Genomic DNA, 922746 nt, shown 5'->3' with positions numbered 1-922746 from the left:
AGTCAGTTGATAAAGTCAGCCGATGGAGTCAGTCGACGTTCCCGCCTATCTTTTGCTGAGTGGCCTGCATTTGGTCAGTTTGGCGACAGTCTGACTCGCTTCGGCGGCGGGCTCGCATCCGAGATCGTGTCGTTGTCATGTTGTGATCCCGCGCTGATGATGCAGTGACATCCTGAACAATGCGCAAACAGTGAGGTCTGGCTGTGCAAACTGCCGCGAAGGCTGCTCCTGTCTGGAGGCTGGATTCCATCAAGGTTTTCGTCACCTGAAGGCGACGCAAGCCAAGCTGGCGTTATACGTCAAGCCGGCTGACAGCGGCCCTGACCCACGCCTGGCGGGAGCTCGTGTGGTCTGTCCTCGACTGGCGACAGAAAGTGATCGCTACGTTGGTGAATTGCAGGCAATGGCTCGGCGTCAGGTGCTGAAACATGGACAGTCACCATTCGGGCTACGTATGATCGCCCCCAGTAACGCTTCGGTGCTAGAACGCCCAAGCTATACAAGGGAATACCCAGGCATCGTCGGATCAGTGTGCTGACTGACGATGGACAAGAATTATGTCTGCCGTTCACACAGGTTGTAGAGCGGCAGCAAGGCTGAACAGGAACCTTCTCCCCTATGCTGATCCGCAAGCTGCTATTGCCTGTTACCTTGACCAGTGTCGTCGTCATGGCCGGCTGCGTCCCGGCACAACCGCAACCGCAGAAACCGGTATTGACGCCAGATGCCTTCTCACAGCGCATCGATGCGCTGCAGGAGCAGCTGGCAGGCCAATGCAACGTCCAACAGCAGCAACTTGCCGACCAGCAGGCACTGAGCCGCTCTCTGCGTCGTGACGTGCGAGAAGTCGGCAGTCAGCTGCGCCAGATCCATGCCGAGATGGAACAGCCCGCACAGCCGCAGGCCGTGGAAGCCTGCAAGGCCGTGACCGACAACCCCATCCTCGACAAGGCCTTGCTTGGGCGTGTCGAGTGGGTCGGTTTCCCGACCATCAGCAGCTACTTCAAGGCACGTATCGACACCGGGGCCAACACCTCGTCGCTGTCGGCGCGTGATATCACCGAATTCGAGCGCGATGGCGCCAAGTGGGTCAAGTTCAAGCTCGCGCTGCGGGATGACGGCAAGTATTTCGTGTCAGGCGATCGTGACAAGTGGGTCGAAGCCCAGGTCAGCCGCACGGTGACCATCATCCAGGCCTCCGGCCGTGAAGAGCGTCCCGTCGTCAGCCTGCTGATGACACTGGGTGACATCAAGCAGAAGGTCGAGTTCACCCTCAATGATCGTCGTGATCTCACCTATCCGGTATTGCTGGGCCGTCGCTTCATGATGGACATCGCTGCGGTGGACGTCAGCCGTACCTTCATCAATGCACGTCCGGAGTATCCGGGCAGTGCACCCAGTAACGAAGCGGCCAAGGACGAGGACCCGAACGAAGGCAACCGCGACTGAGTGGCAAGCGCCCTCCTGTCTCCTCTGCCCGGCTTCGCTGCCTGACATGGCTCGGTGCTCCACCGAGCCATCATGACTGCTCCAGACATTTCAAGGACTCCCATGTCGCGTTTTGCTTTCTATCTTCTGGTCGGCCTGTTGATGCTGATCGGTGTGGGCCTGACCGCCTATCGCCATATTTCGTTTGATGTGCCCTGGGTGCCCGGTGCACAGCAGAAAGTGTGGGATATCGAAGCCCAGGTGGCCTTCACGGCCACTGGCGGCCCGGTCAAGGCGTCGCTGGCGCTGCCGGAAAACCAGAAAGGCTACAGCGTCCTGACCGAGAACACGGCGTCCTCGGGCTTCGGGCTGTCCTATCTGGATGACCTGCCGGGCCGTCGTGCCGAATGGTCGATCCGTGAAGCGGCAGGCTCGCAGCTGCTGTATTACACCGTGACCATGCTGGAGTCCGACAACGCGACGCCTGCGGCCATCAAGCGCCTGCCGGCCCCTCAGGAAGTCTCCTGGGAGCGTCCCTACGATACCGCCGCGGCCCAGGTCATCGATCAGGCCCGTGAGCGCAGTGCCGATTCGTTCACCTTCGCACGTGAGTTGATCAAGCAGTTCGACAATCAGCGTCAGGGCGAGAATGCGCGCCTGCTGCTGACCCAGTTCGAGCGTCCCGAGTTGATGCTGCGCCTGCTCAATGAGGCCGGTGTCAGTGCGCGTCTGGTCAGCGGCCTGAGTCTGGAAGACGGTCGTCGTCGCCAGACGGTCTCGTCGTGGTTGCAGGTCTTCGCCGAAACGCCGCAAGGCAACGAGGCGGTGGATGTCGAGGCCGCCGATGCTGAAGACATCAACACCGACTGGGTGCTGATCAATCCGGAAACCGGCAAGCAAGGTGAGCCGGACAACCTGCTGCTGTGGGAAGGTCGTGGCGCGCCGATGCTGGAAGTCGAAGGCGGCGTGAATTCCCGTGTCAGCTTCTCGATGATCCGTCACAACGAGCCGGCGGCCGTCGCGGTGCGCAACAAGCTGGCCAATGACGAGCTGCTCAACTTCTCGATCCACTCCTTGCCGCTGGAAGAGCAGGCGCTGTTCAAGACCATCCTGCTGATCCCGATCGGCGCGCTGGTCGTGGTGCTGCTGCGTGTACTGGTCGGTCTCAAGACCTCCGGTACCTTCATGCCGGTATTGATCGCCCTCGCCTTCATCCAGACAAGTCTGGTGACCGGCTTGATCGGCTTCCTGCTGATCGTCGCGACGGGCCTGGTGATCCGCAGTTACCTGTCACGGCTCAATCTGCTGCTGGTGGCGAGGGTCTCGGTGGTGATCATCACGGTGATCGCGATCATCTCCATCTTCTCGGTACTCGCCTATCGCTTCGGTCTGAACGCCGGCCTGACCATCACCTTCTTCCCGATGATCATCCTGTCGTGGACCGTCGAGCGCATGTCGATCCTGTGGGAAGAGGAAGGTCCCAAGGAAGTGCTCAAGCAAGGTGGCGGCAGCCTTCTGACCGCTGTGCTGGCCTATCTGGCGATGAACAATCCGTGGGTGCGTCACCTGACCTTCAACTTCCTCGGTCTGCAACTGGTGCTGATGGCCTTCATCCTGCTGCTCGGCAACTACACCGGCTATCGTCTGCTGGAATTGCGCCGCTTCAAGCCGCTGACGGAGGATTGAGATGCTCTCGTCATGGCTGAATCGCTGGTCGCGCAACTGGACCACGCCGGGCGCCTTGCGCGCCCGGGGGGTTGTCGGCATGAATCGCCGCAACATCGGGTATATCTCGAAATACAACGACCGCCGTCTCTATCCGCTGGTCGATGACAAGCTGCAGACCAAGCTGCTGTGTCAGAAGTACGGCCTGGCCTCGCCGGAGATGATCGGAAAGGTCGCCAGCCAGTTCGAGGTCGAGCGCGTCGTCGACATGGTGCGCGATCACACAGGCTTCGTGATCAAGCCGGCCAAGGGCTCAGGCGGCAAGGGGATCCTCGTCATCGAGCACCATGATGGCGAAGAGTATGTGAAGCCCAGTGGCGCGCGTATCACGCGTGCCGATATGGAACGCCACGTCTCCAACATCCTGTCAGGGCTCTATTCGCTGGGCGGCTCACCGGATGTGGCGCTGGTCGAAGGCTTGATCTCCTTCGATCAGGCCTTCGCCGAGTTCACCTATGAGGGTGTGCCGGACATTCGCGTCATCGTCTTCAAGGGCTATCCCGTGATGGCGATGATGCGCCTGTCGACGGCGGCCTCGGATGGCAAGGCCAACCTTCACCAAGGCGCGGTCGGTGTCGGGCTGGATATCGGCAGTGGCTGGGCGGTGCGCGGCGTGCAGTATGATCGCCCGCAGTTCGCGCACCCCGATACCGGGCACGATATCTTCTCGCTCAAGGTGCCGCAGTGGGACACCCTGCTCGAGCTGGCTGCCGGCTGTTACGAGATGACCGGACTGGGGTATCTGGGCACCGACATGGTGCTGGATCGTCGCCATGGCCCGATGCTGCTGGAGCTCAACGCCCGACCGGGGCTCGCCATCCAGATGGCCAATGGCGAGGGCCTGCGCAAGCGGCTCGAGCTGATCGAGCGTCAGCCCGACGGTGTGCCGGTCGCCGAGCGTGTCGCCTTTGCGCGCAAGCATTTCTCGCGCAGCAAGGAAGATGTCGCCAATGTCGGCATGGCGCCCATCGCGGACTGATGTCGGTCTCCCTGGGCCTGCCGAGTGACGGTTCTGCCGAACGACTGTTCTGCTGACCGATGCCTTGGTTGATCGACTTGTCCTGCGTGTGGAAAGACAGAAACACCCCGCCAAGGCGGGGTGTTTCTGTTTGGTGAGTCGTAAGCGAAGCCTTGGCTCAGCCGGGGTCCATGCTCAACATCAGGCGACTACCATTGGGCACCACCGGTGAGCGATGGATCAGCCCTCGCCCTTCGTTGCCCGGCCAGCACTCGCCCTTGAGCAACGCCAGGCTGCCCGGGCGCAGCTCATGTATCTCGCCGGGGGCCAGGCAGATGTCATGATGGCCGGGCTGGCCGTGGCCAGCGCCAGTCTGTCGGCGGCATGTTCCGGCAGCCACTGGGTGCCCGGGCCGTCGTAGGTCGTCACCAATCTGACCGGGATGCGATCGACATGAAAGCGCGGGCACATGGCGCTCTGGGTCATCTCCAGTCGCATGCCGATGTCCTTGACCTCGAAGAGCTCGCCCATGGCCTCACCCAGTACACGGATGTCCTCTATCAGCGCAGTCCCGGCATCCGGTGCGGGAAGGTAGCGCTCCAGCGCCTCACGCAGATCACTGATCGGGCCGCGCCAGCGCATGCGCAGCGGGTAGGCACCCGAGGATTGAGCCTTGACCGCCATCTTCAATGCCGCATCGATGCGGCGTTGCATCACGGCCAGACTGATGTCAGGGTCGAAGATCGCCCCCAGGTCATGTGCCTCGTGACCGATATGCCAATGGGCCGCGGGCCTTGGCGCCGACGCGAGGGGCGAAGGTGACGAACTGGCTGCCAGGCGTGGCTCGGGTCGTGTGTGAAGGGGTGGGTGCAGCGCCTCGAACTGGGCCATGAAATCTTCCTGTCAGGGATGGGCGCGGGTCTATCACCGCGACCAGAAAGCGATAATTGTTATGTTATATCATATTGATCGCTTGTCCATGCTTTCATGTCAGCTCAGCGCCGTGCGTTGCCTTTGAGTGACTCACTCAGCCCCGATGCCTTTGCCGGTGGCCCGTCATGGCCCATTTGCCCTAGAATAAGCATCTGGTCATTCAGGCTGCGCGCTGACGCACTTGCCCTCATCGCGCTTGACGCCTTTTGACATCCGGGATTCACGACACTCAGGATTCTTCATGCCAGAGCCACTTTCGCTGATCGACCAGGCCGAACGTCAATGTCTGGCGCGCGGTGTGCGATTTACGCCGATTCGGCGACGTGTACTGGAAATGATCGCGACCAGTCATGGCGCACTCAAGGCGTATGACCTACTGGATCAGCTCGCCAAGGAACATGGCGCTGCCCGCCCTCCCACGATCTATCGTGCACTGGACTTCCTGCTCGAACAGGGCCTCGTCCATCGCATCGAATCACTCAATGCCTACCTTGCCTGCCACTGCCCGGAACATCAGCACGGCTTTCAGCTGTTGATCTGCCGCGGCTGCGGTCGTGTCGAGGAAATGCATGATGACGATCTCGGTACTCGGCTAGTCGCCAGCGCCGATCGCCATGGTTTCTCGATCGAACGCCAGACCATCGAACTCGAGGGGCGTTGCCAGGATTGCACCTCTCAAGCAGCTGCCATGGCAGAAAACGCTCAGTGAACGGCGCTTGCGAGCGCTTTTGATACGATATAACATTTGCTTCCCACGGAGGACGTCACATGCTGGACATCCGCATCTCACAGGCGCAAGTCGTCAATGAAGGCACCATTTCCACTCAGGATGTGGGCATCAAGGACGGGCGTATTCACGCCATCGGCAACGACCTGTCTCACCTCGATGCACGTGAAGTGATTGATGCCGCTGGCCGCCATCTGCTGCCGGGCATGATCGATGATCAGGTGCACTTCCGTGAGCCGGGCCTGACCGCCAAGGGCAACATCGCCACCGAGTCTGCTGCTGCCGTGGCCGGGGGGATCACCACCTTCTTCGACATGCCCAATGTCAAGCCGGCGACCCTGGACAGCGATGCACTGGAAGCCAAGTTTGCCGTGGCGGCCGGTCGTGCCCATGCCAACCACGCCTTCTATCTGGGTGCCAGCAACGACAACCTGGAAGCGATCAAGACGCTGGATCCGAACCAGACCTGCGGCATCAAGATCTTCATGGGCGCCTCTACCGGCAACATGCTGGTCGATGACCCGGAGATTCTCGAAGGCATCTTCAAGCATGCCCCGACGCCCATCGTCACGCATTGCGAAGACACGCCGATGATTCTCGAGAACGAGGCGCGCTGGCGTGAGCGTTTCGGGGAAGACGTGCCCTTCTCCGAACACGGCCTGATCCGCTCGCGCGAAGCCTGCATCAAGAGCTCGCGTCTGGCGATCGATCTGGCGACCCGCAACGGTACCCAGCTGCATGTCCTGCACCTGACCACCGCTGAGGAAATGGCGCTGTTCAAGGCTGGCCCGATGAAGGGCAAGCAGATCACCGCCGAAGTCTGCGCGCACCACCTGTGGTTCAGCGACACCGATTACGACACCCGTGGCAGCCTGATCAAGTGCAACCCGGCAGTGAAGACCGCCGAAGACCGCGCCGCCCTGCGCGCTGCCGTGATGGATGGCCGTATCGATATCATCGCTACCGATCACGCGCCGCATACCTGGGAAGAGAAGCAGAACCCGTACTTCAAGGCGCCTTCCGGCCTGCCGCTGGTACAGCATGCCCTGCTGTCACTGCTCGATCAGGCCCAGGACGGCATCTACGACCTGGCGACCCTGGTGCAGAAGACCAGCCACAACGTGGCGGATCGCTTCTCCATCGTCGATCGCGGCTACATCCGTGAAGGGGCCTTCGCAGACCTGGTGCTGGTCGACCTCAATGGCGAGACCAGCGTCACGCGTGACAACGTGCTCTACAAGTGTGGCTGGAGCCCCTTCGATGGCGTGACCTTCAAGGCGCGTATCGATGCGACCTTCGTCAACGGCGTGAAAGCCTATGACGGCAAGACCGTCAATCCGGTGGCCAACGGCCAGCGACTCTCGTTCAACCGCGGCTGATGGCGGTCCTGGCGTGCCGGTTCTCGGCACGCCCTGTCCGCATCATGCCGTGATCACTAGCAAAGGAAGTGGTGTCATGAGTATGCATGCGGGCTCTCCCCTGGCGTCTCGCCAAGTGTTGTGTGAAAAGCTGCTGTCCCGGGTCCAGCGCACGCTGGGTCCGCGGGCTGCGCGTGCCCTGCCGCTGAGTGTGCTGGGCGCGCTTGCCGCGTTCGCGACGCCTGCCGCCCACGCCCAGGACAGCGCCCCTCTGCATGTGGCCGTCAGCGTGCCGCCCATCGCATGGATGGTCGATCAGCTGGCCGGTGAGCATGTCGAGATCACCACGCTGGTCAAGCCGGGCGACAGCCCGCACGCCTACGACCCGACCCCGCGCCAGGTGGCCGAGCTGTCGACGGTTCCTCTCTATCTCGCCATCGGCGTGCCCTTCGAGCAGGTGTGGTTGCCGCGCCTGGTGAAGAACAACGCCGAGATGCAGGTCGTGCATCTGGAAGAGGGTCTCAACACACGCCACTTCGGCAGTGGTGAGGCCCATGACCACGGTCATGATGAAGCGCATGCTCATGAGCAGGACGCGCATCACGATGGTGATCACGACGAGCATGCTGATCATGAGGCCCACGAAGAGCATCACGGCGAGCACGAAGGTCACGACGAGCACCACGATGAGCACGCTGATCATCAAGAGCATGTTGCCCAGCATGGCGAGGATGAGGACCTCGGCGAAGCCGACCCCCACCTCTGGCTGGACCCGCAGCGCATGCAGACCGTCGTCGAGCGTGCCGCCGAGGTGCTCGAGGGCCGCCTGCCGCAACATGCCAGCGAGATCGATGCCAATGAGCAGCGTCTGCTCAAGACCCTGAGCGAGCTGGATGCGCAGATCGCTCAGACGCTGACTCCCTACAAGGGCCGCAACTTCCTGATCTTCCATCCCAGCTTCGGCTACTTCGCGGACCGCTACTCGCTCGAGCAGCATGCCATTGAAGTCAGTGGCCGTGAGCCCACGCCGCGCGAGATGGCCACGCTGATCACGCGTGCCAAGGATGAGAACATTGGCACCATCTTCGTCTCGGGGCAGTTCTCCCAGACGGCGGCCAAGCGGATCGCCAGCTCGCTGGAGGCCGAAGTGGCCGTGCTGGACCCGCTGGCAGAGGATTATCTCGACAACCTGAAGCACGCCACCGAAGCGCTGAAGGCGGGTTTCGAGTTGACTGACAGCCAGTAATTGTCGGCCGGGTATTGCGCATATCGCCTGATCTTGCACAATGCCCTGCCCCATCGAAAAGTCAGACGGGCGCTCATGCGCCCGTCTGCGTTGCAACGAGGTACCTTACGTCATGGTCAGCCCCATCTCCGTCGCGCGCCCGCGCACGGACAGCCATCCGGAGGCGTCAGCCACCGGGCGCAGTGTCGGACCGGTCTTTCGCCCGGTGCCGGCAGATGCACCGGATGCCATTGATATTCGCGGCGTGACCTTCCGGTATGGCGAGCAGGTCATTCTCGACGATGTCGACTTTCAGGTCGGCGCGCGCGAGATCGTGGGACTGATCGGGCCCAACGGTGGCGGCAAGAGCACGCTGCTCAAGCTGATACTCGGTCTTCACAAGCCGGCGGCTGGCTGTGTCCGGGTGCTGGGGCGCACGCCCAAGGCCGCCGCGCGCCATATCGGCTATGTGCCGCAGTTTGCCAACTTCGTGAAGCGCTTTCCCATCCGCGTGGAAGATGTCGTGCTGATGGGGCGCCAGGGGCGTCGTCGTCAGTGGGGACCCTGGCCACGCGCGGACCGTGAGGCGATCGGTGCGGTGCTGGAGGAAGTCGGCATCAGTCATCTGCGCCGTCGGCATATCGATGCCCTCTCCGGCGGTCAGCTGCAGCGTGTGCTGATTGCCCGCGCCCTGGCGGCAGAGCCTCAGTTGCTGCTGCTGGATGAGCCCACCGCGAGTGTTGACAGCGACGGCGAGCGCTCCCTCTTCGAGCTGTTCAATCGGCTGGCCAACCGCATGAGTGTGGTAGTGATCAGTCACGATCTCGGTTTCATCAGCGATTATGTCGATCGGGTCGCCTGCCTCAACCGCAAGATGATTGTCCATGACACCGAGACGCTCACCGCTGAATCGATCGAGCGGCTCTATGGTGAAAACGTCCAGATGATCCATCACCATCACTGATGTCGCGGCCGGTGACTGTCCGTCTGGCCTGTTTCACTTCCTTCACGTCGCCCGCTCTGCGCTCTAGGCTTACATTACATGAATTTCATCACCGCCCTGGGCAGCCAGGATTTTCTCCAGAACGCCCTCTTCGCCGGTCTGCTGGCCAGTCTTGCGGCCGGTCTGGTCGGCCCCTATGTCGTGGTACGCCGCATCGGCTATCTGGCCGGGGGTATCGCCCATACCGTGCTTGCCGGCATGGGGATCGCCTACTTCATGGGCGCAAGCCCGCTGGTCGGCGCCTTCATCAGTGCCATTCTCGCCGCCCTGCTGATCGGTTACATCAGCCTCAAGGGCTTTGATCAGGAAGACACCGTCATCGGCGCGCTGTGGGCCATCGGCATGGCCACCGGCATCCTGTTCATCAGTCAGACCCCGGGTTACAAGGTCGACCTGATGAGCTACCTGTTCGGCAATCTGCTGCTGGTGCCCGCGGATGCCATCGGCACCCTGGCTTGGATGGTGGGAGGTCTGGCGCTGGTGTTGCTGCTGGTGCATCGCCCGCTGACCGCGGTGATCTTCGATGAAGAGTTCGCGCGTCTGCGGGGCGTGCCGGTCAAGACGCTCTACCTGCTGCTGCTGGTGATGGTGGCGATCACCGTCGTGCTGCTGTTGCAGGCGGTGGGCTTGATCATGGTGCTGGCCTTGCTGTCCCTGCCTGCCGCGCTTGCCGGCCATCATGCGCGCTCACTGGGCATGATGATCGTGATCGCGAGTCTGGCGGCCATGGCCTTCACCACCGGCGGGCTGGCACTCTCATGGCAGTTCGACCTGCCGGCCGGCGCGACCATCGTGCTGGTGGCCGGTGTCGCCTACCTGCTGTCGCTCATCTGGCGCAGCGCCCGTGGCGGACTGCGTCGCTGATTCGCGGCTTGTGATATTGAATACTGCGTGAGCCCCTGCCGGCGTGACATGACGCTTGAGGGGGCTTCGATATGGACTCTGCAAGGAAACACCCTCAATGGCACAGGATGGACTGCTCAAGTCGCTGGAGAATGCCGATATCGGCGAGAAGGTCGCGCTGGAAGCGCTGATCGCCGCCTTGCCCTGGAATGGCGACGGGCTGATTCCCGCCATCGCGCAACAGCATGACAGCGGCGAGGTATTGATGATGGCGTGGATGAACGCCGAAGCCCTGCGCGAGACGCTCTCCACCGGTCGCGTGTGCTACTTCTCACGCTCGCGCAGCAAGCTATGGCGCAAGGGCGAGAGCTCGGGCCAACAGCAGAAGCTGGTCAGTACGCATCTGGATTGCGATGGCGATACCCTGCTGGTCAAGGTCGATCAGACGGGCCCTGCCTGCCATACCGGCCGCAAGAGCTGCTTCTACTGGCGCCTGGATGCTGAAGGTGCCGAGATTACCGATGCACCGATCATTGACCCGAACACCCTGTATGGCAACGCCTGAACGCCGCCACTCCCTCAGGCGCGGCGTGACGTCGGTCATGACGCGCCTGCTGACCGGCTTGCTGCGCGGTTATCAGCTGGTGCTCAGCCCGCTGCTGGGGCCGCGCTGTCGCTTCTATCCTTCCTGCTCCAGTTACGGGCTGGAGGCCATCAAGGTGCATGGGCCCCTCAAGGGGTGTTGGCTCACGGCCAGGCGTCTGTCGCGCTGCCACCCGCTGGGCGGGCCGGGTGGCGTGGACCCCGTGCCACCGCGCAAGGGTCACGCCTCGTCTGCCAGCTGCTGCGATGCGCATGATCAGGACGACGCGCCCAGGCCTTGAGGGCATACGCCTTGTGAGTGGCTGGGTCGAGTGCCCTGCGAGCGGCGGAGTCTTGCGGCTGGCTGTACGCATGTGAAGTGTTTCTGTGTTATCATTCACATGTGTATGGCGTCAGCTGTGACGCCATCGTCAGTCAGCAGGAGAATGTCATGTCCACCGCAGCCGCCCTCGATCGTGTGTCCCCGACCAGCCCCAGTGCGGGCCGTGTCGCCCTCAAGTCCTTCTTCAACATCATGGAGAAGTGGCAGTGCAGCGCGGCGGATCAGCGCGTGCTGCTGGGGGGCATCGGTACCACCACCTATCACAAGTATCGCAAGCTGCCGGAAGTGCGCCTGCCCAACGACACCCTGGAGCGTATCTCCTACGTGATGGGGATCCACAAGGCCCTGCGCATCCTGTTCAGCAATACGCCCGAGATGGCCCATGAATGGGTGCGGCGCCCCAATCGTGCGGCGCCATTCAATGGCCAGAGTGCGCTGGACTACATGCTGGCCGGCCAGGTGGTCTCGCTGGCCGACACTCGCCGTTATCTCGACGGAGTGCGTGGATGAGCGAATGGACGAGCGAAGGCAAGCATGTCGATGACTCCGCCCTGCCCGCGCTGACGCTGCCGGACTGGCAGAACGCCTGGCGCGTGATCTCCAGCGCCTTCCCGCCCATTTCGGTATTCGAGGACATTCTCGAGCCTGATGAGCTGGAGATGGCGTTTGCCATTGAGGCGCTGACCAATGATCGTCTGCGCGAAGAAGCCGGCGAGCTGAGTCGCGTCGCACCGCAAGACCGTATCAGCGGGCCGGGCTCCACGCCGGTGATGGCGGCCTTCACGCACATCGGGCGTGCCTCGCGCTTCACCGATGGCAGTTTCGGGGTCTATTACTGCGCCAGTACGCTGGATACCGCGATCAGCGAGACCCGCTTCCACATGGCGCGCTTTCTGGCCGATACCGCGCAGCCCAGTCAGGAAATGACCATGCGCAGCTACGTCAATCGCGTGACGCAGCCACTGCATGACATTCGCGAGGGCCATGACGCTCTCTGTCAGCCAGACATGGCCAGCTACCCTGCCGGCCAGGCCTTTGCCGCCAGGTTGCGAGAGACTGGCAGCTTTGGCCTGCTCTACCCCAGCGTGCGCCACGCTCAGGTGGATGCAAGCGCCGAGTGCGCTGCCATTCTGCGTCCGCCGGCGGTCAGCATTCCCATTCAGGGGCCGCACCTGCGCTATGTCTGGGATGGTCAGCATCAGGCCATGACGCATGTGCTGGAAGTGCGCGAGCATCGCTGAGGGCGTGCAGACGCCCTGCTGAACAGTCTGAAATTACCCTGAGAACGCCCTGGGTGAGAAAGCCCTGAGAAATTATTTAGAAAGACACAAAAAAAAGACGCCCGCCATTCCGCTCGAGATCTCGAGACTGGAATGGCGGGCGTCTTGCGTTACTCGTGTCGGCCCAGACCTGAAGCATCTGCCCCCAGACGACAGGCCTCAGGCGTTGGCGTGCAGCTCGGCGACGCCGTAGATACGCTTGAGCATCGCATGCAGGCCGTTGGAGCGCGTCGGCGACAGGTGCTTGTCGAGGCCGAGCTCGTTGAGGAAGGTCGGCTGGGTGGCGACGATTTCCTGCGGCGTCCGGTCGTTGTAGATGCGCAGCACCACGGCGATCAGGCCTGCCACGATGGCGGCGTCCGAGGTCGCCTGGAAATGCAGGCGCTGCTCGCTGCCTTCGCCACGCACTTCAGGATGAATCCAGACGTTGGACTGGCAGCCGTCGATCTTGGTCTCAGGGCCTTTCAGGGCTTCCGGATATTCCGGCAGCGCCTTGCCCATGTCGATGATGTACTGATAGCGGTCCATCCAGTTGTCGAAGAAGCTGAATTCCTCGACCAGTTCCGCCTGCGCTTGTTGCGCGTCGCTCATGCTGACTCCCGATGATGTCACTGCAAAGTGTCTGAAGATACGCTGTCGCCATGATAACGCCTGACCTCGCCGGACGCACGGCGCCTTGGGGCCTGAGCGTGGTGACAGCGCTCATGAGTCGTGTTCTGGCGCCTCAGGCGGATGGCCTGGCGTCGCCAGCGAATGTCTGGCCATCTGCTGCTGCCACTCGCTGTCCTCGGCGTGCAGGTAGCGCGATGTCGTATCCAGTCGCGAGTGTCTGGCGGAGCGCGACAGAAAGCGCAGCTCTACCCCGGCCTGTGCCTGATGGGTGATCGCGGTGTGGCGCAGCCAGTGAGGGCTTGCCTGATCGAGGGTCCGTGCCATCAGCTCGCTGGCGTCGCCAGGACTCTGGATTCGCTGGCGCATGTCAGCGGCAGCCTGTGAGAATGTCTGCTTGATCAAGCGGTAGAGCTGGTTGTCGCCGAGCGGTGTCGTGCCATCCAGGCGCGCCAGCAGCGGCAGCGACTCGTCGGCGGGCAGCACCTGCGGCAGATCACTGAGCCCGCGCAGGCGTCGCCAGCGAACCAGCGCCTCGAGCATCGGCGGCGGCAGCGGAATCTCGGCCAGCTTGGCCCCCTTGCCTATCACGCGCCACCACCACTGGCCTTCCCGTTTGACGATATCGCCCATCCTCGCGGCGGCCATCTCCGCGATGCGTGGCGCCATCAGATAGGCGAACGCGAACAGAAAGCGCTGGCGCTCGGCCACGAAGCGCTCGCGGGACACCTCATCCTCAGGTGAAGCACCGAGCGGTGTCAGCTCCTCGCAATGCGCTTCGATACGCCCCCACAGCCAGTCCCATAGCGGGCGCTCGAGATAGCGTTCGATGCGCAGCGTGCGGTTGTCCATGCGGCGCTTGTCGCGCATCAGGCGGAACGGGTTGCGTGACAGGTAGCCGGCCTCGATCAGCCAGGCATACATGCCCTGCAGGATCACCAGGCTCTGACGGCGGCTGGCGGGGGCCAGCGGGCCGCGAAAGGGTCGCCACTGCGGATGCTTGCGGGCGCGCACGCTGCCGATCCAGACCTCTGCAGGCTGAGGGTCGGCCAGAAACGCTTCGAAGTGCTCGAGGCGTTCGCGATCCAGGCTGGCCAGGGCGGACTCTCTGCCCTGCTCTCCCTCGGCCTTGAGCCATAGCAGCAGGCGCTCCGCCTCCTTGCGATAGGCGCGCAGCGTCTGAGCGCTGTGGCGATATTCGTTGAGCCAGGCGGCCACGGCTTCGACATCCGTGCGGGCGCGAATCAGTGAGCGATCGTCAGCGGCCGTCAGCTGGGCATGCTGTTGCGCTCTGGATAGCTCACCCTCCAGATGCCCGACCAGCGCGGTGATGCCGTCTTGTGTGCTTTCTTCCACCGATCAACTCCAATTGCTGCCTCTCGCCTGTCTGGCGCGTCATATCAGGCGTACGCCGCTCTGTGGCGCCCCTGTCCTTCTGTAGTCTGCCCTTTCCTGCTCTGCCCTCCCCTGTTCTGTCCTTCCCTGTTCTGTCCTTCCCTGTTCTGTCCTTCCCTGCTGTCCTTCCCTGTTCTGTCCAGGCTTGGCCTGTCCTCGGGGCTGATTGTGACGTTATGGTCATGATAATTCAAGATAAGGCGCGTAATCATGAATTTATAGCTCTAACCGTATCGTAAATTACGTATTACGTAATATGTAATTATCTTTATCTTGTCAGAAAACATCGCTAAGATGGGCACCAGGCTGGGGGTGGATTGATGGCAGAAGAAGGCGAGCGGCATCCAAGGTATTGCTCTCGCCAGATGACGTGGCCCATCCGCTGCCTTTACGTGTATGAGAGCGCGTGCTGGAGAGTGGTAGTTGGCCGCGCTTCGTGGCGTAATGGCGGTCAAGCAGCAACGACTGACGACGTATCAATGACGGACTACGGACGGAGATTCCCATGGCGCGCACTGGCGTCCAGTACGAGGATGTACAACGAGCCATCGAGTCACTGATGGCACGGGGCGAGGCCCCGAGCGTGCAGAAGATTCGTGAAGTGCTGGGGACCGGCAGCTTCACCACCATCAGCGATCACCTGCGTGACTGGCGCCAGCGGCGCGCCGAGAAGCGTGATGAGCCGCTGAGCCAGGCCATGCCTGACAGTCTCACCGAGACCCTGGCCACGGTCTGGAAGGAGGCGCAGTCACTGGCCAATGAAAGCCTGGTGCATTATCGCCAGGAAGCGGACAAACAGACCGTCGAGGCGCGTGAGGCCGAAGCGCAGGCACAGCGCCGTGCGGAAGATGCCGAACAGCGTCTCAGCGCCCTGTCAGAGCAATTGGCCCAGGTGCAGGCGCGCCTTGAAGAGCGCGTGCAGGCCTTGGCGACGCTGACCAATGAGCAGGAGCATTGGCAGCAGCTGCAGGACAAGCTCGAAAAGCGTCTGTCCCTGGCTCAGGAAGATATCGCGGCCATGGAGCGCACGCGCGAAGTGGACCATGAGCGTCATCAGCAGGCGATTCAGGCGCAGGAAAGCGAGTGGAAGGAGCGTCTGGCGCAGGAAGAGGCGCGTCATGAAGCCAGTGAAACGCGCCTGATGAAGATGCTGGATGATGCACGCCTCGAGAAGAGCGAGCTCGACAAGCAGCATCGGCGCCGTCAGGAGCAGCTCGAGAAGCGCGTCGAGCGTCTCGATGCCCAGGCGGCCGAGCAACGCAAGCAGCTGCAGGAAGAAGAACGTCGCCGCTTTGAGGAGACCTCGGCTCGCCAGCAGCGCGAGACGGAGCTCAAGGACATGCGCGCGCAACTGGAGCACTCCTCGGCGGAATACTCACGCCTGGAGGCCCAGCTCGGCCAGCTGACACACGAGAACAAGCTGCTCAAGGAACGCCTGGCCTTTGCGCCCTTGCCGCCCTTCGTATGCTGAAAGCCTTGTCGGGTGATCGCCACGCACTTGCGGCGTGATCACCGTGACTGACATGACGTAATGCACACGAAAACGCCGCCCATCAGGGCGGCGTTTTTTGTCAGTGCTGTCGAGTTCTCATTCTCGTGATGTCAATCTCATGATAGCAAGCTCGTGATATCAGAGCCGTCAGTGTCGTGATGGCGACGCCATCGGGTGACTATCAGGTTGTCAAAAGTGTGGCGAACACCTCACAGCAGCTCTTCCGCGACCAGCGCCAGACGTGAGCGCTCGACGCACTTGAGTGTCACATGACTGGCATGCGGCCACGAGCTGAAGCGCTGCACTGCCACCGCAAGGCCGCAGGTGTTGGCGGTCAGGTAGGGAGTGTCTATCTGACCCACATTGCCCAGCAGTACCACCTTGGTGTTGGCGCCCGCCCGTGTCAGCAGGCCCTTGAGCTGCTTGGGCGTCAGGTTCTGGGCTTCATCGATGATCAGGAAGGTGTCGCTCAGCGTGCGGCCACGCATGAAGGACGGTGAGCGAATCTGGACGCGATTGCCGATCCAGGCGCGCGTGGCCTCCTCGTTCCAGGCGCTGGTGCCTTCTCCCTCCTTGCGCAGCAGGTTGTCCATATTGTCGTGGAAGGCCCCCATCCACGGCGACATCTTCTCTTCTTCGGTGCCGGGCAGAAAGCCGATCTCTTCGCCCATCGCGATCGGCGCGCGGGTGAAGATGATGCGCTCGAAACGCTTCTTCTCCAGTGTCTGCTCGAACGCGGCAGCCAGCGTCATGTAGGTCTTGCCGGTGCCTGCGCTGCCCGCGATCGACACCATGTCGACGCTGTCGTCCATCAGCAGGTTGAGGGCGAAGTTCTGGCGACTGTCATGGGCATTCACCCCCCAGGCGCTGCGCTCGTTGCGATAGTTCTGCAGCACTTCCAGGCGTGCATAGTCGTGCTCCAGCTCGCGCACGATGGCCTCGAAGCTGGCGCCATCATCCCCATCGCAATCCGCGATCAGCATGCCCGGGTACCAGTCCTTGGGCATCTGGCCTGACAGCTCATAGAAGGTGCGATGGTGCTCGCGCGTGACGGTGACATCGACCTGCATGTCGTCCCAGACGCCCTGGCCGTCGTGGCCGGCCTCATGAAAGAGCTTGACGCCTTCGATCATGGCGTCGCTGTCGGTGAAGGCGCGATCCGTCAGATAGTCTTCCACCGCCATGCCCAGGGCGGCGGCCTTGATGCGTAGATTGATGTCCTTGGTCACCAGGATGACCGAGGCGTCCTGGCAGCGTGCAGACAGGCTGCGAGTCTCGGCGAGAATGCGATTGTCGGCACAGGCGTCGCTCTGATCGACATGGCCGGAGAGGAAGTGAAGGTTGCCCGCGCCATTCATGGAAGGCGGGAGCGGAATTCCACGCAGGATTTCCTGAGGTGTGACATCCGCGGTGAGATCGGACAGCGTGCGGCTGATCTGGCGGGCGGTATGGGCAATCTCCTTGTTGCCATTCTTGTGCTTGTCCAGCTCCTCCAGCACCGTCATCGGGATGACGACATCATGCTCGTCAAACTGGAACAGGGCTGAGGGGTCGTGAATCAGCACGTTGGTATCGAGGACGTACAGACGACGGGACTGCTTCTCGACTCTTACCATTGGCGACATGCCTTCCGTTGGAGTGTGCCCCTTGAAGCTAGCATGATGAATATGTCGATCGTGTTGCAAAAACGCGTTCATATTTCACGCTAGCCTTGCAGACAGGTCACGCAAGGCAGGCGCATACTGTTGCTCCCTCATGAAATGCCCTCTTGCCTTGTGCCTGACGCATCATGCTGAGCAGCGCCACCTGGCAGTAGAGAGAGCCAGCCGCGCCGCAGGCAAAGTCAGCGCCTCCGGTATAAGTCAGCGCCGCAGGCATGAAAAAGCCGCCCACCGAGCATCTCGGGGGCGGCTTTTGTTTATCCCCTCACGGCATCGGCCGTGAGGGGTGGCGCTCAAACGCTATCTTGTCGCGCGGATAGCGCGTCGGCGTCAGGCAACGGCGGGTTGCTGACGGCGTCGACGTACCTGCAGGAAGCCGATCAACCACAGCAATGCCAGTGCCGGCAGCATGGCGATTTCCTTCGGCGGACGCTCAGCCGTCTGCTGGATGCCATCGATGGTGTAGTCGAAATCGATGCCGGCCTGCTGTGCCACGCTGCCGTACTCGATCATGCTGACCAGCACCTGCTCGTCGCTGATATCCAGCGTCAGACCGACATCGGTCAGACGGGCTTCGCCACTCTCGGCATCAGAGACCGGTAGCAATACGGTCTTGGAGACCTCGTCGCCATCCAGGTTGATGCCCGAGACGTGAATCGGCAGCTTGCTGTCCACCGGCGCTTCGGCGATCAGCGTCTCGATCTGCTGCGGCGCGGCCATGGTGGTGGGCGGATAGATCATGTCCCACCAGTAACCCGGACGGAACAGCGTGAAGGTGATCAGCAGCAGACCGATGGTCTCGTACCAGCGCGTACGCGTCAGCCAGTAGCCTTGCGTCGCCGCCGCGAAGACCAGCATCGCCGCGACGGCCGAGGCCACCGTGATCGCCAGGTGCCAGTAGCTGTCGATGTTCATCAGCAACAGGTTGGTATTGAAGATGAACATGAACGGCAGGATCGCGGTGCGGATATCGTAGGTGAAGCCCTGGATACCGGTCTTGATCGGGTCTGCCTTGGCGATCGCGGCCGCCGCGAAGGCGGCTAGCCCCACCGGTGGCGTGTCATCGGCCAATATCCCGAAGTAGAACACGAACAGGTGCACGGCGATCAGCGGCACGATCAAGCCGTTTTCCGCGCCCAGATTGACGATGACCGGCGCCATCAGCGTCGAGACGACGATGTAGTTGGCGGTCGTCGGCAGGCCCATGCCCAGGATCAGGCTGATCACGGCAGTGAAGATCAGGATCAGCATCAGGTTGCCGGCCGAGATGAACTCGACGAAGGCGGTCATCTTGAGGCCCAGCCCGGTCAGGGTCACGGTGCCCACGACGATACCTGCCGCCGCGGTGGCCACACCGATGCCGATCATGTTCTTGGCACCGATCACCAGGCCATGGAAGAGGTCTTCGCCACCGCGTTGTGCGGCGCCGCCGACATTGCCTTCCTTGCGGAAGATGGCCACCAGCGGACGCTGGGTCACGGTGATGAAGATCATGAACAGCACGGCCCAGAAGGCCGATAGCCCCGGTGACATGCGCTCGACGGTCAGGCACCACACCAGCACCACGACCGGCAGCAGGAAGTAGAGACCGACCTTGACGGTCGGGCCGACCGGCGGCAGTTCATCGATGTCGCCTTCCCCAAGTTCCGGGAAGCGTGCTGAATAGGCGATCAGTGCCACATAGGAGGCCAGCAGCAGCGGCAGCACGATCCAGACCGCGCCATCCCCCGCCAGGGTCTTGATCCAGCCGATGCCGTAGTAGACGACCAGCGTGAGTATTCCCATGCCGATGAAGACGGTCAGGAAGGTCAGCAAGGTCGCGATCATGCTGGTCTTCTGGGTGCGCTTGAGGCCTTCCATGCCGGCCTTGCACGCTTCCAGGTGCACGATGTAGATCAGGGCGATGTAGGAGATCAATGCCGGCAGCAAGGCATGCTTGATGACGTCAAGGTAAGGAATGCCGACATATTCGACCATCAGGAAGGCCGCGGCGCCCATGATCGGCGGCGTCAGCTGGCCATTGGTGGACGCGGCCACTTCCACGGCGCCCGCCTTGGTGGCCGGGAAGCCGACCTTCTTCATCAGCGGGATGGTGAAGGTGCCGGTGGTGACGACGTTGGCGATGGAGGAGCCGGAGATGATGCCGGACAGGCCAGAGGCGACGACGGCGGCCTTGGCCGGTCCGCCACGCATGTGGCCGAGCATGGAGAAGGCCATGCGGATGAAGTAGTTGCCGGCGCCAGCGCGTTCCAGCAAGGCACCGAACAGCACGAACAGGAACACGAAGTCGGTGGAAACGCCGAGCGCGACCCCGAATACCCCTTCCGTGGTCAGCCACTGGTGGCCGAGCAGCTTGTTGAGGCTGGCCCCGGCATGCGCGATGACATCGGGCATGTAGGCGCCGAACAGGCTGTAGAGCAGAAAGACGCTGGCGACGACCGCAAGGGGCGGCCCGAGTGCGCGACGCGTGGCTTCCAGCAGTAAGACCAGGCCAATCCCCGAGAACACCAGGTCCACGGTGGTATAGGCGCCAGCGCGACGTGCCAGTTCATCACTGAAGATCAGCACATAGGCGACACCCGCCACGGCAAAGATCGCCAGGGCCCAGTCATAGAGGGGAATGCGATTGGCGGGAGCGCCCTTGTAGGCCGGGTACGCCACGAAGGCCAGCGAGATGGCAAAACAGAGATGCACGGCGCGCGCGGTGTCGGAATTTAGCAGTGACAGCGGCGAGGCGTGGTAAAGCTGAAACAACGACCATGCCAGTGGAATCAGCCACATGAAGTGGCGGCCCACGAAGCCCACGGGATGACGGCCGCCGGTTTCCGACTCCAGCATCTCGAGGACTTCAGCATCATGATGCGTCTCGGCGTCTGGCGCCTGAGACGTTGCTGCAGTTTGGGTTTTGGTCATTTTTTGTGATCCGGTACGCGAGTCAGGCGATGGCTGACAGGTCACCTTCTTGCTCGACCAGAAGGCCCTGCTCAACCACATGCTTATCAAGCTGGTTACGTCTTCAGTATGTCCGGCCTGACAGATGTTTCCATTGATTCACCCGATCAGGGCGCAAATTATCTGAACGATGTCCTGAACGGGCAGCGAGCTAGGCTCGTGACGAGCGTGAGACCTTGCCTGGTTACGCTTGTCCATGCTGCGGCTGCCGTCACGCCACTTGCTACTTGCCACTCGCCACTCGCAGGCAAGTCTTGGCGGCGCGCTGACGGCGGGTGTCTCTGCTGCGCTTTCCCTGCTCGACCTTTTCCTGCACGACCTAAGTGGCCGCCCGGGAATGCAGACTTTCCACAAGCACGGAGACCGCAACGAGTGCGGTCTCCGGGAATTCCCTGTGCTCCCTGTGCTCGGCTCCCTGAGCGCAGGGTGAGCGTTCATGCACGGCGCCTCACAGGCGAGGCGCGCAGGGCATGTCACTCGCTCAGCAGGCCAGCTTCCTTGTAGTACTGCTTGGCGCCATCGTGCAGCGGCGCCGTCAGGGAAGCATTGACCATCTCTTCCTTCTTCAGGACCTGGAACGCCGGGTGCAGGCGCTGGAACTGATCGAAGTTGTCGAACACGGCCTTGACCACTTCGTAGGCGACGCGGTCTTCGACTTCGGCACTGGAGACGATGGTGGCGCGGACACCGAAGGTGGTCACGTCGTCATCGTTGCCGCGGTACATGCCACCCGGGATGGTCGCGACGGAGAAGTAAGGCTTCTCTTCGACCAGCTTGGTGACGGCGTCGCCGGTGACATTGACGATGTTCGCGTCACAGGTGGTGGTCGCTTCCTTGATGGAACCGGACGGGTGACCCACGACGTAGACGTAGCCGTCGATCTTGTTGTCACACAGTGCGGAAGACATCTCGGAGGCCTTGAGCTCGGAGGCCACGGAATACACGCTGGTGTCCTTGTCCTGAGAGGACAGCAGAGTGTCGATGGTCGAGCGCTGACCGGAACCCGGGTTGCCGATGTTCATGCGCTTGCCTTCCAGCTGATCGAACTCGGTCACGCCGCTGTCCTTGCGGGCGACGACGGTGAACGGTTCCGGGTGCAGGGAGAACAGTGAACGCAGGTCCTTGTTCGGGCCGAAGTCTTCGAAATCGCCCTTGCCTTCATAGGCATTGTAATGCGCGTCAGACTGGGCAACGCCCATGTCCAGCTCGCCGGTACGGATGCTGTTCAGGTTGTAGCCGGAACCGCCCGTGGACTCGACGCTGCAGCGAATGCCATGTTCGGCCTTGCCACGGTTGACCAAGCGGCAGATTGCACCACCAGCCGGATAGTAAACGCCTGTTACACCGCCGGTGCCGATGGTTACGAAGGTCTGCTCGGCGGCGCTGGCGCCTCCGGAGATCCCCATCAGGCCAAGACCTGCGGTCGCGACCGCCGCTGTCAGCGACTTCTTGATCATGGTCATGTTGAAACTCCCTTTGCTGGCTTGTTATTGGTCTTGCCGTCGTGCACCTCGATACCGGCCAGGCCCTTGCTTGTATCGCGTGTGAAACAGGCCGATTTTCAGGCTTATCCACTGCCACATGGCTGATATTTCAGTAATTTGAGGTGCATAACGCTGCACTGAGACTAGCATAGCTGAAGTGCGCGAGTACCAGCTTGTCATGCTTTATGCTACGAAAGGTGTAGGTGTTGGCAGTGAACTGCGCAGACAGCGACTTGTCCCTCGCCAGACGAGGATTGCCGCTTCCTCATTGCGTGCAACTTTCAGCGCGGATTCAGATAGTCGCTGCTGCTGACTGTGTAACCTGCAACGTTACTCAGTAACCATGATTCCCCTTTCGCAGTCCAATTGCGCGTGGGCACGCAGAAGACGCATGCAAAAACGCCCCACGGCAAGGCCGTGGGGCGTTTTGTTTTCGACGGTCTATTTCGACGTTCAGCCTTTCCGAAGCTCAGTCATTTCGACGAGCCGTCTATTCGACTGGCTTGTCAGGTGCGCGTGACACTGCGCATGGTGACGAACTCTTCCGCTGCCGTCGGGTGAATGCCCACGGTCAGGTCGAAGTCGGCCTTGGTCAGGCCGGCACGCACGGCGATACCGATGCCCTGCATGATCTCACCGGCTTCATCACCGACCATGTGCACGCCGACGACCTTGTCGCTGGCGTCATCGACGATCAGCTTCATCAGGCTGCGCTCATCGCTGCCGGACAGGGTGTGCTTGAGCGGACGGAAGTCAGCGGTGTAGACGCGGATGCTGTCGAACTTCTCGCGCGCCGCTTCCTCGCTGAGGCCGACGGTACCGATGTTCGGATGACAGAAGACCGCTGTCGCGATGCTGTCGTAGTCCAGGCCACCCACGACGCCGTCGCCGAAGTGCGCACGCACCAGGTGCATGGCTTCTTCAAGGGCCACCGGCGTCAGTTCCGGGCCACCGATGATGTCACCCAGCGCGAGGATGGATGGGGTGGTGGTCTCGAAGCGCTCGTTGACGCGCACGGTGCCATCGACATTCAGCGCCACATCGACATTCTCCAGCCCCAGGCCTTCGATGTTCGGCTTGCGACCGGTGGCGGCGAGGATGCAATCCACTTCCAGCACCTGGCCATCGCTCAGGCGCACGCTGTAGACATCGCCTTGCTTGTCGATGGACTCGACAGTGGTGTTGAAGTGCAGGTTGACGCCCTTCTTGGCCATCTCGTCACGCGTGAACTCGCGCACTTCGTTGTCGAAGCCGCGCAGGAACAGGTCACCGCGATAGCTCAGGTGCGTCTCGGCACCCAGACCATTGAAGATGCTGGCGAACTCGACCGCGATATAGCCGCCACCGATGACGAAGAAGCGCTTCGGGAAGCTTTCCAGATCGAAGATGCGGTTGGAATCCAGCGCATGTTCACGACCCGGGAAGTCCGGCAGGAACGGCCAGCCACCGGTGGCGACCAGAATCTTGGCCGCAGTGTGACGCTCGCCATTGACGACGACGGTGTTGGCATCGGCGATGCTGGCACGGCCTTCGATCAGCGTGGCACCGGAATTGTTGAGCAGATTGCGATAGATGCCGTTCAGACGAGAGATCTCGGCGGTCTTGCGATCACGCAGGGTCGCCCAGTCAAAGCGCGGGGCGTCGCCCAGATCCCAACCGAAGCCGGCGCTGTCCTTGAATGAATCATGGTAGTGGGCAGCGTAGGAGTAGAGCTTCTTGGGCACGCAACCGACATTGACACAGGTACCGCCGAGGTAGCGGTCTTCTGCCACGGCAACGCGGGCGCCGGTCGCGGCGGCGGTCCGGGCAGCACGAACGCCGCCGGAGCCGGCACCAATGACGAACAGGTCGAAGTCAAACTGGCCTGTCGCAGGCTGATGGGTCTGATCGGTCACGGGAATCTCCTTGATGAATTGGCCACATGGTATCAGGACTCGCGCGGCCTCGGGAGTCCCGTGTCGCTGGGCACGGTTACCCGCGTATCGGCCTTCAGGTTGACCCTGTGGCCTCTGACACGGTAAATATGTCCAACAAGCATGTTAGACAAAAGTTACAACGTGCTGGCACAGGGGCTAGCACCGTCATTGGCGGAGCGCTCCGCGGGCGCGTAACATTGTTGCTCGTAACACTGTCGCTCGTAATCTTAGTGCTCTGACGTCTTGCCTGACGCTGCCGTGAATGCCTGCCTCGTGGGTCTGAGCCAAGAGGCTCTGCGCCCGAGAGGCATCACGGCCAACGCCCCTGTGCGACAACCGTCCCCTGCCCCCGTCATTTGAAAAAGTGGTCTCCCTGCCATGAGCAATATCGAAAAGCTGCTTGAGCAAAACAAGGTCTGGGCTGAATCCATGACCGAGCGCGACCCTGAATTCTTCAAGCGCCTCTCGGACCAGCAGAATCCTGACTTTCTGTGGATCGGCTGCTCGGATTCCCGCGTACCGGCCAACCAGATCATCGACCTGCCGCCCGGCGAAGTCTTCGTGCATCGCAATGTCGCCAACCTGATCCACTACAACGACATGAACGCGTTGTCGGTGATCCAGTACGCCGTCGATGTCCTGAAGGTCGAACACATCATGATCGTCGGCCATTACGGTTGTGGTGGCGTGCGTGCCTCGATCACCGGCGGTGACAATGGCATGGTCGACTACTGGCTGCACACCCTGCGTGAGCTCTACAACCTGCACTATGACGAGCTCAAGGACCTGCCACTGGATGAGCAGGTCGATCGCATGTGCGAACTCAATGTCCGCTCTCAGGTGCAGAACCTGGCCAGAACCAAGATCCTGCAGCGTGCCTGGGAGCGCGGTCAGAAGTTGGAAGTGCACGGCTGGGTCTACGGCCTGTCCGATGGTCGAGTGAACAACCTCGATTGCACCATCAGCAACCTGTCACAGGTGCCGCAGCTGTATCGTGTGGACCGCATCGAGCCTTTGCCGCAGCAGGACTGATCAGGCCGACCTGATCAAGCTGCCGGTGCTGCAGGATGCCGGTAGCAACCTCAGTGCCCTCCAACGCGCCTCCCACTCGGGAGGCGCGTCGCGTTTCAGGCCTCCCTCATATCAAGACCGACCCTCCAGGCCTTTCTCCCCCTGTCAGTGCTTTCCTGCATCGACTGCCTTGGCGTCTATCGAATGGAATCAGGCTGGCAGTCACCGGCGCTGGAAAGTCTTTCACGTGTTTTTAGCGCAGCGTTCGGGAATTTTACTGCGCAGTATCGCCCTTGCAGGCCTTCGTGGAGGGCCTCTGAGGCGCAACTTTGGTCGCAGAACGCTAGGCGCACCAATCAAGTGCAGAGACTGCACGCATTGGAAAATTACTGCCTATCCTGTCGGCTTTTCTACCGCTGATGGTTCCTGTTTATCGCCAGGTGGCATGAAGCCGGATTGGCGGTATTCAGCGTACGCAATGTCTCTCAATCAGGCGCTGTCGGCTGACGGAACTGATATACACAACCGCCACACCGCGTCCCAAGAACTTGCAAGACCTCGATTATTACATCTGTCTCAGATGATTGATTCTATTGGGATTTGCTTGTCATGAAGGCTTGCAGCGTGAACGAGGCAGACCAGTGTCACGGCGGCTTGCCCAGCATATGAAAGGACTGAATCGCACCGCATTGCCTCGACAGGAGACGCGCCTAGCTCACGGCTTTGTTGATGAGAGAGATGGCGTTGGCGTGTGACATCCGGGGTGTCGCTTCGTCGATCTCGCGCCCTGCACCAGCCTGGATGACGTTGCGTGGTCAGGAAAAGGCTATTCACCACCTGCATCCGGCTACTCAACATTTCGATTGTCCCGCGACCAAGTGACTCTCTACTGTTAGAACGCATCCTGCGTGTCTGCCTCGACAGCCGCGCCGGATCGCCACAACAACAATCAAACTACACAAGCAAAGGGATGCTCATGACCCGTCAGAATGCCCTCCAGTCTCTCTTGCCCAAGAAGACCCTGTGTGCGCTGATCGGCAGCGCGACATTGGCCATGGCGGCTCCGGCAATGGCCGAAGACGTCACCCTGCGCATGGCCTACGACGCTGACCCCGTGACCCTCGATATCCACGAACAGCTCTCCGGCGGCACCCTGCAGCTGTCGCACATGGTCTACGACCCGCTGATTCGCTGGAACAAGGACCTCGGCTTCGATGGCCGCCTGGCCAAGAGCTGGGAGCGTGTCGATGACAACACCATGCGCTTCCACCTGCGCGAAGGCGTCAAGTTCCACTCCGGCAATGACTTCTCCGCCAAGGATGTGGTCTGGACCATCGAGCGCCTCAAGAAGAGTGCCGACTTCAAGGCCATCTTCGCGCCGTTCACCGACGTCAAGGCCGTCGATGACTACACCGTGGATCTGGTGACGGACAAGCCCTTCCCGCTGGTGCTGAATGCCGCCACCTACATCTTCCCGATGGACAGTGAGTTCTATTCCGGCGAGACCGAAGACGGCAAGGCCAAGGATGAGATCGCCAAGGCGGCCAACACCTTCGCCTCACGCAACGAGTCCGGCACGGGCCCCTACAAGGTCTCGGACCGACAGCAGGGCGTGAAGATCAGTTTCGAGCGCTTCGAGGATTACTGGGATACCGAATCGCCGGGTAACGTCGATGACATCGTGCTGACGCCGATCAAGGAAAACGCCACGCGTGTCGCGGCGCTGCTGTCGGGCGACATGGACTTCATCGCGCCGGTACCGCCGACCGATCTGGAACGCATTCGCAAGCAAGACGGCGTGCACCTGGTCGAGATGGGCGGCACCCGCATCATCACCTTCCAGATGAACCAGGAGCGTGTCGAAGCCTTCAAGGACAAGCGCGTCCGTCAGGCCGTCAACTACGCCATCAATCAGGAAGGCATCGCCCAGAAGCTGATGAAAGGATTTGCGACCCCCGCCGCCCAGATGTCGCCGGATGGCTATCAGGGCCACAACCCCGAGCTGACGCCGCGCTATGACGTGGCCAAGGCCAAGGAGCTGATGAAGGAAGCCGGCTACGAGGATGGCTTCGAGATCAGCATGATGGCGCCCAACAACCGCTATGTGAACGACGCCAAGATCGCCCAGGCCGTGGCTTCTATGCTGGCCAAGATCAACATCACGGTGGATTTGAAGACCCTGCCCAAGGCCCAGTACTGGCCGGAATATGATGCGCGCGCGGCCGACATGATGATGATCGGTTGGCACTCGGACACCGAAGACAGTGCCAACTTCTTCGAATTCCTGACCTTCTGCCCGGATGCCGACAGCGGTGTCGGTCAGTACAACTCCGGCAACTACTGCAATCCGGACGTCGACAAGATGGTCACCGAGGCCAACCTGGAGACCGACACCGAGAAGCGCGCCAAGATGCTGCAGGCCGCCGAGAAAGCCGTCTACGACGATGCCGGTTTCGTGCCGCTGCACTGGCAGAACCTGGCCTGGGGCGCGCGTGATGGCGTCAACATCGAGCCGGTGCTGAACGTGATGAACTTCCCGTACCTGGGGGATCTGGTCATCGAGCAGGACTGATCCCACGCCGTGAGTGAGTGACAGGCACTGAACCGCCTTGCATCGTTCAGTGCCATGTTCCTGGCCACGCACCCCTCGCGACAGGCAAGTCAGGCAACCGGAGATAGCCTAAGCGAACTCTCTGGTTGCCCTGCTGACCTGAACGTGACGACTTACCCCCGCCTGTTCTTCCCCCTTGGTCATCGCCTCTCGGTGATGGGTTGGGGAGCCTGTGCCCGATGACTGGCCAGCGACAGGCGGGATACCTGACACCCAGCGTGATCGGCCAGCATGGATATGGCCGACGCGCGCGAGACCGTGATGTTCACGAGGAAGGTGGCGATCCATGATTGCCTTTCTGATCAAACGCCTGATGCACGCCGTACTGGTCATGTTCGTGATCAGCATCATCAGCTTCGCCATCCAGGACAACCTGGGCGACCCGCTGCGCGAGATGACCGGCCAGGCCGTGTCGGAAGCCCAGCGTGAAGTCATGCGCGATGAAATGGGCCTCAACGACCCCTTCATCACCCAATATCTGCGTTTTGCCGGCAATGCCCTGCAGGGCGATCTCGGCAACTCGTACTTCTACAAGCAGCCGGCGACCGAGGTGATTCTCAAGCACCTGCCCGCCACGCTGGAGCTGGTGATGGCCTCGAGCCTGATCATCATCCTGCTCTCGGCTCCCATCGGGGTGTTCGCGGCGATTCGCCCGCGTAACTGGCTGTCACGCCTGTTCATGGGTACCTCGATCATCGGTATCTCGGTGCCGGTCTTCCTGACCGCCATCGTGTTGATTCAGCTGTTCGCGATCGGCGTGACGGTGGACTGGTTCCCCAGCGACACCACCTGGGGCAGTGTCCTGAACGGCATGCTGTCCACCGATGGCGGCATGCCCTCCTACGGGCGCGGTGAGCTGGTGCACGTCGCGGGCACCTGGTCGAGCGGCTTCTTCACCGCCGACGGCCTCTGGCACCTGGTGCTGCCGGCCATCTCGCTGGCCTCGATCATGCTGCCGCTGTTCATCCGCCTGATTCGTGCCGAGATGATGGAAGTGCTGCAGTCGGACTACATCAAGTTCGCACGCGCCAAGGGCATCGGCCTCAAGCGTATCTACTTCCTGCACGCACTGAAGAACACCATGCTGCCGGTGATCACCGTCGGCGGCGTGCAGATCGGCACCATGGTCGCCTACACCATCCTGACCGAGACCGTCTTCCAGTGGCCGGGCATGGGCCTGATGTTCCTCGAGGCCATCACCCGCTCCGACATCCCGCTGATCGTGGCCTACCTGATGATGGTCGGCGTGATCTTCGTGATCACCAACACCCTCGTCGATCTGATCTACGGACTGGTCAACCCCACCGTCAAGCTTGCGGGGAAACCGGCATGAGCCAATCCAATACCCAATCGAGCAACGCGCCCGTCACCCCGAAGACCAGCTCCATCGTGGTCCCCGGCCGTTGGCAGCGTTTCCGCGAGTCCTATCTGGTCTACAGCTTCAAGCGCGACTGGATGGCTCAGGCCTGTCTGCTGGTGTTCATCGCCATGGTGCTCGGGGCCTTCCTCGCGCCGTGGATCGCCCCGGCTGATCCCTATGACCTGGCCAGCATCGACATCATGAACTCGGAGCTGCCGCCGGCGTGGATGGCGGGCGGTGATCCGGCCTTCCTGCTGGGCACCGATGCTCAGGGGCGTGATCTGCTCTCCACCATTCTCTACGGCACGCGCGTGTCGCTGTTGATCGGCTTCGGCGCGGTCATCCTGCAGGCGTTGCTTGGCGTGACCTTCGGGCTGCTGGCGGGCTATCTGGGCGGGCGTATCGATGCCTTCCTGATGCGCATGGCCGATATCCAGCTGTCGTTCTCGACCCTGATGGTGGCCATCGTGGTGGGTGCCATCATCAAGGCGACCTTCGGTGGCGCCGCCTTCTCGGACTACGCGCTGATCCTGTTGATCCTGATCATCGGTCTGGCGGAATGGCCACAGTATGCGCGTACCGTCCGCGCCTCGGTGCTGGCGGAGAAGAACAAGGAATACGTCGATGCCGCGCGGGTGATGGGCTTCCGCTCCCGTCGCATCATGTTCCGTCACATCCTGCCCAACACCCTGTCGCCGATCTTCGTCATCTCCACGGTGCAGATCGCCAACGCGATCATCTCGGAGGCGGCGCTGTCCTTCCTCGGTCTCGGCATGCCGGAGACCCAGCCGTCGCTGGGGTCACTGATCAAGTCCGGCTTCGACTACCTGCAGTCAGGTAGCTGGTGGATCACGCTGATCCCCGGTGGCGTGCTGATCGTGCTGGTCCTGGTCATCAACCTGCTGGGCGACTGGCTGCGTGATGTCATGAACCCGCGTCTCTACAAGGGCTGAAGCCGAGAGGAGTCAAGACAATGGCACTACTTGAAGTCAACAACCTCGACGTCCGCTTCGCCATGCGAGGCGGTGAGGTGCGCGCCCTGCGCGACGTCAGTTTCACCCTGGAACGCGGTGAGCGTCTGGGAATCGTCGGTGAATCGGGGGCCGGCAAGTCGGTCGCGGCCTTCACCATCCTGAATCTGATCGCCAAGCCCGGCTACATCGCCGGCGGCGAGATAAAGTTCGATGGCGAAGTGCTCAACACCCTCAAGCCCAAGGCGATGCAGTCGATTCGCGGCAACCGCATCTCGATGATCTTCCAGGACCCGATGATGACGCTCAATCCGGTGCTGACCATCGGCGAGCAGATGATCGAGTGCCTGAAGGCGCACCGCCGCATCTCCCGCAAGGATGCGCGCGCCATCGCCCTGCACAAGCTCAATCAGGTCTTCATTCCCTCACCGGAAAAACGCCTGGATCAGTACCCCCATGAGCTGTCCGGCGGCATGCGTCAGCGCATCATCATCGCCATCGCGCTGCTGCTGGACCCGGACATCATCGTCGCCGATGAGCCGACCACCGCGCTGGATGTGACCATCCAGGCCGAGATCATGGAGCTGTTGCTGCTGCTGTGCGAGAAGCACAACGTCGGGCTGATCCTGATCACCCACGACCTGGGCGTGGTCAGCCAGGTCACCCAGCGCACCCTGGTGATGTATGCCGGGCGCGTCATCGAGCAGGGGCCGACCCGCGAGATCATCAATGATGCTCAGCACCCCTACACCCAGGGGCTGATCAACGCCCTGCCCCAGATGGCCACTCCGGGCAGCCGTCTGAACCAGATTCGTGGCTCGATGCCGACCCTGACCAAGATTCCGGCCGGTTGCGCCTTCAATCCGCGCTGTGACTTCGCGGCGAATATCTGCCTCGAGAAGGTGCCGGCCTTTGCCCATTCCGGCAACTGCAAGGTGGCCTGTCATATGGTCGATGCCATGGTGGCCGGCGAGCGCTGGACCCCGATCTTCACCGATGCCAACGGCAATGGCGCCACTCCCACTGACAGCCACCGCACGGAGGTGAACGCATGAGCGCGGCAATTCTGAAGGACGCTCAGTCCTCCTCCCAGGCCTCCACCCGTGTGGATAGCGCCGAGCTTGGCGAAACCCTGGTGGAAATCCGTGATCTCGAGAAGCGCTTCTCGTTGTCCGGCGACTTTCTCGAACAGCTGACCTTCGAGAAGGGACGTCTGCGTCGCAAGCAGGAATACGTGCACGCCATCAATGGCGTCACGCTGGACGTCAAACGCGGTGAGGCGCTGTGCGTGGTCGGGGAATCCGGATGTGGCAAGTCGACGGTCGCGCGCACGGTGATGGGGCTTCTCAAGCCCAGTGGTGGCGAGATCCGTTTTGACGGCACCCGCATCGACAATATGGCCCCGCGGGACCTGCTGCCCTACCGCCGTCGCATGCAGATGATCTTCCAGAATCCCTATGCGTCGCTGAATCCGCGCATGACCATCCAGCAGACGCTGGAGGAGCCGCTGCGCTTCCATCAGCCGACGCTCAAGGATGGCGAGGTGCGCGACAAGATCGAGGAGGTGATGCGCTCGGTGGGCATCGACCCCGACTGGGGCAAGCGCTTCGCGCACGAATTCTCCGGCGGCCAGCGTCAGCGTATCTCGATCGCCCGCGCGCTGGCGGTGGACCCGGAATTCATCGTCGCCGATGAGCCGATCTCGGCGCTGGACGTGTCGATCCAGGCGCAGGTGCTCAACCTGATGATGGAGGCGCAGGAGCAACGCAACCTGACGTATCTGTTCATCACCCACGACCTGGCCGTGGTCGAGCACTTCGGCACCCGCGTTGCGGTGATGTATCTGGGCACGCTGTGCGAGCTGGCGGACACCCGTTCACTGTTCGCCCGCCCGCGTCACCCCTACACCCAGGCGTTGATGTCGGCGATCCCACGCCTGCACGATGACAAGCCCAATCACATTCGCCTCGAGGGCGAGGTGCCGACGCCGGTCAATCTGCCTTCGGGTTGTGTCTTCCATGGCCGTTGTCCGCATGCCAATCAGCGTTGCCGTACGGAGATTCCGCGCCTGATCGCCACGGAAACTGCTCAGGTCGCCTGCCACGCCGTGGAAGAAGGCCGCATCGACTGAAGTGATGGCAGTGACGAAAGTGATGACGGCGATGTGATGGGCGCCATCGATCATTGCGTTTCCGGCCCCAAGCAAGGAAAGACCGCGCAAGGTTGCCATTGTCATCGGCAACCTTGCGTCTTGCGCTCATTGACGATTGCATCTCGCGTTTTGTGTGGGCAAGATTTCGCACATCCATCACTGACCAACAGGTCAATTGGCGCCATTGCCCACGATGCTTGAAGAAGATTCAGCGTGGCACCGGGCCCCGATGACGCATCCCCAAGATACTCTGGTGTGACACGTCCGAAGAGATGTGCGCCCGACCTCCTGACATGGCCTGTTTCCAGGCCGACGAGGCACTCCGATTACATGGAAATTCGCTGGCTCGAAGATTTCATCGTTCTGGCTCAGACCCGACATTTCTCGCGGGCAGCCGATGCACAGAATGTCTCTCAGCCCACCTTTTCCCGCCGCATCAAGTTGCTGGAAGAGGAGATGGGCACCACCTTGATCAATCGTCAGACCCTGCCGCTGTCGCTGACTCCCGCCGGAGACGAGTTTCTCCAGCTGTGCGAGCAGATCACCGAGCGCGTGCGCATCACACGCGAACGCCTGCAGGACATGGCCCAGCAGCAAGCCAGCAAGATATCGCTGGGAGCACCGCAGTCTCTGGTGTCGCACTTCCTGCCTGATTGGCTCGATCAGCTTCAGCTGCGTGAACAGGTGCTGCCCTATCTGCGTGCCACCGGCTGGCTGGCGGCCGACTACTTCCACGGGCTGGATCGCGGCGAATGTGATCTGGCGCTGTGCTATTGGCCCCAGGCACGGGTGGACCTGGGCTTTGAGCTGGACAGTTACCAATACCTGGTGGTCGGCGAAGAAACCTTCATTCCGCTGTGCGCGCCTGGCGCGGATGGCAATCCCCGTCATCAGTTGCCGGGCACGCGGCGCAATCCGCTGCCGTTCATCAGCCCGCATCCGCGCGCCGTCATCGCCACCTCACTGATGGCCCATCTCGCTCAGGTCCCGATTCAGGCGCATCTGGTCACCATGAACGAGAATATCCAGGCGGCCAACATCAAGGCGCTGGTGTTGCAGGGCTATGGCATCGGTTGGTTGCCGCAGCGGCTGGCCGCAGAGGAAATCGCCAGCGGCAAGCTGGTGCGTGCCGGTGACCCGCGCTGGGACCTGAGCCTGCATATCCGCCTGTATCGCCCGCGCGTGCCGCGCCACGACAGTGTCAGTGAACTCTGGCACCAGCTGGAAGCCCGTTTCTCGTGAGTCATCCGGGCAGGAGGGTCGACGGTGCCGACTCAGCGGCGCTCTCCCCTTCATTCCTACATTCTCCCTCACCTCACGCCATTGACGTTCACTCCTCCAGGTCAGGCGTGCCGACCGTTTGCAAGGAAACATGATGTCTGACAGCCAGCTCAACGACCCGACACTCACCCACGCCGCGGCACACCGCGCGCATCTGGCGGCGCTGCAATCCGGCTACGAAGTTGCCATGCAGCAGCATGATCTGGACGCCATCGTGCTGCACAGTGGCAAGCCGAAGCGGCATTTCGCCGATGACCAGGATGCCAGCTTCAAGTCGCATGCCCATTTCCTGCACTGGGTGCCGATGGCGGGCCTCAGCGATAGCTGGCTGGTGATTCGTCCGGGCGAGCGCCCGACGCTCTACCTCTATGCCCCCGATGATTTCTGGCATCTGTCACCCAGCCTGCCGACGCCGGACACTGCGCCCTGGGCCGAGCAGTTCGAGATCGTCCATCTGCGCAAGCCGACACTGCCAGAGCGTCCCGAGGGCCGCGTGGCGCTGCTGGGCGAGATCGCAGAGCTTCAGCCGCAGGTGGTCAGCGAACTTGAGGCACTGCCCAACCCGGTCGGCCTGGTGCGCCAGCTCGACGAGGGGCGCGTCTGCAAGAGCGAATTCGAGATCGCCTGTCTTGAAGAAGCCAGCCTGCGCGCCGCGCGTGGCCATCTGGCTGCCCGGCGCACTTTCATGGAGGGCGGCGCGGAGCTCGATATCCAGCTGGCCTATCTCGGCGCTTCTCGGCAACGGGAATCGGATGTGCCCTACGGCAACATCGTTGGTCTCAACGCGCATGCCGCGGTCCTGCATTACCAGCATTATGGCTTGCAGGCTCCCGCCGCCCGTCACAGCCTGCTGGTGGATGCCGGCGCCAGCGTGCACGGCTATGCCTCTGACATCACGCGCAGCTGGGCGGGCGATGATGCGCTGCCGCTCTATCGCGCGCTGGTCGAGGGCGTGGAGGCGCTGCAGAAGCGCCTGATCGCAAGACTCGCGCCCGGGGTGGACTACGTCGACCTGCACCTCGAGATGCATCGTGAGCTGGGTGAGCTGCTGCGGGAACTGGGCGTGGTGTCCCTGCCCGCCGAGGAACAGGTCGCACAAGGCATCACGGCAGCCTTCTGCCCGCATGGCCTCGGGCACCTGCTGGGATTGCAGGTCCATGATGTGGCGGGTCGCATTCCTGATCACACCACCGGCGACATCCGTCATCCGCCGCAAGGTCACCCGATGCTGCGCCTGACGCGTGTGCTCGAGACCGGCATGGCCATCACCATCGAACCGGGCTGCTACATCATCCCCATGCTGCTGGAGCCGCTGCGCAACGATGCACGTGGTGAGCATATCGACTGGAAGCTGGTCGAGGCGCTGGCACCGCATGGCGGTGTGCGTATCGAGGACAATCTGGTCATCACCGCAGACGGTGCCTTCAATCTGACACGCAGCCCGGCGACGGGCCTGTAATCAGGTCTGTCACAACACTGTCCGGGTCTCTCGCTGTGACGCTTGCCGTCACACGCCTGCCTCACGCCGCCATGGGCCCTGTGCCGATGGCGGTTTTTTGTCGCGTGTCGTGAGGCTGAGTATTCGAGCGCCAGGCCAACACTGTGATCCAGGGCCGAGCTATCGCCGTTGGCATCGATGCGTATGCTGCACTGCGACTAGCGATTGGCGTCGCCAAGTGAAATGATGCCAACGATATCCGTGCAGAAATTCCTGTCAGATCTTGCTGCAGGCCACCGCCATCAAGGGCATGTCCATCACCCGACCACCAACGTCATCGCCCTGGCCTGCCACTGGAGCTACCTCACATGCCGCACTCCATCTTCACGTCAGAGTTTCGCCCTGCCCTTGGCCTGCGCAATCGCCATGTCCAGACCTTGTTGCCGCGATTTCTGCCCCGCGCGCCCCTGAGTCGACGCACCGAGATTCTCAATCTTCCCGATGGTGACTTCGTCGAGCTCGCCTGGGTCATCAGCGACGGTCATGAAAAGCGTGAGCGTACGACGGCCCTGAGCGACGATGCGCCCCTGTTCGTGCTGTTTCATGGCCTTGAGGGTGACTTGAGCTCGCCCTACGCCCGTGAGCTGCTCAATGCAGCCGCCCGGATGGGCTGGCGACCGGTGATGATGCATTTCCGTGGCTGTGGGCAATCCCCCAACCGCCTGCCACGCGCCTATCACAGCGGAGATACCGCTGACGCCTATTGGGTGCTCGGCGAGCTGGGGCGACGCTATCCGCACGCCATCAAGGTCGCCTGTGGCGTATCGCTGGGCGCCAACATGCTGCTCAAGCTGGTGGCTGAGCAAGGCGGTGATGGTCTGGACCTGGCCGGCGCGATCGCCATCAGCGCCCCGCTGGACTTGGCAGCCAGCGCGGACGTGCTCAATCAGGGTTTCTCGCGCCTCTACCAGCGCCATCTGCTCAAGGGCTTGAAGGCCAAGGTGGCAGCGAAGCTTGCCAATGGCCCGCTACCCATCTCGATCGGAGCGCATCAGCTGACCCAGCTGAACAGTTTCTGGGCCTATGACAATGAAGTCACCGCACCCCTGCATGGTTTCACCTCGGCGAGTGATTACTACACGCGCTCCTCGGCGGGCCGTCTGCTGAGCGAGATCGAACTGCCGACGCTGATACTGCAATCGCTGGATGACCCCTTCATGCCACGCGATCTGTTCGCACGCTTCCACCAACCTTCCGAGGCCGTGCGTATCGAGCTCAGTGAGCGCGGTGGGCATGTCGGCTTCGTCGAATGGCGCCGTGGGCGACTGAGCTCCTGGCTGGCTCGCCGTGTCAGTCAGCAACTGGATGCCTGGAGCGGACTGCCCAAGCCACAAGCGCAGGCCGAGGTGCAGAGCGAAGCGCACTGAGCTGCCTGCATTGAACCGGCTGCATTGAACTGTCGTGCATCGAACTGGCGGCATTGCCCGCCATTCAGACGCCAACACGCTTTCCCCTCCCTGGCTTTCTTGTCCTTGGCTTTCTTGTCCTTGGCTTTCCATGCCTCTTTTGGCTTCTTCCACCCTTGCTCGCCTTCCCACCCTCAGATCCGGTGGGAAGGTCTTAACCCTGTCTACGACCGTATGCTTTTCAGGATGGTTAAATCTTGAGCAACAAAAATGATAACGGTATACAGGATGAGGGTGTGTAGGATGACACGGATCACTGTCACGATTCAGGGAGAATGGTAGACTGCGCGCCCATCCTACGTTCAAGACTCTACTGGCCTGATAATGAACCTGATTTTTCGCCTGGTGCTCGGCATCGTGGCTGGCATACTGCTGGGACAATGGGCTCCCGAATCCCTGATCCGCGCCCTGCTGACCTTCAAGGTACTGTTCGGTGAGCTGCTGGAATACGCCATTCCGCTGATCATCCTGTTCTTCATCATGAGCGGGATCGCGCGTCTCGAGCGCTCCTCGGGCCGTCTGCTGACCCTGACCATCGTGCTGGCCTATGCCTCGACGACGCTGGCAGGACTGTTGGCGGGCATCGTCGGGCTGGAAGTCGTGCCGCATATCGTGCAACAGGACCAGCTGCCGGTCAGTCATGCCATCAAGCACTTGAGCCCCTACTTCACGCTGGATATTCCGCCGCTGACCGATATCAGCACCGCCCTGGTGACGGCCTTCCTGTTCGGCATCGGCATTTCCGCCACCGAGCATGACGGCATGCGTCAGCTGGCCGACGGCGGCCGCGACATCGTCGAGCGCTTCATCGCCAAGGCGTTGATTCCTGCCCTGCCGTTCTATATCGCCGGCCTGTTCTGCGAGATGACGATCGCCGGCACGGTGGCCAATACCCTCAAGAGCTTCGGCATGATCCTGCTGCTGGCGCTGACCCTGCACTGGCTGTGGCTGAGCTTGCTCTACGTCACCAGCGGCACCAGCACCGGCCGCTCGCCCATGAAGGCGCTGGCCCACATGCTGCCCGCCTACTTCACCGCGGCCGGTACCATGTCTTCCGCGGCCACGATTCCGGTCACCGTGCGCCAGATGCACCTCAATCACATCTCGCCGTCCGTGGCGAGCTTTGCGGTGCCGTTGCTGGCCACCATCCACATGTGCGGCAGTGCCATCACGCTGACCGTGTGCGCCATTGGCGTGATGCTGGTCACTCCCTCACTGGCAACGCCCGAGCTCACCACCCTGCTGCCGTTCATCGCCGCGCTGGGCGTGACTATCATTGCCGCGCCCGGCTCGCCCGGCGGGGCCGCGATGACCTCGGTGGGCGTATTGCAGAGCCTGCTGGGCTTCGATGCCGCCGCCGTCGGCCTGATGATGGCGCTCTATCTGGCGCAGGACAGCTTCGGCACCGCGTGCAACGTCACCGGCGATGGCGCCCTGGTGCAGTGGATCGATCGCTTTGCAGAAGCCGAGCAGGATCGACAGCGCTACCGCTGACACTGTGCATCGCTGCTCATGACCGACAGCGTTTTCTGACAAAAGCTGTTTCTGACCGAAAGCTGTTTCTGAAAGAACAAAGCCTCATGGTGGCCGTGAACTTCGCGGCGATCATGAGGCTTTCGTGTCTCTCAGCGGTAATCTGTCACCAACAATCTCATGACGGCATGCCCTGCCTGTCATGACTGTCGAGGCTGTCAGCCGATGGGGCAGCTGATTCCCGTGCCTTTCAGGCCGCAGTAGCCGCCCGGATTCTTGGCCAGATACTGCTGGTGATATTCCTCGGCGTAGTAGAACTCGCGCAGCGGTGCGACCTCGGTGGTGATGCGGCCGAGACCGGACTGGTCCAGCGCCTGCTGGTAGTCGGCCATGCTTTTCTCGACGATGGCGCGCTGGTCATCGCGGGTGTAATAGATCGCGCTGCGGTACTGGTTGCCGATGTCATTGCCCTGACGCATGCCCTGGGTCGGGTCATGGGCCTCGAAGCTGGCCCGCAGGATCTCCGGCAGGCCGATCACCGTCGGGTCGAAGATCACACGCACGACTTCGGTGTGGCCTGTCTTGCCGGTGCAGGTCTCTTCATAGCTTGGATTCGGCGTATGGCCGCCGGCATAACCGACCGCCGTCACCTTGACGCCCGGCAGCTGCCAGAAGAGGCGCTCGGCTCCCCAGAAGCAGCCCAGCCCCAGCACGATCTCCTCACACTCACTGTCGAACGGCGGTACAATCGAGCGGCCATTGACGTGATGAACGCCGCTGATGCGAACCGCTTCACTGCGCCCTGGCAAGCTGTCCTGCGCTGAAGGAATGGTCTGCTTATCTTCCGTTATCCACATGGCGGACTCTCTCCTGTGTCGCGTCGTGCAATCGTGTATAGGTTCAATGATGTCATCTCTGCCCCCCAAGATCTGCCCCTGCCAGCCCAACAGCGCCCAGGCGCGACGCTACGCCGATTGCTGTCAGCCGATTCATGCTGACATCACCCGCGCCGAACGCCCCGAGCAATTGATGCGCGCGCGCTACAGTGCCTTCTGCCTGTCGCTCGCCGACTTTCTGATCGACAGCTGGGACCCGGCCCATTGCCCGGCACGCGCCGATCTCGAAGGTGCTGGCCCACAGTGGCTGGCATTGGAGATTCTGGACAGCGGACAAGACGCCGATACCGGCATGGTACGCTTTCATGCCACCTTCTTCGAGCAGGGAAAGTTCCAGCAATTGCAGGAACTTAGCCGCTTTCATCACGATGGCCATCACTGGCGTTATGTCGACGGTGATGCCGAGTGGCAGACATTGACGCCGGGGCGCAACAGCCTGTGTCCCTGTGGCAGCGGCAAGAAGATCAAGCGTTGCTGCACTGCGTGACCGTCAGCGTCTTGTGCTGACGCGCGTGCGCTTGAGCTCTCAAGCATAAGCGAAACGAGCACCTCTGAAACGCCCCCTCCAAAACGAGACAGCCCCCACCGAACCTGTCGATGGGGGCTGAATCTGTGGCAATCAATTGGCCTGACGTGTCATCTGTCCTTGCCGACTCTGGGCGCCAGCTCGCTGCGACCCAGCGAGAAGCTGTAGAGCAGATCCACGGCCTGCGCCGTGCCGGATACCGCTTCGGCATACAGGTTGCGGAACAGCTTGTAGCGCAGTGTCAGCTCCGCGATCGGCGAGAACAGCCCGACGCCGTAACTGAGCTTCAGGTCCGGAGCGATATAGCCGCTGACCACCACCTGGCTGTCATCGCCGCTGCCGGAGCTGTCCAGACTCAGGTCGCGCACACCGAAGGTTTCCCCGATCTGGCCGACCACCTGACCACTTTGCGCCAGCGACATGCCGATCAAGGCGGACGTGACCGCACTGTCACTGCTGGTGTCGCTGTCCAGGCCCTCACCGCGCAGCAGATAACTCAGTGCCGAGGATTCATCCATCGACGGGTCCGAGAAGATCTCGACGCTGGGTGACGAGGCAAGACCGGTCACACGCACCCCTGCGGTCACGTCGTCCTCGGTGTTGTCAGGATCACGGATCGCCTCGATATTCAGACGCGGGCTAGAAGGCGGTCCGGCCAGCAACACCTGCCCCTTGCTGATCTGCAGGTCCTGCCCGAAGCTCTTGTAGGTCCCGTCGACCAGATTGACCTCACCGAAGACCTGCACGCCGCCCTTGGACTGGCGCACATCGAGGTCGCCTCTGAGCTTGGTCTTGAGCCCCATCGCCTCCAGGCGTGCATCCGGCCCGATATGGATGCCGATACGCACATCCAGCGCCATGCCGGCCTCATTGAGCGCCTTGGCGGTATCGCTGCCATCGGCAAGCTCGGCCGGGTTGGAGGTGTCCTCATCACTGGGACGCTCGATGATGATGGTGTCACTGGAGGGTGACACGGCAGACGGCGGCACCTGGTCCACTTCGATGCGTGTCCACGGCACCTTGACGTCACCCCGCAGCTTGAGCAGCGTGGGGCTGGCATTGATCTCGAGATCCGGCGCGACGCGCATGCGGCCGATCCCGGCGATATGCAGCTCGAGCGGATTCTTCGCGCCGTCGAGGTTCAATGACGCCGTCCAGTCCTCAAGCGTCGGCCACGCCGCCTCGCCATCGATGCCCCAGCGCGCATCATTGCCCACCAGATAGCCATCGATATCGGCACTGTTGCCATCGAAGTCGACGGTGAACTGGGCATCCGACAGCGACACCGGCAGGCCTTCGCCCTGCACCTTGACGCCGGTCAGCGCGATCGGGCCGGTCAACGACGGCAGGCTCAGGTTGCCGCCGACCTCGACGTCACCCGCCAGTTTGCCTTCCAGCTGGGTCATGCCCGCCACCAGCGGACGATACGGCGAGAGGTCGATGTCGCGGATGGCCAGCGAGCCATCCAGCTGACCTGCGCCCGCCGGGTCGAGGACCGACACGGTGAGACCGATGCCGCCAGCGCTGTCGAGGCGAATCTGGGTATCGAGATCGGCCTTGTCGGGTGTGGCTTCCAGCGCCAGTTGCAGGGTGGTCTCCGGCAGAGACCAGGCATTGCCGTCGGCGTCTTCCCCGGCCAGCGTCAACTTGCCCGCCAGCTCCGCGTCAGCATTCCAGCGTTGGGCACCCTGCTGCCAGCTTGCCGTGATCTTGCCGCCCGTGGCACCGCCGATGGTCCAGCTCTCAGGCATGGCGCTCTGGGCCATGTCCAGCGGAATCCCCTCGAGAGTCACCACGGCCTGACCGTCGTTACCCGCGCTCAAGGGCTCGGCGACACAGATCTGGCCGCCCTGTTCGCGACTCAGACAGAACGGCTGCACCAGCACGCTGCCCTTAGCGAGATTGGCATCGAAGCTCGCCGGCGTGTCGAAGTTGAAGTCCCCAAAATCGGTATTCGCCGTCAGCGGAGACAGCGCACCACGATAATGCTCACGCGCCTTGTCGAGCCCACCCTTGAGGGTCAGTCCCAGGCGAGAAAGCGGCATCTCACCGGCCATCTCGGTATCGAACTGCAGGGTGTGATCGCTCAGGAAGCCTCCCAGCGTCAGCGCGACCGTCGCGATCTGCTGTCCGCCAGCTCTGACATCATCGGCATTCAGGGCGATATCCAGTGCCGGGTCTTCAATCCCCCGCTTGCGGGCATCGACCCCGGCCGACAGCGCCATGTCGGAGATACGGTTCTCACCGATCTGCAGGCGCCGTGCGGTGAAGTTGCTCGCCAGCTGAGGCTTGTCGAGCGTGCCCAAGGCATCGATCTTGCCCTTGAGCTCACCCGCGATATCCGGCATCAGGGTCGATAGCGCCGGAAAATCGATGTTGGCCGCCAGGGTGATGGTCTTGGCAATCTTGCCATTGGCGCTCAGACGGTTCTGGCCCTGACGCAGCTCCAGCGCGTTGACGTCCCACTGCATGTCGGCATTGCCTGAAAGCTTGCCGGTCAGCGTGAGCGGACGCTCGAGCAAGGTGCCATGGATATCCAGCTTGCTGACATCGACGGCCCACGGTCCTTGCTGCGGCTGATGGAAGCTGGCCACGAGATTGCCGCTCAGCTCACCACGCACGGCTTTCTGTCCTCCTCCGGTCGGGGCCGGCAGCAAGTCTTCGGGATGGAGCTTGTCGAGGGCCAGCTCGGCGGCGACCTGAATACCTTCCTGCCAGTGAATCTCGCCACGGGTAGTGGCAGAGCCACGCTTAAGGGCGATCTTGAGCGGCTGCCAGCGGTAATGCGCGAGATCACCGTCGCCTGCCAGTGACAAGGTGGCGCGCGGAATGTCACGCCCCTCGATGATGGCATCCAGCGTGGTCGTATACCCCGACAGTGAGCCCTTGGCGACCAGCGCCAGATTCTCGACGCTATAGTCAGGCGTAAAGGCGGCAGCGGAGGCAGACGTGTTGTTGCCATCCTTGGCTTGCGTCGCTGTCTGAGCGCCTTTCTGCGCATCAGCGGAGGTGGCATCAGAGGCATCAGTGACGGCGGCAAAGGGCCAGGTGATCCGCTCGGAGCTCAGGCGCGCCTCGAAGGGCAGATCGCTGTCCAGTACATCCGCGCTGGCCACAAGCTCTGCGGCAAGTGGGCCGTCAGCCTTGAGAGAGGCTTCAAGATCCGCCAGCGAGCCTTCCAGAGACAGGCGCAGCTTTTCATTACGCACGGGATCAATCAGGGTCTCGGCATTGAGCGTGGCGCTCAGGGGATACTCGTCCTTCAAGGTGACCTGCGCCACGAGATCGGCGTTCACATCACGGGAATCGACCTCGAGACGCGAGAGCGTGATGTCATGCCCTTCCGCCTTGAGCGCCAGCGATAGACGGCTGACCTCATACGGGCTTGGCCCCTCGAGCGCAAAGTCTTCGATGGCGAGATCGGGAACCTCGATGGTCAGCGGAATATAGACTTCCGGCAAGGCGATGCGCCCGGCCTGTGCTGTCTGATCCGAGGTTTCAGCGGCAGTCTTGCCAGACACTCCTGCGGCGTCATCAGTGACGGTCTCATCCGTGATGGCCTTATTCGAAATGGCCTTGGCGACGCTCTCGGCTTGAGACGCCACGACCTGAGTGTTGACCACTGCACTTGCCGCTTGCTGAGCCTCAGGCGTGATGCTCACTCCCTCGAGGCTGGCAGTGTCTGACGTCGCTTGAGCCGCGGCGGCATCGGCCGGAATGAAACGACTGGTGATCAGGCGTGTCTCGCCCAGGGTCAGCGTACTCACTGACAGCGCAGCCGAGGTATGGAAGTGATCGAAGGTGACGCGACTGCCATCCGCCAGCGCCAGGACGAAGTCATCAATGGCGACCTTGCGCACCTCGATGGGAATCGGCACCACGATGGGCGCGTTGAGGCTCTCACCGCTCTCCGCTTCCGGCTCAGCGCTGGCACCGCTATCGCTCAGGGTGATCGCGAGACCACTGGACTCCAGCGACTCGAGACACAGCTTGCCCTTGAGCAGACAGTCCTCGCCCCAGGCCAGCGACAGGGAGTCGGCATTGACGGCCAGCCCCGGCAGGTCCAGCGAGACGTCCTTGAGTGACAGCGCTTCCAGCGGTGAGCCGGAGGCCTGCGAGTAATCGATGAAGCCACGCGAGCGCGCCTGATCGAGCACCAGCCCGGTGCCCCACGGGGACAGCACGCCCCCGACCAGCAGCATCGTCAGCCCGATCAGGAACACGAGCAGCCATATCAGCAACCGGATGACCAGGCCGCCCCGACGTACATAGGGATTAGACAATTCCAACATCTCCATATCTTTTTTATCAGCTCACCCGCTCAGCTGATGGTCCTTTGCTGGCGCTTGATCCGCACGACACTCGTGTTAGAGACGCGAGCCGCTCAGAATTCCGGCCCGATCGAGAAGTGAATACGGTAATCGTTGTCATCGTCATCGAAGGGATGGGCGATATCGAGACGAATCGGCCCTACCGGCGAGATCCAGCGAATCCCCATGCCGGCCGCCGTCTTGAGCTCGAGTGCGTCCCAGCCATTGAAGGCGTTACCGGCGTCGTAGAAGGTCGCACCCCACCAGTCGCCGGTCAGACGGTAATCGTATTCCAGGCTGCTGGTGAGCAACGAGCTACCGCCCTCCAGATCGCCGTCATCATCTTCCGGGGCGAGTGTCTCGTAGGAATAGCCACGCACACTGTTATCGCCCCCGGTGAAGAAGCGCATCGAGGGCGGCATGTCATCAAAGTTGTCGGTATCGACGTGGCCGACGCCCATGCGCGCCACGAAACGATGGTTGTCACCGATGGAGCGTATCCAGTTGGTGTTGAACTGGGAGCGCAGGAAGGTCACGTCCGAGCCCCACATCTGATCGCCGTATTCGAAGGTCAGCTGTTGGCGGTCGCCCCACATCGGGAAGGTCTTGGGACGGGTGCGGGTACGGTTCCAGCTCACGCCGGGATACAGCAGCAGCACGGCTCCGGATTCGTCCGCCTGGGTGTAGTCCTCATAGGTGGAACCGAAGAACACGCGCTGGGTCCAGCCATTGTCGAACTTCCACTCGCGGGTGAAGCGCACGGTGGTCTCGAGACTCTCGGTATCTTCATCGTCGGTGTTCGACATCCCGTACTCGAGGACATAGCTATCCTTGAGCGGGTCTTCGAGCGGCATGCGGTATTCGCCCTCGAAGGTCTGTTCCGGCGAGGACAGGAACAGGCTGTTGGTCAGGCTATGGCCATAGCGATTGACCCACGGCATCTCCCAGCTGAACTGCAGGCGTGGCCCGACATCCGTCGCGTAGCCGATACCGGTCTCAAACTTGTGACGGTCAGCGGGAATCAGGCTGATGTCCACGGGGATGATGGGGCCGTTGGCCGTCTTGACCGCGGCTTCCAGCGCATCGCCCGTCAGCACCGGCGTGTCGTTGCCGGCGGCTTCGGTAGCGCCAGCCACAGCGGAGCCAGCGTCATCAGCATTCACGGTGGCCTGCGCGACGGGCGCCGTCGAGTCCGAGGGGGACGCCGCGTCAGCGCGGCGGCTCTCATCCCCTGTCTCGATTTCAGTCCTCTCGACATCGGCAAGCCATGAGCCCTCATAGCCCTGTCCCTCGGCATAAGGTGTCTTGATCTCGCTGTCGGGGCTGGTGGTCTTGAGTTCGGCGCCCGGGTTGAGCTGTGGCTTGATCGCGGCCGAGCGGAACCAGCCGGCCTCACTCAGCCGCTGGTTGAACTGGGTCAACTTGCCGGCTTCGTAATAATCGCCAGTCTCGAACGGCTGCATGGCCTTGACGCGATCCAGCTCTATCTGACTGTTGAGGTAGGTGATATCGCCGAAGCGGTAGCGCTGACCGCTCTGCATGACCAGATAGATGCGTGCCGAGTGCAGCCAGGGGCGTACCTCGATGCGCTGCTGGGAGAAGGAGGTGTCGAAATAGCCGCGCTCGAGGCTGAGCGACGTAAGAGTCGACTTGAGGCTGTCATAGCGAGAGTGACGCAGCACATCGCCTTCCTCGAGGTCGGCGTCGGCCAGTACCTTCTTCATGACCTTGTCGCGCGCGGCGTCGCCTTCGAGCCGCAGCTCCAGCGTCTCGATGGTGACCGGCTCACCGGCATCCACCGTCACGACCACATCATCGCCGCCCAACAGCCCCTTCTCGGGATAGCTGAGCGTGATCTGAGCATCGTAGTAACCGAAGGCCTGCAGCGCTTCCTGGGTGCGCCGGATGATCTCATCCTCATAGCGCTCGGCCGGTGCATCGCCCTCAAGCGTCATCCCGGCCAGGAAGTTGACCACATTGGTCGCCGTCGCGCCCTTGACGCCCTTGACGGCGGCATCGATCGCCAGCGCCTGCGGCGCGAAGCACAGGCCGCCACACACGATCAGCGGCGTCAGATAGCGATGCGGCAAACCGCGCGTCCCGGTCGCTCGAGCAGACTCTTTGTTGTCGCCACTCATGATTCGTCCTTTGTTGAGTGCTGGTGGAAAGCACTGTCCATCGTTCCCATTCATCATGTCGTGCGGCGCTCGGTCATCACGGGGCGTGTCACATGGCCCGCCAGAGTGGCGGGCCACGCCATATCGTCGTTACTTGTATCCCTGCGGCGCCGGCTCAGCGACGTTCCAGTCGACTGACGCGCTGCTCAAGCTCAGACACCTGGCCCAGCAGCGACGCGACACGGCCACTCAGCTGACGGCGGCTGGCGTCCAGCGAGCGCAACTGCTCTCGTGTGTCCTCTGACACCCCCTGTGAGCTGGCTTCCAGGCCGGCACTGAGCGCTGTCTGCTGACGGCGCAGCTCACCCAGCTGGGAGTCCAGTGAGCGTTGCGCAGTCTCAAGCGCTGTCAGCTCGTCAAGCGGCGCGAAACGGCCCTTGAGCTTGCTGGCCAGTTCATCGCCATCGGCGGCGGCTGCAGGCTCCGGCAGTGCCTTCAGCGTCTCGCTCAGTTGCTGCTGCGATTGCTGCAAGTCACGCGTCTGGGTCTGTTGCGTGGCCAAGTCCGTCTTGAGTGCCGTGAGGCGAGCCTCAAGCAAAGCCAACTGCTCGGCGCTGTCGTTTTCCACATCGCTCTGCAAGCTCTCGATACGGGCAGCCAGCGTGTCCAGGGTGCTGGAGGTCTTGTCCACCAACGGCTCGAGGTGCTCAAGCGTGGCCGACTGGGCGTCCAGTCGCGCGCCCAACGCTGCACGGCCATCACGGCTGAGGGATTCCAGCGCCGCCATCGAGCCTTGCAGCGCCGTGATCAGGGTCGCGTGATTGTCACCTGTCTGGGCAAGCGTCGTGACGCGCCCATCCAGACGATCAAGCGCCTCGTCCATGGCGGTCAGACGCGCTTGAGCGCCATCCGCGTCCTTTGCCACCTTGTCTTCCAGCGTCTCGAGGCGCGCGACGGCCTTACTCGACAGGGACGCCTTGTCCTCCTGCAGGGTGGTCAGCGCCGGCAGGACAGTGTCATTCAACTGGCTGTCCAGGGCACTGAGTTGCTCACCCAGTGCATCACGCAGTTCGCTCAGGCGCTCATCGCCCTGCTGCTCAAGCTGGGCCACGGAACGTTCGAGCTGGCTGACACGCGCGCCGAGCTCATCGCGTTGATCGCCCCCGAGGGTCTGCAGGTCATGCAGCTGCCATTGCTGCCAGCCCACCACGCCCCCCAGGGCGAGGAGGCAAAGCCACGTCGGCCAGCGTCTGGGCGCGGGGGGACGGGTGTGATGCACGCCAAGCGCATCGTCGGGACGCGCGACCAGCGCATCGTCCGGTGAGTCATTGAGAGACGGTTCAGCGTTGTGCGGCCGCATTCTGGCTCCAGGTCCGGCAAACGATCAGCAGCGAAAGGTTCAGCGCGGCATCTTCAGGGCGGCGCAAGACGACCGGAAGTGCGCTTTTTCGCCTTGCTGTATAAAAATACAGTCATGCAGGTTCTGCAAAAGATAAGTCACGGTTCACGTACAGGAAATCGAGTCTAACAGCTGACCTCGGTCATCTCATCAGGTTCCCGCCACGGCCCGTCATCGAGGGCAGAGTGGCAGGAATGTGGCAAAAGCCTGGCAATGAATGCGAGCCCTGCAAGACGCTTGAGAGGATCCCGCGGTCAGTGCCCACCAGCGTTGGCCTGTCGGTGTCTGGGTGCTATAGTGCCAGACACTGCGATACGCGCAGCCTCTGTCTTCGTAGCTATCTGGATTCACAAGGTTTTTCACGCTGATTGCACATTTCATGCGCGTAGCCACGGCATGAAGGATGCACGGCGAGTCATGCACTTTCGCCCTTGCCCGCTGCCTGAGCGGGTGGCCAGTTTCAGGGCCGGGAGTGATGCTGGTCGCGGAGCTTGAGTCTGTGCTTGTCTGACCCTCTTCCATCACGCGATGGCAGGTCAGGCATTGAAATACTCAGCCCCAAGCCCCACGAAGGCAGAGTACGACCCAATTGGTGAGGAAAAGGAGCTGATCCCCATGGCATTTGAACTTCCAGCACTGCCGTACGAAAAGAACGCACTCGAGCCGACCATCTCTGCCGAGACCCTTGAGTACCATTACGGCAAGCATCACCAAGCCTACGTCACCAAGCTGAACAGCATGGTCGAAGGCACTGCTGACGCAGAAAAATCTCTCGAAGAGATCATCCAGAGCGCCCAAGGTGGTCTGTTCAACCAGGCAGCTCAGGTGTGGAACCACACCTTCTACTGGCACTGCCTGTCCCCGAATGGTGGTGGCGAGCCGTCCGGCCCGCTGGCAGACGCCATCGTGGCCAAGTGGGGCTCCGTTGCTGACTTCAAGGAAGCCTTCAACACTTCCGCCGCTGGCAACTTCGGTTCCGGTTGGACCTGGCTGGTCAAGAACGCCCAGGGCGAGCTGGAAATCGTCAACACTGACGACGCTGACACCCCGATCGCCAAGTCTGGTCAGACTCCGCTGCTGACCGTCGACGTCTGGGAGCACGCCTACTACGTCGACTACCGCAATGCGCGTCCGAAGTACCTGGAAAGCATCTGGAACATCATCAACTGGGAATTCGCTGCACAGAACTTCGCAGCCTGAGCTTTTCCAGCTTGAGTTTGGCTAGATCGAGATTGGCTAGCCTCAGGAGGCCGAGTCGTTCACCGCTCGAGACTCCAGCTGAGCCAGGGCATTCAACGTCACCCTGATATGACGCCTGGACGCCCTGCCCTGAAAACCCCGCCACCTGGCGGGGTTTTTTTCGTTCAAGACAACGTCACCCAGCTGCGAGCCTGCTACACGAAAGCTTGGCTACGCTGTATGCACCACCAGGAGAAGAATCTCGTCAGTCGACTTGCAAATGACGGCGTTGCCCCTATCTAATGATGCAGAAGTAGAACGTATGCTCTACCTCGTTGCGTACCCTTGGTCGCTCACAGGGATTCGACGACAAGAGACTCGACGACATTGTTGGCACACACTGCTTGAAATGCATTCTTTGACTGCACGAAATACATACTTTGAAAAAAGGGAATACCGATGCCCACTGACACCTCGACCTCCTCTCTGCCCGACTCCATGCTGGCGATCGTGACCACCGGCCATGGGGGTTATGAATGCCTCGAGACGCAGCAGCGCCCGGTGCCGGCACCCGGTGAAGGCGAGGTGCTGATCAAGGTGCTGGCGGCTGGCATGAATAATACCGAGATCAATACGCGTCTGGGCTGGTATTCCTCCACGATCACTACCGCGACCCAACAGGCCAGCAGCGTGCATGACAACGCGGATGCAGACGCGACGACCGACAAGCCGGCACCGCCGGAAGGTGGCTGGAAGGGAGAGACGCCCTTCCCCCTGATACAGGGCACGGATTGCTGTGGCGAGGTGGTGGCATTGGGCCCGAATGCGGATGCCAGCCTGCTGGGCAAGCGCGTGCTGGTACGCTCCTGCATGCGCAGCGAGGGCTGGGACTCGTTGGAAAACGAATGGATGGGCTCGGATTTCGACGGCGCCTTCGCGCAGTTCGTCAGCGTGCGCGCCAGTGAAGTGTTCGCGGTGGATTGTGACTGGAGCGATGTCGAGCTTGGCTCCCTGCCCTGTGCCTATGGCACGGCGGAAAACATGCTCGAACAGGCAGAGCTCAAGGCGGGCGAGCGTGTGCTGATCCTGGGCGCCTCGGGCGGGGTCGGTTCCGCTGCATTGCAGCTGGCCAAGCGCCGCGGCGCGACGGTGTTTGCCGTGGCAGGCGTTGCCAAACATGAGGCTCTGGCAGAACTTGGCGCCGACAAGCTTCTGGACCGCAAGGCCGATCTGCTCGAGCTGCTGGGCCACGAAAGCGTCGACCTGGTGGTCGACAATGTCGCGGGCGACAACTTCCCGGTCATGATGAAACTGCTCGCGCGTGGCGGCCGTCTGGTGACCACCGGCGCCATCGCCGGCCCGATGGTGACGCTGGACCTGCGCGACCTGTACCTCAAGAACCTGCGCCTGCTGGGCACCACTGCCTGGTGTGAAGCCACCTTCCCCAATCTGATCCGCTACGTGGAGCAAGGCGAGATTCGTCCGCTGATCGCGGCCAGCTTCCCGTTGACCGAGATCGTCACTGCGCAACAGCAGTTTCTGAGCAAGGGCCACGTGGGCAAGTTCGTGCTCGAGCCCTGGGCCTGAAGACAGCTTGGCGGTCATCATGAAAAGCCTGGCGGCCTAGGTTTCAAACCTGAGCCCCACGACAAAAAGCCCTCATCCGGTCCCGGATGAGGGCTTTTGCATACTGAGCACGCAAGGCTCAGCCTGAAGGTGCGTCAGTCTGAGAGAACATCAGCTTCAGAGTGCGTCAGCCTGACCCACCGAGATGCCCGTCAGGGGCTGGCACGGCGGCCGATGCCGCGATAGACCAGTCCCTGACTTGCCACGTAACGCGGGTCGAAGATGTTGCGACCATCGAGCACCAGGCCCGCGCCCAGCTCACGCTTCAGGCGCTGCCAGTCCGGGTTCCAGTAGCACTTCCACTCGGTGACCAGCATCAGGGCATCAGCGCCCTCCAGGGCGTCATACATGTTGCCATCGACCAGCTCCAGCAACGGATGCGCACCACAGGCCTCCCCCAGCGCCGACAAGGCCGCGGGATCATGCACGCGCACGCGCACGCCCTGGGCCCACAGCGCCTCAAGCAAGGTCAAGACCGGCGCATGGTCGATACGCGCGGTACCCGGCTTGAAGGCCGCGCCCCAGATCGCCACGGTACGACCGCGCAATTCACCATCGAAGTGCTGCCACAGCTTGCGGAACAGCGTCTCCTTCTTGGCCTCGTTGATGTCGAGCACATGCTCGAGCAACATCGATTCACGCCCTGTCTGATGCTGAACATCGGCCAGACGCATCAGATCACGCGAGAAGTTCGGGCCGCCGAATCCACAGCCCGGATAGAGATAGCCGAAGCCGATACGCGGGTCGGCGCCCATGCCCTGACGCACATATTCCACATCGACGCCGAGGGAGTCGGACAGACCCGCCACTTCGTTCATGTAGCTGATACGCGTCGCGAGCATGCCGTTGATGGCCAGCTTGGTCAGTTCGGCGGCGCGGCGCGGCATGATCTGGAAGACATCTTCACGCCGGTTGAAGGCACGCAGCAGCTCCTGCACCCGCAGGGTGGCAGGTTCCGCTTCGCTCCCAAGCAACCAGCGGGCCGGACGCTCGAAGGTGGCCAGTGAACGGCCCTCCTCCAGCATGTCCGGCAAGGCGACGGCGTACTGGTCGTCACGCGGCAGCAACGCCTCGAAACGCTCGGTCGTGCCCACCGGGAAAGTCGAGTTGTTGACCAGCACCAGCGGCTCATCCAGGGTCGCCACCAGCTGCTCGACACGGCTCAGTGCGCTTTCGCGCTGGTCCGGCGAGACGGCGATCCAGTGGATATCGATGCGCCGCAGTGACTCGAGGTCCTCGATGAGAGTGAGATCGCCCCGCTCCCGATGGCGATCAAGACGTTCGCGCAGGCCTGGCTCACTGTTCAACCAGTCGACGCGTTCCAGGGCAGCCCAGTCCATGTCCTCATGTGGCCACCACCAGACACGGTGACCCACGCTCGCCAGAGCGGCGCTGGCCGTTGCCGCCGCCAGTTCGCTTCCGTGCACCAGCACCTGCATGGCTTATTTCTCCTGGTAGCGAGTCAGCAGCTCGCGGAAGCCTTCACCGAAGGTCGGGTGACGCTTGGCAAAGGAAAGAGTCGCTTCAAGATAGCCCAGCTGGTGGCCGCAATCGTAGGTATCACCGGCCATGCGGTAGGCCGCGACGGCCTTGTCGTCACGCAGGGTGTCGATGGCATCTGTCAGCTGGATCTCACCACCCGCGCCCGGCGGAGTGTTCTCCAGAAGCTCGAAGATACGGCCCGGCAACAGATAACGGCCGATGACCGCCAGGGTCGACGGCTCGGTGCCCGGGGCCGGCTTTTCGACCATGCCATTGATCAGGGCGGACTTGCCGGCTTCCGGCGTGTCACCGTCGATCGCGACGATACCGTACTTGTAGGCCATGTCCTGCGGGACATTCTCGACCATGATCTGGGCGGCGTTGGTGGCTTCGTAGGCCTCCATCATGCGCGCCAGGTCATTCTTCTCGAGTCCTTCGCCATCGACCAGCACGTCCGGCAGCATGACGATGAACGGCTCATCACCGACGATCGGCTTGGCACACAGCACGGCGTGGCCCAGGCCCAGCGGCTCCGGCTGGCGCACGCTGATGATCTTGACGTCATCCGGAATGATGTTACGCAGCTGTTCGAGCAGCTCGAGCTTGCCCTTGGCTTCCAGGGTGGTTTCCAGCTCGAAGTGCTTGTCGAAGTGGTTCTCGATGGCATTCTTGCTGGAATGGGTGACCAGCACGATTTCCTTGATACCGGCTGCGACCGCTTCTTCCACCACATATTGGATCACCGGCTTGTCGACGATAGTGATCATTTCCTTGGGGATGGCCTTGGAGGCCGGGAGGCAACGTGTGCCGAGACCGGCAACAGGCAGAACAGCCTTGCGTATCATGTAGCGTCTTCCTTGTGTCTATGTCGTGGTGAAGCCCGTCGAAGGACCTCCACCGGGTTACTGTCGTCGAAGCCAATCAACGACCATCCTTCATCATAGGCAGAGATTATGCCAGTTTGATCAAGGAGTGCGAAATTCCTGCACTATCCGAGGCTTGGTGAGCGCTACCACCCTGCGAAACGCCATCAGCGGCGCATGGCGCGCCCGAGCAGCGCACCGACACTGTCGCTATCGGGCGACTCTACCACGCCATGTTCGGTGACGATGGCATCAATATACTCATGCGGTGTGACATCAAAGACCGGATTGAAGACATCGATGTCCTGCGGCGCGATCTGGCGTCCGCCCGCCTCGCGCAGCTCGGCGGCGTCGCGCGTCTCGATGGGGATGTCCGCGCCACTGGCCAGGCTGCCATCGAACGTGGCCAGCGGGGCCACCACCATGACCTTGATGCCATGGGCGCGCGCCTGAACGGCCAGCGAGAAGGTGCCGATCTTGTTGGCCGTGTCGCCGTTGGCCGCAATGCGGTCCGCGCCGACGATCAACCAGCGCACGCCTTCCGGCGTCCGGGCACCCTGCTGCATGATCAGCGAGGCTGCGCCTTCCACGGCCAGACGCGCGGGAATCCTCTCCTGCACCAGCTCCCACGCCGTCAGGCGAGAGCCTTGCCACCAGGGGCGCGTTTCGTTGACATGCACACGGCCGAGAATGCCCTGGGCGTAGGCGGTACGGATCACGCCCAGCGCCGTGCCGTGGCCGCCGGTGGCCAGCGCGCCGGTATTGCAGTGGGTCATGACCTCGCACCGCGTCTCGCCCTGCGCGAGGGAGGCCGCAATCACCTGGGCGCCAAACTCGGCCATGCGCAGATTGTCTTCCAGATCCTGCTCGTGAATGCGCACGGCCTCCTTCAGCAACGCCTCATACGGGGCCTGCGACCGGGTGGCGTGTGCGGCAATCACCGTGCGCATGCGATCCAACGCCCAGAACAGGTTGACCGCTGTCGGGCGCGAGGCAGCCAGCACATCACAGGCACTGGCCAGGCGTGACTGCCAGTCGCCGCCCTCGCGGTTGATGACGAAAGCCTCCAGCGCCACGCCATAGGCGGCGGCGATCCCGATGGCCGGTGCACCGCGGACCACCATGTCGGTAATGGCAGTCGCGACCCCGCGTGCATCCTCGAGCAGCACCTCGCGGGTCTCACCCGGCAGCAGACGCTGGTCGAGCAGCGCAAGCTTCACCGCCGGCTGAGTGGCATCAGAAGTGACATCATGAGTGACGTCAGCGCTGGCATCGGGCGGGGTGCCTGCCGTGTCTTCTTCCCGCGACGCACACTCTTGCTGGCTTACCCAGCGAATCGGAACCAGGCTCATGACCACTCCCCGTTGCTACATGACAATAATGACGACTGGTCATCGCGCGTGGCGCGACGCCCTCCCCATCGTAACGCAAGTGCCCGTCATGATGAGTTTTTTGCGATGGACGCTGACCCGCGACGGCAGCCGGATTAGAATGGTGGAATCGTGCCCGAGGGTAAGGTGCCTGTACAGGCCTGCCACTTCCCGAACAGCACTTCCGTAACGGTAAGGATGCAAAGATGAGCGATAACGACACCCAGCAAGATGCCCAGCCCCAGGACCATCTGGGCAATGTCGATGCCAGCGAGATCGCCAAGTTCTCGGCATTGGCCAGTCGCTGGTGGGACCGTGACAGTGAATTCAAGCCGCTGCATGACATCAATCCGTTGCGGGTCGACTATATCGACACTCACGCTGGCCTGGCAGGCAAGCGCGTGATCGACGTCGGCTGCGGCGGCGGCATTCTCTCCGAAGCCATGGCGCATCGTGGCGCCCAGGTGACGGGCATCGACATGGGTGAGGCGCCGCTGTCCGTTGCCCGCCTGCATCAGCTGGAGTCCGGTGTCGAGGTGGACTACCGCCAGACCACCGCCGAAGCCGCCGCAGAAGAGATGGCCGGTCAGTTCGACGTCGTCACCTGTCTGGAAATGCTCGAGCACGTGCCGGACCCATCCTCGGTGATCGCGGCCTGCGCACGGCTGGTCAAGCCCGGCGGCATGGTGTTCTTCTCGACCATCAACCGCAATCCCAAGGCGTATGCCTTCGCGATTCTCGGCGCGGAATATGTGCTGCAGATGCTGCCGCGTGGCACCCACGAGTATCGCAAGTTCATCCGTCCGGCCGAGCTGGGTCGCTGGACACGCGATGCGGGCCTCAAGATGGAAGGCTCCACCGGCATGACCTACAACCCGCTGACGCGCAAATATCGCCTGAATTCCTCCGACCTGACCGTCAACTACCTGATGCACACGCGTCGCCCGACCGAGGAAGAGCTTGCGTGAGCCTGCCGGCAGCGCTACCTCGTCCCGCCGCCTTGATCTTCGATCTCGATGGCACCCTGGTGGACACCGCGCCAGACCTGGCGCGCGCCACCAATGAGCTGCGTCAGCATCACACCCTGCCGGCGCTGGACTACGACGTGATTCGCGCCGAAGTCTCGCATGGTGGCAGCGCTCTGGTGACGCTGGCCCTGGGCCATGAGCTCGATCACCCTGAGCATGCCAGCGAGCGCACTCGCCTGCTGGAATTCTATGCCCGCGATGTCGCGGCGCACAGCGTGCTGTTCCCGGGCTATGACGCCCTGATCGAGATCTGTCAGCGCGCAGGCCTGCCGTGGGGCATCGTGACCAACAAGCCCCGTCAGTTCGCCGAGCCGCTGATCGCCGCGCTCAAGCTCACGCCCGGCTGTCTGCTGTGTGCCGATGACCTGCCGGTCAAGAAGCCGCATCCAGAGCCTCTGTGGGAGGCGGCACGTTGCCTCGGTGTCGACGCCTCCGAATGCTGGTATCTGGGGGACCACGACCGTGACATGCAGGCGGCACGCGCGGCGGGCATGCTGGCGGTCGCGGTGCGCTACGGCTATGTCCGTGAGGGCGACGATGTGGACGCCTGGCCTGCCGATGTGTGGTTTGACACCTCGGAAGAAGTCATCAATGCCGCGCTGCGAGCAGCGGACCTGCGCTGACCGAGCGACACGCACGTAGCGCTCACAAGAAGCTCGCACGAACCAGCCCCCCACGAGCGAATGATCCGCAGATGAACATCAGAAGATAGACACAAGCCGCTAGAAACAGACAGCTAGACACAAGAACGCCGACGGCCAATGCCGTCGGCGTTCTTGTTGCAGGGTATGACGAATGGCCCGCCTGGCGGCGTCACTCGTCATCCAGTGAGGAGATGACAGTCGACTATGGCTCAGACTTTCGGCGGCTGGGCGTCGAACATCTCGCCGGTATGACCACGACTGTCCGGCCCCATCAACCACAGATAGGTCGGCATGATGTCGGCGGGCGTACGCAGGGTATCCGGGTCTTCGGCCGGGAACGCCGACTTGCGCATCGGGGTCCGCGTTCCACCGGGATTGAGCGTATTGACGCGCACCTGGCTGGTATTCTCCAATTCCTGAGCCAGCATCTGCGAGAAGCCTTCCGTAGCAAACTTGGAGACACTGTAGGCGCCCCAGAAGGCACGCCCCTTGCGCCCGACACTGGAGCTTGTCAGCACGACGGAGGCGTCCTTCGAGGCCTTGAGCAACGGCAGCAATGCCTGGACCATCCAGATGGGGCCATTGATATTGACCTGCATGACCTGCTCCCACAGCGCCGGATCATACTGCTCGAACGGAGTGATCTTGCCCAGCAGGCTCGCGTTGTGCAGCAGGCCATCCAGTCGACCGAACTCGCTGTGCAGGGTATCAGCCATCTGCTGATAATCCTTGAGCGATGCCCCTTCGAAGTTGAGCGGATAGATGGCCGGTTGTGGTGCCCCCAATGCCTCGATCTCGTCGTAGACTTCTTCCAGCTTGGCAATGGTTCTGCCCAGCAATATCACCGTCGCCCCATGACGCGCATATTCGACTGCCGCTTCACGCCCAATGCCGGACCCCGCCCCGGTCACCAGAATGATCCGCCCTTTCAGCATGTCGTCCGGGGCCTGATAGTCGATCTTGCACTCTGCCATGGTGATATCCCTGTCTGAGATCTGTCGTCAACGCCGATGAGAGTCACTGTATCCGCACCGGCAATACTCGCTCGGCCACATGAATCGAATGAAGCGTGCCCGGGACGCCTGCCGATGGCATGAGACGCCGAGCGCCACTTAACACAAAGCCCGCACCTGGTAGAATACCAAGCGCGGGCTTTGGGGAATACAGGTGGCCAATGGCCACGGGCACTCAGGCGCCGGAGGACAGGAAGTCCTTGGCCATGGTGCCAGCCTTGCTGTCCGGATACTGCTGGACCAGCTTCTCGAGCAAGGAGCGACTTTCCTGCGCCTTGCCTTGACGCGCCTTGACCAGACCCAGCTTGTACATCGCATCCGGCACCTTGCTGGATTGCGAGAATTCGCTGATCACGGTGTCGAAGGCCTGGGCAGAAGCATCCAGCTGGTTCTTGGCCGAATACAGCTCGCCCAGCCAGTAATGGGCATTGGCGGCGAGGTTAGAATCCCCATGGTCCACCACGAAGGCTTCAAAGGCGACAATGGCACCATCGAAGTCGCGAGACTGCACCTTGGCGAAGGCATTCTCGTAATCCTTCTGGGCAGCTGCACCGCTGTCGGCATTGCTGGCGCCATTGGTGCTGGCTGCACCACCGGCACTTGCGCCGCCAGTGACTGCCGCTGCTGCCTGTGAATCGACAACCTGACCGTTCTCCCCGGCGGAAGCGCCGCCAGAAACCCGCTGTTCCAGATCCAGGTAGCGTTGCTGCGACATCTCGGTCAGGCGCTTGAACTGGTATTCCAGCTCATCGATCCGGCCGCGAAGTCGGGCAATTTCCTGTGCCTGTTCGTCGAGTTGATTGAGAAGGGTCAGGGTGCCGCCGCCACTCAAACGAGTATTGGCCTGCTGATAGAGCGAGTTTGATTGCCCAGTGAGGTCCTCGACCGTCGGTGCGGCCAAAACGGACAACGGGAGCAACAAGGCTCCCGCACCGAACAACCCTTTCAGGCTGTGTTTCATGCTGTCGGCTCCGCCGAATCATCATGGTATCGCGCAAGCAAGCCCGGGGTTCAAGGACACGCCTCTTGCCCGGGCCAGCTCAACACAAGTTTCTAGCGTCTCCACGCCTCATTGGAGAGTCGCGGAGATGAACCGTACTTAGTAGTCGAAGACCACACGACGATTCTTGGCGTAGGAAGACTCGCCGTGGCCCTGGACAGCCGGACGCTCTTCACCGTAGGAGACGATCTCGATCTGTGACGGAGACACGCCCTGGACAGTCAGGAAGCGTGCGACAGACTTGGCACGACGCTCGCCCAGACCCAGGTTGTATTCACGAGTACCGCGCTCATCAGCGTGGCCTTCCAGAACGACATTGGCGCTGGTGTTGGCTTTCAGGTACTGAGCGTGACCCATCAGGACGCTTTCGAACTCAGGACGGATGGTGTCCTTGTTGAAGGCGAAGTAGATGGTACGCACGTCAGGCATGGTGGCGTTGCTCATCTGGTTGGCGCTGCTGTTGGCACCAGTGTTCATGCCGGCAGTGTTCGCACCGCTGTTGGCTGAATCCATGTCGCCGTCCTGAGCGCCGCCGCTGCTGGAACAACCTGCCATGACGCTCAGGGACAGGGCAACCAACAGACCTTTTGCATACGGGGTGAACTGCATTGTGAAACTCCTTGCTCTAATGGGTACGAATGCCAAGCCTTTCTTGGTGGCTCAGTTGCATTCTAGTGGTTTAGTTCAGGAACGGCGACCACGCAGGTTCACGCACGTCGCCTTGTGCTGACGGCAGGGAGAATTGTGCCCTTCCGTCTGCCGACACCTGGCCCAGGACCCCGCGGGTTCCTTGCTGAGTGGCATATATCACCATAGTGCCATTCGGCGCAACACTTGGTGATTCATCCCACTGAGTATCGGTCAGGGAGGTAACCCGACCGCTCTTCAGATCTTGCTTGGCAACCTGATAACCGTTGCCTGCGCGGTTGATCATGAACAGGTTCTCTCCATCGGGTGAGATGCGCCCGCGGGAGTTGTAATTACCGGTATATGTCACACGTTCCGTACCGCCGGACAGATCAAGACGATAGATCTGTGGGGAGCCTGCACGATCAGAGGTGAACACCATACCGCTGCCATCCGGCAACCAATCCGGCTCGGTATCGATCGCAGGATTGTTGGTCAGACGCTGGAACTGACGGCTGGCAATATCCATCACATAGATTTCCGGCTGGCCATCCTTTGACAATGCCATTGCCAGTTTACGTCCATCCGGCGACCAGGCCGGGGCACCATTGATGCCTCGGAAACCTGTCAGTTTTGCACGACGACCACTGCCCAATTCCTGCACATAGATAGCGGGACGTTCGGCTTCAAAACTGACATAGGCCAGCTTCTTGCCATCCGGCGACCATGCCGGTGACATGATCGGCTCATCGGACGCCAGAATCTCCTGACTATTGTGGCCATCTGAATCCGCCACGTACAGGGCAAAACGAATATTGTCGCCAACACCATTGGCGGTAATGTATGCGATTTTTGTAGAGAAAGCACCGCGAATTCCAGTGATTTCCTCAAATATTTCATCGCTCATATAATGGCCACGCGCGCGCAGCTCACCATTGCTTCCGGTGATGACTTCGCCAAGCATGCGCTTGTTGCCCAGCACATCCATCAGCTCATACTGGATGCTATAACCACCATTGCTGGCCGTCTTTACCTGACCCACCACGAGGTAACTGGCCCCCAGGCGCTTCCAGTCATTGACGAAGACGTCCTGGGTCGTGCCCGGCAACGCGATCAGATTGTCGCGCTTGATCGGGTCGAACTGGCCACTGCGCGCCAGGTCATCGGAGATGATGCGTGCGAGGTCCTGCGGCAGACTTCCCCCGGTCAGATTCTCGAACGGCACGACAGCGATAGGTGTGGCGCTGTCATTCCCCTTGGTGATCTCGATGGTCAGATCAGCTCTTGCCAAGCTGGTCACTGCCAGCAAGGCGGCTGCCATCATCCATGCGGTCAATCGTCTCATCGGCCCAGGTCCTCTGGATTGAAGTACAGGTTGAAGTTTCGGAACTGGCTCTTGGCACCAGCCGGCAGGTCCTGCATCTCGGTAAACGGTGCTGCTTTCTGGATCGCCTGAATCGCGGAGCGATCGAAGGCGGCGTTACCACTGCTCTTGCTGACCGCTGCCGTTACCAATTCGCCTGTCGGCAACAATGACACTCTCAGCGTGACCGTCATACCGGGAACGGAGCCCGAGGGCCGATTCCAATTCTGTCCGACATACTTCTTGAGCAGGTTCTCGAAGCTGTTGGCAGCCTGAGCGGCCTGTTTGGCGCCACTGATGGCGTCGCTTTCACTGTCTATCAGGCTATCCAGCGAACCGGCAGAGGCCTGCGCCGCTTTCTCGGCAAGTGCCTTCTGACGTGCGGCTTCAGCGGCCGCTTTCTTGCGCGCTTCTTCCGCCGCCTTGGCCTTGGCTGCCTTCTCCTTGGCGGCCTTGTCGGCTGCCGCCTTGGCCGCCTTTTCCTTCTCGGCCTTCTCCGCAGCTGCCTTGGCCTTGGCTGCCTTTTCGGCTTCCGCCTTCTTGGCTTCAGCGTCTGCCTTGGCCTTGGCGGCCTTCTCCGCTTCGGCTTTCTTGCGCGCTTCTTCTGCGGCTTTGTCCTTGGCGGCCTTTTCGGCTTCCGCCTTGGCCTTGGCAGCCTTCTCGGCTTCCGCCTTCTTCAAGGCATCGGCCTTGGCCTGCTTTTCCGCCTCGGCTTTCTTGCGATCAAGGGCAATCGCCTTGGCTTCCTCTGCACGCCTGGCCGCTTCTGCCTTGGCCTTTTCGGCCGCCGCCTGCTCAGCCTTCAACTGCTCCGCCGCCTTGGCCTGCTCAGCCGCCTTTTGCTGTTGCGCCTTCTGGGCAGCCGCCTTTTCCTCGGCGGCGCTGCGTTGCTGTTCCGCTGCAAGCTCTGCCTCTCTGGCCGCCTCTTCCTTGGCGCTCTGGCGCTGATCGGATTCTTCGGCCGCATCACGCGCCTTGCTGGACTTCGCCTGCTGGGCCTGATTGGTCGTGGTCTCGGTACTGACCAGTGTTGCGTTGACGATGGTGGTGTTGGTCTTCTCCGGTTCGGATTCTGGCCAACTCACCAGAGTCAGAATCAGGATACCCAGGTGCAGGCCAACGGCCAGCACCACAGGCAATCCCAACCCGACCCGCTGTTCTATCTCTGGCTGACTCATCCATCAGCCCTCGGTCGGTGGTTCTGAAATCAGCCCGACATTGGGGACACCGGCACCCTGCAACGTGCTCATCAGCCCCATGACATCGCCGTAGGGCGCTGTCTTGGCACCCTTGACCAGCACGGGCGTCTTGGGCTTCTCGGCCACGATGGACGCGACCTTGCTGCCCAGTTCGTCCAGCGCCACCGGCGTGCGCTTGTCTTCATCCGACCCCAGGTCGATGTAGTAATTGCCGCTATCATCCAGCGAGACGATCAATGGCGTCACATCATCGGGATTGTCGATCGGCTTGGAGGTGACCTTGGGCAATTCGACCTGAACCCCCTGCGTCATCATCGGCGCGGTGATCATGAAGATGACCAGCAACACCAACATGACGTCGATGAAGGGCACCACATTGATCTCGGAGGACAGCTTGCGCTTGTGGCCTCTGCTATACGGTCCTTTCATTGACTCGCCTCCCTTCAAGCGTCGTTGCTGCCACGACCGTGCAGATTACGATGCAGAATGGAGTGAAGTTCTTCGGCGAAGTCTTCATAGCGACCCAGCAGCTGATCAGCACGGCTGGCCAGACGGTTGTAGAAGATGACGGCCGGAATTGCCGCGAACAGGCCCATGGCGGTCGCGACCAGTGCTTCGGCAATCCAGGGGGCGACGGTGGTCAGAGTTGCCTGCTGAGCCGTACCCAGTGCCTGGAAGGAGCCCATGATGCCCCACACGGTACCGAACAGGCCGACATAGGGGCTGACGGAGCTGACCGTAGCCAGAAACGGGAGATGAACGTTCAGGCGCTCTTCTTCACGTGACAGCGTGACGCGCATGCTGCGTTGCACACCATCCATTACCGCATCGGCATTGCTGGACTTGGGCTTGAGGCGGCTGTACTCGCGGAAGCCGGCACGGAAGACGCCAGAGGCGCCCGGGGTGGATTCTTCATCCGTCGGCAATTCACGATAGAGGTGATTGAGGTCGACCCCGGACCAGAAGCGCTTTTCAAAGGCCGCGTAAGCCTGCTTGGCACGGGACAATGCCATCCCGCGCTGAAAGATCACCACCCAGGATGCAATGGAAGCTGCCAGCAACAGCAACATGACTGCCTGAACGACCAGACTGGCGTTCACGAACAGCGAAATGATCGACATCGAATCTTCCACGGAAATCCCTCTTTACTTGGTTCAGTCTGTGCCACCGTCAATCAGTGACACGATAAATAATCTGTTCATCAGCCTGGCGTCTCGGCACCTGGCTGGCAGCGGCCTCAACTGCGCCTTGTGATCTCAGACCTCAAGAGCCGCAAGCAATTCCCCGGGCCAGCGTCTGGGGCGCATCGTCGTGGCATCGACGCAAGCGATCACGACTTCCGCTTCGCTCAAGATCTGCTCACCGCGCAGCGCCTTCTGGGTGAACGTCAAGCGTGCACCGCGCAAGGCGCCTGCCGTTGCCGTCACGGTCAGCAGGTCATCCAGATGCGCAGGACGAAGATAACGATTTGTTACACTGTGTACTACCAACTGAATGCCTTTTTCAAGCAAGGCTTGCTGCGTGAAGCCCTTCGCTCGCAACCATTCACTGCGCGCGCGTTCCATGAAGCGCAGATAATTCACGTAGTAGACGATGCCACCGGCATCAGTATCCTCGATGTAGACGCGCACAGTATGGTGAAAACATGCAGCTTCACCCTTCAACGTATTTCCTGCGCCTTCAGATGTCATGACGCGTCATTTCCTTCCTGTCCCAGGCGCGCCTGCTCTTCACGCGGGGTGATCCCGAAGTGCAGATAGGCCGAGCGTGTGACCAGACGCCCACGCGCCGTGCGCATCATGAAACCCTGCTGAATCAGATAGGGCTCCAGCACATCCTCGATGGTATCGCGCTCTTCCCCGATGGCCGCCGCCAGTGAATCGACCCCGACGGGCCCGCCATCGAACTTCTCGATCATCGCCAACAGCAGTCGACGATCCATGTGATCCAGGCCGTGGCTGTCGACATTGAGCATGTTGAGCGCCTTGTCGGCCACTTCCAGCGTCAAGCGACCATCCGAGCGCACTTCGGCGAAGTCACGCACTCGGCGCAGTAGACGATTGGCAATACGCGGCGTGCCGCGGGAACGACGCGCAATCTCAAGCGCCCCTTCCATCTCGACTTCCATGCCGGAAAGCCTGGCACTGCGTGCCACGATGTCGGTGAGTGACTCGATATCGTAGAACTCGAGGCGCTGGACGATGCCGAAGCGATCGCGCAGCGGCGCCGTCAGCAGCCCCGCGCGCGTCGTCGCGCCCACCAGGGTGAATCGTGGCAGCTCAAGCTTGATCGAGCGGGCCGCGGGGCCTTCACCGATCATGATGTCGAGCTGATAATCTTCCATCGCCGGATAGAGCACTTCCTCGACGGCCGGTGACAGGCGGTGAATCTCGTCGATGAACAGGACATCGCCTTCCTGCAGGTTGGTCAGCATCGCTGCCAGGTCCCCTGCCCGTTCCAGCACCGGCCCGGAGGTCGACTTGATATCGACACTCATCTCGCTGGCGATGATATGCGCCAGCGTCGTCTTGCCGAGTCCGGGCGGGCCGAAGACCAGGGTGTGATCCAGACTATCGCCTCGTCCTCGTGCGGCACTGATGAAGATTTCCATCTGCTCGCGGACGATGGGCTGTCCGATGTAGTCACTCAGCGTGCGTGGCCGATTGGCGCGATCGATCCGCTCTTCCGGATCATGCGTCGCCGCGGAGATCAGTCGGTCCGACTCCATCATGATGCTTGCTCAACTCCTGATGACGCAGGTCACGCACATGACGCGGGTCATGGGCCATGAACGTGCGTCAGTGGCAGGTGGCAAGGTTTGCCAGGGCGGTGCAACGATCTAGCGCATCTGCATTCAAGCGCGCACTTTCTACCCCAGTAACCTGCCAACCCCTAGTCAATAAATCCAATCACGATGCGCCGTTTCCTTCACGGAAACTATAGGGCGCATGTTTGCTGCCCTGGCGGGGCTTCAGCTGGCCATCTTGCGCGCCAGCGCCGCCTTGATGAGCGCTTCCGTGGAGGCGCCGGTCTCGAGCCCGGAGAGCATCTTGGCCGCCTCGACAGGCTTGTAGCCCAGGGACACCAGCGCGGCTTCGGCATCCGCCAGAGGATGGGTGACCGGCGGTTGTGGCTGGGAGGCACGCGCCATTTCATCCAGACCATCATCCGCCGGCAGCGTCCAATGCTTGAGGCGATCACGCATCTCGATGATCAGGCGATCCGCCGTCTTCTTGCCGACGCCCGGCAGTCGTGTCAGCGCCCGGCTGTCTTCGTCGTGCACACAGCGAATGAAATCGGACTGCTCCATTCCCGACAGAATCGCCAGCGCCAGACGCGGGCCGACACCGGAGATCTTGATCAATTCACGGAACAGACGACGCTCGGGCTCCTTGCCGAAGCCATACAGCAACTGCGCGTCTTCGCGCACCACCAGGTGGGTGTAAAGCTGGCAATGCTCGCCCACGGCCGGCAAGCCCAACAGGGTGTTCATCGAAGCTTCCAGTTCATAACCGACACCCTGTACGTCAAGCACCAGCTGCGGCGGTTGTTTTTCCAGCAATGTCCCGGTCAGGCGTCCAATCATGTTGCGGCTGTCCTTGCTCGGCAGAGAACGTGTTCGGTGGGATCGTGCTGCTCACAGACCCGATTCTCTGCACGGATTGTTACAATGCGGGCAAGCCTACCAAAGATGAAGCGTAGGCGGCATGTCCCAGTGTCACGACGAATTTGTCGCATCTTTCTGACAGTCATATCTTGGGTGATGGCACGAAGCCTGATGCCACGCGGCTTGGCGCATCACGCAATCGACTGCTGCCAGGCTCGGCAGACACTCTACAAGTGACTGAAAAATCGCTATTAATTGAGCACGATACCGCATTTGTCGCTCAACGGCATGTCAGGCGTCGGGCTCGAAGTCTCGCCAGCTGCTGCTACGACGCACGCGGGTTCCCTTGCGTCGACTGGTATTCCCCAGCCCCAAGGCTTCCAGCTGATCATTGCCGGGCGTCAGGCGTCGACGCGCGAAACAATGCGTCAGGGCAATGGCCAGCGCATCGGCGGCATCGGCCTGCGGCGTGGCGGAGAGCTTGAGCGTATGCGTGACCATATGCTGCACCTGTGACTTCTCGGCGGCACCGGTACCGGTCACGGCCTGCTTGATCTGCCGCGGCCCATATTCGAACACCGGCAAGCCGTGATTGGCCGCACACACGATGGCAGCCCCGCGCGCCTGGCCCAGCTTGAGCGCCGAATCGGCGTTCTTGGACATGAAGACCTGCTCGATGGCGAATTCCGCGGGGCGATGCAGGGCGATCACCTCGCTGATACCGGCATAGATCTGCGCTAGGCGCTGATCCAGGCTGACCTGTGACATGCGAATGCAGCCACTGTCCACATAGCGAGGCTGGGCCGCAGAGACATCCAATACCCCATACCCGGTCAGACGTGAGCCCGGGTCGATGCCAAGAATGATCATGCTGCCGCCTCGTCTCTCACACCTTCCATCTTCGCTGTCGTCATCGCGCCATCGCTCTTACTGTGTATATAACCAGCCACCATGCCACAAAAAAGGCGGTGCGACACTGTCATTGCCTGACGTGAACGCCAGCAAACAGTCTCGCACCGCCTTGTCGGGCTTGCTCGCCCCCTCGCCTACCAGGCCAAAGGAACAAACCTGCCACTGCGGGACCGCCCTTGTCTGATCGAATCAGTCCAGACGGCCCCACCAGTCACTCTCTCGGTCATGCGCCGCTGAATCAGGCCTGACCGCTTTCGTCCTCGACCTTGACCTTCTGACGCAGACGGATGTTCAGCTCCTTGAGCTGCTCACCGCTGACCACGCCCGGGGCGTCGGTCATCATGCAGCCGGCGCTCTGGGTTTTCGGGAAGGCAATCACTTCACGAATGGTCTTGGCGCCGGTCATCAGCATCACCAGACGGTCGAGACCGAAGGCCAGACCACCATGGGGCGGCGCGCCGAACTTCAGGGCGTCGAGCAGGAAGCCGAACTTCTCTTCCGCTTCTTCTTCACCGATGCCCAGCACTTCGAACACGGTACGCTGCATGGCCTGATCGTGGATACGGATGGAGCCGCCACCCAGCTCGGTGCCGTTGATGACCATGTCGTAGGCGCGAGACAGTGCCGCTTCCGGGTTGGCCTTGAGCTCTTCCGGCGTGCAGGACGGCGCGGTGAACGGGTGGTGCAGCGCGCTCAGGCGGCCGTTGGCATCGGCTTCGAACATCGGGAAGTCGACGACCCACAGCGGTGCCCACTCGCGGGTGTAGAGGTTGAGGTCTTCACCCAGCTTGACGCGCAGCGCACCGATGGCCTCGGCCACGATGTTGGCCTTGTCAGCGCCGAAGAACACGATGTCGCCATCGACGGCGCCACAGCGGTCCAGCACTTCATCCACGACGTCTTCCATGAACTTGACGATCGGCGACTGCAGACCCTCGATGCCCTTGGCACGTTCGTTGACCTTGATCCACGCCAGGCCCTTGGCACCGTAGATGCCGACGAACTTGGTGTAGGCGTCGATTTCCTTGCGTGACAGGCTGGCACCGCCCGGGACACGCAGTGCGGCGACACGGCCCTTGTCGTCCTTGGCCGGACCGGAGAAGACCTTGAAGTCCACGCCGCTCATCAGGTCATCGACATCGACCAGTTCCAGCGGGATACGCAGGTCCGGCTTGTCGGAACCGAAGCGGCTGATGGCCTCGGAGTACGGCATGGTCGGGAAGTCGCCCAGCTCGACATCGAGCACTTCCTTGTAGAGGCCACGGATCATGGTCTCGGTCATGCCCATGATGTCCTGCTCGTCGACGAAGCTGGCTTCGAGGTCGATCTGGGTGAACTCCGGCTGACGGTCAGCACGCAGGTCTTCATCACGGAAGCATTTGGCGATCTGGTAGTAACGATCGACACCGGCGACCATCAGCAGCTGCTTGAACAGCTGCGGAGACTGCGGCAGTGCGAAGAAGCTGCCGGCGTAGGTGCGGCTCGGCACCAGATAGTCGCGTGCGCCTTCCGGCGTGGCACGTGTCAGGATCGGGGTTTCGATGTCGAGGAAGCCCAGGGCTTCGAGCTGGGCGCGCACGCTGTGAGTGATGCGCGAGCGCAGACGCAGCTTCTCGATCATGTCGGGACGACGCAGGTCGACATAACGATACTTGAGGCGAACTTCCTCACCGACCTTGTTGTGGTCGTCGAGCTGGAACGGCGGCGTCTGTGCGGTGTTGAGCACTTCGACGTCCTTGGCCAGCACTTCGATCATGCCTGTCGGCATGTTCGGGTTCTGGGTGCCTTCCGGGCGCAGACGGATACGGCCCTTGATACGCAGCACGAACTCGCTGCGCGCCTTGTCGGCAGTGGCGAAGGCATCGACGGTGTCCGGATCGACGACGATCTGGGCGATGCCATCACGGTCGCGCATGTCGAGGAAGATGACGCCACCGTGGTCGCGACGGCGGTGCACCCACCCGCACAGAGTGACATCCTGATCGATCAGGGTCTCGTTCAGTTTGCCGCAATAGTGGCTGCGCATGTTGATTCCTTGTTGCTCAAATTCATGATCGACGCGCTGATGCGCATCTGTCTCAGAGGGCCTGCCGTTGGCGATGAGGGTCAAGGGTACCCGCTGGGCGCCCTTGACCCTCATCACGCTGATGCCTGACGCACCATCCCAGCTGTGTCAGGCGGTGCTGTCGCTACCACCGGCCAGATTCTTCTTGCTGCCGGACTTGAAATCCGTCTCGTACCAGCCACTGCCTGCCAGACGGAACCCGGCGGCGGAGACCAGCTTCTCGAGCTGGTCCGTCTTGCATTCCGGGCACTCCGTCAGTGGCGCAGCGCTGATCTTCTGCAACTTGTCCATCCGATGGCCACAGGCCTTGCAGTGGTATTCATAGATCGGCATGGTTTTCTTTCCTGACAATACTGGTCACGGGGCTGTCTGAGCACCGTGAACCATGACAATGTTATGCCTTGCGGCGCGTCTTGCGTTCAGCGCACCTGCGGCCCCAACATGAGAGCTTTCGCAAGCACCAGCAAGAGACGCCTACAATAAGGCCAGTTGAGCGGCTTTCAAGTCAAAGCGAAAGGGGCACATTATAGCGTGCTCGGCCCCGTGCGGGGCAACACCCAAGCACAAACCGGCCCAGACGCTACGTACTCGTCATTTCCGGGCCAGCCTTTCTGTCTTCCTGTCTATCTTCCTACGCCATCATGAGGCACCTATGTCCGATCACGATCGTACTGCGCAGTCTCCCTCTCATTCTTCCACGCCCGCTTCCTCTCACTGCGAGCCCGCCTCGTCCACCAGCGCCCCGCAGGCCGTCATGCTAGATGCCGGCTCCGTCGGTGACGGACTGGACTTCTCGCGTCTCGAGGCCCGTCTGGAAGGATTGGTCTGTCATGACGCCACCGCGCCCGAGGAAGTGGTGCCACGACTGAGCGGTGCCTCCATCGTGCTGGTCAACAAGGTACGCATCGAGGCGCACCACATGGATGAGCTGCCGACCCTCAAGCTGATCGCGGTGATGGCGACCGGCACCAACAATATCGACATGGCGGCCGCCGAAGCACGCGGCATTCGGGTCATGAACGTCAATGCCTATGGCACTCATTCGGTGGCGCAGCACACCTGGATGCTGCTGCTGGCACTGGCAGGCCGCCTGCCGGAATACCAGACCGACATCGCCGCGGGCAAGTGGCAACGCAGCGCGACCTTCTGCCTGATGGGCCGCCCCGTGGTGCAGCTGTCCGGCAAGCATCTGGTCATCATCGGCAAGGGGGAGCTGGGCACTGCGGTGGGCAGGCTGGCCGAGGCGTTCGGCATGCGCGTGACCTTTGCCGCTCGTCCGGGCACCGCCCCCACCGCCGAACGCCCCGCGCTGGAAAGCCTGCTGCCTCAGGCTGACGCCATCAGCCTGCACTGCCCGCTGACCCCAGAGACGCAGCATCTGATCGATGAGCAGGCGCTCGCCGCCATGAAGCCCGGTGCACTGCTGGTCAATTGCGCCCGCGGGGGCATCATCGACGAGGACGCAGCGCTGGAGGCACTGGCCACCGGACAACTCGGCGGCCTGGCGGTGGATAGCCTGCCGGAGGAGCCGCCACGTGAAGGCCACTCGCTGCTCTCGGCCCTGGAAAGCCAGCATCATTCGGCGAGTGCACCCTTGAACCTGATCGTCACGCCACACAATGCCTGGATCAGTCAGGAGGCGCGCCAGAACATGCTCGATCTCAGTCTGGCCAATATCGAGACATTCCTGAGCGAACACGCCTGACACGGCCACAGCCTCGCGGCCTCAACCTCGCGATGATAGCCACTGACACCGAGTGGCAGGTGTGATCGGCACGTCACGAAAAAGCCCCCGAACCGGCATATGCGCCGAGTCGGGGGCTTTTTTGTCAATGGCCGGCATCAGCGGATGCGGATATGCATGCCTGCCGCCTTGAGGGCGTTGCCTTCAGCGTCCCACGACACCACACGACCGCGTGAGCTCAACAATACCCATCGGGTGCCGCTCGCTCGCTCGCCGTCCTCATGCTCACCGTCATCGTCAGCGCTCAGGCCCCGCTGTTGCAGAAGCTTGTCGCCAGCCTTGCCTGTGGCGTCCGCCATGCCTGCCTCGTTCATTCCCATCGCCTCGATCTGCTGTAGGTCCTCTTCCTGCGGCGCACGCATCCGGTACTGGCACTCACAGCTTTCGCCATAGGTGGTGATGATCTTGTGTCTGAGCGCATGTACCTGTTCAAGATCCTCCGGGTGAATCAAGCGATCGAAGTCCATTTCGCGCATCGCCAACGGCTCGTGGCCCGAAGCGCCGAGCATCTTCCAGAGATTGGGATGGATCTGGACGATGCGCTCAGGAATGTCCATTTCCCACAGGCTATCGCCACTGGCTTCGAGGGAATCCAGCAAGCGACGCTCGCTGGACTGCAATTCCTTCTGGGTCTGGCGCAGCCGCTGGTACATCTCTTCGGCGGTGGCGTTGGCATCATCCAGCTCGACGATGCCACTGCCACCCGCGGACTCGACTTCCGCGCCCATGCCGATGCGATGCAGACGCTCACGCAGCTCGGCCAGCGGCACCGAAAGGCGACGGCTGATGTGGTGCGTGCGCCAGCTCATGAGAATGAAGAAGGTGAAATAGAACAGGATCAGGCCACCGACCAGCGCCATGCCGACCAGCTGGAAGTTGCGCCCGATCTCGGCGGTACGAAAGAAGACGGCGCTCTCCTCGACCATGCTCAACATGATCCAGCCATGGCCCGGCAAGCGCTCCCACGCCACCTTGTAGGGTGCCCCTGCCACATTGACGCTCTCCAGGCCACGCCGCTGTTCCAGGATACGGGGCGCGAGTCTCTTGAAGACGTCATGACCTTTCAGCTCCAGCTGGGCGGGCCGAATGACATCCTCTTCCTGGAGGTCATTGGCATCGGGAATCTCCAGCGGCAGCAGCGACAACAACTGCTCACCGGCCCGCGGGACGGCGAGTGAGCGCCCCTCGGCATCGAACAGCATCGCGAAGCCTTGCCAAGGCAGCTCCATCGCCAGCACCTGATTGACGATCACGTCCAGGGTCATGTCGACGCCGGCGACGCCGAGAAACTCGCCTTGCTCGGAATGGAAGGGACTGACGGCCGACGTCATCCAGCCATTGCCGGCCGGGTCTTCGTAGATGTCGGTCCAGATGGTGTTTCGGGAGGGATTTGCCTCTGGCGCGGCCAGATAGAAGAAGGAGAAATCACGACAGTCGTGGTCGGCTGGCACCAGCGAGGCCAGATCGACATAGGGGAAGAGGCGGACATAGCAGTCGGCCATCGTGACGAAGGACTGCACCACGGCCGAGTGCGAGGACACGACACTGCGCATGATCGGGTCGACCGCCGTCATGCGCAGCGCCATGGGGATGTCCTGCTCGAGGCCTGGCAAGGCGGGATAGAAGCCGCTGCCCTGATTGTCCGCCGTCTGCTGACTGGCCCAGACACCGCTGGGCAGGCTTGCGTGACGGGCAACCTCGCGCGCCGCTACCCCGGTACCGGCGTCGCCCATGGCCAGTTCGCCTGCCTGGGCACCGAGCCCGCGCGACAGGTTCTGGACATGCTCCAGTTGCTGGCTGAGTGACTTGGCCTCCCGCAGCATCGCCAGATTGAGCTCGCTGCTCGACTGGGATTGCAGGTAATTGAGGTTGGCATCACGAATCTCGTCATTGGATACGAAATACACCGCCACCAGGGCGGTCTCGACCAACAGCAACGGAATCATGGTACTGGTGAAGAGCGCTCGCCAGACCCACTTCTTGATCGTGACGGCGGGTTGCTTCGACTCCGACATGGGCGACTATCCTGAATCCAGCGAGATGACAGGAAGTATGCACTTTCTCTTGCGTTCCAAGAGGCTAATAGCTTCAACGCTTAAACATGACCTGAAGGTCAGACCTTGGTGATACGACTGGGGACAGGCGGCCAAGGCTTTGCTAGGATGCTCGACCCCAAGGAGGCTGCATGCTTTACAACTACGGTTCTATCAATATCGATCACGTCTATCGGGTACCTCACCTGGTACGACCGGGTGAAACCCTGGCGAGTCTCTCCTACCGTCAGGTACTGGGTGGCAAGGGTGCCAACCAGTCGCTCGCGCTTGCGCGCGCCGGAGGCGACGTCACGCACTGGGGCCGCCTTGGCAACAGTGATCGCTGGGCACTTGAGCCGCTGGAAAGCGCCGGTGTCATCACCTCGCAGGTCGAGCTGAGCGCCAGCGCCAGTGGCCACGCCATCATCCAGGTGGACGACCACGCCGAGAACAGCATCATTCTGCATCCGGGTGCCAACCACGGTTTCACCGATGAGCATCTGGCGACGCTGTTCTCCGGCGTGACGCAGGGAGATTGGCTGCTGCTGCAAAATGAGTGCAACGCACTGGGCAAGGTCATCGAGCTGGCACATGCCAAGGGCATGAAGATCGCCTTCAATCCGGCCCCGATGGGTGCTGATGTTCTGCGCCTGCCGCTGGAGCACTGCCAGGTGCTGTTCCTCAATCGCGGTGAAGCGGCACAGCTGGTCGAGCTGGAAGAAAGCGCACCTGTCGCCACCCTGCTCGCCGCGCTGCACATTCGCCTGCCTGACACCGAAGTGGTGATGACCCTGGGTAGTGAAGGCGTCTGCTACCAGCTGGGGGAACAGCGCATCCAGCTGCCGGCGCACCGCGTCAATGCCGTGGACACCACCGCGGCGGGCGACACCTTCATCGGCTATTACCTGGCAAGCCAGATCGAAGGCCAGAGCATCGAGGAAAGCCTGCGTCGTGCCAGCACCGCCTCTGCCCTGTGCGTGAGCCGCGAAGGCGCAGCACCGAGCATTCCGCTGGCCAGTGATGTCGCCGCTGCCCTGGCCGAATGGCCGACGCTCGACGTCCTGAGCAACTGACTTTCTGAGCAACTGAACAACTGAGCTACCTGCACGGGGCACCACTATGTGGCCCGTGCCGTGCCCGTGTCACCTCATGGGCGCCCTGTTGGCGTAACGCCCTCTATTGCAGGTCACTTCTTTCACGAGGTCAGCATGAAAACACCGATTATCTTTGATACCGATCCGGGCGTGGATGATGCCCAGGCGATTGCCATCTGTCTGGCGCATCCGGACATCGAATTCCTCGGCATGACCACCACCTTCGGCAACGTCACCATCGAGACGGCCACCTCCAACGCCCTGCTGCTGGGCGAACTGGCCGGTCAGGAGATTCCGGTCGCCCAGGGCGCTGCCCAGCCGCTGGTCAAGGACAAGTTCCCGGCGCCGGCGCACATCCACGGCGCCAATGGCCTGGGCAACATGGAGATCCCGGAGCCCAAGGGCAAGGCGCTGTCCATCAGCGCACCGCAGTTCATCGTCGAGCAGGTCAATGCGCGTCCGGGCGAGATCACCCTCGTCGCCGTCGGCCCGCTGGGCAATCTGGCCACCGCACTGCAGCTGGACCCGAGCATCATCAGCAAGGTCAAGCAGGTCGTCATCATGGGCGGTTCCATCCGTGAAGGCGGCAACGTCTCACCGGTCGCCGAAGCCAACATCTTCAATGACCCGCATGCCGCCGCCAAGGTGCTGACCGCCGGCTGGCCGCTAACCATGGTCGGTCTCGATGCGACGCACCGCTGCGTGCTGTCTCCGGCCCATGTCGAGCGCATCCGTGTCGCGCAAGGCGCACTCGGCGAAGTGCTGTCCGGCAGCTATCAGTTCTACAAGGCCTTCTATCAGGAAGCGCGTGGTATCGATGGTTGCTGCCCGCACGACAGCTGCGCCCTCGCCTGGCTGATGAAGCCGGAGCTGTTCACCACCGAGCGCGGCCACCTGAATGTCGAAGTCGAAGGCCTGGCCGAAGGTCAGACGCTGTTCGCCCCTGAGGGTCGCGAATTCCTCGGCAACCAGTGGTCCCAGACGCCGCTGGTCGACGTCTGCGTCAATGCCCAGGGCGACAAGGTCGTCGAGTGGATCACCGACGTGCTGACCGCCAAGGCGTCCTGATCCGACGCTCGGCAGGCCCGCCTGGGCCTGCCATCGGCCTTGCCACAAACCGAGACAACGCCCGTCAGAGTCATTGCTGGCAGGCGTTGTCTCGGTTTGCGCATTCGCGCTTGTTCACTTCCCCCTTTCCTTCCTCCTTCCTCCTTCCCTCTTCTCCTCTTTGGTGTCTCTCCTTTACCACAACGGCCTCCCCATGGCCCCGAAGACCGAGAAGTTGCTGAGTTATGGAGTCTCTTTCATCAAGATAACGGGATAAAGTTTTGAATAACCCTTGCCAGACGAGAGTGAATGGCGAGCCGTTCGGCGCATGCACATAATCTGATACGCTAGCGGAATATCACTGGGCAAGCGCCTCATACGCCGCCCCATCCTGCCTGCCACGGAGCTCATCATGCCTTCGACGACAACGTTGCCCTCTGCACCCGCTGCAACGCTTCGCACTCAGGATTCTCCCGCGATCGCCGACACCCAGTACGACTGCCTGGTCTTCATCGGTCGCTTCCAGCCCATGCACCATGGCCATGTTGCCGTGATGGAAGAGGCCCTGCGCCTCGCGCGGCAGGTCATCGTGCTGGTCGGTTCTGCCTGGCAGGCACGTTCACTGCGCAACCCGTTCACCTTCTCTGAACGCACGCGCATGATCCGCAGCTGCTTTGACGATGCCGACAATGCGCGCCTGGAGATCGTGCCGTTGCTGGACGCCCTCTACAACGACGATGTCTGGGTGCGTGATGTGCAGCGCAAGGTACGCGATATCGCGCGTCCGCAGGCCAACCGGATGCCGAGAATCGCGCTGATCGGTGCCAATCGGCGTGACAGCAACAGCCAGTCAAGCTACTACCTGAGCCTCTTCCCGCAGTGGGAGTCGGTAGCGGTGCCGCTGCGCGAGGGGATGGAGGCCAGCCGTATTCGTGAGGTCATCTTCACCGAGCGTGCCCGCGCCGAGGATTGGCTGGACAACGAAGGACTGGAGCTGCTGCCACCGCCGGTGGCTCAGCACCTGCATGGCTTCCTGGATGAGACCGCGTGGCAAGGGCTGGTCGAGGAGCGTCGCCTGCTGGAGCAATATCGCGCCGCCTGGAGCGATGCGCCCTACCCGCCACTGTTCATTACGGTCAACGCCGTGGTGGTGCAGTCCGGCCATGTTCTGCTCACCACACGTCGCGCGGCACCCGGCAAGGGGCTTTACGCTCTGCCTGGCGGCTTCGTGCAACCCCAGGAGCGCCTGCTGGATGCCTGCCTGCGTGAGCTCAAGGAACGTGTGCGCCTCAAGGTGCCGGAACCTGTTCTGCGTGGCTCTCTGCGCGGACAGCGTCTGTTTGACGCGCCGCATCGCAGCTGGCGCGGACGCACCCTGGCAGAGGCCTTCTACTTCGCCCTGCGCCCGGAGCAGCAGCTACCCAAGCTCAGAAGCGGCGGCGGCGAGAACGAGGAGCAGGCACGCTGGGTCGCGCTGGCGGATCTGGAGCCCGACACCCTCTTCGAGGACCACTTCTTCATCATTCAGAATTTCCTCGGCCTGCATGCAGGCCAAAGCAGTTTCTGACTACCCGGAACGGCCCATGCAGGCGCGCACACTTCCCTGTATCAGCACAACGAAAACGGCAGCCCAAGGGGCTGCCGTTTTCGTCAGAAGACACCTGGCTTTCTTTTGTCTTCGCCTTTGACTTTGTCTTCGCCTGCAACTCTCAGGCTCAGGCTTCGAGGAAATCTCGCGGCAGATTCATCAGCTGCTTCCACAGCTTGTCGATGCCGGGCTTGTGGACCAGCGAACACCGATAGAGACGAATCTCCAGCGGAATATCCCACGCCTCGTTGCCCGCGCGCACCAGCTTGCCGCTTTCCAGCTCATCGCGGATGCAGAAATCCGGAATCCACGCCATGCCGACGCCCTGCAGGGCCATGCCCTTGAGGCCCTCGGCCATCGCCATCTCATAGACGGTGCGCAGGCGCAGGCGCAGCGGATCATTCTTCAAAAGCATCTTCACGCTGCGGCCCAGAAACGCCCCCTGGGTATAGGACAGCAAGGGAATCGCATCCTGGCTGGTCTCGCTCTGCCCGGTCAGCGGGAAGCGTGGCTCGCCATTCTCCAGCGGCACGCACACCGGCAGCATGTTGACCTTGGCGACCGAGAAGGACGGGAAGGCCTCGGCGTCCAGCTGCATGCTGGCGTAAGGGTCGTAATAGGCGAGCATCAAGTCGCAGTTGCCTTCGCGCAGCGAGTGAATGGCGTCGCCGACATTCATCGCGGACAGGCGTGTCGGCAACTCCCCCAGGCCCTGCTGGAGACGCGAGATCCACTTGGGAAAGAAGGCCAGCGCCAGCGAATGTGCGGCCGCGATATCCAGGGTCTCGTTGGCCATGCCCAGCCCGCGCAGGTGGGCGAGACACTCTGACAGTTGCTCTGTCAGGTTGCGCGCGGTGACCAGGAACAGCTGGCCCTCCGGCGTCAGACTGACCGGGGTCGTCGAGCGGTCGACCAGCGTAGTGCCCACGGCCTGTTCAAGCGCACGGATGCGGCGACTGAACGCAGGCTGGGTAACGTGTCGCAGGCGAGCCGAGGTGGAGAAGCTGCGGGTATTGGACAGCGCAACGAAATCTTCCAACCACTTAGTTTCCAGGTTCACCCGAACTCCCAAAAATGTCGAACATGCCCAAGCGAGGCTTGCCTGGCCGGTCATGCAGGGTCTTGTCATGGAGAATGGTGCGTCGCGGCGCACCACCACCTTCGTCTTATGCGTTTGACGTATACGGCAGCGTTGAATGGCATTGGCCGCCGAGGGGCTGCGCTGGTTACCCTTGTCCACCTAGCCGCCATTCAAGCGCCACAGTGTACTTCAGCCAGGAGTTCCGCCCAAGTGAACCATCTCTCGGAAACCCCCATCGCCGCCAATGCCACCCCGGCAACTTCCACGCCGGCCGACCTGAGCCATGCCGAGCGTGAGGCACTGGCCAACGGCTTCCGACTTGAAAAGGATCTCCTCGGGCGCGAGCCGGTGCCGGCTGATGCCTACTACGGTGTGCAGACCCAGCGCGCGCTGAACAACTTCCACCTCTCCGGCGTGCCGCTGTCGCACTTCCCGCGTCTCGTCGAAGGGCTCGCGCTGGTCAAGGCCGCCGCCGCCGAAGCCAACCATGCGCTGGGCTATCTCGAGACACGCGAGCATGATGCCATCCAGCACGCCTGTGCGCGTCTGATGAATGGCGATCATCACGATCAGTTCGTGGTCGACATGATCCAGGGCGGCGCCGGCACCTCGACCAACATGAATGCCAACGAAGTGATCGCCAATCTGGGCCTGGAATTCCTCGGCTACGAGAAAGGCGATTACCAGCAGCTGCACCCCAACAATCACGTCAACATGGCGCAGTCCACCAACGACGCCTACCCGACCGCCATCCGTGTCGGCCTGCTGCGCAGCCACTCGGTACTGGTGGACGCGCTGAGCGAACTGGCCAATGCCTTCGCCAGCAAGGCGCTGGAATTCGATGACGTGGTCAAGATGGGCCGCACTCAGCTGCAGGACGCGGTGCCGATGACGCTGGGCCAGGAATTCCGCGCCTTCGCCAACACCCTGCGTGAAGACGTCGAGCGCATCGCCAACCTCAATGAGTTGCTCAAGGAGGTCAATCTGGGCGGAACCGCGATCGGTACCGGCATCAATGCTGACCCGCGCTACAGCGCACTGGCGATCGAGGCTCTGGCGCGTCGTTCCGGCATCGACTTCCGCCCGGCGTCGGACCTGGTCGAGGCCACCAGCGACATGGGCGCCTTCGTGCTCTTCCACGGCATGCTCAAGCGCCTGGCGGTCAAGCTGTCCAAGATATGCAACGACCTGCGCCTGCTGTCCTCAGGCCCGCGCACCGGCTTCAACGAGATCAACCTGCCGCCTCAGCAGCCGGGCAGCTCGATCATGCCGGGCAAGGTCAACCCGGTGATTCCGGAAGCCGTCAATCAAGTCGCCTTCGATGTCATCGGCAACGACACCGCGCTGACCATGGCGGCGGAAGCCGGCCAGCTGCAGCTCAACGTGATGGAGCCGCTGATCGCCTACAAGCTGCTCGACTCCATCCGCCAGCTGAGCCGTGCCATGACCATGCTCAAGAATCGCTGCGTGATCGGCATCACCGCCAATCGCGATCGCTGCGCCGAGCTGGTCAACAACTCCATCGGCCTGATCACCGCGCTCAACCCGTATATCGGCTATGACAACGCCACCCGCATCGCCAAGGAAGCCCTGGTCAGCGGTCGCAGCGTGCTGGAACTGGTACGTGAGGAAGGCCTGCTGGACGAAGCGCGCCTTGAGGCACTGCTATCCCCGCAGGCCATGACGCGCCCGCGTCAGATGAAGGACTGACCCTTCAGCGAGAGTCTGCTCGCTTGCCGTATTAACCTCTTGCCGCATCAACCTCTTGTCACATGCGACAGCGCCGCACCAGAAAGCCTCTGGTGCGGCGCTGTCGTATCAAGGCCATGAGTCAGACGACTTTACCGACTTCGGGCATCACGCTTACTGCTGTGCGCTGGACTGCGAGATTACATCATCACGATGCGCGGCAAAGTATTTGCGTGCACGCTCAGCTTCTTCCGATGTGGGTGTATAGGTCGTCCATTCTCCGCCCTTCTCATCACGATAACGCACGACTCCCTCGTCATGGTCGATTTCATAGTAAGGGTGGACTTCACGCAGATTGAAGAATGCGGCGGGGGCAAAGAACAGGATATCTAGCGCCAGATAACCGCCATTGAACTTCAGCGGCAGAATGCCATACATGGGCATATTGTTGTCATCCACTACTTCAAACTCGTAATTTCCGAAGCTGGTAGTGGGTAGCGTTTCTTGAACGGTAGACTGATCTCTGGAGACATCTTTCAAGTTGATTCGCGCCGTCTCTGACGGGCTGCTGATCGTCGTATGCGCGCTACATCCTGCCAGCAGCGCCAGAATAGCCAGACCACCTGAGGCTTGACGCAATTTCCGGGCGAGAGGTCGAGACATGAGTACGTTCCCTGTAGGTTATCGATTTTTATCGATCTGATTATTGAGTTCAGCAAGATCAGCAATGATCACGCGACGTGACACTAACACGAATCACGATAATCACGGTTATATAAATCGGCATCACCATGCGACTGCCATCCAAGGAAACTCCTTTTCACACCGCGCGCGGATCCCGTGGATAGAAGCGTTCGGGTTGCGCCTCGATATGATCGAAATGCTTGGTGTTCTTGTAGGGCATCTTCATGAAGCCGGAGATCCCCAGCCCGGAGATCAGAGGCACAGCATCGAGAATCTCCGCCAGCAAACGCGCGAATTCCTGCTCGCGCGAGGGGTCCAGAAGCCGGTAGTAACTGTGAATCTTGAGATGGTGAGGCAGGGCTTCGAAGATCAGCATGCCGGTGTGATGGATGGCATTGAGTGACTCCAGTGCCTTCAATATCTTCTCTGGCAGCACCAGCAGTTCCTCAGGGTCCGGGCCGTCCTCGAAGTAGGAGTGCACGCGCGAGTCATCCTCAAGCTCCGGCACCGCACTGACCTCATAGCTCAAGCGAGGTCTGGCCTCCCCGTCTGCCGGCGGCGCAAAGACGAAGGCGGCCTCCGGGTCTTCCCGCTCCAGGTGCAGGGTATCGCGAGCATTGAACAGACACGCCTTGAACACGCCCTGGCGATAGATGGCACGGGCCAGAGCGACCATGTTGTTGATCGCGACGACGAAGGCGGCCTTCAAGGCAGGGTCATGCAGGTGCAGCGCAGTATCCACGAAGATGCCCTGTGGCTCCCAGCGAATCGCCAGACCGCCGACGATCGGGTATTTGCCCAGACGACTGACCGCGGCCAGGAAGGCTTTTTCGGTGCCGCCCATGCCTTGCATGAAGTTCTTGTAGTAACGATCCAGCTGGACATCATTGACGGCGTCCAGCGCGTTGCCAGCATGTTCGCCGGTCTCGTCCGCCTCGAAGGCCTCACGCAGGAAGGATTTGCGCGAGGTATAGACGACCGTGTCGATCTCGCGCGTTGCCGGCCTCACCCAGACCGGCAGCAGAGACTGTGGCGGCTCGAGAGGCAATTCCGGCATCACCAGCCGTGCGATCCTGCCCATCTCGCGCAGGAAGTAGTCGCCGGCCTGCATGCGCAGCTGCGGGTCACCCGCCAGCATGCCATCGAGCAGACGCGCGAATTCACGGGGCAACCCCAGCGACACCGCCGGAATGGCGCGCGCGCCAAAGCGACACGACTGACCTGAGGCCAGCGCATAGAGTGTGGCGGCCACGCCCTGCTCATCGAAGCGCGGCGAGGACAGCGCACCATTGAGCTGCTCCTCGCCGATGAAATAGACATCGCCCAGACGCGCATTGGTCTGTTGCAGGTTGTCCGACATCAGCTGCATCACGTTGGTGGTGATGAACTGCTGATGCTCATCGAGCTGAGCGAACACCGAACTGCCCCAGTCGATCAATGCCACCTGTTCCCGCTCGACATCGAAGACCAGATTCGACGGCTTGATGTCGCCATGCACGACCGGTGGCGTACCCGCTCCCGTCGATGCCCCACGCAGCGACTTGAGAATGTCGGCCAGCTGACTGGCGATCTTGACCACCAGACGCGGCGACATGCGCCCGTGACGAAGTGAATACTCCTCCAGATTGATACCCGGCGCGCGCTGCATGACCAGAATCGACTGCCGCCGTACCCGCTGATAGCTGACCAGACGCGGAATCAGCGGGTGAGCGACCTGGTCGAGCATGTAGGCCTCTTCCTCCAGGCGGTCCTGCAGTGCCTGGGGCAGGGTCACCCGCGTGAACTTGAAGACGTGCTCTTCACGCGTGCGCCGGTCTTCGCCCAGGCGCCAGCCCGCGAACACGAAACCGTAGGCGCCCTTGCCGACCAGATGGATATCCCGGTAGCCAAGCCCCTCAAGCTGGGCAATGCACAGCGCCACCCAATCCTTGAGCTTCTTGGCATCATGATGCGAGAGCAGATAGATCGACTGCTCTTCCGGGATATAGAACTGTTGCAAGCGCTCGTGGGCGCGCGCATCACTCATGCAGGATGCTCTCTAGCTGGGGCCCCTGGATCAGACAGTGCCTCATGACAGCGACAGCAGCATTTCGTCAGGGTGCTCGAGATAGTGCTTCCACAGATTGCTGAAGCGAGCGATGGTCCCGCCATCGATGATGCGATGATCCCCCGCCCAGGTGATGGTCATGATGTCACGCGCACAGACATTGCCCTCGCCATCGAAGCGCGGCAGACGCTGAGTGCGCCCCAGCGCGACGATGGCGACCTCCGGCTGGTTGATGATCGGCGCGGCGTAGGTGCCTCCCAACGCACCGATATTGGAGATCGACAAGGTGCCGCCCTTGAGGTCTGCCTGGGCAACGCGCCCGCTGCGCGCAGCTTCGGTCAGCCGCCCGACCTCACGCGCGATCTCGAGAATGCTCAGACGTTCGACGCCCTTCACGTTCGGCACCATCAGCCCGCTGGCACTGTCCACCGCCATGCCGATGTTGCAGGCGCCCTGATAGAGAATCTCGCTCTCATCCTCACTGAGACGCGCATTGAGAATCGGCTCCTCGATGACCGCCAGCGCCATGGCCTTCATGATGAACGGCATCAGGGTCAGGCGAATGCCCTGCTGCTCGACGCGTACCTTGAGGCGTGACCGCAACACCAGCAGGTCGGTGATATCGAGCTCATCGCCATAATGGAAATGCGGGATCTGGGTGCTGGCCTGCACCATACGCTTGGCCATTACCGCCGCGACACCCTTGAGCGGTACCGCTTTCGACTCAAGGCGTGACGACCTCTCCTCGTCACTGGCCACGTCACTGGCCACAGCACACGCTTCGGCAGCTGCCTTGTCGGTCTCGGCGGCCGCGCCGACCTTGTGAGAGTCATCAGGTGTCACGTCAATCTCGCGAGCCTCGGATTGCTTGAGATATGCCAGCACATCTTCCTTCAGCACCCGGCCATTACGCCCCGAGCCTGCAATGGCCTGGATATCGAGCTGATGCTCGCGCAATAGACGGCGCACGGCAGGGGTCGCGGGTATGCGAGGCCGGCTCTCCTCGTGACGCCCGTCTTGCTTACTCTTTTTGTCGCTCTTGTCGTCGCCCTTCTGGCGGTTCTCTGACAGACGCTCTGGCTGAACCTGCTTGTGTTCAGGTGCGGTGACGTCGCTCTCAGTGCTCTCAGCGCTCTCAGCCTCTGCCTCCTCATCAGGGACATAGGCATACAGCGGCGTATGCACTCGGGCATTTTCGCCCTGGGCATAATGGAAGCGCACGATACGCCCGGGCTCCGAGGCGGTGATCTCGACCAGTGCCTTGTCGGTCATCACATCGACGATCGTCTGGTCTTCTTCCACCGTGTCACCTTCCGCGACGTGCCAGGTGACCACCTCACATTCGACGATGCCTTCGCCGATATCCGGCAGGATAAAATCACGCGAGCGCCGCTCAAGGGCCGCGGCTGTCGGTGTGGCAGCTGCCTCATTGCTGGCTGACAGAGCAGAAGCTGACGCAGCGACATCCGACTGACTGCTGGTCGCCTGGCTGGCAGCTGACTGAGTCTGTGCCGTCGAGCGAGCAGGCGCTGCAACCGTCATGACATCGCCGGCGTGATCATCCTCACGCTCGCCGTGTACGGTCTTGTCACCATCACTGTCACTGCCATCATCCACCGCAAACAGCGGCGCATGGACACGGGCAATCTCGCCTTCCTGACAGTAAAGCTTGACCACGGTACCGGCGTGGGGCGCGGGGATTTCCACCAACGCCTTGTCTGTCATGACCTCGGCCACCGGCTGATCTTCCTCGATCACGTCGCCTTCCTTGATCAACCACTTGACCAGCTCGCACTCGACGATGCCTTCGCCGATATCGGGCAGGATGAAATCATTCATGGCGCGCATCACTCCCTGTCATCAGTAATTCAAGCTTTGCTTGATGGCCTCGTAGATCTTGAGCTCGTCCGGCAGATGCTCCTTCTCGAGCACCAGCGGGAACGGCGTATCAAGGCCAGTGACGCGTCGGATCGGCGCCTCGAGATACAAAAAGCAACGCTCCTGCACGGTGGCGGCAATCTCGCTGGCAAAGCCTCCCGTCAGCGGCGCTTCATGACTGACCACCAGACGTCCCGTCTTGAGCACCGAGTCACACACCGTCTCGATGTCCCAGGGCAGAATGCTGCGCAGGTCAATGATCTCGCAGTCGATGCCATCCTGCTCGGCGAGCGCGGCGGCCTTCTCGATGACCTCCATCTGTGCGCCCCAGCCGAGCAACGTGATATCGCGGCCTTCACGAATGACGTCGGCCACGCCCAGGGGAAGTTCGTAATCGGCTTCTGGCACCTCGCCCACCGAGGCGCGATAGAGCCGCTTTGGCTCCATGAAAAGCACCGGGTTGGGGTCGCGAATCGCCGCCAGCAAGAGCCCCTTGGCCTGGTGGGGATTGCGTGGCATCACGATCTTGAGGCCCGGGGTATGCGCGAAATAGGCCTCGGGCGACTGGGAGTGATAGAGCCCGCCTGCGATGCCGCCACCATAGGGCGTGCGAATCGTCAGGCCGCCGACATCGAACAGATCACCGGAGCGATAGCGGAACTTGGCCGCCTCGTTCACGATCTGGTCAAAGGCGGGGAAGATGTAGTCGGCGAACTGGATCTCGGCCACCGGCGTCGAGCCCTGTGCCGCCAGCCCGTTGGCGAACCCGATGATGCCCTGCTCGGTGAGTGGCGTATTGAAGCAGCGCTCTCGACCGTATTTGTCCTGCAGGTGGCTGGTGGCCCGGAAGACACCACCGAATACCCCGACGTCCTCCCCGAACAGCACCACACGGGGATTGGCGGCCATGGCGATATCCAACGCATTGTTGATCGCCTGCAGCATGTTCATCTGTTTCTTGCCCGAGGCCGAGGCTGCTGCATCCTTGCTGCCAGGCGCGGCAGACGCTTCTTTCGCCGCTGAACCCACCGCAGCTGAGTCGCTTGTCGCTGAGTCTGTCACTGGTGTTTTCTCCAACGGCTGCTCACTCATCTGCTCGCTCATGATGTCTGGTCTCCATCCACAGGCTGATGGCTCTCTACCGGCTGATGGTTCTCAACAGGCTGATGGCTCTGCATGCGCTGCTGACGTGCCTGATACGCCTTGCGGCTGTCATCCAGCTCCTGCGCAGTGAATCCCATGCTGGCGGCGCCCTTGGGATAGGCATGCGGATACTTGCGAATATGCTGTTTCACGTCTTCCAGCTGCTGCGTGAGCAACGGCGTCGGCGTGTCGTAGACATCGCTGATCAGCGTGTCCAGCGCCGGTGGCGCCAGTTTCTCGGCACGCTTCATGGACTCAAGCACTTCGCGACGCAGTTGATCGCCAGTGGCCTTTTCCTCCTCCTCGCTCCACCAGCCTTGCGCTTCCAGCCAGTTGCGCATGCGCAGGATGGGGTCCTTGTCACGCCAGATGGCCTCCTCCTTCTTGCTGCGATACCCGGAGGGGTCATCCGAGGAGGAGTGCGCTGCCAGACGATAGGTCATCGCCTCGATCAATACCGGCTGATTCGTCTCGACCGCGATCTTGCGCGCCGCCAGGGTGGCTTCGTAGACGGCGATCACGTCATTGCCATCCACCCGGATGCTCTGCATGTGATAGCCGAAGGCGCGTGGCGCGATGCCATCGGCAGCGAATTGCTCGCATGACGGGGTGGAAATGGCATAGCCATTGTTGCGACACAGGAAGATGCACGGCACCCGATGCACGGAGGCCATGTTGAGGGCGGCATGGAAATCGCCCTCGGAGGCGGCCCCTTCACCGAAGATGGTGATGGTGCACTGCCCCTTGCCCGCCAGCTTCTGGCCGTAGGCATAGCCGGTCGCCTGGGGAATCTGGGTCGCCAGCGGCGAGGAGATGGTCATGTAGTGCAGGTCACGCGACCCATAGTGGATCGGCATCTGACGGCCCTTGCCGTAGTCGCGCTCGTTGCCGAACATCTGGTTCATGAATTCGTCGCAGCTGAAGCCGCGCCAGGCCAGCGCCCCCTGCTCACGGTATTGCGCCATGATCATGTCATCGTCTTGAAGCGCCGCCGCACTGCCGATCACCGTGGCTTCCTCGCCGGTGCATTGCATGTAGAAGCTCAAGCGCCCCTGGCGCTGGGCGGCCAGCATGCGCTCATCCAGCACCCGGGTGAACAGCATCGTCCGGTAGATCTTGAGCGCCGTGTCGCGGTCGATAGGTGAACTGTCCTGCGACTGGCCTCCCCGGGTATCGTCACTCTGCCCCTGTGGCACATCGACGGGATAAAGGGTGCCGTCCTGACGCAGGCGCTTGAAGATCGGGATGCAGAGTTCATCGCCGGTCATGAAGGTCAGGTGATGCAGCACCGTCGGCCCCTGCGGCGCGATCTGGTCTGCCGTCGGCATGGCGGTCAAGTCATTGAGCTCTGGCTGTGAGCCATCGGGCGGCGCGGTCCCCGGGGATACGGGTCCGCGTGTTGTTGTATCGGACATGCTCAGCGTCCTCTCTTACCGATCAGGCGTTTGAGGGATTACCCAGCCCTCGTGAGGCCGGGCAGGCAATGGCGTACCTTCATGAATGTCGAACCGCAAGCTGCCGAACCGGAAGCTGTCGATTCGACGATGACAACAGTGCCTACCATCAGACTAGTGGAAAGTCGCTCTGGCGGCCCAACGGTTAACGTTAACGTCAAGGTAACGCAAAGACAGACGATATGCCTGCCTGACAACTACTTCTTTGGTGGAACCTTTTGCGGCATGGGCTCATGCGCGTTCGGCATGGAAAGCTGAATTCGCCTGTAAGAACGCTTTTTTGCGACTAAAGGTGCAGAGGGTGAGTGAAGGCTGACTGTTAATCTTCCCGCACCAAAAAAGTGCTTAATGCAGTGCGCAATCGTGACAAGGCATCGAGACGACAGACTCGGGCGCGCCCTGAGCATCATCAGCGATGATCATCGCTAGACACCTAAGGACAGTTCCATGAGTGATTCCTCCCGCCCTAACCTGTGGCGCCGTTTGCCGTTGTGGCAGAAGATCCTGGGCGGCCTCGCCCTGGGGGTACTCGCTGGTGCCCTGATGGGAGAAAGCGCCAGCATGTTCAAGCCGCTGGGCGATATCTTCATCAATGCGATCAAGATGCTGATCGTGCCGCTGGTCTTCAGCACCCTGGTGGTCGGTATCACCTCGATGCGTGACCCGCAGAAGATGGGCCGCATAGGCGGCAAGACCATCGCCCTCTACCTGCTGACGACCGCCTTCGCGATCGCCATCGGCATGCTGGCCTCCAGCATCTTCCAGCCAGGTGCCGGCTTCGAGTTCAACTTCGACAAGGCGATGGAAACCAAGGATGCGCCCTCACTGGTGCAGATTCTGGTCGACCTGGTGCCGAGCAACCCGATCGATGCGCTGGCCAACGGCAACATCATGCAGATCATCGTCTTCGCCATCGGGATCGGCATCTCGCTGATCATGATCGGCGACAAGGGCGAGCCGGTCGTGCGCGTCTTCGATAGCTTCGCCGAAGTGATGTACAAGCTGACCGAGTTCGTGATGGCCTTCGCGCCGTTCGGTGTCTTCGGTCTGATGGCGCATGTCTCCGGCAACTACGGCCTGGATGTGCTGCTGCCGCTGGCCAAGGTGATCGGCGTGGCCTATCTGGCGAGCATCGTGCACGTGCTGGTGGTCTACTCCGGCCTGCTGGCGACGCTGGGCAAGCTGAACCCGGTGCGCTATCTGCGCGGTATCGTCGATGCACTGGTCGTGGCCTTCTCCTCGGCTTCAAGCTCCGGCACCCTGCCGATCTCCATTCGCTGCGCCCAGAAGAACCTCGGCGTCTCGGAAGGTGTCTCCGGCTTCGTGCTGCCGGTCGGCGCGACCATCAACATGGATGGCACCGCCATCTATCAGGGCGTGGTGGCACTGTTCATCGCCCAGATGACCGGCATCGAGCTGTCGATGATGGATTACGGCATGATCGTGCTGACCGGTACGCTGGCCTCCATCGGCACCGCCGGTGTGCCGGGCGCCGGCCTGATCATGCTCTCCATCGTGCTGAGCCAGGTAGGCCTGCCGCTGGAAGCCATCGCGGTGATCGCCGGTATCGACCGTATCCTCGACATGGCGCGTACCACCGTGAATGTCGCGGGCGACCTGATGGTCACCACCCTGGTCGGCAAGTCCGAGAACGAGCTGGACCTCGAGGTCTACAACGCGACCCAGCCCAAGAAGGACGCCTGACGCCAGGCGCAGGCCTTCTCGCCAGCGCCTTGCCTTGAAACACGAACGCCCCGCTCATTGAGCGGGGCGTTCGTGTTTCAAGGGCTGTGTTTAGGCTCCGTATTTCAGGCTGTCACCAACGGGGAGAGCACAAAGGCAAGGTCAGGCAGATTCCGGCGGCGAGTCGCGCAGCTCACGTCTGAGCACCTTGCCGACGTTGGTCTTGGGCAGCTCGTCGATGAAGACCACCTGACGCGGCACCTTGTAGCTGGCCAGTTCCTTGCGCGACCAGTCTCGCAGCGCATCCGCCTCGAGCTCTGCGCCATCCTTGAGCACGACATACAGCTTGATCGCCTCACCACTGCGCTCATCCACCACCGAGACGGCGGCCGCCTCGAGCACGTCCGGGTGACGCACGATGACGTCCTCGACCTCATTGGGATACACGTTGAAGCCGGAAACGATGATCATGTCCTTCTTGCGATCGACGATGCGCATATAGCCATCGTCCTGGAAGACCGCGATATCACCGGTGCGCAGGAAGCCATCGGCAGTGAAGCTGTCCTTGGTCGCCTGCTCACGCTGCCAGTAGCCCTTCATCACCTGCGGCCCCTTCACGCACAGCTCGCCCGGCTCCCCCATCGCGACCAGCGCGCCTTCATCGTCATATAGGCGCACCTCGGTGGAGGGCATCGGCCGACCGATGGTGCCGAGCTGAATGGCATCCAGCGGGTTGAACGACACGATCGGCGAGGTCTCGGTCATGCCGTAGCCCTCGGAGATATCGCTGCCGGTGACCCGCTTCCACTCTTCTGCCGCCTTGCGCGTCAGCGCCACGCCCCCTGAGGTGGTGATCTTGAGCTTCGAGAAGTCCAGTGCCTGGAAGCCGGGGTTGTTGCACAGCGCCACGAACAGCGTATTGAGACCGACGAACATCGTGAAGTCGTGCTTTTGCAGCGTCTTGACGAAGCCCGGGATATCGCGCGGATTGGGAATCAGCAGGGTGTGATTGCCTTCACTGAGCATGCAGGCCAGATGAATGGTGAAGGCGTAGATGTGATAGAGCGGCAGCGGCGCCACCAGCGTCTCATGGCCGGGATTCAAGCCCTGCGTGAGGGCCATCTTGCCTTGCAGCATGTTGGCGAGCAGGTTGCGGTGAGTCAGCATCGCGCCCTTGGCGACCCCGGTGGTGCCGCCGGTGTACTGCAGCACAGCGACATCATCGAGTGCCAGTGTCGGCCGTTCCCAGCGCTCGGACTTGCCCTGCGAGATGGCCGTGCGCAGCGAAATGGCGTCGGGCAGATGATAGCTCGGCACCAGTTTCTTGACGTGCTTGACCACGGTGTTGATCAACAGCCGCTTGAAGGCCGGGTGCATGTCGCCCAGCTCACAGACCAGCACGTACTCGAGACCAGTGCGCTCCCGCACGCGTTCGACCTTGTCCGCCATGTTGGCCAGCACCACCAACGCCCGCGCGCCGGAGTCATTGAACTGATGCTCCATCTCACGTTCGGTATACAACGGATTGGTATTCACCAGCACCAGGCCTGCACGCAGCACGGCGAAGGCCACCACCGGAAACATCAGCGTATTGGGCAGCTGGATGGCGACCCGATCGCCCAGCTTGAGGTCAGTTTCATGCTGGAACCAATCCGCCAGCTGACGACTGGTGGCATCCAGCTCCGCAAACGTCATGGTGCGGTCCATGCAGGTAAAGGCAGGACGCTCGCCATGCGCCGAGCAGGCCTTCTCCAGCATGTCCATCAGGGAGTCGTAGCCGCTGAAATCCACCTCCTGAGAAGACCGCAGGCACGACATGCCACTCATGTCGCCTGCCGTTGGCTGTGCTCGCGAAGCGTCGGGCGAGGCATCTGCCACGTGGGAAGGTTCTGTAGTGGAATCGGCAGTGGTATCGGTAGTGGACTTGCCTGACTCATCGGGTCGAGCCGCTAGGGGATCATGCATGGCGTTGCTCCTTGATCAGTACGTGGGGCGCTCGGCATCACTGCCCCCGCTACCTTGTTGTTGTAGACGTCGTTGTAAGACCTCGTTGCAAGACGTCGTCGTGAGACTAGGTCGTAAGACATCGTGGTGAGATGCGTGGTGAGGCGCTGTCGGGACTCCGTCGGGTGGGTATCAGCCTGTGGGCCCTTCACTGTCGACAGCATAGCCGCAAACCGATGCTGCGCGCCGTTGGCGAAATCGATGGACCTGTCAGCATTGGAACATACGTACGTTTGATATTACCTTGCGACCTTGGTGACATGCGCAGGCCTGCTCTGGAGCAGGGAAACAGCCCTGAGCCCAAGAAGGGAAACAGCCCTGAGCCCAAGAAGGGAAACAGCCCTGAGCCCAAGGAGGTAAACAGCCCTGACCCGAAAGCGAGAAACAACGAGGCCCCTGCCGGGGGGCAGAGGCCTCATGTCTTGCACACCGAACGCATGCGTCAGGCGCATACATCTGGCAAACGGCAACTCAGGAGAGGTCGCGGACCTCGTTCTCGATCATCTTGCGGATATGCTCCTCGTTCTCGATCATCGATTCGCCATCCTCGCGCAGCGATTTCAACAGTCCGATCATCATGGCGATCAGCACGAAGGTGAACGGCAAGGCGCCGGCGATCGAGGCCGCCTGCAGGGACTTGAGCGCCTGATCGCCCCCCAGCAACAGCAGGATCAAGGTCACGGCGCCCAGCATCATGCCCCAGATGATGCGTTGCTGAACCGGGGGGCGACGACCGAAGGCCAGCAGGCGTCCCAGCACCAGGGTGCCGGAATCCGCAGACGTGACGAAGAAGATGATCACCACGACCAGCGCGGCCACCTTGGCCACGGTCGCGGCGATGCCGGGAGTGAGCACCTCGAACGAGTGGTAGAGGGTGCCGGCGTAGTCCCAGTTGGTGACCGCAGCCGTGTAGATGCCCATGTCGGCCCCGTACAGGGACTGATAGATCCCCGCCGAGCCGATGACGCCGAACCAGACCAGCGCCACGATGGAAGGGATGACCATCACCCCGAGAATGAATTCACGGATGGTCCGGCCGCGCGAGATGCGGGCAATGAACATGCCGACGAAACCGGCCCAGGCGATCCACCAGCCCCAGTAGAAGATGGTCCAACCGCCCTGCCACACTTGCTCGTCCGGCGTGCGCGCCGTCCACAGTGTCATCGAGACGCCATCGGTGAGGTAATTCCCGAGCGCGGTGATGGAGCTCGCAATCAGATAGTTGGCGTCGCTCACCAGCAGGAAGTAGGCCAGGATGCCGAGGCAGACCCAGGTATTAAAGGTGGAAAGCAGCTTGATGCCGCGTGCAACGCCGCTGGTCGCTGACAGGGTAGCGATGACGCTGATCAACACGATGGAGACCACGGTCACCATGCGCGACTTCTCTTCGATGAGGCCCAGTGACATCAGGCCGGAGCCGATCTGCTCGACGCCCAGACCGAGCGTGGTGGCGATGCCGAAAATGGTACCGAACACGGTCAGGATATCGACGGTGTGCCCGATGGGCCCGTAGATCCGGTTGCCGATCAGCGGATAGAGGGCCGAGCGCATCGAGAGCGGCAGGCCCTTGCGGAAGGCGAAATAAGCCAGTGACAGCCCGACGATGGCATACATGGCCCAGGCGATCGTGCCCCAGTGGAAGACGGTGAGCTTGATGCCCCCGGCGGCCGCTTCCGCGACGCGGCTGTCAGGCACCGGGAAGCCTTCGTCCCCCGGCATGAGACCACTCGCCAGGGCGGCCTGCTTGGCCTCGAAGAAGGCGGCAACGGCCGCCTTGACGTCAGCACTCAGAAACGGATTGCCGCCGCTCCAGTCACTCGCGAAATGGATCATGGGCTCGGACATCGAGAAGAACAGCATGCCCGCGCCGGTCCCGCAGCCGAACAGCATCGAGAACCAGGCAAAATTGCTGAACTCGGGACGCTCATCGTCACGCCCCAGCCGAATCTTGCCGACACGCGAACACATCACGTAAAGACAGACCACGAAGGTCGAGAACATCACCAGCACGTAGTACCAGCCCAGGGTGCTCTCTATCCAGGCCTTGATGCCCAGAAACTGATCGCTGGCCGTCTTGCCCAACAGAATCGCATAGAGAATGAAGAACACGGTCATGGTGATCGCGGTGATACCGAGCGTCGAGTTGAGTCCCTTCAGGACACCTCGCTGCTCGATGAGTGCATCCAGTTCCTTTCCTTTCAACATGTTTCTACCTCGTGACGGGTTTTTATTATCATTTTTCATGATGCCGCTATCGTCGTTCGTGACAGCGGTATCGTTGTTCATGACAGCGGTATCGTTGTTCATGACTGCGGATGCCGGGGCTCAAGGAATCTCAGTCGTCATGGGGACATTGCGGGCAGATCGCGTTCACCTTCGGCCAGACATGGGCGGGAACCTTGGCAGACGACAACGCCACGGCATGTCATCTGACCCCAGCCGATATGCGACTTTGTGGGGAGAGTCCATGCTATAGGCCCCCCGCTTGCGAGACCAATAAGATCTCGACGCCGTCTGGATAAGCAGCGCTAATGCCCGAGCCGAGAAAAAGAGGCCTCACATTCTGGCGTCTTTCGACAGAGGTCCTATCCAGGCCGCATCCTTCAGGGAACCTCATCCAGACAGACAAAAGCCCCCGGCGGATCTCTCCACAAGGGGCTCTTGCGTCATGGCGACGCGTGAAGCGTCACTGACTGCCCGCTCGGATCATTGACCGACGGACTGGCTCAGACGCAGCTGGTGCAGGTAGTGCATATGACGCTCGTACTGCTCGAGCAGATCATTGATGACCTGGTCCTTGCTGTAGCCCATCAGGTCATAGGACTGACCGCCTTCCTTGAGGAAGACCTCGGCACGACAGTAGTCCTCTTCATCCCCCTCGTCTTCCTGATCCAGATTGAGGTCCGGACGCAGGTGAGAGCGAATGCGCACGCCGTAGATGAAGTCATCTTCCTCACCATGGCGTGCATTGAAGTAGACGCGATCACGGCTGATGGTGACGTCGACTTCCAGTCCCTGGCTACGCAGCTCTTCGGCCAGCTCCTGCATGCCTTCCGCGACAGTGCCGCGCAGGAAGCCACGTACCATGGCGCGCGTCGGGAAGCTCATCAGGTGCTGGGCACGCTTGCGCCAGTTGCCCTTCTCGCCCATCGGCGTCGCGGCTGCGGTGTTCACCGACAGCGAGCGGCGCTTGACGGACTCGAGATTGAGCTGACGCAGCAAGCCGAAGATCGCGGCCAGCAGAATCATGCCGAACGGCAAGGCGGTGGCGATGGTGGCGGTCTGCAGCGCCCCCAGCCCACCGGCCAGCATCAGCACGATGGCCAAAAGACCCACCGCGAAGGCCCAGTAGATACGCTGCCAGATCGGGGTGTCTTCACGACCACCGGAGGCCAGCATGTCGACCACCATCGAGCCGGAATCCGCCGAGGTGACGAAGAACACGATGACCATCACCAGCGCGATCACCGAGGTGATGGACGACAGCGGCAGCTGCTCGAGGAAGGTGAACAGGGCCAGCGAATAGTTGTCGTTGACGGTATCGACCAGCGCCGTGACGTTCTGCTCCAGAATCATCGAGATGGCGGTGTTGCCGAAGATGGTCATCCACAGCAGGGTGAAACCGGCCGGCACGAACAGCACGCCGATCACGAATTCCCGGATGGTACGGCCACGCGAGACACGCGCGATGAACATGCCGACGAACGGAGACCAGGACATCCACCAACCCCAGTAGAGCAGCGTCCAGCCACCGATCCAGTCATTGGGTTCGTAGGCGTAGAGTTCGAAGGTCTTGCCGACGATATCGGCCATGTAGAAGCCGGAATTCTGGACGAAGGCCTTGAGCAGGAAGGCGGTCGGGCCGAGCAGCAGCACGAACAGCAACAGCACCACGGCGAGGCCGAGGTTGATCTCGGACAGGATACGGATGCCCTTGTCCAGGCCGGTCACGACCGAGATGGTGGCAAGGCCGGTGATCACGACGATGATCGCGACCTGGGTCCAGTCGTTGTTCGGCATGCCGGTCAGGTGCGAGAGCCCGGCATTGACCTGTGCCACACCGTAGCCCAGCGTGGTGGCGACACCACAGACAGTGCCGACGATGGCGAAGATGTCCACCGCATGGCCGATCGGACCGTAGATGCGCTTGCCGATCAGAGGATACAAGGCACTGCGCAGCGTCAGCGGCAGGTCATGGCGATAGCTGAAGTAGGCCAGAATCAGCGCGACGATGGCGTAGATCGACCAGGCATGCAGCCCCCAGTGGAAGAAGGTCAGCTTCATCGCTTCACGTGCGGTCTCGACCTGCTCCGGGGTGCCTGTCGGCGGGTTGAGGAAGTGCATCACCGGCTCGGCCACGCCGAAGAACATCAGACCGATGCCCATGCCCGCCGAGAACAGCATCGCGAACCAGGTGACGTTGCTGTAGTCCGGCAGTGAGTGGTCCGGCCCCAGGCGAATCTCGCCATGGCGTGAGAAGCCGACATACACCACCGAGATCAGCACGATGGCCACGCACAGGATGTAGAACCAGCTCACGGTGTTGGTGATCCAATGCTGGACCGACTCGAACACGGACATGGCCGTATCCGAGAACACCGCGGTGAAGATCACCAATAACAGGATGATGGCATTCGCGCCGAAGAAGACCGGCGGGTTGACCTTGGCAAACAAGCCGGTGCGCGGCTCGGCACTGGCATCTTCGCCACCGCCCGCTGCAGGGGTATTGCGCATGGAGATTTCCTTGTGAGTGTCCGGGAGAGACGCCGTGAGCTGTCTCGGCGCCCTGCTGGCAAACAACACTATAATGAAAAAACATGATCAGATTGCGCGCGGATAATATCACCTGATGCCTACATGACCAATGTCTTGTCCAACTACCGTCCAACTTCTCGGCGTACACATGGCGCAGGATGCCATTTGTTTTCTTGATGCTTGCACGCTGGCACCCAACGTCATCGGCACACTCAAATGCCATGCTGGTCACACAGGAGTTAACGCATGAGTCGCAATCGTCATTCCGGCAAGGCCCCCCTGCGCGCGCTCGCGCTGTCTCTCGCCCTGTTGAGTGCCCTGCCGACCACGTCCGCCATGGCGGGCCCGGGGCATGGGCGCTTCGATGGGCCGGGCTACATAGGCCCCGACATCGTGATCGGGCATGGTGAGCCCGGTCGGCTGATTCGCTGGGCACCGGGTGGCCCTGGGCACGGTCATGGCCTGCCCGCCGGGGCGCGCGGTGTCTGGGTGGGCGCTACGCTGTATTTCCTGGCGGCAGGCACCTATTACCTGTGGGAAGAGAGTCAGCAGCAGTATCTGCCCGTCCAGGCCCCCGCTCAGGCGACACTCACGGCCGCGGCAGTCGATGTCATCGCCTACCCCACCAAGGGCCAGAGCGAAGACCAGCAAGCGCGTGATCGCTATGAGTGCCATCGCTGGGCCAATCAGCAGAGTGGCGCCGAAGCCAATTCCGCGGCGCCGCCCGTGACCGCCAGCAACGCAGACACCTATCGCCGCGCGCTGAGTGCCTGCTTCACCGGTCGCGGTTACAGCGTGCAATAGTCTGCTTGAGCCATGAGCATGAAAAAGCCCCGCCAGCTCGCGATGATCGCGGCCTGGCGGGGCTTTCTTGTGTCCATTGTCGGCTTTCTGCTGTCTGATTTGACTGCTTGCGGGATTTGACTGCTTGCGGGATTTGCTGCTCGTGGCGATCAGCCGCGCCGCTTCTGATGCCGTTCGCGGTTGGTGTCACGCGCCGCGCGGGATTTGCGCAACATCACCAGCGTCGCCCCCAGCCCACCGTGGCGCGGCGTGGCACTGCTCCAGGCCTGCACCTCGGGCATCTGCTCCAGCCAGTGCACCAGGTAGGCACGAATCAAGGCGGCATGCGATTCGCTGTCACGCCCCTTGCCATGAATCACCAGCAGGCAGCGCAACTCGCTGCGCCAGGCATCCTGGATGAAGCGGTGCACCTCACGGCGACACTCGATGAGCGGACGACGCATCAGATTGAGCTGCGCCTCGGGTGGGTAGCCGCCCTGGCGCAAGCGCTCCAGCACACCGGTCTGGATGCCATCACGGCGAAACTCGACCGGGTCATGCGGCGAGAGATGCTCCACGTAGCTGTCGGACAGCCCGTCCAGCTCATTGCCCAGGGTCTTCTGCGCGTCTTCACGCCGTGCCAGCTGAGCCTCGCTGGGGCCCTTGCGGGCCGTGGTGACATCGGCGCGGTCCTTGCCGCGCGTCAGGGGAGCAACGCCTTGCATCTCACGACTGAACAGATCATCCGCCTCGGCACTGCTCAACTCACGGGCATGCGCCGCCGACATCATTGCAGGGGAAAAACGTGACATGGCACCCTCCAGTCTTCACCAGGACGTGTCAATTACGTGGAGCGCGCAGCCAAGGTCGACAAACGACGACGCCCCGAGACAGAGCATGCCTCGGGGCGTCGGTTCAGCTCAAGTCGCTGACGTGATTTCTTGCGTCATCACGCCTAAAGGGCGGATCAATGCCCGGTCTTGAGCTGCTCCCAGTACTTCTGATAGATCGACAGCGCATCGCCGACATCGGTCTGGAATTCGCCGCGGGCGAGATCCTGCTGAGTCGGGAAGACCACCGGGTTGTCACGCACTTCCGGGTCCATCATGTTCTTGGCCGCCAGGCTCGGCGTGGTGTAACCCACGTACTCGCTGATTTCCTTGCTGACTTCCGGGCTGATCAGGTAATCGATGAACTGATAGGCCGCATCGACGTGACGCGCGTTGGACGGAATCGCCATGGTGTCCATCCACAGGATGATGCCTTCCTTGGGATAGACATACTCGACCGGCACGCCTTCCTGGTTCGCCTGATAGACCTCACCGTTCCAGATCAGACCGGCATCGACCTCGCCCTGCATGAAGGGCACGCGCGCCGCGTCGGAGTTGAAGGCACGCACGTTGGGCATCAGCTGGGTCAGCTTCTCGTAGGCCGCCTTGATCTCGTCCGGGTCCGTGGTGTTGCCACTGAAGCCAAGGCTTGCCAGTGCGACATGGAAGACTTCACGCATGTCGTTGGAGAGCAGCAGCTTGTCACGATACTTGTCGTTCCACAGGTCGTTCCAGCTGGTCAGTGCGCCCTCTTCGACATAGTCCGGGTTGTAACCGATACCGGCGCTGCCCCACATGTAAGGCACGCTGTACTGGTTGCCCTTGTCGAAGTCACGATCGACCAGGTTGGGGTCGAGGTCCTCGAAATGGTCGAGCTTGCTGACATCCAGCTTCTGCAGCAGACCTTCACGCGCCATCTTGTCGATGTAATAGGTCGACGGGAAGACGAGGTCGTAGCTGTTGTCGCTGTCCAGCAGCTTGAGCTTGGCGTACATCGCTTCGTTGGAATCGAAGGTGGAGTAGACGACATCGATGCCGGTCTGCTCTTCGAAGCGCTCGATGACCTCATCGGGCATGTACTCGGTCCAGTTGTAGACGTAAAGGACCTTGTCGCTGTCATCCGCGGCCAGAACGGGGGCGGATGTGGCCACGGAAGCCAGGCTGACGGCAGCCATCAGGCCAGCGGCACGCAGCGGGAAACGGGTACCTTGCATGTTATTTTTTCTCCTTGAGCAACAACTGTGAAATCAACAGCAGACAGAGCGACAGCCCCAACAGCAGGGTTGCCAATGCATTCACTTCAGGTTTGAGCCCCAGTCGCACCATCGAGTAGATGCGCAGCGGCAGCACCTCGAAGGTCGGCCCGGTGACGAAGGTCGAGATCACCACATCATCCAGCGACAGGGTGAAGCTCAGCAGCCAGCCGGAGGCGATCGCCGGCATCAGCGCCGGTACCAGCACGTGCCAGACGGCGCGGGCTTCACTGGCACCGAGATCACGCGCCGCTTCCAGCAACTGCGGGTTGATGCCCGTCAGGCGGGAATAGACAGTGATCACCACGAACGGCAGACAGAAGGTGGCGTGCGAGACCAGCAGCGAGAAATAGCCCAGCTGGATACCCAACGCAATGAACAGCGCCAGGAAGGCGATCGCCATCACGATGTCCGGCATCATCATCACCGTGAACAGCATGCCATTGAGCAGCGGCTTGCCGCGGAAGCGATAGCGATAAAGCGCGGTGGCCGTCAGCGTGCCGATCAGGGTCGCCAGCGTCGCCGCCGTCACCCCGAGCCACAGCGTATTGAGCGCAGCCTCCATCAGATTGCCATTGCCCAGCAGCTTGTCGTACCAGCGCAGGCTGAAGCCGCCCCACACGAAGGGATTGCGTGAGTCATTGAACGAGATGCCGATCAACACCAGGATCGGCACATACAACAGCGTGAAGATCAGCGTCAGGTAACAGCGGCTGAACCAACGCAGCGCGGCGCTCGCCTTCATAGGGTCACCTCACGCTTGAAGAGCTTGACGCTGCGGTAATAGGCCAGCAGCAGGAACGCCATCACCAGTGTCAGCATCACGCTGATCGCCGCGCCGAAGGTCCAGTTGTTGGCCTCCAGGAACTGGCCCTTGATGATGTTGCCGATCAGCGGATGGCGCGAGCCGCCCAGCAGGTCCGAGACATAGAACATGCCCATCGCCGGCAGGAACACCAGCAGCACGCCCGCGATGATGCCCGGCATGGTCAGCGGCAGCACGATATGGCGGAAGGTGGCCAGGCCATTGGCACCAAGGTCGCGGGCCGCCTCCAGCGTCGGGCGGCTCAGCTGCTCGAAGACGGCATACAGCGGCAGGATCATGAACGGCAGCAGCATGTAGACCAGCCCCACGATCACCGCCTCCTCGGTATACAGCAGACGCAGCGGCGCATCGATCAGGCCGAGATTCATCAGCACATCATTGAGCAGGCCGCGTGTCGCGATCAGCGTGCGCAGGGCATAGATGCGGATCAGCGAGTTGGTCCAGAACGGAATGATCACCAACAGCAGCAGCAAGGGCTGCAGGCGCGGGCTGGCCCGCGAGATCATCCACGCGAAGGGATAGCCGAGCAGCAGACAGATCAGCGTCGTGATCAGGCCGATCCACAGCGAATGGCCGAAGACGCTCAGATACACCGGACTGACCATCTGGCCATAGTTGGTCAGAAAGCCCTGCCAAAGCGTGCTCAGCGTCAGCTCACCGCCCAGCAGCTGGCCGGTGTTTTCCGGCATCAGACTGACCAGCACCACCAGCAGCGTCGGGGCCAGCACCAGCACGATCAGCCAGCCCCAGATGATGGTCAGGGTGGCGGTCTTGAAGGGATTGCGCACCAGACTCATGCACCCGCCCCCGTCACGGCCGGCTCATCATCGGGCAGGATGATCTCCCAGTCCGGTACCCAGCTGACGCGCACGCGCTCGCCGAGGCGGTAATCGAAGTCAGGGTCATCCTCGTCGAAGAACTCGCTGGCCAACAACTGCTGACCGCTGTCCAGCTCCAGCACCGTGTCCAGGGTCATGCCCTTGTAGTTGCGCTCGATGACGCGCGCCGGGAAACCTTCGCTGTCCTCGGCGCCCTTGAGTCGCATGTCTTCCGGGCGCAGCAACACCTGCACCGCCTCTCCGCCCTGATAGGTGCGACCATGGCTGCTGAGTTCCAGCGTCTGACCGAGCAGCGTGATCTCGATGCGCCCGGCCGTCGCCGCGGGGCGCACGACCTGCGCCGCCAGCTGGTTGATCTCACCGACGAAGCGCGCCACGAACAGCGTGCTCGGCGATTCATAGACCTCACGCGGCGTACCGATCTGCTCGATACCGCCTTCGCGCATCACCACCACGCGATCGGACATCGACAGCGCCTCTTCCTGATCGTGGGTGACGAACACGAAGGTGATGCCTAGGCGACGCTGCAGGCGCTTGAGCTCGTTCTGCATCTGCTTGCGCAGCTTGTAATCCAGCGCCGAGAGCGGCTCATCGAGCAGCAGGACGCGGGGACGCTTGACCACGGCGCGGGCAATCGCGATGCGCTGCTGCTGCCCGCCGGAGAGCTGGTCCGGGCGGCGGTCCGACAGATGGGCCAGTTGCACCATCTCCAGCGCTTCGCGCACCCGCTCATGAATCTCGGCCTTGGCGACCTTTTCCATGCGCAGCCCGAAGGCCACGTTGTCGTAGAGGTTCATGTGCGGAAACAGCGCATAGCTCTGGAAGACGGTATTGACCGGGCGCTGGTGAGCGGGACGCTCATGCAAGGCCGTCGACTCGAGCGTGATGGTGCCGCTATCCGGCGATTCGAAGCCGGCGATCATTCTCAGCACGGTGGTCTTGCCGCAACCGGACGGGCCCAGCAGCGTGACGAACTCACCATCGTTCAAATCCAGGTCAAGGCTGTCCAACACCTTGCGATCACCAAAGGTCTTGGAAATGCCACGCAGCTTGACCAGCGGGGCCTTCTCAGGAGCAGAGCTTTTCATCGGCGGGTTGTCACCTCCAGCGGGCGTCGCGAACGGCACCCTCATGCATGTCAGGCGCGCCAGGGACTGGCACGCCACATCGTCAATTCCATCGTGCCTGGCCACCGGCTGACTGCCAGCTCTCGCCGCTCGCTTTGGCGCTGGCGCGCAGGTCGCGCAAAGGTCACATCAGACAGCGGAAAGGCGCCGTCGCCAGTCTGGCATGCCAACCTTTCACTTGCGTGTCTGCCCGGCGAGCCGCTGCCAGCTGACCTGTCTCATTCATGCCTCGACCACGCCTCACCCTTACCTCGCTCACTCCTCACCCTGGCTCTCCAGCGTGCAGGCCGAATTGCGGCAAGGCAGGCGAGCGGTTCCGGTTGATGTGCGAGAGACAAAGGAAAAGGCCCGAACAGGTGTCGGGCCTTTTCATTGCCGTCATCGCTTTCGATATCGGGGCATCGGCATCCGCCTCAACCCCCGTCGGGATGAGCAGACGGCACAGGGTGCGCATTCTGCCCATTCGGCTTCAGGCTGTCACCTTGCAATCACGTTCCTGTGCCGCTCAGGAAGTCGCAAGTCGCGGATCTTGCGGGTCTTTTTCCTCCTGAGTCATGGCCTCATCACCCACCTCACCGACACTGGGCAGCACCTCGACCAGACCGCAGGTCATGCGCTCCTTCTCGGCGGCACGCGCACGCGCCAGCGCCTCACGCAGGGGTTCCAGGCGCGGATGCGGCGCTTCGCCCGCCTCGCCGGCCGGCAGTTCCCACGGCAAGGCGTGCGCCATCTCCCACAGCGAGTAATGACTGAGATCACGCCCGAGCACCCATTGGCCATCCTGGGTCTGGCTGGCGATGTTCTCGGCGATCAGCGGCTTGAGCACACGACGGTAACGACTGCCCAGCACTTCCGTGAGTCGATCATCGGACAGCGGCTCACCGCGTTCATGGGCATCCTTGAGCAGCATCACGGCACCGAGGGTCTGCCAGAACGGTGGCCAGCGATGCCAGTCAGCATTGGAGCGCTCGCCCATCCAGGCCGCGACTTCCGCCCCCAGCAGCACGATGCACCAGGACAGGAACACCCACAGCAGGAAGAGCGGAACGGCCGCGAAGGCGCCGTAGATGGCCTGATAGGACGGGAAATGCGTCACGTAGAGCGAGAAGCCCGCCTTGGCCAGCTCCAGCGCCAGCGCCGTGGTCAGCGCGCCGACCGCGGCGTCACGCAGGCGAACCTTGCAGTTGGGCACCGCGGCATAGATGAAGGTGAAGGCCGCAGCGCTCAACAGCGGTGGCAACAGACGCAGCAACAGTGCCTTGCCGCCCAGCATCTCGGCGGCCGAGTCGAAGAAGGACAGCGAGGTCAGAAAGGACGACAGCAGAAAGCCCGAGCCCAGCATCAGCGGCCCCAGCGTCAGGACGGCCCAGTACATCAGGAAGCTCGACAGTCCCTTGCGCCCTTCCGGCACCTGCCAGATGGCATTGAAGGCGCCTTCGATGGTGATCATCATCATCACCGAGGTCACGAACAGGAAGATCAGACCCACCGAGGTCAGATTGCGCGCCTGACCGGAGAACTCGTTGAGATACTCGAGCACCGTGGCGCCGGTCGAGGGCAGAAACTGGGAGAACACCGTGGTCTGCAGTTGATCGCCCACGCCGTCGAAACTCGGAATGACGGCGAACATCGCATAGATGACCGTCATCAAGGGCACGATGGCGAACAGCGTCGTATAGGTCAGTGCCGACGCGGTCTTCTTGCCGTCGTGATAGTTGAAACGTGATACCAGCTTGAGGATGACGCCGATGGAGGGCATGACCCGCGAGATCCCTGGCAGTTGTGGCATTCTTGTGCGCCCCTCTACAATGCGTTCCTGATTCATTCGCCACCGCCGGCCATGGCCAGTAGCGCTTGCGTGAAACCCATCACCTGTCCGGAAACGGAGACAGTCATGTCAATATTGAAACTCTACCATAACCCACGCTGCTCCAAGTCACGGGAAACACTGGCGCTCTTGACCGCGCGCCTCGAGGGCGATGCCTTCGAGACCGTCCGCTACCTGGAAGACCCCCTCGATCGTGAGCAGCTCGAGGCCCTGGCCGCCCGAGTGGAAGGCGGGGCGCGGGCTCTGACCCGCGAGAACGAAGCCGAGTGGAAGGCGCTGGGCCTTGTAGACCCCAGCGATGCGCAACGCCTTGACGCGATTGCCGCAACGCCGAAATTGATGCAGCGGCCGATTCTCGATGATGGCACCCGTGCCGTCATCGGTCGCCCGCCCGAAGATGTGCTGGTGCTGTTGAGCGACGCCTGATCCCCTGATGACAGAGTGTGCTCACGCAAGCCCCGCTTGCCCCTTTCGATAGATTGTCATCCACCTGAGGAAGCTCATGTCCGCAACGCCCCCCGACGCGACGCCGTACGTCCTCGTCCTCTATTACTCGCGCCATGGTGCGACCCGCACGCTGGCCGAGCAGATCGCCGCCGGCATCGAGTCCATCAGCGGTGTCGAGGCACGCCTGCGCCAGGTGCCCGAGATCTCGGCCACCTGCGAGCAGACCGAGCCGGAAATCCCCGACAGCGGGGCCATGTACGTCGAGCTGGACGACCTGCGTCACTGTTCGGGCCTCGCGCTGGGCAGTCCGACCCGCTTCGGCAACATGGCGGCGCCGCTCAAGTACTTCCTGGACTCCACCAGCGAGCTGTGGATGAACGGCGCCTTGATCGACAAGCCTGCCACCGCCTTCAGCGCCTCAAGCTCTCTGCATGGCGGTCAGGAAACCACGCTGATCACCATGCTGATCCCGCTGCTGCATCATGGCATGGTGTATGCCGGTGTGCCCTACAGCGCCACCGAGTTGCTCGAGACCACCCAGGGCGGCACGCCCTACGGCACGACCCACGTCAGCGGCAAGCGTGGCGACAACGATGTCGATGACAACGAACAGCGCCTGGCACTGGCGCAAGGCAAGCGTATCGCTCGCCTGGCCCTTGCCATGCAACCTCTCAGGGAGACGAAATAGATGCGCGCCTGGCTTGAACGACTGGAACGTGAGCAGGGCCTCGACACGCTCGAAGCCAAGAGCCGTCGCGGTGTGATCGCAAGTTTTGCGGCCGTCGCCCTGCTGCTGCTGATCGGCGGCATTCAGCTAATGGCGCAGAGCGAGAACAGCGGCCTGCTGCCGCTGTTGATCCGCCTGCTGCCCATCGCACTATTCCTGCCCGCCATCTTCACCCGCCGGGCACGTGGCCATGTCTGGCTGGCCTTCGTCAGCCTGCTCTACATCATGCAGGGCGTGATGCTGGCCGGTGTGCCTGGCCACGCCGTCATCGGCGTTCTGGAAGCACTGGCGGCACTGGGGCTGTTCATTTCCAGCATGGCTTACGCCCGTTTCCGCTCGCGCAACCTCAAGCGTCAGCCGCAGGCCTGATCAAGCCCTGGCCTCTCCATTGCCCGCCCTTCTCGTCGCGCCATAATCGACTAAAATTGGCGGCTAGAATAGCCGACTAAAATAGGCGACTAGAATAGCCGTAAAATAGCCGACTAGAATGGCGGGTATCGGTTTGCGCCCTCCCACGGCGGCTTGCCACTTACCCCGCCGCTACCCACTGCTTTTCCCAGCGTGTCTCCTCAACCATCGCGAGCCGCCCATGCTGTATCGGCTTTGCGAGTTGATTACAGCGAGGCTTTGCCATGATCGGCCTGACAACACACTTGTCTTTTCCGCGCCCTGCGGGCGTATCGCGCAACCGCCTGACCACTGGCGTGCTGGCGGCTGGCGTGGTGCTTGCCAGCCTGTTGGCGTCGCCAGCGGCACTGGCTGACAAGACGGAAGATGCCATCCAGTATCGCCAGGCAGTCTTCCAGACGCTGGCGTGGCAGTTCAGTCCGATGGGTGCGATGGTCAAGGGCAAGCAGGACTATGATGCCGAGGAGTTTCGCACCCGCGCCGAGCGACTGGCGCTGTTGGCTCAGATGCCATGGGAGGGCTTCATCGCCGGTTCCTATGACGGTGATACCGACGCGCTGAGCAAGATAGAGAGCGACCGTGCAGGCTTCGACAAGCGTGCCGAGGCGCTGATGACCCAGAGCCGGGCATTGGCTGACGCCGCCGCCAGTCAGGACCTTGATGCCCTGCGCAGCCAGTTCGTCGAGACAGCCAAGACCTGCAAGGGCTGTCATCAGCAGTATCGCGCTGACTGATATAGCCAAAGCTCCGTCAAGACGCAAAAGCGCCGCCATGAGATTGCTCGTGGCGGCGCTTTTGCGTCTTGGCATACATGAGGGCGAAAGTGAGAGTAAAAGTCATAGCGAAAGCATGAGTGAAAGCGAGCAGAGCTTACGGCAACTGCGCCCCCTGCCAGATGACCAGAACGGCAATGCCGATCGCCAACCCCAGCGCGAGCCTCCTGCGTGGGCGTAAAGGTGGCACTGGCTCGCCCTCATCCACTACCGATTCATCGCGCCTGAAATGCTTGCGGCCATGCACCATCGCCCAGATCAGCCACTCACCGCGCAGGCCATGCCAGACGATGGCCATCAGATGCAGGGCGATCAGCCCCCACAGCAGCGTGATATTGGTGTGATGCACCCAGGCCAGCCCCTCGGCGACACTCGCTGGGACCCGATCATGCAGGGGCCCTTCGAACAGCAGATCATCGGTGAGAAACAGCCCGCTCGAGGCCTGAATCGCCAGCACCAGCAACATGGCCAGCGTCATCCAGCCACCCAGGGGATTGTGGCCTGCATGGCGTGGCGCGCGTCCCGCCAGAAAGTCAGCGGCGTAGCGCCAGGTCGTGCGCGGTGACGCCACGAAGCGGCTGAAGCGAGCATGCCCGCTGCCCACCAGCCCCCAGATGACGCGAAACGCCACCAGCCCGATCACGCAATATCCCAACCGTGCGTGCCAGACCATCGGAAAATCGAGTCCTGCGCCCACCTCGGCGGTGTACCACATGCCGATGATCACCAGGATCAGCAGCAGGTGAAACAGCCGGATGGCCAGCCCCCAGATCACGACACTGCGCAGCGGCGAAGGCTCACCCTGATCATGAAGCACCGTCTCAGACGAGGACTTGCGGAATCGGTTCGAACTCATCCTGATGACTCCCTCAGCGAATGAACCTTTGATGGCACGACACGTGATCAGGCAGCGATAGGCAGCCAACGAGCGACTACAGGCCAGTATAGGTGGACTCGGTCTGGCGGCTCACGGCAAATCAATCGGCCGTGCCGCCATGAGACATGTGAAATATCAGCAATGAAGCGCTGATTCAGCACTTTCCACTGCCAGCTGCCACCTTGGCAGCATCGCCTGACGCTTGATGACATTATATGCTGCGTAGATTGCCTGCGGCTTACCGGGTCTCGGCCTCTTGAAGGCTCCCGGCATGTGTCGCCCGTCTTCACCCCGCCTGCGCAGAACGGAACTCTCGCCATGTCATCGCCTTCCACGGCCGGTACCTCGCACGCCTCCCGGGACGACACCACCTGTGCGGGCTCGCCTCCCCGGCAGCCAGTCAGCAGTCGTCACCTATGGCAACAGGCACTCAACAAGACCCTGCCGGTGATGTTCGGCTATATCCCGCTGGGCGCTGCCTTCGGCGTGCTGTTCACCCAGCTGCCGTTGAGCCCCTGGCTGGGCCTTTTGATGTCACTGGTCATCCTGGCCGGGGCCGGCCAGTTCCTGGCGGTAGCGCTGCTCGGTGCGGGCGCCGGCATCACCGAGGTCTTTGTGGCCACTCTGCTGCTCAATTCGCGCCACCTCTTCTACGGCCTGTCGCTGCTGGAGCGCTTCCGCGCGGCGGGGCTTGGCAAGCTCTATCTCATCTTCGGGCTGACCGATGAAACCTACTCGCTGCTGGCCAGCCTGCCACGCAGCGGCGAACGCGATGATCCCGTGGCGCGCCGTGATGACCAGCGCCTGATGTTGCGCATCACCTTCCTCAACCAATCCTGGTGGGTACTGGGGACGCTGCTGGGTCTGGCAGCCGGACAGCTCAGCTTTGACAGCAGCGGCATCGAGTTCGCGTTGACGGCGCTGTTCGTGGTGCTGGGCATCGAACAATGGTTCGCCCTGCGCGAGCGCTGGCCCTTCATGCTCGGCCTGCTGGTCACGCTCGCGGGCCTGTGGCTGCTGCCGGAAGATCAGCTGATGCTGGGCAGCATCGCGGCAGCCTGCGCCCTCCTGCTCGGGCAGTATCATTACCAGCGTGGCAAACAACAGCCACACGTCACGCCTGCCCCGCGTGACGATCATCCCCCACACGGCAAGTCTGGCGCGCGCCGGACTGAACACAATCAAGCCTCGGAGCACACCACCCCATGACGACCCTGCAGGCCTTGCTGTTGATCGCCGTGTCAGCCGGCGCGACCTTCGCCACGCGCGCGCTGCCCTTCGTGTTCCTGTCCCGCCATTCGGCCCATCCGCTGATTCTGCATATGGGCCGCTATCTGCCGGCCATCGTCATGGTCGTGCTGATCATCGTCTCGCTGTCGGCCATGCAACTGCCTGACATGTCAGAGTCTGCGCACCACATCTCGGCCTGGCAAAGCTGGCTCGTAAGCGCCGAGGGCGCCGGCATGCTGGTCGCGGCCCTCTGCGTGGCGGGACTGCATCTGTGGCGACGCAATGCGCTGCTCTCGATTGCCGTCGGTACCGGGCTTTACATGGCGTGGCTGCAGCTGGGCGGTGTCTGAGGCTTGCGATCCAGCACGTGAGCGGTCACAGTCATGTCATTACATGAGCAATTCATCAAGGGAGCCCACCATGAACCGCGATATCGCCGATGTGCGCAGAACCTATTCCGGTGATGGCCTGAGCCTTGCGAACACACCGCTGGAACCCTTCGAGCTGTTTCAGGAGTGGTTGACCAGCGCCCTGTCCGCCGATGACAACGACGCCAATGTCATGACGCTCTCCACCGTCGACAGCCAGGGCAAGCCGCATGCGCGCATCGTGCTGCTCAAGGGCTGCGACAGTGAAGGCTTCATCTTCTATACCAACTATCAGAGCCACAAGGGCAGCGAGCTGGCCAATGTGCCCTTCGCCGCGCTGACCTTCTGGTGGCCCGCGCTGGAGCGCCAGGTGCGTATCGAAGGCAGCGTCGAGAAGGTCGCGGATGCCACCTCCGATCAGTACTTCGCCTCACGCCCCAAGGAGAGCCAGCTGGGCGCCTGGGTCTCGCAGCAGAGTGTCGAGATTCCCGATCGCGAATGGCTCAGCGAGCGTCAGGGTCGCTTCGAGCAGGTCTATGCCACCACCGAAGTGCCGCGTCCGGAGCATTGGGGCGGCTACCGCGTAGTGCCGGAAATGATCGAATTCTGGCAGGGGCAGCCCTCGCGCCTGCACGATCGCGTACGCTACCAGCGCCTGGACACGGAAGACGGCGAATGGCACAAGCAACTGCTGGCACCCTGACCCGCTAGCCAGTCTCTGCCGCTAGCCAGTCTGTGCCGATAGCCAGTCTGCGCCACAACAGGCGCTCTTCTCGAGGCTCCGCTCATGCGGGGCCTCTTGCGTTGCCGTTCGGGTTACCGTGCGGGGCGCCGGCCGGGTTGCCGCTTGTGTTATCGCTTGCGCTATTCCTTGAGACCCCGCCGGCGCAGATTCGCGCGTTCAGCGGCTTGCCCTCGCCGGGCACAAGCCGGACAATGGCCGCCCTTTCGGCCTCTCGAACGCCAGTCAGCCTGCGTCATTCATAGCGCATCCGACATGGCCTGCGATGCCAGACACGCTCAGATTGGAGGCTTCATGGCCTGGGATGACAGCGGCACCCCCAAGGTGGCACGTCAGACACTGGTAGACCGTCTGCTGGCCGGTTATACGCCGTCCGACAGTCATGGCATCTCGCTGGTCGATCACGCCGTGGTCGGCAATGTGCTGTATACCGTGCTGGAACATCCTCACGGCCATACCTTCATTCGCCAGCACCTGATGCAGGCTCCCAAGAATGGTGACCCCAGCCGCTGGGAATACCATATCCGTGACGAAGGCACGCCAGACATTCCGCTGCAATGCCCCGAGGAGCTGCTCGAACAGTCGACAGCGCCCGGTGAGATTGCCGCCCAGTGGCGCGCCGACACCCGCGCGGCGCGTGATGCCGCCGCAGCACGCAAGCGCAAGATCAAGAAGCTCAAGAAGGGTGAGCTGCTGACCGCACTGGATGGCAGCCAGGTGATCTTCGTGCGCGCCTTCACCGCCAGCCTCTTCATCGGTCGTGCGCCAGAGGATGGTGAGGACGACGAGTACGAGTATCATTGGCAGGATATCGCGCTCTAGACCGCGCCAGCGCTCTAGAGCACGCCAGCAATTGCCTCACTTGCCGTTTCGCCCCGCCCTCCTTGATGTCACTGACGAGCCCTTATGCAGCCACAAGCCGACCCGTTCATCGTTCCCGTCTGCCACGAAACCTACGCGGTGCTGTACGCCGACGATGACATCCTGCTGATCCACAAGCCCAGTGGCCTGCTCAGCCTTTCCGGCAAGCATCCGCTCAATCTGGATTCGCTGCATCATCGCCTGGTCAAGGAATACCCCAGCGCCAAGCTGCTGCACCGGCTCGATTTCGGCACCTCCGGCATCATGCTGGTCGCGCTCAACAAGCCGGCCAACGGCAACCTGACCCACCAGTTTCAGGACCGCAACATCGGCAAGTCCTACACCGCGATCCTGCATGGCCATCTGGAGGAGGACAGCGGGCGCATCTCGCTGCCCATCGCCAAGGACGTCGACCAGTTCCCGCTGCAGAAGATCTGCCACGAGACCGGCAAGACCGCCATCAGCGATTTCCGCGTCATCGAGCGCCTGGAGAATCCGGCGCGCACGCGAGTCGAGTTCACGCCGGTGTCAGGTCGCACGCATCAGTTGCGCATCCATAGCCAGCAGATCGGCCACCCGATCCTGGGCTGCGACCTCTATGCGACGGATGAGGCCTTCTTCATGGCCGAGCGCCTGATGCTGCATGCCGAGATGATCAGCTTCGATCACCCGGTGAGTGGTGAGCGCATGGAAGTGCGCAGTCCCTGTCCTTTCTGAGCCCGCCCGTTCTGATCAGGTCAGGCTAAGCCAGTCCGTTCTGAGCCATTCCGCTCCCGCTCGCCCGGGGTGAGCGACGCGTCATTTGCAGGCACACAACGAAACGCCCCCACAGGAGACCCTGTGGGGGCGTTTCGTCATTCATGACTCAGCGAGTCATGCGTCAGGCATCACTCAGCCGCGGCCGGCAGCCATTCCTTGACGATATCCTGATGGCTTTCCACCCACGCCTTGGCGGTTTCGTAGGGGTCAGCGTCGTCTTCTTGGTTGTTGAGCATCACTTCGCCCATGTCAGCCGGGGTCCAGGCGAAGTTGTCGAGAATCGCGTAGACCTCCGGCATGTCTTCCTCGAGCCCCTTGCGCGCCAGGGTGTGAATCTCCTCGGCACCGCCGTAGACGCCCTTCGGGTCATCCAGATACTTGAGGTCCCAGCGGGCGAACATCCAATGCGGCGTCCAGCCGGTGACGACGATCTCACGCTCACCCTTGATCGCATTGCTCAGCGCGGCGGTCATGGTCGCACCGCTGCCGGTGGTCAGGTCGATGTCCTCGAGATCGTAGTCCTCCAGCACCTGCTCGGTCAGACGCGTCAGACCTGCGCCCGGCTCGATGCCGACGATGCGCTCATCGATATCCTCGGCGTGGGTCTTGATGTCGTCGATGGTCTCGAGCTTGCTGTAGGACGGCACGACCAGCCCGAGCTTGGTGCCTTCGAGGTTGACGCCCAGGTCGTCGACCTTGTCGGCGATCTTGGCCATGTAGTCTTCGTGGGTGGTGGGGAGCCACGCACCGACCATGCCGTCGGCATCGCCGAAGGCGACTGCCTGGAACATCGCCGCCGCAGACAGCGCCTTGAGTTCGACGTTGTAGCCCTGTGATTCGAGCACCGCCTTGACCACATTGGTGGAGGCGACTTCAGAGGACCATTCGACGTAGGCCAGCGTCACATCGCCCTTGTCACCGGCGGCATACACGGCGCTTGCCCCGGCCAGTGAGGAGGACATGACAGCGCCGAGCAGCAATGCCTTGGTGGCGGCATTCATCTTCGCGGTGACGTTCAAGGTAGTGTGGGAGGCATCTTGCTTGTTCATCATTTTCCCCTTTATTCGAATTTACTCATTGTTTATCGAAGCACGTCTGTCGAAAAACGTGTGTCGACGGCCAAACGTTGAGTCGGGTATGGAAGTGCTCGAGGCGGCCTCCGCATGGGCCAGGCAATACACGGAGGCCGCTGGTGAATCCCCTCATGAACGGGGCTTCTTTTCCTTGCTGAAGGTCTGGGTCAGGCGGTCGAGCAGCATGGCCAGGATGACCACCGCGATGCCCGCTTCGAAACCATCTCCCGGACGCAGGCGCTGGATGGCTTTCCAGACCTCATTCCCCAGGCCATCGGCGCCGATCATGGCCGCGATCACCACCATCGACAGTGCCAGCATGATGGTCTGGTTGATGCCGGCCATCACGGTGGGCAGGGAAAGCGGCAGCTGCAGCTTGAAGAGCTTCTGGCTGCGGGTGGCGCCGAAGGCATCGGCGGCTTCGATCAGGTCATTGGGCACCTGACGAATGCCCAGCGTGGTGAAGCGAATCGCTGGCGGCATCGAGAAGATCACGGTGGCGAAGATGGCGGAGACCGAGCCGATGCCGAAGAAGGGAATCGCCGGGATCAGGTAGACGAAGGCCGGCATCGTCTGCATGAAATCCAGCACCGGCATGATGACCTTGTAGAAGCGGTCAGAGAGTGCCGCCAGTATCCCCAGCGGTACCGCGATGACCACGGCGACCAGGGTGGCGATCACCACCAGGGTCAGCGATTCGATCATCGGGTCCCACAGATCCAGGTTCCAGATCAGTCCCAGCCCCAGTACGGAACCGATGGCCAGGCGCGTGCCGGCCAGCCGCCAGCACAGCAGCGTCACCAGGGCGATCAGCGCCCACTCGGGCAGCCACATCAGCGCATCGTTCAGGACGTCGATGCCGGTCTCGGTGAACTTGGAGATGCCGCGCGTGATGCTGGAGTAGTTGGTCGTCAGGTAATCAAGCCCCGTCTCGATCCAGTCACCCAGCTCTATCTTCGGGATGGTAAAACCGGTTGCGTCGCTCATGCGTGTGCCTCCCCTGCTTCCGCCAGTTCCGCGAGTACGGACCCTTTGATCACCACGCCCAACAGGCGGGATTGCTCATCGACCACCGCCAGCGGATGGTGATGACCGGCAAACATCGCGAACAGGTTGTGCAGCGGTTCTTCCGGCGAGACCTGACAGCAATCGGAGTGGATGATGCTCGAGAGATCGGTGAGATTCTCGCGCACGGCACGTTCGGTATCCTCGGCGGTGATGATCCCGAGCACAGTGCGATCACGACGCACCACGAACAGGCTATCGAGGCCGTTGTCGCCCATCTTGCGCAGCGCCGTGCGCGGGCCATCATCATCGCGTGCGGTGGCATGGACATCGGTCATCGCCGAGCGGGCAGTGAGGATGCGCGACATGTCGACGCCTTCGACGAAGCGCGCCACATAATCATTGGCCGGGGAAGTGAGGATGCTTTCGGGGGAGCCGATCTGCACGATCTCGCCATCCTTGAGCAGGATGATGCGGTCGCCGATGGAGAGGGCTTCATCAAGATCGTGGGTGATGAAGATGGTGGTCTTCTTCATCTTGTGTTGCAGCGCCAGCAATTCCTGCTGCATGTCCTTGCGGATCAGGGGATCAAGCGCCGAGAAGGCCTCATCCATCAACAGCACCGTGGAGTCGTTGGCCAGCGCTCGCGCCAGGCCGACACGTTGTTGCATGCCGCCGGAGAGCTGGCTGGGGTAGGCATCTTCCCAGCCATCAAGGCCGACCTGCTTGAGCGCATCGCGACCGCGCTGATAACAGACTTCCTTCTCCTCGCCGCGCACCTCAAGCCCGAACTCGGCATTCTGCTGCACGGTGCGGTGCGGGAAGAGCGCGAAATTCTGGAACACCATCGAGAAATGCTTGCGACGACAGCGCAGCAGCGACTTGTCATCCAGCTTGGCGACATCATCGCCGTCGATGAGGATCTCGCCCTCCGTCGGTTCGATCAACCGGTTCAGGCAGCGGATCAGGGTCGATTTTCCGGAACCGGACAACCCCATGATGACCAGCAACTCGCCTTCCATCACATCAAAGTCCACGTTGGAAAGCCCCAACGTCTGGCCAGTCTTCTCGAGAATCTCGGGGCGTTTCATGCCCTCATCACGCAATTTGAGCGCCTTGTCGGGCTGATTGCCGAACACCTTGCTCAGATTGCGCACTCGAATCTTCACGTCGCGAGTGTCAGTCATTGGCTTTCCTGTCGTCAGCGGGCAGGAAATATCCACGGATTCTGTCAATTACGCACTCAATCCGGCAGGGAGAATGGCTCGCCCTGCCGCTGACATCGCGCAATCTGGCCGCAAGCATCGCTTGCCGACCTGCTGACAGAATACTGTGTCATCCCCTGCGCCATTATCCATAAAGGATTCTTATATTTGTAATTACAATACAGTTTTATTGATAAGCGCTCAAACACGAACAGACGCTTATACGACCAAGGTGGTATGCCCTTGACGCTTCTGCTGATACCTCCCTGAATCACGACATTGCATGTTGTTATTGGTCTATTGCTCTCCATTCCCTGACGCATTGCGTGTTGCCGAGAACCGCCTGGCAAGCCCGCGCACGCGCCCTTGAACAACCCCCGCACACGCCTATCAACAAGCCCAGGCACACGCCTATCAACAGGCCCTTGCACCATCAAGGCGCATCAGGCCTTGGCTTCCAGCCTCAGGCGCTGCCAATCACTGACTGGCTCGTTGAGACGGATGCTGGCATCGATGACCTGCTCCTCCATGTTGTAGCGGCAGGTGAAACCGAGGTGCTTCATCAGGGCGCGCATCGGGTGGTTGTCGATCATGATCTTGCCGACCATCTCCAGCGTGCCCAGCGAGCGGCAATAGCGCAGCATCTTCTCCATCAGCAGACTGCCGATCCCCTCGCCTTGCATGTCATCACGGATGATGACGGAGAATTCGGTGCGAATGTTGTCCGGGTCATTCCATACCCGCACCACCCCCAGCATCTCGCGCTGCGGCGACTCACCTGACAGGGCTTCCACTTCACGCTCGGCGATGAAGGCCATCTGGCGGTCGTAATTGATCTGGGCGAGCAACGCGAGATCTCGCTGAGTCAGCGCCGCCTTGTGGTGGAAGTAGCGGAAACGAATGCTCTCCTCGGATAGCCGCGCATGGAAGGCCGTGATCAAGGGCGCATCCTCGCCGCGTATCGGGCGAACCTCGACGTGCATGCCATTGTCCAGCGACACCCATTCACGCAGCTCCTCCGGATACGGCATGATCGCGAAACGGGCCGGTTTGCCGAGATCCAGCGCGAAGTCCACTGCCACGGCCTCCTCGCGATTGAGCAACAACGGATTGATTTCCAACCCTCTTATGTCACGCAAATCCGATGCCAACTGTGAGAGCTTGATCAACAGCGTGCTGACGCGCTCGAAATCGCGCTCCGGGTCCGGCGAGTGCTCGGCGATCAGGCGGGAGGCATGGCTGCGCGAGATCAGCTCACGCGCCAGTGTCATGTTGAGGGGCGGCAAGGCCACCTGGCGGTCCGCCAGCACATTGACCTTGTAACCGCCGATACCGAACACGATCACCGGGCCGAATTCGTCATCGCGCGTGATGCCTGCGCTCAACTGCAGCGAGTGTTTGCCACGCTGCATCGGCTGCAGGCAGAACTCATGAATGCGCGTGCGCTCGTGGTCACCGCGGCCACGCTCGGCATCGCCCTCCGCCACCTTCTGGGTGATGCGGCGAATCGCCAGCGCGATATCCTCCGGACCGGAAAGGTCCTGCACCACGCCGGAAGACAGCCGCTGTGGGTAGCGGCGATAGCGGAACGGCTGGCTGTTGTGTTCATGCACCACGCGCAGCGCATAGGGGCCCTGGCGAGAAGGCTTGTCGTCATCCGTGGCAGATCGCTGCAATTCGACGATGGCGCGCGCGCCTTCGGCGGCGTCGAGCACATAGCGACTGGGCGCGGTCGCGATGCCGTAGGTATCGAGCACCTGCGCCGTTTCCGAGTGGGTCAACCATTCACGGCCGGCACGCCGCGCACTGTGCACCAGATCATGGGCGCGGGCGCGGATCTCGGCACTGGTCGAGAAGGCCAGGCTCGGCGGCGTCTGCTGCAACAGTGTCTGCACACGGTGGTAATCGACCATCTGCAAGAAGGCCTTGACGCCCTTCTCCGGCGACAGATAGGTCGGAATGCCGGCCAGATGGCATTCATGGCGGGCTGAAAGCGCCTGCTCGAGCCCCATCCAGCTGGTCAGCAGGTTGCGTCGGAATTGCTTGCGATGCGCCACCAGGGCCTCGGCCGTTGCCCGTGAGGGAGCAAGGCGTGTCGGCGCATGCACGACCAGCACGGCGTCCACGCCACGGTCATTGGCCACGATGTTGACCGCGGCCAGGAAATCTTCCGGCGTGGCATTGCCGCCCAGATCCACCGGATTGCGCCCCGGCAGGCTGACATCCAGCTCGGCCTTGAGCAGCGCCTGGCGGCTCTCCTCGCTCAGCTCGGCCAGCTTGCCGCCACCCGCCATCAGCTTGTCGATGGCCAGCAAGGCCGGGCCCAACCCATTGGAGACGATCGCCAGCCGATCACCGCGCAACGGCTTCATGCGATTCAGCGTCTCCAGCGCATCGAACATGTCTTCGCTGTCATTGACGCGCACCACCCCGGCACGCGCGAGGGCAACATCGACGATCCGGTCGCGATTGGGCACGCCACGTGTGACATGTGTGCCGAACAGGTCGGCTTCCGGGGTACGGCCACTCTTGATCGCCAGCACCAGCCGATTGCGGGACGCCTCGCGCAGCGCGGTCATGAAGTGCATCGGGTCGTGAATGCGCTCCAGGTGCAACAGCAAGGCCTGCGACGGCCCGTACTGGTTCAGATAGTCGATCAGATCGGGCAGCATCACATCGACGCTGTCGCCCAGGGTCACCAGATGCGAGAAGCCGATGCCGCGCCCTGCCGCCCAGTCGATCATCGCATTGCCCAGCATCCCCGACTGGCCGAGATAGGCGACCTTGCCCTTGGCCACTGGCTGCCCGCTGAAGGAGGCATTCAGGTGCCGATTTGGCACGCAGATGCCCATGCATTCCGGCCCGAGCAGGCGAATCCCACTGCCTCGGGCGGCCTTGAGCAACCGACTGTTGAGGCTTTCCTGATCACGGTGGATACGCGGGACTTCGACACCCGGCTCTCGTGCCTGCGAGGCATCCAGCACGTCGTCCGTGCTGTCGGCGATCCGCGGGTAGCGCTCGGCGCTCGGCGCGGCAGGCTCGCCGGCCTCATCCAAAGACGACGCCTCGGTGACGGAGGGTTCGGGGCCTGGCTTGCCCGTAGTGGACCTGTGAATGCCCGGCAGACGCGGGGCAGTGAAGTTCAGCCCGTCGCGGCGTGACAGCATCTCAAGCCCCTTGCCGGTGACGCGGGCCAGCGAGCTGACAGGTGTCGGCGCGACACCTCCCGAAATCAGCAGCGCCGCCTTGACGCCGCGCCGGCCCAGCTTCTCGACCACACGCGGCAAGGTATCCGGCGGTGAGCACAGAATGGCCAGGTCCGGCACCTGCTCTAGCTCACTGACCCGCTTGACGCACGCCACGCCATGCACCGTCTCATATCCCTTGGGGTTGACCACCGTCAGGGCGCCCTTGAAGCCCCCTTCAAGCAGATTGCGCAGTACCTGCCCGCCCAGTGAATGCGGCTTTTCCGAGGCGCCGATCACCACGATACTGGCGGGCTCGAAGAAATTGCGCAGAAATCGCGTTCCCATAGGCTTGTCCTGTCAGCGGTTGCGCCTCGTCAGCGCGATATGAGCAGCATGCCGCGAAAGCGCAGGTCTGAACAGCCATCCTCGCGCCCTTCATGCGTGAAACAAGGTAGACCATCGGCGACTGGCTCATGCCATTGACGACTCTTACTGTTACGTCATGGTGCAGACCATTATGACCCGCACACTCACGCAGGCATGCCGATGATCACCTCCTACATATCCCATCGCGACTGCGGTCAGCATTTCATGGGCCCCACCCATCCCGAGAGCCCACTGCGTCTGCAGGCCATCGAGCGTCAGCTGGCGCTGAGCGGCGTGATTCAGCATGTCCAGCAATACAGTGCGCGAGCGGCAACGCTTGAGCAGCTGGCGCGCGTGCACCCCATGCGCCACCTGCAGGCGTTGGAGAAATGTCCGCCCCAGGCCGGGCAGCTGCTGACCATCAACGAAGACACCGTGATGTGTGCCGATAGCCTGGTCGCGGCGCGACTGGCCGCCGGCGCGGTGGTACGCGGGGTCGACCAGGTGATGCGTGATCAGGCCGACAACGTCTTCTGCGCCGTGCGCCCCCCGGGCCACCATGCCGAACGCGCCGATGCGATGGGCTTCTGCTTCTACAACAACGTGGCGGTGGGCGCTCTGCACGCCCGCCAGCATTACGGCGTGAAGCGGATCGCGATCCTCGATTTCGATGTACACCAGGGCAACGGCACCGTCGATATCTTCAAGCATGACCCCGATACGCTGGTGTGCTCCTCCTTTCAGGACGCCATGTACCCGTGGCGCTACCTGGAGAGCCGCTGGGAGCACATCCACAACACGCCCCTGAGCGAAGGCAGCGGCTCACTGGCCTTCCGGCGCGCCATTGAAGCCCAATGGCTGAAGAAGCTTGATGATTTCAAGCCGGAGTTGATCCTGATCTCGGCGGGCTTTGACGCGCACCGTGAAGACCCGATGGCAGAACTGTGCCTGGAAGATGACGACTATTACTGGGTCACCCTACTGGCGATGGATGTCGCGCGGCGTCACTGCCACGGGCGTATCGTCTCCGTGCTGGAGGGCGGGTATTGCCTGGAGGCGCTGGGGCGCAGCACCGAGGCGCATCTCAAGGCGCTGGCGGGCTTGCCGATGCAGGATGGCCTCGAGGCACGTGCCGGCGGCCATCGTCCTTCTGAGCAACCCATGTCAGAGCGACCCGAGTCAAACAAACCCGAGCCAGACCAGCTCGATCTCGCGCCTCCCACCGTGGATGCCCTCCCGCCCCGCTCCGCCTCTGGCACACCAGACGGCGTCCAGCCGTCGCTTGCCAAGCCCGCCGAGGATGAGCGTGATCACCCGCTGTTCTAGCGTCTGGCTGCTCTAGTGCCCGACTGTTCTAGCGCTGGGCATCCCCCGCACCGGTGACTTTTTCCCTGACGCACACCACACCTCACGACAGGTTTCCCGCAGCCAGGAAACCTGTCGCTGCATCATTGGAGCACCAGCGAGCCTTCGGTGTCGCGAACAGCCATGTCACAGACAGCCATGTCGCGGACAGCCATGTTGGCTACGTGTCGGGATGATGCGCGTTTGCCATGCTGTGATAAGCTGGCGATAAAGTTTCCGATAGTAAACTTTATCGCCAGCTGACAGCGCTGCGACACCCGATGTCGTGCGCCGCCAATATCACGCCCATAGCGAAGCCACTCTCATGAGCACACCGACAGACAAGGACGCCGCCGTCCGGATCGCCTCCGGTCGCAAACCCTTCGTTGAGCCCCTGAAGCTTGGCGAACGCGTGAAGCAGATCCGCCTCTCCCATCACTGGACGCTGGAAGATGTCAGCCAGCGCACGGGACTGGCACGCTCGACATTGTCCAAGATCGAGAACGAGCAGATCTCGCCGACCTTCACGGCGGTCCAGAAGCTGATTCATGGTCTCAACATCGACCTGCCGCAGCTGCTGAGCCCGCCCAAGCGCCAGAGTGGCACACTCGGGCGTCGCGATCTGACGCGCGTCGGTGATGGCAAGTCACACCCGACCCCGACCTATGAGCACGAGCTGCTGTCCTGGCAGCTGGCGCAGAAACGCATGATTCCTTTCAAGACTCGCGTGCGTGCGCGCAGCTTCGATGACTTCCCCGACTGGGTGCGTCACGACGGCGAGGAGTTCCTGATGGTCTTGGCGGGCAGCATTCTGCTCTATTCGGAATTCTATGAACCCTTGCCGCTGGGTGAGGGTGACAGCATCTATTTCGACTCCGACATGGGGCACGCTCTGGTTTCTACCAGCGAAGAAGATGCCATCGTGCTGTCGGTGTGCACTCGCAATGATTCGGATCCGAGCTGATCTGATTTGAAGTGAGCTGGGCTGTGTTGAAGTGAGACAAGCCACGTAACGCACTGGCAGGAAGCTAAACTGCAAAGATTGCCTTAACGCGAGCGTCACCTGGCCGGTCCATTCAAAACAATGACTTGCTTGACCATGCTCGCCGTCAGCTCGAAATAAAAAAATCGCCCACTAGCCATGCGCTAATGGGCGATTTTTCTGGATATCGCAAAGACACTCATGGCTTGCGCCGAGTCCTGACCGCCAGCATCCACTGGGTGTTCAGTTTATCGAGCGTCTCATTACAGAGCGTCTCGATACCGAGCGTCTCAATCGTGCTGTGCGGCATCGCCGCGCCAGATCAACTGACCGCATTCGCGCAGATCATAGCCGCCGAGGGATTGCGCCAGCTGGATGCCATTCGGTGTGGCAAGATAATCCAGCAACCCCTGGAAGAGATCGCGGAAGTAGACATTGCGCGGTACCACCAGGTCGAAGGCCTCTTCACAGACCGGCACGAAGCCGAGGCCGAACTCATTGGCGGCCGACAGCGTACCGGGGCCGACATCCACCTCGCCGCGCGCCACCATCGAGGCCACCTCACGCTCGGAATAGGCGATCGCCAGGGTGTTGAGCTGCTCGGCACGCATCTGATGGCCGGACAGCCACTCCTGCAGGAAGCGCTGCGAACCTGCCCCCTCCTGTCGCACCGCCCAACGCCGCTGCGAACCGAAAAGGCCGCTGGGGTCGATGGACAGATGGCGATCATCATTGCGGATGATCAGCCCCTGGGTACGGCGCGCAAGCCGCACCATCACCCACTGACGATAGCCATCATGGCCGCGAATCAGCGCCGGATGACGCAGCGCCGCCTCCTCCGCGCGCCCCCAGTGAATGGCGCAGACGTCAGCACGCCCCTGGCTGAGCAGATCAAGCCCCAGACGCGTGCCGGTGACGCTCATGCCATAGAAGGCGCTACCGGCATGCTGCTGATTGAGACGCATGGAGAGCGCGGCCAGCAGCGGGTCATCACTGCCGGTGATCATCAGGCGATCCGCCAGCACACCATGATGGCTGGACTCGAGAATCCATTGCTCCACCAGGCGCCGCGGAAAGAGCCACTTGCCGGTCACCTTGGTCGCCGGCATGGTGCCGTCACTGGCCAGCTGATAGATCTTCTTCTCGTTGAGGTGCAGAAGGCGCGCGACTTCCTGCACCGTCAGAAAGGGGTTGTCGTGGGGAACCGGAGCCTGCCGGCCGGTGGCCGCATTCAGGGCCTCGCCTGAAGACTCAGCGGTAGAGCCGCCCGAAGGTGCGCCGAGTTCAGAGGAAAAGCCCTGTGAGGGTATGACGCCCAGCGGCGAAGAAAGACGACTCATCACTGCGCCCCCTTGTCATGTCCGGCTGCGCCATCTGCTGAAGATGGCTTGCCTGACGCGTCATGGCGCGATGATTTGAGAGCGTCGCCGGCACGCAGCGGCGGGATGGCATCCAGCACCAGCCGCCCGGCAGGGTCCACCGCCTGGAAGTGGCGCCCCTTGGCGCGCGCGATCAACAGCACGCCAAAGCGTTCCGCCAGCTCCACTCCCTTCTGCGTGACGCCGGAACGCGAGACCAGCACCGAGATCCCCGCCTGAGCCACCTTCAGTACCATCTCGGAAGTCAGACGACCGGTAGTGTAGAAGATGTTGGCCCCCTGATAATCACTGGCATCATCACTCAGGGGCGCCAACCAGCTCAGCCCCGCCAGCGTATCGACGGCGTTGTGGCGGCCGACATCCTCGATGAACGCCAGCACTTCATCATCCCGACACAGGGCGCAGCCGTGAACCGCGCCGGCCTTGCGATAAGTCGCGTTGTGCGCCGCCAGCGCCTCCAGCAGGCGATACAACAGGGCCTGACTGAAGGGGCCTGCATCCAGCGCAGCCAGTGATTGGCGCTCCAGCAGATTGCCGAATACCGTGCCCTGCCCACAGCCGGTAGTCACGGTGCGCTTGCCGAGGCGCTGCTCGATATCCTCGGGTAGATGACGCGTCACCACCGAGGCGCTCTCGACTTCCCAATCCACCTGCAGCGCTTCGAGGTCCTCAAGCTCACCCAGCAGTCCCTGATTGCGCAGATAACCGGCCACCAGCGCCTCAGGTTCGGCACCCAGGGTCATCAAGGTGACGATCTCGCGACGATTGAGATAGATGGTCAGCGAGCGCTCGGCGGCAATGGACTGCTGATGGCGCTCACCGCGCTCATCCATGACTTCGATGTCCAGCGTAGTGGGTAGTGTGGCGCGACTGATCGCTGGCCGTGCAGAGGGCATCATGAACTCGGGTCTCCCTGATCGAGCCGGTTGGAATGGCAATTCTTGCGCTGAATCGCCGTAGAGTACCAGTCTGATGGCAGAGCTGTCCCCGCACTGACTGACGGTAACCCTGATATCGCATGCGCCGGCATGTATCTTGCACACCAGCACCATCGCAGCATTCTTTTCAGACCCGCTTGCGGGTACAGCAGTGAACAAGGAAGCCATGTCTGAATCCATCCCTCCCCGCAGTGACGACACCCGCTGGTTGAGCGTCACCCTGGCGCCCACCACGCAGAAACTGGGGCGTTTCAGCATCGACACCTGGCGGATTGCCGACCTCTCGCCCTCTGCAACGCCAGAGACGGAATCGCACGTAGCGGAGCCTGCCGCCGCTGATGAAGTAGCGCATCGCCGCATCCTGCCGCTGCAGCTTCACCTCACCGAGCGCACCGATTACCGCTACAACCTGCGCTGCGAGCAGCCGCGCCTGTTCGTCCAATGCGATGAGCGTGAAGCCGACGGCATGCAGCCCCGCGTGGTGACGGCCTGTCAGGAGGTAGCATCGCATTGGATGGATGGCGACCAGCTGGTGCTGGATGTGCCGATGCCCCCGGCCTTGATGGTGTGGCTGGAAGCCTACCTCGCGCGTCACGGCGAACGACTCGACGAAGGCAAGAAGAAGAAACGCAAGGGCGCCGGGCGCGCCAGTCAGGCAGAGCAGCACGCCGTGACGCCCAACAAGACTCATCAGCCCGGTGATGGTACGGAAAGCACGTCATGAGCCAGCACGACGACAACGCAAGCCCTGCCCATGAAGGCCTGTTCTCGCGCTGGTCACGCCGCAAGCAAGGCGACAGCCGCCGTGAAGACCAACTGTCACAGCCGGACAGCACCGAGGTGAGTAAAGCCGACAGCCTTCCGCCGTCACAGGTGGGAGTCGCCTCTGAAAGTAGCGCTGACACCCCTGCAGCGCGCGGCTCGCAGCACGAATCCCTGAGCGGCGATAGCCCCTCCTCGGCAGCAGAGCAGGCAGCAGAGCAGGCAACCGCCGAGAGCGATCAGCAGGCAGCAGACGCTGACAACGCTGAAGTGCCAGTCATCGAGCTGCCAGACCCGGACACCCTGACCCCAGACGCCGACATCAGCGCCTTCATGCAGAGCGGCGTGGACCCGGCGCTACGCCAGCGTGCGCTGCGACGCATCTTCATGGGGGGCGAGCACTCGGTGCGCGATGGGCTGGATGACTACGACCAGGACTTCTCCCAGATGCGCCCGCTCGCCGAAGGTGTCGCCGACACGCTGCGCAGCTGGACCCGCAAGGTCGAAGAAGGCCTGGAAAAGCTCGGTGAGGCAAGCGAGACACCCCAGGCGGATACGGCGCAGGAGACAGACGACCAGATCGCTGAGCAGGCGCCTGACGGTGAGGCGCCAGTGGGCGAGTCACACGCGACGCCCAGCGACGAGATAGTCGAGTCGCCTGACCCGCAAGCGATACGAGCAGAAGACTCGCGCGAGCCAGCTCCCGCGTCAGATGATGTCGGCGGCGTCCGCCACAAGCCGTGAGCCGGGGCTGGCCCCACAGACGCCTCCAGCGCCAGGGCGTCAGGATGACGCGCCGCACAATCAACATGCGTCATTATGGCCCACGAGTAAGCCGGATACGTCTGACCGAGGTCATCCTGATGCCTCATGGGTCACCCTGACGCGCCTCATCAAGGCGCACTGACTGCAACGCACATGCAAGATTCAGCATGACATGCCAACCCTTGAAGATGATGACTGGCGTCAACCGCCTGCGCTGATGAGTGCCTGCGCGACCTGACCGCGCCCCTCTTCTCGCCGGGCGTGAAAACGGCAATGTCATCAACAGCATGCAAAGATGGTTGGCCTGTCATGAATCCCCCACTGAACGACTGTCGATCGCCGACCCGGCTCTGACCGCGAGAGACCGCGAGAATCAGCGACGACCGGGACCTGCATCATCCGCCTGCCACCTGACGGCAGCTTGCATGCAAGGTCCGCCACGACCGAATAAGGATGAGGATGCTCAGCTCAAGCCTCGAGAGCGCTCAGCGCGCCCTCAATCAACAAGCACGCCAACGCGCCCTGTCATCCGCCATGGGTGGCTCGCCTGCCTCAAGTCTGCCGCTGTTGGCGACGGATGCCGGTAGCGCCCCCATCCGCTATCACAGTCAGGGACGCACCGTGATCATCGGCAGCGAAGCACGAGTGCGAGCACTGGCGAGTCTGCTGTCCCGCCTGCCGGCCACCGCTCAGCTGCCGCTGGCACTATTGATCAGTGAGCAGGACAACAGTGCGCTGGTGACGATGGATGAACAGCATCTCGCCGCCAGTGAGTCGCTGCCTGTGCACAGTGCCCCGCGTGACATGCTCGCGCTGAGCGGTCACCTCGGCCAGTTCAGCCTTGCCAGTGATGGCGTCAATCTGGCTGCCGCGCTGGTGCCGCAAGGTGCTGGCAGCGCGACCCATTTCGACCTGATCGCCGACCTGTCCAGCCAGCCGCTCAACCAGGCGGAACTGCCACCGCCCGGCTATCTGCAAGCCGGCGCGGACGTCATCGCCGAGCTGGATCAGCTGGTCGCCGATGCTGAGGCCTCTCAGGAATCACTGTCACAGCTGACCGCCTGGGCCATGCAGTTCGCGGGTCTGATCGGCAACTTCGACAAACCGAATTACGTGACCGTCAATCTCGATACCTGCGCGCACTCCAGTGCCGGCAATATCGGCTGTACGCGTTGCCTGTCGTCGTGCAGCGCCGATGCCATCTTCTCGGTGGCCGGTCGTCGCAATGCGCATATCGAGATCGACCCTTACCTGTGCCACGGCGCGGCCAGCTGCGTCAGCGCCTGCCCGACCGGCGCGCTGAGCTTCACCCAGCCCCCGGCCGAGCAGCGCATGGAGCAGATCCAGCGCCTGCTGGAGCGCTATCAGGATGGCGGTGGCCTCTACCCGCTGCTGCGCTATCGCCTGGAGCAATCCCCTGCCTCGCAGACTGCCCTGGCGAGTGTCGACCAAGAGCGCTGCCTCGATATCACCCTCGAGGAAATCTCCGCCACCGGGCACGACGAGTGGCTGGCCGCTCTCGCACTCGGCGCGACGCAGGTCATCGTCGAACTGCCCCACGACCTGCCCGCAGGCCAGCACCAGCAGCTCGATAGCGAACGTCGCCTGGCACTGACCCTGCTCGACAGCATGGGGCTTGCCAATGCGGACAGTGGCGAGCCGCGCATTCGCTTCGTCTCTTTGCCATCCCCCCTGCCACAAATGGATAGCTACGAGACTGAAGCCCTACCCCTGATCACGCCGCTGTGTGTCGCTCTGGCACCGGGCGCGGACAGTGAAGAAGAGCAGCAGCCCAGCCAGCCGATCGCCCGTGACTGGCTGCTGGGTCAGCCGCAGGCACGCCCCGGCAAGCGCGAACGCCTCAATCGGGTGCTCGATCACCTGGCGACCCTGTCGGTCGCGGACCTGGCGCAGGACAGCGTCGCCGTGCCGACAGGCGCGCCCTTCGGCGTGGTGAACGTCGACAGCGACAACTGCACGCTGTGTCAGGGCTGCGTCGCCGTCTGCCCGACCAGCGCCCTCTCGGCCAATCGCACGTCGCCTGCACTATCCTTCACTCAAGGTGACTGCGTGCAGTGTGGCCTGTGCGAGCAGGCATGCCCAGAGCAGGTCATCACCCTGACGCCTGGCTTTGCCCCGCAGCCCGACGTGCGGCGCGAACCGCAGCTGATCAAGCAGGATGTGCCCTTCCCCTGCATCAGCTGCGGCACGCCGTTCGGCTCCACCGCCACCATCACGGCGATGCAGACCAAACTGGCCTCGCATGCCTACTTCCAGGGCGATGGCGCACTGCGCCTGAAGATGTGCAGCGATTGCCGCGTCAAGGACATCTGGCACGAAATGGCACGCAATCCCGATGCCCAACTCAAGGTTTGAGCCAATGACATCACCCACGTCGACTCCCGACGACTTTGCAGCAGGTGGGACTGACGATCGTGCACCTGACACCACTGCGGCCGACTCTCTGATAAGCCATAGTGAAGAACAGCAGGCATTGCGCGCCGACCTCTACCGGCTGCTGGCGCGGCTATTGCGCGCGGCACCGGATGCGGAACTGATCGACTTTCTGGCCGAACTCGACCATGACGCAATCAGCCTGCCCGGGGCCGCCGAGCAACAACTGCCGCGCGCGCTGGCGTCGCTGTCATTGGCCGCCCGCGTCAGCGACTCGCGCCGTCTGGAAGACGACTTCTTCCAGAGCCTGGTAGGCGTGGTGCAGGGCGAGGTAGTGCCCTACGCCAGCTGGTACCTCACCGGCTCGCTGATGGAAATGCCGCTGGTCGCCCTGCGCCAGGACCTGAAACGTCTCGGCTTCGAACGCCAGAGCGATGTGCATGAGCCCGAGGATCACCTCGGCGCACTGTGCGAGGTGATGGCCATGCTGATCGATGAGGTGCCCGGCGAGCAGGTCAATTTCTTCCGCCGCCATGTGGCCAGCTGGGGCGAGCGCTGCTGCGCCGACCTCGCGGGACGCGAGAGCCCCTTCTATGCCGCCGTCGGCTACCTGGGGCAGGCCTTCCTGCGGGCAGAGCGCCTGAACCTCGGTGACTCGATCCCGCTGCATGCGGCGACCGAAAACAACTCTGGCGTGCAGGTGACGGCCGAGGCCGTCCAGCTCGTCACGCCAGCCAGTGTGGCGCCCGACGCAAGACACTGATGTCACGCATGACGTGAAGCAACATTCGAGACTGCAACGCTATCCATCTCGCATCACCCAGCAGCATTGCCGACAGGAGATCAGCATGAAGACTGATGACGCAAAAGACAGCCATAACCAGGCGCGCCAGGGGCGCCGCAAATTCCTGCGTGTACTGGGCGCCAGCACCGTAGGGGTTGCCGCAGCAGGGTCATTGGCCGGTGCCGTGATTCCGGACCAGGCCGCGCCAGAGGCCCCCGTCAAGGACAAGGGCAGTGACAACTATCGCGAGAGTGATCACGTCAAGGCCTTCTACGCCACGCTGCGTGACTGAATGCTAGACAGACAGTGCCCCGAGCCTGCGCCATGCGCGCGGCCAGCGGCCTGAACAACGGGCAGCGCGGAGAGGTTTCCGCCCGCCATCGACAGTGACAAGTCGGCACGGATCAGGACTGCCCCTGATCTGAAAGACCGCCGCTCCCGACATTGCCCCCTGACCCGCTCACGCGGCCCGGGCAATGATTCGGGTGACGAGGAGAGATGATGTCATGCGACTGACCCCCACCCCCTCTGCCAAAGAGACCTCAGGACTCGGCATCAACCGCCGCCAGTTCCTTAAACGCAGCGGTGTCGCCACCGGCGGCCTTGCCGCCGCGAGCTTCATGGCCGCCCCGATGATGAAACGCGCCGAAGCCAAGACCGAAGTGTCTGATGCGCCGGTCGAGACGAAGCGCACCATCTGCTCACACTGCTCCGTGGGCTGCGGCGTCTATGCCGAGGTCCAGGAAGGTGTCTGGACCAAGCAGGAACCCGCCTTCGATCACCCCTTCAACCGTGGCGCGCACTGCGCCAAGGGCGCATCGCTGCGTGAGCATGGTCACTCTGACCGTCGCCTCAAGTACCCGATGAAGCTCGAAGGTGGCAAGTGGAAGAAGCTCTCCTGGGAGCAGGCCATCGAGGAAGTCGGCGACAAGGTGCTCGAGCTCACCAAGGAGCACGGCCCCGATAGCATCTACTGGCTGGGCTCGGCCAAGTTCAGCAATGAACAGGCCTACCTGATGCGCAAGTTCGCGGCCCTGTTCGGCACCAACAACGTCGATCACCAGGCGCGTATCTGCCACTCCACCACGGTGGCCGGGGTCGCGAATACCTGGGGCTACGGGGCGATGACCAACTCCTTCAACGACATGCACAACTGTCGTTCGATCCTGTTCATCGGTTCCAACCCGTCCGAAGCGCATCCGGTGGCCATGCAGCACATCCTGCTGGCCAAGGAGCGCTCCAACGCCGAGATCATCGTCGTCGATCCGCGCTTCACGCGGACCGCCGCCAAGGCCAACAAGTACGTGCGCCTGCGTCCGGGTACCGATGTCGCCTACATCTGGGGCCTGCTGTGGCACATCTTCGAGAACGGCTGGGAAGATGAGGCCTACATCCAGCAGCGTGTCTACGGCATGGATGAAGTGCGTGCCGAAGTCGCCAAGTTCCCGCCGGCGGAAGTCGAGCGCATCACCGGCGTAGCCGAGGCCGACATGCTCGACGTCGCGCGCCGGCTGTCCCAGAACCGTCCGGGCAGCGTCGTGTGGTGCATGGGCGGCACCCAGCACACCACCGGCAACAACAACACCCGCGCCTACTGCATCCTGGAACTGGCGCTGGGCAACATCGGCAAGTCCGGTGGCGGCGCCAACATCTTCCGTGGCCACGACAACGTCCAGGGCGCCACGGATCTGGGCCTGATGTCCCACTCCCTGCCGGGCTACTACGGCCTCTCAGAAGGCGCGTGGAAGCACTGGTCCAAGGTCTGGAACGTCGATTACGAATGGATCCAGAACCGCTACGACCAGACCGAATATCACGACGGCAAGCCGATGCACACCAACGGCATCACCGTCTCGCGCTGGGTCGATGGCGTGCTCGAGAACCCGGACCGCATCTCCCAGCGCACCGCGCTCAAGGCGATGTTCTACTGGGGTCATGCCGTCAACTCCCAGACCCGCGGGCCGGAGATGAAGAAGGCGATGGCCAAGCTGGACATGATGGTGGTGGTCGACCCCTACCCGACCATCGCCGCCGTCATGCACGACCGTACCGACGGCGTCTACCTGCTGCCGGCCGCGACCCAGTTCGAGACCACCGGCAGCGTGACCAACTCAAGCCGCTCCCTGCAGTGGCGCGATCAGGTCATCGAGCCGATGTTCGAGTCCAAGCCTGACCACGAGATCATGTACCTGCTGTCTCGCAAGCTGGGCTTCGCCGACGAGCTGTTCCGCAACATCAAGGTCGAGGGCAGCGTGCCCGTCGTCGAGGACATCACGCGCGAGTTCAATGCCGGCATGTGGACGGTGGGTTACACCGCCCAGAGCCCTGAACGCCTGAAGGCTCACCAGCAGAACTGGCACACCTTCGACTTCGAGACGCTCAAGGCCCGTGGCGGCCCGGCCAACGGCGACTTCTACGGCCTGCCCTGGCCGTGCTGGGGCACGCCGGAGATGGGTCACCCGGGCTCGCCCATCCTGTATGACACCTCCAAGACGGTGGCCGAGGGTGGCGGCAACTTCCGCGCGCGTTATGGCGTGGAGCACAACGGCACCAACATCCTCGCGGAAGGCTCCTGGTCCAAGGGCGCCGAGATCGAGGATGGCTATCCGGAATTCACCGACAAGCTGCTCAAGCAGCTGGGCTGGTGGGATGACCTGACGGCCGAGGAAAAGCAGGCGGCGGAAGGCAAGAACTGGAAGACCGATCTCTCTGGCGGCATCCAGCGCGTGTGCATCAAGCATGGCTGCATGCCGTATGGCAACGCCAAGGCGCGTGCCCTGGTGTGGACCTTCCCGGACCCGATCCCCAAGCACCGCGAGCCGCTGTATACCGCGCGTCGCGACCTGGTGAAGGACTACCCGACCTGGCCGGATTCCGAGTCCATCTATCGCCTGCCGACGCTCTACGCCTCCATCCAGGAGAAGGACGTCAGCGCCAAGTACCCGATCACCCTGACCTCGGGCCGCCTGGTGGAATACGAAGGGGGTGGCGAAGAGACACGTTCCATTCCGTGGCTGGCCGAGCTGCAGCAGGAGATGTTCGTCGAGATCAATCCGGCACTGGCCAATGACCAGGGCATCAAGGACGGCGACATGGTCTGGGTCGAGGGCGCCGAGGGCGGCCGCGTCAAGGTGATGGCGATGGTCACCGAGCGTGTCGGCCCGGATGTCGTCTTCATGCCCTTCCACTTCGGTGGGCATTACGAGGGCGAATCCCTCGAGTCCCGCTATCCGGAAGGTACCGTGCCCTATGTGCTCGGTGAATCGGCCAATACCGCGACCACCTACGGCTACGACCCCGTGACCCTGATGCAGGAAACCAAGGTCACCTTGTGCCGCGTCAGCCTCGCCTGACTCGAGTGACGGCCGCGTCCCGATGACGCGGCCCGGACGCAGCGCAAGACACGATCGGACGTATCCGTTACCAGAATCATCCGGCCTGTTGACCGAGGAACCCGGCGACAGGCTGTGAAGGAGAAGCACCATGGCCCAGATGAAATTTTTGTGTGATGCAGAGCGCTGCATCGAGTGCAATGGCTGCGTGACAGCCTGCAAGAACGCCAACGAGACCGAATGGGGCGTTCAGCGTCGCCGCGTGGTGACCCTGGACGACGGCAAGCCGAGTGAAGTCTCCATCTCGGTGGCGTGCATGCATTGCGATGACGCGCCGTGCATGGCGGTCTGCCCCACCGACTGCTTCTACAAGACCGATGACGGTATCGTCCTGCACGACAAGGACATCTGCATCGGCTGCGGCTACTGCCTGTACGCCTGCCCGTTCGGCGCCCCGCAGTTCCCGCAGCAAGGCGCCTTCGGCGAGCGCGGCAAGATGGACAAGTGCACCTTCTGCGCCGGTGGCCCGGCCGAGAGCCCGGAAGAAGAGTTCGAGAAGTACGGTGCCAACCGCATCAGCGAAGGCAAGCTGCCGCTGTGCGCCGAGATGTGCTCCACCAAGGCCCTGCTGGCCGGCGATGCCGAGACCGTCTCCGACATCTTCCGTCAGCGTGTGGTCTATCGGGGCCATGAAGACGGCGCCTGGTCGCCGGTCGACAAGGCCAGCCATCCGGAAACCTCTGCCAACCTGACCACCAGCAGCGTTCAGCAGGCGGACCACCTGGCCTACGACGCAGCCCGCAAGGGGTAAGGAGGCGACATGCGCGCGCACTTTACAGCTTCACGGTTGACCGTGGTCGCCATGTTCCTGTGCCTGATGCTGGCCAGTCTCTGGCTGGCTCCTCAGGCACTGGCCGCGAACCCTGACGGCGAGATCGGTCAGGCGGTCGGCACGGTGGACGCCGATACCTGGCGGCAGGTCAAGAATGGGGGCAACTCCATAGACAGCCGACATGACTCCAACTACAGCCTGATCAACCAGAGCGGCGAGACCTGGCGTCAGATCCGCAATCGCTGGATCTCACCGGGCGGCCTGATCGCACTGGGTGGCATGCTGGCCGTGCTGGTGATCTTCTACCTGCTGGTGGGACGCAACAATCTGGACCATCCGCGCAGCGGCAAGCTGATGCTGCGCTGGACGGCACTGGAGCGCGCCATGCACTGGACGCTGGCGACGCTGTTCCTGACGCTGGCCATCACCGGCATCAATCTGCTGTGGGGCAAGTTCGTGTTCCGCAATGTATTCGGGGATGTGTTCTGGGCCAACATGATCATGGCGACCAAGGTGATCCACAACTATGTGGGGCCCCTGTTCTCGATCATGCTGATCCTGGTGCTGGCCAAGTGGCTGAAGCTCAATCTTCCCAAAAAGCATGACCTTGACTGGTTCCGTCAGGGTGGCGGCATGATGAAGGGCAAGCATCCGGACGCCGGCTTCGCCAATGGTGGAGAAAAGGCCTGGTACTGGATTCTGGCGACGGTCGGCCTGGTAGTGATTGCCAGCGGGCTGGTACTGGACTTCCCGATCTTCGGCCAGACGCGTGACAACATGCAGTGGGCCAATGTCTTCCACGGCATCGCCTCGCTGATGCTGATCGCGGTGTCCTTCGGCCACATCTATATCGGCACCGCTGGTACCGAGGGTGCCTTCGAGGGCATGAAGACCGGTTACGTCGATGAGACTTGGGCCAAGCAGCACCACAATCTGTGGTACGACGAGGTCAAGCAGGCCGAAGCGGCAGACCCGGCAGCAGACCCCGCCACGGCACCTGACGATAGCCTGGCACGTCAGCAACGTCCGAATTAGCGCGGCGTCAGACATCCGCTGGATGAGTGAAGATACGCCCGGTCAGGTTCGCCTGCCGGGCGTTTTCGCTTGCCAGCGCCTGCTCTCTCGCTTGCCCGCGCACACTCTTTCGCGACTCTGCCACCCACTGGCGTTCCACCGGCCAACCCGCCTGCCAATCCGTCTGCCAAACCACAGACCAAACCACAGGCGTGCAGCACTGGTTCACAGCTCTGCATTAGTTGCGTAAAGTTTCAGATATCCCGCCTGGGCCCACCAGGCACCCCGACAGCATGAAGGCTGGCGCTTGGCTGCGCCTTCTCAGGAGAATTCGATGAGCGACCCGACCCCTCAAGCCGTACAAGACCTGAGCCAACTGGACGAACAGACCCGCACCGAGCTGGAAGCGGCCGCGTTCCGTCGTCTGCTCAAGCATCTGGATGACAACAAGGATGTCCAGAATATCGATCTGATGATCCTCGCCGACTTCTGCCGCAACTGCCTGTCCAAGTGGCTGATGGCCGCTGGCGAGGAGCGCGGCGTGAGCTTCGATTACGATGCGGCGCGCGAGCATGTCTACGGCATGCCCTATTCCGAGTGGAAGACACATCACCAGGCCAAGGCGACACCTGAGCAGCTGGCAGCGCTCGAGGCACGTCAACAAGGCAAGAAGGACTGATCATGAGCGGCAATGACGAACAGATCGGCCTCACCATCGCGGTATTGACCGTCTCGGATACACGCACCGCAGAGAATGACCGCTCCGGCGACGCCCTGGTCGACAACCTGACGGCGGCTGGCCACAGCCTGCATGAAAAGCGCATCGTGCCCGATGACGTCTACCAACTGCGCGCCGTGGTCAGCGAGTGGATCGCGGACCCGGCCGTGCAGGTCATCCTGACGACGGGCGGCACAGGCTTCACCGGGCGTGATTCCACACCGGAAGCCATTCGCGTGCTGCTCGACAAGGAAATCCAGGGCTTCGGCGAACTCTTCCGTCAGCTTTCACACCAGGAAGTCGGCAGCTCGACGATCCAGAGCCGCTGTCTGGGAGGGCTGGCCAACCGTACCGTGGTGTTCTGTCTGCCCGGCTCCACCGGCGCCTGCAAGACGGCCTGGAACGGCATCCTCAAGGAGCAGCTCGACAGCCGTCACCGCCCCTGCAACTTCGCCAACCTGGTGATTCCGGAGCGCGGAACCCATGCCCACTGACGCCAGTAAAGACCCGCATTCCCAGCCGTCGCCTTCCGCGGCGGCAGAATGTGGCTGCGACGCCGTGCCTGCCGGCGCCAAGGGGCTGGCGCCCCTGGCCAGTGCACTCGCAGCGCTACGTGACAGCTGCCCGCTGATGCCAGCCGAGCGCGTGGCAGTCAGTGACGCCGCCGGACGTGTGCTCGCCGAGGACGTGCATGCCGAGCTTGACGTGCCGCCTGCCGACAACTCCCAGATGGATGGTTACTGCGCCCGGGTGGCGGACATCGGTGACGGTGCCTGGCTGCCGATCAGTCAGCGTATCGCGGCAGGCCAGCCTGCCACGCCGCTGGCCGTGGCGAGTTGTGCGCGCCTGTTCACCGGAGCGGAAATCCCAGACGGCGGTGACGTGGTGGTCATGCAGGAAGAGGTGACACTGCGTGAAGGCGAAGGTGGCACCACTCTGGCCTGGCTGCCCGGGCCTCGCACCCGCGGCGACAACATTCGCGTTCAAGGCCGGGATGTCAGCAAGGGCAATCGATTGCTCGCGGCGGGCACACGACTGGACGCTGCCGCGCTGGGCCTGCTGTGTGGCCAGGGGGCAAGTCACGTGCTGGTGCGCCGCAAGGTACGAGTGGCCTTGTTCGCGACCGGCGATGAACTGATCGAACCCGGCCAGCCGCTCAAGCCCGGCCAGATCTACAATTCCAATCGCGTGATGCTCAGCCAGATGCTCAGCAACTTCGGGGCTGAGGTGGTGCTGGCGCCACTCAATGTGGCCGATACCTTCGAGGCCACCCGTGATGCTCTCGCTTCGGCGGCGCAACAGGCTGACCTGATCGTCACCTGCGGTGGGGTCAGCGTCGGCGAGGAAGACCACGTCCGCCCCGCCATCGAGGCGCTCGGCAGTCTGGATCTGTGGCGCCTGGCCATCAAACCGGGTAAACCGCTGGCGCTGGGGAGTATCAACAGCCCCCGGGGTGACACGGTGCGTGTCGTGGGCCTGCCGGGCAATCCGGTCTCCAGCTGGGTCGGTGGCTGGTTGTTCCTTCGTCCGCTACTGGGCGAGATGACCGACTGCTCTGCATTGCGCGAGCTGAAACGTCTCACGGTACGCGCGGCCTTCTCAGCCCGCACCGCCATCCGTCAGGACCATCTGCGTGTCACCTTGGCCACCGGCAGTGATGGACAGCTTGAGGCACATGCCTTCCCGGACCAGAACTCGGCGGTACTCTCCTCCTGCGCCGGTGCTCAGGCACTGGCCGTGATTCCGCCCCATGCACAGCTCAACCACGGCGACAGCGTGGAATGCCTGTGGCTCGAGCGCTGACACCGCTCCCCCCTCCCTGTTTTGACAACTGTCTTTACAACTGTCGTGACTACTGACGCGATAACTGTCACGACAACTGACGCTGGAATGCGACACCCTAGTGACACTCCAGCGTCATCTTGACCTCGCCCCTGAGTCCGGCACACTGACTGCCTTCATTCATCTGAGTTCTGACTGCCTACGGCGGCTCAGGACACTGATCGGTTACGGACTCTTGAGCAAGGACAACTCAATGCCAGCCTCTTCCTCGTCGCCCCACGCGCTGTTACGCCCACTTGCCATGGCTGTGCTGCTTGCCACCACGTCGTCATCCTTGCCGGCACTCGCCGATGACATTGCCACGTCGCCTGCGCCGGGCACGTCGGTCACCGAATGGAGCTATGCGAGTGAATCCGCGGATGACACCAACGCCGGAGCCAATGGCCCCGAGCATTGGGGAGAGCTCACCCCGGGCTATGCCGAGTGCTCGGTCGGCAGCCAGCAGTCGCCGATCGATATCGACAGCCAGTCACGCACGCTGAATGAAGCGGGCCCGAAACTCGACTACCATTCGCCGCTGCTCGTCACGCGCGATACGGGCCACACCCTGCAGATCGAAGGGGCCAGCGGCAATACCATGACGCTGGATGGCACCCAGTACACCCTGTCGCAGGTGCACCTGCATGTGCCGTCAGAGCACGCCATCGACGGCAAGCGTGCCGCCATGGAAATTCATCTGGTGCACAGCACGCCGGAAGGCAAGCTGGCCGTGCTGGCCGTACTGGTCGAGGAAGGGCATGACAACCTGGCCCTCAGCCGCCTGTTGAGCCGTCTGCCCCAGCGCGGCCTCTCCGAGACCCTGACAAGCGGCCTGTCTGCCAACCTGCTGCTGCCACGCGAACATGCCGGCTGGCAGTACTCCGGCTCGCTTACCACCCCGCCATGCTCTGAGCCCGTCACCTGGTTTGTCATGCAGACGCCGATCGAAGCCTCCCAAGCACAGATCGACGCCTACCATGAATGGCAAGGCGGAGAGAATGCCCGCCCCCTTCAGCGCTGATTGACAAAAACACGTCTACTTAGGCCGGCTGGCGCAATGCCAGCATGTCCGGCCACAACCGCGCGAAGCTGTCCTCGAGCATCGCGCGGTTATCCGCCAGCCACGGCGTCATGTCCGCCAGCGGATTGGTGCCTGCATCCAAATTGCCCACCTTGTGCGTATGCCTTCCATTGCGAGTATCACTTGTCTGGCGCAAGCGGCGTCTGGCCGTCATACGCTCGCCGATGCTGGCAATGGTCGCGAGCGTGAACTCCAGCTCCTGATAGCGCCTGAGTGCATCGCGCACCTGGATCCATTCGATCAGGCTCGACAGGCGCGACGGCACCTCCTCACGCGCCAGCAGGCGATAGAGGCGGTCGATATCGTCATCGTGCATCTCGGCGGCCAGCCGGTGATCCCACATCATGTCGAAGGCGATACCGGCGACACGTCGCGACGAAGGCGGCACCTGGGTCAACAACCAGCGTGTCTCGGGATGAGCGTCGATCACCGCGTCACAGCGGCGGTGAAAGCGGATGCCCGCCTCTACCTCCGGCGACCAGCCGCTCAGGTCACTGCCGCGCACGCCATCGGCAATCAGGTTGCCAAACAGGAAGTTATCGCTGCCCGCCAGACTCAGGCGTGCATGACCGAGAAAGTTCAAGTTGCTAGACTCCTGCTTTTGCGAATCCTGTCGCCGGTCTCATCTGGCGCGCCCTGGCTCTGCATACCCTGCTCCTGTTTCCCAACTCTACTGACTATCGAGATTCACGATGCCGTCCGCTTCCATGCCAGTCAAAGCGCCTATCGTGCGTGATATCGTCCTGATCGGCGGTGGGCACAGCCACGTCGGCGTGCTGATGCGCTTTGCCATGCAGCCAGAGCCCGGTGTCCGCCTGACCGTCATCTGTCGCGACACCGACACGCCCTATTCCGGCATGTTGCCGGGCTACGTCGCCGGTCATTATACGTTCGACGATGTGCATATCGACCTGCGCCGGCTGTGTCAGTTCGCCGGCGCCCGCTTCTATCGCGATCAGGTGATCGACATCGACCGCCGCGAGCGCCGCGTGATCTGCGCCGAGCGCCCGGCGGTGGACTACGACCTGCTGTCGATCAATATCGGCTCCACGCCTCGCCTGTCCCACATCGATGGTATCGGTGACCCTGAAGCCGCAGACGCCCCCGTGGTGGCGGTCAAGCCGATCAGCACCTTCCAGCAGCGCTGGCTGAGTCTGCTCGAGCGCGCCAGGAGCGCCGAGCGTCCGCTCGATATCGTGCTGGTCGGCGGCGGTGCCGGCGGTGTCGAACTGCTGCTGGCCATCCAGCAGCGCCTTGCCACCGAGTTGCCCGATGCGCTCGCGCCGAACCTGACGCTGATCACCCGCGGTCAGCGTCTGTTGCCCACCCATGCGCACACGGTCAGTGAGGCGCTTGCCACTACCCTGCACGAGCGCGGTATCCAGGTGCATTTCGGTGAGGAGATCACGGCCGTCGAACGCGCATCCTCGACCGCCCAGCGCCAGCTGATCAGTGCCAGCGGTGCCTGCCATCAGGCCGATGAGGCCATCTGGGTGACACGGGCCGGTGGTGCGCGCTGGCTGGAGAAGACCGGACTGAGCCTGGACGAGGATGGCTTCCTCAAGGTTCGCGATAGCCTGCAGACACTTGAGGATGACGCCATCTTCGCCGCGGGCGATATCGCACATCAGCTCAACCATCCCCGCGAGAAGGCCGGCGTGTTTGCCGTGCGCCAGGCCCGGCCGCTGGCCGACAATCTGCGACGGGCCGTGCGCGGCGAGCCACTCAAGGACCATGTGCCGCAGTCGCGCTGGCTGGCGCTGATCAGCACCGGGGATCGCGATGCCATCGCCTCACGCGGCAAGCTGGGGCTGGTCGCGCCGCGTCTGCGCCCGTGGCTGTGGCGCTGGAAGGACCATATCGACCGCCAGTTCATGGCTCGCTTCAATGAACTGCCCAGCATGCAGGACGCCGCGAATGCCGGCGACCTTTCCGGGTTGCACCAGCGCATCAGCGCTGCCTGGCAGGCACTCAGGGGACGCGTTGGCAAGCTGCATCCGCACCTGACAGCCGAGCTGGATGAGCAGGAGGCACACCAGGCCCTGTCCGCACTGGCGATGCGCTGCGGCGGCTGCGGGGCCAAGGTCGGCGCCAGCGTGCTGTCGCGAGCGCTGCAGAGTCTGGCCCCGCGCGAGAACCCGGACGTGCTGGTCGGGCTGCATGCCCCGGATGATGCCGCCATCGTGCGCGTGCCCGAAGGACAGGCGCTGGTGCACAGCGTCGACTTCTTCCGCGCCTTCATCGATGACCCCTATCTGTTCGGGCGCATCGCCGCCAATCACGCGCTGGGCGATCTCTACGCCATGGGCGCGACGCCGCATACGGCGACGGCGGTGGCCACGGTGCCACAGGGGGTCGAGCGCAAGGTCGAGCCGCTGGTACGCGAGCTGATGCAAGGCGCGACCGAGGTGCTCAACGAGGCGGGCTGCAGTCTGGTCGGCGGCCATACCGGCGAAGGTCAGGAGCTGGCACTGGGCTTCGCGCTCAATGGTCTGGTGGAGGAGAGCCTGGCCGGCGTCACCTGCAAGGGCGGCATGCAGCCGGGTGATGTGCTGTTGCTTACCAAGGCCATCGGCACCGGCACGCTGTTGGCAGCGCACGCACGCCTGGAAGCCCGCGGCCGCTGGATCGACGCCGCGCTGGACAGCATGCAGCAATCCAGTCAGCGCGCGGCGGATATTCTGAGCACGCATCAGGCGAGCGCCTCCACCGATGTCACCGGCTTCGGTCTGCTCGGCCATCTGGTCGAGATGACCCGCGCCAGCGGCGTGGATGCCGAGCTCGAGATCGATGCCCTGCCGGTGCTCGACGGCGCCGAGGACTGTGTCGCCCGCGGCGTGGTCAGCTCGCTGCAACCGGCCAATCTGCGCCTCAAGCGTGCCCTGAAGGACCAAGCCGGCGTCATCGATCATCCGCGCTATCCGCTGCTGTTCGATCCGCAGACGGCCGGTGGCCTGCTGGCCAGTGTGCCGCCCGGGGAAGCCGAGGCCTGTCTGGCCGCGCTCAAGGCCGCCGGCTATCACGCCAGCGCCATCATCGGGCGCATCACCCCCCAGGGCGATGCACTGGCGCCGATCAGCATCAAGCACTGAGCACGGTTAGAGGGTCACACGGTGAGCCAGCCAGTTGGCGGTCAATGACAACCGGCGACACCCAGCGATGCTTCACAAGCGTTGTGACATTAAGCGTTGTGACATTCAGATGCCAAGATGCCCGCCAGAGAATTCTCTGGCGGGCATCTTCATGACTGGCGACTCATGCGCGGGGCGTCTGGCAACAAGCCTCAGACTGACCGGCTACCTCAGGCTTCGGCTTCGCGCTTGAGCGCCTCGAAGGACTCCACGAACGCATCCATGGTCTCGGCGCAGTAATCCCGCAGCCCACTGACGACCAGCTTCTTGGAACCACTGCCGATGCACTGCTCGCCATCATGGATGCTGAACTCGAGCAGGGTATCGCCGCGCTTGCCGTTGACCTCGAGCGAGGACCCCACGAAGTCGAGGTGCAGGTCGGCGATATCCAGGCGCTCGAAACAGAAGCCCATGCTGTCGTAGATCACCAGCGGGCGGGCCGGGTTGAACATCACGCCCTTCTCCAGCATCAACGGCTGCAGGAAGTGCGGGAAGTTGCGCCCGGAGAAGGCGATATACTGGCGAGTGAAATTGGCGACCACTTCCTCGTCATGGGTGGTATCGCCGCTGCGCTCGACCGTCAGGTAGACCTTGCCGGCTTCATCGCGCACCAGCAGGGACACGCCATTCTCGTCGGGGGCGTCCAGCGCTTCGAAGATCAAGGGCACATCGTTGCCGACCATGCCGCAGAAACGGATGGTCATGCACTGCGACAGACCGAATTTCGCCAGCAACAGGGAGAACAGCAGGTCGCCGGGCACACAGAAGCGTCGCGCGTCCGGGTCATGAATGGGGTTGTAATCCCCCGCCATCTGCTTGGCGAAACGACTTGCCTGCTCGGCGGTGATCCGCACGCGGCCATCTTCGACCCGGTGAAACTGATCAAGAAACATGGACTGCCTTCCTGCCCTGCTTGAATGATGATCGATGGTCCGTCCTGAACCATCGCGGAAATGCCTCCGAGGGGAGGAATCGCGGTCGACGCGCTGTCACGCCTGCCCACCTGTCGTGTCATGAAGCTTTCAAGACATGCAGATGAAACGATTTTACCACTGGATGACAGTCAGGTGGTGACTCGTGACAGGCTTTGCAAGAGATTGCAGCGCGACAGATGGCCATATACTGTATATAACCCCATGCTTTCGGGCAAACTGCCGCACTGCCCGCCACTTCGACAGGTCGCCATGCAAGCCGCTCCCCTCGACAATCCGCGCTACTACCTGGCCAACTTCGACACCCTGATCGACTGGGTCTGCCAGTGTCACGCCGATCTGCTGACAGAGGCGGAGCGTGCCACGGTGGACGCCATCACTCGCCTGCCGGATGCCTCGCGGGCCTTGCTGGTGCGACTGCTGATGCGCAAGGGCGATCATTTCGAACGCTCGCAGCTGCAATATCCCGAGATCGGTGCGATCGAGGCCGCATGCCAGCCATTGATCACACCGCTCGCCGACAGTGCCACGCCTGACGGCCTGTGCCGCCACAATGCCGACCTGAGTCTGGACGAGATGCTGGCGCTGGTGACCTTGCCGCGCCTCCGGGCAGCCTTTGCCGAGCTGCCCAGAAGCACGCCCAAGCGCCGCATGCATGATGCCATCAGCGAGCTGCTGGGTGACGTCACGCCACGGCCACTGCCAGCCTGGTTGAACGACCCCGCAGCCGACACCTTGAGTGTCGGGCTGGGTGAGCTGTCGCGACGCCTGAGCCTGATGTTCTTCGGCAACCTGCGCCAGAATCTGTCGGACTTCGTACTCAGCGAGCTGGGCCTGCTGCGTTGCGAGACGGTCGCCCTGTCGCCGGCCTCTCGCGCCTTCACCCATCGCTGGGAGGTGGATCGCTATCTGGCGCTGGAGCAACTGCGTGAGGACTGGCAGCAAGCCAGCGAGCGGCTGGACCGCACGGCGAACGCTGAACTTGAGCGGCACTGGCAGCGCATTGTCGCGGCGCTGGATGCGACGGCGTCTGCAGCGGCAAACGAGCTCCACAGTGAGCCGTCCGCGACTCATCAGCTCACTGACGCTCATGCCACTGGCGGGCGTGCTATTGATGATCGTGCCAATGCCTGGCTGGCGCAGCGGCGTGACCGGCTGCGCTTCTCGCTGGCCCGCGACGCCGAGCGTCAGGGCTGGCATCAGGCGGCTGCCCGCCAGTACGCCTGTCTCGAGGATTCCGCATATGCCCCGCGTGCCATGCCGCGCCGGGTGAGAGCACTGGAGCTGTCGGGCGATATCAGCGCAGCTCACGCGCTGGCCAGCGAGCGGTTGGCGCGCGCCGAGATCACGCTGGACGAGCAGCTGGCACTCGAACGCGCCCTGCCGCGTCTGTGCCGTGGCCTCGGATTGCCCGCGCCCAGACGCGCCAGGGCGCCGACCACGCCACAGATCGCCCTCACGGTGCCCGACCTTGCCACCTCGGCGGCTGACGGTATCCACGGGGTCGAGCGCGCGGCCGCCCATGCGTTGGCCACGCCCGAGGCACCGGTCTTCTATGTCGAGAATGGCCTGATTCCCGCGCTCTTCACCCTGCTGTGCTGGGAGGTGCTGTTCGCCCCCTTGCCGGGGGCCTTCTTCCACGCCTTCCACACCGGCCCGGCGGACCTCTATCGCCCTGATTTCGTCAGCCGTCGCCAGGCCGCTTTCGAGGCCTGCTTCGCGCGCCTGAAGGACGAAAGCTACCGGACGGTGATCCGTGAACGCCATCAGCAGAAACAGGGCATTCAGGCACCCTTCGTGCACTGGGAGCTATTGAGCGAGGAACTGCTGAACCACGCACTGGACTGCATTCCGCCCGCGCATCTGGAAGCCTGTTTCCGCCACCTGCTGGCCAACCCTCGTGAACATCGCGCTGGCCTGCCGGACCTGATCCAGTTCTTCCCCGAGCACAGCAGCGACCGTTATCGGCTGATCGAGGTCAAGGCGCCCACCGACCGTCTGCAGGACAACCAGCGTCAATGGCTGGCCCTGTTCGCACGCCATGCGATTCCGGCGCTGGAATGTCGAGTCGAATGGCTGAGCGCGACCGAGGCCTCAGCGGACGAATGCTCCCGGCACAAGGCACCTCCTGCATCATGATCAAGGCGGACGAGACCCACGCTGAGCCCGCACGCTACCGGATCGCAGTACGCGAACTGTGTGCCTTTGCCGCGCGCGAGGGCGATCTGGACCTGCGCTTCACGCCATCGCCTACCGCCCAGCAGGGCATCCGTGGTCATCAGCGTATCGTGCGCCGACGCGGCAAGGACTATGAAAGCGAGATCTCGCTCAGCGGTGACATCGGCAATTTGACCATCCGTGGGCGCGCCGATGGCTATGATCCCAAGCGCAACTGCCTCGAGGAGATCAAGACCCATCGCGGCGACCTCTCCCGCCAGCCCGCGCACCATCGCGCCCTGCATTGGGCCCAGGCACGCGTCTACGGCGCACTGATGTGTCGCAGCCGGGACCTCGAAGGTATCACGCTCGCGCTGGTCTATCTGGACATCGCGGCGGATGCGCCCAGGGGCACCAAGAGCGAGCATGATGAGCAGAACGAGCAGAACGAGCAGACTGACCAGGCTGACCCCAAAAGCCGCAAGGCACAGCCTGATGAGCAGCGTCTGGAAGCCTGGTGGAGCCGTGAGGCGCTGGAGGCGGAGCTGGCACGTCTGGCGGCACGCTTCAGCGAGTTCGCCGCCAATGAGCTGGCCCATCGCAGTGCCCGCGACAGCGCGCTGAGCCGCCTGGCCTTTCCGTGGCCGAGCTGGCGCCCCGGTCAACGCCAACTGGCCGAGCATGCCTACAAGGCGGTGATGACCGGCCGCGAGCTGCTCGCCGAGGCGCCGACCGGTACCGGCAAGACCCTGGCCACGCTGTATCCGGCACTGCGCGCGATGCCCGCAAGCGGCACGGACAGACTCTTCTACCTCACCGCCCGCACCCCGGGCCGCGCGCTGGCACTCGACGCGCTGGCCACCTTGGCACCAGCCGCTGACGACAGCGAGGGGCAGAAAAAGACACCGGCGACACCGCTGCGCATTCTGGAACTGGGCGCGCGCAGCAAGACCTGCGAGCACCCGTCCCTCGCCTGTCATGGCGAGTCCTGCCCGCTGGCGCGCGGGTTCTATGATCGCCTGCCCGCGGCACGCGACGCCGCGCTCGCCGACCAACGCCTCCTGAATCTGGCGACGACACGCCGCCACGCCCTGGCCCACGACATCTGCCCCTACTTTCTCGCCCAGGAGCTCTCGCGCTGGGCGGATGTCATCATCGGCGACCATAACCACTACTTCGACAGTCATGCGCTGCTGTTCGCCCTGAGCCAGGCCAATGATTGGCGCACGGTGGTGCTGGTCGATGAGAGCCACAACCTCATCGAGCGCGCCCGCGGCATGTACAGCACCGAGCTCGACGCCCGCCAGTTCCACTTCCTGCTCAAGCAGTTGAGCCGCAAGGGCCATCCGGCCCCGCTGCGCTCGGCTTCACGCGCACTGGCTCGGCAATGGCGAGCGCTGGAGCAGCTCAAGCAGGGTGCTGACGGCGAGACACAGGCAAGCAAGGTCGATAGCAAGGACGAAGGCCACAAGGCGCAGCGCCTTGCACTGGAGGCGCTACCCGGCGACTTCCTCAAGGCCTTGAGCCAATGGACCGGCGCGATGGGCGACTGGTTGGCGGAGCCTGACAAGGCCGCAAACCCTGCTGCGGCCAGGCAACAGCCAGCGACAGCCACACAAGCCCCCGAACAGCTGGGCCTGATCGCAAGCGATGCCCCCTCTGCTGCTCCGAGTGCTACCGATACAGGCACTGCAACGACAGTCTCCGGCTCGGCCTCTTCCACGGCCAGGCGCCGCGTGGAACCCGATGTCGAGATGATGGAGGCCTACTTTGCGGCACTGACCCTGGCGCGACTCGCCGAAGGCTTTGGCGATCACTCGCTGTTCGAGGTCGAACTCTCCGCCACGCCCCCTGCGCGGCAGGCGTCGCTTGCCAGCGATTCAAGCTCGAGTTCCGGCGCAGCATCGGATGCAGGAACAGAAGCTGACGCGTCAGCCCGGCCACACAAGGCCCGCGGGCGCAGCGTGCGCCAGATCCAGCCGCGACTGCGCTGCGTCAGTCCGGCGCCGTGGCTGGCACCCCGCCTGCGCGCCAGTCACGCCATCCTGTTGTTCTCGGCCACACTCAATCCACCGGCCTATCACCATCGCCTGCTGGGTCTGGCGGACGATGCCGTCTGGCTGAGTGTCGATTCCCCGTTCAGCGCGGCCCAGGTGCAGGTCAGTCGTCATCGGCTCTCGACACGCCTGCGGGATCGCGACGCCTCCTGCCGGCCGATCGCCGAGTTGATGGCGCGCCAATACCGGCAACGCCCGGGCAACTATCTGGCGTTCTTCTCGAGCTTCGCCTATCTGGAACAGGTCGCCAGCACCCTGCAACAGCTGGCGCCGGAGATTCCCCAATGGCGCCAGACCCGCGCCATGACGGAAGCGGAGCGCACCGGCTTCATTCAGCGCTTCACGCCCGAGGGACAAGGCATCGGCTTCGCGGTGCTGGGTGGCGCCTTCGGCGAAGGGATCGATCTGCCCGGCTCGCGTCTGATCGGGGCCTTCATCGCCACCCTCGGACTGGCCGGTTTCAGTCCCGAGAATGAAGCACTCAAGCAGCGTCTTGCCACGTGGCTCGACAACGACGCACAGCGGCGTAGCCAGCCGGAACAGGCTGAAGGCGACCCACACGACGATACGCGCGCACCGTACCCGGTCATCCAGCCCTTGAATGCCGATGACTGCACCTATCTGTACCCGGGGCTCACCAGAGTGGTGCAGGCTGCCGGCCGAGTGATTCGCAGCGAGCAGGATCAGGGCGTGATCCACTTGATCGATGACCGCTTCATGCGCCCGGAAGTCGCACGGTTGCTGCCACGCTGGTGGTCACCGACGAATTGATGCGGGCTGCAAGCGTGACGCCGCCACGATGCGCCGTGATGGCACAAAGCCTGCACATCAATGGAGATGTGATTGGGTCTTCATTTCGCACTTCATTTCGCTCTTGTCTTCGCTCTTCATTACGCTCTTGTCTTCGTTATCCACCCGCAAGGAAGCCGCACGATGCCAGACACCGACAATGCCCTGTGGGGCGATGAGTATCCGCGTGACCTGATCGGTTATGCCGACACGCCACCGCATGCCAACTGGCCGGGTGGCGCGAAGATCGCGGTCCAGTTCGTGCTCAACTACGAGGAAGGCGGCGAGAACTGCCTGCTGCACGGCGATAGCGAGAGCGAGAAGTTTCTCTCCGAGATCATCGGTGCCGAGGCCTACCCCGCGCGGCACATGAGCATGGAGTCGATCTACGAATATGGCTCGCGCAGTGGCGTGTGGCGGATTCTGGATGAATTCAAGCGCCGCGAGTTGCCGCTGACCGTCTTCGGCGTCGGCATGGCGCTGGCGCGCCATCCGGATCTGGTGGCGCGTTTCCTGGAGGATGGTCACGAGATCGCCAGTCATGGCTGGCGCTGGATTCATTATCAGCACATGGATGAGGCCCATGAGCGCGCCCACCTGGAACGCGCGGTGGAAAGCTATCGCGAGCTGGTCGGTCATGCGCCACAGGGCTGGTACACCGGGCGCGACAGCCCCAATACCCGCCGACTGGTGGTGGAACACGGCGGTTTCACCTACGACAGCGATTACTACGGCGATGACCTGCCGCTGTGGATGGAGGTGACTACCGCCAATGGTGAACAGGTGCCGCATCTCGTCGTGCCCTATACCCTGGACACCAATGACATGCGCTTCGCCAGCGTCCAGGGCTTCAATAGCGGCGAGGATTTCTTCCAGTACCTGCGCGATGCCTTTGATGTGCTCTATGCCGAGGGCGACACGGCGCCCAAGATGCTCTCCGTCGGGCTGCACTGTCGGATCGCCGGCCGCCCGGGACGCTTCGCGGCGCTGAAACGCTTCCTCGATTACATCCAGTCCCACGACAATGTATGGATCACGCGACGCATCGATATCGCCGAGCACTGGCAACGCGAGCATCCCTATACCCCCGCCAGCTGACGAACCATCACCTCAATCCCAAGTGCCAGCATCAGAAACGCCGCAGCCCTTTCGGGATGCGGCGTTTCTGTTCAACTCCAGACAATGTCTGCAATCGCACATGCAAGGCAGCGCTGGTCAGTTTTCCAACATGCAGATCAGTCTTCCAACATGCAGGTCAGTTTTCCAACATGCTGGCCAGTGCCAGCAGACTCTCATCACGTCCCGGCAGGCCCAGCAATGACACGCCCCAGGGCGGGGGCGCGGCTTCCTGTGGCAGACGTGCCGCCGAGTCGGCAAGCCACGGCAGACTCAGCTGCGGCGCACCGTTCAAGCCCGCCAGTGCGGTGAGTCCCATCAGGCGATGACGATAGGCCTCCATTACCTCAAGGCTTGCACCCAGCAGCGGTGAGGCGCCCGGCGTGGTGGGCAACATGAAGACCGCCTCGCTGGTAGCTTCGGCCTGGGCGTGAAGCGCGCGACTGCCAGCCTCCGCTGGTGCCTCGCTGCCTTCCTGATGACTGGCTGCCTGGCTGGCCGGCTGACTGGCTGCCAGCTGCTGGCGAAACCAGCGGCGAACGGTATCCGCCTTGGCTTCTGCTGCCTGCTCGTCGCTATCGCTGAGCGTCATGCACCATTTGAGACGCGCCGCGATATCCGGGTTGAGGCGCGGCCAGCGCGATTCGGGCCCCTGCTCCGGCGTACTCAACCACGCCTGGTGAGTACGCCGAATCTCGCAGCCCTGCAGAATCCGGAAGGCTTCACTGGCGCGCGCCATGAAGGTCTGACTCAGCATGCGCCGCTCGCACTGAAAGCCGAGTGACTCAAGGCGCCGAGACAGCGGCCCGAGCAGGCGCTGATAAGGCCCAGCGGCGAGCCCTTCCGGCACCAGCAGGATGATGCGCGCCGGCAGTCGAGTGGCTGTCGCCGCCGGCATCAGCACCTCACTGACCTGCGTCAGCGTCCCCAGATCCCGCGTCATCCAGCCGACGGTGTCGAAGCGCGGCGCCAGCGGCTTGAGCCCGGTCATGCTGATACGACCATGGGTCGGGCGCAGCCCATAAAGCCCGCAGTAACTGGACGGCACGCGGATGGAGCCGCCGGTATCGGTGCCCAGTCCGACCTCCGCCTCACCGCGCGCCACCGCCACCGCAGAGCCCACGCTCGAGCCGCCCGGCAACCTCAGCGGCGCGCGAGGGTTCTGCGGCGTGCCGAAATGCGCATTGGTGCCATTGAGGCTGTAGGCCAGCTCATCGGTGGTGGTACGGGCACGATAATCGGCCCCCGCCTGCTGAAGCGCGAGGACAGCAGGCGCCGTCTGCCGCTCGATGGGGGCGCTGGCCAGCAGGTCAGGGTTGCCCTGGCCGATGCGCTCGCCCTTGATCGCGAACAGGTCCTTGACCACCAGTCGCTGGCCATTCAGCGGGCCTTCTTCCTGCCACCCCTGACCCCGCGGCCCCGAGAAACGTGCCGGCGCTACATAGATACGCTTGTCCACTGGGAGCGACTCCTTTCGACTCATGATGTGGTCCACCGCTGCACGCTCAAGACGCTGCACTCATAGCACCGCGCCGAGGAACTGGCGCAGCTCTTCCGTGGCCGGATTGGCGAACAGTGTCGCGGGGTCGCCCGACTCATGCACACGCCCCTGGTGCATGAAGATCACGCGATCGCCCACATCACGGGCGAAATTCATCTCATGGGTGACCAGAATCAGCGTCATGCCCTCACGTTTGAGCTGTTCCAGCACCTTGAGCACATCGCCAACCAGTTCCGGGTCCAGAGCCGAGGTGATCTCATCGCACAGCAGCACCTTGGGGTGCATCGCCAGGGCGCGCGCGATCGCCACCCGCTGCTGCTGACCACCGGAGAGCTGACTCGGCCAGGCATCGAATTTCTCCCCCAGCCCGACCTTGGCCAGCATCTCGCGGGCCTCGCGCTCGGCGATATCGCGGGCGACACCCTTGACCAGCATCGGTGCCAGCATCACGTTCTCGCCGACGCGCTTGTGGGGAAACAGATTGAAGCTCTGGAACACCATGCCGACATCCTGCGCCAGGGCGGCGGCGTCCATCTCGCTACCGTCCAGCAGCTTGCCGGCGACATGAATGGCGCCGCCGTCATGCTGTTCAAGCTGATTGATACAGCGCAGCAAGGTGCTCTTGCCGGAACCGCTGCGCCCGATGATCGACACCACCTCACCCGGACGCACCTCGAGATCGATCCCCTTGAGGACCGCCACGTCACCGAAGGACTTGGTCAGCGCCGACAGGCTGACCAGCGGTGCCTTGGCGCTCTCGGTATCAAGGGCGCTGTCGGAGACGGGAGCGCTCTCGGTGACGGCGGCCTTCTCGGAGACAGCAGCGTCGGATGAGGCGCTATCCAGCGCAGAGACTTCAGCGAGCAGTGACATTGAGACGTGCCTCCAGGTGGCGAGCCAGCCGCGACAGCGGATAGCACATGGCGAAATACAGCAACGCGACCAGCGCGAAGACGGTGAAGGGTTCCAGGGTGGCGTTGTTGAGCATGGTGCCGGCCTTGGTCAGCTCGACGAAGCCGATCACCGAGGCAAGCGCGGTGCCCTTGATGATCTGCACCGAGAAGCCGACGGTCGGCTCGATGGCCATGCGCAGCGCCTGCGGCAGGATGATGTGACGCATGGTCTTCAGGTAGCCGAGCCCCAGCACCCGCGCCCCTTCCCACTGCCCCTTGGGCACCGCCTCGACACAGCCCCGCCAGATGTCATGCAGGAAGGCACTGCTGAACAGCGTCAGCGCCACGGCCGCCGCCGTCCAGGCCGAGACATCCAGCCCGAAGACCGCCACGCCGAAGAAGGCCAGGAACAGCTGCATCAACAGCGGCGTGCCCTGGAACAGCTCGGTATAGAGACGACAGAAGAGCGCCGCCCCCGGCCAGCGGGTCAGGCGCAGAAAGGTCAGCGCCAGCCCGACCAGACTGCCGCCGATGAAGGCGATCAGGGATAGCGCCAGTGTCCAGCGCGCCGCCAGCAACAGGTTGCGCAGAATGTCCCACAGCGTGAAGTCGATCATGAGTGGGCCTCTTTCAGGACATGGGAAGACAGACAGCTGCGCGGGGCGGGCGTCAGGTGGCGAAAGCCGAACAGGCGACGCCCGATGCGGTTGAGCAAGGCGCGCATCGCGATGGCCAACAGCAGGTACATGCCTGCCGTCACCACGTAGCTCTCGAAGCTCAGGAAGGTACGTGACTGGATGAAGTTGGCCGCGAAGGTCAGATCCGCCACGCTGATCTGGGAGACCACGGCGGAGCCCAGCATCACGATCACGCACTGGCTGGTCAGCGCCGGATACATGCGTTCCAGCGCCGGCATCAGCACCACATGGCGATAGCTCTGCCAGCGGGTAAGCCCCAGTGCCCGCCCGGCTTCCCACTGGCCGCGACCGGTGGCATCGACCCCGGCACGCAGGATTTCACTGCTGTAGGCCGCCAGGTTGAGTGTCATCGCGATCACAGCGGCCATCTCGGCACTGAGTGACAGTCCCAGCGCCGGCAGACCGAAGAAGATGAAGAACAGCTGGACGATGAAAGGCGTGTTGCGCAGCAGCTCCACCAGCATGCCCAGCAGCCGGCTGAAGATGCTGGTCGGCGCACGATGGCGCTGCCAGACACACATCACCGCGCCGAGTATCCCCAGCGTGGTGGTCAGCGCCGTCAGCCAGACCGTCGTCATCAGCCCGGCCATCAGGTCGGGCAAATACGGCAACAGGCGCGGGAAATCCGGGAGATAATTCATCGATCAAGCCTCACGGGCAAAGGGATCAGACGTGTGACGTCTCGAGTCAGGCATCCAGTGACGGCAGTGGCGCCTTGAACCAGATCTCGGAGAGCGTATTGAGCGTGCCATCCTCGATTCCCTGGGCGATCAGCTCATTCACGCGCGCCTTGAGCGCCGGCGTGTCATGCCGCATGCCCACATAGCAGGGAGAATTCTTGAGCGGCAGCACGCTGACCGGCACGCGGGCAGGATTGCGTTCGGCGATGGCGGCGGTGACGAGATTGCCGGTGGCGATCATCTCGACCTGGCCTGACAGAAATGCCGACAAGGTCGTGTTGTTGTCTTCGAAGCGCTTCACGGTGGTCGATTCCGGTGTCACCTTGCTGAGTTCCATGTCTTCCACCGAGCCACGTGTCACGCCGATGGTCTTCTCGCTCAGTCCTTGCGCGGAGTCCACCTCACTGCCCTTCTCGCCGAACACGCCGAGGAAGAACGGCGCATAGGCATCGGAGAAATCGATCGCCTTCTCACGCTCGGGATTCTTGCCCAGGCTCGAGATCACCAGATCGACCTTGCGGGTCTGCAGGTAAGGGATGCGATTGGCCGAGGTGACCGGCACCAGCTCAAGCTTCACGTCCATCTCGTCTGCCAGATAGCGCGCCATGTCGATATCGTAGCCACGCGGCTTGAGGTCCGGGCCGACCGAGCCGAAGGGCGGGAAGTCCTGTGGCACCGCCACTTTCAGCACCCCGCTATCGGTGATGTCACTCAGTGCATCCGCGTGTGCACTCAGGGCGGTGGACGCCAACGTGCCCCACAGGGCCAGCAATATTCCCTTGCGGACCCAGTTGCCAAGACGCTGCTTGTTGCCTGTCCGTGTGGCGCGCTGCTGGGCCTTGCTCTCGTGACGCTTGCTCATCGGTCGACTCCGGTATCCGTCAATGCCAGGCGCTGATGCGAGGACTACTCGTCATTCACCTGGTGCCTTGCGGCAGTGGATTGTTGTTGGTTGTTGTTGATCGTCTTGCCGAGTGTCTCGCCGAGTCAGGTCCATTGACTCCTTGTCGCATTCGTCTTCAGAACCTGACCAATGAAACGAGTGATTCCCTTATCAATCTTTGCAACAGGTGTGCCAAAGCACTTCCGCCAGGTGCTCAACAAGGTGATCGAGTTGCAGGCAGCGCAGAGTCACCAGCAGCTCACACGCCTGTGCATGGGCTTGCGAACGCACTTGAGCACGCGCCTCAGCACAGGATCGAGAACAGGCCTGAAAGCAAAACAGCGAGAAGAAATGAGTAGCTACGATAAGAAGAGACACACGCCTGCGGGAGGCGAAATCGCGGATGACGCCCTCGCCTGGCGGCGAGATCAGGGCGCCGACATCAGCGACATGGCAGCAGATGGTGCAGTCAGGGAGGCATATGCGCCCTGCGGGTGCGCAGAGCGCGCCGGGTCGAATCGGGCCGCCGCACAGATCAGAAGCAAGACTGGCGGCCCACAGGGAGATAGATAGAGAGGAAGGAAAGGCAGGAGCACTTCAAGCTGGACGATCAGCCGTCGCCCAGTTCCTCCAGCGCATCGAAGGTATCCGTCACGCGGCGTATCTGACTGCGCCCGCCGACGAGGTCGTCATGCAGCAGGCGCGTGGCCAGCAGATTGATCTGGCTCATGGCTGCGGCGTAGCTGTCGAAGGCGCTGACGCTGTCCAACGGGCAGCGCAGGACATGCTCGATACCGGCGGGGATGGTGCTCAGGCTGTCATCGCAGACCAGCAGCACCGTACATGACGCCTGCCCCAGCCATTCAAGCAATCGTGCCAGCCCATGCGGTCGCCGGCGCATGGCGAATACCACCACGGCGTCATCGACGCCCAGGCGTGCGATCTCCTCGCCGAGTGATTGGCCGGGTTGCGGCAACACCGCCACCTGCTCGCGCAACTGCAGCAACTGCTGGCGCAGGTGCAGCGCGAGTGGATAAGCATTGCGAAAGCCGATGATCTGCAGCCGCTCGGCCTTGGCCAGAGCGCCGCTCAAGGCCTCCATATCGAGCATGTCCAGCGCCGCCAGTGCCTGACGCAGGTTGCGACACTCCTGCTCATAGTGGCGCTGGTGATGGTCTGCCGTCGGCGCTGCCGCCACCGGCACACCCGAATGACGCAGACTACGCGCCTGGTCCCGCGCCTCACGGAAGTCCTGATAGCCAAGACGGCGGAACAGGCGGCTGACCGTCGCCTTGGAGACGTCGGTCAGGCGTGACAGTTCCGCGGCGTTGTATAGCGCCAGTTCATCCTGATGCGCGAGCAGAAAGCGCGCGATGCGCTGCTCATTCGGTGTGAGCTCCTCAAGCGAACGGGTCAGACGCTGATGCAGGCTCAGGCTCCTGGTGCCTTGGCTTGCGGCATGGCGAGCGAGACTGGTAGCAAGATTGACGCTGGCATCGGCATCGGGGGCAGGCGCTTCCCCATCCGGGTGCACTGCCCGGGATTTACCGGACACGTCATCCTCGGGGGGCGCGCTGTGATCTATGGGCGCTCGTGGCATGAAGACACACTCCTGAAAAGATTCTGCGTGAGCGCAGAGCAACGATTGCATCAACGATTGCATCAAGACAGTGCAAAGCCTGGGCCAGGTGCTGACTGACAGTGCATAGACGAAAGGCGTAACCCTCGAGATGAGCGCTTTTTCTTCATCCTGAACGCCTCTGACGCCCTCAAGCGCTGCACGACGCCAACCATCCGCACCGCGCGACAGACACAAGCGCCTGTTTTTACTGTTCATCACAACAAATCGGCACGCAAGCCGCTTGATCAAGACTAGCCAGCCGACAGGTCATACGCCGCGCAGTAACGCCAACGACCCTTGCCGGACTGCAATATTCCCGATAAAGCGCTCGCGATGCGCAAGGAGCATTCTCATGGCCACCTCAACGATGACTGCCCTCCTCGATACCTGCCGAGCCATGACAGCCAAGGTCACGACACAGACATTCACCCTCTTGCCCCGCTCTAGCAGCGCCACACAGGATGTCGCCAATGCCCAGTCCGCTCAATTGCTGGGCGTGATGGCGATGGGCTACGAGGCACCGCCGCTGAGCCTGAAGACAACGACGGCCCCCACGACGCCTTCACCGGCCCATGACACGCGCAGCCAGGCCGACATTGCCGCCTCGGCCGTGGCGGCCCAGGCCTCAGCCGAGACACCGACTCCGACAGCATCGCCCATCGCGCAGCAGAAAGCCGTCTTCAATCCTGACATCAACCACAAGGCTCACGCTGACTGGGAGGCGATGCACCGCCACCACACCCTGCTGCGTCAGAGCATGACGCGTCGAGGAATGCTGGCATGAGCGTCTATACCATCGGCATGGAATGCGGCATGCACATACCGCTGGAGAACAGCATCGCCCTCGCCCCGGCGCCTCGCATCAAGCTGGAACTGACCGCCGGCCAGCACGCTGGCGAGTACCTGAGCATGATGTCAGGAGCCATCCAGCCGCTGACGGATAGCGACGATGCGTTGCTGAAAAGCCTGGAGGCGCAGCTGCCGCGGCGCAGCCTGATCTGGACGGCGCGCGGGATCACCGAGGTCGGGCGTGGCTGGCGCTGGCAGTCATCGCCCGGCCATCCCCAGGCGCCCTGGCTGGACGCCGTGCATCACAGCTGGCCGAGTCATGCGCCGCGCTGGCTGCGCAAGGCGCCGGTGGTGGTAGTCACCGCCGATGCGCTGCCGCTGGCCAACCGCACCCGCCACCAACGTGACCTCGCGCGGCTGTGGGCAAGCGCCGATGCCGCGCTGATCTATCTTGCCGACGATGCCCGCGATGGCTGGCAGATGCATCAACACTGTGACATCTCTCAATTGGAGAAAGCCGAGTTGTCGGGGACCAAGCAAGAGGAAGAAGCAGTGCTGGATCGCGATGCTGGCATGCCCTTGGAGATGGCAAGCTGATCGCCTGATGGCCTTATCCTTCACATTTCCAGAATGACGCAAGAGCGAGCGACGCAAGAACGACTCTAGACTCAAGAACCAAAAAAGCCCGCCCCGGATACCGGGGCGGGCTTTTTGCTGTGCGGCGAGGTACTGACAACAGACAGCTGAAACAGGCGACCGACAGAGCGCCGAATCCGCCGGCTCAAGCGCTCATGCCGCTCATGCCGCTCATGGCTGTCGCGGGCACAGACCATCACATAGCGTGCTGGCCACGAAATCCGCCAGCTGCTCCCAGTCTTCATCGCTCTGCGGCGCTCCCCCCAGCTGATCGATCTGGGCGGCGAAATCCGCGTAATGCTGAGTGGTGGACCAGATGAGGTAGATCACCCACATCGGCTCCGCCTCGCGCAGTTTGCCCGCGGCCATCCAGGCCTTCATGACATCGCAGCGCGCCTGCACCCAGTCGCGCAGGTCGCCACTGAGATAATCGCGCAGGAAAGGCGCCCCACTGATCACCTCCGCCGCGAACAGACGCGAGGCCTGCGGTGCCTGGCGTGCCAGCTTGAGCTTGACGCGCACCAGCGCCTCCAGCACCTCACGTGGCTCGTCATCGGGCGAGATATCCTCGAGCGAAGCATTCCAGCGCGTCAGGGTCTGCTCCAGCAGGTGAACGTAGAGCTTCTCCTTGGAGCCGAAATAATAGAGCAGATTGGCCTTGGGCAACTCGGCCACTTCCGCAATCTGCTTCAAGGTGCTGCCGCGATAACCGTGACAGGCGAATACGCATTCGGCGGCCTCGAGAATACGGCTCTCGGCTTGCTCACGCGGAGAGCTGGCAGGCGGCACGCTCAATTCCGCGCTACGGGTACGACGGACTTCAGCGTAAAGGGAAGAAGGAGAATCCGCGGGCATCGGCATCACTCATCAGGTCAGAAAAAAGCATTCGAGTCTCTTGGCGACAGTCCCCTGTCTGTCTCACTCGCCAGTCAGCGACGATGTGCGCAAGCAGGAGGCTCTGGTCAAGCGACTATCACGTGGCGTTGGAACAGCAGTGAAAACAGCCCGTTGAGACACCGGCGAACAAAATACCACAACATGCACTGACCATTTGGTCAGATTCTTGCAGGAATCACAATACGACCTGTTACATTGATAGAGACAACAGCCTGCAGACCAACGCTCGTCGCCTGGATAGAACAGGCCCGCTGGCAAGACAGCCCCAGCCCGCCGGCAGCGTAGAACAGAGGACTTGAGCGTTGGAAGTACGCTGTACGCAACAAGGCACCACAATGACAATACGACCTGACAGGATGCCCGCATGATCGACTTCACCTTGAACGGGCGCGCGTGCCGACTGCCCACACCTGCACCGGGAACGAGCGTACTCGAAGTGCTGCGCACCTCACTTGGGCAAGACGGCACCAAGGAAGGCTGTGCCTCCGGCGACTGCGGCGCCTGCACCATTGCCTTGCAGGGGCCGGGCCACAATGTGAGCACCGCCAACGCCTGCCTGATGCCCGCCCACCAGCTGGCCGGCTGTGACTTGATCACCGTCGAGGGTCTGGCGGATGCCAGCCAGGCGCCAACCCTCTCGGCGGTGCAGCAGGCATTGGTCAGCACACACGCCAGCCAATGTGGCTTCTGCACCCCGGGCATCGCCATGAGCCTTGCGGTGCTGCATGCCCGTCATCAGCGCCAGATCGATCAGGGCGAAGTGATCGATGCCCGGCAACGCGACACCATGATCGACCATGCACTGGGCGGCAATCTGTGTCGCTGCACCGGTTATCGCCCGATCCGCGAGGCCGCTCACCGTCTGCTGCAAGGCGAATTCGGGCCAGCCTGCCTGCAGGACGCTGGCGATAGCACAGCGGAAGCGCACGACACCGCCCCTGATGACGAGCGAGACACCGGGCGTTTCTATCGGCCGGTCACCTTGCAGGCCCTGCTGGCGCTGCGCGCCGAGCGCTCGGATGCCACGCTGATCGCCGGTGGCACGGACCTGATGCTGGAGCACACCCAGCGCCTGCGCGACTTCCCGGCCTTGATCGACACCACCCAGGTCGCGGCGCTTGGCAAGATAGAGGAAGGCGAGCACGCCGGTCAGGCAGGCTGGTGGATCGGGGCAGCGGTCAGCTATCACCAGCTGATGCCGCTGCTGCGGGAGCATTACCCGGATGGCGCGGAGCTGCTCACGCGACTGGGCAGTGAACAGATCCGCCATCGTGGCACCCTGGGCGGCAATATCGGCAATGCCTCGCCCATCGGTGACATGCCGCCGCTGCTGATCACGCTGGACGCCTATATCCAGCTGATGAGCCAGGACAACGAGCGCATCCTGAAGCTCGAGGACTACTTCCTCGACTACAAGCGTACCCAGCTGATGCCGGACGAGATCATCCACTCGGTCTTCCTGCCGCGCCCGCTGCCCAACCAGCGGCTGGCGGTACACAAGCTGTCCAAGCGGCGTGACGATGACATCTCCACCCTGCTCGGCGTCTTCGCCTGGCGGCGTGACGCCAGCGGGCGCGCCCAGCACTGGCGCGTGGCCTTCGGCGGCATGGCCGGGGTTCCGGCCCGCGCCCCGCACCTGGAAGCACTGCTGACGCTGCAAGCGCTGGAATCTCTCACTCCCGCCAGGCTGACGGCGCAGACTCGCCAGCAGATCGAGCAGGCCGTGCAGGCCGATTTCTCACCGCTCAGTGACGTGCGCGGCTCACGCGAGTATCGCCTGCTGGCCGCCAGCCATCTGATTCCCCGCGTGGCCCAGCGCATCCTGAATGAGCGTCAGACCACGACTTCCCTCACGCCACTGGAGAGCCTCGATGCGTACCTTGCACAGTCTTGAGTCCGACGCCAGCGCCGCGCCGGCCGCCCCCGTTCTCCAGTCACGTCAGCATGAAAGCGCCCAGCGCCATGTCAGCGGCTCGGCGCGTTATGTGGATGACCTGCCACTGCCCACCGGCACGCTGCATCTGGCCATCGGCATGAGCGAGGTCGCGCACGCCACTCTGGATGCGCTGGATCTCGAAGCGGTGCGCCGTGCCCCCGGCGTGGTCTGCGTGCTCAGCGCCGCCGACATCCCCGGTCACAGCGATGTGGGGCCGGTCTTCCCCGGCGACCCGCTGCTGGTCAGTGACATCATCAGCCATCATGGTCAGGCACTGTTCGTGGTCGCCGCCGACAGCGAGCGCGCGGCACGTCAGGCGGCGCGACTGGCCAAGGTCGCCACCACGCCCCTGCCGGTGTGCCTCGACCCGCGCGAGGCGGCCAACCGCGGTGATCTGGTGCGCCCGACCCACACCCAGGCACGGCTTGCCAATGGTCGCGCCGGCGATCTCGACAGCATCAGCAACAAACTCGCCAAATCCGCCTGGCAATTGAGCGGTGAGCTGGAAAGCGGCGGCCAGGAACACTTCTATCTGGAGAGTCAAGCCGCACTGGCCTTGCCCGGCGAAGATGACGAGATGCTGGTGCACAGCTCCTCCCAGCACCCCAGCGAAGTCCAGAAGCTGATCGCCGAAGTGCTCGGCGTGCCCTTCCACGCCATCACGGTGGAGACCCGCCGCATGGGGGGCGGCTTCGGCGGCAAGGAAACCCAGGCCGCACCGGTGGCCTGTCTGGCCGCGATGATCGCTCGGCGCACGGGCCGCGCGGCACGCCTGCGGCTGGCACGCGCAGATGACATGCGCCTGACCGGCAAGCGCCACCCTTTCCACCACCGCTATGAATTCGGTGTCGATGACAGCGGGCGCATCGAGTCCGCCATCATCGAGCTGACCGGCGACTGCGGCCACTCGCCGGATCTTTCGGATGCCATCGTCGATCGCGCCATGTTCCATGCCGACAATGCCTACTACCTCGGCAATGCCCACGTGCGCGGCATTCGCGCACGCACCAATGTGGCGTCCAATACCGCCTTCCGCGGTTTTGGCGGCCCTCAGGGCATGTTGGCGGTCGAGTCCGCGATGGAGGATATCGCCCGGCGTCTGGGGCGTGACCCGCTGGAGATCCGCAAGCGCAATCTCTACTGCGAGGGCCGTGAGACCACGCACTATGGCCAACACGTCAATCAGCACCCGCTGTTGGCGACCCTGATCGATCAGCTCGAGGACAGTGGCCGCTACTGGGCGCGCCGCGCCGAGATACGCGCCTTCAATGCCGCCAATCCGGTGGTCAGGAAGGGGCTGGCGCTGACACCGGTCAAGTTCGGCATCTCCTTCACCGCCAAGCACCTCAATCAGGCAGGCGCCCTGGTGCATGTCTACACCGATGGCAGCGTGCAGGTGAATCACGGCGGCACCGAGATGGGCCAGGGCCTGCACACCAAGATCACCCAGGTCGCGGCGCGTGAACTGGGGCTGAGCGTGGACAAGGTACGCATCACCGCCACCCGCACCGACAAAGTGCCCAACACCTCGCCGACGGCGGCAAGCTCCGGCGCGGACCTCAACGGCATGGCGACGCGTGATGCCTGCCTGCGCCTCAAGATGCGCCTGCTCGACTTCGCCGCCGAGCATCTCGCCCAGCCACGCGTCAGCCTGAGCCTCACGGATGGCGAGCTGCATGGCCCGAGCGGTGTACTGATGACCTGGGGCGAGCTGATCCAGGCGGCATACCTGGAACGCATCTCACTGTCCGATAAGGGCTTCTATGCCACCCCGGATATCCATTACGATCGCGCCAGCGGCACCGGTCACCCCTTCTACTACTACGCCTTCGGCGCGGCGCTGTGCGAAGTGGTCGTCGATACGCTGAGTGGTGAATACCGCCTGGAAAGCGCCGAGATCCTGCACGATGTCGGTGATTCGCTCAATCCGGCCATCGACATCGGCCAGATCGAGGGCGGCTTCGTGCAGGGAATGGGCTGGCTGACGACGGAGGAGCTCAAGTGGAACGAGGATGGCCGGCTGCTCACCGATGGCCCGGCGACCTACAAGATTCCGGCGATCAGTGACGTGCCGGCTGGCGCGCTCAAGGTGCGCCTGCTGGAGGGACATCCCAACTCGGCCGCCAGCATCTATCGCTCCAAGGCGGTCGGCGAGCCGCCCTTCATGCTCGCCATCAGCGTGTGGGCGGCGTTGCGCGATGCGCTGGCCTCGCTGACCGACTATCGCCGCGCGGTGCGCCTGGATACCCCGGCCACGCCGGAGCGCGTGATGCTGGCGGCGCGCGAACAGCGTGACTGGCAGGAGCAGCACGACACTGCTGGCGCAGAGCCAACGCAGGTGCCGTCATGAATGTCGACAAGAGTGCCGTCATGAATGCAAAGAGTGCCGCGACCGGCCGCTGGTATCAGGCGCTCGCCGAGGCCCAGGCAGCATTGACGGCGCATGCACTGGCCACCGTGGTGACGGTGGCGGGCTCTGCCCCGCGTGGTGCCGGCAGCAAGATGCTGATCACCCCCGATACGCTGCACGACAGCCTCGGCGGCGGTCGGCTGGAGCAGCTGGTGGTGGAGCGCGCTCGCGGGATGCTGGCCCGGGGACAATCTGGCTGCCTGCTCGAGGAGATCGCGCTCGGCCAGCATGCCCAGCAATGCTGTGGCGGCCATGTGCAGGTGCTGATCGAGCTGTACCCGGCACTTGCGCCACGGCTGGCCCTGTTCGGCGCCGGCCATGTCGGGCAGGCGATCGTCACGCTGCTGGCACCGCTGGGCTGGCAGATCGACTGGCGGGACTCACGCCCCGAGCAGCTCACGGCCGCCACGACTCCCGCGGGTTGCGAGGGTCGTGTAGAACGTCAGGCGTTCAATATCCTGACTGACCTGCCGACCGCGAAAGCCGCGCCCGCCAGTGAATCACTGCCCGTGATGGCGGGCAGCCATGTGCTGGTATTGACCCATGACCATGTCGAGGACCAGGCGCTGATCGCCGCGCTCGCACCACGTGATGACCTGGCCTCGCTGGGGCTGATCGGTTCCAGCAGCAAGTGGGCGCGCTTTCGCCAGCGCCTGCGCAGCGATCTCGAGGAGCATCAGATCGCCCGCGTTCGCTGTCCGATTGGCGTGCCCGGCATTCCCGGCAAACGCCCTGAGGAAATCGCGATTGGCGTCGTCGCGGAACTGCTGCAGATCGAGGCGCGGCGCAGTGACGAAGCGGCCGTGAACTCGCCCGACAAGGCCACCGGACATGGCGCGTCTCTCCAAGGCACGTCAGCCCAGGGCACGTCACTGGACAGCCATGGGCTGACGCGTCAGGGTGCCCGCCAGCTGCGCGCCCATTTTGCTCCTGACGCGATGCACCAGACAGAAACGACACAGAAGGCCGAATGATGACTGACCAAGACACGTCGCACACTGCGGCCTGCCACCTGGATGAGCAGCGCCTGACGGCAGCCCTGCGCGCGGCCGCCAAGGACGCTTCCTGCGTCAGCCTACTGCGCGGAGCGCTGCTGCATTTCGTCGCCGACCCTGCAGACGCCATGCTGAGTGAGGCGGTCTCGAGCGATGGCAACGATAAGCAAGATAGCAATCAAGGAAACAGCAACAGCCGAGCCTCTGACATGGCGGCGACCCTGGCACGCGCCGTCGAACACTACACCGATGCGCTGCTGGTGATGCATGCAGGCCATGTGGTCGCCGTGGGGGATCATCGCTCGCTTGTCCGACATGAGGCCGTGGGCGAGCTGATGCGCCTGTCTCCGCCGCGTAACGTCGAAGGCCTGATGATGCCGGGCTTCATCGATACCCATGTGCACTTCCCGCAGCTGGATATCATCGCAAGCTACGGCCACTGCCTGATCGACTGGCTGAATACCTACACCTTCCCCGCCGAGCAGCGTTTCGCCGACCCCGCACATGCCGCCGAGGTCGCCGATGCCTTCCTCGATGCGCTGCTGTGTCATGGCTCGACCAGCGCCCAGGTGTTCGCCACCTCACATGCCACCAGTGCCGATGCCCTGTTCCGGGCTGCCCGGGCGCGCGACATGCGCGTACACGCCGGGCGCGTGATGATGGACCGCAATGCCCCGCCCGCTCTGCTGGACTCCGGGGTCACCGCGCTCAAGGACGATGAGCGCCTGATCGCCGACTGGCACGGGCGTGACCGCCTCGGCTATGTGCTGACGCCGCGCTTCGCGCCGACCTCCACGCCCGAGCAGCTGAAGGCTGCCGGCCAACTGCTCAAGAGCCAGCCGGACCTGCACCTGCAGACCCACCTGGCCGAGAATCTCGATGAGGTGAAGTGGGTCGCCGAGCTGTTCCCCGACGCTCGGGATTATCTGGCGGTCTATGAGGATGTCGGCCTGAGCCATGAGCGCACCACCTTCGCCCACGGTATCCACCTGGACGATGGCATGCGTCAGCGCATCGCGGATCAGGGCGCCAGCATCGCCTTCTGCCCGACCTCCAACCTGTTTCTCGGCAGCGGACTCTTCGATCGCGCCAGTGCCCGCGCCGTGGGCATGAACATCAGCATCGCCACCGATGTCGGCGGTGGCTCCAGCCTGTGTCAGCTGGAGAGCCTCAAGGCCGCCTATCAGATCGGCCAGCTTCACGGCGCTGTCGCCCATGATGTGGCGGGGCTTGAGTCACGCGCCAATCAACCGCTGACACCCTGGCAGGGCTTCTATCAACTGACGCTGGGCAATGCGCGGGCCATGCGTCTGCAAGACAAGGTCGGCAACCTGCGTCCGGGCATGGAAGCCGATGTCATCGTGCTCGACCCCGCTGCCACGCCCTTGCTGGCACGGCGCACGCGCTGGGGTCAGTCCAGCCAGGTATCGCTGCAGGAGGTGCTGTTCGCATTGATGATGCTGGGCGACGACCGCGTGATACGCGAAGTCCATGTGGCGGGCCAGTGCCGCAAGCTGCACGGCCTGATGCTGAGTGCTTCTTCTGAGACGCCATCCAGAGAGCCTGCCGCAGCATTAATGCCATGAAAGCATCACAGCGATGACAAGTAATTGACATATGGCACCAATTCTCGGGATTGGTGCCATTTTTTCATCTTAAAGATGCGCGCAACGCGGATACTCAACGCTGAATCCACTCGCTATGATGGCGACATCTTCTTCTACAAGTCTTTCCACAAGGCTTCTCACAAGGTCATGGACGCTCAGCGACTGGCCTGCCACTACGAGGACCATCATCATGACTCCCACCGCCATCATGCAACGTCGTTATTCCACCAAGGCCTTCGATCCGGCACGCAAGATCAGCGCCGCCGACTGGCAGGAACTGGAAAACGTGATGCGCCTGAGCGCCTCCAGCGTCAATTCCCAGCCGTGGCACTTCCTGGTGCTGGAATCCGACGATGCCAAGCAGCGCTTCGCGCGCGCCGGTACCGATGACAAGTACGCCTTTAACTCGCCGAAGATCACCGATGCGTCTCACGTCGTGCTGTTCTGCACTCGCTCCACCCTGGACGACGACTACCTGAACCACCTGCTGGACACCGAAGCGTCTGATGGCCGCTTCAAGAAGGATGACGAGTTCAGCGCGATGATGGACGGCGCGCGTCGTCTGTTCATCGACCTGCACCGTCATGACCTCAAGGACCTGCAGCACTGGATGGACAAGCAGGTTTATCTCAACTACGGCAGCCTGCTGTATGCCGCCTCCAGCCTGAACATCGATGCGGTGCCGCTGGAAGGCATCGACCGGGTGGCACTGGATGCGGAATTCGGCCTGCGCGAGAAAGGCTTCAACGCCCTGGTCGCCGTGAGCCTGGGTTACCGCGCCGCTGACGATTTCAATGCCGAGCTGCCCAAGTCCCGTCTGCCGGCAGACGAGATCTTCACTCGCCTGTAAGGCTCGCTCTCAAGGCCGGGCTCTCAGCAGCTGGCGCTCAAGAGCGGATTCTGAAGATCTGTTCACAGCAGCTGTCCGCAAGACATCGACGTGTCCGCCTTGCGGGCCAACGGCGGGCACGGGGGGGGCAAGTCGCTGCCCGTGCCCGCCGCATTGCATCCCGATGGCGGACATGCCACCTTTTCGAGGCAGACCAGCGCAGTGCATTCCCGGCGGCGATGGCCGGCTTGCGTGCCTGATTTATTTCGCCCATCCGTTACGTCCACTTCTTACGCCCACGACAGGATTCATGCCATGTCCATCAAGCTTATCGCGACACTGACCTTCCCCGCCGACCAGCAGGACAAGGCACGCGATGCTCTCGCCGAACTGGTCGAGAAGAGCCAGTCCGACAAGGGCTGCCTGCAGTACGAATTCTTCGCGATCGACAAGAACGTCGCGGAAGGTGAGCCAGTACCGGAAGGCGACTTCGTGGTACTGGAAGAATGGTGGGATGAAGACGCCATCGAAGCCCACGTGGCCACCGAGCACTTCCAGGGCTTCCTGAGCACCTTCGGCGAAGGTGAGATCAGCCTCAATATCCAGCGCCTGCTGACGCCCTGAGCCGCTGGGCGTACTTTCGCTCAGACAAGGCGCCGCGAGAGCAAAGACAGATCCCCGCCGGGCATCACGCCCGGCGGGGATCTTGCGTTTGTGGCACACGGGCCTGGCCTGCTCATCCCCTGGCCTGGCCGCGGGACACGCAACAAGTGATGGAAAAATCGATACGAGCACTGAACTTGGTTCACATCTTGCTTATAATTGGCTGCCCGCGCTGAACAATCCAGTGCCCGACACCATTTCCGCCATTGCACCGCGAGCAGAACAAGGAGCGTCACATGAGCCAATCCTCTTCCGATTCCAAGGGGATCGACGAACCACTGCTCGGCCTCGAAAGCTGCCCGTCGGTCCCCATCTCGGCCCTCGCCGGCGCCCAGCATCTGCTGGCCAGTCTGGCCGGTATCATTGCACCGACATTGATCATCACCAGCGCGCTGGGCCTCGATGCCTACACCGCCAGCCTGCTGTCGATGGCACTGGTGGTCTCCGGGGTCGCCACCTGGATCCAGTCCCAGCGCATCGGCCCGTTCGGCTCAGGGCTGTTGAGCATCCAGGGCACCAGTTTCAGCTTCGTGTCCGCGCTGATCACCGCCGGATTGATCGCTCGTTCGCAGAATGCCAGTGACGAACAGGTACTGGCGGTGCTGTTCGGCACCTGCCTGGCCGGCAGCCTGATCGAGATGGCGCTGGGCACGGTGCTGCCGTGGCTCAAGCGGGTCATCACGCCCGTGGTCACCGGCGTGGTGGTGATGCTGATCGGCCTGAGCCTGATCCAGGTGGGCATGACGGACATCGGCGGCGGCTTCGGCGCCGAGGACTTCGGTGCGCCCGCCAATCTGGCACTGGCCGGTTGTGTGCTGATCACGGTGCTGGCCTGTCAGGTCTCGCGTCATCCGTGGCTGAGAATCGCCTCCATCTTCATCGGCATGGCCGTCGGCTGCATCATCGCCGCCATCGGTGGCCTCTATGATGCACCGCAGCTGGCCGATGCCGCCCTGCTGGCCCTGCCGCATCCGGCGACCCTGAATACAGGCTTCGATTTCTCGCTGGCCGCCTTCCTGCCGGTGGCCTTCATCTTCATGATCACCGCCATCGAGACGGTCGGTGACCTCACCGGCAGCGCACGCGCCTCGGGTCTCGCCGTGGATGATGAGCTACACCAGAAGCGTCTGCGCGGCGGCGTGCTGGGCGATGGCCTGAATTCCGCACTCGGCGCGCTGGCCGGCACCTTCCCCAACACCACCTTCAGCCAGAACACCGGCGTGATCCAGCTGACCGGCATCGCCAGCCGCCATGTGGGCCGCTACGTGGCCGGCTTCCTGCTGCTGCTGGGCCTGTCGCCCTTCATCGCCACCCTGCTGACCCAGATGCCGCGCCCGGTGCTCGGTGCCACCACCACGCTGATGTTCGCGCTGATCGCGGTGTCCGGCATCCGCATCCTGATGGCGCAGCCCATCGGGCGTCGCGAGATGATGATCATCGCGCTGGCCCTGGGGCTGGGGCTTGGCGTCGGCATGGTGCCGGATGTGCTGAACGCCATTCCGGGCGCCTTCGCCGATGCGCTGCGCTCGCCGATCACCATGGGCGGCCTGACCGCCATCATCGCCGAGCTGCTGCTGCCGAAGATGGAAGACGCCGAGGTGTTCAACCCAAAAGCGAGTGAGCGTGAGTCCACCGACAGCATCAGCGCGGACCAGGAACACGCCTGACCCGCAGGCGCAGCGATGAGACATGAAAAGACCGGCGCATCATTGGCCGGTTTTTTCATGTCGGTCTCCCTCTTCATGCCAGTCGATGACGCTCACAAGCGGCGCCAGCCTCGCACTTCGGGCGTCGGTCGTCCAATCTCCACAGCAATGAGGCAGACTGCATGGGGTTGTTCATGCCGTCCCCACCCTTCAAGCAGTTTTACCATCAACACTCTTGCAATCAGCACCCTGACAATCAGCACTCACAGATTTGAACGCGCCATTGCGCACCGGAGCCAGACACAAGGAACGTATCGCTCATGCTGAATACTCGACTCATCTCATCAAATGCGCCGGGCTTGTGCGCGCCTACCCGCTCGCGCATGGCGCTGAAGGCCCTGCTGGGGGCTGCACTGCTCAGTACGCTGAGTGCCTGTGCCAGCCAGGCGGGCCATGAATGGCAGGCCGACACCACCTATCACCTGACGGTGCTGCACACCAACGACCACCACGGCCGCTTCTGGCAGAGCAGTGATGGCGAATACGGCATGTCGGCGCGCAAGACGCTGGTCGACCGCATCCGCGCCGAGGTGGAATCCGCAGGTGGCAGCGTGCTGCTGATGTCGGGTGGCGACATCAATACCGGCGTGCCGGAATCCGATCTCCAGCAGGCCGAACCCGACTTCAAGGGCATGAACCGCATCGGCTACGACGCCATGGCGGTGGGCAACCATGAATTCGACAACCCGCTGGCGGTGCTGCTAAAGCAGCGCGACTGGGCCGACTTCCCGATGCTGGCCGCCAATATCTACGACAAGACCAGCGGCGAGCGCCTGTTCGCGCCCTGGAAGATCTTCGATGAGCATGGCATCCAGATCGCGGTGATCGGCCTGACCACCGAAGACACCGTGCGTATCGGCAACCCCGAATACTTCAGCGATCTCGACTTCCGTGACCCCAAGGAAGAGGCGCGCAAGGCCATCGAGGAGCTCAACGAGCATGAGCAGCCGGACCTGATCTTCGCCGTCACCCACATGGGCCACTATCAGAATGCCGAGCATGGCATCAATGCGCCGGGCGATGTCTCGCTGGCGCGCTATCTGCCCTACGGCGAACTGGACATGATCGTCGGTGGCCACTCCCAGGAGCCGGTCTGCATGGAGGGTGCCAACCGGATGGCGGACTTTGCACCCGGCGATGATTGCCAGCCGGACCGCCAGAACGGCACCTACATCGTGCAGGCGCATGAATGGGGCAAGTACGTGGGACGCGCCGATTACGAGTTCCGCAATGGCGAGCTGACCATGGTCAACTATCAGCTGATTCCGGTGAATCTCAAGAAGACCGTCGAGGAGAATGGCGAGCGCAGGAAGGTGCTGGTCGCGGAGGAAATTGCCGAAGACAGCGAGCTGCGCGAATTCCTGCGCCCCTATCAGGAAAAGGGTCAGGCGCAGCTCAACGTCACGGTCGCGCAGAGCAACGGCAAGCTGGAAGGCGATCGCGACGTGGTGCGCTTTGCCCAGACCAACCTGGGACGTCTGATCGCCACCGCCGCCATGCAGGCCGGCAAGGCCGACTTCGGCGTGATGAACTCAGGTGGCGTACGCGCCTCGCTGCCCGCGGGCGAGATCACCTACAAGGATGTGCTGACCGTGCTGCCCTTCGGCAACACCGTGGGGGTCGTGACCATGTCAGGTAGCGAGGTGCTCGAGTATCTCGAGGCGGTGGCCACCCAACCGGTGGACTCCGGCGCCTATGCCCAGTTCGCCGGCGTCAGCCTGCGCGTCAATCGCGCAGAAGGCAGCGTCTCCGACGTGATAATTCAGGGCCAGCCATTGGCCATGGACGCCCAGTATCGCTTCACCGTCCCGAGCTTCAATGCCGCCGGCGGGGATGGCTATCCGAAGGTCACTGACCTGCCGGGTTACCTGGATACCGGCTTCGTCGATGCCGATGTGCTCAAGGCCTATCTTGCCGAGCAGAGCCCGATCGACGTCACGGCATACGCGCCCCAGGGCGAGATCGTCTATCAGTGACGCTTGAGGCTTCTGCTCTAAACATGCACATGACAACGGGACGCCTTGGCGTCCCGTTGTCATTTCCAGAGCCGGAATATCCTCGCCAGGGCTGCAGTCGGACTATACAAGTGCGGATCGCACAGGTTTGATACGACATGCGCACCACTACAACAAAGACCGTCGAGACCCTGGCCCATGAACCTCAACCGCACCGACAGTGAGCTGCTCAACCTGCTGATCAAGGACGGTCGCATGTCCTACGCCGATATCGCCCGCAAGCTCGGCATTTCGCGTGCCCATGCGCGCAGCCGCGTCCAGGCGCTGGTCGAGAGCGGCGTGATCGAACAGTTCACCGCCGTCATCAACCCCGACAAGCTCGGCAAGGGCATCTCCACCTTCGTGGACCTGACCGTCGCTCCCAGCGCCATCGAACGCATCGCCGAGGAGCTTTCCGCCTGCGTCGAGGTGGTCAGCCTCTATATCATGAGCGACCTGAAAAGCCTGCACATCCACACCCTCACCGACAGCTACGAGGCCTTCGATGCCTTCGTGCGCGCGCATATCTTCAATCGCGACGAGATTCTCTCCGTCGACTGCAAGTCGCTGATGACGCGCGTGAAGCATCGGCGTGGTGGCGCGCGGCTATGACATCTCTGCCTCTCTTTGTCTTTGTCTTTGTCTTTGTCTTTGTCTCTGCCTCTGTCTCTGCCTCTGTCTCTGCCTCTGTCTCTGCCTCTGACGCCGCAGCACCGGACGGCGCCGGGGCTGTCATTTCACTCGTCACCTCACATATCACTGCAAGCGTCACTGCAAGCATCACTGCAACCTTGCCAGCCCGCGCAGCAGCCGTAGCGCGACCCACAGAAAGCCCAGCGGGAACAGTACCGTCTGGGTGATGAACAGCATGGTCAGGTCGATCACCTTGTCGGTCATCGCATCAAAGCCCTGGGTGACACTGGTGATCGGCCCGCCGACCCAGCCTTCCATGCTGCCCTTGAACTGCTGCCACCAGCTGCGCTCCTCGTGCGCGCCACCTACCTGCTTGTCGGCGACTTCCGCCAGCTGCTGCTGCGTCACGCTCAACTGCGCCATCTGGGTATCGCGACTGTCATCGAGAAAGGCCTGACCCGCGGCGCCGCTGGCCAGCGCGACACTCAGCACCGCGAAGCGCAGTGCGATGCCCCACAGGGCCACGCGCAGGATAGCCACCTGCCACCAGCGCTGGCGGGGATGCATCCCATCGACCGATTGGCGACTGCCGGTAAGTAGCCCGAGAGCCGCCAGCAGGCAGGCACCGCTGGCGAAGGCCTTGATGATCAGCGAGCCGGAGATGCCCAGCAGCAGCTTCTGTAGCGCCAGCGAGCCGGTCGCCGCGAACATCACCCACGAAAAGCGCTCGATCATGTCATTGGCGGGGTCCAGCGCTTCCCCGGGCGAGACCTGAAAGACCTGCAGATCGATGGTCGAGGACTGCAGTACCGAGATGGTCGCGTTCAGGCCCTTGGCGATGGCGAAGGCACTGAACGCCTGACCCAGAGTGGCGTCGAGGAAATCCAGCGCCCACTGCTGCGGCATCTCCCACCAGGCAAGCACCGCCATCACCACCAGGATGGCGACCAGCAGGATGCGCGGCACCTGAGCCCCTCCTGGTGCCCCGGGCGTGGCGGGCAGGCGAGGCCCGGCAGTCTTCGTCACGCAGGTGGATGCGGCGGCAGGCGAAGACTCCGAGCGGGTGGCGGGCTCTTCAGGCTCATGAGGTGACATCTAACGCTCCATCAGGACAAAGCCGCATGATGCCACCAGCCACTCAGACTGTCGTCTATGGCGCCTCGCATGAAGACTCGATGTGGGCGTACCGAGTCTTATTGACCTGCTCTGATTGACCGATTCTGAGCGCCCCTATCCAGGTGCACCATGATCGATCGCACGCACCATCAGGTCGCGAGCATGACAATTGATCATCCCTACCCCACATTCGTGAGCCAGATGTCACCCTCCCCGTCGCTATCGGTGAACAAATGCCGCGCCAGGCGTCATCTTCTGACATTTGTCAGGCCCTGAACTTTGCCAATCAGCGCTGCCACGGCCTCACTTGGGCAACGCCAGGGGCGCGCTCACGCTCTATCAGCGAAACACAACGCCCAGAATTTCCATGCAATCGATTGAAAATAAAGAATAAATCTCCCTGCGCGCCAAATGGCACACGCCTTGCAATGTCTTCCACGTAGCCCACTGACAAATGGCAGCCTTCTGGCTGACAAATGACAGGCAACGCTACTCAAGAACATGCAGAAACACCTACACAACAAGATCGCCGGCCTCGATGTCGGCATGCCGTACAGGCACCCCTTGAGACAGAAGACTCTTTCACACAGAGCATTCAAAGCAGTCTGTCGCAAGGGCATTACTGGTCATCCGTCCGCAGGAGATCCTCCCATGACATTCGATCGTCGCAAGTTCCTGGGTGCCGCACTGGCAACCTCAACCGCTGGACTCGTGATGGGTGCGCCCGCCATCGTGCGCGCGGAATCCAACAAGACCTATCAATGGAAGATGACCAATGCCTATGGTCCGGGCTCGCCCTTCTATGTCGAGGGTCCGGGCAGTCCGACCGACTTCTGCCGCAAGGTGGAGGCCATGTCGGGCGGGCGCATGAAGATCCAGCACTTCGCGGCCGGTGAACTGATTCCGGCCCTGGAGGGCTTCAATGCCGTCGCCAGTGGCGTGGTGGAGATGAACGCCGGCAATGCCTACTTCTGGGCCGGCAAGATTCCCGCCGCCCAGTACTTCACTACCGTGCCCTTCGGCATGAATACCCAGGGCATGAACGCCTGGCTGTATCACGGTGGCGGCCTGGAGCTGTGGCATGAGCTCTACGCCCCCAAGGGGCTGATCGCCTTCCCGATGGGCAACACCGGCGTGCAGATGACCGGCTGGTTCCGCAAGCCGATCAATACGGTCGAGGACTTGAAGGGTCTGAAGATGCGCATCCCCGGGCTGGCCGGCAAGGTCTACGCCGAACTGGGCGTGGCCGTGCGTCTATTGCCCGGCGGAGAGATCTTCCCGGCGCTGGAACGTGGCGTCATCGATGCCGCCGAGTTCGTCGGCCCCTATCAGGATCGCCGCCTGGGGCTGCAGAAGGCCGCCAAGTATTACTACACCACCGGCTGGCATGAGCCGACCAACGTCACCGAGCTGATGATCAACAAGGCAGCCTGGGAGGGCCTGCCCGAGGACCTGCAGGCCATCGTCAAGGCCGCCGCCCAGGCGTGCAACGTCGAGAGCCAGGCCTGGTGCGAATCGGTGAATGCCGAGGCGCTCAATGATCTGGTCGACAACGAAGGCGTCACCGCCCAGCCGCTGCCGGACGCGGTGGTAGCGCGCCTGAAGGAAGTCACCGAGAAGACGCTGACCGACATGGCGGCGGCCGATCCGGACACCGCGCGCGTCCACGAGTCCTTCATGGCCTTCCGCGACCAGCACAAGGAATGGGCCGCCGTCAGCGAGAAGACCTTCCTGGCGCTCTGACGCCTGTCGTCCTGAGTCTCGCGGCTCGCGGCTCGCGGCTCGCATCTGTCGACTCATGTCTCGCGTTCAGACCCGTCGCCCGATGAACTCGCCCTTCGCTGCGCTGCGGGGGCGAACTCAAGATACAAGCCCCGAGCGCAAACGCCTTTTTCCGTCTTCCTGCTTCCCTGTCCAACGCCACGACCTGTCCCGTCGTGGCGTTCATGAGGCCATGCCATGCTGTACGTCATCCATTTTCTCGAGGGCATCATCGAGCGACTGGGCGTCATCGCCCGTTACTCGCTGTTGGCGCTCGTGTTGCTGGTCGCCAGCAACGTGCTGCTGCGTTACTTCTTCAGCATCAGCCCCGTGCCACTCCAGGAATTCGAGTGGCACCTGATTTCTCCCATCGCGCTGCTGGGCATCTCCTACGCCCTCAAGCATCGCGCCGACGTTCGCGTCGATGTCTTCTACGACCGTTTCTCCCTCAAGGGCCGCGCGCTGGTGGACCTGATCGGTGCGCTGATGACCATCGCCATCGGCGCCGCCATCGCCTGGCTGGGCCTGAGCTACACCGAGCAGTCCTGGCAGCTGATGGAAGGCTCGCCCGACCCCGGCGGCCTGCCCTATCGCTATCTGCTCAAGGCCTTCATTCCCCTCGGGTTCGCCGCGCTTGCGCTGCAAGGCGTGGCAGATTGCCTGCGCGCGCTGCTGGTACTGTCCGGCAAGCCCGTCGACGGTGACCTGGAACGCGAGGTGACGCCATGAGCCCGAACGAGTGGATCGCGCTGGCCATGATCGGCGGTTTTCTGGTCCTGATGCTGATCGGCATTCCGGTCGCGATTTCCCTGGCCGTGGCCGGTTTCGTGGCGGGGCTGGCGGGCTTTGGCCCGTTGCTGTTCAGTCTGATGCCGGCCCGTCTGTATGGCGTGGTCACCAACTACACCCTGCTGGCGATCCCCTTGTTCGTCTTCATGGGGGTCATGCTCGAGAAATCGCGGGTCGCCGAGGACATGCTCGAGACCATCGGGCGCGCCATGGGCGGCGTGAATGGCGGCATGGGCATCGCGATCATTCTGGTCGGCGTGCTGATGGGTGCCTCCACAGGCATCGTCGGCGCGACGGTGGTCACCGTCGGCATGCTGACGCTGCCGACCCTGTTGCGGCGCGGCTATCACCCGGGCGTGGCCTCGGCCACCATCTGTGCCTCCGGCACCCTGGGGCAGATCATTCCGCCGAGTCTGGTACTGATCCTGCTCTCGGAAATTCTCGGCGAATCCGTCGGCACCCTGTTTGCCGCCGCCTTCGTACCGGGGCTGGCCATCGCCGTCATCTATATCGTCTATCTACTGGTGCTGGGCTGGTGGAAGCCGGACCTCGTCCCGGCCATCCCGGAAGAGGAGCGCGCCGCCGCCGGTGGCATGAAGGAATTGCTGCGTGATCTGGCCCGTAGCGTGATCCCGCCGCTGATGCTGGTGTTCGCGGTGCTCGGCTCGATCCTGGGTGGCGTGGCCGCTCCCACCGAAGCGGCCTCGATGGGGGCGTTGGGCAGCATGCTGATCGCGCAGCTGGCGCGGCGTCTCAACTTCACCATGCTCAAGGCCTGTCTGCATTCGACCCTGACCATCACCGCCATGGTCTATTTCATCCTGCTATGCGCGCAGCCCTTCTCGCTGGCCTTCCGCGGCCTTGGCGGCGAGAACATGGTGCATGACCTGTTCAACCTGCTGCCGGGCGGCGAGCTGGGCGCACTGATCTTCCTGATGGTGATACTGTTCGTGCTCGGCTTTTTCCTCGAGTGGATCGAGATCAGCTATATCGCGCTGCCGATGTTCCTGCCGGTCTTCATCGGCTATGGCACCGACATGGTGTGGCTGGGCGTGCTGGTGGCGATGAATCTGCAGATGTCCTTCCTGACGCCGCCCTTTGGCTGGGCGTTGTTCTTCCTCAAGGGCGTCGCTCCCCCCGAAGTCACCACCCGCCATCTGTATCTCGGTGTGCTGCCCTTCGTGGGCCTGCAGGCTGCGGCAGTCGTGCTGCTGTTCTGCTTCCCGGGTCTCGCTACCTGGCTGCCGGAAGCGATCGGTTGGTAAGCCGGCCAGCCATGTACCGGCGCGGTTCGGGACGCTTGACGGGTGATTCAGCGCAAAGGCCATTGGAAAGGTAATTCAGCAACGCGTAATGTCTTGTGGCCTGCCCACCGGCTCGCCTCCCCTGGAGACAGCACACCCGCCAGCGCTCCAGGGACATGCATCGACTGCCGATGGCGTTCATCGGCAACCTTCATCAGCAATGAACCACCCCGCGCCATACGGGGGCGACAAGGAAACACCATGGAACTGTTCTCAGCCTATCCACTGCACTGGATTCTCGGCCTGATCGCCGCACTGATCGTCACCGGCATGATTGCCGGCGTGATGGCCGGCCTGCTGGGGGTCGGCGGCGGCATCGTCATCGTGCCCGTGCTCTTTCACCTCTTCAGCCTGCTGGGCGTCGATGAAGCGGTGCGCATGCACCAGGCCGTCGGCACTTCACTGGCGACCATCATTCCCACCTCGATCATGTCGGCCAGGGCGCATTACGCCAAGGGCAATCTGGACCCGGCGATTCTCAAGCGCCTGCTGCCGGGCGTGATCATCGGCGTCATCATCGGCGGCCTGCTCTCCAACCTGTTCAGCGGTGCGGTACTGATGGGGCTGTTTGCCACCGTGGCCTTCCTGGTCGCGCTCAACATGTTCCGCCGTCAGTCCACCGTGCTGGGCACTGGCCTGCCGGGCCCGCTGGGCAGCGGCGCACTGGGCACCTTCATCGGTGGCGTCTCGACGCTGATGGGCATCGGCGGCGGCACCCTGAGCGTGCCGACCCTGAGCACCCTGGGCACCCCGATGCACCTGGCCGTCGGCACGGGCGCGGCGCTGGGTCTGGTGATCAGCCTGCCGGGCACCGCAAGCTTCCTGCTCAATGGCATCGGTGAACCGAACCTGCTGCCGGGCTCCATCGGCTACGTCAACCTGCTCGGCTTCGCCGCCATCGTGCCGGCCACCATGCTGTGCGCCCCGATCGGCGCGAAGCTGGCCCACGCGATGGACGCCGCCAAGCTCAAGAAGGTCTTCGCCATCTTCCTGATGTTCACGGCACTGCGCATGTTCTACGACCTGTTCACCGGTAGCTGAGACGCACTGGACGCTCAATAACAACAACGGAATCCTCAGGAGCAAGACGCCATGATTCATACCCGACGTGGTTTTGGCGGCGCCTGCGCCGCGCCCCATCATCTGGCGGCGCAAGCGGGCCGCGATATCCTGCGCGATGGTGGCAACGCCATCGAGGCGATGGTCGCGATGGCAGCGACCATCGCGGTGGTCTACCCCCACATGAACGGCATCGGCGGTGATGGCTTCTGGCTGATCAAGCGCCCGGGACTGGCGCCGCTGGCGATCGATGCCTGTGGCCCGGCGGCAGGGCTTGCCAGCCGCGAGTTCTATGCCGAGCACGGCCATGGCTTCGCGGCTGACAGTGAGGGGGCCGCCCCCTTGGCCAACGGCAGCAGCATCCCGACCCGCGGACCGCTGTCGGCCTTGACCGTGGCCGGCACCATCGGCGGCTGGCAGGAGGCGCTGGCCTTCTCTGCCGAGACCTCGGCGGATGAGCGCTCGCCCCTGCCGCTCTCGACACTGTTGAGCCACGCCATCCGGCATGCCAATGATGGCGTGGCCGTCAGCGCCAGCCAGAAGGCACTCAGCGAAAAACATCTGGCCGTGCTCTCGCAGCAGCCCGGCTTCGCTGAGCGCTATCTGGGTCAGAGTGAGTCAGGTGAGCCGATCGCGCTGGAAGAAGGCGCGCGACTGCGTCAGCCGGCGCTGGCCGCGACGCTCTCGCGTCTGGCAGATGCCGGACTCGATGACTTCTATCGTGGTGAACTTGCGACCCGCATGGCACAGGAACTGGAAGCCGCCGGCAGCCCGCTGCGCCTGGCAGACCTCAACGGCTATCGCGCCCAGCGCGTCACGCCGCTCAAGGTCCGCCTGCGTGACAGTGAGGTATACAATCTGCCAGCGCCGACCCAGGGCCTCGCGACGCTGATGATTCTGGGGCTCTACGATGCATTGAGCGCGACGCATGGCATCAGCGAAGCGGACGGCAACACCCCGCGTCACCTGCATGCGCTGATCGAAGCCACCAAGCGCGCCTTCCTGGTACGCGACAGCCTGATCACCTCGCCGGAATGCATCGAGGGGGCGCTCGAGGGCAGCCTCGAAGGCAGCATCGCCACGCAACAGGCACAGCTTTCTCCGGAGGCCCTTGCCCGCCAGGCCGAGATGATCGACATGCAGTCCGCGCTTGGCTGGCCGCACGAGCCCGCCGAAGGCGACACTATCTGGATGGGCGCGACGGACAGTGACGGCACCACCGTCAGCTTCATCCAGAGCGTCTATTGGGAGTTCGGCAGTGGCGTGGTGCTGCCCAGCAGCGGCGTGATGTGGCAGAACCGTGGGCTGGCGTTCGACCTGGCGCCGGACAGACTGCGCAGCCTGGCACCGGGCCGCAAGCCCTTCCATACCCTCAATCCGTCACTGGCCTGCTTCGATGATGGCCGCGTGATGGCCTTCGGCACCATGGGCGGTGAAGGCCAGCCGCAGACTCAGGCGGCTGTCTTCACGCGCATCGCCCGCCACGGCATGTCATTGCAGGCCGCGATCAGCGCACCGCGCTGGCTGCTCGGCCGCACCTGGGGCGATGTCAGCACCAGCCTCAAGCTCGAATCGCGCCTCGCGGGCGAAATGGCTCAGACACTCGCGGCCATGGGCCACGAAGTGGAAGTCCTCGATGAGGCCTTCAGCGACACGCTGGGGCACGCCGGCGCCGTGATGTGCCACCCGGATGGGCAGGTCGAGGCGGCCCACGACCCGCGCAGTGATGGTGGCGCGGCACTGACGTGATGCAAACCGGCCAGTGTCATGTCACGAACTGGCCGGCTTCTTGCTTGATTTGATGGGGGATGAAGCCTTTCGTCTGACTACCGCCTCCACCCCATGCTGAGCATCAATCGCCACACAAAACGACAAGGAGAACTGACCTCTTAAATTTAGATATTCCTTATTCATGAATAATGAAAGATTGAAAAACGACCTTCATTTCCACTCATAACAACGACAGAGCGACTCACCACAATGACAACAGCTGACTTCATGACTCCCCGCCGCCTTGTAGCTGCCATCTCGATCGCCGCCTGTTCCCTGGCCTATGGCATTCAGGCCAACGCCGCGGAACACCCGGGGGTGAAAATCTATGCCACCGGCGGCACGATTGCGGGTAGCTCTGCCTCCTCCACGGACACCACCAACTACAAATCCGGCAGCCTGGGGGTGCAAGCGCTGCTGGACGCCGTACCAGAACTGGCCGATGTCGCCGAGGTGACCGGTGAACAGATCGCCAACACCGGCAGCAGCAATATCGATCAGGAAATCCTGCTCAAGCTGTCGAAGGCGATCAATGAAGAGCTCGCGACGGACGCCACCCACGGCGTGGTCATCACCCACGGTACCGACACGCTGGAGGAGACCGGCTTCTTCCTGGATCTCACCGTCGACAGTGACAAGCCGGTGGTAATGGTCGGCGCCATGCGTCCGGCGACTGCCATCAGTGCCGATGGCCCCTTCAACCTGCTGGAGGCGGTCACCCTGGCAGCCGATGAAGGCGCGGAGGGACGTGGGGCGATGATCGTGCTCAACGACCGCATCGGCTCGGCGTATTACACCACCAAGACCAATGCCATCATGATGGACACCTTCAAGGCGACCGAGCAGGGTTACCTCGGTGCCTTCATCAGCGGCAAGCCGCACTTCTATTACACACCGGCGACACCGACCGACAAGCCTCGCTTTGACGTGACATCCCTCGATGGCCTGCCGAAGGTTGATATCATCTACGCCCACCAGGAGATGGACCCGGCGCTGTTCACCGCCGCCCTCGACAACGGTGCCAAAGGCATCGTGATCGCCGGCAGCGGCAATGGCTCGATTCCAGAGACCGTCAAGCCGCTGGTCAAGCAGGCCATGGCGGATGGCATCCCGGTCGTGCGCAGCACCCGTACCGGCAATGGTATCGTCAGTGCCAAGGAAGAAGGCATCGGCAGTGGCGCCCTCAATCCTCAGAAGGCGCGCATTCTACTCTCGCTGGCGCTGACGGAGACCGATGACATGGACAAGGTGCGTGGCTACTTCGAGTGAGCCGGCAGTCACATGACGAAACGTGACTGACTATCAATGCAAAAAGGGACTGCTCAGGCAGTCCCTTTTTGCTGCGTCACCCGTTTATCGAGGCGTGGAATGCTATCGCTCCTTCAAGGCGCGTTGCGCTGCGAGGGGCTGCGCGTGAAGGCGCCGGGGCGCTTCTCACCGTCTTCGCTCTCGTGATAACGCCTGGCGGCATTCGCCCACCAGGCAAGTTGTTCGAAGGCGCGCTCGAGATAGCCGCCCCATTCCTGGGCATCCTGATTCTCGGCGTAGCCGCCATCTTCATTGAGCACTTCCTGCGCCCGAGGCACGTGAATCATCGCCGAGACCGGCAAGCAGCCCAGCTCCGAGAGGAAGGTGCGCATGTTGACTGCTGCGCGTACCCCGCCCCACTGTCCTGCAGAGTAAGTCGCGATCACAGAGGGCTTGTAGGAGTAAAGCGAGCTGCCGAAGTGATTCAGAAGATTGGCCAACGCCGGACTCATGGAATGGTTGTACTCGGGGCTGACCATCACGTAACCATCCGCCGCTTCGATCTGCTGGGCGAGATTGAGCAAGTCCTGAGGGGCATTGCGCTGCGCATAGGAGAACAGCGGCTTGAAGGGGTCTGCCAGATCGTAATCGAGTGGATCGATCAGCACCGCCTCATGGCCACTTTCCTCGAGCTGTGCGACGCAGCACCTGGCAACCCTTTCCCCAAGACGTGCAGGTGCGGGGGGTGTGCTGGTCCGCACCGACCCCAGAAAGACCAGAATCTTCAGTGCCATTGCTCTCTCCTTGTTGCGAGCCACATGAATTGGATTCCTGTGCTCGATATTCACTCTTGCATTGCATCATATCCCGGACTCTGAACACCGGTGCGCTGCATCGCAAGATACTGCATCAATCTTCAGTTTGCGCCTGACACAGATCACGAATGTGCATATCCAGCCATGCATGCCCTTACATGAATTTTCTGCCACGAACTTCTTGCCTGCGGCTTTACCACCTTCCCCATTCTTTCCTTGTTTGCTGCGCCAGCACCCTTCCAATCCCCGCAGGGGCATGACCTGCTGGCATGAACCATATCACCCTCAGTATCTGCAATTGGCGACTGATGCCCCTCTGCGAAGGTAGCGTGTCGGAGTCTTTGGTGTTGCGGCAGCAGACCCGCCATTTCTCATGACAATACCGATCTCGCATCTCGTGGGGCCAAGGCTTCAAGGCCATACACAAGTCAGTCCCAGGCAATGCGGTAAAGCGCAGCTTCATCTCTTTTTGCCTCATGTTAGCCGCCCATATCGAGATTATCGTGACATGCGGACATCATCCGCCACGGCGGTTTCATTTCGTCGGTGCGCTGACAATCCTGCTATCTGGGCCATCTTCGCCATAGCCAACTCCGCGTCATGATGCTGCAACAAACATGCACTAAAACTAATTAAGTGTTAGCTTCGTCATCCCAAGAGCATGAGAAAACTAACCAACCTCATGACACGAGGAGACAGAAAGGGAATGCAAGACACTCAGGACATTGCCGTCATCCAGCAGTTCACCGCTTCTTTTACGCATCAGACCCATCGAGAGACAGTGTCTTTCTTTGGTCACAATCACCCGCTCTTCCGCCAGGTGCGCACGCTACGTGAAGACCACCACAGCGCCTCGAAGGCCTATCTACAGAAGCACCGTGATCACGATGATGTGATCGACAGCAACAGCCAGCATATCTGCCTGATGGACACCCAGCACGACACCCTACTGGGCAGCATTCGCGTCACCCCCGGTAGTCTCGAGTCGCGCACGCTCTTCGATGACAGCGATGCGGTGTCCATCCCGGAGGGCGCCATCTATGAGTTCAGCCGGCTGGTAATGGCCCCGGAGGCCAAGCGATTCGCCCATGGCAATCTGCTGATGGCTGCTGCGGCACGTCATGTCAGATCCCGAAAAGGCGATGGCATTCTGGCCTTGTGCAAACGCGCCAACATGAAGATCTTCAAGCGTTTCGGTCTGGCGCCACTGCACGATGCCACGCTCAGGACTGACAAGAACCTGGGAGAACTCTACATGGTGTATGCCAGCATGGAGACCATCATGCACACGGCGAAACAGCGCTATTCCTCGCCCGAGCAAGCGCCACAGCCAGCGGAACTCTCACCAGACGCTACCTCGCTCTCGCCGGGCCCGGGCCTCGCAAGCCAATCGCTCTGAACCTAGAACGCTCACCAGCACCGCGTCGCCCGCCAGTCTGTGCGCTGACAGTTCGCGTCTGATCTTGCGCGCATTACCCGGGGCCAAGCCGCCTTCCCCCTGATTTACCATCCCCTCTTGCAGTCGCTGAGGCTTTGCACCACTATTGAATGATAATGATTATCATAATCATGGCGATTTGCTTAAAGAAATCGATATCCGGTCACGGGAGGGCCTCATGGACGAATGGAAGCGTGAAACACAGGCAGGCAATGCATTGTTCGAACAGGGCGACTACGCCATGGCAGAGCAGCACTATCTCAGCGCCTGCCATTTTGCCGACATCTTTCTGATGCCCTGTGCAGACCCGGATGGCGGCGTCGCGGCACTGGTCGTGAGCTACCAGAATCTGGCGGAGCTCTACCGCGCCCAGGGCCAACACCCGCAAGCGATGCGCTCCCTCCAGGCTGCTCATGCGCGCCTCTCCCATGCGCTCTCCGCCCCGGGTCTGTGCCATGCCCATCAACAGGCCTTGCTGCGCGGCAGCGGCCAGGTACGCACGGAGATCATGAACACCGTGCAATGGCTCGGCGTTTCCACGCGACGGACTCACCAGGCGAACCCCGCGGGACACTCCACGACGCGGGTCCATCACTGACTCTCACCCTCACAGGAGATACGGCATGAAGAAAACCCTTACCGCGAGCGGACTGCTGTTGCTGACCGCCGCCAATACGGCCCTGGCCCACCCGGGACATGACCACAGTGACTGGAGCAGCCCGCTCGTTCACACCCTGTTCTATGGCGCCATCGCAGCCGTCATCGGTACCGCGTTCTTCGTCATTCGTCAGTCGCGTCACAAGCGCCAGAACACTCAGCAAAAGGAGGATTGAGCATGATTCACGCCCTGCTCCGCGGCATTGACCGCCTGGTATCAGTCCCTGCGGCTTCCGCGCACTGTGATATTCCCTGCAAGATCTACGACCCGTCTGCTGCGCAGATCGCCGCACTCAGCGTGATTCGCTTCATGGATCTCATCAATGAGCTGGGCCAGAAGGACAGCCTGACGCTGGCAGATCAGGCCTTGTTGGCGCGTCTGGTGGAGCAGAAGGAAAGCCACGCCGAGAAAGCCAAGCATGAGATCCGCATCATCTGGGGCGATTACATCAAGCAACCGCAGCGTGATGCCTATCCCAACATCGATGCGCTGGTCCACAGCATCATGCTGGCTGGTTCTGTCTGCAAACAAGGCATCGAACGCGACAAGGGCGAGAAGCTGCTGACCCTCATCAACGAGTTCGCGGCGGCGTTCTGGGATACCAAGGGTGTCACGACCTTTACCGCGACCTGCCCGTATCCGCCATCTGAAGATGTCGCCTATCCGAAGCTGGATTGAGGCAACGACATGATGCGCCTAAGAACTGATGAAGAGTGAATTGATCAAGAGTGAACGGATGCCGATCGGACTCTATCGCATCAATGGACTCAGCATGTCTCCCGGCCTTGCGCCGGGAGATTATGTCGTGACGCTGAAACGCTGGAAATCGCGCTATCGCATCGGCGATATCGTGGTAGCACAGCATCCCCAGTTCGGCCGCATCATCAAGTGCATCCGCGCAATACAACCAGACGGCATGCTCTGGCTGGAAGGCACCCATCCTGACAGTACCTCTACTGACAAGATGGGCTTGATGAGGCGCGAGCGGATCCAGGGGCGAGTGATTCGATCCATTTCTCAAAGCACTATGTGAGACTTTTCACGCCACCCTGTGAGACTTGCCCAGCCCGTGTCATGCCTCTGCAGTGACGCCCCTTATCTCCCCCCCTCACACCACCTTCATCAGCCTCAACGCGTCATGGATCGCCGCATGGGTATTGCGGGTCGCGACGGCGTCGCCGATGCGATAGAGCTGGAAGCTGCCCTCTGCTGCGCGCTCGGTGTGTTCCGGACTCGGGCCGTCCACCGGTTGGGCGAGGCCTGCGATCAGGGCGTCGTAGTCCACTGCCCCGCCATTGCGTGAGTGAGGCTTGAGTTCGAAGTAGAGATCTTCCATCGGGCGGGCGCCGTAGTTGACCACTACCTGATCGACGAGGCGCTGATCCGCGTAGGCACCGGTGCCCTTGCCCTGCGCCACGGCGTCATCCAGATAATCACTGCCGATATGGGCGATCAGCTGGCCCTTCTCACTGCGCGTGACGCTGCCGAGGCGATAGGTCGGCGTGAAGGTGACGGCGAGACGCTGCAGGCTGCGCATGTAGGGCACCAGGTTCATGGCCATGATTTCCGGCGCGAAGGTGCGGTCTGGCGTCATCATCTCGAGCCTGGCACCGGAGTTGGCGATCATCTCGGCGGCCTGTAGCGCAGCGTGGTCACCCGTGTCATCAAACAGCAGCACGTTGCGGCCAGGCATGACATGGCCCGAGAGAATGTCCCAGCTGGAGACGACCAGCTCGCTGCCGACCTGCGGCATGTCTTCCTCGGGATAGCCACCGGTGGCGACGATGACGACATCGGGTTGCTCCGCCAGCACATCCTCGGCCTCGGCGAAGACGTTGTAGCGCATCTCGACGCCGAGCGCCTCACAGCGACTGATGCGCCAATCGATGATGCCGATCATCTCGCGTCGCCGCTCGCTCTGGGCGGTGAGGCGAATCTGGCCACCGGGTTGATCGGCCGCTTCCAGCACTACCACCTGATGCCCACGCTCACCGGCGACGCGTGCGGCCTCGAGCCCTGCCGGGCCCGCGCCAATGATCACGACCTTGCAGGTGACCTCGGCAGGCGTGATGTCATGGGGTTGCTCCAGCTCCCGCCCGGTCGCAGCGTTATGGATGCAGTAGGCGGAGCCACCCTGATAGATGCGATCCAGACAATAGTTGGCCCCGACACAGGGGCGGATGGTCTCCTCCTGCCCGGCCATCAGCTTGCGCACGATGTGCGGGTCCGCCATGTGGGCGCGCGTCATGCCGACCATGTCGACCTTGCCAGTGGCGATGGCGTGACGTGCGGTGGCGATGTCCTGAATCTTGGCGCCGTGGAAGGTCGGGAAATCCATCGCCTCGCGAATCTGTCCGGCGAAGTCGAGATGCGGCGCACTGGCCATGCCCTGGATCGGGATGACATCGGTGAGGCCCGCATCGGTATCGATATGACCGCGTACCACATTGAGAAAATCGACCTGACCGCTATCGCGCAGCAGGCGCGAGACCTCCAGGCCATCGCTGGCATCCAGCCCACCACTCAGACACTCATCTCCGGTGTAGCGGACACCAACGATGAACTCGCTGCCCACCCGTGCGCGAATGGCGCTCAACACTTCCATGGTGAAGCGCAGCCGATTCTCGAGACTGCCGCCGTAGGGGCCCTCCAGGGTATTGGTGAGCGGCGACCAGAACTGATCCATCAAGTGGCCGTAGGCCTGCAACTCGATACCGTCGAGGCCGGCTGCCTGCATGCGCTCGGCGGCGTCGGCGTAGTCCTGGATCAGCCGTGCGATATCCCAGTCCTCGACCCGCTTGGGAAAGGCGCGGTGCGCCGCCTCACGACGATGGGACGCCGAGACCGCCGGCAGCCAGTCGGCCTTGTCCCAACGTGTGCGGCGTCCCAGGTGAGTGAGCTGGATCATCACCGCGGTGCCGTGCTCATGACAGGCATCCGTCAGCTCGCTGAGCCACGGCACCACCTCATCGCGATACGCCAGGATGTTGTTGAACACCGGCGGGCTGTCCTTCGCCACCGAGGCGGAGCCCGCCGTCATGGTCAGGGCGATGCCGGCACGCGCACGCTCCTCGTGATAGGCGCGATAACGCGCCTTGGGCATGCCATCTTCCGGATAGGCAGGCTCGTGGGAGGTCATCATCAAGCGATTCTTGAGGGTCAGATGCTTGAGCGTGAACGGCGTGAGCAGCGGGTCCTGAGCCATGTGGCCTCCTGATGAGCAGACAGCTAGAACAGGGGTGTCTTTATTGCGTACACCTGTGTACATACGCTGACTATAGTCCTAGGCTTCAGGCCATGCGTCACCGGACACGCCGTTCTCGCCCGCCTGACGCAGCCAGACTCGTCGCTGTCGCAAACAGCATGCTCTTGGCGTCATCGCACGATCGACCTCACATGAGCCTCACCATCCCCCGCCTTTCAGGAGACCGCCGATGCCAGAGTCCCCAAGCGTCCCCCCGGCAAGTGACGGCGCCCAGGCTGCCGGGCGCGGCAAGGCCGAGGACTGGCTGGAAGCCGCCTATCAGCAGCTGTTGCTGGGCGGCGTGGATTCGGTGCGCGTCCTGACATTGGCCAAGACGCTGGGCCTGTCACGCACCAGCTTCTACTGGAGCTTCAAGGACCGCGACGCCCTGCTCACCGCGCTGCTCGCACGCTGGGATGCCCACAATACCGCCGGCCTGATCGGGCGCTGCGAGCAATACGCCGCCACGGTGGTGGAAGCCATGCTCAATGTCTTCGACTGCTGGCTGGATGCGTCACTGTTCGATTCACGCTTCGAGCTGGCGATCCGCAACTGGGCCTCTCAGAACGCGGAGGTCGCCGCTGCCGTCGCCCGCGCCGATCAGGCACGCATTCAAGCGCTGACCAGCATGCTGATGCGCTACGGCCAGCCCGAGCAACTCGCCAACGTGCGGGCACGCACCACCTACCTGACCCAGATCGGCTATCTGTCGATGCGCACTCAGGAAAGCGTCAGCGAGCGCATCAGCCGCGTCGCCGAGTATGTCGAGGTCTTCGTCGGCGAGCGCTGCGAGCCTCAGGAGCTGGCACGCTTCGCGGCCCGTCACCCGGCCTGAAAGGACAAAGCCCTCACCGACGGCAGTCGGCAAGGGCTTGGCAGAAACATCAACGGCTAGCTGTCACATTCAATGGCACTCGAGCCAGCTCTTGGCGCAGGATCGAGCTCAGGGGTCAGCTTGGAGTAGAGCGCGCTCAGAAGGCTTCCCACTCCTCCTCTTCACGACGCTGGGAACCGCGCGGGGCGCTTGCCGGCGGCGGGAAAGCCGTCTGCTCGCCATCCGCCATCGGCTGAGTGTTCATGTGCGACATGGACTGATGCGACACGGATTGGCGCGACATGGACGATGTTGCCATGTCCTGAGCGCCCGCCACCTTGAAGCCTGCCATCAGCTGCTCCAGTGCCTGAGCCTGTGCGCTCATGCTGCGCGCCGCGCCACTGACCTGATTGACCAGGGTGGTATTCTGCTGCGTCATCGCATCCAGCTCGCTGACCGCGGTATTCACCTGGCCGACGCCGGCACTCTGTTCACGCGCGCCGGCGCTGATCTCGGCGATCATGTCGTTGACACGCTCGACACTGGAGAGAATCTCGGCCATCGCCTGACTGGCGTCCTTCACCTGCGCCACGCCCTGCTGAGTGTGCGAGATCGACTCATCGATCAAGCCGCGAATCTCGCGGGATGCATCACTCGAGCGCGTCGCCAGGGTGCGCACTTCCTGCGCGACCACCGCAAAGCCACGCCCATGTTCACCGGCCCGCGCCGCTTCCACCGAGGCGTTGAGCGCCAGAATGTTGGTCTGGAAGGCGATGCCATCGATCAGGCTGATGATCTCGCTGATGCGCTCGGCGGAGCGATTGATGTCTTCCATGCTCGCCTGCGCCTTGCGCATGTCGTCATTGCCGCGGCGGGCCTGCTCGGAGGTCGAATTGACCAGCTGACTGGCCTGCTGCGCGGAATCGGCACTGTGCTGCACGGTGGTGGTGATCTCCTCCATCGAGGCCGAGGTTTCCTGCAGGCTGGAGGCGGACTGCTCGGTGCGTGCCGAAAGCTCCTCGTTGCCCTGGGCAATCTCGCCGGCGGCCTGATTGACGGCGCCCGTGGTGCCCCGCACCTGACCGACCACTCTGCTCAAGTCCTCGCCGACGCTGTTCATGGCCGCGGTCAGCTTGCCGATCTCATCCTGACGCTGACTGGTGATGCGCTGGGACAGATCGCCCCGCGCCAGCGCCTGAGCCAGTGACACCAGCGCATCCAGCGGACGACTGATCAGACGCCGCTCGAGGAAGTAGAGGATGCCGGCCACGGCCAGCGCCAACAGCAGTGCCAGCCCGAAGACCTGATTGCGGACCTGCGTGATGCCCGCCGTCACTTCCTGCTTGTCGATCGTGGTCGCCACCACCCAGTCCCAGGCGGGATAGTGCTGGAAGCTGGTGATGCGATCACTGTCTTCACCCGCCAGGCGGTAATCGATCTGACCGCTGTCGGCGGCGAAGAGCGGCGCGAAGGCCGGCTCGCCCTGCGCATTCTTGAAGTCCATCAGCGAGCGGCCCTGCCACTGACCCGTCGTCAGCACCTTGCCCTGCTGGCCCGGCGCCGTGCTCGCCACCAGACTGAAGTCCTTCTCATGCAACTGGATATTGGTGATGGTGGCATACAGCTCATCGATCTGCTCGCCGACATCCACCCCGATGAACGAGGCCCCGATGAGGTTGTCATTGAAGTCGGTGATCGGACGATAGCGCGTCATGTAGTGACGGCCCGCCAGATAGAGCATGCCGGTATAGGGCTGGCCGGCATTCAGCGCATCCTTGACCCCACCACTCAGCGTCAGCCCGAGCAGGCTTGAGCCATCTTCGGTCTTGAGGGTGGTGGCAATGCGCACGAAATCCTCACCATCGCGCACGAAGAAGCTGACCGGCGCACCGGTTCGATTGGCGAAGTCGGCCAGATAACCGGATTGATTGTTGAGCATGAAGCCGGCATTGAGCAGCGCCGGTGCATCACGCTCGCCGATCGGCAGACGTCGGTCCTCGATCAGCGTGAAGTTGTCAGGAATGGTCGCCAGGAAGGCATTGAGCATGCGCGTCACGCTGGACTGCATGGTGGTGTCGAACAGCTCGATGGTGTTGGTGATCTGTTGCTGCTGCTGAGCGAGAGCGCGTTCGGTGCCCTCTTCTACCTGCATCTTGCTGGCCGTCGAGAACACCAGGCCCAGCGCCGTGAAGGCCGCCATCATCAACATCAATACCAGCAAGGCGAGCTTGCTGCCGACACTGGCGCGGGCCAGACGCTTTTTTATTGTCATCACTACGCGATACCCCGATCGATCCATGAGAGAAGTATCACGTCTATCGGCCACCGGACTCAGAACTGTAGCGTTGCTGCTGACGAGTGGGTGCTGACGAGTACTGACGACTGGGCTCAGACCAGCGGCGACTGGAGCGCCGCTGGTCAGTACGCCCGCATTCATGACTCTCTCAGCCATCGCCCCTCAGCGTGTCGCGTGTCGCCTGCCACCAGTCATCCAGCATCTGGCGTTCGGCATCGGTCATCTGGGTCATGTTGGCCAGCGGCATGCTCTTGTCGACCACCGTGCGCTGGTGGATACGCATGGCCTGACGCTGGATGTCATCCCAGCCATTGAAGGCCACGCCGGCTGCCGGAGCCGTCAAGCCGATCAAGTTCGGCGTGTCACTGTGACAGCCGGCGCAGCGTTGCTCGACGATATGACTGACCTTGTCTCGCAAGGCCTGATTCTCCCCCGGGGCCTCATTGTCAGCGGCGCTGCTGGCCGCCACAGTTACTGAAGGCGCGCTTGTCTCGGCAGTTGCAGGCGCCGTCTGTGAGCGCGGCGCGCAGAGCAGGATCACGCCGATCAGCGCCAACACTGCCCCTACGGGTACCCACAGGCGCTTGACGCCCTTGTGGTGATCCACCGTGGCGATGCGGATCAGACCGCCCGTCACCAGCAACAGCAGAATGACGCCCAGGCGATAGTCATTGGCATACAGCAGCGGGTAGTGGTTGCTGATCATCATCAGCACCGCAGGCAGCGTGATGAAGGTGTTGTGCACCGAGCGCTGCTTTGCGCGCTGGCCGTGGATCGGGTCCGGCGTTTCCCCACGCTGGGCAGCAGCCAGCAGAGCCTTCTGACCCGGGATGATCACATTGAAGACGTTGCCCGCCATGATGCTGCCCATCAGCGCGCCCATCAGCAGGAAGGCGGCACGCCCCGAGAACAGTTCGGTCGCCACCCACGCTGCCAGCGTCAGCCACACACCGACGGCGACGAACAGCGCCCCGGCATGGCGCTTGAAGGGGCTGCGACACAGCGCCTCGTAGCCCAGCCAGCCGCCGACGAGCACGCCCAGAGCGCTGCACACGGCGAGCGTGCCGCTCATCTCGAACACGCGCGGGTCGATCAGGTAGGCGTGCGGCTGAAGCAGGTAGATCAGCGTGAAAAGTCCCATCCCGGAAAGCCAGGTGACATAGGCCTCCCACTTGAACCAGTGGATCTCGCTGGGCAGCGTTTCACTGACCCCATCATGGCGAAACAGATGATAGAGACCGCCACCATGCACCGCCCACAGCTCGCCGCCGGGGCGGCCATCTACCGCATGAGCAGCAGGCTTTCGCCGGTTGTCGAGCCAGATGAAGAAGAACGATGCGCCGATCCAGGCGATCCCCGCCATGACATGCAGCCAGCGGGTCAGCAGCATCGCCCAATCGAGAAGATATGCGCTCATGCCGGCTCCTTAGCTGCCGCGGTAGACACTGTAGGCCCACGGAGTGACCAGCAGCGGAATGTGATAATGGCCACTGGCCTCGAGGGTGAACTCGACCGGCACCCGGCCGAGCATGCCCTTGCCCACCGTGCGGCTGGCAAAGTAATCCCCGACCTGAAACGTCAGACGATAGACGCCGGAGAGATCAGCGGAAGCCTCGGTTTCCTCAAGCAGCGGCGCATCGAGACGCCCATCGGCATTGGTCGTGACCTGCGCGATCTCGTGAAAGTGACCCTGCGCATCCTGGCGCTCCAGGGTGATATGCACACCGCTGGCAGCGATGCCTTCGGCCTGATTGAGCACATGCGTCGTCAGTCTGGGCATGGCGATTTCCTGTTCTTGTGTGGATGTGGCGGGTACGACTCGAATCTGGGCAGATGGAAGCTGTACGAATGAAGACTGTGTTCTGTTTTCTGGCCAGGCCTGCTCTGGCCTGCCGTCAGCGGTTGGTGGTATTGCACCCGATGAGTGCATTGCTGCATTCTGACCTATCGGTCAAGGTGCAGGCCGTATCGCCCCATGACAGACGCCGCTCGGCGCCGTCAGGCAGGTCAGTGGCGATACAGCCTTGTCGTCAACCGCTGGCATGGCGATGCAGCGTGTGACACAGCGTTGGTCAGACGCGTTGCCAGCGACGGCATGCGCCTTGCAAGCTGATGATTCCGTGAGCTTTTCAAACCTATCCCCCTCTCTGGAGCAAGGCGCATGCCAATCGAGACCCCGATGCACTATCTGGTGATGCTGGACACGCTCAACGCCCTGCCACCCGAGGCGCTGGCACGACGCTTGAGTGGTCTCTATGAGCACTCGGACTGGGTGGTGGAACGCGCCGCGGCAGAGCGCCCGTTCGCGAGCATGGAAGTCCTGCTGACGGCGTGTGCCAATGCGGTACGCCAGGCCAGTGATGCCGAGCGCCACCAATTGATTCTGGCCCATCCTGAGCTGGCTGCCGGCAAGCTGGAGACCCTGACGCCCGCCTCGCAGGGCGAGCAGCGTGGCGCAGGGCTCGATCAGCTCGATGACGCCACCCGTGAACGCTTCCTGACGGCCAATGCCGACTACCAGGCGCGCCATGGCATTCCGTTCATCATCTGCGTCAAGGGCCACAGCGCCAGCAGCATTCTCGAGGAACTGGAGCGCCGCCTGCCGCAATCCACCGAGGCGGAATACCAGGAGGCTCTGGCCCAGATAAATGCGATCGCCGCAGTGCGCCTGCCGGGGCTGCTCGAGGCTAGTTAGTGACCAGCGCCCCTGCGGCCGCCAATGGGTGCTGTCTTACGCGTTCTGTCTCATGCGTGCTGTCCTACACGTGCCTGACGGCCACGGCCTCGATACTGGCGATCAGTGCCGCCAGGGCCTTGGCGACATCGTCTTCGGTCACCGCCTCCAGCGGGTGGTGGCTGATACCGCGCTCACAGCGCAGGAACAGCATGCCCACCGGACACAGATGACTGACCGCCATGGCGTCATGCCCGGCACCACTCGGCAGCCGGAATGGCGCCTGACCGGTAGCCGCGATACCGGCATCGACGGCCTGCATCAATCCCTCGTCACAGGCCACGGCATCGGCCGCATGCGTCTGCTCGCAGTGGAAGGTGAGGCCCCGTCGCGCCGCGATTCTATGCGCCTCGTTCAAGAGTTCATCCAGCGCACGATCCCGCTGCGCATCGTCCAGCGCGCGGATATCCAGACTCAGTGCCGCCCCCCCGGGGATGACATTCACCGCCCCGGGACGCAGCTCGCAACATCCCACGGTCGCGACCAACGAGTGGTCCGCCATGTCAGCGCGCTTGCCCGCCTGGACATCACACGCCAGCGATTCCACCGCCAGTGTCCACTCCGCCGCCGCACACAGCGCATCCTGACGCAGCGCCATCGGCGTGGTGCCGGCATGCCCCGCCTGGCCGACGAAGTTGACCGCGAAGCGTCGCGCGCCGGCGATGCCGGTCACGGTGCCCAGCGCCAGATTCTCGGCTTCCAGCACCGGGCCCTGCTCGATGTGTACTTCCAGATAACCCAGCGGCGGATTCGCCTGCAGGCTGGCCCTGGCAGCCGTCTGCCCGGAAAGCCCGAAACGTTCGAGCGCGTCGCCAAGCGGGATGCCGTCCTCATCCTCTACCCGCTCCCAGTCCGACTGCCAGCGTCCGGCGATGGCATGGCTGCCGAGCAGGGTCGCACCGAAGCGGGCGCCCTCTTCATCACCGAAACCGACCACTTCCAGCGCGAAGGGCAAGCTCTGCTCGCCGGCATCGGCGCGCTGCCTGAAATGTGTCAAGGCGGCCACCCCGAGCAGGACACCAAGAATGCCGTCATAACGGCCGGCGTCCGGCACACTGTCCAGATGCGAGCCGATCACCAGTCGCGGCACGCCGGCTTCGCTGTCAGCGGCAGCGATGAGAGCGGGTGGACACCAGCGGCCCCAGAGATTGCCGGCGCCATCCTGCCAGCTGCGCAGACCGGCAGCCTTGAGCCAGCCAGCCGTGGTGGCATTGGCGGCGGCGTGTTCCGGCGTCAGATAGCGGCGGTTGATCCCGCTGTCGCTGCTCGAGATCGCCGCCAGGGTGTCGCAGGCGGTCAGCACATCGGCGGCCGTTTCCAGCGGCGCGGTGACGTCCGGGGGTATGGATCCGGCATCACTCATGACTGGCCTCCCGCGCTGGGATTGGCACGGCCATTGGCCGCCTGTCTCTGATGCTCCTGATAGAAGTCCAGCGCGGCGCCAACGCCACCGCCGGCCACTGTCTTGACGCCACCCCGGCGCAGAGTCTGCTCCAGCGCCGCCAACGTGGTCAGTACGGTATCGCGACGCGCGTTGTAGCCCATCACGCCGAGACGCCAGACCTTGCCGTGCAGCGGGCCGAAGCTGGTGCCGATCTCGATGCCGAAGTCCTCCAGCATGCTGCGGCGCAGACCATCGCCATCCAGGCCGTCGGGAATCATCACCGCGCTGACGTTGTTCATGCGGTGGGCCTGATCGCCGAACAGCGCAAGCCCCAGCCCCTTCAAGCCTTCGACCATCGCCTGACCATGCAGCGCATGGCGCGCGATGGCGTTGTCCATGCCTTCATTGACCAGCAGGCGCGCACACTCACGTGCGCCATACAGCATGCTGGTGGCTTCGGTGTGGTGATTGAGGCGCAGCTCTCCCCAGTAGTCGAGCACCATGGAGAGATCGAAATAGTTGGAGCGGATTCGCGCGCCCGGCTCCGCCAGACGATCACTGCCGCTGCTGATGCCCGCCTCGACATGCCGCCGGGCATGCACCACCTCCACCGCACGCGGCGACAGCGTCAACGGCGAGCTGCCTGACGGCCCCGCCAGACACTTCTGCAAGCCTGCGGTGACGGCGTCCAGCCCCCACTCATCGGTCTTGAGCGGATTGCCCGCCAGCGAGGCCGTGGCATCGCTGTAGAACAGCACGCCTTCGCGGCGACAGATGGCGCCGATGTCTTCCAGCGGCTGGCACATGGTGGTCGAGGTATCGCCCTGCACCAGCGCCAGCACACTGGGCTTGACCTCGCGAATGGCGGCTTCGATCTGCTCCGGGCGGAACACCTGGCCCCACTCGCATTCCAGCGTATGCACCTCGGCACCGCAGCGCTCGGCGATCTCGCGCAGCAGATGACCGAAACGGCCGAAGATCGGCACCAGCACACGCTCCCCCGGCTGGATCAGCGAGACCAGCACCGCCTCGATACCGGCACGCGAGGTGCCATCGATCAACAGGGTGGCATCATTGGTGGTCTCGAAGACGCCGCGATAGAGCTGCATCGTCTCGTTCATGTAATACGTCATCGCCGGGTCGTACTGGCCGATCAAGGGAGCGGAAAGCGCTCGCAATACACGCGGGTCCGCATTGATCGGACCGGGGCCCATCAGCAGGCGCTGGGGAGGATGAATCTGGTCAAAGGTCGGGCTCACGGTCGCTCCTCGTGCAGCAGGGCATGGAATGCAGGAAGACTCGCCAACTCGCCGAGCCTCATGCTCAGACTACTGCAACAAGTGCGCCAGAATTTCAGAAATGAAACAAATGTTGAATTTCTGATGTATTCGACGGGCGCCCCCGCCCTGTCATGGCGTGCGCATCGAGGGGCAAAAGGCAACCTGGCAACCGAGTGACAGAAAGCCAGCTCGGCAAAAGACGGCATGCCTGCAAGATAACGCTATAACTCTGGTATCCACACTGACCGGTGTCGCTTTGACAGTGCATCCCTTGCCTGCCAGGCACCATGACGGGGCATGAATGAGCTGAATCGACGCTTTCATTACCTGTTTCATGCGCCGGCGCTCACTGCCCGAGGCTGAACTCGCCACATGAGTCTGTTATACAAGGAGGCATCGGATGAGTGAGGGTTGCCTCATCCGACCTGATCATCGCTGCCGGAGAGCCACATGACGCTGGAACAACGCCTGGAACGAGCAACGGAACTGGCCAGACAGGCTGGTGAACGCATGGTGCAAGCGCGCGAGGAGCAGGGTTTCGCGCACCATTACAAGAAAGGCGATGAGCTGGTCACCGACATCGACGTGGCGATCGATACCTTCCTGGCGGAAGCGCTCAAAGCCGAATTTCCCGAGGATGCGCGCCTTACCGAAGAGCTGTCACCCGAGCGGGATGTGATTGGTACCAAGGGTGGCCTGTGGGTGATCGACCCCATCGACGGTACCGTCAATTTTGCCCATGGTCTGCGCCATGTTGCCGTGTCCATCGCCTGGTGCGAGCGCGGCAAGATCCAGATGGGGGTCGTACATGCGCCCTTCCTCGGCGAGACCTTCACCGCCATCCGCGGCAAGGGAGCCTGGCTCAACGGCGAGAGCATCTCGGTCAGCGAGACCGATGAGATGAGCCGCGCGCTGGTCGCGACCGGCTTCCCCTACAACCGTGACAGCCGTCCGCCGCTGCTCAAGCGTCTCTCGGCCATGCTGCTGGTCTGTCAGGATGTACGCCGCAACGGCAGTGCCGCGCTGGACCTCTGTGATGTGGCGTGCGGACGTATGGATGCCTATTACGAAAGCGTTTCCCCCTGGGACTTTGCGGCGGGCCTTCTGATCGCGCGTGAAGCCGGTGCGCGCACGGGGCACCTGTATCGCTGCCCGGACGGCATTCCCGATGAGCTTTATGGCGAGAATATCGTGGTGGCCTCACCGGCCTTGCATGCCCCGCTCAAGCGCCTGCTGGAAGAGGCCGATGCCAGTTCAGGGCTGCCGGGGCTGTAGTGAAGAACTCACATACAGGACTGTAGTGACGCGGCTGTGATGACATGACTTTCATGACCTGACTTTCATGACATGACTTTCATGACATGACTTTCATGACATGACTTTCATGACATGAGTTTAATGAAAGACTGCCGCTGCAATACGCAAGAGCCCCGCCAATTGGCGGGGCTCTGTGTTTCTGGCTGGCTGACACTCGGCATCAATCGCCCAGGTTACCGCCCTTCTTCTTGCCCTTGGCGGCCGACTTGCTGGTCGCCTTGCTGCTGTCTTTGCTGGCGTCTTTGCTGGCGTCTTTGCTGGCAGAATCCTTGCTCGCCGGCTTCTTGTCAGTGCTGGGCGCTTTCTTGCTAGAAGCTGCCTTGCCGGCAGGCTTGGCCGCTGGTTTGCTTGATGCTTCCTTGCTGGCTGGCTTGGCGGCGGACTTGCTGGCCGCTTCCCCTTTGGCGCTGGCCTTGCCGGTGGCAGCACCTTGAGGCGCGGTGGCGGTTGATCCAGCCTCAGCAGTCTTGGCAGCGGCTGGCGCCACCGTCGGCTCCTTGAGCAGGCTCAGCCGTTGGCCGATTTCCTGCCACAGGCTGCGATAGCTGACCGCCGGTGAGCTGTTGCGCGAGAAAGTCCCGATGGGCTTGCGCTCGATTCCCATGCGCTCGACCACGCTGGAATACGGGATAAAGCCACTGAGCTGCAACGGATAATCCTGCTTGAGCGATTCCATCACATCCTTGTGCAATGTCTTGCGGCGATCCACCAGAGTGAAGAACGGCCAGACGGGCACATCGAGATCGATCTCGGCCAGATAGGCGTTCAATTGCTCCAGGGTACGCAGCGACAGAACCGTGGGAATGATCGGCACCAGCAGGGTATCGGCAGAGGCGAAGACCTGCTCGGAAAGACTGGAAATGCTCGGCGGACAATCGAGGATGACGAGGTCGTAGTCATCGCGTACCGGCTTGAGGACCTTGCGCAGTCGGGTGCGCTTCTCTTCCTCGAGTATGTGGTCGAGATTGCGGTAGGAGAATTCCGCCGGCAGGACATCCAGGTTCTGATAATCCGTGGAACGGATCACGCGGGACATGTCCTGCTTGCCGCTGATCAGCTTCTCGACCCCGCCCTTGAGCTTGGGCTTGGTACGCACGTAGAAGGTCGCAGCGGCCTGCGGATCAAGATCCCACAGCAACACACGCAGGCCACTGTTGGCGGCACAATGCGCCAGATTGATGGCAGAAGCAGTCTTGCCCACGCCCCCTTTGATGCTGTACACCGCAGCGATTTTCATGGCTCCCTCCCGTCATTCCAGTTTGTGCAACGTTAGCACAATCCGGCGCCATGTCCCTGACTGACAACGGCGAAACGGGAGAAAATGATATGACAGTTTTATGTCAGACAGGCTCTCGCTCATCGACCAGGCCGCGCTTGAGCAACTGGTTCGTGAGGCGATTGAGCAACAATCCGTACATCGGCAGGAACAGCAATATCGAGATGGCCAGCTTGATCGCGTAATCCACCCAGGCGATCTCGATCCAGTGAGCCGCCATGAAAGCATCGGGCCCATTGCGGAACGCCACCGAGAAGAAGGCAAAGGTGTCAGCGAGATTGCCGAACAATGTCGACGCCAACGGCGCGATCCACCAGTGGGCATTGCGACGCAGACGATCGAACACCTGAATGTCGAGCAACTGACCGATCACGTAGGCAATGAAGCTTGCCAGCGCGATACGGGCCACGAACAGGTTGAAGTCAGCCAGTGCCTCTACCCCGGCAAAGCTGCCCGCCTGAAACATCACCGACACCATGTAGCTGACCAACAGCGCCGGCAGCATGACCAGCGCAATGATGCGCCGCGCCTGATGCTTGCCGAACAGACGCACCGTCAGATCCGTTGCCAGGAAGATGAACGGGAAACTGAAGGCGCCCCAGGTGGTATGGAAGCCGAACAGGGTCATCGGCAACTGCACCAGGTAATTGCTGGCGGTGATGATGAGGATGTGAAACAGGGCCAGGGCGACGAGTGCGCGCTGCGTCTGGGCAGACGAGAGGAGTAGCATTGCAGGTCCTTTTTGGATCAAAGCCGTCGTCCAGGGGTGAGGGAACCCTGTCACGAGCGTGTTGAGGTTTGCGTCGTTGATGCTGACATCAGCTGCCATGGCCTGACATCGGCCTTGACGCCTTGTCGCAGCGATTGAGCGCTGCAGGCATGCGTCAGCCGACATGCTTCACTGACAACCGCCGCGAGGCTTGCACATCGCCAGAACGCAAAATGGCCGCGCATCGTATCACGATGCGCGGCCATTGACAGGTACCTGCGGGGAAAATCTGGCCAGATGGTCAGGCCGTCAGTCTCCCCCGGCGCCCCTTACGTTGCAAAGACAGCGATGCAATGAAATCCATGCAATGAAAGCGAGTGTCAGAGTCACTTCTTCCAGATGCTGGCATCGACCTTGCCCTTGAGCTCCGGGAACTGCTCCGGATCAAAGGTCGGCTCCTTGCCGGCCTTATGCTGACGGTCGTAATCCTTGAAGATACGGAAGGCCAACGGCGACAGCAGCAGGATGGCGATCAGGTTGATCAAGGCCATCGCGCCCATCGACAGATCAGCGAAGTTCCAGATGTTCTTCAGGCTGGCGACAGCACCGAGCATGACCATGCCGAGCACGGCGAAGCGGTAGACCATGATGACGGCCTTGGCGTTCTTCTTGCCGGCGATGTACTCGATGTTGGACTCGCCATAGGAGTAGTTCGCCACCAGTGAGGTGAAGGCGAACAGCAGAATGGCGATGGCCACGAAGCCGCCACCCCAGCTACCGACCTGTGAGGACAGCGCTGCCTGGGTGATCTGGATGCCGTCATTGCCGCCATCGTTGCCCAGGGTGCCGCTCATGATGATGATGGCCGCGGTCGCGGTGCAGATGACCAAGGTGTCGATGAACACGCCCAGCATCTGGACGAAGCCCTGGGACGCCGGGTGCTTGGTGGTCGCCATCGCGGCGGCGTTCGGGGCGGAACCCATACCCGCTTCGTTGGAGAACAGCCCCCGCTTGATGCCGTTCATCATCGCTTGGGCAATGGTGTAACCCAGCGCGCCACCTGCGGCCTGCTCAAGACCGAAGGCACTGCGGAAGATGGTGCCCAGCGCCGCCGGCAGCTCGGTGATGTTGATGGCCACGACGAAGATGGCCAGCAGCAGATAGAGCAGCGCCATGAGCGGCACGATCAGCTCGGCGGTACGCGTGATGCGCTTCATGCCACCGAAGATGATCGGCACCATGACCACGACCAGCACCACCCCCATGATCCACGGCGGCACGCTGAAGGCCTGCTCCATGGCCAGTGCGATGGAGTTGGACTGCACTGAGTTGAAGGCCAGACCGAAGGCGATGATCAGACACACGGAGAACAGGATCGCCATCCAGCGCTGACCGAGGCCCTTCTCGATGTAATAGGCCGGGCCACCACGGAAGGTGTTGTCATCGTGGGAGACCTTGTAGGCCTGCGCCAGGGTGGACTCGATGAAGCTGGTGGACATGCCGACCAGCGCCGTCATCCACATCCAGAAGATGGCGCCCGGGCCCCCCAGGGAAATCGCCACGGCAACACCGGCAAGGTTACCGGTACCGACGCGCGCCGCCAGAGAGGTCGCCAGTGCCTGGAAGGAAGAGATGCCGCCTTCGCTGCCCTGACGAGACGTGGCCAGCAGCTTCCACATATGTCCGAAATAACGGAACTGGATACCCTTGGTCATGACCGTGAAGAAGAGACCCGCTCCAATGAGCAGGTAAATCAATACACTGCCCCACAGCAGGCCATTGCCTGCATCGATCAACGCCAGAATCGGCGCTGGAATGATGGACGTTGTTTCCGACATGTCGGTCTCGCTTTGGCGGGTTTTTGGTCTTGTCGACGCTGCCAGGGCAACGGAAAGCCCATGGCTTTCCTGCGACTGACAGCGAGCAACCACTACGATCGGGCTGCTCGACATGCTTTGGTGAGCGCCATTCTTCATATCCCACGGGGATAAGCAAGAAGAGCCCACTGTAAAGCGGACTTCTACGCCCGAATTCTAGGGGAAAAATAGCGCAACGGCGGTGTTTTTCACTGCCACCTAGACTTTAGATGAACACGGTAATGTTTCACGTCTTGTTTGGCTCGGGCATAATGCGCCCCCTTCCGGAAGTCGCCGCCTGCCAGTGGCGGCCCAGGACTTATCGGGCGCAGACTCGCGACTCATCGATTGCCGTTGCGCAACGGCGATCCCGCGAGTGTGCGCTGCGATCAGGCGGTGCAACTCCCTGACACCCACGCACCATAACCGCCATAACGGCACCCGGTAGCGCGCTTTGTCCCGGCGCCTGCCTTTGATTACAGGTGATACATGGAACTGACCAGCTACGCGGCGTCCCCGCTTTCGCTGCTCGCCCCGATCATAGCCATCGGTCTCGCAATACTGACACGTCGTGTCATGCCCTCCCTCGGGCTGGGTATCGTGTCAGGCGCCCTGCTGCTGAATGATTTCTCGCCGCTCGTCACGCTGCACTATCTCTGGCAGCAGCTGGTGGCCGTCTTCATCGAGATGCCGGACAGCGGTCAGCTTGCCGAGGCCAGCCTCAACAGCTGGAACGTCTATATCCTGCTGTTCCTGCTGGCACTGGGAGCCATGGTCGGCGTGATCACGCTGGCAGGCGGCACCCGTGCCTTCGGCAACTGGGCGCGGGCGCGTGTCACTACCCGCCGTGGCTCGCAGCTGATGACCGTGCTGCTGGGGGTATTCATCTTCATCGATGATTATTTCAATAGTCTGGCAGTGGGCAATATCTGTCGTCCGCTGACCGATCGTCAGGGGCTGTCGCGCGCGCGCCTAGCCTATCTGATCGATTCCACCGCCGCGCCCATCTGCGTGTTGACGCCGATCTCGAGCTGGGGTGCCTACATCATCAGCCTGATCGCCGGAATCCTGGCGACGCACCACATCACGGATGTGAGTCCGTTCGGTGCCTTCCTCGAGCTGTCCGCCCTCAACTACTACGCGATTGCGGCGCTGGTGCTGGTGATCGCCTCGGCGTGGTTCGACATCAACTTCGGTGCCATGCGCCGTCATGCCATCGCGGCGCGCGACGGTGAGCTTTTCGATGCCAAGCGCGGCAATCCGCCGGGCAACACTCACGTGGAAGAATCCGAGCGTGGCCGCCCCATGGACCTGCTGATCCCGATCATCGTGCTGGTCATCGCGACCTTCTTCATGATCGTGCAGACCGGCGCCAGCGCACTGGCCGCCGAGGGTGAGGCCTTCGGCCTGATTCGCGCCTTCGAGCTGACGGATGTCGCCAAGTCGCTGATCATCGGCGGCGCCATCGGCCTGCTGGCCGCGGTAGTGATGCTGCTGCGTCATCGCATGGGCGCTGGTCGCAGCCTGAGCGCCATCGCCCAGGGCGCCAGCTCCATGCTGCCGGCCGTCTATATCCTCGTCTTCGCCTGGTTGCTGACCGGCATCATCGGCTCTCTGGGAACCGGCCAGTACCTGGCCACGCTGGTCGAGGGCGTCGTGTCTCCAACCTGGCTGCCGATGCTGCTGTTCGTGCTCTCCGGCCTGATGGCCTTTGCCACCGGCACCAGCTGGGGCACCTTCGGCATCATGCTGCCCATCGCCGGTGACATGGCGGCCGCCACCGAGCTCGCCATGATGTTGCCGATGATGGGCGCGGTGCTGGCCGGCTCCGTGTTCGGGGATCACTGCTCGCCGATTTCCGACACCACCATCCTGTCCTCGACGGGGGCCAGCTGCCATCACATCGATCACGTGATGACCCAGTTGCCCTACGCCCTGCTGGGTGCCGCTATCTCGCTGATCGCTTACCTGGTGATGGGCCTGACCGACAGTACCCTGTTCGGCTGGTTGAGCCTGGCGGGTCTGCTGGTCATCAGCATTGCCTGGCTTGCACGCCGCGAGATGGCCAATCCGGTCGTGGCACGCACCTGATGCAATAATCGCTGCCTTGCTGAAAAAAAGCCCCCGCCATGTCTCATGGCGGGGGCTTTTTCATTATTGGAGCAGCGCGGGCCGCGTCATGCGTCCGCGATATCACTTCTTCGACTCACGCGCTACGTGCCTCACTCGCCTGACCGACGCCCGCCTCGCTCAGCGCCTCACGCACATCTTCCAGGCTTGAGGGGTTATCTATCGTCGAGGGCACCTGGTATTGCTCGCCCGCGGCGATCTGACGGATCATCTTGCGTAGTATCTTGCCTGAGCGCGTCTTGGGTAGACGCTCGACGATCAGCACCTCCTTGAGCGAGGCAAAGGCCCCGATTTCCTGGCGTATCCGCTGGGCAAGCTCGGCGCACAGGCTGGCTTCATCCCCCTGCCAGCCATCCTTGAGAATCACCAGTCCCAACGGCATCTCGCCCTTGAGCGAATCCTCGATGCCGATCACCGCACATTCCGCGATCGCGGCATGTGCACCGAGCACCTGCTCCATTTCACCCGTCGACAGGCGATGCCCCGCCACGTTGATGACATCGTCAATGCGTCCCATCACGAACAGATAGCCCTGCTCATCGAAGTAGCCGCCATCACCGGACAGGTAATAGCCGGGGTAGGCGGCAAGATAGGCAGCATGGAAGCGTCCGGGGTCCTGATAGAGTCCGGTCAGGCAGCCCGGCGGCAGCGGCTGACGCAGCACGACATTGCCCTGCTCTCCCATGGGCACCTCATCCCCCATGCCATCGAGAATCTGCACATTGAAGCCCGGCAACGGCCAGGTGGCGCTACCGGCACGCGCCTCGGCCGGCGCCTTCACCTCGCGGCTGCCTTCGGTGAACATGTCGAGGCCCAGCAGGTTGCCGGCGATGGGCCAGCCGGTTTCGGTCTGCCACCAGTGATCGACGACCGGCACCGGCAGGAGATCGGCGAGCCAGTGATAGGTCGGCGGGTCCAGTCGCTCTCCGGCCAGGAACAGACTGCGCAGGCTGGAAAGGTCGTAATTGGCCATATGACTGGCTTCCGGGTCTTCCTTCTTCATGGCACGAAACGCCGTCGGCGCAGTGAAGAAGCAGTTGATGCGGTATTCCTCGATCAAGCGCCAGAAGGCTCCGGCATCCGGGGTCTTGACCGGCTTGCCCTCATACATGACGGTACTGGCCCCCATCAGCAGCGGGCCATAGACGATATAGGAGTGCCCGACGACCCAGCCGATGTCCGAGGCCGCCATGAAGGTATCCCCGGGGCGGGTCGCATAGAGAAGCTCCATTGAATAATGCAGCGCCACGGCGTAACCGGCGTGATCACGCACCACTCCCTTGGGCTTGCCGGTGGTGCCGGAGGTATAGAGGACATAGAGAGGTTCGCTGCCCAGCATGCTGACCGCTTCGGTGGCCTGGGCGCTGGCCAGACATTCATGCCAGTCATGATCACGCGGCCCGAGTGTCGCCCGCTGCTGTTCACGCTGCAGGATCAGACAGGCTTGCGGGGTATGCTCGGCAAGCTCGATGGCTTCATCCAGCCAGGGCTTGTAGGGAATGATGCGATCGACTTCCACCCCGCAGGACGCCGCCATGATCACCTTGGGCGCGGCGTCATCGATACGTACCGCCAGCTCCTTGGGGGAAAAGCCGCCGAAGACCACTGAATGCACCGCCCCGAGACGTGCACAGGCCAGCATCGCCATCATGGCCTCGGCGACCATCGGCATGTAGAGCACGACACGGTCGCCCTTCTCCACCCCGAGATTGCGCAATGCCCCCGCCAACAGGGCCACCTCATCACGCAGCTCACGAAACGTGTACTGCCGCTTGCTCTGGGTGACCGGCGAATCCCAGTACAACGCGACCTGATCCGCGCGCCCATTGGCGACATGATGATCCAGCGCGGCATGGCAGATGTTCATCTCGCCATCGATGAACCAGCGTGCATGCTGTTGCTCATCCCAGGCCAGAATGGTCTGCGGCGGGCGAAACCAGGCGATGCGTTGCGCCTGCTCAGCCCAGAAGTCTTCTGGCGTCTCGTTGGCTCTCGCCGTCAGAGCTAGATAACGCTCGCGTGCACAGGAGTGATTGGCGTCGGGCATGGCGTACCTCGTGATCCACGAATGGCTTTGTGGGCATCTCTTGCCTGCCCTGACGCAAGGCCTTGTCTCCGGGGCCCGTTGACCGGACCTCTTTTCATGTCGTCATTGATGTCGCTCGCCAACGGCGATGCGACAGACGACGATGGAGGAAGGACAGGCAGTACAGAGACACCTGAACCGATAGTTACGTTGAAACCTTAGGCCAAAAATCGCCCTTCAAACGTGCTCGGCTCACCGTTTTCAGCGTCTGATGGTCTTATACTCAATCCTTGGTCGCAGACGACCTGACAGCATGAAAGGCGTCATTCGCGCAATAAAACATACGCTTGAACGCGGTCTCACAGCAGATGCGACAAAAAGTCAAAGCCTGAGAACGACAAAGTCGATGATTTATCGTTTAAGATTGTCTTGGACGTAGCACGCGGAGTTATTGATCATTCACTAAAACAAGGTTAGGTCATAACAACATGCCAATGGCCCATTGCGTCCCTCGGGATGCACCAAGATAGACCGACCGGGAGAGACCGCATGAACGCAACACTTTCTACAGCTGCAAGGAATAACCCCATGCCAGTGTCCAGCGATGCCATCACCCTGCACCAGGCCGGTGACCGCGTCATCGAAGAAGCCACTGCCCTGCTCAAGGCGATGGGCAACGAGAACCGCCTGCGCATCCTGTGCCTGCTCAGCGACAGCGAAATGTCGGTGAGCGAGCTCAACTCGCGCCTGGAACTGTCGCAGTCCGCGCTGTCGCAGCATCTGGCGATTCTGCGTCGTGAAGGCATGGTGCGGACGCGCCGCGCTTCGCAGACCATCTACTATTCGCTGCAAGGCCCCAATGCCGCAGGTGTCATTCGTGCCCTGCAGGACCTCTATAACTGAAAAAGGGCGCCAGCCGGTGACTGACGCCCTTTGAGGGGAATGTCGCTGAGTCACGCTGATCGTGACCCGCTAGACATCTGTATCACTCGCCGACTCCAACAAGATCGGGCAGGCCACGGAATGGCCTTCCAAGCCTCTTCTCTTCGCCCGCGACGGCAATCTGTCGCTTATTGCTGATGCCAGCGCGACTCCGCATTGCGCTCCAGCACGCGATCCAGCACACGATCCAGACTCGAAGTCACGCCCTTGCCGAAACGGTCCATCACGCGGCGCGGCTTCTCGAGACTCACCTCGAAGATCTTGACCTCTTCCTTCAGATAGCGTGCCAGCAACGCCTGACTGGTACCGACCTCGTCGATCAGACCGATATCGATGGCCTCACTGCCATACCAGATATCACCCTGGGACACTGCCTCGACGTCCAATTGCGGGCGACGGCTGCCGACATGCTGCTTGAACAGCTCATGGGTGCGCGCCAGGTCCGACAGGAACTTCTCACGCCCTTCTTCACTGTTCTCGCCGAGCATGGTCAAGGTGCGCTTGTAACGCCCCGCCGTCAGAATCTCGACATCCACATCATGCTTCTTGAGCAGACGGTGCACATTGGGCACCTGCGCCACGACACCGATCGAGCCGATGACCGCAAAGGGCGCTGCCACCACGTGGTCCGCCGCACAGGCCATCATGTAGCCGCCACTGGCCGCGACCTTGTCGACCGTGATCGTCAGGCGCGCGCCACTGGCACGCAGACGGTCCAGCTGTGCCGCGGCCAGGCCATAGGCATGCACCAGGCCACCACCGGACTCCAGTCGCAGCACGACCTCATCCTGCTGACCCAGCACGCCTTCCAGTGCCGTGATCTGCTCCGCCAGGCTTTCCACACCGCTGGCCTTGATGTCGCCGACGAAGTCGAGCACGAAGACCCGACGCCCACGCGTACTGGCCGGCGCATCGTCCTTGTCCGCATTGTCGCCCTTGTTGGCTTTCGCCTTGGCCTTGAGCGATTTCTTAAGCGCCTTGGCTTCCTGCTTGTGCTTCTTGGCCCGCGCCTTCTCCTTGGCGGCGTACTCGGCCTCTTCCAGGCCGGCGTGGCTCAATTCGCGTTGATAGCCCTTGATGCGCTCATGCCAGGGACGAATCTTCAGCTTGGGCTGGCGCTCCCCCGCTTCCCCCTGTCGTGCACGTGCAATGATGAGCACGATGGCCGCGATCGCGACCACTACGGTGATCGCCTGGGCCAGAAATAGGCCGTACTGTGAAATCCATTGCATGCACTTGCTCCTGAAACATTGAAGAAGGTGTCTGATCTCTCGCCTGCACGTGAGCGGCGAACGCTCGCTCTCGAGTGCATGGTTGTCAGGCAGAAGGTCAAGGCATCTGCCACACGACCAGGACCCCATAACGAAATCACCGGCTAAAGGGCCGGTGCGGGATGGTACTCGATATGGGGGCAAGCTTGCCCGCCTGCAAGGCTGGCAAGCGCTTGGGTAGATTTCATACTACTCGTATTGTCATGGGACTGGCGTACCGCCTGCGCGGGCTCTCAAGGTGGCCTGGATGCCATCCGTACGTTGTCTCTGTACGCTACTTCTGCACATTATCTCTGCACGTTACTTCTACAGGTTCAGAGCTGGGCGCTGAAGCGCGGAACACGCCAGATCGATCACACGACTTGATTGGAACGCTCGTTTGAAATAGTCTGATGTCAGTCTTGAAGGTCAGCAGCGTGATCACTTCATGGTGAGCAAGGTGATGAACGACACCTTCCCCCTTGCCATGCACGTCATCTTTCCCCGTGATCATTGGCCTTTCTCCACCGCTAGCACTGACAAGGAATATCACCATGGCCGACGCCAACGCCGTCATCGACATGCTCAAGAGCCGTTTCAACCCCGAAGCTGCCAAGGGCATGGATGAGGTCTTTCAATTCAACATCACCGACAGCGATGACTACTACATGGTCGTCAAGGACGGCACTCTGGACGTCGGCGAAGGTGAGCACGATGACCCGTCCGTGACCCTGAGCACCGACAGCGATACCCTCAAGGGCGTGATGAAGGGCGAAGTCGACGGCATGCAGGCCTTCATGACAGGCCGCCTGAAAGCCACCGGCAACATCATGCTGGCCACCAAGCTGACGTCTCTGTTCCCGAACAAGTAAGCGTCTGCTTGAGCAGGTGCATCGTTGCGAACAAGCCCGATGGTAAGGTTCGCTTTATGCACCAGCCAAAGAAAACGCCCCGACCAATGGTCGGGGCGTTTTCTTTGGGGAGAGGCGCGCACTATCAGCGGCCCGTCGCGACCGAGCGCAGGAAGTTGTCGATCAAGGCATGCGAGATCGAGAACTTCGGTGGCAGCCCCGGCAAGTCTTCCGGCGTGAACCACTGGGCATCCTCGATCTCGACACCATCGATGGTGATGTCGCCACCGGCATATTCCGCGTAGTAGCCCAGCATGAACGAGTGCGGGAACGGCCACGACTGGCTCTGGAAATAGCTGACTCGCCCGACCTCGACACCGACTTCCTCGTGCACCTCACGCCGCACGGCTTCCTCGGCACTTTCACCGGCTTCGATGAAGCCCGCCAGGGTCGAATACATGCCCGGCCCGAAGCGCGGACTGCGGGCCAGCAACATCTCGCGGCCCCGGGTGATCAGCGTGATGATGCACGGCGAGATACGCGGGTAGCTGCGATGCTGACAACCGGTGCAGTGCATGGCGAATTCATGCTCCAGTCGCTTCATGCGCTTGCCACAACGGCCACAGAATCGATGGTCGCGCAGCCATTTGAGCACCTGCAACGCACTGGAAAGCAGCGGAAACTGATCACGTGGCAGCGTATGCAGCCACTGACGTGCGGCGGGCCAGTCGGCACTGCCATTCTCACCGAACACCGCAATCGGCGCGCCCTGCCATTCCCCGAGGGCCACGGCGCCGCTGGGCCAGTCCGCGATGGGCTGGATGATGCCGCCATCCGGCGCAGGTGCCACGCCATCACGCCCCACGCGAATCAGATAACCATGGCGCTGGGTCACACGCGAGAGATCACGAATCAACATCAGGCGTCGTCTCCGCGGTTGCCTCGGCTGTCCAGACTGGCACCCTCAAGAGTGGCGCCATCAAGACTGGCACTATCAAGACTGCCCAAGGCATCGATCGAGAGGCGATCGAACAGGCACTCATCCGCCTTGCCGCGAATCTCTTCACACCAGGCCGAGTGACGCTCAAGTTCCAGCGCGGAAAGCCCAGGCGTGACCAGACGTGGGCGATCGGCACGCAGGCGACGAACCCCGACGATACCGCCCTCCTCGCCATCGCCTTCCTCTATCACGTCCAGGCCCAGCGCCGTCTGGCCACCGGTCATCGCCAGATAGACATCGCCGAGAATCTCGGCATCCAGCAAGGCGCCGTGCAGCACACGATGCCCGTTGTCGATATCGTAGCGCTTGCACAGCGCATCCAGGTTGTTGCGCTGTCCGGGGTGCTTCTCTCGGGCCAGCTTCAGGGTATCGAGAATGGCGCAGTGATCGGCGACCGGGCCCAACGGGTTGGCACGCCCGGAATTGATCAGCCCGAATTCGTGATCGATGAAGCCCACATCGAAGGGCGCATTGTGGATGACCAGCTGGGCACCCTTGATGAAGTCCCAGAAGGCATCGGCAATCTCGGCGAAGACCGGCTCGTTGGCGACTCGCTCATCGGTGATGCCGTGTACCCCGATCGCCTCTGCATCGATCAAGCGCTCAGGATTGACGTACTGATGGTAGGTGCGTCCGGTCAGGCGGCGGTTGATCATCTCCACCGCGCCGATCTCGATCAGGCGATGGCCTTCCTTCGGATCGATACCTGTCGTTTCGGTATCGAGAATAATCTGACGCATCTCAGACCTCTTGGTAAACAGTGACAGCTCCCTGATCGATCCGCCTCAAGCTTCGGGCCGCGCATCAGGGTGCCTCAATATCGGATCCTGCATGTCCGTGCTCAAACACGACTGGCCACCGTGCTCGGTGTACCTGCCAGCCGAGGCACTCAGCGGCGGCGCTGCATCTCGTCGATGGCCTCGTTGGCCAGCGCATCGGCGCGCTCGTTGCCCTCATCGCCGCTATGCCCCTTGACCCAGCGCCACTCGATATCATGACGCTCACTCTGGGCCAGCAGTGCCTTCCACAGATCTTCATTCTTGACCGGCTGCTTGGCTGCCGTCTTCCAACCGCGCTTGACCCAGCCGTGCACCCACTTGGTGATGCCGTTCTTGACGTATTCGGAGTCGGTCCACAGCACCACCTGACAGCGCTTGGTGAGCGCCGTCAGCGCCTCGACCGCCGCCATCATCTCCATCCGATTGTTGGTCGTCTGGGCCTCGCTGCCATTGAGTTCCTTGCGATGCTTGCCACTGACCAGAATCGCACCCCAGCCACCCGGCCCCGGGTTGCCACGACAGGCACCATCGGTGTGGATGACCACGCGAGTCGGCGCCGCCTTGGATTCGGACGTCGCAGCAGCGGAGGGATTCTGGGGTTCGGACGTGGATGCACTCTGGCTCACAAACGGCACTCTCGACAAAGGAAACGAAGACGGGCAAGTGCGACGGCGCTGGCTGTCACGACAGGGGCAAGCCTGGCTCTCAGAGGCGGGGCTTGGAAACCGCTCCCTGACAATCACTCTCCGGGAGCCCCCGCGGCAACAGCAGGCCTTGCCACAATGAGCGTCATTCTACCCACTCGCATCCAGCATGGCCAAAGTCCCTGTGTTTTTTTACAGCTTCCGTCAGACTGAAGCCTTGAAGAAAAGGGAGCCCTGCAGCGAGCCCTCGAGCTAGCCGCGCTCGGACAGGTCTCTGCGCGACTCACCCTTCACATGCCCCTCCCGGGAATGCACCCGCGTGGCCTGGCCGATGGAGACACCGGGGATAGCGACTCGCGGTCGCTTGGCATTCAAGGGTTGCACGTACCCGACATTGCGCCGCGCCCGTATCAACATCAGGCTGCCCAGCGGCAGGTTGTAGCGGCGCCCCATGCGTTCAAGCCAACCGTGTCGCAGGCGTAGCCCCGGCAGGTGGAAGCCGGCATAGTCGATACGCTCGATCTCGAAATCCACGAAGGCCAGCCAATCGCGCAGAGCCGCCGGCGTTCGCCAGCTTCCCTCCCAGGGAGTGATGTGGCGACGCCGCGGGTCCAGACGCAGCAGCCCCTCGCCAGATAACGGCTGCCAGGCGACGATGACCAGACAGCCACTGGAGCGCAGCACGCGGGCCGCCTCGCGTAGCAGACGGTGCGGCTCCGGCGCGACCTCCAGCAGATGGTGGAGCATCACCAGATCCATGCTCTCGTCCGGCAATGCCAGCTGCGTCAGCGGGCAGATCAAGGTGGAAGGCGACTCGGCAAGCGCCGCCTCGGGGCTCCATTGGATGGCATGGCGGATGGCGGAGAGTGACAGGAGGTCATTGCCGCCCGGCCCCAGGTTCAGGCTGTGAAAACCGAAGCAACGCTCGAACAGCGGCGCCAGCATCTCGCGCTCCGCCGTCAGGATGTCCTGCCCATCCGGGCCCTCGAAAAAGGCACGCATGGCGCGCACATGGGCACTCAATTGGCGCGCATGCTGGCGCTGGCGCTCCTCGGCGGTCAGGGACGCGCTGGCCTTGTCCGCACCGGAGTCATTCACACCAAAGGGGCCTTTCCACATCTTGCATCTCCCGGGCTTCAGGCGGGGAGACACTCCCCACGGCATAGACAGGCTTTGACACTTGTCTACATTCTCACACCATAAGAGGTTTGACACTTACCTGCTGGCTCGTCAGGCTTGTTATCCGGAAAATTCAGATTCCCGCCACGAATCAATCCACTGGGCATCATCGTACTGGCTATTGGCCTTGCGATTGATGGCGCTCATGGACTTTGGCACCGGCGGCCAGTCGTGACTTTTCCTGCTGGACTCTTCTTGTTGGGCTTTTCCTGAAAGACACTTCTTGCAGGACTGGGCATCAGCCACCCGGCGCCTGATCGCACACGGCGAGTCTGACCGGGAACGAAATGCCGACAAGCGAGTCTTGAACAGGACTGCGGGCACCGAGCGTCTCGACACGCCCGGCCCGACACTCAGGATAGAGTGAAGCAAGGTGTTGCCCAACATCCTGCGAATGACCCATAAATATGCGTTGTCGATCATAGAGCATACGGAATGCCCCTCCCGCCCACATATGCGGCCAGGGGAGCGGCCAGGAGCACGACCGTCCTGAGCCGTCTCTGAGCATGACTTTATGCTGCTTTCGACAACTAACTCTCAGTAAGGAGTCGATGGAACCGCCTGCCCATCAGCATTGCAGGCGACGATGACATGCCATGTTCATCTGCTTCAGCCTGGCCGATTCCTCGGCGAGGACGTATGGAGCCCCTTTCGCGTCACTGGCCTGTCATTGCTTCGATCGACGACTGCAAGACATCAAGAGCACCTGACCACCATGATGAGCGTAACGCCCATAGCGGCCTTTCAGGACAACTACATCTGGTTGATACAGAGCGACGACAACCCCCGCGTGGCGGTCGTCGACCCCGGTGATGCACGCCCGGTGATGGAGGCCCTAGAGTCCAGAGGCCTGACCCTCGACACCATCCTCATCACCCATCACCACCAGGATCACACCGGCGGCCTGCCGGAGCTGATCGAACGCTATCAGCCTCGCGTGGTTGGCCCGCACAATCCGGCCATCCACGGTATCGACGAGCGTGTCGGCGATGGCGACAGCTTCCGCCTGCAGGGCCGCCTCTTCGAGGTGATGGAAGTGCCGGGCCATACGCTGGATCACATCGCCTTTGTCAGCTCCGGCATGCCGGGACTGCTGTTCTGCGGCGACACCCTGTTCAGTGGCGGTTGCGGTCGCCTGTTTGAGGGCACGCCGGAGCAGATGCATCACTCCTTGTCACGCCTGGCCGCCCTGCCGGAAGAGACACTCGTCTTCCCGGCACACGAATACACGCTGGCCAATCTGGCCTTCGCCAGTGCCGCCGAGCCGAACAACCCGGCGCGAGACACCCTCAACGCAGAATGTGAACAGCTGCGTTCACTGGGCCGCCCCACGCTGCCCACCCTCATCGGTCGAGAAAAGCAGATCAATCCGTTCCTGCGCAGTGATGAGGTGGCGCTGCAACGCCACCTCGAACAGGAAGGACGCCTCTCGGCACCCTCGGGTCAGGAAGATTCTCCACTGGCGGCCTTCACGGCACTGCGTCAGTGGAAGGACAACTTCTAGCCCTGCTGCCCGCGTGCCATTGCCCCCGTTCCGACGCCCCCCCCAGGTGAGCGGTTGGAGCGCGGCGTGAATGGCATTTCGCGTGACAGCGGGTCGAGAACATTCCTGATCTCGATCGGCCCCCGCAGTCACTGATTCGTGCCGGCATGACCGGCCAGCCGAGCCGCTGCTGACCCATCCAGCCGCGGCTCGCCAGAGAGTATTTCGTCAATGCATCAGCAAGACCTCCGTACCGACGGCCAGATGGCCGCCGACACGCCGTGTCGTGTCACTCCGACCCAGGCCCCCTTCCGTCCGGCTCGACTGCGTCACCTGATTCGCCTCGCCTCTCTGGGCGCCACCCTGTGCCTGATGCCGCTGACCGCCAGCGCCAATTCAGCGATGGTGTCCGGGGTCTCGCCCACCAGTGAATATCAGCGCGCCCCGCTGAACTTCATGGAGGCCGTCGACGCCATTCCCGCGCACTACGACGACGTCTGGGAGCGACTGCGCGCCGGCTATCAGCTGCAGCAGGACACCGGTCGCCCACGCGTGCGCAAATGGATCAGCTGGTATCAGGAGCACCCCCACCACGTGGAGCGTATCGCGGAACAGGCCCGCCCCTGGATTCGCTACGTGACACTGCGCACCGAAGCACGCGGCCTGCCGGCAGAGCTGGCACTGCTGCCCTTCATCGAGAGCGCCTACGATCCGGATGCCGCGCATCCGGGCGGTGCGACCGGCATGTGGCAGTTCATGCCGCGCACCGGTGACGCCATGGGGCTGACACGCAACCGCTGGTATGACGGTCGCAAGGACGTGTTGCTGTCCACGGATGCCGCGCTGGATTACCTGGAGACCCAGGGCGAGCGCTGGTATGACGGCGACTGGGAGCTGGCGCTGGCCGCCTACAATGCCGGTGCCGGCACCGTGAATCGTGCACGCCGCCGCGCCGGTGGCGATGAGGATTACTGGAACATCAAGCTGCCCAACGAGACCATGGAATACGTGCCGAAGCTTCTGGCACTGGCCGCGGTGATTCGCGACCCTGAGGAATATGGGCTCTCGCTGCCGAAGATTGACGACAGGCCGGAAATCGCGGCCGTCGAGACGGGCGGACAACTGGACCTGTCCACCGCCGCCAAGCTGGCCGGTATCAGTGAAGATGAGCTGCGCGCTCTGAACCCGGCTTACAAGCGCTGGGCCACCACGCCGGGTGACAGCTCGCTGGTGATTCCCGCCACCGCCCGCGATACCTTCCTCAGCCAGCTGGCCACGCTGCCTGAAAAAGCGCGCCAGAGCTGGGCCAGCTATCGCGTCAAGCGCGGCGACACCCTGTCCGTCATCGCGCGCCGCAGTGGCCTGACGCTGTCCGAGCTGAAGCAGAAGAACCGCCTCTCGGGCAACACCATCCGCATCGGCCAGGCACTGATGGTGCCGGACCGCGGCGCCTCGGTGGCCACCCAGCTGGCCTCGGCCAACGGCGAGAAGAAGGTGCGCGTGAAGAGTGGCGATTCCCTGTCCTTGATCGCCGCCCGTCACAATGTCAGCACTCGCCAGCTCGCGCGCTGGAACAAGCTGTCATCTGCGGACTACCTGCGCCCCGGCCAGATGCTGACCCTTTACAGCGCCAACTGAGTCAGTCGATTCACGCGTCGTTGCACGACGCTTGATAGGCGATTCCTCAACGCCCCTGCCATCTGCGATGGTGGGGGCGTTTGCGATTCAAACGCCGCAGCATGGCCGCTGACAGGGAACTTCGTTACTCTTGGCGGGGTCGATGCAAGGAGACCGGCCGCAGCCCGGCGCGTGGCGTGCACCTGCTGCACCGCTTCCGCAGTTCTCCTGCGGTTCTTCTTCAGCTCACGGCAGCTCACGATAGTGTGTCGACAGCGGTGTCGTCACACTTGTCGACAACCGCTGAGGAGACCCAAGCAAGCAGAGTTGATGGCGAGTCAGGCGCAAACCAGCCGCTGCCCAGATGCCGGTCATTTCATCACGGCCGCGAGGCCCGGGTCATTCAGTCAAGGAAGTCTTCGATGCAGCGTGTTTCTTCACTCACCCAACGTCGCTGGGCTGCGCTACGTGCGCTATGCCTGGGGGCGCTGATGGTGAGCGGCTCGTTCACTGCCACGGCCAACGCGGCTGAGCCCAATGCAGCCGGGCCCAATGCGAATAGCGAGCAATCGGCCGATTCACGCCCCAGCGCCGAGACGGCGTCAGGCACGCAGGCAACCAGCGCGCAGGCAACCAGTATCCCCACCTCGAACGTGCAGACACCGCTGGACGTCCCGACCGTGCATGGCCTGGCCATCTACGGCGAGCCCGCCCACAAGCCCGGCTTCACGCACTTTCCTTACGTCAATCCAGAAGCGCCGGTCGGCGGGCGCATGACGCGCGCCGCCATCGGCAGCTTCGACTCCACCAATCCCTTCATCCTCAAGGGCAATTCGGTGGCGGGACTCAACTACTTCGGGGGACTGATCTACGACACCCTGATGATCCCCTCCGCTGATGAGCCCTTCACCGAATATGGATTGCTGGCCAGCGGCGTCCGCCTGGCCGAGGACCGCAGCGCCATCGAATTCGATATCGACCCTCGGGCGCGTTTCCATGATGGCGTGGCGGTGACTGCCGAAGATGTCGTCTTCACCTACCGCCTGCTCAAGGATGAGGGCCTGCCGTTCTTCAAGAGCTACTACCACGATGTCACCGGCGTCAGCGTGATCGATGCCGACACCGTGCGCTTCGAGATGGCGCCAGGCGCCGCGCGCGAATTGCCGCTGATCATCGGCCAGCTGCCGGTATTGCCGGAGCACTACTGGAAGAGCCGCGACTTCACGCGCGCCACCCTGGAACTCCCGCTGGGTTCCGGACCCTATCGCATGGCATCTCTGGATGCCGGCCGCCAGGTTCGCTATGAGCGTGTCGACAACTACTGGGGCAAGGACCTGCCGGTCAACAAGGGCCGCCACAACATCCAGACGCTGGTCTACGACTACTACCGGGACCAGACCGTGTCGCTGGAAGCCTTCAAGGCCGGCAGCATCGATCTGCACGTCGAAAGCAGCGCCAAGAACTGGGCGACCGCCTACGACACTCCCGCGCTGCACGAGGGGCGCCTGAAGAAGCTGGAAGTCCCGGACAGCAACCCGGCGGGCATGCAGGGCTTCGTGCTCAACGAGCGCCGTGAGCGCTTCCAGGACCCGAGAGTCCGTGAGGCACTGGCGCTGGTCTTCGACTTCGACTGGATCAACCGCAACCTCTTCTACGGTGCCTACCAGCAGACCCACAGCTATTTCGAGAATTCGGACATGGCCGCGGATGGCATGCCCACCGGCAAGGAACTCGCGCTGCTTGAGCCCTTCAAGGATGAGCTGCCCAGCGCGGTCTTCGACAAGCCCCTGCCGATCGATGAGCCACAGGAATTGCGCCCTCGCCTGCGCAAGGCGTTGGGGCTGCTGCGCGAAGCGGGTTATGAAGTGGTCAAGGGCCAGCTGGTCAGCCGCAGCAGCGGCAAGCCGCTGACGCTTGAGGTGCTCAACTACGACACCCAGTTCGAGCGCATCATCCAGCCGTGGATTCGCAATCTGGCGCGCATCGGCATCAAGGCGCGGATTCGCACCGTCGACGTCAATCAGTACATCAACCGCCGTCGCAGCTTCGACTTCGACGTGGTGGTCGGCAGTTATCCGCAATCCAACAGCCCCGGCAGCGAGCAGCGTGAATACTGGACCAGCGACTATGCCGACGTGGCCGGCTCACGCAATCTGATCGGGCTGAAAAGCCCAGTGGTGGACGCGCTCACCGATGCCCTGATTCAGGCGCAGACCCGCGAAGACCTGCTCAGCGCGACACGGGCACTCGACCGCGTACTGCGTTGGGGCTTCCATGTCGTGCCCCAGTGGCACCTGGCGGCGACGCGTATCGCGCTCTGGAACAAGTTCGGCTATCCGCAGCCCTTCCCGGAATACCAGCTAAGCCTGGACAGCTGGTGGATCGAGCCCGACAAGGATGCATCACTCGAACCGGGAGAATGAACCAGGTGAATAAGCCGGGTGAACATGCCTGCTCAGCAAGCCTGAAGAACACGCTCGGCGCATATGCCAGGCATAGACGCCTGGCGGGACTGACGCCTTGCTGATGCGTCCACGACACCAATAACCGATGTCCCTTGCACCGCACATCAGATGCCGGCGATGAGGGGCACGCAGGGAGATTGCCATTGGGTGCCTATATTCTGCGCCGGATTCTGTTGATGATTCCGACGCTGCTCGGAATCCTGTTGCTGAATTTTCTGATCGTTCAGGCCGCCCCCGGTGGCCCGATCGAACAACTGATGTCACGTCTGGACGGCATGAGTGCCGGTGCCAGCACCCGCCTCAACAGTGGCGGCGGTGATGGTGTCACCAGCGGTGGCGGTGGCTCCTCGACCTATCGCGGCGCCTCAGGGGTCGACCCGGCCTTGATCGAGGAGCTGGAGCAGCAGCTCGGCTTCGACAAGCCGGTCTGGGAACGCTTCACCGACATGGTCGTCGACTACGCGCAGTTCGATTTCGGCGACAGCTTCTTCCGTGATCGCCCGGTGATCGACCTGATGCTGGAGCGCCTGCCGGTCTCCATCTCGCTGGGGCTATGGACCACGCTGCTGGTCTATCTGGTCTCGATCCCGCTGGGTATCCGCAAGGCACTGGTGCATGGCTCGCGCTTCGACATCTGGACCTCCGGCGTCGTCATCGTCGGCTACGCCATTCCGGGCTTCCTGTTCGCGATCCTGTTGATCGTGGTGTTCGCCGGCGGCAGCTATCTGGACTGGTTCCCGCTCAGGGGGCTGACCTCGCCGGACTTCGAGGAGCTGTCCACCGCCGGCAAGATTCTGGATTACTTCCATCACATCGCCCTGCCCGTGCTGGCCTCCGCCATCGGCAGCTTCGCGACCCTGACGATGCTGACCAAGAACAGCTTCCTGGACGAGATCCACAAGCAATACGTCCTGACGGCACGCGCCAAGGGGGCCAGCGAGAACCGCATCCTCTACGGGCATGTCTTCCGCAACGCCATGCTGATCATCATCGCCGGGCTGCCCGCGGCGCTGGTAGGCATCTTCTTCACCGGCTCGCTGCTGATCGAGGTGATCTTCTCCCTCGACGGCCTGGGACTGCTCGGCTTCGAGGCTGTCCTGCAGCGCGATTACCCGCTGATCTTCGGCACCCTGTATCTCTATACCCTGATCGGTCTGATCCTGAAGCTGGTCTCTGATCTGATGTATGTGTGGATCGACCCGCGCATCGACTTCGCGACACGGGAGGCCTGATATGCGTCACGAGACAACGCTTCACGAGACACCCGCTCACGACGTAAGCGACGAAAGCCAGCAAGCGAAGCAACGCCCGCGTGCCTCACGCCTGTCGCCCATCACCCGACGGCGCATGGCGGCCTTTCGTGACAACCGTCGCGCCTGGTGGTCGCTGCTGATCTTCGGCGTGCTGTTCGTGCTCTCGCTGGGGGCCGAGCTGATCGCCAATGACCGTCCGCTCCTGGTCGAGTATCAGGGCGAGACCTATCTGCCGATGCTGCACGAGTATCCGGAGACCACCTTCGGCGGATTCCTGCCCACCGCCACCGACTATCGCGACCCCTATGTGATCGAGGCCATCGAGGCGCAGGGCTTCATGCTCAACACCTTGATTCCCTACTCCTACGACACCCTGGATCTGAATCTGGGCTCTCCGGCGCCGTCGGCCCCCAATGGCCGTCATTGGCTGGGCACCGATGATCAGGGCCGTGACGTGCTGGCGCGCGTCATCTATGGCTTCCGGCTGTCGGTGATCTTCGCGCTGGTACTGACGGCGGGCTCGCTGGTGCTGGGGGTGGTGATCGGTGGCGTGCAGGGCTACTTCGGCGGCAAGGTCGACCTGATCGGCCAGCGTCTGATCGAGGTGTGGTCCGGCCTGCCGGTGCTGTTCCTGTTGATCATTCTCGCCAGCATCGTCGAGCCGAACCTGTGGTGGCTGACCGGCATCATGTTGCTGTTCTCGTGGCTGGGCATCGTCGATATCGTGCGCGCCGAATTCCTGCGCGCTCGCAATCTGGAATACGTGCGTGCCGCCCGGGCCATGGGTCTGCCCTCGCGGCTGATCATGTGGCGTCATGTGCTGCCCAACGCGATGGTCGCCACCCTGACCTTCATCCCCTTCCTGTTCACCGGCGCCATCACCACCCTGACCGCGCTGGATTTTCTTGGCTTCGGCCTGCCAGCAGGCTCACCCTCGCTGGGCGAGCTGGTCGCCCAGGGCAAGAACAACCTGCAGGCACCGTGGCTGGGCATGACCGCCTTCCTTAGCCTCGGCATCATGCTGACGCTGTTGGTCTTCATCGGCGAAGGGCTGCGCGATGCCTTCGACCCACGTCATATCAGTGACCGGGAGCAGAACGCATGAGTCATCCCTCTTCACCTGCGGACAACACCGGCACCGCTGCCAGCGTGCTGAGACTCGACGATCTCTGCATCCGCTTCGGCCAGACACCCGTCGTCAGGCATCTTTCCCTTGAGGTCCGACGGGGGGAATGTCTGGCCATCGTCGGCGAGTCCGGGTCGGGCAAGTCCGTCAGCCTGTTGGCGAGTCTTGGCCTGCTGCCGGGGCATGCCCATGTCACCGGGCAGCGCGAATTCACGCGGCCTGACGGCAAGACGCTGGATCTCGCCGCCCTGACGCCACGCCAGTGGCAGCGGGTGCGCGGCGGCCAGATCGGTTTCGTGTTCCAGGAGCCGATGACCTCGCTCAACCCGCTGACGCGTGTCGGCGAACAGATCAGTGAAAGCCTGCGCCTCCAGCAGGGACTGCGCGGCAATGCCGCCCGCCAGCGCGTGCTGGAACTGCTCTGCCAGGTGCAGCTGCCGCGTCCCGAGGAGTTGATCGACGCCTGGCCACACCAGCTCTCCGGCGGGCAACGCCAACGCGTGATGATCGCCATGGCGATGGCCAATCAGCCACCGCTGTTGATCGCCGATGAGCCGACCACGGCGCTGGATGTCACCGTGCAGCAGGAGATACTCCAGCTGCTGGATCGCCTGCGCCGCGACCAGGGCATGGCGATGGTCCTGATCAGCCATGACCTCAATCTGGTGCGCCGTCATGCCGACCGCGTGATCGTGATGCGCGACGGGGAATGCATCGAGCAAGGGCGCGTCGACGAGGTATTCGATGCGCCACAGGCCGATTACACCCGCGAGCTGCTGGCCGCCGAACCCGAAGGCCTCGCCAGCGACTTGAGTGCCGAGGACGCCGCGACACCGGTTCTCGCCGCGCGCAAGCTGGAGGTGCGCTTCGCTCGCAGCAAGAAGCTGTTCCAGAAGCGCCCCGCGGACTTCGTCGCCGTTCATCCGCTGGATCTGACACTGGCCCGCGGCGAGACGCTCGGCGTGGTCGGGGAATCGGGGTCCGGCAAGACGACACTCGCCCTGGCGCTCTTGAAGCTGCAGGCCGCCAAGGGCGAGATCCACCTCGAGAACGAACGCATCGATACGCTGGATCGCAACACGCTGCGCCTGCGTCGCCGTCAGATGCAGATCGTCTTCCAGGATCCATACGGCTCGCTGTCGCCACGCATGCCGGTGGCGGACATCATCAGTGAAGGTCTGCGCTTTCATCATCCAACGCTCAGCGAAGACGAGGTTCGCCAGCGTGTGGCGCAGGTGCTGGAGGAAGTCGAACTGCCCTCGGTATGTGCCGATCGCTATCCCCACGAGTTCTCCGGCGGCCAACGTCAGCGGATTGCCTTGGCGCGCGCCCTGATCCTCGAGCCCAGACTGCTGGTGCTGGATGAGCCGACCTCGGCACTGGACCGCAGCGTGCAGAAACAGCTGATTGCCCTGCTGCGTGAACTCCAGACACGCCGTGGCCTGAGCTATCTGTTCATCAGTCATGACCTGGCGGTGGTACGCGCGCTGTCCCATCGGGTGATGGTGTTGCGTGAAGGACGCCTGGTGGAGACGGGCACGACGGCAGAAGTGCTCGGCAACCCCCGCGAGGACTATACGCGCGCCCTGATACAGGCCGCGGGGCTGGCCTGAAACGCTCTGACACGCTCTGCCATGGCCTGACCAAAGCCGATTGGGCTGACCTGACCTGCTCTATCCTGCTCTGCCATAGCATGCCAATCGCCCTGCTCGGGCAGCCACTGGTGATGAGCAGGGCATTGCCGCATTGCAGCCAGTGCCCCCCCTGCGTTGCAAGACGCACGTTTTGTCGATTGCAAATAATAAAGGTTCTCAATATGATCCAGTGAGATGCGGGCCGACCATCGAGAGATCGTGTAATGACTTCCCGCCCCCTCTCGAGCGGCCCCACGCACTGCCGTTCTGCGCGCACTGCATAACAACAGACCGATCAAGGGATCCACATGACTGCCTCTTTCCGTTTTGCCTCACGCAAGCCGCTGGCAGCTGCCATCGCATTGTCAGCCTCCATGTTCACCGGTGCCGCTCTGGCAGAGCATCATGGCGACGCGCATGACAAGGCGCTGACGGCCGACGCTGTCGTCGCCCAGTACGCCAACGTCGCACATGCCACCTACAGCGATGCCCTGGCCAGTGCCAATGCCCTGCGCGCCGCCAATGCCGCGCTGATCGAGTCGCCGTCCGAAGAGACGCTGGCCGCGGCACGTGCCGCCTGGAAGCAGGCGCGCGTGGCGTATCAGCAGAGTGAAGTGTTCCGCTTCGGCAATGCCATCGTCGATGACTGGGAAGGTCAGCTCAACGCCTGGCCGCTGGATGAAGGGCTGATCGATTACGTCGAAGGCGACGGCTATCAGGCCGAACTGGGTAACCCGGGTGCCAGCGCCAACATCATCGCCAGCGACAGCGTGCAGATCGGTGCCGACAAGATCGACACCACCGAGATCACGCCGGAGCTGCTGGCGTCCCTCAACGAGCTGGGCGGTTTCGAGGCCAACGTGGCCAGCGGCTACCATGCCATCGAATTCCTGCTCTGGGGTCAGGACATGCACGGCTTTGAGGCCGGTGCCGGCGAGCGCCCGGCGACCGACTTCGCCAAGGGCGATGCCTGTACCGCCGACAACTGTGACCGTCGTGGCGCCTACCTGCTGGCCGCCAACGACCTGCTGATCAGTGACCTGGAATACATGGTCGGCCAGTGGGCGCAGGGCGAGAAGGACAACTACCGCGCGGAACTGACCTCGCTGCCGGCCGGTGAAGGCCTCGAGAAGATGCTGTTCGGCATGGGCTCCCTGTCACTGGGGGAGCTAGCCGGTGAGCGCATGAAGGTCGCGCTGGAAGCCAACTCCTATGAAGACGAGCATGACTGCTTCTCCGACAACACCCACTACTCGCACTTCTACAATGCCAAGGGCATCCAGAACGTCTACGAAGGCAAGTACGTGACCCTAGACGGTCGCACCTTCGAAGGCCCGTCACTGCATGCACTCGTCGCCCAGAATGATCCGGAACTGGCCAAGAAGATGCACGAGGCACTGGACACCACCATGGGCCAGCTGCAGGTGATGGTCGACACGGCAGAAGCCGAGGGCGGCATGAAGTTTGACCAGATGATCGCCCCGGGCAATGCCGAAGGCGCCGAGATCATCAATGCCAGCATTCAGGATCTGGTCGCCCAGACCCGCCTGATCGAAGAGATCGCCGGCGATGTCGGCATCAGCGGCATGAAGGCCGATACCGCGGACCATGAGTTCTAAGCACACGCTCGAGATTGCCAGTCCATGGGGTGACGATTGATCCTCCCCATGCAGCGCAGCCCCACGCCCGAACCCGTCTACGCACAGGTTCGGGCGTTGATGCTTTTCGCGCCAGCATTTGATGCGCGTCTGCTGATTCTTTCAGGCTGCTGCGCAGCACCGGAAGAACCTGCAGCCTGACCGCGCAAGCCAGGACCTACATTGATGCCACACGTCGTCCCGAAACACCCCACACTCCACGCGTTGTCTCTCGCCATCACGCTTGCCGCCCTGCCGCTGGGCGTAGCACAGGCCGCCCAGCCAGCGCTGACCGTGAGCGCGTATCTGGCCGAACTGCCATTGCAGGTCACCGACAGAAGCGGTGGCGACGGCAGCGTGCCCAAGCACGACACCAATGCCTACTCCCTGCCGGCCAAGAACCTGAGCTTCGATCAGCGCCTGTCCTTCAGTGTCGGCAACAGCTTCTTCAAGAGCCCCTGGGTGATCGCGCCCGCCAGCACCACCGCGCGCGATGGCCTCGGCCCGCTGTTCAACACCAACGCCTGCCAGAACTGCCACGTCAAGGATGGCCGCGGCAGCCTGCCGGCCGAGGGCGATCCCTCGGTGGGCCTTTTCCTGCGCCTGGGTCTGCCGGACAGCCACGAGGACAGCTGGAGCGATGAGGAGCGAGAATTCCGGCGTATCGCCGGGGTGATGCCGCATCCTGTCTATGGCACCCAGCTGCAGAATGCCGCCGTGCCCGGCATCGAGCGCGAAGGCCGCATGCAGGTGGATTACGAGGATGTGACGGTGACTCTGGCGGACGGGGAAGTCATCGCGTTGCGCAAGCCGCGCTATTCCATCGTCGAACCCGGCTTCGGTGACCCGGGCGCCATCGCGCTCTCCCCACGTCTCGCCCCCGGCATGGTGGGGCTGGGGCTGCTCGAGGCGGTCAGCGACGAGAACTTGCTCGAGTGGGCCGACCCGCAGGATGCGGATGGCGACGGCATCAGCGGGCGCGCCAATACTGTCTGGTCACTCGCCGAGCAACGCGAGGTCATGGGCCGTTTCGGCTGGAAGGCCGGTCAGCCCGATGTGCGACAGCAGAGCGCCAAGGCCTTCGCCGGTGACATGGGGCTGACCTCCCATCTGGTCAGCTCCACCGACTGCACCCCGCTCCAGAAGTGCAAGACATTGCCCGATGGGGGGGAGATCGAGGTCGACGACAACGTGATGGACAACGTGGCCTTCTACTCGCGCAATCTGGCCGTGCCCACCCGACGTGATATCGATGACCCGACGGTGCGCCAAGGCGAGCAACTGTTCCGCGAGCTTGAATGCGCCAGCTGCCACCGTCCTCGCCTGACCACCCAGTCCGGCGGCGTGGCGGAACAACTGGCCGAGCAGACGATCTGGCCCTACAGCGACATGCTGCTGCATGACATGGGCGAAGGACTGGCGGATGATCGCCGCGAATTCGAGGCCAGCGGCCAGGAATGGCGCACGCCGCCCTTGTGGGGCATCGGCCTGGCCCAGACGGTCAACCCTGCCACGGGCTTCTTGCATGATGGCCGTGCACGCACCCTGCTCGAGGCCGTGCTCTGGCATGGCGGCGAAGCCCAGCCAAGCCGCGATGCCGTCGTGGCCCTGCCGACTGACCAGCGTGAAGCCCTGTTGCGCTTCCTCGAGACTCTCTGACAAGGAATACCCGTTCATGCCCCGCGCCACCTTCACCCCAGCTGCAACCCCGATGAAACCTGCCCTGCGCAAGACCTCGCCCCTGGCCCTGATGGCCTGTGGCATGACACTGCTGGGCGCCGCGCTATTGCCTACGAGCACACTGGCGGCGACGGACTCTTCTGCTGCCAACACAGACGCCGCCACAGACACCAACAGCGCAGCGGCCGTCAGCCAGTTTGCCGCTGACACGCTGAGCGAGGCGCACCAGCTACTTGCCAGCCGCCTGCAACAGCTCGCGCAGCATACTCAGGCGTTCTGCTCCGCCGAGGGTGACGTCAGCCTCGACACCCTCAAGCAGGACTGGCGCAGCGCCATGCTGGGGCTGAATCAGGTCAACTGGGTGGAAATGGGCCCGATCCTGCAGAACTCGCGTCAGTGGCAGCTGTATTTCTGGCCGGACAAGAAGGATCTGGTCGCGCGCAAGACCCGCGCCCTGCTCGCCGGTGATGTCCCGATCACGGTCGAGAGTCTGGCGGAGCAATCCATCGTCATGCAGGGGCTGGGCAGCGTGGAGTATCAGCTGTTCGATGCCCGCTATGCCGACTCGCCCCTGACGGCCGACTCGCGCCGCTGCGAGTTGATGACGGCCAACACCGCCTACGCCGCCAATACCGGCAAGACGCTGCGTGATGAGTGGCAGCAGTTCGCACCGCAACTGGCCGAAGGCACTGGCGCCTTCAGCGATTCTCGTGACGCCGTGCTGTCTCTGGTTCGCGCGCTGACCGTGCAGCTGGAAGCCATCAAGGACCGCAAACTGCGCCGGCCGATCGGCCTCGACAACGGCGGCACGGCCAACCCCTATGCGGCTGAGTCCTGGCGCGGCGGCATGGGGCTTGCCAACATCGCGGCGACCCTGGCGATGATGGAACGCCTCTGGCTCGGCAATGACGAGGCCGCTGGCATTCAAGGCTACCTGAATGGCCAGGTCGACCCGCGCATGGTGGCCTCCACCACCAGCGATTTCGTCGATGCCCGGCAGGCCTTCGCCGCCCTGCCGGATGACCTCGCCGGCATACTGCGCGATGACCCGCGCAATGGTGAGCTGCAGCAGGCCATGATCCATGTCGAGACCTTGCAGGCCGGTTTTGCCGACACGCTCAACCCGGCGCTTGGCCTGTCACTGGGCTTCAACAGCACCGATGGCGACTGATCAGGGCGGGGAATTGTGAATGGCAGTGGCGAATGGTGAATTGAGAGCGGCGAATGACAACTGACAAGGGGCCAGGCGAGATGCCTCACGGCATGACAGACACACACGCAGCCGACGCCCGCCAGCGACGTCAGCTGCTCAAGGCGTTGGCCTGCACGCCCCTGATGGGCATGCCCGGCGGCATGGCCGTGGCGGGCGGCAACAACGCCGCCAGTGCCCAGGGGCGCGAGCCACTCGGTGTGGCCATCTCGGCATGTGACGATGACACAGGGCAGCACTTTGCCAGCTGCACCAGTTATCAGGGAGTGGAGCGCTGGCGCCAGCCGATACGCCAGCGCGCCCACGGCGCCACCCGACATCCTCACAAGCCGTGGGCGCTGATCTTCTCACGGCGTCCGGGGACGGAAATCAATGTCTTCGACCTCGATAGCGGTGAGCGGATCGCACGCATCGAAGCCGCACCGGACCGCCACTTCTATGGGCATGGCGTATTCAGCCCGGATGGCGGCCTGCTCTACACCACCGAGAATGCCATCGCGCCCGGAGAAGGCCGCATCGGCATCTACGACGTGAATCGCGACTTCGCGCGGATCGGCGAGTTCGCCAGTGGCGGGATCGGCCCGCATGAAATTCGCCTGCATCCGGATGGCCAGCAGCTGATTATCGCCAATGGCGGGATCCTGACGCGGCCTGACACCGGTCGGGTCAAGCTCAACCTGGACAGCATGCAGTCGAATCTGACCTTGCTCGACCGTGTCTCGGGTGAGGTACGATGGCAAGGCGAGCCCTCCCATCACCAGCTGTCATTGCGCCACCTGGACGTCAGCCGTGAGGGCACCATCGTCGCGGGCTATCAGTACCAGGGCCCCGCGGCGGACCACCGCCCGCTGGTGGTGATGAAGCATCCCGGCAGTGACCGCTTGCAGGAACTGCCGTTGCCGCGGGAATACGTCCCACAATTCAAGCAGTACATCGCCAGCATCGCCGTCTCCCCCGATGGGCGACTGGCCGTGGCGACCGCCCCGCGCGGCAATCTGATCACGCTCTGGAATCTCGCGACGGGAGAGCTGGACACGACTCTGGACTTTGCTGACTGTGCAGGCGTTCTAGCCGTGCCGGCCACGCAGCAGACGCCGGCAGGCTTCGTGGTCAGCAATGGTCGTGGCGAGTGGCTGCTGATCGATGAGGAGGGGCTGCCGGCGCTTGGCCCGGTGCGGCTGGCGAATACCCACTGGGACAATCACTTGGCGCTGATGTAGCAAGCGGTAACCATGCCCCAAACGCGCATGTCTCAAGATGACAATGCCTCAGGAACGACAAGGCCTCGCAGGTAGCTGCCTGCGAGGCCTTGTCGTTGATAGATTGCCATGCTCTCACGAGCATCAGCACTCAAAAGCAGCCAGCTGCCTCAGAAGTGATAGGTCAGACTCCCGATGATGCTGCGAGACTCTCCGTAATAGCACCAATAACTGCAACTGGCGACATACTCCTTGTCGGTGAGATTGCTGACATTGACCTGCGCACTCAACTCGCGAGTGAAGTCATAGCCGACCATCGCATCGAACAGCAGATAGTCGGACACGGTGGCATCGCCATCCACTGATTCGCCGACATAACGGGCACCCGCCCCCAGACGCAGCCCCTCCAGGGCACCACGCTCGAAGGCGTAATCCAGCCAGCTGGAGGCCTGATGGCGCGGTATCAGCGGGGCACGCACATCGTTTTCCAAGCGTGCATCGGTATAAGTGTACGCTGAAGTCAGTTTGAGATGGTCCGTCAGATAACCGACCATCTCCAGCTCGAAGCCACGCGACTGGCGTTCCCCTTCCTGAACCTGAAAACCTCCGGTGGTGACAAGAGTATTGTCCTCGGTGAGTTCAAAGACGGCAGCCGTAAGATACCCATCCCAGCCCGCAGGCTGGTACTTGGCGCCCAGCTCCCACTGACGACCTTCGCGAGGCTCATAGAGCGAACCGCGATCATCGGTCGCGCTGATCGGCTCGAAGGATTCGGTATAGCTCAGATAAGGGTTGAGGCCGAAGTCACTCAGGTACATCACCCCGCCCGACCAGCTGATCTCGTCATCATCGGAGCGCTCACGAGACCCCGTCGTCTGATTGACGTTCTCGGTCTCGGCCTGGTCGTAGCGCACCCCCGCCAGCAGTACCCACTTGTCGTCGATGCGCAGCTGATCCTGCACGTAGAGACCGATCTGCTCCTTGTCGATATCGCGCCGCGTGATCTGTTCATCGCTCAATGCGGTGTAATTGCCGTATTGCGGATCAAACAGATCGATCGGGTCGCCGAAGGCATAGTCATCCGCTTCCTTGCCCGACAGGCTCAGATTCTGATAATCCACGCCCAGCAGCAAGGTGTTCTCGGTGCGCTCGCCATACCATTTGCCGATGGCCCGGTTGTCGACGGTATAGCTGTCGATGGTGCCCTCGCGGTACAGAAGCCCCCGCTGACCTTCGCGCGCCGAGGACTGATAGAGGATGTAGCTGCTGATCAGGTCGAGATCCAGCTGGCTATAGCGGAAATCCTGCTCCAGCGCCCAGGTGTCGTTCACTTGATGGCGCAACTCATAGCCCAGGGATGTCTGGGTACGCTCATCCTTGTCATACCCCGGTTCACTGTAATTGGTCTGCGGGTCCACCTTGCCGAACGGCGTATCATCATTGGTGCCATAGGCCAGCTTGAAAGCGTTGGTAGGTACGCCATCATCCTTCTGGAGGCTGGCGAGTAGCGTCAGCTGGGTCGCATCCGAAATGTCCCAGGTCAGGCTCGGTGCGAAGTAGTAGCGCTCGTTCTCAGTATGATCCAGATCCCCATCACGTTCGCGATACAGCCCTACCAGACGATAGCGCACATCCCCGTACTCGCTCAGATAACCACTAGTATCGAGCCCCGTCTGGCGAAGACCGCGATTGCCGATCTGCAGCTGCAGTTCCGTCTGGGGCTCATCGGTCGGGCGCTTGCTGATGGCATTGATCAGACCGCCAGGAGGCGCCTCCCCATAGAGGATGGAGGAAGGCCCCTTGAACAGATCGACCCGCTCCAGGCCCCAGGTCTCCGGCAACCACTGATAGAACCCTTCACGGTAGATGCGCAGGCCATCCTGATAGGTGGATTGATCAAAGCCACGCACCTTAAACCAGTCGGTATTGTTATCGGATCCATAATGGCCAGACAGGACGCCGGCACGGTAGCGGAAGGTTTCATCGAGCTGCTGGACGTTACGCGTGTCGAGCTCTTCGCGATTGACCGTCGAGACCGGACGCGGCGTCTCCACCAGCGGCGCATCGACTTTCAGTGCCGTTCCGACCACGACCATGGTGTCATCGGTCTCGGCGGCCAGCACGATGGCGGACTGTGACAGGAGCCATGCCGCGATGCAGAGCCGTATGGTGTGAGACAGTGGGGCTTGTGACAGAGCGGCATATGAATACGGTGCAGGTGCCGGCCGGGCAGCTGCCTGTCGTGATGATAGGTATCTTGGCATGTCGTGTTCCCTTGTAACGATCGTTTATGGTCAATCTCCCCTTCCGTCTCGTGGCGTCTCTCACTGGCACGCTCATATCCAATGCGGAATGGAATTAGGATGATTCGTATTCAACAAATGTAATTTGCGGTGACACACCGTTCTGCATGCACCTGCATGCAATCCCGAGAATGGCGCGTCTTACCGACTGCAACACCCCGAAGGCGATTCACTCTGCAGCCGGACATCATCCCTGACACATCACATGAGACCGTCTCCTGGGCTCACGTCCTGGCGTTGCGACTTCTTGCGCCTGCTACCTGCATCGCGTCTTCCATCTTCGTCCATGTTCTTCTGCCCAGCGCTCAGACGATGCCCAGCCCGTGTGACGTCTTGCAGGGCATCGGCAGGTATGCGCTTTCGTCTTCCCGGTCACGCTTCATCCAGGCGCGCCACAGCGTCCCGACTGATACGATCACGCTGGGCACCCGACAACTCCTGCAACTTGCCGGCGCGCATCTCGAACAATCTATCCGCTTGCCCGAAATAATGATCATCGTGACTGATGGCGAAGACCGTCTTGCCCATCTCGCGCAGACGCGGCAGCAGATCACGATAGAAGATGCGGCGGAATTGCGGGTCCTGATCTGCCGCCCATTCATCCAACAACACGATGTCGCGACGCTCTGCCACTGCCATCAACAGCGCAAGTCGCTTGCGCTGCCCTTGAGACAGCTCGGTATTGATCACACGGTTTTCCTCAAGCACCAGCTTCTCGCGCATCTGCAGGTAGTCGACCCACTGCGCGATCAATGCCGGGTCTGCCGGCCCACCGGTCGGACCCAGCAGGCGATCGAACTGATGGAAATCAGTGAAGACCGCCGAGAACTGCTGACGCCAGGCTTCCCGCTCGTCTTCGCCTATCGGGTGCCCGTCCCGCAAGAGCGTGCCTGAGCTTGGCCGATAGAGGCCGGTCAGAAGCTTGGCCAGGGTCGACTTGCCACTGCCATTGCCACCGATCAGGAAGACCAGCTCTCCGCGCCTGAGGGTAAGATCCAGCGGACCGACGCAGAAGGCCTGCGTGTCATTGTTCGCAATGTCCTGTCCCATATTCTCGCGGCCGGCGTAGCGAAAGCAGACACCCTGTAGACTCAGGGTCTGCCAGTCAGACTCGGCCGAAGTGCCTGCGGTTGAATCATGTCCGCGCGGCTCAGGATGTCGAGGAGACGCGAAATCGGCGTTGACCGGTGCCAATGCCAACTTGCGCAGCTTGGCAAAGGCCACATCAGCCCCCAGCAAGGTGGGCAATGCCCCCACGGCCTGGATCAAGGGCGTGCGCAGAAACAGCAGAGTCAAGGAAAAGGTCGCGGCGACTTCACCACTGGCCCATCCCAGGCCATTGGCCAGATAGAAGACAATACCGATGGCGCCCAGCATCATGATGTTGGAGAAGTTGACGGCGCTCAGGTGGTAGGTGTCCGCGCGCACGACGTGATGGCGATACTCACAGGCATTGACACTGTAGCTGGTGTCGAAATAGTCACGCGCACGTGGACGATTGAGCGCCAGCTCCTTGCGCCCGTCGATGACAGCTTCATAGTCGGCATAAAGGCGACTCTCCGCTTCACGCACCTCGGCCAGGTGGCGATAGACTCGCGTGACCATCCAGCTGCCCCCCATAATGGTCAAGGTCACCCAGATGGCGGTGATCAACATCATGCCGAGAGACAACCAGCCAAGATAGAACACGGCTCCTAGGGTCAGCACGATGCCTTGTACCAGTTCTGGCAGGCGCACGAACGCCAGGGTGATGTTGCGGATGTCACTCGAAAGACTCGCCAGCAGGTTGGCGCTGCCGAGCTGCTCGAGCCGCTCGATATCAGTATCGAGGATCTGCTTGACCAAACGCCCGCGCAGTCCATGCACGAAATGATGCCCCAGCGTCGTCAATGCCAACTGTGCCCCCAGCGTGATCGCAAGCAACAGCAGAATCAGCCCAAGAAACTCCGGAAGCACCCCGACATGGGCCGCAAGCCCCTCGTCCAGGGGGACGGTGGCAGAATGCGCGATGAGTCGCTGGTTGATATAGGCAATGACACCGATGCCTAGCCCTGCACTGACAAGGCTCAGAAAGATCACACCAAGAAAGGACCAGCGATATTGGGTAAGAACCACTTTCAGTAACGTCACACCTGCTCCCGGACATCATGGCAATCAGACCGCCACCAAAAGGCGGCGACGCAGGTCATGTGACTGCGCCGAAAGAGAATCTTACGGCGCGCATACTTTAATGCAAGAAATAATGAGAAATATTATCACTACGGAATAACGACTATAGATGCCGTCGCGCGCCCCCCCCCTCTTCTTGCACCACTCCCCGATAGGAACACCCCCGCTCATGGGCCACTCCTGTGGCCGTAAGCCTCACCACAGCATCATCTGACGATCCAGCAGCCGATCGAAATCATCGTCGACGAACGGCAGGATGCCATCGGCGACGGGCTTGAGCTGACGACTCAGGTAGTGCTCGACATCAATGGGCGAGCGCAGATATTCGACGGGTTCCGGGCCGGAGGTGGTCATCACATAGCGAATCCAGCCGCCGCGCTGATAGCGTAACGGCAGGCCCCGCCGGCGGTTCTCGTCATCCGCCAGACGCGCCGCACGGACATGGGGCGGCACGTTGCGCTGATAATCGTCGAGCTTGCGCCGCAGTCGCTTGCGGTAGATCAAGGCCTCGACATCCGTGGTGTCCGCCGCGCCATGGGCATGGCGTTGCAGGTAATCCTGCACGTAGCCTTTCAGATACTCCTGATAGGGGCTGCCTTCGAAGATGCGGCGATAAAGTCCCTGCTGGAAGGTCTTGGCCAGCGGCGTCCAGTCGGAACGCACCGACTCCAACCCCTTGAACACCAGTTCCGTCTGGCCGCTGCAGCCTGTCTGTTGCAGTCCGGCGTAGCGTTTCTTGCTGCCCTCTTCGGCCCCGCGAATGGTCGGCATCACGAAGCGCTGATAGTGGGTCTCGAACTGCAGCTCCAACGCGCTGTCGAGATCGAGACTGTCCTTGAGATGCCGTCGCCACCAGTCGGTGACATGGGCCGCCAGCTCACGGCCGATCCGGCTCGCCTCGGCTTCCTCATGCGCAGCGCCCAGCCACACGAAGGTGGAGTCGGTATCGCCATAGATGACGCGATAGCCCTGCGCCTCGATCAACTCCACCGTCTGCTGGATGATCTGATGGCCACGCCGCGTGATCGAGGACGCCAGCCGTGGATCGAAGAAACGACAGCCGCGTGATCCCAGCACGCCGTAGAAGGCATTCATGATGATCTTGAGCGCCTGGGTCAGCGGGGCGTCACCCGCCGCGCGGGCGGCGTCACGTGCTTGCCAGATCTCGGCGACGATGCCTGGCAGACAATGTCGATCACGCGAGAACCGCGCGCCGAGAAAGCCGGGCACACCGGCCTCAGGGGCATCATCCGAGCTGTTCTCCGACCCACGCAGCCCTTCGATCAGGCCCAGCGGGTCGATCAGGAAAGTGCGGATGATGGAGGGATACAGACTCTTGAAATCCAGCACCAGCACCGAGTCATAAAGCCCGGGCTGGGAATCCATCACGAAGCCGCCGGGGCTGTCCTCCCCCACCACGTCTCCCAGATTGGGCGCGACCTTGCCCAGCCGGTGCAATCTCGGCAGATACAGATGCGTGAAGGCCGCCACCGAACCACCGCTGCGATCTGCCTCAAGCCCCGTGGCTGCCGCCCGCGCGAGCAGAAACTCCATCAGTCGCGTCTTCGTGAAGATGCGCGTGACCAGCTCGCAATCCTTGAGGTTGTAGCGCGCAAGGGAAGGCTTGTCCTCGGCGAACATGCGCAGAATCTCGTCCAGCCGGCCATAGGGGTCATCGATGGCCTTGCCTTCCTGCAACAGCTCACGCGAGACATTCTCGAGGCTGAACGACTCGAAATGCCAGAAGGCTGACTTGAGCGCCTCGATGCCATCCACCACCCAACGCCCGGCGATCTCGGCAAAGAAGTGCTCGGCCTGGCGGGAATGAGAGCGCCACTGCATCACGCTGGCGTCACGCCCCAGTCGCAGTGGCAGACCTTCGGCCTCTGACAGCCGCACCAGCATGCGCAGATCGAACTGGATGACGTTCCAGCCGATGATGACATCCGGATCATGCCTTGCGACCCAGTCCAGCAGGCATTGCAGCAACTCACGCCGGCTATCGCGGTACTCCAGCGAGAAATCGCGGCTGACGTTCTCCTCGCCATTGGGGGGCCCCAGCATGTACACCTGACGCTGTCCGCAGCCCTCGAGCGCGATGGAATACAGATTGCCCCGCGCATCGGTCTCGATATCCAGCGATGCCCAGCGCAGCGGTGGCCGATAGCCCTCAAGCGGTGTCAGGCGCGCATTCTTCACGCTGCCATCAGGCTGGCGCTCGCCGCGTGCCGTGACGCCTGCCGTGATGAAACGCTCCATCAGGTAGCGGTCCGTCGGACGAACATCCGCTTCATAGACGTCGACGCCAATCGCCTTCAAACGGCGCGCCAGCTGGCCCAGGGTGCGATATTCACGACAGTAGAGCCCCACCACCGGGCGATGGTGGAAGTCTTCCAGTGCCAGCGGACGCAGCTCGGCGCCGGCCTCAAAGCTCACCAGTGTCTGAGCCAGTACCTGCTGTTCGGCGGGCAGGAAAGCGACGACTTCCTGGGGTGCACATTCGACACGTACGGCGCCTTCGTCGGTGCGAATCCAGAAGCTGATCACCACCCCCTCGGGCGTGTCCCGCCAATAACGTGTCAGCACGAAGCCATGAAGTTCAACAGGAGCGTGGCGGGAATCTTCGGATGCGGCCTCTGGCACTGCATTACCTTTACGTTGAATATACGAATGCCGGGCAGGATGAGAGCAAGACGCGTCTGCATCCTCATACGATAATATGAATTCTGTATCGTACAACATCCGGCGTGAAGCCTGAGCTTGACGACGGAAATACCGTGCCTTCCCGGCGACAGGATGGATGTCTGCGGCAAGGAATGCCTCTCCCGAGATAGCGGCACCCCACAAGGAGCCTGCGTCATGCAACGCTTTGAGATGATTCAAACCCTGCTGGGCCAGATGCTGGGCCAGATCGACGACATCATCTTGCTTGCAGATGATCAGCGCCACATCACCTACCTGAATGACAGCGCGGTGAAGGCATTCGGCTACCCGCGTGAAGCGTTGATCGGCAAGCAGACACGTATGCTGTATGCCTCCAGCGATGAGTTCGAGCGCCAGGGGCAGAGGCGCTTTCGTGTCGATGCCCCGCCCGAAAAGGAAGGTCGAGTCATTCGCTATCGACGCCAGGATGGCACCTATTTCTATGGGGAGACGCTCGGCGGCCCCATCAAGGACCCCACCAGCGACAACATCTTCATGTTCGGGCTGATCCGCGATGTCTCACGCCGCGTGACGGCGGAACATACCCTCCACAGCCTGCATGCCATCACCTCATCACGAGAACTCAACTTCAATGCTCGCATCGACGAGCTGCTGAAACTGGGCTGCGCCCATTTCGGCCTGCCGATCGGTATCTTCAGCCGCATCAAAGGCGGAGATTATGTCGTCCAGCGTGCCTGTCACCCGGAAGACCTGCTGGAGCCGGGACTTAGTTTCTCGCTCAGCGATACCTATTGCGATCACGTCTACAAGGCCGATAGCGTACAAGCCTTCCATCATGTGGCAAACAGTGAAATCAGAAATCACCCCTGCTACGCCAACTTCAACCTGCAAGCCTACATCGGGGCGCCGGTGATCGTGGATGGTGAACGCTACGGTACCTTCAACTTCTCAAGTCCTGACCCTGTACCGCCCTTCACCGCTCAGGACATCGAGCTGGTACGTCTCATCGCCTTGTGGGCCGGCCACGAAGTCGCGCGTGCCAATGACATCAATGCCTTGAAGGCAGCTCATCAGGCGCTCGAGAAGATCGCGATCACCGATCCGCTGACCGGCCTCTACAATCGCCGTCATGCCCAGCAAGTACTGGATGACAGCATCGCGGCACTGGCCACCGCCGAGGTTGACCACCCCCTGTGCGTGGCACTGCTGGATTTCGACCATTTCAAGAAGATCAACGACAATCATGGCCATGACGCCGGTGATCTTGCCTTGCAACACTTGAGCGTGCTCGCCGAGGAGATTCTGCTGCCCGGCGACACCCTCGCCAGATGGGGGGGCGAGGAATTCCTGGCGATTCTGCCTGACTCGCTGCTCAGTGACTCGGCCACGCGCATCAACCTGCTGCGACAACGCATGAAGGACAGTGTCGTGGAATACGCTGGCCAACGTCTGCCCCTGTCATTGAGCATCGGGATGACCTGCCTGGAACCCGATGACAGTGCCACGCGCGAGCAGTTGATCGCACGCGCCGATGAAGCCATGTACGCGGCCAAGGAAGAAGGACGCAACTGCCTCAGGATGCTGTAACGCAATGATTCGTGAATTGCTCCGTCCTGCCTGTCCTGATCAGGAGCGCCAAGCAGGACGGAGCCCGCTCACCAAAGCCCGCTCACCAAAGCCCTCTCACCGAAGCCCTCTCACCGAAGCCCTCGCGCCGAAGCCCTCGCGCCGAAGCCCTCGCGTCATGCCATCCCCCCTCTCGCACTCAGGTAGCGAACACGCTAAGGTCAGGCCCATCCCCTACTGCTGAGCCACCCGACGTCGTCGTTGCCTATCCTCATGCCTTCACACGATTCCAGCGCTACGCCGCCCGATGCGTCCTATGCCTTCGGCCTTCCGGAAGACGGCGTGTTGTCTGACCAGCCCACCAGCATCGCGCCCTTGACCGCCACCCTTGCCTCGCCTGCCCCCGCTGACCGTCACCAACTCGGTATCTTCCTGCTGCCGGGCTTCGCGATGGTCGCGTTGTTCTCGATGATCGAGCCGCTGCGCATCGCCAATCGACTGCGCGGAACACGCCTGTATCAGTGGACACTCGCAAGCCAGGATGGCGCGTCGGTCAAGGCCTCCAACGGCATGGTGCTGCCGGTGGATACCGCACGTGATGACCTCGCCGCAGTGGACAAGCTGGTGGTGTGCACCAGCTTTGCCCCGGAAGCCTATCTGGAAGACCGCACCTTGCACTGGCTACAGGAGCGCTCCCATAGCGGCTGCCAGCTCGGCGGCGTAGACACCGGCTGCTTCGTGCTGGCGCGTGCCGGCCTGCTCACCGGCAAGACGGTGACGCTGCATTGGGAAAGCCTGCCGGAATTCAGCCAGCGCTTCGATGAGGTGGACGCCGTGGAGTCACTGTATGAAATCAGTGACGATGGCTTCTTCTGCGCCGGCGGCAGCGCCCCGCTGGACATGAGCCTGGAGCTGATTCGCCGCCAGCATGGTCAGACGCTCTATCAGGCGGTACGCGAACAACTGATTCTCGATCAGGGCCGCCTGCCGGCCAGCCGCCAGCGCGGCATCAGTCAGCAGACGGCCGATCTGGCCGACCCGCTGCTCAGGCGTGCGATCACGCGCATGGAGAACACCCTGGAGGCCCCGCTCAGCATCGAGGCACTCGCCGAGGAGCTCGGCCTCTCATGGCGCCAGCTGGAGCGCCGCTTTCAGCAAGGGCTCGGCTGCACGCCTCGCGCCTATCATGGGGAGCGTCGCCTGCTGCACGCACGCAGCCTGCTTCACGATACCCGCCATGGCGTCACCGATATCGCCCTGGCCTGCGGTTTCACCTCGCATTCGAGTTTCACCCGCGCCTTTCGCCGTCGCTTCGGCATTACCCCGACCCAGGCACGCCGTCAGCCACCACGTCCTCTGATGTGATCCACGCTCGATACCCGCAACGCGATGTCGAATTGGGCACAGTCGGTGTCGAATTGGGCACAGTAGCGAGCGCCGTGGGCTGCCATTCTGTCGGGGAATCGCTCACCTGACAGAAGGAAGGACTCTCCATGGCGCTCCCGATCACACCCGATTACGACAGCTGGCCAATTGACGAGACTCTCGTGAAGGTCGTTCACGAAGCACGCTATCTGAGCGTGACCTGGAGCGATGGCCGCGTCAGCCGTTTTCATAGTGTCTGGTTGCGCGAGAACGCCGCGGACGATACCACCGTCAATCCGGCGACGCGCGAACGCATTCTGGACCTCTCCCAGATTCCCGCCTGGCCGGAAATCGCCGAGGCCAGCATCGATGAGGACGGCGCACTCAGCGTACTGTTCACGCCAGAAGACCGCCGCCTGCGCTTCCACCCGGGCTTCCTGCGCGCCAATGACTATGACAACCAGGACGCGCTGCCGCCGGAACTGCCGCCGCTGACGCTCTGGCACGGTGAGCAGCTGGAACAGCCGCCGACCATCGATGCCGCCCGCCTGGCCGAGGCCGATCATGGCAGCGCGCAGGAGGCGGAGATTCTGTATCCGACCCTGCACGAACTGCTCGGCAAGGGACTGGTGCGCCTGCGCAACCTGCCGACGGAAGAAGGCGCCATCGAAAAGGTCGCCGAGCGCATCGGCTCGATCCGCACCACCAACTTCGGCCACCTCTTCAATGTCCGCGCAATCCAGAACCCGGATTCGAACGCCTATACCTCCATCGCCTTGCCGCCGCATGTGGACCTGCCGACCCGGGAATATCAGCCGGGCCTGCAATGCCTCTACTGTCTCGAGAACACCGTGGAAGGCGGCATGGCGGTGATGATGGATGGCTTCGCCATCGCGGCGGCGCTGAAGGAAGAACACCCCGAGGCCTACGCGACACTCACCACGGTGCACTGGCGCTACGCCAATACCTCGCGCAATACCGATCATGTCTGGTATTCGCCGATGATCGTGCTGGGTCAGGCAGGAGAACTGCTGGAGGTGCGAATCGCCGACTTCCTGCGCGGGCCGATGATGGCGCCGTTCGAGCAGACCGAGACCGCCTATGAGGCACTGATGACGCTACAGCGCATGTTGCGTGAGCCGCGCTTCGCCATGCGCTTCACCTATGCCCCCGGCGACATGGTCATCTTCGACAATCGCCGCCTGCTGCACGCCCGCGATGCCTTCGAGGGCGACAGCGGCAGCCGCTGGTTGCAAGGCTGCTACCTGGAACGTGACGAGGTGCGCTCTCGCTATCGCATGCTCAAGCGTGCCGAACGCGCCGAGCGGGTCGAGGAAGCTACCCAGACGGCGTGATTCGGCACGGCATGCCTCTGCTCGCGAATTGGCTCACACATCAGCTCACGCCGATGGCCGGCATGAGAATGAGAACGTGCGGGGGAATCAGGGCGTGCGTGGCGTGATGACGAGCGTGAAGCCGGGGTCCTGCGGGATCAGGGGCGGCAGACAACGCACCTCATGACCAGGCAACTGGCGGGCAAGACATCGGGTCAGCGTCGCAGGTTCACAGGCGCTGACCCATGCCGGCCTATCAGGCTTCTCGCCCCGCCAGTGGACGGCATGCATGCCCCATTCCGGCTCCAGCATGTGACGTGACAGGGTCTGCCAGGCCAGTTGATGGCGACCGCTGCCCGACACGATGCGCGTGGACAACGGCAGACGTTCGACATCACAGGCATCGATCACGATTCGCAGGCGTGGATGACGAAGAATCACCTCGACGAGTCTCGCGAGTTGCTCGCCCTGCTGCCAGTTGGCACTGATGCGACAGCTGATCGCCACGCAGGATGCCGGCGTCTCTGCCAGCACATCGAGAATGTCGCCGTGCACCACCTCTTCAAGCTGAGGCCGGCTCTGGCATCGTACGCCTGTCAGGCAGGTCATGTTGTTTGCGGCTGGCCGTGTACGTCACTTCCGATGCCTGATGCTGGCCCTGGCCTCAATGTTGATGCTCTGCATCATGTGATGAGTGAGGATGATCCTCAGCCCGACCACTGTCCTTCGGCTCATGATTCTCTTTCGGCTCATGACTGCCCTCCGGCTCATGGCTGTCTTGTAAATCAGCAGGCCCATCAGCTTCCCTAGCGTGATGTGGTTGGCGGGTGTCATCGTCATGATGCGATGACGGTGATTGTGCAGTCTCGCCTCCGCCATGTTGATGACCATCACTTGCTGCCACAAGAGCCGTATAACGAGCAGCACTCATGTCCGGTAGCTCTTGCATGAAAGCGACCATCTGCCAGATATATTCATCCTGCATGCTCTTGCCCCATGCCGGCATTCCGCTGGCTTTTATCCCATGCTTGATGACCCAGAAGCGCTCTTCAGGCTCACCATGCATATCCGAAGATACAAAATTCGGTGGACTGGGGTAAAGCCCCTTGCTGAGCTCTGTCTCTTGCATGCCTGGCGCGAGATGGCAGGAGGCACACATCGATGCATAATTGCCGGCCCCCGCCACTTTCATGGCTTCATCATCGAGGGGTGGCGCGGCGATATCACTCGCGTGGCTTTCGATCGAACGTTCACGCGCCGTTTCAAGAATTCCATGGACCCATGACCCATGCGGATCATCTGCCGCGACACTGACGACGCCGGAGTAAATGACTCCGGCCCCTGCTGCCAGCAGCACCATGAATGCCAGACACATCCCCAACAATAATTTCTTCATGTCGCCCCCCTTTTAGACGGCAAGAATAGTCAATGACAAGGCTGTCAACCAAAGCGAAAAAAAAGGCCGACGAATGCCGGCCATCAACACGATCCAGAGTGACGCCTTATTTACAACACAACATCAATGAATAATTTTCAAATATCGCTCAGCAATTTACACTAAACCTATCATTGATCATCTTTCGCCATAACCACCTCTTATTCAAAAGCAACATTTAGAGAATAGCTACGCCCATTTTCGTCAGCCGAACCACTTATTGAATTTCCTGCGACCTCCAATTGGTAATAGCCTTCTTGGACATCCTGCTCCAGTGAAAAATGCCCATTATCATCAGAGGCTGTCGCGACGACATTTCCTTGTGGGTCCCGTAGCACAGCAGTCATCAGGTTGTTCTTACTCGAATCAGCTGCAAAATGTCGACTGCTGATCTTTAGAACTGCATCATGTTCAACGGCTATTTGGAAACGCAATGGCTTTCCAGCCACAAGTCCATATGTTTCTGAAACTCCAGCCGAAAGAGTCGGAAGACGGCTATGCTCATCATTGGCCTGCGTCACAGCGGTAAAAAAAGTCATGGTAGCAGCAAGTAACAGCGTTGATGTTTTCATGAAAATCATCTCTTTATGGGTTCACTTATCATCATGGCAACACAACCTGAAAACATCCTGAAAATGGAATAGATTATCATCACATTGTACAAAACCATAAGACATAGTCTCCCAATCAAAAGGCCATTCTGCATATTCATGTAAAACATGATCACGCAACTACACCACCGCTATTCAATTGAAAAATGTCACTGCCATCCTGACTCCTCTAGAACATCATGCGCACACCGACCACGACAGCCGTATCCTCCACATCCTCACCTTCTTCACGCTGCATATCGGCGGTTTCGCCATACTCTCTCTGCCAGTACATGCCGACGTAAGGCGCTACCCGCCGAGTTATCTCATAGCGTGCACGCAAGCCGATTCGTACTGAGTTGAGGCCCGTCCCAATCCCCTGCTGCCTGGACTCATTGGCAGCGAACACCATTTCACTACGTGGCTGTAGATACCAGCGCTGGGTCAGGCGCACATCATGTTCAAGCTCCAGGCTGGCAGTCACGATACCTTCCTCTCGGTACTGCACTGCGGCATCCGTCTCGATCCGGTAGGGGGCGGTCCCCTGAAAGCCGAAGACCCCATATACGCCTTCATCATGATCATCGTTGAACACACCACCCTGATAGCCAGCTCCAACCTGGAACTCCCAGAAATCGGCAACCAGGCGACTGTAGAGAAGCTCAAGGGATTCAAACTCGGCTTCTTCACCATCGCCTTGGACATTCTCCCCTTCTGACTTGAGATAGACGCGGTGGGTATCTCCGCCATACCAGGCCTGAAAATCCCACACCAGGGAGTCCTCTCCCTTGTCCGGAAGGCTATATTCCAGGCGATCGAAAACTGCGCTCCACTGGAGATGTTCGGCCATGGGCGATGGCCATGACGCCGGGGCATCATATCCATCCTGGGCAAATGCCTGGGAGGCACCAGCACTGGAGAATAGACATACCGTCACGCAGGCAAGACGAAATGAATGCTGACTGATTGACATGATGACTCCTCAGGAAACCTTTACGACACGGAACATACCTGCATCCATGTGGTACAGAAGATGACAATGGAAAGCCCAGCTACCTTCTGCATCGGCAGTGATCAACGCTGAGACGCGCTCACCGGGTTTGACATTCAAGGTGTGCTTGCGAGGGATCAGGTCACCGTGGCCATTCTCGAGCTCCATCCACATCCCATGTAAATGAATGGGATGCTCCATCATGGTGTCATTGATCAAGATGAGACGGAGGCGCTCATCTTTATGAAAATGAATAGGGCCATTGACTTCACTGAACTTCTTGCCATCGAAGGACCACATATAACGTTCCATATTGCCGGTCAGATGCAACTCCATCTCGCGCATGGGCCCACGTCTGTCCGGCCATGGTGAATAGGCCTTGAGATCCTGATAGACCAGTACACGACGCAGCGACTGGTCCAGACCGATTCCTGCCTGGTCATAACGAGCCCCTTGCTGAGCAGCACCCGCCATCAGCATGCCGCCCTGGGCTGCATCGGCTTGCAGGCCAGTCATCTTCGAATGGTCCATACCTGCCATCTGCGAATGGTCCATGCCCGCCATCTGCGAATGGTCCATACCTGCCATCTGCGAATGGTCCATGCCTGCCATCTTCGAATGGTCCATGCCCGCCATCTGCGAATGGTCCATGCCTGCCATCTTCGAATGGTCCATACCTGCCATCTTCGAATGGTCCATGCCCGCCATCTGCGAATGGTCCATGCCCGCCATCTGCGAATGATCCATGCCCGCCATCTGCGAATGATCCATGCCTGCCATCTGCGAATGGTCCATTCCAGCATGAGCGCCCATGGCCTCCATCCCGCGATCAGCGATCTGCCGTCGTTCAGGTACGGGCGCCTCCATTCCGGGGCGGGGTGCCAACGTGGCTCGCGCGTAGCCACTGCGGTCCATGGCTTCGGCGAAGATGGTGTACGCCTTGTCATCTTCCGGTGTCACCAGCACATCGTAGGCTTCCGCCACGGCAATACGGAACTCATCCACTTCAACCGGTTGCACTGGCTGACCATCTGCCGCCACCACGGTCATCTTCAAGCCGGGAATGCGTAAATCGAAGTAGCTCATTGCCGAGCCATTGACGACACGCAGACGCACTGTTTCCCCACGCTTGAATAGCGCGCTCCAGTTTTCTTCTGGTGAATGACCATTGAGAAGATATGTATAGGTACTGCCGGTGACATCGGCAATATCCCGTGAGCTCATGCGCATCTCTGCCCACATGCTGCGCGACTCGATCGTGTCCACCCAACCACCCCGTCGTACATCCGCAAAGAAATCAGCGACGGTGCGCTCCTGGTAGTTATAGTAGCCTTCCATGGTCTTGAGATTGCGAAATACGGACTTGGGGTCTTCGAATGTCCAGTCAGTCAGCAGCAGGACATGCTCACGATCATAGGTGAAGGCTTCGGGTGTTGCGGAGTCGATGATCAATGGACCTGCGTGGCCTTCCTGCTCCTGGAGGCCTGAATGACTGTGATACCAGTAGGTACCGCTCTGAGTGACAGGAAACCGGTAGGTAAAGGTTTCGCCCGGTGCTATCCCTGCGAAGCTGATACCCGGCACGCCGTCCATTTCCGGAGGAAGTATGATGCCATGCCAGTGAATGGAGGTTGGCTCATCGAGCAGGTTTGTCACCTTGATGACAGCATCCTGCCCCTCCTTCAAGCGCACCATGGGCCCGGGACTACTGCCATTGATGCTGATAGGACGAGCGAATTGCCCGGCAATGTCGATGTCTTCACGTCGAATGACAAGAGAGATCTCGGGCCCATGCTCAACCCCTTGGGAGTAACCTGATGTGCGCCCCCAGGGGTTGGCCCAGGCGGGTGCCACGCCTGACACCATTGCGCCCAGCCCCAGGGCAGAACCTCCCTTGAGCAACTGACGACGTGATACAGAAAATTCAGACGGTTTTGGTGCCATGGCCGTTGCTGCTCCCGAGTCATGAATGAAGAGTCATGACATGGATGAAGCCACGGCAAGCTGAAACGAACCTGAATGGAGTGCCTATTTGCGTGTGGGCAGATGCACCTCGGCTCTCAATCCCCCTGCGCCGGCTGTTGAGTAGCTCACGCAACCAGCGTAATGCTTGACGAGATGGGCAAGAATGGAGAGCCCCAACCCATAACCCGGGTGAGTTTCGTCCTGACGCCACCCACGCTCGCCAAGATGGGCCAACTGTGCCTGCGGCACCCCCGGACCATCATCCTCGACGCAGAGCACGATCTGGTCACTCTCTATCGTCAATCGGCATTGCACCTGATTGACAGACCACTTGCCCGCATTATCCAGCAATATGCCGAGCATTTCGGTGAAATCCTGTGTCTCGACATTCACCCAGCTATCCGCATGCTCATTAGATACGCCCAGACACTCCAGCAAGAAGGTACGCTGCGGATAGATCCCCTGGAACATCTCGATCAAGCGCTGGGCCTCTTCAACCGGGCGTGTTGTCTGACCGGCGCGCGGGCCAGCAATGCGGGCTCGCCTGAGTTCTGTCTCCAGCTGGGAATGAATCGTCTCTACACGTTGCAGCATCTTGCCACGACGTACCTCATTGATCGGTCGCTTGCCACGCAGCACCTGTGTCAGTGCCGCCAGAGGTGTCTTGAGCGCATGGGACAGATTCGCCACAGACTCTCGTGAACGAGTCAACCTAAGATCAAACTCATCCAGCAAGGTGTTGAGCTGTGATACCAGCGCATCAAGCTCGGAAGGGGCCTCAAGCTCAATCCGCTTTCGATACCCGGACTGAAGTTCACTCAATTGATGGCGCAGGACACTCAACGGCTTGAGCCCCCGCCTTACCGCCAGCAGATTGAGTGATATCAGAATCCCCCACAACAGGATGGCGCTGGCGGCGATCCACCAATGAACTCGGGTCAAGCCCTGCTCCACTGGCGAGAAATTCTCGGCAATCAACAATTGCACCGCGTCCCCGCGGATATCGAAGACGTGCCGATAGACCAACAGTGGCTGTTGCTGAAACTGATGCATGAATAACGCATCCCCCTTGCCCTCAAGCAAAGGGAGCATCTGCGTCGGCAAGGCAGGCAACGAGGTACTGACCTTCTCCCCGACTCGCAACACATAGAAATGATGAAAGCTCAGAGATTCCTCACGGGCCGCTGCCATGAGCTGGGCAACAGGCCGCTCATCCTTCTTGAGCAAGGTGACGATATGCGATGCCTCATCCTTGAGACGCTCCCCAAGAAAGTCCTTCGCCAGCTCGTGGAGAAAGAAGCCATGCAGATACCAGGCAAACAACACCACCGCGAGGGATGCACCTCCCAGGCGGGTCAGCAGGCGAAAACGAAGGCTACGACGATCGATGTGAAACAAGCAGATACCCCTGTCCGCGGCGGGTCTGTATCAAGTCCTTGCCCAGGCGGCGGCGAAGGCGAGCGATATAGACTTCTACCAGATTGGGCGCCGCGGCGTCCTGCTCCAGGGCATATAGCTGATCCAGCAACTGTGTCTTGGAGTGCACTCTGTCTGGATGATGCATGAGGTACCGTAACAGGCGAAATTCGGTGGCCGTCAAGCTCGCCCACTGCTCTCCATCACAGCACACACGCTGCGCCTCTTCATCCAGCTGAATTCCGCTCACCTGAAGATACCCATGACTTGCCCCTTGACGACGCCGAAGCAGCGCATGAAGACGTGCCAGCAACTCTGCTTCATGAAATGGCTTGGTCAGGTAATCATCTGCCCCGCTGCGCAAACCGACGACCTTGTCTTCCCACGTGTCACGGGCCGTGAGAATCAGTATCGGAATATCCACCTGACCTTGACGCCAGCGCTTGAGCAAATCCAACCCGGAGCCGTCCGGTAGTCCCAGATCCAGAATGGCCAGCGCGTACTGCTCGGTTGCCATGAAGGCTTGCGCATCATTCAAATTGGAGGAGACATCCAGTCGATAACCATTGTCCTCAAGCAGCTCGGCCAGGCTTTCCGCCAGCAGGTCATCATCTTCAAGCAACAACAGCTTCATGCCAGCTTTCTCCTGATCCACAAAACACCCACTGAACACTGCGGCATATGGCTAAACCAACATGCCATGGTAAGCCTCACCATCCTATAGGGGAAAGCTGATCACTGGCTGAAAAGACAGCAACATGCAATCTCTCCACCACGCGAAGCCGCTCGAATCTCCCATGTGCTATTCAGCCACGTACGCTTGGCTGGATAGCGCCTCTTGGTCACGGTAGCCTTGCACGCCTGTCAGGCAGGTCATACGTCATGTCGGCTGCCTGACCCCCTATCCATCTTTATTGGCTATCTCCACAGGATGCCCGCAATGCTCGCCAGTCCCGCCGATTTTCCCTACCTCGCAAGCCTGCTTGAGGGCCTCGCGCAGTATTTCCCACTCTCGTTGCCTATCGTCTGCGCGTTGTTGTTGCTTGCCCTGCTGACGTCAGCCATGTCCGCTGCCGTCGGGGTTGGCGGCGGCACCCTGCTGATCATGTTCATGGCGCAGTTGATGCCTGCCGCTGCCCTGATTCCGGTGCATGGCATGGTGCAGCTGGGCTCCAACGGCGGGCGCATGGCGATGACGTGGCGCCATATCGACATGCGCCGTCTGCTGGCCTTTCTGCCCGGTGTGGCGCTGGGTGCGCTGGTCGCGGCCTGGGTATTGATCCGCTTGCCTGAAGGGGTGCTGGAGCTTTCCATCGCGCTGTTCGTGCTGTTCACCTGCTGGGGGCCGGCACTACCCAAGCGAGCTTTGAGCCGCACGGGCACCTTGATCGCCGGTGCCATCACCACCTTTCTTTCAAGTCTGATCGGTGCCAGCGGCCCACTGGTCGCAAGCTTCATCAAGCAAGGCGGCGGCGCGCGTCACACCAAGGTGGCGACCTTCGCGGCCTGCATGGTCGCGCAACACCTCACCAAGGCGTTCATCTTCGGTATGGCCGGCTTCGTCTTCCAGGAGTGGTTGCCCCTGATCGTGCTGATGATCGGCGCGGGCCTGATCGGCACCCGGCTCGGACTGCGCTTTCTGGATCGCGTCTCCAACCGGCATTTCGACGGCCTGTTCAAATGGGCGCTGTCGTTGCTGGCGCTAAGGCTTGCCTGGCTGGGGAGTGTCTCTCTGATCAGTCATTGATCCGCCGCCAGCCACGCTCTGATCCGCTTCTCGCGCATGGGACATCTGGCGGTTGCGCTGTTGATCATGACCGGTGCGCTGATGATCACAGCTTGCCCCCCTGTCCTCTCGACAGGGATGCCCCGGGTATCACACTCAGCTGGCCTTGTTGCCTGCTCCGCCCATCACGACGCGTCAGCATTACCCACCATCAAAAGCGCCCCGCTCAGGCATCAGGCTGAGCGGGGCGCTGCTTGTCATGCGTCAACTACAGATCAGAGAGATCAGAACGGGTACTGACGAGGTTCGACCTGCACGCTGACCCACTGATCGGTGGTGAACTCCTCGAGCACCCAGTCGCCATTGAAGCGCCCCAGGCCGGAGTTCTTCTCGCCACCGAAGGGTGCGCGCGGATCATCGTTCACCGGCATGTCATTGACGTGCACCATGCCAGACTCGACCTGACGCGCGAAACGCTCGCCACGCGCGATATCTGCGGTGAAGACGGATGCCGAGAGGCCATATTCGGTGCCATTGGCAAGTTCCAGCGCGTGCGCTTCATCACGGGCCTTCTGGATGCCGACCAAGGGCCCGAATATCTCGTTGCGGGCCAGACTCATGTCATTGGTGACATCGATGAACACATGCGGCGGCACCAGCTGGCCTTGTGTCTCACCCTCCAGCATCACCTTGGCACCCTCGGCCTTGGCTGTCTCGATCATCTCGAGCAACCCGTCACGCTGTTTGGCATTGATGATAGGGCCTATGACGGTGTCATCACCTGCGGGATTGCCCATCTTGAGCGCACGGGCGCGACCTACGAAGCGTGCCACGAAGTCATCATGGACCGACTCATCGACGATGATGCGATTGATGGCCATGCAGATCTGCCCCTGATGGAGGAACTTGCCCATCAAGGCTGCACTCACGGCTTGATCGATATCCGCATCATCGAGCACCACGAAGGGGCTGTTACCACCCAGTTCCAGGGCAACATGCTTGAGGTGATCACCACCGACGGCGCGCTTGCCGATGCCCTTGCCTACCTGGGTGGAACCGGTGAAGGAGATCAGCCTCGGCACTTCGTGATCCACGAAGGCATCGCCGATCTCGCTGCCGGAACCGACCACCACGCTCAAGACGCCGGCAGGCAGGCCCGCCTCCTCGAACAATCTGGCCAGCAGCAGGCCACCCGTCAGCGGCGTGTCACTCGCCGGCTTGATGACGACGCTGTTGCCAAGCGCCAGTGCCGGTGCCAGGGAACGCTGGGTCAGATGCAGCGGGAAATTCCACGGGCTGATGATACCGATAACACCCAGCGGCTTGCGAAAGACACGGCTCTCCTTGCCCGGCACCTGAGCCTCCATCGCCATCCCGGCCACGCGGTTGGCCATCGCGGCAGATTCCAGCGTGATCGCGCGAGCCGCGGCCAGCTCCGCCTGCGCCTTGATGCGGGTACTGCCGGACTCACGAATCAACCAGCCGAGCAGCTCCTCGCGTCGCTCATCCATCAGCTCCACCACCTTGTGCATCACGCCCGCGCGCTCGCTTGCCGGCGTCTGGGCCCAGTCAGGCTGAACATCGCGCGCCTTGCGATAGCTGGCGTCGAGATCCTCGGCGTTGGCCATGGAAATAGAGAGCAGAGAGCTCTGATCGAAGGGGTCCACCACCTCGAGCGTCTTGCCGGCTCGTCCGGCACGCCATTCACCGGCGAGAGGTAGCTGCTCCAGGTTCTGGTAATCGCGAGGCATGAGTCTCTCCGTGCTATGGGGTTACAGGAGACATGGCGATAGTGTGGCAAAACCCAACCACCGCAACTCAGCTATGCCAGAATGGCACCGCCAACTGAGAGCATCCCCCTACCGAAACCGAATGAGAGTCAAAGGATGAGCCCTGAAGACCTGCAGAAACTGACGACCCGCCAGATGCCCTATGGCAAGTATGCCGGACGCCTGATTGCCGACCTGCCCGGGGATTATGTGGGCTGGTTTGCGCGCAAGGGGTTTCCGCAGGGCGAGATCGGTCGCCTGCTCGCGCTGATGCACGAGATTGATCACAACGGGTTGAATGCGTTGCTGGAGCCGCTGCGGCGGCGCTGAGGGACTGAGGCGCTGAGGGAGTGAAATACAGAAGAGCTGCGCAAGCCGCAGCGTCGCGGACAAGTCAGCGAGTGGGAATCACGACAGGCGGCCGCTGGCCTCCAGTTGATCGAACATGTCGTGCAGCGTCGCCTCGAGGGGCCGGTAGATCAGACCCAGCTGCTCGCGGCTGCGGGTATTGTCGAAGACGAAGGGATGGCCCACGTTGCGCGCGACGACCTTGCGGGTCACTGCCTTGTTGGCCAGCGGACCCGCCAGCCACACCAGCCATTTGGGCAACTGGCGAGTGGGAATCGCGTACTGCGGGCCGGCGTGACGACGCAACAGGCGTCCCAGTTCGATGAAGCTTGAGGAGTGCCCGGAGACCAGATGACGCCCATTGGCCGTGGGCAGAAATCCTGCCGCCAGATGCGCCTCGGCCACATCCCGCACATCCACCACGCCCATGCCGTAATCCGGCGCGCCTATCCTGAGCGTGCCATCGCATAGCTGGGTCATCAGGCTGAAGGATTCGCCGCGCGTGTCATCGCTGATCGCGGGGCCGAGCACCAGCGAGGGGTTGATCACCACCAGCCGCCAGCGCGACTGCTGCTCGGCGATCTGCCAGGCGGCCTGTTCCGCCAGCGTCTTGGAATGGGAATAGGCCTGATGCTCAAGCGATGCCGTGGTGTTCCAGACACTCTCGTCGAAACAGCCGCGCGGCGTATCCAGCGCATCGGCATTGTCGCTGTAGATGGCGGCACAGCTGCTGGTCAGCACCACCCGTTCGACACTGGCGTGACGATTGGCCTCTTCCAGCACATTGCGCGTGCCCTCCACTGCCGGACGCACCAGATCGCGCTCAGGGTCCAGGACACTGACCACGAAGGGCGAGGCGGTATGAAAGACCACCCCACAGCCTGCCATCGCCTGAGCGTAGGAACCCGGTTTGAGCAGATCGCTGGCGAAGACACGTAGCTCCCCCGGCAAGCGCTCGCACAGTGCCATGAGCGCCGCCAGACGTTCGCTATTGCCGGGATCGCGCACGGCGGCATGCACCGTCAGGCCTTCTTCCAGCAAGCGACGAATCAGCTGCCCCGCCACATAGCCGGTCGCGCCGGTCACCAGTACCGGGCGCGATCGCTCCAGCCCTGCCAACAAGGCTTGCGTAGACGCATTGAGCGGCATGGACGGACTCCCGGAATGCAGTAAATGGCGATCTGACGGCACAGTGTGCGCGGCAATGGCGTCAGGCAGACAGCTTGACGAACCAGGTCCACAGGCCGCCCAGAATCAGCGACTCGGCGGCGAAGCGGAACAGATGGCGCATCTCGATGCCATCCAGCATCAGCCCCATCAGACGGGCCGTCATGATGCCGGCGATACCTGCCACCGCGAGCGTCACCAGCACCGGCAACACACCCAGGCCGATCGGCGGATACATCAACAGATACCCCACCGCGATGACCCAGCCCCAACGAATGCGCCGCGAGATCGCCGCGCCGGTCTCCTTCGGCACTGTCTGCGGCGTGTCGTTCGGGCCCTTGAAGCGGTTGACCAGCTCCGGCACTGCCGCCAGCAGTACCCCTGCGGTCAGCACGAAGCCGCCCAAAATCTGCAATACCATCATCATCGTGCCATCTTCCCTTGTCCGGTAATCAATGGCGCACATGCTACCAATACTGCCGGGCAAATGCCTGACCGGGATGCATCCCCCGGCATCGTCTCGTGCATCTTCCCATCTGCGGCACGCTGATCTATCATCACGCCATCGTCATTTCGACAAGTCTCGACATATGGACAGATCAAATGAATGACTCCGACAGCCTGCCCGACCCGCAGGCCACACTGGACACCTTCGCGGCGCTGTCCCAGGCCACGCGTCTGGACACGTTTCGCCTGCTGGTCCGCCATGAGCCACAAGGCCTGCCCGCCGGCGAGATCGCACGGCGTCTCGAGGTGCCGCACAACACGCTCTCGACCCATCTGGGCGTATTGAGCCGCGCGGGGCTGATCCACTCCCAGCGCGAAGGCCGCTCACTGATCTACCGCGCCAATCTCGAGCACATGCTCGCCACCGTGCAGTTTCTGGTACGTGACTGCTGCGCGGGCTCCTCGGTGGTCTGCGACCCACTGCTGGCCTCGCTCACCGTGCCCGACTGCAGCGCCTCTTCCACCCCCTGTGCTTCTCAGGAGCCTCGCAACGATGACTGATTCCGCCCGTTCTTCCGGCAAGATCACGATGTATCACAACCCGGCCTGCGGTACGTCACGCAATGTGCTGGCCATGCTCAAGGCCTCCGGCGAGACACCGGAGGTGATCGAGTATCTGGTCACGCCGCCGACGCGCGAGACGCTGGAATCCCTGATTGCCGCCATGGGAGGTGGCCCGCGCCCGCTGCTGCGCCGCAAGGGCACGCCCTATGACGAGCTCAATCTGGATGACCCGGCCTTGAGCGATGCGGCATTGATCGACTCCATGATGGCCCACCCGATCCTGATCAATCGCCCCATCGTGGTCACGCCGCAGGCCACGCGTCTGTGCCGCCCGTCGGAGGCGGTACTGGAGCTGCTGGACAACCCGGTCGCGCAATACACCAAGGAAGACGGCGACGTCGTCCACGCCCCCAGGACCTGAATCATGAACGCACACACTCCCGACACGTCGCACCTGCCCACAGGCGACACCATGACCAATGAACTCATGACCGACGAGATGAAAGCGGCACTCGCCGACCTGCCCAATATCGATGCCGAGCACTGGCGACCGCTGGAGATCGATCGCTTGGTCGGGCCGGATGCCCCGCGTCACGCGCCGCGCATTCTGGTGTTGTACGGCTCCCTGCGTGAGCGTTCCTTCTCACGCTTCGCCGCCGAGGAAGCGGCGCGCCTGCTGCGTGCCTTCGGTGCCGAGGTGCGCCTTTACTCGCCAGCCGGCCTGCCATTGCCGGATGACTGCGAGGCCGATCATCCCAAGGTGCAGGAGCTGCGCGAGCTGGCCCAGTGGTCCGAGGGCATGCTGTGGGCAAGCCCGGAGCGCCACGGCGCGATGACCTCGATCATGAAGGCGCAGATCGACTGGATTCCCCTGTCACTGGGCGGCGTGCGCCCCACCCAGGGCAAAACGCTGGCCATCCTGCAGGTCAGTGGTGGTAGCCAGAGCTTCAACAGCGTCAACCAGCTGCGCATTCTGGGCCGCTGGATGCGCATGCTGACCATCCCCAACCAGTCATCCGTGCCCAAGGCCTTCAATGAATTCGACGAGCATGGCCGCATGCGCCTGTCGCCGCTGTATCTGCGCATCGTCGATGTCTGTGAAGAGCTGATGAAGTTCACCTGGATGAACCGCGACCGCAGCGCCTATCTGACCGAGCGCTACTCGGAGCGTGTCGAGAGCGCCGAAGAGGTCTCCCGTCGCGTCAACCAGAGCACGATCTGACGCAATCCGCGGTCGCGCACGCGGCTTCTCACTTACTCTTCACCCTCGACAAGGAGACGTCATGCTTGCCTTGGCAATCTTCGCCATCACGCTGGCACTGGTGATCTGGCAGCCACGCGGGCTGGGCATCGGCACCAGCGCCCTCGGCGGCGCCGTGGTCGCGCTGGCCTGCGGCGTGGTCAATCTGCCGGATGTGCTGGTGGTCTGGGATATCGTCTGGGACGCCACCTTCACCTTCGTGGCGCTGATCATCATCTCGCTGATCCTCGATGAGGCGGGCTTCTTCAGCTGGGCCGCGCTGCATGTCGCGCGCTGGGGCGGCGGCAACGGACGCAAGCTGTTTCCGCTCATCGTGCTGCTGGGCGCGGTGATCGCGGCCTTCTTCGCCAATGATGGCGCCGCCCTGCTGCTGACGCCGATCGTGATCGCGATTCTGGTGCGCCTGGAATTCTCGGCGGCGGCCTCGCTGGCCTTCATCATCGCCACCGGCTTCGTGGCCGACTCCACCAGCCTGCCGCTGGTGATCTCGAATCTGGTCAACATCGTCAGCGCCAACTACTTCGACATCTCCTTCACGCATTACGCCGCCGTGATGGTGCCGGTCGATCTGATCGCGCTGGCCGCCACGCTGATCGTGCTGTGGCTGATGTTCCGCAAGGAGCTGCCCTCGCACTACGCGCTGGAGAAGCTCGAGGCACCATCGAGCGCCATCAAGGACCGCCAGGTATTCCGCGCAGCCTTCCCGCTGCTGGGGGTGCTGCTGGTGTCCTACTTCGTGACCGCGCCGCTGGGCATTCCGCTCGCCGTCGTCACCGGCAGCGCCGCGCTGATTCTGCTGGCCATCGCCGGGCGCTGGCTGGGCAGCGGTGATGCCGTGATCGAACTCGGCCCGGTGCTGCGCGGCGCGCCGTGGCAGATCGTGCTGTTCTCGGTGGGCATGTATCTGGTGGTCTACGGGCTGGGCAATGCCGGCCTGACCGATCACGCCAGCGACATCCTCGCCTGGCTTGCCAGTCAGGGCGAGCTGGTCGCCACCCTCGGCACCGGCGTGCTGGCCGCCGTCACCGCCTCGGTGATGAACAACATGCCTGCCACGCTGATCGGCGCGCTGGCCATCGACCACCTCACCACGCAGCAGGTCAGTGACGCGACGCGTGAGCTGATGGTCTACGCCAACGTGATCGGCAATGATCTGGGGCCCAAGTTCACCCCGATCGGCAGTCTCGCCACACTGCTGTGGCTGCATGTGCTCGATCAGAAAGGCCATCACATCAGCTGGGGGCAGTACATGAAGGTCGGCCTGGTGCTGACGCCGCCGGTGCTGATCGCCACCCTGCTCGGCCTGTGGGCCTGGCTGGGCGTGCTCAACGGCTGAGAGGCCGCCATCTCCTGGCCAAGGGCCATGGCTCAGGCCGTCATGACATGACCACTTGCACAAGAAAGCCCCGCCGAATCCCGGCGGGACTTTTGCGTTGCGTGCGTCATTGCCCGAGATAGAGATGTCCGCCGTCAGGGCTGGCGGCGGCTGACGATGACTCCGCTGTCGGCCGCTTCACCCTCGGCGGCGATCTGCGCGCGCATCCAGTTGCAGAATTGCTGCACGTGCCTGGCGGGCTGCGGGTGATGGAATAGCCAGTAGGCACGCTGGCGGTTCGCAGCCATCTCGAACAGGCATTCCAGGGTGCCATCCTCAAGCTCCTTGCGGATCAGGCGTGGCGGACACAGCGCGACCCCTTGCCCCGCGACCACCGCAGCACTCAGCAGACTGAAATCCTGATAGAGATCGCCCTTGTCGAGCTGGGAGGGATACAGCCCGCAGTTGTTGAACCAGTCATGCCAGGGCTGGCGCGACTGATCGTGGATCAGCTCCAGCTTCAACAGGTCTGCCGGCTGGGTCGGGCGGCGGTGATGCTCCAGATACAGCGGACTGGCCACCGGCTGGGTGGCCCCCGAGAACAAGCGGAACGCCTGTGATGCCTTGTCCGGGAGTTCGTCCTGCCAGGTGATCATCACATCGAGCTCCGGCAGCAGCCCACGCGCACTGATGCCGGCATATTGCAGGCTGACCGCGATATCGGGGCATTGCTCGCGAAAGCTGTTGAGCCGCGGGATCAGCCAGCGCACCGCCACCGAGGGAAGACAGCTGACGCGCAGCTGGCGACGCTGATGCACCCCTTGTGGGTCGACCTCGAATTCGGCCACCGACTGCTCGATTCTGGCAAAGCCGGCCTGCAGGCCATCGGCCAGTCGGCGCCCGGCGTGTGACAGCACCACGCCGCGTCCGGCCCGCTCCAGCAGACTGACTTCCAGCGTGGCCTCCAGGCGGCGGATCTGGTGACTCACCGCCGACTGGGTGATGTTGAGCTCATCCGCAGCCGCGGTGATGCTCCCCAGGCGTGACACGACCTCGAAGGCATTGAGCGATGACAGACTGGGTCGCATGGGATGTCCTTGATGACTGGCCTGGCCGGGGGCCAGAAACCGGGTGCCAGAAACTGGGTGCCGAGTTCCTGTGCCAAGCGCTGGGCTGAGTGCTTGCGAGCAGCGCCCTGATGGAAGAAAGGCGTCAACCAGCATGTGACGGCAACCCATGATATGAAGTCATAGGTTAAACGAAAAATGGTCAGTTTTCTGCAATCCACCTCATGGCTAAGGTGAAGGTGTCAGTGATATTGCCAGCTCCCCGCTGCTTGTTCCGCGCAAGCCTGCTGCAACACGACACCACTGGTGAACAATAACAAGACGCCTCGGCGTCACCATGAGGTCTCCTAGGATGAACTTACCTGTCCTGCTGTCGTTCGGGCTCTATCTGCTGCTGATGCTGGGCATCGGCATCTACTTCTATCGCATCACCCACAATCTGTCGGATTACATACTCGGGGGACGCGGCTTGCCGCCAAGCGTCGCGGCCTTGAGTGCCGGCGCTTCCGATCTCAGCGGCTGGGCCCTGATGGGCCTGCCCGGCGCCATCTTCAGTGGTGGCCTCTCGCAAGCCTGGATCGCGGTCTGGACCCTGGTCGGCGTCTACCTGAACTGGACCCTGGTCGCCGAGCGACTGCGCGTGTTCACCGAAGCGGCCGGCAATGCGCTGACGGTGCCGGATTATCTGGAAGCGCGTTTCGAAGACCGCTCACGCGTGCTGCGTACCCTGTCTTCCGTGGTCATGCTGGTGTTCTTCACCTTCTATGTCTCGGCGGGTCTGGTCGGTGGTGCCGTGCTGTTCGAAGGTCTCTTCGACATCGATTACCGCGTCGCACTGTGGTTGGGCGCGCTGGTCATCGTCGGCTATACCTTCCTCGGTGGCTTCCTCGCCGCCTCATGGACCGACCTCATCCAAGGCCTGATGATGGCCGCCTCGCTGTGTGCCGTGGCTGCCATGACGGCAGTGGCGCTGTTCGGCGATGGCGCAGCCGCCCCGGCAGCGGCGCAGGATGTCGCCCCCATCGGTGGCCTGATGGAAGGCGTGACCTTCCTGGGCATGCTGTCGCTGGCCGGCTGGGCGATCGGCTACTGTGGCCAGCCACACGTCGTGGTGCGTTTCATGGCCGTGCGCAAGCGTGAAGATATCAAGGTGTCGCGGCGTATCGCCCTGCTGTGGTCCGCCATCACCATGGCGGCTGCGGTATCAGTGGGCGTGCTGGGTTACTACTGGTTCGGCGGTGAGCTGGGTGGCGGTCTCACGGACAGCGAGCGTGTCTTCATCTCCCTGAGCCAGATCATGCTCAACCCCTGGGTGGCAGGCTTCATTCTGGCCGGCGTCCTGGCCGCGATCATGAGCACCGTCGATTCCCAGCTGCTGGTCTGCTCCAGCGCCATCGCCGAAGACATCTACCGTGGCCTGATTCGCCCCAAGGCAACGCAGAAGGAGCTGGTCTGGCTGAGCCGTGCCAGCGTGATCGGCATCGCACTGCTCGCCACCGTGATGGGCAGCGAGCGTGACAGCAGCATCCTCGGCCTGGTGTCCTACGCCTGGGGTGGCTTCGGCGCCGCCTTCGGTCCCGTCATCCTGCTGTCACTGTTCTGGCGTGGCATGACCCGCAATGGCGCCATCGCCGGCCTGCTGGTCGGTGCCCTCACCGTCGCGATCTGGAAGCCGCTGAGCGGCGGCCCGCTGGAGATATTCGACATGTTCGAGGTCGTACCCGGCTTCCTGTTCGCCCTGATCGCCGTCGTCATCGTCAGCCGCATGAACGCAGAACCTGCCGCCAGCGCCTGCTTCGACCGTCTGATGAAGCACTGGCGCCGCGAACAGGCATGACCCCGCGCAGGGGGATCAAGAATTTCTCCCTGCGCCCTGCAGATACCGCCACTGCCGGTCATCACACTTGCCGGCAGTGCACGAAAGCCCCCAGCCGGGCAGCGAATTCTAGGCAGTCCGGCCTGGTCATCAGATCCAATTTCGATTTACGAGGAGTCCTGTCATGAGTGATGTACCTGCCGCCTATCAAGCCAGCAAGGGTTCGATTCTGGACGTCGATCGCGACTTCTACGACAGCCTCACCGAAGGCAAGGCCGAGCGCACCCTGGTCGCGACCCATACCGTGCCGCTGCGCGATGGCCTGGCGTGGGAAGTGCCGGCGGGCCACGTGCTGCGCATCAAGATCACCGAAGGTTCACAGGTCGGCGATTTCAACATGTGGAACCTGCACAACCCGCGTGAGCGCATGTGGGCGTCTCGCACCCGCCAGCTGCAGCGCGCGCATGTCAGCACCTATGATCGCCTGTGGTCCACACTGCCCTACCTGCGCCCGATGGCGACCATCATCGATGACACCCTCGCCGACTATGGCGTCGATGCAGAAGGCGGTCGCGTGCATGACCTGCTGGGCACGCGCTGCGACCCCTACGTCAATCGCCTGCTGACCGGCGAGGACTTCGATCACCACTGTCACTCCAACCTGGTGCGTGCAGTGGAGCCCTGGGGCCTGACCGAATTCGATATCCACGATGTGCTCAACATCTTCCAGTGCACCGGCCTCAACAATGAAGACAAGTACTTCATGAAGGCCTGCCCGGCACGCAAGGGTGATTACCTAGAGTTCTTCGCCGAGACGGACCTGCTGTGCGCGATGTCCTGCTGCCCGGGTGGCGATCTGTCAGTGGACCTGTGGGGCCCTGATGCGCGTGACCCGCTCGAGACCTGCAACCCGCTCGGTGTCGAGATCTACCGACTGGAAGGCGATGTTCTCGCAGGCTGGGAGTCGCCCAAGGTCGCGGCTTACGCTGGCAACCACGGCCGCCAGCACCCCACCACCGACTGGGCCGCCATCAAGCGTGAGCGCTGCTGCTGATGCGACTTCTGGTACGCTGACCGCCTTTATCGAATACTGATGTAACAAAGCCCCCTGCCGAGACTCTCGGCAGGGGGCTTTGTCATTTCGTGAATGGACATCGCCGCCTTATCCCCGGCTTGTCTGCTCATACAAACGGCGATGTTCGGCGTGCAGCGATGTCCAGAGCGGCGCCATGCGGGCAATCAGGCGAGGATCAAACTGCTTGCCGGATTCCTCGCTGAACAATCCGACCAGACGCTTCAACGACCAACCCGGCTTGTAGGCGCGCGGCGAGGCCAGGGCATCGAAGACATCCATCATCGCGGCTACCTGACAATGCAGTGGCAAGGCACCCCCGGTGGACCCGGCAGGATAGCCTTGGCCATTCCAACCCTCGTGGTGGGTGATCGCCACCAGGCTGGCCAGCGCTCTCAGGGGGCCGCGCAGCGTAAACAACAGGCGCCCGCCGTGACTGGCATGATCGCGCATCGTGACGCGTTCCTCATCACTGAGCGCACGCGGGGCATTCAGAAGCTCCGTCGAGATCCCGACCTTGCCGATATCATGCAGCAAGGCCGCGCTATGCAGATCATGCAGTGGCACCTTGCGCTGACCGGACGGCAACAGCCTTGCGTAGAGAAATACCGTCAGCCCCGCCACCCGCCAGGAATGCGCCAGGGTATCGCCATGATGACGATGAAGGAGGCGCGCCAAGGCCAGGACCCCGGGTTCGAGCGTCTTCGCCCCGGGCGGCGGCTTGAAGAGGTAATCCGGCAAGGGGGCATCACCGGCGGGCGCGAATCGCGTCGCGCACAGGGCATGTTTCATGGGGGCTCCCTGTTCAATCTGCCTATCAAGGGTCGTGAGTCATCAGGGGGCGCATGATCGATGCACCAGATAGGGTCGCATCAGCCCAAAATGACGAATGCCTATTTGTCGTTCGTTTTTTAGATTTGTGTTTCACATCCGTCTCGCAAGCTCGGGCCTTCATATCCGCTTCGAAGACCAGCTCTTCCAAGACCCTGCACTTGCTAAAAAGGGCTTGCTAAAAAGGACTTGATAGACAGCACGTGATAAAAAGTACCTGGTGAATATTAGGCGATAATAATGACGTGTCTCAATGTTTCCTTCATCAAATCTTTACCTTATTCGTATTGCAGCAATGACGCATACCGCGCTCAGAGACGCGCGCATATCATCTCGCGAACCATTCCAGCAGATGCTCGATCAAGCGCACCGTGCGCAGCGGACGATGGCGCTCACGATGATAGATCAATGACAACGGCACATCCGCCGGCTGCCAGTCACTCAGCAACTCCTGCAGCTCTCCTCTCGCGATGGCTGATTCACAGTAGAGCCTGGGCACGCGAATGATGCCATTGCCGGCGATGGCACCACTGACCAGCACATGCCCGTTGCGGCACTCAAGCTGGCCACCCACGTCCACCTGCAACTCGCGAGACTCTGCCCCGCGCGTGGTGAAGGACCAGCGCGAGACCGAGCCAACCAGGCAGCGGTGATCCACCAGCTCGCCGGGCGTGTTCGGCGCGCCATGGCGAGCGAGATAGTCGGGGCTGGCCACCACCACGTAGGGCAATGTCATCAGCGGACGCGCGATGAAATCGGCATCCTCGAGGGCGCCCATGCGCAGGGCGATATCGAAATCGTCACGAATCAGGTTCACGCGATGACTGCTGAAATCCAGCTCCACCTGCACTTGCGGCCATGTCTGCATGAAGGCATGCACGGCGGGTGCCAGCAGCCGCTCGCCGATCGGCCCGCCGACGCTGTTGATGCGCAGCCTCCCGCGCATGGCATTGCGCTCCTCACGTACCAGCGTCACGATCTGGGTGATGTCACCCAACGCACTGCGACACTGGGCATGCAGCAGATGACCGCTCTCGGTGAGTCGCAACGAGCGTGTCGAACGCTGCATCAGCGACACGCCCAGTGCCTGTTCAAGCGCAGTCACCTGTTTGGAGACCTGCGACCGCGACACGCCCAACTGATCGGCGGCGCGGGTGAAGCTGCCATGATCCGCCGTCATGACGAAGGCACGAATATCGGCCAGAGGAAGCGACTCGAGCATGGGGCTCTCCAGAGGTGTGATGTCGAGAGGGAACACAGAGGCAGGCACGCCAAGACACTCAATCGAAGATACTCGACCGAAGACACGTAATTGAAGACACGGGATCGAAGACAGTCAGTCACGGAGCATCATGCCAGCAGTCTACCAGCCGCATCGACGTCTTCTGTCACAAGGTCTTCAAGACGACAAATGGCGCGTGAAGATCCTTGGCGTTAGATAACGCATACAAAAAGGGGCGCTGATGAGCGCCCCTTTTTATTTCTAGATCACCAGCCCATTACCAGATCACCAGACCATTACCAGATCACCAGTCTATGACCAGGTCACCAGATCACCCGACTTCCGAAACTGGCTTATATCGTCTGTCTTGCCTGTCTGGATGCCGTGACTGTCTATATGTCGTGACTGTCTATATGTCGTGACTATCCTGGCATCTAGCCGTCCCTGGCGAGTCAGCTTGCCAGAGGGAGCCGCATTACCAGCCGACGCTGGCTGACAGGGTGATTTCCATCGGGTCACCCACCAGCACGCGGGTATCGCCGCCGCTGCCGTAGTAGTAACCCGTATCGAACAGGTTCTTCGCATTCAGCTTGAATTCGGTGTCCGGGCCGAAGAAGTCATGACGCCAGCCGACGAAGGCATCTGCCACGGTGTAGGCATCCATCGAGAAGCTGTTGTCGTCATCGCCTTCACGCTCACCGACATAGCGCACGCCACCGCCGACACGCCACTCGCCGTAGGACGGATCGATCGCCAGATCATGTGCCAGATAGAGGCTGGCCGCGTTGAGCGCCGCATTCGGCAGACGATTGCCCTCGGTGCCTTCGGTATCCTCCAGCACTTCGGTATCGGTGTAGGCGTAGCTGAACAGCAAGGAAGTGCGATCCGTCAGGGCCCCTTCGAGGCTGAATTCCAGGCCTTGCGAGCCGGCTTCACCGATGGTGCGAGTCACACCATTGTCAGTGACTGCGACGTTTTCCTTGCGGATCTGGTAAAGCGCCACGGAGGTCGCCAGACGCGGATTCCACTGACGCTTGTAACCGATCTCGTAGCCCTTGCCGAGCTCGGGGTCGAGGCTCTCGCCGCTGTCACTGTCGCTGCCATTCGGCACGAAGGATTCGCTGTAGCTGATGTAGGCGGAGCTGGCATCGTCGATGCGATAGAGCAGGTTCGCGGAGGGCAGGAACAGGTCGTCGCTGTAATCGGGGTCAGACACGAAGTCCTCGCCCTGCCCGCTCTGCTGATCGAACCAAGTGTAGCGCCCGCCAAGGCCCAGAATCCACTTGTCGGTCAGATACCAGCGGTCGCTGACATAGACCCCGATGGCCTGGGTCTCGTCGAGACGATTGCTGCGCGAGGTATTGATGTCGTCGGAGGTCACCTGGGCCAGCTGGCCGTGGTTCACGTTGGTGACGGTGGAAACCGTGACGGAATCGCCGAAATAGCGCTCATCAAGATAGTCGCGAGTGGTCTCGTAGTCCGCCCCGATGACCAGCTGGTGACGCTGGCCCGCGATCTCGACATCGCCCATGGCGTCCAGCGCCGTGTAGTGCTCGCTGCGATCATAGCCCTGGTTCTCTTCGGCGCGCACGGTCACATCGCCGCTGTCGCTGACATCGGTGACATTGGCGCGTGCATCGCTGTACTGACGACGCGTCCAGCCGTAGGTCAGCTTCATATCCCAGTTGTCGGTGACTTCCTGCTTCCACCAGGCATTGACGGACTCGTCATGGCCATAGACGCGGTTCCAGGATTCATCGAAACGCGTGCCACGCGTGACGTTGGCGGCGCTGCCGTTGTAGAAGACGGTGCCACGATCGATATCCAGCTCGTAGTCCTGGTACTCGTAGCTGATCTGGGCACTGCTGTGCTCGCCTTCCCAACGCAGTGACGGGGCGATGGTGGTGCGACGGTCATTGCCGTATTCGCGCCAGGAGTCCTCATCCTCATGGGAGAGGATGAAGCGATAGGCCAGACCGGTGTCCTCGATGGGGCCGGTGGTGTCCAGGGTGGTATTGCCACCGCCGAAGGAGCTGACCTCGCCACTGATCTCGGTGTGCGTCTCGTACTGCGGACGCTTGGTGACCATGTTGATCACGCCGCCGGGGTTCTGCTGGCCCTGGAAGAGCGATGACGGTCCCTTGAGCACCTCGACGCGGTCCACGGTCGCCGTGGTGTAGGTACGGCGCGGCTGACGGATGCCATCGATCAGCATCGAACCATCGCTGTTGCTACCGAAGCCTCGCTTGACGAAGCCGTCTTCGGTGCCCCCCAGGGTGTTGCCCAGCTGGATACCCGCGACCGGCTGCAGCGCCTCTTCCAGATCATCCAGATTAAAATCATGCGTGACCTGCTGGGTCACGACATTGATGGTGCGCGCCTGCTCGAGGAAGTCCACCGACTGCTTGTTGGCCAGGCTCGAGGCCTCGGCGCGGTAGCTGCCCGGCGCCACTTCGCCTTCACGCTCTCCGGTCACCACGATCACCGAATTCGCGACCGGCGACTCGCTTGAGGTGGCGCCCTCTGCCGCCAGCGAAGTGCCCGGCAATGCCATCAGGCTGAAGATCAGGCAGGAGAAATGTCCCTTGTTCGTGCTTGCAGCGCTATCCCGAGAATGATTTGGCACCTGAAAACCCTTTGTACGCGATGCGACAGCGTCCTGCTGAACCACACCTTTCATCAGCTCGATGAGCAGAAAGTGGCCATGACTGACGCCCCCCGCGCCAGTAAATGAGTCGCGAATGCTAATCTTTATCAAATGCTACCGCAACGAAAAGTGCGTGATTTTTCCGCGGAATGACCTGAGCTTTGCCTTATTTAACGCTCAGCAAACCTCTATTTGCGTAATTGTACTGACGTCGAACCGTCACACGCGCAATGCGCGACGTCAGACCATGGGCGCAATGACACAAGGCTTGGGAAACGCCGCATTGACACAGGGAGAATGGGCGCTCTACCCTGCACAGGTAGAACGAACACTCTCCCTCGTTGATTCGACCATGGCACCGACATGATCCAGCACGATATCGCCGCCCGCCTGGAGACGCTCTTCAGCCAGCGCGGCTTCGCAGAACCGAGTGTTGCCGAGCTCAAGGCAGCGTCAGACGTGAGTCTGCGCACCCTCTATCGCCACTTCCCCTCCAAGGAGAGCATGGTGATCGGTGCGCTTCAGCATCGCCACGAGCGCTATATGGCCTTCCTCGAAGAGGGAGTGCCCGAGGATGGCGCTGCGGCGCTCAGCCACCTCTACCAGCGGTTGGGTCACTGGATGGCGTTCGAGGCACCCAACGGCTGCATGTCGGTCAATGCCCTGGCGGCCTTTCCCGACAACCCGCAGGTGCGCGAGGCCGTCGACCGCCACAAGCACGAGATTCTCGAGTGGCTCGGCCAACGCAGCCGCCGCCCAGACCTCGCCACCGAGCTGTTCCTGATCCATGAAGGCGCCTCCTCCGCCTGGCTGGTGCTGGGCGAGAAGGCCATCGAGGCCGCACTTTCCACCACACTGACCCTGTTGGGAGCACCCCACCGATGAGCTCACTTGCCACAAGCAAAGACAGCATGCACGGCGTCTACCTGACCGGGCATGGCGGCCCGGAAGTGCTGGAAGTGCGTGACGACATTCCTCGCCCGACTCCCGGCCCGCGTGACGTGCTGGTGCGGGTCGGCGCGGCTGGCGTCAACAATACCGACCTCAACACGCGGCTGGCCTGGTACTCCAAGGGCGATGGCGAGGCAGAGGATGCCAGCTGGTCCGGGCAGCCGATCCACTTCCCGCGCATCCAGGGGGCCGATATCTGCGGCGAGATCGTCGCGGTCGGCTCAGACGTCAGCCAGGCGCGCCTCGGCGAGCGTGTACTGATCGAGCCCTGCCTGAGGGAGCACGACGGCCAGACGCTGGAGTCCGCCTGGTATATCGGCGCCGAATGCGATGGCGGCTTTGCCGAATACACCCGGGTAGCGGCGCGCCATGCCCTGCGCGTCGAGAGCTCACTCAGCGATGTGGAACTCGCCTCCTTCCCCTGCTCCTACTCCACCGCCGAGAACATGCTGACTCGCGCACAGCTTGCCAAGGGCGAGCGCGTGTTGATCACCGGCGCCTCCGGTGGGGTCGGCTCCGCGGCCGTCCAGCTCGCCAAGGCCCGTGGTGCCCATGTGATTGCCGTCACCAGCGCGGCCAAGGCCGATGCCCTGCGCGATCTCGGAGCCGATGACATCGTGCTGCGCGATCAGCCTCTCGACGAGGCGCTCAAGGGCCACAGTGTCGAGGTGGTCATCGATCTGGTGGGCGGCCCGCAATGGCCGCAACTGCTGGATATCCTGGGCTACAAGGGGCGCTACGCCGTCGCGGGTGCCATCGGTGGCGAGATGGTGGAACTCGACCTGCGCACGCTGTACCTGAAGGACTTGAGCTTCTTCGGCTGCACGGTGCTGGAACCGGAGGTCTTCCCCAATCTCGTGCGCCATATCGAGCAAGGCAACATCAAGCCGCTGGTCGCTGACACCTTCGCGCTGGCCGAGATAGCCACCGCCCAGGAGGTCTTCCAGCAGAAAGGTCACGTGGGCAAGGTCGTGCTCAAGGTCCGTCAGGACTGAAAGCGCCCTGCTCGGACGACTGGCCAGAACGCAAAAGGGCTACCCGATGGGTAGCCCTTCCTGTGACTGAACGCTCATTGCTCGGCAGTCATTACTCGACGGGCATTGCTTGAAGGTCATTACTCGACGGTCACTGCCAGACGATCTCTGTCTAACGATCACGTCGCGATAATCAGTCGCTACGCTTGTCTTCGGTGTTGGTTTCGAAGTCACTCGCCGAGTGGCGCTCGATCAACTGCTCCTGCGGCTCTCCCCAGAAACGATTGACCATGCGACCCCGCTTGACCGCCGGGCGTTCGGCAATCGACTTGGCCCAGCGCTGCACGTGCGTGTAGTCCTGCACGGAGAGGAACTCGGCAGCGTCATAGAGCTTGCCTTCGACAAGTGCGCCATACCAGGCGTAGATGGCGATATCCGCGATGCTGTATTCGTCACCGGCGATGTAGGCATTGTCGGCCAGCTGACGATCCAGCACGTCCAGTTGACGCTTGGTCTCCATCGCGAAGCGGTTGATCGGGTACTCGAGCTTTTCCGGGGCGTAAGCATAGAAGTGGCCAAAACCACCGCCCAGGTACGGCGCAGAGCCCATCTGCCAGAACAGCCAGTTCATGACTTCGACACGCTTGGCGGGGTCTTTGGGGATCAAGGCGCCGAACTTCTCGGCCAGATGCAGCAGGATGGAGCCGGATTCGAACACGCGAATCGGCGTCTCGCCGCTTCTGTCCATCAGCGCGGGAATCTTGGAATTGGGATTGATCGCGACGAAATCACTGCCGAACTGATCGCCCTCGCCGATACGGATCGGCCAGGCATCGTATTCGGCGCCGCTATGCCCGAGCGCCAGCAGCTCCTCGAACATGATGGTGGCCTTCACGCCGTTGGGTGTCGCCATGGAGTAAAGCTGGAAGGGATGCTCACCGACCGGCAGCTCCTTGTCATGCGTCGGGCCCGCGATCGGCCGATTGGTACTGGCGAACTTGCCGCCACTCTCGCTTTCCCATGTCCAGACCTTGGGTGGCTGATAACTGTCGCTCATACCCTTGACTCCTTGGCATCCTGTTGAAGCTTCAAGACTGAAGTTTCAAGACTTCGGTGACGTCAGACACGTCGGCTTGGTGCCGCTCTGACTCGGTAGACAAGTTATGAAGGTCAAGCGCTCGTGACACAAGGGGATGAAATGACAAGATTTTGTTGCTAGTATGCCACCAGTTTTTGGGGAGTAGCCCGCTCTCGTCACCCAACGAGAGTCTCGGATGTCAACATAGTCGGCAGGCATTGCCGTGGCACCGAGGACCCGCCTATCCGATCATGCCCGTGATCAGTCAGGACGAGGTTCGGCGAGACCAATGACAGTCAGACGCTTCCGGCCGGTGGTGTCTTTCTGTTATTGACTCGCAACCGGCCTGGAACATCCTGACTCATGCCTCTGCTACCGACATTTCTGCTCGCCTTCTCCATGTCCTGCGACGCCTTTGCTGCCGCCTTGTGCAAGGGAGCCGCCATACGTCGTCCCTCTCTGAAAGACGCCCTGCGTATCGGCCTCATCTTCGGGGTCATCGAAGCCATCACGCCCATGATCGGCTGGCTGATCGGTCGCTCACTGGCCGTCTACGTCGAACAGTGGGACCACTGGATCGCCTTCGCCCTGCTGCTGCTGCTCGGTCTGCACATGATTCATGAGGGGCTTTCCAAGGACGAGGAAGACGAGGACTGCACCACGCCGCAGTCGTTGCCCCGCCTGATGTTGACCGGCCTTTCCACCAGTATCGATGCCATGGCCGTGGGTGCCGGGCTTGCCTTTGCGGGCGTGAACATCGTCACCACTGCGCTGGCGATCGGCACCGCCACCTTCGTGATGGCCACCACCGGCGTGATGCTGGGCGGTGTGCTGGGCAAGATGGTCGGCAAGCGCGCGGAAATCATCGGTGGCCTGGTGCTGATCGGCATCGGCACGACCATCCTGCTGGATCACACCGGCTACCTGGGTTGATCCTCTGCTGAAAAGCGCCCCGAACGGCCCCGTGGCGGCCCCTGGCGATGAACGCACCCTCGTGTTGCGCCAAGGGGCCCTTGAAAACCCTGACAATGGCGTCATTCAAGGGGGACGCATGGCGTATCCTGTCGCTGGTCATTCAAGGCGCTTGATATCCAGACACGTGATATCCGCCGCCTGATCAGCTGTGACATGAAAGTCAACGCCGTGATCTTCCAAAGGGAGCCAGATTGCATGTATACACGCAAGCTTCATCCAGGCAGTGAATTCCCGGCCATCCAGGTCAAACGCAGCGACGGTGAGGCACTGACCCTCGGCAAGCCCCAGGGCGAACATGACTGGCAGCTGGTCGTGGTCTATCGCGGCAAGCATTGCCCGATCTGCACCAAGTTTCTCAACAAGCTGGAGAGCGATCGCGAGCGCTTCAGCGCCCAGGGCATCGATCTGGTCGCCGTGTCTGCCGATGATGAGCAGCAGCTCACGCAGCATCGCGAGTCGCTGGAGGTCAACTTCCCGCTCGCGTATGGGCTGACCCTCGAACAGATGCAATCGCTGGGACTGTTCATCTCGACGCCGCGCAGCGAAAAGGAAACCGATCACGACTTCCCGGAGCCTGCCTTCTTCATCGTCAATGGCGAAGGCAAGATCCAGATTCAGGAGATCGCCAACGCGCCCTTCGTGCGCCCTGATCTGGATACCCTCATAGGTGGCATCGAGTTCATCCGCAAGCCGGATAACGACTACCCGATTCGCGGCACCCGCGATTACGACTGAATCCTTCAGGGTTCACGCCGTCACACAGACGCCCCGCAGCCTCGTGCTGCGGGGCGTCTGTGTGTCTGGGCCTGTTGCTTGCCACCTGGCTTTCACCTTGCCCGCTTTGCGCTTCTGGCCTCTTTTCATGACGCCGCTGATAGGCGCTGAAAACAGGCCACGAAAAAACCACGAAAAAAATCTGATCCCGTGACATCCAGACGAGAAAGGCCAGCGTTATGAACAGTGCAAGGGAGACAACGACACACCTGCAACCGCTAGCTGAACCTTATCTGTCTACGGAGTCGTCAAGATGAAAACAATCGCCTGTATCTCTGGTATTTTCGCTGCCCTCGCATTGAGCCCGCTGGCTCAAGCCATGGAGGTTCCCGAGAGCGTCACGGTGCCAAAAGGCAATGAAGTCGCCATGGAAACCGTCGGTGTCGGCAAGATCAAATGGGCCTGCGAAGCCAAGGACGATGGCACCATGGGCTGGGTCTTCAAGGGTCCGGATGCCGCTCTGAATGATGCCGATGGCAAGCAGGTCGGCAAATACTATGGTCCGCCCGCCACCTGGGAGTCCATGGATGGCTCCAAGATCACCGGCACACAGCTGGCGGTTGAGCCCAACGGCAAGGGCAATATTCCGCTGCAGCTGGTCGAGGCCAATCCGGCCGAAGGTGAAGGGCATATGCAAGGCGTCACCTATGTTCAGCGCCTCAATACCCAGGGCGGTGCCGCACCTGACATGGCCTGCGATGAAGCTCACAAGGACAAGGTCGAAATCGTGATGTACCAGGCCGATTATCTGTTCTACAAGGCCATGTAATCTCAAGCCTTGAATAGAATGGATTCACCACTCGATGTCGTGTAACAAAGCGCATTGACACAGGGAAGGTGAGATCATGAAAAGCCCCGGCATGCACAGGCATGTCGGGGCTTTGTCGTCATCAATCCCGGCGGGGAAATAATGATTCAGCGTGGAGCTCAACCAGCAACGCGCAGGCGATAACAGAAGTGCTAACAGAGAAGATCAGGGAGGCCATCACGAAGACAGTCAGCCCCCCATTTCGGTGCAAAAGCCGTGAGTTTGTTTCCCCGGCCTGTGAACCGATCTCTAATCCAGCGAGCTGCCGTCAGACCAGCGCCAGCATTGTATAGGGCGCTTCACAGGAGTGGCGCTCATCGCGTTCATCCACGCTACCCAGCTCATGGTTGCGATCATTGTCATAGACCACGAACAGCCGTTCGCGATCCAGTACCGCAAGCCCCTCCGCCTTGTGCTCGAACTCCAGCACGCGACCATCCTCATGCGTCACCAGCGTCGGGGATTTGCCTGCATGGAAGTCGGCCAGCGACAGCACCCACAGATAGCCCCCGATCACCTCTTCACTGCCCTGCTCGGTCTCGAAGCTGGTTACCAGATAGAGGCGTGCGTGATAGGGGTCATATTCCAGGCTCGAAAGACCACACTCGTGATTCACGCCCTCATACTCGGCGGGATCAAACGCATAGACGTCGTGAAGGTCCTCGATGAACTCGATATTGTCGCTGTCGGTCATGGCATAGCGCGCCCCGATGACGCGTCGCACGTACGCGAAGTCATCATGCGAGTTGCCTTGTTCGCGCACCCCGAACAGGATCAGCCCATCACCCTTGTCACTCGGAACGACCGCCAGACCTTCGATCTTGTAGTACGGCTGGCCAATGGCCGCCTCCAACTTCTGACGAAATTCCAGTGAGCCCTCGACCCCGTCACGCGGGTCCGGGTCGACCACCTGCACCTTGCCCGGCTCACCCAGCGGCCAGATCAACAGGTGGTTGTAGGCATTCAGGGCATGGCTCTCGCTGTCGATACGATCAAACCCGGTGGTTGCCAACATGTGACGGCCATCGGTGGTCAGCGCGAAGTCTTCATACTTGACCGCCTGACGGATCAACGGCGTGGTCAGATACTCGAGCTGACTGTCATCGGGCCCTTGCGAATCCAGAGGCAAGGAGAAGACCGCCGAGCGTCCCTCGCCCGGAATCGGCTTGTCACTCGCCATCAACAGACGCTCGCCGTCATAGGCCACGGCGGAAATCTCGGCGTTCACCAGCTTGCCCTCCTCATCCTTCAAGCCGGCCGGAAAACAATGGATCGTGCCCTGTTGCGTGATACGTACCTTCGCCATGCATGGCTCCTTGAAATGAAACGTCATGATATTGGGACAGGCCATGCGGGATTGAGTTCGAGGCAATGCACGCCGCCTTGCGATAGCTGGGCCAGTGACAGGGGCATACCCAGAAACTGAGACAGAAGCAGAAAAGCGTCTGCCAGACACCACAACGCCCCGCGAGACTCCATCAGTCAGGAGTGTCGCAGGGCGCTGTGTGCATCAAGCCTCAAACGTCAGGGCACTGGCTTGCGTACAGGCTAGCGGTGTGCGGCTCACACTTCCCTGGCCGGCGCCGCCAGCACCGTCTCGTGATTGCCACCTCCAGCGGCTGCGGCCTGCTGTGTGTGAGTGCTCTGCTTGCGAGAGCTGCGCGCACGCCAGGTGATGGAGATGGCCAGCACCACCAGCATCGCCCAGGGGTAAGGCGTGAAGAAGGACGCCATGGCACTCGGCGCCGCGACGCCCGCCTCGGCGGCACTGGCAGCGATCACCTGCTGCCAGACGGCCACCGCGATATGCCAGGGCAGCAGGAAGAAGACCGTGCAGACGGCGCAGTCCATCAGGTTGGCACTGCGCTCCGGCGCGATCCCGAACTTCTCGGCCAGCTTGCGCACCAGCCCGGGGCCGACCAGCAACAGTGCCGGCGCATTGGCGGACAGCGGGATGGACGCCGCGACCGTCACCGCCACGATGCCTGTCTCGGCCCCCGTACGCGACGTGATCAAGCTGTCATTGGCCTTGTCGAGCAGACGACGCATCAGGCCGGCATCCAGAATCACCTGTGTCAGCGCCAGCACCATCAGGGCGAACAGCACGGCGCCGGTCACCGAGGCGATGCCATTCTCGATCAAGCCGGTGCTTTCACCGCGCTGTGCCGGCAGCGCAAAGATATCGTCCAGACTGATGGCGCCGATCACGAGAGCGCAGAGCATGGCGACCAGATTGCCGAAGAACATCGCTTCGATGATATGGCGACGCTTGAGGGCCAAGCCGACCACCACGGCCAGAGGCAACAGCATGACCAGGCCGAGCGCATTGCCTGATGCCAGCGCAGGCACCTCGGTCAGCGCCGTCTCGCTACCACCGGCCACCAGGAAGATCACCACGCAGATGGCCGCCGCGGACAGTGCCAGCGGCAGACGCGTGCGAATGACATCCGCGACCTGCGCCCCCTGGGTGAAGGACGACACGATGGTGGTATCCGAGACTGGCGACAGATTGTCACCGAAGGCAGCGCCCGAGAGCAGCGCCACCGCCAACATCGTCGGGTCCGCGCCCAGCATCACCCCAGCCGGATACAGCACGGGGCCAAGGCCGATGACAGTGCCCACGCTGGTACCCGTACCCAGCGAGAACACCATGCAGATGGCGAAGGCGAGCACCACGAAGACACCTCCGGTGGCGCCCATCGAGGCACCAATCCATTGCAGGCCATCGATGAGCCCACCAGCCATCATCAGCTTGCCGAAGACCCCGGCGAGCAGCCATAGGGCAATGATGGCGGTCGCGGTGTGGTTGCCCATGCCACGCAGCAGGCTCTCGCAGTAGGCCGAGCGGTCACGACACAGAAAGAGCCCGACCCCCATCGCCAGCCAGGCGCAGGCCCAGAAAGGCTGGGTGCCTGCACGCTCGAATACCGAGAGGTAGATCAGCCCCGCCACCAGCACCATCAGCGGCACCAGGGCGCCCACCACACCACCCCGAAACACCAGTTCCTTCGTGTCCTGTTGCTGCATATTCCTGTCCCTCACACGCGAGTCTTGTTATTGGAGTCATCCTTGCCTGGCGGGCCTGCACATGACGGCCCAGGCCCCAGCCAGACAGCCACAGGCTATGCGAGCCACTTGCGTGACGACCAATGCCAAAATCAGTGGCAAGCGATTACTTTTTCACATGACCAAGCAATCTCTCTGCCAAACATTAGAAAATCAGGAATTTCACATACTAAAGCGCTAACAAGCCAGTGATCTGTCAGGGTGCTGCCGCATCAATCAGCGTTGCCGCAAGGCAGTATTGGTGAGAGACAATATTGGCGGGAGAAAGTCTTGGAGAGAGACCATCCTGGCGAGAGGTATCAGCTGCGAAAGCTCGCTGAGCTGGGGCCTTGAGGCAGAACGCGGTTCAACACTCGCCCCTGCAAAGGCTTGCAGGGGCGCATGCGGACAAGTGAAACGCCGGAATGATGATCGTGGGTGAAGGCAGGACTGACGCCAGCGCCGCGCGGGAGCGCAGCTTGTGATCGGCAGATGCGCGATAAAGGGGCACGCATTGATCTTTTGCACCGATCCTCTACACCGACCCCCTGCACCATCTTCATGAATCGAAGAGTCAGCGCAGGAGCCCGGACACATGGCAGTTCACTTCATGCCGGGTGATCAGTGCAGCACGTTGCGGATGAAGCGCAGCATCCCGGTGCCCGTGTTTTGGTAGCGGTAGGCCTGATCACTGGGATAGACATGGAAATCCCCGGCGTGAATGACGATTTCCTCACGTTCCAGCGTAAGGGTCAGCTCGCCTTGCGTGACCACCAGCATCTCATGCCAACCGGCATCATCGGGCGCGGAGTCATAGTGCTCGCCGGGGGCGAGGGTCCAGTCCCATAACTCGACTTCCTGGGTCGCCGGCTTGCTGGCCAGCAGCACCGCGCGACTTTCGGGCGCCTGCCCGACCCACGCCACCTCATTGATGCGTGCCGAGTCTTCGCTTTCCGGGGGCTGCACCAGCGCGTAGAAGAGCACCCCAAGTGCCTCGGCGAGCTTGTCGAGCGTGCCGAGGCTGACATTGACGTCGCCCTTCTCGATGTTCACCAGCATGCGGCGGCTGATCTCGGCCTGATCCGCGAGTGCCTGCTGGCTCAGCTCGGCGGCCAGACGCAGACGGCGAACATTGGCCGCGACATGGACCAGAACATCGGGTCGATCTTTACTGTTGTGCAATATAGTGCGCATCCGTACAATCCCGCTGACGATGAGGGAAGCCGGCATCCCACTGGCCTCAAGCTCCCTTCCCTTGCTACCTCAATGTCCCTGAATCATGCCGCATGTGTTCTTGACTGACCATGCCCGTCATCCACTGGATCGCTCAAGGAGACTTCAATGTCCATTGCCGTCGCCGCCTCCTCTTCTCGTCTGTGGCCCGTCGCCATGCTGCTGGTTGCCATGTGCTCGATCCAGAGCGGTGCTTCGCTGGCCACTTCCCTGTTCCCGATGATCGGCGCGGCGGGCGCGACGGCGATTCGTCTGATCATCGCCTCGATTCTGCTGCTGGCCATTCTGCGCCCGTGGCGCAAGCCGGTGACGCGCAAGGCCTGGAAGTCCATCACCATCTACGGCGTGGCGCTGGGCGTGATGAACCTGCTGTTCTACCAGGCCCTCAAGACGGTACCGCTGGGCATCGCCGTGGCACTGGAATTCACCGGCCCGCTGGCCGTGGCGCTGCTGAGCTCGCGCCGCTGGATCGACCTTGGCTGGGTGGCACTGGCGATCACCGGGCTGGTACTGCTGCTGTTGCTGGGTGAGGACACCGCCGCGCCGATCGACCCCGTCGGTGCCGCCTTCGCCCTCGGCGCTGGCCTCTGCTGGGCGCTGTATATCCTGTTCGGCCAGAAGGCCGGCGCAGGCAATGGCACCCAGAGCGCGGCGCTGGGCATCACGATCGCGGCGGTGGTCGTCGCGCCCGTCGGCCTGATGGAGGCCGGCAGCGCCATGTTTTCGGTCGATATCCTGCCGTTGGCACTGGCCGTCGCGGTGCTCTCGACCGCGCTGCCCTACACCCTCGAGATGGTGGCCTTGCCGCGCCTGCCGACCCACACCTTCGGCACCCTGATGAGTCTGGAACCCGCCATCGGGGCGCTCTCCGGCCTGCTGTTCCTCGGTCAGACGCTGGGCATCTTCCAGTGGCTCGCCATCGGTCTGGTCATCGCCGCCTCGGTGGGCACGACGCTGACCGGTCGCAGCAAGGAAGTCTTCGATGGACCGGTGCCGGATTGAGGATGGCGCTGCCGCCCGCAGCTGAGCCGTTCAGATGTTCCGTTCAGCTGAACCGTGCAGACGTACCTCTCAGCTAAACCGTTCATGTACACCTTTCAGGAAGAACGGGACGGTGAACCAAGACGCAGCGTGGGATATCGTGTCTTTCTCTATCACGCTTTTCGAGACAGGAGACCGCCAGATGACATCGCCACGTTCCGCGTCTTCCTCACCCTCCGCTGCACGCTCCACCGCCCAGATGGTGGTGTGGTTCGGGTTGAGCTTCCTCACTGCCGCCATCGGCGCGCTGGCCTCGGTTGACGCGAAGACCTTCTATGCAAGCCTTACCCAACCGGCCTGGGCCCCGCCGGCGGGGGCCTTCGGGCCGGTGTGGACGGCGCTGTTCGTGATGATGGCGCTCGCCGCCTGGCGTGTCGCGCGCGATGGCTTGCATGCCAGCAATGGCTTCCGTTGGCGCCATCGTCTGGCGCTCGGGCTGTTCGTGGTGCAGCTGGTCGTCAACGGCCTGTGGAGCTGGCTGTTCTTCGCCTGGCATCTCGGTCAGGCGGCGTTCATCGACGTGCTGGTGCTGTGGACGCTGATCGCCGTCACCCTGATCGCCTTCTGGCGTATCAGTCGCCTGGCCGGGCTGTTGATGCTGCCCTATCTGGCGTGGGTGACGCTGGCCAGTGCGCTGACCTGGTCCGTCTGGCAAGCCAATCCGGCCCTGCTGGGCGGCTGAACCCTAAGCGACCGTCCTGACGGCAGATGAGCGGCCAGCACTCGGGCCCCGACGCCAGAACATCCCCCGCAGATACCAAACGCCAACGCCCGGCCGAGACTCCTGCAGAGTCTCGGCCGGGCGTTGGCGTATCAAGCGTCGTCTTTCTAGTGCAATTCTTGCTGTTGCGATGATGCCTTGCGGTCCTCTGGTGCCGCCGTGCGGGCAGGTGAGCGATCAGATCTCCTGACGCGCCTTCAAGCGACCTTCCTCTACTACCAGCACGCGATCCGCGACCTTGCGCAGCAGTGCCGCATCATGACTGACCAGCACCAGCGCCGTGCCCTGCTCGCGCACCATCTTCACCATGCAGGCGATCACCTCCTGCTGGACCAGCGGGTCGAGGCGTGAGGTCGGCTCATCGGCGAACACGAAGCGCGGCTTGATCAGCATCAGACGCAACAGCGCGAAACGCTGCAGCTCGCCACCCGAGACCTGTCCCGGCAGACGCGAGAGCAATTCCGGCGCCAGGCTCAGTTGCTCCATCAGCTGCGGCAGCTGGCTGTCGTCGAGACCATGGCGTGCGCTGAGATCCTTCAACAGCCGCCCCAGTGTCCGGCGTGGCGGGAAGGTCGCCACGGGGTCCTGGTAGAGCTTCTGATATTCCAGGCGTTCGGCATGCTGGACCACGCGTCCTGAATGCGGTGGCAACAGGCCGAGCAGTGCATCGCCCAGCGATGACTTGCCACAGCCTGAAGCGCCCTGGACGCCGATGATCTCACCGCCCTTCACGCTGAGTTCCACGTCACGCAGCAATGTGGTGTCCCCGCGCGCGATGGTCAGATTCTCGGCGCGGATGATGGTCTCGCCTGCCGCCTTGCCATCACGGCTTGCACTGTCGGCTGCCGGCTTGAAGGCGGCCTCCGGCCAGGCCTGCGGCGCGGCATTCACCAGGCGTCGGGTATAGGCATGTGTCGGCGCGGCCAGCACGTCACGCGTAGCGCCCTGCTCGATCACCTGCCCCCTGCGTACCACCATCAGCCGGCCACCGATCTGGTGCGCCAGCGCCATGTCATGGGTGATGACCATCAAACCAGCACGCGGTGTCTCGGCCAATGACTTGAGCAGCAGCTCGCCGATCTCGCTGACGCGGGCGGCGTCCAGCCCCTTGGTCGGCTCGTCGGCGATCAACAGCGGTGCGCCGCCGGCGCGGGCGGCCGCAAAGGCCACACGTTGCGCCATGCCACCGGACAGCTTGCCCGGCAGCTGCTCGCTGGCCGCGGCGACACCCAACTGCTCCAGATCACTGCGCGCGGCCGCGTGGGAGGCCTGTGCCGAACGCCCCGCGACCAGTCGATATGCCTCACCGACCTGACGAATCACCTTCATCAACGGGTCCAGCGCCAGCCAGGGCTCCTGGGGCAATACCGCCAGGCGGCGACCCCAGAGCGGGCGACGATTCTCTGGCGTATGCAGAGGATATGGCTCGCCGTCGAGCCACAGGCTGCCGGAGGCCACAAGCTCCGGGGGCAGCGTGCCCAGCAGTGCCTGAGCCAGCAGACTCTTGCCGGACCCCGTCTCACCGATCACCACCAGCGGCTCTCCCGCCTTGAGCGCAAGCGAGACAGGCTCCAGCAGCGCCGTCTGCGCGCCCTGGACCCGCACGCTCACATCCTCGGCACTTAGCACCACATCATCCGCCGTTGCCCCATCCCGCGTGTGAGAGGCTGGCGTGGTCATTGTCGCGACATTCATGGGCGCGCTCCTTCGAGGGTGTCCGCGGCGGTTGACGTTCTGGCCTTGCTGCCGGACATCAGCAACAGCCCCAGCAACAGCAGGAAGGTAACCAGCACCGGCGTCAGCAGCGCGAATGGCGCTTCACGCCAGTACGGCAACAGCTCGACCATCATGGTGCCCAGCTCCGGCGTGGGCTCCGGAATGCCGACATGCACGAAGCCCAGCGCGGCAATCGCCATCAGGGCGTTGGCCATGCCGAAGGCCATCGCCGTCATCATCACGGGTGCCATTTCCGGCCACAGGTGATGACGAAACCGGTACCAGGCCCCGAAGCCCAGCAGACGGCTGGCCTCCACACCGGGACTCGCCAGCACGCTGCGACCGGTGGCGCGAGCCAGGCGGAAGAATTCCACCCACAGCACCAGCGACAGACCCAACCACAATGCCAGCGGCGTCGACGGCAGGATGACGCTGACCATCAGCACCAGCAGCAGCCCCGGCAATGCCAGCAGGCTGTCTGCCACCAGGCTCAACAGGCGCTCGGCCCAACCACCGCGTCCCGCGGCCAGCAGGCCCAGCGAAATGCCCGAAAAAGCCGCCAGAATCACCGCCCCCGCGGCAATGGAAAGCGACAGCCCGAGCGCCGCCACCAGGCGGTGATAAAGGGAGCGCCCAAGGTGGTCATAGCCCAGCGGGGCGCTGGTGATCACCTCGCCGGCGTCAGAGACACCGACGGCATCCGCGCCCTGCAGTGCACGATAGAGATGCTGCTCCAGCGGGTCTCCCGGTATCACCAGATTGCCCAGCAAGGCCAGCAGCACCAGACTGGCGACCATCGCGGCCCCGATCACCCGGCGCAACGGCCAGTCAAGACGTGGACGACGCACGGCTTCCACGCGCTGCGGCGCAAGCCCTTCCACCACCTGATTCATTTCACACCCCGTGGGTCCAGTTGGCGACCCAGCAGATCGACCAGCAGATTGATCAAGACAAAGCCGACGCCCAGCACCAGGGCGGTGCCCTGCACCATCGGCACATCGCGCGAGAAGATGGCGTGCACCAGCGCATGGCCGATGCCCGGCCAGCCGAAGATGCTCTCGATCACCACCACACCCTCCACCAGGGTCACGAACTGCAGTCCCAGATAGGTCACCAGCGGCAAGGCCACATGGCGCAGGCCGTGACGCCAGAAGGTCTGGGCGTTGCTGAGGCCCTTCCAGCGCGCGAAATCATGAAAGGCCGTCTGGGTGACGGCGGCCATGGCATCACGTGCCAGGCGTGCCGATACCGCTGCCAGCCCGAGCGCCAGCGTCATCGCCGGCAGAATGAAGTGCTGCGGCTCACCGTGACCGGCGGCCGGCAGCAGGCCCATCTCCACCGAGATCAGCAGGATCAGCACCAGCGCCAGCAGGAACTGCGGCGTGGCACGCAGCAGACTGCAGACGGCCAGCAGGCTACGGTCCAGCCAGCCACCGGCACGCAGACCGGCCAGCAGCCCCAGCGGCGGGCCGATCAGCAGCGAGATGCCCAGCGCCGCGCCGGCGAGCGACAGGGAGTTGCCCAGCTGATGACGAATCTCCACCCACACCGATTCACCGGAAATCAGCGAGGTGCCAAGCTCCAGGCGCAGGATATCGCCCAGCCAGTAAAGGAAGTGCAAGCCGCCCTGTGCCTCGAGGCCCAGTTCGGCGCGTACCGAGGCCGCAGCGGCCGCATCCAGCGCATCATAGCCATAGCGGCCGGCCGCGATACGCCAGGCGGCATCGCCGGGCAGACTCTGCATCATCAGATAGCTGGCGCCGCCGACCATCAGCACCACCATCAATAGCTGCAACAGACGTGAAGGGAGATTCATTGTGCCCACCGCAATTCTGAAAGGCCGAAACTACGCTCCCAGGGATCTACCTGAGCGCTTTGCAGTCGATTGGAGATCGCCAGGTTCTGGTAGTACCAGGCGATGGGGATCACGGGCAGCGCCCGCTGGATCACGCCGCTGGCCTGGGCGCGCGGGTCCTGCCCTGCCGGTGTGGGCCCATAGCCCTCGCGTGCCATGCGCTCAAGCTCGGCGGTGAAGTCCGCATCGAACCAGCCCATCGCGCCCCAGTCGCCACCAGGGGCCTCGGGGGTTCCCGCGTAATCGCTCAGCACGTTGCCGATGGGGTCCGGCACCATGGCCAGATTGCGCGCGAACAGCGCCATGTCGAGGCTGCCGTCATGATGGCCGGCCGGAATCGCCGAGAAGTTGGTGATATCCAGACGTGTCTGGATGCCGATGGCGTGGAACTGGCGCTCCAGCACCGTGGCGACCAGCGGCAGCTCCGGACGGTCCGAGAAGGTGATCAGGCTGATCGCGAGGCGCTGGCCATCCTTGTGGCGGATACCCTCCTCGCCGACGGTCCAACCTGCGGCGTCCAGCAGTGCACGCGCCTCGGCGACGTCCTGATGCAGCTCGGGCAGTGCGGGGTCATGCCAGCCTTCCACCATCGGCGGGAACAGCTGGCTGGCGCCACGCGGATAGCGCAGCACGACCTGAGCGATGGCGGTGCGATCGATCGCCAGACTCAATGCACGCCGTACAGCGGGGTCCTGAAAGGCCGGATGATTGGCGTTGACCTTCAACAGCATCGTGCGCGGCGTCGCGGCCGCTGCCAGAGTCACACGCGGCGACTGGGAGAGACGCTGGCGACTGGCGGGGTCCAGCCCATAGGTGAAGTCGGCATCTCCGCTCTCGGCGATCAATGCCCTGCCCTCGGCGCGGCTCACCGCCTGATAGCGCGCCTGGCGCACCTCGGGCTGCGGGCCCCAGTAGTCCTCGAAGGCGGTGACTTCCAGGCTCAAGGGCGGCGTCATGCGCAGCATGCGATAGGGGCCGGTGCCGATGACCTGCTGGGCGGTGCCCGTCTCATCGAAGGCTGCCGGCGCGAGTATCTGCTGGCGATAATCGGCCAGATAGGCGGGCAATGCGGCGAAGGGCTCGCTGAGGGCAATCACCAGCGTCTGGGCATCTTCGGCGACGATCCGCTCGACCGGCACCGACTTCAACAGACCCGGCTTGGCACTTGCGATCTCGAGCACCTGACGCGCCACCTCGGCATCCAGCTGGCTGCCATCATGGAACTGTACGCCGGAGCGGAGCGTGAAGCGCCACTCCAGGCCGTCATCCGAGACCTCCCAATCGGTCGCCAATCCCGGCTGCAGCTCTCCCGTGGCATCCACCTCGACCAGTGTCTCGACGATCTGCATGCGCTGGAAAAGAATGCCGCTGAGCAGCGGGTCCGCCCCCTTAATGTCGAAGGGCGCGACAATCTCCAGACGTCGTGTGTCAGCCGCCGACGCTTGCGCCGCTGAGGCATCTTGCGCATGGCTGGGCTGCACCACGGCCAGGCTCAGCGCGACGCTGGCGACGGCCAGCTGCCTGCGATCGTGAAGGAAGGTTCGGTATTGCCACCGAAGCCTTGAGAGCAATTTGACCATCGATATCGCGAGTCCCGAGCAAGAGCATGGATGCCGACGCGCAACCGGCGCCGACGAACAAAAACGCAATGTTATAGTGTAACTATTACGTTTTGGCAACTCTCGACTCACCTTCTACGACTGGGCAAAGCTGGACGGGCACTTGAGGGGCACTTGAGGGGCGCTTGAAAGGTGCAGGACAAGCACTGGACAGGCATTCACTTGTCAGCGGCAACCCAACATCCGATGATAGATGGCAAACTACATTAGTATGCGCTAACCGACTGGTCCGCTATTCTGGACGAATGGTCATCAGTCCGCGCATCTGTGCCCCTACCCTCAACAATAAGCGACAGGATCATGGATGATCTCAGCATTACCCCTATCAGCGATTCGGCTTGCAGCAGCTATCTGAGCGCCGCGGCTCGGCGACTGTGCTGCGGCAACATGCTCGCGACCTACAAACGGCATGGCATGAGCTGGGACGAGGAGTTGTTCAGCGAGCGCTGGCAGGACAACGAGAACTACGCGATACGTATCAATGGCGAATGGGTCGGCTTCATCAGCCTCAAGGCCCTGCCGGACATCCTGTATCTGCGCGACCTGCAACTGGTGCCACATTGGCAAGGCCGTGGCGTCGGCTCCGCCTGCCTGAACTGGTTGATCCAGCTGGCAACGCAACAGGAGTACGGCCAGTCGCTGATGAAAGACCGCGCCTCCGAGCTCTCCCCGGGCGCTCAGCCCTGCCCGCGCGCGCTGCGCCTGAGAGTCTTCTCCAACAGCCCGGCATTGGCGCTCTACCAGCGCCACGGCTTCACCCTGGTCAATGAGCAGTGCACCCCGACGCGCAGTGGCAGCATCATGGCACTGGAAAGACCCCTCGCCTTCCAGACAGCGCCGACGCTTGCCCCGCGGAGTGATCACGCGCCCCTGCCCCCGGTAGGCAATGCCTCTCTCGACACGATCATCGATGACCTTACCGAGGAAGAGGCCTTGACGATCACCGCCAAGCGCAAGCGACAGTCCCCTCCGGCCGCGCGGAACATCGCGCATCATTAGGCGATTTCCCGTGCGCGATTTCCGCCAGATACGACAATGCCCGGTCATAGGACCGGGCATTGTCGTTCAGGGCTCATTCACCATCAGGGGTGAGATTTTACTGCGCTGATGGCTGATGGGCTCCTCCTCAGCGGGCGAGGAAGTCCAGGATATAGCGCACGGTATCCTGCGGCTTTTCATCCGTCACCCAGTGACCGGCATCCTTCACCCAGATCAGCTCGGCACCCGGAATGGCATCTGCCAGCATCGGGGCGTAATCCGGCTTTTGGAAGTTGTCCTTGTCGCCCCACAGCACCAGAGTCTTGATCTCGATATTCTTGAGCTCACCGGCGATGGCCTGGGTGTATTCCTTGTTGAGACGACGCATGTTGCGGAAGAAAGCCGCCTTGCCTTGCTCGCTGTTCCACTGGGACACATAGCGCTCGACCATCTCTTCGGTCGCGACGGCCGGATCATGCACACCACTGGGCATGAAGCCGCGCATGGTGCTGATGAATTCCTCGACGCTGGTCGCTTCCTCGACGCCCGGCTCCAGCAGCTGCTTGAACTCCGGAATCGGCCAGGAATCGAAGCATACGCTGTCGATCAGTACTTGACGGCGAACACGCTCGGGATGATTGACGGCCATCAGCTGACCGATACCTCCGCCGATATCATGCGAGACGACATCCGCACTCGCCACACCCAGTGAATCCATCAGCTTGATGAAGATGCGTGTCTGGGCATTGATGGAAACGTCAGCATCCACCGGCATGTCCGACTCGCCATAGTTGAGCATGTCCGGTGCGATGACACGATAATGCCTGGCCAATTCCGGCATCACATCACGCCACATCAGCTTGTTGGTCGGAATACCGTGAATCAACAACAGCGGCTGACCTTCACCCATTTCCTTGTAGGCAATGCGGTGACCTTCGATCATCGCATAACGGGTTTCCAGGGCTTCCATTGTCACGTTGTCGTGGCTCATTGCTGACCTCTTCGCTTGATGAATACTCAATCACGGCCTGGCGAAACAGTGCTATATCGCGGTGATGCCGTGAACGTGGGACCACCTTACGGATTCCTGAGCGATCACTCAAGCACGATTTTGATTGATTGCTCAAAATACGCTTTAATGGCCCCATCAAATTCAAGGGAAACGCCCATGGCCCGTGTCATCAACCGCAGTCTGCTCGATCTTCGTCGCCTGACCATCAACCTGGTGACCTACCCCGAAGGCCACAGCGTGATGCGCCACAACGACCCGATGGGCAGCGGCAGCTACTACAAGCTCAATATCGTGCTCAAGAAGCCCCGCCGGGGCGGTGTCTTCGAGACCGATGGCAGCCTCTTTCGCCTCGCGGACCGCGTGGTGCTGTTTCGCCCCGACCTTCACGAACACAGCGTCAGCCGCATCGAGCGCGGCAAACGCGTGCTGCTGAGCATCGCCTTGCACGCGCCCTGGCGCTGACCCGCAATGGGACTGCGCAAAAGAACCTGAGGCAAAAGCGAATAATGAAACAGATAGCGGGTAGCGCCAAGTGACAAAAAAACGCCAGTCAGCAATTGCTGACTGGCGTTTTTTCCCACCTGAATCCAGGCCAGGAACGACGTGCTCGACAATGTGCTGCCTTGGCTATTCCATCCGGTCCAGCCCGACGCGATAACGGGCAAAGCCCATCTCGTCCTGATCCACCAACGTCATCGGGTAGACCGCCTGGGCATCAATGAACTGCTGCGCATCCTCGCCGGGGGCGGTGGTGAAGCGAATGTCCAGCGGGGTATCGGTGTCGATCGCGGCCAGCCGCCAGTTGTGATCCGCCGCGGGGTCCACCGCGCCCTGCTGCTGTGTCTGGCGCGAGATGTACTGGGCCAGAATGCTGCGATTTTCATCCGGTGACGCGAAAGCGATATGCGACTCTCCGGTGCCGGGGAAGTCCTCGCCGTAGGCGCGATAGTTGTTGGTCGCGAGCAGGAAGACCTCGTCGTCCTTGACCGGCTCGCCCTGGTAGGCGAGTCCCTGAATACGGTGGGCATCGGCGTCGATCAGCGCGCAATTGCCGTCGTAACGCGCCGGCTGCGTGACATCCACCTGATAGTCGACGCCATCGATCACGTCGAAGTTGTAGCTGCGGAAACCTTCCCAGTTGATCAAGGGCTGGGGCGTGGCGAGATCCGGATCAATGCGATGGAACTGGCCGGCGCTGCACTCGAGCCATTCCCGCACTTCCCTGCCGGTGACCTTGAGCGCCACCAGCGTATTCGGATAGAGATAGAGATCGGCGGCATTGCGGAAGCTCAGCTCGCCCGCCTCCATCTCGGTGAACTGGGTCGGATCATTGTGACGGCCGCCGACCTTGAACGGCGCGGCTGCCGAGAGAATCGGCAAGCCTTCCAGGTCCGGGTCGCCTTCGACGAAGCGTTTGACGTAATCGGCCTGGGCGCGATTGACGACCTGGATCGTCGGGTCGTCCTGCACCAGCGCCAGATAGCTCTTCATCGCCGCACTGGCGCGGCCGATGCTGCGATTGACGTACTCGCGCGTGGCGTCGTGCTCATGATCGATCAGCGCCGCCAGTTCGGCATCTTCCGCCACCTGTGCCTCGCCGCCCACCTGAATCGGGCGGGCTTCTGTCTGACCGCTCACGACCCGCCACTGGCCCGAGGCATTGCTCAGTTCGAGATCCATCACGCCCACATGGCTGCCCCAATGCCCCGGCATCATCGCCGGCACGCCATTCAGGGTGCCCCTGGCGATATCGGCCCCCGGTACCTCGGCGAATTCCTCGCTGGGGAAGACGGCATGGGCATGCCCGAAGGCAATGCCATCGATGCCCTCGACCTGCGAGAGGTAATACACCGAATTCTCGGCCATCACCCGATAAGGGTCGGTCGAGATGCCGGAGTGCGGGATGGCGATCACCACATCCGCGCCCGCCCGGCGCATCTCGGGTACCCAGCGCCTGGCGCTCTCGGTGATGTCCTCGGCCGTCAGGCGGCCCTGGAGGTGCTTGCGGTCCCAGGTCATCACCTGCGGCGGCGCGAAGCCGATATAGCCGATCTTCAATGTCTGAGCGTTGCCCTCACTGTCGGTGAAGGCATGGGGGGTGATCTGGTAGGGCGTGAAGTACGGCTCGCCTGTCGTGGCGTCCAGCAGGTTGGCGTTCACATAGGGGAACTGCGCGCCGGACAGCGCCCGTTCGAGATACTCGAGCCCGTAATTGAATTCATGATTGCCGATATTGCCGACATCGTAATCCAATTGATTCATGACCTTGTAGGCCGGGAAGACATCGCCCTCCTCGAGACCCTCCGCCGCCATGTAATCGCCCATCGGGCTGCCCTGGATGAGGTCGCCATTGTCCAGCAGCACGCTGTTGGCCACCTCGGCACGCGCCTGCTTGATCAGACTCGCCGCGCGGACCAGACCGATGCGCACGCTGGGACGGTCCTTGTAATAGTCGTAATCCATCACGTTGGCGTGGATGTCGGTGGTCTCGATCACGCGCAGTGACAGCGTCGCGGCATTGGCTGGCTGAGCGATCATGAAGATACCTCCGAGACTGGCCAGGCCAAGGATGGCTGCCCGCAAAGGCGGCTTGCGCCGACGTCCGGGGTGCTGCGCAACACCTGGCGCGTCAGACGCCCGTTGATCTTCGCTAGCCGATGAAGCATTCGCCATCTCTCACTTCCTTGTCATGGGGGGATGTGCCAGTGCCCCTTGGGGGCAGCGCTCCATTATTCAGATGCCGACGCCTCAGGCAACTGGCGGTCCCTGCCCGCCAGCCAGCCGACACCCGCCATCAGCACACTGAGGACGGCGCAGACCATCAGTGCCAGCTGCCAATTGCCCTGCATATCGTAGAGCGCGCCGATCAGCGGCGGCCCCATGGCCGCGAGCAGATAGCCCAGCGTCTGCGCCATGCTCGACAGCGACGCCGACTGCATGGCATCGCGCGCCCGCAGCCCCATGAACGACAAGGCGAGAATGAAGCTGGCCCCGGAGCCCGCGCCCAGCAACAGCACCCACACCAGTGCCCACTTTGGCATCAGCCATAGCCCGATGAATCCCGCCAGCGACATGCAGGGCGTCGCGAAGGCGATCAGGCGTTGATCCTTCAGGCGCGGCATCAGGGGCACCAGAATCAATCCCGGCAATGCGGAGGCCAGCTGGAGCAGGCCATGCAGCGAGCCCGCCTTCTCGGCCGAGAAGCCATTGTCCGCCAGTATGCTCGGCAGCCAGCTGTTGACGGTATAGAACAGCAGCGAATTGATGCCCATGAAGAGCGTCACCTGCCAGGCCAGTGGCGAGTGCCACACGGCTGCCTGACGCACCGGACGCGCGGCACCCTTCTCGGCACCCTTCTCGGCTTCCTTCGCCGCCGCCGGCAGGGAGCGACGTGACAACTGCGGCCACCACACCCCCATCGTCACCAATGGCAAAACGACCACTATGAGCATCGCGTACTGCCAGCCAGCGCTGCTGCCCTGGGCCAACGGCACCATCAGCGCCGAGGCGATGGCGGCCATGATGCCCATGGTCAGCACATAGCAGGAGGTCAGCAGCGCGACATGCTGCGCAAAGCTGCGTTTGACCAGACTGGGCAGCAGCACATTGCCCACGGCGATGCCCGCCCCGATCAGGCCGATACCCAGATAGAGCGCCAGCATGCTGCCCTGCACCCGCAGCACGATGCCCGCGGCGATCGTCACCAAGGCGAGGAAGAGACTGCGTTCAAGCCCGAGACCTCTGGCGAGGCGCGGCACCCAGGGCGAGACGACGACGAAGGCCAGCAGCGGCAGGATCATCAACAGGCCAGCCGCCGTGGCATTGAAGCCCAGCGCCGCCTGCAGGCGCTCCAGCAGTGGCGCGATACTGGTGAAGGGCGCACGCAGGTTCATGGCGATCAACAGGATACCGGCGATCAATACGGCCGGATGGCTCAGTCTCCGGACAGGAGACGAGTGGCAGAGTTCAGTCATGAGGCGCTCGCAGCGATCGTGAAATGGGGTAATGGCGGGACGACACCCAAGAGATGAGTCCGCGCACAGAGTGAGGCTAGCTTAATCCCCTCGCCCACTGCAGAATTGAGCCATCATGACATCAGATCACTGAAATCAGACAATCTGCGAGCCGCCATGTCAGTGACCACACCCGTCCTACCGTCATCGCCCGGGGTCAGCACCCGTGGCCCCGATCAGGTGCCCTTCTCCAGCAGCGTCTGCGAGCACGACCCGGACATCTACGAGATTCCGGCCAGCGCACTGCATGTCGAGACCGGCCAGCAGGTGATGGAGGTGCCGATCCACCAGCATCGCAAGGGACAGCTGGTGATCGCCCTGCATGGCGTGGTGACCAGTCGCGTACCGGAAGGTCTGTGGATGGTGCCGCCGCACAGCGGGGTCTGGATTCCCGGCAACCTGCCCCACAGCAACCACCTGACCCGTGGCGGCCGCGTCTGCCACCTGTTCATCGAGCCCGGTGCGCTCGAGATGCCAAGCCACAGCTGCACGCTGTCGATCTCGCCCCTGCTGCGTGAGCTGGTGTTGCGCCTGGCGGAGCTGCCCCAGCCGTATCCTGAACAGGGGCCGACCGCGCGGCTGGTCGGTGTGCTGCTGGAAGAGCTGGCCTGCATGCCCAGCGAACGTCTGCACCTGCCCTTGCCCGAAGACCCGCGGCTGACCCGCATCAGCGATGCCCTGATCAAGACCCCGGACGACCGACGCACCCTGGCCGAGTGGGCAGGCGAACTGGCGATGAGCGAACGCACCCTCGCCCGGCTTATCCAGCGTGACACCGGCCTGAGCTTCAGCCGCTGGCGTCAGCAACTGCACCTGGTGGTGGCGATTCGCCTGCTGGCCGAAGGCATGAGCGTGCAGCGCGTCTCGGAAGACGTCGGCTATCAGTCCGTCAACGCCTTCATCAGCATGTTCAAGAAGCTGCTCGGCACCACGCCCGCCCGCTACCTGCAGGAACGCGAGCAACGCCGCTCGGGCAGTGGCATGGGCGGCGCGTGACGGCGTCGCTTACTGAGTGGCCGCCTGTGCCACGCTGACGGCCAGCGCTTCGACGGAATCCACGATCGGCAGCCGGTCATCGAGCAGATGGCTGATAATGGAGAGCTCGGTGCAGGCCAGCACCAGCACATCGGCTTTCTGCGCCACCAGGTCAGCAGCTGCCTGACGGAAGGCTCCCCCGACGGCGTCATCACTCACCTGGCCTTTCTTGACGCTGCGGATCACCTCCAGCATCGCGTCCTCATCCTGGGGATAGGCCAGCGACAGGCCACGCGCCGCGATGAAGCCTTCGTAAAGGCCAATCTTGCGCAGTGCCGGGGAACACAGCATGCCGACACGTGCGCCCGGCCACTGCGCCGCCACCCGGTCCAGGGTGCGCTCGACGATATGCCACACCGGAATCGAGACGGCGTCCTGCGCATCCTGCCAGTAGTAGTGGGCGGTGTTGCAGGGCATGACCAGAAAATCACACCCGGACTGCTCCAGTCGCTGGGCCATTTCCGCGATGGCAGGCCCCGGAGAGACATCGCCCCCTTCCAGCAGAGCCTTGATGCGCGACGGCACCTTGGGATTGTTGTCGACCACCATGTGTACATGGTCGATGTCATCCTCGGCCGGTGTGGCCTGGATCACCTGCTGCATGAAGGCCACCGTGGCATCCGGCCCCATGCCGCCCAACACGCCCACGACGATATGTTCTGCGCCCGAGGCGTCATGCGAGCTGCTCATTGGTCGTTCTCCGACAAAACTCTCACTGAAGATCAAGGCTCGAGAGGATGGCGACGTGGCCGGCATCCTCTCGAGAAACTGTTTCATGAGGCACTGTTCACGAAGGGCTGTGTTTACGAGCCACAGCCCTCCGCTGCGCCGCTAGAAGCCCATCATGTCCGGCAGCCACATCGTCAGCTGCGGCACGAAGGCCAGCAGCAAGGCGATCAGCACCATGGTGCCGACCAGCGGCAGCGCCCGCACCGAGATCTTCTCGATGGACACATTGGCGATGCTGGAGCTGATGAACATGTTCTCGCCCAGCGGCGGGGTCGAGAAGCCGATCCCGAGACTCACCACCAGCACGATCCCGAAGTGCACCGGGTCGACGCCCAGCTCCACCATCACCGGCAGCAACACTGGCGTGACGATCATGATGGTGGCCAGAATCTCGATGAACATGCCGACGATCAGCAGGAAGGCGATCACCAGCACCCACACCAGCCACAGGCTGTCGGTGATGTTGAGGATGCCCTGGGCGATCATGGCCGGAATGTGGTGCTCCACCAGGATGCGACCGAAGGCGGTGGCGGTGAACATGATGATCAGCACGCGACCGGTCAGCCAGGTCGTGTTCTGGAAGGCTTCATTCAAGCCCAGCAGCGAGGACTCCTTGTGAATGAAGACACCGACGAACAGCGCATAGAAGATCGAGACGACGGCGGCTTCGGTCGGTGTGAAGAGGCCGCTGTAGATGCCGCCGAGGATGACCACCGGTGCCATCAGTGACCAGAAGCCTTCCTTGAGCACCTTGAAGACACGCGCCTTGTCGTACGGCTCGCCCTGGGCCTGATAGCCGTTGCGCTTGGCGGTGATGTAGTTGGCGATCATCAGGGCCGCCCCCAGCATGATGCCCGGGATGACACCCGCCATGAACAGCGCCGAGATCGACTCGTTGGCGGTCACCCCGTAGATGACCAACGGCATGCTGGGCGGAATCACGACGCCCAGTCCGCCAGCGGTGGCGGTGATCGCCGCCGGATAGCTGCGGCCGTAGCCACGTTCGATCATCGCCGGGATCACCAGCATGCCCACGGCCGCCGTGGTCGCCGGCCCCGAGCCGGAAATGGCACCGAAGAACATGCAGGCCATCACCGCCGCCGCCCCCAGGCCACCTGCGGCCGGGCCCGCCAGCTCTTCAGCGATACGAATCAGACGCCGCGCGATGCCGGCGTCGCCCATCAGGGCGCCCGCCAGAATGAAGGACGGCAGTGCCATCAGCGGGAAGGAGTTGATCGCCGAGAACGCCAGCTCCACCAGCGAGGTGATGTCATCACCACTGACGACATAGACCGCCATGGACGCCACCCCAAGGGCAACGACGATGGGTGATCCCAGAAACAGCAGTGCACCGAACAGAGAGAACAGAATAGTCGCGGCCATGGCATCAGCCTCCCATCTTGGCGGTGCGGGTGTCATCGGCGGCATCCGGGGCCGCTTCCGTGATGCGCTTCACTTCCTCGTCGTCCACGTTGCCGGGCTCGATGCCTCTGACCAGCTTGAGGAACTGCACCTGCACTACGCGAAAGGCCATCAAGGTGAAGGCCACGGGGAAGATGTAATAGACGTAGGCGAGTGACCAGCCGAGCGCCGGTGACTCATAGGGAAACTCGGTGAGAAGCCCGATCAGATCCAGGCTCTTGTAGGCGATGATCAGGCTGAAGAGCGCCCAGATGAGGTCGACGAACAGCAGGATGGCGTTGGCCACCTTGCGCGGCAGCAGATTGATATGGGTCTGCAGCCGATTGTGGGCACTCAGGTGAGCCGCGTGCGCAGCCCCCAGGAAGACGAACCAGACGAAGGCGTAGCGTGCCAGCTCTTCCATCCATGCCATGCCGATACCGAACACGACACGCAATACCACTTGGGAAAACAGCAGGAGTACGAAGACCGCGAGCAGAAAGCGGCAGGCGTAATCCTCGATATTGTTCAATCTGGCCAACATGCGAGCCTCCTTCACGATGAACTGTGAGAGGGATACCAGCACTGTCTGGTATCCCTGCTCGATAGCATTGAACGCAGCGGGGGTCACTCAGACGTCATTCACGCTGACGCCGCGAGCGACCCCGCCCACTCGGGCTCAGTAGCCCAATGCTTTCTGCAATTCGTCGAAGGATTCCTTGCCGCCGATCTCTTCATAGAACTGCGGCCAGACTTCTTCCTTGGCAATGCTGATCCACTTGTCCTCGTCGGTCAGCTGGGCGGACTGCACCCCTTCAGCTTCCATGGCAGCACGCGCCTGAGAGGCCTCGGTCAGCTGGAATTGAAGCGCATAGAGCTGGGCTTCCAGGCCGGCGCGATCGATGATCTCGCGCTCCTCGTCAGAGAGCTTGTTGTAGGTACGCACCCCCATGACGATCGGCTGCAGGGAGTACTGGTAGTGGACCTCGGTCAGATACTTCTGCACTTCCTGGAACTTCATCGTGTAGTTGACGATGTCCGGGTTGTCCTGGCCATCGATCACGCCCTGCTGCAGACCGGTGAAGACTTCCGGCCACGACATGCTGATCGGGCTGGCGCCCCAGGCCTGATAGGTGGCGAGCATGATCTTGTTCTGCGGCACACGGATCTTCATGCCTTCAAGGTCTTCCAGCGACGTCACCGGACGCTTGGAGTTGGTCAGATAACGGAAGTTGGAATACAGCCAGCTGACGATGTGGACGCCGGCCTGTTTCTCGGCGATCTGGTTCCATTCATCCGCCAGCGGGCCGGTGGTGGCCTTGACGGCATCCGCATGGCTACGCAGTGCATAGGGCATGGTGAGCGCGCCGAGGCGCGGCGCGTAGGGCGTCAGATTGCCGACGCCGATCAGCGCGAAGTCCAGCTTGCCGATGCGCGTGTCCTGGATCATGCCGGTCTCGGAGCCCAGCTGACCGCCCGGGAACAACTCCACCTGCATCTCGCCATCGGAAAGGTCCTCGACCAGTTCCTCGAAGCGCTGTGCAAGCGCGCCCTGATCCGAATCCATCGGATCGCCCATGCCGACCTTGAAGGTCTTCGCCTGAGCGGTCGCTGACATCGCCAACATCACTGCGGTTGCCAAGAGAGCTTTATTGAACATTGTTATTACTCCACTGGTTGCGGGTCCGCATGGCCTGTCATCAGGACATGCGGATTGAAGATCATGTGGCTTTCAAAGCGTTATCGTTATGGGTTCATCCCCGTCACGTGCTGCCGCCGGGCATAGTCACGCGACGGTCGAGACAGGTCGTGCACTGTGCAGAGCGTCCAGGATCAAGTCCGCGATGACCTCACAGTCCTGCACGTCAAAGGTCAGCGGGAGACGCAGATCACACAGCGTCGCCAGCACCCGGTCGGCATTGGGCACTGCACGATGGCTGCCCAGATAGGCCCAGCTGTCGTAGCGGCTGGTGTAATCCTCCGGCAGCGGCTTGCCGTACCATTTCACCGGCAGCCCACGCGCTTCACAGCCTGTGATGAAGGCGGCGATCTGCTCGTGGGAGCACTGCGCCAGCGTGAACTGGATGGAGCTTCCGACGTAGCCTTCCAGCGGGCCACGCAGGATGGGCGTGACGCCCTCCATGGCCGCGAGCCGGTCCTGCATGCGGGCATAGAGGGCATTCCAGCGCTCACGACGCTCTGCCAGCTCCCCCAGTTGCGGGCGCAGGATGGCGGCACGCAGATTGTCCATGCGACCACTCATGTTGGGGGTCTGCAGGCGCGCCTCAGCGAAGCTCTCCGCGGCCGGCGCCGCCAGGTGGCGGTCGTACAGCATGTAAGAGCCCGACAGGATGATGGCGCGTCGCATCACCTCGTCATCGGCGGTCGCCAGCAGGCCACCCTCACCGGAATTGACGTGCTTGTAGGTCTGGGTGCTGTAGCAGCCGACCTTGCCGAAGGTGCCGCTGGGCTTGCCGTCGTAGCTCGCGCCCATGGTATGCGCGCAATCCTCGATCACCGTGATGCCGCGGCTGTCGCAGACCTGCATGATCGCGTGCATGTCGCCGATATGGCCGCGCATGTGCGAGAGCATGAAGAAGCGGGCCCCGCTCTGATCGGCCGCGCGTGCCAGATCCTCCGGATCGACCGTGGTGTCCTCGAGGATGTCCACCAGCACCGGCTCGCCACCGGCGGCGACGATGCTGCCGGGCACCGGGGACAGGGTGAAGGCGTTGCACAGCACCTTGTCACCGGCCTCGAGTCCACAGGCGCGCAGCGCCAGCTGCAGGGCATAGCCGCCGGAGGCACAGGCCAGCGCATGGGGAATGCCCAGACTCGCCGCGAATTCCTGTTCCAGCAGCGCCGTTTCGCCCTGCTCGCCTTCCGCCAGGTTGTAGCGATGCAGGCGACCACTGCGCATCACGGCAACGGCAGCCTCGATGGCGGTGTCGGAGATGGCTTCCTGCTGGGTGAATGACTTGGCAAAACGACGCATGTGGCCTCCTCAATAACGCTTCTGGGCATAGACGGGGAAATCCCAATCCTGCTCGGGGAAGTATTTGGTGAGGCGCCAGTCACAGGCACGCGCATGGCCTTCCATCCCTTCGGTGCGCGAGATGCGCGAACCGATGGCACTGAACTTGAGGTTGGCTTCGGCACTGAGCTGTTGCGTGGTCAGTACCTTCATGAACTTGTGGACATTAAGACCGCCGGAGTAGCGACCGGCGCGCTTGGTCGGCAGGATGTGGTTGGTGCCGGAACACTTGTCACCGTGGGTGACGGTGCTGCCTTCGCCCAGGAACAGAGAGCCGTAGTTGCTGAGGTTCTGCTTCCACCATTCAAGGTCCTCACACAGCACCTGCAGGTGTTCGCAGGCGTACTGATCACTGACCTGGACCACTTCTTCGCGGGTGTCGCACAGGATGACTTCGCCGTAGTCGCGCCAGGCGGCGTGGATGACCTCGGCGTTGGGCATGTCGTTGCCGACCAGCGGCACCAGCTCGATGACGCGGCGCGCGACCTCTTCACTGGTGGTGAACAGCCAGACCGGTGAGTTCGGGCCGTGCTCCGCCTGGGAGACGAGATCCACCGCGATGGTCATCGGGTCTGCGGTGTGATCGGCGATCACCGCCGATTCGGTGGGGCCGGCGAAGACGTCGATGCCGACCTGCCCGAACAGCAGGCGCTTGGCTTCAGCCACGAAGGCGTTGCCCGGGCCGACGAGGATGTCGGCTTCGCGCCCGCCGAACAGGCCGAAGGCCATGCTGGCGACCGCGTGAACGCCGCCCATCTCCAGGATGCGGTCGGCACCGGCCACATGCATGGCGTAGGCCACCGCCGGATTGATGCTGTCACCGCGCGGTGGCGAACAGGCTGTGATGTACTTGACGCCGGCGGCCTTGGCCGTGGCGACGCTCATCAGCGCCGAGGCGGCATGCGCGTAGCGTCCGCCCGGCACGTAGCAACCCGCGGCATCGATGGGCAGCACGCGCTGCCCCAGCACGACACCCGGCTCGGTCTCGATCTCGAAGGATGTCAGGCTGTCGCGCTGCGCTTCGGCGAAACGACGGATCTGGCGATGGGCGAAATCGATATCGTCCTTGACGCTCTGCGGCACGCTTTCGATCAGCGTGGCCAGCTTTTCCTCGCTGAGGACGAAATCGCCGCTCCAGTTGTCGAACTTCTCGGCATACATGCGCACGGCGTCTTCACCACGCGAGCGAATGTCCTGCAGCATGTCCTGGACGATGGCCGTGGTGCGCTGATCTTCCTCTGCCACGCCGTCGGCTGCTTCAGCCAGCTTGAGGTGTCTGATTGTCATTGTGATTCCCCGAAAACTGCTGTGATCATCACGCTCCCTTGCCAGCTGGGCCGGGGAGCGTGTCGTTACGGGATGCGTCAGTCACGCCGCTGTCGTCAGGCGGGACGCATCACTGGCCGCAAACGCTATCAGGCCTGGTAATCCGCGAAGTTGAAGGCATCCGGGTAGCCGAACAGGGCCACGGCACCGCCGGTGTGCAGGAAAACCACGTTCTCGCCTTCCTTGAAGTGCCCCTTGCGTACCAGGTCGATCAGACCGGCCATGCCCTTGCCGGAGTAGACCGGGTCCAGCAGGATGCCTTCCTGCTGAGCCAGCAGCGTGACGGCCTCGATCATGCTTTCGGTCGGAATGCCGTAGCCGTCACCGACGTAATCGCAGTTGGCGACGACATCTTCACGCTTGACCACGTCAGACAGGCCCAGCTTGGCTTCGGTCTTCTGTGCCAGCGCGAAGACATTGCCTTCCTGCTTGTCCTTCGGGGCCCGCACGCCGATGCCGAGTACCGGAATGCCGGAGTTGCAGGCGGTCAGGCCCGTCACCAGACCCGCCTGGGTCCCGGCGCTGCCGGTGGCGTGCACGAGGTGATCGATCTTGAGGCCCATGTCGTTGGCCTGGGACAGCAGTTCGAGGGCGGCATTCACGTAACCCAGCGCGCCGATCTCGTTGGAACCACCCCCCGGGATGATGTAGGGCTTCTTGCCCTTGCCGATCAGCTTGTCGGCCAGCGCTTCCATCTCGGCGGCCATGTCGGCACCGCCTTCACGCTTGGCGACCGTCGCGCCATGCAACTGGTCGAGGAAGACGTTGCCGTTGTAGTTGTAGCTGCGGTCGTCGCTGCCGGTACGGTCTTCCAGCAGGATGTGGCACTCAAGACCCAGCTTGCAGGCAGCGGCAGCGGTCTGACGCGCGTGGTTGGACTGGGTAGCGCCCTGGGTGATGATGGTGTCGGCGCCCTGCTCCAGCGCGTCTGCCATCAGGAATTCCAGCTTGCGAGTCTTGTTGCCACCGGTGGAAAGCCCGGTGCAGTCATCACGTTTGATCCAGAGACGCGGCCCACCCAACAGCTTGCTCAGGTTGTCCATCGGCTCCAGCGGAGTCGAGAGGTGACCAAGGCGAACACGGGGAAAACGGGACAGATGCATACGAGCCTCCAGGCGAGTCATTGTTGTCATAGGGGGTTACTCTCATAACGACGTTCGTCGAATGTGTGACATCACTCCGGCACGCCGCCGAGCGGTCTTCTCAACAGTAAGCCGCGATTCTCGCCAGTCCCAATGCCATGTTTCTCAAAGTTTGTTACTTTTCTGCATGACCAGCTCTTTGCTCTTGTCCGACTCAGGCATCCAGAAGATCGTCATGCCCGCGACGCCGACCGGCAGTCATATCCATTGCCTGTGGCCTGTGGCCCCTGGCCCTTCGGCGCTGCCCTACCATTGACGAACCAAGGATGGTTCATGCTCCGGGGGTGTGCTTGCGGTCTTCACCCCAACAAGCACTCGGTGCATGATGGCCGACCTCCAACAACAACCGACATCTCCTCAGGCGACGCATGAAGATCGAATGGATCGAAGACTTTCTCGCATTGATCGAGGCCGGAACCTTCTCGCTGGCAGCCGAGAGACGCAACGTGACGCAACCCGCCTTCTCGCGCCGGATACGGCAGCTGGAAGAGTGGCTGGGCGTCGAGCTGGTCTATCGTCAGTCGCAGCGCATGATCCTCACCGAGCACGCGCTGGAATATGAGCAGGAAATGCGGGAATGGCTGGCGCGGCTCTACACGTTGCGCAGCCGCCTGCGCAGCGAGGCCCGCCAGGGGCCGAAGGCAATCATCACCACCCAGCACACCCTCACCGTCAGCTATCTGCCGCGGTTGCTGCGCTATTTCCGGCACAACTCCCCCGAAGCCGGACTGCAGGTGAAATCACTGGATCGCAGCGAATGCCTGCAACTGTTCGAGCATGATCAGGCAGACCTGCTGCTGTGCTCAGAACTGCAGGGCGCGCCGATCTTCGATGACAACGGCGACACCCAGCGCATCTCGCTGGGGCTGGAGCGGCTGCTGCCGGTGTGTGCTCCGGACGCCCAGGGGCGCCCCCTGCACCTGCCGCGCAGTGACCAGCGCCTGCCCTTGATCGCCTATGATCCGGAGAGTTTTCTGGGCCAGATTCTGGCCTCGCCCTACCTGATGGACCTGCAGCGCGCCCAGGACATCGACATCATCTGCGAGACGTCCTTTACGCTGGGCATTCGTGAACTGGTGATGGCCGGATTGGGAGTCGGTTGGCTGCCCCACGGCCTGATCGAGGATGATCTGGAGAGCGGCAGACTGGTCTCGCTATTGGATGATCTGGGCGGCCCGACCCTCGAGGTGGCCTGCTATTGTCGCCGTGGCAAGCACAGCGCGGCGACCGAGTCGCTGTGGCAACTGCTCAACGAGAGCCCACCTTCGGTGTAAGCCCATCTGGCGCTCACCTGTCTGCTGGGCTCTGACTTGACCAGCACTGACTTGACTGGCACTGACTCGAGCAGCACGCAGCTGCCAACCGTTTCTTGAGGAACCAGCATGAATCGCATCAACCCCGACAAGCTGTTGCAGAGCAAATGGACCGCCGTGTCGCCCCGGGAGCGTGAGCGCCATTTCATCGTCACACGCTTGATTCGTGATGAGCAGGACGAACATGTGGTCGAGGTCGTGTTGCAGGCGGTGCTGACACGCAGGGATTACACCCTCGCCTGGCGCGAGCTCAAGGCAGATGATGTCTGGCAGATGGGCTGGAAATGACGGGCTGGAAATGATGACCTGACTTGAGCATCGCTGAACGCAGAAACGCCGCCCTCGGGCGGCGTTTCTGCGTCTATGCAACAGAGGGTGAGACGGATTGAAGCCTGATCTTGACTGGCCTTGCCTTGCCTGGCCTTGAGACTGACCGAAAGTCACTGAGAAAAGATCTCAGGCCACGACCTCGGCTTCCAGCTGGTCACACAGCAGCGCCATGCGCTGCACCGCTTCCAGCAGGCTGTCGTCCGGCACGGTCAGGGCGACACGTACCAGCGGCGTACCGCAATCACCGAAGACGCTGCCGGGCATCACCGCCACCTGCTGCTGTTCCAGCAGCCGCCAGGCGAATTGCTCACCGTTCAGGCCGGTGCGTGAGACATCGACCATCAGGAACATGCCGCCCTGGGGCAGGCTGGAGGACAGCTGCGGGATGGCCGCCAGCGCCTCGTGGACCAGACGCGCGCGGCGCCTGAGAGAGTCGCGCAGACGCTCGGTGGTATCGAAATCCCCGCGCAGCGCGGCCTCGGTCATGTCGGCGATGAAGGGCTGGTTGCCGAACAGCATGGTTTCCGAGACAGGCAACAGCCGACGGCAGAATTCCGCCGATCCGATGGCCCAGCCACTGCGAAAACCGGTGGCAGCGTGACTCTTGGAGATCGAGGACACCACCACGGTGCGCTCACGCAGTGCCTCGATTTCCAGCGGCGAGACGAATTCGCCCGTGAAGATCAGCGCTTCATAGACCTCATCACAGACGATCCACAGATCATGCTCGCGACATAGCGCGCCGATATGCTCGAGGGTCGTTCGGTCCATCACCGCCCCGGTGGGGTTGTGCGGCGTATTGAGCAGCAACACACGGCTCTGCGGCGTGATGGCCGCGGCCAGATCGTCTGGCTGCAACACGAAGCCATGCTCCATGCGCAGCGGTACCGGCTGCAGGTCACCGCCGGCGCCGCGGATCACGCCCTCATAGGTCGCGTAGTAGGGGTCGCCGGTCAGTACGCCGGCCCCCTCCTCCACCAGCGCCAGCATCACCGCGAACAGCGCCGTCTGCGTGCCGGGGAAACACAGCACGTTGTCTGCACTGATCTCGGGCATGCGCGCGGCGTAGCGCTCGGCCAGTGCCGCGACCAGCCCCGGTTCACCACGGCCATCGGAGTAGCGGGTACGGCCAGCCCGCAGCGCCTCGACACAGTGCTCGACCAGGGCCGGGTGCGTGGCGATATCCGGCTCCCCGATGGTCAGCTCGATGATCGGCTCGCCGGCCTGGATACGCTGGCGGGCGGCGCTGTGAACGGCCCATTTGTCACCGCCCAGATCACTCAGTCGTTCGGTAATGGTGGCGTAGCGCATGCTCAACTCCTGTGAGGTGGGGGTGATGTCGTGATAGCGACGTGCTCAAGCAAGGTGCCCTGTGGCAGCCGCAGAATGCCCTCTGCCGCCCGCATGGCGATCGCGGGCAGCCGCTCGACCGGATAGAGGTCGTGTTCCAGCCCGCCTTCCAGCCACAGGCCATCGATCAAGCCATTGAGGGCGATCGCCTGCTCCTGACATTCACTCTCGGTGGCGGGCAGCGCGTGGGCACTCAGCACCGGCTTGACCAGCTGTGCGAGCAGGTCGAGAAACTCGCGATAGGTTTCTTGGTGCACCGCCGAATAGCTGGCATCGTGGCGCACCCGGCCGATGAAGGTCGCCCACAGGGAGACCTTGTGGGCGGCCAGGTTGGGCTGCGTGAGACTCGCCGCGATGAAGCGCGCCAGACGACACGCCGGGGATACATCACTGGCCGGGCTGGCATCGGCGATATCGGAGGTCAGCTGGCCCATCATGTAGGCGTAGGCGGCCCGCACCATGTCGTCCTTGGTACCGAAATGGTGGCGAATCAGTCCCGGCGAGACCCCGGCCGCCTCCGCCACACGGCGAACGCTGGCACCGGCCAGACCGTGCTGCGCGACACAGCTCAAGGTGGCTTCCAGCAGGTCGCGACGACGCTGATCCTGGGAAAGCCGCTGGAATGCCTTGCGACTCATCGTGATGTCTCCCGTCCGGTCGCTGTCCCGCGCATCAGGCACTCGATGGCCTCTCGAACGAAGATGCCTTCAACAGCGCGCCTGCTATTAACAACGATAATCACAGCCAAGGCTCTCCAGCAGTCGCAGATGAGACTCCCACTCCAGCGCCAGATCTCCCTCCTCGTGGATGGCCATGTCGTACTGACCGACCACATGCTCACAGATCTCGGGCGAGAGGCGGCGCACCGGCTGGCCCATGGACAGAGTCGCGACCTGGATCTCGCAGCTGCGCTCGAGATAGAACATGTTGTTGAACATCTCGGCGGCAGAGGCGCCGGTGGTCAGCAGGCCATGATTGCGCAGGATCAGTGCCGGATTGTCGCCAAGGCTTGCCACAATGCGCTCGCGCTCATCCAGATCCAGCGCGATACCCTCATAATCGTGGTAGGAGACGCGGCCATGGAACTGCAGGGCGATCTGATTCAGTGGCAAGAGCCCTTCTTCCAGGCTCGACACCGCCACACCGGCGCGGGTATGGGTATGCATGATCCAGCTGGCTGAGTGACTTGCCGCATGAATCGCCGAGTGAATGGTGAAACCGGCCGGATTGACCCGCGCGGCACTGTCATCGACCTTCTGGCCGTTGACGTCGATCTTGACCAACGAGGACGCCGTGATTTCCTCCCAGCGCCAGCCGTAAGGATTGATCAGAAAATGCCCTTCCTCATCCGGTACCCGCGCCGTGATGTGGGTGTAGATCAGGTCGGTCATGCGATAGTGCGCTGCCAACCGATAGCAGGCCGCCAGGTCCAGGCGTGCTTGCCACTCCGCGTCACTCATGGTCGATGCCGGCATGTTGCTGTCTCCTGTGGTCACAATGTCGCTGTCTGGGGTCGAGAAAGGCTCGGCTGAGCCTTGAGAAGCATTGAAGCGTCCACCTTCGGTGTTCAAGCGACGCGGGCCTCAATCGCTGAGGGTTTTAAGCGCTGCGGCCCTCAATAGCCGCGCTGGCGATCCACGCCCAGCATGAGCGGCAGGCCATCGCGCAACTCACGCGCCGTGGCCACCACCTGTTCGGCCACCACCTCGGGGAGCGAGTCACTGGCCACATGCGGCGTGATGCGCAGGCGCGCGTCCTGCCACCAGCGGTGAGTGGGCGCCAGCGGCTCCTCGCGGAAGACATCCAGCGTCGCGCCTGCCAGTTGTCCGGCGTCGAGCGCGGCTTCAAGGTCCGCTTCCACCAGGTGCTCGCCGCGGCCGATCTGCACCAGCCAGGCGCCACGGCGCAGCCGGGCGAACAAGGCAGCGTTCAGCACGTTCTCGGTCACCGGGGTCAGCGGCAGGATATTGATCAGATAATCGGCGCCGTCGGCCGCCGCCATGACGGCAGCGTCACCGGTCAGGTAACGCACGCCCGGCACCGGCGCGGCCGGTTCGCTGCGACAGGCGACCGTCACCGAGAACCCCAGGGTCGACAGCGAACTGACCACGGCGCGCCCCATGCTGCCGTGGCCCAGCACGGCCACCTGTGCCTTCTCTGGCGCACGCATTGCCAACGGCTGCCATTCGCCACGCGTGGCATTGTCGGCCATGACGGCAAACTCGCGCTCGCGATGCAGTACCTCGTGAGCGGCGAATCCGGCCATCAGATACGCCTGATGCGGATCGCGCACCCGTGCGACCTGAACCTCGGCCGAGAGCCCCGGATGACTCATCAGGGCATCCACCCCCGCCGCGATCGACATGGCAAGCCGAAGATTCGGGTACGGCGCGAAGGCATCCTCCCCCGGCTGCCAGCAGATGGCGAACCGCACCTCGCTCGGGTCCTCGATCTCATGCGGATGACGCAGCACGACATCGTCGCCCAGCTGGCGCAGTGCTTCACCGTAGACGCTGTCCAGGTCCAGGGACTCACTCAGATAGACACCCAGAATCGGGGCTTGGCTTGGCATTGGCTCTCCTTGTGACACGACTGGCAGCGAGTGGGTTGCCATGGATTTCTCCTCACTATTACACACTCGTATAACTACTGCCAACCGTCACGTGCTCCCCTGCTCCCTCATCGCCTTGCCAATGCCTTGATCGATGGGGTTTTTCCGTCACCGCACTGTTCTGGATGAAACATGCGCGCCACAACGACAAAAGGAGAGGCGCAAGCGCCTCTCCTTTTTCATGTGTTACCTGGTCAATGGTGCAAGCTGGCGTCAGCGGTGATGACAGCCTGACGCTGCCAACCTGATGGCAGCGAAGGAATTCACAACGAGGCCACCTTCGCCACTGGCGGGCGCTGCTTGCCCTGGGTGACGATGTAGATACCGCTTGCGACCACGATGGCGGCGCCCAGCAAGGTCATGGCATCGAGGCTTTCCCCCAGCACCATGACCCCGAGCGCCAAGGCAAACAGGACGCGGGTATAGCGAAATGGCGTGACCACCGAGACCTCGCCCTTGCGCATGGCAATCGTCAAGGCGTTGTAGGCGATGACCCCGAGTATCACGGCACCCACGATCAGCCAGGTCGCCTCGGGCGCATACGCAAGCGGAGTCTGCTGGTAGAGAGCGATCAGCCCCCCCGCCGGAATCAGGGCGAGAAAGCCATAGATGCCGAGCTGGACGTTGGACAACGACGCCGGCGCGCCGCGCGTCGCCAGGTCTCGTCCGGCGAAGCCGATCGTGCTGATCACCGCAAACAGTGAGGACATGTTGAAGCTGTCGAGACCGGGACGCACGATCAGCAGCACGCCAATGAAGCCGACACCGATTGCCAGCCAGCGCTTGCGGCTGACGCGCTCCCCGAAGAACAGTGCCGCCCCGGCCACCACGACCAGCGGCGTCGCCTGCAGGATGGTGGAGGCGGTGGAAAGCGGCATCAGGGTGATGGCGAGGGCGAAGCTGCTGCGGGCGATGATTTCACAGATGACACGCACCAGAATCGGACGCGAGAAGATCGCCGCAGGCATGAGGGACTCGCCGCGCAGGCAGGTCAACAGCATGAAGACCAGCATGCCGCCGAGACCGAACAGCATTAGGGTGATACCGGTCGAGGTATGCCCCGCCGCCAACTTGAACAACAGATCCTCCACCGCGAATGCTGCCATCGCGATGACCATGAAAATACTGCTACGCATATTGTCCACTCACGCCACCTTGATCTTTCAAGTCACATTCACCAGAGGGTCTGGCGGCCAGGATCAAGCGCGTATCGCGCTGCAACATCACCCCAAGGCAGGCAGCGGGTCCGCTTGATCATCGGTGGCATCGTCCTGCCACCACGCCATCAAGTCTTGCACCCTGTGCTTGAGGTGAAACAGGCGCGATTGCGGCAAAGACGCGTTTCAGAAACCCTCAGGATGGCGCAAGGTCACGCTATCCGGCACTCGAGTGATACGCTGGCAGCGCTCTTGTTAGACGAAAGATATGGCGTCAGGCGCTCGGCGCGCTCGAATCAGAACGTCACGGAAAGCCCGAACTTCAAGTCAGTCCTCGCACAGCAAGACGCCCGCGATCAGCGAGCAGGAGCTCGTGAACGCGGGCGTCAGTCCTCAATATCTCTTCACACGGCTCAGTCCTGCTGATTCTCCAGCAGCGACTTCAGGCCATGCGGCTGGCAACGCAGGTACTGGGGCGCGGCCTTGACGGTGTCACCCAGCGCAGCGGCCGCGTGCCACGGCCAGCGCGGGTCGTAGAGAATGCCACGCGCCAGCGCGATGGCATCGGCACGCTCGTTCGCCAGCAGGTCTTCGGCCTGCTGCGGCTCGGTGATCAGGCCAACGGCAATCACCGGCATCTTCACCTGCGCCTTCAGGGCCTCGGCGTGCGGCACCTGATAGTTGGACGCTACCGGAATCTCCTGCTGCACGCTGAGCCCGCCACTGGAGACATGCAGATAGTGGCAGCCACGGCGGTCCAGCGCCTTGGCAAGTTCAATGCTCTGCTCGAGGTCCCAGCCGCCCTCGACCCAGTCCGTCGCGCTGATCCGGATGCCCAGCATCACGTGCTGCGGGATCGCGGCCCGCACGGCGTCAAAGACCTCAAGCGTCAGACGCATGCGATTCTCGAGCGAGCCACCGTAGTCATCGTCGCGCTGATTGCTCAACGGCGACAGGAACTCGTGCAGCAGATAACCATGCGCCGCATGCAGCTCGATGCCGTCCAGGCCAATCTCGACGGCGCGCTGCGCCGCCGCTACGAAGTCCGCGATGGTGCGGCGGATCTGATCACCACTCATCGCCTCGGGCAGCGGCCCACCTTCGCTGAAGGGAATCGCGCTGGGGGCGAGTACCTGCCAGCCGTTTTCGTTGCCGGGCGCGATGGCAGCGCCGCCATCCCAAGGCTTCTGGCAGGACGCCTTGCGCCCCGCATGACCGATCTGCACCGCCAGCGGCATCGGCGAATAGCGGCGGATACGCTCGACGACTCCCTGCATAGCTTGCTGGCAAGCATCATCAAAGAGTCCGACGTCGCCGTGGGTGATCCGCCCCTCGGGAGAGACAGCGCTGGCCTCGAAGATCAGAAGCCCGGCCCCGGACTGGGCGAGATTACCAAGATGCTGGTCATGCCAGGCCTGCATCTGGCCGTCCTCGGCGGAGTACTGACACATGGGCGCGATGAAGATGCGGTTGTCCAGCGTGAGCGGGCCGAGGGCAAGCGGTGAAAACAGTGTGGACATGGAATTCCTCTGGATACAGACAGGGTGGGTTTGACAAGGTGCAGGCGCGAACATGGCGAGAAGGTCCGTGCTGAAATTGCCAACGCAGTGCAAGCACAATGCGGGCACCGAGGAGGCGCCACAAGCGCAAGGTGGCCGCGATGACGGCAACGCTGAGTTGCCTATCCTTCACGCAAGCCCTGCTGGAACGTCATCATCAGCGACTCGCTTCGCTCTCCAGCACTTCTTCGACCAGCAGACGCCCGACATCGGCAATCGCGGCATTGCGCGCTGCCAGGTCCGCCTCGCTTTCGGTCAGATAGACCGCCACGATCAACGGGGCACGCAACGGCGGCCACAAGATGGCAACGTCATTATTGGTGCCATATCCCCCGCCGCCGGTCTTGTCCGCGATCTGCCAGTCATCGGGCAAGGCCGCCCGCAGCTTGTCATCGCCGGTGGTGTTGGCCAGCATCCAGCCCTGCAGGGCAAGGCGCGATGGCTCGCTCAGCGCATCCCCCACCAGCAATCGCTGCAGGGTGGCCGCCATCGCGTGCGGCGTGGTGGTATCGCGAGGATCACCGGGGGTGGCTTCATTGAGCGCCGTTTCACGTCTGTCCAGCCGCGTGCTGTCATCGTTCAGGCGCCGCAAATAGGCCGTCAGTGCGGCCGGGCCGCCCAAGGCGTCGAGAATCAGGTTACCCGCGGTATTGTCGCTGGTCGTGATAGTTGCATGGCACAACGCCTCAAGCGTCAGCCCGCCATCCCGGGTGTGGTGCTCGGTGATGGGGGAGTAGGTCACGAGATCCGCCGGGCGAATCGCCACCTTGCGTGACAACGATTCCTGGCCTTCGTCCACCCGAGAGAGCAGATGACCACAGGCCAGCACCTTGAAGGTGCTGCTCATGGGGAAGCGCTCATTCCCCCGCCAGCTGAAACGGGTGCCATCGGCGGTATCCAGAACGGTGACACCGATTCGCGCGCCGACCTCTGATTCGATGGCCTGAATGGCCGACGCCGAGAGCGGCTTGTCAGCGGCCAAAGCATCGTCCGCGGCCTGAGCGCCCAGCGACAGACAGGCAAGCGCGGCGGCGGCCAGCCACTGTTTCCAGCACCTTGAAGGCCTGACAGCAAGCTTTACCGCAAGGCTGGAAGAGTGCAATGGAGACGAGCGGTGATCGGCACCGCACAGGCGCTGAGGGGATGAAGGCATCAATGATATGTCCTGATCATGGGGAGCGGTCGTGTCGCAAGACACGACCCAATATGCAGCATGCTACATGTACCATAGCCGCTTAAGCGCGGACATGCCGGCCATCTCACTACGGGCCGCGGGCTGGCAGAGACTTGATCTGGGTCAATGCCTGCGCACGCTGCCCTCACTCATCGAGAACCTTGAGCGTCTTGTTGCGCTTGGCGCCGGGCTTGGCATGCCATGACAGGCGAATATCGAGGCGATGATGATCATCCTCTCGCCGCGCCGTGACCTTGAGGGTCATCAGGCCGCGCGGTGCCAGCCGTATCTCGCCGTCCTCATCGCGAAATGACAACAGTCCCTTGCCCAGCCCCTTGATGATGGCCTTGAGAATGCCCTGAACGCCATCGATGGACTGCAATGATTCATGTCGGAACAGCGACTTGTCCTGCTTGTCGTCTTTCACCTGCCTCTCCTGTGCGTGTATCAGGGCGCGTAGACCTTGACCTCGGGATGGTCATTGCTGATGCCGACGATGCGTCCACAGGCTTCTATCAGCGTCGCCCCCATGCCCACGCCATCCAGCCCTTCCTTGCGGCGTGAATTGCGATCCAGGGTGACGTCGCCCTCGATATGCAGAAGCCCGTGGCGCCAGCCCAGTTGCTGGCCCGCCTGATGATTGACGTGGCCATGCATCACGGCACGAATGCCGACCTTGTGCAGGCGCTTGACGCCTGCGGCGCTCAGCACCATGTCGCTCTTGCGATATTTGGTGCGCAGTACATTGGCCAGCTCACCGTAATAGAAGGTGAACGGGTCTTCGCGCAGGATGCGCCGGAATTCCTGATTGACCTGCGAGACCTTCTGGCGGCCGAGTCGTCTGGCGAAGGCATCATCCACGCCTGCATGGACATGCAGGAAGGCGCCACTGCGATAGGCAAGGCGCATCTCGTCGAAGAACCAGGCAAAGCGCCCGCCGGGCTTGAGAAACAGCTCGTGGGCCTTGAGCGCGGCGGCATAGGTCTGACGCAACGAGAGGCCATGTTTCTCACAGGCATGCTCGAAGCCATCGGCCTTGGCGCTCAGGCGAGTGACCTCCTTCTCCAGCGCCTCCCCCTTGAGCACATGGCCTGCCGATTTGCGAAACTGCTCCGCCCAGTCCGGCCCCGGGTACAGGCGTCGACGGCATTCACTTCGCGAGGGAATGCTCTTCATCGCCCGCGGTCTGTCCGCCAGATAGTGATCGAAGACTTCCTTTAGCAGCGCCAGCCCCTTGGCGCCCATGCGCACGAACAGATGATCGGTTCGCGCCGAATCATCATGGCTCAGCCGCATCAGCGCCAGCATCAGCCGCATGTCGTGATTGCCCGCCAGCAACTTGAGGCGTGCCCCGCTGCGCATCAAGGTGCGCAGGGCTTCCAGCAGCTCCAGATTGCTGGGGCCCTTGTCGAGGCAGTCACCGCCGATGACGAAGACACTGCGCTTGCCCCGCGCCGTCAACACCAGGTTGTCCCGCGAGGTCAGGCGCACACCGCCACTGGCCACCAGAGACGCGATGAAGGCTTCCGCGTCGGCATGGGCATCGGAGATGAAGATGACATCGCGGCGTGGCCAGTCCTTGCTGCCCAGCTTGCGAGCGGCGCGGGACACCTTGTCACCGGCGCGCAGGTGCTGATGTGTCTCGGGCCACTGAGCCGCGTGACTGGGCAGCGCCTTCAGATAACGCGTCGGGCCTCGGTAACGCGGTACGGCGTCGCTCATGGGGGGACTGAGGGTCATTGGGCTATCTCCTTGTGGCATCTGCTTGCCTCGTTGAACTCACCGGCCTGTGGCAAGCAAGCGCCTTGCCGCTCCTTGGGGACCATCCTGGGGAATGTGGAATGAGGTCACGGGCACAGGGCGACAAGATTATGACCGTTTGATCACAGAAAGATGACAGACTCGTATCACGCTGATGCGCTGGCCTGCTTCTCTGCTGTCAATGACTCCGCCCATCTCCTGCTCTCCAGCACCCCGCCCGCTCCCGGCACTTCAGTACCCCGCCGGCTGGCCGCCAACTCAGTCCTGCGCGGGCTCGTGACGCTGGCGCACCTTCCACTCGCCAGCCACATGCCGCCATGACCCTGACGGGGTTTGCTCGATGACCACCGGCCGTGCATGGTGCATGCTCAGCCCGGCAATCTGGTCGAAGTCCAGCACGCCCAGCAGATGCGCCGCATGCCGCAGCGCCGCGCCATGGCCGACGACCAGTGTCAGCGTGGCGCCCGATGTGGGGGTTGATGTGGGAGCCGAGGCAGGAGCTGGTGGGGAAGCCGGCAACGAAGCAATGAAGTCGGCCACCCGCTGGCCGGCCTGCATCAGGGATTCAGCCCCTGGCAGCGGCAGGCGAAAGTGGCTGTTGGATTTCCAGTCGGCCGGCAGGAAATCCACGCGCGGGTCATGACGCACCGCTTCGGCGATCTGTGCCGTGGTCAGATTGGCGGCGCTGCCCAGACTGCGCTCCCACAGGGCATCATGTGCCATGAGCGAGAACTCACGCCCTGTCCTGTCACCCATGACCTCGTTCATCACCTGCGCCGTCTGCCAGGCACGCAACAGGCTGGAGGCATGTACCGTGCTGGCCGGTTGCCAGCCATGGGCCTGACACAGCATCAGCACTTCCTCGGCTCCCTCACGCGCCTGGCGCTCACCGCGACGGGTCAAGGGAAACGGCTGCAGCGCGCTCGGGGTATCAATCTGCTGGTGATAGTCGGCATGACGAATCAATGCCACACGTCGGATTGTCGGTTCATCAGTCATCGGCCGTCGCTCTTCCCGTCTTCACTCGGTATTGATTCATGCTAGCGGTCCTCGCCATGCGTCGCCTCGTACGGTGCTAGTGGCTCTAGTGGAACCAGTCTCCCGCGCTCACGTCGCCTGGCGCGACTGATCAAGCCGTGCCAGCAACGCCATGGCGGCGTGCCCCATCTCGTGGTTCTTCAACAGGCTCGGCATGACCTCCGCCGCCACCCAGCGCCGACTGCGATGCGGTTCCTCTCGCTCGCTCTCTTCCTGCTCATGCACGACTCTCACGGCGTGCAGACTGGCCTCGACAGGAGCGCCCCACTTCTCGTAACTGAATTCCAGCGCTGCGTGGTCCAGCGCCTCCGCCTCGATGCCCGCTTCCTCGCGGGCTTCCTTGAGCGCGGACTCAAGCGGACTCAGCCCCGGATCGACAATCCCCTTGGGCAGGCTCCAGTGACGATTGGAGGAAGAACCGATCAGCAGCACCTCCCACTGGGCATCGTCGCCCTCCCCCTGCAGACGACAGGGCAGGACGGCCGATTGGCGGTAGTAATAGGCGGGACGTTCGCGACGCTCCTCACCGGCCGGGAATGGCCAGGGGAAGCCATCCGGCAAGGCACGCACGCGCTGGATCAGCTCCAGACTCATCTGGCCGGAGCGCAGGTCTTCCCAGCGCCCCTCGAAGGTCAGCTTGACCACCGCCGCCGTCGGCAGCAGCTTGGTCTCCTTGGGCGGGCGCGGACGCTTGCCGGTCAGCCAGACCAGCGCATCTTCCAATGCCGGGTTATGGCCGATGATCATCAGTCGCTGCACGCTGTCCGGGCAGGCGCGCACTGTCTTGAGCAGCGGCGCCTCGTTCTCGCAGTAAAGCGCAGGCTTGAGCTCGATCATGTCGACGCCGAGGCCCATCGACTTCACGCACTTTTCCGCCGTGGCGCGCGCGCGAAGGGCCGGCGAGCTCAGGATGGCATCCGGCACCAGCGCCTCCTGGGCAAGCCAGGCTCCCATGCGCTGGGCGCCCCGCTTGCCGCGCTCCTTGAGGGGTCGATGGAAGTCGTCAGCTGCCACTGACCAGTCCGACTTTCCGTGGCGCATCAACAGCAGTTCACGACGCATGTTCAAGCCTCCAGCAAGGGGGTCAGGTGGTTCTCGACCAGCGCGGCGAAGTCCACGCGCCCGGTCACCTCAAGCACGCGGGTTGCCGCCAGGCGCTCCAGATACGGCGCGGGATCAAGGCTTGCGCCATTGGGCACGAAACGGCCATCCCGCTGCTGGTGGAAGGGCCCCGGTGTCTTCATCACCGCGCGTATCAGCGCTTCGCTGCGGCTGACCTCGATCTCGCGCACCTCTAGCGGCGCCTCGCTGCCACGCGTCCAGTTGAGTATCACCATGGCCGCAAGCTCGCCGCTGGCGCGGATACGCCCGGGGCCGTAGACGTCCTCGATGATCAGATCGTGCTTCTCTTCGAGATCCCATAGCGCTTCTTGCGGCATCGCTTCATAGCCTGCGATACGCGCGGGATCCAGCAGCGGGCGCAGACGCGGATTGTGGAGCATGGTACCGGGATTGATGCGTGGCAACTTGGCGACGCCGCGGGCACGCAGCGTTCCCTCCCGCCCCGGCCGGTCCAGGAACAGCCGGTCATTGCTGATGAAGTCGAACTCGGGATTGTCGAGCGCCTTCACCATGGTGGTGGACTTGCCGCCGCCCGAGAAGGCAGCGATGGCCACCGCGCGATCGCCCTTCGACAGCGCCGAGGCGTGACAGATCAAGCCGTCATTCTGCTGCAGATGCGACATGTGCAGATTGAGCAGGAAGTTGATCACCTGGCTTTCATTGTCTTCACAGGGCCCGAACGCCAGGTTGTGGTCGTTGCTGCGCAGAAAGGCCATGCCCGTGCGCACCTTGTGGATCAGGCGCCCGTCGGCCAGGTCGATGATGGCGTCCTTGCGGCGTGTCTTGCCGGGCTCCGGCATCCAATCGACGAAGGCCTCGGGCACGATGCCGAGCCTTGCTGCCGCTGACGTGTCCTTGAGGGCCGGCGCCTCGAGCACATGCACGAGCCTGGCTCCCCCCGGCACAGTGTCGAGCGCCACGAGGCGCGCGCAATGGCGGAAATATGTCGCCAGACGTTGCAGCAGCCGCGGCATGTCCGTCATCACGCACAGGCGGAAGTCATCCACCTCGAACAACAGCGCCTCGCTCAGGCACTGGCGCGACGGTGTCAGCGCCGTGAAGCAGGCGGCGGCCGTCCACTCTGCAAAGGGCAGCGTGGCAAGGCTGGCCGGGCTGTCACAGGTCGTCGCGTTCATGCCAGACACTCCATCACGTGATCGAGATAGGCGGCTGCCGCATCGACACCGGCACCTTCCAGCGCCCCGCGGAAGCCACCGAAGGCCGAGACTTCGAAGATGATCGGGCCATCGTCGGTCAGCGCGACATCGACGGTGGTGAAGTCGAGCTTGAACGGTGCCTGGGCACGCTGCGCCAGCGCGATCAGCTCCTCAGAGGGCTCGAAGGGCGCGTACTTGCCACCGGCATGGATGGTGGTATTCCAGGCATCGCCCCCACTGACGCGGGCGTAGCTGCACAGATAACGGCCACCGACGAAGACCATGCCGTAATCCTGCCCCGGCAGGTCAAGGCGCTGCTGCAGATACATCATCGGGTGCTCGGCGACGAACTCACGCACGGCAGCTTCCAGCGCGGCATCATCGCCGGTGTTCTCGATGATGCACATGCCCCGTGCCTTGGTGGAGAAAAGCGGCTTGAAGACGGCGGCCTTGAAGCGCTTGACGGCCTCGCAGGCCGCCGTCACGTCTTCGGTGACCAGCGTGGCAGGCATCGGGATATCGGCATTGGCCAGCGTGACGGTGCAGCTCAGGCGGTCGATCAGGCGAATCATGCTCTCCGCGCTGCTGAAGACGCGCACGCCCCTGGCTTCGGCGACACGCAACAGCTCCAGGCGGTCCAGGCTGCCCGGGGAATATTCCGCGCTGATCTTCTTGACGATCAGGGCATCCAGCTCGGTCAGGTCATGACGCACCCCGGCAGAGTCACGGAATTCGAGGCAGTTGCGGGTCAGATTCAGCGAGACGGCCGCCATGTCGATCACGAGACGAAAGCCCGTCCGTGCTTCGATGGCATCCGCCAGCACTTCGGTCGACCACTTGCCGGGAATACCCACGACGCCAATCTTGAAATCAGTCAACGAACAACTCCTCCAGGGGAATACGGTAATCGGCCGGCCGTTCAGGGTCGGCGCCAAGCACATGCTCGAGTATAAAGCGTGCGCGGTTGAACATGCGCCCTGCCAGCCCGGCATCGAGGATGAAACGTGTCGAGGTGGCAAAGGAGCGCGCCAGGCCAAGTGCCAGACGCCATTCAAAGGTGGTATCGCCCTGCTCATGGGCAAAGCGACGCATCTGCTGACCGAAACTCAGGGCCAGCGCCAGAATACGGGCCCGCAGCGCCGCATCCGTCAATTGCAGACGGTAATGGGACACCATGTGCACGGACACGTCCTGCACATAGTCCTGATAGGCCGAGCGGTGAAGATCGATGAAGCGGATGCTCTGCTTCGCCGGATCGAAGAGGATGTTGTCGACATTGAAGTCGCCGTGGATATAGACGGCGAAGGGAGCCTCGAGCGAACGTTCCAGACCTGCGGCCTGCTCGATCAACGCTTCCAGCGAGGGCATCTCGCGCCCACACAGCGAGGCACCGCAGTGGCGAAATTCCGGATGGATCTGATAGACATCACTCAGCCGCTTGAGTAGCTGGCGCATGTGCCCTGCAGTGACCGGCTTGTCGCGGCGGGTGGTGGTCCACACCGAGTGTAGCGTCTCGACCAGCGCCTGCTGGGCGGTACGATTGAGGCGTGACGATTCGTTGATCAACAGATGCTCGAGGGTCATGCCCGGCAGGTGCTCGATCAAGAGTGCCGCGCTGTCGCCCTGCTGATGATGCGAGAGGATGCGGGGGGCGATGCCGGGATAGATGTCGTGCCAGCGCTCGACGCCCTGACGCTCCTCCTCGACCTTGCGCCCCAGGCCATCCTTGAAGATGGCCAGATACTCCGGTGAGGTCAGCGGCAGATCGCCGGTTGGCTTGCGGTCCTTGGATTTGCGGTCCTTGGATTTGCTGCCCTTTGACTCGCTCGCGTCAGTCTTGCGGTCCTTTGACTTGCTGCCCTTTTGCTTGCTGCCCCCTGACTCGCCAGCCTTGCTGCCCTTTTGCTTGTCGTTGGCCGGCCTGCCCTTGTCATTGCCCTTGTCACTGACCTTCTCGACAGCCCTCTCATTGGGCTTCTCGCTAGCAATCCCCGAGATCCGGCTGCCGGAACGTGTCTCGGCCAAAGTGTCGACGCGCATCTCGCCCGCCGTCTGACTGCCATCACCGAGTTCATTGACCAGGTGGGTCAGCGAGGCATAGCGCTCGAAGTTGAGTGACTGACCGAGGGTTGCCGAGATGATCGCCTCACCCAGCTGCCCCAGCACCTCGCCCATCTGGCTGATTTCCCGAGCCACGAACAGCAGATGTGTCAGGTCTTCGGCGGGAGCGCGCTTCTTCTTGAGCTGGCCGGTGAGTGCCCGGATGCGACCTTCACTGTCCCGCTTCAGCTTCTCGCGACTGCGCGCGAGCTTCAGGGCCAGGGACAGGGAGCCGTTCTCCAGAGACATCTCGCTGCGCAGAATGCCGCGACGCACACGGCGCAGCGACTTGACCAGCACGACATCATCGACCAGCTGGACATCATCGACGCGAATCAGCTGCTCCAGACAACTGCGCGCCAGCTCACTGAGCCGTGCCAGACCACTGGCGACCTCGACCAGGCTCTGATGGAAGCGGGCCCGCGCGTGCGAGCGCTTGTGGTTTCGGGCTTCAGGGCATGCCTGTTCGATACGCTGGCAGAGGTTCTCGGCGTACCCCTGGCGCTCCAGCAGCTTGCGCGCCATGGCCGCCGTCGGCGCGGACACGAACGCCTGCAGCCAGCCATATTGGCTATCCACTTCCGAACACAGAAATCGAAGGTTGTCGCGCGTGCTTTCAGGCCAGGCCTGATCCATGCCATCTCTCCATCCACTGGGGAATCATCCCAATATCCCAGTATTCCAAGCAAAGATGACAATCAGCGACACACGCTGGATCAATCATCTATTTCGCTCACGACCGACCAGAAACATTCTCCTTCAATGAATTCCACCCTCCAGACGCTTCCCACTAGACGTATCGCTTATAGCTGGGCAAGACCGGATTCGGCGACAGTAGCGCAAGGGACCAAATCAGCCTCGCGCTACTCACCACAGATGGAGTTCGGAATGACCATTACCTGCATCAATGATCTGCAACGCCTGGCGAAACGCCGCGTGCCGAAGATGTTCTACGACTATGCCGATTCCGGCTCGTGGACGGAGTCCACCTATCGGGCCAACGAGGCCGACTTCGCCGCGATCGGACTGCGCCAACGGGTGATGGTCGACATGGACAATCGCACTCTGCGCACGAAGATGCTCGGCGAGGAGGTGGCCATGCCGGTGGCGATCGCGCCGACTGGCCTGACCGGCATGCAGCATGCCGATGGCGAGATGCTGGCCGCGCGCGCAGCGAGTGACTTCGGTATTCCCTTCACGCTCTCGACCATGAGCATCTGCTCCATCGAGGACGTCGCGTCCGTCAGCTCACGGCCCTTCTGGTTCCAGCTTTACGTGATGCGTGACAAGGATTATATCGGGCGGCTGATCGATCGCGCCAAGGCAGCGGAGTGTTCCGCGCTGGTACTCACCGCTGACCTGCAGATCATCGGCCAGCGCCACAAGGACCTGATCAATGGCCTTAGCGTGCCCCCTCGCCCCACCGTGGCGACCGTGCTCGATCTGGCCACCAAGTGGCGCTGGTGTGCCGGCATGCTCAAGACGAAGCGCCATACCTTCGGCAATATCGCCGGACATGTGAAGGATGCTGGTAACCTTAGCTCCCTCTCGAAATGGACCGCCAGCCAATTCGATCCCAGCCTGAGCTGGGACGACATCAAGTGGATCAAGGACCGCTGGGGCGGCAAGCTGATCATCAAGGGCATCATGGAGCCGGAAGATGCCGAGTTGGCCGTGCAGGCGGGCGCCGATGCGGTGATCGTCTCCAATCACGGCGGACGTCAGCTGGATGGTGCCGCCTCCTCCATCTCCGCCCTACCGGACATTCTCGCGGCAGTCGGCGACAGGACAGAGGTCCACATGGACGGCGGCATCCGCTCCGGACAGGATGTGCTCAAGGCGGTGGCGATGGGTGCCCAGGGCGTCTATCTGGGGCGCGCCTTCCTCTATGGTCTCGGCGCCATGGGCGAAAAAGGCGTGACCAAGTCCCTGGAGATCATACACAAGGAACTCGACACCACGCTGGCCCTGTGCGGACTACGTGATATCCACGACGTGGACACGCGAATTCTCAGGCCCGGCACCTATCCACTGGCCAGCTCGCAGAGTGGAGCCGAAGCAGCGCGAGAATCACGCCGCAGGGTGCCTCATGACCCGCTGGGCACGACCTCCTGAACACGACCTCCTGAACACGACGGCGGAGCAATGATGTAGTGGTCAAGTGCTTTTGGCCACCGAGCTTTGAGCATTCCAGTAGTTCTTTTCTGCCAAATTCGGCGGTATCCCATCGTTATGCTTGTGCGGCCGCAGGCTGCTGTAGTAACCGATCATATAATCAGTGACAGATCGCTTCGCCGCAGCAACATCGGGATAGCCGATCTCTGGTATCCATTCCGTTTTCAGGCTTCTGAAGAAGCGCTCTGTTGGGGCATTGTCCCAGCAATTGCCACGGCGACTGAGACTCAGTGTCATTCGGTAGCGCCAGAGCATCTGCCGGAATGCCCGGCTGGTGTACTGGCAACCCTGATCCGAATGAAACAGGATATTCCGTGGCTCTCCACGCGATTCGTAGGCCATGGTCAGCGCTTTCTTTACCAGCTCCGTGTTCGGCGATAGGGACAATGCCCACCCCACGGGTTTACGAGCATACAAGTCGATGACCACTGCCAGATAAGCCCAGCGTGCCCCTGTCCAAATATAGGTAATGTCGCCGGTCCATACCTGATTGGGCTTCTTTACATCGAACTCCCGATCAAGAACATTCGGTATATCCAGGTGTGGCTGATCAGCCTTCTTGTAGGCGTGCCTCGGCGGCTGCGAGCTCATCAGCCCCAGCTGCTTCATCCGCCTGCTGGCCCGATAACGACTCAACTGTATTCCTGCCTGCGTGACCATTTTTGCAATGCTGCGAGCGCCGGCAGAGCCGTTACTGATGGTATGCGCCTCGACAACCTGATCCAGCAGCTTCTGCTCAGTCTCACAAGGTCTTCTATCCCGACTACGCCAAGCCCGGTAGCTACTGCGATGCACCCCAAACACCTGACACAAGTGCTGCACCGCGTAGCTCTCTTCAAGTCGCTCGATTATCGAGAATTGCTCAGGGAGTCCGACATCAAGAGAGCGGTAGCCTTTTTTAATATTGCCTTCTCTTCTTCCACTCGCCGCAGCTTGCGCTTCAGTTCCTGGATCTCACGCTGTTCCGGCGTCAGAGCCTCACCTTTCAGCGACGCCTTGCCTGCTCGCTCAGCGCGAAGCCTGCGAACCCAATACTCCATGGTGGATTTGCCAACTCCCATAGCCTCACACGCCGCCTTCAGCGTGTAGCCCTGGTCGACCACGAGCTGGGCCGCTTCCAAGCGAAATTCCGGGCTAAACGTTCTCTTCTTCGTCATCATCTGCACCTGATTGTCTCTGTGAGCCATCATACACTCAAAGTCAGGTGGCCAGATTCACTGTGCCACTACATGACGCCCTGAAAAGCACAAGGCCGACATGCACCAGTGGAATCCACCACGGCACATGTCGGCCTGTCATCACTGGGCGGCGAATCTCTTAAGGCTCACTCAAGAGTCACTCAAGACCCGCTCAAGGCACACTCAAGATCCGCTCAAGACTCAGTGCACCTTGAGACGCGGCCCCATACTTCGGCGTAGTACGTCACTGACCACCTCGGCGGAGCCCTTCAACGGCCCCAGCAGCAGGAACTGGTGCTGGCGCTGCAGCCCTTGATAGGCGGCGCGCGCAAAGCGTCCTCTCACCTGCAGATCATCATTGCCCTTGCTGCCTTGGGCATTGCCAAGCTTGTCACTCAACTTGCCGCTGAGCTCACCGACGCTGCCGGCGCTGGAGAGTGACAGCAAGGTACCGCGGTCCTTGAACTCGAAGGCCTGAGCCGGCTCACCCTGCTGGCGACGCGGCAGTTCATCGGCGAGAAACTCGGCCTGCTCGCTGGCCACCTGAGCGGTGGGCGGCAGCGGTGCCTCATCGATGTTGGCACAATCGCCCAGCGCGAAGATGCTGTCGTGGCCGAGACATTGAAGCCCGGGGGTCACCGTGAATTGACGCTTCTTGTTGCTTTCCAGGGCATCGATTTCCTCGACGATGGCAGGCCCGACACGCCCTGCCGCCCAGACCACCAGATCCGCGTCCCGCGTCACCGACTCATCGCCTTCACTGATCTCGACACTGCCGGAGGACACCTTGGCGACCTGACGAGACAGTTCGATCTTGATGCCCTGCTCCTCGAGTCGCTGATGGATCGACTCGCGCAGTTCCTGTGTGACACCGGGCATGAAGGTCTCGGTGGCCTCGAGAATCGTGATCTCGACCTTCGCGCCCTTGGGTGCAGGGGCGTCATGCATGCCACGCGCCTCATGCAGGTAGGCGGCCAGTTCGACACCGGTGGCACCGGAGCCGACGATCACCACCTGATACGGCCGCCCCGGGGACTCCTTGGCACTATCTTGCGTGCTTCCCTCAGCGCCAACCTGAGCGCCGCCCTGGGTGGCTGACACGCCAGCATCGCCTGTAGGTGCTGTTTCCATCGCCACATGGTTGGCCAGCAGGCCACGCGAGAACTGCTGGGCGATGCGCTCGGCGTCGTCAGGGGAATCCAGCAGGCAGGCATGCTCCAGCACACCCTCGACCCCCATGTCCGGCGTCACACCGCCCAGGGCCAGCACCAGCTGACGATAGCCCCTGACGCGCGCCGGCACCTCGGCGCTCGCGTGATCTTCCCCGCCCGGGATCGCGGCCAGGGTGATCTGGCGCTGTTCAGGCTCCACGCTCGCGAGTGTGCCGCACTCATAGCGGAACCCCCACTGCTCGGCCAGACCGGCATACCCCAGCTCATCGACCTGACGCCGCCCGAGGCCCGCCGCGATCTCATGCAGTCGTGGCTTCCAAACGTGACTGGTGTCACGGTCTATCAGCAAGATGTCCTTGTGGCCTGCCTTGGCAAGGCGAACCGCCAGCTCCAGTCCGCCGGCACCGCCACCGACGATGACGATATCGGCGTCGCGCGTTCGCTGAGGATCATGCGTTTCCATAGGGGCCTCCTTTAGCGGGGTCGAATATGGAAACCTTATGTCAGACCAGATGCTTTTCAAGACTGACACGCATGACTTCGCCAATGCGCTGCCTTTGATGCGACGCATCATCGGCGTGATCGCCTGCGCAACGCTTGAGGCCACCTTGGGGTTTGACAGCGCTCGAGTCCGCGACTAAAGCTTATTTATACGAATAAATATAACTGACTCGCTGCCGCTCAGGACATCGCATGCCGACATCGCCTTCCCCCCTGGACACTTCACGCGCCAGCACCAGTGCCAACGCCTCCGGCGCCCACCTGCCCAAGCGGCAGAAGCTGGCCGAGCTGATCAGTGATGATCTGAGGCGCAGCATCGTGCGCGATGGGTTGAGCGAAGGCGACCGGCTGCCCAACGAGAAGGCGCTGATGGCCCAGTACGGCTGCGCCAAGGGCACGCTTCGCGAAGCCCTCAAGATTCTCGAGGTCGAGGGCTTGATCACCCTGAAGACGGGGCCCAATGGCGGCGCCGTGCTCAATGCGCCGAGCATGGAGCCGGCCAGCCGCATGCTGAGGAGCTTCCTGCATTTCAAGACGCTCAATGGTGCCCAGGTCTATCAGTTACGCCGACTGCTGGAAGTCGAGATGGCGGTCTCGGTGGTGGGCCTGCTCAGCGAAGAGGACCTGGTGGCGCTCGAAAACAATGTCCATGACTGCAGTTGCCACCAGCCACAGGAAGAGGACCAGCGGCGCCAGCGCTTCCTGGAAATCGAATTCCACCAGGTACTGGCCCGCGCCTGCCCCAACCCGCTGCTCAGCTTCATGTGCCAGTTCCTCAACGACATGCTGCATGAGCTGGTCGTCATCAAGAAGGCCTACCTGCCGGAGCGCAAGCAGTTCGATCAGGCCAATCAGCATTACCACTCGGGCCTGATCACGGCGTTTCGCCACGAGGACCATGAGCAGGTCAGACAGCTCATGACAGAACACATGCAGGATGCCGAGCACCACATGACGGCACTCGAGGTGGAAATGGCCGACCAGTTGCTCGTCACCCCCGCGCAACTGATGGCCGACAGCAGAACCTGACCCGAAGCCGCAGCCGAAGCCTGGACCGAAACAAGAGCAGGACCGAGAGCGGAGCCGAAACAAGAGCGGAACCGAGACCGGAAGCACAACAACAATATCCAAGAGAGGATGAAGCCGATGACCACTGCCCAGATGGACACATCGCCCGCGAATACCCTGAGCGAGCTGCGTACCGACAGCGATCGCCTGTGGCAATCACTGATGACCCTGGCTGAGCTGGGCGCCACGCCCAAGGGCGGCGTCAACCGCCAGGCGCTGACCGAGCTGGACCGCCAGGCACGCGACCTCTTCATTCAATGGTGCAAGGCCGAGGGCTGCACGATCCGTATCGATGCCATCGGCAACATCTTCGCGCGTCGCGCCGGCACCGACCCGGACACGCCGGCGGTGATGACCGGCAGCCACATCGACACCCAGCCGACCGGCGGCAAGTTCGATGGCTGCTTCGGGGTGATGGCCGGGCTTGAGGTCCTGCGCAGCCTCAACCAGCACGACATCAAGACCCGCTGCCCGGTGGAAGTGGTGGTCTGGACCAATGAAGAAGGCTGTCGCTTCGCGCCCTGCATGATGGGGTCCGGCGTGCATACCGGCCAGTTGTCACTGCATGAGATGCTCGCCCAGAAGGACAGCGACGGCGTGACCGCCGGTGAGGCACTGGATTCCATCGGCTATCGCGGCAGTGATGAGATCCCCCGCGAGAACGTACGCGCCTTCTTCGAGAGCCACATCGAGCAGGGCCCGATTCTGGAAGATGAAGAGACCACCATCGGCGTGGTGATGGGCGCGCTGGGCCAGCGCTGGTTCGATCTGACCCTGACCGGTCAGGAGGCGCACGCGGGCCCCACGCCCATGTCACTGCGCCAGGACGCCATGCTTGGCGCGGCCGAGATCACCGTCGCCGTCAATCGCATCGCCATCGATCACGCGCCGCACGGTCGCGGTACCGTGGGTGTGATGCAGGTCCACCCGGGCTCGCGCAACGTCATCCCCGGGCAGGTCAACATGACCATCGACCTGCGCTCGCTGGAACCCGACTCCCTCACCGCAATGGTCGCGGAGCTGAAAGAAGTCGTCGAAGCCGTCAGTCAGCGGCATCGTCTGACCTACGAGCTCACCCCCACCGCCGACTTCGTGCCGGAACACTTCGCCGACAACTGCGTGAACGCGGTGCGCAACGCCGCCAGCCAGCTCGGCTACTCGCATCTCGACATCGTCAGCGGCGCCGGCCACGACGCCATCTTCATGGGCCGTATCGCTCCCGCCGGCATGATCTTCGTCCCCTGCGAAGGCGGCATCAGCCACAACGAGATCGAGAACGCCGCGCCCAAGGACCTGCACGCCGGCTGCAACGTGCTCTTCCATGCGATGCTCGATCAGGCCGAGATCGTCAGCTGAGGAGAAATTTCCCTCCCACAGATGACAGGACGCCCCGCTCGATAGGTCATCGAGCGGGGCGTCTTGTGTCTGGCGCTGTGCATAGCCAATCCGTGCGACCCGCCATGAGCCGCTATTGCAGAGACCGCTTCCAGAGACTCTCGATGCTGTCCATCTCCGCCGGCCCGAACAGCGCCTCGGGTTCGCCGCGGTACCAGGCCCAGAGCTGATCACCGAAATCGAAGTGCCACCATTCGCTGGGCAGATTGGTGAACCCGGCCTCGGTCATGACGTGATAGAGCAGACGCCGGTTGTCGCGTGCCTCGGCCTGGGGCGTATCGCCGGCAGGCGGATGGCGCTCGAAATGATCGGCGTGGGACTCGGGTGTCGCCTCGTCGAACAGCGTCCCCATCTCGAGCAGCAAGCCGTCGGCGTCACACAGGGTGACATCGACGGCGCCACCGGTGAGATGCGGACTCGGCGCGTCCGGGTCACGGCTGGGCAGCGAGACGAATTCGCGCGTACGCGCCAGCAGCTGCTCCTCATCAAGCTCGGGGTCATGCGTCTTGAGCGACTGATATAGCGTCTCGAACAGATACTGCTGCACCCGCCAGGGTCGCCAGCCATCCATCACCACCAACGACAGCCCTTGCGGCAAGGCGCGCGCGGCCTGCAACAGGCGCTGATACACCGCGCGCCGCACGAGACATTCATTGACCGCCCCGGGGATACCGAGGCGCGCGTAGGCAGGATAGACCTTCAGACATGACGGCCCGAGGCTGGTCGGCACCAGAGTACTGTCACAACCCTTGACGGGAATTCGGGTGACCTGCGTCCAGTCCGGCTCGTCATGACTCGGGATGGGGGGAATTGGGCGATTCAATGTTGACGTCATGAGTTGTTATCCAGACAGGGTCGGCAACCACAGGGTAAGAGGCGGGAAGATGATCAGCATCAGCAGCACCGCGACCGCCAACAGCACGAACGGCCAGATGGTGCGAAACAGCGAGGTGATCTCGAGCTTGCTGACCGCGGCGGCCACGAACACGCAGGCGCCCATCGGCGGCGTGATCAGCGCGATGGTGATATTGAGCGTGATGATGACCCCCAGGTGCACGGGGTCGATGCCGGCGGCCATGGCCACGGGCACGAAGATCGGCGTCAGCAGCATCAAGGCCGAGACTTCCTCCATGAACATGCCGGTGACGAAGGTGATGGCGCTGAGCAGCAGCAGGATCAGGATCGGGCTGTCGATATAGGGTGTCAGCAATGCCACGAACTGATTGGGCACCTGGGCATAGGACAGCAGCCAGCTGACGATGGACGACACCGCCATGATCACGAAGATGGCGCTGGTCAGGCGCGCCGTGTCCTTGATGGCACCCCACACATCGACAAGCTTGAGCGGCCCCTGGCACAAGCCGCAGAGCAGGACATAGGCCACGATCAAGGCGCCGGATTCGGTCGGGGTCACGATGCCCAGCACGATACCGGAGACGATGATTACCGGTGCCACCAGCGCAGGCAGTGCCCCGATGACCGCCGCGATCACTTCGCGACGTGCCGGTGCCTGACCGCGCGCCTGCAGACCATGACGCCGGGCATACCAGGCATTCATCGCCATGAATGCCACCGCCAGCACCAGACCGGGTACGACACCGGCGAGGAACAGGCTGCCCACGGAGGTATTGGTCAGCGAGGCGTAGAGGATCATGAAGATGCTGGGTGGGATGATCGGCCCGATCAACGAGCTGCCCGCCGTCAGACCTGCGGCAAAGGAAGTCGAATAGCCCTCCTTGCGCATGGCCGGCACCAGCAGCGAGCCCAGTGCGGAGGTATCGGCGACCGCCGAGCCATTGACGCCAGCGAAGAACACGCTGGAAACGACGTTGACATGACCCATGCCACCGCGCAGATGTCCGACCATCAGGCGTGCCAGGCGCATGAGGCGTTCGGTCAGGCCACTGATGTTCATCAGGTTGCCGGCGAGAATGAACAGCGGAATCGCCATCAACGAGAAGGCATTGATGCCACCGAAGAACTGCTGTGGCCCGAGGCGCTCCAGCATCGAAATATCGACGAACAGAAAGCCGGTCACGGCGGTGACGAGCAGGGAGAGAAACAGCGGCAGGCCCAGCAGCACGTGCACGACGAAGATGGCCAACATTGCCCAGATCATGTGCGTGGCCCTCCTGTCCTGTCATCGTGTGTCGCAGGCTCGTCGACCTCCGCGTCCGGCGCGACCTCAAGCGCCGGGGATGTCAGCGGCCGTGGGCCATGCAACAGAACCTGCAGCGTAATCAGCGCGAAGCCGATCGGCATCGACAGCATCGGCACGCTGCGACTGACGCCCAGCCCCATGGTGCGGAACATGCTCGCCGACATGGCGTAGTGCCAGGTCATCCAGGTCGCGCCCGCCATCAGCACGAGCGTCAGCCACCACTGGTAATGGACCAGCGCCGTGGCCATGCGCGGAGGCAGACGCCGTTCCAGCAGCGCCACACGCATGTGCGCCCCTTCTGCCCAGACGACGCCGATCGCCAGCATGACACTGGCGATGATGAGATAGCGGGTCAGCTCATCGACCCAGATGGGCGCGCCGCCCAGTACATAGCGCATCACCACGCCGTAAAGCATGATCAGCACCGTGGAGGCCAGCAGTACCGCCGCTATCGCCAGTGTCACGCGGCCACAGGCAAGCAGCAGGCCTTCCCGCAGGGAAGGCTGTCGTGAAGGAGTCATGGAAGTCATTTACCGCAATCCACCAGAGGGAGGGAAATTCAGAGCCTCGATGCCCGGACTGTCATTGCCCGGGCACCGGGTACCGCAGCGGGATGCTCGCTGATACTTGAGCGTCACTCGCCTTTCACCGAGTCAGCGTGTCAGTTCATCTCGAAGGGCCATCGCAACAGACCATCGCGACAGACCATCACGAGGACAGGCCAGCATCCTTCATGGCGGTATCGATCAGCTCTGGCGCGATGTTCTGGCTCTTGAGCCATTCGAGGTAGGCCGGCTGGCCCTTGCTGCGAAATGCCTCGAGATCAGCCTCACTGGGACGGATCACTTGCATGCCCTGCTCTTCCAGCGAGGCGATACGTGACTCGACCTGGCTCTGGTTGTCCTGACGGGCCTGGGCATTGGCTTCCTGAACCGCCTCGAGAAGTGCCGTGCGCTCCTCGTCCGACAGGCTCTCGAGCAGCTGACCATTGGCCACCAGGAACTGATCGGAATACTGGATGTTGGCCAGTGTCAGGTACTTCTGCACTTCCTGCAGACTGCCCAGCAGGATGTACATCGGCGGGTTCATCTGACCATCCGCCACCCCCGTGCGCAGCGCCATGTAGACCTCCGTCCACGGAATCGGCGTCCCCGAGGCGCCGAAGGCCTCGTAGAGCGCTACCTGGCTTGGGTCCATCGCGCGAAAACGCAGGCCTTCGAAATCATCAGGGCTGGTGATCGGGCGCTTGTCGTTGGTGAAGGCCAGAAAGCCCCCTTCCTCCACCACGGCCAGAATCTCGGCGCCATTGGTGCGCTCGCTGAACAGCTGCTGCACCTGCTGCCAGTACTGCCCCTCATCGAAGAAACGGCGCGCCTCATCAAAGCCGTCGAACATGAACGGCGTCGCGCTGACATAGACTTCCGGCACGATGGGGGCCATGCCCGCGAAGGAGGCGATATTCAGGTTCGGGGCGCTGATCACCTGCTCCATGCGCTCCTGCTCCTCGCCCAGCATGCTGTTGGGATAGAGCTTGAGTTCCAGCTCGCCGTCGGTCTTCTCTTCCACCAGGGTCTTCAGATTGCTGGCAAAGACATGCACCGCGTTCTTGTCGGCATCCGGTGCACCGTTGTAGCTGAGGTTGATGGTCTGGGCCTGCACGCTGGCCGCCAGCAGGCTGAGCGCCAGAGTGGAACCGGTGAGCGTCTTGCGCAGCAGAGATGTCTTGGACAAGGACATGTGGATTCCCTTTTGTTGTTGTAAATATTCGTTGTATGCGGCGGGAGTGACGCCGCCTTTGTCAGTGTGGCCCTGCGGCCAGTCAAGGTGAGGGACTTTCGCCTTCACACCTCGAAAGTAGCGTTGCCGCTGTAGACTAATCAATCGCCTGAGTGTTGTTTTTTCGTCCACACCTGAAAAAGTGCCTGAATAGTGCCCTTCCTGACGACGACTGCCCCGCCAGCATGGGCTGTACGGGGCAGTCGGGAAGTTCTGTGACATGCTGCACTGAGCGAGAGAATGGCCTGTGCAATGGGAAAGTCGTGTGAGGAGATAAAGCTGGGCAAGCGCCCGTCAGCACCGATACCCTGGCCTGTGCGTCAAGCGATGCTGCTTGAATATCACGCGGCGAATGGCACTTGTCGAACGTCACTTGCCCAGCAATCGTGGTGCATCCGCGGTAAAGAATCGCAGGCCCTGCTGAAGATGGGTGACGCAGGCCTCGACGGCGACAGTCATCTCGCGCCCACGCCGCGTACACATCTGCGCACGGGTCGTCGCCAGCGCGGGGTGCTGCATCGGCAGCAGGCAGATATCACCGCGCCGCAGCTCCTCCACCACGCTCAACTCCGGCATGAAGGTCACGCCGATTCCCGAACGCACGAAATTCTTGAGCACCGACACGGAATTGGTGCGCAACTGCGCGCTCAGCGAGACCCGCTCCTGCTGCGCTGCCTGATTGACCATCTGACGCATGCCGGTACATTCATCGATCAGTGCCAGCGGCCACTGCGCCACCTGCGAAAGCGTCAACGGCTCTGCGATCTCGAGTAGCGGATGCTCCGCCGGCACGATCAGATCCAGCGGCTGGCAGGTCTCCACATGACAGCAGAGAATCGGATCGACAGGCGGGGCGTAGAGCAGCGCGATATCCACCTCGAAGTCGCGCAACAGCTCAGTCGCCTCATTCACCCCGGCCATGCGCACCACGACCTCGATGCCGGGATGACGTGCCATGAAGCTCTGCAACGGCAGCGAGATCAGGTCGGCAATGAAGCCCTCGCCCACCGCGATTCTCACCTCACCGCTGCGCAGGCCCTGCAAGGCGCTCAGCTGCGAGAGCGCTGCCGCCTCCGCCGCCTGCTGGCGATGAAAGTGATCCAGCAGCAACACCCCGGCCTGGGTGGCGCGCATGCCCGTCTCGCTGCGCTCGCACAGCGCGACACCCACCTCTTCTTCCAGCTGCTTGATCTGGCGGCTCACCGCTGAAGGGTCGAGATTCAGATGCCGCGCCGCGCGCCGCAGTGAGCCTCGGCGGATGATTTCATTCAGCGCCGTCAGCGCCTTGGGATTGAGCATGGAGACAATACCTGCCAGCAGCAGTGGAGAAAGAGGCAAGACTCGGATCACGCAGGATATCCTTGCAGACCGAGCGACTCCAGAGGCCCATGTCGGGAAGCGATCGACAACGAAAAAGGAGCCGCATGAGCGGCTCCTTCTGGTTCGACGTGATCAGCAGTTACCTTTCTTGGCCTGCCCCGGCGGGCAGAAGTCACCGCCTCCCCGCTTGTGGTCATGGTGTCCATCACCGATCTCGATGATTGGCTCGGCATCGATCCGCGCCGGTGTATAACTGCACCCTGCCACGAAAAGGGCACTCAGCATCACCAGGCTGACAACTCGCACGCTAGACTTCATCATCATTCCTTTTCATGAAAATACGCATTTCTCGATGCTCCATATCGTACCGGAATGTACGCCATCGAGAACGCAATTTCTCAACGAGTGGTAATGTGAGCCTCAAGCTTGCGGCATCAATCACGACAGGATCTGGCCATGTTCGATTTCAAGGAAGTGGAAGCCTTCGTGTGGATCACGCGCCTGGGGTCGTTCCGGCTGGCCGCCCAGCACCTGCATCTGACCCAGCCCTCGATTTCCGAACGCATCAACAAGCTGGAAACCACGCTGGAGACCCGCCTGCTGGAGCGCACTCGCCGACCGGTACAGCCGACGCTCAAGGGGCGCGAATTCTATCGCCACGCCGAGGCACTGCTGGAAGCGCGCCAGAAAGCGCTATCCATGATGGAGTTGAATACGCCCTTCCAGGGCGTGCTGCGACTGGGCGTCGTCGAGACCGTCGCGCATAGCTGGCTGCCCGGCTTTCTGGCCGAACTGGCGCGCCGCTATCCGGACCTCACGCTGGAACTCGAGGTCGACAGCTCCCCCGGGCTTGCCGCCATGCTCACCGCCGGCGATATCGACCTCGCCTTTCTGATGGGGCCGGTGACGGCTGAGAGCGTGCTCAATCGTTTTCTCTGCAACTACACGATGGGCTTCGTGATCAGCCCCGCGCTGGGCTTCACCGAAGACAATTTCTCGTTGCGGCGCCTGAATTCTCTGCCGCTGATCTCGTTTGCCCGCAACAGCCGACCGCACCATGAACTTGGCTCCATGCTCCATCAGATGGGGCTGGATGACGTGAAGCTGCATTGCTCAAGCTCCTTGTGGACCATCGTGCGCATGACGCTGGATGGCCTGGGCGTCGGCGCCATCCCGCCACGTATCGTCGCCGAGGAAATCCGCCAGGGCACCCTGCTCAGCCTGCCCTGCGACCTGCCCGAGCTGACCTTCACCGCCTCCTGGCCGACCCATATGGAAAGCGCCCTCGCCGAAGGCGTGTGTGAACTCGCCATCGAGATCGCCCGCCAGGATCAGGAGGCGCATTCACGAATCGCCTGATCTTCTCGGGCTTTCATACCCTGCATAGCCTCCCTTTCGACCATGATGTCTCTACTAACTCGCGCCATATGAAAGGAATTTCCGATGACTTGACTCGATAAAAATCGATTGGATTTATCCGAGTGCGCTTCTTATGGTGAAGACAGACAACAACAACTTCACAAGAAGCCCCTACGATGCCCCAGACACTTCTCAGTGCCGCGTCGTCCCCCCGCGAGGCGCGCGAGCAGATCCGCAGCGGTCATTGGGCCAGCCACACCAGCGGTATCGCTGCCGGCTACGCCCAGACCAACCTGATCATCCTGCCAGCCGAGGCTGCCGGCGAATTCCTGCGATTCTGCCAGGCCAATCCCAAGGCCTGCCCGTTGCTGGATGTCACGGCCGTCGGTTCTCCCGCCCCGACAGGGCTGGGTGAGAATATCGACCTGCGCCACGACCTGCCGGCCTATCACATCTACCGTCACGGCAAGCGTGAGGAAACGCGCGAGGATATCGCCGCCCTGTGGCAGGACGATTTCGTGGCGTTTTCCATCGGCTGCTCGTTCTCGTTCGAAGAGGCGCTGCTCAACGAGGGTGTCGAGGTTCGCCATGCGCGCCTGAAGCGCAACGTGCCGATGTATCGCACCAATATCCCGCTGATCAGTGCCGGGCGTTTCCACGGCAACCTGGTGGTGTCCCTGCGCCCGATGTCGGCGGCGCACGCCATTCGCGCGATCCAGATCACCACCGACATGCCTCGTGTGCACGGTGCTCCCGTCCATCTGGGCGACCCCGCCTTGATCGGTATTTCCGATATCGAAAGCCCCGACTTCGGCGATGCGCCTACGCTTGAGACAGGCGACCTGCCGGTGTTCTGGGCCTGTGGCGTCACACCACAACTGGCGCTGGAGAATGCCCGACTGCCACTCGCGATCGCGCATAGCCCGGGCCACATGCTGATTACCGACATTCCCAATCATCGCCTCAAGTACGGATGACCTGCTGCCAGGCGTGCTGCCGGGCGTACTGCCGGGCATGAGAAAAATCCGCACTCATCACGCCCGGCGCAGTGCAGGGACGCACCGCGAATCGAAACACAGCACAGCAACACAGGACGGCAGCGGGAAAGACACACCCCGCAAAGATGTAGCCAACAAGCTTTTCCGATAACACCAGATGCACAACAACAATGGTGATTCCCATGAAGACACGTTTTGCCCTCTCCGCCCTTGGTCTCGCACTCGCCGCCGCCGGTAGCGCCAATGCTGCCGATACCCTCAACGTGGTAGGCAGCTGGAGCAGCCTGGAGCTCAACCGTCAGTTCGAGAAGCCGTTCTGGAGCGAGACCCTCCCGGCCGCCAGCAGCGGTGAACTCAGCACCCAGGTGACCACTTTCGATCAGATGGGTATCCCCGGCTCTGACGTCTATCGCTATCTGGGCGATGGTGTCTTCGATGTCGGCATGACCGTGGCCGACTACACCGTGTCCGATGCGCCGGAACTCGAAGGGCTGGATCTGCCGATGATGGCCCCCACTGCCGAGGAAGCGCAGCAGGTCGCCGAGGCCTTCCGCCCCCTGGCGGAGTCCACCATGAACAAGCGCTTCAACAGCCACGTGCTGGCCATCGTGCCGTATCCGGCTCAGGTGCTGTTCTGCAACACCCCGATCGACGGGCTCGATGACCTGCAGGACAAGAAGGTGCGTGCCAGCGGCCGCTCCACCGGTGAGTTCATCGAGGCGCTGGGCGCACAGAGCCTCAACATCGCCTTCAACGAGGTGCCTGGCTCCCTGGAGCGTGGCGTCATCGACTGCGCCGTCACCGGCTCGCTCTCCGGCTACAGCGCCGGCTGGCATGAAGTGTCCAGCCACCTGATGCCGCTGCCGCTGGGCGGCTGGGATTACGTGATCACCGCCATCAATCAGGACAAGTGGCAGGGCCTGGCCGCCGAGACCCAGACCCTGATCCAGCAGCAGGTGGACAGCGAGTTCACCGCGCCGGTGTGGGAAAACGCACGCGGCGAGACCGCGCGTGGCGTGGCCTGCCTGACCGGTGAAGGCGATTGCCCGCTGGGCAAGAGCGCCGACATGACGCTGGTCGACTTCAGCGATGACGATGCCAAGCGCGCACGTGCGGCGCTCGAAGACACCGTCCTGCCTGCCTGGGCCGCGCGTGTCGATGCCGAGACGCGCAATACCTGGAACGAGAGCGTCGGCAAGGTCGTCGGCCTGACCGCTAGCGCGGAGTGATCCAGTGGCACCTGCTCACCGAAGCCTGTTCGTGAGAAGGTGCCGATAGCCCCGCCCTGTCCCGACGTGGCAGACATGTTCCCCAGAGACGTAGCGCTGAACGACTCGCGCCTGTGTATTCAAGCGCATGCTTTCAAAAGCAGGCTTCATAAGCAGGCTTTCTCGAGAAAGCGGCCTTCGTTCAGCGCCCCAGCAGGACCCGACTCATGAACTCCTTCCTTCACGCACTCGATGTCCTCGTGTCACTGACACGCGCGATATCACGCCACGCCGCACGCTTGATGGGCCTGTTGCTGCTGGCCGTCGTGGTCTTCATCGGCGCCGAAATCCTGATGCGCCAACTGTTCAATCATCCGCTGCCCGGCGTGCACGAATATGCCGGGTATGTGCTGGCGATGCTCTCGGCGTGGGGCCTTTCCCACACCCTGATGGAGCGCGCCCACATCCGTATCGATGTCGTGCACGGCAAGCTGCCGGCCTTCTCGCGCCACACCCTGGATATCCTCGCGATGCTGGCGCTGAACCTGGTGGCCTGGGTGATTCTGATCAATGCCTGGCCGGTACTCGGCAAGTCGTTGAGCAATGGTTCCACCGCCAATACCCCGCTGGCGACACCGCTGTGGATTCCGCAGCTGCTGTGGCTGTCCGGTTATGCCTGGTTCGCGATCACCACCAGCGTGCTGGGACTGCGCGTTCTCGTTGCCGCCTGTCTGCGTGATACCACCACGCTCGAGACACTGGCCGGCCCCGATCACGGAGAAAGCGAAGGGGCTCTGGCCCAGGCTGCCTCCACGACCAAGGAGACTCGCTGATGTTGGGCTTTCTTTCGGTGGGTATCTTCACCCTGCTGCTGGCCGGCATTCCCGTTGCGGTCACCCTCTTCCTGCTCGCCTTCGGGATCGACCAGTTCTATTCCTTCTTCCCGCTGACCAAGGCGCTGGGCCAGAACCTGTGGTCTGCCGCGGACTCCTTCCTGCTGATCGCGATTCCGCTGTTCGTGCTGATGGGCGAGATCATCGTGCGCGCCGGCATCGCCGAGAAGGCCTACCGCGCCATGGACCACTGGCTGTCGTGGCTGCCGGGCGGCCTGCTGCACGCCAACATCACCACCTCGGCACTATTCTCGGCGACCTCCGGCTCCTCGGTGGCAACGGCGGCGACGGTCTCGACCGTGGCCTTGCCCCAGGGCAAGAAGCTCGGCTATGACGCCAAGCTGTTCTGCGGCAGCATCGCCGCGGGCGGCACCCTGGGCATCCTGATTCCGCCGTCGATCAACCTGATCGTCTATGGCTTCCTGACCGAAACCTCCATCCCGAAGCTGTTCATGGCCGGCCTGGTACCGGGCCTCGGCCTGGCGGCGCTGTTCATGCTGGCCTCGCTGCTGCTGTGTGTCTGGAAGCCATCCCTGGGCGGCCCGCGTCAGAGCGCCAGCTGGAGCACCCGCATCAAGAGCCTGTCATTCCTGCTGCCGTTGCTGGTGCTGTTCATCGTCATCGTCGGCTCCATCTATCTGGGCTGGGCGACCCCGACCGAAGCCGCCGCCATCGGCGTGCTGGCCTCGCTGGGCCTCGCCGCCATCAACCGCTCGCTGAATCTGTCGATGATCAGCCGCGCACTGGACGGCACCGTCAAGACCACCTCGATGATCCTGTTCATCATCATGGCGGCCTCCTTCCTCAACTTCGCGCTGGCCTCCTCCGGCATGGTCCAGCAGGTCACCGGCCTGCTCGAGGCCTATGACCTGGGGCCCTTCGCGCTGCTGATGGCGGTGATCGCGCTGTTCATCGTGCTCGGTTTCTTCATCGAGACCCTGTCGCTGATGGTCATCACCATTCCCATCGTCACTCCGCTGATCGCGGCGGCCGGTTACGACAAGGTGTGGTTCGGCATCGTGATGATCCTGTTCGTCGAGCTGGCACTGATCACCCCGCCAGTCGGCCTGAACCTCTACATCGTGCAGGCCTCACGGCGTGGCGAAGCCTTCGCCGACGTCATCATCGGCACCCTGCCGTATCTGGGCGCGATGCTGGTGATGGCCGCGCTGCTGGTGGCCTTCCCGCAGATCGCGCTGTCGCTGCCTTCGGCGCTGTAAAGCCGCTTTTGCCTGACACCTGCTGGCAAGCCGGCAGGTGTCACTGGCGCAACACCATTCATTCAAGACTTCCTGCACAGAACAACGACAACCCCTGATAACGGAGCGATTCCCATGCTGACCTTTACCCATGACAACGGCGAATTCACCCTTGATGTCCAGCGCGTCGCGATTGCCGGCTGGGCCGGACGCGACCAGGCGGGCGTGCAGCACCATATCGACGAGCTCAAGCTGCTGGGCGTGGCACCGCCCTCCCAGACCCCGCTGTTCTACCGCGTGACCCGCGAGACCCTGACCCAGGCCTCTCAGGTCGCGATGCTCGGCGGCGAGGGCTCCGGTGAGGTCGAAACCTGCCTGGTCAGCGACGCCGAAGGCACTCTGTGGGTGACGATCGCCTCGGACCACACCGACCGCAAGCTCGAAGCCGTCGGCGTCGCCGAATCCAAGCAGCTGTGCGCCAAGCCGATTGCCCGCCATGCCTGGAAGCTCAGTGAGGTCATCGACCACTGGGACAGCCTCGAGATCGAAAGCGAGATCGAAGATGCTGGCAAGACCGTGCGCTATCAGCAGGGCACTCTCGCCGAGCTGCTGCCGGTCGCCACCCTGATGGAGCGCCTGCCGGCCGGTATCGCCAAGGACGGCAGCCTGGCCCCCAACAGCGTGCTGCTGTGCGGCACCGTGCCGGCGATCGGTGGCATCCGCCCCAGCCCGAGCTTTAACATGCGCCTGATCGACCCGCAGACCGGTCGTCGCATCGAGCACCGTTATGAGGTGGAAGAACTTGAGGTGGTGGCATGAGTGATGAGAGCAAGCGCCTTGAACAGGCGCGTGAATTCTGGGCGCGCCCGCCCCGCCAGCGCACGTTGACGCAGTTGCTGGCCGCCTATCAGACAGGCAGTTTCGGCCCCGAGCAGACCGCCACGATACTTGCCGAGCGCCATCAGGCCCTGGGTGATAGCGCCAACCACAGCATCATCAGCCGCGATGATGCTGGCATGAGCGTGCAGGCCACCGCTCAGCAGCAACTCAAGGCGGCTGCGACGTCGTTGCCGCTGGGAGGGGTTCCGGTCTCGATCAAGGACCTCTTCGACGAGACCGGCATGACGACGCTGGCAGGCTCGCGGGCACTGGCAGAGAGTCGCCCCGCCGATCAGGACGCTGTGGCGCTGAGCCGCCTGAAAGCCGCCGGTATCCTGCACGCCGGCCGCACCAGCATGAGCGAGTTCGCGTTCTCTGGCCTGGGCCTGAATCCCCACGTCGGCACGCCGCCCAACCCCTTCGACGGCGAGCGCATCACCGGCGGCTCGACCTCCGGCGGCGCCGCCTCCGTCGCCTTCGGGCTGGCAGCCGCGACCCTGGGCAGCGATACCGGCGGCTCGCTGCGGATTCCGGCGGCCTTCTGTGGCCTGACCGGCTTCAAGCCGTCACAGGCCAGCGTGCCGGGAGATGGCGCCTTCCCGCTGTCACCGAGCCTGGACTGCATCGGCCCCATCGCGCCCAGCGTCGCCTGCTGTCGCCTCCTGTGGGAAGTCCTGAGCGGTGAGGTCGCTGACCCGACGCCGCTCACTCGACCGCTGACGCTGCTGGTGCCGGAGAGCGAGCTGGTCAGTGAAGTGGACGCCGATGTGGCCGCCGACTTCGCCGCCCTGCTGGAACGGCTCGAGGGGCTGGGGGTTCGCCTCCAGCGTGCGTCGGTCGAAGCCATCGAGGCCGCTTACGCCATCAACCAGCGCGGCGGGCTGGTCATTCCGGAAGCGGCCGCCGTGCATCACGAACTGCTGGCCACTCATGAAGCCCAGTATGATCCGCTGATCGCCGAACGCCTGAACGGCGGGCGCGACATCACCTCCAGCGAGTATCTGGCACGCCTGTGGCCGCGCACCGCCATCCAGCAACGCTTCGCCCAGCAGGTGCAGGATGTCGATGCGGTGCTGATGCCGACCGTTGCCATGCGTGCTCCGCGTCGTGACCTGCTGGAGCAGGATGGCGCGCTCTTCGCCCAGCTCAACAAGCGCGCGCTGCGCAACACCAGCGTCTTCAACTACCTGGATGCCAGCTCGATCTCGATTCCGGCGCCGGCAGCGGTGAACGAAGAACCGCTGGGCCTGATGCTGTCACGCCCTCAGGGTCAGGATGTGGCGCTGCTGCGCGTCGCCCAGGCGCTGGAGACACTGCTCGCGCAATAGTGCTGTGCTGCGAATCGCAACAACGGCTGACCGCAAAAACGCAAAAGGGGCCTCCATCTGGAGGCCCCTTTTTCATGACGCGGACAGTCTGACTGTCCTCAATTATTGAGAATGATCGCGGTAATGGCACCGCCCGCCACGGCCGCCAGCACATAGCGACCATCGATGTTCAACCAGCGATGTCCCTGCGGCGGCGCAGACAGCTTGTGAGCACGCCAGTCACTCACCCAGTAACGCTTGTTGGAGTAGTAGCTGCGCGGCACATGGTCACCGCGACGCCAGTTGTGTGACTTCTGACCTTGATGCCTGGCCTGCGCCTGATGCTTTTGCTGATTATGACGCTGAGGCTGGTCGTGACGCGTCTGCTGCTTTTTCTTCTGATGCCCGTTGCCGTGGCTGTTGTGCTGGTTGCCTTGGCTGTTGTGTTGACCGCCACGATTATCGCGGTCGTTGGGCGATGCCTGCGCCAGCGACGCGGTCATCAGGGTGAAGATCATCATCATTACGGTCAGGGTGCGATTGCGCATGTCTGGCCTCCTCGTCGTACTCGGCATCAAGAAATGCCGAGGCTGTGAATCAGGGTCATGAAACGGAGTCATGAAACAGGGTCATGAGACAGAGTTAAGAAACAGTGTTAACAAACGGTATGAGAGAACACTATCGTCTCGTGTTCGCCACGGCAAGCCAGCGCGCCAACCTCCACTTTTGCGCACAATTCGCAACGACTTGTCGCCAGTTGACGCATCCTTGTTGCGCAATGACGACATCGAGAAGCAGATATTTGTAATGGCTGATATGGCGCGCCATGGCGCGTGGCAAGCATTGGTGCCTGCGTATTCCATGGTCGCAAGGGGGTGGGTGCCCCATCAGAGCGTCGCCGGATGAGGACAGCTTGCATCAGTGATAGGTAATGTCATCGCTACCTGCGGCATCACTGCTCGAGCACGATCTCATCGATGACATGGCTTTCGGTATTCATCAGCACGAAGGCATTCTTGAGCTGCAGCCAGCGCTGGTTGGCGCCCGGTTCCGAGAGCTTGTGCTGCTGCCAGTTCTCGACCCGAAGGCCATCATCCCGGGCGACAGTGTCCGGCACCTTGCCGCCCCGCTTCCAGACATGTGCCGGCGAAGCCTCTGCCACCGCTTTCTTCTCAGCCAGCTTTTCCTGGTGCTGAATCTTCTTCAATTCCCGCATCTGTTGCGCCTGAACGCGCTGCGCCTTTACCTGACCTTCCAGATCATGATGCTTCTGGCGCAGCCGCTCCTCGTCCTTGTCATCATTGCCGTCACCCGCCGAGTCAGCCTGCACGAGGCCAGCACCCAGCAACGACAACACCAGGGTCAGTACCGCAAATGACCGCTTCGCCATGTTGGCCTCCTCGGCTGATTGCGTATGCGTGCGATGTGCTGAGTCCAGCTCAGGCCATCCTGCTGAAGGCTGGACACCCTGCGTTCCAGATCGCCATTCCCTACCATCAGCTTATCGCGTCAGCGGCGCAATTTGCGGTTGGATAACGCACGATCTACACGCTTTCCTCAAGTCTGGCAGCCACTTGGCGCCAGATATGACCTCCTAGAGCCAGATATGACCTCCTAGAGCCAGATATGACCTCCAAGAGCCAGTTCAGGCCACGGCGCGGCAGGGTGCGGTGGCAAAATCGAGATGTAGATGATTGCCGTCCGGGTCTCGCATGTGCAGTTGCACAAGCCCGCCACCCGCGAGCGCGATCCGCTGATATTGCGTACGGGACGCCGCCAGGCGCGCCTCGAATGCCTCGATATCCGTGGCGGCAAGCGAGAAATGCTCAAGCCGGAGACTGGCATCACTGCTGATCGCTGGCAGGCAACCGATGTCGATGAGATGGATGACCGCCACCTCCCCGGCGTAAAGCCAGGCACCGGCGAAGGGGAAATCGGGACGCGGCCCGCTGTGCAGCCCCAGCACATCGCCATACCACTGGAGCATGGCACTCAGCTGTCCGGTTCGCAGGTTCACATGATCAAGGCGCTGTATGCCCATGACAGGGTTCCATCATTGTATCAGCCACTCGGCACTCACCAGCAGACAAGGTGGCTTGTGAGTGCCGGGTGGCAATGAGAGTGTCTTTCACGAAAAGGAGTGCGACCGGTTGCCCGGCCGCACTCCTTTCACATCACCGCCTCGACAGTGGCTTCGATCAGAAGCCTTCGAGGACGATCTTGCCCTTGGCCTTGCCGCTTTCCAGCAAGGCATGCGCGCGCTTGAGGTTCTCGGCGTTGATGGTGCCGAAGGTTTCCGTCGCGGTGGAGGTGATTCTGCCAGTGTCCAGCAGACCCGCCACCTTGGTGAGGATCTCGCCCTGACGCGTGATATCGGCGGTAGTGAACAGTGAGCGAGTGAACATCAGTTCCCAATGGATGGAAACGGCCTTGGGCTTGAACGGCACCACATCGAGGGTCTCCGGATCATCGATCATGCCGAAACGGCCCTGCGGCGCGATCAATTCGGCGACCTGCGGCGCGTAGTGCTCGGAGAAGTTGGTCGAGAACACGAAGGCCGGTGCACCGATGCCCAGCGCCTCGATCTGGGCCGGCAGCGGCTGGCTGTGGTCGATGACGTGATGCGCGCCCAGTGACTTCACCCACTCGCGGGTCTGGGGACGTGACGCCGTGGCGATGATGGTCAGGTCGGTCAGCTCACGCAGCAGCTGGATGGTGATGGAGCCCACGCCACCGGCCCCGCCGATAATCAGGATGGCACGTGCAGCACCCGGCACCGGCTCGGTGACACGCAGACGATCGAACAGCATCTCGAAGCCGGTCAGCGTGGTCAGCGGCAGCGCAGCCGCCTCATGGGCCGCCACGGATTTGGGCGCATGGCCGACGATGCGCTCATCCACCAGGTGGAATTCGCTGTTGGTGCCGGCGCGGGTGAGATCACCGGCATACCAGACCTTGTCGCCCGGGGCGAAGGCCGTGACCTGGTCACCGATGGCGACGACTTCGCCCACGGCGTCCCATCCGATGACGGCAGCTTCGCCGGCGGCCGGCTCGCGGCTCTCACGAATCTTGTAATCCACCGGATTCACCGAGACCGCGGCAACCTTGACCAGCAGGTCGTGACCGGTGGCGACCGGTGTCTCGAGTTCAATATCGACCAGAGCGTCGTCACGATCAACGGAACCGGCAGCGTAGTAACCAATGGCTTTCATCAGAGTCTCTCCTAAAGATCATGTCAGTCACGGCAGCACTGAAAGGCCGTGCCGTGATGCGATGACAGCATGTTAACTCTCTGGCCTTGGCGTAAAAACAGCCCTCACCCGCAAGGTTAATCCGGATAAAGCGGATAATGTATGGCGAGTTTGCGTGTTGCGTGCAAGGAGACGCCGACGGGTGATCAGCTTGCGATGCGAGATGCGCCGGCCAGACACAAGAACGACAACGCAGGACGGTCGTGAGACACGTCCTGCGCAGATCACAGGCTAGCGAGAAAGCCATGGCGCCAAGGCAATGAGTTGCCCGAGGACCAAGCCCCAAGGGAGCAAGGGTCAGTTGGCGGGTGTCAGCTTGAGCAGGTAGTAATGCTTGTCACTGCCATCCACACCCTGATTGAGTGCCGGGTGGGCGTTCAGCTGGTTGGTGGTGAGGTAGAGACTGCCATCCGGCGCGAAGGCGAAGCCATCCGGCCAGCGCAGACGCTCGTCATCCTGGGCGATCACCGACATGCCCTCCGGCGATGAGAAGGTCAGTGCGTTTTGCTCCGCGTCACCGGCGATGATGCCGCCGCGGCGGCCATCGAAGATGAAGCCATCATTGGGGCGCTTGGGGGCGTAAGGCGTGATGGCGCGAGCCAGTTCCGCCGCCGTGGCAGTGTCATCGGCCAGCTCAGCCGCCGGCAGACGATAGATCTCACTGCCGTTCACGCCACCGAATAAGACGACGTCACCCGCCGGATCGAAGGCGATGGCATTCAAGCCCAGGTACCAGGGCTTCGGCTCACCATTCTTGTCGCCCTTGGCCGCCATCAGATGGCCATTGATGACCATGTCGTGTTCCACCGGCATCAGCCTTTCATCGCTCTGCAGCACGCGACGCGTCTTGCCGCTGGCGATATCCACCACCACGAAGGCCGGTTTCATGCTGGAGGCCGGCGCGGTAAAGGTCATGTCAGCGATATAGATCTTGCCGCGCTGCTCATCGATGACGAAATCCTGCAGGAAGGAGATCGGCAGCACGCTGTCACCGGCAAGCGAAATCACCTTCTTGAGCGAATCACTGCGGGTATCCCAGCCCACCAGCTTGGGCGCACTGTCCTGGCTGCCCATGTCGAGCATCCACACCACACCCTGACTGTCGGAGTGCACGCCGATGATCGAGGCGATGCCGACCTCGCCCTTTTCCGGGCCATCGGCCCAGTCCAGGTTCGGGAACGGCACACGCTTGCCGTCCTGGGTGATCTCGACCACGCGCAGCGCCGGTGCATCGAGTGGCTGCTGGGACATGATCAAGCGGCCATCCGGCGTGAAGGTGATGTTGCCGGGGCGGGTGTCCGAATATTCGGCGACGGTGGTCAGCGTGCCGTCGCGCAGGGAGGCGGCTTGCGCATTCTGGGGGGTCACGGCCGTGCTGTCAGCGGCCGCCTGCGCGGCGCCGGCGACAGTGGCAACGCCCAGTGAGGCGATGAGAATGGCAGTCTTGAGGCGAGAAAACGGCATGGGGGCTCCTTGCCCGCCGGTTGGCGCTGTGCGCTGCACCGGCAGGGGTCGATGATGATGAGATGAAGAGACTGGGCGGTGACGTGGCCATCGCCCGGGGTTAGTCGAGACTCAGGTTAGAAAACTCAGGCGAGAAGATTCAGGTGCGATAAATCAGGTGCGACGCATCAGGCGCGGCGACGCAGGTCGTCTTCCAGTTCGCTCAAGCGAGGATTGCCGATGTAGAGCTGAGAGAGGTCCTTGAGGGCCGCGGCGCCGATGCGCAGGCGAGCCTCCTTGCGCACCACCAGCGTGGCGTCATCCCGGGTACCCAGCAGCCCCTTGGGCTCCTTGAGGGCGCGAATCCGGTAGCGGTGATGCAGGAACTGCGGATGCCACAGCGGCACCACGACCCAACGCCCCTGCGCCACCGCCGCTTCGTAACGACCGAAACAGTCCGCTTCGCTGCCGGTGCGGAAGACATACCCGGCGGCGTCCAGACCATATTGCTTGATCATCTCGACCGAGAAGCGACTGATGCCGGCCCCCGGATTGATGCCCTGGATGATCAGCTCCATCTTGCTGAGCGCCGGTTCCCGCAGCAGGTCCGTGACGCTTGCCACCGCGCTTTGTGGCACGTAATCCGGCACTCCCCAGATGCAATACGGCTCATAGATGACGGCGAGCTTGTCGACGTCCTCCAGCATGGGGGCCAGGTAGGTCTCATGACTCGACGGCAACCAGGCGGAGGCCAGAATGTCGACCTCCCCTCGCCCCAGCATCGCGAAGGCCTCTTCGTGGGGAGCAGAGGCGAAGGTCACCTCATGACCGTGGCTCTCCAGAACACGCGCCACTTCCCGAGCACTGGCCTCATGGAAGGACAACGCGATATGGCCGATACGGATGGGGTCTGTCATGACTGCCTCGAGTGGGTTGTTTGAAGGAGAAAGAAAGCGAGCAGGCCTGCATGGCCGCGGTGGTAAGCCAGGGCCCAGGCCCGCCCTCAGTCGAAGGCGGTCATTTCATGCAGGGTGAATTCGCTGACCGCGCCTTCGGTCGCTGCCACATACTCTTCCAGGTGCGGGGCCTGCATGTGCTGCTGCCAGAGTTCCCGCGAGGCCCAATTCTCATGAAAGGTGAAGTGCGCCGGGTTATCGTTGTTCTGGTGCAGGGTATAGCCAAGGCAGCCTTCCTCGGCACGGGTGATCGGCACCAGTGCCAGAAGCGCTGTCTTGACCTGCTCGACCTGGTCCGGCTTGGCATGGATATTGGCGATGATGGTCAGCTGGGTCATGAAAGACACTCCGTGGCGTGATCGGGAAGCTTGAGTTGCGCAAGCGATGTGGTCATCCTAGCCACAAGCCTCATCCGTATAAACATCCAACTTACGCAAAGATAATTCGGAAAAACCGTACAATGCTGCTGGATAATATCGCCCTGTTCCTGACCATCATCGAGAAAGGCAGTCTGACCGCCGCAGGACGCGAGACGGGGCTGTCGCCTACCACCGTGTCCGAGCGCCTCGCCGCGCTGGAAGCCCATTACGGGGTGGTGCTGCTCAACCGCACCACGCGCGCCATCAGCCTGACCGAAGAAGGCCGGACACTGATGGAGGAAGCCCGCGGCCTGCTCGACAGCGTGTCGGAACTGGAGACCCGTATCCGCCTGGGCGCCCAGACCCTCACCGGCCGCATTCGCGTCAGTGCGCCGAGCGACCTGGGCCGCAACGCCCTGTCACGCGCCATCACCGAATTCCAGCATCTGCACCCCACCATCGAGATAGAACTGCTGCTGTCGGACAGCTACGTGGATATCGTCGGCCAGGGGATCGATCTTGCCCTGCGCTTCGGCACCATCATGGACAGCACGCTGCGCGTGCGGCATCTGGGCCAGAAACGCCGCCTGATATGCGCCTCCCCCGCCTATCTGGCGCAGCATCCTGCGCCGCTGACGCCGGTGGACCTCAAGCACCACAACTGCCTGGTGATGCGCTTCGGCAAGAGCCTCGACAACGAATGGCGCTTCGGCAGTCACAAGGTGCCGCAGATCGTCACCGTCAGTGGCAACCGGATCGCCAATGACGGCGAACTGGTGCGTCAGTGGTGCCTGGAAGGGTTGGGCATCGCCCTGAAATCGGAAGTCGACGTGAAGGAGGATCTGCGTGCGGGTCGCCTGATCGAGCTGCTGCCGGAACATGCCGCGCCGCCCTCGCCGCTGCAGCTGCTGTTTCCGCCGGCGCGCGCCCAGCCGCGTCGCGTGCAGGCGTTTGCCCAGCACCTGGTCGAGACCTTCAGCGAATCGGCCTGATCAGGACACAGCCGCCTCGTCATTTGCCGGCCCGTCGTCTGTCGATCTGGCAAGACATTTGCCGCAACCAGAACGCCAACACCTCTGTGCGCATTGCGCGCGACAGAGGTGTTGGCGTCTTGCTTTGCGCGTGTTGCGGACATGCCTCAAGGTCTGGATCTGGATCTGGACCTGGATCCGGGGATGGGCCTGGTTACAACACGGCCTGGCGCACCCTGGCCGAGACCCACTCGGAGGCGATCACGGTAAACAGGATCACCACGAAGATCATGCTGACCTGGTTCCACGCCAGCACGTTGAGCGAGGACTGCAGATTGAGCCCCAGTCCACCGGCCCCGACCAGTCCCAGAATCGTCGACTCGCGGATATTGATGTCCCAGCGGAACACGCTGATGCCCCAGAAGGCCGGCAGAATCTGCGGCACCACGGCGTAGTTCATCACCTGCAGCCCCGAGGCACCGGTGGCACGCACGGCATCGACCTGACGCTCATCGATCTCCTCGATGGCTTCGTAGAGCAGCTTGGCGACGAAGCCGATGGAGCGCAGACCGATGGCGATCACCCCCGCCAGCAGCCCCGGGCCGATGATGGCGACCAGCAGCAGCGCCCAGATCAGCGAGTTGATCGAACGCGAGGCCACGATGATCAAAAGCGCCAGCGGACGGATGAAGCGCACGCTCGGCGTGGTGTTGCTGGCGGCGAGGAAGGCGACCGGCACGGCCATGATCACGCCGAGCACGGTACCCAGCGTCGCCATGTTGAGGGTGTCCCACAGCGGCTGCCACAGGCGCCCCAGGTAGCTCCACTCAGGCGGGAACATGCGCCCGCCGATATCGGCCGCCTGGGCAGGCGCATCCTCCACGAAGGCCCAGATGGTGTCTTCATTCATCACCTGCCAGCAGTAGACGCTGAACGCCACCAGCCAGAACAGGCCAACCCACTTCACCAGGCGCTGACGCGACGAAGAACGCTGCCAGACAGGGGCGTAAGACGAGGAACTGTCTGTCATGACTGTCATTGCACCCACCGACGGATATAGGAAGAGGAATATTCCACCACCAGCACGATGGCGATGATCATGATCAGGATGGCGCCGGCGGAATCGTATTCGTAACGATCGATCGCCGTATTGAGTGTCGCGCCGATCCCGCCCGCACCGACGATGCCGATCACCGAGGACTCACGGAAATTGATGTCGAGACGGTAGAGCGACAAGCCGATCAGGCGCGGCATGACCTGAGGCTGCACGGCATAGTTGACCACCTGCCACCATCCGGCACCGGTGGCACGTATCGCCTCGATCTGGACGGCCTCACAGGCTTCGATCTCCTCGGCCAGCAGCTTGGCGACGAAGCCGATGCTGGCGAACGTCAGCGTCAGAAAGCCCGCGAAGGGTCCGAAGCCGAACATGGCCACCAGCAGGATGGCGATGATGATTTCCTGGAAGGAGCGCGACAGCGTGATGATGGAGCGGCACAGGAAATAGATCGGCGCCGGGGCCAGATTGCGTGCTGCGCCGATCCCGATGGGGATCGAGATCAGAATGCCCGCCAGCGTCGAGGTCCAGGTCATGGTCAGGCTCTCGATCAGCCCTTGCTGGATATCACGCCAGCGCGACGTGAAATCCGGGACCAGGAAGCCCTGCAGGAAGCGCCAGCCGCGGATCATGCCTTCCTGGACCCGTGCCCAGTCGACCTCGATGGTCGAGGTTGCCACCACCAGATAGGCGATGGCACACAGCATGAACAGCCAGGCATGCCAGCGACGCTTGAACATCACCGGCGGACGCTGCCAGCGGGTCGGCATGGTGGAGGAAGAGGAAGCTGGCGTTGTCATGTCGCCGCCACCATCTGCTCGCGCGGTGCCTGCGGGCGCACCGCCGGTTCATCTGCCGCCTCCTCGGCGCCCTCTTCCGGATTGAGCTGCGTCCAGTCCTCGGCACCATAGATGGTGGTCAACACCTCGTCGGTCAGTGCGTCCGGCGGTCCATCGAAGACCACTTCCCCGGCACGCAGCCCGATCAGGCGGTCCGTGAAGTTGCGGGCCAGCATCACATCGTGGATGTTGATGATCGCCGGCAGGCCACGCTCGCGGCACATGCCCTGGATCAGACGCATGATCTGGCGCGAGGTCTTGGGGTCCAGTGAGGCGGTCGGCTCATCGACCAGCAACAGCTCCGGATTCTGCTCCAGTGCCCGCGCGATGCCGACTCGCTGACGCTGCCCGCCCGACAGCTCATCGGCGCGCTTGTCGTGACGCCCCGCAAGCCCCACCCGCTCCAGCAATGCAAACGCCTGCTGCACGTCTGCCGCCGGATAACGACGCAACAGCGAGCGCCAGTACGAGACATAGCCCAGTCGGCCTGACAGCACGTTTTCCATCACCGTCAGACGCTCGACCAGCGCATATTCCTGGAAGATCATCCCGATACGCCGACGGACGCGGCGCAGATCGCTCCCCTTGAGGCCCGTCAGGGACTCGCCGGCCAGACTGATCTCGCCAGAGGTCGGCTCGACCAGCCGGTTGATGCAGCGGATCAAGGTCGACTTGCCCGCCCCTGACGGGCCGATCAACCCGACCACCTGCCCTGCCGGTACCTCAAGACTGACGGCATTGAGCGCCAGATCGCCTGTCTTGTAGGTCTTGGTGACTTTCTCTAGTTTCAGCACGTTTGACTCCCGCCCCTGCCGATCAACGGCAGTGGTATTGAACGTTGTTCGCCGCGTCGATCTTGCGGATGACTTCCCACTCCTTCTTGAAGGAAATCGGGATGAACCGGGTTTCCCCCACCGGCGTGAATTCTTCTGCCAGTGACGAGCCTTCCCACGGGAAGGTTCTGAAGGCGTCCTTGATCTTCTCCTGCAGCTCCGGCGTCAGGTTGTGCGCCATGCCGTAGCTGGTGGTCGGGAAGGTCTGGGAGGTATACAGCGTCTTGAGCTGCTCGGGCTTGATCACACCGCGCTGCTCCATGCGACGGGCGACCTTGTTGGCGATCGCGGCGGCCGGGTAATCCTTGTTCGCCACACCGAGTACCGAGTTGTCATGCTTGCCGGAAAACACGGGGGTGAAGTCGGTCCCGGCGGTCATGCCGTAGTCGGATTTCAGAATCGCCGACGGTGCCTTGTAGCCGGAATTAGAAGTCTCGGAGGTGAAGGCCATCTCGCGGCCCTTGATGTCCTCGACCTTGTCGATCCCGGAGCCCGGATAGGTGATGATTTCCATCTCGTAACCGAAGGAGCCATCGTCCGCGGCCATCATGGTGAAGGGGCGAAAACCGGCACAGGCCACCGCCAGCGGGGTGGAACCGGTATTGAAGCCGGCAATCTGCAGACGGCCGGCACGCATGGCCTCGATCTGGGCGGCGTTGGACTGCACCGGGAAGAATTGCACCTTCTTGCCGGTCTTCTCGGCCAGATACTCCAGAAAATCAGACCAGGCATCGGCGTAGACTGCCGGGTCTTCCACTGGGGTGTAGGCAAATACCAGGGTGGCGGGGTCCTTCAGTTCGGCGGGGTCCGTGGGGATATCCGCCACCATGTCGCCATCGGCATCGCTGTAGCGTTCGCCCAGACTGAACTGCGCTTGCGCCAGCGTCGGCACCAACAGCAATGACCCCAGCCACCATCCAAGACGCTTCATTCCCTTCTCCCGTGTGTTCTTTGATCTGCCCCCGCCTCGCGCGAGGGACAGATATCATCAGCTGGCGACGCCACCCGACAATATTCACTGATACATATAAGCCAATATTACAGACTGGCGGCACTGGCGTTCAGGGTCCTAGCCCTTCACGACCTTGGCCCTTCACGACCTAGACCCTTCACGACCTGGGCCCTTCACGATCTAGACCCTTCACGACCTCCCGGCCAGCCACATATGGCATCAATTCGGGAGGTCGCGTTACGCCCGTCATGTCACTGCCTGATCCCTCTTGCGGGGTTCAGCGGCAGTTGTATTGAACGTTGTTGGCGTCATCGATCTTGCGGATGACTTCCCACTCCTTCTGGAAGGAGATCGGCACGAATTTCGCTTCACCGGACTCGGAGAACTCCGCTGCCAGTGAGGAGCCTTCCCAGGGGAAGCTCATGAAGGCGTCCTTGATCCTGGCCTGCAGCTCCGGCGTCAGGTTGTAGGCGACGCCGTAGCTGGTGGTCGGGAAGGTCTGCGAGGTATAGAGCGTCTTGATCTGGTCCGCCTCGATCACGCCGCGATCTTCCATGCGCCCCATCACCGAATTGGCGACGGCAGCAGCGACGTAATCGTGGTTGGCGACGCCGAGGATGGAATTGTCATGCTTGCCGGAGAACACCGGCGTGAAATCGGTACCGGCGACCATGTCGTAATCGGCCTTGAGGATGGCAGACGGTGCCTTGAAGCCGGAGTTGGAGGTCTCGGAGGTGAAGGCCATTTCCTTGCCCTTGATGTCCTCGACCTTGTCGATGCCGGACCCCGGGTAGGTGATGATTTCCATCTCGTAGCCGTAGCTGCCATCCGCCGCCGCCATCATGGTGAACGGGCGATAGCCGGCACAGGCCACGGCCAGCGGGTTGGAACCGGTATTGAAGCCGGCAATATGCAGACGACCCGCACGCATGGCTTCGATCTGGGCAGCGTTGGACTGCACCGGGAAGAACTGCACCTTCTTGCCGGTCTTCTCGGCCAGGTAATCCAGGAAGTCAGACCAGGCATCGGCATAGACCGCCGGGTCTTCCACCGGCGTATAGGCAAATACCAGCGTGCTCGGGTCCTTGAGCTGTGAGGCATCCGTAGGAATATCCGCCACCAGATCCCCATCGGCATCGTCGTAACGGCTATCCAGACTGAACGCCGCCTGTGCCATCGAAGGAACCAGCATCATCGCGCCTACCACCAAGCCAAGCGTCTTCATATTCCCTGCCCCTTGAGTTTTTTTCGTTCGAACCGAGATCCAGCTGCGGATGTAAAGTAGGCGCTTCGTATGAAGATTGGATGACGCTTGCATTGCGAACGTGATGCGCTCGCATGACAGTCCGAAGACAGCGCCCTGGAGCGAGCATGACAAGGCGACTTTCATGGTTATCTGAAAATATGAATCTCCATATGTATTTTCCGATAACGGCTCGCGCCGAGGCTGCCAGGCCCCATGATGCCCCGCTATCGTGGCCTTCTCCCCCGCTGATTGACGTTCATTTGAAGATGGCGAGCTGATCACTTCGCCACGCGATGAAGCCGTCTTGCCTGACAGGCACCCAGCACGGCGTGAAGGTCGCGCTATCGAGAACGCTGAGATCCACTCGCTCTCTACGGCCTGTCGTCGTGAGCAAGAAGCCAAGGCGCTGGCCCCGAGAGCTTGGACCCAAGGGCTTGATGCAAAGGGTTTGAAGCAAAGGGCTTGGAGACGAGGGCCTTACGCAAAGGGCTTGGCCACAGCGGCTGGAGACAGGATCTGAACAAAAGTGGCCGAAACGCAAAAGCCCCCGGTAACCAAAGGCTGCGGGGGGCTTTCATCATCCGGGGCACTCAGCCGCCATCAGGCAGCGATGTCATACCTCAGTGGCGCTCGTTCTTGAGCACGTCGGCGTAGTTCTTCTTCTGGTAACGAGACTGGGTATCGCTCGCCTTGTTGCTGGCACTGGACTTGGCTGACTTGGCCGCCTGGCTGGCGTGTGATGTCTTGGCCGATGCCTTGCTGCTTGCCGTGGCCCTGTGAGACTGGGCGGCAGACTTGGCGCTGTTCTTTGACTCGCTGTACTGGGACTTGGCGCTGTTCTTGGACTGACTGTACTGGGACTTGGCGCTGTTCTTGGACTGGGAGTACTGAGTCTTGGCGCTGTCCTTGTGAGCCTCAAGCGTCGGATTGCCGGCCAGTGCCACGGAGGAACCGGCCATGCTGGCCACCATCAGTGCTGCGATCGTCAACTTGCGCATCGTGTCTACCTCGTCATCTTGCATGAATACCGGGTCCTGGAGGGCGTCCCTCGAGGTTTGTCATGAGCAGACACTAACGTGTTGATATTCAAGCTCGCAATTGTCGATCCCTGACATGACGATTTCTTTCACCTTATCCAAAAGTTGTAGCCATCCCGAGACGAGCGTGTCTCATCTGACACCTGTCCCACCCTCGTCCGCCGCATGGCCTTGCCCTGCGCCGCACTCTCCCAAAGCGGAAAAATTCATCAGTGAATGATTGTCTTAATTTCATGGGCGCTAACGCCGGCCGGCGCGTCGATCAGGCTTGACCCAGCGCCAGAAAAACATTGTTATTTACTTGAGAAGAAAATTAAGTCACTGACAGGAAATAACCGAGCCACAGCCACGTCAGTGAATGAAATTCTTCACATCACAACAACAATGCCTCTCTGCCGACATCGGAGCCCAGAATGCCTCACGCGACCTGCACCTCAGACGATCACTTCATTCTCACCATCAGCTGCCCGGCGACGTCCGGCATCGTGGCGGCCATCACCACCTTCCTGACCACCCATGAGTGCTACATCAGTGAGCTGGCGCAATACGATGATGAGGACAAGGGGCAGTTCTTCTTCCGCGCCCGCTTCCGCTTCAATGAAGGCGTCGAAGGCGATATCGCCCAGATGCGTCAGGCCTTCGAGGACGTGGCGGCTCCCTTCGAGATGCAATGGCAGATCCACGGTGGCCAGGACAAGATGCCGGTGCTGATCATGGTCTCCAAGTTCGACCACTGCCTGGACGACCTGCTCTATCACTACCGCAAGGGTGAGCTGGACATGCGGATCACCGCGGTGGTCTCCAATCACCTGGACCTGCGCCCGATGGTCGAGCGCGAAGGCATCCGCTTCGTCTACCTGCCGATCACCAAGGACACCAAGGCGCGCCAGGAAGCGGCCCTGATGGACATCGTCGACGAGACCGGCACTCAGCTGGTGGTGCTGGCGCGCTACATGCAGATTCTCTCCGATGAGCTGTGCCAGAAGCTGGCCGGGCGCGCCATCAACATCCACCACTCCTTCCTGCCGGGCTTCAAGGGCGCCAAGCCCTATCACCAGGCCCACGCCCGCGGGGTCAAGCTGATCGGAGCCACCGCTCACTACGTCACCGCGGATCTCGACGAAGGGCCGATCATCGATCAGGCCGTACAGCGGGTCGAACACAACTTCGCCCCGGAAGATCTGGTCGCAGCGGGTCGCAATACCGAGACCCAGGCACTGACCAATGCCGTGCGCTATCACATCGAACACCGCGTCTTCCTCGCCAATGATCGAACCGTGATTTTCAAGTAAGACTTCAAACAAGTCTTCAAGCAAGGCGTCACACAAACCTTCAAGACAGACCACGCGTGAATCATCGGCCGTCACCCAAGGGAGGAAGCGCAGTCATGAATACCCAAGCGACACCCACCGCGAGCGCGGACGAGACACTCGCACAGCCCACCGCCGCCGTGATCGATGGCAAGGCCGCCTCGGCGCGACTGCTCAAGGAAGTCACGGCAAAGGTCGCAAGCCTCGCGCAACAGGGCGTGATACCGGGGCTTGCCGTCGTGCTGGTCGGCGAAGACCCGGCAAGTCAGGTGTATGTGCGCAACAAGCTCAAGCGCACCGTCGAGTGTGGCATGCAGTCCTTCGAGCACGTGCTGCCCAGCGAGACCCGCGAAGCCGAGTTGCTGGCGCTGGTCGCCAGACTCAATGCAGACCCCGAGGTGCATGGCATCCTCGTCCAGCTGCCGCTGCCGGCGCATATCCAGGAAGACGCGGTGCTGGAGGCCATCGATCCCGCCAAGGACGTCGACGGCTTCCATCGCATGAACGTCGGGGCGCTGGTGCAGGGCGCCGATGCCCTGGCGCCCTGCACGCCCACCGGCTGCATGCGCCTGTTGCGTGACACCTTTGCCGAGCGTGGCGGAGACCTTTCCGGGCTGCACGCGGTGATCATCGGCCGCTCCAACATCGTCGGCAAGCCGATGGCCAGTCTGCTGCTGGCCGCCAACTGCAGCGTCACCCAACTGCACTCGCGCAGCCAGAACCCCGCCGAACTCTGCCGCCAGGCCGATATCGTGGTCGCCGCGGTCGGGCGCCCGAACATGATCAACGCCGACTGGATCAAGCCCGGCGCCGTGGTCATCGATGTGGGCATCAATCGCATCGCGCAGTCCGCCGAGCAAAGCCCCACCGGCAAGGCGCGCACCCGCCTGGTCGGAGACGTGGACTTCGCTGCGGTCAGCGAGATCGCCGGCGCCATCACGCCTGTCCCGGGGGGCGTCGGCCCGATGACCATCGCCTGCCTGCTCGCCAACACCCTGACTGCCGCGCGTCGCCAGTCGGCCTGAACCACTAGAGGTACGTTTGCGCGTACCGGGAGTCACCGATGCCCTTTTCCCTGCTCAAGTACGGCCTGTCCTCCGAGTATCCGGCCGAAGTCGACCTCCCCCCGCCCACGGAGCTGAAGTCCCGCTACGACGTGGTCATCATCGGCGGCGGCGGGCACGGCCTGGCCACCGCCTACTATCTGGCCAAATATCACGGCATCACCAATATCGCCGTGCTGGAAAAGGCCTACCTGGGCAGTGGCAACACCGCACGCAACACCGCGGTGATTCGCTCCAACTACCTGACGCCGGAAGGCGTGCGCTTCTACAGCGAATCGGTGCGCATGTTCCAGGGACTGTCCAACGAGTTCGACTACAACATCATGTACTCGGAACGTGGCCAGCTGACCCTCGCGCACACCGATTCCACCGTGCGCGCCTTCCGCCAGCGCGCCGAGGTCAACACCCATTTCGGCGGGCGCACCGAGATGCTGGATCGCCAGCAGATCCGCGAGCTGGTACCGACCCTGAATCTGGACCCCGGCCACTTGCCGGTCATGGCGGGCCTGTGGCACATCGATGGCGCCACCGCGCGGCATGATGCGGTCGCCTGGGGTTACGCCAAGGAAGCCGCCAAGCGCGGCGTCGAGATCCACCAGCTCACCGAGGTGCAGGACCTGGTGGTCGAAGGCGGCAAGATCCGCGCCGTGAAGACCAATCGCGGCACCGTGCAGTGCGGCTGCGTGGTGCAGGCGGTGGCCGGGCACAGCTCGGTACTCGCCAGCAAGGCCGGCTTCACCATGCCCATCATCAGCTACCCGCTGCAGGCGATGGTCACCCAGCCGTTCAAGCCGTTCCTCGACCCGCTCGTCAGCTCCTCGGCCCTGCACTGCTACGTGCAGCAGACCAGCCGTGGCGAGGTGGTGTTCGGCGGTGGCTCCGACCCCTACCCGCTCTACAACACCCGCTCGACGCTGGACCTCAAGGAAAGCCTGATCGCCGCGGCGCTGGAGATGTTCCCCCTCCTGTCCCAGGCCCGCCTGATGCGCCAATGGGCGGGCACGACCGACATGACGCCGGACTACAGCCCGATCATGGGCGAGAGCCCCGTCGAGAATTACTACCTGGATGCCGGCTGGGGCACCTGGGGCTTCAAGGCGACGCCGATCTGCGGCAAGACCATGGCAGAGCTGGTCGCCTCCGGCGGCAAGACTCCGGACTTGATTGCCCCCTTCGCGCTGGAACGCTTCGCGCGCTTCCGTCAGGTCAACGAGATGGGCGCGACTGCCGCCAGCCACTGATGGCTCGCGATGGATCGCAACGGCTCGCAGCGGCTCGACCTACAAGGCTCGATGACTGCCCCGGTATGCGCACCCCACGCTGGATGTACAAGAACAACGGTCAAGGATTTCCGCGATGAAGATCATGCCCTGCCCACTCAATGGGCCCCGAAATATCAGCGAATTCGTGTATGGCGGCGAGCTTGCCGACATGCCAGACCCCGATACCTGCAGTGATCGCGAGTGGGCCGACTACGTCTTCTTCAGCGACAACACCGCCGGTGTCGTCACCGAATGGTGGATGCACGCGGCCTCCAGCTACTGGTTCCTCGCCGAGCGTCACACCGTGACCGACGAGATCCTGCGCACCTTCGACCCCTCCGAGCGCTTCACCCAGCGCGTGGAGTTCCCACTGCACACCACGGATAGCTCGGGAGAACGCGCATGAACGCCAGAGTCCCCATGACCCGAGGCGCACGTCTGCCGGCCCCGATGGGCCGACTGATCGACCGTGACACGCCCGTGACCTTCAGCTTCGACGGCAAGAGCTATCAGGGCGTTGCCGGCGACACCATCGCCAGTGCCCTGGCCGCCAATGGCCGCTGGCTGCTGTCGCGCTCCTTCAAGTATCACCGCCCGCGTGGCGCCCTGACCTTCGCCGGCCAGGATGCCAACACCCTGGTGCAGTTGCCGGATGAGCCCAACGTGCTGGGCGATGAGCGCCAGATCAGTCCGGGGCTTGAAGTCACCGCCCAGAACGTCTCTGGCAGCCTGGACAACGACCGCGACATGCGCCTGGGCAAGTTCTCGAAATTCATGCCGGTGGGCTTCTATTACCGCGCCTTCTACAAGCCCAAGGGCGTCTGGAAGTACTGGGAGCCGCTGATTCGTCGCAAGGCCGGGCTCGGCACGCTGAATCTGGACGTACGCGGCGACTATCACGACAAGGCCTATCTGTTCCATGACGTGGTGGTGGTAGGCGCCGGCCCGGCCGGCATGACGGCCGCGCTTGAGGCTGCCGAGGGTGGCGCGAGCGTGCTGCTGGTCGAACAGGGCCGCCTGCTCGGCGGTGCCTTGACCTACGCACGCTTCGATGCCGAAGGACATGAGGCCAGCCAGACACTTGAGCGTCTCGCCGCGGCCGTCACGGCGCATCCGCGCATCGACGTGATGACCGAGGCGACCTGCAATGCCTGGTTCACCGACAACTACCTGCCGGTGATCCGCGGCAAGCGCCTCTACAAGGTGCGGGCCAAGGAGTGCATTCTCGCCAGCGGTGCCTTCGACCAGCCGGTGGTATTTCGCAACAACGACCTGCCGGGCATCATGCTCGCCAGTGCCGCCCAGCGCCTGATGCAGCACTATGGCGTGTTGCCGGGCAAGCAAGGGGTGGTGATCACCGGCAGCGATGATGGCTATCTGGCGGCGCTGGACCTGATGGAGCACGGCGTCAACATCGTCGCCCTGCTCGACATGCGCGCCCAGCCCGATGATGAAAGTCTGGCCGATGCCGTCCGTCACTGTGGCATCGCCTTGAAGCTCGAGCACGCCATCTATGAAGCGCAGGCGGAGAAGTCGCTGCATCACGTCACGGGCGTCGAGGTACGCAGGATCGTCGCGCGCGGCGAACTGGCTGACGAAGGGGATGTGATCCCCTGTGATCTGGTCTGCATGACGGCGGGCTACATGCCGGTCTATCAGCTGGCTTGCCAGGCGGGTGCCAAGCTCTCCTATCTGGATGACGATGCACGCTTCAGCCTCAGCGGCCTGCCGGCACACCTGCACATGGCGGGCTCTGCCAATGGCCTCTATCACCTCAAGGACGTGATGGCCGATGGCCAGCGTGCCGCCAGATCTGCACTGGCCGGGCTTGCCGCCGCAGGCAAGGTCGTGGATGTCACGATTGAGGCGAATGAGCCGGCGGCCATCACGCCGTCACGTCCCTTCCGTCAGCATGGCTGGCCGCTGTTCGCGCACCCCAAGGGCAAGGAGTTCGTCGATCTGGATGAAGACCTGCAGATTCGCGACATCCTCAATGCCACCCGCCACGGCTATCGCGACATCCAGCTGGTCAAGCGCTTCTCGACACTGGGCATGGGCCCCTCCCAGGGCCGTCATTCGGCACTGCCGGCCGCGCGTCTGGTCGCCGAAGCCACCCAGCGCACCGTCAGCGAAACCGGCGTGACCACCGCGCGCCCGCCCTTCGTGGCCGAACCGCTGCCGTTGCTGGCCGGTCGCAGCTTCGACCCCTACCGCCAGACACCGATGCATCAGCGCCACCTGGATCTGGGCGCCACCATGATGCCGGCTGGCCACTGGGCGCGCCCGGCCTTCTATGGCCGCCCGGAGGAGCGCAATGACGCCATGCAGAACGAGGCATTGGCCGTGCGCAATGGCGTGGGCCTGATCGATGTCTCGACCCTGGGGGGCATCGAGCTGCGCGGGCCGGACGCCGCCGAACTGCTCAACCGCCTCTACACCTTCGCCTTCCTCAAGCAGCCGGTGGGGCGCACGCGTTACGCCACCATGGCCAACGAGCAAGGCGTGATCATCGATGACGGCGTGTCGTGCCGCCTCGGTGAGGAACACTTCTATGTCACCGCCACCACCAGCGGCGTGGACCGGGTCTACCAGCAGATGCTGAAGTGGAATGCCCAGTGGCGGCTGGATGTCGATATCACCAACGTCACCACGGCCTGGTGCGCCGTCAATCTGGCCGGCCCCCGAGCCCGCGAGGTGCTGAGCAAGGTGTGCCGCGATATCGACCTGAGCCCCCAGGCCTTCCCCTATCTTGAGCTGCGCACCGGCCACATCGAGACCGAGCTGCTGGGCACCACCGGCAGCATACCGGCACGCCTGCTGCGGGTCGGCTTCGTCGGTGAGCTGGGCTACGAGATCCATGTGCCGAGCCGTTTCGGCGAAGCGCTGTGGGACCTGCTGATGCTCGCAGGCGAGCAGGCCGAGATCCGCCCCTTCGGTGTCGAGGCCCAGCGTCTGCTGCGTCTGGAGAAAGGCCACATCATCATTGGTCAGGACACCGATGGCATGAGCCATCCCGGTGAGATCGGCCTTGAGTGGGCAGTCAGCCACAAGAAGCCCTTCTGTGTCGGACGGCGGGCGATCGATATTCTTGCCGCCCAGCTCCAGACCCGCAAGCTGGTCGGCTTCATGCTGCCCAAGGACAGCCCGCAACCGCTGGAAGGTCAGCTGGTGCTCAGCGGAGGTGAACAGAGCGCAGACGCCGCCAAGCCCGGCGGCGACATCACCGGCAACGTGACCTCGTGCGAGTACAGTGCGACGCTGGGTGCCATCATCGGCCTGGCCTACGCTGGACTCGACAGCAGCACGCCCGGCAGCAAGATCACCATCCGCACGCAGGGCGACGTACTGGTCCAGGCCGACGTCGTCGCATTGCCCTTCTTCGATCCCGAGTCTGCCCGCCAGGAGCTGTGAGATGACGACAACCATGACGAACACGCTGGGCGGCGCCACGGCGTTGGCACGCTGTCCACTGCCCGAGAGCCTGGTCAGCCCGATGACGACCGCGACGGCAGATGTCTCGACGGCGGCCCTCAGTCACTGTGCGCTCGCCGACATGACCGCATTGGGTCGCGCAGGAGTGCGCGGCCGCGACGCCGCCGACTGGCTGGCCACGCTGGGTTTCACGGTGCCGGGCACGCCCAATGCGGCAACGCTTCAGTCAGATGGCAGCTGGCTGGTCAGGCTGTCAGTGGGTGAGTTTCTTCACCTGGCGCCGGCCATCAGCCCACAGGCGGGCGTGGCCGAGCTGCCGCTCATCGCACAGGCGGATGAAGCGCTGGCCCAGGGCATGCGCGTGCATTCCCTGCCACGGCGTGATTCCCACGCCTGGTTCAGCCTGAGCGGCAGCACCCTGCCCGCCCTGATGGCCAAGCTGTGCGGGGTGGATCTGCGCGGCGAAGCCTTCCCGCCGGGAAGCGTCGCCCAGACCTCGGTGGCACGCACCAATGCCATCATCGTCAATGCGGGGAGCCTTGCGTGTCCCTGCTTCCACCTGCTGTTCGACATCGCCTCCAGCCACTATCTATGGGGCGTCATGCTCGATGCCATGCGCGAATACTCCGGCGAGAAAGTGACAGTCGCTGCCCTGCTGGCCCATCATCACGGCTAGCGATTGCGGCGCGACATCGGTATCCGCCCGCGGATGCCTCTCGCGTTACCACCCGCTCCCCGCCGCTGCCTGAACCACAGGCCGCGACGGGGACGCTGCGTTTCGCCAACCGCCTGTCGTACGTTGCCAAAGGAACCAGGTATGTCCGATTCCCAAGTGTCGCTTTCCAGCGGGCAAGATGTCGCGAGCGCCCCGACAGCACTTTCCTCGCTCGCGGCATCGCGCGAGAACGATTACACCGTGCCGGCGCTGTTTCGCGGGCTGAGAATCCTCGAGATGTTCAGCAGCAGTCGCAAGGTCCTGACCACCAACGACTTCGCCGAGGAGCTGGGCACCAGCAACTCGGCCATCTACCGCATCGTCATCACTCTCACCGACATGGGCTATCTCAAGAAGATCGCCCGCAATACCTATGAACTGGGGCCACAGGTCATCTCGCTGGGCTTCAGCTATCTAGCCAGCCGCGACCTGGTCGAGGTGGTCGCCCCCCACCTGGACACCCTGCGCGACCAGACCACCATGTCGTGTCACTTGAGCGTTCGCGAGGGCACGGATGCCATCTATCTCTACCGCGCCTTCGCCGCACAGCGCATGTCGGTCAACATCCCCATCGGTTCCCGTCTGCCGTGTCATGTCAGCGCCATGGGGCGCATTCTGCTCACGGTGCTGGGCGAGGATGAACTGCAGCAGCTCTACCGTCAGATTCGGCTGGATGACTACCCACCGCCGGCGCCCCAGAACCTGCCGGCCCTGAAGGATGCCATCGAGGAAGCCCGCCGCCAGGGGTGGGTGGAGAGCCGCTCCGACTACGCCACCGCCATTGCCACGGGGCTTTATGACCATACCGGCCATCTGGTCGGCGCCATCAATATCTCGGGCCCTGATGCGATGATGGCCGATGAGCGCCGCCGCCTGCTGTTGCGCGGCGCGCTGATGGACTGCGCCCGCCATATCAATCATGAGCTGGGTGGCCTGCACCGCCGCTGACGCCGTGTCCGTCTGGCCGATCTTGTTCACCCCGGGCCCTTCATCATCTCTCTTGTTTCCGCCTGCTTTTCCTATCCTTTCCCCACCACTCCTCACCTTTCCCCCGCCGTTCGCCCGCCGTTCGCTCTCCGTTCGCCCTGGAACACGAGAAGGCCCGCCAATTGGCGGGCCTTCTCGTATCACATGCTGGCGGGGCGCATCACGCTCTGAATCATCAAATTCTGTGCCTCTGAATCATCAGACTCTAAGACTCCAGCACTCGGGGTGCGGGCTCAACGCGTCGCCCCCTTGAGCACCGCAGCCGAGGCCGCTGTGCTCGCCTTGCCGGCTTGCCCGGACACATTGCCTTCCCCCTGTGACGGCGAGGACATGTTGACGAATTCCGGATAGGCGCCCATGCCGCATTCGTGCATGTCCATGCCTTCCAGTTCCTCTTCCTCGCTGACACGCAGCCCACCACAGACCTTCTTGATCACCAGCAACGCCACGAAGCTTGCGCCGAACATCCAGGCGAAGATGATCAGCGTGCCCAGGATCTGGGTACCGAAGTCCGCCTCCGGATTGGAGAACAGCACCGCCATGATGCCCCACAGGCCTGCGGAACCATGCACGGAAATCGCACCGACCGGGTCATCGATCTTGAGGCGATCAAGCCCCACCACCGACAGCACCACGATGATGCCGCCCACCGCGCCGACCAGTACCGCAAGGCCGGCAGACGGCAGCAGCGGTTCCGCGGTGATCGAGACCAGACCGGCCAGGGCACCGTTCATCACCATGGTCATGTCGGTCTTGCCGAACATGGCGCGTGACAGCAGCGCCGCGGCCACCATGCCCGCAGAGGCCGCCGCATTGGTGTTGACGAAGATACGCGCCACGCTGTTGGCATCATCGAGACTGGCGATCTTGAGCATCGAGCCGCCATTGAAGCCGAACCAGCCCATCCACAGGATGAACATGCCCAGCATGGCGATCGGCAGATTGGCGCCCGGGATGGCACGCACCTTGCCGTCAACGCCGTAGCGACCCTTGCGCGGACCGACCAGCAATACCGCCGCCAATGCCGCCGCCGCACCCGCCATGTGCACGACCACCGAGCCTGCGAAGTCCTGATAGCCCATCGCATCCAGGAAACCACCGCCCCACTTCCAGTAACCTTCCACCGGATAGATGACCGCGACCATCACCACCGCGAAGATCAGGAACGGCCACAGGCGCATGCGTTCCGCCACGGCCCCCGAGACGATGGACATGGTCGCGGCGGCAAACACCGCCTGGAAGATGAAGTCCGCCATGCTGGAGTAATAGGCGGCACCATCGCCAGCACTGATGTCGCTGAGGGTATTGTCAGCGCCGAGCATGAACGACAGCCCCGGAATCACGCTGCTGATGGCGTTGTCACCGGGATACATCACGTTGTAGCCCACAACCAGGAACACCAGACAGGCGATGCCGTAGAGCAGCGCATTCTTGGTCAGGATCTCGACGGTATTCTTGGAGCGTACCAGCCCGGATTCCAGCATCGCGAAGCCGCAGGCCATGAACATGACCAATGCGGTACACATCAGGAAGTAGAACGTATCCAGCGCGTAGCTGAGTTGCAGCACATCGATATTCACCAGCGTTTCCCCTTTGTTGTTATCCGCAAGCGCTATGGTCAGTGGCTTGCGATCCATTCCCTGTCACGCCCTCGGCGCCGAGAGTTGTTTGCCGAGAGCTCTTTATCAGGAGCTCTCTTATCAGGAGCTGTTTGCCAGAAGCTGTTTGCCAGAAGCGGCTTGCCGAGAGCGTGGCCTAGACCGCTGCCTGCGCCGTCGCTTCGGCGTTGGCCGCGACACTTGCCTCGCGGGCTTCCAGCCACTCGAGCACGCTGGGCAGATAGCGCGTCAGTCCCTTGTAGTCGATCAGCTCCGCCGGCAGGGTCTTCAGCACCTTCAACAGCCGCGTCTGCCAGACCGGGTTGGTACACAGGTCTTCCAGACTGATCAGATAGGTGCGGATACCGAAGAACAGCGCATGACTGCGCGGCATGCGCACCAGCGTCTGCAGCTCGACCCGCAGATGTACATCACGGCCGGCATTCTCTGGCGTGATGGTGGTGCGATCACTGCCCCATTCGGCGTAGGTCTCCGGGGAGCTGTCCATGCGCGGATGGATGGTCATGGTCCAGTTCAGACGCCGCACCGGCCCGCCGACCTGGATGGCGCACAGGTATTTGAGCGCGCGATCGAATACGCCCATCTCATGCGCCAGCGGCACCGGGCCATGCCACTGCTTGAAGCTCATGCCGGCATCGAAGGCCAGTGACCAGTCCGCCGGACAGGTGATCATGCCGGCGTCCATGAAGAGGTCACCGTCGCGCTGGTCGAGCAGCGCGATATCGCCCTGCATCTGACGGCCGATATAGTCCAGCGGCGGCAATGGCAGGCTGGCGTCATCGCCCATGCAAAAGGCCTGCTCCAGCCCCAGCAGATGGTTGCGCCACACGCAGTCATCGCCGTCGCGCTCGAAACTGAAGGCCTCGGGATAGTCCCGGGCGTAATGCGTCATCACGAATTCCAGGAAATCCCAGGCGGCCGGCTGCATGTGCGGCATCACCAGACAGCGTCTGGGGTCCTTGGCCAGCACCCGCTCACGCTCGGCGATCTCGCTCAGATAGTGCTCATCGATATCCAGCATGTGCTCGGTGATGGAACCCGGCTTGCCGGGCAAGGTATGCGGCTCGATATTGACCGAGTAACGGTACTCATCTTCCGGGAACGGGAAGGGAAAACGCTGGATGGCGTGATCGGAATTCTTGAAGGTGAACAGACCATGGAACGCCTGGTCATCTCGCGGGGAAAATTGCATGTTCCTGCTCCTTGGGGGTCCATCTCGCGAAAGACGTATTCAGAGATCCAGCACCAGCCGCTGGCTGCGTGCCCGGGAAACGCAGGGCATCACGCAGCGCTGACTGGCCCGCTCCTGTTCATCGAGGAAGGCATCACGGTGCTCCGCCTCCCCCTCCAGCATCTCGACCCGACACTGCCCGCAGACGCCGCCACGACACAGGCTCGTCACCTCGACACCGCTGCGCTCCAGCGCTTCCAGCATCGATTCCTGGGCGCCGACCGCCACTTCCACACCGCTGGCGCGCGCCACGGCCGTGAAAGGAGTCCCCGGTTCCGGGGCGGCAAAGACCTCGTGGTGGATGCGCGCGAGACTCCAGTGCAGCTCGCGTGCCGCTTCCTTCACGGCATCGATCATGGCTTGCGGGCCGCAGAGATAGACGTGCGTGCCGGCGGGCTGACGCGCCAGCAAGGCCTTCAGGTTCGGGCGTTCGAGACGATGCTGGGTGATGTTGCCACTCGCCAGATAGGGCGCGGCCTCCGGGAAGCGGGCGACGTCGAGGTCCTGGCTGCGCAGGTGCAGCTCCCAGCTGGCGCCACGCCGCTCAAGCTCCGGCAGGTAGGAGAGAAACGGCGTGATGCCGATGCCGCCTGCCAGCATCAGGTGGTGGCGCGCCTGCCAGTGCGGCAGAAACAGGTTGGCCGGCGGGCTGAGTTCCAGCTCGTCACCGACCTGCACACGGGAATGGATGGCTTCGGAGCCGCCACGCGAGACCGGCTGACGACGCACCGCGATGCAGTAATGCGAGGGATCATCCGGCGGGCTGATCAATGAGTAGGCGTTGCGACACACCCGCCCCTCTCCCGGAATGCCCAGCACCACATGACTGCCCGGCGAGAACGGCGTGAAGGGGGGAGCCTCATCGGCAGGCACCAGGGTGAGACGGCGCACGCTGCTGCTGAGCTGATCGACCGCGGCGACCCGCGCCTTCATGAAGCGAGACATGGTGCCACCTCCTCCTGTGGGGGAATCTCTCCCGGGGCTTCCGCATCGATTCGCACGCCCATGTAGGCGCCGAGACGCTTGGAAAAATGATCACGCACTTCCAGCATCAAACCGCAGCCATCACAGGCTGCCGGCGAGTGGATGACATGCTCACTGACCTGCTGACAGTGCACGCAGAACACATGCCGCCCCAGGGCAGCGACCGGCAACATCACCATGTCATCCAGCAGCAGCCCCTGCTGCTGAGCCAGATTGGCGACCTGCCACACGAAATGCTCACTGCCGATGATGACCAGACACCCCGCGACACCGATCTCGCTGATGGCGCCGACCAGTGCGTCGCAGGCCTTCGGGCGGTCATCGACGTCGTACCAGCGATGCAGACGGGCGTTGTCGACGGGGCCCGTGGGCAACGCCTCTGTTGCCGGGGCGGATTGCACGGCGCCTCCCACCTCGCGGCTACCGAGCTGCCCCAGCAGCGTACTGATCAGCTGACAATGCATCTGCAGCTGCTGACGGGCGTTGCCCGCCGCCTCACCAGTACCTGGCAGGCTCTCGGGAGACTGGCACGCCACCAGATAGCGTTGGGCATCGGGCAGCGCCTCGATGCGTGGATAGTGTTGCCGACTTCGAATCCCGGCAGTGACAGAGGATGATTGCGGGCTTTTCATGACACGACCCTGCTCTGAGAAATTGTCCTTGTTGTAATGCCGCCGTCTTGACGATGACGTGCATCCGACTACCACTCCATTTCTTGAGCATATTTCGTGCCATTGACGGCAAAATCATTGCCCCACATACCCGACAAAATTGCCTGAAAATCCTGCTTCATACATGAACCATCAATCGAGACATTCACGCACCAAAACAGAACACTCAGCTCAGGTAAAACGGCTTGTATTCACCATTATTGCTCTGTTTCATTCTCACCCCACAAGCCAACCTCTACGCCTGACATCTTTCTCATGAAATAACCACAAGATCCTGAAAGAATGGAAAAACTCTGCCTTGAGAAAATCACGACCTCTCCGTCGACACGACACCATGTGCTTCTCCATCATCAGCATTATGACGCGCTTTCGCTTGCACGATATCGGCCGGATTCCTTGATTGAACTCAGCACAAAAGAAAGCGCCTCACCGAAGGGGTGAGGCGCTCTAATGACTCGATGGAATCAGGTCACATTTTTCTACATCAACCGGAGCAGAGCTCTTGTCATTGCGACAGCTTGCCTGGACAACATTGCGGCGAGCTTGCTGACAAAAGGCTTCGCAGCTTTGCCATGACAATCATGCGCAATGCCAGCCATGCACGATCGCTCTCATGCGCAATGGCACACGCACGATAGAGATCGTGCCATCAGTAACCGCTCTGTCCCGGCACCCAGTTGGTGCCCGCCAGCGGCACCCGGGCCATGGCCGCGGCTTCCACGTTCAGGGCGACCAGATCTTCCGGTTCCAGGTGGTGCAGGTGCGACTTGCCACAGGCACGTGCCAGGGTCTGGGCTTCCAGCGTCAGCACGCGCAGGTAGTTGGCCAGACGCTTGCCGGCTGCGACCGGGTCCAGTCGCTGGCTCAGCTCCGGGTCCTGGGTGGAGATACCGGCCGGACACTTGCCATCCTGGAAGTCGTCATAGAAACCGGCGGCGGACCCCAGCTTCTGATACTCATCGGCATAGCGCGGATGGTTGTCGCCCAGCGCAATCAAGGCGGCGGTACCGATGGCCACGGCGTCGGCACCCAGCGCGATCGCCTTGGCCACATCAGCGCCATTGCGAATCCCGCCGGAGACGATCAGCTGCACCTCACGGTGCAGGCCCATCTCCTGCAGTGCCTGAGTGGCCTGGGGGATGGCAGCCATGGTCGGGATGCCGACGTGTTCGATGAAGACATCCTGGGTGGCGGCCGTGCCGCCCTGCATGCCATCCAGCACGATGACATCCGCGCCCGCCTTCACCGCCAGCTTGACGTCGTAGTAGGTGCGGGTCGCGCCGATCTTGACGTAGATCGGCACCTGCCAGTCGGTGATCTCGCGCAGTTCGGCAATCTTGATCGCCAGGTCATCCGGGCCGGTCCAGTCCGGGTGGCGACAGGCGCTGCGCTGGTCAATGCCCTGCGGCAGCGTACGCATGCCCGCGACCCGCTCGGAAATCTTCTGGCCCAGCAGCATGCCGCCACCGCCGGGCTTGGCGCCCTGCCCGAGCACGACTTCAATCGCATCGGCCTTGCGCAGGTCGTCCGGGTTCATGCCATAACGTGACGGCAGATACTGATAGACGAGTCGCGAGGACTGGCCGCGCTCCTCCGGGGTCATGCCGCCATCGCCGGTGGTGGTGGAGGTGCCGATTTCCGAGGCGCCACGCCCCAGCGCTTCCTTGGCCTGGGCGGACAGGGCACCGAAGCTCATGCCAGCGATGGTCACCGGCGTGCTGATCACGACCGGCTTCTTTGCATGGCGCGTGCCGAGCACGACTTCGGTCTCGCACTTCTCGCGATAGCCTTCCAGCGGATAGCGCGACATGCTGGCGCCGAGGAACAGCAGGTCGTCGAAATGCGGCACCTTGCGCTTGGCGCCCCAGCCACGGATATCGTAGATTCCCGTCTCCGCCGCGCGCTGGATCTCATGGATGACATCGCGGCCGAAGGTCGCGGATTCCCGCAGTGCCGGGTTGTAGGGCTGTGTTTGAGTCTCGTCGGTCATGTTGAGCATCCTGATCAGTAGGCTGAGGCGTTGTCGACCTTGAAGTGATAGAGCTGACGCGCAGATCCATAACGCGTGAAGCTGGCCGGGTCTTCCTCGATTCCGGCACTCGCCAGCAACTCCGCCAGTTCTTCCAGGTGCTCGGCACGCATGTCCTTGGCGATGCAGTCCGCGCCCAGCGATGCGACCGTGCCCTTCACGTAGATTCGCGCTTCGTAGAGCGAATCGCCGAGCCCTTCACCGGCGTCGCCGCAGACCACCATGCGGCCCGCCTGGCCCATGAAGGCACTCATGGCCCCGATATTGCCCTTGACGACGATATCCACGCCCTTCATCGAGATACCACAGCGCGCCGAGGCATTGCCTTCGATGATCAGCAGGCCGCCGTGGGCGGTCGCGCCCGCGGACTGGGAGGCATCACCCTTGACCCGCACGCAGCCGGACATCATGTTTTCCGCCACCCCGACCCCGGTGTTGCCGTGGATGGTGACGCTGGCCTTCTGGTTCATGCCCGCGCAGTAGTAGCCCGCATGGCCATCGATATCGACACTGATGTCGTCATTGATGCCGCAGGCGATATTGTGGGCGCCGTCGGAATTGACCACTCGCCACTCACGCGCGTCCTTCAGGATGTCGGCATCGTGCAGGGCCTGGTTCAATTCGCGTAGCCCTTCAACGGCCAGATCGTGTGTCTTCATCATTACGCGGCCTCCGAACGGGCGGTGTCTTTTTCCCACAGATACAGGCGACCGGGTTCCGGCTCCCACACGCGGGCATCCTTGATGCCCGGCAGACTGGCCAGGGCACGGTATTCCGAGGCCATGGCCACGTAGTCATCGGTCTCGGCGATCACGGCTGGCTTGCAGGCGATCGGGTCACGCACCACGGCGAAGCCATCACGCGTGCCGATGGTGAAGGTGAAGAAGCCATCAAGGTCCTTCAGGGCGCCGGTGATCGCGGCTTCCAGGCTGTCGCCCTGCTCCAGACGCCAGGTCAGGTAGCCGGCGGCGACTTCGGAATCGTTGTCGGTCTCGAAGCTGATGCCCTCACGCTTGAGCTTGGTGCGCAGCCAGTTGTGGTTGGACAGCGAGCCGTTGTGGACCAGGCACAGGTCACGCCCGGTGGAGAACGGGTGGCTGCCCTGCAGGGTCACGGCGCTTTCGGTCGCCATGCGGGTATGGCCGATGATGTGGCTGCCCTGCATGCCCTTGAGGCCATAGAGGCTGGCGATATGAGCCGGCAGGCCCACCGCCTTGAGGATCTCGATGCTCTGCCCCACGCTCAGCACGCGAATCTGCGGGGCGCTGTCGGCAAGCCAGCCGCGCACGGCGCTCTCTTCCCCGGCGATCTTGAATACCGCGACACTGGCATTGCTGAACCAGTCCGCCACCGTGCCGACCTGCTCGCCCAGGCCCTTGGCGATCGCCTCCCAATCCTCATCGGCACCATCGCTTTGCAGCGTCAGCTTGATGCCAGCGTCAAATTCGTCGCCATAGATGGCGAAGCCGGCGCTGTCCGGGCCGCGATCGGTCATCGCGATCAACATCGGCTCGAACAGCTCCCCCAGGCGCGATTCCAGCGCCGGGTTCTTGAGATAAAGCCCTACGATTCCACACATGGTGATGTCCTCTCACGGGCAGGAGGCGTCTCCTGCCTGGTGTCTTGAGCGTGGTGGTGACAGTGGCGACCCTCGTCTGGCATGCCCCGCGAGATCCGCGAGCGCCGCCGGATGAGATCAGAAGAATTCGGCGTAGCGCTGGACTTCCCAGGCACTGACCTGTGCGTTGTAATCCAGCCATTCCTCGCGCTTGAGGCGCATGAACTCGGCGCAGATTCCCTCGCCCAGGCTCTCGCGCAGAATGCTGTCCGCCTCGAGCGCATCGATGGCCAGCGAAAGATTCTGCGGCAGCTTCTCGATGCCCTTCTCGGCGCATTCGCTCGGGGTCAGCGAGTAGAGATTGATGTTGTGGGGCGTGCCCGGGTCCAGCTTGCGCGCCACGCCATCCAGCCCCGCCGCGATGATGGCGGCGTGCACGAGATAGGGGTTGCAGCCGGCGTCCGGCAGGCGGAACTCGAGGCGACCGTAGGGCACACGCACCATGGCCGAGCGGTTGTTGTCACCGTAGGCGATGAAGACCGGCGCCCAGGTCGCGCCGCTGGTGCTGCCACCACCGACCAGACGCTTGTAGGAATTGACGGTCGGCGCGGCAAAGGCACACAGCGCCGGGGCATGTGCCAGCAGTCCGCCGAGGAAGTGGTACGCCAGCGGCGACAGGCCCATGCCCTGGGCGTCGGAGTCATCGCCGAACAGGTTGCGGCCGGTGTCATCACATACGGACAGGTGGAAGTGCATGCCATTGCCCGGGCGGTCCGCCAGCGGCTTGGGCATGAAGGAGCACACCATGCCCAGGTCATTGGCGATCTCGCCGGCGGCCATGCGCACGAAGGTGAAGCGGTCTGCCGAGGTCAGTGCATCGCTGTAGGTGTAGTTGATCTCGAACTGGCCGTTGGCGTCCTCGTGATCGATCTGATAAACGTCGAAGTCCACCGCTTGCAGCGATTCGACCAGGCGCTCGAGGAATTCACGCGAACGCGACAGGCCCTTGTAGTCGTAGCAGGGCTTGGCGAGGGTATCGCTCTCGTCCACCGGCAACAGCTCACCCGCTTCCCCCCGGCGGAACAGCGAGAATTCCGGCTCCAGCCCGCTATTGAGCGTCCAGCCCTTCTCCTTCAGGCGCTCCAGCTGCTTGAGCAACACCACGCGGCTGTCGTTGGCGAACGGCTGACCATTGACGTAGCCATCACAGGCCATGCGTGCATAACCCGGCTGCCACGGCACCAACGACAACGAGCTCAGATCACCCCGCGCCATGAAGTCCGGCCCCTCCGGCGACATGCCGAGACCACTGACGGCAAAGCCGGCAAAGCCGGCGCCCTTCTCGACCACATCCATCAGGCAATTGGCCGGCACGGACTTGGTCTTGGCAGCGCCATGAATATCCACGAACTGCGCCAGCAGATAGCGAATGTCGTGATCCTTGATGAACTGTTGCGCGTTTTCGGGTGACATCTGGGTTTCCTCTGAGAGCGGACCGGGTTTCATCTCCCTCGACACTGTCTGCCACCCCGGGAAACCTGACCCCTTGTGGTGACTCGCCACGTCAAGATAGCGGATGAAACGAGTTTTTGTGATTCCTGCTGGTCAACTTTATTTCCCCCAAAGAAAAGCATGCAGCATGCCATTTCGCCAACTGCCGGCCAGAACTTTTCACCAACCTACTGTTTTGCATGGAAATTTATTTTCCAAGTTCATTTCATCCCACAGGAAACGCCAGGTGATCCTGAGTGAATTTCTACCTGTTTCTCGAAATAGGCATCATTTCGGTGCCCAAAGCTCTCTCTTCGCACCAGCATGACGCAAAGCGCTAATATTCACGCCCTGATTCGTGCTGCCAATCGGCGCCTGACTCGCTCAAGTGCTGCCGTGGCCATGGCCTTTGACGGAATTGGCAAGCCCCTTGCTTAACTATGGGGAATGTTTCTTTCCTTCCAAGAATCGACTCTCGTGCGATCAGGCAAGGCAAGCAGCAGGCACAAGCCCTGGTGAAGCGCCTGAAAAGGCGAAAGAACAACAACACCTCCTGCGGCGGATGCGCGTCTTGCGCGACATCATCGCCAGCATCAGCAGGACTACGGCACCCCCCATTTACGCTAGGCAGCACGACTCACAGGAGAAAGGGACGCATGGCGAATTCATGGCGCATCTCGGCACTGGCCGAACAACACCGCAAGCTGGGCGCGGAGCTCGAAGACTGGAATGGCATGGGCACCGCCTGGAATTACGCCGTCTCGGACACGGCCGATGACCACGAGACCATTCGCACCCGCGCCGGTCTGATGGATGTCTCGGGGCTCAAGAAGATCCACTGCAATGGTCCGCACGCTCAGGCCGTGCTGGATTACGTCACCACGCGGGACATGTCCAAGCTGTATCCGGGCAAGTCGGTGTATGCCAGCGTCTTGAATGAGGCCGGCAAGTTCGTCGACGACTGCATCGTCTATTGCCTGGCACCGAACTCCTACCTCGTGGTGCACGGCACGGGTACCGCGAATGAAATGCTGGCCAAGAGTGCCCTGGGGCGCGCCGTCAGCCTGACCTTCGATGACGACATGCACGACATGTCACTGCAGGGGCCGGTCGCGGTGGATTTCCTGGAGCGTCACGTGCCGGGCATCCGTGAGCTGCGTTACTTCCACCATCTGCAGACCCAGCTGTTCGGCTGCCACGTGATGATCTCGCGCACCGGCTACACCGGCGAGCGTGGCTACGAGATCTTCTGCAAGGCCAAGGACGCCCCCTCTCTGTGGGAACAGATCCTCGCGGAGGGTGCCGACATGGGCATCAAGCCGTGCAGCTTCGGTACCCTTGACTGGCTGCGGGTCGAGAGTCACCTGCTGTTCTACCCGGCGGACAATTCCGAAACCTACCCGTACCCCGACCAGCCCGTGGGCGACACCCTGTGGGAACTGGGCCTGGACTTCACCGTCTCGCCGGGCAAGACTGAATTCCGTGGCGCCAGCGAACACTTCGCGCTGCAGGGCAAGGAGCGCGTCAAGGTCTATGGCGTGCTGCTGGATTCGAAAGACGTCGCCCAGATCGGTGACAAGATCTACGCCGACGGCAAGTGTGTCGGTGTCATCACCCAGGGCATGTACTCGCGCCTGAGCGATCGTTCCATGGCGCTGGCACGTCTCGAACCCGGCTATGCCGAGCATGGCACCCCGCTGACCCTCAAGACTGGCACTGACGGCGAGACCAGCCTCTCGGCCATCAGCCATTCCCTACCCTTCGATGACCCGGAAAAGGCCAAGCGACTGGCTCGCGGCTGATCGCACGCCACAGCCGCGAGGCAACAGCTCAAGCCCCGCGGCAACAGTGCGAATCGCGTGATGCTGGATAGCGTGAAACCTGAGAGGCCTCCTCGGCATGGCGTCGAGGAGGCCTCTTGCATCACACGCCATGGAGTCAGGACGAGGACTGGCCACAAACGTGGATGAGGGTTGGCGGTAAACTTGATAATGTCACCCGATATCCGCACGCGGGTGACGCGCAACGACTCCTACAAGGACGCGTATTCTCATCCCGCCTGCCCATCCCTATCGCATTCACCTCCGCCACAGGAGTTATCCATGCCGCGAGAATCCTCCCATTCCTCCGATACCCCTCAACCGACAGCGCCTGACACGAAAGCGCCTTCGCTGGCCGCGGAACCTGCCGCGCAGTCCGAGGTGAAGGAGACCATCACCGCGGCAGCCGACGAGACACGCCTGGGGCTCGAGCAGCACATCGCGCGCGCGCTCAAGCAGCAGCGAGTCTCGCAGGGCTACAAGATTTCCGACGTCTCGCGTATCGCCGGTGTCAGCCAGGGCATGATCAGCAAGGTGGAGAACGCCCAGGTGTCCACCAGCCTCGATACCCTCAACAAGCTGTGCAATGCCTTGAGCCTGCCGATCTCGAAGCTGTTCAGTGATTACGATGTCAACGGGCGTGGTGCCCAGCACATCAAGGCCGGGCAAGGCATGCAGGTGGTGCGCACCGGCACGGAAGTCGGCCATGCCTATCAACTGTTGAGCTACAAACAAGGCCCCAAGAAGCGCTACGAACCCTTCCTGATCACCATGGATGACGCCAGCGAAGTCTTCCCCAACTTCTGTCATGCCGGGCATGAATTCATCTACCTGCTTTCCGGCAACCTCACCTACCGTCATGGTGACAAGTTCTATGACATGGGGCCCGGTGACAGCCTGGCCTTCGATGCCGGTGTGCCGCATGGCCCCGAGAAATTGAACGAGGTGCCGATTCAGCTGCTGTCGATCATTCACTACGACGATGAATGAGCCTCTCTGACGAATGAGACCCTCGAACATCCATCATCATCGTCATGGGGGCTGGACAACATCAATGAAGATTCGCCTTGCCACACCCGAGGATGCCCTAGGAATTTCACGCGTCGCGTCCGCATTGGGCTATCTGCCCCACGACGATGATGCGTTGATCCTGCAGCGACTGGAGCACCTGTTGGCGTCACGCCATGACCGCATCTGGGTGGCGGAACAGGCGGGCGAAGTGATTGGCTGGCTGCACGCCCAGCATGTCTTTCGTGTCGCTTCGGCCGATTTCATAGAGATACTGGGCCTGTCCGTCGCACAGGAGGCGCAACGGCAAGGCGCAGGACGGGCATTGGCCAGGCAGGCCATTGCCTGGGCAACCGACGAGACGCTGACCCTGCGGGTTCGCACCCATGAGGCGCGCGATGTCGCCAGGAAATTCTATGCCGCCTGCGGCTTTACGCTGGCCAAGACACAGTGCGTCTTTCAGATGACCCCGTGATTCTGTACGCCTTCCTGATCGAGCTCGCCCGCCTTCCGGACTGAGTACGCCCCGCTATCATGCACTGCAGGCCGAAGAAAAAATCGCCTGCCATGACAGCGTTGCGAGACGCGACCTGTATAGCTCTTCATTCCTCTGGCAGTCGTATCGCCTGAATGGCGGCAGAGTTGTCGTCGTTTCCGCCAGCTACGGCACCTGTTTTCTGCGCGAAGAGGCATGAGGATGCCGCTTCTTGCATGACTCCCCTCCCCACGAGAATCTTGCCATCGCGCCGGCATGAGACTTTCGTCCGCCGGTGAAATTTGTTTTTGACAGCGCCTTTTTCTCGGCTAGATTGAGTCGATGTAACGGGTTACATTCGAAGACAAGACATGGTTGTCTCGGCCATGTCCGCCACCTTCCCCACTGCGTCATCCCCGACAATCAGAGGGTCGTTTCAGTCCCTGCTACGCCACGTACGCCCTGCTCCATGCATGACCTTCATAGAACAATCAACAATAAACGGAGACTCGACTATGGCTTGGTACTACTCCTATATCATTGGCTATTTCGTGATCATGTTCGCGATCGGCTACTACTACTTCCGCAAGGTGAAGACCTCTGACAGCTATCTGATTGCCGGCTGGAACATGGGCTACTGGAAGATCACCGGCACCACCATCAGCACCTGGTGTGGTGCGGCAGCCTTCATCGGCTGGATGGGTATGGGCTTTTCCAAGGGGCTCTCCGGCTACTTCATGTTTGCCCTGCCCGGTATCATCGCGAGCCTGATGCTGGTCATCTTCTTCAGCCGCCCGCTGCGTCGCAAGAAGCTCTATACCCTGGCGGACCTGTTCGGGCGCCGCTTCGGCCGCAAGGCCAGTCTGTTTCCCTCGTTCTTCTCGGCCTTCGTCTACTCGGTGCCTGCCACCGCGATCCAGATCATCGGCATGAGCACCATCCTCACCGTGGTGCTGGGGCTGGAGTTCAATACCGCCATCTTCGTGTCCTTTGCGCTGATTCTCGGCTTCACCATTCTGGGGGGCCTTGAAGCGGCCATCGTCACCGATGCCCTGCAGAGCATCCTGCTGATCGCCGGCATCATGGTGCTGGGCTTCACTGCCCTGAGTTATGCCGGAGGGCTGGAACATGCCCTGCTCAATACGCCGATCGAGTTCCTCGCCCCGCTGCCCGAGGGCAAGACGATGGAAGTGGTGACCTTCGCGCTGACGGTGGCGCCGTTCTACCTCGTCTGGCAGTGCACCTGGCAACGCATCTTCGCCTCCGAGAGCGAAGATGTGGCCATCAAGGCCGGCGTGTCAGGCTTCTCCATCGTGATGCTGATTTCCTTCTTGCCCTACTGCATCGGCGTACTGGCACGTCAATTCGTGCCGTTGGATACCTCGGCCGATCTCGTCTTCTCCTACGTCACCATGCAGTTGCTGCACCCGGCCATCGGCGGGCTGGTCATCGTCGGCCTGCTGGCCGCCCTGATGACCTCGGCGGATTCCTACATTCTGCAGGGCAGCTCCAACCTGGCGCATGACCTCTATGGCAACTTCATCAATCGTCACGCCAACGAGAAGCAGAAGATGGCCTCGGCACGTCTGAGTGTCGTCATCATCAGCGTGCTGGGGCTGGGCGTCACCTTCCTGATGACCGACATCATCTCGGCCTACCAGTGGGCGCTGCGCATCTCGGCCACCACGCTGATCTTCCCGTTCTTCGCGGTGATGTTCTGGAAGCATGCGACGTCCCGTGGCTGCATCAGCAGCATGGCGAGCGCACTGAGTGTCACCGCCCTCTGGCCACTGCTGTCGACTGGCATCGACCCCGCCTATCCGGGCTTCCTGACCTCGCTGGTCGTGCTGGTGGTCGTCAGCAAGCTGACCCGCCATAGTCCCAGCGAGGATGTCGCGGCCTATTACTGGGATGGTGCCGAGTCACACGCCGCAAGCGCTCTCCCGGACGCCGCCAAGCCGGATATCGCGCTTGCCTCGAAGGCCGTCTGAGCGACACCGGATCACCAGGACCATAAAGACAGGAAGTGGCTCGGGGCTTGTCGTTGCCACGAGCCATTTCACCGCCCCCTGGTGCCTGGCGTGCCGCTTGCTTGTGATCTCTTCCCCCGCTGACTGATCAGCAGAGTTCTCTGGCACGTCGTCATGACAAGGATGACTCACATGACCCGAGCAGTACCGACTTCCCACAGCGCCGCCATGCCAGCCGCCCATCGTGTCCATAATCCCTACGCCTCGCTGAGCGAGTCAGGGCCTCAGCCCGGCACGCGCTGGCTCAAGGGCAATATCCATGTGCATACCCGCGAAGCGCTCGATGAGAGCATTTCGATGGACCGGATTCATGGCGAGGATCATGACGAAGTGATCCGGCGCTCACAGGCCGCTCCCTTCCACTTCGATTTCGTGTGCACCTCGGTTCACCCCTACCTCAACAATATCGAGCTGTTCTCACGTGGTGAGCAGCGTGATGACTTCGTGGTGATTCCGGGGCGCGAGATCCAGAACGACACCATCGACGATGGCGGCTATCTCGACGGCTATTTCGCCGGCGAGCATTCGAAATATCTGCATGTGCTGAGCATGGGCAAGGTCGGCGGCCTGTCGATCTGCGCCCATCCCAACTTCTTCGAGACCACCCGCCCACGCGAAGGCGGCGAATGGACACAGATCAAGAAGACACTCCTCAACCCGTGTGCGCGCCTCGCGGAGATGAACATCATGGGCATGGAGGTCTACAACGGCCTTTCCATCCTGGAGGAACACATGGGGGCCAGGCCCTACGCGCCGCACATGGCAGAGCCCTGCTGGGATGATCTTCTGTGTGAGGGAGTGCGCTGTGCCGGCTTTGCCGGCAACGACGAGTTCTATCGCGAACAATATGTCTACGAGAACTACGCGCCACTGGGCTTCATCATGGTGGCCGCGGCGCTCAATGAGGCCGATATCCTGCGCAACGTGAAGCGCAACCGCTTCTATGCCAGCACCGGGGTGATGCTGGCCGATACGCCACTGGCAATGTCTGAACAGCAGGGACGCTACACCTTGCGCGTCAGCGCACAGGACAAGGTGAAGTGGAAGGCGATGGTGCAGCGAGGCGTGGGCCCCACAGGTGTGGGCGAGACAGACGCGCCGCAGCTGATCGAGATCACGGCCCCCACCGCTGCTGCAGAGTGGGAGCTGGAACTGGGCGGCGACTGGAAGTACGTGCGCTTTCAGGCCGAGTCACTGGACAACTCCCTGCACCGCGCCTGGTTGCAGCCGATCTATGGTCCGGGCTGGGTCGACTACAAGACGCTGTGAGTCAGGCCCCGTGAACAGGTGCTCAGCCCTGGCTGGGCGCCGGGCCTGCACTGCCACGAATCGCCAGCGACGCGTCCAGCAGGCGTGACGTCAAGGGCGCGTCGTCCTCGAGATGGCGGATCAACGCCTGGGCGATCACTTCGCCCATCTCCTCCACCGGCAGGTCTACCGTCGTCAGCGGTGGATTGAGGAACTCCGCCATTTCCAGGTCATCGAATCCCACCACCGAGACTTGTTGCGGCACACGGATCCCCCGCCGCTGCAGCGCCAGCATGGCACCACTGGCCAGCACGTCATTGAGGCACATCACGGCGGTGATGCCATCCCGCAGGCCGCCTTGCCCTTCGCCACCGAGCGCGCTCCCAGGCTCACAAGAAAGCTCGCCTATCGCGGCGCTCGCCCCGGCGGTGGTGACATCGACGAACTGATCATGCTCGCGATCGGCGCTGGCACTCTCCAGCGCCTGCAGCGCGACAACGGCGCCGTCGTAGCGCAGGCGCGCGCGGTCGTTGTGCGCCAGCGGCTCGGAGAGGATGACGATACGCTGATGACCCAAGGACATCAGATACTCCGCCAGTGCCTTGGCCAGCCCGTAGTTGTCATAGCCCACCGTGATCAACGGCGAGTCCGGCAGATAGATGCTGTTGAAGACCACCGGCACCGAGAAGCGTGACAGGTAGTCCAGTGTCTCGGCGGCATGACTGCCACCGGGCAGAATCACGGCGTCCACCCCCATGTTGACCAGCTCGCGTACCTTGTCGAATTCCGTCACCCGCCCCTTCTGGGTAGTCGTCACCAGCAGGCTGTAGTGCGCCCGCGCCAGCGCGCCTTCCAATGCATCGATGAACTTGGCGTAGATCGGATTCTCGAAGGTCGGGATCACGATTCCCAGGGTGCGCGACTGATGCTGAGACAGCACACGCGCGGCATTGTTGGGCAGGAAATCGAGCGCGTCGGCCGCCGCCAGCACCTTGTCGGCGGTCTTCTTCACCACCTTTTCGGGATTGTTGAGCACCCGCGAGACCGTCGCGACCGACACCCCCGCCAGCTGGGCGACTTCCCTGACCCCGGCACGCCTGGGCTTGTTCATGGCTTGCTCTCCCTCGCCGCCTGCGCTCTTCGGGCCGGTTTCGCCTGGCGCAGGGCATCCAGCTCCGTCAGATAACGCTCCAGCACCAGATTGGGCGGGCGGCTCTTGCGAGTGATGGCGCTGTAATAGGTGACATAGGAGTTGGCCACCGGGCTGAGCGCCTGCATCTGGCCATCGCGCACCCAGCGCTCGGCATAGTGGGTGGGCAGATAGCCGAGATAGCGCCCGGAAAGCACCAGGAAGGCGATGCCCTCGCGATCAGTCGCGGAAGCGGCGGCCTTGAGCGGCTCATGCAGCGCCTTGATCGCAGGCGTCTGGGCGTAGGCCGGCAACACCGCATCATGCTGGCGAATCTCTTCCTCGCCCACCGGACGCCCGCGCGCGAGGGTATCGCCCGCCCGTGGCTCACGAAACAGCACATGGCCTCGCGCGCAGTAAAGGCAGGAGGTTTCCTCGTAGAGCGAGCGATACTCGAGCCCCGGCAGCGTCTTGAGCGTCGGGATCACCCCGGTATGCAGGCGGCCATCCAGCACGGCACGCTCGATCTCGTTGGGGGGAATCATGCGGATGTTGATCATCACCTCCGGGCCGTGCCCCTTCAGCGCACTCAGCGCATCCGTGATGTGCATCTCGGGCATGGTGACCAGATTGTCGGTGATGCCGATGTTCAGCTCGCCCTTGAGCCAGGCATGCAGACCATTGATGCGTGTGCGAAAGCCCTCTGCCGCGGCCAGCATCTGCATCGCGGCCTCGTGGACTTCCCGCCCCTCATTGGTGAGAGCAAACCCGCTGCGCCCGCGCTGACAGAGCTTGAGGCCCAGCCGCGTCTCCAGGTCACTCATCGCCATGCTGATGGCGGAGCGACTGATGTTGAGCTCGATCTCGGCCGCCGAGAAGCCACCGCACTCCACCACCTTGCGAAAGATACGCAGCAGACGCAGGTCGGTATCGCCGAGCTGCCCCCGCATGACCTCGCCTCGCATAGGCCCGCGCCTCCTGTTGTTGAACGGTTCCGCGCCACACGGCGCCTGACTGCGCCGAGATGGCGTAGCGAACGCCAGCGGAAAGTTAAGTAAATGCTTTCCTGAAGATAAAGACAATGGCATTTATCTTACCAAAAGGACTTCCTAATCTAGTTGGACAGGAGCCGAGAACCAACAACAACACACTCTGTGGGAGACATCATGACCGCCTTCGATACATCCCCTTCCGCCCAGGCAGGCTTGAGCCAGGAGCAGCTCGATGCCTACTGGATGCCCTACACGGCCAACCGCCAGTTCAAGCAGGACCCGCGCATCATCACCAAGGCGCAGGGAGCCTACTTCACGGACTCCCAGGGCCGTCAGATCTTCGATGGCCTGTCGGGTCTCTGGACCTGCGGTGCCGGCCATTGCCGCCCGGAAATCGCCGAGGCGGTCAGCGCGCAGCTGCGCGAGCTGGATTACGCGCCCGCCTTCCAGTACGGCCATCCCAAGGCCTTCGAGCTGGCGCACCGCATCAAGACGCTGATGCCCGAGGGGCTGGATCACGTCTTCTTCACCGGCTCCGGCTCCGAGAGTGCCGACACCTCACTGAAGATCGCGCGTGCCTACTGGCGCAAGAAAGGCAAGCCGACCAAGACCAAGCTGATCGGGCGCAGCAAGGGCTATCACGGCGTCAACTTCGGGGGCTTCAGCGTTGGTGGCATCGGGGCCAACCGCTCGCTCTACGGCCAGGGGGTCGATGCCGATCACCTGCCGCATACCCTGCTCAAGGAAAATGTCTTCACGCCCGGCATGCCCAGGACCGGTGCCGAGCGCGCCGATGAGCTGCTGGAGCTGATCGCGCTGCATGATGCCTCCAACATCGCCGCCGTCATCGTCGAGCCGATGGCAGGCTCCGCCGGCGTGCTGCCACCGCCAGTGGGCTATCTCAAGCGCCTGCGCGAGATATGCAACCAGCACGACATCCTGTTGATCTTCGATGAGGTCATCACCGGCTTCGGACGCATGGGCGCCATGAGCGGCGCCGAGGAATTCGGGGTCACGCCGGACATCCTCAACGTCGCCAAGCAGATCACCAATGGCGCGGTGCCGATGGGCGCCGTGGTCGTCAAGGGCGACATCTACCAGACCTTCATGGACAACGGCGGCCCCGACTACATGATGGAGATTCCCCACGGCTACACCTATTCCGGTCACCCGGTGGCGTGTGCCGCGGCGCTGGCGTCCCTCGACGTGCTCGAGAACGACCAGCTCATCTCCCGCGTCCGCGAGCTGAGCCCGGTATTCGAGAAGAAGCTGCACGAGCTCAAGGGCACGCGCTACATCAGCGACATCCGCAACTACGGCCTGGCCGGTGCCCTGCAGGTCGAGGCCTATCCCGGCGAGCCGGCGCGGCGCCCGTATGAGATTGCCATGCACTGCTGGAAGGCCGGTTTCTATGTGCGTTACGGCGGCGACACCATCCAGCTGGGCCTGCCGTTCATCACCGAACACGACGAGCTGGACCGCCTGATCAATGCTCTCGGCGATGCCTTCGCCGCCCAGGACTGACGGCCATTGCTCAAGGCTGACGGTCGACGCTCAAGGCTGACCATCGACGTTCAAGACTGACCATCAACATTCAGAACTGACGATCAACACCACTTCATTCATCGCCATTCATTTCACAAGTCATCTCAGGGGGCCCACCCAATGAAGACGCTCGGACACCTCATCAACGGCAACATCGATCACAGCGAAGGCCGTACCCAGGACATCTTCAATCCCTCCACCGGCGAAGTCGGCGGTCAGGTGCGCCTGGCCAGCAAGGCGACGGTCGAGGAAGCCATCGCGGCCGCCGAGGCCGCCTTCCCGGAATGGCGCAACACGCCGCCGATCAAGCGCGCCCGGGTGATGTTCCGCTTCAAGCAGCTGCTGGAAGAACATGCCGACGAGATCGCCCGCCTGATCGGTCAGGAGCACGGCAAGATCTGTCACGATGCGCTGGGCGAATTGCAGCGCGGCATCGAGAATGTCGAATATGCCTGCAGTGCTCCGGAACTGCTCAAGGGCGAGCACAGCCGCAATACCGGCCCGGGCATCGATTCCTGGAGCGAATTCCAGCCGCTGGGCGTGGTTGCCGGCATCACGCCGTTCAACTTCCCGGCCATGGTGCCGCTGTGGATGTACCCGATGGCGATCGCCTGCGGCAACACCTTCGTCCTCAAGCCCTCCGAGCGCGACCCGACTTCCACGCTGTTCATCGCCGAGCTGCTGATGGAGGCCGGTCTGCCGGCCGGCGTCATGAATGTCGTCAATGGCGACAAGGAAGCCGTCGATACGCTGCTGGACGACCCGCGCATCCAGGCGGTCAGCTTCGTCGGCTCCACCCCGATCGCTGAATACATCTACAGCCGCGCCGCGGCCAACGGCAAGCGCTGCCAGGCCCTCGGTGGCGCCAAGAACCACGCCATCGTGATGCCGGACGCCGACATGGAATACGTGGCCAACTCACTGAATGGCGCCGCCTTCGGCTCCTCCGGTGAGCGCTGCATGGCACTGTCCGTCGCAGTGGCCGTGGGCGATGACGCCGCCGACAAGCTGATCGCGCAGATGAAGCAGCAGATGGAAGGCCTCAAGGTCGGCATCTACAGCGACAAGGGCAATGATTTCGGCCCGCTGATCACCGCGGCCCATCGTGACAAGGTGGTCGGCTACATCGACAGCGCCGAGCAGCAAGGCGCGACGGTGGTGGTCGATGGCCGCAATCCGCAGGTCGAAGGCGGCGAGAACGGCTTCTTCGTCGGCGGCACCCTGATCGATGGCGTCACCCCGGAGATGACCTGCTACCAGGAAGAGATCTTCGGCCCGGTGCTGCTGGTCGTGCGCGCCGATTCGATGGAAGCCGCCATGCAGCTGATCAATGATCACGAATACGGCAATGGCACCTGCATCTACACCCGTGATGGCGAAGCCGCCCGCTACTTCAGTGATCACATCCAGGTCGGCATGGTCGGCATCAACGTGCCGCTGCCGGTACCGGTCGCCTATCACAGCTTCGGGGGCTGGAAGCGCTCGCTGTTCGGCGATCTGTCCGCCTACGGCCCGGACGCGGTGCGCTTCTACACTCGCCGCAAGACCATCACCCAGCGCTGGCCTTCCGCCGGTCTGCGTGAAGGCGCCCAGTTCGCCTTCCCGTCCTGATCCATCGCCTTCGCTTTCTGATCCGCGGATCATCATCTGATAACAACTGCGCCTGATAACAACTGCGCCGGACAGCCCTGCTGTCCGGCGCTTTCGTGTGCTCATCATGCAGGGTCATGCCGGCAGTCAGCCCCTGCCCCTTGCAGTGGCCAGAAACGGCTCCACATAGTCAGGACATCTCATCACGAGAATTCCGACAACATCGGCGGTCAGCACCGTCACAAGGAGCCAAGATGATCTGGGTAATCGCCACCGTTACCGCCAAGGAAGGCCACGTTCAGGATGTCTTCAATGAACTCTGCGCCGTCGCGCCCACCGTGCGCGAGGAAGATGGCTGCCACGCCTACCACCCGTGCCTGGACTCCGAACGCGCCGCCGACAAGGACAACGACCCACGCCCCGACACCATCACCGTGGTGGAAGCCTGGGAATCCCACGATGCGCTGCAGGCCCACCGTGAGACCGAACACATGCAGCGCTTCCGCGACAACGCCGGTGACTGGATCGCCGATGGCGATATCCGCATCCTGAGCCCGGCGGGCTGATAGACAGAACAGCATTGGGAAAGACCCAAAAAAGCCCGGCCTCCAGGAGGCCGGGCTTTTTTATCGGGTTTGCTGTCATGACAGCATATCATTTACCGCTGCAATCCCGGTTTCACTCCTGCGGCTGATCCTCGGACAACTGCATGATCATGCGCGTCGTCAGGTAAAGGCGTGGCACGACGCTATCGACCAGCACGAACTCCTGATCGCTGTGGTAGCCGCCGCCGACGAGACCCAGGGATTCGAGCACTGCCGGTTTATCGGAATCTGCATGATAGGCGTAGGCCGCATCGGTGCCGCCACCGATCTCGACCGCTTGCAGTGTCTGCCCCAACTCCTGATAGATCTTCTGGGCCTGCTCGGCCAGCTGCTGACTCTGCGGATTGTCAGGCAGCGGCGGACGCCCCTTCTCTAGGTGAAACTCCACTTCGGTATCATCGATCAACTGGTTCTTCGTGATGGCCTGTGCTTCTTCCAGGACACGCTGATACTCGCTGCTATCGAAGTAGCGCATATCACCTTCCGCCCTGGCATGCTCCGGAATCACGTTGCGCTTGACGCCGCCCTCGACGATCGTCCAGTTGAGCGTCGTCTCCTTGTCCGCATCATCAAGCTCATTCAACTGCAGCAGCTGATGAGACAGCTCCATGATGGCGTTGCGCCCTTCCTCTGGTGCGCCACCGGCATGGGAGGCACGGCCCTTCACCTCGAGAAACGCATAGTTGATGCCCTTGGTGACGACGGTGACGGCATCGACTCCCGGGTCAGCGAAGGTAGGCTCGAATACCAGCACGGCATCCTGATCTGCCGATAGCTCATGAATCAGGTCATGCGAGCCCGGCGAGCCCTTCTCCTCATCAGGATTGAAGACAACCGTCACCTGGCCATAGTCATCAAACCCGAGCGACTTCAGCGCCTCGAGACTGTGCAGAATAACGGCTGCGCCACCCTTGGCATCGCCCACGCCCGGGCCATAGGCACGCCCATCCTCGATACGGAAGGCACGCTCCGTGGCGGCGCCTTCATCGAAGACGGTGTCGTAGTGAATCATCAACATTATCTTGCGACTGCCATCTCCCTGCAGGCGACCGACAATCGTATTGCCGCCATAGGTCTTGGCAGGGTGCGTTTCCACCTGTGCGCCAAGCGCTTCGAGATGCTTGATCAGCATTGCCTCAACGTCATTCAAGCCTTCACGGTAGCCCGTTCCCGAATCCACGTTGACCAGTGATTCCAGCGTCTCCAGCAGAGGCGCTCGCTGTTGCTCGACGGCATCCTGTACATCCTGATAGTCCGCCGCTTGCGCACCGGCACTGCACATACCGCATGCCAAACCCACCGCCAATATCGGAAGCCGCATTTTCCACCTCTAATATTGTTATATAAGGAATAACGAAGGTAAGGCGGATATCAGGCAAACGCAAACGCGAGGCCTACCGGGAAATTTTTTCCGCTAGCAGCTTTACCTGCCGTCCACCATTGAACACAGGTGCACCTCATCTGATCTGCGTCTCGTGAATGTGTAGCACTCGCAGGGATTATCGGTTGCCTGAGGGCTTCTCAGCGCCGATACTGTATATGAATACAGTATCGAAAGGAGACCCCACCCATGACCGTATCTGCCGCTCAACCATCCCATGCCTCGCTGGCTCGCCCTCATCCAGCGCCGGAGCCCTGTGCACTGCCGCACCCTCACATCACGGGGCGCGCTGGCATTTCCGGCTTCCCCTCGCCGGCCGAGGATTACGCGGGGCGCACGCTGGACCTCAACGAGCGGCTGATCAAGCGCCCGGCAGCGACCTTCTTCATGACGGTGGCGGGTGACAGCATGGAAGGCTTCGGCATCTATGAGGGCGACACCCTGGTGGTAGACCGCTCCATCGATGCCCGTCCCGGGCATATCGTGGTGGCACTGGTCGAGGGTGAGGTGGTGGTCAAGCGTTATGAGCTGATCGGTCAGCGCCCCTATCTGAGCTCCGGCAATGCCCTGTATCCGCCGGTCGCGATCTTCGACCTCGAATGCCAGGTCTGGGGGGTGGTGCGTTCCGTCATCCACGAATACGCGGTATGAAGACGCCGATGATCGGACTGGTCGACTGCAACAACTTCTACGCCAGCTGCGAGCGAGTGTTCGACCCGCGTCTGGAGGGCCGCCCTGTCGGCGTGATGTCCAACAATGACGGCTGCGTGATCGCGCGTTCCAACGAACTCAAGGCGCTGGGCGTGGAGATGGGCACCCCCGCCTTCCAGCTACAGCCACTCGTCCGTGAGGGGCGCATCCACCTGCTCTCCTCCAACTACGAGCTGTATGGCGACATGTCGGCGCGCGTGCGTGAGGTGCTGGAGGAATATTCCGCCGGGGTCGAGCCCTACTCCATCGATGAGATGTTCGTGCGTTTCGATGGCTTTGATCGCAACTCGATGCTGACATTGAGCCGCACCCTGCACCGCAATGTCCGCAAGTTCACCGGCATTCCCGTATGTGTCGGGGTCGCACCAACTCGAACGCTGGCCAAGTTGGCCAATCGCGCTGCCAAGAAGCGTCCGGAATTCGGCGGTGTCTGCGTGCTGGAACCCGATGAGGTCGGCACCCAGCGCCTGCTGGCCGATACGCCACTGGGCGATGTCTGGGGTGTGGGCCGACGTCTGGTCGAACGCCTGGCACTGCAAGGCCTGCACACTGCCTGGGACCTGCGCTGCGCCGACCCGCGCGCCATCGGCCAGCGGTATTCCGTGGTACTGGAACGCACCGCGCGCGAACTGCAAGGCACGCCCTGCTTCGAGATGAATGATGCCGATGACGCTCGCCAACGCATCATGACCTCGCGCTCCTTCGGGCGCATGACCGGTGACTTGAATGAACTCAGGGACGCCATCCGCCAGCATGCCCAACGCGGCGCCGAGAAGCTGCGCCATCAAGGCAGCCTGACACGCGCCGTGCTGGTCTTCCTCAAGAGCAATCGTCACCGACCCGACCTGCCGCAATACTCACCTAGCACCATCGTCGAGCTGCCCGCCCCCACCAATGACAGCCGCGAGATACTCGCCGCCGCGCAACAGGCGCTGGAGCATATCTACCTGCGCGGCTATCGCTTCATGAAGGCTGGCGTGATGCTGCTCGACCTCATCGACCAGCCACGCGAGCAACTCTCGTTGCTCGACGACGAAGCGGATATCGCCAGGCGTGAACGCAGTCAGCAGCTGATGGCGACACTGGACGCCATGAATCAGAAGATGGGCCGCGGCACCGTGCGCCTGGGCGTCGCACGCCCCGACGCCGCCTGGCAACTGCGCTGCGCCCACCGCAGCGCCCGCTACACCACCAACTGGCAGGAATTGAAGCGGTTGCGTTAGTGGGCTTGGCCAAAAGCTCTGAGCGCAATTTCGACCGCCCCAACCATCAGCAATACAACCCCTTTCCTCGGCGCTCATACCGCAGAAGGCATGAAGGGAGTGAATGCGTAGATATCGCGCGCAACCTGATCGGATTGTTGCACCTACAGCAAAGGTGTTTTACGCCAGTGCCGCTTTATCAATGACTTGCGAACGCTCATGCTGTGCGCCATTGCTGAAAAGCCAACAGTCGTGGAGTACCCGGCATGAAGATTCTACTGATCAACGGCGGCAAGGCCTTTGCCCATTCCAATGGCGAGCTGAACGCGACGCTGCATGAACTGGCGCGCGGTGAGCTGGCCGAGCTGGGTCATGAGGTGCGTGAAACCGTCATCGAGGAAGGCTTCGAGGCCAAGGCGGAAATCGAGAAGCAGCTGTGGGCGGACCTGATCATCTATCAGACCCCAGGTTGGTGGATGGGTCTGCCGTGGACCGTGAAGAAGTATCTCGATGACATCCTGACTGAGGGCCACGGCTCGCTGTACGCCAGCGATGGTCGTCACCGCACCAGCCCGACCCAGGGCTACGGCACTGGCGGCTTGATGCAGGGTCGCCAGTACATGCTGTCACTGACCTGGAATGCGCCACTTGAAGCCTTTGATGAAGAAGGCAACTTCTTCGAAGGCAAGGGCATCGATGGCGTCTACTTCCCGGTGCACAAGGCGATGGAATTCCTCGGCATGACGGCCCTGCCGACCTACCTGGCCACTGATGTGATCAAGAATCCTGACCTGGCAGCCTACACCCAGGCCTACCGCACGCACCTGCGCGAGCACGTCGGCCACGCCTGAAGGCTCGGGGCGTCATTCAGTCTGAGCTGATGACGCCTCTCTCAAGCTCTCGAATACACGAAAGGCTGCCCATGGGCAGCCTTTCGTCGTTGAGTAGCCGTCATTCAGCCATCAAGTAGCGATAATCCGGCGTTCGAAGACACCGATCAAGGCCCGACCTGGCTCAGTGCCCCGCTCTGGCGAGAGACGAGCGAGACGTGATCCAGAAACAGGCGGAACATCTGGGCCTGGCTCGAAACGGCCAGACGCTGATAGATATGCTTGCGATGTACCTTGACGGTGCCATCGCTGATAGCGAGTTCACGCGCGGCAGATTTGGTGGAGTGTCCGGCCAGCAACAACTTGACGATGTCCTGCTCACGCTGCGTCAGAAGACCATCACCAAAGCTATCGAAGGCGGCCTCTACCGGCTCATGATGCTCCAGGCGATCCACGAAACTGACGCCCTGCCACTTCCAATACTCGCGCGCGAGGGGCTCGATGATCGGTTGCAGGTTCTTGAGCGCCAGCAGTGATTTTCGAGTCAGCGGCAGAGAGGTCTCATGTAATCCCAGCGAAAACACCATCACGATGTCGCCGGGCAGTTGTATGAAGATGCCAATTTCATCCTTGAGTCCCAACGCGCCGTAATAATGCTTGTAGTACTCACTGTCCTCGAAGCAATCAGGCGCCAGCTCACTCAGGCGGTAGACGCCGGGACGACAGCTTTGCTGGGTCGAGGTATAGAAGGGATCCAATATATAGGCATCGCCAATATAACGTTCTACCCCCTGCTGCCGACGCTCAGGAGGATAATTGTCGTAGATCAGGATGGGTGCGCACCCTTGCTTGTAGGTGCTGACCAGTATCGTGTCAAAAGGCAGAATGTCGTGGAAGACGTCCTGCAGCAAGCGAGGGAATTCCGCCGAAGATGCCGATGTCATCAGCTTCGCCAGCACGCAATGCCAGCTCGATAGTTCTGGAGCGCACAACAACTCTTTGTGAATCATGAGCCGACCCTGGTGACGTATCGAGACATCCTAGCATAGCCAACGAAGGTATAACGCTGGCGCATCCGGAGCCATCACGCCCCGAACGCCAATGAAAGCGCCAGGCATGAGCCTGGCGCTTTCATTGCAAGACGCTTGTTCGTGTCAGAACGTCCAGCACGGCTCATTCCCGCCACCACCATTCAGGTAATGGCCAACCAGATGGACTTCGTCTCGGTATATTCACCGAGTGTCTGCAGTGACTTGTCGCGGCCATTGCCGGACTGCTTCACACCACCAAAGGGCATCGTCATGTCCGGCCCTGCCCAGTTGTTGATATAGACCTGTCCAGACTGCAATCGGCGCGCGACACGAATCACCCGGTTGACGTCCTGACTCCAGAGCCCTGCTGCCAGCCCATAGTCAGAGTCATTGGCGATCGCAATCGCGTCTTCCTCATCATCAAACCCCATGACGGCGAGAACCGGGCCAAAGATTTCCTCGTTGGCAATGGCCATGTCTGCCGTCACGCCAGTGAAGATGGTCGGCGCTATGAAGCAGCCCTCAACCTGGCGATTGTCGTCCGTGATGATCGCCTCACGTCTTGCCCCTTGCTGCTCACCGAGCGCGATGTAGCTAGCAATCTTGTCGTACTGTTCCTGATCGACGATGGCGCCCATGAAGCTTTGCGGGTCCAGCGGGTCCCCCGGCTGCATGCTCCTGGCAGCTTCACACAGCGCACGAACGAATGGCTCGCGAATACGGTTATGCACCAACAGGCGGGAACCTGCGATGCAAACCTCTCCCTGATTATGGAAGATGGCGGCAGCGGCCTGACGTGCGACGCCCGGGATATCAGCACAGTCTTCGAACACGATATTCGGGCTCTTGCCACCACACTCGAGGAAAGTGCGCTTCAGGTTCGACTGACCCGCATATTGCGTCAGAAGCTTGCCCACCTGAGTCGAGCCCGTAAAGGCAATGGCATCGACCTGCATCGAAAGCGCCAGCGCCTTACCGACATCTGCGCCGAAGCCTGGCAGTACCTGAAAGACTCCCTTGGGTAGCTCCGTCAGCGCGATCAGTTGCGCCAGGCGCAGTGCCGAGAGCGATGACTTCTCGGAGGGTTTGAGAATGACACTGTTGCCAGTCGCCAGGGCTGGAGCAATCTTCCAGATCGTCATCATCAGCGGGAAGTTCCAGGGCACGATGGAGACGACCACGCCCAGGGGTTCACGCACGATCAGTCCCAACGCCTCTTCGCCGGTCGGCGCGACCTGACCATAGAGCTTGTCCAGGGACTCAGCGGTATAGCGTAGACATTCAATGGCAGAGGCCACATCGCCCAGCGCACTGGTGATGGGCTTGCCCATGTCGAGTGTATCGAGCAGTGCGAGCTCCTGCTGATGCTCGGCGATGAGTTCTGCCAGATGCAGCAAGGTGCGCTTGCGGGCTGCCGGTGCCAGCCGCGACCAATCGCCCTTGTCGAAGGCAGCTCTGGCACACGCCACGGCGCGTTCTGCCTCGGGCGCCTCGCAGCAGGCCACCTGCGCCAGAGTGTCGCCCGTCGCAGGATTGAGAGAGGGAAAGGTCTTGCCACTGGCGGCGTGGGTGAACTCGCCATCGAGATAGGCGCGAGTTTCAAAGGACAGCTGGCTGGCACGTTGCTGCCATTGGGCATGAGTGAGTGGCATGGTATGGCTCCGAGGGATGACTGCGGCGGAAAAGACGTGAGAACGGGATGGCAAGGGTGGAGAAATCAGCGACTCGCACGCGCCAGCACGGATTCCAGCAGTACCTGGCAGCCGAGGGCACAGTCTTCAGGTGAAGCATATTCCGCCTCGTTGTGGCTGATGCCATCGAGACACGGCACGAAGATCATTGCCGTCGGCGCCACGCGCGAGACATAGACGGCGTCATGGCCAGCACCGCTCATCATCTCTCGTGAGGGCGCATCCTGATTGGCGACGGCCTGCCTGACGACCTCGATGCATGCCTCATCGAAGTCGACGACTTCGGACTTCCAGATGCGCTCCTGCGTCACACTGACACCATATTCCTCTGACACCTTCTCAAGCATCGACATGAACGTGGCTTCCAGTGTCTCAAGCTCGGCTTCTTTCACGTGGCGCAGGTCCACCGTCAAGCTGACCTCGCCCGGAATGACGTTGCGCGAGGCGGAGGGAATATTCAGGGTGCCCACCGTGACACGTGCATTCCCCGTCGGGTCTGATTGCACATGCTGGTGGATCTGATCCATCAAGCGCGCAGCCGCCATCATCGCATCACGGCGATAACGCATCGGCGTCGGCCCTGCATGCGCCGCGACACCAGAAATCGTGACATCAAACCAGCGAATTCCCTGAACGCCGGTGACAACCCCCAGCGACTTGCCTTCCTGTTCCAGCACCGGCCCCTGTTCAATGTGGAGCTCAAAATAACTGTCCAACCTGGGGCCCGTCTTGAAATCTGGCGTGCGCAGTCCGGTGCTCGCCAGCGCTTCGCCATAGGTAATGCCTTCGCTGTCTTCACGCGCCAAGGTATAAGTCGGCTCAAAGACGCCCGCGTAGGTGCCGGACGCCACCATCGCCGGGGAGAAGCGGCTGCCTTCTTCATTGCCCCATACGATCAATTCCAGCGGCCGGCGCGTGACAATGCCCTGCGCATCCAGCACTCGATAGACTTCAAGTCCTGCCAGTACACCGAGAATGCCATCAAAACGTCCGCCCTTGGGCTGAGTGTCCAGGTGGCTGCCGGTCGAGACCGGGGCCAGCGACGGCTCGCTGCCCTCACGACGAATGAACAGGTTTCCGACCTCATCGACACGCATCTCGCAACCAAGTGCCTCGCACCACTGCATCAGCAGGCGGCGCCCCTGGGTATCCTCCTCGCTGAACGCAAGACGACAGGAGCCGCCCTTGGCCGTGGCCCCGATCTTCGCCATATCCATCAGGCTATCCCAGAGACGTTGCTGGTCGATCCTGAGCGGCTGAACCTCTTGTGCAACTACCTGCATGCTTGCGTCCTCTTGTTCTTGTGTCCGTATGTCGATGGGCGTGTACCGACCTGTCACTCAGCACCCCGCCGTCACATCGTGTAGACCGTCACCTTAGAAACTCACGCACCAAGAGCGGAATACCCCCATTGGGATATACCGGGCGGCTATCCGATCTGGATACGCTGGTTCCAGTGAACGATTGCAGCGAGAGCGACAGTGAAGAGCGCTTGGCACGCTGCATGACACCAGACCCCAGACAATCGCTGGCTCTCCGCCATCACCAACAACAAGAGACAACACTGATGACCACCAACACTCTGGATCACACCTCATCTATCGATGCACCATCCGAACATTCTGCCCATGGCCTGAGCGGCGATGCTCAGGCTGTCTGGGAGAAGGACAGAGATCACTTCATCCACCCCTTCACTGACTTCTCGACCTTCCACGAGCAGGGTTGCGACATCATCAGTGATAGCGACGGTATCTACGTGTCAGATATCGAAGGCAACCGTTTCATCGATGGTATTGCGGGGCTGTGGTGCGTGAACGTGGGGCATGGTCGCAAGGAAATCGGTGACGCGATGGCAGAACAGGCCACACGCATGGCCTACTTCTCTACCTTCAACAATCTGACCAATATCCCGGCAGCGGAATTATCGGCCAAGCTTGCAAGTCTGGCACCGGCACACCTCAACCACGTCTTCTATACCTGTGGAGGCTCCACCGCGAATGATGTCGCCATTCGTCTGGTGCATTACTACTACAACCGTATCGGAAAGCCGCAGAAGAAGAAGATCATCTCCCGCAAGAATGCCTATCACGGTACCACCTACATGGCGGCCACCCTGACAGGCATCGAAAGCAACAACTGGATGTTCGATACCCTGGACTCCCATGTCAGCTATCTCAGCGAAGCCAACTGTTATCGTCGTCCGAAGGGCATGAGTGAAGCTGACTATTGCGACCAACTGGTGAATGAATTCGAGAACAGAATCGAAACACTGGGCGCTGACAATATCGCCGCTTTCATCATGGAGCCCATCATGGGCGCAGGCGGTGTTCTCGTCGCTCCCGAGGGTTACCACACTCGCATGCAGGCCCTCTGCCGCCAGCACGACATCCTGTTGATCGTCGATGAAGTCGTGACAGCCTTCGGACGTCTCGGCCACTTCTTCAGCAGCGAAAAGGTCTTCGGTCTCAGCCCGGACATCATTACCTGCGCCAAGGGACTTTCCTCAGGCTATGTGCCGCTTGGCGCAACGCTGATTTCAGACTCCCTCTATGAGGTGCTGGGTACCCCCCAGGGTAAAGGTGGTGTATTGAGTACAGGGTTTACCTATTCAGGCCATCCGGTCAGCTGTGCCGCCGCGCTCAAGAACATCGAGATCATGGAAAGAGAAGCGCTGTGCGAAAACATCCAGCGAGTCGGCCCCTATCTTGAGGCGCAGTTGAAAACCCTGAAGCATCACGCTACCGTTGGCGACGTTCGCGGCAGTAACTTCATGATGTGCTTGGAAAATGTGGCAGACAAGACAACCGGCGAGCTCTTGCCACTGGAAGCACGTGTCGGGGATAGGGTCGCTGCAGAAGCACAGAAGCGAGGCTTGATCATTCGCCCTGTCGGCCACCTCAACATCATCTCTCCGCCGTTGATCTGGGATGAAGCCGTGATCGATCAGGTCGTGGCCATCCTCGATGCCTCATTCTCGGCAGTCACCGAATCACTCACGCAAGACGGTTATCTGTAACAGTCCAGAAAATGGATTGATGTGACGCGGCCTCGCCCAGGTTATCGCGTGTTGCCGACATTGCCGCTGGCCCTTGAACTTCGCTGCGCCAGCGGCATCGGCCGTCACATATGTATAAAAAATTATAATGACAAAAGGTATGTTATGGACAATTTTGGATACATGAGCCTGATCCCCACAGGCATCGTGCTCATCATGGCGCTCATTACACGCAGGACAATCGAATCACTCATGACAGGGGCAATCGTCGGCTTGTTGATGATTGACCCTTACAATGCCATTTCAGATGGCGCAGATACCATGCTGACGGTGCTGGCCAACGATACCGTCACCTGGATCATTCTCGTATGTGGTCTATTTGGCAGCTTCATCGCCTTGTTGGTAAAGACAGGCGGTGTACTCAGCTTCGGGGCAGCACTTGGCAGCCGAATCCGGACCAGGAATCAAAGCTTGCTGGCAACCTGGGTGCTGGGCCTGGTGATCTTCGTCGATGACTATCTGAATGCGCTGACCATCAGCGCCTCGATGAAGAAGATTACCGATAGATTCAACATCTCACGCGAAAAACTCGCCTACATCGTCGACTCCACCGCTGCACCAGTCTGTGTATTGGTACCCTTCTCGACCTGGGCAGTCTTCTTTTCGGGCCTGCTGGAAGAAAATGGCATCCCGGGAAATGGCATATCCATGTATATCGAAGCCATTCCTTACATGTTCTACGCCTGGGTAGCGGCAGCTATCGTACCGATGGTCGCCATGGGCTGGATTCCCAATATCGGCCCGATGAAAGCCGCCGAACTGCGTGCCGCCTCTGGGCAGACCATCCCCGATGACAGCACTGACACGACACTGGAAGTCGAAGATACCGGCAAGACACCGCCACACCTGCTCAACTTCCTGGTGCCGATGTTCGCGCTGGTCTTCTTCACCTGGTATTTCGACACTGACATTCTACGCGGCGTGATAGTGGCACTGCTGGTACTGTTCGTGATGATCTTTGCGCAGCGTCTGCTCAGCTTCAATGACACCTTCGACACGGCATTGGAAGGTTTCAAATCGATGCTGCTGCCTCTGGGAACACTGGTTGCCGGCTTCTTCCTGAAAGAGGTCAATGACACCCTGGGGCTGACCACATTCGTCATCACTCATGTGCAACCCATCATGACGCCGGGGCTGCTGCCGATGGTCATCTTCCTGACCATGGCCTTGCTGGCCTTTGCAACCGCCTCTTTCTGGGGCCTCTTTGCGGTGGCAATGCCGATCGTCTTGCCGCTCGCCATGAGCATGGATGCCAACATGCCACTGGTCGTAGGCGCACTGATCTCGGCCAGCGCCTTCGGCAGTCACGCCTGCTTCTATGGTGACTCCACAGTGCTCTCGGCACAGGGCAGTGGCTGCTCTCCCATGTCGCATGCCTTGACCCAACTGCCTTACGTCTTGACCGCGGCATCGATATCCGCGCTTATCTTCCTTGCCGCCGGCTACCTGTGAGACGAACATCATGACCCGCTCCTCCCCCTCTCATTCTCTTGATGTCTTCACTCCAGGCTCACCTGCTGCCAAGGGCTTCTTCATGCCTGCCGAATATGCCAGACATGATGCCTGCTGGATGCTATGGCCACAGCGGCCGGACACCTGGCGTTACGGTGCCAAGCCCGCCCAACAGGCTTTCGTGGATGTCGCCACGGCCATCGCCGGCAGCGAGACCGTCATCGTCGGCGTCAATGATGAGCAGTACGAAAACGCACGCAATGAACTGCCCGCGCATGTGCGTGTCGTCGAGATATCCAGCAACGACGCCTGGATGCGCGATGTCGGCCCGACCTTCCTGACTCATCCGGATGGTCGTATTGCCATGATCGACTGGGAGTTCAATGCCTGGGGCGGCCTGAATGGAGGACTCTATTTCCCCTGGGACAAGGACCGCAGAATCCGCACCAAGATCTCGCAGATTCTGGATGTTCCGCGCTTTGATGCCTCGATCATGCTGGAAGGCGGCGCCATTCATGTCGACGGCGAAGGGACGCTGATCACGACCGAAGAGTGCCTGCTCAACGCCAATCGCAACCCTGATCTGAGTCGCGAGCAGATAGAGCAGATCCTCAAGGACCATCTCGGTGTCACCACCATCATCTGGCTTCCCAATGGCTGCCACCTGGATGAGACCGATGGCCACGTGGATAACCTGTGCTGCTTCGTCGGGCCTGCAGAAGTCGCCCTCAATTGGAGCGATGATCCCCAGGACCCACAGCATGCGATCTCCAAGGCGGCGCTTGAAGTTCTCGAGAACTCCGTGGATGCCAGAGGGCGTGCCTTCAAGGTGCATCTGCTACCACAGCCCGGCCCTCTGTATATCCAGGAAGATGAAGCCAATGGTCTGGACCGCCTGGGTAGCTCACACCCGAGACGTCCCGGCGACCGCATGGCAGGGTCCTACGTGAACTTCTACATCGCCAACGAAGCCATCATCATGCCATTGCTTGACCCGGCGCTGGATGATGTCGCGCGCGAGAAACTGCAAGCCATCTTCCCGACTCGGCAGATTCTTGGCGTCAATGCTCGTGAAATTCTGCTGGGGGGCGGCAACATCCACTGCATTACCCAACAGCAACCCAAGCGCCTGACTGAACGACACTGACGCCTGTTGGCGTAAAAAGAAGCCCGCCACCGGTGACATGACCGATGGCGGGCTTCTTGCGTTCTAACGAATAGCGGCGACCAGCGCTCACTATTGAGAGGATACGGGTCTCAGAAGCTCCAGCTGGCATGCGTCCAGAAGATACGCCCCGGCTCATTGACCTGTACATCGCCCTGCAACGGATCGTCGTAGAAGCGATTGACGTGGTAGGCGTAGGCCTTGTCGAACAGGTTGGAGATGCCGGCGCTCAACTCGATGGCGTCAGTGACATGGTACCCGCCCTCCAGGCCGACGATGCTGAAGCCTGCCGTCGCGTCTTCACTGTCGGAAATACGCGACTGACGTGCGGCCGCATCGAATCGGGCACCTGCCCACCAACGATCCGCGTCATAGCGTGTCGCCAGATAGCCATTGAAGGGGGCGACCTGTGACAGGGGCGTCCCATCGCTCAGGTTGGTGCCGTGCGTGGCGGCAACGCCTACGGAATGCCGCCAGCCGTGTTGCCGCCAACTGGCTTCCAGCTCGATACCGTAGATCTCGGCCTCGACATTGTCGTAGGTGGTCAGCGAGTCGCCTTCGGTCAGCTCGATCCAGTCATGCACCCGGTTGTAGTAGGTGTCCGCCGAATAACGCCAGGCGCCCTGCCTGACCGCCACCCCAAGCTCGAGCTGCTGATGGATCTCGGGATCAAGCTCTGGATTACCCAACCAACCATCGGAGTCGGACTGGCGGTTGTAATAGCGCTCACTGGCCGTCGGGAAGCGTACGCTGCGACTGAGCGCCGCATAGCCTTTCACCGCCTCATTGACGCGATGCTCCAGACGCGCCAGCGCACTGAGTTCGCCATCACGCTGTTTGGCGTCAACATCATCGCCATACTGGGCACGCCAGGCGGAGATGGCCGAGGCATTGCTACCCACCACCTCATCGGCATCTCGCGCATCACTGATGGAGACGTCATAGCGCGCACCGGTCACGAGTCGGTTGTTGGCATCGAGGGTGGTATCCAGTTCCGCGAATACCCCACCGCGCGTCCGCACGACAACCGGCCAGGTCTGGCTATCCGACAGGCTATCCAGTGACATGCCCATCCGGGAGTTGGTATTGCTCTCGAGCCGTTCGGCATCGGCACCCAGCGTCAATATCGCGTCATGTCCGCCGACAGTCAGCGGAATATCGCCCTGGGTGCTGGCATACCAGGTCTCGGTGGTCGCGCTGGAGAACATGGCCATGTCGCTCATGTCCATATCTGAGCTCATATCCATGCCCGAGCTCATGTCCATGCTCATCGAGTTGGCGCTGGAATCATCAAAGTCACGCAGGGTGACGTTATCCATGTCGTGCACGACGCGAGCATGGTTGACCTGTGTCTCGGTGTGCGAGAACGGCCCGACGTTGTCGATGGTCAGCTTGAGATACTGGCGGTCCATATCGCTGCGTGGCGCATCCATGGTGGGATACAGGGCATCATCGATGCGCACCACGGCGACACCCGCCTCGATGGCGACATCCTCGGTGGCGAAGGCGCCAATGCGGATACTGCCATTGTCGCTGCGATACGCGCCTGACTGGGTATCGCCATTGCCATCCTCGTAGTTGTTGCGCTCGGAATGCTCGAAGTCCAGTGCGGCCCAGAAATCGCCCTGCTTGGCGGTCAGTGACAGAGTCTCGCTGGTGGCGTCATCATTGCTGCGCCAGCCAGCCCCCAAGGTACCTTGGACGCCATCATCATCGCTGCGCGAGGGCGTCTGACGCGTCACCTCGATGCTGCCCGCGGCAAAGTTGGGGCCGCGACTGACGGTCTGCGCGCCCTTGTAGAGCGTGAGGTCCGACTGACTGCCGGCAGTGGCGTAACCCAGTGTGGTGTCCATGCCCCCCGGACAGGCGGGATAAAGCGATGCGCCATCCACCTCCTGGATCAGGCGCTCACCGCCCTGCGCACGGAAGATGGCCGAAACACCGTGACTACCCAAGCGCGAGCCACTGACACCATTGACCTCGCGCAGCTGTTCGCCAAGGTCCATGTCGCCCTTGGCATGCCCCGCATGCACGTCATGGACGGGGCTGGCCATGGGCGCCTGAGCCTCGATACGGATCAACGGCAATACGCTGGTGGTGTCAGCATCGGCGTAAACCGGCAGCGTGCCACTACCCGCGATCGCGGCAGCAATGGCCAAGGGCAGACGACCACGCGATGCGCTCACTGGCGATGACAAGCGACGCGCACGGATCGGGAAATTGACGAGAGACAGTGTCATGCGCTGGCCTCCTGCAGGTCATCCCCTCGCTTGTGCGTGGCGCGAATCCACAGCCAGTCCAGCAGCCCCATCACGATCAGCGAGAGGCCGACCAGCGGGAAGATGACACCGATGATCATCATCAAGCCCCAGACACCGGCGATTCGCTTGCGCTCCTTGGGCAGCGGCGGGATACCGATACCGCCCACCGGACGACGCTTCCACCACATCACGCCCGCACCGACGCTCATCATCACCATCGCGATACAGGCCAGTAACAGCACCAGCTGGTTGATCAGCCCGTACTGCTGCCCCAGGTGAACATTGATGCCCCACTCCAGCGCTCGACCCAGCGGGCCATAATCGGCGTAATGCATGTCCAGCAGCACATCGCCGGAATAGCGATCCACATGCACCACCTGCTGGCGCTCCAGCGCATCCGGATAGATGGAGCCGGTGTAGACGCCCTGAGGCGTGCCCGGCAGATTGATGGCATAGCCCGGCGCCAGGCCTTCGCGAGCGAAGATGCGCTCAGCCTGATCGAGGCCGATATCAGCATGGGCAATCGCGGCGGCGCTCAGCGGCACGGCCGCAGCGCCGGAGGCCTGCTCGGCACCAGTCTTGCTACCACCGCCATGCCCGGCATGCTCCCCCTCGTCCACGACGTGGCTTGTCGCTGCAGCCGGCAAGGAAGATAACGGGATAACGGCCTGTTCGAGCGACCAGGTCGTCCGCTCCTGGTCCACCAGCCGCGTATCCGACATCGGCGTATTCACGCGCACGCCATCGGGATACCCGAAGTTATGCCCGTTGGCCAACTCGTTGACCTTGGCACCCCACACCATCGACCACGGCATGCCGGTCACGGCGAGAAACAGGATGAAACCAGCGGCGAAGATGCCACACACGGCATGCAGGTCGCGCCACCACAGACGGCGCGCAGGCGTGGTACGCAGCGTGACGACGCCACCCTTCTGGCCCCGCGGCCACCACAGATACAGGCCGCTGAGTACCAGCAGAATGCTCCAGCCGGCGGCGATCTCGATCGCGGCATTGCCGATGGGGCCGGTGATCGCGAGGCTGTGCAGATTGCGCACCGTCCACATGATGCTGTCACGGTAGGCCATCTGCCCCTGCACTTCACCGCTGTAGGGGTTGACGTAGACCGCCTGCTTGCCACTGCCATCGGCTGCCACGATATCGACTTCCGTGGTCAAGTCACTGGCCGCAGGCGGCACGACACGCACGGCCTTGCCGGGCAGACTTTGCACGGCGACACGCACCTGCTCGCTCAGCGGGACACTCGCCTGTGCCTGGCCATTGGCCTGTTGCACCACCGGCGTGTTGACCTTCATCAGGTCGGCATGCACGAAGTGGTCGATCTCTTCACGGAACAGATAGAGACCGCCGGTGACGGCCAGCAAGGTCAGGAAAGGCAGCACCAGCAGGCCGGCATAGAAATGCCAGCGCCACACGGCACGGTAGATATCGCTGAAACCGCGAGCGGCGCGACCCGCGGTGTCGGTATTGGTCGTTGAACTCATCTCGATTACCCATCGACAGGTGCCACGACGCGCGACGGATACTTTGTCCGCCGGTCAACGTGAGGTCACCGAACACTATGGAGAGCCACCGCGAGGTGGCCCAGCAATTCATGGCGCGAGGGAATCGTGGGGTGGCGCGCGCCCGGGCGGACGCAGATAGACATTGATGTCGCGAAACGCGACAAGGCAGGGACGCGGGGCCGCGTCGCGAGACAACCGCCCCAATGCCAGCAACAGGGCAACGGCGACCAATGCCAGCGTGAAGGCCGCCATGCTGGCCAACGGACAATCCGAGGCAGCGGAACTATGGGTGATCTGCGCCTGCGAACCGCTTTCGCGAGCGGCACGCGTTATCCAGTCGCTATCGGCACTCACCCAACGCCCGGTACCAACGCTCTCGAAGACGGCATGGTCGTTGACCATCACCACACGCGGGGCCGCCAGCGGCATGACCAGCATGGCAGCCAACGCGATCAGCATCACGAAGACGACATGCCCATTGGCCGCGGTCAGGCGTGACAGGGCGCGATGATAGGAGACGGATTCACGCCTGGCGTGGCGAGTCGAGGGACAAGTCGCTGTCATGCGCCCCCCGTGGCCGGAGCATCAGCGTTCGTATCTGCGCTCGTGTTGACGGTCGCAACACCGGCAGAAGACGGCGCTGCGGCCACGGACTGGAGCAGGAACGTCAGGCGGTCGGCCAGCTGCGCAGGCGTCTGACTGAGCGGCAGGGTGTCACGCAGCCGACCCTGCTCATCGATCACGAAGATCGCCACGCTGTGGTCGATCATGTAATCGGCCTCACCGGCCGACGCCTGCGCTTGCGCGTGTTCAGGAGGATGACTCTGCTCGGATTCTCGCCGCTGAAACTGGATACCGAGGCGCTGGGTGAATTCCTCCAGCCGCGTGTCATCCTGTGACGGGAGGCGAAGGCCGGTCACCGGCAGGCTGAAGGCAGACAGATAACGTGACAGCACGGGCAGGGTGTCGCGCGCCGGATCCAGCGTCAGAAACATCGGATGCAGATGCGCGCGTGAAGTCTCGTCAAGGCGTTGCCAGGCCATCTGCAGCCGGGCAAGCGACAACGGACAGATATCCGGACAATGCGTAAAGCCGGGAATCAGCACGCTCAGGTGACCCGCTTCCCCCCGAGACAGGGTGTCCGCGTGCAGCAGTCCCCGCGTGGAAGGCAGCTCGAGCGTCGTCGGCCACGCATCACGCGGTTGATGCGAGGCAGAAAGCCCCGTGATCAACGCGATAGCGACGAGGGCAAAAGCACTGAGTCCCATCAGGATCAGCTTGCGCGGCGACATGAACACTCCAGCGTGGCGTGCAGAGAAGGTAAAGGCAGCAGGATCGATGACAGGGATGCTAACCATTCACACCCGCGAAACCACTAATGCGACAAGTTGCCACAGCGATTGCCTCGGGCCTTCGCGAGCGCGACAAGGCCCCAGATAGCGTAAAGCCATCACCACCATCATCAGATTCAAAGTGCGTCTCACCCAGACGGACACGACACTATCTCCATGCTCCTGCAATTGAGCCAGTCCCCCAACCCCTTCTTCCCCTCACGCCATGAGGCTTCGCCATGATTCAGCGCCTTTCCCTGCACCCAGCCATCCTTGAAGTGCGCGACCTCGATGCCGCTTGCCGTTTCTTCACCGAAACACTCGCCCTGCCCATCCTGTTGCGCAACGCCACCAGCGCGACCCTGGAGCTGAACCATCGCCGAGACAAGCAGACCAGCGTATTGCTGTTGCAGCGCAGTGCTGAGCAACCCGACAGCCGCCAGCTGACGCTTGAGATCGAGCGAACGGACTTTGCCCGCTTCCGCGACCAATGGCAGGCCCAGGGAGCGCATCTGATCGAGAGTCACGGCAGCAGCGCCCCCGGCTGTGCCTGGCAGGTGCTCGATTGCGTGCTCCCCGATGGGCATCGCCTACGCGTGGTCAGCATCAACCCCGAGCGCTGCGCCCCGACGATCAGCCGTGGCATGGGCATGGCACCCTGAGATTCCAGCACACCAGATGGCTCGAGAGTCTCCGCTGGGGCCGGCGCATGACACAAGCGCCGGCCCCGCTATCAAGTGCGCCATCATGGCGAGAAATGACGTACCGGTGAGGCGAGCAAGTAAAAGGCTTGGATGCCCATCACGGCTGAGGCGTCAGTAGTTGACCAGCAACTCATCAATGACCGGGTTCATCTTGGTTTCGACCCCGGCAAACTTGGAGAACGTCAGACCACCCTTTGCGACAAGATGATATTGCGCATAGGCGATTTCATCGCCATATGGATCATTGAGCCAGAGTTCTGCGTGTGACAGATAGGTCGTGAAGTCCCATGAGCGCAAAGCGGTATACGTCAATATCACTTCACAATGGCCAGGGACCGGAGCGTCATAGACTCGCGTATTCAAGCCATTGCGACTGAAGCCCTGCTGGATCACATTCAGGAAGCCGGGCACGATCACGGCTTCATTGCGCTCGATGCACACGGTATCCAGATAGGACATGCGCTCCAGAGGCTGAACCTGCACCGAGGTACAGCCTGCCATCACGAAGGTGATGGAAGCTGCCAATAACGCCTTCGTCATCCCTGTCATTCTTGACTCCCTGTCATTGAACAAGAGGCTTTATCGCGAGATATGCCATGGAAGGCATGCTTGCCCGCAGGGTATTAGTGAAAGCAAATAAATGCGAGGAATCTGCCCGTGATCAGGCGTAATTCCCCCATGCAAGCGCGAGTCTCCTACAGCGACACCGACAAATGATGACAGGCGTGGCAAACATGAGTCCCCTTTATCACGCCGAGCCAATAATGACCCACTGACAGAGTGCGCGGATGTCCGCATTGCCGCACTCTTGCCCGACGCAGCATTAAGTATTGCTCAGCGACAGAATCGCCAGCCCCGCGTGCCGAGGTGGAAGTGATCACGATGGGCGGCGTTGTAATCCGGCCCCAGCACGGTACCGAAACTCTCACAGGCGGCGTCCTGCACGGCACGCAGGAAGCGGCCCGGGGCATCTTCATCCTCGGGCGCCGTCCAGTCGCGCGGCAGGCGAACCTGACGGCCGTCCGCCAGCGTGAAGCCTGTGACATCCAGCGCATCCGCAGTGGCATGTTCACTGCGACGTGCGTTCTCTCGTCCGTAGATGTTGCGGCAGGCGTAGCTGCCCACATGGGACACTTGCGTCACCTCGCTCCCCATGACTTCCTGCGCCGCAGACTTGAGCCCATGGCGCTCGAAGCGCAACCAGCTCACCGCCAGCGGGCAGCTGGCAATGAAGGACTGGTTGAAGCGAACGCCCTGCTCACCACTCACGCCTGACGCCGAATGCATGCGTACGCTGTTGATGAGGTCACAGCCGTTGTCGCTGGGGCGGTCCGGCAGGAAGGTCACCCGTTGCGGGGCTTCCCGCTCGAGAAATGCGCGACAGGCGGCTGGGTTCTCGTTCAAGCGTGAGAGCTTCCAGCCGGTCACCATGCCGGGCGGGTCCTCCAATTGCAGTGGCGCCCACGGGAGATAGTGAGCGGGTATCCAGCGCTCCAGCACGATGATATCGCGCTGGAGCGCAACGCCCAGGCCGATGAGCACAAGGCATATCAACGTGAGCCCCATGCCTTTGCGGCGCTGCTTGTGCTGCAAACCGTTCATGTTCGCCTCCTGTGCGCGATGCAGGCCCTTACCTGCCCCGGGCTTCGCCTGCCCCAGGGTGACTGACCACCGTGAATGGCATGACGTATCGACCGCCTCATATATGCCATATCAGAAACAGTGAAATGAAGGGCGAGGCGCTGTCAGAGACGCGGCTGTCCACTATGCTGGACGCCATTCAGCAGACCAGCCACACACCCTTGAGGGGCCACGCCCCGGCTGCTCTCTGCACGCCAATCCGCTATCAGGAGCGCACATGACGACAGCCCCTACCTCACGCCTGGGCACGATCCCGCTCTCGGTGCTGGACCTTGCCCCCATCCGCGATACCGGCAGTGTTGCTGAAACCTTCCACAATAGCGTCAGTCTCGCCCAGCATGTCGAAGCGCTGGGCTTTCATCGCCTGTGGCTGGCCGAGCATCACAACATCGATGGCATCGCCAGTGCCGCCACCTCGGTGCTCATCGGCCATGTGGCGGGCAAGACCTCCCGCTTGCGGGTCGGCTCGGGCGGCATCATGCTGCCCAATCATCCCCCGCTGGTGGTGGCGGAACAGTTCGGCACCCTGGCCACGCTCTACCCGGACAGGATCGATCTCGGGCTTGGCCGCGCGCCGGGCTCCGATGGCATCACCATGCAGGCGATGCGCCGCGACCCTTCCGCCGGCGTGAATGACTTCCCCCAGCGGCTGGCCGAACTCGAGCAGTATCTGGGCGAGGCCTCACCCGGTCAGCGCGTCAAGGCCATGCCGGGGCAAGGCACTCATGTCCCCCTGTGGCTATTGGGTTCCAGTGACTACAGCGCACGCCTGGCAGCGAAAAAAGGTCTGCCCTTCGCCTTCGCCGGCCAGTTCGCCCCCGGCTACATGCTGGAGGCCATCAAGCTCTATCGCGAGAACTTCACGCCCTCCGAGGTGCTGGATGCGCCCTATGTGATGCTCGGCCTGCCGCTGATCGCCGCCGACAGCGATGAACGTGCCCACTTCCTGGCCAGCACCCAGCAACAGAAATTCCTCAATCTGATCCGCGGCAAGAGCACGCGCGCCCTGCCCCCACGCGAGACACTGGACTGGTCAGCACGCGAGGAAGCCATGGTCGGCCAGAATCTGGCTGCTGCCATCATCGGCGGGCCTGAGCGCATTCGCAGCGAACTCGAGCATCTGCTGGAGGTGACCCAGGCCGACGAATTGATGTTCAACTCGGATTTCTATGAGCATGCCGACCGCCTGAAAAGCTACGAGATACTCGCCGAGGTCGCCGGTCGCCGGTCGCCGGACGCCGGCCTCCAGTCAATGACGTGAGCCCCTTCACGCTGACTGGCTTGCCAAGACAAGACGCCGCTCACATCTCCTGTGAGCGGCGTCTGTCGTTATGAGCCTGCCGTGAAGCCACGCATTGACGTCATGAGCTGAAGGCGATGAGCTCAAGGCGATAAGTTCATGCCACGACTCGGCTCAATGATGGTCGCGCGGGTTCACGCGACGATTCTTGACGTCCGGCGCACGGCGGATGCGATCTTCCTCGGCCAGGCTGTCAGCCTCGAAGATATCCGCACCGACCGGTGTCTCACCATGACGGCGATACAGCTGACTGAGCATCTGGCGACGATCAGCCCGCAGCTCCTTCACCAGTACCACGATCATGCCGTAGATGATGAAGGTGAACGGCAAGGCCGAGAGTACCGAGGCTGACTGCAAGCCCTTGAGACCGCCCGTCGAGATCAGCGTCAGGCAGATGGCCGCGATCAGCACGCCCCAGGCGATACGCTTGTAGAGCGGCGGATTGATCGAGCCACCGTCGGTCATCTGCGCCACGATGTAGGACGCCGAATCGGCAGAGGTCACCAGGAAGATGAAGATCAGCATGATCGCGACCACCGACAGCACGCTGCTGAAGGGCATCAGATCGAACATCTCGAACAAGGCAGACGTGATGTTGGCATCCGTCGCGGCCGCCAGACCGACATCACTGGCCAGCTCCATATTGATCGCCGCGCCACCGAAGACACCGATCCACAGGCACGCCAGCAGCGGCGGCACGATCAGCACGCCCACCACATACTCCTTGATGGTGCGGCCACGCGAGACACGCGCGACGAAGGTGCCGACGAACGGCGACCAGGCGATGACCCAAGCCCAGTAGAAGACGGTCCAGGAGCTGTTCCAGTCATTGCCGTCATAGGGCGACATGCGCAGGCTCATGCCGATGAAGTTCTGCAGATAATCGCCGATGCCCAGGGTGATCGTCTTGAGGATGTCCAGCGTCGGGCCGGTGAACAGCACATACAGCATCAGCGCGATGCAGATGCTCATGTTGAGGTTGGACAGGCGCTTGATGCCCTTGTCGAGCCCGGACCAGGTCGAGGCCATGTAGGCACAGAACATCACGCCCATGATGATGAACTGCCATTGCCAGCCTTCTTCCACGCCGAAGACGAAGTGCAGCCCCCCATTCATCTGCAAAACGCCCAGGCCCAGCGACGTCGCGACCCCCATCACGGTCGCCACCACCGCAAAGACATCCAGTACCGGGCCATAGCGGCGCACCTTGGGATGCTTGGCCGTCACGGAAGACAGCACCGAGGACACCAGCCCCGCCTGTCCCTTGCGGAACTGGAAATAGGCAATGATCAGGCCGACCACCGAGAAGGCAGCCCACTGATGGACGCCCCAGTTGAAGAAGGCATATTGAATGGCATAGCGCGCAGACTCGGGCGTCTCGCCCGGCATATCGGCGAACGGCGGCTTCAGATAGTGCTGCATGGGTTCCGCCATGCCATAGAACACCAGTCCGACGCCAAACCCTGCTGCCAACAGCATGCTGACCCAGGAAAAGAAGGTATAGGAAGGCCGGCTATCCTGCGGGCCGAGCCGGATCTTGCCGTACTTGCTCAACGCGAGACTGATGAGAAAGATCACGAAACCAAACACGGATATCAGATAGAACCAGCCGAACATGCTGGTCACGGCGCCGAGCGCCTGATCTGCCAATTCACCGAAACGGGTGGGGAATCCTGCCCCCAATGCGACCAGCCCCAGAATGATGATGACCGACGCGCTGAATACGCGCTTTCCTCCAGATGTCATAAATCGCTACTCCCTGTGAGCTGTGACAGCGGTGAGGTGGATCGCGCACCAGCGAGAAACGAGTAGCGTATCGCCAACGAATATTCGCAGTGCCTTCTAGACATGAACCTGATTCCCCAGAACTTCAAGGGCAGACGACGTCAGCAGCACAGGAAAATTTGTCACCGTCTGTACAGGTAGGCGTTTGCCCCAACCAGGCCATAGCCTCCGCGTGGGAGGAGAAAGCCGCTTTTGAAAGGTCAGTGCTGGCTTTGAAAGGACAGTGCAGACCTTGGAGGGACAGCGCAGGCCCTGGAAGGACAGTGACGAAGGAGCAGGGAGACGGGAAGTCCCGGGCAAGCTGGCCAGTCACGATGGCGAGATCGCCAGATAACCTCTACATTACTTGTACGATATTTATAAAACGCGATTCACCGCCGACATGACATCCCACTGAGGGTATTCCCGATGCCTGCACATACCACTGCAACACATCCGCCACGCACCGCTGTGACCCCCACCCACGCGTCGCCTGCTACCCCACTACCCCCAAGCCAGCTCGCCGATCAACCGCTCGCCCACCAGGACGAGACCAGCATGACACTCGAGTCGCTGGCACGCGCACTGCAGCACGGCATGGTGCCGGTGGTCGAGGTCATGTCACTGGATGGCATCTACAAGGTGAGAATCCATCATTGCCACGGCATCTCGGACCTGACGCGCAATGATCACAGCGCACTCTGGTTCAAGGGTACCGGTGAGATACGCGACTTGATGGGCGCACGCGGCATCAGCCACGGCGTGCTGACCTGGGCGGATCAATGGGGAGATGAAATGATCGGGGTCGAATCGCGCAGCCTCAATCAGGAAGAACTGCTCGCCTGGGGCACGCGTATCTGTTTCAAGTGAGGAATAGCCTCACGATGCCAGGGAAGATACCAGAGCCTGCGACTTCACGGACACAGGCACCTTGGCGAGAGACCATCAGGCTGAAGGCCTTCAAATGATGGGGAGGCGGATGACAAGCCAAAAGAGCCTGCAGCCAATGGCCACAGGCTCTTGTCCTTTTACCCTATTCGGTACTCACTCTATCCAGAATTCCCTCTAGCCAGAATTTTAACCAGCCAAGTTTCACGCTGAAGCAGAGCTCACGCTGACACGAGCCTCAGCCTCTTTGGTGTCAGCCAACAGGGACAGAAGGTAGTCCTTGCGTTTCAGAAATACGGGACGCTGTTGGTAATCTCTTTTATAGGTCTGCTTGGAGACCAGCGCCTCCTGGAATGCTTCAAACTCCTCTCCATTCCCTACGTAGCGATTCTCGAGCGCCATGAAGCGCTCTATATCCGCCGAGGACAGGTATTCCCGCAAGCTGTCATTGAGATAATAGCTGAACGAAAAATACGGCATGAAGCCAAAGCGCTCGGCACGGCGGACAAAATCCGCATAGAGCAACTCAGGATGCTGACGCCCGACCCCCAGCTTCGCGTGATTCTTGGCACGATTGGAAATGAAGATCGCACTGCGCCGGGGCAAGAAAAGATGTTCCAGAAACAGGCCCAATGTATGGGTCACGATTTCCCGCCCTTGCACCGCCGCAATGAACCAGACCTCCATCGGCCTGGCGGGCGCCTTGCTTTGACGAAAGGTGAAAAAGCCCAGTTCACTCATTGCCACAGGCAACCACTCCGACAATGGCGTCAGGCAGAACGTCGTGCTGTCAGCCCAGACTCCTCCATAACGACTCAATAGATACAGCCGCAATACGTCCGCCTTGATGGCAGGGTTCAACCTGACGGTCGACAGCTCGAAGGCAGCAAGGAAATCAAAGCCAAGTACCTGCTGGATATTGTCATCACTGAGCAGTCGCACTTCGTAGTCTGGATTCAGCGCCTGCCAAGACCTGACGCTCAGACGTACGACTTCCGGTGCTGATTCCAGCGGAGCATCCCAGTACATCCAGATTATCTTGGGCTGGGCTTGTGCCTGAGTCGCCGCCCCCGGGTTGGGCCCCAATGACGCCGCACGCTGCAATTCTGCGAGTGAATCCCGTGCTACCTGGTAACGTGGACTCTGTGGCGACAGCTGCGCGATTCCATAATGCGCATTGTAGCGATGGCTGAACCACGCAACATGCTTGCGCAGCCAATAGCCCTTGTTCTCGAAAGTATCGCTTCGAATGAATGCATTGATCATCAGGCAACCCAGGTATTAGTTACCCATGACAGCGCATAGGTAACGATAAATAACGCGAATCGCGTAAAAATACCGATAGTTTGCAGAATTGTCTAACAGAAGGGAAAACTCGAGGAAATGTGCAAGGCCGGATGAGTCGAGGACAAGTCTTGGCCTTGTGACAGGGCTTGTGACAGGGCTTGTGACAGGGCTTGCAACAGAGAATGAAGACTTGTCATCGATGAAGCTGTTCACCGATGACAAGAATCAGGAAACCACGTAAGCAGCATTCGTCTTTCAAGACATGCCAGCTGAGCGGTCAGCGCACATATCAGTGCAACACCTCACTGGCTGATGGCTTCTTCATTGGCCACGAAACCGGCATCAGCGCACAGGCGGCTGAATTCATCCCAGTGCTTCATGACCTGCCAGGCGCCTGTGGTCCGCAGCACCTCGGCGTGGCCCGGCGGGATGTGGCTGGCGCCCAGATGGCCGACGACCTTGAGGCCCGCGGCCACGGCTGCCTGCATTCCCGTGCGGCTGTCTTCCACCACCAGACATTCCTCGGCGGAGCGTCCCAGCGTCTTGAGGGCGAGCAGATAGAGGTCCGGCGCCGGCTTGGGATTCATGACCTCATCGGAGGTGAAAATCGGCAGCTGCTCATCACCATTGGCCGCGGCAATCTCATCGAGAATGCCACGCAGCCCCGAGCTCTCGAGATTGATCTTCATGCGCTGCTCAGAGCTGTTGGACACGATCGCCAACGGCAGACGCTGATCGCGAATCCACTCCAGCGTCTCACGCACCCCGGGCATGGCCTTGAGCGAGTCGGCCAGGCGGGCATCGACGAGATGACGTACCTGGTCGAGCGCATCCACGGGCAGCGTGTGCTGGCTGCGGGCTTCCAGGTCCAGCAGGATATCGCGCGTCATCATGCCCAGACAGCGGTCCAGCTCATGCTCGATCTGCTCTGCACTCCCCAGGTCTGGCAGCCAGACGGGAAGTTTTTCCTTGAGCACGCCATCAGCGATGATCTCGCTATCCACCAATACACCGTCACAATCAAAGATAAGTTGCTTCATGCGAGCTCCAATTCGAGAAAAGATGGCCGAAACACGTGATGAACAAGACACCTTGTCGCGCAAGGCATTGAGCGGCCACAAGAAGTGATATCCCTCATTGATGAGGGCAGAAAACTGAAAAGCAATCCCGACACTCTGCAGCAGACCTGGGCGAGGATTTTACGAGGCAAGGCTGTCGGTAGGTGACTTGACGCGCTCAAGGGTAATGCACTGCAATGGCAACGTCATGACAGGAATTCTTGCCTTATCAAGACACACATGCAGGAGGAAGTATGCGTCATCGCCATTCCCGCACATGCTCACATCCCTCACACTCGTCCGGCTTCGGCACAGGCCTTCTGGCCGGCGCCGCCGCGGCGACCGCCTTCTTTCTGGGCCGGCGCCTCAACAGTGCTCGCAAGGTCAGTAGCGGCCATCCGCTGAAGCATCAGGTGCTCGATGCGGCCTCGCAGGTCATGCAGCGCAAGTATCCGATGGAAGCGATGAGTACCTATCTCAACGGCTTCCACCATTACGCCGATGACATGGGACGTCAGGTGGAGGCCAGCCACTTCTGCATCCACCTGGAACATGATCTGCACCAATGCGTGATCTTCGATTCCAATCGCAGTGATGCCCGCTTGATCGGGATCGAATACATCATCAGCGCCGAGCGCTACGAGCAGCTGCCCGAGGAAGAGAAGCCGCTCTGGCACAGCCATCACTATGAAGTGAAGTCCGGCATCCTGGTGGCCCCGGGGATTCCGGAACTGGCGGAGCGCAGCTACTTCGAGGACCTCGTCACCACCTACGGCAAGACCTTCCACACCTGGCAGATCGACCGCGACGACTTCCCCTACGGTATCCCGCAGCTGATGATGGCCTTCACCCGTGACGGTCAGATCGACGAGGAGCTGATGAAGCGCCGTGATGAGCGCCTGGGCATCAGCACCGAAGAGCGCCGCCGGAAGCGCGCCGAGATTCCGCTGCCCGATGTCAGCCCCAAGGCCAACGGTGGCCCGACCCCGCCCGACAGCGAGTCCCACCAGCCGCCGCATGAGAGCCTGAACGACAGCCGCTGAGGCCAGCGGCGCATCAGCGACACATGCCACGACACGCACCAACGACATGCACCAACGACATGCATCTACGACAAGGCGCCTGGCAATCAATTGCCAGGCGCCTTGTCGTTTCAGCTATCGCGTCAGGAAGCCGCAATGGGCATCCCGCAGGGCTCAGCTCTGATTGTCGTGGCGCGGCTTGTCTTCACGTGATGTCGAGGCCATCTTCTCGAGCTCCTCCTCACTCATGGAGTCATACATCGAGCGAGCGGCCCCATCCAGTTCGCTGACCTTCTGCTCGCCACGACGTGCTGACAGTGCTGCCCCGGCTGCCATCTGCTGTGCCTTGGACTTGGCTGGCATGATTGTCCTCCCTCTGGGCGAATATCGTGAACCATGGTCGGCTGCCATGAGCTCGACCATGCCGCTTGCTGTCACTCTCCATGGGCCATGCGGCCCTCCTTCGCCCTTTTCAAGCCTCGCGATGCCTTGAGTTTCCCCTCTCTGACCCAAGGCCATGCAGGAGAGACAGATGACTGTCCTCAACAATAATATCGCCATCCAGCAGCAGGAGAGCCGCCATGCGTGACGTCGAATTTCCTCAACATCTTTCGCCCCATACTGCCAGGGATGACCTGACGGCGCTGGACGCCGAGCAACTGGCACGCGGGTATCAATGCGGTGAGTTCGACCCGCTACAGGTGACCCGAGCGGTGCTCGATCGTATCGAGCGACTCAACCCGCTCGTCAATGCCTATGTGCATGTCGCGCATGACACGGCGCTGAAGGAGGCGCGTGAATCCACGCAGCGCTGGCAGGCCGGCAAGCCATTGAGTCCGCTCGATGGCATTCCGACCTCACTGAAAGGCCTGACGGATGTTGCCGGCATGCCAGCGAGAGCAGGCTCCCTGATCACACCGGCTACGCCATGCCAGCAGGATGCGCCTCCGGTCAGGCGCTTGCGTGAGGCAGGCGCGATTCTACTGGGCAAGACCAACACCCCCGAGTTCGGCTGGAAGGCCGTCACCGACAACCTCGTGCATGGCACCACCAGCAATGCCTGGAATACCGAACTGACACCCGGTGGCTCTTCCGGTGGCGCGGCTACCGCCGCCGCCCTCAATCTGGGCGTGCTGCACCAGGGCGGTGACTCCGGTGGGTCGATCCGTATCCCTGCCGCCTTCAGTGGCATCTTCGGCTTCAAGCCCACCTTCGGCTGGACACCGCAGTGGCCGCCCTCCAAGGCTGCCTTCCTGTCCAGCATCGGGCCCATGACCCGCAGCCCCCGTGACGCCGCCGCCATGCTCAATGTCATCGGCCGTCACGATGCCCAGGACCCATACGCCAACCGCGGCCAACCCGAGGATTGGGGCGCGGATATCGGCAAGTCGCTGGCAGGACTGCGTATCGCCTACTCGCCATGTTTCGGGTCTGTCGAGGTCGACCCCGAGATCGCAAGCCTGGTGGAGCGCGCCGCACAGCGTCTGGCGAACCTTGGCGCGGACATCGTGGCGGTCGATCCCCCGGTCGAGACAAGCCTCGAGACGTTTCGCAAGATCTGGTTCACCGCCTCGCTGGGGCTCTGGGATGACTGCGATGCCGAGCAGCGTGAACAGCTCGACCCCGGGCTGGTCGAGAATGCCATGTGTGCACGCGAATGGTCGTCGCTGGATCTGTTCAAGGCACTCGAGGAGCGCTACCGGATCACCCAGGCGCTGGAGAAATTCAATCAGGATTACCACCTGTTGCTGACACCCAGCGTCGCCGTCACCCCCTTCGCCCTGAATCATCAGGTACCCCCGGATAGCCAGATGCATGACTGGGAGGAATGGGCGCCGTTCTCGTATCCCTTCAACCTGAGCGGCCAACCTGCGGCGTCAGTGCCCTGTGGCTTCACGTCTCAGGGGCTGCCCGTCGGCTTTCAGCTGGCAGGCGGCAAGCACGATGATGTGCGACTGCTGCGGGCCGCCGCTGCCTATATGGATGCCTACCCTACCGCGCATCCCGCCGAGCCCTACCGCCCGAGGTGAAATCGCGGCCGCACTGTCTGACCGGCGGCCTGCACATGCGACAACGCCCGCCACTGCCCCTTCATCAGGGCGGTGGCGGGCGTTGGCTGTGATGCCTGTCGTCCAGGCAAGAGGCTATTTCAAAGAGCTGTCTCAAAAGGCTATTTCACAGGGCTATTTCAATACGCCCTGCAAAAGGCGATTCACATGAACGCGGCCCCGTGAGCCGCCCCGGTTACTTGAGCGAATCCTGATTGCCGATGCGCGCCATCATCTCGGTGAACATCTGGATGTCGAGCATCAGGTTATCGACCCGCTTGAACTCCTCGGAGGTATGCCCGGTATAGGTCTCACCCGGCATGGACGGGCCGAAGTTGATCGCATTGGGCAACAGCTTGGCGGTCGTGCTGCCTGCGGAGGAGCGCGGCTCGGCCTCCATGCCGGTGGTATCCCCGAAGATATTGAGCAGCGTCTGCAGCCAGGCACCGCTGGGATCACGCAGCATCCAGTCGCGAATCTCGACGTTCAGCGTCATGTCCATGCCCTGCTCGCTGGCATAGGCGCTCAGCTTTTCCTGAATCGTCTGGCTCAATTCCTCAGGTGATTTCTCGCCGGCGGGCGCACGCACATTGACCGCGACCCGCAGCGCATCGTCCTCCTTGGCGAAGAAGGTCGGCGTCACCTTGAGCGGCCCCATGAAATCATGGGAATACGCGATGCCCAGCTGCTTGCCGTGATAGTCCAGCCCGTAATTGTCGTTCAGGTAATGGATGGCATCTTCATAGGCATTGTCATGGAAATCGATGCCGGAGGTGGCGAGCAGGCCCGCCAGCCGTGTGACAGGATTGATGCCGTTGGCCGGCGCCGAGGAGTGGGCCGACTTGCCGGTCACCGTCACGCTGACCTCTTCGCCTTCCACCTCACTGGCGACGCTGAAGTCCTGGCCATGCTCCTTGACGTAGCGGCTGCCGAGCGTCTCAAGCTTGTGGCTGAGCGCCTTGGCGCCCGCTGCGTCAGCCGCGTGCAGCGTGGCGGTGGAGCGCTCCGGAATCTGGTTGGTCGCCAGGCCGCCCTGGAAGTCGGTGATCGTCGGCAGAGCGTCGACTGCCTGATCAGATGACGCCTCGCCCGCCTTGTGCGTCAAGGGGAAGCGCGCATCGATGGTGCCGAAACCATTCTCGGCCGTGATCGCCGGATAACCGCTATCGAGCACGATGTTGTATTCCGGCAGGTCATTTCTGGCCTTGTAGTACTCGAAGCCATCACCGCCGGTCTCTTCCGTGGTCTCGATCATCAGGCGAATGGTGCGCTTGAGCGGCACCTCATTCTCCTTGAGCGACTTCATGGCATACAGCGCCGCGGCGATAGAGGCCTTGTCATCTTCGGTGCCGCGGCCGTAGAGCTTGCCGTCGATCTCGGTCATCGCGAACGGGTCGAGATGGGTGCCGTCGTCGAGTGTCCAGCCCTCCTCGCCTGCCGGCACCACATCGCCGTGGGTCAGAATGCCGAACACGTCATCGCCAGTTCCCTCGAGCTCAACCTCGAAGACGCGGTTGTCGACGTTACGGAACGTCAGGCCGAACGCCTCGGCGCGCGCCTTGATCAGCTCACCGAAGCGCGCGATTTCCGGGTTCTCGAATTGCGGCTTCTCCCCCACCTTGGCGGTCGGGATCGCGACCATTTCCTTGAGCAGCGCCTGGACGTCATCGCCGTACTGCAGACGGTTGTAGACCCCCAGCAGACGATAGATGTTGACGAAGGCATCGCCCTCAAGCGTCTCACCGGCCTGATACTGCTCGATGGCGGCCCTGACGGCCGTGTCCTGGGAATTGCGTTCGGCAACCTGGGTCAGAAAGCCATTGAAGTCCGGCGCCAGCTCCTGATGCCCCTGTTCGATCAAGCTGACCAGCTGGGCACGCTTGAGCGTATGTTCACCCTGCGGTGCGCGCTTGCCCGTGTCATCGGCCGCCATCGGCTCGTCTGCGCTGACAGGCAGCGCGCTGCCGAGCCCGAGTGCCAGACCCAGCGCGAGGGCCGTCTGACGAGAGGTAGCGTGAGTGGCTGTGCGGGTACTCATGGGCATGTACATCCTTGTGTTAGGCAAGACGCCACGTCGTCAATGGCCGCAGAGACAATGGATGAGGGGGAGACCCTCACCGACGCCCGGCGGCAGCTGACCACGCGACATCAAGACGGTTTCATCGGCCTTGCCGTGAAACATGAATGTCTTATACACAACCATCTTATGTACTAGGCCACGCCACGCCAACCCTGGCGAGAGGTGCCTGCCACTCTGCTCTCCATTATGGCCTTGGCCCCCTCGCCCCAGACGAGCGACTCAGTTCCAGCGCTTGAGCAGAATCTCGATGAACAGTTCCGCGATCGGCGACAGGGATTCACCGCGCCGCCGCAGCAGGCCAATGGTGCGGTCAATGCGCGGTTCGGGCAGTTCACGCTGACACAGCACCTCGTGTTCCGGCCCCGGCATGGCCATCGACGGCAGGATGGCGACGCCCAGCCCGCTCTCGACCAGACCCAGTGACGTCGAAAGGTGCTGCACTTCGTAGAAGCCATCCAGATGCAGCCCGGCGGACAGCAGGGTGTTGTCGAGCAGAATGCGGTTGCCGCTGTCACGCGAGACCGTGATCAGGCGCACATCGTCCAGGTCGCTCCATTCCACGCGCTGTTTCTGTGCAAGAGGATGGTCTCGACGCAGGGCCAGCACGAAGGGATCACGATAGATGGAGGTGAAATCCACCGCCGGATGGTGGGCACTGACCATATTGATACCAAAGTCTGCCTCCCCCGAAACCACCCTTTCGACCCCTTCATTGGCACTGACATCCAGGATGCGAATCCGGATACCGGGATAGGCGGTATTGAATTCGCGCACCACGCTGGGCAGGAAGTAGAAGGCTGCCGTGGGCAGGCAGGCGATGGTCAGCACCCCCTTGCGGTGGGTGGCAAGCTCGCGAACGCCGACCAGAGACGACTCATAATCTTCGAGCAACTTGCGGGCTTTGGGCAGGAAATCACGCCCAACAGGCGTCAAACGACTTCTTCGCGTGGTGCGTTCGAGCACCTTGGCGCCCAGAATTTCCTCCAGTTTCTGGATGCGGCGCGACAACGCCGGCTGCGAAATATGCAGCCGTTCTGCCGCCTCATTGAAGGAATGATTCTCGGCGACCTCGACGAACGCCGACAGATCCAGAAACTCCAATCTATGCATGCAACTACCTTATTGTTTCAGTTTTCGGATTAATGCGCACAATGATGACAGTATAGGTTCTATTTGCATTTGATGCATAGATCATCGGCTGTGATGCTTCATGAAGGCGCAAACAGACAGGAGCGCGTTCCAACATGATGCATTCACTTCCTTGCATGATCCTACGTGGCGGTACCTCTCGGGGTCCCTTCCTGCGTCTGGATCACCTCCCCGCCGATGACGAAGGCCGTCGCGAAGTTCTGCGTCAGGTCATGGGCTCCGGCCACGTACTGCAGATCGATGGCCTGGGCGGCGGCAATTCGTTGACCAGCAAGGTCGCCCTCGTCGGGCCGCCCAGTCATCCTGAAGCTGATGTCGATTACCTGTTCGCTCAGGTCGACGTAGAAGGCGACAAGGTCGACTTCTCACCCAACTGCGGCAACATGCTGGCCGCCGTCGGCCCCTACGCCATCGAGACCGGCATGATTGCGCCACAGGGTGACCTGACGCGTCTGCGGATCCACAACCTCAATACCCGCACGCTGATCGACAGCCAGGTGCCGACGCCCGGTGGCGCGGTGGCCTACCAGGGTGACACGCGCATCAGTGGCGTGCCCGGCGCCGGCAGCGCCATCAAGCTGGGCTTCCTCGGCGCGGTGGGCGCCAAGACCGGCAAGATGCTGCCCAGCGGCCAGGTCATCGACGTGATTGATGGCGTCGAGGTGACCTGTCTCGACTCCGCCACGCCGGTGGTGCTGATCGAAGCGGCAAGTCTGGGCTGGGCAGGCAACGAAGCGCCGGCCGAGATGGACGCCAACCGCGAGGCGATGGCACGTCTCGAGCAGATTCGCCTCAAGGCGGGGGAATTGATGGGCATGGGCGACGTCAGCGGCTCGGTGCTGCCCAAGCCGGTGATCCTCTCCGCCCCGCGCACCCAGGACGGCACTCTATGCGCCCGCTACTTCGTGCCGCATCGCTGCCATGGCGCCCTGGCCGTCACGGGTGCCATCACGCTGGCCGTTGCGACCAGCATCCCGGGCACCCTGGCCAATCGTGTGGCACTCGCGGCCGGCACTCTGGCACCGGATAGCCTGGCGGCAAACGTTCATCTGGAACATCCCGCCGGATTTCTGGATGTCGAGGTCGAGCATGCCAATGCCGACCCGATGACCCCCAGCCGCGTGTCTCTGCTGCGCACGGCACGCAAGATCATGAGTGGCGAGGTGTTCTTGAACCTCCCCGACTCGGTGGAAATGCCTGGGCGTGCATGACACGCCAGACGACCGCACTGGCAAGCGCCAGAGGCGAAGAGTTCGTCGACAGGCAACGAGCAGGTACTGCAGTATATTGATTTACAATGAATTTTCGCTAAACGAAATAGCCTGACTGCGCCGCCATGCAGATAGCGCATCACTGATCGACAACGCATTCCAACAATAATCAGGAGTCAGACCATGTCCATCATCGTGTCTACCCCCAAGCGCCAGACCCTCAAGCGTCATGCCCGCACCACCGCATTGGCCTTCATGCTGCCCGTCATGGGCCTGATGCCACTGTCCTCAGCCGTTCACGCCGCGGCGGAAGTCCCCGATACCCTGACCTGGACCGTCCCGTTCGGTGTCGGGGGCGGCACGGACGTCTGGGCACGCTTCATGTCCAACTGGGTGACCAAGGACCTGCCGGGCAACCCGGCTGTCGTCATCGACAACGTCCCGGGCGGTGGTTCCATCACCGGCGTCAACCTGTTCAGCAAGCGTGCCGGCGATGACGGCGACGAGATGGTCGTCACCTCGGCCTCTACCCAGTATCCGGCCATGCTGCGCGACCGTCGCGTGCGCTATGACTATGCCGACTGGGAGCCGATCTTCGCCGCACCGACAGGGGGTGTCGTCTACGCCTCAAGCTCGCTGGGCAAGGACAGCGCCAGTGCGCTCGAGGCCCTCGCCTCCCAGGAAGTGAAGTTCGCCGGCCAGAACCCGACCGGGCTCGAAATGCCGGTACTGATGGCCTTCGATCTGCTCGACTTCCAGGTCGACCCGGTCTTCGGCATGAAGAGCCGTGGTGAAGGCCGCCTGGCCTTCGAGCGTGGCGAAGTCGCCCTCGACTTCCAGACCACCTCCGCCTACAAGAGCAACGTCACGCCGCTGGTCGACGCCGGCCAGGCCGTACCGCTGTTCAGCCTTGGCGTGATGGATGACGAAGGCCATATCGAGCGCGATCCGTCCTTCCCGGACCTGCCGACCTTCTCCGAACTGTATCTGGCCCAGGAAGGCCATTCACGTGACGACGAGGCCTACCAGATCTTCCACAAGTTCTTCGCCTCCGGTTACGCCATGCAGAAGATGCTGCTGGTGCCGAAGGACGTGGACCCCAAGCTGCTGGAGCTTTACCGCCAGGCCGCGCGTGATCTGGCCAAGGACCCCGAGTTCCTCAAGGAGGCCGCCGAGAAGGTCGGGCCCTATGGCCTGATGGTCGGCAAGGCCGCCGCGACCCAGCTTCAGGAAGCCATGCAGCTGAGCGAAGCCGAGCACGAATGGGTCAAGAACTGGCTGATGGAACGCCACAATATCCGCCTGCAATCTCGTTGAGGCGCGCAATCACACCCGTAACGGTCTGACCCCCCGGGTGTGATGGGGACCCACTCACGGGGCTGCCGACCAGCAGCCCCGTGAGCCTTTCACTCCCTGCCTCACCATGCTCTCCCCGGCACCGCCTCTGAGTGTTAGAGAAGCATCTAGAGAAGAACAAGAGGTTGAGTAACGCCATGATCGACACTCTCCTGTCCAGCATTGGACACGTCTTCACGCTGACGCATCTGCTGTTCATGATGATCGGCATCTTCGTCGGCCTGCTGGTCGGTATCATTCCCGGCCTGGGCGGCATCGCCGGCATGGCCCTGCTGCTGCCCTTCCTCTATGGACTGGACCCGGGTTACGCCCTGGGTATGCTGATGGGCATGGTCGCGGTAATTCCCACCGGCGATACCTTCGCCTCTGTCCTGATGGGCATTCCCGGTTCCAGCGCGTCGCAAGCCACGGTGCTGGACGGCTTCCCGCTGGCCAAGAAGGGCCAGGCAGCCCGCGCGCTGACCAGTGCCTTCCTGTCTTCCCTGTGTGGTGGCGTGATCGGCGCCATCATCCTGACCGGCTTCATCCTCGTCGCACGCCCCCTCGTACTGGCCTTCTCGTCAGCCGAATTGTTCGTGTTGACCTTGCTGGGCCTGACGATGGTGGCGGTGTTGTCCGGCAAGAACCTGTTCAAGGGCACCGCTGCCTGCGGCCTCGGCCTGCTGGTCGGTGCCATCGGCGCCGCACCGGCGACCGGCGAGTACCGCATGAACCTGGACATCGACTACCTGTACGACGGCGTGCCGCTGATCGTGCTGGGCCTGGGCATCTTCGCCCTGCCGGAAATCGTCGAGCTGCTGCTGGGACGTGGCAGTATCGCCAAGAACGGCAACACCGACCTGGGCAAGGGCTGGTCTGCCGGCATCAAGGATGTGGTCAAGAACAAGTGGCTGGTCGCGCGCTGTGCCGGTATCGGCAGCCTGATCGGGACCATTCCGGGTCTGGCGGGTTCCGTGGTCGACTGGATCACCTACGGCTTCGCGGTCAAGACCGCCAAGGACCCGAGCCAGTTCGGCAAGGGCGACATCCGCGGCGTCATCGCGCCGGAATCCGCCAACAATGCCTGCGCCTGTGGTGCCATGGTGCCGACACTGCTGTTCGGGGTGCCAGGCTCCGGCACGGCGGCGGTCTTCCTGGGTGGGCTGTTGCTGCTGGGTCTGGAACCCGGTGTGTCGATGATCACCACCAATCTGGACATGACCTACACCATCATCTGGTCACTGGCGCTGGCCAATATCCTGGGCGCGGGCCTGTGTCTGATGCTGGCGCGTCCGGTCGCGCAGCTGACGCGTGTACCCTTCGCCATTCTGGCCCCTGCCATCACCGTGCTGATCCTGTTCGCTGCCTACCAGGCCAGCCGCTCGCTGGGTGACTGGGCCGCGCTGGGCATGATCGGCATGATCGGTGTGCTGTTCAAGAGTGCTGGCTGGTCGCGTCCGGCCTTCCTGATCGGCTTCGTGCTGGCACCGGGTGCCGAGAACTACTTCTATCAGAGCATGCAGTTCCACGGCGCCGAAGCCTTCCTGCGTCCGGGCGTGCTGATCATCCTCGGCCTGATCCTGCTGGCCTTCTTCCTGCCGGTGATCCGCAAGGCGATCATGCGTCGTCGCCAGACCCATGAAGTGGTCGAGACTGCGCCGTCGCCGGAAGAGGATGTCCTGGAATCGCGTGGCTTCGGTGGCGTCGACTTCCTGCTGCTGTTGATGATGGGCGCAGCCGCCCTGTGGGCGCTCTATGACGTCAGGGACCTGATGCCGCTGGGCAAGGCCTTCCCGACGCTGGCCGCCTTCATCACGCTGCTCTCGGTGATCGCCGTGGTCTTCAACGGCTGGCGTCGCGGCATGATTCGCGTCCAGCAACCGGCCTTCAAGGCAGTGGGTGTGGTTCTCGGCTTCTTCGTGTTGATCGGCGTCAGTGCGCTGCTGGGCTTCGTCTCCACCGCCGTGCTGTTTTGCCTGGGCTTCCAGCTCACCATCGCGCGCAAGTCGCCGCTGTTCGCAGGGCTCTTCGCGCTGGGCGTTGCAGTCTTCCTGCTCGGCATGCAGGCGGCGATGAATCTGCACTACCCGACGGGTCTGCTGGATGACGTGGTGCTGCCGATGATTCCCTTCCTGTAAGGCCAGCGGGCATCACCAGCACTCAACTCTCAAGTACGACATACGCAAGCGGGCACCCATTGGGTGCCCGCTTGCGTATTATGACAACCCCAAGCCCATTGTCAGGTGCTCGCCGCCATCACGACTCACTCGACGCGATGAAACCTGGCTCGTGCCGCCTGTGGCGACACCCCGAAATGACGCCGGTAGGCCGTGGCGAAGTTGCAGGCATGGGCATACCCCACCTGATGCGCCACCTGCTGAATGCTCACCCCGCGACGCAGAGCCTGCTCGGCACACCGCATGCGACATTCGCGCTGATAACTACCCAGCGACTGCCCGAAGGCCTGGCGAAACTTGTGGCGCAAGCCGGAGGGGCTCATGCAGGCCAGCCGCGCCAGTTCCTCCAGCGAGTGTGCGCCATGCGGCACGGCGGCAAGACGCTGGCGCACCGCCTCCAGATGTCGACAGGCGCCGTGGGGGCGCGATGGGGACGCCAATGGCGATGCAGGGGGTGCGGCGGCTGCGGAGAACGCCGAAACCTCCTGCGCCTCACCAGCGCGGCGCTTGAGTGCCGCCCCCAACAACTGCAGCGCGATCCCCTGCCACTCCAGCATCTCTCCCTCGCAGGCGGTGACCACAGGCGTCTCGCACTCCCCGCGTACGCCATCACTGCCAGGGACTCTGACACACTCATCCAATTGCTGATGAAGCCAGCGCCCCGGCGTCCAGCCCATCGGTCTGGAAAGGCGCGTGCACGGCAATGCATCCCAGTTCGCCAGCCCGCGTCGCACCTGCAGCGACTGGCTCGCCTCGCCCTCCAGATGCAAGCTCAAGCAGCGCAGGCGACCTTCAGGGTGGTAGCTCTTCAGCGTCGGCGGCGCAAACTGCGTTCTCGCCGGGCGAAAGATTCCCCCCTGCCCCGCGAGCAAGTCGACCCCCACGCCGTCCACGCCTGATAGCGTCAGCCGTCCTTCCAGCACCAGGCAGAGATAGAGACCCTCGTTAAACTGATGCTGGCCGTGATAGGCGCGTGACACCTCGAGATCACACAGCGTCAGATGCGCATCCCGCCAGGGATGCAGGTCATGCACCTGCCCCTCGCAATGCGGATATTTCGCTGCTCGCCAGCCTCGCCGCTCGCTGAGCGATGAAGGGCGCTGTTGAGGTGAGGCCATGACGCGGCGTGTAATCCGACTGTCGGCTATGTCTCCAAGCGGCTGTGACATGTCGCTGCAAATCCCTGCAATGTGAATCCTGGTGAAGGCCTACCGCCTGCTGCGGGTCGCACTGACGGCTGAAGGGACGCACGGTGCCACTCAGCGGCCATGCCAGGCCGTGGCTTGCGAATACGGCTGGCGAACACAAAATACAATGATTGCCGAAAGCAAAACAATCTCATTATCATATAAGTATTGCATCTTGTCTCATGTAAAGCCTTTTCCCCTTTTGCAGCCCTCTTGCATCCCTCGAGTCAACGGCACTTTGCGTCACAGGCTGGCAAGCTTGGCCAGCAGGCTGAAAACTCCGCGAGAATTCACGGGTTTGACAGTGCTGCGCCTTATGTCACTAATGGATGCCTTTCCCCCCAAGGAGCACGCCTCATGTTTCTGTTGATCCTGTTCGCTGCCATCGCGATTGGCATCTCATTCATCTGCTCCGTGCTCGAGGCGGCGCTGCTGTCTCTCTCCCCCAGCTATGTGGCAAGCCTGAGAGACCAGCACCCCAAGCGCCACGCCGCTCTGGCCAAGCTCAAGGACAATATCGACAAGCCGCTGGCCGCCATCCTGACGCTCAATACCATCGCGCATACCGTCGGTGCCACGGGGGTGGGCGCGCAGGTATCGGTCGTCTTCGGGGAAGCCTGGGTCGGCGTGGCCTCGGCGGTGATGACGCTGCTGATCCTGGTGGCCTCGGAAATCATCCCCAAGACCATCGGTGCCACCTACTGGCGTCAGCTGTCGCCGATGCTGCCCGGGGTGCTCAATGCCATGGTCATCGCGCTCAAGCCGCTGATCTGGCTGTCGGAGTTGATCACCTCGCGCATCGGCAAGGATGCCCATGACATCGATGTGCGTGGCGAGATCAAGGCACTGGCCCAGATGGGGCTAGACAAGAAAGCCCTGGAAAATGATGAACAGCGCGTCATCACCAACATCCTCAATCTGCATGAAATGAAGGTGCGTGACGTGCTGACGCCGCGCCCTGTCTGCCAGACGGTCAGCCCCGAGATGAGCGTGGCCGAATTCAATGACCAGCTGACGATCTGGCCCTTCAGCCGCTACCCGGTGATGACCGACGATGAGCGAACGCTGGGCATGATTCACCGGACCGATGCCCATCAGGCAGAGCCCACCACCCCGCTCAAGGATCTGATGCGCCCGATCAGCGAGCTGCACGCCGAAGACAACGTCGAGCATGCCTTTGGGCTCATGCAGCGCGAACGCCAGCATCTGTGCGTGGTCTACGACAACCTCGGCAACTGGCTGGGTGTCATCACGCTGGAAGACGTGATGGAGACGATACTGGGCGAGGACATCATCGACGAGACGGACAACGTGGCCAATCTGCGCCGCTTTGCCCGCCAGCGCTGGACCAAGCGTATCGGTGCCAACACCTCAAGTCCCCAGCCTTCCACTGCAACGGCTGCTGGTGAAGATGCTGTCCCGGGTGAAGAAACTGGCTCTGATGAAGGTGCTTTGCCCGTCTACGAGCGATCCGAGAAAGATGCGGGTTCTTCCAAGCACTCTTCCAAAGACTCTGCCAAGAGCCCTGGCGACAGCAAGGGCTAGGCTCGCCCCTCCACGCTTGTGACTCGCTCGAAGGCAAAAGTCCCGTGACAGTCGTTGCCAGATACGACTATCGCGGGACTTTTTTTATTGGCGTTTGTTGATACCGCCTGATAACCCATTGATTCCTCTTGCGAACACCTACTCTCAAGCAATCGAATAATTTCTTTCTTCCAATCTCTCGGTAATCAATCCCCGGACTCGGTGCTAACGTTAATCACACACGACGGGCAGTGAACGAACCGAGATAACTTAATGATATACAAGAAATTTACGACGTTCCGGGCTGAACAGAAAGGCGCCATTCCTGAAGTAAGAGGCCTATTGGCTCTATCAGGCCACCCGCCAGACCGCCGCCATCAAGCGCTTCCAGAATGCCTATGACAGCGATGTCGAAAACGACATGACCGCCCAGCGCAGCTGGGACCAGATCGTGATCGACTTCCAGTCCATCGTTTGAGAATACGTCCTGCAACGTAAGCAAGGATGCCCTTTCGGGGAGTGGCAACACTCCCTCTTTTTGGATTCTCCCCCCCTATTTCGGAGCCACACCATGCATATCGATGACCACTCCCTGTGCAACGACTTCCCTCAGCAACGTGAACTCATTCTGCGCCTGATCAACGGCAATGAAGAGTTCGCCCGCATCGCGGAAGCCTATACCCGCATAGACACCGAGATTCATGCCCTGGAAGTCGATGAATCGCCGATCGGCGATGACTCCATGCACCAACTCAAGCATCAGCGCAGCCTGCTCAAGGATGGTCTGTACGAGCGAATGATGGCGGCTGAGTAAAGCGCCTACGGCTCACTATCTGGAAATACCGACCGATTATTATCCATCAGCTTCTGTGACTGACGACCTCTATCAAGAGATTTCCTGATTAGCTGGCCTTTGCAGGCTGGCTACTCTTTTTTCGGATATAGAAATGCATACTTCCCCCTTTAACAGGCCTACGGCATACATCCAGATAATCCAGTTTCTGAATCATCGCTCCAAGCTTGCTGGCACCATGATCAGACGGTTTCAAGTCAGGCATCTTCTTCTTTAGATATCCACCAACTGCTGACAGGGGAGCCCAACCATCAACTTGTTGCAGTTCATTCACCGCATTCAAGATATGCGACCTCAACTGTCGCTGTGTCTTGGTCGGCTTGACGAGGGCTACCGGCTCAACAGCCGGCTTGCTGACTGGCATGGCCGGGACGGGCTTCTCAGCCACCTTGCGCAGTCCTTCGCTGTAGATGAACGTGTCACAGGCAGACACGAAGGGCTGAGGCGTCTTGTCTTCACCGAAGCCATACACCAGCATGCCGCTCTCTCTCAAACGAGCCGCGAGGCGCGTAAAGTCGCTGTCCGAAGAGATGAGGCAGAACCCCTCCACGTTCCCCGAGTACAGCAAGTCCATGGCATCGATGATCAACGCAGAGTCAGTTGCATTCTTGCCCTGGGTATAGCTGAACTGCTGAACCGGATGAATGGCATGACGCAGAAGATGCTCTTTCCAGGGCGCGAGATTCGGCGTCGTCCAGTCTCCGTAAGCCCGCTTGATGGTGCTGACCCCCAGCTTTGAAATCTCTGCCAGCAGCGCTTCGCAGATAGCAGCCTGCGCATTGTCAGCATCAATAAGTACCGCCAATCTATTGCGTCCAATCTGTGACATGTATCGCTCCATGATGTACGTCACTGAAATCCTGTTATCTCTCCTTGGGATAATATGTCATGTAATGACCTTGATGATCACCAGATACGTCATGCCCTTGGCAAACGCCTCCTAGCCGGTTTCAAATCCCTCTATCAAGGCATCCATCAGCACCCTCACTCGCCGAGGAAGAATCTGCGTCTCCGGGCGGACGATGTATATGCTGGTATCTGCGCCGTCCCCACGTATGTCTTCCAGCAGCGGGATCAAGCGTCCAGAAGCCAGATCATCGGCGATCAGGTAGTGCGGCAGACAGGCAATGCCGCGGCTGCCCAGGCAGGCTGCGTGCAGGGTTTCCAGGGAATTGGAGAGGAAGCCGCAACGCATGTCGGGCAGTGACTTGAGCCCCCAGGCATTGAAGCCGCCGGGGAGATTCAGGATCAGGCTGACATGCTCCGCCAGATCCGGCACTGAGCGCGGCGTGCCGTGGCTTGCCAGATAGTCCGGTGATGCACAGATGACGCGATGGTTGGTGGCCAACCGCCTGGCGATCAGGCCGAGCTCGGGCTGTGCGGTGCTGCGTATCGCCAGATCCATTCCTTCATGGACCAGGTCGACCACCGCGTCCGACAGCGTCAGGTCCACGATCACCTCGGGATAGCGCTCCATGAAGCGCAACAGCAGGGGCATCACCTGCAGCTTGCCCAATGCATTAGAACACGAGAGTCGAATGCGCCCCTTGAGCGCGCCGCTGCCTTCGGCGATCTCCTGCTCCACATTACGCAGGCGCTCCTGCAACTCGCGCGTCTCCAGGGCATAGAGCTGCCCTGCTTCACTCAAGCGCATCTGCCGAGTGGAGCGAATCAACAACTGGGCACCAAGGCGCTGTTCCAGCTGCGCGATGCGCTTGCTGATCGCGGAGTGGGTAATGCCAAGCTGGCGCGCCGCCCCGGTGAAGGTGCCGGCGTCGACGACGGCGTGAAAGATGTCGAGGTCCGTATGCGTTTTCATATGTTCCATTTGCTCACGGATACTGTGCGCGCACAACGGATTATCACTGTCCGCAAGGCATGTCACCCTGTCATCAGTTCCTGAAATGACAGATTCAGTGTCACATTGCTCAGCATATTCCTTGCCACATCTTTTACTTAACCCGCACCAAGAGAGACATCGCCACCATGACAGACCAGCCGACAGCCCCCGCCCTGTTTACCCCTTTCACGTTGCCAAGCGGCCGGGTGCTCGCCAACCGAATCGTCAAGGCTGCGATGTCGGATTCTCTCGGCGATGGCACGGGGCATCCCAGTCAGGCACAGCTGCGCCTTTACGAGCGCTGGGCAGAGGGTGGCGTGGCGGCGTCGCTGGTCGGTGAGGTACAGCCTGACCACCACCATGCCGAGAAACCGGGCAATCTAGTGCTCAGCGCGCAATCCGATCTCACAGCCTTCACGCAACTGGCCCAGCGCGGTCAACAGCACGGTGCAGACCTCTGGCTGCAGCTCGGCCACGCCGGTGCGATGGCCTACCCACCGACCAGCAAGGCGCATGGCCCCAGTGCCCTGGATATTCCCGGGCTACGTTGCGAGGCCATGAGTCTGGAGGCCATCAAGGCACTGCCTGCTGCCATGGCAACGACGGCTCGCCTGGCCCGTGAAGCCGGGTTTGGCGGGGTACAGGTACATGCGGCACACGGTTTCCTGCTCAGCCAGTTTCTGTCTCCCCTCTTCAACCAGCGCACGGATGACTACGGCGGCAGCCTCAACAACCGCATGCGCCTGATGCGTGAGGTGATCATTGCCGTGCGTGAGGCCGTCGGCCACGACTACCCGGTCATGGTGAAACTCAACTCCAGTGACCAACTGCAAGGCGGTTTCGAGGAGTCCGAAGCGTTGCCGGTGATAGCGGCACTCGATGAACTGCCCATCGATCTGATCGACATCAGTGGTGGCACCTACTTCCCCGGCGCGAACTCCGCGTCGGATGCCAGCGCCAGCGGCCCCTACTTCATCGAATTCGCCAAGCGTGCACGCGAGATGACGACCCTGCCCTTGATGGCAACCGGCGGCTTCAAGACACTCGCGCAGGCCGAAGACGCCGTGGCACAGGGCGCCGTCGATCTCGTCGGCCTGGCCCGCCCACTGGCGCTGCACCCGTCCCTGCCCGCCCTCTGGCAGGCCGGAAAATGTCCCGCGCCGGAATTCCCGCGTTTCAGCACGCCGCCGGAAGGCGGTGTGACAGCCTGGTACACCTTGCGCCTGACGCAGCTGGGTGAGGATCGTGAGCATGAATCACTGGGCGAACTGGAGACGGTGCTGGCCGACTATGAAGCCCGCGACGCCGCGCGCGCCGAGACCTGGAACGCGCACTTCTCGAACTGAGACGTTTTCAGTAGGACAGATGCAGAACGCCGCAGCGCTGACGCTGCGGCGTTCATGTTTCAGCCCCTTGCAGTGATGCAAGTCAGGTCGTGGGAAACCGCACCAATGAAGCGTCTTCAGGCAGCGTTGTGCACACTGACTGAAGGCGCTTCACTGCCGCCCCTGTTTCCCTGCGACTTGCCCTGGCGCTGATAGCTGCCCTTGCCCTTGCGCGCCTTCACCACACGTTGCTTGAACATCGGGGTACGCAGCACTGCCTTGAGGGCGTTGTCCTGCACCTTGCGCTTGTGAGTCATGGTGTCTTCTCCTGTAGCTTCTCTATCACACCCAGTATACGCCCTTTCGGCATGTAAAGTGATCAACCTCCGCTTGCCCTCTCGTCGCTGGCCTGGCGAGTGAACACCAGCAGATACTCTAGAAATTCCTCCAGCGAGAATCATTCCATAATCTGTCACCCTTTTCCCTTCGGCCCCTGGATCTTTCTCCATTCACCCGCCACTCACTACTCTGATACCAATCCTCCATCCTTCGCACTCCCTTGTTTACCCCAAACCTCAAAATTACGAGCACCTACCTGCTTGACGAACAGGCTATCCCCCTCCAGCCGTTTGACTCGGCATGCCTTGAAAAGTCAAAAATTCATCCAGCCTGGAATCGGCATTGCAACACGAAAATCTTCTTTCTTTCTACACAGAAAACAAGCCAGTTTTTTCACACAGATAACAAGCTGGACAATTCCATGCAAAACCACCTCAGAAATATAAAAATATCATCTAAATCAATAACTTGAACAAAAACCACCGCAACCATGAGCCAACAAACCACATCCTTCTTCCTGACCTTTGTAAAGAGATACAACCTAAAACAATCTTGCAACTAAAGTCTAAATACTCTCGTTATCGTGTACACTTCATACACTCATAATCAATGCTTCACATTTGAGATGACGCATCATTTCTGCGAGGATGCCCCACGTTCCGTGAGCCGCAGGATGCCCTCAAGGCAAGAAAAATACGGCTTCCGTGTTCAGGTTCAGCGAAATTACAAGTGGCCAGTCAACTGGTTTTCTTACCTTTCCAGGCCACCCAAGCGCTGGATAATGTTCATTATTATCGCGTTCCACTACATAGGAAAAAGCACCTGGTCAACACGACATCCCGCAACACGGGGTTCACGGAACATGACGTCTCATTACAGTCTCAACAGGAAATACCCATGACAAAACGCATTGCGATCATTGGCGCAGGGCCGAGTGGCCTGGCACAGCTGCGCGCTTTTCAATCTGCCGCTGACAAGGGTATCGATATTCCCGAGATAGTCTGTTATGAAAAACAGAGTGACTGGGGTGGCCTGTGGAATTACAGCTGGCGCACCGGTCTCGATCAGAATGGTGAACCCGTCCACGGCAGCATGTATCGCTACCTGTGGTCCAACGGTCCCAAGGAATGTCTGGAGTTCGCGGATTATTCCTTCGAGGAGCATTTCGGGCATCCCATCGCCTCGTACCCGCCACGTGCGGTGGTCTTCGACTACATCAAGGGTCGGGTCGAGAAGGCAGGCGTGCGCAAGTACATCCGCTTCAACTGCCCGGTGCGCCACGTCAGCTTTGACGACACCCGCGAGCAGTTCACCCTCAGTGTCCATGATCTGCAGGCCGATGCGGTCGTTCAGGAGCAGTTTGATCACGTCATCGTCGCTTCCGGTCACTTCTCGACTCCCAATGTTCCGGAATTCCCGGGGTTCTCGCAGTTCAATGGCCGTATTCTCCATGCTCATGACTTCCGCGACGCGCTGGAATTCAAGGGCAAGGACCTGCTGCTGATCGGCAGCAGCTACTCTGCCGAAGATATCGGCTCACAGTGCTACAAATATGGCGCTCGCAGCATCACCACCAGCTATCGCACCGCCCCGATGGGCTTTGCCTGGCCGGACAACTGGGAAGAGAAGCCGCTGTTGCTCAAGGTGGACCGCGACACTGCCTATTTCCGCGATGGCACCAGCAAGAAGATCGATGCCATCATCCTGTGTACCGGCTACCTCCACCACTTCCCCTTCCTGGATGAGCCACTGCGCCTCAAGACAGGCAACCGCATGTGGCCGCTCGGTCTCTACAAGGGCGCTGCCTGGGAAGCCAACCCACGCCTGTTCTATCTCGGCATGCAGGACCAGTGGTACACCTTCAACATGTTCGATGCCCAGGCATGGTGGGTGCGTGACGTGATTCTCGGGGAAATCGCGCTGCCCAGCCGCGAGGCAATGCAGGCGGATAGTCAGTCATGGCGTGACAGGGAAGAGACTCTGGACAGTGATGAATCAATGATCCTGTTCCAGGGCGATTACGTTAAGTCACTGATCTCGGAGACGGATTATCCGAGCTTCGATATCGACGGCGTCAATCGCACCTTCCTCGAGTGGGAACATCACAAGCATGAGAACATCATGACGTTCCGTGATCACTCCTATCGCTCGCTGATGACCGGCACACTGGCCCCTCCTCATCACACGCCCTGGCTCGACGCGATGGATGATTCACTGGAAGCCTTCCTGGCGCAGCCCGACAAGAGCGCCAGACAAACGGGCGACGACAGAGCTACCACCGCGCAGCTCACGACTGACGACGCCTGAGCAGGCCGTCACAGCAAGCAGCCGTCTGAGCGAGCAAGCCATCTGAGACGACGAGCTTCCTGATCCGCCAGGCAACGATGCCGCCGAGTCATGACACGACTCGGCGGCATCGTTCTATCACTTCACAAGTACAACAGCTCACACGTGCAGCAGCTCACAAGTGCATGAGTGAATCAGAGCAAGCTGCGCAAAGGCCTGCGCCTTGCGGCCGCCCTGCTCACGCCCTATACCGCTTCGCGACTGTCGCTGCTTGGCATATCGCAAAGTGATATCAACGCCTGCGGCTGCGCGATGACCCGCTCCGGCGCCATGCTGGCCAGGCGCTCGGGGCTCTGCCATCCCCAGCTGACCGCAGCGGCACGACACCCCGCCTCGTGCGCGGCGCGAATGTCGCTGACGGCGTCGCCCACCATCCAGCTGCGCTCCACCGCCACTTGCGGCGCTGCCAACAGACGCGCCAGCTTGGCCCCCTTGCTGCCAGCGATCTCACCGCCCAGCACCTGTGACACGCAATCCGCCAGGCCGGCGGCGGCGAGCGTGGCACGAATCATCTCGCTGTGATTGGCCGACAGCACCATGACGTCGCCCTGTTCGGCGAGTGCCGACAAGGCCTCGCGCATGCCGGTGAAGACCGCCGGCGGCGTCGCCTGGCGGGTATAGGCAAAGACATGTGCGGCAAAGCGCGCGACGGCCTCGCCCGCAAAGCCCTGCATACGCGCCATCTCCTCGAAGGTCACGTTGTCCAGCGACTCCCAGCTATCGCGTTCCAGCACGATCGTCCGCCCTTCCAGATGCGCCGCATGTGTGCAGGCCTTGAGGCACAGTGTCAGGCTGTCAGCAATCACACCATCAAAATCAAAGACATATAACGCCTTGTTCATTATTTTGCTGCCTCAGCTGCCTGCAAGGTATTGCTCAACGGCTCGCGCTCGCGAGTCGGAATCCGCTCATCGCGCTGCAGAGCGATCAATTCATCGAGCGCCTCCAGCGACTGGGCGGCTTCGAGCGTGTCGTGGAAGAAATAGCGGCGACTGTCATCCATGTAGAGGTGCAGGTGATTGACGACCTGCTCCTCGCCTATCATCAGCACGCCATAGGCCGGCGGCTCATGACTGCCGGCGAGACAGTCCGCTGCGGAGGCCAGATCCAGTCCGACCTGATGATTGACGCCCGGCAAGGTCGAGAACGAGAGCCCCCGCCAGACACCGCTGGCCGGACGATGCACATGCCCGAACAGCAAGTGCTCGACGTTGCCATGCCGCTGGATCACCTCATGCAGCGCCTGTGGATTCTGCAAGCGGATGTCGTCCATATAACGGATGCCGAGGGCCATGGGCGGATGATGCAGCGCCAGCAGGATACGGCGATCGTGATGCGCGGCCAGACAGGCATCCAGCCACGCCAGACGGGACTCGCAAAACAGACCGCCATGCTCACCCGCGACGGCTGAATCGAGCATCACCAGCACGCAATCATCGGTGTCGGGGCCGAAGGCATGCGCATACTGTACGAAGCCTCCGTCATCACGGGGCAGCTCCGGGAAGGCGGCCTGCAGAGTCTCACGCGCATCGTGATTGCCCATGCCGAGGAAATACGGCATCGACAGTTCTTCCAGCACCTCACGCAGCGCCTGGAAGGCGGCCGGCTCACCGCGATCGGTCAGGTCACCGCTGATGATCACGCCCTGAGCATCGCCGTGGTGCAGATTGATATCGGCGACGGCAGCCGCCAGCCGTGCACGTGGGTCCAGCCCGTAAAGTCGCTTGTCAGGAGCGACCAGATGGGTGTCGGTCAGATGAATCAATTTCATGCTATCGCGCGTTCCATGAGTGCCACCTTGAGGGGCCGCCATTATCAAGCTCTCAGGTGACGACTGCGTGACGCGCACCACGCTCTCTTCGCGCAAAGTCGTTCGGGCTTCACGTAAAGTCGTTCGGGCTTCGCGCAAAGTCATTCGGGTGCACGACTCCTATCAAAAACGCCGCAGCGCTGAGCGCTGCGGCGTTTGATGTGTCATTGGCAAGCACCGTTGGCAAGCACCTAGTGCCCGCGCAAGGGTCGTGATCCTCGGAGGGTCACGGCGTCTTCTTGCTCTCGAAGGATGCTTTCTCGTGACGCAGGATGTTGGCGCTCAGCGCAATGCAGACGCCAGCGGCGACCAGCAGGCACACCGCTACGGCGCCAGAGTTGCTGAAGAAGAAGGCGTAGTTGCCAGCGTGTACCACAGTATCGACAGTTTCCATTGCAAGGCTCCTTGCGAAAGCGAATATCGGTTGGCTCTACCAGTACTGCAATAACGGGGCCAGTCAGCTCTTATCTCGACATCATCTCGACAGACCGGCCCCTTCAGAAGGTGCGCCGGGACTCAGCTACCAAGGCTCAGCTGATGTCCGGACGCTTGTCCATTGGCGCCGCGACCACCCCACCGGAACGAGCCGGTACACTGGAAGATGACTCGGTTGCCATGCTCTCCGGGTAGGCCTTGGCCGGGACTTCGAACAGATCCAGTCCGAGCACTTCGACATGCGGCGGCACACGCAGCAGATTGAGCTTCTTGAGCACGTAGGCGACACCCCAGCCCGGCACGAAGCCCGTCACTGCCATCACGACTGCGCCAGTCAGCTGGCCGGTGAAGGAGATGTCCGGCACGCCTTCGCCGACATTCGGGAAGCCAGCGGCGAAGACACCCACCAGTACCACGCCGTAGAAGCCGCAGAAGCCATGCACCGCGAAGGCGCCGACGGAGTCATCCAGGCCACGCTTCTCGAGCAGCGCGCCGATCTTCGGCATCAGGGCGCCACCGGTGACCGCCAGCACGAAGGCCAGCCCCGGGTTGTAGAGATCCAGCCCCGCCGCGACGGTGATGATGCCGCCCAGTGCACCGGACATGGTCCAGAACGGGTCACGCGAGGATAGATAGGCACCGATCACGCCGCCACCGAAGCCCATCAGGGTATTGAAGGCGAAGGCAGAGAGGTTGGTGCGATTGCCGTAGATGGTGGTCCAGCCGATATCACCGGTGTTGAAGATGATGCAGCCGCCCAGGAAGCCGAAGAACCCGACGATGATCAGCATCAGGCCGATCAAGGTCATCGGCATGTTGTGCGGCGCGATCACCTGCGGCTTGCCATCGTCACTGTACTTGCCGATACGCGCGCCCAGATTGAGCAGCACGCCCAGCGCGAAGAAGCCGGCCACGGCGTGCACCACACCGGCGGCGCCGACATCGTGGTAGCCCAGCTTGTGCAGCATCCAGCCATCCGGATGCCAGCCCCAGGCGCCCGCCATGATCCAGACACCGGCACCGAGAATCACTGCCAGAATCAGGAAGGCCCCCAGACGGATGCGTTCGATCACCGCCCCCGAGAGGATGGAGCCGGTGGTCGCGCCGAACAGGGCAAAGGCGGCGAAGAAGATGCCGGTGCCCATGTCATCGGCGTCGGGTCGCATGCTCGCGCTCCACGGCAGAGCGGCGGAGGCCTCGATGGGGATCAGCCCGTTGGGGAAGGCGTTGTAGATCCACCAGCCCACGAAGTAGAAGGCGGGGATGATCGAGGCCAGCGTCAGCACGTTCTTCATGCCGGATGCCAAGGCATTCTTGGAACGGGAGGCACCTATCTCGTAGGCCAGAAAGCCTGCATGGATCAGGAACATGATGGCGGTACACCACCAATAGAACACCTCGATGTTCATCGCCTGATGCATATCCAATATGCTTTGCAACGTCTTTTCATCCATCGTCTTTTCTCCTTTACCGGAGCCTGTGGATCAGCGCGCTTCACTGTGCAAGCGACACTGCCCGTCCGGGGGTTGTTGTTGTTTTTCAAGGGGACCTGCTGGATAAAGCAAGCGACATGCCAGATGATCAAAATTGACCACCCTCAGCAACTCTCTGTTTTCACTGAATTATTCTTGAAACCGAGAACTCCTCTTCAGATATGAAGCCCCTGAAGCCTTCCCTGCGAGGAGGATGGGCATTAATGAGGCATGCCGGTCACGGCATGCACCGAGAGATGACTTGCAGGGCGCTGCATATACGCAAGTCATTGCTCGCGACTCCTCTCTCATGCTCCCCCTCATTGCAGAAGGATCAGCTACGCACCTTGAGGCGCTCAGGGTCATGGAAGGGCAATGTCACCACCTCTGCGGCGAGGCGCTTCTGATGGCCATCCAGCTGGCCGATCTCGAGCTGGGTACCCGGGCTTGCGAAGTCCGGCGCCAGGCGACACATCGCGATGGAGCGACCGAGCAGCGGCGACTGGGTGGCACTGGTAACCACGCCCACCGGATAGCGGCCGTGATAGACGAGATCGCCATGGCTGACCAGCTCGCTGCTGGCCACCTTCAGGCCCATCACACGATGCCGTGATTCCGGCGTCTCGCGTTGCAGCGCTGCCCGCCCGACGAAGTCATCCTCCTTGCTCTTCATCGGCACGGTGAAGCCGATGCCCGCCTCATAGGGGGAAGTCTGCGGGCAGAATTCATGGCCGGCGAAGATCAACCCCGCCTCGATTCTCAGCATATCGAGGGCATCCAGTCCCAGTGGCGCGATGCCATGAGGCTCACCCGCCGCCCAGATCGCCTCCCACACGGATGGGGCGTCCTTGGGATGACACCAGACTTCATAGCCGAGCTCACCGGTATAGCCGGTACGCGACACCATCATCGGGATGCCATCCGGGCCTGACAGACGACCGATCATGAACCGGAACCAGCCCAGCCCTTCGACGTCCGGCTGGGTACGCGCATTCCAGATCAACGGCGCCAGCACCTCACGACTCTTCGGCCCCTGCAAGGCGATGTTGTGCAGCTGATGGGTGGAATCACGCACCGTGACGCGATAGCCCTGGCGCTGGGCAAGGTCCCTGAGCCACTGGCCGCTGGCCGGATCACCACAGATCCAGCGGAAGGTCTGCTCGCCCATGCGGAACAGGGTACCGTCATCGAGCATGCCGCCGGTTTCCTGACACATGGCCGAGTACACCACCTCGCCAATGGAAAGCCGTCGCACATTGCGCGTCAGCGCGTACTGAAGCAGGCGTTCGGCGTCCGGTCCGGCGACCTCGAACTTGCGCAGTGCCGAAAGGTCCATCATCGCGACCCGCTCGCGGCAGGCCAGATACTCGGCCCGCGCGCCCCACCCTTCGTAATGGGTGGCCAGCCAGTAGCCGTGGTAATCGATGAACTGCTTGGTCAAGGCGGACGTGCAGGGGTGAAAGGCGGTGGGCAGTGTCATGCGCGGCAATTCCTCGGGCCGGTTGCGATAGGCGATACCGCGGGGGAAGTCATGTTCAGCGGCGTAGATACGCACATGGATATCGGTCGGCACCCAGCCATTGGCGGCATCGATGTCGTCCGGGCAGGCCGATGAGGCACAGATGAGGTCACGGTCGGCGCGCAGCAGCACATAGTCACCGGGACGCGACCAGGGCTCATCCACCGCCAGAGTGCCGCAGGGCTCGACATAGGCATTGAAGAAGAAGTTGATCGCCGGCCAGCTGGCGCGCTGTCGGATGCCGTGAGACGCGGACAGGGCATTGTTGAAGTTGATCGTGCAGCTATCGTGGCCGAAGTAGCCGTGGTGTTCGTAATACTGCGGCGAACAGGCCAGCATGAAGCTGTCATGGCGGCCCACCGTGTCCTGTACGACTTCCAGCATCGGGTGCATGTGCTGATCGAAGAACACTGAATAAAGCCCCGGATTTGGCATGCAGTGGCCGGACAGGCTGCGCGTGGCACCGCCATCCAGTCCCAGCTCCTCGCCCTGTGCCCAGGCATTGGCATCGAAGGCCACGAAGTCGGAACACTGACGACCGGCGACATCGATGATTTGGATCCACTCGCCCTTCTTGACTTCATAGACCTCGACCGTGCCCGCCGCGACTCTCGTCTCCTGCTTGATCGGCGCCAATGGCACTGGCAGCTGCTCCTGCCCCACCAGCCCCTCGCAGAAGTGCGCGACCTCAAGCTCAGTGGCCAGATGCTTGCCATCGAGCAACATGTCATTGCCGGGGGCCAGCAGAATCAGGCGCGCGGCTGGCGCTTCACGAGGCCAGCGAATCTCGGCCGGCAACCCGGCGGCTGACAGGCTCTGCCACTGCGACAATGGCACCTGCGCGACTCCCAGCGCTGCCAGACGCTGCTGGGTGAACGGGCTTCGTGCCTGCTCGGCCTCACCCTCTTCTCCCCCTTGCGGCTGGCTGGCAAAGGCATGTTCTTCCAGACAGGTGATGCTGGCGTAGCGCGCGAGTATCACTGCATCGACGTTGTCTGAAGCCTCTCCAGCGCCTGCTTCTCCAGCCTCAGCCACACTGTTCTGTCCCTCCCGCCCCCCTGGCGGCAATAGCAGCCACTCGCAGGCCTGGGCCCCATCGGCAGATGACACCTGCACGCTGTCTCCCGGCGACAGCTCCAGCGCCAGCGCATCCAGCCCGGGTATTCGGTAACGATACGGCTGGCACGGCGTGGCAGCGGGTATCTCGACTGCAAGCTCCATCGTGGTGATACCTCTTGTTGTCATGGCAAGTGGGTTCGGCGTTGCACACGTGATGGGGCGAAGCAGCTCCCCGATGTACCTGGATGGTGCATGCCCCCTTCTGTGACGCACCACGTTCTTCATGGTTAATTAAATTTACTCACAGTAGAGGCGTCGACAATCCATCAAGAGAGGTACCCATGAAGGGGTAAGCCGTTCACTGGCATGAAGCTTGCTGGTGTGACACTCGAATCAGGGCGCGCCGCAGGGGCGGCGAAACGACAGAGGAACTCGCATGGCACTCAGTCTCGGCGCATCGAAGGCAGGCAAGGCGCCTGCATTGCAAGGGATAGCCCATCGCCTTGAAGCCCAGCGCGCACAAGTCTGTCCCGCCGGTGCCGAGCCTCCCGTTCATCCTGCTACCATCCCGCCGCCTGATCTGCGTGACAGGCACCACCTCGATGCCATCACCTTGCACATCGCTACCTGCGCTGACCTCAAGGAGGCGTTGCCATCCGTGCTGAGAGAGCTGCTGGACATGCTGAACGGCTGTCTTGACAGCGGTGCGGCTCACTTCGCAACTGGCGAACTCTGTGTCGTGCATCGCGCCCTCGGTCAGGCGACCCATGAGGTGATTTCCCCCATTGGCCTCGCCCTGCCAGCCGCTACGCGTGAGAGATTGCAGGAAGTCGTCAGGGATATCAGTCGCGGTCGCGATCCCGACGCCCGACAGCAGGTGTCTGACATGGACGGCACGCCAGGTGGCTTGCTGATCGCCCTCACGGACGCCACTGATAGAGGGGAGACGGGCAGAGGGGCGACGGGCGATGACTGGTTGTGGCTTGGAGAGCCGACAGCCGCAGCCATCGAGTCAGGGCTGGCGAACGTCGTCATCAATACCCTGAGCCGTGGCCTGGCACTGCATCAGCAGCAACAGGCGCGTCATGCCGAAGACACGAAATCAGCGGTGGCGCAGGCACTGAAGAACGAACGCCGACATCTGGCCGCGGAGCTGCACGACACCCTCGCCCAGGAATTGAGTTATCTGCAGATGCAGAGCGCACGCCTGACTCGCGCCGCTCGTCATGCGCCACAGGACGTGCAGGCACTGGCCGAGGACGTGCATACCCAGGCCCGGCGCGCCTTCCGCCAGACCCGGGAACTGATCAACGGTGCGCACGCCACCTGGGGAGACGCGCCGCTGGCCTGTGTGCTGGACAACTTGATCGAGGAATTCGAGACACGCTCGGGGATGGTGTTCGAGCTCGACAACCGCATCCAGTCGCTGCACCTCCCCGATGCCCAGGCCCTGCAGGTGATGTTCATCGTGCGCGAAGCGATGACCAACAGCGTGCGCCATGCCCGAGCCACCCACCTGCGCCTGCAATTGCTCTACCAATCCTCTGGGCATCCACCGGCGGCGCGAGTGTTGCTGACCATCGAGGACAACGGCTGCGGCTTTGACCCTGCTGACATCGCCCCCGCCCATTTCGGACTGGGCATCATGCAGGATCGCGCATACCAGATCGGAGCCGACTTCGCCATTACCCAACCCCGCCAGGGCGGTACCCGCGTGACACTGAGCTGGGAGCGCCGCGACACATGACCGTGACTCGCCAGACATCCTCGACACACCAGATGCCCTCGACACCCCCGACAAGAGTCGTGCTCGTCGACGACCACCCGCTGTTTCGGCGCGGGCTTGCCGAGCTTTTGAGTGAAGGTGGCCTGTTCGAGGTCGTGGCCGACTTCGATGACGGCACCGACCTGCTTGATGCCCTACCCACCCTCTCCCCGGAGCTGGTAATCGTCGACTGGCAGATGCCGCAGCTTGATGGCCTGACCCTGATGCGCCATCTCAAGCAGCGTGATGCCGCTCTCAAGGTTGTGCTGCTGACCGCATCCGACGACAGCCGCCACCTGCTGGATGCCATCCAGCAAGGGGCGGATGGCTACCTGATGAAGGACACCGACCCCGAACGCATACTCGAGCGCCTTCAGGCCGTGGTCGACGGCAAGCTGGGGCTGGAAGAAGAGACCTTGCTGCTGCTGGCCAGACGCCTGCAGCAGGATCACCGCCAGCGCGAGGAACACTCGCCAGCATATACACATAAACAGGAGCAGGAGCGGAAGCAGGCCGAGGCGCTGCCCGCCGCGGCGAATACCCCTGGTGGCTCCACGCCCGACGGGGCCCCCGCACTCGACCGACCCACGACAACTGACTGGCCCGCGACAGCCGACTGGTACGAAGGCCTGACCGAGCGTGAACGCGATACCCTCAAATGGATCGGGCGCGGCCTCAGCAACAAGTTGATTGCCCGCGAACTGGGCATCAGTGACAGCACGGTGAAGGTCTACGTCAAGAATCTGCTGCGCAAGCTGAACCTGCATTCACGACTGGAGCTGGCCGCCTGGGTCTACGCCCACCCGCTGACGCCAGCGAGTGATGGCAGCCGAGCGCCCGCCAAGGACGCGGCAAGCGCCAAAGAGGCCATGACACGGGCCGAAAAGGAGAGCCTGCGATGATGCGCTTTCTTGAACAGTTCGCCTCCGCCTCGATTGCCTCGACCGCATCGACTGCCTCGCCCTTCAGCGCACAGGCAATTCTCGATGGCCTGAGTGATGCCGTGCTGGTAGTGGATGCCGACAGTACCCTGCTGTATGCCTCGCGCGGCTGGCAGGCCCTGAGCGGACACGAATTAGGCGGCCCACGAGAAGACACGCCAACCACCCCTCGGGCGGAGGGACACGGCACGGCAGCGCAGCGCCTGCGCGATGCCCTGCACCCCGCGGATCAATCGCGCTGGGACATGCTCGCCCGCCACGTTTCGCGCCGCGAACGCCCTGACTGCTGGCGATTGCGCATCTTGGGGGCGGACCACCACTATCGCTGGTGTGAAGTTCGCAGCCAGTCACTTTCGCTGGCATCGCCCTGGCCCGCCACGCTCACTGTGCATGACATCAGCGAGCGCGTGCAGCAGGAGCAGATCGACGCCGCCAACCTGCGCAGCCTGACACGGCTGATCAAGGGGCTGCCCGCAATGGTCTATCGCGCGCGCAACAACCGCCACTGGTCGATGGAGTACATCAGTGACGGCTGCCTGGCCATCACCGGCCTCAGCCCCCAGCAACTGCTCGATCATCCCTCCCTCACCTACGGGGAGATGATCCATCCCGAAGATGCTGATCGCGTGTGGGAGCAGGTGCAGGCAGCCCTTGAGGCCCGCACCCCCTTCACCCTCGCCTACCGCATTCACCATCGCGACGGCGACGTGATCCAAGTACAGGAAAAGGGCCATGGCATCTATTCCCCCGACGGGACGCCACTGGCGGTGGAAGGCATCATCTTCGTCGTCGACACCTCGGGCCTGGCAGGGGATTCTGCATGATTCGCAGAGCATGGTATCGATATCGCATACCCCTTTATGGCTACCCTTTCCGAGCAATGTGCAGCCGGACCACATCTCGCTAGCCTGTTTCGTTGTCAGCGTTTCACGACGTCATCACGTCCTGAAGCCCCGGATAACGCATGAAGACACAACAAGAACAGGAAGGTATCCATGACCCAACGTATCGCGATCATCGGTGCAGGACCCAGTGGCCTGGCTCAGTTACGTGCCTTTCAATCCGCCGCCGACAAGGGCATCGAGATTCCCGAGATTGTCTGTTACGAGAAGCAGGATGACTGGGGTGGTCTGTGGAATTACAGCTGGCGCACCGGGCTGGATGCCCACGGCGAGCCGGTCCACGGCAGCATGTATCGCTACCTGTGGTCGAACGGTCCCAAGGAGTGTCTCGAGTTCGCCGACTACTCCTTTGAAGAACATTTCGGGCGCCCTATCGCCTCCTATCCGCCGCGCGCCGTGCTGTTCGACTACATCAAGGGACGTGTCGAGAAGGCCGGAGTGCGCAAGTACATCCGCTTCGGCTGCCCAGTGCGCCAGGTCACCTTCGATGATGCCAGCCAGCAATTCACGGTCAGTGTGCATGATCAGTCGCTCGATCTGGTGACCAGCGAAGAGTTCGACCACGTCATCGTGGCCTCCGGACATTTCTCGACACCCAATGTGCCGGAATTCCCCGGATTCTCGAGCTTCAATGGCCGTATCCTGCATGCGCATGATTTCCGCGATGCACTGGAATTCAAGGGCAAGGATCTGCTGTTGCTCGGCAGCAGCTATTCCGCGGAGGACATCGGCTCCCAATGCTACAAGTACGGTGCGCGCAGCATCACCACCAGCTATCGCACCGCGCCGATGGGCTTCAAGTGGCCGGATAATTGGGAGGAAAAACCGCTACTGGTGAAGGTCGATCGTGATACCGCCTATTTCAGTGACGGCAGCCACAAGCGAGTCGATGCCATCATCCTGTGCACCGGCTACCTGCATCATTTCCCGTTCCTCGAGGAGTCACTGCGCCTCAAGACCCAGAACCGCATGTGGCCGCTGGGGCTCTACAAGGGCGTGGTGTGGGAAGAGAACCCACGCCTCTTCTACCTCGGCATGCAGGACCAGTGGTACACCTTCAACATGTTCGATGCCCAGGCCTGGTGGGTACGCGATGCGATTCTCGGCACTCAGACACTGCCGGCGAAAGCAGCGATGCAAGCCGATAGCCAGGCGTGGCGCGAGCGTGAGGAAACGCTGGATAGCGACGAGGCGATGATCGTCTTCCAGGGGGACTACGTAAAATCGCTGATCAGCGAGACCGACTACCCAAGCTTCGATATCGATGGCGTGAATCGCACCTTCCTCGAGTGGGAGCATCACAAGCACGAGAACATCATGACCTTCCGCGACCACGGCTATCGCTCCTTGATGACCGGCACCCAGGCACCCAGGCATCACACGCCGTGGCTTGAGGCGATGGATGATTCGCTGGAAGCCTATCTGGCCCAGCCGGTCGAGGCCGAGACGCCACTCGACGAGGAGTCAGCGACTCAGGCGACGACCACGCCGCTGGCCTCCTGACGCGTTCTTATCACTGTTCACTAGAGCTTGTGTTAACTAGAGCTTCTGTTCACGGGGACGCGAGTCAGACGAGGCTGCACCAACGACTTGCTGGCAGCAGGTGGAGGGACAACAGGCGGAGGGGTTACCTCCGCCTTTTCCTGCATCAAAACATCAACAAAAACTCATATAGATCCGCATTCATGCAACGCATGTCTTTCGCTGGCGATTGAACGCCTCGTTTTCCCGACACCCCACAAGGACACTCGATCTCCATGCGCATCACGCTCTACTTCCTGATCTCGACCCTGTGCGAAATCGGCTGGGCCACGGGCCTGAAAGTCGCCGACAGTCCGCTGGAATGGGCGCTGACGGTGCTGCTGGTCATCATCAGCCTGAGTCTGGTCACCCAGATCGCCAAGACACTGCCCGCCAGCACTACCTATGCCATCTTCGTCGGCCTGGGCACGGTGGGGACAGTGGTGGCCGACCTGCTGTTCTTCGATCTCGAATTCCAGTGGTCCACGCTGGGCTTTGTGGTGCTGATGCTGATCGGCATCATCGTGCTCAAGACGGCCCCCAGCGCGCCTGCCGACAAGCAATCTCGCGCGAGTGCCATACCGCAGACCACCCTCAGTGAATGACCAGGAGTGACGCCATGGATTGGGTCTATCTGATCGCCGCCGGCTGCTGTGAAGTCGTCGGCGTCACCGGTTTCAACCAGTACGCCAATCAGCACCGCCGCATGGGCGTGTTGCTGGTCGCGCTGGGCTTCAGCTCCTCCTTGAGCCTGCTGTATCTGGCCATGGACACCATCAGTCTGGGCATCGCCTATGCCGTGTTCTCCGGCATCGGCACCGTGGTCAGCGCCATCATCGGCGTACTGTTCTGGCGTGAGCACTTCTCGTTTCGCCGCATGGCCTGCATCGGCGTCATCGTGCTGTCCATTGCCGGCCTGCATCTTTCCGGCGGGCATTGAGCGCCGGTCGGCGGTTGATTATTGCCATTTGTGCAATGACCAATTGCCGGCCGGCGTCTTTTTCTGCCCGCAACAGTGCACTAGCCTCTCGGGCAATCTTCCAAAACCTGCCCGTCAGGAGCCTTGCCATGAGCTTGTCTTTCCATGTCGTCCGCCACGAACGCGGCTTCTCTCCCACGCCCCTGCCCATCTGGACCGACAACGGCGACGTGTCTGATCTCTTCGAGGCCGACGCGGCGCCAGAGGTGGTCCGTCAGGAAGTCGAGGGTGTCCCGGGGGCCTTCCAGCTGCTCAATGTGCTGACACCCGCCGAGTGCGACAACTTCGTCGCCGCGCTGGAGGAAATGGGCTTCGAGGAAGATGCGCCCGTCTCCCTGCCGCGTTCGGTACGCCACAACCACAACGTCAACTGGGTCGTCAGTGAAGCGGTCGATCAGGTCATCTGGCAGCGCTCGGCGCCGCTGGTGACCGAGCAGATCCAGGGCGAAGGCGCCAAGGGCATCAATGCGCGCTTTCGTGCCTATCGCTACGAGGCCGCCGACTTCTTCAAACCGCACACCGATGGCGCCTGGCCGGGCAGCCGCGTCATCAATGGCGAGATCGTCCAGGACGCCTATCCGGGCCTGATGAGCCAGTACACCTTCCTCATCTTCCTGAGCGATGGTTATACCGGCGGGCGCACCGAGTTTCTGGTCAGCCGTCGCGACCCCGGCAAGCCGGCCCAGTCGCAGGATGACATCCAGAAGGTCTCGGTCTCCACGCCCAAGGGGGGCGTACTGTGCTTCCCGCATGGCTCGCATCCGCAGCACTGCGTGCATGCCGGCGAGCCGATCCGCGATGGTGCCAAGTACATCATCCGCAGCGATATCCTCTATTGAGGCCTATCTGATGAAGGCAGTCTGATAAAACCGCCTTGATCGGCGAACAAGTCATGCACAACGCCAAGGGCCCGATCTCTCCCGAGACCAGGCCCTTCATCATCGTGAACTGCGTGTTTCTCACAGGGCTTGTCAGGCAGGGCTTGTCAGCAGCAGGACAGCCGCTCGCGGCGGGCAAGCAGGAAGTCGACCCAGGCACGTACGCGCGGGTTGTGCTGATTCTCGCGCGCGAAGACGACGTGGATACCGGTGTCGAAATCCGATGAGGTGACCTGAAAGTCCTCCAGCACCGGCAGCAGGCGGCCACTTGCCAGCTCTTCCCGAATGGCCCAGAGCGGCTGCACTACCACGCCGGCTCCCCCAAGCGCCGCCTGGGTGAGAATGTCGGCATTGTTGGTGCGCAGCGCGCGAGCGCGCACCGAGATGCGATGCTCCCGATCGCCTTGCACCAGCCGCCAGTGATGATTGGCAGTGGTATAGCTGAAGGTCAGCAGACGGTGCTGCTCCAGGTCCTGGGGCTGATGGATAGGCGGCTGGGCGGCGAGGTAGGACGGCGCGGCAGCCAGCACGAAGCGCTGGTCACTGATATGGCGCGCGATCAGGCTCGAATCTTCCAGATGGCCGATGCGCAGCGCCACGTCGAAGTGGTCCTCGACCAGGTCCACCCGCTGGTCACTGCTGACGATATCCAGGGCTACCTCGGGATAGCACTGCATGAACTCGCTCACCAGCGGCGCCAGATAGAGGCGCGAATAGCGCCACGGCACCGAGATGCGCAGCGGCCCCGCGACCCGCTCACTCAACGACTCCAGCTCACCCTCCAGTTGATCCACCTCGGCCAGAATGGCGCGAAAGCGGATCAGGGCGCGCTCGCCGGCCGGCGACAGCCGTACATGGCGCGTGGTGCGCACCAGCAATGGCTCGCCCAGCTGGCGCTCCAGATGATTGACGTGACGCGTCGCCGTGGAACTGGCGATATCCAGCTCCCGCGCCGCCACGTTGAAGCTCTGATGCTCCGCCACCTTGAGAAAGGTGCGCAGGCGTTGGGTCAGTTCGTTCATGGTGCTCCTGCGGTGCTCTCCATCGAAAGGTCGGCGTCCTTGTCGTGCAGCCAACCGGCCAGACAGCCGGTTGGCGCTCACCAGCCGCGAGCATATCATCGACGCACCGCAGGATGACCGCGACACGAGGATGAACGACATGGACATGATAAGCAGCATGAAAGGACTCGCCGGTGGCGTCCTGATCGGACTCTCGGCAGTGATGCTGATGGCCTTTCTGGGACGTATCGCCGGTATCAGTGGCATCACGCGCGGCGCGCTGCTGGAATCAGGCCCGGACCGCCGCTGGCGTATCGCCTTCGTGCTGGGGTTGATCAGCGGGCCACTACTCCTCCTGCTGCTCAATCTTGACTGGGGCAATGTGGCCGCAAGCACGGATGCGCTGATCGGCAATCCCGCCAGCGGGGTGCTGAGCATGATGTTCGCCGGTCTGCTGGTGGGTATCGGAACAGGCATCGGCGGCGGCTGTACCAGTGGTCATGGTGTCTGCGGTATCGCGCGTCTCTCTCCCCGCTCGTTGGTGGCCACAGTGGTATTCGTGGCTGTGGCCATGCTGACGGTGTTCGTGAGCCAACATTTGCTGGGGGAGTCGTCATGAAAACGGTCATCGGCTTTCTCACCGGCCTGGTCTTCAGCCTCGGGCTGACACTCAGCGGCATGACCGACCCCGCACGTGTGGTCGGCTTTCTCGACGTGGCCGGAGACTGGGACCCCACGCTGATCTTCGTGCTGGGCGGTGCCGTCATCACCACCTTCCTCGGCTATCGTCTCGTATGGCGGCGTGGCACTCCCCTGCTGGGCGAGCGCTTCCAGCTGCCTACGCGTCGCGATATCGATGGCCGTCTGCTGCTCGGCGCAACCCTGTTCGGTATCGGTTGGGGGCTGAGCGGTTACTGCCCCGGGCCTGCCATCGTCTCCAGCAGCGCCATGAGTCTGCCATTGGCGGGCTTTCTGGTGACGATGCTAGTGGGCTGGTGGCTGGCCACTCGTCTGACGCGCAATAGCTGATGTGAGAATCCCGCCTTGAACGCAAACGCCCGCCAGATGGCGGGCGTTTCATCTTCCTGCAAGGGAGACCGTCACGACTAGACGATGCCCTTGGCCTTCATCTCACGCAACACGGCGGCGACATAGTGCATCTCCTCTGGCGTACCGAGTGACATGCGGCACCAGCCATCCGCCGGCGGGAAGGCACGCCCGATCAACACGTGGCGTTCCTTCATTGCGGCCTGGAATTCCTTCAGCGGCCTGGAGATACGATGGAAGACGAAGTTGGTCTGCCCCGGCAGATAGTACCAGCCCAGCTCGTCGAGCGTCGCCGTGAAGATGGCGCGCGCTTCATCGTTACTCTGCTTGCTGTGGACCAGAAACTCCGGTGACTGCATGGAGGCCGTCGCCGCCATCACACCAGGGTATGACAGCGTCATGGCATCGTCTTCGACATAGTGGGAAACGTGCTCAAGACGATCGACATCGCCGACGGCATAGCCGACACGCAAGCCTGCCATGGCGTGAATCTTGGAGAAGGTCTTCAGCAGCAGGACGTTCTTCGCGCCACCAGCAATCAGATGATCCGCGGAGCGGAAGGCCGGGTCATTCACGAATTCGGCGTAGGCTTCGTCGATGATGAACAGCGTATCGTCGCGGCTGTCGTTGACCCAGGCCTCCAGTTCATCACTGGAAATGATGGTCGAGGTCGGGTTGTTGGGATTCACCAGATAGACGATGGAAGGGCCGGAGTGGTCGGCCACGGCCTGCTTCATGTCGGAAATCTTGAATGACCAGTCCTCGCGCGAGGACGGCACCTTGCGAATGGCGAGGTCATAGAAGCCGGCATACAGGGCGCCATCGCCGTAGGTCAGCTCGGGAATCACCAGCTGGGTATCGGGAGTCGCATGGGCCAGCACACTGGCACGAATCGCATCCGAGGAGCCCGGCGTGAACAGAATGCTCTCGCTCGGCACCTTGTGGTGAGTCGCCACCAATGACTGCAATTTGCCCAGATGAGCGAAGGGATAACGATTGGAATGCGGAATGGATGCCGCTGCGGCGCGCTGTGCCGACGGTGCCATGCCCAGCGCGTTCTCGTTGTAGTTGAGTCGCACCGGTGACTTGGCGGAAGGCTTGAGCACCGCCGCCGCAGGCGCTGTCTCCTTGGCCAAGGCACTGGGAATACCCGGCAGGAACTGACCCAACGCCGCCCCGGCAATTGCCGCCCCACTCATGCCCAGGAAACCACGACGCGAACGCGATGATGGAGAGCCCTTCTCAACCGCCTGAACCACAGAAGACTCCTGCAGATCCTTCTCGACTACGTCTGTCATCGTGTGTCCTTAGTCTATCGCTGCTGCCCTTCCCCTCGTGTGAAACCACACGGGCAATCGGGAGCAAGCCGTTGTTTTTGTATGTGCTAATAAAGCACCACCAACGTATAAGACTTTGGTGAGAGGCACAACGAAACGACGCGCCGGATCGCGCAACCATGCGCCGCGGCAAGGGCAACCCCTCGGGATGGGCTCATATTGCATATGAATTGGGAGCAATATAATCACATCAGAACTGATTTTAATTCTCTTTTACATAAATCAGGCATATTGATACTCTCTATATCAACTTTGGTTAGTAGCTCGTAATAACTTTCTACATCTTTTTTTTCGAGCTCGAACTTAACTTCTTTGCTTATGTATAATGCAGTAAACCTTGAACAGCCTAAAGCCATAATGTTAAGCGTATCTTTATTACACGAACCAAATTCCATATATATGTGATATGGTTCTATGTTTTCTGCAAGCTCCTTTTTATTTAAATCCATACATACTTTATTCAACACATCACTATAGGCTGAAAAAAACTTAACCGCATTAAATCTAATATCTTTATCCAGGATACTTAAGTAATCTCTAATAATCTGAGAAACTTCTTTACTAGGGCTTTTTTCTTTATGATACGCTACTTGGTTACTTAAAATTTGTCTCAGGGGCTGTTCAGTAATCCAATATTGTGCAGCCCGACTTAGTAGATTTATATATCCTTGTGTTATATTCCAACCCAACACATCTTTAAAAACAATCATTATGTTTTTTAGCCTTGCTATAAAACCAACCTCATAAGGGCGCAATGGTATATAATCTTCAATACATTCTGCTTCTAAAAGAAAACCATACAACTTCTGAAGATTATCAGGCCTTATGCTTCTATTTTTTTGAATTATATCTTCTGGTAAGAGAATTTTCAGCTCCGATACTTTTTGTATGGTTGTATCCAAAACTTTCGAATTCTCTTCTGTTCGATATTGCTCTAACTCGTGCTTATTTTTTGGCCAATGATAATCTTGATAAATTTTACTAAATACTGCTTCAGCTTGCTCCAAATCACTTTTATTCAGGGAGTCTTCATCTAATAAGCTCTGTATTATTTTCCCTCCATCCTCCATGAGGAGATCGACCGAAGGTTTAATTGTTTGTAATCTTAAACCTCGATAGGAACTTTCTTGCCATTTATTCGGTCTTAAACACCATATATTCCCTTGAAATTCTTTTAAGAGCCTTCCAGCACGTCCAGATAGATTTAAAAAGTCCGAGCGTGACATAGGTTTATCGCCCGACTTTGGGCTTTCTATCAATATATGCTTAGTAGGAAGATTAACACCCTGTAATAAAGTACTAGTACAACAAAGAAACTTTATTTCACCAGACCTAAACAAATTCTCAACCCCAGCTCTTACTATGGATGGCATCTTACCGTAATGAAAGCCGGCCCCACCTTTTAAACAATCTATAAGTGGATACTCCGGATGGATCTCCTTGTACAAAAAATCAATAAATGAACTGACATTCTCTGTTAGTATGTATTTATTCCTCATGCTTATTTCTTTGGCCACCTTCTCAGCATCAGATGGGCCATTGGAAAAAACCACTATAGACTCATCTTCCTTAACAATATTTAAAGCAAGATTTGCCTTTTGTGTTGGTTTTTTATTTCTTAAATGAAAGTCAATATCTCTAACTCCTAATGCTACAGTCGCATCATTAACCAACAAATCGAATTCTACTTTTTTACCATTACCTTGAACTTCTTTTACGAGTATTACGTTTTGTAGAACTGGTGAGACTTCCTCTACAAAAGAATAGCCGGTACTAGTTGCATTTATACACTCGAAGTATATATCGGGGTTATTTATTAACGGACTACAAAATAAAACTTTAACATTATTGTATTTGAAAACCAAATATTCTATAGCACTCTGAAGTAATATTCCTCGCTTACCTTTCTGTATCTCATGGGCTTCATCAACAATCAACAAATCAATAGGACTAGCTTTAGGTTCTATTTCGCTAAGATAATTTATCAACCTCTCCTGAGTAAAAACATATACTACCCCTCTATCGGAATTATTCAGCTCATGTGCAAATGGAGCAGTTCTGACTTTTACTCCTGAAATAGAATAATCATTTAGAGATATTCTAATTCTATCCGAAACTTCAGATATCAATGCCCTTGTAGGTACAACATATACAATACGCTGGTTTAATTTTTCTTTTAAAGCAGTTACCAGCCCTAAGCTAAGGATAAACGATTTACCAGCTGAAGTAGGTGCTGAAACACTTAAATACTTTCTCTTTTTTAATTCGCTGTAAAACTTACTTTGAAAATCGGTTAATCGTATTTCTTCTGAATCAATGAAAATAGTATTTTCTACTTCTCGACCTAAACGCTCTAACATCAACATACTAGTTGATCTTACTAACTTATTAGATGCTCTATCTTCAAGTAGCTTACGACCAGGGAAATTACCCAATCTAGAAAAAATCATTCCTATAGCTTGAGTAAGATCATATTTGGCACTAACATTTACATCAATTAACCTAACCGCTATTTCATAACATAAGCTCTTATCAATATCTTTATCGGATAAAGACAAAACAGATGCATACCTTAACAGCTGTTTGAACTCCATCTCATTTATTTCTGGAGTAGAACCAGGTTGTTTACCGAAGAGCTGACTAGAAACGCTGCAGACTCTCAGTTTTTCTAAAGTAGTATCTTTTACCATGCTTTACCCCAAAGCTTTATTAAAAGCGTTTCTAAAATCTTTCACTGAAGGAAAAGGTAAGAAAAAAATCTCAAATACGAGAGATTTCTTATCAAACTTGACTAACTCTTCTCTTAAGTGATGTATAACTTTTTCTATATCTGCCAAGTATCTGTCTTTAAATTTGGCGTTATCATCTAACATAACCTGATCTATGTGGCTCTTATAGCCATCATAATCAAATCCTATCAAAACAGCATGATTAACTCTTACATTTGGCCCCGGGTTGTTATTTACAAACAGTGACTTAATTTCTTCCTTAATTTTTTCATCCGCATATTTAAAGTGCTTTGTAACCATACAAAATTCATGTTGAGCCATACCAATATCATGAAAACCACTAACACTAGCTAAAGCTGACTTTAAAGCTTGATTAACATTTTGGTATAACTTTGCCTCGCCAAAATAAAAATCTACTATATTTAGGTCTGAATTCCATCTAGCATGTATGCCATCAGAACCTTTAACTTCATCTTTATGATTGGTTTTCAACTCCATCTTGGATACTATTTGTGGGGCTCCTAGAACAGCTTCAAGTAAAAAGAAAAGTAATATCTCTCCAGCTTCGCCGCTTTTATCATCAACACCTGTACTTATATCAGGTCGCCTAAACAAACTTCGTGCTTCTTTAACTAAAAGTGCATACTGGCTATTTGTTATAGCTTCTTCAGTGTTTTTAGAGGAAAGACAATAATCTATAATATACGAGTATAAAACATCAGCTAAGGCTGTCACCATAGGCACATTGTTCCCATCAAACTTCAAACTATTTAATCTGATAGTGGTTTTAATAGAATCTATAGTGTAATCATGTTCAAAGCTATCAACACAATTTACAAAGTCATCTATTTTTATCGCCAAATTGTCAGATATATTTTTCACACTATCCATAGCTTAAAACCTCCATCAACAAAACTTAATCACTAAAACTAAATCCTATCGGAGAAATACAGCCATGAGGAAGTTACCAACCTTAAACTAAACTTTATATTAGACCATAAAGCAGAACTTTCATAATATCAGTCAATTATTGTGCACTACTGCTCAAAAAGCACCATTTCAGTGCACAAGATACCTTCATTCCTGTATCCCCACCCCACCCTCAAAAACAACTCATTGATTTCATTATATTATTTTCTCCTTGGAATAATCTTCGCAGGTGTAGCCCTGAGGCACCGATAGGCATACAACAATCGAAAATCTACACCAATGGAGCGCTAGGGTTCCGGTGACTGGCTTATGGCCGTCACGACTGGTCCGAGAGCACTCGACCTCCAGCTGGGGGTTACACGGCGGGACAAAAGCCCGGGAGACGCAACGCCTGAAAAGGTCGGCGCCTCTCACTTTTTCCGCCGGAGATAACGACAATGACCCAGCCCACTCGCCTTTCCCCGTCTACGACTTCCCCCTCGGATGCCAGCGCCCAGGTGTCATCCGCTGCTGTCTCATCTGCTTCAGCTACCGTTTCCCGAAACGCTTCCAGACGTGCTGCGCTGGCCGGCGCTCTGCTGCTTGGCGCATCGCTGAGCCCGCAGGCCATGGCGCAGGATTCCTTCAGCGTGTGCTGGTCGGTGTATGCCGGCTGGATGCCGTGGGAATACGCGGACACCCAGGGCATCGTCGACAAGTGGGCCAAGAAGTACGACATCAACATCGATGTGGTGCAGGTCAACGATTACGTCGAGTCCATCAATCAGTACACCTCCGGCAATGTCGATGGCTGCGCCATGACCAACATGGACGCCCTCACCCTCCCCGCCGCCAGCAGCGTCGATTCCACCGCGCTGATTCTGGGTGACTACTCCGATGGCAATGATGGCGTGATGATACGCGACGGTGATTCCATCGAGTCCCTGAAGGACCGTGAGGTCAATCTGGTGCAGTTCAGTGTCTCCCACTACCTGCTGGCACGCGCGCTGGACAGCGTCGGCATGAGCGAGCGCGACCTCACCACCACCAATACCGGCGATGCCGATATCGTCGCGCTGGCCAGCAACCCGGATACCCAGGCCGTGGTCACCTGGAACCCGCAGCTCGCCACCCTCAAGGACATGCCCGGCTATACCGAAGTCTTCAACTCCAGCGACATTCCCGGCGAGATTCTCGACCTGATGGTCGTCAACACCCAGACGCTGAAGGACAACCCGGACTTCGGCCATGCGCTGGTCGGTGCCTGGTATGAGGTGATGGAGAAGATGAAGGCTGGCGATGAAGCGGCGCTCTCCCAGATGGCCGATGCCGCCGGCACCGACCTCGCCGGCTATCAGTCCCAGCTGGCCGCGACCCACATGTATTACACCCCCGCCGAGGCCGTGGCCGCCTTCAATGCGCCGAGCCTCAAGGACACCATGCAGCACATCGCCGACTTCAGCTTCGCACAGGGGCTGCTGGGCGAAGGCGCGCCGGATGCCGGCTTCATCGGTATCGAAACGCCTGCCGGCATCGTCGGCAATGAGGGCAACGTGATGCTGCGCTTCGACCCGAGCTACACCGCCGCACTGGCCGACAGCCAGTAACGCCACGCGGTGGATGCCGCACACCAGCCGCAGGAAAGCTGTCTCTGTGGCTGGTGAACCGATCGCCTCCCTCGACCGCACCCTCGTTCGCACCCGTGGAGCCCGCGCATGAAACGCCTGATCAATCTGACACCCTCCCGTGGTGGCCGCTGGCTGCTCGGCGGCCTGCCCTTCGCGCTGCTGGCCATCCTCTACATCGTGCAGTCCAACCAGCGACTGCTCGACAACCCCAACGACCGCCTGCTGCCGTCCTTCGCGTCCATGGGCGAGTCCTTCGCCAAGCTGGCCACCGAGGTCAACGTGCGCACCGGTGACCTGCCGCTGTGGACTGACACCTTCGCCAGTCTCGAACGCCTGCTGGCCGGCGTGCTGATAAGTGCGCTGATCGGCCTGAGCGTCGGCCTGCTCACCGGCGGCCTGCCGCTGCTGCGCGCCAAGCTGTCACCGCTGATCACCGTGCTGTCCCTGATTCCGCCGATGGCGATCCTGCCGATCCTGTTCATCGCCTTCGGGACGGGTGAGCTGGCCAAGATCGCGCTGATCGTCATCGGCATCACGCCCTTCCTGATTCGCGACCTGCAGAATCAGGCCCTGCGCCTGCCCGATGAGCAGCTGATCAAGGCCCAGACGCTGGGCGCCAGCTCCTGGCAGGTGCTGACCCGCGTGCTGCTGCCCCAGTTGACCCCGCGCCTTCTGAGCGCCACGCGCCTGGCACTCGGCAGTGCCTGGCTGTTCCTGATCGCCGCGGAAGCCATCGCCGCCCAGGACGGCCTCGGCTATCGCATCTTCCTGGTGCGCCGCTATCTGGCGATGGACGTCATCCTGCCCTACGTGGCCTGGATCACGCTGCTGGCCTTCCTGCTCGACCGTCTGCTGGTGCTCGTCTCGACCCGCGCCTTCCCCTGGTACCACGCTGAGGAGAGCCAATCATGAGCCTGATCCACGCCAAGGGTCTCGAGAAGCATTACGGCCAGCAGGTCGTGCTGGAACGCATGAACCTGACCGTCGAGGCCGGAGAATTCATCACCCTGGTCGGCGCCTCCGGCTGCGGCAAGACCACCTTCCTCAAGCTGCTGCTGGGCACCGAGGGCGTCTCGCGCGGTGAGCTGCTGCTCGATGGCAAGCCCATCCCCGCCGAGCCGGGGCCGGACCGCGGCATCGTCTTTCAGAAGTATTCCGTCTTCCCGCACCTCACGGTGCTCGGCAACGTGATCATGGCCGAGGAGCTGGCGCGCGCCCCGCTGACCGGCAAGCTGTTCGGTGCCAAACGTCGCGAGGCACGGGTCGCCGCCGAGAAACGTCTGGCAGAAGTCGGCCTGTCCCATGCGCTGGACAAGTACCCGCATGAGCTGTCCGGCGGCATGCAGCAGCGCCTCGCCATCGCCCAGGCGCTGATGATGAAGCCGCGCATCCTCTTGCTGGATGAGCCCTTCGGCGCACTGGACCCGGGCATCCGCAAGGACATGCACCAGCTCATCCTGCGTCTGTGGGAAGAGCAGCAGCTGACCATCTTCATGATCACCCACGACCTGAAGGAAGCGTTCGAGCTGGGCTCACGCGTCTGGGTGTTCGACAAGGTGCGTGTCGACCCGCAAGCCCCGCAGGCCTATGGCTCGACCATCACCTACGACCTGCCCACCGAGCGCAGCAAGGCCAAGGCGTCGTCTCAGCAGCCGGGCTCTGGCCAGCAGGGCGCTGTCCAAACGGGCGCTGACCAACCGACGCCCAAGCACGAAGCGCTGACGACACCAGCCCACTCCGTTTCCCAAGCCACTCTCACCGGAGGCCAATTCAATGAACATACCGCTTGATGCCGCAACCACCGCCCGCGCCAGCTTTACCGCCAAGTATCAGACGCATCTGCCCGGCGGCCATCACTGGTCGATGCGCATGCCGCGTGGCAGCGCACTCAAGCTGACCGCGAGCGAGGCCAACGCCAATGTCGGCCTGGTGATGTACAACCCGCTGGATCTGCTTGAGCGCCTCAATCTGCCGGATACCCTCAAGGGTCAGCACACCTTTCGCCTCACCGAAGGGCACTGCCTGTATTCCGACATGGGCCGCATCTTCGCCTCCATCATCCAGGACGATCTGGGCTGGCATGACAGCGCCAGCGGCAACCTGATGGAGCAGCACTTCGCCGCCAAGGGATGGCACAAGAAGGCCTATCAGCAAGCCTTCAATGACTTCACGCCCAGCGGCCACGACAGCCTGCTGATCGAGATGGCCAAGTACGGACTGGGCGAGCGCGACCTGTGCGCCAACCTCAACCTGTTCTCCCGCGTGCGCGCCGATGAAGAGGCCAATCTCCACTACGTCACCGACCACTGCGCCGCCGGCGACAGCGTCACCCTGCGCTTCGAGATGGACACCCTCGTCATGCTGCACACCTGTCCGCACCCGCTGGACCCCGCCGAGGACTATCCGCTGCGCGGCGTTGATCTGACCTTCGGAACGGCCACGGCCATGGATGAGCACGACGCCTGCTACCTGTCGCGCCCCGAGAACGCCCGTGCCTTCGCCAACAATCAGCTCTATCACCTGGCGGGCTGAGGCGCCCCTCGACAGCAGACGGACGCCACGCCGACTGGCTAGTGGCAACTGGAAACGACGCCCCAGATGACAAGGACAAAGGACAATCCCATGTGCACCTCGACACTTGAACACCCCCATGCCCACACCCCGGCCACGACGGACGGCGCCCCGCTGAGCTACGCCGACCCCGCACAGCAGCCGCGCGAGCTTGAGCGCACCATCGAGGCCGGCGATCACTTCATCGGCCTGGTGCGCGCCGGCCAGCACCTGCGTATCACCGACCTGCACGGCAATCAGGCCGCCGACACGCTGTTCTTCTCGGCCGACGATACCGCCGAGCGCTACAGCGCGATGGACACCGTGCGCGAGCAGGGCAAGGTCTACCTGACCACCGGCACGGTGCTCTACTCCACACGTGGCCGGGCGCTGCTGACCATCACCGGCGATACCTGTGGCCGGCATGACACCCTGGGTGGCGCCTGTTCCAGCGAGTCCAACACCGTGCGTTACGACCTGGAAAAGCGTCACATGCACTCCTGTCGTGACAACTGGATGCTGGCCATCGCCCGCTACCCGAAGTACGACCTGACCAAGCGCGACATCGGCCACAACATCAACTTCTTCATGAACGTGCCGGTCACCGCCGATGGCGGCCTGAGCTTCGAGGACGGCCTGTCCGCCCCGGGCAAGTACGTCGAGATGGTCGCCGAGCGTGACGTCTACGTGCTGCTCTCCAACTGCCCGCAGCTCAACAACCCCTGCAATGGCTACGACCCGACACCGGTCGCCATCCGCATCAGCGACTCGCCCTTGGGCTGATCGGCCGAGCTGATCTGCCAAGCTGAGCCGCCGCGCTGACAGCGACGCTTTCGAACACGCATACGACAAGAAACGGCCGAGCCACACCTGACGATGTCATCTCTCTTGCATCACTCGTCAGCTCCCAAGGCTCTGCCCGGCTACCGGACGACCGGCAGCTCACAGTTTGAAGGCGGGACGACCCGCCGCCGGAAGGATGACTCCGTCATGTTCCACAAGGTCCTGATTGCCAACCGTGGCGCCATCGCCACCCGAATCCAGCGCACGCTGCGTGCCCTCGGTGTCCAGAGCGTCGCCGTCTACGCAGAAGCCGATCGTGAATCCCCCTTCGTGCGCGAGGCCGATGACGCCTACAGCCTCGGTGAAGGTGCCGCCGCCGAGACCTATCTCGACATCGACAAGCTGATCGCCATCGCCCGCGAGAGTGGCGCCCAGGCCGTGCACCCGGGCTATGGTTTCCTGTCCGAGAACACCCGCTTCATCCAGGCCTGTGACGCCGCTGGCCTGGTCTTCCTCGGCCCGACCGTCGAGCAGATCCACGCCTTCGGCCTCAAGCACGAAGCGCGCACCATCGCCGAGAATGCCGGTGTGCCGCTGGTACCCGGTACCGGCCTGCTGGACGACGTCGAGAGCGCACTGAGCGAGGCCGCCCGTATCGGCTATCCGGTGATGCTCAAGTCCACCGCCGGCGGCGGCGGCATCGGCATGCAGGTGTGTGAGGATGACGCCTCCCTCAGTCGCGCCTTCGATTCGGTCAAGGGTCTGGGCGAGCGCAACTTCGGGGATGGCGGCGTCTTCCTGGAGGCGTACATCGCCCGCGCCCGTCACCTGGAAGTGCAGCTGTTCGGGGATGGTGAAGGCACGGTGATCGCTCTGGGCGAGCGCGACTGCTCCAGTCAGCGCCGCCACCAGAAGGTCATCGAGGAATGCCCGGCACCCGACCTGCCCGAGCGCGTTCGCGACGACATGATCGCCACCGCCATCCGCCTGGGCGAAGCCGTCAATTACCGCAGTGCCGGTACCGTCGAATTCATCTATGACGCCGAGCGTCAGGCCTTCTACTTCCTGGAGGTCAACACGCGCCTGCAGGTCGAGCACGGTGTCACGGAGCTGGTGTGGAACGTGGACATCGTCGACTGGATGCTCAAGCTGGGCGCCGGTGAACTGGGCAACCTGCGCGAGCTGGTCGCGCCGTTGACGCCCCGCGGCCACGCCATGCAGGCACGCGTCTATGCCGAGAATCCGCAGCACGATTTCCGCCCTTCCAGCGGCCTGCTCACCGAGGTGGAGTTCGCCAATGACGCCGTGACCGCCGCCCTCGCCGAGGACAGCCAGCTGCGGGTGGATCACTCCATCGAGGCCGGGTTCGAGGTCCCGGCGTGGTTCGACCCGATGCTGGCCAAGGTGATGGTGCACGCCCCGACCCGCGAGCAGGCACGCGGCGATCTCTCTAGGGCACTGGCCGCCTCTCGCCTCTACGGCATCGAGACCAACCGTCAGTGGCTGTCGCACCTGCTGGAAGACCCGCGCTTCCGCAATGTCGAGATCTATACCCGCTGGCTGGAAGGCCTCGAGTGGGCCGCACCGACCTTTGAAGTGATCGTCCCCGGTACCCTGACCACCGTGCAGGACATGCCGGGTCGCCAGGGGCACTGGGATGTGGGCGTGCCGCCCTCCGGCCCCTTCGATGACTACGCCTTCCGTCTCGGCAATGCGCTGCTGGGCAACGCGGCCGATGCCGCAGGTCTCGAGATCACCCTCAATGGCCCGACGCTGCACTTCCACCGCGCCACGCGCGTGGTGCTGGCCGGTGCGCCGCTGCCCGCCACGCTGTCCGTTTCAGCACCTGTAGCCGGCTCCGATGACACCGCGACTCACGATCTTGCCCTGTGGCAGGTGCATGAGATCGCCGCTGGCAGCACCCTGAACCTGGGCAAGGTCGCCGCCGGCGCGCGCAGCTATCTGCTGATCGCCGGTGGCATCGACTGCCCGCAGTATCTGGGCTCGCGCGCGACCTTCACCCTGGGCCAGTTCGGCGGCCATGCCGGACGCGCCCTGCGCAGTGGCGACACCCTGCCGCTGGCTGATCTCGCCGAGTGCCCCCAGCCCGCCCTGACCCGGCTGCCCGAGGCGCTGATCCCGCAGGGCGCTGGCATTATCGACAATGAGCAAGGCAAGACCTCAGGTCGCGAATGGCAGATCGGCGTGCTCTACGGCCCGCACGGTGCGCCGGACTTCTTCACCGAAGACGACATCAGCACCTTCTTCGGCCACCGCTGGGAAGTGCATTACAACTCCAGCCGCACCGGCGTGCGCCTGATCGGCCCGCGTCCGCAGTGGGCGCGTGCCGATGGTGGCGAGGCCGGTCTGCACCCTTCCAACATTCACGACAACGCCTACGCCTTCGGCACCATCGACTTCACCGGCGACATGCCGGTCATCCTCGGCCCGGACGGCCCTTCACTGGGCGGCTTCGTATGTCCGGCCACCGTGGTGCGCGCGGAACGCTGGAAGCTGGGCCAGCTGGCCGCCGGCGACCGCATCCGTTTCGTCGCGCTGACTCTGGATGAGGCCCGCGCCATCGAGGTGCAGCAGGACGCCGTGATCGCCGCCCTCGCCAATGGCAAGCTCGACACTCTGGAACAGCGCCTGACAGAGACCAGCGGCGCCACGCTGAGCGGCATTGCCACGCTGAACGATATCGCCGAGCAACGTCCGCGCCCCGATGACTCGCCGGTGCTCAAGCGCCTGAGCACCGAGCAAGGCGGCGAGCAGATCGTCTATCGCCGCGCCGGGGATGACTTCCTGCTGATCGAATTCGGCCAGATGGAGCTGGATATCGCGCTGCGCTTTCGCGCCCATGCCTGGATGCTGTGGCTGAAGGAGCATCCGCTGCCCGGCCTGATGGAGATGACACCGGGCATCCGCTCGCTGCAGCTGCATTACGATCCGCGCAAGCTTGCCCTCGCCACACTGATGACGCACCTCGAACAGGCGGAAGTCGCGCTCAAGGATGTCGAGGACATCGAGATCGAGGCGCGCACCGTACACCTGCCGCTGTCCTGGGATGACCCGGCGTGTCAGCAGGCCATCGACAAGTACCAACGCTCGGTGCGCCCGGACGCCCCCTGGTGCCCGAGCAATCTGGAATTCATTCGCCGCATCAATGGCCTCGCCGATGAGGCGGCGGTACGCGAGACGGTGCTCAACGCCCGCTATCTGGTGATGGGCCTCGGCGATGTGTATCTGGGTGCGCCGGTGGCAACGCCGCTGGACCCGCGCCAGCGCCTGGTAACCACCAAGTACAACCCGGCACGCACCTGGACCGCCGAGAACTCGGTGGGCATCGGTGGCGCCTATCTGTGCGTCTACGGCATGGAAGGTCCGGGCGGCTATCAGTTCGTCGGCCGCACGCTGCAGATGTGGAATCGCTATCGCCGCACCGAACACTTCACCAGCCCGTGGCTGCTGCGCGTGTTCGATCAGCTGCGCTTCCACCCGGTCAGCCATGAGGCGCTCGAGCAGATCCGTCGTGATCATCCCCAAGGGCGTTATGACCTGAAGATCGAGAAGACGCGCTTTCGCCTCGCCGATTACCAGGCGCAGATCGCCGAGCATCAGGCCGAGACCGATGCCTTCCGTGAACGTCGTCAGGCCGCCTTCCAGCAGGAAATCGACGACTGGCATGCACGCGGCCAGTTCACCTTCGAGGATCAGATCAACGAAGTGCAGGAAGCCGACAGCCTGAGCGATGACGAGCTGGGCATCGAGACGCCGGTCACCGGCAGCCTGTGGAAGCTGGAGGTCGCCGAGGGCGATCTCGTCGAGGCCGGCCAGGTGGTGGCGCTGGTCGAGTCGATGAAGATGGAAGTCGAGATTCGCACCCACACCGCAGGCCGTGTCGTTCGCCTGCCGATCAAGGAAGGCAGCGGTGTCGCCCCCGGCCAGCCGCTGATCGTGCTGTCGACCGCCGTGGAAACCACGGATCCCGCTGATGCCAGCGCACCAGACAACGCCCAATCGACCCTGTCTTCCGAGGAGACGCTGTGATGATGACCCATACCCCGCACAACCTGAGCATCACGGCGCTGAGCAAGGCCTATCAGGCCGGTGAGATGACGCCACGCCAGCTGGTGAATGAACTGCTGACCGCACAACCCGAGCAAGACGCCGCCTGGATCACCCGCCTGAGTGCACAGCAGCTGGAACCCTATCTGGCGCGTCTGGACGCCGTGGCGCCCGAGTCACTGCCGCTCTACGGCATCCCCTTCGCGATCAAGGACAACATCGATCTCGCCGGCATCACCACCACCGCCGGTTGCCCGGAGTTCGCCTATACGCCAGACGATGATGCCTTCGTGGTCAAGAAGCTGATCGCGGCAGGCGCGATCCCGATGGGCAAGACCAATCTGGATCAGTTCGCCACCGGCCTGGTCGGTGAGCGCGCCCTGCCGGTCTACGGCACTCCGGCTAATGCCTTCGACCCCGCCTATGTGCCGGGCGGTTCCAGCAGTGGCTCCGCCGTCGTTACCGCCCAGGGCCAGGTCAGCTTCGCGCTGGGCACGGACACGGCGGGCTCCGGCCGTGTGCCGGCCTGTTTCAACAATCTGGTCGGCGTGAAGCCGACCCTCGGCCTGCTCAGCGCGGGCGGCGTGGTCCCGGCCTGCGCGACCCTGGATACCATCTCGATCTTCGCGCTGGGCTGTGATGATGCCGCGCGCGTGCTGTCCGTCACCGCACAGTTCGATGCCGATAACCGCTGGGCGCGCGAGCATGACTTCGCCGTTCACGGCCAGGCCTATGGTGTGCTGCCGGACCTTACCGGCCTGCGTATCGGCGTGCCGCCGCGTACCCAGTGGCACACCGACGCCGATTACAGCGGCTACATGGAAGCGGCAATTCGTCAGTGCAAGGCACTGGGAGCCGAGCTGGTCGAGCTGGATTGCAGCCCGCTACTGGCCGCCGCGCGTCTGCTGTATGAAGGCCCGTGGGTGGCAGAGCGCTATCACGCGGTGCGTGAACTGATCGAGCGCAACCCCGAGGCCCTGCATCCGGTGACGCGCGAGATCACCCTCGGCGGTGCCACGCCGCTGGCGGTGGATGCCTTCGATGCGCGCTATCAGCTGGCCGAATATCGCCGTCAGGCAGATGCCCTGCTCGCGCAGGTGGATGTGATGCTGGCCCCGACCACGCCGCGCCTGCCCACCAAGGCGGAGCTTGCCGAGGCGCCGATTGCGGTCAATTCGGAGCTGGGCACCTGGACCAACTTCATGAACCTGCTGGACCTGAGCGCACTGGCCGTACCGGTCGGCTTCAACAGCCAGGGCCTGCCCGGCGGCGTGACACTGTTCGCGCCCGCCTTTGAAGACCTGCAACTGCTCAGCATCGCCCGGCTGCTCGAAAAGGAATTTGCGCTGCCGCTGGGCGCCAGCGCCGTTGCTCGTCCCCAGGCACGTCTCGCCGACAGCGATCTGCCGATGGCGCAGAATGGCCGACTCGAGATCGCCGTCTGTGGCGCACACCTCAGTGGCATGCCGCTCAATCATCAGCTCACCCAGCGCGATGCCCGTCTGGTCGCCCGCACTCACAGCGCACCGAGCTACCGCCTCTATCAACTGGATGACGCGACACCCGCCAAACCGGCCATGCTGCGTGCGCCAGAGGGTGGTACCAGCATCGCGCTGGAAGTCTGGTCACTGCCCATTGCCAGTGTCGGCAGCTTCCTCGCTGGCATCCCCTTCCCGCTGGGTCTGGGTCAGATCGAGCTCGAAGACGGCCGCTGGGTCGCGGGCTTCATCTGCTCGGTCTCCGCTGACAGCGGCCTACCGATGACGGACATCAGCGAGTACGGCGGCTGGAAGGCGTGGGTGGAGCGCGAGTGAGCTCGCCATAACACCTGATTCGCCCTCCCTGAGCCGATCCCCTGAGCTGAGAGCTTCACTGGTCTGTATCTCTGGATCGGAGGCGACATTCCAACGACGTAAGCCCTGAAATGAAACGCCCCGCAACCGGAGAAACGGTCGCGGGGCGTTTCAGTATGACGCTTGCGTGCGTGGCCTGAAGGTATCGAACGCGCGGCCCGAATATGAGGCTCGTACATGTCAGCGGGTAGCGGTTCTGTCCTGACACATGACCAGCCCCATCGCCCGATAGCACCACGCCGGGCTCATGAAGTTCCCCGAAATTTTCATTCTTGGCATCCCGCAAAGCGAGTCTGGCATTTCGCAAAACAAAAGTGCCGCCAGCGGGTAAATAATAATGATTATTATAAACAATCAGGGAACGCAATCTTGGCTCACTCACTCCGCCGTCCAGGTTTTACACGCTCGCCACTCGCTATCTCCATCGCCCTCGCGACGTCCTCACTCCTCAGCGCCACCGCCTTCGCGGACGAGACGCAAAAACTGGAGTCGATGACCATCGTCGGCGAAGCACAAACCGGCACTACAGAAGAGACACAGGCGTACACGGTCGGCTCCAGCACCAGCGCCAATGGCCTGACGCTGTCACCGCGCGAGACACCTCAGTCTGTCAGCTTTCTGACCCGCCAGCAGATGGACGACGAGGCGCTGACCAGCACCACGGAAGCCGTCAATCGCCTGCCGGGGGTGTCTTCCAATCGTCTCGATGGCACACGCGCCAGCTTCCAGTCTCGCGGCTATACCATCCGCAACTTCCAGTTCGATGGTCAGCAGAGCAACACCAGCGGCTTCTGGCCCTTCGGCGACGCCGAGTGGGATACCGCCATCTACGATCGTGTCGAAGTCGTCCGCGGCGCCACCGGCCTGATGACTGGCGTGGGCGACCCGTCCGCCACCGTCAACTTCGTGCGCAAGAAGCCGCTGGATGAAGCCGCCGCCAGCGTGACCGGTGCCGTGGGTAGCTGGGACCGCCGCCGCGGAGTAGTGGATGTCAGCACGCCTCTGGATGACGCCGGCAAGGTCGGCGTACGCTTCGTGGCCGCCAAGGACCGTTCCGACAGCTTCATGGATGATGTCGAGAACGATCGCGAGACGTTGTATGGCGTGATCGCCGCGGAAGTGACACCGGACACCGAGCTGAACGTCGGCGTCGAATATCAGCGCTACGACCAGGACGGCGCCTATCTGGGCGTGCCGCTCTACTACACCGATGGCACGCGCACCGACTTCGATCAGTCAGTCGCCAACAATACCGAATGGGCGCACTTCTTCACCGAAAACACGCGTGGCTTCGCGGACCTTACCCACTACTTCGCCAATGGCTGGAAAGCCACGGCAGCCTACAGCCATGGCGATGCCAACTACGGGCTGACCTACAACTACCGCGGCGGTTACGTGGATCGTGACAACGGCATCCTCTACTACGACAGCAATCGACAGTATCCGACCACCTCCTATCTGGTCGACTATCGCGGTGATCGCACCCAGAAGAACCTCAACCTGAGCGCCGAGGGCCCCTTCAAGCTGTTCGGTCGCGAGCATCAGCTGGGCTTCGGCTACATGCAGCTCAAGGAAGAATACGAGATCTGGAGTCGCACCCCGGCCGGCAGTGTACCCGCGCTGGGCAGCTTCACTGATCGTGACGACCCGGCACTGGCCGAGCCCGAATGGGGCGAGTGGGGCCTGACGGACGACACCGAGACCCAGCAGGAAGGCTTCTACGCTGTCACGCGTTTCTCGCTGGCAGACCCCGTGCACCTGATCCTCGGTGCCCGCCTGACGGATTGGGAGATCGACCAGGACTATCGCGGTGAGCGCAGCTATGAGTACAACGACGAGTTCACGCCCTATGCCGGCCTGATCGTCGATATCACCGACAACCTCACCGCCTACACGAGCTATACGCAGATCTTCAACACCCAGAGTGAGCGTGCCCCCGATGGCGCCCTGCTCGATCCGCTGGAAGGCACCAGCTATGAAGCGGGCCTGAAGGCCGAGCTGTTCAATGACCGCGCAGACGTGTCCTTCGCCGTCTTCCGCAGCGAGCAGGACAATCTGGCTGTCGAGATTCCGGGCGTCTATGTCGACGGCACCACCGATCAGGCCTACACCGAGTCCGACGGCGCCGTGGTCGAGGGCTTCGAGCTGGAAGTGGCCGGTGAAGTCGCGCCGGGCATCAATCTCTCCGCCAGCTACGCACTGGTGGATGCCGAGGATTCCGATGGCACCCAGCTCAATACCAGCTATCCGCGCCAGCAGGCCAAGGTCTATGCCACCTGGCAGCTGCCCGGCGACTGGTCACGCCTGACTCTGGGCGCCGGCGGCACCTGGCAGGGCGATACCTATCGCAATGCCGACACGCCTACCGGTAGCGAGAAGGTCGGCCAGGGCGATGTCTTCCTCGCCAACGCCATGGCGCGCTATCGCTTCAATGACAACTTCAGCACCCAGCTCAACGTGTCCAACCTCTTCGATGAGGAGTACTACACGCAGCAGGGCTTCTACAGCCAGTACCTGTACGGCGCGCCGCGTAGTGCGTTGCTGAGCATGACCTACGACTTCTGAGTCGAGCATTTCCTGTACGAACCTTCTCTGTATCCGACGACCAGACAGGCCCTCACCGACAGGGTCTGTCTGGTCTCATCTTGATGGCGGTATCCACCGCGACACGATCACAAAAGGATTCTCCCTTGCGACGCACGCGACTTTCCTGCGCCATTGGCCTGGCCGTCATGGCCACTTGTTTCATGCCTGCCGCCCAGGCACACGAGTCACACTCTTCACAGGCTGACACCCATACCTCCTCGCTTGTCTCAGATGTCACCGAGACAACGGCTCAGTATCCACTCACCATCCAGCATGCTTTCGGCACCACCGTCATCGAGAAGAAGCCCCGACGTATCGCCACCGTCGCCTGGGCCAATCATGAAGTGCCGTTGGCACTGGGCGTCGTGCCGGTGGGCTTCCCCCGTCAGGCATTCGGAGATGATGATGGCGACGGCATGATGCCGTGGGTCAAGGCACGACTGGACGAACTGGGGGGTGACGCCGCCAATCTGTATGACGAAGGGGATGGCATCGACTTCGAGGCCGTGGCCGCGAGCGAGCCGGACGTGATTCTCGCCGCCTATTCCGGACTCAGCGAGGCCGACTACAACACCCTGAGCAAGATCGCTCCTGTCGTGGCTCGTCCGGGCCCGCGCTGGTCTTCCAGCTGGCGTGACATGATTCGCCTCGACAGTGCCGGCATGGGCATGGCCGCCGAGGGCGAAGCGCTGATCGAGCGTCTTGAGACGCAGGTTGCCGAGAATGTCGCAAGTCACCCGGAGATCCAGGGCAAGTCGATCATCGTGATCAGCCATATCGACCCGACCAATCTGAGCCGCATCGCCTTCTACAACGACAACGATGCCCGGGTGCGTTTCTTCCACGAACTGGGCATGGTCTCGCCACAGTTCGTCACCGAGACCGCCGTCGATGGCCGCTTTGCCGGTCAGATCAGTGCAGAACGCCTCGATGAGCTGGCCGATGTCGATATCGTGCTGACCTATGGCGGCCAGGCACTGGTTGACCGCCTCAACGAGCACCTGCTGACCTCACGCCTGCCGGCCATCCAGCAGGACGCCGTGGTGTTACTGGAAAACGGCCCGATGGGCACGGCCGCCAACCCCACCCCCCTCTCGATTCCCTGGGTACTCGACGATTATGTTGACCTGTTGTCCATCGCCGCCAACAAGGCCGACTGATCTCACCGGGCGCGCCGCTTCCCGCAAGCGGCGCTGGCTGGGGACGCTGGGACTGGTGCTGGCGTTGGGCGCTGTCATGACGTTGTCAGTGATGTTCGGCGCGCGGGCAACGAGCTGGTCCGATATCACCGGGCTGCTGGATGGCTCTCTCGATACGATGGCGGAGGCGGCTGTCGCCAGCCGCCTGCCACGCACGCTGCTGGCCATCATGGCCGGTGCGGCACTGGGCGTTTCAGGAGCGGCCATGCAGGGATTGACCCGCAACCCGTTGGCAGACCCGGGGCTACTTGGCGTGAATGCCGGTGCCGCTCTGGCAGTGGTGATCGGCATCGCCTGGTTCGGCATCGAGCTGGCCAGCGACTATCTATGGCTGGCCATTTTCGGGGCAGGCGTGAGCGCCGTGGTGGTCTATCTGATCGCCAGCCTCGGCCGAGGTGGCGCCACCCCGTTGAGATTGGCGCTATCCGGTGCCGTCGTGTCAGCAGCACTGAGTTCCTTGACCTCTGCCATCATCCTTCCGCGTGCCGACATCGGAGGCTTGATCCAGTCGTGGCTGATCGGTGGCGTGGGTGGCGCGACGCTGGATCAGATCACGCCTGCCCTGCCCTTCGTGATCAGCGGCCTGCTGATCTGCGGGCTTTCAGCACGCAAGCTGAACATGCTCGCGCTCGGTGATGACATGGCCAGCGGGCTCGGCGAGCGAGTCGCTCTTGTCCGCCTCATGGCGGCGCTGGGGGCGATTCTACTCTGCGGCGGCATCACCGCCGTATGTGGTCCCATCGCCTTTGTCGGCCTTGTCGTGCCGCATGTCTGCCGTCTGGTGGTCGGCAGTGATTACCGCTGGGTGGTTCCGCTGTCGGCGCTGGCCGGGGCGCTGTTGTTGACGTCGGCCGATATCGCGGGCCGGCTGATCGCCCGCCCTGCCGAACTCGATGTCGGCATCATGACAGCGCTGGTTGGCGCCCCCGTGTTTCTCTGGATCGTACGTCGCCACAAGGTGAAATCACTGTGACTGCCTTTTCTTCTCGTCGCTCTTCCCAGCCTGAGGATGAGACGGCGCAGCATGTGATGCACGCATCGCTTGATGACCCTCACCGGCCCCACCTGACGCCCATGCGCCCACGCGCCCACTGCGGCCACCGGGAGATGCGGGTACTGCGTAAATCTCGCCAGGATGCCAGAAGGCGCAAATCCTGGTGCCTGTTCGCGGTCCTGGTGACGGCCTTCAGCCTCACTCTGGTACAAGGCCAAAGCTTTATCTCCCCACTGACGGTACTGCGTGTGCTGTGGGGCGAGCCGGTTGCAGGTGCAAGCTTCATCGTGGGCGAGCTGCGCCTGCCTCGCGCGCTGGTCGCGGTGCTGGCAGGTGGCTGTTTTGGTCTGGGCGGAGCCGCCTTCCAGAGTCTACTGCGCAACCCGCTGGCGAGCCCGGACATCATCGGCATCAGTGCCGGTGCCAGCGCTGCTGCGGTCTTCGCCATCGTGATGCTGTCGCTGAGTGGCACTGCCGTATCAGTGATCGCGGTACTGGCAGCGTTGGGCGTCGCGGGCTTGATCTACGCATTGTCATGGCGCAATGGCGTGGCCGGTGCACGCCTGATTCTGGTAGGCATCGGGCTGGGCGCCATGCTGCAGAGCATCACCGCCTATGTATTGACCCAGGCACCCAGCTGGTCACTTCAGGAGGCCCTGCGCTGGATGACGGGCAGTCTCAACAGCGTGACCATGAGCCAGGTGGTGCCGCTGGGTAGCGTGTTTGGCCTGCTGGGGGGCATCCTGTTGCTGCTGAGCCGGAATCTGGAAGTCCTGCGCATGGGCGATGACATGGCATCCGGACTGGGTGTGCGGCTATCCATGACACGCCTGGGCATCATCATTTCCGCTGTCGGCCTGGTGGCCTGCGCAACTGCCATAGCTGGCCCGGTCGCCTTCGTGGCCTTCCTGAGCGGCCCTGTCGCGACACGACTGTTTCACCATCAGGGTTCCGTATTGGTGCCAGCAGCGATGATCGGTGCGCTCTTGATGCTGGTCGCAGACTTCATCGGACAATTTCTGCTCCCGGCCCGCTATCCAGTGGGCGTGGTGACCGGTGTGCTCGGTGCGCCCTTCCTGCTCTATCTCGTGATTCGTGAAAACCAGCGCGGAGCTTCCTCATGACGCAGCCTTCTTCCTGCACTTCAGGCCTTGGCGTGACAGACCTCGCGGCTGGCTATGCCGAACGTCCGGTGCTTTCCGGTATCGATCTCGACATCGCGCCAGGCAAGACAACGGCCATCGTGGGTGCAAATGCCTGCGGCAAGTCGACGTTGCTACGCACGCTCTCACGGCTACTGACGCCCGCCCGCGGCGAGGTCCTGCTGGACGGCAAGTCGATCCATCGCCTGCCGGCCCGCCAGCTGGCACAGCGATTGGGCTTGCTGTCTCAATCACCGATCGCGCCGGAAGGCATCACGGTGCTCGACCTCGTCAGTCGAGGGCGTCACCCCCATCAAAAGCTGTTCCAGCGCTGGCGTCATGAGGACGATAGCGCCGTGCTGGAAGCCCTCAACGCCACGGATACCGCCTCATTGGCGGAGCGCCCGGTGGATGAGCTCTCCGGCGGGCAGCGCCAACGCGTCTGGATCGCCATGGCCCTCGCTCAACAGACCGACATCCTGTTGCTTGATGAGCCGACCACCTTTCTCGACATCAATCATCAGGTGGAAGTGCTTGACCTGCTGACGGACCTCAACCATGCCAGAGGCACGACCATCGTGATGGTGCTGCACGAACTGAACCTGGCGGCACGCTATGCCGATGTGCTGATCGCACTATCCGAGGGCCGCATCTACGCCCACGGCAGCCCCGAGACAGTCCTGACGCGCGAGATGGTGAAAGACGTTTTCGGCATGCAGAGTCACATCTCGCCCGACCCCGTCACCGGCAAGCCGATGATGACGCCACTGGGCAGGCATGGGCTGACACCTCGCGCTCCCGTTCTGGAGTAAATCCTGCCATTCGATGCGCAATAGACGCGAAAACCCCGCTACCGGTGACCCGGTAGCGGGGTTCTTCATGGAGCCTGAACTCGCCCGATCTACTTCTTGAGACTGTCGATCAGCAGCTCAGCGACACCTTCGGAAGACATGGGATTCTGACCGGTGATGATCAGGCCATCCTGAATCGCGAAGGAGGTGAAATCGGCCTTCTTCTCATAGATGCCGCCTTTCTGCTGCAGGGCATCTTCGACCAGGAACGGCACGACATTGGTGAGGCCGACACCTTCTTCTTCGCCATTGGTGAAGCCGGTGACACGCACGCCATCCACGAAGGGAGTGCCATCAGGCTTGCGGGCGTTCAGCAGCACTGCCGGGGCGTGGCAGACGGAGCTGACCGGCTTGCCGGCCGCATGGAACTGCTCGATCAGACGGATGGAATCCGCGTCGTTGGTGAGATCCCATAGCGGGCCGTGGCCACCCGGGTAGAAGATGGCGTCGAAGTCTTCGACCTTCATGTCTGCCAGCACGGCGGTGGTGGCGAGGTCCTGCTTGGCCGCCTCATCCTGATCGAAACGACGCGTGGCGTCGGTCTGGAAGTCCTCGGCCTCACTGGCCGGGTCCAGCGGCGGCTGACCACCCTTGGGAGAGGCCAGCGTCACCTCGATACCGGCGTCCTTCATGACGTAGTAGGGAGCCGCCAGCTCTTCCAGCCAGAAGCCTGTCTTCTTGCCCGTGTCACCCAGCGTATCGTGGGATGTCACTACCACCAGAACCTTGCTCATGATGCTCTCCTTTACGTGCGGGATAGTCCGCAACGGTAATCGTGTGAAACATGTCGTCGGCGAATCGCTCGCCCCGTGTTGAGTCCACCTTACTGATCTCATCACCATCGTCACAATCGATAGTCCGGATAGCCACTATCACTGAGATAAATAGTGCACATTCCTCTCAGCTCAAGATGGTCATGCACATCAATTGTGGAAAATCAGTTGTGAAGCGCCTGCCGTACTGAATCACCAGGTCGGCATCAGATGCACTTCGCGGATATTGGCACGCGGCGAGGCGCTGATGGCGTAGAGCACGGCATCGGCCACGTCCTGCGGGTCCAGCTTGTCCGGCTTGGGCTGATCGAAGAAGGCGGTATTGACCATACCCGGGGTAATGGTGGTGCAGCGACCTTGCCACTCGGCCATTTCCATCGCCAGGTTCTGGCCGAAGCCGTAGGCGAACCACTTGCTCGAACTGTAGATGGAGCCCGCATGGTTGGCGCGACCGGCCACGGAACTGGTGAGGATGAAGTGGCCCTTGCGCTCTCTCAGGTGCGGCAGGGTCGCATGGGCGGTCCACAGCAGCGCATTGATGTTGATGTCGATGACTCGCCTCCACTCCTCGGGATCGCCATTCTCGGTGCCAGCCTGGCTGACGCCGGTACCGGCATTGGCGAACGCCACATCCAGACGGCCATGATGCGCGACGGCCTGTTCGACGACCTTGGCGAGCTGATCGTAGTCCGTCGCATCCGCGGCGATCGCCAGCACCTTGTCGCTGCCCAGCTCCTCGACCAGCGCATCGAGGCGCTCCTTGCGGCGGGCGGTCGCAACGACCTTGTGCCCGGCCTTGACCAGGGTACGTGCGGTGGCCTCGCCGATACCGCTGGAGGCACCGGTGATCAGTACGATCTTTTCCCCTTGGGCTTCGGTCTGCTTCACATCACTCATCGGTCGCTCCTGTGGGTCGCATGAATCACTCGTTCTGTTGTGATGGTCAGCCTATCGCCTGCACTTGCCATCGTGATAATCGATAGTACAGATAGCTGCTATCATCCAGACAAATAGTGCTCACTCGCCCGAGTGCAGCCGAGACACTCCGCGACATTCCGCCAGCTCTGGTAGTCATCATGAAGCTCAACTACGACCTCAACCTCCTGCGCACCTTCCATGCGCTGTATCTCGAGCAGAACGTCACCCGCGCCGGCGAGCGCCTGCACCTGAGTCAGCCCTCGGTGAGTGCGGCGCTCTCCAGGCTGCGCGAACTGTTCAATGACCCGCTGTTCATCCGCGACCGTCAGCGCATGCGCCCCACCGAGAAAGCCGATCACCTGTTCCCGACCATCGAGGCGGCGCTGACCGATCTCGATGGCCTGATCAACAGCGAGCGACACTTCGACCACACCACCGAGAACCGTCACTTCGAGATCGCCGCCAACGACTACTTCGAAGTGCTGATATTGCCGCAACTGGCGACGATCCTGCGTGAACAGGCACCGGGCATCACCATTCAGGTACGCCGCCTCTCGCAGGACATGAGCGAAGCCGGCGTGATGAGCGGCACGACGGACCTCGCTTTCGGGCGTCAGGTCGACCCGCCCGAGAATCTGGTGGTCAGGGAAGTGATCACGGAAGGCATCGACTGCCTGGTGGGCAATGGCCATCCTTTGCTGGAGCGTCTGGATGGCGAGGGCCGCATGAGCAAGGCGGACTTCGAGCAGCACGCCCATGTGCTGGTTCAGCCGCATACCCGCCTGAAAAGTGGCATCTTCAAGCAACTCGAGGGCCAGGGGCTCAAGCGTGAGGTGGCCCTGGCGGTCACCTACTTCATGGCCGTGCCTTCCCTGCTGGAACGCTCGCCGCTGATCGCGAGCCTGCCCACCGGACTATGCCAGCATTTCTGTCGCCAGTTCGCCGTCACCCGTGTGGCGCCACCCGTGGCCTTCGCCTCCTTCCCCTTCCATCTGAGCTGGCATCGCCGCTATCAGAAGGACCCGGCGCACCGCTGGATCCGCGAGCAGATCATCAAGTGCTGTCAGCGTCTGGCAGAGGGTCAACAGGTCCTGGCCTGAGCCACTGGTACGCGAACGCAAGCCCTCGGAACGAAAACGGCCCCTCACCATCCAGTGAGGGGCCGTTCTTTTCATGCCACAGGTCATGCCACAGGACTCAGCAGGCGAGCATCAGGCCTGTTTGGCCGCCAGCGCAGCCCGGTGGGCGTGCAGCTTCTGGTAGCTTTCGATCAGACGCAGGTGGCGATCGAGCCCTTCCAGCTGCATGTTGGTGGGCTCCAGGCCATGGAAGCGCACCTCACCCTGCACGGAGCCCACCACGGCAGCGATGGTGTCTTCACCGAACATGCGGCGGAAGTTGTAGAGGTAGTCCTCGAGCTCCAGCTCATCGTCGAGGGTGATCTCCAGCACCGCTTTCATGGCCTGGTAGTAGAGGCCGCGCACGACGGTGTTGTCGTTGTACTGCAGGAACATCTCGACGCGATCCAGCGCATCCTCGTGCTGACCCAGCGCGAGATTGATCATCAGTTTCAGCTCGAGAATCGTCAGCTGACCCCAGATGGTGTTCTCGTCGAACTCGATGCCGATCAGCGTCTTGATGTCCATGTGCTCATCAAGCTGGCTCTCTTCGAGGCGCTCGCCCAGGTCCGCCAGCTGATCGTCGTCGAGACGATGCAGATTGAGGATGTCCTCGCGGTAATCCAGCGCCATGTTGGTGTTGTCCCACACCAGGTCCTCGACCGGATAGACCTCGGAATAGCCCGGCACCAGGATACGGCACACCGGCGCGCCGAGATCCTCGTGCACCGCCATGTACGATTCCTTGCCGATCTCATCGAGAATACCGAACAGGTTGGCGACTTCTTCTTCATTGCTGCCGGAGAAGTCCCACTCGACGAACTCGATGTCAGTCTTCGAGCTGAAGAAACGCCAGGAAACGAGGCCCGATGAGTCGATGAAGTGCTCGACGAAGTTGTTCGGCTCGGAGACGGCCAGCGAGTTGAAGGTCGGCGGCATGAAGTCGTTGAGCCCTTCGAAGCTGCGGCCCTGCATCAGCTCGGTCAGGCTGCGCTCGATGGCGACCTCAAAGCTCGGGTGCGCGCCGAAGGAAGCGAAGACACCGCCGGTCTTCGGGTTCATCAAGGTCACGCAGGCCACCGGGAACTGGCCGCCCAGCGAGGCGTCCTTGACCAGAATCGGGAAGCCCTGGGCTTCCAGTGCCTCGATGCCCTCGACGATTTCCGGATACTTGGCCAGCACCTCCTGCGGCACGTCCGGCAGGGTCAGTTCCTGCTCGAGAATCTCGCGCTTCACCGCACGCTCGAAGATCTCGGACAGACACTGCACCTGGGCTTCCGGCAAGGTGTTGCCGGCGCTCATGCCGTTGCTGAGGTACAGGTTCTCGATCAGATTGGACGGGAAATAGATCGTCTCGCCATCCGAGCGACGAGTGAACGGCAGAGACACGATGCCACGATCCGCACGCCCGGAATTGGTGTCAATCAGGTTGGAACCACCCAGCTCGCCGTCCGGATTGAAGATCTCCAGGCAGTAGTCATCCAGCACGCCTTCCGGGATCTCGTCGTTCGGGCCCGGCTGGAACCACTTCTCGTTGGGGTAATGCACGAACTCGCTGTCAGCGATGGCTTCGCCGAAGAACTGGTCGTTGTAGAAGAAGTTGCAGCTCAGGCGCTCGATGAACTCGCCCAGCGCCGAGCACAGCGCGCTCTCCTTGGTCGAGCCCTTGCCGTTGGTGAAGCACATCGGCGAGGCGGCATCACGAATGTGCAGCGACCAGACGTGCGGCACGATGTTGCGCCAGGAAGCGATCTCGATCTTCATGCCGAGATCATTCAGAAGGCCCGTCATGTTGGCGATGGTCTGCTCCAGCGGCAGATCCTTGCCTTCGATCCAGGTGCTCTGCCCTTCCGGCGGCTCCGCCATCAGCAATGCCTGGGCGTCTTCGTCGAGGTTGTCGACCGTCTCGATCTCGAAGCCCGGGCCGGTCTGGACGACTTTCTTCACGGTGCAACGCTCGATGGAGCGCAGGATGCCCTGGCGGTCCTTGTCGGAGAGGTCTTCCGGCAGCTCCACCTGGATCTTGAAGATCTGGTTGTAGCGATTTTCCGGGTCGACGATGTTGTTCTGCGACAGACGGATGTTCTCGGTCGGGATGTCCCGCGCTACGCAGTACACCTTCACGAAGTACGCCGCACAAAGCGCTGACGACGCCAGGAAGTAGTCGAACGGGCTCGGCGCCGACCCATCACCCTTGTAGCGGATGGGCTGATCGGTGATGACCGTGAAGTCGTCGAATTTCGCCTCGAGCCTCAGGTTGTCGAGAAAGTTGACCTTGATTTCCATGAACGATGCACCGCTGTGAAGAGTGTGGGCGTCAGCACGCCAATCTGACGGCTACGCGATGGCCGCCATTATCCAGATTTTGGGGGCCTGCGTCGCGGGTGAGGCGAAAAGCGAAAACGCCGCGACTTCCTTGACGGTCGGGAGATTGTCACCTATTGGTTAATTTATACGCATAAATACAATAATTGATGCTTTGCCATGCCCGGTTCCCTGCCATCGACACGACAGGTCACAACCCGCCCCACCAACCACAATAAAGGGGAATGCAATGAGAAAGCGCTTCACGACCCGCAAGGTCGCCATCTACGGCAGCATGCTGCTGGGATTCTTGATGCTCGAGAGTCCATTGATGCTGATGGCCAACCAGATAGAGCCCATGGTGATGGGAATTCCGTTCTTCCTCGTCTGGAACCTGGTGTGGTGGGGCTTCCTCACCGCCGTGTTCCTGTATGCCTACCTGACCAACTGGGGTAGCGCCAAGGCCCCTTCCACCGGCAGCAAGCGCTGAGGAGCTCATCATGACGGGAAGTATCTTGATCATCGCGGCCTTCATGATCATCCCCTTGATCGTCGGGCTCGTGTCCGCACGAAAGTCCCAGACGACAAGCGAGGATTTCTTCGTACAAGGGCGGGCCATGGGCAGCATTGCCGTGTTCTTCACGGTGGCGGCCACCTGGTGGAGCGCCTTTGCCTTCCTGGGTTCGAATGCCACCTTCTATACCAGTGGCCCCATCTATCTCACGGCGCTGGCGTGGAACCTGCTCTTCGGCTTCATGTACTACTGGGTGGGCAAGCGCGTCTGGTATCTCGGCAAGCGCTTCGACTACCTGACGCCGTCAGACCTGATGGGCGATTTCTACAACAGTGAAGCGCTGAGAATCCTCGTCGCCGTCATCACGCTGATCTTCACCGTGCCCTATCTGCAGATCCAGCTGACCGGCGGTGCCTACCTGATCGAGGTCGCCTCGGGTGGCGTCGTGCCCTTCTGGCTGGCCGCGCTGCTGTTCTACTTCATCATCATCGTCTATGTGTGGGTCGGCGGTATTCGCGCCATCGCCTGGACAGATGTGATCTATGGGGCACTGCTGTTCTTCGGCATGATGTACGCGGGCTATTACATCGCCGGCCAGGCAGGTGGCCCGACCAGCATGTTCGCGCAGCTTGCCAGCGACTCGCCCGCGCACCTGACCCTGCCGGGGCCGAATGGCAACATGGGCTACTCCATGTGGTTCTCGCTGTTCGTGATCGTCGCCATCGGCGCCTTCATGGGCCCACAGATCTGGCTGCGCATGTATTCGGTGAAAAGCGGCAAGCTGTTCGGCTTGATGCCCTTCCTGCTGGGGCTCGCCGCCTTCGCCTACTTCGGTTCGGTACTGACGGGCTATACGGGCGTACTGCTGGAGCCTGGCCTGGAAAATGCTGACCAGATCCTGCCTGTCATGCTGATGAACTATGCGCCCTACCTGCTGGCATCGCTGATCATGGCGGCTGGCGCGGCAGCGGCGATGTCCACGGCCAACTCCCAGATCCATGCGGTATCGACCGTCGTCACCATGGATATCTACAAGCGCTACGTGAACCCGCAGGCGAATCAGGAACGCATCGTCCATATCGGTCGCCTGTCCCTGGTCGGCTTCTCTCTGGCGGCCTACATCCTGGCACTGACCGTACCGGGACTGCTTGTCACCATCGGGATCGCGGCACTGGCGGGCACCGCTCAGCTGATCGTGCCGACACTGGGCGCCATCACCTGGCGCAAGGCCCACCCGCAAGCGGCCTTCTGGGGCCTGATTCTGGGCATCGTGACCGTCCTCTGGCTGTCCTATGGTGCCAGTGTCAGCAACCCGCTTGGCCTGCATGCCGGTATCTGGGGCCTGATTCTCAATGCGTCAGCCTTCGTTGTCATCAGTCTCGCCTTGCAGCGCAAGGATGCCGAGGTGGTGGAACGCTTCGCCCAGGCGCGTCGGGATTACACCGCGGAATATCATCCGGAGCAGCTGGAAGATGATGTGGCTCCCTCACCTCAGGTGATCGAAGCCCGCTGACCAGCGACAAGGGCCTGCATTGCGCAGGCCCTTTTCATTGCCGAGAACGCCTCACGTGCGAGTAGTTGATAGCCAATGGACAGGATTTGACATGACCTCACCCCCTCTCCCTACGCAATTATCGGAATTGACCGCCACTGACGCCCTGACACTATTTCGCCAAGGCGAGCTATCCCCTGTCGAGCTGACCCGGGACTGCCTGGAACGTATCGATACGCTCAACCCCAAGGTCAATGCCTTCGTGCATATCGCCCATGATGGGGCAATGAAGGCGGCGAAAGACGCCGAAGCCCGCTGGATGAATGGCTCGCCCTGCGGCCCGCTGGACGGTGTACCGACAACACTCAAGGACCTGACGCTGTCCCGGGACATGCCAACCCGGTATGGCTCCGCCACCACATCACCAGACATAGGCAATGACGTCGATGCCCCCGTCGCCGCGAGTCTTCGCAAGGCAGGCGCCGTCTTTCTCGGCAAGACAGCCTCGCCGGAGTATGGCTGGAAGGGAGTGACGGACAACCCGCTGCATGGCGTGACGCGCAACCCCTGGAATACCGCGCTGACCTCCGGTGGATCCTCAGGCGGGGCTGGAGCAGCGGCCGCGCTCAACCTGGGCATGCTCCATCAGGGCAGTGATGCCGGTGGCTCGATCCGCATCCCCTGCAGTTTTACCGGTACCTTCGGCCTGAAACCCACATTTGGGTGGATTCCCCAGTGGCCGACCAGTGCCATGTCGACCCTCTCACACCTGGGACCAATGACGCGGACGGCGTCCGATAGCGCCCTGATGCTTGCCAGCATGGCAAGGCCGGATGCCCGAGACGGATTGCTCGGCAACCCGCATGGCATCGATTGGAAGGCGCCACCTCCGCTATCTCTTGAAGGGTGGAAAATCGCTTACAGCCCGACGCTTGGGTATGTCGATGTTGCTAAGGACATACGCCTGCGAGTGGATGAAGCGGTCGCTCTACTCTCGAGACTGGGCGCTGAGGTCATCGAGATAGACCCCGGGTTTGTCTGCCCCCTCGATACCTTCAACACCTTGTGGTTCGCGGGTGCCACCCAGGTGGTCGAAAAGATGACCGGCAGCCAGCGAGATCAGATGGACCCGGGCTTGCTGGACATTGCAGAGCGAGGCAGCAACATTTCCTTGTCGCAATATCTGGCGGCAAGACGAGAGCGAACTGCGCTTTGCGCACACATGCAATCCTTCCATGAGCAATGGGATCTGCTCGTAACTCCCACACTGCCCATTTCACCCTTTGCCGCCGGGCACAATGTCCCACCCGGCGAGAAATACACTGACTGGATGGACTGGACGCCGTTCAGCTACCCCTTCAACCTGACCCAACAACCCGCGGCATCACTCCCCTGCGGATTGGATGACCAGGGACTGCCTGTCGGCCTGCACATTGTCGGAGGAAAATTCCAGGACATGAAGGTGATGCATGCCGCCATGTTGCTTGAGGAGATGCTTCCTGGACTTGTCTATCCGAGGCTCTAGCCGAGAGACGTCCGTCAATCAGCTACCGAGCTCATGGTAAACCTCAAGCTTCTCGCTTCAGCTCACTTCACATCTCGCACCCCGCCCCGCCCGAGCAATCGTGCGGGGCGAGCGTCATGATGAGACCCCTGACACTCACAGCATCAGGAATTTGATACTAAAGATCGGCGCAGCAGTGTCGATAGAGGGTTCAACAGTAAATAAACATTATTTCAGCACAATCGCATCAAAGATACCCGCAGTCGATGTGCTCATTGATCTCCCTCTCTTGCCAGGAACTCTCCCATGCTGCTCGATCGTGCCCAGGCCCTGCGCCGTGCGCTGGAAGACCATACTGCCTGCATCTTCTTTCGCCCGGATGGCAGCATTCTTGGCGCAAGCGACGCCTTTCTCGCGGCGACGGGCTATCGCCGTGATCAGGTCGTGGGGCAACATCACCGCATGTTCTGCTCGAGCGAGGTCCATCAAGCCCCTGACTATCAACACTTCTGGCAACAGCTGGCCGCCGGCCACTCGCGCGGTGGCACCTTCGAGCGACGAGATGCCAGAGGCGAGACCTTGTGGCTGGAGGCGACCTACCTGCCGGTCATGACTCGCCGCGGACGAGTGCGCTATATCATCAAGATTGCCCGCGATGTCAGTGAGCGTCACGAGAGTGCCAGCAGTCAGGACGCCATTCTCACCGCGCTCAACACCTCGATGGCGGTGATCGAGTTCGCGCCGGATGGCACCGTGCTCAAGGCCAACGACAACTTCCTCAAGGTAATGGGCTATCAGGCCCATGACGTCATCGGGCAGCATCATCGTCACTTCTGCGCTGACAGCTTCTATGAGGAAAATCCCGATTTCTGGTACGAGCTGGCCAACAACAGCTTCAAACAGGGACGGTTTGCACGGATCAGAGCCAATGGCAGCCCGATCTGGCTGGAAGCGACCTACAACCCGGTGCTCGATGCCCACGGCAAGGTGGTTCGCGTCATCAAGTTCGCCAGTGACATCACGGCCGAGATGCAGCAGCATCAGGCAACGCGAGACGCCGTCACTGCCGCACGCACCAGTGCCCAGCAGACGGAGACCATCGCCGCTGACGGCCTGACACAACTGGCGGCCGCCGTGGAGGATGTCACTCGCGCAGGCATGGAAGTCGCGACGGCGCGGCAGGTCATCGAGGCGCTCAATCATCATGTGAGAAGCATCAACCAGATGGCCGAAAGCATTTCCCACATCGCGCAGCAGACCAACCTGCTGGCCTTGAACGCGGCGGTCGAAGCCGCCCGCGCGGGGGATCATGGCAGAGGCTTTGCGGTGGTGGCCCACGAGGTTCGACGTCTGTCACAGGCAACCACGCAATCCGCCGAGCAGATCAGCAAGGTATTGCGCGACAACACGGCCTTGATCCGCCAGGCGGGCGAGCGCATGAATACCGTCGTCATCCACAGTGAAGCCGGCCAGCAGAGCGTCGATCAGACCCAGGCGGTCATCGCCGAGATCCTGGCCGGTGCCCGACAGGTCAGCGCCGCGATCGATCGCCTCTAAGGCTAGCCTGCGCCATCCATCCGCCAGCCGTTGAATGCCCTTGCATGCCCTTGCATAAGACGACGCCCCGACCACGCTGAGAGATCAGCATGAGCGGGGCGTCATATTGCAGCGTGACAGCGAATCCTGGCGCACTTCAGCCAGCCAGAGAGCCTAGCGTCTTCTCCATCGTCGCGACCACTTCACGGCACAACGCATCATCGAGTGCGTCGGCGTGCGGCGGTGCGAAACGCTGGGCGTCGTTGTCGAAGTACTGACCATTGGCGCCGGCGAATTCCTCATCCAGTGCCGCACGCACCAGGATATCGGCACCGATGCCCAGGTCCTTGCCCGGCACGCCGAAGCCTTCCTTGACCATCTTGCTGGCCAGCAGAGAGCCCGGATTGACCGCGATCAGGATAGGCCCCTGGCCTTCCCAGTCCTGGGCAAGCGTACGCGTCCACATGGTGATCGCGAGCTTGCTCTGGGCATAGGCCGCGTAGTGGTCATTGAACGCGATCTCGCCGGTCAGGGCCTTCAGGTCCACGGAGGATTGAGCCGCCGAGGACAGATTGACGACCCGCCCGGCCGGACGCAGTGCCGGCGCCAGTTTCTGGGTGAGCAGATAGGGGGCAAGGGTATTGACCACGAAGCGCAGGTCGAGACCGTCCGCCGTCACCACGCTGGGTGCCTGGAAGACACCGGCATTGTTGATCAGGACATCCAGACTGGCATTGGCCGCCAGCACGTCGCTTGCCAGTGAATCGATGGCGGCCAGGTCGGACAGGTCTGCCACGAAACCGGCAACGCGCTCGGTGCCTGCCAGCGCCGCAAGTTCGGCGACGACACCATTGACCTTCTGCTCGCTGCGTCCGTGGATCAGCACGCGATGGCCGCGCTCCAGCAGGGCCTTGGCCGTGACCAGGCCGATGCCATCGGTAGAACCGGTGATAAGGATGGTTTTCATGCGCTCTCTCCTTGAAATGTCACACGACGCTTGAGACACGAACGACAGGGTGTGCCGGATGGCCACACCCTGTCGTTCATCTGTGCCAGCGCAGTGTCAGGATGATCCTGTCAATGTGGCTTTCGGTCACGGAATCAGACCTCGACGATGACCTTGCCGGTTGCCTGGCCGCTACCCAGACGGGCGTGGGCCTGGCCCACTTCCGCGAGCGGGAAGACCTGATCATCGATGATCGGCTTGAGCGCGCCGGCATCGGCGATACGCGCCATGTCGGCCAGAATCTCGTGATGCTCCTGACGACGGAAGTCATGCAGCATCGGGATCAGCATGAAGACGACATGCAGTGACAGGCCCTTGAAGTGCGCGGTGGTCAGGTCGATTTCCATGAAGGACACGGTCGTCGAGACATGGCCATTGAGCGCGGCAGCCTCGAAGGAGGTCGGCAGGTTGGCACCGCCGACAGAGTCGAACACGATGTCGAAGCCCTTGCCGTCGGTGTGCTTGGCCACATAGTCGGCGACCTGCTCATTGCGGTAATTGATGGCACTGGCACCCAGGCCTTCGACCAGCGTCTCGTGCTCATCACGACCGACGGTCGAGGCGACGTCGGCACCGAAGTGACGGGCCAGCTGGATGGCGATGTGACCCACACCCCCCGCGCCACCGTGAACCAGCACCTTCTGACCGGCCTCGATGTTGGCGCGTTTGAGGCCTTCATAGGCCGTGATGCCGACCAGCGGCAGCGCCGCGGCTTCCACCATGCTCAGGGACTTCGGCTTGTGGGCGATCAGGCGAACATCGGCGGCGATGTACTCGGCCAGCGTGCCCGGCAGGTCGGCCAGGCCACCAGCACAACCATAGACGTCATCCCCGATGGCGTAGCCTTCGACGCCCTCGCCCACGGCTTCGACGGTACCAGCGAAGTCCATGCCCAACAGCGCCGGCAGTGCCGGAGACAGCGGCAGCTCAGGGCCCATCTCGCGAATCATGGTGTCGACGGTATTGATGCTGGTGGCGGCGATGCGCACCAGCACCTGACCTGCCGCCGCTTGGGGCTTGGCGATTTCCGCCGCTTCGAACACCTCGGGACCACCGAATGATTTGACGAGCATCGCTTTCATGAGTCTGTCTCCTGCGTGGATGTGGAGCCAGCATAATTGCCATGGGCCTGAATGATAAACGGCGATAAACTACAATCAGTTTATTGATCTTATTGAAAGTCACGAATGTCACGCCAAGCCGTTGCTGGCGTGCCTCTCGCCTTCGTGAGCCACGCGCGTCGACGCAAATGAGGACACCCGCATGAATCTTGAGCACCTGAAGCTGTTCGTCCGTCTCGCCGCCGTGAACAGCATCAGCCAGGCCGGAGAGGACCTGGGACTGTCGCCCGCCGTCGCCAGCTCTCACCTGCGCAAGCTCGAGGACAGTCTGGGAGTACGCCTGTTGCATCGCACCACGCGTCATGTGGCACTGAGCGAAGAAGGTCGCGCCTTTCTCCCCCACGCAGAGGAGGTGCTGATCAGCGCCGAGGCCGCGCGGGCTGCCGTCGGCGTCGGCACGACTTCCCCCAGCGGCACCTTGCGCATCACCGCTTCCGCCTCCTTCGGGCGCATGCACCTGGTGCCGGGCCTGGCCGGCTTTCTCGAACGCTGCCCTGATCTGGAACTGGACCTGCGCCTGACCGACACCATCGTCGATCTGGTCGAGGGCGGCTTTGACATCGCCATCCGCAACTCCGCCCTCAAGGATTCCAGCCTGATCGCGCGGCGCCTGGCACCGGACAAGCGCATTCTGTGCGCCTCGCCGGACTATCTCGCGCGCCATGGCACACCGACGCACCCCTCGATGCTGCACGAACACGAATGCCTGACCCTGATCGGCATGGACCAGTGGTGCTTTCAGTGCGAGAACGGCGTCGAGCCGATTCGCGTCAAGGGGCGTATCCGCACCGACAATGGCGAAGCCGTGCGTGACGCCTGTGCCGCAGGTCTGGGCATCACCCTGTCCTCGACATGGAGCATTTACCGCCACCTGGCCGAGGGCAGCCTGGTAGAGGTGCTACCCGAGACGCCCTTGATCAGCGAGACGGGCATCTGGGCGGTCTATCCCAGCAACCGCCAGCTGGCCCCCAAGGTGCGCGCCTTCCTGGACTACTTCTCCGAATACTTCGGCAGCCCGCCCTATTGGGATGTCCAACAGGGCTGAGACGCCGGAAAGCCCGTCATCCCGCCGCCAGCACCCAGCGCTGAAGCATCGGCTTGTAGTGAGCGAAGTCCGGCGTCTGCATGCCGGCGACCTTGGCGGCATCATCCAGGCGCCGCACCTTGATGACGGCCTCGAGCTGCGGCAATTGAGCAAAAGCCTGCGCTTCTTCTTCCGTCATCGCCCCGCCCTGCAGCGCCAGGCTATCCAGCGAGGCCTGTGACAGGCAGGTACGATAGCTCGGCTCCACCGCGACCAGATAGCGCTTGGCTGCCACATGCTGGCGTACCGGCTCGACGATCTCGACCGGGAAGAAGCGCGCCAGCCAGTCGGCACCGCTGACCTGATGACGGTTGTCCTGGCCGTTCATCAAGACCTCCGGCGGCAGCGCATTGGCGTAATGCCCCACGTCATGCAGCAAGGCGGCCAGAATCACCGACTCGGATTCCCCCTGCTGCTCGGCAAGATGCGCTGCCTGCAGCATATGCTCGGCCATGGTCACCTCCTCGCCCAGATAGGAGTCCGCACCATGCAGGGCGAAGATGTCCTCGATCAGGCCGACGATACCCTCGGCGTTGGCTGTCTGCGTGATCATCGGGCGTTCTCCAGCAGATTGAGGGTGGAATACAGGCTGTCGAGATCGGCGTAGGCGCCCTGCAGATGACGATTGCCACCAGCCACGAAGGCGGTGCGGGCGTGCATCACGCGACTGTTGTCGAACAGCAGGCAATCCCCCGGGGCAAGGCGCAGGCGCGTAGCCTGCTCCGGCTGACCGATCACGCGCGCCCAGTCGTGATAGGCACGATAGAAGGCGCGTTGCGCCTCGAGCGGCAGCGGCAGCGAAGCAATGGAGCGGTTGTTGTAACGCACCTGGCGGATGTTGCCCTTGTGGTCGGTCTCGATGAACGGCACCCAGCTTCTGAGATCGGCATGGTCCGCGTCATGGAAGCGGAACGGCACCCGCGTGCGCGTCAGCAGCGCGAAACTCTCGGGCGCCAGTTCGCGCAGGCGCTCGGCGGCGGCGAAGCCATCCACCAGCAGGGTCTGGCCGCCTTCCACCTCGTTGCTCAGGCAATGCAGCAGCTGAATGCTCGGCGCCGGATCGCGATAGGGATTGTCGGTATGCGCCCCGAGCCCGAGATTGCTGAAGGCGAGATTGCTCGGCGAGACCTCGGTGCGGACATCGAACAACTTGCCGTAATTGGTTTCGCGCACATACCCGAACTGATCGATTACCTCGAGCACCTTGCCCGGCTCGACGGGCACGCCGCGCAGGCACACCACTCCGCTGTCGCGGACACAGGCCAAAGACTTGCGGAGTGCCTCTCCGCCGGCGATGACATCGGCCCACTCGACTCGGACGACCGAGAACTCACTGCCCTGCCAGAGCGTCTTGTGCGCACTGCTGCGCTCATCGGGGAAGCCGGTGCTCAAGGCGGCCAGCTCATCGACGCCGTAGCGAATCTCGCGCGCATTGCTCAGTGTCACTCGCAGGACGTCGCCCTCCTCAAGCGCCGCCTCGCTGATGGCGGCGTCCCAGTCGAGGTCGAGCACACTGTCCAGACGCTGGCCATTGGCATGGCGACGGGCGGGGTCATGGTCTTGCAGCCACAGCACATGCTGGGCAAGGGTCTGGCCATCATCCAGAGTCAGGTGAAGCTGTTCGGCGTCAAACGCGAGGCGAGGCATGCAGAGTCTTCCTGTCTGTCGAGTGCGATCACAAGCCGCAAGGCACGGCATGACGAACGGGTGTGGCTGGCGCTCATGTCAAACGAGCGATCCGCCAGTGAATGCCCGCCATGCTAGTGAACGCAGACCCGTGACCATAGCGAGACTTTCTGGCGGCGAGCCTTAGTTTTTATACGCGCACACTGTCACGTCATCGTCATGCACGGCTGCAAGAATGAGCGCCCGGCCGCGTGCCGCGGCAGGATCTGCAGTCATGGCTTCAGCACCAGCCGCCGATGCGGCGACTGGCTCAGTCAAGCTGGAGTTCTGCATGTCGCGTCCTGCCTATCACCCTTCCCAGCGCCTCGCTCAGCGCCTGCCCCCATTCAATGCCCTGACCGCCTTCGAGGCCACCGCACGCCTCGGCAGCCTGACCCGCGCCGCCGCCGAACTGTGCATTACCCAGGGCGCCGTCAGTCAGCGCGTCAAGCAGCTGGAAGACTTCCTCGCGGTCAGCCTGTTCGTGCGCCGTGGCAATCGCATCGAGCTGACCGACGAGGCGCATGCCTATCTGCCGCTGGTCAGTGGCGTGTTCGAGACCCTCAAGCGCGGCACCGCCACCCTCTTCCAGCACGATGAGCAACAGAGCCTGACGCTGCGCTCCAATCACAGCTTCGTCGAATACTGGCTGATCCCCAGGCTCAAGGACTTCCAGCGCCTGCATCCGAACATCCAGGTCACGGTGCTGCCGCACAACCAGGTACTCCCGGACGAGCAGCCCGATGTCGATATCGAGATCATCAATGGCTACGGCGGCTGGTGCGGGCGCGAGTACGAGAAACTGGCCGATGAGCAGTGGGTCGTCGTGGCCAGCCCCACCTTCCTGCATCACTCCCTCGCCCCCAATGCCTCACCCGCGAGTCCACTCGACGAGCTGGCCCGCGCGCCACGAATCGAGTGCATCGGCTACCGCGAAAGCTGGCTGGACTGGTTCCGACTGCAGAAGTTTCGCGGCCACATCCCGCCGGCCGGCCTCAAGTTCGGCAATGCCAGTCTGGCGATTGCCGCGGCACTCGAAGGACATGGCTTCCTGCTCGTCCGCCAGTCCTTCGTGATGGACCTGATCAAGAACGGACGCCTGCAACTGGCGCACGCCTTGCGCATGCCCAGCACCAGCAGCCAGTACCTGCTGGTGTCTCCGGAGCGCCGCCATGCCCCGGCGGTCAACGATTTCTGTGCCTGGTTGCGCAGCACCATGCACACCTCTCAGGCCAATCCTGTCACCAGCGAGATGCCCTCCCAGCCCCGCTAGCACGGGCAGGAAGACGCGAGCCTCAGAATTTCTAAGGCACAGTCGCAGTTTTTGTTACGGCCAACGGCCGGCATCTGTCACGGAAACGTCATCATCTGCGCCAAAGATGACGCCTCAAGACGACAGCGTTGACGCAGTTCGACCGTCCCGGCGGGCTGCGCCACGAGCCATCCAACGGCCTGCCTGTCGGCCTGACCCGGTTTTGCGGAACCTGCTTGCTGTCACTGATGACCGTACCTGACGACCGCCCCTGACCACTGTCCCTGACGACCGTCCCTGACTATCGTCCCTGACCGTTGCCCTTGCCTGGAGCCTGACATGAAGAAGCCCTTGATCGCCGCCATCGGCCTTGCCGCCTTCGCCCAACTGGCCGTCCCCCAGCTGGCCCATGCCGAGACACTGCGCACCCCGCATTGGGTCGAGTTCAGTGGCAAGGAGTCGCTGGACCCCATCTCCCCGACGCGCTTCTACTCGGCCAACCAGCTGATCTACAGCCGCCTGGTCCGTCAGGGCAGCAAGGGCGAGCCGGTGTCGGACCTGGCCTCCGAGTGGCAGGCCAATCCCGCTGCCGATGAGTGGACCTTCACGCTGCGTGACGGAGTCAGCTTCCACAACGGCAAGGCGCTGAGCGCAAATGACGTCATCTACAGCTTCACGCGTCTGCTCGACCCCGAGCGCGATGCCCCGGCACGTGCCGCGCTGTCAGTCATCGAGGACGTCAGCGTCAATGAGGCCGGCCAGATCGTGTTCCGTCTCAGCCAGTCCCATGCTGACCTGCCGATTCTGCTGATGGATTACCGCGCCAAGATCGTGCCGGTCGGCTTTGATGACGACACCTCACTGCAGGGCATCGGCACCGGCCCCTTCAAGCTGGTCGAATTCGATCCGCAGGGCACCACCACCTTCGAGGCCTTTGCTGACTACTGGGAAGGCGCACCGAAGCTGGATGGCATGGACCTGATCGGCATTCCCGATGACAACGCCCGCACCCAGGCATTGCTGGCCGGCCAGATTGACTGGTCGGGCTGGAATGGCGTCAACGCCCAGCAGCTGCGCCTGTTCTCCAGCAACCCGGCCTACCACTACGACTCCATCGCCACCGGCGACTGGCGTGGCATGGTGTTCCGCGCCGACGACGAGGTCTTCCAGGATGTGCGCGTGCGCCGTGCGCTGCGTCTGGTGGCTGACCGTGAAGAGATGGTCAACCTGCTGTTCGGCAAGGGCGGCGCCACCATTACCTGTGACAATCCGGTCTGGAATGGCGATCAGTACAAGCTGGCGCAGCAATGCCCGCAGGACCTCGACACCGCTCGCAGCCTGTTGAGCGACGCGGGGTATGCCGATGGGCTGGAGATCGACGTTTACACCAGCGGCGTCGACAACTACTTCCGCCCGATGACGGAGCTCTACCAGCGTCAGGCAGCCGAGGCCGGCATCACCGTCAACGTGCACAACGTGCCCGCGGCGGATTACTGGAACACCGCCTGGATGAAGAAGCCGGCCTTCACCACGGCCTGGGGCCAGCGCCCGACAGATCAGGTGCTCAACGAGATCTTCCAGAGCGAGGCCAACTGGAACGAGTCGGCCTACAAGAATCCCGAATTCGATGCCCTGCTCGCCAAGGCGCGCGCCACTCTGGATGACGAAGCACGCACCGAGCTCTATCACCAGGCCCAGGCGCTGCTGACCGAGACCGGCGCGACGCTGATCCCCTTCCACCTCAACAACAACCGCGTCATGAAGCGTGAGGTGCATATCCCGGCAGTCGAACACTTCGCGATTCGCTGGCACCAGGTCGACAAGCAGGGAGAGAGCTGATGTCCCGCCCTGGCCTGATCCTGATTCTGATGGACGGCATCAGCAGTCAGCGCTTCGCCGAGACGCGGGCGCGCCTGCCGCATCTCGATGCCCTTGCCAGAGACGGCCTGCTGATCGAGCGCCTGGGTGCCGATACCAATGCCAATTCGATGCCCGCGCGAGCGGGCGTCCTGACCGGGCAACCGGCTCAGGTGCACGGCATCTATTCCAACGGTATCTATTCCAACGGCATCCATTGCCCCGGTGCTGAGACGAAGACGGAGTTTGCGTCTGATACAGGGACTGAAACGGATAGCAACAGTCACGCCTCAGACGCCAGCGCCACTGCAGGGCATTTTCGCCCTGCAACGGTCGAGGACCTGCGTGGCGAGACCCTGCTCGAGGCCGCGCGCGCGGCAGGACTGCGGGTGGCCAGCCTCGGCTTCGGGCTGGCCCGCCCCGAGAGCTGCGACTGGTATCTGTCGCCCTGGTGGGAGGAAGGCGACCTGCGCGCCAAGGGCATGACCGCGCCGCGTCTGAATCACTGGGATGCCCGCAATGACGCCCTGATGCGCGCGATGAGCAATGACCAGCAACTGCTCAACGAGGCACTGTCGCTGATCGAGCGCGAAACGCCAGAGCTGGTGCTGCTCGAACTCAACACTCCCGATTACTGCCTGCATGTGCATGGCAATGATGACGCCCTGGTCGATGGGGCCCTGATGATGGTCGATGCCCAGCTTGGCAGCCTGCTGGCCGGCCTTGAGGCCATCAACAAGCGCGAGGCCTATCACCTGTGTGTCTTCAGTGATCATGGCCATGCCCTGGTCCAGCGGGCGCTGGTGGCAGACCGCCTTCTACCGGATGTCGCGCTGCAATGTGATGGTGGCCTGTTGCTGGTGGCCTGTGATGATGACGAACGCCAACGCGAGCAGGCCGCGCGCCTGGCCGAGTTCGGCGTCACGCCGCTTGCGGCGGCCGACTTCCTGCCCCCGGGCGTGAAGCATATCCAACTCTATCAGGCACCGCCTGGCATGAGCTTCGAACCCGCCTGCAAGCATGCCCATCACGCAGAGCTGGTGGCGGCGCCCGGCTATGTCTCCACACACGGTTTCGGCCCCGGCGCCACGTCGGATCAGCGCTTCGCCATTCTGCATGGCCCGTCAATCACTGCGGGCGAGCGCCTTGAACTCGAGTCACTGGCCCTCCACCCGCGCCTGCGTCAGGTGCTGGGCCTGCCGCCCCTCTGTGAGGCTTCGACGCCACAGCGGGCACGTGATCTTCAAGAGGTGAACTGAGATGTGGGCAATGCTGTTGCAGCGCTGCCTGTATGGCGGCTTCACGCTGGTCTTCGTGGCCTGCGTGGTGTTCTGGGTGCTCGAGATGCTGCCCGGCGACTTCTGCGTCAACTATCTGGGACGCAGCATGACACCGATCAATCTCGCCCAGTGTCGCGCCGAGCTTGGCTTGGACACGCCGGTGACGACGCGCTTCGTCAGCTGGTGGGGGCAGTTGCTGAGTGGTGATTTCGGCACCTCGCTGACCAGTCGTGCACCGGTCAGCGATACCTTGATGCCGCGTCTGGCCAACACCTTGCTGCTGGGCGGCATCGCGACCGTGATGGCCATTCCGCTGGCCATCCTGCTGGGGCTGATCGCGGCGCTCAAGCGCGACAGCTGGATCGACTCCAGCCTCTCCAGCCTGGTGCTGATCGCCATGACGGTGCCGGAATTCATCAGCGCCACCCTGCTGACCCTGGCCTTCGCCATCTGGCTGCCGTGGTTCCCTGCCATCACCGTGGCCGGTGCCAACGAGAGCCTGTGGAACCTGCTGCCCGGTGTCTGGCTGCCCGCCATCACGCTGGCGCTGGTGGCCATGGCACACATGATGCGCATGACCCGCTCCAACACCATCAGCGTGATGGACAGTGACTTCATGAACATGGCGCGTATCCGCCAGCTGCCGCGCTGGCGACTGGTGATCCGTCATCTGGCACCGGCCGCCCTGCTGCCGACCATCAGTCTGGCCGCCATGACCATCGCCTGGCTGCTGGGCGGCGTGGTGATCGTCGAACAGGTCTTCAACTATCCGGGGCTGGGGCGCCTGATGATCTCGGCCATCAATGACCGCGACATGCCGGTGGTGCAGGCCTGCGCACTGGTGCTCTCCGTCACCTATGTGCTGTGCAATCTGGTCGCCGACATGCTGGTCATCGTGCTCAATCCCAAACTCAAGACAGCCTGAGTCACTCATGAACGCTTCTTCCTCGACGACCGCACGCGGCCCGCGACTGGCCCTGGCCAGCCTGCCGGGTCAACACACCCTGGCGCTGCTGTGGGCCAATCGCCAGGGCCGCCTGGGCCTGGTGCTGATCGGCCTGCATCTTCTGCTGGCCGTCGCTGGCCGCTGGCTGGCGCCCCATGACATCTCTGCGGGTGACAGTCTCGCTTCACTGCTGCCCCCCAGTGCCGAACATTGGCTGGGCACCGACCAGCTCGGCCGCGATGTCCTCAGCCGCACCCTGGCCGGGGGCCGCGAGGCCATCTACACCTCGCTGCCGGCCGCCGTGCTGGCCGTGGTATGGGGCAGCGCCTGCGGCATGCTGTTGGCCATCATCGGCGGGCGGGTCGAGAACATCGCCATGCGTCTGGTGGACGCCCTGCTGTCGATTCCCTGGCTACTGTTCCTCTTGCTGGTCATCGGCGTGATGGGCCCCGGCCCGCTGGTCTTCATCCTGACTCTGGGCATCTTCTATGGCGTGGCGGTGGTGCGCGTGATGGTCACTGCGTGCCGCGAAGTGCTGTGCCTTGACTATATACAGGCCGCACGACTGCGCGGCGACAGCCTGATGCGCCTGCTGTGGCGCGAGATCAAACCCAACGTGCTCGACACCATCCTCGTCGAGCTGGCGATGCGCTGGTCCTGGGCATTGCTGGCCTTCAGCTCGCTGTCGTTTCTCGGCTTCGGCGTCTCCCCGCCGACCCCGGACTGGGGGCTGATGGTCGCCGATGGCCGCGGCTTCATGTCGTTTGCGCCCTGGGCCGTGCTGCCGCCCATCGTGGCGCTGTCCAGCCTGATCATCGCCATCAATCTGGTCGCCGACACCCTGGCCAAGACACTGGGCATCGACCGTGCGGGGCGCCCCGAATGATTCCGAACTCCAAAGGTGACGCCATGACGGACAACGCCGTGATCCGCGTTCGCGATCTCAACATCGGCTTTCATGATCGCCAGCAGACCTGGCGACCCGTGCTGCGCGGTATCGACCTGAGCCTGGGCCAGGGTGAGATTCTGGGTCTGGTGGGCGAGTCCGGCAGCGGCAAGAGCACCTTGGCCACGGCCATGCTGGGCCTGTTGCGTCGGGGCAGCCTGGTGCGCACTGGCGAGGTGAGTGTCGCCTTACCTGCGCCCGCCTCTGCCTCTACTTCTACTTCTACCTCTACCTCTACCAGTCATGACCCTCTTCACGACGAGCACCGCCGGCTGAGCTTTCATCATCAACCGGGGCGCTGGCTGGGCGAACTCAGACTCGGGCTGGTGTCCCAGCATGCCGAAAAGGCCATGACGCCCCATCTCACGCTCGGCAGCCTGCTGTGCGAGACGCTGCTGTCGCAGGGCGTGAAAGGCAAGGCGGAACGCGAACAGCAGGCCGTGGCATGGCTGCGACGCGTCCACCTCCCTCACCCCGAAGTACTGATGCAGCGCTATCCGCACCAGCTTTCCGGCGGACAGCAGCAACGCGCCAGTCTGGCGCTGGCCCTGGCGCAACGCCCGCGAGTGCTGGTGATGGATGAGCCGACCACCGGACTGGATGCCAGCACCCAGAATGAGATTCTGGCGCTGTTGGCCTCGCTGCGCGCTGAGCTGGGCATGAGCATCGTCTTCGTCAGTCATGATCTGGGCGCGGTATCGCACCTGTGTGACCGCGTCGCGGTGATGTACGCCGGCCAGCTGGTGGAGGTCGCCGCGACTCGCGACTTCCTGAACGGCCCGCGCCACCCCTATGGTCACGCGCTGCTGGCCGCGACTCCGGGCAGTCAGTGCTATCGACCTGACGCCGCGCTGGAAGGTACGCCGCCCCTGGTGGGAAGCGCCATCAAGGGCTGTGCCTTCGCACCGCGCTGTCCGCGCGCCAGCGAGACGTGCCGTGACAGCGTGCCGAGTTGGCAAGGGCGCTACGCCTGCCATCATGCGCTGGAGGGTCATGAATCAGTGGACAGAGCGCATGCGGAGAGCGGGGAAAGTGCGAAAAGTGACGCAGCAACCGATGAGCGGGCGGATAGCGTAAAGAACGACTCGCAGCCAGCCGCGTCGCTGGACGTCGCGCCGCTGCTGGACGTCGCGCCGCTGCTGGCGGTGGAATCGCTGAACCTGTGCTATCGCATGCCCGGCTGGCTGGCGCGCCTGCGCGGTGAAACGCCGGTGCTTACCGTCAGCGATGTGGCATTCTCGCTCCAGCAAGGCGAGACGCTGGCCTTGATCGGCGAATCCGGCAGCGGCAAGACCTCGATCCTCAAGGCGCTGGCCGGCCTGCTCTCCCCCGTCTCCGGACAGCTCAGTCTGCGTCAGGAGTCCTTGGCGGGATTGGTCGCCGAGCGGCGTCCAGTGCAGCGTCAGAAGATCCAGTACATCTTCCAGCATGCCAGCACGGCGCTGAATCCTCGTCTGACCGTGTTCGAATCTCTCGCACCGGTGCTGTCTCGCTGGTTCGATCTCAAGGGCGATGGCGCCCGCCAGCGTGCCCAGTCACTGTTGGAAGAGGTGCGACTGCCCGCGCTCTATCTGGACCGTCTGCCCAACCAGCTGTCGGGGGGCGAGCAGCAGCGCGTCGCCATCGCCCGCGCGCTGGCCGCCGAGCCCGACATCCTGCTGTGTGACGAGATCACCTCGGCACTGGACGTCTCGGTTCAGGCCGCCATCATTCGCCTGCTGCAACGCCTCAAGCGTGAGCGCGGCCTGAGCCTGGTCTTCGTCACCCATGACCTGGGGCTGGTCAGTCATTTCGCGGACCGCGTACTGGTGCTGCGCAATGGCCGCACCGAGCATCTGGGAAATGTCGCAAGCCTCGCCACAGGGGACCTGCCGCCCTATGTGCAAACCCTGATGGAGGCCAAGCTGGTCGCGGCATGACCCGCCTGCCTGTCCCGGCTGCCTCCCCCTGCTGCCGATCGCCGCTGCTGATTACCTTCATGCAACGAAAAAAGCCCACCAATGGCGGGCAGGGAATGTCGGGACAGGACATTCAGGACAGGAAAGCGTTTGAGCAAGGGCTCTGCAGTTGACGACGAGTGCGCACTTCCACACTGGCTTCCACTCAGCCAAAACACTTGCTCAAGCGTTCTTCTCTCTCACGTATTCTTCTCTGGGACACTGACCATCATGACGCGGCACGATGGTCAGTGGATCCATTCAGCAACTGACAGGGGCAAGTCGATGGCATATCGGCATCCTTGGCTGTCTTGCAGAGTCGGAGGATGTTCATCCGCCGACGAGAGATCATGCGCTTTCGCTCAAGGCATGCTCGACGCGTGTAGCAGAGACGCTCTTGCCAGCATCGTTGACGTAATCAGCCGAATCGCTCGCCAGTGCACGGGTGGTGCCCTGAATGCCGGCGTTGCTGATGGACTTCTGGACGCGGCTGGCAGCGACACTCATGCCGGTTTCCACGGCATCATCGTGATGCAGCGCGGCTTGCTGAGTCACCGGCTGTGCCTGGCCCATGATCACGCGATCACTGAGGGTGGCACGGACGCGGGCATCGGCTTCGCTGTCATTGGCAGAGGCCACGCCAGTGGCGGCAACGGACAATGCGGCAATGGCAAATAAAGACTTGAGGGATTGCATGGGGGTTCTCCTGTCGAAAAAGGTCATGTCAGTGCAGACACCTGGCCTGCAAGCGCCTGACGCAGACGTCGGGCGTCTCAGACGTTGACGTCGCTCACGGCGTGACGAACACGGGTGCCGGCAACGCTATCGCCGGAATCATTGGCGACATCGAATTCCTGCAGATGGATGGAGCGATCATGGCCACGGATCTCGTCGTCACCGGATGCCACCTGGAAACGGCCAGCAGCGGTGCTCATGCCGGTTTCCGCGAAGGTCGCCTGGGCGGTCGGAGCATGCTGGGCAGAGCCATGGATGACGCTGTCACTGACGTTGTGCTGGACGCGCTTGGCAGCCGGGCTATCGTCGGCGGCGAAGGATGCAGTGCTGACGGTGGCGAGTGCGGCAGCGGCGATCAGAGTCTTGAGAGTGTTCATGGTGTATCTCCTCGATAAAAAGCAAAGCGATGATCAGACCCGGCAATCCAGGTCAGGCTTGACGATGGTTCAGACGTTGCTGTCGTTCAGGGCGTGCTGGACGCGAGTCGCTGCGACACTCTTGCCGGCATCGTTATCGAATGCCTGGCTGGCAGTGGCCACGGTGTGCGACTGACCATGGATGCGATCGGCACTGATGGACTGCTGAATGCGACCTGCCGCGACACTCATGCCGGTTTCCGCGAAGCTGGCTTGCTGGGTAGCGGCTGACTGAGCGGTGCCGACGACGACGTCCTGGCTGATGGACTGCTGGACACGCTGGGCGGCCGGGCTGTCATCCGCGGCGAAGGTGGCGGTGCTGACGGTAGCGAGAGCGGCGGCGGCGATCAGAGTCTTGATGGTTTTCATGATGAATCTCCTCGATGAACAAAGTGGTCAGTGGGCGTGAGTGCCCGGGCAAGACGGCTGAATGGCTCAGACGTTGCTGTCGCTCAGGGCGTGCTGAACGCGGGTAGCAGCGACACTCTTGCCGGCGTCATTGTCGAAGGCCTGCTCGCGGCTGACGGTGGCAACACCCTTGCCTTCGATGGCGGACTGATTGAGGGCAGTCTCGACACGACCTGCGGCAACGCTCATGCCGGTATCGGCGAAGGTGGCCTGGGCAGTCGGTGCCTGCTGGGCAGTGCCGACGACGACGTCCTGGCTGACGGACTGCTGAACACGCTGTGCGGCCGGGCTGTCATCCGCTGCGAAGGAGGCAGTGCTCACGGTAGCGAGAGCGGCGGCGGCGATCAGAGTCTTGAGGTTCAGAGTTTTCATGATGATTTTCCTTTGCTTGTCCTGGGCGATGTTGCCCTTGTGATGTCGTGTGCAGTCTCGGCTGCACCCGTCTAACTTGTTAACAGACTAATGATTATTGCGCTATCACACTAGCCGTGTCGCTGGCAGCTCACTGTTTCCATCAAAGAACCAGATTGCGATGCCTTGTCATTGCCTCGGTACCCGCAAGTGATGAAGCCCCTCACCACGCAAAACCCTTGCAAGCTTTTTGCATCACTTCTGTACAACCATGAAGGTGCATGTCGCCAGTGATCGAATGTCGATCAGTCACTCAGGTCTGCTCCGGTACTGCTGCCTGACACTTCAACTTTGGTCGCGATCATGAGGAAGGCATTCGTCAGCAGTATGTCTTTCTACCCTGCTGAAACCCTCACCGTTGTGCTTGTAGAGTCTTACGCTTGCGCCAACGGGTTGGATGCATGCCATCTTCAAAAAAGTGGAAGGCGTCTTGACAGGCGCCAGCCATCGACCGAATCCAGACTGACGTTTCATGCAATGTGGAATGAGCGCATTGTGGACGAAACCCGCCACGCGAGATATCCCTCCACTGGAACAGCATTGATTCCAATCACGAACCAATGCGCCACTCACCTGACCAGCTGGACAGACACTCATCTACGACTTTGGTAATAAGCATAGTATTATCAACCGCTTACGAAGCCCGTGGACGCCCTCTCAAGTCACCTGTTTCAAGCGCTCCCTGCGCCTCTGCGCTCCCCTTGCATCGCGACGAACGATGAAAATTGTTGTCCAGACACGAAAACGCGGAGCCATTGGAAGATGGCTCCGCGTTTTTTCATGCTGCTGCACCGCGCCTCAATAGCCCGGGTATTTCTCCCAGGCCCACTTTTCATCCTTGCCACCACCCTCGGTATAGAGCTCCCAGCGGGGGCAGTCGTGCAGGTCTTTGGCGATCTCGCCGATCACATCACGCAGTTCAAGGGGCGCCAGCCAGTCCCTCGGTATCGCCTCCTCGCCCCATTGCGCCCCGAGCAGATTGCCCGTGATGGCCCCGGTGGAATCCGAATCTCCGTCGTGATTGACCGCGAGCTGAATCGCAGAGCGGAAATCCCGGGCAGTGAGCGCGCAGTAGACAGCGATTGCCAAGGCTTCTTCCGCGATCCATCCCAGTCCCAGCAATACCACTGCGGCCGGTGCCGACGTCTCGGACTCGGCCAGGGCGCGGGCTTGCTCCAGGGCCTGCAGGGTGTCATCACAGCCCGGCTTGCGCTCGAGAATACACAGGGCATGCGCGAGTGCCTTCACCATCGAATCCCCCGCCACCAGACACTGGATCATCACCGCCAGCACGCCGCCGGTCAGCTGGCCGGTCACGTGCCCATGGGTCAGCGCACAGACCTCTTCTCCGAGTTCGAAGCACATCTCATGGGAGGCTCCCATCGCATGCGCGAACAAGCCGACAGGTGCCACACGCATCACCCCACCACAACCCTTGCTGTCGTTCTGCGCCTTGTCACCGTAGGCACGCATCTGCTTGAGCGCTGACAGGCATGTCATGCCCGGGGCGCGCCGCGAATGGAGCTCGCGTTGCTTGATCAGCCAGCCACTGTCCAACCATTCCTGCTCGGTCTCCTGCCGCGAGCGTTCGCCCTGGGTGTAAAGCCAGCGCTCGTAGGCGCTGCTGACCAGACCACTTTGCGTCGTGATGCCTCTCAAGCAGCCACGCACATGACTGCGCAGCAGGCCCTCGGCAGTAAACAGCGTCATCTGCGTATCATCGGTAATCCGCCCCAGCCCACCATAGGCCGGCGCATAGTCGGCTATTCCATCACTGCCGAAGCGCGCCTGGATCTCCTCGTGCGACAGGAATTCCACCGCCGCCCCCAGGGCGTCACCCACCGCACCACCCAACAGGCAACCACGAAACCGCGATGTCATCTCAAGCGTCATGTGCCTCTCCCCTGCGTGACCTTCAGGTGGCGTCAGCCACCCTCAATACGTCTTACGCTATCAGCATCTGCGCATTTGCTGAAAAGCAGGCTCAACCAGTGGTGCACATATTCAGGCAGAACTGGATGGGCGCTCAGTATCGGCAGGCGTGAGGTTGGCAGCACCGAAGACAACGCCGATGACAAGCCCGACGATAGAGACCCTCATACAAGAACGGCCGCCCAGGAGGCGGCCGTTCTTCTTCATGCAGTTGTGACTTTCCGCGGTGTGCTCTCAGCGATCACTCTGCTGCTCGATCTACACGGAGGTTCATGAGGCCAGCTTGAGGATATCGTCATACAAGGCTCTCGAAAGCGTGACGCCCTCTTCTTGATGCTTCTGGCGAGCCTTGAAGCGACGCTCGGAAGATAGCCTTGCGCCCTGCTGCTTCACGAGTTCGAACAGCCTTTCAGAGCGCAGCATGTGCTGCTGGGTGCTGCCACCCGTGAGGCGCGCGGGATCTATCGCGATGATCAACTCCCCATGATACGGCAGGCTCCCCTTGCCCTGATCGTGTTCGCTGGATTCGATACTCAGCATGTCGCCGATCAGCGGCCCTGCAATCAACTCGATCATGATCGCCAGCGCAGAGCCCTTGTGATCACCGAAGGGCAGCATCGCGCCATGATCCAGCACTTCCGTCGGGTCCTGCGACGGCTCACCCTGTCGATCGACACCCCAGCCGAGCGGAATCTTGTCCCCCTGGCGACGATGCAGCTCGATATCGCCGCGCGCGATGGCACTGGTGGCGAAATCGAATACGTACGGGTTACCGTCCTCGCGCGGCCAGCCAAAGGCGAGGGGATTGGTCCCCAGCAGAGGCTGACTGCCACCATACGGCGCCATGTACGACTGAGTCGGATTGCAGGCGATAGCGACCAGCCCTTCACGCGTCAGCCGCTCGATCTCTACCCACAATGCCGTACCATGCACGCAATGATTGATGGCCAGAATGGCAATGCCATTGGCTCGCGCCTTGTCGAGCAGCTCAGGCACGCCCTGCTGGAAGGCCAGCGACGAGAAGCCCCCCCTGGCATCCACCTTGACGATGGAGGGCGCCGTATCCTCGACCACCGGCACGGCGTCCGGCACCACACCGCCATTGTTCAGTGTCGCGACGAACCCCATCAGGCGATAGAGCCCATGGGAGCGACAGCCGTCCATTTCCGCCGCCACCAGCGCGTCACTCATGGCATCGACATGTGGCTCACTGAACCCATGGTGGCTCAGCACCTCGTGACATAGCGTCTTGAGCGCTGCCCGATCGAGATTGACGTCCATTCCTGTCTCTTCCTGTGTTGCATCACTCATACGAACTCATTCCTTTCCAATAAGGTGTCCATCATTTCCATGACGGTCCGCTGATGGCATCAGGCAACCACAGCGCCAGTCCCGGGAAGGCCAGGATCAGCGCCAACACCACCAGCTGCAGGAAGATGAAGGGCATCACTCCCTTGTACATGTGCTTCAGCGTCACTTCAGGAGGCGTGATGGCACGCAGATAGAAGATGGAGGGCGCCAACGGCGGTGTCAGATAACTCGTCTGCATCACGATCAGGAAGGCCACGCAGAACCAGATCTCATCGAACCCGAGCAGGCCGATGACCGGCATCGCCACGGGGATGACGATCAGGACCACCGAGATCATGTCGAGCACGAAACCGGCCAGGAAGGCGATCAGGAGGATGGCGCCAAGAATCAGCCACGGGCTCAAGCCGGTATCCAGCAGCAACGACTGTACGGTGGCCATCCCGCCGGAGGCGAAGAAGACGCCCGCGAACATGTTGCCGCCCAGCACGATCAGCAGAATCATCGCGGTGATGTTGAGTGTGCGTACCGCCGCGTTCCACAGGATGGACAGCGTGAGATTGCGATACCCCAGTGCCAGCAATACGGAGCCGAGCGCCCCACAGGCCGCCGCTTCCGTCGGCGTGGCGATGCCCATCAGAATCGTGCCCAGCACCACCAGGATCAGACTCATGGTCGGCAGCAGCGCACTCAGGGTAATGGTGAGCAGCTTGCCCCACCCCGGATGCTGCTCATCTTCCTTGAGTCGCGGCGCAAGTGCTGGCTTCAGCGCACAGACCACGACGATATAGAGGAGGAACAGCAGCGCCATCAACAGCCCCGGGATCAGCAGACCACTGAACAGTGATCCGACAGAGACCCCGGCTACAGGCCCGAGAATGACCACGGTAATGGAAGGCGGAATCGCCGTGCCCAATGAGCCACTGGCACAGATGGTGCCGGAGATCAGCGACTTGTCGTAGTGATGCTTGAGCATGACCGGCACGGCCAGCATGCCGATCACCGCCTCGGTGGCCCCGACGACACCACTGGCGGCGGCGAAGATGGTGCCCATGATGACCGCACCGACGCCCAGCCCGCCGGGCATCCGACGTGTCCACAGATGGATGGCCCCGAACAGTCGCTCGGCAATGCCGGAATTCTCGAGCATCGCGCCCATGAAGATGAACAAGGGCACGGCAGCCAGAATGGAATTGGACGCCGTGTCCTCGATCTTGGTCAGCAGTTGATAGGCCGCGGCATCCCCGAACTGGGCAACACCAAAGACGGTAGCGACAACGATCATCGAGAACGCGATCGGGAAACCGAGCACGATCAGAGCGATGAGCGCAGGGAACATGATGAGGGCAATGAAGTCGCTCATGAGGACACCTCCGCGCCATGATCATGGCCCAGCAGTGTGCTCCAGAGCTTCAACATCTCCGCGATCACCTGCAGCGTCAGATAGACGAAGCCCAGCCACCACACGCCGAAGACCGGCCAGATCACCGGATTCCAGGCAGAACGTCCGGAGCGCTCATTGCTGGAGAACGCCTCGAGCGCATAGAGCGACAGCTCCCAGACAAGCCACATCAGTACCGGCAGCAACACCGCATAACAGGCCAGATGAACTCCAGCCCTGAGACGCGGTGCAAAATTCTGGCTCAACACATCCACACTAACGTGCTGGCCGACACGCAGGGCATTTGCCATGCCAAGCATGAAGATGGCGCCCATCACCATGTAGCTGACTTCAAACGCCCATAAGGTGGGCTTTCCCAGCACATAACGACTGAAGACTTCATAGACCAACGCAAGCACCAGCGGCAGTATCAAGACTGCCCCCAGATACCCGGCCCAGCGGGTCTGGCGCTCAATGACAGCGACGATTTTCATGGCAACTCACCAGGATGACGACAAGGAGAGAGCCCGGGCGATACAGGTATCGCCCGGGCCAGAGACATCATTCAAGAGGAATCAGCGTCCCATTTCCCCGATCGGCAAACGGTAGTCCTGCCAGGTCGTCATGCTCTGTTTGAAGGTACGTTGCGACTCAAGCACACGTGCGAACCACTCATTCTCGCCCGCCTTCTCATCTTCCCAGGCACGGGTCTCTTCGTAGATGGCATCGATGAAGGATTGATCCAGCTGCACGATTTCGTTGGGGCCTTCCTCCAGCTCCTTGAAGGCCTTGAGATCGGCAAAGGAGCTATCCAGCCAGGACTCGAACACGCTCAGCTTGCCCGCGAGGCGCAACTGGTTCTGCTGGGCTTCGCTCAGCCCGTCCCAGGCATCGACATTCACTTCACACTCCAGAATGCCGCCCGACTGATGGATGCCGGGCAAGATGACGTACTGCGCGACATTCTGGAAACCCGTCGGCTTGTTGAGCTCAGGACTCCCCCACTCCGCGGCATCGATTACACCGCGATCCAACGCCGTATAGATGTCACTGCCGGCCATCACCACGGTAGAGGCCCCAAGACGTGAGGCGATTTCAGCCCAGGCACCCGAGGTTCTCAGGCGCAGTCCCTGGAAGTCCTCAAGCGTCTGCACCTTCTTGCTCGAGTGCAGGAAAATCTCGGTGCCCAGGGTCGAGCACGGGAAGGCCACGACGCCGAACACCTCGCGACGGAAGGCTTCATAGAGCTCGACACCGCCGCCCTCGTACATCCACAGCATGAATTCTTCCGGTGTCAGGCCGCTGGAGTGCCCGGCCAGCAGCGCTGCCGTCGGGTCAGTTCCGTAGTCATAGTTGATGTAGTTGTGACTGATCTGCGCGACACCGGACTTCACGGTATTGGTGACGCGCAGCGCGCCGCCCAGGGTGCCACCGGGGAATACCTGGATGCTCACGTCGCCATTCGTCAATTCGCTTGCATAGTCCGCGAAGGTCTTGGCATCCCGTTCAAGCCAGGGCCCACCGCCCCACGGGGTCGCCATCTTCCACTCGACGTCCGCCGCCTGAGTCGTGGCAGTCGCCAACAGGCTGGCAGCGATACCCATGCCGAGGAGCTGTTTCTTGAAGTCGTACATTTTTGTTTTCCCAAGATTATTTTAATTAGAGTGCAATGCCATGCGTACCTGCAGGCGAATGCCTGATACAGGCTGAGGCCTGATACACGCCCAGTGGGCGGCCACTGTCGATTGCGCATTCGCCTCCACAATTGCATATACGCAATATTGGGTCAAATGTGGATACCTGCTCGACATTTTGCTCGTGGAAGCCCTAAATGGACGCCATCATGGCGCTTACGCCTCTCTCCTGCCGTGGCATGACTTGATGACTCGCGCCCATGTGCCACACAGGCGCTGAGCAACGGCAAACGGCGACAGACGCCACCCAGCAGACAAACTCGATGGAGCACGCTGACATGACACCCCACCAGGAAACGCCGATCGCGCTGAAGCACCGAGAACGCAAGGCAGGCGCCATTGGTGACAATCTCAAGGCACTACGCAAGGAGAAGGGACTGACCATCGCGGCCGTGGCCAGCGCGTCAGGTATCTCGGCGGCCAGCGTGTCGAGAATCGAGAATGGACGTATCTCGCCGACCTTCGAGGCGATCGTGAATCTCGCTAGGGGCCTGAAGGTGGATGTCAGCGAGCTGTTCTATCACACGGAGGACGCGGCATTTCGGGGTTGGCTCGCGTTGACGCGAGCACAGGAGGGAGACGTCATCGAGACGCCCAACTACCGCTATCGACCGCTCTGCAACAATGTGGCGTCCAAGGAATACATGGTATTGGAAACCACCGTGCTCAATCGCAGTCTCGAGGAGTTCGGCGGCCTGCAAAAACATTCCGGCCAGGAACAGATCATCGTGACCAGCGGCGAGGTGACGGTCTGGACCGAACTCTACGACCCCATCCAGCTCAAGGTCGGTGACAGCCTGGCCTTCGACAGCACCCTCGGACACGCCATCACCTACAACGGTGACACCCCCGCGACCATGACCTGGGTATGCAGTGCCTACGCGTGAGGGGATCGAGCCTCATGTGGACAGCACTTTCCACTGAAGATCGGACATGAAAAAGGGGCCTCATCAGAGGCCCCTTTTTCATCGTCTTGCTTAGCGCAGCCTGTTGGCCACTAATTCAGCGATTGAGAATGATGGCCGTGATCGCGCCACCCGCCACCGCGGCCAGCACATAGCGCCCATCGATGTTCAGCCAACGATGACCGCGCGGCGGTTTGGACAGATGACGATGGTGCCAGTCCTTCACCCAGTAGCGGCTGTCGGAGTAGTAATGACGCGGCAGGTGGTCGCCACGGCGCCACTGGTGATGGCGTCGCGCCTCATGACGGCGGCGTTCATGGTGGCGCTGCTGCTTGTGGTGCTTATTGTGCTGTTTGCCGTGATGGCCGCGGTCGTGGTGGCCATGCCCACGGTCATGATGCCCATGGCCTCTATCGTGCGGTCCTGCCTGAGCCAGCGGGGCTCCCAGCAGCGTGAATATCATCATCAGAATGGTCAGTGTGCGCGTTCGCATGGCTGGCCTCCTCGCCTTGCCCCGTCGCCAATCAAGCGCCGGGAGTCATGTTGGGGCTTCCTGGTTAGGAAACAGTGTTGCGCAACCTTAGCGAGAACTGGGGGACGCCGCAAGATGTCTCATTTTTCTCGTTCTTTGTCGTTATTTCATGCACTTTCCGTCGCATTGTGCCGAAACCGATGTCGCCACTGACCAACACCCACCTTTATATGTCGCCACCTCTATAGCGCTCTTTATAGTGCTCTCTCGCAGCGACCCGACTTTCGCTGCCCTTTCCGCTGCCCTTTCCGCTGCCCTTTCCGCTGCCCTCTCCGCTGCCCCATTTCCCCTTTCGACTCCCGGGCCTCGATCAGGAGACTGCTGAGGCATGGCAAGAAAGCGACGATGCCGGGTACGCCGATCGCACCACATCGGTGCAAGACCACCCTCAGAGTTGTGAGATATCTGGCCCTGGATCGTTGGCCGTTTTAGCCAGGACACAATGCTTCAGGCGCCGAACGGGGTGTGAGAACGGAAAAATTCATTTTGCTGAATCGTGTCATTGAATCGAGACACCCTCGCGCAAGCCCTGATTTCATGCGGCCTTCAGCGCTTTCCTGACTTCCATAGCCATGATCACTCGAGGTCATAGCCCAAAGTTCAAGCACGCGGGCTTTGCGTTTTGATGACCATTCACCGATCATTTGCACCACACCTGAGTCATTTGATCGATAATAGACGATCTACCCTCGTCATCGCCGACAGGATCGCCAAGGCGGCTGCGTGACATCTCGGGTAGGAGCAGCAAGACAAGCCGTAAAAAACAGGAGCCAATCATGGCCAGTACTGCGCCAGATTTGGATCGGCAGATCGCCCATATGGACGATGAGCTACTGCCGGTGCCACGTCATAAACTGCACCGGTGGCCACACTTTGCCGGTCTCTATGCCGCCGAGCACGTTGCCGCGACCGAGTTCGTCATCGGTGCCACCTTCGTGGCGCTCGGTGCCGGTATCTGGGATATCCTGCTGGGCCTGCTGATCGGTAATGGCCTCGCAGTGCTCAGCTTCTGGTTGATCACGACGCCAATCGCGATCGAGACCCGTCTGAGCCTCTTCACCTATCTTCACCGTATTGCCGGTGATTCGATGTCACGGCTCTACAATTGGGCCAACGTGGTCATATTCACCGCCATATCGGCGGCCATGATTACCGTTTCCGCCACGGCGGTCAGGCTGCTGTTCGACATCCCGGCCCAGACCCAGGCCTATCCCACCAGCTTCGAGTTCATCCTGCTGGCACTGGCCGTGGCGGCCATTGTGGTGCTGGTCGCGGTCTATGGCTTCAACGCCCTGACCGAATTCGCCAGCATCTGTGCCCCGTGGCTGATGCTGATGTTCACCGTCGGCGGCATGGTTCTGCTGCCGGAACTGGCGGAGTCCGTCACTGGTGAAACCAGCCTGAACAGTTTCTCGAGTTTCATTGATGTCGCCGGCAGTACCGTCTTCACCGGGATCAACTCCCAGGGCGAAGCGGGCATCGGCATCTGGGAAGTCATCGGCTTCTCCTGGGCGGCCAACACCTTCTCCCACTTCGGTCTGATCGACATGGCGCTGCTGCGCTATGCCAAGCGTATGCGCTCCGGCCTTGCGACCAGCACCGGCATGATGTTCGGCCACTATGTCGCCTGGATCTCCGCCGGTCTGATGGGCGCGGCCACCGCAGCCGTCGCCGGTATCAGCATCGATGTGCTGGAACCGGGCGAAGTGGCGTTGCACGCCCTTGGCGCCGCTGGCTTCGTTATCGTGGTCGTCGCAGGCTGGACCACCGCCAACGCCAACCTGTACCGCGCGGGCCTTGCCGCCCAGTCGGCCATGCCGAACCTGTCGCGCAACAAGGCGACGCTGGCCGTGGGTATCTGCGTTGCCGTGCTCAGCTGCTTCCCGTTCGTCTATCGCAGCATGCTGCCGCTGCTGACCTATGCGGGCCTGGTGCTGGTGCCGGTCGGCGGGATCATCTTCGCTGAGCATCACCTGTTCCCGAAACTCGGCTTCAGCCGTTACTGGGCGCGCTACAAGGGCGTGAAGCACAACACGCCGGCACTGGCAACCTGGGCGCTGTCACTGATCTTCGGCTTTGGCCTCGAGACGGTCGACGTGATCCCGTTCTACTACCTGTTCCTGCCGACCTGGTTCGTCTCCATCATCCTCTACACCCTGATGGCCAGATCTGCCGGTGCAGCCGACTCCTACCCGAAAGCCGAAGCGGCCGAGCGGGAATTCCAGGAGCGTGTCGAAGCCCTGCACGCCAAGCAGGCCGAGACCACCAACCACGCACCGGTCAAGGACACTTCGGGTCTGACCAAGGCCATCAAGGCCGTCTGGATGGTGCTGGGCCTGGCGGTGCCGATGGTCCTCGCGCTGCGCGTACTCTTCGGCAGCCCGGACCTGGCCAGCTACGAAGCGAATCGTGAGTTGTTCTATGACGTGACCATCTGGTCGACGATCATCTACTTCATCTTCGCGTACTGGGAGCTGCAGCGCAGCAAGGCGCTGTTCAACAAGCAGTCCCCCAAGCAAGCGGCCACCGCTAGCTGAGTCGGCAGGGGCTTGCCCCCTGCCATGCCAGCGGCGAAGGAAGCCTGAATCACACGGGTGACCTTCGCCGCTGGCCGTTACGACCTACCCTTTCTTTACCCATCTCGACTCGACCGCGACACGCGGCAGGAGACCTCCCCATGACCCGTCTCTCCAATGCCAGTCTGACTCAGCTGGACGCCAAGGTAGCCACTCCGAACTATGACCGCACTGCGGTCAGCGCCGGTATCGTCCACTTCGGCGTGGGCGGTTTCCATCGTGCGCACCAGGCCATGTACCTCGACGAGCTGATGAATCAGGGCAAGGCGCTGGACTGGGGCATCGTCGGCGTCGGCGTGATGCCGGGCGACCGCCGCATGCAGGAAGCCCTGGCCTCGCAGGACCACCTCTACACCGTGGTACTCAAGCACCCGGACGGCAACTATGAGCCGCGCGTGGTGGGTTCCATCATCGATTACCGCTTTGCCCCGGACTCCCCGGAGGCCGTCATCGAGCTGATGGCCGACCCGGCGATCCGCATCGTCTCGCTGACCGTCACCGAAGGTGGCTACAACTTCCACCCGGTCACCGGCGAATTCAATCTCGAGAACGCCGACGTCCAGCACGACCTGGCCAACCCGGGGGAAGCCAAGACCAGCTTCGGCCTGATCACCGAAGCCCTGGCACGTCGTCGCGAGCGTGGCGTCGCCCCGTTCACCGTGATGTCCTGTGACAACATCGAAGGCAACGGCAACGTCGCTCACAAGATGTTCACTGCCTACGCGCGTGCACGTGATGCAGAACTGGCGGCATGGATCGAAGCCGAAGTCCCCTTCCCCAACTCCATGGTCGACCGCATCACGCCGGTGACCACGCCGGCTGACATCGAAGAGCTGTCCTCACGTTTCGGCGTGGAAGACGCCTGGCCGGTGGTCTGCGAGCCCTTCACCCAGTGGGTGCTGGAAGACCACTTCGCCCATGGCCGCCCGGCCTTTGAAGATGCCGGCGTGCAGCCGGTGGAAGATGTCGAGCCCTATGAGCTGATGAAGCTGCGTCTGCTCAACGCCGGTCACCAGGCGCTGTGCTACTTCGGCTATCTGGCCGGCTATCGCTACGCGCATGAAGCCTGCAACGACCCGCTGATCGTCGACTTCCTGCTCGGCTACATGAACGAGGAAGCTCGCCCGACGCTGGCCCAGCTGCCGGGTATCGATCTCGACGCCCATTGCCGCACGCTGATCGAGCGTTTCGCCAACCCGGAAGTCAAGGACACCCTCGCGCGTCTGTGCGCCGAGACCTCCGACCGCATTCCGAAGTTCCTGATCCCGGTGGCACACGCACAGCTCAAGACCGACGGCGAACTGCGTCGTACCGCAGCCGTCGTGGCCAGCTGGGCACGTTATGCAGAAGGCGTGGATGAGCAAGGCGAGGCCATCGACGTGGTCGACCCGCTGAAGGACGAGCTGATGGAGCGTGCCAGCCGTCAGCGCGAAGAGCCGACTGCCTTCCTGGACAACCGTGAACTGTTCGGTGATCTGGTCGATCAGCCGCGCTTCCGCGACGCCTACCTGGCAGCGCTGAAGAGCCTGCACGACAACGGCGCGCGCGCCACGCTGGAAATGCTGGTGGCAGACGCCAAGTAAGCATGGCGGTGCAGGGGTTCACTACAACGTGATGCCCCGCCAGCGCCCGTAGAAAGACAAAAGCGAGATAGGCAGCCGCCTGTCTCGCTTTTTTTGTGCCTCATGCCACGCCTTTCCTCACACCAGCGCAACGGTCCACAGTCCCGCCAGCATGATGACGATGCCGATCCACTTGGCGATGGCCGCTCGCTCGCGCAACCAGAGCACCCCGAGCATCACGCCCAGCGGGATCGACAGTTGACGCATCGCCACGACGAGGCTGACCTCCGCCGTCAGCGTCATGGCAACCAGCACCAGCCCGTAGGTCGCCATCACCATCACGCCGGTCAGCACCATGCTGCCCCGCTCCCCCCGCCATAGCGCGGGCAGGCGGCGACGCTCTGCCGGCAGCAACATCACCAGCAGCGCGCCCCAAGCGACGGTCATGATGGCCTGCAACACCAGAAAGACAGCGCCCGCCGAGGTGGGCGAGTAACCGACACTCACCATGATATCCAGCGCCTGCTTGTCGATCAGCGAATAGCCGGTGGTGCCGACTGCTGCCAGCAGCGCGAACCCCAACGCGGGCGTCAGGTAGGTCGAGGGGCGCAGGCCCTGCGGACTGCTCAAGGGCAGCACCAACGCGCCGAGCACGATCAGCCCCATGCCGACCAGATCCAACGCCGTGAGTGCCTGACTGCCCAGCAGACTCAGTGACACCAGCGGCACCAGCACCACCGGCAAGGCCCGCGCGATGGGATACAGCACACTGACCTCGCCGCGCGCATAGGCCCAGGCAAGTCCGCCCATGTAGAGCACCTGACAGAGGCCGGTGGCCACCAGCCAGCCCCAGAATTCAGTGGGCAGCACGGCAAACGACGGCCCCAACCCCAGCAGCGGCGCAAAGATCAGCGCACCACTGGCCATGGCCAGCATGAAGAAGGCCAGCGACGGCGCCCGCCCCTTGCCGAGCAGATTCCAGCCGGCATGCAGACAGACCGAGATCAGGATGAGTCCCAGCGCCAGTGGGCTCAAGAGGCACTCACGGCAATCGTGTGGCCTTGAACTTGAGCTTGAGCTTGAACATGAAATTGGGCTTGAGAGTGAGCTTGCCCGTGCATGGGGACAGGCATGCGGACGGGCATGCGGGAATTACGGGCTTTCAGGGCAACCAGGCGGCAATCGCCAATGAGCATATGTCCTTACCTTTTGCGAGAAGACGCCAGCCTCAAGGCCTTGTGCAAGGACCCGAGGCTGGCGCCTGAAGGGGTGGAGTGAAGTGGTGGGGTGAAATGGTAGATCAAGGTGGGCGAGCGAGGTGACAGGCAGGCCTGGCATCGCCACCCCGTCACCAGGCTGTCAGGGGCGCTCACCGCGCGCCAGACGCGCCTCGATCTCGCGGATCACCTCGGGCAGCTGCGCGATGGTGTCGATCATGAAGTGCGGCCCGGACGGCGTGAACTGGGCTTCGATGGCGCTACGCCTTTCGTTGAGCTCTGCCTCCGACAGGTCCATGAACACCGCGTGATCCAGCCCCATGGCGTTGCCGGAGCAGGTCAGCGCGACCGTCCACATGCCGGCGCTGCGACCTTCCAGCAGCCCCGGCGCCGTGTCATCCACTTTCACACAGGCCGCCACGTCAGTGATGCCCAGCGCGATGACATTGGCCAGAGACTGCGCCGGAGAGGGTCGCCCTTTGGGCACCTCATCAGTGGCCACGACATGGTCCACCACCAGCCCATTGCCCTTGCCCCGTGCGACCACCTGCTCGAGCACCTCTCGGGGGTAGCCGGAGCAGGAGCCGATCTTGATGCCCTTGTCGCGCAACCCGTTGATGACCTCGAGCGCGCCGGGAATCAGTGCGGAGTGCGCCCCGATCTTGTCGATCTGCAGCGGCATGAAGCGCTCATAAAGCGCCGTGACATCGGCATCACTCGGGGCGTGGCCACAGGCTGCCTCGAAACGGGCCGCGATCGCTGGGTCATCACACAGGGTGCGGATGTGTTCCCATTTGCCCATGCCCATCGGGCCGCGCGCCTCTTCCAGACTGATGGCCACGCCGATTTCCGCGAAGGCCTCGACGAAGATCTGGGTCGGCGCGAAGGAGCCGAAATCCACCAGGGTGCCGGCCCAATCGAAGATGGCAGCCTGCAGACGATCCGGGGTGTGATATTGCATGACAGTTCTCCAGTCAGTTGAGTGCGACAGCGCCAGCGCACGGGCGGGCATCGTCGACACCCAGGGTGGCCAGCGCGTCATCCACGGCGGCCAGAAGTTGATCCATCACGCGGACATCCAGCTGCCCGATGCTGCCGATGCGGAAGCTCTCCACGTCGGTGAGCTTGCCCGGGTAGATGATGAAGCCACGTGCCTTGAGCTCGGCGTAGAAACGTGAAAAGTCGAAGTCCGGGTGTGCCGGGCTCAGGAAGGTGGTGATGATCGGCGACAGCCAGGCATCGTCGAGCAGGGTCGTGAAGCCGCGCTGACGCATGCCTGCCACCAGTCGCTGCATGTTGGCGTGATACCGGGCGTGGCGACCCGCGACGCCGCCCTCCTCGGCGTGTTCCTTCAGCGCCTGGTGAAAAGCCGCCACCACGTGAGTCGGCGGGGTATAACGCCATTGGCCGGTGCGCTTGAGGTACTGCCATTGATCGTGCAGGTCCAGCGACAGTGAGTGGCTACGCCCCTGTGCCGCCTGCAGCGCATCGCGCCGGGCGATCACGAAGCCGAACCCCGGCACCCCCTCGAAGCATTTGTTGGCCGAGGAGATCAGCGCCAGAAACGGGGTACGTTGCGCATCGATCTCCAGCGCCCCGAAGCCACTCATCGAATCGAGGATCAGCTCACGGCCGTGTGCTGCCACCACCTCGGCGATGTCCGCCACCGGATTGAGCATCCCGGAGCTTGTCTCGCAGTGAATCATGGCGACATGGCCGATCTCGGGCCTTGCCGCGAGTCTGTCGGCCACGGCCTTGGCACACGGCGCCTCGGCATCGCCCCACGCCAGCACGTCGCAGTCGCGCCCCATGCGGGTCAGTAGACTGACCAGCCGCTTGCCATAGGCGCCATTGACCAGCACCAGCGTCGTACTCGTCGGCTCGATCAGACTGCCCAGCGCCGCCTCGACCGCGAAGGTACCGCTGCCCTGCATCGGCACGCACTCATGGTGCTCACTGGCATTGGCACAGCGGAGCAACTGCTGGCAGATCTCGGCGGTCTTGGTGTTGAAGTCCTGATCCCAGGAGCCCCAGTCCTTCATCATGGCGGCCTTGACGCTCTCACTGGTGGTCAAGGGACCGGGAGTCAGCAGGTACGGATGTTGAATACTCATTGGTATATACCAGTTAATTTGCACAAAAAAAAGACGGCCAACGGCGTAATCAGGTCGCCTGTCGCCAGCGTTGGGCACGGGTCAACAGCAGATGACTGACCACCGCATGCAGCAGCTTGACGCCCAGACAGGTGAAGAAGATCAGCACTGCCATGGCGGCCGCGCTGGCGAAGTGCCCGGCTTCGTCGAGATGCATCACCGCGATGGAGGCCAGTCGGGTATCGCTGTTGTAGAGAAATACCACCGCCGAGACGGTCGTCATCGCGTTCATGAACAGATAGGCCGAGATATCCAGCACTGACGGCAGAGACACCGGCAAGGTGATGCGGCAGAAGGTCTTCCAGAACGGCACCTTGAGTGAGGCACCGACCGCCTCGAATTCCCCATCGAGCTGCTTGAGCGCGGTCACCGAGGTCAGGTGGCAGACGGTATAGAAATGCACCAGGGTGTTGAGCACCAGAATCGCGAAGGTGCCGTAGATCCAGTTCAGCGGGTTGTCGGCCTGGTTGAAGTAGAAGATGTAGGACAGACCCAGCACCATGCCCGGCACGGCCATCGGCATCATCGCCATGAAGTGCAGTCCCTGGCGCAGCGGGCGATAGCCCTGACTCTTCTCGGTCAGCCAGGCGTTGAAGAAGATGACCAGCGTGCCGATCAAGGTGACCCAGAAGGCCAGCGTCAGCGAGTTGAGCCACGCGTCCCAGCCACCACCCGCCAGCGCCTTGAAGGCGTAGTGATCGAGGGTCAGGCTCAGGTTGTAGGGCCAGAACTGCACGAGCGAGGCATAGATGGCGGTGCCGATCACGGCCAGAATCGCGGCGGCCACGCCATAGCAGAGCAGCGCGAAGACCCAGTCACGCAGCGGGCTTGGCGTCGGCTGCCAGGGCACGGCGCGCGCCGAGAGCTGCGCGACCTGACGGCGCTGGATCCAGCGGTCCACCGCGAAGGACAGCAAGGCCGGCAACAGCAGGATGACGCTGACCACCGCGCCCATCTGGAAGTTCTGCTGCCCCACCACCTGACGATAGACATCGGTGGCCAGCACACTGAACTGCCCGCCAATGATCTTCGGCACGCCGAAATCGGTGATCGACAGCGTGAAGGCCACGAAGGCACAGGAGATGATGCCGTAGCGCGCACCCGGCAAGGTGATGGTCAGAAAGCTGCGCCATTTGGGCGTTCCCAGCGCGTCCGCGGCTTCATAGAGACGGGCATCGCTGTTGCTGAGCGCCGTCATCATGATCATCAGCGCATGCGGGAAGATCCAGAATGTCATGCCCATCACGATGCCGATGGGGCCGTAGATGCTCTCCCCCAGCAGCACATCCTTGAACCAGCCCTGATTGCCGAAAAGATACACCAGACTGATGGCTGGCAGCAGTGACGGAGCCAGTAGCGGCAGGATGGACAGCATGCGGAAGACGCGCTTGCCCGGCATGCAGGTGCGGGTGGTGCCGTACGCGCACAGGAAGGCCAGGCTCACCACCGTCAGGGTACTGATCAACGCGATGCTGACGGAATTGATGATCGAGCCGACCAGCGCCGGCGTCTGCACATAGCGCGCGAAGTTGGCCAGGCCGACGAAGTCGCCGCTGCGGTCCTGCACGCTCTTGATCAGCATGGTGGCCAGCGGCAACAGCAGCCCGATGACCAGCAGCGCCAAGGCCAGCAGCAACATCAACAGACGCAAGCCGGACTCGCCAGACAGCCGACCCGACAAGGGCAATGCGCGCGCCATCATGCCTGCGCCTCCACCAACGGATACAGGCGGATCGCCTCGGACGGCAGACGCACACCCACCCGAGCACCGACCCGCACGCCCAGTGACTCGCTGTCCTTGAGCGCCACATCCGCCGACAGTGTCTGCCCACAGCCCTCAAGCGTCAGAGTGATACGCAGGAAGGCGCCGAGAAACTCGACGTGATCCACCTGCGCCGACAGCCCCTCACCCACTGCGCACAGCGAGACGGCTTCCGGGCGAATGGCCAGACGCGCCTGATCCAGCCCCTCAAGATCATGCGCCGCGCATTCCAGTCGCTGCTGGCCCAGACGCAGAGTACTGGCGTTCTCGGGACAGCATTGCAGGAAGTTCATGCTGCCGATGAATTCGGCCACGAAGGCGCTCGCCGGCTGACGGTAGATCTCGGCGGGAGTGCCGATCTGCTCGATCACGCCATGGTTCATCACCACGATGCGGTCCGCCATGGCCAGGGCCTCTTCCTGGTCGTGGGTCACCATGATGGTGGTGACGCCCAGCCGTGCCTGCAGTGCCTTGATCTGACTGCGCAGATGCAGGCGTACGCGCGCATCCAGTGCCGACAGCGGCTCATCGAGCAACAGCAGCCCCGGCTCGGTCGCCAGCGCCCGCGCCAATGCCACGCGTTGCTGCTGGCCCCCGGACAGTGCCGCCGGATACTTGCCTTCACTGCCGGCCAGGTCCACCAGGGTGAGCAGCTCCGTCACGCGGCGGCGCATCGCGTCACGCGCATCGCGCCGATTGCGCAGCCCATAGGCCACATTGTCGAACACGGTGAGATTGGGGAACAGCGCATAGGACTGGAAGACGATGCCGAAGTCGCGCGCCTGCGGCGGCAGCCGTGAGATGTCCTGGCCGCGCTGGTGGATGGTGCCTTCGCTCTGCGGCGCAAGCCCGGCGATGGCGCGCAGCAAGGTGGTCTTGCCACAGCCGGAGGGGCCGAGGAAGCACACGAACTCGCCTTCGCGGATCGCGAGATCGATCTCGCTCAGGGCCGTGAACTGGCCATAGCGCTTGGTGAGGCCGCTGATCTTGAGGTGGATGCTGTCTGACGACGCAGAACGCGTGGTGAGTGCCTGAGGCGCTGCGTCACGCGCAGGCGCCCGGGCTGCAGGGGCGGATACCGCGCGCGGCGAGGCGCCGGCAGTCGCTGGCGGCGCTTGACGCGAGGCGTGATGACGCGGGGGTGCGGTCACAAGAGACATGCGAGAAACTCCCGACCCCGGCGCAAGGCGCCGGGGCAATGACGAAGGTGGCTGGGCGTGACTTACTGACTGTCGGACTTGCCGTCGTAACGGCGCTGCCATTCGGCGAGCACTTCATCCCGCTGGTTGGCCGCCTTGGCAAAGTCAGCCTCGATCATCATCTCGGTGATATTGGCCGGATAATGCTCGATCGGCTTGGCCACCCCCGGATAGGCCACGACCGCATAGCCTTCGTTGTAGAGTTCATTGGCCGGCTTGGACACTGCCCAATCCATCAGTGCCTGCGCCGCCTCACGCTTGTCGGTGCCCTTCATGATCGCCGCGGCTTCCATGTCCCAGCCCAGCCCTTCCTCGGGGAAGACCAGGTCCACCGGTGCGCCCTGTGCCTTGAGGCGCGCGCCTCGGAAGGCGAAGGACACACCGACCACGGCCTCGCCGGAACCGGCCAGATTGCAGGGCGCGGAGCCTGAGTGGGTATAGCGGGCAATGTTGTCGTGCAGGCGGTCCATGTACTCCCAGCCGCCCTCGTCACCCCACAGCTGCAACCAGCTGGCGACATCCAGATAGCCGGTACCGGAAGAACTCGGATTGGGCATGATCACGTGGCCCTTGAACTCGGGACGCGTGAGGTCTTCCCAGGACGTCGGCTTGGGCACTCCCAGTCGCTCACCTTCGACGGTGTTGTAGCAGAGCGAGGCGACCCAGGCGTCCATCCCGACCCAGGACGGGTCCTGGCCATCACGGTAGGCGGGGTCGACGAACTTGCTATCCAGCGCCTCGACTCCCTTGGGGGCATAACGCGACAGCATGCCTTCCTTCTCGAGCACCAGCAGGCTGGTCGCGGCCAGGCCCCACACCACATCCGCCTGCGGGTTGTCCTTCTCGGCAAGCAATCGTGCGGTGATCACGCCCGTGGAGTCGCGCACCCATTTGATGTCGATATCCGGGTGCGCCTGCTGGAAGCGCTCGGCATATTTCTGCAGATCATCGGACTCCACCGCGGTATAGACGGTGAGCTCGGTGGCCGCCTGGGCATTGAGGGAAACGACCAGACCAACGGCACTGGCCAGCAAGGAACGGGTGAGGAAGGAACGGGTCAAGAAGGACATCGGGACTCTCCAACGCTTGGAATGAATGGCTCTCACCATCTGGTATATACCAAGAGTATGAGCGGGCCGAATGACACCCCCGTGACAGTCAGTTGAAGGCCCGGTGAAACAGTGTTATCTCATATAGTGTCCCTGCAGCGCGGGCTCAGGGCTTGTTCTTGAGCGTGACGGTGATGCACAGCGCATTGTGCAGCCAGCGCTCTTCGTCATAGCCGATGGGACGATGCTGCTCATCGAAGGTAGCGCGACGTACGGTCAGACCGGGACTACCCATGGCGACCCCCAGCTCCCGGGCGGCCTGCTCCCCCAGCGACTCGGAGTAGAAGCGCAGCTCACGGTGGGCCAGCGTCAGGCCATAGCGCCCGCGCAGCTCCGCCCACAGTGACACCCCGAACTGGCCCTCCTCGAGCAGTCCCGGGGCACGCTCCGGCACCACCCACATCGACTCGCTGAGCACGGCGCGCTCATCCACGAAACGCCGGCGGCGAATATGATAGAGCGGTGTCTGGGCCGCCAGGCCCAGCGCTTGCGCAGCCGGTGGGTAGGCCTGAACATCGGTCAGCAGCACTTCCGTCCGTGGCCGCCGCCCCTGCGCCGTCACATAGTCATTGAAGCCGGAGTCACGCGTGGGGTCGTAATCCAGCCGCGGCGGCGACACGAACCACCCACGCCGATTGCTGCGATGAATGCGCCCTTCTCCCTCCAGCTGCCCCAACGCCTGACGCAACGTCACGCGCGTGGTATCGAAGCGCTCGGCCAGCACGCGTTCCGAGGGCAATCGCCCATCTTCAAAGGCATCAGGGTCCTTCAGCTGTTCGCGCAGGCGATCGGTAAGGTGGAGGTAATACGCATCACTCATGACGAGGGGTCCTGACCAAAGATGAAGGGGTTGCCACTACCGGGTAATAACACGGCGCCGCTTGCCCCGCCGGCGAAGAAAATGCCCGGGACTCTGCGCCGCCAAACGGCTGGACGCTCCAGAAACTATCACATTCGCGTGACTCGCACTGGCCTGCCAGCTTACGTGCCGCTGGCGCTGCAGGGTTTCATGACAGCCGCCTGGTTGAGCTCACAGGCGTGGATGGCGGTGGGATGACACGCTGATGTTCAAGGAGGGGGTGAACGCACAATGCGCAGCCTCTAAAGACTGCGCATCGCATGGGTAAACAGGAAACGAATGACCGGCGGGAGAACTCAGAACTCGCTGACGATATTCAGGTACTGCTGCATGTCCCCGACCATGGCCTGCTCCAAGAGCTTGCCTGTCTCGATGGCATAGGGCTGCTGGAAGTGAATGTCCCACAGGTCTGACTCCGTGCGCCAATGCTCGTATATCACCAGCGTGTCGTCCTGCCCGTCGATGGTATACAGATCAAACACGAGATTGCCCGGCTCCTCACTGCGCGTCTTCGCCACATGCGTGGTGAATTGCTGCAGCAATCGAGCGCGATATTCTTCCTTGATCTTGAAGATGAAGAAGATACTGAATACCTCATCTTCCGGCTGCACGTGCCTGGGGTTCGCCTCATGCAATGGCGCCGGGTCAGTATCGTTCAAGGGCATCACCTCGAATGGCGATGCCAACGCCGTGTCAGCCAGTTTCAGCAGGGCTTGCGCGTATGGCTGATTCACATGTGCCTGATGAGCTTCGGCGCTTGCCCAGCGCTCGTAGGCGAAGATGGTGGTGGGAGAATCCTTGGCCGCGAAGAAACGCATTTCCAGCATCTCCGGTTCAGCCGCTGAGCCCAGCTTGTTGTCAGCCAAGGCCTGCTTGAAGGTAGCGAGTTGTTCGGGCTTGACGTCAAATTTCACGATCAAGGTGAGCATGGAGATGCCCCTTATAGTCAGTGGTTGTCATAGGCCCAACGGCAAGAGCTGTTACGTCACGTGGCAGCAGGTCTGTCTCGGGAAGTGACTGACACTATCTCTCGCTGCCTGGCTGAAAAACCCGCGGCGCAGAGAAAGACTTTCAATGAAACCTTGAACGTGAATACAGCCCCTTCCTCTGCAATGCGCCGCTTGAAACAAGAGACTGCGGCCTCACGCAGATTCAGAACGAAAGATCCCGCAGGCAGGGCTACAGGATCAACGAATACAGACAACTCATCGACCAGCTCACGTCCTCATCCCAGGCCCTGCTTGCCACTCGCGGCAGAGATCAGCGCCGCCCCACATGACGTGTGACAGCCGTGAAACGCTACCGGCTTGCCATTCAAGCTGATGGTGGGATGCCCCTAGATGATGCTGCAGATGCTGTGGCCATCCTTGGGACACCTTACCATGACCCCCACCACTGCCACCGGCTTGCCCTCCAACAGATAGTTGGACTGGGCATACACCACCTTGCCGCCATGTGTGGTGCTATCACCTGGCACTATAACGCCATCGCCGGAACTGAGCATCCGAGACCCTACAGCTGGGCCGCTTTGAAGACTCGCTCTCCCATGTGTCAACGTCCTCTTCCACGCCGAGTCAGCCGTTGCTTGGGCCATTGAGGGAGTCTTTTCCTCAAGCATTGGACAAGAAATACGCATGACGTAATGACAACGATTTATTTCACTTCCTGGCACCATTCAGAACACTCAGCAAATAAACACAACTCATGCCGAGTAATATTATTTATATAATACGTCATGTCTTTCATGCTGCTCTGGCACGTGTCACGCAACTGAACATCGTCGCACCCGCTCGTCCAATCATCGTTGAGGTGAATGAGAGGCAAGCTTTCCCCGCCAGGGTGTGGACATTGACATGCGCATAATTTATCGTTGCCAACGAATTTGATAACGAGAAAAAATAAAAACACCGTTTTGCCAAGCTTGGGGCTGACCAACAACTCGCATCAGCGCCCTTGCAAGGCTTGACCGATAACAAGGACGCGTATGCGATATCATTATTCCGATGAAGGCAGATGCATGCCACGCCGCCCTCCCCCAAGTTCCCGCCTGACCGGGAAGTGCCACCAACTCCGTCTTCATTGACCGAGATTGCCGATTATTGATGACGCGGCCCACGTGCTGCGCTGGATGCCATTTGCTTGAGCAAATGACGCAGAACTACGTCCACGGCTAAGAACCTTCCCCTCCTTACTCGTCGCTATCGACAACCGTTTGCCCTTAGGCGACTGCGTTGCGTAGCGCCCTGTTTCCCTACCGAGGGCCAGTTCTTGAACAACGAATCGCTATATCAATTCTCTACCCTGACTGTCGTACTGCTGCTGCTTGCCTTCTATGGCGGCACCTACCTGATGACGCTGGGGATCCGCAAGAAAAATGAAGATGCCGATGCCTTCATGGTCTCCAACCATCGCGTTGGCTTCGGCATGGGCGCGGCAAGCATGACGGCTACCTGGATCTGGGCGGCCTCCTTCTATGCCGCCGCCACCTCCGGCTATACCTATGGTGTCTCAGGGCCGATCCACTATGGCCTGTGGGGTGCACTGATGATTCTGTTCATCTACCCCTTCGGTCGCCGCTTCCGCAAGCTGGCACCCAATGCGCATACACTGGGCGAGCTGATCCATGCGCGCCACGGCTCCTCCAGTCAGCTGATTCTGGCGCTCTCCAACCTGCTGGGTAGCGTGATCAGCCTGATGGTCAACTTCACCGCCGCCGGGGCGCTCGTCTCCGTGCTCTCACCGCTGTCCTTCCAGGCAGGCGTGATCATGGCGGGTGTGGGGGTGCTGTTCTACACCCTGTGGTCCGGCTTCCGCGCCTCGGTACTGACCGACTTCGCGCAACTGGTTGCCCTGATGGCGATCGCCATCGTGATCATTCCAGCGGTGTTCTTCGCCATGGGCGGCCCGACGGAGCTGGTCGCTGGCCTAGATAATCTGACGCCTGAGCAGGCCAACTTCTTCTCGACGGATGCCATCCTGAACCAGGGGGCGCCCTTCTTCGTCGCTGTACTGGCCTATGCGATCGGTAACCAGACCATTTCCCAGCGCCTGTTCGCCGTCAACGAAGACCACATCAAGCCGACCTTCCTCACCGCGACGCTGGGCTATGGCGCCATCGTCATCGGCCTGGGCATGATTGGCCTGATGGCACTGACACTCGGGGTGGAGCCGCTCAACGGCGACATGAACAACCTCATCCCGCAGATGGTGTCCGAGTATCTGCCGCCGTTCTTCATCGCGCTGTTCTTCATTCTGGTGATCGGCTCGCTGTCCTCTACCGCGGATTCCGACCTTTCCGCGCTATCCGCCATCATCATGGCTGATGTCTATGGCAAGAATATCGCCCGCGGCAAGCCAGACCCGAAGCGCATGCTCTTCATCGGCCGCTTGACCATGATCATCGCCACGGTGCTGGGCATCGTCTTCGCCAGCTTCTCACTGGATATCCTGGTGATGCTGGTCTTCGTCGGGGCTCTGTGGGGCGCGATCGTTTTCCCGGTCATCGCCAGCTGCTTCTGGAATCGCGTGACCAACACCGCCTTCACCACGTCGGTCATCGTCGCGATGGTGATGTTCTGCCTGGCACGCTTTGAACTGGTGCCGCTGACGGGCATGAGCGGCCTGTTCTTCGAGCTGCTCGCCAGCATCGGCGGCGGCGTGATCATCGGTCTGATGGTATTCGGCTTCCTGGGGCGCATTCTCGGCATCATCGCTGCTGTCGCCGCCATGATCGCCATGCTGATCTTCGCGACCGACTTCCTGCGTGACTACACCGTTCTGCTCGCCTCACTGACCGCTTACGGCACCAGCACTCTGGTGTGTGTGGTCATGAGCCTCGCCAGCCGACAGGAACGCTTCGACTTCGACACCATCACCGCACGTGTCGGCAACTATGACGAAGCACTCGACTCAGGTGGTCGTGATACGACAACACCGATCCAGACGCAGCCTGCTGCCTCCACCGGCGCATGATTCTGGATAACGTCCGAAACAGAACAGGGAGACAACACACATGACATTGCTATTTGCCACCTACGTACTGGTATGGCCAGTGCTCACCCTGGCGGTATTGATCGTCATCTGCCGCGCGGTCGCACGTGATCGCCGCATCGCACGGGAAGAAAAGCGCGAGCTGGTATAAAGCCCTCTGGCGTAATGTGACGCCATGAAAGCAAAAGCCCGCCTCTGGAATGTCCAGAGGCGGGCTTTTTCATGCTGTGGGTACGGCCTCACCTGATCGGTCATCAAGGTGCCAAAAGCTCACCGAATCTCGCTGAGCAGCACGCGGCGTCCTTCGCGCCAGGAAATGAGCGCGGCTTCCGCCAGCTCAAGTGCCGCCAGGCCGTCCTGAGCCCCGGCCAGAGGTGCTCGCTTGTCTTGGTAGGCCGAGACGAAATCGGCGACCTCACGCCCGAATGCCTGAGCATAGCGCTCGAGGAAGAACCATTTGGGTCGTTCATCCATCACCCCCTGCTCGCCCGTGAAGCGCAGTCGCGTATCCGTCTCGTTGCGGGCTTCCAGCATGCCCTTGCTGCCGAAGACCTCGATGCGCTGATCATAGCCGTAACAGGCACTGAAGTGGCCCCCATCCTTTGGACCACCTGACGGGTCGTCTAAGCTCGGATCAGGTCATCATCGGCGTCAGGCCGCCTGGATCAGTGGTTGAGAGAAGTACACTTCATCAGGTGTAGCATCGTCTAGCCCTTGGTGGGGCCGCTCTGTGTTGTACCAAGCGAAGTAACGCTTCAGATCCCCTCGCAAGTGGGCGCCGCTCTCGAAAGCCTTCAGCCCGCCTTATTCACGAGTGCCCTGATCAGGCGGCTTGAAGTGGCTGGCCGTTGGGTTCTCGCACCAGGGGCGCTATCTACGCCGTAACGGCCCGCTGAATCATGCCCAAATGCTGCTCTTCTGTCGTATCTATATAACGTTCAGGAATTAATCACGCCGTTAAAGCAGCCGTCATCGTCGACCGTCGCTGCGGTCGCTCGATTCTTGAAGCTATGGTGGTTGCGCCGAACGTCAGCTGAGCGCGGTCAGCTTCGGCAGCCCCTTCAGCAAGGCAGGCCACCATTTATCAGCCGCATCGCCGAGGTGAACGGTGATGCGCCGAGCGTGCAGCGAGAGCGTCGCCGCCACCTTGAGCACCTGTTCACGCATCCGGCTCAGGCTCCAACCCTGCCGAGTCTGGCGCCCCAGCAAGCAGCGAAGGCCATGCAGAACCTGATAGGCGTAGAGACTCAGCAACAGGCTCACCTCATTGCGGGCCATCACGTCCTGGACGGTGGAGGCACCGCGATCGGTCGACGAGAGATGCACGTCGAGCGCCGACTTCACCTCGCCCATGTGCGCTTCGGCGCTGCCGCGCTTGCGATAGAGTGCCAGGATCTTCTCGGGCGGCCAGTCGAACTTGCCGAGGTTGGTGACCAGGAAGAAGGCATGCAGCAGCAGGTCATCGGGGCGTTCCTGAACCACCAGCACCACGCGTCGTGGCGTTGGCCAGGTACCGGCCTGGTATTCAAGGTCGTGGCACCACTCCCGAGGCTGCTCAGGTGGCCGGCCGCGTGGCCGCTTCAGGTAGGGCGCTGCCAGCGCCTGCAAGCCCTTGTGGCTACGCAGCCGGCCCAGGTACTCGATGCTGCGCTTCTCCAGCGCCTCCAGCGTGTCGTTGTCGGTGAAGCCGGCGTCGATACGCACCCGAACCTGGGCGCCGGTGCTCTCGTTAAGCCGCTTCACCAGGTGCGGGATCCACGTATCAGCGTTCTCGGCGGGGCCGGCGTTGCCCTCGCGCAGCAGGCCGCCGACCATGTCGCCAGTTTCGGCCAACGAGGCGACCAGCGGCGAATAGATCCGCGTACCGTAAAGGCCATGATAAGCGGAACCGCCCTGGTGCCCATGGACCTCAATCGGCAGGCCGTCGATGTCTAGCGTCAGCTGCTTGGGACGCTCGCCGTTCTTCAGCGAGGTCAGGCGCCAGGCCACCAGCCGCAGCAGACCTTCATGCACGGCATCGATGTTGTCGTTGTGTCCAAGGCAGGTCAGCAGCCGCGACAGCGTGGCTTGGGACGGCCTATCCTGGACCAGTGGCGTCATGCCGCGCGCATCACTGCAGGCCAGCTGCCAGAGCGGATCACGGCGCAGCGTGTCGGTATCGCTGAGATCGATCCACCCCATCGCCCGCTGCAGCACCAAGGTGCGTATCTGGCTGGCCAGCGAGTGGCGAATACGCAGCGGATGCCCTATCTGCCAGCGTAGTTGTCACCTAAACGGATTGAGAGGTGATCAACGTGCGTTATTCCACAGAACGTAAGGAAGCCATCCTCAAGAAGATGGCGCCGCCTATGAGCATGACCATCCCGGAATTGGCCAAACAGGAAGGCATCACTGCAACAACCCTCTACAATTGGCGGAAACAGGCCAGCGATGTCTGTCAAGCTTGTTGGAACCTGTAATCAGGCGGCTTCTAATCGCTGATCCTGTTGAACCAGCGGGTCTTCCTGGTCGGGGTTCAGCCAGACTGTCCGGCGCGGTGTCCAGTTGCGGGTGGCACTGCTCCACCGCCCGGGATGTTGCCGTTTCGCCTCGGCATAGATGGCGTCTCGCCTTGCCAGCACCTCGTTATCCAGGCCGGCATGCCGCTCCCCCGGGGTGACGAACCGTATGGCGCTGTGGCGGTGTTCGTGGTTGTACCACTGCACGAAGCGCGTCACCCACTGCTGCGCCGCTGACAGGTTCTCGTATCCGTCCATCGGGTAGTCGGGCCGGTACTTGCAGGTCCTGAACAGCGACTCTGAGAAGGCGTTGTCATTGGAGACCCGAGGGCGGCTGTACGACGGAGTGATATTTAACCGCTGCAGCGTCGCCTGAAGCGTCGAGCCTTTCATGGCGGAGCCATTATCGGCGTGTAATACCAGTGGCTGGTTGATGCAGCCTTCGCGCAGCACGGCACGCTGGATTACCTCGCTGCTATTGGCCATGGACTCCTGGTCGAAGACCTCGGCATCGACGATCTTGCGACTGTAGATGTTGACGATCATGTACAGGTAGTAGAACTGACCACGCACCTGGGTCGGTAAGTAGGTCACGTCCCAGCTCCAACAGGCATTGGGGCGTGTCACCCGGTGTCGCTGGGGGTCGCCCTTGGGACGTGGAGCGCGAGCGCGGCCACGGTGGTGCTGCTCACCATGCTCCCGGAGAATGCGGTAGTAGCTGGACTCTGACGCCACGTAGCGGCCTTCTTCGTCCAGCAGCCGCGGCACGATCTGCCCAGGCGGCAGGCTGGCGAACTCAGGACGATGGCAAATCTCCAGCACCTGCTGACGCTCTTCCGGCGATAGGGCATGACGCGGGACAGGCCGCACCGCTTGAGGCCGGCGATCCTGATCGCCCCGCACCCAGCGGCGATACGTGTTGGTGCCGATGCCGAGTTCAGCGCATGCCGACTGCAGGCGTGCCCCTTGGGCACGCCCCTCATCGATCAGCTGTATGGCGTCCTGGCGATCTGTGGTGCTGATCATTCGTCCTCGTCCCCCCAGATCGCTCGGGCCTTTTTTCGCAATGTCAGTAGTGCGGCGGTTTCCGCCAGCGCGGCCTCCTTGCGGCGGAGCTCGCGCTTGAGTTCCTTGTTCTCCTGGCGCTCCGCCTTGCGTGCCTCACTCTGCTGCTTGGTGGCGGCATCGCTTCGGTCGTTAGCGCCTTCACAGCTCGCACGCCAGCGCTGGACCTGTTCGGGATAGAGGCCACGCTGCCGGCAGTATTCGGCACGCTCAGCCTCGCTGAGGGCCGCTGTCTCCAGAACGGCGTGGAACTTGTCCTGCGAGCTCCAGCCTTCGGGATCATCGCTCTGGTCAGGTAGCAAACGGCCTGCTTGCCGAGCCTTCTTGCGCCAGTTGTACAGTGTCGCAGCGGAGATGCCTTCTTCCTGGGCCACTTCTGCCACCGTGCGGTTGTGCGGCGGGAGCAGCTTCTTGAGGATGGCCTCCCGGCGCTCGTCGGAGTACTTCATCGGAACCTCATCACGCCCCATATGGTTCAGAGTCTAACAGCCGCTGATACTCCAACTAGCGTGACAGTGGGGGACCGTCCAGGACGTGATGGCCCGCAATGAGGTGAGCCTGTTGCTGAGCCTCTACGCCTATCAGGTTCTGCATGGCCTTCGCTGCTTGCTGGGGCGCCAGACCCGGCAGGGTTGGAGCCTGAGCCGGATGCGTGAACAGGTGCTCAAGGTGGCGGCGACGCTCTCGCTGCACGCTCGGCGCATCACCGTTCACCTCGGCGATGCGGCTGATAAATGGTGGCCTGCCTTGCTGAAGGGGCTGCCGAAGCTGACCGCGCTCAGCTGACGTTCGGCGCAACCACCATAGCTTCAAGAATCGAGCGACCGCAGCGACGGTCGACGATGACGGCTGCTTTAACGGCGTGATTAATTCCTGAACGTTATATAGATACGACAGAAGAGCAGCATTTGGGCATGATTCAGCGGGCCGTTACGGCGTAGATAGCGCCCCTGGTGCGAGAACCCAACGGCCAGCCACTTCAAGCCGCCTGATCAGGGCACTCGTGAATAAGGCGGGATCAAGCTTCATAAACAAGCGACGACGTCACCGAAGATCCGTATCGATATACAAGCAGCGCCCTCCAGCATCACGGATAGCGAGCTCGCCCGGCAGTATGGCGTTGCCATCGCGACTATCCGGCGGTGGCGGCACCGTGACGATACCTAGGTTCTGTACGAAAAGTCGGCTCGTAGACAGCGGCGTATGCAAGCTACGCATACCATCGCATAAAAGCTACGGGCCAACTTCTCATATCGCGTCGCAATACGACGGAACTCTTTCAGCCAACTGAAAGAGCGCTCCACGATATTTCGCTGACGGTACATGGGTTTATCGAAACCCCGTAGGAGACCTGGCCGGGGTTTCCGTTTCATCTTTCGTTGAGCGATGATCGGCTTGATTCGAACGCGGTCGCAGTAACGGCGCAACTCATCACTGTCATAGCCCTTGTCTGCCACGATGTAGCGGCAACGCTTTCGTGGCCGGCCACGACTCCCCGGTAGATGAACCTTTTCCAGAGTGGGCATGAAGTACCGCGTATCCGATTCTTGCCCCGCCGACAGCGTGAAGTCGATGGGCCAACCAAAGCGATCACAGATCAAATGGATTTTGGTCGTGATGCCGCCACGACTCCGGCCCAACGCATGGTCTAAGGGTTCTTCAGATCCCCCTTTTTGCCTCCACCAGCGGAGGCGCGTATTGCACGAACGGCGGTTGAGTCGATCATCCAGGTCTCGAGATCCATCAGGCCATCTTCACGAAGCCGAAGTTGTAGCCGCGACAAGACCGCCTCAAAGGTACCGTCATCACGCCATTGTCGGAACCTGGCGTAGACAGTACTCCAAGGGCCATAACGTTCGGGAAGGTCGCGCCACTTGGCGCCAGAGCAGAGGGCCCAAAAGATGCCGTTCAGCATCTGTCTGTCGTCTTTCCGGGGCCTGCCCATCGATTGAGCCGGTGAGACAATGTCTTCGATCAACTGCCATTGGCTATCAGAGATTTCGTCGCGTCCTGTCATACCGCACCTATGCTGGGTGTGCATGGGTCACATTAGCAAAAATGACTTTTCGTACAAAACCTAACAAGGATAGCCTCCGATGTGAAATCCGATAATCCGGTGCCATACAAGTGGTCAACCACACGGGGCCTGACAAGCATGCATGGTTACTACTTATCTATATGCAATGTTATTCCTGTATAACCACCATCTCTTAGCTTATTCTCTATATCTAATGCCTGCTTATAACTAGGTAAAGAATGCATTCCTTTAATATAGTTAATTAAGTTAGGGAACTTATTTTTAGGCGACATATTAAGAGCTGTCTCTATAACAAAGACAAGCATAAAATCAGCCCCTGTCAATCTATCTCCTACTATATATTTTTTATCTTTGAGTGAATCATCAAGATAACAGAAAACCTTCAAAAACTCATCCTCGGCATACTTCTCTAAAAATGATGTTTGTTTTTCACTGCTCTCACGTAAATTAAATATTTTAAGCAAAATAGGTAGCATAGCTGAACTTTCTGAAAAATGTATCCATTCTAAATATTCAAAATACTCTTTAGAAGATTTGCTTGGCGCCAAATAACCAGCAAATCTAGATATAATAATTTCGGTTATAGCTCCAGACTCGACAGTAATCTCACCATCTATATTCACAACTGGCGACTTTCCTAGAGCATGTATATTTAGTAATGACGATGGCGCGAAATGTGTAATAGCATCTCGAGAATAGCCAGTTATCTTGTACGAATGACCTATCTCTTCAAGTAACCATAAGATACGAATTGAGCGCGAATCAATTAAGTGATGTAGGTGTATCATCATATAACTCCATTCCTGTTAGTTAAAATCAAATACCTTAATTCAAGCAACAAGCTATTATCTGCGGCACCCAGGCTTCCTGCGCATTCCCCCCCCCCCCAAACACCTGCGCCGGTGTCTGATAATCGGACCGTTTTCGAGGACGGTCATTTGGCTACTCGTCCGACTTGCATAACACTAAATTACTAACTTGGCGGAAGTCTTTTCCTTTGGGGAACAAGCAATTGGTGTTCTTGTTGCTCCCACGCAGCCTAGAGCGATAAAAATCAAAGAAATCCATCATCGCCGTTACGACCTTAGCCACCGCTTAGCATCCGAAGAATTCCGAGCCATTGTCCAGTACAGCGTGATGATCTGGACTGCCGCCGCGCCTAGACCCTAGGCAGTCTTGCCGCCAGTAAATGGCAGCTGCGACGCTCAACTAGTGTGACCAGGTCTGATTGCTTGTGACACTGTATTACGGTGTCACCCACCCAGTGGTCGATGAAGCGTCGATCATCGACCTTATCTGGGCTCCACTCATCACGCAGCCATCATGCTAAACAGGCGCTTTGTCCACTTGGTGGCGGTACGGCACCTTACAGGTACCGCTTCTTTTTCAAACCTCAGAGTGTTCTGAGTCGACCATCCTTTTTGGGCGTTCTACCAACACAAGTTTACTGTTTACAGCGCCTACTGCCATCATATTCTATTATTCTTATAAAGCAGCTTCAAGAATACGGCGAGCATCATCGGGTGTGATGGATTTATGTTCACCAAGCGCAGTCATTCCGTGATTTCGTAAAGAATCAACGATATAGTCGATTCCGGCAGCATCAACACTATAGTCGCCTAATCGAGTCTTGATGCCCATCCGCTCAAAGAAATCACGCGTTGCTTCGATCGCAGTATCAATGCGTTCGACATCAGATCCTTCACGAATATCCCAAACATTGCTGGCATACTGGAGAAGTTTCTCACATTTGACCTCGCGCTGATCATACATTAATGATGGTAGCACAACCGCAAGCGTACGGGCGTGATCAGTATCGTTCAGTGCGGTAATCTCGTGCCCGATCATATGAGTAGCCCAGTCCTGAGGTACTCCTGCACCAATGAGCCCATTCAAAGCCATTGTTGCAGCCCACATCAAATTGGCACGAATATTATAATCATCAGGTTTCTCAAGCGCCTTGGGTCCAAGTTCGATCAATGTACGCAGAAGGGTTTCGGCAAAACCATCCTGAATCGACGCAGCAGCTGGATAGGTTAGGTATTGTTCGATCGTATGAACGAAGGCGTCAACTACACCGTTGGCAATCTGACGCGGTGGCAAGGTGTAGGTCACCTCGGGATCTAACATGGAGAACACCGGGTAACAATGAATACTGCTAAACGGCAGTTTAGCTTTTTTTTCAAGATTGGTAATCACTCCACCAGAATTCATCTCAGACCCAGTAGCAGGTAGCGTCAACACAGAGCCAAACGGAACTGCTTGGGTAATGACTGATCCATGTGATATAAGAATATTCCAAGCATCACCATCATACTTTGCCGCCGCCGCAATAAATTTGGTGGCATCGATGACCGACCCCCCCCCAACGGCTAGCAGGAAAGTGACGGCATTTTTGCGAACTATCTCAACTGCTTTTAGCGCTGTAGCATAGCGTGGGTTAGGTTCAATGCCTCCAAACTCAAGCATTACCCTGCCAGCAAGAGCTTCGCGCACCTGGCTTAGAACGCCAGTACGTTCGGCACTACCACCGCCATAGAGAATCAAAACTTTCGCATTAGCGGGGACCTGATCTTTCAGCTCTGCAATGCTACCTTTACCAAACAGAATTCGAGTAGGGTTGTGAAAATCGAAATTCTTCATATCAGTTTCCTTCAGTTTCAATATGTAAGCGGATATCGATGTTTCCGCGAGTAGCATTGGAGTAGGGGCAAAGTTTATGTGTCGCCTCGACCAATCGCTGTGCGTCCTGTCGGGCCATGCCCGGTAAGTGAGCAATAATGTCAAGGTCAAGCGCGTATCCACCATCGGATCGTTGGCCGATACCCACTTCAATCGAAGTTTTTGCCCCCTTGACATTCAGCTTGAGCTGCCTTGCGGTAATCTCCATCGCGCTGTCAAAACAAGCGGCATAGCCAAGTGCAAACAGTTGTTCAGGGTTTACGCCATCTTCATCACTATCGGGCCGAACCATTTGGACCGAAAAACTGCCGTCGTTCAGGGTTGAAATTCCTGTGCGCCCGCCCATTGCAATTGCAGCAGTTTTGTAGAAAATTTTCATGAACTATCACTCCTTATTCGACCAGTCGACTATCGAATGGTTAAAAAATACCTTGAGGGCATCGTTTTTCACGTCACTATTTAGAACGGTGCGTCAATATCAACCACCGAAATAAGCTTGTGGTTGACAAACTCCCTGATTCCGAGCCCGATCAATTCTCGGCCGTAGCCCGACCGACCAATACCACCAAAAGGCAAGTCTGCCTTAGTAAGCGTTAGGAGATCAGAGTCATCGGCCAACGCATCTGCAATCTGCGACCAAATATTTCTTTAACCAGCGATTGTAACGCATATAGACGGTATGCCGACGCCCGAAGGAGACCAGCAGGTCACGCTCAGGAGCTCCAATGCGAGCGATCGACAGGACAGCTTCATTAAAGAGGCCGGTTGTCTTTGGCGGTCACACCACAGTCAGTCACTTTATCGGGAAGAAGAGACTCAAGTGACTCCCACTGGTTATCACGCAGCATCATTCGGACATTTATCCAAACCCCGTCATCCCATATTAGGCACGTAAAAAGTAGTAATTATCAACACTGTCAAACTTACTAATAATTTCTTTGTTTTTTGCCACCAGACATCTTATATACCATCAGTGATACCACTCGTCCAGCCAGTGGAAATGATATTAACTGAGTGACTGGGACCAATACTAACACTTCAATAAGAACCATTAACGGGAAGCTTAACCCCTTGGTTAAGGGAGACAATATAGCCAGCACTATTAGTAAAGTCGGATATAGCCCTATACACCCCACTAATAACCTTCTTCGAATAGAATTTGCCCTATGATGCCAAGACTTTTCTCTACTCCGCTTCATGAATGCCTCTTCATTAGAGAAATGATGATAATTTCGATTCTGCGCGATTGAAGCGCTCAGAAAGGAACTTCTATCCCACTACTACTAACTGACGAATATACGGTCACCACGATGACTGGTGGTCACAGTTAATGCCTGAAAGTTAGATAGAAATGATGAAAAGTACGTCCTTCGCATAAAAATCAGGCTCTTGTGCCGCAAATGCTGCTGTTGAGGACCGATATCTGCGACAAAAACCTTTATATGACTCCGGAAGCGCTCTCATGAATAAGCCGGGATAAGGGATTGTACTTGGCTAATACATTGTCAGGCTCCTCTGACCTCAAGGTTTCCATTACGCACACGCAGCTCCACTGGCCGCGTCCGAAATGCGAACGCGACCAGTAATGCCTTATGGCCGGTAAGAGGGATAGTCGGTGTATCCCTTGTCAGTACCGCCATACATCGTCGCTGAGTCTACTGCGTTGAGCGGCCAGCCTTGGGCGATTCGCTCAGGCAGATCCGGGTTGGCAATGAAGGGACGACCGAACGCAATCAGATCTCCCCAGCCTGCCTTTACCACGCGCACACCGCGCTCCACGGTATATTTACCGGCATAAAGGACCTTGCCACTGAAGTTGACGCGTACGTCATTACGGAAAGTCTCAGGCAGCTCTGGTGCGTTGTCCCAATCGGCCTCGGCAATCGAGACATAGGCAATTCCGATCTGTTCGAGAACCCTGATGGCCTCGATATAGGTCTCATGGGGATCATCCTCCACCAGCCCCAGATAGACGCGATCTTCCACGGTGCTGGTGAACAGCGGAGCGAATCGCACCCCGAGCCGTTCCTTGCCGACCACATCAGCAACGGCCTGAACCACCTCGCGCAGGAAGCGCAGACGATTTTGCAGCGAGCCACCGTATTCATCGGTTCGCCGATTAGTATGCACGGAAATGAACTGGTTAATGAGGTAGCCGTTGGCGCAGTGGAGTTCGACACCATCGAAGCCTGCATCGAGTGCATTGCGGGCTGCCTGGGCGTAGAGCCGTACCAACTCCTTCACTTCGGCAGTTGTCAGCGCACGCGGCACCGACGGCTCCGAAAGTGCGCCCTGGTTCGGACCGGTTTCGACGAACACCTTGACGTTGTCGGCAACGATTGCTGAGGGCGCGACGGGTGCCGCACCGCCGGGTTGCAGCGAGTCGTGCGAAACCCGTCCCACATGCCAGAGCTGCGCAAATATAATGCTACCTTCAGCATGTACCGCTGCCGTGATTTTGCGCCAGCCTTCAACCTGTTCCGAGCTGTGAATACCGGGCGTCCAAGCATACCCTTGACCACGCGGCTCGATCTGCGCGCCCTCGGTGACCATAAAGCCCGCCCCTGCCCGCTGACGGTAGTAGGCAGCCATGAGTTCGTTCGGAATGTTGCCCGGCTGGGAACTGCGCGAGCGGGTCAGCGGCGGGAGCACGATCCGGTTTTTCAGAATGTAAGGCCCCAACTGCGTGCTTTCAAAAAGTATCTCTTTGCTCATATTGAAAATCCTAAATGCTTAAAAATTTCGATATTAGTGAAAAAAACTTGACTATGAATCGCACTCAAAACACACCGAACGGTGCTTCGTTCAAGCTGATGTAGATGTTCTTCTTCTCGCTGTACGCGTCCAATATGGACTTGTGAGTCTCGCGGCCGAGACCGGACTTCTTGTAGCCACCGAACGGGGCGTGGGCCGGAATATCATGATAGGTGTTAATCCACATACGGCCAGTTTCGATGGCTCGCGCCACACGGATTGCACGGTTGATGTCCTGGGTCCAGACTGCACCAGCCAAGCCATAGTCGGAAGCATTAGCCAGCGCCACCACTTCGGCCTCATCCTTAAACGACAGCACGGTAACGACCGGCCCAAATATCTCCTCTTGGGCGATGCGCATGTCGTTGCGCACATCAACGATGATCGTCGGCTTGATGAAGTAGCCAGCATCGTATTCACCGCCAGTCAGTCGCTCACCACCTGTGAGGATGCGAGCTCCTTCTTCCTTAGCCAGCTCGATGTAGCTCATGATGCGATCTGTATGGATTTGGCTGATTTGGGCACCCATCTGTGTCTTGAGGTCGAGCGGATTGCCAACGCGAACCTTTTCAAAGCGTTTCTTGAGCTCGCCGACGAAGCGCTCGTAGATCGTCTCGTGCACGAACAAGCGAGAACCAGACTCACATACTTCGCCTTGGTTCCACAGAATGCCAAGTGCAGCCGCTTCGATAGCCCGATCCCAATTGGCATCGGGGAATATGATGTTGGCCGACTTCCCGCCAAGCTCTAGTGTGGCCGGAACGATCCTCTTGGCTGCTGCTGCTGCCACGACTTCACCGATACGCGTTGAGCCGGTGAAGGCGAGCTTGGCGACCTGAGGGTGATCGAGAATCGCCTGCCCAACCTCTGTGCCCAGGCCAGTGACAATGTTGACCACGCCGGCAGGAAGCACCTTGGCGAAGATCTTTGCCATTTCCAAAATCGTGACCGGCGTCATCTCTGATGGTTTGATTACCACCGTGTTGCCCATGGCAATCGCCGGGGCAATCTTCCAAGCTGCCATCAATAGCGGGAAGTTCCAGGGGATGACTTGGCCGACCACGCCGAGTGGTTCGCTTAGCGTCAGACTCATCGTCTGGTGGTCAAGCATGGAAGCTTCGTCCGAATGGCTGCGTATCGCACCGGCAAAGTAGCGGAAATGGTCGATGGCCAACGACACATCTACTTGGGCCTCACGAACCGGCTTGCCGACATCTAGGCTCTCAAACGCCACGAAACACTCAGCATCGGCTTCGAGCAAATCAGCAATCTTCAGCAGCGCGTTGGCACGTTCGGCCGGAGAAGTCTTGCCCCAGGAGTTAAATGCGCGGGCCGCCGCTTGGACAGCACAATCCACGTCACCAACCGTGCCGCGCGGGATATTGGTCAGAAATGCACCGGTGGCCGGGTTGGTAGAGTCGATGGTCTCGACACTTTCACCGTCAAACCATTGATTGTCGATGAAATGACCATAGTGGCTGTCGGGCGCATGGCTTGAAGTGGTTTGGTTGGGCTTCAACACAATGAACTCCTTTGACTTGGTTAGCCTACAAACCCATCATAGCTAGATATCGAGATACGTCAATACTTAAATTTTATGATATGGGTAAAATATAGCATCCGCCTCTCCTTATGTATGAGAGTGTTGCTCGAGTCACGTAAGCTCTGTATCGAAGGCATCGGCCCTCAAGTGAAGTGGACCCTATCCTTTGGACCACCTGACAGGTCGTCTAAGCTCGGATCGAATCATTATCGGCGTCAGGCCGCCTAGGTCAGTGGTTGGAAGTTGCTTCATCAGGTATATCATCGTCCAGCCCTTGGTGGGGCCGCTCCGTGTTGTACCAAGCGAAGCAACGCTTCAGATCCCTTCGCAAGTGGACGCCATTCTCAAATGCCTTCAGCCCGGCTTATTCATGAGATCGACCTGAAAACGAAGATAACGGATGGTATTCTCTTGAAAAATCAGTGTTTTACGCAAAGAGTCTGACTCAAGAGTACTACTCGCCATGGGTGAAAGCCTATCCACCTGGACGCCTTCCAGCAACGGCTCCGTCCGTGTCGAGCTGAGCGGCCAGCGAACCACCAGCGACAGCGGCGCCCTGCTGCTGCGTGAAGCCCTCGACAACAGCGGCGTGATCGAGGCGCTCGAAGACAACCTGGTCGATCGGCGCCACCCGCTCCGTATCCGCCACTCGCTGGCCAGTCAGCTGCGAACCCTGGTCCTGCAGCGCGCGATGGGCTGGATCGACCTCAGCGACACCGACACATTACGACGTGACCTACTCTGGCAGCTGGCCTGCAGCGATGCCCGCGGCATGACGCCACTGGCCCTTGACCGACCATCCCAAGCCACATTGTCGCGACTGCTGACCTGCCTCGGACGCAACGACAACATCGATGCCGTACACGAAGACCTGCTGCGACGGGTGGTCTGGCGTTTGACCTCGCTGAAGAACGGCGAGCGCCCCAAACAATTGACGCTCGATATCGACGGCCTGCCGATCGAGGTCCACGGTCACCAAGGCGGCTCGGCTTATCATGGTCTTTACGGGGCCCGCATTTATTCGCCGCTGATCGCCTCGCTGGCCGAAACCGGCGACATGGTGGGCGGCCTGCTACGCGAGGGCAACACCGGCCCGGCCGAGAACGCCGATACCTGGATCCCGCACCTGGTGAAGCGACTCAACGAGAGCACCGGCGCCAAGGTTCGGGTGCGTATCGATGCCGGGTTCACCGACAACGACACGCTGGAAGCGCTGGAAGACCGCGACATCGAGTACCTGGGTCGGCTACGGAGTCATAAGGGTCTGCAGAAACTGGCGTCCCCGCACCTGAAACGGCCACGAGGTCGACCCCCCGAGCAGCCTCGGGAATGGTGCCATGATCTCGAGTACCAGGCCGGTACCTGGCCTGAGCCACGTCGCGTGGTACTGGTAGTGCAGGAACGCCCCGACGACCTGCTGCTACATGCCTTCTTCCTGGTCACCAACCTCAACAAGTTCGACTGGCCGCCGGAGAAGATCCTGGCACTCTACCGCAAGCGCGGCAGCGCCGAGGCCCATATGGGTGAGGTGAAGTCGGCCCTCGACGTGCATCTCTCGTCGACGGATCGCGGCACCTCCACGATTCAGGACGTGATGGCTCGCAACGAGGTGAGCCTGCTACTCAACCTCTACGCCTACCAGGTTTTGCATGGTTTGCGGTGCCTGCTGGAGCGACAGACCCGGCAAGGCTGGAGTCTGAGCCGGATGCGCGAACAGGTGCTCAAGATCGCCGCTACGCTGTCACTGCATGCAAGACGCATCACCATTCACCTTGGTGCCGCCGCCGACAAGTGGTGGCCCACGTTGCTGAAGGGGCTGCCACGACTGACCGCGCTGAGTTGATACACGGCGAGACCGCCACAGTACCAAGAATAGAGCGACCGCAGAGGCGGCCGACGATCACGCCTGCGTTGACGGCTGAGACAGGTTTCTGAAAGTTATAAGAAGGCGAAAAAACAGCAGCATTTGGGCATATCTCACCGGGCTTTCACGGCGTAGATGCCGATCCTGATGAGAGAAGTCGCCAGCCAGCCGCTTCAGACCGCTCGTTCCGAGTCCTCATGAATGAGGCGGGATCATCGTTCCCATAGTAGTTTAAATATTATAATATCGAAAGAAATCGTTTTGAGGTTGCTATGAGTATTGATATCCAAGAGGCACTGAAGGCTTTGAACAACCCCGCCCGATTAGCGATCTTGGCCAAGCTCAAAGACCCACGAAAACACTATCCGGAGCAAGAGGTCGACCCTGAAAAGGTTGGGGTTTGTGTGAGCATCATCCAAGAGAGTGCGGGGCTGTCACAGTCGACGATTTCACAGTACTTGGCGGTCTTGCAGCGGGCTAAACTGGTTACATCCCAACGCATCGGACCTTGGACCTATTACAAGCGTCACGAAGGGAATGTTGAAGAGTTGCTGAAGAGCCTGAAAACGTTAATCTGAACATTGGCCGTGCCATTGCTGTGTGCGTGGCGCGGTTTTTTCACGAATCTCTACGACAGCGCGGAAAAGTTATCGTCGAATCTGGTGGATAGCAGTCAGGCCGCATTCCTGCCTGACTGATCAGATACCTGCCCCCGTACTGAGGCTCGACGTTTCGACGACTAGGTTTTGTACGAAAAGTCATTTTTGCTAATGTGACCCATGCACATCCAGCATAGGTGCGGTATGGCAGGACGCTACGAAATTTCTGATAGCCAATGGCAGTTGCTCGAACACATTGTGTCACCGACTCAAGCGATGGGCAGGCCGAGGCAGGACGACAGACAGATGCTGAACGGCATTTTTTGGGGCTCTATGCTCTGGCGCCAAGTGGCGCGACCTTCTCGAACGTTATGGCCCTTGGAGCACTGTCTACGCCAGATTCCGCCAAGGGCGTGATGACGGTATCTTTGAGGAGGTCTTGTCGCGCCTTCAACTTCGGCTTCACGAAGATGGTCTGATGGATCTCGAGACCTGGATGATCGACTCAACAGCCGTTCGTGCAACACGCGCCTCTGTAGTGGCACAGTGAATCTGGCCACCTGACTTTGAGTGTATGATGGCTCACAGAGACAATCAGGTGCAGATGATGACGAAGAAGAGAACGTTTAGCCCGGAATTTCGCTTGGAAGCGGCCCAGCTCGTGGTCGACCAGGGCTACACGCTGAAGGCGGCGTGTGAGGCTATGGGAGTTGGCAAATCCACCATGGAGTATTGGGTTCGCAGGCTTCGCGCTGAGCGAGCAGGCAAGGCGTCGCTGAAAGGTGAGGCTCTGACGCCGGAACAGCGTGAGATCCAGGAACTGAAGCGCAAGCTGCGGCGAGTGGAAGAAGAGAAGGCAATATTAAAAAAGGCTACCGCTCTCTTGATGTCGGACTCCCTGAGCAATTCTCGATAATCGAGCGACTTGAAGAGAGCTACGCGGTGCAGCACTTGTGTCAGGTGTTTGGGGTGCATCGCAGTAGCTACCGGGCTTGGCGTAGTCGGGATAGAAGACCTTGTGAGACTGAGCAGAAGCTGCTGGATCAGGTTGTCGAGGCGCATACCATCAGTAACGGCTCTGCCGGCGCTCGCAGCATTGCAAAAATGGTCACGCAGGCAGGAATACAGTTGAGTCGTTATCGGGCCAGCAGGCGGATGAAGCAGCTGGGGCTGATGAGCTCGCAGCCGCCGAGGCACGCCTACAAGAAGGCTGATCAGCCACACCTGGATATACCGAATGTTCTTGATCGGGAGTTCGATGTAAAGAAGCCCAATCAGGTATGGACCGGCGACATTACCTATATTTGGACAGGGGCACGCTGGGCTTATCTGGCAGTGGTCATCGACTTGTATGCTCGTAAACCCGTGGGGTGGGCATTGTCCCTATCGCCGAACACGGAGCTGGTAAAGAAAGCGCTGACCATGGCCTACGAATCGCGTGGAGAGCCACGGAATATCCTGTTTCATTCGGATCAGGGTTGCCAGTACACCAGCCGGGCATTCCGGCAGATGCTCTGGCGCTACCGAATGACACTGAGTCTCAGTCGCCGTGGCAATTGCTGGGACAATGCCCCAACAGAGCGCTTCTTCAGAAGCCTGAAAACGGAATGGATACCAGAGATCGGCTATCCCGATGTTGCTGCGGCGAAGCGATCTGTCACTGATTATATGATCGGTTACTACAGCAGCCTGCGGCCGCACAAGCATAACGATGGGATACCGCCGAATTTGGCAGAAAAGAACTACTGGAATGCTCAAAGCTCGGTGGCCAAAAGCACTTGACCACTACACTCCGCTGGTGGAGGCAAAAGGGGGATCTGAAGAACCTTTAACCCGGCTTATTCATGAGGCCGACCTGAAAACGAAGATAACGGATGGTATTCTCTTGAAAAATCAGTGTTTTACGCAAAGAGTCTGACTCAAGAGTACTACTCGCCATGGGTGAAAGCCTATCCACCTGGACGCCTTCCAGCAACGGCTCCGTCCGTGTCGAGCTGAGCGGCCAGCGAACCACCAGCGACAGCGGCGCCCTGCTGCTGCGTGAAGCCCTCGACAACAGCGGCGTGATCGAGGCGCTCGAAGACAACCTGGTCGATCGGCGCCACCCGCTCCGTATCCGCCACTCGCTGGCCAGTCAGCTGCGAACCCTGGTCCTGCAGCGCGCGATGGGCTGGATCGACCTCAGCGACACCGACACATTACGACGTGACCTACTCTGGCAGCTGGCCTGCAGCGATGCCCGCGGCATGACGCCACTGGCCCTTGACCGACCATCCCAAGCCACATTGTCGCGACTGCTGACCTGCCTCGGACGCAACGACAACATCGATGCCGTACACGAAGACCTGCTGCGACGGGTGGTCTGGCGTTTGACCTCGCTGAAGAACGGCGAGCGCCCCAAACAATTGACGCTCGATATCGACGGCCTGCCGATCGAGGTCCACGGTCACCAAGGCGGCTCGGCTTATCATGGTCTTTACGGGGCCCGCATTTATTCGCCGCTGATCGCCTCGCTGGCCGAAACCGGCGACATGGTGGGCGGCCTGCTACGCGAGGGCAACACCGGCCCGGCCGAGAACGCCGATACCTGGATCCCGCACCTGGTGAAGCGACTCAACGAGAGCACCGGCGCCAAGGTTCGGGTGCGTATCGATGCCGGGTTCACCGACAACGACACGCTGGAAGCGCTGGAAGACCGCGACATCGAGTACCTGGGTCGGCTACGGAGTCATAAGGGTCTGCAGAAACTGGCGTCCCCGCACCTGAAACGGCCACGAGGTCGACCCCCCGAGCAGCCTCGGGAATGGTGCCATGATCTCGAGTACTAGGCCGGTACCTGGCCTGAGCCACGTCGCGTGGTACTGGTAGTGCAGGAACGCCCCGACGACCTGCTGCTACATGCCTTCTTCCTGGTCACCAACCTCAACAAGTTCGACTGGCCGCCGGAGAAGATCCTGGCACTCTACCGCAAGCGCGGCAGCGCCGAGGCCCATATGGGTGAGGTGAAGTCGGCCCTCGACGTGCATCTCTCGTCGACGGATCGCGGCACCTCCACGATTCAGGACGTGATGGCTCGCAACGAGGTGAGCCTGCTACTCAACCTCTACGCCTACCAGGTTTTGCATGGTTTGCGGTGCCTGCTGGAGCGACAGACCCGGCAAGGCTGGAGTCTGAGCCGGATGCGCGAACAGGTGCTCAAGATCGCCGCTACGCTGTCACTGCATGCAAGACGCATCACCATTCACCTTGGTGCCGCCGCCGACAAGTGGTGGCCCACGTTGCTGAAGGGGCTGCCACGACTGACCGCGCTGAGTTGATACACGGCGAGACCGCCACAGTACCAAGAATAGAGCGACCGCAGAGGCGGCCGACGATCACGCCTGCGTTGACGGCTGAGACAGATTCCTGAAAGTTATAAGAAGGCGACAAAACAGCGGCATTTGGGCATATCTCACCGGGCTTTCATGGCGTAGATACCGATCCTGATGAGAGAAGTCGCCAGCCAGCCGCTTCAGACCGCTCGTTCCGAGTCCTCATGAATGAGGCGGGTTTAAGACATGCACGGGGCCGGAGTGACGGCGGCATCACGACCAAAATCCATTTGATCTGTGATCGTCTCGGCTGGCTCATCGCCATCAGACTGTCGGCGGTGGAATAGTCGGATACACGCTACTTCATGCCTACCCTGGAAAAGGTTCATCTAGCGGGGGATCCTGGTCGGCTGCGAAAACGTTGCCGCTACATCTTGGCAGACAAGGGCTATGACAGTGACGAGCTGCGCAGTTACTGCGACCGTGTACGAATCAAGCCGGTAATCGCTCAAAAAAAGATGAAGCGGAACTTCGGCCAGGTCTCCCACGTGGTTTCGATAAACCCATGTACCGTCAGCGAAATATCGTGGAGCGCTCTTTCTGTTGGCTGAAAGAGTTCAGTCGTATTGCGACGCGATATGAGAAGTTGGCCCGTAGCTTTTATGCGATGGTATGCGTAGCTTGCATACGGCGCTGTCTACGAGCCGAGTTTTCCTAAAGAACCTAGGGGCGGGCCGCTCATGCAAGCAGGCTCGCCCCTTGTCTTTGATCTCACAGCTCATCACCCGCTCGGCGCTCATGACAACCATGAGTGCCGCCTTCCCTACCACCGTGGAGTCGTGACGGGTATCATCCCCAGCCCATTCATCGCAGCCGAGGGAGGTTTCCATGCCGATCCTGCAGAGCATCATTCACCGTATCGACAAGGGCAATAGCGAGACGCCGGCCCAGCTGCTGCCTGCCGCCACCGCCCTGCCGGCATCCGATGCACTGGAGGATCTGGTGTCCGGGCTCAATGATGCCTACCACGGCAAGGCCAAGAACTGGGGCCGTTTCAATGAAGACGCGCCTGCCGCCTTCCCCTCCGAGCTGGCATCTTTCCTCGCAGGTGATACCGATTTCGCGAGCCTGACCCAGACGCTTGCCAGTCGACTCATGACGTTGATCGATGACAACCTCCCGACAGGCGGCCATCTGCTGGTGGTGGATCACCAACAGGGCGAGACGCGTCACCTGTTCATGGCGTTGCTGCACCATCGTGATGGCTTCGCGATCGACGAGTCCCTCGCGGTAACGCCCGCCCGACAGCTCAACATGACCCAGATGTCGCTGGCCGCACGACTGGATATCAGTCAGTGGCAAGGCAGCTCGACGTCTCACCCCTATCTGTCCTGGGCGCGCGATCGCGGACGCACCAAGCTCGCCGAAGCTTTCGCCGAGACGCTGGGCGCACAGGAGCAGCGGGATGCCGGCCAGGAAACCCGCACCCTGCTCAAGGCGTTCAGCGACTATGTCGAGAAGGAAGACATGGCCGAGGAAGCCAGCCGGCAGAAGACCGACACCCTGGTCGATTACGCCACCGATCAGGCCAAGCTCGGCGAGCCGATCACGCTGGACCAGCTGTCTGAGCTGATCGATGAAGAGCACCCGCAAGCCTTCTACGATCACATTCGCAACAGTGACTATGGGCTGTCACCGGAAATCCCGCCGGACAAGAAGACGCTCAACCAGTTCAAGCGTTTCACCGGGCGCGCCGCGGGTGTCTCGATCAGCTTTGACTCGCACCTGCTGGGCGACTCGGTGGAATACGATGAAGCGAGTGACCGTCTGATCATCAAGCAGGTGCCGACGGGCCTGCGTGATCAGCTCAAGCAGCGCTGACGTTCTTCCCTCCACTTCGCGCCAGACATGACAAGGCCCCACGGAATCCTCCAGTGGGGCCTTGTCGTCAGTGTCTCAAGCTATCGCACCCGGTCGAGGCTATATTTGCGCCCACCGTCTTGCACCTGCCTGTAGCGCCGCGCCACTCGGACACCAACTGACACCCGCTACCCTATCGTGTTGTCTGGCTCATTTCGCCGTTGCCTTCAGTGACTGCTCGAACCTGTCCAGAAAGAGGTCGGCTTCCGAACGCTCGATGCACAGTGGCGGACGGATCTTCAAGGTACTGCCGGACTTTCCGGCCCCGCCGATCAACACGCCATTGCGCTTGAGATCATTGATCAACGCCGTGGTGCGCTGGGCGTCTGGCGCGCCGTCACGCGTCGGGTCACAGAGATCCAGTCCCAGGAACAACCCGGCGCCTCGCACATCACTTACCTCCTCGAAACGTGCCTGAATATCCTGGAGCTGTCGCTTAAAGTACTCACCCTGACGCTCTGCATTGGCCATCAAGTCTTCTTCGGCGATCACGTCCAGCACCGCCGTGCCTGCCGCCACGGCCACAGGTGAGCCACCGAAGGTATTGAAGTAGCCTACATCGGCGTTCAGCACAGCCAGCAACTCTTCGCGTGCCGCGAGTCCGGACATCGGGAAGCCATTGCCCATCGGCTTGCCCATGGTCACCACATCCGGCGTCACGCCGTGACGCGAGAAGCCCCACATTCCCTGCCCCGTGCGCCCAAAGCCGGGCTGTACCTCATCGGAGATGAACAGGCCGCCCCGAGCCTGCAGGAGTTCGACCGCGGGCTTCAGGAAACCTGCAGGGTCTGCATAGATGCCATCGCTCGAGAAGATGGAGTCGACCAGCAGCGCCGCGCATCCATGGCCTCGCGCCTCCAACTGTTCGATGCCGAACCGCACCTGCTCGGCGAACCAGGCAGCCGGGTCTGCCTGCTCACTCATTCGGGAGATCGGCAGGATATGCACATGATCCGGCGGCGTGCCCTGCTTGTAGGAAGACGGTGAGACTTCCGTCACGGCGGCCGTATTGCCGTGGTAGGCCGCCTCGGTGACGATGATCCCCTGTCGCCCTGTCCAACCACGCGCCAGCCTCAGCGCCATGTCGTTGCTTTCACTGCCGGTACACATCATCACCAGTCGAGAGTCAGCTCTCACGCTGCTGGAAGGGGATCCGCAGCACTCGATGCGCCTCGGCATGCCGCAAGGGACTCGCCAAGCCGTCACCTTCCTGATGGACCGTCTGATCAAACGTCAGAAAACAGGGTTCGAGGTTCAAGTCCATCAGGACATTCTGTCGCTGGCTGTCTCCGCCATTCTGGAGGAAAAAACTCCCCTGACCGACCGCTACCCGAGCTACCACCACCGACGACAGGTAGTGGAGCGGGTACGATCACATGTGAACAGCACGGAACCTGCACCGGTCTGTATCGAAAGCCTTTGCCGTATCGCTCATGTCAGTCAGCGGACGCTTCGAAACAGCTTCACCAGCATTCTCGGCATCAGCCCCATGCAATTCATCCGCCTCAACCGACTCAATCAGGTACGACGCCGGCTGTGTGACCCTCAGTCAACAAGCACGGTCGGTCAGGTCGCCAGCGACTGGGGGTTTTATCATCTGGGCCAGTTCGCCCGGGATTATCGTCACCTCTTTGGTGAGAGCCCCTCGAGCACCCTGGCGCGCCATCGACGCAAGGCTCCAGCACCCGAAATTCACTTTGCCGTGAGATAGCCCCCCACCATCTGAACTGACGATACTGGGCCACACTTCTCTCACCCTGCCTCAGGAAGGTATCCGTCTAAACCTCATGCAGGTACGCCTGACCTACATGATTGACTCAAGCAACGCCGAGCCACCGACCAGTCTCAGAAAAAAGCTGTCAACAACGCCTGAACACACGAAGGCCAGACAAGATGCCTGGCCTTCGTGTGACAGAAAAGTGTGTGGCAGCAGGCTGTCTGCACCTTGGCCTTACAGCCCTCCGAGAATCTCATCCATCTGGGCGCGCACACTCTGCAAGCCATTGCCGGAGAGATACCAAAGTCCCGGGGATAGCACAGTGACACCAATATCCGCACCGCCAGCATCGGCCAGCGCGGCTTTAAGCGCGTCAGTATCCATCGGGGACTGGCCAATGGCAGCACTGCGATCAACCACATACAGAGTATCCGGCGCCATCTCGGCAATATTCGCTGGCGTCAGCGGATAGAAAGTACGCTCACCACGGCTGACCGGCTCCACGGAGTTCGGCAGCGCCGGCTGATCGATCTGCAGCAGCTCAGTGACGATCGGCTCCTGGCGCAGAACATAACGACCGTCGTTATGGATCACGACCAACGCGTCAAGATTTTCCGCCAGCCCTTCACGCGCCGTCGCAATATCCGACTCGAGCGCTGCCAGCTTCTCACGTGCCTTCTCTTCAGCATGATACGGGGACGCCAAGCTCAGTACCTTGCTGCTCAGTGCCTCGAAGTAGTTGCCTTCTTCGAGAGTGACATCACGCGTCTCCGCCACAGCCTTGAGTGCCTCAAGTGATCCAGATTGACGACCGGTGACCAGAATCAGGTCCGGCTCCAATCCCGCGATCGCCTCGACATCAGGCTCCTTGAGCCCGCCGATATCTGCCCGACCTTTGACCAGGTGTGACACATAGGCGGGCGCAGACTGATGTGGTACCCCGACGAGGTGCTCGGCTAATCCCAGCTCATCCAGCGTATCGGCAGCGCCCCAGTCCAAACTCACGACGGAAGGGCCATGCTCTCCCCCGCCGACTTCGTGTGCCTGGGCACTAATAGGTAAAGCAGCCAACAACAGAGTAGAAACAGACAAGGTGAGCCCAGCGACGTTCATCGACATTCCTTTTGTTGAATAATAATTAATATCATTTGTGTTTGCGATCCTAGCACGGCTATTTCCTCAAAATCATGCAACTGTGCGTTGCACAACCCGCAATTTACGAACGACTCCATGCCACCACTGAGGGTTGCGCAGAACGCAACTCTGACAACAAAGAAACACACCTAAACTAAAAAATACGAATGTTTATCATTTGTTTTCTTAAATACGAAAAAAAAGATCGACACTGATGCGATGACGTCTGTCGTATTCCTTACCCGAAGTCGACGTCAACAGAGCACTCAGTGGCCCACAACCCTAAAAAACCTCGTGGCTCAATAACGACATAATCGCGACCTCAAGGATCCAGGAACATGACAGTCCCCGCACTCCCCTTTGCTCGATCGGCCTTGGCTATCGGTATCGCCGCCGCTTGCCTACCTGCTGGCGTACAGGCTGACGAATCCAGCCAGTTGGAACCTGTGGTGGTGACAGCTTCCGGCTACGAGCAGGTGATCTCGGATGCCCCTGCCAGTATCTCGGTCATTACCGGCGAGCAGCTAAACAAGCAGTCGTACACGGACATCACAGATGCCATGGATAATGTGCCTGGCGTCTATGTTACGGGGGGCGGGAATTCTCAGGACATCAGTATTCGAGGGATGGACAACAGCTACACGCTTTACATGATCGATGGCCGCCCGCTCTCGGCTGGCCGCTCCGTGAATACCAATGGCAATGATGAAGGCAAGCAGATTGGTCTCCCCCCGATCTCGATGATCGAACGAGTGGAAGTGATTCGCGGACCGATGTCATCGCTGTACGGCTCACAAGCCATGGGCGGCGTCATCAACATCATCACCAAGAAGGTGGCGGATGATTGGTCAGGGTCTGTCACGACAGAATATACCCACTCGCTCAACGACATCAGCAATGACGGTCAGCAGCTGAGTTTCTATACCAGCGGGCCGCTCATCGAAGGCCTGCTCGGCCTCAAGGTCCATGGCAACTGGACCGGCTATGAAGAAAGCGATTACCAGGGCGGTAGCGACAATGCCGAAAGCATGCCCGATAGCGACACACGTCAAGGAGGTGCCGAGTTCACGCTGACGCCAGATGAGGACAATGCGTTCACGCTCGGCTATACCGCTTCCAAAAAAGAATACACTCACAATGCTGGCGTCAGCATCGCGGATGATTCCGAAACCAGTCGTTATCGCTACGATAAGGACGTCTATACCCTTGGCCACAAGGGAAGTTACGGCAGCTTCCTCACGGACACCTATCTACAGCACGATATCTCGGAGAACGTGCTGGACTCCGATGATGAGAAACGCGAAGAAGTCACCACGCTCAACAACCAGACCACGTACTTCTGGGGCGACCATATGCTGACCTTCGGCGGTCAGTACAAATTCGAGCAGCTGACCGATGAGACCAATGGTTTGCTGGATTCGAATGTCCCGGGGGCCGTCGATAACGTCGATCGCTGGATCGCGGCGCTATTCGTCGAGATGGAATGGAGTCTGACCGAGGACCTCAACGTCACCACCGGCTTGCGCTACGACGATGACGAGCTATTTGGCGGACATCTCTCGCCGCGCGTCTATGCCAATTACCACCTTGACCCGCAATGGACACTCAAGGGCGGGGTTTCCACGGGCTATAGTCAGCCGAGCCTATCCGCTGCGACAGAGGGCTTTGGACGTCGAACCGGTCGGGGTAGCGCTGTCATCATCGGTAACGAGGAGCTGGATCCGGAAACCAGTACCAACTACGAGCTGGGCACCGTCTTCCAGAACCAGTCTGGCACGCTCAGCGCCGGCGCCACCCTGTTCTACACCCAGTTCAAGGACAAGATCTCCGAAGACCGCCTCTGCCAGGGCCCGGATGAAGGTTTCTCCGATCCCGCCTTCCGCGAGTGCAGCTATGCCGGCACTGATTACTATTTCGTCAGCACCTACCGCAACATCGACGAAGCTGTCATGCAGGGCATCGAGCTGTCACTGGACTATGCCATCACGCCAAGCGTGAACCTTAGCTCCAGCTACACCTACACCGACTCCGAGCAGAAAAGTGGTGAATTCAAGGGCGAGCCCTTGAACAAGATCCCGGAACATATGCTCAACGTGGCGCTGGACTGGCAAGCCACTCACGACCTCAACCTGTGGGCACAGGGGAACTACCGTGGCGAAACCAGTGATTACCTGTCACGTACCAGCATGAGTGAAGGCACGCCGAGCTATACCTTCTTCGATGTGGGTGTCGTCTATGCCTTGAACGAGAGCGCCCGCGTCAAGGCTGGCCTCTACAACATCGCTGACAAGGAAGTCACCAATGACACCTACGGCGTGGTGCTGGATGGCCGCCGGTTGAACCTTGGGCTGACCATGGACTTCTGATCCTCGACCAGATCCACTCATGCTTACGCAACAAGGGGAGCCGAGGCTCCCCTTGTTGCATTGCAGCTCATGGTTTCAAAACAAGACGTCAGTCATGGGGGCCGGTGTCTTCATCAGCAGCTTCCATCAGATCCACGAGACTCGCTGCCACTTTCCTCCAGCAACCACTCGCGAAAGGCTTGCACCTTGGCAAGCGTTGCCCCCCCAGGCCGATGAATCACGTAATAGGCCAAGGAACACGCGCATATCACCTCATCGAAAAGTCTCACCAGACGCCTTCAAGCAATTACATCGTGAGCCATTACCACACGAGCCAGTGCAATACCCTGCTTAACAATTGCAACCTGCCGCTCCGAAGCGGAGTTATTCACCGATGATCCATGACGTATTGCGAGTGGGTTACCTGGCAGTCGTTCTCAAGGATTGCTCGAACCTGTCCAGGAAGAGGTCGGCTTCCGAGCGCTCAATGCACAGTGGCGGGCGGATCTTCAAGGTACTGCCGGACTTGCCGGCCCCGCCGATCAACACGCCATTGCGCTTGAGGTCGTTGATCAACGCCGTGGTGCGCTGGGCGTCCGGCGCTCCGTCACGCGTCGGGTCACAGAGATCCAATCCCAGGAACAGCCCGGCGCCTCGTACATCGCTCACCTCCTCGAAACGTGCCTGAATATCTTGGAGCTGTCGCTTGAAGTACTCGCCTTGACGTGTGGCATTGGCCATCAGGTCTTCCTCGTCGATCACGTCCAGCACCGCCGTGCCCGCCGCCACGGCGACCGGTGATCCGCCGAAGGTATTGAAGTAGCCCACATCGGTATTCAGGACCGCCAGCAACTCCTCGCGTGCCGCCAGCCCGGACATCGGGAAGCCGTTGCCCATCGGTTTGCCCATGGTCACCACATCCGGCGTCACGCCGTGGCGCGAGAAGCCCCACATCCCCTGCCCCGTGCGCCCGAAGCCGGGCTGGACCTCATCGGAGATGAACAGGCCGCCCCGGGCCTGCAGGAGTTCGACCGCGGGCTTCAGGAAACCGGCGGGGTCTGCATAGATGCCATCGCTCGAGAAGATGGAGTCGACCAGCAGTGCCGCACATCCATGGCCCCTCGCCTCCAGCTGTTCGATGCCGAACCGCACCTGCTCGGCGAACCAGGCGGCCGGGTCTGCCTGCTCACTCATCCGGGAGATCGGCAGGATATGCACGTGATCCGGCGGCGTTCCCTGCTTGTAGGAGGATGGTGAGACTTCCGTCACGGCGGCCGTGTTGCCGTGATAGGCCGCCTCGGTGACGATGATCCCCTGCCGGCCCGTCCAGCCACGCGCCAGCCTCAGCGCCATGTCGTTGCTTTCACTGCCGGTACACATCATCACCAGTCGATTGAGCGTGCGCGGCAGCGTGTCCAGCAGGCGCTCGGCATAGCGATGGATGCCTTCGTGCAGATAGCGGTTGTGCACGTTGAGGGTCCCCATCTGTTCGGCGACCGCCTGGACCACGCGAGGATGGCAGTGGCCGATGGACGGCACATTGTTGTAGACATCCAGGTAGCGCTTACCTTGATCATCGAACAACCAGACCCGCTCCCCTCGTACGATGTGCAGCGGCTCCTCATAGAAGAGCATGGACGTCGGCCCTACCGTTTCCAGCCGCTTGCGTACCAGTGCGCCGATTCGCGCATCTGCCTTGTCGATGTGCGCCATGCTGAAGGCGTTCTGATCCAGAATCCCGCGTACCTTTTCCATCACGCCATCCTCACCTTGTCATTGATTGCCCGATCTGTACCTGTCCAATCTGTACTCGTCCGATCAACATCCGCCTGATCGTCGTGTTCTTGCATGCCCGGTGTCTGCACGACACCTTGCTGGCCCTCTCGTGACTGGCCCCCTCGTTGCTGAACATAGCGCCGCGCCATGATGGCCGTATCCCGGCTGAAACCATCACTCAGTGTCTTGCCTTCCTTGCTCTCCTGATGCGTGGCCAGCCAGGCACACAGCAGAATGCGACGCAGCATGATGAAGGTATCCAGCATTGCTTCATCTGCCGCAGGGAATTCGGCCACCGAACGATATCCCTTGATCCAGGCGTCTCTGAGCTGCGGGATGCACGAATCCGTCTCGTGGAAGCTGATCGCCGCAGCGAAGTCATAGGCATACCAGCAGAAGCCGCAGTCATCGAAGTCGATGATCGCCATGCTGTCCTGTGACACCAGCAGGTTGGTCAAGCGCAGGTCGGCATGGACCAGACCGAACTGCTGTGGCGCCGTGCCATACAAGGCAATCTCCGACTTGAGATAAGGGATGGCAGCATTGATGGCCTGGGCCTCTTCCACCGTCATGCCCGGCGCATTTCGCCAATCGCCCCACAGCCCACGGGGCGAGATCATGCTTTCCAGGTCCCAACGCTTGCGCACGAAGCCTTCAGGGGGCTGCCAGCGACGACTGTGTTCGTGCAGCGTGGCAGTCATCGCGCCCAGCCGTTCAAACCACTGCGGCAAGTCATCGCCGATATCCGGCTCACTGCCGACCACATGCTCGAAGGCCACAACATACAAGGATCGCCCGCCGGCGGAGATGCTCAACACAGGGCTGCCTGTCGTGGTCATGACCGGGGCCGGCGTATTGATCCGTGCCATCGTGCGCAGGTCTTCGATCCAGGCCAGCTCGGACTCGATCTCCTCCCGGCAGTGATAGTCCGGGCGGTGAACCCGAATGATGATCCTGCGTCCCGCCTCGTCGTCCTCGGCCAGAAAGGTCGCGTTCTCTGACATGGTCAGCAGCGAGATCCGCGAGGTTTCCGCCATGTGCCATTTTTCCAGGCAAGTGACCAACTCGTGTCTTGTTTGATTTATCAGAGTTTCCGTATACATCTCACCACCTCGCTGACATGGGAAGACCGGGGGTCTTGCGGTCTCGGTGTCACACTTCGTCTGCGGTCAGAAGCCAGTGGCCAATCTCACGACCCACGATCTGGCTCACGGCATGACTCTGTGCGCGAAAGTTGCATGACTCAGACTAACGACAGCGTGAGGTGATGCGTTATCAGCATCCGGCAAAGCTGAAAACACCAACAATAACAATGAGTTGATTGATCAATGCACGAAGATGTATCACGAACGGACGACAGTGATGCCACCTGGCAGCACGGGATTTTCGAGCATGCACCAGGCAAGTGCACACGGGAGGCATGGGACGTCAATGAACAGGCGCATAACCTGACCGACTGGTCGCAACACTACGATCAGTACGGTCAGGGCGCCTTCTACGGACGTATCGATGAACTCCATCTGCCGGGAATGCAGGTATTCAAGGAATACACCAGCCAGGCATTGGACCAGCAATGTCATGTCTGGCCGGATTCCCTGTGGATCGGTATTCCCGCCGAGCGACAGCCCTGCCGGATCAATGGCTACGCGCTTGAGAAAGGCGACATCATGTGTCAGCCGGGCGGGCAGGATTTCGCGCTGACCACGCCCGATACCTTCGCGATCCATTGTCTCGTGTTGCGGCGTGACTGGCTGCTCGAGGTCGCGGGGGAGTCGGCACTGACGCTATTGGAAGGGGATCCTCAGCACATGATGCGACTCGGGGTGACGCAAGGGACTCGGCGAGGGGTCACCTTCCTGATGGACCGCCTGATCAAGCGACAGGGGCCGGGATTCGAGGTTCAGGTGCATCAGGGCATTCTGTCACTGGCTGTTGCCGCCATTTTTGAGGAATGGACACCTCTCACCGACCGCTACCCCAGCTATCACCATCGACGGCAGGTAGTGGAGCGCGTACGCGAGCATATGAACCGAGGGGAGCCTGCACCGGTCAGCATCGAGAGCCTCTGTCGTATCGCCCACGTCAGTCAGCGGACACTGCACAATAGCTTCACCAGCATCCTTGGTCTCAGTCCGATGCAGTTCATCCGCTTCAACCGACTCAATCAAGTACGGCGGCGGCTTTGCGATCCCCTGTCAACGAGCACGATCGGTCAGATCGCCAGCGACTGGGGGTTCTATCATCTGGGCCAGTTTGCCCGGGACTATCGCCGTCTGTTCGGTGAGAGTCCCTCGAGTACTCAGGCGCGTTATCGGGCAGGATGAGGTGTGCGATGGCTACCCCGATACTGCTCAAGCTGTAAGCCGAGGGGACCTGCCCACTCGACCACGTCAACTGAACACTCAGCTGACCTCTTCCAGCAACCATTCCCAGAATGCCTGCTCGTTGATGTCATTGGCTAATGACCCGCCAGGTAGACTTGCTTGATCACAGAGCCCTCACGACCCTGACGTCGAGGGTATTCGGCAACTGAGCCCGGCTTCTTCCAGCAACCATTCACGGAATGCCTGTACCTTGGCCACGTGGGTGACCTCGGGTCGATGGATCACGTAATACGCCAGGGAGGAGGCACACATCACTCCATCAAACGGTCTGATCAAACGCCCCGACACAAGATCATCGTGAACCATGACTCCACGCGCCAGCGCAATGCCCTGACCATCGATCGCGGCCTGCAGCACTGCAGCAGAATTGTTGATCTGCAGACCGCGCGATGAATCAGCATCCGTGAGACCGGCTCTCTTGAACCAGCCGTTCCACGAGGGAAAACCGTCATGGCCTTCCATGGACAAGTCATGAATCAGTGTCTCATCCAACAGGGCTGCGGGCGTCTTCAAGCGCTCGGGGTCACGTAGCAGCTGTGGCGAGCAGACGGGGTAGACCTCTTCATGCATCAGCTCCTGTGCCACCACGCCCTTCCACTTGCCCGGCCCGTAGCGTACCCCGATATCCACCCGCTCCCGTGAGAAATCGACCGGCTTGTGGTTGGTATCCAGATGCACATCGATGTCAGGCCACGCCGCCTGAAAACGGTGCAGGCGTGGCAACAGCCATTTGGCGGCAAAGGCAGGACTGACTGTCACCGTCAGCACACTACGCCGAGTGCCATCCTTGAGACGCTCCACCCCGAGAGACAACTTCTCAAATCCGGCGCGGATATCGGGTAGTGCCTGCTCTGCAAGCTCTGTCGGGATAAGGCGTGTCTTGCCGCTGTTGGCACGATGAAACAGCGAATCGCCGAGCCACTCCTCTAGCCCACGCACCAGCTGACCGACAGCGGCAGGCGTGACGTGTAACTCCTCTGCCGCAGCGGCAAAGCTCTTGTGGCGGGCGCTCGCTTCGAAGGCACGCAAGGCATTCAGATGGTTGGGCGATGTCATGGCGATAAAGTTTTTCTTTCCCTACTGCCTAGTTAATCTCGTTTGTTGAATGGGCAATCAGCTTCCAGAATACCCGCAATCACCGATCGTGACACCTTGACGGTATGTGTGCAGTCCTGCTCATGCCCTGACGCTCGGGTGTGATGACCGCCAGACATTGAAAAAGGTTTTCTTCCCCTCTCGCCTACGTGGAGATGCTCTACATGCGCCTCAATGCCGACTTCTCACGACGTGCCAGCATCACACCCGATCACTACCAGTGGGTTCCGTCCCCGGAGGGAGGCGTCGAACGCATGATGCTGGATCGTATCGGGGAGGAAAAGGCAAGGGCCACCAGCCTGGTCCGATATGCACCAGACTCCCACTTTTCAGCGCATGAGCATCCACAAGGCGAAGAGATTCTCGTGCTGTCCGGCACCTTCACGGAAAATGGCTCGCTCCACTTCCCTGCAGGCTGGTACCTGCGCAACCCGCCAGACTCGCGACACACCCCCAGCAGCACCGACGGCTGCGTGATCTTCGTCAAGCTGCGGCAGATGCCGTCCGAGGAGCATGAGGCGGTACGCATCAACACGCGGGACCCGGCCAACTGGCATGAGCAGGATGGCCGCGAGGTCTGCCCACTGTATACCAGTGCCACCGAGCAGGTGAGCCTGCAGCGCATGGCGCCACATGCCGAGCTTCCGCTGATGACAAACACTGGCGGTGCCGAACTTCTCGTGTTGGAGGGCTGCCTGCACCCGGGGCACGAGTCCTGCCCTGCCGGCAGCTGGCTGCGCTTGCCAGCCAGCGAACCGCTGATGCTTTCCGCCGGTACACAGGGGGCGACCTTCTACCTCAAGACAGGGCATCTGGCCATTCAGGAGACGCCATGAGTCAGCACTCATCAAGAGTCATCATCATTGGTGCCGGACTCGCAGGCCTGTATGCGGCCTGGCTGCTGGAACGCCGAGGCATGCGGGACTACCTCGTGCTGGAGGCTCAGTCAGACCCGGGTGGAAGGATCGCGTCCCTGCTGCCAGCAGGCGTCGACACCGGTACGAGTCGGCGCCTGGACCTGGGGCCGACCTGGTTCTGGCCTGAGCATCAGCGCGAGATGGGACAGCTGATACAGACACTGGATCTGGAGTGCTTTGCACAACAAACGGCAGGCGACAGCCTTCTCGAGCGCGCCACGGACAAGAAACCTCTGCGCACCGCTGGCGTCAGGGATTCGCTGACCGCCATGCGTGTGGTGGGAGGAATGGAGGCGCTGATCGAGCGACTGCGTCGCGATATTCCCGCGGACAAGGTATTGACTGGGCAGGTCGTCCGTCATCTCGAGCGCTTGCCAGACGGGATTGCGCTTAGCGCAGAGGATGGCAGCGGACATCGCATGAACCATGAGGTGGAGCAGGTCTTGTTGGCCGTCCCGCCACGTCAGGCTCTCCAGCATATCCAATTCACGCCGGCACTCCCGAGCGCTCTGGCAACACAGTGGCAGCAGACCGCGACCTGGATGGCTCCCCATGCCAAGTATCTCGCGGTCTACGATCGTCCTTTCTGGCGCGAGACCGGCTTGTCCGGTACCGCACGCAGCACGCGTGGCCCGATGGTGGAGATTCACGACGCCAGTCCAATGGAAGGCTTAGGTGCACTCTTCGGATTCGTGGGGGTACCGGCTGGTTACCGACGTCAGATCACGCCGGAGGCATTACGTCAGCACTGCCGCGTACAGCTGGGTCGCCTGTTTGGCCCTCAGGCGGCCAGTCCCCAAAGCGATGTCCTCAAGGACTGGGCTACCTCACCCTTCATCGCGAGCCCGGCAGACCTGGAAGACGTGGCATCCCATGTCTCGGTGCCGCCACCGGAAGCGAATGAGGGTCCCTGGCATCAACACCACTTCGGCATTGCCAGTGAATGGTCGCCGCAATTCCCGGGTCACCTCGCGGGCGCCATCGATGCTGCCACCCAAGGTGTCAACCGGATGCTGACCGCACGCTAGACAGAAGGCTGAGAGATAACCAGACACCCGCACCGACAGACATTGAGCACGACCCATTGACTTCCCCCACTCGTCACTTTGACGAAGACACACAAGGATCCCCATGACTACCGTATTTTCCCCCGAGACGCTGAACGCGCTATGGACCTGCTTCGTGATGGCCCTGGCGGCCAGCAGCATAGCGATCTCGATCACCCAGGGTGAGCTGTTCGCACCGTTGCGTCAGTACGCACAACGCTTTGGCCACATGATCGGCCACCTCTTCCAATGCTTCTTCTGCATCAGCCACTGGGTGGTCTTCGCTGGCATGGTGTTCTATCACCCGACCTTGACGAATAGCGGCTTCGTCCTGGTGGACTGGATCCTGGCCGGTTTCTTCACCTTGACGCTCTCCACCCTGGTGAGTGGCCTGCTGTTCAAGGTGCTGTTGACCGGCATGGCGAAGAAAGTACGCGACAAGGAAGTAAAGGAAATCTTCGCGGCCAAATGAACACCGGGTCATGCCCCTGACCACATCGCACCAACTGACTTGCTCAGCCAGGCAATTCATTTCAGGGCTCACACGTGGCGATGCTCCTACTGCATCGCCCATCCCCGCGTATCGCCACTCCCCATCATCATTGCCCCGCCCTGCGACAGACTCCACCACCACGTGCGTCCCGGGGCATGGCATTTTCTGGACACAGGAAGCCCCATGTCACAGTCAAATTCCTTCCCGCAATCAGGCACCACCCTATCCGCCTCCCCCTCCCTGGCGGCAGGTCTTGAGACAAAACCACGTGTAACTCCCTGGCAAGACGGCGATGCCGTCCCTGCTGACCTGCTGGAAAGCATGCAAGCACGCCGCCCCAACCGAGAGCTGATCGGGATCGATCGCTATCTGCTCAAGAGTGTGCCCCTGGCCACGGGCTGGAATGGGCTGCTGGGCCGTGTTCGCAAGGACTTCGCGCTCAGTCTGGAATATCGCGAGTTGATCATGTGTCGCGTGGCCGTGCTCAATCGGGCCGAGTTTGAATGGCAAGTACACCAACCCGCCTACCTGGAGGCCGGCGGCACACAGGAGAAATGTGACGCGCTGCGTGAGGAAGGCATTTCAACTCGTTTCAATGAAGAAGAACGTGCACTGCTGGCGTTGACGGATCAATCAACCCGCCAAGTGGAAGTCGATGGAGCCATCATCGAGACACTAAAGACCCTGTTCGGTGAACAGCAGACTATCGAAGCCGTCGCCACGGTTGCCGCCTACAACATGGTCTCTCGCTTCCTGGTGGCCTTGGCCATCTGAGGGGGCTGCTGACACATCACGTTCAACAAGCAGTGCTCGTCGTGTGAGGGGGCATCCCCGTAGTGAGAGGTGCTGCTGTCCGGCATGGCGAAGAAAGTACGTGACAAGAAAGTGAAGGAAAACTTCGCGGCCAGATAGCCTCACCCTTTTCAAGGCGCAGACAATGACGCCCCACGACATGCGCGTCGTCGCAGTCTTGAATGTTGTCGCCATAACACTCTCCCCCCCCCGCACTTCTCACGAAATCAAATAACGTTCGATACGAACCGGAAGGTGATATTTACGACCTCTCTTTCATCTGCTAGATTCAGTTTATCGAGGCAAAATCCTCGATCGGGTTTGGCGACTCGAATACCTCTAGGCGCATAAGCGCCCCAGACCATGGTTGGCGCTTTTTTTGTGTCTGCCATGCGTTATGGCGGTCGTGCGTGGGAGACCCTCGGGTCTGCCGGTTTCCTAGAGTGCCGGTTCGCCAACCTGCGTACGGCCGCCCCCATCACTGTTTGGCGACAGCGGGTGCGGCTCCTCAACTCTAGGAGCTTCAACCATGGTCATTCAGACTACGGCATCTCCGCGTAGCCCCGATCTGCCCACCCCCTATGGTGGCTATCCCGACCCCCCTTCCCAAGACTGTCGTGCACGTATCGTTGGCAACTGCAACGAGGTGCTGTCATGACCTCGAATTCTTCTCATACCACACAAACACCCTCATCTACTCCTCTTGCGGCCACTGCTACAGGCAAGGCAATAGCCGAGTCTTCCCAGACGCCTGAGACCTCGTCGTCACACGACTCGTCATCTACCGTCACTTCAAAGAGCCAGCACCGCTCTCCTCCTCACACCTCGAGCATTCCCACATTCCAAGATTCCTCAACTGCAGCAGCTTATCGGCGAGGACAGTTGATCAAACAGCACTTCCAACAGTGGCTGAAAGCCTTGAAGGATAAACCGACTCCTTTCACGAAAGTCAGCTGCCGCAACGAGCTGATGAAACATCCAGAGTTGGCGGGCTATAAACCCATTATTGTCCTGCAGCGTGTCGGAGACCTGATCGATCGCCTGGTCATTGATGGTCAAGCTGTTCAGTCCGACACCATCGGCAAGCGCCGCCGCGTCTATCAACTCATCGATAGCACTTCGGAGCGCTCACCGGATATCCCCTTGCCGAGCAATCGACAGGATCTTGCCACGTCGAAAACCGATAGCACATCGCATCTACCGCTCGATGCAGCACTGCAGGAACAACGTCGAGCCTTGAAAAAATCCATGCGGGCCGCGAGCGCGGAAGCCGAGCACCTCTATCAATTGGCAAAGGACTATCCGGAGGCGAAACCCGACATCGCTCCACTCCAGGAGGATGCAATTCAGCGCGCCTGCGAACTCCAGGGACAACTGGCTGCCGTGCTGGCGCTCTCTGCAAAACGCCATGCTGGAGGTGCCTCATGACGCCGCGTCAGATCAATCGATTACTGCCCTCTCTGACAAGCCCGACACTCAGAGCCTGGCAAGCGCGTTGTATTGAGACAGCGCTTCAACGGCTTTCGGATCAGCAGCCCCATTTCCTGTGCCAGGCCACTCCGGGTGCGGGCAAGATGCTGATGGCAGCCGTACTGGCTGAGGAGCTGATTCTCGACGGGAGCATTGATCACGTCATCTATCTGGGCCCCACCTCCGCCGTGGTAGAGCGTGCGCGTGAAACGTTTTCGCAAATTCTGGGACGCCCCATGCAGGGCCGGCTGGGGGATGTCGGTATCGCGCTGACTTATCAAGCGCTCAGCTTCCGCCTGGAGGACCTCAAGCAACTCTGTCGCCAAGGACGTGTCTTGCTGGTATGGGACGAAAGCCACCATGCCGCCGGCGCGACAGCATGCGCCGCAAAAAACGCCTACACCAGCTCGGCAGCCACCGGCGCCAATCAATGGGGATTGGCACTCTTGGCATTGGAGCGCGATGTTCGCTTTACGCTCGCCTTGTCAGGCACTCCTTGGCGCACTGATGGCAGTTGCCTTCCGATGCTGCGTTATATGGCACCGAGCCATGAAGACGCCTCAGCGTCCGAGCCATCGGCGCCAACCCTGCCATCGGCGGACAGTGACCGCCTCGCGCTGATCCCAGACTTCACTTATCCCCTGCGTGATGCCATCCAGGATGATGTCTGCCGTACTCCCCAGATATACCTGATAGATAATGACGACATACGTCTGGTGGCAGAACAGCAGGCGCAGCGTGAGACACTGTATTACCAAAGCATCCCAGCCCTGTTGCGTCATCCAGGGGTGCATTACGCCGCCTTGCTGCGTCACCCGGGGCCTCAGCAGCATTTGCTGGACGTCAGCTGCCAACGCTTGCGACAGCTTCAGGAGAAAGACCCGACCGCCGCAGGATTGGTGGTGGCATCCAACATTTCCCATGCGGAAGACATCGCTGATTGTCTGAAACAGATGGGACAGACGGTGTGTCTGGTAACCAGCCAGACGGAAGGGGCGCACGCACGACTTGAGGCCTTTCGCTACGGCCATACCTCGTGGATTGTCTCCGTCAACATGGTCAGTGAAGGGATCGACATTCCCCGCTTGCAGGTATGTTGCTACCTCAGCCACGTCAGGACCGAACAGTATTTTCGTCAGGTGCTAGGCCGAATCATACGGCGTCGACATGCACAAGATGATGCGTGCTATTTCTATGCACTCAACGAAAGCACGTTACGGCACTACGCCTACCGGCTGTTTGACGACTTACCCGACGAGCATGCTGCGATCCAACTGGATCCCTTCTCTTCCCCGACAACACCCGCCCCAATCGTCTATCCAGCCACAGATTCGATAGCCTCCAACGACCCTGGCACGAGCGGAGAACTCCCCACGATTGAAATGCATGGCGCGCCACATGCTCAGGCCCCCATGAGTGAGTGTGTGAGCCTATCAGAGGGAATACGAGAGATGACTCTCGATCTGGCAAATGATGTGGCGTTCTCCAACGCCTTCTTGGCGCGCCTGGTATCGCTCTGACCACAGGCAGCGATTCGGCTGCACCGCCTGCACGACCAGGCAGATGATTTCACTTTTCTTCAACCTCATCCCAGAGATAACACTCACATATCATGCACTTGCTAGTGGCATCCCTCCAATAACCCTAAGCATGCGTGACTCTCGACTTTCCATGCCTTCTGAGGCATGCATTTCGGGTTGGCTGATTTACGAAGAGTGATAGCGTGAAATTGGTTGGCCGCCTCACAAGCGCATGTCGGCCATCATTCCAACTTTTCGACATCGATGGAGATCCCTCATGGTGTCCAGACCACCGACAGGCATTCACCCGCCTCAAAGACGAAGACATCAGGCAATGCAAGTGATCCCCTATCAGGGAAACCAGGACTCTCTGCCGGGACTTTGCCTGACGGTCTCGGCACGAAAGCTGATAATGGCAAGCCTTGCACCGAGTACCATCCGAGCCTTCCAAAGCGACATACGGATGTTTCTCAGACGTGGCGGCACCCTCCCCAGCACCGACACGGAGATAGCCAACTATCTCACCCGGTGTTTCGAGGACGGCTATAAACCGAATACGCTCAAGCGGCAGCTGTGCTCGTTACGGCGTTGGCACCTTGTCATGAATTGCCCCACCTTGGGCAATGAGCAAATGATCAAGGGGGTCATGCGCGGCTGTGCACGCCTCAATGAAGTGCCGGTGAAACGTGCACCAGCCTTGATGAGAGACGATCTGCATCAGCTGCTGAATAGCCTGAATTTGAGCGAGTTGCGAGATCTGCGCGACGCCGCCATGTTCTGCCTGACGTTCTATGGAGCATTTCGTTACAGCGAAGTCCTCAACCTTCGTGTCGAGCACCTCACATGGGATACACGAGGCGTGTTGGTCAGGCTCGCCCGCAGCAAGACCAATCAAGAAGGACGACATGAAGTCAAAGCCATTCACCATGCGGATACCTCGCTCCCCTACTGCCCAGTCAATCTCCTGTATCGCTGGCTAGAAGCCGCCCATATCCAGAGAGGTGCGGTATTTCGCAGCGTCTCGCTGGGCGGCAGGCCAGGAGGCTCGAAACTCTCTCGAACTGCATTTCAGAATGCGTTGATCAGAGGGCTTGAGCGGTCAAACCTGGCTTCACGGGGATTCAGCACACATAGCATGCGTGCTGGCCTGATCACTGAAGCTCATCTGCGGGGGAAGAGCCTGGAGCAGATACAACGCGTAACAGGTCACAGGCATCTCAGCACCTTGACGGAGTATATTCGGGTCGCAGACCCCTTCGAAAACAGTGCCAATGACTTTTGATAAACACGAACAGTACATTACCGTTCAATAATCGATGAATTGAGAAAAGCAATCAAACGCAAAGTCATAATAAAAAATCACTACCAATATTGACGCTAAAAAGCCCTAATGCTCGCGAAACGGTCGATTTTGACGGTTAACTGATGCAGTAGATTCTTGCTACTTGAGTTATGCTATTAGTACACATTGATTCAGATTAGACATATCAGGAGGTAGTACTCTCAGAGATATCGTTCTACAGGTCGGGTGTATTACTCGACTGATCATCACTACTCAAAGTTGGCGGTCTCAATGACCAAGTGCAACACGTGACCCATCAGGTACGGTGTTGCCATGAACCACTGCTATCGCCATCTTTCTGCTGAAGACCGAGCCGCCATCATGATGATGAGAGCGACTCACTCGATCCGAGCTATCGCCCATCATCTGGGCCGTGCACCGAGTACCGTGTCGCGAGAAATCGCTCGCCACTCCATTAATGGCTACGATGCCAGCCTCGCAGGCTACCGGGCTCGCCTGACACGCCATCGGCCCCGTCGGCGTCCCAAGCTGCACCCCGACAGGGAGTTGTTTGAAGTCGTGGTCCATCTGCTGCGCAAGTACTGGTCACCGCAACAGATAGCCCGCACACTGAAGCGCATGTCTCCCAACGATTCACGTCGACAGGTCTCGCATGAGGCCATCTACAACGCGCTCTATGTGATGCCCCGCGGCAGTCTCAAAAAGGAACTCATCGCCTGCCTGCGACAAGGCAACGGCAAACGCCGGCCACGAAGTCGTGGCACGGATCGGCGCAACCAGATTCCCGGTCTGGTTAGCATCCACGCGCGACCGCCTGAGGTCGAAGATCGTTTGATGCCTGGCCACTGGGAAGGCGATCTCATCATCGGTGCCAACAATCGCTCTGCCGTCGGTACGCTGGTGGAACGCACCACGCGATTGGTGATTCTGGCGAAAGTGGATGGCACCACCGCCACCGCTGCGGCCGTTGGCTTCAGCGACAAGCTAAACGAGGTGCCGCGATCGCTGCGCTTGTCCATGACCTACGATCAAGGCAGAGAGATGGTGAAACATGCCGAGATCACCCAGAAGACCGGCACGGCGATCTACTTCGCTGACCCGCATAGCCCTTGGCAGCGAGGTTCGAACGAGAACACCAACGGGCTGTTGCGGCAGTATTTGCCAAAGGGCACGGATCTCTCCGTCTACAGCCAAGAAGAGCTCGACGAGATCGCCGACTCACTGAACACACGGCCTCGCCAGACACTGGACTGGCGAACCCCACTGGAAGTCTACGCCGAGGTGCTCAAGAAATCCGTCGGCGGTCCGAGCACCCTTCAATAGCGTTGCGCTTGGAACTTGAGACCGCCGTTACTCGCGTTTGCTGGACATGAACTCGACGAATGATTCTCTCATACGTCTCGGCCCCCCTTTGCCTATCGTTGGAGTCATCAATATGCCAGATGCTACCTATACACCGTCACTAGTGAAAATCAGCGCTGACAAGACGCTTGTCATCTATCAGCGAATACTCGAGGTGGACACCGCCGAGCTTATGAACGAGGAGCATGCTTTTCGACCAACGGTCGCGACAGAGAGCCTGCCCATAGCGCCTGTCCGCTTCCGCAGCAACGTTCAGTCGACTCACACTTCCGAGGAGTTCGTGAATTTTCATGTCATCAAAGCCATCGTATCCACACAGAAAGTGCCCGTCTCACAAAGTGTATTTTGCATCGAGATCGATATCGGCAGACTCAACGAAGATGAAGTCCAGGTGGTGAGATTCTATTACCAGGTGCTACAGCCTCTGCTCGAGCTTGGCTGGGAATGGATCAATATCCACAACCTACATGTAGGGTGCCGGATGATCGGATTTCACAACGAAGCTATCCTTTGTTAGCCTCTCGTGAGCTCATCAAGCAATTGATTCAGGAAAAGCTTCATGGACATCAAGCTGCATAAGCAAGCGACGACGACACCGAAAATCCGTGCCGACATCCAAGCAGCTCCTTCGAGCATGACGAACAAAGATCTCGCTCGTCAGTTCGGGGTCAGCGTCTCAACTATACAGCGCTGGCGCTATCGTGATGATGTCCTGGATCGCTCCCACACACGTCATAACCTACTCGCGACTCTGACCTCAGAACAGGAAGAGATCGTCATTGCCGCTCGTGAACTGCTTCGCTTGGGGCTCGATGATCTACTTGTCGTTGCTCGGGAATTCCTGAACCCCAATCTGTCGCGTTCCGCGCTTCAGCGCATGCTCAAACGACGTGATGTACCGACTCTCGCCAAGCTGGCGCGTCAAGATGCGAAGGAGGACGAGAAGCCCAAGCATCGGCCTTTCAAGGATTATGAGCCCGGGTATGTGCACATTGATATCAAGCACCTGCCCCAAATGCCTGACGAAGATCAGAAGCGTTATCTCTACGTCGCGATTGATCGTGCCACTCGGTGGGTGTATCTGGAGGTCAGATCAAGTCAATCTGCAAAGGACGCCCAGGCGTTCATGAAGCGTGTGGAAGAGGAGGCTCCCTTCACGATTCGAACCGTGCTCACGGACAATGGTAAATCCTTTACCGATCGCTTCACCGTGGGTGGCGAACGTAAGCCCAGTGGAAATCATCTTTTCGATCAGGAATGTCAGAACCATGGTATTGAGCATCGATTGATCAGGCCAGGCAGACCCCAAACGAACGGGATGGTGGAGCGCTTCAATGGGCGTATCAGCGATGTTCTGGCGACTCGGCGTTATGACTCAAGTGAGGATTTAGAACAGACACTCGAGCGTTATTGCTGGCTCTATAACCACCACATTCCTCAGAAGGCACTACACCACAAAGCGCCTATAGCAGCAATGAAGGAGTGGCAGGTCGAACGACCTGAGCTGTTTACGCAAGCTATAGTCAATCAGACGGAACCCGACACCTACATACCACTGGCGATATCAATATTAACGAGAAGAAGTTATGGAACAATATACTCAGAAACTTCATTAGTGATGAAAGATTACAATACGCATGGAGCAATGTAGTCACTCAACAAAACTTGCCAATAACACACAAGCAAATCTCATCAATGTTCAAACATCGCTATTCCACTGACTCGATTAGAAAGTTTATGAACACAATAACGGATAGCGCTAATAAAAGTCAAAGTAATGCATCTAAAGATAGAAATATAGCAAACGGCGCCACTGTCGCTAAAACAAGTAAGAAGAACACCCATAGCAAAAGAAAAGATAATAGGAAGCAGGAATCAGATACCAACAAGCAAAGCAATATAAAAGAAAAAAACAAGTACTCGAACAATAAGAGGGAAAACGACTCAGATTCGCAAATTGATTGGCTTTATGAGCTTTGATTGACTGATAAACAGGAGGCTTTCACGTGAGTGAACACCAACTACCTGACCAAATATTGGCTAATTACGACCTCAATGCGATCGGGTCCCGCTGGCCCCTTGTACCGGAGTGGCTCAAGAGGAGCCTCCCACCCTTGATTGCCTCAGAATATCGCCTCAGTGCTCGCCTCTTTGCCGCCGATTACTCGGAGCCAGACCTTGTGCCCCAAGTAGAAGAGTTTCTAGAAAGCCAATTTTTTATGGAAGATGAGTCACATCGAAATCATAGAATGTCTCACTGCCTTCATTACACGGTGAACTACCGATTTATATCGCTCACTGATCCTCGCGTAAGCAGTATCCGAAAGCTGCTTAGACTGATTTTTTGTCAGCCACGTCGTACTGTAAGACGTGGCTCTGCCATCAAATATTACACCCAGATACTTGAGCTTAGAAAGGCGCTTAAGCGGCTACTTAACTGGGGCGACCTGGATGATATTCAAAACAGTTTCCCCAGACCCATTTCCCCTACCCTGGGAGAGCAGTTAGTTCCTCCTCCGGAGCATTTTTCCGATGCTGATTTGGAGCTGCTCGAACAGTTTCTTCATGCCTATGATAAAGCAACTGATCGTCCATCGGAGCATCCCAACCATCTGCGCAATAAGAAAGCGACACGCGCTTTGCTTGACGAAATTTATCAGTCGAGCCAGCTCACTCGTAGCCCAATAAGAAAACAGCATAGAGCTCGCAATGAAAATCAAAAAAGACGTCAACATGTCGATACCATTCTTCGTGATTCGCCACTTTGGGCCAGTGACAAATCTTACAAAATTCATGCTGAATATACCGACTATCGCTCCCTTGACAGGTCAATCCAAGCACTTGACCATGCCTTAATAGAGGATGATGAAGAGCTCACGGATGACAATGAACATCAGAATGAATCATCATCTAATGATCTGAACCAAAGCAGTATCTCACCCCTCGACCCAGTGAAAGAGCTATTCCATAACACGCTGCTTTCACAAGGCGATCAGGCGCTTCACCTTGAGAGCGTACAGCTCTTGCAACAGGCCCGCAGTCTCAAGACATCTGCAGACATCAGCCTACGCCCACAAGAAGAGGTTCTAGCAGCTTTACGTATCTTCCAACCACCGAAAGATGAGGAATTTCTCATAGAATCTGAGAGTGCTATTGCAAACCGACAAGCCTTGGCATTTCTTAGCATTCTACTTTGCAGTGGAATAGCACCTGAGCGCTTGCTGCAGACGACGGTAATCTCCCGATCCCCCAAGCTGCCCCTCAATAGCGATAGCAATCGTGAGTGGATCATCTGCCAGACACTGGATCAAGTTCCCAGCTGGTCACCGGAGGAGGGGCTACTCCATTACTCTGTCAACAAGGCACCTAACGAAACCATCATCACGTTGCCCTTGCCCAACGCTCTCAATCAGTCACTCATGGCCGAAAAGGCATGGCTCCCCGGCGCCCAGCCCTTCAAAGCACTGAAATCACTGATCGAGAAAAAACTCAAGCGCTGGGGGGATAACCGTCCCGGAAGTACTCTGACGTTGAGACGCGTGTCCGCCAGTCATCATCATTGGGTGATACCTGCCTGTGAAGATGAAGTGATCGCGACCTGGTTGCGAGGCGAGCTCCCGCTTTCGCTCTCTGCCCCGGCAACGTATCGAACGATACCTCTGCACAAGATTCAGAAGGCTTTTCTCTCGGCTCAAGCTGCGCTTGGCCTATTTCCCTTATTAGAAGAAGACTGTCGTACACCTCGCGAAGATCACACCGTGGGATCCACAAAAGCCCAGGAGCCGAGCTATTTCAAACGTCCGCTTCATTTGCTGACGCAACTTACCAAGAACCACGCCATGCTGGTTACCTCATTGATTACCTCACAAGGGAATCGTAGTCGCGACTTACGAGCAGTCGGCGAAGCCATTGCCCGGCAAGGTCAGATACTGGGAGCGCTGACCTTACTTGCATGGCAGCTCTGCACCTTGGCTCGCCCAATTGGATCCAAAACCCAATGTGAGCAGCTGGAAAATACGCTCTGGCTACGCGACAAGGATTCGGCTCGGGCACAGGAAAGCCGCCAAATTCCACTTGTCCCTGCCCTTGGCACATTGCTCCGGCTTCAGCATGAGTGGCGGGAGGAATGGCAACGATGGTGGAAACGCCACGGTGGCAAAGCAGACTTTCTTAGGCATGAACAAGTCGCCTACCCCGTTCAATGGAAGTTCAATGCCTCGACAATGATGTTGACGCAGCAACGCATGCAGCATGCTGACTGGCGACAGTGGCTCAAGGATCTTCCAACATTCATGCCTTCGCCTTTGGCAACTGAATTGAGCCAGTGGGGCCACCAGCCTTCCAATATCACGCGCCACAGCATGCTCACCGCGCTCCAATCGCGACTTTCTCACGCTGAATTTAGCGCACTCGCTGGGCACACCACCCAGGGGCACTCACTCCAATCCCCGGCCAGTGATCGGAGCCTGATTCAATCGGCGACACGAAGCGCACTAACCGATATCGCCAGACTATGCGGCTTGACACCGGATCTGCTTCACAGAGACGACCTCCCATGGCCCATTGAGCACGCCGGACCAGCCATTCAAGGAGATAGAGGATGAGCGCTGTTACCACCATTGATCTTCGGAAGAAAACCGATGTACCTGCCCAGGCCACGCACCAAGAGCTTACAACTCCGAAGCTGTCTCCGATCGAGCTTTCGAAAACACTGGGTAGGATATTCCGTCGCTGGGATGATCCAGCTCATCCCCTTTTCTCCTCATCTGAAGAGCTCAGACATTTCCGCAAGAATGTCGCACGCTACGCCTGGCGACGGCATAAGAAAAAGGTAACCAGAGCACAGGCTAGAGCGCAAAGTGCGCCTTCCACCAAGCCGTCTCGCGCTCGACACAATGCCACACGCTTGAACCAGCGAGCTGTACAAGCCTTGATTCGCAACGCCATCCAGCTTACCAAGGAAGCTGAACTCGACTTCAGCTCCCGAAAGGTCACCAAGGAAGTCGCGCTTGTACTGACTCATCTCAACCGAGAGCCTGACTTCGAGGCTACGATTCCGACCAGTATCAAGCGTCCGGTCAGACCCTCATCCGCGGCTACCTCATCACGAGATATCAAGGTTCAGCAACGGGTGCTGGATTCGGTACGCGCCCTGCAGAGCATTCCCGCTAACCAATGCACGCCAGAGCAGTCTCTTCTCTTCCTGGCCTTGAGCATGGGTACCCTGCTGGGGATGGAGGAAGAAGTGATTCGCCATACTTTGCTGAACTTGAGCTCAGAGCATCTGCCACGCCTGAACACCAAGCGCGGTCCCCACCATTGGTTCATCGGCTGCCTGCCAGGGTTATCTCGAACACATCCAGCCCATTACCGGCTAAAAATCCCGAATCATCTCAGGAGGCTACTCAGGGCTTGCCGTCAGTCCCCTGCCCCATCATCAGCCCCCTCCTCTCAGCGAGCAGATGTATGGTGGTTCTCCTCGGATGCTACGCTGGATCTAAACAGTCCATTGGAAGCGCGAGCTGCCCATCTGGATCAGCTCTTGGTCACCGGTCTGTCACAGCTGCTAGATAGCCAGGCACCACGCAGGACTGGTTCCTCCGCTTCGCTGAAGAGTGTCCGATCATTGCTTCGTCATGCCTTTCGGTGCACGACATTGTTGGGCCCTGCGCCCCTCTGGTCACAGCTGCTTCGGCGCTATCCCCTGCCGGTGTGTAGCTGGCGTTCTCCTTGGCAGCATGACGAAAGCCTCTTTTTATCGGCGGCATCCCTCCCTACCTCCGGTACGTCAAGCGCTTCCGGCGCCATGGATGCCTCTGAACCGGAAGACATCGAGACCGATCTTCACACCCCTGAACTCCTTATGGGAGGAGGCGTCAGGAGTAACGAATCGTCACCATCAACCTCCCCTCGATACAGGCAGGATCAACTATCAACAGACTGGTATGTGAAAGCAGGCAACCAACTGTATGCGTATATCACCGAACTGGAGCATGAAGGTCTGATAACCCCCAGAGGGGAATCTGCGATCCAGCGGCATGACGCCATTACGTCTCGCTACGCGAAGAAGCTGATACACATGCTGGGCGAAGACAGCTATCCACTCTGGATACTGCTATGGCTGTCTTATCAATCGAGCACTCAAGGCAACAAAGCCAGCACGCTCAGAACTTACCTGAGTCGTCTGACGCCCACCTCCATGATGATGTTGCCCGATATCCCATGGTTGACGCTCTGGGATGGAGAACTGATGGAGGCGATCAGCGAACAGCTACCGACTCAGAAAGGCTGGGACACTTCGACGTCCCACAACTTCTTCCAGACGTTCAATCAGTTCATCAGCTTCTGCCAAGGTAACGATCGATTAACGGGTATTCCCCCCGTGCAGGGTGAGGGAGGTCGCTTCATCAGTACATTGCGTACACATCTGATCATGCCGCACGAGGCGGAACATCTGACCCGGGCGCTCTCCCGAAGACGGAGTGGATTGCGGCGCAGCTGGCTGATCGCCTTCCTCCTTGGCTACTACGGGGGCCTGAGAGCTGGAGAAGTCATGGCATTGACACTGCATGACGTCATCATCAATCAGCCGGGAGATGACGGCCCCACCTACTGTTACGTAGAAATCCATGCTGGGAAGACCGCAAATGCTCGTCGCAGCGTTCCTCTTCACCTTTTGATATCCCCAGAATTGATGACGCTGGTGAAAGAATGGATTGATAGGCGCCGAGAGTCCTTTGCTGGCCAGCAGCGTTTGAAGAACATTGCCTTGCTGGGGCCAGAAAGCTCTCCGCTGGGCTATTCAAGAGAGAGCTTGCTGACCCCGCTCATGGCATGGGCCCGGCAGTCTCTCCGCGGTGCTCTCACACCCGGATTGGAGCTGGAGGACATCCACTTCGACTTTCATCTCTTGAGGCACAATGCAATCTCGTGGCTCGTACTGCGCCTCTACAGCGACGACTACCCTCAGCTTCTGGATCGCCTTTCCTCCACCTGCCGAGGACATTGGTCCTTCACTCCTGCAGCACTGGCGAACTGCCGCCGAGCGGTCTACGACGTACTGGAAAGAGATGCCAAGGCACGAGGTCACCGTCTCGAGTTACTCGCCAAGTTGATCGGGCACCGCAACTCTCAAACACTGACACATCACTACACGCATGTGCTGGGTGAGATACATGGTGAGGTACTTCTGGAGCTGATGAAGCGACGCTGAAGGCGAAGATCGCATACTCGCATACTGGCTGTCGCCTATCGAAGCCGAAGCGCAGGTGGTCGACGGGCTAGAGATAGCCCAACCCCGATGTATCACCCTCCATCACTTGCGGTGTTGCACTCAGAGTCCACCTGCGCCATCTCACGCTCGGCAACCAGGATGAGTCAGGAGGTACAGTAGGCTGTCCGAGCCTGTACACACGGATGGAGCATTAGCAGTTCATGCGTGGTGCGATGATCTCCTTGACACTTTGACAGACTGATCGCCCCAAATTGTCCTGAAAGGGAAAAATTGCAGCACTTGCAACCCGCACACCAACTATTTTCCCTATAGGGAAAAATTCAGGACTACTCCAGTATATCCACCCAATTATCCCTATAGGGAAATTTTTAAGTATACTAAATTGTTTACAACAACCCGCTTTCTTATCGTGAAAGGTCTTAGCATGCCCCTATCGCAAGCAGTTCCCATTCATGATGCCGCAACGCTTGGCAAGTTGATTCGCCGCGCTCGCAAGCAGCAAGGGCTAAATCTTGAAACCCTCGCAGGTCTTTGCGGGTTGAGCATTCGCTTTCTGAGTGAGTTGGAAAACGGCCGTGACAGCTGCGGGTTGGGTCGCATATTGATCGTACTTGATACGCTAGGCATCGAGCTGTCCGCTGTTCCACCGGAGGGATCCGAATCATGATATTGCCGGATTCGTTGAACGTATGGCGCGACACGCAGCATGTAGGGACGTTGTGGCGCGGCACGGATGGCCGACTGATGGGCTTCGAATACAACGATACCTGGCGACAGAACGGGCATGCCATTTCGTACAGCTTGCCTCTAAGCCAAAAGGCTTGGCAGCCCCAAGACCTTCTGGCGCATCACTGGTTCGCAAATTTGCTGCCTGAAGAGCAAGCCCGGGCGGCGCTGATCAAGCGCCTGGGTATACCAGACGACGACTTCTCGCTACTGGCGACCATCGGCGGCGATTGTGCTGGTGCGCTGACGATCCTTCCGAGCGATCACATGCCGCCGTCAAGAACCCTACCGTCATCCCTCGATGACAACTACCGCGAGTTGCCGCTCGATCGACTTGCGCAATGGGCAGGTGCTCGCGAGCGGTATGCCCTGATGAACGAAGGAGCTCTGGCCAAACGCCCTCGTCTCTCGCTGGCCGGCGCGCAGGACAAGATCCCTGTGCGACTGTGGAACGATACACTCTACTTACCTATCGGAATCGAACCCTCTACCCATATTTTGAAATTCGCCGTCGAAGGGCGTGAGCAAGTCATTCTGAATGAGCTGTATCTGAACAATCTGGCACGCTTGGGGGGGATAGCCTGCCCGAGGACCACGATGGTCTATGCCGGCCGACATCCTTACTTGATGGTCGAACGCTACGACCGCTTGGGTATTGAAAGCGGACACGTCGAGCGTTTGCATCAGGAGGATCTGTGTCAGGCCATGGGCGTGTCACGGAATCAGAAATACCAGGCTTACGGTGGGCCACGTTTCGGAGAAATCGTGCAAACAGTCCGCGAAGCCTGCCGACCCTCAGCGGCATCCATTCAGCAGCTGCTTCGCTGGCAAATATTCAATGTGCTGGTTGGCAACAGTGACGGCCATGCCAAGAACGTGTCCTTGTTACAGGACTCCCGAGGTCGTTGGCAGATCGCCCCAGCCTATGACCTCGTTGGCACCATAGTGCTCGGTTACGATTCAGACATGGCCTTCTCCCTCGGCGGGGAGTTCAATTCGATGCAGCTGCTACCGCGCGATTGGCAGGCCTTTTCGGATGAGTGCCGATTCAGTTATCCGTTTGTGAAGCGCCAAATTCAACAGATGGTTACCACGCTCGCTGATCTATCCGACTCAGTCATACTCAAGGAGCAGCTACAGCAAGCCGGTCTCGAAGGCAAAGGCTGGACGAGGTTGCAGCAGCAACGTCAACACATTCAAAAGCAGTGCCGCCGTGCCGAGCGATGGTAGTGCCTGTCAGCGAAATTCAAGTTTGGATGTTGCCTCGTTCGGGGCCGTGAAGGCAGTCATCACACCGCCTGTGTCGCACGACACTCCGGATAGGCCGAGCATCCCCAGAATTGCTGGCCCTCACGCACACCGGATTTGACAGTGCGCAGCACCATCCGGCTGCCGCATTTCGGGCATTCACGTCTCGCCTGTGAATCATTGCGCTGCTTGAGATGCTGTACATGGGCACGCTGCGTCGCCCGAGTCGGTGCCAGACGCCCTGTCAGCAGCGCCTCGTGCATGGCCTCGACCTGCGCCTCGCTGAAGACGGGGGTCTTAAACGACTGTACGAAGGGAACGAAGTCAGTGCCGCGCGTCACGTTGGACGGCATCTCACCCTTGAGCCTGGCCCTGCCGATGAAGATGATCACCGAATGCAGGTGTTCGAATGGCACGCCAAGCGTCGTCTCCAGCGCCTTGAGGTGACGGTAGTTCTGACGTAGCGGGTTCTGGAAGCTGAACGATTGGCGAGGAAACTGCTGGGTCCAGTTCGCCTCGTGCTCACTGCCGAAGATCCAGCCCTTCATGTTCTTGGTTTCCAGCACGAAGCAGCCGAAACGCGACAGCAGCACATGATCGATCTGGGTGGTGCCGTTCGCGGTCTTGAGGGTTACATTGTGCAAGGCCCGATAACCCTGCTTGCCGAGTCGGCGCGCCATCCAGCGCACTCGCCACTCGCCGATGCGGCCTTTCATGCGGGGAGACTTGAGGTAACGGCTGACGAAGGACGCCAGCACGAGGCATAGCAGTACACTCATCACCGGCGCGATGTTCGAAGGGACAACCACTGTCATGACTCCTGGTGCAGCCTGTACGGAAAGGAATCAAGCGAGGTGATTCGTCCAACCGGAGTACTGAGTCTTGATAAGGGAAAGGCAAGGCTACACCGCACCCGATGGCTGAGCGCGGTGCAGCAAACTGCAGGATTCTAACTATCTGGCGAACGCCAAGCTACTGCTCTCTATCGGTTTATCTCTGAAGAAGAGCACGGCGGGACCTTATGCGCCGACAAGAGAAGCAGGTTGGCCGCGAGTCATTCGCCTGAATCACTCCATTTCCAATGTGACCTTGTCGGTATCGAACGCCAATCGCCCGGCGATCGCCAGCATCTCCTCGATGGGCTGGTCGTAACTCCAGGCGATATCCGGAAAATCGGGCAAGGAGTAATAGGTGCTGTCGCCCTTGAAGGGACAATGGGTGACGGTGTGAGAGACCGAGAGCTTCGCCATCGCCACATCAGCGCGCGGCAGATAGAGCCTCGGTGGATAGCCCTTCTCGCGCAATTCCAGCGCGTTGCCAGTGTCAGCGATCACCGTCTCACCGACCAGGATTCGCACCCGCGAGGATAGCGGGTGCAGCGTGATACGCGGTTCGAGGTGGTCGGCCATGAAGACTCCTTTACGGGTTGGCGGGTGAAAGCGGCAGATGAAAGCGGCATATGAAAGTGCCTTGAGGCGCGTTCTGAAAGAGTCAGACCCTCAGACCCCACCGTCCCTGGCGAGACGGAAGCCGGAGAACGCCCAGCGCGCCTCGGGCGGGAAGAAGTTGCGATAGGTCGCGCGGATGTGATCGGCGGGCGTGGCACAGCAGCCTCCGCGAAGCACCATCTGACCGGACATGAACTTGCCGTTGTACTCGCCCAGGCTGCCTGGCAACTTGCGAAAGCCTGGATAGGGGCGATAGGCGCTGCCCGTCCACTCCCAGACACCGCCGAACATCTGACCCGGCGTGCCTTCGGCTCTCGCGGCTGCGATTGGCTGCAGATGATCCTGATCGACGAAGTTACCCGTAAGTGGGACATCCTGAGCGACTGTCTCCCACTCGGCCTCGGTGGGCAGACGCGCGCTCGCCCACTGGGCGTAGGCGTCGGCCTCGAAGAAGCTGACATGGCAGACCGGCGCATTCAGATCCACCGGCACCAGGCCACTCAGGGTGAAGTGATGCCAAGCGCCGTCGCGCTCGACCCAATAAAGCGGCGCCCGCCAGCCTTCCGCCTTGACCGTCGCCCAGCCATCCGCCAGCCAGTGCTCGGGGGTGGCGTATCCGCCGTCCTGCATAAAGGCGAGAAACTCGCCGTTGGTCACCGGACGGTCGGCCATCTCGAACGCTTCGACGAACTGACGGTGTCGGCCCATCTCGTTGTCGTAGGCGAAGCCACCTTCGGCTGCATCATGGCCGATCTCGCGAACCCCGGCTGGATAGGCCAGCCATCCAAGCGACGGCACCTCCTGCGCAGGGGCTGGTGCCAATCCCGGAGTCAGATCATCCCGATAGGCCGGACACAGTGGGTTCTGCGCCAGAATGTGCTTGATGTCCATCAACAGCAGCTCCTGATGCTGCTGCTCATGCGGCAGCCCCAGCTCCAAGCGGCGAAGAATCTCGGGCAGATGTTCCCGTGGCGGATTCTCAAGCAGCGCTTGCATGGCCTGATCGACGTGCGCGCGATAGCGATAGACATCGTCGACGGTCGGGCGCGAGATCGTGCCACGCTCGGCGCGCGGGAACGGTACGCCATGGGTCTCGTAGTAGGAGTTGAAGAGGTGATCGTAGGCGGGGTCGAGCGTCTGATAGTCCGGCTGAAACGGCTTCAGGATGAAGGCTTCGAAGAACCAGGTGACATGGGCGATGTGCCACTTGGGCGGGCTGACATCTGCCATGCTCTGCACCATGTAGTCTTCCTTATGCAGCGGCGCACAGATCGCCTCGGTGGCGGCGCGTACCCGCTGGTACGCGCGTAGCCACTCCTTGGCATGCAGGCTATCGGGTCTTTCGATGACGGTGTCATGGGCAGATGACATGATGGCTTCCTTTACGAGTCTGGTTCTCTCCCTGAAACGTGATCGGACAGGCTCTTGGCCAGCACGGCTGACGTGCCTCCCCTGCCCCATCAGCGCTTGGCCGGGGTGATATCCCCACCCTATCACTCGTGTTGCTAATGCCAACTCTTCACGGACTCTGGTCTTTCCTCTGAAACTAGGTCTGCACCTTGATCTACCCCTGATCTGCCCTAGCCTTCACTTCGCTGTAACGCACGTCCCGCTGCAAGTGTCTTACCTGAGCGCGCCAGCCTCAGTTCTGCATCGGAATATTCTCTTCCCAACGAAAGCCGATACCGCCGCCCTGCCATACACCATTCTCCAGCGGGCTGGGGCCATGGATATCCACCTGCAGCGGCAGTCCGAAGCCAGGTGCCAGATCCTGAGTGCCACGCACGGTACTGCGATGCATGATCCGCAGGCCTTGCTCCTGTGCCGGCAAGTGCGCGCCGGGCGCGGCCCTATGAGCGACCGCCAGGTTATCGATGAACACGCAGTCGTTTTCCTGGTACTCGAAGTCGAGGGCGTAACCCTCGGTGAAGCCGGCATTCAGGATGGCGTTGTACTCACGGCAGAGCTGCGTCAGCTCTTCGGCGGTCAGCAGCCGGAAGGCATCCTGATCGGGTAGCTTCTCGATCACTGCACCGGTCATGCCCAGATGAAGCCAGATGCACTTGCGACCGGTGATGGGGTGTTCGTGTACCACAGGATGTACGGCCCCAGAGGAGGAATTCACCGAAGCAAGACGGCGCCAGAAAGCCTGACGCTCGGCAGACAAGGCGTCATGGGCCGCGCCCTGATGAGCAAAGCAGGTACCGCCGCCGTTCTCGGCCGGGCGGATGATGTGGTAGCCGGAGTGCGAGAACGTATCGGTATTGAAGCTGCCGTCGTTATGCCACTGCGGCCCGACGCCGGGAATGCCGTGACGGCGATCGTTCGACAGTCGGAAGATGTGCCGGTTGCCATCGGGCGTGGCCGGATGCATCCCATGGGTACTGTGCAGCTCCTTGCCGCCCCACCAGCAACTGGCGCGCAGAAAGTCATCGGCCTCCAGGGGCGTATCGCGCTTGAAGACCAAGAAGCCGCGCTCGGCCATGATCTGCTCCAGCGCCTCAAGCACTGGCGCGGGCGGCGCGTCCTGAGCGGACAGATCGATTCCCCTCACCTCGGCGCCTATCGGCTCCAGCGGTGTGATGCTGCCGCCGAATTGCTCGATGACAGCCACCTGTGCCGGGTCGAACGGAACGCCCGGTGCTGACTTGGCTACCTCAGTGCGTGTTGGATTCGCCATGACACTGACCTCCTGTCGCGGCTCCCACGCTGGCGAGACGCTGATGTGTCATCAGGCCGCGCTATCGCTGCGCGACGACACTCGCGGCTCACAGACTCTCGGCGTGGGATGAATGTATCAGCATTCTCGCAAACACATTCCCGTGCGCCAAACCTCGACCCATCTCATCCCGAACGCCGCGAGTTACCTATCAGGATGACGCTGGTGCATCACGTCACTCGTATTTCTTCTGCCAACTCTTCACGGCGATCCGCTCCTTGAGCAGATCCAGCATGTCGATCAGCACCTGCTCGGTGATCTGCTCCGTCCTCGGGTCAGTGCGCGACCAGGCATCGAAACCACTCTCTGCCAGGTGCCCCACCAGCGCCGAGAACTCCTTGGAACGCAGGCCGACCAGCGCTTCATCGACGAGATGGCAGGCCAGATCCGACAGCGAGCTTTCCAGCCCTTTCGTAAGCTGGGTGCCCATGGGCAGGCGCGAGACACGCTGAAGCTCCGGACTCTCGGCGAGGGTGCGACTGACCAGGCCCCGCACATAGCGCAGGGTATCGTCGCGATTCTGGGTATAGACATCCCCCGCCATGGTCTCGAGGCGCTGGGTAATTTCACGGATCAAGGCCTGCTTGCGAGGCTCCACGACACGCTCGATCACCGAAGATGAGAGGTCATCGCTGTCGCGCAACTGCTGCTGCACGTTGTCGAGCATGCGCAGGGAGATACGGTCCGTCAGCTCCTCCAGCAGGATATCGAGATACTTGGCCGCCACTCCGTAGACGTACCAGCGGCGTACATCGATCAAGCCGAGACGTTGCAGGCGGAACAACAGCGAGATCACACGCAACACACGCAACAGGCGGAAGCCGCTCAGCGGGATACACCCCAGCACGTCGTACCAGTGCACGAAGGGATAGAAGAACCAGCGGTGGTAGCGCCGCTCCGCAATGGCCACTGCCCACCCCGCCAGCACATCGAGCAGGAAGACGGCGACGAATGCCAGGTCGATAGAGAGGAAATTGGCGTGGATATTCTGCTCATAGGCCGCATGCAACCCGGGTGTCACGGCCTCGAAGGCCGTGTTCAGCGGGGGAATCAGGAAGAGGCTATCGAACAGCAGCAATGCCAGGTTGGCGATCACGAGCACGATGATGAACAGATCCCACCACAGATGTATCCGCTCCCTGGCGGACGAGGGCGTGCGGGTGGCTGGCATGACAACTCCTTGGCGATTGTTTCAGAATGCGTAACGCGTCTTCCTGACTCAGCCTACAACGCTTCAGATGACCACGCTGGCGATGACCGCGCATCAGCTGACCACACTGGCGATGACGCTATCTGCGAGGGCTTGCAGCGCTACCGGAGCCCAGCCCCGAATCGCCGTAGACACCCTATTAGTGAGGGAGACACCCGCATGAAACAAGCGCAAGTGATGACATGGGCCGCCGTGATGAGCGCAGCACTCACCCTGGGCGGCTGCGCAGGCGCTCAATCCTCTGAGGATTATCAAGGTGTCGACGAGCCACTGGAGAACACCTATTGGAAGCTGGTGACACTCGACAACCAGCCAACACCCGTGGTGGAAGGCAAGCGTGAAGCCCATATCGTCTTACATACACAAGACTCGCGAGTAGCCGGCTCCACCGGCTGCAATCGCCTGATGGGGGAATATCACCATGATGCGCAAGAACTCGGCTTCGGCCGCCTGGCCATCACGCGAATGGCATGTCCCGGTGAAGTAGCAACGCTCGAACGCGATTTCCTCGCGACACTCAATGACGTGTCGGGCTGGCAGATAGAAGGCAAGACACTGACGCTGATGGATGCACAAGGGGCGTCGCGTGCCCGTTTCCAGGCAGTCCATCTCTATTGAGGACTCACAAGCTCCAGTGACAAGGTGTCGGGACGAGAAGAAATGCTTGCACTGCTTCATCGCGCCTGAATCACTCGTCCCGCTCCGGTCTTTTTGCGACATCCACGCCGCAGGGTATTCCCCATCTCGCATCTTCGGACTGCCGGGAGCATGAAGGGACTCACCTCGGCTACGCCTTTATCAGACGGCGAATTGTTTCTGGTAAAGGTCTATACCGGATTGGCCATCCGAGGCCCAGCCTGCCATAGACATGATGTGGGTCGTTCTTTGCCCTTGCCACTCCCCGGCAGCCCTCAAGCGCGAGAGCTGGATGCACGACTCTGGCAGTGTGAGGCCTCTCTCTCACTGCCAAGCTTGTCGTGAAGAAATTCGATGAAGGCACTGATCCGTCGACTTGCATATCTGCCTTCCGGAAACACGGCGTACAGATTCACTTCAGGAATCCGATAGTCATTCAGCACAACTTCCAGTCGTCCGGCCTCAATATCCTCTGCCACATCCACCATCGATTTAAATATCACTCCAGCCCCTGCGATCGCCCACTCGCGCAACGCGCCACCATCGCTGGCCATTCGGTTCCCCGCCACCGTCACGGAAAATACCTGCCCTGCCTCCTGGAACTCCCAATGGTTCTGGGGCGCTCCTGGGCGAGCGAGCACCATGCACTGGTGGGATGACAGCTCTGATGGGTGTTGGGGGCGCCCTGCGTCCTGCCAATAAGCAGGTGCCGCACACACAACACGATGGGTACTGACGAGACGTCGTGACGTCAAGCTTGAGTCCGCCATCGGCCCATGACGAATGGCCAGATCAAATCGTTCATCGACCAGGTCCAACACTCCATCGGATAGCACGAGTTCAAATTTTACTTCCGGGTGCTGTATCAGGAACTGATCGATCAGCCGTGGCAGGTGCGTGCGGCCAAAATCATTGGTCGCCGTCAGCCTGATGGTGCCACTCAGCGACCCTGTGCCCGAGATCCGCTCAAGAGCCTTGTCATACTCGGCCAGGATCCTTTCGCTGTCGTCTCGAAATTGTTCGCCTTCCGCCGTCAAATGCATGGCACGCGTTGTTCTGACGATAAGCTTGGCCCCGACCTGCTGCTCAAGCTTCTGTAAGGCTTGGGTGACCAATGACGGGGACTGACCTCGCTGACGGGCCACCGCCGCCATTGACCCACGCTCACAGATATCCACAAAAAGTTTCATTAACGCCAAGCGATCCATTATTCACCATCTAGTGAAGGATGAATTCATCAGTCGAGCATTTATTAGCAAAACAAACAATGCCACTGTCAGGGCCGACGGCATGGGCGACCCCTCCCATGATCATGCGCCACAGGACAGGAGAGTCTCATGAGCCAACATCACCTATTAGTCGCTGGCGCCAGTGGCGTCATCGGCCGTGCAGCAACATTGGCCTTTGAAGAGGCAGGATGGCGAGTCACGACACTCTCTCGCTCCTCAGAGGGTCCGGGAAGCGGACACCACGTCAGCGCCGATCTCTTGAATATTGTCTCTTTGCGAGATGCAAGTGATGTACTGAGCAGCGTGACGCACGTATTTTACGCCGCCTTGAAACCGGATCCGGACCCTGCCACTGAAGCACAACAGAATGGCGACATGATGCGGCACCTCTTCCAGGTGCTTGAAGAATCCCAAGCGTCAATCGAGCACCAGGTCTTCGTACAGGGCGGGAAGGTCTACGGTGCTCACCTCGGGGTCTACAAAACACCGGCTCGAGAAGAGGACAGCCGGCACTTCCCCCCCAACCTGTATTTCGAGCATGAAGATCTGGCTCGCGAACTCGAAGGCAAGGGAATTCGTTGGACCGCATTGCGTCCCGACATCGTGATAGGCCATTCCCTGGGTTCAGCCATGAACCTCGGTAACCTTATCGGTCTCTATGGCACGCTTTGCCGGGAGCTCGGTGTTGCCATGCAATTCCCCGGTACGGCGCGTGCCTACGATATCTTGCTGAACATCTGCGATGCCGATCTAGTGGGCAAAGCCGCCCTGTGGGCCATCGCAGAGAACCAGCAAGGGCCCTATAACGTCACCAATGGTGATCAGATTCGGTGGCGCCACGTCTGGCCAGAGATCGCCAACTGGTTTGGGCTTGAGACTGGCGAGCCTCAACCTATTTCGTTGGAGACACGTCTCGCTGCCGTGTCAGGCACTTGGAAGACGCTTGCAGAGCGCCAAGGGCTTGCCGAGACAGATATCGACAAGATTGCCCAAGGTGGCTTCGGAGATTTCATCTTCCATGTCGAAGAGGACGCTGTCTTTGATTTGACGAAGGCTCGCCAAGCCGGCTTTGCAGAAATGTGTCGCCACTCACCCCAGAGTCTCATTCAGCACCTTGAGGCCATGAAGGAACGCCGCCTGATCCCTTGACGTTTGATCACTCGACCCCTCTGGTACGCACCTGCTCGATTCGCCCTAAGTGCTTGAGCGATGACGTACTACGGGGGCACTAACACGCTGACAGATAACCGCATGAGCCTACGCGGTTGCAGAGTAGACCGCCCCATGAGCGAGGGTCATAAAGCCTTCAAGTGACAGAAGTCAGGAGCCGTCACGACAATCAGGCCGCCTTCCATTAGCGAAGGTGGCCTGTCTCGTGCTGTCATCATGTATCGAACCATGATCAGCGCTAGCTTACAGCGTGAAGCCACCATCGACGGCGATGGCCTGCCCTGTCACGTGTTCGGCCTGGGCGAGGTAGACCACCAGCTGCCCCATGTCCTCAGGTGTCTGGGCGACTCCCTGGGGCAGCAGGCTCTTCTGCAGGCGCTCCCATGCAGCGGGCTCGCTTTCGCCTTCCTGACTCCAGCGTGCCGAGAGCCCACTCTCGCCCCGCCACATGCCGGTGCCCACCACGCCCGGGCAGATCGCGTTGACGGTGATGCCTTCCGCTGCCACTTCCTTGGCGACGGCATTGGTAAAGCCGATGACCGCGAACTTCGAGGCACAGTAGTGCGACAGATCAGGAAAGCCGACCTTGCCGGCCATCGAGGCCACGTTGATGATCCGCCCGACGCGGCGTGAGCGCATCACGACGACCTCGGCCTGAGTACACAAGAAGGTACCTCGCGCATTGACGTTCATGACGCGGTCCCACTCCTCCACCGTCAGCGCATCGATGGAATGGATGCCGATGATGCCGGCATTGTTGACGGCGATATCGAGCGGGCCGAGTCCGACCTCTGCCTCTTCAATCAAGCGCCGCACGGACGCCGCATCCGCGACATCGACCTGTAGCGCCAGACACCGTCTACCCAGTGCCTCCACTTTTGCCGCCGTCTCGCGGGCGATGGCGAGGTCCAGATCCGCCACCACGACATCCGCGCCCGCCTTGGCCAATGCCAGCGCGATCCCCTGGCCAATACCGCGCCCACCCCCTGTCACCAGTGCAATCTTGTCGTTCAGTTGCATGAGTTGTCTCCTGAATCTTTCACCGAAATCTGCAAATGCTGCGCTGCTACCATGACGCTGGCAGACTGCCCAGCGCCACTGGCCTCAGCTCAGATGGTGGACTTCCTGAAGGCCGTAGACCGGCGTCGGAATACCCTCGAGCCGCGCCTTGAGCTGCAGCGCCAGATACTGGGAATAGTGGCGCGACTGGTGCAGGTTGCCGCCGTGGAACCATAACGCCTGCTGCTGGGTCGGCTTCCACATGTTGCGCAGCTCGCCCTCCCAGGGCCCGGGGTCCTTGAGCGTATCGGAGCCCATGCCCCAGCATTTTCCGACCTTGTCGGCGACGTCCTGCGAGATGATGCGTGCCGCCCAGCCATTCATCGAGCCGTAGCCGGTGGCATAGACGATCAGGTCAGCGGGCAATTCCGAGCCATCGGTCAGAGTGACCGAGCGCGGATTGATGCGCTCGATGCCGACGCCACTGCGCAACTTGATGTCACCATTGGCGACCAGATCACAGGCGCCCACATCGATGTAGTAGCCGGAGCCGCGGCGCAGGTATTTCAGGAACAGGCCCGAGTCGTCATCGCCGAAATCGAGCAGGAAGCCTGCCGCCTCCAATCGACGGTAGTAGTCGGCATCACGCTTGCGAATCGCCTCGAAGATCGGGCGCTGGAAGTCAGGCAGTATCCGGTAGGGGATCGAGGCAAAGATCAGGTCCGCCTTGTGGTGATCGATGCCGTTCTGCACTGCCTGCTCGGAGTAGAGCGGCCCCAGCGCCTCTTCCATCAGCGAGTTGGACTTCACCACATGCGTGGAGGAGCGCTGCAGCATGGTCACATCCGCGTCGTGCTCCCACAGCGCGGCACAGATATCGTGAGCGGAATTGTTGGCGCCCACCACGACCACCTTCTTGCCACGATAGGCATCCGGCCCCGGGTGCTGGCTGGAGTGTTGCTGCTCACCTTCGAAGGTTTCGGCCCCCGGAAAGTGCGGCACATTGGGCATGCCCGACATGCCCGTGGCCAGCACCAGTTGCTTGGGCCGCAAGGTCACGGGCTTGCCGTCGCGTACCACCTCGACCACCCACTCGCCGCTCGCCTCATCGAAGTGCGCACTCTCACAGGCCGTGGAGCTCCAGTAATTGAGCTCCATGATCTTGGTGTACATCTCCAGCCAGTCCGCGACCTTGTCCTTGGGCGCGAACACCGGCCAGTTTGCCGGGAAGGGGATGTAGGGCATGTGGTCGTACCACACCGGATCGTGCAGACACAGGGACTTGTAGCGATTGCGCCAGGCATCGCCCGCACGCGGATTCTTGTCGATCACGATGGTTGGCACATCCATCTGTCTGAGCCGCGCGGCCAACCCGATGCCGCCCTGACCGCCACCGATGATCACGCAATACGGCTGGCGCTCGTAGCCCAGCTCGGCCTCTTCGCGCTGACGCGACTCAAGCCAGGTCTCACGCTGCTTGTTGGCACCATGCTCGGCGCCCTTGGGGCGCTGCATGCCCAGCGGCTCGGGAAATTCCTTGAGTTCGCGCATGGCGGTCAACAGCGTCCAGCAGCGCCCTTCCTTCAGGCGCAACAAGCCCTTGCCGCGTGCATCGGCGGTCTCGAAGGTGAACCAGGCCTCGACGATGCCGCCGGCCTCACTGGCCTCGCCATCCAGCTGCCAGCGAGAGGGAGCGACATGCTCGAGGGTCGCCGCGAGCATCGACTGGATCTCGTCCTTGCCCTCCGACGTCTTGAGATTCCAGGTGAAGGCGATCAAATCGCGCCAGTAGCATTCCTCGCCAAACAACGAGAGAACCCGGGCGATATCGCGCTGAGTCAGGGAGGACTCGAAATCATCGAGCCATTGCTGAGCAATCTGAGTTGGCGTGCGTGCGGTCATGGCGTCTCTCCGCGTGTTGTTGGATGTTGTAGTCACGCCTTCCATCCAAGGCATCAAGCATGCCAGCTTCGTCATGCACGACTGACAAAGCTCGTAAGCACTTGTCGTGAATGACAAAAATTCGCCACTACCGAATCACCACCCTCCTCGCCTCGCCGGGCTCTCCACCTTCCTCGTGACAACTGTACGCTGTACGCCTGACACGGGGCGTTACACCTGTAACGCCCCGACCAAGGATGCAGGACAGGGTGATTGACGCTCCCGTCACACCGCATACGCTTGAAGGAGCACACGCCGCTTTTGCTATGGACGCTGTTGTGACAATTGCGATTGCCATCGCCACCGGCACAAGAGCCATAGCCACAATCAAAAGAGCCGTAGCCACTATCAAAAGAGCCGTAGCCACTATCAAAAGAGCCGTCCCGAGACGGCCAGCGCCGAGGCAGCCATGATCCGCCAACTCGAAACGATGCAGCCCGACAAGCGGCAGCATATCCAGACCCTGATGCAGCTGGGCGAAGGCCGCGACGTCTTCCCTGAGACGCAGCGCGACGTCATCCGTCGTTCCTGGCAGCGCTGTCTGGAGGAATATCAGCTGGACCCTAGCCGCCCTCGCCCGGTCCGCGTTCTCACCCAGCAGGCGCTGCGCGATCATCAGGAATCGGCGGATGAGCTGTTGCATGTGGCGCGTGCCGGGGTGGAGCGGCTCTATAGTCAGATCGCACAACATGGCTATGCGCTGATCCTCACCGATCAACGCGGCATCGCGGTGGATTTTCGCGGTCAGCGTGATCAGTTGAGTGAGCTGCGGCGCGCGGGCCTCTATCTCGGCTCGGACTGGAACGAGCGCTATGCCGGCACCTCGGCGGCGGGCACCTGTCTGCACGATGGCGCAGCCGTCACCTGCCATCAGCGTGAGCATTTCGATGCCACGCACATCGACCTGCATGCCCGCATGATCGAGGATGCGTACTTCCTGCATCGCTATCGGGATTGCCTGATCCTGCGCTTCGACACCGCGCGGGAATTCGTGCACCTGAATGGCCGGGGCCTGTTTGCCATTCAGGAAGATGGCAAGGTGATCGCCGCCAATCACGAAGGCCGACGCCTGATCGATGCGCATCTTGAACGCTGGCCACCGTGGACGATCTCCACCCTGCCCGCCGTCACGCAACTGTTCGATGGGGAGCTCAATGAGCTGTTGAGCATCCCGCATGCCAACCGGGATCAGATTCGGGCCTTCCGCCTGCGGGCGGATGACGCCACCGTCTTCGTGACACTGATCGAGCCACGCGGCTACCCGGTGCGAGCCCTACCCACTGTCAGTCAACAGGATGACCCGGTGCCAGAGCTTGACCAACTCGCGGGAGATGACCCTTCCATGCATCGGCTGCTCAAGCTGGCGCGCCGCATGCGCCATGAGAACGTAAGCATCCTGATTCGTGGCGAGACGGGTACCGGCAAGGAAGTGTTGGCAAGGGCGCTGCATGACAGCGGGCCACGCGCCAAGGCACCCTTCGTGGCGGTGAACTGCGCCGCCATTCCGGAATCGCTGATTGAAAGCGAACTCTTCGGCTATCTGCCGGGCGCCTTCACAGGAGGAAGGCCCAAGGGCATGCGCGGCCTGATCCAACAAGCCGACGGTGGCACACTGTTTCTGGATGAGATCGGTGACATGCCGCTGCCGCTTCAGTCACGCCTGCTGCGCGTCCTCGCCGAACGGGAGGTGTCACCCCTGGGGGCCGAGACGCCCATCAAGGTGGATATTCGCGTCATCACTGCCACGCATCGTGATGTCACGGAGCTGATCGCCAGTGGGCAATTCCGCGAAGACCTCTACTACCGACTCAACGGCGCCGAACTCCTGCTACCTGCACTGCGTGAGCGCGCCGACCGTCACTACCTCATTCGCAAGCTGCATGCGGAACTGCAAGCCGAACGCGAACAGTCACTCCACCTGCGCGCCGATGCCATCAGTGCGCTGCTGAGTCATCACTGGCCGGGCAACATACGCCAACTGCGCAATGCGATTGCCTTCGCGATGGCCACCGCGGAAGGCGATGAAATCACCCTGCATGATCTGCCGGAGGTCTGCCAGACCCACACCGGCAGCACCCGCGGGGCTGCCAGTCCGCTTGCCGCTGCCTCCCCCTTCGCATCCGGCGCTTCCTCGAATCCGGCCTCTCCAGCGCCCGCGTCTGCAGGGGCTGATGCGGGGACTGATGCGGACGCCAACGAACTGCTCGAGCTGTTGCGCCACACGGACTGGAACGTCAGCCAGGTCGCCCGCCAACTCGGCGTCTCGCGGCCCACCATCTACCGCCGCATGCGCCGCCATGGCCTGGTGGCGCCCAATCATCAGCCGCTCGCCTCATGAGCCAGCTGCATCTTCATGGCCGAGTATGGAGAACGTGAAGAGTGCATGAGGGTGTCGTGCTCTGAAACGTCAGGTGCTTGCCACACACAGGCCCGAGCGGAAGTTCGGGCCAGCGTGTATGTTTCTCCATTCTTTCCCCCTTACCCCTCTTTCCCTTCTTACCCTTCTTACCCACTCCTCACGTCAACGTCTCTGCGGCTCACGTTGCGTGCTTGCTGAGCCCGCCTATCCCCGCTCGATTCGCCGGCTTTCACAACGCGCGAAATGACGCCCGCCCTCATCATGAATTTCACTCAACTTGAACATTAAAAAATCCAGTTTGTGTCATGGAGACAGGCACTAGATACTCACCTGCATCAGATCGTTGATGAAGACTTCCCATGACGCTGCACTTCACAGCCAGCACACGGAACGTGATGGCGAGCAGCGTGCCTCTCCCGGCATGGATGCGTTCTCACAGAGAGCAACCCGCTCACGAGACGCCTGAAAGATCACGGGAAGATGTCGACGACACAGTGAATTTTCTCTCTCAGGATCAGGATGAACGCCATGAGCAACGAATTCGGTTTCAGCATCAACAGTCTGCGCTTCGACGAGAACTACGTTCCGGCGGAAAACACCCGCCTGACCACCAACTTCGCCAACCTGGCGCGTGGTGAGAGCCGTCAGCAGAACCTGCGCAGCACGCTGAACATGATCAACAACCGATTCAATGCGCTGGCCAACTGGGACAACCCCAAGGGCGATCGTTACTCCGTCGAGCTGGACATCATCTCCGTCGAGCTGAATCTCGACGCCGCGCGTTCCGACAATGCCCTGCCGATCATCGAGATCCTGCAGACCACCATCGTCGACCACCAGACGAATCAGCGCATTGACGGCGTGACCGGCAACAACTTCTCGTCCTACGTGCGCGATTATGACTTCAGCGTGCGCCTGCTGGAGCACAACAAGGGCAAGGACTCCTTCAGCGTGCCGGAGCAATTCGGCGAGCTGCACGGCAACCTGTTCCAGGCCTTCGTGGGCTCTGCTGCCTACAAGGAATGTTTCAAGAAGCCGCCGATCATCTGCATCAGCGTCTCGACCACCAAGACCTACCAGCAGACCGAGAATGTGCACCCGATCCTCGGGGTGGAATATCGCCAGGACGATGACTCCCTGACCGATGCCTACTTCAGCAAGATGGGCCTGAAGGTGCGTTACTTCATGCCGCCGGGCAGCGTTGCGCCGCTGGCCTTCTACCACACCGGCGACCTGCTCAACGATTACAGCAATCTGGAACTGATCAGCACCATCAGCACCATGGACACCTTCCAGAAGATCTATCGTCCCGAGGTCTACAACGCCAATTCCGTGGCCGGTAAATCCTATCAGGCGAGCCTGAAGCAGCAAGACCATTCACTGACGCGCATCGTGTACGACCGCGAAGAGCGCAGCCAGCTCGCCATCGAGCAGGGCAAGTTCGTGGAAGAGAGCTTCATCAAGCCCTACCAGAGCCTGCTCGAGCAGTGGTCAGCCAACTGGTCCGCCAACCGATAACTCCATCATCGGTCAGCTCACTGATCCGCAAACAGCGCGCTGATCGACGAACGACTTTCGCTATCTGAACCATTCCAAGGACAAGGTTATTCATCATGACGAGATTACTCCCGACCTCCACCGCTGGCAGCCTGCCGAAACCGTCCTGGCTCGCCGAACCGGAGGTCCTCTGGTCCCCCTGGAAACTCGAAGGTGAGGCACTGGTCGCGGGCAAGCAGGATGCCCTGCGCGTCTCCCTGCAGGAGCAGCAGCACGCCGGGATCGACATCGTCAGCGATGGCGAGCAATCGCGTCAGCACTTCGTCACCACCTTTATCGAACACCTGAATGGTGTGGATTTCGAGAAGCGCGAAACCGTCAAGATCCGTGATCGCTACGAGGCCAGCGTGCCGTCCGTGGTCGGCCAGGTCTCCCGCCAGAAGCCGGTGTTCGTCGAGGATGCCAAGTTCCTGCGCTCGCAGACCGATCAACCGATCAAGTGGGCGCTGCCGGGGCCGATGACCATGGTCGACACCCTCTTTGATGGCCATTACAAAAGCCGCGAGAAGCTGGCATGGGAATTCGCCAAGATCCTCAACGAGGAAGCCAAGGAACTCGAAGCGGCAGGCGTCGACATCATCCAGTTCGATGAACCGGCCTTCAATGTCTTCTTCGATGAAGTGAATGAATGGGGCATCGCCACGCTGGAACGTGCGATCGAAGGCCTCAAGTGCGAGACCGCCATCCACATCTGTTACGGCTACGGCATCAAGGCCAACACCGACTGGAAGAACACCCTGGGCTCCGAGTGGCGTCAGTACGAAGAAGCCTTCCCGAAGCTTCAGCAATCCAACATCGATATCGTCTCGCTGGAATGCCACAACTCCCACGTGCCGATGGAGCTGATCGAGCTGATCCGTGGCAAGAAGGTCATGGTTGGCGCCATCGACGTTGCCAACAACACCATCGAGACGCCGGAAGAAGTCGCCGAGACCCTGCGCAAGGCGCTGCAGTTCGTGGATGCCGACAAGCTCTACCCCTGCACCAACTGCGGCATGGCGCCTCTCTCCCGTGAAGTCGCCCGCGGCAAGCTGCAGGCACTCAGCGCTGGCGCCGCCATCGTGCGCAAGGAACTCGAAGCGCAGCGCTGATCGCTTGACCGAGACAGAGCGCGGGCTAGGACACAGCACTGACAGATAACGCCAGGCTAGTTTCGACCCGAGTTGGCCCGACGATAGTGCTCGAGAGTGGAAGTAGCTGCGGCTGACACCGCCGCAAACAAAAATGGCCATCGTGAAGGATTCACGACGGCCATTTTTTCATCACTCTCACTCTTGTCACCCTTGTCACCCCAGCGCCCAATTCCGCGCTCTCGTTGCAGCCCCTCCCCCACGGCTGCTCGTTACCACCTCCCCAATCTTGCAGGACTTGCTATGTCACTCTCCGACACCAACCCAGCCCCCACCATCGACCCCGCTAGTTTCCGTGAAGCCCTCGGCCACTTCGCCTCCGGCATCACCATCATCACTACCCAGGTCGACGACGAACCGATCGGCTTCACCTGCCAGTCGTTCTACAGCGTCTCGATGAACCCGCCGCTGGTCTCCTTCAGCGTCAAGGCCAGCTCGTTCAGCTACCCGAAGATCCGCCAGGCAGAGCGCTTCGCCGTCAACATCCTCTCCAGCGAGCAAAGCCATGTCTCCAACCAGTTCGCCATGCGAGGCGCGGACAAATGGCAAGGCATCGACTGGCAGCTCTCCCCCCTCGGCAACCCGGTGATCAATGACAGCCTACACTGGCTCGACTGTAAGATTCACGCTGAGCACCCGGCAGGTGATCATCTTATCGTGATCGGGGAAGTGAAAGGACTGAATCTGGATGTTGCGGGGACCGCGCGGCCGTTGTTGTATTTCAAAGGAAAGTATGGGGGCTTGGCTGGGGGAGAATAAGGCTGGAGGATACTGGGCGGCTGAAACCTTTGAGATCAGGCCAAGGGATTATGAGTTCGCTTTTAAAACAATAAGTTACTGACACACAAGGGAAAGCGACCGTAATCGAGCGAAAGGTACAGCTCTTTGGAATCAATAGCTTAGCGAAAGTTGAGGATAGCATACGAAGCTGGTCTGTGTACCGCTGATGTACCGGTTGGGACCTACCTCTCTCGAATGGCATGCCTCAGGAAGAGCGGAGACTGCTCGTCCCAAAGGCATGCTGACCGCTTACGTCCATGAGCAGCCTGTAGTGGTCAAGTGCTTTTGGCCACCGAGCTTTGAGCATTCCAGTAGTTCTTTTCTGCCAAATTCGGCGGTATCCCATCGTTATGCTTGTGCGGCCGCAGGCTGCTGTAGTAACCGATCATATAATCAGTGACAGATCGCTTCGCCGCAGCAACATCGGGATAGCCGATCTCTGGTATCCATTCCGTTTTCAGGCTTCTGAAGAAGCGCTCTGTTGGGGCATTGTCCCAGCAATTGCCACGGCGACTGAGACTCAGTGTCATTCGGTAGCGCCAGAGCATCTGCCGGAATGCCCGGCTGGTGTACTGGCAACCCTGATCCGAATGAAACAGGATATTCCGTGGCTCTCCACGCGATTCGTAGGCCATGGTCAGCGCTTTCTTTACCAGCTCCGTGTTCGGCGATAGGGACAATGCCCACCCCACGGGTTTACGAGCATACAAGTCGATGACCACTGCCAGATAAGCCCAGCGTGCCCCTGTCCAAATATAGGTAATGTCGCCGGTCCATACCTGATTGGGCTTCTTTACATCGAACTCCCGATCAAGAACATTCGGTATATCCAGGTGTGGCTGATCAGCCTTCTTGTAGGCGTGCCTCGGCGGCTGCGAGCTCATCAGCCCCAGCTGCTTCATCCGCCTGCTGGCCCGATAACGACTCAACTGTATTCCTGCCTGCGTGACCATTTTTGCAATGCTGCGAGCGCCGGCAGAGCCGTTACTGATGGTATGCGCCTCGACAACCTGATCCAGCAGCTTCTGCTCAGTCTCACAAGGTCTTCTATCCCGACTACGCCAAGCCCGGTAGCTACTGCGATGCACCCCAAACACCTGACACAAGTGCTGCACCGCGTAGCTCTCTTCAAGTCGCTCGATTATCGAGAATTGCTCAGGGAGTCCGACATCAAGAGAGCGGTAGCCTTTTTTAATATTGCCTTCTCTTCTTCCACTCGCCGCAGCTTGCGCTTCAGTTCCTGGATCTCACGCTGTTCCGGCGTCAGAGCCTCACCTTTCAGCGACGCCTTGCCTGCTCGCTCAGCGCGAAGCCTGCGAACCCAATACTCCATGGTGGATTTGCCAACTCCCATAGCCTCACACGCCGCCTTCAGCGTGTAGCCCTGGTCGACCACGAGCTGGGCCGCTTCCAAGCGAAATTCCGGGCTAAACGTTCTCTTCTTCGTCATCATCTGCACCTGATTGTCTCTGTGAGCCATCATACACTCAAAGTCAGGTGGCCAGATTCACTGTGCCACTACAGCCATTGAGATTCTTCTGATGTATAACGCCGCGCTCTGCGGAAAATTTGCCCGACAGCAGCGTTTTGTTAGGCATTTCTTAGTCTTCAATCTTCCTGATCTTCTGGGTATGGAATCGGTTCTACTGCCACCCACCCTTCACGGTCCGGAGCATTGTGCCCAATCCTCTTATTGCTTCCTTCTGTTGAGATTACTTTTGCCCCTCTATGTATGAATGCACGGACAACAGACTTTCTTGGGTGATCTTTATCTTCCTTTGCTGCGCTAACAACTGCCGTAAAACTTCCAGAAGCCTGATTTTGATCCAATCTTGTCCCCAACCATCGGTCTAAGACCTCGGTTGAGACGTTGTGTCTTGAGCCATGATGGGGCACTTGCATACGGTCGATTCCGGGAAGGAATAACCCAACATTTGGAGCAAAGTCAGCTGCTTCGTGAAGAGCAGCACGACCCGCATCACCGGTTAACAAAATCTTCTTATCACATAGACAGGCATACTGAATGACGCTCATATTATTTTCTGGGCTAGTATCATCCTCTGGAAAATACTCTTCACCCCAGGAAGATTTGATAAAATTAACGGCCTTTTTAAACAGTTGTCCGGCGGCCTCAGCAAAAGACTGTTCCGCCTCCATCGACGCTTCTGGCGTTCTATCTGACTCAACGATAAGATCAAGATATCGATTTTTCGATGGAGCCAACACATGGAAGTCCCCAATCAATGAACCTTGAAACGGCTCCATGATTGTCACATTGTGCTCTATTGCTAGCTCTTCCAGAGCAACTAGATTCGGGTAAAGCTGGGCGGTCTCAATGACCAAGTGCAACACGTGACCCATCAGGTACGGTGTTGCCATGAACCACTGCTATCGCCATCTTTCTGCTGAAGACCGAGCCGCCATCATGATGATGAGAGCGACTCACTCGATCCGAGCTATCGCCCATCATCTGGGCCGTGCACCGAGTACCGTGTCGCGAGAAATCGCTCGCCACTCCATTAATGGCTACGATGCCAGCCTCGCAGGCTACCGGGCTCGCCTGACACGCCATCGGCCCCGTCGGCGTCCCAAGCTGCACCCCGACAGGGAGTTGTTTGAAGTCGTGGTCCATCTGCTGCGCAAGTACTGGTCACCGCAACAGATAGCCCGCACACTGAAGCGCATGTCTCCCAACGATTCACGTCGACAGGTCTCGCATGAGGCCATCTACAACGCGCTCTATGTGATGCCCCGCGGCAGTCTCAAAAAGGAACTCATCGCCTGCCTGCGACAAGGCAACGGCAAACGCCGGCCACGAAGTCGTGGCACGGATCGGCGCAACCAGATTCCCGGTCTGGTTAGCATCCACGCGCGACCGCCTGAGGTCGAAGATCGTTTGATGCCTGGCCACTGGGAAGGCGATCTCATCATCGGTGCCAACAATCGCTCTGCCGTCGGTACGCTGGTGGAACGCACCACGCGATTGGTGATTCTGGCGAAAGTGGATGGCACCACCGCCACCGCTGCGGCCGTTGGCTTCAGCGACAAGCTAAACGAGGTGCCGCGATCGCTGCGCTTGTCCATGACCTACGATCAAGGCAGAGAGATGGTGAAACATGCCGAGATCACCCAGAAGACCGGCACGGCGATCTACTTCGCTGACCCGCATAGCCCTTGGCAGCGAGGTTCGAACGAGAACACCAACGGGCTGTTGCGGCAGTATTTGCCAAAGGGCACGGATCTCTCCGTCTACAGCCAAGAAGAGCTCGACGAGATCGCCGACTCACTGAACACACGGCCTCGCCAGACACTGGACTGGCGAACCCCACTGGAAGTCTACGCCGAGGTGCTCAAGAAATCCGTCGGCGGTCCGAGCACCCTTCAATAGCGTTGCGCTTGGAACTTGAGACCGCCCTGTTTCAATCTTCTTGCTAGATTTTCAACAGAAGTAAATCGACCAAATCGATGTATTAGCTCGCCTGCGTAGAGCCACGGCCTCAACATCCATAGCTCTCCAATTCTATACTCTCCAAAAAGCTTCCTTAGGCCACCAGCATGATCACCGTCTGGATGCGTTACTATTACTGCGTCAATATATTTTGGAGAGTCATAATGTCTATTTATATGCTTTACTACCAGATCACCAGTATCTTGAAATCCGCCGTCCGTTACGTGAATCCTGGTGTCTCCATTGATTGAATACCGAAGCGGGATTGCATCCCCGCTTTTTTTTGATTCAACGTCTAAAAAATCTATTTCAAAAAAATCACTCATAGTCTAATCCTTCTCTTTTGCGTTAGACACACGTCTACTGATGTAGGCAGTCTGCTTTCGATAGGAAAAAGCAAATAGGGATAATAGCCCTACAACGATAATGGCAGGCAACCAATCATTCAGAAATGGATAGTAGCCAGTTATAACTTCGAAAGCTTTGAGCATAGCCAAGCATAAAAATAGAGATAGAAAAGTCCTATACATGTTATTTGCTTCGGAAAGCACTTTTAATAGCTTATCTTTTTTGGCAGCCTGAATATAATCTCGGTACTCGCTAAAATGCAGAAACCCTAACCCTTTAAGAACAGGCTCGACTAAAATAGAACCTATTCTACTGATCACCAGACCGATGAAATAATATAGAAAAACTCCTATCACAATATCATCCTGGATAAGGCTGTAACCCGTCAGGGATGACGAGATCGCAACAAACACTACACCAGGTAGAAGATAGTTAAAGATATTGTATGAGGATAGCTTTTCGAGTAAGTCCTTCATTGAGCTCTCTCTATCCGCTCCATTGCCTAACGCTGGCGTAACGGGCCGATTTGTGGAGCGGCAGCGGAACAAAACGGTCCCGTTGACGCATTTGTTATACATCCCTACTCCATTGGTGAGGGCAGCTCCTCTTCGAATTGAGCAAGGTTGCTATTTTTAAGAAAATAGAAAAATGTCGAATCAATAGCAAAAAGCATTCTTTTCCCTTTGTCATAGTCTATTAGTGGCGGATTTATTTTCTTTTTGAATTGGAGACTAGATAAATTATGAAGAAGATTACTCATATCGCTAGGTCTAACATCTTCAGGCCTGTGATGCATTGCCTTAATTGAATCAGTAATATCCGCGCGCGAAAGCCCACCAATTATTCCATCATAGCCCTTTTGAGCTATAACTCTGACCAGATAATAGGGAAGGTGTAGGGGCACTTTTTCTTTGTCTTTGCTGTGCGTAACGTTACCGGACGCTAGTAATTCAAGATCTTGTTGGTGGTTTTCGCGATAATCGTCGCACTTTTTAGATAAAGCGGCATCGGCATAGGAGTCATCCGCAAGATGGCGACCGTCCCCAGTACATGTTTCGGTAACACCAGCAGCTGCACAGCACTCCCTAAGTAGCTCCTGAAGAACACCAATACTTCCAAATGAATTTGAAATTATTCTTGAGATAACACTTTCGCTGATACTAATATTAAGTTCTTGTGATCCCTTTCGAATAACCTTTCTAAAATCTGGCTCTACCCAAGGTTCGACCGGAATATCATCAACCCTATCGGTAAGGTCAGTACAAAAATTACGCAGCTTGTCCTTTTTTCTCCAGACGCCGAGAATGACAAATATAATCCCAGTTTCTTGAAATGTTCTTAGATCAAAAGCAAGCTCTCTCTGCTTTTCTTCGTCTAGATAGTGAAAGTTTTCTAAAATAACTTTCTTATCAAAGTTTATAGTATGGAGGAGTTCGGATATGTCCTGAGCAACTGCTAAGTTAAAAGGAATCGTTTTAGATATCTTTTTCTGCTTATCGCCAGCCTCTAGCTTTGCCGATGCATTTGCCTCACCCTCACCAAAAAGCAGCAATTTCGCTTTCGCTTTAATCCCTACTGTTGCGGAGGACGATATAGAATTTTCACTTTCACTTCCTATTTCAATTTCTATACCGAGTTGCCTCAGGATGCTCGCATACACGTCTGAAATATTAGTGTTTGGTGTTAGCCTCACAACCACGTTCTCATCATAGGGCAGGTACCGGGAAACCAGAGCAGTCTTACCTTGTTTTGATGCCCCATATACCACTATGTGGTTTCCGGTTCCCAAAAACCTCTGAAACTTCTCATCAATATTATTCCGCTCGACATATGAGAGAACTTGATTAGGGCTTACGCCAAATACTTCAGATAATTGAGCCATATATATTGCATCCTCCTGTATAACAGGTATTAAACAGTGCGCTCGTTTATTGACTTGAACGAGCGCGCGCGCTCAAAAATGTTATACCACTCGCTTGCAGAGCCCCTAAAACACTGTTATAGCTTGTCAGCACACCACGGATTATCGTGCATACTGCATATCCCCAATGAACGTGCCTGTTGCCTTTTTCTGCATGGTGGCTGCAGGTTGTTATCAGTCACGTTAGCCTCCTCCCCTAAACCGCTATTCAGCACGCAAGTCACGGCTCGACCTTCCCGCCAATAACCTCAGGATCAACAGCGCAAACTGCCTTCCTGTCTCCTCGTCCTCCAGCAGCGGCATGCTGAGCTTCTCGTGGTCGCTTAGGGCGTCGAGCACGGCGTCGGTGACCTTCTTCGGGAAGAGGCCGTGCATCACCTGGTCCTCGCTATGGTTGCGCACCTGGGCCATTACCGCCTCGTCGCGTTCGATGCGGTCGGCGATGCCGTTGGCGAAGTGCAGCTTGTCATCGTCGCTGACCTCGGCGCCGTAGAGGTCGTTGAGCCGGTCGATGATCTCGGCCAGGCGCTGCTTCTCGGCGTCGTGGGGCTTGCCAGAGCGGACATCGTTGACCGAGGTAAGGCCGTAGCCCTCCCCGGCCACTTCCAGGAGCAGGCGTTCCTCCTCACGCTCGATGAGGCGATAGTGGGGCAATTCCAGCCAGCTGACGTACTCCCAGCCGCCGGCAGACATGGCCTTGGTGATGCTCCACTGGAATAGAGCTTCCCAGCTGCCCGCCATGTTATCCCCTGCGCCTAGCGTAACTATGCGTAATAGCCTAGCGCCTCAGGGATGTAAAGAGAAGTCTACTTAGGCCGGTACATCGCTGGGGGTATTAGGCGTCATCTCCGAAGGCTACCCAGCGCCTGCTCCAGGAGCGTTAGTGACTGACGGTGCTTGTCAGCCCCCATCTTCTGGATATTGGCTAGCTTCCAGCGCACGGCTGGCAGCTGATCAGCGCCTGACAGCGGAAACAGCGTCCAGTCAGGCGCCCCCTGCTTGAAGGCCATAAGGAAGCGGATATCCTCATCCGTCATCAGCTGGCCCAGCCGCGTCAGAAGTTCGTGCCGTACGTCCTCGAGCTGCTGCAACGGGATATCAGCCCTGGCCATCCCGACAAATTCCTGTCGGTAGACGTCGTCAAGCGGTTTTAGTCGCGGGTTGATCACTTCGTTCAAGGGCCTCGGGTGCCCCAGCAGATAGACCAGGAAGCCTTCGAACACGCTGCGATCCAGGCCGCCCTGGTCCAGCAGCAGCTTCACATCGAAGAGATCTCTGGGGTGCTGGCGATCCAGCGCGGCGCAGATCTTGCCGCCATACAGGTCCGGTAGTGACACCACCTGCACCGCCGCGAAGCCGTAATCGTCCTCCACGGCTTCCACGACATCGCGCTCCTGGGGCGGGTGAAGAGTGCCACGCAGTACCGGCGATACCTCCACCTTCACCTGGCTACGCCCTCGGCGCACCAGGATTCTCAGCTCGTCTCGGCGATTATCCTGAAGCTCGGCGCGTACGCCTGGCAGCCGAGCGCTGAAGGACTCTGTGAGCCGCTACAGCGCCTCACGACAGCGTCGCAGCGCCTTGTCACGGGGCTCCAGCGGCAGGTAGGCCAGGTCGATGTCGACCGATAGACGAGGTAATGGCTGCACGAAGAGGTTGATGGCCGTGCCGCCCTTGAGGGCGAAGCACGGCTCGGCTTGAAAAACGGCAGCAGCGAGACCAGCAGACTGACCTGTTCGTGGTAGCGAGCTTCAATCGGCATGCAGGAACGCCTCCGGCACCGTCACGTGATATTCCCTATCCAGCCTGCCGCCCTGGCAGAGCTGCCGCTTACCTTTGCCAAGGTCCAGTCGGCCTGGTTCCAGTCGTCGGTACCAGGCATGCCCGACGTGGCGAGCCAGCACCAGGAAGGCACGCTTCGTTCTCACCGAACGGCACCCCTCTAGCAATGCCTGCAGCCGGCGGGGGCGCAGCGTATTGAGCCCGCCGAAGGTATCCACCAACTCACTGCTGAACAGCAGCTCATTCGGCGTCACGGCGACCCACTCCAGGACCGCTCGTTCTGGGGTCGATACCTGCAAACTGAAGGCCCTGCAATCCGATGCGTAGTCCGTAAAGCTGCCGGGAAGCTGCGCTGGCAGGCCCTTTTCAGAGTGAAGCATCATCCGCCCTGCCCACTCGGCATCATTCAACCAACGGGGCAGCCGAGCTGCCTCCTTGCCATACAGGTGTGTTGTGCTCTCCCCCATCGGCAGATAGTGGGCAAAGCCATGCAGTGCCAGGGCCGTCTGGCCACCCGGCCACAGCGGTGGTAAGTCCGTGTCGTCGCTCGCCTGCAGGGCGAAAACAGCGCTCTCCCAGGTAAGAGGCTCCCCCGCTTGGCAGTAAGCGCCGTGCCCCACGCGTTGCAGCCAGCCACTGTTGGCCAGCTTACGCGCCTGATCAGAGGTGACGCCATGTGACGCCAGCCAGGCGGTCGTCACGACAGCGCCATACGGGATCTTGTGCAGCAGCTGGTTTATTTTCACGTAGAAAAGCGACCTTAAATTCCGTTTTCAGTAGAAATAATAAACCACCCCCACTCACCTTCAAGATCAGAATCGCCCTACAAGGCCGCTTTAACATAAAGTTTAAACCACGAATGGGCAGGACCCGGCCCTCCGTAGACATGACTGACCGACCTCTTGAATAGGTTATGGAAGCAGCGCTTCTTGCACGTGTCGATCAGCTGCTTTTTGCAGCCCCCACTAGGGGCCGAGCTGTGCGAGACAGAATGCATCACCGGTAATCACCTTTGCCCGCTACACCGGCAAATTCAGAGACAAGAAAATGAGCGCCCTCTGATATTCGTTGCACTCAGGTCAACAAACACGCCGCTCTCTGGTCTCCCTTCGTGCTCCCGCCTTGTTCTAGCGTAGTCAAGCAGTTCCTAAACTAGAACAAGGACAATCAATGTTTACCGACAGTCAGTTAGAGACGGCCAGATCGCTCAGGCACCACTTCCATCAGCACCCCGAGCTGAAGTTCGAGGAGACCCAAACAGCGAAGGTGGTCGCAGAGAGACTGCGTGAGCTGGGCTACCAAGTCACCGAAGGGATAGCAGAGACGGGGGTTCTGGCAGAGCTGGACACTGGTCGCCCGGGGCCCGTGATCGCCTTTCGCGCGGACATGGATGCGCTGCCGATTGATGAGGCCAACATCTTTTCGCACTGCTCCACCAAGCGTGGGCTGATGCATGCCTGCGGACATGATGGCCATACCGCCACACTCCTTTTGGCGGCAGAAGCCATCATGGAGCAGCGCGGCACCCTGTCAGGGCACCTGAAGCTGATCTTCCAGCCGGCGGAGGAAGGCGGTAACGGCGCGGCGCGGATGATCGAAGAAGGTGTGCTGGAGAATCCGAAAGTCTCCGCGATATTCGGCTACCACAATCGTCCGAACTTCCCAGCCGGTCAGGTATTCGTCAAGCCCGGACCGGCCATGGGGGGTAACGACACCTTCCGAGTCACTGTCGAAGGGAAAACCGGGCATGCCGCCATGCCGCACCTGGCAGTGGATGCGATCTACGTGGGTACCTCGATCATTCAGCAACTACAGGGACTGGTCGCACGCCACAAATCACCGCTGGAAGCGGGCGTGATCACGATAGCCGCCTTCCATGCCGGTGATGCAGCCAACATCATCCCGGGCGAAGCCGAGATTCTGATCAACATCCGCAGTGACCGCACTTCTTCACGTGATGCACTGGCCGGCCAGCTTGAGCAGGTCATTTCAGGCGTGTGCAGCGCGCATGGCGCCAGCTACCGAATGGCACATGAGCTCGAGATTCCGCCCCTCCTCAATGACGCCGAATGGTCTGACAAGGTACTCGAGATCGCTCGCCATCATCAGGTCAGTGATGACATCAAGAAGCTGGACTACATGCCCACCATGGGCGCTGAGGACTTCGCCTTCTACCTCAGGGAAATCCCCGGGTGCTTCTTCTTCGTCGGCAACGGCGACAGTGCCTACCTGCACAACGAGCATTACGACTTCAATGACGACATCCTGCCGGTCGCGGGCGGTGTCTTCCTGTCGTTGGCCAAGGACTTGCTGGCACGCGATTGAACAAGTCGGTCAGATCAACATAACAAGGACAACAACAATGCAAGCCGTTCTCGCATCCATCGAACGTACAGGGAACAAGCTCCCTCACCCCTTCATTCTGTTCACGATTCTGGCAGGGTTGATCATCGTCGCCTCAGCGGTGCTGGATCTACTCGGTGTGTCTGCCGTCAATCCGCAAAGCGATGCCGTGGTACATGTGCGTAGCCTGGTATCACCTGAGGGTCTGGAGTTCATGTTGACCAGCGTGGTCAGCAACTTCATCAACTTCCCGCCCTTGGGGCTCATCCTGGTCGTCATGTTCGGGATTGGACTGGCTGACAAGGTCGGTCTCATGTCCACGCTCATGCAGGTCAGCGTCGCGAAAGCGCCACCGGTCCTGCTGACGTTCTGCGTCTTCATGGCAGGTATCTGCGGCAGTATCGCCTCGGATGCCAACTACCTGATCCTCATCCCGCTGGCGGCGATGGTGTACCACTCCGTGGGCCGTCACCCCATCGCCGGTGCTGCGGCAGCTTATGCAGCTGCAGGCGCCGGCTACGATGCCAGTCTGTTCGTGACCGTGGGCGACGCTCTGTTTTCCGGCATCACCACGGATGCCGCCAGACTCGTGGATCCCGAGGCGTACATTTCCCCCGTCGACAACTACTACTTCGTCGCCTGCTCGGTGTTCGTGCTAGCCATCGTCGGGACTCTCATCATCGACAAGGTAGTGGAGCCGCGTCTGCAACGTGTCCTGCCCATGGGCAAGGACTTCACGGCACAGGGCGAAAAGCCTGAGCTGAAGCCTGAAGAATGGACCGGCATCAAGCGCGTCGGTCTGGCCACATTGGCCTATGTAGCACTTGTCTTGATCGCGGTTCTGCCTGAGGCTTCACCGCTACGCAATGCCGATGGCGGCTTGATCCCCTCTCCCTTCCTCAAGTCTCTCGTGCCGTTGATGTTCCTGTACTTCGTACTGATAGGGCTTGTCTACGGCGCGACTGTCGGCAAGATCACCAGCAGTCGCGATGTCCCACAGAAGATGGCGGAATCCGCCAGCGAGCTGGCCCCGACGCTAGTGCTGTTCTTCGCGATCTCGCAGTTCATCGCCTACTTCAAGTGGTCCGAGCTGGGTCAGTTCATTGCCATTGAAGGCTCCGATATCCTGCAAAGCACGGGCTTTACCGGCCTCCCGCTGGTCGGTGCCTTCATCGTGATGACGGCAGTGCTCAACATCTTCATGACGAGCGGCTCCGCGCAATGGGCACTGATGGCACCGGTCTTCGTGCCCATGCTGATGATGATCGATTTCGACCCTGCCTTCGTGCAGGCGATGTTCCGTATCGGGGATTCCAGTACCAACATCATCTCGCCGATGAGCCCCTACTTCTCGGTGGCGTTGGTCTACATGCAGCGCTATCAACCGGAAATGGGTCTCGGCACCCTCGTGGCCACCATGCTACCGCTGGCACTTGGCTTCCTGATCGCCTGGTCGGCCTTCCTGATGCTATGGCTCTCTCTGGGCTGGGCCATCGGACCAGGGGTCTACATGATGGCGAGTTAAGTCAGTGCATCCCCATCATCACCTTCCATAGATAGTCGGCAGCCGGCGTCAGCCGTCTGCCGACTCTGCGTACCAGATTGCCTTGGGTCGCCTCTGCCAAAGGGTGCTCGATGGGGATGGCAGACAGGAGGCCCGCCGAGATCTCTTCACGTGCAGCGGCTGCCGTCATGAAGGCGACACCGATGCCAGCACAGGCCATCCGGCGCGAAATGGAGTGCAGATTGCAGCGGTAGGAAGGCGTCGCGACCTGGCCTGCCGTACGGAAGATGTCATTGACCAGACGCTGCGACCCCGAGACCTCCGGCAGGAAGATCAACTTGTGACGCGACAACTCCGCCACGGAGACGCTTTCATGATCTGCCAAGGGGTGATCCCTCGCCACGAGAGCACATAGAGGCCCGCGGGCAAAGGAATGCACGACCAGACGTGGGTCTACCACCGGGCCGTAAGTCACCGCGATATCCACCTCATCATGCAAGACCATCTCATGAGGCTCGCGCGGCACATAGATGCCGGTCCGCATATCGATCATCACATCCGGATAACGCTTTGCGACGGTGCTCAGCACCGACTTGATGAAGCTGTCCACGAAACCATCACCGACAGAGACAGTGACCTGCCCCGTCTGCAGATTCTTCCAGCGTGACAGCGTATCGCGAAGCTCGGAGTTGAGTTGCCGCTGTGCGAGATAACTCTCCAGCACCAGTCTCCCCGCCTCCGTGGGCAGTACATGGCGACCATTTCTCTCGAGCAACGCCACGCCCAGCTCATTCTCCAGACTCCGGATCTGACGCGTCACGACAGAAGGATTCACATCCAGATGCTCCGCAGCCGCCCGAACCCCACCACAACTGCTGACTTCCTGCAGATAAAGCGCGCGCTTGTCCAGACACTCCATTTGTCACTACGCCTCTGATAATCAGTGCTACATGCTGGTAGTCATACAGATATCACAGATTCCATCTGCGCATCGCATGCGATCTACCCCTCCCCTCTCGGACGATGGTATTTCGCTAACTGCCTGAATATGCGACGCACCTCGCCATACCCTGATTTAGTCATGGTGCATGACGCGCTATCATGCCCCTACAGCCTTATCTGCAATTCCTAAAGCAGTTCCATACGCGGGAGCATCATCGTGAACACGGAAAGTCATTCCCAGCTGGCGAGTTACATCTGGTCCATCGCGGACCTGCTGCGCGGCGATTTCAAGCAATCTCAATACGGGCGCATCATCCTGCCCTTCACCCTGCTGCGCCGCCTGGAATGCGTACTGCAAGACACCAAGGCCAAGACACTGGCCGTGGCGGAGGAGAACGCCGACAAGCCGGATACCCTGCGCGAGAAGCTGTTGATGCGTGCCACCGGGCGCGAGTTCTTCAATGCGTCACTGCTTAGCCTGGGCACACTCTCCGCGACCCAGACCTCTGAAGACCTCATGAGCTACGTTCAGGCCTTCAGCCCAAGTGCACGCGAAATCTTCGAGCACTTCGAATTCGAGAACTTCGTCCTGCAGCTGAGCAACAACAACCTGCTCTACAAGGTGGTCGAGCGCGTCGCGGAGATCGACCTCAGCCCGGAGGCCGTCAGCAACTACCAGATGGGCACCATCTTCGAGGAGCTGATCCGCAAATTTGCCGAGAGCTCCAACGAAACCGCCGGTGAGCACTTCACCCCGCGCGATATCGTCCACCTCACCACTTCACTGCTGATGACCGGTGAAGAAGAACACATCGCGCCCGGTGGTATCGTCACCCTGTATGACCCCACGGCCGGCACCGGTGGCTTCCTCTCCGAGGGCGATGCCTACATTCAGGACATCAGCCACAACGTCAGCGTCTCGCTGCACGGGCAGGAGCTCAACCCAGAGTCCTACGCCATCTGCAAAGGCGACATGCTGATCAAGGGCCAGGGCATTGATCAGATCAAGCTCGGCAATACCCTCTCCGATGACCAGCTGGCCGGTGAGCGCTTCGCCTACATGCTCTCCAACCCGCCCTTCGGTGTGGATTGGAAGAAGGTGCAGAAGCAGATCACCGATGAGCACACTCTCAAGGGCCACGATGGTCGCTTCGGCCCCGGCCTGCCGCGTGTCTCCGATGGCTCGCTGCTGTTCCTCATGCACCTAGTCTCCAAGATGCGTGCGCCCAGCGATGGCGGCTCGCGTATCGGCATCATCCTCAATGGCTCGCCGCTGTTCACCGGCGGTGCCGGCAGTGGTGAGTCGGAGATTCGCCGCTACCTGCTTACCCGCGACATGGTGGAAACCATCATCGCGCTGCCGACAGACATGTTCTACAACACCGGCATCGCCACCTATGTGTGGATTCTCTCCAATCGCAAGCCGCAGGCACGCAAGGGCAAGGTGCAGCTGATCAACGCCGGTGACATGGGCAGCAAGATGCGCAAGTCGCTTGGCAGCAAGCGCAAGTACCTGGAAGACGGCCAGATTGATGAACTGGTGCGTCTCTACGGCAGCTTTGCTGGAGAAGACGAGGGCCTCACGGAAGACGGCGCGCCGCGCAGCAAGGTCTTCGCCAATGAAGACTTCGGCTACCGCCGTATTACCGTCGAGCGTCCGCTGCGTCTCGACTTCCAGGCCAATGAGGAACGCCTCGCCCGCCTGAGTGACGAGAAGGCCCTCCAGAAGCTCAAGGAAGAAGAACGCAGCGCCCTGCTCGCCGCCTGCGCCACCCTGCCGGATACCCTGTTCACCAACCGTGATGCCTTCACCAAGGTACTCAAGGCCGCTCTAAAGGCAGAGCTGCCCGCCAGCATGAAAGTCGGTGCCCCGCTGCTCAAGGCCGTCTTGAACGCCCTGAGCGAGCGCAGTGACACAGCCGATATCTGCTGTGATAAGCACGGCAATCCGGAAGCCGACAGCGGCCTGCGCGACTACGAGAACGTGCCGATGAGTGAATCGGTGCTGGAGTACTTCGAGCGTGAAGTGAAGCCCCACGTCCCCGACGCCTGGATTGACGACACCAAACGCGACCCGCTCTCTGGCCGTCTCGGTATCGAAGGCTATGAAATCCCCTTCAATCGCCACTTCTACCAGTTCGTGCCGCCACGCCCGCTGGAGGCCATCGATGCCGACCTCAAAGCCTGTACCGACCGCATCAAGCAGATGATCGAGGAGATGTCGGCATGAGCTTCAAGGCCTATGAGGAATACAAGGACTCTGGTGTCAAGTGGCTGGGGGAAGTGCCTGCACAATGGGACAGTAAACGCCTGAAATTTCTTTTTGATATTTGCAAGCGGCCTATTAGAGATCAGGATGAAATAATAACCTGTTTCAGAGACGGGACCGTCACGCTTCGCTCTAAAAAAAGAGCTGATGGCTTCACAAACGCTGTAAAAGAAATTGGCTATCAAGGCGTGCGTAACGGCGACTTGGTTATACATGCAATGGATGCTTTCGCTGGTGCTATTGGCGTTTCAGATTCAGATGGTAAGTCCACACCAGTTTATTCGGTATGTCGGCCTAGAGACAAAGAATACACACCATACTATTATGCTCGACTATTACGTCACATGGCATTATCAGGCTTTGTTACATCGCTTGCTAAAGGCATACGAGAACGCTCGACTGATTTTAGGTGGGCCGATGCTTCTGAGATATTTCTCCCCGTGCCCAGCATGGGGGAACAAGAAAATATCACAGCCTTCCTCAACCACGAAACCGCGCGTATCGATGCGCTGATCGAGGAGCAACAACGCCTGATCGCCCTCCTCAAGGAGAAGCGTCAGGCGGTGATCTCACACGCCGTCACCAAGGGGCTAGACCCGAATGTGCCGATGAAGGACTCCGGTGTGGAGTGGCTGGGAGAAGTGCCAGCGCACTGGGATGTTAAGCCCCTTCGTCGTCATACAATATCGGGACTTTCAAACGGCTTGTTTAAGAAGAAACATGAATTTGGATCTGGAGCACCTTTAATTAACGTTAAAGACGCATACTCCAGTGACTACTACGTTAAAGAAGACGCTCTTGATAGAGTAACATGCTCAGAATCGGAACTGACATCATTCCGTGCCGAGAAGGATGATGTTTTTATTGTCAGATCGTCTCTAAAAAGAGAAGGCATTGCTTCTGCTGTCATATTGGGGTCTGAAATTGAGAGCTGTGTTTTTGAGTGTCATTTAATAAAAGTAAGATTTAGTGCGGAGAGAATAAACCCAAGGTTTGCGACGTTGGTATTGAATTCGAAACTTCATCATGAAAATTTGATTGAAGCCTCAAATACGACGACCATGACTACTATTTCTCAGAAACCAATTCTGGCAATCCCTATGCCCACCCCCTCACTTGAAGAACAAATCAGTATTGTCGAGACTGTTGATTCCGATGTAGCACAAATAGATCAACTAATTAGTGAATCATTGGCATTATCTAATCTCTTGCTGGATCGCCGTTCCGCCCTTATTTCCGCCGCTGTCACCGGCAAGATCGATGTGCGCGGCTGGACGCCGCCGGCCGACGCGGTGCCAGCTCAACAGGCTGCCCGCACGGAGGCGGTATGACCCAGGGGCGCAGCATCCGGCTATTTCTGGTCGATGGCACACCGAATGGCTTGATGACCGCCGAGATCATGAACTGGACCGGACATGTCATCACCGGCCCGCGTGGCAAGTTGAGCCAGCTGGTCCAGCGCCCTGAGTGCAGTCGCACCGGGATCTACTTCCTGATCGGCCCACCCACCGAGGGTAGCTCTCTGCCTTCGGTGTACATCGGTGAGAGCGATGACGTGGCCACCCGCCTCAAACAGCACAACCGTCCGGAGGACAAAGGCGGCAAGGACTTCTGGGAGCGGGTGTGCCTGGTGACAAGCAAGGACCAGAACCTGACCAAGGCCCACGTCAAACATCTCGAAAGCCTGTTGATGCAGGCCGCGCGTGAGGCCGGCCAATGCCGCCTGCTCAATGGCACCGCCCACGAGTACGGCGGCTTGCCGGAATCGGACCGCGCCGATATGGCCTTCTTCATGGAGCAGATTCGCACCGTGCTGCCGGTGCTGAGCTTCGACTTCCTGCGTGAGCGACCCAAGCCCTCAGCTTCCAGCACGATTGTCGAACCGGCAGACATCAGTGCTCAAGCATCACCACTCTTTGTGGCAGAGGTACCACGTTTCGGTATCAAGGCGCTGGGCAAGGAAATCGAAGGCGAGTTCTATGTATTGAAGGGGTCATTGGCCAAGGGTAGTTGGACAGGCAAAGGCGGGGGCTATCAGAACCTTTACCAGCAACTCTGTGATAACGGGGTGCTGATCGAAGCGGAAAAGGGATTACGCTGCTTTTCTACCGATCAAGCCTTCTCGAGCCCCAGCGCTGCCGCCGCGGTGGTGTCCGGTCGTGCAGCCAATGGGCGCGAGCACTGGAAGACAGAAGCCACCGGCCAGACCTACGCCGACTGGCAAGACAGCGTGGTAATGACGACCCCCAGCGCCACCGATGAAGGCTACACCCAGTAACGTACCAGTGAGTCAGGCCAGCATGCCGACTCCTCACGAACAAGCAGGAATGCCTCATGGCTGATAGCAAGGAAGCGCAGTTTCAGCAGGACATCGTCGATAGCCTCGTCGCCAGTGGCTGGCAACTGGGCAAGGCGAGTCAGTACGATCGCGCCACGGCGCTCTACCCCGAGGATGTGATTGCCTACCAGAAGGCTGCCTGGCCGGAGCGCTGGGACAAGCTCTGCACTAGCAATCCACAGAAGCCTGAGCAGGTGCTGATTCAGCAGGTAGAACGCCACCTCAAGAAGCTGGGCACGCTGGCCGTGTTGCGCCACGGTTTCAAGATGCCGGGCAATACGCTAGTGATGTGCAGTTTCATGCCAGACCACGCCATGAACCCGGAGTCAGTGCAGCGCTATCAGGCCAACATCCTGCGCGTGGTGCCGGAGGTGTCCTACTCCCCGCATGCCAAGGACAGCAGCAATGGCAAGGCCAGCTACAACCCACGGCTGGACCTCGTGCTGTTCGTCAATGGCCTGCCGGTGGCCACGCTGGAACTGAAGAGCGCCTTCAAGCAATCGCTGGAAGCCGCTAAGCGCCAGTACCGCAAGGACCGCCCGCTGAAAGACCCCATCACCCGCAAGGAAGAACCACTGCTGGCCTTCAAGCGCGGGGCACTGGTGCACTTCGTGGCACGTCAGGATGAGATAGCGATGACCACCCGCCTGGCGGGCGACAAGACCTTCTTCCTGCCCTTCAACCGAGGCAGCGAGGAAGGCGGAGCCGGCAACCCGCCTGCGGAGGATGCCAACAGCTATGCCACCGACTATCTGTGGAAGCAGGTACTGCAGCCGGATGCCTGGCTGAAGATCATCGGCCGCTTCCTGCACCTGGAGGAGAAGACCAGCGAGGACTTCGCAGGCAACCGCATCACCAAGGAAACGATGATCTTCCCGCGTTTCCATCAGTGGCAGGTCGTCAATCAACTGCTGGAGGCCACACGCAATGAGGGGGCGGGCAACCGATACCTGATCCAACACAGTGCGGGGTCGGGCAAGTCCAACTCGATTGCCTGGACGGCGCATCAACTGGCGAACCTGTATGCCGAGGATGGCAGCCGCATGTTCAACTCCGTCATCGTGGTGACGGACCGCACCGTGCTGGACAGCCAGCTGCAGAACACCATCTATCAATTTGAGCATGCCCACGGCGTGGTGTGCCCTATAAGCCGGGAAGGCGCGAGCGCCAGCAAGTCAGCCCAGCTGGCGGATGCTCTGGCGGCCAACACTCGTATCATCATCGTCACTCTGCAGACCTTCCCTGCCCTCTTCGATGCGCTGGAGAAACGCCCCAAGCTGGCGGAAGGCCACTATGCCGTCATCGCGGATGAGGCTCACTCCTCCCAGACGGGCTCGTCTGCGGGCAAGCTCAAAGCCCTGCTCAATAGCGCCGGACAGACCAATGACCCGGAAGCCGAGCTGAGCAGCGAAGAAGTGATGGAAGCGGCCGTGGCGGCGCGCAGTGCCAGTCAGCGCATCAGCTACTACGCCTTCACTGCTACGCCCAAGGGCCGCACCCTGGAACTGTTCGGGGTACGCCCGGAACCGGAGCTGCCAGCGAGTGACAGCAACAAGCCGCGCCCCTTCCACCTCTACTCCATGCGTCAGGCCATCGAGGAAGGCTTCATTCTCGATGTGCTACGTCGCTATACCACCTACAAAACGGCATGGAAGCTCTCGCATCCGAATGGCGAAGAGATAGAGGTAGATTCCAAGAAGGCCAGCCGCACCTTGGCGCGCTGGGTACGCTTGCACCCGCACAACATCAATCAGCGGGTCGAAGTCATCGTCGAGCACTTCCGCCATAACGTGCGCCACCTGCTCAACGGTCAGGCCAAGGCGATGGTGGTCACCAGCAGTCGGCAAGAGGCTGTGCGCTATCAGCTGGCGATGCTCGCCTATGTGAAAGACAAGGGCTATGACGACGTGCACCCGCTGGTGGCCTTCTCGGGAAGCGTACCGGCCGATGATGTCATCCCTGAGGAAGTCACCGAGGCCAGCGCCCTGCTCAATGCCGGCGTAAAAGGCCGCGACCTTGCCACGGCGCTCGACAGCGACGATTTCAATGTGATGATCGCCGCCAACAAGTACCAGACCGGCTTCGACCAGCCCAAGCTGTGCGCCATGTACGTGGACAAGAAGCTGCAGGGCGTGGAGTGCGTGCAGACTCTCTCGCGCCTCAATCGCCTCTTCCCCGGCAAGGAAACCTTCATCCTCGACTTCTTCAATGATACCCAGGACATCCTGGATGCCTTCGCGCCCTACTACCGGGAAAGCGAGCTGGCCACGGTGTCAGATCCGCAGGTCATCTATGACATGCAGCAGAGCCTGGATGACACCGGTATCTATCACGGCCAGGAAGTCACCCAGTTTGCTGAAGCCTTCTTCGACCCCAAGGCGCCGTCATCGAAGCTGTCGTTTTACTGTGACCCGGCGCGTGATCGCTTCAACAAGCGTTATGTCGCGCTGACCGAGCAGATTCGTGTCTGGCGTGATGCGCGTAATACTGCCGAGGAGAACGGCGATGAGATGGGCTTGAAGCGTGCCGAGCAAGAGCTAAAGGATGCAGGTACCTCCCGTGATGAGCTCGATCTGTTCCGCAAGAACCTCAAGAGCTTCGTACGCGCCTATGAGTTTCTCTCGCAGATCATCGCCTACGAAGACACCGAGCTGGAGCAGCTTTGCGTGTTCGCCAAACACCTGAGCCCACTGCTGCGTGAAGACCGCCTGGGCGACCCGGAGCTGGATGTCAGCGAGCTGGAGCTGACGCACTACCGCCAGACCAAGCATCAGGAGCAGGAGCTACGCCTGGAAGAGGAAGAAGGCGAATTCGGCCTGGATTCGATCACCGAGGTCGGCTCCGGTACCCCGAAAGATCCGGAGAAGAAGAAGCTGGATGAGATCATCGACACCCTGAATGATCTCTACGGGGCCGAGATCCAGGACGACGACAAGCTCCACTTCGCCAATGGCCTCGCCACACGCCTGGAGCGCGATGAAGACCTCATGGGACAGGTCAACAGCTACAGCCTCGAAGACGCCATGAAGGGCCTGCTACCCAAGCGGCTCAACGACGTACTGCTCGATGCACTGGCTGACCAAGAGAAGATGTCCATGCCGATACTGGAAGACGGCGGGATAGAGAAACGCTTCGCTCACCTGATGTATCAGCTGCTCAGGCAGCGGAGTGAAGGTGGCAAGGGGGTGCAGGGATAAGGGCTAGAAGCAGTCCTGGATACCAGGGATCGACAGAACGGAAAAGTTCGTCGCCAAAAAGAGGTTGGTCCGAGTCGAGGTCAATTTTATAAGATTCACTCTCACCCACAGGAGAGAGCCAACACATGAAACATTCCAAGCAATCTAACCAGCAACAACAAAATGACCGCTCTAGGGCGCTTAATCCCAATCGCGGTACTACTGGCACAAATCGCGAGAATTCCAAGGCTCATGGAAACCGCGGCAAGCAGTTCAATCCAAACAACAAATAAACATGGAGTCAAGGCCTCGGCTAAAAACCGAGGCCTAACTATACACATGATAACTCAATATACTTATCCCTCCTTGGGAGAGGCTATCAAATATTTTGTATCTACTATGGGCATTCTACCTCGCAAGAATGAAGTCAAAGAGGATACAAATACGAGTGAAGCAGAAAAAAAGAAAATTCAAAAGCAAATTGAAAGGCTTGCCCGAGAGGAAGGGCATTTACAGGCACAATTTAATGCCCTGATTCCCTCAATAAACACTTATCTCACAGATTCTATTTCCTGTCCTATAGTAGCTGCCCAGATATGCTCAGTAGCCAACAAATTACACGAAAGCTATAAAGAGCTGCTAGTTGGTCAAGGTACCTTCATGAGTCAAAGAGATACCGTCCTATACTTTATAAAAAACTTTGCTATAGAAGCTTGTGTTACGGAATCAAGCTTGGCATATCTAATATACCAAGACTTAAGGTCGGACGCAGTATGGCCCGAAGAAGACTTCTGGTATCTCCCAGAAGAAAGAGATGGGAAAATAGTATGGCCGATAGCCAACGCAATGAAATGGGCATACTCTATAACCGAACTCTCTCAAACTCAATTCCATAAACCAGCTGATAGCGAGGATGTTTTCAATAGATTGGAGAATAACCTCAAAAATGCTAGTAAATGGACGCACGGAAAGTCTATACCCAGCATGCTCGGATTGACAAAAAATATCCGCGACTCGCTGGAAGCTCAGGAAAACAATGGAAAGAAGATACCGAGTGAAGTAAAGGACAGCATACTAGCCACTATATCTCTATCGCTAATTCTGACTTCATTAGCACAAGACGTTAAGAGAAACTATGGCGCTGAGACATTATTCCAGCTAACAGACCAAATAAAACAATATGTATACTGGATTAGAGAAGACATCGATGAGTTCCAGAAAAATTACTCTGAAGAGATTCAGTTACGAAAAATAGATGAAAATATTTCTGCACAAAAGCTAAAATATAAAATGCTATCTTCGTACTTACCGTTCTTTCATGAGAAGTGTCAGCGAGCTAGACATCCTATATCTGAACATATATTGCACCAAAGATCTATCGATAGAGCAATGGTCAATTGGCTGGCAAAAAGATATGGTAACTATGCTGCCAAAGTGCCTGAGTATGCGTATGATAATAGCCATATCAACGTACCCGAAGGCTTTTCCCTGTTGATGCCAATAGCATTGACCATGATAAACGATAATAATATTACATTAAAAGATATCGATAACTTTAGCAATTCACTACAAGCATATAATCTTGACAAGCAACTTCCGTGGGTAGCGGACTGGTTGTATGGCGGCTATTACTATAGAAAGGATGATTTTGAAAAAGCACATCAGCATTTTCAGAAATCGTTTCAGTATGGAAAGTATAGAGCAGGAAACACTTTCTATCGGGCCCTAAACCAGCACATAGAGATTTGTGCAAAACTTGACAAATGGAGAGAATTCAAAAAAGCAGCTCTGTGGGCGAAGTATTTAGGGATACCTGTGAGATGGCTGCGTGACGAAGAGCCTACTGACGAAAATCTTAGAGTTGCTTACAGATATTTAGGATTGAAGAACTGTAAGTATCCACGATTGTAATTGATACAGCCTTATCCATTAAGCTGATCTGGAGCGAAATCTACCAATATAGACAGCTTTCAAAGCACTGTAATATCGGCGAACTTCCTCGTTGACGGCCTGGTCCTTGGCTGAGGCTCAGGAGAGAAGCCCGTAATTTAGCGAAGGGTACAACTATGAACATAGTCACAGTATCCTTCGCTACATAACCCCAGACTAGGATTATGGCGGCGAAGCGAGAGATTCTGAAGTACTAGCGAACGGCCTCAAAAGCAGCATAGCAGCATCTCCCGTAGCGGTAGTCAAATGGAATCCGAGCACTCAGCCTATCCAGGAATTAACAACAATTGTGTAAATCTAGTACTACTCAAGCCCTAGCGACTTCAACACTTCACCTTCGCTGACCACATCAGTGGTCACAACGGCATCCTTTAATAGAAGCTTTCCGCTGAGTAATCGGTCGAGATGAACATCAAAGGAGTCGTAATCAGGATGTAAGGCGGTAGGAATATGAATATAGACATTTTTCCTCTGGCCAATACGATAAATCCGATCGGTAGCCTGTGCCTCTTTAGCGGGGTTCCAGTGGCGTTCCAGATGAATGACATGGTTAGCGCCCACAACCGTCAGACCAACACCTGCAGCAACCGGTGACATGATAATGGCATTGAAGCCCTGAACAGATTCAAACTGCTCAATTAAGCCCTTCCTAGTGAGGCTATCCCCTTTCTTTTCTACCGCAGATGTATCGCCATTTATAATATTGACATCAAGCCCATATATTTTATCCAACCATATCTTCACGAAACGTTGCACATTTTTTGAAATAATAAATATAATAATCTTTTCACGAGCCATCTTTATCTCATCAAGAATATTGAGGGCAACCCTCATCTTGGCAGATTGAGACATAATCTCTCGGTATGACTCAGGATTGGAAATCAAGGACTGCAATGGTGCACCAGCACGCGGGTGAAGCGATATTGTCCTCAATTTCTGCAGTGTCGAAAGAGCGATGCCTCTGACATCATCTGCTTCAGCCCTAAGTTTTCGATAGGCTTCTATCGCTTCATCGTAATGGGATAGCTGAGCACCGCTCATAACAGATGAAAGCTTTGGACTGTAGGAAACGTTATGCGATGATGCAGGCACACCACTATATATACTCTTAGTAGGAAGAGCTAAGAGTTGATTTTCCTTGATGCGACGCAGCATAAAGCCACCGGCTGCAGAACGTAGATCTTGACCAACCGATTGACGAATGGAATCCTTCTCGTCTTCAGAGGCACGTAGTATAGGGGACACCCATTTATCTCTGAAATAAACCCAATCTCCCAACAATCCAGGCTGCGCAGTATCCATCAGGCACCAGAAGTCACCGAGAGAGTTCTCAACAGGAGTACCAGTAGCCAATATCTTGATATCGCTATTAAGCCCCTTTGCTGCATGTGTCTGCAGCGTATTGGGATTCTTGAGATTTTGGGCCTCATCAAAGATGACCATTCCCCAGTCAACGAGACATAGTGAGAACTGGTAGTCACGGAGAGTTTGATACGTCGTAACAACGAGTCGTCTATTGACATCGAGTCTTTTTGAGCCTGCATCTGGCCCAACATGGAGAGCAAATCGAACCTTATCCTGGTCCATCTGGCCCTCTTCGTTCAATAGCTCTGAAGCCTGTACGGACTCCCGTTTCTCTCCTTTCTTCTTGAACTCGGCAAGATCTCGGCCAGACTGGAGGATCTTGACATCTTTAAAAGGAATAGTCTTGTAAGTCAGTGAAACCTCCTGCTCCCAATTCTCCACAAGGCTAAGAGGGGCAACAATGAGAATGGGTTTCTCTTTCAACTCATTCCGTCTGCTGTGTAATAGATACTCATTAATGGCCACGAGTGACATGTATGTCTTACCTAACCCCATGTCATCAGCTAGAACCCCCCCTTGGATACGCTCAAAACTATCACCTTTATCCAGAGTACTTAGTTCAATCAGCTTCAGCATCCAGTTCACCCCCTCTTCCTGGTGGGGAAAAGGCTTCCTGGCATAAATCTCCCAGTCAGGTTGGTTCTTTACCGTGTACGCATCGAGCCTGGTTCTTAAGGATTCACCGTTGTCTTCGGCATCTTTAACAATTATACCAACCTGGGTATCAGTTCTATCGACAGTTTGATAAAAATCTTCTTCTAACTGCTCTTTTTCATCAAGACGGCTCGCCACCTTACCAAGAATACTTTCTAGATTCTTGATATTCGATATGTCGACACACTCTCCTTGATAGTCAACAGTCTGCGCTCCTTGAGAACAAGCTACATCTAGTTTCCTCTGAAAATCCTCAAGCTCCTCATGGCTTTTGATGAGCTTATTGATAAGCTCGGGAGGTGAGGATGACTGTTCAACGCCAAACCAGTCGTTATTCCCTTGTTCCAAGCCTCCAAAATCCATATGCTTTATCTTGCCTACACCAAGCACGCGAACTGAAAAACCAAGGTCTAGATTAACCAAAGAAGCATCAAGAAAAGCAGAGGGAGAATTGATAAAGTCAACTACGCTTTCTGAGGGAATGCGGCGATTATTCATTACCTCTCTAACACCGCTCATCCTTTCTTCGTCAAGTATGACCACCTTGTTCTTTATTCTAATCACACCGCCATCTGAATTAATATCCAACTGACCAAGTCTATTTTCAATTTCATCCAAGCCATCGCCAACACTAGGAAAAAGCTCCAAGCTACCATCAGGCAACTGTTTTGCAATAACTCCAACCTCTTCTGCCTTTTCAACATTGATTCTTTCGAAATGGCTCAAGTCAATGTTCATACCGCTTCGCTTGGCCATCTGCAGTGAAGCTAGAAGTCGTAGGTTGTCACTGCTCTTCCTAAGATTCTCAGGTAGCATTGAATGCTTTTCCAGCGCCTGAAATGCTATCAACTGTGAGTAATCTAGCAAGTAGCGATTATCAGGACCGACTTCCATGAGAGCACCTTTGATACGACAGGGAACCTGACCTCCATTAAAAACTGGAAGAACCTTTACAGAAAATCCCTTGCTGTTAGAGTGACCTTTGATGGATGCCGTAAACTCTCCCTTAAACTGGGGTGGAAGCACCAGAATTTCTATTTGCTCATCATCCAGCGAAGCAGCGACGGGCACGTCAAGGCTGAAACCGTTAGGAAACCGCGTGGCAAGCCCCTGCTCTTCGAGCATACGAAGAACAACCCCTTGCAAGTTAAGGTTGGGAGACCCCTTACCCGAAAGAAATATCTCAAGCTCATGCTTATCAAGATATAGTTTGACACCATCATCATCAAATGTTAGGTGAAAACTCTCTGCACCACCTTGGTGATTATCTCCATCAGGGAGAATACTTCTCAGGATTTTTCGAAGTCTACTCTTCATCATCGAGAACCCCACTGTTCCTCAATATGCTCTCACCATCTTCTGTAACAACCCATTTGAAATCAGGCGCTTGCTGACAATAACCTTTCAGATCCCAGTGCAAGATATAGTTAATGTCTGTCAATGGCAGGCCTAAATATTTAGAAGCATCTCTTGCCTTGCTACTTGGATACATATATAAATAAATCATAACCTGAATTGCCAAAGGTGACGAGACGCCTTCAAAATGATTCCTTTTTGCCAACTCATCAAATTTTTTATTTTTAGCAGCAGTATTAAGTTTTTCAGCCGGCGATGGAATTATAACCGGTGGTACAGGCTTCACAACTGGCATACCAAACCTGGAAATATATCGCTTGTAATCTTCCTTTCTCAGCAAGGCTTCAATATCCAACTCAATACCATTATTAGCCAAAAACTCAAATACTTTATTCTGCCAAGTAGAAGGAGCATGAACGATGGCAGCGTGATTCAAGCTAGGATACTCTTTCCGATATTCTTTGGGCAACAGGATTGTCAAGTCAGAATGAGATAATGCTGACACCTCATATCCAATATACCGGCGACTCGGTGGAGCCAGGTAAACCCAAAGTTTGAAACTATGTGAACCCTCTATTAAATGGAAGTCTCCACAATCCAAGTATATGATCGCCTTGTCGGAAAGCTGACCATTTAACTTTATATAGTTAACCTTCAGCTCATCCTTCAAGATTCTTTTTACTGAGTGCTCAGCCTTGCTGCCGAGCATCAGCCTGGTACTCTTGATCATCTTGAGCCTGAAAAGCCCCTCCAGGAATGTTCTCCTAGCGGGAAACATCCTCTTTAATTCTGCATTATTGGTTGTTTCCCCATACTGCTCCAGCGCTTGAAGAAAGAGGCGAAGATCCTGCTTCGAAAGCCACCCCCTAACCTTTTCAACACGCATTTCGCCTAAAGGCGCCCACCACTCTCGGTAGCTCTTAACCCTACTTGATACACGCGGATCACCAGCCAAGCTCAACATGAAATCTTGCCAAGTTTCGCTCGCCTCCGCTACACGATCAATAAGGATCTCAAGGGCTGCATGGCCAATCCTCTTACCCTCGCTCCGATAGGGCGCCCTCGACACATCCTGGTGCAAAAGTTCATCAAAAATCGGCGACCACTCATTCTCGTCAACGTACTTTAACTTTTCTAAATAATAATGCGCACGACAAATATCCGAATAACGGCCCCCGTCAACCCCCAATAATCCGAACCTAGAGAATGTTTCCTGCAGCGAAATACTATTATTGACAGCATACTTCACTAACTGAGACGGCCCATCAACTGTCAGGATCCAGTCGCTTTGGCGGTTGACAACGTCTATAAGATCATCAATAGCCAGTTCTTCTTTCACAACCTTTATTTTACTTGCCTGATCAATAAGAGTTTTCTCAATGGATTCTCTCAGCGAACCATCGCTTGATGAAGGCAGGCGATCCAAGTTGTCGAATTCCTGGAAATAGAGCTGGAGAATATTGAGAAGAGGCACTCTGCCTAGGCGAGGCTGCTGAGCTTCAACGATGACATCAAGAAGCCTAGGGCTAATCAATTTCTTCAGAACTTCAGGATCATCGAGCCATAGCTGGGTGAGTGCGCGCACGGCCACTCTTTTCATGAGCAGGCTTGGTAGCACCTCAAACCTTTTATTATTGGCAACCTCTTTAATTTCCCCTTCAGCTTTTTGATAAAGTTCACCTCGCCCAGCATCGTTCTCAACCCTTTTTGCTGACGAAGTGATCTCATCCCAAGGCTCTAGTGAAAGAGCCTTCCAAGTTATATTAACTACCTCGAGAGATGGCAGTATCACAACGACTCATCCGCATATTTATCTTGGATATTTTGATAATCTTCTACTGTAGGCCGACGTATCGTAAACCTTATATCTATCCTTCTATTGGTCCGGAGATCTTCCTCGGATACCTGAACATCTGTGACAGGACGTGTTTCGGCATAGCCACTAACTGAAAATACCGGCAGCCCATCCAGGTTGGTCAAGCTTTCCAGACTTCGATTATCCGGCAAAACGTTTAGCCAATGTTGCCACAGAGAAATTGCCCGAAATGCCGAAAGCCCCCAGTTTCCCTTTCCACTCATTCCGTGATAAGGACGGTTATCTGTATGCCCTTCGACAAAAACAGTGTCGAGATATTTAATTCTGTTGTTCTTGAGAATCACCTCAGCCAGGACGTTACCGATTTGTGAGGCAGTCTCCCGATACTGCGGTCCAATATCAAATTCAGCAGTTTCAAACCCTAGAATCTCATTCGGTATGCTTAATACGGTATCATTTTCACTGACAGAAACCCGAATACCCCGACGGTGAAGCTCGTCAGCAGCCTCATGGAGAATAGTTCTTCTGACTTCGTCCGCCTGACCGAGCATCTGAATTTCTTCCGTGAATTCCTGCTGCTGCTCTTCCAGCTGCTCACGAATCTCCATGATCTGAACTATTAGCACTACCGACGCCAATATAAAAATGATCAACAAGGCTGACATAATGTCAGAAAATGACATCCAATATGGATTTTCCTCATCGACTGTGGCTTTTTCACGTCTATAAAGCTTCATTAACGACGCTCCAAATCATCCACAATACCATTAATAGCCATCACAGTTCTCTTCATTTGATCCGCAAAGGATAGAGTGTTTTTATTCCATTCTTCCATACGTTCAGAGACCTGCTCACGAACTTCCTTGCTGTACGCCCTGAGCCACTCTTCTGCTTGCTTTTCAATATTTCCCACCTGCTCACTAAGAGACTCACCCAGCCGGTTAAACTCATCTCTCAGCTTACTTATAAATTCTTCATTCTGGTTACTTAGTTCACCGAACCCGTCATTGGCAAATCTAGCTGCGGATTCAAGTTGATGGGCCGTATTACTGATAGTCTCCTGCAACTTGGATAAAGAATTTGCATGTTCTGCAATATTATCAAGAACCTCGCTATTTCTTATAGAAACACTATCCAGGCTTTCCGTAACAGCCTTGACTCTCTCATCAAGTACCGTAGTAGTCTTGTGGAGATTAGCCGACAGTGTTCCTAGCTGGGTCGCGCTATTAGTCATATTTTGACTGCTACGCTCAGCCGACTTGGCGACTTCACCCAGCGCGCCAGACAGCTTGTCATACTGTGAAGAAATGCCATCAAGATGCTGATTAGCACTCCTCGAAGCCTCTCCTACCTGTCTCATCAACTCTTGCTGCTCACTGACAAGCTTCTCGATGAGAATACTAAATCTTTCTTCAACCGCTTTCTGTTGCTCACTAAATTTGGCGGCACGATCTTGGTCTCTTTTCGCTTCCAGCGCCATCTGACTATCAATCGCCTCTGCCTGAGATTCAGACATTTGCTTTAGGCTTTCTTCATGCGCTCGCTGACGTTGCTCATCTCGCTCAGAGGTTTGACGGAACTGGTGTTCCATTGACTGCGTCATCTGCTCCATGAAATATTCGAACTTTTGAGTCAATGCAGACTGTTGCTCCAAAGCAGTCTCGCGCTGCTGTTCCAGCTGATGTGCAAATTCACGAGAGGTATTCTCAGCCTGTGCTCCACTCCTGTTTTGCTGCTCCGTTAGTGTAGTAAAGAGCTCATCCATCTTCACAGTCATTGAGCTTACTGCTTGATTTACCTGTTCGGAGGCACTTTCAAGCGCTTGGCTCTGCTCACTTCCCACCGATTTGACGCCTTCGGTGAAGTTGCCCACGAGCTTTTCGAGCACTTCAGTAGACTGATTGCTCGCGTTATCCACCAATGCCTGAATGGCTGGAGCCATGACATTGTTCAGGGAGTCTGATACTGCCTGCTGCATGGCCTCACTCATGCCACTAACGGTTTCCTGAAGCCTATCCCCGATACGTTCATGTAACTCCTGCAATGCTTCCTTGCTTGCCATGCTGGATTCAGCAATATGGATAAGAGAGTGCTCGGCAGGCATACGGGGGTAAAGAAAATCAATGTCATGCTGAAGCCTGTTGATACGCCTCAAAGCGCTTCGCTCAACCATCTTCTCTATCACATTGAGCAAGAGGCTGAGTCCAACCCCCCAAACAGATGTCAAAAAAGCAATTGCGGCACCATTGATCATGCTCGCGATGCCAGCTCGCAACGTATCAACATCGTCTGTATTGACCTGAAGGTTTCTTAATCCAATAGTTAAACCAATAAAAGTTCCTAATACCCCGATCGCGGTGAGAAAGGTTGGAGTAGCCGCTAGAAGACGACTTGATGTCAGACCGTATGCTAACGTTCTTCCGTTAAAGAAATGGTCGGCATCTAGTGTATTGAAAAGCTTATCTTTATCTGGAGAATATACTAGGCTTTCATCAAACTCTCCCCATAGTTTCCCTGCCTGGGTGTCTGAATCTTCTGCCTGTTTTAGTATTTGTTGTCGTTTCCAAGCCAGCTCTTCCCTTGACTGCCCCTTGATAAGGCTCTCAACAAACTTGATGCTCTTCCTGTACTTATTGAAATAATATCCTAAAGATACAATAGCGATCATGATTATCGCCATCATGGCTAACCAGAACCAGTCACTCATCTGGAGTTCATTGCTCTGGAAAGCTAAAGGATTCATAGCTTGAAAATTTGGTAAAAGATGCGAAATCGACTCAAGCATTATTAATTCCACTCAATTCATTTAAATATATACATCTCGACATTGACATATCGGATCACTGTTCCCTTCGGGAAAATACACTGACACATCTCCTCCCTCCGCCAATGCAGACATCGTCGCACGCTTTCCTAGGATGCTTGCCAATCTTCCAGCCCACGCGCATCACCACATACAACTCCTGGTCGGAAATCCCGGCGTGCCAGCTGCGAAAAGTAAGGATCAGCCCTGAGGGTTGAGTGATCTTCATTATGGCGAGCCCCTTGTCAGGCAATGAAGCCCTGTATCAGCTGTTGTGACAGCAGGTAGGGCGCTTGTCGAATCTCATCCAGTTGGTAGAGCTGCCAGCCGGCTAGCGTCTGCGGGATGGGTGAAGCCTTTCCATGGTCGTTCCAGATGCCCACCCGCTGCTCCGGCCAGGAAAGCTCGAAGTTGCCGACGATTTCGCCGCTGGCCCCCTCGATATCCTGCCCGATAACGGGGCGAGGCAGTTCCTGGTCGACAATCCACTCCACCACGGGGACCGCTGCCATATCTTCCAGGTGCTGCGCCCAAGAGGGGAGCACCGCTAGGGGATCATCAAGAATTTGTTCAGCCACATGGCACTTGAGATGATCAAAGTGTACGAAGACGTGATAGCCAGCTCGGTTAGCTACCTTGATCAGTTCACTTTCTTCATTCAATAGCAGGACTGCGGGTGCGCTCAACCCTGGCTGGATACCCTCGGGCCATGCCAGGTCGAGGATGGCAAGGAGTGCGCCACTCTGTGCGTCGTTTAGCTCGAATTCGAGCTCACCGGCGGGCAGCTTGTGAAGTTCCATCCACGCCTGGAGCTCGCGAAGCTCCTGCTCCTCTTCTTCGCTTTCGATTCCCCCCGGGACTACGCGAACAGGCCCCGAGTTAGTCTCAGTATCCTGGCTGTCATCGAAGTAATAGAGTTCGTCCAGGAGCCGGTTGGTCGCTTCAGCGAGCAATTCACGGCGTGCTTTGAGGAAGTCTGGATAGCGTTTGATCTGCCACAGCTCTCGCTGCATCGGCACCCATTGGCTCTGCAGGACATTCGGGTAACGATTGAGCACTTCCTCAAAATACTCAACAGGCAGGCGATTGGAGATGCTGAGGTTCGAGCCCTTGGTCAGGAAGCAGAAATTCGCCAAGGAGTTGACCTGTTGATGATCGTAACCGAACTCACGAAGACGATGCTTGGGGAAGATATGGTGTAATTCGAGAGATGAGTTGTTGCCGAGCATATTCTTCTTGAGCACGATTCCCAGGCCCCAATCTTGCGCTTCGCCAGTGCGCGTCAGCATGTAGAGCAACGAATAGAAGCGGTTGCCGCGCGTATGCCCGGAGAAGTGATCGGCGCGAACCTTGAGGTTGCCACGCCAGAGATGCAGCTCCTTGATAAGCGCCTCAATACCACGGGGCTGGTTGTCGAGGAATATGTCGAGGTCCCGTGAGAGCACACTCTCAGTCGAGCCGGAGTATCGCCCCCATATCGCCGCGTGGATGAACCAGAAAAGCATCGACTCCAGTGTGGCCTTATCGGTGATCTTGCCGCCCTTCTCTTCGATGAAACGCACCAGTACCGGGAAACCATAGTGGCCGGTGAGTACCTGCTGGTGGTCCAACCCCAGGCGATCACCGATCACATCCAGCAAATAGCTGATGTGTTTGATGGCCTTGTTCAGACCTGTAACAAACTGCTCGCCGTCAAGGTCGTGGATGAAGGAGAACTTGGCTTCGTTGGTGGTCAGGGTGGTAATACAGCGCAGCAGCCAGTCGAGGGAGAAATGGAAACCCTGGCCGCGCCAGTCATCGAGGGCTTTGCGCATCCTGGCTCGCGCATCCGGTTGCGTGGAGCAGATTCGCGCCAGCGCAAGGTCACCTTTGGAGAGCTTGGTGCCACCACTGTTGACCTTGTTGAAAATTTCTACAACCACGTCGAGGGTCTTGTCCTCTCCGGAAATCTGCTCTACGTGCACTTCGATATCGCGAACATCACGCAGCCGGTTGAGCCGGTTGTTGTATCGGCTGCCCTCCTTGAAGGTCAACTCAAGAGACTCGGCCAGACGCTCTGTCACCGACTCGGCCCCATCGATCATCAACTGCGTCACGCTGATCCACTTGGGATCATTGGCCATGCGACTAGGCATATAGAAGGAGAACTTCTCGTTCTCCACGTTGAAATAGAGATCGGCGAAGGCGCGCTCGTCGCCATCGAAAAAGGCCGGAGCCTTACCCCTCACGATGCCATACAGTGAAGTAATTCGCTGTTGGCCATCCAGCAGCAGATTGACCGTACCAGCGTTGAGCTGCTGATGGCCCCGATGACCGACGGTGCAGGCGTCGGTTGCCCAAGAGAGCAGACTACCCACGGGATAGCGCTTGTAGAGCGAGGTCATCAAGCCGCGTACCTGATCGCGGTTCCACACATAGCCGCGCTGGAATTCGGGTAGTGCCGTCTGTCCATTATCGATCTGATCGAGTAGCGTAGAAATCTTCATGCTGGTTCAACTCCCTGCGCGTCATTGCTTTCCATAGTTATTCACCTGCATACCGCCCCTTCAAATAAAGGGCAACAACGACCTCGGGATTCGCAGCCGACAAGTATCCACATGATCATAGTCGCGACTGAAGAGATTCCTCTCTCCCCACCCAGCAGTTTCCATTGATACCCCAGGCGATATAGATCCCGAGCGAGACTAGGGAAGCTAGGACTCCGATGCTGCTTTCGACGGGAAACATGATCTTGCCCAGTAACAGTGGACACCCTAACAAGGATGTATACTGTCGCTGGGCAAGATCAATGGCCTGATTCGCCAGCACCTCACCAAGGCAGCGGACTTGTCACTGACCAGTCAGGAAGAGCTAGATGCCATTAACTTCAAGCTGAATATACATCCCCGGAAGCGCTTCGACTTCAAATTCCCTACCGAGGTGATGAACAAACTGATCGCAAAGCACAGTAATGCACCGGCCTCAATCCAATAGGGGGATTGCACTCAGTATCCTTGTTGACTCGGGAGTAACGGATGCAAATCTTCTTCATCGACGTTGCTTCCATTGTCATGGGGTCACCTCGTTCAGTGTACTGCCTTAACGGGGTGTCCGCTGTTGGTGGGCAAGATCAGGACTTGTGACACCACGGCTACCGCACGGCGCTTACCGCTGGGGCAAGCTCCGTCTCATGGTTTTCCACCATGGCGTCCTGCCTTGGCGAGAAATGCATATTTGAATATAGGGAATTTCATGAAACCTAATAATAGCCGAGTCGAGACTAGCGCGGAAAGAAACCGTTAGTTCAATGCGACACACCGCGTCGCATTAACTAGACACCAAATTCGATATCCAGCGCGCCTCGCTGCGCCCTCCCCTCTTATCGCTCCCCAACTCCACGCCGAAAATTTCCGCACCACTCGCCATCGCTTACGTACACTGTCTGACTGAACTGATATCCAGCTTCATAAAATTCATACGCCTACGTAAGACATTGCCAACAAATCCCAAAATCCACTTTCCCCAGCCCCACGGGAAATTTCCGCCCGGGCACGGGAAATTCCGGCTTCTTCCGCCACCACCTATCGGTAACTCACTGATTCATATAGAAAGTGGTGATATTGGAGGCTCCAAGTTGCCTCGTTTCGTCTCACAGCCAAAACTCATATTGCACTGCAGCAAAAACAGGCGTATCAATGTACTCAGGTTCCTTACTTGGAGAGCACAATGGCTAAACAACCTGCCTGGTCAGAGTTGGTCCCGACGACGCCGGCTGCGATGTTCGATGTCTGGAAACTGGGCACGACATCGGTGGAGATGTGGTCGACGGCCATGTCGACCATCATGTCGCGCACTCAGTTGTGGGGAACCCAGTCACCGCTGGACCCGAAGATGATCACCGAGAACCAGAAGATGGTGTCGGAGAAGATCGCAGCCAGCTGGGAGATGTGGTTCGTGATGCAGAAGGCGTGGATGAACGCGATGACGGGCGGCAAGGTGGCGCCGTGGTGGACGACGGGCACCCTCTTCATCAAGCCCTTGCACAAGCGCACGACGGCCAACTCGCGTCGACTGTCGTGAGAGGCGTTTCATGGCTTGCAGCTGCGGCCGCTAGGCTGTGAGCTGAGATGCGCTCAAGATGCCACAACGCAAGACGGGAGCCCTAGTGGCTCCCGTCTTGCGTTATGCACTGGCGATGATTTCAGGTCATTGCCCTGCTCTTTGCCTTGCGTGCTCTTTCCGTTGCGTGCCCTTTCCGTACTCTTTCTTCTCCGGGCCCTTTCTTTCCCTATCCCTGCCTTGGTACACCGCCAGCAGGCGATTGGTCTGGCTCGAGGGTTTCGTCTTCGGCGGTCAGGCAAGCTTGCCAGATGCGTTCGGCCACGCGCTGGTCATGCTCGGCGTGGCGGAAGAGGCAGATGTCCAGCGGTGCGGTGTGGCTATCATCGCTGATGATGACGAGGCGCCCGGCGGCCAGCTCGTCGCGCACGGCGCGTTCCGGCACCCAGGCGATGCCGCTGCCGGCGAGTGCACCGCGCTTGAGCACGTCAGACATCGAGCATTCGTAGCGGAAGTTGAGTCGCGCGGCGAGGTTCTGGCGGCCAATGATCAGTGCGGTCAGGCGCCCGAGATAGCTGTCGCTGGAGTAGCAGAGATAGGGTTGCGGCGTGTCGCTGTCGAGGGAGTAAAGCGCCTGGCCTGCGTCATCGACGGCACTGACGGGCACCAGTCGCTCGGAGCCGAGCACGATGGAGGGATAGCGCACGATGTCGGTGAGCGTCGGCAGTAGCGGGCTGTTGTAGGCCAGCATCAGATCACAGTTGCCGCTGATCAGGGCATCGACACAGCCGGCGACGTGGTCGGGCACGATGCGTGCCTTGAGATTGCCCAGTCGGTTTTGCAGCTGTTCATGCCAGTCGACGAAGAAGCTGACCGCCAGCGTGTGCGAGGCGGAAATCGAGACGACTTCCTCTATCTTGGGCACGAAACCGAGCGCCTCATCGCGCCCGACGCGCAATACCGAGAGCGCATCCTGGGCGGTACGCTGGAAGGATTCGCCTGCGGGGGTCAGGCCGACGGGGAACAGGCTGCGGTCAATCAGGGTGGCGCCGACCCAGTATTCCAGATTGCGAATACGACGGCTGAAGGCCGGTTGCGTCACGTTGCGCAGGGTGGCGGCGCGCGAGAAGTTACGCGTCACCGCCAGGGTGAGGAAGTCTTCCAGCCAGTTCATTTCCACGGCGAGCACCTGAAGAGAGGCATGAATGAGACAAAGGCACACAGCGAGCCTGCGTGAGCGCAGTATATCGCGTCGCTGGGTGTCTTTTCTTCAAGCTCTCTTCACTGGCTGATCGGATGGTTGCAGCGCTGATCAGGCCTCGGCTTGCGCCAGTGCCACACAGCGCTGCGCGAGAATTTCCGCGGGATCGAGCAGCGCCACCCGCTCACGCAGTGCCGCATCGAGCTCGATCAGCGGAAGCTCGGTACAGCCCAGGATGATCACTTCTGCGCCCCGCGCCAGCAGGTGGGAAATGGCAGCCTGCAGATGCTCGCTGCACTCCCCTGCCGTATGCCCCGCCTTCACGCCGTGATGCCCGTAGATCGCCTCCATCACCTGGCTCTGACAGCGCGCATCAGGCACCAGCGCTTCACGCCCCGAGGCCTCGATGATGTCGTGATAGACCCGACTGGTCACGGTGCCACTGGTCGCGAGCAACCCGACCCGCGTCACCGGCGTCTGTATCGCTGCAATATGGTCGACCACCGCCGTCAGCATGTTGATGATCGGAATGCCGATATAGGGCTGGATGCGCGCCACGAAGGCATGAGCGGTATTGCAGGGAATCGCGATGGCATTGGCGCCATCGGCCTCTAGCCGCTGACAGGTCGCGAGCATCGGAATACTCGGATCCTCGCCCTTGCCGATCAGATTGGCGGTGCGATCGGGAATCTGCGGATTCTGCTCCACCACCATCTTGAGGTGGTCCTGATCGCGTTCGGCACGCGTCAGGCTGACCACCTTGCGCATGAAGTCCACCGTGGCCGCCGGCCCTACCCCACCGAGCACGCCAAGCTTGAAGTTGTGATTCTCGCGCTCGCGGTCCACGCCCAGTGCGTATTCGGCGTAGATGAGGTTGGAGTCGAGCAAGGGCACCGGCACCAGCGGCTGCAGCGACTCCATCAGCACCGGAATCTCGCTCAGGCCCGGCACGATGATCTCCGCGCCCTGACTGACCAGGTCATCACAGGCCTCGAGCAACAGTTGCAGACACTCGCCACCATGATGGCCGCTCTTGATGCCGCTCGGCCCATAGATGGCCTGCATCAGGGCATCACGCTGCAGCGTGGCATCAGGGTAGATGACCTCGAGGCCGCCAGCTGTCGCGAGGCTTCCGTCTTGCGCGGCATCCGGCTCACCGAAGCGCTGCTCGAAGATGCCGGAGGCGCGCACGTAGCTTGAGGTCAGCACGCCGATCTTGCGCACCTCGGGATAGTCGCGGCGAATGCGCGCCAGCAGCGCATCGAAGATATCGACAACGTTGAAGCTGATTTCCGGGGTGATCTCGGCCAGGAAGGTGTGAGAGAGAAAGCATGGCACCATCGCGTTCTCGACCTTGCCCTGCATGTCCTTGAGCACGTTGTAGACGTAGAACTTGCGCCGCAGCGGATCATAGGCCTCCGCGGCGATTCCCGGACCATCATCGAAGTGGCGTTGCTCGAAGGCGATATCCACCCCGCCCGGCGGCTTGCAGTACTGCGCCGCGCGCACCGTCTTGAGCAGGACATCCGCGCTGCCGATCGCCCCCAGGCCACCCACGACGCCGTAGCGAACGACAGAGGGACTGGCTTTATGTGAAGGTGCGTTGGGGCGTTCCATGACGATGTTCTCCTGATGTCGTTGACACGCTAATCACGCGGATGCCGACAAGCCGATGATGATGACGCGGTGGGTGTTCAGACAAGAGCGCTCAACTGAGCTCTGAGCGCATGACGTGGGGCGTATTGAAGACTTCCTCGTCCAGCTCGCCTTCGCTCTTGGCGACCAGGCAGCTGACGGCGCAGTCACCCGCCACGTTGAGGCCGGTACGCGCCATGTCGAGCACACGATCGATGCCGGCGATGATGGCGACGCCTTCCAGCGGCAGGCCGACGGAGGTCAGCACCAGCGAGAGCATGATCAAGCCGGCCCCCGGCACACCGGCGGTACCGATGGAGCCCAGCGTCGCGGTCATGATGATGGTGACGTATTCGGTCATGCCCAGATCGACGCCATAGGCCTGGGCGATGAACAGCGCGCAGACGCCCTGATACAGCGCGGTGCCATCCATGTTGATGGTCGCGCCCAGCGGCAGCACGAAGCTCGAGACACCTCGCTTGACGCCCAGATTCTGCTCGGCGGCCATCATGGTCACCGGCAAGGTGCCGGAACTGGAAGTGCTGGTGAAGGCGAGCATGATCGGCTCGACACTGCCCTGGAAATAGCGCAGCGGGTTCAAGCGCGCCAGAAAGCGCAGCATGCCGCCATAGACCACGATGGCATGCACGAAGCAGCCGAGATAGACGATACCGATCACCTTGGCCAGCGGCGCGAGCATCGCCAGGCCATAGGTGCCGGCCACCCAGGTCATCAGGGCGAAGACACCGTAGGGCGTGAAGGCGATGATGATGCTGGTCATGCGATAGATGATTTCCGCCGCGGATTCAAAGAACACGCGTACCGGACGGGCTTTCTCCCCCACCAGCGTGATGGAGAGGCCAAACAGGATCGCGAAGACGATGATCTGCAGCACATTGCCTTCGGCGAAGGCCTCGACGGCATTGGTCGGCACCAGCCCGAGCAGCGTATCGACGGCGGTCGGCGCTTCACGCACCTCGACATTGGCCGCGTTGCCCAGGTCGATCCCGACGCCGGGCTGGAAGACGGTGGCCAGCCCCAGGCCGATGGTGATGGCGACCGCCGTCATGCCCAGATAGAGCACCAACGTCTTGACGCTCAGGCGGCCGATCTTGGAGAGGTTGTTGAGCGAGGCCACGCCAGTGACCAGCGAGATGAAGACCAGCGGCACGATCAGCATCTTGATGCCGCGGATGAACAGGTCACCCAGCGGTTTGATATCGGCGGCGATATCGGCGCGCCCGGTCTGGTTGAGCACGATACCCAGCCCCAGACCCAGAACCAGTGCGATGAAGATCTGCTTCCACAGCGCCAGCCGTGTCCAGGGAGACAGAAAGCGCGCAATGGGCCCGGGAGAGCGAGGCAACGAGGCGGAGGAAGAGCCTGAATCAGCCATGAGTGTTTCCTTCTTGTCATTATTGTTGGCTGCGCGTGGAAGCAGCGCAGAGTGCAGACTGATGGTGATACAGGCCCCTATCCCGCGACCAATTCTTTATTTGGATTTTCCATGCAAGATTTGCATGACGACGAATTCTCCTCCTGATGCGCGGCATACCAGAGGCTATTCCCGGCTCTGACGCTGTGCGCTTTCTTGACACGTTCGCTGCTGAAGAACGCACGAAGCCCGCTCAATGAGCGGGCTTCGTGTACTGACCACAATATTCAAGGTGTTGCATCCACAAAGATCAGCGGCACCTTTTCAAGCTGTCGATCATGCCTCCGGCAGGCCGAGAGCCTCCTTGACGGCCGGCCAGGCAGGTTCACCATCACGGGTGGTCACGCCTTCCAACCAGGCCTTGACCTTGGCCGGGTTGGCCTTCATCCACTCACCGGCGACCTCTTCCTGCGGCTTTTCTTCCTTGCCATAGCCGTAGATCAGCGCGCTCTGATCATCCGAGCTGAAGGCCAGCTGATCGAGCAGGCGGGTCGCATTGGGGTGCGCTTCCGACCATGCCTTGTTGGCCAAGGTCTTCACATCACTGGCGCCGCCACCCGGGCCCCACATGTCATCCGGGTCGTCGAGGAAGACCATGTCGTATTCGATGTTCATCCAATGCGGTGTCCAGCCGACGAACAGGATCCACTCCTTGCTCTTGGAGGAATTGGCCACGGTGGCCAGCATGCCCGGCGTCGATGACTCCTTGAGGTCCCAGTCGCCCAGACCATAGATATCACCATCGACCCCCTTGTTGACGATCTCGCTGGAACCGGAGCCGATCTCGATGGAATAGATGGTCTTCTCGAACTTGTCGGCGAACTCCGGCTTGTCGAGGTCTTCGTTGGAGGTCACTCCGGCCTCAGCAACGTAGCCCGGCACCGCGAACCCGAGGCGCGCGCCTTCGACATTGTTGCCCATGTCGACCAGCGTGCCCTTCTCCATCGCGGCGTCGTACATGTTGCTCTGCGCCGGCAGCCAGGCGGCGAGGAAGGCATCCACCTCGCCCAGCGACATGCCTTCATAGGTGATCTGCGCGCCCAGCTGACGCGTGCTGGGGGAGTAACCCAGCGCTTCAAAGACTTCCGAGGCAATCTCGGTCTTCATGGTCACGCCCGGCCACGGCGGCGCGGAGAACACCACACTGGCATCTTCCGCGGCAGACGCCGGCGCCGACAGCGTTGCCAGCAACAGGCCACTGCCCGCCAGCGCCATGCGCAGTGGCAGGGGGTTCAGCAGGTGGGACCTGGTGAAGGGAGACGACTTGAAGAAGGGGGACGACATAGTGGACTTTCCTCGTTGTTGTTATGAATACGTCATTGTCATGAAAATACTGGAAACAAGCGTTTGATTGAAGACGGCCTCTGCATAAATACCACTTCTGCAAAACCCACTTCCAGCAAAGAATTCACAATACGAGCAGGCAATTGCCTACCTTAAGCGCGATCGTTGGATCGATACAAGGCTCGGCGGCCAACGACGCGCATGAAAAAGCCCCCGCCATTCGTGAAAAATGGCGGGGGCTTTTCATGATGCATACGCTGATGAATCAGAAGCTAGCGACCAGAAGCGAATGATCAGAAGCTGGCGATCTCTTCCGGACGCAGGAAGCGGCATTCGCCCGGCTCCAGCTCCGGGTCCAGCTCGACAGCCCCGATGGCTTCGCGATGCAGGGCTTCGACGTGATTGCCGATGGCCGCGAACATGCGCTTCACCTGGTGGTAACGGCCTTCGGTGATCCACAGCAGACCCACGGTGGCGGTTTCCATCTCGAGACGCGCCGGACGCGTCGGCTTCTCTTCGCCATCCAGCATCAGGCCGTGCTCGAAATCGGCAATGGCGGTGGCCAGCTCATCGCCTTCCAGCGGACGCGCCAGAGTGACGCGATAGCGCTTGGCACAGGCCTTCTTGGGCGAGGTGACACGGTGGTTCCACTGGCCGTCGTCTGTCATCAGCACCAGACCGGTGGTGTCGACATCGAGACGCCCGACGATGCTCAGGCGCTCGACATTGGGCAGATCGATCAGGTCATGCGCGCGCTCATAGAGGCCCGGCTTGCTGGTGCATTCCACATTGGCCGGCTTGTACAGCATCAGATAGCGCAGCCCCATCAGCTCCAGGTGCTCGCCATTCCATTCGACGCGCATGCCGTCCTTGACGGCGCTCGCGGTGTTCTTGACTACCTCACCATCCACGGTGACATCGCCGCGGTGCACGACCTTCTTGGCATCGCTACGGCTGAGATCCGTGGTTTCGGTAAGGAATTTGTCCAGGCGCATCAGGCCTCCAGAGTGAAATGATCGGCGTCCATCCACGCCGGAAACTTGGTTCGAAACTCGTCGAGCGCGCCGCGTTCAAGCGTCACGGTCTCGATGAAGGGCTGGTCTGGCGCAGGGTCGAGGATGGGCTCGCCCTTGAAGTCGCAGACCATGGAGTCGCCGGTATAGTGCAGCCCGTTGGCGTCGTCACCCACACGGTTGACGCCCACCACGTAGGCCAGATTCTCGATGGCGCGCGCCTGCAGCAGCGTACGCCACGGATGACGCCGTACGCCCGGCCAGTTGGCCACGCACAGCAGCAGGTCATATTCAAAGGCGCTGTCGGCGGCGGTCTCGGCGGCACTCACGCCACCGATGACGGGACGCTGACGCAGCCAGGTCGGGAAGCGCAGGTCATAGCAGACCGAGAGCTGAATCCGAAAGCCGTTGAGCTCGACCAGCACCCGCTCATAGCCCATGCCATAACGCTCATGCTCACCGGCCATGCGGAACAGATGGCGCTTGTCATAGTGCGTCACCTCGCCGTCGGGCGTGGCCCACAGCATGCGGTTGTAACACTCGCCGTCATCCAGCACCGCAATGCTGCCGGTCATCACGCAACCGCGGGTGATGGCCTGTGCCTTGAGCCAGTCGACGCTCTCGCTGGACTCCATCGGCTGCGCCATCTCACGCGAATTCATGGTGAAGCCGGTGGCGAACATCTCGGGCAGCACGATCAGATCGGTTGCGGCATTGCGGCCATCGGCGCCCATGACCAGGCCAGCGGCATCCAGCTGCTCGCCGAGCAGACGGCAGTTCTCCGCCGGGTCTTCCCAGCGCAGGTCCGCCTGCACCAGGCTGACACGCAGTGTCGCCCCTCGCGAGGCATCACCAGCATTCGCTTGCGAGGAAGTCGCCTGTGGCTGTGTCGTCATGGTCGTCGTGCCTCCCTGCTGACTGAATGGACGCTTGAGTGGCAACTGGCGGATTCGCGGCGGCGTGAGCCTTGCCCACCCTGCCGCCGGTCGTGCCACGCCTTGAAAGCGCTCATTCTACCGTCTGTGGCGATCAGATGTGAGAGGCAAAGCATGATCTGTCACCACCGCACTGCTCAGCACGCGCACGAATCCCTGGCGGCGGGTGTGAGCATCAGAAGCCAGTGATATATTGGCGATGAACGCAAAGTCGCCACGCCAGGTTGCGGCGACGTCTGTTCACCGCGAGCTTGCTCGCCCCCTCCCCATCCCGACTCACAGGAGAGCTTCATGCCTCAGCTTCGCTTCCACGGTGTCACGCCTGCCCGTCTTGCCCCTGTCTCGCGCGCACTGATCGATCAGCTGAGCGAAGCGACCGCCACCGCGCGCGACGAATTCACGCTGGAATGCATCACCACCCAGTATGTGTTCGATGGTCAGCTCGTCGACGCCTTCCCTTTCGTCGAGGTGCTGTGGTTCGAACGTGGCCAGAAGGTGCGCGATCTGTGCGCCCAATCCATCGCGCAGGCCATGAATGAGGCCGGCTATCCGGAGGCCGAAAGCTTCTTCATCGCCCTTGAGCCGTCGGGCTACTACATCGCAGGTAAACCGCTGGCGCAGATCGCAGACAAGCCACTGGCGCAGGATGGTTCGAGCGACTCCGCATGAGGCGGGAGCAGGCAAGCCCCTCAGTCGAGAGCCTGGCGCAGGCGCGCCGCGAGAGCGCCAAGGGTGTCGGCTTCGGGCTGGGCGCCTATGTGATGTGGGGCTGTTTTCCGCTCTACTTCGCGCTGTTCGAGGGCATTCCCGCCTGGGAAGTGCTGCTGCACCGCATCCTGTGGAGCTGCGTGTTCATGGTGCTGCTGATCAGTGTCATCCGGCGCTGGTCACCGGTGCGCGCTGCCTTCGCCGAGCCCCGCAAGCTTGTGCCGGTGCTGGCCTGCTCGATCCTGATCGCGCTCAACTGGGGCATCTACATCCACGCGGTAGAGGTGCATGAGGTACTGCAGGCAAGCTTGGGTTACTTCATGACGCCGTTGGTCAATGTCGGACTGGGCATGCTGTTCCTGAAGGAGCGCCTGACGCGCGTGCAGCTGTTCGCGCTGGGGCTGGCCGTTCTCGGCCTGAGCCTGCAGCTGATCGGGCTGACGAAACTGCCGTGGATCACGCTCTCGCTGGCTGTCACCTTCGGCACCTACGGGCTGCTCAGAAAGCGCATCGCGCTGGATGGTCTGTCGGGCCTGCTGGTCGAGACGATGATGCTCGCGCCACTCGCGCTGCTGCTGATCGGCGGCCAGTGGTTCTCCGGCGAATCGCACTTCACGGCCAGCGATGTCGGCCCGCTGGGGCTTCCCGCCAGCGTGCTGATGATGTCCAGCGGCGTGCTCACCGCGCTGCCGCTGCTCGCCTTTGCCGGTGCGGCGCGTCGCCTGCGCCTCGCCACGGTCGGCTTTCTGATGTACATCAACCCGACCATGCAGTTTCTGATCGCGCTGCTGATCTTCAAGGAAACCCTGCATCCGACGATGCTGATCACCTTCGTGCTGATCTGGAGTGGTCTGGCGCTCTATACCGCCTCGACGTTCTTCCAGCATCGCGCCCGACAGCGCGGCTGAAATCACCCTTGAACTGACTTCACGAACCAAAGCGAGGATGCCCAGCCATGCCAGACCCTGCTGCAGACTCCGTGAGCAGCCGCCTGTTGCGCTTTCTGCCGCGCCTGCTGGCCTTCGCCCTGCGCGTCATCGGACAGTTCATCGCCAACCGTGGCGTACTGCTGGCCGGTGGCGTCGGCTACAACATCCTGCTGTCCAGCGTGCCGCTGTTCGCCTTGCTCTGCGTGCTGCTGACGCACCTGGTGGATGAAACGCGCCTGATGAGCATCATCGCCATTCAGGTCCAGCATCTGGGGCCGGGCCAAGAAGATATCCTGTTGGACGCGGTGCGCAAGCTGCTGGCCAATCGCGAGGTAATCAGCTGGATCGGCATGGGCGGCTTGCTGTTCTTCGCCGGGCTGGCCTTTCGCATGCTGGAAGACGCCATCGCGCTGATCTTCCATCAGCATCCGGTGATTCGTAAGCGCAGCGCCTGGATTTCCGCCCTGCTGCCCTACGCCTTCGTGATGGTGCTGGGGGCGGGCCTGCTGGCGCTGACCCTGCTGGTGGCGCTGGCTTCGGCGATGAATGACGCCCTGACGCTGCTGACCGGTATCGAGTTGACCCTGGGCGATGCCGGCAGCGAGGTGATCTATCTGATCAGCATCGTCGGCATGTTCGGGCTGTTCAGCGCCATCTACAAGATACTGCCCCAGACCCGCGTCTCGACCCGCCGCGCGCTGGTCGGTGGGCTGGTCGCGGCCACGCTGTGGGAGCTGACGCGTCTCGCCTTGAGCTGGTACTTCACCCACCTTTCCTTCGTCGGCGCTGTCTACGGCTCGCTGGCGACGCTGATCGTGCTGCTGCTGGGGCTGGAAATCGGTGCCGTGATCCTGCTGCTCGGCGCCCAGGTGATCGCCGAGCTTGAGCAGTGCTCACGCGAGAACATTCGCTGGTACCGCACGCCGGATCGCAAGCCACTGACGCGCCTGCAATCCCGCCGTAATGCCATGCAGCATGCCGGCGAGGTCAGCGAGGAGGAGGAGTTGGCAATGAGCCCAGACAGGGGGTCAGGCAAGGGTTCAGACAAGGTTGCAGAAAACGGCTCAGCAAACGGTTCAGAAAGCGGCTCAGACAAGCGCTAGTACACGCCCTCGGAAAGCTCACCGCACACAACGAAAAAACCGCCCCGAGGGGGCGGTTTTTTATGCTCGCATCGCAGAGATGATGCCTGCAGTCACGCGAGTCGCTGTCGTTGTCGTCGTGGTCGTGGTCGACGCCTGACGGCTATTCGCCCGCACGACTGGGTCGACAAGCGACGCCTCAGTTGACCAGCGAGGCTTCCAGCGAGATCTCGGCGGTGAACAGCTTGGAGATCGGGCAGCCACCCTTGGCCTTCTCGGCGGTGGACTGGAAGTCTGCCTCGCTGATACCCGGCACATCGGCCTTGGTCACCAGGGCGACCTTGGTCACGCTGAAGCCGCTGTCGTCCTTGTCCAGATGGACGGTGGCGGTGGTGTCGATGGCCTTGGGCTCATGCCCCGCCTCGCCCAGCATCATCGAGAGTGCCATCGAGAAGCAGCTGGCGTGGGCCGCCCCGATCAGCTCTTCGGGATTGGTGCCGGCGCCATCTTCAAAGCGCGTGTTGAAGCCGTAAGGCTGATCCTTGAGCGCACCACTTTCACTGCTGACAGTGCCTTTACCCTGCTTGACGCTACCTTCCCAATGCGCGGAACCGGTTTTCTTGATCGTCATGCCTGTCTCCTTGACCTGGGTGAACACTCAGGGCCGTTGCCCTGTCCCTCTCACATTGTCATGGCGCGTCGCGACTTCAAGGGGCGTCTGCCCTTTTGCCATCAGAAGTGTCTGATCGATCGCGTGCCGGCTGCCTATCAATTGCGTGAGCAAGACACGCCACCCACCCCGGCGAGTGCGCCCGTCGCCACGGCCAATTATTGAACAAGAGTTGAATTCCCGCCGTGCGCCCCGATAACTGTTCTATCGATTACCTGGCGCGCAACGCCGAGTTGCAGTCACTCACATCATCTTCTCATGTCTGGCATCCTGCGCTCGCAAGCTGGCGCAGCATTCGCCGACACCTCATACGTCGCCGGTGAATCCCTCACCCGCGCGGCTGCCGACACCGGCAGCCAGACCCGCAAGGAGTCCCCTCATCATGTTCTACAAGACCTCGACAGCTACTACTGACGTCAACGCCTCTCTCCATCGCCAGCGCCCTGCCGCGAGCACCCGCCTGCGCCGTGGCATTGGCGCCGCCGCAGTGATGCTGGGCCTGCTGGGCCTCTCCCCGGCCCAGGCCTTCGACGAGATGAACACCGAGACAGGGACCAGCGGCGCGGCCTCTTCCCAGCATTCCTCGCAGGGCCAGCCTACGCCCAGCCACTCCAAGCGCACCGCGGACGACGCAGCTGACAACGGCGCGCACTATCAACAGAACGAACAGCCCGAGGCAAGCCAGCAAGCCAAGGACAACGCCACCCGCCAGGTACAGAAAAGCCTCGATGGCGGCGAGATCGGCAGCCAGGGCGGCCGACACGCCAACACTGGCCAGGCCAAGCCGACCGAGAACTGGTTCGGCTGCCCGCCCTCCGGCAGCAGCAAGCAGAACGCCCAGTGCGACGGCAAGTGATCACCAGCACTGAGCACTCGCCATAGGCACGATTGGCGCTGATGACGCAGGCCCCGCAACCCACGGTTGCGGGGCCTGCGTCGTTGCGCGCATATGCTTATGTGCATGGAAAGCAGCACTGCGTTGCCACTTCATGCAGCAACCCTGAATTATTTGAGAAAAATCTCGCAAATTCAGTCAATTACATGCACAGGTTGTCAAAACGACAACACTCTCCTTCCAGCGTTCCGGCTTGTGACACCCAGGTGCGGCAGGCACGATATAGGACATGCAGATGATCCGTCGATCATTCATTCAGGCCACCGTACTGCGTCGATCTTCACCTCTTTGTGCACGCAGACGCTCAGGGCCTACGATCGGATACGACAGCGGAATGCTTTCCGCGGGAGACGTACTAGATGACAGACACCACCGCACTGTTCACCCCCCATGCCTTCGCCGGGCTTGAGCTCAGCAATCGCCTGGTGCTCGCCCCGATGACGCGTACCAGCGCGCAGGATGACGGCCAGGTGCACTTTGACATGGTCGATTACTATCGCGATTTCGCGCGGGGCAACTTCTCGCTGCTGATCACCGAAGGCATCTACACCGATGAAGCCTTCAGCCAGGGCTACGCCAACCAGCCGGGGCTGGCCAACCAGGCGCAGCAGGACAGCTGGCGTCCGGTGGTCGACGCCGTGCATCAACAAGGTGGCCGTATCATCGCCCAGCTGATGCATGCCGGCGCCCAGACCCAGCACAACCGCTTCAAGGATGAGGTCGTCGCCCCCTCCGAGAGCCGCGCCAGTGGCGAGATGCTCAGCTTCTACGGTGGCTCCGGCCCCTTCCCGCTGGCCCGCGAGATCAGCGAAGCGGAGATCCATGAGGCGATCGCCGGCTTTGCCACCAGCGCCCGTCGCGCCAAGGAAGCCGGCTTCGATGGTATCGAGCTGCATGGTGCCAACGGCTACCTGATCCACCAGTTCATCAGTGAGCGCTTCAATCAGCGTGACGATGCCTGGGGCGGCGACGCCATCGCGCGTCTGGCCTTCCCGCTGGCGGTCATCCGCAGCGTGCGTGAGGCGGTCGGCGCCGACTTCGCCATCGGCATGCGCCTGTCCCAGGGCACCGTGACCGAGCCGGAGCTCACCTGGCAGGGCGGCCCTGACAAGGCCCGCGAGCGCTTCGCCAAGCTGATGGAGGCCGGGCTGGACTTCTTGCACCTGACCGGCAGCGATGTCGATGCCCCCGCCTTCCCCGAGATAGACGACGAGCGCGAGCGCAGCCTCAGCCTGACCGCACTGGCGGCACAGGTGCGCAGCGAGAAGGCCGCCGAGGTGAGCCTGATCACCAATGGCAATGTCGCCAGCGTCGCGAAGGCGCAGGCCGCCCTGCAGCACGCGGATCTGGTCGCCATCGGTCGCTCGGCGCTGGCCAATCATGACTGGCCCAAGCGCGTACAACGCGGCACCTGCCTCACCGAGTTCGACTTCTCGATGCTGTCGCCGCTGGCCACGCTGGCCAATGAAGAAGACTGGCGCATCGCCAATGACAAACCTGCCAACTGCGAGGGTCGCTGCTGATAGCGACTGACAGGCAAGACGCAAGGAGCCCCGCCAGTTCACTGGCGGGGCTCCTTGCGTTGGGAACTGGTCTCTTCTCGACCTGACCTCAGATATACAGCCACTGATCGCACTCAGGCCTTCAAGAGAGTTCCACTACTGAAGGCCAAGGCCGTCATGGCGGACATGCCGGCCTTTGTCATGCGTCCAGAATGTCCACCTGCAGCGACGCCTGCTTCGTCAGGACATCCCACCCGGGGCGATTGCTCATCATCGGTTTCTCTCAGCAGTGACGGATACTGCTGCGCCCACTCAGCCAACTCCTCAAGCCCTGTCGCAAGACTGACACTGGGGCGAAAGCCGGTCAGCGTCTCGAGTGTCGAGGTATCTGCCCAGGTACGCTCGACATCCCCTGGCTGCATCGGCAGCAGACGCTTGCGAGCCGGGACACCCAGCGCTGCCTCGAGGCCATTGATGAAATTCCCCAATGCGATGGGCTCGCCACGCCCGAGGTTCAGGACACGCGAGGGAGCGGCATTCACTTCCTGCGTCGGCGGCAGGTGCATAAGCCGGTAGATGCCCTCCACGATATCACTGACATGGGTGAAATCACGTGCCATCTGTCCATGGTTGTAGACATCGATCACCTCGTCGGCCAGCAGCTTGCGTGCGAAACGAAGTGGCGCCATGTCCGGGCGCCCGCGAGCGCCATAAACGGTAAAGAAACGTAGCCCTGTCACCGGTAAACCATAGAGATGCGCATAGCTGTAAGCCATCAATTCATTTGAGCGCTTCGTGGCAGCGTACAGCGAGAGCGGGCGTACACCCGCCTGGGATTCCTGCAGAGGCTGACGGGTATCATCCCCGTAAACGGAACTGCTGGAAGCATAGAGCAAATGGCTCGGGGCCGTGTCACGACAAGCCTCAAGAAGATTGACGAAGCCGACCAGGTTGCTGTCGACATAATCAAAAGGCTGAGTGATGGAGTGGCGCACCCCAGCCTGGGCCGCCAGATTGACGACGACATCAAACTCCTCTTCCTGCATCAATGTGCGAAGCGCCTCACGTTCGACAAGATCCAGCTTGACGAAGCGAAAGCTGCCCAGCCGGCGTGCATTCCCGGGGGCAGCAACGCACTGCCCGGCAAGTGCTTCCAGACGTGTCAGGCGGTGCTGTTTCAGCGCCAACGGATAGTAGGGGTTGAGATTGTCGAGACCGACGACCTGCAGGCCTTCCTTCAAGAGTCGCTCACACAGAGCAGCACCAATGAAACCTGCAGCCCCAGTTACCAGTATCTTCATGCTCATCGTTTCTCCTGAGCGGTCATGACCAACGCCGTTGGTGCTGATGAGGGGCCGCCCAATGCCGCTGCGGGTACCGTCAATAATCGGTGGCGTCCCTGATGAAAGACCGGCGTGGCATTGGCTCCATCGTCTACTGCCGCCTGACACCAATCACGCATGCCGGCCAGAGGGCCTCGCGTGTCGGGTAGACGCAGACATTTGTCAGCCTCGATTATCAGCCAGCCATCGGGATGCGCTGTCTGCCAGGAATTCAGCTGACTCGAATCGCGCTTCAACTGCTTCAGCGGTTGGGTCAGTCGCCCCAGAAATTGCCAGGTTGCCTGATAGTCCCAGCCAACGACGGCCACCTCCTGGCCTTCCTGTTGATGGTGCTGAACCCATTGAGCCAGGGCAGTCTGATCCAGACGTGGCCATAACGGACGCAATGTCAGGGCCAGCAAGCAGGTCACCAGCAACACGCTGCCCAGCGCCAGTCGCCGCTGAGCATTCAGCGCGCTATTGCCCTGTAACTCAGCGGCGGGTGTTTGAGCCGTGATGGAGCGTCTCGCCTCATCCACGGAAGGCCATAGCCATACCATCAAGGCCAGCAAGCTAGCTCCCGCCATGAGACACGCAAGGCTTGCGTTGCCCGAAGCCACCAGCGCTGCGTTGGTCGGCAGAAATGAGGCATCAGTCAGCCAGCCTGCAGGCATGACGATGACCGCCAACGCCAGGCTTGTCAGTCCCAGGCCACCGCTGATCATCGCCAGCAGTTTCAGCGATGTGCGAGCCGGAGGCTGGCGCAGAGCAGCCCAGGCCAGCAGCAGACTCACCGGTACCAGTAGCGGCATCAGATAATGCACTTGCTTGCCGGAGATAAGTGAAAAGACCAGCAGTGCGCCCAGTGCCCAGAAGCGTCCCAGCTTCAGCAAGGGATGCTCTGACGTTGGCCGCCGAACAACCGAGGCCAGAACCCCCTCGATCAGCAATCGCGGGCGCAGGCTGAGCGGGAAGATCAACACCGCCAGCCACGGTAGATACCACCATGGCGGTCGAGCATGATCCTGCGCGGAGACGACGCGGTTTGCCGTCTGGCCCCATAGCAGATCCTCGACATAGTCGGGAGGGCCTGTGATGACGGCGGGAAGCAACCAGATGCACAACACCGCGATGCTCAGCAGCAGGCTCAACACCCAACCGCGCCACTCACAGACCCACACCTCGCGGGCTTGTGCTTGCGTCCACCAGGGGCGCGAGCCGACCACCAACAGAAACCACAAGAGTGCGACCGGCCCTTTGGCCAGCAAGGCCAACCCCAGCCACACACCACTCTCGAGCACGACGCTCAGGCTGAACGGCTGCCCTCCCTGTGGTGTACACCAGGGCCGCAACGCGCCTAGTAGACACGTCGTCAACAGCACATCGAACATCAAGGCCTGGCTATAGAGCACCCACATCAGACAACCGGCGAGCATCCAACGCACCATGCGTACCCAAAGTTCATGCCTCTGCCGTTCGGCATCGGCCAGGCCAGTGGCCGGCCACAGGGTGCGGGCGACACGCCCTATCTGCAAGATACCCAGCAGACTGACCAGTGGCATCACCAATCTTGGCCAGACATCATTGACTCCAAAGACCATCCATCCGGCGTGAATCAACCAGAACAACAGTACCGGCTTGTCAGCGTAGGCCGCCCCGTTCATGGTCGAGACGAACCCGCTGCCGGCATGCCACATCTCCCATGCCACCGAGACATAGCGAGTTTCATCGATGGGCAGATAGGGTCGTGCCAGCGCTGCTGACATCAGCAACACTCCCCATAGCGTCCAACATATTCGCTCGCTGGCATTCAGGTTGATCAACGAATGGGAGCCCCTTCCCACCAGGGATATCGCACATGAAAGTTGCTTCTGACACTTCATGGCTGAACCTCCGGCATCAGAGTATGGCGCTGGGGAAGTCCGATCAGCTGTGCCGCTTCATTCGAGACCGAGGTCGGCGCCAGATACATCGGCGCAGCATCGGGATTGCCCTGACATTTCACGGCCGCGCTGCCAGGTAGCAGTACCCATTGCTCATCCGGCTCATTCAATGTGATGGCTTGTGCGCCATCCAGACAGGCATGCCGCTTGAGCTTGCGGGGTGTCAACAAGACCCAGCGGTTCTGCGGGGCCTCCTTCAGCCATGCATAGAGGCGCGAGAATTGGTCTTCCTCCGGCGTCTTGTAACCGAAGTGCCACAATGGTTGGCGCGCCTGCAGGATGTATTGCTCACGAAAGTCGGGAATGGCCAATGCCTGGTAATCGCTCTTCTCGGCAACCTTCGCCATCAGTACGGCAGGATTGCGAACCGGGTCCATCAATCGTGCCCCCCAGGTGCCCCACAGACTCCAGAACACCACGAGCCAAATCCCCAAGGCCAACAAGCCATTCCGTGGTTTCAGCCAGGTACAGAGCGTGATACCGCTGACACCCAGCAGCCCCCACCACCCCCACGGCACCACTCCCTCCTTTTCGGCAAGCGTCGCCAATGCCGGGTACCCGAAGACACCGAGCGGTGCCGCGATCAGGAAGATGCCTGCCAATCCGGCGCAAAGTGCAAACCCCAGCCAGGAGACATGAGGCTTACGTGACAACCCCGGCAACATGGGTGCCAGACCGATCACCAACAACGGCAGCGCCGGCAGGATATAGACTCCCCGCTTGCCTGGAGACAACGAGAAGAAGACCACCATCAATGCCGCACCCACCAGGGGCAGCCAGACTCGTAGATCGCGGCGCGAGAAGCGGCGAGCGAGTGCCTTCGGCCACGAGGGTAGCGTCAGCAGCAGCGGCATCCATGCCCAGGGAATCACACTGGTCAGGAAGTAATGCCAAGGCTTCAGATGATGCCAGCTGTCGGTGTATCGCTCAGCGGTCTGCTTGAGCAGGATGTTGTCGCGATAGGCGGCAAGCTCCGAATCGCCGGACACGAAGGACATTACCAGCATCGGCCCTACCCAGAGCAGCGGAGCCGCCAGCATCCAGCAGAGTCCGATCAACAGCTCGCGTGATGTCAGCTGCCCTGCGCGACGACCACTGCTGCGCCAAGTCGATGCGTGACGCGCAGCCATCAGCCAGAAAGGCAACATCAGCAACGGCAGGAACCCGACCCCCTTGGTGAGGATGCCAAGCCCCATCGCAAAGCAGCCGAGATAGAAATAGCGCACGCCATCATTGAGCAATGCATGCCGCAACAATCCCCAGCTACCCAGCAGGATGAAAGCCGTGACCAGCATGTCGATCTGAGCCGTACGGGCCTGCAAGATGAACTGCACTGACGCGAGCAACCACAGCCCGGCAATGAAGGCTGTGTGCCGGCCATGCAGGCGGCGAATCAGGTCCACGCTCAGCCCCAGAGTCGCGGCCCCGGCCACCAGCGATGGCAGGGCAAAGCCGATGCGGATATCCCCCACCAAGCCAGTGGACAAGGCACTGAGCCACATGAAGATCGGCGGCTTGTCGGGATAAAGCTCTCCCGCGCGGTGTGGCAACCACCAGTCCCCCGTGATCCACATCTCGAGACCATTGAGCGCGAAGCGTGGCTCATCGGCAGGCCACGGCATACGCATGCCAAGCCCGATGGCAGAGACAGATAGATACAACGCCCCCAGGACCCACCAGGGATGGCGGGAAAGTCTTCGGTACACACCGCCAGCTGGCGTCATTGCCTTCATGCGCCTGTCCCTTGGTGCTGAACGGGATTGGCATGGAGGTGTGCCACTTCAGTCTTGAGTCGGGCGTTTTCTATCTCCAGCGACGCGAGCCTGGCCTTCAGGGAGTCGTCAGTGCCCGATTCGCGTTCTTCCGTCTTGCCACAAGCGTGTTCGACGACAGTGGACTCCTGCGGTGCCTGGGACGACGCTTCGCTGCCAGGCGACGTGAGTGACCGGCGATCCCGCTTGATCAAGCTCAGATTACGCAGATAGATGAAAAGCCCTGCCCCCTGACCGGCAATGAATACCGGGTCCTCGCGATGGATGGCATACGCAAGCAGCGTCATGCCACCGGCAAGCGAGAACCACCAGAAGGCACGAGGAACGATGGAACGACGCGCCTTCTCACTGGCCAGCCACTGAATGATGAAACGCGCCGAGAACAGCGCCTGGCCTCCAAAACCGACAGCGACCCACCACGGACTGACATCCATCAGCAGGCACCCCGCGCCACGTCGGCCTGGTCCGGGTTGCTGTCACCTGCTGCTGCATCGTGACCGTCAGCCTGATATCTAGAGGGGGAATCAAACAGGCTTGTTGGCGCGGATGCAGAGGGCGTCGACACGTGCGTCCCCACCAACGGCAGCGAACCATGGTCGATGGCCTCACTGGCAGCATGGCCAAAGATATTCTCGAGCGGTGACGGTAGACGCGAGCGACGCACAAGCCACATCACTCCGACGATATCGGCAATACCGACCCAGAGCCGATCGAAGAAGCCGTATTTGGATACTCCTGCCACTCGTTCGCGGTGACGGACTGCCAATGACTGCACCTTGCCACCCTGAGCGCGAACCAACGCCGGAAGAAAACGATGCATGTGATCGAAATACGGCAGCCGAAGGAAGACGTCACGACGCATGACCTTGATTCCGCAGCCGGTATCTGGCGTGTCATCGTGCAGCAGCGCTTGTCGGATGGCATTGGCCAAGCGTGATGACACACGCTTGACGGCATCATCGCGGCGTTGCGTTCGATGTCCAGCTACCAGGTCGAGCTTTTCGAGCGTTGCCAGTGACAACATGTCCGGCAAGTCCGCTGGATCATTCTGGCCATCGCCATCCAGGGTCGCCAACCATCGACCGCGCGCCAGCCGGGCAGCCTGCCACAGCGAAGTACTCTGTCCGAAACTGGTGCCGTGATGATAGGGACGCAATCGTGAATCTTCCTGCGCAGCCTGCTTGAGCCAACTCCAACTGCCATCACTGGAACCATCATCCACCACGATGATCTCGTAGCGCTGCCCCGCAAGCGCCTCATGCACCTCGGCAATAAGGCCCGGCAAGTTGTCACGCTCATCACGAGCCGGTATCAACACCGAAACTCCTCCGCACAAGGCCCCCTCGCCCTGCGCCCGGGGGTGGTCTGGACCAGGCGATGTCATGGTGATCGCGGACTTCATGGAATAACTCCTGAGCAATGACTGGGCGTCGAGCAAGCCGGATAGATGTCAGATCCTGCAGCGATCGGAACCGGCAAGCTGTGCGTTTCTGGCAGAAAGTTTGCCCGCAAACTATTAAGACAGGCTTAAGTGAAGCGCGGATGACAACCGCCAATGCAAGAAGCCCCCGTCGCGCTGGGCGACGGGGGCTTCAATGCAAAGACATCATTGAGCCGAAGACTCTCTTGATACGGCTATGACAGACGCTTCACTTCCCTTGCCAGTGATTCCGCCCCCACTGCCGACGCTGGTCGGGCGTGAGATACGACCAGGCGACGAAGCGGCTGACCTTCTGCCCCTGGGACATCTCGATCACCCTGACCTCGCTGGCGCCACTGCGCTTGAGGGCTTTCCTGATGCCGGTCAGGCTCGCCGAATGCGCGACCAGCGAGGTGAACCACAGGCACTGCGTGGCGACATTGCGGCTCTCCTGGATCATGCGGGTGACGAAGGCTTCTTCCCCGCCTGGACACCAGAGCTCGGCCGCCTGACCCGCGAAATTCAGCGCAGGCGCGTTGCGTGACCCACCCTTGCGTGAGGCATTGCCGCGCTGCTGGCGCGATTTGTCGAGCCCGCGCCATTTACGCTGCGATTCCCGCGCCATATCGGCTTCGCTGGCATGGAACGGTGGATTGCACAGCACCACATCAAAACGCTCATCCGCGCCCCAGATCCCAGCGAAGTGCCGCGTGCGATCGGCCTGTAGTCGCACCTCGATCTGGCCCTTGAGGCGCACATTGGCGCTCACAATCGCGCGAGCCGAGTCGATCGCCTGCGCGCTGATATCACTGCCGACCATCTGCCAGCCAAAGCTGCGATTGCCCAGCAGGGGGTAGATGAGGTTGGCGCCGGTGCCGATATCCAGCGCGCGCACGTGCTCACCCGCCGGCAGCTGACCGCCATTCGCCTCACTGATCAGGTCCGCCAGGTAATGCAGATAATCGGCACGCCCGGGGATGGGCGGACACAGATAGCCGGCGGGAATGTCCCAGTGGGCGATGCCGTAATGGCGACTCAACAGGGCCCGATTGAGCGCCTTGACCGCGAGGGGATCGGCAAAGTCGATGGACTCGCTGCCAGCGGGTGTCTTGATCACGAAGGCCGCCAGTGCCGGGCTCGCCTTGACCAGCGCGGCCATGTCATAGCGCCCACGGTGCGGGTTGCGGGGGTGCAGCTGACCCTTGCGAGCCGGGGTCACCTTGATAGAAGGCGCCTTGTTGGAAGGCGCTTGGACGGAAGGTGCCTTGGCCGCGCCAGGCTTCTCGCGGGCGGCCGGATCACGACGGTCAGCCGGGGCGGCCTGCTGACGACTGTCAGCCGAGTCGTGTCGGGAGGATGCGCCAGACTTGGCGAGGGAAGCACCGCGTGGGCGGCGCGAAGACGAGGACATGACGACATACCGGACAATGACAGGGGACGCCATCTTACCAGAGGGCGCCGATCAACACAGACCGCTGCCGCTCAGGACGCTACCTATCAGGACAGGTCGCTACCGATCAGCGCCGCGCGCGAGTTGGCGCGCTGATCGACCCGACGCGTCTGAGCGCGGCGGGCCGTGGCGCGCTCGATGCTCAGCGGACAATTGCTGCAATAGCCCAGACACTCGATGCGATAACGCACGCAGCACACCTTGCGCGGCGTATGCCGTTCGCCGTGGCGGTCCATCACGTCGCTGACCGGCTGATAGAGCGGATTGCGCCGCCCGTCGGCCAGAATTCTGGTCGCCATCAGCTGACGTGCCGGCGCCGCCTGCGCGACCCAGCCCTGCTCTTCCAGCATGCCGACGATATAGACGAAGTAATGCGCCGCGTTGCTCCAGAAGACCTTGGGCCCCAGCGCAGTGTGCGGCACGAGGCGCTCGATGACGGCCTCAAGATGCGCCAGGTAGCCCTGAAAGCGCGCCTGGAGCCGCGTCGCCTCATCGGCCGACTCGATCTCCGCCGGGAGGCTTGTGCCCTGCCCCGCCGCATCATCGAGTATCAGCTGCGTGACCACGCCATGCTCGCCAAGGCGCAGCGAAAGATGTCGCAGCTCCAGCGGCAGTTGATGATCCAGCAGCAGGTTGGCCGCCAGCGGCAGCGATACCATCGAGGACAATAGGTACTTGGACCACTGGGAAAGCAGCGCCTGCTCATCGGGAGCGCTGATGTGAGAAGCGGCGTCTGCCGGGCCGGTCTCGTACTGCATGCCATGCGCGGCGATGCACGCCGCCAGCCACCCGGGGCTTAGCACATCGCGCGCCGGCACGACACGCTGGAGCGACGCCTCATCACCTGCCTGCACCTGAGCGTAGGTAGTGATCAGGTCCCGGTAGGCAACCATCGGACCGGCAAAGAGCGGGGAAAGCGCGTCGATCATCGGGAAGCTCGCAGACATGAAGAAACAGACAGTGCCTCACATACTAACGAAAACTATTAGCATTTGCATATCAAAAAAGCATGATAAACCAGCAGGGCTTGCAATGGGGGTTCCAGCGGCCTGCGTCGGGCTCGCCGACACTCACAGCCTGCCGTCCCGACACAGCCGACGACGCACCCAGGCATCGTAGACTCGCGTCAGCGCCGGCTCGATCAGCGGCCGCGTGATCAGCCACCCCAGCCAGGCAAGGCCGGGGATGCGCGCAAGCAGCAGGCGATACGCCGGCATGCCCTCACGGATCTGCCCTTGCGCTGTCTCGACATGCAACGACAGCAATGCCTGCTTGAGGCCGATGCCGCGAGCGGCGAGATGCTCGGCGTTATCCGTCGCATCCCACCACTCCACGTTGGCGTCTTGGCGCGACAGCCGCTCGTAGCGGGCGCGTTCACGACGACACACCGGGCAGCGCGCGTCGTAGTAGATCCTGATGAGTGGCAAACCGTCACGCTGAGGTTGCTGGCTGGCGGTGTCCGACATGCTGGCCTCCCTCTTGTGATGAATGTGCGCGGTACGCGTTCCTCAATGAGCGTTCAGAGCGACATAAGATCAGGACGCCGCGCCGATGCGATCGGAATACTCCTTGTCTTCATAGCGATGTAGCGGCGCGTCCTCGGCACAGTCCGGGCTGGTCTGGAAGGTCTTGCGCACATCGAGTACACCCAGGCTCTGGATGGTGCGGCGCCCCAGCAGCACCGGGTAATTCATGCCGTCGCGATCGCGCAGACTGAACTGCTCCTCGTAGCGCTCGCCGCCCATGCACAGCGTCATCAGCACCACCGGGCGTGTATCGCGTCCGCCTGCGCCGGACACCGTCAGGTCGCGATACAGGGGGCGCTCGAAGGTGTTCTCGACCTTGTCACCCTTGGCTTCGTCCTCGACCTCGACATCGAAACGCACCCACTCCTCGTCATCACGCTCGAAGGTCTCGATATTCTCGGCATGCATCGAGGAGGTCAGCGCGCCGCTATCCAGCTTGGCCTTCACCATCACACCCCACGGCTCGATGGTCGCCTTTTCCACCCAGCCGAAGACCTTGTCGTCTGCCGCCTGGGCCACGGCTGGCGCGGCAAGCGAGGCTATCAAGCCGACACCGGCGAATTGACGGGCGGCGCGCGCAAGGGATGTAGCAGCGTGTCTCGACATGGTGACTCCTGGGAAAAGTGGCGAAATTGCAAGGGCAATGCCCGACATCCTTCACCATGGAGGCTTGCGGCAAGGTTAACAAGGCGTGAGAACACACCCTCGCCTGCCACCCTGTCAGGCGAAAGCAACGGGCGGTTGCGAGCAGGCGATGACAGGCCACCCTTGATATGGCGCGCTGCCCCCACCAGCTATCAAGGAGGGCCGCGCCATCAGCGTATTGCTATCGGCGCACGGCCATCTGCGACATCCACTCGACAGGAGGTCACCATGCAAGATCTATTACGTGAGTCACTTTCCCACTGGAGCCTGCTGCTGTGCTGGCTGTTGCTGATGGTACCGGCGCTGATCTGGGTCGTGCGTGACCTGACCACGAAGAATGCTCACCTGGCCCCGATGATGAAGTGGGTGTGGGGGCTGACCACGCTCTACTCCGGTGTCGTGGGCCTGCTGGTCTATCGCTTTGCCGGGCGTCGCCAGATCGCCGCCAACGGTGATGCCCGCAAGGGGCTGAGAAGTGTCGCGCACTGCTACTCGGGCTGCGGACTGGGGGAATTCGTCGGCGTCAGCCTGGCGGTGGGCCTGTTGGCCATGGGCAATATCTCCACTGCGATCATCACCTTCATCTTCGCTTACCTGTTCGGCTTCCTGCTGACGGTCGGCCCGATGCTGCAGGGCGGCAGTGATGACAAGCCGCAGGTAATTCGTGATGCCTTCAAGAGCGAGACGGCCTCCATCGTGGTGATGGAAGTGGTGGCGATTTCCGTGGACCTCTGGCTTGCGGGCGGTGCCGGCATGCACCAGCCGCTGTTCTGGAACTCGCTGATCATTTCCCTGAGTCTGGGGCTGCTCGCCGCCTGGCCCGTCAACGTCTGGCTGGTGAAGCATGGCGTCAAGGGGGGCATGGCAGACCCACGCGAGACGGACCCGCAAGCGCAGCATCACGCACATTGCTGAAGCGCGCACTGCTGAGGCGCGCAGAGTGTTGAGTATTGAGGGTTGAGACATGAAAAAGCCCCGTCGGCATGCCGACGGGGCTTTTCTCTGACTGAGTTTTCACACTGACATTCGCATCCCAGTCAGCGTGAAGCCGTCAGTCGCATCACGTTCAAGACGCTGGCCTAGACGAACTCGCCGTTATGATAGACCTGCTGCACGTCTTCACAATCATCCAACAGCTCGAGCATCTTGTTGAGCAGCTCGGCGTCATCGCCGCCGACTTCGGTATGGATCTGCGGAATGAAGCTGATCTCATCGACTTCGAAGTCGAGGTCTTCACCGTAGATGTCGGTCAGCGCACCCTTGGCCTTGAAGTACTCGGTCGTCGGCGCGAGAACCGTGATGATGCCCTCGTCGAGCTCGATGTCACTGACATCGACGTCGGCTTCCATCAGCGCTTCCAGGACCTTTTCCTCGTCCTCTTCCGCGCCCTTGAAGGCCAGGATGGCGCGGTGGTCGAACATGTGCGACACCGAACCCTGCGCGCCCAGCTTGCCCTTGCCCTTGTTGAAGCAGGTGCGGACTTCGCCGAAGGTGCGGTTGTTGTTGTCGGTCAGACAATCAACGATGACCATGACGTTGCCCGGACCAAAGCCTTCATAGCGCGCCAGAGCGAAGTCTTCGCCGCCGGTGCCCTTGGCCTTGTCGATCGCCTTGTCGATGACGTGAGTCGGCACCTGGTCCTTCTTGGCCTTCTCGATGAGACGACGCAGGCTCAGGTTGCCGTTGGGGTCGAGGCCACCGCTCTTGGCCGAGACGTAAATCTCGCGCCCGTAACGTGAATACACGCGTGCCTTGTTGAGAGAGGTACGCGCCATTGATTCTTTACGGTTCTGGAATGCTCTTCCCATGCAAGTCGACTCTTGTCCGCCTGAATTCAAATGCCCTTGCGACCATGTCGCGGGACCTGAAGCAGCATCGGCCTCCTGGCCAATACCGCAACGCTGTGACGAATAGTAACGCAGACAACGCCGTACGTCGCCATCCCTGCCGGGTCTTGCGCGTTGAGCGCAGCGCACCACGACGGGCAAGGCGACTCATGCATGCCGCTGACCGTCACAGACAGTTGGTCGGCTTGGGCAGCCCGGCGATGCGCGCGCCCACCTTGGGCGGGCTGTCCGGGAACAGCCGCATCAGATGCAGCGAGCGGCCCTTGTCGGGGCCAAACCGCTGGGTCATCGCCTTGCTCAGCGGGCGCATGGCCGGCGAGAGCGAGAAGCGCTGATAGAAGTCGCGCAACACCTCGATCACCTCCCAGTGCTCCGGCGTCAGTTCACGCCCCTCCTCGGCGGCCAGCATTTCCGCCAGCGCCGGGCTCCAGTCATCCAGATCGACCAGATAGCCTTCCGCATCCAGTCCGATATCACGCCCATCAAGCGTCAGTGTGCGCACCGCTTCACTACTGGCCATACAGATCCTGATTCACTGTCTTGCATGAAAATTGAAAGGGAGAAGCGCCTGGCGCCTCAGAACCAGCTGACGGTCTTGTCGGCGGCCTCGGTCAAGGCGACGAAACCGTCGACGTCGACCACGATGACGTTCTCCGCGCAGCGCCCCAGCAGGCCGCGGGACTCGAGGTCTTCGCGCAACGCGAACAGCCGTCCCTCAAGCCCGGCAAGGTGCTGCTCGGCGTTGTCGAGGGCGCCATTGACGCCATCCTCGATCAACAGCAGCTGGTCTTCCGGACCCATGGCATTGAGCACATCATCATGGATGCGGCTGGAGAATGGCGAACGATTGAGTAGATGTAGATTCATGCAATTATCCAGGCAAGGGAAGCTGGGACTGCCACTGGCCATCAATCAAGAGATATCAATGACATGGCATCAGGAAACTGATGCGAGCATATCAGTCGCCAGCGTTGGCGGCAGTGACGTGTCAGAAGCTCAGCACGCGCGAGAACGAGGTGGTCAGCGCGACCACCTCGTCGTGCTCGAGCAGCGTGACCGGCAACAGCGTGACATCCTGCGCTGTCAGGCCCCGTGCGCGCAGCGCCGCCGCATCGACGTAGCAGCGCTCGACGTCATACATCTCAAGCGCCGCCAGCAGGTTGTCACTGCCCTTCTGCCCCAGCGGCCCGACCTGCTGACCTTCCAGCAGCGCCATCACGCCATCGCCGGTGAACAACAGCCCGACCTCGCGCCCGAAGGCGGCCGCGACCATCGCCGCCTCCAGTCCCTCGCGCAGCCAGCTGCTGCCATGCGGGCCATGGCGCAGCATGACCAGCAGATCACCGGCGGCTATCCCGGCGTCATCGCCTGCCAGGGCTGCCGTCATCACATCGCTCATGGTCTGCTCCTCACTCGATAAGTGACATCATCATCAGTGACGACAAGAAATGACGTCATGCAAAGGTGATCAGGTGGTCATTGTCCAGCGTCGCCTCGACCAGCTGGCCCAGCCCCGTCAGCTCGAACGGCGCCTCGAGGGTATGCCCCTGCTTGCCATGCCGCGCCGCTTCGCGCTCATCGAGCATGCCGCGTCTCAGCCCCGCCGCGACACACACCTGCAGGCGGGTGGCGTGATTCTCGGCAAGCGACAGCCAGCGATCGCGCAGATGCGGCTCGTCCTGGGGCGGTGCCATCATGTTGGCGGCGTTGTAGACGCCATCGTGATAGAAGAACACCGTGGTCAGCTGATGGCCGCGCGCCAGCAGGGCGTCGGCAAAGCGCAGCGCCGAATGGCTGGCCTGCTGGCTGTAGGGGCCGCCGTAGACGGCCAGAGCATAACGCATGCGAACCTCGTGTGACTGCTCATGAATGGGCGCCATTCTAGCGCGTGTCACGCCACCTGACACCCGAACGCAGACGACCCCGCCGAGGCGGGGTCGTTTGCAGGTCTCATGTTCCTTCGCTTGACGATCAATCGTCGGAAGCGAAGCCCAGCAGGGCCAGCAGGCTGACGAACATGTTGTAGATGGAGACGTACAGGCTCACCGTCGCCAGCAGGTAGTTGGTCTGCCCACCGTGGATGATCTGGCTGGTCTCGAACAGGATCGCCGCGGAGGCGAACAGCACGAAGCCGGCGGAGACAGCCAGTGCCAGGCCGCTGATGTTGAAGATCATCGCTGCCAGCATCGCCAGAATCAGCACGATGGCGCCGGCGAACAGGAAGTTGCCCAGGAACGAGAAGTCCTTGCGCGTCACAAGTGCCACCGCGGACAGGCCGGCGAAGGTGATGCCGGTCATGCCGAGCGCGGTCATCACCAGCTGGCCACCGTTGGGCAGGCTCAGGTAGGCGTTCAGTACCGGGCCGAGCGTGAAGCCCATGAAGCCGGTGAAGGCGAAGGTCGCGAAGATGCCGGCGGTGGAGTTCGCGGTCTTGTGGACCAGGAACATCAGGCCGTAGGCACCGATCAGCAGCACGAAGATGTTCATGCGGCCGACGCCCATGCTCATCGCCACGCCAGCGGTCAGCGCGGAGAACAGCAGCGTCATTGCCAGCATCATGTAAGTGTTGCGCAGTACCTTGTGAGTACTGAGCGAGCGGCTCGCGGTATCCTGCGAGACCTGCCAGGAGCTGTTAGCCATGGTGTCTATCCTCAGGTTGCTACGATGGATTCATCGATTTGACCCCAGCATGCCCTCAGGGGTTTGCCTAATCAAGAGACAGAACGATGAAAAGCCCTATTGAGGCAACCATCCGGCGCGTGCAAGGCAACGACATCGTCAGTCTCCGCGGCCATTGTGGCATGTACGACCTTTCAAGCATCTGAACGACAAGGAAATTTACGCCAAGTCCTTGACCCTGACTGAAAAATCCGTAGTATTTCATCCCGTGAGTCGGAGGGATGGCAGAGCGGTTGAATGCACCGGTCTTGAAAACCGGCGTAGGTTAATAGCCTACCCAGGGTTCGAATCCCTGTCCCTCCACCACCTTGATTCCGAAAGCCCCGTCTACCTCAGGTAGGCGGGGCTTTTTCGTGGCCTGAGTCATGACCATGATTCATGGTCTGGTGCCAGCAGGCGGCTCCGGCGGCCTCACCCCGGCGCCATCCTGCTGCAAGTGATTGTCCGCGATGGCTTTTCCGAAGATTTTTCTTCGCCTACCCCTTGCTATTCTCATCAGGTTCGGTAGTATTTCGCTCCGTGAGTCGGAGGGATGGCAGAGCGGTTGAATGCACCGGTCTTGAAAACCGGCGTAGGTTAATAGCCTACCCAGGGTTCGAATCCCTGTCCCTCCACCACCTTGAATTCCGAAAGCCCCGTCTACTTCAGGTAGGCGGGGCTTTTTCATTGTTGCCGCGCAGCGCCCATCGCCGCCACTTCGCTACCCTGCCTGAGCAGCGATGGCCAATGATGCGCCGGGCCGTCAGCGAACTTTCGGCTACAGTGAGCATCACTGCGCCAGACATTCCTTGCCGCAGAATGTGCGCTTGCCCCTCCCCCTCTAGACAAGTCGAGACACCATGCCATTTTCTGCCCTTGGTTTGAGCGATTCCATCGTCAAGGCCGTCACCGAGCAAGGCTACCAGACCCCGACTCCCATCCAGGAGAAGGCGATCCCCGTCGTACTGGCCGGTGACAACCTGATCGCCGCCGCCCAGACGGGTACCGGCAAGACGGCAAGCTTCGTGCTGCCCATCCTGCAGACCCTGCAGCAGGCGCCCAAGGTGCGTGCCAAGCGCGTACATGCCGTCATCCTGACACCGACGCGGGAGCTGGCGATTCAGGTCGAAGACAACATCCAGCACTACTCCAGGTATCTGGAAGTCAGCTCCATGGCGATGTATGGCGGCGTGGAGATCGAACCCCAGCAACAACGCCTGATCGAGGGCGTGGACATCCTGGTGGCAACGCCCGGCCGCCTGCTGGACATGCTGACCCGCCGCGCGATCCATCTCGACGAGACACGCACCCTCGTCATCGACGAAGCGGACCGCATGCTCGACATGGGCTTCATCGCCGACATCAACAAGATCGTCGAGAAGCTGCCCAGGGAGCGCCAGAACCTGCTGTTCTCGGCTACGCTCTCGGCCCAGGTGCGTGTGCTCGCCAAGACCGCAGTGACGGACGCCGTCGAGATCATGGTCGCACCGGAGAACGTCACCGCGCCGGATATCAGCCAGTATCTGATCACGGTCGACAAGGAGTTCAAGTCCGCCCTTCTGAGCCACCTGATTCACGAGAAACAGTGGCAGCAGGCGCTGATCTTCATCGAGACCAAGCGTGGCGCCGCCAAGCTGGTCAGTCAGCTGGAGAAGCGTGACATCGCTGCCGAGTCCTTCCACAGCGGTCGCAGCCAGGCAATGCGCGAGCAGCTACTGGCCGACTTCAAGGCCGGCACCATCAAGTATCTCGTGGCTACCGGCGTTGCCGCGCGGGGCATCGACATCGATGACCTGCAGCGTGTGGTCAACTATGACCTGCCGGACGCCGCCGAGGATTATGTCCACCGCATCGGGCGTACCGGTCGCGCCGGGGCCAGCGGTGAAGCCATCTCGCTGGTCTCGCGTGATGACTTCCGAAATCTGTGCGCCATCGAGCAGCACCTGGGCTATTTCGTGACGCGCGAAGTCGTGGAAGGCTTTGCGCCCAAGCTCGCGGTACCGGCCTCGAACAGCGACTACGCCCCCAAGTCCGCAAACAAGGGCCGTCGTCGCCAGCCCAACCGCCGCTGACTCTTCTCAGGGCAAGCCTGATGACGCCCTGACACACGCACGCCCCCGGAGACATGAATGTCATTCTCCGGGGGCGTGCTGGGTTGTATACCAAGCTTTGTTCGCAAATCTCTATACGCAAACCTCTGTGCACAAAACTCTGCGCGCAGTGAATTGCGCTCAATTGATGGCGGCGATGCCCGGCCCACCCACGGGGCCCAGCTGGGTGTCACTGACGAAGCCATTGCCGCCGTCCTGCTTGGCACGGAACAGATTGACGTCGGCCTTGGCGATCAGGCCTTCCAGGTCCTTGTCGCCAGACTGGCGCTGGGCGACACCGATCGACAGATTGACATCCAGACTGTTGAGGCCGTCATTGATGACGAACGGCAACGCCGAGGCGCCCTTGCACAGGCGCTCTGCCACCTGATCGACGCGCTCGCCATGCAGCCCCGGGCACAACAGCACGAACTCCTCGCCGCCATAGCGCCCGACCAGGTCCTCCCCGCGCAGGATGCTGCGCATGCGCCGCACCAGCTCCTTGAGCACCTGATCACCGGCCTGGCGCCCCCAGGTCTCGTTGATCAGCGCCAGATGGTCGATATCCACCATCATCACGCTCAGCGCCCCGTTGTTGATCAACATGCCACGCCCGCTGTCGACCAGCTCGGCGCGACTCAGGGCGCCGGTCAGCGCATCGAAGCGCCCTCCCGCCTCGAAACGCTGCTGCAGGCGCTCCACCGACCAGCCCATCTGCACCAGCACCAGCGTGAAGAAGATGGTCAAGACGCCCAGATTGATGATGCGAAATGCCAGCATCCAGCCGTCGGGCAGCGGATTGGCCGGCCCTTCCAGCATCAGGATGATGTAGGCCAGCAGCGGCATGCTCAGGCAGGCGGCGCACAGCAGAACGCGCAGCATGAACGACATGCGGATCGAGTAGATGCACAGCAAGGCGCCGAAGTAGAAGTAGTCGAACCCGGCTTCCGAGCCGAAATAGCGCAGCGAGAAGCTGATCTGCGCGCAGGTGCCCAGTGCCATCAGCGTGGCCGCCAGGGCTTCACGGCGAGCACGGTGCAGCTGCAGACAGACCAGATCGACGATCAGCATCGCCAGATTCAGCGCCAGAATGCCCATCTCGCCCAGCCACAACAGCAGGATGGCGTAGAGCAGATGGCAACTGACCGCCAGCACGTAGACCACGTTGAAGGTGGCATGAAAGGTCTTCTCATCCGCCGTGAGCCCGGGCGGGAATTGCTCGAATCGTCGCAGAAAGCCCGCGAGATGAGGATGTGGGCTGGCCATGTAGTCACCTCCTTGTCGCTGGCCACAATCGGTGGCCAGGCGCTGTCACGGACAAATTGGCCTGACATCAACAGAATACGATATTGATGAGTCCAAACACGACGCCCCCATTACACGCAGTGCAATGGGGGCGTCGTAGTGTGTGAAGCGCAGGCTCAGGTGCAGACACAGGCTCAGGCCCTGACACGGATTCAGGCTCAGTGCAGTCGCAGGCCGACCTTGGTGATGCGATTGCCTTCCACCTCGTTCACCACCCAGTGGATGCCATGCCAGTCGACATCGTCGCCGACCACCGGCACCCCGCCGACTCGACGGGTGATGAACTCGGCGATGGTCAGGTGGTGCTCGCCCTGGGAGAGCGTCAAGCCGTAGACATCGGCGATATCCTGCATGTTGGCATCGCCTTCCAGCGTGAAGGTCCCGAAGAAGGCGCGTTGCTCGTGCTGCAGACTCTCGCCATTGAACATGCGGTTGAGGCTCGGCACATCACACGAGCGCCCCACCACGCACAGCACATCCTGCTGATGCAGGCAGGTGCTGCCCTTGGGGTGGATCAGCACCTTGTTGCGGAACAGCGCCCCGACCTTGGCCCCCGACGGGAAGCGCAGCATGCGCAGCGCCACGCCTTCCAGCGCCGTGTTGTCGACGCGATAGACCAGCATCTCGTAGTCATTGACCGGCATGATGCCGAGCAGGTTGCGGCGACTGGGCTGTGCGCCCGGCGGCACCACCACCCGCAGCTTGCGCGCCATCGGCGCCAGCGACGAGCCCTGCACCAGCAGCGAGATGATGACCACGAAGAAGGCGACATTGAAGTAGAGACCGGCATTCTCGACCCCGGTGATCACCGGGAAGATCGCCAGCACGATCGGCACCGCCCCTCGCAACCCGACCCAGCTGATGAACCACAGCTCGCGCCAGCGGAAGCGGAAGAACGGCTTGAGACACAGGATGACCGCCAGCGGGCGCACCACCAGAATCAGCGCCACGCTGAGGATGGCGGCCGGCAGCGCGAACTGCAGCATGGTCGAGGGCGAGACCAGAAGGCCCAGCATCAGGAACAGCACGATCTGCGAGAGATGCGCCAGGCCATCATGCACCGGCAGGATGTGCTCCAGATGCCGGCCGGGGTGATTGCCGATCATCAGGCCGCACAGATAGATGGCAAGGAAACCACTGCCGCCCATCTCGTTGGTGGTGGCGAACAGGCTCAGACCCAGCGCCAGCGCCAGCAGCGAATAGAGGCCGGGCGCGAGGTCCAGATAGCGCATCAGACGGGCGATCAACCAGCCGCCGGCGATCCCCATGGCGGCGCCGACACCGAACTGCAGCAGGAAGCTCATGATGCCCGACGCGACGCCGGAGAGCTGACCGGTCAGGATCTCGGCCAGCGTGATGGTCAGGAAGATCGCCATCGGGTCGTTGGTGCCGGACTCGATTTCCAGCGTCGCACCGACACGTTCATTGAGGTGAACGCCCTGACCGCCCAGCAGCGAGAAGACCGCCGCGGCATCGGTGGAGCCGACGATGGCCCCGACCAGCAGGCCTTCGATCAGGGTGAGATCAAACAGCCACATGGCCAGAAGGCCCACCAGACCACTGGTCATGAAGACCCCGACGGTGGCCAGCACCAGCGCCGGTTTCAGGCCGGCACGAAACGTGGACAGCCGCGTGCGCAGGCCGCCGTCGAGCAAAATGAGCGCCAGCGCCAGGTTACCGATCATGTAAGCGGATGAGGCGTCGTCGAACTGGATGCCCAGTACGCCATCTTCACCCGCCAGCATGCCAAGGCCGAGGAACAGCAGTAGCAGCGGCATGCCAAGACGCGCCGAGACGCGGCTGGCCAACACGCTCAAGGCGATCAGCGTGCCTGCCAGCAAGAAATAATAATTCAGGTTCTCTACCACGAGTGCTCCCCCGCCAAGCCCTACATCAGATCTCGAGTGACGTCCACGACGACTCACCCACAGTATTCCATGTCAGCGATGGGGCTGCAGAGAAATTTCACACCTTTCATGTACTTGCAGCGTGCAGCACGCGGATTTCACGCCAGGCTGCGCGGCGAGACCCAGGCAGGGGCTGCCGCAAGCTCAGCATAGGACCGCGGACCGAAGGCCTCCATCGCCCACAACAGCGCACGACACAGTTCACGCTGGCCATCGAGATCGATCATGCGCCCATGGCGCGAATAGCCCTTCATGAAGGCCTGACGCTGCTCCGGCGTTTCCAGCAGCAACTCCACCAGCGCCCAGTCGAACTCGATCGGCGCCCACACCAGCGCCTCCCAATCGCTCCATACCCAGCCGGTGGCGGCGCACAGGTATTGATCGGCACGCATGTCCGGCAGACACCACACCGCGCGAGTCGGTGCCGGGAAGGTGCGCTTGAGCAGCGTGCCAAGCTCCGCGCGACGCGGGTGATGGGCGAGAAAGCGCGTGACGCGGGTATTCCAGTGCAACAGCGGCATCGGCTGCGCCAGCGGCTGACCGAAGCCCGACACCGTGTCCTGGTGCAGGCGACCGAGCTGGTCGCCGAGCAGCTCACAGAAAGTGATGCTGAGATCGCTCGGCTGCCCGCTGGACCATGGCAGGTGCCAGATGGGCGCGCCATCGAGACGCCCCAGAAAGGTCAGGGGCAGTGGCGGAATCGGCAGGCGCGCGGGCAAGGCGCCCGCCAGTCGCGTCAGACCCTCCGGCGTCGCCCAGCGATCGGCGCCGAAGACCCCGCGCATGGCGCGCCAGAAGGGGTCATGGTCTGGGCCGGTGCGCGCCAGCTTGATGAGGCCGGGTGTGCCGCCACGCTGGCGCCATAGCCAGTTGGCGCTATCCGGCCAGGCGAGTGCCAGCGGTTCGAGCGGCTGGCCCAGATAGGTCGAGAGCCGTCGGGTCAGTGACTCCTCGGGCCAGCCCCTGGGCACGGGACGCGGCTCGCCCACGGCCTCAGCCGTGCTCGGCCGCCGTGGGGGAACGGGATAACTGGAACAGGTCGAGAGATCCGGTGTGTCGGGCATGATGATCTCCTTGGGCTACACGTCTTGTTACAGTAATCCTCAGCATACCCAAGGCATGGCACATCGGCATAGTCCGTTTCGCACGCCACCTCTGCCCTGCCCACCTCTGCCCTGCCCACTGGACCCGCCCCCCGCCCCTGACCCGCGTCGGACAAGACACCGGCAAGACAGTGACGTTACACTGTCGGCCTGGATGGGGGTGCCCGAGGATGGGCTGAGAGCCGCAGCGATACGTCGCGCGACAACCCCTGGAACCTGATCCGGTTGATACCGGCGGAGGGAATCCCCGACGCGTGCCCTGCACGGCGCGTCACCTGCTTCCTCCTGCCGGCACGCCGCCTGACCACGGAATTGCCTGTGTCGCTGGGACTCACCCTCAACAACGCACGAATCGATTACGCCGGCCACACGCTGTTCCGCGATATTTCCGCGCGTCTGGAGGCCGGTAGCTGGACGGCACTGCTGGGGCGCTCCGGCTGCGGCAAGAGTTCGCTGCTGCGCCTGCTGGCCGGCCTTGAGATGTCAGACCTCCACCAGCTCGATCTCGCCACCGATGACGGTCAGCCGCTGACCGACCGCGTGGCCTGGATGGCGCAGCAGGACCTGTTGCTGCCGTGGCGGCGCGTCATCGACAACCTGTGGCTGGGCGATGACCTGCGCCGGCGGCCGCGCAATCGCAAGCTTGCCCATGAACTGCTGGCCGCGGTCGGGCTTGAGGGCCGTGAGCAGGCCTGGCCGGACGCCCTCTCCGGCGGTCAGCGCCAGCGCGTCGCCCTCGCCCGCACGCTCTACCAGCAGGCGCCGGTCGTGATGATGGACGAGCCGTTCTCGGCGGTGGATGCCATCACCCGTCTGGAGCTGCATGATCTGGCCAGCCGCCTGCTCAAGGGCCGCACCGTCCTGATGGTGACCCATGACCCGCTGGAGGCATTGCGCCTCGCCGATCAACTGCTGGTGCTGCGCCCGTCGAGCCTCCCGGGTCACGGCGCCGAGCTGGAACGCCTGCCGGGGCTTGGCGCCGCACGCCCGGTGCCGCTGGATGACCCGGCCCTGCCACCGGCGCAGGCGCAACTGATCGCCCGCCTGCGTGATAGCGAGGAGACCGCATGAAACGTCTGCACGCCATGCGTCACCTCGTCATCAGCGCGCTGCTCCTGCTGGGGCTGTGGCAGCTGATCATTGCCGTTACCGCCGTACCGCCCTACATTCTGCCCACGCCGCAGGCCGTGCTCGAGGTGCTGATCCAGAAGGTGCCGCTGCTGGCTCATCACGCTGGCGTCACCATCAGCGAGATACTGGCCGGGCTGGTGCTGGGCATTCTGCTCGGCCTTGCCACCGCGCTGGCGCTGGCCTTCATTCCCCGCCTGCGCCGCACGCTGCTGCCGATGCTGCTGATCAGTCAGGTGATACCGCTGTTCGCGATCGCGCCGCTGCTGGTGCTGTGGCTCGGCTATGACATGCTGTCCAAGGTGGTGATGGCGACGCTGATCATCTATTTCCCGGTCGCCTCCACCGGCTACGACGGCCTGCGCCAGACCCGACAGGGCTGGCTGGATCTTGCCCATACCCTGGGCGCCAGCCCATGGCGCCGACTGATCCACATCCAGTTGCCCGCCGCGCTGCCGGCACTGGCCTCCGGCATTCGCATGGCCGCGACCGCCGCCCCCATCGGCGCCGTCATCGGGGAATGGGCCGGTGCCAGTCAGGGGCTGGGCTATCTGATGCTCAACGCCAACGCGCGCATGGAAATCGACCTGATGTTCGCCGCCCTGCTGGTGCTGGTCGCCTTCTCCCTGCTGCTCTATTTCTCGCTGGATGCGCTGCTGCGCGCCCTGATGCCCTGGCACCGCGACCGCCTGACACGCCTGAGCTGACACGCCGGGGCTTCGAGTAACTACCGCAAGACCGCAAGATCGCGTAACCGAAAGACGCAACGACGCTCGACACAAATTGCATGAGCCTGACGACTGCCGCCCACGAACGGCAGCACCACTACCCTGTGATCACAAGGAACTCCGCCATGTCTCTTTCGTCATCGGCGCCACGGCGCAAAGCGCAGCCGACACGTTCACCGCGTGCCTCACTGCTGTCCACCGCCTTCGCCACCCTGCTGACCACGCTGTGCCTGAGCAGCCTGCCAGCCACCGCCATGTCGGCCCACGCCGCCGAGGCAGAACCCGCCACCAGCACCCAGTCAGCGCCGGAAATCGTGGCCCAGCAGGCCGAGGTCGGAGTGAACGGTGACTCGGCCGCCTCCGCGCCGGTGGCAAGCCAGGAAGCCGTGGAAGCGACCGCCGGCGCCGCCGAACAGGCGAAGAACGGTACTGAACCGGCCGCGGATGCCCCGCCAGCCGCCAGCGACGAACAGAGCGCTGATGCTGACTCGAAGGACGTTGCCAATGACGCTACCAAGGACGCTGCCACCGCCGAGCAGCCGCTGACACAGTTCAAGGTCATGCTCGACTGGTACACCAACCCCGGTCACGCCCCGCTGGTGCTGGCGCAGGAGCTGGGCCTGTTCAAGAAGCACGGCCTGGATGTCGAGCTGATCGCCCCCGCCGACCCGAGCGTGCCGCCCAAGCTGGCCGCCGCCGAGCGCGTCGACATCGCCATCAGCTATCAGCCGCAGCTGCACCTGCAGATCGATCAGGGCCTGCCGCTGGTGCGTATCGGCACCCTGGTCGCCACGCCGCTGAATGTGGTGGTGGTGCGCGCCGACAGCGACATCCAGTCGATCGCCGACCTCAAGGGCAAGCGGGTCGGCTACTCGGTCGGCGGTGTCGAGGAAGTGCTGCTCTCCACCATGCTGCAGCACAGCGGCCTGACGCTGGATGACATCACGCTGACCAACGTCAACTTCTCGCTGACGCCGTCACTGCTGACGCGCAAGGTCGATGCCGTCACCGGCGCCTTCCGCAACTTCGAGCTGGCCCAGATGGCCCAGGAAGGCGTCAAGGGCCGCGCCTTCTACATCGAGGAAGAAGGTGTGCCGACCTATGACGAGCTGATCTTCGTCGCCAACAGCGACAGCTACGAGCGCAAGCAGGCCCAGTACGCCGGCTTCCTCGCCGCCGTCGGCGAAGCCACCGCCTGGATCATCAATCACCCGGACCAGGGCTGGGAGATGTTCCGCGACTCCGATCCGGCACTGGATACCGAGCTCAACAAGGAAGCCTGGTACGCCACCCTGCCGCGCTTCGCGCTGCGTCCTGCCGCGCTGGATGCCGGCCGCTACCGTGACTTCGAGGACTTCCTGTTCGAGCGCGGCATGATCAAGAAGCGCCAGTCGCTGAGCCACCTGGCCGTCGACGTCAACGCGCCCTGAGACGTTGAGCGCCCAGAGCTCTTGAAACGCTGAGCGCTTGCGCGCCCCATGCAAAACGCCCTGTCGGAATCTCCGACAGGGCGTTTTGGGTTCAGGACCGGCTCACTCTCGCCGTATTGTGCCTATTTGACAAGCGCTAGCGGCGTGCCAGGCGACGCGACAGCCACAGAATCTGCAGCGGCTGGATCACCAGCGCGACCATCAGCACCGCGACCAGCAGCGGCATGCCTTCCAGCGCACCGCTCGGGGTGCTGACCAGCAGCCCGGCGCCCACATAACTGCCGGCGGCAGAACTCAGATGCTGCACGGCACTCTGGGTGCTGGTGAAGGCTGCCCGCTCATGATCGGCGGGAATGAAGCTGTTGAGCGTATTCTGGGTCACACGCCGCGCCGACGAGAACAGCATGTAGGCGCCGAAGCCGATCCAGATCAGCGACGGCCCCGGCGAATGCAGCAGGAAGGCCCAGCCGACCAGCGCCGTCATCAGGCAGGTGATGGTGCCCGGCCAGACACAGCCATAGCGATCACACAGCCGTCCCGTCAGCTGCATGCCGACCAGCGACAGCCCGCCGCCGATCATGTAGAGCCCGCCGAGATCCTCACGCGGCAGGCCCAGATTGAACAGCAGATAGCTTGCCAGGTTGGGAATCACCAGGAAGTTGCTGAACATCGCCGTGGCGATCAGCGCCAGCCCCAGCCGATGATCGGGCTGGGCCAGGATGGTCAGGATCGTGGTGCCCTTGCGGCTGCGCTGACGTGTCTCGGGGTTATCGAGATGGCCGCGGATCGGCGGCAGTATCCAGGCCAGCAGCCCGCACACCAGCAGCGCCAACAGCGCCACGGCGCGAAATGGCGCCTGCCAGCCGAAGCCCTGTGACAGCCACAGCGCAAACGGCAGCCCCAGCACCGAGGCCACCGAGAAGGCGCCCATCACCAGGCCCATGGCACGTCCCCGGCGTACTCCCGGCACCACGTCGATCACGATGGCCAGCGCCGTCGCCGCCGCCGGCCCGCCGAACAGGCCGCCCAGCATGCGCGCCGCCAGCAGGGTCTCGAAGTCGGTGGCGAAGCTGGCGATCAGGTGACAGAGCGCCGCGCCGAACAGGAAGCCCAGCACCGCCCAGCGCCGGTCGAAACGATCGGCGTGTCGCGTCCACAGCAGAGTGCCCACCGCGGCAGCCAGCGGATAACTGCCGACGATATAGCCAAGGTGATCCAGCGGAATGCCCAGCGAGGTGGCAAAGTCGGGGCCCAGCGCCATCACCATGGTGAAGCCCATGATGACGGCGAACTGCAGCAGGGTGACCAGCGCCACCACCAGGCGCTCGTGGGTGGTCACCGGCGGGATGACCCGCTCGCTCGCGGCCGGCTGACGATTTTCGGAGTGACTGCTCGGCGTACTCAAGCGCGTGCGACGCGTTCAAGGAACGTCACCACCGCCTGCTGGAACTCGCTGGCACGCTCGGCGTGCAGCCAATGGCCGGCCTCCAGCGAGTCGTCTTCCAGCGCAGGGAAGTGTTCGCGCATCGTCGCCAGGCCCTCGGCCTGCACGTAGTTGGAGAGCGAGCCCCACAGCAGCAGCGCCGGCAGCTCGACAGGCCCCTGGCCGTGCGGCGCCTCGACGATCTGCGGGTAGCCCGCCGCGATATGGTCCAGCCCGACGCGCCAGCCCATGGCGCCATCGTCGAGACGCACCAGATTGGTGGCGAGGAACTGGCGAATGGCCGGGGTATCGACATGCTGCGCCATCACCGTGTCGGCCTCCTTGCGTGAGGCCGGGCGCGCGTCACGTACCGCATCGAAGGCAGCAAAGATATCGTCATGCCCGTGGCCATAGGCGACCGGCGCGATATCGGCGACCAGCAGGCTGCGCAGACGCTCGGGCGCCTCGAGCGCGACCTGCATGGCGACCTTGCCGCCCATCGAGTGGCCCAGCAGGTCACAGCGCTCGATGGCGAGGCGGTCGAGCAGCGCGATGACATCCGCGGCCTGCTCGGGGTAGCTCATGCCGGCCACGTGCGGGCTGCGGCCGTGGTTGCGCAGATCCACCGCGATCACGCGGCGCGTCCGCGACCACGACTTGATATGCGAACGCCAGTTGTCGGCACTGCCGAACAGGCCGTGAAGAATGACCAGCGGCGTCGCGTCCTGCTGGCTCGTTGTCTGTTCCTCGGCGCCATCACGAGCATCGCTCTCGTGGTAATAAAGCTCGACCGTTGTGCTCATCATCATCTCCATGGACGCTAGACAGACCGTTACGCTCCCCGTGGCTCAGGCGCAGTAGCTCAGGCGCGGTAGCTCAGGCTCAGTGGCGTGGCTCGGCGGCAGCCGGCTCGCGGGGAGCGCCTATGTTAGCAAACTATCAAGCGCGCGGCGGCTCCGTCCTCGACGGCTCAGCGCGGGCTGGCTTCCAGATAGACCTTGACCGCCTGCCACAGCGGGCTGCGGTAACGCTCCGGGTGCCACAGCATCGAGAAGCGCCGCTTCAGGTTGAGCTGGGGCGTGGCCAGCACCACCAGCTCGCCACGCGCGATCTCGGCCGCTACCGACAGGTGCGACAGGCATCCCAGTCCCAGCCCGGCGAACACGGCCTGCTTGATGGCCTCGTGCTGGCCCAGCTCCATGCGCACCTTGAGGCGCTCGATCCGCCCGTGCAGTGCACGCTCGAAGACCGCTCGCGTGCCCGAGCCCCCCTCGCGCAGAATCCAGTCGGCGGTGGCGAGGTCCTCGTCGCTGAGCGCCACGCCGCGCACGGCCAGCGGATGGCTCGGCGGCGCCACCACCACCAGCTCATCCTCGCGCCAGGTCTGGCTCATCAGGCGCGGCGCATGGCAGTCACCCTCGATCAGGCCGAGTTCGGCGTCATAGTTGAGCACCGCTTCCACCACCTGATGGGTATTGCGCAGACGCAGGTTAAGCTCGGTGCCCGGATGTTCGCGCATGAAGGCCCCCGCCAGCCCCGGTAACAACCAGGTGCCGATGGTGGCGCTGGCGGCGATTTCCAGCTCGCCGCGCAGGTTGCCATCCACCACGCCGGGCTCACGGGCCTCCAGTTCCAGCGCGTGGGTCTGCTCCAGCAATTGCTCGGCGCGCGCCAACAGGCGGCGACCATTGGCGTTCAGGGCCAGGCGACGGCCGAGGCGCTCGAACAGCTGCACCTCGAGATGACGCTCAAGCTCGGACAGCCCCTGACTCGCCGCCGATTGCGACAGGCCGATCTCGCGCGCCGCGGCACTGACGGAGCCGTGGCGGGTCACCGCCACGAATACTTGCAACTGGCGCAGCGTGATGTGGATCTGCATATCGGTTTTTCCGGTATGTAATAAAAGAATAATCGACTAACTGCCGAATAATATTCCCGAATAGACTAATCATCAAACCAGAGACACTAAGCAAGCGACGCAGACTCAAGCGCCCTTGCCGATGACAACCGTGCACCCCACGCCAGCGCACGACCCATAACAAGACAGGCCATGTTCCGCACGGGATAGGCCACTTTCCTCAAGGAGAATGCTCATGGACGCACAGACCCTGACTCCCCCCGCCACTGCCGAGCGCTTGCGCCGCATGTTGCCGGGCCTCGCCCTGTGTGGCGGCCTGACCCTGGTGGGGCTGGCACTGCATTCCATTCCGGCGCTGGCCTCCACCGGCATCAGCCCGCTGGTCTTCGCCCTGCTGTGCGGTATCGTGGTCGGCAACCTGCCGATCACCAGCCGTCACGCCGCGGCGCTCTCCCCGGGGCTGCATATCGCGACCAAGAAGCTGCTGCGTCTCGGCATCATCCTGTTCGGCCTCTCCATCACCCTGCAGCAGATTCTCGGCCTGGGCTGGAGCGTCGTCTTCCTCGATGTGCTGGTGATCACCGCGGTGCTGAGCAGCGGCTACTTCATCGGCACGCGCTGGCTGGGGCTGGACCGCGACACCGCACTGCTGACCAGTGCCGGTTCCGCCATCTGTGGCGCCGCGGCGGTACTGGCGACCGAATCGATGATCAAGGCACGCCCGGCGGCCACCGCCATGGCCGTCGCCACGGTGGTGCTGTTCGGCTCGCTGGCGATGCTGGTCTACCCGCTGCTCTACCCGCTGAGCGGCATGCATGAAGGCCTGTTCGGCATCTATATCGGCTCCACCATCCACGAGGTCGCTCAGGTCGTGGCCGCCGGTGAAGCGGTCGGCCCGGACGCCCTGGCCAATGCGCTGATCGTCAAGTTGATGCGCGTGATGATGCTGGTACCCTTCCTGCTGCTGTTGCCGAAGCTGTGGGCCATGCGTGCCCGTACCGAGGGCGATGACCGCGAGACCGGCGGCAGCATGACGATTCCGTGGTTCGCGCTGGGCTTCATCGCCATGGCCGGCATCAACAGCACCGGCGCGATCCCGGCGGCAGTGCACTCAAGCCTCTCTACTCTCGGCAGCGTGGCACTGACCATGGCCATGGCGGGCCTGGGCGTCGAGACTCGCATCGATCGTCTGCGCTCACTGGGCATGAAGCCTTTCCTGCTCGCGCTGATCCTGTTCACGCTGTTGATCGTCGGTGGCTTTGGCGCCAATCTGCTGCTGATGGGCTAATCCTCAGCACGGCAGTGATTGATTGCCCCAATGACTTTGGTAGTACGGCTCAATTGGCAAACCCGGGCAGGCTCAAGCACAATGGCGGTCATCCATTACTCACCGGCAGTGCCGGCGCCATTTTCTCGGCCCACCCAGTACGGGCTGAACGAGAGTCACGAACCTTAGGAGAGTCTCATGCTTGCAGTCATTTTCGGTCGTCCGGGTTGCCCTTTCTGTGTCCGCGCCAAGGACCTCGCGGAAGAGCTCACCGCCAAGCGCGATGATTTCGACTTCCGCTACATCGACATCCATGCCGAAGGCATCAGCAAGGCCGACATGGAAAAGACCATCGGCAAGCCGGTCGAGACCGTGCCGCAGATCTTCGTCGATCAGACCCACATCGGTGGCTTCACCGAGTTCAACCAGTACGTGCAGGACGAAGCTCTGATGCCGCAGGCCTGATCGCCGCCATCAGCCGCTTCACTGCTGAAGCCCTCGCCACTGGCGGGGGCTTTTTTGTGCCTGCATCACCGCCTCCCGCCGCTGGTCACGACACTCACTCGCAACACAACGCTGTGCACAGGGTCGCGTCTTGCCGCTTGCGACAAAAGGAGGGGGCAGCGACAATCGCTGCCTTCTCCGCCCGTGTATGCACAAGGACACGCACATGAACATGTTGATGGAAGGCGCCGTGCTGCTGGGGTGCGCGGTGGTTGCCGTGCCACTTTTCCAGCGTCTGGGCCTCGGCTCCATCCTGGGCTATCTGGCCATCGGGGTACTGCTGGGTCCGTCGTTGATCGGCTTCATCTCGGAGCCTGGCGAAGTGCTGCACTTCGCCGAGTTCGGGGTCGTCATGCTGCTGTTCATGATCGGACTGGAACTGGAGCCCAAGCGGCTGTGGGACATGCGCCTCAAGCTTGCGGGCCTGGGCAGCGCCCAGATGCTGCTGTGCGGCGCCCTGCTCACCCCTGTCGGCCTGTGGCTGGGGCTGGAATTGCCCGCCGCCGTGTTGCTGGGCCTGATTCTGGCGCTGTCCTCGACCGCCTTCGCGCTGCAGGTATTGAGCGAGAATCAGCAGCTGGCGACGCCGCACGGCCAGTCGACCTTCGCCATCCTGCTGTTCCAGGACCTGGCGGTGATCCCGCTGCTGGCCCTGATGCCGCTGTTCGCTGACAACTTCGATGCCTCCACCGGCACCAACTGGATCGGCATCGCCAAGGGCATCGGCATGATCGCGGCGGTCATCATCGTCGGGCGCCTTGTCGTGCCGCGCCTGCTCAAGATGGTCGCGCGCAGCGAGATCCACGAGATCTTCACCGCCGCGGCCTTGTTCGTGGTGATCAGCACGGCGCTGCTGATGGAATGGGTGGGGCTGTCCATGGCCCTGGGCGCCTTCCTGGCCGGGGTGCTGCTGGCCGATACCGTCTACCGCCACGAGCTGGAAGCCAACATCGAGCCCTTCAAGGGGCTGCTGCTGGGGCTGTTCTTCATGGCCGTGGGCATGTCGGTCGACGTGTCGCTGGTGATGGAGCGTCCGCTGACCGTGCTGGCGCTGACGCTGGCGCTGATGTTCGGCAAGGTCATCGTCATCACGCTGGTCGGACGCGTCGCACGCCTCAAGATGGCCGAGGCCCTGCCGCTGGCGGCGGTCCTGTCACAGGGTGGTGAGTTCGACTTCGTGCTGCTGACCGCCGGCATGGCTGCCGGCATCTTCGATCAGACCCTCACCAGCCTGGTGATCAGTGCGGTCACTCTGTCGATGGCTGCCACGCCCTTCCTCTATCGCTATGCCCGCCACCTCGGCGCCACCAGCGAAGCCAAGCGTCCCTATGATGAGGACTTCGGTGAGGAGACGCCGCAGGTGGTGATCGCCGGCTTTGGCCGCTTCGGCCAGATCAGCGCGCGCATGCTCAAGAGCCAGGGCATCAACTTCACCGCGCTTGACCCCAATATCACCCAGGTCGAGTTCGTGCGTCAGTTCGGGTCGCGCATCTTCTACGCCGATGCCAGCCGCGCCGAATTGCTGCGGGCGGCGGGTGCCGAGCAGGCCAGGATCATGCTGGTGGCGGTCGATGATGCCGAGACCTCGACAGGCATCGTGCGCATGGTGCGCCATCAATTCCCGCACCTGAAGCTGTTCGTGCGTGCCCGTAACCGACACCATGCCTGGGAGCTGATGGAACTGGGCGTGGAGCACGTGATTCGTGACACCTACGCCAGCAGCCTGGAGATGGGCGGAGAACTGCTGGTGGCGATGGGCTATCCCAGTGCTCGCGCAGCGGAAGTGGCGCGTGCGTTCCGGGAAATGGATGACAACATGCTCAAGCAGAACTACGAGCACCGTCACGACCAGAAAGCGCTCGTCAACAGCGAGCAGGCCGCCATGGTCGAGCTCAAGCGTCTGTTCCAGAACAATCAGGACTGACGACGCACGACTCGCCAGAGCGCTCAGTTGCGCCTGAAAAGACACAAGGGCCGCCCCGGCAGGGGCGGCCCTTGTCGTTGGGGCACTCGGCAAGGCCTTGCGTACTGGCCCGCCTCCCGAGGGGCAGGCGAGCGGCCCGAGGCCTGCTCAGCCCTGCGACAGACGGCGGGACGTCAAGCGCGCCCGCCACTGCGGGCCGAACAGATAGGCGCACAGCCCGATCACGATCAGCAAGGCCCCGGCGAGCACGCGGCTGGAGATCAGCTCATCATTGAGCACCGCGCCCAGGCTCATGGCGAAGATGGGGGTGATCAAGGTCGCCAGCGCCACCGTACTGGCCGACAGGCGTGACAGCACGAAGTAGTAGCACAGGTAGCCGATCAGCGAGCCGAAGATGCCAAGGTAGAGGATGGCCGCCATCGGACGCCCCTCCGGCAGGGCCTGCGGCACGCCATCGACGATCAGCGCACACACTAGATAGAGCGGCAGCGAGACCAGCAGCGCCCCCTCCGTCTGCACCAGCGGATGCAGCCCTGCCCGCTCGCGCTGCACCAGTACCCCCGAGGCGGCGAAGCAATTGACGGCTAGCAGCATGGTCAACACTCCCTTCCAGCTGCCCGGCGGTAGCGCGAGAGAATCCGAGACCGCGACGGCCAGTCCACTCAATGCCAACGCAAACCCCATCCACTGCAACTTGTCAAGTGGAGCACTTTTCAACCACCAGCGTGCATAAAGCCCTGATAGCAAAGGTGCCAGTCCAAACAGTAACGACATGATACCGCTTGGTAACCAGGCTGCAGACAGGTAGGCGAAGTACATGCCACCCCAGATACCCAGAGCGGCTGCCGAGTAGCTGCGCAGTGCCCCACGCGAAAGGTCCATTTTCAGCCCCATCATGCGTAACAATGGGTAACCGAGGCATGCGGCAATTAACATTCTGCCCATCGCCGACCAGGCAGGCAGCCAGCCCGAGGCGCTCCACGAGATGGCCAGCGGTGTCGTCGACCACACCATGAGAACCACGCAATACGCCACCAGCACTGGCATTTTTACTCTCCGATCAAGAAACGCGAAAAAACGGATAATGGCGTTGAATACCCCTTTGCACGACTACCTATAATCGCTCCAGCACTGAGGTCATAGGGGCCGTCCAAGGAGGCATCATGCAACGCAAGGAATTCCAACAGCAGCTATGGCTGGACTTCGTCCATCGCCATCCCGACATCGGGGCGCTGGATATCTGGCCAGACAGCATCAACCCTGAATATCTGATGTTCCTGACGCTGAATCAGGGGCCTTTCAGAAGCGAGAAACTGTTACCCAGCCTGTATCACCAGGGCTATCGCCGCGTGAAACAGTACGCCATGGCCGACCGCGGCCTGCTGGTTGATCTGCTGCTTCCCCCGGATGGTGGCGCTGCCGTCATGCTGGCGGAACTGCAGGCCAACAGCCTGCCGCCGATGCACCGCGACCTGCTCAAGCGCCTGATCAGTCAGAGTCATCGTGATGACTGCAAGGGACAGAACCTGCTCGCGCCCTGCCGTCCGTGGGACATGCCGGACTGGCCGACCTTCGAGCGCCTGCTCGAGGCCAACCCGCTGGCTGCCTGGCTCTCCGTGATGGGGCCGCGCCTGCACCATGTCGGCTTCAATGCCGAAGAGCTTGGCGAAACGCTGGAAGCGGTCTGCGAGGGCATGCTGGCCTACGGCATGGCTCCGCAGACCGGGCGCCATCATGCGGTACTGCCTATCAATCCCAAGCTGCAGTATCACTACTACCCGGCCCACGCCCAGCGCATGGTGTTCGCGGATGGTGACGAGCATATGGTGGTGCTGGGTGGCATCGCCCTGCTGGCGACGGCACCGGTGACGAATCAGCAAGAAGGAAAGCAGCGTCCCGCAGAACAACTGCTGCCGGAACATACGCTGTGCCAGCTCAGCGCGTAACGGCTTCTTGGCAGCACTGCGCAATGAGATGAGTCGCATTCAGCCCCCTGCGCATGCGTAGGGGGCTCTTGTGTTCAGAGGGTGACATGACCTGTCATGCCATACCCTTCACACCCTCTCTTGCCATCACTCTTCATGGCATCACCCCATGATGTCATCACTGCACGACTCTCCGCTTCCCCCCCGCCATGCCTGCGTCTTGTGTCTGAGCCTCTAAACCTAACGTCGCAGACAGGTTATCAACAGAAGCTGTGGAAAAAGCTGTGAAGAATCTCTGTACATCTAGGTATCGCCATCGAGATCAGGCGAGCGCAGACAGATTGATCAAAAAATGATCAGTCGACCGCAAACAGCGCCAATTCCCCTTCCGACCACGCATCTGGCAGTGCATCTGACAGTGGATCAAACGGCCGCTACGGCAGCGGCTGTGGCCGTAGTGAACAGCCCCATCAACTTCCACATCAGCTCAGAGACGACAGCGCCAATGTCACTGGCGTATTCGTGATCTGCCCGCCCAGCCAGTATGCCCCCAGATAGCCCACGCTGTAGGCCAGCAACAACGCCGGGAAGAAGCGCAGATAACTCATGAAGCTCACCTCGCGCACCTTGGAAAGCGCGATCACCCCGGCGGCGGAGCCAATCACCAGCAGCGAGCCACCCACGCCTGCGGCGTAGGTCAGCGCCAGCCACTCCGCATCGTTCATGCTGACATCCGCCTTGAGCACTGCGGCGGTCAGCGGCACGTTGTCCACCAGCGCCGAGAGCAGCCCGACCAGATAATTGGCCTGCATCGCCGGCATCAGGGCATAGAGCTGTGCCAGGCCTTCCAGCAGACGAGCTTCCTTGAGCGCCCCGACCATCAGCAGGATGCCGAGGAAGAATAGCAATGTATCGAATTCGATAATACGAATGTAATCAAGTATGCGGCGCTCTTCGCTGTCGCTGCGCCGTTCGGCGACATGTCCAAGCAGGAACATCAACGACATCCCGAACAGGAAGGTCAGCAGCGGCGGCACGCCAAACAGCACGTTGAGCCCGAGGGTCGACAGGATGGTGGCCAGAAACAGCCAGGCGACCAGACGATCAAGACGCCGGGTCTCGCGCGGCTCGCGCACCAGGTTGACCTCGCCACCCAGCCCGGGCAGCAGTAACGTCGCCAGCAGCATCACGCTGAGGAATGACGGCAGCGCCAGCAGCATCAGCTCGCTGATGCGCACCTTGCCCGCCAGGAAGATCATCAGCGTGGTCACATCCCCGGTGATCAGCGCCACGCCGCCGGAGTTGACGGCGAATACCGCCAGCACCGCAAAGCGCAGCGTCTTCTTCGGCGCCAGGCCCAGCGACAGCACCAGGGTCAGCGATACCAGCGTCGCGGTGATGTTGTCGGCCAGCGATGAAAAGGCGAAGGCAAAGAGCCCCGTCAGATACAGCAGGCCGCGCTCCCCGATGCGTTTCGGCAGCAGGCGGTAGATCAGATTGGCGATCAGCCCCTTGGCATTGAGAAAGGCCACGAAGGTCATCGCCGCCATCAGAAACAGCCACAAGGTGGCGATCTCGAGCAGGTTCTCGTTCAAGGCCTCGGGGACATCATCCACCGCCAGGGCCGCGGGGCCGAAGATGAACAGCAGCAACCAGCTGAAGGTGCCCAGCAACAAGGTCGTCTTGGCCTTGTTGAGATGGATCACATCCTCGATGGCAATCAACACGAAGGCGGCCAGCGCCAGCCCGATCAACAGTCCCTGCAACCACATGCCACTCTCACTCCCTGAGATATCGCCGCGCAGCGGCGGCGATGATTGACGGTACCCGGCGTGACTTCAGCGTGAGCCCTGCCACGACCTTTCCCTTGCACCGACCCGTCACACGACCGGCGATGCATCTCATCACAGCTGCGTGCACCCCGCCATTCGACCTGAGGGGCGTTCGCTTCGTGCAACGCAGGGTTGCCATCCCCCACGCAAGCGGGGTGGGCATCCACTCTTGGGTGAATTACGATGGCGCCACCTGATGAAGGAGTCATGCATGTCGAGTATCAGAGGTGTCATCAGCCTTGTCTTTCTGATCATCAATACCCTGTGCTGGGCGCTGCCGCTGTACCTGCTGGCCGCACTCAAGCTGATCACGCCATCGCGCCGCCTGCAGTTGCACATGCTGGAGGGGCTCAACCGCCTCGCCATGGGCTGGATCGGCACCAACAACCTGTGGATTCGCCATGTGCTGCGCCCGCGCTGGGACATCCACGTGCCGCCATCGCTGCGCGATGGGTCTGCCCGACGTCGCTGGTGGCTGGTGATCGCCAATCACCGCAGCTGGACTGACATCTTCGTTCTCCAGTACGCCCTGCACCGTCGTACGCCGATGCCCAAGTTCTTCCTCAAGCAGGAGCTCATCTGGGTGCCGGTGATCGGCCTTGCCTGGTGGGCGCTGGAATTCCCGTTCATGCGCCGTTACAGCCAGCAGAAACTGGCCAGCAATCCGCGGCTCGCCGAGCGTGATCGCGAAGCGACGCGACGCATGTGCGAGCGCTCGCGTCAGGCGCCGATGGCGATCTTCAACTTCGTGGAAGGCACTCGCTTCACGCCCGCCAAGCACAACCAGCAGCAGAGCCCTTTCCAGCACCTGCTCAAGCCGCGTGCCGGCGGCAGTGCCCAGGTGATCAACACGCTTGGCGATCGACTTTCCGGTATTCTGGATGCCACCCTCGATTACCGGCATGCCGATGCCAGTTTCTGGCAGTTCCTGTGCGGTCACGGGGGCGACATCACGCTCGTCATCACTCAGCGGCCGTTGGAGCCCTGGATGCTGGACGGCAACTATCATGCGGACGCCGCCTATCGCGAGCGCTTCCAGCAATGGCTCAATCAGGTCTGGAAGGACAAGGATGCCCGACTGTCACGTGCAGGGAATGACATTGATGAACACTGAATACGGCCTGAATGCCGCGGACTTCTCGGCACGAGCGCAGGCCGAACCTGACGTGAACCGTCCACTTCTGCAGCGGGCCGGCCTCGCGCTGCGCTGGTTGGCGCTGATCTGTCTCGGCCTGTGGCTGAGCGGCTGCGCGACCGGCAGCTACTCCGGCTCGCCGGCCGGCCAGTGGGTCACCATCCAGAAGGGCGATACCCTGGGGCAGATCGCGCGCGATGCCGACATTCCCCTACTGCGCCTCACGCGCTTCAATCCGGGCGTCAAGATTCGTGACCTCAAGGTCGGTCAGCGCATCCTGGTGCCCACCGCGCGTGAGCGAGCGCCTTCCGGCGGCCCATATCGCTATCAGCTGCGCCCCGGCGATACCTACTCCAAGGTCGGTCGCTATTTCGGTGCCAGCCCGCAGCGCATTCAGGCCGCCAACCCCGGCAAGGACCCCAATGATCTCGATGTCGGCATGCTGATCTCGGTGCCGCTCAACGGTGGCCCGAGCCGCAGCGCCCCGGCCGCACGCGCCAGCGGCGGCAGCCTGGTCGCCCGCCCGGACCCCGGCCCGCTGCAGAAGCCGGGCCAGTCATGGCGCTGGCCTGCCGCCGGCAGCGTGACGCGTGAATTCGGCACCAACGGCAATGGCCAGCTGGCACCCATGCAGATTCGTACCGCCGCCAGCGGCATCGCCAGTGCACCGGCGCGGGGCGAAGTGCGCTTCGCCGACTCCATGCGCCAACTGGGCAACGTGGTCATCCTGCACCACTCCGGCAACCTGCAGAGCGTGCTGGCCCAGTGCGGCGAGATTCTGGTCAAGGTGGGTCAGCAGGTCACTCCGGGCACGCCGCTTTGTCGCGTCGCACGCGGCAACAACGGTCAGCATGAATTGCTGTTCGACGTGCGCCACGGCGGCAAGCCGATCGACCCGCGCGAGATTCTCGAGAAGCGCTGAACCAGCGTTGCTTCACGGCGCCAGCCCGATATGGCGCCACCTCCAATCCCCGCCAGATGACGACAGCGCCGGTGCCACGCCGGTGGCTGTCGTCCTTACTTGACGATTCATGAGACAACCCTCATACCTCTGAGTTGTGAGGGGTTGAGGGTGTGTCATCGCTTCGTCACCTGCTTGTTATGCCGCCGTCACTCCCTCTCTCGATAATGACCACAATAGTCATCTAGGGAGACGTCATGGAGCGCATTGCCTTCGTCAGTGAAACCTGGCATCCGGAGATCAATGGCGTGGCTCATACCTTGAGTCATCTGTGCGATCAACTCATCGCACGCGGCTGTGAGCTCCAACTCATTCGTCCCGCCACCCGAGATGGCAGCCTGGAGCCGCGTGTCCAGCAGGAGCTTCAGGTGCGCGGCTTCCGCCTGCCCGGATATGACACCGTGCAGGTCGGCGTGCCGGCACCGCAGCGCCTGATGCGCATGTGGCGCGAGCATCGCCCCTCCGTCGTCTATATCGCCACAGAAGGCCCGCTGGGCATCAGCGCACTGATGGTCGCCCGCCGTCTGGGCCTGCCGGTGGTCGCGGGCTTCCATACCAATTTCGATCAATACAGCACCCACTACCGGCTCAAGGCGCTACGCCCGCTGGTGCGGCGCGGCCTGCGCCGCTTCCACAATGCCGCCAACATGACGCTGGTACCGACGCGCACCCAGGCAGACAGCCTGATGCAGCAAGGCTTCGAGCATGTGCAGGTGGTGGGACGCGGCCTGGATTGCGAGCGCTTCTCGCCCAGTCATCGCAGCGAAGCATTGCGCAAGTCATGGGGCGTCAGCTCACAGCAACCCGTCGCGCTGCACGTCGGACGCCTGGCCGCCGAGAAGAACATCGAGCTGCTGATCCGCACCTATGAGGCCATGCTGGCCGTGCAACCGGACCTCGCCCTGGTGCTGGTCGGAGACGGCCCGCTGCGCGAGCGTCTGGAGCAGCGCCTGCCCGAGGCGATCTTCGCCGGCTTCCAGACCGGTGAGGCGCTGGCCGCCCATTACGCCAGTGCCGACCTGTTCGTCTTCCCGTCACTGTCGGAGACCTTCGGCAATGTGGTGCTGGAAGCCATGGCCAGCGGACTGGCCGTGATCGCCTTCGATTACGCGGCGGCCGCCGAGGTGATCCGCGATGATCACCAGGGCTTGCTGGCGCCCTGCAGCCAGCCGGAGCGCTTCATCGAACAGGCGGTGGAGGCCTGCCAGCGGCCGGCCCGCATCGCCAGACTGGGACGTGCCGCCCGCGTGCGCGTCGAACCATTGGGCTGGAGCCGCATCGCCGAGGGCTTTCTGACCTGCCTGCGTCACGCCGAGGAGAAGCCCGATGCACGATCGCAGCCTTCCCGTCTTTGAGCGACTGGACCTTCTGGAGTGGCGCCTGTGCCGCCAGGTCGCGCGCCTGGCGCTGTTCCGGCCGATACTCACCCTGTTTCGTATCGTCTCGCGGCTGGGCGACTGGCCGGTATGGGCGCTGCTGACGCTGAGCCTGCCGCTGCACCATGCCATGGGCGGCTGGCTGTTTCTGGAATTCGGCCTGGCGGCCGGCGCTGGGGCACTGCTCTACCGCGCGCTCAAGACGCGACTGTGTCGGGAACGCCCGTTCATCACCTTCAACACCATCAACTGCACCATGCCGCCGCTGGACCGCTACAGCTTTCCCAGCGGTCACACCCTGCATGCCGCCCTCTTCGCCAGCCTGACCGCTCAGCAGCTGCCGGAGCTTGCCATCCTCGTCACGCCGCTGGCACTGCTGATCGCGCTTTCCCGGGTGATCCTCGGCCTGCATTACGTCAGTGATGTGCTGGCCGGCGCGCTGCTGGGGCTGGGCCTTGCCGAGGTGGCCATCCTGACCTTCGAGGCGCTGCTGACGACCTGATGCTCGCGAGGCATGCGTCAGCCCGGGGTCGGCGCGAATCGAGAGCCACTTGCCCAACCTGACGCGGCTCTGGCACTCTCGCCGCATGACGACTCCTTCTGCTGGCGACGACCTCTTCGCCGCCCTCTCGACCTCTGATTCGACGTCCGCGACTGATGGAGCTGCGCGCCAGACGGCGGCGGATGGCTCGGCCTTGGCAGCTCGCCCGCGCGAGCTGCCCGAGGACTGGCTCACCCTCGCGCACGGCTGGTACCGCCATCCTCTGCACCCGCTGTATCTCAAGCCGCGCGCCCTGACGCCGCTGCAGGCCGATCAGGCTCTCGTCACGCTGGAGGGCGATCTCGACTGGCAGCGCCCCAGCCTGAGCGTGCATGGCAAGACGTACCCGATTCCACGCCGTCAGGTGTGGATGGGCGATGTCGGCGCCCGCTATCGCTACTCCGGCAGCCTGTTCGAACCCAACCCCTGGCACATGACCGCCTGGCAGCTGGGCGAGCTGTCGCGTCATGCCATCAATCACGAGCTCAGCCCGCAACGCGATGACCTGGGGCGCAGCGAGCCCGTGATCCCGGAGCATTTCAACAGCCTGCTGGCCAATCGCTACGCCGATGGTGCCGACCGCATGGGCTGGCACAGCGACAACGAGCCGGAACTGGGCACTCGCCCGATCGTGCTCGCCATCTCGCTGGGACGAGAGCGCCCCCTGCGCTTCAAGGGCCATCCGCGCAACCCCTATGCCGACACGCCGGCGTTCAATCTGTGGCTGCCGCACGGCTCGCTGCTGGTGATGGGCCGTGGCTGTCAGGACCGCCTCCATCATGCGCTGCCGCCGCGCAAGCTGGAGGGACTGCGCATCAGCCTGACCTATCGCCAGTTGCTGACGCCCTCGCGCTGAGGTCATCTTTCTTGTTGCTCTCTGCTTTCTCTCTTCTCGCTCTCCTCTTGCCTTCTTCCTACTCACTTCCTGCTCTAACGCCCTCTCTCTTGTTTCTTCTCCCTGCTTCACTTTGCCGCCCCACATTCATTCCGCCGACGGATAACGCGCACGCAGGGTCTCCAGCATCGCCTGTACCGCCACCGACAGCTCATGGCGGCCGCGACGGATCACCCCGACCCGCTGCTGAATCTCGGGGCCTGTCAGCGGCAGACACTGACAACCCAGCGCACTCATCTGCGCCGAGCTCATCGCCGGCACCGCGCTGACGCCCAGACCTTCCGCCACCATGCGCCCGCAGGTGACCAGCTGGTGGGTCTCGAAGGCGACATGCAGCGCCATGCCCGCATCCTCGAGGCGTTTCTCGAGCATGCGACGCACCCCCGAGGGCCGCTGCAGCGTGATGAAGTCTTCCTTGAGCAGCCGTGACCACTCGATGGAGGTCGGCGCCTCTTCCAGCAAGGCGTGGCCGGGGGGAATGATCGCCACATAGCGGTCCTCGAACAGCAGCTCGAACACCAGGTCCTGGCGCACGCCGGGGTCGAAGCAGATCCCCAGCTCGACACGACCATCGGTAACCCGCTCGACCACCTCTTCGGCGATGACATCGTTCACTTCGATGGTGATCTCCGGATATTGGCGGCGAAAATCGGCCAGTACCCCGGGCAGTAGATTGCCGGCGAAGGTCGGCATCGCGGCCAGGGCCACGCGGCCGCGCCCGAGACTGAAGCGCTGGCGCATCTCATCCTCGGCATGCTCCCAGTCCGACAGCAGACGCCTGGCCAGCGGGAAGAAGGCGCGCCCCTCTGGCGTCAGGCTGACCTGCCGGGTCGAGCGCTGAAACAGGCGCCCGCCCAGCGACTCCTCCAGATTCTTGACCGCCAACGATAAGGCTGGCTGCGAGAGATGTACCAGCGTGCCCGCCTCGGCGAAGGACAACGTGCGTGCCACGGCCACGAAGGCCTTCAACTGTTTCAGAGTCATGTCGTGTCCTGTCCCGGGGTTGTTTCAAGAGATGTCACAAGAGGTGATGCGGCGCAGTTCGTCGTCTGGCGCTCGCAGGGCAGACACTCGCAGGGCAGGCGCTCACAGGGCATCTAGGCCATTGGTCATAGATGACAGCCACGAAGCTCTCACATGACTGACCGCACGGTTCAGACCATTCCGCCCCGCTACCGCGTCAGCCCCGCTAGCATGGGGTTTGGCGGGCTTTTTCCTCGCGGGCAGGTTCGGTAAACAGCAGATCAATTCTTATCAAAAACTGATCAATGGATAGAAAAAACAAACTTATTAAATATATACAGACTCAGGATTGTCGGCAATGATGAAGACATCCCGACAACAACAGCTTGGATACTCAAGGAGATTCGCATGGCAGGATTCAACAAGGTGGTGACCAGCTACGCGGAGGCCATGGCAGGCCTCGAAGATGGCATGACGGTAATCGCCGGTGGCTTCGGCCTGTGTGGTATCCCGGAGAACCTGATTGCAGAGATCAAGCGCCTCGGCGCCAAGGACCTCACCGTGGTATCCAACAACTGCGGCGTCGATGGCTTCGGGCTCGGTATCCTGCTGGAAGACCGTCAGATCAAGACCATGATCGCCTCCTACGTCGGCGAGAATGCGCTGTTCGAGAAGCAGCTGCTCGACGGCGATCTGGAAGTGATCCTCACCCCCCAGGGCACGCTGGCCGAGAAGATGCGTGCTGCCGGCGCCGGTATCCCCGCCTTCTTCACCGCCACCGGTTACGGCACACCGATCGGCGAGGGCAAGGAAGTGCGCGAGTTCGATGGCCGCCCCTACATTCTGGAAGAGTCCATCAAGGGCGACTTCGCCATCGTCAAGGCCTGGAAGGCGGACCGCTACGGCAACGTCGTCTACCGCCATACCGCGCGCAACTTCAACCCACTGGCCGCCACCGCCGGCAAGATCACCGTGGTCGAAGTCGAAGAGCTGGTCGAGCCGGGGGAACTGGATCCCGCCGACATCCACACGCCCGGCATCTATGTGGATCGCGTCATCAAGGGCAACTTCGAGAAGCGCATCGAGAAACGCACCGTCCGCTCGCGTTGAGCCCAGGGCTCCGCCGGCATGAATCGCCGCCATCAGGGCGACAGGCCCCACGGCGAACTTTCTCGACCGCCTTCACGACACGGCACAGTGCCTCATGGCTGATGGCACCCAAGACAAGGAAAAAATCATGGCTTTGACACGCGAACAGATGGCCCAGCGAGTGGCTCAGGAAATCCAGGACGGCTCCTACGTCAATCTGGGAATCGGCATCCCGACACTGGTGGCCAACTATATCCCCGATGGTATCGAGGTGATGCTGCAGTCCGAAAATGGCCTGCTCGGCATGGGCCGCTACCCCTATGAAGACGAAGTCGACGCCGACATGATCAACGCCGGCAAGGAAACCGTGACCGCCATCGATGGCGCCGCCATCTTCGATTCGGCCGAATCCTTCGCCATGATCCGTGGCGGCCACGTCGACCTCACGGTGCTCGGCGCCTTCGAGGTGGACGTGAACGGCAACATCGCCAGCTGGATGATCCCCAACAAGCTGGTCAAGGGCATGGGCGGCGCCATGGACCTGGTCGCCGGTGCCGAGAACATCATCTGCACCATGACCCACGCCTCAAAGCACGGCGAATCCAAGCTGCTCAGCCAGTGCGAACTGCCGCTGACCGGTGCCGGCTGCATCCGTCGCGTGCTGACGGACCTCGCCTTCCTAGAGATCAAGGATGGTGCCTTCCACCTGCTGGAGCGCGCGCCAGGCGTGAGCGTCGAGGAAATCGAGCGTCTGACCGCAGGCAAGCTGGTCGTCCCCGAACACGTGCCGGAAATGCAGCTGGACGCCTGAGGCGCCTTCTGCCCCCGGGCACTGGCCACCCTCGCGCCGCTTTTGACCTTCGAGCCACTTTTGACTCACGAAACAATTGCGCTCGAGGGTGGCAAAACACGGCCCCGGCATCCCACGGATTTTTGCCGACTCTTTTGAGGAAAATCTCTCATGATGTGATGGGCGCATCACATCCTCTCTCCGAGAGCCTTGATGGCTTCGACGCCATCCGCCGGCAGCGCTGCCATCGCTGCCGGCTTTTTTGTGTCCATCGCCCGCCATACGGGGCTTTGCGCCATTCAACCCTCCATACAAGCAAAGCCGCACTATGGTCTTTTTCCTACAGGTGTCATCGCTCACACCAAGATAACGGGATAAAAAACAAGCGGACTCCCTGCCCTCGGTGTGGCGAAATTCTCAGCACTATTGGCACGGCTTTGCGGGCGAATTCTGCGCACGATTATTAGGCAAAAGGATAAGTTTTTGATATTTCATTTGACCTTACCGCCCGAGCAGCGCAGTATTGCTCTCGTTGGTTAGCAAGTCGAATATCGTCAGTCGTGATCGAAGCACTTCGGTACCTGGTGTATATCCTCCTTGTTTTACCCACGTTTATCGGGTAACTCCCGGCAATATCATCAGTAAGGAATTACGATCATGGCAACTGGCACAGTCAAGTGGTTCAACGACACCAAAGGTTTCGGTTTCATTTCTCCGGACGACAACGGTGACGACCTGTTCGCACACTTCTCCGAAATCCAGGCTGAAGGCTTCAAGTCTCTGCAAGACGGTCAGAAGGTCTCCTTCGACGTCACCCAGGGCAAGAAAGGCCTCCAGGCCGCTAACATCAAGCTGATCGACTAAGCTTTGATTTTAGCTGGAAGAGGCTAACCCCTCCTCCAACAGAAAAGCCCGCTTCGGCGGGCTTTTCTGCGTCTGGCGTTCGCGCACGCCGCGGGGTATCGCATCCTTCCGCATGCCCGAGTGCCAGACATGAAAAAAGGGACTGCCTGGGCAGTCCCTTTGTCGTTTCTCTTCCTTTTCGCATCTCTTCAAGGCGCTGCTACCCGCGACGGGTCGTCACGCCTCGCAGCGAGCCCGACTGTGGCTCACCTGGCCACGGTGCGCTTACCCCCGATAGTAGCGCTGTTCGACGAACGGCATCTTCGTCACCGTCATCGGCAGACGCTTGCCACGCACATCGGCAAACACTTCGGTCTCGAGTGCGCTGTGAGCGATGCCCACGTAGCCCATCGCCACCGGCTTGCCATAGGTCGGCCCGAAGCTGCCGGAGGTCACCACACCGATACGGTTGTCCTGGGCATCATAGAGCTCAGCCCCTTCGCGGATAGGCGCACGCCCCTGGGCGACCAGTCCCACCCGCTTGCGGGTGTGATCCTTGTTGGCGATCTGGGTCAGGATGACATCGGCCCCCGGGAAGCCGCCTTCACGCTCGCCGCCCTGACGACGCACCTTGCCCAACGCCCAGATCAGACTGCCTTCCACCGGCGAGGTGGTGGTATCGAGATCGTGACCGTACAGGCACAGCCCCGCCTCGAGACGCAGCGAGTCCCGCGCGCCAAGACCGATGAACTCCACCTCCTCCATCGCCAGCAACAGACGCGCGAAGCGCTCTGCATCGGCATCGGGCACGGAGATCTCGAAGCCATCCTCGCCGGTGTAGCCACTGCGGCTGACCCAACACTCGATGCCCTCGATAGTGACGTGGGCATGATGCATGAAGGTCAGCTCGCAGGCCTCGGGCGACAGACGCTGCATCACCGCGTGAGCCATCGGCCCCTGCAGTGCGAGCAGTGCCCGATCATCCAGCACCTCAAGCTCGATATCCATCGGCAGGCCGACCCGCAGATGCGCGATGTCCTGATCCTTGCGGGCAGCGTTCACCACCACATAGAGGTGATCACCGCCATTGACGATCATCAGGTCATCCAGGATACCGCCAGTGTCGGAGGTCAGCAGGCCATAGCGCTGCATGCCCACCGGCAGGTCGATGATATCCGTCGGCACCAGGGCCTCCAGCGCCGCCTGCACATTCTCGCCCCGCAGGATCAACTGCCCCATGTGCGAGACATCGAACAGCCCTGCCTTGGCGCGCGTGTGTTCATGCTCCTTCTTGACGCCAAGCGGGTACTGCACGGGCATGGAATAGCCGGCGAACTCGACCATCCTGGCCCCCTGCTCGACATGCAGGTCATGAAGGGCGGTCTGCTTGAGACCCGCCACTGCGGCGGAATCGGACATCGTCATTCTCCAGGTTGGCTTGCGATGACTCTCAGAGATGGCGCCCGAACGGCACACGCTCTCTGGAGGCTTGTTGTCATGGGCAGTGCTCTCAAGAGCACTGCCGATTTGAACAGGGCGCCCTGCGCCTGCACCGCCCAAGTCAGGTGACCCGGGCGATGCAGAAGGCAGTCAGCGGCACGGTAGGGCCAGGCGAGTCATCAGCGTCGTTCAGCGATCTTCGCCAGCCAGCACTTCCTTGCCATCAAAATAATCACGCGTCAGCTTGAAGACCACCGGCGACAGCAGTGCCAGACCGATCAGGTTCGGGATCGCCATCAGCGCATTGAAGGTGTCCGCCATCAGCCAGATCAGGTCGAGCTTGGCCATCGCGCCCAGCGGAATCGCGATCACGAACACGATGCGATACAGCATGATGGCACGCGTGCCGAACAGGTACTGGAAGCACTTCTCACCATAGAAGGACCAGCCAAGAATGGTGGTGAAGGCGAAGACCGCCAGCGCGATGGCCACCAGGTGGTTGCCCACGCCCGGCAGCGCCTGATCGAAGGACATCGAGGTCAGGGCCGCGCCGGTTTCCCCGGAAGACCACAGGCCGGACGTGATGATCGCCAGCGCCGTGATGGTGCAGATGATGATGGTATCGATGAAGGTCCCAAGCATCGCGACCAGACCCTGACGGACCGGGTTCTTGGTCTGCGCCGCCGCGTGGGCGATGGGCGCACTGCCCAGACCCGCTTCATTGGAGAAGATACCGCGCGCCACACCGAAGCGGATGGCGGCCATCACCGCTGCCCCGGCAAAGCCGCCGGTAGCCGCGACCGGATTGAAGGCATAGGTGAAGATGAGACCGAAGGCATGGCCGATCTGGTCGGCGTTGATCACCAGGATGATGATGCCGGCCAGGAAGTAGGCAATCGCCATGAACGGCACCAGCTTGCCCGCCACGCTGGAGATACGCTTGATGCCACCGAGAATCACGGCGCCGGCCAGTACCATCATCACCACACCGGAGACCCAGTGCGGGATGGCGAAGGACGTTTCCAGCGCATCCGCGACCGAGTTGGACTGCACGGTGTTGCCGATACCGAAGGCCGCGAAGCAACCGAAGAAGGCGAAGGCACCGCCCAGCCAGCCCCACTTGGCGCCCAGACCGTTGCGGATGTAGTACATCGGGCCACCGACATGGTTGCCGGTGTCATCGACTTCACGATAACGCACGGCACACACGGCCTCGGCGTACTTGGTCGCCATGCCGACCAGCGCGGTGATCCACATCCAGAAGATCGCCCCCGGGCCACCCAGCGCGATGGCGGTTGCCACGCCCGCGATGTTGCCGGTGCCGATGGTCGCCGACAGCGACGTCATCAGGGCATTGAAAGGAGAAATCTCGCCGTCGCCATCTTTGCCCGGCGCACGACCATTCCACAACAGCTTGAAGCCGGTACCCAACTTGCGAAGCGGCATGCCCTTGAGGCCTGCCTGAAGATAGAAGCCGACCCCGAGCAACAGGATCAGCATCAATGGGCCCCAGACGACGCCATTGATGGCACTAAAGACGGAACTGATCATTTCCACGCAGATTTCCTCCGCTGAATTGTTGTTATCACACGATGCGCAGTGACTCGTGGCGGTGCCATCCCCAGGCGGGTGATCGACCCGCGACGAGCCTCCCACGGCATTTTCACCGTTGGGACAGCTCACATTAGCGGAAGCTATCTCACTTCACTAGCCCAACAGGGCTTTACGCTGGCAGGTGAGGCAATCATTGCGTAAAAAGTACGATGAGACTGCGCCAACTCGCATGTTTCATCGCCTCATCGTGTCTTCTGGCAGCAGATCCTGCGCCGAGTGATCTCGAGACTGGCGAAAAAAGTCTCACAACAAACCGAGCCGAATGACGAACCGAAAGCCGAGCCGCATGCCCGGCGCGGTAACGCTCAGGTGAAACTCGCTCAGCGCCACCAGCGCCCTCATCAAGTTCGCTCTGCTCTAACGCATCAGGCATTGACAGCCGGGTCTTCACGACACAACATGGAAACAAGTTTCCGATAAGAAACTGTCGGCACCATAACGCGAGTTTGAGCGCCTCGCAACAGTGACCCGGACATCCTCGCCCACTGGCGCGACCGATCTCCCGCGCTGCTGCAATGCACTCAACCTCTCACGAGGTGTCACGGCGCGCTGGCAAGGCGCCGGGCGGCCTGGCCAGCGATGTACAGCCATGGGCCAGGCAAGCCCATGATGGCGGGCTTCATGAGTGAACCACGCAAGACACTGGACGCCCGAAGAGTGACAGACCACGATAGAGGTACGGCCGTCAGCAACACACGCCCAAAGTCGTAGCATCACGCGGCAGTCTGCCACTGCCACACGCCGAGACCTTGGGGCATAATGACGTACCGATTCCCTGAATCAGAAAATCTTTTCACATAGGAAAACACTCATGAGCAATATTCCCGCCACGCTGAAGTACACCGAGAGTCACGAGTGGGTTCAGGACAACGGTGATGGCACCGTGACCATCGGGATCACCGACCACGCCCAGGAAGCGCTGGGCGACGTCGTGTTCGTCGAACTGCCGGAAGTCGGCCGTGAGCTGGCGCTGGAAGAAGAATTCGGGGTCATCGAGTCCGTCAAGGCGGCCTCTGATCTGTACGCGCCGCTGGCCGGTGAAGTCATCGCCGTCAACGAGAGCCTCGAAGACGCGCCGGAATCCGTCAACGAAAGCCCCTATGACGATGCCTGGATTCTGAAGATGAAGGTCGCTGACAGCGCCGAACTCGACAAGCTGCTCGACGCTGATGCCTATTCTCAGCTGGTCGAAAGCGAAGCCTGATCGCCGTCAACCTCCTGTCCATGCCGCAGTCGCTCTGGACAGGAGGTTTCAGCGCCTTTCCGCGCTCGCATACAGCCGCACTCGCGCACAGCCACCTTCGTGACTGCGCCACCCCGTTTCGATGGCACGACACCCCTGACGCGACTGCCCTTGCAGGTCGCGCGGGGAGTGAAGCAACTGCAGCATGCTCGGCAGTGATGTCGATGCCCCCATGATTCCCGACGCCCTGCCCGCCGCTTCCTCGCTGGCACGGTGATGTTCCTCCCGCGGACTGCCCTCTGCAGTCCCCGTTGCAGCACAGGATTTCTTGCATGGCTCACGAGACGCTTACCCTGGCCCAGCTGGCCGGACACGACGATTTCATCTCCCGCCACAATGGGCCGACCGATGCCAATGTGACGCGCATGTTGGCGACGCTGGGCGAAGAGAGCATCGCCACGCTCATCGACCGCACGGTGCCCACCGCCATTCGTCTGGGCCGTGAGCTGGATCTCGAAGGGCCACGCACGGAATCCGAAGCACTGGACTACCTGAAGCGCCTCGCGCGTCAGAACAAGGTGTTCAAGACCTATATCGGCCAGGGTTACCACAACACCCACCTGCCGGCGGTCATCCAGCGCAACGTGCTGGAAAATCCGGGCTGGTACACCGCCTATACGCCGTATCAGCCGGAAATCGCCCAGGGTCGTCTCGAAGGGCTGCTCAACTTCCAGCAGGCGGTAATGGACCTGACCGGCATGGAGCTGGCCAACGCCAGCCTGCTGGACGAAGCCACCGCCGCTGCCGAGGCCATGGCGCTGTGTCAGCGCGGCAACAAGAAGAGCAAGAGCAAGCGCTTCTTCATCGCCGATGACGTGCTGCCGCAGACCCTGGACGTCATGCGCACCCGCGCCGACTACTTCGGCTTCGAGCTGATCATCGATGCCGCCGAGAACGTCGGCGAGCACGACATCTTCGGCGCCCTCTTCCAGTATCCGGGCAACACCGGTCAGGTGCGCGACCTCGCGCCACTGCTGGACGCCGCGCGCGCCAATGGCGCGATGACCGTGGTGGCCGCCGACCTGCTGAGCCTGGTGCTGCTCAAGTCGCCGGGCAGCCTCGGCGCCGACATCGTCGTCGGTACCTCCCAGCGCTTCGGCGTGCCGATGGGCTTCGGCGGCCCGCACGCGGCCTTCTTCGCCACCACCGACAAGCTCAAGCGCTCCATCCCGGGTCGCATCATCGGCGTCTCCAAGGACTCGCGCGGCAACCCGGCACTGCGCATGGCGATGCAGACCCGCGAGCAGCACATCCGCCGCGAGAAGGCGACCTCCAACATCTGTACCGCCCAGGCGCTGCTGGCCAACATCGCCGGCTTCTACGCCGTCTATCACGGTGCCGAGGGCCTCAAGCGCATCGCCACCCGCGTGCACCGCCTGACCAGCATTCTCGCCGAGGGCGTCAGCCGCTGCGGCATGGCACTGGCCCACGACAGCTGGTTCGATGCCATCACCGTGACCGGCGTGGATGAGGGCAAGATCCACGGTCGCGAGCTGACCCACGAGATCAACCTGCGCCACCACGGCGACGGCCGCATCACCATCAACCTCGACGAGACCACCACCGCCGCTGACGTCGGCGTGCTGTTCGACGTGCTGCTCGGCGAGGAGCATGGCCTGTCCGTCGCCGCGCTGGACCAGGACCTGCTGGCCAAGGGCGCAAGCGCGATTCCGGCGGCCTGCCAGCGTGACAGCGACTTCCTGACCCATCCGACCTTCAGCCGCTACCACTCGGAAACCGAGATGCTGCGCTACCTGAAGCGTCTGGAGAACAAGGACCTGTCGCTGACCCACGCGATGATTCCGCTGGGCAGCTGCACCATGAAGCTGAACGCCACCACCGAGATGATCCCGGTCACCTGGCCCGAATTCGCCAACGTCCACCCCTTCGCACCGTCGGATCAGGTAGTCGGCTACAAGCAGATGATCGATGAGCTGTCGGCCTTCCTGGTCGAGATCACCGGCTACGACGCCATCTCCATGCAGCCGAACTCAGGCGCGCAGGGAGAATACGCGGGGCTGGTCGCGATCCGTCGCTATCAGGCCTCCATCGGCGAAGGCGCGCGCGACATCTGCCTGATCCCCAGCTCCGCCCACGGCACCAACCCGGCCTCGGCCGCGATGGCCGCCATGAAGGTGGTGGTGGTCGAGTGTGACGCCAACGGCAACATCGACATCGCCGACCTGCGCGCCAAGGCCGAGCAGCACAGCGACAAGCTGTCCGCGATCATGATCACCTACCCGTCCACCCACGGCGTGTTCGAGGAAACCGTGCGCGAGGCCTGCCAGGTCGTTCACGATCACGGCGGCCAGGTCTACATCGACGGTGCCAACATGAACGCCCAGGTCGGCATCTGCCGCCCGGGGGACTTCGGCGGCGATGTCTCGCACCTCAACCTGCACAAGACCTTCTGCATTCCCCACGGTGGCGGCGGCCCGGGCATGGGCCCGATCGGCATCAAGGCCCACCTGGCGCCGTTCGTCTCCAACCACGTTGTCACCCCGCTGGAAGGCGTGAAACCGGAATGCACCGCCGTCTCGGCCGCCGCCTTCGGTTCCGCGGCGATCCTGCCGATCTCCTGGGCCTACATCAAGATGATGGGCGCGCAGGGGCTGCGTGAAGCCACCGAGCTTGCGATCCTCAACGCCAACTACATCGCCACGCGTCTCGATGGGCACTATCCGGTGCTCTATCGCGGCAAGAACGGCACCGTGGCGCATGAGTGCATCATCGATATCCGCCCGCTTAAGGCCGCTTCCGGCATCAGCGAGGAAGACATCGCCAAGCGTCTGATCGACTACGGCTTCCACGCGCCGACCATGTCGTTCCCGGTGGCGGGCACCCTGATGGTCGAGCCCACCGAGTCCGAGTCGCTCTACGAGATCGACCGTTTCTGTGAGGCGATGATCGCGATTCGCGCCGAGATCACCCGTGTCGAGCAAGGCGAGTGGACACTGGAAGACAACCCGCTGGTGCACGCGCCGCACACCCAGGCCGACCTGATGGACGCCGAGTGGACGCGCAGCTACTCCCGCGAGATCGGCGCCTTCCCCAGCGAGCACGTCAAGGCCGCCAAGCAGTGGCCGGCGGTCAACCGGGTCGACAACGTGCACGGCGATCGTCAGTTGATCTGCTCCTGCCCGAGCATCGATCTCTACCGTGATTGAAAGCCGCGATTGAGAGCCAGCAATGAGGCAGTGATGAACGCTGTCGCTGATCGCTCTGGCACAAAAACGCCCCTGCCGGGAAACCGGCAGGGGCGTTGTCGTTGCTGCTGTCTTTCAGGAGACTGCTCGAAGGCGCAGTGTCGCGCCAGTCGCGCTTACTCCTTCCAGCTCTTGAGCAGCTCGTCGTAGGCGATGGTCTCGCCCTTGGGCTTCTCGTTGTCCAGCTTGGCCTTCGGCGCACCCGGCTGGGCGAACCAGTACTCCGCATCACGCTCCTCGTTGAGCTTCGGCCCACAGTTGTCCATCACCTTGGCGCGCTCGAGACGCTCGAGAATGCGGTCCTGCGCCTTGGCCAGGCCATCGAGAGCTTCCTGCGGCGTGGCTTCGCCGCTGGCGGCCTGGGAGATGTACTGCCACCACAGCTGGGCGAGCTTCGGGTAATCCGGCACGTTGGTCCCGGTCGGCGACCACTGCACCCGCGCCGGGCTGCGATAGAACTCGACCAGACCGCCCAGCTTCGGCGCGGCATCGGTCATCGCCTGGGACTGGATATCCGACTCGCGGATCGGCGTCAGCCCTTCCAGGGTCTTCTTGAGCGAGACGGTCTTGGCGGTGACGAACTGCGCGTACAGCCAGGCCGCGTGACGATTCTTCTCCGGCGTGGAATCGAAGAAGGTCCAGGCGCCCACGTCCTGATAGCCAAGCTTCATGCCCTCTTCCCAGTACGGGCCATGCGGCGACGGCGCCATGCGCCACTTCGGGGTGCCATCGTCGTTGACCACCGGCAGGCCATCCCGCGTCATGTCGGCGGTGAAGGCGGTGTACCAGAAGATCTGCTGGGCGATGTTGCCCTGGGACGGCACCGGACCGGACTCGGAGAAGGTCATGCCCTGGGCTTCCGGCGGTGCGTACTTGCCCAGCCAGTCGACATACTTGGTGGTGGCATAGACGGCCGCCGGGCCGTTGGCCGCGCCGCCACGTGTCACCGAGGAGCCCACCGGCTGACATTCCTCGACACGAATGCCCCACTCGTCCACCGGCAGGCCGTTGGGCAGGCCCTTGTCGCCGGCACCCGCCATCGAGAACCAGGCATCGGTGAAGCGCCAGCCAAGTGACGGGTCCTTCTTGCCGTAATCCATGTGGCCGTAGACCCGCTCACCGTCGATTTCCTTGACGTCATTGGTGAAGAAGTCGGCGATGTCCTCATAGGCCGACCAGTTGACCGGCACCCCCAGCTCGTAGCCGTACTTGTCCTTGAACTGCTTCTTCAAATCTTCGCGCTCGAACCAGTCGGCACGGAACCAGTAGAGGTTGGCGAACTGCTGGTCCGGCAGCTGATAGAGCTTGTCATCCGGGCCGGTGGTGAAATCCAGCCCGATGAAGTCGTCCAGATCCAGCGTCGGCGAGGTGAAGGCCTTGCCGTCGCCTTCCATCATGTCGCTGATCGGCACGACCTTGCCATAGCGGAAGTGCGTGCCGATCAGGTCGGAGTCGTTGACGTAGCCATCGTAGATATTGCGCCCGGACTGCATCTGGGTCTGCAGTTTCTCGATGACGTCGCCTTCCTGGATCAAGTCGTGGGTCAGCTTGATGCCGGTGATCTCGCTGAAGGCCTTGGCCAGCACCTTGGACTCGTATTCATGGGTGGTCAGGGTTTCCGAGGCCACCTTGATTTCCATGCCGCGCAGCGGTTCAGCGGCCTTGATGAACCATTCGAGCTCGGACATCTGCTCGTCCTTGCTCAGCGTGGAGGGTGAGAACTCCTGATCGATCCACTTCCTTGCCGCATCCTGATACTGATCGGCCATGGCCTGACTGGAAAGGCCGGCAAGCCCCGCCGCCGTGGCGAAGGCGATGGCGTAACGCAGGCGTGCGGGTCGAATGATGTGCTGACTCATGGGATGTCCCTTCATTGGCGTTATTGTTGTGTCGCGTCTTCCAACAACCACTTCCGTCAATCACGTGTCGCGCGGCGCGATTCGCCGCCTTGCTTGCTCTCGGTGCTGCTCGTCCTCCTGCCGTTGCGATCGGCTGTCGTTGGCTGCTGCTCTGTTGTTCTTGCTGCTCTGTTGTCCTTGCTGACCTGATTGCTCTGCTGCGCTGATGCCCTGATGCACTGATACTCAGCGGCTTGCTGTCACTCTCGCGTCTCCTGCAGCAGCTCGCGCTGGGCGCGGTAGAGCGAGGCGGGCTCCACGGCCTCGCCCGGCGACTCGACGCGTGCCTGCAAGGCATCCATCGGCGGCAAGGGGTCATACTCGGTCACGCCCTTGGCATTCATCACTCGGGCATAGTCATGGCGGTTGGCGATGCCCAGCGCATGCCCGGTCGCCCCGACGACCGTCGGCATGATCACCTTGCCGAAGTGGGAGTCGGCGCGCATGAAGGGCCAGGCAGCATGCGGCTTGCCGGTATTGACCGGATTCCACAGCACCAGCCCGCGCAGATGATTGGGCTGATGGCCGACACTGGCGCCCCAGCGGTCACGCACATGACCGCCACGCTTGCGATCGAACACGTTGTCGCGCGATTGCTGACCATGCAGCTCGATACCACTGTCACCGGCGTGCTCCAGTTCAAGGTAGACGTTATGGGTCGCGTAGCGGGCCACCCCGGGCGCATGCCAGGCATGACTTTGGTCGACTACCTGGCGGGCCAGTACCTGATTGCTGTCACTGATCGTCATCGCGATATGCCCGGGCTTGCCGGTCATCGTCACGTCTTCGAGTGTCAGCTGTGAGCTGTGGCGCACCTTCACCCCCTGATTGAAACTGTCGAGCCGCACGTCACGTACCCAGCCATCCGTGATGCCATCCAGGTCCAGAAGGCCGAAGCCGCTGTCATCCTCGGCACTGCGGTGATGCTTGAAGTGCCCCCGCCAGTTGCCCTTGAGCGTGATGCCCTGCACCCCGACTTCCCGCGCCGGGTGCAGGCGTGCGATGCGCCACTGCTCGCCGGGAAAGCGCTCATGCACCACCGGCAGCGAGAGCGTGAGGCGCTTGCCGTCACGTGCCACCACGCGATAGCGCGCCCGCTTGATCACTCCGTCACGCTCGATCAACCAGCGTGACTCGCCGGTGCTGGCGTCCTTTTCCATCTGATAGGGGGCCAGGGCACGCGCCACTGACTCAGGCCGCTTGTCGATGCTCTCCAGCAGCACCTCATCGCCTGGCGAGAGCGCTGCGCCATCTGTCTCATCCGACTGACCCGCCTCATCCGCCAGCGTGATCGTGTCCTGCGTATCCGCCGGCTGCCGGTGTCTCGTCGGTGTGACGGCTTGCCATTCTTCCTGCTTGCCCCCCTCGGCCAGATTGCCCAGATGCAGCAGCCAGGGAGTGCTCCAGTACCAGCTGGCGTGCAACGGCAGCATCGGCCGGGTCTGCTTGAGGTGCGTGACATCACTGCCCGCGCCCATCAAGGTCCAATGACTGCCTGCCAGACTCAAACCCTGCATCTTGAGCAATGCCTCGCGCAGCGCCTGCTGGTGTTCTGCGTCCGCCACCGCGGCTTTCAGTGCCACCAGGCGGGAGTGAAACCAGTCGCGCTCGGCCGCCCCATACACCACGTAATCCCCCGCCGGGAAATAGAGCACGCCGCGGCGCGCCGGGCGGTCAGCGTCATCACTGCCCTGGCGCTGCCAGTCACGCATGGCGGCATGCGCCTCGAGAATGGCGCGGCGATCACTCAGGGTGTCACTACCATCCGCGCCGTAGGCCGTGACATCGAACCGGCGCAGCACGCCCTTTGCGCTCTCACCTGCCGTGCCCTTTTCTGCCTCGCCCTTTCCTGCCGCTTCACCCTCGTCACGGGACTCGAGCTCAAGCGCCGGCAGTGCCTCGCCCTGGTGGTAGCCGGCGCGGGAAACGTCTGGCAGTGGCAGTGGCTTGCGCGCCTTGGGTGAGCGGGTCTGATTGGCCTGCCACACGCGCTGATACTGCTGCCACAATGTTGATTGCCCTGCATCTTCCGTTTCGCCATCCCCGACCTGCTGATCAGGCGTCGCGGCGTCCGGGTTGTCGAGCGGTGTACCGGCCCACCAGCCGAGGGCGACAACGCAGGCAATGCTCAGCCCTGTCACGCCCGCCCAGAGACGACGGCGGTTCTTGCGGCCCGGCGAGGGAGAGTCGCCACGTGAAGCGCCATGTGAAGCACCCTTTGAAGCACTACCTGTAGACGAGCGATGCGGTGAACGAGATGACGACATGCAACGAGATTCCAGAGCGGCGAATGACACTGGCGGATGCCAGTCAGAACCGCTTGGGACTCCCCTCAGGCTGTCCGGTTCCGTGTTGCCACCGGGCGACGCTGCCTGTCGTCAGCGCTCTCTCCTCTTCACATCTCCCCGCATGTCATCCCCACTTCATCCCCACTTCATCAACACCAGCATCCAGACGACACACACGATGCTGATCATCCACAGCACCTGATCGGTAAAGCCCAACCACAGCAGATGCAGCCAGCCGCTGGAGAGCAGGCCGATGAACAGTCTGTCGCCCCGCGTGGTCGCGATGGGCAGAAATCCCTGCCGACTCAGCGTCGGGGTCACGAACTGCCAGGCGGTCATGCCCAGCAGCAGGGTGCCGATACCGGCAAAGAAGAGTGACGTGGGCAGTGTCCAGGCCATCCATTCCATCATCATGTCCTCTTGTGGGCCGCCAGCAGAGACTTGCTGACGGCAATGACAGCGGCGCTCGGCCTGGTGACGATCACACCCGGCCCAGGGCGAAGCCCTTGGCGACATGGTTGCGCACGAAGTAGATCACCAGAATGCCGGGAATCAGCGTCAGGGCACCGGCGGCGGCCAGCACGCCCCAGTCGATGCCCGAGGCCGAGACCGTTCGCGTCATCACCGCCGCTATCGGTTTCGCCTCCGTCGAGGTCAGGGTTCGCGCCAGCAACAGCTCCACCCACGAGAACATGAAGCAGAAGAAGGCGGTCACCCCGATTCCCGGGCGAATCATCGGAATGAACAGCGTCAGGAAGAAGCGCGGGAAGCTGTAGCCGTCGATATAGGCCGTCTCATCGATCTCCTTGGGTACGCCGGACATGAAGCCTTCCAGAATCCAGACCGCCAGCGGCACGTTGAACAGACAGTGCGCGAGTGCCACCGCCAGCGGGGTATCGAACAGCCCCACCGAGGAATAGAGCTGGAAGAACGGCAGCAGGAAGACCGCCGGCGGCGCCATGCGATTGGTCAGCAGCCAGAAGAACAGATGCTTGTCGCCCAGGAAGCGATAGCGCGAGAAGGCATAGGCCGCCGGCAGCGCCACCGCCAGCGAGATGAGCATGTTGAGCACCACGTAGCTCATCGAGTTGAGGTAGCCCATGTACCAGCTGGGGTCGGTGAAGATCACCCGATAGTTGTCGAAGGTGAAGTTCTCGGGCCACAGGGTCAGGCCGCCGAGAATCTCCTGATTCGACTTGAAGGACATGATCAGCAGCCAGTAGATCGGCACCAGCAGGAACAGCAGATAGATCGTCATTACCAGACGCTTGCGTGTGGTCATCACTCGTCTCCTCAGGCGTCGTCACTGTCCTGATGGGTCATGGCGGTATAGAACAGCCACGAGACCAGCAGGATGATGAGGAAGTAGATCAGCGAGAAGGCTGCGGCACGTCCGAGATCGAACTGGCCGATCGCCATCTGGGTCAAGGTCTGGGACAGGAAGGTGGTGGTGGTACCCGGCCCGCCACCGGTGAGCACGAAGGGCTCGGTGTAGATCATGAAGCTGTCCATGAAGCGCAACATGATGCCGATCAACAGCACGCTCTTGAGCTTGGGCAGCTGGATGTAGCGGAACACGGCCCAGGGCGAGGCACGGTCGATACGCGCGGCCTGGTAATAGACATCGGGAATGGCACGTAGCCCCGAATAGCACAGCAACGCCACCAGCGACGTCCAGTGCCAGACATCCATCACCAGCACCGTCACCCAGGCGTCAGCCGGATTGGAGGCGTAGTTGTAGTCGATGCCCAGCTGGCCCAGCGCCCAGCCGTAGAGACCGATGTCCTCACGACCGATGATCTGCCAGATGGTGCCGACCACATTCCAGGGGATCAGCAGCGGCAAGGCCAGCAGAATCATGCACAGCGAGACCATGAAGCCCTTGCGCGGCATCGAGAGCGCCACGGCGATCCCCAGCGGAATCTCGATGGCTAGCACCGCGAATGAATAGACGAACTGACGGATCAGCGAATCGTGCAGGCGCTCGTCACGCAGGATCTCGCGATACCACTCGGTGCCGACGAAGAAGCGCGTGGAGGGGTCGAAGATGTCCTGCACCGAGTAGTTGACCACCGTCATCATCGGGATGATGGCCGAGAATGCCACCACGATGACTACCGGCAGCACCAGCCACCAGGCGCGATTGTTGTGTGTGCGTTGCATCAGGCGTTTCCTCCCGGCCGCTGGTCATCTTCCCCTCTGACAGGGCCGCCACTCTCCCCTCTGGCAAAGCTGTCCGCCTCGCCACTGTCGGGCGCGCCGGCCTGTGACAGGTCCAGCAGGTGCTCATCGAGATAGAAGCGCTGCCAGCGGGCCGGCAGGCGCAGACGCACGCGGCCTGTCGGCAGCAGCGCATCTTCCTCGATGCGCGCCTTGAACAGGCAGCCGCCACCGATGTCGAGATCCACCACCTTGTAGGTCCCCAGGTCCTGCACCAGCGTGACCTGACCACTCAGCCAATGCTCGCGGGTGTCGGGAACCGCCGCCGCTGATGAGCTGTCGCTGGCCTCGAGCTCGACGAATTCGGGGCGAATGCCCAGTTTCAACTCGCCCTTGCGCTCCGCCAGTGTCGCTAGCAGCGCTCGTGGAAGATGCAGCAAGGGTGCATCCTCCCCCGTGCCGAGCCGCACGCCCTGCGATTCCAGCGTGATGCTGGCCAGGTTCATGCCCGGTGAGCCGATGAAGTAGCCCACGAAGGTGTGAGCGGGGTCCTCGAACAGCTCGCGCGGGGTGCCGAACTGCACGATGCGGCCCTCGTACATCACCGCGATCTTGTCGGCGAAGGTCGAGGCCTCCAGCTGATCATGGGTGACGTAGACCATGGTGATGTTGAACTGCTCGTGGATCTGCTTGAGCTTGCGGCGCAGCTTCCACTTGAGGTGGGGGTCGATGACCGTCAGCGGTTCATCGAACAGGATGGCGGCCACGTCATCGCGCACCAGGCCACGGCCCATCGAGACCTTCTGCTTCTCGTCGGCCGTCAGGTTGCTGGCACGCCGAGTCAGCAGGTCTTCCAGCTCCAGCACCTGGGCGATCTCACGCACCCGGGACTGCACCTTGTGCTCCGGCTGGCGCTGATTGCGCAGCGGAAAGGCCAGATTGTCGAAGACCGTCATGGTGTCGTAGACCACCGGGAACTGGAAAACCTGGGCAATGTTGCGCTCTTCCGGCGGCAGCCGATTGACCACGCGATCATCGAAGCGCACCTCGCCCTCGGAGGGGGCCAGCAGCCCGGAGATGATGTTGAGCAGCGTGCTCTTGCCACACCCCGACGGGCCGAGCAGTGCATAGGCGCCGCCCTGCTGCCAGACATGATTCATGCGCCGGATGGCGTAATCACTGTCCGCGGTGGGCGCCGCCAGGTAGCTGTGCGCCAGATCATTGAGGTGTATTTCCGCCATCAGGCCAGCCCTCCGCCAGTCGTGGTGGGTCGCTCGGGCGAGCGGATCAGTGCCCCATCGCCATGCTGTTCCGCCCCGTCACCACCATCGGCGGCATAGACGAACAGCTTGTGGGCGGGGGCATAGACGCGGATGGCATCATCCACGGCGAAGTCGTGGATGCCGGCCAGATGCAGGACCAGCGAGTGATCGTCATTGCTGACATGCAGGAAGGTCTCGGAGCCGGAGATCTCGGCGATATCCACCGTGACGGCGAACTCCAGATCATCATCGGCCAGAGGTGCCAGCCCCAGATGGCTGGGGCGGATGCCGAAGCGGTAGGCCCCGCTCTCGATCCCCGCCAGTGGCGTGGGCAGCACGAAACGGCTGCCCTGCTCGCCGGCACTGGCCGCGCCGGAGAACGCCAGCTCACGTCCGCGCACCTCGGCCTCGAACAGATTGATCTGCGGCTCGGAGTAGAGCTTCGCCGCCTCGACACTCAGTGGATGATGGTAGACGGCCTCGGTAGGCCCGGACTGCAGCACCCGCCCTTCATGCATCAGGGTGGTGGTGCCGCCGAGTGCCAGCGCCTCGCCGGGCTCGGTGGTGGCGTAGACGGCAATGGTGTTGCGGGTCGCGAACAGGCTGCGCATCTCGTGGCGCAGTTCTTCGCGCAGCTTGTAGTCGAGATTGACCAGCGGTTCATCGAACAGCACCAGGTCGGCGTCCTTGACCAGCGCCCGCGCCATGGCCGTGCGCTGCTGCTGGCCACCGGACAACTCCGCCGGCTGACGCGCAAGAAACTGCTCGATATGCAGCATCTCGGCGATCTCGTGCACGCGGCGGCGGATTTCCTCCGGCGCCATGCGCGCCAGCTTCAGCGGCGAGGCGATGTTGTCGTAGACGCTCAGGCTCGGGTAGTTGATGAACTGCTGATAGACCATCGAGATGTTGCGCTCGCGCACTGGACGGCCGGTCACGTCCTCGCCGTTCATCACGATGCGCCCGTCACTGGGCACATCGAGACCCGCCATCAGGCGCATCAGCGACGTCTTGCCGGACAGGGTGCGTCCCAGCAGCACATTGAAGGAGCCGGGCTCGAAGGTCAGGTCCACCCTGTCGATATGGGTCTCGCGGCCAACCCGGCGGGTGACCGCCTCAAGGCTCAAGGACATGGCGCTGTCTCGTCTGGTGAAAGTCATCGGGGCAAGGACACGGCCAACCACTGCCGAGTGTTCACACCCACCTGGTGACTATCCTCAAGCGAACCCTGTGCCAGCCGCGCGCAACCCCCTGCCCACAGACAGCCTCCATCGCCCCTCGGAGGGCGCCGGATTCCGCTCTTCTGTCGATCATTCAGCCACTTGCCAGATGCGACCAAGGCAGGGGCAGACCATGGTCTAGCCCGTCATCCGCCGCGTCTGCCGCTACTCTGATGAACAGTGTCTGCACACTGGAGTCCTCGGAACTGAACACTCACCACGCACAAGTGAACATTGCCGTGAACACTCCCCCAGACCGATCACAGCATCGATAACAGCACCAATAACAACAGAGGCCTGAAAGGCCCGCCGCACAAGGGACATCGCATGCCACTACCCCACGCCGCCAAACACTCAGCGCGCCACGCTGCTCATCATTCGGCCAAGCATCCAGCTCACCACGCAGAGGATCAGGCGCTCGATCCAAGCGCCGCCTGCGCAACGTCTGCGGCGGCGCTTCCACCTGCTCCCTCCTCTTCTCTTCCCTCTTCTTTCCCCTCGTCGCTGCCGCCCTCAACCCTCAGGTGTCCGCCGGAGGAGCTCGTCTGGCGTCAGCGTCAGGCCGCCAACCTGATGGCGACGGTGGCGTCAGCGGTGGCCGGCCATACCCTCAACCTGCTCGATCACTGGCAGGCGTGTCTGGTGCTGACCGACCGCGACGGCGTGGTGCTGGCAAGCTACGGCCATCAACAGCTGCTGGGCAATGACGCCCCCCTGTTGCACCCCGGCGCGCGCTGGCGTGAGGAGTCGCTGGGTCACAACGCCATCGCCGAGACCCTGAATGCACCGCGTGCCAATCGCCTGGCGCGCATCGCGCTCGAAGCGCATGACGCCGAATGCCTCAAGGGGCTGGCCAGTGCCAGTGCCGCGCTGCTGGCACCCGCCAGCTGGAGTGCCAATCGAGGCCTGACGCCCGGCGCCTGCGAGGGGTGCCTGGGACTGATCTGCGATCCCTACCGTGTGCGCCAGTACAGCCTCGGCATGCTCGGCGTACTGGCGGATGACATCGAGCAACGCCGTCTGGGCGAGGCGCATGGGCACGACCATCACCTGTTGCGCCTGCATCTCAACCGCTCGCAGCTGGACTCGCCCAGTGCGGCCCTGCTGGCCGTCACGCCGCAAGGTCAGGTCGCTGCCGCCAGTCGCCGGGGACTGCAGCTGCTGGCGGCTCATCTTGAACTCACGCCCGCTTCCGAAAACGCAGCCAACGCAACGGACAGCGCAGCCAATGCAGCGGACAGCGACAGCTGCGCCACCCGCGATGACATCCACCTGCTGCTGGGCCAGCCGCTGGCACGCTGGCAGCTGGACTGGGCGCCGCTGGCCCAGCTCGCCAATGCGCAGTGCCTGATGCTCACACAACACCCGCGCTTCACGGGCTACACCCTGTGTGCAGCCCCGCCCAGGCCACGGGTCGTGGCCCGTGCGCCGGCCGAGCGCTCCGCAAGCCAGCCACCGGCCGAAGTCGCCACTCGAGAGACTGCGTGCCACCCGAGCCTCGCGCGCCTGCATCATGGCGATGCCGGCTGGGCCAGAGTCTGCGAACTGCTGGCGCGGCTGGTGAACGCCCGCCTGCCACTACTGCTGCAGGGCGAGACCGGCGTCGGCAAGGAGGAAGTGGTCAAGGCGCTGCATCAGGCCAGTCATCGCGCCCATCAGCCGCTGGTCGCCATCAACTGCGCCGCCTTGCCTGATGAGCTGGTCGAGGCCGAGCTGTTCGGCTATCGGCGCGGCGCCTTTACCGGTGCCGACCCCGCCGGACGCGAAGGCCGCCTGCTCGAGGCCAATGGCGGGCGCCTGTTTCTGGATGAGATCGGCGACATGCCACTGCATGTGCAGGCGCGTCTGCTACGCGTGCTGCAGGAGCGTGAAGTCACCCCGCTGGGCGGCGGCAAGCCGCAGCGGGTCGATTTCGAACTGGTCGCCGCCACCCATCAGCCCCTCAGCGAGCTGGTCAAGGCCGGGCGCTTCCGGGCGGATCTCTACTATCGCCTGTGTGGGGCCACCATCGCCCTGCCGCCGCTGAGGGAGCGTCACGACATCGCCGGACTGAGTCGTGCCCTGCTGACACGGCTGTGCGGGGAGCAGCAACGTGAGCTGCCGCGCATCACGCCCGCCTTCCTCGATCGCCTCACCCAGCATGACTGGCCCGGCAACGTGCGCGAGCTGGACAACGTGCTGCGTCTGGCGCTGGCACTGTGCGATGGGCCGACCCTGGAGCCGTGCCATGTGATGCTGGCGGGCGACTGCCACGCGGCAGAGGGCGAGATTGCCCACCAGCCCTCGCAACCGAGCGGCCTGCCCTCGCTGCATGATCTCTCCAGTGCCGAGGAGCTGCAGAGTGCGCTGGACGCGCTGGGCGGCAACGTCTCGCGTCTCGCGCGGGAGCTGGGCATCAGCCGCACCACGCTCTACAAGCGACTCGGCGCGGCCTGACGCAGCAGGCTTTTCCTCAAGCCCTGTCTCCAAGCCCTGTCTTCAAGCCCTGGCCCTGAAACGCCCTTGCCCCCGCAGACAGACTCTGCGGGGGCAAGGGCGTTTCTTGCGACTCCTGTTTCTCACAGCCATCAAGCGCTCAGCACTCAAGAGCAAAGGGCAGAGGGTCGAGGACAGTGGTCAGCTCGGCGTCAGGCCGCGCAGACGTTCATTGCGGCGGCGAATCAGCTCCAGTGTCGTCAGCAGCAGGATCGAGACCATCACCAGCAGCGTGGCCACCGCCAGAATCGTCGGGCTGATCTCCTCGCGGATACCGGACCACATCTGGATCGGGATGGTGGTCTGCGCCGGCCCGGCGATGAACAGCACCACCACGACTTCATCGAACGAGGTGATGAAGGCGAACAGCGCACCGGACACCACCCCCGGCGTCACCAGCGGCAGGATGATGCGGAAGAAGGTGCGACTCGGACTGGCCCCCAGCGAGTGCGCCGCACGTGTCAGCGAGTGATCGAAGCCGGACAGCGTCGCCGTCACCGTGATCACCACGAAGGGAATGCCCAGCGCCGTGTGCGCCAGAATCACGCCCAGATAGGTCTGGGTCAGCCCCAGTTTCGAGAAGAAGAAGAACATCGCCGCGGCGCTGATGATCAGCGGCACGATCATCGGCGAGATCAGGATCGCCATGATGGTATTGCGAAACGGCATGAAACGGCTGGAAAGCCCCAGTGCGGCAAGCGTGCCCAGTACCGTGGCCAGCACCGTCGCGCACACCGCCACGATGATGCTGTTCTTGATCGAGCGCATCCACTCATCCGAGGTGAAGAACTCCTGATACCAGCGCAGCGAGTAGCCCTCCGGGTCCAGCGACAGCATCTTCTCCGAGAAGGTGAAGTAGGGTTCGGCATTGAACGAGAGCGGAATGATCACCAGGATCGGCCCGATCAGGAACAGGAAGATCAGCGTGCACAGCACGCAGAACACCCAATGCCAGATCCGCTCACCACGAGTTGCATAGGAAGGTATGGCCATCTGTCACCCCAGTTTGACCTTGTCCACACCGATCAGGCGGTTGTAGACGAGATAGAAGAGGATCACCACGACCAGCAGTATCGAGCCAATGGCCGCTGCCAGGCCCCAGTTGAGCGAGGTCTGCATGTGATAGGCGATGAAGTTGGTGATGAAGCGGCCCGACTGCCCGCCCACCAGTGCCGGCGTGATGTAGTAGCCGATGGAGAGGATGAAGACCAGAATCGAGCCCGCCCCGATGCCCGGCAAGGTCTGCGGGAAGTAGACACGCCGGAAGGCGGTTATCGGCCCGGCACCCAGCGAGCGCGCCGCATGCATGTAGCTGGGCGGGATGGTCTTCATCACCGAGTACAGCGGCAGGATCATGAACGGCAGCAGGATGTGGGTCATCGCGATGATGGTGCCGGTCTTGTTGTAGATCATCTGGATACGCGCCTCCTCGGCGAGTATCCCGACGCCCACCAGCATGTCATTGAGCACCCCCTGCTGCTGCAGGATCGCGATCCAGGTGGTGGTTCGCACCAGCAGCGAGGTCCAGAACGGCAGCAGCACCAGAATCATCAGCAGATTGCCGCGACTGGCTGGCAGGGTCGCCAGCAGCCAGGCCACCGGATAGGCCAGCAACAGACACAGCCCGGTGATCGCCGCGCTCATCCAGAAGGTGCGGATGAACAGCGAGACGTGGATCTGCAGATACTCCGGTTTCTCGACGATCTCGCCTGTCGGTGAGAACTGGCGATCCACCGCCGCCAGATAGTAGGAAGCGGTGAGAGGCGACGATTCGCGTTTGATCAGACGCCAGATATCCGGGTCCTCCCAATCCTCATCGGCCTTGATCAGCGCGGCCTTGTAAGGGGCCTCCATGCGACCGGCACGGCGGGCGCTCTTCATGAACAGCGACCGCATGCCGGACTTTTCGTAGTTGAGACGCGAGGCGACGCGCCCGAGATTGCGCGCCTTGAGTCCCGCGGCCAGATCCTGCGCCAGGGCGGCGTAGGCGGCCTCTTCCGGCAACCCTTCGCCGTCCCAGTCGACCAGCACCTCGCTGGTGCGCGGTAGATAGGTGGAGACTTCCGGGTTGTCGACACTGCGTGACAGCATGTCGAAGATGGGCATGACGAATGCCAGCCCGATGAAGACCAGCAACGGCGCCACCAGCAGCAACGCCTTGATGCGACTGCGACGGATGGCGCGATTGAGGCTCTGTTTCAGCGGTACGCCATCGGCGGTGGTCAGCGCCGCGCCGGGGGCGCCAGTGGGGTCATGTGCTGCGCTTCCGGACGTGGCCGGGGCGGAGGAATCGCTCATCCTGCACTCCTTGATCGGCTATCCGAGGATGCCTGGGCCGCCAGCCGGCTTCCGCGTGACAGTGACGGAAGCCAACCTGGCGGAATCGAGCATGGCCGACGGGCCATCAGGCATGATCAAAAAGGCCCCGGCGCGCGGGTGTGCGCCACCGGGGCCAGCGGGTCAGTGCAGGGGTCAGCGTGCCAGCCAGGCGTTGAAGCGCTGGCTCAGCTCATCGAGGTTGTCGGCCCAGAATTCGTCATCCTTGGGGATGGCGGTCTCGAAGTTGGGGCCATAGGTGGGCATGTGCGGCTTCATGTCGATGCCGGTGTCCGCATGGGTCGAGACCAGTGCCGCGGAGGAGGTACGCGCCGGCCCGTAGGAGATGTACTTGGCCTGATCCGCCAGTCGCTGGGTATCGGTGGCGAACATCAGGTAATCCTTGACCTTGTCGAGCTTGCCGGTCGGGACGACCCAGCCATCCAGCTCGAAGACCTGGGCATCCCAGACGATGGAGAATGGCTGCTTCTCGTTGACCTCGGCATCGAAGATGCGTCCGTTGTAGGCCGAGGCGAAGGCCACTTCCTTGTCCGCCAGCAGCTGCGGCGGCTGTGCGCCCTCTTCCCACCAGATCACGCTGTCCTTGATGGTATCGAGCTTGGCGAAGGCACGTTCGATGCCTTCCTCGGAATCCAGCATCTCGTAGACATCTTCCGGGGCCACGCCATCGGCTACCAGCGCCCACTCCATGTTGTTGATCGGCTTCTTCTGCAGCGCACGCTTGCCGGGGAATTCCTCGAGATTGAAGACGTCATCGATGGAATCCGGCTGCTTGTCCTCGGGGAACATCTCGGTATTGAAGGCCACGATGTTGGAGTAGACGATCTGCGGCACGAAGCACTCGCTGAGCGAATTCTCGATGAAGTCCTCGCTGGCCGGCGTGCCATCCGGCGCTGCCGCGAACAGGGTGTCCGGGTCCAGCGGCTCGATCAGGCCTTCCGAACAGGCGATCAAGGCATCACTGGGCAGCATGTCGACCAGGTCCCAGGTGACGTTGCCGGCCTGGACCTGTGCGCGCAGACCGGACAGCGCATTGGATGACTTGTCGATATTGACGACGGTGTCGCCGCTCTTCTCTTCCCAGGGCTCGTGATAGGCCTTGTTCTGGCTGTCGGTATAGGCGCCGCCCCACGAGACGATATTGAGCGTCTCGGCCTGGGCCGCTCCGGCGCTCATGCCGGCCGCTGCCACGGCAACCGCCAGCAGGCTGCGCAGCGGCATGCCCGGGCGCGAGGTAGTGAATGACGCGGTGAACTGATTGATGACTGACATGGATGAATCTCCCTGATTTCTTGTTGTTGTGCTGCACTCTTGTCGCGAAATCTGCTCTTGCTCTGCTGAGGAAGCGTGCTTCACCTCCCGTGCTGCCTTGTCTTTACTCGCCTGTCCTTTCTCGCCTGTTCTTTGCTGGCCTGTTCTGACCTTTGCTGGCCTCAGGCATCCAGCGCCCGGCAGTCGCAGGCGTCCCATCCGACCTGCAATGTCTGCCCGGGCCGCAAGGGCGGATAACCCTCGGCGTTGGGTGTCTTGATGATGAATTCGTCACTGCCACACACCGCCACGCGCGTGCGCAGATGATCTCCAAGATAGATCACCTCGAGCACCTCGGCGGAGAAGACATTGTCGGGAGGGCTTTGCGTGCCCGCGGCGCCTGGCTCTTCCGCCGACAGCAGGCGTACCCGCTCCGGGCGCAGTGACAGCTGGGTGCGCTCGCCGACCTCATTGACGGCCACCTTGAGTGCCCGTACCTGCTCGCCGCTGTCGAGGGTCACCGTGCAATGCTCCCCCTGAGCGTCAAGCTGCGATACCTGGCCGTTGAGGCGATTGTTCTCGCCGATGAAATAGGCGACGAAGGCATTCTCCGGCGCTTCATACAGCGCCTCGGGGGTTGCCAGCTGCTGGACGATGCCGTCATTGAAGACCGCGATGCGGTCCGACATGGTCAGCGCTTCCGTCTGATCATGGGTCACATAGAGCATGGTGACGCCGAGGCGCTGGTGGATGCGCTTGATCTCGAACTGCATCTCCTCGCGCAGGTTCTTGTCCAGCGCCCCCAGCGGTTCATCCATCAGCACCAGCTCCGGCTCGAAGACCAGCGCACGTGCCAGGGCGACCCGCTGTTGCTGCCCGCCGGAGAGCTGCCCCGGACGGCGATCGCCGAATTCGCCGAGTCGCACCATGTCCAGCGCGTTGGCCACCTTGGTCGAGATCTCCTCCTTGCTCATGCCGCGCACTTCCAATGGGAAGGCCAGGTTCTCGGCCACGCTCATGTGCGGAAACAGTGCATAGTTCTGGAAGACCATGCCGATGCCGCGCTTGTGCGGTGGCAAGTCATTGATGGGGGTACCGTCGAGGAGGATGTCGCCGTGGGTCGGCGTTTCGAAGCCTGCCATCATCATCAGGCAGGTGGTCTTGCCGGAACCGGACGGTCCCAGCAGGGTGACGAACTCGCCGCGCTGGACTTCAAGATTGAAGCCCTTGACCACCAGCGTTTCGCCGTCATAGCTCTTTTGCACATCATTGAAGATCGCGAAGCAGGAGCTGGTCTCCTGCGGCGCGTCGGGCTCAGCAGTCGTGACCATGCGTGGTATCCATACGTGTTGTTGTTATCGTGGAGCATGTGATCGAACAGGCTTCACCGGCCCTGATCGCTGCCCTCAGTCCCATTTGACCCTACGGGGGCAAGCGAGAGGCGACAAGCGCCGCGCTCGCTGAAAAGCGTTGAAATCAGGCTATGCGAAAGTCTAAATGTTGAACTACCGTCGCCTGCCATTCGCCAAGGGCCCTCGGCATGCACCGCCGCTGAATCACCGACGCCACATGGCGCTTCCCCGGTGAGCGCCCACTGAAAAGCCCCCGCTGCACACAAGGCAGCGGGGGCTTTGGGCCTTTCAACTCTGGGTTGCCCGAGGTGGGCAGCCATATCAGAGCCTCTGGGGTTCAGCGGCGGTCAGAACTTGGTAATGACCCACACCGCGTGGATGATCCCCGGCAGGAAACCGAAGCAGGTCAGGATGATGTTGATCCAGAAATGCTTGTTGGCGACACCCACCTGCATGAGAACGCCCAGCGGCGGCAGGATGATGGCCAGAATGATGCGAATGATATCCATGAGTTGCTCCTTGCGATTGTGACAACCGTGACTCCACGGAGGTCATGAATGTTCGGTACTCGTGTTGATCAGTGTCCTTCTTGATCACAGTCCTTCTCGATCACTGCCCGTCTCGATCAGCGTCAGCCTTGTCGACGTCATCGTCGTGCGCAGAGGCGGATCCGCCGGCGCGGGCCTGACGATCGATCTTCTGGGACAGCTTCTCGGAGTCCGCGGCCAGCTGCTCGTGGTAGCGCTCCCAGTCTTCCCAGTCATGCGGCGTCCCGGTGCGTGGCCGATGGCTGCCGGACTCACGTGCACGTGCCCAGGCATGTTCTTCCAGACTCTGAGGCTTGTCCTCCTCCTTGTCCTTGTCGCCGTCCAGGCCGTGCTTCGCCATGTACTCTCGTGCGTTCATCTATTGCCTCGCTTGCCAGACTCGACGCCTGACGATGCCGTGACGTACCCACTACCTATGGCTGACAGGGGCAAATATCAAGTCTGTATAACTATTTCCGGCAAAAAAGCCGCTTGCCGACCAGCACGTTCCTGCCGAGAACAAGGCCATGAGCCAGCACACGACTGACTGTCAGCAGTATCATCAAGAAAAGCTATCGCCTCGCTTGATGCAATCAAATTCACCCGCAAGAGGCTTGCCCCTAGACTGGCTCCAGTTTCGCAAGGCACTGATTTCTCATGCACTCGACATTGTCATCGAGCCTCAGTCGCCTGCCATCCCCTTTAGATACGTCTCATCGAGACCGGAGCCAATTTCATGCAACTCGAATCACACGAAGGCCAGCAGGTCCCGAACGTCAGCTTCAAGATCCGTCGCGACGGCCGTCTGGTCGAGCGCACCAGCGAGGAGATCTTCTCGGGCCGCAACGTGGTGGTCTTCGCCCTGCCGGGCGCCTTCACCCCGACCTGCTCCTCCACTCACCTGCCGCGCTACAACGAGCTGGCCGATCGCTTCTATGCTGTCGGCGTCGACGAGATCGTCTGCCTGTCCGTCAATGACGCCTTCGTCATGGAGTCCTGGGGCGAGCATCAGGAAGCCGAGAACCTGAGCCTGATCGCCGATGGCAACGGCGACTTCGCCGCCGGCATGGGCATGCTGGTCGACAAGAGCGACATCGGTTTCGGCAAGCGCAGCTGGCGCTATTCCATGCTGGTACGCAACGGCGTGGTCGAGAAGCAGTTCATCGAGCCGCAGAAGCCGGGCGACCCCTTTGAAGTCTCCGACGCCGATACCATGCTCGACTATCTGGACCCGGACGCCGGCCGTCCCAGCTTCGCTACCCTGTTCAGCAAGCCGGGCTGCCCGTACTGCGCACGTGCGAAGCAGATGCTCGACGAAGCACGCATCAGCTACGAAGTCATCGAAGTCGGCACCCGCGGCGTAACCTCACGCACCCTGCGCGCCATGACCGGTCAGGCCACCGTGCCGCAGGTCTGGATCGACGGCGAGCATGTCGGCGGCAGCGATGAAGTCGCCCGCTACTTCGGCAGCCTGACCAGCGCTTGAACGCATCACGCTGACAGGCCCCGATAACTTTCTCTTTTCATCACGCGCGGGCCACGCTCGCGCCTGAGACCCCATTGTCAGGTGCGCCGCTGGCGCGCCTTGAGGAGTACGACGTGAACGAACGCCAGGTTGAAGTCGCCATCATCGGTGCCGGCAGTGCCGGTCTGGGTGCCTATCGCGCCGCCAAGGCACACACCGATTCCGTGGTCATGATCGAAGGCGGCCCCTACGGCACCACCTGTGCCCGTGTCGGCTGCATGCCGTCCAAGCTGCTGATCAGTGCGGCCGAAGCCGCGCATCACGCCCGTGACACCGCACCGTTCGGCATCAATATCGAAGGCGAGGTCAAGGTGGATGGCCGCGCCGTGATGGACCGCGTCAAGCGTGAGCGCGACCGCTTCGTCGGCTTCGTGGTCGAGTCCGTGGAAGGCATTCCCTCCCACGACAAGCTGCGCGGCAATGCGCGTTTCGAGACCGCCAACAGCCTGATCATCGGCGACAACGAGACCCGCGTCACCTTCGAGCGTGTCGTGATCGCCACCGGCTCACGCCCCAGCTACCCGGGCTTCTTCGAGAATGCCGGTGACCGCCTGATCATCAACGACAGCGTCTTCGACTGGGACGACCTGCCGGAATCCGTCGCCGTCTTCGGCCCGGGCGTCATCGGGCTGGAGCTGGGCCAGGCGCTCACGCGTCTCGGCGTGCGCATCCGCATGTTCGGTGTCGGCGGCGCCATCGGCCCGCTGCGTGACGAGAAGCTGCGTGCCAATGCCGATCGCGTCTTCAACGAGGAGTTCTACCTCGACCCGGACGCAAAGGTCGAGAAGATCGAACGTGTCGAGGACGATAACGGTGCCGGGGTCGAGATCACCTTCATCGAGCGTGGCAGCGAAGCTCGCCTCACCGAGCGTTTCGACTACCTGCTCGCGGCCACCGGCCGTCGCCCGAATGTCGATCGCCTCAATATCGAGGCGCTGGGCCTGAAGCTGGACGAGCGCGGCGTGCCGATCTTCAATCGTCACACCCTGCAGACTCGTCTGAGCGACGACACGCCGAGCCATGTCTTCATCGCCGGCGACGCCAACAATGACCTGCCGCTGCTGCACGAAGCCTCCGATGAGGGTCGAATCGCCGGTGACAACGCCGGTCGCTTCCCCGACGTGCGTGCCGGTCAGCGCAAGAGCACCATCGCCGTCGTGTTCAGTGATCCGCAGATGGCCACCATCGGCCTCTCGACCGCCGAGATCGAACAGCGCTACGGTGCCTGCGACTGCTACGCGGTGGGCGAAGTCGACTTCACCGGCCAGGGTCGCTCCCGCGTGATGCGCATGAACAAGGGCATGCTGCGCGTCTATGGCGAGCAAGGCACCGGCCTGCTGCTGGGCGCCGAGATCTTCGGTCCGCGTGCCGAGCACCTCGCCCACCTGCTGGCCTGGTCCCATCAGCAACGCATGACCATCGAGCAGATGCTGGAAATGCCCTTCTATCACCCGGTGATCGAGGAAGGCCTGCGCACCGCGCTGCGTGACCTCAACGCCAACCTGCAGCTGGGCCCGGCCATCGTCGAGCGCTGCATGGAATGCGGTCCGGGTGACTGATACCCCCTCAAGGCAACGGGACGCGCAGCTCACGCAGTGATGCCCTATGCTCTGAACAGATGTTGAATGTCGCCGGCAGTCACGATAGTGGCTGCCGGCATTCATCGCACGGCTCCCTCACCGGAGAGTCGAAGAGCAGTGACGCAGGAGATCTGCCCATGAAAGCCACCCAGCTCAAGGTGCCCTCGACCCTTCGCGACATCATGTCCCGCGACTGTTATCGCGTGAAGGCGCGCACCAGCATTCTCGAACTCGCCCAGGGCCTGACCCACCACCGTCTGCCCGGCGTGCCGGTCGTGGATGACCTGGACCGCCTGATCGGCTTCATCTCCGAACAGGACATCCTCGGCAAGCTGCTCGACAGTGCCTATCACTGCGGCCAGCATGCCCAGGTCGGCGACCTGATGCGTCACGAAGTCCTCAGCGTCGGCCCGAATGACAGCATCACGGATCTGGCGCAGCACATGAATGGCCAGCGTCCCAAGGTCTATCCTGTGGTCGAGCAGGGCCGCCTGATCGGCATGGTCACCCGCCGCGATGTTCTGAGTGCGCTGCTGGTGATGCAGAACGGCTGTTGAGACAGTTCACCCATCAAGAAACTGCTTGGAGCCAGACCAAACGTACAGAGCCCCCAGCGGTCATCACCGCTGGGGGCTCTGTACGTGATGGCTGAGAAAACCGAGTGCATCGAGAGCGCCTTCAGCATGCTTGCACCAGCAGGCCAACGCCTCGAAGATTACCCAATGGCTAATCAATCTCTGCCGCCAGCCTGACACCCATCAATTCTCGCGCCGCAACCCGAGGCGGTGACAGTCGTTGGGAAGCGCTGTGCCGCGCCCTGCCCCCAAGACCTATAGTCACAGTGAAAGTCGCTGAAAGCTTGGGAGAATCCAAACGCCCCAGGCGAAAACCTGCCAAAGCCCGCGTATTTCAGGCATAAAAAAATCCGCCAGGAAAACCGTGGCGGACCAAAGAACAGTTAAAGCCAGACATAACATCGCGATAACATCATGTCCTTGCTTACTATGACTGCACCTTTTGCATTTCTATCCCGACGGTTGCCAAAAAATTCGGTCTTTTTTGTCACTGACCTTTACGGAATGTGAAAGCTGGGCTACGTGCGTTGCCAGTGGAAGACGCGCTAACCTGTGATCTGACCTGATCGCTGGATCGAGCCCCCACAAGGACACCGCATGTCTGCCACGCCCCATGACCTCCACGCCCTGACGCTGCGTCACCCTGAAATCGCCAGCCTGATGGCCGGCCGCGAAATCGGCTGGCTCAACCCTGAACGCGTCGCGACCGCCAAGGCGCTCGCCTCACCGGCGCTGCAGGCGAGTGGCGTGGGAGCCCAGGACATCGAGGACGCCGACGCACGCCTGATGCGTTTCGCTCCCTGGATTGCCGAAGCCTTCCCCGAGACCGCCGCCGCGTCAGGGCGCATCGAATCACCGCTGGTGGCAACGCCCGGCTTGCAGCAGGCGCTGAGCGGCATAGCCTCGACCGCATCTCCTCTCAGCGCAACCGAATCCCCGCTGCCCGGCCGCCTGATGATCAAGTGTGACAACGCCCTGCCCATCTCGGGTTCGATCAAGGCGCGCGGCGGCATCCATGAAGTGCTCAAGCATGCCGAGCGTCTCGCCATTGACGCAGGGCTGCTGCATCAGGAAGACGACTACCGCGCCTTCCAGCGTGATGAGATACGAGACCTGCTGGCCGGCCAACAGGTCGTGGTGGGCTCCACCGGCAATCTGGGGCTCAGCATCGGCATCATGAGCGCGCGGCTCGGCTTTCGCGTCACCGTGCACATGTCGGCGGATGCCAAGCAATGGAAGAAGGACCTGCTGCGCGCCCGGGGCGCGGAGGTCGTGGAGCACAGCGGGGATTACGGCAAGGCCGTCGCCGCGGGGCGCCAGGAAGCGCAGCAGCCCAACGCCCACTTCATCGATGATGAAAGCTCGCGGGATCTGTTCGTGGGCTACGCCACGGCGGCCAGCCGCCTCGCGGAGCAGCTCTCGGCGCAGGGCATCCCGGTGGATGCCCGCCACCCGCTCTGCGTCTATCTGCCCTGTGGCGTCGGCGGCGGACCGGGTGGCGTGGCCTACGGCCTCAAGCAGGTCTTCGGTGACGCCGTGCACTGCTTCTTCGCTGAACCGGTCAGCTCCCCCTGCATGCTGCTGGGCATGTTGACCGGCGAACATGACGGCATCGCGGTGGAGGATATCGGGCTGGACAATCGCACCTGCGCCGATGGCCTGGCGGTGGGTCGCGCCTCGGCCTTCGTCGGGCGCGTGATGGCCCCCTTGCTCAGCGGCATCCATACCGTGCGCGATGAGCATCTGCTCGAACTGCTCGCGCTGGCATATGACAGCGAAGGCCTCATGCTTGAACCGTCCGCGCTGGCCGGCGTGCCCGGTATCCGCCACGTACTGCGCAATGATGCCCCCGAGTGGCACGCCTGGCGGGCGGCCAACGGGCTGGATGACGGCGAGGTGCAGGCCAATACCACCCATGTCGTCTGGGCCACCGGCGGCAGCATGGTGCCCGAGGCGATCTGGCAGGCCGACTATCAGCGCGGCAAGGCGTTGCTGTCGCAGGTCAGCGCAAGCCGGCAAGAGTGAGCGATCAGGCGATGAAGGCCTGCCACAACCACACGCCGGTCAGCGCCAGCCCGATCACTCCCAGCGGGCGCGAGTAGCGCTGCCAGAGCGCCAGTGCCTGATCCTCGACCAGTGCCACCAGGGCTGCCAGCCCGAAATAGCGCACCCCGCGCCCGATCAGCGCCGCCAGCAGGAACAACGCGACCGGATAGCCGCTGGCACCGGCGACCAGCATGGCGCTCTGGAAGGGAATCGGCACGATGCCGATCAGCATGATGGCAAGGAAGCCCTGCTCGCTGAAGCGCTGCTGGAAGGATTCGAAGGCCTGCTGCCCGCCAAAGAAGCCGATCAACCCATCGCCCCACGCCGCCAGCGCGTAGGCTCCCAAATAGAAGCCCAGCAATGCCGCGGTCAGGTTGCCGGCGAGTGCCACCGCGGCCACGCGCCAGCGGCGCTCGGGGTGGCGCAGCATCCACGGGATCAGAACGACCTCGATGGGAATCGGGATCAGCAGGGTTTCCAGCATCGAGGCGATGAACAGCCACAGCATGGCGTGGCGGGAGTGATTGAGGCGGTCGAGCCAATCACTCGCGGAAGAGAGTTTCCACATGAAGGCAGCACGTTGTCCTGGGCGATGAGCTGCCCACTTTGCCTTGAGTCCGCCCCGCTTGCCAGCCTGCTTGTCCGCCTGAGCCAGAACCCTGACGCGCTACTCGAAGCCTTCCAGCCGCATGGCCGAGCGCACCAGCCGCTCGTCCTCCGCCTCCAGCTCGCGCAGGTTGTCGCGAATGCTGTGCAGATGCTCCAGCGCCGCCTTCTCTGCCGCCTCCGGCTGCTGGTCCATCACCGCGCGGTAGATGGCCGTGTGCTGGGCATTGATCTGGCCGCGGGGAATCGGGCGATGGTAGAGATTGCGCAGCGAGGCGAACACCGAGCTGAGCAGCAGGTCATTGATGCCCTTGAGCGTATGCACCAGCACCGGATTGTGGGACGCCTCACAGATGGCGTGGTGGAAGGCGTGGTCGTGACGCGCCAGCTGCTGGGCATCCGGCAGCGCCTCATCGCCCGGCGCTGAGGACGCGAAGTCGGGCGGATACTCGCGCACGCAGGCCGCCATCGCCTCGTAATGACGCCGGATCAACACTCTATCCGCCGGCGTGCCGCGCTGGGCGGCCAGTCGCGCCGACTGCCCTTCCAGCAAAGCCCGCACTTCCAGCAGGTCATACAGGGTGCGCGGCTGATCTCGAAACAGGTGCATCAGCGGGCTGATATCGCCGCTCGGCAACAGCGCCGCGACGCTCGAGCCCTTGCCATGACGCGTCTCGATGATGCCCTTGCCACGCAACAGCCTGAGCCCTTCGCGCAGCGAGGCCCGCGAGATACCCAGCCGCTCACATAGCCGGCGCTCCGAGGGGATCATCTGCCCGGGCTTGAGCACGCCGTCCAGAATCAATTGCTCCAGACGCGCCGCGGCCTGATCCGCAGCGCGGGGGTCAGCTCCTGACTCGGCGATGGTTCGCAGCATCCTGCCCCTCCCCTTTTGCTCGACCTTTGTGTGCTGGGCCTTGATCAACCCGCTCGTGGCACTTGATCAACCCGCTGGCAGCGCCTGGAGATTTCCGACTGGTCAGACCTGTCGATCGAGTGACGCAAAGCCGCCTGATGGCAGCGGACGTGAGGCCAGTAAAGCGTGGTTTTCCTTGCGCAAACACTAGACGAATGTCTGGTCAGACCACTGATGTGAAGCATGGACAAGGCCGGGGAGGCAGGCCAGATTGTGTGCAGATCAGGTGCGGCGGAATCGACAGGCGACTCGCTCGAACCCCGCACCAGCCGACAGTAACGACAGACAGCAACGACAGAAAGCAGCCGCGCAGACCCCAACCTCCGGGAGGCAGTGCATGAATATCCTCTATGACCCGACGCTGGATGGACCGCTGGCCCAGCACGACAAGGGTCAGGTGCTGGCGCATCTCACCACCCTGCTGCCGGACCTGACGCTGCTGCACCGCGAGGAGGACCTGCACCCCTTCGAATGTGATGGCCTGTCCGCCTATCGCGTCATGCCGATGCTGGTCGCCCTGCCGGAGCGGGTCGAGCAGGTCGCCGCCCTGCTGCGTGAATGTCATGCGCTGGGCGTGCCGGTGGTGACTCGTGGCGCCGGCACCGGGCTATCCGGCGGTGCCTTGCCGCTGGCGCAAGGCGTGCTGCTGGTGATGTCGCGCATGGCACGGATTCTCGAGATCGACCCTGACGCCCGCACCGCACGCCTGCAGCCCGGGGTGCGCAATCTCGCCATTTCCGAGGCCGCCGCGCCCTTCGGGCTCTACTACGCGCCGGACCCCTCCTCGCAGATCGCCTGCTCCATCGGCGGCAACGTGGCCGAGAATGCCGGTGGCGTGCACTGCCTCAAGTACGGCCTGACCGTTCACAACCTGCTCAAGCTCGAGATGCTGACCATCGAAGGCGAGGCGATGACGATCGGCGCCGACAGCCTCGACTCGCCCGGGCTGGACATGCTGGCGCTGATGACCGGCTCCGAAGGCATGCTGGGGGTGGTCACGGAAGTCACGGTGCGCCTGCTGCCCAGGCCCGAGACCGCCAAGGTGCTGATGGCGAGCTTCGCCGATATCGACAAGGCCGGCCGCGCGGTGGGCGACATCATCGCCTGCGGCATCATCCCCGGCGGGCTCGAGATGATGGACAACCTGGCGATCCGCGCCGCCGAGGACTTCATCCACGCGGGCTACCCGGTCGAGGCCGCCGCCATTCTGCTCTGCGAGCTGGACGGCGCCGAGGCCGATGTCGTCGATGACTGCGCGCGAGTCCGTGAGGTGCTGGAGCGCGCCGGCGCCACCGAGATCCGCCAGGCACAGGACGAGGCCGAGCGCGCGCGCTTCTGGGCCGGGCGCAAGAATGCCTTCCCCGCCGTGGGTCGCATGTCGCCGGACTACTACTGCATGGATGGCACCATTCCGCGTCGCGAGCTGCCCGCCGTGCTGAACGGCATCGCGGAGCTCTCGCGCCAATCGGGGCTCGCGGTGGCCAATGTCTTCCATGCCGGTGACGGCAACATGCACCCGCTGATCCTGTTCGATGCCAACCAGCCCGGCGAGCTGGAACTGGCCGAGGAGGTCGGCGGCAAGATTCTCGAACTGTGCGTGGCCGCCGGCGGCAGCATCACCGGCGAACATGGCGTGGGCCGCGAGAAGATCAATCAGATGTGTGCCCAGTTCAACCACGAGGAGATCAGCGTCTTCCATGCCGTGAAGGCCGCCTTCGACCCCGCTGGCCTGCTCAACCCCGGCAAGAACATCCCGACGCTGGCGCGCTGCGCCGAATTCGGTGCCATGCACGTGCATGACAACCAGTTGCCGCACCCCGATCTGCCGCGTTTCTAGACAGACGCCGCGTGGCTGGACGGTTTCTCTGTCATGGACAGCTCTCGAATCCGCTGCCGCCTGACCTTTCGCTACCTGACGTTCACCACTTCATCGCCACTTTAATAGAGACATGCCATGCCAGAGCCAGATGATTCGCTCCAGGATCAGGTGCCAAGCCATGCCGAGTGCGCTACGCCTGCCGCCAGCCAGCCCCCGCAGCAGCAGGATGCCAGCGAGGCACTCCGCGCACAGGTCCGCGCCGCCCATGAGGCGAGACGCCCGTTGCGCATCGCCGGCAGTGGCAGCAAGGCCTTTCTAGGCCGTGAAGTGGCCGCCGAGGAAGTGCTCGACATGCGCGCGCATCATGGCATCACCCACTACGACCCGGTGGAGCTGATGGTCTCGGTGCGCGCCGGCACCCCGCTGGCGACGCTGGAGGCCGTGCTCGCCGAGCAAGGTCAGCACCTGAGCTGCGAGCCACCCCACTTCGGGCCCGCGGCGACCGTCGGCGGCACTCTCGCCTCGGGGCTCAGCGGCCCACGCCGCCCCTGGAGCGGCAGCCTGCGCGACCTGGTGCTGGGCACGCGCATCATCAGCGCCGACGGCAAGGCGCTGCGTTTCGGTGGTGAAGTGATGAAGAACGTGGCGGGCTATGACCTGTCGCGCCTGATGTGCGGCGCCCAGGGCACGCTGGGCGTGATCAGTGAAGTCTCGCTCAAGGTGATGCCGCGCCCGGTGGCAAGCGAATCGCTGTGTCTGGAAATCAGCCTCGCCGAGGCGCTGTCTCACCTGAATGCTTGGGGCCGCACGCCGCTGCCGATCACGGCGACCAGCTGGCATGACGGCCGCCTCACCCTGCGTCTGGAAGGAGGCGAGCGGTCGGTCCAGGCCGGGTGCGAGCAGCTGGGCGGCGAGGCCCTGACGGCGGATCAGGCGACGGCGCACTGGACTGAGCTGCGTGAGCAGCGCCTGCCCTTCTTCAGCGCGCGCGCACCGCATCAGGCACTGTGGCGACTGTCGCTGCCGTTGGCGCTGGACCACCTCGAGTGGCAAGCCGCCGTCAGCGAACTGCTGGGCCCTGTGGGGGATGCCGACCTGCTGTGTGACTGGGCGGGTGCACAGCGCTGGCTTGCAAGCGATGCCCCGGCCCAGCGCATCCGCGCGCTGGCCAGTCGGCTGGGCGGCCATGCCATCTGCTATACCCCGGGCACCGTCGCCGCCGAGGACAGCCCGCTGATGCCGCTGGCCGCCCCCAATGCCCGCTATCACCTTCAGCTCAAGCAGCAGCTGGACCCCCACGGCATCCTCAATCCCGGTCGCCTGTATGCCGAGATGTGACTCACGCCACGACAGGAGACGCACCTGAATGCAGACCCACTTCAGTGACGCCGCGCTTGCCAGACCGCATATCCAGCGGGCCGACAAGGTCCTGCGCAGCTGCGTGCATTGCGGCTTCTGCAATGCCACCTGCCCCACCTATCAGCTGCTGGGCGATGAGCGCGACGGGCCGCGCGGGCGCATCTATCTGATCAAGCAGCTGCTGGAGAGCGACCCCGAGAGCCAGGACTCAAGCACCCGCCAGCAGGCCAGCGAGATCACCCGCGAGACCCAGCGGCATCTGGATCGCTGCCTGAGCTGTCGCAGCTGCGAGACCACCTGCCCGTCGGGCGTGCAATATCACACCCTGCTCGATATCGGGCGTCAGGAACTGGAGCGTCGCGTCGGCCGCCCGTGGCGAGAGCGCCTGCTGCGCAGTGGCCTGCGCCATGCGCTGGTCGAACCCGCGCGCTTCAAGGCCTTGCTGGCACTTGGCGTGCGCTTTCGCCCCCTCGCGCCTGGCGCGCTGGCCGACAAGATCCCGCTGGCCCGCGAGCGCGACCGTCAAGCCGAGCACCCAGCTGCGCCCGTCACCGCGACGCCTTCTGATCAGTTGCTGTCTCGCCAGGTGCTGATGCTGGAGGGCTGCGTGCAACCGGGCCTGGCCCCCAACATCAATGCCGCCACCGCCCGCGTGCTGGCGCGCTTCGGCATCGGCGTCACGCCGATCCACGAGGCCGGCTGCTGCGGTGCCATCGACTATCACCTCAACGCCCAGCAGGCCGGTCGCGCGCGCATGCGTGCCAACATCGATGCCTGGTGGCCGGCCATCGAGGCCGGTGCGGAAGCGATCGTGCAGACCGCCAGTGGCTGCGGGGCCTTCGTCAAGGAATATGGCGAGATGCTGGCCGATGACCCGGACTATGCTGAGCGCGCCGCACGCGTAAGCGCCCTGGCCCGCGATATCGTCGAGGTACTCGGCGAGGAGATCGCCCGCGATGATCGAAAGAGTCTCGCGGCCGCGCCCGACCAACAGCCGCTGGCCTTCCATTGTCCCTGCACCCTGCAACATGCCCAGGGACTGGGCGGCGAGGTGGAGAAGATCCTGTCGCAACTGGGCTTTACACTGGCGCCTGTCATGGAGGGCCATCTGTGCTGCGGGTCCGCCGGCACCTACTCGATCACGCAACCGGAGTTGTCACGCCAGCTGCGAGACCGCAAGCTTGAGGCGCTGGAGGCCAACGGGCCTGCGCGCATCGCCACCGCCAACATCGGCTGTCAGACGCATCTCTCGAGCGCCGGACGCACGCCGGTGAGTCACTGGATCGAACTGGTGGATGACGCCCTGCCCGAGACGCTCCCGCAGAAATGAAGCGTCACTATCTGTTTCAGTATCTGTTTCACTATCTGTTTCACTATCTCTTTCACCTCACCACTGCCAAGGAAGCCCGATGATCACTCGCCACGTACTGACCCTCGCTGACGTCAATCAGATGCTGGACGCCGCCCAGAAGGAAGCCGAGGCCAATGGCTGGGCCGTCTCCATCGCCGTTGCCGACGATGGCGGCCACCCGCTGGGTCTGCGTCGCCTCGACGACACCCCGGCGATGACCGGCTACTTCGCCCAGGAGAAGGCCAAGAGCGCCGCCCTGGGTCGCCGCGAGACCCAGCTGTTCGAGGACTCCATCAACGGCGGACGCACCGCCTTCCTGTCAGCGCCGCAACTTGAAGGCATGCTGGGCGGCGGCGTGCCGGTGATGGTCGAAGGCCAGATCGCCGGCAGCATCGGCGTGTCCGGCGTCAAGCCGGAGCAGGATGCCCAGATCGCCAAGGCCGGGGTCGCCGCGCTGGGCCTCTGAGGCCCCGCCAGCCTGGATAAAGAGGCAAATAAAAAGACCGCCGCGTCCATCAGGGCACGGCGGTCTTTTTGCATACGCCACTCTTGCGTCTGTGTCTTTCGTTCACGCACCGCGAGGCGGCATGGCGGCTTCCACCGCCGCCATGAAGGCGCGCAGCTTGCCCGACTGCGGCAGGCGCTGGGGATAGAGCATGTAGATGCTGTTGGGCTCGCCCTCCTCGTGCGCCAGCAGACGCACCAGACGGCCCTCGGCCAGCTCACGGTCGACCAGGTAATGGGCGACCCGAATGATGCCGGCATGACCCAGCGCCTGCTGCTTGAGCAGGCGGTGATCATTGATGGCCAATCCCCCCGCGAGACTGACTTCACCACTGGCCAGCGGCCAGCCGGACTGCCCCGACCAGACGTGGCAGCGATGATCACCAAGTGCCGCGGCCGTGTGCGGCGTGCCATGCGCGGCAAGGTACTCGGGCGACGCGCAGCAGCAGTGGACGTAATCGAGCAGGCGACGCGCGATCATGTTGTCCGGTGGCGTGCGCGTGGCGCGAAATGCCACATCAAATGGCTCGCGGGTCAGGTCATGACTCTCGTAACTGACGTCCAGACGCAGCTCGACCGCCGGATGGCGCGCCTGGAAGGCATTGCAGACCTCGATCAGATAACGCTCGGCGAACAGTACCGGCGCCGTGATGCGCAACACCCCGCTGTAGCCCTGACGCTCCGACTCACTCGTCTGCTTCAGGTCGTGTTCAAGCTCGCGCTCCAGTGCCAGCAGTTCGCCATGTACCGACTGCATGCGCTGGCGAATGCGCTCGCCCTCCTCGGTGAGGCGTACCGCCCGTGTGGTGCGGATCAGCAAGGGCGCTCCGATGTCCTGCTCCAGCCGCCGCACCTGCTCGGAAAGATGAGCACGCGACACGCCCAGCGCCTTGGCCGCCCGGGTGAAGCTGAGGGTTTCCGCCACCTGAGCGAACAACATCAGTCGCTCCACCTGCTTGTGATGCCGCATCCTGCCTGCTCCTCACGCCAGCCATCCGGGATTTCAGTGAACGAGACTGCCACAGCATTGTACGTTCTGGCGAACAATCTATTCGTTCGCATGTGCTTATCAGACCTGCAGACGCGACCTAGACTGAAGGCGTCATTCGATGTCACCTCATCCCTGTGAGACATCGACGCCTCCACTCGTGAAAGGACTCCGCCATGCGCTATACCCCGGCTGAAGATCGCTACGAACGCATGCACTACCAGCGCTGCGGCAAGAGCGGCCTCAAACTGCCCCGCCTGTCACTGGGGCTCTGGCACAACTTCGGCAACAACGCCCACGAAGACAATGCGCGCGCCATCTGCCAGACCGCCTTCGATCTGGGCATCACCCACTTCGACCTGGCCAACAATTACGGGCCGCCGCCGGGCAGCGCCGAGGAAATGTTCGGTCGCATGCTCAAGCGCGACTTCGCCGGCTACCGCGATGAGATGGTGATTTCCACCAAGGCGGGCTATCACATGTGGCCTGGCCCCTACGGCGAATGGGGCAGCCGCAAGTACCTGCTCTCGAGCCTGGATCAGAGCCTCAAGCGCATGGACCTCGATTACGTCGACATCTTCTATTCACACCGCTTCGATCCGGACACGCCGCTGGAAGAGACGATGGGCGCGCTTGACAGTGCCGTGCGCTCCGGCAAGGCGCTCTATGCAGGCATCTCCTCCTACAATGCCCAACGCACCCGCGAAGCCGCCGCCATCCTGCGCGAACTGGGCACGCCGTGCATCATCCATCAGCCCAGCTATTCGATGATCAATCGCTGGATCGAGGAAGACGGCCTGCTCGACACCCTCGATGACGAGGGCATCGGCTCCATCGTGTTCTCGCCGCTGGCCCAGGGCGTGCTGACCAACAAGTATCTGGGCGGCGTGCCACAGGATAGCCGTCTGGCACGCGGCGGAGCGATCAAGGAAGATCACCTCACCGAGGACAATCTGGAGCGGGTGCGCGCCCTCAACGCCATCGCCGAGCGCCGTGGCCAGTCGCTGGCCCAGATGGCCCTCGCCTGGGCGCTGCGTGGCAACCGCGTCACCACCGCACTGATCGGCGCCAGCCGTCCGGAACAGGTCAGCGATTGCGTCAAGGCACTGGATCATCTCGACTTCACCCAGGCCGAGCTCGACGAGATCGACCGCTACGCCATCGATAGCGGCGTCAATCTATGGGCGCGCTCGTCCAATGCCTGAGCTCGTGCCTGAGCCGCGACTGATACAATGAAGCGCGTGAAACACATCGCCCCCGTCGAGTCTCACTCGGCGGGGGCGATGTGTTTGGCGTGACGTGCTGATGTATTGAGTTCAGCCGCCGTGCTCTGACAACGTGCTCAGCCGCCGGCGGTAATGCCGTGCTCGCTGGCGAGCAGCGCGCGGTAATCGGCGTAGCCCTTGCGGTAGGCGGCCACTCCTTCGGCCTGGGGCTGGGCGAGTGTCGCGTGATCCAGCGCGACCAGCCGCTCACAGAGTTGCTCAAGCGTCTCGCTATGGCGACCCTGTCCTTCATCGCCTGACTGTCCCAGACACCAGCCCGCCTGAATCGCGGCGCCCAGGGCGGCGGCCTCGGTCACCTGCGGGCAGACCACCTCGAGGCCGAGAATGTCCGCCAGCATCTGACGCCACAGCGGACTTTTGGCGCCACCGCCCACCAGGCGGATCTGGCGCGCCTCACTGCCCAGCGGCCCCATGCACTCCAGTGCGTAACGCAGGCCGTAACTTGCGCCTTCCATGGTCGCGCGACACAGGTTGGCCGGGGTGGCATTGCGGCTGTCCAGCCCATGGAAACTGGCCTGGGCACGCGGCAGCATCGGCACACGCTCACCATTGAAGAACGGCAGCACCCGCACGCCCTCGGCTCCGCGCGGGGCGCTTGCCACCTGGGCTGAGAAGGTGGCGATGTCGAAGCCGAACATCTCGCGTACCCGCGTGGTGGCCGAGGTCACATTCATGGTGCACACCAGCGGCAGCCAGCCACCATCGCTGGCGCTGAAACTGGCCACCTGAGGGTCGCAGTCGGCCGGATAGTCCGCCGACCAGGCGCATACCGTGCCGGAGGTGCCCATGCTGAGCGTCACCCGCCCCGGCGCGATGTTGCCGGTGCCGATGGCGCTCATCATGTTGTCGCCGCCGCCGCTGGAGACGATGACGTCGTCACGCAGCCCGAAGCGCGCGGCGATCTCGGGGCGAATGCTCCCGGCCGGCTGATGGGATTCTATCAATCGGGGCAGCACGCGCCGGGCATCAAGCTCCGGGGCGATCTGCGCGAAGACATCCAGATGCCAGCAGCGCCGCCGGGTATCGAAATAGCCGGTGCCCGAGGCATCGCCGTATTCGGCGACGCGCTCGCCGGTCAGCCAGAAGTTGAGATAGTCATGCGGCAGCAGGATGCTGGCGATGCGCTGATAGCGCTCGGGATGCCGCTCACGCAGCCAGGCAAGCTTGGAGGCGGTGTAGCCGGTCTGCAGCACCAGACCGAGCGTCTCCAGACAGCCCGCCTCACCTCCCAGCGCCGCGATCAGTGCGGCATTGTGCTCGCTGGTCTCGGTGTCACACCACAGCTTGGCCGGATGGAGCGGCACACCGGCCTCATCCAGCACCACCATGCCATGCTGCTGACCGGACACTCCGATCGCCGTGATGCGCTGCGGGTCCAGCCGCGAGGCGGCCAGTGCATCAGCGAAGGCGCCCTCAAGCGCCGCCACCCAGTCCTGCGGATCCTGCTCGCGGCGTCCGTTGGCACCTTCCTGCAGCGCATGACTGCGCTGGCCCTGGGCCACGATGCTGCCGCAGGCCGGATCGACGATCACCACCTTGGTACTCTGAGTCCCACAATCAACACCTACCCACATGGGGCTCTCCCTGCCATCCGTCATTCAGCTGTCTTCCCCATCGGGGCCGATGGGGGCATTCGCAAGGCGCCAACGCCAGTCGGCGTTGAGCGAGTCCTGCTTGATCAGGTGCGCGTTGAGCATGTCCTTGTGATGGGTGCGCTCGTGGGCACCGCGGGCATCCTGGCCCATCTCGCGCCAGCGATGCAACAGACGCGGCACCAGCACCTCATCCTCGATATCCAGAAAGATGCTGATGTCGAACAAGCCGAGCAGCGCGTCCCAGGGCGCGTGGCGCAGCAGCAGATAGTTGCCCTCGACCAGCACGATGCGATGGTGAGTCCCGACCACGCGGCCGCCGGCACGTGCCAGGTCCAGCGGGCGATCGAAGACCGGCACGGCGACCGGGCCATCATCGGCGCGCACCCTGACGAGATCATGATAGAGCCCGCGCGCATCGAAGGTCTCCGGTGCGCCCTTGACGTAGAGCAGGCCCTGCGGCGCCAGCACGGCGTTGTCGTAGTGATAGCCATCCATCGGCACCACCACGGCGATGCCGGGTTCCAGCGCATTGAGGGTCTCGCACAGGGATTCCGACAACGTCGACTTGCCCGCCGCCGGCGGGCCGGCGAGGGCCACGATGGTACGTGTGCGCTGACTGGAGGCGTGTTCCGCCAGCACACGGCTTGCCATGTCGTCCAACGAGGGCGACATGTGGGCCAGGCGAGAATCGGGTAAAGATGTCACGTGACTACCTCATTAATGGATGCGCACCCTTGCAGCGGGACGGAAGGTGTCTCTCATCCTTAGCTCATCCAGTTGCCACCGTCGACATTGAGTGTCTGGGCGACGACGAAATCGCTGTCTTCACAGGCCAGAAATACCGCGGCGCCGGCGTGGTCATCCGGCAGCCCCATGCGTCCATAGGGTACCGCCTCACCGACCAGACGTTTCTTCTCGCCCAGCGGGCGCTGTTCATGATGGGCGAACAGCGCATCGACCTGATCCCACATCGGCGTGTCGACCACGCCCGGCGCGATGCCATTGACATTGATGCCATGACGGATGAGATCAAGCCCGCAGGACTGGGTCAGGCTGATCACGGCGGCCTTGGAGGCACAATAGGCGCTGACCAGCGCCTCGCCGCGTCGTCCGGCCTGCGAGGCCATGTTGATGATCTTGCCGCCCTGCCCGCGCTCGACCATCGTTCTGGCCACCGCCTGCAGGGTGAAGAACAGGCCTTCGACATTGACCGCCAGCTGGTGGCGCAGCATGCCCTCGCTGACCTCCAGCACCGGCGCCATGGCGAAGACGGCGGCATTGTTGACCAGGATATCGATCGGCCCCAATTGTGCCTGCACGCATTCCAGCATGCTCTGACGCGAGACGCTCGACGTCACGTCCAGCGTCACCGCCAGGACGCGTGCCTGCGGCCCGGCCTGCTCGCGCAGCTGCTGGGCGGCACGCTCCGCCGCCTCGCCGTTGATGTCCGCCAGCGCCACATAGGCGCCTTCGGCGACATAGCGGGTGGCGATGGCCAGGCCGATACCGCCCGCAGCACCGGTGACCACCGCCACCTTGCCGGCGAGCCGGGCGCTGCGTGGCGAGGTCAGCGGCTCACTATTATTGGCCGACTCGGATAGCGTCTGCATGTTGTCACCCCCTGACGGTGCTCATGTGGCGCTCAGGTCGCTGGCCTGACCGATACGCAGCTGACTGATCAGACCACTGACCTCCTCCATGCTGGCACGGCTCTGCCAGGCACCCGCCTCCAACTGATGCTGGGCGTGGCCCGGCGGAATATGCCCGGCGCCGGTAAAGCCGATCACGCGCAGACCGGCCGCGACCGCCGCGCTGACGCCAGCGAGGCTATCCTCGATCACCACGCACTCCAGGGCATCGCGCCCCAGCTGACGCAGCGCCAGCTGATAGACGTCCGGCGCGGGCTTGGGGCGCGCGACTTGCTCGGCCGTGAAGAGCGGCACCGAGCCCAGCCAGCGATCCAGACCGGTGGCGGCCAGCGAGGCACGCACCCGCCGCTCGGCACTATTGGAGACGATCGCCACGGCCACGCCATTCGCCAACAGCCCGCCAAGCAGTTCCGCCATGCCGCTGATGGGCGCAAGTTCCTTTGCCAGACGTGACTCGATGGCGTGGTCGATGCGCTCCATCGCCTGCGGCGGCAGGGTGTGAGCGCTCATGGCCTCCAGATGGCCCAGGATGGCCTCGGTGGTCATGCCCAGCGCCGCGCGCAGCTCGGCCTCGGTGTCGAGATCCGGCAGCCACTCACCCAGCTGACGCGACAGCTCCTCCTCGGCCAGCACTTCGCTGTCCACCAGCACGCCGTCACAATCGAAGATCACCTGCTGCAAGGGTGTACTCATCTCATCATCCTCTCTGGCTTCCCGATTCGCGGCTTCCCGATTCGCGGCTGCGCGGTTCATGCGCGGGCTTCCTGTGCGGCGCTGGCGCTGGACAGGGAATTGTCCTGACGCGTCAGGCTGGTCAGCGGGTGACGGTTGAGATTCTGCAGCGCCAACCCTTCACGGGTGAAGAGGTGCGCACGCTCGGTATCGAAGCCGTAGCGGATGCTGTCACCCACGCGGCTGTTGACGTCTCCATCCGCCATCAGGATCCAGCCGCTGTCTGACTGCTCGTCGGACTTGAGGCCGCCGATCGGCGCATCGCCGGAACCATCCGGAGTCGCCAGGTACAGAGAGGTCACCCCGCCCAGACGCTCGATGACCTGAACCTGGCCGCTGAACGGGCCTTGCGCGTCCAGCATCAGGTGCTCGGGGCGCACGCCCAGCGTCAGGCTGTCGCCGACGATGACCGAGGCGCCATCTTCGGTCTGGCTCACCACCGGAATCAGGCGCTCGCTGCCGTCGGGCAGGCGCACCGTGACGCCCTCGCCGGCCACGCCAGTGACGGTGATGTCGAGAAAGTTCATCTTCGGCGAGCCGATGAAACCGGCCACGAAGCGGTTGCGCGGGTGATGGTAGAGCTCCATCGGCGAGCCGACCTGCTCGACCACGCCGCCCTGCAGCACGACGATCTTGTCGGCCATGGTCATGGCTTCGACCTGGTCGTGGGTCACGTAGATCATGGTCGCCTTGAGCTCGGCATGCAGGCGCGCCAGCTCGATGCGCATCTGCACCCGCAGCGCGGCGTCCAGGTTGGAGAGCGGCTCATCGAACAGGAAGATGCTCGGGTTGCGCACGATGGCGCGACCGATGGCGACACGCTGACGCTGACCACCGGACAGAGCCTTGGGCTTGCGGTCCAGCAACGGCCCGAGCTGCAGCACCTCGGCGGCGGCGTTGACCTTCTCGGCGCGCTCTTCCTTGGAGACGCCGGCGAGCTTGAGGCTGAAGCCCATGTTCTCGCCCACCGTCATGTGCGGATAGAGCGCGTAGCTCTGGAACACCATCGCCAGGCCGCGCTCGGCCGGGCCGATATCGTTCATGCGCTTGCCATCGATCAGGATGTCACCGGAGGTCGCGTTCTCGAGACCGGCGATCATGCGCATCAGCGTGGACTTGCCGCAACCGGACGGGCCGACGAAGACCACGAATTCCTGGTCCTTCACTTCCAGATCGACTCCCTTGATGACCTGGGTGGTGGAGGCGCTGGCGCCGCTGCCGGAGGTGAATTCCTTGACGATGTTCTTGAGCGTGAGTGTGGACATGGGAAGTTTCCTTATCCGCACCTGCCCGAGGGCAGGTGATGGCAAATTTGGGTGGCATGGCAAGGGTGCAACATGCGTGTGGCTCTCGGCCGCCTGCGCTGATCTGCTCTCAGTCAATGCTCATCTGGCAATGTTCATCAGCCAATGTGGCGCAGGCGGCGTACCTCTCTGTAGCTTATGCGTCTTGCGTGTGCGTCTTGCGTGTCTCTGGCTGGCGCGGATTACTTGACGGCGCCGAAGGTCAGGCCGCGTACCATCTGCTTCTGGGTCATCCAGCCGAAGATCAGGATCGGCGCGATGGCGAGCGTGGAAGCCGCGGACAGCTTGGCCCAGAACAGCCCCTCAGGACTGGAGAAGGACGCGATGTAGGCGGTCAGCGGTGCGGCGTTGGAGGTGGTCAGGTTCAGGCTCCAGAACGCCTCGTTCCAGCTCAGGATCACGCACAGCAGACCGGTGGAAGCGATGCCCGGCAGAGTCAGCGGCAGCAGCAGGTGGAAGATCTCCTGCAGGGTGCTGGCACCATCCATGCGACCGGCTTCGAGGATGTCCTTGGGAATGTCCTTGAAGAAGGTGTAGAGCATCCAGACCACGACCGGCAGGTTCATCAGCATGTAGATGATGATCAGGCCGGTACGGCTATCCAGCAGGCCCAGATCGCGGAAGATCAGGTAGACCGGCAGCAGCACGCCCACGGACGGCAGCATCTTGGTCGACAGCATCCACAGCAGTGTCCCCTGGGTACGCTTGGTGGGCAGGAAGGCCATCGAGTAGGCGGACGGAATCGCGATCAGCAGTGCCAGCAGCGTTGCCCCGAGCGAGATCACCACACTGTTGAGGGCGTACTTGAAGTAGTCCGCACGTGCCTGGATCTCGATATAGCCCTCGACGCTGGGCGTGAAGAACAGGCTCGGCGGCGTGGCGATCGCCTCGGCCTCGGTCTTGAAGCTGGTGAGGATCATCCAGAAGATCGGGAAGAACATCACCAGCGCGATGGTCCAGGCCACCAGGGTCAGGACAAGCTTCTTGTTGATCACGCTGCGGCGCGCGCGACTGGCGCTGACGGCAGCGCTGGCGGCGGCCACGGAATTGGAAGTTGAAGTCGACATCATTGAGTCTCCCTGTGCTGAGCGCTTGTCATCAGTTCTCGAGATTCTTGGCGACGGTACGCACCAGGAAGAAGGCCACGATATTGGCCAGGATGATGGCGATCACGCCACCGGCGGAGGCACCACCCACATCGAAGTCCAGCAGGGCGCGGATGTAGATCAGGTACGCCAGGTTGGTCGAGGCAAGCCCCGGACCACCGGAGGTGGTAACGAAGATCTCGGCGAAGATGGTCAGCAGGAAGATCATCTCGATCATCACCACGACGCTGATGGCACGTTTGAGATGCGGCAGGGTGATGTAGAAGAAGATCGCCACCGGCCCTGCCCCGTCCATGCGCGCCGCCTCGACCTGGTCGTCATCGAGTGACTGGATGGCGGTCAGCAGGATCAACACCGCGAACGGCAGCCACTGCCAGGTGACGATGATCACGATGGAGGTCAGCGGCAGGCTGGCGAACCAGTCGATGGCCGGCAGACCGAACAGCCCGGCGACCCAGGCCAGAATGCCGTTGACCGGGTGCATCATCATGTTCTTCCACACCAGGGCACTCACGGTGGGCATGATGAAGAACGGTGCGATCACGAACAGACGCGCGACGCCGCGGCCGAAGAATTCCTGCTGCAGCAATACCGCCAGCAGCGTGCCGCCGACCACGGTGGCGACCAGCACCCAGCCCACCAGCAGCAAGGTGTTGCCCATGGCGGTCCACAGGGACGGGTCGGTCAGCAGGTAGTAATAGTTGTCGACGCCGGCAAAGCCGGACACCGACGGCATCATCAGGTTGTAACGCTGGAAGGAGAACCACAGGGTCATGACCAGTGGTACCAGCATCCACATCAACAACAGGCTTACGGCTGGGGCTTGCAGCGACAGGGTTCGCAATCCCCCGACGGTGCGTCCGGATGCTCTCGTGCGCATGGTGAGTCCTTCGATACGGTGAGGAAGTCCGGCAATGCGGTGGGCTTCAGGCCGAGGCTCCCCGTGCCACGCCGCGAGGGCGTTGCAGGAGTCTCGAGAGGAAGGGGGTAACCGCGGGTGCCGGACGGGGCTCCCGCCGTGCTTCGAGTCAATTTCGATTGAGGCTCAAGGCAAGGCGGGAGGCCGTTGCAACGTTCAGATCAGATCGGTTGGGATCAGACCGGCTGGATCAGATCAGTAACCCGACTGGCGCATGGTGCGCTCGGTGGAACGCTGGGCGGAGGACAGTGCCTGCTCGACCGACATCTGGCCGGCCAGCGCCGCGGCGATCATCTGCCCCACCTGGGTACCGATGGACTGGAATTCCGGAATGGTCACCATCTGCACGCCGACATAGGGCACCGGCTCCAGGGTCGGATCGGTCGGGTCGGCACTGGTGATGGCGTCCATCACGAAGCCGGCGAAGGGTGCGGCGTCCTTGTAGGACTGGTTCTCGTAGGTGGAGACACGGGTGCCCGGCGGGATGCTGGCCCAGCCTTCACGCTCGCCGACCAGGTTCACGTATTCCTGGGAAGTGGCCCAGGTAATGAAGGTCTGGGCGGCATCCTTGGACTTGGAGGATTCCGGAATCGCCAGCGCCCAGGACCACAGCCAATGCGAGCCCTTCTCCGTCTTGGCGATCGGTGCCGGCGCGAAGCCCAGCTTGTCGGCCACGGAAGATTCCTTCGGGTTGTAGAGCTTGCCGGCCGCCGAGGTGGCGTCGACCCACATGCCGCACTTGCCGCTGGAGAACAGTGCCAGGTTCTCGTTGAAGCCGTTGGAAGTCGCGCCCGGCGGGCCGTACTTGCCCATCATGTCGACGTAGAAGTTGATGGCCTCGCTCCAGGCCGGGGAATCCAGCTGCGGTTCCCACTCCTCATTGAACCAGCGGCCGCCGAAGCTGTTGACCATGGTGCCCAGTATCGCCATGTTCTCCCCCCAGCCCGGCTTGCCGCGCAGGCAGATGCCGTAGACGCCTTCATCCGCGGAGTTGAGCTTGGCGGCCCAGTCATTGACCTGGCTCCAGGTCGGCTGCTCGGGCATCTCGATACCGGCCTGCTCGAAGAGGTCCTTGCGGTAGTAGAGCATGGAGCTTTCGCCATAGAACGGCAGCGCGTAGAGGCCCTTCTTCTCGCCTTCGGTCACGCTCAGACCATCACGCACCGGCTTGATCAGGTCATCGACCTGATAGTCCTCCGGCAGGTTGTCGAGCTTGGTCAGCCAGCCATGCTTGGCCCAGATGGGCACTTCATAGGTGCCGATGGTCATGACGTCGAACTGGCCACCCTGGGTCGCCACATCGGTGGTCAGACGCTGACGCAGCACGTTCTCTTCCAGTACCACCCAGTCGAGGGTGATGTCCGGATGCGCCTTCTCGAATTCGCTGGTCAGGCTCTGCATGACCACCATGTCGGCGTTGTTGACGGTCGCGACGGTGATGGTCTCGGCACTGACCTGGGCGCTGAGCGGCGCCAGGGCAGCGACACTGGCGAGCGAGAGCAGATGACGGCGGGACTTGGTGATGTGAGGTAGGCGCATGAGGGCACTCCATCGGGGCGTTATTGGCATTGTTCTTTTCGAGGGCAGCGGCGCCTTGGGCACCGATACCTTCCCATCAACCGGCTTGGTGAACGGATGTCCTGGCGAGACATCGCGACGCAAACACGTTCGATCAAAACGTCATTCAGTGAACAAATGATCGGATCAGACCTGTAAAAAAGCAAACCCTGAAGCGCTATACCTTGGGCTATACAACCTTGGGATCTGATCCTTTGGGTGTAGGCCACAAGGCGGCATGGCCACTGAGCTTGCGTGCAATTCAGCATAGACAGATATTAGCGTTAAACGAAACAACGCGGACCACGATTGCCGCCCCGATTCTTTATCATTGAGGTGAACAAACGCACTCGATTGTCAGACAAGAGAAGTCAGTGTTCGCCCTGAAAGTCGTACCTCCTACGCGAGGATGGGAGAACGAAGGGGAAATAAAGAGAGAACAAAGAGCGAACCAAGAGAGGGCAAAGAGAGAGCAAAGGGCAAGAAAAAACGCAGGTATCGCGGAGAAATAGCAAAGGAAGGGCGAAGGAGTGACGGAGAAATAGCAGAGCAATAGCACCGGGAAGGTAACGGGACGCCTGGGCCTCACGCGAGCATCGCGCGGGCAACGACAATGCTGAACCCTGACCACGATAACGACACCGCGAACGACACCAAGAACGACACCAGGAGCAAGGCCTGGCCATACGCCCCGCCCTGCTCCCGATGACTCGCTCGGCGCCTTGTACGGCGCCTTGTGCAGACTGTATCCACAAAAGCCTGTCATCGGGAGCCAGCCGTCAAGCGCAAGCCATCAGCAGAAAACTAATAGGCTGCTGACATCTCGGTGAAATCATACGAAGACGGCAGTTCTCTGCTCACTCCTTGAGGGCCGCGCAGACCCGCTGGGCAGCCACCTCGTCGATGATCAGCCCTTGCAGCCAACCACCGCGCAACGCACTCAGGATGGCCGGCACCTTGTCGTGGCCGCCCGCCAGCCCGATCAGCGGCTGCGCCTTGAGCGAGGTCAGCGGCACACTGGTGATGCGCTGCGCCAGCGGGCAATCGATCAGCCGGCCATGGGTGTCGAGCGGCCAGCCCATCAACTCCCCCACGGCACCGACCTCCATCAGCTCATCGCGCTCGGCGGCGCTGATGAACTGATCCTGGAACAGCGTCGCCTGGGCATCGAGACGCCCGATGCCGATCATGCCCACATCGGCCTCACAGGCGACCTTGAACACCGCCTTGACCAGATTCTGCCCCTGCAGCGACTCCTTCTCCTCGATGCTGGCCGCCACCACGGGCGCGGGCAGCAGGAAGCGATCAGCGCCGATCTTGTCCGCCAGCAGCATCACGCCGTCATAGCGGTTGGAGGAGCCATCCAGCGCCACATTGCCGACCAGTGACACGATGCGATGCTGGGGGCGCTCGCTGCGACTCAGCGCTTCCACCGCCGCACGTACCGCACGCCCGGTGCTCAGCGAGATGGTCTGTGGCTGCTGGCGACCGAGATAGAACGCCAGGCGCTCGGCACCCGCCACCGCCAGATACTCCGCGATGCTCTCCGGTGACTGGGTGTCAGAGGGCACCACATCGCAGAAGCTCAGCCCGAAGTGCTCCACCAGCGTATCCGACAGCGCCATGCTGCTGGCCACGGGATGATCGATGGAGATCTTGACCAGCCGCTCCTGACGCGCCAACGACAGCAGGCGCTGCACGCCGGGGCGCGACACCCCCAGCTGAACCGCGATGTCGTCCTGGGTCCGTCCACCGACATATGACAACCATGCAGCCCGCGCAGCCTGCTCCAGTCGCTGTTCAAACTTGTCCATGCGCTTTCTTCCACACTGTCGATTGAGTCCAACACTTTCCACGCCGCCGCCACCGAGCACAAGTGCCACGCGCCAACCCGCGCGCAAAATGACAACGCCCCGCCGATGAAGGCGAGGCGTTGCAGAGACGCTTTTTCGCGCCGATGGCATCAGCAGACTGACGCCTACGTGCCGCGAAGGACTACATGAACCAGCGTGCGCCATACCCCCACAGCAGCACGGTGACCGCCAGCAGGCCCTCGAGAACCAGCACCCCGATCCCCAGTGTCGACCCGGTGACGAGGAAGCCTTCCTTGTTGGAGATGTCGAGCAGTGGCGGGATGCCCAGATACAGCAGGTATGCGCTGTAACACAGGCCAATGGTGCCCGCGAGGATACACACCCAGATGACAGGGTAGAGCGCGACCAGCCCCGCGAGGAACATCGGCGTGGCGACATAGCCCGCGAAGATGATGCAACGCCGGCGGCTGGGGTGCCCCGAGAAACGCTGCGAGAGCATGTGAATGACAGTGCCCATGAAGCCGATCGCTGTCAGTATGGCGATATAGAACGCGATACCGGCGAAGAAGGCATCCAGAGGCTCCAGAAGAATGGCGTGGCCTTCCGTCAGGCTCCAACCGAACTGCGTGGTCCCGATGTAGGCGCAGATGACAGGCACCAGCGCCATGAGCAGCACATGATGTGCGTAGAGGTGGGTGATGGATTCGTGTTCCTTGCGGATGGTCTGCCATTCCCGTTGCGGATGCGCCATCAAGCCCCATACGTGGGTCAGCATGTGGTCTACCTCCCGTTGACAGTCGTCGACAATCCGGCCATGCGGTCCCGGCGCGGAGTTCGTGTCAGGGCAGTTGCACAGCCATGATTTGAGCGTAGACCACATTGCGCCAACTGGCAGTTCAACGCCCGTTGCCCCTTCCGAATCGTGCCGGTGCAGGCGTGAAACAGGCCAACCGGGGAAGCGTTGATCGAGACAGCGACAGCACGCCCTGCACTTTTGAGGGATACTTGATTTACCCCCTATGGATGGATGACGACGAATGCCAATCGGACAGCGTAGCGGCATGAAGGCAGTGCTTGTCATGCAGGGAGTGCTCGACATGAAGAGAATGTTCGGCATCAAGAGAGCGCTCGGCGTGGGCTTGGCACTGGGCCTTGCCACCCTGGGCACGCCCGCCCAGGCGGAGCCTGTCGAGCTGACCATGAGCCGCGAATACGGCCCCCAGACCATGATGGGCCAGCGCGCCCAGCAGTTCGTCGATCAGGTAGCATCGCTCAGCGAGGGCGAGCTCGAGATCTCCTTCGGAGAAGGCCCGCTGAGTCGGCTGCGCTCGGTGAATCATCTCGAGGCCATCAACGCCGACATCATCCAGCTGGCTGACTCCCACAGCGGCGCGCTGGCCGCCGAAATGCCGCTGTTCGGCCTCAGCTCGCTGCCGACCCTGGTCGATGACCCGCATCAGGCGCGCGAACTCTACCGCCTGGCGCGCCCCAGCTATGAAGCGCTGCTGGAAGAGCATGACCAGATTCTGCTCTACGCCCTGCCCTGGCCGCCCAGCGGGCTGTGGTCGCGCAAGCCGATCACCACACGCGATGACCTCCGGGGCGTGCCCGTGCGGGCCTACGACCGCAATACCCAACGCGTACTGCTCAACCTTGGCGCCATCGCCACCGTGCTCGGCTGGGAGCCGATGCAACAGCAGCTGGCCGAAGGCCGTATCGAGGCAGTGATGACCTCGGCCCTGGGCGGCCTGACGGCGGAGCTCAACCGCACGCTGGATCACTACACCGCGCTGCAATACGCCATGCCGCTCAATATCGTTCACATGAGCCGGTCACGCTTCGAAGCGCTCGACGACACCCAGCGCGAGGCCCTTCTCAGCGCCGCGACCGAGATCGAAGACACCAGCTGGAACGCCATCGCCAGCGTCCTGGAGCAGACCCATGCCCAGCTGGAAGAGGCCGGCGTGACGGTCAGCAATCCGCTCTCGCCCGAACTCAAGCGCTCACTGGCACGCGCCAGTGTCAGCGTGATCGAGAGCTGGCGCAGCAAGGTTGACCTTGAGGAAAGCGAACTGCTGGATCGCTATCTCGCACAACGCGATGCCCTCTGAGTCAGGCACGCGCCCACGCCACCGACCTTGGCCATGACGGCCACCCCACGCGGCAACCTCTCCCGACAGCGCAGGGAAAATGCGCGACGTCACGATTCACCTGAGCATAAACGCAGGCATGCACTACCCTAGCGGGCAAAGGTCAATGACAAAAAGAAAGGATTCCCCATGACGTCTTCCTCACGCATTTCCGCGCTGTTGTCCGCTGGCCTGGCCACGGCAGGCCTGATCAGCGCACTCAGCGCGCACGCCCAGACGACCCTCAGCATGAGCAGCGATTACGAGCCCGACACGATGATGGGCCAACGCGCTGCCGAATTCAGTCAGCAGGTCGCCAGCCAGTCCGAAGGCGACCTGACGCTGACGCTGCGCTCGGACATTCGCTCCGCCAGTCACCTACAGGCCACCGCCGGCGGTGTCATCGACATCGCCGCGACACTCAGTGGCGCGCTCGCCGAGGAAGCCCCCTTCTTCGGCATCTCCTCACTGCCGGCGATCGCCTACGACCTCGATGAAGCTCACCGCCTGTACGTGGTCGCGAAGCCGCGCTACGAGGAACTGCTCGCCGAGTACAACCAGATCCTGCTGTATGCCCTGCCGTGGACGCCCAGCGGCCTGTGGTCGAAAGCGCCTATCGCTGACGGTGATGACCTGAAGGACATGCCGATCCGCACCTACGACCGCAACACGCAGCGTGTGCTGCTCAATCTGGGCGCGGCGCCTCAGGTCATGAGCTGGGGAGAGCTCAAACCCCTGCTGCCCGGTGGCAGCATCCACGGCGCGCTGACCTCCGCGATGGGCGGTGTCAGTGCGGAGCTCTACCGCTACATGCCCCACTTCACCACGCTCAACTACGCGATGCCGCTCAATATCATCCACATGAATCGCGATAGCTTCGACGACCTGACAGAGGCGCAGCAGCAGGCGTTGATCGATGCCGCGCATGCCGCCGAGTCTGCCGGCTGGACGGCCACCCACAGCGTGCTGGACGAGGCCTACGCCATCCTGCAGGAGAACGGCGCGAAGCTGATCACCCCGGCCCCACCTGAGCTGCAGGATGCCCTCGAGGAGGCCAGTCAGCATGTGGTGGAAAGCTGGAAGCAGAAGGTCACCAGTGAAGATCGCGAACTGCTGACGAAGTATCTCGAATCACGTCCTGAGCGCTGAGCCCGAAAGCACTGATGATCGACAGGCTCCAGACACGACAACGGCACCCTCGGGTGCCGTTGTCGTCTTCGTGCGCTTCACGTCTTGTGCAATAGAGCGGGGCTCTGCTCAACGATGCGACGCCGCCAGTCCCGCGCCGGCCACGACGAATAGACTGCCCGTGGTGCGATTGAACAGCCGCACGCGCCGGTGGCTATCAAACCAGCGACTGATGCTGGAACCCGCATGGGCGTAGGTGCTCATCGTCAGCAGGTCCACCACCAGCCAGGTCAGCGCCAGCACCACGAACTGGGGCAGCTGCGGTTGGGCCATGTCGATGAAGTTGGGAAACAGCGCGCCGAAGAACAGCAGGTCCTTCGGGTTGCTGATCCCGATACCGAAGCCCTTGCGGCACAGTTGCCAACGCGTGGCTCGGGCGCGCATCTGCCCGTCTTCCCCCACGGCATCGAACACCACCGGCTGGGATGGCGCCCGCCAGGCCTGAATGCCCAGATAGATGAGATAGAGCGCCCCGACGATCTTCAGCACCAGAAACCCCGTCTCGGAGGCCGCCAATGCTGCGCCGAGGCCCAGCGACGATAAGGCCATCAACACCAGTGACGCCGCCGCCCCACCCACCACCGTCGCGAACGAGCGGCGTCGGCCGTGGCGCAGGCCATGATCCATGCACAGCAACGCAAACGGCCCGGGAAAGGTGATCAAGGCAGTGATGACGCTGACATATGCCAGCCAGACGGTGAGTTCCACTGGGTTTCCTTGTCGTTCAACGAGTGACGAACTGCTGAAAGGTGACCTGCCAATATCGCGACTCTCCGCCACGTCAGCAACACTTTTCGCTCCGATCGGCTCGGCAAGATAGCCGCTCCCCTCTTTGAGCACGTTGTTGCTGCCGATAACCACTTCTGCGGGGGCTGCCTGGCATTGACAACCAGCCTCCATCACACTTCACTCATGCAAGGAGACTGCCGAGCGCTATTCACAAGTGCCCTGCTCACAAAAGCTCTGATCACAGAACTCTGCCCCAGATTCAGGACGAATCTGGCGACACTAAACTACCAGGGAAGAACCATGAGTGACTGCGTGTTTTGTCAGATCGTTGCGGGCCACAGTCCAAGCCATGTCGTGGCCGAAGACGAGCAGTTCCTGGCCTTCCTCTCCATCTTTGCCTCTACTCCGGGCAACACGGTCGTCATCCCCAAACGCCACCTGGGCAGCTGCGTGTATGAACAAGACGATGAGGTGATTCTCGGCCTGATGCGCTTCACGCGCCGCGTGGCGCGCAAGCTCGACGCCTACTTCGGGGTAGCACGCACCGCCATCATCTTCGAGGGCTACGGCGTCAACCACCTGCACGCCAAGCTCATCCCGCTGCATGGCACACAGCCAGGCGAATGGCAGGCCAGAAACTCGAAGATGAAGTACTACATGACCGAATACGATGGCTACGTTGTCAGCGCGGATGGCCCACGTGAAAGTGATGAGAAGTTGGCCGAGCTGGCGGAAGATATACGCCAACGTTGTGAGTGAAAAACAAAAAAGCCTCCCATTCGGAAGGCTTTTTTGAAGAATCTGGAGCGGGTGAAGGGAATCGAACCCTCGTCTTAAGCGCCAGTTACAGGATGCTTTGAGCCTTATCATTGCACAATTTGTGTGCCTGCTCTGTGTGCCCATTATTCACAATGCACAACAAAAGGAAAGCCCCGCCAAATTGGCAGGGCTGGTACGTCACTGAGTGGTCCACCTGGCGGGCGTTCTAGACAGCTGCGGCGGCGCCGGCACCAGCCATGCTTACTGCTCTTCTGGGGCTGCTGGATTGTGAGTGCTTAGAAAATCATGCTGGCTAGTATCCGAGACGAGCGCCGGGGGCCCTGCCATTCATCGAGCTGACTTTCATCAAGACCTTGTCATCGTCAAAGACTGCAGAAAGGCTCTGCTGCTCAGTGCCGATACCGAACGCTCCCACGTGGACATAAACCCAATTAACCACCAAGTTGCCATCATTGCCAAAACCTTGCCCAACAGGGGCGCCAAACTGCTCTTTCATCTCTGACAGTGTCGTAACGCCCGGCTCCAAAGATTCTATGGCCGCGTTATCCATCTTTTGACCACTTGTTGCACAACCGGATACGGCTGCGGCTATGACGATCGGGGCTACGATGCCGGGGATGTAATGATGCATTACCTTCTCCTCCATGAGTGTCCCTAGATGGTAGCCTACGGGCACAAAAAAGCCCGCACATGGCGGGCGTGTCTTTTCAGCGCTTACGGTTCGGTGGGTGCTCAATGTGAGCCATGATGCGCGGGGCAATCCATTGAACATCCAGTCCCAGGACTTCACACAGCCGGGATAGCTGCGTCTGACTAGTCAGCAGGTCGGCCAGGGCCGCGTGTGCCTCCTCCTTGTCACCGGCCAGCTTCGGTGCTCGGCCATGCAACGCGGTCTGGCAGTCATCGACGTACAACGCCAACGCCGCTCGCCAGATAGACAGATAGACAGATAATTGGTCTGATCTTCCTGCTCGACTTCTGCCATGCCGCCACCTCCTCACTTGAGTTCGACTTCCACCAGGCCGTGCAGCTCATCACACCGCGCCTCAACACGGGCCGTGAACGCTTCTGCTCCCTCATCGAGGCCACGGCGCAACGTTTCCCCTTGCCGTGTCTTGCTGCCCGCAATCACCGCCATACAGACGCTGCTCTCACCGCCGGGCATTGAGGCATCGACGCGATTCAGAAAAATGACCAGCGGCTCGCCATCATCCGGCGTCAACACGCGCTCCAGCTTTGCCATGCGTCGCTTGAGGGCTTCACTCGCCATGAGCTGCCTCCAATGCTTCCAGACGCTGCGCCAGCTCCGTCACCTCGACGATCCGGGCGGCACCGCCAAGGGCCGAGACCATCGAAGCCGCAACATCTGCCGGTACGGTGCCCTGAGCAGCCGCTGACAGCCAGCACTCGGCCTGCTCGGCCAATGATGCACCTTCAGGAATGGCGAGCGTGACGGGCGCTGTAGACGCCTTCACGGGCGGCTGGAGGCGCTCGAGCACCAGACGCGCCGCTGCCATATCACCAGCCATAGCTCGCTCAACCACGACGCCGGCCACGTCAGCGCCGTGCTGCTCCAGCTCACGACGTAAGGCGGTGTGCTTGGCCTTTGGGCGACCAGCGGGATTGCCGCTGGTGCCTGGGGCGAATGTGCCGCGCTTGGTGCGCTTGTCGGCTGTCATGCCTGGCCTTCCAGCTCTGCGCGGGCGGCGGCGGCTGACTGGCTCTCGCGGCGGTAGCTATCGGCTACTGCCTTAGCGCTCACGACGTCGGCAGCGTCCAGGGCGGCGGTGTAGCCGTCGTTTAGGCGGCTCTGGGCCTTGTCGATGGCTTCTTGCTTGCGCAGCACGTCAGGTGCGTGGGCCAGCAGGGCGCGGCGCATGATCGTGCCTTGGTTCTCGGCTGAGATGCCGGACACAAGCGGGCTGGCGTTGGTCAGCGCGTATATCACTTCCCCGTCACCGCGCTGGATGGCCTCACTAATGGCCTTTTGTCGTGCCTCGGCGCTCATGCTCAACAGTGCGCTGCGAATCTCGGCCTCAGCGGCCTGGCCGCGTGTGGTCAAGCCCAGGCGTTCGATTGCTTCGCCCTGGAGGGCTTCGCGCTTCAAATTCAGGCCTGCCCGTGCCCGGTCAAATTGGCCAGACATGCGCGTCAAAGCGGCATCGGTGAGCTTGGCGAGTTGGTTGAGGTGCGCAGCCTGGGTGACGGCTGGATCCTGGGCGTTTCGAACCTTGCTCAGCTGCTCGAATGACTGACGCCAGCTCGCCAAGGTGTCTCGGGTGCCCTTGAGCGTGGTGTCATCGGCCATGCCTGACTCGCGGGCAATCGTGTCCAGAAACGCGCCATTGATTCGCTCGGGAATGGTGAACTCGGGCAGGGGCTTTCGTGCATGTGCGTCGGTTTTCTGAGCGATGCGGCCACCGCGATATTCGAGGTCAGGACGGTACGACATGTGCGTGGCGCCTTTGTTTTTGAGTGTTCACTCATTTTACCCTAATACTGGACGGACATACAGTGGTTTCTGCCTGATATGGCCTGCACGATTCAACGGAACAGGGGGTGATAAAAAAATCATGATAATACGGATAATCATGAATTTCCCAGGCAAAGATAGTAATACGTCTCACTCAATGTGCCTGTTTCTAACCTGCTCATCAGGGCGCGTTGAATCTGTCGCGGCAGCGGGTGTCCGGCTGCTGGGTGCCCGTGTGATTTATGGACTGATCGGCACTTGGTAACACATGGTGCGGGTTGGTGCGGAAGATAGTGCGCTCAAAAACCGCTCTAGAACGCGGGTTGCAGGGCGCCCGTTACCAAAGTGACCATCTAATCTAGAGATTTGAGATAAATAATAGATAGGGGGGAGCGTGGTGGTGACGATGGATCGCGGGAAAACTTGTGATCTGCTGGCGAAAGATGGTCACGTTGGTAACACCCTTGCTGCAGCTACCATGATTGCTGGGCTTGAGGTCACACCATAACCCTGAAAGATGGTGGTAATAAGGTGCGTAGATGGTGCACACAAGGTCCTGCGGCGAGTCGCGGCAGCAAACGAAAACCCCAGCGCAATGGCTGGGGCGGGTGGGCGAAAGGATCACATGATGGGGTCAGGCATTAAGAATCGCTTGTCTCGCTGCCGGCGCTCTACGCCTCGAGCCTTCAGAAGCGCTGCCACTGCATTGGCTTCTCGCTTGCTGGGCTTGTCATACCCAAGGGACTTCATTATCTCGGTAGAGTTCATCCACGAGATGCGCGATACCCCCCAGTTGAAGTGGCTATCAAGTGCCTCCTCCAGCGGATCGACCTGCTCGAAATTACCATTGGATGCCGCCAGCTTGGCCTCCTCCTCCGGCGTCAACCACCACTGCTCACCGTCCTTGTACATCGCGTAGACCTGAGCCCATAGCTGCTGCAGGTCGTCTGTGATGCTCTCATACACCAGTGATGCCACTTCGACAGTCCAGAAGCGGGAGTTACCCGTCGTGTCGACCAAGAACTGCGCATCGTTAACGCTGGCACAGAACACGGTGCGACGCGGCAGCATCGACTCAGTGCGGGCGTACGGCTTGCGAATACGATCCTCGCCATTGGTCACGAAGGCTTTCAGTCGAGCGATGTCGGCCTTTCGGAACGTGGCGTCCAATTCACCGATCTCGACGAGCCAGTTAGACACGGCGCTGGTAATACTGTCCTTGTCTGCCGGATCAATCGCGGCGCCCTCACGGAAATACTCACTCAGCGAGGCCGGCAGCAGGTTACGGAACCAGCTGGTTTTGCCGATGCCCTGGGCGCCAGTAAAGACCAACACGCCGCGGGCATGGAAACCACTTGGCTTGGCCAGCGCGGCGACGGCAGACACTAGCCAGCGCGTGATGAGCGTGTCCCGCAGCGTGTAGTCGAACTCCGCAGGGATTACCACGCTGTCCAGCAGGTCTTCCAGCCGGTCAATGCCATCCCACGGCTTGCTCTCGATCCAAGTCAACACCGGGTTGTAGGCGTTATCATCGGAGATAGCCAGCATGTACTCGCCTAGCTCCCCGACGGGGAGCCGGTTCATATGGGCCAGCGACTTCACGTGTGCCAGTGTGGCCGCGTCGTGGTTATCGCGCGTCGCGGTCAATCCCGGAACAATCGCCTCGTCGCGCTTACTGATGAGGTTGTAGCGAGGCTGAATGCCATAGTGCGCCAGCAGTCGCCTGAAGTTGGCCAGCGTGGGGAGAGGCTTGCCGCTACCCTGCATGTGCGACCACTCCCCTTCCGGCATTGGTTCCTGTTGCTTGTTCCGCATCATGGCGTTCTGCGCCAGCAGCGCGGCGTTGTCAGTGTCACCCCAGAACTCAGATAGCGCGGCTTCAAGTTTCCCGAGCGGCGTTCCCACCTTGTGATCTAGCAGCAACGCATATTGCTCAGCTGTCTGCGCCAGGTCGAGACACTGTTCATGCCAGTCTGCCGCGTCCCGGTCCAGCCAGGTTGCCAGATTACGGCGGTGCTCCTCTCTCTCATCAGCCCATGTCTTGCCCACCACTGCCAAGCGCTTGGGCATCCGCTCAATGTGCTGGGCTGCTGCTGCCGGCGTCATGCTACTGAGTAGTGTGCTGGTTAGCTGGTTCATGCTTCGCCTCCGTGCGCCTGTTCGTACTGGTTTTGCTGCTGCGACCACAGAAGCAGCCGCTGGGCGAACTCAGCATCCGAGCCCACGAGGGAATTGAGCCAGACTGGATCAACCCGGTACTCCTTCACGGGAACTATTTTGCTGTCAGGTCGGGTGAAGCTCTTCGAGCGGGTGACAATCTGCCAGTCGTGCAGCTCTACCAGGTCTTTTGCGCGGCGGGAGGCGTTGCCCATGCCATAAGCGCGAAGTCGGTCATTGTCTAGCCATCCACAGCTGAGCATGAGCCAAAGGGACCGTGCATTGCAGGTACCAACGACGGGGAGGCGAGGAGCCTTAGTAGACGGGGTGCCAAACATCTCAAACTGGCTCATGCGCTCACCTCCTGGGCGTACTGGGGGCGATTTGCGCGAACCCATGACTCGACTTCAGCAGGATCGAACAGCGGGCGGTCACTGGCCCCATAGACTGCAACGGGCTGGGGGAATGAGTCGCGCGTCTCGAGCCATCTCTTCACGCTTGTTGCGGTCACGCCACTACGGCGGGCTACATCTGAAATACAGACTAGCTTCAACATGGGCATATGCCTTCTGAGGTAGTTTTTCACTTGCCTCGAGGCGCGAATTCGTTTAGATTGTGACACTTGACGATATCCAATCTGTTTTGCTCGCACCATCGGGGCTGGACAGAAGCATGAGCCTGACCCTTTGCCGTTGCACCGGCATGAGGGTCGGGCTTTTTGCGTCTACGGTGCCATTATGACTTATCTCAGCTAGCTGGCACAAGCTGAATTCTAAAAAACTCTTGACTTTTCAATCACCTATACCCTACAGGGTAGTGATTCTAAGCACTTCCAATCCAGCATCCCCACCAGGTCGGCCAGCATTGGCAGGCGCTGGCGCTTATCTGCATCTCTGCCATAGTGGTCTGTCATGGTCTGCGCCGAGTGGCCTAGCAACCAAGCGATAGCATAGCTCTGCCCACCAGCCAGCCTTAGCTCTTCAGCCACCGTATGCCGATAGCCGTGAAAGTCGGCCTCAATGCCCAGCTTGGCCCGTTGCCGCGTGAACCACTTCGAAGCATTGAAGCCATAGCGTCCCTGGCGCCGCTGCAGGTCAAACAGGCGCTCATGCTCCTGACGGCCGGCCACGAGATCGAGAAAGCCCAGCTCGATGAGCCTCGGGTGAATCGGGACGGTTCGACACGAAGCCGCGTTCTTGACGTGCCGGCCATCGCGGGCATGTATCTCGAGATAGTCAATCCCGTCATGCCTGCCTATATCGCCGGGGGACAGCGCTGCCAGCTCCTCCAAACGCGCACCTGTATAGATAGCCAGCAATGGCAGCCAGTATTGCCACCCGGCGCCGGTCTGCCCAACTGATGCACCGAACCACGCCTTTAGCTCGTCCTGGGTCCAGGTCTTGCGCTTGGCTATCCCCTTTCCACGCTTGGGCTTGAGCCCCTGCAATGGGTTGGCCTCGAGATACCCGAAGCTGACCAGCCAGGCGGCGAAAGATGAGACGCGTGTGATGATGTTGCGCTGCGTGGTGGGACTGATCGGCTGATAACCATCAGCCTTGATGTCAGCCAGCGACATAGAAGCGAATCGGCCCAGTCCACGCCGTGACGGGTAGACCCCGAGGCGCTCCACAAACTCACGCGCCACAGCCTTATCAAAGCGCTGGGGGTCGACATCGCCAACAAGCTCCACGAGGACGCCGAGGGCATGGCGTGACTCATGGCGCGTCTTGCCCCTAACGTCATCAAGCTGATGAGCAGCGTAACGCTCCCAAAGCAAAGTGAATGACTCAACAGCCTTTGGCGGCGACGGCTTGGGGCGGGGCTTTCTCTCTGGCGCGGGAATGCCAGGCATAACGCTTCGTCGGAGCTCATCTAGCGAGGCAGCCGAGCCAACCAGACCATCAACCTTGAGACGCAGAGATGCTGCCCTATGGCGGGCTTCATGCTTGTCTTTGGTCGCGAGGGAGATGCGAAGCTCGTTGCCGAGATGCTGGAATTCGGAGGGTATGCGCCATCTGAAATGATAAACACCAGAAGGCTTTCGTACAGTGTACGGGATCGCCATTGTGTGACCGCCTTATGTACCTATGGGCGCTCAAGCAATCGTAACTAGCTGATTTCATTGTTCTGGAGCGGGTGAAGGGAATCGAACCCTCGTCTTAAGCTTGGGAAGCTTCTGCTCTACCATTGAGCTACACCCGCAGGGCGGTGCATTGCGCACGCCAGAACTGCATTGTACTCAACGACTTAGCGCGGTCAAGCAACATCTGATGGAGCGGTTGCCGCAGGCGGCGTCGTACTGGCGATGTTGGTGGCCAAGCCGTTGATTGCATTCAGTATTCAAGCGCCGGTGATAATTCTCAGGCTGCGCAGCTATCGAGTTGCGCCAGCAGCAGACCACGGCGGGCGTCACTCATGCCGAGGCCTTCGCCGCGCTGCGGGAAGGCGGCGTCGATGGCGTTGCGGCACAGGGTAAGCCACTGCGCCTCGCTGAGGTTCAGCGCTTGCTGCACGGCGATGAAGTTGTCGAGCATGCCGCCGCCGAAATAGGCCGGGTCATCCGAGTTGAGGGTGATATTGAGGCCCGCATCGATCAGCTTCGGCAGCGGGTGGTCTTCCATGCGCTCCACCACCTTGAGCGCGACATTGGACAGCGGACACACCGTCAGCGGGATACGCCGCTCGGCCAGCTCCGCGACCAGGGCGGCATCTTCCAGGCAGCGCACACCGTGGTCGATACGCTCCACCCCCAGCACCTCAAGCGCCGTGCGGATGTACTCTGCCGGGCCTTCCTCACCTGCGTGCGCGACACGATGCCAGCCGCGCTCCCCCGCAAGCTGGAAGACTTCGGTGAACTTCTCCGGCGGATTGCCGATCTCGGCGCTGTCCAGGCCGACACCCACGAAGCGCGATTCAAAGGGAATCAGCGCGTCGAACAGCTCGCGCGCAGACGCCGCGGAATGACAACGCAGGAAGCTCGGCACCAGCGCCGAGGTGATATCGAATTCCTTCACTGCCTCACGACAGGCGCGCTCCAGCCCCGCGAACTGGGTTTCCAGACTCACGCCACGCGCCAGATGCGCCTGCGGATCGAAGAACAGCTCCAGATGCTTGACGCCATCGGCGCTCGCACGGCGGAAGTAGTCCTGCGCCAGGCGGTAGAAGTGTGACTCATCATTCAAGACGCCCATGCCCTGGTAATAGAGCGCGAGGAAGGCAGGCAGGTCCGCGAAGTCATAGGCCGCCTCGACCTCCTCCAGGGTGGCGTAGGGCAATGTGATGCCCTGCTCCGCCGCCAGCTCGAACATCAAGGCCGGCGTCAGCGAGCCTTCGATGTGCAGGTGCAGCTCCACCTTGGGCAGGCGGGCGAGAAAGTCGTGCATGCGCGGGGTAAGGGTCATGGCCCGTCTCCTCAATGAAAGGCGGCGGCTGGAAGATCGCGGAGCGCTCACCACAGCCTGATGGCGCAATTCTAGCAATCCCGAGACCACCTTGAGGAGTGACGGCGCGGGAAATGCGATTTCTCTACTCACTGCCCGCCTGCCGTGCCTTTTCGCGACTCGCCGAAATAGGCTATTTTCGTTCATTCGCACTCTCGCAAGCTCACGACACAAGCTCATCACAACAGTCATGAGCGTGCGACAGCCAGCAACGCTCAGCCCCATGCCACGCTGACTGACATAACCATAACGATCGACGCTGAACACCAAGGACACGATAGCCATGCACGCCACATCCCCTGCACGCCATCCCTTCTCACGCAGAAAGCAATCTCGACAGCGCACTGGCGCCCTGCCCGCTGCCCTGCTGCCCTGCTGCTCAGCCTTGGCCTGCTGGCACCCTTGAGCGCCAACGCCGCCCAAGAGGAGCAGAACGAACAGACCGACTTCGCCCCGCAGGGCAAGACGGAGTGCATCGCACCCGCCAAGCCCGGCGGTGGCTGGGATTTCACCTGTCGCAGCGTGGCCCGCCTGCTGGATGAGCAGAACCTCATCCCTGCCGGCATGCAGACCCTCAACGTGCCCGGCGCCAGCGGTGGCGTCGCCTTCGCGCATGTGAAGTCCAAGCGCCACGCCGATGAGCAAGTCATCGTCGCCGCCTCGAGCGCGACCACCACCCGCCTGGGCCAGCATGCCTATCAGGACGGCAAGGTCGACGACGTACGCTGGCTGATGACTCTCGGCGCCGACTACGGTGTGATTGCCGTGGCCGAGGACTCACCCTACCAATCGCTGAACGAGCTGCTGGCCGCCATGCAGGCAGACCCCAAGGCGGTGCGCTTCGCCGGTGGCGATGTCGCGGGCGGGTTTGATCACCTCAAGGTGCTGATGGCGGCGCGTGAGGCGGGCATCGACAATCTGCGCGCCCTGCCGTACCTCGCCTACGACTCCGGCTCCGTCGCCATCACCCAGGTGATGGGCGGACACCTGGAGGCCTTCACCGGCGACATGACCGAGGCCCGCGGCTTCGTCGAATCCGGCCACCTGCGCCTGTTGGCAGTGTTCAGTGAAGAGCGTCTGCCCGGCCAGTACAGCGACATCCCCACCGCGCGTGAGCAGGGGATCGATGTGGTCGCACCCAACTGGCGCGGCTTCTACCTGCCGGGTGGCGCGTCGGATGCCGCCTTCGACTGGTGGGAGCAGACCCTCAACCGCATGGCCGAGACGCCCGAGTGGCAGCAGGTGATGCAGGACAACGGCCTGATGCCGTTCCACAAGTCCGGCCAGGCGTTGGATCGCTTCATCACCCAGCAGGTCAACGATGTCGAGCAGATGTCGCAGGAGCTGGGCCTGCAGTGATCAACTGAAGCCCTGAGGTACTGGCTCCCTGAGACCCTTGAGCCCTGAGCGCCGCGCTCGCCTGGCAAACGCTCGAGACTGGCAAAAGCTCAAGGCAGCCCCAAAAAAGACGCCACCCGTTAGCCGGGGTGGCGTCTTTTTGCGACTGACTGGCTTCCAACGACCTCAAGGCATGGAGGGCCAGGGCCCCTTGGGCGGCTGATGTTCGGAGTCGAATTGATAGGACGATGCCTGGTCTCTCTCTTCGTGCGGCTCTGAGTCCGAGCTTGAACCTGTGTCAGCGCCTGAACCTGTCTCAGAAGCTGTCTGTGACCGAGGCTCCGCTCCCGGCAACAGCTCGGACAACCGCTCCGTCTCGAACGCGATTTCCGTGTCGGCATCAGCCTCGAGCAGCGGCTCTGCCACGTACTCGTGATCCGGCTCCACCAACTCCGCCTCCTCCAGCGGTGCGACGTTGGCCTCGAACGCCTCATCCAGCGCCTCTTCCAATGCCTCCTCGAAGGCTTCTTCCAGCGCGACCTCGAAGGCCTCTTCCTGCGCCGCTGCCTCGGCTGCCTCGGCGGCCAGCTGCTCATCCTCGGCGTGTTCATGCGCCCACTCCACCGCCACCTCGACCGCCATCGGTGACGCCGTCGGCAGGATGTTGAGGTAACTGTCGGTCTCCTCGACCGGCACCATCTCGCGCTGGGTGATCTGATAGAGCGCATACAGCGAGATGGCCACGAAGGTGGTCGCCAGCACCAGCCAGAAGGCGTAGGGGTCCATCACCTCCATCGCGCCACCTGCCGCCAGCGGCCCGACGATGGCACCCAGCCCGAAGGCGAACACCAGCCCGCCGGAGGCGCCCGGCATCTCCTCGGCCGACAGCGAATCATTGGTGAAGGCCAGCAGCAGCGCATACAGCGGTGTGGTCACGCCCCCGGCAAAGAAGGCCGAGGCGATCAACGGCCACAGCGCATCGCCCGCCATCCAGCCGAACAGACATGAGCCTGCCCCTGCGGCGGACAGGCCGCAGATGAGCACGCGGCGGTCCATGCGGTCCGACAGCCAGCCGATCGGGGTCTGCAACACCAGCGCGCCGGCGAACAGCATGGCGATGAACAGAGCGATATGTGAGCCCGACAGGCCCACCTGGGTGCCGAAGACCGCGCCCATCCCCGACTGGGTCGCATAGACACTGCCGAGCAGGAAGATGCCGATGGCGCCCAGCGGTGACGCCTTGAACAGTTTCGCGAACGACATGGCCCGCGACACCTCGACCACCGGGGCCACGGCTGCCGACAGCAGAATCGGCCCGAAGGAGATCGACACCAGGATGGAGGCACAGATGAACAGCACCGAGGTCGCGGCGTCGCCCAGCGTCAACAGGCCCTGCGCGCCGATGATGCCCAGTGTCTGCGCCATCATGTAGGCCGACAGCACCTTGCCGCGCGTCTCGTTGCTGGCAGCCGCATTCAACCAGCTTTCCGCCGTGACATAGATGCCTGACATGCAGAAGCCGATCAGCAGGCGCAGCAACGTCCAGGCCCAGGGTTCGGTCAGCAGCGGCAAGGCGATCAAGGCCGCCGAGATGAAGCTGCCGAGTGCCGCGAACACCCGCACATGCCCGACCCGCTGGATCAGCACCGGCGTATAGCGCGCGCCGGAGAGAAAGCCCACGAAGTAGCCCGAGGTGACGATCGCCAGCTCCGCCGAGGAGAAGCCCTCGATGCCGCCACGCAGACCGATCAGCGTGAAGTGCATGCCATTGCCGAGCATGATCAGCACGATACCCAGCAACAACGCCCACACACTGCCCAACACCTTGGCCATGAGTCTTCTCCCCTCCCCTGTCCCCTTGCACGATTGCCGATGGCACCCGGTCAGCACGCAGTCTGGCTACCGGCTACACGCTAGACCAAAGCCCAATGGCCACGCTTCTGCTGCAACGCCGCATAACGTTTCAAACACGACAAGCAAGCCATGACGCCCGTGAACGCACAGCTCACGCAGGCGACGCAAGCGTCCCGCTCGGGCCTGCTGGGCGAGGTGCGAGGGAGGCAAGTAAGAGCAGCCAGAGAGCAGCGATAGAGAAGCGAGAGAGAAACAAGAGAGGAGTGAGAGAGGAACAAGAGAAAAGCAAGAGAGAAGCAAGAGAGCGTCGGAAACCGCCAGATTCCGACACGACATCCCGCCGGATCATTCACAAAAATGCACCACAAAGGTGCGCAAATACGCCTTTCGACCAAGGTCGGTGCGACGAATGGGTATCTTGCGAGCCATCGGGCGGCAGTCTAATTTCACCATACAGAATAAAGTTCCGCCTTACAGAATTGTAAGGTTGCTGTCAGGTTCGCGGCGCAGGGCGAGTTTCTCGCTCGACCGCTGCCAGCACCTGACTCACGACATGTGCCGCTACCACAATCCAATAACACCAGAGGTCGCCATGACACGTCATATGACACTCAAACTCCTGACAGCTGCGGTGGTCACCGCCATGTCCGCCCAGGCCTTCGCCTTCGAACCGAAAGGCAAGGTTGACTGCATCGCGCCGGCTGATCCGGGCGGCGGCTGGGACTTCACCTGCCGCAGCGTCGGCAAGATCCTGTCTGAGCTCGATTTCGTGCCGGGCAACGTGCAGACCATCAACATGGCCGGTGCCGGTGGCGGTGTCGCCTTCGCGCACACCGTCTCCAAGCGTGCCGGTGACGAGCAGCTGCTGGTGGCCGCCTCCACCGCGACCACCACCCGTCTGGCCCAGGGCCAGTTCCCGGGCATGAATCAGGACCAGGTCGAGTGGATCGGCGCACTGGGCGCGGACTACGGCGCCATCGCCGTCTCCAAGGATTCGCCGTACAACACCCTGAGTGAGGTGATGGACGCGCTGAAGAAAGACCCGAAATCCGTCAAGTTCGCCGGCGGCAGTGCCGCAGGTGGCTGGGATCACCTCAAGGTGCTGATCGCCGCCCAGGCTGCCGATGTCGAGAACCTGCCCAAGGTCTCCTACCTGTCCTACAACAACGGCGGCGAAGCCATCACCCAGGTCGTCGGCGGCCACGTGCAGGCCTTCACCGGTGATATCTCCGAGATTCAGGGCTTCATGGAATCCGGCGACCTGAAAGTGCTGGCCGTGCTCTCCGAAGAGCGCCTGCCGGGCAAGCTGGCTGAGGTGCCGACCGCTCGCGAACAGGGCATCGATGCCGTCGCCCCCAACTGGCGCGGCTTCTACATCCCGGCCGGTGTCAGCGACGATGCCGAGCAGTACTGGACCACCACGCTGGACAGCGTCTATGAAAGCGAAGAATGGAAAGATGTGATGACCAAGAGCGGCCTAATGCCGTTCCACAAATCGGGTGCCGACTTTGATGCCTTCGTGAAGGCACAGATCCAGGACATCCAGACCCTTTCCAAGGACATTGGGCTGATTCGCTGATGAATGACCGCATCTTTGGTCTGCTGATGCTCACCCTGGCCGTCGCGTACGGCTGGGGTGCCCAGCAGTTCCCGGAACCCTTCGGCGGGGCCGAGTCCATCGGGCCCGAAACCTTCCCCACGGTGCTCTCGATCGTGCTGGCGCTGAGCAGCCTGTATCTGATCGTGCGCCCCGACCCGGACCAGCAATGGCCGTGGAGCCGCACCGGCGCCGAGATGGTGCTGGCCATCGTCATCCTGTGCCTGTACACCGCACTGCTTGAGCCGCTGGGCTTCATCGTCACGACCACCGCTGCGGTCGGCACCCTGTGCTGGCGCATGGGCTCCAAGCCGGTTCGCGCTTACGTGACAGGCCTGCTCGGCGGCATCGTCGTCTTCGCCCTGTTCAACTTCGTGCTTGAGCTACCACTGCCGCTGGGCATCCTGGAGGTGGCGTAATGGAAAGTCTTGGCTTCTTGATGCAGGGCTTCGGCATCGCCCTGCAGCCAGAGAATCTGATGTTCGCCGTGCTGGGGGCCTTCCTGGGCACCCTGATCGGCGCACTGCCGGGCCTGGGCCCGGCCAACGGTGTGGCCATCCTGATTCCGCTGGCCTTCACCCTGGGCCTGAGCCCGGAAACCTCGCTTATCCTGCTGACCTCGGTCTACGCCGGTGCCATGTACGGCGGGCGCATCTCCTCGATCCTGCTCAACATCCCGGGCGATGAGCCGGCGATGATGACCTGTCTCGATGGCTATCCGATGGCCCAGAAAGGCAAGGCCGCCGAAGCGATGGCCATCTCGGCGATCGCCTCCTTCATCGGCAGCCTGATCGCCACCATCGGCCTGATCGTGATGGCGCCGTGGCTGGCCAGCTTCGCGCTGACCTTCGGCCCGGCGGAATACTTCGCGCTGTTCGTGCTGGCCTTCGCCACCCTGGGCGGCATCACCGGCAAGAATCCGGTCAAGACGCTGATGGCCGCCGCCATCGGCCTGATGATCGCCACCGTCGGCATCGATGGCTCCACCGGCACCCAGCGCTACACCTTCGATGTGCTGGAGCTGTTCGAGGGCATCGACTTCATCATCGCCATCGTCGGTCTGTTCGCCATCTCGGAGCTGCTGTTCTTCATCGAACAGCACGCCGGTGAAGGCAAGCCGATGATCGCCATGAACAAGATGACCCTGAAGCTGAAGGACATCGTCGCGATTCTGCCGACCTCCTTCCGTGGCGGTGTGCTGGGCTTCATTTCCGGCGTGTTGCCGGGCGCCGGTGCGTCGCTGGGCAGCTTCATCAGCTACACGCTGGAGAAGAAGATCCTCGGCAAGAAAGGCAACTTCGGTGAAGGTGATCCGCGCGGCGTGGCCGCCCCGGAAGCCGGCAACAACGGCGCCGCCTCTGGTGCCCTGGTGCCGATGCTGACGCTGGGCGTGCCGGGTTCCGGTACCACCGCGGTGCTGCTGGCGATGCTGATCTCGCTCAACATCACCCCCGGCCCGCTGATGTTCACCCAGCACGGCGACATCGTGTGGGGCGTGATCGCGGCGCTGCTGATCGGTAACGTCATCCTGCTGCTGATGAACATCCCGATGGTCGGCATCTTCGTCAAGCTGCTGTCCGTGCCGCCCAAGTATCTGCTGCCGGTGGTGACCATGGTCGCCTTCGTGGGCATCTACTCCATCAGCCACTCGACCTTCGACCTGTACTTCATGGTCGCCTTCGGGGTCGCTGGCTACTTCCTGCGCAAGCTGGATATCCCGCTGGTGCCGGTCATTCTCGGCATGCTGCTGGGGCCAGAGATGGAGAAGAACCTGCGTCACGCCATGCAGCTGTCTGACGGCGACTGGACCATCCTGATCGGCAGCCCGCTGGCCGTGACCCTGTGGTGCATCGCCATCGCCGGTCTGCTGCTGCCGGTGATCGTCGGCCCCATCCTGCGTCGCCGCATGAGCGCCGCCAAGGCCGCCACCGACGCCTGATCCTGGCCAGGGTCCGCGCCTCTCATGAGGTGCCACGCCCTGAATGACAGCGCTCTGAAATGACATCGCCCCCGCCGGCAAGACCGGCGGGGGCGATGTCATTTCAGCACTTCAAGACTCCTGTCACTGGTGAGCGCGCATCAGTTGCCCTGCTGCCACTGCGCGAGCAGGCGGTGGGCCTGGGCAGGCGTCAGGCGCGCCGTCGGGCCACTGAGCACGATGACTTCCGCCGGTGCCAGCCCCTCGTCGTGATGCTGGGCGACGCTGACCGCCAACGCCGCCACCGACAGGCCGGCGGCTTCACCGGTCTCGATCTCGCCACTGTCGACACACTGCTGCAGCAAGGCGGACAGCGCCTCATCGACCAGCTCGCCCTCCTCCAGCTGATGACGCAGCGGCCACTGGCTGACATGCGCGTACTGGCACATCGCCTGACGCGGGCGTGTCACGCCCTCCACCGGGCGCGCCTCGGCCAGCGGGCCATGCTCGACCAGCATCAGGCTGGCCGTCTCGCCACTGGCGGCATTCAGCGCCGCCAACCAGCCGCGCAGCTGAGCCTCGCGGGCCGGCAGCGCCGGTGCCAGCTGGGCAAAACGCCCCAGCGCCGCGCCGATGGAGTAGATGCCATGGCTGTCACGCGCCACATAGCCGAAGTGCTCAAGCGAGCCCATCAGCCGCAGAATCGTGCTCTTGTAGAAACCACTGGCCTGCGCCAGCTCGTTGAGCGTCAGGCGAGGGGTCGCGGGGGTAAAGGCTTCCAGCAGCGTCAAGGCACGCTCGACCGCTTCCACACGTTGATTGGCCATGCGGCGGGGCTCCCACGGCAGGTGAAGAACGAGGCTGACAGGCAACGTGTGCCATGCCGTCTCAATGGACTTGAATCATGCCATAACGTTCTGACAGACAGAACATGACGCGCCTGCCGCACTGACGATACTGGCCGTGCAGCGTGATAGAATGGTGAGCTACCACACTATTTCCGGTTACGCCCGCACAAGGTTCGCTCATGTCCATCTTCATCATCACCTTCGTGGTCTGCCTGATCGTCACCGTCGGCACCGTGGCCATGCTGATGATGTCGCGTACGCCGCGCTTTCGTACCGACTACAGCGATATCGCCCGCGTGCTGGACCAGGCGATCAGCGGCGAGATCAACGAGAACGAGTGGCACAGCGTGATCGGCTACCCGATTCGCCATGATGAGTATCTGGAGAGTCTACGGCGCCGCTGCCAGGGCATCTTCGACAACCACGCCCGGCCGTGGCAGCTGGCCCAGGGCGGTGCGCTGTTCTCGCGCGCCGGCCGTGAAGAGCTCAACGTGCTGCTGGGCCATCTGCGTGCCCGCACCGGTGTCGCGGAGACTCGCGCCTGATGGCCGCCAGCGAGATGCGCCTGATCCCGCTCTCCAACCTGCGTGAGCACCACGATCACAGCTACCACCAGCTGGTGATCGGCCTCGATGGCCTGGCCGAGTTCGAGATCGAGGGCCAGGGCGGCGAGATTCGCCCGCTGACCGGCTGCATCGTGCCGGCCGATCATGTCCATTACTACGCGGGCATCGGCGAGAATCGCCAGCTGATTCTCGACCTGCCCGATGATGCGCCCTACCTGACCGCCCATCATCGCGAGCTCAAGCGTCTCTTCGAGCGCCCACGCTTCTTCACGCTGGACACCCGCCTGCGTGGCTATCTCGAATTCATGCTCGCGGAAGTCAACGACTACCAGCAGGCGCCGGGCGACCTGCTCGCCGCCACCTTCCTCGCCTGCCTGAACACACGCATAGAAGAGCCGATGAGCGCGCTGAGCACCAGTGGTCGTCAGCTGGATCTGGTCGCGCTCAACCGCTTCATCGACGCCAATCTCGGCCAGCGCCTCAGCGTGGCGGATCTTGCCCGCCAGTCGCATCTCTCCGAGCAGCATTTCAGCGAGCGCTTCCGCGTCCTGACCGGCCTCTCGCCCTATCAGTATCTGCTGCGCCGTCGGCTGGAAGAGGCACGCCAGCTGCTGGGCACCAGCGAGCTTTCCCTGTCCCAGATCGCGGATCGCTGCGGCTTTGCCAACCAGAGCGCCCTGTCCCACGCCTTCCGCAAGCATCTCGGCTTCCCGCCTTCGGCACTGCGCAAGTCCTGATCGAGCCGGCAGGAGCCGATGAGGCGTGCGTGTCAGATCCGCCCGTGTGCCTGGCACGCCGCTCTTCAATTCGCCCCTCAAGCCTCTACCACCTTGGTATAACAAGATCGCATCATTTCGCTGCACAGCCTTCGACAAAGGTCGGAGAAGCGTGTCACTTTTCTGACATGCCCGTGAATTTGACATGTGCAGCCGAGAAATTGGAAAGACCCGCCCCCCTGCGCCACCCTACATTCTCAGTCATACATCCAGACGTGCCGCTGTCGCGCTTTCTGATGCGTTCTGCATCACTCCCGGCGCTGTGACTCGGCAATCCCATTCGGCGCTTCGACGCCCAGCAGCAAGGGGTTCGCACCATGACCACCTCCACTTCCTCCGATCAGTCCAGTGCAGTGAATGCCGCGATCGCCTCAGCCACGTCCACAGCCGCCCAGTCATCGACAAACGACAAGCAAGGGGTGCTCAAGGGCAGTGTGCTCAAGGACAACATCCTGCGCAGTGACCAGATGCTGGCCGCCAGCACCTGGCAGCAGTCTCCGGAGGCGCTGTTCGCGCGCTTAAGCGACCACTACCTGGTCGATGAAAGCGCCTACGTCAGCGAGCTGGTCGGGCTGCTGAACGCCGAAGACAAGGATGCCAAGCGCATCGGCGACAAGACGGCCGAGCTGGTTCGCGAGATCCGCACCATGGACACCGCCGTCGATTCCATCGACGAGCTGCTGCAGCAGTACAGCCTCGACACCCAGGAAGGCGTGCTGCTGATGTGCCTGGCCGAGGCGCTGCTGCGCATTCCGGACAAGGAAACCGCCGATGCGCTGATCGAGGACAAGCTCGGCGTGGCCGACTGGAAGTCCCACCTGGGCCAGAGCGAGTCCTGGTTCGTCAACGCCTCCACCTGGGGCCTTCTGATGACCGGCAACGTCATCAAGATGGATCTGCCCAAGGGTGACGGCAAGCCGGCCACCTTCATCAACCGCATGGTCAATCGTCTCGGCGAGCCGGTCATCCGCCGCGCCATGTACCAGGCGATGAAGGTGATGGGCAAGCAGTTCGTGCTGGGCCGCGACATCAAGGAAGCGCTCAAGCGCTCCCAGCCGCTGTTCGACAAGGGCTACACCTATTCCTACGACATGCTGGGTGAAGCGGCCTGTACCCGCGACGACGCCAAGGGCTACTTCGACGACTACGCGCGTGCCATCCGCACCGTCGGCGAAACCTCGCGCAAGCTGAAGGAAGGCACCCCGTCGCCGTCCGTGTCCATCAAGCTGTCCGCCCTGCATCCGCGCTATGAATTCGGCCGTCGTGAGCAGGTGCTGGAAGAGCTGGTGGCAAGCGTGCGTGAACTGGCCGGCATCGCCCGCGAGCTGAACGTCGCCATCACCATCGATGCCGAGGAAGTCGATCGCCTCGAGATCTCGCTGGAAGTGTTCCGCGCCGTCTACGAGAGCGACACCTGCCGCGGCTGGGGCAAGTTCGGCCTCGTCGTGCAGGCCTACTCGACGCGTGCCCTGCCGACCCTGCAGTACCTGAACCGCATCGCCGACCTGCAAGGCGACGAGATCCCGCTGCGTCTGGTCAAGGGCGCCTACTGGGACAGCGAGATCAAGGAATCCCAGGAGCTGGGTGTCGAAGGCTATCCGGTGTTCACCCGCAAGGCCTCCACCGACGTCAGCTACCTGGTCTGCGTGCGCTTCCTGCTGTCCGAGAACACTCGCGGACGCATCTACCCGCAGTTCGCCACCCACAATGCCCACACCATCAGCACCATTCTGGATGTGGCCAACGCCGGCGAGACACGTCAGTTCGAATTCCAGCGTCTGCACGGCATGGGCGAAGCCTTGTATGAAGCCGCGCTCAAGCGTGCCCCCAAGGGGACCTGGTGCCGTATCTATGCGCCGGTCGGCGCGCACAAGGACCTGCTCCCGTACCTGGTGCGTCGTCTGCTGGAGAACGGGGCCAACTCCTCGTTCGTTCACCAGCTGGTCGACCCGCGCGTGCCGGTCGAGAGCCTGTGCACCCACCCGGTGGTCACGCTCAATCAGTACAAGACCTACCACAACCCACGCATCGCGCTGCCGCCGAATATCTATGGCGCAGACCGCCTGAATTCACGGGGCATCAATCTGAACATCAATAGCCAGTACCAGCCGCTGATCGACGAGATGGCCACGCACATGGACACCACCTACGACGTGCGTCCGCAGCTGGCCTTCGATGTCGAGGTCAATGCCGAGCGTCGTCAGGCCGTCACCTGCCCGTTCGACCGTCGTGACACCCTGGGCCACGTGCAGTGGACCAGCGCCGAGGAAGCCTCCAAGGCCATCGACGCCGCCTGGGCTGCCTTCCCGCGCTGGGAGCAGACACCGGTCGAGGAACGCGCCGCGATTCTCGAGCGCTTCGGTGACCTGATGGAAACCCACACCGCCGAGCTGATGACCCTGTGCTCCCGCGAGGGTGGCAAGCTGCTCACCGACGGCATCGCCGAGATCCGTGAAGCGGTCGACTTCTGCCGCTACTACGCCAACCGTGCGCGTGCCGACTTCGCCGAGCCGACCGAGCTGCAGGGCCCGACCGGCGAGCACAACCAGATCATGCTCGGCGGCAAGGGCGTCTTCGCCTGCATCAGCCCGTGGAACTTCCCGGTCGCGATCTTCTGCGGCCAGATGGTCGCCGCCGCCGTCACCGGCAACACCGTGGTCGCCAAGCCCGCCGAGCAGACCTCGCTGGTCGCTCACCGCGTGGTCGAGCTGCTGCGCGAAGCCGGCATGCCGCACGATGTCGTCCAGCTGCTGCCGGGCGATGGCCCGACCGTGGGTAGCGTGCTGTCCAGCGACCCGCGCATCACTGGCGTGTGCTTCACCGGCTCCACCCAGACCGCGCAGATCATCAACCGCTCGCTGGCCGCGCGTGAGAACGCTCCGCTGCCGACGCTGATCGCCGAGACCGGTGGCCTCAACGCCATGATCGTCGACTCCACCGCCCTGCCGGAGCAGGTCGTCAATGACGTGGTGCAGTCCGCCTTCCAGAGTGCCGGTCAGCGCTGTTCCGCCCTGCGTGTGCTCTACGTGCAGGAAGACGTCGCCGAGCGCGTCATCGGCCTGCTCAAGGGCGCGATGGACGAGCTGAAGATCGGTGACCCGCGCGATCTGGGCACCGACGTCGGCCCGGTCATCGACGAGGAAGCGCGTGCCGGTCTGCTCAAGCACATCGAGGAATATCGCAGCCAGGGCCGCGTGATCGCCGAAGCCGCCGTCGACAAGACCATCACCGAGCACGGCACCTTCGTTGCGCCGGTCGCCCTGCGCATCGATGGCATCGATAGCCTGGAAAGCGAGCAGTTCGGTCCGGTACTGCACATCGCGACCTGGAAAGGCGGCGAAGTGGACAAGGTCATCGATACCATCAATGGCCTCGGCTACGGCCTGACCTTCGGTGTGCATTCGCGAAACGAAAGTTTTGCTAATGCCGTTGCACAGAAAATTCGTGTTGGTAATGTCTACATCAACAGGAATATCATCGGTGCTGTGGTAGGTGTACAGCCGTTTGGTGGTCAGGGCTTCTCTGGTACTGGCCCGAAAGCCGGCGGCCCGCACTACCTGCACCGCTTCGCTACCGAGAAGACCCGTACCGTCAACACCACGGCTCTCGGCGGCAACGCGTCTCTTCTCGCCATGGGCGACGAATGACCGACGCTGCCTGCTCTCGCGGCAGCAGCAGAGGTCATGCCTGGCGGAAGACTGCATGCTGGACGTGCATGAGGTAGCCAGGTGACAGGGCATCAGGACGATGCCCAGTGGATGACGGCGAGCACGCCAGGCCGTCATCTGCCCCGGACACCGACAGGGACGCCCACGGACATGAATCGCCAGCGACTGGCCCCTCATGCTCGTGCCCTGCGGTGTCCGTTGCCGTTTCCCCTTTTGACTCGACGGCAATATGCGGGGACGGACGAACGTCAGAAGATTCGTTTATGCGCTAGTCTGAACGTACAAGATTGGCAGGAACTTGCGAGAGCCGCCGCGACATGGCCCTCGAAGGACGTTCGATGCATGACGCAGGACTCCCGGCGACGGTCTGACAGGAACCGTCACTGGCAGTGAATCATCACGACGCTCGCCGTCCGACAACAATAAATGCAAAGGATTTACTCCACGATGGTCGATAACAGCCCCACCATACTCATCACGTTCGCTATCTATCTGGCGGTGATGCTCGGCATAGGCCTGCTGGCCTACAAGCGCACCTCCAACATGTCGGATTACATCCTGGGTGGCCGCTCATTGGGCCCCTGGACATCCGCCATTTCCGCCGGTGCGTCTGACATGTCCGGCTGGCTGCTGCTGGGCCTGCCCGGCGCTGCCTACCTCAGCGGCCTGTCCGCTGCCTGGATCGGCATCGGTCTGCTGGCCGGTACCTGGCTCAACTGGCTGATCGTCGCCAAGCGCCTGCGTATCTACAGCTTCGTCGCCAGCGACTCGCTGACCCTGCCGGATTACTTCGAGAAGCGCTTCCGCGACAACTCCAAGATGTTGCGCGTCATCTCGGCCGTCTTCATCCTGCTGTTCTTCCTCTTCTACACCAGCTCCGGTCTGGTGGCAGGTGGCAAGCTGTTCGAGACCGTCTTCGGCCTCGACTACACCATCGCCGTGACCGTCGGTACCATCGCCATCGTGTCCTACACCTTCTTCGGCGGCTTCCTCGCCGTGTCGTGGACTGACCTCATCCAGGGTCTGATGATGGCTGTTGCCCTGATCGTGGTGCCCATCGTGGCACTCACCGACATGGGTGGCGTGGCAGAAGCGACCTCGCGCATCACTGCCGAGAACCCGCTGCTGCTGGAATGGTTCCGTGACGCCTCCACCGGCGAAGCGCTGACCCTGGTCGGCATCGTCTCCTCACTGGCGTGGGGCCTGGGCTACTTTGGTCAGCCGCATATCCTGGCGCGTTTCGCGGCCATCCGCAGCGAGAAGGACATCGGCGCGGCCCGTACCATCGCCGTCGTCTGGTCTGCACTGGGTCTGTTCGCGGCCATCTGTATCGGCCTGCTGGGTCTCGTCTACGTGCCGAAGGACCTGGCCGACAGCGAGAAGATCTTCATGGTCATGGTGAACTTCATCTTCCACCCGGCGGTTGCCGGCGTGCTGCTGGCCGCCATCCTGGCTGCCGTGATGTCCACCGCTGACTCCCAGCTGCTGGTATCGTCCTCTGCTCTGGCCGATGACTTCTACAAGGCGCTGTTCAAGAAGGATGCGACCCAGTCCGAGCTGGTGTGGGTCGGTCGCTTCGCGGTGGTCGGTATCGCCATCATCGCCTGGATCCTGGCGCTGGACCCGAACTCCAGCGTGCTGGGTCTGGTGTCCTACGCCTGGGCCGGCTTCGGTGCCGCCTTCGGCCCGGCGCTGATCATGTCGCTGTACTGGCGCCGCATGAACCGCTTCGGCGCGCTGGCCGGCATCATCGTCGGTGGCGTGACCGTGGTGGTCTGGAAGCAGCTTTCCGGTGGCATCTTCGATCTCTACGAGATCGTGCCGGGCGTCATCTTCGCCTACATCGCCATCTACGTGGCCAGCATCATGAGCGCAGCACCGGCTGATGAGATCACCACGGAATTCGACAAGGTCGAGAACCACGCCTGATCGAGGTGTGACAACACATTGTTGAAGCCTGTACCTATTGCCGCTCATATCGGCAATACGACAACGCCGCCCCTCGGGGCGGCGTTGTCGTTCATGGCAACTTGTCCTCACTGACTCTGGCTGTCATGGCTCTCTCATATGTCCTAATCACATTGGCGAGGCTTGCGGAAATCGATTACCCAGACTCCTTCTTGCAGTGACAGCGCTGGCGACGGCACTTGCGACAGAACTGATAAAGGAGCTGAGGGCTGGCTGGTGGGCTGATCGGAGGCCTGACTGACAGCATCGCCCGGCGCACAGGGCGATCGCGCTTGCAGGCGTGCCTTGAGCGCCTCATCGCGCAGCAAGGTCACCGCGCTGGCGCCCGCCAGGCGCAGCCGCACCACGGCCCAGTAGTTGTCAGGCGTGAAGGCGGCAACCAGATTCTGGCCCACGGCCGCCGCCTGCTGGCGAGCGACCCGCGCCAGCGGCGCCACTGGCGCCTCGCCCAGCACCAGTACCGGCAAGGCATCGCGCGGCTGGTAGCGCTCGGCGTCACGGGGCGAGTCCAGCGGCAGGCCCTGCTCCCGCGCCTGAGCCACCAGAGTGCGCGCCAGCTGTGTCTCATGGGCCTGTTGGGCGCCCAGCGCATTGCTCCAGGCGGCGAAGATCACCCCATGGCGCACCAGCAACAGGCCGGCGACGATCAACAGACACGGCTTCAAAGGGCACTGCGTCAGACCCCGCCAGCCAGGTGACTTGCGCTGCGTGTTGGCCGTTTCTGTCATGCTCGGCGTTGCGCTTGCCTCCGCGCTCGCGCCCTCTCTCACACTCACACTCACACTCAGTGCCAGCATCAGGGCACCGCCCAACAGCGGTCCCCAGGCGATCAGGGTGCGCGAATGAAATACCGGCTCGGCCAGCAACAGCATCGGCCCCCACAGGGCGGGAACCAGCAGCAGCGCCCACAGGGCCCAGCTCATGCGCTGCAGCGATAGCTGGCGCGCCGAGCGAGACCTGCCCTCGGGCGCGCCAGCGGCTTCTGCATGACATAAAGGCACGCTTCGAGGCAGGAGTCGCAACAGCGCTGCCCCGGCCAGCAGCGCCAGACTGAGCAACAACGTGACCTGCCCCAGCCCCTCACGCAGCGCGCCCAGCGCCACGCTCAGGTTGTGCTCGATCCCTGCCAGCAAGGCCTGAGGGTCGGCGAAGGGCAGCATCTGGCCATGCTGCTGACTGTACTCCCCCGCCACCAGCAGCCGCGTGATGGGCAGATAGAGCAGCAAGGCGACGGCGGCCAGCGCCCCACGCTGCAACAGCATCCGCCAGCGCGACCACAGTGACGTGCTGACGGCGCCCGCGAACAGGGCTTCGAGCAGGCTCAGCACCAGAAAGGCATTCAGGGCCGGTTGATAGCAGCACAGCGCCAGCAACAACAGCAGCAAGGCGCTCAGCGGTGGCTGCCAGACTTGCCATGGGCCTCGCCCTTCGCTTATCCCTCCGCCTTGCTCTCCCTCTGCCCCGCTTTTCCCGCCAGCACGCAGCACCAGACTGGCCAGTGTGGCACTGGCCAGCGCCACGCTCATCGGCAGGCTGTCGAAGGCGTAACTGAAATTCTGCAGGGTGAAGGGCGTCAGCCAGATCAGCGCATTGCCCACTACGCAGCCCGCCAGCGAGAGCCCCGGCAGCCATCGCCACCAGGCCAGCGCCATGCTCGCCGCCAACCCCCAGGCCGCCATTTGCGGCAAGGGCGCGACATTGACCAGCACATCGCCAAAGCCCAGCAGGCGCATGATGCCCTCGGCGGCCGGGCGCGCATTGAGCATCCAGCCGTAATAGCCATCCAGGGCACGGCTCATGTCATCCAGATACAGCGCGCGCGTGGCGATCAGTGGCACAAGCCCGAGCCCGATCACCACGAGACTGGCAAGCAGAATGCGCCATGCCTGACGCCGCCTGGCATCAGCGGCATCACACGCTTGGGACAACGGCTGCGAGCTTGTCATGCACTGGACTCCCGATCAGAACGATACCCAGGACGGATGACGTCGAGAGTACCTGACTCGGGGCGCGATGGAATGCCCCGACGAAAGCCCATCAAAAACGCCACCCGAGGGTGGCGTTGTCGACATGCCTACGTGATGCAAAAGTTACTCGGCCGGCGTGCTGGCCTGATGGAAGTGCACATCGCGCTGCGGATAGGGAATGCTGATGCCGCGCTCATCGAAGGTCAGCTTGATGCGTTCGGTCATGTCCCACTTCAGCGCCCAGTAATCGGAGGCCTGACACCACATGCGGAAGTTGAAGTTGACCGAGCTGTCGGCCAGCTCTGACACGGCGATCAGGTAGGACGGCTCCTTCATGATGCGCTCGTCACCGGCGACCAGCTCCTCGAGCACCGCCTTGACCTGACGGATGTCGTCGTCATAGCTGACACCGACCACCAGGTCCAGACGCCGCGTCGGCAGCGCCGAGTAGTTGGTGATGGTGTTGGACATGACGCTGGAGTTCGGCACGGTGACCTTGCGGTTGTCCGGCGTCACCAGGCGGGTCTGCAGCATGGTGATCTGATCGACGCTACCGGAGGTGCCGGCGGCTTCGACGTAATCGCCCTTCTTGAACGGACGCAGCGTGACCAGCAGGAAGCCGGAGGCCAGATTGGACAGCGAGCTCTGCAGCGCCAGACCGATCGCCAGACCCGCCGCACCCAGCGCGGCGATCATGGAGGTGGTATCGACACCGATCTGGTCCAGAGCGGTCAGCAGCACCATGACCACCAGGATGGCGTAGGCGATCTGGCCGACGAAACCGGCCGCCGCCTCGTCCATGCTCTTGCGGTGCAGCAGCGAGGTCGCCCACTGGGTCAGGCGCTTGGCGACCCACATGCCGAAGACCAGCACGGCCAGCGCCGACAGCAGGGTTCCGCCCCATTGCAGCCCTATCTCGAACAGCTGACTGGTATCCATGGGGATGGCATTCAAAAATTCCACGACAACTCCTTGAGCATCCCTTGCGTGGCGGTCAGCAGACCACCGGGTGCTTTATCGTTATAGGGCACGAGGCGCGCGCCGGGGACGCACTGACACTCGGCCGAACGGATCATTGGGTATTCACGCGCACACAATTTACCTGACTATCGGCGTCACGTCAGTGCTCTTGCCGCTGAAGCAGCGTGCCCTGACAGGCCATTCATCCATTCAGGGCTGCGCCCGAGCGGGCGTCAGTCCCAGCGGTGAGCGCAGCGTCAGCGCGTCCAGGCGCAGGCCCACGGGAAACTTGTTGGCATCCAGGCCCGCATCGCGCGGCGCGATGGGCGGCGGCCCCTTGAGGGTCAGGCTGAAGCTGCCGTCGCTCGCGATCAGCGCGGCGGGCACCTCGACCTCGAAGCGCTCATAACGGCCGCCTACCGGCCAGCGCGTGACGGTCTGCTCCCCGATCATGACTTCCACCGGCAGCGCGGCGGCCGAATCCGGGAAGCGTGACAGCTCAAGCGCCACGACCACGGCCTGCGAGCCTGCCGGCGAGACCTCGGGCGCCACCCGCAGGCGCAAGGTGACCTCCGCCAGCCGCGCACTGACCGGCACATCTGGCTGGGGCGAGTAGAAACCGGCCCACAGCACGCCGCAATTGCCCAGCGGCTCGCCCTTGCGGATGGGGTAGCGCTCACCGGGCGTCAGTACCGGCACCTCGCCCATCGGCCGGTAACAGGTGGTGGCATGCTCGATGAAGTAGCGCCGGTAGTGATCATCGACCCTGGGCGTGCGCGCCAGCCACAGCAGGGTGAGTTCGAAGGCCAACACCACCACGGTGGCCAGCAGCCACCAGACCCGCTGGCTGCGCCGTGGCCGTGGCGCGCCATACAGGGCATCAGACGAGCCAGAAGACGGTGTCATACCAGTTCTCCACCAGCCAGAGATTAGCGAGCGCGCCCAGCATGACCAGGCCCCAGGCCAGCATGCGTGGCAGACGAGTGAGCAGGTCATGCAGGGCCAGCACGAACACCGGCATGCCGATCATGTAGCGCGGAATAGCGTCCAGCCCGGTCGCCAGCGGTACGAACAGCGTGAAGCCCGCCAGCCCCATCTCCAGCCAGCGCCGCTGCACGCCCAGCCAGCCGATCAGGCCGACACCGACCAGCGCCATGCTCGCCTGCCACGCCGGGCGCAGCGTCTCCGGCGCGCTCTGCCAGTAGCTCAGCCCTTCAATGAGGTTGGTGAGGGGATTGCCCATCTCACGGCCCCAGGAAATCTGCACATGACTGAAGGCCAGCGCGTCACCCGTCCGGTGATAGAGCAGCGCCATGAACAGGAACAGCCCCAAGGGCCCCACCACGCCGATCAGCAGCCAATCGGGCCGCCGCCACAGCTCGGCGAAAGCCCGCAGGCGCAGGCGCGCCACAAGCTCGATTCCCATCGCGATGACCCAGAACACCCCGGTGGCGCGGGTCATCGACAACAGCAGCGTCCAGAGCATCACGCGGCCGGTACGCTGACAGCGCCAGTCGATCAATGACGCCAGACACAGCAGCCAGAACAGTGACTCGGAATAGAGCGCGCTGAAATAGAAGCTGTACGGCATGCTGGCCGCCAGCCACACGAACAGCAGCAACGGCGCGCCGGGGCGCGTGATGGCCAGATAGCGACAGCCCAGCCCCAGCGCGACGGCCAGCAAGGCATTGCTCAGGAGCACGCCCATCAGCTCGGGGTCCAGCTGACCGCCCAGCGTCACCAGCCACAGTAGCGCCGGATAGAGCGGGAAGAAGGCCCAGTTGGCGGCGTCGCCATCGCTCATGCCGCGCGCCTCGACATCGTAGCCGCGCGTCATGATGCCCTTGAACCAGCTGCCGTCGAACTGCGCCATGGCGTGCAGATAACTGTGATCGCCCCACAGCGCGATGGCGAGCCAGACGGCGCGCGTCACCAGCAGCGCCAGCAGGATATGCCCCCAGGGAATGCGCACGGCCTGCGCCCGCGCGAGTGCCTCGGCAGGGGGCGGCGTCTCGGCTGCCAATGTCTTGAGGCGCTCCCCCAGCGTCGAGCGCGGTCCTGCGGTGACGCTGTCATTCATGCATGGTCTTCCTTGAAGGCCCACAGCCGTGAGGCCAGATAGGTCATGATCGGCACCGAGAGCGTGGCGATCGCGATGGCGACGAAGCCCGACAGATCCAGCCCCTGCATCAGCAGTGCCAACAGGCCATTGTTGAGCGCAAAGCCGCCCGCCGCGACCAGCCCGAAACGCCAGGCACTGCCCTGGCGCTTGAAGGTCAGCCGGCGATGGCCGACCAGCGAGACCTGAAAGGCGACGCAGAAGGCAATGATATTGGCGATGAATTCATTGAGCTGCGGCCACAGGAACAGCAGCAAGGCGGCGACGCCCAGGTGCACGCCCGTCGCGGCCAGCCCGACCAGCCCGAAGCGGGTCGCGGTGCCCGCCTCCTCCCTGGCGCGGGCAGTGACTGGCCTGTCGGACTCGCTGACGCCCTCACGATCAGCGCTCAAGTGATTCACCTCGCGCCGCATCGCGTGACGCGCCGCGCACGACTCGCGCAGTGCTCAGGCCGCTATCGAGGCCCCTGTCCGGTGACACGCTGCCCGGCGGGCTGTCGTGCAGGCTGTCATGGTCGATCAGGTAAAGCGGACGCTGCTTGGTTTCCATGAACAGACGACCGAGGTATTCGCCCAGCACGCCGATCGAGATCAGCTGCATGCCGCCGAAGAACAGGATCGCGACCATCAGTGAGGCATAGCCCGGCGCATCGGCGCCGAACAGCACCGTCTTGCTGATGATCACCAGGATATAGAGGAAGGACAGAGCGGCGACGACACTGCCGATATAGGTCCAGACCCGCAGCGGCCAGGTCGAGAAGCTCACCACGCCATCGAGGGCGAAGTTCCACAGCTTCCAGTAGTTGAACTTGGTGGTGCCGGCCGTGCGCGACGGGCGCTGGTAGGTGACGCCCACCGAGCGATAGCCGGGCCATGAGAACAGGCCCTTCATGAAGCGATTGCGCTCGGGCAGGCGCCGCAGCGCCTCGACGACACGGCGGTCCAGCAGGCGGAAGTCGCCCGCATCGCGCGGTATCTCGGTGAAGGTCAGGCGGTTGAAGACGCGATAGAACCAGCCTGCCGTCTTGCGCTTGGTGGCGGTGTCTTCATTACGCGCGGCGCGTACGCCATAGACCATGTCGTAGCCGGCCTGCCATTGGCTGATGAACTCGAGAATCACCTCCGGCGGGTCCTGCAGATCGACATCCATCGGCACGATGGCATCGCCACGCGCCTGCTCGATGCCGGCGGACATGGCCGCTTCCTTGCCGAAGTTGCGTGTCAGGCTCAGGTAGCGCACGCGGGCATCGCCGGCCGCCGCGGCCTCCAGACACGCCAGGGTGCCGTCGGTCGAGCCATCATCGACGAACAGCACTTCAAGGTGTGGCACCTGCGAGCCCAGAGTCTTCTCGATGGCCTCCAGAAAGAGACCGATGGTCTCCTCCTCGTTCATCACCGGCACCACCAATGACAAGACCCAGTCACCGGAAAGGCGGCGCGACATGTCGCGGGGAATGTGCCCCGACGAGGACTGCCGGCCAGACGCCTGGCCGCAGGATGCATCAGCTGAAGACCGCATGGTATTTCCTCCATCGAGAGCCCCGTCATTCATACACGCCAGGGCATCATCATCTGACAAGGTGAGAGTGAAGAGGACACAGGTGCTGCACCAGCGGCTTACCAGACACTCTCCCGTTCTCGATCGGCGCCCCTCCTCCCTCCGCTCCATTACCTCTTGGGGCCGAGGGCGACGAATACAACGCAGCGTCAATGCTGACGGTGACCAGCGCGAACCGGTCTGCCGGCTGCAAGAATCCGTGAAAAGCTCCGCACAGCGCCAGACATCGGCAAGGGCTTGCGAGGGTTTACGAGGGCTTGCGAGAGCGGTCTGCGCGGGTCATTGAGCGCGACACCACCTCGCTGCGTTATAGAGCCTGCGGCCTCAACAAGTAAAGCCTGAATCACTCAAGGGCTCGCAAGCCATGCCCTTGAGCCATGCCTTTAGCCCTAAACAAACACGGCCGCTCCAGGGAGCGGCCGTGTTTGTTGATGTAATGATTAGAGCCCGCGCAATCGCGTTACTGGCTGGACGCGAGGGTCACCAGCGTGATGAGCAAAAGACACCAGCTCAGCGGCGCCCCCAGCAGCCAGGCGCGGGTCGCATGGCGCGGCACCAGGCCGACGCCATGCGTGAAGCCGGCGCCCAGCCCCCACAGCGCGACCAGCAACATCAGATAGCGCGGTCCTGTCTGCATCGAGGCTATCGCATCCGGCCCCAGCAGCATCCAGATGGCCACCATGGCAGACAGCAGCAGCGAGGCCAGATGGGCAGGTCGAGTTCGGCACCAGGCCGGTGGTCGTGAGGCGTACCAGGGTCGTGACATCGAGCTCTCCTTGATCGGAACGGTCAGCGGCGCAGAAGTAACGTTGGGGGCCGCCTCACTCAATCATCGTCAAAGGTGTGGGTCTGCTCAAGCCACAATGCATTGATGATGCCCGCGAAGCAGGCCAGCAACACACCGAGAATCCAGGCGAAATACCACATGGTGTCGTCTCCTGGCGAGGGCACTGCCCTCGCCTGTTGATAGCAAATGGGAGCAATTGGCTCAGCTAGCTCAACTCAATTCAGATCAGCTCAACTCAGATCAGCTCAACTCAGGTCAGCGCACCTCAATACAGGCTGTGACCGTCCTGCTCGATATGCGCGACGGTGACGCGACGCCACATCTTCACGTAGCACCAGGTGGTGTAGAGGATGATGGTCGGCACCATCACCAGCCCCGCCACGGTGACGATGGAGAGCGTCAGCTCGCTGGAAACGGAATCCCACAGCGTCAGGCTGGCCTCGCTCATGCGCGAGGACGGCACGATGAACGGGAACATGCTGATGCCCGCGGTGGCGACCACACCCCCTACCCCGACGGAGCTTGCCGTGAAGGCCGCGCCGCCCTTGCGCCGGGCCGACAGCACCATCGCGGCCAGCACACCGACCACTGCGCTGAGCGGTGCCAGCAGCGTCAGCGGCTCACGCGCATAGACATCCAGCCAGCTGCCTGGCCCGACCTGCTTGTCGAGCAGCTTCAAGGCCGAAGCGGTATCGCCCATCTGATCGATGCTGTAGCCCATGCCGGACAGCCACACCCACAGGCCGCCCAGCGCGAACAGCCCCAGCGTCAGCAGGCCCAGCGGCTGCACCAGACGCGCGCTGCGTGCGGCGACGGCCTCATCGGCACGTGCCACCAGCCAGGTGCCGCCATGCAGCATCACCATCACGATGGACAGCGCCGCACACAGCAAAGCGAAGGGGTTGAACAGCCCCAGGTAGCTGCCGGCGTAGCTGGCACGCATGAACTGATCGACTTCCAGCGGCACGCCCTGCAGCAGGTTGCCGAAGATCAGCCCGAAGAAGGCGGTGGGAATCAGGCTGCCGGCGACGATGCCGCGGTCCCACCAGCCACGCCACTGGGTGTTCTCGAGCTTGGAGCGATAGTCAAAGCCCAGCGGGCGGAAGAACAGCGAGAACAGGATGGTCAGCATCGCGAAATAGAAACTGGAGAACACGGCGCCGTAGACCACCGGCCACACCGCGAACACCGCGCCGATGGCGGTGACCAGCCATACCTGATTGCCATCCCAGTGCGGGGCCAGGGTATTGATCACCACACGGCGCTCGCTGTCATTGCGGCTGACCAGCGGCATCAGCATCGCCGCGCCCATGTCCATGCCATCGGTGATGACGAAGCCGATCAGCAGCAGCCCTACCGCCACCCACCAGAACAGCTTGAGGATCTCGTAATCCCACATGATCCGTTACTCCTTGAATGACAGCGAAGGATTGAGTGACATGCCGTCATCTTCGGACATGGCGCCATGGTGGATGCCGCTGCGCTCGAAGTGATAGCGACCGGTGTGCAGGGAAGACGGCCCCTTGCGCGCGAAGTGGAACATCAGCCACATCTCGATGACGAAGAACAGGCTGTAGAAGGCCAGGAAGCCACCGATGGACCACCACAGGTCGGACTCATCCAGACTCGAGGCCGCCATGAAGGTCGGCAGGATCTCCCCCACCGCCCACGGCTGACGCCCGAATTCGGCCACGAACCAGCCGGTTTCCACGGCGATGAACGGCAGCGGGATCGACAGCAGGCAGATCCACAGGAAGGGCCGCACGTCGAAGCGCTGCTTGGCGGTCATCCACACCGCCGCGATGAAGATCACCAGCATCGCCATGCCGCAGGCGACCATGATGCGGAACGAGAAGAACATCGGCGCGACCGGCGGAATCGAGTCGGCGGCGGCCTTGTCGATCATCTCCGGCGTGGCATCTGACGGAGTCTCGACGTAGCGCTTGAGCAGCATGCCGTAACCGAGATCATCCTTGACCGCATCGAAGGCCTTGCGGGTCGCGATGTCGTCCTGGCCATCACGCAGCTGCTGGAGCAGGTCATAGGCCTGCATGCCATTGAGGATGCGTCCGCGGTGCTCCTCGGTCAGCTCCTTGATGCCGGGAATCTCGGTATCCAGCGAGCGCGTGCCGATCAGGCCCATCACATAGGGAATATGGATGCCGTAATCGGTGTGCTGGGTCTCCTCGTTGGGCAGACCGATCAGCGTGAAGGACGCCGGCGCCGGCTCGGTTTCCCACATCGCCTCGATGGCGGCCATCTTGGCCTTCTGGACATCCCCGACTTCATAACCGGACTCATCGCCCAGCACGATCACCGAAGCCACCGAGAACAGACCGAAGGCGGCGGCGATGGCGAAGCTGCGCTTGGCAAAGCCCAGGTCACGCCCCTTGAGCAGGTAGAAGGCGCTGATGCCGAGCACGAACATGGCGCCGGTCACATAGCCTGCCGACACGGTATGCACGAACTTGGCCTGGGCGACCGGGTTGAAGATGACATCCGCGAAGCTGGTCAGCTCCATGCGCATGGTCTCGAAATTGAAGGCCGCACCGACCGGATTCTGCATCCAGCCGTTGGCGATCAGGATCCACAGCGCCGAGAAGTTGGAGCCGAAGGCCACAAGCCAGGTCACCATCAGGTGCTGACGCTTGGTCAGGCGGTCCCAGCCGAAGAAGAACAGGCCGACGAAGGTGGACTCGAGGAAGAAGGCCACCAGGCCCTCGATGGCCAGCGGCGCACCGAAGATGTCGCCGACGTAATGCGAGTAGTAGGCCCAGTTGGTGCCGAACTGGAATTCCATCGTCAGGCCAGTGGCCACGCCAAGAGCGAAGTTGATACCGAACAGCTTGCCCCAGAACCTGGTCATGTCCTGGTAGACCTGCTTGCCGGTCATGACATACAGGGATTCCATGATGGCCAGCAGGAAAGCCATGCCGATGGTCAATGGTACGAACAGGAAGTGGTAGAGCGCGGTCATGCCGAACTGGAACCGCGACAGCTCCACGACGGTATCGGAGATCATGTCTTAACCCCTTTGCGATAAGGCGGACGGTCAGGCTGCCGTCCCTGCATGCGCTTGCCACCGACGTCGGACGGACACATCAGGCCGACTCTCGCCGGCAAGCACACAGGCAATGGCACCGTGGCACCAAGACCTTGGTCGGCATTGTCTACCCTCCCGCGCCAGTCTCCAGATGTCAGGTTGTCGCACTCACCGGGCGCATGTCGCACCCGCTACCTCCGCCAAGTGCCTGCTGTCACTGGACAACTCCGCTGCAAGCCGCATGGATGCTGGAGCGGCGGGCCTCGCTGGCCTGGCGCCATCTCAACGCTGACTCTGCGCACCCCTGCGCGCGCTGCGACCATCGACCACACTGCGACGTTGCACCACGCTGCGACCGACTGGCGCACCCAAGCGCCGCCAGTCGCCGCGCAGCAAGCCATCACGGCCCCGCGCCATTGACGCGCTGGGAAGGAGAGTTTTGTGCCGCAGGCCTGTCACTTCCCCAGCAGGCTAACTATCATGGCCAGTCATCGCAGCGCTCACCGCCAAGGATTGCCAGTGAACGCTTACCGCCTATCACCCGAGACCGTGATTCCTACCTGACATGACGCATCGCTCCCCCATTCATCCCTCTGCTGGTCACACCGCCACCACCAGCCCCAGCGCCACGGCGCCGCGCGGCCACGGCGATTACTGCGAAGCCGGCCTCGCCCGCCTGCTGGAGCAGCACGACCTCAATAGCTTCGATGCCCTGTGGCAAGTGGCAGCCCACGACGTCGACGCGCCGAATCGTGAACGCGGCGGCGTCTCGACGGTTTCGCTGCTGACGCTCGAGGATGAGGACGGCAACAGTCATCGCCTCTATCTCAAGCGCCAGACCAACCACCTGGGCCGCAGCCTGGCGCGCCCGCTGGGCGAACCGACCTTCTCTCGCGAATGGCGTGCCATCCGCCACTATCACGCGCTGGGAATACCGGCAGTGGACGCCGGCTGGTACGGCGAGCGGCGTGCTGGCCGGGAATGGCGCGCCATCCTGATCACCTTCGATCTCGCCGGGCGCGATGATCTGGATCACTGGCATGAACGCTGGGCGGAACTCGATGCCGGCATGCGCTCTCAGGTCATCACCGCCAGCGCCCGCCTCGTTCGCGAGATTCATCAGGCTGGCCTGATGCATGGCTGTCTGTTCCCCAAGCACCTCTTCCTCAGTCGCCCGCCGAGTGAGTCGCCGAACAGCACCTGGCAGATGGACGCCGTCATCATCGACCTCGAGAAGACGCGCCGCTTCGTGCTGCGCCGCCACGAGTGCCTGCGCGATCTCTACGTGCTGTGGCGCCGCCTGAAGAGCTGGCAGCACGATGAATGGCGACAATTTCTTGCCGTCTATCGCGATGCGGATGCGCAGAGCGCCGAGGTCAGTCAGTGGCTGAAAGAGCTGGAAGCACGCGCCGCACGCAAGCGGCGCTGAGCCTGCAGAGGCCGGAAATGACCTTTGCGTAGTGAACACTAACCTCGCGCACGGCATGCGACCAAGGTCTTGGTCACCTTGCGCGAGGATGAATGGGGATGTCGCTCGAATGCGTCACCACAAGTCTCACTCGTGAGACATTAAACTTCCCTGAAATAATCGGTAACATCCGCTAACAGGACGCCTAATAAGTTTTCAAACAACGTTCTAAAAAAAGCTTGCCAAACAGAACGCTGTTTTTTATAGTTTGCAGCGTCCCCTGATCGACGCAGCCACGCAGAGCACACGGCCCAAGCCGTAGGGTAGCGAGGCACTGCTGACAGGCAGCTCACGAAGCCAAGCTTCAAGGAGAACTACACATGAAAGCTATCAAGATCCTGACCGCTACTGTTATCGCCGGCACCATGGCAATGGGCGCACAATCCGCCATGGCATATGGCAAGGGTGATACCTTCCTGCGCGGTGGCGTTGCCAAGGTCGACGGCAAGAGCAACAACGGCAACGGTCTGATCGCCAAGGACGAGTCTGGCTTCGCCGGTTCCGTGGGCTACATGTTCCACGACAACCTGGCCATCGCCCTGCAGTCCACTGAAGAATTCAGCACTGACTGGGAAAACAGCGCCGGTGGTTTCGATCAGATGCCGATCAACCTGATGCTGCAGTACTACCCGCTGGGCGGTACTGAAGCCCGCGTCCAGCCGTACGCTGGTGTCGGCCTGAACTACACCCACTTCTCCGGTGAGTCTGCCGGTGGCCAGAGCATGGACATCGACGACAGCTACGGCGCCGCTGCCGAGCTGGGTGTGGACCTCAAGATCACCGAAGCCTGGGCCGTCAACGGCTTCGCTCGTTACGCCGACGTCAAGGCCGATACCAAGATCGCCGGACAGGACGTGAACGACACCGAGCTGGACCCGGTCACTGTCGGTGCCGGTGTCACCTACCGCTTCTAAGTCCTTGCACGAGGCGTGAACATGCCTCCAGCGAGTACCTGGCAAGCCGTGTGATGCCGCGTCATGAAAACGTCAGCGATGGAGCTCGGCAACGCCGAGCCGTCCAGGCGCCAGATGGGCATCACACACAAACGCCGCAGACCTTCGGGTCTGCGGCGTTTTCGTTGTGGGCAGCCAACGGCTACATGGCCGATCTTCAGCGACGTGGCGCAGAAATTGACCTGGATCAACCACGTCCCTGACCGAGCAAGAACGCCCGTAAACTCTTGCCCCAGATCAAATTTCTCGAAATTCGGCTACCTAGAATGAGGGCATTGTTTCCCGCCATCCTTCAGGAGCCATCATGTCCGACGTCGTCTCTCGCTCAGCCTCCCTCCCCGCGCACCTGACTTCGCGCAGCCCGCGCTCTGCGGCACGCCCGTGGCAGATTCTGGCACTGGCAGGCCTCACCAGCCTCGCGACTCTCGGCGCCACACCGGCCATGGCCGCCGACTCGCTGAATGCCAGCTCTCACAGCTCTCTCAACTCTCTCAGCTCGCTCAACTACGGCGCCGGACAGTTCTGGACGCGTGCAGGTGTCGCCAAGGTCTCGCCGAAGAGTGACAACGGTCGCATCGATGCCATCGGTGCCGACGTGGATGTCGATGATGACAGCGCCTTTGCCTTCACTCTCGGCTATCGCTTCACCGACACCTTCGGTATCGAGCTGCTGGCGGCGCAGGATTTCGACCACGACATCTCGCTCAATGGCCAGAAAGCCGGTTCCGTCGATCACCTGCCGCCGACCCTGACACTGCAGTACTACCCGCTTGGCGGACGTGAATCGCGCATTCAGCCGTACATCGGCGCGGGCGTCAACTACACCCACTTCTCCGATGAAACCCTCGACGATGGCACCAAGCTCGAGATGGATGACAGCTGGGGCGCGGCCGCACAGATCGGCGTCGATCTGGTGATCAACGAGCACTGGGCGGCCAACGTCGCCGCCTGGTATCTGGATATCGATTCCGATGTCACCGTGGCGGGCAGCGTCAACGACAAGGTCGAGATCGACCCCATCGTGACCATGGCCGGGATCAGCTATCGCTTCTGATCAGCCACTTCCTGGCTAGCGCTTCTGACTGGTCAGAAACGACAACGCCCCGCCAGCCCATCTCGGGCCGGCGGGGCGTTGTGCGTTGTGCGTTGTGCGTTGTGAGTTGTGCGCTCGGCACGCCTCAGCGCGGGGCGGCTTGCCCGCTGTTCGTTACCGAGGCCTTGGAAGTTGCTGAAGCTATTGAGGTTGAGGGCGTTGAAGGCGAAGGCGGCATGGCGTCGTCGGCCGGCGCCTTGCTCACCTTGCCCGGACGCGGGCGGTCCAGCACCAGCCCCAGCACCACCAGTGCCGCGCCCGCCACCATCAGCGCGGTCCACTGCTCATCGAACAGCCACCATGCCATCAGCGCGGCACACGGCGGCACCAGGAAGAAGGTGCGCGCGACCTGATGGGCCTCGCCCCGCTCCAGCATCAGCATCAGCAGCCAGATGGCACCGACCGAGATGGCGATCACCAGCCAGGCCATGGTCAGCAGCAGACGCGGCGTGGGGTCAAAGGCAAAGCTGCCGACACTGGTCGCCGCGACGACGAACACCGCGCCCGCACCGAGATACTGGAACATCAGCCCCTCGACCAGCCCCATGCGCCCGGAGACCCGCTTCTGCCACAGCGTCGAGCTGGACACGCCGATCAGCGCCACCAGGCACCAGACGAGCCCGATCAGCGGCCACTCCAGGGTACCCGCGCCATCCTTGGCAAGCCCTGCCCCCAGCACCAGACTGACGCCGATGGCGCCACAGCCAAGCCCCGCCCACTGCTTGGCGCCCAGCCGCACGCCGAACAGCGGCAGTGACAAGGCCGCCGTCACCAGTGGATGCAGGCTGACCAGCAGCGCCGTCAGGCCCGCCGGCAGCCCCGCCTTGACCGCCGCGAACACGCCGCCCAGGTAGGCGCCATGCAACAGCATGCCAATGCCCATCTGCGCCAGACGGTCATTGCGCCGGCCCCACTGACGCGGCTTGCGGCGCAGCCATAGAATCAACCCCAGCACCGGCAGCACCAGCAGGCTGCGCACCAGCAGCAAGGTGAAGGGTTCAGCGTCCAGGGTGCCGAAGCGCGCGGCGATGAAGCCGCTGGCGAACAGAAACACGAAGCAAAGTGGCATCCACATCACGCAGACTCCAGCGAGAGAAATGACAAGCGGTCGGCCCATAGGCAGGTGCAGGACGTGCACCGACGGGACCACGACATGAGCCTTCAGCTTGCCGCGAACCCTCAAGGGGGCACAAGATACAGATAATCACCAATTCAAGGGGTACAGACAGGCATGTCATCCGCCGAGCACGCTTCGTCCGCCAGCCGCCCTTCGCTTGCAGGCCCCGCCATCAACTCAACCACCAGCTCAACCGCCAGCTCAGGCGCCACAGCCGCGACGCTGCCGCGCTATCAGCAGCTGGTCGAGCGGCTCAAGACCCAGATGGCGACGGGTAAACTGAGCGCGGGACAGCGCCTGCCTTCGCTCAGGCGGCAGGCGGCGCAGTCGGGGCTCGGCCTCAACAGCGTGATTCGTGCCTATGGCGAGCTGGAGGCGGCGGGCCTGATCATCGCCGAACCGCGTGCCGGCTATCGGGTCGCGCCAGCGACGCAGGCTGCTCACGACGCGGATGCCCTGAATACCGACTCACAGACCAGCCCGGCTTCATCTCGCCACCCCGACGAGCTAGAGCACGGGCAGCGAGAGTCACATCACAGGCCGCGCGCCATCACCACCCTCACCATCAGTGACCCGGCCTGGCAGGCGATGGCGAATGCCAGTGATCCGCGCCTGGCGCCGTTAGGTGCCGCTCACCCAGAGCTGGACGCCCCCGCCGTGCGTCGCCTGTATCGTCTGGCGCGCACTCAGCTCGGGGCGCATGCCCAGCATCCCAGCGCCTATGCCCTACCGCCGGGCTCGAGCGCGCTGCGCACCGCCATCGCCCAGCACCTCAGCCACCACGGCCATCCCTGTGACAGCGACGCCCTGTTGATCAGCCAGGGGGCGCAGCATGGCATGTCCCTGCTGCTCGGCCAGCTGCGTGCCGCCAAGGGCCGCTGTCGGATCGGCGTCGAAGCGCCGGGCTATTTCGGCATCGTGGCTGCCATCGAAGCCCAGGGCCATCAGGCGATCGCCATTCCGGCCCGCGCGCACCAGGGACTGGATGTCGCGGCGCTCGAGCGTCTGCTCGAACGTCATGATGACAAGACGCCCGCCCTGACGCTGGATGCCCTGATCGTGACCGCGGATGGCCACAATCCCCTGGGCGGACAGCTGAGCACGCCAGATCGCCACCGCCTGCTGGCACTGGCGGCCCGCCACGCCATCCTGCTGGTCGAGAACACCACCTTTGCCGAGCTGAGCTTCGATACCCGCCAGCCGTGGCTGGCCGACCTCGCCCATCGCCATGCCGACAGGCCGATGCCTGCGCTGATCAGTCTCGGATCATTTTCCAAGACGCTGGACCCCCGCACCCGCTGCGGCTGGCTGTGGCTGTCACGGCCCGAGCAGGAGTCACCACTGGGGCTGCAGGCGATGATTCGGGCGCGCTGGGCCAATGGCATGGGCGACATGCCGTGGATGCATGCTGCCCTGAGCGAACTGATCACCAGCGGGGATTACGGCCGCCACGTGCAGCGCATGCGACGCTGCTATGCGAGGCGCCTGGAGCGTCTGCGTGCGCACCTGAGCACGGCGCTGGGTGACCGAGTCTGGCTGCCGCCACCGAGCGGCGGCTATCTGCAATGGTGTGGCCTGCCCAGCCTTGAGGCGCGCCAGCTTGAGCAGTTGCATCAGGAGCTGCTGAATGCAGGCATCGCCACCCTGCCCGGCAGCCTGTTCAATGCCGAACAATCCGGCCTGCGTCTCAATGCGGCCCAGCTCGGCGAGGAAGCGATGCAGAACGCTGCGCGGCCCTCTGACGAGATTCCCCGCCAGCAGGAGATACTGGCGCGCCTCACCGCTCACCTGCAAAAAGCCCTCGCACAGGGCGAGGGCTGATTGAGGTGCGATGTCTGGATTTGCTTATGGCACAGACTGTCAGGCCATGCGCAGCGCCTGCTCGCGGCGACGTGCCCACACCTGATTGATCACCAGTGCCGCCACGATGACCGCCCCACCCAGCGCCAGACGCGCCAGGTCGGCGTCGCGGTTCCAGATCAGCAGATTGACCAGCAGGCCCGCCGGCACCAGCGCATTGTTCATGATCGCCAGCGTGCCGGCATCGACCCGCGTCGCGCCCTTGTTCCACAGGAAGTAGCCCAGCCCCGAGGCCACGATGCCCAGCCAGCCCAGCACCACGAAGTGCACCGGCTGCGACGGCAGCTTGTCGGTACTGCCGAACAGCAGGAACATCACGATCACCAGCGCCAGCGCGCCGAGATAGAACCAGCCGAACACATGGCGATGGGCGACATCCGCCGGCAGCTGCGGAGCAACCTGACGATAGGCCACCTGCCCGATGGCAAAGCACAGATTGGCACCCTGCACGACCGCAAAGCCGAGCCAGAAGCCGTCACTGACCCCGTTGTAGCGAATGATCGCCGCACCCAGCACCGCAATCGCGGCGGTCAGCAGGTAGAATGGCGACAGGCGCTTGTTCATCAGGTCATCGAGCAAGGTGATGTAGATAGGCGTGAAGATGGTGAACAGCAGCACTTCCGGCACGGGCAGCAGCAGGAAGGAGCGATAGAAGAAGATGTACATCAGGCCGAGCTGGATCGCGCCGATGGCCATCAACTGGAAGCGCAGACGACCGCTGATCGCCCGCGGGCGCATGAACGGCGCAAAGATCAGGCACGCCAGCACGATACGCGTCAGTACGGCCAGATAGCTATCGACCTGACCGGACAGATAGACGCCGATCAGGGAAAACGAGAAGGCCCAGAGGGCCGTGACACCAATCAGGTAGGACATGACGAGTAAACTCGGTAGCCAGAAGAAGTTGACACCAATTGTAACCCTCTATGCGCTGCTCGCGCAGATCCGCCGGCTGGATTTTTCGTCACGCTCCGGCCCGGCCTCGCGCAATGCCTGGTCTGGCCAGGGAAGCGGCGAGGTGACGGTCACCCGCGAAGCCCCAGCCTTCCCCCACGACGGGTCACGACAGGCGGCTCAGCAAGAGGAGGAGAGTGTGGTATTTCTCGAGCAGGGCCAGTTCCAGCTCGAGGGCCAGTCATCCAGCGTCAACTTCCACAACCGCTATCGCTGGCAGCTGGCTGCGGATGGCGAGGCGCTGTCGCTCAGTCATGAACGTCGTGGCCGCGATGCCGCCGTCTTCCTGTTCGACTTGGTGGCCGACAGCGCTCGAGGCGAAGATCACTTCGTCAGTCGTGAAGCGCATCTGTGCATCGATGATCTCTACGCCGCCACGCTGGTCATCGTGCGCGATGAGGTGGGCAATGCCCTGGGCTTTGATCTCGACTGGCGCATCACCGGCCCGCGCAAGGATGAACACCTCGCCTACCGCTATCGCTGCTGAGCGCGACCAGCACTGGCAAAGACCGCTGACGGCGTATGACGGGGCCGCTGGCAGCACATGAAAACGCCGCTGACGGAGTGATCCGTCAGCGGCGTTTTTGCTCTGGCAGTCGATACTGACAGTCGATCCTGGCAGCCGATCAGGCCAGCAGACGCGCCTTGAACCACTCACCGATCGCCTCGATTTCCTCGAGACACACGGCGTGCGCCATCGGCCAGGTCTGCCATTCAAGTGGATGACCCAGTGCACGCGCACTCTCGGCGCCCGCCTCACCCAGTGCCAGCGGCACGATATCGTCGTGGGTACCGTGATGGACACTGAGGGCCAGGCCCTGATTGGCGGCGCTCGGCGCAATGGTCGCGCTGGTCGCGAAATAGGTCGAGAGCGCCAGCAAGCCGCCCAGCGGACGCTCGCAGCTCAACGCCGCCTCATAGACCACCGCACCGCCCTGGGAGAAGCCGGCCAGAATGATGCGCTCACTGGCGATGCCCTGGGCGATCTGCTCCTCGATCAAGGCATGCACGTAGGCTGCGGATTCACGCAGCTGCACCTCATCGACGCGCCGGCCGAGATTCATCTCGAGAATGTCGTACCAGGCCGGCATGCGCATGCCGCCATTGACGGTCACGGCCAGCTCCTGTGCATGCGGGAAGACGAAACGCACGCCGTGATTCTCAGGCAGACCCAATGCAGGCACCACGGGCACGAAATCACTGCCGTCAGCACCCAGGCCGTGCAGCCAGATCACGCAGGCATCCGCCTGGGCGCTCGGCTCGATGATCTGAGGGGCACGGTGGCCATGCTGCTGTGATGCGTCACTCATGTTCAGCTCCGGTCGGTAAGAAGGGGAATGCCGCCCAGCCTACCATTGACGCTGGCATCTGCCATGCGATGAGGCTGGCAATCTCACGATGAACAGGCAAATTGCCCTGTCACTCGACGCCCGCCAGCCTCACCGATGCCATAAACGCCATGATGACAGAATATCTTCAGCACCTGTCAATCAAGGGTTCTGCCAATCAAGGGTTCTGGTGCTATTGCAGAATGTCGGCCAGTTCGTTCACATCCTTCACGACATGATCGGGCTTCTTTGACAGCGGGAACAATGCCTTGCCCGGGCGGGCGATGAACGTGGTCTGCAAGCCCGCCTCCTTGGCGCCCGCGACATCCCAGCCATGTGCCGCGACCATCATGGCTTCCTCGGGTTCGACATCAAGCTTGTCCAGCACCCATTCATAGGAACGCAGGTCCGGCTTGTAGATCTGGATATCTTCAATGCTGTAGCGCGCATCGAAATACGGCAGCAATCCCGCGTTTTCGAACTGCGCCTGGACGCCCTTGTTGGACGAGTTGGTCAGGCTGACGATCTTGTAGCCTTCCGCCTTCAGCCTGGCCAGACCTTCCTTGACATCAGGGTGAGGCGGGAGTGTCAGCAACGGGGTGATGATGGCCTTCTTCGCCTGCTCATCCGTCAATTCGACACCGTTGTTCTGCGCGACCACCCGCAACGAGGCGACACCGATCTGCCCGAAATCGTGGTAATCCCGAGTCACGGTAGACACCAGAGAATAATGCAGCATGGTCGAGAACCACAGGGGCAGCAGGTCTTCTCTTCCCCCCAGTGCCTCGCCGACGGAACTGCGCATCGAGGCAAGATCCAGCAGCGTTTCATTGACATCGAAGATCAGCACCTTGGGCTTTTCGACGACATCACCCGCCATCACACTCCCTGACATCAGACCAACGCCCAACACCAATGAACCCGCCACTTTCTTGAGTTTTCCGCGCACCATCATGGGCCTCCACTTGATTGATATCATGGCATCCTGCCTCGGGATATCCGACATGCAGGCCGGCAATCAACAACGTTTAATCACCGTGATGCATCATGACATCCACACAGTGAACTGCCGATGAATCCTTACGAATCATCTGGAAAACCCTCAGAATATTGCGGGCATCAAGCAAGGTGCCATACACAGAGTCGACCAGCCACTTGCTGTGCCCTTCTGGAATCCGGGCATAAAAAAACCCGCCATGGTGGCGGGCAATGAATGTCGGGACAGCGACACCCAGGACAGGAAAGCGTTTGAGAAAGGGTTTTGCCACCAGGTCGTTCTAGAGGGGATGGTGGAGGGTCCCAAAGCCCTTGCTCAAGCGTTCTGCTCACTATCCAAGTGTCTCTACGTCTGGGATATTTCCTTTCGCTCTCCCTGAATGTCGGTAGTCACTGGCTGCGCATCAGTGCCTACGCCTTCAATCGTCGCTGCGCGGTGATTCAAGCAGTGGCAATCAAATCACAGCGCTTCAATTGTTTCGCAATGACAACTTGCGGCATGAAGTCATGTGAACCGAGTCGTGTGAACCGTCAGCATCGAAAGCTCAGCGATGGTCAGCGTCGATATCGACTGCACCATGCACATCACTATCGGCAAACACATTGCCACGGCTGGTGATCAGAATGTCAGGATTTGCGGCGTAGCGCTTTTCGCTCTTCTGATAATCACGCACTTCGCTGTGGATGCCGTGAGATTGAGCGCTATTGAATCGCACGTTACTGCTGTCATCAGTGCTGATATCGGCACTGGCCAGACCGCTGGTGGCGAGGGCAAACGCTGCCAGGCCGTGAGTCATGAATGACTTGATCATCTTTCTATCCTCCGTTCATTTTCACTATCGAGTTGCCATGAAGTGACACATCATTGATCACTTCAAGTACTGGGTATATCCAGGCGGGATATCTATCAGAGTCGATAACTGACATCACCCACGTGACCTATTGATAAAGACCATCAACAAGCACTACCCACAAGGATGCGGTTTACGATGGCGCGATATTCAGGCTTGCCCATGGCGGGACCCTTCTACGTCATCGTACGAGGCACGGGGCGTCGCTGCGCGGGATGACTCCCGACAGATACCGGCCATTTCAGGAAGGGTCAGACTGTCGTTTCACTTCGCGACGAGGTATCACCTGGCGATCAGTGTCAGTGACACTGCTTTACGACTGGCTTGTTCACGCTTTTGATTCTTCGAGCTCTTATGTCTCCAAGCCCTTATGTCTCCAAGACCTTATGTCTTCAAGCTCTAGCTACTTAAAACTCTTGCTGCTGCTCATGACGACACTTGCTACGGGGACGCTTGGGTCAGTTGCTGCCATGCGTGGTCACGAATCAGAGCGGGGCTCAGACAACCTGAATCAGACAACCTGGCTCAGACAATCTGGCTCAGACGCTTTCGCTCAGAGCATGCTGGACGCGAGTCGCGGAAACACTCTTGCCAGCATCGTTGACGAATTGCTGTGAGTCGGACGCCAGGGTCTCGCGCTGACCTTCGATCGCAGCATCGTTCAAGGAGCTTTCGACACGACCCGCGGCAACGCTCATGCCGGTATCGGCAAAGGTGGCTTGCTCGGCGGCGGCGGACTGGGCCTGGCCGTGGATGCTGGATTCGCTGAGCGCAGAGCGCACCTGAAGGTCAGCGACGCTGTCTGCCAAGGCAGCACCGGTGGCAGCAACGGAAAGCGCGGTGGCGGCGATGAGGGTATTGAGCATTTTCATGAAATATCTCCAGTGAAATCTTTTATCGGGTCAACCGGGTAAAAAGGTCAGCCAGGTCGCAAGCAGAGTCCTTGTTCGCTGCCGTCAGTGTGACGGCGCGACGCATCAGGCGTTGTCGTTCAGGGCATGCTCGACACGTGACGCGGCAACGCTCTTGCCGGAATCATTGACGAACTGCTGGGTGTCGCGAGTGACCTGCGCCTGCTGGCCCTTGATGGTCTGGCTGTTCAGCGCCTGCTCGACACGGCTGGCCGCAACGCTCTTGCCTGCATCGGTGATGGCCTGCTGCTGAGTGGCTGCCTGCTGAGCCTGACCGTGGATCACGGATTCACTGATGTTGGCGCGAACCTGCTGGTCGGCAACACTATCGGCATTGGCGACGCCAGTGGCGGTCACGGACAGGGCAACGGCGGCGATAAGGGCATTGAGGGTTTTCATTAGATGACTCCAGAAAAAGTGAATAGCGAATAGATAAAAGGGAGATCAGTGCTGCTGTGGTCCCGGGCCTGAGGCCATGAATCAGGACCTGCAGACTCAGGCGTTGCCGTTCAGCGCATCTTCAAAGCGTGATGCCGCGACACTCTTGCCGTTGTCGTTGCTCAGACTCTGGCCGCGGGAGACGGCGTGCGTCTGCTCACCCTTGATGGTGTCGGCGTTCAGGGACTGTTCGACACGGTTGGCAGCGGCACTCATGCCGGACTCGGCAGCATTCAGCTGCGTCGCGGCGGGCTGCGCCTGGCCGTGGATGACCTGTTCACTCAGTGCGGCACGCACCTGGGCATCGGCAACACTTTCATCAGCGGTGGCAACGCCGGTGGCAGCAATGGAAATGGCAGCGGCGGCGATCAGGGAAGTCAGGGTTTTCATGATGATTCTCCAGAAATGGGCAAGGATCGAATGTCAGGTGAGGCGATGTTCGGGGGTCACCGAGTTGTCAGCGTGGCCCACTCTGCTTCAGGCGTTGTCGCTGATGCGCTGCTGAACGCGGCTAGCGGCGACGCTCTTGCCCTGATCATTGACGGTGGCGTTGGCCTGGGACACGGCAGCGGTATCGACGCCACGGATGTGGTCAGCATTGAGCGCCTGCTCAACGCGACCGGCAGCAACGCTCATGCCCGTTTCGGAGAAGCCCTGCTGGCTGGTGGCAGCCGGCTGAGTCTGGCCCATGATCTGCTGGCTGCTGATGGCGTTCTGGACGCGCACGGCGGCAGGGCTATCGTCGGCTGCGAATACGGAGGTGCTGGCAGTGGCGATGGCGACGGTAGCGATCAGAGTCTTGAGGGAAATGTTTTTCATGGTGTATCTCCTGGTCCTGGTGCGGATGCTTCCGCTTTGAGTCGTTGTCAGTCAGTGAAGGAGTGGTTTGCTGACCCCTGTCCGGGTCCTGGCCTTCACTGACTGTGGTGCGTGCTGCGTTTCGATTATTAACAGACTAATTGTTATGCTGCGCTCAAACTAGCCGTGCAACTGGAAGCTCACTGTTTCTCTTTGAGCAACGCCACTGGAAACGAACGGCCTTCCCCAGCGCTTGCCCCTACTGCCCCTCTCATCACCCATAAAGCTATTGCAGCGGTTCTGAAAAAGACTTGTACAACATGGAGAGTGCAAGAATTCCTTGTTTGCGTGCTGGCCCATCCCCTTGAGCGGCGCTTCGGCCTGGCAGATCACTATCGACTTTGGTTGAGGAAGACAGTGTCTCGCCCACCACCTTGGTCGAACATGCTGCACGCTGCAGGGTGTGTCTTGCTGTGCTGATGAGTTATACGTCGCCACAGCAGAACTGGATGCCACAAAAACAAGAAAATGCGTATTTTTCTTTCTGCTTTGGCTGAGACGCCTGAAAACAGCGTCTAGCAGCAAGAAATTGTGCACATCAATCTTTACGAATATTCATTGACCGATTGTTCAGGGTGTGGATTCTGCCCCTCACACTGTCAGTCGGTGACGCCTTGCCCACTGATGTCGAGAAGATTCATGTCGCTCGACAACCAAGAGCTCGAGGTCAATACCGCCTCATCAGCCCTGCATATTTGCTGCAACGTTGATGGAGTGCATTGTGAACCTCGCGAGCCGCGGGATATATCCCCGCGCCGGAACAGGATTGATTCTCTCATCGAATCAATTCAGCGCTCTTCCAACCCGGACTGAAGCACCCTCACCCACCCACGCGAAGTAATCTCAACGTTTTCAATCGCTTAGGCGACCCATGCAACGATGTCAAAATGATGACAGCCTGGGGACGGCCGTCGCATTTCCGGCGGTGGACGGCAGAACGTGGTGGAAGAGCGTCAAGAAAACGGCGAGAAAGTGTCGCGTGAGCAGCGCTAGGCTGGCGTAAAGGGTCGGGTAAAGAGTGGCGAGTGAGGGAAAGGAGCGAGAAGACAGAGAGAGCAGAGAGTGGGAGTGGAGGAAGGGAAAGGAGAAGGGAGTAGATAGAGGGAGAGAAGGAGCACCAGCAGGACACCACGGCCGGCAAGCAGCACTCGGCTCGGTTCACACAGAGCCAGCCCCGAACGAAGTCGCGCATTATCGACCGTCATCCGACGTGGGATACACTGGCGTCATGCCTATCGAGCCCGAAGCCCAATCCCATGCATCGCCCGGTGCAGCCGAGTCATCGCCCCCTTTTGCCCAATGGGCCGACTCCCCCTGTGCGACCGGCCGCGACCTGCGCCGCGACTGCGCGCGCTACAGTCACCCGCGCGTCAGGGATATCGCCTGGCTTCTGAGTGCCCCGGACCTCTTGCAGCTTGCGCGTTACCCGCGCCCGTCCCTGGCGGCACTCGGGCTGGAGGATGACCGCGTCCGCCACCGCTGGCTGATGACACTGGAGCAGGCGCCCCACGCGCTCGAGGCCGCCGTGAATGAGCGCCGCCACTATCGCCTGGGCCACTACCATGAGCTGCTCTGGCAATTCGTGCTGGCACACGCGCCCGGCAGTCACCTGCTGGTCAACAACCTCAGGATTTCCCAGGGCAAGATCACGCTGGGCGAGCTGGACATGCTCTATCTGGCGGCGCAGGACACGGCGCCCACGCACCTGGAGGTCGCGATCAAGTTCTATCTCGGCCTGCCAGAAGGCCCCGAAGCGGCTGACAGCCCGGCACGCTGGATAGGCCCCGGCGGCGCCGACAGCCTCGCCATCAAGTATCAGCGCAGCCTTGAGCATCAATTGCCCCTGGCCTATACCGAGCGCGGACAGCAGACGATCCGCCAGGCACTTGCCAGACAAGCACTGGCCAGACAGGCAGGCGCGAGCGAGACGAACTCACCGCTGGCAGAAGATCCGCCTGCCCCGCTGCTTGCAGGCCAGCAACTGGCATTGCCCGGTTGCCTGTTTCGCCCCTGGCAGCCAGATATAGCTCCCGCCGACTGGCTGCCCCCGCCCCGCCATTGCCATCCCGAGAGTGCGCGCCAGGCCGGCTGGTGGATGAGCGTCAGTCAGTTCGCTGCCTTCTGTCAGACCCTCGAGGCCTCCCCGATACATGACGGCCCGCTGTTGGGCTGTGTCAGGGAAAAGCCTGCCTGGCTGGCCGCCCCGCCCGTGGCGTCGCTACAACCATGGCATGAACTTGACCGCTGGCTGCGCGATCACTTCGTGCCACCTGCCGCTGACGACCTCAGGCCGGACGAACCGGTTCAGCAAGTCACGGCGGCTCAGCAAGACGCGCCGGCTCAGCAGCATAGCCGCCAGCGCACGCATCAACACCCCCGCCAGCTGTGGCTGGAGCGCAGCGTGGCGGCGCCTGACGGCGAGCCGACCACCGCCAGCTCGCCCCGCCAGCAATGGCGGATCTTCGTGGTGCCGGACGACTGGCCGAGCTTCATTCCACTACCGCCCCCGGCGCCTGCCGCGCAGTGAGCCTGCCGCGTGGCTTGCTGATGGCTTTGTCTTGCCACGTGAAATCAACGATAATGCGCCGCGTCAGATCAGGGTGGCGACAATCCATCAGCCTGATCTCGCCATTCGGCCCGCGCGCAACACTACCCCGCTGCTCCCGGGTCTGCTGGTGACCCACCCCTGTCGCTAGCCAACGGCTTCTCGGCACGTCTTCTTGCCTGACCGACCACCTCATCGGTCACCTGATGACGCCTGCTGCAACGCATCTGCTGAATCCGTAGGACGTCATAGTGAAAACACGACTTTCCAGCCTCGACATCGTGGCGCTGGGCTTCATGACCTTTGCCCTCTTTCTGGGCGCAGGCAATATCATCTTCCCGCCTCAGGTGGGTCAGGGCGCGGGTGCCGAATTCTGGCCGGCGGCACTGGGCTTTCTGGCCACCGGTGTCGGCATGCCGCTGGCCGGTATCGTCGCGGTGGCCGTGATCGGCGGTGGCCTCGACAAGATCACCTCGCCGTTGCCCAAGTGGGCAGCCGCGGCCTTCGGCGTCGCCATCTACCTGTCCATCGGGCCGATGTTCGCGATTCCGCGCACCGGCACCGTGGCCTTCGAGATGGGCATGCGCCCCTTCATCGACATGTCAGCACAGAGCGGCCTGGCCCTGCATTCGGTGCTGTTCTTCGGCATCGCCACGCTGATCGCGCTGAGCCCGGGCAAGTTGATGGATGTGGTCGGCAAGTGGCTGACGCCGCTGCTGATCGCGCTGCTGGCGCTGATCGCGCTGTTCACCATCATCGACCCACAGGGGCCGCTGGGGCCGGTGAGTCCCGAGTGGGCCGAGGCGCCGTTCATGACCGGCTTCCAGCAGGGCTACCTGACCATGGATGCGCTGGCCTCGATGGTGTTCGGCATCCTGATCGTCTCGGCGATCAAGGCACGCGGCATCACCGCGACCGCTGACGTGACCCGCTACACCCTGTGGGCCGGCGCCATCGCCGCCATCTGTCTGGCCGCCGTCTACCTGCCGCTGACCTACATGGGCGCCACCAGCCATGCACTGGTCAGCGAAGCGGCCAAGGGCGAACTGATCCCGGTCTACGTCGAGGCACTGTTCGGCGATGCCGGCAAGCTGATCCTGGCGCTGGTCATCACCCTGGCGTGTCTGACCACCGCGGTGGGCCTGTTGACCTCCTGCGGCGAGTTCTTCCATCGCCTGCTGCCGAGCGTGCCCTACCGCCTGCTGGTGATCGTGATGGCCGTGGCCTCGGCGTTGATCGCCAATCTGGGCCTCTCGACCCTGATCAGCGTCTCGATTCCGGTACTGGTGACGCTCTATCCGCTGGTGCTGGTGCTGACGCTGCTGTCCTACCTGCGTCCGCGCCTGCATGATGCGCCGCGCGTGTTCGCCTGGACCCTGGGCCTGACGCTGCTGGTCAGCCTGCTGGATGGCTTCGAAGCCAGCGGCATCGACTCGCTGATGGCCATCTCGCACCGCATCGAGCCGCTGCTGCCGCTGGCCTCGATGAATCTGGGCTGGCTGGCGCCGGCGCTGGCGGGGCTGATCATCGGCATGCTGGCCAGCCGTCGTGACCAGACGAACCTGGACCCGGCACTGGCCGCGCAGGACTGAGGCTCACGCCAATCAGTCGCGCGGCGTGACCAGAAACACGAAAGCCCGCCTCTCCAACGAGAGGCGGGCTTTTTGTTGCGACATGACAGGTGACAGAAAACAGATGACAGGCACCCGTCAGCTATCAGGCGACCGTCAGCGCGGCGTACTACGCGACAGGCCCAGCTGAGCCAGGGTGGCGTCATCCAGCGCATGCACGGCCTCGACGCCGCTCAGTGCCGTGAAGTAGTCCGGCGTCAGGAAGTCACGCCCGCCAAGCAGGTGCTCCAGATACTCGCGTGCCGGCTTGAGGCCCTCGGCGGTGCGCTCGGGCAGCGCCACATACACCCAGGCGTCGATCACGCCTTCGCGGGTGACGATGGAATGAAGGAAACGCTCATATTCATGCGGGCGGCCTTCGAAGGGGTCCATCAGCGTGATCTGCTCGGCCTCGAGCAGCTCATACAGCACGCCTTCGACGCGCTCGCCCGGCGCAGGCTGCACGTTGGCATGCGCGATACCATCGACCCGAGAGGCCTTGTCGAAACTCAGGCGATGCTCTTGCAGCCAACCATGCACGGCCCGTCGCGTCTCGCCGATGCGTGCCTCGACACGCGCCGGATTCATGTTGCTGCCGTAGGCGAAGTAATAGGCCATGCAAGCTCCTGACAGTTGTCTCGAGGCGCAATGCGAGGGCATCACGCCTGCATAGGGGCAGAGTGGGAGGTGTCGGGTAGAGGAGGCTCAGTGCGAGGTGAGACCCCTACCCGGCAATCAGTGCGTCGTGATCAGCGTGTCGATCTCGCGAATCACTTCCGTCATCGCCACGCGGCGCTCGGGGCGGGCATCCTTCAACCAGGCCTCGATGGCCGGCGCCACTTCACACTTGGCGGGGAACGGCGCGCGGGCATCGCACAGCGCTTGCAGACGGGCGATGAACACGAAGCGCAGCCACTGGCCCATGTCCATGTGATCGACACAGAATGGCTCCACACTCATGAAGGCCTGCGGGGATGGCGTGTCCATGCGCCACAGGTCTGCTGCCTTCATGGTCGCTTCCAGACGTGCCAGCAGCGCGCGCAGCTCGTCGTAGGGATTGCCGGCGATCTCGCCGTCCTGGGGTTGTTCAGTCGGATTCATGCGACCTCCGTCAAATCATGCATGGTTCGTTCACGCTATTATCCCGATGATGCTCACGGAAGGCCAGGAGGCCGCATGGCAGACACGCTGTTCAATGATGTGATGATACTGCTGGGAGCCTCGGTAGTGGCCGCGGCGCTGTTCCGCCGCCTGCATCTGCCGCCGGTGCTGGCCTATCTGGCGGTCGGCTTTCTGGTCGGCCCTCATCTGGCGGGCTGGATCGGTCGCCCGGAAGAACTCGCCTTCCTGTCGGAATTCGGGCTGGTGTTTCTGCTCTTCTCGCTCGGCCTCGAATTCTCGGTGCCGCGGATGCGCGCCCTCAAGACCACGGTGTTCGGGCTGGGTGCCTGTCAGGTGGCGGTATGCAGTGGCCTGTTCTGGGCACTGGGCTCGGCGCTTGGCCTGTCACCGGCGGCGGCGCTGGTCGCGGCCGGTGCACTGGGGCTTTCCTCCACCGCCATCGTTACGCGGGAACTGGCGCGCTGGAATGAACTGGACAGCCCCCACGGCCACGCCGCCGTGGGCGTGCTGCTGTTCCAGGATCTCGCCGCCCTGCTGTTCCTGATCCTGATTCCGGCCATGGCCGGCGATGGCAGCCAGCTGCTCAGCGACCTGGGCCTGATGCTCATCAAGGGGCTCGGGCTGGTGGCGGTGATGCTGATGATCGGCAAGTGGGTGCTGCCGTTCGTGTTCCAGGAAATCTCGCGCGCGCGCTCGGAAGAGCTGTTCGTGCTCACCGTGCTGCTGGTGGCGCTGTTCTCCGCCTGGCTGACCCACAGCCTGCACCTGTCGATGGCGCTGGGCGCCTTCCTGGCCGGAATGATGCTCGGCGAGAGCCATTTCCGCCATCAGATCGAGGCCGACATCCGGCCCTTCCGCGACATCCTGCTGGGGCTGTTCTTCGTCTCGGTGGGCATGTTGCTGGACCCGCAGGTGCTGCTGGCCCAGTGGTATTGGGTCGTCATCGGCGTGGCCTGCCTGCTGGCGACCAAGGCACTGCTGATCACCGGACTGGCGCGCCTCTCCGGCCGCCCGCTGGACAGCGCGCTGCGCACTGGCCTGGTGCTGTCCCAGGGTGGCGAATTCGGCTTCGCGCTGCTGGCCCTGGCCAGTCAGCAACGCCTGATGGACAACGAGACCGTCGGCCTGGTGGTGGCGATCATCATCGGCTCGCTGGTAGTCACGCCAAGCCTGATTCGCCACAACCAGCAGCTGACGCGCCGCCTGTGTCGCTCCACCACGCCCACCCAGGAGAACCCGCACACCACCGCGGAGCTGAGCGCCGCCACCGCCCCGCTCAGTGGCCATGTCATCGTGTGCGGCTTCGGGCGTGTCGGCCAGACGGTGGGGCGATTTCTCACTCAGGAGAAACTTGAGTGGATCGCCATCGATGCCGACCCCATCCGCGTCCACGAGGCCGCCAGCGCCGGTGAGCCGGTGGTGTTCGGTGATGCTCAGCGTCTGGAAATCCTGCGCGCGCTCGGTATCGAGCGCGCCCGTCAGGTGGTGATCACCGTCAATCAGCTCTCGCATGCGCTGGCCATTCTGCGCGCCATCCAGCCGCTGGAACTCGAGAACCTCAAGGTGCTGGTGCGCACCCAGGATGACGCGGACCTCGAGACCTACAAGGCCGCCGGGGCCACCGAGGTGATTCCCGAGGTACTCGAGGGCTCGCTGATGCTGGTCTCGCATGTGCTGGTCAATCTCGAGGTGCCCTTCCGGCGCGTGGCGCGCTCGATCCAGAATGCGCGTGAGGCGCGCTACAGCATGCTGCATGGCTATTTCCATGGTCAGCAGTCCCAGCTGACCGACAAACGCGGCAACCCGCTGCTGCGACGACACCCACTGACGCTGACCGCCGATGCCTGGGCCTGTGGCCGGCGACTGGACGACATCGCCCTGCCGGAAGTGTGCGGCATTCTCGTCTCACGCGTGGTGCGCGCCAGTGGCGAGAACCTGGAAGAACCCACCGGCGACCTGACGCTGGCGTGTGGCGATACACTGGTATTATCGGGATTGGCTGATCATATTGAAGAGGCGGAAACCCGCCTGCTGACCGGCTGACAGGCCTTGAGCGGCAGGCGACACCCAAGACTCCGCCGCCTGCTGTCCTGCCGCCAGCAACCGAGCTGGCGTGCGGGAGGGAGAGCGTCACAGAGAGTCAGCTCGGATGAACATACTGATGAGCACACTGAAGGGATCGACATGTCAGGGGGCACGGCCCTGCATGGGAGATAGCACCCATCACCAGGAGGCAATACACATGGAAAGCGCAGGCGTACACAATTACATGGAGCAGCTGGTGCTCGACCAGCTGCGCTTGCATCCCGATAGCCACGCCATGGATGTCGACAGCCGCGAAGACGTGGCCTGCATCGCGCTCAATCAGCTGGCGCCCCGCTATATCCGCCACGACGTCGACATGGCGTTCTACATGGCACCCGCCGAGCAGGAGCTGCTGGAAGAGCGCGTCTCGATGGCGCTTCAGGAAGCCTTCGACAAGGTGCGCTCGATGCCCCGCCACGGCTAGCCACACGCTGCGGCCCCATGAAGCGTCGCCCTGAACGCGCCCTGAACGCGCCCTGCAACACCAGAAACGGATTAATGATCACCGCCAGCGAAACGACAACGGCCACCGCGATGGATATCGCGGTGGCCGTTGTGTCTGTCGCAGGTACTGCCCGAGGCGTTACCTCACGTGACCTGAGGGGCATTACCTCAACCGGGCAGTATCAGATGCCCTCGGCGCACTGCGGCGGCACTTCATCCAGCACCTTGCGCAGGAAGGCGCGCGTGCGGTCATCCTTCGGCGCGCTGAACAGCTGACTCGGCGGCCCCTGCTCGACGATACGCCCGCCTTCCATGAAGATGACGCGGTCGGCGACTTCCCGCGCGAACTGCATCTCGTGGGTGACCACGATCATGGTCTGGCGCTCGACCGCCAGCTGCTTCATCAGCTCCAGCACCTCATCGACCCATTCCGGGTCCAGTGCCGAGGTCGGCTCATCGAACAGGATCACCTCGGCCTGGGCGGCCATGGCGCGCCCGATGCCGATACGCTGCTGCTGACCGCCTGACAGAGCCGCCGGGAAGGCGTCCGCCTTCTCGCTCATGCCGATACGCTCGAGAATCTCGCGCGCTCGCTGGTGCGCCTTGGCCTTGGGCCAGCCGTTGACGACGATCAGGCCCTCGGCAATGTTCTCCAGCGCCGTCTTGTTGGCGAACAGCGCATAGTTCTGGAACACGAAGGCACTGCTGCGACGCAGACCGAGAATGTCGTGACGGCTGGCGCGTGTAGCCTCGACCTTGCGCTCGCCGATCTGGATCTCGCCACCATCGGGCTGCTCGAGGAAGTTGATGCAGCGCAGCAGCGTGGACTTGCCGGTGCCTGACGGGCCGATGACGACGATGATCTCACCCTGCTTCACTTCCAGAGTGATGCCATCGAGTACGGCCTGCCCGCCGAATTTCTTGACCAGGTTTCTGGCTGCAATCATCGCTGATAGGCCTTGTTGAGACGTTTCTCCATCCAGCGCTGCACGAAGGACAGCCCTTCCACCATCACCCAGTAGACGATGGCCACCATGATGAAGGATTCAAAGTACAGGAAGCTGCTGGCCGCTTCCTTCTGGGTCGCGCCCATCAACTCGGTCACCCCCAGCGTGAAGGCCAGCGACGTGGACTTGATCATGTCCACGAAGTAGTTCATCAGCGTGGGGGCCGCCACGCGGGCCGCCTGGGGCAGCACGATGCGTCGCATCAGCTGGACATTGGTCATGCCGATGGAGAGCGCCGCTTCGGTCTGGCTGCGATCGACCCCGACGATGGCAGCGCGGATGGATTCGGCCATGTAGGCCGAGAAGTGCAGCGTCAGGCCGAGAATCGTCGCGGTGACGCCATCGATCTGGGTCAGGAACGCCATCACCTGCGGCAGGCCGTAGTAGAACAGGAACAACTGCACCAGCAGCGGCGTGCCGCGGAAGAAGGAGATGAACACGATGGTCAGCGCATTCAGCACCGGCACCTTGAGCACCCGCACTACCGCCAACAGCGAGGCCAGCACCAGCGCGGCCACCATGCCGATACAGGCCATCTTGAGTGTCAGTGGCAGGTATTTGAGCATGACCGGCAACAGGCCAAGCATGTAATCGATATTGAGAGTATCCATTCGTTATCCGGACAGGCTGGGGGCTTGGCTGAGGGTCTGGAAAGACACCCGTCGACATGACGACAACGGGGCGACGGTCAAGCCGTCACCCCGTTTGCACATGACATCCTGGCATGCGCCCTTGTATCAGGGCGCAGCAAGCAATGTTCAAGGCGTGGTGATGTCGTTGCCGAACCACTTGTTGGAAATCTCGGCCAGGCGGCCATTTTCCTTGAGCTCGGTCAGCGCGGCATCCACCTCGTCACGCTTGGCCTCGCCTTCGGCGTCCTTGCGGAACGGCAGTGCGTTCTCCAGACGCGAGAACGGCTTGCCAGCCAGTTCCAGCGGCAGCGGCGTCTTCTGGATCACCTGGCTTGCGCTGACGCGGTCCATCACGAAGGCATCGACACGGCCCAGAGCGGTGTCCTGCTCGATGTTGGACTCATAGGTCTTGATGTCGATCTGGTCGGCGTACGGCAGCTCTTTCATCAGCGCTTCGTAGTTGGAGCCCAGGTTGACCGCCACGCTGTGGCCCTTGAGGGACTCGACGCCGGTTATCTCGTCATTGCCGCGACGCTTGACCACCTGAGCCCCGTCGTAGACGTAGGGCTGGGTGAAGGCGAACTTGGCCTGGCGTGCATCGGTGATGGTGATCTGGTTGGCCACGGTGTCGATGCGGCCGGCTTCCAGCGAGCCGATCAGGCCGGAGAAGCTCATGGTCACGAATTCGATGTCGTCGCCGGTGATCTCGCCGACGGCGTTGAGGACATCCACTTCAAAGCCCTGCAGCTTGTCCTGCTTGACGAAGGTGAACGGGAAGTAGCCGCCCGACATGCCGACCTTGAGGGTGTCAGCCTGTGCCGCCAGGCTGCCCAGGGTGGTCGCGCCCAGCGCGGCAGCCATCACGGCGCCCTTGAGAGCGGTAGAAGAGAAGACAGCTGCGAGCGAACGTGATTGGCGCATCGGGATTCCTCGTGGATCGCAAGACTGAGCCATTGGCGCTGGACGGTCGCTGACATTCGGCTGATCGCGGATGTCTAGCCAACAGAACAGGTATAAGCACAGCCTTTTATATGTGATTTGGTTGTATAGGATAACGGGACTGCCCCGCATTCCCAATCATTTCATCCCTTAAGGACATAACCAGAAGGAATAAGACAGCAATTCTGTCAATGAGCGCGATTCTAGCATGCCTGTCATGGCGGGCCAGTGACGCCGTCTGGGCTACCTGCAGCGCTAGATGTCAGCCTGACGACAAGTGGATGACAGTTATTCACGCCATCCGTGGACGATGCTGTGGATAACCCGCCTCGGTCACGCTGCAAGCCACGCCAGTCGTGGGATGACGAAAATTGATCAAAAAATCATCAACCTGCAAAACGCTCAGCGGGACTTGAGGTGCCGCGTAATCTGTCAAGCCGTTACGGGCCGAAAGAGCGGCCATAATAGGATCAGGTCGCCCTCTTCCCTCTGGCCGCCATCACACGCCAGCGGGTGGCATGACAGCCGGTGAATCGCTAAAGTCGCTGCCATTCCAGACATGCTCAGGCACATGTCACGCGCCGGCAGCTGTCACTCAACGACACATGCCACGCCTGGCAATGATGCTCGACAAGACTCTTTTCTTCCGTTCTTCCACACGCCAAGCCGAGGCGTGGCGGAGACACAGCCGTGGTGAGCCTCATGACTCCTCTCTCTTCCTTGAGCAACTTCTTCACACGCACCGGCGCCGAGCTGCACCTTTATCACCTGGGTCGCACCCTGGCGCCGCTCAGTCTTGAGCAACTCGAAGCCTTCGAGACCGAACAGCAGCCGTGGGAGCAGCCCTTCAAGGGCCAGGCACGCCTGGCATGCGTGTTCCGTCCGGCCGGGCTCGACGATCCGCTGGTGTGGTTTCTGGCCTTGCCGCTGGATGAGGAAGGCCGTCTGTCTCCCGCGCAACGCGACGCCTTCCTCGAACGCCTGATCACGACGCTGGGTCAGACGGCGCTGACCGTCGGCCGGCCTGATCTCCAGCAGGCCGAGGCAGGCAAGATCGACAACCTGATGCAGGACAACCCGCTGGCCTTCACGCCGGATGACAGCCTGCGCGCCATGCTGCACGCCCGCGCCAGCCTCGATTGTGACCGCCCTGCCAGCCAGTACTACGAGCTCGCCGAGCAGTATCTCACCGCCCAGCTACCGCTGGATGACTGGCCGTCACTGGGCCTGCAGGGCATTGCCGACGTGCTGACACGACGCGGCGAGTTGTCCGGCGAGCTTGCCGCCGCCTTCGTGCAGCGTCTGGCTGACCTGCCGGATACGCCGCTGCGCGCCATCGCGCTGTGTCTGGAGCAGGCGCCGCCCGCCCATGCCCAGCTGGCTGGCCAGCTGCCGGAGGAATACGAGACCGAGCTGCTCTCCGCCCTGATCGCGCGTGGCCAGGCCGCGCGTGACCTGGGGGACCTGGAGACGCTGTGCGCCTGCCTGCGGGCCGCCGGTGCCAGCCCACGGCCTGCGGCGGCGGAGTGGATCGATGCCCTGCTGGCCGACGACGAGGCCGTCAATGTCGACGTGCTGGTCGCAATCGCCGCGCGCGGCTACGCCCACCTGGAAGATGCCGAACGTCTGCCGGCCTTCCTGACCCGCCTGGCCAGCTGCCCGCAGGCCAACTTCGCTGCCCTGGCCCGCGACCTCGCCCTGATTCCGCGTCTGCGTCTGCCGGTGCTGATGACGCTGCGCAATGCAAGCGCGGACAGTCCGCTGGGTCAGGCGCTCGCCGCCCTAACTCGCCAGGCCGATACCGGCAATCCTGCCCCGCGTCATTGACGCCGGGCATGCCCACAGGTGACAGTGCTTGAGATCATGCGCATAACCCACGACACTTGATCGGACACTTGATCGAGTCGTGGAATCGGGGCTGATCGGCACCGGTGAACAGGGCAAGTTGCGACGCGCCAGTTGCACGATGCCACCCGCGCCTGTGGCCGTGGGTGACTTGCCCAGCGCCCGCAAGCGAGGCGTCTGACGGCGATGAAAGCGCGCCATCACCGCGTGCCATGACCGCGTGCCCGGGGCGGTTTTGCCGGGCGTTGCCAGCGCCACCGTCATCTCCGATTCGTGAGGCGAAAAAAGAGGCTTCAGCAAGGATTGCTGTCAGTACGTTAAGTGACTATGCTGCGCGCCCGCCTGGCCATTACCCCGCCATGCCGGCAACGCACATTACGCTGTGCCGCGCCTGCCCGGTGTCTTCATGCCGTGAGCCGCTGCCCGCTTCGCTCACGCCCTCTGATTCAGGATGAAACATGTCGCATCACAAGAACACTTCGCGTCATCACATCGACAAGGCACCGCCCCTCGATCTCAAGACACTGAATCATGACCTGCTGGGCTTTCGTCCGCGGGGCGTGGTGGGTCGGCGTGAGCTGATCGAGCTGCCGGAACTCAAGCTGCACCTCAATGCCAAGATCGACACCGGTGCGCATTCCAGTGCGCTGCATGCCGAGAGCATCGAGGTCTTCGAACATAACGATGATCTGTGGGTTCGCTTCATCACCCGGACCGGCGGTAGCGACTCCCCGCCGCATACGGTCGAGACGCCGGTGCATGATCGCCGCCGCGTGCGCTCATCCAATGGTCAGGCCGAGTGGCGCTACGCGATTCGCTCGCGCATGAAGCTGGCCGGGCTCGACTACGATATCGACATGACGCTGGTGGACCGCTCCCAGATGCGTCACCCCATTCTGCTGGGGCGCCGTGCCCTGCGTCGCCTGCTGGTCGCACCGGGCGCCGCCTATCTGCACGGCGAACCCTGACGGCACCAGCCAGGCGCGCGGCGGCATGCTTCGGCATCTCGCCTCAAGACGCTGGCCCCGGTGCCATCTGCATCGCGTGACGCCTCGATTCGACAAAGGCTTCACCGGCGAATACCACGCCTCCTGACGGGCATCACGTCAGTCTTCTTCTGATTCATTCCTATCTCTGTCTGGCCCATTCGGCTCCGGAGGATTTCATGCATATCGGTATCCTGTCGCGTAACTCACGCCTCTACTCCACCCGTCGCCTGATCGAGGCCGCCGAGGCACGTGGCCACACCGCGCGCGTGGTGGACACGCTGCGTTGCTACATGAACATCGCCTCGCACCGCCCGTCCATCCATTACAAGGGTGCCGAGATCGAGCACTTCGATGCGGTCGTGCCGCGCATCGGTGCCTCGGTCACCTTCTATGGCTGCGCCGTGCTGCGCCAGTTCGAGATGATGGGCACCTACGTGGTCAATGATTCCGTGGCCATCTCCCGCTCACGCGACAAGCTGCGCTCCCTGCAGCTGCTGTCGCGCAAGGGGCTGGGCCTGCCGGTCACCGGCTTCGCGCATTCGCCGGATGACATCCCCGACCTGATCACCATGGTCAAGGGCGCGCCGCTGGTCATCAAGCTGCTGGAAGGCACCCAGGGCATCGGCGTGGTACTCGCCGAGACCAACCAGGCCGCCGAGAGCGTGATCCAGGCTTTCATGGGCATGAAAGCCAACATCATGGTGCAGGAATACATCAAGGAAGCGCGTGGCGCCGACATCCGCTGCCTGGTGGTGGGTGACAAGGTGGTGGCGTCCATGAAGCGTCAGGCGGCCGATGGCGAGTTCCGCTCCAACCTGCACCGTGGCGGCACCGCGAGCGAGATCCGCATCACGCCGGAAGAGCGCTCCACCGCCATCCGCGCCGCCAAGGCCATGGGCCTGTCCGTCGCCGGTGTCGACCTGCTGCGCGCCAATCATGGCCCAGTGATCATGGAAGTGAACTCCTCGCCGGGCCTGCAGGGCATCGAGACGGCCACCGGCAAGGACATCGCCGGTCTGATCATCGATCACATCGCCAAGTCCGCCGCGCCGGCCAAGAAGATTCCGCCCAAGCCCAAGGGCTAAGGGCTGAGGGCTGAGGGCTTGAGCCTTAGCGCTGAAGCCTGAGAGCATTGCGCGCAACGCTTGATCAAGGGTGCAGGTCGTCATGACTGCACCCTTGGCGTCTCTGGGTCAGATGGCCGCGCGTGCACAAGCGTGAGCGATGGAAACAGGGCAAGGCCAGCGCCTGAAAGGCAACGATGATCGTCACCAGAACGTCATTGTATTGTCGTAAACTGCAGGGATTGACAGTGCGGGAATAAATATCCTGACTTTCTGCCCTTCAGGGGTAGAAAAACACTGTTTTCACCCGCACAATCTCTTCTGACGGAGGAGGTGACCGCCCATGTTTCTCGACAATCGCCAGGTGGCGATGGATAGCGTCCAGGAAGCCCTGGCAGACAGTCTTGATTATTTCGAGGATAACGCCGAACGGCTGCGTCCCGCGCTCCTGAAGGCCTTCGAGCCCTTCTATGCGAGCCGTGTCGAGCTCAAACAGGCCCTGGAAGTCGAGACACGCAAGCATCTGAGCCTGATGCCGCGCGACGCCGATGTCGAGCGCGATGACTACATGTGGCTATGGAGTCGCCTGAAGAGCATCGTCGGCAATGACAATCAGGTGCTGATCAACGAGTTGCTCGAACAGGAACGCGTCCTGATGCAGGCCTGCTCGACCGCCTTCACGCATCCACTGCCTGACAGCATGGAAAAGGTACTGGAAGGCATCTTCCACAACTGCCGCCATCTGATCCGCGAGCTGTACCGTCACCAGACAGGTCAGGCCGCCCGCCGCCGCGCCGGCTAGCCACCTGCCCGCCGCCAGGCCGTGAACGCAAGACGCCCCGCCTTCCAAAGGAAGTGCGGGGCGTTTTCGTGTTGACCTTGTGCGTCTGACGAGGCCAATGCGCGGCTAGTTCGTATCAGACCTGACAGGCAGCCACTGGAGCAATGCCTGCTTCACTCCGGGCAGACTGGCCAGCAGGCTTGCCTGCGCCTGACGCGCGAGGGCATGCGGGTCCGGCGTGTCGGCAGCATTCTCTTTATCCGTCACATCCACTCCATCCGCCACTTCCACTCCATCCGCCACATCACGATTGGGAGCGGCCTGCTGCCCTGCTCCGGCTGTCACGGAGTCCTCTCGCGTCGACATCACGTGCTTGTCTGAGGAGTGAGATGATGAGGGATGCGATGATGAGTGCGATGACAACACCGGCGTCGGCAGCGACTCCTGCGGCCCGAGGAAGCGCGGCTTGCGCCCCCACAGGTAGAGATCACCCACTGTCGCCGCACGGGCCAGCCACTCGCGCAGCATCAGCTTGAGCCCCGGCGGCTGGCGCTCGGAGATGGCCGGACAGCCCACCGCCTCCAGACCCAGTGCATCGGCGATGAACAGCGCGCGCGGCAGGTGCCACGGCTGGGTGACCAGCACCGCCTCGTCGACACCGAAGACCTTGTGCGCTCGCACGAGGGTATCGAAGGTGGAGAAGCCCGCGTAATCGAGCGTCATGAACTCCTGCGGCACGTTGCGTGCTCGCAGATCACGCCACATGGTCATCGGCTCATTGTAGTAACGCGTGCGGTTGTCTCCCGAGAGCAGCAGGTTGGAAACGCGGCGCAGGCGGTAGAGCTGGGCGGCGGTATCGAGGCGCGCCTGATAGTGCGGATTGCTGCCCCCGCCCACCAGGCCGTGGGAGGTGCCGAACACGATCCCCACCTCACGGCTCTGACAGGTCAGCGGTGACGTGGCAATGCGATCGTGCGTTGCCATCACGACCCAGAGGTTGAGCCCGACCACCGTCATTGCACCGGCGGCCAGCAGACCGACGATGGTCCAGCCAGCCCGCATGATCACTCGCTGCATCTCTTCCTCACGCCCATCCCTGCCTGTCTTTCCTGCCGTTACCGTCACATCGTGCAGGCATGAGCGCCCAGCCTACCCAAGCGGCCGAGGCTCTGCCAGCACTGACTGTTCCCCGGCCACGCATGCGGGTGACTCCGCTCAGTCTTCCTGCACCATCACGGCCTTGACGTTGACTGGCACCTGGGTCGCGATGTTGCCAAGCCCGGCCAGGTCACGCAGGGTGCGAATGCCATCAACCAGCGCGAACTGCTCAGCGTCGACCATCACAGGCGTGAGGGTCTGCACCAGCCAGCGATCGCCACGCAGGCGTGTCACCTGCAGGCTCATCGGCAGGTTCTGGGTGTTGTCGTGCAGCGTCAGCTGGCCTTCGACATCCACTTTCTGAGTATCACCCGGCTCCATCACCTTGAGGGTCGGCATGTCGAGACTGGCGGTCATCACGGCCAACGGATAGGTGCCGGACTCGAACAGCTTCTCGCTGACGCGCTGGTCACGAATGTCAATGCCGGTACTGGCGGAGTCGAGGTCGATCTCCACCGACAGCTGACCGGCGTCATTGACGCGCGCCCGCCAGGAGGTGAAAGCATCCGTCTCGACGGTGCTGGCGCCCGACTTGGCCATCTTGGTGGTCTGGAAGCTCAGCTGTGACACATCGCCATCCAGCTTCCAGGCGGCCTGCGCGCTGGCAGCGGTGCTCAGGATCAGGGTGGCGGTCAGGGTGCGCAGCGCAGTCTGGAATCGCATTGGGGAGTCTTCCTTGAGGCAGGTGATACGGAAACCGTCAAACGGACGTGCCGACGCGGCCCGAGGCAGCAACTTGCCCGGACGCTCAGCAACGTGAATTGGATAGCCGGATGGACGAGAGGTTCCCGCCCATCCGGTTGCGTTTGCTGCATCTCGCCCAAGTGTTACTGCGACTGACGGCCATGCAAGGCCTCCAGGGGGCCGCAGACAATAAAGGGCGACAACAGCAGACGACTAAGGGGCGCTGATGATGTTCAGAACATGCCCAGTTCCAGGCGGGCATCCTCACTCATCATCTCGCGCGACCAGGCAGGCGAGAACACGATCTCGACATGGACCTTGGAGACATCCTCGGCGCCAAGAATCTTGCGCTTGGCGTCCTCGGCGATCACGTTGCCCATGCCGCAGCCCGGCGCGGTCAACGTCATCTTGAGATTGACCATCTTCTCGCCGCTGATCAGGGTGTCGATACGACAGCCATAGACCAGCCCCAGCTCGACGATGTCGACCGGGATCTCGGGGTCGAAGCAGGTGCGCAGCTGGGCCCAGACGAAGGCCTCGATGTCGGCATCGCTCTGGCCGGCAGGCAGATGCGGACGCGGCACGGCGTCCAGCCCCAGCGCATCGAGGCTGAAGCTCTCGATCAGGTACATGCGACCCTCGAAGGCGACGCTGACGGTGCTGCCCTTGGCCTGCATGACTTCGACCACCGAGTCCTCGTGCAGGGTCACCGACTTGCCGAACGGTACCGAGATGCCCTCCACGTCCCGCTGCAACGGCATCTTCTGGCCCTTGCCGAGGCTGGCCAGCTGGTCTTCAGTGTGGCTCATGCCCTCTCCTTGCCGAGCCGCATGACAGGCATGCGGCTCGTGAATTCTGTTGGTTCACTCAAGACGTGCGGGTGACAACATCCCCTGGCAAGTGCCGATACCAATGAGGCCCGCCATGCGCGAGCCTCATTGATCAGCGCCCGTCAGGGCCACCGCAGGGTGGTGCTCAGCGCACCATGGTCAGCACACGCTGCAGGGCATCGACGAACATGTCGATCTCTTCCGGCGTGTTGTAGGCCGCGAAGGAGGCCCGACAGGTGGCATCGACACCGAAGCGACGCAGCACCGGCTGCGCGCAGTGGTGGCCGGTACGGATGGCGACCCCCAGCTGGTCGATCAGCAGACCGATATCCTGGGCGTGGGCACCATCGACCACGAAGGAGATCGCGCCTGCCTTGTCAGGCGAGTTGCCGATGATGCGCAGGCCGTCCACTTCGCGCATGCGCTCGCTGGCATGGCGCATCAGCTGCTGTTCCCAGCGCGTGATCAGCGCCATGTGGGTGCAGTCCAGCCAGTCGATGGCCTTGCCCAGCCCGATGACCTCGGCGATGGGCGGCGTGCCGGCCTCGAACTTGTGCGGCAGGTCCGCGAACAGGGTGCCATTCTCGAACGACACCGTGCGGATCATCTCACCGCCACCCTGCCACGGCGGCATCGCCTCCAGCAGCGCTTCCTTGCCGTAGAGCACACCGATGCCGGTCGGGCCGTACATCTTGTGGCCCGAGAAGACATAGAAGTCAGCATCGATCTCGCGCACATCGACCTGCTGATGCGGCACCGCCTGGGCGCCATCGACCAGAATCAGCGCGTCGTGAGCGTGCGCCAGCGTCGCCATCTCGGCCACCGGGTTGATGCTGCCCAGGGCGTTGGAAACCTGATTGACGCAGACCAGGCGTGTCTTCTCGCCCAGCAGGTCGCGGTAAGCCGCCATGTCGAGCACGCCATCGTCGTCACACGGGATGACCTTGATGACGATGTCGAGACGCTCGGCCAGAAGCTGCCACGGCACGATGTTGGCGTGATGCTCCATCACCGAGATCAGCACTTCATCGCCGGCATTCAGCCAGTTGGCTCCCCAGCTGTTGGCGACCAGATTGATCGCCTCGGTGGTGCCACGCGTGAAGATGACTTCCCGCGTCAGACGCGCATTGATGAAGCTGCGCACCTTCTCACGCGTACCTTCGAAGGCCGCCGTCGCCTCATCCGCCAGGGTATGCAGGCCACGGTGGATGTTGGCATTGGTCTTGCGGTAGTAGTCGCTCATCGCGTCGATGACGGCGGTCGGCGTCTGACTGGTGGCGGCGCTGTCCAGATAGATCAGCGGCACATCACCATGCACGCGACGCTCGAGGATCGGAAAATCCTCGCGTACCCGCACGACGTCGAGCATCAGGTTGTCGAGTGCGCTCATGCAAAGTCCTCATCACGTGCCACCGCCACGGCGCCACCGCCCAGCTCGACGCTGAGATCGACCAGCTCATCGAGGTGGAAGCGTGACGGCAGGCGTCCCGCGACACTGCGCTCGATGCGCTCGGCGATGGCGTCGATGCCCAGACCGGTCATGACTTCGTTGGCGAAGGCCAGGGTCAAAAGGCCACGGGCGGTCTGCTCATCGATGCCACGGGCGCGCAGCGCGAACACGGCGGTCTCGTCGAGCTGACCGGTCGTGGTGCCGTGGGAGCACTTGACGTCGTCGGCGTAGATCTCGAGTTCCGGCTTGGTGTTGATCTCGGCGCGGTCCGACAGCAGCAGGTTGGCGTTGTTCTGATGCGCCTCGATCTGCTGGCTGTCGCGCTTGACCAGCACGCGGCCATTGAAGACGCCGCGGGCGCGGTCGGCCAGGATGCCCTTGTAGTTCTCGTCGGAGAACGTCAGTGCCTCGTTGTGATTGACCAGCGAGTGGGTGTCCACGTGCTGGCGATCACGACCGAAGAACAGGCCATCGAGGCGTGCATGGGCGTTGTTGCCGTTCAGGTCGCAGACGATGTCGTTGCGCACCAAACCACCACCGGTGTTCAGGTTGATGGAGCGATACTGGCTGTCACGCGGCTGCTCGACCTGCAGCGAGGCGATATGCGTCTCGCCGGTGGCGGCTTCGCCCAGCTTGTAGTGATTGAGCACGGCGCCGCGCTCCAGCATCACTTCGCTGACCATGTTGGTGAAGTTGGTCGCGCCGCTCTCACCGATGTGATGCTCGATCACGCTGGCTTCAGCGCGGCTGCCCAGCTGCACCAGCAGACGCGGGTGGCTCATGGTCACGGGCTGGCCTTCGACGGCGGCACGCGACAGGAACAGCACGTAGACCGGCTTGTCGAGCACCGTGCGCGGGCCGACCTGAATCACCGCACCCTCTTCGGTGAAGGCGGAGTTCAGCGCCACGAACGGCGTGAAGTCGATGCCGGTCAGGCGGTTCAGCGAGCCGCCGATGACTTCCGGCTGATTGACGATGGCGTCAGACAGCGGCACGACACGCACGGTGTCGGGCAGGCCTGCCACATCGGACAGCTCGGCATTGTAGAGGCCATCGACGAACACCAGACGGTAGGCGTCGACGTCGAGAGCCAGCGCATCCTTCACGGCCGGCGCGAGGCTTGCATCGTCGGCGAGACGATATTGCTGACGACCCAGTGCCTGGGTGTCGGTGTACTTCCAGGCCTCGACCTTGCGGGTCGGCAGGCCGAGGGCTTCAAAGCGGGCGATGCCGGCCTGACGGCGGGCGGCCATCCAGCTCGGGTCAGCCGCAAAGCGGGCCTTGCGGGCAGCGAATTCGCTGGCGAAGGCTTCGCTGCCGGGGACGGACGCGGTAGCAAGTGCTGTCATTACGCGGTTTCCTCCTGCAGCCAGTCATAGCCCTGGGCTTCGAGTTCGAGTGCCAGCGACTTGTCGCCGGACTTGACGATGCGGCCATCCATCAGCACGTGGATCTGGTCCGGCACGATGTGCTCGAGCAGACGCTGGTAGTGGGTGACCATCAGCACGGCGCGGTCTTCGTTGCGCAGCGAGTTGACGCCCTTGGCGACGACCTTGAGGGCATCGATGTCGAGGCCGGAGTCGATCTCGTCGAGCATGGCGAGCTTCGGTTCCAGCACCAGCATCTGCAGGATCTCGTTGCGCTTCTTCTCACCGCCGGAGAAGCCTTCGTTGACGGCGCGCTGCAGGAAGCTGGCGTCCATCTGCATGAAGGCCAGTTTCTCGCGGATCAGCTTCATGAATTCCGGGGCCGGAATCTCGCCCAGGCCTTCGGCTTCACGCTTGGCATTCAGCGCCGCCTTGAGCAGGTAGACGTTCTTGACCCCCGGGATTTCCACCGGGTACTGGAAGCCCAGCAGCATGCCGGCACGCGCACGCTCTTCGACTTCCATCTCCAGCACATCCTCACCTTCATAGGTAATGGTGCCCGAGGTCACTTCATAGCCGTCCTTGCCGGCGATCACGGAAGACAGCGTGGACTTGCCTGCGCCGTTCGGCCCCATGATGGCGTGGACTTCACCCTTGTTGATGGTCAGATCGAGACCCTTGAGGATTTCCTTGCCTTCCACCGAAACGTGCAGATCTTTGACTACGAGCATGTTGATACCTTTTGCTGACAGGCCGCCCGCGAGCGGCCTTCAAGAATGGGGTGAATGCGAAAGGGACGGCGGGATCAGCCGACGGCGCCTTCAAGGGTGACGTTGAGCAGCGCCTCGGCCTCGACGGCGAACTCCATCGGCAGCTCCTGGAAGACGTCCTTGCAGAAGCCATTGACGATCATGTTGACCGCATCTTCCTCGCTGATGCCGCGCTGACGGCAGTAGAACAGCTGATCTTCGCCGATCTTGGAGGTCGTCGCCTCGTGCTCGACGGTGGCCGTCGCGTTGCCGATTTCCTGATACGGGAAGGTGTGCGCGCCACAGCGGTCGCCGATCAACAACGAGTCACACTGGGTGAAGTTGCGCGCGCCCTTGGCCCGCGGGCCGATCTTGACCAGACCACGATAGGACTGCTCGGAATTACCGGCCGAGATGCCCTTGGAGACGATGGTGGACTTGGTGCCCTCACCGATGTGGATCATCTTGGTACCGGTGTCCGCCTGCTGACGGCCATTGGTGACGGCGACGGAGTAGAACTCCCCGACACTGTGCTTGCCGCGCAGGATGCACGACGGGTACTTCCAGGTGATCGCGGAGCCGGTCTCGACCTGGGTCCAGGAGACCTTGGAGCGGTCACCACGGCAGTCGGCACGCTTGGTGACGAAGTTGTAGATGCCGCCCTTGCCATCTTCATCGCCCGGATACCAGTTCTGGACGGTGGAGTACTTGATGTAGGCGTCTTCCAGTGCCACCAGCTCGACCACGGCGGCGTGCAGCTGGTTGTCATCACGCTGCGGCGCGGTACAGCCTTCCAGATACGAGACCTGAGCCTGCTTCTCGCAGATGATCAGGGTGCGCTCGAACTGGCCGGTGTTGGCGGCGTTGATGCGGAAGTAGGTGGAAAGCTCCATCGGGCAGGTGACGCCTTCCGGCACGAACACGAAGGAGCCATCGGTGAAGACGGCCGCGTTCAGCGCGGTGAAGTAGTTGTCTGCCTTGGGCACCACGGTACCGAGATACTGCTTGATCAGCTCCGGGTAGTCCTGGATGGCTTCCGAGATGGAGCAGAAGATGACGCCCGCCTCGGACAGCTCCTTCTTGAAGGTGGTGGTCACAGACACGGAGTCGAAGACCGCGTCGACCGCGACACCGGCCAGTGCGGCACGTTCGTGCAGCGGGATACCCAGCTTCTCGTAGGTCTCGAGTAGCTTGGGGTCGACCTCGTCCAGACTCTGCGGGCGGTCTTCCGGCTTCTTCGGCGCGCTGAAGTAGGAAATCGCCTGGTAGTCGATCTCCGGATAATCCAGGTGGGCCCAGGACGGCGCCTTCATCTTCAGCCACTGCTGATACGCATCCAGACGCCACTCCAGCATCCACTCCGGCTCACCCTTCTTGGCCGAGATGAAGCGAATCACGCTTTCATCCAGTCCCGGCGGAATGGTGTCGCTCTCGATATCGGTCACGAAGCCCTGCTTGTACTCGCGCTGTACAAGCTGCTCCATCTCCTGGCTCGCCATGCTGGTCTCCTCTCCCGGAGAGCTCCGGGTCTGTTCAGATGCCTGATCACCCCGCCCGAATCGCAGCGAAGTTCGAATGTTCGTGTTGCCACGGCGACGTGTGTCGCGCGGCAACGGATTCAGCGTTTACCGGTGCTGTCGGCTGCCGTGGCCATGGGGGGCGGTTCGTCATCCCCGTACAGGCTGATGGCCTGAATCGGCAGTTGCACCGGCATGCGCAGTGGCGCGGATGACGCCAGATGCGCCAGCGTCACGCTGCCCAGCAGCTCACTGATGGCGTACGAGACGCGCTGCCAGTTGTCGGCCACCCCGCAGGTGTTGACCAGCTCGCAATCGCCGTCGGCGTGGCTGCACTCGGTCACGGCCACCGGGCCTTCGATGGCGCTGATGATGTCGCTGGCCGTGATCTGGCTGGCCGGGCGTGCCAGGCGATAACCGCCCAGCGCGCCGCGCCGCGACTCAAGCAGCCCTGCCCGCACCAGCGCCTTGAGCGTCTTGCTCACGGTGGGATGCGGCAGCTGCACGCTTTCGGCCAGATCGATCGCCGCATGGGCCGAGTCCGGCTCGCGGGCGATGCGCGCCATCACGACAGCGGCATAATCGGTCATCTTGGAAAGCTTCAGCATGCTGGCCTCCACCACGGGAAGATTAATTGGGGACCATTTTAGTCCTGTATCAGAACGATGTGAAGCGGGGACCCCACCGAAAACGTCGAATTGCGACCTGGGCAACCAGTTTGCCGACAAGATAGCCGCCGATCACAACAAAAATAACAATCATTCCCATTTAAAATATCTACCAGCCCTGCCCTAGGGACCAGGTGCCCTGTACAACAATCCCGTGCGCGCCAGGTAAGCGATGACGGCAGCCCCACCCTCTCTACAACGCAAGCCCTACCTGCAACACAAGTCATCTCTACAACGCGCGCCCCTCCACAACGCAAGACACCCCGCCGGGGAATTCCCGACGGGGTGTCTTGGTCACGCCATCATGCCGTCATGCAAGGCTCATGTGAGCCATGCGTGATGATCAGCCGTGGAACGGGTTGCGCAGCACGATGGTCTCGTTGCGGTCCGGGCCAGTGGAGATGATGTCGATCGGCACGCCGACCTGCTCTTCCAGGAAGCTGATGTAAGCGCGGGCGTTGGCCGGCAGCTTGTCGACTTCGCGCACGCCGATGGTGGAATCGCTCCAGCCCGGCAGGTCCTGGTACAGCGGTTCGATGGCTTCGTAGCCTTCGGAATCCACCGGGTTGTCCAGCACGTCGCCATCCTTGCTGCGATAGCCGATGCAGACACGGATGTTCTCGAGACCATCCAGCACGTCCAGCTTGGTCAGGCAGATGCCGCTGACCGAGTTGATCTGCACGGCGTGACGCAGAGCGACGGCATCGAACCAACCACAACGACGCGCACGACCGGTGGTGGCACCGAATTCGTGGCCACGCTCGGCCAGGTGACGGCCGAACTCATCGAACAGCTCGGTCGGGAACGGACCGGAGCCGACACGCGTGGTGTAGGCCTTGGTGATGCCCAGCACGTAGTCGAGATACAGCGGGCCGACGCCGGAACCGGTGGCGGTGCCGCCGGCAGTGGTGTTGGAGCTGGTGACGTACGGGTAGGTACCGTGGTCGATGTCGAGCAGTGAGCCCTGAGCACCTTCGAAGAGGATGTTCTCGTTGGCCTTGCGCACGGAGTGGACCAGATCCACGGTGTCGCAGACCATCGGGCGCAGCTCTTCGGCCATTTCCATGGCTTCGTCCAGCACCTGCTGGAAGTCGACCGGCGCTTCACCGTGATAGTGCTGCAGCACGAAGTTGTGGTAATCCAGCACTTCGCCCAGCTTGGAGGCAAAACGCTCACGGTGGAGCATGTCACCCAGACGCAGACCACGACGCGCGACCTTGTCTTCGTAGGCCGGACCGATGCCGCGACCGGTAGTACCGATCTTGGCGACGCCACGGGCCTTCTCGCGCGCCTGGTCCAGACGCACGTGGTAGGACAGGATCAGCGGGCAGGCCGGCGACAGTCGCAGGCGATCACGCACCGGCACGTCGTTGGCTTCAAGCTCGCGGATTTCCTTGATCAGCGCTTCCGGAGACAGCACGACACCGTTGCCGATGACGCAGGTCTTGCCCGGGTGGAGGATGCCGGACGGGATCAGGTGGAGGACGGTCTTCTTGCCGTCCAGCACCAGGGTGTGACCCGCGTTGTGGCCACCCTGGAAACGCACGACGGCGCTGGCGGATTCGGTCAGCAGGTCGACGACCTTGCCCTTGCCTTCATCACCCCATTGGGTGCCGAGCACGACTACATTCTTGCCCATGGTTCCTATCTCTTTCGGTGAATAACCGTCGGTGAAAACCCACTCACAAGTGCAGCTGCCCTGTCGGCAGCTGCACCTCGGGACCCAGTGGCCCCAGCTGTTCTGCTATCTGTCACTCGCTGCCATCGCTCTCGGATCACCGAAGCTCAACCATTCAAGCTCAGTCATACAAGCTCAGTCATACAAGCTCAGGCATCGAGTGTGACGACCTGCCAGCCGCCGTCGCCATTGACCAGCTCACGATTGCAACGGTGTGCATCCGCGCCGGTGGTCTGGCCCGGCAGCGCTTCGATGACACGCTCGCCAGCGGCACGCAGCTGATCGACACACTCACGCAGCGCGCTGTCGTTGAGTGCCGGCGCCCAGATGCCGTCGCAGGCCGGGGCCTGCACGGCCAGCGAGGCCAGCTGCTTGAGGTCCATCGAGAAGCCGGTGGCAGGACGCGCACGACCGAAGGCACGTCCAGTATCGTCGTAGCGACCACCCTTGGCCAGCGCCTGACCGTATCCCGGGACGTAGGCCGCGAACACCATGCCGGTGTGATACTCGTAACCGCGCAGTTCGGCGAGATCGAAATAGAGCGTGACCTGCGGATGACGCTCGCGGACCGCGCAGCTCAGCGCCGTCAGCTGATCCAGAGCGCTGGCGACTGCCGCCGGTGCGCCGGCGAAGGCGGTACGCGCCTGGGCAAGAATCTCGTCATCACCGTGCAGGTGCGGCAGCGCCTTGAGCATGCCCGCCACTACCTTGTCCCCCACCACGCGATCGATCAATGCATCGAGAGCGGAATACTGTTTACGCTCGATGGCGGCGAACAGTTCACGCTCGTACTCGTCATTCATGCCGGCTTCGGCGATCAAGGCACGATAGATGCCGATATGGCCCAGTGCCAGGTGCAATTCACCGGCGCCGGCCTGCTCGAGACTGGTCAGTGCCAGGTGCAGGATCTCGTGGTCGGCCTCGAGGCCGGCGTGACCGAACAGCTCAGCACCGACCTGCACCGGGCTGCGACCGCCCTGGTGCTTGTCCGCCTTGGTGCGCAGCACGTTGGCGCAGTAGCACAGACGTACCGGGCCTTCGCGGTGCAGGGAGTGAGCGTCCATGCGCGCCACCTGCGGGGTGACGTCGGCGCTGGCGCCCATCATGCGACCGGTCATCTGGTCGGTCAGCTTGAAGGTCTGCAGATCAAGCTCGGTACCGGTGCCGGTCAGCAGCGAATCGAGAAATTCGACGGGCGGCGGCAGCACCAGGTCATAGCCGAAGCGATGATAGAGGTCGAGCAGCGCGCGGCGCAGCGCCTCCATACGGGTTGCCTGAGGGGGCAATACCTCATCCATGCCATCCGGGAGGAGCCAGCGATCTGCGATGGTCATTGCGCTATCCTGCGAGAGATTTATGACAAGGGGTGACTCGTGACGCGAGGAAATTCACCCGGCTGGCGTGCGTGACGAACGCGACGCCTGCGGGGGATTTCACAGCAGCCGACCGAGACCCGTGAAGCAAGGTCCTGCTCGACGCTTTCCTGTCGGCCTTGCGCCTGTGCATGAAAAGCGGCCACAAAAAAACCGGGCGGTGCCCGGTTGCAGGAGTCTAGCATGAATCCTTGTGGGATGAACCCCGCGGACCTCTCGAGCGACGTTCATCCACTGCGCGGCCTCTGATGCTGCCAGAGGCCGCGCGCAACATCCCCGAAAGCAAGCCTTCGGGCTGAGTGATGCTGCTTACTTGCTGCCACCCTGCGGGTCCTTGAAGAAGCGGAAGAACTCGCTGTCCGGCTGCATGACCATCATGTTGCCATCGCCCTTGAAGCTGTCGCGATAGGCCTGCAGTGAGCGGTAGAAGCGGAAGAACTCGGTATCCGCCCCGTAGGCACCGGCATAGATGGCAGCGGCGGAGGCATCGCCCTCACCGCGCAGGGTCTGCGCCTGTTCTTCGGCCTGCGCGAGCAGAACGGAACGGCGACGATCGGCATTGGCCTGAATCTTCTCGGCCTGCTCCTGACCCTGGGCACGATACTCACGTGCCTCACGCTGACGCTCGGTCTTCATGCGCTCGTAGACCGCCTGGGAGACTTCGTCCGGCAGGTCGATACGCTTGACGCGGATATCGAGAATCGACACCCCCAGTTCCTTGCGCATCACCTCGTCGAGCTCTTCGGTGGGCTTCTTCATCAGCGCGTCACGCTGCTCGGAGATGATCTGCACCAGCTCGAGCTTGCCGAACTCGTTACGCAGACTCTCGTCGACACGCGGCGCGATCAGGCGCTCGGCCATCTGCTCGTCGCCGGAAGTCGCTTCGTAGTAGCGCTTCGGATCGACGATCTTCCACTTGACGAAGGAGTCGACGATGACGGCCTTCTTCTCGCGGGTCAGATAACGGCTTGCCTGGGCATCCAGCGTCAACACGCGCGTATCGAAGGTACGGATCGTGTTGTAGACCGGCAGCTTGAAGTGCAGACCGGGCTGGATGTTGTCTTCCACCACTTCACCAAACTTGAGCTTGATGGCGCGCTGGGTCTCATCAACCGTGTAGAGGCTGTTGCTACCAAGCCAGGCCACTACGGCCAGACCGGCGACGGCCATCAGTGAGCGATTGTTGATCATTAACGACCCTCCCGACGGATGCTGTTGCTGCTGTCAGTGCTCTGGCTGCGGCTCAGGGCATCACTCGCCTGTCGGGACACACGGTCCAGCTCACTACGACTCATGCCACTGCTGTCTTCGGCGGCAGCACTGGACTTGTTGGCCAGCTTGTCCAACGGCAGGTACATGAGAGAATTGCCGTTCTCGACATCCACCAGCACCTTGTTGGTCTTGCCGAGCACTTCACCCATGGTTTCCAGATACATGCGCTCGCGGATGATTTCCGGCGCCTTCTGGTACTCGGTCAGCAGGGACGTGAAGCGGTTGGCCTCACCCTGGGACTTCGCGACCACGGACTCCTTGTAACCCTCGGCTTCCTCGATGATGCGCTGCGCCTGACCCTGGGCTTCCGGGAGAATCGAGTTCTCGTAGGCCAGTGCCTGGTTGATCGTGCGCTGACGATCCTCACGCGCCTTGATGACGTCATCGAAGGAATCCTGGACCGCTGCCGGCGCAGAGGTGGACTCGACGTTGATGGTCTGCAGCGTCAGGCCGACACCGTAGTTGTCCAAATAGGACTGCAGGCGCGACTTGACGTTGCTGGCCAGCAGTTCACGACCGGAGGTCAGGATGTCGTTCATGTCGGCACTGCCGACTTCGTGACGCAGCGCAGAGTCCATGGCGTTCTCGAGACTGATCTCGGGCGCACGGACGTTGAGCAGGAAGTCACGCGGGTTGGACACCTGATACTGCACGGACATCTGGACTTCGACGATATTCTCGTCCTGGGTCAGCATCGACTTGGTCTGGGAGAGCGAACGCACCTTGGTGACGTTGACCTCACGCACATCGTCGATGATCGGCGGATTCCAGTGCAGGCCCGGACCGACGATGTCGTTGTACTTGCCGAAACGCAGCACGACGCCACGCTCTGACTGATCGACCAGATAGAAACCGGAAGCCGCCCAGATGGCGACCAGGATGACACCGATGATACCCGGCAGTGCGAAGGCATTGGTGCTGCCACCGTTGCCACCATTGCCATTGCCACCGGCACCGCCACGACGCTTGCGGCCATTGCCGAGCATGCCGTTGAGCTTGTCCTGGAATTTCTTCAGCGCTTCGTCGAGGTCGGGCGGTCCACCATTGCCACCGCCGCTACCCCCGCCCCCCTTCTTGTCCCCGTTGCGACCACCGCCGCTCCACGGGTCATGCTGGTTGCCGCCACCCGGCTCATTCCAAGCCATACGTCGTCTCCACTCAGTCGATGTTCCGCTCGTCATTATGATGACGCCGCCCTGCCAGCTGCGACCGGTTCCATGCCTTGAGCCTGATGGCCTCCGGCGACCGATTCTCTCGTACGGCATGGCGACGCGTCCCTTGCGGGAGAAGGCCATGGCCCTGCCCGACGACCATCGTCCGTCGGACGGCATCCAGCCAATCCTGCTGAATGCCCGCTGCTCTGACGCGCAGGGCAGGCCCTGCGCGAGGGCATCCATCGTCATTCGTGCGCGGCGATGGATGCCGGGTAGTGCTTGCCACTGCAATGCGACAACGGTGCGATGCTGCGTCGCGCGCCACTTCTCGTCGAGCGCAGCGCAGCGCACCGGCGCAAGTCTCGCTACCAGACGGTATCAGGACTTGTGCGTGACCGACACGCGATGCTTTTCCGCGCGTTCGGCGGACAGCTCACGCTGCCAGGCTTCGCGGTCGTCATGTTCACCGCCGAGATAATCTTCAGGCGATTCACCAAGATGCGACAACAACTGCAGAAAGTCGCGTTTCTCGAGACGAATGTCCAGCAGCGCATTGCCCTGCTCGTCATATTGCTCGTCCTTGACCGCGTCCAGCTCATGCAGGCCTGCCCGCAGACGGGACTTGGCAGGCCCCAGCGTCAGCTGCATGGAGATGACGTTGTCGGACAGCAGCTCGGCGAAGGCCTGCATCAGCAGATCCAGCCCCTTGCCGTCGCGTGCCGACAGCCACACCGCCAGCGGACGACCGAAGCCATCACGCTCGATGCGCGGCGCCATGTCGAGTCGATCGATCTTGTTCATGACCAACAGACGCGGCACATCACCGGCATCGATCTCGCTCAGGACGTGATTGACCTGCTCGGTATTGCGGTCATTCTCCGGGTCTGCGGCGTCGATGACATGTACCAGCAGATCCGCTTCCGCCGCTTCCTGCAGGGTCGCCTGGAAGGCTTCCACCAGCTTGTGCGGCAGATGACGAATGAAGCCGACGGTATCGGCCAGGACTGCCGGACCGACATCCTCGAGCTCCAGACGACGCAGCGTCGGGTCCAGCGTCGCGAACAGCTGATCGGCGGCGTACACCTCGGAGGTGGTCAGCGCGTTGAACAGCGTCGACTTGCCGGCGTTGGTATAGCCGACCAGCGACAGGCTCGGGATCTCGGCACGCGCACGGGCACGGCGGTTCTGATCGCGCTGCTTGTGCACCTTCTCGAGTCGCTTGTGGATCGACTTGATACGGGCACGCAACAGGCGACGGTCAGTCTCGAGCTGGGTTTCCCCCGGGCCTCGCAGACCGATACCGCCTTTCTGACGCTCAAGGTGGGTCCAACCCCGCACCAGGCGGGTGGACATGTACTCGAGCTGTGCGAGTTCCACCTGCAGCTTGCCCTCATGGGTCCGCGCACGCTGGGCAAAGATGTCGAGAATCAGACCGGTACGGTCGATGACGCGACACTTGAGCGTGGCTTCGAGGTTTCGCTGCTGGGAAGGACTCAATGAATGGTTGAAAATGACCAGCTCGGCTTCGTGCACGGCCAGGGCCTCTTGCACTTCCTCAAGCTTGCCTTCTCCGATGAACGTACGGGAGTCGGGGCGGGGCCGGCTACCCTCGATGAGGGTCGCCGGCACGGCGCCTGCCGAACGTACGAGTTCGAGGAGCTCACCGGCATCCTCGCGTTCTTTTTCGTCCCGGAAATTGACATGCACCAGGACGGCCGTTTCACCGGCTTCGGGTCGTTCGAAGAACAATCAGCGCCTCTAACTTCAGCTTTCTGTGGACGGCACGCTCGGATCCTGGGCCGGCAGGCGCACATTGCGCGACGGCACCACGGTCGAGATAGCGTGCTTGTAAACCATCTGGGAGACAGTATTGCGCAGCAGGATCACGAACTGATCGAAGGATTCGATCTGGCCCTGCAGCTTGATGCCGTTGACCAGGAAGATCGAGACCGGGATACGTTCCTTGCGCAGGATGTTCAGGTACGGGTCCTGGAGTGATTGACCTTTGGACATGTGACTCTCCGTAAAAATGTCTCGTTCGAGGTAAGTATGGTTATGTTCGCCAGCGCTCCGGGTTGCCCTCTTGAGGGGGCTTCACGGGCGCGGGTCGTGACCGCTCATGTTACGCTAAGTGCAGGTCTGGCGCACGATTTTCAAGGTTTCACTGTAAGGATCTACACCCATGGAATCTACCGGGTGAATCCCCTGCCAGCTCCGCAACCAGGTCAACTGTCGCTTGGCGAGTTGACGCGTCGCGATGATGCCGCGTTCGCGCATCTCATCCCGGCTCAGATGGCCATCGAGAAAATCCCACACCTGACGGTAGCCGACACAACGTATCGAGGGCAGGCCCGCATGCAGCTCCGGACGCGCCTTCAGCGCTTCGACCTCGGCAATGAAGCCCTGTTCCAACATCTGATCAAAACGCGTCTCGATACGTTCATGTAACACGGCTCTATCGTGGGGCGCCAGTGCGATCGCTATCGGCCGGAACGGAAGTTCCGCCTCTGGCTGCTCCGCGAGCAGCTCGCTCATCGGGCGCCCGCTGATCAGACAGACCTCCAGCGCGCGTGTCAGCCGCTGGGGGTCAGTGGCCCGAATGCGCTGTGCCGTGGCCGGATCAAGCCGCGCCAGCTGCGCATGCAGCGCCGACAGACCCTCGGACTGGATACGCGCCTCGAGCTCCGCGCGCAGCTCGGCATCCGCTGCCGGCAGCTCCGCCACGCCTTCCAATAGACGCTTGAAATACATCATGGTGCCGCCGACCAGCAGCGGCATCTTGCCGCGGGACTGGATCTCGGCGATATGCGCCAGCGCATCGCGACGAAACTCGGCGGCGGAATAGCTCTCCAGCGGGTCGAGAAAGTCGATCAGGCGGTGTGGCGCTCGGGCCAGCTCTGCCGCGCTCGGCTTGGCCGTGCCGATATCCATGCCGCGATAGATCAGCGCCGAATCGACACTGACCAGCTCCGCGCCCTGCTCCTCATGCCAGCGAATGGCGAGGTCGGTCTTGCCGGAGGCCGTCGGCCCCATCAACAACACGACAGGCGGCTTGTCAGCCACCTCAGGCGCGTGGTGTCGGGAATCTTCAGGGGGTTGAATCTGGGTCATGGCCTATTGTCTGGGCTGGGAGGTGAATCAGGGGTGAACCGCTACGACACGGGGCGTCATCTACTGGCCGCGCAGGAACAGCTTGTCGAGCTCATGCATCGAAAGCTCGGTCCAGGTCGGCCGGCCATGATTGCATTGCCCGGAGCGCTCGGTGCGCTCCATGTCACGCAGCAGGGCATTCATTTCCGGAATCGTCAGACGGCGGTTAGCGCGCACGCTGCCGCGACACGCCATGTCGGCGAGCAGTTCATTCATGTGCGCCTCCATGCGGTCACTGCGTCCATAGCGCTCGAGATCTTCCAGCATGCCGCGCACCAGGGGCTCCACATCGGCATTGCCGAGCACGACCGGCACCTGACGCACCAGCAGAGTTTCCGGCCCGGCAGCGTCCAGCTCGACGCCCAGACGCGTGAACGCCTCGGACTCGCGCTCGAAGGTACCCATCTCACGCGAACTGACCGCCAGCGACACCGGCACCAGCAGCGGCTGGGCCTCCAGATGGCCGCCACCGTGAACGTGCTGCTTCATGCGCTCATAGGTGATGCGCTCATGAGCGGCATGCATGTCGACCATCACCAGCCCGCGCGAGGTCTGCGACAGGATATAGACGCCGTGCAGCTGCGCCACGGCGTAGCCCAGCGGCGGCGTGTCATCGTCGTCACTCTGGGCCGGCAGACCACGCATCACCACTGCCGAGCTGCCTGAGACCGAACCACCCGAGACCGAACTGCCTGAGACAGACGGCGCCGACATGCCAGGCCCTGCGTCGCTGGAAGGCGCTCCCGCCGGCGCCGAGTCGACCCGCCAGCCGGGCGCAGACTCCCCGACACCGGCCTGCGCACTGCCCTGTCCTGCGCCCTGTCCTGCGCCCTGCCCTGGCCCGTCACCCTCGCGGCCACCTTCGCCCAGCGTGACACGTGGCGCACGCCGTGCCTCACGTTCGGCACTGGCGATCGCCGCCGGATCATTGGCCACGCCCGCGCCGCCTGCGCCGCCACCCGGCGTGAGCAGATGATCTTCGCTGGGGTGCAGTGCCCGATAGCCGGCCATGAACTGACGCACACGCTCGGCACTCAGGCGTTCGCTGGAGCGACCATCACCGGCAGGCGGCAGCTGCGAGGAAGGCTGCCAGGGGGCCGCAGGGCGGCCTGCAGGCGCGCTTGGCGAGGCTGACGAGTCGCCCCCGGCCTGCGGACCGGCCGATGACGGTTGCTGTTCAGTGGCGGCATTTGGCTGGGCATCCTGTTCCTGACGGCCAAGGCGCATGCCCTGCTGCTGCCAGCCGGGGTCCTCTTCCTTCTCCTGCCCCTCGATGCCGGTAGGCGCGGCGCTGTTGTCACCGGGGCGCACCTCGGCCAGCGCCTTGTGCAGGCTCGAGAACAGGAAGTCATGCACCAGGCGCCCGTCCCGGAAGCGCACTTCGTGCTTGGTCGGGTGAACATTGACATCTACCACCGTCGGGTCGAGCTCCAGGTAGAGCACGAACACCGGATGCCGACCATGGAACAGCACATCGCGATAGGCCTGACGCACGGCATGCGCGACCAGGCGGTCGCGCACCACGCGGCCATTGACGAAGAAGTACTGCTGATCGGCCTGGGCACGCGAGTGCGTCGGCAAGCCCACCCAGCCGGACAGGCGCAGGCCGGAGGCCTCGATATCCAGATGCAGCGCATGCTCGAGGAAGTTGCGCCCCAGCAACGCACCGATGCGCCGCTCCACCGTCAGGGTGTCTTCACCGGCGCGCAGCTGGTGCACCACCTTCTGGTTGTGGCGCAGCGTCCAGCCGATGTCGTGGCGTGACAATGCCAGCCGCCGGAAGCTTTCCTCGACATGACCGAACTCGGTCTTCTCGGTGCGCATGAACTTGCGGCGCGCCGGCGTATTGAAGAACAGATCACGCACCGCGACGCTGGTGCCACGCGGATGCGGCGCCGGGGAGACGCGCGGCGCCATCTCGCGCCCTTCCGCCACCACCCGCCAGCCATTGGCCGGTTCCTCCGAGACATTCGAGAACAGCTCCAGCCGCGAGACCGAACTGATCGAGGCCAGTGCCTCGCCCCGGAAACCGAGGCTCGCCACGCCCTCGAGATCATCCAGGCTCTCGATCTTGCTGGTCGCATGCCGTGACAGCGCCAGCGGCAGGTCTTCCTCGGTGATGCCGCAGCCGTTGTCGCGCACGCGAATCAGCCGCGCACCGCCACCTTCCAGCTCCAGCTCGATGCGGGTGCTGCCGGCATCGATGGCGTTCTCGACCAGCTCCTTGACAACGGAAGCCGGCCGCTCCACGACCTCACCCGCCGCGATCTGGTTGGCAAGGCGCGGATTGAGGATACGGATCCGTCGCTCGCCAGGGCGAGCGGGCTGCATGTCGGTCAGCTCGTCAGACATCGATAGACTCCTGGATACACGAGCGAAAAACGCCGCTTCTCTGAAAACGATACTGTCCGCCGACCCAGCCACGGCAAGCAACGCATGCCGGAACTGCATCAGCGGACAGTGTCTGCGCCCCGCCAACGCAAGGCGCGGTCAGGGCGACTTCATGACGTCAGGTTCAGCTGCGCGGGATCTTGAGCAGCTGGCCCACGCGCACCGTGTCGCCACTCATGTTGTTGGCCTGCTTGAGGGCCGCCATGCTCACGTTGTGGCGCTGGGCCACTTCCGACAGCGTATCGCCACTCTTGACGCGATATTCGCCGCCGTTGCCACCGCGTGCCTGGCTGCGCTGCCATGCCAGCAGACTCGCGGGCGGCGGATTGCGCTCGAAGTGGCTCTGGATTCCCGAGAAGATCGAGCGCGCCAGCTTCTCCTGATAGGGGCCGCTGTTGAGGTTGCGCTCTTCCTGGGGATTGGAGATGAAGCCCGTCTCCACCAGCAGCGAGGGGATATCCGGCGACTTGAGCACCACGAAGCCCGCCTGCTCCACCTGTCGCTTGTGCAGGGAATTCATGCGTCCGAGGTTGGCCAGCACGCCGCTACCCGCCGCCAGCGAGTCATTGAGCGTTGCGGTCATGGTCAGGTCGAGCAAGACGCCACGCAGCATCTCATCCTTGTCATTCAGGCTGAGATTGCCATCCACGCCCCCGATCAGGTCAGCACGGTTTTCAGTGGCGGCCAGCCAGCGTGCGGTCTCGGACGTCGCCCCGCGGCTTGAGAGCGCAAAGACCGAGCTGCCGTGCGGGCGCGGGCTGTTGAAGGCATCGGCGTGAATCGAGACGAAGAAGTCCGCCTTCTGCTCACGCGCGATCTCGGTGCGCTTGCGCAGCGGAATGTAGTAATCGCTGTTGCGGGTCAGGATGGCCTTGAAGCCGGGCTGGGCATCGAACATGCGCTTGAGGCGCTTGCCGATCTTGAGCACCACATCCTTCTCACGAGTCCCGCTGGGGCCGCTGGCGCCCGGGTCTTCCCCGCCGTGGCCAGGGTCGATCGCGATGATGATGTCACGCTTGGGATGTGCCGCCGCCTGCGTATTGACCACAGGTTCCGCCGGCTCGCCCTTCAGCTTGCGCTTGGCCGCGGCCTGTTCCTGCTCGCGGATACGGGCCTCGATGGGGTCGATGGGGTTCTCGACCGCCGACTCGCCGGGGAACTCGAGATCCACCACCAGGCGATTGCCGTACTTGGCATTCGGCGCCAGCGTGAAGTCCTTGGGATTGACCGGGCGCGTCAGGTCGAGCACCACACGCAGGGCATCCCCCTGACGCCCGCTGCGGATCGACTTGATGGCACTGCCTTCGAGATTCAGCGCGGCGAACTTGCGCTCGACCGCGGCACTGGCCACTTCGCTGCCGGCAAGGTCGATCACCAGACGGCGCGGATTGTCGAGGCCGAAGACCTTGGCCTTGGCGGCACTGTCGAGATCGAACACCAGCCGCGTGTGGTCCGGTGCGGTCCACAGGCGCAGGTTCTCGACCTTGGCGGCCAGCGCCTGCGGCGCCAGCACCAGACTGGCAAGCGAGCAGACGACGCCACCCGCCAGCCAGCGACGGAAGCTGCGCGCCAGACGCATACGGGGGATTTTGGACGCTATTTCAGGCATCAGACAGGATGACCCAGACAGAAAGAACATGAATGAAGATAACGAATGATCGGACACTGCGCCGCCAGACAACGCAAGCGGAACGGCGTCATCATGCCTGAGAGGTTCGGCGCTCGGCCAGTGTTGCCAACCAACCCTCACCTCGCGGTGTCAGGGCAGTCAATTCGGCCTCGCGTCCTTCGTCGGCGACGAACAGCGTGATGCGCAGATCCGGCGTGGGCAGAAAGCCCTGACCACAGCTCGGCCACTCGATCAGCGCCAGGCTGTCGGCGGCGAGCAGATCGCGCCCCCCGATGAACTCGAGCTCTTCAGGGTCGGCGAGGCGGTAGAGATCGAAGTGGTTGATGTGCCACTCGCCACCCTCGGCCCGTGGCAGCACGTAGGGCTCCACCAGGGTGTAGGTCGGGCTCTTGACCGCACCCTGGTGACCATAGGCGCGCAGCACGCCGCGGGTCAGGGTCGTCTTGCCCGCCCCCAGCTCACCCTCAAGGAACACCAGCCCGCGGCCGGCAAGGATATTTCCCAATTGAGTGCCGAAGGCAACCTGGGCGTTTTCATCAGACAGAAGTATGCGCATCTCGGGCCCGTGGATTGAGCAATAAATGCATATAGGATGCCAGATCACCCGCGAGCAGGCCACGTTCACCACGCTCCTGTACCGCCCGGTCGGCCGCCAGGGCATGCACCAGCACCCCAAGCCTGGCCGCCTGCGCCATGGCGCGCGTGACTCGCCGGGCCTGCGCCGCCTCATCCTGGGAGGAACGCGGCTGGCGTGCATCGAAGCCGCCGTTGAGCGCCTGCGCCGCCAGACCCGCGATGATGCCACCCAGCACATCGCCCATGCCGCCACTGGCCATGCCCGGATTGCCATAGGGGCAGAGCGCCACCGCCGGCCCCTCGAGCCCCCCCGCAGGACTCGCCACCAGACTGCCCGCGCCCTTGAGCACCACGCTGCCGCCGAAACGCTGCTGAAGCGCTCTTGCGGCTGCGATCCGGTCACGTTCGACGTCCGCCACACTGCAATCGAGCAAACGCGCGGCCTCGCCGGGATGCGGCGTCAGCACCCAGTCGTCGCGACGGATGATGTCGCCTTCGCTCGCGCGCCAGGCCAGCAGGCTCAGGCCATCGGCATCGACGACCAGCGGCTGCCCCGCCGCCAGCACCCGCGACATGCCGCCCCAGCCCCACAGCATGCTCTCGAGACTCTCGGTGCCCATGCCCGGCCCGACCAGCGTCACACTGGCCTGTGCCAGCTGTGATTCCAGCACGGCGAAGCCATCATGGTTGCTGCCCTCAGGGCCACTATTGAGACCGCGCGCCATGACCTCAGGGCAGCGCGTCAGGCTGGCGCTGATATGCGCGGGCGCCGTCAGCAGCGCGACCTTGCCGGCGCCGGCCCGCGCCGCCGCCTCACTGGCCAGCAATACCGAGCCCCCCAGCCCCGGCCCGCCGCCGAAGACCAGCACACTGCCGGTATCGCCCTTGTGGGCCAGCGGCGAGCGCGGCACCAGCTCGGACTCCAGCCAGCGCGGTGTCAGCCGCTGCACGGCGTCCTCTGCCAGCAAGGCCGCGGTTCGCGACTGCGCGACCACCTCCGGCAACACGCGCGCCGCGCCCAGGCGCGCCAGACTGACGTGCCCGGCGTGCAGCTCGGCGCGTCCGGTGTGCAGGCCCGGCTTGTCGACCAGAAACGTCAGCGTCACATCCGCTTCCACGGCGACACCCGCGACCGCGCCTGTCGCGGCGTTCAAGCCTGAGGGCACATCCAGCGCCATGACATGCACGCCCTGCTGATGAGCGTGATTGATGCGCTCGATGGCTTCGACCACACTGCCGCGCGGCGCATCGCGCAGGCCGATGCCGGTCAGCGCATCCACCAGCAAGGGCCAGCCCTTGAGCAGCGCATCCGCCGCCTCCTCATCGGCCTTCGGCCATGCCAGCGTCTCGACACCAGCCTCGCGCGCCGCGATCGCGGCCAGCTGCGCATCACCGGTCAAGGCATCCTCCGGCGTCAAGGCGATGACTCGCACCTCGAAGCCCGCCAGCAATGCCAGGCGCGCCAGCAGATAGCCATCACCGCCATTGTTGCCGCCGCCACACAGCACGCACAGCCTGCGCGCCTCCGGCCAACGCTGACGCAGCAGATCGAACGCCGATTGCGCGGCGCGCCCCATCAGGCGCTTCTCCACCGGCGCCTCGCTCTGGCCACTGTCAGCGGCGACGGTCTCCTCCGCGAGCATCCAATGCTCCAGATCACGCAGCGCCGCCAACGGCCACAGACAGTTGACCGAACGCCACAGCGTCATGGTCGCCGAAGATGCCGGGGGGCAGGTCTGGTCAGAGGTCGATTCGTGCGCTGTCATGCCTACACTCCTTGTCTGGATATCCATTGCCTGACTGGATGTTCGTTGCCTGTCTGGACGCTCGTTGCCTGCCTGGATGTGCGTTGCCTATCGTGAGGCATGGCGCTGCATGCCGCCTTCCTTTCTACTGCGCCTTACCTGCCGTGCTCACGCCGTCAGGCAGCACGCTTGGGCTGACCGGCAAGTTGCGCTAAGGTGGCGCGCCTCTGCCCTCGATCTCGCTGGAACCCCCATGTCTGCTCCGCACTCATCCACCGCCGCCGCTTCACCTGCCGACACCGGGAGCCCCGCCGCCGATGAACAGGCCATGGCGGCACTGGCGACGCGCATCAAGACATGGGGGCGCGAGCTGGGTTTTCAGCAGGTCGGCATCACCGATGTCGACCTCTCGGCCCACGTGGCCTATCTGGAGCGCTGGCTGGCCAACGGCCATCACGGCGAGATGAACTTCATGGCCAAGCACGGCACCAAGCGCACTCGTCCTGAGGAGCTGGTGCCCGGGACACTGCGCGTCATCAGCGTGCGCCTCGATTACCTGCCGCCTGAGGTCGAGACCACTCAGGTGCTCAGCCAACCCGAACGCGCCTATGTGTCACGCTACGCGCTGGGGCGTGATTACCACAAGCTGATGCGCAAGCGACTGGCCAATCTGGCCAAGCAGATCGAGAAGGAAGTCGGCAAGTTCGGCTATCGCGCCTTCGTCGACTCCGCCCCGGTGATGGAGCGCGCCCTGGCACAGAAGGCCGGCATCGGCTGGTTCGGCAAGAACGCCATGCTGATGAATCAGCAGGCCGGCTGCCTGTTCTTCCTGGGCGAACTCTACACCGACCTGCCCCTGCCGGTGGACGCCCCCTTTGAAAAGGAACACTGCGGCAGCTGCAACGCCTGCAAGGTCGCCTGCCCGACGGATGCCATCGTCGAGGACAAGGTCGTCGATGCGCGGCGCTGCATCTCGTACCTGACCATCGAGCTCGATAGCGCCATCCCCGAGGAATTCCGCCGCCCGATGGGCAACCGCATCTACGGCTGCGATGACTGTCAGCTGTTCTGCCCCTTCACGCGCTTCGCCAAGGCGACCCAGGAGACTGACTTCTCGCCGCGTCATGATCTGGATCGCATCGAGCTGATCCGCCTGTTCTGCTGGGGGGAGCAGGAATTTCTCAGCAAGACGGAAGGCAGCCCGATTCGACGCATCGGCTACGAGAAGTGGCTCTCCAACATCGCCATCGGGCTGGGCAACGCGCCCTGGTCGGAGCAGGTCGAGCATGTGCTGCGCGCCCGTCTGGCCTACCCCAGCGAGCCACTGCGCGAGCATGTGCGCTGGGCGCTGAAGGAGCAGGCCATCAAGCGCGGCGCCCGCCTGGCCACCGCGCTTTGAGAGGCGTTGCCTCCAGGGCTATCGCTTTCAGTTAAGGAGCGATACTTAGACGATGCCCTGCTGGGTCAGCTTGAGGAAGGTCTTGCGGTAATGTGCAAGCTCCGCCAGTGACTCACGGATATCGTCCATCGCCTGGTGGGTCGCACGCTTCTTGAAGCCGTCGAGCGCGGCCGGATTCCAGCGCTTGGCCAGCTCTTTCAGGGTCGAGACATCGATGTTGCGATAGTGGAAGAATTCTTCCAGCAACGGCATCTCGTGCTGCAGGAAGCGGCGGTCCTGATGCACGCTGTTGCCACACATCGGCGAAGCGCCTGCCGCCACGTGCCGGGCCAGGAACTCGAGGGTCTGGCGTTCGGCTTCGGCGGTATCTATCTGACTTTCCTTGACGCGCTTCACCAGCCCGGATTCACCATGGGTGCGCGTATTCCACTCATCCATCGCCTCCAGCAGGCTGTCCGGCTGATGCACGGCCAACACCGGGCCTTCGGCGATCAGGTTGAGGTCGCCGTCGGTGACCAGCGTGGCCACCTCGATGATGCGCTCACGCGCCGGGTCGAGACCGGTCATTTCCAGGTCGATCCAGATGAGGCGGTCGGCCTGCGCGGTGGGATTTGCCATGGGTCACTCCTTGCTGAGCAGATGATGGAATGGCGCGGGACGCCAGTCGATGACAGCAGTATCACACGCCATCCCGGGGCGTCGCACGACACCCGAGGGCGCAAAGGGTACAATCGCGCCGCAAAGGGGGGAAGACTCTCCCATCCCTGGCGAACGAACGGCGACCGGAGTCACCAGCCAAGCATGAGTAAACGCAAGCTAAGCCGCCAGCAGCAATGGCGAATCGAGAAGGTGCAGGCCGAGCGTACCAAGCGCGCCGAGAAGCGCGAGGCGCAGGACCGTGACAAGCTCGACGCCGGCGAATATGGCCCGGAGCAGCATGGCCGTGTCATCGCCCACTTCGGGCGCAGCCTGGAAGTCGAAAGCGAATCCGGCAGCCTGCACCGCTGCCACCTGCGCGCCAACCTCGAGACGCTGGTCACCGGTGACCGGGTCATCTGGCGCGAAGCCAGCGATGCCAGCGGCGTCGTCGTCGCGCGTGGCGCACGTACCACCGAGCTTGAACGCCCCGACATGCGCGGCGTGCTCAAGCCGGTGGCGGCCAACATCGACCAGATCCTGATCGTGTTCGCCGCCGAACCCGCCCCGCAGCCCAACCTGATCGACCGCTATCTGATCGCCGCGGAAGCCACCGGCATCACGCCAGTGCTGGTGCTCAACAAGGTCGACCTGCTGCCGGAAAGCGGCGGTGAGCTACGCGACCTGCTGGCACGCTATGAAGCGCTCGGCTACGAAGTCGTCGCCTGTACCACGCGTGGCGAGTCGGGGCTCGATGCCCTCAAGGCCCAGCTCAGCGACCGCACCTCGGTCTTCGTCGGCCAGAGTGGCGTCGGCAAGTCGTCCCTGATCGGCATGCTGCTGCCCAGGGAAGAGGTTCGTGTCGGCCCGCTGTCGGCCGAATCACGCCAGGGCATGCACACCACCACCACCGCCTGGCTCTATCACATGCCGGATGGCGGTGACCTGATCGACTCACCCGGCATCCGCGAATTCGGCCTGGTACACCTGACTCCCGAGCAGGTCACCGACGGCTTCCGCGAGTTCCACGACTATCTCGGCTATTGCCGCTTCCGCGACTGCAAGCATGAGAAGGAGCCGGGCTGCGCCCTGCTTCAGGCCGTGGACAACGGTGAGATCGGCCGCGTGCGCTTCGAGAGCTACAAGAAGATTCTGCTCTCGCTGACCGAGAGCTGATCAGGCGCTATCAAAAAAGCCGTCAACAAAAAGCCCCGCCAGGCAGTGACTGCCTGGCGGGGCTTTTTCATGCTCGAGGCCCTCGAGTTACATCACAGCCTCGAGACACATCACCACCGCTTTCGAAGCCTAGCCTTCCAGCAACAGCAGCAGTGACAGCGCGAACAGCACCCACATGGTCGGGCGAATCTCGCGCGCCTTGCCGACGCCGAGCTTGATGACCACGAAGCTCAGGAAACCGAACACGATACCGTGGGTGATGGAGTAGGTCAGCGGAATCATCACCATGGCGATGAAGGCCGGAATCGCATCATCGAACTGGTGCCAGTGGATCTTGCCGATCGGCTCCATCATGAACACGCCGACCAGAATCAGCGCCGGAGCGGTCGCGATGGACGGCACCAGCGACAGCAGCGGCGCCAGGAACAGGAACGGCAGGAAGCAGAGCGCCACCACCACCGCGACCAGCCCGGTGCGTCCGCCCTGACTGATACCGGCCGCCGATTCAATGTAGGCGTTCGCCGGGCTGGTGCCGAGTGGTGCGGACACCAGCGCCGAGAAGGCATCGACCATCATCGAGCGACGGATATTGCGCGGGTCACCATTCTCGTCCTTCAGATTGCCCGCCTCGGCCACTGCCATGAAGGTCGAGAGCGCATCGAAGAACACCGTGAACAGGATGACGAAGATGAATGGCGCATAGGCCACCTTGAGCGAGCCGAGCAGGTCCAGCGCCAGCAGGCCGCTGAAATCAGGCGCAGCGAAGATACCGGTGAAGTTGACCAGCGTCGGCTGAGCGATCTCCGGCGGGAAGTAGGCGCTGCCATCCCCCCACAGACGCCCGATGGTGGTCGCCATCAGGGTCGTGACGATGATGCCGATGATCAGAGCGCCGTGGATGCGCTTCGCGACCAGGATGGCAGTCAGCGCCAGCCCCAGCAGGAAGACCACCAGTGAGGGCGTCATCGGCGCGACACTGACCACGGTGACAGGGTTGGAGACGATCAGCTTGGCATTCACCAGACCGATCAAGGTGATGAACAGGCCGATACCACAGGCGATGGCGTAGCGAAGCTGAGCGGGAATCGCATCGATCACCAGGCGGCGCACGTTGAATAGGGCCAGTACCGCGAAGATGACGCCGGCCCAGAACACGCAGCCCAGCGCGACCTCCCAGCTCATGCCACCGCCCAGTACCATGGTGTAGGCGAACAGGGCATTGATGCCCATGCCCGGCGCGACCAGGATCGGGTTGCGCGCGTACAGGCCCATCATCAGGCTGCCGAAGAAGCTGACCAGCACGGTCGCCGTGAGGGCGGCACTGAATGGCACGCCGGCGGCTGACAGGATGCCGGGATTGACCACGATGATGTACATCGACGCCATGAAGGTGGCGATGCCCGCCAGCACTTCCGTGCGCGTCGTGGTGCCTTCGGCACGCAGTGAGAATAGGCGCTCGAGCAAGATGATGACTCCCGTTCAGGATGAAGCGATTGAGTAGCAGCTCAGCGTCGACGAGACGCCGACATGCTGCACCGAAATGACACACGTTGAGCGCCCGCACCGCACTCGAAGAGTGCAGCAGCGCCACTGGCGACAGACAGTGTATTGCCTGGGGCCGCGAAGAGGGGGTTCCCGAGGGCCAGAATGTGGCATTCGCCCCAGGCCCGCTGCACTGAAACAAGCGCTTCTTTCGACAAGACCTACTGGCTACAAGACCTACTGGATCTACTGGCTGCTGGCTGGCCTCGCCAGTTGATCAGAAGCCTGTCCAGAAGGCTGTCCAGAAGGTCAGGTCATGGCGCGCACTGTGCCCTGCTGGCACACGCGTCGTCCACGTCTGTACCGTTATGCGTCCGTACTGGGCATTCACACGTTCGCCCCAGAATGTGACGCGCGGCATTATACTGAAAACATGTCGTTTCAGGGGACAAGATGGCAAGGAATCTGGCGCGGTGACACTTCGCCTCGCCGCAGTCACTTGATTGCATCTCTTGATCGCAGTGACTTGACCACAGTGCCAGCCGACGTGCCATGATGCCGGAAAGATCACTCTCTTCGTAGAAGCAAGGATTACGCCATGTCTCACGATTCTTCACACCCTTCCCCCTCGGAAGCCGACCTGCTGCCCTTGATCGTCGAACCGCAGCAGCTCGCGGAGATGCTCGACCATCCTGATATCGTGATCGTCGACGTGCCACTGAAAGCCGAGAGCCATGCGCGTCATGTGCCCGGCGCTCGCCTGCTCGACTTCAAGCAGCTGGTCGGCAGCAATGACGACGACATTCCCGGCGTGCCGAGCCCCGAGGCACTGTCTGGCGTGATGTCAGCCCTTGGCATCACCCGCGACAGCCATGTGGTGGCCTATGACGATGAAGGCGGCGGCTGGGCCGGACGCCTGCTGTGGACCCTGGCGCTGCTCGGTCATACCCGCTACAGCTACCTCAATGGTGGCCTGCACGCATGGCAAGGCGATGGCCTGCCGCTGAGTGACACCGCCAGCGACTGGAGCCCCAGCGAGTATCACGCCGCCTACATGGACACCAGCGTGATGGCGACGCGGGAAGACATTCTCGATCGACTGGCGACCGAGGACCCGCAGGAAAGCGTCGTGGTCTGGGATGCGCGCTCCGCGGAAGAGTATCGTGGCGAGAAGGGCCAGAACGCCCGCCTCGGCCATATCCCGGGCGCCGTGCATTTCGAGTGGACCGAGGCCATGGACCGTGAGCGCAACCTGCGCATCCGCGACTATGCGGAGCTGGTGACGGAACTGGGCGCTCGCGGCCTCAACCCCGAACAGCACATCGTGACGCACTGCCAGAGCCATCACCGCTCCGGTCTGACCTGGCTGGTGGGTCAGGCGCTGGGCTTCAGCGATGTGCGCGCCTATCCGGGCTCCTGGAAGGAATGGGGCAACCGTGACGATACGCCCATCGAACGCTGAAGGCGCTTGATCGCAGACTGGAACGCCCCTGTCCGGCGCCAGCACGCCAAGGCAGGCCATGCCGGGATGACACGCATGGCCTGCCTGGCAACTGTCGCCAGGCCCACGGCTGCGGCAATTCGCAGGCTTGAGCCGTTATTGACGATGGGCTAAGGTGCAGCCCAACTGCTGGCCGCCGCTGTTGCCGGCCAACGCCCGCCCTCTCGAGGAGCGGGCTTTTCATTCCTGAAAGTGCCTGCAAGGATCGCCATCGTGGATCGCGCCAAGCTGTTTTCCCTGAGCCAGTACCCACTGCCCCAGCACCTGATCTCACGCCTCATCGGCCGTGTCGCCGCCTGCACCAATCCGTGGGTCAAGAACACCTTCATCGAGCGCTTCATCAAGGCCTACGGCGTCAACATGAACGAGGCGCTCGAGGAGAATCCGCGTGCCTACGCCTGCTTCAATGACTTCTTCACCCGCGCCCTGAAGGCGGATGCCCGCCCCATCGGCGAAGGCCTGGTGTCACCGGCCGATGGCGTACTGTCCCAGTTCGGCAACATCGAACACGGCACTCTCGTACAGGCCAAGGGTCAGGCATTCTCGCTGACCCAGTTGCTGGGTGGCAGTGAAGAGCGCGCCGCGCCCTTCCGCAACGGTCGCTTCGCCACCGTCTATCTGTCACCGAAGGACTACCATCGCGTCCATATGCCGGTGGCCGGTCGCCTAGTTGAGATGGCCTATGTTCCGGGACGCCTGTTCTCGGTCAACGAAGCCACCGCCAAGCACGTGCCGGGCCTCTTCGCGCGCAACGAGCGACTGGTGTGCATCTTCGAGACCGAACACGGCCCGATGGCCATGGTGCTGGTGGGCGCGATGATCGTCGCGGCGATTAAGACCGTCTGGAGTGGTCAGGTCACGCCGCTTTCCGGTGATGTCGAGACGACCCGTTTCGATCAACTCATCGAGCTGGCGCATGGCGCCGAGATGGGCCGCTTCCAGCTCGGCTCCACCGTGGTGATGTGCTTCCCGGACAGCGTCGAGTTCGATGACGCCCTGACACCGGGCCAGAAGGTCAGCATGGGTCAGTCACTCGGCATGCGCCCGTCTGCGACAGCACCGGCCCCGACCGAGCCAGAAGAGCATGCGACAGAGACGGCGCAGGACACGCCGACCACAGACGAGAAATAAGGTCAGGCCTGGCGCAGCGCGAGCACGACACTCGTGCATAAAGCCCGCACATGAAACCCTGGCATAAAAAAAGGGAAGCCCCTGGCTTCCCTTTTTAACGACAGGAGACTGACCGCGCCCCTCGCCTTCTTGCCTTGCCCCGCGATGAACGTTGCCATCGGGGTGATCACTACCTTCAGTGCCCAAACAGATCAGAGTCCTCCATGACGGGCGTCGCGCTCTAACGACGCGATTGCCGGATGATGCCTCGAAGGCTCCGAGGGTTCGAGCCATCATCTGTCGCCTTCTTTCACCATGCCCGATAAAAGAAGACCCGCTGCGACCATTGCCCTGGTCCTGCCATCACCTTGTCTGCGGGCTTCGCAGGCAAGCGCCAACCCTCCACGCTGACTTCTCCAGTCTAGTCGACGCACGCTCGGCAAGCGTGTTGGTAATAAACGCTGGGATTCACGCAAATCACATCAAAAGCTGCCTCTCATGCCGGCTCTCAAGCACGTGATGCCGGGAAAGCGATGACCGCCGAGATATCGCGCTCCCCCAGCGCCAGCATGATCAGACGATCCAGCCCCAGCGCCACCCCGCTCCCCGCTGGCATTCCCGCCTGCAAGGCCGCCACCAGACGCTGGTCCGCCGCTACCTCAGGCAGGCCCTGGGCGACTCGCGCGGCATTGTCTTCGGCAAAGCGCGCCGCCTGCTCGCTGGCATCAGTCAGCTCGTCATAGCCGTTGGCCAGCTCGATGCCCGCCACGTAGGCCTCGAAGCGCGACGCCACCCAATCACCCTCACTGTCCTGATGCTTGCGCGCCAAGGCTGCCTGCGCGGCCGGGTACTCGGTGACCAGCTCCACGGTAGCTTTTCCCTGCGCTTCTATCCCCTGTGCCCCTCGCCCCTGCGCTCCTGCGCCCTGTGCTTCCGCGCCCTGTGACCCTGAGCCAAGAGTCGGCTCGATCACCAGGCTCATCAGCGCATCCAGGCAGGTCTCATGCGACCAGTCGTCAGCCGCGACCTCACATTCTCGCGCACAGGCGGCTCGCAGCTCCTCGAGCGAGGCCGTGAAGGGGTCCAGCGCCAGCACACGGCGAAACAGCGCACGGTAAGGCGTGATGGCAGGCCCAATCTGGGCGTCTTGAGACTCACTGAGCAGCGACGGCTTACCGGTCAGCTGTGCCCCGAGCGCCATCACGCGCCGGATCAGCTCGCAGGTCTCCGTCATCAGCGCCTCAAGACACATGCCGGGGCGATACCACTCCAGCATGCAGAACTCGGGATTGTGGCGGCGGCTGACCTCGCCATCACGGAAGGCACGCGCGATCTGGAAGATCGGCCCGCTGCCGGCCGCCAGCAGACGCTTCATGTGAAATTCCGGCGATGTCTGCAGCCACAGCGGCACGCGCTCACGCTCGCCCGGCAACTGCGCGGTCAGTGACAATGACGCGAGACCGACATCCGTCGACCCGGCCTGCCCCAGCACCGGCGTTTCCACCTCCAGCACCTCACGCTCGGCGAAGAAGGTGCGCACCTCACTGATCAGACGCGCGCGCTGGACGAGCCGCTCGCGCGTGGCAGTGGGCGCCCAGTCCTCTGCCAGGGCGGCGCCGGGCGCGGCAGCGGCTGAGAGAGGTGAAGCAGCGGCGGAAGAATCGGCATCAGACATGGACAGGCTCGAGGAAGGGATCAGCGGGAGACATTGGCCAACCGGGAGGGCTGATCGACACGATCGCCCTGCACGAATGACCAGCATGAGTGGCCAGCACAAACGATGATGCCCCGCACGAGGCGAGGCATCAGGGTGTTCACGACGTGAGCGAAAGGGCTCAGGCGCGAGACACGTACTCGGCGCTGCGGGTATCAACCTTGAGGACTTCGCCCTGGTTGATGAACAGCGGCACACGCACCACTGCACCGGAAGACAGGGTTGCCGGCTTGGAGCCACCGTTGGCGGTGTCGCCCTTGAGGCCCGGGTCCGTCTCGACGACTTCCAGCTCGATGAAGTTCGGCGCGGTGACGGCGATCGCGTTGTCGTTCCACAGCGTGATGGTGTAGACGACCTGCTCTTTCAGCCACTTGACCGTGTCGCCCAGCGCCTTGCCATCGACAGCGTACTGCTCGAAGGAGCCATCGGTACGCATGAAGTGCCACATCTCACCGTCGGTGTAGAGGTATTCCATGTCGACTTCCATGACATCGGCGGCTTCGATGCTCTCGCCGGACTTGAAAGTACGCTCCCATACACGACCGGTCTTCAGGTTGCGCAGCTTGACGCGGTTGAAGGCCTGACCCTTGCCCGGCTTGACCAGTTCGTTATCGACGATGGCACAGGGATCATTGTCCAGCATCACTTTCAGACCGGACTTGAATTCGTTGGTAGAATAGTTGGCCATCTTGCTCGCTCTCGACTCGTTAACGGGTCTTGCCCGCCATGAATTCCAGATTGCAGTCAATTGGCTGCAATCATGACTAGAAGTGATGCGCATGATAACCCGAACCCCTGCATCCTTGCATACCATCCCGCACACCAGCCACGAAAGTCGTGCCTCAGAGGCCTTCTCAACTGCCGCTGAAGCCCCGTCTGCCCCGAATGACTGGCGTGCACAGCTACGCGACGTGATCCGCTCTCCACAGGCTCTGCTGGAGCGCCTGGGGCTCGCGCGCGAGTGGCTGCCGGGCGCCCGCGACGGCCATGAGCTGTTCGCGATCCGCGTGCCCGAGGCCTATGCCAGCCGCATCCGCGCCAATGATCCCGACGACCCACTGCTGCGCCAGGTACTGCCGCTGGACGCCGAGACCGACGTGCTCGACGGCTACGTCACCGACCCGCTGGAAGAGGCCGAGCATACGCCGCTGCCGGGGCTGATCCACAAGTACACCAATCGGGTGCTGCTGATGGCCAGCGGCGGCTGCGCGATCAACTGCCGCTACTGCTTCCGCCGTCACTTCCCCTATGACGACCATCAGCCCAGCCGCGCGCAGTGGCAGGATATCCTCGACTACCTGCGCGCTGACGAGCGCATCCACGAGGTGATCCTGTCCGGCGGCGACCCGCTGGTCTCGCCCGACAAGCGCCTGGCGTGGCTGGTGGAGTCGCTGGGTGAGATTCCGCACCTCAAGCGCCTGCGCATCCACACGCGCCTGCCAGTGGTGATTCCGGACCGCGTCAATGACGAGCTGCTCGGCTGGCTGGGTGCCACGCGTCTGCAGAAGGTGCTGGTCATTCACACCAACCATGCCAACGAGCTGGACGACGCCGTCGCTGCCGCCATGACTCGCCTCAAGAGCGCCGGCGTCACCCTGCTCAATCAGGGCGTCATCCTGCGCGGCGTCAATGACAGCGTGGAAGTGCAGACAGCCCTCGCCGAGCGACTCTTCGAGTGCGGCGTACTGCCCTACTACCTGCATGCCTTCGACCCCGTACAGGGTGCCGCCCACTTCGCGGTCAGTGATGAAGAGGCCTGCAACCTGATGGAAGCGCTGCTTGAGCATCTGCCCGGCTTCCTGATGCCGCGCCTGGTACGTGAAGTGCCCGGCCGACGCTCCAAGACACCTCTTTCCAAGCCCCCTCTGTCCAAGCCCCCTCTGTCCAAGCCCACAGTGTCCAAGACACATCCGGGAGTCGACGCCGCCACCACTGGCCCTTCGGCGTCTTCCCCTGCGGGTGACGAGCGAGAGCCATCTTCGCTCAACCTGACGGGTATCATCGCCAGCGCGTGAATGGCGCACTGGCAGCGTGAGGCAACAACAGGCGGCGTGCTGCGCAAAATTTGCTACTATCGCTGGCCAATTTCATCATCGGCACACGCCCCGAGAGGCGTGGCCATGCTCAAGGAGCCCACCACATGCCTCATCTCGTCATTGATTATGCCGACAGTCTGGCCCCCAGCCTCGACATGGACGCGATCATGGATGACCTGCATGCCGCTGCCATGCAAAGTGGCCTGTTCAAGGAAACCGACATCAAGGTGCGCGCGGAAAGCTGGCGCCACTGGCGTCTGGCCGGCAATCAGGCACCGCTGGCGCACAAGCACGGCTTCGTCAACCTGCACTGCCACCAGCTGGAAGGCCGCAGCGATGACGACAAGTCGCGCCTGGCGGATATCCTGATGGAGGCCCTCAAGCCTCACTGCGAGGCGGCCCGCGAAGTCAGCGTGGAGATCGTCGAGATCACCCGCGCGACCTATCGCAAGCACAAGGCCTGAGCGCAAAAGTGACTCACCGCCCCTGAGGCCGCAGACGAAAACGCCCCGTGGCCGAAAGCCACGGGGCGTTTTTCCTTCTCATGATCAGCGATTCAGCCAACAGGCGAACTCAGGTGCCCGTCATGGCCATCGGGACGTGAAGCAGGTCATTGAGACGATGGGCGTGCTCGGCGGCCTCACGGCCCACCGACGTCAGATAGCCGCCATCCGGCAGCGTGGTCAACCCCTTGGCATGCAGACGCTCGGCGGCGGCCACCATGTCGGGACTGGCATCGTGGCGAATCTTCAAACCCTTGAGGGCGGCATCATGCGGAAAAAGGCACAGCAGGTGCAGTTCATCGTCATAGGGTGACGGCATGGGCAAACTCCTGACGGCGTGGCGAGTGGCGTTTCAGTATGGCGTCAACTGACGAGCGACGAGTCGTCGGCGCTTCCCCTCCAGTCTAGCCCTTACACCCGAAAGCGCATTGCTGCTTTGGGACTATTCTGCGACCTGATGACCAGACGACAACGCCCCCATCGCGGCGGCGATGGGGGCGTTGTCACTCACACACTGGCTTGTCACTCAGCGCAGGCGTTCAGCGGCTGAATCACGGATCAGTGCTCGAGATCCTGCTGGCGATAGCCCATCAGGTAGAGCACGGCATCCAGGCCCAGGGTCGAGATCGACTGGCGCGCCTGTTCACGCACCAGCGGCTTGGCGCGGAAGGCGATGCCCAGCCCCGCCTCGGCCAGCATCTTGAGGTCATTGGCACCGTCACCGACGGCGATGGTCTGCTCCATATGCAGGCCATGACGCTCGGCGATCTCGCGCAGCAGCAGCGCCTTGCGCTCGGCATCGACGATCGGCTCGCGCACTTCACCGGTGACCTTGCCATTGACGATCACCAGCTCATTGGCGTGGATCTCATCGAAACCCAGCAGCTGCTGAAGATGACGCGCGAAGTAGGTGAAGCCGCCGGACAGGATCGCGGTGCGATAGCCCAGCGCCTTGAGGTTGGCCATCAGGCGCTCGACCCCATCCATCAGCGGCAGATTGGCGGCGATATCGGCCAGCACCGACTCATCCAGGCCTTCCAGCTTGCTCATGCGTTCGCGGAAGCTTTCCTTGAAGTCCAGCTCGCCCCGCATGGCACGCTCGGTGACTTCCGAGACTTCCTCGCCGACACCGTGACGGCGCGCCAGCTCGTCGATCACCTCGGTCTGGATCAGCGTCGAATCCATGTCGAAGCAGATCAGGCGACGATGACGACGCCAGATATCGTCTTCCTGGATCGCGATATCGACACCGTGCAGCGCGCCCAGCGCCAGCGCCTTCTCGCGCAGGGCATTGATGTCGGTGTCACTCTCCGGCAGGCGCAGCCAGCACTCGACACAGGCGCCTTCGGCCGGTGACTCGCCATCCAGCGGCTCACGCCCCGACAGACGATGCATCAGCTCGACGGTGATGCCGAATTCGGCTGTCAGGCCACCGACCTCGGCCAGAATGCCGGCCGGCAGACACGGCGCCAGCAGCGTCAGAATCCAGCGCGGGCGCTCCGCCTGATGGCTCCAGCGCGCATATTCCTCAGCACCGACCTGCACGGCCTGCACATCCAGCCCCAGCTGTTCACCGGCGGCGGCCAGCGCGGCCTCCAGATCGGACTCCGCGCCGAGAGCCACCAGCGCTTCCAGCGACACCAGCCCGAAGGTCACGCTCTGATTGATGTCCAGCAGTCGTGCGCCGCTGCGCGCCAGCGCCTGACCAAGCCCTGCCAGCTGTCCTGGACGAGCCGTACCGGTGGCACGGATCAAGATACGTTGTGTCATTGGAAAATCATTCCTGAGCAATGAATCATCAAGGTGTCGCCCACGGGGCATGTCGGCGTCAACGCCGACGCACCTCAGCTAACAAGCCAGGCCATCCGGCCCGGATTCAACTATCGACGGCCAGACGGTCGACCTTCTGGAAGCCCTTGGGCAGCTTGCTGCCGCGGCGGCCACGCTCGCCACGATAATAATCGAGATCCGCCCCCTTGAGCAGGGTCTTGCGCTTGCCGGCATGCACCACCAGGGTCGCGCCGGCGGGCAAGACCACCAGCGAGCGCACGAGCTCCTCGCGGTTGGCGGCGCGTTCGCCAGGAATCGACAGCATCTTGTTGCCCTTGCCCTTGGACATCTCGGGCAGCTCGGAGAGCGGGAAGACCAGCAGGCGCCCTTCGTTGGAGACCACCGCCACTTCCAGGGCCGCGGGCGTGCCATCGGCAGCCTCCGGCACTGTCGGCACCTCGACCGGTGGCAGCACCGCACAGCCGCGCGGCAGGGTCAGCGCCGCCTTGCCGGACTTGTTCTTGCCGGTCAGCTGTTCGAGCGTGGTCACGAAGCCATAGCCGCCATCGGAGGCCAGCAGATAGCGCGCGGAAGGCGCATCGAGCAGCAGCCCGACCATCGCCGCCCCCGCCGCCGGATTCATGCGCCCGGTGATCGGTTCACCCTGCCCGCGTGCACTGGGCAGATTGTGCGCGGCCAGGGTGTAGGCACGCCCGGTGTCATCCAGCAGCACCAGCGGCTGATTGGTCTTGCCGCGCGCCGCCAGATGGAAGCGGTCGCCGGCCTTGTAGGACAGGCCTTCGGGGTCGATATCATGCCCCTTGGCGGCACGGATCCAGCCCTTCTCGGACAGCGCGACGGTGATCGGGTCGGCGCCCATCAGCTCGACTTCCGACAGCGCCTTGGCTTCGCCGCGCTCGACCAGCGGCGAGCGGCGTGGATCGCCGAAGTCGGTGGCGGCCTGCTCAAGCTCACTGTCGATCAGGTCCGTCAGTGCCTCGTCATTGCCCAGCAGATGCTTGAGGTGCTTGCGCTCGCGCTTGAGCTCGTCCTGCTCGCCACGCAGCTTCATCTCTTCAAGACGCGCCAGGTGACGCAGACGCAGCTCGAGGATCGCCTCGGCCTGACGCTCGGAGAGCTGGAAGGTCTCGATCAGGCTGGCCTTGGGGTCTTCCTCCTCGCGAATGATGCGAATCACCTCGTCGAGATTCAGGTAAGCCGTCAGCAGACCCTCGAGGATATGCAGACGGTCCTCGACCTTGGCCAGACGATGCTCGAGGCGGCGACGCACGGTGGCACGACGATAGCGCAGCCACTCGGCCAGCATCTCGTGCAGCGCCATCACCCGCGGGCGCCCCTTGAGATCGATGACGTTCATGTTGACGCGCGCGTTCTTCTCGAGGTCCGTGGTGGCGAACAGGTGCGCCATCAGGCCTTCGATATCGACACGATTGGAGCGCGGCTGAATCAGCAGGCGCGTCGGGTTCTCGTGGTCGGACTCATCACGCAGGTCCGCGACCATCGGCAACTTCTTGGCCTGCATCTGGGCGGCGATCTGCTCGATCACCTTGGCGCCGGAGACCTGATACGGCAGCGCCGTGATCACGATATCGCCCTCTTCCAGCACGTAGCGGGCGCGCATCTTCACGCTGCCACGACCGGTGCGGTAGAGCTTGGCGAGGTCGGTGCGCGGCGTGATGATCTCCGCCTCGGTGGGGAAGTCCGGTGCCGGCAGGTACTCCATCAGCTGATCGCTGTCGGAGTCCGGATGACGCAGCAGATGGCGCGTGGCGGCCACGACTTCATGCACGTTGTGCGGCGGGATGTCGGTCGCCATGCCCACCGCGATACCGGTGGTGCCGTTAAGCAGCACATTGGGCAGACGCGCCGGCAGCACCTTGGGCTCGTTCATGGTGCCATCGAAGTTGGGCACCCAGTCGACGGTGCCCTGGGAGAGCTCGGACAGCAGCACCTCGGAGTACTTCGACAGCCGCGATTCGGTGTAACGCATGGCCGCGAAGGACTTGGGGTCATCCTGGCTACCCCAGTTGCCCTGGCCATCCACCAGTGGATAGCGATAGCTGAACGGCTGCGCCATCAGCACCATCGCCTCGTAACAGGCGCTGTCGCCGTGGGGGTGGAACTTGCCCAGCACGTCGCCGACGGTACGCGCCGACTTCTTGTACTTGGCGTTGGCCGTCAGGGACAGTTCGCGCATGGCGTAGACGATGCGGCGCTGCACCGGCTTCATGCCATCGCCGACATGCGGCAAGGCGCGGTCGAGAATCACGTACATCGAGTAGTCGAGGTACGCCTTTTCGGTGTAGTCGCGCAGGGCCAGACGTTCGACGTCACCCTCCGCGACCTGGATATCCATGCTCATGGGCGCTTGACCTTGATTACGAGCGTAAAACCGGGGAGCGCCTGACTGTGGCGCTCCCGAAAGAATGCTGTCGCGCAGCTTGTCTGGCTTTCGAAGTTCAGCTGCTTTCGAAGTTCAGCTGCGCTCGAAGCTCAACCGATGATCAGACCTCGATATCGGCCATGTTGCCGTAGTCCTCGAGCCAGCTCTTGCGATCACTGGCGCGCTTCTTGGCCAGCAGCATGTCGAGCATCTCGTGGGTGCCGTCATCCGCACTGCGCGTCAGCTGCACCAGACGTCGGGTGTCCGGTGCCATGGTCGTTTCCCGCAGCTGCAGCGGATTCATCTCACCCAGACCCTTGAAGCGCTGCACATTGGGCGTGCCACGCTTGCTCTCGAGCTGCTTGAGGATGTGCGCCTTCTCGCTCTCGTCCAGGGCGTAATGTACTTCCTTGCCCAGGTCGATGCGGTACAGCGGCGGCATGGCGACGAAGACGCGCCCGGCATCCACCAGCGCCGGGAAGTGACGCACGAACAGCGCGCACAGCAGCGTGGCGATGTGCAGACCATCGGAGTCGGCATCCGCCAGGATGCAGACCTTGTGATAGCGCAGCTTGGTGAGGTCATCCGAGCCCGGATCCAGGCCGATGGCGACCGCGATGTCGTGGACTTCCTGGGAGGAGTAGATGTCATGCGACTCGACTTCCCAGGTATTGAGGATCTTGCCACGCAGCGGCAGGATCGCCTGGGTCTCGCGGTTGCGGCCCTGCTTGGCGCTGCCGCCGGCGGAGTCACCCTCGACCAGAAACAGCTCGCTGTCGGCAGGGTCGGAGCTTGAGCAGTCCGAGAGCTTGCCCGGCAGCGCAGGCCCGGAGGTGACCTTCTTGCGCGCGACCTTCTTGGCGCTCTTCAGACGGCGCTGGGCCGCCGAGATCACCAGTTCCGCCAGCGCTTCGGCCTGATCGACATGGTGGTTGAGCCACAGCGAGAAGGCGTCCTTGACCACGCCGGAGACGAAGGCGGCGACGCTGCGCGAGGACAGGCGCTCCTTGGTCTGGCCGGCGAACTGCGGATCGAGCATCTTCACCGACAGCACGAAGGCGGCGCGCTCCCACAGGTCATCCGCGCTCAGCTTGACGCCACGCGGCAGCAGGCTGCGGTAGTCGCAGAATTCCTTGAGTGCCTCGAGCAGACCGGAGCGCAAGCCATTGACGTGGGTGCCGCCCAGCGGCGTGGGGATCAGGTTGACGTAGGGTTCCTGCACCAGCTCGCCGCCTTCCGGCAGCCACTGGATCGCCCAGTCGACCCCGTGCTCCTCGTCCTCGAAATGGCCGACGAACGGCGATTCCGGCAGGCGCTCGAAGCCATCGGTGGCGCCGAGCAGGTAATCGCGCAGGCCATCCTCGTAATGCCAGGTCGTCTCGCTGCCATCGGTCTCGATGAGCACGACCTTGAGGCCCGGACACAGCACGGCCTTGGCACGCAGCAGGTGGCGCAGGCGCGGCATCGCCAGGCGCGGGCTGTCGAAGTAGCTCTCGTCCGGCCAGAAGCGCACCAGAGTGCCGGTATTGCGCTTGCCGACGGTGCCGATCTGGGTCAGCTCCTCGGCCTTCTCGCCATTCTCGAAGGCGATGCGCTGACGCAGGCCATCGCGGCACACTTCCACTTCCAGACGCGTCGACAGCGCATTGACCACCGAGACGCCCACGCCGTGCAGGCCGCCGGAGAAGCGATAGCTGTCCTGGGAGAACTTGCCCCCCGCGTGCAGCTTGGTGAGGATCAGCTCGATGCCGGTCACGCCATGCTCGGGGTGGATGTCGGTGGGCATGCCACGACCGTCATCGCCGACCTCGATACCGCCATTCTCGAGCAGGCGCACGCGGATTTCCTTCGCGTGCCCCGCCAGCGCCTCATCGACGGAGTTGTCGATGACTTCCTGCGCCAGATGGTTGGGCCGAGAAGTGTCGGTATACATGCCGGGCCGCTTGCGGACCGGTTCGAGGCCGGAGAGGACCTCAATGGAACTGGCGCTGTACTGACTCATCGCAGCCTTGTGTCCTTGGTGTTGACGTCCGCCATCCGACTCGCCATTTCACGTGCGCGAGACGGACAACGGATTCCTGAAAAATGAGAGACCGGCGCCTGGCGTTCAGCATCGAACGCCCTGCCAAGTCGTGCCAATCCATGTCGTGCCAAGAGGTGCCGTGCCCAGCCAAGTCGTGGTGTGTCGTAGCAGAAAGCACCACGCGCATGACCTGCTAGTCCGGCGCGACATGCATCGCCGCTGCGGTGGCGGGGGCCAGCCGGTGCCCGCCATGCGCCATGATCGCCGGCAGGTATTCCGCCAGCTGCGCAAAGCCGTGATCGCCACCCGGCGTGATGATCAAGCGACTTCCCTGATAGAGCCCTGCGGCATCATTGACATCCAATGTCTCATCGGCCGTCGCCAACAGCACCAGGGTGCGCTGCGCCGTGACCGGCTCCGCTTCCAATGCGAGCAGTCCGGGCCCGAACTCCTCGGTGACGGTGAACGTCACGCCGGTATAGGGATTGGCATGCACCGAACCGAGCCATTCGCTGACCAGTCGCGCGGGACGCACGGCCGGATTGATCAGCACACTGCGCGGCCCCTGACGCCAGACGCTCTGAGAAGGACCTGCCGGCCCCTCGAGGCGTGCGGCCTCACGCGCGACCAGCCAGGTGGCCAGAAAGCCGCCCATGGAGCTGCCGATCACCATGATGGCGTCATCACAGGCAGGGTCTGCGGGGTCCAGCGCCAGGCGCTCACACAACGTGAGATAGGCCGCGTTGACCGCCGCCTGACCCGCACCGGGCTCCGGGGGGATGTCCGGCATCACGCACGGCAGGCCGAACTGCTCTGCCGCGCGCTGCATCAAGCGTGCCTTGGGCGAACAACTGGCCGAATTGAAGCCGTGCAGATACAGCAGACCCTTGACGGGCGCGGCGGCGTGCATCGCTGCCGTATCTGACGGTAAGGGGGAATTGGCCATCAGCACTCCCGACAACACGTCAGACCGCGAAACCTCCCCTCCCACGCCTCAAGATGGCTGGGCATCTCTCGAGCGTTCATATGCTGGAAGCAGGGATTTCGACGGTCCGCGTCGTGCTGTCTAGTGTAAACGATTGATTCGCTTATAGGATAGCGAGAATACTGTATAAATCAACAGAGAACGACGACTGCCGCCGCCGCTCGTCTTGCATGGCATATCAGCATGCCCTCACTCACGCACTCTCACTCTCACTCACATCCGCCGAGGGCTCAGCGCGGGTCCTGATCCTGGGCTGCCCACACCGCTTCGATCAGCGCACGGCTGGAGGCGTCCAGCGTGTCGAAACCTTCGCCGGTGGTCATGGTCGCTTCGGTGGCGGTGGCGATCTGCTTGCCCAGCTCCACGCCCCACTGATCGAACGGGTTGATATCCCAGATGGTGGCCTGAACGAAGACCTTCTGCTCGTAGAGCGCAATCAACGCACCCAGCGTTTCCGGTGTCAGCGTCTCCAGCAGCAGCGTGGTCGACGGCTGATTGCCACGGTAGCGCTTGTGGTTCGGCTGCGCCTCATCACCGGGGATGGCGTCATCGCCCAGCATCAGCACACGTGACTGGGCGAAGCAGTTGGCCAGCGTCAGGCGGTGCTGTGCCTTGAGGTGGGCGCGCGTCTCGGCATCCTCGACATGGTCATAACGGCACATCGGCGCGATGAAGTCACACTCGACCGCCTGGGTGCCCTGGTGCAGCAGCTGATAGAAGGCGTGCTGAGCGTTCGGCCCCAGCTGGCCCCACAGCACCGGACAGGTCGAGTAGTCGATCATCTCGCCATCGTTGGTCACTGACTTGCCGTTGGATTCCATCTCCAGCTGCTCGAGGTAGCTTGCGAAGTATTCCAGGCGACCATCGTAGGGCAGGATGGAGTGGGCGCGGATATCGAGGAAGTTGTTGTTCCAGATCCCGGCCAGCGCCAGCAGCACCGGCAGGTTGTCTTCCAGCGGCGCGGTGCGGAAGTGCTCATCCAGCTCATGCGCCCCGGCCAGCAGGCGACGGAAGTTGTCCATGCCGACATTGAGCGCGATGGGCAGACCGATGGTGCCCCACAGCGAATAGCGGCCGCCGACCCAATCCCAGAACAGCAGCTGATGTTCCGGCGCGATGCCCCACTCGGTCATCTTTTCCGGCTTGGCGGAAGCGCCGATAAAGTGCTGACGATTGATCAGCGCTTCCAGGCGCCCTTCCGGGTCGAGGCGTGATTTCAGCCAGTCGCGCGCGGTGCGGGCATTGGACAGCGTGTCGATGGTCGAGAATGACTTGGAGGACAGGATGAACAGCGTGGTTTCCGGGCTGAAGGATTCCAGATAATCCGCCAGCTGGGAGCCATCCATGGTCGAGGCGAAGTGCACGCCGATCTCGTGGATGTCCTTGGGACGGCAATCGCTCAAGGCGCTGGAGACCATCAGCGGGCCCAGGTCCGAGCCACCGACACCGAGGTTGACCACGTCGGTGATCGGCTTGCCGGTGGCGCCGCGCCACTGGCCGCTGTGGAAGGTGTCGACCATCTCGGCCAGGTGCTCGAGGCTCTCGTGGATGGCCGGCACGATATCCTCGCCGTCCACCTCGAGGCTGGCGGAGCGCGGCAGACGCAGCGCGGCGTGCAGCGCCGGACGGTCTTCGGAGCGATTGACATGTTCACCGGCAAGTAGGCGCTTGATGCCCTGCTCGACGCCGGTTTCGCGCGCCAGATCCAGCAGCAGCTCCAGGGTCTCGCCCGTGAGGCGCTGCTTGGAGAGATCCAGACGCAGTCCCGCGGCTGAGCGCGTGAAGGTCGCCACTCGGTCACGCCCTTGCGCCGCATCCTCGGCGAACAGGTCCTTCAGATGCACATCGGCCATCTGCTCTTGATGATGGCGCGCGAGAGCCTGCCAGGCCTGGGTATTACGACGCGCAGAACGTGCCGCTGATTGAGTGGACATGGCCACCTCTCTCCTTGAAGTGTAATGACCGGCCCTGCACGGCCCGGCCTGAAATCGATTGATGGAGGCATCACCCGCCGGCCGTGACGGGTGCGTCACGGGCGCCGAATGCGTAGAATGGCGGGCCCGACGGGGCGCTCTGCCCGGCCGGTCCTCGGCCACAGGCATGTCGCCCTGGCCCACTGCCCGATGAAGCCTTGATCCATGAGTGATGCATCTTACCGTGACGCGATATTTACGACACCCCTTGACCGTGTCGCCAGCTTCTCCTTCGACGAGCAGGTCGTCAGCTGCTTTCCGGACATGCTGCGCCGCTCGGTGCCGGGTTACGGTCAGATCATCGCCATGCTGGGCCTGATGGCCCGCGCCCACCTGCGCCCCGGCGCGCGGGTCTATGATCTGGGCTGCTCACTGGGTGCTGCCAGCATGGCGCTGGCCCGCGAGATGGCCGCCGAGGATATCGAGATCGAGGCCGTCGATCTGTCCAGACCGATGGTCGAGCGCGCCAGCCGCGAACTCGCCGAGGCCTTCCCCGACCACCGCATCAACGTCACCGAAGCTGATATTCGCACTCTCGACTATCAGCCGGCCGGCATGATCGTGGTCAATCTGACGTTGCAGTTCCTGCCGCCGGAAGACCGCGACGCCGTGATCGACAAGCTGTTCGCGGCGCTGGAACCCGGCGGCGTGCTGATCCTCTCCGAGAAGATCATCAGCGATGATCCGGTCGAGAATGCCTGGCTGATCGAACGGTATCATGACTTCAAGCGCGCCAACGGCTACTCCGATCTGGAAATCTCCCAGAAACGTGAGGCCCTCGAGGACGTGATGAAGCCCGACAGCCTGAACACGCATCACGAGCGCCTGGCGCGCGCCGGCTTCCAGCGCAGCCACACCTGGCTGCAATACCTGAATTTCGCATCGATGGTCGCCTTCAAAGCCGCCGAATGACCGCTACGCCTGCACGGACCCGACCCAGCGCATGAGCATTTCCCCGTATGACCGCGACCTTTACCGCGCCTTCACCGAGCTTGCCTGTGAGCCAGGCGCCGTCGGCGACGGCTTCGCCCGCTGGCTGGGCGCCCTGCCCGAGCAACTGGCCAATGGCCTGGACCGCAAGCGTCACGCCGACCTCAAGGCCTGGCATGGCGCGCTGGAAAAGCTGCCCGCCCTGCCCGACGATCGCGATGTACAGCTGGATGCCGACCGGGTCGGCGCACGCTTTCCGACTGGCCTGACTAGCGGACAGCTGCGCCAGAGCGAGAACCTGCTGCGTGCGATGATGCCGTGGCGCAAGGGCCCCTATCAGCTCGACGAGATCCATATCGACACTGAATGGCACTCCGACTGGAAGTGGCAGCGTCTCGCGCCGCACCTGTCGGACCTCACCCATCGCCGCGTGCTGGATGTCGGCGGCGGCAATGGCTACCACGGCTGGCGCATGGTTGGTGCAGGCGCGGCCTTCACGCTGGTGATCGACCCTTCACCGCGCTTCTACTGCCAGTTCCATGCCGTGCGTCACTTCATCGGCGCGGATCACCCCCGGGGCCGCAACCTGCACTTCCTGCCGGTGGGCATCGAGGATGTGCCAGCGAAGATGGGCGCCTTCGATAGCGTATTCTCGATGGGCGTGCTCTATCATCGCCCCTCGCCGATGGACCACCTCTTCCAGCTGCGTGACACCCTGCGTCCCGGCGGCGAGCTGGTGCTGGAAACCCTGGTGGTGGAAGGTGACGTGACGACGGTGCTGATGCCCGGCGAGCGCTACGCCGCGATGCCCAATGTCTACTTCCTGCCCTCCTCGCAGGCGCTGGCCCACTGGTGCGAGCGCGCCGGTTTCAAGGACGTGCGCATCGTCGATGAAGCTGTGACCACCCTGGACGAGCAGCGTGCCACCGACTGGATGACCTACCACTCGCTGAGCGACTTCCTCGACCCCGCTGACCCGAGCCTGACCCGCGAAGGCCACCCGGCGCCGCGGCGTGCGGTGCTGATCGCCACTCGCGCCTGACCTGGCGTCTGAGCAGGCACCTGAACGCGCGTTAGAGACACGGACTTCTCGTCGCGCTAGGGCCGACGGCAGCAGAAATACAAGAACGGCGATGCTTCATGAGCATCGCCGTCTTCTTTTCTCTTCTCAGACACTGCCTCTCGTCTCAGACACTGCCTCTCGTCTCAGACAATTCCCAGACGCTGCGCCTGCCGGTACAGGTTGCCGCGATCGATCTTGAGTCTGCGCGCTGCCTCCGCCCAGTTGCGATCACTTGCCTGCCAGACCCGCGAGATGTGTTCACGCTGAAACGCCTCGGTGGCATCGCGCAGTCCCAGCGTCTCATCGCCGTCCTGCCAGGCGGTGCGCGGTGCAGAACTTGCTCCTCCGGTCTGACTCGCTCTGCCTGTCTGATCCACCCTCCCCACCTGCGCACCCTGAATCTCCTGCGCCACGCCGGTGGCCCGTTCAAGTGACATCTCGGTATTGACCTCCAGCCCCAGCAGCTCCGGCGTGATCACCACCAGCTGGCGCCCATCGGCGCGCAGGCGAGTCGGGTGGGCGCCATGCGCGAGCCGGGCATGCAGGGCGGCGCGGCTCAGGCAGTGCTCCAGTTCACGCACGTTGCCGGGCCAGGGGTAGTCGCACAGCAGGCGCTCCGCCGCCGGCGTCAGGCGCAGATTGCCCAGCCCGAGGCGCGTACGGTTGTGCTCAAGAAAGGTGCCGGCCAACGCCAGCAGGTCCGCACGTCCGCGCTCACGCAGCGGCGGCACCCTGAGCGGATAGACGCTCAGGCGGTGATAGAGGTCTTCACGGAAATGCCCGGCGGCGACCTCCGCCTCGAGATCGCGATTGGTGGCCGCGATGACGCGCACATCGACTTTGACCACGCGATCGCTGCCCAGCGGCTGCAGCTCGCCCTCCTGCAAGACCCGAAGCAGCTTGGGCTGCAGCGACAGCGGCAGCTCGCCGATCTCATCCAGCAGCAGGGTGCCGCCATCCGCCATCACGAAGTGACCACGATGGTCGTGGGTCGCCCCCGAGAAGGCGCCACGCCGATGCCCGAACAGCGCGCTTTCGACCAGATCCGGCGACAAGGCGGCGCAGTTGATGCGCACCAGCGGCCGCGCAGCCCGCCGGGAAGCGTCGTGCAGGCGCTGGACCACGCCCTCCTTGCCCACGCCGGTCTCGCCCTGCACCAGCACCGTCATCTCGGTATCGGCGACCGCCTCCAGCTGCGCCTCGAGCCTGGCCATCGCCGGGCCCCGCTGCGGGCAGGCCATGGCACTCTGTGACGCCATGCCTGTCGGTGAGACCACCATCGGTGCCGAAAGCCCTGACCTGCCTTCCGTGGCCCCCGCAGCCCACTCCTGTCGCAGTGACAGCGACAGACAGTGTGCGGGGAGTGACAACCAGGCCTGCAACTCCTGAAGCGGAAGTGCCAGCTCGTCCGTACTCGCAGAGGCGCACAACGATTCCAGCGGGGCCAACACTCCCGGCGTCAGCGCATCGAAGGTCATCACTCCCAGCAGGGTATCGCCCTCGCGCAGCGCGATACCGGCACAGTCATGCACCAACAGATCCGGCCCATGCACGTCCCCCAGCAGGCCATCGAAGGGGTCCGGCAGGTCGCTGTCCAACGCGAAACGATGTACTCCCGTGTGCTCGGCGATCGCCTTGAGCCGCGGGTGCTCCGCCAGCGCGAAGCGTCGCCCGCGCACCTCGGCAGGCAGGCCGTAGGTGGCCAGTGGCAACAGCTCGTCACGCTCGGGCAGGTAGCGCATCAGGGTCGCCGCCTCACCGGGCAGCTGCTGCATGATCGCGGCCAGCAGACGCGTCCATGGCAGCGCGCGCCGCTCGCCGCCCTCCTCGCGGGACAACCAGGCGGCGAGCCAGGCATTCACGGCCGCGACCGGCGTATCGTTCAGGGGCAAGAGGGCATCGGGCATGCGGTCATCCTTGCGGATATCGGGAGTGAGAGGGCTGAAGATTGATGTCATCATGACACGCTTGATGTCATTAGAACACGCCACATGACCATGTCATTTTGACATCATAGACCTGCAGAGTGCATGACGACTGGCCTCGAGAGTTGGCACGCCCCTTGCCATAGAGGGAGGGACATCAATCAGAGGTATCGTCATGCTGACCAACGCCCAGGAAGACCTGATCGCCGCCACCGCTCCCGTCGTCGCCGAGCATCTCAATGCCATCACGGCGCGCTTCTATCCGCTGATGTTCGAGCGCTATCCCGAGGTGAAGCCGCTGTTCAACCAGACCCACCAGGCCAGCGGCGGCCAGGCCCGTGCGCTGGCCGGCGCCGTACTCGCCTATGTCGGCGCACGCCACTCGCGTGAGGCGGTGGACCGCCTGCTGGCGCCCGTGGTCAGCAAGCATGTCTCGCTCAATATCCTGCCGGAACACTATCCCATCGTCGGCGAGTGCCTAATGACCGCCATCGGCGAGGTGCTGGGGGACGCCGTCACGCCGGAGATCGCCGATGCCTGGGGCGCCCTCTATGGGGAACTGGCCGCTGTGCTGATCGCCGCCGAGCAGGGCCGCTACGACAGCTTCGCCGCTACCCGCGGCGGCTGGCAGGGGCTGCGCCGCTTCCGCATCGTGCGCACACAGGACGAGAGCCGCGAGATTCGCTCGCTGTACCTGGCGCCGGTGGAAGGCCCGATGTTCTCCTTCCTGCCGGGCCAGTACATCGGCATGCGCCTGGCGACACCCCAGGGCGTGATCCATCGCCATTACAGCCTGTCCCACGCGCCGGACGAGCGCTTCTGCCGTATCTCGGTCAAGCGTGAGGCCCACGGCCAGTCCAGCCAGTACCTGCATGCGCTGAAGACAGGTGACGAGATCGAACTGCTGCCACCGGCCGGCGAGCTGACCTTCGAGCATGCTGCCCCGCAGAGCGCCGATGCCCCGGTGCTGTTGCTGTCGGCGGGTGTCGGCCAGACGCCGATGCTGTCGCTGCTGACGGCGGCGCTGGCGGCGGGCCGCCAGGTGATCTACCTGCATGCGGCGCGCAATCCCGAGGTGCATGCCTTCGACGCCACCCTCAAGGCGCTGGTCGCGCAGTATCCAACGCAGCTGCATTATCAGGTCTGCTACGAACAGGCCGAGACGCTGCCGCCCCATGCGCAATTGGGCATCATCGAGCGCGACTGGCTGGCGCAGCAGATCGCCGCGACCGGTGCCAGCGCCGAGTCGCTGCAGGCCTTCGTGATCGGCCCGCATGGCTTCATGCAGAGCATGATCCAGCACCTCAGCCGTATCGGCGTACCGCTCAGCCAATGTCACCACGAGCATTTCGGCCCCTCCACCCCGCTCGCCATCGACACTGCTGTCGCCTGATGCGCCAGGTGTGAGCCGCACCATGCAAAAAGCCCCCATCGCCTTGCGGCCATGGGGGCTTTTGCGTTCTCCGGCTTCATTCCAGCAGGCCGTGTTGTTATTGCGTGTCCAGCGTTGTTGTTGGTATTCCGCTGACTTCCATGCTGCTGTCGCTACAGGACGGAATCAGTTGGTGCGGCCGAGCAGCTCGCGCACATCTCGCGCTTCCCAGTGCGGGAAGTGCTTGCGCACCAGCGCATTGAGGTCGGCTTCAAACGCGGCCCAGTCGGTCTGCTGGGTGGTGGCCTGGGTGCCGGCGCGACCCACGCCGCGAATCATGCCCGCGCCGACGGTCACGTTGCTCAGACGATCGATGACGATGAAGCTGCCGGTCCCCGGGCTTGAGCGGTAGTCGTCTACCGGCACCGCCTGGGTCAGCTCGAGCTGGACGCGACCGATGGCGTTCAGCGCCAGGCTGTCGCCCTCGTGATGCTCCAGCGTGTTGACGTCGTAGAGGTAATCGATGGCGCTGACCTGACCGGTCAGGTCACGGGTCGCCAGCTTGATATCGTACTGACGGCCCGGCTGCAGCGGCTTCTCGTGCATCCAGACGACATCCGCTTCCAGTGCATTGGAGAGCGGCAGTTCGGCATCCGCCGCCACCAGCCAGTCGCCACGCGAGATGTCGATCTCATCGTCGAGCGTCAGGGTAATGGCCTGACCCGGGTAGGCGATCTCGAGATCACCATCGAAGGTGACGATGCGCTCGATGGTCGAGGCCTTGCCGGACGGCAGCACCTTGACGCTGTCTCCCGGACGCACGACACCGGCCGCCAGGGTGCCGCAGTAACCGCGGAAATCGAGGTTGGGACGATTGACGTACTGCACCGGGAAGCGCAGATCGCTGAGGTTCTGGTCGTGGGTCAGTTCGACGGTTTCCAGCACCTCCAGCAGTGACGGGCCCGCTTCGCCATCGACGGTGTACCAGTCCAGTGACGGGCTGCGATTGACGACGTTGTCGCCCTTGAGCGCGGACATCGGCACGAAGCGGATGTCCGGCGCGTTCAGCTTGTTGGCGAATTCCTGGTACTCGGCGACGATCTCGTTGAAGCGCGTCTCGGAGTAATCGACCAGGTCCATCTTGTTGACCGCGATCACCAGGTGCTGGATGCCCAGCAGGTCGGCGATGAAGCTGTGACGACGAGTCTGGGTCTGCACGCCGTAGCGCGCGTCGATCAGGATGATCGCCAGGCTCGCGGACGAGGCGCCAGTGGCCATGTTGCGGGTGTACTGCTCGTGCCCCGGCGTGTCGGCGATGATGAACTTGCGCTTGTCGGTCGAGAAGAAGCGATAGGCGACATCGATGGTGATGCCCTGCTCACGCTCGGACTGCAGGCCATCGACCAGCAGGGCCAGATCGACCTCGTCACCGGTGGTGCCGCTGGTCTTGGAGGCCTGGGTGATGGAGGCCAGCTGATCTTCATAGATCAGCTTGGAATCGAACAGCAGACGACCGATCAGGGTCGACTTGCCATCATCGACGCTACCGCAGGTGATGAAGCGCAGCAGGTCCTTGCGCTCGTGTTCTTGCAGGTAGGCTTCGATATCCGCGGAAATCTTGTCTGACGCGTGGGACACACTCTTCTCCTTGCCGCTGTCATGGGCCTGATGAGGTGGCGAGCCAGTGTCGCGAACCAGTGTCTCATGAGGCTGCGAGCCGACTCATCAGGCGAATTGTTCGTTCGGGTCATCAAGCGCCGCGTGGCGGCGCCTGCAGGCAATGTGCTGAGGCGACCTTAGAAATAACCTTCGCGCTTCTTCTTCTCCATCGAGCCTGCCTGGTCGTGATCGATCGCACGCCCGGAGCGCTCGCTGGTACGCGTCAGCAGCATTTCCTGGATGATTTCCGGCAGGGTCGCGGCGGTGGATTCCACGGCGCCGGTCAGCGGGTAGCAGCCCAGGGTACGGAAGCGCACGGACTTCATTTCCGGCACTTCGCCCTCCTTGAGCGGCAGACGGTCGTCGTCGACCATGATGTCGAGGCCGTCACGCTTCACCACCGGACGCACGGCGGAGTAGTACAGCGGCACGATCTTGATGGATTCGAGATAGATGTACTGCCAGATGTCCAGCTCGGTCCAGTTGGAGAGCGGGAAGACGCGGATGGACTCACCCTTGTTGATCTTGGAGTTGTAGATGTTCCACAGCTCCGGACGCTGATTCTTGGGGTCCCAGCGATGGTACTGATCACGGAAGGAGTAGACACGCTCCTTGGCGCGCGAGGCTTCCTCATCACGACGTGCACCACCGAAGGCGGCATCGAAGCCGTGCTTGTCGAGTGCCTGCTTGAGACCGGCGGTCTTCATGATGTCGGTGTACTTGGCACTGCCGTGATCGAACGGGTTGATGCCCGCCTCGACGCCTTCCTGGTTGATGTGCTCGATCAACTCCATGCCGACTTCCGCGGCCATCTCGTCGCGGAACTTGATCATTTCCTGGAACTTCCAGGTGGTGTTGACGTGCATCAGCGGGAACGGCGGGACGCCCGGCGCAAAGGCCTTGCGCGCCAGGTGCAGCATGACGGCGGAATCCTTGCCAATGGAGTACAGCATGACCGGATTGGCAAATTCCGCTGCCACTTCACGGATGATGTGAATGGATTCGGCCTCAAGCTGCTTGAGGTGGGTCTGACGTTCGGGGGTAAGCATTGCGTGCGGCAACCTCGTGAGCGTTGGGACACGCCCCGAGAGGCGGCCCGTGAAGTCAGTGGCGCGCTCTGTCAGCGACAGATGGATGCCCCGAGGGAGCACGCCGAATGGTTACACGGTACTCGCCCCGCCTTGATAACGTCAAAGAATCAGAAACTATCTTTTAAGACCAAAAAGGCATACCTGATACCTGTGGGCCTTGCACCCCGCTGATGACACCGAGGGCATTCATGCTGACGCCCAGATCATTCATGCTGACGCTGTGGCAGCGCATGGGGCGAGCTTGCCCGCCCTTCCTTGCGAGACTGGCTAGAGCGTGACCCGCTCCACCCAGGTCTCGAGATGCTCGCCATCGAGATCCACCACGCGCAGGCCGGGGCGCGCCGCCTCATCCACGGCGAAATCATGGCTGAGCGGAGCGAACTGATCGGAGGTGGAGGGAACGCCATAGACGGCCACACTGCCCTGCCCACACGGCATGAGTTGCGTGAAGGCCTGATGGATATGCCCACACAGTACGGCCCGCACCTGCGGGTACGGGCGCAACGTTTCCCACAGCGCATCGCGGTCGGCAAGGCCTAGCGCATCCATCCAGTCCGAGCCGATCGGCAGCGGATGATGATGCATGGCCAGCAGGATCGGACGTGGGTCCAGCTCGACGGACAGCGCCAGTGACTGCGCAAGCTCGCTCAATTGCTCCTCGCCAAGCTCCCCCCCGGCCTGCCCGGTGACGCGCGAATCCAGACACAGCAGTCGCCAGTCGCCCAGATCCAGCTCGTGATGAAAGGGACGCAGCTCCTGCATGAATTCAGGGTGATCGTGGTTGCCCGCGAACCAGAACCAGGGGCAGCCAAGGCCATCGAACAGATCTGCCGCCATGCGATAGGAGGCAGGGCTCTCATCCTGGCTGACATCACCGGTCACCAGCAGGATATCGGGGCGCAGGCGCGAGGCATGCGCCATCACCGCCTCCAGCTGACGCCAGGGGAAGCCCAGCCGTGAACGCGCATCAGGGTCGGCGCGCAGATGGCAATCACTTATCTGAATCAGTCGCATCGGTCTCTCGAGCAGCAGGGAAATGAACAGAACCGCGACGGCCGGGCCATCGCGGTTCTGTCAATCAAGACGGGAAATCCATCGGGTGTCAGCGCCTGTGCGCCATGCCAGCCCCAAACGTCACGGCAACTCCGGCACATCCGCCTGCCCGAAGGCGCGGGCATGGGTCAGCCATTCGCCGAGAAAGCGATTGAGCTGAAGCTTTTCGTCCGGCTGGTGCATGCGCGGATTCGGGTAACGATTGCGCCCTGAGAAGTGACGCTGGCGCTGAAAGTCGGTGACCTCCGCCATGCGCACGTCGTGGTACAGATGCACGCTCATGCGCGGCGAATCGATGATGTGGTCCAGCACGCCGGTCTGGGCGACCGTGACCATGGTGGTATAGGGCGCGCATTCGACCACCTCGAGCAGCAGCGTGCCGAAGTGGCCCTGATTGCCCGCCAGCGGGAAGGCGAAGCTGTCACCGGCCTCGGCCTTGCCGAGGATGCGCGTGAGGCGCAGATAATTGGACCCGCACTCGGCATGGAGTGCTTTTAGGTCAGCCACATAGGCTTTCTTGACCTGCATGGGCGATCTCCTTGCGAATCTCAGAACATTGGCATGTTGTCTGTCAAAGCACGCCCGCTATCGTGCGTGGCAAGATGCGGGCGACGTGTGATAAATCAAGCGCTGCGCCAGCGCTCAGGCTGTCGGCGATAAGCTCTCGGCTATCGACTCTCGAGTCCAGCTCTCGGGACTGAAGCTGAGACGAAAACCGAGACTGATACGGACGCAGACAGTGATCGTTGCTGGCTGCCGGTTTTCAGCAAGCCTCTAGAATAGCAGCTCTGACGCGCAGGTTGAGGAAGCCTGCGTGAGACACGGGGGATTGCCAAGCTTCGCCTTCACTGCCTCAGGCATGCATGACGCGCAACGAGGCACGCTCACGCAGCAGCCATTGCATGGCCATGATGGCCATCGCGTTGCCCAACCGCCCTTGTTCCAGCAGCGTGAGGGCCGCCTGGAAATCGAGCACATGCACACGGATGTCTTCATTCTCCTCGGCCAGACCATGCACGCCACCCAGCCCACTGCTGTCACACAGACCGATGAACAGCGTGACCTCCTCGGTACAGGCGCCGGGGCTCGGATAGTAGCGGTACAGTTCGATCAGGTCGGTCAGCTCACACCCGGCCTCCTCGATCGCCTCACGGCGCGCGACCTCATGGGCCTGTTCGTCCTTGTCCACCAGCCCTGCAATCGGCTCCAGGCTCCAGGGCGTGCGTGCGTCTTCCAGCATGCCGGCACGAATCTGTTCGACGAAGACCACACGGTCGTTGACCGGGTCGTAGGGCAATACGCCTACCGCATCGTGACGGACATGCACCTCGCGATGGATCACATCGCTCCAGCCACCGTTGAAACGCTGGTGGCGGAATTCGCGCTGCTCGAGGCGAAAGAAGCCGTCCTGCAACACCCTGGCCTCGACCAGTTCGACATCATCATGTGCGAAGGCCTGTTGCCCTGCGACGTGCTCTTGTTGCTCGCTCATGCATCCTCCTTGGCTGAGCAGACATTATCCTGTCCTGCCGCGAGACTGGCCAGCCCGTCACCTGCAAACTTGCTCGCCGCGCCGTACCGAGTCAGCCATCAGCGCCATTCAAGGCGCCGCCTGAAGACACCTGGGCGACTTATCACCCGCAGAGCGATAAACGACACGGCCCGAGCGGGATCTCCGCTCGGGCCGTGGGGCTCAAGGACTCAGTCATTCAGGGAATCGGGAATTCATTCGAGGCTGTTAGAACAGCGCCTGACGCCAGCGCTGCCGTTCACTTGCGGGGCTCACTGATGGTCGCTCCAGCCAGTCTCCGCCTCCAACAGCCATGCAAGTGATACGGATGCCAGAGACTCACTGCAGGCGCTTGATCAGCGCGGCGATCTCTTTCTGCAATTCCTGATCGGCCAGCTCACGGTTGGGACGCGGCGGCCCGTCCTGTGCGAGACGCGCATGCTTGAGCGCTTCCTCATCACGGCCTTCGGAGGCCAGATAATCGGCGTAATAATAATTGGTATCCATGCCCGTCGGGTTGACCTCAAGCCCCTTGCGCAGCACTTCTCCCGCCTTCTCATCATCCCCGAAGCCCACCGGCCAGCCGGGCGCCTTGTCATAGAGCGCGCCAAGCGTCACATAGGCAGAGGCGTTGTCGCCCTCGGGGTCGAGCGTGATCGCCTTCTCGAGCGTGGCCTTGGCTTCCTTGGCCAGATCCAGTGCTCCAAGGCCACCGCGCGCCTTGGCCCATGAAGCCAGAATGATGCCTTCCCAGGTCAGCACATGGGCATTGTCCGGATACTGATCCGCCAGCGCGCGTACCTCCTTGCCCAGGGCCTCCATGCCCTTTTCCTGAGCATCACCGGAGACCTGATAATTGATCTGCGCCCAGCGCTTGGAGAGCGGGAAGACGTCATCATCGCCCGGGGCAGCATGGACTCCGGTCATGCCGGCCAGCGTGATGCCCAGCGCCATGCCCCCGGAGAGCAATACGCGACAGCAACGGGATATGACACGGCAAGACGGGTGTGAAGATGGCAGCATGGGCATGGACAGCTCCCTGATTTTCGTTATTGTTGGCAGATTCGGCATGGGTGACGCGCAAGTGCTCCGGCGAGCACACACTGACTGTAACGAACGTTTGAATCGGCCGCCAATCACCCTTGGTCGCAGGTCTCAACGCTAGCGAACATCACACACGACGCCTTGAGCCTTACCCACAGAATCAGCGGAGCAGACCATGCAAGGTCGCAACATGACACGCTGGCGCGACCCCAAGACGGACCCGCGCCAGGAAAAGAAGAGCAACGTGATTACCCCGCAGGGCCTCGCGAAGATGAAGGGCTTGGCCGACCACCTGAGGCGTGTGAGGCGCCCAGAGCTTTCGCGCAAGACGGGCGAGGCCGCCGCCATGGGGGATCGCAGCGAGAATGCGGATTACACCTACAACAAGAAGGCGCTCAATCAGACCATCGCCAGGATCGCCTATCTGGAGAAACGCCTGGATGAGCTGACAGTCGTCGATCGCTTGCCCGCGGATCTGGAGCGCGTCTATTTCGCGGCCTTCGTGACGCTGGAGGACGAGCAAGGAGAGGAGATGGAGATTCGCATCGTCGGCCCTGATGAGACCGACAATCCGCGCCGCTGGATCAGCGTCGATGCGCCCCTTGCCCAGGCATTGCTGGGCAAGGGGCTGGATGACGAGGTGAGCGTAGCCGCACCGGGTGGCGAGACGACCTACATCATCACGGCCATCCGCTATCAGTCGCCGGAGGCATAAGCGGCGAGCTGGGCATCAGGCCGCAGAGGCTCAGGTCGCAGGGAATCAGCGCGCCTTGCGTGCACGATAGACCTTGAACTGGCGCGTTTCCGCGAGCACTTCAAACTCGCCGAAGGCCGCCTGCAGCAGACCGGGATACGGCAGGAAGGCATTGGCGACCAGCGTCAGGGTGCCGCCGGGCATCAGGTGATCCGGTGCCTGGCTGATCAGGCGCGCCGCCGGTCCGTAATCGATATCGCGCTCATGATGGAACGGCGGATTGGCCACGATGGCCTCGAACCGCTCCCCCTCGAACGCCGCGAAGACATCACTCAGGCGTACGTCCGCCTCAAGCCCGTTGAGCGCCAGACTGCGACGGGTCGCCTCCACCGCGAAGGCACTGACGTCGCCTGCCATCACGCGCGCACCGTGACGCGCCAGCCAGCAGCTGATGATGCCATCACCCGCCCCGATATCCAGCGCACGCTTGTAGCCACGGGTCGGCAGGTTCTCCAGCAGCAGCGCGGTACCCGGGTCCAGCTTGGCATTGCCATACAGTCCCGGATGGCTGGTCAGTCGCATCTCCAGCGCCTCGAATTCGCCCCAGCCTTCTGTCCATTGTCCAGCCACTGCCAGTGGCGATTCACTGCTGGCGGCCTGTTCGGCCGTCAACTCACGCGTGGCGGATGACCACAGCTGGCAACGGCGCGCGGTATCGTCCTTGCGCGCCGTCATCCCCAGCGCCTTGAGGATGCGCTCAGCGCGCTTGATGCCACCGTTGACCTCGCCCACCACCTTGATCGGCGTACCGGCCGGCAACACCTGGCATAGCGCCACCAGCCACCACTCGCCCAGCGCGTGCGCCTTGGGCCAGAACACGATGGCGCCCGCGGCTTGCGCGATGGTGTCATCAGCTCGCGCATCGGCGAAGAACACCGCATGGCTGACCCGGTGCCCTGCTTCCCGCGCGGCATTCACGATACCGGTGTCATGCCCCCAGACACGCCGCTGGCGGTCCGATGACAGCCACCAGTCATCACGCGGCGCAGCGACCCACAGCCAATCACGAAAATCACTGTCCTGACGCTCTAGTAGCTGACAGGCGGGGGTTTGAGCAGACATGAAGACTCCAACAGGGTAAGAAGATACGGACAACGGCGAGGGCGCCGGATATCGAAACAATGCGGTTGTGCGGGTACCGCCTCAGGCCGGGCGCACCAGCTCATAGTGCAGATAGCGGCCCAGATAGACGAAGGGGGTCGTGCGCCAGTGCTGACACTCGAGCGCCAGCAATTTCTGCATGTCAGCCTCGCTCAGCGGGTCGCGTGAACGCAGATAGTCGTGGAAGACGCGCAGCCCGGTCAGCTCACGCACCTCAAGCCCCGCCTCCGCGGCCCACTGACGTATCTCGCCATCGCGTAGCGGTGAGATGGGCGTCAAGCGCTTGCCGGTACCCCAGCCTGCCAGGCGCCCTTCCAGTACCTTGTCGAAATTGCCCTTGCTGACATTGGAAAACGCCAGCGCATCGCGATTGAAGACACTCAGCGACATGACGCCGCCGGGCGCCAGCAACTTCGCGAGCAATGCAAACCCCTCCCGGGGATCGACCAGCCACTCCAGCACGGCATGGCACACCACCACCGGCCACCGTTTGTCCGTCTCAGCAGCGAAGCCCTGCAGATCACGCCCCTCCCAGATCAGTCGCCCAGCGAACGGCTCATCATTCGACAGCGCGTCGGCGTGACCAGGCACTTGCGGATCTGACGCCGCCTGAGCCGCCCGGGATGGATCAGCCGTCGAACCAGCGGACAGCCCCTGGCCTTGCGGCGCGGCAGTGCTCAGGAAGCGTTTCGCGCGCTCACGCATCTCGCCAGAGGGTTCGACCAGCGTGAGGTGGTGCCCACGCGTGAGCCACCAGTGAGCGGTCTGCCCGAGCCCCGCACCGATTTCCAGTACCGGGGAAGGCGGCAGGTGCGAGAAACTCTCATCCATCAGACGCTGGGTCAGCGCAAGACGAACACGGCCGCGCTCCGTGGTGTAGAAACCACGTTCGAACTTGTCGGCCAGACCGTCGAAATGACGATCAGCGGTGGCACGGCGAACGCGAGAGGCGCCAGCGCGGGACGAGGTTTTCGGCTCAGGCATGGAGAATATCTTGGCGAAGGAGAAAGAACTGACGAAGCGATGGTGCAGATAATGCCTCACTCACTCGCCAAAGGCACTTCTCGGTGCGGATGAACCGCCCACTGATGCCGCTGACGGCCCGCCGCCACGCATTTCCTCCGCCAAATGGATCGGCGTAGAATGGCGCCTGCATCGAGGGGCCAAGGAACGGCACATGGCGAGGAAAGAGGTCATGGGGCAGAGAAAGACCGACACTTGATCGACTTGAGCAGCCAAGGCTTCAACGTGACTGACTTGTGCACATCGACTCCACTTCCGACATAGACCTCAGCCATGAAACAACGCGTCCTGCTAATCGTCCGCAAGCTCAACATCGGCGGCATCCAACGCAATACCGTCAATCTCGCCAATGTCTTGCACCGCGAAGGGCATGAGGTCCATGTACTGGTACTGAAAGGCGAACTGGAACTCGTCCCGGATGCCGGCGTGCACCTTCATCAGGTCGACTTCGACAAGGCATTTCGCAAGACGGGCATCGGCCTGTTCTACGACCTGTTCACCCGCCTGCTGCTGGCTCCGTGGATCAAGGGCTCAGGATACGTCTGGCGAGGCTATTACGGCGGCCACTATCTGCGCCGTTTCATCGCGCGCCTGGAGAAGGAACACGGCCCGATCGATCGGGTCATCACGCGCGGCCAGGGCGCCTTCGAGACCTTCTGGTCGTGGCGGGACCCTCGCCTGTGGCAGGTGGCGGTGTCATGGCCCGGCGACCTGAAAGAGGGCTGGCGGCAACGTTTCCTGTTGAGCCGCCTGTATAGCGGCAAACAGGTCGTGTGCAACACCGACAATGTGCGCCAGCAACTGGAAAGCCTGCTGGACCATCACGGGATCAAGGCGGCGAGACTCGCGACCATCGGCAATGTCTGTGATCTGGATGCCATCGCCGCCATGGCAGAGGAAGAGGTGGAACTGCCCTCCCGCCCTTACGTGGTGCAGGTGTGTCGTCTCTCGGACGTCAAGCGTCAGGATGTGCTGATCAAGGCATACCTCGCCTCAGGCATCGAGGAAGACCTCGTCATCGTCGGCGATGGCCCCAAGCGGGAAGCCATCGAAGCACTGATCCGCGAGCTGGGCGTCGGCGACAGGGTCCACCTGATCGGTAGCCGCCTGAACCCCTACCCGTGGATGAAGCACGCCCGTCTGTTCGTGCTCAGTTCACGCAGTGAGGCCTTCGGCATCGTGCTGGTGGAGAGCATGTGCTGTGGCACGCCGTGCGTGGCACCGGATGTCCCCGGCGGCATTCGCAATGTCTTGATCCATGATCAGGCGCGCCTGATCTCCGAAGACTCCATCGAGGCGCTGGCAGCCAAGATTCGTGAAGGTCTCGCCAACCCGCCGGCACTCGACTCGGATCCGGAGCTGATCGAACGCTTCCGCGATACCCGCATCATGCAGGAGTTTCTGTCCCTGCCCACTGATGCCGTGACATCAGACTCCCGCTGACACCCAAAGCCCTGCGTTTATCGAGAGACTCTCTTGCAGGGCTTGTTCTTGCGCCTTCCCGCGACGCTGAACTGGCAGGACGATTGGCTGGCAAGACGATGCGATGTCCAGACCAAGAGCCAGGACATTGTTGAACGAGTAATCGGATAGGAAGATCAAGTGCGGCAATTCTTACTCCGGGCCTGAAGCCAGGACGGGCGCTGCTCACAGAGCAAGGGCCGAGCACGCAACGAACGGTGCAGAGAAGACGATAAGGCGATGACGCAGAAGGCAGGACAGACGACGGCGTCCAGAAGGTGGGATTGCTGGCGCCCCCTGCAGGAGTCGAACCTGCGACCTGCCCCTTAGGAGGGGGCCGCTCTATCCAGCTGAGCTAAGGGGGCGTAGCGAGCGGAAGTATAAGCCATTGAAGTGGCGAGATAAACCCGACAATTGCTGCACCGCCTGCTTCACGCCCCTTCGTCGTCATCCACATGCTGGAGGCGCTGGAGCAATAACCTGAAGGCATGCTCCACGCCTGATTTCGGTGTCATGCCCCAGGCTGGCTGAGACAGCCTCATGAACATGCCTTCCCTATCCTTTCGACAATCGGGCCTCCGCGTCGCCAATCACCTCTGCCATCGGGCGCGGGCGCCCCAGCAGGTAACCCTGAACTCGCGAGCAACCCATGCGCCGCAAGACTTCGAGTTGCTCCGTCTCTTCCACGCCTTCCGCCACGACATCGAGTGACAGGGCGCTCGCCATCATCAGCATGGCACGCACGATCTCGTTGCCCGTGGTATGCGTGTCTGGCGATTCCTCATGAGACAGGTCATTGATGAAGCTGCGATCTATCTTCAGCTCCTTGAGCGGCATACGACGCAAACGCGACAGATTCGAGTAGCCGATGCCGAAATCATCAATCGAGAAGCTCAGGCCCAAGGCTGCCAGCTGGTCAATCTTCTCGAGCATTGCCGCTTCATCATCCGTCGCCAGGCTCTCGGTGATTTCCATACGCAAGAGCTCAGGCGCGAAGTCATGTTGCGCCAACAGCCTGGTGACCTGCGGCACGAACTCGCTGCTACGGAACTGCACCTGACTGACATTGACCGCCATCGGTAGCGCATAGCCTCGAGCGGTCATGGCGGCAAGCTCGCGACAGACCTGCTCCAGCACCCAATGTCCCAGCTCGAGAATCAGGCCGGACTCCTCCGCGATGGGGATGAAGGTCGCTGGCGAGACCATCCCAAGCTGCGGGTCATGCCAACGCAGCAATGCCTCGGCGCCACACAATTGCGGCTCACCACTTTCGGGCAGGGAAAATTGCGGCTGGAGGTGGACACTCAGCTGCTGGCGAGACACGGCCTCACGCAGCGCGTGTTCCATCCGAGCGGCATCGATGATGCGTTGGCGCATCTCGGGCGCGAAGAAACACAGCCGTGCACGCCCGGCCCCCTTGCTCTCATAGAGCGCGATATCCGCTTGATGCAGGAGGTGACTCCAGGCATCACTCTCTTCTCTATCAATTTCGTCATGCTCGGCCTTGCCAGCCGGCAACACTTGCTGAGAGCAGGCGCCATAGCCTTCCTCATGACGCGGATAGAGCGTGATGCCCAACGAGCCGGTCAACTGATGCGTTCGCCCTTCAAGCTCCAGCGGCTCCTGCAGTCGCTCCAGCATCTGCTCCGCCACCTGGCGCGCTCGGCTAGCCGCTTCGCGCGGCCCACCGGCTCTCGGTGCCAGCAGCACGATGAACTCGTCTCCCCCATGGCGCGCGAGGAAGTCCTGCGGGCCCAGCATCTCTGCCAGACGCGAGGCGACCTGCTTGAGCGCCAGGTCACCGGCATCGTGACCGAGGATATCGTTGAGACGCTTGAAGTGATCAAGATCCAGGAACATCAGCGCGCCCATCTCGCCGGGCTGGGCCTGCTCCGCCAGCTCACAGAGATGACGACGCACGAGGCGCCGGTTGGGCAAGCCGGTCAACGAGTCGTGCAAGGCCTGATGCGTCAGCTGCTGGTCACGTCGATAGCGTTCGATCGCCAGCCTGGCCACCTTGACCGCCACTTCGAGCAAGCCATGGTGAGTTGCATCGAAGACCTCGCCTGTCTCGGCATAGAAGGCAAAGCTGCCCAGCGGATTATCCTCGCCATCGAGAATCGGCATCGACAGGCAGGCATCCAGCCCCAACGCATGCGGATGCTCACGGAAGCCCTCCCAGGCAGGTTCCTGCGCGATGGAAGGCGTCATGACCGGCTTGCGCCGCCACATCGCCGTCCCACAGGTGCCCACGCCTTCCCCGATCTTCAAACCACGGGTGAACAGCATAAAGCTTGCCGGCAGGCTGGGCCCCTGACCTGCCACGATGGTGCGGCCCACATCATCCAGCAGCAGCAACGAGGAGCGCACCTGAACCGCGGCGCCTTCGATGGTCAGGCACAGGTCGCGCAGCGTCTTGTCCAGAGACTGGCCTGCCGCCACGGCTTCCAGCAGCTCAAGCTGGGAATGGCTCAACATCAAGGCCCGGTGCATCTGGGTAATGTCCGTCTGCAGCCCCAGATACCCTTCCACCCGCCCCCTGGAATCCTTGAGTGGAATGCAGCGCAGCCGCAATCGCAGTGGTTGGCCATTGCTGTCGTAATGCACCAGCTCCTCATCGCTGGGTTCGCCGCGGCGGCGCTGTTCACGCAATCGGGTGATGACCAGCAGATCGGATGCCGGCCCCATCAAAAATTCACTGGGCACCTTGCCGACCACCTGCTGCTCTCGATAGCCGAGAAGCTGCTCAAAGGCGGGGTTGACCCAGCGAATGCGCCCTTCGAGGTCATAGCAACAGACGCCGTTGCTGGTGTGATCCAGCAGCTGATTCAACAAGCCTTCGGCTTCCTGGCCATTGGCGGGCCGGGAAGTGCTCGGCATGGTGCCAAACGATGTGGTGTCACTCACTGGCGTATCCTCAGCAGACTCCTCTGCGATCCTGGCTGGATGACATGCCGAGCCTCAGGACTCGGCGAATTACCAGCACCAGCGTGCCGGATCCTCGGCACCAGTATGCGGCCTATGTCTCAGTGATATTAACCCACTGCGATGCGTTGAATATGAGTCCAGCGTCATTCGATCGGCACTGGCGTCGATCATCATTCGGCTCTCGAGCGCCGCACAGGCCTTTGAATCGAGCGCGTTCACTCCCACAACACTGACAACGCTCACATTTCAGATGCCCTGACAGCATGATCCACTCGGCAGCGTCGGGCGTAGTACACACATCACGCCATTCGCCACGGAGAGCCACTCCTTGAACGCTCTGCTGCCCTTTGTGTCAGTCACACTCTGCATGCTGCTATCGGGATGCGGGCCGCACTACCTTGCGGCCAATGACATCCACCAGGCCCCTTGCCTTGATGAATCCTCCGCCTCACGCCATCTCGTGACCCGCGACGCCACGTCGCTGGCATGGGAGTCCTGGCAACCTGCGCAGGCAACCCCTCAACGCGCCATGCTGCTTGGCCTGCACAGCTACGGCGACTTCCGGCTGGCATATGCCGATCTGGGCCCGTGGCTGGCCGGACAAGGCATCGTGACCTACGCCTATGACCAACGCGGTTTCGGGGAGTCCAGCCAGCAAGGGCGATGGCCGGAGTCCCCGTTGCTGGTCGAGGATCTGGTGGACGCCATCACGGTACTGCGCCAGCGCCACCCGAACCTCCCCTTGATCGTGGCGGGAGAAAGCATGGGCGGCTCGGTGATACTCAATGCCCTCGCCCAACATCCGGCGCTGTCGATCGATGGCAGCCTGCTCGCCGCCCCGGGCGTCCGCGGCGGCATCCGCTGGCGCTATCTGTACAACGCAGGACTCTGGACGGCGGCGCACCTTATCCCAGCGACCAGCGTGGAGGTGCCACGCAGGTACCCCGAAGGAGAACTTCAGCCCGCAGCTGCCGGGCGGTTGGCCAAGGATTCCCGCGTCGTGCATTCCGTGCGCCTTGATGCCTATTACGGCCTGATTCGCTTCACGGATCACGCCAGCGATGACATCGCAGCACTTTCTGCTGACACACGACTGCCGCCCACCCTGCTGTTGCACGGTGATCGCGATGAGACCGTGCCCCGTGTGGCCATCGAGCGGCTGGTCAGCGACTGGCCGAGCGCCTCACGCGATACGCTCGAGATTCATTACCTGCCCGAGGCGCCCCATCTGCTGCTGCAATGGCACGACAGTGACCAGATACGTGGGCGGATAGCACACTGGTTGGACCAGATCCTGCCAGCGCCCGCTTCGTGAGCGTAAGAACAAGGGTAAGTGCGAGAACGAGGCGATGGACGTGACACGCCGCGTCGTGCCGATAGCGCGTGCCTCACAAACAGCAACGCCCCGAACAGGGTTCGAGGCGTTGCTGTCTATCTATCTAACTACCGCCCCTGCGAGGGGCATGCTGACCGCTAACCAGCAATCACTGACGCGCGGTCTTCAGGGCATCAGCCAGTTCACGGGTCAGGGCGTGCACGGCTTGAGTACCCTGCTCCGGCGTCTCGGCATTGGCCTGCAGGTCGATCAAGGCAGAACCGACCACCACACCGTCGGAGAAACGCCCGATCCGCGCCGCCTGTTCAGCGGTACGGATACCGAAGCCGACCGCGACCGGAATATCGGTATGTTCACGAATGCGACCGACCTCGGCCTCGACCTTCTCGGCAGTAGGTGCCGCGCCGCCGGTCACGCCATTGCTGGAGACGTAGTAGAGGAAGCCCGAGGTGTTGGCCAGCACACCCGGCAGACGCTCGCTGTCGGTGGTCGGCGTAGCGAGGCGAATGAAGCTGATGCCCGCTTCGCTGGCCGGGACGCACAGCTCGTCATCGTGCTCCGGCGGCAGATCGACGACGATCAGGCCGTCGACGCCTGCCTCGCTTGCCTGCTCGAGAAAACGGCTCACGCCACGACGATAGATCGGGTTGTAGTAGCCCATCAGCACGATGGGAGTGTCCTGATCGCGCTTGCGGAACTCGCTGACCATCGCCAGGGTGCGGTCCATGGTCTGGCCGGCCTTCAGGGCACGTTGGGTGGCATGCTGAATGGCCAGACCATCGGCCATCGGGTCCGTGAACGGCATGCCCAGCTCGATGACATCGGCGCCTGCGTCCGCCATGCCGAGGAAGGTCGCGAGGCTGGCATCGTAGCCGGGGTCGCCCGCAGTGATGTAGGTCACCAGCGCGGCACGATTCTCGGCGCGCACGGCAGCGAAGCGACGGTCAAGACGGCTGCTGGCAGTAGTGTCGATAGCGGAAATGCTCATCAATAGACTCCGGATTTGCTGGCCTGCAGGCATCGATGACACCTGCAGGCGAAGAAGGCATGGGGCGCTCAGACTCGATCAGCGACTGACGACTCTGACGCCGGGCAACACGTGACAGACCCGGGCTTACTCGCCGTCAGGGTTCAGGCCCAGTTCGTCGGCCAGGTGATGAGTCACGGTGGCCATGTCCTTGTCACCACGGCCGCTCAGGTTGACCACCATCAGGTGGTCCTTCGGCAGGCCCGGCGCACGCTTGATGACTTCCGCCAGCGCGTGGGAGGACTCCAGCGCCGGAATGATGCCTTCTAGACGGCACAGCATCTTGAAGGCGTCCAGCGCTTCCTGGTCGGTCGCGGCGACATATTCGGCACGCTTGATGTCATGCAACCATGCGTGTTCCGGACCGATACCCGGATAGTCGAGCCCGGCGGAGATGGAGTGCGCATCGCCGATCTGACCTTCTTCATCCTGCAGCAGGAAGGTGCGGTTGCCATGCAGTACGCCCGGCAGGCCGCCCTTGAGGCTGGCGGCATGACGCGGAGTCTCAAGACCTTCACCAGCGGCTTCGACACCGATGATCTCGACGCTTTCCTCATCGAGGAACGGGTGGAACAGGCCCATCGCGTTGGAACCGCCGCCGATGCAGGCGACCAGCGAATCCGGCAGACGCCCTTCCTTCTCCTGCAGCTGCACGCGGGTTTCCTGACCGATGATGGACTGGAAGTCACGCACCAGCTGCGGGTACGGGTGCGGCCCGGCCACGGTACCGATGATGTAGAAGGTGTCATCGACGTTGGTGACCCAGTCACGCAGCGCCTCGTTCATGGCGTCCTTCAGCGTGCCATCACCGGCGGTGACAGGCACGACCTTGGCGCCCAGCAGCTGCATGCGCTGCACATTGGGCTGCTGACGATGGATATCGGTGGAGCCCATGTAGATCACGCAGTCCAGCCCAAAACGCGCCGCCACGGTGGCAGTCGCCACACCGTGCATGCCGGCACCGGTCTCGGCGATGATGCGCTGCTTGCCCATGCGGCGAGCGAGCAGTACCTGGCCCAGCGCGTTGTTGATCTTGTGAGCCCCGGTATGCATCAGGTCTTCACGCTTGAGATAGATCTTGGCGCCGCCCAGCTGCTCGGTCAGACGCTCGGCGAAATACAGCGGGCTCTGGCGGCCGACATAGTCCGCGGACAGACCAGCCAGCTCCTCGGCGAATGCCGGGTCCTGCTTGGCGGCTTCATACTCGCGCTGCAGGTGCAGAATCAACGGCATCAGCGTCTCGGCAACGAAGCGGCCGCCGAAATCACCGAAGAAACCCTTGGCATCAGGCCCTTGGCGCAGGCTGGGGGTAGCAGTCGTCTGGCTCATGCTGAACTCCTCGAATCGTGTCAGTGGCTGGTCTCACATACTGCGCAAGGCATCTGCGGGGCCAGCGATATGGTGATCATCCTAGCGCTGCAGGCACTGGAAGAAAAACGATAAATTCGCCAAGATGTGTGAGAAAATCTCACAGATGGTCGAGACGGTCATTGCCGCGCAGCCACTCTTTCCATGCCAATGACACGTCCAGCACTTGCTCAGGAGACACACCATGGAGCGCACCGAGCTACTGCCTCCCCTCAATGCCCTGCGCACCTTCGATGTGGCAGCTCGCCATGAGAGCGCCTCGCGCGCCGCAGAGGAACTGCATGTGACCCACGGGGCCGTCAGCCGTCAGATCCGCCAGCTGGAAGACGCACTCGGCACACGCCTGTTCGATCGCGCCGGGCGGGGCCTGACGCTGACACAGGCCGGCCGTGAGCTGGCGACCGCGACCCGTCATCACCTTGGCGGTCTGGCACGCGTATGCGGGGCACTGGCACGCAGTGATGCGCGGGCGCCCTTCGTGCTGAGCTGCCCGGGGTCGTTTCTGGCACGCTGGTTCATTCCGCGACTGGGGGCACTCAAGGACGCCCTGCCGGAACTCGAGCTGCACCTGACCGCCAGTGATGACAACGAAGGGCTGCGCAATGGCGTGGACGGTGTCCTGCGCTTCCAGACGCCGCCCTTTGATGACGCCGAGCATCAGGAGACGCGCGTGCTGGGCACCGAGCGCATCGGGCCCGTCCTGCGGCCCGACAGCGAGTGGCTGAGCGAGGCATCCAGTCCCCCTTCCCCCGAGGTTCTGCTGGGCCTGCCCCTGCTGCATACCCGATCACGCCCGCAAGCCTGGCCAGATTGGTGCTCACGCCAGGGACTATCCAGTGAGGGGCTTGATTACGCGCAAGGTTTCGAGCACCTCAACTACCTGCTCGAGGCGACACTGGTCGGACTGGGCGTCGGCATCGCGCCGGACTATCTGGTGGAGGAAGACCTGCGCAGCAAGCGTCTCGTGGCCCCCTGGGGGTTCGTCGAGACCGAGGCATGCCTGACGCTGACATTGCCGCAGGTCGGCCGCGCTCGTGCTCGCCACCCGCATGCCGAGGCGCTGGGCGAATGGCTTGCCCGGGAGCTGGCGACGGCACCGCCCCACTAGCCACACTTTGTGACAGGCATAAAAAAAGCCAGTCACAAGGACTGGCTTGCCCGGACATGTATCCAGAGGATAGCGCCGGAAAGATCGTGAATCCGCTCAAGGAACCATCGCAACCTGCAACGCAGGCTGGAAGCGAGGATGGGCGAACAACCCTGCGCATTGAACGACGCAGCCACCCTCGGCAGAAATGATCGAGGAGCCATGACTGGCTCGACTCGAAGACTTCACGTCAGGTGGCCAGTCCTTATCCGAGATGGAGGACTCGAAATGAAGGGTGACGGCCTGACGCGTTTCAACTGTCAGCATCATATCTTTTAGTCCGCGAACAAAAAAGAGCCCAAACAGCAACAGACCTTTGCTGGAGAAGCACCATCAATCGCTCGCATGGCCGACCGGTATCAGTGACAGCCAGGGGCTGCAGCGCCCTTGTCCGAGGCGAGGGCCCCCGAGGCGCGATTCGGCGGATTGTTGCCGCCGAGTAACAGGCGCTGAATGTCCGTGGCCGCCATCGGCTTGTAGAAGTAATAGCCCTGGATCAGGTCACAACGCATCTCGCGCAGCAACTCCAGCTGCTGCTCGTTCTCGACTCCTTCCGCGACTACCTCCAGCCCGAGGCGATGACCGAGGAAGACCGTGGCCTCCATGATGGCGCGGTCCTTGGGCTCCTGGGCGCACTCGATCACGAAGGAGCGATCTATCTTGAGCGCCGTCACGGGCAACAACTTGAGATAGCTCATCGAGGAATAGCCGGTGCCGAAGTCATCGATGGCGATCTTGTAGCCACGGTCGTAGAGCGCCCGCAGGCTGTCGCGCACCTTGATATCGGCATCGATCAACACGTTCTCGGTCAGCTCGATACCGATGTCCCGCGGTGTCAGCCCGTATTCCTCGACGTAGGCCTCAAGGCGGGTGAAGACGTCCGAGCTGATGGCCTGGCGTCCGGAGATGTTGATGTCGATCCGGTAGCCCTTCAGCCCCATGGCGCGCCATTCGGCCTGCTGACGACACGCCTGGCGGATGACCCAGTCTCCCAGACGCTCGATCAGATTGGTGCGCTCGGCGACCTTCACGAAATCGGAGGGTGGAATATAGCCCTCGGGAGAATGCCAGCGCAGCAGCGCCTCGAAGGATTCGATGCGCTCACTGCGCGCCGCCACCTGCGGCTGATAATGCAGCGACAATTCCCCTCCGCCGTCCTGATTCAGCAGCGCCTGCAGGCGTCCGGCCAGATGGTGCTGATGCAGCATCTCGTTGCGGACTTCCTGATTGAAGAACTGATAGCCATCGCGCCCGGCCAGCTTGGCACGATGCTTGGCGACATCGGCATTGCGCACCAGCTCGGCCGCCTCGCTCCCATTCTCGGGATACAGGCTGATGCCGATACTCAGGCGCAGCAGCAACTGGCGCCCTTCGATCTCGAAGGGTCGCTGGAAGTCCTGACGAATGCGCTCGACCACCGACAGGGCATCACTCTCGTAATCCAGTCGTGGCATCGCCAGCACGAATTCATCGCCACCAAAGCGCGAGAGCAGATCCTGATTGCGCTGGAAGCCCTGCAGACGCTTGGCCACGCTACGGATGACGCGGTCACCCATCTCGTAACCGAGGGTGTCATTGATCTCGGTGAAATGATCGATATCGAGAAACAGCACCATCAGGGTGTCGTCATGACGCTGACATTCACTGAGCGCCTCGCCGAGTTCGCTCTCGAAGGTCTGGCGATTGGGCAGCTCCGTCAGGGGGTCGAAACGCGTCATGTAATCCAGATCACGCTGGACCTTGCGCTCACCCGCCAGATCGATGTCGATACAGAACATCAGCGGGTTGTCAGTGCGCTCTCCCAACATCACATGGTGAGAAAAGACAGGCACGGGGGCGCCTGACTTGTGCTTGAGCTCAAGTTCACTGGAGGGGATCTCGATACCCTGAGAGACCCAGGCATGGTGTGCGTCCACCACGACATCTGCCATCGTCTCCGGGATCACCAGAGTTTCTAGGCATCGTCCACGAGCTTCCTGCTCGCTATAGCCGTATAGCCGCTCGCTGGCCTCGTTCCAGTAGATGACGCGGCGCTGGCTGTCATAGCCCTGAACGGCGACGCGCGGCAGACTTTCCAACAGCTCTCGAAAGCGCTGATCACTGACGGGAAGTCCCTTGCTGGTCGAGAGGCCAACCATACTCGTCTGCATGACCGCCTCCTGCGTATGCTGATGATGTGACACCTGACGCTTGCGAGATAGCATGATGCCCGCAGTTGCGCCAAGAATCACCATCAGTAACGCGGTTGGCCATCGACCCAGCATGCTCTGGCCCCACATCACCACCACCATCAACGTCAGTACCACGGCAATGATGACGGGACGAGAGCACAATATTCCGGCGGCCCTGCTGGCCTGGCGGAACCCTTTAGCCATGTTGAAGGATACCTCCGCTGCCGTCCTTCGCCTGTTCGCCGGACTTCGGCGGGGCAGATCAACTCGTGACGGAATGTCACTTCGAACGAGTTCTCTCACACGCAGAACGAGTTCTTGTCGTCATGAGAAAAGTCTAAGGGTCTGCTGCGCGTAAACCCAGCGTCTTGCAGCGCCTCTCGATCACTATCCTCAACGCTTCATGCAGTGCCAGGCGGCCTGAACATGCGTTGCGCTGCTCGTCTGCAAAGGGCGAAGAATAGCGCTAATGACTTACATAATACCAGTCGATTAGATTACTCATACCTCGATATTGGCCATGTACCCATATTGATGATACTTGCGCGAGATTAGCGTGTTACCGCCATGGTACGGGTTTGACTATCTCGTGCGCACCTTCCCATTCTCCTCGACGTTGCCAATGCAACACCTTCCATTTGCGCCCAAGCGCACAAAACGTCGAGGAATTTCATATGAACATCGCAAATCGTGGCGTACGTCAACTGGCCGACTCTTCCCGCAAGATCACCCTGGAACAGGGCGGCCTGGTGGAGCACTACCCGACCCCCAAGACGGACACCACCCCCTTGCGCCTGCCGCTTGCCTCGCAGTACTGGCCGGAGGCAGTCCACGAGGAGCTGGCACGCCAGCATTGGAGCAAGGCATCCATCACCTCCCAGATCGACCTCGAGGCCTGGCAGGGCTTCCTGAAGGACCTGCCGCGTGACCCCTACGTCAACACCCGCTGGAAGCGCATGTCCTGGCTGCACCTGAACGACCAGCATGAAGTCGAGACGCTGGGCGAATGTCCGATGGCGCAGGGCGGCAAGTTCAATGACGCCGCCAGCATGGCTGACCGTCTGCGCTATTACGCACCGCTGGAAGAGAGCTTCACCGAGCGCGAGGATGTGCGCGCCTTCGTGAAGGCCTGGGCCGACATGTGGGGTATCGGCCCGCGTGAACCGATCCTGATGCAGATCACCGGCGTGCGCGGTGATGGCACCATCGATCCTCTCCAGGGTCAGGGCATCCACGCCGATGGCTGCAAATACCTGAGCATCCTGGTGCTCAACCGCGAGAATGTCAGCGGCGCCATCAACACCCTCTATCAGGACAAGGCAGGCAAAGAGCTGCTGACCACCACGGAGCTGGCCCCGGGCGAGGTCCTGCATATCCACGATGACCAGCTGTTCCACAGTGTCAGCTCCATCACCCAGGAGAACGCCGGCGAGCACTTCGAGCGCTTCATCATCATCATCAACTGCTCGTTCATCGACGAGTTCCAGAACCGCATGCTGCGTCGTCATTTCCCGGACGCCGTCCTCAACGACTGCGAGTGAGCAACGGATTGCTCGCGAGCCATCGCAGCGAGACGCATCGCAACTTGCGGCGTCGTCTCATCTGAAGCCCCGCCGCGCAGAAGCCACAATGCCGATGTCCCTCGATACGTGAAACCCTGTTCTGAGCGCCTGAATCCCTGAGCGCCCAAGCGCCTGAGCACCTGAGTATCTAAGTACCCAAGTGCCTGAGTACCTGAGTACCTGAGCACCTGAGCCTCATGGCGTCAGACACAGAAAAGAAGAAGGAGAACCTGCCATCAGGTGACGCACTGTCACAAGATGCGCGCCGACGAAAACGTGCATGTGCAGCACCCAGCGCCAGCCGGGCCACCGGCTGGCGCTTTTATATGCCACAGAGCGCCCGCTTCGCGCTTGTCTTGAATCATGCATCTGCCCTGTTACACGATTCTTCCTTCTTCTCTCTCTTCTCTCTCTTCTCTCTCTTCTTATCTCCTCTTCATTCTGCTCTCTTCACTCTTTCCTTGTTCTCGCTTTCTCCTCCTTCATCCCCTCCTCTTGTTCTGCTCTCCCGCACCGCCGCGCTTTGCATTACTCTGGTGTCTCGCGCTTGGCACTCTCGCCTGCCGAGACGCGCTTGATTACATCGTCGCTGTGGCGGCGCTGCCCTCCCCTCTATGCATCAGGGACCTCTCATGACCTTTGAAAGCGGGCTGACCTTCTTCATTGCCATCTTCCTGTTTGGCATCACCCCCGGGCCTGGCATCCTGGCGCTGCTGGCGCGCGGCATGAGCCAGGGTGGCAATGCCTGCGTGCCGATGGCCGTGGGCATGAGTCTCAGTGATGTCTGCTACATGCTGGCGGCGGTGTTCGGCCTGTCGGCACTGGCCACGCATTGGGGCGAAGTCTTCGTGGTCATCCGTATCCTGGGCGCCGCCTACCTGCTCTATCTCGGCTACAAGTTATGGACGAGCTCACCGACGCTGGATGAGACTGATGTCCCCAGGCTACGTGGCAACTGGTGGAAAGGGTTTCTGCAGGGCTTTCTCATCTCGGCCTCCAACCCCAAGGTCATCCTGTTCTATATCGCCTTCCTGCCCACCTTCATGGATATCACCCGGCTGTCCGGCAGCGATATCGTGATCGCCGCCGGACTCAACCTGAGCGCGTTGCTGCTGGGCGTGGTGCCGGTGGGCTATCTCGCCGGGCGTGTCCGCCGCTATCTGCGTTCGGCGAAGGCGGTCAAACGCCTCAATCGCAGCGCCGGCGGCCTGATGATCGGGGCAGGCGGCTATCTGGCATTGCGCGGCTGACGCCTGAACGACGCTCCCCGTGACGCGAGCGCCTTGCACAAACACAAACGCCCCTGCCGATTGGCAGGGGCGTTTGTGTCGAGAGGCATGGGGTGGGATTGCAGAGCGCTTGCGCTCAATCCACGGCGCCAGTGCACGCTGTCGATGCTGACGTCAGCACCAGTGCACTGCGTTTGCCGTCGTTACTGGCGGATACCTTCGATGACCAGATACAGATCGACAGTGGCCGCATTCGGGCCAAGCTTGGATGTATCGATGCCGTAATCGGCGAGCTTCAGCGTGGTGGTGCCTTCAAAGCCCTGACGGTAGCCGCCCCACGGGTCTTCACCGCCGCCGATATGATCCACATCCAGGGTCACGGGCTGCGTCTGGCCGTGCAGCGTCAGGTCGCCCTTCAGCTTGCCGGAACCATCGCCAGTGGACTCGAAGCCGGTCGAGGTGAAGGTCGCCGTCGGATATTGGGAGACATCCAGGAAGTCGGCCGACTTGATGTGCTTGTCGCGTTCGGCGTGGGCGCTGTCCAGGCTATCGACATCGACCTCTACCGACACCTTTGCATCTTCCGGCTTGCCCTGGTCATAGGAGAAATCACCACTGAACTCCTTGAACTGCCCCAGCACGTAGGAGTAGCCCAGATGGCTGATCTTGAACTGGATGAAGGCGTGCTGGCCATCGGTATCGATCGTGTAATCGGAGGCCTGTGCCTGACCCGCCATCAGCGGCAACGACGCCGCCATGAGACCTGCCACCAGTGACTTGCCGAGGAAGGATGTCTTGTTCATGTTGGTGCTCCTTGAGAGGTTTCGTCACATCTGGCGTTCGAGCGTACCCAACGCCTTCCTTTTCGTCAGCGCAGCGGCCGAATCATGCGCCGCAACGTGTCCTGCCCATCCAGCAGGTGATGCTTGAATGCTGCCGCCGCATGCCCCAGCGACAGGATGATCAGAACGCAGGCAGCATACCAATGCACCTCACCTGCCAGCGATGCCTGATCCTTCAGCCCCGAGATCACTGCCGGCACCTCGAAGAGATCGAATACCTTGATGCCACGCCCGTCAGCGGTGGAAATGAGGTAACCCGAGATCATCACCACCAGCATCAGCACGTAGAGCAGCACATGCCCGACCAGCGCCGCGCGCTGTTCATTGCGCGTGCCGTGCGCCTGCGGGGTCGTCTGGCTCCAGCGCCAGGCGAGCCGCACCAGCGTCAGCACCAGCAATATCACCCCGACCGAGCGATGCCACCACGGACCGAGCTGGTACCAGGCATCGTAATAGCCAAGCGACGTCATCCACCAGCCCAGCGCGAAGAGCCCGACGATGGCCAGCGCCGACAGCCAATGCATCACGATGACAGGCCAGCCCCAGCCCCGTCGAGAATTACGCCACATGAGGTGCTCCTGATGACAGTCTCCACCTGACCATCGAGCTGGCAGGTTCTTTGAGCAAGAGCTTAACCAGTGCCCGAACGGACGCCAACCCTTGAGGGCAACACCAGCGAAATTGTCCAGAGACACCAACGCCCGGCAGAACCGGGCGTTGGTGTGCAAAGGCAGGCGTTACGGGACTCAGCTCGCGAGGCGATCAAGTCCGCGCGCCAGATCACGCTTGATGTCGTCGAGGTCTTCCAGGCCGACAGCAATACGCAGCAGGCCCTCTTCGATGCCGGCGGCCGCTTTCTGTTCATCGCTTAGGCGACCGTGAGTCGTGGTGGCTGGGTGCGTGATGGTGGTCTTCACGTCGCCCAGGTTGCCGGTGATCGACAGGATGCGCGTCGCATCGACCACCGACCAGGCCGCCTCGCGGCCGCCCTTGACCACCACCCCCAGCACCGCACCGAAGGCCTTCTGCTGGGCCTTGGCCAGTTCATGCTGCGGATGGCTCTCAAGTCCGGAGTAATGCACCCGCTCGATGGCCGGATGCGATTCCAGCCAATGTGCCAGCGTCAGCGCGCGTGCACAGTGGGCTTCCATGCGAATGTTCAGCGTCTCCAGGCCCTTGAGGAAGACCCAGGCGTTGAAGGGGCTCAGGCACGGCCCGCAGGTACGCACCACGCCATAGACCTCCTCCATCAGCGAGGAGCTTCCCACCACGGCGCCACCCAGCGTCCGGCCCTGACCATCGAGATACTTGGTGGCGGAGTGGATGACGATATCGGCGCCCAGCGTCAGCGGGCGCTGCAGGGCCGGCGTACAGAAGCAGTTGTCGATGGCAAGCCAGGCGTCGTTCTCATGGGCCAGCGCCGCCAATGCCTTGATATCGCCAAGCTCGGACAGCGGATTGGACGGCGTCTCGGCGAACAACAGCTTGGTGGCCGGCGTGATCGCGTCGCGCCAGGCATCCAGATCCTTCAGTTCGACGAAGCGCGTGGTGATGCCCAGCTTGCCGAAGTACTTGGTGAACAGGCTGACACTCGAACCGAAGATGGAACGCGACGCGACGATTTCATCGCCGGATTCCAGCAACGCCAGCACGGTGGACATGATCGCGGCCATGCCGGAACTGGTTGCCACGCAACGCTCACCGCCTTCCATCGCCGCCAGGCGCTCCTCGAAGAAGCGCACCGTCGGATTGGTGAAGCGCGAGTAGATGTTGCCGGCTTCATCGCCCCCGAACTTGGCTGCGGCCTCAGCGGCGCTGCCATAGACGAAGCTTGAGGTGGTGTAGATGGGCTCGCCGTGTTCCTGCTCGGCACCGCGCAGGTGACCGGCACGGATGGCGAGCGTCTCGAGGCCCAGCTCATCGCGGGAAAGACCGGCGCGGGAAAGATTGTCGTCGTGCATGGTGTCCAGTACCTCTACTGATGGAATCTACTGCCCTGTGAATCACGATCCAGCGTCACGCGCCGCTGTGACATGTCGCGTCTTCAGCATTTCGGGTCGCGTCGACAGCAAGAAGAAGAAGGAAAAGCGATGCGCCAATGTTACCGGTTTTGAACGCGCAACGGGCCCCGGATTTCTCCGGAGCCCGTTGCGGTTCGCTCATCGCGTGATTGCCTGCCGAGGATGGCAGGCAGCCGGATCAGTCGAGATCTTCCGAATCGTTGTGCAGATCCACCACCGCGTGGGTCTCGCCAGCGCTCTTGGCGCCATCATTGCGCGAGGCACGCAGGTCGTTCAGATAGGCTTCGTCGATATCGCCGGTCACGTAGACACCGTCGAACACGGAGCAATCGAACTCATCCAGCGCCGGATTGACTTCACGACAGGCGTCCTTCAGGTCGTCGAGGTCCTGATAGAACAGGCGGTCAGCGCCGATCAGGTCCGCGATTTCCTTCTCGGTACGGTCATGGGCGATCAGCTCTTCCGCCGCCGGCATGTCGATGCCGTAGACGTTGGGATAGCGAACCGCCGGTGCTGCCGAGGCGAAGTAGACGTTCTTGGCGCCCGCTTCGCGCGCCATCTGGATGATCTCGTTGCAGGTGGTACCGCGCACGATGGAATCGTCCACCAGCAGCACGTTCTTGCCGGCAAATTCGATATCAATGGCGTTGAGCTTCTGACGCACGGACTTCTTGCGCAGTGTCTGACCCGGCATGATGAAGGTACGGCCGATATAGCGGTTCTTCATGAAGCCTTCGCGGTAAGTCACTCCCAGATGCTGGGCCAGCTCGAGGGCAGAGGTGCGCGAGGTATCGGGGATCGGAATCACGACATCGATGTCCTGCTCCGGCCATTCCCGCACGATCTTGTCGGCCAGCTTCTCGCCCATGCGCATGCGGGTGCCATAGACGTAGGCACCGTCAAGCAGGGAATCCGGACGCGCCAGGTAGACGTGTTCGAAGATGCACGGCTTGAGAACCGGATCATCCGCGCACTGCAGGGTGTGCAGCTCACGCTCCATGTCGATGAATACCGCTTCGCCCGGGGCCAGGTCACGGATCAGCTCGAAGCCGGCGACGTCGAGCGCCACGGATTCGGAGGCGATCATGTACTCGACGCCTTCGGCGGAGTCACGCTTGCCGAAACACGCCGGACGGATGCCGTGCGGATCGCGGAAAGCGACCAGGCCAGTGCCGTTGATGATCGAGACGGCCGCGTAGCCGCCCTTGCAGCGACGATGCACACGACGCACGGCATCGAACACATCACCGGCGCCCAGACGCATGCCCTGCTTGCCCAGCTCGTGAGCGAAGACGTTGAGCAGCACCTCGGAATCGGAGCTGGTGTTGATGTGACGCAGATCAGAGGAGAACAACTCCTGCTTGAGCTGGTCGGAGTTGGTCAGGTTGCCGTTGTGCGCCAGCGTGATGCCGTAAGGCGAGTTGACATAGAACGGCTGTGATTCCGCCTCGCTGGAGGAACCGGCGGTCGGGTAGCGAACATGGCCGATCCCCATGTTGCCCTTGAGACGCTGCATGTGACGAGTGCGGAAGACATCACGCACCAGACCATTGCTCTTGCGCAGCAGGAAACGACCTTCGTGCCAGGTCATCATGCCCGCGGCGTCCTGCCCGCGGTGCTGCAATACGGTCAGCGCGTCATACAGCGCCTGGTTGACCGAGGCGTTGGCCATCAAACCTACAATCCCGCACATCCCGTCATTACCTCACTAATACACACTTGGATAGGGAAGCGCACGCTGGCGACTGCCGGCGCCCGTCCATATGGCAATATGAGTGCTCACACGGCGCAATTGTCAGGCCTGCCCCCCATGCAGGCAACACCTGACCGATGGGTCAACCCCTTCGACTGCCCCGCATGAGGCTTCAGCAACGCGTGCCGAATGCCGAAAACGACAACGCCGGGCCACGATGCCCGGCGCTGAAAATCCTGCCTGTCACTGCTCACCACCCGCGTTGCGGCTTGCGGCCTCGCCAGCGGTGCTGCCCCTGAGCAACGCCTCCAGCGAGGGCTGGCCCTGCGTGGCATCCTGGCGCGTGAACGACTGCAGCGCCTGCTGGCTGAGGCTGTCGCTCAACGCACGCCCTTCTCGCTGGGCGCTTTCGATCAGACCGCTGGCCTGCTGCTTGAGCCGGTTGCCGCTGGTGGAATCCGGCAGCGACACGCTCTGGCCCCAGTCACCGCCCGTATCCCATTCACGATAGCGAGCCAACGACCAGTCGCGCAGCTGCTCAAGCGTCGGCCGCAACTGGGCGGCCTGCCAGTCGGCGCTGTCACGCAGGGGCGTCAGCCCCACCACGGCGGTGATCAGCACCAGTATGACCGCCGCGCGCAAGGCGCCGAACACACCGCCGAGCAGACGATTGAAGCCGCCCATGCCGACCGCATGAATCAAGCGTTCCAGCAGGCGCAACATCAGCCCCCAGATCAGTACGCTCACGATCACCACCAGCACGAAGCCGACCGCGGTGCGGATGCCCGGCGAGACGATCATCTCTTCGAGCAGGCCACCCACCTCGGCGCCGAACTGGCGTGCCGCGACCAGTGCCACCAGCCAGCCCGCCAGGCCCAGGGCCTCGCTGAGCAGACCCCGCATCAGCCCCAGCAGTACCGAGATACCGATCAGGCCCAGACATAGCCAATCGATCCAGACCAGCTCGTTCACTCACCCTCCTTGCGTCGTACCAGCAGGCCCTTGATATTGACCTGCTGCTGCAAGCGCGAGCGTGCGGACTCACCGATCTCGGAAGACTTGTACGGGCCGACGAAGACAACGGTCAACTTGCTGCCACGCGGGATCCGGTATGCCGCGAAACCCTTGCCCTGCAGCTCCTTCTGGAGACGCTCGGCATTGGCCGGGTCACCGAAGCTGCCGACCTGCACGGCCCAGCCACCGGCGGAAGACGACGGCGCATTCGAGGCAACCGCAGGCTTCGGTTCAGGCTTGGGCGCGGGCTTGGCAGCGGGTTCCGGTTCCGGTTCCGGTTCCGGTTTCGGTTTCGGTTCCGGCTTTGGCTTTGACTGCGGCTCGCTGCTGGCCACAGAGCGGGTCGGCGACAATTGCTCGGCCTCGGCGACACGGCCTTGGGACTCGGAACCGTTGTCACTGCCAGCACCCGGGTCACTGTCACGCACCTTGCCGTTGCTGTCGACGAAGGTGATCGGCACATCCGTGCCGATCTTCAGCTCGCTGGGCGGCTGCGGCTCATCGACGTTGGAGCGATCGATATCCACCGGCTTGCCAAGCGTCATCACCGGACTCGGGCGCTCATCACGGGCCGGCGGCTCATCGAAGAGCATCGGGATGAAGATCACCCCCAACGCCAGCAGGATGACCGCACCGCTGATTCGCTCGCGTTTGCCATATTTCATTGTGACATCTCCCTTGCACCCGAAATCCCGGACCCGCCGCCGGCCTGCATCAGGCCTGGGCGCCGAGCCACATCAATGCTTCACCGACCGTGAAGAAGGAACCACAGACCAATACTTCTCCAGCGCTCGTCTCGCGTGCCAACCATTCGGCTGCAGCGGTGACCGTCTCGCACTCTGCCAGCACCTCACCACCACAGTGGCGGACCACGGCGGCAAGCTCACTGGCCTGGCGGCTACGCTCGCCATCCAGGGTGGCGACGACGAAGCCGTCCACCACCGGTGCCAGCGCCTGAATCACGCCAGCGGCATCCTTGTCGCCCAGCATGGCGAGCAACGCCCGCCGCGGCCGAGTGGCAGGATCCCGCGCGCAACGCAGGTCATGAGCGGCAAGACGACTGGCCAGATAACTCGCGGCATGCGGGTTATGGCCGACATCCAGACACCAGTCACGCCCGTGACGGCTCAGCCATTGCATGCGCCCCTTGAGCTTGACTCTCGCCATGGCCTGCTGCACGCATTCGGCGTTGAGCTCGATACCGGCCTCGACCAGCGCATTCAGCGCACTGGCCGCATTGTCCCGCGGCAAGCCCGGGTCTGGCAGCGCATCGAACGTCAGTGCCGGCGCTGACAGGCGCTGCCATTGCCATTGCGAGGTAGCCGAATGGTCCGTGCTGCCATCCACACTGCCATTCACACTGCCATTCACACTGCCATTCACACTGCCATTCACAAGATCAGCCGCGACCTGCCAGCGAAAGTCCTGCCATAGCACCTGCGGCGTGACACCCAGCGAGCGAGCATGTTCCGCGCAACTGGACGGCAGCACATCCGAGCCGAACACGGCCGGCTTGCCGGCGCGCAGAATCCCGGCCTTCTCGAAGCCGATGTTCTCGAGGTCGGTGCCAAGAAACGCGGCATGATCCTGTGCGACCGTGATGATCATCGCGACATCACAATCGATGATGTTGACTGCGTCCAGACGCCCACCCAGGCCAACTTCCAGAATCGCGAGCTGCGGCTGCTGCTGAGCGATCAGCCATAGCCCGGCCAACGTGCCGGCCTCGAAGTAGGTCAGGCTGATCACGCCCTCGTCATCCACCGGCTCACCACTGGCCGACAGCCCGGAGTGGCGCGCGGAATCGACCTGCTCGAAGGCCGTGACCAATGCCGCATCACTGACGTCGTGACCATTGAAGCTCAGACGCTCGTTGTAATGCAGCAGGTGCGGAGAGGTATAGGTGGCGGTGCTCAGCCCGTGGGCACGCCCCAGCGCCTCGAGCATGGCAACCGTCGAGCCCTTGCCGTTGGTGCCCGCCACGGTAATGATGCGGCCACCGAGCCGACGCGCACCCGCCCCGACCAGACCGAGGCGCCTGGCCACGCACAGCACTCGGGCAAGGCCCATATCGATACTGACGGGGTGCTGATGCTCGAGACGCGTCAGCCACTCATCCAGCGAGAGGCCACGCGGCACGGCATCATGCAGGGGGGAAAGCTGCCACGAAGCGGCATTCAGCGGAGGGAGTGAGGAAGACTGCAGCACCTCATCGGTGCTGCAGCTTGCCGGGGCGGAGCCCTGCTCAGCCATCGCGACGTTCGCCTTGCGGCTTCTCGCTGGTGAAGGTCTCGTCGAGCACGCTGTCCACGGCGGAGCGCGGCTCGGCCGGTGCTTCGACAGTCGCATCCGCCTCGACGGATTCTTCTTCGACGACCGCATCCGCGACCGGCAGATTGGCGGCGTTGACCGGCATGCCCTGCAGCTTGAGCAGGATGCTGGACAGGCGCTCACGCATCTCGCGGCGGTGGATGATCATGTCGACGGCGCCATGCTCGAGCAGGAACTCGGAGCGCTGGAAGCCTTCCGGCAGCTTCTCACGCACGGTCTGCTCGATGACACGCGGACCGGCAAAGCCGATCAGGGCGTTCGGCTCGGCGACATTCAGGTCACCCAGCATCGCCAGCGACGCAGAGACGCCACCGAAGACCGGATCGGTCAGCACGCTGATGTACGGCACGCCAGCCTGCTTGAGCTTTTCAAGCGCCGCGGAGGTCTTGGCCATCTGCATCAGGGAGAACAAGGCTTCCTGCATGCGAGCACCACCGGAGGCGGCGAAGCAGACCAGCGGGATGTTCTCGGCCAGCGCAAGCTCTGCTGCACGCACGAACTTCTCGCCGACGATGGCACCCATGGAGCCACCCATGAAGCTGAACTCGAAGGCCACGGCCACGACCGGCTGACCGGAGAGCGCACCGCGCATGGCGACCAGCGCATCCTTCTCGGAGGTCTGCTTCTGGGCAGCACTCAGGCGATCCTTGTACTTCTTGGAGTCGCGGAACTTGAGGCGATCGACCGGCTCGAGATCCGCCGCGATTTCCTCGCGGCCTTCGCTGTCGAGGAACCAGGACAGACGCGCACGCGCAGTGAGACGCAGGTGGTGGTCACACTTCGGGCAGACGTTGTCGTGCTTGGTCAGCTCCGGAAGGTACAGGACTGCTTCGCACTTGGGGCATTTACGCCACAGGCCGTCAGGAATGGAGGTACGCCGATCCTTGCGTTGGATACGGCTCATTGACGGCACAATCTTGTCAAGCCAGCTCATGGTGGGGAGGCTTCCGTTTTGCTGCTGTTCTGGGCACCGCTCGACGACTGTCGGCGGCCATGCGAGTTGGCACATATTCCAGGGCGTTCACGCCCCCGGCAATATGGCGGGCAGCTACCATCACAGGGCAGTGCCAATGGAAAAGACCGTGCAACCCATTGGTCGTACGGCCACTTTTCCGAATTCTGGGGGTCATTGTAGCGGCTTCGCCCCCCTTGCGGGTAGTGCGAGATGCCAATTGAGCGTTGCGGCCCTCGCCGCTTGGGACGAAAGCAGTGCAAGGGCCACAACGCGTGCCGGCAAATCAGCGCTGCTGGCGGACTGCCTGACAGAATGCCTGCATGCGCTCGGCACTCTTCTCGCCGGGCGCGGCTTCCACACCGCCGGAGACATCGACCGCGTAAGGGGCGACCTGCGCCACCGCCGCGGCGACATTGCCTGACTCGAGACCACCGGCCAGGATGACCGGCAGCGGCAGATCGGCCGGGATGCGCGACCAGTCGAAGGTCTCGCCGGTGCCACCGGGCACGCCGGGACGATAGGCATCCAGCAACAGGCCACGCGCGTCATGGTAGCGCGCCGCCTGCGCGGCGAGATCGATCCCGTCACGCATGCGCAACGCCTTGATATAGGGCCGCCCTGCCGCCCGGCACTGCTCCGGCGTCTCATTGCCATGCAACTGAAGCAGATCGAGATGTGGCGCCGCCGCGGCAATCTCTTCGGCGCTGGCATCCACGAACAGGCCGACCCGCGTCACGAAGGCCGGCACGCACGCGGCAAGCTCGGCCAGCCGCGCCACATCCACCGCACGCTTGCTGCCCGGCCACAGCACGAAGCCCAGCGCATCGGCCCCTGCTGCCACGGCGTCGCGGATATCCTGCTCTCGCGTCAAACCACAGATCTTGATCCGGGTACGCTGGCTCGCTCGAGCGCTCATCTCGGTCATGGGATCACTCCGTTCAACGTGAGGATTCATTCTGGGTGGCAGTCGTCAGCGTGTCATCCTCGGCGCCTGCCGCAGGAACGCCTGCCGCAGGATCGCCTGCCGCAGGAATCGCTTGTTCATGCTCGCGACTGAGGCGCTCGGCTTCACGGGCCACGTTGCCCAGCCGGATGGCCTCCTGCTCACTGAGCTTGCCTGCCGCGCGCGCCTCTTCGGCACCCTCGGCCTCGGCACGCGCCATGCGTGAGCGCACCATCGGGCAGTCCGGCAACGGGCGCTCGCCCGTCCACTCGCCAAGATGTGCGACCAGACCAGGGCCCAGGGGTTCCTTGGGCAGCGCATAGCGCGGCGGATAGATGACATCGACGAAGTGAAGCCCTGTCGCCGCTGCCGTCGCGCTCGAGCGCGTGCGATCTCCTCCGCGCATCAGCTCGACGATCCACTCGACAGGCTTCTCGCCACGCCCGATGGCCATCAAGGTGCCCGCGATATTGCGCACCATGTGATGCAGGAAGGCATTGGCCTGGATATCGATCATGACGATATGGCCATGGCGACTGACTTCAATGAAGTGCACGTGGCGGCGCGGCGAGCGCGACTGACAGCCTGCGGCGCGGAACGCCGAGAAATCCAGCTCACCTACCAGATGCGCCGCCGCGGCCTGCATGTCGGCGACATTGAGCGGCTCGCGACACCAGGTGACATTGTTGCGCTCCATCACCGGCCGAAACGGCTGGTTGATGATCATGTAGCGATAGCGACGGGCGATGGCGCTGAAACGCGCGTGGAAATCATCGGGCACCGGCACGGCCCAATGAATCCCGATATCGGGGGGAAGGTTGACGTTACCGCCCATGCGCCAGGCCTTGCGACTGCGGCCCACGGGGGTATCGAAATGCACGACCTGACGCACGGCATGCACACCGGAATCGGTGCGGCCACTGCAATGCACGGTAATCGGCGTGGAGGCGACCTTGGACAAGGCCTTCTCGAGCGCTTCCTGCACGGAGGGGGCGTGGCTCAGACGCTGCCAGCCACAATAGCGGGTGCCATCATATTCAACGCCCAGAGCAATGCGCCCCGGGCGTTTCTCGTTATCATCCAACGGTGTAAAAAAGGGCATCAGGTCAGACCAAAGCGCTCCATCAACGCCAGCGCCTCTTCACGGACCATGTCATCACTGGCAGTAGCGAGCGGCTCAAGCAGCGCAGCCGCCTGATCATCATCGCCATCCACCAACAACTGACGGGCTTCCTCGAGCTGTTGGAATGCCACGGTATCCTGGGCGCCAGCCCCAAACCCTGCCGACTCGACAGAGGGATAGGCATTATCCTGATCCCCAGACTCGAACGCCACTTCCTCGACCTCGAATTCCGAGATATCACGCCGCGGCACGTCCACCTCTTCCAGCGTCATGCTATCCAGTGACGGCAGCTCGTCCATGCCATCGACAGCGGCTGATGGCTTGCTGGACGCCTGATACGGCTTCCGGCTCGCAGCGCTGCCTTCACTTGCGGCGCCGTTCTCAATCGCGGAGTGGTCATCCAGCTCTTCACGCAGCGAGGTAAACTCGACGGACTCGCCCTTGAGCGCGCTATCCGCCGCCTTGGATGCCTCGGTATCAGCGCCCTTCTCACCATCAGCGTGACCAGCATCCCCCAGCGTCAATTCCGGCGCCTGGTAATCGATCACGTTGTCGCTGTTGAAGTGGCTCTCACGCACGGGCGCCTTCTCGAGGTCCTCGCCCTTGAGGCCCGGTTCGAACGCGACGCCTTGATCGGGAGCATGCTCGACCAGCGGTTCGCTCACGCCGTCACTGGCATGCGGTTCGCTGTCAGACAGCGCGCCGGCATCTTCCTGGTCATCAAGGGAGGCGTCAGAGCCCGTGGCGGATGCATCTGCCGGGCCATGAGCCGCATCATCGGTCTTGTCGCGACCTTCAAGCGGCGCGCGAGGCGCTGCCGCCTGCTGACTTGCCACTCCTGACAGATAGGAGACCTTGCGCCCCACCTGACTCGCACCGCCGCCTGCGACAGCACGCAGCGCACTGCTTGAGACACTGTAGCGATCCAGCAGCGCCTGAGCCTCGAAACGCTCTTCCTCATTGCCGGCCGCCAGCACCTGCTCACCTTCATGATGCAGGGCTTCGGCGTTGCCAAGCTCGCCATGGACTCCCATCAGCTTGAGGCGCAGGTCCTGGCGTGCGGGATCTTCCACCAGACCGGCTTCCAGCAGGGCCTGGGCCTGATCGAAGCGGCCGTAGGCGATGAAGATGTCCGCCTCGCTGATCGCAGCCGCTTCCGGCTGGGAGAGCGGCTCGAGGCTACCGGAACCCCGGCGCGCCGCCACGTTGGCATCTTCAGACGCGGATGACTTGTGACCCGCGGCGGCAGCGGCAGTCGAGGCCGCAAAGGTATCCGGGAAGACGCGTGGCTTGTCCTGGTCGGGCTCTTCATTGCCGCGGACCGCATCGGCAAAGCTCATGTTCTCATCCCCCCCGGAACCGGAGCGGCGACGCAACAGCAGCAGCAACAGAAGCAGCAATGCCCCGGCCGCCCCGCCGACGATGGCCAGGTTGTCCTGCACCCACTGCCAGGTCGCCTGGGGCCACGGCTGCTTGGGCAACACCAGATTGCCCTCGCCGTCGCGCGGCTGACCGAGGTCCACCCCGGCGGCGATCAGGCTTTCCGGCAACGCCAACGGCGAGATGCCGCTGTTGACGAGCAGACGATTCTGTTTGGCGAGCAGCACCTTGGCCGTCTCGAGCTGTTCGGTACGCTCTGCCAGCGACGCTCGCAGCTCACCGACTTCGTTGCGCAGGGAGGCCACTTCACTGCGCAGGTCATCACGCTCCTGCTCCAGCTGATCGAGGCGCTGCTGATTGGTCAGCAGCTGATCTTCCAGCGACTCGAGGCGATCGGACAGTTCATCGATCGCCTGCTGACTACCCGCGGAGATCTGACCACTGGCTGCTGCCGCCTTGGGCTTGCTGCCGTCTTCATCCAGCAGCGTCAGACGCGGCTTGCCATCGGCACCCGCGCTGGCGGGCCCGCTCGGTGCGGCTGTGGCCGCAGGCGCAGCACTGGCGGAAGGCTCGTTCGATGTGCTGGCCGCAGCGGTTTTCTTGCTGGCGGGAGCCGGCACGGTCTTGCCCTGCGCGCCCGCGACCCACTGCTGATACTGCTGACGCACTTCCTTGTCGGCCTCGGTACGCGAACGTCCCAACATGGTGCTGCGGTCCGGCACGCTCAGCACCACTCCCGCACGCAGCTTGTTGATGTTGCCGCCCGGGAAGGCCCTGGGGTTGGCTTCCTGAATCGCCAGCATCGCCTGACGGATGCTGACACTGGCATCCGGACGCACGCGACGCGCGATCGTCCACAGCGAATCACCGTTGCGCACCTTGATGCTGGACGGCGGTGTGCTGGATGACGCACTGCGCGAGGCAGCCTGGCTGGGCTGGGCATTGTCGCGGAACACCACGGAACGCGTCGGCGAGGAATCGTTGGTGGCCAGCGGGCGCGAGCGCGCGCCGGCAGGTGTCACCAATGACGGCTGACTCGAATAGCCCGCCGGATCGAACAACAGGGTCACCTGACGCTGCAGCTTGCCATTGGGCCATTCGACATCCAGCAGCAGGTCCACATAGGGCTCACGTACCGCGCCATTGGTGGACAGCTGGAGGTAGTAGCGCCCACCCTGCTGCTTGACGGCAACCTTGATGTCATCGCTGACATAGCTGCGATCGACGCCCGCTCGCGTAAAGGCGGCAGAATCGGCAACGCCGGCCTTGATGAGGCTGGCATCGAGGCCCGAGGTATCCGTGAGGCCGATGCGCGCGTCCAGTGGCTGATTCAGATTCGAGCGCAACCGCGGCGATTCCATGCCGACTGCCAAGGCCTGAGCACTGTAGACGGCGAACGACACCGCCAGTGCGAGAGGAAGCTTGCGTCCCATTGAGTGTCCCTTCGTATGCGGCCGAATCATTGCCCGGCCTGCGCATTATGTTACGTATACTTACACAAGATACCAGAGAGTCCGTCCCAAGAGTGCGGGAAGCCATTGGCAAAGTGGAAAAAGTTTCAACGATAGAGTGACGGCCCACGATCGATAAAGGCCGCAGAGGCGTCATATCGCGAGTGACCAGCTCGACGATATCCCCTTTACGATACCCGTAAAAAACACCTCCCTGCCATCATGCATCAAAAGCGCCAGTCAAAATCGCAAAAAATGCGCAGGAAAGACTGAGATATCTGGTACTCGCCGTGACATCAGTGACCTATCTCTTACCTGAAATCACCGACCTTCCATGACGTAACGTGCAAAAGAGAAACGCCCTCGACTCCAGAGAGCCGAGGGCGCTTTCAGGTCAGGCTCGCAATGAACCCGACGACATGCTGCTACACAGTGCGATCAGGCTGCGCGATGTTCACGCAGGATGGTCAGCATGCGCTTGAGCGGCTCCGCGGCCCCCCACAGCAGCTGGTCACCGACACTGAAGGCGGACAGGTATTCGCCACCCATCGCCAGCTTGCGCAGACGGCCGACCGGCACGGTCAGGGTGCCGGTCGCAGCGGCCGGCGTCAGGTGCTTGAGGCTGTCTTCCTTGGTGTTGGCGACGACCTTGACCCAGTCATTGTGCTTGGCCAGGCGGTCTTCGATCTCGTCCAGCGGCACGTCCTGCTTGAGCTTGACGGTGAAGGCCTGGGAGTGGGAACGCATCGCACCGATACGCACGCACAGCCCGTCGATCATGATCGGGTTGCCCTGACTGTCGAGAATCTTGTTGGCCTCGACACCGGCCTTCCACTCCTCGCGGGTCTGACCGGATTCCATCGCGGAATCGATCCACGGCAGCAGCGAGCCGGCCAGCGGCGCACCGAACTGCTGGGTCGCGAAGTCATGGCCGCGCATGGTGGCGGTCACCTTGCGGTCGATGTCGAGGATGGCACTGGCCGGGTCCGCAAGCTCGGAGGCCACGCTGCCATTGAGCTGGCCCATCTGGGTCAGCAGCTCACGCATGTGGCGCGCACCGCTGCCGGACGCCGCCTGGTAGCTCATGGAGGTCATCCACTCGACCATGCCGGCCTCGAACAGGCCACCCAGGCCCATCAGCATCAGGCTGACGGTGCAGTTGCCGCCGACGAAGGTGTTGGCACCGGCGCCGATCTTCTGGTCGATCACATGACGGTTGACCGGGTCCAGCACCAGCACGGCGTCCTTGTCCATGCGCAGGGTGGAGGCCGCATCGATCCAGTCGCCCTTCCAGCCGGCTTCACGCAGCGGGCCGAACACCTGCTTGGTGTAGTCGCCGCCCTGACAGGTGACGATGACATCCAGCGCCTTCAGCTCATTGATGTCATTGGCATCCTTGAGCGCCGGCACCGGCGTGCCCACGTCAGGACCGGCCTGACCGACCTGGGAGGTGGAGAAGAATACCGGCTCGATACCGGCGAAATCGTTGTCATCACGCATGCGTTGCATCAGCACGGAACCGACCATGCCACGCCAACCGACAAATCCGACTTTCAACATGCTTGTTCTCCTTGTTCATGCACGGCCGGGAGCATGGAAGACACCACCGCTCCCGACACAGGAATGACCCGCAGCGAGCACAGGCAACTCACACGAGGCGAGCCTTGCCCAAAGCTCCAGCCGCAGGTCCTGACATGAGAACCCGGCGACGCACGCCGAGCTCCCCCATGATCATCGCGAGAACGCCGCTGGCTGGCGGCGTTCACGCGGGTCTTGCCTTACGCCTGGGCCTTGAAGGCGGCCAGCACGGCATCGCCCATCTCGGAGGTGGAGACCTTGCGCGTCCCGGCGTAGGCGATGTCGGCAGTGCGCAGCCCTTCATCCAGCACCACGCCGACCGCCTTCTCGATGCGCTCGGCCCAGGCGGCTTCGTTGAGCGAGTAGCGCAGCATCATGGCCACCGACAGGATGGTCGCCAGCGGGTTGGCGATGCCCTGACCCGCGATGTCCGGCGCGCTGCCGTGGCACGGCTCATACATGCCCTGACCACCCGCATTCAGCGAGGCGGACGGCAGCATGCCGATGGAGCCGGTCAACATGGCGGCCTCATCCGACAGGATGTCGCCGAACATGTTGCCGGTGACCACCACGTCGAACTGCTTCGGAGCACGCACCAGCTGCATGGCGGCATTGTCGACGTACATGTGCGACAGCTCGACATCCGGGTAGTCGGCGGAGATGCGCTCCATCACGTCACGCCACAGCATGGTGACTTCCAGCACGTTGGCCTTGTCGACGCTGCACAGCTTCTTGTTGCGCTTCTGCGCCATCTCGAAGGCGGTGCGACCGATGCGCTCGATCTCGGACTCGGAGTAGACGTAGGTGTTGTAACCGACCTGCTGGCCATCACGCGTCTCGATGCCACGCGGCTGACCGAAGTAGATGCCACCGGTCAGCTCACGCACGATCATGATGTCCAGACCGGACACCACTTCCGGCTTGAGGCTGGAGGCCTCGGCCAGCTGCGGGTAGAGAATCGCCGGACGCAGATTGGCGAACAGCTCAAGCTCCTTGCGCAGCCCCAGCAGGCCGCGTTCCGGACGCAGCGAGATGTCCTCGAGCTTGTCCCACTGCGGGCCGCCGACTGCGCCGAGCAGGATGGCGTCCGCCGCCTTGGCCGCCTCCAGCGTTTCCGCCGGCAGCGGGTGGCCGGCCGCGTCATACCCTGCACCACCGACCTTGCCTTCGCTCAGCGTGATGTCCAGACCTTCGCTGCGGGCGGCTTCAAGGATCTTCACGGCTTCGGCAGTGATTTCCGGGCCAATGCCATCACCGGGCAGAATCAGGATATTGCGGCTCATCTGGAACTCTCCTTGGGCCGGAAGTCTTCCGGCGAGACCGACGGTTCACCGTCGGTGCTGAGACTGGGCTCGCCGCCATTCTGGACGGCGAGCCATGACGAATATGTTGCGATGTCAGGCGCTGACTGACGCGACGCTGGCCAGATCAGGCCGTCTTGCCGTCGCGGAACAGCCACGGACGCTCGGTGCGAAGACGCTTCTCGAAGCTGTCGATGGCGTCCTGGTCCTTGAGGGTCAGACCGATATCGTCCAGGCCTTCCATCAGGCAATGCTTGCGGAAGCTGTCGACCTCGAAGGGAATCGACTCACCGGACGGCGTGATGACCGCCTGTGCCTCGAGGTCGATATCCAGACGATATCCTTCCACCGCCTCGGCTTCCTTGAACAGACGGTCCACCGTGTCCTCGTCGAGGGTAATCAACAACAGACCGTTCTTGAACGAGTTGTTGTAGAAGATATCGGCGAAGCTCGGCGCGATGACCACGCGGAAGCCGAAGTCGGTCAGTGCCCAGGGCGCGTGTTCCCGCGAGGAACCACAACCGAAGTTGCGACGCGCCAGCAATACGCTGGCACCCGCGTAACGCGGCTGGTTGAGCACGAAATCCGGATTCAGCGGACGCTTGCTGATGTCCTGACCGATATAGCCCTCATCGAGATAACGCAGCTCATCGAAGAGGTTCGGCCCGAAGCCGGTACGCTTGATCGACTTCAGAAACTGCTTCGGGATGATCAGGTCGGTATCGACGTTGGCGCGATCAAGCGGTGCCACGAGGCCCTGCTGGCGAATGAACTTTTCCATGTCGGGCCTCCTCAGGCGACTTGAGTGTTGTTGGTAGGGATGGGGGCAAAGTCACGAACATCAACGAAGTGACCCGCAATCGCGGCAGCGGCGGCCATGGCCGGGCTGACGAGGTGCGTACGCCCACCGAAGCCCTGACGGCCTTCGAAGTTGCGGTTGGAGGTGGACGCGCAATGCTCACCGGCGCCCAGCTTGTCGGCGTTCATCGCCAGACACATGGAGCAGCCCGGCTCACGCCATTCAAAGCCCGCCGCGAGGAAGATCTCGTGCAGCCCTTCCGCTTCCGCCTGCGCCTTCACCAGGCCAGACCCCGGCACCACCATCGCCTGCTTGAGGCTCTTGGCGACCGTGCGGCCTTCGGCCACGCGCGCCGCTTCACGCAAATCCTCGATACGTGAGTTGGTGCAGGAACCGATGAACACGCGGTCCAGCTTGATGTCGGTGATCTTCTGCTGAGCGCTGAGGCCCATGTACTCGAGCGCACGGGTGATGCCACGCGCTTCGGTGTCATCGCTGGCCGCGGCCGGGTCCGGCACCACGCCATTGACGCTGGTGACCTGCTCCGGGCTGGTGCCCCAGGTGACCTGCGGCGCGATGTCTTCGGCCTTGAGCACCACGACCTTGTCGAATTCGGCGTCCGCATCGGAGACCAGATTGCGCCAGTCGGCGACGGCCGCTTCCCACTGCTGGGCGTTCGGCGCATAGGGGCGCTCGTAGAGATAGTCGATGGTGATGTCATCGACACCGACCAGACCGACCCGCGCACCGGCTTCGATCGCCATGTTGCAGATGGTCATGCGGCCTTCCATGGAGATGTCCTGGATGGCAGAGCCGCCGAATTCGATGGCGTAGCCGGTACCGCCGGCGGTGCCGATCTCACCGATGATGGCGAGCACGACATCCTTGGCGGTGACGCCAGTGCCGAGACGACCATCGACGCGCACCAGCATGTTCTTCATCTTGCGCTGGATCAGGCACTGGGTGGCGAGCACGTGCTCGACCTCGGAGGTGCCGATCCCGTGGGCCAGTGCCGCGAAGGCACCGTGGGTCGCGGTGTGGGAATCGCCACACACCACGGTCATGCCCGGCAGAGTTGCGCCCTGCTCCGGCCCGACCACGTGCACGATGCCCTGACGCGCATCATTGATGGTGAACTGCTCGATGTTGAAGCTGTTGCAGTTGTCGTCGAGGGTCTGCACCTGGATGCGTGAGGTCTCGTCCTCGATGCCCGCGATACCGGCAGCACGCTCCTTGAGAGACGTCGGCACGTTGTGGTCCGGCGTTGCCAGGTTGGCATCCAGACGCCACGGCTTGCGACCGGCCAGACGCAGCCCTTCGAATGCCTGCGGCGACGTGACTTCGTGCAGCAGGTGACGGTCGATGTAGATGAGTGCAGTACCGTCTTCGCGTTGCTTGACCAGGTGCTGATCCCACAACTTGTCATAAAGGGTCTGGCTAGCCATGTCGTGTCTCCTCGTGGCGCCTTACGGTAAGAGCGCGCTTGCTGCCTCGGGGCTCGTAACGGCCCCTTGATGAGGGTGTGTCGTCCAGTGTTGATGGCGGGGCGGTCGTGCGAGCCCGTGGATAGTGACCACTTGCTTGCAGGCTCCAGCATCGCCGCCGCGTCCTGTGCCATCAAGAGTACTCGGCGACAATGAATAAAAGCAATTCATGTTTTTCATGCTTTGGATTCCCAAAAGGAATACCATTGCTCATCAGGTCTTGAGCAGGAGTGCATCCGCCTGCGGCGGCATCGATCGCCCCGCTTGACGCTCCCCTGAATGCCCCTATGAACGCCCTCATGACAGGATAGCTGCCCCACATGGACACACCCTCTCTGCAGGCCTTCGTCGCCGTCGCCGAAACCGCCTCCTTCTCGCTTGCCGCCGAGCAGCTGCACCTCACCCAGCCGGCCGTTTCCAAGCGCATCGCCCAGCTGGAGCAACTGCATGGCGCACGGCTGTTCGATCGCATCGGACGGCGTGTCTCGCTGACGGAGGCCGGCAATATCCTGCTGCCCCGCGCCCGCGCCATTCTGGTGATGCACGATGACACACGGCGTGCGCTGCGCAATCTTTCCGGCGAGGTAAAAGGCAGCCTGACGATGGCCACCAGCCACCATGTGGGCCTGCACCGGCTACCACCGCTGCTCAAGGCCTTCACCATGGCCCACCCCGAGGTGCGCATGGACATGCGCTTTCTGGATTCGGAACAGGCCTATCAGGGCGTACTGGATGGGGAGCTGGAACTGGCCGTCGTCACCCTGGCACCGCATCGCGATCCCAATTTGACGGTGGTGCCGGTGTGGCTGGATGAGATGCGCTTCGTATGCGGGCGTGATCACCCGCTGGCAGGTCACAAAGCGTTGCCGCTGGCCGCCCTCTCACAGCACGACGCCGTGCTGCCGGGCCACCTGACCTTCACGCGTGGCATCGTCATCGACACCTTTGCGCGTGACGGCCTCTCGGTGGAAGTCTCGATGTCCACCAACTACCTCGAGACCCTCAAGATGATGGTTGCCATCGGCCTGGGCTGGAGCGTACTGCCGGAAAGCATGATCGACGACGAAATCGAGATCCTGCCCATCGATCACCGCCCCATCGAACGCCAGCTCGGCTACCTCTATCACAACAACCGCACCCTCTCGAACGCCGCCAGCGCGATGATCGAACTGCTGGAAGGCGCAAGGGATGCGGCGTCGAGAAACCTCTAGCGCACTCGAAAGCCCCGCTTGGAAATACAGCCTGAACGCACAACGCCAGCCCCGAAAGGCTGGCGTTGCGGTTCTGACTCACAGCTTATGGCGCCGCGGATCAACGCTTGTCGCTATCCTTGGCATTGCCAGACGCGCCATCCGCCTTGCTTGCCGCAGGCTTGGCATCGTCCTTCTTCGCCTCTTCCGCTGCCTTGGCGGCGGCCTTGCTGGCATTGGAGGGACGGCCACGGCGCGGCTTGGGCGCTTCGCTGCCGGTGTCGCTCTTGGCGGTGGTAGTGGAAGCACCAGAACTTGAAGTGCCCGAGCGGGTAGCCCCCTGACTGGAAGCCCCGGTGCTGCTACCCGTCTTGGCAGTGCTCGCGCTTCCCGTCGAGCTGGCGGTGCTCTTGCTCGCTGTAGTCTTGCTGGCAGTGCTCTTGCTGGCAGTGCTCTTGCGCGTCGTCGCGGGCTTCGTAGCGCTGGAACCCGAAGCCGTAGAAGAAGTGCTGCTGCTCGAGGTGCCGGATGCAGACGGCTTGTTGTCAGAGGCTGACGTGCTCGCAGTCGTCTTGCTTGCAGTCGTCTTGGCCGCCGTTGACTTGTTGGCAGTGGTCGTCTTGCTGGCAGCCGTCTTGCGCGGCGTGGAGGTCTTTCTCGCCGTGGTGGTCTTGGTCGCTGAGCTACCGGTGTTGCTGGCAGCCGTGCTCGCAGTGCTCGATTTTGCCGTGCTCTGTTTGGTAGTGCTGTCGCTGGCCGTGCTGCTGGTGGTCGTTGCGCTCTTGGTAGCAGCGCTCTTGGCAGCAGTGCTCCTGGAGGCTGTGCTCTTGGGTGCAGCACGCTTGCGCGCGGCGGGCTTGCTTGCCGACGTCGCCGACTCAGCGGCTGATGCGGCCTTGGAGGCGGCAGGTCTGGTGCTCGCACCATTCGCCCTGGAGGCACTGGATGAACTATTGCCCGCCGTGTCGCCGGCATCATTGGCGGCCTTGCCGGTGACGGCTTCGGTCATCGCGGTCATGGCCTCTTCCAGCGGCAGCGTCACCTGCTTGAGCGCTTCATTCACGCTCTTCTCGACCGTCTGTTGGACATCACGCACGGCCTTGAGCTGCGCATCCGCCACGCTGGTGATCTCTTCCGGCACGCTCTGCCCCAGCACTTCGGGGATGGTCTGGCGCGCATAACGCCCCGGTGCCGCTTCGATCACGTCGAGCTTGCCCTCACCCGGTGTGCGCGCAGAGACCTCCGGTTCCGGCTCCACGAAGCCATTGCCGGTCATCCACGCCTGCCAGTCATTCCACCAGGAGCCTTCGTGCTGCTCGGTGCCCTCGAGCCACTCATCCGGCGTTGCCGGCAGGCTGTCATTGGTGGCGTAGCCGTACTTGTTCTTGTGCGGCGGATTGACGATACCCGCGATATGACCAGAGCCACCGAGCACGAAGCGCTTGATGGAGGCCTTTGGCAGCTGGGTACCGTTGTAGGTGGTCTGCCACTTGGCGATGTGGTCCTCGCGCGCGGAGACCCAGTAGCTCGGCGTCTCGATCTGGGAGAGATCGATCGGCACGCCGTCCAGCTCGATGCCGCCGGGCTGCACCAGGCGGTTCTCCAGATACATGTGGCGCAGATACCAGGCATGGGTACCGGCCGGCAGGTTGGTGCCGTCGGTGTTCCAGTACAGCAGGTCGAACGCGGTCGGCGCTTCGCCCTTGAGATAGTTGGAGACGTAGAACGACCAGAACAGGTCATTCTCGCGCAGCAGGTTGAAGGAGAACGCCATCACGCGGCCATCCAGATAGCCGTCCTGCGCCATCTGCTTCTCGAGGCCCTGCAGCACCGGCTCGTTGAGGAAGACACCGATCTCACCGGGATCGGAGAAATCCTGCAGCGTTGCCATGTAGCTGACCGAGCGCACGCGGTCGGACTGCTTCTCGGCCGCCAGATAGGCCATGGTGCTGGCCGTCAGCGTGCCGCCGATGCAGTAGGACAGGATGTTGACCTGCTTCTCGCCGGTGGCCTGCTCGATGGCATCCATCGCGGCCAGCGGCCCCATCTGCATGTAATCGGCCCAGGTGAGATCACTCTGCTCGGGCCCCGGATTGCGCCAGGAGATCAGGAACACGGTGTGGCCCTGCTCCACCAGCCAGCGCATCATCGAATTGTCCTGACGCAGATCGAGAATGTAGTACTTGTTGATCCACGGCGGCACGACCAGCAACGGCGTGCTGAAGGCCTTCTCGGTGGCCGGACGATACTGGATCAGCTGGATCAGCTCGTTCTCGAAGACCACGTCACCCGGAGTGACGGCGATGTTGTCGCCGAGACGGAAGGCTTCGGTGTCGGTCATCGCGACATTGATGCCTTCGGCGGAGTTGGCCAGGTCATCGCGCAGACGCTTCAGGCCGTCGAGCAGGTTCTGGCCGCCGGTCTCGCGGGTCACGCGCTGCACTTCCGGGTTGGTGGAGGCGAAGTTGGAGGGCGAGAAGGCGCTGACGTACTGGCGCGCGTAGAACTCGAGATTGCGCTTCTGGCTCTCCGGCAGGCCTTGAATGCCAGCCAGCATGTCGTCCACGGCGCGCGAGAACAGCAGGTATTGCTGCACGAGGAAATGGTAATAGGGCTCACTCTGCCAGGCCTCATCACGGAAGCGGCGATCAGAGCGCGCGGGCGTGATCACCGGCTCGACGCTCTCGCCATTCAGCTCGCGCAACGTGCCCTGCAACAGGGCCATCTGGTCCTGGAAGAGGCGCGTCTGGGTCGACATCAACAGTTGCGGGTCACGTGCCAGGGCCTCGGCCCCCGCCTGGAAGCAACGGCCCATCTCGTCATAGATGGTGGAAGCGGCAGCGCTGGGCCATAGGCGCTCCAGCATGTCACTCATCAAGGCTTGATACTGGGCACTGGCCTGCTGCATCACGCTGGCCCACTCCGTGCCTTCAGCGCCGTCGGGGAACAGACTGGTAAAGGCCTGAGAGAATGTCTGCGAGAACGCCTGCTGCTGGGCTGAGTCCATATCGCCCTTCCTCCTTGTCATTGACCATCACGTCATTGGCTATCGAAGCTTGGCTGCCGAACGTCTGCCGGCGGCACGGTTTCATCGAATCGAATCGAATCCTTCCTGACCACTGAGCAATGCCATGCCGTCTCTCGTGAGACGGGCGCCTTCACTGGCGACGGACACTGCTTTTCAGACTGTTTTTGAAGACCGTTTCACAAGACGGGTTGAAGACCGTTTCATGGCTGATTTCAGGGCGCTGCAGGCGAGCATGCCAAGGCAAGCAAAGTGCGCTGTCAGCTAAAATGCGCTGTCAGTTGGAATGGTCTGCCTCCTGCAGGTCTGCTTTCCGTCGGATTCGCGCGCGGCAAATACGAGAGCAAAACAACCTGTGCGCCAGCGTGCCCATCTCCAGCATGCGCCTTCCAGCACGGCAGGGGCAATGCCTGAAAACGGCAAAAAAAAGGCTGGCGCAAGCGCCAGCCTTTTCGGGGTATACCTTAGTTCTGCTTGGCGCGGCTTGTCGCGGCAGCCGGCTTGTTGCTGGCAGCGGAGGATGCCTTGTCCTCTGCTGCTGAAGCGGCTTTCTCTGTGGCAGCGGACGCCTTGTCGGTGGCTTCCTTGCCAGCGTCAGAGTAGGCCTGTTCGAGCTGGGCGCGCATTTCGTTGCCCATCTCGGCCAGCTTCAGGGAATCATCCATCATCTGCTGAGACAGCTCGGTCGCCACTTCCAGCTGGCGGTTGCTGAACTCGCTGAACTCTTCCATACCCTTGATTTCAGTGGCAGCACGCGCACGCTCGAGACCAGTCTCGGTATAGCGCTTGGCAGCGTCCATCTGATAATCGGCGATCTTGCCCATATGGTCGAGCATCAGAGTGTTGAGCTTGCGCATCGGCTGGTAGAAGCTGCGGGCTTGCTCGGCAAAGGCGTTGAACATCTGATCCTGCTGCATGACGGTTCCTCCCATGGATTCCGTACCGGGACAGCGCGCAGAAGTCTCTGCGCCACCTGTGGAGCACAGCAATATGCTGCACTGCACAAAGACTAGTCTGCTCCTCAGGTGGTTGCAATCCCATGACAGAAAACTGTCAAAGGACATTTTCTGTCATGGGATTGGCTGGGCATGCCTCACACCGCTGTCAGCCAAGAGCGTTCTTCGCGCCTGCCGGTCATCAACTGCGCTTGGCGCGTGAGCGCGCACTGGCCGCAGAGGCCGGTTTCGCATCATCCGCCCGGCTGGCGCTTTGCTCTGCCTTCTGATCCGCGCCGTGATCACTACTGGGCCCCGAACTCCTGCGCGTGGCAGACTCCGGCTTGTCAGCCTCCTTGCCTTCCGCGCCGCCCTGACCGAACTGCTGCAGGGTATCCAGCATCATCTTCTGATACTGATTGAAGGCGGCCATGCCCTGGGCCATGCTCTCGCCCATATCGCCGGGCATGCCGCCCGCTGCGCCCTGCCCGGCATTGCCAGCGCCAGACGCGCCGCCCATCATCCCCTCGGCCATGCCCGGCGGCATGAACTTGGCAAACGGCGTGCCCGCGCCCGGTGCCATCAATGGCTTGAGCAGACTCATGGGGTCGTAGCCTTCAACACCGGCCTCCATCTGGCGACGAAAGCGCTCCATCAATTCCTGCTGGAAGGCTTCCACGTCCGGCAGGCCCATCGCTTGGCGGAATTCCTGCGGCGTGAGGTCGAATTCGACATTGATCTTCATGGCAGATTCCTTGTGTTGTCTGCCCGCGCACGGCGTGGTGCGCGAGTCCGCTGGCATGCATGCCATTCGAGTCTAGCAGCGCGAATGATACGGGGGCAGCCTGCTACTTACGTCTTTTCTTATTTACTTTCCGCAAGCCAGCCCACAACGCAAGACGCCCCAGCCACGAAGGATGCAGGGCATCACTCCACGACTGGGGCGTGTCTTTCTACAAGCTCAGCAACGCCGCAAGCGGCTTACACCTCGCGCAGCACCGGCGTATCGACCTTGACGTCGGCGTTCTGGCCGCGATGGCGCAGCAGGTGGTCCATCAGCGTCAGCGCGACCATCGCCTCGGCGATCGGCGTGGCGCGAATGCCGACACACGGATCATGACGGCCGGTGGTGATCACCTCGACCGCCTCGCCGTTGACGTCGATGCTGCGACCCGGCAGTCGCAGGCTGGAGGTCGGCTTGAGGGCGATGCTGGCACGGATGGTCTGGCCGCTGGTGATGCCGCCCAGAATGCCGCCGGCATGATTGGAGAGGAAACCTTCCGGCGTCATCTCGTCACGGTGCTCGGTGCCCTTCTGGCTGACCACGGCGAAACCGTCACCGATCTCGACGCCCTTGACGGCATTGATGCTCATCAGGCCATGCGCGAGTTCGGCATCGATGCGATCGAAGATCGGCTCACCCAGGCCGACCGGCACGCCAGTCGCCTCGACGGTGACCTTGGCCCCCACGGAATCGCCTTCCTTGCGCAGGGCGTCCATGTACTGCTCCAGCTCCTCGAGGCGATCGGCATCGCCACAGAAGAACGGGTTGGTGTCGACCAGCGACCAGTCCTTGACCTCAAGCTCGATGGGGCCGAGCTGGGACAGGTAGCCACGCACCTGCACGCCCAGACCCGCCAGATACTTCTTGGCGATGGCCCCGGCGGCGACGCGCATCGCGGTCTCGCGGGCCGAACTGCGGCCGCCGCCACGGTAGTCACGCTCACCGTACTTGTGGTGATAGGTGTAGTCGGCGTGGGCCGGACGGAACTGGTCCTTGATCTTGCCGTAGTCCTTGGAGCGCTGATCGGTGTTCTCGATCATCAGGCCGATGGCCGTGCCGGTAGTGCGGCCCTCGAACACGCCCGAGAGAATGCGCACCTGGTCCGGCTCGCGACGCTGGGTGGTGTGGCGCGAGGTGCCGGGACGGCGGCGGTCCAGATCGATCTGAAGATCCGCTTCGCTGATCTCGATACCCGGCGGGCAACCATCGATGATGGCGCCCAGTGCCGGGCCGTGGCTTTCGCCGAAGGTGGTGACGGTGAACAGCTTGCCGAAGGTATTTCCGGACATTCAGGGGGTCCTCAGGCGATGCCGCCGGTCATGGCCGACGGCGTTCTGATAATAGTTGTCGTAAGCGTTGCAGAGCCTGGCGGCCTGCGCCCGCGCTTCTGGCGAATCCCGCCAGCTCAGACGAATCCCGCCGGGTCAGGCGCCCGCCAGCTCAAGCAAATTCAGGCGCGCAGACTTCCAGCGTCTGGGCATCGATGGCGAAGACGCCGTTGCCGCCGCGCTCGAACTCCAGCCACATGAAGGGCACTTCCGGGAAGGCTTCCATCAGGTGGCGCTCGGAGTTGCCGACCTCGACGATCAAGACGCCGTCGTCGGTCAGGTAGTCACGCGCCTCGCGCAGAATTCGACGCACGATATCCAGGCCATCGTCACCGGCGCCCAGCGCCAGCGCCGGCTCATGGCCGAATTCCTGCGGCATGTTGGAGAGATCGAAGGTATCCACGTAGGGCGGATTGGAGACGATCAGGTCATAGCGCTTGCCCGCCACACCCGCGAACAGGTCCGACTGCACGGCGATGACACGCCCTGCCACGTCGTGACGTTCGATGTTGCGACGCGCGACTTCCAGCGCCTCGCTGCTGATATCGACCAGGTCGACCTCGGCGGTCGGCATCACCAGCGCGGTGGCGATACCGATGCAGCCGGAACCGGTGCACATGTCCAGCACGCGAGTCGGCGGCAGTTCCGGGAACCAGGCCGAGAAGCCGCTCTCGATCAGCTCGGCGATCGGCGAGCGCGGAATCAGCACACGCTCATCGACATCGAAGGGCACGCCGGTGAAGAAGGCCTCGCCGAGCAGATACGGCAGCGGCTTGCGGGTGGTGATGCGCTCACGCACCAGCGCCACGATGCGCGCTCGCTCCATGGTCAGAAGGCGCGCGTCGATCACGGCGGGGTCCGTGTCCCACGGCAGATGCAGCGCACCCAGCACCAGCGCCACCGCTTCGTCCCAGGCAGAATCGGTGCCATGGGCGAAGTGCAGGCGATGCGCGTGGAACTCACTGGTCGCCCAGCGGATCAGGTCGCGCAGGGTCACCAGCTCCTCGACGAGACGGGAGTCCGGCTCACTGAGGCTGGAAGGATGGCGCAGGTCGGACGCGGAAGATGTGGACACGGTGATTCCTGTAAGCGGACAGATGGACAACGAGCGCCGCCAGTAGTGAGGGGCCGGTGGCGTCTCGCGCAGGCATTGTAGCGTTCACGAGGCGTGGCGGCGACCCTTGGCATGCCTTGATGGCGCGCCTGCCGCTTTTGTCTTCGCAAGCGACAACCGTTTGTCTTCGACAGTGGCAACCGCCTGTCTTCGACAGCGACAACAGCCGCGCTATACTGCGCGACTTGCCATTTTATTGCCCGCGGAGCCCGGCCATGCCACCCAACCACGACGACAGCTCGGATACCGGCGACGACTTCAACGCCTTCCGTGCCGCCCTCAAGCAGGCCGGCGTACGCAAGATCACCACCAACCGCGCCGACCCCGGCCGCAAGCCCGTCGACAAGGAAGAGCAGGCGCGTCTGGCGGCACGGCGCGCTGCCGCCAGCGAAGCCTCGACCGACACGCTCGGCACGCCATCGCGCACCACCGATGGTCAGGTCGAGCCGGTCACGCCCAGCCAGCTGCTCGACTTCGCGGTGCCCGATCTCCCCTACCGCCAGCGTCAGCGCCTCAAGCGCGGCGAGATCGCCTGGGAGGCGGGTCTCGATCTGCACGGCTATACGCTGGAGCAGGCCCGCATCGAGCTTGAGTCCTTCATCGACGATGCCATCGCCCGTCGCTCACGCTGCGTGCTGGTGGTGCATGGCAAGGCATGGACCGGCATGGCCGATCACCCCATCATCAAGAGCCACGTCAATGCCTGGCTGCGCCAATGGCCTGACGTGCTGGCCTTCACCTCGTCACTGGAGCTGGATGGCGGCAGCGGCGCGGTCTATGTCCTGCTGCGCAGCAAGGGCCGTGACCCGCTGCTCGACTGAGCGAATCCTGCGCTCGCCACACCGCCGAGACATTGACGATCAGAGCATCTGAATAGCTGAGCACTTGAATAGCGAGCACCTGAATAGCCGAGTACTTGAATAACTGAGTGCTTGAATAGCCGAGCACTCGAGTAACAGAGGCAAGCCTCACGCCGAGCCTGCCGCCATAACGACAAGGGAACACCCTGATGACACCCAACGCTGAACAGCCAATGCGCACCTCTTCACGCCGCACCCTTTCCGCTGCCATTCTCGGCGGTGCAACCGCCGCTGGCCTGTCGCTGGCCTTCGCCATGCCGGCCGTCGCCAGCGATGCACTGTCCGACAGCACCCTTTCACGCGTGCAACAAGGCCAGGTGCTGAAGGTCTGCACCACCGGTGACTACGCGCCCTTCAGCCACCGTGAAGACAATGGCGACTTCGAAGGCATCGACATCGACATGGCCGCCTCACTGGCCAAGAGCCTGGGCGCCACGGTACAGACCGTGCCGACCAGCTGGCCGACGCTGATGGAAGACTTCACCTCCGGCAAGTGCGATATCGCCATGTCCGGTATCTCGGTCAAGCTTGACCGCCAGGCTCAGGCCTACTTCAGCCAGCCGTACCAGACCGGCGGCAAGACGCCCATCGTGCGCTGCGAGGACGTCGACAAGTACCAGACCGTCGCGCAGATCAATCAGCCCAGCGTGCGCATCACCGTCAACCCGGGCGGCACCAACGAGCGCTTCGCCAATGAATTCCTGAGCGATGCCACGCGCGTCGCGCACAATGACAACCGCACCATCTTCAACAACATCATCGAAGACCGTGCCGATGTGATGGTCACCGACGCCATCGAGACCCAGCTGCAGGCCAGCCGCCATTCGGAGCTGTGCAGTGTGCATCCTGATGCGCCGTTCACCTTCTCCCAGAAGGGCTATCTGCTGCCGCTGGGTGACAACATCTGGAAGGCCTACGTCGATCAGTGGCTGACCCAGATGCAGGGCACCGGTGAGCAGGCCGCCATCTTCGACAAGTGGATCAACGGCTGAGGCGACGCTTCGCTCAGGCTCCGGTCACACGCTCTGCAATGAAGAGCCCTGTATTGAAGAGCCCTGTATTGAAGAGCACTGTATTGAAGAGCACCGTAACGAAAAGCCCCCGCCGATTGGCGGGGGCTTTTTCATTAAAGGACAACTCACGACAGGCTAGCCGTCGCTGCCCTTCTCGTAGCGATCCAGCGCTTCGGCGGCCAGGTGCCGGCCCAGCTTGATCAGGCCTGCGGCGCGGTGAAATTCATAGGCGCCACACACCGTCTTGGGAATCTCGACCAGGATATCCGGTGGATAGCCGGCGATCTTGTACTTGGCCAGCGTTGCCTGGGTGATATCGAAGGAGCGCATCATCATGTCCAGCTTGCCCCAGGCAAGCTCCGGCGCGTTATCATCGACCCGCTCAGGCTCAGCTGCGGACGGCGGCTGCTTGCCCTGGGTGACAGCGCCAGTCTCTGCCTGCGGCTCTGCCAACGCTTCTTCTCCCAGCGCTGGCTCGGCATCGCTGCTTTTCAGTGCCTCGAACTTCAGGCGCGAGGCATCGCCCGGCGGCAGCGGGACGCCGCCGACCGGACTGGCAAATGCCATGCCCTGCTGGTCCTCCAGCGCCTGCTCCTTCTCGGCAGAAAAGATGCGCTCGGCACCGCGACGCACTCCCCGCAGCCAGTCACTGAAACCACCGCCGCGCGCTTCCAGGGCGGCTTCGCGCGCCTCTTCCTCGGCGGCATCGGCCGGCGGCAGCATCTGCTCCAGTGTCTGGTTGCGCGGCGAATGCGCCGTGGCGTTGACCGCCAGCACCAGGTCAACGTGGGCGGCGACCAGCGGCGTGATCGGCAAGGGATTCATCAGGCCGCCATCCACCAGCACCTTGCGGTCGCGTTGCACCGGCGTGATCACCCCGGGCACCGCGATGGAGGCCCGAATCGCCTCGAGCAGATTGCCGCTCTGGAACCAGACCTCCTTCTGGGCGATCAGGTCGGTGGCGACGGTGGTGACCGCAATCGGCAGGTCCTCGATGCGCGTATCACCGATCAGGGCTTCCAGCTCATCCATGATGCGGCGCGCGCGGATGGCGCCCATCGGGCTCCAGGTGACATCCACCAGCCGCAGCACGTCGAAGTAATCCAGCTCACAGACCCAGTCGCGATAGGCATCCAGCTTGCCGGCGGCATGGATACCCCCGACCAGTGCGCCCATCGAGCAGCCCGAAATGGCGCGAATGTCGTAACCGCGCGCCAGCACTTCCTCGATGACGCCGATATGGGCATAGCCTCGGGCCCCGCCACTCCCCAGTGCCAGGGCGATGGTCTTGCGCTTGGCCATGGCATGTCTCCCGCTGCAGATGATGAAAGATGAACGGACGCGGCACGCGGTGCATCGCTCAGTGCGAGCTGATCCACTCGACGATGGCATCGGCGACCGCCACCACATGGGGCGGCTCCAGATGCAGGTGGTGGCCACCCGGCAAGACGCGACGCTCGAGCCTCTTCACGGCATCGCGCGCCTGCTGTGCCTCGTGCCTTATGGTCAGGATACCCTGCTCGCCCTCGATCAGCAGTACCGGTTGGGTCAACGCCGCCAATAACGCCAGCACCTGCTCCGGGGTGTAGCGCATCAATGAAGGCCGCAGCAGGCGACGGTCACTTCTCAGCCGCAGGCCACCGTCTGCCAGCACCTCGAGGTTGCGCTCGACGATCGGCCGCGCCGTGTCGGCATCGATCGGCGTGACACCTCCCGCGACCCGCGCCGCCACGGCGTCCTCGACATGACGATAATGGGCACGTCGCGTGGCGGCGCGTCTGACCGGCTGCGCGTGGCGTGCCAGCAATCCGCGGCGCAGCTGATCGACCACCTCCGAGGCTGGCGTGGCAAGTGCGCCGATGCCATCGATCAGCACCAGTCGCGCGATATATTCCGGCAGCGCCGCAGCCACCTGCCCCGACACCGCCGCCCCCAGCGAGTGCGCCATCACCGTGACCGGCGCGCGCGGCAGCCCCTCGTCATACAGGCCTTCCAGTGCCTCGATCACATCGTGGCAGTAATCCCACACCGCATAATCACCGTGCTCACCCAGCGGACTCGAGTGTCCGTGACCGACCATGTCGATGGCGATGAGACGAATGCCGAGCCGTTCACACAACAGCGGCGCCAGGCGACTGAAGCTGGCGGCATTGTCGAGCCAGCCATGCAGCGCCAGCCACGTCGGTGCCTGCTCGGCGTGCTCGGCAGGCGCCCACTCCAGGGCCGCCAATTCTCCGCCTGTGCGCCGTGGGAAGCGACGCTCACGCAGCGTAACGTTGGCGCTGAGGGGAGCCTCTGCGATGTCCTGAATGGATTGATCAGTGCTCATGATTGCCTCCCGGCCAGCAGGCCTGGCGGCAGCACATCCGGCGGCGCGAGGTCCGCGATGGCCGCCAGCAGCGCGGCGCGCGTCTCTTGCGGGTATTCAAAGGGGTACATATGTCCTCCCCGGACATGCTCCACCGTCAGCCCGGCGCGGCGCAGGCGTACCTGACGCGCCGGCGTGAGCAGATCAGACTGGGCGCCGGCCAGAATCCTGACCGGCACCGCCAGCTTCGCCGGCGAGCCTGACAGGTGATCGCTGAGGTGACGGAAGATCTCGACCTCATAGCGGGTATCGAAGCTCAATGACAGGCTGCCATCCGCGTGACGATGGGTAGCGTTGTCGACGTAGTCGTCCAGCGCCTCTGGCGTGAAATTGGCGAACAGCGAACGACGGCGCAGGTAATCCTGCATGGCCTGACGGGAGTCCCAGCGCGCGCGACGCCCGCGAGTGCGGCCTGCCGGCGTGACACGATCAATGAAGCCGAAGCGCTTGGCGACCTTCATGCCCAGCGCATCACGGCCCAGCATCAACGGCGGGTCGAGCAGCACGAGGCAGTGGAAGCGTTCCGGCTGCTTGAGCGCCGCCATGTAATTGACGATGCCTCCCAGCGAATGCCCGACTCCGATCACCTTGCGCCCGGTGCCGTCCGCCGCGGGCAACGGCCCCAGCGCGGCGTCCAGACACGCCAGCCACTCATCACGCAGCGAGATCAGATTGTTGCCGACCGGATAGGCAGGGTCGTGCGCCAGTCTGTCTACCGGCAACAGATTGAAGTGCTCGGCCAGCGGCGCCAGCAGGCTCTTGTAGCAGGCACCGGTGAAGCCATTGGCATGCGCGAAGGCCAGCACCGGGCGCTCGGTGTCGGTATTCAGGCTGGCCGGGTTAGCGTCGCCCTGCTTGGACAAGGCCTGCCCGGGCCGGGGTTGCCGTGAGGTGGCATTCATCGCAAGGTCTCCTTACCACGGGCCGACGTCCCTGACGCGCCCAGACAAACGGTTGTTTAAATATAGTCAACAGCATGCCAGCCCCGCCCCATGGGCGCTACTCCTCCCTTTGGCCCATGGAGCACCTCACTCCCCTTCCATGCCCGCCGGCACCAGCGCAGCGGCTGCTTCCGTGCTGGGCTCGGCTGCTCCCACTCCCTCCTCAGGCAGCGCCAAGGCACGACTGACCGCCAGCGCCGCCTGAACCGCGATAGCCGTGAGCTCAACGGGCTCGTCTTGCAACGCCCTCGCGCCCAGTGCCAGCAGATGATCGCGCAGCGCGCCATTGACCTGTATCTCGACGGCATTCAAGCGCGCGACCAGTTCAGGTGGCCACCCCTTGCCGGAGAGCGTCAGCCGCGCCCAGGGCTTGCTGCCCGCGGCGATGGCCAGCACCAGCTGGGTGCGATCATTGAGCTGCTCATGCTGACGGTAATAGAGCGAGGGGCGCGACCAGTTGAGGGTCAGCGTCACGGCAGGCTGCCAGGCGTCTGGCTGGGCTGCGCCGCTTTCAGGCGTGGAGGCACGGGGGCGCAGGTCATTCTGCGTCAGCGGCGACAGCGCAGCGAGAATCTGATGGGCAGCGTCGCTGTCAGGTGCCAGGCCTCGCACCAGCGGCGCTTGCCGTGCTGAGGCGTCTTGAGCAGACGCCGCCAGCGAGATGTCCATGCGACTCAGCGGCTTGTACGCCGCGGCGTCACTGCGTAGCTCGGTGACGTCCAGCACCTCGCTGGGCGCCATGCCGCCGCGCCAATCCGGCAACCCGATATCGCGTGTCAGCTCCCAGACCGGCGCGCCATTCGCACCAGCCATGGCGGGGGAACCTTTCACGTTCGCATCCGAGGGTGACGGCACCCACCGCACGTAGCGACCCGCCAATTCAGCACTGCCCGCACCGCTCAGCTGCGTTGCCGCCGCGGGCCTGGCGCCCAGTTGCAGACTCACCTGAGCGCCATTGCCCTTCACGCTCAGCAGCGGTGACTGCGCGCTGAAGCCCAGCGCCTCAAGTGCCTTGTCCGTGGCCGGCTTGCGCGTGCGCAGTTGTGCCTCGCCCAGCTGACTCACCAGCGCCTCCACCTTGCCCTGACGGGCAGGCCAGCCGGCCAATGAGGTAATCTGCCAGTCGCCTGCGGGCCCACGCGCCAGACTCAACCAGTCCTGGCTGGCCTCTGTGCCACGCCGGATGCCGATACGCTGCGCCGAGGCGGCCACCTGCGACAGCAGCGGCAAGGGCTGCAAGATGCCTGACTGACCCGCGGCCACTGTCGTCAGCGCCTCGCTCATCAACGACTCACTTTGCCACTGGGCTAAGTCTGTCTCGCCCGTGGCGGCGCCTGAGCGCAGCGATTCCAGCAGTGACGGCCCTGCGGTGAGCGCCGTCACCGCGGCCACGGAGACCAGCGCCGTCAGTGCCCATCCCGTCCGATTGAAGCGCCCCATCAATCACCTCCCGACTGGGTAGTATCGCTCGGCGTCGTCTTGCCTGAAGCTGCCTTGCCTGAAGCTGCCTTGCCTGAAACGGCATTGCCTGCGGCTGACTTGCCCGAGCCTGTCGAAGCGCTTGTGGCGGCGTCACTCGCGGAGCGGGCGCTGTACTGTGCATTGCGCTGCTCCTTGCGCTGTACATCTCGTTCTGCGCTGCGCTGCCCGCTGGGCTGACCGTGGCCCGATAGACGCCCTGTCGACTGATAGCCCGCGCGACGGCTGGCACGATAACGGCGCCAGCAGATCAGCTCGCCGAGCAGGCTCAACGCCACCGGCAAGGCCAGCAGCGTCCACAGACGCAGCTCGCGACGCAGGGCATCACGCTCGGCATTCGCCTCACGCTGCTGACGTGACAGCGCGTCCTCGAAGTCATGCTGCATCGCCGCCAGGGCGTCGCTTTGCTGCGCGGCTTCGGCCTTGCCAGACACCGGCGTCGCGCCGAGCGCACTCAGACGCGTCTGCCAGTCATTGCGCAGCCGGGTCTCCTCGGCGGCCTGATGATCGGCCAGTTGATGCAGACGCGTCAGCTCGCGCACCTGATGGGCACGCGCGCGCAAGGCGACCAGCTCGGGGCTGCCTGCCAGCAGGTCCACGGCATTTTCCAGCCAGCGCGCATTGGCATTGAGGGCCTGTTCGCTGCCATCCGCCGCCGTGCGCCGCCACAGACGGTCACTGGCCATGTCGACATCGCTGACCACCAGCAACTGGCCACCCTTGGCGCCCGCCGCCGGCCACTGCGCCAGCACGGCCAGCCCGCCGGCCGGCGGTGTTTCCCCTGCCAGCCCCGACAGCGGACGCGGGTCCATGCGGCTGGCGTGGACACGCGCCGCCGGAATCAGGCGCGCCTCATCACTGCCACGAATCAGCCACTGCAACGGCGCGTCTTGCGCCCCTGGGCCTTTCGATGATGCGTCTGCTGCATCAGGCAGCGGCGCCAACCAGCCCGCGCTGGACATCACCAGTTGCTCGACATTGAGGTTGAGCGCGGCATCCGACAGCAGTGCAGCACTTAGCCCGAGCAACGTCGGACTCAGCGCACGCGTGCCGTCCAGCAGGCCGATCGGCAAGGCCAGCTGCGCATCCGCCACCACCTCGCCCGCGCGTGATTCAAGCCCCGCGCGCGCCAGCAACGTCGTGAGCGCCTCGGAAGCCGGCGCCGGCTGATCGAGCATTTCGGGCAGCGGGTCCACCAGCATCAACACCCGTCCGCCACGCTCGAGATAGGCCGTGATGGCCTCCAGCGTCTTGACCGGCAACAGCCGCGGCGCGATCACCAGCAACGCATCCTGATCGGCGATCGGACGCGCGGCATCATCACCGGCCGACAGCCAGTCGATGCGCAGGCGTGCATTGAGATGCTCCATCAGGCCCCAGCTGCCCAGCGCTCTGCCCTGCTCCAGGCTGGGCTGGCCCATCACCGGCAAACGCGAGACGACGCCCAGGCGCGGCGGCTCAGTGCGCGAGACTTCCTGGATCTGGCGTGTCACCTGCGCTTCCAGCCCGCCGATATCCGCCGCCTTGAGCAGCGGAATGGCGCGGCGTTCGGCGTAGGGGCTATCCACCACCAGCCCGAACAGCATCTCTTCGCCGCCCGGCAATGACAGCGCGGTCAGGCCCTGCGCTTCGAGATCCGCGAAGTCGGCACTGTCCGGTGCAGGGTCGACACGCTTGAGGCGTATCTGCGGCTCACGCGCGAAGGCGGCCAGACGCGTCTCGATCCGAGTCGCCAGTTCACGCAGCTGCGGCAGATCGGCGGCGAAGCGTTCGCTGTAGGCGAAGGTCAGCGTCACCGGTGCCTCGAGGTCATCGAGCACCGCACGACTGGCGGGGCTCAGGCTATGCTGACGCGTGGCGGTCAGATCATGCGCGCGGGTGAGCGGATTGTGGCCGTCGGCCGTCAGCAGCGGCGGCAGGCGCACGCCGGCCAGCAATAGCGCGGTGACCGCAGCCGCCAGCGCCGCCGTGACCAGCCACTGTGGCGCCTGCTTGCGTGCATGGCGCTCCTGACTGAGGCCGCGCGCCTGCAGCACCAACCCGGCCAGGGTCAACAGCAGGAAATAGCTGGCATCGAGCCAGGTCGGTCGGCCTTCACTGAAAGGCGTCAGATGCGCCGGCAAGCTGATCAGATCGAGCAGCTGCACCCAGTGCGGCGCCAGATGCTGAGCCAGCTGGCTCGTCACCGCGGGTGTGCCCGGCAGCATCAGCGCCAGGCCCAGCACCAGCGCCCCGAGCCACGCCGACAGCGCAGAAGGCGCGCGCACCGCCAGCGCCTGACCGAGACTGGCCAGCGCCATCACCAGCAGCGCCATGCCCAGATAGCCGCTGAGCATCAGGCCGAGATCCGGCGTGCCCAGCCAATGGATCAGCACCACCAGCGGCGCCGTCATCGCAAGCCCCAGCCAGCCCAGCACGCTGGCACTGATCAGGCGTGCGCTGGCCAGTCGCCATGACCCCAGTCCGAGGCCGGACAGCCATTCGAGCAGGCCGTTGGCGCGCTCTTCCGGCCAGCCGCGCAGGGCCAGCAGCGGTGTCCACAGCACCAGCAACCAGGGCAACACCTGCCACAGCGAGCCAAGATCGGCGCGATCACGTGCCAGCAGATCACCCACCTCGAAGGCCCCCAGCGGAGCCAGCACCGCCATCACCACCAGCAGCGACCAGCTGGCGCCCTGAGTCAGTGCCTGATGCAGGTCACGGCGGACCAGCGCGAGAACGGCCCTCATGACGACACCTCCTGATCTGCGCGCGGTGTCTGCTTGCGCATCGGCAGCGGCGAGGGCTGCTCCGCCATGCGCGTCACCAGCTGGCGGAACGCGACCTCGATATCGCCCCGTTCGTGGACGCATTCATCGAGGCGGATTTCCATGTAGCTGCACCAGCGTGCCAGCGCGGGGCGCGGGTCCTGGTGGAGGCGCCCGGCCAGGCGCAGCACGGCGCCGGTCGAGACCACCAGCGGCGACTTGTCACGCGCCATGGCATCGCCGGGCTTGACGGGCGTGATGGCCGCCACGCCCGGCAGGCGCGAGACACTGGCCAGCTCGCGCTCGCTCAGGGCCCTGCTCAGCGTCACTCGCCATACCGGCAGGCTGGAACTCGCCCCATACCCCGCGCCGTAGCGCGAACGGCTGCCACCCAGGATGCCTTCGCTGACGGAGGTCGCGGCCAGCGCCTCCGGCGTGTCATCGAAGCCCAGCTGGCCATTGGCCATGACCAGCACGCGGTCACAGATACGAGGCACTTCCTCCAGCAGGTGGGTGGAGACGATGATCAGTCGCTCGCGACCCAGCTCACGAATGAAGGCGCGCACGCTGTCCTTCTGCAGCGGGTCCAGCCCATCGGTGGGCTCATCGAGCAGCAGGATGTCCGGGTCATGGGTCAACGCCATCGCCAGTGCCACACGACGCCGATAGCCTTTGGATAACACAGCGCACAATTGATTGGCGAAAGGCGTGATATCTAGGCGATCCATCAATGCCGCAAGGCGATCATTGCGCACCTCGCGCGACAACCCATGCAGACCTGCCACGCACTCGAGACTCTCGCGCACCGTCAGCTGCGGCCACAGGGGCGCACCCTCCGGCAGATAGCCGATACGACGCTTGAGGCGATTGAGCTGGCGCTGACTGGCGCGGCCATCGAAGGCTTCGCCTTCCAGCTCCAACTGGCCCTGGGTGGCGGCGAGCGTGCCCGCCAGCATGCGCAGACTGGTGGTCTTGCCGGCACCATTGGGCCCCAGCAGACCGATGACCTCACCACGCGAGGCCGTGAAGGTCAGCCCGGTGACGGCCTGTTGCTGGCCGAATTGACGCCCGAGCCCGCGACTGACCAACAACGCCGGGGAAGCGGACGGATCGTCAGACGCGCGCGCGGGAGCTGCAGCAGAGCGAGCTGCCACAGGGCGAGTCGCAGCAGAGGGCGTCGCGCCAGAGGGAGTCGCGGCAGAAGATGACGCAGAGGTCGTGTATGGGTCCTGCAAGATACCCGCTCCTTGTACTTTTCTTGATAGGGGCAATGCGCTGCCGAGGCTGATGGTTCCGGCAGGTGATCACGAGGCCGGAAGATAACCGTGGCCCCGGCAGTTAACCGTGACAGATGACAATGCAGCGCACAGGGTAAGCGGACAGCCTGCGCTCGCCAAGCAGGAGTGCGCGCACAGTCGCCACTCGCGCGGTTATGGCGTCTATTCCGCCCTTTGCCGGCCCTCAAGGCAGGTCTCGGCGCCGATCTTCTCGATCATTACATCCGCCCGCGCCCCTGATTGGCGCCATCCGGCCAACGCGACCTGATAGCGGAACTAGCGCCGGCGCTGATACCCGAGCTGAACGACTATCCCTAAGTCTAAGGAAAGCCTGATATGCTGGGCGAATGACAGGCACGCGCTGTTGTCAGAGCGCCTGCTGGCCGGCCGTCTGCCCGCCAGAGCCTTCACACGTTGAGCCTTCTCCCGCTGAGCCTTCATTCGCTGAGCCAATATTTCACCTTGCTGGACAGGACCCCTCGATGCCCAAGCATGACAAGCAGTCCGCTACTTCCTCGCCGTCTTCCAGGCCGCGTCGCGATACCCGCCTGCGCAACGGCCTGTTCTGGGCCTTGCTGGCAGCGGCCTTGATCACGGGCTTCTGGCTGGCCTGAGCCAGGCCGCCGCGGCAGTTCACGATGGGCGGTCGCGCAACGCTCGTCAGACGCTGACCAGAAGCCTCACCAGACAGACCGCAACACTCACAGGACAAGGGCGGAAATGAGCGAGACTACTTCATGAACGACATGCTGGCGCTGTTCGTCGCGACCCTGAACGTCACCGTTCCGGTCTTCGCGATGGTATTTCTGGGCCTGGGCCTCAAACGCCTCGGCTGGATCGATGACACCTTCATCGGCACCGCCTCATCGCTGGTGTTCAAGGGCACCATGCCGGCGCTGGTCTTCCTCTCCATCGTACGCGCGGACCTGGATCACGCCCTGCGCCCGGGCATGCTGACCTATTTCGCGCTGGCGACACTGGGCACCTTCCTGCTGCTGTGGGGCTGGGCGATCCTGCGCGTGCCGAGAAAGGAACGCGGCGAGGTGGTCCAGGGCTCGTTTCGCGGCAACTGCGCCATCGTCGGGCTGGCACTGGCCGCCAATCTCTATGGCGATCTCGGCCTCTCGATGGGCGGCATCCTGATGGGCGTCGTCATCCTGTCCTACAACATGCTGTCGGTAGTGGTGCTGTCGAGCTATCTCGGCGATGGCCGCACCAGCTGGAGTGGCATCGCGCGCGGCATCATCACCAACCCGTTGATTCTCGGCGTGCTGGCCGCCCTGCCCTTCGCGGCATTCAGCTGGCAGCTGCCCGAGTGGCTGGAGACCTCCGGCGACTACTTCGCGCGCATGACGCTGCCGCTGGCATTGATCTGCATCGGCGGCACCCTGTCGATGCGCTCGCTGCGTGAAGGCCGCAAGCTGGCGCTGAGCGCCAGCCTGATGAAGATGATCAGCGTGCCGCTGCTGGCGACCACCGTTGCCGTGCTGCTGGGCTTCCGCGGTACCGAACTCGGGGTGCTGTTCCTGTTCTTCGCCTCCCCGACGGCGGCGGCAAGCTTCGTGATGGTGCGGGCAATGGGCGGCAATGACCGCCTGGCCGCCAACATCATCGCCATCAGCACCCTGATGGCGGGTATCACCATCACGGCAGGCATCTTCGTGCTCAAGCTGAGCGGTCTGGTCTAGCAGCAGCGGTCTGATCAAGCAGCAGCGGTCTGGCTGCAGGCCACAACGAAACGCCCCCGCCAGTGCAGAATGGCGGGGGCGTTTCGTTGTGGCTCAATGGTTGTGGTTCAGTGGTTGCGGCTCAATGACAGCCGCGCGTGACTTACGCCAGTTCCGCCGGGCTCACGAACTGGTGCAGATCCGCCAGGCCAGCGGCCCAGACATCGGCGTCCAGCCAGGCAAGACTTGCGGTGGCAAAGGCCAGCTGGGTACTGCCGGGGCCATCGACCAGGGCGCTGGCCAGATTCGAGACCAGCGGATTGTGGCTGATGATCAGCCAGTCGCGCGGCTCGCGCCCTTCAGAGGTGGGCGGCACATGGGTCTGCAGCCAGTCGAGCACCGGCGTCAGCGGGTCGTCCGGGGTGATGATCTCGAGCGTGGTCTGCTGCTCACCACTCAGCTCCAGCGCCGAGGAGATCTCCTGGGCGGTCTGCTGGGCGCGGGTGAACGGACTGACGACCAGCGTCAGGCGTGCACGCCGCTCGGCGGGCAGCTGATGGGCCAACCAGCGACCGATGCGGCGCGCCTCTTCGCGGCCATATTCACTCAATTCGCGGCTGGGGTCCGGCGTGCCGGCCTGGGCCTCACCGTGACGCATGATCAGTACACTCATGACATTCTCCTGAAAAGATGACTGCCGCAGCGCAAGCGCTTCATCACTCGCTCTGTCGCTGCGGCCGATGACCAGGGACTCGCCAACCGGAGCGTTGCACGAGTCAGACAAGGGGATGGCGAAACACGCTCCATCACCCGCTACCTGCTATGAGTCCTCAGGAGCCGTCGGGTTCCAACTGCCGCGCCTGCTGCACCGACTCACGCGACAGCACGAATTCCACATCGCTGGACTGCTCACCGCCCATCAGCGCGCGGGCCATGTGATGCGGGTCGACATTTTCGAACAGCACCTTGGCCATGCCACTGACCAGCGGCATGTAGATGCCCAGTCGCTCGGATTCATCCTGCACCAATCGCACGGTGTTGACACCCTCGGCGACCTGCCCCAGCACCTCGACCGCCTGGTCGAGGGTGCGCCCTTCTCCCAGCGCATAGCCGACCCGATAGTTGCGCGACAACGGCGAGGAGCAGGTCACGATCAGATCGCCAACGCCGGCAAGGCCGAGGAAGGTCATCGGATTGGCGCCCTTGGCCACCGCGAAGCGGCTCATCTCGGCCAGCGCACGGGTCATCAGCATGGCGCGGGTGTTCTCGCCCATGCCCAGGGCCGCAGCCATGCCGGCCGCGATGGCGTAGATGTTCTTCAGCGCCCCGCCCAGCTCGACGCCGTAGCGGTCATTGCTGGCGTAGACACGGAAATAGTCGCAGCCGAAGGCCGTCTGCACGCGAGCGCGGGTGTAGGCATCGTCGGAGGCGATCACCGTGGCCGTCAGCTGCCGCTGGGCGATCTCGGCCGCCAGATTGGGGCCAGACAGCACGCCGATATGCGTGAAGCCGGTTTCCTGCTCCAGCACCTCGCTCATCAGGGTGAAGCCTTCGCTCTCGATGCCCTTGGTGGTGGCCACCAGAATCTGCCCTTCACGCAGGTGAGCGCGCGCCTGACGGACCACCGTGCGGAAGGCCTTGGAAGGAATCGCCACGCACACCAGCTCGGCCTCGGCCAGTGCATCGGCCATGTCGGTGGTGGCACGCACCGAGGCATTGATCTCGAAGCCCGGCAGATAGCCCGAGTTGCGGTGCCGGGTGTTGACCTCCTCGGCCTGGCTGGCATCACGCATCCACTGGGTGACGCTGGCACCATTGTCGGCGGCAATCGAGGCGATTGCGGTCCCGAAGCTGCCGCCACCCAGCACGCAGACATTGAGTCCCACCGCCTGAGGGGTCGTTTCGCTTACCTCGCGATCACGAATGGCCCGACGAGGTGAAGGGGTAGTGGCAGACATGCTGACTCCTTGGATGACGATGTGCTCAGTGAATGGCAGGCATTGTACTCATAGTTTGTCAGAGAATGCTGAACAAGAGATGTCTGCGCAGACCTCGTGGCCAACGCAGGGGCTGCGCCTGGGTGACGCGCCTGAGTGACGTACCTGCCACGCGCGCCTCACAAGCAATCGACTGGCATGCACCATCGATACGCATGAATTCTCGACATGTACAAAAAAACCGGCAATTCCTGCCCCCTGAGGCGCAGAAATTGCCGGTCTGTTCAGCACTGGCGTGATGGCGGCAGACTCGCGCCCATCACGCCGAGGCGTCAGATCACAGCGTCTTGAGGGCCGTGATCATGTCGCCGACCACCTTCTGACCATCGCCATACACCATGCGTGTGTGGTCAAGATAGAACAGGTGGTTCTCGACACCGGAGAAGCCGGAACCCTGACCGCGCTTGATCACCAGCACGTTGCGTGACTGGTCGGCGTTGAGGATCGGCATGCCGTACAGCGGGCTTGAGGCGTCGTTCTTGGCGACCGGATTGACCACGTCATTGGCGCCGATGACCAGCGTGACGTCGGTGGTCTCGAAGTCGTTGTTGATCTCGTCCAGGTCCGCGATCATGTCGTAGGGCACGCCGGCTTCCGCCAGCAGCACGTTCATGTGGCCCGGCATGCGACCAGCGACCGGGTGGATCGCGAAGCGCACTTCGACGCCACGCTCACCCAGCAGCTCGACCATTTCCCAGACCTTGTGCTGTGCCTGTGCCACCGCCATGCCGTAGCCCGGCACGATGATGACGCGCTCGGCGAAGGCCAGCTGCACGGCGGCGTCCATCGGATCGGAAGCCTTCATGCTGCCCTCGATCTCGCCCTGCTCGACACCTGATGCGCCACCGAACTGCTTGAACAGCACGTTGCGGATCGGGCGATTCATGGCCTTGGCCATCAGCTGGGTCAGCAGCGTACCGGCCGCCCCGACGACAGTACCGGCGATGATCATCGCGGCATTGCCGAGCACGAAGCCTTCCATTGCCACCGCAAGGCCGGTCAGCGCATTGAACAGCGAGATGATCACCGGCATGTCGGCGCCACCGATGGGCAGTGCCAGCATCGCGCCGAACAGCAACGCGAGCGCGAAGAACACCAGCACCAGCGAGCTTGATGGTTCCACCGCCGCGATCACGACGCCCAGATAGACCGTCAGACCCAGCACGATCATGTTGATCAGCTGCTGACTCGGGAAGTTGAACGCCTTCTTGAGACGCCCATCCAGCTTGGCCCAGGCCACGATGGAACCGGAGAAGGCCACCGCACCGATCATCGCCCCGAGCACGCCCAGCCACAGCGCCAGCGAGCCGTGCTGCTCGATCAGTGCCGGGTTGTCGCTCATGCGCATCAGCTCGACCGCGGCGATCGCCGCTGCCGCACCGCCGCCCATGCCGTTGTAGATGGCGATCATCTGCGGCATGTCGGTCATCTCGACCTTGTTGCCGGAATACCAGGCGATACCGCCACCGATGACGATGGCCAGCAGCATCAGGCCATAACGACCATCAATCTGCGGATGCAGGAAGGTGAGCAGCGTAGCCACGACCATCGCGATACCGGCCCAATGGATGCCGCTGCGTGCCGTGGAAGGATGTGACATGCGCTTGAGGCCGAGGATGAAGACCACCGCCGCCGCGAAATACCCTGATTCGACCAGCCAGTTCATCAGCGAGCCTCCTTGTCGTTGATGCCATTGGCAGCGTCTGTGCCCTTGCTGCGATCACTGGTCTTGAACATTTCCAGCATGCGCTCGGTGACCACATAACCGCCGACCGCGTTGCCAGCGCCCAGCAGCACGGCGATGAAACCGATGAACTGCTGCATGCCGGTCTCGGCCTGACCGAGGGCGATCATCGCCCCGACCAGCACGATGCCGTGGATGAAGTTGGAACCGGACATCAGGGGCGTGTGCAGAATCACCGGCACGCGCGAGATGACCTCGTAGCCGACGAAGGCCGCCAGCATCAGGATGTATACGGCAGAAAGTCCTTCGATCATGCGGCGTCCTCCGCGCGAGCGCGTACGTCATCGTGGGTGATGCGGCCGCCTTCGGTCAGACGCATCGGGCCGAGCACCGCATCCTCGAAGTCCAGCGTCAGTTCGCCGTCCTTCATGAAGGGGGTCAGCAGGTTGAAGAGGTTCTTGGCATACATCTCGCTGGCATTGACCGCCAGGCTCGAGGCCATGTCCAACGGGCCGAGTACCGTGACGCCGGCGTGCTCGACACGCTTGCCGGGCTCGGTCAGTTCACAGTTGCCACCGCCTTCGGCGGCGAGATCGACCAGCACGGCGCCTGGCTTCATGCCCTCGACCATCTCGCGGCTGATGATGCGCGGCGACGGACGCCCCGGAATCGCGGCGGTGGAGATCACCACATGCGCATCGCCCATGTGACGTGCCAGCGCATCGGCCTGCTGGGCGCGCTCGTCATCGGTCAGCTCGCGGGCGTAGCCGCCCTCGCCGGAGGCATCGACGCCGGTATCGATCATCTTGGCGCCCAGTGATTCGACCTGCTCACGCGCGGCAGCGCGGATGTCATAGGCCCACACCTGGGCGCCGAGACGCTTGGCGGTCGCGATGGCCTGCAGACCCGCGACGCCGGCACCGACCACCACGACACGCGCCGGACGCACGGTCCCGGCGGCAGTCGTCAGCATCGGGAAGAATACCGAGGACTCATTGGCCGCCAGCAGCGCGGCGTGATAGCCCGCGACACCCGCCTGCGAGGACAGGGCGTCCATGCTCTGGGCGCGCGAGATACGCGGCACGAATTCCATGCACAGGCTGGTCAGCCCCTGGCTGGCAAGCTTGCTGATCAGCTGCGGGTTCTGGTACGGCGTCATCAATGCCACCACCACCGCGCCTTCACGCAACTCGCTGATCTGTGACTCGCTGGGCGTACGCACGCACAGCACGAGATCCGCCGCGGCACGCGCCGCCGCGATATCGGCCTCGGCGACGACCGCCACCCCGGCCTGGGCGGCGTAGGCCGCATCATCGAAGTGCGCATGACGTCCGGCACCGCTCTCCACGTGCACGATGGCGTCGCTGGTGTCACTGACGCCGCTGTCCAGGTGACGCGCGAGCTTGCCGGCCGTCACCGGGTCCAGCGCGACGCGGCATTCCCCGCGCGCCAGTGTGCTGCTCACGCCCTCGTCGGGTGTCACCAGGTCCGGTGCACGCATCTCGCGCACGACTAGAATATTCAGCATCGCGCACCTCGTTTCACGTCCGTGTTCATGCCTGAGGCTGCCAGCCTTGAAAGGTTCATGGCGTCGTTCCTGTTGAGCGCTGATTCGCGCCATCCTGCCTGCCGGAGGCGCTTTCAGCGACGTTATTGCCTGTCACAGGTGAGACTTGCCTGAATCGCAAGCCGTGACTCACGCATGGCCAGAAGGCCTGACATCACCCGCGACACGATGAGTGTCCAGCATCAGTCTTTTCTTGTCGGTGCATCAGGGTCAAGCGCTGCATTGCAAAAAAAGCAATAAAATCAAGCATAAAGCTATCGTTATGGCAGCCATAACAGCCGCCTTATGCTGACAGGCGTCTTGCGACACTACCAAGTGACTGATTTGCAATGAGTTTACAAAAGGCACCCCACCAAGAATAGCTCAGCTTTGTGTTATGCATCGCATAATCTCGAGCTTATGGCTGCCACAGCGCCTGCCATGAAAAATGGGATACCGCCGCAGCAGTATCCCATTTTCATGACGATGACTTGAGTATCAGCGCGTGTTTCCTGCATTGCGCCAAGCGGATGTCCGGCCATGGCTTGCGCTGTCAGCGAAGCAGTTCAGCCCCCCATGAGAACCGCTCAGGACGAGCAGCTCAGGAAGAGCAACTCATGCAGATCGGCGCTGCATTCGCCGCCGGTGGCCGTGTCCAGTCATCGACGAGCTCGGCATCGACGCCCTGCGCCTGCCCCAGCTCCAGTGCCGCCTCCAGACTGCCCTCCTCGGGGCGGAAAAAGGGCGCCGTCAGACGCTGACGCAAGGCCTTGAGCGCAGTGTCATCGCCCTGCTCGACCCGTGCGATCACCTCCAGCAGCAGATGCGTGCGCGGCACATAGAGCGGATTGCAGCCGAGCATGGCCAGACGACGCTGGCGTTCATCCTCGGCGGAGAGCCCGATGGCCATGACACGCGCCTGATAGCGCGCGAGCCACGCCGAGGCTTCATCGCGCGCCCGGGCCGAGTTGCCATGCGGCCCACGCTCACCCGCCAGACGCACGACCAGCGTTTCCGGCGCGGACTGCGTGACATCCCAATGACTGAGCAGACGGTAGGCATGGGTGTGGTCGACCTTGCCGGCCGCCAGCAGCTCGCGCCACTGCTGCACCAGCGTCATGTCCTCATCGCGCGCATCCGGCAACCCGAGACGCGCACGCATCAGGCGGGCATATTCACGCTGCAACTCGCCCTCATAGGCGCCCAGCGCAGCGGAGAGCGCTTCGACATCGATCAGCGGCGACAGCGCGATCCCCAGACGCTCCAAGTTCCATAGCCCGATGCCCGGCTGCTGGGCGAAACCATAGCGCCCGGCCTGATCGGTATGATTCGGCACCAGATTCTCTTCATAGCCATCGAGGAAGGCGTAGGGCCCGTAATCGAAGGTCAGCCCCAGCAGCGACATGTTGTCGGTGTTCATCACCGCATGCACGAAGCCGTAGGCCTGCCAGGCCGCGATCAGCTTTGCGGTGCGAGTGATCACTGTCTCGAACATGGCCAGCGCGCTGGTCACGCGCACCTGGTCTGTGAGGGGGTGGTCTGCAAGCGGCTGGTCCGCCGCTGCCTGCGCGCCGCCTTCCGGCAGAGGTTCAGTCAGCTCCTCGGGCAGGCACTCAGCAAAGTGCTCCCGCAGGGCGTGATCGATCAGCGTCTTGAGGTCTTCATGCCGGCCGGAGTGGGCCAGCCACTCGAAGTGCCCGAAGCGCAGGTGGCTCTCACAGACGCGCAACACGGTAGCGCCGGGCTCGACGGTCTCGCGCTGGACCCGCTCGGCATTCACCGCCAGCGCCAGTGCGCGACTGGTGGGAATGCCCAGCGCCGCCATGTACTCGCTGGCCAGATACTCGCGCACGCTGGAGCGCACCACCGCCTGACCATCGCCGAAGCGCGAGTAAGGCGTACGCCCGGCGCCCTTGAGATGCAGATCGAAGGTCTTGCCGTGTTCAGTCTCAAGCTCGCCGAGGAGAATGCCACGCCCGTCGCCGAGCTGCGGGTTGTAGTGACCGAACTGATGGCCAGTGTATTTCTGGGCCAATGCGTCCATGCCCGGCAGCAACTGCTCACCGGCCATCAAGAGGCGCAGCTGCTCGAGCGCCTCCTCGCTGGAGGCGTCGGAGGTCAAGGGCGTCTCCAGCCCCAGCAGGCGGGCGCAGTCAGGACTCACATCGGCAAGGCGCGTGCCGTGTCGCGGCTGCGGGGCGACACGCGTGAAGAAGTGCTCCGGCAGGCGGGCATAGCGATTGTTGAAGCGCAGCGCCGCCAGGTCGTGCACGTGCGCGGTGGGCGTAGGGGCAAACTCACTCATCAAGAGGCTCCGTCGGGCCGCCGGGGGTCGGCGACTCGCTGGGGGAAGAAGTGGACGCGGCGGCGTCGCTCGGGGTCAGCAGGCTGCGCAGGCCGCCGGAGGGTCGCCCGGGCGGCAGCTTGCTGGCCATTTCATACAGCTTGCGCGCCGTCGTGTCGGTGCGTGCCTGACGCTTGAGCGCCTGCAGGGCATCGTCGGAGTCCCGGGCATGGTCCAGGTGCTGAGCATGAGCCAGGTGCTGATCATGGCTGGCAGGGTCGCTCGAGGCTGGCGCCTGATCGCGCGATCCAGCCGAGGGCGACACCGCGGCAGACGTGCCCTCAAGCGAGGTCTCCTCAAGCGAGCTCTCATGACGGCGCAGCAGCAGGCGCTTGCGCGGTGTCAGCGCCAACTCCGACAGGCGTGCCTTGCCCCACCACGGGTGTGGCGCCTGCACGCCATGCGTGGACTCGCTCAGCCAGGCCTGCGGCAGTGCCTCGAGCAGAGGGAAGCGCTCACTCTCGCCCTGCGCCTGCCACCAGTGTCTCAGGCGCTCATTGAGCACCAGCAGCTGGCGTGCTCGCGTGGCGGCGGTGTAGCTGAGATTGGTGACCAGCACCTGATTGGGCAATTGCTGGCGCGCGCTTGGCAGTGCCAGATCATCGGCCAGTACCACGCAATCAAATTCAAGACCCTTGGCGCGGAACACCGTCCCCAGCATGACCGTGGGCAGCTCGACCGACTGTCCCCGCGAGTGAGCACTGACGATGGCGGCCTGCAGGTCGCCATCGTGCTTGCGCAGCTCACCGATCCATTGATCGAGTGGCGCCTGGGCATACCAGGAGGCCAGCTCATGCAGGCTGCGCGCCTGATGATCATCGAGACGCGTCAGAGCCCCCAGCACCTGCGCCGGGGTCTGACCGAGCCGTGTCAGAGAGGGAGGCAGCAGTCGCCACCACTCACGCTGACTCGCGCTGTCGCCCTGCTCGGCCATCTGATGTGCGCGCCAGAGCCGCCAGTGATCCAGCAGCCCCGCCAGCGGATAGCCTTCGATGCCGTCCAGCCAGGCCACCGCGATGCCGCGCTGATGCAGTGACAGCGCCTCCCCCAGCGCCGCCACCGGGCCGGCACTGATCACCGCATGGCGCTTGCCGGAGTGCAGCAATGCCTCACGCACTGCGGGCAGCGCCAGACGGGTCGCCGGGCCGAGGCCGCTCATGGCCTGCTCGCGGGCGGTGGGCGAACAGGCCGCCAGCCGCGTGCCCAGCGCCGCCAATGCCGGCCCGAAGCGCCAGGCGCCGGGCAGCGAGTAGACGGTGGCATCGGCCAGCAGCGGCGAATCCAGCGAGCTCATGCCTTCCACCTGACGCGACAGGCTCTGATGCGGGTCGCCGATCAGCAGCAAGTCGCAGCGCTGGCGACGCAACATGGCCAGCAGCGCTGGCGTGGCGTCCTGCGCCTCATCCAGCATCACCAGGTCGGCCTCCAGCGACTGGCCATGCTGCGACCACAGCTTGAGCAAGGCGTTGAACGACAGGCTCTGCTGGTGATCGGCGGGGTCCAGCAGGCACTCCCACACCAGCCGCATGCTCTCGACCAGCTGGCGCAGCTCATTGGCACTCAGACGTTGTGCCACGCCTTCAGGCAGATGCTCCGGCATGGGCACCGCGTCGCTCTCGGCGAAGAAGGTGTTCAGGCCCTGGGCGATCAGGCTGCGCGACTGACTGGAAAGACTGCCCAGCCAGCTGAGGCTCTGCGGCGCCAGACGGCGCGTGATGTCGGGCTGCCGCTTGAGCTTGTCGCCGTACTCCTCCATCAAGGCCTGGCGTGCCAGCTGGTGCAGCGACAGCGACTGGACATTGGCGGGCAGCTGACTGGCAGTCCGCCCGGCCACCGCCGGGTTGAGCGAGGTGTAGATGAGGGTCTCGTCGGCATAGGTACGCGCCAGCTCGACCATCAGCACGGTCTTGCCGCTGCCGGCACAGGCACGCACCACCACGCAATCGCTGTGCTCGGCGCTGTTGGCCGGCGTGCGATCGCGCAGGCGCGAGGGAAAGGGATGGGCGAGAATTCGCCGTTGATCATTGCTCAGATGCATGGCGGCATGATCCCCCCTGTCAGCGCGGGGGGCAAGACCTTCGCTGCGCGATCATGACTAGGACAGCGCGCCATTGGCCGCGAGGCGCTCACGCACGGTACGCATCAGGCCACGATTCCAGCGCAACAGATCATAGAGCGTAGTGAAGTAGGCGTTGCCCCGCGTCGAGTAGGCACTCAACGTCGGGATGAGGTCTTCGGCGCGCACCGGCTGGCCCGCGTTGCGCAGACGCCCGCGCAGCTCACGTAGCTCGGCATAGCTGCGCTGGGAATTGAGGTTGTCGAAATAGGCGGCGATACCGGCCTCCAGGCTCTCGAAACGCCGATATTCACGCCCCGGCGGCCCGATGCCGCAGCCGCGCGAGAAGCAGCGCATGCCGAACAGGTTGTTGGCCTCACGGGCATGGCCCGACGTCCCCCAGCCCGACTCCTCGATGGCCTGCACCAGCACCATGTCCAGCGGCAGGGTATCGATGCGCAGCAGCAGGCGCGTCCAGCTGACGCCGATGTCCTCGCGAGTCACATCGCAGGGCAGATTGGCCTGGTCACACAGGCCATTGAGGCGCTCCTGCTCGCGCTCGCTGTAGTCACGCCCTCCGTCACCGGCGCGCTTGCGCATCGCCAGCAACCAGTCGCGCTGCTCGGCGATGCGCTGGTTCTCGGCCACCACCAGCGGAATCATCAGTTCGAAGAATGCGACCTTGCGCTGGTTGCCCGCGGGATAGGGCCGCAGGTCCGGCATCTGATGGGTCTTGTCACGGGCCAGCAGCTCATCATCCAGCCGCGCCGCCTGCGCCATCGAGCCCAGCCCCATCATCAGCAGCAAGGCGGCGCTGACCAGACGAACAGAGCCCAGACGAACAGAGCCCAGGCGCCACGAGCGCCGCGGCCAGGCCCAGGCCCACGCAAACAGGCGTGGCAGGCCACGCACTCCGCCAGTCAGCCAATCCGCAGAGAAAGGTAGGTAAGTCATGTGCTGCGCTCATCGAGAGGGATGCAGTAGCAAGACGCGAGATACCATCAGCGTATCTCATGAGGCTGCATGAAACCCTAAAAACGCGTGGGCGAGAAGATGGTGCGGTCGGCCAAGCGAGGAAAGACGCGGCAAGCCCTGTCGTCCGTCACCGACAGACCGCCAGGCGATGCCCGCCTTTCGCGCCACTGACGCGGCGCGCTCTCAGTGCTCCCTGCGCTTCCTCGCCTTTTCCCCTTTCCCCTTCCTACCCTGCCGCCTTCCTGCTCTGCACACCTTGCACCTCGTACTGGACGCTATCGCTGACGACACACCCAACGCAAAACGCCCCCGCAGCATAGGCTGCGGGGGCGTCGTTGCGGACATGCTTGATCAAGCCAGTGGCTCGATCGTTCCGCCGTCTCAGGCGCTGAGCATGCTGTTCAGGCGGCGCACGTAAGCGGCCGGATCTTCCAGCGCACCGCCTTCGGCGATGATGGCCTGATCGAGCAGCACGTGTGCCAGGTCGGTGAAGTAATCGCCTTCACCACCTTCCAGACGCGTGACCAGGGCGTGCTCCGGGTTCAGCTCGAGAATCGGCTTCACTTCCGGCAGCGGCTGGCCAGCGGCTTCCATCATCTTGCGCATCTGGTAGCCCATCTCGTGCTCCGGCAGCACCACGCAGGCCGGGGAATCGGTCAGACGGTGCGTGATGCGCACTTCCTGAACGTTCTCGGCCAGCGCTTCCTTGACGCGCTTGACCAGATCTTCCTTGGCCTTGGCGGTCTCTTCCTGGGCCTTCTTCTCTTCTTCGTTCTCGACATCGCCGAGATCGAGATCGCCCTTGGCGACATCCGCGAAGGACTTGCCGTCGAACTCGGTGAGATGGCTCATCAGCCACTCATCGATGCGGTCGGTCAGCAACAGGACTTCGATACCCTTCTTGCGGAAGATCTCGAGGTGCGGGCTGGACTTGGCGGCATTGAAGCTGTCGGCGACCAGGTAGTAGATCTTGCTCTGGCCTTCCTTCATGCGCTCGACGTACTGGGCCAGTGACTGGTCCTGGGTCGCGCTGTCGGTCTCGGTGGTGGAGAAGCGCAGCAGCTCGGCAATCTTCTCGCGGTTGGCGAAGTCTTCCGCCGGGCCTTCCTTGAGCACGGAGCCGAACTGGTTCCAGAAGGTCTGGTACTGCTCGGGGTCCTTGGCCAGCTTCTTGAGCATGTCCAGGCCACGCTTGGTCAGCGCGGACTTGAGCTTGTCGACCTGCGGGTCCTGCTGCAGCAGTTCACGCGAGACGTTCAGCGACAGATCATTGGTGTCCAGCACGCCCTTGATGAAGCGCAGGTACAGCGGCAGGAACTGCTCGGCGTCGTCCATGATGAAGACGCGCTGCACGTAGAGCTTCAGGCCACGCGCGGCATCACGCTGGTAGAGGTCGAACGGCGCACGGCCCGGCACGAACAGCAGGCTGGTGTACTCGAGCTTGCCCTCGACCTTGTTGTGGCTCCAGCTGAGCGGGTCGGAGAAGTCATGCGAGACGTGCTTGTAGAAGTTCTTGTACTCCTCGTCGCTGACCTCGGACTTGGAGCGCACCCACAGCGCGGTGGCGGAGTTGGCGGTTTCCCAGTGGACCTGCTCGTTGCCTTCCTCGTCCTTCTCGACGCGCTTCATGCGCACCGGCAGTTCGATATGGTCGGAGTACTTGGTGACCAGGTTGCGCAGACGATGATCGTCAGCGAACTCGATGGCGTCATCCTTGAGGTGCAGCACGATCTCGGTGCCGCGCTCGGCGCGCTCGATGTCGGCGACGCTGAACTCGCCTTCGCCACGCGAGGTCCACTCGACGCCCTGGTCAGCGCCCAGGTCGGCGCGACGGGTGCGCACGGTGATCTCGTCGGCGACGATGAAGCCGGAGTAGAAGCCGACCCCGAACTGACCGATCAGACGCGAATCCTTCTGCTGGTCACCCGACAGGTTCTTCATGAACTCGGCGGTGCCGGAGCGTGCGATGGTGCCCAGGTTGGCGACCACATCGTCACGGCTCATGCCGATGCCGTTGTCACGCAGGGTGATGGTCTTCGCCTCGGCGTCGTGCTCGATCTCGATGCGCAGTTCGCTGTCGTTGCCGTAGAGGGCGTCGTTGTCCAGCGCCTGGTAGCGCAGCTTGTCGCAGGCATCCGCCGCGTTGGAGACCAGCTCGCGCAGGAAGATCTCACGGTTGGAATACAGCGAGTGGATCATGAGGTGAAGCAGCTGCTTCACTTCTGTCTGGAAGCCATGCGTTTCGGTGTGAGTGGCGGTCGTCATCGAAAAGGACCTCTATGTCGTGGATGCCTGAAAAGAAGATTCGCGGTGGCCAGAGCGCCCCCGCAACAATGGAACCGGCTCGCCGACGCCTGCCTTTCTTGGGCGGCAGATCGAAGGAAGCACTCGTGGATCAGATATGGGGCAAGGGTGAGGGATTTCAAGGCACTAGCGACAGATGATTGCGCCATACGCGCCAGGCATGTGCCACGGAAACCCCCAAGCGGCTCCCTGGGGTAGTAGCGAAAGGAGCCAACGAAGGGAGCCAACGGAGAGGTAGTCATCAGTGAGGCGCTTTCGAGTGTGATGCCTGCGGGGCAGACACTGCCCATCACGGGGAGGCGAGTGACTCCAGCACGAAGTGCATGCGCGCGCTGGCGACCGGTTGCTCGCGGGATTTCTGCCAGGCACTGACGCGCACATTGGTCATGCGCCGACCTTCACGCATCACTTCACAGTCGATGCGCGTCACCTGATCGCCGCGCGCCGTGGCCAGATAGTCGATGGAGAAATCGATCAGCTTGGGCAGGCGCGCTTCACGACCACCGCGCCCATGCCGCCTGAGCACCTCAAGCGTCGCGGCGGTTTCCATCGCTGCGGCCAGCACGCCGCCATGCACCGCCGGCAGCATCGGGTTGCCGACATTGTCGGGCATCGCCGCCATTGAATAGCTCAGCGCCTGCTCAGGATGCAGCTCGACATCGCTGGCCGCGCCCGCCTGCTGCCCATCAATGGCACACAGCCCAAGCCCGATCGCCTGCGCGTAGGGCAGACTCGCCAGCAGCGCCGCCAGGTCGGCGTGAGTGCGCTGCCCTTCGACGAAACGCCGCGCACTGAGCAGGCCACGCGGGTCCTGGGCATCGCGCGGCGCCTGCGGCTCGGTTTTTTCGCCTGCTGGCTGTGCAGCCTGTGCTGACTGCCCCAGCGGTTCCGACTCGTCCATGGAGGGATTCGCGGAGGCTTGAGCATTGGCCGCCGCCAGCAGCGCCTCAGCAAAGCCGCTGGGCGTATTGCGCTCACCGAGCCTGACGAAGTTGCCGATCGCGCGACACAGGATCTTGCCCGGCTGCTGCCAGATCTGCGCCTCGGTAAACACCATCGATTCCGTGACCCGCAGCACGCGCGCCTCGCCCACCAACGCCAGGCCCTCGACGCCGGGTCGGTAGTGATCGAGGCGCAGATCCAGCGTCGGGCAGACTTCCGGTGCCGACAGCCCCGTGAGCACGGCACTGCCGCACAGCGTATCGGCGAACATGGTCAGCACACCGCCATGTACCAGCCTGCGGTGCGGATCGCCGATCAAGGCCGGTTGCCACGGCAGCTGCATGCGGATGGCCGGCGCGGCGACCTCCTCGACCCTGACGTTCAAGCGCGCCGTGTGCGGAATGAAGCTCAGGAATCCGGTCAGCGCCCGCGCCCAGCTGGCGTCATCCAGTACGCCACCCGCAGCCGGCACGTCAGCGGGATTGACGGCCAGCCCCAGCAGGCTCTGCGGCACTGCATGCATCACATCCACAGCGGCATCGCCATCAACGTGAGGGAGACCAGATAGCCGGCGCCCCACAACAGGGAACGCAACGGGGCGATATTGGCCAGATAGCAGCCCCAATAGCCCAGACGGACCAGCACGAAGATCACCGCCAGCGTGGTCGCGATGGGCGCGCCCGGCGCGGTGATCACGCTGACCAACACCCCGGCGGCAAACAGCGGAAAGGCTTCGATGGTGTTCTGGTGCGCGGCGAGCGCGCGGGCCCCGAAGCCCGTCAGTTCACGCTGCTGCGCGCGCGGGTCATGGTTGTCGTAACGTCCGGTTCGCTGTTGCGCCCAGGCGACCGGCACCTTGGTCAGCACCAGCATCAGTGCCGCAAACAGCAGGCAGGCATAGATCAGCATGCAGAATATCCTTGAAAGGCGTTGTTCAGGGCGTTGCCACAGCGGCGCATCTCGTTTGTGAACAAACGACAGATCAGACACTGACAGCGCGCCAATTCAAACTGGTGTTTGATAGCGTGTCACGAGCATGGCAGGGTCGCGGCGTCCCTGCCATGCGGCCAATGGCCAGTGCCAAGCGTCAGGGCTGGTAGAGAGATGGTGTTTCCACGCTGCACGCCTTCAGGGAGCCGGCGGGTCGGAGGGATCAGGTTCGGGAATCTCGCCACGCCACAGGCGATAGTCGGCCAGCGCATCATCGAGCTTGCCGAGCAACCAGGTCACGATCACCAGATCATCGAGAATCCCCAGCACCACCAGCAGATCCGGGATCAGATCCAGCGGCGAGACCAGATAGATGAAGGCGCCGGCCGCCAACCCCAGCGCCTTCCAAGGCACCGGGCGATAACGTCCGCTCACCACGTCGCGCAGCAAGGGCCCCATGGTGCGCAAGGCGGCGCCTGCCTTGCCCAGCACATGTCGGCGGCCAAACAATCGCGTCAACCATAATGCCTTGCCCATAGTGGACTCCTCACGGATAGCACAAATTTCGTTTACTGAGCTTGCCATCTTCGCGGCAGCACAGCCGCGATATCACTCTCGGATAATTCACTATCAGTATCAGATGGTGCTGTTATTCAGCGCCGACCACTGCCACGATAGCCACTATCGTTACTGAATCGGCAACCCCTGATAGCCAATATCGGGGCACTTGTTCAACATCGGGGCACTGAACCGCCACCACAAGGTCGCAGCCAGCCCACGCCCCCTTTACCGACAGTCGCAGGAGTCCCAGGTGACACCAGGCAAGCAAACACTCCGATCCCGTGGCAGCCGTCGCTTCGCGGCGCTGCGGCACCTCACCGGCCTAGGCCTGCTGTTGGGACTGAGCCTGCCCCTGCAGGCCGCCACTCCCAGTGACCAGAGCTTCCGCGCCGCCTTCGATGATGCGCGCGCCAAGCGTTTTGACGAGATTCAGCAGGTCGCCGTCAATGGCCACGTGCTGGAGGGCTACATCGAATATCACCAGCTCAAGGCCCGCCTGCCGTACGCCACCGCCGCGGAAGTGCTGTCCTTCATCGAGCGTCATGCGGACTCGCCGTTGGCCGAGTGGATGCGAGGCCAGGCGATCTCCGCCTACGGGCGTACCGGCCGTCATGATGCCCTGCTGGAAGTCAGCGATGGCGTGCCGGCCGGCGCGCAGCGCCAGTGCTATTACTACACGGCGCAGCTGAGCAATGATGTCGCGAGCGCATCGCAAGGCGGCCTGAAGCTCTGGCATGTCTCCGGCTCGCAGGACTCGGCCTGTGACCCGCTGTTCTCGGCGTTGCGCGAGCGTGGCGTGATCGATGATCAAGCCATCTGGGAACGCGCCATGCTCGCCTGGGCTGCCGGCCAGGGTGGCATGGTCAGCTATCTCGAGCGCCAGCTGCCCAGCAGCTGGCAGCGGGCCATCGCGGCACGCGAACAGCTGGAGGGCAACTTTGCCGCCATCACGCGCCTGCCGACCAACCTCGGCCACGGCGGCCATGCCTTCGCCGCCTTGAGCGTCGCTGCCATGCATGGCTTCGTACGTGCCGACACCGAGGCCGCGCTGGAAGCCTGGCGCAAGGTGAATCCGCACATGCCGATGAGTGATGAGCAGCACCACACCGTCGAACGCGACCTGGCCTGGTATTCACTGGTACGTGACATCCCCAACAACCGCGGCTGGGTCGATCAGCGCCTGACCATCCTCGATGACGAGGAGCTGTTCGATCTGCGCATGCGCAACGCGGTACGCGATGGCGACTGGCCGCAGGTGCGTGAATGGGTGTTGAAGATGCCGGACCGCTTCCGCAACGAAGCCCGCTACCAGTATTGGCTGGGGCGTGCCGATGACAGCCTGGGCCGCCCGCAGGAAGCACGCGCCGCCTGGACGCGCGCCGCGACCGAGCGCAACTTCTACGGCTTCCTGGCCGCCGACCGTATTGGGCAGGCCTACTCGCTCAATCGCGATGACCAGGACTTCTCCGACGCGGAACTGGCCGAGGTCGCCGAGACGCCGGCCGTCAAGCGTGTCAGGGCGCTGATGAACATCGACGAGATCGGTCTGGCTCGCTCCGAGTGGTTCAACGCCGTCACCCAGGCGGATGACGCCGATGCACGCCGTCTCGCAGCCTATGCACTGCAGCAGAAATGGTATGACCTGACCGTCTTCGCCACCATCCGCGGCCAGTTGTGGGATGGCCTTTCCTGGCGCTTCCCGCCGGCCTGGCAGCAGGACTTCCAGCGCTTCGGTGCCGATGCCGGCGTCGACCCGTGGATGCTGATGGCACTCGCGCGTCGCGAGAGCGCCTTCAACCCCACCGCCACCTCGCCGGTGGGCGCACGCGGCCTGATGCAGCTGATGCCGGGCACCGCCGCTCAGGTCAGTCGCGGCCTGGGCCTGCCCACGCCCAGCAACGCGGCGCTGGGTGATCCGGTTACCAATATCCGTCTTGGCAGCACCTACATCCGCGAGATGCTGGACCGCTACTCAGGCAACCGCCTGGCTGCCGCCGCGGCCTACAACGCCGGGCCGGGACGCGTCGATCGTTGGCTCGCCGACACCCCGGGCGAATACGACCGCTTCGTCGAGCGTATCCCCTTCAAGGAGACCCGCGAATACGTCAAGGCCGTGCTGGCCTACCGCGTGATCTTCGAAAGCCTGGCCAAAGGCACCAGCGAGGGCGTCAAGGTGGTCAGCGACCGCGAAGTCAGCCAGCGCTACACCACCGCGCTAGTGGATCGCCGCTGAGCCGAGCAGCATCCAGCAACGAAAACGCCAGCCCCATGGGGCTGGCGTTTTCGTTTCCATGGCATCAGGGCCCATGGCGTCAGAACTCATTGGGCCTTCAGCCATTCTTACAGTCATTCTTTCAATCGGTCATTCAGTCATCACGACGTGGACGAATGACGGGCGAGGACCCGGACTGGCTCTCGCCCTTGGCTTCTCCCGGTCGCGAGGCAGCTACACCATTGCCGAACGGCGGCTTCTGCTGAGGGGTATACCGTCCCAGCGCCTCGGCATAGCTCAGGGGGCGCCCTTCGTCGCTCCCCTTGCTCTTGCCACGCCAACCCTGGCGCTTGCCGGGAGCGCCTTGGGGCTGTGGTGCGTCATCATGGGACTGAGATTCCGCATAGGGCTGAGATGCCGCATGGGAGCGAGTCGCATAGGGCTGAGACGCCCCCTCGCCCTCAGCCTCGCCGCCAGGGTATACCTGCGACACCACCGGCTCCGATGCCGCTCGGCCGGAATAGGCCAAGGGCTGGGAACGCGTGACGCGCGGTGTACGCATCAGTCGCACCATCAGCCAGACCGCCAGTGCCCAGCAGAGCGTGCCCAGCACGCCATAGACGATCATCGCCCAGACATTGCCGGGGCGGTGGCCGGCATTGATGATGATCACACGCGACAGATCGATGTCGGGCCAGCGCTCGGCCAGAAGGGAGCGCTCATCGCCCGGCAGGTCCGTCTCGGCGTGCAAAACGGTGCCGAACAGGCCATCGGGGAACTCGATCAGCGGCGGCACGTTTTCCAGGCTCTGCACGGAGTCGGTTCGCACCAGCACGCCCATGCGCTCGATGCGCGGCCATTCTTCCGAGGGGATGCCATCGATGCCGCCGAAGGCGCGTGACAGACCGGCCAGCTCCAGTAGATAGGGGTTCATGTCAGAGATGACCGGATAATAGAGCGTCTCGATGCGGCGCCCCCCGTCTGCATTGGCATCGAGGCGGAAGGTCTCGGTGTGCTCGCGATAGACCGCCCAGTGATTGCGCAGCGAGACGAACTGATTGACCGGCAGGTTGCCCTGCTCCACCGACTCGAGATTCAGCGTTTCGGGGCGCGTGGTCACGCGCCCGACCCAGCGCCCCTCATCGACGGCGTACAGCCAGGCCGCTATCCCGGCGACCACCAGCACCACGGCACTCAACCCGCCCAGACGGCGACGAAGGGTATGTGAAAGACTCATCCGATTGCGTTCCCTGCCAATGCCAGCCTTGATGGGCCGGTCTTCATGTCATGAATGCAGCACTGTACCGCTGCTGTCGTTGGCTCGGGCAGGCGTCGGCACCGGCCCGGGCATCATTGTTGTTCGAGCCGTGCTGCCAATCGATTGCTCTTGTCGCAGTAGCGTTGCCGCAGGCGCAGGATCTCCAGAGAATTCGAGGACAGGGCATCCAGCACGTAGCGGTTGCAGGCTTGCTCGGCTTCTCGATGCGCCGCTTCCAGCGCCTTGCGCGCCTTGCGCTCTGCCGGCGTCATGCCCGCATAGGGGTCGCGCCGGGGCTTGAAGGTCGCTGCGGCCTTGCAATACATGGTGCGGGTGTCGATATGTGCCGCCCGCCCCCGACGCTGCAAGGCATGGCAGGTCTCGACGAACAGTCGGCTGGCCATGCGCGAGCACTCGCGCTGCTCGACGGCGGTACCGGTCTTTTCCAGATGTGCACAGACCGACTCATCATCGATGCGCCACAGCTGGTGGCGGAAGTCGATGGTGTAACCGTAGTAAAGCACCCGTACCTGCTGTACGCGGGAATCGTAGACATCACTGATATCCCGAGCTTCCAGGTGCGTGACGACCTTGAGAAAGGCCGCCAGTGTCAATGTCACAGGATCCATGTGTCATCAAGGATACGAACCGTCATCCCATGCGCTCCGTTGCGATGTTGGCAGTGGCCGCTCATCCCTAGCGGCCTAGCGCCAGCCGTGCCCCCAGCAGCACCATGACGGACCCGGTGATGCCTTCCATCCAGCAGGCGACCCGCGGCCTTGCCAGCCAGCGCCCTGCGCCACCGACCATCAGCGCCACGCTGATCTGCCAGAGGTTGGCGATCACGAAGTGGACACCCGCCAGCCACAATGACTTGAGCACGGCCGGATCGGTCGGCGCGATGAACTGCGGCAGAAAGGCCATGTAGAACACCACCGTCTTGGGATTGAGCACATTGGACAGGAAGCCCTCACGCAGCGGCAGCCAGCACGATACCTGCTGCCGTGTCACGCTGACGTCGACATTCAGCCCGCGGGCGCGCCGCGCACTCTTGAGACTCTTGATGCCCAGCCAGATCAGATAGCCCGCTCCGACCAGCTTGAGGGCCGAGAACGCCCATGCCGACTGCAACAGGATCAGCGAGATGCCCGCCGACGACACCAGCGCGTGCACGAAGAGACCGGCACAGATCGCGAGACTGGTCAGCACGCCGTCACGCAGACCGCCGCGCGAGGTATTGCGAATCACCAGCAGGGTGTCGACCCCGGGCGTGACCGTCAGCAAGGTGATGGCCACCACGAAGGACCAGAAGGCAGCATCGAACTGGATGAAATCAAACATGACGAACGTCCTTGCGACAGACCCGCTTCAGTAGCCGAATTCGTGCCCCCATGGCACTGAACAGGCGACCAGTCTAGGCGAGCACGGCCAGCCTGCAAAGCCATCCACACCAAGATGACAGCCTGGTTTGCCTCTGAATGGTGCACTTCAGTCTTTTGTCTTACTGCGCTGCTACACAACGGCGCAAGCGCTCTCATGAGCCCGCAGCTGATGGCATGCAGAAGCCATCTCGCGTCATCAAGGATACGAGCCTCGACTCCTAAAATACGCTGCGTCGCTGTTGAGCGACCAACGCAGCCTTCAACCTACCAACCAGAACCCCGTGGCGATATCCAGCAGCAGCACCAACAAGGCCAGCAGGATGACCAGGCCATCCTCCCCGATCAGCCCCAGTCCCAGCAGCAGCAAGGTCGCTGCCGGCAAGGCCGCGGCGAAGGGCACCAGCTCCAGCGGCACCATGGCCGTGGCCAGCAGGATGGTCAGCGCCGCGATACCGCGATAGGCAATGCCACGCGTCATGAAGCTCAGGCGTGGCTTGAGCAGACGATCGAGGCGTCGTGTCCAGGGTCTTGCCCGCTCGACGCCATGGGTCAGGCGTTGATGCTCGAAACTGAAGCGCGCCAGCCGGCGTGGCAACCACGGCATCTTGCGCCCCAGCAACAGTTGACCCGCGATCAGCACGATGAACAGCGCGCAGGTCGTCGGTACGCCGGGGATCGCCCCGGTCGGCAGCAGTACCAGCAAGGCAGGCAATACCAGCAAGGGGCCGAAGCCCCGGGAGTTGAAATGCTTCAGAATGTCGCCCAGCGAGATATCCCCTTCGATCTCGCGGTCCAGCTCTTCCAGCAACCCCGTGAGGTTGCCTTCATTGGCGTGCTTGCTCATGCGAGCTCCCTATCGGGAAGATGACGGAGGGTGTGAAGGTCTCGAGCCGTGGCGAGTCAGCTGGTGCCGTCCCGCCACGGTGAATCGTCAGCCAACCAGGCGATCGCCCAGCATGCCGATCATGAACCCCAGCGAGGCGCCCAACGGCGGTGACCAGTGATGCGCCACCCGCGACTGGGGCGCAATGTCCTGGAAGACGAGGTAGAGAATGCCGCCGGCGGCGAAGGCCATCAGTCCGCCCAGCACGCCCGGCGCATCCGCAAGCCACAGATGGCCGGCCAATGCCGCCAGCGGGCCCAGCAAAGACAGCAGCACGAAGGCCCCGAGCCCCTGACGCGCCGTCAGCCCGGCCCCTTCCAGCTCACGATAGGCATTGAAGCCTTCCGGCAGGTTCTGCACCGCAATGAACAGTGCCAGCAGCATCGCCGCGGCAGGAGAGGCAGAGGCCAGTGCGCCCAGCGCGATCGCCTCGGGGATGAAGTCCATCAGCATCGCCAGCAACTGGCCCTTGGCGCCGCCACCGCGCGCCAGCCAGCGGTCCAGTTGCATGAAGATCAGCGCGCCCAGCAGGAACAGCCCCAACAGCGCCGCGATGGACAGCGCCTGCATGGCATGCGGCACCAGCACCAGCGACACGGCGGCCAACAGAATCCCGCCGCCGAGCGCGGTGATCCCCGCCAGCCAGCTGCGCTTGACGTGACTCTCGTGACTGCGCTCCAGCTGGGCGATCACGCCACCCAGCGGCATGCACAACCCGGCAGCCCAGGCGAGCGCCACCATGGTCCACGGAATCGATGCCATCATGCTGTCGTCGGGGCTGCAGGACTCGGCCGCGCGCCCAGCACACGCATCAACAGGCTGGTGCCGACGCCCCAGGCGCCATTCAGGATCAGGCCACCGACCACCATCAACGGCGCGACCTCGATCCCCTTGAGCGGGAAGACGACCAGCATGGCCACGGCCGTCGGGCCGACTGCACCGAAGACGAGGCTGATCAGCCAATGGCTGACGCCCGTCCTGCGGCGCACCAATGCCCACAGCGGTAGCCCCCAGAGCCCGCCCCAGAAGGCCAGCGAGAGCACTGACGGGACGCCCAGCGGCCCGGTAGGCGTCATGTTGTAAGGCGCCTTGGGCAGGATATCGGCCAGATAGAAGAGCCCGAAGAGGCCCTGATGGAAGATCAGAGTCGCCAGAAAGGCGGCGATGAAGGCTTTCAACCAGATCATGTTCACTTCCTTGTCGTCATATTGATGAAAACATCCGAGCCCCAGCACATTAGAACATGCGAAAATTCGACACTGCCTTTCCTGCTACGTCACTTCCGTCCCGCTGGATGCAACGCAGGCATGATCTCTAGCGCTGGGTGGCCGGCGCCTGTTCGGCATGGCGCAGCGATATCTGGTCGTTGAGTGTCCAGAAGTCATACAGCACGCCGATGAAGAACAGCCCACCGGTGCACAGGTAGAGCAAGCCGGTCAGCCACTTGCCCATGTACATGCGGTGGATGCCGAACACGCCCAGGAAGGTGAGCAGAATCCAGCTCAGCGAGTAATTGATCGGGCCTTCGCGAAAACGGAAGTCCGCCTCGCGGTCCATCGCCGGAATCAGGAACAGGTCGATCAACCAGCCGATGCCCAGCAACCCGAAGGTGAACAGCCAGATGGTGCCGGTGACCGGCTTGCCATAGTAGAAACGGTGCGCGCCGAGGAAACCGAAGATCCACAGCAGATAGCCCATGGTCTTGGAATGCGTGTCCTGTACAACAGGCGATGTGGTCATCAGTGAAGCCTTAGCCGCGATGCGGCAGATCATGATTGCGAATACTGTCAATGCGGTCTTGGCGCCGATGAATCAAGCCTTCTACCGCCAGAGGCCACGCCCGGAGACGACGACGCCACCCGCGCACTGGCGCGGATGGCGTCGGATCAGCAGGTGTCTCTTCATCGGTCCCGGGAGCGAAAGCCAGGCCAGGAACGAAAGCCAGGCCGCAGCCGGCGCTAGATGACGCCCAGCTCGCGCAGACGTTCCTTGAGGTAGGAGTCCGCCGTGTGCTTGTCAGACAGTACCACTTCGGGGCGCGGATGCAGGAACAGCGGCAGCGACAGGCGTGACTGGCTGGAGCCCTCGCCGGTCGGGTTGATCACGCGGTGCGTGGTCGACGGGAAGTAGCCGCCGCTGGTCTCCTGGAGCATGTCGCCGACATTGATGACCAGCTGACCCGGATCACAGGGCACGTCCATCCATTCGCCATTGACGTCCATCACCTGCAGGCCCGGCTCGTTGGCTGCCGGCAGCACGGTCAGCAGATTGATGTCTTCATGCGCCGCGGCACGGACGGCGCCCGGCTCTTCACTGCCGGTCATCGGCGGGTAGTGAAGCACGCGCAGCAGCGTCTGACCGCTGTCCTTGATCATGTTGGAGAGCGGTTCACGGTAGAGCTCAGCCACTTCGGCAGGTGAATGGGCCTCGACCCAGCTCAGAAGCTCTGCCGCGAAGGCTTCGGCCTGGCGGTAATACTCCATGGCATTCTCGCGCAGGCTGTCCGGAATCTTGCCCCACGGGTAGATGTGGTAATACTCCTTGAGATCACGTGCCGTATGGCCCTTGGCGGTCTCGGAGACATCTGCCGGGAACAGTCCATCCTGGGTCTTGGGGTCGAAGCGCCAGTCAAGCTTGTCGGCACTGGAGAAGAATTCGGCCCATTCGGCGTAGATCTTCTCGACCAATTCATGAGAGATCGGGTGATTGCGGATGACACCGAAGCCCGTCGTGCGCAGGGATTCGACAAATTTTTCGGCTGCATCGGCCGAGCGGTAATCTACGTTCTGGACCTTCATGGCATTTCCATCTATGTTGGCTCTGTGTGAGCATCCTACTTGAGCTGGAAGGAGTCGCCAATACGACAACTTTCTGTTCGAATGGAAGCGAGCACGTGCAGCCTAGGCTGCATGCGTAGGTCAAGCAGGAAAGGATGTCGTCGCTGGACGCAACGCGTCTCTCTGGTGGAATTCCCCCTAGCCGCACCAACGCACTCTGGTCTGATGGGCAGACCACCAACATCATCTCGTAAGCAAGGAAAGAATCATGGCAACTGGCACAGTCAAGTGGTTTAACGACACCAAAGGTTTCGGCTTCATTTCTCCGGACGACGGCGGCGACGACCTGTTCGCGCACTTCTCTGAAATTCAGGCAGAAGGCTTCAAGTCCCTGCAAGACGGTCAGAAGGTTTCCTTCGACGTCACCCAGGGCAAGAAAGGCCTTCAGGCCGCAAACATCAAGCCGGTCTGATCTTCTCGATCAGCCTGGTCAGGCCGCCCTCACCGGCGCCCTGATGATGGCAGCAAGACAGTCATGGAAAAGCCCGCCTTCCGGCGGGCTTTTTTGTGCCCAGGCCTTGGCCTGACTCACGCTTCACGAAGAGTCGCCATCAACAAGAACGCCGCGACCCAAGGGGGCACGGCGTTCCTGTATCGGCGGCCATGTCACTCGCACTCAGCCAGTGACACGGCTTGCGACGGGCATCACGCCAGCATTCGCTGGCCAGTGATTACTGCTGCGCTTCGTCGATGGACTCGTTGGCATCCTGCTGCGCAGCGTTGATCTTCTCGTTCGCTTCGGCAGCAGCGTTGTCGCCAGACTGTTCAGCGGAGTCGGTCAGCTCGGCAGCCTGCTCCTTGGTGGATTCATAGGCGTTCTTGGCAGCATCGGCAGTGGCGTCAGCAGCGTCGTTGACACCTTCCTTGGCGGACTCATAGGTCTCGGAAGCAGCGTTCTTGGTCGCGTCGAGGGCGCTTTCGCTCTCGGCAGCAGCTTCATCGCCCATGGCATCGGCAGATTCAGCAGCGTCATCAGCCATGTTGTCGGCCTTGTCAGCAGCGTCATCCATCTCTGCGGCCGCTTCATCAGCTGCCGCGTCCATCTTCTCGGCAGCGGCGTCAGTCGCTTGATCGGCGCTCTGTTCAGCCTGCTCGGCGCTCTGCTCGGCAGAGGTCTCGGCGTTCTGGGCAGCTTTGTCAGTATCGCCGTTATCGCAACCAGCGATGGCCAGAGACAGGCCAGCGGCCAGTGCGGGAATCATCCATTGCTTGAGTTTCATCGTCTTCTCCATGATAGGTGGGGAGTTGCCAGCCCCTGTTTCCTGCAAGTGGCATTGCAACAAAGGTCGTGTAGTCATGCAAGCGAAAGCGTGGCTTGGCGCCTGATACCCAAGACATGGTGCCAGACCGACAGCTTTTCAAGCATTCCGCCCTTTTCACAGCAGAATAGTGTTAACGAACACCATTTTCCATCAGCTACCACCAACAACCGCGCCGCGATCACTCACCGATATCTTCGTTCCAGACGTCCGGCTGCTCGCGAATGAAGGTCGCCATCAGCTCGCGGCAGCGCGCATTGTCGACCACATCGACCTTGACGCCCAGGCCACGCAGGTGGTCTTCCGCGCCCAGGAAGGTGTGGTTCTCACCGACCACGACATGCGGGATACCGTAGAGCTGGATGGCACCACTGCACATCGGGCACGGTGACAGCGTGGTGTAGAGCACGGATTCACGATAGACGCTGGCCGGCAGGCGACCGGCGTTTTCCAGTGCATCCATTTCACCATGCAACACCGTGCTGCCCTTCTGCTGGCGCTGATTGTGGCCACGACCGATGATCTTGCCATCATGGACGAGTACCGAGCCGATCGGCACGCCGCCAGCCGCATAGCCCTTTTCCGCCTCTTCAATGGCGGCCTGCAGGAAGCGCTCATGATCGGTAGTCATTGCTGTCATCGTCTTGCTCCAGATGCGGTGAATATTCAGTGGAGCGGCAGCCTACTGCCACTCACTGCTCGGCACAATACACTCAGCCCAAGCCCGCTTCGCCAGTCATCATCTGACGGGCGCGTCTCAGCCCTTCATTGCTGGCATTGGTGGGCTCGCCGACTTCAGTGGCAAGCTCGCGGAAACTGCCCATGGCACCCAGCAAGGCAGAGGCCTCGTAGGGGATGAAGACGCGATCGCCTTCGCGCGCCATGTCCGGCAGCACCTGCAGATATTTCTGGCCCAGCATGTAGCCGACCACCAGCTGCGGGTCTTCCGCACCGATGGCATCGCGCAGCTGATAAATGGCCTGACGCTCACCTTCGGCGCGCAGAATCGCGGCCTGCTTGTCACCCTCGGCGCGCAATACCGAAGACTGCTTCTCGCCCTCGGCGGTCGCGATGGCAGCTTCGCGCTGGCCATTGGCCTCGGTCACCGTAGCGCGACGCTTGCGCTCGGCCGCCATCTGCAGCCGCATGGCGTCCTCGACTTCCTCGGGCATGCTGATGTCCTGGATCTCGACGCGCGTCACCTTGACGCCCCACTTGTCACCGACCTCATCCATGGTGATCTGCAAGGCGTCGTTGACCTCCTTGCGGCTCTCGAAGAGCTTGTCGAGCTCCATGCGACCGATCTCGGAGCGCAGGCTGGTCTTGGCCAGGACCTCGACGGCCTGGGTGAAGTTCTCGACTTCATAGACGGCGCGCTTGGGATCGACGATCTGGAAGTAGAGCGCGCCATTGACGGTCACGGTGACGTTGTCCGTCGTCACCACGCTCTGGCCGGGGAAGTCCATCACCGTCTCGCGGCGATCGATGCGCGTCTCCTCCACCACCAAGGGCAGATTGTCGCCCTTGACCTCACGATAACGGCGAATGGTGATCGAGCGCGGCTTGTCGATGAACGGAATCACCAGATTGACGCCGGATTCCAGTGTGCGGCTGTAGCTGCCGAGGCGTTCGATGACGACGGCTTCTGACTGCTGGACGATCATCAATCCCTTGGCCAGCAGGATTACCACCAGCGCCAGTATGAAAAGAATGATGATGAGTCCCGGACTGATAATCATATTGCTCAACTCCCTTGAACTGGGCCGTATCCGCAAGCCCTTGTGAGATATCCGATCACGCTTGACCCGCTACCACCACGACCGCGCCGTCGAGCCGCGATCTCATGGCGTCTTTGTGCCACTTTCTTTCGAGACAGGCTCGACACAGACGGTGATGCCTTCGACGCTGACGATCCTGACCGTGTCCCCCGCTGCCGGCGGCGCCTCCCCCTCCCAGCGTAGCGGATACTCATTGCCTGACACGCGCACGGCAGGTTTGCCGCCGTTGCCGATGATCACCTTGGCCAGCTGCCCGGTCTCCGCGCCGCTGCCCAGGGTACCGTAGGGCGTCTTGGGCAACAGATAGGGATGGATCTTGCGCACGAACAGCGGCACCAGCACCAGGGCCGTGATCGCGACGCTGATCAACTGGAGGTTGAGCCCCGCCCCCAGCCCCGCCGCCAGAGCGCCCCCGAGGGCACTGACACCCAGTGCCAGCAACACGAACTGCGCACCCAGCAACTCAAGCCCCGCCAGAATCAACGCGAGGATGACCCAGATATGCCACGCCGCCAAACCGACCATGCAATCACTCCCTGAGGTCCTGACTCCCGCCCTGCGCGGCCGAGAGATTGGAAGAATACGCTGCCACCAACGCAACGAGCGCAGCCTGAGTAAACCTCAGACTGCGCTCGTGTACCAGCCAGCTCTCATGGCTCAGCCAGCGCTCAATGGCCCATCTGCGGGCTTATGAGTGTGTCAGCAGGGCGGCGTCCTGCGGGGCGACCAGACGCAGAGCGCCGGGAATCAGCTGGAATTCGCTGTTCTCGATCAGGTAGCTCTCGCCATCGAGATTCACCGGCAGCGACTCACCACGATAGTGCAGCGAGTCAGTGCGCACATACCGCACGAAATAGCCATTGTCGGGAAGCGACTCCAGCTCCTCGATCACCTCACCCACGCGCGCGATGGGAAAGTCGCGGATCACCAGCACATCGAAGCAGCCATCATCGAGCAGCGCCCGAGGCGCCAGCTCCTGACCGCCGCCCGCCTGACGACCATTGCCGATCGCCAGCACGAACAACGCCAGCTCCTCCTCCACCCCATTGAGGGTCACGCTGCCACGATAGGGACGGAAGTCCCATGCCTTGAGCACACCCATCAGCGAATAGGCCCCGCCGCCGAACAGCTTCTTGAGGCCACCGGGCGTCGAGCGCGTCACCTCGGCACCGAAGCCCGCCGAAGCCATGTTGAGGAAGTAGGCATCATCCAGCTGCACCACATCGACGGCCCGCGCCGCCCCTTCACAGGCCAGCGCCAGCGACTCCGTCACCGGCTCGGGGATGCCGAGCGAGGTCGCCAGATCATTGGCGGTGCCCAACGGCAGGATCGCGACTTCCGGACGCTTCGCGAGTGGGTGCTGCATCAAGGCATTGGCGATCAGATTGAGGGTGCCATCACCACCGCCAACGACCAGCCGCGTGACGCCTTCATCGACCGCCTCGCTCACCAGTCTCGCGACATCATCACCCTCGAAGGTCAACCGCACTTCTAGCCCTGCCATACGCTCACGCTGAGCGAAGATGGCCTCACGCAGCTCCGGCTGCTGAGCCTTGTCCCCGTTGAGTATCACGCGCACACGCGCCGCTGATTCCATGGTGCCTCCTTGGCGACATGCGGATCGAGCGACAAGCATACTCTGGTCGGGGGCCTTCAATGAACCATCTCTGCCCTGCGGCCCGCCGCTGTCGCCAGCCAGCGAATCCTCCATGCCCGGCCAGTACCACCGGCCAGTCGCAATGCGCCGTCGCACCGGGCAGTCTTACCGACTAGACGCCCGGCTGACGTCGCGCGCCCAGCAGCAGCAACGGCAGCACCATCACCACGCTGATGAGCAGCAGACCCTGCTGAGGGGCGAGCGGCGTATTGAGCAGCGCCGTCGCCACCACTGCCGAGCCGCCGAGCTGGATGCTGCCGAGCAGCGCCGCCGCAGTGCCGGCACGCTCAGCGAAGGCCTCCAGCGCCAGGCTTGATGCCGCCCCGAGCGCCAACGAGAAGCCGACCGACAGCACTGCCACCGGCACCATGAAGGCAGCGGCAGACAGTGGCAGCCAGGCGAAGGCCGCGCCCTGCATCAGGCCGGAGAGCAGGATGATCGCCAGCCCCAGACGCACGGTGGGCTGACGGCCGAGGCGCGTGATCACGCGCGGTGCGAAGAAGAAGGTGATGATATTGATCACGGCATTGCCGCCGAACAGGGCACTGAAGACCAGCTCGGAGTGACCGAGGCGCTCGACCAGCAGCTCGGAGGACGACGACACATACAGCAGGATGGCGCTCATCGCGGCCATCGCGACCAGCGCCTGATACAGGAAGCGCCAGCTGGTCAACACGGGGCGGTAGCGCGCCCAGTTGTACAGCGGACGCTCCACGACCGTCGTGGCAGGACGCGTCTCGCCAAAGCTCTTCCACGCCATCAGGCCGACGCACAGCGCGAAGGCGGCCATGAACAGGAAGTTGGAGCGCCAGCCGAACTGCACCGCCAGCAGGCCGCCCAGCACCGGCGCCAGCGCCGGAATGATGCACAGCGCACCATTCAGATAGCTGTACATCCTGGCGCCCTGCTCCGGCGTGTAGCAGTCACGCACGGCCGCGAAGGCCACCGTCACCGTGGCGCATGCCCCCAGCCCCTGCAGGATACGCCCGAGATACAGCATGCTGATGTCCTGTGCCAGCACGGCGACCATCGCGCCGACGAGGTAGACCGTCGCGCCGCCCAACAGCGCCGGACGTCGTCCGTAGAGGTCCGTCAACGGGCCGACCAGAATCTGTCCGACACCCACAGCGCCCAGAAACAGCGTCACCGTCATCTGCATCACATCGGTGGGCTGGGCGAATTCACGCGCCATCGCCGGCAGTGAGGGCAGATAGATATCGATCGCCAGCGGCGAGAACATCACGCAGCCGACCAGCAGCAACAGCAATAGTCGTGCGTTGGGCATGGGCCTTGCGGCAGCAGAGGAAGACACGGACATGGATAATCTCGAGAGTCAGAAGCCAAGGGCGGCCCGATAGAGGGGCCATCAAGAATCCGCAGAGCCTAGCGCCTGCGACTTATGAAGCAAAATGATATTATTTCAGGCCTGATATTCCACTGGAGAAACTCATGAGCGCGACTGCTCCGCAGACACCCGCAAGGCCGGTTGGTGCCCAGTCTCCAGCCGCGTCGTCACTGCCTGCGTCTTCGGGCTCAGCGCCAGCGTCCACGCCCTTCAACACGCGCATCGATCTCAATCTGCTGCAGGTGCTGCAGGTACTGCTGGAAGAGTGCAGCGTGACGCGCGCGGCAGGCCGCCTGCATCTCTCGCAGTCTGCCGTCAGCAAGAGTCTGGCACGCCTGCGCGTGATGTTTGATGACGCCCTTTTCATTCGCGAACGCCATGGTCTGCGCCCCACGGCGCGGGCCCTGTCATTGCGTGGCGAGCTGGCCGAGCTGCTCTCGCGTCTCGAGAACCTGAGCGCCCCTGCCACCTTCACCCCCGCCACCAGCCAGCGGCGCTTTCAGCTGGCGGTGCTGGAAAGCGCCTGGGCGACCCTGATGCCGTCCTGCACGCGGGCACTGACCGATGCGCTGCCGCATGGCAGCCTCGAGATCAGCCGCTGGCAGGCCGATTGCCTGAGCCTGATGGAAAAGGGCCAGCTGGATATCGGGCTTGCCGGACACGATCACAGCGCCGAGACCCCGGGCGAGCCGCCTGCCCTCCCCGCTGGCTTCCAGTCGCGCCTGCTGTGGCGCGACGACCATGTGATTCTGGTGCGGCGTGATCATCCGCTCACGCGGCGCCAGACACCGATGACGCTGAGCGAATTCGCGGCCTTGAGTCATGTCCAGGCCACCTGCGAGGGGCGCTCACGCTGGTCGCTGGATGAGCGGCTGGAGCAGCACGGCGCACCACGCCGCATCAGCGTGCTGGTGCCGGATTTCCGCGATGCCCTGAGCATCGTCGCGCACAGCGAGCTGGTGTTCTGTGCCCCCAGAAGCTTTGCCCAGGCCAGCAGCGAGCTGCATGGGCTGGCGATTCTTGAGCTACCGATGCGCCTGCCCGCGCTCAGCTACCGCTTGATCTGGCATGCCAGCCACGAGCAGGACCCCGGGCACCGCTGGTTGCGACAGTCCCTGTTGACGCATATCCGCAACGCGCATGGGGAAGACGTCGAGGCCGCTGAGCTCTAGAATGGCCCCATTGTAAATTCGCCACCCGCCCTGCGGCACTGGCGCCGATACCCGCACGTCCCATGAGGTTCTGCCATGCGCTCCATCATCCGCCTGTTCTTCCGCACCCTGCGTCTGGTGCTGGCTCCCTTCATGCTGCTCAGCGAGAAACTGACCCGCGGCAGCGCGCTCGAGCGCAGCCCCGCCCAGCAGGCCGAGGTGGATGCCGAGACGGCCAAACTGGCGCTGTATCAGTTCTCGACCTGCCCGTTCTGCATCAAGGTGCGCAAGCGCATGCATCAACTGAACCTGAACGTCGAGCAGCGCGACACCCAGCACAACGCCACTCACCGCCAGGCCCTCGAACAGGGTGGCGGTCGCGTCAAGGTGCCGTGCCTGCTGATCACCCATGACGATGGGCGCGAAGAGTGGATGTACGAATCCGACACCATCAATGCCTACCTGCAGGAGCGCTTCGGCAGCGCGGCCTGACAGGATACCGGCTGATACGACGCAGACCGCAAGAGGCCGCTCTCATGAGCGGCCTCTTGCGGTCTGGTGAGCGCGATCACGCGCACTTGGGGGTCTCTCTTCTGCTTACCGTCTTGCCCACCTTCTGCCTCTCATCAGGCCAGCGCCTGCGAGACGGATGCCCGCTTGTGGCGAGCCGCCTGGCGCATCTGATCCATCGCCCACACCATCGCCAGCGTCAGCGCGACGGCCCCCAGGGTATGCGCCAGCGCCAGATCCAGCGGCAACCACCACAGCACATTGGCGATCCCCAAGCCTGCCTGCACCAGCCAACACCCCAGCGCCCAGCGCCAGGGGTTGTCAGGCGCCGCCTTCCGCGCCGGCAAGTGGCGGCGCTGGCGCCAATACAGCGCCAACAGCACCGCCCCCAACAGCACGGCCCCGCCACGGTGCGCCATGTGAATGGCCGTGCGTGCCTCACCATGCAGCTGCCCATGCAGGTAGCTGGGGCCGACATCCTGGGTCAGGTGGAAGCCCTCTCCCCAGTCCATCGCCGGCCATGCGGCACCATTGCAGGCCGGGAAACCTTCACAGGCAAGCCCGGCATAATTGCTCGAGGTCCAGCCCCCCAGGGCCAGCTGCCCCAGCAGCAGAGCCGCGGCCAGAGCGGCCAGCCAGGGCTGACGCCGGATGTGCGCTGCATCAGCGCCCGCCGTGTGTTGCCCAGCCGTCACCTTGAGGTGCGCCGCCCGCCGTCTGAGTGATAGCCACAGCAACAGCAGCAGGCTCAATACGCTCAGACCGCCCAGCAGATGCAGCGTCACCACCTGCGGCCACAGCTTCAGCGTCACGGTAAAGGCCCCGAACGCGCCCTGGACCAACAGCATGCCCAACAACAGCCAGCAGCCGGCCAAGGGAAAACGCGTGCGCGCCTCCGCTCCCCAGTGATCAGTCACCTTTGCCTCGCCACTGCCACCCTCGAAGGTCTGCGACTGATGAGCCTCCCGACGGCGTATCCGCCAGCCCAGCGCGAGCAATGCGATGGCCGCAAGCCCGAGCAGACTCGCCGCATAGCGATGGATCATCTCCGCCCACGCCTTGTAGCCTTCAAGCGGATGATGCGGGCTATGCAGGCTCGCGGTCTGGGCATCCGGCACGACCAGGGCGCCATAACAGCCCGGCCAGTCGGGGCACCCCAGCCCGGCGTCCACCAGCCGCGTCCAGGCTCCCAGCCCGATCACCAAGATGACCAATCCCAGCATGCTGGCGACCAGTCGCTGACTGCTGCGCCACAGGCGTGCCGTCACCCGTCGGCTCACCGCCTGCCGGGCGGCAGAGCCATGCACCAGATCAGACGACTGCTCAGGCGTCGCCATCGAGAAGGCCTGCGCGGCGGCAGCTTCATCAGTGGTGGCGTGACGCAGAAATGGCGGGCGAGGCAGCAACGCCGCCCCTCGTTGGCGGGCCCGCGGTGGATAGCGCTTCTGTATGGCGAGGCGAGACATGGCATATCTCCCTGGTGAAGCGAAAGAAGATCACGTGCGACTTGGCGAGGCCCGGCCTGGCGAGGCGCTAACTATCGAGGTCCGACCTGGCGAGGCGCGACCTATCGAGGCGCAACCGGATTACGCTTGAGCAGCCGGCGCACATCCTTCATCACGGCCTGCGGCGTGATCTCGGGCCCGTAGGCGACCACGACCTGCCCATGAGGGTCGATCAGGCGCAACTGGTGCGACGCGGAAGTGGCATCGTTCGGTGCCGGCCAGCGCCCGAGCGCCCGTTGCTCGCCCGGCACCCGGGGATGCACAAAGGTCTTTTCAGCCACCACCAGGCGGCCCAGGCGTGGCGCCTCCTTGCCAAGCGCGCGATGCAGGCGCCACCAGCGCTCGGCCTGCGCCGCGGCCAGCTGCGGCTGGTTCGGCTCCGGCCAGCTGAGCCAGAAACGCTGCTCATCCGCGCCTCGCGCGGCCAGCGGCGGCATGCCGGGGGCCTCCTTCGCGCTAACAGCGCCGCCAGTCGCGTTTCCTGTGGCGTTTTCGGTGACGTTGTCAGTGGCGTTTTCTGTCACGAGGTAGTCGAGCGACCAGTCCGTGAGCGGCTTGACCTTTGGCAACAGGGCACCGTTTGCCACCCGTCCTTCGGGAATCCCTACCTGTGCGCTCAGCATGGCCCACGCCAAGGGCAGCGGGGCGGACAACAGCCCCAGCAAGGCCACGAGTTTCAGACGCTGTCGCATCACGTGTGTCATCGCTCTCCTCCTGACGACGGCTTCCCTGCATGTCCGGGCGTGCGGACAACAGACTCAAGACACAAGCACCGGGCGCTAGGCCTGGCGCTGACGTAGCGCGGACTGACGTTGGCGGCGCGCACCCAGAATCATGACCACCGCCGCTCCCAGGCTGAGCCCCAGCCACTGCAGCGCATAGGCATAATGGCGCTCCGGCGTCATGTTGCTCGGCTGCCACCAGGGCAGGAATCGCCCCTCCCCGCTCGTCTGGTGCAGAACACCCGCAAAGGCCGGTGTGCCCAGCGCCTGCCAGGCGCTCAGATCGACCTGCTGCAGGCGCTGCCCCTCGCGATTGGGGCCGAACAGTGGGCCACCGCTGTTGCCCTGGCCGTTCAACCACTGCCAGCGACCACTGATCACCCCGGAGCCTGTCGGGGTCGTGAACTCCGGGTCACTGCGCGGGGCCGGCGATGCCACGAAGCCACGCTCCACCAGCCACCAGCGGCCATCCAGCGTTCGGAAGGGCGTGAGCACCGCCACGCCATGGCGCTTGTCCAGCGTGCGGTTGTCCAGCAGCAGGCTGTGTTCCGCGAGCCACTCGCCGCGCAGCTCGATCAGGCTGGCACTGGCGGGCGGTGCCGTCGGCATCACCAGCTCTGGCGCGCTGGCGGTATCCTCCAGATGCTGGGCACGCGCCTGGCCACGCATCACCTGCCAGCTGCACAGACACAGACCGAGCACGATCAGGCATCCCCAGAACAGCCACCAGCCGCGTCCGACCTGGCGCTCCTGCGTCGCCGCCGTTGAAGACTCCTGCCCCATTGAAGACACCTGCGCCGCTGGCGCTGACTTGCGCTTGTCTGCCGGATGAGCTCGACTGTCACAAGCGAGTGCCGCGCTGTGCTCACCCGCCACTGTCTGCGCCCCGGGAGGTGACATGCTGCTCAAATCGCTGATCGCACTGGTCTTTATCGGCATGCTGGCAAGCCTGGTCGCCGGCGCCGGTTTTCTGCTGCGCGATGGCAGCCGCAGTCGACGCCTGCTGACCTCTCTCAAATGGCGGGTTGGCCTGGCAGTGTGTCTGGTGATTCTGCTGGTCATTGGCTTCTCCACCGGAATGCTGGACTGACATCACGCCACGTGCTGTCAGAACACATAGACGAACAGGAACAGACCGATCCACACCGCATCGACGAAGTGCCAGTACCAGCCAGCCGCTTCGAAGGCGAAGTGACGTTCACTCGAGAAGTGGCCGCGTATCACGCGCACCAGCATCACGATCAGAATCAGGGTGCCGATGGTGACATGCAGACCATGGAAACCGGTCAGCAGGAAGAAGGTGCCGCCATAGACCCCCGCCTGCAGCGTCAGCCCCAGGTGGTGCCAGGCCTCGTAGTATTCGATGCCCTGCAGGGTCAGAAAGCACAGCCCCAGCACCACGGTGCCCGCCAGCCAGTTGCGCGCCGTGCGCCGAAACTCCATCTTCAGTGCTTCATGCGCCACCGTGAGGGTGACACTGGAACTGACCAGCAACAGCGTGTTGGCCAGCGGCAGCTGCCAGGGCGACAGCAGCTCTCTGGGTCCGGCGATGCTGGTATCCGGCGGCGTCATCAGGGGCCAGCTGGCGGTGAAGTCAGGCCACAGCAGCGCCGTCACTCCCTTGGCGCCCTCGCCATCGAGCCAGGGCAGCGCGAAGGTTCGCAGATAGAACAGCGCCCCGAAGAAGGCCGCGAAGAACATCAATTCCGAGAAGATGAACCAGGCCATGCCCCATCGGAACGAGCGGTCCATCTGGTCATCGTAGAGGCCGCCCATCGACTCGCGCACCACATCCCGAAACCAGCCCGCCATCACCAGCACCACGGCCAGCAGGCCGATGCCTGACAACCAGGCGGCGCTGCCGTGCACCATCCAGATCCCAGTCCCGATCATCATGCCGCCCACCGCCAGCACGCCGAAGATGGGCCAGGCACTGTGGGCCGGGACGTAATAGCTGCCACTGCTCATGTTTCACCTCCTGCAGAATGCTCTGCACCATCGCCCCCCGCGGATGACGGCGTCGTGACCGGATAGAGCGTGTACGCCAGAGTCAGATCACGAATGCCCTCCGGAAGGTCAGGGTCGACCTGAAAGACCAGCGGCAGCTCGCGCCGCTCGCCTGCTGCCAACGTCTGCTCCTGGAAGCAGAAGCACATGATCTTGCGCAGATGCAGTGAGCCCTCGGCAGGACTGACACTGGGGACCGCGCGGCCACGCACCGGGTAATCGGCGTGATTGGTGAACACGAAGCGCGCGCTGTACTGGCCACCGGGATGGATGCGGAACTGCTCATCCAACGCCTCGAGTGTCCACGGCAGGCCCTGCCCCTGCTGGGTGATGAAGCGCACCGAGACCCAGCGGCTCTCGTCGATCTCCATGGCCACCGCGGCCCTGGCCTGACTGGCGGCCTTGCCATTCAGGCCGGTGAGATTGCAGAAGACGTCATAGAGCGGCACCAGCGCGAAGGCGAAGCCCAGCATCGCGACCAGCGCCAGCAGCGTGCGCCGCACGGTGCGTGCCACTGCCTGTTGCTGTGCTGCGTGATCGCGTGAGGGCATGTCACTCTCCTGGCCGCTGTCCATCGCTCAGCGGATGATCTGGCCATCGCGGGTCTGCGGAGGAATCTCGAAGGTATGCAGCGGCGCCGGACTCGGCACGCTCCACTCCAGGTCCACCGCGCCCTCCCAGGCACACGCCGGCGCTCTGACACCGCCGCGCGCGCACTTGACGATCACGACCAGGAACAGCAGCTGCGAGATACCGAACAGGAAGGCGCCGATGCTGGACAGCATGTTGAAGTCGGCGAATTGCAGCGCGTAATCCGGGATGCGCCGCGGCATGCCGGCCAGCCCCGAGAAGTGCATCGGGAAGAAGGTCAGGTTGACGCCGATGACCGACAGCCAGAAATGCCACTTCGAGAGCCCCTCGTGGGGATAGAAGCCGGTCCACTTGGGCAGCCAGTAGTAGGCTCCGGCGAGAATCGCGAACAGCGCGCCGGGCACCAGCACATAGTGGAAATGCGCCACCACGAAGTAGGTGTCGTGGTACTGGAAATCCGCCGGGGCGATGGCCAGCATCAGGCCCGAGAAGCCGCCGATGGTGAACTGGACGATGAAGGCGATCGCAAACAGCATCGGGGGCTCGAAGCTGATGGAGCCGCGGAACATGGTGGCGATCCAGTTGAAGACCTTCACGCCGGTCGGCACCGCGATCAGCATCGTCGTGTACATGAAGAACAGTTCCGCCACCAATGGCAGGCCGACGGCGAACATGTGATGCGCCCAGACCAGGAAGGACATGATCGCGATGGAGCCGGTGGCATAGACCATCGAGGCATAACCGAACAGTCGCTTGCGCGAGAAGGTCGGCACGATGGCGGACACGATGCCGAAGGCCGGCAGGATCATGATGTAGACCTCGGGATGCCCGAAGAACCAGAACAGATGCTGGAACAGCACCGGGTCGCCGCCACCGGCGGCATTGAAGTAGCTGGTGCCGAAGTTGATGTCGAACAGCATCATGGTGATGGCGCCCGCCAGCACCGGCATCACCGCGATCAGCAGGAAGGCGGTGATCAGCCAGGTCCAGACGAACAGCGGC

At 61.9% G+C, this 922746-nt stretch carries 763 protein-coding genes, 4 tRNA genes, 18 pseudogenes and 2 riboswitches (1 of these 787 cut by a window edge); of the genes and pseudogenes, 335 read left to right on the top strand and 450 right to left on the bottom strand.

The window, feature by feature from the left end; all coding sequences use genetic code 11:
• The first annotated feature begins 618 nt into the window (after positions 1-618).
• From CLAM6_RS08825 to CLAM6_RS08815, 3 genes are all read left to right on the top strand, one after another.
• Positions 619-1449 carry an ATP-dependent zinc protease family protein gene (locus CLAM6_RS08825; RefSeq protein WP_153635774.1) on the top strand — a complete coding sequence of 277 codons (831 nt, stop codon included), beginning with the start codon at positions 619-621 and terminating at the stop codon, positions 1447-1449.
• A 102-nt stretch (positions 1450-1551) separates the two neighbouring features.
• A complete protein-coding gene (locus tag CLAM6_RS08820) occupies positions 1552-3114 on the top strand; it encodes an inactive transglutaminase family protein (RefSeq protein ID WP_043334234.1) in 1563 nt (520 codons plus the stop codon).
• Position 3115: 1 nt separating this feature from the next.
• The gene (locus CLAM6_RS08815) at positions 3116-4132 is read left to right on the top strand and encodes an alpha-L-glutamate ligase-like protein (RefSeq protein ID WP_153635773.1); all 1017 of its coding nucleotides are present in this window, start codon (positions 3116-3118) and stop codon (positions 4130-4132) included.
• 157 nt (positions 4133-4289) lie between these two features.
• Here CLAM6_RS08815 and CLAM6_RS08810 read toward each other — a convergent pair.
• Positions 4290-4825: pseudogene (locus CLAM6_RS08810) on the bottom strand (DUF1826 domain-containing protein).
• A 460-nt stretch (positions 4826-5285) separates the two neighbouring features.
• Here CLAM6_RS08810 and CLAM6_RS08805 point away from each other — a divergent pair.
• The 9 genes from CLAM6_RS08805 to CLAM6_RS08765 all read left to right on the top strand — a co-directional run bounded on the left by CLAM6_RS08805 (position 5286) and on the right by CLAM6_RS08765 (position 12366).
• Positions 5286-5753, top strand: a complete 468-nt coding sequence (locus tag CLAM6_RS08805; protein WP_043334236.1) for a Fur family transcriptional regulator — start codon at positions 5286-5288, stop codon at positions 5751-5753.
• Positions 5754-5812: 59 nt separating this feature from the next.
• Positions 5813-7150 carry a dihydroorotase gene (locus tag CLAM6_RS08800; RefSeq protein ID WP_153635771.1) on the top strand — a complete coding sequence of 446 codons (1338 nt, stop codon included), beginning with the start codon at positions 5813-5815 and terminating at the stop codon, positions 7148-7150.
• Positions 7151-7226: 76 nt separating this feature from the next.
• Entirely contained in the window at positions 7227-8375 is a 1149-nt protein-coding gene (locus tag CLAM6_RS08795; RefSeq protein ID WP_172978670.1) for a metal ABC transporter solute-binding protein, Zn/Mn family, read from the top strand.
• Between the two features lie 112 nt (positions 8376-8487).
• Entirely contained in the window at positions 8488-9318 is an 831-nt protein-coding gene (locus tag CLAM6_RS08790) for a metal ABC transporter ATP-binding protein (protein ID WP_082388762.1), read from the top strand.
• 78 nt (positions 9319-9396) lie between these two features.
• Positions 9397-10221 (top strand): metal ABC transporter permease, encoded by an 825-nt coding sequence (locus CLAM6_RS08785; protein ID WP_043334239.1) that lies wholly within the window; start codon positions 9397-9399, stop codon positions 10219-10221.
• A gap of 97 nt (positions 10222-10318) precedes the next feature.
• Complete coding sequence (gene hisI, locus CLAM6_RS08780; protein WP_043334240.1) at positions 10319-10765, top strand: phosphoribosyl-AMP cyclohydrolase; 447 nt, start codon at positions 10319-10321, stop codon at positions 10763-10765.
• A 37-nt stretch (positions 10766-10802) separates the two neighbouring features.
• The gene (gene yidD, locus CLAM6_RS08775) at positions 10803-11084 is read left to right on the top strand and encodes a membrane protein insertion efficiency factor YidD (RefSeq protein ID WP_206752250.1); all 282 of its coding nucleotides are present in this window, start codon (positions 10803-10805) and stop codon (positions 11082-11084) included.
• Positions 11085-11233: 149 nt separating this feature from the next.
• Complete coding sequence (locus CLAM6_RS08770) at positions 11234-11635, top strand: MbcA/ParS/Xre antitoxin family protein (RefSeq protein ID WP_052384668.1); 402 nt, start codon at positions 11234-11236, stop codon at positions 11633-11635.
• Entirely contained in the window at positions 11632-12366 is a 735-nt protein-coding gene (locus CLAM6_RS08765; protein WP_172978668.1) for an RES family NAD+ phosphorylase, read from the top strand. Before CLAM6_RS08770 ends, CLAM6_RS08765 begins: the two co-directional genes overlap by 4 nt.
• A 198-nt stretch (positions 12367-12564) precedes the next feature.
• Here CLAM6_RS08765 and CLAM6_RS08760 read toward each other — a convergent pair whose 3' ends face one another.
• Together CLAM6_RS08760 and CLAM6_RS08755 are read right to left on the bottom strand one after the other, a co-directional pair.
• On the bottom strand, positions 12565-12996 hold the full coding sequence (locus tag CLAM6_RS08760) for a SufE family protein (protein WP_054556665.1): 432 nt from the start codon (positions 12994-12996) through the stop codon (positions 12565-12567).
• A gap of 111 nt (positions 12997-13107) precedes the next feature.
• The gene (locus CLAM6_RS08755) at positions 13108-14370 is read right to left on the bottom strand and encodes a tyrosine-type recombinase/integrase (protein WP_347237582.1); all 1263 of its coding nucleotides are present in this window, start codon (positions 14368-14370) and stop codon (positions 13108-13110) included.
• A 544-nt stretch (positions 14371-14914) separates the two neighbouring features.
• On the opposite strand from CLAM6_RS08755, the gene CLAM6_RS08750 reads away from it, so the two are divergent.
• A complete protein-coding gene (locus CLAM6_RS08750) occupies positions 14915-15880 on the top strand; it encodes a DNA-binding protein (protein ID WP_153635768.1) in 966 nt (321 codons plus the stop codon).
• Between the two features lie 230 nt (positions 15881-16110).
• Here the strand turns inward: CLAM6_RS08750 and CLAM6_RS08745 are convergent, their stop codons facing one another.
• From CLAM6_RS08745 to gorA, 4 genes are all read right to left on the bottom strand, one after another.
• Positions 16111-17517: a PhoH family protein gene (locus CLAM6_RS08745; RefSeq protein WP_043334244.1), complete on the bottom strand. Its 1407-nt coding sequence runs from the start codon at positions 17515-17517 to the stop codon at positions 16111-16113.
• A gap of 375 nt (positions 17518-17892) precedes the next feature.
• The gene (locus tag CLAM6_RS08740; protein ID WP_153635767.1) at positions 17893-20475 is read right to left on the bottom strand and encodes a TRAP transporter permease; all 2583 of its coding nucleotides are present in this window, start codon (positions 20473-20475) and stop codon (positions 17893-17895) included.
• Between the two features lie 512 nt (positions 20476-20987).
• Positions 20988-21971, bottom strand: a complete 984-nt coding sequence (locus CLAM6_RS08735) for a TAXI family TRAP transporter solute-binding subunit (RefSeq protein WP_215824541.1) — start codon at positions 21969-21971, stop codon at positions 20988-20990.
• Between the two features lie 533 nt (positions 21972-22504).
• Complete coding sequence (gene gorA / locus CLAM6_RS08730; RefSeq protein ID WP_043334248.1) at positions 22505-23893, bottom strand: glutathione-disulfide reductase; 1389 nt, start codon at positions 23891-23893, stop codon at positions 22505-22507.
• A 399-nt stretch (positions 23894-24292) separates the two neighbouring features.
• On the opposite strand from gorA, the gene can reads away from it, so the two are divergent.
• From can to CLAM6_RS08680, 10 genes are all read left to right on the top strand, one after another.
• On the top strand, positions 24293-24946 hold the full coding sequence (can, locus tag CLAM6_RS08725) for a carbonate dehydratase (protein WP_043334249.1): 654 nt from the start codon (positions 24293-24295) through the stop codon (positions 24944-24946).
• 955 nt (positions 24947-25901) lie between these two features.
• Positions 25902-27497, top strand: a complete 1596-nt coding sequence (locus CLAM6_RS08720; protein WP_153635766.1) for an ABC transporter substrate-binding protein — start codon at positions 25902-25904, stop codon at positions 27495-27497.
• A gap of 325 nt (positions 27498-27822) precedes the next feature.
• Positions 27823-28869: an ABC transporter permease gene (locus CLAM6_RS08715; protein ID WP_054556671.1), complete on the top strand. Its 1047-nt coding sequence runs from the start codon at positions 27823-27825 to the stop codon at positions 28867-28869.
• A complete protein-coding gene (locus CLAM6_RS08710; RefSeq protein WP_052384673.1) occupies positions 28866-29849 on the top strand; it encodes an ABC transporter permease in 984 nt (327 codons plus the stop codon). Before CLAM6_RS08715 ends, CLAM6_RS08710 begins: the two co-directional genes overlap by 4 nt.
• Positions 29850-29869: 20 nt before the next feature.
• The gene (locus CLAM6_RS08705) at positions 29870-30922 is read left to right on the top strand and encodes an ABC transporter ATP-binding protein (protein WP_153635765.1); all 1053 of its coding nucleotides are present in this window, start codon (positions 29870-29872) and stop codon (positions 30920-30922) included.
• Positions 30919-31998 carry an ABC transporter ATP-binding protein gene (locus CLAM6_RS08700; RefSeq protein ID WP_153635764.1) on the top strand — a complete coding sequence of 360 codons (1080 nt, stop codon included), beginning with the start codon at positions 30919-30921 and terminating at the stop codon, positions 31996-31998. Before CLAM6_RS08705 ends, CLAM6_RS08700 begins: the two co-directional genes overlap by 4 nt.
• Positions 31999-32349: 351 nt before the next feature.
• A complete protein-coding gene (locus CLAM6_RS08695; RefSeq protein ID WP_153635763.1) occupies positions 32350-33261 on the top strand; it encodes a LysR family transcriptional regulator in 912 nt (303 codons plus the stop codon).
• Positions 33262-33394: 133 nt separating this feature from the next.
• Positions 33395-34759, top strand: a complete 1365-nt coding sequence (gene pepQ / locus CLAM6_RS08690) for a Xaa-Pro dipeptidase (RefSeq protein ID WP_153635762.1) — start codon at positions 33395-33397, stop codon at positions 34757-34759.
• Positions 34760-35106: 347 nt separating this feature from the next.
• Positions 35107-36165 (top strand): hydrolase, encoded by a 1059-nt coding sequence (locus tag CLAM6_RS08685; protein WP_043334253.1) that lies wholly within the window; start codon positions 35107-35109, stop codon positions 36163-36165.
• Positions 36166-36528: 363 nt separating this feature from the next.
• Positions 36529-37698, top strand: a complete 1170-nt coding sequence (locus CLAM6_RS08680; protein ID WP_131432039.1) for a dicarboxylate/amino acid:cation symporter — start codon at positions 36529-36531, stop codon at positions 37696-37698.
• 197 nt (positions 37699-37895) lie between these two features.
• Here CLAM6_RS08680 and msrA read toward each other — a convergent pair whose 3' ends face one another.
• Positions 37896-38534, bottom strand: coding sequence for a peptide-methionine (S)-S-oxide reductase MsrA (gene msrA / locus CLAM6_RS08675; RefSeq protein WP_153635761.1), 639 nt, complete (start codon positions 38532-38534; stop codon positions 37896-37898).
• Between the two features lie 49 nt (positions 38535-38583).
• Here msrA and CLAM6_RS08670 point away from each other — a divergent pair, with 49 nt between their 5' ends.
• A complete protein-coding gene (locus CLAM6_RS08670; protein ID WP_153635760.1) occupies positions 38584-39060 on the top strand; it encodes a YchJ family protein in 477 nt (158 codons plus the stop codon).
• A 149-nt stretch (positions 39061-39209) separates the two neighbouring features.
• Here the strand turns inward: CLAM6_RS08670 and tamB are convergent, their stop codons facing one another.
• From tamB to CLAM6_RS08655, 3 genes are all read right to left on the bottom strand, one after another.
• Positions 39210-43391, bottom strand: coding sequence for an autotransporter assembly complex protein TamB (tamB, locus tag CLAM6_RS08665; protein ID WP_172978666.1), 4182 nt, complete (start codon positions 43389-43391; stop codon positions 39210-39212).
• 92 nt (positions 43392-43483) lie between these two features.
• Entirely contained in the window at positions 43484-45547 is a 2064-nt protein-coding gene (gene tamA / locus CLAM6_RS08660) for an autotransporter assembly complex protein TamA (RefSeq protein WP_172978665.1), read from the bottom strand.
• A gap of 154 nt (positions 45548-45701) precedes the next feature.
• Positions 45702-46886: a hypothetical protein gene (locus tag CLAM6_RS08655; protein WP_153635758.1), complete on the bottom strand. Its 1185-nt coding sequence runs from the start codon at positions 46884-46886 to the stop codon at positions 45702-45704.
• A 654-nt stretch (positions 46887-47540) separates the two neighbouring features.
• Between CLAM6_RS08655 and CLAM6_RS08650 the strand changes: the two genes are divergently transcribed.
• The gene (locus CLAM6_RS08650) at positions 47541-48125 is read left to right on the top strand and encodes a superoxide dismutase (protein ID WP_043334256.1); all 585 of its coding nucleotides are present in this window, start codon (positions 47541-47543) and stop codon (positions 48123-48125) included.
• Positions 48126-48563: 438 nt separating this feature from the next.
• Positions 48564-49691: an alcohol dehydrogenase family protein gene (locus CLAM6_RS08645; RefSeq protein ID WP_197738738.1), complete on the top strand. Its 1128-nt coding sequence runs from the start codon at positions 48564-48566 to the stop codon at positions 49689-49691.
• A 191-nt stretch (positions 49692-49882) separates the two neighbouring features.
• On the opposite strand, the gene CLAM6_RS08640 is transcribed toward CLAM6_RS08645, so the two are convergent.
• The 3 genes from CLAM6_RS08640 to mtnA all read right to left on the bottom strand — a co-directional run bounded on the left by CLAM6_RS08640 (position 49883) and on the right by mtnA (position 53427).
• Entirely contained in the window at positions 49883-51169 is a 1287-nt protein-coding gene (locus CLAM6_RS08640) for a nucleotide sugar dehydrogenase (protein ID WP_107334805.1), read from the bottom strand.
• Between the two features lie 3 nt (positions 51170-51172).
• Complete coding sequence (galU, locus tag CLAM6_RS08635) at positions 51173-52057, bottom strand: UTP--glucose-1-phosphate uridylyltransferase GalU (protein WP_054556681.1); 885 nt, start codon at positions 52055-52057, stop codon at positions 51173-51175.
• A 185-nt stretch (positions 52058-52242) separates the two neighbouring features.
• Entirely contained in the window at positions 52243-53427 is a 1185-nt protein-coding gene (mtnA, locus tag CLAM6_RS08630) for an S-methyl-5-thioribose-1-phosphate isomerase (RefSeq protein ID WP_153635757.1), read from the bottom strand.
• A gap of 224 nt (positions 53428-53651) precedes the next feature.
• Between mtnA and ubiG the strand changes: the two genes are divergently transcribed.
• Both ubiG and CLAM6_RS08620 read left to right on the top strand, forming a co-directional pair.
• Positions 53652-54413 carry a bifunctional 2-polyprenyl-6-hydroxyphenol methylase/3-demethylubiquinol 3-O-methyltransferase UbiG gene (gene ubiG, locus CLAM6_RS08625; protein WP_197738737.1) on the top strand — a complete coding sequence of 254 codons (762 nt, stop codon included), beginning with the start codon at positions 53652-53654 and terminating at the stop codon, positions 54411-54413.
• Positions 54414-54415: 2 nt separating this feature from the next.
• Positions 54416-55096 carry an HAD-IA family hydrolase gene (locus CLAM6_RS08620; RefSeq protein WP_153636861.1) on the top strand — a complete coding sequence of 227 codons (681 nt, stop codon included), beginning with the start codon at positions 54416-54418 and terminating at the stop codon, positions 55094-55096.
• Positions 55097-55326: 230 nt separating this feature from the next.
• On the opposite strand, the gene CLAM6_RS08615 is transcribed toward CLAM6_RS08620, so the two are convergent.
• The 13 genes from CLAM6_RS08615 to CLAM6_RS08555 form a co-directional block, all read right to left on the bottom strand.
• Positions 55327-56091, bottom strand: coding sequence for a YciK family oxidoreductase (locus CLAM6_RS08615; RefSeq protein WP_054556682.1), 765 nt, complete (start codon positions 56089-56091; stop codon positions 55327-55329).
• A gap of 214 nt (positions 56092-56305) precedes the next feature.
• On the bottom strand, positions 56306-57091 hold the full coding sequence (gene ybgF, locus CLAM6_RS08610; RefSeq protein WP_107334807.1) for a tol-pal system protein YbgF: 786 nt from the start codon (positions 57089-57091) through the stop codon (positions 56306-56308).
• Between the two features lie 138 nt (positions 57092-57229).
• Positions 57230-57739, bottom strand: a complete 510-nt coding sequence (gene pal, locus CLAM6_RS08605) for a peptidoglycan-associated lipoprotein Pal (protein WP_153635756.1) — start codon at positions 57737-57739, stop codon at positions 57230-57232.
• Between the two features lie 70 nt (positions 57740-57809).
• Positions 57810-59102 (bottom strand): Tol-Pal system beta propeller repeat protein TolB, encoded by a 1293-nt coding sequence (gene tolB, locus CLAM6_RS08600; protein WP_107334808.1) that lies wholly within the window; start codon positions 59100-59102, stop codon positions 57810-57812.
• Positions 59099-60298 carry a cell envelope integrity protein TolA gene (tolA, locus tag CLAM6_RS08595; protein ID WP_153635755.1) on the bottom strand — a complete coding sequence of 400 codons (1200 nt, stop codon included), beginning with the start codon at positions 60296-60298 and terminating at the stop codon, positions 59099-59101. Before tolA ends, tolB begins: the two co-directional genes overlap by 4 nt.
• A 3-nt stretch (positions 60299-60301) precedes the next feature.
• Positions 60302-60748 (bottom strand): protein TolR, encoded by a 447-nt coding sequence (gene tolR, locus CLAM6_RS08590; RefSeq protein ID WP_054556687.1) that lies wholly within the window; start codon positions 60746-60748, stop codon positions 60302-60304.
• 14 nt (positions 60749-60762) lie between these two features.
• Positions 60763-61440: a protein TolQ gene (gene tolQ, locus CLAM6_RS08585; RefSeq protein ID WP_107336548.1), complete on the bottom strand. Its 678-nt coding sequence runs from the start codon at positions 61438-61440 to the stop codon at positions 60763-60765.
• Positions 61441-61575: 135 nt separating this feature from the next.
• The gene (gene ybgC, locus CLAM6_RS08580) at positions 61576-62010 is read right to left on the bottom strand and encodes a tol-pal system-associated acyl-CoA thioesterase (RefSeq protein ID WP_153635754.1); all 435 of its coding nucleotides are present in this window, start codon (positions 62008-62010) and stop codon (positions 61576-61578) included.
• Positions 62007-63050 (bottom strand): Holliday junction branch migration DNA helicase RuvB, encoded by a 1044-nt coding sequence (gene ruvB / locus CLAM6_RS08575; protein ID WP_043333609.1) that lies wholly within the window; start codon positions 63048-63050, stop codon positions 62007-62009. Before ruvB ends, ybgC begins: the two co-directional genes overlap by 4 nt.
• Positions 63051-63290: 240 nt before the next feature.
• The gene (gene ruvA / locus CLAM6_RS08570; RefSeq protein WP_043333607.1) at positions 63291-63905 is read right to left on the bottom strand and encodes a Holliday junction branch migration protein RuvA; all 615 of its coding nucleotides are present in this window, start codon (positions 63903-63905) and stop codon (positions 63291-63293) included.
• Positions 63906-64217: 312 nt separating this feature from the next.
• Positions 64218-64796 (bottom strand): crossover junction endodeoxyribonuclease RuvC, encoded by a 579-nt coding sequence (gene ruvC, locus CLAM6_RS08565; RefSeq protein WP_043333606.1) that lies wholly within the window; start codon positions 64794-64796, stop codon positions 64218-64220.
• Positions 64797-65076: 280 nt separating this feature from the next.
• The gene (aspS, locus tag CLAM6_RS08560) at positions 65077-66864 is read right to left on the bottom strand and encodes an aspartate--tRNA ligase (RefSeq protein WP_043333603.1); all 1788 of its coding nucleotides are present in this window, start codon (positions 66862-66864) and stop codon (positions 65077-65079) included.
• 147 nt (positions 66865-67011) lie between these two features.
• Positions 67012-67236: an FmdB family zinc ribbon protein gene (locus CLAM6_RS08555; protein WP_043333602.1), complete on the bottom strand. Its 225-nt coding sequence runs from the start codon at positions 67234-67236 to the stop codon at positions 67012-67014.
• Positions 67237-67555: 319 nt separating this feature from the next.
• Between CLAM6_RS08555 and CLAM6_RS08550 the strand changes: the two genes are divergently transcribed.
• Positions 67556-68608, top strand: a complete 1053-nt coding sequence (locus CLAM6_RS08550) for a D-2-hydroxyacid dehydrogenase (RefSeq protein ID WP_153635753.1) — start codon at positions 67556-67558, stop codon at positions 68606-68608.
• A gap of 137 nt (positions 68609-68745) precedes the next feature.
• Here the strand turns inward: CLAM6_RS08550 and CLAM6_RS08545 are convergent, their stop codons facing one another.
• Positions 68746-70662, bottom strand: a complete 1917-nt coding sequence (locus CLAM6_RS08545; protein ID WP_153635752.1) for a PDC sensor domain-containing protein — start codon at positions 70660-70662, stop codon at positions 68746-68748.
• A gap of 170 nt (positions 70663-70832) precedes the next feature.
• On the opposite strand from CLAM6_RS08545, the gene CLAM6_RS08540 reads away from it, so the two are divergent.
• The 3 genes from CLAM6_RS08540 to CLAM6_RS08530 all read left to right on the top strand — a co-directional run bounded on the left by CLAM6_RS08540 (position 70833) and on the right by CLAM6_RS08530 (position 74388).
• On the top strand, positions 70833-71753 hold the full coding sequence (locus CLAM6_RS08540) for a ribokinase (protein WP_153635751.1): 921 nt from the start codon (positions 70833-70835) through the stop codon (positions 71751-71753).
• Positions 71754-71888: 135 nt separating this feature from the next.
• Positions 71889-72842, top strand: a complete 954-nt coding sequence (locus tag CLAM6_RS08535; RefSeq protein WP_131432025.1) for a nucleoside hydrolase — start codon at positions 71889-71891, stop codon at positions 72840-72842.
• Between the two features lie 391 nt (positions 72843-73233).
• On the top strand, positions 73234-74388 hold the full coding sequence (locus CLAM6_RS08530) for a bifunctional nicotinamide-nucleotide adenylyltransferase/Nudix hydroxylase (RefSeq protein WP_107334817.1): 1155 nt from the start codon (positions 73234-73236) through the stop codon (positions 74386-74388).
• Between the two features lie 148 nt (positions 74389-74536).
• Here CLAM6_RS08530 and CLAM6_RS08525 read toward each other — a convergent pair whose 3' ends face one another.
• The gene (locus CLAM6_RS08525) at positions 74537-75469 is read right to left on the bottom strand and encodes a LysR substrate-binding domain-containing protein (protein ID WP_054556694.1); all 933 of its coding nucleotides are present in this window, start codon (positions 75467-75469) and stop codon (positions 74537-74539) included.
• 321 nt (positions 75470-75790) lie between these two features.
• Here CLAM6_RS08525 and CLAM6_RS08520 point away from each other — a divergent pair, with 321 nt between their 5' ends.
• Complete coding sequence (locus CLAM6_RS08520) at positions 75791-77200, top strand: aspartate ammonia-lyase (RefSeq protein ID WP_242007809.1); 1410 nt, start codon at positions 75791-75793, stop codon at positions 77198-77200.
• 153 nt (positions 77201-77353) lie between these two features.
• Here the strand turns inward: CLAM6_RS08520 and CLAM6_RS08515 are convergent, their stop codons facing one another.
• The 6 genes and pseudogenes from CLAM6_RS08515 to CLAM6_RS08495 form a co-directional block, all read right to left on the bottom strand.
• Positions 77354-77842, bottom strand: coding sequence for a hypothetical protein (locus CLAM6_RS08515; RefSeq protein ID WP_153635749.1), 489 nt, complete (start codon positions 77840-77842; stop codon positions 77354-77356).
• A gap of 157 nt (positions 77843-77999) precedes the next feature.
• The gene (locus CLAM6_RS08510) at positions 78000-79889 is read right to left on the bottom strand and encodes a protein kinase domain-containing protein (protein WP_153635748.1); all 1890 of its coding nucleotides are present in this window, start codon (positions 79887-79889) and stop codon (positions 78000-78002) included.
• A gap of 42 nt (positions 79890-79931) precedes the next feature.
• Entirely contained in the window at positions 79932-81284 is a 1353-nt protein-coding gene (locus CLAM6_RS08505; protein WP_242007808.1) for a 2-oxo acid dehydrogenase subunit E2, read from the bottom strand.
• Between the two features lie 306 nt (positions 81285-81590).
• Positions 81591-81749: pseudogene (locus CLAM6_RS18205) on the bottom strand (biotin/lipoyl-containing protein); the annotation flags it as partial.
• 21 nt (positions 81750-81770) lie between these two features.
• On the bottom strand, positions 81771-82739 hold the full coding sequence (locus tag CLAM6_RS08500; RefSeq protein ID WP_043333588.1) for an alpha-ketoacid dehydrogenase subunit beta: 969 nt from the start codon (positions 82737-82739) through the stop codon (positions 81771-81773).
• A 149-nt stretch (positions 82740-82888) separates the two neighbouring features.
• Complete coding sequence (locus CLAM6_RS08495; RefSeq protein WP_441303523.1) at positions 82889-84259, bottom strand: thiamine pyrophosphate-dependent dehydrogenase E1 component subunit alpha; 1371 nt, start codon at positions 84257-84259, stop codon at positions 82889-82891.
• A 168-nt stretch (positions 84260-84427) separates the two neighbouring features.
• On the opposite strand from CLAM6_RS08495, the gene CLAM6_RS17855 reads away from it, so the two are divergent.
• Positions 84428-84643: a hypothetical protein gene (locus CLAM6_RS17855; protein WP_206752249.1), complete on the top strand. Its 216-nt coding sequence runs from the start codon at positions 84428-84430 to the stop codon at positions 84641-84643.
• A 189-nt stretch (positions 84644-84832) separates the two neighbouring features.
• Complete coding sequence (locus CLAM6_RS08490; RefSeq protein WP_054556697.1) at positions 84833-86089, top strand: dicarboxylate/amino acid:cation symporter; 1257 nt, start codon at positions 84833-84835, stop codon at positions 86087-86089.
• 141 nt (positions 86090-86230) lie between these two features.
• On the opposite strand, the gene CLAM6_RS08485 is transcribed toward CLAM6_RS08490, so the two are convergent.
• The 3 genes from CLAM6_RS08485 to CLAM6_RS08475 form a co-directional block, all read right to left on the bottom strand.
• Positions 86231-87895, bottom strand: a complete 1665-nt coding sequence (locus CLAM6_RS08485) for an AMP-binding protein (RefSeq protein ID WP_153636859.1) — start codon at positions 87893-87895, stop codon at positions 86231-86233.
• A 648-nt stretch (positions 87896-88543) separates the two neighbouring features.
• Positions 88544-90277: a BCCT family transporter gene (locus CLAM6_RS08480; protein ID WP_153635746.1), complete on the bottom strand. Its 1734-nt coding sequence runs from the start codon at positions 90275-90277 to the stop codon at positions 88544-88546.
• A 501-nt stretch (positions 90278-90778) separates the two neighbouring features.
• Positions 90779-92806, bottom strand: a complete 2028-nt coding sequence (locus CLAM6_RS08475; protein WP_153635745.1) for a BCCT family transporter — start codon at positions 92804-92806, stop codon at positions 90779-90781.
• A 267-nt stretch (positions 92807-93073) separates the two neighbouring features.
• Between CLAM6_RS08475 and CLAM6_RS17810 the strand changes: the two genes are divergently transcribed.
• Positions 93074-93631, top strand: coding sequence for a hypothetical protein (locus CLAM6_RS17810; RefSeq protein WP_153635744.1), 558 nt, complete (start codon positions 93074-93076; stop codon positions 93629-93631).
• A 149-nt stretch (positions 93632-93780) separates the two neighbouring features.
• On the opposite strand, the gene smrA is transcribed toward CLAM6_RS17810, so the two are convergent.
• The 6 genes from smrA to CLAM6_RS08440 all read right to left on the bottom strand — a co-directional run bounded on the left by smrA (position 93781) and on the right by CLAM6_RS08440 (position 100274).
• Positions 93781-94422, bottom strand: a complete 642-nt coding sequence (gene smrA, locus CLAM6_RS08465) for a DNA endonuclease SmrA (RefSeq protein WP_225348067.1) — start codon at positions 94420-94422, stop codon at positions 93781-93783.
• Between the two features lie 155 nt (positions 94423-94577).
• The gene (locus CLAM6_RS08460; RefSeq protein ID WP_197738736.1) at positions 94578-95654 is read right to left on the bottom strand and encodes an extracellular solute-binding protein; all 1077 of its coding nucleotides are present in this window, start codon (positions 95652-95654) and stop codon (positions 94578-94580) included.
• Position 95655: 1 nt separating this feature from the next.
• A complete protein-coding gene (potC, locus tag CLAM6_RS08455; protein WP_043333579.1) occupies positions 95656-96438 on the bottom strand; it encodes a spermidine/putrescine ABC transporter permease PotC in 783 nt (260 codons plus the stop codon).
• The gene (gene potB / locus CLAM6_RS08450) at positions 96435-97316 is read right to left on the bottom strand and encodes a spermidine/putrescine ABC transporter permease PotB (protein WP_153635743.1); all 882 of its coding nucleotides are present in this window, start codon (positions 97314-97316) and stop codon (positions 96435-96437) included. The genes potC and potB overlap by 4 nt, the downstream gene beginning before the upstream one ends.
• Positions 97313-98446, bottom strand: coding sequence for a spermidine/putrescine ABC transporter ATP-binding protein PotA (gene potA, locus CLAM6_RS08445; protein WP_153635742.1), 1134 nt, complete (start codon positions 98444-98446; stop codon positions 97313-97315). Before potA ends, potB begins: the two co-directional genes overlap by 4 nt.
• A gap of 544 nt (positions 98447-98990) precedes the next feature.
• The gene (locus CLAM6_RS08440; protein ID WP_172978664.1) at positions 98991-100274 is read right to left on the bottom strand and encodes a YihY family inner membrane protein; all 1284 of its coding nucleotides are present in this window, start codon (positions 100272-100274) and stop codon (positions 98991-98993) included.
• A 105-nt stretch (positions 100275-100379) separates the two neighbouring features.
• Between CLAM6_RS08440 and CLAM6_RS08435 the strand changes: the two genes are divergently transcribed.
• From CLAM6_RS08435 to CLAM6_RS08420, 4 genes are all read left to right on the top strand, one after another.
• Positions 100380-100739 (top strand): arsenate reductase family protein, encoded by a 360-nt coding sequence (locus CLAM6_RS08435; RefSeq protein ID WP_043333573.1) that lies wholly within the window; start codon positions 100380-100382, stop codon positions 100737-100739.
• A gap of 76 nt (positions 100740-100815) precedes the next feature.
• Positions 100816-101448 carry an NAD(P)H:quinone oxidoreductase gene (gene wrbA, locus CLAM6_RS08430; protein WP_153635740.1) on the top strand — a complete coding sequence of 211 codons (633 nt, stop codon included), beginning with the start codon at positions 100816-100818 and terminating at the stop codon, positions 101446-101448.
• Positions 101449-101856 carry a DUF2069 domain-containing protein gene (locus CLAM6_RS08425; protein ID WP_153635739.1) on the top strand — a complete coding sequence of 136 codons (408 nt, stop codon included), beginning with the start codon at positions 101449-101451 and terminating at the stop codon, positions 101854-101856.
• Positions 101857-102140: 284 nt separating this feature from the next.
• Positions 102141-102629, top strand: a complete 489-nt coding sequence (locus tag CLAM6_RS08420; protein ID WP_172978663.1) for a c-type cytochrome — start codon at positions 102141-102143, stop codon at positions 102627-102629.
• A gap of 136 nt (positions 102630-102765) precedes the next feature.
• On the opposite strand, the gene CLAM6_RS08415 is transcribed toward CLAM6_RS08420, so the two are convergent.
• Positions 102766-103524 (bottom strand): cytochrome b/b6 domain-containing protein, encoded by a 759-nt coding sequence (locus CLAM6_RS08415; protein ID WP_153635737.1) that lies wholly within the window; start codon positions 103522-103524, stop codon positions 102766-102768.
• 339 nt (positions 103525-103863) lie between these two features.
• Here CLAM6_RS08415 and CLAM6_RS08410 point away from each other — a divergent pair, with 339 nt between their 5' ends.
• From CLAM6_RS08410 to CLAM6_RS08390, 5 genes are all read left to right on the top strand, one after another.
• Positions 103864-104754: an AzlC family ABC transporter permease gene (locus CLAM6_RS08410; RefSeq protein ID WP_153635736.1), complete on the top strand. Its 891-nt coding sequence runs from the start codon at positions 103864-103866 to the stop codon at positions 104752-104754.
• Positions 104751-105125: a branched-chain amino acid transporter permease gene (locus CLAM6_RS08405; protein ID WP_153635735.1), complete on the top strand. Its 375-nt coding sequence runs from the start codon at positions 104751-104753 to the stop codon at positions 105123-105125. The genes CLAM6_RS08410 and CLAM6_RS08405 overlap by 4 nt, the downstream gene beginning before the upstream one ends.
• 70 nt (positions 105126-105195) lie before the next feature.
• Positions 105196-105846, top strand: coding sequence for a pyridoxamine 5'-phosphate oxidase (gene pdxH / locus CLAM6_RS08400; protein ID WP_043333565.1), 651 nt, complete (start codon positions 105196-105198; stop codon positions 105844-105846).
• A 333-nt stretch (positions 105847-106179) separates the two neighbouring features.
• The gene (locus tag CLAM6_RS08395; protein ID WP_153635734.1) at positions 106180-106707 is read left to right on the top strand and encodes a hypothetical protein; all 528 of its coding nucleotides are present in this window, start codon (positions 106180-106182) and stop codon (positions 106705-106707) included.
• Positions 106708-106791: 84 nt separating this feature from the next.
• Positions 106792-107463, top strand: a complete 672-nt coding sequence (locus CLAM6_RS08390) for an RluA family pseudouridine synthase (RefSeq protein WP_153635733.1) — start codon at positions 106792-106794, stop codon at positions 107461-107463.
• A 170-nt stretch (positions 107464-107633) separates the two neighbouring features.
• On the opposite strand, the gene CLAM6_RS08385 is transcribed toward CLAM6_RS08390, so the two are convergent.
• The 4 genes from CLAM6_RS08385 to CLAM6_RS08370 all read right to left on the bottom strand — a co-directional run bounded on the left by CLAM6_RS08385 (position 107634) and on the right by CLAM6_RS08370 (position 114321).
• Positions 107634-108554, bottom strand: a complete 921-nt coding sequence (locus tag CLAM6_RS08385) for a glycine betaine ABC transporter substrate-binding protein (protein ID WP_225348063.1) — start codon at positions 108552-108554, stop codon at positions 107634-107636.
• Between the two features lie 153 nt (positions 108555-108707).
• The gene (locus tag CLAM6_RS08380) at positions 108708-109565 is read right to left on the bottom strand and encodes an ABC transporter permease (protein ID WP_043333557.1); all 858 of its coding nucleotides are present in this window, start codon (positions 109563-109565) and stop codon (positions 108708-108710) included.
• Positions 109562-110770 carry a quaternary amine ABC transporter ATP-binding protein gene (locus CLAM6_RS08375; RefSeq protein WP_153635732.1) on the bottom strand — a complete coding sequence of 403 codons (1209 nt, stop codon included), beginning with the start codon at positions 110768-110770 and terminating at the stop codon, positions 109562-109564. The genes CLAM6_RS08380 and CLAM6_RS08375 overlap by 4 nt, the downstream gene beginning before the upstream one ends.
• A 461-nt stretch (positions 110771-111231) precedes the next feature.
• Entirely contained in the window at positions 111232-114321 is a 3090-nt protein-coding gene (locus tag CLAM6_RS08370; protein ID WP_242007788.1) for a bifunctional acetate--CoA ligase family protein/GNAT family N-acetyltransferase, read from the bottom strand.
• Positions 114322-114522: 201 nt separating this feature from the next.
• Here CLAM6_RS08370 and CLAM6_RS08360 point away from each other — a divergent pair.
• Both CLAM6_RS08360 and CLAM6_RS08355 read left to right on the top strand, forming a co-directional pair.
• Positions 114523-115455 (top strand): annotated as a pseudogene (locus CLAM6_RS08360) (histone deacetylase family protein); the annotation flags it as partial.
• Positions 115456-116011: 556 nt separating this feature from the next.
• Positions 116012-116650 (top strand): helix-turn-helix domain-containing protein, encoded by a 639-nt coding sequence (locus tag CLAM6_RS08355; RefSeq protein WP_054556712.1) that lies wholly within the window; start codon positions 116012-116014, stop codon positions 116648-116650.
• 308 nt (positions 116651-116958) lie between these two features.
• Here CLAM6_RS08355 and CLAM6_RS08350 read toward each other — a convergent pair whose 3' ends face one another.
• Together CLAM6_RS08350 and CLAM6_RS08345 are read right to left on the bottom strand one after the other, a co-directional pair.
• Positions 116959-118008 carry a helix-turn-helix transcriptional regulator gene (locus CLAM6_RS08350; RefSeq protein ID WP_153635730.1) on the bottom strand — a complete coding sequence of 350 codons (1050 nt, stop codon included), beginning with the start codon at positions 118006-118008 and terminating at the stop codon, positions 116959-116961.
• Positions 118008-118943 (bottom strand): formate dehydrogenase accessory sulfurtransferase FdhD, encoded by a 936-nt coding sequence (locus CLAM6_RS08345; protein WP_131432980.1) that lies wholly within the window; start codon positions 118941-118943, stop codon positions 118008-118010. The genes CLAM6_RS08350 and CLAM6_RS08345 overlap by 1 nt, the downstream gene beginning before the upstream one ends.
• 208 nt (positions 118944-119151) lie before the next feature.
• Between CLAM6_RS08345 and CLAM6_RS08340 the strand changes: the two genes are divergently transcribed.
• From CLAM6_RS08340 to CLAM6_RS08285, 12 genes are all read left to right on the top strand, one after another.
• Positions 119152-119709, top strand: a complete 558-nt coding sequence (locus CLAM6_RS08340; RefSeq protein ID WP_153635729.1) for a DUF3305 domain-containing protein — start codon at positions 119152-119154, stop codon at positions 119707-119709.
• Positions 119706-120491, top strand: coding sequence for a DUF3306 domain-containing protein (locus CLAM6_RS08335; protein WP_153635728.1), 786 nt, complete (start codon positions 119706-119708; stop codon positions 120489-120491). Before CLAM6_RS08340 ends, CLAM6_RS08335 begins: the two co-directional genes overlap by 4 nt.
• Before the next feature lie 480 nt (positions 120492-120971).
• A complete protein-coding gene (locus CLAM6_RS08330; RefSeq protein ID WP_172978662.1) occupies positions 120972-122888 on the top strand; it encodes a 4Fe-4S dicluster domain-containing protein in 1917 nt (638 codons plus the stop codon).
• Positions 122889-122892: 4 nt separating this feature from the next.
• The gene (locus tag CLAM6_RS08325) at positions 122893-123669 is read left to right on the top strand and encodes a TorD/DmsD family molecular chaperone (RefSeq protein ID WP_153635726.1); all 777 of its coding nucleotides are present in this window, start codon (positions 122893-122895) and stop codon (positions 123667-123669) included.
• A gap of 85 nt (positions 123670-123754) precedes the next feature.
• The gene (locus CLAM6_RS08320; protein ID WP_153635725.1) at positions 123755-123982 is read left to right on the top strand and encodes a twin-arginine translocation pathway signal; all 228 of its coding nucleotides are present in this window, start codon (positions 123755-123757) and stop codon (positions 123980-123982) included.
• Between the two features lie 214 nt (positions 123983-124196).
• Complete coding sequence (locus CLAM6_RS08315; protein WP_153635724.1) at positions 124197-127043, top strand: molybdopterin-dependent oxidoreductase; 2847 nt, start codon at positions 124197-124199, stop codon at positions 127041-127043.
• Positions 127044-127173: 130 nt separating this feature from the next.
• Positions 127174-127833, top strand: a complete 660-nt coding sequence (gene fdh3B / locus CLAM6_RS08310) for a formate dehydrogenase FDH3 subunit beta (protein ID WP_043333544.1) — start codon at positions 127174-127176, stop codon at positions 127831-127833.
• Between the two features lie 9 nt (positions 127834-127842).
• Positions 127843-128889: a formate dehydrogenase subunit gamma gene (locus CLAM6_RS08305; protein ID WP_153635723.1), complete on the top strand. Its 1047-nt coding sequence runs from the start codon at positions 127843-127845 to the stop codon at positions 128887-128889.
• A gap of 313 nt (positions 128890-129202) precedes the next feature.
• Complete coding sequence (locus tag CLAM6_RS08300) at positions 129203-129547, top strand: DUF1244 domain-containing protein (RefSeq protein WP_054556717.1); 345 nt, start codon at positions 129203-129205, stop codon at positions 129545-129547.
• 2 nt (positions 129548-129549) lie between these two features.
• Positions 129550-130080 carry a molybdenum cofactor biosynthesis protein B gene (gene moaB, locus CLAM6_RS08295; RefSeq protein WP_054556718.1) on the top strand — a complete coding sequence of 177 codons (531 nt, stop codon included), beginning with the start codon at positions 129550-129552 and terminating at the stop codon, positions 130078-130080.
• Complete coding sequence (locus CLAM6_RS08290) at positions 130070-131389, top strand: molybdopterin molybdotransferase MoeA (RefSeq protein ID WP_153635722.1); 1320 nt, start codon at positions 130070-130072, stop codon at positions 131387-131389. Before moaB ends, CLAM6_RS08290 begins: the two co-directional genes overlap by 11 nt.
• Positions 131390-131621: 232 nt before the next feature.
• On the top strand, positions 131622-132428 hold the full coding sequence (locus CLAM6_RS08285) for a carbonic anhydrase (protein ID WP_153635721.1): 807 nt from the start codon (positions 131622-131624) through the stop codon (positions 132426-132428).
• A 19-nt stretch (positions 132429-132447) separates the two neighbouring features.
• Here CLAM6_RS08285 and CLAM6_RS08280 read toward each other — a convergent pair whose 3' ends face one another.
• Positions 132448-133071: an ACP phosphodiesterase gene (locus CLAM6_RS08280; protein ID WP_153635720.1), complete on the bottom strand. Its 624-nt coding sequence runs from the start codon at positions 133069-133071 to the stop codon at positions 132448-132450.
• A gap of 145 nt (positions 133072-133216) precedes the next feature.
• On the opposite strand from CLAM6_RS08280, the gene selD reads away from it, so the two are divergent.
• A complete protein-coding gene (selD, locus tag CLAM6_RS08275; RefSeq protein ID WP_197738735.1) occupies positions 133217-135580 on the top strand; it encodes a selenide, water dikinase SelD in 2364 nt (787 codons plus the stop codon).
• A gap of 209 nt (positions 135581-135789) precedes the next feature.
• Here selD and CLAM6_RS08270 read toward each other — a convergent pair whose 3' ends face one another.
• Positions 135790-136512: a DUF3581 family protein gene (locus CLAM6_RS08270; RefSeq protein ID WP_054556084.1), complete on the bottom strand. Its 723-nt coding sequence runs from the start codon at positions 136510-136512 to the stop codon at positions 135790-135792.
• Positions 136513-136803: 291 nt separating this feature from the next.
• On the opposite strand from CLAM6_RS08270, the gene CLAM6_RS08265 reads away from it, so the two are divergent.
• The 3 genes from CLAM6_RS08265 (at position 136804) to puuE (ending at position 142652) form a co-directional block, all read left to right on the top strand.
• Complete coding sequence (locus tag CLAM6_RS08265) at positions 136804-138690, top strand: VRR-NUC domain-containing protein (protein ID WP_172978661.1); 1887 nt, start codon at positions 136804-136806, stop codon at positions 138688-138690.
• Positions 138687-141536: an ATP-dependent DNA helicase gene (locus tag CLAM6_RS17940; protein WP_242007787.1), complete on the top strand. Its 2850-nt coding sequence runs from the start codon at positions 138687-138689 to the stop codon at positions 141534-141536. The genes CLAM6_RS08265 and CLAM6_RS17940 overlap by 4 nt, the downstream gene beginning before the upstream one ends.
• A 162-nt stretch (positions 141537-141698) precedes the next feature.
• On the top strand, positions 141699-142652 hold the full coding sequence (puuE, locus tag CLAM6_RS08250) for an allantoinase PuuE (RefSeq protein WP_153635718.1): 954 nt from the start codon (positions 141699-141701) through the stop codon (positions 142650-142652).
• Between the two features lie 157 nt (positions 142653-142809).
• Here the strand turns inward: puuE and CLAM6_RS08245 are convergent, their stop codons facing one another.
• The 6 genes from CLAM6_RS08245 to CLAM6_RS08220 form a co-directional block, all read right to left on the bottom strand.
• On the bottom strand, positions 142810-144129 hold the full coding sequence (locus CLAM6_RS08245) for an amidase family protein (RefSeq protein WP_172978660.1): 1320 nt from the start codon (positions 144127-144129) through the stop codon (positions 142810-142812).
• A gap of 60 nt (positions 144130-144189) precedes the next feature.
• Positions 144190-145044: an amino acid ABC transporter ATP-binding protein gene (locus CLAM6_RS08240; protein ID WP_153635716.1), complete on the bottom strand. Its 855-nt coding sequence runs from the start codon at positions 145042-145044 to the stop codon at positions 144190-144192.
• A complete protein-coding gene (locus CLAM6_RS08235) occupies positions 145028-145681 on the bottom strand; it encodes an amino acid ABC transporter permease (RefSeq protein ID WP_153635715.1) in 654 nt (217 codons plus the stop codon). The genes CLAM6_RS08240 and CLAM6_RS08235 overlap by 17 nt, the downstream gene beginning before the upstream one ends.
• Positions 145678-146403, bottom strand: coding sequence for an amino acid ABC transporter permease (locus tag CLAM6_RS08230; protein ID WP_153635714.1), 726 nt, complete (start codon positions 146401-146403; stop codon positions 145678-145680). The genes CLAM6_RS08235 and CLAM6_RS08230 overlap by 4 nt, the downstream gene beginning before the upstream one ends.
• Before the next feature lie 46 nt (positions 146404-146449).
• On the bottom strand, positions 146450-147304 hold the full coding sequence (locus CLAM6_RS08225) for a transporter substrate-binding domain-containing protein (protein ID WP_153635713.1): 855 nt from the start codon (positions 147302-147304) through the stop codon (positions 146450-146452).
• A 631-nt stretch (positions 147305-147935) separates the two neighbouring features.
• Positions 147936-148925 carry a MurR/RpiR family transcriptional regulator gene (locus CLAM6_RS08220; protein WP_153635712.1) on the bottom strand — a complete coding sequence of 330 codons (990 nt, stop codon included), beginning with the start codon at positions 148923-148925 and terminating at the stop codon, positions 147936-147938.
• Between the two features lie 373 nt (positions 148926-149298).
• On the opposite strand from CLAM6_RS08220, the gene CLAM6_RS08215 reads away from it, so the two are divergent.
• Both CLAM6_RS08215 and CLAM6_RS08210 read left to right on the top strand, forming a co-directional pair.
• Entirely contained in the window at positions 149299-149730 is a 432-nt protein-coding gene (locus tag CLAM6_RS08215) for a hypothetical protein (RefSeq protein ID WP_153635711.1), read from the top strand.
• A complete protein-coding gene (locus CLAM6_RS08210) occupies positions 149727-150332 on the top strand; it encodes a hypothetical protein (RefSeq protein WP_153635710.1) in 606 nt (201 codons plus the stop codon). The genes CLAM6_RS08215 and CLAM6_RS08210 overlap by 4 nt, the downstream gene beginning before the upstream one ends.
• Before the next feature lie 210 nt (positions 150333-150542).
• Here CLAM6_RS08210 and CLAM6_RS08205 read toward each other — a convergent pair whose 3' ends face one another.
• Positions 150543-151226: a TetR family transcriptional regulator C-terminal domain-containing protein gene (locus tag CLAM6_RS08205; protein ID WP_153635709.1), complete on the bottom strand. Its 684-nt coding sequence runs from the start codon at positions 151224-151226 to the stop codon at positions 150543-150545.
• Between the two features lie 406 nt (positions 151227-151632).
• Between CLAM6_RS08205 and CLAM6_RS08200 the strand changes: the two genes are divergently transcribed.
• From CLAM6_RS08200 to CLAM6_RS08160, 9 genes are all read left to right on the top strand, one after another.
• Positions 151633-153162, top strand: a complete 1530-nt coding sequence (locus tag CLAM6_RS08200; RefSeq protein WP_153635708.1) for a xanthine dehydrogenase small subunit — start codon at positions 151633-151635, stop codon at positions 153160-153162.
• The gene (gene xdhB / locus CLAM6_RS08195; protein WP_153635707.1) at positions 153140-155554 is read left to right on the top strand and encodes a xanthine dehydrogenase molybdopterin binding subunit; all 2415 of its coding nucleotides are present in this window, start codon (positions 153140-153142) and stop codon (positions 155552-155554) included. The genes CLAM6_RS08200 and xdhB overlap by 23 nt, the downstream gene beginning before the upstream one ends.
• A gap of 20 nt (positions 155555-155574) precedes the next feature.
• The gene (gene xdhC, locus CLAM6_RS08190) at positions 155575-156588 is read left to right on the top strand and encodes a xanthine dehydrogenase accessory protein XdhC (protein ID WP_153635706.1); all 1014 of its coding nucleotides are present in this window, start codon (positions 155575-155577) and stop codon (positions 156586-156588) included.
• Entirely contained in the window at positions 156585-158195 is a 1611-nt protein-coding gene (gene guaD, locus CLAM6_RS08185; protein ID WP_242007786.1) for a guanine deaminase, read from the top strand. The genes xdhC and guaD overlap by 4 nt, the downstream gene beginning before the upstream one ends.
• Before the next feature lie 211 nt (positions 158196-158406).
• Positions 158407-159066, top strand: a complete 660-nt coding sequence (gene nfsB, locus CLAM6_RS08180) for an oxygen-insensitive NAD(P)H nitroreductase (protein ID WP_153635705.1) — start codon at positions 158407-158409, stop codon at positions 159064-159066.
• 294 nt (positions 159067-159360) lie between these two features.
• The gene (locus CLAM6_RS08175; protein WP_052384416.1) at positions 159361-159669 is read left to right on the top strand and encodes a putative quinol monooxygenase; all 309 of its coding nucleotides are present in this window, start codon (positions 159361-159363) and stop codon (positions 159667-159669) included.
• 275 nt (positions 159670-159944) lie between these two features.
• Positions 159945-161375: a uracil-xanthine permease family protein gene (locus CLAM6_RS08170; RefSeq protein WP_063124266.1), complete on the top strand. Its 1431-nt coding sequence runs from the start codon at positions 159945-159947 to the stop codon at positions 161373-161375.
• Positions 161376-161674: 299 nt separating this feature from the next.
• Complete coding sequence (gene ushA / locus CLAM6_RS08165) at positions 161675-163390, top strand: bifunctional UDP-sugar hydrolase/5'-nucleotidase UshA (RefSeq protein WP_153635704.1); 1716 nt, start codon at positions 161675-161677, stop codon at positions 163388-163390.
• Between the two features lie 177 nt (positions 163391-163567).
• Complete coding sequence (locus CLAM6_RS08160; RefSeq protein ID WP_043332694.1) at positions 163568-164020, top strand: Lrp/AsnC family transcriptional regulator; 453 nt, start codon at positions 163568-163570, stop codon at positions 164018-164020.
• 168 nt (positions 164021-164188) lie between these two features.
• On the opposite strand, the gene CLAM6_RS08155 is transcribed toward CLAM6_RS08160, so the two are convergent.
• Positions 164189-165007 carry a hypothetical protein gene (locus CLAM6_RS08155; protein WP_153635703.1) on the bottom strand — a complete coding sequence of 273 codons (819 nt, stop codon included), beginning with the start codon at positions 165005-165007 and terminating at the stop codon, positions 164189-164191.
• Between the two features lie 801 nt (positions 165008-165808).
• Between CLAM6_RS08155 and CLAM6_RS08150 the strand changes: the two genes are divergently transcribed.
• From CLAM6_RS08150 to CLAM6_RS08125, 6 genes are all read left to right on the top strand, one after another.
• Complete coding sequence (locus CLAM6_RS08150; protein ID WP_043332696.1) at positions 165809-166900, top strand: TRAP transporter substrate-binding protein; 1092 nt, start codon at positions 165809-165811, stop codon at positions 166898-166900.
• A gap of 216 nt (positions 166901-167116) precedes the next feature.
• Positions 167117-167647, top strand: a complete 531-nt coding sequence (locus tag CLAM6_RS08145; RefSeq protein WP_054556072.1) for a TRAP transporter small permease subunit — start codon at positions 167117-167119, stop codon at positions 167645-167647.
• Positions 167644-168972 carry a TRAP transporter large permease gene (locus tag CLAM6_RS08140; RefSeq protein WP_153635702.1) on the top strand — a complete coding sequence of 443 codons (1329 nt, stop codon included), beginning with the start codon at positions 167644-167646 and terminating at the stop codon, positions 168970-168972. Before CLAM6_RS08145 ends, CLAM6_RS08140 begins: the two co-directional genes overlap by 4 nt.
• Before the next feature lie 240 nt (positions 168973-169212).
• On the top strand, positions 169213-170052 hold the full coding sequence (locus CLAM6_RS08135) for a sulfite exporter TauE/SafE family protein (RefSeq protein ID WP_054556070.1): 840 nt from the start codon (positions 169213-169215) through the stop codon (positions 170050-170052).
• Between the two features lie 51 nt (positions 170053-170103).
• On the top strand, positions 170104-171819 hold the full coding sequence (locus CLAM6_RS08130; RefSeq protein ID WP_153635701.1) for a gamma-glutamyltransferase family protein: 1716 nt from the start codon (positions 170104-170106) through the stop codon (positions 171817-171819).
• A gap of 249 nt (positions 171820-172068) precedes the next feature.
• A complete protein-coding gene (locus CLAM6_RS08125) occupies positions 172069-173109 on the top strand; it encodes a type II asparaginase (protein ID WP_153635700.1) in 1041 nt (346 codons plus the stop codon).
• 113 nt (positions 173110-173222) lie between these two features.
• Here the strand turns inward: CLAM6_RS08125 and CLAM6_RS08120 are convergent, their stop codons facing one another.
• Complete coding sequence (locus CLAM6_RS08120; RefSeq protein ID WP_242007785.1) at positions 173223-173882, bottom strand: NADPH-dependent FMN reductase; 660 nt, start codon at positions 173880-173882, stop codon at positions 173223-173225.
• 727 nt (positions 173883-174609) lie between these two features.
• Here CLAM6_RS08120 and CLAM6_RS08115 point away from each other — a divergent pair.
• The 5 genes from CLAM6_RS08115 to CLAM6_RS08095 all read left to right on the top strand — a co-directional run bounded on the left by CLAM6_RS08115 (position 174610) and on the right by CLAM6_RS08095 (position 177032).
• Complete coding sequence (locus CLAM6_RS08115) at positions 174610-175302, top strand: hypothetical protein (RefSeq protein ID WP_153635699.1); 693 nt, start codon at positions 174610-174612, stop codon at positions 175300-175302.
• A 217-nt stretch (positions 175303-175519) separates the two neighbouring features.
• A complete protein-coding gene (locus CLAM6_RS08110; protein WP_153635698.1) occupies positions 175520-175939 on the top strand; it encodes a tetratricopeptide repeat protein in 420 nt (139 codons plus the stop codon).
• Positions 175940-175964: 25 nt separating this feature from the next.
• Complete coding sequence (locus CLAM6_RS08105) at positions 175965-176174, top strand: hypothetical protein (RefSeq protein ID WP_153635697.1); 210 nt, start codon at positions 175965-175967, stop codon at positions 176172-176174.
• Positions 176175-176176: 2 nt separating this feature from the next.
• The gene (gene sodN / locus CLAM6_RS08100; RefSeq protein WP_153635696.1) at positions 176177-176677 is read left to right on the top strand and encodes a superoxide dismutase, Ni; all 501 of its coding nucleotides are present in this window, start codon (positions 176177-176179) and stop codon (positions 176675-176677) included.
• Positions 176678-176735: 58 nt separating this feature from the next.
• The gene (locus CLAM6_RS08095; protein ID WP_172978659.1) at positions 176736-177032 is read left to right on the top strand and encodes a S26 family signal peptidase; all 297 of its coding nucleotides are present in this window, start codon (positions 176736-176738) and stop codon (positions 177030-177032) included.
• A 75-nt stretch (positions 177033-177107) separates the two neighbouring features.
• Here the strand turns inward: CLAM6_RS08095 and CLAM6_RS08090 are convergent, their stop codons facing one another.
• Positions 177108-179204, bottom strand: a complete 2097-nt coding sequence (locus CLAM6_RS08090) for an NADH:flavin oxidoreductase (RefSeq protein ID WP_153635694.1) — start codon at positions 179202-179204, stop codon at positions 177108-177110.
• Between the two features lie 229 nt (positions 179205-179433).
• On the opposite strand from CLAM6_RS08090, the gene CLAM6_RS08085 reads away from it, so the two are divergent.
• The gene (locus CLAM6_RS08085) at positions 179434-180078 is read left to right on the top strand and encodes a TetR/AcrR family transcriptional regulator (protein ID WP_153635693.1); all 645 of its coding nucleotides are present in this window, start codon (positions 179434-179436) and stop codon (positions 180076-180078) included.
• Between the two features lie 136 nt (positions 180079-180214).
• On the opposite strand, the gene CLAM6_RS08080 is transcribed toward CLAM6_RS08085, so the two are convergent.
• The 3 genes from CLAM6_RS08080 to uraH all read right to left on the bottom strand — a co-directional run bounded on the left by CLAM6_RS08080 (position 180215) and on the right by uraH (position 184133).
• Entirely contained in the window at positions 180215-182356 is a 2142-nt protein-coding gene (locus CLAM6_RS08080) for a methyl-accepting chemotaxis protein (RefSeq protein ID WP_172978658.1), read from the bottom strand.
• A 145-nt stretch (positions 182357-182501) separates the two neighbouring features.
• Positions 182502-183770, bottom strand: coding sequence for a urate hydroxylase PuuD (locus tag CLAM6_RS08075; protein WP_153635691.1), 1269 nt, complete (start codon positions 183768-183770; stop codon positions 182502-182504).
• A 9-nt stretch (positions 183771-183779) separates the two neighbouring features.
• Positions 183780-184133 (bottom strand): hydroxyisourate hydrolase, encoded by a 354-nt coding sequence (uraH, locus tag CLAM6_RS08070; protein WP_153635690.1) that lies wholly within the window; start codon positions 184131-184133, stop codon positions 183780-183782.
• 381 nt (positions 184134-184514) lie between these two features.
• Between uraH and uraD the strand changes: the two genes are divergently transcribed.
• Complete coding sequence (uraD, locus tag CLAM6_RS08065) at positions 184515-185048, top strand: 2-oxo-4-hydroxy-4-carboxy-5-ureidoimidazoline decarboxylase (RefSeq protein WP_153635689.1); 534 nt, start codon at positions 184515-184517, stop codon at positions 185046-185048.
• Positions 185049-185112: 64 nt separating this feature from the next.
• Here uraD and CLAM6_RS08060 read toward each other — a convergent pair whose 3' ends face one another.
• Both CLAM6_RS08060 and CLAM6_RS08055 read right to left on the bottom strand, forming a co-directional pair.
• Positions 185113-186450 (bottom strand): allantoate amidohydrolase, encoded by a 1338-nt coding sequence (locus CLAM6_RS08060; protein ID WP_153635688.1) that lies wholly within the window; start codon positions 186448-186450, stop codon positions 185113-185115.
• Positions 186447-187730, bottom strand: a complete 1284-nt coding sequence (locus tag CLAM6_RS08055; RefSeq protein WP_277876254.1) for a pyridoxal-phosphate-dependent aminotransferase family protein — start codon at positions 187728-187730, stop codon at positions 186447-186449. The genes CLAM6_RS08060 and CLAM6_RS08055 overlap by 4 nt, the downstream gene beginning before the upstream one ends.
• Before the next feature lie 471 nt (positions 187731-188201).
• On the opposite strand from CLAM6_RS08055, the gene CLAM6_RS08050 reads away from it, so the two are divergent.
• Entirely contained in the window at positions 188202-189026 is an 825-nt protein-coding gene (locus tag CLAM6_RS08050; protein WP_153635687.1) for an inositol monophosphatase family protein, read from the top strand.
• Between the two features lie 202 nt (positions 189027-189228).
• Here the strand turns inward: CLAM6_RS08050 and CLAM6_RS08045 are convergent, their stop codons facing one another.
• The 3 genes from CLAM6_RS08045 to CLAM6_RS08035 all read right to left on the bottom strand — a co-directional run bounded on the left by CLAM6_RS08045 (position 189229) and on the right by CLAM6_RS08035 (position 192891).
• Positions 189229-190305, bottom strand: a complete 1077-nt coding sequence (locus CLAM6_RS08045) for a ParA family protein (RefSeq protein WP_153635686.1) — start codon at positions 190303-190305, stop codon at positions 189229-189231.
• A 103-nt stretch (positions 190306-190408) separates the two neighbouring features.
• Positions 190409-191074 (bottom strand): 7-cyano-7-deazaguanine/7-aminomethyl-7-deazaguanine transporter, encoded by a 666-nt coding sequence (locus tag CLAM6_RS08040; RefSeq protein ID WP_043332715.1) that lies wholly within the window; start codon positions 191072-191074, stop codon positions 190409-190411.
• Positions 191075-191439: 365 nt separating this feature from the next.
• Positions 191440-192891: an alanine/glycine:cation symporter family protein gene (locus tag CLAM6_RS08035; protein ID WP_043332717.1), complete on the bottom strand. Its 1452-nt coding sequence runs from the start codon at positions 192889-192891 to the stop codon at positions 191440-191442.
• A gap of 507 nt (positions 192892-193398) precedes the next feature.
• Here CLAM6_RS08035 and CLAM6_RS08030 point away from each other — a divergent pair.
• Entirely contained in the window at positions 193399-195000 is a 1602-nt protein-coding gene (locus tag CLAM6_RS08030; protein ID WP_153635685.1) for a Na+/H+ antiporter NhaC family protein, read from the top strand.
• A 115-nt stretch (positions 195001-195115) separates the two neighbouring features.
• Here the strand turns inward: CLAM6_RS08030 and CLAM6_RS08025 are convergent, their stop codons facing one another.
• Positions 195116-197086, bottom strand: coding sequence for an AMP-binding protein (locus CLAM6_RS08025; protein ID WP_153635684.1), 1971 nt, complete (start codon positions 197084-197086; stop codon positions 195116-195118).
• Positions 197087-197653: 567 nt separating this feature from the next.
• Between CLAM6_RS08025 and CLAM6_RS08020 the strand changes: the two genes are divergently transcribed.
• Positions 197654-197968 carry an ArsR/SmtB family transcription factor gene (locus tag CLAM6_RS08020; protein ID WP_054556050.1) on the top strand — a complete coding sequence of 105 codons (315 nt, stop codon included), beginning with the start codon at positions 197654-197656 and terminating at the stop codon, positions 197966-197968.
• 167 nt (positions 197969-198135) lie between these two features.
• On the opposite strand, the gene sohB is transcribed toward CLAM6_RS08020, so the two are convergent.
• Positions 198136-199239, bottom strand: coding sequence for a protease SohB (gene sohB / locus CLAM6_RS08015; RefSeq protein ID WP_153635683.1), 1104 nt, complete (start codon positions 199237-199239; stop codon positions 198136-198138).
• A 572-nt stretch (positions 199240-199811) separates the two neighbouring features.
• Between sohB and CLAM6_RS08010 the strand changes: the two genes are divergently transcribed.
• Positions 199812-200129, top strand: coding sequence for an SCP2 sterol-binding domain-containing protein (locus tag CLAM6_RS08010; protein ID WP_043332726.1), 318 nt, complete (start codon positions 199812-199814; stop codon positions 200127-200129).
• 124 nt (positions 200130-200253) lie between these two features.
• Here the strand turns inward: CLAM6_RS08010 and nudC are convergent, their stop codons facing one another.
• From nudC to CLAM6_RS07990, 4 genes are all read right to left on the bottom strand, one after another.
• Complete coding sequence (nudC, locus tag CLAM6_RS08005; protein ID WP_107334885.1) at positions 200254-201027, bottom strand: NAD(+) diphosphatase; 774 nt, start codon at positions 201025-201027, stop codon at positions 200254-200256.
• Positions 201027-201848 carry a DNA polymerase III subunit epsilon gene (gene dnaQ, locus CLAM6_RS08000; RefSeq protein WP_153635682.1) on the bottom strand — a complete coding sequence of 274 codons (822 nt, stop codon included), beginning with the start codon at positions 201846-201848 and terminating at the stop codon, positions 201027-201029. Before dnaQ ends, nudC begins: the two co-directional genes overlap by 1 nt.
• Before the next feature lie 149 nt (positions 201849-201997).
• Entirely contained in the window at positions 201998-202432 is a 435-nt protein-coding gene (gene rnhA, locus CLAM6_RS07995; protein WP_054556047.1) for a ribonuclease HI, read from the bottom strand.
• Between the two features lie 351 nt (positions 202433-202783).
• Positions 202784-203650, bottom strand: a complete 867-nt coding sequence (locus CLAM6_RS07990; protein ID WP_172978657.1) for a class I SAM-dependent methyltransferase — start codon at positions 203648-203650, stop codon at positions 202784-202786.
• A 775-nt stretch (positions 203651-204425) separates the two neighbouring features.
• Here CLAM6_RS07990 and gloB point away from each other — a divergent pair.
• From gloB to CLAM6_RS07940, 10 genes are all read left to right on the top strand, one after another.
• Positions 204426-205214 carry a hydroxyacylglutathione hydrolase gene (gene gloB / locus CLAM6_RS07985; RefSeq protein ID WP_107334887.1) on the top strand — a complete coding sequence of 263 codons (789 nt, stop codon included), beginning with the start codon at positions 204426-204428 and terminating at the stop codon, positions 205212-205214.
• A gap of 210 nt (positions 205215-205424) precedes the next feature.
• Positions 205425-206831, top strand: coding sequence for a LysM peptidoglycan-binding domain-containing protein (locus CLAM6_RS07980; RefSeq protein WP_242007784.1), 1407 nt, complete (start codon positions 205425-205427; stop codon positions 206829-206831).
• 401 nt (positions 206832-207232) lie between these two features.
• Positions 207233-209233 carry an extracellular solute-binding protein gene (locus CLAM6_RS07975; RefSeq protein WP_242007783.1) on the top strand — a complete coding sequence of 667 codons (2001 nt, stop codon included), beginning with the start codon at positions 207233-207235 and terminating at the stop codon, positions 209231-209233.
• A 185-nt stretch (positions 209234-209418) separates the two neighbouring features.
• Entirely contained in the window at positions 209419-210507 is a 1089-nt protein-coding gene (locus CLAM6_RS07970; RefSeq protein ID WP_153635680.1) for a microcin C ABC transporter permease YejB, read from the top strand.
• 1 nt (position 210508) lies between these two features.
• Entirely contained in the window at positions 210509-211633 is a 1125-nt protein-coding gene (locus CLAM6_RS07965; RefSeq protein WP_153635679.1) for an ABC transporter permease, read from the top strand.
• Complete coding sequence (locus tag CLAM6_RS07960) at positions 211630-213267, top strand: ABC transporter ATP-binding protein (protein WP_153635678.1); 1638 nt, start codon at positions 211630-211632, stop codon at positions 213265-213267. The genes CLAM6_RS07965 and CLAM6_RS07960 overlap by 4 nt, the downstream gene beginning before the upstream one ends.
• Before the next feature lie 329 nt (positions 213268-213596).
• Positions 213597-214907, top strand: coding sequence for an imelysin family protein (locus tag CLAM6_RS07955; protein WP_172978656.1), 1311 nt, complete (start codon positions 213597-213599; stop codon positions 214905-214907).
• Between the two features lie 204 nt (positions 214908-215111).
• Positions 215112-216584: a di-heme oxidoreductase family protein gene (locus tag CLAM6_RS07950; RefSeq protein ID WP_153635677.1), complete on the top strand. Its 1473-nt coding sequence runs from the start codon at positions 215112-215114 to the stop codon at positions 216582-216584.
• 16 nt (positions 216585-216600) lie between these two features.
• Positions 216601-217776 (top strand): imelysin family protein, encoded by a 1176-nt coding sequence (locus tag CLAM6_RS07945; RefSeq protein ID WP_172978655.1) that lies wholly within the window; start codon positions 216601-216603, stop codon positions 217774-217776.
• Positions 217777-217868: 92 nt separating this feature from the next.
• Complete coding sequence (locus tag CLAM6_RS07940) at positions 217869-219035, top strand: DUF1513 domain-containing protein (RefSeq protein WP_172978654.1); 1167 nt, start codon at positions 217869-217871, stop codon at positions 219033-219035.
• Positions 219036-219184: 149 nt separating this feature from the next.
• On the opposite strand, the gene CLAM6_RS07935 is transcribed toward CLAM6_RS07940, so the two are convergent.
• From CLAM6_RS07935 to CLAM6_RS07925, 3 genes are all read right to left on the bottom strand, one after another.
• Entirely contained in the window at positions 219185-221110 is a 1926-nt protein-coding gene (locus tag CLAM6_RS07935; protein ID WP_240548795.1) for a TonB-dependent siderophore receptor, read from the bottom strand.
• A 579-nt stretch (positions 221111-221689) separates the two neighbouring features.
• Positions 221690-223447 carry a multidrug ABC transporter permease/ATP-binding protein gene (locus CLAM6_RS07930; RefSeq protein ID WP_153635673.1) on the bottom strand — a complete coding sequence of 586 codons (1758 nt, stop codon included), beginning with the start codon at positions 223445-223447 and terminating at the stop codon, positions 221690-221692.
• Between the two features lie 234 nt (positions 223448-223681).
• On the bottom strand, positions 223682-226129 hold the full coding sequence (locus tag CLAM6_RS07925; protein WP_277876253.1) for a DNA polymerase II: 2448 nt from the start codon (positions 226127-226129) through the stop codon (positions 223682-223684).
• Between the two features lie 216 nt (positions 226130-226345).
• On the opposite strand from CLAM6_RS07925, the gene CLAM6_RS07920 reads away from it, so the two are divergent.
• From CLAM6_RS07920 to CLAM6_RS07910, 3 genes are all read left to right on the top strand, one after another.
• Positions 226346-227737 (top strand): sensor domain-containing diguanylate cyclase, encoded by a 1392-nt coding sequence (locus tag CLAM6_RS07920; protein ID WP_172978653.1) that lies wholly within the window; start codon positions 226346-226348, stop codon positions 227735-227737.
• Positions 227738-227989: 252 nt separating this feature from the next.
• The gene (locus tag CLAM6_RS07915) at positions 227990-229081 is read left to right on the top strand and encodes a GlxA family transcriptional regulator (RefSeq protein WP_242007781.1); all 1092 of its coding nucleotides are present in this window, start codon (positions 227990-227992) and stop codon (positions 229079-229081) included.
• Between the two features lie 128 nt (positions 229082-229209).
• Complete coding sequence (locus CLAM6_RS07910) at positions 229210-230436, top strand: TauD/TfdA family dioxygenase (RefSeq protein ID WP_153635670.1); 1227 nt, start codon at positions 229210-229212, stop codon at positions 230434-230436.
• An 87-nt stretch (positions 230437-230523) separates the two neighbouring features.
• On the opposite strand, the gene CLAM6_RS07905 is transcribed toward CLAM6_RS07910, so the two are convergent.
• The 7 genes from CLAM6_RS07905 to CLAM6_RS07875 form a co-directional block, all read right to left on the bottom strand.
• A complete protein-coding gene (locus CLAM6_RS07905) occupies positions 230524-230970 on the bottom strand; it encodes a hypothetical protein (RefSeq protein WP_153635669.1) in 447 nt (148 codons plus the stop codon).
• Between the two features lie 109 nt (positions 230971-231079).
• Positions 231080-231811, bottom strand: a complete 732-nt coding sequence (locus CLAM6_RS07900) for a c-type cytochrome (RefSeq protein WP_153635668.1) — start codon at positions 231809-231811, stop codon at positions 231080-231082.
• A 200-nt stretch (positions 231812-232011) separates the two neighbouring features.
• Positions 232012-232422, bottom strand: a complete 411-nt coding sequence (locus CLAM6_RS07895) for a hypothetical protein (protein WP_153635667.1) — start codon at positions 232420-232422, stop codon at positions 232012-232014.
• 208 nt (positions 232423-232630) lie between these two features.
• A complete protein-coding gene (locus CLAM6_RS07890) occupies positions 232631-233413 on the bottom strand; it encodes a copper resistance protein B (protein ID WP_084589316.1) in 783 nt (260 codons plus the stop codon).
• A 9-nt stretch (positions 233414-233422) separates the two neighbouring features.
• Positions 233423-235375 (bottom strand): copper resistance system multicopper oxidase, encoded by a 1953-nt coding sequence (locus tag CLAM6_RS07885; protein ID WP_153635666.1) that lies wholly within the window; start codon positions 235373-235375, stop codon positions 233423-233425.
• Between the two features lie 84 nt (positions 235376-235459).
• Complete coding sequence (locus tag CLAM6_RS07880) at positions 235460-236794, bottom strand: ATP-binding protein (RefSeq protein ID WP_242007780.1); 1335 nt, start codon at positions 236792-236794, stop codon at positions 235460-235462.
• The gene (locus tag CLAM6_RS07875; RefSeq protein WP_153635664.1) at positions 236772-237446 is read right to left on the bottom strand and encodes a response regulator; all 675 of its coding nucleotides are present in this window, start codon (positions 237444-237446) and stop codon (positions 236772-236774) included. Before CLAM6_RS07875 ends, CLAM6_RS07880 begins: the two co-directional genes overlap by 23 nt.
• A 306-nt stretch (positions 237447-237752) precedes the next feature.
• On the opposite strand from CLAM6_RS07875, the gene CLAM6_RS07870 reads away from it, so the two are divergent.
• Complete coding sequence (locus CLAM6_RS07870; protein WP_153635663.1) at positions 237753-238559, top strand: sulfite exporter TauE/SafE family protein; 807 nt, start codon at positions 237753-237755, stop codon at positions 238557-238559.
• Positions 238560-238822: 263 nt separating this feature from the next.
• Here the strand turns inward: CLAM6_RS07870 and CLAM6_RS07865 are convergent, their stop codons facing one another.
• The gene (locus tag CLAM6_RS07865; RefSeq protein ID WP_153635662.1) at positions 238823-240289 is read right to left on the bottom strand and encodes an aldehyde dehydrogenase family protein; all 1467 of its coding nucleotides are present in this window, start codon (positions 240287-240289) and stop codon (positions 238823-238825) included.
• A gap of 135 nt (positions 240290-240424) precedes the next feature.
• Here CLAM6_RS07865 and CLAM6_RS07860 point away from each other — a divergent pair, with 135 nt between their 5' ends.
• On the top strand, positions 240425-240637 hold the full coding sequence (locus CLAM6_RS07860; RefSeq protein ID WP_153635661.1) for a DUF3820 family protein: 213 nt from the start codon (positions 240425-240427) through the stop codon (positions 240635-240637).
• 78 nt (positions 240638-240715) lie between these two features.
• Here the strand turns inward: CLAM6_RS07860 and CLAM6_RS07855 are convergent, their stop codons facing one another.
• A complete protein-coding gene (locus CLAM6_RS07855) occupies positions 240716-241804 on the bottom strand; it encodes an NAD-dependent epimerase/dehydratase family protein (protein WP_153635660.1) in 1089 nt (362 codons plus the stop codon).
• 61 nt (positions 241805-241865) lie between these two features.
• On the bottom strand, positions 241866-242249 hold the full coding sequence (locus CLAM6_RS07850; protein WP_043332759.1) for a hypothetical protein: 384 nt from the start codon (positions 242247-242249) through the stop codon (positions 241866-241868).
• Between the two features lie 176 nt (positions 242250-242425).
• Here CLAM6_RS07850 and CLAM6_RS07845 point away from each other — a divergent pair, with 176 nt between their 5' ends.
• From CLAM6_RS07845 to CLAM6_RS07830, 4 genes are all read left to right on the top strand, one after another.
• On the top strand, positions 242426-242830 hold the full coding sequence (locus tag CLAM6_RS07845) for an ArsR/SmtB family transcription factor (protein WP_052384434.1): 405 nt from the start codon (positions 242426-242428) through the stop codon (positions 242828-242830).
• On the top strand, positions 242823-243254 hold the full coding sequence (gene arsC / locus CLAM6_RS07840) for an arsenate reductase (glutaredoxin) (protein ID WP_153635659.1): 432 nt from the start codon (positions 242823-242825) through the stop codon (positions 243252-243254). The genes CLAM6_RS07845 and arsC overlap by 8 nt, the downstream gene beginning before the upstream one ends.
• A 51-nt stretch (positions 243255-243305) precedes the next feature.
• Positions 243306-244055: an arsenical resistance protein ArsH gene (gene arsH, locus CLAM6_RS07835; protein ID WP_242007779.1), complete on the top strand. Its 750-nt coding sequence runs from the start codon at positions 243306-243308 to the stop codon at positions 244053-244055.
• 61 nt (positions 244056-244116) lie between these two features.
• A complete protein-coding gene (locus CLAM6_RS07830; RefSeq protein ID WP_153635658.1) occupies positions 244117-245430 on the top strand; it encodes an arsenic transporter in 1314 nt (437 codons plus the stop codon).
• A 134-nt stretch (positions 245431-245564) separates the two neighbouring features.
• Here CLAM6_RS07830 and CLAM6_RS07825 read toward each other — a convergent pair whose 3' ends face one another.
• Positions 245565-246497, bottom strand: a complete 933-nt coding sequence (locus tag CLAM6_RS07825) for a LysR substrate-binding domain-containing protein (RefSeq protein WP_172978652.1) — start codon at positions 246495-246497, stop codon at positions 245565-245567.
• Positions 246498-246828: 331 nt separating this feature from the next.
• On the opposite strand from CLAM6_RS07825, the gene putP (CLAM6_RS07820) reads away from it, so the two are divergent.
• Both putP (CLAM6_RS07820) and CLAM6_RS07815 read left to right on the top strand, forming a co-directional pair.
• The gene (gene putP, locus CLAM6_RS07820; RefSeq protein WP_153635656.1) at positions 246829-248313 is read left to right on the top strand and encodes a sodium/proline symporter PutP; all 1485 of its coding nucleotides are present in this window, start codon (positions 246829-246831) and stop codon (positions 248311-248313) included.
• A 163-nt stretch (positions 248314-248476) separates the two neighbouring features.
• Positions 248477-249346 carry an urea carboxylase-associated family protein gene (locus CLAM6_RS07815; RefSeq protein ID WP_054556025.1) on the top strand — a complete coding sequence of 290 codons (870 nt, stop codon included), beginning with the start codon at positions 248477-248479 and terminating at the stop codon, positions 249344-249346.
• Between the two features lie 108 nt (positions 249347-249454).
• On the opposite strand, the gene CLAM6_RS07810 is transcribed toward CLAM6_RS07815, so the two are convergent.
• The 3 genes from CLAM6_RS07810 to CLAM6_RS07800 form a co-directional block, all read right to left on the bottom strand.
• Positions 249455-250156: an HD-GYP domain-containing protein gene (locus tag CLAM6_RS07810; RefSeq protein ID WP_054556024.1), complete on the bottom strand. Its 702-nt coding sequence runs from the start codon at positions 250154-250156 to the stop codon at positions 249455-249457.
• 367 nt (positions 250157-250523) lie between these two features.
• Positions 250524-251417: a LysR family transcriptional regulator gene (locus CLAM6_RS07805; RefSeq protein ID WP_153635655.1), complete on the bottom strand. Its 894-nt coding sequence runs from the start codon at positions 251415-251417 to the stop codon at positions 250524-250526.
• A 475-nt stretch (positions 251418-251892) separates the two neighbouring features.
• Positions 251893-254043, bottom strand: a complete 2151-nt coding sequence (locus tag CLAM6_RS07800) for a TonB-dependent siderophore receptor (protein WP_242007778.1) — start codon at positions 254041-254043, stop codon at positions 251893-251895.
• A 384-nt stretch (positions 254044-254427) separates the two neighbouring features.
• Between CLAM6_RS07800 and CLAM6_RS07795 the strand changes: the two genes are divergently transcribed.
• Together CLAM6_RS07795 and CLAM6_RS07790 are read left to right on the top strand one after the other, a co-directional pair.
• Positions 254428-254949, top strand: a complete 522-nt coding sequence (locus CLAM6_RS07795) for a TetR/AcrR family transcriptional regulator (protein WP_153635654.1) — start codon at positions 254428-254430, stop codon at positions 254947-254949.
• A 26-nt stretch (positions 254950-254975) separates the two neighbouring features.
• A complete protein-coding gene (locus CLAM6_RS07790; protein ID WP_242007777.1) occupies positions 254976-256010 on the top strand; it encodes an alcohol dehydrogenase family protein in 1035 nt (344 codons plus the stop codon).
• A 172-nt stretch (positions 256011-256182) separates the two neighbouring features.
• Here the strand turns inward: CLAM6_RS07790 and yghU are convergent, their stop codons facing one another.
• Entirely contained in the window at positions 256183-257046 is an 864-nt protein-coding gene (yghU, locus tag CLAM6_RS07785) for a glutathione-dependent disulfide-bond oxidoreductase (protein WP_153635652.1), read from the bottom strand.
• A gap of 384 nt (positions 257047-257430) precedes the next feature.
• On the opposite strand from yghU, the gene CLAM6_RS07780 reads away from it, so the two are divergent.
• From CLAM6_RS07780 to CLAM6_RS07770, 3 genes are all read left to right on the top strand, one after another.
• Complete coding sequence (locus CLAM6_RS07780; RefSeq protein ID WP_153635651.1) at positions 257431-258000, top strand: manganese efflux pump MntP; 570 nt, start codon at positions 257431-257433, stop codon at positions 257998-258000.
• Positions 258001-258237: 237 nt separating this feature from the next.
• Positions 258238-258777, top strand: coding sequence for a redoxin domain-containing protein (locus tag CLAM6_RS07775; protein ID WP_153635650.1), 540 nt, complete (start codon positions 258238-258240; stop codon positions 258775-258777).
• A 292-nt stretch (positions 258778-259069) separates the two neighbouring features.
• Positions 259070-259585, top strand: coding sequence for a DUF3455 domain-containing protein (locus CLAM6_RS07770; protein WP_054556016.1), 516 nt, complete (start codon positions 259070-259072; stop codon positions 259583-259585).
• 307 nt (positions 259586-259892) lie between these two features.
• On the opposite strand, the gene CLAM6_RS07765 is transcribed toward CLAM6_RS07770, so the two are convergent.
• From CLAM6_RS07765 to CLAM6_RS07755, 3 genes are all read right to left on the bottom strand, one after another.
• Complete coding sequence (locus tag CLAM6_RS07765; protein WP_153635649.1) at positions 259893-260930, bottom strand: hypothetical protein; 1038 nt, start codon at positions 260928-260930, stop codon at positions 259893-259895.
• A 257-nt stretch (positions 260931-261187) separates the two neighbouring features.
• On the bottom strand, positions 261188-262651 hold the full coding sequence (locus CLAM6_RS07760) for a Na+/H+ antiporter NhaC family protein (RefSeq protein WP_153635648.1): 1464 nt from the start codon (positions 262649-262651) through the stop codon (positions 261188-261190).
• A 639-nt stretch (positions 262652-263290) separates the two neighbouring features.
• Positions 263291-263863, bottom strand: a complete 573-nt coding sequence (locus tag CLAM6_RS07755) for a helix-turn-helix domain-containing protein (RefSeq protein ID WP_153635647.1) — start codon at positions 263861-263863, stop codon at positions 263291-263293.
• Positions 263864-264010: 147 nt separating this feature from the next.
• On the opposite strand from CLAM6_RS07755, the gene rhtA reads away from it, so the two are divergent.
• Together rhtA and CLAM6_RS07745 are read left to right on the top strand one after the other, a co-directional pair.
• Positions 264011-264904: a threonine/homoserine exporter RhtA gene (gene rhtA, locus CLAM6_RS07750; protein ID WP_153635646.1), complete on the top strand. Its 894-nt coding sequence runs from the start codon at positions 264011-264013 to the stop codon at positions 264902-264904.
• Between the two features lie 181 nt (positions 264905-265085).
• The gene (locus tag CLAM6_RS07745) at positions 265086-265625 is read left to right on the top strand and encodes a TspO/MBR family protein (RefSeq protein ID WP_240548752.1); all 540 of its coding nucleotides are present in this window, start codon (positions 265086-265088) and stop codon (positions 265623-265625) included.
• 216 nt (positions 265626-265841) lie between these two features.
• On the opposite strand, the gene CLAM6_RS07740 is transcribed toward CLAM6_RS07745, so the two are convergent.
• From CLAM6_RS07740 to CLAM6_RS07725, 4 genes are read right to left on the bottom strand one after another with little or no spacing between them, the layout of a single operon-like run.
• Complete coding sequence (locus tag CLAM6_RS07740) at positions 265842-267359, bottom strand: ABC transporter ATP-binding protein (protein WP_242007776.1); 1518 nt, start codon at positions 267357-267359, stop codon at positions 265842-265844.
• Complete coding sequence (locus CLAM6_RS07735) at positions 267356-268273, bottom strand: ABC transporter permease (protein WP_197738734.1); 918 nt, start codon at positions 268271-268273, stop codon at positions 267356-267358. The genes CLAM6_RS07740 and CLAM6_RS07735 overlap by 4 nt, the downstream gene beginning before the upstream one ends.
• Complete coding sequence (locus tag CLAM6_RS07730) at positions 268270-269196, bottom strand: ABC transporter permease (protein WP_054556011.1); 927 nt, start codon at positions 269194-269196, stop codon at positions 268270-268272. Before CLAM6_RS07730 ends, CLAM6_RS07735 begins: the two co-directional genes overlap by 4 nt.
• A complete protein-coding gene (locus tag CLAM6_RS07725; RefSeq protein WP_064503250.1) occupies positions 269193-270815 on the bottom strand; it encodes an ABC transporter substrate-binding protein in 1623 nt (540 codons plus the stop codon). The genes CLAM6_RS07730 and CLAM6_RS07725 overlap by 4 nt, the downstream gene beginning before the upstream one ends.
• 339 nt (positions 270816-271154) lie before the next feature.
• On the opposite strand from CLAM6_RS07725, the gene CLAM6_RS07720 reads away from it, so the two are divergent.
• Complete coding sequence (locus tag CLAM6_RS07720; protein ID WP_153635645.1) at positions 271155-271853, top strand: GNAT family N-acetyltransferase; 699 nt, start codon at positions 271155-271157, stop codon at positions 271851-271853.
• A 127-nt stretch (positions 271854-271980) separates the two neighbouring features.
• Here the strand turns inward: CLAM6_RS07720 and CLAM6_RS07715 are convergent, their stop codons facing one another.
• Positions 271981-272823, bottom strand: coding sequence for an alpha/beta fold hydrolase (locus CLAM6_RS07715; protein ID WP_225996418.1), 843 nt, complete (start codon positions 272821-272823; stop codon positions 271981-271983).
• 177 nt (positions 272824-273000) lie between these two features.
• Between CLAM6_RS07715 and CLAM6_RS07710 the strand changes: the two genes are divergently transcribed.
• Positions 273001-273306, top strand: a complete 306-nt coding sequence (locus CLAM6_RS07710) for a hypothetical protein (protein WP_043332791.1) — start codon at positions 273001-273003, stop codon at positions 273304-273306.
• A gap of 165 nt (positions 273307-273471) precedes the next feature.
• Here the strand turns inward: CLAM6_RS07710 and CLAM6_RS07705 are convergent, their stop codons facing one another.
• Both CLAM6_RS07705 and CLAM6_RS07700 read right to left on the bottom strand, forming a co-directional pair.
• Positions 273472-275382, bottom strand: coding sequence for a bifunctional 2',3'-cyclic-nucleotide 2'-phosphodiesterase/3'-nucleotidase (locus CLAM6_RS07705; protein ID WP_197738733.1), 1911 nt, complete (start codon positions 275380-275382; stop codon positions 273472-273474).
• A gap of 191 nt (positions 275383-275573) precedes the next feature.
• Entirely contained in the window at positions 275574-276818 is a 1245-nt protein-coding gene (locus CLAM6_RS07700) for an MFS transporter (RefSeq protein WP_153635643.1), read from the bottom strand.
• Between the two features lie 156 nt (positions 276819-276974).
• On the opposite strand from CLAM6_RS07700, the gene CLAM6_RS07695 reads away from it, so the two are divergent.
• On the top strand, positions 276975-277853 hold the full coding sequence (locus CLAM6_RS07695) for a helix-turn-helix domain-containing protein (protein WP_153635642.1): 879 nt from the start codon (positions 276975-276977) through the stop codon (positions 277851-277853).
• A gap of 9 nt (positions 277854-277862) precedes the next feature.
• Here the strand turns inward: CLAM6_RS07695 and CLAM6_RS07690 are convergent, their stop codons facing one another.
• The 7 genes from CLAM6_RS07690 to CLAM6_RS07660 form a co-directional block, all read right to left on the bottom strand.
• Entirely contained in the window at positions 277863-278582 is a 720-nt protein-coding gene (locus CLAM6_RS07690) for an aspartate/glutamate racemase family protein (protein ID WP_153635641.1), read from the bottom strand.
• 141 nt (positions 278583-278723) lie between these two features.
• Positions 278724-280004 carry a TRAP transporter large permease gene (locus CLAM6_RS07685; protein ID WP_043332797.1) on the bottom strand — a complete coding sequence of 427 codons (1281 nt, stop codon included), beginning with the start codon at positions 280002-280004 and terminating at the stop codon, positions 278724-278726.
• 4 nt (positions 280005-280008) lie between these two features.
• Positions 280009-280566: a TRAP transporter small permease gene (locus CLAM6_RS07680; protein ID WP_153635640.1), complete on the bottom strand. Its 558-nt coding sequence runs from the start codon at positions 280564-280566 to the stop codon at positions 280009-280011.
• Positions 280567-280701: 135 nt separating this feature from the next.
• On the bottom strand, positions 280702-281640 hold the full coding sequence (locus CLAM6_RS07675) for a TRAP transporter substrate-binding protein (protein ID WP_197738732.1): 939 nt from the start codon (positions 281638-281640) through the stop codon (positions 280702-280704).
• 168 nt (positions 281641-281808) lie between these two features.
• On the bottom strand, positions 281809-283017 hold the full coding sequence (locus CLAM6_RS07670) for a DegT/DnrJ/EryC1/StrS family aminotransferase (RefSeq protein ID WP_153635638.1): 1209 nt from the start codon (positions 283015-283017) through the stop codon (positions 281809-281811).
• A gap of 9 nt (positions 283018-283026) precedes the next feature.
• Positions 283027-284343 carry a histidinol dehydrogenase gene (gene hisD / locus CLAM6_RS07665; RefSeq protein ID WP_153635637.1) on the bottom strand — a complete coding sequence of 439 codons (1317 nt, stop codon included), beginning with the start codon at positions 284341-284343 and terminating at the stop codon, positions 283027-283029.
• Positions 284344-284471: 128 nt separating this feature from the next.
• A complete protein-coding gene (locus CLAM6_RS07660) occupies positions 284472-285485 on the bottom strand; it encodes a D-cysteine desulfhydrase (RefSeq protein WP_043332804.1) in 1014 nt (337 codons plus the stop codon).
• A 407-nt stretch (positions 285486-285892) separates the two neighbouring features.
• Here CLAM6_RS07660 and CLAM6_RS07655 point away from each other — a divergent pair, with 407 nt between their 5' ends.
• Entirely contained in the window at positions 285893-286798 is a 906-nt protein-coding gene (locus CLAM6_RS07655; protein ID WP_043332806.1) for a LysR family transcriptional regulator, read from the top strand.
• A 108-nt stretch (positions 286799-286906) separates the two neighbouring features.
• The gene (locus tag CLAM6_RS07650) at positions 286907-287125 is read left to right on the top strand and encodes a TIGR02450 family Trp-rich protein (RefSeq protein WP_043332808.1); all 219 of its coding nucleotides are present in this window, start codon (positions 286907-286909) and stop codon (positions 287123-287125) included.
• Positions 287126-287293: 168 nt separating this feature from the next.
• Here CLAM6_RS07650 and CLAM6_RS07645 read toward each other — a convergent pair whose 3' ends face one another.
• The 14 genes from CLAM6_RS07645 to CLAM6_RS07580 form a co-directional block, all read right to left on the bottom strand.
• Positions 287294-288478 carry a pyridoxal phosphate-dependent aminotransferase gene (locus CLAM6_RS07645; protein WP_153635636.1) on the bottom strand — a complete coding sequence of 395 codons (1185 nt, stop codon included), beginning with the start codon at positions 288476-288478 and terminating at the stop codon, positions 287294-287296.
• Between the two features lie 2 nt (positions 288479-288480).
• Positions 288481-289155, bottom strand: a complete 675-nt coding sequence (locus tag CLAM6_RS07640) for a TetR/AcrR family transcriptional regulator (RefSeq protein ID WP_153635635.1) — start codon at positions 289153-289155, stop codon at positions 288481-288483.
• A gap of 87 nt (positions 289156-289242) precedes the next feature.
• Positions 289243-289992: a class II aldolase/adducin family protein gene (locus CLAM6_RS07635; protein WP_197738731.1), complete on the bottom strand. Its 750-nt coding sequence runs from the start codon at positions 289990-289992 to the stop codon at positions 289243-289245.
• A gap of 140 nt (positions 289993-290132) precedes the next feature.
• A complete protein-coding gene (locus CLAM6_RS07630) occupies positions 290133-291089 on the bottom strand; it encodes an NAD(P)-dependent oxidoreductase (RefSeq protein ID WP_153635634.1) in 957 nt (318 codons plus the stop codon).
• 302 nt (positions 291090-291391) lie between these two features.
• Positions 291392-292264, bottom strand: coding sequence for a DMT family transporter (locus tag CLAM6_RS07625; protein WP_197738730.1), 873 nt, complete (start codon positions 292262-292264; stop codon positions 291392-291394).
• Between the two features lie 434 nt (positions 292265-292698).
• Entirely contained in the window at positions 292699-293805 is a 1107-nt protein-coding gene (locus CLAM6_RS07620) for an NADH:flavin oxidoreductase/NADH oxidase (protein ID WP_153635633.1), read from the bottom strand.
• Positions 293806-294001: 196 nt separating this feature from the next.
• A complete protein-coding gene (gene bla, locus CLAM6_RS07615) occupies positions 294002-294997 on the bottom strand; it encodes a class A beta-lactamase (protein ID WP_153635632.1) in 996 nt (331 codons plus the stop codon).
• A 166-nt stretch (positions 294998-295163) separates the two neighbouring features.
• Complete coding sequence (locus CLAM6_RS07610) at positions 295164-295445, bottom strand: amphi-Trp domain-containing protein (RefSeq protein ID WP_197738729.1); 282 nt, start codon at positions 295443-295445, stop codon at positions 295164-295166.
• Between the two features lie 20 nt (positions 295446-295465).
• The gene (locus tag CLAM6_RS07605; RefSeq protein ID WP_172978651.1) at positions 295466-296758 is read right to left on the bottom strand and encodes a metallophosphoesterase; all 1293 of its coding nucleotides are present in this window, start codon (positions 296756-296758) and stop codon (positions 295466-295468) included.
• Positions 296759-297037: 279 nt separating this feature from the next.
• Positions 297038-297778 carry a histidine phosphatase family protein gene (locus CLAM6_RS07600; protein ID WP_153635630.1) on the bottom strand — a complete coding sequence of 247 codons (741 nt, stop codon included), beginning with the start codon at positions 297776-297778 and terminating at the stop codon, positions 297038-297040.
• Positions 297779-297886: 108 nt separating this feature from the next.
• A complete protein-coding gene (locus CLAM6_RS07595; RefSeq protein WP_153635629.1) occupies positions 297887-298879 on the bottom strand; it encodes an NUDIX domain-containing protein in 993 nt (330 codons plus the stop codon).
• A 2-nt stretch (positions 298880-298881) separates the two neighbouring features.
• The gene (locus CLAM6_RS07590) at positions 298882-300075 is read right to left on the bottom strand and encodes an HprK-related kinase B (RefSeq protein WP_153635628.1); all 1194 of its coding nucleotides are present in this window, start codon (positions 300073-300075) and stop codon (positions 298882-298884) included.
• The gene (locus tag CLAM6_RS07585) at positions 300072-300974 is read right to left on the bottom strand and encodes a GAK system ATP-grasp enzyme (RefSeq protein ID WP_153635627.1); all 903 of its coding nucleotides are present in this window, start codon (positions 300972-300974) and stop codon (positions 300072-300074) included. Before CLAM6_RS07585 ends, CLAM6_RS07590 begins: the two co-directional genes overlap by 4 nt.
• Complete coding sequence (locus CLAM6_RS07580; protein ID WP_153635626.1) at positions 300967-302832, bottom strand: aminoglycoside phosphotransferase family protein; 1866 nt, start codon at positions 302830-302832, stop codon at positions 300967-300969. Before CLAM6_RS07580 ends, CLAM6_RS07585 begins: the two co-directional genes overlap by 8 nt.
• Positions 302833-303084: 252 nt before the next feature.
• Between CLAM6_RS07580 and CLAM6_RS07575 the strand changes: the two genes are divergently transcribed.
• On the top strand, positions 303085-304311 hold the full coding sequence (locus CLAM6_RS07575; RefSeq protein WP_197738728.1) for an alpha-hydroxy acid oxidase: 1227 nt from the start codon (positions 303085-303087) through the stop codon (positions 304309-304311).
• A gap of 42 nt (positions 304312-304353) precedes the next feature.
• Here the strand turns inward: CLAM6_RS07575 and CLAM6_RS07570 are convergent.
• Positions 304354-305528, bottom strand: a protein-coding gene (locus CLAM6_RS07570) for an IS3 family transposase (RefSeq protein WP_242007794.1) whose coding sequence is annotated in 2 segments (ribosomal slippage) — positions 304354-305273 and positions 305273-305528 — 1176 coding nt in all. Because the reading frame shifts where the segments join, the coding sequence is not laid out codon by codon here.
• Positions 305529-305750: 222 nt separating this feature from the next.
• A complete protein-coding gene (locus tag CLAM6_RS07565; RefSeq protein WP_172978650.1) occupies positions 305751-307184 on the bottom strand; it encodes an NAD(P)/FAD-dependent oxidoreductase in 1434 nt (477 codons plus the stop codon).
• A 230-nt stretch (positions 307185-307414) separates the two neighbouring features.
• On the opposite strand from CLAM6_RS07565, the gene CLAM6_RS07560 reads away from it, so the two are divergent.
• On the top strand, positions 307415-308251 hold the full coding sequence (locus CLAM6_RS07560) for a FadR/GntR family transcriptional regulator (RefSeq protein WP_153635623.1): 837 nt from the start codon (positions 307415-307417) through the stop codon (positions 308249-308251).
• 117 nt (positions 308252-308368) lie between these two features.
• A complete protein-coding gene (locus tag CLAM6_RS07555; RefSeq protein WP_153635622.1) occupies positions 308369-309646 on the top strand; it encodes a Zn-dependent hydrolase in 1278 nt (425 codons plus the stop codon).
• A gap of 112 nt (positions 309647-309758) precedes the next feature.
• On the opposite strand, the gene CLAM6_RS07550 is transcribed toward CLAM6_RS07555, so the two are convergent.
• The 6 genes from CLAM6_RS07550 to CLAM6_RS07525 all read right to left on the bottom strand — a co-directional run bounded on the left by CLAM6_RS07550 (position 309759) and on the right by CLAM6_RS07525 (position 315266).
• Positions 309759-310520: a M15 family metallopeptidase gene (locus CLAM6_RS07550; protein WP_153635621.1), complete on the bottom strand. Its 762-nt coding sequence runs from the start codon at positions 310518-310520 to the stop codon at positions 309759-309761.
• Positions 310521-310526: 6 nt separating this feature from the next.
• Positions 310527-311804: a TRAP transporter large permease gene (locus CLAM6_RS07545; protein WP_153635620.1), complete on the bottom strand. Its 1278-nt coding sequence runs from the start codon at positions 311802-311804 to the stop codon at positions 310527-310529.
• Complete coding sequence (locus CLAM6_RS07540; protein WP_153635619.1) at positions 311801-312367, bottom strand: TRAP transporter small permease; 567 nt, start codon at positions 312365-312367, stop codon at positions 311801-311803. The genes CLAM6_RS07545 and CLAM6_RS07540 overlap by 4 nt, the downstream gene beginning before the upstream one ends.
• Before the next feature lie 187 nt (positions 312368-312554).
• Positions 312555-313583 carry a TRAP transporter substrate-binding protein DctP gene (gene dctP, locus CLAM6_RS07535; protein WP_153635618.1) on the bottom strand — a complete coding sequence of 343 codons (1029 nt, stop codon included), beginning with the start codon at positions 313581-313583 and terminating at the stop codon, positions 312555-312557.
• Between the two features lie 408 nt (positions 313584-313991).
• Positions 313992-314960: a LysR family transcriptional regulator gene (locus CLAM6_RS07530; protein WP_242007775.1), complete on the bottom strand. Its 969-nt coding sequence runs from the start codon at positions 314958-314960 to the stop codon at positions 313992-313994.
• A 114-nt stretch (positions 314961-315074) separates the two neighbouring features.
• Entirely contained in the window at positions 315075-315266 is a 192-nt protein-coding gene (locus CLAM6_RS07525; protein WP_043332127.1) for a hypothetical protein, read from the bottom strand.
• Positions 315267-315398: 132 nt separating this feature from the next.
• Between CLAM6_RS07525 and CLAM6_RS07520 the strand changes: the two genes are divergently transcribed.
• Together CLAM6_RS07520 and CLAM6_RS07515 are read left to right on the top strand one after the other, a co-directional pair.
• Positions 315399-316301 carry a LysR family transcriptional regulator gene (locus CLAM6_RS07520; RefSeq protein ID WP_064503238.1) on the top strand — a complete coding sequence of 301 codons (903 nt, stop codon included), beginning with the start codon at positions 315399-315401 and terminating at the stop codon, positions 316299-316301.
• 176 nt (positions 316302-316477) lie between these two features.
• Positions 316478-317278, top strand: coding sequence for a putative hydro-lyase (locus CLAM6_RS07515; protein ID WP_153635616.1), 801 nt, complete (start codon positions 316478-316480; stop codon positions 317276-317278).
• Here CLAM6_RS07515 and CLAM6_RS07510 read toward each other — a convergent pair.
• Positions 317265-317483, bottom strand: coding sequence for a hypothetical protein (locus CLAM6_RS07510; protein WP_153635615.1), 219 nt, complete (start codon positions 317481-317483; stop codon positions 317265-317267). The genes CLAM6_RS07515 and CLAM6_RS07510 overlap by 14 nt on opposite strands.
• Between CLAM6_RS07510 and CLAM6_RS07505 the strand changes: the two genes are divergently transcribed.
• The 5 genes from CLAM6_RS07505 (at position 317482) to CLAM6_RS07485 (ending at position 322806) form a co-directional block, all read left to right on the top strand.
• A complete protein-coding gene (locus CLAM6_RS07505; protein ID WP_153635614.1) occupies positions 317482-318528 on the top strand; it encodes a TRAP transporter substrate-binding protein in 1047 nt (348 codons plus the stop codon). The two genes, CLAM6_RS07510 and CLAM6_RS07505, sit on opposite strands and share 2 nt — an antisense overlap.
• 206 nt (positions 318529-318734) lie before the next feature.
• Positions 318735-319340, top strand: a complete 606-nt coding sequence (locus CLAM6_RS07500) for a TRAP transporter small permease subunit (protein WP_054555982.1) — start codon at positions 318735-318737, stop codon at positions 319338-319340.
• Positions 319340-320620, top strand: a complete 1281-nt coding sequence (locus CLAM6_RS07495) for a TRAP transporter large permease (RefSeq protein WP_153635613.1) — start codon at positions 319340-319342, stop codon at positions 320618-320620. The genes CLAM6_RS07500 and CLAM6_RS07495 overlap by 1 nt, the downstream gene beginning before the upstream one ends.
• A gap of 114 nt (positions 320621-320734) precedes the next feature.
• The gene (locus CLAM6_RS07490) at positions 320735-321418 is read left to right on the top strand and encodes a DUF2848 domain-containing protein (RefSeq protein WP_153635612.1); all 684 of its coding nucleotides are present in this window, start codon (positions 320735-320737) and stop codon (positions 321416-321418) included.
• Positions 321415-322806, top strand: coding sequence for an amidase family protein (locus tag CLAM6_RS07485; RefSeq protein ID WP_153635611.1), 1392 nt, complete (start codon positions 321415-321417; stop codon positions 322804-322806). The genes CLAM6_RS07490 and CLAM6_RS07485 overlap by 4 nt, the downstream gene beginning before the upstream one ends.
• Positions 322807-322904: 98 nt before the next feature.
• On the opposite strand, the gene CLAM6_RS07480 is transcribed toward CLAM6_RS07485, so the two are convergent.
• The 7 genes from CLAM6_RS07480 to CLAM6_RS07450 all read right to left on the bottom strand — a co-directional run bounded on the left by CLAM6_RS07480 (position 322905) and on the right by CLAM6_RS07450 (position 328773).
• Entirely contained in the window at positions 322905-323333 is a 429-nt protein-coding gene (locus tag CLAM6_RS07480) for an RcnB family protein (protein ID WP_197738726.1), read from the bottom strand.
• A 404-nt stretch (positions 323334-323737) separates the two neighbouring features.
• Positions 323738-324175, bottom strand: a complete 438-nt coding sequence (locus tag CLAM6_RS07475; RefSeq protein ID WP_153635609.1) for an RcnB family protein — start codon at positions 324173-324175, stop codon at positions 323738-323740.
• A gap of 255 nt (positions 324176-324430) precedes the next feature.
• Positions 324431-324826, bottom strand: a complete 396-nt coding sequence (locus CLAM6_RS07470) for a VOC family protein (RefSeq protein WP_153635608.1) — start codon at positions 324824-324826, stop codon at positions 324431-324433.
• Positions 324827-324983: 157 nt separating this feature from the next.
• Positions 324984-325997, bottom strand: a complete 1014-nt coding sequence (locus CLAM6_RS07465) for a zinc-binding alcohol dehydrogenase family protein (RefSeq protein ID WP_153635607.1) — start codon at positions 325995-325997, stop codon at positions 324984-324986.
• A 336-nt stretch (positions 325998-326333) separates the two neighbouring features.
• Complete coding sequence (locus CLAM6_RS07460; RefSeq protein ID WP_153635606.1) at positions 326334-327500, bottom strand: L-dopachrome tautomerase-related protein; 1167 nt, start codon at positions 327498-327500, stop codon at positions 326334-326336.
• Between the two features lie 167 nt (positions 327501-327667).
• Positions 327668-328396: a glycine betaine ABC transporter substrate-binding protein gene (locus CLAM6_RS07455; protein ID WP_153635605.1), complete on the bottom strand. Its 729-nt coding sequence runs from the start codon at positions 328394-328396 to the stop codon at positions 327668-327670.
• An 86-nt stretch (positions 328397-328482) separates the two neighbouring features.
• Complete coding sequence (locus tag CLAM6_RS07450) at positions 328483-328773, bottom strand: putative quinol monooxygenase (RefSeq protein ID WP_153635604.1); 291 nt, start codon at positions 328771-328773, stop codon at positions 328483-328485.
• A gap of 122 nt (positions 328774-328895) precedes the next feature.
• Here CLAM6_RS07450 and CLAM6_RS07445 point away from each other — a divergent pair, with 122 nt between their 5' ends.
• Positions 328896-329786, top strand: coding sequence for a LysR family transcriptional regulator (locus CLAM6_RS07445; protein ID WP_153635603.1), 891 nt, complete (start codon positions 328896-328898; stop codon positions 329784-329786).
• 193 nt (positions 329787-329979) lie between these two features.
• On the opposite strand, the gene phnE (CLAM6_RS07440) is transcribed toward CLAM6_RS07445, so the two are convergent.
• The 6 genes from phnE (CLAM6_RS07440) to CLAM6_RS07415 form a co-directional block, all read right to left on the bottom strand.
• Positions 329980-330795, bottom strand: coding sequence for a phosphonate ABC transporter, permease protein PhnE (gene phnE, locus CLAM6_RS07440; protein ID WP_153635602.1), 816 nt, complete (start codon positions 330793-330795; stop codon positions 329980-329982).
• A gap of 5 nt (positions 330796-330800) precedes the next feature.
• Positions 330801-331622: a phosphonate ABC transporter, permease protein PhnE gene (phnE, locus tag CLAM6_RS07435; protein WP_153635601.1), complete on the bottom strand. Its 822-nt coding sequence runs from the start codon at positions 331620-331622 to the stop codon at positions 330801-330803.
• Complete coding sequence (gene phnC / locus CLAM6_RS07430; RefSeq protein ID WP_153635600.1) at positions 331619-332455, bottom strand: phosphonate ABC transporter ATP-binding protein; 837 nt, start codon at positions 332453-332455, stop codon at positions 331619-331621. Before phnC ends, phnE (CLAM6_RS07435) begins: the two co-directional genes overlap by 4 nt.
• Before the next feature lie 22 nt (positions 332456-332477).
• Positions 332478-333425 (bottom strand): phosphate/phosphite/phosphonate ABC transporter substrate-binding protein, encoded by a 948-nt coding sequence (phnD, locus tag CLAM6_RS07425; RefSeq protein WP_153635599.1) that lies wholly within the window; start codon positions 333423-333425, stop codon positions 332478-332480.
• 298 nt (positions 333426-333723) lie between these two features.
• Complete coding sequence (gene phnD, locus CLAM6_RS07420) at positions 333724-334671, bottom strand: phosphate/phosphite/phosphonate ABC transporter substrate-binding protein (RefSeq protein ID WP_153635598.1); 948 nt, start codon at positions 334669-334671, stop codon at positions 333724-333726.
• Between the two features lie 641 nt (positions 334672-335312).
• Positions 335313-335690: a hypothetical protein gene (locus tag CLAM6_RS07415; RefSeq protein WP_153635597.1), complete on the bottom strand. Its 378-nt coding sequence runs from the start codon at positions 335688-335690 to the stop codon at positions 335313-335315.
• Positions 335691-336142: 452 nt separating this feature from the next.
• Here CLAM6_RS07415 and purU point away from each other — a divergent pair, with 452 nt between their 5' ends.
• The 7 genes from purU to CLAM6_RS07380 all read left to right on the top strand — a co-directional run bounded on the left by purU (position 336143) and on the right by CLAM6_RS07380 (position 344460).
• Positions 336143-337021 carry a formyltetrahydrofolate deformylase gene (purU, locus tag CLAM6_RS07410; RefSeq protein ID WP_054555969.1) on the top strand — a complete coding sequence of 293 codons (879 nt, stop codon included), beginning with the start codon at positions 336143-336145 and terminating at the stop codon, positions 337019-337021.
• A gap of 95 nt (positions 337022-337116) precedes the next feature.
• Positions 337117-338064 carry a bifunctional methylenetetrahydrofolate dehydrogenase/methenyltetrahydrofolate cyclohydrolase FolD gene (folD, locus tag CLAM6_RS07405; RefSeq protein ID WP_153635596.1) on the top strand — a complete coding sequence of 316 codons (948 nt, stop codon included), beginning with the start codon at positions 337117-337119 and terminating at the stop codon, positions 338062-338064.
• Between the two features lie 38 nt (positions 338065-338102).
• A complete protein-coding gene (locus tag CLAM6_RS07400; RefSeq protein ID WP_153635595.1) occupies positions 338103-339344 on the top strand; it encodes an FAD-dependent oxidoreductase in 1242 nt (413 codons plus the stop codon).
• Positions 339345-339459: 115 nt separating this feature from the next.
• Positions 339460-339771, top strand: coding sequence for a sarcosine oxidase subunit delta (locus CLAM6_RS07395; RefSeq protein ID WP_054555966.1), 312 nt, complete (start codon positions 339460-339462; stop codon positions 339769-339771).
• Entirely contained in the window at positions 339768-342776 is a 3009-nt protein-coding gene (locus CLAM6_RS07390; protein WP_242007774.1) for a 2Fe-2S iron-sulfur cluster-binding protein, read from the top strand. The genes CLAM6_RS07395 and CLAM6_RS07390 overlap by 4 nt, the downstream gene beginning before the upstream one ends.
• A 1-nt stretch (position 342777) precedes the next feature.
• The gene (locus CLAM6_RS07385; protein ID WP_197738723.1) at positions 342778-343473 is read left to right on the top strand and encodes a hypothetical protein; all 696 of its coding nucleotides are present in this window, start codon (positions 342778-342780) and stop codon (positions 343471-343473) included.
• 141 nt (positions 343474-343614) lie between these two features.
• Positions 343615-344460, top strand: coding sequence for an IclR family transcriptional regulator (locus CLAM6_RS07380; RefSeq protein WP_107334959.1), 846 nt, complete (start codon positions 343615-343617; stop codon positions 344458-344460).
• Between the two features lie 272 nt (positions 344461-344732).
• Here CLAM6_RS07380 and amt read toward each other — a convergent pair whose 3' ends face one another.
• The 8 genes from amt to glnT all read right to left on the bottom strand — a co-directional run bounded on the left by amt (position 344733) and on the right by glnT (position 354064).
• Positions 344733-346079 carry an ammonium transporter gene (gene amt / locus CLAM6_RS07375; protein ID WP_172978649.1) on the bottom strand — a complete coding sequence of 449 codons (1347 nt, stop codon included), beginning with the start codon at positions 346077-346079 and terminating at the stop codon, positions 344733-344735.
• A gap of 175 nt (positions 346080-346254) precedes the next feature.
• On the bottom strand, positions 346255-347310 hold the full coding sequence (locus tag CLAM6_RS07370) for a heme-dependent oxidative N-demethylase family protein (protein WP_153635593.1): 1056 nt from the start codon (positions 347308-347310) through the stop codon (positions 346255-346257).
• 39 nt (positions 347311-347349) lie between these two features.
• The gene (locus tag CLAM6_RS07365) at positions 347350-348294 is read right to left on the bottom strand and encodes a PDR/VanB family oxidoreductase (protein WP_153635592.1); all 945 of its coding nucleotides are present in this window, start codon (positions 348292-348294) and stop codon (positions 347350-347352) included.
• Positions 348279-348965 carry a dimethylamine monooxygenase subunit DmmA family protein gene (locus tag CLAM6_RS07360; protein WP_153635591.1) on the bottom strand — a complete coding sequence of 229 codons (687 nt, stop codon included), beginning with the start codon at positions 348963-348965 and terminating at the stop codon, positions 348279-348281. The genes CLAM6_RS07365 and CLAM6_RS07360 overlap by 16 nt, the downstream gene beginning before the upstream one ends.
• Positions 348966-349653: 688 nt before the next feature.
• A complete protein-coding gene (locus tag CLAM6_RS07355; RefSeq protein WP_153635590.1) occupies positions 349654-350994 on the bottom strand; it encodes an FMN-binding glutamate synthase family protein in 1341 nt (446 codons plus the stop codon).
• Positions 350995-351008: 14 nt separating this feature from the next.
• The gene (locus CLAM6_RS07350; RefSeq protein ID WP_242007773.1) at positions 351009-351695 is read right to left on the bottom strand and encodes a protein glxC; all 687 of its coding nucleotides are present in this window, start codon (positions 351693-351695) and stop codon (positions 351009-351011) included.
• Positions 351695-352612: a class II glutamine amidotransferase gene (locus CLAM6_RS07345; RefSeq protein ID WP_077377084.1), complete on the bottom strand. Its 918-nt coding sequence runs from the start codon at positions 352610-352612 to the stop codon at positions 351695-351697. Before CLAM6_RS07345 ends, CLAM6_RS07350 begins: the two co-directional genes overlap by 1 nt.
• A gap of 117 nt (positions 352613-352729) precedes the next feature.
• Positions 352730-354064 carry a type III glutamate--ammonia ligase gene (gene glnT / locus CLAM6_RS07340; RefSeq protein WP_054555957.1) on the bottom strand — a complete coding sequence of 445 codons (1335 nt, stop codon included), beginning with the start codon at positions 354062-354064 and terminating at the stop codon, positions 352730-352732.
• A 674-nt stretch (positions 354065-354738) separates the two neighbouring features.
• Between glnT and CLAM6_RS07335 the strand changes: the two genes are divergently transcribed.
• The 5 genes from CLAM6_RS07335 (at position 354739) to CLAM6_RS07315 (ending at position 360684) form a co-directional block, all read left to right on the top strand.
• Positions 354739-355884, top strand: coding sequence for an aminomethyltransferase family protein (locus tag CLAM6_RS07335; RefSeq protein WP_153635589.1), 1146 nt, complete (start codon positions 354739-354741; stop codon positions 355882-355884).
• A 300-nt stretch (positions 355885-356184) separates the two neighbouring features.
• Positions 356185-356892 carry a helix-turn-helix domain-containing protein gene (locus CLAM6_RS07330; RefSeq protein ID WP_153635588.1) on the top strand — a complete coding sequence of 236 codons (708 nt, stop codon included), beginning with the start codon at positions 356185-356187 and terminating at the stop codon, positions 356890-356892.
• Positions 356893-356956: 64 nt separating this feature from the next.
• Positions 356957-357385, top strand: coding sequence for a GNAT family N-acetyltransferase (locus CLAM6_RS07325; protein WP_172978648.1), 429 nt, complete (start codon positions 356957-356959; stop codon positions 357383-357385).
• A 515-nt stretch (positions 357386-357900) separates the two neighbouring features.
• Positions 357901-359376, top strand: coding sequence for a sodium:solute symporter family protein (locus tag CLAM6_RS07320; RefSeq protein WP_153635586.1), 1476 nt, complete (start codon positions 357901-357903; stop codon positions 359374-359376).
• Positions 359377-359547: 171 nt separating this feature from the next.
• Positions 359548-360684: a hypothetical protein gene (locus CLAM6_RS07315; RefSeq protein ID WP_153635585.1), complete on the top strand. Its 1137-nt coding sequence runs from the start codon at positions 359548-359550 to the stop codon at positions 360682-360684.
• Between the two features lie 22 nt (positions 360685-360706).
• On the opposite strand, the gene CLAM6_RS07310 is transcribed toward CLAM6_RS07315, so the two are convergent.
• Both CLAM6_RS07310 and CLAM6_RS07305 read right to left on the bottom strand, forming a co-directional pair.
• Positions 360707-361774, bottom strand: coding sequence for a LacI family DNA-binding transcriptional regulator (locus tag CLAM6_RS07310; protein WP_153635584.1), 1068 nt, complete (start codon positions 361772-361774; stop codon positions 360707-360709).
• Positions 361771-362757, bottom strand: a complete 987-nt coding sequence (locus tag CLAM6_RS07305) for a LysR family transcriptional regulator (protein ID WP_225996410.1) — start codon at positions 362755-362757, stop codon at positions 361771-361773. Before CLAM6_RS07305 ends, CLAM6_RS07310 begins: the two co-directional genes overlap by 4 nt.
• A 201-nt stretch (positions 362758-362958) precedes the next feature.
• Here CLAM6_RS07305 and CLAM6_RS07300 point away from each other — a divergent pair, with 201 nt between their 5' ends.
• The 3 genes from CLAM6_RS07300 (at position 362959) to CLAM6_RS07290 (ending at position 366485) form a co-directional block, all read left to right on the top strand.
• Positions 362959-364308 carry an aspartate aminotransferase family protein gene (locus tag CLAM6_RS07300; protein WP_153635583.1) on the top strand — a complete coding sequence of 450 codons (1350 nt, stop codon included), beginning with the start codon at positions 362959-362961 and terminating at the stop codon, positions 364306-364308.
• A 141-nt stretch (positions 364309-364449) separates the two neighbouring features.
• Positions 364450-365940 carry a CoA-acylating methylmalonate-semialdehyde dehydrogenase gene (locus CLAM6_RS07295; RefSeq protein ID WP_043332153.1) on the top strand — a complete coding sequence of 497 codons (1491 nt, stop codon included), beginning with the start codon at positions 364450-364452 and terminating at the stop codon, positions 365938-365940.
• A 233-nt stretch (positions 365941-366173) separates the two neighbouring features.
• Positions 366174-366485 (top strand): putative quinol monooxygenase, encoded by a 312-nt coding sequence (locus CLAM6_RS07290; RefSeq protein WP_043332154.1) that lies wholly within the window; start codon positions 366174-366176, stop codon positions 366483-366485.
• 112 nt (positions 366486-366597) lie between these two features.
• Here CLAM6_RS07290 and CLAM6_RS07285 read toward each other — a convergent pair whose 3' ends face one another.
• Complete coding sequence (locus tag CLAM6_RS07285; protein ID WP_242007772.1) at positions 366598-367806, bottom strand: glutamate carboxypeptidase; 1209 nt, start codon at positions 367804-367806, stop codon at positions 366598-366600.
• A 288-nt stretch (positions 367807-368094) separates the two neighbouring features.
• Here CLAM6_RS07285 and CLAM6_RS07280 point away from each other — a divergent pair, with 288 nt between their 5' ends.
• The 3 genes from CLAM6_RS07280 to CLAM6_RS07270 all read left to right on the top strand — a co-directional run bounded on the left by CLAM6_RS07280 (position 368095) and on the right by CLAM6_RS07270 (position 370669).
• Positions 368095-368556 (top strand): LexA family protein, encoded by a 462-nt coding sequence (locus tag CLAM6_RS07280; protein WP_043332158.1) that lies wholly within the window; start codon positions 368095-368097, stop codon positions 368554-368556.
• Between the two features lie 8 nt (positions 368557-368564).
• Complete coding sequence (locus tag CLAM6_RS07275) at positions 368565-369839, top strand: Y-family DNA polymerase (RefSeq protein ID WP_153636836.1); 1275 nt, start codon at positions 368565-368567, stop codon at positions 369837-369839.
• A gap of 245 nt (positions 369840-370084) precedes the next feature.
• Positions 370085-370669: an NAD(P)H-dependent oxidoreductase gene (locus CLAM6_RS07270; RefSeq protein WP_153635580.1), complete on the top strand. Its 585-nt coding sequence runs from the start codon at positions 370085-370087 to the stop codon at positions 370667-370669.
• A 146-nt stretch (positions 370670-370815) separates the two neighbouring features.
• On the opposite strand, the gene CLAM6_RS07265 is transcribed toward CLAM6_RS07270, so the two are convergent.
• The 3 genes from CLAM6_RS07265 to CLAM6_RS07255 form a co-directional block, all read right to left on the bottom strand.
• Complete coding sequence (locus CLAM6_RS07265; RefSeq protein ID WP_235506986.1) at positions 370816-371592, bottom strand: response regulator transcription factor; 777 nt, start codon at positions 371590-371592, stop codon at positions 370816-370818.
• Between the two features lie 248 nt (positions 371593-371840).
• The gene (locus CLAM6_RS07260; protein WP_153635579.1) at positions 371841-373331 is read right to left on the bottom strand and encodes an aldehyde dehydrogenase; all 1491 of its coding nucleotides are present in this window, start codon (positions 373329-373331) and stop codon (positions 371841-371843) included.
• A gap of 65 nt (positions 373332-373396) precedes the next feature.
• Complete coding sequence (locus CLAM6_RS07255) at positions 373397-374653, bottom strand: Zn-dependent hydrolase (protein ID WP_153635578.1); 1257 nt, start codon at positions 374651-374653, stop codon at positions 373397-373399.
• A 350-nt stretch (positions 374654-375003) separates the two neighbouring features.
• Between CLAM6_RS07255 and CLAM6_RS07250 the strand changes: the two genes are divergently transcribed.
• From CLAM6_RS07250 to aguA, 3 genes are all read left to right on the top strand, one after another.
• Complete coding sequence (locus CLAM6_RS07250; protein ID WP_043332345.1) at positions 375004-376386, top strand: aminotransferase; 1383 nt, start codon at positions 375004-375006, stop codon at positions 376384-376386.
• 162 nt (positions 376387-376548) lie between these two features.
• Complete coding sequence (locus tag CLAM6_RS07245) at positions 376549-377877, top strand: Na+/H+ antiporter NhaC family protein (protein WP_242007771.1); 1329 nt, start codon at positions 376549-376551, stop codon at positions 377875-377877.
• Between the two features lie 10 nt (positions 377878-377887).
• Positions 377888-379024 carry an agmatine deiminase gene (aguA, locus tag CLAM6_RS07240; RefSeq protein WP_153635577.1) on the top strand — a complete coding sequence of 379 codons (1137 nt, stop codon included), beginning with the start codon at positions 377888-377890 and terminating at the stop codon, positions 379022-379024.
• 110 nt (positions 379025-379134) lie between these two features.
• Here the strand turns inward: aguA and CLAM6_RS07235 are convergent, their stop codons facing one another.
• The 4 genes from CLAM6_RS07235 to CLAM6_RS07220 form a co-directional block, all read right to left on the bottom strand.
• Positions 379135-381282: a TonB-dependent receptor gene (locus CLAM6_RS07235; RefSeq protein WP_153635576.1), complete on the bottom strand. Its 2148-nt coding sequence runs from the start codon at positions 381280-381282 to the stop codon at positions 379135-379137.
• On the bottom strand, positions 381279-382805 hold the full coding sequence (locus tag CLAM6_RS07230; protein WP_153635575.1) for a PepSY-associated TM helix domain-containing protein: 1527 nt from the start codon (positions 382803-382805) through the stop codon (positions 381279-381281). Before CLAM6_RS07230 ends, CLAM6_RS07235 begins: the two co-directional genes overlap by 4 nt.
• A 108-nt stretch (positions 382806-382913) precedes the next feature.
• Positions 382914-383390 (bottom strand): hypothetical protein, encoded by a 477-nt coding sequence (locus tag CLAM6_RS07225; protein ID WP_153635574.1) that lies wholly within the window; start codon positions 383388-383390, stop codon positions 382914-382916.
• Positions 383387-384118, bottom strand: coding sequence for an SCO family protein (locus CLAM6_RS07220; RefSeq protein ID WP_172978647.1), 732 nt, complete (start codon positions 384116-384118; stop codon positions 383387-383389). Before CLAM6_RS07220 ends, CLAM6_RS07225 begins: the two co-directional genes overlap by 4 nt.
• A gap of 278 nt (positions 384119-384396) precedes the next feature.
• Here CLAM6_RS07220 and CLAM6_RS07215 point away from each other — a divergent pair, with 278 nt between their 5' ends.
• Positions 384397-384819: a hypothetical protein gene (locus tag CLAM6_RS07215; protein WP_153635572.1), complete on the top strand. Its 423-nt coding sequence runs from the start codon at positions 384397-384399 to the stop codon at positions 384817-384819.
• A gap of 153 nt (positions 384820-384972) precedes the next feature.
• Here CLAM6_RS07215 and CLAM6_RS07210 read toward each other — a convergent pair whose 3' ends face one another.
• Both CLAM6_RS07210 and CLAM6_RS07205 read right to left on the bottom strand, forming a co-directional pair.
• The gene (locus CLAM6_RS07210) at positions 384973-385410 is read right to left on the bottom strand and encodes an Sbal_3080 family lipoprotein (RefSeq protein ID WP_153635571.1); all 438 of its coding nucleotides are present in this window, start codon (positions 385408-385410) and stop codon (positions 384973-384975) included.
• A 285-nt stretch (positions 385411-385695) separates the two neighbouring features.
• Positions 385696-386463 (bottom strand): extensin-like domain-containing protein, encoded by a 768-nt coding sequence (locus tag CLAM6_RS07205; RefSeq protein WP_347237580.1) that lies wholly within the window; start codon positions 386461-386463, stop codon positions 385696-385698.
• 256 nt (positions 386464-386719) lie between these two features.
• On the opposite strand from CLAM6_RS07205, the gene CLAM6_RS07200 reads away from it, so the two are divergent.
• Positions 386720-387763, top strand: a complete 1044-nt coding sequence (locus CLAM6_RS07200; RefSeq protein WP_153635570.1) for an LLM class flavin-dependent oxidoreductase — start codon at positions 386720-386722, stop codon at positions 387761-387763.
• Positions 387764-387916: 153 nt separating this feature from the next.
• Here CLAM6_RS07200 and CLAM6_RS07195 read toward each other — a convergent pair whose 3' ends face one another.
• Complete coding sequence (locus CLAM6_RS07195; protein WP_054555939.1) at positions 387917-389548, bottom strand: BCCT family transporter; 1632 nt, start codon at positions 389546-389548, stop codon at positions 387917-387919.
• Positions 389549-390124: 576 nt separating this feature from the next.
• Here CLAM6_RS07195 and CLAM6_RS07190 point away from each other — a divergent pair.
• Positions 390125-390436, top strand: coding sequence for a hypothetical protein (locus CLAM6_RS07190; RefSeq protein WP_043332181.1), 312 nt, complete (start codon positions 390125-390127; stop codon positions 390434-390436).
• 222 nt (positions 390437-390658) lie between these two features.
• On the opposite strand, the gene CLAM6_RS07185 is transcribed toward CLAM6_RS07190, so the two are convergent.
• On the bottom strand, positions 390659-391720 hold the full coding sequence (locus CLAM6_RS07185; RefSeq protein ID WP_153635569.1) for a capsular polysaccharide synthesis protein: 1062 nt from the start codon (positions 391718-391720) through the stop codon (positions 390659-390661).
• A 323-nt stretch (positions 391721-392043) separates the two neighbouring features.
• Positions 392044-392781, bottom strand: coding sequence for an HAD family hydrolase (locus CLAM6_RS07180; protein ID WP_153635568.1), 738 nt, complete (start codon positions 392779-392781; stop codon positions 392044-392046).
• Between the two features lie 272 nt (positions 392782-393053).
• Between CLAM6_RS07180 and CLAM6_RS07175 the strand changes: the two genes are divergently transcribed.
• A complete protein-coding gene (locus tag CLAM6_RS07175) occupies positions 393054-393842 on the top strand; it encodes an OBAP family protein (protein WP_054555938.1) in 789 nt (262 codons plus the stop codon).
• Between the two features lie 153 nt (positions 393843-393995).
• Here the strand turns inward: CLAM6_RS07175 and CLAM6_RS07170 are convergent, their stop codons facing one another.
• Positions 393996-394184 carry a DUF3008 family protein gene (locus CLAM6_RS07170; RefSeq protein ID WP_043332182.1) on the bottom strand — a complete coding sequence of 63 codons (189 nt, stop codon included), beginning with the start codon at positions 394182-394184 and terminating at the stop codon, positions 393996-393998.
• Between the two features lie 218 nt (positions 394185-394402).
• Here CLAM6_RS07170 and CLAM6_RS07165 point away from each other — a divergent pair, with 218 nt between their 5' ends.
• On the top strand, positions 394403-395851 hold the full coding sequence (locus CLAM6_RS07165; RefSeq protein WP_153635567.1) for an amidase: 1449 nt from the start codon (positions 394403-394405) through the stop codon (positions 395849-395851).
• Positions 395852-396065: 214 nt separating this feature from the next.
• On the opposite strand, the gene CLAM6_RS07160 is transcribed toward CLAM6_RS07165, so the two are convergent.
• Positions 396066-397907: a dipeptidase gene (locus CLAM6_RS07160; RefSeq protein ID WP_242007769.1), complete on the bottom strand. Its 1842-nt coding sequence runs from the start codon at positions 397905-397907 to the stop codon at positions 396066-396068.
• Positions 397908-398168: 261 nt separating this feature from the next.
• On the bottom strand, positions 398169-399059 hold the full coding sequence (locus CLAM6_RS07155) for a LysR family transcriptional regulator (RefSeq protein ID WP_043332186.1): 891 nt from the start codon (positions 399057-399059) through the stop codon (positions 398169-398171).
• Between the two features lie 134 nt (positions 399060-399193).
• On the opposite strand from CLAM6_RS07155, the gene CLAM6_RS07150 reads away from it, so the two are divergent.
• The 3 genes from CLAM6_RS07150 to CLAM6_RS07140 all read left to right on the top strand — a co-directional run bounded on the left by CLAM6_RS07150 (position 399194) and on the right by CLAM6_RS07140 (position 403782).
• Positions 399194-400309: a 4-oxalomesaconate tautomerase gene (locus CLAM6_RS07150; protein WP_153635566.1), complete on the top strand. Its 1116-nt coding sequence runs from the start codon at positions 399194-399196 to the stop codon at positions 400307-400309.
• A 183-nt stretch (positions 400310-400492) separates the two neighbouring features.
• Entirely contained in the window at positions 400493-401626 is a 1134-nt protein-coding gene (locus tag CLAM6_RS07145) for a tricarboxylate transporter (protein ID WP_242007768.1), read from the top strand.
• Positions 401627-401802: 176 nt separating this feature from the next.
• Positions 401803-403782, top strand: a complete 1980-nt coding sequence (locus CLAM6_RS07140) for a tripartite tricarboxylate transporter permease (RefSeq protein ID WP_153635565.1) — start codon at positions 401803-401805, stop codon at positions 403780-403782.
• Positions 403783-403907: 125 nt separating this feature from the next.
• On the opposite strand, the gene CLAM6_RS07135 is transcribed toward CLAM6_RS07140, so the two are convergent.
• Positions 403908-404939 (bottom strand): helix-turn-helix transcriptional regulator, encoded by a 1032-nt coding sequence (locus tag CLAM6_RS07135; protein WP_172978646.1) that lies wholly within the window; start codon positions 404937-404939, stop codon positions 403908-403910.
• 426 nt (positions 404940-405365) lie between these two features.
• On the opposite strand from CLAM6_RS07135, the gene CLAM6_RS07130 reads away from it, so the two are divergent.
• A complete protein-coding gene (locus CLAM6_RS07130; protein ID WP_153635563.1) occupies positions 405366-406553 on the top strand; it encodes a CNNM domain-containing protein in 1188 nt (395 codons plus the stop codon).
• Between the two features lie 268 nt (positions 406554-406821).
• Here the strand turns inward: CLAM6_RS07130 and CLAM6_RS07125 are convergent, their stop codons facing one another.
• Entirely contained in the window at positions 406822-407058 is a 237-nt protein-coding gene (locus CLAM6_RS07125; protein ID WP_153635562.1) for a hypothetical protein, read from the bottom strand.
• 45 nt (positions 407059-407103) lie between these two features.
• Here CLAM6_RS07125 and CLAM6_RS07120 point away from each other — a divergent pair, with 45 nt between their 5' ends.
• Positions 407104-407346, top strand: coding sequence for a YdcH family protein (locus CLAM6_RS07120; RefSeq protein WP_153635561.1), 243 nt, complete (start codon positions 407104-407106; stop codon positions 407344-407346).
• 88 nt (positions 407347-407434) lie between these two features.
• On the opposite strand, the gene CLAM6_RS07115 is transcribed toward CLAM6_RS07120, so the two are convergent.
• Both CLAM6_RS07115 and CLAM6_RS07110 read right to left on the bottom strand, forming a co-directional pair.
• Entirely contained in the window at positions 407435-408214 is a 780-nt protein-coding gene (locus tag CLAM6_RS07115; protein ID WP_153635560.1) for an NYN domain-containing protein, read from the bottom strand.
• Positions 408215-408325: 111 nt separating this feature from the next.
• Positions 408326-409204 carry a LysR family transcriptional regulator gene (locus tag CLAM6_RS07110; protein ID WP_153635559.1) on the bottom strand — a complete coding sequence of 293 codons (879 nt, stop codon included), beginning with the start codon at positions 409202-409204 and terminating at the stop codon, positions 408326-408328.
• Positions 409205-409371: 167 nt separating this feature from the next.
• Here CLAM6_RS07110 and CLAM6_RS07105 point away from each other — a divergent pair, with 167 nt between their 5' ends.
• Positions 409372-410571 (top strand): oxidoreductase, encoded by a 1200-nt coding sequence (locus tag CLAM6_RS07105; protein ID WP_153635558.1) that lies wholly within the window; start codon positions 409372-409374, stop codon positions 410569-410571.
• A 116-nt stretch (positions 410572-410687) separates the two neighbouring features.
• Here the strand turns inward: CLAM6_RS07105 and arfA are convergent, their stop codons facing one another.
• The gene (arfA, locus tag CLAM6_RS07100; protein ID WP_107335003.1) at positions 410688-410867 is read right to left on the bottom strand and encodes an alternative ribosome rescue factor ArfA; all 180 of its coding nucleotides are present in this window, start codon (positions 410865-410867) and stop codon (positions 410688-410690) included.
• A gap of 919 nt (positions 410868-411786) precedes the next feature.
• On the opposite strand from arfA, the gene CLAM6_RS07095 reads away from it, so the two are divergent.
• Positions 411787-413196 carry an NAD(P)-binding domain-containing protein gene (locus tag CLAM6_RS07095; RefSeq protein WP_153635557.1) on the top strand — a complete coding sequence of 470 codons (1410 nt, stop codon included), beginning with the start codon at positions 411787-411789 and terminating at the stop codon, positions 413194-413196.
• Positions 413197-413420: 224 nt separating this feature from the next.
• Here CLAM6_RS07095 and CLAM6_RS07090 read toward each other — a convergent pair whose 3' ends face one another.
• The 5 genes from CLAM6_RS07090 to CLAM6_RS07070 all read right to left on the bottom strand — a co-directional run bounded on the left by CLAM6_RS07090 (position 413421) and on the right by CLAM6_RS07070 (position 419692).
• Positions 413421-414077 (bottom strand): HAD family hydrolase, encoded by a 657-nt coding sequence (locus CLAM6_RS07090; RefSeq protein ID WP_153635556.1) that lies wholly within the window; start codon positions 414075-414077, stop codon positions 413421-413423.
• The gene (locus CLAM6_RS07085; protein WP_172978645.1) at positions 414077-415006 is read right to left on the bottom strand and encodes a phosphodiesterase; all 930 of its coding nucleotides are present in this window, start codon (positions 415004-415006) and stop codon (positions 414077-414079) included. The genes CLAM6_RS07090 and CLAM6_RS07085 overlap by 1 nt, the downstream gene beginning before the upstream one ends.
• 265 nt (positions 415007-415271) lie before the next feature.
• On the bottom strand, positions 415272-415439 hold the full coding sequence (locus tag CLAM6_RS07080) for a hypothetical protein (protein ID WP_153635554.1): 168 nt from the start codon (positions 415437-415439) through the stop codon (positions 415272-415274).
• Between the two features lie 136 nt (positions 415440-415575).
• Positions 415576-416934, bottom strand: a complete 1359-nt coding sequence (locus tag CLAM6_RS07075; protein WP_153635553.1) for an ammonium transporter — start codon at positions 416932-416934, stop codon at positions 415576-415578.
• Between the two features lie 352 nt (positions 416935-417286).
• Positions 417287-419692, bottom strand: a complete 2406-nt coding sequence (locus CLAM6_RS07070; RefSeq protein WP_153635552.1) for a DUF1989 domain-containing protein — start codon at positions 419690-419692, stop codon at positions 417287-417289.
• A gap of 274 nt (positions 419693-419966) precedes the next feature.
• Here CLAM6_RS07070 and CLAM6_RS07065 point away from each other — a divergent pair, with 274 nt between their 5' ends.
• The 7 genes from CLAM6_RS07065 (at position 419967) to CLAM6_RS07035 (ending at position 426477) form a co-directional block, all read left to right on the top strand.
• Positions 419967-421277 (top strand): sensor histidine kinase, encoded by a 1311-nt coding sequence (locus CLAM6_RS07065; protein WP_153635551.1) that lies wholly within the window; start codon positions 419967-419969, stop codon positions 421275-421277.
• Positions 421274-422197, top strand: a complete 924-nt coding sequence (locus CLAM6_RS18150; RefSeq protein ID WP_347237579.1) for a response regulator transcription factor — start codon at positions 421274-421276, stop codon at positions 422195-422197. Before CLAM6_RS07065 ends, CLAM6_RS18150 begins: the two co-directional genes overlap by 4 nt.
• Positions 422194-423060, top strand: coding sequence for a PAS domain-containing protein (locus tag CLAM6_RS07055; RefSeq protein WP_153635550.1), 867 nt, complete (start codon positions 422194-422196; stop codon positions 423058-423060). The genes CLAM6_RS18150 and CLAM6_RS07055 overlap by 4 nt, the downstream gene beginning before the upstream one ends.
• Before the next feature lie 171 nt (positions 423061-423231).
• Positions 423232-424641, top strand: coding sequence for an NAD(P)-binding domain-containing protein (locus tag CLAM6_RS07050; protein ID WP_153635549.1), 1410 nt, complete (start codon positions 423232-423234; stop codon positions 424639-424641).
• Between the two features lie 254 nt (positions 424642-424895).
• Complete coding sequence (locus CLAM6_RS07045; protein ID WP_153635548.1) at positions 424896-425264, top strand: DMT family transporter; 369 nt, start codon at positions 424896-424898, stop codon at positions 425262-425264.
• Between the two features lie 14 nt (positions 425265-425278).
• Positions 425279-425599, top strand: coding sequence for a DMT family transporter (locus CLAM6_RS07040; RefSeq protein WP_043332225.1), 321 nt, complete (start codon positions 425279-425281; stop codon positions 425597-425599).
• A 128-nt stretch (positions 425600-425727) separates the two neighbouring features.
• Complete coding sequence (locus CLAM6_RS07035) at positions 425728-426477, top strand: oxidoreductase (protein WP_153635547.1); 750 nt, start codon at positions 425728-425730, stop codon at positions 426475-426477.
• A 146-nt stretch (positions 426478-426623) separates the two neighbouring features.
• Here the strand turns inward: CLAM6_RS07035 and CLAM6_RS07030 are convergent, their stop codons facing one another.
• On the bottom strand, positions 426624-427538 hold the full coding sequence (locus CLAM6_RS07030; protein WP_172978644.1) for a LysR family transcriptional regulator: 915 nt from the start codon (positions 427536-427538) through the stop codon (positions 426624-426626).
• A 139-nt stretch (positions 427539-427677) separates the two neighbouring features.
• Between CLAM6_RS07030 and CLAM6_RS07025 the strand changes: the two genes are divergently transcribed.
• Positions 427678-428136, top strand: coding sequence for a YeeE/YedE family protein (locus tag CLAM6_RS07025; protein ID WP_153635545.1), 459 nt, complete (start codon positions 427678-427680; stop codon positions 428134-428136).
• Entirely contained in the window at positions 428133-428546 is a 414-nt protein-coding gene (locus CLAM6_RS07020; protein WP_153635544.1) for a DUF6691 family protein, read from the top strand. The genes CLAM6_RS07025 and CLAM6_RS07020 overlap by 4 nt, the downstream gene beginning before the upstream one ends.
• 77 nt (positions 428547-428623) lie before the next feature.
• Here CLAM6_RS07020 and CLAM6_RS07015 read toward each other — a convergent pair whose 3' ends face one another.
• The 3 genes from CLAM6_RS07015 to CLAM6_RS07005 all read right to left on the bottom strand — a co-directional run bounded on the left by CLAM6_RS07015 (position 428624) and on the right by CLAM6_RS07005 (position 433521).
• A complete protein-coding gene (locus tag CLAM6_RS07015) occupies positions 428624-429862 on the bottom strand; it encodes a pyridoxal phosphate-dependent aminotransferase (protein WP_153635543.1) in 1239 nt (412 codons plus the stop codon).
• A gap of 224 nt (positions 429863-430086) precedes the next feature.
• Entirely contained in the window at positions 430087-432591 is a 2505-nt protein-coding gene (locus CLAM6_RS07010; RefSeq protein ID WP_153635542.1) for a DEAD/DEAH box helicase, read from the bottom strand.
• Between the two features lie 3 nt (positions 432592-432594).
• On the bottom strand, positions 432595-433521 hold the full coding sequence (locus CLAM6_RS07005; protein WP_153635541.1) for a HamA C-terminal domain-containing protein: 927 nt from the start codon (positions 433519-433521) through the stop codon (positions 432595-432597).
• Positions 433522-433836: 315 nt separating this feature from the next.
• A riboswitch (guanidine-I (ykkC/yxkD leader) is annotated at positions 433837-433944 on the top strand.
• A gap of 224 nt (positions 433945-434168) precedes the next feature.
• On the opposite strand from CLAM6_RS07005, the gene CLAM6_RS07000 reads away from it, so the two are divergent.
• The 12 genes from CLAM6_RS07000 to CLAM6_RS06945 all read left to right on the top strand — a co-directional run bounded on the left by CLAM6_RS07000 (position 434169) and on the right by CLAM6_RS06945 (position 451154).
• A complete protein-coding gene (locus CLAM6_RS07000) occupies positions 434169-435146 on the top strand; it encodes a putative urea ABC transporter substrate-binding protein (RefSeq protein ID WP_242007767.1) in 978 nt (325 codons plus the stop codon).
• A gap of 108 nt (positions 435147-435254) precedes the next feature.
• Positions 435255-436079, top strand: a complete 825-nt coding sequence (locus CLAM6_RS06995; protein WP_077371317.1) for an ABC transporter permease — start codon at positions 435255-435257, stop codon at positions 436077-436079.
• Positions 436076-436957: an ABC transporter ATP-binding protein gene (locus CLAM6_RS06990; protein WP_153635539.1), complete on the top strand. Its 882-nt coding sequence runs from the start codon at positions 436076-436078 to the stop codon at positions 436955-436957. The genes CLAM6_RS06995 and CLAM6_RS06990 overlap by 4 nt, the downstream gene beginning before the upstream one ends.
• Positions 436941-437699 (top strand): urea amidolyase associated protein UAAP1, encoded by a 759-nt coding sequence (locus tag CLAM6_RS06985; protein ID WP_153635538.1) that lies wholly within the window; start codon positions 436941-436943, stop codon positions 437697-437699. The genes CLAM6_RS06990 and CLAM6_RS06985 overlap by 17 nt, the downstream gene beginning before the upstream one ends.
• Before the next feature lie 90 nt (positions 437700-437789).
• Positions 437790-438500, top strand: a complete 711-nt coding sequence (locus CLAM6_RS06980) for an urea amidolyase associated protein UAAP2 (protein WP_153635537.1) — start codon at positions 437790-437792, stop codon at positions 438498-438500.
• A 207-nt stretch (positions 438501-438707) separates the two neighbouring features.
• Positions 438708-442550, top strand: coding sequence for an urea carboxylase (gene uca, locus CLAM6_RS06975; protein WP_153635536.1), 3843 nt, complete (start codon positions 438708-438710; stop codon positions 442548-442550).
• Positions 442550-444382 (top strand): allophanate hydrolase, encoded by a 1833-nt coding sequence (atzF, locus tag CLAM6_RS06970; RefSeq protein WP_242007766.1) that lies wholly within the window; start codon positions 442550-442552, stop codon positions 444380-444382. Before uca ends, atzF begins: the two co-directional genes overlap by 1 nt.
• 408 nt (positions 444383-444790) lie before the next feature.
• Complete coding sequence (locus tag CLAM6_RS06965) at positions 444791-446986, top strand: TonB-dependent siderophore receptor (protein ID WP_172978643.1); 2196 nt, start codon at positions 444791-444793, stop codon at positions 446984-446986.
• A gap of 182 nt (positions 446987-447168) precedes the next feature.
• A complete protein-coding gene (locus CLAM6_RS06960; protein WP_153636829.1) occupies positions 447169-448167 on the top strand; it encodes an iron-siderophore ABC transporter substrate-binding protein in 999 nt (332 codons plus the stop codon).
• A gap of 76 nt (positions 448168-448243) precedes the next feature.
• Entirely contained in the window at positions 448244-449179 is a 936-nt protein-coding gene (locus CLAM6_RS06955) for a FecCD family ABC transporter permease (protein ID WP_242007765.1), read from the top strand.
• A gap of 101 nt (positions 449180-449280) precedes the next feature.
• Positions 449281-450324, top strand: coding sequence for a FecCD family ABC transporter permease (locus CLAM6_RS06950; protein ID WP_197738721.1), 1044 nt, complete (start codon positions 449281-449283; stop codon positions 450322-450324).
• Positions 450321-451154: an ABC transporter ATP-binding protein gene (locus CLAM6_RS06945; protein WP_153635533.1), complete on the top strand. Its 834-nt coding sequence runs from the start codon at positions 450321-450323 to the stop codon at positions 451152-451154. The genes CLAM6_RS06950 and CLAM6_RS06945 overlap by 4 nt, the downstream gene beginning before the upstream one ends.
• 89 nt (positions 451155-451243) lie before the next feature.
• Here CLAM6_RS06945 and CLAM6_RS06940 read toward each other — a convergent pair whose 3' ends face one another.
• A complete protein-coding gene (locus tag CLAM6_RS06940; RefSeq protein ID WP_043332240.1) occupies positions 451244-451927 on the bottom strand; it encodes a type 1 glutamine amidotransferase domain-containing protein in 684 nt (227 codons plus the stop codon).
• 231 nt (positions 451928-452158) lie between these two features.
• Positions 452159-452863 carry an SDR family oxidoreductase gene (locus CLAM6_RS06935; protein WP_153635532.1) on the bottom strand — a complete coding sequence of 235 codons (705 nt, stop codon included), beginning with the start codon at positions 452861-452863 and terminating at the stop codon, positions 452159-452161.
• A 179-nt stretch (positions 452864-453042) separates the two neighbouring features.
• Here CLAM6_RS06935 and CLAM6_RS06930 point away from each other — a divergent pair, with 179 nt between their 5' ends.
• Positions 453043-453984 carry a LysR substrate-binding domain-containing protein gene (locus tag CLAM6_RS06930; protein ID WP_153635531.1) on the top strand — a complete coding sequence of 314 codons (942 nt, stop codon included), beginning with the start codon at positions 453043-453045 and terminating at the stop codon, positions 453982-453984.
• Positions 453985-454095: 111 nt separating this feature from the next.
• On the opposite strand, the gene CLAM6_RS06925 is transcribed toward CLAM6_RS06930, so the two are convergent.
• Positions 454096-456288, bottom strand: coding sequence for an OsmC domain/YcaO domain-containing protein (locus CLAM6_RS06925; protein WP_153635530.1), 2193 nt, complete (start codon positions 456286-456288; stop codon positions 454096-454098).
• A 268-nt stretch (positions 456289-456556) separates the two neighbouring features.
• Here CLAM6_RS06925 and CLAM6_RS06920 point away from each other — a divergent pair, with 268 nt between their 5' ends.
• The 4 genes from CLAM6_RS06920 to CLAM6_RS06905 all read left to right on the top strand — a co-directional run bounded on the left by CLAM6_RS06920 (position 456557) and on the right by CLAM6_RS06905 (position 461373).
• Positions 456557-456796, top strand: a complete 240-nt coding sequence (locus CLAM6_RS06920) for a hypothetical protein (RefSeq protein ID WP_153635529.1) — start codon at positions 456557-456559, stop codon at positions 456794-456796.
• A 10-nt stretch (positions 456797-456806) separates the two neighbouring features.
• Positions 456807-458333: a sodium:solute symporter family protein gene (locus tag CLAM6_RS06915; protein WP_153635528.1), complete on the top strand. Its 1527-nt coding sequence runs from the start codon at positions 456807-456809 to the stop codon at positions 458331-458333.
• Between the two features lie 91 nt (positions 458334-458424).
• On the top strand, positions 458425-459837 hold the full coding sequence (locus CLAM6_RS06910) for an amidase (protein ID WP_153635527.1): 1413 nt from the start codon (positions 458425-458427) through the stop codon (positions 459835-459837).
• Between the two features lie 285 nt (positions 459838-460122).
• On the top strand, positions 460123-461373 hold the full coding sequence (locus CLAM6_RS06905) for a methyl-accepting chemotaxis protein (RefSeq protein WP_153635526.1): 1251 nt from the start codon (positions 460123-460125) through the stop codon (positions 461371-461373).
• Positions 461374-461509: 136 nt separating this feature from the next.
• Here CLAM6_RS06905 and CLAM6_RS06900 read toward each other — a convergent pair whose 3' ends face one another.
• Positions 461510-462319 carry an SDR family NAD(P)-dependent oxidoreductase gene (locus tag CLAM6_RS06900; RefSeq protein ID WP_153635525.1) on the bottom strand — a complete coding sequence of 270 codons (810 nt, stop codon included), beginning with the start codon at positions 462317-462319 and terminating at the stop codon, positions 461510-461512.
• Between the two features lie 134 nt (positions 462320-462453).
• Positions 462454-463440 carry a zinc-dependent alcohol dehydrogenase family protein gene (locus CLAM6_RS06895; protein ID WP_153635524.1) on the bottom strand — a complete coding sequence of 329 codons (987 nt, stop codon included), beginning with the start codon at positions 463438-463440 and terminating at the stop codon, positions 462454-462456.
• A 181-nt stretch (positions 463441-463621) separates the two neighbouring features.
• Here CLAM6_RS06895 and CLAM6_RS06890 point away from each other — a divergent pair, with 181 nt between their 5' ends.
• The gene (locus tag CLAM6_RS06890) at positions 463622-464524 is read left to right on the top strand and encodes a LysR family transcriptional regulator (RefSeq protein WP_054555889.1); all 903 of its coding nucleotides are present in this window, start codon (positions 463622-463624) and stop codon (positions 464522-464524) included.
• Positions 464525-464540: 16 nt separating this feature from the next.
• On the opposite strand, the gene CLAM6_RS06885 is transcribed toward CLAM6_RS06890, so the two are convergent.
• Both CLAM6_RS06885 and CLAM6_RS06880 read right to left on the bottom strand, forming a co-directional pair.
• On the bottom strand, positions 464541-465116 hold the full coding sequence (locus CLAM6_RS06885; protein ID WP_153635523.1) for an HD domain-containing protein: 576 nt from the start codon (positions 465114-465116) through the stop codon (positions 464541-464543).
• Positions 465113-466210 carry a TauD/TfdA family dioxygenase gene (locus CLAM6_RS06880; protein WP_172978642.1) on the bottom strand — a complete coding sequence of 366 codons (1098 nt, stop codon included), beginning with the start codon at positions 466208-466210 and terminating at the stop codon, positions 465113-465115. The genes CLAM6_RS06885 and CLAM6_RS06880 overlap by 4 nt, the downstream gene beginning before the upstream one ends.
• A gap of 253 nt (positions 466211-466463) precedes the next feature.
• Between CLAM6_RS06880 and CLAM6_RS06875 the strand changes: the two genes are divergently transcribed.
• The 6 genes from CLAM6_RS06875 to CLAM6_RS06850 all read left to right on the top strand — a co-directional run bounded on the left by CLAM6_RS06875 (position 466464) and on the right by CLAM6_RS06850 (position 474428).
• Positions 466464-467501, top strand: a complete 1038-nt coding sequence (locus CLAM6_RS06875) for a LysR substrate-binding domain-containing protein (RefSeq protein WP_052384372.1) — start codon at positions 466464-466466, stop codon at positions 467499-467501.
• A 318-nt stretch (positions 467502-467819) separates the two neighbouring features.
• Positions 467820-469319 carry an ABC transporter substrate-binding protein gene (locus CLAM6_RS06870; RefSeq protein WP_153635521.1) on the top strand — a complete coding sequence of 500 codons (1500 nt, stop codon included), beginning with the start codon at positions 467820-467822 and terminating at the stop codon, positions 469317-469319.
• Positions 469319-470596, top strand: a complete 1278-nt coding sequence (locus tag CLAM6_RS06865; RefSeq protein WP_153635520.1) for an alkaline phosphatase family protein — start codon at positions 469319-469321, stop codon at positions 470594-470596. The genes CLAM6_RS06870 and CLAM6_RS06865 overlap by 1 nt, the downstream gene beginning before the upstream one ends.
• Position 470597: 1 nt before the next feature.
• Entirely contained in the window at positions 470598-471542 is a 945-nt protein-coding gene (locus CLAM6_RS06860; protein ID WP_153635519.1) for an ABC transporter permease, read from the top strand.
• A gap of 7 nt (positions 471543-471549) precedes the next feature.
• On the top strand, positions 471550-472449 hold the full coding sequence (locus CLAM6_RS06855; protein WP_043332303.1) for an ABC transporter permease: 900 nt from the start codon (positions 471550-471552) through the stop codon (positions 472447-472449).
• Between the two features lie 23 nt (positions 472450-472472).
• Positions 472473-474428 (top strand): ABC transporter ATP-binding protein, encoded by a 1956-nt coding sequence (locus CLAM6_RS06850; RefSeq protein WP_197738720.1) that lies wholly within the window; start codon positions 472473-472475, stop codon positions 474426-474428.
• A gap of 366 nt (positions 474429-474794) precedes the next feature.
• Here the strand turns inward: CLAM6_RS06850 and CLAM6_RS06845 are convergent, their stop codons facing one another.
• The 9 genes from CLAM6_RS06845 to CLAM6_RS06805 form a co-directional block, all read right to left on the bottom strand.
• Positions 474795-475142, bottom strand: a complete 348-nt coding sequence (locus CLAM6_RS06845) for a hypothetical protein (protein ID WP_153635517.1) — start codon at positions 475140-475142, stop codon at positions 474795-474797.
• A gap of 77 nt (positions 475143-475219) precedes the next feature.
• Positions 475220-475558, bottom strand: coding sequence for a hypothetical protein (locus CLAM6_RS06840; RefSeq protein WP_153635516.1), 339 nt, complete (start codon positions 475556-475558; stop codon positions 475220-475222).
• Between the two features lie 69 nt (positions 475559-475627).
• The gene (locus CLAM6_RS06835; protein WP_054555881.1) at positions 475628-475966 is read right to left on the bottom strand and encodes a hypothetical protein; all 339 of its coding nucleotides are present in this window, start codon (positions 475964-475966) and stop codon (positions 475628-475630) included.
• Positions 475967-476032: 66 nt separating this feature from the next.
• The gene (locus CLAM6_RS06830; protein WP_043334022.1) at positions 476033-476377 is read right to left on the bottom strand and encodes a hypothetical protein; all 345 of its coding nucleotides are present in this window, start codon (positions 476375-476377) and stop codon (positions 476033-476035) included.
• A gap of 837 nt (positions 476378-477214) precedes the next feature.
• Complete coding sequence (locus tag CLAM6_RS06825; RefSeq protein WP_197738719.1) at positions 477215-478309, bottom strand: ADP-ribosylglycohydrolase family protein; 1095 nt, start codon at positions 478307-478309, stop codon at positions 477215-477217.
• Between the two features lie 309 nt (positions 478310-478618).
• Positions 478619-479659: an Ldh family oxidoreductase gene (locus CLAM6_RS06820; protein WP_197738718.1), complete on the bottom strand. Its 1041-nt coding sequence runs from the start codon at positions 479657-479659 to the stop codon at positions 478619-478621.
• Positions 479660-479690: 31 nt separating this feature from the next.
• The gene (locus tag CLAM6_RS06815; protein ID WP_054555879.1) at positions 479691-481019 is read right to left on the bottom strand and encodes a TRAP transporter large permease; all 1329 of its coding nucleotides are present in this window, start codon (positions 481017-481019) and stop codon (positions 479691-479693) included.
• Positions 481016-481531, bottom strand: coding sequence for a TRAP transporter small permease subunit (locus tag CLAM6_RS06810; RefSeq protein ID WP_043334025.1), 516 nt, complete (start codon positions 481529-481531; stop codon positions 481016-481018). Before CLAM6_RS06810 ends, CLAM6_RS06815 begins: the two co-directional genes overlap by 4 nt.
• A gap of 81 nt (positions 481532-481612) precedes the next feature.
• Positions 481613-482671: a C4-dicarboxylate ABC transporter substrate-binding protein gene (locus CLAM6_RS06805; RefSeq protein WP_043334026.1), complete on the bottom strand. Its 1059-nt coding sequence runs from the start codon at positions 482669-482671 to the stop codon at positions 481613-481615.
• Positions 482672-483009: 338 nt separating this feature from the next.
• Between CLAM6_RS06805 and CLAM6_RS06800 the strand changes: the two genes are divergently transcribed.
• A complete protein-coding gene (locus CLAM6_RS06800) occupies positions 483010-483618 on the top strand; it encodes a helix-turn-helix domain-containing protein (protein WP_172978641.1) in 609 nt (202 codons plus the stop codon).
• 115 nt (positions 483619-483733) lie between these two features.
• On the opposite strand, the gene CLAM6_RS06795 is transcribed toward CLAM6_RS06800, so the two are convergent.
• Positions 483734-484129, bottom strand: a complete 396-nt coding sequence (locus CLAM6_RS06795; RefSeq protein ID WP_153635514.1) for an RcnB family protein — start codon at positions 484127-484129, stop codon at positions 483734-483736.
• A gap of 815 nt (positions 484130-484944) precedes the next feature.
• Here CLAM6_RS06795 and CLAM6_RS06790 point away from each other — a divergent pair.
• A complete protein-coding gene (locus tag CLAM6_RS06790) occupies positions 484945-486705 on the top strand; it encodes a purine-cytosine permease family protein (protein WP_153635513.1) in 1761 nt (586 codons plus the stop codon).
• 140 nt (positions 486706-486845) lie between these two features.
• Positions 486846-488327 carry a mannitol dehydrogenase family protein gene (locus tag CLAM6_RS06785; protein ID WP_153635512.1) on the top strand — a complete coding sequence of 494 codons (1482 nt, stop codon included), beginning with the start codon at positions 486846-486848 and terminating at the stop codon, positions 488325-488327.
• Positions 488328-488444: 117 nt separating this feature from the next.
• Here the strand turns inward: CLAM6_RS06785 and CLAM6_RS06780 are convergent, their stop codons facing one another.
• From CLAM6_RS06780 to CLAM6_RS18145, 9 genes and pseudogenes are all read right to left on the bottom strand, one after another.
• The gene (locus CLAM6_RS06780; RefSeq protein ID WP_153635511.1) at positions 488445-489341 is read right to left on the bottom strand and encodes a drug/metabolite transporter; all 897 of its coding nucleotides are present in this window, start codon (positions 489339-489341) and stop codon (positions 488445-488447) included.
• Between the two features lie 324 nt (positions 489342-489665).
• Positions 489666-490484 carry a phosphonoacetaldehyde hydrolase gene (gene phnX / locus CLAM6_RS06775; protein WP_153635510.1) on the bottom strand — a complete coding sequence of 273 codons (819 nt, stop codon included), beginning with the start codon at positions 490482-490484 and terminating at the stop codon, positions 489666-489668.
• A gap of 13 nt (positions 490485-490497) precedes the next feature.
• A complete protein-coding gene (locus CLAM6_RS06770) occupies positions 490498-491637 on the bottom strand; it encodes a 2-aminoethylphosphonate--pyruvate transaminase (protein ID WP_153635509.1) in 1140 nt (379 codons plus the stop codon).
• Between the two features lie 49 nt (positions 491638-491686).
• Entirely contained in the window at positions 491687-493375 is a 1689-nt protein-coding gene (locus tag CLAM6_RS06765) for a putative 2-aminoethylphosphonate ABC transporter permease subunit (RefSeq protein WP_438940931.1), read from the bottom strand.
• Complete coding sequence (locus tag CLAM6_RS06760) at positions 493375-494598, bottom strand: putative 2-aminoethylphosphonate ABC transporter ATP-binding protein (protein WP_153635507.1); 1224 nt, start codon at positions 494596-494598, stop codon at positions 493375-493377. The genes CLAM6_RS06765 and CLAM6_RS06760 overlap by 1 nt, the downstream gene beginning before the upstream one ends.
• Before the next feature lie 62 nt (positions 494599-494660).
• A complete protein-coding gene (locus tag CLAM6_RS06755) occupies positions 494661-495707 on the bottom strand; it encodes a putative 2-aminoethylphosphonate ABC transporter substrate-binding protein (RefSeq protein WP_153635506.1) in 1047 nt (348 codons plus the stop codon).
• 145 nt (positions 495708-495852) lie between these two features.
• The gene (locus CLAM6_RS06750) at positions 495853-496566 is read right to left on the bottom strand and encodes a UTRA domain-containing protein (protein WP_153635505.1); all 714 of its coding nucleotides are present in this window, start codon (positions 496564-496566) and stop codon (positions 495853-495855) included.
• 335 nt (positions 496567-496901) lie between these two features.
• A complete protein-coding gene (locus CLAM6_RS06745; protein WP_153635504.1) occupies positions 496902-497534 on the bottom strand; it encodes a putative quinol monooxygenase in 633 nt (210 codons plus the stop codon).
• Between the two features lie 296 nt (positions 497535-497830).
• A pseudogene (locus CLAM6_RS18145) lies at positions 497831-498082 on the bottom strand (PAAR domain-containing protein).
• Positions 498083-498873: 791 nt separating this feature from the next.
• On the opposite strand from CLAM6_RS18145, the gene CLAM6_RS06735 reads away from it, so the two are divergent.
• Positions 498874-500577, top strand: a complete 1704-nt coding sequence (locus CLAM6_RS06735; protein WP_153635503.1) for a sodium:solute symporter family protein — start codon at positions 498874-498876, stop codon at positions 500575-500577.
• Between the two features lie 40 nt (positions 500578-500617).
• Entirely contained in the window at positions 500618-500746 is a 129-nt protein-coding gene (locus CLAM6_RS17925) for a putative transporter small subunit (RefSeq protein ID WP_215824257.1), read from the top strand.
• A 119-nt stretch (positions 500747-500865) separates the two neighbouring features.
• Here the strand turns inward: CLAM6_RS17925 and CLAM6_RS06730 are convergent.
• The 3 genes and pseudogenes from CLAM6_RS06730 to CLAM6_RS06720 form a co-directional block, all read right to left on the bottom strand.
• Positions 500866-501171 (bottom strand): annotated as a pseudogene (locus tag CLAM6_RS06730) (Gfo/Idh/MocA family oxidoreductase); the annotation flags it as partial.
• A gap of 75 nt (positions 501172-501246) precedes the next feature.
• A complete protein-coding gene (locus CLAM6_RS18200) occupies positions 501247-501393 on the bottom strand; it encodes an integrase core domain-containing protein (RefSeq protein WP_153636825.1) in 147 nt (48 codons plus the stop codon).
• A gap of 231 nt (positions 501394-501624) precedes the next feature.
• Positions 501625-502839, bottom strand: a pseudogene (locus CLAM6_RS06720) (IS1380 family transposase); the annotation flags it as partial.
• Between the two features lie 50 nt (positions 502840-502889).
• Between CLAM6_RS06720 and CLAM6_RS06715 the strand changes: the two are divergent.
• Positions 502890-503012, top strand: a pseudogene (locus CLAM6_RS06715) (transposase); the annotation flags it as partial.
• Positions 503013-503054: 42 nt separating this feature from the next.
• Here CLAM6_RS06715 and CLAM6_RS06710 read toward each other — a convergent pair.
• Positions 503055-504607, bottom strand: a pseudogene (locus CLAM6_RS06710) (IS3 family transposase).
• Positions 504608-504680: 73 nt separating this feature from the next.
• Between CLAM6_RS06710 and CLAM6_RS06705 the strand changes: the two are divergent.
• Together CLAM6_RS06705 and CLAM6_RS17920 are read left to right on the top strand one after the other, a co-directional pair.
• Positions 504681-504944, top strand: a pseudogene (locus tag CLAM6_RS06705) (transposase); the annotation flags it as partial.
• 231 nt (positions 504945-505175) lie between these two features.
• Positions 505176-505319: pseudogene (locus CLAM6_RS17920) on the top strand (IS481 family transposase); the annotation flags it as partial.
• Between the two features lie 2 nt (positions 505320-505321).
• Here CLAM6_RS17920 and CLAM6_RS06700 read toward each other — a convergent pair.
• The 8 genes and pseudogenes from CLAM6_RS06700 to CLAM6_RS18190 form a co-directional block, all read right to left on the bottom strand.
• A protein-coding gene (locus CLAM6_RS06700; protein WP_153635501.1) for an IS5 family transposase occupies positions 505322-506175 on the bottom strand; the annotation gives its coding sequence in 2 pieces (ribosomal slippage) (positions 505322-505833 and positions 505833-506175; 855 coding nt in all).
• A 149-nt stretch (positions 506176-506324) separates the two neighbouring features.
• On the bottom strand, positions 506325-506987 hold the full coding sequence (locus CLAM6_RS06695; RefSeq protein ID WP_172978639.1) for a glutathione S-transferase family protein: 663 nt from the start codon (positions 506985-506987) through the stop codon (positions 506325-506327).
• A gap of 34 nt (positions 506988-507021) precedes the next feature.
• Positions 507022-507505 (bottom strand): annotated as a pseudogene (locus CLAM6_RS18195) (transposase); the annotation flags it as partial.
• Between the two features lie 176 nt (positions 507506-507681).
• On the bottom strand, positions 507682-508839 hold the full coding sequence (locus tag CLAM6_RS06690) for an iron-containing alcohol dehydrogenase (protein ID WP_153635500.1): 1158 nt from the start codon (positions 508837-508839) through the stop codon (positions 507682-507684).
• Position 508840: 1 nt separating this feature from the next.
• Positions 508841-509257 (bottom strand): organic hydroperoxide resistance protein, encoded by a 417-nt coding sequence (locus tag CLAM6_RS06685; RefSeq protein ID WP_153635499.1) that lies wholly within the window; start codon positions 509255-509257, stop codon positions 508841-508843.
• 1211 nt (positions 509258-510468) lie between these two features.
• Positions 510469-511593, bottom strand: coding sequence for an alkene reductase (locus tag CLAM6_RS06665; protein WP_153635496.1), 1125 nt, complete (start codon positions 511591-511593; stop codon positions 510469-510471).
• 64 nt (positions 511594-511657) lie between these two features.
• On the bottom strand, positions 511658-513154 hold the full coding sequence (locus tag CLAM6_RS06660; protein ID WP_153635495.1) for an aldehyde dehydrogenase family protein: 1497 nt from the start codon (positions 513152-513154) through the stop codon (positions 511658-511660).
• Between the two features lie 250 nt (positions 513155-513404).
• Positions 513405-513533: an integrase core domain-containing protein gene (locus CLAM6_RS18190; protein ID WP_153636822.1), complete on the bottom strand. Its 129-nt coding sequence runs from the start codon at positions 513531-513533 to the stop codon at positions 513405-513407.
• Between the two features lie 105 nt (positions 513534-513638).
• Here CLAM6_RS18190 and CLAM6_RS06650 point away from each other — a divergent pair, with 105 nt between their 5' ends.
• From CLAM6_RS06650 to CLAM6_RS06615, 7 genes and pseudogenes are all read left to right on the top strand, one after another.
• On the top strand, positions 513639-515018 hold the full coding sequence (locus CLAM6_RS06650) for an IS1380 family transposase (RefSeq protein WP_153635494.1): 1380 nt from the start codon (positions 513639-513641) through the stop codon (positions 515016-515018).
• A gap of 293 nt (positions 515019-515311) precedes the next feature.
• Positions 515312-515617, top strand: coding sequence for an ArsR/SmtB family transcription factor (locus tag CLAM6_RS06645; protein ID WP_153635493.1), 306 nt, complete (start codon positions 515312-515314; stop codon positions 515615-515617).
• A gap of 225 nt (positions 515618-515842) precedes the next feature.
• Positions 515843-516173, top strand: a pseudogene (locus tag CLAM6_RS17915) (transposase); the annotation flags it as partial.
• A gap of 72 nt (positions 516174-516245) precedes the next feature.
• Positions 516246-517420 (top strand): IS3 family transposase gene (locus CLAM6_RS06630; protein ID WP_242007794.1). Its coding sequence is split into 2 segments (ribosomal slippage): positions 516246-516501 and positions 516501-517420, totalling 1176 coding nucleotides; the frame shifts between segments, so codons are not numbered across the junction.
• A gap of 155 nt (positions 517421-517575) precedes the next feature.
• Positions 517576-518955, top strand: a pseudogene (locus CLAM6_RS06625) (IS1380 family transposase).
• Positions 518956-519344: 389 nt separating this feature from the next.
• Positions 519345-519667 (top strand): annotated as a pseudogene (locus CLAM6_RS18185) (transposase); the annotation flags it as partial.
• A gap of 170 nt (positions 519668-519837) precedes the next feature.
• On the top strand, positions 519838-520830 hold the full coding sequence (locus CLAM6_RS06615) for a nucleoid-associated protein (RefSeq protein WP_153635490.1): 993 nt from the start codon (positions 519838-519840) through the stop codon (positions 520828-520830).
• 189 nt (positions 520831-521019) lie between these two features.
• Here CLAM6_RS06615 and CLAM6_RS06610 read toward each other — a convergent pair whose 3' ends face one another.
• The gene (locus tag CLAM6_RS06610; protein ID WP_242007763.1) at positions 521020-521952 is read right to left on the bottom strand and encodes an aspartate aminotransferase family protein; all 933 of its coding nucleotides are present in this window, start codon (positions 521950-521952) and stop codon (positions 521020-521022) included.
• On the opposite strand from CLAM6_RS06610, the gene CLAM6_RS06605 reads away from it, so the two are divergent.
• Positions 521951-522580: a helix-turn-helix domain-containing protein gene (locus tag CLAM6_RS06605; RefSeq protein ID WP_242007762.1), complete on the top strand. Its 630-nt coding sequence runs from the start codon at positions 521951-521953 to the stop codon at positions 522578-522580. The genes CLAM6_RS06610 and CLAM6_RS06605 overlap by 2 nt on opposite strands.
• A 240-nt stretch (positions 522581-522820) precedes the next feature.
• Here the strand turns inward: CLAM6_RS06605 and CLAM6_RS06600 are convergent, their stop codons facing one another.
• Positions 522821-523699, bottom strand: a complete 879-nt coding sequence (locus CLAM6_RS06600; RefSeq protein ID WP_172978637.1) for an ABC transporter substrate-binding protein — start codon at positions 523697-523699, stop codon at positions 522821-522823.
• A 359-nt stretch (positions 523700-524058) separates the two neighbouring features.
• Here CLAM6_RS06600 and CLAM6_RS06595 point away from each other — a divergent pair, with 359 nt between their 5' ends.
• Complete coding sequence (locus CLAM6_RS06595; RefSeq protein ID WP_153635488.1) at positions 524059-526086, top strand: TonB-dependent receptor domain-containing protein; 2028 nt, start codon at positions 524059-524061, stop codon at positions 526084-526086.
• Between the two features lie 399 nt (positions 526087-526485).
• Here the strand turns inward: CLAM6_RS06595 and CLAM6_RS06590 are convergent, their stop codons facing one another.
• Positions 526486-527820 carry an aspartate aminotransferase family protein gene (locus CLAM6_RS06590; RefSeq protein WP_153635487.1) on the bottom strand — a complete coding sequence of 445 codons (1335 nt, stop codon included), beginning with the start codon at positions 527818-527820 and terminating at the stop codon, positions 526486-526488.
• The gene (locus CLAM6_RS06585) at positions 527820-528878 is read right to left on the bottom strand and encodes a phosphotransferase enzyme family protein (RefSeq protein WP_242007761.1); all 1059 of its coding nucleotides are present in this window, start codon (positions 528876-528878) and stop codon (positions 527820-527822) included. Before CLAM6_RS06585 ends, CLAM6_RS06590 begins: the two co-directional genes overlap by 1 nt.
• A 291-nt stretch (positions 528879-529169) precedes the next feature.
• Between CLAM6_RS06585 and CLAM6_RS06580 the strand changes: the two genes are divergently transcribed.
• Positions 529170-530165 carry a helix-turn-helix domain-containing protein gene (locus CLAM6_RS06580; RefSeq protein ID WP_153635485.1) on the top strand — a complete coding sequence of 332 codons (996 nt, stop codon included), beginning with the start codon at positions 529170-529172 and terminating at the stop codon, positions 530163-530165.
• 174 nt (positions 530166-530339) lie between these two features.
• On the opposite strand, the gene gcvA is transcribed toward CLAM6_RS06580, so the two are convergent.
• Positions 530340-531281 (bottom strand): transcriptional regulator GcvA, encoded by a 942-nt coding sequence (gene gcvA, locus CLAM6_RS06575; RefSeq protein WP_153635484.1) that lies wholly within the window; start codon positions 531279-531281, stop codon positions 530340-530342.
• Positions 531282-531484: 203 nt separating this feature from the next.
• Between gcvA and CLAM6_RS06570 the strand changes: the two genes are divergently transcribed.
• From CLAM6_RS06570 to CLAM6_RS06505, 14 genes and pseudogenes are all read left to right on the top strand, one after another.
• Positions 531485-532156 (top strand): cupin domain-containing protein, encoded by a 672-nt coding sequence (locus CLAM6_RS06570; RefSeq protein ID WP_153635483.1) that lies wholly within the window; start codon positions 531485-531487, stop codon positions 532154-532156.
• Positions 532153-533265 (top strand): flavin monoamine oxidase family protein, encoded by a 1113-nt coding sequence (locus CLAM6_RS06565; protein WP_153635482.1) that lies wholly within the window; start codon positions 532153-532155, stop codon positions 533263-533265. Before CLAM6_RS06570 ends, CLAM6_RS06565 begins: the two co-directional genes overlap by 4 nt.
• A 103-nt stretch (positions 533266-533368) precedes the next feature.
• On the top strand, positions 533369-533755 hold the full coding sequence (locus CLAM6_RS06560; RefSeq protein ID WP_153635481.1) for a DUF1360 domain-containing protein: 387 nt from the start codon (positions 533369-533371) through the stop codon (positions 533753-533755).
• A 204-nt stretch (positions 533756-533959) separates the two neighbouring features.
• On the top strand, positions 533960-534550 hold the full coding sequence (locus CLAM6_RS06555) for a carboxymuconolactone decarboxylase family protein (protein ID WP_153635480.1): 591 nt from the start codon (positions 533960-533962) through the stop codon (positions 534548-534550).
• A gap of 672 nt (positions 534551-535222) precedes the next feature.
• Positions 535223-535996: a hypothetical protein gene (locus CLAM6_RS06550; RefSeq protein ID WP_153635479.1), complete on the top strand. Its 774-nt coding sequence runs from the start codon at positions 535223-535225 to the stop codon at positions 535994-535996.
• On the top strand, positions 535993-537558 hold the full coding sequence (locus CLAM6_RS06545) for a DEAD/DEAH box helicase (RefSeq protein ID WP_153635478.1): 1566 nt from the start codon (positions 535993-535995) through the stop codon (positions 537556-537558). The genes CLAM6_RS06550 and CLAM6_RS06545 overlap by 4 nt, the downstream gene beginning before the upstream one ends.
• A gap of 334 nt (positions 537559-537892) precedes the next feature.
• Positions 537893-538840: a site-specific integrase gene (locus CLAM6_RS06540; protein ID WP_043335828.1), complete on the top strand. Its 948-nt coding sequence runs from the start codon at positions 537893-537895 to the stop codon at positions 538838-538840.
• A gap of 333 nt (positions 538841-539173) precedes the next feature.
• The gene (locus CLAM6_RS06535; RefSeq protein WP_153635464.1) at positions 539174-540184 is read left to right on the top strand and encodes an IS30 family transposase; all 1011 of its coding nucleotides are present in this window, start codon (positions 539174-539176) and stop codon (positions 540182-540184) included.
• A 112-nt stretch (positions 540185-540296) separates the two neighbouring features.
• Positions 540297-540740 carry a hypothetical protein gene (locus CLAM6_RS06530; protein WP_153635477.1) on the top strand — a complete coding sequence of 148 codons (444 nt, stop codon included), beginning with the start codon at positions 540297-540299 and terminating at the stop codon, positions 540738-540740.
• Positions 540741-540782: 42 nt separating this feature from the next.
• Positions 540783-541766: pseudogene (locus CLAM6_RS06525) on the top strand (IS481 family transposase); the annotation flags it as partial.
• 571 nt (positions 541767-542337) lie between these two features.
• Positions 542338-544827: a hypothetical protein gene (locus CLAM6_RS06520; RefSeq protein ID WP_153635476.1), complete on the top strand. Its 2490-nt coding sequence runs from the start codon at positions 542338-542340 to the stop codon at positions 544825-544827.
• Positions 544824-547436, top strand: coding sequence for a site-specific integrase (locus CLAM6_RS06515; protein WP_153635475.1), 2613 nt, complete (start codon positions 544824-544826; stop codon positions 547434-547436). Before CLAM6_RS06520 ends, CLAM6_RS06515 begins: the two co-directional genes overlap by 4 nt.
• Before the next feature lie 445 nt (positions 547437-547881).
• On the top strand, positions 547882-548124 hold the full coding sequence (locus tag CLAM6_RS06510) for a helix-turn-helix domain-containing protein (RefSeq protein WP_084589588.1): 243 nt from the start codon (positions 547882-547884) through the stop codon (positions 548122-548124).
• Positions 548121-549413, top strand: a complete 1293-nt coding sequence (locus CLAM6_RS06505; RefSeq protein ID WP_153635474.1) for a type II toxin-antitoxin system HipA family toxin — start codon at positions 548121-548123, stop codon at positions 549411-549413. Before CLAM6_RS06510 ends, CLAM6_RS06505 begins: the two co-directional genes overlap by 4 nt.
• A 59-nt stretch (positions 549414-549472) precedes the next feature.
• On the opposite strand, the gene CLAM6_RS17910 is transcribed toward CLAM6_RS06505, so the two are convergent.
• The 5 genes from CLAM6_RS17910 to CLAM6_RS06480 form a co-directional block, all read right to left on the bottom strand.
• Entirely contained in the window at positions 549473-550240 is a 768-nt protein-coding gene (locus CLAM6_RS17910; protein ID WP_242007759.1) for a nuclease-related domain-containing protein, read from the bottom strand.
• Positions 550241-550498: 258 nt separating this feature from the next.
• Positions 550499-550840, bottom strand: coding sequence for a DUF427 domain-containing protein (locus tag CLAM6_RS06495; RefSeq protein WP_153635473.1), 342 nt, complete (start codon positions 550838-550840; stop codon positions 550499-550501).
• A gap of 90 nt (positions 550841-550930) precedes the next feature.
• Positions 550931-552250 carry an ergothioneine biosynthesis protein EgtB gene (gene egtB, locus CLAM6_RS06490; protein ID WP_153635472.1) on the bottom strand — a complete coding sequence of 440 codons (1320 nt, stop codon included), beginning with the start codon at positions 552248-552250 and terminating at the stop codon, positions 550931-550933.
• Between the two features lie 271 nt (positions 552251-552521).
• Positions 552522-553559 (bottom strand): TauD/TfdA dioxygenase family protein, encoded by a 1038-nt coding sequence (locus CLAM6_RS06485; protein WP_153635471.1) that lies wholly within the window; start codon positions 553557-553559, stop codon positions 552522-552524.
• 214 nt (positions 553560-553773) lie between these two features.
• Positions 553774-554769: an ion transporter gene (locus tag CLAM6_RS06480; RefSeq protein ID WP_153635470.1), complete on the bottom strand. Its 996-nt coding sequence runs from the start codon at positions 554767-554769 to the stop codon at positions 553774-553776.
• Positions 554770-554967: 198 nt separating this feature from the next.
• Here CLAM6_RS06480 and CLAM6_RS06475 point away from each other — a divergent pair, with 198 nt between their 5' ends.
• On the top strand, positions 554968-555426 hold the full coding sequence (locus CLAM6_RS06475) for an META domain-containing protein (RefSeq protein WP_242007758.1): 459 nt from the start codon (positions 554968-554970) through the stop codon (positions 555424-555426).
• A 293-nt stretch (positions 555427-555719) separates the two neighbouring features.
• Here CLAM6_RS06475 and CLAM6_RS06470 read toward each other — a convergent pair whose 3' ends face one another.
• Entirely contained in the window at positions 555720-556652 is a 933-nt protein-coding gene (locus CLAM6_RS06470; protein ID WP_153635469.1) for a LysR family transcriptional regulator, read from the bottom strand.
• Between the two features lie 129 nt (positions 556653-556781).
• Here CLAM6_RS06470 and CLAM6_RS06465 point away from each other — a divergent pair, with 129 nt between their 5' ends.
• Entirely contained in the window at positions 556782-557822 is a 1041-nt protein-coding gene (locus CLAM6_RS06465) for an SDR family oxidoreductase (RefSeq protein WP_153635468.1), read from the top strand.
• A 264-nt stretch (positions 557823-558086) separates the two neighbouring features.
• Here the strand turns inward: CLAM6_RS06465 and CLAM6_RS06460 are convergent, their stop codons facing one another.
• Entirely contained in the window at positions 558087-558863 is a 777-nt protein-coding gene (locus CLAM6_RS06460) for an SDR family NAD(P)-dependent oxidoreductase (RefSeq protein WP_153635467.1), read from the bottom strand.
• A gap of 84 nt (positions 558864-558947) precedes the next feature.
• Positions 558948-560744: an NAD(P)/FAD-dependent oxidoreductase gene (locus tag CLAM6_RS06455; RefSeq protein WP_043336840.1), complete on the bottom strand. Its 1797-nt coding sequence runs from the start codon at positions 560742-560744 to the stop codon at positions 558948-558950.
• A gap of 448 nt (positions 560745-561192) precedes the next feature.
• Here CLAM6_RS06455 and CLAM6_RS06450 point away from each other — a divergent pair, with 448 nt between their 5' ends.
• From CLAM6_RS06450 to CLAM6_RS06435, 4 genes are all read left to right on the top strand, one after another.
• Positions 561193-563121 carry a sigma-54-dependent Fis family transcriptional regulator gene (locus CLAM6_RS06450; RefSeq protein ID WP_242007757.1) on the top strand — a complete coding sequence of 643 codons (1929 nt, stop codon included), beginning with the start codon at positions 561193-561195 and terminating at the stop codon, positions 563119-563121.
• Between the two features lie 549 nt (positions 563122-563670).
• Entirely contained in the window at positions 563671-564660 is a 990-nt protein-coding gene (locus CLAM6_RS06445) for a DUF1852 domain-containing protein (protein ID WP_153635466.1), read from the top strand.
• 95 nt (positions 564661-564755) lie between these two features.
• Positions 564756-565790, top strand: a complete 1035-nt coding sequence (locus tag CLAM6_RS06440; RefSeq protein WP_153635465.1) for a methionine synthase — start codon at positions 564756-564758, stop codon at positions 565788-565790.
• 282 nt (positions 565791-566072) lie between these two features.
• Positions 566073-566588, top strand: coding sequence for a flavin reductase family protein (locus tag CLAM6_RS06435; protein ID WP_136938088.1), 516 nt, complete (start codon positions 566073-566075; stop codon positions 566586-566588).
• A gap of 296 nt (positions 566589-566884) precedes the next feature.
• Here the strand turns inward: CLAM6_RS06435 and CLAM6_RS06430 are convergent.
• Together CLAM6_RS06430 and CLAM6_RS06425 are read right to left on the bottom strand one after the other, a co-directional pair.
• Positions 566885-568059, bottom strand: a protein-coding gene (locus tag CLAM6_RS06430; protein ID WP_242007794.1) for an IS3 family transposase whose coding sequence is annotated in 2 segments (ribosomal slippage) — positions 566885-567804 and positions 567804-568059 — 1176 coding nt in all. Because the reading frame shifts where the segments join, the coding sequence is not laid out codon by codon here.
• A 158-nt stretch (positions 568060-568217) separates the two neighbouring features.
• Positions 568218-568988, bottom strand: coding sequence for a hypothetical protein (locus CLAM6_RS06425; protein WP_197738715.1), 771 nt, complete (start codon positions 568986-568988; stop codon positions 568218-568220).
• On the opposite strand from CLAM6_RS06425, the gene CLAM6_RS06420 reads away from it, so the two are divergent.
• On the top strand, positions 568987-569997 hold the full coding sequence (locus tag CLAM6_RS06420; RefSeq protein WP_153635464.1) for an IS30 family transposase: 1011 nt from the start codon (positions 568987-568989) through the stop codon (positions 569995-569997). The two genes, CLAM6_RS06425 and CLAM6_RS06420, sit on opposite strands and share 2 nt — an antisense overlap.
• Here the strand turns inward: CLAM6_RS06420 and CLAM6_RS06415 are convergent.
• The 6 genes and pseudogenes from CLAM6_RS06415 to CLAM6_RS06390 form a co-directional block, all read right to left on the bottom strand.
• On the bottom strand, positions 569991-570383 hold the full coding sequence (locus CLAM6_RS06415) for an MBL fold metallo-hydrolase (RefSeq protein ID WP_153635463.1): 393 nt from the start codon (positions 570381-570383) through the stop codon (positions 569991-569993). The two genes, CLAM6_RS06420 and CLAM6_RS06415, sit on opposite strands and share 7 nt — an antisense overlap.
• A gap of 3 nt (positions 570384-570386) precedes the next feature.
• The gene (locus CLAM6_RS06410; RefSeq protein WP_136938090.1) at positions 570387-570881 is read right to left on the bottom strand and encodes a hypothetical protein; all 495 of its coding nucleotides are present in this window, start codon (positions 570879-570881) and stop codon (positions 570387-570389) included.
• A gap of 104 nt (positions 570882-570985) precedes the next feature.
• Positions 570986-572287: a hypothetical protein gene (locus CLAM6_RS06405; protein WP_153635462.1), complete on the bottom strand. Its 1302-nt coding sequence runs from the start codon at positions 572285-572287 to the stop codon at positions 570986-570988.
• Positions 572288-572530: 243 nt separating this feature from the next.
• Positions 572531-573067 (bottom strand): hypothetical protein, encoded by a 537-nt coding sequence (locus tag CLAM6_RS06400; protein WP_197738714.1) that lies wholly within the window; start codon positions 573065-573067, stop codon positions 572531-572533.
• A gap of 101 nt (positions 573068-573168) precedes the next feature.
• Positions 573169-573975, bottom strand: a pseudogene (locus tag CLAM6_RS06395) (nucleotidyl transferase AbiEii/AbiGii toxin family protein).
• Between the two features lie 102 nt (positions 573976-574077).
• Positions 574078-574854 carry a type IV toxin-antitoxin system AbiEi family antitoxin domain-containing protein gene (locus CLAM6_RS06390; RefSeq protein WP_153635461.1) on the bottom strand — a complete coding sequence of 259 codons (777 nt, stop codon included), beginning with the start codon at positions 574852-574854 and terminating at the stop codon, positions 574078-574080.
• Positions 574855-575278: 424 nt separating this feature from the next.
• On the opposite strand from CLAM6_RS06390, the gene CLAM6_RS06385 reads away from it, so the two are divergent.
• Together CLAM6_RS06385 and CLAM6_RS06380 are read left to right on the top strand one after the other, a co-directional pair.
• The gene (locus CLAM6_RS06385) at positions 575279-576433 is read left to right on the top strand and encodes a M20 metallopeptidase family protein (protein WP_153635460.1); all 1155 of its coding nucleotides are present in this window, start codon (positions 575279-575281) and stop codon (positions 576431-576433) included.
• Between the two features lie 37 nt (positions 576434-576470).
• On the top strand, positions 576471-577976 hold the full coding sequence (locus CLAM6_RS06380) for an AbgT family transporter (RefSeq protein ID WP_153635459.1): 1506 nt from the start codon (positions 576471-576473) through the stop codon (positions 577974-577976).
• Position 577977: 1 nt separating this feature from the next.
• On the opposite strand, the gene CLAM6_RS06375 is transcribed toward CLAM6_RS06380, so the two are convergent.
• Positions 577978-578874, bottom strand: a complete 897-nt coding sequence (locus tag CLAM6_RS06375; protein WP_153635458.1) for a LysR family transcriptional regulator — start codon at positions 578872-578874, stop codon at positions 577978-577980.
• Between the two features lie 240 nt (positions 578875-579114).
• On the opposite strand from CLAM6_RS06375, the gene CLAM6_RS06370 reads away from it, so the two are divergent.
• From CLAM6_RS06370 to CLAM6_RS06350, 6 genes are all read left to right on the top strand, one after another.
• Positions 579115-581127 (top strand): type I restriction-modification system subunit M, encoded by a 2013-nt coding sequence (locus CLAM6_RS06370; protein ID WP_153635457.1) that lies wholly within the window; start codon positions 579115-579117, stop codon positions 581125-581127.
• Entirely contained in the window at positions 581124-582497 is a 1374-nt protein-coding gene (locus CLAM6_RS06365) for a restriction endonuclease subunit S (protein ID WP_153635456.1), read from the top strand. Before CLAM6_RS06370 ends, CLAM6_RS06365 begins: the two co-directional genes overlap by 4 nt.
• The gene (locus CLAM6_RS06360) at positions 582494-583444 is read left to right on the top strand and encodes a GIY-YIG nuclease family protein (RefSeq protein ID WP_153635455.1); all 951 of its coding nucleotides are present in this window, start codon (positions 582494-582496) and stop codon (positions 583442-583444) included. The genes CLAM6_RS06365 and CLAM6_RS06360 overlap by 4 nt, the downstream gene beginning before the upstream one ends.
• Before the next feature lie 56 nt (positions 583445-583500).
• A complete protein-coding gene (locus CLAM6_RS06355; RefSeq protein WP_153635454.1) occupies positions 583501-586701 on the top strand; it encodes a type I restriction endonuclease subunit R in 3201 nt (1066 codons plus the stop codon).
• A 125-nt stretch (positions 586702-586826) separates the two neighbouring features.
• Entirely contained in the window at positions 586827-586973 is a 147-nt protein-coding gene (locus CLAM6_RS17740; RefSeq protein WP_172978636.1) for a hypothetical protein, read from the top strand.
• 46 nt (positions 586974-587019) lie between these two features.
• A complete protein-coding gene (locus CLAM6_RS06350) occupies positions 587020-588591 on the top strand; it encodes a hypothetical protein (protein WP_153635453.1) in 1572 nt (523 codons plus the stop codon).
• A 342-nt stretch (positions 588592-588933) separates the two neighbouring features.
• On the opposite strand, the gene CLAM6_RS06345 is transcribed toward CLAM6_RS06350, so the two are convergent.
• From CLAM6_RS06345 to CLAM6_RS06325, 5 genes are all read right to left on the bottom strand, one after another.
• Positions 588934-591969 carry a DEAD/DEAH box helicase gene (locus CLAM6_RS06345; protein WP_197738713.1) on the bottom strand — a complete coding sequence of 1012 codons (3036 nt, stop codon included), beginning with the start codon at positions 591967-591969 and terminating at the stop codon, positions 588934-588936.
• Positions 591956-593797: an EH signature domain-containing protein gene (locus CLAM6_RS06340; protein ID WP_153635452.1), complete on the bottom strand. Its 1842-nt coding sequence runs from the start codon at positions 593795-593797 to the stop codon at positions 591956-591958. The genes CLAM6_RS06345 and CLAM6_RS06340 overlap by 14 nt, the downstream gene beginning before the upstream one ends.
• Positions 593794-594558: an OmpA/MotB family protein gene (locus CLAM6_RS06335; RefSeq protein ID WP_153635451.1), complete on the bottom strand. Its 765-nt coding sequence runs from the start codon at positions 594556-594558 to the stop codon at positions 593794-593796. Before CLAM6_RS06335 ends, CLAM6_RS06340 begins: the two co-directional genes overlap by 4 nt.
• Positions 594558-596606, bottom strand: a complete 2049-nt coding sequence (gene zorA / locus CLAM6_RS06330) for an anti-phage ZorAB system protein ZorA (RefSeq protein ID WP_153635450.1) — start codon at positions 596604-596606, stop codon at positions 594558-594560. Before zorA ends, CLAM6_RS06335 begins: the two co-directional genes overlap by 1 nt.
• Positions 596607-596869: 263 nt before the next feature.
• Complete coding sequence (locus CLAM6_RS06325) at positions 596870-599110, bottom strand: GmrSD restriction endonuclease domain-containing protein (protein ID WP_153635449.1); 2241 nt, start codon at positions 599108-599110, stop codon at positions 596870-596872.
• A 298-nt stretch (positions 599111-599408) separates the two neighbouring features.
• Here CLAM6_RS06325 and CLAM6_RS17905 point away from each other — a divergent pair.
• Positions 599409-599597 (top strand): annotated as a pseudogene (locus CLAM6_RS17905) (IS30 family transposase); the annotation flags it as partial.
• Positions 599598-600329: 732 nt separating this feature from the next.
• Positions 600330-600683, top strand: coding sequence for a hypothetical protein (locus CLAM6_RS06320; protein ID WP_043335079.1), 354 nt, complete (start codon positions 600330-600332; stop codon positions 600681-600683).
• A gap of 208 nt (positions 600684-600891) precedes the next feature.
• On the opposite strand, the gene CLAM6_RS06315 is transcribed toward CLAM6_RS06320, so the two are convergent.
• From CLAM6_RS06315 to CLAM6_RS06290, 6 genes are all read right to left on the bottom strand, one after another.
• Entirely contained in the window at positions 600892-601836 is a 945-nt protein-coding gene (locus CLAM6_RS06315) for a LysR substrate-binding domain-containing protein (RefSeq protein ID WP_242007804.1), read from the bottom strand.
• A gap of 138 nt (positions 601837-601974) precedes the next feature.
• Positions 601975-603480, bottom strand: coding sequence for an aspartate/glutamate racemase family protein (locus CLAM6_RS06310; protein ID WP_153635447.1), 1506 nt, complete (start codon positions 603478-603480; stop codon positions 601975-601977).
• 91 nt (positions 603481-603571) lie between these two features.
• A complete protein-coding gene (locus CLAM6_RS06305) occupies positions 603572-604894 on the bottom strand; it encodes a dicarboxylate/amino acid:cation symporter (RefSeq protein WP_153635446.1) in 1323 nt (440 codons plus the stop codon).
• A 315-nt stretch (positions 604895-605209) separates the two neighbouring features.
• Positions 605210-606217, bottom strand: coding sequence for an ABC transporter substrate-binding protein (locus CLAM6_RS06300; protein WP_242007755.1), 1008 nt, complete (start codon positions 606215-606217; stop codon positions 605210-605212).
• 293 nt (positions 606218-606510) lie between these two features.
• Positions 606511-607212 carry a pseudouridine synthase gene (locus CLAM6_RS06295; RefSeq protein ID WP_153635445.1) on the bottom strand — a complete coding sequence of 234 codons (702 nt, stop codon included), beginning with the start codon at positions 607210-607212 and terminating at the stop codon, positions 606511-606513.
• Positions 607212-608126: a nitrilase family protein gene (locus tag CLAM6_RS06290; protein WP_153635444.1), complete on the bottom strand. Its 915-nt coding sequence runs from the start codon at positions 608124-608126 to the stop codon at positions 607212-607214. Before CLAM6_RS06290 ends, CLAM6_RS06295 begins: the two co-directional genes overlap by 1 nt.
• Positions 608127-608456: 330 nt before the next feature.
• On the opposite strand from CLAM6_RS06290, the gene CLAM6_RS06285 reads away from it, so the two are divergent.
• From CLAM6_RS06285 to CLAM6_RS06275, 3 genes are read left to right on the top strand one after another with little or no spacing between them, the layout of a single operon-like run.
• Positions 608457-608834, top strand: a complete 378-nt coding sequence (locus CLAM6_RS06285; RefSeq protein ID WP_131431706.1) for a DUF1904 family protein — start codon at positions 608457-608459, stop codon at positions 608832-608834.
• Positions 608831-609781, top strand: coding sequence for an EamA family transporter RarD (gene rarD, locus CLAM6_RS06280; protein WP_153635443.1), 951 nt, complete (start codon positions 608831-608833; stop codon positions 609779-609781). The genes CLAM6_RS06285 and rarD overlap by 4 nt, the downstream gene beginning before the upstream one ends.
• A 47-nt stretch (positions 609782-609828) precedes the next feature.
• Positions 609829-610905 carry a YihY/virulence factor BrkB family protein gene (locus CLAM6_RS06275; protein WP_153635442.1) on the top strand — a complete coding sequence of 359 codons (1077 nt, stop codon included), beginning with the start codon at positions 609829-609831 and terminating at the stop codon, positions 610903-610905.
• Between the two features lie 178 nt (positions 610906-611083).
• Here CLAM6_RS06275 and CLAM6_RS06270 read toward each other — a convergent pair whose 3' ends face one another.
• Positions 611084-611515 carry an OsmC family protein gene (locus CLAM6_RS06270; protein WP_043335071.1) on the bottom strand — a complete coding sequence of 144 codons (432 nt, stop codon included), beginning with the start codon at positions 611513-611515 and terminating at the stop codon, positions 611084-611086.
• Positions 611516-611936: 421 nt separating this feature from the next.
• Here CLAM6_RS06270 and CLAM6_RS06265 point away from each other — a divergent pair, with 421 nt between their 5' ends.
• Positions 611937-612410, top strand: a complete 474-nt coding sequence (locus CLAM6_RS06265) for a hypothetical protein (RefSeq protein WP_153635441.1) — start codon at positions 611937-611939, stop codon at positions 612408-612410.
• 398 nt (positions 612411-612808) lie between these two features.
• Complete coding sequence (locus tag CLAM6_RS06260; RefSeq protein ID WP_153635440.1) at positions 612809-613972, top strand: oxidoreductase; 1164 nt, start codon at positions 612809-612811, stop codon at positions 613970-613972.
• Between the two features lie 113 nt (positions 613973-614085).
• On the opposite strand, the gene CLAM6_RS06255 is transcribed toward CLAM6_RS06260, so the two are convergent.
• The 9 genes from CLAM6_RS06255 to rloA3 all read right to left on the bottom strand — a co-directional run bounded on the left by CLAM6_RS06255 (position 614086) and on the right by rloA3 (position 623990).
• Positions 614086-615258 carry an NAD-dependent epimerase/dehydratase family protein gene (locus tag CLAM6_RS06255; protein ID WP_347237578.1) on the bottom strand — a complete coding sequence of 391 codons (1173 nt, stop codon included), beginning with the start codon at positions 615256-615258 and terminating at the stop codon, positions 614086-614088.
• Positions 615255-617096 carry an ArnT family glycosyltransferase gene (locus tag CLAM6_RS06250; RefSeq protein WP_153635439.1) on the bottom strand — a complete coding sequence of 614 codons (1842 nt, stop codon included), beginning with the start codon at positions 617094-617096 and terminating at the stop codon, positions 615255-615257. The genes CLAM6_RS06255 and CLAM6_RS06250 overlap by 4 nt, the downstream gene beginning before the upstream one ends.
• A 56-nt stretch (positions 617097-617152) precedes the next feature.
• On the bottom strand, positions 617153-618844 hold the full coding sequence (locus CLAM6_RS06245; protein ID WP_242007754.1) for an ArnT family glycosyltransferase: 1692 nt from the start codon (positions 618842-618844) through the stop codon (positions 617153-617155).
• A 101-nt stretch (positions 618845-618945) separates the two neighbouring features.
• Positions 618946-619422, bottom strand: a complete 477-nt coding sequence (locus tag CLAM6_RS17900) for a lipid-A-disaccharide synthase N-terminal domain-containing protein (protein ID WP_242007753.1) — start codon at positions 619420-619422, stop codon at positions 618946-618948.
• Positions 619422-620306 carry a glycosyltransferase family 2 protein gene (locus CLAM6_RS06235; protein ID WP_240548731.1) on the bottom strand — a complete coding sequence of 295 codons (885 nt, stop codon included), beginning with the start codon at positions 620304-620306 and terminating at the stop codon, positions 619422-619424. The genes CLAM6_RS17900 and CLAM6_RS06235 overlap by 1 nt, the downstream gene beginning before the upstream one ends.
• A gap of 331 nt (positions 620307-620637) precedes the next feature.
• Positions 620638-621819: a 23S rRNA (adenine(1618)-N(6))-methyltransferase RlmF gene (gene rlmF / locus CLAM6_RS06230; protein ID WP_153635438.1), complete on the bottom strand. Its 1182-nt coding sequence runs from the start codon at positions 621817-621819 to the stop codon at positions 620638-620640.
• Positions 621820-621905: 86 nt separating this feature from the next.
• Positions 621906-622787, bottom strand: a complete 882-nt coding sequence (gene fhuF / locus CLAM6_RS06225; protein ID WP_172978635.1) for a siderophore-iron reductase FhuF — start codon at positions 622785-622787, stop codon at positions 621906-621908.
• Positions 622788-622928: 141 nt separating this feature from the next.
• On the bottom strand, positions 622929-623324 hold the full coding sequence (locus CLAM6_RS06220; protein ID WP_153635436.1) for a thiol-disulfide oxidoreductase DCC family protein: 396 nt from the start codon (positions 623322-623324) through the stop codon (positions 622929-622931).
• Positions 623325-623393: 69 nt separating this feature from the next.
• Positions 623394-623990 carry a retropepsin-like aspartic peptidase RloA3 gene (rloA3, locus tag CLAM6_RS06215; RefSeq protein WP_052384744.1) on the bottom strand — a complete coding sequence of 199 codons (597 nt, stop codon included), beginning with the start codon at positions 623988-623990 and terminating at the stop codon, positions 623394-623396.
• 267 nt (positions 623991-624257) lie between these two features.
• Between rloA3 and CLAM6_RS06210 the strand changes: the two genes are divergently transcribed.
• A complete protein-coding gene (locus CLAM6_RS06210; RefSeq protein ID WP_153635435.1) occupies positions 624258-624944 on the top strand; it encodes a DUF4396 domain-containing protein in 687 nt (228 codons plus the stop codon).
• Positions 624945-625108: 164 nt separating this feature from the next.
• Here CLAM6_RS06210 and CLAM6_RS06205 read toward each other — a convergent pair whose 3' ends face one another.
• The 6 genes from CLAM6_RS06205 to CLAM6_RS06180 all read right to left on the bottom strand — a co-directional run bounded on the left by CLAM6_RS06205 (position 625109) and on the right by CLAM6_RS06180 (position 628516).
• Positions 625109-625837 (bottom strand): YebC/PmpR family DNA-binding transcriptional regulator, encoded by a 729-nt coding sequence (locus CLAM6_RS06205; protein WP_054557332.1) that lies wholly within the window; start codon positions 625835-625837, stop codon positions 625109-625111.
• A gap of 205 nt (positions 625838-626042) precedes the next feature.
• Complete coding sequence (locus CLAM6_RS06200; protein WP_043335059.1) at positions 626043-626396, bottom strand: TusE/DsrC/DsvC family sulfur relay protein; 354 nt, start codon at positions 626394-626396, stop codon at positions 626043-626045.
• Between the two features lie 56 nt (positions 626397-626452).
• On the bottom strand, positions 626453-626743 hold the full coding sequence (gene tusB, locus CLAM6_RS06195) for a sulfurtransferase complex subunit TusB (RefSeq protein WP_043335056.1): 291 nt from the start codon (positions 626741-626743) through the stop codon (positions 626453-626455).
• Between the two features lie 121 nt (positions 626744-626864).
• Positions 626865-627275 carry a sulfurtransferase complex subunit TusC gene (gene tusC, locus CLAM6_RS06190; RefSeq protein ID WP_242007752.1) on the bottom strand — a complete coding sequence of 137 codons (411 nt, stop codon included), beginning with the start codon at positions 627273-627275 and terminating at the stop codon, positions 626865-626867.
• Between the two features lie 55 nt (positions 627276-627330).
• Positions 627331-627720: a sulfurtransferase complex subunit TusD gene (tusD, locus tag CLAM6_RS06185; protein ID WP_043335054.1), complete on the bottom strand. Its 390-nt coding sequence runs from the start codon at positions 627718-627720 to the stop codon at positions 627331-627333.
• 127 nt (positions 627721-627847) lie between these two features.
• Complete coding sequence (locus CLAM6_RS06180; RefSeq protein ID WP_054557334.1) at positions 627848-628516, bottom strand: Bax inhibitor-1/YccA family protein; 669 nt, start codon at positions 628514-628516, stop codon at positions 627848-627850.
• Between the two features lie 254 nt (positions 628517-628770).
• Here CLAM6_RS06180 and CLAM6_RS06175 point away from each other — a divergent pair.
• The 3 genes from CLAM6_RS06175 to CLAM6_RS06165 all read left to right on the top strand — a co-directional run bounded on the left by CLAM6_RS06175 (position 628771) and on the right by CLAM6_RS06165 (position 630606).
• Positions 628771-628861 (top strand) — tRNA-Ser (locus tag CLAM6_RS06175).
• Between the two features lie 220 nt (positions 628862-629081).
• Positions 629082-629172 (top strand) — tRNA-Ser (locus tag CLAM6_RS06170).
• A 222-nt stretch (positions 629173-629394) separates the two neighbouring features.
• Positions 629395-630606 (top strand): DEAD/DEAH box helicase, encoded by a 1212-nt coding sequence (locus CLAM6_RS06165; protein ID WP_153635434.1) that lies wholly within the window; start codon positions 629395-629397, stop codon positions 630604-630606.
• Between the two features lie 159 nt (positions 630607-630765).
• On the opposite strand, the gene CLAM6_RS06160 is transcribed toward CLAM6_RS06165, so the two are convergent.
• The 3 genes from CLAM6_RS06160 to CLAM6_RS06150 all read right to left on the bottom strand — a co-directional run bounded on the left by CLAM6_RS06160 (position 630766) and on the right by CLAM6_RS06150 (position 634900).
• The gene (locus tag CLAM6_RS06160; RefSeq protein WP_153635433.1) at positions 630766-631890 is read right to left on the bottom strand and encodes a GGDEF domain-containing protein; all 1125 of its coding nucleotides are present in this window, start codon (positions 631888-631890) and stop codon (positions 630766-630768) included.
• A gap of 197 nt (positions 631891-632087) precedes the next feature.
• A complete protein-coding gene (locus CLAM6_RS06155; RefSeq protein ID WP_131431696.1) occupies positions 632088-633797 on the bottom strand; it encodes a potassium/proton antiporter in 1710 nt (569 codons plus the stop codon).
• Positions 633798-633934: 137 nt separating this feature from the next.
• Positions 633935-634900, bottom strand: coding sequence for a hypothetical protein (locus tag CLAM6_RS06150; protein WP_054556746.1), 966 nt, complete (start codon positions 634898-634900; stop codon positions 633935-633937).
• Between the two features lie 185 nt (positions 634901-635085).
• Positions 635086-635199: riboswitch (TPP riboswitch) on the top strand.
• Positions 635200-635257: 58 nt separating this feature from the next.
• Between CLAM6_RS06150 and CLAM6_RS06145 the strand changes: the two genes are divergently transcribed.
• From CLAM6_RS06145 to CLAM6_RS06135, 3 genes are all read left to right on the top strand, one after another.
• Positions 635258-636010 (top strand): ABC transporter ATP-binding protein, encoded by a 753-nt coding sequence (locus CLAM6_RS06145; RefSeq protein ID WP_197738712.1) that lies wholly within the window; start codon positions 635258-635260, stop codon positions 636008-636010.
• On the top strand, positions 636007-636774 hold the full coding sequence (locus tag CLAM6_RS06140) for an ABC transporter permease (protein ID WP_153635432.1): 768 nt from the start codon (positions 636007-636009) through the stop codon (positions 636772-636774). The genes CLAM6_RS06145 and CLAM6_RS06140 overlap by 4 nt, the downstream gene beginning before the upstream one ends.
• Positions 636775-636920: 146 nt before the next feature.
• Positions 636921-638225: an ABC transporter substrate-binding protein gene (locus CLAM6_RS06135; protein WP_242007751.1), complete on the top strand. Its 1305-nt coding sequence runs from the start codon at positions 636921-636923 to the stop codon at positions 638223-638225.
• 136 nt (positions 638226-638361) lie between these two features.
• On the opposite strand, the gene CLAM6_RS06130 is transcribed toward CLAM6_RS06135, so the two are convergent.
• The 3 genes from CLAM6_RS06130 to CLAM6_RS06120 form a co-directional block, all read right to left on the bottom strand.
• Positions 638362-639630, bottom strand: a complete 1269-nt coding sequence (locus tag CLAM6_RS06130; RefSeq protein ID WP_153635431.1) for an MFS transporter — start codon at positions 639628-639630, stop codon at positions 638362-638364.
• Positions 639627-640451: an alpha/beta fold hydrolase gene (locus tag CLAM6_RS06125; protein WP_347237577.1), complete on the bottom strand. Its 825-nt coding sequence runs from the start codon at positions 640449-640451 to the stop codon at positions 639627-639629. The genes CLAM6_RS06130 and CLAM6_RS06125 overlap by 4 nt, the downstream gene beginning before the upstream one ends.
• A 167-nt stretch (positions 640452-640618) precedes the next feature.
• Positions 640619-641527 carry a LysR substrate-binding domain-containing protein gene (locus tag CLAM6_RS06120; RefSeq protein WP_153635429.1) on the bottom strand — a complete coding sequence of 303 codons (909 nt, stop codon included), beginning with the start codon at positions 641525-641527 and terminating at the stop codon, positions 640619-640621.
• Between the two features lie 214 nt (positions 641528-641741).
• On the opposite strand from CLAM6_RS06120, the gene CLAM6_RS06115 reads away from it, so the two are divergent.
• The 3 genes from CLAM6_RS06115 to CLAM6_RS06105 all read left to right on the top strand — a co-directional run bounded on the left by CLAM6_RS06115 (position 641742) and on the right by CLAM6_RS06105 (position 645201).
• A complete protein-coding gene (locus tag CLAM6_RS06115; RefSeq protein ID WP_233593462.1) occupies positions 641742-642794 on the top strand; it encodes a YeiH family protein in 1053 nt (350 codons plus the stop codon).
• 177 nt (positions 642795-642971) lie between these two features.
• The gene (locus CLAM6_RS06110) at positions 642972-643238 is read left to right on the top strand and encodes a GrxA family glutaredoxin (protein ID WP_043335038.1); all 267 of its coding nucleotides are present in this window, start codon (positions 642972-642974) and stop codon (positions 643236-643238) included.
• Between the two features lie 205 nt (positions 643239-643443).
• Positions 643444-645201, top strand: a complete 1758-nt coding sequence (locus CLAM6_RS06105) for a monovalent cation:proton antiporter-2 (CPA2) family protein (protein ID WP_107335164.1) — start codon at positions 643444-643446, stop codon at positions 645199-645201.
• 147 nt (positions 645202-645348) lie between these two features.
• On the opposite strand, the gene CLAM6_RS06100 is transcribed toward CLAM6_RS06105, so the two are convergent.
• Positions 645349-646248 (bottom strand): DMT family transporter, encoded by a 900-nt coding sequence (locus CLAM6_RS06100; RefSeq protein WP_131431689.1) that lies wholly within the window; start codon positions 646246-646248, stop codon positions 645349-645351.
• 116 nt (positions 646249-646364) lie between these two features.
• On the opposite strand from CLAM6_RS06100, the gene CLAM6_RS06095 reads away from it, so the two are divergent.
• Positions 646365-647147 (top strand): DUF1338 family protein, encoded by a 783-nt coding sequence (locus CLAM6_RS06095; RefSeq protein WP_153635428.1) that lies wholly within the window; start codon positions 646365-646367, stop codon positions 647145-647147.
• A 461-nt stretch (positions 647148-647608) separates the two neighbouring features.
• Here CLAM6_RS06095 and nhaD read toward each other — a convergent pair whose 3' ends face one another.
• Positions 647609-648898, bottom strand: coding sequence for a sodium:proton antiporter NhaD (nhaD, locus tag CLAM6_RS06090; RefSeq protein ID WP_153635427.1), 1290 nt, complete (start codon positions 648896-648898; stop codon positions 647609-647611).
• 271 nt (positions 648899-649169) lie between these two features.
• On the opposite strand from nhaD, the gene CLAM6_RS06085 reads away from it, so the two are divergent.
• The 5 genes from CLAM6_RS06085 to CLAM6_RS06065 all read left to right on the top strand — a co-directional run bounded on the left by CLAM6_RS06085 (position 649170) and on the right by CLAM6_RS06065 (position 653827).
• Positions 649170-650072 (top strand): acyltransferase, encoded by a 903-nt coding sequence (locus CLAM6_RS06085; RefSeq protein WP_043335030.1) that lies wholly within the window; start codon positions 649170-649172, stop codon positions 650070-650072.
• A complete protein-coding gene (locus CLAM6_RS06080) occupies positions 650062-651015 on the top strand; it encodes a LysM peptidoglycan-binding domain-containing protein (RefSeq protein WP_153635426.1) in 954 nt (317 codons plus the stop codon). Before CLAM6_RS06085 ends, CLAM6_RS06080 begins: the two co-directional genes overlap by 11 nt.
• A gap of 236 nt (positions 651016-651251) precedes the next feature.
• Positions 651252-652409 (top strand): glycosyltransferase family 4 protein, encoded by a 1158-nt coding sequence (locus tag CLAM6_RS06075; protein ID WP_043335027.1) that lies wholly within the window; start codon positions 651252-651254, stop codon positions 652407-652409.
• Positions 652381-652932, top strand: a complete 552-nt coding sequence (locus CLAM6_RS06070) for a phosphatase PAP2 family protein (RefSeq protein WP_043335024.1) — start codon at positions 652381-652383, stop codon at positions 652930-652932. Before CLAM6_RS06075 ends, CLAM6_RS06070 begins: the two co-directional genes overlap by 29 nt.
• 85 nt (positions 652933-653017) lie before the next feature.
• Positions 653018-653827: an alpha-ketoglutarate-dependent dioxygenase AlkB family protein gene (locus tag CLAM6_RS06065; protein ID WP_153635425.1), complete on the top strand. Its 810-nt coding sequence runs from the start codon at positions 653018-653020 to the stop codon at positions 653825-653827.
• Positions 653828-653953: 126 nt separating this feature from the next.
• On the opposite strand, the gene CLAM6_RS06060 is transcribed toward CLAM6_RS06065, so the two are convergent.
• Positions 653954-654850, bottom strand: a complete 897-nt coding sequence (locus CLAM6_RS06060) for a LysR family transcriptional regulator (protein WP_153635424.1) — start codon at positions 654848-654850, stop codon at positions 653954-653956.
• 387 nt (positions 654851-655237) lie between these two features.
• Here CLAM6_RS06060 and CLAM6_RS06055 point away from each other — a divergent pair, with 387 nt between their 5' ends.
• The 3 genes from CLAM6_RS06055 to CLAM6_RS06045 all read left to right on the top strand — a co-directional run bounded on the left by CLAM6_RS06055 (position 655238) and on the right by CLAM6_RS06045 (position 657572).
• Entirely contained in the window at positions 655238-655939 is a 702-nt protein-coding gene (locus tag CLAM6_RS06055) for a CoA transferase subunit A (RefSeq protein WP_043334485.1), read from the top strand.
• A 127-nt stretch (positions 655940-656066) separates the two neighbouring features.
• On the top strand, positions 656067-656729 hold the full coding sequence (locus CLAM6_RS06050; RefSeq protein ID WP_043334487.1) for a 3-oxoacid CoA-transferase subunit B: 663 nt from the start codon (positions 656067-656069) through the stop codon (positions 656727-656729).
• Between the two features lie 636 nt (positions 656730-657365).
• A complete protein-coding gene (locus tag CLAM6_RS06045; RefSeq protein WP_043334489.1) occupies positions 657366-657572 on the top strand; it encodes a cold-shock protein in 207 nt (68 codons plus the stop codon).
• Between the two features lie 264 nt (positions 657573-657836).
• Here CLAM6_RS06045 and gcvT read toward each other — a convergent pair whose 3' ends face one another.
• Positions 657837-658970 (bottom strand): glycine cleavage system aminomethyltransferase GcvT, encoded by a 1134-nt coding sequence (gene gcvT, locus CLAM6_RS06040; RefSeq protein WP_153635423.1) that lies wholly within the window; start codon positions 658968-658970, stop codon positions 657837-657839.
• A gap of 210 nt (positions 658971-659180) precedes the next feature.
• Positions 659181-660542 (bottom strand): alanine/glycine:cation symporter family protein, encoded by a 1362-nt coding sequence (locus tag CLAM6_RS06035; RefSeq protein ID WP_225996440.1) that lies wholly within the window; start codon positions 660540-660542, stop codon positions 659181-659183.
• An 874-nt stretch (positions 660543-661416) separates the two neighbouring features.
• Here CLAM6_RS06035 and gcvH point away from each other — a divergent pair.
• On the top strand, positions 661417-661809 hold the full coding sequence (gcvH, locus tag CLAM6_RS06030; RefSeq protein ID WP_043334495.1) for a glycine cleavage system protein GcvH: 393 nt from the start codon (positions 661417-661419) through the stop codon (positions 661807-661809).
• 311 nt (positions 661810-662120) lie between these two features.
• The gene (gcvP, locus tag CLAM6_RS06025; RefSeq protein WP_153635422.1) at positions 662121-665015 is read left to right on the top strand and encodes an aminomethyl-transferring glycine dehydrogenase; all 2895 of its coding nucleotides are present in this window, start codon (positions 662121-662123) and stop codon (positions 665013-665015) included.
• Positions 665016-665170: 155 nt separating this feature from the next.
• On the opposite strand, the gene CLAM6_RS06020 is transcribed toward gcvP, so the two are convergent.
• From CLAM6_RS06020 to CLAM6_RS05990, 7 genes are all read right to left on the bottom strand, one after another.
• Positions 665171-666823 carry an ABC transporter substrate-binding protein gene (locus CLAM6_RS06020; RefSeq protein WP_225348116.1) on the bottom strand — a complete coding sequence of 551 codons (1653 nt, stop codon included), beginning with the start codon at positions 666821-666823 and terminating at the stop codon, positions 665171-665173.
• A gap of 329 nt (positions 666824-667152) precedes the next feature.
• The gene (locus CLAM6_RS06015; RefSeq protein ID WP_153635421.1) at positions 667153-669219 is read right to left on the bottom strand and encodes a DUF4955 domain-containing protein; all 2067 of its coding nucleotides are present in this window, start codon (positions 669217-669219) and stop codon (positions 667153-667155) included.
• A 156-nt stretch (positions 669220-669375) separates the two neighbouring features.
• Positions 669376-669648, bottom strand: coding sequence for a DUF2160 domain-containing protein (locus CLAM6_RS06010; RefSeq protein ID WP_043334560.1), 273 nt, complete (start codon positions 669646-669648; stop codon positions 669376-669378).
• A gap of 73 nt (positions 669649-669721) precedes the next feature.
• Positions 669722-670522, bottom strand: a complete 801-nt coding sequence (locus CLAM6_RS06005; protein ID WP_043334505.1) for a carbohydrate ABC transporter permease — start codon at positions 670520-670522, stop codon at positions 669722-669724.
• A gap of 11 nt (positions 670523-670533) precedes the next feature.
• Entirely contained in the window at positions 670534-671403 is an 870-nt protein-coding gene (locus tag CLAM6_RS06000; RefSeq protein WP_043334509.1) for a carbohydrate ABC transporter permease, read from the bottom strand.
• Positions 671403-672641 (bottom strand): ABC transporter ATP-binding protein, encoded by a 1239-nt coding sequence (locus CLAM6_RS05995; RefSeq protein WP_153635420.1) that lies wholly within the window; start codon positions 672639-672641, stop codon positions 671403-671405. Before CLAM6_RS05995 ends, CLAM6_RS06000 begins: the two co-directional genes overlap by 1 nt.
• The gene (locus CLAM6_RS05990) at positions 672641-673795 is read right to left on the bottom strand and encodes an ABC transporter ATP-binding protein (protein ID WP_153635419.1); all 1155 of its coding nucleotides are present in this window, start codon (positions 673793-673795) and stop codon (positions 672641-672643) included. Before CLAM6_RS05990 ends, CLAM6_RS05995 begins: the two co-directional genes overlap by 1 nt.
• A 660-nt stretch (positions 673796-674455) precedes the next feature.
• Between CLAM6_RS05990 and CLAM6_RS05985 the strand changes: the two genes are divergently transcribed.
• Positions 674456-676318 (top strand): sigma-54-dependent Fis family transcriptional regulator, encoded by a 1863-nt coding sequence (locus CLAM6_RS05985; protein WP_172978634.1) that lies wholly within the window; start codon positions 674456-674458, stop codon positions 676316-676318.
• Positions 676319-676498: 180 nt separating this feature from the next.
• Here the strand turns inward: CLAM6_RS05985 and CLAM6_RS05980 are convergent, their stop codons facing one another.
• The 6 genes from CLAM6_RS05980 to CLAM6_RS05955 all read right to left on the bottom strand — a co-directional run bounded on the left by CLAM6_RS05980 (position 676499) and on the right by CLAM6_RS05955 (position 682185).
• The gene (locus CLAM6_RS05980; protein WP_153635418.1) at positions 676499-677350 is read right to left on the bottom strand and encodes an ABC transporter permease; all 852 of its coding nucleotides are present in this window, start codon (positions 677348-677350) and stop codon (positions 676499-676501) included.
• A gap of 3 nt (positions 677351-677353) precedes the next feature.
• Positions 677354-678655, bottom strand: coding sequence for an ABC transporter permease (locus tag CLAM6_RS05975; RefSeq protein WP_153635417.1), 1302 nt, complete (start codon positions 678653-678655; stop codon positions 677354-677356).
• A 174-nt stretch (positions 678656-678829) separates the two neighbouring features.
• A complete protein-coding gene (locus CLAM6_RS05970; RefSeq protein WP_225347830.1) occupies positions 678830-679966 on the bottom strand; it encodes an extracellular solute-binding protein in 1137 nt (378 codons plus the stop codon).
• A gap of 161 nt (positions 679967-680127) precedes the next feature.
• Positions 680128-681276 (bottom strand): ABC transporter ATP-binding protein, encoded by a 1149-nt coding sequence (locus CLAM6_RS05965; protein WP_082388792.1) that lies wholly within the window; start codon positions 681274-681276, stop codon positions 680128-680130.
• A gap of 368 nt (positions 681277-681644) precedes the next feature.
• Positions 681645-681806: a YqaE/Pmp3 family membrane protein gene (locus tag CLAM6_RS05960; protein WP_043334518.1), complete on the bottom strand. Its 162-nt coding sequence runs from the start codon at positions 681804-681806 to the stop codon at positions 681645-681647.
• 100 nt (positions 681807-681906) lie between these two features.
• Positions 681907-682185 (bottom strand): hypothetical protein, encoded by a 279-nt coding sequence (locus tag CLAM6_RS05955; RefSeq protein WP_197738711.1) that lies wholly within the window; start codon positions 682183-682185, stop codon positions 681907-681909.
• A 375-nt stretch (positions 682186-682560) separates the two neighbouring features.
• Here CLAM6_RS05955 and CLAM6_RS05950 point away from each other — a divergent pair, with 375 nt between their 5' ends.
• The 4 genes from CLAM6_RS05950 (at position 682561) to CLAM6_RS05935 (ending at position 687529) form a co-directional block, all read left to right on the top strand.
• The gene (locus CLAM6_RS05950; protein ID WP_107335176.1) at positions 682561-683310 is read left to right on the top strand and encodes a glutathione peroxidase; all 750 of its coding nucleotides are present in this window, start codon (positions 682561-682563) and stop codon (positions 683308-683310) included.
• A 113-nt stretch (positions 683311-683423) separates the two neighbouring features.
• Complete coding sequence (locus tag CLAM6_RS05945) at positions 683424-684908, top strand: dihydrolipoyl dehydrogenase (RefSeq protein ID WP_153635416.1); 1485 nt, start codon at positions 683424-683426, stop codon at positions 684906-684908.
• A 158-nt stretch (positions 684909-685066) separates the two neighbouring features.
• Positions 685067-685486 (top strand): CBS domain-containing protein, encoded by a 420-nt coding sequence (locus CLAM6_RS05940; RefSeq protein ID WP_043334523.1) that lies wholly within the window; start codon positions 685067-685069, stop codon positions 685484-685486.
• 615 nt (positions 685487-686101) lie between these two features.
• Positions 686102-687529, top strand: a complete 1428-nt coding sequence (locus CLAM6_RS05935) for a D-serine ammonia-lyase (protein ID WP_153635415.1) — start codon at positions 686102-686104, stop codon at positions 687527-687529.
• Between the two features lie 4 nt (positions 687530-687533).
• On the opposite strand, the gene CLAM6_RS05930 is transcribed toward CLAM6_RS05935, so the two are convergent.
• A complete protein-coding gene (locus CLAM6_RS05930) occupies positions 687534-688118 on the bottom strand; it encodes a YqaA family protein (protein WP_153635414.1) in 585 nt (194 codons plus the stop codon).
• Between the two features lie 99 nt (positions 688119-688217).
• The gene (gene glcC / locus CLAM6_RS05925) at positions 688218-689033 is read right to left on the bottom strand and encodes a transcriptional regulator GlcC (protein WP_153635413.1); all 816 of its coding nucleotides are present in this window, start codon (positions 689031-689033) and stop codon (positions 688218-688220) included.
• Between the two features lie 376 nt (positions 689034-689409).
• On the opposite strand from glcC, the gene glcD reads away from it, so the two are divergent.
• From glcD to CLAM6_RS05905, 4 genes are all read left to right on the top strand, one after another.
• Positions 689410-690909 (top strand): glycolate oxidase subunit GlcD, encoded by a 1500-nt coding sequence (gene glcD, locus CLAM6_RS05920; RefSeq protein ID WP_153635412.1) that lies wholly within the window; start codon positions 689410-689412, stop codon positions 690907-690909.
• Between the two features lie 117 nt (positions 690910-691026).
• Entirely contained in the window at positions 691027-692229 is a 1203-nt protein-coding gene (glcE, locus tag CLAM6_RS05915; RefSeq protein WP_153635411.1) for a glycolate oxidase subunit GlcE, read from the top strand.
• Between the two features lie 28 nt (positions 692230-692257).
• Positions 692258-693580 (top strand): glycolate oxidase subunit GlcF, encoded by a 1323-nt coding sequence (gene glcF, locus CLAM6_RS05910; protein WP_153635410.1) that lies wholly within the window; start codon positions 692258-692260, stop codon positions 693578-693580.
• 79 nt (positions 693581-693659) lie between these two features.
• On the top strand, positions 693660-694067 hold the full coding sequence (locus CLAM6_RS05905; protein WP_043334532.1) for a GlcG/HbpS family heme-binding protein: 408 nt from the start codon (positions 693660-693662) through the stop codon (positions 694065-694067).
• A gap of 102 nt (positions 694068-694169) precedes the next feature.
• Here the strand turns inward: CLAM6_RS05905 and CLAM6_RS05900 are convergent, their stop codons facing one another.
• Positions 694170-695075: a LysR family transcriptional regulator gene (locus tag CLAM6_RS05900; protein WP_153635409.1), complete on the bottom strand. Its 906-nt coding sequence runs from the start codon at positions 695073-695075 to the stop codon at positions 694170-694172.
• A gap of 194 nt (positions 695076-695269) precedes the next feature.
• Between CLAM6_RS05900 and mgrA the strand changes: the two genes are divergently transcribed.
• The gene (gene mgrA, locus CLAM6_RS05895) at positions 695270-696298 is read left to right on the top strand and encodes an L-glyceraldehyde 3-phosphate reductase (RefSeq protein ID WP_153635408.1); all 1029 of its coding nucleotides are present in this window, start codon (positions 695270-695272) and stop codon (positions 696296-696298) included.
• A gap of 137 nt (positions 696299-696435) precedes the next feature.
• On the opposite strand, the gene xylB is transcribed toward mgrA, so the two are convergent.
• From xylB to CLAM6_RS05845, 10 genes are all read right to left on the bottom strand, one after another.
• Entirely contained in the window at positions 696436-697953 is a 1518-nt protein-coding gene (gene xylB / locus CLAM6_RS05890) for a xylulokinase (RefSeq protein ID WP_153635407.1), read from the bottom strand.
• A gap of 24 nt (positions 697954-697977) precedes the next feature.
• A complete protein-coding gene (locus tag CLAM6_RS05885; RefSeq protein ID WP_317292826.1) occupies positions 697978-698679 on the bottom strand; it encodes a nucleoside/nucleotide kinase family protein in 702 nt (233 codons plus the stop codon).
• Between the two features lie 59 nt (positions 698680-698738).
• On the bottom strand, positions 698739-699584 hold the full coding sequence (locus CLAM6_RS05880; protein WP_153635406.1) for an L-iditol 2-dehydrogenase: 846 nt from the start codon (positions 699582-699584) through the stop codon (positions 698739-698741).
• Positions 699585-699605: 21 nt separating this feature from the next.
• Positions 699606-700316 carry an HAD family hydrolase gene (locus tag CLAM6_RS05875; protein WP_225347828.1) on the bottom strand — a complete coding sequence of 237 codons (711 nt, stop codon included), beginning with the start codon at positions 700314-700316 and terminating at the stop codon, positions 699606-699608.
• A 56-nt stretch (positions 700317-700372) separates the two neighbouring features.
• Positions 700373-701620, bottom strand: a complete 1248-nt coding sequence (locus CLAM6_RS05870; RefSeq protein WP_153635405.1) for an ABC transporter ATP-binding protein — start codon at positions 701618-701620, stop codon at positions 700373-700375.
• A 221-nt stretch (positions 701621-701841) separates the two neighbouring features.
• Positions 701842-702726, bottom strand: coding sequence for a carbohydrate ABC transporter permease (locus tag CLAM6_RS05865; RefSeq protein WP_153636807.1), 885 nt, complete (start codon positions 702724-702726; stop codon positions 701842-701844).
• A gap of 31 nt (positions 702727-702757) precedes the next feature.
• Positions 702758-703645, bottom strand: coding sequence for a carbohydrate ABC transporter permease (locus tag CLAM6_RS05860; RefSeq protein ID WP_043334545.1), 888 nt, complete (start codon positions 703643-703645; stop codon positions 702758-702760).
• A 234-nt stretch (positions 703646-703879) separates the two neighbouring features.
• On the bottom strand, positions 703880-705223 hold the full coding sequence (locus CLAM6_RS05855) for an ABC transporter substrate-binding protein (protein WP_153635404.1): 1344 nt from the start codon (positions 705221-705223) through the stop codon (positions 703880-703882).
• Between the two features lie 875 nt (positions 705224-706098).
• The gene (locus CLAM6_RS05850) at positions 706099-707055 is read right to left on the bottom strand and encodes a sugar-binding transcriptional regulator (RefSeq protein WP_043334551.1); all 957 of its coding nucleotides are present in this window, start codon (positions 707053-707055) and stop codon (positions 706099-706101) included.
• A gap of 181 nt (positions 707056-707236) precedes the next feature.
• Positions 707237-707830, bottom strand: coding sequence for a Yip1 family protein (locus CLAM6_RS05845; RefSeq protein ID WP_082388794.1), 594 nt, complete (start codon positions 707828-707830; stop codon positions 707237-707239).
• 322 nt (positions 707831-708152) lie between these two features.
• Here CLAM6_RS05845 and dctP (CLAM6_RS05840) point away from each other — a divergent pair, with 322 nt between their 5' ends.
• Together dctP (CLAM6_RS05840) and CLAM6_RS05835 are read left to right on the top strand one after the other, a co-directional pair.
• Positions 708153-709166 (top strand): TRAP transporter substrate-binding protein DctP, encoded by a 1014-nt coding sequence (gene dctP, locus CLAM6_RS05840; protein ID WP_172978633.1) that lies wholly within the window; start codon positions 708153-708155, stop codon positions 709164-709166.
• A 168-nt stretch (positions 709167-709334) separates the two neighbouring features.
• Positions 709335-710333 (top strand): TRAP transporter substrate-binding protein, encoded by a 999-nt coding sequence (locus CLAM6_RS05835; RefSeq protein ID WP_153635402.1) that lies wholly within the window; start codon positions 709335-709337, stop codon positions 710331-710333.
• Positions 710334-710441: 108 nt separating this feature from the next.
• Here the strand turns inward: CLAM6_RS05835 and CLAM6_RS05830 are convergent, their stop codons facing one another.
• A complete protein-coding gene (locus CLAM6_RS05830) occupies positions 710442-711080 on the bottom strand; it encodes a LysE family translocator (protein WP_153635401.1) in 639 nt (212 codons plus the stop codon).
• 321 nt (positions 711081-711401) lie between these two features.
• Here CLAM6_RS05830 and CLAM6_RS05825 point away from each other — a divergent pair, with 321 nt between their 5' ends.
• A complete protein-coding gene (locus tag CLAM6_RS05825; RefSeq protein ID WP_153635400.1) occupies positions 711402-711860 on the top strand; it encodes an HIT family protein in 459 nt (152 codons plus the stop codon).
• Between the two features lie 313 nt (positions 711861-712173).
• Here the strand turns inward: CLAM6_RS05825 and CLAM6_RS05820 are convergent, their stop codons facing one another.
• The 9 genes from CLAM6_RS05820 to CLAM6_RS05780 form a co-directional block, all read right to left on the bottom strand.
• Positions 712174-712512 (bottom strand): hypothetical protein, encoded by a 339-nt coding sequence (locus CLAM6_RS05820; RefSeq protein ID WP_153635399.1) that lies wholly within the window; start codon positions 712510-712512, stop codon positions 712174-712176.
• Between the two features lie 366 nt (positions 712513-712878).
• A complete protein-coding gene (locus tag CLAM6_RS05815; protein ID WP_153635398.1) occupies positions 712879-713151 on the bottom strand; it encodes a hypothetical protein in 273 nt (90 codons plus the stop codon).
• On the bottom strand, positions 713141-713560 hold the full coding sequence (locus CLAM6_RS05810) for a DUF5681 domain-containing protein (RefSeq protein WP_153635397.1): 420 nt from the start codon (positions 713558-713560) through the stop codon (positions 713141-713143). Before CLAM6_RS05810 ends, CLAM6_RS05815 begins: the two co-directional genes overlap by 11 nt.
• A complete protein-coding gene (locus CLAM6_RS05805; protein ID WP_153635396.1) occupies positions 713557-714333 on the bottom strand; it encodes a hypothetical protein in 777 nt (258 codons plus the stop codon). The genes CLAM6_RS05810 and CLAM6_RS05805 overlap by 4 nt, the downstream gene beginning before the upstream one ends.
• 642 nt (positions 714334-714975) lie before the next feature.
• On the bottom strand, positions 714976-716493 hold the full coding sequence (locus CLAM6_RS05800) for a virulence-associated E family protein (protein ID WP_153635395.1): 1518 nt from the start codon (positions 716491-716493) through the stop codon (positions 714976-714978).
• Entirely contained in the window at positions 716490-716864 is a 375-nt protein-coding gene (locus CLAM6_RS05795; protein WP_153635394.1) for a hypothetical protein, read from the bottom strand. Before CLAM6_RS05795 ends, CLAM6_RS05800 begins: the two co-directional genes overlap by 4 nt.
• 446 nt (positions 716865-717310) lie before the next feature.
• The gene (locus CLAM6_RS05790; protein WP_153635393.1) at positions 717311-718576 is read right to left on the bottom strand and encodes a site-specific integrase; all 1266 of its coding nucleotides are present in this window, start codon (positions 718574-718576) and stop codon (positions 717311-717313) included.
• A 63-nt stretch (positions 718577-718639) separates the two neighbouring features.
• A tRNA-Gly gene (locus CLAM6_RS05785) sits at positions 718640-718713 on the bottom strand.
• 158 nt (positions 718714-718871) lie between these two features.
• Positions 718872-719912, bottom strand: coding sequence for an adenosine deaminase (locus CLAM6_RS05780; protein WP_317292824.1), 1041 nt, complete (start codon positions 719910-719912; stop codon positions 718872-718874).
• Between the two features lie 441 nt (positions 719913-720353).
• Here CLAM6_RS05780 and CLAM6_RS05775 point away from each other — a divergent pair, with 441 nt between their 5' ends.
• The gene (locus tag CLAM6_RS05775) at positions 720354-721310 is read left to right on the top strand and encodes a Bug family tripartite tricarboxylate transporter substrate binding protein (RefSeq protein WP_225347780.1); all 957 of its coding nucleotides are present in this window, start codon (positions 720354-720356) and stop codon (positions 721308-721310) included.
• A 165-nt stretch (positions 721311-721475) separates the two neighbouring features.
• Here the strand turns inward: CLAM6_RS05775 and CLAM6_RS05770 are convergent, their stop codons facing one another.
• Positions 721476-723122 (bottom strand): MFS transporter, encoded by a 1647-nt coding sequence (locus tag CLAM6_RS05770; RefSeq protein WP_153635391.1) that lies wholly within the window; start codon positions 723120-723122, stop codon positions 721476-721478.
• A gap of 625 nt (positions 723123-723747) precedes the next feature.
• On the opposite strand from CLAM6_RS05770, the gene CLAM6_RS05765 reads away from it, so the two are divergent.
• From CLAM6_RS05765 to CLAM6_RS05755, 3 genes are read left to right on the top strand one after another with little or no spacing between them, the layout of a single operon-like run.
• Positions 723748-724722, top strand: coding sequence for a Bug family tripartite tricarboxylate transporter substrate binding protein (locus tag CLAM6_RS05765; RefSeq protein WP_225347779.1), 975 nt, complete (start codon positions 723748-723750; stop codon positions 724720-724722).
• On the top strand, positions 724722-725159 hold the full coding sequence (locus tag CLAM6_RS05760) for a tripartite tricarboxylate transporter TctB family protein (RefSeq protein WP_043335453.1): 438 nt from the start codon (positions 724722-724724) through the stop codon (positions 725157-725159). Before CLAM6_RS05765 ends, CLAM6_RS05760 begins: the two co-directional genes overlap by 1 nt.
• A complete protein-coding gene (locus tag CLAM6_RS05755; RefSeq protein WP_043335451.1) occupies positions 725159-726679 on the top strand; it encodes a tripartite tricarboxylate transporter permease in 1521 nt (506 codons plus the stop codon). Before CLAM6_RS05760 ends, CLAM6_RS05755 begins: the two co-directional genes overlap by 1 nt.
• A 140-nt stretch (positions 726680-726819) precedes the next feature.
• Here CLAM6_RS05755 and CLAM6_RS05750 read toward each other — a convergent pair whose 3' ends face one another.
• A complete protein-coding gene (locus CLAM6_RS05750) occupies positions 726820-727485 on the bottom strand; it encodes a helix-turn-helix domain-containing protein (protein WP_153635389.1) in 666 nt (221 codons plus the stop codon).
• Positions 727486-727685: 200 nt separating this feature from the next.
• On the opposite strand from CLAM6_RS05750, the gene CLAM6_RS05745 reads away from it, so the two are divergent.
• The 4 genes from CLAM6_RS05745 to putP (CLAM6_RS05730) all read left to right on the top strand — a co-directional run bounded on the left by CLAM6_RS05745 (position 727686) and on the right by putP (CLAM6_RS05730) (position 734445).
• A complete protein-coding gene (locus tag CLAM6_RS05745) occupies positions 727686-728051 on the top strand; it encodes a hypothetical protein (RefSeq protein ID WP_043335450.1) in 366 nt (121 codons plus the stop codon).
• Positions 728051-728809, top strand: a complete 759-nt coding sequence (locus tag CLAM6_RS05740; RefSeq protein ID WP_153635388.1) for an AraC family transcriptional regulator — start codon at positions 728051-728053, stop codon at positions 728807-728809. Before CLAM6_RS05745 ends, CLAM6_RS05740 begins: the two co-directional genes overlap by 1 nt.
• Before the next feature lie 506 nt (positions 728810-729315).
• Positions 729316-732495 carry a bifunctional proline dehydrogenase/L-glutamate gamma-semialdehyde dehydrogenase PutA gene (gene putA, locus CLAM6_RS05735; RefSeq protein ID WP_153636805.1) on the top strand — a complete coding sequence of 1060 codons (3180 nt, stop codon included), beginning with the start codon at positions 729316-729318 and terminating at the stop codon, positions 732493-732495.
• A gap of 468 nt (positions 732496-732963) precedes the next feature.
• On the top strand, positions 732964-734445 hold the full coding sequence (gene putP, locus CLAM6_RS05730; RefSeq protein ID WP_153635387.1) for a sodium/proline symporter PutP: 1482 nt from the start codon (positions 732964-732966) through the stop codon (positions 734443-734445).
• Positions 734446-734588: 143 nt separating this feature from the next.
• On the opposite strand, the gene CLAM6_RS05725 is transcribed toward putP (CLAM6_RS05730), so the two are convergent.
• The 10 genes from CLAM6_RS05725 to CLAM6_RS05680 all read right to left on the bottom strand — a co-directional run bounded on the left by CLAM6_RS05725 (position 734589) and on the right by CLAM6_RS05680 (position 744896).
• Positions 734589-736430: a glucosyltransferase domain-containing protein gene (locus CLAM6_RS05725; RefSeq protein ID WP_153635386.1), complete on the bottom strand. Its 1842-nt coding sequence runs from the start codon at positions 736428-736430 to the stop codon at positions 734589-734591.
• A 144-nt stretch (positions 736431-736574) separates the two neighbouring features.
• Positions 736575-737414 (bottom strand): mechanosensitive ion channel family protein, encoded by an 840-nt coding sequence (locus CLAM6_RS05720; protein ID WP_225347778.1) that lies wholly within the window; start codon positions 737412-737414, stop codon positions 736575-736577.
• A gap of 207 nt (positions 737415-737621) precedes the next feature.
• Entirely contained in the window at positions 737622-738317 is a 696-nt protein-coding gene (locus CLAM6_RS05715; RefSeq protein WP_153635385.1) for a hypothetical protein, read from the bottom strand.
• Positions 738292-739491 carry a hypothetical protein gene (locus tag CLAM6_RS05710; RefSeq protein WP_153635384.1) on the bottom strand — a complete coding sequence of 400 codons (1200 nt, stop codon included), beginning with the start codon at positions 739489-739491 and terminating at the stop codon, positions 738292-738294. The genes CLAM6_RS05715 and CLAM6_RS05710 overlap by 26 nt, the downstream gene beginning before the upstream one ends.
• Positions 739488-739922 (bottom strand): GtrA family protein, encoded by a 435-nt coding sequence (locus CLAM6_RS05705; protein ID WP_172978632.1) that lies wholly within the window; start codon positions 739920-739922, stop codon positions 739488-739490. Before CLAM6_RS05705 ends, CLAM6_RS05710 begins: the two co-directional genes overlap by 4 nt.
• The gene (locus tag CLAM6_RS05700; protein ID WP_225347777.1) at positions 739912-741048 is read right to left on the bottom strand and encodes a glycosyltransferase family 2 protein; all 1137 of its coding nucleotides are present in this window, start codon (positions 741046-741048) and stop codon (positions 739912-739914) included. Before CLAM6_RS05700 ends, CLAM6_RS05705 begins: the two co-directional genes overlap by 11 nt.
• A gap of 499 nt (positions 741049-741547) precedes the next feature.
• Positions 741548-741853, bottom strand: coding sequence for a cyd operon YbgE family protein (locus tag CLAM6_RS05695; RefSeq protein WP_082388798.1), 306 nt, complete (start codon positions 741851-741853; stop codon positions 741548-741550).
• A 59-nt stretch (positions 741854-741912) separates the two neighbouring features.
• A complete protein-coding gene (gene cydX, locus CLAM6_RS05690) occupies positions 741913-742014 on the bottom strand; it encodes a cytochrome bd-I oxidase subunit CydX (RefSeq protein ID WP_024951692.1) in 102 nt (33 codons plus the stop codon).
• Between the two features lie 125 nt (positions 742015-742139).
• A complete protein-coding gene (gene cydB / locus CLAM6_RS05685) occupies positions 742140-743273 on the bottom strand; it encodes a cytochrome d ubiquinol oxidase subunit II (protein ID WP_172978631.1) in 1134 nt (377 codons plus the stop codon).
• Positions 743274-743279: 6 nt separating this feature from the next.
• Positions 743280-744896: a cytochrome ubiquinol oxidase subunit I gene (locus CLAM6_RS05680; RefSeq protein WP_153635381.1), complete on the bottom strand. Its 1617-nt coding sequence runs from the start codon at positions 744894-744896 to the stop codon at positions 743280-743282.
• 586 nt (positions 744897-745482) lie between these two features.
• On the opposite strand from CLAM6_RS05680, the gene CLAM6_RS05675 reads away from it, so the two are divergent.
• The 3 genes from CLAM6_RS05675 to CLAM6_RS05665 all read left to right on the top strand — a co-directional run bounded on the left by CLAM6_RS05675 (position 745483) and on the right by CLAM6_RS05665 (position 748392).
• Positions 745483-746346 (top strand): lipopolysaccharide kinase InaA family protein, encoded by an 864-nt coding sequence (locus CLAM6_RS05675; protein ID WP_153635380.1) that lies wholly within the window; start codon positions 745483-745485, stop codon positions 746344-746346.
• Positions 746347-746705: 359 nt separating this feature from the next.
• Positions 746706-747299: an OmpW/AlkL family protein gene (locus CLAM6_RS05670; RefSeq protein WP_043335424.1), complete on the top strand. Its 594-nt coding sequence runs from the start codon at positions 746706-746708 to the stop codon at positions 747297-747299.
• 481 nt (positions 747300-747780) lie between these two features.
• Complete coding sequence (locus CLAM6_RS05665) at positions 747781-748392, top strand: OmpW family outer membrane protein (protein ID WP_153636803.1); 612 nt, start codon at positions 747781-747783, stop codon at positions 748390-748392.
• 124 nt (positions 748393-748516) lie between these two features.
• Here the strand turns inward: CLAM6_RS05665 and CLAM6_RS05660 are convergent, their stop codons facing one another.
• Positions 748517-749506 carry a DMT family transporter gene (locus CLAM6_RS05660; RefSeq protein ID WP_172978630.1) on the bottom strand — a complete coding sequence of 330 codons (990 nt, stop codon included), beginning with the start codon at positions 749504-749506 and terminating at the stop codon, positions 748517-748519.
• A 156-nt stretch (positions 749507-749662) separates the two neighbouring features.
• On the opposite strand from CLAM6_RS05660, the gene CLAM6_RS05655 reads away from it, so the two are divergent.
• Complete coding sequence (locus tag CLAM6_RS05655) at positions 749663-751369, top strand: aminotransferase-like domain-containing protein (RefSeq protein WP_153635378.1); 1707 nt, start codon at positions 749663-749665, stop codon at positions 751367-751369.
• A gap of 39 nt (positions 751370-751408) precedes the next feature.
• Here CLAM6_RS05655 and CLAM6_RS05650 read toward each other — a convergent pair whose 3' ends face one another.
• Positions 751409-752284: a DMT family transporter gene (locus CLAM6_RS05650; RefSeq protein WP_153635377.1), complete on the bottom strand. Its 876-nt coding sequence runs from the start codon at positions 752282-752284 to the stop codon at positions 751409-751411.
• On the opposite strand from CLAM6_RS05650, the gene CLAM6_RS05645 reads away from it, so the two are divergent.
• The gene (locus CLAM6_RS05645; RefSeq protein WP_153635376.1) at positions 752283-752849 is read left to right on the top strand and encodes a DUF6314 family protein; all 567 of its coding nucleotides are present in this window, start codon (positions 752283-752285) and stop codon (positions 752847-752849) included. The two genes, CLAM6_RS05650 and CLAM6_RS05645, sit on opposite strands and share 2 nt — an antisense overlap.
• A gap of 139 nt (positions 752850-752988) precedes the next feature.
• Here the strand turns inward: CLAM6_RS05645 and CLAM6_RS05640 are convergent, their stop codons facing one another.
• The 8 genes from CLAM6_RS05640 to CLAM6_RS05605 form a co-directional block, all read right to left on the bottom strand.
• Positions 752989-753672, bottom strand: a complete 684-nt coding sequence (locus tag CLAM6_RS05640) for an alpha/beta hydrolase (protein ID WP_153635375.1) — start codon at positions 753670-753672, stop codon at positions 752989-752991.
• Positions 753673-753883: 211 nt separating this feature from the next.
• Positions 753884-754696, bottom strand: coding sequence for a haloacid dehalogenase type II (locus CLAM6_RS05635; protein WP_225347775.1), 813 nt, complete (start codon positions 754694-754696; stop codon positions 753884-753886).
• Between the two features lie 22 nt (positions 754697-754718).
• Positions 754719-754958 (bottom strand): hypothetical protein, encoded by a 240-nt coding sequence (locus CLAM6_RS05630; protein WP_153635374.1) that lies wholly within the window; start codon positions 754956-754958, stop codon positions 754719-754721.
• Positions 754959-755231: 273 nt separating this feature from the next.
• On the bottom strand, positions 755232-755498 hold the full coding sequence (locus tag CLAM6_RS05625; RefSeq protein WP_054556802.1) for a hypothetical protein: 267 nt from the start codon (positions 755496-755498) through the stop codon (positions 755232-755234).
• Between the two features lie 578 nt (positions 755499-756076).
• Positions 756077-756409 (bottom strand): hypothetical protein, encoded by a 333-nt coding sequence (locus CLAM6_RS05620; RefSeq protein ID WP_153635373.1) that lies wholly within the window; start codon positions 756407-756409, stop codon positions 756077-756079.
• 105 nt (positions 756410-756514) lie between these two features.
• Positions 756515-756847 carry a hypothetical protein gene (locus CLAM6_RS05615; protein WP_043335408.1) on the bottom strand — a complete coding sequence of 111 codons (333 nt, stop codon included), beginning with the start codon at positions 756845-756847 and terminating at the stop codon, positions 756515-756517.
• Positions 756848-756943: 96 nt separating this feature from the next.
• A complete protein-coding gene (locus CLAM6_RS05610) occupies positions 756944-757276 on the bottom strand; it encodes a hypothetical protein (RefSeq protein WP_153635372.1) in 333 nt (110 codons plus the stop codon).
• An 87-nt stretch (positions 757277-757363) separates the two neighbouring features.
• Positions 757364-757705, bottom strand: coding sequence for a hypothetical protein (locus CLAM6_RS05605; protein ID WP_153635371.1), 342 nt, complete (start codon positions 757703-757705; stop codon positions 757364-757366).
• Between the two features lie 1267 nt (positions 757706-758972).
• Between CLAM6_RS05605 and CLAM6_RS05600 the strand changes: the two genes are divergently transcribed.
• Together CLAM6_RS05600 and brnQ are read left to right on the top strand one after the other, a co-directional pair.
• Entirely contained in the window at positions 758973-760271 is a 1299-nt protein-coding gene (locus CLAM6_RS05600; RefSeq protein WP_153635370.1) for a DUF1853 family protein, read from the top strand.
• Between the two features lie 269 nt (positions 760272-760540).
• Positions 760541-761881: a branched-chain amino acid transport system II carrier protein gene (gene brnQ, locus CLAM6_RS05595; protein ID WP_197738709.1), complete on the top strand. Its 1341-nt coding sequence runs from the start codon at positions 760541-760543 to the stop codon at positions 761879-761881.
• A 135-nt stretch (positions 761882-762016) separates the two neighbouring features.
• Here the strand turns inward: brnQ and CLAM6_RS05590 are convergent, their stop codons facing one another.
• Both CLAM6_RS05590 and CLAM6_RS05585 read right to left on the bottom strand, forming a co-directional pair.
• Positions 762017-762517 carry a gamma-glutamylcyclotransferase family protein gene (locus tag CLAM6_RS05590; RefSeq protein WP_153635369.1) on the bottom strand — a complete coding sequence of 167 codons (501 nt, stop codon included), beginning with the start codon at positions 762515-762517 and terminating at the stop codon, positions 762017-762019.
• A 117-nt stretch (positions 762518-762634) separates the two neighbouring features.
• Complete coding sequence (locus CLAM6_RS05585) at positions 762635-763000, bottom strand: YqcC family protein (RefSeq protein WP_153635368.1); 366 nt, start codon at positions 762998-763000, stop codon at positions 762635-762637.
• Between the two features lie 75 nt (positions 763001-763075).
• Here CLAM6_RS05585 and CLAM6_RS05580 point away from each other — a divergent pair, with 75 nt between their 5' ends.
• Entirely contained in the window at positions 763076-765064 is a 1989-nt protein-coding gene (locus CLAM6_RS05580; RefSeq protein ID WP_082388800.1) for a cation:proton antiporter domain-containing protein, read from the top strand.
• Positions 765065-765263: 199 nt separating this feature from the next.
• The gene (locus tag CLAM6_RS05575) at positions 765264-765530 is read left to right on the top strand and encodes a late competence development ComFB family protein (protein WP_054556810.1); all 267 of its coding nucleotides are present in this window, start codon (positions 765264-765266) and stop codon (positions 765528-765530) included.
• A 202-nt stretch (positions 765531-765732) separates the two neighbouring features.
• On the opposite strand, the gene CLAM6_RS05570 is transcribed toward CLAM6_RS05575, so the two are convergent.
• The 3 genes from CLAM6_RS05570 to CLAM6_RS05560 form a co-directional block, all read right to left on the bottom strand.
• Positions 765733-766497, bottom strand: a complete 765-nt coding sequence (locus CLAM6_RS05570) for an amino acid ABC transporter ATP-binding protein (protein ID WP_153635367.1) — start codon at positions 766495-766497, stop codon at positions 765733-765735.
• Positions 766494-767168 (bottom strand): amino acid ABC transporter permease, encoded by a 675-nt coding sequence (locus tag CLAM6_RS05565; RefSeq protein WP_043335389.1) that lies wholly within the window; start codon positions 767166-767168, stop codon positions 766494-766496. Before CLAM6_RS05565 ends, CLAM6_RS05570 begins: the two co-directional genes overlap by 4 nt.
• Before the next feature lie 147 nt (positions 767169-767315).
• Positions 767316-768050, bottom strand: coding sequence for an amino acid ABC transporter substrate-binding protein (locus CLAM6_RS05560; protein ID WP_197738747.1), 735 nt, complete (start codon positions 768048-768050; stop codon positions 767316-767318).
• Positions 768051-768830: 780 nt separating this feature from the next.
• Here CLAM6_RS05560 and CLAM6_RS05555 point away from each other — a divergent pair.
• The 4 genes from CLAM6_RS05555 to CLAM6_RS05540 all read left to right on the top strand — a co-directional run bounded on the left by CLAM6_RS05555 (position 768831) and on the right by CLAM6_RS05540 (position 772828).
• Positions 768831-769955 (top strand): DUF3549 family protein, encoded by a 1125-nt coding sequence (locus CLAM6_RS05555; protein ID WP_153635365.1) that lies wholly within the window; start codon positions 768831-768833, stop codon positions 769953-769955.
• A gap of 476 nt (positions 769956-770431) precedes the next feature.
• Positions 770432-770941 (top strand): ATP-dependent zinc protease family protein, encoded by a 510-nt coding sequence (locus CLAM6_RS05550; RefSeq protein ID WP_082388802.1) that lies wholly within the window; start codon positions 770432-770434, stop codon positions 770939-770941.
• Positions 770942-771138: 197 nt separating this feature from the next.
• Positions 771139-772047, top strand: a complete 909-nt coding sequence (gene rimK / locus CLAM6_RS05545; protein ID WP_043335225.1) for a 30S ribosomal protein S6--L-glutamate ligase — start codon at positions 771139-771141, stop codon at positions 772045-772047.
• A gap of 322 nt (positions 772048-772369) precedes the next feature.
• Positions 772370-772828, top strand: coding sequence for a hypothetical protein (locus tag CLAM6_RS05540; protein WP_043335223.1), 459 nt, complete (start codon positions 772370-772372; stop codon positions 772826-772828).
• Between the two features lie 105 nt (positions 772829-772933).
• Here the strand turns inward: CLAM6_RS05540 and CLAM6_RS05535 are convergent, their stop codons facing one another.
• The 19 genes from CLAM6_RS05535 to CLAM6_RS05440 form a co-directional block, all read right to left on the bottom strand.
• Positions 772934-773884 carry a SanA/YdcF family protein gene (locus tag CLAM6_RS05535; protein ID WP_153635364.1) on the bottom strand — a complete coding sequence of 317 codons (951 nt, stop codon included), beginning with the start codon at positions 773882-773884 and terminating at the stop codon, positions 772934-772936.
• A gap of 138 nt (positions 773885-774022) precedes the next feature.
• Positions 774023-774628, bottom strand: a complete 606-nt coding sequence (locus tag CLAM6_RS05530) for a YceI family protein (RefSeq protein WP_153635363.1) — start codon at positions 774626-774628, stop codon at positions 774023-774025.
• Between the two features lie 254 nt (positions 774629-774882).
• Positions 774883-775458, bottom strand: a complete 576-nt coding sequence (gene sufT / locus CLAM6_RS05525) for a putative Fe-S cluster assembly protein SufT (RefSeq protein WP_153635362.1) — start codon at positions 775456-775458, stop codon at positions 774883-774885.
• Positions 775459-775624: 166 nt separating this feature from the next.
• On the bottom strand, positions 775625-776869 hold the full coding sequence (locus CLAM6_RS05520; protein ID WP_153635361.1) for a cysteine desulfurase: 1245 nt from the start codon (positions 776867-776869) through the stop codon (positions 775625-775627).
• Positions 776866-778278, bottom strand: coding sequence for a Fe-S cluster assembly protein SufD (gene sufD / locus CLAM6_RS05515; protein WP_052384761.1), 1413 nt, complete (start codon positions 778276-778278; stop codon positions 776866-776868). The genes CLAM6_RS05520 and sufD overlap by 4 nt, the downstream gene beginning before the upstream one ends.
• Positions 778278-779027: a Fe-S cluster assembly ATPase SufC gene (gene sufC, locus CLAM6_RS05510; RefSeq protein ID WP_043335213.1), complete on the bottom strand. Its 750-nt coding sequence runs from the start codon at positions 779025-779027 to the stop codon at positions 778278-778280. The genes sufD and sufC overlap by 1 nt, the downstream gene beginning before the upstream one ends.
• 74 nt (positions 779028-779101) lie before the next feature.
• On the bottom strand, positions 779102-780544 hold the full coding sequence (gene sufB / locus CLAM6_RS05505; protein WP_153635360.1) for a Fe-S cluster assembly protein SufB: 1443 nt from the start codon (positions 780542-780544) through the stop codon (positions 779102-779104).
• 119 nt (positions 780545-780663) lie between these two features.
• Entirely contained in the window at positions 780664-781170 is a 507-nt protein-coding gene (locus tag CLAM6_RS05500; RefSeq protein WP_153635359.1) for an SUF system Fe-S cluster assembly regulator, read from the bottom strand.
• 403 nt (positions 781171-781573) lie between these two features.
• The gene (locus tag CLAM6_RS05495; RefSeq protein WP_043335209.1) at positions 781574-782869 is read right to left on the bottom strand and encodes an adenylosuccinate synthase; all 1296 of its coding nucleotides are present in this window, start codon (positions 782867-782869) and stop codon (positions 781574-781576) included.
• Positions 782870-783057: 188 nt separating this feature from the next.
• Positions 783058-784242: an ATP phosphoribosyltransferase regulatory subunit gene (locus CLAM6_RS05490; RefSeq protein WP_153635358.1), complete on the bottom strand. Its 1185-nt coding sequence runs from the start codon at positions 784240-784242 to the stop codon at positions 783058-783060.
• Positions 784243-784590: 348 nt separating this feature from the next.
• Positions 784591-785472: a protease modulator HflC gene (gene hflC, locus CLAM6_RS05485; protein WP_043335206.1), complete on the bottom strand. Its 882-nt coding sequence runs from the start codon at positions 785470-785472 to the stop codon at positions 784591-784593.
• Positions 785472-786698 (bottom strand): FtsH protease activity modulator HflK, encoded by a 1227-nt coding sequence (gene hflK, locus CLAM6_RS05480; protein ID WP_153635357.1) that lies wholly within the window; start codon positions 786696-786698, stop codon positions 785472-785474. Before hflK ends, hflC begins: the two co-directional genes overlap by 1 nt.
• A 387-nt stretch (positions 786699-787085) precedes the next feature.
• Positions 787086-788456, bottom strand: coding sequence for a ribosome rescue GTPase HflX (gene hflX / locus CLAM6_RS05475; RefSeq protein WP_052384759.1), 1371 nt, complete (start codon positions 788454-788456; stop codon positions 787086-787088).
• A gap of 15 nt (positions 788457-788471) precedes the next feature.
• Positions 788472-788720 (bottom strand): RNA chaperone Hfq, encoded by a 249-nt coding sequence (gene hfq / locus CLAM6_RS05470; RefSeq protein ID WP_043335203.1) that lies wholly within the window; start codon positions 788718-788720, stop codon positions 788472-788474.
• 114 nt (positions 788721-788834) lie between these two features.
• Positions 788835-789818 (bottom strand): tRNA (adenosine(37)-N6)-dimethylallyltransferase MiaA, encoded by a 984-nt coding sequence (miaA, locus tag CLAM6_RS05465; protein ID WP_197738708.1) that lies wholly within the window; start codon positions 789816-789818, stop codon positions 788835-788837.
• Positions 789819-789878: 60 nt separating this feature from the next.
• Positions 789879-792209 (bottom strand): DNA mismatch repair endonuclease MutL, encoded by a 2331-nt coding sequence (mutL, locus tag CLAM6_RS17895; RefSeq protein ID WP_225347773.1) that lies wholly within the window; start codon positions 792207-792209, stop codon positions 789879-789881.
• A gap of 163 nt (positions 792210-792372) precedes the next feature.
• Entirely contained in the window at positions 792373-793827 is a 1455-nt protein-coding gene (locus CLAM6_RS05450; RefSeq protein ID WP_043335201.1) for an N-acetylmuramoyl-L-alanine amidase, read from the bottom strand.
• Between the two features lie 121 nt (positions 793828-793948).
• Positions 793949-794434: a tRNA (adenosine(37)-N6)-threonylcarbamoyltransferase complex ATPase subunit type 1 TsaE gene (gene tsaE / locus CLAM6_RS05445; RefSeq protein ID WP_043335197.1), complete on the bottom strand. Its 486-nt coding sequence runs from the start codon at positions 794432-794434 to the stop codon at positions 793949-793951.
• Positions 794415-796220, bottom strand: a complete 1806-nt coding sequence (locus CLAM6_RS05440; RefSeq protein ID WP_172978629.1) for an NAD(P)H-hydrate dehydratase — start codon at positions 796218-796220, stop codon at positions 794415-794417. The genes tsaE and CLAM6_RS05440 overlap by 20 nt, the downstream gene beginning before the upstream one ends.
• Before the next feature lie 307 nt (positions 796221-796527).
• Here CLAM6_RS05440 and queG point away from each other — a divergent pair, with 307 nt between their 5' ends.
• Positions 796528-797598: a tRNA epoxyqueuosine(34) reductase QueG gene (gene queG / locus CLAM6_RS05435; RefSeq protein WP_225348111.1), complete on the top strand. Its 1071-nt coding sequence runs from the start codon at positions 796528-796530 to the stop codon at positions 797596-797598.
• Positions 797599-797643: 45 nt separating this feature from the next.
• Here queG and orn read toward each other — a convergent pair whose 3' ends face one another.
• The gene (gene orn / locus CLAM6_RS05430; protein ID WP_107335235.1) at positions 797644-798216 is read right to left on the bottom strand and encodes an oligoribonuclease; all 573 of its coding nucleotides are present in this window, start codon (positions 798214-798216) and stop codon (positions 797644-797646) included.
• 183 nt (positions 798217-798399) lie between these two features.
• On the opposite strand from orn, the gene rsgA reads away from it, so the two are divergent.
• A complete protein-coding gene (gene rsgA, locus CLAM6_RS05425) occupies positions 798400-799410 on the top strand; it encodes a small ribosomal subunit biogenesis GTPase RsgA (RefSeq protein WP_153635354.1) in 1011 nt (336 codons plus the stop codon).
• A 129-nt stretch (positions 799411-799539) separates the two neighbouring features.
• Here rsgA and CLAM6_RS05420 read toward each other — a convergent pair whose 3' ends face one another.
• Complete coding sequence (locus CLAM6_RS05420; protein ID WP_153635353.1) at positions 799540-800874, bottom strand: NCS2 family permease; 1335 nt, start codon at positions 800872-800874, stop codon at positions 799540-799542.
• A gap of 616 nt (positions 800875-801490) precedes the next feature.
• Here CLAM6_RS05420 and CLAM6_RS05415 point away from each other — a divergent pair.
• Together CLAM6_RS05415 and asd (CLAM6_RS05410) are read left to right on the top strand one after the other, a co-directional pair.
• Positions 801491-802354, top strand: coding sequence for a sulfurtransferase (locus tag CLAM6_RS05415; protein ID WP_153635352.1), 864 nt, complete (start codon positions 801491-801493; stop codon positions 802352-802354).
• Positions 802355-802606: 252 nt separating this feature from the next.
• Entirely contained in the window at positions 802607-803524 is a 918-nt protein-coding gene (gene asd, locus CLAM6_RS05410) for an archaetidylserine decarboxylase (protein WP_153635351.1), read from the top strand.
• A 487-nt stretch (positions 803525-804011) separates the two neighbouring features.
• Here asd (CLAM6_RS05410) and CLAM6_RS05405 read toward each other — a convergent pair whose 3' ends face one another.
• Together CLAM6_RS05405 and efp are read right to left on the bottom strand one after the other, a co-directional pair.
• Entirely contained in the window at positions 804012-805112 is a 1101-nt protein-coding gene (locus CLAM6_RS05405) for an EF-P lysine aminoacylase GenX (RefSeq protein ID WP_153636800.1), read from the bottom strand.
• 226 nt (positions 805113-805338) lie between these two features.
• Entirely contained in the window at positions 805339-805905 is a 567-nt protein-coding gene (efp, locus tag CLAM6_RS05400; protein WP_043335182.1) for an elongation factor P, read from the bottom strand.
• Positions 805906-805996: 91 nt separating this feature from the next.
• On the opposite strand from efp, the gene epmB reads away from it, so the two are divergent.
• A complete protein-coding gene (gene epmB, locus CLAM6_RS05395; protein WP_153635350.1) occupies positions 805997-807232 on the top strand; it encodes an EF-P beta-lysylation protein EpmB in 1236 nt (411 codons plus the stop codon).
• Positions 807233-807357: 125 nt separating this feature from the next.
• Entirely contained in the window at positions 807358-807717 is a 360-nt protein-coding gene (locus CLAM6_RS05390) for a 5-carboxymethyl-2-hydroxymuconate Delta-isomerase (RefSeq protein ID WP_043335180.1), read from the top strand.
• Between the two features lie 109 nt (positions 807718-807826).
• On the opposite strand, the gene CLAM6_RS05385 is transcribed toward CLAM6_RS05390, so the two are convergent.
• From CLAM6_RS05385 to pgi, 6 genes are all read right to left on the bottom strand, one after another.
• Positions 807827-808075: a TIGR02647 family protein gene (locus CLAM6_RS05385; protein WP_043335179.1), complete on the bottom strand. Its 249-nt coding sequence runs from the start codon at positions 808073-808075 to the stop codon at positions 807827-807829.
• A gap of 239 nt (positions 808076-808314) precedes the next feature.
• A complete protein-coding gene (gene serB, locus CLAM6_RS05380) occupies positions 808315-809526 on the bottom strand; it encodes a phosphoserine phosphatase SerB (RefSeq protein ID WP_153635349.1) in 1212 nt (403 codons plus the stop codon).
• Positions 809527-809632: 106 nt separating this feature from the next.
• Positions 809633-811909, bottom strand: a complete 2277-nt coding sequence (gene parC / locus CLAM6_RS05375; RefSeq protein ID WP_153635348.1) for a DNA topoisomerase IV subunit A — start codon at positions 811907-811909, stop codon at positions 809633-809635.
• Between the two features lie 142 nt (positions 811910-812051).
• Positions 812052-813932 carry a DNA topoisomerase IV subunit B gene (gene parE / locus CLAM6_RS05370; protein ID WP_043335172.1) on the bottom strand — a complete coding sequence of 627 codons (1881 nt, stop codon included), beginning with the start codon at positions 813930-813932 and terminating at the stop codon, positions 812052-812054.
• A 214-nt stretch (positions 813933-814146) separates the two neighbouring features.
• Positions 814147-814899, bottom strand: a complete 753-nt coding sequence (locus tag CLAM6_RS05365) for a YqiA/YcfP family alpha/beta fold hydrolase (RefSeq protein WP_242007750.1) — start codon at positions 814897-814899, stop codon at positions 814147-814149.
• Positions 814900-815168: 269 nt separating this feature from the next.
• Positions 815169-816872 (bottom strand): glucose-6-phosphate isomerase, encoded by a 1704-nt coding sequence (gene pgi / locus CLAM6_RS05360; RefSeq protein WP_153635347.1) that lies wholly within the window; start codon positions 816870-816872, stop codon positions 815169-815171.
• A 204-nt stretch (positions 816873-817076) separates the two neighbouring features.
• Here pgi and cmoA point away from each other — a divergent pair, with 204 nt between their 5' ends.
• Positions 817077-817823 (top strand): carboxy-S-adenosyl-L-methionine synthase CmoA, encoded by a 747-nt coding sequence (cmoA, locus tag CLAM6_RS05355; protein WP_043335167.1) that lies wholly within the window; start codon positions 817077-817079, stop codon positions 817821-817823.
• Between the two features lie 31 nt (positions 817824-817854).
• On the top strand, positions 817855-818883 hold the full coding sequence (gene cmoB / locus CLAM6_RS05350) for a tRNA 5-methoxyuridine(34)/uridine 5-oxyacetic acid(34) synthase CmoB (RefSeq protein ID WP_153635346.1): 1029 nt from the start codon (positions 817855-817857) through the stop codon (positions 818881-818883).
• Between the two features lie 164 nt (positions 818884-819047).
• Here cmoB and norR read toward each other — a convergent pair whose 3' ends face one another.
• Positions 819048-820811: a nitric oxide reductase transcriptional regulator NorR gene (gene norR / locus CLAM6_RS05345; RefSeq protein WP_172978628.1), complete on the bottom strand. Its 1764-nt coding sequence runs from the start codon at positions 820809-820811 to the stop codon at positions 819048-819050.
• A gap of 193 nt (positions 820812-821004) precedes the next feature.
• Between norR and CLAM6_RS05340 the strand changes: the two genes are divergently transcribed.
• Positions 821005-822222, top strand: coding sequence for a globin domain-containing protein (locus CLAM6_RS05340; RefSeq protein WP_153635344.1), 1218 nt, complete (start codon positions 821005-821007; stop codon positions 822220-822222).
• 165 nt (positions 822223-822387) lie between these two features.
• Here CLAM6_RS05340 and cysN read toward each other — a convergent pair whose 3' ends face one another.
• From cysN to CLAM6_RS05310, 6 genes are all read right to left on the bottom strand, one after another.
• Positions 822388-823839, bottom strand: coding sequence for a sulfate adenylyltransferase subunit CysN (gene cysN / locus CLAM6_RS05335; RefSeq protein WP_153635343.1), 1452 nt, complete (start codon positions 823837-823839; stop codon positions 822388-822390).
• 158 nt (positions 823840-823997) lie between these two features.
• On the bottom strand, positions 823998-824909 hold the full coding sequence (gene cysD / locus CLAM6_RS05330; RefSeq protein WP_054557074.1) for a sulfate adenylyltransferase subunit CysD: 912 nt from the start codon (positions 824907-824909) through the stop codon (positions 823998-824000).
• Between the two features lie 309 nt (positions 824910-825218).
• Positions 825219-825965, bottom strand: a complete 747-nt coding sequence (locus CLAM6_RS05325) for a metallophosphoesterase (RefSeq protein ID WP_153635342.1) — start codon at positions 825963-825965, stop codon at positions 825219-825221.
• Between the two features lie 120 nt (positions 825966-826085).
• Positions 826086-826532 (bottom strand): DUF1249 domain-containing protein, encoded by a 447-nt coding sequence (locus CLAM6_RS05320; protein WP_043337025.1) that lies wholly within the window; start codon positions 826530-826532, stop codon positions 826086-826088.
• A gap of 325 nt (positions 826533-826857) precedes the next feature.
• The gene (locus CLAM6_RS05315; protein ID WP_043337028.1) at positions 826858-827496 is read right to left on the bottom strand and encodes an NUDIX domain-containing protein; all 639 of its coding nucleotides are present in this window, start codon (positions 827494-827496) and stop codon (positions 826858-826860) included.
• Between the two features lie 357 nt (positions 827497-827853).
• A complete protein-coding gene (locus CLAM6_RS05310) occupies positions 827854-828537 on the bottom strand; it encodes a tetratricopeptide repeat protein (protein WP_153635341.1) in 684 nt (227 codons plus the stop codon).
• Positions 828538-828733: 196 nt separating this feature from the next.
• Here CLAM6_RS05310 and CLAM6_RS05305 point away from each other — a divergent pair, with 196 nt between their 5' ends.
• Complete coding sequence (locus CLAM6_RS05305; RefSeq protein ID WP_153635340.1) at positions 828734-829273, top strand: GreA/GreB family elongation factor; 540 nt, start codon at positions 828734-828736, stop codon at positions 829271-829273.
• A 45-nt stretch (positions 829274-829318) separates the two neighbouring features.
• Here CLAM6_RS05305 and CLAM6_RS05300 read toward each other — a convergent pair whose 3' ends face one another.
• Together CLAM6_RS05300 and CLAM6_RS05295 are read right to left on the bottom strand one after the other, a co-directional pair.
• Positions 829319-830374, bottom strand: a complete 1056-nt coding sequence (locus tag CLAM6_RS05300) for a methyltransferase (RefSeq protein ID WP_153635339.1) — start codon at positions 830372-830374, stop codon at positions 829319-829321.
• 81 nt (positions 830375-830455) lie between these two features.
• The gene (locus tag CLAM6_RS05295) at positions 830456-831397 is read right to left on the bottom strand and encodes a methyltransferase domain-containing protein (protein ID WP_153635338.1); all 942 of its coding nucleotides are present in this window, start codon (positions 831395-831397) and stop codon (positions 830456-830458) included.
• Positions 831398-831709: 312 nt separating this feature from the next.
• Here CLAM6_RS05295 and CLAM6_RS05290 point away from each other — a divergent pair, with 312 nt between their 5' ends.
• Positions 831710-832879: a glycosyltransferase gene (locus tag CLAM6_RS05290; RefSeq protein ID WP_153635337.1), complete on the top strand. Its 1170-nt coding sequence runs from the start codon at positions 831710-831712 to the stop codon at positions 832877-832879.
• Positions 832880-833185: 306 nt separating this feature from the next.
• On the opposite strand, the gene CLAM6_RS05285 is transcribed toward CLAM6_RS05290, so the two are convergent.
• Together CLAM6_RS05285 and CLAM6_RS05280 are read right to left on the bottom strand one after the other, a co-directional pair.
• Positions 833186-833262, bottom strand: a tRNA-Arg gene (locus CLAM6_RS05285).
• Positions 833263-833452: 190 nt separating this feature from the next.
• On the bottom strand, positions 833453-835804 hold the full coding sequence (locus CLAM6_RS05280; protein WP_153635336.1) for a sensor domain-containing protein: 2352 nt from the start codon (positions 835802-835804) through the stop codon (positions 833453-833455).
• A gap of 388 nt (positions 835805-836192) precedes the next feature.
• Between CLAM6_RS05280 and CLAM6_RS05275 the strand changes: the two genes are divergently transcribed.
• Complete coding sequence (locus CLAM6_RS05275) at positions 836193-837140, top strand: alpha/beta fold hydrolase (RefSeq protein ID WP_153635335.1); 948 nt, start codon at positions 836193-836195, stop codon at positions 837138-837140.
• A 169-nt stretch (positions 837141-837309) separates the two neighbouring features.
• On the opposite strand, the gene trpA is transcribed toward CLAM6_RS05275, so the two are convergent.
• Positions 837310-838149 (bottom strand): tryptophan synthase subunit alpha, encoded by an 840-nt coding sequence (trpA, locus tag CLAM6_RS05270; RefSeq protein WP_153635334.1) that lies wholly within the window; start codon positions 838147-838149, stop codon positions 837310-837312.
• A gap of 126 nt (positions 838150-838275) precedes the next feature.
• On the bottom strand, positions 838276-839517 hold the full coding sequence (gene trpB / locus CLAM6_RS05265) for a tryptophan synthase subunit beta (protein ID WP_054554923.1): 1242 nt from the start codon (positions 839515-839517) through the stop codon (positions 838276-838278).
• 223 nt (positions 839518-839740) lie between these two features.
• Between trpB and CLAM6_RS05260 the strand changes: the two genes are divergently transcribed.
• Complete coding sequence (locus CLAM6_RS05260; protein ID WP_054554924.1) at positions 839741-840664, top strand: LysR family transcriptional regulator; 924 nt, start codon at positions 839741-839743, stop codon at positions 840662-840664.
• Positions 840665-841062: 398 nt separating this feature from the next.
• On the opposite strand, the gene CLAM6_RS05255 is transcribed toward CLAM6_RS05260, so the two are convergent.
• A complete protein-coding gene (locus CLAM6_RS05255; protein ID WP_225347763.1) occupies positions 841063-842853 on the bottom strand; it encodes a putative bifunctional diguanylate cyclase/phosphodiesterase in 1791 nt (596 codons plus the stop codon).
• 695 nt (positions 842854-843548) lie between these two features.
• Here CLAM6_RS05255 and CLAM6_RS05250 point away from each other — a divergent pair.
• Both CLAM6_RS05250 and CLAM6_RS05245 read left to right on the top strand, forming a co-directional pair.
• Complete coding sequence (locus CLAM6_RS05250; RefSeq protein ID WP_084589647.1) at positions 843549-844415, top strand: 2OG-Fe dioxygenase family protein; 867 nt, start codon at positions 843549-843551, stop codon at positions 844413-844415.
• Between the two features lie 653 nt (positions 844416-845068).
• Positions 845069-845686: a LysE family translocator gene (locus CLAM6_RS05245; protein WP_054554925.1), complete on the top strand. Its 618-nt coding sequence runs from the start codon at positions 845069-845071 to the stop codon at positions 845684-845686.
• 182 nt (positions 845687-845868) lie between these two features.
• Here CLAM6_RS05245 and CLAM6_RS05240 read toward each other — a convergent pair whose 3' ends face one another.
• The 15 genes from CLAM6_RS05240 to leuC form a co-directional block, all read right to left on the bottom strand.
• Complete coding sequence (locus CLAM6_RS05240; protein WP_043336921.1) at positions 845869-846468, bottom strand: YceI family protein; 600 nt, start codon at positions 846466-846468, stop codon at positions 845869-845871.
• 65 nt (positions 846469-846533) lie between these two features.
• Positions 846534-847076 carry a cytochrome b gene (locus CLAM6_RS05235; protein WP_153635333.1) on the bottom strand — a complete coding sequence of 181 codons (543 nt, stop codon included), beginning with the start codon at positions 847074-847076 and terminating at the stop codon, positions 846534-846536.
• Positions 847077-847253: 177 nt separating this feature from the next.
• Positions 847254-848468, bottom strand: a complete 1215-nt coding sequence (locus CLAM6_RS05230) for an O-succinylhomoserine sulfhydrylase (protein ID WP_153635332.1) — start codon at positions 848466-848468, stop codon at positions 847254-847256.
• A gap of 238 nt (positions 848469-848706) precedes the next feature.
• On the bottom strand, positions 848707-850221 hold the full coding sequence (gene purF / locus CLAM6_RS05225) for an amidophosphoribosyltransferase (RefSeq protein ID WP_043336916.1): 1515 nt from the start codon (positions 850219-850221) through the stop codon (positions 848707-848709).
• A 243-nt stretch (positions 850222-850464) separates the two neighbouring features.
• Positions 850465-851193, bottom strand: a complete 729-nt coding sequence (locus CLAM6_RS05220; RefSeq protein WP_153635331.1) for a CvpA family protein — start codon at positions 851191-851193, stop codon at positions 850465-850467.
• Positions 851190-851900, bottom strand: a complete 711-nt coding sequence (locus tag CLAM6_RS05215; RefSeq protein ID WP_153635330.1) for an SPOR domain-containing protein — start codon at positions 851898-851900, stop codon at positions 851190-851192. The genes CLAM6_RS05220 and CLAM6_RS05215 overlap by 4 nt, the downstream gene beginning before the upstream one ends.
• 49 nt (positions 851901-851949) lie before the next feature.
• Positions 851950-853488 (bottom strand): bifunctional folylpolyglutamate synthase/dihydrofolate synthase, encoded by a 1539-nt coding sequence (locus tag CLAM6_RS05210; protein ID WP_153635329.1) that lies wholly within the window; start codon positions 853486-853488, stop codon positions 851950-851952.
• Positions 853481-854500, bottom strand: a complete 1020-nt coding sequence (accD, locus tag CLAM6_RS05205) for an acetyl-CoA carboxylase, carboxyltransferase subunit beta (protein WP_043336910.1) — start codon at positions 854498-854500, stop codon at positions 853481-853483. The genes CLAM6_RS05210 and accD overlap by 8 nt, the downstream gene beginning before the upstream one ends.
• A gap of 304 nt (positions 854501-854804) precedes the next feature.
• Positions 854805-855437: a phosphoribosylanthranilate isomerase gene (locus CLAM6_RS05200; protein ID WP_153636798.1), complete on the bottom strand. Its 633-nt coding sequence runs from the start codon at positions 855435-855437 to the stop codon at positions 854805-854807.
• 22 nt (positions 855438-855459) lie between these two features.
• The gene (gene truA, locus CLAM6_RS05195) at positions 855460-856566 is read right to left on the bottom strand and encodes a tRNA pseudouridine(38-40) synthase TruA (protein ID WP_153635328.1); all 1107 of its coding nucleotides are present in this window, start codon (positions 856564-856566) and stop codon (positions 855460-855462) included.
• The gene (locus CLAM6_RS05190; protein WP_172978627.1) at positions 856566-859400 is read right to left on the bottom strand and encodes a type IV pilus assembly protein FimV; all 2835 of its coding nucleotides are present in this window, start codon (positions 859398-859400) and stop codon (positions 856566-856568) included. Before CLAM6_RS05190 ends, truA begins: the two co-directional genes overlap by 1 nt.
• Before the next feature lie 456 nt (positions 859401-859856).
• A complete protein-coding gene (gene asd / locus CLAM6_RS05185) occupies positions 859857-860978 on the bottom strand; it encodes an aspartate-semialdehyde dehydrogenase (RefSeq protein WP_153635326.1) in 1122 nt (373 codons plus the stop codon).
• 218 nt (positions 860979-861196) lie between these two features.
• Positions 861197-862279: a 3-isopropylmalate dehydrogenase gene (gene leuB, locus CLAM6_RS05180; RefSeq protein WP_043335563.1), complete on the bottom strand. Its 1083-nt coding sequence runs from the start codon at positions 862277-862279 to the stop codon at positions 861197-861199.
• Between the two features lie 145 nt (positions 862280-862424).
• A complete protein-coding gene (gene leuD, locus CLAM6_RS05175) occupies positions 862425-863078 on the bottom strand; it encodes a 3-isopropylmalate dehydratase small subunit (protein WP_153635325.1) in 654 nt (217 codons plus the stop codon).
• An 11-nt stretch (positions 863079-863089) separates the two neighbouring features.
• Entirely contained in the window at positions 863090-864541 is a 1452-nt protein-coding gene (gene leuC / locus CLAM6_RS05170) for a 3-isopropylmalate dehydratase large subunit (protein WP_043335560.1), read from the bottom strand.
• A gap of 359 nt (positions 864542-864900) precedes the next feature.
• On the opposite strand from leuC, the gene CLAM6_RS05165 reads away from it, so the two are divergent.
• On the top strand, positions 864901-865791 hold the full coding sequence (locus CLAM6_RS05165) for a LysR family transcriptional regulator (protein WP_054554935.1): 891 nt from the start codon (positions 864901-864903) through the stop codon (positions 865789-865791).
• Between the two features lie 1123 nt (positions 865792-866914).
• Here CLAM6_RS05165 and phaC read toward each other — a convergent pair.
• The 5 genes and pseudogenes from phaC to prmB form a co-directional block, all read right to left on the bottom strand.
• Positions 866915-868678 (bottom strand): annotated as a pseudogene (gene phaC / locus CLAM6_RS17890) (class I poly(R)-hydroxyalkanoic acid synthase); the annotation flags it as partial.
• 581 nt (positions 868679-869259) lie between these two features.
• Positions 869260-869712, bottom strand: a complete 453-nt coding sequence (locus tag CLAM6_RS05155) for a phasin family protein (RefSeq protein WP_043335557.1) — start codon at positions 869710-869712, stop codon at positions 869260-869262.
• 220 nt (positions 869713-869932) lie between these two features.
• Complete coding sequence (locus tag CLAM6_RS05150; protein WP_153635323.1) at positions 869933-870475, bottom strand: DUF6489 family protein; 543 nt, start codon at positions 870473-870475, stop codon at positions 869933-869935.
• 236 nt (positions 870476-870711) lie between these two features.
• A complete protein-coding gene (gene aroC / locus CLAM6_RS05145; protein ID WP_043335551.1) occupies positions 870712-871803 on the bottom strand; it encodes a chorismate synthase in 1092 nt (363 codons plus the stop codon).
• Between the two features lie 151 nt (positions 871804-871954).
• The gene (prmB, locus tag CLAM6_RS05140; RefSeq protein WP_043335549.1) at positions 871955-872917 is read right to left on the bottom strand and encodes a 50S ribosomal protein L3 N(5)-glutamine methyltransferase; all 963 of its coding nucleotides are present in this window, start codon (positions 872915-872917) and stop codon (positions 871955-871957) included.
• A 254-nt stretch (positions 872918-873171) separates the two neighbouring features.
• Here prmB and CLAM6_RS05135 point away from each other — a divergent pair, with 254 nt between their 5' ends.
• Together CLAM6_RS05135 and CLAM6_RS05130 are read left to right on the top strand one after the other, a co-directional pair.
• Complete coding sequence (locus CLAM6_RS05135) at positions 873172-873777, top strand: Smr/MutS family protein (RefSeq protein ID WP_131431499.1); 606 nt, start codon at positions 873172-873174, stop codon at positions 873775-873777.
• A 188-nt stretch (positions 873778-873965) separates the two neighbouring features.
• A complete protein-coding gene (locus tag CLAM6_RS05130) occupies positions 873966-874808 on the top strand; it encodes a transporter substrate-binding domain-containing protein (protein WP_197738707.1) in 843 nt (280 codons plus the stop codon).
• 156 nt (positions 874809-874964) lie between these two features.
• On the opposite strand, the gene CLAM6_RS05125 is transcribed toward CLAM6_RS05130, so the two are convergent.
• The 6 genes from CLAM6_RS05125 to CLAM6_RS05100 form a co-directional block, all read right to left on the bottom strand.
• Positions 874965-876131, bottom strand: a complete 1167-nt coding sequence (locus CLAM6_RS05125) for a patatin-like phospholipase family protein (RefSeq protein WP_153635322.1) — start codon at positions 876129-876131, stop codon at positions 874965-874967.
• A gap of 58 nt (positions 876132-876189) precedes the next feature.
• Entirely contained in the window at positions 876190-877158 is a 969-nt protein-coding gene (locus tag CLAM6_RS05120; RefSeq protein ID WP_153635321.1) for an alpha/beta fold hydrolase, read from the bottom strand.
• On the bottom strand, positions 877155-878099 hold the full coding sequence (locus tag CLAM6_RS05115; protein ID WP_153635320.1) for an alpha/beta fold hydrolase: 945 nt from the start codon (positions 878097-878099) through the stop codon (positions 877155-877157). The genes CLAM6_RS05120 and CLAM6_RS05115 overlap by 4 nt, the downstream gene beginning before the upstream one ends.
• A 126-nt stretch (positions 878100-878225) precedes the next feature.
• Positions 878226-879578: a hypothetical protein gene (locus CLAM6_RS05110; RefSeq protein ID WP_153635319.1), complete on the bottom strand. Its 1353-nt coding sequence runs from the start codon at positions 879576-879578 to the stop codon at positions 878226-878228.
• Positions 879578-882346, bottom strand: coding sequence for a GldG family protein (locus CLAM6_RS05105; RefSeq protein WP_153635318.1), 2769 nt, complete (start codon positions 882344-882346; stop codon positions 879578-879580). The genes CLAM6_RS05110 and CLAM6_RS05105 overlap by 1 nt, the downstream gene beginning before the upstream one ends.
• A complete protein-coding gene (locus tag CLAM6_RS05100) occupies positions 882343-883599 on the bottom strand; it encodes an ABC transporter ATP-binding protein (protein ID WP_172978626.1) in 1257 nt (418 codons plus the stop codon). The genes CLAM6_RS05105 and CLAM6_RS05100 overlap by 4 nt, the downstream gene beginning before the upstream one ends.
• A 524-nt stretch (positions 883600-884123) precedes the next feature.
• Here CLAM6_RS05100 and CLAM6_RS18085 point away from each other — a divergent pair.
• Positions 884124-884255, top strand: coding sequence for a hypothetical protein (locus CLAM6_RS18085; RefSeq protein WP_263643036.1), 132 nt, complete (start codon positions 884124-884126; stop codon positions 884253-884255).
• 123 nt (positions 884256-884378) lie between these two features.
• Positions 884379-885329: an AEC family transporter gene (locus tag CLAM6_RS05095; protein WP_043335541.1), complete on the top strand. Its 951-nt coding sequence runs from the start codon at positions 884379-884381 to the stop codon at positions 885327-885329.
• A 142-nt stretch (positions 885330-885471) separates the two neighbouring features.
• On the opposite strand, the gene sixA is transcribed toward CLAM6_RS05095, so the two are convergent.
• The 12 genes from sixA to CLAM6_RS05030 form a co-directional block, all read right to left on the bottom strand.
• Positions 885472-885981, bottom strand: coding sequence for a phosphohistidine phosphatase SixA (gene sixA, locus CLAM6_RS05090; RefSeq protein ID WP_054554945.1), 510 nt, complete (start codon positions 885979-885981; stop codon positions 885472-885474).
• 157 nt (positions 885982-886138) lie between these two features.
• The gene (locus CLAM6_RS05085) at positions 886139-887266 is read right to left on the bottom strand and encodes an NAD(P)H-dependent glycerol-3-phosphate dehydrogenase (RefSeq protein ID WP_084589572.1); all 1128 of its coding nucleotides are present in this window, start codon (positions 887264-887266) and stop codon (positions 886139-886141) included.
• Between the two features lie 316 nt (positions 887267-887582).
• Positions 887583-888971 carry an NAD(P)(+) transhydrogenase (Re/Si-specific) subunit beta gene (locus CLAM6_RS05080; protein WP_153635316.1) on the bottom strand — a complete coding sequence of 463 codons (1389 nt, stop codon included), beginning with the start codon at positions 888969-888971 and terminating at the stop codon, positions 887583-887585.
• Positions 888971-889303 (bottom strand): NAD(P) transhydrogenase subunit alpha, encoded by a 333-nt coding sequence (locus CLAM6_RS05075; protein ID WP_043335532.1) that lies wholly within the window; start codon positions 889301-889303, stop codon positions 888971-888973. Before CLAM6_RS05075 ends, CLAM6_RS05080 begins: the two co-directional genes overlap by 1 nt.
• Positions 889300-890517 (bottom strand): NAD(P) transhydrogenase subunit alpha, encoded by a 1218-nt coding sequence (locus CLAM6_RS05070; RefSeq protein ID WP_197738706.1) that lies wholly within the window; start codon positions 890515-890517, stop codon positions 889300-889302. Before CLAM6_RS05070 ends, CLAM6_RS05075 begins: the two co-directional genes overlap by 4 nt.
• A 619-nt stretch (positions 890518-891136) precedes the next feature.
• Positions 891137-892840: a protein adenylyltransferase SelO gene (locus CLAM6_RS05065; protein ID WP_153635315.1), complete on the bottom strand. Its 1704-nt coding sequence runs from the start codon at positions 892838-892840 to the stop codon at positions 891137-891139.
• Positions 892833-894917, bottom strand: coding sequence for an ATP-dependent helicase (locus CLAM6_RS05060; RefSeq protein ID WP_153635314.1), 2085 nt, complete (start codon positions 894915-894917; stop codon positions 892833-892835). Before CLAM6_RS05060 ends, CLAM6_RS05065 begins: the two co-directional genes overlap by 8 nt.
• Before the next feature lie 57 nt (positions 894918-894974).
• Positions 894975-895889 carry a glucosaminidase domain-containing protein gene (locus tag CLAM6_RS05055; protein ID WP_153635313.1) on the bottom strand — a complete coding sequence of 305 codons (915 nt, stop codon included), beginning with the start codon at positions 895887-895889 and terminating at the stop codon, positions 894975-894977.
• 402 nt (positions 895890-896291) lie between these two features.
• A complete protein-coding gene (gene htpG / locus CLAM6_RS05050; protein WP_107335276.1) occupies positions 896292-898175 on the bottom strand; it encodes a molecular chaperone HtpG in 1884 nt (627 codons plus the stop codon).
• Positions 898176-898503: 328 nt separating this feature from the next.
• Positions 898504-899679: a PaaI family thioesterase gene (locus tag CLAM6_RS17885; RefSeq protein ID WP_242007749.1), complete on the bottom strand. Its 1176-nt coding sequence runs from the start codon at positions 899677-899679 to the stop codon at positions 898504-898506.
• On the bottom strand, positions 899679-900065 hold the full coding sequence (locus CLAM6_RS05035; protein ID WP_153635312.1) for an MAPEG family protein: 387 nt from the start codon (positions 900063-900065) through the stop codon (positions 899679-899681). Before CLAM6_RS05035 ends, CLAM6_RS17885 begins: the two co-directional genes overlap by 1 nt.
• 219 nt (positions 900066-900284) lie before the next feature.
• The gene (locus CLAM6_RS05030; protein WP_153635311.1) at positions 900285-900623 is read right to left on the bottom strand and encodes a YkvA family protein; all 339 of its coding nucleotides are present in this window, start codon (positions 900621-900623) and stop codon (positions 900285-900287) included.
• Positions 900624-900897: 274 nt separating this feature from the next.
• Between CLAM6_RS05030 and CLAM6_RS05025 the strand changes: the two genes are divergently transcribed.
• Entirely contained in the window at positions 900898-902880 is a 1983-nt protein-coding gene (locus tag CLAM6_RS05025) for a transglycosylase SLT domain-containing protein (protein WP_242007748.1), read from the top strand.
• A gap of 133 nt (positions 902881-903013) precedes the next feature.
• On the opposite strand, the gene CLAM6_RS05020 is transcribed toward CLAM6_RS05025, so the two are convergent.
• From CLAM6_RS05020 to CLAM6_RS04985, 8 genes are all read right to left on the bottom strand, one after another.
• Positions 903014-904096, bottom strand: a complete 1083-nt coding sequence (locus CLAM6_RS05020) for a hypothetical protein (protein WP_153635310.1) — start codon at positions 904094-904096, stop codon at positions 903014-903016.
• A gap of 113 nt (positions 904097-904209) precedes the next feature.
• Entirely contained in the window at positions 904210-904746 is a 537-nt protein-coding gene (locus CLAM6_RS05015; RefSeq protein ID WP_043335517.1) for a hypothetical protein, read from the bottom strand.
• Between the two features lie 67 nt (positions 904747-904813).
• Positions 904814-905458, bottom strand: a complete 645-nt coding sequence (locus tag CLAM6_RS05010; RefSeq protein ID WP_043335514.1) for a LysE family translocator — start codon at positions 905456-905458, stop codon at positions 904814-904816.
• Positions 905459-905758: 300 nt separating this feature from the next.
• On the bottom strand, positions 905759-906343 hold the full coding sequence (locus CLAM6_RS05005) for an exopolysaccharide biosynthesis protein (RefSeq protein WP_153635309.1): 585 nt from the start codon (positions 906341-906343) through the stop codon (positions 905759-905761).
• An 87-nt stretch (positions 906344-906430) separates the two neighbouring features.
• Positions 906431-907147 carry a ZIP family metal transporter gene (locus CLAM6_RS05000; protein ID WP_052384785.1) on the bottom strand — a complete coding sequence of 239 codons (717 nt, stop codon included), beginning with the start codon at positions 907145-907147 and terminating at the stop codon, positions 906431-906433.
• Positions 907144-907569, bottom strand: a complete 426-nt coding sequence (locus CLAM6_RS04995; protein WP_054554953.1) for a hypothetical protein — start codon at positions 907567-907569, stop codon at positions 907144-907146. The genes CLAM6_RS05000 and CLAM6_RS04995 overlap by 4 nt, the downstream gene beginning before the upstream one ends.
• A gap of 127 nt (positions 907570-907696) precedes the next feature.
• Entirely contained in the window at positions 907697-908122 is a 426-nt protein-coding gene (locus tag CLAM6_RS04990) for an NINE protein (RefSeq protein WP_043335505.1), read from the bottom strand.
• Between the two features lie 218 nt (positions 908123-908340).
• On the bottom strand, positions 908341-909180 hold the full coding sequence (locus CLAM6_RS04985) for an isopenicillin N synthase family dioxygenase (protein WP_043335503.1): 840 nt from the start codon (positions 909178-909180) through the stop codon (positions 908341-908343).
• Positions 909181-909427: 247 nt separating this feature from the next.
• Between CLAM6_RS04985 and CLAM6_RS04980 the strand changes: the two genes are divergently transcribed.
• A complete protein-coding gene (locus CLAM6_RS04980; protein ID WP_043335501.1) occupies positions 909428-909631 on the top strand; it encodes a cold-shock protein in 204 nt (67 codons plus the stop codon).
• A 259-nt stretch (positions 909632-909890) separates the two neighbouring features.
• Here CLAM6_RS04980 and CLAM6_RS04975 read toward each other — a convergent pair whose 3' ends face one another.
• From CLAM6_RS04975 to CLAM6_RS04950, 6 genes are all read right to left on the bottom strand, one after another.
• Positions 909891-910439 (bottom strand): hypothetical protein, encoded by a 549-nt coding sequence (locus tag CLAM6_RS04975; protein WP_153635308.1) that lies wholly within the window; start codon positions 910437-910439, stop codon positions 909891-909893.
• Between the two features lie 220 nt (positions 910440-910659).
• Complete coding sequence (locus CLAM6_RS04970) at positions 910660-911118, bottom strand: nucleoside deaminase (protein WP_405281255.1); 459 nt, start codon at positions 911116-911118, stop codon at positions 910660-910662.
• 73 nt (positions 911119-911191) lie between these two features.
• A complete protein-coding gene (locus CLAM6_RS04965) occupies positions 911192-912217 on the bottom strand; it encodes an SPFH domain-containing protein (protein WP_043337056.1) in 1026 nt (341 codons plus the stop codon).
• Between the two features lie 102 nt (positions 912218-912319).
• A complete protein-coding gene (locus CLAM6_RS04960) occupies positions 912320-912781 on the bottom strand; it encodes an NfeD family protein (RefSeq protein ID WP_153635307.1) in 462 nt (153 codons plus the stop codon).
• A 163-nt stretch (positions 912782-912944) separates the two neighbouring features.
• The gene (gene yegS / locus CLAM6_RS04955) at positions 912945-913853 is read right to left on the bottom strand and encodes a lipid kinase YegS (protein ID WP_153635306.1); all 909 of its coding nucleotides are present in this window, start codon (positions 913851-913853) and stop codon (positions 912945-912947) included.
• Positions 913854-914025: 172 nt separating this feature from the next.
• A complete protein-coding gene (locus CLAM6_RS04950; RefSeq protein ID WP_225347735.1) occupies positions 914026-915231 on the bottom strand; it encodes a multidrug effflux MFS transporter in 1206 nt (401 codons plus the stop codon).
• Between the two features lie 131 nt (positions 915232-915362).
• Between CLAM6_RS04950 and CLAM6_RS04945 the strand changes: the two genes are divergently transcribed.
• Both CLAM6_RS04945 and CLAM6_RS04940 read left to right on the top strand, forming a co-directional pair.
• Positions 915363-916430 (top strand): LysR family transcriptional regulator, encoded by a 1068-nt coding sequence (locus CLAM6_RS04945; protein WP_153635305.1) that lies wholly within the window; start codon positions 915363-915365, stop codon positions 916428-916430.
• A gap of 75 nt (positions 916431-916505) precedes the next feature.
• Complete coding sequence (locus CLAM6_RS04940) at positions 916506-916901, top strand: glutaredoxin family protein (RefSeq protein WP_043337063.1); 396 nt, start codon at positions 916506-916508, stop codon at positions 916899-916901.
• 134 nt (positions 916902-917035) lie between these two features.
• On the opposite strand, the gene CLAM6_RS04935 is transcribed toward CLAM6_RS04940, so the two are convergent.
• From CLAM6_RS04935 to CLAM6_RS04925, 3 genes are all read right to left on the bottom strand, one after another.
• Positions 917036-918142, bottom strand: a complete 1107-nt coding sequence (locus tag CLAM6_RS04935) for a COX15/CtaA family protein (protein ID WP_242007802.1) — start codon at positions 918140-918142, stop codon at positions 917036-917038.
• 344 nt (positions 918143-918486) lie between these two features.
• On the bottom strand, positions 918487-919128 hold the full coding sequence (locus CLAM6_RS04930) for a hypothetical protein (RefSeq protein WP_153635304.1): 642 nt from the start codon (positions 919126-919128) through the stop codon (positions 918487-918489).
• A gap of 75 nt (positions 919129-919203) precedes the next feature.
• A complete protein-coding gene (locus tag CLAM6_RS04925; RefSeq protein WP_153635303.1) occupies positions 919204-919929 on the bottom strand; it encodes an SURF1 family protein in 726 nt (241 codons plus the stop codon).
• Between the two features lie 115 nt (positions 919930-920044).
• Between CLAM6_RS04925 and CLAM6_RS04920 the strand changes: the two genes are divergently transcribed.
• A complete protein-coding gene (locus CLAM6_RS04920; RefSeq protein ID WP_043337068.1) occupies positions 920045-920236 on the top strand; it encodes a DUF2909 domain-containing protein in 192 nt (63 codons plus the stop codon).
• Between the two features lie 17 nt (positions 920237-920253).
• Here the strand turns inward: CLAM6_RS04920 and CLAM6_RS04915 are convergent, their stop codons facing one another.
• The 3 genes in view from CLAM6_RS04915 to ctaD are tightly spaced (at most 27 nt apart) and all read right to left on the bottom strand, a layout consistent with a single transcriptional unit that may run on beyond the window.
• Positions 920254-921114 carry a cytochrome c oxidase subunit 3 gene (locus CLAM6_RS04915; RefSeq protein WP_153635302.1) on the bottom strand — a complete coding sequence of 287 codons (861 nt, stop codon included), beginning with the start codon at positions 921112-921114 and terminating at the stop codon, positions 920254-920256.
• On the bottom strand, positions 921111-921704 hold the full coding sequence (locus CLAM6_RS04910) for a cytochrome c oxidase assembly protein (RefSeq protein ID WP_153635301.1): 594 nt from the start codon (positions 921702-921704) through the stop codon (positions 921111-921113). Before CLAM6_RS04910 ends, CLAM6_RS04915 begins: the two co-directional genes overlap by 4 nt.
• 27 nt (positions 921705-921731) lie before the next feature.
• A protein-coding gene (ctaD, locus tag CLAM6_RS04905) for a cytochrome c oxidase subunit I (RefSeq protein WP_107335293.1) crosses the window boundary here: on the bottom strand, positions 921732-922746 show its 3' portion. Its footprint extends 638 nt past the window's final position; 1015 of the gene's 1653 nt are visible here — the last part of the coding sequence; its start codon lies beyond the right edge, outside the window; it ends in the stop codon at positions 921732-921734.

This window comes from Cobetia sp. AM6, assembly GCF_009617955.1.
In the GTDB taxonomy this organism is placed as follows: Bacteria; Pseudomonadota; Gammaproteobacteria; order Pseudomonadales; family Halomonadaceae; genus Cobetia; species Cobetia amphilecti.
Note: the sequence above shows the minus strand (reverse complement) of the source record. Positions and strands in the feature narration are given on the sequence as shown.

Coding starts and splice junctions, on each gene's coding strand:
- CLAM6_RS08825 (WP_153635774.1), top strand. CDS start 619: ATGCTGATCCGCAAGCTGCTATTGCCTGTTACCTTGACCAGTGTCGTC.
- CLAM6_RS08820 (WP_043334234.1), top strand. CDS start 1,552: ATGTCGCGTTTTGCTTTCTATCTTCTGGTCGGCCTGTTGATGCTGATC.
- CLAM6_RS08815 (WP_153635773.1), top strand. CDS start 3,116: ATGCTCTCGTCATGGCTGAATCGCTGGTCGCGCAACTGGACCACGCCG.
- CLAM6_RS08805 (WP_043334236.1), top strand. CDS start 5,286: ATGCCAGAGCCACTTTCGCTGATCGACCAGGCCGAACGTCAATGTCTG.
- CLAM6_RS08800 (WP_153635771.1), top strand. CDS start 5,813: ATGCTGGACATCCGCATCTCACAGGCGCAAGTCGTCAATGAAGGCACC.
- CLAM6_RS08795 (WP_172978670.1), top strand. CDS start 7,227: ATGAGTATGCATGCGGGCTCTCCCCTGGCGTCTCGCCAAGTGTTGTGT.
- CLAM6_RS08790 (WP_082388762.1), top strand. CDS start 8,488: ATGGTCAGCCCCATCTCCGTCGCGCGCCCGCGCACGGACAGCCATCCG.
- CLAM6_RS08785 (WP_043334239.1), top strand. CDS start 9,397: ATGAATTTCATCACCGCCCTGGGCAGCCAGGATTTTCTCCAGAACGCC.
- hisI (WP_043334240.1), top strand. CDS start 10,319: ATGGCACAGGATGGACTGCTCAAGTCGCTGGAGAATGCCGATATCGGC.
- yidD (WP_206752250.1), top strand. CDS start 10,803: ATGACGCGCCTGCTGACCGGCTTGCTGCGCGGTTATCAGCTGGTGCTC.
- CLAM6_RS08770 (WP_052384668.1), top strand. CDS start 11,234: ATGTCCACCGCAGCCGCCCTCGATCGTGTGTCCCCGACCAGCCCCAGT.
- CLAM6_RS08765 (WP_172978668.1), top strand. CDS start 11,632: ATGAGCGAATGGACGAGCGAAGGCAAGCATGTCGATGACTCCGCCCTG.
- CLAM6_RS08760 (WP_054556665.1), bottom strand. CDS start 12,996: ATGAGCGACGCGCAACAAGCGCAGGCGGAACTGGTCGAGGAATTCAGC.
- CLAM6_RS08750 (WP_153635768.1), top strand. CDS start 14,915: ATGGCGCGCACTGGCGTCCAGTACGAGGATGTACAACGAGCCATCGAG.
- CLAM6_RS08745 (WP_043334244.1), bottom strand. CDS start 17,517: ATGGTAAGAGTCGAGAAGCAGTCCCGTCGTCTGTACGTCCTCGATACC.
- CLAM6_RS08740 (WP_153635767.1), bottom strand. CDS start 20,475: ATGACCAAAACCCAAACTGCAGCAACGTCTCAGGCGCCAGACGCCGAG.
- CLAM6_RS08735 (WP_215824541.1), bottom strand. CDS start 21,971: ATGATCAAGAAGTCGCTGACAGCGGCGGTCGCGACCGCAGGTCTTGGC.
- can (WP_043334249.1), top strand. CDS start 24,293: ATGAGCAATATCGAAAAGCTGCTTGAGCAAAACAAGGTCTGGGCTGAA.
- CLAM6_RS08720 (WP_153635766.1), top strand. CDS start 25,902: ATGACCCGTCAGAATGCCCTCCAGTCTCTCTTGCCCAAGAAGACCCTG.
- CLAM6_RS08715 (WP_054556671.1), top strand. CDS start 27,823: ATGATTGCCTTTCTGATCAAACGCCTGATGCACGCCGTACTGGTCATG.
- CLAM6_RS08710 (WP_052384673.1), top strand. CDS start 28,866: ATGAGCCAATCCAATACCCAATCGAGCAACGCGCCCGTCACCCCGAAG.
- CLAM6_RS08705 (WP_153635765.1), top strand. CDS start 29,870: ATGGCACTACTTGAAGTCAACAACCTCGACGTCCGCTTCGCCATGCGA.
- CLAM6_RS08700 (WP_153635764.1), top strand. CDS start 30,919: ATGAGCGCGGCAATTCTGAAGGACGCTCAGTCCTCCTCCCAGGCCTCC.
- CLAM6_RS08695 (WP_153635763.1), top strand. CDS start 32,350: ATGGAAATTCGCTGGCTCGAAGATTTCATCGTTCTGGCTCAGACCCGA.
- pepQ (WP_153635762.1), top strand. CDS start 33,395: ATGTCTGACAGCCAGCTCAACGACCCGACACTCACCCACGCCGCGGCA.
- CLAM6_RS08685 (WP_043334253.1), top strand. CDS start 35,107: ATGCCGCACTCCATCTTCACGTCAGAGTTTCGCCCTGCCCTTGGCCTG.
- CLAM6_RS08680 (WP_131432039.1), top strand. CDS start 36,529: ATGAACCTGATTTTTCGCCTGGTGCTCGGCATCGTGGCTGGCATACTG.
- msrA (WP_153635761.1), bottom strand. CDS start 38,534: ATGTGGATAACGGAAGATAAGCAGACCATTCCTTCAGCGCAGGACAGC.
- CLAM6_RS08670 (WP_153635760.1), top strand. CDS start 38,584: ATGTCATCTCTGCCCCCCAAGATCTGCCCCTGCCAGCCCAACAGCGCC.
- tamB (WP_172978666.1), bottom strand. CDS start 43,391: ATGTTGGAATTGTCTAATCCCTATGTACGTCGGGGCGGCCTGGTCATC.
- tamA (WP_172978665.1), bottom strand. CDS start 45,547: ATGAGTGGCGACAACAAAGAGTCTGCTCGAGCGACCGGGACGCGCGGT.
- CLAM6_RS08655 (WP_153635758.1), bottom strand. CDS start 46,886: ATGCGGCCGCACAACGCTGAACCGTCTCTCAATGACTCACCGGACGAT.
- CLAM6_RS08650 (WP_043334256.1), top strand. CDS start 47,541: ATGGCATTTGAACTTCCAGCACTGCCGTACGAAAAGAACGCACTCGAG.
- CLAM6_RS08645 (WP_197738738.1), top strand. CDS start 48,564: ATGCCCACTGACACCTCGACCTCCTCTCTGCCCGACTCCATGCTGGCG.
- CLAM6_RS08640 (WP_107334805.1), bottom strand. CDS start 51,169: ATGCAGGTGCTGGTGCACGGAAGCGAACTGGCGGCGGCAACGGCCAGC.
- galU (WP_054556681.1), bottom strand. CDS start 52,057: ATGATACGCAAGGCTGTTCTGCCTGTTGCCGGTCTCGGCACACGTTGC.
- mtnA (WP_153635757.1), bottom strand. CDS start 53,427: ATGAGCCTGGTTCCGATTCGCTGGGTAAGCCAGCAAGAGTGTGCGTCG.
- ubiG (WP_197738737.1), top strand. CDS start 53,652: ATGAGCGATAACGACACCCAGCAAGATGCCCAGCCCCAGGACCATCTG.
- CLAM6_RS08615 (WP_054556682.1), bottom strand. CDS start 56,091: ATGGCAGAGTGCAAGATCGACTATCAGGCCCCGGACGACATGCTGAAA.
- ybgF (WP_107334807.1), bottom strand. CDS start 57,091: ATGAAACACAGCCTGAAAGGGTTGTTCGGTGCGGGAGCCTTGTTGCTC.
- pal (WP_153635756.1), bottom strand. CDS start 57,739: ATGCAGTTCACCCCGTATGCAAAAGGTCTGTTGGTTGCCCTGTCCCTG.
- tolB (WP_107334808.1), bottom strand. CDS start 59,102: ATGAGACGATTGACCGCATGGATGATGGCAGCCGCCTTGCTGGCAGTG.
- tolA (WP_153635755.1), bottom strand. CDS start 60,298: ATGAGTCAGCCAGAGATAGAACAGCGGGTCGGGTTGGGATTGCCTGTG.
- tolR (WP_054556687.1), bottom strand. CDS start 60,748: ATGAAAGGACCGTATAGCAGAGGCCACAAGCGCAAGCTGTCCTCCGAG.
- tolQ (WP_107336548.1), bottom strand. CDS start 61,440: ATGTCGATCATTTCGCTGTTCGTGAACGCCAGTCTGGTCGTTCAGGCA.
- ybgC (WP_153635754.1), bottom strand. CDS start 62,010: ATGACATCTGAAGGCGCAGGAAATACGTTGAAGGGTGAAGCTGCATGT.
- ruvB (WP_043333609.1), bottom strand. CDS start 63,050: ATGATGGAGTCGGACCGACTGATCTCCGCGGCGACGCATGATCCGGAA.
- ruvA (WP_043333607.1), bottom strand. CDS start 63,905: ATGATTGGACGCCTGACCGGGACATTGCTGGAAAAACAACCGCCGCAG.
- ruvC (WP_043333606.1), bottom strand. CDS start 64,796: ATGATCATTCTTGGCATCGACCCGGGCTCACGTCTGACCGGGTATGGG.
- aspS (WP_043333603.1), bottom strand. CDS start 66,864: ATGCGCAGCCACTATTGCGGCAAACTGAACGAGACCCTGATCGATCAG.
- CLAM6_RS08555 (WP_043333602.1), bottom strand. CDS start 67,236: ATGCCGATCTATGAATACCACTGCAAGGCCTGTGGCCATCGGATGGAC.
- CLAM6_RS08550 (WP_153635753.1), top strand. CDS start 67,556: ATGTCCGATCACGATCGTACTGCGCAGTCTCCCTCTCATTCTTCCACG.
- CLAM6_RS08545 (WP_153635752.1), bottom strand. CDS start 70,662: ATGTCGGAGTCGAAGCAACCCGCCGTCACGATCAAGAAGTGGGTCTGG.
- CLAM6_RS08540 (WP_153635751.1), top strand. CDS start 70,833: ATGCTTTACAACTACGGTTCTATCAATATCGATCACGTCTATCGGGTA.
- CLAM6_RS08535 (WP_131432025.1), top strand. CDS start 71,889: ATGAAAACACCGATTATCTTTGATACCGATCCGGGCGTGGATGATGCC.
- CLAM6_RS08530 (WP_107334817.1), top strand. CDS start 73,234: ATGCCTTCGACGACAACGTTGCCCTCTGCACCCGCTGCAACGCTTCGC.
- CLAM6_RS08515 (WP_153635749.1), bottom strand. CDS start 77,842: ATGTCTCGACCTCTCGCCCGGAAATTGCGTCAAGCCTCAGGTGGTCTG.
- CLAM6_RS08510 (WP_153635748.1), bottom strand. CDS start 79,889: ATGAGTGATGCGCGCGCCCACGAGCGCTTGCAACAGTTCTATATCCCG.
- CLAM6_RS08500 (WP_043333588.1), bottom strand. CDS start 82,739: ATGAACATGCTGCAGGCGATCAACAATGCGTTGGATATCGCCATGGCC.
- CLAM6_RS08495 (WP_441303523.1), bottom strand. CDS start 84,259: ATGCCGACGGCAGACCAGATCGCGCCGCAGGGGCCGACGGTGCTGCAT.
- CLAM6_RS17855 (WP_206752249.1), top strand. CDS start 84,428: ATGAATGTCGAACCGCAAGCTGCCGAACCGGAAGCTGTCGATTCGACG.
- CLAM6_RS08490 (WP_054556697.1), top strand. CDS start 84,833: ATGAGTGATTCCTCCCGCCCTAACCTGTGGCGCCGTTTGCCGTTGTGG.
- CLAM6_RS08485 (WP_153636859.1), bottom strand. CDS start 87,895: ATGAGTGGCATGTCGTGCCTGCGGTCTTCTCAGGAGGTGGATTTCAGC.
- CLAM6_RS08480 (WP_153635746.1), bottom strand. CDS start 90,277: ATGTTGAAAGGAAAGGAACTGGATGCACTCATCGAGCAGCGAGGTGTC.
- CLAM6_RS08475 (WP_153635745.1), bottom strand. CDS start 92,806: ATGCGCAATACCCCTGCAGCGGGCGGTGGCGAAGATGCCAGTGCCGAG.
- CLAM6_RS17810 (WP_153635744.1), top strand. CDS start 93,074: ATGAGTCGCAATCGTCATTCCGGCAAGGCCCCCCTGCGCGCGCTCGCG.
- smrA (WP_225348067.1), bottom strand. CDS start 94,422: ATGTCACGTTTTTCCCCTGCAATGATGTCGGCGGCGCATGCCCGTGAG.
- CLAM6_RS08460 (WP_197738736.1), bottom strand. CDS start 95,654: ATGCAAGGTACCCGTTTCCCGCTGCGTGCCGCTGGCCTGATGGCTGCC.
- potC (WP_043333579.1), bottom strand. CDS start 96,438: ATGAAGGCGAGCGCCGCGCTGCGTTGGTTCAGCCGCTGTTACCTGACG.
- potB (WP_153635743.1), bottom strand. CDS start 97,316: ATGAGTCTGGTGCGCAATCCCTTCAAGACCGCCACCCTGACCATCATC.
- potA (WP_153635742.1), bottom strand. CDS start 98,446: ATGAAAAGCTCTGCTCCTGAGAAGGCCCCGCTGGTCAAGCTGCGTGGC.
- CLAM6_RS08440 (WP_172978664.1), bottom strand. CDS start 100,274: ATGCCACAACTGCCAGGGATCTCGCGGGTCATGCCCTCCATCGGCGTC.
- CLAM6_RS08435 (WP_043333573.1), top strand. CDS start 100,380: ATGTCAATATTGAAACTCTACCATAACCCACGCTGCTCCAAGTCACGG.
- wrbA (WP_153635740.1), top strand. CDS start 100,816: ATGTCCGCAACGCCCCCCGACGCGACGCCGTACGTCCTCGTCCTCTAT.
- CLAM6_RS08425 (WP_153635739.1), top strand. CDS start 101,449: ATGCGCGCCTGGCTTGAACGACTGGAACGTGAGCAGGGCCTCGACACG.
- CLAM6_RS08415 (WP_153635737.1), bottom strand. CDS start 103,524: ATGAGTTCGAACCGATTCCGCAAGTCCTCGTCTGAGACGGTGCTTCAT.
- CLAM6_RS08410 (WP_153635736.1), top strand. CDS start 103,864: ATGTCATCGCCTTCCACGGCCGGTACCTCGCACGCCTCCCGGGACGAC.
- CLAM6_RS08405 (WP_153635735.1), top strand. CDS start 104,751: ATGACGACCCTGCAGGCCTTGCTGTTGATCGCCGTGTCAGCCGGCGCG.
- pdxH (WP_043333565.1), top strand. CDS start 105,196: ATGAACCGCGATATCGCCGATGTGCGCAGAACCTATTCCGGTGATGGC.
- CLAM6_RS08395 (WP_153635734.1), top strand. CDS start 106,180: ATGGCCTGGGATGACAGCGGCACCCCCAAGGTGGCACGTCAGACACTG.
- CLAM6_RS08390 (WP_153635733.1), top strand. CDS start 106,792: ATGCAGCCACAAGCCGACCCGTTCATCGTTCCCGTCTGCCACGAAACC.
- CLAM6_RS08385 (WP_225348063.1), bottom strand. CDS start 108,554: ATGAACAAGCAAGATGCCTCCCACACTACCTTGAACGTCACCGCGAAG.
- CLAM6_RS08380 (WP_043333557.1), bottom strand. CDS start 109,565: ATGAGCGACGCAACCGGTTTTACCATCCCGAAGATAGAGCTGGGTGAC.
- CLAM6_RS08375 (WP_153635732.1), bottom strand. CDS start 110,770: ATGACTGACACTCGCGACGTGAAGATTCGAGTGCGCAATCTGAGCAAG.
- CLAM6_RS08370 (WP_242007788.1), bottom strand. CDS start 114,321: ATGGGAACGCGATTTCTGCGCAATTTCTTCGAGCCCGCCAGTATCGTG.
- CLAM6_RS08355 (WP_054556712.1), top strand. CDS start 116,012: ATGAGCACACCGACAGACAAGGACGCCGCCGTCCGGATCGCCTCCGGT.
- CLAM6_RS08350 (WP_153635730.1), bottom strand. CDS start 118,008: ATGAGTCGTCTTTCTTCGCCGCTGGGCGTCATACCCTCACAGGGCTTT.
- CLAM6_RS08345 (WP_131432980.1), bottom strand. CDS start 118,943: ATGCCCTCTGCACGGCCAGCGATCAGTCGCGCCACACTACCCACTACG.
- CLAM6_RS08340 (WP_153635729.1), top strand. CDS start 119,152: ATGTCTGAATCCATCCCTCCCCGCAGTGACGACACCCGCTGGTTGAGC.
- CLAM6_RS08335 (WP_153635728.1), top strand. CDS start 119,706: ATGAGCCAGCACGACGACAACGCAAGCCCTGCCCATGAAGGCCTGTTC.
- CLAM6_RS08330 (WP_172978662.1), top strand. CDS start 120,972: ATGCTCAGCTCAAGCCTCGAGAGCGCTCAGCGCGCCCTCAATCAACAA.
- CLAM6_RS08325 (WP_153635726.1), top strand. CDS start 122,893: ATGACATCACCCACGTCGACTCCCGACGACTTTGCAGCAGGTGGGACT.
- CLAM6_RS08320 (WP_153635725.1), top strand. CDS start 123,755: ATGAAGACTGATGACGCAAAAGACAGCCATAACCAGGCGCGCCAGGGG.
- CLAM6_RS08315 (WP_153635724.1), top strand. CDS start 124,197: ATGCGACTGACCCCCACCCCCTCTGCCAAAGAGACCTCAGGACTCGGC.
- fdh3B (WP_043333544.1), top strand. CDS start 127,174: ATGGCCCAGATGAAATTTTTGTGTGATGCAGAGCGCTGCATCGAGTGC.
- CLAM6_RS08305 (WP_153635723.1), top strand. CDS start 127,843: ATGCGCGCGCACTTTACAGCTTCACGGTTGACCGTGGTCGCCATGTTC.
- CLAM6_RS08300 (WP_054556717.1), top strand. CDS start 129,203: ATGAGCGACCCGACCCCTCAAGCCGTACAAGACCTGAGCCAACTGGAC.
- moaB (WP_054556718.1), top strand. CDS start 129,550: ATGAGCGGCAATGACGAACAGATCGGCCTCACCATCGCGGTATTGACC.
- CLAM6_RS08290 (WP_153635722.1), top strand. CDS start 130,070: ATGCCCACTGACGCCAGTAAAGACCCGCATTCCCAGCCGTCGCCTTCC.
- CLAM6_RS08285 (WP_153635721.1), top strand. CDS start 131,622: ATGCCAGCCTCTTCCTCGTCGCCCCACGCGCTGTTACGCCCACTTGCC.
- CLAM6_RS08270 (WP_054556084.1), bottom strand. CDS start 136,512: ATGTTTCTTGATCAGTTTCACCGGGTCGAAGATGGCCGCGTGCGGATC.
- CLAM6_RS08265 (WP_172978661.1), top strand. CDS start 136,804: ATGCAAGCCGCTCCCCTCGACAATCCGCGCTACTACCTGGCCAACTTC.
- CLAM6_RS17940 (WP_242007787.1), top strand. CDS start 138,687: ATGATCAAGGCGGACGAGACCCACGCTGAGCCCGCACGCTACCGGATC.
- puuE (WP_153635718.1), top strand. CDS start 141,699: ATGCCAGACACCGACAATGCCCTGTGGGGCGATGAGTATCCGCGTGAC.
- CLAM6_RS08240 (WP_153635716.1), bottom strand. CDS start 145,044: ATGTCACTGCTCGCTGAAGTCTCTGCGCTGGATAGCGCCTCATCCGAC.
- CLAM6_RS08235 (WP_153635715.1), bottom strand. CDS start 145,681: ATGATCGACTTCACGCTGTGGGACATTCTGCGCAACCTGTTGCTGGCG.
- CLAM6_RS08230 (WP_153635714.1), bottom strand. CDS start 146,403: ATGAATTATCTCCCGGATTTCCCGCGCCTGTTGCCGTATTTGCCCGAC.
- CLAM6_RS08225 (WP_153635713.1), bottom strand. CDS start 147,304: ATGAGCAAGCGTCACGAGAGCAAGGCCCAGCAGCGCGCCACACGGACA.
- CLAM6_RS08220 (WP_153635712.1), bottom strand. CDS start 148,925: ATGCCACGAGCGCCCATAGATCACAGCGCGCCCCCCGAGGATGACGTG.
- CLAM6_RS08215 (WP_153635711.1), top strand. CDS start 149,299: ATGGCCACCTCAACGATGACTGCCCTCCTCGATACCTGCCGAGCCATG.
- CLAM6_RS08210 (WP_153635710.1), top strand. CDS start 149,727: ATGAGCGTCTATACCATCGGCATGGAATGCGGCATGCACATACCGCTG.
- CLAM6_RS08205 (WP_153635709.1), bottom strand. CDS start 151,226: ATGCCCGCGGATTCTCCTTCTTCCCTTTACGCTGAAGTCCGTCGTACC.
- CLAM6_RS08200 (WP_153635708.1), top strand. CDS start 151,633: ATGATCGACTTCACCTTGAACGGGCGCGCGTGCCGACTGCCCACACCT.
- xdhB (WP_153635707.1), top strand. CDS start 153,140: ATGCGTACCTTGCACAGTCTTGAGTCCGACGCCAGCGCCGCGCCGGCC.
- xdhC (WP_153635706.1), top strand. CDS start 155,575: ATGAATGCAAAGAGTGCCGCGACCGGCCGCTGGTATCAGGCGCTCGCC.
- guaD (WP_242007786.1), top strand. CDS start 156,585: ATGATGACTGACCAAGACACGTCGCACACTGCGGCCTGCCACCTGGAT.
- nfsB (WP_153635705.1), top strand. CDS start 158,407: ATGACTCCCACCGCCATCATGCAACGTCGTTATTCCACCAAGGCCTTC.
- CLAM6_RS08175 (WP_052384416.1), top strand. CDS start 159,361: ATGTCCATCAAGCTTATCGCGACACTGACCTTCCCCGCCGACCAGCAG.
- CLAM6_RS08170 (WP_063124266.1), top strand. CDS start 159,945: ATGAGCCAATCCTCTTCCGATTCCAAGGGGATCGACGAACCACTGCTC.
- ushA (WP_153635704.1), top strand. CDS start 161,675: ATGCTGAATACTCGACTCATCTCATCAAATGCGCCGGGCTTGTGCGCG.
- CLAM6_RS08160 (WP_043332694.1), top strand. CDS start 163,568: ATGAACCTCAACCGCACCGACAGTGAGCTGCTCAACCTGCTGATCAAG.
- CLAM6_RS08150 (WP_043332696.1), top strand. CDS start 165,809: ATGACATTCGATCGTCGCAAGTTCCTGGGTGCCGCACTGGCAACCTCA.
- CLAM6_RS08145 (WP_054556072.1), top strand. CDS start 167,117: ATGCTGTACGTCATCCATTTTCTCGAGGGCATCATCGAGCGACTGGGC.
- CLAM6_RS08140 (WP_153635702.1), top strand. CDS start 167,644: ATGAGCCCGAACGAGTGGATCGCGCTGGCCATGATCGGCGGTTTTCTG.
- CLAM6_RS08135 (WP_054556070.1), top strand. CDS start 169,213: ATGGAACTGTTCTCAGCCTATCCACTGCACTGGATTCTCGGCCTGATC.
- CLAM6_RS08130 (WP_153635701.1), top strand. CDS start 170,104: ATGATTCATACCCGACGTGGTTTTGGCGGCGCCTGCGCCGCGCCCCAT.
- CLAM6_RS08125 (WP_153635700.1), top strand. CDS start 172,069: ATGACTCCCCGCCGCCTTGTAGCTGCCATCTCGATCGCCGCCTGTTCC.
- CLAM6_RS08120 (WP_242007785.1), bottom strand. CDS start 173,882: ATGGCACTGAAGATTCTGGTCTTTCTGGGGTCGGTGCGGACCAGCACA.
- CLAM6_RS08115 (WP_153635699.1), top strand. CDS start 174,610: ATGCAAGACACTCAGGACATTGCCGTCATCCAGCAGTTCACCGCTTCT.
- CLAM6_RS08110 (WP_153635698.1), top strand. CDS start 175,520: ATGGACGAATGGAAGCGTGAAACACAGGCAGGCAATGCATTGTTCGAA.
- CLAM6_RS08105 (WP_153635697.1), top strand. CDS start 175,965: ATGAAGAAAACCCTTACCGCGAGCGGACTGCTGTTGCTGACCGCCGCC.
- sodN (WP_153635696.1), top strand. CDS start 176,177: ATGATTCACGCCCTGCTCCGCGGCATTGACCGCCTGGTATCAGTCCCT.
- CLAM6_RS08095 (WP_172978659.1), top strand. CDS start 176,736: ATGCCGATCGGACTCTATCGCATCAATGGACTCAGCATGTCTCCCGGC.
- CLAM6_RS08090 (WP_153635694.1), bottom strand. CDS start 179,204: ATGGCTCAGGACCCGCTGCTCACGCCGTTCACGCTCAAGCATCTGACC.
- CLAM6_RS08085 (WP_153635693.1), top strand. CDS start 179,434: ATGCCAGAGTCCCCAAGCGTCCCCCCGGCAAGTGACGGCGCCCAGGCT.
- CLAM6_RS08080 (WP_172978658.1), bottom strand. CDS start 182,356: ATGGATCGATCGGGGTATCGCGTAGTGATGACAATAAAAAAGCGTCTG.
- CLAM6_RS08075 (WP_153635691.1), bottom strand. CDS start 183,770: ATGAGCGCATATCTTCTCGATTGGGCGATGCTGCTGACCCGCTGGCTG.
- uraH (WP_153635690.1), bottom strand. CDS start 184,133: ATGCCCAGACTGACGACGCATGTGCTCAATCAGGCCGAAGGCATCGCT.
- uraD (WP_153635689.1), top strand. CDS start 184,515: ATGCCAATCGAGACCCCGATGCACTATCTGGTGATGCTGGACACGCTC.
- CLAM6_RS08060 (WP_153635688.1), bottom strand. CDS start 186,450: ATGAGTGATGCCGGATCCATACCCCCGGACGTCACCGCGCCGCTGGAA.
- CLAM6_RS08050 (WP_153635687.1), top strand. CDS start 188,202: ATGACGCTGGAACAACGCCTGGAACGAGCAACGGAACTGGCCAGACAG.
- CLAM6_RS08045 (WP_153635686.1), bottom strand. CDS start 190,305: ATGAAAATCGCTGCGGTGTACAGCATCAAAGGGGGCGTGGGCAAGACT.
- CLAM6_RS08040 (WP_043332715.1), bottom strand. CDS start 191,074: ATGCTACTCCTCTCGTCTGCCCAGACGCAGCGCGCACTCGTCGCCCTG.
- CLAM6_RS08035 (WP_043332717.1), bottom strand. CDS start 192,891: ATGTCGGAAACAACGTCCATCATTCCAGCGCCGATTCTGGCGTTGATC.
- CLAM6_RS08030 (WP_153635685.1), top strand. CDS start 193,399: ATGGAACTGACCAGCTACGCGGCGTCCCCGCTTTCGCTGCTCGCCCCG.
- CLAM6_RS08025 (WP_153635684.1), bottom strand. CDS start 197,086: ATGCCCGACGCCAATCACTCCTGTGCACGCGAGCGTTATCTAGCTCTG.
- CLAM6_RS08020 (WP_054556050.1), top strand. CDS start 197,654: ATGCCAGTGTCCAGCGATGCCATCACCCTGCACCAGGCCGGTGACCGC.
- sohB (WP_153635683.1), bottom strand. CDS start 199,239: ATGCAATGGATTTCACAGTACGGCCTATTTCTGGCCCAGGCGATCACC.
- CLAM6_RS08010 (WP_043332726.1), top strand. CDS start 199,812: ATGGCCGACGCCAACGCCGTCATCGACATGCTCAAGAGCCGTTTCAAC.
- nudC (WP_107334885.1), bottom strand. CDS start 201,027: ATGTTGATTCGTGATCTCTCGCGTGTGACCCAGCGCCATGGTTATCTG.
- dnaQ (WP_153635682.1), bottom strand. CDS start 201,848: ATGCGTCAGATTATTCTCGATACCGAAACGACAGGTATCGATCCGAAG.
- CLAM6_RS07990 (WP_172978657.1), bottom strand. CDS start 203,650: ATGTGGAAAGGCCCCTTTGGTGTGAATGACTCCGGTGCGGACAAGGCC.
- gloB (WP_107334887.1), top strand. CDS start 204,426: ATGATGAGCGTAACGCCCATAGCGGCCTTTCAGGACAACTACATCTGG.
- CLAM6_RS07980 (WP_242007784.1), top strand. CDS start 205,425: ATGCATCAGCAAGACCTCCGTACCGACGGCCAGATGGCCGCCGACACG.
- CLAM6_RS07975 (WP_242007783.1), top strand. CDS start 207,233: ATGCAGCGTGTTTCTTCACTCACCCAACGTCGCTGGGCTGCGCTACGT.
- CLAM6_RS07965 (WP_153635679.1), top strand. CDS start 210,509: ATGCGTCACGAGACAACGCTTCACGAGACACCCGCTCACGACGTAAGC.
- CLAM6_RS07960 (WP_153635678.1), top strand. CDS start 211,630: ATGAGTCATCCCTCTTCACCTGCGGACAACACCGGCACCGCTGCCAGC.
- CLAM6_RS07955 (WP_172978656.1), top strand. CDS start 213,597: ATGACTGCCTCTTTCCGTTTTGCCTCACGCAAGCCGCTGGCAGCTGCC.
- CLAM6_RS07950 (WP_153635677.1), top strand. CDS start 215,112: ATGCCACACGTCGTCCCGAAACACCCCACACTCCACGCGTTGTCTCTC.
- CLAM6_RS07945 (WP_172978655.1), top strand. CDS start 216,601: ATGCCCCGCGCCACCTTCACCCCAGCTGCAACCCCGATGAAACCTGCC.
- CLAM6_RS07940 (WP_172978654.1), top strand. CDS start 217,869: ATGACAGACACACACGCAGCCGACGCCCGCCAGCGACGTCAGCTGCTC.
- CLAM6_RS07935 (WP_240548795.1), bottom strand. CDS start 221,110: ATGGTCGTGGTCGGAACGGCACTGAAAGTCGATGCGCCGCTGGTGGAG.
- CLAM6_RS07920 (WP_172978653.1), top strand. CDS start 226,346: ATGCAACGCTTTGAGATGATTCAAACCCTGCTGGGCCAGATGCTGGGC.
- CLAM6_RS07915 (WP_242007781.1), top strand. CDS start 227,990: ATGCCTTCACACGATTCCAGCGCTACGCCGCCCGATGCGTCCTATGCC.
- CLAM6_RS07910 (WP_153635670.1), top strand. CDS start 229,210: ATGGCGCTCCCGATCACACCCGATTACGACAGCTGGCCAATTGACGAG.
- CLAM6_RS07900 (WP_153635668.1), bottom strand. CDS start 231,811: ATGAAGAAATTATTGTTGGGGATGTGTCTGGCATTCATGGTGCTGCTG.
- CLAM6_RS07895 (WP_153635667.1), bottom strand. CDS start 232,422: ATGAAAACATCAACGCTGTTACTTGCTGCTACCATGACTTTTTTTACC.
- CLAM6_RS07890 (WP_084589316.1), bottom strand. CDS start 233,413: ATGTCAATCAGTCAGCATTCATTTCGTCTTGCCTGCGTGACGGTATGT.
- CLAM6_RS07885 (WP_153635666.1), bottom strand. CDS start 235,375: ATGGCACCAAAACCGTCTGAATTTTCTGTATCACGTCGTCAGTTGCTC.
- CLAM6_RS07875 (WP_153635664.1), bottom strand. CDS start 237,446: ATGAAGCTGTTGTTGCTTGAAGATGATGACCTGCTGGCGGAAAGCCTG.
- CLAM6_RS07870 (WP_153635663.1), top strand. CDS start 237,753: ATGCTCGCCAGTCCCGCCGATTTTCCCTACCTCGCAAGCCTGCTTGAG.
- CLAM6_RS07865 (WP_153635662.1), bottom strand. CDS start 240,289: ATGCCTCGCGATTACCAGAACCTGGAGCAGCTACCTCTCGCCGGTGAA.
- CLAM6_RS07860 (WP_153635661.1), top strand. CDS start 240,425: ATGAGCCCTGAAGACCTGCAGAAACTGACGACCCGCCAGATGCCCTAT.
- CLAM6_RS07855 (WP_153635660.1), bottom strand. CDS start 241,804: ATGCCGCTCAATGCGTCTACGCAAGCCTTGTTGGCAGGGCTGGAGCGA.
- CLAM6_RS07850 (WP_043332759.1), bottom strand. CDS start 242,249: ATGATGATGGTATTGCAGATTTTGGGCGGCTTCGTGCTGACCGCAGGG.
- CLAM6_RS07845 (WP_052384434.1), top strand. CDS start 242,426: ATGAATGACTCCGACAGCCTGCCCGACCCGCAGGCCACACTGGACACC.
- arsC (WP_153635659.1), top strand. CDS start 242,823: ATGACTGATTCCGCCCGTTCTTCCGGCAAGATCACGATGTATCACAAC.
- arsH (WP_242007779.1), top strand. CDS start 243,306: ATGACCAATGAACTCATGACCGACGAGATGAAAGCGGCACTCGCCGAC.
- CLAM6_RS07830 (WP_153635658.1), top strand. CDS start 244,117: ATGCTTGCCTTGGCAATCTTCGCCATCACGCTGGCACTGGTGATCTGG.
- CLAM6_RS07825 (WP_172978652.1), bottom strand. CDS start 246,497: ATGCGACCCAGTCTGTCATCGCTCAATGCCTTCGAGGTCGTGTCACGC.
- putP (WP_153635656.1), top strand. CDS start 246,829: ATGAACTTACCTGTCCTGCTGTCGTTCGGGCTCTATCTGCTGCTGATG.
- CLAM6_RS07815 (WP_054556025.1), top strand. CDS start 248,477: ATGAGTGATGTACCTGCCGCCTATCAAGCCAGCAAGGGTTCGATTCTG.
- CLAM6_RS07810 (WP_054556024.1), bottom strand. CDS start 250,156: ATGAAACATGCCCTGTGCGCGACGCGATTCGCGCCCGCCGGTGATGCC.
- CLAM6_RS07805 (WP_153635655.1), bottom strand. CDS start 251,417: ATGCTCGAGTCGCTTCCTCTGGCCGATATTCGTGCCTTCGTCATGACG.
- CLAM6_RS07795 (WP_153635654.1), top strand. CDS start 254,428: ATGATCCAGCACGATATCGCCGCCCGCCTGGAGACGCTCTTCAGCCAG.
- CLAM6_RS07790 (WP_242007777.1), top strand. CDS start 254,976: ATGCACGGCGTCTACCTGACCGGGCATGGCGGCCCGGAAGTGCTGGAA.
- yghU (WP_153635652.1), bottom strand. CDS start 257,046: ATGAGCGACAGTTATCAGCCACCCAAGGTCTGGACATGGGAAAGCGAG.
- CLAM6_RS07780 (WP_153635651.1), top strand. CDS start 257,431: ATGCCTCTGCTACCGACATTTCTGCTCGCCTTCTCCATGTCCTGCGAC.
- CLAM6_RS07775 (WP_153635650.1), top strand. CDS start 258,238: ATGTATACACGCAAGCTTCATCCAGGCAGTGAATTCCCGGCCATCCAG.
- CLAM6_RS07770 (WP_054556016.1), top strand. CDS start 259,070: ATGAAAACAATCGCCTGTATCTCTGGTATTTTCGCTGCCCTCGCATTG.
- CLAM6_RS07765 (WP_153635649.1), bottom strand. CDS start 260,930: ATGGCGAAGGTACGTATCACGCAACAGGGCACGATCCATTGTTTTCCG.
- CLAM6_RS07760 (WP_153635648.1), bottom strand. CDS start 262,651: ATGCAGCAACAGGACACGAAGGAACTGGTGTTTCGGGGTGGTGTGGTG.
- CLAM6_RS07755 (WP_153635647.1), bottom strand. CDS start 263,863: ATGCGCACTATATTGCACAACAGTAAAGATCGACCCGATGTTCTGGTC.
- rhtA (WP_153635646.1), top strand. CDS start 264,011: ATGTCCATTGCCGTCGCCGCCTCCTCTTCTCGTCTGTGGCCCGTCGCC.
- CLAM6_RS07745 (WP_240548752.1), top strand. CDS start 265,086: ATGACATCGCCACGTTCCGCGTCTTCCTCACCCTCCGCTGCACGCTCC.
- CLAM6_RS07740 (WP_242007776.1), bottom strand. CDS start 267,359: ATGAATGTCGCGACAATGACCACGCCAGCCTCTCACACGCGGGATGGG.
- CLAM6_RS07735 (WP_197738734.1), bottom strand. CDS start 268,273: ATGAATCAGGTGGTGGAAGGGCTTGCGCCGCAGCGCGTGGAAGCCGTG.
- CLAM6_RS07730 (WP_054556011.1), bottom strand. CDS start 269,196: ATGAATCTCCCTTCACGTCTGTTGCAGCTATTGATGGTGGTGCTGATG.
- CLAM6_RS07725 (WP_064503250.1), bottom strand. CDS start 270,815: ATGGTCAAATTGCTCTCAAGGCTTCGGTGGCAATACCGAACCTTCCTT.
- CLAM6_RS07720 (WP_153635645.1), top strand. CDS start 271,155: ATGGATGATCTCAGCATTACCCCTATCAGCGATTCGGCTTGCAGCAGC.
- CLAM6_RS07715 (WP_225996418.1), bottom strand. CDS start 272,823: ATGAGCCACGACAACGTGACAATGGAAGCCCTGGAAACCCGTTATGCG.
- CLAM6_RS07710 (WP_043332791.1), top strand. CDS start 273,001: ATGGCCCGTGTCATCAACCGCAGTCTGCTCGATCTTCGTCGCCTGACC.
- CLAM6_RS07705 (WP_197738733.1), bottom strand. CDS start 275,382: ATGATCGCTCAGCCAGCCAATGCCGCGACGCTGTCACTGCGCGTGATC.
- CLAM6_RS07700 (WP_153635643.1), bottom strand. CDS start 276,818: ATGACTGAACTCTGCCACTCGTCTCCTGTCCGGAGACTGAGCCATCCG.
- CLAM6_RS07695 (WP_153635642.1), top strand. CDS start 276,975: ATGTCAGTGACCACACCCGTCCTACCGTCATCGCCCGGGGTCAGCACC.
- CLAM6_RS07690 (WP_153635641.1), bottom strand. CDS start 278,582: ATGAGCAGCTCGCATGACGCCTCGGGCGCAGAACATATCGTCGTGGGC.
- CLAM6_RS07685 (WP_043332797.1), bottom strand. CDS start 280,004: ATGGCCGCGACTATTCTGTTCTCTCTGTTCGGTGCACTGCTGTTTCTG.
- CLAM6_RS07680 (WP_153635640.1), bottom strand. CDS start 280,566: ATGTTGGCCAGATTGAACAATATCGAGGATTACGCCTGCCGCTTTCTG.
- CLAM6_RS07675 (WP_197738732.1), bottom strand. CDS start 281,640: ATGTCAGCGACCGCTCAGGCGAAGACCTTCAAGGTCGGCATGGGCGAT.
- CLAM6_RS07670 (WP_153635638.1), bottom strand. CDS start 283,017: ATGCGTCGTTTTGCCAAGTCATTCACCCAGCAGGAAGCCATCTCCGAC.
- hisD (WP_153635637.1), bottom strand. CDS start 284,343: ATGACAATCAGACACCTCAAGCTGGCTGAAGCAGCCGACGGCGTGGCA.
- CLAM6_RS07660 (WP_043332804.1), bottom strand. CDS start 285,485: ATGCATCTGTCCCGTTTTCCCCGTGTTCGCCTTGGTCACCTCTCGACT.
- CLAM6_RS07655 (WP_043332806.1), top strand. CDS start 285,893: ATGAAGATCGAATGGATCGAAGACTTTCTCGCATTGATCGAGGCCGGA.
- CLAM6_RS07650 (WP_043332808.1), top strand. CDS start 286,907: ATGAATCGCATCAACCCCGACAAGCTGTTGCAGAGCAAATGGACCGCC.
- CLAM6_RS07645 (WP_153635636.1), bottom strand. CDS start 288,478: ATGCGCTACGCCACCATTACCGAACGACTGAGTGATCTGGGCGGTGAC.
- CLAM6_RS07640 (WP_153635635.1), bottom strand. CDS start 289,155: ATGAGTCGCAAGGCATTCCAGCGGCTTTCCCAGGATCAGCGTCGTCGC.
- CLAM6_RS07635 (WP_197738731.1), bottom strand. CDS start 289,992: ATGCCGGCATCGACCATGAGTGACGCGGAGTGGCAAGCACGCCTGGAC.
- CLAM6_RS07630 (WP_153635634.1), bottom strand. CDS start 291,089: ATGCCAAGCCAAGCCCCGATTCTGGGTGTCTATCTGAGTGAGTCCCTG.
- CLAM6_RS07625 (WP_197738730.1), bottom strand. CDS start 292,264: ATGCGTAGCAGTATTTTCATGGTCATCGCGATGGCAGCATTCGCGGTG.
- CLAM6_RS07620 (WP_153635633.1), bottom strand. CDS start 293,805: ATGTCCACACTGTTTTCACCGCTTGCCCTCGGCCCGCTCACGCTGGAC.
- bla (WP_153635632.1), bottom strand. CDS start 294,997: ATGCCTTCATCCCCTCAGCGCCTGTGCGGTGCCGATCACCGCTCGTCT.
- CLAM6_RS07605 (WP_172978651.1), bottom strand. CDS start 296,758: ATGACCCTCAGTCCCCCCATGAGCGACGCCGTACCGCGTTACCGAGGC.
- CLAM6_RS07600 (WP_153635630.1), bottom strand. CDS start 297,778: ATGACTGATGAACCGACAATCCGACGTGTGGCATTGATTCGTCATGCC.
- CLAM6_RS07595 (WP_153635629.1), bottom strand. CDS start 298,879: ATGCGTCGTGAACTGCTGTTGATGCGCCACGGAAAGTCGGACTGGTCA.
- CLAM6_RS07590 (WP_153635628.1), bottom strand. CDS start 300,075: ATGAACGCGACGACCTGTGACAGCCCGGCCAGCCTTGCCACGCTGCCC.
- CLAM6_RS07580 (WP_153635626.1), bottom strand. CDS start 302,832: ATGGATCAGGCCTGGCCTGAAAGCACGCGCGACAACCTTCGATTTCTG.
- CLAM6_RS07575 (WP_197738728.1), top strand. CDS start 303,085: ATGACCATTACCTGCATCAATGATCTGCAACGCCTGGCGAAACGCCGC.
- CLAM6_RS07565 (WP_172978650.1), bottom strand. CDS start 307,184: ATGGAAACGCATGATCCTCAGCGAACGCGCGACGCCGATATCGTCATC.
- CLAM6_RS07560 (WP_153635623.1), top strand. CDS start 307,415: ATGCCGACATCGCCTTCCCCCCTGGACACTTCACGCGCCAGCACCAGT.
- CLAM6_RS07555 (WP_153635622.1), top strand. CDS start 308,369: ATGACCACTGCCCAGATGGACACATCGCCCGCGAATACCCTGAGCGAG.
- CLAM6_RS07550 (WP_153635621.1), bottom strand. CDS start 310,520: ATGACGTCAACATTGAATCGCCCAATTCCCCCCATCCCGAGTCATGAC.
- CLAM6_RS07545 (WP_153635620.1), bottom strand. CDS start 311,804: ATGATCTGGGCAATGTTGGCCATCTTCGTCGTGCACGTGCTGCTGGGC.
- CLAM6_RS07540 (WP_153635619.1), bottom strand. CDS start 312,367: ATGACTCCTTCACGACAGCCTTCCCTGCGGGAAGGCCTGCTGCTTGCC.
- dctP (WP_153635618.1), bottom strand. CDS start 313,583: ATGTCCTTGTCCAAGACATCTCTGCTGCGCAAGACGCTCACCGGTTCC.
- CLAM6_RS07525 (WP_043332127.1), bottom strand. CDS start 315,266: ATGATGATGAAGTCTAGCGTGCGAGTTGTCAGCCTGGTGATGCTGAGT.
- CLAM6_RS07520 (WP_064503238.1), top strand. CDS start 315,399: ATGTTCGATTTCAAGGAAGTGGAAGCCTTCGTGTGGATCACGCGCCTG.
- CLAM6_RS07515 (WP_153635616.1), top strand. CDS start 316,478: ATGCCCCAGACACTTCTCAGTGCCGCGTCGTCCCCCCGCGAGGCGCGC.
- CLAM6_RS07505 (WP_153635614.1), top strand. CDS start 317,482: ATGAAGACACGTTTTGCCCTCTCCGCCCTTGGTCTCGCACTCGCCGCC.
- CLAM6_RS07510 (WP_153635615.1), bottom strand. CDS start 317,483: ATGGGAATCACCATTGTTGTTGTGCATCTGGTGTTATCGGAAAAGCTT.
- CLAM6_RS07500 (WP_054555982.1), top strand. CDS start 318,735: ATGAACTCCTTCCTTCACGCACTCGATGTCCTCGTGTCACTGACACGC.
- CLAM6_RS07495 (WP_153635613.1), top strand. CDS start 319,340: ATGTTGGGCTTTCTTTCGGTGGGTATCTTCACCCTGCTGCTGGCCGGC.
- CLAM6_RS07490 (WP_153635612.1), top strand. CDS start 320,735: ATGCTGACCTTTACCCATGACAACGGCGAATTCACCCTTGATGTCCAG.
- CLAM6_RS07485 (WP_153635611.1), top strand. CDS start 321,415: ATGAGTGATGAGAGCAAGCGCCTTGAACAGGCGCGTGAATTCTGGGCG.
- CLAM6_RS07480 (WP_197738726.1), bottom strand. CDS start 323,333: ATGCGCAATCGCACCCTGACCGTAATGATGATGATCTTCACCCTGATG.
- CLAM6_RS07475 (WP_153635609.1), bottom strand. CDS start 324,175: ATGGCGAAGCGGTCATTTGCGGTACTGACCCTGGTGTTGTCGTTGCTG.
- CLAM6_RS07470 (WP_153635608.1), bottom strand. CDS start 324,826: ATGGGCATACAGCGCCTTGATCATGTGAACCTGCGAACCGGACAGCTG.
- CLAM6_RS07465 (WP_153635607.1), bottom strand. CDS start 325,997: ATGAAAGCCATTGGTTACTACGCTGCCGGTTCCGTTGATCGTGACGAC.
- CLAM6_RS07460 (WP_153635606.1), bottom strand. CDS start 327,500: ATGCCGTTTTCTCGCCTCAAGACTGCCATTCTCATCGCCTCACTGGGC.
- CLAM6_RS07455 (WP_153635605.1), bottom strand. CDS start 328,396: ATGACAGACCCCATCCGTATCGGCCATATCGCGTTGTCCTTCCATGAG.
- CLAM6_RS07450 (WP_153635604.1), bottom strand. CDS start 328,773: ATGACCCAGCTGACCATCATCGCCAATATCCATGCCAAGCCGGACCAG.
- CLAM6_RS07445 (WP_153635603.1), top strand. CDS start 328,896: ATGCTGCTGGATAATATCGCCCTGTTCCTGACCATCATCGAGAAAGGC.
- phnE (WP_153635602.1), bottom strand. CDS start 330,795: ATGACAGACAGTTCCTCGTCTTACGCCCCTGTCTGGCAGCGTTCTTCG.
- phnE (WP_153635601.1), bottom strand. CDS start 331,622: ATGACAACGCCAGCTTCCTCTTCCTCCACCATGCCGACCCGCTGGCAG.
- phnD (WP_153635599.1), bottom strand. CDS start 333,425: ATGAAGCGTCTTGGATGGTGGCTGGGGTCATTGCTGTTGGTGCCGACG.
- phnD (WP_153635598.1), bottom strand. CDS start 334,671: ATGAAGACGCTTGGCTTGGTGGTAGGCGCGATGATGCTGGTTCCTTCG.
- CLAM6_RS07415 (WP_153635597.1), bottom strand. CDS start 335,690: ATGCGCAAGTTGACGATCGCAGCACTGATGGTGGCCAGCATGGCCGGT.
- purU (WP_054555969.1), top strand. CDS start 336,143: ATGCCTCACGCGACCTGCACCTCAGACGATCACTTCATTCTCACCATC.
- folD (WP_153635596.1), top strand. CDS start 337,117: ATGAATACCCAAGCGACACCCACCGCGAGCGCGGACGAGACACTCGCA.
- CLAM6_RS07400 (WP_153635595.1), top strand. CDS start 338,103: ATGCCCTTTTCCCTGCTCAAGTACGGCCTGTCCTCCGAGTATCCGGCC.
- CLAM6_RS07395 (WP_054555966.1), top strand. CDS start 339,460: ATGAAGATCATGCCCTGCCCACTCAATGGGCCCCGAAATATCAGCGAA.
- CLAM6_RS07390 (WP_242007774.1), top strand. CDS start 339,768: ATGAACGCCAGAGTCCCCATGACCCGAGGCGCACGTCTGCCGGCCCCG.
- CLAM6_RS07385 (WP_197738723.1), top strand. CDS start 342,778: ATGACGACAACCATGACGAACACGCTGGGCGGCGCCACGGCGTTGGCA.
- CLAM6_RS07380 (WP_107334959.1), top strand. CDS start 343,615: ATGTCCGATTCCCAAGTGTCGCTTTCCAGCGGGCAAGATGTCGCGAGC.
- CLAM6_RS07370 (WP_153635593.1), bottom strand. CDS start 347,310: ATGCAATTTTCCCCGCGAGATGACCAGGCGTTCCATGGTCTGTTCACC.
- CLAM6_RS07365 (WP_153635592.1), bottom strand. CDS start 348,294: ATGTCTCGCTTCATGAAGGCGCGGGTCGCCGCGGTCGATCAGCTCAGC.
- CLAM6_RS07360 (WP_153635591.1), bottom strand. CDS start 348,965: ATGAAAAGCCCGCAATCATCCTCTGTCACTGCCGGGATTCGAAGTCGG.
- CLAM6_RS07355 (WP_153635590.1), bottom strand. CDS start 350,994: ATGACCGACGAGACTCAAACACAGCCCTACAACCCGGCACTGCGGGAA.
- CLAM6_RS07350 (WP_242007773.1), bottom strand. CDS start 351,695: ATGATGAAGACACACGATCTGGCCGTTGAAGGGCTACGCGAATTGAAC.
- CLAM6_RS07345 (WP_077377084.1), bottom strand. CDS start 352,612: ATGTGTGGAATCGTAGGGCTTTATCTCAAGAACCCGGCGCTGGAATCG.
- glnT (WP_054555957.1), bottom strand. CDS start 354,064: ATGTCACCCGAAAACGCGCAACAGTTCATCAAGGATCACGACATTCGC.
- CLAM6_RS07335 (WP_153635589.1), top strand. CDS start 354,739: ATGGCGAATTCATGGCGCATCTCGGCACTGGCCGAACAACACCGCAAG.
- CLAM6_RS07330 (WP_153635588.1), top strand. CDS start 356,185: ATGCCGCGAGAATCCTCCCATTCCTCCGATACCCCTCAACCGACAGCG.
- CLAM6_RS07325 (WP_172978648.1), top strand. CDS start 356,957: ATGAAGATTCGCCTTGCCACACCCGAGGATGCCCTAGGAATTTCACGC.
- CLAM6_RS07320 (WP_153635586.1), top strand. CDS start 357,901: ATGGCTTGGTACTACTCCTATATCATTGGCTATTTCGTGATCATGTTC.
- CLAM6_RS07315 (WP_153635585.1), top strand. CDS start 359,548: ATGACCCGAGCAGTACCGACTTCCCACAGCGCCGCCATGCCAGCCGCC.
- CLAM6_RS07310 (WP_153635584.1), bottom strand. CDS start 361,774: ATGAACAAGCCCAGGCGTGCCGGGGTCAGGGAAGTCGCCCAGCTGGCG.
- CLAM6_RS07305 (WP_225996410.1), bottom strand. CDS start 362,757: ATGCGAGGCGAGGTCATGCGGGGGCAGCTCGGCGATACCGACCTGCGT.
- CLAM6_RS07300 (WP_153635583.1), top strand. CDS start 362,959: ATGACCGCCTTCGATACATCCCCTTCCGCCCAGGCAGGCTTGAGCCAG.
- CLAM6_RS07295 (WP_043332153.1), top strand. CDS start 364,450: ATGAAGACGCTCGGACACCTCATCAACGGCAACATCGATCACAGCGAA.
- CLAM6_RS07290 (WP_043332154.1), top strand. CDS start 366,174: ATGATCTGGGTAATCGCCACCGTTACCGCCAAGGAAGGCCACGTTCAG.
- CLAM6_RS07285 (WP_242007772.1), bottom strand. CDS start 367,806: ATGTGCAGTGCCGGTGCGCAAGCGGCGGACTATCAGGATGTACAGGAT.
- CLAM6_RS07280 (WP_043332158.1), top strand. CDS start 368,095: ATGACCGTATCTGCCGCTCAACCATCCCATGCCTCGCTGGCTCGCCCT.
- CLAM6_RS07275 (WP_153636836.1), top strand. CDS start 368,565: ATGATCGGACTGGTCGACTGCAACAACTTCTACGCCAGCTGCGAGCGA.
- CLAM6_RS07270 (WP_153635580.1), top strand. CDS start 370,085: ATGAAGATTCTACTGATCAACGGCGGCAAGGCCTTTGCCCATTCCAAT.
- CLAM6_RS07265 (WP_235506986.1), bottom strand. CDS start 371,592: ATGACATCGGCATCTTCGGCGGAATTCCCTCGCTTGCTGCAGGACGTC.
- CLAM6_RS07260 (WP_153635579.1), bottom strand. CDS start 373,331: ATGCCACTCACTCATGCCCAATGGCAGCAACGTGCCAGCCAGCTGTCC.
- CLAM6_RS07255 (WP_153635578.1), bottom strand. CDS start 374,653: ATGCAGGTAGTTGCACAAGAGGTTCAGCCGCTCAGGATCGACCAGCAA.
- CLAM6_RS07245 (WP_242007771.1), top strand. CDS start 376,549: ATGAGCCTGATCCCCACAGGCATCGTGCTCATCATGGCGCTCATTACA.
- aguA (WP_153635577.1), top strand. CDS start 377,888: ATGACCCGCTCCTCCCCCTCTCATTCTCTTGATGTCTTCACTCCAGGC.
- CLAM6_RS07235 (WP_153635576.1), bottom strand. CDS start 381,282: ATGACACTGTCTCTCGTCAATTTCCCGATCCGTGCGCGTCGCTTGTCA.
- CLAM6_RS07230 (WP_153635575.1), bottom strand. CDS start 382,805: ATGAGTTCAACGACCAATACCGACACCGCGGGTCGCGCCGCTCGCGGT.
- CLAM6_RS07225 (WP_153635574.1), bottom strand. CDS start 383,390: ATGACAGCGACTTGTCCCTCGACTCGCCACGCCAGGCGTGAATCCGTC.
- CLAM6_RS07220 (WP_172978647.1), bottom strand. CDS start 384,118: ATGTCGCCGCGCAAGCTGATCCTGATGGGACTCAGTGCTTTTGCCCTC.
- CLAM6_RS07215 (WP_153635572.1), top strand. CDS start 384,397: ATGATTCAGCGCCTTTCCCTGCACCCAGCCATCCTTGAAGTGCGCGAC.
- CLAM6_RS07210 (WP_153635571.1), bottom strand. CDS start 385,410: ATGACAGGGATGACGAAGGCGTTATTGGCAGCTTCCATCACCTTCGTG.
- CLAM6_RS07205 (WP_347237580.1), bottom strand. CDS start 386,463: ATGAACGGTTTGCAGCACAAGCAGCGCCGCAAAGGCATGGGGCTCACG.
- CLAM6_RS07200 (WP_153635570.1), top strand. CDS start 386,720: ATGACGACAGCCCCTACCTCACGCCTGGGCACGATCCCGCTCTCGGTG.
- CLAM6_RS07195 (WP_054555939.1), bottom strand. CDS start 389,548: ATGACATCTGGAGGAAAGCGCGTATTCAGCGCGTCGGTCATCATCATT.
- CLAM6_RS07190 (WP_043332181.1), top strand. CDS start 390,125: ATGACACTCGAGTCGCTGGCACGCGCACTGCAGCACGGCATGGTGCCG.
- CLAM6_RS07185 (WP_153635569.1), bottom strand. CDS start 391,720: ATGATCAATGCATTCATTCGAAGCGATACTTTCGAGAACAAGGGCTAT.
- CLAM6_RS07180 (WP_153635568.1), bottom strand. CDS start 392,781: ATGAAGCAACTTATCTTTGATTGTGACGGTGTATTGGTGGATAGCGAG.
- CLAM6_RS07175 (WP_054555938.1), top strand. CDS start 393,054: ATGCGTCATCGCCATTCCCGCACATGCTCACATCCCTCACACTCGTCC.
- CLAM6_RS07170 (WP_043332182.1), bottom strand. CDS start 394,184: ATGCCAGCCAAGTCCAAGGCACAGCAGATGGCAGCCGGGGCAGCACTG.
- CLAM6_RS07165 (WP_153635567.1), top strand. CDS start 394,403: ATGCGTGACGTCGAATTTCCTCAACATCTTTCGCCCCATACTGCCAGG.
- CLAM6_RS07160 (WP_242007769.1), bottom strand. CDS start 397,907: ATGAGTACCCGCACAGCCACTCACGCTACCTCTCGTCAGACGGCCCTC.
- CLAM6_RS07155 (WP_043332186.1), bottom strand. CDS start 399,059: ATGCATAGATTGGAGTTTCTGGATCTGTCGGCGTTCGTCGAGGTCGCC.
- CLAM6_RS07150 (WP_153635566.1), top strand. CDS start 399,194: ATGATGCATTCACTTCCTTGCATGATCCTACGTGGCGGTACCTCTCGG.
- CLAM6_RS07145 (WP_242007768.1), top strand. CDS start 400,493: ATGTCCATCATCGTGTCTACCCCCAAGCGCCAGACCCTCAAGCGTCAT.
- CLAM6_RS07140 (WP_153635565.1), top strand. CDS start 401,803: ATGATCGACACTCTCCTGTCCAGCATTGGACACGTCTTCACGCTGACG.
- CLAM6_RS07135 (WP_172978646.1), bottom strand. CDS start 404,939: ATGGCCTCACCTCAACAGCGCCCTTCATCGCTCAGCGAGCGGCGAGGC.
- CLAM6_RS07130 (WP_153635563.1), top strand. CDS start 405,366: ATGTTTCTGTTGATCCTGTTCGCTGCCATCGCGATTGGCATCTCATTC.
- CLAM6_RS07120 (WP_153635561.1), top strand. CDS start 407,104: ATGCATATCGATGACCACTCCCTGTGCAACGACTTCCCTCAGCAACGT.
- CLAM6_RS07115 (WP_153635560.1), bottom strand. CDS start 408,214: ATGTCACAGATTGGACGCAATAGATTGGCGGTACTTATTGATGCTGAC.
- CLAM6_RS07110 (WP_153635559.1), bottom strand. CDS start 409,204: ATGAAAACGCATACGGACCTCGACATCTTTCACGCCGTCGTCGACGCC.
- CLAM6_RS07105 (WP_153635558.1), top strand. CDS start 409,372: ATGACAGACCAGCCGACAGCCCCCGCCCTGTTTACCCCTTTCACGTTG.
- arfA (WP_107335003.1), bottom strand. CDS start 410,867: ATGACTCACAAGCGCAAGGTGCAGGACAACGCCCTCAAGGCAGTGCTG.
- CLAM6_RS07095 (WP_153635557.1), top strand. CDS start 411,787: ATGACAAAACGCATTGCGATCATTGGCGCAGGGCCGAGTGGCCTGGCA.
- CLAM6_RS07090 (WP_153635556.1), bottom strand. CDS start 414,077: ATGAACAAGGCGTTATATGTCTTTGATTTTGATGGTGTGATTGCTGAC.
- CLAM6_RS07085 (WP_172978645.1), bottom strand. CDS start 415,006: ATGAAATTGATTCATCTGACCGACACCCATCTGGTCGCTCCTGACAAG.
- CLAM6_RS07080 (WP_153635554.1), bottom strand. CDS start 415,439: ATGGAAACTGTCGATACTGTGGTACACGCTGGCAACTACGCCTTCTTC.
- CLAM6_RS07075 (WP_153635553.1), bottom strand. CDS start 416,934: ATGGATGAAAAGACGTTGCAAAGCATATTGGATATGCATCAGGCGATG.
- CLAM6_RS07070 (WP_153635552.1), bottom strand. CDS start 419,692: ATGGAGCTTGCAGTCGAGATACCCGCTGCCACGCCGTGCCAGCCGTAT.
- CLAM6_RS07065 (WP_153635551.1), top strand. CDS start 419,967: ATGGCACTCAGTCTCGGCGCATCGAAGGCAGGCAAGGCGCCTGCATTG.
- CLAM6_RS18150 (WP_347237579.1), top strand. CDS start 421,274: ATGACCGTGACTCGCCAGACATCCTCGACACACCAGATGCCCTCGACA.
- CLAM6_RS07055 (WP_153635550.1), top strand. CDS start 422,194: ATGATGCGCTTTCTTGAACAGTTCGCCTCCGCCTCGATTGCCTCGACC.
- CLAM6_RS07050 (WP_153635549.1), top strand. CDS start 423,232: ATGACCCAACGTATCGCGATCATCGGTGCAGGACCCAGTGGCCTGGCT.
- CLAM6_RS07045 (WP_153635548.1), top strand. CDS start 424,896: ATGCGCATCACGCTCTACTTCCTGATCTCGACCCTGTGCGAAATCGGC.
- CLAM6_RS07040 (WP_043332225.1), top strand. CDS start 425,279: ATGGATTGGGTCTATCTGATCGCCGCCGGCTGCTGTGAAGTCGTCGGC.
- CLAM6_RS07035 (WP_153635547.1), top strand. CDS start 425,728: ATGAGCTTGTCTTTCCATGTCGTCCGCCACGAACGCGGCTTCTCTCCC.
- CLAM6_RS07030 (WP_172978644.1), bottom strand. CDS start 427,538: ATGAACGAACTGACCCAACGCCTGCGCACCTTTCTCAAGGTGGCGGAG.
- CLAM6_RS07025 (WP_153635545.1), top strand. CDS start 427,678: ATGGACATGATAAGCAGCATGAAAGGACTCGCCGGTGGCGTCCTGATC.
- CLAM6_RS07020 (WP_153635544.1), top strand. CDS start 428,133: ATGAAAACGGTCATCGGCTTTCTCACCGGCCTGGTCTTCAGCCTCGGG.
- CLAM6_RS07015 (WP_153635543.1), bottom strand. CDS start 429,862: ATGACAGACGTAGTCGAGAAGGATCTGCAGGAGTCTTCTGTGGTTCAG.
- CLAM6_RS07010 (WP_153635542.1), bottom strand. CDS start 432,591: ATGGTAAAAGATACTACTTTAGAAAAACTGAGAGTCTGCAGCGTTTCT.
- CLAM6_RS07005 (WP_153635541.1), bottom strand. CDS start 433,521: ATGGATAGTGTGAAAAATATATCTGACAATTTGGCGATAAAAATAGAT.
- CLAM6_RS07000 (WP_242007767.1), top strand. CDS start 434,169: ATGGCGCAGGATTCCTTCAGCGTGTGCTGGTCGGTGTATGCCGGCTGG.
- CLAM6_RS06995 (WP_077371317.1), top strand. CDS start 435,255: ATGAAACGCCTGATCAATCTGACACCCTCCCGTGGTGGCCGCTGGCTG.
- CLAM6_RS06990 (WP_153635539.1), top strand. CDS start 436,076: ATGAGCCTGATCCACGCCAAGGGTCTCGAGAAGCATTACGGCCAGCAG.
- CLAM6_RS06985 (WP_153635538.1), top strand. CDS start 436,941: ATGAACATACCGCTTGATGCCGCAACCACCGCCCGCGCCAGCTTTACC.
- CLAM6_RS06980 (WP_153635537.1), top strand. CDS start 437,790: ATGTGCACCTCGACACTTGAACACCCCCATGCCCACACCCCGGCCACG.
- uca (WP_153635536.1), top strand. CDS start 438,708: ATGTTCCACAAGGTCCTGATTGCCAACCGTGGCGCCATCGCCACCCGA.
- atzF (WP_242007766.1), top strand. CDS start 442,550: ATGATGACCCATACCCCGCACAACCTGAGCATCACGGCGCTGAGCAAG.
- CLAM6_RS06960 (WP_153636829.1), top strand. CDS start 447,169: ATGCCTGCCGCCCAGGCACACGAGTCACACTCTTCACAGGCTGACACC.
- CLAM6_RS06955 (WP_242007765.1), top strand. CDS start 448,244: ATGACGTTGTCAGTGATGTTCGGCGCGCGGGCAACGAGCTGGTCCGAT.
- CLAM6_RS06950 (WP_197738721.1), top strand. CDS start 449,281: ATGCGCCCACGCGCCCACTGCGGCCACCGGGAGATGCGGGTACTGCGT.
- CLAM6_RS06945 (WP_153635533.1), top strand. CDS start 450,321: ATGACGCAGCCTTCTTCCTGCACTTCAGGCCTTGGCGTGACAGACCTC.
- CLAM6_RS06940 (WP_043332240.1), bottom strand. CDS start 451,927: ATGAGCAAGGTTCTGGTGGTAGTGACATCCCACGATACGCTGGGTGAC.
- CLAM6_RS06935 (WP_153635532.1), bottom strand. CDS start 452,863: ATGAGTGATGTGAAGCAGACCGAAGCCCAAGGGGAAAAGATCGTACTG.
- CLAM6_RS06930 (WP_153635531.1), top strand. CDS start 453,043: ATGAAGCTCAACTACGACCTCAACCTCCTGCGCACCTTCCATGCGCTG.
- CLAM6_RS06925 (WP_153635530.1), bottom strand. CDS start 456,288: ATGGAAATCAAGGTCAACTTTCTCGACAACCTGAGGCTCGAGGCGAAA.
- CLAM6_RS06920 (WP_153635529.1), top strand. CDS start 456,557: ATGAGAAAGCGCTTCACGACCCGCAAGGTCGCCATCTACGGCAGCATG.
- CLAM6_RS06915 (WP_153635528.1), top strand. CDS start 456,807: ATGACGGGAAGTATCTTGATCATCGCGGCCTTCATGATCATCCCCTTG.
- CLAM6_RS06910 (WP_153635527.1), top strand. CDS start 458,425: ATGACCTCACCCCCTCTCCCTACGCAATTATCGGAATTGACCGCCACT.
- CLAM6_RS06905 (WP_153635526.1), top strand. CDS start 460,123: ATGCTGCTCGATCGTGCCCAGGCCCTGCGCCGTGCGCTGGAAGACCAT.
- CLAM6_RS06900 (WP_153635525.1), bottom strand. CDS start 462,319: ATGAAAACCATCCTTATCACCGGTTCTACCGATGGCATCGGCCTGGTC.
- CLAM6_RS06895 (WP_153635524.1), bottom strand. CDS start 463,440: ATGAAAGCGATGCTCGTCAAATCATTCGGTGGTCCCGAGGTGTTCGAA.
- CLAM6_RS06890 (WP_054555889.1), top strand. CDS start 463,622: ATGAATCTTGAGCACCTGAAGCTGTTCGTCCGTCTCGCCGCCGTGAAC.
- CLAM6_RS06885 (WP_153635523.1), bottom strand. CDS start 465,116: ATGATCACGCAGACAGCCAACGCCGAGGGTATCGTCGGCCTGATCGAG.
- CLAM6_RS06880 (WP_172978642.1), bottom strand. CDS start 466,210: ATGCCTCGCCTCGCGTTTGACGCCGAACAGCTTCACCTGACTCTGGAT.
- CLAM6_RS06875 (WP_052384372.1), top strand. CDS start 466,464: ATGGCTTCAGCACCAGCCGCCGATGCGGCGACTGGCTCAGTCAAGCTG.
- CLAM6_RS06870 (WP_153635521.1), top strand. CDS start 467,820: ATGAAGAAGCCCTTGATCGCCGCCATCGGCCTTGCCGCCTTCGCCCAA.
- CLAM6_RS06865 (WP_153635520.1), top strand. CDS start 469,319: ATGTCCCGCCCTGGCCTGATCCTGATTCTGATGGACGGCATCAGCAGT.
- CLAM6_RS06860 (WP_153635519.1), top strand. CDS start 470,598: ATGTGGGCAATGCTGTTGCAGCGCTGCCTGTATGGCGGCTTCACGCTG.
- CLAM6_RS06855 (WP_043332303.1), top strand. CDS start 471,550: ATGAACGCTTCTTCCTCGACGACCGCACGCGGCCCGCGACTGGCCCTG.
- CLAM6_RS06850 (WP_197738720.1), top strand. CDS start 472,473: ATGACGGACAACGCCGTGATCCGCGTTCGCGATCTCAACATCGGCTTT.
- CLAM6_RS06845 (WP_153635517.1), bottom strand. CDS start 475,142: ATGCAATCCCTCAAGTCTTTATTTGCCATTGCCGCATTGTCCGTTGCC.
- CLAM6_RS06840 (WP_153635516.1), bottom strand. CDS start 475,558: ATGAACACTCTCAAGACTCTGATCGCCGCTGCCGCACTCGCCACCGTC.
- CLAM6_RS06835 (WP_054555881.1), bottom strand. CDS start 475,966: ATGAAAACCATCAAGACTCTGATCGCCGCCGCCGCTCTCGCTACCGTC.
- CLAM6_RS06830 (WP_043334022.1), bottom strand. CDS start 476,377: ATGAAAACTCTGAACCTCAAGACTCTGATCGCCGCCGCCGCTCTCGCT.
- CLAM6_RS06825 (WP_197738719.1), bottom strand. CDS start 478,309: ATGACGCTTGAGATGACATCGCGGTTTCGTGGTTGCCTGTTGGGTGGT.
- CLAM6_RS06820 (WP_197738718.1), bottom strand. CDS start 479,659: ATGAGTGATGCAACACAGGAAGAGACAGGAATGGACGTCAATCTCGAT.
- CLAM6_RS06815 (WP_054555879.1), bottom strand. CDS start 481,019: ATGAGCGACTTCATTGCCCTCATCATGTTCCCTGCGCTCATCGCTCTG.
- CLAM6_RS06810 (WP_043334025.1), bottom strand. CDS start 481,531: ATGAAAATCGTCGCTGTCATTGAGCGCCAGACCCGCTGGGCCGGGTAT.
- CLAM6_RS06805 (WP_043334026.1), bottom strand. CDS start 482,671: ATGTACGACTTCAAGAAACAGCTCCTCGGCATGGGTATCGCTGCCAGC.
- CLAM6_RS06800 (WP_172978641.1), top strand. CDS start 483,010: ATGACACCCCACCAGGAAACGCCGATCGCGCTGAAGCACCGAGAACGC.
- CLAM6_RS06795 (WP_153635514.1), bottom strand. CDS start 484,129: ATGCGAACGCGCACACTGACCATTCTGATGATGATATTCACGCTGCTG.
- CLAM6_RS06790 (WP_153635513.1), top strand. CDS start 484,945: ATGGCCAGTACTGCGCCAGATTTGGATCGGCAGATCGCCCATATGGAC.
- CLAM6_RS06785 (WP_153635512.1), top strand. CDS start 486,846: ATGACCCGTCTCTCCAATGCCAGTCTGACTCAGCTGGACGCCAAGGTA.
- phnX (WP_153635510.1), bottom strand. CDS start 490,484: ATGCAATATCACACCCCGGATCGTCTGCAGGCTGCCATCTTCGATTGG.
- CLAM6_RS06770 (WP_153635509.1), bottom strand. CDS start 491,637: ATGAGTATTCAACATCCGTACCTGCTGACTCCCGGTCCCTTGACCACC.
- CLAM6_RS06765 (WP_438940931.1), bottom strand. CDS start 493,375: ATGGCGCGCGCATTGCCCTTGTCGGGTCGGCTGTCTGGCGAGTCCGGC.
- CLAM6_RS06760 (WP_153635507.1), bottom strand. CDS start 494,598: ATGTCTCTTGTGACCGCACCCCCGCGTCATCACGCCTCGCGTCAAGCG.
- CLAM6_RS06755 (WP_153635506.1), bottom strand. CDS start 495,707: ATGTCCTTCTTGACCCGTTCCTTCCTCACCCGTTCCTTGCTGGCCAGT.
- CLAM6_RS06750 (WP_153635505.1), bottom strand. CDS start 496,566: ATGAGTGATGCGTATTACCTCCACCTTACCGATCGCCTGCGCGAACAG.
- CLAM6_RS06745 (WP_153635504.1), bottom strand. CDS start 497,534: ATGCTCACCTTGATCGTGAAATTTGACGTCAAGCCCGAACAACTCGCT.
- CLAM6_RS17925 (WP_215824257.1), top strand. CDS start 500,618: ATGACATTGCTATTTGCCACCTACGTACTGGTATGGCCAGTGCTCACC.
- CLAM6_RS06695 (WP_172978639.1), bottom strand. CDS start 506,987: ATGATGATACACCTACATCACTTAATTGATTCGCGCTCAATTCGTATC.
- CLAM6_RS06690 (WP_153635500.1), bottom strand. CDS start 508,839: ATGAAGAATTTCGATTTTCACAACCCTACTCGAATTCTGTTTGGTAAA.
- CLAM6_RS06685 (WP_153635499.1), bottom strand. CDS start 509,257: ATGAAAATTTTCTACAAAACTGCTGCAATTGCAATGGGCGGGCGCACA.
- CLAM6_RS06665 (WP_153635496.1), bottom strand. CDS start 511,593: ATGAGCAAAGAGATACTTTTTGAAAGCACGCAGTTGGGGCCTTACATT.
- CLAM6_RS06650 (WP_153635494.1), top strand. CDS start 513,639: ATGGGTGAAAGCCTATCCACCTGGACGCCTTCCAGCAACGGCTCCGTC.
- CLAM6_RS06645 (WP_153635493.1), top strand. CDS start 515,312: ATGAGTATTGATATCCAAGAGGCACTGAAGGCTTTGAACAACCCCGCC.
- CLAM6_RS06615 (WP_153635490.1), top strand. CDS start 519,838: ATGCCGATCCTGCAGAGCATCATTCACCGTATCGACAAGGGCAATAGC.
- CLAM6_RS06605 (WP_242007762.1), top strand. CDS start 521,951: ATGTCGTTGCTTTCACTGCCGGTACACATCATCACCAGTCGAGAGTCA.
- CLAM6_RS06610 (WP_242007763.1), bottom strand. CDS start 521,952: ATGGCGCTGAGGCTGGCGCGTGGTTGGACAGGGCGACAGGGGATCATC.
- CLAM6_RS06600 (WP_172978637.1), bottom strand. CDS start 523,699: ATGAACGTCGCTGGGCTCACCTTGTCTGTTTCTACTCTGTTGTTGGCT.
- CLAM6_RS06595 (WP_153635488.1), top strand. CDS start 524,059: ATGACAGTCCCCGCACTCCCCTTTGCTCGATCGGCCTTGGCTATCGGT.
- CLAM6_RS06590 (WP_153635487.1), bottom strand. CDS start 527,820: ATGGAAAAGGTACGCGGGATTCTGGATCAGAACGCCTTCAGCATGGCG.
- CLAM6_RS06585 (WP_242007761.1), bottom strand. CDS start 528,878: ATGGCGGAAACCTCGCGGATCTCGCTGCTGACCATGTCAGAGAACGCG.
- CLAM6_RS06580 (WP_153635485.1), top strand. CDS start 529,170: ATGCACGAAGATGTATCACGAACGGACGACAGTGATGCCACCTGGCAG.
- gcvA (WP_153635484.1), bottom strand. CDS start 531,281: ATGACATCGCCCAACCATCTGAATGCCTTGCGTGCCTTCGAAGCGAGC.
- CLAM6_RS06570 (WP_153635483.1), top strand. CDS start 531,485: ATGCGCCTCAATGCCGACTTCTCACGACGTGCCAGCATCACACCCGAT.
- CLAM6_RS06565 (WP_153635482.1), top strand. CDS start 532,153: ATGAGTCAGCACTCATCAAGAGTCATCATCATTGGTGCCGGACTCGCA.
- CLAM6_RS06560 (WP_153635481.1), top strand. CDS start 533,369: ATGACTACCGTATTTTCCCCCGAGACGCTGAACGCGCTATGGACCTGC.
- CLAM6_RS06555 (WP_153635480.1), top strand. CDS start 533,960: ATGTCACAGTCAAATTCCTTCCCGCAATCAGGCACCACCCTATCCGCC.
- CLAM6_RS06550 (WP_153635479.1), top strand. CDS start 535,223: ATGACCTCGAATTCTTCTCATACCACACAAACACCCTCATCTACTCCT.
- CLAM6_RS06545 (WP_153635478.1), top strand. CDS start 535,993: ATGACGCCGCGTCAGATCAATCGATTACTGCCCTCTCTGACAAGCCCG.
- CLAM6_RS06540 (WP_043335828.1), top strand. CDS start 537,893: ATGCAAGTGATCCCCTATCAGGGAAACCAGGACTCTCTGCCGGGACTT.
- CLAM6_RS06535 (WP_153635464.1), top strand. CDS start 539,174: ATGAACCACTGCTATCGCCATCTTTCTGCTGAAGACCGAGCCGCCATC.
- CLAM6_RS06530 (WP_153635477.1), top strand. CDS start 540,297: ATGCCAGATGCTACCTATACACCGTCACTAGTGAAAATCAGCGCTGAC.
- CLAM6_RS06515 (WP_153635475.1), top strand. CDS start 544,824: ATGAGCGCTGTTACCACCATTGATCTTCGGAAGAAAACCGATGTACCT.
- CLAM6_RS06510 (WP_084589588.1), top strand. CDS start 547,882: ATGCCCCTATCGCAAGCAGTTCCCATTCATGATGCCGCAACGCTTGGC.
- CLAM6_RS06505 (WP_153635474.1), top strand. CDS start 548,121: ATGATATTGCCGGATTCGTTGAACGTATGGCGCGACACGCAGCATGTA.
- CLAM6_RS06495 (WP_153635473.1), bottom strand. CDS start 550,840: ATGGCCGACCACCTCGAACCGCGTATCACGCTGCACCCGCTATCCTCG.
- egtB (WP_153635472.1), bottom strand. CDS start 552,250: ATGTCATCTGCCCATGACACCGTCATCGAAAGACCCGATAGCCTGCAT.
- CLAM6_RS06485 (WP_153635471.1), bottom strand. CDS start 553,559: ATGGCGAATCCAACACGCACTGAGGTAGCCAAGTCAGCACCGGGCGTT.
- CLAM6_RS06480 (WP_153635470.1), bottom strand. CDS start 554,769: ATGCCAGCCACCCGCACGCCCTCGTCCGCCAGGGAGCGGATACATCTG.
- CLAM6_RS06475 (WP_242007758.1), top strand. CDS start 554,968: ATGAAACAAGCGCAAGTGATGACATGGGCCGCCGTGATGAGCGCAGCA.
- CLAM6_RS06470 (WP_153635469.1), bottom strand. CDS start 556,652: ATGGATCGCTTGGCGTTAATGAAACTTTTTGTGGATATCTGTGAGCGT.
- CLAM6_RS06465 (WP_153635468.1), top strand. CDS start 556,782: ATGAGCCAACATCACCTATTAGTCGCTGGCGCCAGTGGCGTCATCGGC.
- CLAM6_RS06460 (WP_153635467.1), bottom strand. CDS start 558,863: ATGCAACTGAACGACAAGATTGCACTGGTGACAGGGGGTGGGCGCGGT.
- CLAM6_RS06455 (WP_043336840.1), bottom strand. CDS start 560,744: ATGACCGCACGCACGCCAACTCAGATTGCTCAGCAATGGCTCGATGAT.
- CLAM6_RS06450 (WP_242007757.1), top strand. CDS start 561,193: ATGATCCGCCAACTCGAAACGATGCAGCCCGACAAGCGGCAGCATATC.
- CLAM6_RS06445 (WP_153635466.1), top strand. CDS start 563,671: ATGAGCAACGAATTCGGTTTCAGCATCAACAGTCTGCGCTTCGACGAG.
- CLAM6_RS06440 (WP_153635465.1), top strand. CDS start 564,756: ATGACGAGATTACTCCCGACCTCCACCGCTGGCAGCCTGCCGAAACCG.
- CLAM6_RS06435 (WP_136938088.1), top strand. CDS start 566,073: ATGTCACTCTCCGACACCAACCCAGCCCCCACCATCGACCCCGCTAGT.
- CLAM6_RS06420 (WP_153635464.1), top strand. CDS start 568,987: ATGAACCACTGCTATCGCCATCTTTCTGCTGAAGACCGAGCCGCCATC.
- CLAM6_RS06425 (WP_197738715.1), bottom strand. CDS start 568,988: ATGGCAACACCGTACCTGATGGGTCACGTGTTGCACTTGGTCATTGAG.
- CLAM6_RS06415 (WP_153635463.1), bottom strand. CDS start 570,383: ATGAGTGATTTTTTTGAAATAGATTTTTTAGACGTTGAATCAAAAAAA.
- CLAM6_RS06410 (WP_136938090.1), bottom strand. CDS start 570,881: ATGAAGGACTTACTCGAAAAGCTATCCTCATACAATATCTTTAACTAT.
- CLAM6_RS06405 (WP_153635462.1), bottom strand. CDS start 572,287: ATGGCTCAATTATCTGAAGTATTTGGCGTAAGCCCTAATCAAGTTCTC.
- CLAM6_RS06400 (WP_197738714.1), bottom strand. CDS start 573,067: ATGGCGGGCAGCTGGGAAGCTCTATTCCAGTGGAGCATCACCAAGGCC.
- CLAM6_RS06385 (WP_153635460.1), top strand. CDS start 575,279: ATGTTTACCGACAGTCAGTTAGAGACGGCCAGATCGCTCAGGCACCAC.
- CLAM6_RS06380 (WP_153635459.1), top strand. CDS start 576,471: ATGCAAGCCGTTCTCGCATCCATCGAACGTACAGGGAACAAGCTCCCT.
- CLAM6_RS06375 (WP_153635458.1), bottom strand. CDS start 578,874: ATGGAGTGTCTGGACAAGCGCGCGCTTTATCTGCAGGAAGTCAGCAGT.
- CLAM6_RS06365 (WP_153635456.1), top strand. CDS start 581,124: ATGAGCTTCAAGGCCTATGAGGAATACAAGGACTCTGGTGTCAAGTGG.
- CLAM6_RS06360 (WP_153635455.1), top strand. CDS start 582,494: ATGACCCAGGGGCGCAGCATCCGGCTATTTCTGGTCGATGGCACACCG.
- CLAM6_RS06355 (WP_153635454.1), top strand. CDS start 583,501: ATGGCTGATAGCAAGGAAGCGCAGTTTCAGCAGGACATCGTCGATAGC.
- CLAM6_RS17740 (WP_172978636.1), top strand. CDS start 586,827: ATGAAACATTCCAAGCAATCTAACCAGCAACAACAAAATGACCGCTCT.
- CLAM6_RS06350 (WP_153635453.1), top strand. CDS start 587,020: ATGATAACTCAATATACTTATCCCTCCTTGGGAGAGGCTATCAAATAT.
- CLAM6_RS06345 (WP_197738713.1), bottom strand. CDS start 591,969: ATGATGAAGAGTAGACTTCGAAAAATCCTGAGAAGTATTCTCCCTGAT.
- CLAM6_RS06335 (WP_153635451.1), bottom strand. CDS start 594,558: ATGAAGCTTTATAGACGTGAAAAAGCCACAGTCGATGAGGAAAATCCA.
- zorA (WP_153635450.1), bottom strand. CDS start 596,606: ATGCTTGAGTCGATTTCGCATCTTTTACCAAATTTTCAAGCTATGAAT.
- CLAM6_RS06325 (WP_153635449.1), bottom strand. CDS start 599,110: ATGAAGATTTCTACGCTACTCGATCAGATCGATAATGGACAGACGGCA.
- CLAM6_RS06320 (WP_043335079.1), top strand. CDS start 600,330: ATGGCTAAACAACCTGCCTGGTCAGAGTTGGTCCCGACGACGCCGGCT.
- CLAM6_RS06315 (WP_242007804.1), bottom strand. CDS start 601,836: ATGAACTGGCTGGAAGACTTCCTCACCCTGGCGGTGACGCGTAACTTC.
- CLAM6_RS06310 (WP_153635447.1), bottom strand. CDS start 603,480: ATGGAACGCCCCAACGCACCTTCACATAAAGCCAGTCCCTCTGTCGTT.
- CLAM6_RS06305 (WP_153635446.1), bottom strand. CDS start 604,894: ATGGCTGATTCAGGCTCTTCCTCCGCCTCGTTGCCTCGCTCTCCCGGG.
- CLAM6_RS06300 (WP_242007755.1), bottom strand. CDS start 606,217: ATGTCGTCCCCCTTCTTCAAGTCGTCTCCCTTCACCAGGTCCCACCTG.
- CLAM6_RS06295 (WP_153635445.1), bottom strand. CDS start 607,212: ATGCGCCTGGACAAATTCCTTACCGAAACCACGGATCTCAGCCGTAGC.
- CLAM6_RS06290 (WP_153635444.1), bottom strand. CDS start 608,126: ATGACGACACAGCCACAGGCGACTTCCTCGCAAGCGAATGCTGGTGAT.
- CLAM6_RS06285 (WP_131431706.1), top strand. CDS start 608,457: ATGCCTCAGCTTCGCTTCCACGGTGTCACGCCTGCCCGTCTTGCCCCT.
- rarD (WP_153635443.1), top strand. CDS start 608,831: ATGAGGCGGGAGCAGGCAAGCCCCTCAGTCGAGAGCCTGGCGCAGGCG.
- CLAM6_RS06275 (WP_153635442.1), top strand. CDS start 609,829: ATGCCAGACCCTGCTGCAGACTCCGTGAGCAGCCGCCTGTTGCGCTTT.
- CLAM6_RS06270 (WP_043335071.1), bottom strand. CDS start 611,515: ATGACGATCAAGAAAACCGGTTCCGCGCATTGGGAAGGTAGCGTCAAG.
- CLAM6_RS06265 (WP_153635441.1), top strand. CDS start 611,937: ATGTTCTACAAGACCTCGACAGCTACTACTGACGTCAACGCCTCTCTC.
- CLAM6_RS06260 (WP_153635440.1), top strand. CDS start 612,809: ATGACAGACACCACCGCACTGTTCACCCCCCATGCCTTCGCCGGGCTT.
- CLAM6_RS06255 (WP_347237578.1), bottom strand. CDS start 615,258: ATGAGCATGAAGATACTGGTAACTGGGGCTGCAGGTTTCATTGGTGCT.
- CLAM6_RS06245 (WP_242007754.1), bottom strand. CDS start 618,844: ATGCGTATGCCGTGGCCTGCCGATGAGCCACGCTTCGCGCTCAATGGT.
- CLAM6_RS17900 (WP_242007753.1), bottom strand. CDS start 619,422: ATGGATGTCAGTCCGTGGTGGGTCGCTGTCGGTTTTGGAGGCCAGGCG.
- rlmF (WP_153635438.1), bottom strand. CDS start 621,819: ATGTCCTCGTCTTCGCGCCGCCCACGCGGTGCTTCCCTCGCCAAGTCT.
- fhuF (WP_172978635.1), bottom strand. CDS start 622,787: ATGATCGACGCGCTTTCCCCGCTCTTTGCCGGTCCGATGGTTGCCTAC.
- CLAM6_RS06220 (WP_153635436.1), bottom strand. CDS start 623,324: ATGTCGGACACCGCCAGCCAGCAACCTCAGCGTGACGGTTTGCCACTC.
- rloA3 (WP_052384744.1), bottom strand. CDS start 623,990: ATGTCGAGACACGCTGCTACATCCCTTGCGCGCGCCGCCCGTCAATTC.
- CLAM6_RS06210 (WP_153635435.1), top strand. CDS start 624,258: ATGCAAGATCTATTACGTGAGTCACTTTCCCACTGGAGCCTGCTGCTG.
- CLAM6_RS06205 (WP_054557332.1), bottom strand. CDS start 625,837: ATGGGAAGAGCATTCCAGAACCGTAAAGAATCAATGGCGCGTACCTCT.
- CLAM6_RS06200 (WP_043335059.1), bottom strand. CDS start 626,396: ATGGCCAGTAGTGAAGCGGTGCGCACACTGACGCTTGATGGGCGTGAT.
- tusB (WP_043335056.1), bottom strand. CDS start 626,743: ATGAATCTACATCTACTCAATCGTTCGCCATTCTCCAGCCGCATCCAT.
- tusC (WP_242007752.1), bottom strand. CDS start 627,275: ATGAGCGATGTGATGACGGCAGCCCTGGCAGGCGATGACGCCGGGATA.
- tusD (WP_043335054.1), bottom strand. CDS start 627,720: ATGCGTTATGCTCTGGCCGTCTACGGCGGCCCCTACAGCCAGCAGGCC.
- CLAM6_RS06180 (WP_054557334.1), bottom strand. CDS start 628,516: ATGGCTAACAGCTCCTGGCAGGTCTCGCAGGATACCGCGAGCCGCTCG.
- CLAM6_RS06165 (WP_153635434.1), top strand. CDS start 629,395: ATGCCATTTTCTGCCCTTGGTTTGAGCGATTCCATCGTCAAGGCCGTC.
- CLAM6_RS06160 (WP_153635433.1), bottom strand. CDS start 631,890: ATGGCCAGCCCACATCCTCATCTCGCGGGCTTTCTGCGACGATTCGAG.
- CLAM6_RS06150 (WP_054556746.1), bottom strand. CDS start 634,900: ATGCCCGACACACCGGATCTCTCGACCTGTTCCAGTTATCCCGTTCCC.
- CLAM6_RS06140 (WP_153635432.1), top strand. CDS start 636,007: ATGAAACGTCTGCACGCCATGCGTCACCTCGTCATCAGCGCGCTGCTC.
- CLAM6_RS06135 (WP_242007751.1), top strand. CDS start 636,921: ATGTCTCTTTCGTCATCGGCGCCACGGCGCAAAGCGCAGCCGACACGT.
- CLAM6_RS06125 (WP_347237577.1), bottom strand. CDS start 640,451: ATGAGCACAACGGTCGAGCTTTATTACCACGAGAGCGATGCTCGTGAT.
- CLAM6_RS06120 (WP_153635429.1), bottom strand. CDS start 641,527: ATGCAGATCCACATCACGCTGCGCCAGTTGCAAGTATTCGTGGCGGTG.
- CLAM6_RS06115 (WP_233593462.1), top strand. CDS start 641,742: ATGGACGCACAGACCCTGACTCCCCCCGCCACTGCCGAGCGCTTGCGC.
- CLAM6_RS06110 (WP_043335038.1), top strand. CDS start 642,972: ATGCTTGCAGTCATTTTCGGTCGTCCGGGTTGCCCTTTCTGTGTCCGC.
- CLAM6_RS06105 (WP_107335164.1), top strand. CDS start 643,444: ATGAACATGTTGATGGAAGGCGCCGTGCTGCTGGGGTGCGCGGTGGTT.
- CLAM6_RS06100 (WP_131431689.1), bottom strand. CDS start 646,248: ATGCCAGTGCTGGTGGCGTATTGCGTGGTTCTCATGGTGTGGTCGACG.
- CLAM6_RS06095 (WP_153635428.1), top strand. CDS start 646,365: ATGCAACGCAAGGAATTCCAACAGCAGCTATGGCTGGACTTCGTCCAT.
- nhaD (WP_153635427.1), bottom strand. CDS start 648,898: ATGTGGTTGCAGGGACTGTTGATCGGGCTGGCGCTGGCCGCCTTCGTG.
- CLAM6_RS06085 (WP_043335030.1), top strand. CDS start 649,170: ATGTCGAGTATCAGAGGTGTCATCAGCCTTGTCTTTCTGATCATCAAT.
- CLAM6_RS06080 (WP_153635426.1), top strand. CDS start 650,062: ATGAACACTGAATACGGCCTGAATGCCGCGGACTTCTCGGCACGAGCG.
- CLAM6_RS06075 (WP_043335027.1), top strand. CDS start 651,252: ATGGAGCGCATTGCCTTCGTCAGTGAAACCTGGCATCCGGAGATCAAT.
- CLAM6_RS06070 (WP_043335024.1), top strand. CDS start 652,381: ATGCACGATCGCAGCCTTCCCGTCTTTGAGCGACTGGACCTTCTGGAG.
- CLAM6_RS06065 (WP_153635425.1), top strand. CDS start 653,018: ATGACGACTCCTTCTGCTGGCGACGACCTCTTCGCCGCCCTCTCGACC.
- CLAM6_RS06060 (WP_153635424.1), bottom strand. CDS start 654,850: ATGACTCTGAAACAGTTGAAGGCCTTCGTGGCCGTGGCACGCACGTTG.
- CLAM6_RS06055 (WP_043334485.1), top strand. CDS start 655,238: ATGGCAGGATTCAACAAGGTGGTGACCAGCTACGCGGAGGCCATGGCA.
- CLAM6_RS06050 (WP_043334487.1), top strand. CDS start 656,067: ATGGCTTTGACACGCGAACAGATGGCCCAGCGAGTGGCTCAGGAAATC.
- CLAM6_RS06045 (WP_043334489.1), top strand. CDS start 657,366: ATGGCAACTGGCACAGTCAAGTGGTTCAACGACACCAAAGGTTTCGGT.
- gcvT (WP_153635423.1), bottom strand. CDS start 658,970: ATGTCCGATTCCGCCGCAGTGGCGGGTCTCAAGCAGACCGCCCTTCAT.
- CLAM6_RS06035 (WP_225996440.1), bottom strand. CDS start 660,542: ATGATCAGTTCCGTCTTTAGTGCCATCAATGGCGTCGTCTGGGGCCCA.
- gcvH (WP_043334495.1), top strand. CDS start 661,417: ATGAGCAATATTCCCGCCACGCTGAAGTACACCGAGAGTCACGAGTGG.
- gcvP (WP_153635422.1), top strand. CDS start 662,121: ATGGCTCACGAGACGCTTACCCTGGCCCAGCTGGCCGGACACGACGAT.
- CLAM6_RS06020 (WP_225348116.1), bottom strand. CDS start 666,823: ATGGCCGATCAGTATCAGGATGCGGCAAGGAAGTGGATCGATCAGGAG.
- CLAM6_RS06015 (WP_153635421.1), bottom strand. CDS start 669,219: ATGTCGTCATCTCGTTCACCGCATCGCTCGTCTACAGGTAGTGCTTCA.
- CLAM6_RS06010 (WP_043334560.1), bottom strand. CDS start 669,648: ATGGAATGGATGGCCTGGACACTGCCCACGTCACTCTTCTTTGCCGGT.
- CLAM6_RS06005 (WP_043334505.1), bottom strand. CDS start 670,522: ATGACCACACGCAAGCGTCTGGTAATGACGATCTATCTGCTGTTCCTG.
- CLAM6_RS06000 (WP_043334509.1), bottom strand. CDS start 671,403: ATGCAACGCACACACAACAATCGCGCCTGGTGGCTGGTGCTGCCGGTA.
- CLAM6_RS05995 (WP_153635420.1), bottom strand. CDS start 672,641: ATGGCGGAAATACACCTCAATGATCTGGCGCACAGCTACCTGGCGGCG.
- CLAM6_RS05990 (WP_153635419.1), bottom strand. CDS start 673,795: ATGTCCTTGAGCCTTGAGGCGGTCACCCGCCGGGTTGGCCGCGAGACC.
- CLAM6_RS05985 (WP_172978634.1), top strand. CDS start 674,456: ATGGCGACGGTGGCGTCAGCGGTGGCCGGCCATACCCTCAACCTGCTC.
- CLAM6_RS05980 (WP_153635418.1), bottom strand. CDS start 677,350: ATGGCCATACCTTCCTATGCAACTCGTGGTGAGCGGATCTGGCATTGG.
- CLAM6_RS05975 (WP_153635417.1), bottom strand. CDS start 678,655: ATGAGCGATTCCTCCGCCCCGGCCACGTCCGGAAGCGCAGCACATGAC.
- CLAM6_RS05970 (WP_225347830.1), bottom strand. CDS start 679,966: ATGTCAGTCATCAATCAGTTCACCGCGTCATTCACTACCTCGCGCCCG.
- CLAM6_RS05965 (WP_082388792.1), bottom strand. CDS start 681,276: ATGGTCACGACTGCTGAGCCCGACGCGCCGCAGGAGACCAGCTCCTGC.
- CLAM6_RS05960 (WP_043334518.1), bottom strand. CDS start 681,806: ATGGATATCATTCGCATCATTCTGGCCATCATCCTGCCGCCGCTGGGC.
- CLAM6_RS05955 (WP_197738711.1), bottom strand. CDS start 682,185: ATGGCGAAGCACGGCCTGGACGGCGACAAGGACAAGGAGGAGGACAAG.
- CLAM6_RS05950 (WP_107335176.1), top strand. CDS start 682,561: ATGCAACTCGAATCACACGAAGGCCAGCAGGTCCCGAACGTCAGCTTC.
- CLAM6_RS05940 (WP_043334523.1), top strand. CDS start 685,067: ATGAAAGCCACCCAGCTCAAGGTGCCCTCGACCCTTCGCGACATCATG.
- CLAM6_RS05935 (WP_153635415.1), top strand. CDS start 686,102: ATGTCTGCCACGCCCCATGACCTCCACGCCCTGACGCTGCGTCACCCT.
- CLAM6_RS05930 (WP_153635414.1), bottom strand. CDS start 688,118: ATGTGGAAACTCTCTTCCGCGAGTGATTGGCTCGACCGCCTCAATCAC.
- glcC (WP_153635413.1), bottom strand. CDS start 689,033: ATGCTGCGAACCATCGCCGAGTCAGGAGCTGACCCCCGCGCTGCGGAT.
- glcD (WP_153635412.1), top strand. CDS start 689,410: ATGAATATCCTCTATGACCCGACGCTGGATGGACCGCTGGCCCAGCAC.
- glcE (WP_153635411.1), top strand. CDS start 691,027: ATGCCAGAGCCAGATGATTCGCTCCAGGATCAGGTGCCAAGCCATGCC.
- glcF (WP_153635410.1), top strand. CDS start 692,258: ATGCAGACCCACTTCAGTGACGCCGCGCTTGCCAGACCGCATATCCAG.
- CLAM6_RS05905 (WP_043334532.1), top strand. CDS start 693,660: ATGATCACTCGCCACGTACTGACCCTCGCTGACGTCAATCAGATGCTG.
- CLAM6_RS05900 (WP_153635409.1), bottom strand. CDS start 695,075: ATGCGGCATCACAAGCAGGTGGAGCGACTGATGTTGTTCGCTCAGGTG.
- mgrA (WP_153635408.1), top strand. CDS start 695,270: ATGCGCTATACCCCGGCTGAAGATCGCTACGAACGCATGCACTACCAG.
- xylB (WP_153635407.1), bottom strand. CDS start 697,953: ATGTGGGTAGGTGTTGATTGTGGGACTCAGAGTACCAAGGTGGTGATC.
- CLAM6_RS05880 (WP_153635406.1), bottom strand. CDS start 699,584: ATGCAGACGCTATCCGAGTCGGCCAATAATAGTGAGCCGCTGACCTCG.
- CLAM6_RS05875 (WP_225347828.1), bottom strand. CDS start 700,316: ATGAGTACACCCTTGCAGCAGGTGATCTTCGATTGTGACGGCGTGCTG.
- CLAM6_RS05870 (WP_153635405.1), bottom strand. CDS start 701,620: ATGTCCACACTCACGCTCAAGAACATCGTCAAGGAATTCACCTCCGGC.
- CLAM6_RS05865 (WP_153636807.1), bottom strand. CDS start 702,726: ATGTCGACTTCAACTTCCAATTCCGTGGCCGCCGCCAGCGCTGCCGTC.
- CLAM6_RS05860 (WP_043334545.1), bottom strand. CDS start 703,645: ATGCGCACGAGAGCATCCGGACGCACCGTCGGGGGATTGCGAACCCTG.
- CLAM6_RS05855 (WP_153635404.1), bottom strand. CDS start 705,223: ATGCGCCTACCTCACATCACCAAGTCCCGCCGTCATCTGCTCTCGCTC.
- CLAM6_RS05850 (WP_043334551.1), bottom strand. CDS start 707,055: ATGGACAAGTTTGAACAGCGACTGGAGCAGGCTGCGCGGGCTGCATGG.
- CLAM6_RS05845 (WP_082388794.1), bottom strand. CDS start 707,830: ATGCTGACCCACGTATGGGGCTTGATGGCGCATCCGCAACGGGAATGG.
- dctP (WP_172978633.1), top strand. CDS start 708,153: ATGAAGAGAATGTTCGGCATCAAGAGAGCGCTCGGCGTGGGCTTGGCA.
- CLAM6_RS05835 (WP_153635402.1), top strand. CDS start 709,335: ATGACGTCTTCCTCACGCATTTCCGCGCTGTTGTCCGCTGGCCTGGCC.
- CLAM6_RS05825 (WP_153635400.1), top strand. CDS start 711,402: ATGAGTGACTGCGTGTTTTGTCAGATCGTTGCGGGCCACAGTCCAAGC.
- CLAM6_RS05820 (WP_153635399.1), bottom strand. CDS start 712,512: ATGCATCATTACATCCCCGGCATCGTAGCCCCGATCGTCATAGCCGCA.
- CLAM6_RS05815 (WP_153635398.1), bottom strand. CDS start 713,151: ATGGCGAGTGAAGCCCTCAAGCGACGCATGGCAAAGCTGGAGCGCGTG.
- CLAM6_RS05810 (WP_153635397.1), bottom strand. CDS start 713,560: ATGACAGCCGACAAGCGCACCAAGCGCGGCACATTCGCCCCAGGCACC.
- CLAM6_RS05805 (WP_153635396.1), bottom strand. CDS start 714,333: ATGTCGTACCGTCCTGACCTCGAATATCGCGGTGGCCGCATCGCTCAG.
- CLAM6_RS05800 (WP_153635395.1), bottom strand. CDS start 716,493: ATGAACCAGCTAACCAGCACACTACTCAGTAGCATGACGCCGGCAGCA.
- CLAM6_RS05795 (WP_153635394.1), bottom strand. CDS start 716,864: ATGAGCCAGTTTGAGATGTTTGGCACCCCGTCTACTAAGGCTCCTCGC.
- CLAM6_RS05790 (WP_153635393.1), bottom strand. CDS start 718,576: ATGGCGATCCCGTACACTGTACGAAAGCCTTCTGGTGTTTATCATTTC.
- CLAM6_RS05780 (WP_317292824.1), bottom strand. CDS start 719,912: ATGACCCTTACCCCGCGCATGCACGACTTTCTCGCCCGCCTGCCCAAG.
- CLAM6_RS05770 (WP_153635391.1), bottom strand. CDS start 723,122: ATGGCCAAGGTGTTGGGCAGTGTGTGGGCGTTGTTGCTGGGTATCGTG.
- CLAM6_RS05765 (WP_225347779.1), top strand. CDS start 723,748: ATGACACTCAAACTCCTGACAGCTGCGGTGGTCACCGCCATGTCCGCC.
- CLAM6_RS05760 (WP_043335453.1), top strand. CDS start 724,722: ATGAATGACCGCATCTTTGGTCTGCTGATGCTCACCCTGGCCGTCGCG.
- CLAM6_RS05755 (WP_043335451.1), top strand. CDS start 725,159: ATGGAAAGTCTTGGCTTCTTGATGCAGGGCTTCGGCATCGCCCTGCAG.
- CLAM6_RS05750 (WP_153635389.1), bottom strand. CDS start 727,485: ATGGCCAATCAACGTGTGGAAGCGGTCGAGCGTGCCTTGACGCTGCTG.
- CLAM6_RS05745 (WP_043335450.1), top strand. CDS start 727,686: ATGTCCATCTTCATCATCACCTTCGTGGTCTGCCTGATCGTCACCGTC.
- CLAM6_RS05740 (WP_153635388.1), top strand. CDS start 728,051: ATGGCCGCCAGCGAGATGCGCCTGATCCCGCTCTCCAACCTGCGTGAG.
- putA (WP_153636805.1), top strand. CDS start 729,316: ATGCTGGCCGCCAGCACCTGGCAGCAGTCTCCGGAGGCGCTGTTCGCG.
- putP (WP_153635387.1), top strand. CDS start 732,964: ATGGTCGATAACAGCCCCACCATACTCATCACGTTCGCTATCTATCTG.
- CLAM6_RS05725 (WP_153635386.1), bottom strand. CDS start 736,430: ATGACAAGCTCGCAGCCGTTGTCCCAAGCGTGTGATGCCGCTGATGCC.
- CLAM6_RS05715 (WP_153635385.1), bottom strand. CDS start 738,317: ATGACACCGTCTTCTGGCTCGTCTGATGCCCTGTATGGCGCGCCACGG.
- CLAM6_RS05710 (WP_153635384.1), bottom strand. CDS start 739,491: ATGAATGACAGCGTCACCGCAGGACCGCGCTCGACGCTGGGGGAGCGC.
- CLAM6_RS05700 (WP_225347777.1), bottom strand. CDS start 741,048: ATGCGGTCTTCAGCTGATGCATCCTGCGGCCAGGCGTCTGGCCGGCAG.
- CLAM6_RS05695 (WP_082388798.1), bottom strand. CDS start 741,853: ATGTCACGACCCTGGTACGCCTCACGACCACCGGCCTGGTGCCGAACT.
- cydX (WP_024951692.1), bottom strand. CDS start 742,014: ATGTGGTATTTCGCCTGGATTCTCGGTGTGTTGCTGGCCTGCTTCGCG.
- cydB (WP_172978631.1), bottom strand. CDS start 743,273: ATGTGGGATTACGAGATCCTCAAGCTGTTCTGGTGGGTGGCGGTAGGG.
- CLAM6_RS05680 (WP_153635381.1), bottom strand. CDS start 744,896: ATGATCTCCGATACCGTCGTGGAGCTGTCGCGGTTCCAGTTCGGCATG.
- CLAM6_RS05675 (WP_153635380.1), top strand. CDS start 745,483: ATGACGCATCGCTCCCCCATTCATCCCTCTGCTGGTCACACCGCCACC.
- CLAM6_RS05670 (WP_043335424.1), top strand. CDS start 746,706: ATGAAAGCTATCAAGATCCTGACCGCTACTGTTATCGCCGGCACCATG.
- CLAM6_RS05665 (WP_153636803.1), top strand. CDS start 747,781: ATGGCCGCCGACTCGCTGAATGCCAGCTCTCACAGCTCTCTCAACTCT.
- CLAM6_RS05660 (WP_172978630.1), bottom strand. CDS start 749,506: ATGTGGATGCCACTTTGCTTCGTGTTTCTGTTCGCCAGCGGCTTCATC.
- CLAM6_RS05655 (WP_153635378.1), top strand. CDS start 749,663: ATGTCATCCGCCGAGCACGCTTCGTCCGCCAGCCGCCCTTCGCTTGCA.
- CLAM6_RS05645 (WP_153635376.1), top strand. CDS start 752,283: ATGACGAGTAAACTCGGTAGCCAGAAGAAGTTGACACCAATTGTAACC.
- CLAM6_RS05650 (WP_153635377.1), bottom strand. CDS start 752,284: ATGTCCTACCTGATTGGTGTCACGGCCCTCTGGGCCTTCTCGTTTTCC.
- CLAM6_RS05640 (WP_153635375.1), bottom strand. CDS start 753,672: ATGAGTGACGCATCACAGCAGCATGGCCACCGTGCCCCTCAGATCATC.
- CLAM6_RS05635 (WP_225347775.1), bottom strand. CDS start 754,696: ATGTCGGATATCCCGAGGCAGGATGCCATGATATCAATCAAGTGGAGG.
- CLAM6_RS05625 (WP_054556802.1), bottom strand. CDS start 755,498: ATGATCAAGTCATTCATGACTCACGGCCTGGCAGCGTTTGCCCTCGCC.
- CLAM6_RS05620 (WP_153635373.1), bottom strand. CDS start 756,409: ATGAAAATGCTCAATACCCTCATCGCCGCCACCGCGCTTTCCGTTGCT.
- CLAM6_RS05615 (WP_043335408.1), bottom strand. CDS start 756,847: ATGAAAACCCTCAATGCCCTTATCGCCGCCGTTGCCCTGTCCGTGACC.
- CLAM6_RS05610 (WP_153635372.1), bottom strand. CDS start 757,276: ATGAAAACCCTGACTTCCCTGATCGCCGCCGCTGCCATTTCCATTGCT.
- CLAM6_RS05605 (WP_153635371.1), bottom strand. CDS start 757,705: ATGAAAAACATTTCCCTCAAGACTCTGATCGCTACCGTCGCCATCGCC.
- CLAM6_RS05600 (WP_153635370.1), top strand. CDS start 758,973: ATGCCTATCGAGCCCGAAGCCCAATCCCATGCATCGCCCGGTGCAGCC.
- CLAM6_RS05590 (WP_153635369.1), bottom strand. CDS start 762,517: ATGGCCTATTACTTCGCCTACGGCAGCAACATGAATCCGGCGCGTGTC.
- CLAM6_RS05585 (WP_153635368.1), bottom strand. CDS start 763,000: ATGAATCCGACTGAACAACCCCAGGACGGCGAGATCGCCGGCAATCCC.
- CLAM6_RS05580 (WP_082388800.1), top strand. CDS start 763,076: ATGGCAGACACGCTGTTCAATGATGTGATGATACTGCTGGGAGCCTCG.
- CLAM6_RS05575 (WP_054556810.1), top strand. CDS start 765,264: ATGGAAAGCGCAGGCGTACACAATTACATGGAGCAGCTGGTGCTCGAC.
- CLAM6_RS05570 (WP_153635367.1), bottom strand. CDS start 766,497: ATGATTGCAGCCAGAAACCTGGTCAAGAAATTCGGCGGGCAGGCCGTA.
- CLAM6_RS05565 (WP_043335389.1), bottom strand. CDS start 767,168: ATGGATACTCTCAATATCGATTACATGCTTGGCCTGTTGCCGGTCATG.
- CLAM6_RS05560 (WP_197738747.1), bottom strand. CDS start 768,050: ATGGCTGCCGCGCTGGGCGCGACCACCCTGGGCAGCCTGGCGGCACAG.
- CLAM6_RS05555 (WP_153635365.1), top strand. CDS start 768,831: ATGACTCCTCTCTCTTCCTTGAGCAACTTCTTCACACGCACCGGCGCC.
- CLAM6_RS05550 (WP_082388802.1), top strand. CDS start 770,432: ATGTCGCATCACAAGAACACTTCGCGTCATCACATCGACAAGGCACCG.
- rimK (WP_043335225.1), top strand. CDS start 771,139: ATGCATATCGGTATCCTGTCGCGTAACTCACGCCTCTACTCCACCCGT.
- CLAM6_RS05540 (WP_043335223.1), top strand. CDS start 772,370: ATGTTTCTCGACAATCGCCAGGTGGCGATGGATAGCGTCCAGGAAGCC.
- CLAM6_RS05535 (WP_153635364.1), bottom strand. CDS start 773,884: ATGCAGCGAGTGATCATGCGGGCTGGCTGGACCATCGTCGGTCTGCTG.
- CLAM6_RS05530 (WP_153635363.1), bottom strand. CDS start 774,628: ATGCGATTCCAGACTGCGCTGCGCACCCTGACCGCCACCCTGATCCTG.
- sufT (WP_153635362.1), bottom strand. CDS start 775,458: ATGAGCCACACTGAAGACCAGCTGGCCAGCCTCGGCAAGGGCCAGAAG.
- CLAM6_RS05520 (WP_153635361.1), bottom strand. CDS start 776,869: ATGAGCGCACTCGACAACCTGATGCTCGACGTCGTGCGGGTACGCGAG.
- sufD (WP_052384761.1), bottom strand. CDS start 778,278: ATGACAGCACTTGCTACCGCGTCCGTCCCCGGCAGCGAAGCCTTCGCC.
- sufC (WP_043335213.1), bottom strand. CDS start 779,027: ATGCTCGTAGTCAAAGATCTGCACGTTTCGGTGGAAGGCAAGGAAATC.
- sufB (WP_153635360.1), bottom strand. CDS start 780,544: ATGGCGAGCCAGGAGATGGAGCAGCTTGTACAGCGCGAGTACAAGCAG.
- CLAM6_RS05500 (WP_153635359.1), bottom strand. CDS start 781,170: ATGCTGAAGCTTTCCAAGATGACCGATTATGCCGCTGTCGTGATGGCG.
- CLAM6_RS05495 (WP_043335209.1), bottom strand. CDS start 782,869: ATGGGCAAGAATGTAGTCGTGCTCGGCACCCAATGGGGTGATGAAGGC.
- CLAM6_RS05490 (WP_153635358.1), bottom strand. CDS start 784,242: ATGACCATCGCAGATCGCTGGCTCCTCCCGGATGGCATGGATGAGGTA.
- hflC (WP_043335206.1), bottom strand. CDS start 785,472: ATGATCAACAATCGCTCACTGATGGCCGTCGCCGGTCTGGCCGTAGTG.
- hflK (WP_153635357.1), bottom strand. CDS start 786,698: ATGGCTTGGAATGAGCCGGGTGGCGGCAACCAGCATGACCCGTGGAGC.
- hfq (WP_043335203.1), bottom strand. CDS start 788,720: ATGTCCAAAGGTCAATCACTCCAGGACCCGTACCTGAACATCCTGCGC.
- miaA (WP_197738708.1), bottom strand. CDS start 789,818: ATGACCCAGATTCAACCCCCTGAAGATTCCCGACACCACGCGCCTGAG.
- mutL (WP_225347773.1), bottom strand. CDS start 792,209: ATGTCTGACGAGCTGACCGACATGCAGCCCGCTCGCCCTGGCGAGCGA.
- CLAM6_RS05450 (WP_043335201.1), bottom strand. CDS start 793,827: ATGCGTCTGGCGCGCAGCTTCCGTCGCTGGCTGGCGGGTGGCGTCGTC.
- tsaE (WP_043335197.1), bottom strand. CDS start 794,434: ATGCGCATACTTCTGTCTGATGAAAACGCCCAGGTTGCCTTCGGCACT.
- CLAM6_RS05440 (WP_172978629.1), bottom strand. CDS start 796,220: ATGACAGCGCACGAATCGACCTCTGACCAGACCTGCCCCCCGGCATCT.
- queG (WP_225348111.1), top strand. CDS start 796,528: ATGGCGGCACTGGCGACGCGCATCAAGACATGGGGGCGCGAGCTGGGT.
- orn (WP_107335235.1), bottom strand. CDS start 798,216: ATGGCAAATCCCACCGCGCAGGCCGACCGCCTCATCTGGATCGACCTG.
- rsgA (WP_153635354.1), top strand. CDS start 798,400: ATGAGTAAACGCAAGCTAAGCCGCCAGCAGCAATGGCGAATCGAGAAG.
- CLAM6_RS05415 (WP_153635352.1), top strand. CDS start 801,491: ATGTCTCACGATTCTTCACACCCTTCCCCCTCGGAAGCCGACCTGCTG.
- efp (WP_043335182.1), bottom strand. CDS start 805,905: ATGGCCAACTATTCTACCAACGAATTCAAGTCCGGTCTGAAAGTGATG.
- epmB (WP_153635350.1), top strand. CDS start 805,997: ATGATAACCCGAACCCCTGCATCCTTGCATACCATCCCGCACACCAGC.
- CLAM6_RS05390 (WP_043335180.1), top strand. CDS start 807,358: ATGCCTCATCTCGTCATTGATTATGCCGACAGTCTGGCCCCCAGCCTC.
- CLAM6_RS05385 (WP_043335179.1), bottom strand. CDS start 808,075: ATGCCGTCACCCTATGACGATGAACTGCACCTGCTGTGCCTTTTTCCG.
- serB (WP_153635349.1), bottom strand. CDS start 809,526: ATGACACAACGTATCTTGATCCGTGCCACCGGTACGGCTCGTCCAGGA.
- parC (WP_153635348.1), bottom strand. CDS start 811,909: ATGAGCATGGATATCCAGGTCGCGGAGGGTGACGTCGAACGTCTGGCC.
- parE (WP_043335172.1), bottom strand. CDS start 813,932: ATGAGTCAGTACAGCGCCAGTTCCATTGAGGTCCTCTCCGGCCTCGAA.
- CLAM6_RS05365 (WP_242007750.1), bottom strand. CDS start 814,899: ATGGCCAATTCCCCCTTACCGTCAGATACGGCAGCGATGCACGCCGCC.
- pgi (WP_153635347.1), bottom strand. CDS start 816,872: ATGTCCACTCAATCAGCGGCACGTTCTGCGCGTCGTAATACCCAGGCC.
- cmoA (WP_043335167.1), top strand. CDS start 817,077: ATGAGTGATGCATCTTACCGTGACGCGATATTTACGACACCCCTTGAC.
- cmoB (WP_153635346.1), top strand. CDS start 817,855: ATGAGCATTTCCCCGTATGACCGCGACCTTTACCGCGCCTTCACCGAG.
- norR (WP_172978628.1), bottom strand. CDS start 820,811: ATGCCCGATGCCCTCTTGCCCCTGAACGATACGCCGGTCGCGGCCGTG.
- CLAM6_RS05340 (WP_153635344.1), top strand. CDS start 821,005: ATGCTGACCAACGCCCAGGAAGACCTGATCGCCGCCACCGCTCCCGTC.
- cysD (WP_054557074.1), bottom strand. CDS start 824,909: ATGCTTACCCCCGAACGTCAGACCCACCTCAAGCAGCTTGAGGCCGAA.
- CLAM6_RS05325 (WP_153635342.1), bottom strand. CDS start 825,965: ATGCGACTGATTCAGATAAGTGATTGCCATCTGCGCGCCGACCCTGAT.
- CLAM6_RS05320 (WP_043337025.1), bottom strand. CDS start 826,532: ATGCAGGTCAAGAAAGCCTATGTGGCTGACCTAAAAGCACTCCATGCC.
- CLAM6_RS05315 (WP_043337028.1), bottom strand. CDS start 827,496: ATGAGCGAGCAACAAGAGCACGTCGCAGGGCAACAGGCCTTCGCACAT.
- CLAM6_RS05310 (WP_153635341.1), bottom strand. CDS start 828,537: ATGCTGCCATCTTCACACCCGTCTTGCCGTGTCATATCCCGTTGCTGT.
- CLAM6_RS05305 (WP_153635340.1), top strand. CDS start 828,734: ATGCAAGGTCGCAACATGACACGCTGGCGCGACCCCAAGACGGACCCG.
- CLAM6_RS05300 (WP_153635339.1), bottom strand. CDS start 830,374: ATGTCTGCTCAAACCCCCGCCTGTCAGCTACTAGAGCGTCAGGACAGT.
- CLAM6_RS05295 (WP_153635338.1), bottom strand. CDS start 831,397: ATGCCTGAGCCGAAAACCTCGTCCCGCGCTGGCGCCTCTCGCGTTCGC.
- CLAM6_RS05290 (WP_153635337.1), top strand. CDS start 831,710: ATGAAACAACGCGTCCTGCTAATCGTCCGCAAGCTCAACATCGGCGGC.
- CLAM6_RS05275 (WP_153635335.1), top strand. CDS start 836,193: ATGCTGCTATCGGGATGCGGGCCGCACTACCTTGCGGCCAATGACATC.
- trpA (WP_153635334.1), bottom strand. CDS start 838,149: ATGAGCATTTCCGCTATCGACACTACTGCCAGCAGCCGTCTTGACCGT.
- trpB (WP_054554923.1), bottom strand. CDS start 839,517: ATGAGCCAGACGACTGCTACCCCCAGCCTGCGCCAAGGGCCTGATGCC.
- CLAM6_RS05260 (WP_054554924.1), top strand. CDS start 839,741: ATGGAGCGCACCGAGCTACTGCCTCCCCTCAATGCCCTGCGCACCTTC.
- CLAM6_RS05255 (WP_225347763.1), bottom strand. CDS start 842,853: ATGCAGACGAGTATGGTTGGCCTCTCGACCAGCAAGGGACTTCCCGTC.
- CLAM6_RS05250 (WP_084589647.1), top strand. CDS start 843,549: ATGAACATCGCAAATCGTGGCGTACGTCAACTGGCCGACTCTTCCCGC.
- CLAM6_RS05245 (WP_054554925.1), top strand. CDS start 845,069: ATGACCTTTGAAAGCGGGCTGACCTTCTTCATTGCCATCTTCCTGTTT.
- CLAM6_RS05240 (WP_043336921.1), bottom strand. CDS start 846,468: ATGAACAAGACATCCTTCCTCGGCAAGTCACTGGTGGCAGGTCTCATG.
- CLAM6_RS05235 (WP_153635333.1), bottom strand. CDS start 847,076: ATGTGGCGTAATTCTCGACGGGGCTGGGGCTGGCCTGTCATCGTGATG.
- CLAM6_RS05230 (WP_153635332.1), bottom strand. CDS start 848,468: ATGCACGACGACAATCTTTCCCGCGCCGGTCTTTCCCGCGATGAGCTG.
- purF (WP_043336916.1), bottom strand. CDS start 850,221: ATGTGCGGGATTGTAGGTTTGATGGCCAACGCCTCGGTCAACCAGGCG.
- CLAM6_RS05215 (WP_153635330.1), bottom strand. CDS start 851,900: ATGAAATATGGCAAACGCGAGCGAATCAGCGGTGCGGTCATCCTGCTG.
- CLAM6_RS05210 (WP_153635329.1), bottom strand. CDS start 853,488: ATGGCTGAGCAGGGCTCCGCCCCGGCAAGCTGCAGCACCGATGAGGTG.
- accD (WP_043336910.1), bottom strand. CDS start 854,500: ATGAGCTGGCTTGACAAGATTGTGCCGTCAATGAGCCGTATCCAACGC.
- CLAM6_RS05200 (WP_153636798.1), bottom strand. CDS start 855,437: ATGAGCGCTCGAGCGAGCCAGCGTACCCGGATCAAGATCTGTGGTTTG.
- truA (WP_153635328.1), bottom strand. CDS start 856,566: ATGCCCTTTTTTACACCGTTGGATGATAACGAGAAACGCCCGGGGCGC.
- CLAM6_RS05190 (WP_172978627.1), bottom strand. CDS start 859,400: ATGGGACGCAAGCTTCCTCTCGCACTGGCGGTGTCGTTCGCCGTCTAC.
- asd (WP_153635326.1), bottom strand. CDS start 860,978: ATGTTGAAAGTCGGATTTGTCGGTTGGCGTGGCATGGTCGGTTCCGTG.
- leuB (WP_043335563.1), bottom strand. CDS start 862,279: ATGAGCCGCAATATCCTGATTCTGCCCGGTGATGGCATTGGCCCGGAA.
- leuD (WP_153635325.1), bottom strand. CDS start 863,078: ATGGAAAAGTTCATTCGCCAGCAGGGCCTCGTGGCACCGCTTGATCGC.
- leuC (WP_043335560.1), bottom strand. CDS start 864,541: ATGGCTAGCCAGACCCTTTATGACAAGTTGTGGGATCAGCACCTGGTC.
- CLAM6_RS05165 (WP_054554935.1), top strand. CDS start 864,901: ATGGACACACCCTCTCTGCAGGCCTTCGTCGCCGTCGCCGAAACCGCC.
- CLAM6_RS05155 (WP_043335557.1), bottom strand. CDS start 869,712: ATGCAGCAGGATCAGATGTTCAACGCCTTTGCCGAGCAAGCCCGCAGC.
- CLAM6_RS05150 (WP_153635323.1), bottom strand. CDS start 870,475: ATGAAGATCAATGTCGAATTCGACCTCACGCCGCAGGAATTCCGCCAA.
- aroC (WP_043335551.1), bottom strand. CDS start 871,803: ATGTCCGGAAATACCTTCGGCAAGCTGTTCACCGTCACCACCTTCGGC.
- CLAM6_RS05135 (WP_131431499.1), top strand. CDS start 873,172: ATGCCACCCAACCACGACGACAGCTCGGATACCGGCGACGACTTCAAC.
- CLAM6_RS05130 (WP_197738707.1), top strand. CDS start 873,966: ATGACACCCAACGCTGAACAGCCAATGCGCACCTCTTCACGCCGCACC.
- CLAM6_RS05125 (WP_153635322.1), bottom strand. CDS start 876,131: ATGGCCAAGCGCAAGACCATCGCCCTGGCACTGGGGAGTGGCGGGGCC.
- CLAM6_RS05120 (WP_153635321.1), bottom strand. CDS start 877,158: ATGAGCACTGATCAATCCATTCAGGACATCGCAGAGGCTCCCCTCAGC.
- CLAM6_RS05115 (WP_153635320.1), bottom strand. CDS start 878,099: ATGAATGCCACCTCACGGCAACCCCGGCCCGGGCAGGCCTTGTCCAAG.
- CLAM6_RS05110 (WP_153635319.1), bottom strand. CDS start 879,578: ATGGGGCGCTTCAATCGGACGGGATGGGCACTGACGGCGCTGGTCTCC.
- CLAM6_RS05105 (WP_153635318.1), bottom strand. CDS start 882,346: ATGAGGGCCGTTCTCGCGCTGGTCCGCCGTGACCTGCATCAGGCACTG.
- CLAM6_RS18085 (WP_263643036.1), top strand. CDS start 884,124: ATGCCCAAGCATGACAAGCAGTCCGCTACTTCCTCGCCGTCTTCCAGG.
- CLAM6_RS05095 (WP_043335541.1), top strand. CDS start 884,379: ATGAACGACATGCTGGCGCTGTTCGTCGCGACCCTGAACGTCACCGTT.
- sixA (WP_054554945.1), bottom strand. CDS start 885,981: ATGAGTGTACTGATCATGCGTCACGGTGAGGCCCAGGCCGGCACGCCG.
- CLAM6_RS05085 (WP_084589572.1), bottom strand. CDS start 887,266: ATGTCTGCCACTACCCCTTCACCTCGTCGGGCCATTCGTGATCGCGAG.
- CLAM6_RS05080 (WP_153635316.1), bottom strand. CDS start 888,971: ATGAACTGGCTGGTCGAATCAGGGTATTTCGCGGCGGCGGTGGTCTTC.
- CLAM6_RS05075 (WP_043335532.1), bottom strand. CDS start 889,303: ATGATCGAAGGACTTTCTGCCGTATACATCCTGATGCTGGCGGCCTTC.
- CLAM6_RS05070 (WP_197738706.1), bottom strand. CDS start 890,517: ATGCTGAATATTCTAGTCGTGCGCGAGATGCGTGCACCGGACCTGGTG.
- CLAM6_RS05065 (WP_153635315.1), bottom strand. CDS start 892,840: ATGAGTGAGTTTGCCCCTACGCCCACCGCGCACGTGCACGACCTGGCG.
- CLAM6_RS05060 (WP_153635314.1), bottom strand. CDS start 894,917: ATGCATCTGAGCAATGATCAACGGCGAATTCTCGCCCATCCCTTTCCC.
- CLAM6_RS05055 (WP_153635313.1), bottom strand. CDS start 895,889: ATGACTTACCTACCTTTCTCTGCGGATTGGCTGACTGGCGGAGTGCGT.
- htpG (WP_107335276.1), bottom strand. CDS start 898,175: ATGACGACCGCCACTCACACCGAAACGCATGGCTTCCAGACAGAAGTG.
- CLAM6_RS17885 (WP_242007749.1), bottom strand. CDS start 899,679: ATGCATGCAGTGCCGCAGAGCCTGCTGGGGCTGGCCGTCAATCCCGCT.
- CLAM6_RS05035 (WP_153635312.1), bottom strand. CDS start 900,065: ATGCTGATCTATGCCTGCCTGCTGTTTGCGGCACTGATGCTGGTGCTG.
- CLAM6_RS05030 (WP_153635311.1), bottom strand. CDS start 900,623: ATGGGCAAGGCATTATGGTTGACGCGATTGTTTGGCCGCCGACATGTG.
- CLAM6_RS05020 (WP_153635310.1), bottom strand. CDS start 904,096: ATGAGTCTTTCACATACCCTTCGTCGCCGTCTGGGCGGGTTGAGTGCC.
- CLAM6_RS05015 (WP_043335517.1), bottom strand. CDS start 904,746: ATGGATCCTGTGACATTGACACTGGCGGCCTTTCTCAAGGTCGTCACG.
- CLAM6_RS05010 (WP_043335514.1), bottom strand. CDS start 905,458: ATGTTTGATTTCATCCAGTTCGATGCTGCCTTCTGGTCCTTCGTGGTG.
- CLAM6_RS05005 (WP_153635309.1), bottom strand. CDS start 906,343: ATGAGCAAGCACGCCAATGAAGGCAACCTCACGGGGTTGCTGGAAGAG.
- CLAM6_RS05000 (WP_052384785.1), bottom strand. CDS start 907,147: ATGATGGCATCGATTCCGTGGACCATGGTGGCGCTCGCCTGGGCTGCC.
- CLAM6_RS04995 (WP_054554953.1), bottom strand. CDS start 907,569: ATGATCTGGTTGAAAGCCTTCATCGCCGCCTTTCTGGCGACTCTGATC.
- CLAM6_RS04990 (WP_043335505.1), bottom strand. CDS start 908,122: ATGACCACATCGCCTGTTGTACAGGACACGCATTCCAAGACCATGGGC.
- CLAM6_RS04985 (WP_043335503.1), bottom strand. CDS start 909,180: ATGAAGGTCCAGAACGTAGATTACCGCTCGGCCGATGCAGCCGAAAAA.
- CLAM6_RS04980 (WP_043335501.1), top strand. CDS start 909,428: ATGGCAACTGGCACAGTCAAGTGGTTTAACGACACCAAAGGTTTCGGC.
- CLAM6_RS04975 (WP_153635308.1), bottom strand. CDS start 910,439: ATGAAACTCAAGCAATGGATGATTCCCGCACTGGCCGCTGGCCTGTCT.
- CLAM6_RS04970 (WP_405281255.1), bottom strand. CDS start 911,118: ATGACAGCAATGACTACCGATCATGAGCGCTTCCTGCAGGCCGCCATT.
- CLAM6_RS04965 (WP_043337056.1), bottom strand. CDS start 912,217: ATGATTATCAGTCCGGGACTCATCATCATTCTTTTCATACTGGCGCTG.
- CLAM6_RS04960 (WP_153635307.1), bottom strand. CDS start 912,781: ATGGTCGGTTTGGCGGCGTGGCATATCTGGGTCATCCTCGCGTTGATT.
- yegS (WP_153635306.1), bottom strand. CDS start 913,853: ATGGAATCAGCGGCGCGTGTGCGCGTGATACTCAACGGGGACAAGGCT.
- CLAM6_RS04950 (WP_225347735.1), bottom strand. CDS start 915,231: ATGTCCGTGTCTTCCTCTGCTGCCGCAAGGCCCATGCCCAACGCACGA.
- CLAM6_RS04945 (WP_153635305.1), top strand. CDS start 915,363: ATGAGCGCGACTGCTCCGCAGACACCCGCAAGGCCGGTTGGTGCCCAG.
- CLAM6_RS04940 (WP_043337063.1), top strand. CDS start 916,506: ATGCGCTCCATCATCCGCCTGTTCTTCCGCACCCTGCGTCTGGTGCTG.
- CLAM6_RS04935 (WP_242007802.1), bottom strand. CDS start 918,142: ATGCTGGGATTGGTCATCTTGGTGATCGGGCTGGGAGCCTGGACGCGG.
- CLAM6_RS04930 (WP_153635304.1), bottom strand. CDS start 919,128: ATGACACACGTGATGCGACAGCGTCTGAAACTCGTGGCCTTGCTGGGG.
- CLAM6_RS04925 (WP_153635303.1), bottom strand. CDS start 919,929: ATGGGGCAGGAGTCTTCAACGGCGGCGACGCAGGAGCGCCAGGTCGGA.
- CLAM6_RS04920 (WP_043337068.1), top strand. CDS start 920,045: ATGCTGCTCAAATCGCTGATCGCACTGGTCTTTATCGGCATGCTGGCA.
- CLAM6_RS04915 (WP_153635302.1), bottom strand. CDS start 921,114: ATGAGCAGTGGCAGCTATTACGTCCCGGCCCACAGTGCCTGGCCCATC.
- CLAM6_RS04910 (WP_153635301.1), bottom strand. CDS start 921,704: ATGCCCTCACGCGATCACGCAGCACAGCAACAGGCAGTGGCACGCACC.